Origin of the sequence: Draconibacterium halophilum (genome assembly GCF_010448835.1) — a bacterium.
In the GTDB taxonomy this organism is placed as follows: domain Bacteria; phylum Bacteroidota; class Bacteroidia; order Bacteroidales; family Prolixibacteraceae; genus Draconibacterium; species Draconibacterium halophilum.
In genome coordinates, this window is the sequence record NZ_CP048409.1 from 2175073 (window position 1) to 3097818 (window position 922746).

A 922746-nucleotide genomic window follows, 5' to 3' on the forward strand; every position below is an offset into this window, starting at 1 on the left:
CTAAATTTTTCATAATGTATTTTGTTACGTCCACAATTGTTCCAACATCATTTTTATTAACGCAGTATAGGGCGTTTTCGTTTATCCCTACTTCTTTTTTTCCTTTTTTTCGTCGGGGTATTCAATTCGTATATGGTAAATATTTATCAGTTTCTCTAAAAGAGTTGCTTTAATTGTATCAATATCTCTGAACGTAAGATTAGAGTCATCCAGTTGTTTATCTTCAATTTTTTTGTCGATCATGCTATCAATAAGCGCCTTTAGGTTCTCGTGTGTCTTTTCTTTCATACTGCGAGAGGCAGCTTCAATTCCGTCAACCAACATAACAACTGCTGCTTCTTTCGAGCGTGGAAGAGGCCCCGGGTAATCGAATGCATTTGCATCAACGGTCTTGTCGGGGTTTTGTTCCTGGTGTTTCAGATAGAAATATTTTGCTTTTGTAGTGCCATGATGTGTAGCAATAAACTCAATTATCACTGCCGGAAGCTTGTGTTTTTGTGCCATTTTCACACCATTTTTTACATGGTCAATAATAACTTCGGCACTTTTTAAATGGCTGATACGGTCGTGAGGATTCATTCCCACTGCCTGGTTTTCGATGAAAAAATTTGGGCGGCCAATTTTGCCAATGTCGTGATAAAGAGCCCCGGCCCGTACCAAAAACGGATTTCCTCCAATACGAAGAATTACCTCTTCGGCAAGGTTGGCAATTTGCATCGAGTGCTGAAAAGTTCCGGGAGCCTGTTCGGCAAGTTTGCGCAACAATGGCTGATTGCTGTCTGATATTTCTATCAGTGTAACATCTGATACAAATCCAAAAAGTTTTTCGAATATATATACCAATGGATAAACTAACAGAATAAGTACACTGCTTATAGCAAACCACTTTAACATCGAGTAGTCATATGATAAAAATGTACCGTCATGTATCAGGTTTAGCGCCGTAAAAATAACCGCGTAGGTTAAAAATACCCATAATGCTGCCAATACCAGGTGTACACGCCGGTGCATTTTATTCAGACTAAAAACCGCAATAATACCTGCCGATACCTCCAGCAGTATAAATTCGTAATTATTTGGTGCATAAAAACCCATTAGCAAGGTGGAGATGATAAGCGTAAAAATGGCCGTTCGCGAATCGAAGAAAGTGCGTATCATTATCGGGAATACTGCAAACGGAACCATGTAAATGTGCAGATTAGGAAAGGTATTTATAAAGTTCGACAGTAAAATAATGCCCGTCATAAGCATGAGCATAAAACTCAATTTATTTAGCTGTTGAAGAATGTCGCGCCGGTAAAGCAGTAGAAATATAAAAATTAAACTGATTAATACCGAAATAAGTAACACTTTACCAATAGAGACCATGTATCTGTTTACATCTTTTCCGCGTTCTTTTTCGTAACTGGCCTTTAACGATTCCAGCATCTGGTATTTTTCAGCATCAACAATTTCGCCCTCGAGTACAATTCGTTGTCCCTGTTTTACCATGCCGCGTGTAGCTGAAATTGATTGGGTAATTTCATCAATCTCTTTCTGGCTGGTTTCGTTGTCGTACGAAAGATTTGCTGTTATGTACCGTTCAAGGTCAAGGTCGTTTAGCCACGGGAAATTATTTCCTTCGCTAACTAGTTTTTGTCTTGTGTTTAAAAGCGCGTTGTAAGCCGATTTCTCGGAATTTAGTTGGTCAATATCTTCTTTTTGAACGATATTTCCAGTACGCTTATTTATTTCGTTTTTACCTTTCAGTTCTTGATAAATATCAACAGAAAAGAGTAAAATGCCATTGCTGTAAAGCTCATCTAGTTTTGTTGATAGCGAATTAAACATTTTCTTCTTATTCGTATTGGTCGAGTCAATATCGAGTGCAAGATCCTGGCGCAAGCGAGCTATACTCTCGGCTTTTTGGGTAGTATCGTGGGCAAAATAAGGAACTAGCGAATTAATCTGTTCTGTTTTTTCATTATTCAGTTCGTTTGCTGTTTTTAAAATCGCAAAGTCGTAAGGTGCCACCAGGTTTTCGTGGCGCCACGGAAATCCTTTCTGGTATTCGTACTTAAATTTTGGCTCTCCGGGCAATATTAAGTACAAAGCAGCGGCGGTTATCACAAATAAAAGAATTTGGAAAAGTAACCGTGTGTAGCTTTTTAATCTTCTCAAGAATTTATTCATACACCGAATATCGATATTTTGATTTAAATAACAATCGCTTGTACAGGCTTCTTTTCAAACAAACTCTTAATATCTCGTTGACAAATTAGGTTTGATGAAAAGTTTGTAAAGCCCATTTTTTCTTAGTTTTGTGTTTATACACATCAAACAGGTGTTGTTCCTGTTTTACAAAATAAAATTAAGAAAATATTGATGAACTACGGCATTTCAAATTTAAGTATTATTCCTGTTCGGCTTGAGCCTTCGGAAAAAAGCGAAATGGTTACCCAAATTCTTTTTGGCGAACACTTTGAAATGCGCGAGCAAATGGTTGGCTGGACTAACGTAAAACTGGCTTACGATGGGCACGAAGGCTGGATTGATACGAAAATGATTACGCCGATAAATAGCCGTACACTAAACAAAATTGAAAAAAGTCCAACCGCCGTAACATCCGATATTATTACCATTGTTCCTGTTAACGATGAGCAAAACCTTATGCTGGCAGCCGGAAGTACATTGCCGGTTTGGAGACCATATTTGAAACAGTTTTCAGCAATACAAGACACTTATCTGGCAACCGGCGAGGTTATTTACGGGAAACTTAAAAATCCGCGCGAAATTGCCATAAAACAAGCGCTGAAATATTTTAATGCACCGTATCTTTGGGGAGGACGAACGCCGTTTGGTGTTGATTGTAGCGGTTTTACCCAAATTATATACAAAATGATTGGTATAAAATTGCCGCGTGATGCCAGCGAACAGGTAAAAGTAGGAATTGCTTTGAGTTTTGTTGATGAGGCAGAACCCGGTGATCTTGCATTTTTCGACGATGAAGAAGGAAATATTGTTCATGTGGGAATTATTTGGAAACGCAATAAAATTATTCATGCATCAGGGCAGGTGCGTATCGATAATGTCGATCAGTTTGGAATTTTTAATATCGATACGCAACGTTATACCCACAAAATGCGTGTAATGAAGAAAATAATAGAATAAAATGGAACACATCGAACTTGTTATTTATGTTGCTCTTTTTGTAGCCGCGGTGTACCTGGTTGTAAAACATTGGAAAACAGGCCGTAAAAAGTGAAATGTGGAAAGAAGGGATTGATGTTGATGAAGCATTGTGACGATTGATTTGGCGCTTGTGGCTCGAAACTCGAAACGTTTTTGCTTTGTGAAACTTTGCGTTTGAATGAGATTGAATTTGAAGAAGCACTGAGATAGTAAGACTATGAGATGGGGGACCTCCAGATCGAAACTTGTAGCTAGCTTAACCGCAACATTTATTTTTGCCTTTAAACTTTAAACTTTAACTATGTACAACTATAAATATCCACGCGCAGCGCTAACCGTTGATGCAATAGTATTTGTGAAAAGTGACATTGAAATTTTGGTGTTGCTGATTGAGCGTGGTCGCGAGCCTTATAAAAATAAGTGGGCTTTGCCCGGTGGATTTATCGAAATGGATGAAACTTTAGAACAGGCGTGCATTCGTGAACTGGAAGAAGAAACAGGATTGATGGTAAAAAAGATGCACCAATTTCGCGCCTACGACGCTATTAATCGTGATCCGCGCCATCGAACTATTTCTGTTGTTTATACAACGGAATTGGATAAACAAAAGCCGGTAAAAGGCAGCGATGATGCTACCCATGCGAAATGGTTCGCTTTAAACGAATTGCCAGAACTGGCATTTGATCACGGCGAAATTTTAGCTGATTTTTTCAATATAAATAGTGGTAAAGATCAGTGAGATGTTTCCTGCTATTTCGCTTTATATGAATGGAAAGCAACTAAAATTTCCAACGCATTTCAACCCAAAGTTTATCCCCAAGTTCCCACCAGCGGTTTATGGCCGAGCGTAACGAGGTGTTACTATAGCCGGTAAGATATTCGCGGCAAAGCTGCGTAGGATTACCATTTGCAGCATTTTCCTTGTCCTTTTTAAACAATTCCATGGCACGACTTTCAACAAATTCCGTTTCGTTGAGTACCTGGTTTTCAAAAGTGGTAACTTCCGGCTCAACAATTTCTTTTCCGGCACCCCAGTTTACCAATGCCAAACTGTTGGCGCGGGTAAATGCCCACATGGCCGATTGCCGGCTAAAATGTTTGTGACCGCAATAATTGTATGCATCAGGCAAATTCAAGTTACCACAATAAATAGGCACCCGCGGTGATAAGCGTGGTATGTCGGGACTGAACCACACTTTGCCTCCAATCTCATCCGGCAGGTCGTCGCGCAACTGTGCAATCCATGAGTAGGAACAATATTGCACCGAAATCGGGCGGTGACGATAAACGGAGTTGTCTTCCAAAGCATTCATCAAATTGCGCTTATCTTTCGCCATCCAGGGGTGTGCAGCAGGACTAATAATTGTATCTGTTATCTCCTCACCATTTTCATTCTTTGTTTTATGAGCAACTTTCAGCTTGCGTATCATTTCATATTCCGTGCCATCGTAGGTTTGTTTATACAAATCAAACACATCGCTAATATCAACTTTTTTCTCCACTTTAACAGAGAATGGAAGTTCATGGGCATCGAACTTCAGGTTGAGGCCGGGAGCCATCGAACTTAAGACAAAATACTCACGAATATCAAACGGTTTTTCGCCGCTGTAGGCTTTCCAGAATTTAAAAGGTTCTTTTCCATCCCAGTAACCCAGATTTTTTGCCACAGCAAAAACATTGTCGGAAGCCATATAATAGTCCGGATTATTAATATCCAATTCTCCTATTCGTGAAATATTGGCAGAAACTCCCACGTGGTCATTCGGAATACGTTGTGCTGCCCACACGCCACCAATTTTATCCGGGCCTTCGCCAAAAATTTCCAGCTGCCAAACTTCTTTTGTGTCGGCTATGGTTATACATTCGCCATAATCGGCAAAACCGTATTCTTTAATCAGTTTACCAATCAGTTTTATGGCATCGCGTGCCTTTGTGCAACGTTGCAGGGCAATACGCTCCAGCTCTTCAATCAGGAAAAGACCGTTTTCATTTCGCAGCTCTTTTCTGCCGGTGATGGTGGTTTCGCCAATGGCCAGTTGTTTTTCGTTAATGCACGGATAGGCCGTATTCAAGTAAGCGTATGTTTCGCGTGCCTCGGGAATTTCGCCTTTTAACTCCATGCCGTCCATACTCCATGCAGTGTGCGTGTGCATGGTTCCCCAATAAACTTTATGTGTTGTATCGCGATCGAATTTTTGGGCCGGAACAAAATTTACCCAGGTTCGGTAATAGGCGTCGCAAGTGTGTGCTGTAATCACCGAGCCATCGTCGGTGGCATCTTTCCCAAACATAATGCTGGTACAGCTTTCATTCCTGGTTTCATCGGGTTGGGCAAATAAAAATGATGCTGATGAAAGTACCAGCATCAGGAGTAGTGATAATCGTAACATAGTGCAAAGTTTTGCCCAAATTTAATAGAATTGGCAGCCTCGGCAAATTAAATTAGCGATATGTGATGAGTGCTGTTGAAATTTTTACAATTATATTTTGCTTTTAATGCCCGTCAATTCCATGAAGCATCAGAAATGAATGCATCAGAATTTTATGAATTTCAGTTAGATATTCGTTTACTGCCTTGGTACTGCCCGGTAGCGAGAATACCAGCGTTTTGTCTTTTACTCCGGCAATTGAACGGCTAAGTAAAGCATTTGGTTTTTGTGCACCATATTTTAGCCTGATATGATCCATAATTCCCGGAATCTCTAAATCGATAAAGTTGGAAATGATAGTAGGAGCAATATCGCGTGGCCCGATTCCGGTGCTGCCGGTTGTATAAATAATATCGTATCCATCGTTAACAGCATTTTGTAGTTCAGCTTCCAACAACTCTTTTTCGTCAGGAATTACAGTTCGAGATGTCTCGCATAGATACGTTTTCGAGGTAAACCAGTCTTTGCTTAGTTTTTCGAGCAGTGGCCCGCTTTTGTCTTTGTAAATGCCATGAAAAGCACGATCACTCAGGGTAATTACTTTAATACGGAATGTTTTTGGAATGTATTCCAGTTCTTCGTTTTCCGAAAGAGTTCCCGGTTTAAGTACCCGGCAAAAGATCCCTTCTTTCGGCATAACACATTTACCTGCCAGTTGAAAAATCTCACAGTTATCGCCGTGGCATTTTTTTCCAATTTGTGTAACTTCCAATTCCAGTTTTCCGGCTCTGAACCGGTCAAAGGGCATAGCTTTATGAACTGCGATTCCTTCAGTGGTAATGTTTTCGGCAAATTCGCCATATTTAATTTCGCGCCCAAGTTCTCCTTCAAAACTTTTAATACTTTCGGCAGCCAGCAAACTTATCTGTCGGTGCCATTTTCCGGCGTGAGCATCGCCTTCAATTCCATCCAGGTTTAGTTTTAATTCTTTACGCGGAGTCTTAATTGTGCCTTTTTTCTCCGAAATATTTAGCGATTTTATTTTGCAGGTCAGTGCTTCCATTTCTGTATTATATTTTCTCCTTAAAGTCAAGTTTTACATCGCTCATTACCATGTTTTTGTCTACGGCTTTGCACATGTCGTAAATGGTTAGCAACGCAATATTTACTGCGGTTAAGGCTTCCATTTCAACGCCGGTTTGCCCAATACATTTGGTCAAACTTCTTACCAAAACGCCATTTTCCTGAACTTCAGCTTTTACTTCCACTTTGGTTAGCTGCAGTGAATGGCAAAGCGGAATCAACCTTGATGTTTCTTTTGCTGCCTGAATTCCGGCAATTTCAGCAATGGTAATTACGTCGCCTTTTTTAATCAGGCTTTCGTTTATCAGCCGAATGGTTTCGGGCTGCAAGGTAATAAAACCCGATGCTTTGGCAGTTCGTACCTGTTGTGGTTTGTGACCCACATCCACCATATTGGCTTTTCCTTCTTTGTTGATATGTGATAATTGGCTCATATTTTATCCTCCAATATTTGAAAAATCGTGTGATTCGGTTCCTACTCCCTTTTCCGGTTTGTTTTCAAGGGCCTGGTTGTATGCTTCTTCAACGCCCAATTCGCGGGTGCTGTAACGCAGTCCGGAGTGCAGGCATGGAACGATAAATCCGTCGGCAGTTAAACGCAGGCGGTTACATATTTTGCAAATGCCGCCTAAACCTCCGTCTACGGCATAAAACTCACCGGTGCGCAAATCCATCTGCCGAATAAAACGCAGCTTTAAACCTTTATTTTGGCAAAATTCCCGTACTTTCTGTTCGTCCTCCTCGTTTTCGCCGGGAATGCGAACAAAGTTGATTTTTACTGGTTGTAAATCGGCGTCCAGTGCTGCATCAATTCCCATCAATACATCGTTAAGTTCTCCAACGCGGGTAATCTTCTTGAATTTCGCGGGATTCATGGTGTCCAGACTGATGTTCACCCTTTTTAAACCGGCAGCTTTTAACGCTTTGGCATAACGTGGCAAAAGCACACCGTTTGTGGTCATGCCAATATCCTCAATCTCCGGAATAGCAGAAAGCTTACTTATCAGCTCCGGAAGATCTTTGCGCACTAACGGTTCACCTCCGGTAATTCGGAGTTTTCTAATCCCCAGTTTTACACCTGCCTTAACGATGTCGGTAATTTCGTCGAATGAAAGAATATCCTCGTGCTTTTTTAAAGGTAAACCTTCGGCCGGCATGCAGTATTCGCACCTGAAATTGCAGCGGTCGGTTACCGAAATGCGCAGGTAGTTGATATGTCTGTTAAAGTGGTCGTACATATGCAAATTCATTGGTTTGAATGGCGGAAACTCCCAGTGGTACCTCCAGAAGGGCATTTGCAAAAGCCAGTGAATTAATATGCGCCGATCCATGAAATGGAATTTCCGAAGTGGCTCCATTGTCATCAATAAAAACCGGAATAATTGCCAATCGATTGGTTTTTTTTCGTTGGAATGTAAAATTCATCCGGGCTTTTATACGCAAGGGATTGTAATTGGCTCCCAGTAATTTATTGATTGTTGGTTTGGCAATCAGTTCAAATTGCACAAATGACGACACGGGATTTCCTGAAAGTCCAAAAACAAACTTGCCTCCCTTTTCTGAAAAAGTCATTGGGTTACCCGGCTTAATACCCGTGTGATCCCAGTATATTTTAAATCCCTGTTCTTTCAAGATTTCTGGAATAAAATCGAAATCACCGACCGATGCTCCACCGGTGAAAACGATAAAATCACTCGTTCCCAATGCGGCGTTAAAGCTTTTCGTGAGCAATTCGTAGTCGTCAACCAGCATGAGTTCATCCACAATTTCAAGATTCATTTTCTTGAGCTGGGTGATCACCTGGCTGGAATTACTATTCCGAATCTGTCCTGGTTTTGGTGTTTCAGATGGTGGAACCAATTCACTACCAGTAGCAATTACAGTTACTTTTGGGCGTTTTGATACCAAAACCTCAGCATAACCAGCACCGGCAAGAACTGCCATTTGAGGAACATTTATTAACATTCCCTTTTTTAACAGCTTTTCACCTTTTTTATAATCTTCGCCGAGGTAACAAATATTTTTCTTTGTTTTTGGATTGGTACAACGTACTTTATTTTCAGAAAGCTCTTCAGCATCCTCAACCATAAATACGCAATCGCATTCGGAAGGAACAGCTGCGCCCGTCATAATTTTAACACACTGGTTTTTCCCAATTTTGACAGACGCGATTTTACCGGCATTTATTACTTCCAGCACTTCCAACTCATTGGCAATATCTTCGTAACTGCACGCAAAACCATCCATCGCTGATTTATTGAAAGGTGGCATATTTAAATCAGCAACTACATCTTCCAGTAGTACCCGGTTAAATGCATCTTTCAGAAGTATCTTTTCGGTCGGTAAAACCGGCGATAAATTGCCGATATGCTGTTGTATCTCTTTAAATTGGTTCATGAAATGAGTGAAAATTTATTGTTGTTGACCTGAATTTTGCTGTAATCAAATTTAAGGTTTTCTCCGTCATTATATACAATTATCGGATTGTGTATCAGATGATGTGGTTTTTTCACCATGTTTCCGGGCGATTGAACAAAAAAGAATAAACCGGGATTAATAATTTCATGTAATCCACCCGATTCGCAAACAATGGGTGTTTCAGGTAAATACGCTGACAGTTTTTCAAAAGCTTCGATAAGATATTCCGGTGCTGCCATTACAAAGAAAACCTGTTTGGCTCCTGCTTGTAACATCAGCGAACTGTCTTTACTTGTAATCTGCTTTTCCTGTAAAATAACATAGTGTTTATCTTTTTGAAGTACATCTTCGCTGTTGTGCTCATGAATATGCGAAGTGATTTTAAGTCCTGTAATGGGAGTTTGTTTGGATAATGATTCGATTATGCGACAGGCGAAATAGGTTTTTCCCACATTTCGCCCGTTGCCTGCAATCAATAGCAAGTTCGGATAATCGATTTTAGTATCTTGTTTTACTAGTGTCATTTAATACAACCTGAGTTCAGTTATAGATGTTAACCTCAGAATTACAGAAATGTGCGAGATTTGGACTGAAAATATCGCAAGAATAGCGGGCTATTTTAAGAGGTTTTCTGTTTAAAGATTGTGCATTTCTGTAATTTCCTTCGGGATTTACTAATTTTTGCATAAATCGTTTCATATTTTCTTGAATTATCCCGATAGTCCTTCAAAAATCTGCAATAATTTCTGCTAAAAATTTCCAGAAACTGAGGCAAGATTTATAATTGAACTCAGGTTAATATGTTTCAGGGAAGGGAAGGAGCTTCAGTTCTCCCAATGCAGAATTTGCTCTTTCTCCTTTCCAATTTACCCCGGCCTTACCGGGATGCGGGAGGACCACCTGTTTCCGGGTAATCCCATCGGCCGAAATCCCCTGGTTTACACTTTAGGAATATCGGCTCGGAGCCGGCACAAATATAGTAAAGAATCTAGATGTATAGATGTGATTGATTAAAAAGTGCTGAATAGCATTTTTTAACAGAATAAAACGCTGGAGGATGTTAAAAAAATTGGGAATGTAAATACGAATATCAGGAAAGATATTCAAGGGCAGGTTATGAAATACTAGCCTGCCCCTGAATTATTTAGTCTTCACTAACCACTTCTTCCTCAACAATCGGATTTGTCTTTTCGGAGAAATAGGCTGAAACAATTACAAGGGCAACAACTGCCAATGCAATATAAACGCCTGATGGAATTGGAGCTGCTTCTCCTTGTGCATACGAGTGCAAACCCGAGAGGTAATAGTTTACTCCAAAGTAAGTCATCAGTACCGAGCTGATACCCAAAACTGCAGCCACACTCATTGCAAAGCTTCCTCGCATTCCGGGAATGCGGTGCATATGCGTGATGAATGTATACACTAAAATTGTTACCAGTGCCCAGGTTTCTTTCGGATCCCAGCCCCAATATCGTCCCCAGCTTTCGTTGGCCCAAACGCCACCTAGAAAAGAACCGAGCGTAACCATTAACAAGCCAATAATTAATGCAATCTGTATGATGTTAACAAGTTCTTTTACGGTGTGGTTGATTCTGTCGGAATTGCGCTTGTTTCTGAAAATCATCAAAATAAGGTTCAGAAAGCCAAGCAGTGCGCTAATCCCTAAAAAGCCATAGCTGGCCGTAATAATAGCCACGTGAACGATTAACCAATACGATTTTAAAACGGGTACCAGATTGGTTATTTCCGGACTCATCCAGCTCATTCCGGCAACCAAAAGTGTTAATCCTGCCAAAACCGATGTGAGTGAAAGTGTAATTTCCGAGCGTTTGGCAAAGATTAATCCGCCAAGTGCAGTGGCCCAACTTATAAATACCATCGACTCGTATCCATTACTCCATGGAGCATGATTCGAAATGTACCAACGAATTGCCAATCCGGCAGTTTCGGCCAGAAATAGTGCCAATATAAAGTAGAAGGCAAAGCTTTTTAGAAAATGTAATTTTATATTCGGATTAAACAGCGAGAGGAGTTGTAACATTAGCAAAATCAAACCGGTGAACATAAATATCTTCGCTAGTTTGCCAAAGATATTTAGTTTGTTGTACATCACCTCCATGCTTACTTTTGTGTCAGATGGAATGATCTTTTCTCCAATGGTTTGCTGGTTTAGCTTCAGGTTGTTCAGCAATTGGTCGGCTGTTGCCCAATCGCGAATTTGTACCGATTGAAGGTAGGATGAAACGGTTTGCTTTGCAAAATCAGCAGCTTGAGCCGGAAGTTCCTGTGCCTCGTTAATCGACACCCATTTATGGTTGTCATCGTTGGGAACAGGAAAAATAGTAAGAAAATCTCCAGTAAAAATTGCCATCAAAATATTAACGCGTTCATCAACATTCATTATTTCTTTGTCGAGCTTATTCCGGAGATTACTCTCTTTGTTATAAGCTGCCTGCACTGCCGAGCTAAGAATATAACCGCCCATTTCGCGCGTCCTGACTATTGAATTAAATGACGCATATTTACCATTAATTCCAATTGTTCTTCGTAATTCAGGATTTGAAACTTTTATAATTGCAATATTTTTCCATTTTTCGGGATTTGCCTGCATATCCAGAAAAACTTCGCTGGGTGAAAGACCTTCCCAACTGGTTTTCTTCGCCACTTTACGAAGAATTTCGGAAGCCAGCGTAGCAACCGGCTCTACACGTCCTTTTCGGTCTTGAATAAGAAGACTTTCAAAGGATCTGATATGGTCGCTGTTTAGTGGTGTTAATGTTGTATTTTGAGCCTGTGCACCAATACTCAACAGTACGCCGGTTACAAGAACAGTAAACAACTTCTTACGTTTTTCACGCAGTTTTGCCGATGCTTTCAACAGACTTTTAAAGCGACTGCTCTTATTAAATAAGGTAAGTAACATCCCAATAGCCATAATAAGGTAGCCAAAATAGGTTACCGAAGTGCCCATTGAATCGTGGTTTACCGATAGGATAGTTCCTTGTTCATCGGTATCGTACGACGATTGGAAAAAACGATAGCCTTTGTATTTCAGAATGTTATTCATAAAAATGCGAAACGGCATTTCTGTGGCACCATCTTTTAAAACTACTTCGCTGGCGTACGACGACGGACTCATGGAACCAGGATAACGTTCAAGCTGGAAGTCTTTAAGTTGGATAGAAAAGGGTAATGTAATGATTTTGGAACCATAAGAAACAGCTACATCCATTCCATCGATAGATGTATGGGAGAAATCTCCAACTTCACCTTTTCGGCCAAAAACGATCAATTCCTTACTTTCTCCGTTGCTTGAAACCGTTGCTTTAAAAGCATCTGGTGCGCTCATGCCCTGGTTGGGCTGTTGGTAGGCTAGTTGAACCGATGCATTGGGAAGAAACTGTTTGATGGCAAAAGTGAGGTTTTTATAGGTGTAAGCTTTTTGTGTATTTACAAGCGTTTCTGTATTTGGCGTAATAAATTCGCTGTCTTCACTCATCATTCCTGCAACCTCAATTGAGTCATTAGCAGCAATGTACAAGTTGCCATTCTTTATACTCAGCTGAATAGCTGCACTTGTATTACTGCCAAAGCCCAGTGCTATATCACCAAAATTCTTTGTGTTATTGTTCCTGAGTGTAAAGTCTGTTCGTGAAGAACCATTCATTACTGCAATCATGGACACAATAGGTTCTCCATTGGGATCGAGAACAACATTTTCAACAGCCGACGGCATAAATTGCTGATTGTCGATATGGATTGTTTTTCCTTGAAAATGAATCTTTTCCGAAAAACGATTTGCCGTGTATGGCGAGAATTTTACTTCCATTGATTCTTCTACCGTTTCAGTACCATCGCTAATTTTAATGGTAACATACGATGCTTCTGAAACAATAAAGTTGGATGAGCTGTTTTCGCGAATATGCATGCTTCCTTCATATCCATAATAACGGGTTATCATTGCACCGATTCCAATAACTATAAAGGATATATGAAAAAGCAGAACTGTCCATTTTTTACGTGCGATTAGTTTGTATTTGAATACACTACCTATAATATTAATACAGAGTATAAATAAAAGTATCTCAAACCACCTGGAATTATACACGAGAATTTTTGCAGTTATAGTGCCATAATCGTTTTCAAGGAAGGTGGCATAACCAATTGCAATTGCAAAAATAACCAGAAGAATTCCGGTAAAAAACATGGAAAAAAGGAATGAACTTAACTTCTTCATAATTCGTAGTTGTCTGAATAAAACACTAAAAAAATTCCTTTGTTTGGTAACAAAGGAATTTTTTTAAAAACAAAAGTCTTGTTATTATTAGTTTGTTGTTGGATCGTCGTGTGCAATTACTTTCACAAATTCATCAAAATTCCATGGTTTCTTGGCTGCTGGGTGTCCGTCTGGTTTGTCACCCAAATGGCAAGCTTTACAGGTTTCTTCCGTAGGGTCTGTCATCCCTTTTGAAAGTGCCAGTTTTCTGTTTTTCATAATTGCGGCAGATTTGTAATGGCTACCGGGGCCGTGGCACGATTCACATGAAACGCCTTCATCTACTTTAAGACCGGCAAGTGAGCTTTTTTCTACCGAACCTGCAGTTGAGTGACATTTTAAACATGTGGGGTCATTTTTTTCGTCACCTGTTAGGCAATCCATTGCTTTCGCATGTGGACCTGCTTCCCAAGTTTTATACTGCTCGCCTTTGTCGGGTTTGTTATGGCACATTTTACATTTTGCTGCACCAATATATCGGAAGTTTTGTGCGGTCGCTGCGGTACTAAATATGATCGCAAGCCCCAGAATAAATGTTAATTTTTTGAAGTTCATAATTGTTGTATTTAAATTTATATTACTCAATTTACGTTAATAGTCTGCTGTAAAAATAATAAATATTGTGCCAAAAATTAATATAATGCTGTATGACACATTGAACACATCTCTGTTTTCCATGCTTCAGCCACATCAACGGGGTGCTGAAAGTCCATAGCCTCAAAGGCTGTAGAGTATTGCATGCTATCGGCACTTCCTTGTGCAATTATATTGTGGCACAAGGTACAGTCTTTCGAAATCACCTTTTTTTCGCTTGTTGCGTGCCGGTCGTTGTGGCAACGGTAACAACCATCCGATTCCATATGGCCAATGTTGTTTGGATACGCTTTCCAGTCAGCATTCATATATGGGAAAATATTATTTGAATAATCGTTCTGAATTGTGGCTATTGCCTGGGCTATTTCTTCTTTTTGGGTTTCATAGGCGTCCGGATAGCCACTTTCAAACCAATCTGTAATTTGATTTTCGATGGCAATCATTGCCGTGTCTTTATTCGGATAATCCTGGTAAAGTGCCATCATGGCTGCCAGTTTTATGGCGGGTAGTTCTGATGATATTTTACCCTTAGTCATTGATGCATCAATAAAGTTTTGTGGAGCGTTGTAATTGTGCGATGGCCTGTTATGGCAGTCTAGGCAATCCATTACACGTGTTTCTAACGAATCAAGTTTGGCTTCCGAGACCATATTGTACTCATCAGTATATATATATTCTTCACCGGTTTTCGTATTGGTATATTTTACCCATGGAATGATCTGACGTTTTTCGTCAAGTGCTTTGTATTCAATTTTTACTTCAGGGCTAATATGTTGGTGTATTCCTTTAATAACGCCTTGAGATGTAACTTTTGTACTTGTTTTTACTTGCAGATGAACGACATGTTCAGTATTTTCTTCATCGGTTAAAAATGAATGTTTTACTTTATGCTTGTTATCGTAGAATTTTTCTGGCCAGTGACATTCTTCACAGGTTTCGCGTGCCGGGCGCAAATTCGCAATTGGGGTGGGGATGGGTTGCGGATATTTGTTTGCAAGAACGGAATATACCTGATATAAACCCGAAAGCTTACTTTTTACATACCAACTCGCTCCTGATCCCACATGACACTCAACACAGGCAACACGTTCGTGCGACGATCCGTGGTAAGTTACATATTCGGGCTCCATTACCTGGTGGCATAGTTTTCCACAAAATTCTACCGATTCGGTGTAATGAAAAGCTTCGTAGCTTCCTACGGAAGAAATGATGAGCAGAAAAATCGTTCCCACAATAAAAATGATACTGGCATTTCGCGTAGCCAGGTTATTAAAATTTAGTATAGGCCAGTTTAAGCTTCGGCCTTCCTTTTCTGCCAATCTGGCTTTTTTTCGGTTGATTCGCATTCCGATTGGAATCATGATCAACCCAACGATCATGAATATCGGCAAGATGATAAAGATGAATAAACCAATATATTGTCCGCCAAATCCAAAGGCAATGTTTAATAAAAATAAGGCAAGAATACTGGCCAGGTTAAAAACAGCCAAAACTGCTCCCGAGATCGAAATCCAATTTCTTATTGATGATGGTAATTTCATGATTCCTGTTTTTTGTAACTCGCTGATATATAATTAATCGAAGATTGAAATTTTCCTTCGAAATTTCAAGTACAAAACCTAATTTATAAGCAGTCTATATACGTGCTTGTGTATTGAGAAAAAGTTCAGTATGGATGGGTTTGCTATGGCTTCCTTTATTTTTAAATACTACTAAATCAGTAGGATGTGTAATGGTGTAAATATTTTACCACAAGAAATTGTTTGATTTCAACCTTTAAGTTTTTTAATGCTTTTTCAATTATATAAGAGTTAGTTGTATGTATTTGTGCGTTTTAAAGTGCAAAAATGTGCTTGTAGTTTAAGAATTTTGGTCAAAATTATCTTGATAATAAAGTATTGTATAAAATCTTTTGTAAAGCTTAGAGTCGTTTAATATTGGTTAATATGGAATTGTGCTTTGTTTATACCTAGACAGAGTACTGTTTGCTTAATAATTTTGGATTTGACAAAGAACAAAAAACGGGAGGAATACCTTAAAATTAGTACTACTCCCGAGATAAATCGTTGTAACAATATTGTATGAGCCTGTTCTAAAACAACGCCCTTGTATTTCTGCTCTATATGTGATGCCAGCCGTTAATTATACTTTTAAAATTATCGAGTGGAGATTTACCGATTGATGCAATGTAAAGGTGGATAACCAAGAAGATTGAAATAAAGAATCCCATCGCTGAGTGGGTTACAGCAGTGATAAGTACACCGCTAATGTTATATATTTTATCAAAGATCAGCTCAGGAAACATCAATGCAATGCCGCTTATTATTACCAGTGGAACAACCAGATACATAACAGCTACATAGGTGTATTTTTGCAGTGGATTAAATTTTCTTTTTTCAGAAAGCGGGTAGGGTGCTTTCATTCCGTGAAACATTCCCCAAGCATAATAATAAGCCTGTTTCATTGGTCGTTTCAGGAAGTTACGAGGTTTTATAACGTAGAATTTTTTGTTGCTTGTAAAAAAGTTCCCAAACAAAAACAATCCGTAATTTAATGTTATAATCACTCCGGCATAATTATGCAAGGTAATAATCATTTTAAAGCTGATAAGCGACTCCTCGAAACCCGCATTCATGCTTATTCCGGTAATGATAAGGAGTATTATACCTAAGGCGTTTATCCCATGCCAAATGCGTAACCAAAGCGGGTAGAAATATATTTTATTTTCTGAGCTCATTGTTATTTCTTTTTGATTATAATTCTAAAGATTACATGGATGATAATTCCTGCTAATGCGGCCAAAAAGATAATCAGACTAATCGTTTTAAAAATTGGAATTTGATGCGATCCGATCACATAATTTTCATGCGATAGCACGCCTAGCATAGAACCATCTTCTGCTCTTTCCTGGAGATTCTGGTATTTGTATAACGATGCTTTCAACAGCGAATTGGAAGAGTGACATTCCGCACAGCGGCGAACAGCTTCTTCTTTTGAACGAATATTATGCGATACCATTAAATCATCCTCAACTGCAGTGTGGCATTCGATACAACGTACATGTTTAAAATGCAGCTCCTGGTTGGGGAGCCAATCGTGAATGTCAACTACTGCGAGCTTTTCGTTTTCCGAAACCAAACTGAATCTTTTTATATCGTCGTGGCATGATAGACACATGGCGTTGCTGGTTTCAACAATCTCAGCAATGCTGTTGCCAGTGCGTGCAGTTGGTGTATAGTAATGCTGGTCGTGGCATTTGGCGCAGGTGAAGTTATCACCAAAATTTTGGTAGTGTATGCTTTTTTCAACTTCTTCAGCAATTTTATCGAACTCATATTTTGCATAAGACTCATCACCGCCATGACAGTCTAAACAGGTCATCAGGGGTTCCAGTTTTAACGATGCGGCATGCGGATAAGTTAAATAATCGTATGAATGGCAATCCATACAATCAAAATTTTGATGAACACCGTTGCGTAATCGAACCGTATCGATTATTAGGTATGGATTCATCAGTCGTTTTTCCTGCGTGTCCATCATTTCGTTATGAAACGAATAGGTTTGTTGCGAGTGGCACTTTAAACAATCATGATTTTCCGGGTCATCGTAAAATTGTCCGGAACTCTGAAACGAGATTGCCAGTAACAACAGGATTTGTAGTGATATGAAATATTTCATGGATAAATTCGTATAAATAAGTCTCAATTTTTGCAGCACCTTAATTGAATGAAAAATGGTAATATCGCTTTTACTGATATTACCATCTTTATCTTTTACGCATTTTTAATTTTTAGAACATCCAGATACGTGTAATCGTGAAACCAATGGCCAGGCCTTTGTTGGTCCAGTCGTTTTGGTTATACATCATCATATCTTGTGGAAGTATACCTTGTGCTGTACCAACATAAATCTGGAAAGCATGGGTGAATGTAAAAAATTCAACACCAACCGACAGGTTTTCTTTAGCGTGAGTATCCCACGTATATTGTTCTGTAATGTCATTGATTTTAAGTGGTTTGTCGTAATTGAAAATAAATGATCCCTGAGGAGAGAACTTTAATTTACCACTAAAATGAAGACCAACTACATCGTGGTTGTAATCCCAACCTGCCATATTGTAGTGAGTGAAACTTGCTCCGGCCTGTAATGAGAAAACATCACCGAAATTACGTGTAACTAAAGCTTGCGAGAAATAAGACAATCTGTCGTTGAAATCAATATAATTAGCAAACGTTTGTCCTTTTGTATCCACCGTTTTTCCTGTTCCAATCGATTCAGAATTTCTTCCATCAATGGCTACGTTACCAAATAAGGTAAATGATATTGGCATGCCACTGGTTTTTTGCTGAAGAACTTTCCATTTTGCGTTAAAATCGGTGTACATAAATTTTTTGGTAATACCTGCCCCGATTTGAACATTCTTTAATGGAACATAGTTAAGTGCTAACCTTACGTTAGATCCCGGAGCATAGATTCCCCACAAATCAGATTTTCCATTTTCAAGTGAACCGAATTTGTGTTGAATAATAAATTCCAAAGTTCGTGCATCGGGAATATAAGAAGTTTGAGCATCAATCAATATACCACTGTTAAAAGCGTATACCGGATCAGCTTCCTCTTCCTGAGCAAACGAACTGGAAAGTGTTACTCCTAAAATAATCAGAATCAATATATATTTTTTCATCATTATCAGTTTAGGTTTTTTAATTGTTTTGAGCTCCTTGCGTTATCCAGGTAAGCACCAATGCTGCTTCAGCTTCAGAATATTTCACGTGGTTCCCGGTTGGGCTTGGTTTTGTGTAAATCAAGCTTGATGCAGGATCTGAAGTGTTTATATAGCGGCTGGTATTAAGCGAAGAATACGCATTCTCAGGAGAGAGATCAGGCATTTGATTGCCGGTGGTATGGCATGATACGCATTTTGAAGAGAAAATTGGAACGATCTCACCAGAGAAGGATACTTCAGGAGCACCAGGATCAGTCGGATCAACCACTTCTTCTTCAACAATAAAATTGTACGCACAACCACCAAAAATCAATCCCATAACAACTATTGATAATATAATTTTTAGTGCTTTCATAATATTCAAGTTTGTGAAAAAAAAGACTTCTCCGAAAGAAGTCTTTTTACTCTATTTCTTTTGATTAATTATCTGCCGTAGCAGATAATTCAGCTTCCATTGCCTCTATTGAATTTCGTAACAACGCTTTAACGTATTTTGGATTATGAGCTCCCAAACTACGGTCTTCTTCCAATCCAGTCCAGTTAAAGAAGGCTTGAACCTGAACAGTTGGAAATGTTCCTACATGTGGGTGAAAACCGTCATCTTCGTTTCCTTCAACTACTCCAAGAGCAATAAGTTGATCACGAAGTTCAAGCAACATTTCGTGAACCTCTGTTTGCACACCACCGTAGTTAAAATTGGTTTCGTTGGCGCTATGACAATCGTTACAAGCTTTCATACTAGGAATAAATGAGTGACCACCTTGGGCAAACTGATCTACTTTACCATCTTCATCATCGAAATCGTTTTCATTAAATTCTGCCATGTGACAACCTACACAAGACGCCTGGTTTAAGTGTTTTGATGAACCTACTTCAGGGTAAGCAACTGATCCGGGAATTTCGGCAAAGCCCATACCTGCAACAACATTACCTTGTGCACCGTGGTGTGGTCCGTAGTGAGTACTTGTAATTCTGAATGAGTCCGCTGGTTCTTCAACTCCATATTCAGGAGCTGCTCTGCGCGATTGGTGGCAGTTAGCACATAAGTTGCTGTTACCGCCCAGATCCATTGTTATTGTTTTGTCAAACTTAGGAGTGACAGGATCGTCTAAACGTAATGCATAGTCTTGTCCCTCGAATGTTTTGTGAAGACCGTGACAGGTATTACATTCCCATGCTGACGGGTTTGTGATATCTCCAAGAACCTCTCCTAAAGTTGTATATTGAACAAAACCTTCGTGAGAGTGACATTCTGCACATGATGCACGTCCGCCTGCATAATCAACTGCAATAGCTCCTACGGCGTGTGCCGACATCCAGAATTGGCCTTGTTTGGCCTCCATATTGGCTCCTGAGTGGCAAACCAAACAAGTTACTTGGCCATCAACACCATCGGTTCCATCGGTTCCGTCTGAACCATCAGCACCGGCAGGACCCATCGGCCCTTCTTTTGTACATGAAGAAAACATGAATGCCAGAATAAAGCCTAGCATGAATAATTTTGAGATAGATTTGTAGTTCATAATGTAGTATATTAGGTAATAATATTTGTAATTCCTTTTAACGCAATAAAAGTAGTAGGATAACTATTATGAACTGTGAGTGGAGAAGTGATATAACCGAACAAGGGGATTGATAATAAACAATAACAGTATTGATGTATGTCAATTATCCGTTTTCGCTAATAGAAACTAATGAACTTTCGTCTAATATGCTAATGGTATTTCCCTTGGTGTTGATGTATTTCGAGTCTTTAAATTGGTGAAGTATTCTTACAAAGCTTTCTTTTGTCATGTTCGACATTTCGGCTAATTCCTGCCGCGTAAGTGGTACTGAAAAGCTATCAGAATTGAAAATTTCATTCTTTAAATACAGTAATGTATCGGCCACTCTGCCGGGCATATATTTCTGTGTATGGTCAACCAGTTTTTTTAGCAAATAATTGTTCTGTTTGGTGTGGCTACGTAATAGTTTAACTGCAAAATCGTTGTTTTTACCAAAAATACTGGTCAGGTTAGCCGAGTCAATCATACAACATTTTACTTTGGTGATTGCCGAGACGCTAAAATGTTGAAAATTGCCGTTAAACAATCCTCCTCCGCTTATAAAGTCTCCTGCTTTGGCAATTCTAACAATTACGTTTTTTCCGTTTGTGCTTTCTACATAAAATTTGGCAAGCCCTTCGTTAATACAAATTACGGAAGTTGATGCCGTATTTTGTTTGGTAATTGTTTCCCCAACATTATATATAATCTGTCGTTTTTTGTCAACCAAAAAGTCAATCTCTTCTTGTTTAAGGGGAGAAAAGATGTTGTTTTTATGTTCCTGGATACACGATTTGCAACCTCCTTCATTAAACTTACTTCTTTTGTTACAATTGTCGGTATTTATATTCGCCATTTTAAAGTTTTGGTATTTAGATATTTATAGTATTAGGTTTCTCTTCATGTAATCTTTTGCACAATTCTTTTTTAGAACATCAACATAGTAAAATAATTCAATATTAAAAAATGAGATTTGCTGCTTTAAAATATATGAACGAATGTGATCATCAGCCCTCAGATTACTAAAATGATGAATAGTGTTTATAGAAAAAGTACCCGTGTATTGGTGTTCGATATGCGGACGGAGTAGTATTGTAATTATAGTGTTGTTAGTCGCTTAAATTTTGGGTAAGTCGTTTTATTTGTATTCACTTTTAAGTTTTAGTGAGCTGATGGTTTGATAATATTTATATATTTGATTATCATAAAAACCCAAAATCAAAATAGATGATTCGATTATTAGCCCTGGTGATATGCATTTTATTTAGTTTTCAAAATAGTGTTGCTCAAAAATTAAAAAAGAAGTCGGAAACAAACGGCTTAAGAAAAGAAATTTACCATATTGATAAGAAAACCAAGTTTAAGAATGGTCTTGCCTATATTATAAGAACGGATATAAAGGATACCATTTCAATCGGAAATTATAAGAATAGCCGGCGAGTAGGAAAGTGGAGATTTAATGATGGAGAAAAAGGGGAGCCATATATTATATATAACTATGATAACGACTCGCTGTTATTTTGGAATACTGAACATTTTGCTGATACATTTTTAATTAACGCCGAGTGGTTTAGAAGTAAAAAAGGTTGACAGGCCTGCAATGTACGTGGGGCCCAGGAATGAAGTTGAAATGGAGATTTCGGATAATGTATTTGATATAAATCTTATGAAAAGAGGACTTCAAGGAATGACCGTTGTAAATTATGTAATTGATACCCTTGGAAATTTGTCGAGCGCAAGAGTTGTACAAAGCATAGATAGAGATATGCTTCAGTGGATTGACAGAAGTATGCGTAGCTTGCCCGGAAAATTCTTACCTGCTATAATTGCCGGAAAACCAGTTGAATCTTCAATTTTTGTTCGTGTAAATTTAGAAGAATCAAATTATGCGCATGAGAAACCTTCAGAACTTCCTTCGAGTTTATATGTCTATGATATTCGCCTAATGTACTATAAAACAACTACTGTACGCAAGGTAGAAAGAAGGGGAGCTGCAACAGCTTGGTAATATATGAATTGCTAGATTAAGCGGGTACCTCGCCCAGTTGCAACATTTTCAGGATTGGTGATCAGAATTTCCTGCACGCCTTTAGCTTTTGCACGGAAACCGTTATCCAGTTTCGGAATCATTCCTTCGCTGATAATTCCTTCGTTTTTATATTGATCAAATAATTTGTAGTCGAGATCATAAATTACCGAAGCTTCATCGTTTGGATCGGTTAAAACGCCACGTTTCTCGAAACAATAAAAAAGGTAAACCTTAAAGTAATTGGATAATTCAATCGCCAATTCAGAAGCAATTGTATCGGCGTTTGTGTTTAATAACTGACCTTTAGCATCGTGGGTTAGTGGCGCTACCACGGGAATAACATTTTCATCAATCAGCATTCGAAGTTCGCGGGCATTCACATCGTCAACATCGCCAACAAAACCGTAATCTACATCCTGCACCGGTCGTTTGTGGGCTTTAATTAACCCGAGATCGGCTCCGGTAAGACCCACTGCATTCATGTCGCGTGCCTGCAGACCGGCAACAATCTTTTTATTTACCAATCCGCCATAAACCATGGTCACAACCTCAAGCATATCGGCATCAGTAATACGTCGTCCATCAACCATTTTGGTTTCAATTCCCAATCGTTTAGCAATTTCGGTAGCCGTGCGACCTCCGCCGTGAACCAGTAATTTATTCCCTGAAATTTTGCGAAACTGATCGAGCAGTGCATTTAACGATTCGGGTTCTTCAACTACTTTTCCACCTACTTTAATGATTGTTAGCCTATCCATGATTTTGCTGATTACTTTTTGTTTATTGTTTTTATCCTATGAAGAACGTTTCTTACAGTTTAAAATTGTAGTTACAAAGTTACGTCAGTACGCTCAGAGTTTAAGAAAATTATCCAATATTTTTGCGCCAATAGTTCCGCTTTTTTCCGGATGAAACTGCGTGGCATAAAAATTATCGCGGTGCAAAGCGGCGCTAAACGGAAGAATATAATCGCAGGTGGCAATGGTATGTTCGCTTTTTTCGGCGTAATACGAGTGCACAAAATAAACGTATTCGTTTTCCAGATCATCCGTAAAAAGGTCGCTTTTCAGGTTTTTTATGGCATTCCAGCCCATGTGCGGAACTTTGGTAACATATTCTTCGCCTGGTTTAGGAATAAAGCGTTTTACCTTCTCATTGAAAATACCAAGGCACTGGGTATCGTTTTCTTCCGAGTGGGAGCACATGAGTTGCAGGCCAAGACAAATTCCCAAAACCGGTTGTTTCAATGAAACGATAAGTTCATCAAGCTTGTTTTCGCGCAGGTAAGCCATAGTAGTGCTGGCCTCGCCAACTCCCGGAAAAATCACTTTGTCAGCATTCCTAATTTTGTCGTGATCGGCAGTGATTTCTGCATCTACACCCAAACGGTTTAGCGCATTGTTCACCGATTCTATGTTTCCGGCGTTGTATTTTATAATTACAATATTCATTATCTATTGCTTATTTTATTTTTCAAGTAGAAAGTCGATTACATCTACCATCTCATTAAACTCTTCTTCTTTAAAAAGGCGGGTCATGTACACAATTTCTCCTGTTTTGTCGATGATTACGTTTCGGGTAACTCCGGCTCCTTTAGCTGCAAAAGTGTAAAAGATCTCAGCCCCCGGATCAAGTGCCAACGGATAGGTGGTTTTCATTGTTGCTTTGAAATCCTTAACCTTGTTGAGCGGCTCGTCCATATCAACGCCAATCAAAACAAAATCGTCGTTGTTTTTATGTTTTTGCCAGATTTCTTTTTCAATGTGCGGCATTTCTTTTCGGCATACCGAACACCAACTGGCTGTAAATTGTAACATGGTAACTTTTCCTTTTAAATCGGCTGTTGAAACCTTGGTGCCGTCGGTAAGTTTCATTTCAATATTGGGCATTTGCTGGCCAATTTCTACAATGTAACCGTAGTCGGCCGGAATTTCTTTTTCAGGAATAGTGTTTAGCTGGGCAAATGCTGACATGGCATATAATATAATACAGAGGAAGGAAAATAGTTTTTTCATGTGACTTTTGGTTTTTTATAAACTTATTTAATTAAAAACTACGGTTCTGTTTCTGAACACCAGTACTTTACGCTGAAGGTGTTTGTATACGGCCTGCGAAAGCACGATCTTTTCCAGGTCGCGACCTTTTCGAATTAAATTTTGCACCGTGTCAACGTGGCTGCAGCGTGTAATTTCCTGTTCAATAATTGGTCCGGCATCCAGTTCCGAAGTAACGTAGTGGCTTGTTGCACCAATAATTTTCACACCACGTTCGTGTGCTGCATGATAAGGTTTGGCACCCGCAAATGCCGGCAGGAATGAGTGATGAATATTGATCACTTTATTCGGATAATTATTTACAAAATCTTCTGAAAGGATTTGCATGTAGCGTGCCAGCACTACAAAATCGATGTTGTTTTCCTTCATTAATTTTAGCTCGGCGGCTTCCTGTTCGGTTTTGTTTTCTTTGGTTATCGGGAAATAATGAAAATCAATATCAAAACGTTCAGCAACCGGACGTAATGTTTCGTGATTGCTTATAATCATTGGTATTTCAACATCCCATTCACCTGCGGTGTAACGTGCCAGAATATCAAACAAACAATGCGGCATTTTCGAAACAAAAAGCGCCATTCGCGGAACAGCATTGGAAAAATAAACTTTCCAATTCATTTTTAGCGGGCTGCCAATTAGTGTATCAAAATATTCTCCAATCTTATCGGCAGGGATGGCAAAATTTTCCAATTCCCATTCTACCCGCATGTAAAAGATCTTTTCCTGACGGTCTACATGCTGATCGAGGTAGATGATATTCCCTTTATTCTTATTCAGGAATTCAGTTACCGTAGCAAGAATTCCTTGTTTATCAGGACAGTGAATTAGCAGTATTGCCGTGTCCTTTTTTTCGTGTAGTGTTTTTATTGTCTTCATATTTTCTTGACCGCAGAGAGAGCAGAGATTTACCCAGAGAGACGCGGAATTTTAATTTTTGTATTTATTGATTACTCTTTTTACACCTTTAATTAGTTGAAGAACATTAAAATTAATTAGCAATCCAATCTTGCTGTCATTAAGTTTTAAATATGTTAGTACCTGAGCTAAGTGAATATCGTTTAAAGTTTCAACCGATTTTATTTCTACAATTATTGTATCCTCAACTAATAAATCCATTCTATATCCACAATCTAGTTTTACTTCTTCATAAATAAGTGGCAGTGGTTTTTCTTTTTGAACTTTAGGCCCTGCCTTTTTTAGCTCATAAAAAAGACATTCCTGATAAGCAGACTCCAATAACCCTGGTCCCAGATTTTGATGAACTTTAATCGCACATCCGATGATTCTTTCTGTTATTTGATTCTCAATCATATTCCGAGATCTCTGAGTTTTCTCTTATTCTCTGCGGTAAAAGATTATAATTTCCCTTTTGTTGAAGGCAGATCGAAGTTAAATACATCGCGGCGAATGGCCATTTTTATAGATTTTGCAAGTGCTTTAAAAATTGCTTCAATTTTATGGTGTTCGTTAGCTCCTTCGGCTTTAATATTCAGGTTGCACAATGCTGCATCGGAGAACGATTTAAAGAAATGCATAAACATTTCGGTAGGCATGTCACCAACCATTTCGCGTTTAAAATCGGCGTCCCAAACTAACCACGGACGTCCGCCAAAATCAATAGCTGCCATTGCCAGACATTCATCCATTGGCAGGCAAAATCCGTAACGCTCCATGCCTAGTTTATTGCCAACTGCATTTTTAAAAGCTTCGCCTAAAGCCAGAGCCGTATCTTCGATGGTATGATGTTCATCTACTTCCAAATCGCCTTTTACCTGAACATCGAGATCAACGCCACTGTGGCGGCCAATTTGTTCCAGCATGTGATCGAAAAATCCTAACCCGGTTGAAATGTTACATACTCCTGACCCATCAAGATTTAATGAAACCGAAATTGCCGTTTCTTTTGTGGTTCGCTCAACTTTTGCCGTGCGTTGCGGCGAAGCCACACAAGCGTAAATATCGTCCCAATCGTCTGATATTAGCGCACAAGTATTTGCTAATCCTTCTTTTTCCAGCTCTTCAAGCTGATCGCCGTTATTAATAAAAATACCTTTTGCTCCAAGGTTTTTCGCCAGCATAATATCCGTTTTTCGGTCGCCAATTACGAAGCTATTTTCCAGATCATAATCGCCTTCTAAATATTTAGTAAGCATTCCGGTTGCCGGTTTACGGGTGGTGGAATTATCCTCAGGAAAATGTCGGTCGATACAAATATCGTCAAAAACAACTCCTTCATTTTCAAAAGCTTTCAGAATAAAGTTATGAACCGGCCAAAACGTATCTTCCGGAAACGAATCGGTTCCCAAACCATCCTGGTTGGTTACCATCACCAATTCGTAGTCCAGGTTTTTGCATATGTAATGCATATTGCGAAAAACCTTTGGCAAAAACTCCAGTTTTTCAAACGCATCAATTTGCTCATCGGCGGTTTCGTAATTTAAGGTTCCGTCGCGGTCAATGAATAGTACTTTCTTCATCATCTTTAAATTAGTTTTTTTAGTGCACTTAACAGGTTTTCATTTTCTTCTGATTTGCCTATTGTTATTCGCAAACTTTCGTTGCACAAATGTACTTTCGAACGATCGCGAACAATAATGCCTTCCTCAACCAGGTAGTTATAAATTCCCCGTGCATCGTACATTTTTACCAGCAGGAAATTCGCGTCGGATGGATAAACTTTAACCACAAACGGAAATTCAGCAAGAAGTTTCTCCATTTTGTCGCGTTCGGCCATAAGTAACTTTACCCATTTCTGAACCGTTACTTTTTTATTGAGCAGTTCCATGGCTTTTTCCTGCGTAAGAATATTCAGGTTGTATGGGTATTTTATTTTATTCAGGATGCTGATTAGTTCGATGCTTCCAAAGGCCATTCCCAAACGAATTCCGGCCATTCCCCAGGCTTTCGAGAACGTTTGCAAAATAATCAGGTTGGGGTAGTGTTCTAATTCTCCCAACAGGGTTTTTCCCGGAGCAAAATCGATATATGCTTCATCAACTATAACCAGCCCTTCAAATTGATTAGCTAATTCCAACATAGCTTCTTTTTTCAAACTGTTCCCTGTTGGATTGTTGGGCGAACATAAAAATATCAGTTTGGTATTTTTGTCGGTTTCTCCAAGAATGTCGTTAATATTCAGCTGAAAATCTTCGGTTAGTGAAACTTTGCGAAGTTCAACACCAGAAATATCGGCAGCCACTTTGTACATGCCGTAAGTTGGGTCGATGGTTACCACATTTTCTTTTCCCGGCTCACAAAAGGCACGGATTAGCAAATCAATAGGTTCATCGCTGCCGTTTCCAAGGAAAATATTTTCTGATCCTACTTTTTTCAGAACGGCTATTTTTTCTTTAACCAGTCGCTGCAACGGATCCGGGTAACGGTTGTAAGGTTCGTTAAACGGGTTTTCGTTGGCATCGAGAAACACCATCGCATCGCCACTGTACTCGTCGCGTGCCGATGAGTACGGCTTCAGGTTTTTTATGTTCTCTCTTAATAAATTATTTAGTTCCATAACATGTTTTGTACGTCATGCCGAACTTGTTTCGGCATCTGTTTTTTTATCTTATTCCCCAATAAAGATCATTCATTTCAGGATTAACAGATTTTATAAGGTTGATTTTCCAATTCCGATGCCAGTTCTTCAGTTGTTTTTCCCGATCGATGGCCTGGTAAATATCCGGAAAATCTTCGTAGTAAATTAAATCTGTTAGTTTATACTTTGATGTAAACTCTGAACCAACTCCATTTTTGTGATCAGCAATCCTTGTTTTCAGATCACTTGTTACACCAATATAAAATGTGGTTCTTTTTGAATTACTCATTATATAAACAAATCCTCCTTTCATAATTGAGAACCTGAAACAAGTTCAGGTTGACGTTCTAATCAGCTAAATATTTCAAACGTAAAGTTACTGCATTTTTGTGCGCTTCAAGTTGTTCAGTAGTGGCCATTTTCTCAATAGCGGGGCCAATTGCTAAAAGTCCTTCTTCACTAATCTCCTGGAATGTTATCTTTTTCAGGAAACTATCCAAATTTACGCCACTGTATGATCGTGCCCAGCCATTGGTTGGCAGGGTGTGATTGGTTCCCGAAGCATAATCGCCTGCACTTTCAGGGGTGAATTCTCCCAGAAATACCGATCCGGCGTTGGTGATTTTTTCAGCCAGTTCCATATAGTTTTTTGTGCTGATGATCAAGTGTTCCGGTGCATATTCATTGATTAAATCCACTCGATTAGTATCATCTGTTACAACAATCAAGACACTGTTAGAAAGTGCTTTTTTTGCCAGTTCTTTTCTTGGCAGTTGAGCAACTTGAGTCTCAACTTCGGCAATTACTTCCTTTAATGTTTTTTCGTTGTTGGCAACCAGCACAACCTGGCTATCGGCGCCATGCTCGGCCTGCGACAAAAGATCGGAAGCAACAAAAGCCGGGTTCGAAGTTTCGTCGGCAACTACCAGCACTTCAGAAGGACCGGCGGGCATATCAATTGAAACCTCATTCATGCTAACCAGTTGTTTGGCAGCCGTTACGTATTGGTTTCCAGGACCAAAAATCTTGTAGGTTTTCGGAACGGTCTCCGTACCGTAAGCCATTGCTCCGATAGCTTGTACACCGCCCAGTTTGTAGATTTGTGTTACGCCTGCAACCTTTGCAGCATACAAAATTGCCGGATGGATATTACCATTTTTATCGGGTGGAGAACAAAGCACAATTTGTTTACAACCTGCAATTTTTGCAGGAAGCGCCAACATCAATACTGTTGAAAAAAGCGGCGCTGTTCCGCCCGGAATATACAATCCAACTTTTTCGATAGCTACCGGTTTTTGCCAGCAGGCTACGCCGGGCATGGTTTCCATTTTCCTAACCTCCGGCTTTTGAGCATTGTGGAAAGCGTTGATATTGTCAGTGGCCATCGTGATGGCTGCTTTCAATTCCTGATCTACAGCAGCTTCTGCATTTGCGATTTCTTCTGCTGATACCTGAAATTTATCCAGTTTAACACCGTCAAAACGTTCGGTGTACTCCAGAAGCTTTACATCGCCCTGTTCACGAATTTCAGTCAAAATATTTTGTACGCGTCCGTATAATTCCGATACATCGAAAAGTGGGCGTTTTAAAATATCGGTCCAGGTATTTCTATCCGGATTTATGTAAGTCTTCATGAAGTCGTTTTTTTTGTTTTATACCATAAAAGCCAGGTTGTTGCCCGAAAATAGCAAATTATTGTCTTAGCCTTTTATAAGGATTGTGTCAATCGTTCAAGTTTAAAAAATCATTTTCTCGATAGGAACAACCAAAATTCCTTCAGCACCGGCTTTTTTCAGTTTTACGATAACATCCCAAAATTCGTTTTCCTCAATTACTGAGTGCATCGAACTCCAGCCTTCTTTTGCCAATGGTACCAAGGTTGGTGCCTTCATTCCCGGAAGCAACGAAGTCACTTTTTCAATTTTTTCGTTTGGAACATTCAGCAGGATGTATTTTTTACCTTCTGCACGTTGTACCGATTCAATTCTGAAAATGAGTTCGTCAAGAATTTCCTGCTTTTTAGCTGAAAGGTTTGGATTGGCAATTAATACCGCTTCCGATTTCATTACCACTTCAACTTCTTTCAGGCGGTTGCTTACCAGCGTTGATCCCGAACTTACAATATCGAAAATAGCATCGGCCAAACCAATTCCCGGTGCAATTTCTACCGACCCGGTAATTACGTGAATCTCTGCAGTGATGTTGTTCTCATCTAAAAATTTTTTCAGAATAACAGGGTAGGAGGTAGCAATTTTTTTGCCGTTGAAGAATTCGACTCCCGGATAATCAATTGATTTTGAAATGGCCAGCGACAAGCGGCACTTCGAAAAACCAAGACGTTTGGCGATAACCACGTTTTCTTCTTTCTCGGCCATTTCGTTTTCGCCAACAACACCAATGTCGGCAACTCCGTCGGCAACGGTTTGTGGAATATCATCATCGCGCAAAAACAAGGCATCCATTGGGAAGTTTCTCGCTTCCGATACCAGTTTACGTTTACCAACACTCAGTCCTATTCCGGCCTCGTTGATCAGGCCCATTGAGTCTTCGTTTAATCTTCCTTTTGTTTGAATAGCAATTTTAAGTTTTTCCATGTCTGTTTTATATAAAAAAAGGCCTGCCTATTATGGCAAGCCTTTATTAATTAATATCGTTGAGTTTGAACAAAACAATTACAGCCTACCCGATGGTTGGTTTCCCCAATGATGGCCGTGATGTATTGTTCTTCCTGTCATATCTGTTATTTGGTTGCAAGTATAATTATAATATTGAATTCAGCAAGCACCTGTGGTGTTAATTTAAAATTAAAGTTAAGTAGTTTTAATTTCCTGATTTCTTAAAGATGGTTGAATTGTTTGTCGTTTGACATGAGGTAACCAAGGGATTTTAATCTAATAATTCCCCTTGGCTTCGCCATGGGGTTCCGCTTTTTCTCCCCGTTTGAGGGGAGATGTCAGCCTTTATGGCTGACAGAGGGGTGAAATAAAGAAAATTCGAGTTTCAGCGATTTAGCTGAAATAAAGTTGGCGTATTACCCTTGGCTTTGCCACGGGGATAGTAAATTTTAAGAATTTTCTTTATTGAAAAGAATCGATTTATAAGTAGGGTTCCAACTTCAGAAGGGCAAAAAAATGCCGCTGTATTTTATGTTGCAGCGGCATTTTATGTTGTTACAAAAAATGTTATTTCACCTTTTTTGCCGTAATTGGCATTTCGCCTTCAGGCGTGCTTACCATCCCTTTCATGTTTTCGCCATCTACTTTTAGTTTCAGGGTAACATAATTGTAATCTACATAAAGCCCACATTTTAGGCCCTCTTCGCTATAGGCGATCTCTTTCAGATCGATTTTGTATCCATCGTCCAGTTTGATATGTCCAGCCAGCTGGCCTTCTTTTTCTTCTATAACTATTGTTCCGGCATTATAACCGTATGGCGCACTCGGAACTTCATATTTCCATTCACCAATAACATCATCGTTGGTTTTGACTTCTGTCGCCTGAGCCAAGTTCCCTGTTAAAAACAAAACAAAAACAAAGAGCAGTAATTTTTTCATTGCATTAATTTTAAAAGTTTAGAATTTCTTATTTTCAGTTATTTAGACGAAAACAAATTTGATGTTTTACTGCGATTATTACAAACTAAAGGGATGAATTCGGCTATTTGGGGATGAAAAAAACAAGAATCAGGACAGAATATCTAAAAAACGAGACGAGTATTTTTCTGAAACTGGAATTGTTTTATCAATGGAGCGCAAATGCAGGTTTAGTTTCTTTTTATTTTTTTGAATAAATTCGATATTTGAAGTATTAACCATGTAGGAACGGTGACACCTGAGAATACCTTCGGAAGAATACCGGGACTCCAGGTTTTTCATTGTATTTCGTAAAAGCTGACGTTTGAATTTTTTTTCAAGCAAAAAGTTAACCGTAACATAATTATCTGTTGACTCGATATAAAGTAAATCTTTAGCAAGAATCGAAAATTTAGTTTTCCCTTTATCGTCTTTGAAAGCTAATCGTTTGTTTTCTAAAGGTGTAGAAAGTAGATTTTGCAAAGCCTCTATTTGCTCGAGGTGTTTCTTGTAATAAATAATTAAAAGCGCGAATGAATAGGGTATTAGAATTCCGAGGACGGTGTATTTTAATGAAAACAGAAAGTCGTTTATGAAGTTGCCGATAGGATTTCCGTAAAGAAAGATGTATACCAGGCTGATTAGAATAATTTCGATAAACAACCAAAGAAGATATGTTTTTACCCGAAAGTTTGATTGTTTAAATAGTTTTCGAAGTGGAAACTGGGTAAACAAAAATACCAGAGCCGTAACAATACCATAACTTGAAAGCCTTAGTGATTGAATAAGTGGCGAATCGGAATACCAGCGGCCAATGTTCCAGGGCTTAAATACATTTATAAAAAAGATGCTGAATGCAAGGATAATAACAATAAGCAAGTACCTGTCTTTTTTCCGGTCGAGCAAACTGAAGTTGTTATTCAAAAATTTTAGGTTCAACGTATTGCTGTTTATTTGTCAATATTAAATGTTTGTTTCAAGATTTCAAAAAAAACAATTTAATTATTCTCTTGTTGGTGATTCCCAATTAATATTTATTGCTTTGTGGACTCAAAGGCATGGAATTTGTAAACACACAACTCAATTCGTTAATAACAGAAATATTAAAGTCGTGAAATATACAATTATACTTCTATTACTCTTCGTGCTATTTTTTAATTCATGCACTGAAAAACCGGCTGATAATAGTGATTTGCCTGAAATTCTGCTAAAAAAATCGACAGATATTTTACCCATCTCAAGTTTTGTTGAAAATCTCGATTACCTGGAATTAAAAGTTAATGAGGCAGGAATGGAATTTGGCGATATTATTAATGTTAAAGAATTGGATGGTGATTTGATCATTCATCAACGCCGTGCCCGGGAAATCAGTTTTATTCGGTTTACACAGAAAGGCGATTTTATCAATACAATAGTAAGCAATAAAGAGGGAAGTGGTAAAATAAGGAAACCACTGGATATTATTTCATACCAAAAAGATTTTGCAGTGTTGGCTGACGACGGAATTTATAGTATTGGTAAAGACGGTAAATACAAAACAAAATTAGTAGCTGGTAAAATGCCGGGCAGTAAATTCTTCGAATCGAAAAACCAGTTTTTTGTGGTGAATGATGTACCGGATTATGGTTTGTACACTGTTTATTCTGAAAACAGTAAAGCAAAAAATATAACGTTTCCTGGAGAGCGATTAAAAGATTTGGGGCGTTCGAATCTAGCCGTTTCCGGTACTAAAAGTGTAAAGTTGGTTTCGTCGTACAGTGATACGGTTTTTACGTACAAAAACACCGGTTTTAAACCGGAATACCTGATTGAAAGTGATGGTTATCCGTCGTTTGCTGAAATGTGGCGAAACACCGGCGATAAGAACGATATTGAGACCTTGAAATACATTCACAACACACACCACTCGAAAATAAAAAGCTACTTCGAAAACAGCAACTATATTTTTCTTACGTATTGGTTAGGTTCGCACCAAACCACAGCCTTGATTAAAAAGAATGGTTGGGAACCGATGTATTTTGATGAGGCGGTTAATAATATAGATGGTGGTATTTGGGACAATCCTTTATTTCTTTCGCAAAATAATGAGCTTTACATTCCTATTACAGCCTATAAAGTTGGTGGGCATAAAATATCGGATAAGCGTCATAATGAATTTGAGAAAGTTCAGTTGCATATTGCCGCTACGGGAAACCCGCTTATAATGCGTTGTAAACTAAAATAAGTGGAGTGATTAGTTTATTGCTCTTTTTTTACCAGCATTAGCTTATTCCCTTCCAGTTCTGAATAACCCTGATCGTATACAAAATAATAAACACGGCCGGTTTTAGTGGTGTAAATATTCGTGAAATAGGTAAAGTTGAAACCTTGTTTCTTGAGTTTACTCTTGTAAGTTATTCCTTTTTCTTCCGGGTTTAGTTCTTCCAGAATCGAGTGATTGTTTTTAAGAATGCGGTTGATTTTTCGGATGTAATTGGAGGCCCCGCCCACCTTTTTATTGTTGTAGGCATTGCGGCAACTGTCGTTACAAAATTTTTGATCGGCTCGTCCTTTTAACGGCTCTCCACATTCAAGGCAGGCTCTTATTTCCATTTTTTATTGATTTAGTTTGAGATGCTAAAATGCTAATATACAAAAATATATCCGTTTGTAAACGTTTACAAACGTTTATTGTCGACTACAAACGTTTAAAAACCGGCTAAGCTTCACCAGCCACTCTACATTTGTTTCAACAATTGCGTTACAGGACTCGCATAAGATACAGTCCTACATTATTAACTAAAAAATAAATATCATGAATGCATTAAGAAACAGCGTAAGATTGTTAGGTAACCTGGGAGAAGACCCAAAAGTAAAAAGATTAGAGAGTGGAAAAGTAGTTGCCAATTTTAATATCGCAACCAACGAAATTTATCGCGATAGTAACGGGAATAAACAAACCGAAACAACATGGCACCGATTGGTAGCTTGGGGAAAAAATGCAGAAGTTGCTGAGAAATACCTGAAAAAAGGAAAAGAAATTGCCATTGAAGGGAAATTGACAAACCGCCAGTGGGAAGATAAAAATGGGGAAAAGCAATATATGACTGAGGTTGTTGTTAACTCCTTGCTGATGCTGGATAAAGCATCAAACTAGTAAACCGGAAACCGTTAATCTCAAAAAAACAGTAGTGTTACCATTTGTAACGCTACTGTTTTTTTTCATCAGAAAGTTCCTCTCCCTAAAAGTTCCACTCTCCCTAAAACATTTTTACAGGCATTGGTCCTGGTGGTGGCGCTGTTATATCCATGTCATGGAATTCCAGTACCATTTTTTTTAAAACTATTTTCAAATGCCCCTTCCGATGTTGCGTTTTTCTTATACTGTTGATTCAGTATTTCTACTTACTTTCCATGCCGCCGGCAAAATCCATCACACACATGGTATTATAACGCGGATGTGAACCGCATGCCACACCGATACTTTTAAAATCAGGTTGTAAGAGATTCGCACGGTGTCCGCGGCTTTTTACACCATCATCGATCAATAGGAAAATGACGATTTGCTGTGCTGAAGTATTTCCATAAGCAATATTCTCGGCAATACGAACCTGCCATTTTCCATAGCGTTCAATCCGATCTTTTAAGTTCGATCGATTTCTTCCGGTGTGCCCTGTTTTGCCGGTTTTTGACTGGTCTTTTTGATGATCTTTGGCCGCTTTGGTCAAAAGTTTGTCGGGATATAAAACCGGAACAGGGCTGGCTTTTTTCAACACACGCACACATTCTTGTAATGCGCTAATGCCTTCCTGGGTCATTATCGATTTGTCGCCGGGGTAATGCAGCACCTTTCTTTCGTAGTATTTAGCCAGTGGAGCAATGTGTTTTTCGGCATATTCCGAAGGATTAGACCTGAACAAGTTGATCTCATATATCACTTCCTTTTCCAGATCAGTCAAGTAATTCGCATCGACTGCGGTGTTTAATGTACGATCTCTTGTTGTCTCTTCAGCTGAAACTGACAGACTCAAAGCGATTAAAAATAGTGCGATTCTCATTTTCACGATTATACTTTTTAGAATGAAATCTTTTATGCAAATACCATGCTGCTATTTACTTTTCTATCCCAGATGGTAATTACACACCGGGTCTTATTATCTACCCGCTGGTCGTGCGTTGAAACTACAAACGTTATTTTTTCATCTTTATTAAGTTACTCCATTAATATCGGGCAGATTTTCGGTAGAATAAGAATCAAGATTGGTAGTAGGCTCCCCGGTAAGAGAAATTGTGTCATCTGTTTTTCTGATAGCGTCGAATGGTTCCGGACTTTATGCGATTTCTTATGTTGGAAGAGTGAACGGTTGGCCAATCGAAATATTGAATATTAGACGATAAAATTCGAATAACAGAATAAAGGTTAAGTATAAACAGGAAAATAGTTGAACAATTTTGGTATTGCATCAATAGTTGCAAGCAAATGTAAAATAACTTGTTTTCTTTGCTCCCAATTTTTTAAACAGAACCGGGGCATAATTAACCCCGATTTTATATATTTACGTACATGAAGATATTTGAAGGACATTCTTTTCATATACCCGTTCTGGGTGTAGGATATTCAATAGACACTCCTGTAAACGTTGCTCCATACGGAATTTCATCAGTGATTTCGTTAGTTGACGATGGAACAATTGAAAAAATGCGCGAATTTTACTGCAACAAATTTGATATTCCGTATAAGGCTATATCGAAAAAAGTAGAAGACTTTAGGGCAGAACGAATTACCTCCTACCTAAACGTGGTGGAAGAGATTGTGAACAGGAAAGTTGAAGAGCTTAGAAATGCAACATCGAGTGCAAGTGGCGAATTGGAAAAGTACATTGATATGCTTCCTAATACTTCGTCGTTAAAATCGAAATTTGCCGATAGAGGTCGTATTGCTGCCGACGATTTTTCAAAATGGGTGAAAGAAAAATTGCATGTGGGGTCGATTGATGTAAACATCATGACAAAACTGGATCAGGCACACTACAAAAGTGGCGAGCAATTACCGATAGAACAGAACGATGCACATGCTGCTTTACGTGGTTATGCCAACAGTAATTTAAGTTCGTCGCTGGTACTTTCTGCCGGAATGAGTCCGCGTTTGTACAGCTACATCGAGAATTTTAAAGACTTTTTCCCCGATGTGAAAGGTAGGATTAAAAAGAAAATTATTCTGAAAGTGAGCGATTTCCGTTCGGCTTTTATCCAGGGGAAAATGTTTGCAGCAAAAGGTTTGTGGGTGTCGGAATACCGTATTGAATCGGGAGTAAATTGCGGCGGCCATGCTTTTCCAACTGATGGAGTTTTATTTGGACCTATTTTGGAAGAGTTTAAACAAAATCGCGAAAAACTTTTTAGTACTTGTGCCGAAGCTTATAAGGCGGCACTCACCAAAAAAGAAATGCCGCAACCGGCTGAAGAGCCAGAGCTAAAAGTTACCGCTCAGGGCGGGGTAGGCACCAGCGAAGAGCATAATTTCCTGCTTGATGAGTACAATATGGACAGTGTGGGTTGGGCAACTCCGTTTATGTTGGTACCCGAAGTAATAAGCATCGATACAGAAACGATGGATATACTGGCTAAGGGAAAAGAAAAAGATTATTACTATAGCGGATTATCGCCACTTGGTGTTCCTTTTAATAGTATTAAAGGGGCATCGATGAGTAAAAGAAGGTTGCAACTTGCCCAGGATGGAAAACCTGGAACACCTTGTACTAAAGGGTTTTTACGTTATAATACTGAATTTACCGAAAAGCCAATTTGTACCTCATCACGCCAATATCAAACACTTAAATTACAACAACTGGATGAAATGAATTTGCCGGAAGCTGAATACAAAAAGGCCTACGAAAAAATTATTGAGCCCGAATGTTTGTGTATAGGTTTAAGTGTTTCAACTCTGCTTTCGAAAGGAATGGAAATGAAAGATGCCGAAAAAGTAACGGTTTGTCCGGGGCCTAATTTGGCTTATTTCTCAAAAATTTCGACTTTAAAAGAGATGGTTGATCATATTTACGGACGTATTAATTTGCTCGATAAAGGTTATCGGCCGCATATGTTTTTGAAAGAACTGAATATGTACCTCGATATTTTTAAGGAGCGAATGGAAGCTTTTCAAAAAAATATGGATGATGTGAAGGAAAAGCGTAACCTGGCGAAGTTCAAAAAGAACTTGATGGCTGGAATCGACTATTACAAAAATCTTTTCGGCGAAAAGAAAAAGGATGTTGTTCAGGATATGGAAAAGCTGGTTCAGAACTATTCAGTGCTGAACACGGAATTGTAATTGTTTTTAATTACCATACAAAAAGCGGAATTCATTTAGTTGGGTTCCGCTTTTTTTGTTGACATCAGACCTTCAAGGTTTTTAAAACCTTGAAGGTCTCGTTGTTAAAAAAAGGCAAAAAAAACTCCCACCGAGGCGGGAGTACAGGAATTTTTTTCCTTCGGCATATAGCCTTATTGTGATAAGATGTAAAATTGAATTCTATGTTTTTGAACAGATGCTTTATAAAAGCTAGGCTAATGTAATACATTTTTATTAAAATCTATTTATATTTAACAACATAATTCTTTAAAAACCTTAGAAACGCATTGTAAAATGGCTAAAATTTTAGGACTCGACCTCGGAACAAACAGCGTTGGATGGGCTGTTGTAGAAAAACAAGATGGAGAATTCTCTTTGTTAGATAAAGGAGTACGAATTTTTCAGGAAGGAGTAAAAATTGAAAAAGGCATAGAAAGTTCGAAAGCGGCTGAACGAACAGAACACCGCAGTGCCCGAAGATTGAAATACCGTAGAAAACTACGCAAAATAGAAACTCTTAAAGCGCTGTCGGAATATGGTTATTGTCCGCATCTAGCAAGTGAAGAATTAGACTTATGGCGATACAAAAAGATATATCCCAAAAATATTAGTTTTCGTAACTGGTGGCATACCGATGAAGATTCAGAAAAACACCCTTATTTTTTTCGGAAACTGGCAATAACCCGGCAATTAGATTTAAACAAGGAGGAAAATAAATACAAATTGGGCCGTGCTTTTTACCATCTGGCACAACGAAGGGGGTTTTTCAGTAACCGTTTGGATTCAACGCCTGAGAATGAAACAGGAAAGGTAAAAAGTAGTATTAAAGAGTTACAGGAAAAGAAGGGTGATAGAACATTAGGCCAGTATTTTTATGATGATTGTTACTTAAAGGGAGAAAAAATAAGAGACCAGTATACAAGCAGGGAAGATGATTACCTGGATGAATTTAAGCGTATATGTGCATTTCAGAATATCCCGGAAGAATTGCAACAAAAATTGCACAAAGCCATTTTTTACCAGCGTCCGTTAAAGTCGCAAAAAGGTTTGATTGGCAAATGTGTATTTGAACCAACTAAAGCCCGATGTGCCGTGTCGCGGCCGGAATTTGAGGAATACCGAATGCTTTGCTTTATCAATAATATTAAAATAAAGACACCCGATGATGAAAAGTTAAGGATTCTTAATGCAGAAGAACGAAGTAAAATAGTGCCTCGCTTTTTCTTGCAACGCGAACATTTCGATTTTGAAGATTTAGCCAAACAACTTGCCCCTAAAAAGCAATACAAATATTACAGGGACAGGAACAAAAACCCTGAGGATTACTTGCTGAACTATTCAATGAAAACCACGGTTAGTGGCTGCCCTGTTTCAGCAAGGTTCAAGGATCTGTTTGGGGGTGAATTTATTGATGAAGATTTTAATTACATAAAAGGCGGTAACAACAGAACTCCTAAGTTTGTTTCGGATGCCTGGCATGTACTCTACACCTTCGATTCAGATAAGAAACTAAAAGAATATGCACAAAAGCATTTTGATTTTAGTGAGGATAAAATGACTTTATTTTCGCAGAAAATTCACCTAAAACAAGATTTTGCATCGTTGAGCCTGAAAGCCATCAATAAAATTCTTCCTTATTTGCGTGAAGGTTTAATATACTCACATGCAGTCTTTTTAGCCAATATGGAGGAGACAGTGCCTGCTCATGTTTGGAAAAATGAAGAGAATAGAAAAATAATAAGAACTACTATTAAAGAGATTATTGAAAACCATTCTGACAATACCACAATCGTAAATATGGTGAATGGATTTATTACCAATGCCCGTCGAGAGAATGAGGTGTGGAGCGAAGAGGCTAAACACTTGTATTTTAACGATCTTGACAGAAAAATTAAAACGGTCTTTGGAGCAAAGCGTTTTGAAACCTTTTCCGAGTATAAAAAGAATAATCTTATCAATACGACGCAACGACTTATAGCTGAATATATGCCTAAAAACCTTGGGAAAGGAGAACATGTGAAAGCTGAGCGCCTTGACGAAGCAGTTCTAACATTTCTGGGTGATAATTTTGGGGAAGAAAATCTTAATGCAAAAAAATTATATCATCCTTCGGCGATTGAAACCTATAAACCCGCCAAAAGGGGAAAAGATGGCAGGCTCTATCTCGGTAGCCCCATGACATCATCGGTACGCAACCCGATGGCTATGCGTGCGCTACATCAACTTCGTTTGGTAATTAATGAACTGATAAAAGCAGGTACAATTGATTCCAATACTAAAATTAACATTGAAATGTCGCGCGGTTTGTTAAATGCAAACGAAAGAACAGGTTTGAGGCGCTGGCAAGACGACAGGGAGAAAAAACGTAAAGAATATATTGAACGAATAAAAGAACATTTCTCTCCAGATTATCAACCCTCGGTAGATGAAGTATTAAAATATCAACTATGGGAAGAACAAAGACGCATTTGTCTGTACACGGGCAAACCTATTAATATTGAAGATTTTCTGGGTTCTGACCCCCGGTTTGATATTGAACATACCATCCCACGCAGTCAGTCGTACGACAATTCGCAGGAAAACAAAACGCTTTGTGAAAATGAGTTCAATAGAAAGACTAAAAGAAACAGAATTCCATCCGAATTACCGAACTCCGCTGAAATATTAGTTCGAATAGAGCACTGGAAAGAAGAAATAGAGAAACTGGAGAAGGAGATTCAAAAGGCGGTTCGCCAATCGAAAGGGGCTGGCGATAAGGATCAAAAAGATAAAGCTATTCAAAAACGACATCAACTTTCCTACGAGCGCAACTATTGGAAGAATAAATACAAACGCTTTACAATGGAAGAAGTGCCGGAAGGTTTTAAAAACAGCCAAATGGTAGATATTGGCATCATTACTAAATATTCGCGGCTATACATGAAAACCGTTTTTCCAAAAGTATATACGGTAAAAGGCAACACCGTTGCCGATTTTCGTAAAATGTGGGGATTACAGGATATTTACACAAAAAAAGCCCGTGTTAACCATGTTCATCATTGCATTGATGCCATTACAATAGCTTGCATGGATAAAAGTAATTACGAAACTCTGGCAAAATTTTATCACGACAGTGAAGATGCTTTTGAACGTGGACATGAAGCTAAACCTGAAGTTGAAAAGCCCTGGCTAACTTTTGCCGAAGATGTAAAAGATATTGAAAAAGAGGTGCTGGTATCGCATCATACACCCGATGTACTGCCCAAACAAAGCAAAAAGAAACTGCGAAAACGCGGTAAAATTCAATACAATAAAAATGGAGATCCCATTTATTTAAAAGGCGATACTGTGCGGGGGAGTTTGCACAAAGACACCTTATACGGCGCAATAAAACGAGAAGAAACAAATAAAAAGGGCGAAATAGAGGAGAAAATTAAATATGTTGTCCGTAAGCCTTTGGATATGGTGGAAGATAGCAATATTAAGAATATTGTTGATGAACGTATTCGCGAAATTGTTGCGAATGCCCGAAAAGAAGAAAAGAATCTCAAAAAAGAGATAGAAGCATTAAAAAAGAAACTTCAGAAAGCTGAAGAACGCGAAGAAGCTGGGCTAAAGCAGGATATTGCAACTATTGAAGAGCAGATACGATTATTGTATTCTCTGCCGAATAAAAACGGCACTCCTGTTCCCATAAAAAAGGTAAGGTTACTCCAACCTTCCGTAACCAATCCTTTACGCATTAAAAAACAGCGCGATAAATCGCAAAAGAACCCGAAACCCTGGAAAGAAGATTATTTTGCCACCAACGATGGTAATTACATGATGGCAATTTATGAAGGAAAGGATAAAAAAGGGAAGCTAAAACGCGATTTTGAGATTGTTAACAATATGCAGGCAGGCGAGTTTTTCAAATACTCTGTTCAGAATATTTTAAAAGCCCAGGAATTGGGAGAGGCTGATAGTTTATTTCCGCAGAAAAAGATAGCCGGGAAAATTGATTTGCCATTTAAAGCCATTATAAAAGTGGGCACTATGGTAATGCTTTGGGAAAATACTCCGGATGAAGTTTGGGATATTTCAGCTGAGGAAATAAAAAGGAGAATGTATAAGGTTGTTGGTCTTTCTCAGCAGATTATTCAAGGAAAATATTTCTTTGCTACTATAATAATGAGGTTTCATCAAGAAGCTCAGCCAACAACTGAATTAAAAGTTAAAGATGGTGCATTCGAAATGAATGAGAATTTTAAGCCATATCGAAAAATGAATCATAATCAGTTTAATGCACTAATAGAAGGAGTTGATTTCGAATTAACACCTTTAGGCAAAATAAAACGATTAAAATGAACCACCCAATCCTTCAAGGCCCCAAAAACCTTGAAGGATTACGAAAGAACCGAAAAAACACCCAAAGGTCGTAAAGACTCTTCGGGGGTGATGAACCAAAACTTTTCCAAAGTTTCTGAAACTTTGGAAAAGTTACTGCAACAACAAACCTTTCGGAGTTTTACAAACCCGAAAGCATTTCAAGCCCAAAAGAAAGAAACCGAAAAACAACACAAAGTGTTAAAAACCAAAAAACAAACAGAACCAACCGTCAGGTTTTGCTACAAACCGCCCGGAAATGTCGCGAACCATCGGGAAATGCCATTGAACCACCCGGAAATGGTAGAAAACCAGGCAGAATTGGAACAAACCAAACAGAAATGCAACAAACCGGTCAGAAGCGGAAAAAACCGCCCGGAAATGCAACACTACCACGTCGTGTCGCATTTCTGTTCCGTTTTTAGCATTTCCGGAAGAAATTTTCTGAAAAAGCAGGACTCATTGTAATACAATTCAATAAAACGACCCTGAACAGTGGATTGAATGGATATTTGTGGTTAACCTTTACCTCATTTTCCAAATTTTCCGATGTTCGCCCTTAAGCTGCCAATAGTGCAGGATACGATGTTAATTTTTCAAAAAGAAACAAAATCATTTATTTATGAACACGTCAGAATTGACCATTGAAGAAATCATTTATGAATCGGGATTACGCATTAACAACAGTTTAAGCGACCGAAAAGTGTTGAATGCGGTATCGCCACTTGGATACACCGAAACTAAACTTACCGAAGGAGCTGGCCTGTTAAGCGAGGCTACCACCTTAGTTGAAACCCAAAAACGCGAGTATGGCGAGGTTGATGCCGCACAAAATGCCTACGAAACCCAGCGAGCAGAAGCCCATAGCAAATACATGGATTTGCTGGCCATTTGCAAAATAGCCTTTAAAAAGGATGTAAAGGCCATTTCAACACTCGATTTAACGGGGCGCCGGGCCAGTACCCTCAGCGGATGGCTGAAACAAACCATTGGTTTTTACCGGGCTATTTTGGCCAACGACGAATGGAAAGCCGCACTGGCCACCTATGGGCAAACCGAAGAGAAAATTAGTGCCGAACTGGCCGAAATTGAGGCCGTAGCAAGTGCATCGGAAAACAAAAAGAAAGAAATGGGCGATGCCCAAAATGCCACCCAGGAACGCGACGAAAAACTGGAAGAACTGGCCGAATGGGTAAACGATTACGAAGTAATTGCCCGCATTGCGCTGGCCGATAAACCGCAGTTGCTGGAAAAACTGGGTATTGTGGTGAAAGGGTAAACTCATATTTGAATCAGATCTCAGACCTTTAAGGTTTTTAAAACCTTAAAGGTCTATATAAATGAATTAAAGAAATGAAAACTATCCCACTTGAATACGGCAAGTTCTATCACGTTTATAACCGCGGCATTAATGCTTGTAACCTGTTTCGCGAGAACGAGAATTATGAATATTTCCTGCATTTGTGCGATAAGTATATTTCACCGGTTGCCAATACGTATGCGTGGGTGTTAATGCGGAATCATTTTCATTTGCTGGTTCGGATAAAAACTACCCGGGAACTAAACCTTCAAGGTTTCGAAAACCTTGAAGGTTTGAAAGGAACAAACCGAACTTTTGTAAACCAACAATTTTCAAATCTTTTTAACGCCTACACCAAAGCCATAAACAAACGTTACCAACGCACCGGAAGTTTGTTTGAGCACCCTTTCCGAAGAATTAAAATTGAATCGGATGCCCATCTGAAATATTTGGTGTACTACATCCACCATAATCCCATTCACCATGATTTCTGTGAACATTACCTTGATTATCCGTGGAGTTCGTACCTGACAGTTATTTCACCTAAAACAACAAAACTAAGCAGGGCCGAAGTGCTAAAGTGGTTTACTGATAAGTCGAATTTTGAAAAATTTCATTCGCAGGAAGAAATTAAAAAGTTTGATGAATTAAAGATCAGTTGTCAGGGAGACCTTTAAGGTTTCTGAAACCTTAAAGGTCTGGAGGTAACCTAAAAAACCAATTATCATGCTAAAACGTACACTATTTATTTCAAACCCCTACTACCTGTCGTTAAAAAACAGCCAATTACAGGTAAGCGAGCGGGGAGGGATGGTACTAAAAACCGCTCCGGTTGAAGACATCGGCTTTCTGGTGCTCGACCATCCGCAAATCTCGTTTACCATGAAACTGGTGGAAGAACTAAGCGAAAATAATGTGGCAACCGTTTTTTGCGACAGCAAACACATGCCCTCATCGATGTTGTTGCCGCTTGATGCCCATCATATTCAAAACGAATTGTTCAGGGCACAGATAGCCGCCTCGGAACCATTAAAAAAGAACCTCTGGAAACAAACTATTGAGGCCAAGGTGAAAAACCAGGGCAGGCTGCTCGATAAACTGGGGAAGAAAAGTGTGCAGCTTAAAAACATTGCAAAAGCAGTTAAAAGCGGCGACAGCGATAACCGCGAAGGTTTTGCCGCACGCATTTACTGGATCGCCCTGCTGGGCAAAGATTTTATTCGCGACCGCTATGGCGAGCCACCCAATAATTTTCTGAATTACGGCTATATTCTGTTACGCTCTGCTGTAGCCCGGGCATTGGCCGGATCGGGACTGCTGGCCACTCTGGGCATTCACCACCGTAACCGTTACAATGCCTTTTGTCTGGCCGACGATATTATGGAACCTTACCGCCCTTATGTAGATGAAATTGCTTTCGACCTGAACGAAAAATACCCCGGAACTTTTGGTTTGGAAAAAGAACATAAGGCCGAGCTACTTCAATTAATGACAGTGGATGTTAATATTGGGGAGAACAAACGCCCGCTAATGATTGCTTTGCAGCAAACCACCGCCTCGCTGGCACGGTGTTTTGCCGGCGAACAACGTAAAATATGTTACCCTGTTTTTGAATAATTTTTTTACAGACCTTGAAGGTTTCAAAAACCTTCAAGGTCTAAAATGCAATCACTATGCATCGCATCCGCTTAAATGCCTATCATATTATGTGGTTATTTGTTTTTTTCGACCTCCCGGTTACTACCAAAAAGGAGCGCCGCCTGGCAAGCCGTTTTCGTAAAGACCTGATGAAAGACGGTTTTTCGATGATGCAGTTTTCGGTGTATAACCGCCATTGTGCCAGTAAAGAAAGTGCTGAAGTGCACATAAAACGGGTAAAAAGTTTCATCCCCGAGCACGGCCAGGTGAGCATACTTACGGTAACCGATAAACAATACGGAAACATTATAAACGTGTGGGGCAATAAATCGAGCCCCTTGCCCGAAGGCCCCAAACAACTCGAAATGTTTTAACCGGCACGAATAAACCTTCAAGGTTTCTGAAAACCTTGAAGGTTTGACCGGAAAATGTTACATTCGTAAACCGTTCTTTGATATTTTGACGGAATATCAATTATACAACATAGAATAAAAAAAACAATACATCATTCCGCTTCCCTGCCGGAGAAAGGGCATAATCTACCTTGTAATTTTACCTGAAACACCAGTAAAAACAGGAGATACCCACCCCTTGGTTGTGGTTTGATGTAAAATTGAAACGATATTCAACTTGTTTTGTGAATACGATTTCATGATGTTTGTTGTGGTTTGATGTAAAATTGAAACGATATTCAACTTATTAACTGAATGGCCCTACTGGTTTCCGGTTGTGGTTTGATGTAAAATTGAAACGATATTCAACAGAAACTATAACACTCGACCACGGCAAAGAGTTGTGGTTTGATGTAAAATTGAAACGATATTCAACCAGGTCGTTAAAGCGGCCTCCTTCAGCGGTGTTGTGGTTTGATGTAAAATTGAAACGATATTCAACTGCTGCTCCTTTTTGGGCTCATTGTCAACGGTTGTGGTTTGATGTAAAATTGAAACGATATTCAACCATCGAAAACACTGCCACCTATTGAATTAGTTGTGGTTTGATGTAAAATTGAAACGATATTCAACCGATGTCTGAAGCACGAAGTATCTGGTAATGTTGTGGTTTGATGTAAAATTGAAACGATATTCAACGGATCCGGAGAAAGCCAAACGTTACGGCAAGTTGTGGTTTGATGTAAAATTGAAACGATATTCAACGCTCCTTTTACGCATCCAGTCGTGGTAAAAGTTGTGGTTTGATGTAAAATTGAAACGATATTCAACATAAAACAAATGTGTATACCACACCGCACAGTTGTGGTTTGATGTAAAATTGAAACGATATTCAACAAAGTAACTTTGAAAGTGAAAGATGCAATGGTTGTGGTTTGATGTAAAATTGAAACGATATTCAACAAGGCATAATAAATGGCTATTGGCCGATCGGTTGTGGTTTGATGTAAAATTGAAACGATATTCAACATTCATGAGTTATAGCTGCTGTTCGTAATAGTTGTGGTTTGATGTAAAATTGAAACGATATTCAACTTTACGCATGCATCAAAAAGCGCTCGACCGGTTGTGGTTTGATGTAAAATTGAAACGATATTCAACTTTCTTTTGTTCTGAAACAGTAGCTTCAAGGTTGTGGTTTGATGTAAAATTGAAACGATATTCAACATTCATGAGTTATAGCTGCTGTTCGTAATAGTTGTGGTTTGATGTAAAATTGAAACGATATTCAACTTTACGCATGCATCAAAAAGCGCTCGACCGGTTGTGGTTTGATGTAAAATTGAAACGATATTCAACTTTCTTTTGTTCTGAAACAGTAGCTTCAAGGTTGTGGTTTGATGTAAAATTGAAACGATATTCAACGAAAAAGTAACAGACAGTTACACCATTTCGGTTGTGGTTTGATGTAAAATTGAAACGATATTCAACCATAATACAATATTACCACAGGGGGCAGGGTTGTGGTTTGATGTAAAATTGAAACGATATTCAACGCGGCGCAAGGATGGGAGTATGTTACTGTAGTTGTGGTTTGATGTAAAATTGAAACGATATTCAACTTACACGAAATTGGAGAAACAACCATTAAGGTTGTGGTTTGATGTAAAATTGAAACGATATTCAACATCATTTATTTCAATCTTAGAGGCTGCTTTGTTGTGGTTTGATGTAAAATTGAAACGATATTCAACATAACAAATTTACACTTGTCCTATAATTGAGTTGTGGTTTGATGTAAAATTGAAACGATATTCAACGGTAAAGCGGAAAGCCTCAAAATCTCCGTAGTTGTGGTTTGATGTAAAATTGAAACGATATTCAACTAAAATATGGTGTTGGTGAAGATCCCATCAGTTGTGGTTTGATGTAAAATTGAAACGATATTCAACATTACCTTCTCAACAGATCCACACAGACAAGTTGTGGTTTGATGTAAAATTGAAACGATATTCAACAAAACAATTCACAACAACTACTCAGGCAGGGTTGTGGTTTGATGTAAAATTGAAACGATATTCAACACTACTAAAGCACCCCATTTCATTTTCATGGTTGTGGTTTGATGTAAAATTGAAACGATATTCAACAATACTGTTTAAAGGATTGGATGATCCGGAGTTGTGGTTTGATGTAAAATTGAAACGATATTCAACTGGTTTATCTACTTCAATCAATGCGCCCTGGTTGTGGTTTGATGTAAAATTGAAACGATATTCAACTGAACTGATTTTATTGTTTGAAAGACCCAAGTTGTGGTTTGATGTAAAATTGAAACGATATTCAACTCCAAACCATAAATTGAATAACTTGAACCAGTTGTGGTTTGATGTAAAATTGAAACGATATTCAACAATAAGATTTGTGCTGATGGAAGATGAGTGTTGTGGTTTGATGTAAAATTGAAACGATATTCAACGGTTAGGATTCACACCGTCAGAACCGTCGCGTTGTGGTTTGATGTAAAATTGAAACGATATTCAACACTTTACGTATTACTAACAGCTTTTCACGGGTTGTGGTTTGATGTAAAATTGAAACGATATTCAACTTCAAAAAGTCTACAGGTACACAGCAGGGTGTTGTGGTTTGATGTAAAATTGAAACGATATTCAACTCACGCAGTTGGATTGCAGAAATACCGAGGGTTGTGGTTTGATGTAAAATTGAAACGATATTCAACACTAATTACAGAACTAAATTTTTATGTCATGGTTGTGGTTTGATGTAAAATTGAAACGATATTCAACAAACTTCAAGAGATACCTTATTCGGAGAAGGTTGTGGTTTGATGTAAAATTGAAACGATATTCAACTTGCAATCGAATTTAAAAGGCATTGCAACGGTTGTGGTTTGATGTAAAATTGAAACGATATTCAACCTGTAAATTTGTTTGGTCGCTACATTAAAGTTGTGGTTTGATGTAAAATTGAAACGATATTCAACAACGACCCCACTTGGCGCGAGGCTATCGAGGTTGTGGTTTGATGTAAAATTGAAACGATATTCAACACCTAAATGGTGAGCAAAACCTTCAGCGTAGTTGTGGTTTGATGTAAAATTGAAACGATATTCAACACGATGTCGCTTTAAGTTCGTAACAGTATGGTTGTGGTTTGATGTAAAATTGAAACGATATTCAACCATCGTGCGGTTTTGGAGGAGAATGTCAAGGTTGTGGTTTGATGTAAAATTGAAACGATATTCAACCTAGAAAAATTGTTATCAATTGAAGGAAGGTTGTGGTTTGATGTAAAATTGAAACGATATTCAACGAATGGCTGGTGTTGTCGCGTCCAAAATAGGTTGTGGTTTGATGTAAAATTGAAACGATATTCAACTTAGTACGGTTCTCCATGCTCCTGCTGCTGGTTGTGGTTTGATGTAAAATTGAAACGATATTCAACTCTAAAAACAGCGGGTCGGCCATTAGTTTAGTTGTGGTTTGATGTAAAATTGAAACGATATTCAACCAAACACATAAAAGAGGTTTGCAGGCTGGTGTTGTGGTTTGATGTAAAATTGAAACGATATTCAACCGAATTTGCGGAAGCAAACACCCCGGACCGTTGTGGTTTGATGTAAAATTGAAACGATATTCAACCCATTGCTGGTCGTTGCTTTTTTCTGCCATGTTGTGGTTTGATGTAAAATTGAAACGATATTCAACTGTTAGAAGTAGTGAATCAAGCAATGCACTGTTGTGGTTTGATGTAAAATTGAAACGATATTCAACGAAATGGAATTTGTAATTGTGCCAAACACGTTGTGGTTTGATGTAAAATTGAAACGATATTCAACCTAAAAGCAATCATATTAAAAGGAGGTGTGGTTGTGGTTTGATGTAAAATTGAAACGATATTCAACAAGATTGAGAAAAGGTGATAATGTAACACGTTGTGGTTTGATGTAAAATTGAAACGATATTCAACTCTTTCCTGATTTGGGCATTTGCCAATACCGTTGTGGTTTGATGTAAAATTGAAACGATATTCAACGTACCATCAGATTCCAAAGAAACCCAATCAGTTGTGGTTTGATGTAAAATTGAAACGATATTCAACAAGTAACTTTGAAAGTGAAAGATGCACTGGTTGTGGTTTGATGTAAAATTGAAACGATATTCAACACACCGGCGAATTAATTAACCCGAAGTAAGTTGTGGTTTGATGTAAAATTGAAACGATATTCAACAAAGGCGCGGAAGTCGCCCACACCATCGAGGTTGTGGTTTGATGTAAAATTGAAACGATATTCAACAAATCTGAAAACTTTGAGTATACCTTTAAGGTTGTGGTTTGATGTAAAATTGAAACGATATTCAACCCACAGAACCCGTTGTTGTTTGTCTTACAGGTTGTGGTTTGATGTAAAATTGAAACGATATTTATTTATTCAGACCTTCAAGGTTTCTAAAACCTTGAAGGTCTTTTTTTTGAATTAATACTCCATTTGAAAATAGATCAAGCTTCAAATTGTAATAATGACATAAAACATCCCGATGTGATGATAATCTGTTTATATTTGGCGGCAATAAAAATTCTGGTTGTTTTTCTACACTACAAATTTTAAATCATTTTATGAAGCCTTGTTATTTGTCCTTTCTGGTGATTCTTATGTTATTTATTGGTGGTAATGCTAAGGCCGAAAATGCCGATTCGCTTTATGTTGCAATGCATTACAACGAGTCGGAATACTTTATAGAAATGCGCGACGGCGTAAAGTTATTTACAGTGGTTTATACGCCAAAAGACGAGTCGAAATCGTACCCGATGTTGATGAATCGTACGTGTTACAACGTTGACGGGACACGCCATAACAAACTCCGGGCGCCATCCGCCTACCTGATTCGAGGTGGATATATTTTGGTTTACCAGGATGTGCGTGGCCGTTACATGTCGGGAGGTACTTTTGATAACATGCGCCCCAACATTCCGGGTAACGATGTGAAAAACAAAAAAGATATCGATGAAAGCTCGGATACTTATGATACAATCGATTGGCTCATAAAGAATATTAAAGGCAATAACGGCAAGGTAGGGATTTACGGAATTTCATATCCCGGACATTACAGTGCTGCCGCTTTGCTTGATGCGCACCCGGCCTTAAAAGCTTCCTCGCCACAGGCACCAATTTCTGATTTCTTTTTCGACGATTTCCATCACCAGGGAGCATTTCTGCAATCGTACATGGCCGCATTTCCGGTGTTTGGTTACCAGAAAGATTCGTTAACCAATAAAACATGGTACACTGATAAAATGATGCGCTTGTATAAAGATCGTCCGGCAAATGGTTATGAATTTAATCTGGCGCTGGGACCTTTAAAAAATATTACTAAAAAATATCATTACGATAATTTCTTTTGGAACCAGGTGTGGAGCATCCCAACTACGATGAATTTTGGCAGAAACGTTCTATTCTTCCACATCTAAAAGATATTAAACCTGCAGTGCTTACTGTTGGCGGCTGGTTTGATGCCGAGGATTTGTTTGGGCCGATAAACATTTATAAAACCATTCAGCATAATGATCCGGATGCAAAAAGTACCATTGTTATGGGGCCGTGGACACACGGTGGCTGGTCGCGCGAACGCGGAAAACAAACTGTGAATCATATTTACTTTGGCGACAGTATTTCTACTTTCTTTCAGCTTGAAATGGAAAAAGCCTTTTTCGATTATTACCTGAAAGATGAAGGGAAAATGACTTTACCGGAAGCCTACATGTTTGATACCGGATTAAAGGAGTGGAAGAAATACGATGAATGGCCACCAAAAGATGTTGAAACCACGAGTTTTTCCTTTGGTAAAAATGGCAAACTATTGATGAATACTGCTACCACGGCAGATGCAGAATTTAGCTATGTCAGCGATCCGGCCAAACCGGTGCCGTATCGCTCGGAAATTGAAGGATTAACATTTACGCCGAGAAATTTTATTACCGACGATCAACGCCATGCTTCTTACCGCCCCGATGTGCTGGCGTTTAAAACCGATGTGTTGGAAGAAGATGTTACTATTGCCGGCGAAATTCTGGCGCAGCTGGTAGTTTCAATGACGGGTACTGATGCCGATTTTGTAGTAAAACTGATTGATGTTTATCCGGATGATCATCCAAATTACGAGCACAATCCAAAAAATATAAAAATGGGTGGCTACCAACAGTTGGTGCGTCACGAAGTTTTCCGTGGCCGTTTCCGCGACAGCTATTCCGAGCCAAAGCCATTTGAGCCCGGAGTGCCAACCAACGTAACTGTTCCGCTTCAGGATGTGCTGCATACTTTTAAAAAAGGCCATCGTATTATGATTCAGATTCACAGTACCTGGTTTCCGTATATCGACCGCAATCCGCAAAAATATGTCGATAATATTTACAAAGCCGATGAAGACGATTTTATCAAGTCCGAAATTACTATTCACGGCATGTCAACCGTAAAAGCTGGCGGTGATTTGCCTACTGTTGAATTGATAAGGAAGAAAGACTGAGGGATTGAAGTGTGCAATGTGTGAATGCTTTATTGCAGGAAGGCTTTTATGATTGAGCTGCGTTTTTAATTGGAATAGAGGCAATTTAAAACTTTGCCTATTGCGTTATTGCCAATTGAACTTGCTGACTTTCTATTTCCCTTTTCGCCAACGCCACGTAGCTGTTCGCACAGGGAAAACACCCTCGTTAACAAACTTTACATCTTCTACCGAATAAAATGCTTTCGGGTTGGTCGATTGAACGATGTGCTCCACTTTGTTGATCTCAGAGCGTTTGATGATGCTGTAAATAATACTCACATTTTCGTTTGTTCCATTGGCCTCATGGTGCGTAATTCCGTATCCGGCTTCGCCCAGTTTTTTTATCAGTTTACCGGCTTTTTTGCGGGTAATAATCTGTATTTTAACAATTCCAACAGCCAGCTTTTCTTCAACACGTAAGCCTACATAATTACCCATTCCGAAACCTGCAGCAAAAGCAATATAGCAAACCCAGTTATCAAGGTTTTGGAATATCTTAGAAACGGCAACCAACCAAATAAGCATTTCAAAAAAACCAAGAAATGGCGCCCAGAATTTATGTCCTTTCGAGACCATAACAATTCGGGTGGTTCCGATAGTAACATCTGCCACACGCGATATGAAAATAAGTCCTGGCAATAAAACGTAAGTAAAAAGTGTGCTGTCGTAAAAGCTTGCTTCCATAAGGTAAATGTATCAATTCTTTTGTCATTTTAAAGAAACAGTGACTGACAAATCTTATTTCCAAAGGTGGAGATTTCTCTCCGTCACTTGACGGATCGAAATGACACTTCCTCTTCGTTTTTGCTCCCGATGTTTCAATCGGGATTTCGACCATCAGGCTGTTCTCAACTTTTGCCTTTTTACTTTTTACTTTTTCCTTGGCTGCTTTAAAACTCGGATGTAAAATGGAACTTGATGTCTTTGAATTCATCCTGAGCCATTTGCAAAATAAAAGACGAGTCAGCCATAAACACATCTCGACCAATTTTATCTTTTGCCATTTTCTGGTGTTTGCGTTTTTTAAATTCGGTTAGCACTTTTTCATCGTCGCACTCAATCCAGCAGGCTTTGTGCATCGAAAGCGGTTCGAATCGACATTTTGCACCATACTCATGCTCTAAACGATATTGAATTACTTCGAACTGAAGTTGGCCCACAGTCCCGATGATTTTTCGCCCGTTAAAAGCACTGGTAAAAAGCTGAGCAACTCCTTCGTCCATCAACTGATCAACTCCTTTTGCCAGTTGTTTTGATTTCATTGGATCGGCATTTTCTACAAAACGGAACATCTCGGGTGAGAAACTTGGCAGGCCTTTAAATGTTAGCTCTTCGCCATCGGTTAAAGTATCGCCGATAATGAAGTTTCCGTTATCCGGAACACCAATAATATCTCCCGGGAATGCTTCTTCAACGATCTCTTTTTGCGAGGCCATAAAAGCTGTCGGACTCGAAATACGGAATGATTTACCCAAACGGATATTCTTGTACATTTTATTACGTTCGAATTTTCCGGAGCAAATTTTCACAAAAGCAATCCGGCTTCGGTGATTCGGATCGATATTCGCGTGAATTTTAAAAACAAATCCTGTAAAACCTTTTTCTTCCGGTTTTACCACGCGCTCTTCAGTAGTACTTGGTTGTGGAACCGGCGCAATTTCAACAAACGAATCGAGCAATTCCTGCACCCCAAAATTATACAGCGCACTACCAAAAAATACCGGTGCCAGTTCTCCCGCCAAATAATCATCGCTATTAAATTCCGGGTAAATACCTTCTACCAGCTCCAGTTCTTCACGCAGAACATCGGCATCGTCGCCAATGTGGTCTTCCAAGGCAGGGGCCGATATATCTTCAAATTTAATCCGCTCTTCAATCGCTTGAATATCAGGAGTAAAAAGTTTTAGGCTGCGGTTGAAAATATTGTAAACACCTTTAAAGTCGGGGCCGTTGTTGATGGGCCAACTTAAGGGGCGAACCTTAATTTTCAGCTGATCTTCAATTTCATCCATCAAAGTAAACGGATCCTGTGCGGGTCGGTCCATTTTATTCACAAAAACGATAACCGGTGTTTTGCGCATCCGGCAAACGTTCATCAATTTTTCGGTTTGCGGCTCAACACCTTTTGCTGCATCAATAACAATAATTACACTGTCGACAGCAGTAAGTGTGCGGAAAGTGTCCTCCTGGAAATCCTGGTGACCCGGTGTATCAAGAATATTGATTTTGTATCCGTTGTACTCGAATCCCATTACCGAAGTAGCTACAGAAATACCACGCTGGCGCTCGATTTCCATAAAATCGGAAGTGGCCCCTTTTTTAATTTTGTTGCTTTTTACAGCACCTGCCACACGGATTGCTCCACCAAAAAGAAGCAGTTTCTCGGTTAAGGTGGTCTTTCCGGCATCCGGGTGACTAACAATTCCAAAGGTGCGACGACGTTGTATTTCTTCTAAAAAACTCATTTGCTTATCGTATATATAATGCGGCCGCAAAAATAGGAAAGATATTTTAAACAATCTTATAAAACAGAAAGAGCTGTTCGGTGTTAGTGTTTTAAATACGAAAAGATACTGTTTCATGAACTTGATAGGTGTAGAAGCACAAAATTTTGAAGCTTATAAAAACAATCTGGTGAGTTTGTATATCGACACATTTTCATCAGGTAAAAGCTTTCAATATCATAGCGAGGAAGAAACGGCAGCCTACCTTCAATCGATTTTTAATGTGGGATATGGAGTTTTTGCCATGGAGGAAAATAAAATTGTCGGTGCTATTTTACTTACGCCCTTAAGTTTCGACCGCCGGCTTCCGGAAGAAATTGCTCGGGAGTATGCTATAAATCGTTCGGTTTACGTGGCAGAAATGATGGTGGAAAAATCAAAACAAGGGCAGGGAATTGGAAAAAAGTTGCTGAATCATTTTTTGGAAAATGCAGATCGAAACAAATATAACCACGCTTTTATAAGAGTTTGGATAGAAAATGAAACTGCTGTTTCCTTGTACAAAAAAATGGGTTTCGAGATTTGTGCAAAACTGGTTCAACCCAAATTGTTAGCCGACAAAAGCGCTATTTTCGATTTTGAAAAGGTTTATCTGCAACAGCGGCTTTGCTAGTTTTTTTTTGATTATTATTTATCAATAACTTAAACAATTTTAATCTTCGATTTGCTATAAGCTGACTATATTCGTTATTATTTTGAAATCCGATTTTTGAAGAACACCATAGATTATGAATGATTTGATAGCCCATACAATAGATCTTGTTAACGGAGACCGAGAAAGTAAAAAAGCTGAAATCCGCGATTACTTTATAAAAACATATTCGCTCGACGAAAAACTTTACGAGCACTTAAAAAACGACGAAGCATTTTTTCGTAGAGCAGATCCGCTGCGACATCCGCTAATTTTTTATTACGGCCATACTGCTGTATTCTTTATCAATAAACTGATATTGGCTAAAATGATTGATCATCGTATAAACTCCCATTTCGAGTCGATTTTTGCCATTGGAGTGGACGAAATGAGTTGGGATGATTTAAACGAATCGAATTACGATTGGCCTACCGTAAAAGAGGTGTTCGAATACCGCCAGAAAGTGAAAGATGTAGTATTAAATGTGATCGATTCCACTTCTCTGACTCTGCCCATTAACTGGGAGAATCCGTTTTGGATAATCATGATGGGGATTGAACACGAGCGCATTCATATCGAAACTTCGTCGGTGCTGATGAGGCAATTGCCGCTGGAATTTCTGAAACCCAATGTTTTCGACGTGCCATGCAAGGAATCGGGCGATGCACCTGAGAACCTCATGTTAAATGTTGAAGGAGGAAAAGTGATAATTGGAAAGCCTTATGATCATCGTTTTTACGGCTGGGATGTTGAATACGGCGAACACAAGGTTGAGGTTGATGCTTTTAAAGCTTCGGAATTTCTTATCTCGAATGGTGAGTTTCTTGAGTTTATTAATGATGGTGGATACAAAACGGAAGAATACTGGACAGAGGAAGGCTGGAGTTGGTATCAATATCAGAAAGCAGAATTTCCATTGTTTTGGAGAAAAACAGCAGATAAATACTTTCTGCGGCTTTTTGATCAGGAAATTGAAATGCCCTGGGACTGGCCGACAGAACTGAATTACCTGGAAGCAAAAGCATTTGCTAACTGGAAAACAAAACAAACAGGTAAAACTTATCGCTTGCCAACCGAAGCGGAGTGGTATTGTTTGGCAGAACAAAACGAGATAACCGATGATAATTATGCTACAGTGCAGGCAAATATCGGATTGGAAAAGTATGTGTCGCCATGTCCGGTAAATCAATTTAAGCAGGGCGATTTTTACGATATTATCGGAAATGTGTGGCAGTGGACCGAAACACCGGTTACCGGTTATCCCGGGTTTAAAGTGCACCCTTTATACGACGATTTTTCAACCCCAACTTTTGATGGGAAGCACAATATGATTAAAGGAGGTTCTTGGATTTCAACAGGAAACGAAGCTACATGGCACGCGCGTTATGCTTTCCGCAGGCATTTTTATCAGCATGCCGGATTCCGGCTGGTGGAATCTGAAAACCCGCTGACTATTCGGAACGATTCTTATGAAACGGATTCGGAAGTAGCGCGGTCGTGTGAATTCAATTACGGAAATCCGGTTTTAGGATTTGATAATTTTCCAATAAGTATTGCTGAAATCTGCAAGCAATATTCCGGCGACCAAAATTCGCTAAAACTTCTCGATTTAAATTGCGATACCGGAAGGACAGCCTTCGAATTGTCCAATTCTTTTAAGCAGATAACAGCACTTGATTTTTCAGCGCGTTTTATCCGAATGGCGATTCAATTGCAGGAGCAGGGCTTTATTCGATACATTACTAAAGACGAAGGTGAGTTGGTGCATTATAGCGATGTGCAATTATCAGAGCATGGATTGAACCCAAAAGGTAACCTACAGTTTATGCAGGCCGATGCCAACAATCTGAAGCCAATTTATACCGGTTATGATGTTATTTTAGCCATTAATTTATTGGAAGAGCTGTATAACCCGAAACAATTTTTGTCAACAATTCACGAGCGTTTAAATGTTGGTGGGATTTTTATTCTCGGTTCTACTTACGACTGGGAGAAGAACGGAATAAAACGAGAGAATTGGCCCGGCGCATTTAAAAAAGATGGTGAGCCGGTTACCTCATTCGAAGGCATAAAGGCGCTGTTTCAGGATAATTTTGAATTGGTGAAAGAACCGCAAAATCTGCCTGCAGCGAAAACTGTTTCTTCCCGTAAAATTGAAGTATCCGTGGTTGAAATTACGATATGGAAAAAACGAACGAAATAAGTTTAACTACTAATTTCGTTTTGGCTTTTTCACATCTTTAAAAGAATCAGAAATGTGTTTCCAGTAATCTTTATGAAATTTTACATCCGATTTACCAAGGATATCATGATAAGTTTTTGGCTCATCATCCGGATGGAAGATTTTCAGGTCCATATCTTCGTACAAAGCTGAAACTTCGGGGTGAAACTGAACGGCAAAAACATGCGGGTAGGTGCTATGTACAATTCCTTCAATAATTTTTCCGTCAGGCGATAAACAGGTTACTTCCAATCCTTTTCCCAGTTTTTCAATGGCTTGGTGGTGACTGCTGCATATGCGGGGAGTAGCTTTTTTCGATATTTTTATGGCCGTTCCAAAAAACGGGTTGTCAGTAAATTGTATGGTATGCAGGTTAATGCCCATAAAAAGCGAATCATCCTCAATTAATTGCCAGTAGTTGCGGTGCATGTTGGCACGGCCAATGGCAACGGTTTCTTTGGGTGTTTCGGCATGGTAGATTTCAGCGGGAATGTCCTGGATCATTGTGCCGCCGGTTCCTACATTCATGGTTTGCATGCCCAGGCAAAACCCGGTAACCACATAATCGGGGCGTTCTGCCAGGAATGGTTTAAACGATTCGTTTTGGTAGCCTCCCAGCAAGTGAAATATAAAAGTAGATTCATAATAATGACGTGCAGGTGTGTATACGCCACATTTTGTATTCTCCTCACCGTAAATGGCCGGAGGAATATCGGCACCACCAAAAAATATAATCCCGATTGAATTGTCGAAAACCTTTTTCAGCTGGGCGGTAACATCATTTTCCTGAAATAAATTCGTTTCGTTCAGCTCGCCGGTAATTTCGTGCAGAAAAAAATTGTCGAGCTTGTTTTCTTCAATGTAATCCTGTGTTTCTGAAAAATCGGTTGTTTGTCCTTCGTAATAAACACCCACAAATTTCACCTTGTTTTTATTTACTTTCAGGATATTGTGATCAGTAAGGTATTGAATGGTTTTTATACGATGCACCGACGGATCGCAAAGAATAATGTATTTTTTGCGGGTATTAAAATCGGTATCGAAGAAATGTTGCGCAAACGAAGTGTTAACCACCAGAAACGCAATCAGAAGTAATAACAGTTTTTTCATTTCATTATCATTTTAAATTACCAATTGTACTCGGTGGAACTCGCGAAAAATAATCCTTCTGTACTAAAAACCTTTTACATCCGCGTTTCATGAAATAAAATTAATTAATTTTTTTATCCATAATTTTTCATCACCAAAATTAAAAGATTGCTGCTGCCCGCAATGCTTTATTTACCGTATTTAAATAAAACATAATTTAGGCAGTACACATCCTATAAACTTTGTACATTTGCCTAATCATATTAAAAGAAAAAAGGTTATGAAGTTCAATTTAAAATCAACTTATCTGGTAGTAGGTGTTGTTGTTGTAATTGTTTTGCTGCTTTTTGGCGGCCGAATGTTTCTAATTCTCGATGCTGGAGAGCGTGGAGTGCTTTTTAAACCATATACCTCGGGTTTAGATAAGGAAAATATTTATGGAGAAGGTTTTCATATAATTGCTCCCTGGAATAAAATGTACATATTTCCTGTACGTGAGCAACAACGAGATGAACCAATGGATGTATTGGATAAAAGTGGTTTATCTGTTAGCATGGACATTACCGTGCGTTTTAACCCGATATTTAATGAGATTGGATTCTTGTACGAACAGTTCGGAATTAACTACATAAATGTATTGGTTATTCCTGAAGTTCGTTCAACCGTGCGACAAGTTGCCGGGCGCTACACTGCCGAAGAAATATATTCAACCAAAAGGGCAGAAGTAGAACAGGCAATTATTGATGAAACACGCGAAGTACTAGGTGAAAACTATATTCAAATGAAAGCTTTGTTGATTCGTTCCATTAATTTACCCGAGCAAATTAAATCGGCTATTGAAAGCAAATTGAAGCAGGAACAAGAAGCATTGGCTTATGAATACCGATTGAAAAGGGAAACTTCGGAAGCAGAACGTCGTCGTATTGAAGCAGATGGTATTGCGGCTTATAACCGAATTATTGATGCCAGTTTAACCGATGCGATCCTAACTCAACGAGGAATTGAGGCAACAACATCTCTGGCAGAATCGCCCAATTCAAAAGTTATTGTTATTGGTAGCGGAAAAGACGGACTGCCTATTATCTTAGGAAATAATTAGAAATTTTATAATAGTTGAAAAGCGAGCTGGTTTTTACCGGCTCGTTTTAGTTACGGGAAAAGTGCGCTAAAATTGATAGACCCCCTGTCGCTTCTTCGGCGCTCCTGTCCCCCTCTAGGGGGACAATCGGAACAAAGTGACGATAGGGGGTGAAGAAAAACTAAAGAGAGAATTATTAACGATGAAAAAAATCAGAAATCCCTGGAAAGAACCTAAAAATATCGGTGAATACAATTGTTTTGCATGTTCGCCTTACAATAGTTCTGGGTTGCAGCTCGAGTTCTGGGAAAACCACGACGAACTAATTACAAAATGGAATCCGGAACGTAGTTATGAAGGATGGATTGGTGTTTTACACGGTGGAATTCAGGCTACCTTACTTGATGAAATTGGAGGCTGGTTAGTGATGGTAAAATTGAAAACTGCCGGCGTAACCAGCAACATGCAGGTAAGCTATTTAAAACCGGTAAAAGTCTCAAAAGGTGAGGTAACCGTGAAAGGAAAACTGGAATCGGTAGAGGGACGAATTGCAAAAATCAGTGCATCACTTTATGATGGTGATGGTGAAGAGTGTGCAAAAGCTGAACTTTCGTACTTTGTATTTCCTGAGAATATTGCCAAAGCACGCTACCAATACCCTGGTATTGACGCATTTTATGATTAAATCATCTGCCGCCACTGCTAAGCAATAAAGAATTGATATGTTTATTCTTTATTCTTCCAGTTCGTCGATATCAGAAGAATAGTCAAGCAAATCTTCATCCTCGAACTCGTCGTAGATTGTTAATCTTTGTTTAGAACTTTTGTCACGCGAACCAGCGTACTTTTTTTGTTTTCGGTCGAATTTGTCTAATTCGGGGAGACGGTTTTTGTTTACTTTCTTTTTCATCACGTCAGCAAACCAATGTAATTAATAATTAAATCGTTAGAATAAATAATTTTCGCAGGCAAAATAAAAAAAAATAGATAAAACAATTCTGTCGTTTATTATTTTTATAAAATTGTAGTGTTATACGGAAGCAATTGTAATATGTTATCGATAAATAGATTGAAAAATATTATTTTACTACTTGTTTGTACTACTTTTTGGATTGGTGCACAGGCTCAGGATTCAAAACGTTCGGATAAGTTATTTGAAGAAGCCCGAAAGTATTATGTTGATGATAACTACCCGGCGGCGATTGAAACATCGAATAAGCTTTTAAAAAAAGATCCCGAGTATGCCAATGCGCACCTCTTATTAGCCGAAATTTACAAAGACATTGATTCAACCCGATTGGAAATAAAACACTTAACAAAAGCCGTTGAATTTGATGATAATCCGCTGATTGATTTTAGGTTAGCAGAGTCATTTTATAAGTTGGGCATGTATTCTGAAGCGCTCAGCTTTTACGAAAAATACAAGGAGAACAAGAATATCCCGGAGAAGCGGCAATTTTTATTGGCCTGTAAAATTGCCAGTTGCCGTTTTGCCATAAACAGCATTCAAAATCCGGTAGCTTTTGAACCCACCAATTTGGGCGATCAGATAAATACCTCGAACGATGAATACTGGCCAACGCTGTCGTTAGATGGGAAGCATTTGGTTTTTACGCGTTTACTGAAAGGTAATGGCCGGCCCCAGGAAGATTTTTTTATGGCGGAGATCGATTCGTTTAACTGGGACAATGCCGTGCCAATGAGCGAGGTAAATACTCGGGACAATGAAGGCGCACAAACTTTATCAGCCGATGCGAAAATACTATTCTTTACCGCTTGTAATCGTGAGGACGGTTTGGGAAGTTGCGATATTTATTTCTCGCGATTGGAAAATGGTAAATGGACCGAGCCACAAAATGCCGGAGCACCTTTAAACACTGCATCATGGGAAGGACAACCTTCGCTGTCGTCGGATAATCGTTACCTTTATTTTTCAAGTAACCGAAGTGGCGGAAAAGGGCAAAAAGATATCTGGCGAATTGCTTTCAACGGTTTTGCAGATAATGAAAAACCGGAATGGGGAAAGCCGGAAAACATGGAAGCGCTGAATACATCAGGCGACGAAATTTCGCCTTTTATTCATGCCAATAACCATAACTTTTACTTTGCTTCCGATACGCATGTTGGTATGGGAGGACTGGACCTGTTTACTGCCCACATTAACGACAATGGGCAGGTAGAAGACCTGAAAAATATGGGCTACCCGATAAACACCTACAAAGATGATATGGGGCTCACAATCAGTTCGATTGGAGATGTTGCCTATTTTTCATCGGCACGAGAATCGGATAACGGACTCGATATATTCTCATTTAATCTCGATCGTGGTTTGCAGCCGCGTCCTGTTACTTATATAAAGGCTAAAGTTACAAACAGGGCGACTTCAGCTCCGGTTATGGCCGATATCGAACTGCTTAATCTCAATTCGGCTGTAAGTGATCCACGCGTTGAAAGGGCGGATGAAAAGGGCCAGATTATGCTGGCTTTGCCTGTAGGGCGTAATTATGCGTTTAATGTTTCTGAGGACGGATTTATGTTTTATTCGCACTCGATGCGACTGGCTGATGAAAATTCCTTAACTGAGCCGTTTATTCTGAATATTGAGCTTGAGCCGATAGAAGTTGGCGCAGAAATGGATTTGTACAATATTTATTATGAAACCGATTCGTTTGCCATTCTTCCTGAATCGGAACCTGAACTACAAAAACTGGTCAAATTTCTTATAAATAATGGTGGTTTAAAAGTGGAGATTCAGGGACACACCGATAGCTCGGGTAACGCGGAAAACAACCTTGAACTTTCTAAATTGAGGGCAAAATCGGTGATAGATTATTTGTCTGAAAATGGCATTTCAATCGATCGTTTACAATCGGAAGGATATGGCGATACAAAACCTGTGGCTACCAACGAAACAGTTGAAGGGCGCCGGTTAAATCGTAGAACGACCATTAAAATTGTTGCCAAATAGCGTTTTTGATACCAGTTTGTTTCTGAAAACTACTTATTCTTTCCCGGTAAAGCCGATTAATATGCTGACGTAGAAATTCCTTGGATTGCCAGGATAATAGAAGCGCGGTGGATTGCCACCAAATGACGGGGCATTAACTGCTAACATTGATGCATAATGAATATCAAAAATATTCTGAATACCTGCGCGTAGATCAAATTCAAAGCTACCTTTTTTTCCCTGATACCTGATTTCAGCGCTGGTTAACCCAAAGGCATCTGAAAATGTTGAGTTGGCATCGTTTACTGGCATTTCTCCGTTGTAGCGGTACCAGCCGTTAAGCGAAAAATTTTCGATTGGATTCAGTTTGGTGCCGATGCTGAATGTCTGTTTGGCTGTGCCGGGAAGAAGTTTTCCCGAATAATCGGTTCCTAAATTCACAAATTCGTTAAAATGGTAGTTCGCCAATGTGGCGTTTCCATAAAGAGTTAGCAACGGTTTTTTCTTGTGCGTAATGCTTACCCAGGTAAATTCGGCTTCAAAACCCGGGTGTACCGATTGCCCCGCATTAACACCAATATAGGCATCTTCGCCGGTGCGGTGTGCAACAAGCAGGTTGTCGACATAAATGCGGAAATAGCTCGCCGATAGTTTAAAACGGTTGGAAAATTGTGTCCTGAATCCCGTCTCAAAGCTCCATCCCGATTCAGGTTTTATATCGGGATTGATGTTTCCTTCAGGCATTAAAGTTTCTTCGAATGTAGGCGTTGAAAAACCATGGCTCACGTTTGCAAAGACAGAATTCTCATGGTTTAACAAGAAGTTAATACCAAGGCGTGGCGACAAAACCGGTTTGTAATTTCGGTTACCCGACTGATCGCCATTTGCAGTAAAGAGATCGGTGTATTTAAAACGCGTAAGGTTTCCGTTTAAACCTGCAGAAATAAATACACGGTCTTTTATGTTCGACTCAAGCTGAACAAAGAGATTTTCGTATTGTCGTTTCTCCTTATTATCCGATAATAGCTGGTTGTTGTCGTTATCGAAAGTTTTCCAGTCGTATGTTTCGCGGAACATTTCAATTCCTGTTGTCATTACCACACGAAACTCCTCAGAGGCGATAACTTTTTGAATGTACGCGCGCCACCCGATGTAGTCTGATGATTCTTCCAGTCGATTAAATGGCCGCAGTTCGTCAAGGTTGCGGATACTTCCAAAAACTCCAACTGATATTTTGCCGTCGTTAAGTGTAAAACGATTGAATGAAGCTCCGACCTGTGAATTGGTATATTCCTCAAAACCTTTAATTGATGCCCAATTTTGAGCTGCGCTTTCCGGGTTATTCTGAAACGTTTCCTGGTCAAGTGAGCTGGGAATGTAACCTTTCATTTTGGTGGCCTTGATTAAAAACTGAAGGTTGGATCGTTCAGAAAAATTATAGATTGAATTAATGAGAAAGTTGCCGCGGTTGGTTGAATTGTTTTTGCGGTAGCCATCGCTCGATAGTAATGAGCCAAGTGTATAAATTTGAAGCTTTTTCGTGCTTATTCCGGCCGATAAAGTGCTTTTATACGTACCGAATGAGGCTAAGGTTGTTTTGTTCTTAATAAAATCCTTATCAACTGTTTTGGGGTGAAAAAGAAGAACGCCGGCAAGCCCGGCTCCGTATAAACTAGACGATGGTCCCTTAATGATTTCAACGCGCTGAATAGCCGAGTTTTCAAGGTCTTCCAAAACGGTTTCGCCATCGCCGGTAGTTAACGGTATTTCGCCAAAATAGGCTTTAATTTTGTTGGTGCCATAAGGTGTTCGCGAGCCAATTCCGCGAATAGTTAAACGGTTGGTGTTAAATGTGCCGTGATGCATTAGAACTCCGGGAACGCGGTTTAAAGCATCGATGGGAGTGAGCGCATCGCCCGATTCAAGTTCCTCGGTTTGCACCAGGTTGACAGGGGCCGGCGTATTAAAAATATTGTACGGCGAACGAAAAGCTGTGATGGTAATTACTTCTATCTCATCGCTTAACGGGGTAGTATCTTGGCGTGTTAGCGGTAATTGTGCATACAAAACTCCGGATGGAATACATCCGGAGATGATAAGGAAGAGTAAAATATTATGCCATCTCGCTTTCATCACACGTTTTTTTTGTTTGCTTATCAAAGTTAATGAAAAGAAGCGAATAATTTTAATCCTGTAAAATGCGCAAGAACCGAATAAAATCTTGAACGAAACTGTGTGTTTATAGAATTGACAACTCGTTTAAATGCTTATTTTTTTTAATCCAAGAAGAAAATATTCATTAATACTGGCACCTAATCCGGGTATTTCGGGAATGGTAATTTTGCCTTTCTCGCCATAAAGTATCCCTCCTTCAACCGGATCTTCTTCCATCATTAGCGGCGTATCAAAATCGTAATAAACAATATTCCTGGACGAAAGTGCAAAATGGGCTGCTGCAGTAAATCCCAAACGCGTTTCAAGAAAACCACCAACCTGAATTTCCATTTTTGCGGCTTTGGCATAATTCGTAATTTTTAGTGCTTTGAAAATACCACCTGATTTGCTCAGTTTAATATTTATTAAGTCGCAGGCATTTATATCGATTAGTCGTTTTGCATCGATATGATCGCAGCAGGTTTCATCGGCCATTATGGGAATTGGGCTAAACCGTCTGATATCAGGTAATTTCATGTAGTCCCAACGCGGAATTGGCTCTTCGCAATGTTGTATTTTATAAGGTGTCAGCGCTTTTAAAATATCGAGCGCTTCTTCGGTTTTCCATCCCTGGTTAGCATCTAAGCGAATAGGAATTTTCGGACCTATTGTTTCACGTATTCTTTTTATGCTTTCCACATCTTGTTCTTTCGAGTGGCCAAGCTTTACTTTTACAATTTCAAAACCGTTATCAACAATGCGTTTTGCGTCTGCAGCCATTTTTTCAGGATAAGTAAGACTTACCGTGTAATCAATTTGCATTTCCTTGTTGTTTTGTCCACCAAGAAATTGATAAAGTGGTACACCGGCCTTTTGTGCAGAGATGTCATACAATGCCATGTCGAACGCACTTTTTATGCTTGAATTACCGTATATGGTTTTGTCCATTACATGTGTGCACGACTCAATGTCTTCCGGATTTTTTCCTTTCAGAACTTTTGCCAGGTATTGCCCCACAACAAAACACGTTTCCATGCTCTCACCGTTTATGGTCATAAAAGGACTGCATTCGCCAAAGCCTGTAATGCCCTGGTTTGTGTGAATAACAACGATCACATTTTGGGCGTGATACATAGGGCCCAGAGAAATAACAAAAGGTTCTTTTAATTTGATGGGCGATTGGTAGATATCAATTTTGTCGATAGTAAGGTTCATTGTAAAAGTGCAGTTTTTCACAAAGTTGATGATTCTTTTTTGATGAATATGTATGACAAATGATAAATTTCAAAAGGTTAACAAAAGAATTAAGATTGATCTAAGCTGATTAGAGGATTTAAAAATAACCTTCAGCCTGAAAGATAAAAAAGCCCGTCAGAAAACCTGACGGGCTGGTAGTTTTGGACTGTAGAATTTTTTAATCTAAACTTGTTAAAAAAGCATCGCGCTCTTTCAGGAATTCAGATAAACGCTCGATTGGGTCGCGCATGAGAGCAACTCTTCCCGAGCGGATAAACTGCATAACTTTAAATTCGTTTAATTCCTCGAATAGTGCCTGCGTATCTTCTTTATGACCGGTTTTTTCAATTACCACATAATCTTTTGTAATTTCAAGAATCCGGGCCCCTGCTCTACGCACGATTTGCTCTATTTTGTCGCTTTCGTAAATCGGTTCAATAGGAACTTTATACAGCGCTATTTCCTGGAAGATCATTTCATCGTTGGTGTGATAGAAAGCCTTCAACACATCAATTTGTTTTTCAATCTGACTAACCAGTTTTTTGGCCATCGCATCGGTACAATGCACCACAATGGTAAATTTAAAAACGCCTTGCAATGCCGATTCAGATACGGTAAGACTGTCGATATTTGTCTTTCTGCGTGTGAAAACGTTTGTGATCCTTGTTAAAAGACCAATGTGGTTTTCAGAATAAACTGTAAGGATATATTCTTCTTTCATTTTTTTTACTTTTTTCGTTATTCAAGTTACGAATTTATGGCTCTAAAATTATATCCGAAACTGATGCTCCGGTTGGAACCATCGGGAACACATTGTCTTCCTTCTCAATTTTAATTTCGAGCAGATAGGGACCATCATGATCGATCATTTTTTGGATACTGGCATCCAGATCCTCTCGTTTATCAACGGTATGGCCTTCAATACCAAATCCTTTTCCAATAGTAATAAAATCAGGATTGTGCAGTTCGGTAAATGAATATCGTTTGTCGAAAAATAGCTGCTGCCATTGTCTTACCATTCCCAGGAAGTTATTGTTTAGCAACATTATTTTTACCGGTAATTTGTTCTGTGCAATGGTCCCTAATTCCTGAATGGTCATTTGAAAACCTCCGTCGCCAACTGCTGCAATAACGGTACGGTTGGGTGCTCCAAGTTGTGCTCCCATCGATGCCGGCAAACAAAATCCCATGGTTCCCAAACCTCCTGAAGTTACGTTGCTTCGCGAGTTTTTGAAATGGAAATAGCGTTGAGCAACCATTTGGTGTTGACCAACATCGGTAACCAAAACGGCATCGTGGTTTGTTTTTTCAGATGCTATTCTAACAGCTTCTCCCATCGTTAATCCCGGCTTTGTCGGGTACAGGTCTTTCTGTATAACCTTTTCGTTTTCAATAGCATCACATTTCTTGAACTCGTTGTGCCAGTTCTCGTGGTTATTGGGATTTACATTATCGATAAGCATTTTTAATGCTTTTTTTGCATCAGCCAATACACTCACGTCTGTTTTTACGATCTTATCGATTTCTGCCGGATCAATTTCAATGTGAATGATCTTGGCCTTTTTTGCATATTCGCTAACCTTGCCGGTAACACGGTCGTCAAAACGCATTCCAACAGCGATAATCAAGTCGGCTTCGTTGGTGAGTTTATTAGGCCCATAATTTCCGTGCATACCTAACATTCCCACATTTAGCCGATGGTCGGTAGGCAATGCCGAAAGTCCTAATAGGGTCCAGGCTGCAGGAATTCCGGTTTTTTCGATAAAAGTTCTTACTTCTTCTTCTGCATGGCTGATAATGATTCCCTGGCCAACAAACAGCAATGGTTTTTTAGCTTCGTTTATTAAATCAGCAGCGGCTTTAATCTGGTGCGGATCAATACTGGTTTCCGGTACGTAACTACGAATTTTTTTACATTTCTCGTATTTATATTCCAGCTCGCCAAACTGTGCATCTTTTGTTACATCAATTAAAACCGGCCCCGGACGACCTGTTGTTGCAATATAAAATGCCTGTGCCATTACTTCAGGAATTTCTTCCGGAGTAGTTATCTGGTAATTCCATTTGGTAACAGGTATCGACATCCCCACAATGTCCGATTCCTGGAAAGCATCGGTTCCTAACAGTGGAGATGCAACTTGCCCGGTAATACATACCAAAGGCGTTGAATCAATCATTGCATCTGCAATTCCTGTCATCAGGTTAGTGGCACCAGGGCCTGAGGTTGCAAAAACAATTCCGGGTTTGCCACTGACGCGGGCATAGCCCTGGGCACCGTGAATGGCTCCCTGTTCGTGGCGGGTTAAAATATGTTTTACCTCTTTGTCAAAATCATACAACGCATCGTAAATGGGCATAATGGCACCGCCAGGATAGCCAAAAATGGTATCCACCCCTTCTTCCATAAGCGACAGTATCAATGCTTGTGAGCCGGTAATTTTTTTTGCTGTCATATTGTTTGTTTTTTAATGCCGGTGCTGTAACCGGCTATCTGTTTGTTCTTTGTTTTATTCTTATTCTTTACTAATCAATTAATCTTACGGCTCCCATATCGGCCGATGAAACGAGACTTGCATAAGCTTTTAGCGCTTTCGATACATTACGGACTCGCGTTGCAGGTTTCCACGCTTTTGCACCTTTTGCTTCTTCTTCGTTGCGGCGTTTTTGTAATTCTTCGTCAGAAATTACCAGGTTAATCGAGCGCTCGGTAATATCGATGGCAATTTTATCGTTGTTGCGAATAAGTGCAATCGCTCCGCCACCTGCAGCTTCCGGAGAAACGTGGCCGATTGATAATCCCGATGTTCCACCTGAGAAACGTCCGTCGGTAATCAGTGCACAATGTTTATCCAGTTGCATCGATTTTAGGTACGAAGTGGGGTAGAGCATTTCCTGCATGCCCGGCCCGCCTTTTGGCCCTTCGTAACGAATAATAATAACATCTCCTTTTTGAACATCATCACCAAGAATACCGTTTACCGCATCATCCTGAGAATCGAAAACTTTAGCTGTTCCACTAAATTTAAAGATTGACGAATCCACTCCTGCAGTTTTTACAATACATCCTTTTTCAGCAATGTTACCGAAAAGAATAGCCAAACCGCCATCTTTGCTGTATGCATGTTCAAAATCGCGGATACATCCTTCGGCACGATCGTCATCCAGCTGCTTGTAATAGCTTTCCTGCGATCCCATAACAAGGTTACGTCCACCTCCCGGCGCCGATTTAAATCGCTTAATAGCATCTTCAGTTACCGTATCACGTTTTATATCGTAAGCGGCAATGGCTTCGCCAAGGGTTCTTCCGTCGATGCGCGAAACATTGGTTTCCATCAGCCCGCCACGTTCCAACTCTCCTAAAATGGACAGGATTCCGCCGGCACGGTTTACATCCTGAATGTGATAATGACCGTTAGGCGCTACTTTGCACAAATTAGGAGTAATACGCGAAAGCTGGTCAATATCGTTCATGGTAAAACTAACTTCGGCTTCGTGGGCAATCGCCAGCAAGTGGAGAACAGTGTTTGTTGATCCTCCCATGGCAATGTCAAGTTTCATGGCATTTAAAAAGGAATCGCGTGAACCAATGCTTCGGGGAAGTACCGAATCGTCGCCTTCGAAATAATATGCTTTTGTGGCCGTTATAATTTTCTTGGCAGCTTCTTCAAATAGTTTCTTTCTGTTTGCGTGAGTGGCTAGAACTGTTCCGTTTCCGGGAAGTGCCAAGCCAATTGCTTCGGCCAGACAGTTCATTGAATTTGCTGTGAACATTCCGGAACACGATCCGCAGGTAGGACAAGCATTTTCCTCTACTTGTTGTACATATGAATCCTCAATATTTGTGTCGGCCGCCACAACCATGGCATCAACTAAATCGAGGTATTTATCGTCAATTTCACCAGCTTCCATCGGTCCGCCCGATACAAATACTGCCGGAATATTCAGGCGCATAGCACCCATCATCATTCCGGGGGTAATTTTATCGCAATTTGATATACAAACCATTGCGTCAACTTTGTGGGCATTACACATGTATTCAACACTGTCTGCAATCACATCGCGCGACGGAAGCGAATATAACATGCCGTCGTGGCCCATTGCAATACCATCGTCGACGGCAATGGTATTAAATTCAGCAGCAAAATAACCTTCTTTTTCAATTAAACTTTTTACATACTGACCTATTTTGTGTAAATGAGCATGCCCCGGAACAAATTGTGTGAACGAGTTAACAATTGCAATCAGCGGTTTTCCAAAGTGTTCTTCTTTCATTCCGTTAGCTCTCCAAAGGCTACGTGCCCCGGCCATTCTACGGCCTTGCGTGGTTGTGTTGCTTCGTAATGTGTTATGCATACTTTTTTGTCTTTTTCTGTCTGTTATAGCATTAAAAAAGCCTTTCTCTGTTTTGAGAAAGGCTTATAAATATCTTAACTATCTATACAAATTAATGGCCTTTCTCAGTGTTTCCAAGAATGACAACGAGTAGGACAATAATATTGATAGATAAAATTCTCATTTGTTTTTGTAATGTTGAAGCAAATGTAAAAATTATAATTTATTATCAAAACGAATTGAAATCAAAATATGAGAATTTAAACGAATATTAAACTTATTTGAAGATTTACTTCTGAAATGTAATTGTTTGAACTGTAATTCTAATGAATTTTTCCACTTCTTTTAAAGATTGTATTTGAATGATTTTATTAATTTCAGGATTTACAAAAACTACCGTTTATAAATTAAACATGAAACTGAAAATCGCATTTCTATATTTCTCTTTTCTATTCCTGTTGATTTCCTGTGTTTCAACACCAAATGGGGAAGCTGTAAAAAATAATGAGCCGGTAAAAATATATCCTGACTACAACGATGTGAGAATACCCTCAAATATTGCACCCCTGAATTTTATTGTAGAAGAAGCGGGAGATGCCTATTATTTAATGATTTCTGGTGAAGAAGCTGGTGGTTTTGCCGTTTCATCGCGCGATGGTGTATTTTGTTTTTCGGAAAAGAAATGGGAAAAACTTCTGGCAGAAAACACAGGGGCGAAAATAAACTATCAAATCTATATTGAAAAAGAAGGTGAATGGAATGAATATCCTACATTCAGTAATAGTGTTTCGGCAGAAAAGGTTGATCCGTTTTTGTATTACCGTTTGTTATATCCGGGGTATGAGAGCTGGACTGAAATAAGCATTGTGCAACGAAGCCTGGAAAGCTTTCAGGAAAAAGCAGTTATTGAAAATAATGTTGTGGGGCAAAATTGCGTAAACTGTCATGCATTTAATAATCAGAATGATGAGGATTTTATGTTCCACATGCGAGGCAATTTAGGAGGTACTTATTTTGTAGAAGATGGTGATCTGAAAAAAGTAAACCTGAAAACTAAAGAAATGCAAAATGGTGCTGTGTATCCGCGTTGGCACCCATCGGGAAAATACGTAGCTTTTTCGTCCAATAAAGTTGTGCAACAATTTCATTCTAAGGAGAACAAAAAGATTGAAGTCTCTGATCTGAATTCATCTTTGGTGATGTACGATGTGCAAAAAAATGAAATGATGCAGGTTCCGGTAGATCAGGACAAGCAGTTTATGGATACCTATCCCGAGTGGTCGCCTGATGGTAGCTTCCTGTATTTTTGCCGGGCCCGCCAAATAGCTAAGAATTACGATTATCGCGATATCAAGTATAATTTATACCGAGTTGCATTCAATCCAGAAGAAAGGACATTTGCTGAACCGGAACAGATATTTGACGCAGCAGCGCTGGGAAAGAGCGTTTCTTTTCCCCGTATTTCGCCCAATGGAGGAAGCCTGGTTTTTACGCTGCACGACTACGGTTGTTTCTCCATATGGCATAAAGAAGCTGATTTATATTCGGTAAACCTTGACAGTTTTAAGGTTTCAGAATGCAAATTGAATAGTGAATTTACAGAGAGTTACCACAGTTGGTCGTCGAACGGAAGATGGCTGGTGTTTAGCAGCAAACGCGGCGATGGCTTAACTGCCCGGCCTTATATTTCTTATATCGATAAAAACGGAGATGCAAGTAAACCGTTTGTTTTACCGCAAGAAAATCCGGCATTTTATAAAGAATTTGTCAAAACCTTTAATATCCCGGAATTTACAAAAACGGATGTGGATCTTACTCCGGGAGAAATAAGGGAAGTTGCCAACCAGAAAGCTGTTCAGGCGCAATGGACTCAAAATTAAAAGGAAACAATGAACCAATCAAAATATAAATTAAACCGGATTGTACTGAACTTACCGTATCTCCTTCTTTTGTTGTTGGGAACGTTTTATTTATTCAACTTTACAAGTTATATTTTCTACTATCAGGAAAAATCGTCATTGTTTTTGCTCACTTTTTCTTATTTGCAGGAACACCTGAATCAACCCGGAGGATTTTTAATCTATCTGGGAGAATTGCAGGAGGCATTTTATTATTATCCTTTGCTCGGAGCTGTTTTGGTAGTATTAGAAATTTGTGCGATTACATTTGTTTTGGGGAAAATAGGTTCTGTGTTGACAGGTCGCCGCCTTTATTTTGTTTCTTTTATTATTGGGGCCTTACTTTTTTATCTGCAGACAAATTATCAGTATCAGGCCATAAATAACCTTGGCATTTTAATTCATTTACTTTTGTTTTTGGGAGTAATAACAAGCAAGCCAAAGTCCCGATGGGGAGCGGTAATCATTCTTCCGCTTATTTATTTTCTTTTTGGTAGTTTTTCCTACCTGTTACTCGGAATGTTATCCGTTTATTTTCTATTAGAAAGAAAATGGTTGGTGTTGGCATTCAGTTGGTTAAGTGTTGGTATTTGCTTTTGGCTTGGTAAGGAGTTTTTATTTTATCAAACCACCAGTTCGCTTCTTGTTTTCCCGTTTTCGGTAACCGCTATTGGCGGACAGGTTATTTTGTTTGGGGTAACAGCACTAATTGTACTGTTTGTTCCAATACTTGCAAAAATAAAGGTCAAATCAATCGATCGTTTAAAAATAAGGCAAATGAAGTTTGCCGAACTTTCTCCTTTTCTTATTATTCTGTTGCTTACTGTTGTTGTGTCTCTGCGCATTGACATCAAGAGTCAGCACTACTTTCACGCTGAAAAATTATTCTACGAACAAAAATATGATGAGCTGATTCGATTTAATTCTGTTGAACCAACAAACAACAAACTAACGCTGTTTATAAACAATGTGGCATTGGCCGAAACCGGGCGTTTGGGAGATTCGTTATTCAAATTCCGCCAGAGCAACGATGGAACCACTCTCTTTTTAAAATGGGAAAATATAGGGCAGTATTTACGGTTTGGTGGTTATTATTATTATGCCATTGGTGTAGTAAACGAGGCACAACGTTGGGTTTACGAGTACACTGTGATTTATGGTTATACACCCGAAACCCTTAAAATGCTAATTAAAACCGAGCTGATTAAAGGAAATTACCAAACGGCGGAAAAATACATTACAATTCTTGGTCAATCGCTTTTTTACAAAAACCAGGCACGCGATTTCAGGAATTTTCTGAACGATGATGTAGCCGTATTGAGCGATAACGAATTAGGACGAAAAAGGCAGCAGGATACCAAACTCGATTTTTTTGTAAAAAGCGATGAACCCTGGCTAAACCTGCTTCCTGTTTTGGATGCCGACCCGAATAACCCGATTGCCCTGCAATATAAGCTGTCTTGGCTGATGCTTCAAAAAGATATGAAAGGTATTGTTGAATTGCTACCGGCAATGGAGCAGGCGGGATTAAAAAAGATTCCCAAAAATGTTGAAGAGGCTGTGGTTACCTACAAATTACTGAATATAGGAGAGATACCTGAGCTAAAACAGCTGAAAATTGATCCACAAACCGAACAACGATTTCAACGGTATTACCAGATATATCAGCAAAATCAGTCGAACAAAAGAAAAGCTCAAATTGCTCTTCGTGATTTTGCTGATACATATTGGTATTATGTTTTTTTCAATTAACGATTTGCCTTACTTGTTTTTGTTGATTTTGGATTGAAATTATCTCGATTTTAAGTGTTCATCGTTGTTTTTAAATAACAACATAAATGCGAGCAGTAACACTATCGAACTTAATGTGGTTATTCCCCAAATGGCATTCCAGTCGTAGCCCGCATCGCTTTTGTAATAGGCAATAATTTCGCTGCAAATAAAGTTTCCCACCAGAAGGCCGGCACCAAATGTTACCAGGAAAATAAAACCCTGTGCCTGCGAGCGCAATCCGGCAGGTGATTTTTTATCGATGTAAATTTGACCGCCCACATAAAAGAACCCAAAAATTAATCCGTGAATCAGGATTCCGATAAAATACATCCAGCTTTGGCTGATTGCACCGCCGGCAAAAAACGATAGGTAGCGAACAACCAGTGCCACGAGTCCCAAAACCATTACTTTTCTTAACCCCAGTTTTTTTATGGCTAGAGGAACCAGGAGTAAAAATCCCATTTCTGCTAATACCCCCCAGTTCATGGTTACTGAAATGTATTTGGTATTGATATTTAAAAGGAATTCGGAGAAAAATGAGTAGTACATGGCAAAGGGAATCATCGAGAGAAAGGAGAATGCAATAAAAATGGCAAAATTCCTGTCTTTCATTAGTTCTATGGTGCGTAAGCCAAACGCATCAATTAACGAACCTTTTTGCCCTTTGGCAGGTGGAGGTGTATTCGGCAAAGTCAGGTTGACAAATACAGCTACTATACTAACTGCTGCACCACAATAAAAGGGAATATTTGTTCCGTCAAAATCAAGGTCTAAAAACCGAATAAAAATAATACTGAATAAACCCGAAGCTACCCAGCCAATGGAGCCAAAAACCCTTATCTTAGGGAATTGTTCGGAAGGGAGGTGTGCCATTGCAATTGAACTGGTTAAACTCCAGCTGGGCATATAGCCAAGCATGGCAATAAGCAGGAATACAAATAATAAATCGGGTTGATTTGTTGTTCCGGCCAGTAATAACATTACTGCATTCAGCAAATTTAACGAGGCCAATACTTTTTGTCCGGGGAAAAAACGGTCGGCCAACATACCAATAATAGGAGATCCCAGACAGCCAATAGCCATTGAACTTAATATCATCGATTTTTCGAAACTGCTAACCTCGAGGTTGGTTAAATAAGCAGCGAGAGGAACCCACCAAACTGCATACATCATGTATTGGAGGAGCATCATCAGAGACAGTTTTATTCTAATCATGACAATAGAAATTAGAGCAATAGGCTAATGCCAATGCGTTGGTTTAAATAATAATGTTAATGGGAAGAACCGATTACTTTTTCAGGAACGGTTTATTGAATGTTTGGTGAAATTCCGATTAGAGTATTTAGCGGCTTAGTTAAAGAAATTTGGTTTTCATTTTTTTTATTTTGAAAATACGAAATGTCAAGATCTATATGAAAAAGACCGGCATTTCCAGCCGGTCTTTTTATAACTAACTAAACTTAACTACTAGTTGTAACCGGGATTCTGTTGCAACTGTGGTGCCTTGTTTATTTCAGTACGAGAAATAGGTAACCAGTAGTTGGCATCATTCCATGATCTCAAATCAGCAACTGATTCGGTATCATAAAACCAACGGTGACTGCCATCTTCGTAATGGTAAATTTTCATTGGGTGAACCGTTTTAATAACGTCTTCTGCAATCATCCATTTACGAATCATATACCAACGGTCGCCTTCTCCAAAGAATTCTACTTGTCGCTCGTTACGGTACCATTCTCTGGCTTCGTCCTGGCTTGTAGTCATCTTATCAGGTAATCCGGCACGATTTCTAATCATATTTAGTGCCTCCATGCCTTTTTCTACTTCGTTCAACTCAATACAAGCTTCGGCATAATCCAAAATAACTTCGGCGTACCTCATTTCTATCCAGGCATTTTCGTTGTTAAAGAACTGACCTACAGTTGCCGGATCCTGGTATTTCTTCATATAATATCCGTTTTTGGTACCGTTCCATGCTTCAATTGGTCCCTGGCGGGTATCAACTCCTGCAGTTTGTGTACCATCTGCCGCGATATAATAACCGGTTTGAATACGGTTTTCTGGGTCGAAAGCAACAGCATCATCCGGGCGCTGAATCCATGGTGCACCGTCATAAAATATGCTGGCGTAAAAGCGAGGTTCTCTTCCTACGTATGGATTTATTTCAGGGTCGGCTGCTAACTCGGCAGCTGTGGCTTCTCTCACTTCCATATCGCCCGGGTTGTATTTATCCCAAACAAATGGAGTACCATCTGCCATTTCAAATTTGCGAACAACCGGCTCGTTAGGGCCGTTGTTTCCCCAGTTATGATATCCACATGGTCCCCACCATCTGTTTTGTGTGGTGGTGTTACCTTGCGATTGTAAGTGTTGAACACCCCATATAGCTTCATCGTTCCATTCGCCTCTTTGAGTAAAAATACTAAGGAAGTTTTCGGAATAATCTTGTACATCGGCTTCAGTTAATGGAGATGGAGGATCATCTGTAGATCCTACTAAGGAGTAGTCACCATAGTTACCATCCATAATGCCTTTGGCAATGGTTTGGGCCTGAGCCAATAACGATTCTCTACTGTTCGATTGGAATGAAACCAACGGATCGGTAGAATAAGCTCCGTGCATCAATTCGCCGGTACTCCAGCTTAAAATACGTGATTTTAGCGCCGCAGCAGCACCTTTTGTTGCACGTCCCTGTTCCATCTCATCTTTTGTTGGGAGTGCTGCAATTGCTTTGTCAAGGTCTGCCAAAATAAATTCAAGTGTGGCATCTAATGAAGATCTATTCATTGATAAGAAATCTTCACCTAACTCAAATGGCTGATCAACTAAAACCAAACCACCATAAGAACGCATTAAGTTTACATAGTCGAAAGCTCGGATAAAATATGCTTCACCTATATAAGTTGCCAACTGGGCTTCTTGGCTTGCATTTTCCGTAGGTACGTTTTGTGCATTTACAAGAAATACATTTACGTTTTTGATATTGGAATAGAGGTTCCAGGTAATCCAGTTAAAACGCCAGTTTCCAAAGTGACCCAATTCATCGGGGCTCATACTACCCTTTACAAAAGGATAACCACCTGGGCGGTGAATACATAAAGCTTCATCCGTAGCTCCTACGAGAAGGTCTTCTCTTAAACCTAATAACATATTGTTGTCTACGCCAATAAAGTCATAACATCTGCCCAAATATGCTTTAGTTAGGTTTAAATCTTCAAATACAGATTCCTCGTTAAAGGCGTCTACTGCCTTTTGATCGAGAATATCGTCGCAGGATGTTGTTGCAATAATAAGCGTCAACATCAGTATCGAATATCCTAATATTTTTTCATATTCTTCATTTTTCAATATTCATTATATTACTAAAATGTAACTTTAACACCAAGAGCCAGAGTTCTTACGGCCGGATAGTTCATTGGAGCACCAATTTCCGGATCAAAGTTTTTCTGTGCAGCATAAATCAGGAACAGGTTGTTTCCTGCAAAATATACCTGAGCTCGTGATATGCCTAAATCGCCAAATACAGTATTTGGTATAGTATAGGTAAGAACGGCATTTTTCAATCGGCAATAAGCCATGTTATCCAGGTGGTAAGTACTCATATGGTTATCAAACGACCAATATGCATCATCGCGGTTGTATGCTCTTGCTACATCCGTAACTCTGTTTTCAGGTGTCCAGCGGTCATCGAAACTCCATTGGAAGTAGTTACCTGCTTCACCACGACGTCCATCTGCGATATTCATACGGTAATATTTTCCCTGTCCTTGTGCCAGTAGCGATAAGTGCCAGTTTTTGTAGTCTAAGTCTATAGATAAGCCGTAAGTAACTTCCGGCATATCGGTTTGGTCTACCAGAATCTGGTCGTCGCTGGTAATGCTGCCATCACCGTCTACGTCTCTGAAAATTACGTCTCCTGCTCGTGCTCCGTCCCAATGAGGTTGTGACTCTGTTGGATCGTTTTCAAAAATACCAATGGCGTCGTACATTAACCAGGCTCCGTAAGGGTGTCCGGTACGTTGTTGCCAAGGCACTGCTCTTTCAGGCTCGTCCATAAATACCACTTCGTTGTGGTTGTACGAGAATTGGCCGGTTAGGTCAAGTCTTAAATCAGAAGTAATATTTTTATGGTATCCGGCTTCCAGCTCAAAACCACGGTTGTCAACTTCTGCAATATTCTCGTCAGGTAATGCTAATCCTGTAAATTGAGGAACAGAAGCATCTCTTGAAGCTAAAATATCAGAACGTTTGCTGTAGAAGAAATCACCATCGAAAGAAAATAGGTTATCAAGAATCTGCGATTCGAAACCGATGTTGTAAGTCGTTTGTTTTTCCCAGGTAATGTTTGGGTTGGCTACTCCTTCTTGTTGTACAACTGTTTCAACCTGTTTTCCTGAGCCCATGGTTAAACCGGTACCCAGTACATATTTATTCATGTATTGGAAAGGGCTACCAGGGTCCATACCCATTTTACCATACGATAATCTCATTTTGAAATAATTGATGGCCGATAAATTTTCTTGCCAGAAATTTTCTTCAGAGGCTCTCCATCCTAACATTAAACCAGGGAAATTACCCCAACGGCTGTCTGGTGGGAATTTTAAAGAACCGTCGCGACGGAACAGTGCTTCAACCAGGTATTTTCCTGCATAGCTGTAGTTGGCACGAGCAATGATCGACTTGCGTGCATAAATCCAGCTCCAACCCCAGTTGTCTTTGTCGGTATCCGAACCGGCGTCGATAGTTTGTACTACGTCGGAAATATAGTATCTCCTGAAAGCACCCATTTCGTTTCTGTTTTGGTCTATCTGTTCGTATGCACCAAAAAGAGAAACTGAATGATCACCAAAATCACGCGCATAATTAAAGTTAAAATTTGCTAGTTTACGTATGTTTCTGCGATAGGTTTCGGAAAGCTCTGGTGAAGAGTATCCGCGCAACGCAGGAGTTAGCTCCATATCAACAATATATCCTTCAGAATCATATTCTGCTGTACTCAAATTTTCAGTATACAGCGTCCATGGTTTACGGAATTCTTTTCTGTACCAGTTCGATACATCATAAGAATAATAACCGCTAAGGGTTAATCCTTCAATCATTGGCGGAGTGATAGTTGCCCTAAAGGTTAATTGGTTAATGTAGTCTTTTTGATCGTCGTAACCACCCTCAAATGTAGATGTTACAACCGGGTTATCACCGTATTCAATATCTGGTCCGGGTTTACCGTTTGGCCAGAAAGACCAACGTGTAGGAAGCAGACGTGTTGATTGTCCGTAAATATCACCGGCACCTTTAGTAGGATACAATTTGTTATTTAAGAATCCGGCATAATCAACAGATGTTGTTAACCATTCGGTAATAGGAAGCTCCAGTTTTGCACGCAAATTATATTGCTTGTAATTTGTAGATTCCTGCTCGTATATAGCTTCTTCGTTTTTATAACCAAGAGAAACATAGTAATACATTCCGTTACTTCCACCATCAATACTGAAGTTATGCTTGCTGGTAGTTGTCCAATCGGCAACAAGATCACCAACCCAGTCACTGTTAGGGTGTACCCAAGGATCTCTTCCACTGTAAAACAATGCAATATCCTCATCAGAATAGGTACGTTCTCTGTTTTCGTAATCCTGAAATTCGCTTAACATTGTTGCATAATCACCTGCATTAGTTACTTTAGGAAGAATTGTTGGACTCATTAAGCCCTGGTAGAACTGGTAGTTCAATCTTGGTTTTCCTGATTTTCCTCTTTTGGTAGTAACCAAAATAACACCGTTTGCTGCAGTTGATCCATAAATTGCAGCCGATGCATCTTTCAGAACAGATACACTTTCAATATCAACCGGGTCAACATCGCCTAACGAACGACCTGGTATACCATCAATAACAACAAGCGGAGCAGTTAGTTCCGGGTTGTCGTTACGGTTTCCTAATGTGGTACGACCACGAACAAGAAGAGTAGCATTACTTTGGCCTGGCTCTCCGGTGCTCTGGATTCCGGTAACACCTGACATGCGGCCTGAAAGTGTGTTGGTAACGTCGGCAGCAGGAATCGCTTCAATTTGATCTCCACTAACTGTAGATACAGAACCAACTACATTTGCTTTTTTCTGAGAGGCATAACCCACAGCAATTACTTCATCAAGCCCAATTGCTTCAGCCTCAAGTGTAATGTCAATGGTTGCTTTGTTACCAATGTTTACTTCCTGAGTTCTCATTCCTACGAATGAAAAAACCAGGGTTTTTGCATCTCCGGGAATCCCGGTTAGATTGTAGTTTCCATCAGTATTGGTTACAATACCAACGGTTGTTCCTTTAACAATTACTGATACACCAGGCATCGGCATGCCTTCTTCGTCAACAACAGTACCCGAAATGCTTTTTTCTTGTGGGCTAGCTGTTTCGCTTGCTGATTTTCCGTCATTTTCTGCCGGATAAACAATAACTTGTCGGTCAATTACCTGATAGCCAAGGTTGTGTTGTGGTAAAATTTCGTCTAAAATTTCTTCAACACGGGAATCCTCGGAAGATACCGAAACTTTTTGGTTGTCGTTTACAACGTCGTTGTTGTAAACAAACTTAAACTCACTTTGCTCAGTGATAGTTTGAAATACCTCTTTTAGGCTGGCCTTCTTCATCTTTAAATCGAACTTAACCGATTCAGAATAAGTGCTGGCCTGTACACTAACAACAATCGCCAGTAACAATACCAGGGTGGCAGCTGTTACACGACGAAACTTTGTTAACCATCCTGAAGAACAGGAAAGCTTAGCATTAATGCATTTTTCCATACAATAATAGTTTAGTTTGTTAAACAATAAAATTTAGTTCACTTTATTTTTCTTCGTTAAGAATTGATCACACTCTCTGGAAGATTTTTAGTTTTGATTTTAGTTCATCATTTCTGATCGTGTCCTACTTTTTTTGATTCTATAATTATTCCGTTATTATTTACTTTATAATCAAATTCTTTGGCAACACTCAGTAATTCCAAAATGCGATCCAGCGATTCTTCTTCAAACTCTCCCGAATATTTCATCTTTCCGGTAACTGAGTCGCTAACAAAAATCCGGGTTTCAAAATGGCGCTCCAGTTTTTTCGAAATACTAAACAAATCTTCATCATAAAACCGCAATATTCCATCACGCCATTGTGCCGGTTTTCCCAGGTCTGTATGCAATAGTCTCATTTTTCCGGTGCTGGTGTTGTAATAAGCACGATCGCCCGGATTTAAAATGGCAGTATTGTTATTCGTATTCGGATTTAGCTGAACCTTGCCTTCGTATAAAGAAATCTCATGAATGTTGTCGGTAGGGTAGGCTACCACGTTAAAATGGGTTCCCAATACTTTTGTTTTAAGGTTCGAGGTTTCAATAATAAAAGGCTTTTCGGCATCTGGGGCAACTTCAAAATAAGCTTCGCCAAACAGTGTCACTTCTCTTTTATCGCCAATAAATGGTTCGCTGGCAATTAACAACGATGAGGAGTTTAACCACACTTTTGTTCCATCGCTTAAGGTTACAGTCTTAATTTCTTTGGCTTTGCAACTGTACTGGTTTAATGTTGGGGCCTGCTTTTTTTCTATCATATAGTTAATAGAAAAGGCCATTGATACTATTAATAATACAGAAGCTGCAATTCCGATCCATTTCCAGTTATTAATTTTCGGACTTTCCTGATATGTGAATCCAAGCTTTTTTTCAGTTTGCTGTATTATAGAGTGCTTTTTTGTTTTTGGGAAATACTTCTTCCAGAAGGTATTTAGGATGGAATAATTTCGTGCAGTAGATTTATGTTTGCCCAGCTCATTGATGAGAGTCCGCTCTTCATTCGCATCTATCTCCTCTGTTAGTTTCTTAACAATGAGCTCGTAGGTATTATCTTTCTTCGTCATCTTTTGTCTTTCTACCTAAAAGACGTTTGGATATTAATCTATACCTAATTCAATAATAAAAAAATCATATTTATTTAATTCCTGTCTAAATGAAGAGGGTGAAGTAGCTTATGATAATGACTTTTTTTACCAGGTGAAGGTGAATAAACTGGCTCTTTTTAGCGGTGAGGTTTTAGCTTTCTTTTCAATGCCAAGAGATTCTGTTATTTTTTTGAGAGCCGTAACCAGGTGATTGTTTACTGTTTTTTCGGAGATGCTCATTATTTGAGCAATTTCGCGGTGTTTGAATCCATTAATCTTTGCAAGAGAAAATGCTTCTTTGCATTTTGGAGGGAGTTCATCAATAGCTGTATGTATTTTTTTTAACAAGTCTTTTTCCAATGTCTCATCGTCGTTACTTTCTACGGCATGAAATAAAAAATCGCTGTACTCATCGATGAATACAATTTTTTCGTTTTTCATTTTCCGGAGATGCGACAAGCAACTATTCTTAACGGCAATAAAAAGGTAGGATCTTATATTTTGAATGTTGGGAAGTTCAGATCTCTTTAGCCATATTTTCACATAAACATCACTGACCAGTTCTTCTGCAATTTCCTGATTGCGTACAAAACTTAATGCATAATGAAGTAATTCATCAGAAGTAAGCTCCATTAGCAACTGAAAGCGTCCAGTATTGCCATCAGCAATTAACGTCTTAGTTTTTTGGTCGTTTAGCATCGAGTTTTAGCTAGTCGTGTAAGTTCGTAAAAGCAAATCGTTACACATACGTTTAATTCATGAAAATAAAGGTATTAATCCTACTCGTAAAAAAAAATGATTTTAATAAAAAAACTTCTTATCATTTTGTTGTTATTGTTCTGTAGTTGCCATATACGTTGGCTTTTGAGTGTTTTGCAACCGTTCGGTACTGGTAGGTAATATTTTTATTTTTTACGGGAATGCTGAACATAAAAATATTATCCTCAATTTCCAGATATTTTGTTTCGGTCCATTCGTCAGAAGTTAGCTTCTCGGTAAAGTCGGGTTGTGGCCGATATTGGAAACATACTTTTAGGCCTTCCTCGTCTCCTTTTTCAATAATTTTACCCTTAAATTGTATGTAGGTATTTCCTCCGGTCTGAATAATTTCGGCTTTTTCGGTTACTACAATGGGCGGATTGAACGCAGGTTGAGCTTTTGTAATTTTTAGAACAATGGGGTAGTTCCATTTATGATTGTTATAAAGGCGCTGTGCACGCGCACATGAGATATGCAAGCCATCTTCTTTTTGTTCGAAATAGGTTTGTGCATCGGTTTCAGGCATGTATTCCACAAGCTTGCCCGATTGCCCCAAAACTTCTACCGAAGTATTTTCAGTACTGTTTACCGATCGTAAAACAAATTCGCGTCGTTCGCCTCGAGCCCATTCCGGCTGGCGGGTTAAAATGGCGTATAGGGTTTTTTCTTCCGGTTTCCAGGTAAACCAGGTGTTGCCTTCGTTTGGAATGACCCACGGTTTGGTGGCATGAATTGCTTCGCCATTCACAAAGTTCCATGCAGCAATTTCTCGTAGCCTGTTTTCCTGGTCTTCCGGAATTTCTCCATTGGGTTTTGGCCCGATATTCAGTAACTGATTACCACCTTTTGCGCGTGTTTCAATTAATATTTCCAACAAACGCGTGCCCGACTTATATTTTTCGTTGGCCGGTTTGTACGCCCATTGCGAGCCCATGGTTAAGCATCCTTCCCAGGGTTCGCTTAGCGTGGTTCCGGGCACCGTTTGTTCCGGCGTATTCATTGCTCCGCGTGTAACAACAACATCGGGGTGAAGTTCCCACGCTACTTGTTTGCATTTTTCAACCAACGGTCCTTCGCCTCCGTCGTAAAACAGTATGTCGATATCGCCGTATTTTGCCATTAATTCAATGGTTTGAAGTTCGTTTAACTCCAGGTACTTATCCATAATGTGCGGTGGAATATCGTTAATGTTTGTTCGGCGCACTTCAAGCCCGTTTTCATGTAAAAAATTGAAATCCTCAGGCGAAAAATAAAATCCCACTGCCAGCCCAGCATCGCGTGTTGCTTCAACATATTCTTCTACCAGATCAGTTTTGTATGGTGTGTTGGAAATATTAAAATCGGTTGTTTCCGTATTCCACATGCAAAACCCGGAGTGGTGCTTTGTAGTGAACACAATGTATTTCATTCCGGCAAGTTTGGCCAAACTGGCAATTTCTTTAGCATCAAAATCTTTAGGATTGAAAGTTTTTGGCAATTCATTAAGATATCGATTCTGGAAATCTTCAGAAGCACCAACCATCGAATGGCTGATTACAATGCCAAGTTGGCTGTCGAAACTAAAGTGGATGAACATGCCAAAACCCAGATCTCGAAACCATTCAACGCGTTCGGGTTTATTTAAGTTTAAAACCTGACTGTTAGGATCTTGTGCCGATAATAAAACAGAAAGTATAAGTAGTAAAAATGTAACGCCCGATTTTTTCATTGCAAGAAAGATTGATGTTTTAAGGACTGTTAAAGTACTAAAAAATAACTGGCTACCAAGTTGTAAAAAAGGTCTTGTTTTTTTATCGAATGACAATGGTTTCTTAATCAGAGCACTAAGAATTTTGATAGAGATTTGTTGTGCGAAAAGTTATATAAACGTGTATTTTCTATTAAAATGCTACATTTGTAATACATAGGACAATTAGAAGAATTGTACCACTCGACTAAAATTATAACCAATGGATGAAGTCTTTAGAAAAATCGGGAGTAAGTTAACGCTGAGTCAGAAAATTGAACGGAGAATGGAAGCTGCTATTCGGGAAAAAAAGTTACCTGTAGGATCGCGATTACCAACCGAAAGAGAGCTATGTGAATCGTTTGGTGTTAGCCGAACGGCTTTGCGCGAGGCACTGCGTCGGTTAAGTGCGCGTGGTTTAATTGAAATTACAAAAGGTAGCGGAATGACGGTTACCGGATTGAAGATTGATGATGCCATTGAGAATCTGAATTTGTATTACGATATGCAGTTCGATCATAACCTGATTGCACAAATAATTGAGGTGCGCCGATTGTTTGAGCCCGAAATTGCAAGTCTCGCTGCCAAGCAGCGTACACAAAACGATTTAAGCGATATTCAGGAAAATATTGAAGCATTTAAAGGATGTGATCCGGATAATATTCAAATGGAAGCCGACCTGGACAACAAGTTTCATTTGTTGATTGCCAAGGCTACACATAATCCGATTGTACAAATTTCGATGGAACCCATTTATTCGTTGTTGCCACGCATGCGAAACCTTATTTATGCCAATGTGGAGGGCGAAAAAGATATCACGCTCGAATACCACCTGAAGATTTTTGATGTGATAAATAAACAAAAACGAGAAGAGGCCGCTGAACTCATGAAAGTTCATCTGCACCGGACCATGGAGATTTATCAGAAATACCTTCACAGCTCTATTTAGGCGATATCTATGAGACTTATTAGAAGTTTACTTTTTATCAGTTTGGTAATTTTTACTTGTTCCTGTCAAAATAAAAAAGAGGAAGTGTTCGATTTCAAAAAATATTTGGAGGAAGGAAAATTCAGTGAGGCCAAAGATCTGTTAAAAGAGAAACTTGTGGAGGATTCAGAGAATGAGAAATTTCAGATTCAACTGGAGACTATTAGTCGCCTGCGCAAAGAATTTCCGTACACGCGTGCCGATGTTAAAGAACGGCTGAGTGAATACTACCCAAATTTAACAGCCGAAGAATTGGATAAATGGGAAGAGGAAAAGCAGTTGGAAATGCGCGTTATCGACGGAGAAAAACGATATTTCTCAAGAGCTGTAAGTAATTTTTTTCGTTTAAATGAAGCGGCCGGAAAGATTAAAGACGCAAAAAATGGGAAGGCGTATGATGGTGTTGAGGATTTTCAGCAAACCGTTATTCCGCAGTGGTTTGAGAAAGGAATTGAGCCGCAAAAACCATTTAATAAACAACAAATAAAAGTAAACTATTCCATTACGTTAGATGCCAATGCGGTTCCGGCAGGTGAAGTTGTTAAATGTTGGTTGCCCTATCCGCGAACAGGATCGAAACGTTTACCTCAGGTCGAATTTATGGAAGCCAGTCAGGGAGATTATAGTATTGCTCCGAACGAAACTTTACAGCGAACAGTGTACATGGAGAAAATAGCTGAGCAAGATGAGGAAACGGTTTTTCAAATTTCCTACCTATTTGAAACGGCAGCACAGTGGTTTAATATAAAACCTGACGATGTGCAGCCTTACAACAAGTCGTCGGAGTTGTACAAAAATTATACGGCCGAACGTTTGCCACATATTGTTTTTACTGATGAGATTAAGGCATTGGCGAAAAGTATTGTTGGTGATGCTACAAATCCGGTAAAACAAGTTAAACTTATTTATTATTGGATAAACGATAATATCCCGTGGGCCGGCGCACTCGAATATTCAACCATGTCATGTATTCCGTGTTATGTACTTGAAAATATGCATGGCGATTGCGGTATGCAAACCTTTTTGTTTTTGAGTATGGCGCGCAGTCTTGGTATTCCTGCCAAATGGCAAAGCGGCTGGTATTTGTTGCCGCAAACCAAAAATCTGCACGATTGGGCCGAGGTGTATTACGAAGGTGTTGGCTGGGTGCCGGTTGATCCATCTTTTAAACTTATCGATTCGGAAGACAAGAGAGTAAAGGAGTTTTACCTGAACGGACTGGATTGCTACCGCCTGATAGTGAACGATGATTTTGCCCGCGAATTGGTTCCTCCTAAAAAGTATTATCGAAGCGAACCTTTTGATTTTCAGCGCGGCGAGTTGGAATGGCAAGGAGGAAATCTGTATTTCGATACCTGGAGTTATCATCTTGATTTCGAATATTTGCCAACACCCGAAAGCTAATTGAAACTTGAGGTTAAGGATGTAATTTTCCTATGCTGATTTTTAGGAAATACCTCGTTAAAATTTATATTTGTAATATGTAATACAAATCTTCAAAAGGATGAAATTTATACAAATCATTTTTCTATTATTTATAGTTATGGCGTCTTGTACACAGCAACAATCTTCCGAAATTGAACAGCAAGTTGATCAATTGATCGATCAGCAAATTAAAGATAAACGTTTAGCTTACTGTAATGTAGAAGTATCAGACAAAGATGGTCAGCCCGCCATTACCGGGGCCACTGTTTCGAAAGCGACGTTTGATGCATTGTATACTTTTGCAACAGAGAAAGGCGTTGATTTTAGTGTTGAACTGCTGCCGAGTGAAGATTTTAAAGAAAATAAGTGGGCAATTGTTACGCTTTCGGTTTGTAATATCAGAGGTAACTCAAGACATTCGGCCGAGATGTTGACTCAGGCCGTGATGGGAACACCGGTAAAAGTGTACCGGAAAAAAGGTGGCTGGTATTTAATTCAAACTCCCGATCGCTATTTTGGCTGGGTTGATGGTGCCGGAATTGCATTGAAAACGAATGAAGAACTGGCTGACTGGAAAGCATTTAAAAAAGTACTTTACAAACAACAATACGGTTTTGCATATGTAAAACCAAACGAGAATTCGAGTATTGTATGCGATTTGGCTTTGGATAACCTGCTGAGTGTTGTTGATGAAACAAATGGATTTTACAAAACTGAATTGGCTGATGGACGCGATGCGTTTGTAAAAATAGATGAATGTATCGGACTTGATATTTGGTACAACAAAAGTGTTGCTGCAAGTGATGTTTTGACGACTGCCAAAAAATTTATGGGCGTTCCGTATTTGTGGGGCGGCACCTCGGCAAAAATGGTTGATTGCAGTGGCTTTGTGAAATCGGCTTACTATTATTATGGAATAATTTTGCAACGCGATGCTTCGCAACAAACTCTATATGGCGAGTTGGTTGATACAGAGGACAGTTACGAAGCTTTGGAAGCCGGTGACCTCGTGTTTTTTGGTAGAAAAGCAAGCGGAGATCAACGCGAAAGAGTGACACATGTTGGTTTGTGTTTGGGCGATCAGGAGTTTATTCATGCTTCAGGAAAGGTGCGAGTGAATAGTTTAGATCGCAATAGCGAAAAATACACGGAACATTACGAAAAAGGTTTTGTCCGTGCCCGACGAGTTTTGGAAAACATCGACGGAAATGGAATTGAATGGGTGGTTGATAACCCGTTTTTTAAGCAGATTTTACCTGAATAAAAGCAACAAATTTAGCACATGCAATTACGATTTAAACCTTTTGAACTTCAGTTAAAACACACGTTTACGCTGGCTACCAGTTCGCGCACAACTACGCCTGTAATGTTGGTGGAGTTGGAACACGACGGACTGGTTGGATATGGCGAAGCTTCAATGCCTCCTTATTTGGGCGAATCGCACGAAACAGTTGCGCGCTTTTTAAATAAGGTTGATCTGTCGGGTTTTAACGATCCGTTTCGTATGGATGAAATCCTTCAATATGTAGATTGCACTGAGCCGGGAAACAGAGCAGCTAAAGCTAGTATTGATATCGCTTTACACGATTTGGTGGGGAAAATGATTGGGCAGCCCTGGTATAAAATATGGGGATTGAAAATTGAAGATACGCCATATACAACATTTACAATTGGTATTGACACCCGGGAAATGGTGATTGAAAAAACCAAAGAAGCTGCAGCGTTTAAAATGCTGAAAGTGAAAATGGGGCGCGATAACGATAAGGAGCTGATTGAAACTATTCGGTCGGTTACTGATGTTCCGTTATGTGTTGATGTAAATCAGGGATGGAAAGACAAGCATCAAGCTCTCGACATGATACACTGGATGAATGAGAAAGGAATTGTTTTTGTGGAGCAACCCATGCCAAAAGAACAGCTCGAAGATATGGCCTGGCTAACGGCCAATAGTCCGCTGCCAACCATTGCCGACGAAGCCTTCCAGCGTATACACGATATACCGAAATTTAAAGACGTTTACTCAGGAATAAACATTAAACTGATGAAAAGTACCGGTATGCGCGAAGCCAAAAAAATGGTAGACGTGGCGCGTGCGCTTGGTATGAATGTAATGATTGGATGCATGACTGAAACCTCGTGTGCAATATCGGCAGCTTCGCAACTATCGCCGCTTTGTGATTGGGCCGATCTCGACGGTGCACTACTGATTTCCAACGATATTTTTGATGGAATGAAAGTGATTGACGGAAAAGTCACTTTGAATGATCTCCCGGGAATTGGAGTGGTAAAGATTTAATATTCAGATTAAAGCAAAATAAAAAAGAACCGTTAAGCTGATTATTCAGCAATCGGTTCTTTTCATCTTTCGCATAGATTAAAACCTGCTCATCGCAGATGTTCTTATCTTATTTCTTATAATTATCCAATACGGCACGGACTGATCCGTGTAGCAGTAAAAGACGTTTAGCTTCCTCAAATTCAATACCCAATTCATCAACAATCATTTTCGATCCCCGCTCAACCAGTTTTTTATTGGTAAGCTGCATGTCTACCATTTTGTTGCCTTTTACGCGTCCCAGTTTAATCATCAGCGAAGTTGTAATCATGTTCAATACCAACTTTTGGGCAGTTCCGGCTTTCATTCTCGTGCTTCCGGTTACGAATTCAGGGCCTACAATTGGTTCAATCGCGATCTTCGCCACTTTTGCAATTTCAGAGTTTGGATTACAGGTTATACAAGATGTCAGCAAGCCGTTGGCATTACCATCTTGTAGTGCTCCAATAACGTAAGGTGTTCCGCCCGATGCAGCAATTCCAACAATAGTGTCCTTATCATTTACCTGGAATTTTTGCAGGTCTTCCCAACCACCATGGATATTGTCTTCTGCCTCTTCAACAGCTTTTCGGATGGCACGATCGCCACCGGCAATTAGTCCAATTACAACACCATCGGGCATGCCGTAAGTTGGCGGAATTTCCGATGCGTCGAGAATTCCCAAACGCCCGCTGGTGCCGGCGCCTAAATAGAATAAACGACCACCGGCTTTAATTCGGTCAACAAGTTGAGTGACTAATTTTTCAATCTGTGGAATTTCCTTTTGTACGGCAATATGAATTTTAGCATCCTCGTTGTTTATTCCAGTCAGCAATTCGTTAACCGACATTTGGTCGAGGTTGTTGTATAGTGATGATGATTCTGTAACCCTCATTTTCTTATAAATTGGTATGGTATTTTTTTAGACCGTTAATTGGCTTGTCAATAATGTTTCCGATTCTTATTTCTCGGTTAAACGCGACTTCTTTTAGTAAATCTGAATAATGGAAAGCAATAGATCCTACAAAATTTACAGTATACTTTTCGAAGCTGTTATAGCGCTCAATATTTTTAAAAAAGAAATCAGTAAAACTTCTTTTTATCAAGTTCTGCACATAAATGTGATTTTTATTTTCACTAAGGAATACTGAAAATTTTGCGAGATAGCGACTTGGATATTCTTCACGATAAACTGCATTTAAAACATCGGCCAGTTTAAGATGTAACTCGTTTTCCATCTTTTGTTTAAGATCTTCAGGAATGGCGCGTTTGAAATAGTCGTTTATAAAGAGTTTACCCAGGTAGGCACCGCTGCCTTCGTCTCCTAAAATAAAACCCAGCGTTGGAACTTTGTCGGTAATCTCTGCTCCGTTGTAAAAGCACGAATTGGTTCCGGTGCCCAATATACAAGCGATACCCGACGATTTACCCAATAAGGCACGTGCGGCACCTAAAATGTCGTCTTCAACAAACACCGTCGCTTCCGGAAATAACTTTTGCAGCGGTTCCGATACAACATGGTCGGTTTTGCCTTTTATACATCCCGCACCGTAGAAAAACACTTCGCTTACCTCTTCTTTGTAAATGTCTTTAAACGTGGTTAAAAGCGTGGTGAAAATCTCTTCTGTTTGCTGGAAAAAGGGGTTAATTCCCGGGAGCTTATCATAAATTCTTTTTCAGGACTTATAAATAACCAATCGGTTTTTGATGAGCCACTGTCTGCTATTACAATCATTCTGCTAGTATTGGTTTATTTTCAGCAAATTTGTGTGGGCAAATGTACAAAATCTTTTTGTACTTGTAATATGTAATACAAATTTTACTTACATTTGTTGCCACAATCTTAGTCGGAAAACTATGAAGGAATTAAACCTGACTAAATCAAAAGTCCTAAAAATAAGTAAGAAAAAGCTGGATGTACTGTTTTTCTTGCTCTTTCTTCTTTTTTATATCTCAGCAAGTGCGCAGCAGAAGGGAAATCTGAAAGAACAGTTGAATAAAGAGCTGAAGCAAAAAAGCAGTGCTTTTTTCTATTCAGGAAATGAAAACTACATCAACGGTAAAAAAGTTTCGCTTGATACGGCGTTGTTTTCATCCACCAACGATACACTATTTCTTTATTTTAATAAAGCGTTGGCAGAAATGCCATTTAGAGAGAATAGTTTGTCGGCAGTTAGCGATTCAATCAAACAGGTTTTGCCCGATTCCCTAAAAGAAATTCCACTAAAAATATGGGCTAATCAATTGCTTTTAGAGGAGTTGATTCCGAATTATTACCGGTACGAAATTCCTGTTGATGAAGGTAGGTTAACTTCAACAAATCGAAAAAGAAGGAATGTCGTTCATGAAATTAGACCTTTCCTGATTTCTGAAGGTCTTGATGGAGCTAATATTGCTTTGTGGAACAGTCATGGCTGGTACTACGAAACTTCGCGCGACCGGTGGGAATGGCAGCGTGCACGTTTATTCACCAATCTTGAAGATATTTCGCCGAGTTCATTTATTATTCCTTTTATAATCCCAATGCTGGAAAATGCCGGTGCCAATGTTTTTAATGCGCGTGAACGCGACTGGCAAATTAACGAGGTTGTTGTTGATAATGATCGATCGACAGGCAAAAGTAAATTCCGAAAGCCAAGAAAGCGCAGCGATGAAGAAAAAGGATTTGCTTTTTCAGAGTTAATTAAGGGAGCGAAAAATCCTTTTCAGGAAGGTACGGCAATACAATTCGAAAGCAGAAAAAAGGAAAATGTTGCCACTTACATTCCTGATTTCCTGGCAGCGGGAAAATACGGCGTTTATGTTTCGTATGCAAAAGGTGATGGGGCGGTTACCTACCGGGTAACGCATTCGGGTGGTGTCACCGATTTTTTGGTTGATCAGCGAATGGGCTACGGAACATGGATTTACCTCGATAAATTTTATTTCAACGAAGGCAAAGATAAAAGAGCGGCAAAAGTTGAACTGATTGCACCGGAAGGCGAGGGGAAAATATTTTCGGCAGATGCTGTTCGTTTTGGCGGAGGAATGGGAAATATCGTTCGCAATGGCAGGGCCGGCGGACTTTCACGCTTTTTTGAGGGTGCCCGCTATAATCTGCAATACTCGGGGGCACCTGATACGCTGGTGTGGAACCTGCACAACGGAGAAGATGACTATAAAGATGATTACATGAGCCGTGGCGAATGGGTAGATTGGTTGATGGGAGCCCCATTTGGCCCTACAAAAAACCGAATGACCCAGGGATTAGGAATTCCGATCGATCTGGCTTTTGCTTTCCACACCGATGCAGGAATTTTACCCGACAATAAAATTGTGGGAACGCTTGGAATTTATTCAACCGACCGTGATACTTCTGTTTTCCCCGATGGTCAGTCGAAATATGCTTCGCGCGATCTTACTGATTTGATACAAACGCAGATTGTAAGCGATATAAATTCGGTCTATAAATGTAACTGGACGCGCCGTGGAATGTGGAACGCGCAGTACAGCGAGGCTTATCGTCCGCAGGTGCCAACTATGTTGCTGGAGTTATTGTCGCACCAAAATCTGGAGGACGTAAAATATGTGCTCAATCCGCAATTTCGTTTTGATGTATCGCGTGCCATTTATAAGGGAATGTTGCGTTTTATTTCCGCACAAAACGGTTTGGATTATGTGGTGCAGCCTTTGCCAGTCGACCACTTCGCTGCAAGTTTTACAAATGAAAGTACTGTGAAATTATCGTGGAAACCGGTAGCTGACGAACTGGAACCAACTGCCGCGCCCGAGAAATATTTGGTGTATAAACGAGTTGGCGACAATGGATTTGATAACGGAACACTGGTAAATGAAACGGAAATCACACTTTCGAATATTGAGCCTGGAAAAATTTATGGATTTAGGGTTACAGCAGTAAATGCAGGCGGCGAAAGTTTTCCATCAGAAACAGTGGCAGTGGGTATTGCCCAAAACAGTAAAGGTGAGGTATTGATTGTAAATGGCTTCGATCGTATTGACGGACCGGCCATTTTTGAAACCGATTCGCTGGCTGGCGTTTGGCGCTTTCTCGATCATGGAGTTGCTTATGGATATGATATGTCTACCACAGGCGATCAGTACGATTTTGAAAGAAAATCTGTTTGGCTGGACGATGATAGTCCCGGTTTTGGAGCAAGTTATGCTGATCTGGAAACAGCCATTTTTAGAGGTAATACCTTCGATTTTTCAATGATTCACGGAAAAAGTTTGCTGGCTAACGGTTATAGTTTTGTTTCGTCGAGCGATGAAGCTGTTGAAGAGGGGCTGACCAATCTTAATGATTACAAATTGGTAGATCTTCTTTATGGCGAAGAAAAACAAACGTTTTTACCTGGAAACGACTCCGTTCCTTATTACGAAATTTATACCGAAAAAATGATCAATGCGCTTTCAGCTTACGTTGAAAACGGAGGAAATATATTTATGTCAGGCGCTTATGTGGGGGCTGAAATTCCAAAAGAAAAAAAGCGAAAAGAGCAAATTGAAAACTTGCTGGGATCTAAATGGCGAACAGATCATGCAGTACAGAACGGACAGTTTTATTCCGTGAATTCAAATCGTAACTTTACAGGTGAGTTCAACACCGACTATGTATTGGAGCAATATCCGGTTGAATCGCCCGACGGAATTGAGGCGTTTAATAAAAACGGCGAAACAATTTTCCGGTATACCGAAAACGGAATTAGTGCCGGCGTTTTTTACGAAAATAAATACAAGTCGGTGGTTTTGGGATTTCCTTTTGAAAGTGTAAAAGGGCAGAAAAATCGCGATATCTTAATGCGTGATATACTAGAAATGTTAAATGAATAGAAAGTTAAAATCAACAAATAATGACTAAAATTAACTGTTTTATACCCGCCGCAGCCTATTCTCAGGTATCGGAAATGGTTGGAGAATTACATGCCAATCCATCAGTAAATAAAATATTTTTACCTGAAAATGTGGCAAAAGAGGCCGGCGAAAAAGCTGAGGTATTTTCATTCGAAAAATTAAGTTCTACTGCAACGGTAAAACAAATTGCTGCCTTGTCGGCAGACGTAGACTACATATTATTGCTGACAAAAGTAACTGCTGTAAAACTCGGTCAATTTGCCGTTGAGCGTTTAGTTGATACTGCTGAACAAACCGGTGCCGTAAAAATTTACTCCGATTACTACGAGGTAAAAGAAGGCAAGTTGGCAACGCATCCGGTGATTGATTACCAGGAGGGTAGTTTACGCGATGACTTTAATTTTGGTCCGCTGGTATTGTACAAAGCCGATGCATTTACAACGGCGGTAAAAAATATGACACAGAATTTTGAACACGCCGGAATGTATTACCTGCGTTTAAAAGTGGCGCAGCAAGGCGAGTTGTTCCGTATTCCTGAGTTTTTATACACCATTGACGAAACCGATAACCGCAAAAGCGGTCAAAAGATATTCGATTATGTAGATCCGAAAAACCGCCAGGTGCAGGTTGAAATGGAACAGGCAGCAACCGAACATTTAAAAGATGTGGGCGCGTGGTTAAGTCCCGATTTTACACCGGTTGAGTTGGATGATAAAGGCTTTGATAAAAAAGCTTCGGTTGTAATTCCAGTGCGAAACCGCGAACTTACCATTGCCGATGCCATTGAGTCAGTACTAATGCAAAAAACTGACTTTGATTTTAACCTCATCGTTATTGATAATCACTCAACAGACAAAACTACTTCCATCATTCAGTCTTTTGCTGAAAAAGACGATCGGGTGGTGCACATTGTTCCGGTTCGTGAAGATCTTGGAATTGGTGGCTGCTGGAATCTTGGTGTACACGATACACGCTGTGGAATGATTGCGATGCAGTTGGATAGCGATGATATTTATAAAGATGAAAATACATTGCAAAAGGTGGTTGATGTTTTTAAAGCCGAAAAATGTGCCATGGTTGTGGGAACATACCAATTGGTGAATTTTGGTTTGGAAGAGCTACCTCCTGGTATTATCGATCATAAAGAATGGACGCCGGATAACGGTAAAAACAATGCTTTACGAATTAATGGTCTGGGGGCGCCGCGTGCCTTTTATACTCCGGTGTTGCGCGATGTAAAAATTCCGAATACCAGCTATGGGGAGGATTATGCTGTTGGTTTGGCCATTTCCAGAAATTACCAAATTGGGCGGACCTATGATAATCTGTACTTGTGTCGCCGTTGGGATGATAACTCGGATGCCGCCCTGGATATTGTGAAAATGAATGCACACAATACCTACAAGGACCGTATTAGAACCATTGAATTAAAAGCTCGTCAGAAGAAAAATAATCGCCCCCTTTAGTTCTCGCAAAAGGGGAAGATTGAGTAACATTAAAAGATGAAGGATAACAACTTGCTATAATTTCCTGTTCCTCCCCTTTGGGGAGGTTAGGAGGGGCGAAAAAAGAACAAATGAATTCAATCTCAACAAAAATTAAACAACTACTTACCGATCAGAAAAAGGAATGGGAGCTGGCGGGTAAAAATTTTGCAGGACTGGAACACGTTAAGGTACGCGCGTTTCAATTTGATGGATTTACGATTAAGGTTCAGTTTAATCCGGGACGAATTGTTTCTTCGGCGGCTAAAGTGGATAAAAAATCAATTGAAGCGCGGCCATGTTTTTTGTGTGCAGCAAATCGCCCGGTTGAGCAACGTGGCGTAACTTGTGGCGATTTTGAGGTGTTGGTAAATCCTTTTCCAATATTTCCTAAACACTTTACTGTTCCCACTTTTGCACATACTCCTCAACTGATAAAAGGAAATTTTGTCAACATGCTTGATCTGGCAAAAGCAATGGAAAATTTTACCTTGTTTTACAACGGACCCTTATGTGGCGCATCGGCACCCGATCATTTTCATTTTCAGGCCGGAAATTCAGGATTCATGCCGCTGGATACTGAATTGTATGTTTTAAAAGAAAAATACGGAATTGAGTGGGTGAAAAATGAAGTGAACTACAGTGCCATAAAAGATGGCGTTCGCAATTTCTTGGTGCTGGAATCGGCAGATAAAGCAGCCTTAGAAAATGCGTTTGCCCGAATCTATGCACTTCTTGATCATCATTCGGAAGAGGAGGAACCAATGCTAAATATTCTTGCCCGTTATATAAACGATGGCTGGAGGATTCTCGTATTTCCGCGTGCACTTCACCGTCCGTCGCAGTATTTTGCAAAAGGCGAAGAGAATATTCTTATCAGTCCCGCATCGGTTGATATGGGCGGCGTTTTAATTACTCCACAAGAAAACGATTTTATGAATATCAGAAAAACTGATATTGAAAGTATAATGAAACAGGTTTTATGGACAGAAGACCAATTTGATAAACTAACTACAAAACTTAAATAATGAGCATTCCAAATATTCACGTTGGCATAATGAGTGCCGATCTTGTCGAATTCAATTTTCATGGAGAATACCAATTGGTAGGAACAGATCATGTTTCTTCGGGAGATGGTTCGGTTCGTATCGAAAACGGAAAAATACAACTTGATGATTCAAAAATAAGTCTGGATAAATTGTATTTCGTGCCACTGGAAAGGGGCAAGTCGGAGTTCGAATTAAAAGACGTAACAATTGGCGTAAATTTTCACTGGGAACAGAAAGAAAATCAGAAGTTTCAGGGGGCACTGAAATTTATTATTGAAGAGGATAAAATTACAGCTGTAAATATATTGTCGATTGAAGACTATCTGATCAGCGTAATATCTTCCGAAATGAGTGCTCAAAGCTCGATTGATTTGTTGAAAGCTCATGCGATTATTTCGCGTAGCTGGTTAATTGCTCAAATTGAAAAGCAAGACAAGCTGACCGACGCTGCGGAAACTTACGAGCGTACTTTTGAAACCACTGATGAATACATAAAATGGTACGACCGCGAAGATCATACCCGATTTCATGTTTGTGCTGATGACCATTGCCAGCGTTACCAGGGAACAACGCGTTCGCATAACCCGAATGTGGTAAAAGCTGTTAATGAAACGGCCGGTGTAGTACTTTCCTACAATGGCGTAATTTGTGATGCACGATTTTCGAAATGTTGTGGCGGTATTGCCGAACTTTTCGAAAATTGCTGGGAACCTGTAAATCATCCTTATTTAACAGCTGTGATTGATAACCCTGCAGCACCAAAAGGATTTGATACAGATCTTACTGTAGAGGAAAATGCAGTTCCGTGGTTAAAAAAAGCGCCGGAAGCATTTTGTAACACCACCGATGAAGAAGTGCTGAAGCAGGTGTTGAACGAATACGACTGGACGGCCAAAGACTTTTATCGCTGGACGGTGGAATATGCTCAAGATGATCTTGCAGCATTGATTTTGAAACGCTCGGGATATGATTTTGGGAAGATTCTGGATATGATTCCGATTGAACGCGGCGCATCAGGGCGACTGATAAAACTGAAAATTGTTGGAAGTAAAAAGACTTTAACGGTTGGGAAAGAGCTCGAAATTCGCCGTTGGTTGAGTGAATCACATTTATACAGCGCTGCATTTATTGTTGAAAAACAGGATGTTGTAGATGGAGTTCCGCAACAGTTTATTTTGCAGGGAGCAGGCTGGGGGCACGGTGTTGGCCTTTGTCAGATTGGAGCTGCTGTTATGGGGCACAATGGCTATAAATACGATGAGATACTGCATCATTATTTTAAAAATATAACTTTGGAAAAACGATACTAGCATGACAAAGCGTGCTCTTCTCTTACTGTTTTTTTTGTTTGGTGTGTCACTGAGTTTTGCGCAACAGAAAGTTATTCGGGTCAATCAATTGGGGTATTTACCTCAGTCGGTTAAAGTGGCAGTTTTCCTTTCATCAGAAGCGCAAGATGCCGGGGAGTTTCAGGTACTTGAGGCTTTAACAGGTAAACCAGTATACGAAGCAGAAGTAAAACATTCCAATGGCTCGGACTGGGGAATGAAGACCGCTTTCCGACTCGATTTCTCTGCTGTAACAAAGTCTGGCGGTTATTATCTGAAGCTGGGCGAAACGCATTCTCCGGCTTTTCAAATTGCTACCGATGTGTATAATGGAACCGCAGATTTTCTGTTAAAGTATATGCGCCAGCAACGTTGTGGTTTTAATCCTTATTTGCAGGATTCGTGTCATTTGCACGATGGAATTATTGTCGATCATCCCACAAAAACCGGCAAAAAAATTGATGTTACCGGAGGATGGCACGATGCTTCGGACTATCTGCAATACCTTACCACCTCGGCAAATGCAACTTATCAGTTGCTGTATGCCTATCAGCAAAATCCAACTGTTTTTAACGATGATTACAAGGGAAATGGTTTGCCGGGAGCCAATGGGATACCCGATATTTTGGATGAAGCCAAATGGGGGCTCGACTGGATGGTGAAAATGAATCCATTGGCGGGTGAAATGTACAACCAAATTGCCGACGACAGAGATCATCGAGGGTATCGTTTGCCTAATAAAGATACGGTGAGCTACGGACTAGAGGGAACTTACCGGCCGGTTTATTTTATTACCGGCAATTCGCAAGGACTGGCTGAGCATAAAAACCGAACAACAGGAGTTTCATCGAGTGCTGCAAAATACGCATCGTCATTTGCTTTGGGAGCGATGATGATTAAAAAGTATTACCCGGAATTCGCTAAGCAAATAGAACGAAAAGCTGCCGAAGCCTATACCTTTGCATTGAGTGATTTGGGCGCTTGTCAAACAGCATGTAATGTTTCGCCATATTTTTACGAGGAAGCTAATTATGTGGATGATGTAGAACTGGCAGCCACAACTTTGTATCAGTTAACCGGCAATGAGTATTATCTTGCAGAAGCAAAAAAATGGGGCAGTGTTGAAAATGTTACACCCTGGATGTCGACGGGTTTTGCACGACATTACCAATTTTACCCATTTGTTAATCTTGGGCATGTTTTTTTGGCTCAAAAAGACGAAAACTTTGCCGATTATTTAAAACAAGGATTAACCCATATTTATGATCGTGGAAAGGACGATCCTTTTCTGAATGGTATTCCTTTCATTTGGTGCTCAAATAATCTGGTTGCTGCCGCACTAACACAGGCAAGAACTTACGAAGAAATTACCGGTGACTATACTTTTGTAGAAATGGAAGCTGCATTACGCGACTGGCTGTTTGGCTGCAATCCTTGGGGAACAAGCATGATTTGTGGATTGCCGGCGGGTGGCGATAACCCGGAGTTGCCGCATTCGTCCATCACAAAAATACTGGGCGAAACAACTTACGGCGGATTAGTTGATGGGCCAATCTCGAACACTCTTTTTTCTAGCCTGATAGGAATAAATATTCAGCAACCCGATCCTCTGGAGGATTTTAACATGGGCAAGGCGGTTTATCACGATGATATGGGCGATTATTCTTCGAACGAACCTACCATGGATGGCACCGCAAGTTTAAGCTATTATTTGTCGTCGTTGGAAGAACTGGGAATTGATCAACACAATGAGTATGAAAAAGATGGACAGGGAGCGATTCGACGCATTAATCCATCAGAAAAAAATATTTATCTCATATTCTCGGCACACGATAAAGCAGAAGGTGCAGCGCATATTTTAAAGGTGTTGAACAAAAAGAATTGTAAAGCATCTTTCTTTTTCACCGGCGACTTTTTGCGTGATAAACAATTTCAATCCACAATTAAAAAAGTGGTTAAAAACGGGCATTATTTTGGTGCTCATTCCGATAAGCATTTGTTGTATTGCGATTGGACAAAAAGAGATTCTTTACTGGTTGACAGATTTACCTTTAACCGGGATTTGAAAAACAACTACAAAGTCTTGCAACAGCATGGAATAAGTATTGATGATGCAAGCTGGTTTCTTCCTCCTTACGAGTGGTATAATGCAGCAACGGTAAACTGGGCCGGTGCTCTTGGATTGAAAACGGTAAACTTCTCGCCGGGAATAAGAAGCAATGCAGATTATACAACTCCTGATATGAAAAATTATTTATCTTCCAATCAAATTATAAAAAGCATTTTTCAAGTAGAAGAGGAGCAGGGATTAAACGGCGCTGTTGTGCTTATTCATCCCGGAACCGAAGCGAAACGAACAGATAAATTTTATCTTCGTTTGGAAGAATTGATTGAAAAACTACAAACAAAAGGGTATCGTTTTAAACGTTTGCCTTAGAATTGCCAATACATAAAACTGATTAACCAAAATGGCTAATACAAAAGATCAACGCAGTCCCTGGTCCTGGATTCCCACACTTTATTTTGCCGAAGGATTACCCTATGTAATTGTAATGACTCTTTCGGTGATTATGTACAAACGGCTTGGTATTTCAAACACCGATATTGCATTATACACCAGCTGGTTGTATTTGCCGTGGGTGATAAAACCCTTATGGAGCCCCATTGTTGATTTGTTGAAAACCAAGCGCTTCTGGATTGTTATTATGCAGTTGGTTGTTGGTGTTGGATTGGCGGGTGTGGCATTTACTATTCCTGTCCATAGTTTTTTTCAATATACGCTGGCATTTTTCTGGTTACTGGCTTTTAGCTCGGCAACACACGATATTGCTGCCGATGGTTTTTATATGCTGGGATTGTCGCAGGGCGATCAGTCGTTTTTTGTGGGCATCAGAAGTACATTTTACCGCTTTGCCATGCTTACCGGGCAGGGGCTTTTGGTGATTCTTGCCGGAGCTTTGGAAACAGCTACAGGGTTGGAGCCCCTCGAAGTCAATGTTACAAGTCAAAATATTCCGCTTCAGGAAATTTCGTTTAAGCCTGAAAGTTATCAGCAGTTGCACGAGTCGGGCGATATCTATTTTGTGTCGGAGAGCGACGTAAAAGTGCCCATTGGTTTAATGCCAAAAGAACAGGCCGCTGATATCAAAAAAAGTGTAGATGAATGGAATATCAAAAATAATTATTACGCTGGTGAAAAGGTAGTTGCTGCAAAAGATGAAGGCTGGTGGACTCGAAAAGTGTCTGCTCCGTTAAAAGAAACGCTGAAAGAAAAATTCAATAAAGAAACCGTTGACCTGAGTTCGGAAGTTGGTAACCTGGCAATTATTCCTATTCAACTCTCCACAAAGCCCGAACCCGGTGAGCAGGTAGTGCTTAATTTTGGTTACGAAAAAGGCGATGCCAGTATAAAACTGGTAAAAACTTACCGCTATGAATTTGATGAAACCAACTGGGATAAGCCCGCTTTTGCACTTGTTCAGCTCGATCCGAAACTAAAAAAGGCCACACAAACAACTTTTGTTGGCCGTTCGGGAAATATAAAATTTTCGTGGTCGGTAGTTATGGCTTGTATTGCTGTTTTGTTTGTGGCATTCTCGCTGTATCACCGTTTTGCTTTGCCACATCCAACAACCGATGTTGCCAACAAAACCGAAGGAAAAAGTGTGTTGGCCGAATTTTTCGAAACCTTTGCTGCCTTTTTCCGCAAAAAGGAGATTGTTTCTATCATGTTATTTCTGCTGTTGTACAGGCTGGCCGAGTCGCAGCTGGTAAAGATGGCTTCTCCATTCTTGCTTGATGCCCGGGAGGCAGGAGGGCTGGGAATTACTACCGGAGACCTTGGTTTGGTTTATGGAACGGCGGGAATGATTGCGCTTACCATTGGTGGAATTCTTGGCGGTATTGTAGCCTCGCGAAAAGGTTTAAAATACTGGCTTTGGTGGATGGCACTAGCCATTAATCTACCCAATCTTTGTTATCTTTTGCTTTCATTGTTTAATCCCACATCATTATGGTGGATATCTGCTGCCGTTGTGGTTGAACAGTTTGGTTACGGCTTTGGATTTACAGCTTATATGCTGTTCTCCATTTATGTTTCGGAAGGAAAACATAAAACCGCGCACTACGCTATTACTACCGGTTTTATGGCCTTGGGAATGATGATTCCCGGAATGTTGAGTGGCTGGTTACAGGAAATAATCGGTTACCAGAGTTTCTTTGTGTGGGTGATGATCTGCACCATTCCGATCTTTTTGGTGTTGCCTTTTGTAAAAGTCGATTCGAAGTTTGGTATTAAGGAGAAAGAGTAATTCGGGGTATTAAGTTGTTTGAAAATAGCGTGATGTGCTATTTTGTAAGCTCTCTGCAAAGACTTTAACCATCCTGTGGATTTATCATTTCTTGTTGCGTTGGAATGGGGAATAATGGAACAATGTTAAAGTTGCGACGATTCTTCTTCGCTACAAACAGACCTTACGCAAAAATAAATTCAGCAAGAACAAGCAAGAGAGCCGTTTGTTCTATAAAAAAACAAGAAATGGAATACATTCAACAATATATTGGCGAGTTATGGTATTTAGTAATGGAAATGGCGCCCTGGCTATTATTGGGCCTTACTTTTGCAGGAATTTTCAAGGTTTATTTTCCACAAAAACACATCGATCGTTACCTTGGTAAATCGAACTTCAAATCGGCATTAAATGCATCATTGCTTGGTATTCCAATGCCATTGTGTTCGTGTGGTGTGATTCCAACAGGTATTTCGTTTTTTAAGAACGGAGCATCAAAAGGAGCCAGTAATTCGTTCCTTATATCCACGCCCCAAACCGGTGTAGACTCTATATTCGCAACGTATTCAATGTTGGGGTGGCCGTTTGCCATTTTGCGCCCGATAGTAGCATTTGTTACGGGAATTGCCGGAGGCGTACTTACCAATGTTTTTGTAAAAGACAAACCAGAGCCAAAATCGACTTTTCCATTTGCAAATTTATCGATAGATGTTGCCACCGTTAAAGGAGAGGAAACCTGCGATGATGATTCTTGTGGGTGTCATGATGACGAAAAAATTGATAACCGACACGCATTGGTTCGTGTGGCCGATTATGCTTTTATCGAAATGTTACAGGATATTGCCAAATGGTTGATTCTTGGATTTTTGTTGGCAGCTTTAATTTCTGTAGTTCTGCCAGACGACTTTTTTGGCCGTTTCCAGGGACTGGGCATGGTTGAGATTCTCGTTGTTTTGCTGGCGTCGGTTCCTATTTATATTTGCGCTACAGGATCGATTCCTATTGCCGCTGTTTTGTTAATAAAAGGAGTATCGCCCGGTGCTGCGCTGGTATTTTTAATGGCTGGCCCGGCTACCAATGTGGCAACCATTACTGTGCTTGGAAAAACAATGGGACGTAAATCCCTGATCGTTTACCTTGCGACAATAATTGGTGGAGCTGTATTTTTTGGTTGGTTAACGAATTTGTTAATTCCTGCCGACTTTTTATTAAGCAAAGTAGCCATGTTGCACGATGGTGCGCATGAACATGAAGTATTGCCAAAATGGTTGCAGTGGTCATCGTCTGTTTTGCTTATTGGTTCTATGCTTTTGGGCTACTTCCTCAAAGACTTTTTCAAAAAGCGGCGGATTGCCCAAAGCACCGGAGAAACTTTTCGGGTGGAGGGTATGACTTGTTCGCACTGCGAAGCAAATGTGGTGCGTAATCTTCAGAAAATTAAAGGAGTAAAATCGGTTGTTGCTGATAATAAGAGTAATACGGTAAAAATAAGTGGTTCAGGATATAAAACTGACAAGGTGAAAGAAATCGTAAATGAATTAGGCTATCGTTTTATTGGATGACGTTGTCATCTTTCGTAATTTTAACAAAAAACATGTCTCGATCAGGTTTAATTCATTTTGTTTTTGTGTGTGCTACTGTAATGCTGTTTACATCTTGTAACAGACCGGCAAAGAACAATAATCAGCAAAAGAAAACTCAGCAATACACACCTAATGTGCCCGAGGGGTGGCAAGCCTTGTTTGATGCGAATACACTCGAAAACTGGAAAATAACCTCATTTGGCACCGAAGGTCCGGTAAAGGTTTCGGGAGGCAGTATAATAATTAATTACGGCGATGGTTGCAGCGGGATTACCTGGACAGATACTTTCCCAAAAGTAAACTACGAAATACAACTGGAGGCACGAAAAATGGTTGGTAACGACTTTTTTTGTGGTATGACTTTCCCTGTTAATGATGATTTTTGCTCCTTGATTGTTGGAGGGTGGGGTGGCCCTGTTGTTGGGCTCAGTAGTGTTGACGGGCAAGATGCTTCGGATAATGAAACACAGGTGCTGAAATATTTTGAAAAGGAAGTGTGGTATAACATTCACTTACGGGTAACCGAAACTTCAATCCAGGCATGGATCGACGATGAAAAATTGGTTGATCTCAATTACACCGATCATGAATTAAGTATTCGGCCTGAAGTAGCGCTTTCAAAACCTTTTGGAATTTGTACTTGGATGACAACTGCCGAGCTTCGTAATATTGCGATGCGGAAATTAGAAAGTGTGCAATAAGACTTATTTTTTCTTTTTCTTCTTCTTTTTTTTCTTTACGTCTTCTAATTCACGATCGTTATCGCGCATTAGTTTCTGCCAATTGAAATCGGTGTCTTTTGTAAAATCAAGCGTTTCTTTGTACACGTTTTTATCAATCTCAAGACGATGAATATCTTTGCCCAAAAATCCCTCAATTTCGTCCAGAATTTCTCGTTCTTCCGGGCTGCAAAACGTAACGGCTTTCCCTTTTTGATTGCCGCGGCCGGTACGTCCCACTCGGTGTACATAGTTTGCTGCAACTTCAGGAAGGTCGTAATTTACAACAAAATCAACGTTCGGAATATCAATTCCACGGGCACTCACATCGGTAGCAATAAGTAATTTTAGTTGCCCACTTTTAAAACGTTGCATGGTTTGGTCGCGTTCTGCCTGATCTTTGTCGCTGTGAATAGTATCACTATCAATTTCAACACGAGTCATCGCCTTTTTCACGCGCTCGGCACGTACTTTTGTTCGTACGAACGCCAGGATTTTTGCTTCCGGATTTTCGCCAACTAATCGTTCCAGAAAAGCTCTTTTATCATCCAATTCAATAAAAGCTACCTGGTGCTCAATGGTTTTTGCCACCGGATCTTTTGGCGAAATTTGAATGCGAATAGGCTTGCTAACCAGCGAATAAGCAAGTTTTTTAATCTTTTTATTGATGGTTGCCGAGAAGAACAAGGTCTGACGCTTTGAAGGAAGAAAACGCATTAAGTCATTGATATCTTTAATAAAACCAAGATCGAGCATGTGGTCGGCTTCATCTAAAATCAGCGTTTTCACATCCTGCAGTTTCAGGTAGCCTTGACTAACCAGGTCGAACAAACGACCGGGAGTAGCTACCAAAACATCGGTACCGCCTTGTAAACGGCTGATTTGTGGATCCTGATCAACACCACCGATGATAACCGTAATTTTTACACCTGTATTTTTGGCAATGGCTAAAAATACTTCACTGATTTGCTGTGCCAGTTCGTGCGTGGGTGCCATAACCAAACAGCTTATTCCCACGTTTTTTTGTTTGAGTTTGCTTTGCTGGATATTATGAATAACCGGAATGGCAAAAGCCGCGGTCTTTCCTGTTCCTGTTTGGGCGATGGCCAATACATCTTCGCCTTTTAATACGGGCGGTATGGCTTTGAACTGAATATCAGTCGGACGACGGAATCCCTTTTTCTCCAGGTTGGTCTTTATGGTGTTCGATATGGAATATTCTTCGAATTTCACTTGTGTAATTTTGTGCAAAGATAACTGAATTTATCAAGCAGAAGTTAAATCGATGAAATGAGCACTGATACTGTGAATTGGTGAGCTGGTGAGACTGTGAGAAGATGCGAAATTGTTTAATTGTATTTCAACTTTTTTCTTTTGCCCTTAACCTTTTGCCTTCAAATTTAAAGCGTTGCCCAAATGCGTGCCAAAGAAAATCCGGGCGCTTTAATATTCAGATCGAGGAAATAGCCAAATGGTGTTTGTGCCGTTTTGAAATCGGCATTTTGCAGTCGTTTTTCAGCCAAATCAAACAGTTCTTTTGTAAAATCAACCGATGCTTTTGATTCTGATAGGTGAGCAAACGAGTGAAGAATTACGCTTTTGCAATTGTTTTTTCGGGCTGTCCATTTCAGGTGGTTTACCAGCTTTTTCTCCCTACTTTTCACATCCTTCTCTTCGTCACTTTCTTCAACCTGGATAAAGGCCAGAATTGAGTCTGAGAATTGCGCACCTTCCGTAATCTCTTCCACGTCATCAAGGTTTTTTCGTGCGGGTTGGTACGAAAACTCCTCAACATACATTACCAATACTTTCATCTTTACATTTTAGGGTAAAGATAGTATTTATCAAAATATTCGTAAAATATTATTCGCTGGCAGCGTTTGCCAGTAATTCTTCGGCCAGTTTTGTGGTCCAGTTGCAGAGTTCGGCAATTTGTTCATCGCTTAACTTTGCTTTCGGGTGGATGGTACGATATGATTTTAAAGGCATGGATTTTCGTTCCGTTTCCTGACAGATTTCTTCCAGAATGGTAATTTTTTCAAAAATGTCCATGGCTGCCCATTCCGAAAAATTGAGTTCGGATTTACCTTCACTAATATGATCATTCACCATCCACGAAACAGGGGCAATATTGTTGTACCACCAATAGTTGGTATGGTTCGAGTGGCAATCGAGGCATGCAGTCGTAAGTATATTTTGGATGTTTTCAGGAACTTGCTCCTGATTAAAAATGTGATTGCTGCTTACTTCACCGTTATTTTTTTCCGGCTGAAAAAACTGGAGAACGATAAAAGCAAGCAGCAATGATATTACTAAAAATCGAAGTATTCGTCGCATATTACATTCCTTTTACCAAGGCTTCTGCTTCTTTTTTCGACCAATTCAATAATAATTGTCTATCCTCTTCGCTCAATGCCTTATCAGGAAATCTTTCCAGAAACTTTTTGGGGGCATCTCATTTTCATCAAGTACTTCTTCAATTTCTTTGTAGGTACTTATCATTTTTATTTTCGACAGGCTGTCGAGTTTCTTGAAATCAAGCTCTTTTTTTCCGTCTTCATTTTTCGAATCAGTGTTGTGACATCCAAAACACGAATTTTCGATGACCGCTTTTACATCATCGGGCATGGCTTTCGCTTTTGTTGGTTTATCCGTTCCAAAGGCAAGCAGAGACAACATAAAGAAGGCAGCAGCTAATAAGGATAATGATTTTTTCATAATTTATATTTAATAGTTAATGATTTTATGCAATATAAAACACAATACTCGGGTTTTTGTTGAAAAGTTTCATGATTGACATGAATTGATTAAAAAATACTTAATTTACGCGGAAATTATATTATTTACCCTGCGAAAACCATTTGAAGATGCGTTCGTATATTCCATTTCTTATTTTACTGATTTTAATATGTAATTCAGTAAGTGCACAGTTGTCGGAAGGAGGATTTCCTTTGCAGGTTGTAGCTTTAAAAAGTGCCGATAGGGCGTTTGTAAAAATGCCGGTACTAAAACAACGTGTTGTTGATGCTGCTATTGCAGCGAATAAAGAATCTGATAATCAGTTAAAAGCACTAACTTTTGCGCATGCTTTTAATGTTGACTTTCGTCCATCAAATTCTGGAGTTTGGTATTCAACAAATTCTGGTTTTAATGTTTGGCGTATTACAATTTCGTCAGAAAATGCCTATTCATTAAACCTTATTTTTAACGATTTTGAGTTAAACGACAAAGGGCGTTTATTCATTTACAACGAAGAAAATAACCATTATCTCGGCGCTTTCACATCACAGAATAATAAAAATTCACACAAATTTGCAGTTGCGCCGGTTGCAGGAGATGTAATTACCGTACAGTATGAAGTTCCCGAAGATGAAGGAACACCGGACGATTTTGCAATTTCTCGTGTAAACCACGATTTTATGGGAATTTTAAAGTTTGACAGAAGACCAATAAACGGGGAAGCGGCCGGTGAATGCAATGTTGATATAAACTGCGAAATTGGCGATAGCTGGAATCAATTAAAAGACGCCGTTTGTCGGTTAATTGTGGATGGCAGGGAAGTATGTTCCGGTACCTTGGTAAACAATACCGCTGAAAATAAAAAGCCTTATGTACTTTCTGCTTCGCATTGTTACGATGAATGGGGCCTGGCTGAAACGAGTGTTTATACGTTTAATTACGAAAGTCCGTATTGTGCACCTTTGGATGGAGATCCCATCCATTCGCTTTCGGGAGCGATTATGAAAGCACATTACGATAGCCTGGATTTTGCTCTGGTGGAATTGGATGATCTTCCACCGCCAGGTTTTCGACCCTATTATGCAGGCTGGGACCGATCGCCGGAACTGCCTGATTCATCAGTTAGTATTCACCACCCGATGGGTGATGTTAAAAAGATATCGTTTGACTACGATGCACCGGAATATGCAACGTTTACCTCGTCGACGATTAAAAATCCAACAAATGGATCGTTAAATATTTTGCGTTGGGAAGAGGGAGTTACTGAAGTAGGTTCTTCGGGCGGTGCATTGTTTAATATGAATGAACAGGTGATAGGAACATTGTCAGGAGGTGCTGCACATTGTGGAAATCCGGTGAACGATTATTTTGCCCGTTTTTCCATGCAGTGGGATTACAGTTCAGATTCAACAAAACAATTAAAATACTGGTTAGATCCAATTGGAAGTGGTGACTTATCATTAAACGGAAAACAATTTAACACCGGTGATGATTTGTGCAATGCTTTCACGCATTTAACCGATGCCGATGAGCATGGAAATATTGCCATTGTCATTTCGGGCGAAATTGAAGGTTATTGGGGCGGAACAAATTCGGTTGGAATAACGGAAATAGTGGAGCGCTTTGCTATTGATGGTGATGAGATTTTAGATGGAGTTTCGTTTGGTGTTGGCAAACTGGTTACTCAGAACAGGAATAGCCGGATAACGGTGAAGGTTTATAATGGTAAAAGTTTTCCGGAAGTTTTGCTCTACAGCAAAGAGGTTACTATTGATAACTGGGCCGAGGATGCCATGAACTTTGTTGGTTTTGACGAAATGGTAGCGCCCTCCGATACTTTTTTTGTAGGGCTTGAATTAAGCGCTGTTAATGCTGCCGACACCTTTGCAATTTATCAGTCGTTGCGCGATTATGAAAATGCCGACAATCATTTGTATTTGCTGCAAAATGGTATCTGGCAAAGTTTCTCGTTGTTGAATACGCAAAACTATGCGATGGTTAATGTGATGGAACTAGTTGCCTGTGATTACCGCGTAATAACAGACACGCCAGTAGTTAAGCAGCCTGAAAATGTTTGGATATATCCAAACCCAACCGCCAGCGAACTGAACATAGAATCGGATAAAGAAATTGATTCGGAGAATGTTGTGGTGTATAACCTAATAGGGCAGGAAATGAGAACTTCAATTTCTCAGAGAGATCCTTACCATGTAAAATTGAATTTGCTGGGCAAAACACCCGGTGTTTATTTCGTTCGCTTTCCTTACGGAAATGCTTTCGTTACCCGAAAAATTTCATTTGTGCCCTGGTAACTATGCTTTTCATGGTATTATTCCGGCTGAAAAGGAAACGACGAATGGTGTAGGTTTAATTTCAGCGAGCCGTCAGTAGCCCGGAAAAAACCCATGGTGTATTCTACTTTTGTTTCCGTTCCGTTGGCATCAATAAAAAAGTAGTTGCCCATAATGATTGCCTGATTAATGTTGGCGATAAAACCATGTACTTCAAAACGTACTTTTTCCCAGGGCTGAAGAGCGAATCCCTGGTCTTCAGGAAACTTGTCATTTTCTCCAACAAAATACGAAAGGGCTTCTTCTTTGTTTGCCCTGAATTGCGGATCGGTAGCTTTTGTAGGCTTAAAAAGAACTTTGCTTTCGCCATAGCCGTATAAGTCGGCAATATGTTCTTTTGCGGCTTTTACATAATCACCTTTTTCCGTGAAAATTTTTCCAATATGAATTATGCCGTTTCCCCAGTCATATTGACGTTGTAAGATGTCTTCTTTGCTGAATTGCTCATTCATAATCCTTTAATTTTTATCCAAGATAACAGGAATGAATGAATGTTAGTTCAATTCATGCGGAATAATTTCTTTTAACTGCTCGATAGTCATTTTTTTGCCGGTAATCTTTTTGTTTTCATCCAACAGGTAAATGCCTGGCGTTTGTCGTGCATCGTACTTAATTTTAAAACGCGAGGAGTGATCTTTATCCCAAACATTAATCCAATCGAACATATTGTGCCGGGTTAAAAATTCGGCCCATTCTTCCTTGTCGTCCATCGAGTAAATGGCGTAAACTTCAAGTCCTTTTTCTTTGTTGGGCAGGTATACTTCTTTGTAAAACTCAGGAACAAAAACTTTGCAGTGCGAACAATTGGGCTCGTAAATAAGCACAGCCGTTATTTTCGAATCGATTTGGTGCAGGTTGACAAACTCGCCGTCAAAACTTTCGAGTGTGAGATCGGGAGCAATTTCGCCAATCAAATTGTCTTTCATAAAAAGTACATTCTCGCGAATTGCCTCAAGCGATTTTTCTGATGCCCAAAAAGCCTCGCCACTTAAATAAAAGTCGCGGGCAATATCAACAAACAAGGCATCCATTCCCATAATATTACTGTTGATGCTGCTGTTCAGAAAAAAAGATGTGGCAAACTGAAAGATGCGTTTATTGGGTTTTACATCTGCTAAAAAATCGTAAACGTAAGGTTTTACAGAATCGTAGTCAGGGTACAATACTTTTGTGAACCAGGTTTCAATCTTCGATTTATAAAAAGGCGTGAACAGGTAGCGTTCGTCTGTATAATCGAAATAATCCCAGTAATGATCTTGTTGATAGTTGAATCGAGCTCGGAGAAGTAATGAATCGTTTTCTGCAATTTCATCTGGCAGTGTCGACTCATCGAGTGCCGGAACGTAATTGGCCGTTATAAATTTATATAGAAAAGAGTCAGGGAACTTTCTATTCACCATTGCCCAGTAATTGTGCATTTCGTCATTTAGCGCTTCGCGTTGTTTAGTAATTTTGTCCTTTACGGCTGCATCTGCGTTTTTGTAGGCTTCATTTAGCGAGGCGCTTTTTTGTTGTAACTCGCCCAGAAAATTTATGTAGTCAATAAAAGCTTCGGATTCCGGAGCGCCTTCAATCTTCGAATCTTTGCCATTAAAAGTGGCATTGCTTAATTTGAAATTCTGGTCGGCACCCAATAAAAAATCAAAATGGGTGTCTTTATCAACCAATATTTTATACAATCCTTGTGTTAAAAGACTATCGCCGGTAAATGTACCTTGTCCGTTTTCATCAAGTGTAGTTTTATCGGCAGCATATATTTTACCAAGGTAATGATAGGCAAGCTGAACCGTTTTATTTGGAGCTCCTTCAAGCTGTATTTTTATGTTGTAGTTTTGTGCGCTAAGCTGAAAACTAAAGATTATAAAAAACAGAAATATTAATCGTGTCATAAGCAATTTCAAATAAAGTCTTAAAAATATAATAATTACACGAAATGGCTTCTTTACATTATAATTGTTTTGAACGCGAAATATTGTAAATTCAAGCCCTGTAAAGAGAAACTATGCTTTCGGTAAATATCCCGGTATATAACATTGAAGTGGTAGATTTGGTGAACAACCTTCAGCAACAGGCCACAAGTTTAGACATTGATTTTGAGATCAGAGTGTACGATGATGGATCGGATGAGATTTTTAAATCGCTGAACCGAATTGTAAAAAGCAAACCCAATGTTGTTTACCAGGAAATGGACAAAAACCTTGGCAGAGCTGCAATTCGCAATAAAATGGGCGCCGAGGCGGAGTTTAAATGGTTGTTGTTTATTGATGCCGACTCGAAAGTTATCAGCCCAAACTACCTTAGAAATTACCTTGAAAATTTGAGTGAGAATCGTGTTTTATGCGGTGGAACAGCTTATTCAAAACAAAAACCGGCTGATCCTGAGAAACTGTTTCGATGGACTTACGGAACAAAACGTGAGGCCGTAAATGCAACGGCCCGTAACCACAGCAAAGGATTTATTATTACCTCCAATAATTTTTTTATTGCAAAGGAACTATTCAAACAGGTGCATTTTAGGGGAGAATTGCGCAAGTACGGGCACGAAGATACATTGCTTGGTTATGACTTGTTTTGTGCCGGAGTTGAAATTTTTCATATTAATAATCCGCTGGAACATACTGGTCTTGAAAGTGCGCAGGCATTTTTGAAAAAGAGTTGTTTGGCGCTTGAGAATTTGAAAAAAATAGGAGAGGAGATGCTTGATGGTGAGCGGACCTTTTATCGACAGGTGAACTTTTTGAGAAAATATAAACGAATAACATTTTTCATTCCTCCGGTAATTATTGGGCGGATTTTCAGAAAGTATCGCAGCAAGATGGAAGCGAATTTAAAAGGTAATCGCCCATCGTTACTGTTTTTTGATTTGTATAAACTGGGCTATTTTGCAAGCATAAAAAACCGCTGACAAATATTGCCAACGGTTTGAAATTATAATGTGTTGATTAAGTTCTATTCATCCAGTTTAATATCGCCGTAACGACTTCTAACTGTAACTTGTCCACCATCTCCCGAGCCAACTTTTCCTACAACTGTACTTTTGTGATTATCTTTTATTCTGTTTCCTGTAAATTCATCTTCGGGGTACGAAACGCCGCAGTAGTCACAACTGGCATCAAGCGAATAACTGGCATCGTCAAGTCCCAGCGAAATCTGACCGTAGCTGTTCGTAATGTCTATGAAATCAAAATTAGGTCCAACTTCTTCTACTTTAATTCCTCCATAACCCGATTCAACTTTTAAGCTCTTCGCCAGTTCTTCAATTTTGATATTAGTATATTTTATTTGTGCAGAGAGCGACTCCAGCTCTTCAAATTTAAATTTGTCGTATTTCGATTCGATTATTACCGATTTACATTCTTCCACGGTAATGTTCGAGTATTTTGATTCGATATTTAACGAGCTTGCTTCTTCAATATCAATAGGTGAGTAACTCACATCAACATCCATGTGCGAAACTTCGCCAATATTTGCGTTACCGTAGGCCAGCGTTAAGTTCAGCGAACCGCTTTCGGGTGTAGTTAGTTCGTAAGCCGTAAAGTTACCGTATTTGCAGATAAATTCGCCGTTTCCGGTAAGTCGGCCAACAATAGTATTGCCGTACTTATTGTTTATCTTCAGGTCTTTATCCGAAGGAATATTTACTTCGTAATCGATGCTGAATTTTCGTTGGCTTTTAAAGTTCCTTTCAATTTCAGTTACAGCTTTTACGAGACTTCCAGATTTTCTGATGTTCACCTCAATCATATCAAGCAATTCATCAGCCTTCCTTTCGTTTGGTGCATCCACTGTTATCTCAACATGGATGATTACTGAATCACCTTCGATATTATTGATTTTAACTTCTCCAAAACGGTTGTCTATTTCCAACGATGATACTTCATTGTTCAACCATGATTCACGGAACTCCTTTGTTTTTTCCTCAGCCAATACTGTTGTTCCGGCGGATAAAACGCCGATTAAAAACAGTGCTGCAATTCTTTTTAATGTTCTCATTTTATTCTGGTTTTAATTTTAATACTACTATTATTTCGTATGCGATAGTCATTTTGGTTAAATGGCCATTGCTTCCTGTTTCGCTTCTTGTGTTTTCTGTTGTACTTCTTCTAATTTTGTGATGATTATATTGATTACACTAAGCTTAGCCTGATAATATTCTAACATGGCATTTATTACACGTTGGTCGTTTGGGTTTGCTGCCAAATCTTTTTGTAAGTTTTGGTACAGTGTTTCAAACTCTGCAAGTTCGTTGTCCATCATATTTTGCTCATCTTCCGATATCATACCTTGCTCAATCCATTTGTTCCACTGATCAATTCCTGTGTTTATAGAGTTGGTATAATAATATTCAACTTCCTGGTATTCCGGCGAAACAGATGCAAGACTTATGCTTGCAGCCTCTGACTTTGAATTAATAATACCCTGGTTATCAGGTGAAAAATATATAAATGCCTGGTTGGTAGCCAGAAAAGCAAATACAATAACTGCTGCAACTTTCATAATCAAGTTAAGACTTATCGTCCTTCGTGCTTTATGTTGTGCATCAAGCTTTGCCTCAAAACGTGCAAAGTGGCCTTCCATTGGTTCGTTATCGTTTAACGCATCAATGTTTTCCAGTATCAGTTTTTCTATGTTATCTCTTTTTTCCATTTTCTTAATTGTATGAAAATATTTCCTTCCCTTTCAGTATATCTCGTAACTTGTTTTTTGCTCTCAGCAGCTGGGTTCTCGAAGCTGAATTCGATATACCCAAAATCTGGCTGATCTCGTCGTGGTCGTACCCTTCAATCAGGTAAAGACTTAACACTACACGGTACCCGTCAGAAAGTTCCTGAATGGCCTGTTTCAAAACTTTTGCATCCAGTTCGCGTGTATCCATTTGGTACTCGGCAATTTGTGCAGTACGTTCGTTTACCTCTTCGAAATGTACTTTTCGTTTCTTTAAATAATCCAATGAACGGTTTACAACAATACGCTTTAACCATGCCCCGAAGCTTACTTCGCCTTTATAGGTGTCGATCTTATTAAATGCACTTAAAAAGGCTTCCTGCATAACATCTTCGGCTTCCATCTGGTCGTTTACGATTCGCACACTGACGCTGAACATGGCTTTGTAATAAAGCTTGTACAGTTGGAATTGTGCCTTTCGGTTTCCTTCCTTGCACTGATCGATCATCTCCTGATGAATATTTTTATAAAGTGTATTCAATCGCTTATTTTTCTGATTCAATGACGATGGCAATAATTCAATGTTGCATACGTTTCGGAATTATTTTTTGTTTTCGAGTATTTTATTGCAGAAAGAGTGAAGTAAATGAATATCATCCTGTGTTAAGAAGCTTATGCGCTCCAGGAAACGCGGGAAGATATTACTTTCTGGTTTAAAGCCGGTTTCAACCAAAAGCCGGTTGACTTTTATTTTTAGCGCGGTAAAACTTTCTTCATTTTTTTGCTCCACAATTTTTTCAGCATAATTTAATTTCGATAATTCGTAAGCATACAGCATAACTGCTTGTGCGAGATTTAAGGATGGGTACGTCGTTTGCAGCGGAACTGTAGTAACGAAGTCGCAAAGTTTTAGTTCTTCATTTTTTAGCCCCGACTCTTCTCTTCCAAAAACTACAGCAACATTTTGAATGGAATTTCTTTTTGCAGTGATAATCCCGGACAGTTCTGGTAGCGCGTAATAATCGGCTTTTACCGATCGTTTTTTGGCAGTGGTTCCAATTATCAGCTCGCTGCCTTTTAAAGCTTCCTGAAGTGTTGTGAATACTTTTGCTTTTTCAAGAATGTCGTTGGAAGCATGTGCCAGCCATCTGGAAGGCGGACTTAAATGATCGCACGGATTAACGAGGTATAGCGTGCTAAAACCCATGGTTTTTAAAGCGCGGGCAGAAGCACCAACATTTTCGGGTGTTGCCGGCTCAACCAGGATAAATGTTATTTCCATTCGGTATCGTTATTTCCGAACGAAAATAGCTTTTTATAATGAATTATAGTACTTCACCAATTCAATCAATTTGTCTTCTTTGCCGGGCTTTACTTTATTCTCTTTTATAAAATCCTCAACTTGATTCTGATGATCGGAGAAAAAATTTCTCAAATCCTTTTTGGATTCCACCTTCACGGCAGCTTCCTCATTAAGTCTTAAATAATAGGAGTGTGGGCGTTCAACAAATTTAGCCGGTTCGGGATCTTTGTAAGGAGCTGCTTCTTTTGGTTTTTGGTAGCGTACTTCAGGGCGTGCATATAAATTTACATTTCCTTCGGTTAAAAGTATAAAGTAACCACGTTTAATTTTATTACCGATTTTATACGGAATATTTGAAATTATATTTTCTCCAACTACAGCTTTTTCAACAATTTCAGGTGCCGCAATTGCCAGAATTTTGTTATCGGGCGTTTGAAACTCCATTTCGTCATTGAAAATATTATAGCGTAAAGGAATGTCGTTAAACTGAATTTTCTGATAGGTATAAACGGTGCCATTAATAAATTCATCATCTAAAAATGGAGAACCATCAATATCATCTTCAGTGAGCGTATTCCGATATTCTCCACGTTGCATTTTGTTCGATTCAAAGAAATCAATTGCGTTACGAATATCATAAATGCTTTGGGCAAAAAGTCCCGCAGTAGAAAGTAATAATATGGCGATTAGAGAAATATATTTTTTCATGGCTAATATTTTATGCTGTTAATAGTTGTGTTATTCATCTGTAATAGCAAAATCGGCAATGGCTTTGGCGTGTAATTCCAGCGTGCTCAACAACGGCTGCTCAAAGTCATCCTGGTTTATCAGTAAAGGAATTTCTGTGCATCCAAGAATCATGCCTTCTGCACCTTTTTCGGCTAGTTTATTCATTATTGCCAGAAATCCGGTTTTGGTTTCCGGCAGAAAAATTTCTTTTAATAACTCATTTAATATGGAGTAGTGAATAAATTCACGTTCTGGTTTTTCGGGTACGATAACTTCGATATTTTGCTCGGCCAATCGTTTTTTATAAAAGTCGAGTTCCATGGTTTCGCGTGTTCCCAGAAGCCCCACTTTTTTGAGCCCTTTAGATTTTATGGCAGCGGCTGTGGCATCGGCAATATGGAGAATTGGAACATCAATTTCATTTCGTAACTGCTCGTAGGTAAAATGAAGCGTGTTGGCACAAAGCGCAACAAAATCGGCACCGGCAGTACAAACTTTTTCGCTGGCTTTTTTAACGATCGAATATACTCCATCGCGGTCGTTTTCCTGGTTACAGGCATAAATTCTGCCGTAATTTACGGAGTACAAAATAATTTCAGGAAAGGTTAATCCACCCCGTTTTTTATTTACCGTTTCGTTAATTATTTTGTAGTATTCCTGTGTCGATACCCAGCCTGTTCCTCCAACTAATCCTATTGTTTTCATTTCTTAAGTTTGTTCTTTCAAAAGTGCTAAATAATTTAGGAAGGTTAAAATATATTATTGCTAATTTTGCCCGAAAATAGATTATGCAAAAACCGGAACTTCTTTTACCCGTAGGAAATCCAGAATCTTTTTACGCTGCTTTGCGTGGTGGAGCTGATGCTGTTTACCTGGGATTAAAACAATTTAATGCTCGCGGAAGGGCAAAGAATTTTACCAACGGCCAGCTTGTTACCATCTTACAAGAAGCAAAAAAGAAGAACATCCAGGTTTATATTACCCTTAATACAGTAATAAAAAACAACGAAATTCCGGAATTACTTGATTCCCTGAATTTTTTGAATCAGGTTGGCGTTCATGGCGTTATCATTCAGGATTGGGGCGTATTTTATATCGCTCGAACGTATTTTCCAAACCTGGTTTTGCATGCCAGCACACAAATGGGAATTCATAATTCTACCGGAGCTAATTATGCACATAAAAAAGGTATAGAACGAGTTGTACTTGCCCGCGAACTCACCTTGCGAGAACTCACCAAAATTTGTAAAAAAAGTGAAGTTGAAACCGAGGTTTTTATTCATGGTGCGCTGTGTTATTCTTTTTCAGGAATGTGTTTGTACAGCAGCTATGCGGGAGGCAGGGGTGCCAATCGCGGGCTTTGTACACAGCCTTGCCGACGCACTTACACAGCCCAAAATGCAAACCAGTACCTGTTTAACCTGAAGGATAATCAATTGATTGATTTGGTTGCCCGTTTCGGGAAAATGGGCGTGAACAGTTTAAAAGTTGAGGGGCGCATGAAATCGGGAGAATACACTTACCGGGTAGCGCAGGCTTACCGAATTGCGATGGACGAGCCTGCTGAACAGGAAAAAGCAAAAGAGCTTTTATCGCTTGATTTTGGACGTGAGAAAACAGCATACTTTATGGGGAAAGACATAAAAACAGCAGTTGCAGAGAAAACAGTTGCCGGTGTTTTTCTTGGGAAAGTAGAACGAATAAAGGGACAGTATATTTGGTTGACTTCGCACATGAACATTGAGCCGGGTTTTCGTTTGCGTTTTCACATTCCGGGCACTGAAAAACAGGAAACAGTGAAAGTGCGCGAAATGGCTAATGAGAATGGATTGTTTCAAATTCATTCGGGAGGAAAACAGGTAAAAGCAAATAGCGAAGTTTATCTGTCGGGGATTAACGATGTAAAGTTTCCATCGAAACTGGAGGATACCCGAACTCATTTTAAGGAACTGAAATACGGGCACAAACAAAAGATAATAGGAGCTTTGAAAGGCAAGGATAATGCCCGGAAAGAGGAATTTTATTTTCGTATTAATTCGATGGAATGGCTGAAGAAAATGAACCTTAATGAAATGGATGGTTTGTTTTTGGCTTTTTCAAAAATTACCTGGAGCCGTTTTGATCCGGAGGTGCCATTCATTCAAAAGTTTAAGGGGAAAATCTATATCGAATTGCCAAAATTTATTCAGCAAGATGCCATACAATTTTACCGCGAATTGATTGCCCGAATGGTGAAATGTGGATTGCAAAACTTTGTTGTCAGTCATATTTCGCAGGTAGATTTGATTCCTCCAAAGTGCCGGATTATTGCCAATGAGAATGTGTATGTTTTTAATGATGCTGCAGCCCATTTTATAAAAAAAGACGGAGTGAGTCGTTTTTCCTATCCACAGGAGATTGATTTTGAGACTTTATTTTCACTATCGCATAAAGATGGAATTGTGCCGGTTTATTTCTATCCCGAGCTTTTTCATTCGAGAATGCCAATTGCAATGAAAAATGGGACTGATGAATTGGTGGATGATATGAATATTCAGTTACGTCGTTTTCGTAGAAATGGTATCACTTCAATTGTTCCTCAGATTCCGGTTTCAATTTCGCAATCGAAAAATAAACTAGTAAAGAACGGATTCTATCGGTTTTTAATTGATCTGTGTTATGAACCGGTTTCAAAACACCGGGCAAAAACGGTAAAAAATCGTATTATGCGTTCAGAACAAATTCAACCTTCGAATTCTTTCAACTTTAATAAGGGTTTAAAGTAGGTGAGAACACCGGAAAGCTGATGTACAGGCAACAAAAAAGCAGGATCAAAACTGAACCTGCTTTTTCTATTTTATTGTTTTTACTTTTTATCCATCGTTCATCGAAGCAAGAAATTCTTCTGTACTTCTGGTTCGCATCAGTCTTGTTTTCATAAATTCCATTGCTTCCAATGCATTCATATCGCCAAGGTAGTTGCGCAAAATCCAAAGTTTGTCGAGCATCTCTTTGGAGAACAAAAGATCTTCGCGACGAGTACTTGATGTTGGAATATCCACCGAAGGGAAAATACGCTTGTTCGACAATTTTCTGTCGAGCTGCAGTTCCATATTACCGGTACCTTTAAACTCTTCAAAAATTACTTCATCCATTTTGGATCCGGTTTCAGTAAGAGCCGTGGCCATAATGGTTAACGAACCGCCTTGTTCAATGTTTCTTGCTGCACCAAAGAAACGTTTTGGTTTATGTAAAGCATTGGCATCAACACCACCCGAAAGTACTTTCCCCGATGCAGGTTGAACGGTGTTGTAAGCACGTGCCAAACGTGTAATCGAGTCTAAAAGGATAACCACATCGTGGCCACATTCTGTCATTCGTTTTGCTTTTTCCAATACAATGTTAGCCACTTTAACGTGTTTGTCTGCCGGCTCATCAAAAGTTGATGCAATAACTTCGGCATGTACGCTACGTGCCATATCTGTAACCTCTTCCGGACGTTCGTCGATCAAAAGTACGATCATATAAACTTCCGGGTGATTGGCTGCAATTGCATTGGCAATATCTTTCAGTAATACTGTTTTACCCGTTTTGGGCTGTGCAACAATCAAACCTCGCTGACCTTTACCAATTGGTGCAAACATATCAACAATTCGTGTTGAAATGTTGTCGTGGCCATTTCCTGTAAGATTAAATTTTTCATCAGGAAATAAAGGAGTTAAGTGTTCGAAAGGTATGCGGTCGCGAATAAATTCAGGGCTTCGTCCGTTAATCTCCTGCACTTTAATTAATGGGAAATATTTTTCTCCTTCTTTTGGTGGGCGAACAGTACCTCTAACCGTATCGCCGGTTTTAAGACCAAAAAGTTTTATTTGCGATTGTGACACATAAATATCATCAGGCGAATTCAAATAATTGTAATCCGATGAACGTAAGAAACCGTAACCATCTGCCAAAATCTCTAAAACACCGGTATTGGTAATAATACCTTCAAACTCGAATTGACGTTGTTTTTGGCGATTTCCCTGATGTTGGTTTTGTTGTTGGTTTCTATTTTGTGGTCTTTGGCGGTCGTCTTTTCCACCACTATTTTGTTTTTGCTGGTTTTGCTGAGATTGTTGATTTCTTTGCTGACCACCACGTTGTTGCGGTTGCTGCTGCTCTTTTTGTGGCTGCTCTTTTTGTTTTTGAACTTTTACTACAGGTTTTTGCTGCTCTTGTTTCTTTTCAGGAGCTTGTTCCTGCTGAGGGGCTACTTTGGGTTCCTCTTGTTTTTCAGCGTTTTCAACTTTTTGTGGTTTTTGAGCTTTCTCATCCTCGGGAGCTTTCTCTCTGTTAAAGCCTTTTATAATGGCTTTAATCTGGTCCTGACGAGTTTGAAAATTATCGTCATGTTTTTTGTCACCTTGTTTCTTTTTAGGACCCGAACCCACTTTTTCTCGCTTAACGGTCTCTACCCTTTGGCGTGGTCGTTTTGAACGGCGCGTTTCATCGGTATTCTGAGGATCTCTATCGATTTGTTTATGACGATTACCAGCTCCTCCTTTTTCTTCTTTAGGAGAATTCTTTGGGCCTTTCTTTTCAGCCTCAAGAACAGCTTGTGTATCTAAAATTTTATAAATGAGATCCTGCTTTTTGTAGGATTCTACACGTTTAATTTTGAGCTCTTTAGCGATCTCTTTTAATTCAGGAACAAGTTTCTTGTTCAGTTCTAAAATATCATACATTATTCTATGGTTATAACTTTTCTCGATTAATAATTGTTGAAAAATATTGGAACAATTGACGAGGAGGGTGATTTTCTTTTGAAATCGTGTGCAAGTATAAATAAATACCCGCTTGTAAACAAAAAATTGAAACTCTTTTTTCTTCCTCTTTCTTATTTTTAAGTAAAATTAAAATTTTTGATTCTTTTGTAAAAAAATATTTCCCAAATACGATTTAATTTAATCAGTAGAAAGTTCTGATTGTAAATACTATACGTTTAACAGGGCCAAATTGTTTAACTTTATATACAGGAGTTTTATTAAAATGCTTATAAAAAGTAGAAAAATAATAATTATTACTTAATTCCTGTTAATCTGATAATTGACGCAAGGCCACGGTGGTAAAGACCTTCATTCAACCGGATCTCAGATTTCTGTGTATTTATCATTCTAAAACTACTGAAATCGTTTTTTAATTCTTTTTCATCAAAAAGAAAGCTGATATCCTTAGGTCCTCCTGTATTTCTGTTAATTTGTTCTTTAGAAAATCCTTCAAGGATTAATGTTCCTCCGGGTTTTAAAAAGGAAGCTAGTTTTTGGTGGACATTGTTACGCATATTTCCCGGCATATGGGCATATGTCAAACAAATACAATCAAAATAACTTTCTTTAAAGTTGGCATTTTGATAATCTATTACTTCGTAATTGATTGAAATATTATGCTTATTAGCTAATAGGAGCGCTTTTCTTTTTCCTTCAATACTAGGGTCGAATGCTGTTACTTCCCATCCTAACTTTGCTGCATATACAGCATTTCGGCCTTCTCCTTCTGCGGGGAACAGTACTTTACCCGGTGCTAGTTTTGGCAATTCCTTTTTCAAAAAATCGTTAGGTGCTTCCCCGTATGCATATTCTGTTGCACTGTATCTATCGTTCCAAAAATTGTTCATTGTTACTAGTTTAAATATAGAGTAAACAAATCATATTCGAAGAGGTTTATTTACGAAATAGACTGGCCACGCTTCCACTTCATACTCCATCTTGTTAAGTGTCGATGTTTTTTTGCTACTTTCAAAAGCAAATAAGTTTATATTTTATTGGTAAGCCGTAAAAATATACAAGGAGTTTTTAACCAATCAGAATATTGTTCAGCGCGAAAGGTGTATTGCACGCATGATTATTTCGTCTTGGAGGAAGTCGCATTTTCAAAGAAGCAAATTTGAGTAAGTTTCATTGAGTACATAAAGAATTATTCATTTTCGTCGCCTCTTTTTGTTTCGATGAGAACGACTCCATTTGCTCCCCTGGAACCATAAATGGCAGAACCACCATCTTTTAAAATATCAATACTTTTTACCGTATTAGGGGGGAGGATACTTAATACATTCCCATCCCGCTCAATTCCATCGACTACAATTAATGCGGCATTGCTACTTCCCAACGTTTTATTTCCGCGGATTATCACTTCATCACCAATTATCTGCACTCCCGAAAATCTGCCCCTTATTAGTTCATACATGTCGGTATACTTCGAAAAATCATCATTGTCGTCCCTTAAACTTGAAATCGCACTCAATTTATCTTCTTCCTGTACATGTCCATAACCTATAGCTAGTGCTTTCCCTTTTTCGCCAGGTTTAAGGTGTAAATTAACGGCAACAAATTTTGTATTTTCTTTTAGTTTTACCTTCTGTTTATTGAATCCATGGGCAAAAAAAATCAATTTATCTTTGACATTACACGCAACTTTAAATCTCCCCAATGTATCTGTTTTAACTAGCTGTTTAGTACTTTTAACCTGAACTTCCACTCCGGATAGGGGAATGTTTTCGAATGTAGTTACTTTGCCCTGAATAGTTCGATCCTGAGCCTGAGTGTTAGTGGCAAACAAAAGAAAAACTAAAAATATTATTTGTGTGAAGAAACGGTTATCCATGGTTTATTGGTTTTGGTTATTTATTAAAATCGAATTAAAATTAATGTAAAAAATTGAATTAATTACCTGATTTGTAAAAAATTATGTCACTTAAAATAACTGGAAAGGACAAGAGATCCTTTAGAAACAATCTTGCAAGTTGCAATTCGGTATTTATCACGGCAGCAGAAAAGGAAAGAGACACAATTCATAATTGTTTCATTGTGGCAATGGGTAGTTTCGTGGTGATTCTGATTGTAGCTTTCGAAACATAAACATTTTCAGTTACCGATAGATTATCCTTTTTCAATTTCCTGTGGTACAGTACTGAACATTCAAATTTACCTGGTAATAATTATATTTTGGTACTTCTATTATAAAGTTGCCAAGTTCTCTTTCTACGATAAAATCATTGATAGCTATCGCTTGTTTGTCAAGTGAGTTGAGACCTGCAATTTCTATATTGGCCTCTGAATCTTCAAGCATCCAGTCCTGATAAAAATTAAAATATATTTTTCCATCAGAGAGATATGTATTACCAATTATTTCTCCATTATCGGCATATATTTTTTGGTTGGATGAAGCAATTTGTAAATAATTTATTCCATCAATAGGTTTTCCGCAATAGGCATTGTGTGGAAAGCAACCGCCTCCTCCTGTTGGATGACAACACACATAAGTAGAGTAGGTTCCCCACCTCTTTACACCAAATGTTGTACCGGCACTCCACGCCGAAAATAGCTTGCTTGTTTGCTTGTTTAGGAGCAATGCATGTGCAAATATGCAAATTACTTTTCCTTCCAGTAACATTTCCGGAATGTCATAAATATCGGATAATTTTATTGAAAAGGTGTAGGTTGATTGTCCACTCGTTTTGTAATCAAATTTACCAGGAATTGGAATGTTCTTCCTGTTTTTAGGTACCTTCTTCGGATCAGTTCCAATCCATAGTTGCACTTCACGTATTGAATAAGAACTGCCAGGTACAAATTCAATTTCTAACTTCGAGTCTCTGTTGGATACTACCAGGTTTCCTACAGTTGTTCTTTTTTCAGAAAATAATGGAATCCATGCCGGATCGCAATCCGGCTGCAAGCGAGTGCTTTTTAAAACAAGATTTTCGCTGGCGACGTCGGCAGGTAATTCAATATTTAAGTCGGTTAGATCTTCACTTGTGCAGCTCAACATAAAACTTATCAAAAGCAAAGCGGAGAAAGAAATGATGTTGTGTTTCATTTTGTTGTGTTTTATTTTCAGTCATCCTCAAATACAGTAATGGGAATTTACTGTGTAACATCTTCAAAAAAAGGGTTTTATGTTTGCGGAAATATCCAGGCACTTGTTTTTGATTAATAAAACCAGAAACTATTGTCTTTTTAGCGTACCGTATAAAAGACATTTAGTAGAAAGCTGACTGGTTTTCCTTTTCAGTACTCTCATTAGGATATAAAAGATAAGTGATTCCTGGATATAAGTTTATGTATTGACTATTAAGTTGTTAACAGTAGCGTATTACAAATAAGATTTTGCCGCTGAAAGCCTTATTTATGAAGCGTTTTGTGAATAAAATAAATTGCACATCAGTGTGAATTTTAAAATACTTATTGTTAGACACTGTTTCTCTGATTAACGAAAAGTAGAGTATGTTGCGCTTTTATTTCAGTGCATTATACAGCACCTCCACAGGATGCAATGCAGTTTTGTTTGTTCCATCTTTTATATGATGACGACATGAAGTTCCCGGTGCAGAAATAATATAATCTTCTTTTGCCGTTCGAACAGCAGGGAAAAGAACCATCTCGCCAATTTGCATCGAGAGTTCGTAATGTTCTTTTTCGTAGCCAAACGAACCAGCCATTCCACAACAACCGGAAGGAATTTCTTTTACAAAATAGTTTTTCGGTAGTGATAACATTTTTTTAGACGGTTCGGTTGAGGCTACTGCCTTTTGCTGGCAATGTCCGTGCAGTAATATATGTTGTTCATCTGCTGTAAAATCTTCTTCACTAATATTTCCTTTTTCAATTTCAGTAGCAATAAATTCTTCAAAAAGAAGTGCGTTTTTTGCCAGTTTTTCAGCAGCAGGTTGCTGGTCTTTTTCCACCAACTCAGGATATTCATCACGGAAAGCCAGAATGGCAGAAGGTTCAATGCCAATTAATGGTGTTTCGTCAGTAATAATGTCTTTCAGAAGATTGATATTCGCAGCAGCTACTTTTTTTGACGTTCGTACCATTCCCTTCGAGAGGAAAGTACGTCCGCTTTCTTTGGTTTGCGGAATTTTAACTTCGTACCCTAATTTAGTTAGCAATAGTATGGCTTTAATTCCAATATCGCTTTCGTTGTAATTGGTAAATTCATCGTTAAAGAGATAAATTTTGCCCTTTGTTTCGGCCTCAGGTTTCGGTGCTCCATTTTCAATCCAACGGTTTAAAGTAATTTTCGACAGCGCCGGAAGTGTCCGTTCAGTAGAAAACCCTATGGTACTTTTCAGCAACGAAGTACGCATCATAAAGTTTGAAATGGGGCGAAAAACCATTGCCAGCTTGTTTAAACGGGGGAGGTAACCGATTAAGCGTGAACGCATAGGAATTCCGTGAATATCATAATAATTTTGCAGGAATTCGGCTTTTAATTTGGCCATGTCAACATTACTCGGGCACTCCCTTTTGCATGCTTTGCACGAAATACACAGACTTAAAATATCGTAAATTTCCTGATGATCAAAAAGATCCTTTTTCTCGTTATTGTACAGAAATTCGCGCAAAATATTCGCGCGTCCACGGGTGCTTTTGTCCTCGTCGCGGGTTGCCATAAAGGTAGGGCAGAGGGTGCCGCCAATAACTTCACTTTTTCGGCAATCGCCCGATCCGTTGCACTTCTCAATGGTACGGAAAAAGCCTTTGTTTTTCGAGAAATCAAAATAGGTATCCGTTTCAGGAATCGCTTTACCGGGAATTACGCGTAAGCTTTCGGTTATGGGCGGTGTATCGACAATTTTTCCGGGGTTAAAAATATTATCCGGGTCCCAGGCCGTTTTCACTGATTTTACCATTCGGTAGCATTGATCTCCCAGCATAAATGGGATGAACTTTCCACGAGCTCTTCCATCGCCATGTTCGCCACTCATCGAGCCGCGATATTTCTTTACCAGTTTTGCAACTTCGTTCATCAGCGTGTCGAAAAGCTCTACATCTTTTGGATCTTTGAAGTTTATGAGTGGGCGGAAATGGATTTCTCCGGTGGCAATGTGCGCATAAAACACACTATCTAGGCCTAATTTTTTCAAAACAACTTTTATATCGGCCACATAATTGGGCAGGTACTCGGGATGAACAGCTGTGTCTTCAATTCCCGGTACTCCTTTTCGGTCGCCCGGAATATTAGCCAGTAATCCCAGCCCGGCTGTGCGAAGCGACCAAACACGTTTTATTCTGTCGGCGCCGGTTACCAAAGGATAATGATATCCCAAACCAGCTTCTTTCATTTCTTTTTCAAGTGCGGCTGCTGTAGCTGTTAATTCTTTTTCGGTCTCAAACGAAAATTCAATCATTAACATGGCACCCGGATCGCCTTCTACAAAAAAGCGGTTTTTAGCCTGCTCTATGTTTTGTTTAGCCGCCTGCATTACCGGATCGTCCATTAATTCAATGGCAGTTGGTTTGTATTTTAATGCTATCAGGTTAGCCAGTAACGATTCTTCCAGTGTTTCAAAATGAGCACAAACAAGCCCTTTGAATTTTGGAGGCAGTGGGATTATGTTCAACTTAATTTTTGTAGAGAAGGCCAATGTTCCTTCGGAGCCGGCCAGAAGCTTGCAGAAATTGAATTTTCCTCCACCTTCGGTAAACGGATTGGCATACATTAATTCGTCGATGGCGTAGCCCATATTTCGCCGGGTAAGTTTTGGATCGGGGAAATTTTTTACAATCTCTTCCCGGTTTTGATTATTGGAAAGCAGATCGTTAATATTCGAGTAAATTGCTTTTTCCTGCTGATTCGGATTTCCATTTAGTTTATCCTGAAATTCTTCTATGCTTAATTCCTTAAATGTCGTTTCCGATCCGTCGCTTAAAATGGCATCAATTTCTAAAACGTGCTGGCGTACACTACCGTAAACCAACGAGTGCAAACCGCACGAATTATTGCCCAGCATTCCGCCAATGACACAACGGTTGGCAGTTGATGTTTCCGGTCCAAATTGCAGTCCCTGCTCAGCCAAAAACAGGTTTAATTCAGCCAGAACAACACCCGGTTCAACAATTACGTAGTTCTCTTCTTTATTGAACTCCAAGATCTTGTTCATGTATTTCGAAACGTCGACAACAATTCCATTTCCAACTACCTGACCGGCCAATGATGTACCTGCTCCGCGCGGAATAATATTCGAATTGTTCTCGCGGGCAAAGGCAATAATCTTTTTAATGTCCTCTTTGTTTTTGGGCTTAGTAACAGCCAGCGGCATTTCTTTGTATTGCGAGGCATCGGTTGAGTAGAGCACCCGTTGTACGTTATCAAAATATAGATCGCCCTCGAGTTGGGCTTTAAGTTGGTTGAATTTATTTGTAGTTGCCATAGTAGTTCGAAAAGTTCAAATTTAGCAATAATTTGTAATTTGTCATACAAATTATTGTACATGATCAGTTTTCTGTTTTTCTGCTTACTTTAATTCAAATGGTGTTGAAATCAAGTAATATTTTTATGTTTTTTGCCGGATCTTTCTTTAAAATTTCAAAACCTTTTTGGGCTTCCGATCCGTGTAATGTTTTTGATATAAGTGCTTCCGGTTTTAGTCGATTGTTTTTTAGGTGCTCAATAGCTTCGGCAAATTCGCCATGGCTAACCCGCGAAGTTACAATGGTTCCTTCTTTCCAGATCAGTTCACGAAATACAACAGAAGTTGGTTCGGCTGCCAATCCCAACACGCAAACTTTTCCACCTCCAACAATCGAACGGATGCAACCTGTTATTGGATTTGCACCATCTTCAATTTCCACGGGGTGGCCAACTGCTTCAAAAGCAATATCTACACCTTTACCATCGGTTTCCTTTATTATGCGTTCAACAGGATCTTCTTTTTTTGCATTTACCGCAATCACATTGTCGTAATATTGCGGGCCAATTGCCAGGCGGTCGTCCAGAATATCAACCATGAAAACTTTATTGTCGGTAACGGTACGAACAGCTTGTAAAATGCACAAGCCAATTTTTCCCGATCCCCATATAACAATGCTGTCGTTTTGCTGAACGTTCGCACGGTTTTTCGCGTGGCAACCAATACTTAGTACTTCAACAAGTGCAACGTGTTCGTCGGGAATATTTGCAGGTACTTTGTACAACATTGAGGGAGGCAGCGAAACGTATTCGCAAAAACCACCATCCATATCAATACCAATGAGTTTTAAACTGGTACAGGCCGGGAAGTGGCCTTTTAAACAAGCGGGGCATTTGCCACACCAGATAATCGGATCGGGGGCAACTTTATCGCCAACGCTCCAGCCTGTAACTCCTTCTCCTACTTCAGCAATAACTCCTCCAAACTCGTGGCCCATTATCAAGGGCAGTGTTGTTCGAGGATGGAACTCGCCGGTATGAATATGTTGATCGCTACCGCAAATACAACCAAAAATTACCTTAATTAATACTTCGCCCGGTTTGCATGTTGGTTTTTCAACATCTTTCCATTCTACCTGATTATATTTTGTGAGGACTGCTGCTTTCATTTTTTTATAGTTTATTGAAAGGTTAAAGATACTGAAAAACAATTTTTTCGGGTAAAGTGAAGATTAAATCCGGGCTCTGACAAGAAAATGAAAAATTATTTACTTCAGAAAACAGTTTTGAAACTAAAGCTGTTGAATGTATTGTTTTGTATTTTACTGACTTATCTAAAATGTTGATATTTAGAAAAGAAACATCGTTTAATGAGTGGCGGCCAATTATAGATTTCACAAGCTATTTCAGGAGAAGTCAACTTTCCAATAAGAATCCAGATCTTTCCAGTCAAGTTCAAATCTTCTCCGGGCAGGAGAACCAGATTGCCAGTATTTTTGGAAATTATTCCAAAGGAAATTCTTTACAAATTTTAAGAATAACTTCTTTTCAATTCATCGTTGATTTTTGAAGTGGTGGCTGCTATATTATAAAACAAGCGTAGTTGTTGTCTTTTTAATCCGGCTTCGGTAATTTTAATTTGATGTTGCAGTGTCATCAAAAGTTCTGAAAGATCGGGGGAAAAATTATTGACATTGCTGTTGCCGGCCTCTGCCAGTTTTTTGTCGAGTTGTTCAAATATCGGATCAATATCGCGGTAGTCTTCGGTATTGGTTTCGCGGTGTGCGCCCAGCGCCGAAATGTGTGAGAGTAGCGCGTGATTTAAATAGGTAATTGTTAGTGCATTGTGCATCATCCGCTGTTTACTTTTGGGTTCCTGTCGCATACTGTTCCATGCTTGTGCCAGCTCGTTATCGGCCAGGTGTGCTTCCCTTCTGGCTATGCGGTACGTTAAATCGTCATTACTCGCTTTTTCATATTCCTGAGCGATAGCCTGAAAATAGTTTCTGTTCTTTTCCAGTGCCGTGGAGATGAGTCCTGGTATGCGACGATACTGCCATCCGGGCCACAAAAAACGTATGGTAAGAAATGACAAAGTGGCTCCAAGCAGCGTATCCACAAGCCTTGGAATCATGATATTTATTCCTCCGTCGTTAGAGACCAGGTTAAATGCACTGAGAACAAAAGTGGTTACAAATATTACAGCAATCGAATATTTCTTTCGTAGCCAATAGAAAAATGCCATTGCCGAGCCTAACATTAATAAAAGTTGTGCCGCGGTAGTTGTAAAAATCTGTAAAAGTGCTGCTCCGATAACAATTCCGGTAACCGTTCCCATTAAACGCTCGAAAAGCCGGCGGCGGGTATCGCTGTATGTAATTTGGCTAACAAATAAGCTGGTTAACATTACCCACTGTCCTTTATCCAGCTCAAAGTAATTTTGAAGAAAGTAGCCTAAGGCAAATGTAAGACTGAGCCGCAAGGCATAGCGCATGCGCGGGTGGCGTAGCGAAAGCTGCTCTTTTAGACGCTGAAATGGAGTTCTTTCATCGCGACGTAATCGAGGTATTGAAGTGCCTTCTTCCAGGTTGTCGAGGTATTTTAATGAAACATGCGAACGATGCAAATTATGAAGAAGCAAAATCAGATCCTGAGCATCTTCGGCAGGCATGTTTTGCAGTTTGTCGTCAATGGCTTTTGATATCCATTCGAGGGCTGGCGGGTGACTGTATGACGTTCCGGTAAGCATATTTTCGGCCACCATTCGCGATGCATAAGCCAACTGACGAAGCATTTCGCCAAAGCCTTCCATAATTTCAATCTGCTCCTGGCTATTTCCAAGTTTATCGTGTCGGTCGTGGGTTGATGCGGCACGTTCGTGAAGACTTTGTAACGACATAAAACGTTGCAAATAGGGAGTCAATGCCTGTGTATCATTCATTTCTCTGGCATAGTTGTTCAATACATCTTTAATACGTTCGAGCGCATTTACAACATTCACGTTTAGCAACGCCAGATCTTTATTAATGCCTTCCTGGTCTTTTTTATCGCTGGGGAAAAGCAGCGCTTTTTTGTCGAGATAATTGGATAATGAGTGAAACCCATTTGCCATTTGCTGGTCGAGTAACCGCCACGGGTTCCGAAAGATTAATAACAAAGTTAAAATGCCATGAAATAGTGCTCCGGCCGGTAAAAGAATAGCCTGCCAGTACCATGCCGGACTGATCTCAATTCCCAGCATAGCATAAATTCCTACCAGAACTGACCCAAAGGTAATGGCACGGTAACGTTCGCCAATTCCTCCAATTAATATAAATACGATGGTGGATAAAATAAAACCAGCGCCAAGAATCCAGGTGTAATTATTTAAGAGGCCTACTGAAAAACTTGAGATAAAGAAACTGAGAATGGTTATCGATAATGATTTTATACGTCCTTTTGGGTGGTCGTCGGTTTCTGACAGCGCGCCGGCCAATGCTCCCAAAGCAAGTGTAACTCCAAAAAAAGGTAGTCCGGCAATAACAAAGGGAACTGCTAAAATGCCCATCGAAATTGTTGCACGTAAAGCAAACAAACGATAGGGATGCAACAAAAATACATCCCTGAAAAATTTTATATTGGTTCGCAAATGTCCCTTTTCCTGGTTCTTCATGCTTAACGAGTAAAAGTGTTTTACAAAGCTAATGAAAGAGAACAGAAATTAATGACTAAAGTTTTTAGGCCTTACTAATAATGTTTTGTAAGGTTGCACGAATTGTGGGGTATTTGAATTTAAAGCCTGAATCCAGTAGTTTTTTTGATGATACTTCGGGTGATTGGGTAAGTAGTGTGGCTGCTTTACCATAAACCAGTTTTAAGGCAAAAGGAGGAATGGTGAAAAATGCGGGTCGATTGAGTTGTTGGGCAAGGCTGTTGGTGAATTCTTTATTTGAAATATTTTCGGGCGCTGTTAAGTTGAATATTTCGTTTTTCTGAAGTTTCTCGGTGGCCCAAAGAAACGCATCTACCACATCTTTCTCGTGAATAAACGGAAATGGCTGTTCTCCTGATCCAATTTTACCACCAAGTCCTAATTTAAACGGAAGCAGCATGTTTTTTATGGTTTTTGCCTCTTTTCCAAAAACAACTCCCAGCCGAAAGATTATAGTTTTAATACTATTGGGTAAAGCTGTTAGTTCATGTTCCCAATCTTTAACCACATCACCAACAAAACCTTCATCAAAATTATTGCTTTCTTCTGTGTGTGTAAATCCTGATTTGTATATGCCAATAGCCGATGCTGACACCACTTTTCCGGGGCGTTCACTTTCGGGTAACTCAATAATCGCTTTTACCAGGTTGCGGGTAGTAACAACCCTACTGTTGTAGATTATTTCTTTATTATCGGTTGTCCAGCGCTGTAAAATAGGTGCCCCGGCGAGATTTATCAGAACATCGGAATTGCGTAATGCCTCTTGTAGGTCGGGTGATGTTCCATAGAGCAAGTTTCGTTTTATACCGGAAACAGTGTGCCCTTTTTTTTTCAGTTCTGCTACAATTAATTGGCCAATATATCCGTTGCTGCCTGTTATTTTTATATTCATTATGCGCTGATTTATTAGGTAAACAAAAACTTTGGGTTTTTAGTTCTTTAAAATTGTTATGAGCGCTTGCTAATTGTTACTTTTGCCAGGTAATATGGCGAAGGGCAGACTGCATTTTTTAGTAAGACTTCACAGGTGGCGATTAAAGCATCTGGGCGAGCGTGGTTTTTTAACTGTGCTTAGTATTGTTATTGGAGTTCTGGCGGGAATAGCAGCAGTAATTATTAAAAATACAGTTCGGTTTACCGAAGAGATGGTGCACAATCTTGTGTCCAGCCAAGTGCATAATTACATCTATTTTGCTTTGCCGCTGGTGGGGATTTTCCTTGCTATTTTAATGATAAAATATGTTATTCGATCGGAAGTAAGGCATGGAATACCAACTGTATTGTACAGTATATCAAGACGTAAAGGAAGAATACGGAGTCATAACCTGTATTCATCTGTGCTAACCGCATCCTTAACAGTTGGTTTTGGTGGTTCGGTAGGATTAGAGGGGCCAACTGTAGCAACCGGAACAGCCTGGGGATCGTGGATTGCTAATATTTTTCGCTTAAATTATAAGAATTCAATATTAATGCTTGCCTGTGCCTGTGCAGGTGCTATGGCCGCTATTTTTAAAGCGCCCATTGCGGCTATTGTTTTTGCCGTTGAAGTGATAATGATTGATTTAACCGTATTTTCACTGGTTCCATTATTATTGGCCTCATCAACTGCTGTGGTAACATCGTATTTATTCCTGGGGCAAGATGTCCTCTACCCGTTTAATGTTGTCGACACTTTCGCTCTGGGCGATCTGCCTTTCTATATTGCCTTGGGAATTGTAACCGGTTTCGTTTCGGTTTATTTTACCAAAATGTATTTGTTTATAGCCGATCTTTTTGAAAAACTTAAAAACAATACGATCAGGCTAATCGTTGGTGGAACCGGTCTTGGTGCGCTAATTTTTCTTTTTCCGGCATTGTACGGCGAAGGTTATGAATCGATTAATGAATGTTTAGCTGGTGATTTAACTTACCTTTTCGATAATAGTTTGTTTTATTCATTACGAGAAGAAATTTGGGCTGCCATGCTACTTATTGTAGCTGTAATTTTGCTTAAAATTGTAGCCACATCGCTTACTTTTGGAGCCGGTGGTGTTGGAGGAATTTTTGCTCCAACTTTGTTTATGGGGGTAAATACCGGAATGCTTTTTTCGTTGCTTATCAACCGTTTGGGAATAAGAGAACTAAATTCAAATAATTTTGCATTAATAGGAATGGCCGGATTAATTGCCGGGGTTCTGCACGCACCGCTCACTGGAATATTCCTTATCGCTGATATTTCAGGAGGTTACAAGTTGTTTGTGCCACTAATGGTAACAGCCACTTTTGCCTATTTAATAGTACGGACTTTTACGCCTAATTCCGTTTATCATATTCAGCTGGCCAAACGTAAAGAATTGCTCACCCACGATAAAGATGCAAATGTATTGCAGCTTATGCAAGTGCGAAATCTTATTGAAACTGACTTTGAAGTGTTATCGCCCGATGCTACTTTGCGCGACCTTACCAAAGCCATTACCAAAGCTCATCGCGATTTATTTCCCGTGGTAAAAGACGATGGAACAATGGTGGGCATGGTAAAAATGGATGACGTTAGAGAAATGATTTTTGATCATGATTTATACGACATTTTAAAAATAAGTGAATTAATGTATATGCCCGAATTTTATATTGATCCGAATGATAGCATGGAAATCGTTACCAATAAGTTCGAATCATCAGGGCGTTATAATCTGGCTGTTATTGAAAATGGTAAATACATTGGATTTATTTCCCGGGCTCGTGTTTTCACCCGTTATAGAAAACAGATAATTAATGTTTCTCATGTTTAGAATATTGCGAATTAACAAGTTGATAATAAATCGATTATTAAATCGGCTTGTTGCGTGGAGGATTGCAAAAATACCGGAACGTAACTTTTTGTACTTGTTGAGTTTAATTGTAGGGTTGTTAAGTGGATTAGCAGCTTTGTTGTTGAAAAACCTGATCCACTTTGTTGCTGAAGAGTTAACCCAAATGATTTCTGTTGAGGGATTTACTTATCTCTATTTATTGTATCCCTTTATTGGAATATTGCTGACGGTTTTGTTTGTTCGTTATGTAATTCGCGACGATATCGGGCATGGAGTTTCAAAGATTCTTTACTCGATTTCAAAAAAGAGTAGTAAACTCAAGCCTCATAAAACTTATTCATCAATGATTGCCAGCTCCTTAACCATTGGTTTTGGAGGATCGGTTGGGTCGGAGGCGCCAATTGTATTAACAGGAGCCTCAATCGGATCAAACCTTGCACGCATTTTTAAGCTTCGGTATAAATATATAACGCTGATGGTTGGATGCGGAGCTGCCGGTGCAATTGCTGGTATTTTTAATGCCCCAATGGCTGGCATTGTTTTTACACTTGAAGTGTTGATGCTTGACCTTACCATGGCTTATTTAATTCCATTGCTTATTTCGGCAGTGGCAGCAACAGTAATATCATACTTTTTTATGGGCGAAGGCGTAATGCTGCATTTCTCGCAAGTAACACCTTTTGACATTAGTATGATATGGATTTATATTCTGGTAGGTATTTTTACCGGTTTGCTGGGAATATATTTTACCCGTGGAACCATGTTTTTAGAAAAACGTTTTGCAGCTATAAATAATTGGTTTGTGCGCGTTGTTATAGGTGCCGTTTCATTGGGGATTTTGATTTTTATTTTTCCTCCGCTTTGGGGGGAAGGATACGAAAGCATAAATTCGGTATTTAATAACCAGGGAGCTGATTTATTGAATAACTCAATGTTTTTCCAGTGGAAAGATAACCCCTATGTAATTTTGCTTGTTTTAGCCGGAATACTCATTTTTAAAGTGTTAGCCATGTCGGCAACAACGGGCTCAGGCGGTAACGGAGGTATTTTTGCTCCCACATTATTTACCGGTGCTATTGCCGGCTATTTCCTCGTAAAATTATTGAATACCTTCTTTAATTTGGGTGTCCCCGAAAATAATTTTGCGCTTGCAGGAATGGCAGGAATGATGGCTGCCGTAATGCACGCACCTTTAACAGGAATATTCTTAACTGCCGAGATTACTGGTGGCTACGGGTTATTTATACCGCTGCTAATTACTTCAACGGTAGCTTATGTAACGATTATGCGTTTTGAACCACACTCCATTTATACCAAACGCCTGGCAGAATCCGGAGAACTCATTACACATCATAAAGACAAGGCTATTCTTCGGTCGATGGAGGTAAAGAAAATGATTGAGAACGATTTTGCAATTATTTCTCCCGATGCTACTTTAGGCGATTTAGTTAAAGCTATCTCAAAATCGAATAGGAACCTTTTTCCTATTGTCGACGAAGAAGGCTACCTGAAAGGAATGGTGAAACTATCGAAAGTAAAGAACCTAATTTTCGAGCACGAACTTTACGATACGGTAATGGTAAAAGACCTGATGTTTATGCCTGAATTTTATATTTCGTCAAAAGATAATATGGAAACGGTAGCCAAAAAATTTGAGACATCAAATAGATATAATCTTGCCGTTATTGACGATGGTAAGTATCTGGGATTTATTTCGCGTGCTATTGTTTTCTCGAACTACAGAAAAACACTGGAATATTTTTCCAACGAATAGGAAGTGTTTATTATCGCTTTAACTACTTTACAAGTTATAAATATTTAAAATTTACGGAGAGTTGAGATTTGGAATTTATTTTCTTTATTTTTAAAATAAAATTAATAAGTCACAAGTTATGATATCCCGACGTTCCTTTTTAGCAAAAAGTTCGTTACTGCTTGCTAGTGCCGGCATGGCCACTAAATCGTTTTCAAATTCTGTTTTTCAGTCAACAAATAAATGCCCGGTTGTTATTTCAACATGGAATCATGGTATGCCGGCTAATGAGGCAGCCTGGGAGGTATTAGCTAAAGGAGGTCATTCGCTTGATGCCGTTGAGGCAGGAGTGCGCGTACCGGAAGCCGACCCGAATGTAATTACTGTTGGAAAAGGTGGCATTCCCGATGCGTGCGGAAATGTTACGCTTGATGCCTGTATTATGGATGAAAAAGGACGAGCAGGTAGTGTAGCTTATTTGCAGAAAATTGTTCATCCTGTTTCGGTTGCTCGCCTGGTAATGGAGAAAACGCCGCATGTAATGTTAAGCGGAAAAGGAGCTTTGAAATTTGCACTTGATAATGGTTTTCAAAAAGAAAAGCTGTTAACCAAGGCACGCAAAAAAGAGTGGAAGCAATGGAAAAAGAAGAATGAGGAATTTCGTAACAAGATAAACATAGAGAATGTTACTGAAGATAACCACGATACCATTGGGATGCTGGCTATCGACGAAAAGGGCCGTATTTCCGGAGCGTGTACCACCAGCGGAATGGGCTATAAAATGCCCGGAAGAGTGGGCGACTCGCCAATTATTGGAGCCGGTTTATTTGTTGATGGCGAAGTGGGAGGCGCAACAGCAACCGGATCGGGCGAATTGGTAATGAAAACATTGGGCTCGTTTTTGGTGGTTGAATTAATGCGTGGTGGAATGTCGCCCGGCAGAGCTTGCGAAGAGGCTGTTCGGCGTATTGCTAAAAAGATTCCTGATTACCAAAGTCACCAAATTGGTTACATCGCACTAAATACCAAAGGCGAATATGGTTCATTTTGTATTCAGGCCGGATTTAATTTTGCCGTAAAAACAGCTGAGCAAACTGATTTGATTGAGGCAGAAGCCTGGTTAAAGAAACTGTAAAAAAATCGCTCGTACATTCTCTTCTCCAAAAAATTGGAGAAGGAATTCAGCCGTCAGCTTCTATTTTAAGATACGTTTTAAGCAATAAAAAAAAGGTGCTCGTAAACCGAACACCCTCTTTTAAATATCTTACCGGAAGCTTACCACCGGTTACCACCGCCTTCTCTGCGGTCGCCACCACCACCGCCGCGGTTGTAGCCACCGCCACCGCCGCCACGGTTGTAACCACCGCCACCACCACCGCGGTTGTAGCCACCACCGCCACCGCGGTTAAAATCACGACGTGGTCGTTCCTGTGGAGGATTTGCTTCCTTAACTACAATTTGTTTTCCTTCAACTTCGCTTTCGTTAAGCGAAGCAATCGCAGCATTAGCTTCTTCTTCGTTTGGCATTTCAACAAAACCAAAACATTTCGAGTTTCCCGTTTCTCTGTCAAAAATAACTTTGGCAGATGCTACTTCTCCGTGTGCAGAGAACAGCTCATTTAAGTAGTCACCAGTAATCGATGAGTCTAACTTTGCAACAAATAAATTCATAAAAAATAGAAAAATATAAATGTATAAATGTAAAAACTGGCGGTATTACACCGCTTTATTCTTAAATAATTATTGTTAAATTTAGAGAACGCATCAGACATTAAAACGGAAAAACACGCGATGGAGTGAAGAACGAATTAAAATCTTATATCAAAGTAAAGGACTAATTATTAGATTATCACAAAAAAATTGTTGTTTTTTAATTAAAATCTCAAAAAAAATATTCAAAAAACAAAGCCTCTCCGCAGAAAGGCCTTGGTAAGGTGAGATTTGAATTAATTTCTTCTGATTTTCAGAAGATGATATTCCGTTAATTGTATAGGCTAAATTAATAAATTTATTAGAAGTCGTGATGAGGAGAAATGATTTTTTTGTTTCGTAATATGTTAATTACGGCATCTACGATTTGATCGTCTTCAAGTGATGCATAATTAAATATTACATCAAAATCTTCGTTTTCGGCTGTTCTGCCAATTATTTTTTCAATAAAGGCATCCCTTTTTATATCTGCTTCATTAATGTATTTCTCTGCTTCGCTTCTGGTCATATCTTTTATTTGCATCATTCGGTTAATTCTCCAGTCGCTTGGAGCCTCCAGCCTGATGTTTAGTTTGTTAGGTATGTCTTTTAAAATTGCACCCGACGATCGACCCACAATAATTGTACGTCCCTGGTGTGCCAGTCTGCAAATAATTCCTTTTAATGTGGCAATCAGTTTATCGTCAGAAATGTCGTAGATGGTTTCATCCGAAAACGCGCGGCCAACTTCTTTTAAAAAGCGAATCGATTCTTCCGCATCCTCATAATCACCAGATTTTACTTCTTCTATCATTTCCTGAACCACGCCTAAAAACATGTCTTTATCAACCCATTTCCACTCCACATCGGTTTTTGTTTCCGACATATAACTGTAACCGGTAAGAATCTTTGAAAGCTTAATAGCAATGCGCTTTGCAGAACATCCTGCCTGGCGCGAGATGGTAAGAAATGGTCCGGGGTAGTCACCTGTTTCGAGGTTAATACATTTGGATTCCAGTAGATAACTCTTCAAAAAATTTTTCATATGATTCGGATTGTTAGTTTTTAGTGGTATCATATGTATCTCGCAGTTTGATTTGTATTTTATGGGAAATTAATGTTTTAGTTCGTTTCATAAGCAGAAAGTGTTAGTAAAGTTTATCAGACTAATTTACAATCAAAATTTGTGGAATAGAAGCTAATGTGTTATACAATACCATGTTTAGCGAATGTTATTCAGCAACTTTTGTCCGGAACACTTATTTCTGTATTTTTATTGATGAGAATTTTGCGTTTAATGAATCAATTCAATTTGAGAAAATGAAGAAACAGATTGCAGTTGCTTTGGCCTCTTTTGGTATGTCGGGACAAGTATTTCATGGACCGTTGTTGAAGGTGAACAAAAATTTCAGAGTAAAACTTGTTCTCGAACGATCCAAAACCTTATCGCAAGAATTGTTTCCTGACGCAAAGATTGTGCGAACATTCGATGCTGTTTTAGCAGATACCGAAGTGGAATTAGTGGTTATAAATACACCTGATAAATTTCATTACCCGATGGTGAAACAGGCATTGGAAGCCGGCAAACATGTGGTAGTAGAAAAACCAGCCACATTGCGGAGTGCTGAATTAGAAGAGCTTATAGAACTGGCAAAGTCAAAAAATCTGGTTTTTACCATATTTCAGAATCGCCGATGGGATGGAGATTTTAGAACAGTACAAAAAGTGATTAAGGAAGCGCGTTTTGGAAGATTGGTTGAATTTGAAGCGCATTACGACCGCTACCGAACCGAAATTACACCGGATACCTGGAAAGAAGAAGGCGATGAATATGGTGGTGTTTTGTATAATCTGGGATCGCATATGATTGACCAGGCTTATGTTTTGTTTGGCCGGCCTCAAACGGTTACTGCCCATTTAAAAACGGTTAGAACAGGAGGGAAGGTTTCGGACTATTATGATATCCGACTGGACTATGAAGGCTTTTCGGCTTTGCTGAAATGTTCTTATCTGATAATGGATCCCAGTCCCAGATATATGATCAATGGCGAATATGGCACCTTTAAAAAGTGGGGAATTGACGGACAGGAAGAATTATTAAAAGCAGGTAATTTACCTGCAGGTGACGACTGGGGAAAAGAAGAATCTGACTGGTGGGGGACACAGGTTTATACAGAAAACGAAGAGCATGTGGAAGAGCTGGTTGAGACTATTCCAGGAGATTACCGTATTTTTTACGATAACGTTTTTGAGGCTATTCGCAACAATAAAGAATTGCTGGTAAAACCACAGGAAGCATTGGAAGTACTAAAAATTTTGGAAGCCTGTTTACTGAGCAATAGAGGCCGACAAACTGTAATTCTCTAAGATGCAGAACTAAGTTTCGCGTGATCGAGCGCTTTTTCAAACGAATCTTCCATATCAATGTGGTCAAGTACTTTGGGGCTGAGTCTCTTTTTTAGATCATTTTTTAGTTGGGAAGAAACGCCCGACAAAATAATGTTTACCCCTTTTTTCTGAAGTATTTTTAATGAACTCTGCAGGTTTTTCATTCCTGTTTCATCGATAAACGAAACATGGCGCATGCGAAGTATTAGCGTATTGCTATCTTGACCGATTTCCTGAATAACTTCAGAATAGCGACGTGCTGATGCAAAAAACAGCGGACCACTAATTTCATAAACCGAAACTCCTTTTGGCAGTTGCGAGTAGTCTTCAATTACATCGGTATCAACAATATTGTTGATGCGTTTTTCGCTGATGTCTGACATACGTTTCATAAAAAGAATGGCCGAAAGAACTACACCAACTTCAATGGCTACGGTTAAGTCAACCAGAACAGTTAAAATGAAGGTAGTTAGCAATACAATAATATCGAAAACTGAACCTTTAAGAATAGAAACAAACGAACGCCATTCACTCATGTTATAAGCAACAATAATCAGAATACCCGCCAGGCACGACATGGGAATCAATTTAGCCCATTTTCCCAAAAACAGCATAATCAGTAACAAGGTAACGGCATGTGCAATTCCTGCAATTGGTGTGCGCCCTCCGTTTTTTACATTGGTTGCTGTGCGTGCTATCGCGCCGGTGGCCGGAATTCCACCAAAAAACGGGGTAACGATATTGGCAATTCCCTGCGCAATCAATTCGGTGTTCGAACGGTGTTTGCCACTTATCATTCCGTCGGCAACAACAGCCGACAGCAATGATTCAATACCACCAAGTAGAGCAATGGTGAGCGCCGGTTCCAGATAATTTTGCAGGTCGTTGAACTGTATCTGCGGAATGGTAAAATGTATGGTATTGCTGATCTCACCAAAATAAGTCTCAATTGTTGCAATGGGGATTTTGAAAACCTGAACGACCAGTGTTACAAGGATGATAGCAATAAATGATCCCGGTACTTTTTTTACAAATTTTCCGCTGATTAATGTTATGCCAATTGTTGCAAGTGTTACTAGTAAGGCAGCAATGTTTAGATTGCTTAGGTTGCTAATATATACGTGCCATTTTTCAATAAATCCCGAAGGCAGGTCGTTAATGGTTAAACCTAAAGCGTCTTTTATTTGGGTAGAAAAAATTACTAAAGCAATACCACTTGTAAATCCAACAATCAGCGGATGAGGGATAAATTTTAGCAATGTACCCAGTTTTAAAAGGCCAAAAATGATAAGGATTATACCGGCTAAAATAGTTGAAATGATGAGGCCGTTCACTCCATATTGTTGTACAATTCCGTAAACAATTACAATAAAAGCTCCGGTTGGACCACCAATCTGTACCCGGCTGCCACCTAAAAACGAAATTAGAAAACCTGCTACAACAGCTGTAATCAACCCTTTTTCGGGAGAAACACCTGAAGCCACGGCAAAAGCGATTGCCAGTGGCAGTGCAACTATACCAACAACAACTCCGGCAAGTATATCCGAAGTAATTTGTTTTTTACTTATGCCATTTTTAAAAATTGTAAATAGTTTTGGCTTAAAAGTTGAGTTCATTGTACGATAGAAATTTCGCACAAAAGTACACGGAATCTTGCCTTATTGTTCTGAACTTAAGTTATAAAATCGGGGTGTTCGGTATTGCTCAGTATGCCAGTGTGTTACAGTGTTTAGATGTGCTTAACATTGGCTTGTGTCAAAAAAAATATAGAGGTGTCGCCACAACAATCATTAGTAAAGTTTCTTCAGTTCAGTATCCATCCGCGAAATGTAATTGTCAACCTGGTCTTTTGTCTCAAAACCAACAATCATCATATCTACACAGCCCAAACCAAGAACAAAACGTAACGAATTATCGATTTTTTTACTGTCGTTTCGTAATTGTCCGTTACCCACCAGTTTCATTCCTATAATGCCTTTTCCTGATTGGTGTAATCGTTGAATTACTTCTACAACTTCTTGCGGATCTGGTTTGTCCATTGCAATTCCATACGGATTGATACGTGCGTGTAAAACATCAACCCAATGGCTTTCTACGGCAGCTTTCATCGCATCAAGCGAATGCACAGATACACCGTGTGCTTTTATAATCCCTTTCGCTTTTAGATTCGAAAGAATTTCCATTTGAGGTTTTAATGTTTCAGTCCAGTCTTCATCAACCATACAATGAATTTGTACCAGATCGATATAGTCGGTGTTCAGTTCTTTCCGGAATCGGTCGACCACAACATCAGCATCAGGACGCTCTTTCTCGGGAATTCCGCCTGGTCGAGTCCAAATTTTTGTCGCTAATGTTAGCTCCTCCCGGTTCATTTTGGTCATTGCTTCAGCAAAAAGTCCGTGCGTACCGTAGGTATCGGCCAAATCAAAATACCGAATGCCTTTATTGTACGCATGATCCAATAAATCAAGGCTGGTGTTTTTATCCTGCTTTGTAAGGAAACTGCTGCGGTTGGTAGCATGAACACCGGTTCCCATTCCCAACAGGGTGGTTTTTATCCCTGAATTCCCCAAATCAACTAATTGAAACGGATCTTGACTCCTGGCCGGAATACTGCCCGCATAGATTGGATTAGTGAATAAAACATGTGCTGTTCCCGCACTGAGGGCTCCAATAAATTTCCGTCGATTCATTTGAAACTTGGCCATAAGGATATTTTTAAGTTATTACGTTCATATAAAACAAGAAATAGTGGAATTTGTTGAATGCAAATGGTTTACCGCTTGTGGTATTTATGATAGCAGCTTGGGACGGTAATGACGTTTTAGCCAGCTAGCTAAACCATCAAGTCCGGGAAAAAGTACCCGCTCGCTTATATTTGCCTGGTCGAGTTTGTCGCGAACCTCCCATTTTAATTCGGAAGGAATAATGATTCTGCGGTACAGGTCAGGATGTTTGATCAACCACTCATCAAAAATCGATGTTGCATTGGTCATTACCGAAAACAAGGCAAACTGATTTACAATCCGGTCGTCGATTGATGGCGGTTCAAAAAACAAAGCATGTCCGCTTCCAATGGTTTCGTCGAGTTTTTGTATTGTCGGAAATTCAGACTCCAGCATTTCAACGGTAAATGCGTTGCATTTTTCGAGGGTAAGCAATCGTTTTAAGGGCTCAGGAATTAAATGGTTTACTTTTACAAAATCTACTTTCCATATTACTCCGTCGATATCGTATTTTTCAGTGTTCGACGTGGCAAAATGCATTGCTATAAACGGGGAGTAGGTCCAGTCGAGCAAACGAGTAGCCAAACCGTGGTGTTGTGCCAGCACCAATGCCCGTAGTGGCGTATTGGCCAGAGAGAAATCGTCGATACGAGCATATTTTCTGAAATTGCGTAACATATGGTATTCCAGCTCCGGGCGTTCTCCGCAGTTGCGTACAAAGCTGTTTGCCAGCTTATAACGGCAGTCTGAGAGACCCCGAAATGCAAAGTCTGACCGAAATCGGCCAAGATCCGGTTTCCATGATTGGTGATAAACTTCCTGTGCCAACTCTTCCCAACTGTTAACTCGAATATCGTTTGATGTGATCTGGCAATCCATAATAAAATAGTTCAGATTTTAAAGTTACCTAATGTACAAAAAACAAAACAGGAAACCATTAAATGATTTCCTGTTTGCTGCTTAAATAATTCTTTTTATTTCTATGGTAGGATGTTATTCCATACTTTCCTTGGCTATTGTTTTTTCTTTTTTCGGTGTTTCTTCCTTTGTGTTTGATTCGAAAGTTGCATTTTTCTCCGGCTCAGCAACTTTTACATTGTGGATAATAATTTTCTCCACCGGGTTCGATTTTTTCACCAGATCGATTTTATTGCTGATTTTTAATCCGAGAATGTAAAAAATTGATGAGATGAGGATAAGAGCTTTCATGGTGTTTTCTGTTTTAATTTGAATACCAAATTATGCAAACGTCAGTAAATAGCGAAATTATATCTGTGAACGAGCTGATTTATTCTACCAACAGCATTTTTAGCTCTGCGAGTGGACTCACCCTATCGATTACCGGTTTGGCCGCAAAGGAGAAAATCACGCAAAATTGATCAAGGGGATTGAAGTTCTCGTGTCATTTCAAAGTTTTAGTTTTGCCAGGTAATCGTTTTGCGTGCCTTTTTCAAGCAGGGTAGAGGTATAGCCTATTTCGCTGGCAATAAGTTGCAGCGTGTTGAAATCGATAAAAAGCCAATCGAAATTAGCCACCGATTTCCGAAAACTTACTTTATATTGCATTTCGCCGTAATAGTTGTTGTTTGCCAGATCAACCCAGTGCGATCCGTCTTCTTCGTCAAAAAGGTATTTAATATCTGACGAATCAATTAGAATCTGTCCACCATCGAGCAGAAGGCTTTTTAGGTGGTTAAGTAACTTTTTTAAACCTTCAATCGTTCCGCCAATACCCGATCCGTTCATCAGCAACAAAATGGTGTTGAATTGTTTTTCGTTGTATTCAAAAATATCGGCATGAACCACTTTTACAATTCCCTGCTTTCTCATTACTTCAGCAGATATTTCCGATTTTTCCAGAGCCGTAACGCTATATCCTTTTTTCTGTAGAATGAGCGAATGGCAACCCGCTGCTGCGCCAATATCAAGAATACGGCCTTTACAATTTTTAAGTGCAACTTTTTCAAGTTTTGGGAGCTCCTTCTCGTTTCTAAAAAAATACGACGGGGCAATTGTTTCGCCTTCTGTATAGTTCGAATCTACTTGAATTTGAGGCGCTTTTCCTCGTTCAAAATACTCTTTAATGGCTATGCCAATCGGATCATTCATTTTTCAATTATAAATATTGTATGTGAGTGCAGTTTTTCAATTATTTTCACCAAAAATACGACTTTCGTTTAAGTACATTTATACCTTTTTTCCAATTATCTTTAATAAAGTTTTAACTGCTCTTTTCCTGATAAAAAGCGAAACGGGATAAAATGCTAAATATTAATGGTTCCTACCAAAAAGGTTACAGCTTTGCCGCCAATCTCTACACGATCGCCAAGTTGCCTGCATTTTAATACACCACCTCTTTTTGATATCTGTTTGGTCAGTAGGGTTTTTTTATTCAATTGAGCCGACCAGTAGGGAATTAGCATGGTATGTGCCGATCCGGTTACCGGATCTTCATTAATACCAACCGATGGCGCAAAATAGCGCGACACAAAGTCGTATTTTTCTGATTTGGCCGTACAAATTATACCTCGCGATGTGGCTTCTAACATTTGAGTGAAATCGGGTTCTAAATTGGCAATGTCATTTTCATTCTTAAAAACCAAAAGTAAGTCTTCACGTCCTTTAAAACATTCATGCGGATGAATACCAAAAGCTGTTTTTAATCCGGTCGGTATATATTTGGCTTCTACTTCTGATGCAGGAAAGTTTAGAACCAAAAGATCACCTTCCTTGTTTACGCTGAGTTTTCCACTTCTTGATTCAAAACAAATGCTATCTGCAGCGTAATTTAAATGCTGGAACATCACATGCGAAGTGGCTAATGTTGCATGGCCACAAAGATCTACTTCAGCTTCAGGAGTAAACCAGCGAATATGGTAACAGTCATCTTGTTTTATAAAAAAAGCTGTTTCTGACAGGTTGTTTTCCATTGCCAGTTTTTGCATGGTAGCATCCGGTAGCCATTCATCTTGCAAGGGAATAACAGCAGCAGGATTTCCTTCAAAAATTTTATCGGCAAAGGCGTCAACCTGGTATACAGTTAGGTTCATATAGTAACTAATTAAGTTGTTTTGCAAAGTTAAACGAATCGATACAATAGTTCAAATCAGGGGAGAAGTGTCCCAAAGTCTTAATGTTGCTTAAACATTGCATTATGTAACAGATGGTTTATGTGTTTGAAATTTAGAATTTTAACGTGAGTTTTAAGTTGAATTTTCGGGATGTAAGATAATTCGGAACAGCATATTGATCGCCATAAATACTCGACACCCAGAAATACGAAATCGTATTGTTGATATTCAGAATATTAAAAGCTTCCAGGCTAAGCCACATGTCGGTTATATGCCTGAAAAAAGGGCTGCTCGAACGATTTGCCGGACTTATAAATACTTTCGAAAACCCTAAGTCGATACGGCGGTACGGCGGCATACGAAATACATCCTGGTAACGCTCTCCATTCGGAGGTCCGGTGGGCAGGCGCGCTCCGTAAAAACCTGATAGTTGCATTTTATAGCTTGGATTACCGGGCAAATAATCCTGAAAAAACATACTAAAATTCATCCACTGATCGGTTGGGCGGGGAATCATTGCGTGCCCGTCGCCTTTAATATCTTCTTCGGTTTGCAGGAAGGACAAACTGGCCCACGATTGCAGCCCACTTACAAACTCTCCATTAATTTTAAAATCAACTCCGGTGGCATAACCCGTTGCTTCCTCTTCGGCCAGGTAGCGAATCCGAACATTATCGACCTGGTAAGGAATCAATCGGTTCATGTGTTTGTAATACGCCTCGGAAGTAAAACGAAACGGACGATCCCAGGCCGTAAATAATAAATCGGTGCCACCAACCACCTGGAAAGAGCGTTGCGCTTTTGAATTGTAATTGATGTAGCCGTCACTTTTTTTCAACTCTTTAAAAAATGGCGACTGATGATACCAGCCGGCAGATAAACGGAACGACATTTTTTTCTCCCACTCGGGAAATAGTTTAATGTGGCGCGCGGACTAATGAGCAATTCGTCGTTAAAATCCCAGTAATTGAAGCGAACACCGCCCGTTAAATACAAATCGCCATTTTCTACGGGCACACTCCAACTATCCTGAACGTAGCCTGTTATCCGGTTCGAACTGATTTTGTTTTTTGCATTTAGTATATAAAATAAATTTACCTGGTTGTCAGAGTAGGGGATAGAATAACCGGCTGAATCGCGGTAAATCCACTCGTTTAGTTCGTCGTTTATTTTTTCGTGCTGAAATTTAATTCCCCAGTTGATCAGGTGTTTTTCAGAGTTAAATGCGCCTTTGTGCGCAAAACTGTAAACCGTTGCGTCCAGGCTGTTTCTGGCATGGTTTAAGAATGTGCCAACACCCAAGTTAAGCGAGCTATCACCAAACTCTTCCGAGCCCATATTTCGCTCCAGCTGGTTTAAATAATATTGTCCCTGAATATCGTAAGTTTCTTTTTCTTTGGCATGGTAAGCTGATGCAATAAACTTCAGGTTTAGGTAGGCATTGGGATGATAGTTGGCAGTTACCGCACCCAAGTAGGTTTGAAAATCGTCCTGTTCCTGTCCATCAAAATAAATTTTAGTATTGAGCGGATTTTGCCAGGTGCCAAAAGTTGTTTCGCGGGTTTGCGGAATAAAATTATATTGGTTCTGTGCCACGTTACCCAAAAATGAGAGATCGAATTTCTCGTTAAATTGATAGGTTATATAAGTTTGAAAATCGAGAAAACGTGGATCGTATTCACCTTGTTCATCCAAACTCCCCAACATGTAACGGTTGGTTTTATAACGTAATCCGGAGATATGCGATAACTTTCCGTTTAGTGCAACATCTTCGAAATGTGCCGATGCGCCAAGCATACTTAATGATGCCGACCCTTTAAAATTGCTTGGTTTGCGGTATTTTATATCGAGCACCGACGACATTTTATCGCCGTATTTGGCATTAAAGCCACCTGCCGAAAAATCGATGGTAGAAACCATGTCGCTGTTAATAAAGCTCAACCCTTCCTGTTGTCCTGACCGAATCAGGAAAGGCCGGTAAACTTCAACATCGTTTACATACACCAGGTTTTCGTCGAAATTACCACCCCGAACGGTGTATTGCGAACTTAATTCGTTATTTGATGCAACGCCCGGCAAGGTTTTTAAACCGGCTTCAATTCCTCCCGAAGCACTCGAAATGGAGTTGATAATTTTCGGGTCGAGACTAACAATACTTCCTCCGTTACGTCGCTGCTCCCTTACAATTATTTCAGCCAGTTCAAGATTCATTTCCGGCATTTCTATTTTCTTGATAATGGTTTCCTCTCGTTTGGCAAAAACCGAATCCTGAAAAGTTTGGTACCCTAATGATGAAAAAATAATGGTGAGCTGTTTTCGTGCCGGAATCCGAAGCAGGAATTCGCCGTTGGCATTTGTTGTGGTTCCCAGTGTTGGATATTCTTTTAATACCACATTTACCATATCAATCGGAACTCCGTTCTGATCTTTAATAACACCTTTTAACGTTGCGTTGTTACTTTGCCCAAAAGCAATGGTTTGGGTTAGCAGTAATAAGAATAGAAGGGTAAAGTTTTTCATTCGTCTGTTATCGCTTATTTTAATTGTGACTCATGTAACTCGCACAACGGGCATTTTTATGTGTGTGAAAATTTACTGTGCTCGTTTCATCATTGGCACAAAACTATGCAAACACGTTTTATAATCAACAATATATTAATTAATAAATTGTACGATCGAGACAATTTTATCTATAATTTATTTTGTTATTCCCGGCCATTCATCGGTTCTGAATGGATTGGCTGGTAGCAATTCCAGATTATACAGGTTTAAATCATCAGGATTATCGGCCCAGCCAAAACGCACTGCTACCGGATCGGTAACCGCGTACGAATAAACAACAACCGTATTATTATTGATGATCTCGGCTTTAGCCCAGTGGAATTCCTTATCTACACCGGCAATTGCAAATGCTTTTACATAACCGTATTTATCCTTCACTGCCAAACCTGAACCTGTTTCGCTGAAAGTGATGTAGGCTTTACCATCTTTAAATTCTACCGATTCGAATGAAGGACCAGTGTACACTACATCTTTATTGTAAGCTACTTTAAAAGCATTCAATGCCAGCCGTTTTCCTACATCCTGCTTGTTTTTGGGGTGAATATTATTTGCTTCACCGATATCTATTGCTGATGCCATTCCGGTATTTGGCAGCTCCAAAGTCATTGTTTGTGCCTCGCGTAACTCTGCCCACTCGCTATCGCCGGGTTTTTGTACAGGTTTCATATAATTGGCCAGTTGCACGAATAAAAACGGGAAATCGCCCTGGCTCCATTGTTTACGCCAATCATTAATCAGGTTGGGGAACACGCGTTGATATTGTTTTGCCCGGCTAGCATTTGCTTCGCCCTGATACCAAATTACACCTTTCATTCCGAAAGGTACAATTGGGTTGATCATACTGTTGAATAACAGTGTTGGATACGAATTTGGCCCCAGATCAATATTCTGCATTACAGCTTTCGAAATCTTAAATTTCCAATCGCCTGATATATCAATTTTTTCCTGTCCGATGGCCACGTACTGATCTTCCGGATCGCCCCAAATTCCACCACCGCCGCCGGTATCGTTAACACGAACAACGATCATATTTTTGCCCGGATTTAAATATTTTTTATCAATGGTGTAAACTCTTTCTTTGTCGTATTGATTTTCGGTTTTCCCGATTTCAATCCCGTTTAGAAACGTAATGTCCGAATCATCTATTTTCCCTAAGTGCAGGTTTAGGTTCGTTTGTGTTTGGTCTTCAGTAAGGTCAAGTTCTTTGCGGTACCATCCAATTCCGTCAATGTCGATGTAGCCCTGTTCTTCCCATAATCCCGGGGCAATAATTTTACTCCAGTCCGTGTCGTTTAGTTCCGGATCCGACCACACCGGCTTCCCGTTTTGCATGCCTTTGTCATCAGAAGGAATTTCACCGCCCAGTATTTCTCTTATTTCAGCCTCCTTATTCTTTTTGTATTCTTCAACATCCATTTGTTGCAACTCAATCATCAGTTCTCTGAAATCCGGATCGTTTTGAATCGTTTGCGCGCTGGTCCATGTTTCGGCAACGGTGCCGCCCCACGACGAGTGAATTAATCCGATAGGAACATCAAGTTCTTCCTGCAAAGCCTTGCCAAAAAAATACCCGACAGCTGAAAAGTTATGTGCTGTTTGCGGCGTACATTCCATCCATTCGCCACTTTCCAAATCTTTTTCAGGAAATTGTGCCACTTTTCGTGGTACGGTAAACAAACGGATATTCGGATGTTCGGCGGCAGTTACTTCTTTATCAGCATTTTTCACCTGTGCCAGTGGCCATTCCATGTTCGACTGACCCGAGCACACCCAAACTTCACCAATCATAACATTCGTTAACGAAATGGTATTTTTTCCTTTTACTGTTAAGGTGTAAGGACCACCATACTTTTGTGCTGGCAATTTTACATTCCATTTACCATCTTCGCTGGTAGTTGTTTCTAAAGCGTCAGTATTTAATTCAACAGAAATCGTTTCGCCCGGATCTGCCCAGCCCCATACCGGGATTTTAATTCCTTGTTGCAATACCATGTTTGAGCTGAATATTTTGGGGAGCTTTACCTCTGCATTCACACTAATCACTGCAGCAAAAAGTAAGGCACATAGCACATAGACTTTTATCTTCATTTTAAATAATTTTCGTTTTCTCAAAACTAATGAATTGAATGGTATTTTCAGTCAATTCAATATGGATTAAACGCAGAACTATAAATAAAACGGTGAGTGAGAATTAAAGTTTTCTGGATTTTTGAAAATATTCAGAAATTGCTTCCACGTAATTTTCGTAGGCGTCAATTCCTTTTGGCGTGATGCTTAAGGTTGTTAAAGGATAGTTTTTTCGGAACGATTTTTTAACCTTGATATAACCACCTTCCTTTAGCTTTGTGATCTGGAAACTGAGGTTGCCTTTTGAGGTATCAATATTTTTGAGCAAATATGAAAACTCCGCTGATTTTACATTTAAAAGAATGGTCATTATTGCCAGCCGCACCTGTGAATGAAGAAGTGAGTCGAGGCTTCTAAACATGGATTAGCTTTTTACTTTGCAAATACATCAAAACTCCCGGGATTACAAAACAAATAAAGTTGGCTATTGCCCGAATAAGATATTGGTCAGCCAGTTCTACCCGGGCGCACAATACTGCTGCAATCCACATTATAACACCGCTTATTGATAGTAACTTGTAGCGATAAATTCCGCCTGTAACAAAAAGTGCAAAACCAAGTAGCACCATTTGTAGCGGATGAATTAGTGCAAAAGTAACTTCTTGCAGCAGACTTTTAGTTACAATAACATTCAGATTATGGGCAATAATGATTCCTATCCAGACAAAACGTGTGGAAATAGCCGTATATGTGCGAAATTTTGGTTTGCGTAGGAATAGATAATAAATGGAAAATCCGATTAATAACACCGCTGCTATAATATTTAAAGAATCGATGAGATTACGTGTACTCCGCACTACAAGGTGGGTGGATTTATAGTAATTAAGGAAGAATCCAATTGTAAATGATGTTCCCCATAAAATGAGTAGAATCCCATCTTCGTATAAGGAACGCTTTGATGTTGCAACAGCTGTTTTAAGCGTAGCAAGTAATTGTTTGTCGCTTAACTGGTCCTGGTTTATTATTGAGTTTTCCATGGTTTATTTTTGTTTATAAATTTAAACAAGTTTGTATTACAAACCAAATATGTTGATCAAAATAAACTATTTGTGGTGGTTGAATTCTGTATTTTATCTAATTTGATTTAATAATGCGAGTGACAAAATCTTTTGTCCCCACCTTTACTCGCACGATGTAAACTCCTTTTTTTAGGTGCGCTAAAGACATGTGGTGTTGATTTTCTTCGAATAACTCCAGGTGCTCCAAACTCCCCTTCATATCATAAATTTTTAGCGAGTATTTGATTGCTGGTGTGTTATCGTTTGTTGGAAGCACAATGGTACATTCATCAACCACCGGATTTGGATAAACAAGTATTTCATTTTCGCCGATTTTTGCAAATTGAGGTTCCGCTTCAATGACGTAATTATACGGATCGCGCCAGTCGCGAATATTGTTTGTATCATTATCGGGTAGTGGACTGTTACTCCCCATAGGGTTTAGCCTCGATATTGCACAGTTGACAGTGTCGCAACTGTTATCAAGCCCATCCGAATCATAATCCAGATTTGAAAAATTTAATGCAGGAAGCTGGTCGTTGTCTATGTCATAGGCTTCAATAAAGTCTGGTATTCCATCGTTGTCTGAATCAATATCCTGAAAATCGGGAATACCATCAAGGTCGGTATCTGTTTGCTCGTAATAATCGCCCCCTTCATCAGGATCAAAAGCAGCGTCCCATCCATTGTTATTGTTGTCGTTCAATAGTAACGATTTGCAAAATCCTTCCATTTGCCATTCGGTAAAATCCGTAATACCGTCGTTATCCGAATCGATGTCGAGATAATCCGGGATTCCATCTTCATCAGTATCTACTGTTTCATCACCTTCATGAACATCCAGAATCCCGTCGTTGTCGTCATCCATGTCAATCATGTTTATAACCTGGTCGCAATCGTTATCGTCATCCACTATAATGGAGAGCTGTGCTTCGCAATAAATGGATGCATTGGCGACATTGCTTAGTCGGTAGGTCAGTGTTATATTTCCCCTGAAATCGGAAGGGTTGCTATAGGTAAAATTGCCAAGTGGACCGCACGAAAAATTGCCAAAAGCAGGAGGCTCAATTTCGCTAAGCCAAAATGAATCCTGAGTATAGGTGTCGTTACTTAACAGGTTGCCCGAAATCGTATTATTTCCGCAGCCTATGCCCAGAATAAATGTGTCGTTAACCGCAATTGGTTGATCAATTGTCGACTGGTGTGAGTGATAGATATAGGGATAACAAGAATCGTTAAAATTCGTAAGATCCGATGCGAATGCCCATGAGAATAAGTTATGTGTCAATACACATAACATACCCAAACCTATTTTTTTCATCTTGTTTTTTATCTGGGCGCAAATGTATTTTACTTGTATTAATTACAACCGTAGAATGGCTTTAAATAGGCTCTAGTTATTAACACCGAATGTTTAATACCGTTATATATTCAGAGTTTTAATTTTTCAGCTTTCCGGTAAAAATAAAAATGGAAACCACCGAATAGTTTTATCTTTGATGGAAAATTAATTTAATCGATTTTACAATGGCAGATTTTAAATACCAAAAACCATTTCCAATTTTAAAAGACGATACTGAATATCGTTGCATTACAAAAAATTATGTGTCGACCGTGGAGCTCGATGGCCGCGAGATTTTAAAAGTTGATCCAAAAGGTTTGGAGGAACTGGCAAAAGAAGCATTTTCTGATGTTTCGTTTTACCTGCGTTCTGCTCACCTCGAGAAACTGGCCAAAATACTTGAAGATCCGGAGGCAACCGATAACGATAAATTTGTAGCACATACCATGTTGATGAATCAAGCTGTTTCTGCCGAAGGCGAACTGCCTACATGCCAGGATACAGGTACAGCAATTGTGATTGGAAAAAAAGGTGAAGATGTGTACACCGGTGCAAACGATGCAGAAGAGTTGTCGAAAGGTATTTTTGCGACTTATGCCGATAAAAATTTACGTTATTCGCAGGTTGTTCCTTTTACCATGACAAAGGAAAAGAACACGGGTACTAACCTTCCTGCACAAATTGATTTGTATGCCGAGCAAGGGAATAAATACGAATTCTTATTTGTAACAAAAGGTGGAGGTTCAGGTAACAAAACATTCCTTTACCAGCAAACAAAATCGCTGTTGACTGAGGAAAATCTCACCAAATTTGTACAGGATAAAATAATGGATCTGGGTACTTCTGCCTGTCCACCGTATCATTTGGCATTGGTAATTGGCGGAACTTCTGCCGAGGCTACTCTTGCTACCGTGAAAAAAGCATCTGCAGGTTATTTAGATCATTTACCAACCGAAGGTAACGAAGGTGGTCAGGCTTTCCGCGATTTGGAATGGGAAGAAAAAGTAACCAAAATTTGCCAGGAAAGTGGAGTAGGTGCGCAGTTTGGCGGAAAATATTTCGTGCACGATGTTCGTGTTATCCGCTTGCCACGCCACGCAGCTTCGTGCCCGGTAGGTTTGGGAGTGAGTTGTAGTGCCGACCGTAACATAAAAGCAAAAATTACCAAGGAAGGTATTTTTGTGGAGCAACTGGAAAAAAATCCTGCACGTTTCTTACCGGCAAAAGCACCATCAATGAGTCCTGCGATTGATATCGATCTGGATCAGGGAATGGATAAAGTATTGGCCGAATTGAAAAAATATCCAACAAAAACGCGTTTGAATTTGAGTGGTACTTTAATTGTAGCCCGCGACATTGCACACGCGCAGATTAAACAAATGCTTGACGAAGGCCAACCAATGCCGGAGTACTTTAAAAACCACCCAGTGTATTATGCAGGTCCTGCAAAAACGCCAAAAGGTATGGCTTCAGGAAGTTTCGGACCAACAACGGCTGGTCGGATGGATCCATATGTTGAGGAGTTTCAGAGCCATGGCGGTTCGATGATTATGTTGGCAAAAGGAAATCGCTCGCAAGCTGTTACCGATGCCTGTAAAAAGCACGGAGGATTCTATCTGGGGTCAATTGGCGGACCGGCGGCTATCCTTGCCAAAAACAGTATTAAATCTGTTGAGGTTGTTGATTTTGAGGATCTTGGAATGGAAGCGGTTCGTAAGATTCGTGTAGAGAATTTCCCCGCATTCATTATTGTTGATGATAAAGGAAACGACTTCTTTAAGGAATTATAAAGACATTTCGTTTAGAGATAATAAAACCTTCAGTGTCAATCTGGAGGTTTTTTTTATGACCAAAATTCGAGGTATAAAAAGCGTAAATAAAAGAAAACGGAAAGTAGTCAGCAGCCACTCTCCGTTATCAGTTATAAATCTATGCGAAAGATTTTGCTAAATATAATTGAATGTTTGAGTATTTTAAAAAATACATGTCTGTAATCGTCCTGTTATTGAGCATGTTGTAAAAGAGTTATTGGTACTTTTTATAAAGAAAGAGAAATAGTGGTAGTGTCCTAAGTTTTGGGAAATCAGCGTAAACAGAGCAGAATTTGTTTACTTTTTTATAAAAGTCAACTATCGATTATTAGCTTTTTAAAGAGTAAATAGAATCAATATAAATAGCGACAATTGAATTAGATTATTGTTATTTGAATGATTTTGCTGAATGTCGATAAAACTTTAGCTTTGATGTACATAAAATAATCGTATGAAAAAAGATATTTCAATTGGTTGGATTGGCACCGGAGTAATGGGAGTTTCTATGCTCGGCCACTTAAATAATGCAGGTTATTCTTGCACTACTTATACCCGAACTAAAAGTAAAGCAGAAACATTACTGGACAATGGAGTAAAATGGGCCGAGAGTCCGGCGGAAGTTGCAGCCGTTTCTGATGTTGTTTTTACGATTGTTGGATTTCCAAAAGACGTACGCGAGGTATACTTTGGCGAAAATGGAATATTGACAAAAGCTAAAGCCGGGGCAGTTTTGGTTGATATGACAACTACCGAACCAAGTCTGGCAGTGGAAATCTATGAAGCTGCAAAATCCAAAAATATCCAATCGGTTGATGCACCGGTTTCAGGGGTGATGTTGGTGCTAAAAATGGGACATTGTCGATAATGGCCGGTGGCGATAAAGAAGCTTTTGATAAGGTAATGCCGCTGTTCGAAATTATGGGAAAACAAATCGTTTACCAGGGCGAAGCCGGATCGGGGCAACATACAAAAATGTGTAACCAAATCACCATTGCCGGAACAATGATAGGAGTTTGCGAAGCCTTATTGTACGGACATAAAGCTGGTCTCGATTTACCAACCATGCTCTCGTCAATAAGTGGCGGAGCTGCCGGTTGCTGGACACTCGATAATCTGGCTCCGCGTATTGTCGATCGTAATTTCGACCCGGGATTTTTTGTAGAACATTTTATAAAAGATATGGGCATTGCTTTGAAAGAAGCAGAAAATATGAACCTTTCGCTACCCGGGCTGGCGCTCGCTAAACAACTTTATCTTGCAGTACAGGCACAAGGCCACGGAAAGTTGGGAACACATGCTTTAACTTTGGCTTTGGAAAAATTATCTGGAATTTAGGATCATTTCAGAAGTGAAATAATTCCGTTTAAGAGCTTTCAGAAAGAAAATTATTAATTGTTTCATTGACGCAATCTTATAGATTCCATCGGAAACTATATGACCAGAGTCTGTACAAGCCAATATAAACAGCCGGATTTGGTTTGGCGATATTATAATTTGTAAATCTTTATTTGCCCCTGAACATTTATTATAAACGTTTGTTGTAAAGGATGTTAATAAAAGCATGTAAGAATAAATATATCTTAATATGTCGGCTTCATAGCCTAACAAAAACAACTAAAAAAGCTTAAAATCAACAATCAAATGGCAGTATTTAATCTAAACATCAACGGACAATCGCAACAGGTGGATGTGGATCCATCCACTCCATTGCTTTGGGTACTCAGAGATCATCTTGATTTAGTAGGGACAAAATTCGGCTGTGGAATTGCACAATGCGGTGCATGTACCATCCTTGTCGATGGTTCTGCAGTACGCTCGTGTATCACCTTTGTCGATTCGGTAGGCGACAAGGAAATCACTACAATCGAGGGGCTTTCTGAAAATGGGGATCACCCGCTTCAAAAAGCATGGATTGAAAAAGATGTACCACAATGTGGCTACTGCCAAAGCGGACAAATTATGAATGCTGCAGGATTGTTGAAATCGAATCCAACACCCAGCGATGAAGAAATTGAGGGAGCCATGAATGGTAACATTTGCCGATGCGGAACATACACAAGAATAAAAGCGGCCATTAAAACTGCAGCTAATTCTTAATCGGAATAATTAAAATTCCTTTCTTTTCTGGATTGAATAATAAAATTAAAATCATTTCATATGACAACTGTTAAAACTAAACTCAACAGACGTTCCTTCATAAAAAGTTCTGCTTTGGCAGGTGGTGGTTTACTGCTCAGCTTTAGCTGGTTTGCTCCGGCTTGCACCACCGATTCTCCAAAACAATTAACCATGCCGGATGAATGGTATGAGTTAAACGGTTTTTTGAAAATCGGAAATAACGGAGCAGTTACAATTATGTCGCCTAACCCCGAAATTGGACAAAATGTAAAGACATCGATGCCAATGATAGTGGCAGATGAGTTGGATGTTGACTGGAAATTTGTAATGGTAGAACAGGCGCCGCTAAATACCGATATTTTTACCCGACAACTGGCCGGAGGTAGCCAGTCTATCCGGCAAGGATGGAACGGACTTCGGATGGCTGGTGCAACGGCCAGAAGGATGTTGCGTGAAGCTGCCGCCCACGAATGGAAAGTGTCGGTAGATGAAATTACAACAGAAGAAGGAGTTTTGTATCATAAAAGCAGTGGGAAAGAAGCGGGTTACGGAGAAATGGCTGCAGCGGCTGCTGAATTAACGGTTCCCGAAGAGGTAGAGTTGAAAGATATAAATGATTTTACGATTATTGGCACCTCCAGAAAAAATGTAGATGGTCAAAAAATAATTACTGGACAACCCTTGTTTGGGCTCGATTATAAAAAGGAGGGAATGCTGATTGCCATGATCGAACATCCTCCGGCTTTTGGAATGAAACTGAAATCGTTTGATGCAACCGAAGCAAAAGCCATGCCCGGAATAAAAGATGTATTCTCCATAAAAACTTATAATGACGACTATGAACTGCAATGGTCGGATATTACTGCTTTTACAGAATTGGTGGCAATCGTTGGTAGTTCAACCTATGAAGTGATGAATGCCAAACTGATGCTAAATGTTGAGTGGGAACCTATTTCTGATGACAATGCGCAAGGTGTTCCTGCCGGTTTTGAAAGTACAGCAGAGCACTACAAAAAAATGGAGGAAGCAGCCGCCAGTTCCGGACGAGAAGAACGTAGGGACGGAAATCCGGAAGAAGCGTTTAAAAATGCAGCAAAAGTAATTGAGCGAACCTATACGGCTCCTTTCCAGGCACATAGTCCTTTGGAGCCCATGAACTTTTTTGCCGACGTGAAGGAGGATTTTGCACAATTGGCAGGACCGACACAAACGCCTGAGTTCATGGAGAAATCTGTTGCCGCGCGGCTTGGACTTCCACTCGAAAAAGTGGATGTGAAAATGACCCGCATGGGTGGTGGTTTCGGACGTCGTCTGTATGGCCATTTTATGGTGGAGGCGGCCGTTATATCGCAAAAAATGAAAGCACCCGTAAAATTGATATACTCGCGCGAAGACGATATGTCCTACGGAATTTATCGTCCGGCTTATCATGCTTTATATCGTGCAGCGTTGGATGCCGACAATAATCTTATTGGTTTTCATGTACGAATGGGAGGTATCCCGAGTAGTCCTTTACATGCCAATCGTTTTCCGGCAGGATCGGTAGATAACTACCTTGCTGAAGGCTGGACTGTGGATTCCAACATTAGCACCGGAGCTTTTCGTGCTCCCGGCTCCAATTTTAATGCCGTAGCTGAACAATCGTTTCTGGATGAAGTGGCGGAAGCTGCCGGTAAAGATCCTATTCAGTTTCGTCTCGACTTACTAAAACGCGCACAGGAAAATCCGGTGGGAAGCAACAATGATTATGATGCAGCCCGCTATGCCGGGGTACTCGAACAGGTTCGCGAAAAATCGGGTTGGGATACAAACTCGGAAGGCAAAAACCGGGGTGTTGCCGCTTATTTCTGTCATAATTCTTATGTGGCAAATGTGGTAGACATTGCCAACACTAGTGACAATCCGGTAATCGAAAAAGTATATGCTTCGGTAGATTGCGGGATTGTGGTAAATCCCGATGCTGCTGTAAACATGACGGAGGGAAGTATTGTAGATGGAATCGGTCATGCTATGTATAGCGAAATTACCTTTAACGAAGGTGAACCGGAACAAAATAATTTCGATATGTACCGTTTGATCCGGCATACTGAAGCACCAAAAGAAATAGAAGTACATTTTGTTAAGAATAATATAGACCCGACTGGATTAGGGGAACCACCTTACCCTCCGGTTATGGGAGCGCTGGCAAATGCCTTATACAAAGCCAACGGTGAACGGTATTATCATCAGCCATTTGTAAAAAACAGTATTGGCTAGAAATGAAATCTACGTGATATCACGTAGATTCTTTTATTTAAAAAATAGGAGAATTTAAAACCGAAACAGATTAAAGCGGTTATCACGGATATTAAAAACCAATAGCTTTCCGCTGATTACTTCGCCGTAACCGGTAATGATTTTGATAATCTCATTGGCTTGTAATGTTCCGGTTATTCCGGGCAGGACTCCAAGGAGACCAATGTCATCTTCGTTATAAACTCCGTCTTGAGGTGTTGTTGGAAAAAGATCGCCATAAACAGGGCCATTTTTGTAATTGAATACACTTATTTGCCCCTCAAAATTTAGCACCGAAGCAAAAGCCAGTGGTTTGTTCAAACCTGCCGATTTTGTGCCAATTAGCTGGCGGGTTTTGTAATTGTCAGTGCAATCGGCAATTACGTCGTATTGTTGAAAAAGGTCTTCTGCGTTGGATTCATCCAGTTTTGTGTCAAAAGTCTGAATTTCAATTTCGGGGTATAATGCTTTCAGCTTTTGGCCAGCGATTTCAACTTTTATTTGCCCCACTTCTGCCGAAGTATAAAGAATTTGGCGTTGAAGATTTGAGGTGCTGACAATATCATCATCTACAATGCCAATGTTGCCAATTCCCGCGGCGGCCAGGTACACCATTAAAGGACTTCCCAGACCCCCGGCACCGATTACCAATACACGTGAATTCTTTAATTTTTTCTGCCCCGTTTTGCCAATTTCCGACAGTGAAAAATGACGTGTAAACCGCGAAAGATCTTCCTTATTCAGCTCTTTCATAATGATTATGGTGATCGTGTCCTTCGGTATTGCAATCGCAGTTTTGACCCCATTCGCTGGTACCGTCAGCAAAAAACTCGTGTTTCCAGATGGGTACTTCACCTTTTACCCGGTCGATGATGTAACGATTAGCATCATAAGCTTCTTTCCGATGGCCGGAGCCCGTGATCACCACAACTGCACATCCACTGATCTCAACACGCCCAACGCGATGAACACAAGCTGCCTGGTTAAGTTTAAAGCGCGATTTGGCTTCCGCTAAAATTTCACTGATCATTTTATTGGCCATCGGTGCGTAGGCTTCGTATTCCAAATGTGTTACGTCGCGGCCTTTGTTATTATCACGTACTTCGCCGCTAAACAATACAACTGCACCACTTAGTGGATGCCTGAATTCATCGAAAAGTGCGCTGTAATTGATCTTCGTATTTTGTATGTGCTTCATATCTATTGATTTATCCTCCACTTGAGGGAGGAATTAAAAACAATGTGGTTTGGTCATTTATCGTTTCGTTTAGCGGAACAAATTTTTCGTTCACAGCAATCCGGCAGCTGGTGAGCACCTCTTTTGCTTCCGGGTTTAATTCACCCAGTTTTTCAAGTAAGTTGGCATAACTTTCTTCCGGTGCCATTTCAATGCTGGTTTCGTCGCCAAAGAACTTTTTAAGTCCTGCAAAACATACAATCTTTCTATTCATTTTTAGCCTCCTATATTTCTCATTGATAATTCGCTGCCGTGGAATTTAACCGCTTGTTTAAGCAGCAGTAATCCTTTCAGTTTCTCAGCAAGTAGCTTGTCGTTATGGATATACGGCATCAGTTTTTCGCCATGAGCATTGCTCAGACAGCCAAAAAAGTAGCCGTTGCTATCTAGTCGTAAACGGTTACAGTCGTGGCAAAATGGCGTCGATTCATTGGCTATTATCCCAAAAACACCTCCGTTTGAAGTGCGCCAGTAATTTGCTGTTGATGCGTGTTCTCTTTTAATTTCTTCAATTTGGTATTTATCCTGAATCGTTGAAAGAATCTCCTTCTCCGAAAAGAAAAGGCTGTTCTCCGAATGGTATAAATGCCCCATTTTCATTAACTCCAGATAGCGGATCTTTACTCCCAGTTCTGTCGCATAATCAAGTAGCGGAACAATCTGCGAGTCGTTTTTCCCCCGCATGATAACCGCATTCAATTTTACGTTCAATCCTGCATTTATGGCTGCTTCAATTCCCTGGAAAACCCGTGATGTATCGGATCTTCGTATTATTTTTCCAAAGGTTTTATTATCGATAGCATCAACCGAAATATTAATTGATTTTACACCAGCATTAAGCAGTTTTTCTGCATTTTCTTTTAGAAAAAAAGCGTTGGTGGTTAGGCGAATATCGTTAATTCCCAGCTCTTTAATATTCTCGATAAGTGGGTAGAGATTGGAGTAAAGCAAAGGTTCACCACCGGTTAACCGAACGCTTTTTAAACCAGTTAATCGATGCACCGCCTGAATTAATTGAGTAAATTCTTCTACTGAAATTGGTTTGTCGGTACCGTTTTTATCAATTTCAATGTTCGCACTTTCATCAAACTCACTATCAACACAATAAATACAGGAAAAATTGCACGAGTTCAGCAGACTTATTCTCAACTTTTCGAACCTTCTGCCCAGCTTATCTTCAATTTTCAACATGCTTATTTAACTTTAAAAGCGCCAATTTGTTCAGTTTATTTAGCCATTCAGGTATTTTAATAAACGCGGTTATTTTTTACTAAAAATTTTATGTCATTGATTGACTTTTTATTGAACAGTATTAATTATTTTCTTGTTATAATGTTGGTTTATAAATATTTGGTGTATTTTTATTTAGTTAAATTCAGGTAAGTGCATTCTCTGATGGCTTTGCCCAGCGTAACTAACCTTTAATATTTTTGAAATGACGCACGAACTAAAGTTACTGTTTGACACATTAAAAAACTGGCAGCAGCAAGGTAAAAAGGCTGTATTTGTTTCGGTAGTCGATCTTGAAGGCTCATCGTACCGCCGGCCTGGTGTCAGGATGTTAATCTGCGAAGATGGTGAGTATGCAGGAGCCGTTAGCGGCGGTTGTGTTGAAAGCGAAATCGAACGTCAGGCACAAAGTGTTTTTCGCACGAATACGCCCAAAGTAATTACTTATGATGGCCGTTATCGGATTGGCTGCGAGGGGGTTATTTATGTATTAATAGAACCCGTGTTACTATCAGAAGCTCTTTTGGGAGCTTTTGAAAGTCAGTTGAAAAGCAGGAGGGCTTTTGAAATGAATTCATTTTTTTATTCTGAAGTAGGAGAGTACGATAAAATTGGCTCGGTACTTAATTTTAATGGTACAGAATATTCGCTGAATCCTGATTTTAAGAGTGACGAAACGGATAACCAGAAATGTTTTTCGCAAACCTTCGAGCCTTTGTTTCAACTGTTTATATTTGGTGCTGAGCACGATGCAGTTCAGCTGAGTCAGGCTGCTAAATTGTTGGGATGGAAAGTAACGATTATCGCATCGCCTGAAGAGTCAAAATCATGTGATTATTTCCCGGGAGCAGCTTCTTTGCTTACTCCTTCTTTTGATGATATTGATACCTCGGCCATTGATGAACAAACTGCAGTTGTTTTAATGACGCACAGTTTTAATAAAGACGTGCAATATTTAATGGCTTTAAAAGAAATCAATCCGGCCTATATTGGTTTGTTGGGGTCGGTAAATCGAAGGGAACGTGTAATTTCAATGTTACTGGAACAGATTCCCGATCTTTCGCTTGAATTTATTGAACAAATCCATGGGCCGGCTGGAATTAATATCGGCGCTGAGAATGCTGCAGAGATATCGGTTTCTATTCTGGCAGAAATATTAAGCGTGGTACGCAAACAGAAGCCCCTGGCTTTGCGCGAAAAAGTGGGAGCAATTCATGAATAACATTCCAATAATTTTACTTGCAGCAGGTGCTTCCCGAAGAATGGGGCAGCCCAAACAACTTCTGCCTTGGGGGGAACAAACTTTAATCGAACACCAGGTAAATATATTATTAACGACAGGTCATCCTGTGGTGGTTGTTCTGGGAAGTTGTGCAGAAGGTATCATCCCAAAACTTAAAGACTTACCAATTAAATTCACCATGAACGAAAACTGGGAAAAGGGGATGGGAACTTCCATTGCCGCCGGAATTAAATTCGTTGAACAACTATATCCTAATTGTAAAGGAGTGCTGATAACATTGATCGACCAACCACTTGTTACAACTACTCATTTAAACAAACTGTCTGAAACTTTTGAGCCGGAAAAACAAGAGATAATTGTATCGCAATCTGAATCGGGGTGGCAGGGCGTTCCCGTTTTATTTGACCGTTGTTACTTTGATGAGTTATCAAAATTAAATGGGAAACAGGGCGCAAAAACTGTCTTTCGGTATTATTCACAACATGTAAATGCCATACAATGTGGTGATATATTGGAAGATATGGATACGCCGGAGCAATATAATGCGCTCAAGAATAATTGATAGGCTCAAAATATCTATCGATTTCAATTCCGAGTTCTTTGTTTGTTATTAATCGTTTGCCAAATTAACAATATGACAGGCAACAACTCCGGCTGTCTCGGTTCGTAAACGTGCATTTCCAAGCGAGATAGCCTCAAAACCATTTTCTTGCGCCAGTTTCACTTCTTCCGTACTAAAATCGCCTTCCGGACCAATTAAAATCAGCACGTTATCGCCACATTTTACACTATTTTTCAGGTGTTGCTTTTCGCCATCATTACAGTGAGCGATAAATTTTTTTGTTTCTGTGGCTTGTGAAATTACATCGGGGAGTTTTGTCAACTCATTTAGTTTGGGCAGGTATGCTTTAACCGATTGTTTCATGGCCGAAACCAATATCTTCTCCAAACGCTCGGGTTTTATCACTTTTCGCTCCGAATGTTCCGAGAGAATAGGAGTAATCTCGTCAATTCCGATCTCGGTGCATTTTTCCAGAAACCACTCAGTGCGATCGATGTTTTTGGTAGGGGCAATGGCAATGTGTAAATGAAAATCTTTCTTACCGAATTCGGTTTGCGAATCAATTATGTTGAGTTCACATTTTTTCGGATTGGCATCGATAATTTGGGCTTTGTAAAAGCCGCCTTTGCCATCAACAAGCTCAATGTCGTCGTTTTCTTTTAAGCGAAGCACACGAACGGCATGTTTCGATTCGGTTTCATTTAAAACAACTTCGGCACCTGAAATCGTTGGAACATAAAATAACTGCATGGATTCAAAACTTTTCAAATGCCAAAGTTAGTAAAATTGTTATTCTGATCTTTTATAATCTAAGAAGTCGGTTACAAACCATAAAATCCAGTTGTTCCCTCAGATAGAAAGTAGATAAATGTATGTTTTACGATTCCGGTTCTTCGCTGAATTTAAATGTTTTATACAGGTATCCCATGGCCGGGAAAATAATCAACACACCAACAACCAATGCAATCAATAGATAAAACTGCGTTTGGTGCGGTGCTTTTGCAGCTTGTATTGTAATATCGTGACCGCTGTTTGTTTTTACCAGGACCGGAAACTGAATGGCAAACCACCCTGTTACGAGCAAGATAGTTTGGAATCCTGCCGTTAGTCGCAGCCAGTTGCCTTTGTTTTTGTTCAGAAAATACCAGAATGCGGGCAGCGCCAGCGTTGCTAAAACAATACAGGTTACACTTATGGAGGAGTTTATAAAGTCTTTCAATAACGAATGACCAGCAAGTTTTGCTGTTGCAAAAACAATTGATCCCATTACAACCAAAGCGATTAGCAAACGTTTGGTCATGCGTGTGAAATAGATAATGTAGTCTTTGTCCTCTATTTCGCTAACGGTAAAAATACCTGCCAGAAATGCAAACAAAAGTACCACAAACAAGCCCATGCTTACTGAAAACCAGTTAAGCCACGGATGGATGTATACGGCATAAAACCCAAGTTGGTAATTCATCGAGATTTCACCGAGGATAAGTCCGCCAACGGTTACACCTAAAAAGAACGTGGTAAAAACACTGGAGAAGCGAAAAATAGCTGAATATATGGCTTTCGTAGGTTCCTCTTCAATATCGTATTGTCTGAAAGTAAAAGCTGAACCACGCATGATAATGCCAATGAGTACCAACAGAACAGGAATGTGCAATGCCGTAAGAATAGTTGAATATACCGATGGGAATCCAACAAAAAGGATTACAACCACCAGAATTAGCCAAACGTGATTGGCTTCCCAGACCGGTGCTATGGCACGCGATACAATTTTTGATGCTTTTCCACGCGATAACAGTTCGAGAATGCCACCGCCAAAATCGGCACCTCCAAGTATAACATAAAGCAATAAACAGATAACAAGTATGATGAGATTAGCTTCAGCCATTTTGCAGATATTTTGATTGTAATAGTTTAATTTGGCGGCTCAACAACCAGATAACCACAAAAGTTAATATGGCATAAACCGCAGTAATCGTATAAAAAGTATACTGTATGCCGGGCATTGGAGTTAATGAATCTTTTGTTTTCATTATGCCATAAATAATCCATGGCTGACGGCCCACTTCGGTAACGATCCAGCCGGCCTCGACAGCAATAAAACCCAGTGGCGTGGCTATGGCCAGCATACGCAGCCACCATTTTTGTTCAAACCAGTGTTTCCATTTGTAGGTTCCGGCAAAAAACAGGGCGGCTATCAGCATTAAAAACATTCCGATTCCAACCATCAATTGAAAAGAATAATGGGTAATGGGAATAGGTGGCCATTCTTCTTCCGGAAACTCTTCCAGGCCCTTTACTTCGGCATTAAAATCGCCATGCGCCAGAAAACTCAGAAATCCGGGCAGTTTGATCGCGTATTTTACTTCGCGGTTTTCCACATCAGGAATTCCACCAATAATAAGCGGAGCTTTTTCCTGCGTTTCGAAATGCGACTCGAAAGCAGCCAGTTTTGCCGGTTGCAGTTCGGCTACGTTCTTAGCAGCCAGATCGCCACTTAAAGGTTGCAAAATAGCTGCCACCGATGCAAAAGCCAGGGCAATGGTAATGGCTTTAGCGTGAATCTCCAGTTTGTTTTTCATGTATAAAACAGCATGCACTCCGGCCACCGCAAAACCAGTTGCCGAAAAGGCGGCTATAGTCATGTGATGAGCCTGCGAAAACCAGGCTTTGTTAAACATGGCTTTAACCGGATCGATGTTAATGGCTTGTCCATTCACCCAGTCGAAACCCGACGGAGCGTTCATCCATGCATTAGCTGAAACTACAAAAATTCCTGATAAAACACCGGAAATTCCAACTACCATTCCGGTGTAAAGATGTACCCATTTGTTTAGGCGTTTCCAGCCGTAAAGAAATAATCCCAGGGCAATGGCTTCTACAAAAAAAGCTGTTCCTTCCCACGAAAAAGGCATCCCGAAAATAGGTCCGGCATGCTCCATAAACGTGGGCCATAACATGCCCAGCTCAAACGATAATACAGTTCCTGAAACCGCTCCAACGGCAAAAAATATAGCTACACCTTTTGCCCATGCTTTTGCCAAATCAAGGTAAACCGGATTTTTTGTTCGCAGCCATTTCCACTCAGCAACAAACATAAACCAGGGCATTACCATTCCTATGCAGGCAAATACGATATGAAATCCTAACGAAACGGCCATTTGCATTCTGGCAGCCATAAATTCATCCATGTTTTATCCAGTTTTTCTGTTTTTATTGTATGCCATCCTTAACAACAATTACCTTTTGTAGTTCGAGGTTTTTTTTAGATTTCTGCATTCTATATAAGTATTCTGCCTCAAAATATTGATTGATTGTGATATAGAATAAAGTTCTGTCACAATTGTTATGCTAATTTAGAAAATAAAATCGACCGATAATAAAGATATTCGGTGTTTTTAATAAACTAAAGTTTAAAAAGTGCAGTATCAAAAGGAATTATTTAAACATCCGCGGAACCAGATGGAATTTCAGTTTGCCACTTCGTGCTTCTACTTGTTCCCAATTATCAACATCGAAATTTATTCCAACGGTTGATGTGGTGGGCATGTCGCTGAAAAATTCATCGAGTAAATTGCAGACATAGTAGTAAAATCCCGGATTATGACCAAAAAAGAATACGGTGTTGGAACTGGGAGGTAATTTGTGTATCAACTCCAAAAACTCGTGGGTGCTTAATCCATCGTAAATATCTTCAACAGTAATAATGTCTTGTCGTTTGAAATCAAGATTTTCGGCAAAGATCATGGCTGTTTTATATGCACGCTTGGCAGGACTTGAAATAATTGTATCTGGAATTACCCCTTGTTTTTTAAGATCCTTGCTTACCAGTTTTGCGTCGTTTTTACCACGTTCACGCAGGTCGCGTGTAAAATCATCTTCGTACCCGTAAGGTACAGCTTTGCCATGTCGTACGATTACTACTTGTTTCATCTGTATAGATTAAAGGCCGTTACCGTAATCAAACGGCAGCGGTCTGGTTCGTTTTTTTTATACCAGTTCGTAAACGTCAATACTAACTTCTCCCAATTCTCCAATTTTAGGAACGGTACTGGTAAAATGGGGTGTATTGTTGTGGTAGCTAATTGCTGCCTGATCTTTCCATTTCTCTATCAGGCAAAAGGTTAATGGATCGTCTACCTTTTTATGCAAAACATACTCAATATTTCCTTCCTCTGCACGCGATGCTTCTACCAATCCATCAATAAGTTTCATAAATGTTGATACCTGTGTTTTATCCACTATAAATTTAGCTACTATGGTAATCATAATTTCAGTTTTAGTTTGATGTTATAATATTTAATCTTCTATGCCAAAACGGAATTAAAAAAGAAAATTCTGCTTTTGAATAAGCTGTAGAAGTTGTCTTTAACAAATTTAACTTAATTTGTAGCAATAAGACAAATTTTAATGAAACGAATTGGACTGTTATCGGACACACATGGATTTATTCATGAACGAGTTTATACCTTTTTCGACAAGGTGGATGAAATATGGCATGCCGGCGATTTTGGAAATATTGAAACTGCTGACCAATTGGCTGCTTTTAAACCTTTGCGTGGTGTGTACGGAAATATCGACGGGCAGGATGTGCGTATAGTACATCCAATGCACCAACGGTTTAAATGCGAGGAGGTGGATGTTTGGATGACACACATTGGTGGTTATCCGGGACGTTATGAACGCTATGTAAAACCTGATATTTATAACAACTCCCCCGATTTGTTTATCAGTGGGCATTCGCATATTCTAAAAGTGATTTTCGATAAAAAGCTTAATTTTTTGCACATCAATCCAGGTGCTGCCGGTTACAAGGGCTTTCATAAAGTTTGCACTGCCTTGCGTTTTGTTATTGATGGGAAAGTGATTCGCGATCTTGAAATCTGGGAGCTTCCACGCCATGAAGCTGTTCCGAAAGTTTAATTTGGTGCAGATTATTTTAGTTTTGGCAGCTCAAATAACTCCGTCCAAAGCCGGTTAAATTCTTCATTGTACTGTTTAACAATCTCAAATTTTGTAGTAGCTACCAGGTTTTCCTGGTTGTGTTTGGTGGCAGTATAGGTCCAGTTAAAACTGCCGGTTATAGCAATCTGCTTATCGATAATACCAAATTTATTGTGCATGTGATAATGCGAATGATCGGTTTTTACAGGAATACCAGCCAGTGCCAATATTAAAATCTCTGAGCCGTAATCTGCAATTTTTTCATCGTCGGTAATGATGCGTACTTTCACTCCACGATTATGGCAGGAAATTATTCTTTTTGCGAGTTCGTTATCGGTAATAGTAAATATGCATAAGTCGACTGTTTCTGTTGCGTGATCGAGCAACTGTTTAATTTCGTTTTTAATCTGGTGGCCCGGACTGAAAAATACGTGGTTAAAGTGAAAGGCATGCTGGTTAATGAGTGTAATACAAGTTTCCAGCCAGGAAATAACATGCTTATGCCCGGATGCTTCCAACTGTTTTCCCTTTTTAATCAGCAGGCTTTTTAATGCTTCTCTGTCGCGCCGGTTAAGTTTTTTTAGTCGGCCGGTAATGGAGCCGGGCACCTCTTTTTCATTCAGCGAATCGCAACGCTTAACGAAGTAATTAAAAAGGTCTTGCATGGTTTTTAAAGTTAAGGTAATAGTTTAAGGTAAAAGTACAAAGTTAACTGTTGCAATATTCAATCTCATTCAATCATAATTAGGAGCTACAAGTCATATTCCTTCCTTTGCCATTATTTCAAAATCTCACCGTCTCAGCGCTCAATTTTTATCAATCCGGTTTCACAAATGTATGTGCCACCCAATTATTCTTCTCCATAAATCCGGCATTGGTCAGTCCCAGCTCTTCGGCTTTTACAACTATATCCTGAATGTCCTCGGTGTAAAACCCACTCATTATCAGTGTCCCTCGTTTTTTTAATACTGAATAATAAGTTGGCATGTCGTTCAGCAAAACATTTTTATGAATGTTGGCAAAAATCAGGTCGTATTTTTCTTCTCCGAGCAGGCTGGCATCACCCAGTTTTGCATTAATATTTGTGATCTTATTCAGCGCTGCATTTTCTTGTGTCCCCTCGTACGACCACTTGTCAATGTCGATGGCAGTAATTTGTTCGGCACCTTTCATCGATGCAAGAATACTGAGAATTCCTGTTCCGCAGCCCATATCGAGGATTGTTTTTCCTTTGAGATCATTTTGTAAAATCGACTCAATTATGGTGGCGGTTGTTTCATGGTTACCCGTGCCAAAGGCCATGTTTGGCTCAATAATAATTTCGTATTTTGTCTCGGGGTATTCAGTGTGAAACGGAGCTCTGATCAAACATTCGCCACCGATTACCAGCGGTTTGAAATAGTTTTTTTCCCATTCTTTATTCCAGTTTTGGTCAGCAATGAATTCCGATTCTACTACGAAAGAAAAATTATCTGAAAAAGTTTCAAGAACGGTGCTTAAGCTTTCTTCTGAATAGCTGTCCGAGGGAATAAAAGCTTCAAATCCGGTTTGAGTTTCAATAAAACTATCAAAACCAACTTCCGCTAGTTGAGCATTTAAAACGTCGCGTAACCACTCCTGGAAAGGAGTAATTTGTATGCTTATTTTTAGGTAATCCATTGGTACGGTATTTCGCGCGAAGGTATAAAAAAACGGCCACGGGAGAGTTGCTGACTGCACAACTCATTTTTTTAATCAATAAATTTATTTGGAAATACGTTTACGGCGATAAAACCAAAAATTCCGCATATCCCAATTAGAAGTAAATCAATAAGCTGGGTTTTTATTTTTTTCTTTCGTTTTCTGATAATCAGGAATTGAGTAATGATGAGTAAAAAGCAAATTATTAGCCAACTAAAAGATTTATTTGTGCTGACAAAGAAATTTATATAACCTGAGTTGCTGTCGGTCATTTTAAGTTGAGCAGGGAAAAGCAATTGTGCAATTTGACCCTCGGTTCGCTCAGTTTTTGTTTGCCAGGTTTCTGAATATTCGTCAACTTTTTTATAGTCTCTGTTCAGTACCTGAGTTCTGATAAAACCGTCGCCAATGGTTGTTACATTAAAATTAAAATAATCGCCGTAAATTCTGACTTCATATTTATCCGGATTAATATTATCTGCATCAAATCTCTCCAGCAGATAATCGTATTGTGTTAGCACAAACAACTGGTTATTTTCGGTAAATAGATAAGCATAATAGAGCTTGTCGCTAAAATCGACACTCTGGATGGTTTTTAATTTCATCCCTTCCGGTAGTTCAACTTGGCGAACAAAAGGTAAACCCTTTTGCATTTTAATATGGAAAAGCTGGTCGGCTGAATCGATAACAAAATAACCTTCGTCGCACGATTTACGAGTGGTTGGAATTCCGTTTATTGATTTTGCCGGAAACTGAAAACCACGTTTATAAAGTACTGCCGAGAACATCCGGCTTTTTTCCTCATGTATTTTATTTGTTTTGGCATCAATAAACTCCATGCGCCAGGTAATGCGAAAAAAATCGTCGGGCATATTGAGGTTTGCACGGCCCGATTGCGATTCAAACAAAGGAAATAGTTTGGGTTTTGGGGCATGAATTTCTTCCGGTTTTACCCTGAATGAAGACCGAAAAGTGCTGGCATGTTGAATATTGATTTTTAGGCCATTTACGGAATCAGGCATTGATCCATTCATAACCAGCTGTTGCGTATACATTAGTGGTAATTTCTTTTCATACACGTCACGTGACAATACTTTTCCCTCCGAGTTTGACCATTTTGATTCTTCGCCCGAACGAAAGATCATAAAATCATGATCAATGCAGCTATATTGAATAAACGGGGGTCTGACGGGTTTTTCAAATGCCATCCAATACAGTTTTGGCAGCACAATTGACAAACCTACAATGGCTAAAAAAACTAAAATATATCTGCTGATTTTTACCATATTACATTTCTCCTTTTCTGAACCGGTATCCCGAAAACAACAATACAAATGATAAAAGAACAGCGAAGACAATTAACAGCGGCAGGGCGGGGTAATAAGCTCCTGTTGTGGCGGTTTGAAGATAAATGGGGACGAAAGTTGCAGCCACTAACAGGTATAGAAAACGATATTTCCATACCGGCTCCAAAACGATTAAAGCGGTGAAAAAATAAACTACAAATCCACACAAAAACCAGGGCGCCACAGAAATTAACGAAGCTTGAATGATCTCAGCAGGAAAATAAGCCAAACTCAGTGCGGCAAACAGCAGAACGATAACTGTACCAATCGCGAACAGGCAAAATGCACCGAACAGGATCATAATCAGCAGCACTTTGTTTTCATTAACAGGTAAATGAAATGTGAGCTTAATTCGTTTGTTAACGGTCTCCGGAAAATATTGGGCTAAGGCAATTGCCAGCCCTCCGGCAACAGGTACAAATTTGAACAAACTGTAGGCAAAGAATTGATGCCCTTGGAAAAGGATGCTATACCAATAGTTTGCTGTTTCGTTAAACACAAAATCGTGCTGAACTTTTAGAAATATATTTCCAACGACTAAAACGCCGAGTGCTGCATAAATAGTTGTAACCCATCTGATTTTTAGCCATTCTTTATATATAATCGATTTCCACATTTTGCTAATATTTTCCGGTTAATCCAATAAATGCATCTTCCAGTCCCATTTCAATTTTTTGAAAGTTTTTGTGCGCAATCCCATTGTTTTTCAAGAAGTTCAGAATCCTATCTTCCGATTCGTAAGTGTAGAGTTCAATTTTATTATTTACTTTCTCAATATTACTTACAAAGTCTTCTCCCGAAAGATCGATAGACGGATTTTCAAGCTCCAGGTAAAACTGTTTAAATTCCTGCATAAACGAATTTACATTGCGTTGCGCCAACACTGTGTTAAAATCCATAATTAGCAGATCATCGATCAGGCGTTCCATATCCTGGATAATATGTGAAGTGGTGAAAATGGTTTTGTTTTTAGCTTTGGCATATTCGCGTAAGTAATCGATAAACAAACGGCGGTACCCGGGATCGAGGCCCATCGAAAAATCGTCGAGGATAAGCAAATCGGGATCTTGTGCCAAAATAAGCCCAAGCGCTACTTGCGAACGCTGCCCACACGACATGGTAGATATTTTTTGCTTTGGCGAAACCTGAAGTTTCGACATTAATTGCCAGTAGGGTTCGTTATCCCATTTAGGGTAGAATTTCGAGTAAAATTTCTCGATCTGATGGATGTTCATAAATGCATATTGAACGTGTCCTTCAATAAGAAAACCTATTCGGGCTTTGTTCTCCGGCGAAAGATGTTGTGTGTTCTCGCCATAAATCAGGCATTCGCCACTTTGCGGCTGCAAAAATCCATTTAGGATATTAATAGTGGTTGTTTTTCCGGTGCCATTTTTCCCCAGCAGCCCCAATATACTTCCACTCTGAACGTTAAAATTCAGGTTTTCGTAAACCAGCTTTTTGCCGTAATAGTGGGTTAGGTTTTTACATTCAATTGCGTTCATCTTATTCTGATTAGCAGTTACTGGAACATAAATCCAAGTTTTATAGTTAAAATTCCATTTTCTTCATTCGAATGCGATACTTGCTGATATTGGTATACAATTCGTAAAAAAAGTTCGTCAATATTTTCCGATTTTGACAATTTGTAACCCCAATTTACCTGGGTAGCAATATTGAAATAATCGGCTGTATCGATTTCAAAATCGCGGATATAAAGTTGTTTGTTTTGTCGACGGGTAATTGTTTCGTCGTTTGAAAGATTAAGCTCCTGATCAAAAGTGTAACGATATTTCAGTCTAATCTCAGGGGCAAAACGAAATTTCCCAAAGTAAAAGTTCTTTTCAAAATTTACTCCCAGTTCAATATTTGAATAGTTGGCATTAAAAATCTCAGGAATGTAATAATACTTTTCGGTGTTTAACTTTAAACGAGAGAATACCGAACTTTCCCAGTTTATTTGTTCGTAGTCGTAAAGTTTTAAATAGTTAAATCTCACGCAGGTGTTAAATCTCTTCTGATTAAGTTTTAGGTTTTTTGATAAGGTAATGTATTCAGTAGAATTATCATCATTTAAAATAGCATCTTGTATATATTCAATTCCGTCTGCATTAAAAAACGATGTGTTAAAGGTAATTTTTTGAATCGTATTATTGGTCTGTTTGGTAAGCTGTTGATTTAGTTCAACTTCAAAAGTTTTCCAATCGCCGGCATCTTCTTTTTTAATTGTATTTGATCCGTCCTCCGTTGTTTCCTTGCCGTATGTTCCTCTAATTTCTGTTAACGACCGAAATCCGAGTAATTTAGTGTCATACTGTGCTCCCGCTGATAAACTGTTATGATTGTAAAATCGCGATTTTGATTGTCCTGTTTCTGAAGTAAAAAATCCCATTCCTTTAAACATAAAATATGTAGGATCAGGATCATCTAATACTACTTGTTTATAATCAATATCTTCTTTTCGATTTCGGTAAGCCAGATCTATACCAAGATTACTGTTTGAAATAGGTATAATAATTGATGGACGCAGTGAAAAATCGGAAACGAGTGTGCGAGGGCGCGGATCTTTTTGTTTTGCACTTTTTCCAATGTGGTAATCAGCTATTAATCCAACCGAAAGTTTATTGCTAAGTTTTGTTGCAATACCCCCGAAAGCTGAAAACTTTCTTTGTGAATGTTAGCACCAGGAATCGAATCTCCGATAATATATGGATTTTCTCTGTAGGGATTAAAAAGCCCGGTATATAAATTCCCCGTTTCATCACTGTTTTGGTACGCAAATTTTCCATAATAATGAATTTTATTTACTACCAGGTAACTTTCGGAATAAAGTGAGTAGTTTTCCAAATGTGTCGCCTCCCGCACCTTTCGGAAATCTCCATCTGACAATTTATATTCCCCGAAAACTTCACCAATGTTTTCGTTGGAGTTAAAAGTTAAGCCAGCCAAATTTCCACTGTTAAGCCAATGGTTTTTTAGTTTGAAAAGTTTTAATGAATTGAATGTACTATCCTTTGGTGTGTTATTTGCCAAAATCCTTTCTGTAGTAAAAAAGGATAAAGTCAGAATAAAAACAATCTTAAGTTTAGTCATCTCAAGCAAAACATTTATAGTACCCACCTTTTGTAATGGCAGGCGATTTCTATTGTTTCTGAGTTTATTCTTCTAAACTTGTAGGATGTATTCCTGGAGTTGGAACTAAATCATGCAAAAAATCCTCTGAAGAATTATTGGTGTCTTTATAAATTACGCGGCTACCTATAATCATTTTTGCTTTACGTCGAACGGATAATGATGAATAAGTGCCCGCCTCTATATAGGTATAACCTGCATCCAACTCAACAGGAAGACGCTTATAAATATCATCTCTGTCAACACGAGCACATTCAACAGCATCAATAACAAATTCTCTGTCAATCATGAGGTACTCAGTAGACGAAGAACTTCCTGGTTTTGTCATAAAATTACCGGTATCAGAAACGTAGCTTTCCCAATCATTATTAGGGAGTCGGAAAAGAACTTCTGCAGGGCCGAAAACTGAAGTCGACCAATCGTGCATGGCAGTATTCGTTGTATATATCATAGTGAGGTTTGGTACTGCAGAAGCATCCAAATCTTTGCCTGAAGATTCAACATAAGTCTCCCAATTGGCATCTCCAAGATTAACAGGTGAATTTGGATTTCCATTTTCATCGGTTCGATGATCGATACCATCAAGAGCAATTACAAAACTTTCACCAGGGAAAACAGGGTATTCGGTGCCATCACCCGGTACTATCCATGTATGAAAAGTTAAAGGTATTCTATCAAGTAATTCATCATTGTCGTCAACCCAGCTGGTAAGTGTTGAGGTTGAGGTTTGGGCATGGACTGCAATGCATAATCCATCAGCATATAGCGTATCTCCCGAGTTGTTATATATTTCATGAAACTGATCGGAGTAATAAAATTTATCTTCAGGTGTTCTTGAACCGGAATAATAGATTTCTTTAAATATGAACCCACCGGTATTATCTACCAAAATCAAATTCATTGCTATATCCGATTCTGCCATTAAAGAATAGTTAGATATTATTCCGTTAAAAATGTATTCCTCCCCATCGGTGCCAATAACAGAAAAGCTTGCTGTAAAATTATAATTTCCTTCAACCAGTTCAAAAATGGCGTTACCATCAGAAGTTGCTGTTACTGAAGTGGTTCTTGTGTTATTTGTGTTGGTAGCTGTAACAGTAACATTCTCTGGGAAATCTGCTACAGTAAATCCTTCAGGGTAACCTACCTTTACCGTAGTTATATAGCTGGGAGTAACATCATCTTTGCAGTTTGTTAGCAATAAACACATTAACAAGGATATGGTTATAAGTACAAATTTTCTCATGATATAAATTATAAATCGGTTTAAATATTTACAAACTAAATGTTAGGTTTGCTCCGAAGTAGGCAATTTGGTTTAATCTGGCATAGGTGCCGCTTCGTTTCACTTTATATAATGGCCGGTGATTAAACAGGTTGTATGCAAAAAACGACAACTTCGCAAATTTTCCAAATTCCTTGGTTAATTTTAAATTGAGTTGCCAGGTTATCGGATACGATTCCTCGTCATAAAAATCATCATCTTGCTTTTCTACCATAGTTGAGTAGGGGCTTCATACGAATACTTATCCTGCCATTTGTGGTAATCCATATCCATGTCATAAAAACCTACCGGATCCACATAAATGATTTCCCCAGCAGAAAATTGGCCGTATAGCTTTTCGTTTTTCTCGCCTCTGGTATAGGCAGCAGGTGTTCCGGATTCGTTTTCCCAAAAATTTTCAAACTTATTCATCCAAATTGTTTGAAGGTTGAGTGAAAAAATCATTTTGAGTTTAGGAATATGGGTGATGGTTTGGATGTTGGAATTTAAACGTTGCGTAATAATGCCAGAGTTTCCCGGCAAAACAGAAAGATATGGATAATAGTCTCCCTGGTACGATGAAGTTATCCTTTCCAAAAACGGTACAGCATGCCTGGATCTTTTTATGTGATAATAAGCACCGTCAACCATCAACTCTGTTTTTATCGGATTTATACGACCAAAGTTAATAACATATTCAATTCCTTTCTTGTCGACGCTATAGTTATTTATCGGTGACTTGTATCTTTCGAATTCATTTTCCTGCCCATAAGGCAATATTCGGATGTCTCCATTCTCCTCGTAGGTAATTTCTCCGTTATCAAAAACCGGTAAGAATCCCTTTCCCAAATCATCCCATTTTCGGTAATTTATTGAAAAGTATTGGTATTCCCAGCTGTAGCCATTTCTGATTCTCTCGCTAAATCCGGTAACAATAAATTTTATGCCTTTAATGTTGAAGTCGGCTCCCAATTCATATTTTTTATTTGACATTGGTTTTAAGCTCGGATTGCTGGTGTCTTCAATAACTTCTGTTGTTGAAACAATTAATTCCGGTGAGTAATTAAAACTCAGTTTGTCAATATAAGCGGCATCCGGATACATGTGCAACATAGTAGGTGTTTTTGATGTTTTTCCGAAGCCACCTCGGAGTGTAAGGTTGCGAAGTATTCTTTTTGTGTCGTTATCTGTTATTTTGTAGGCGACATTTATTCTTGGTTCCAGAGCGTTAAATCCATTGGTAGAGAAGATCCCTTTTGGAAGGAAATTGTTGTAGCGTATCCCTATTTGAGCTTCCAGGTTGTTAGTGCCAATTGGCAGGTTTATTCTATCTTCGGCAAAAAGAGCCAGTTTTTTGCTTGCCGGAATATCTTTAAATGCACGGGGCCGGGTTTCAATTGCATTTCTTGGCGGCCGGGTTAGGTCGTACAGCCTGCCTTCTCCATTATTGCCTGAAACCCGCCAGTCAAAACCATACAATACTTTGTGGCTCATTTTTCCAATTTTCCATCTTGAATCGAGTTTAATTGTTGCAAAATAATTGTAAGGTTTACCATCAACGTTTAGTTCGGAATAATAACTCGATGGTAAAATATTTACAGCATATTCTCCTGCTAAGTAGCTTGTTGGGATGGGAGTAGCAGAAGTGGTATTTAATGTATAGTTGTAAAAGTTCTGCTGTTTAAAGCTACCCGATAAGTTATAAGATAAGTTGCCAAGCCACCATTTTTGAAGCGACCATTTTCCGTAAATTTTCAAATCTAAACCAGATTCTCTTTCGCGCTGACGTTCCAGTTTTCGCTGGTCCGGATCTTTCTTTTCGTCATCAAGTGTGCGAAAATAATTTCCCTTAAAATTTATACTTAAGGGATTATGTTTCTTAAAAAGGGTATTTGAGTAGCCAAATTGTCCGTTTATTCTTTTATAAATACTTGCAGGTTCTCTCAAATCATCATATGAATGGGTATAGTCAAATTCAATATTTACAGCTCCTTTGTTTTCACCTTCAAGCAAAAATCCTTTGGAAATTGCGACTTGTTTAATTTTTGGGTCGGTTTTCACTTTTCCTTTAAGAGGCGTTTTTCCTGATTTTGTTTTTATCAGCACTACACCAGTTGTTAAATCGCCGTATTGTACTGATGGAATTCCCCGGATAACTTCTACGGATTCGATAAAATCCGTTGATATTTGACGAATATCTATTCCGCCTCCAGCTGTGGAATATGCATTTGATTGACCTTGTGTGGTTGTATTTACTGATTGCATATTTGCATCATTGTCCATTGGTGTTCCATCAATAATAATTGCAGTTCCTAAAGCATCATTGGAATTAGCTGGTCTGGTTCTGTCTTCTCCCGAGTAGGTGTTTATATCCCTGATTGTTATTTGATTGGCCTTTGACAAATCGGGATTTAAAGAAATCTGGCCGGGAGCCAACTGCATAATATCGGAAAGACTTGTAGGCTGTGAATGTTCAATCGCAACATTCTCGATGGTTGAAGATGAACTTAAACTGGTATTCTCCCGGGCTACAACAGTTATTTCATTCAATCCGAGAGAGCTAACCTCCATAGATATATTGTAGCTCGCAATATTTCGTTTAATTTCAACTGGTTTCTCGTACCTTTCGTAACCTAAGCACGAAGCTTGTATCGTATATATTCCTTCTGGAATATCATCAAAATTAAACTCACCATTTAAATCCGATGTTGTCCATCGATTTAGCTCCAATAATTGTATGGCAACTAAACCTATTTGGTCTTTGGTTTCGATGTGCTCAACCACTCCGGAAAAATTATAAGTATTTTGAGCAAACAGATATAAAGGTAGTGTTGTAATTACCAGGGAAATTATATGCTTTAAAAATTGGTTCATATGTTCACTCGAAAACGACTCTTTTACTCTGTTCTTTTAATACCACTTCATTATTGTTTTAATTGTGGAATTTCCTGTTTTTGCAATAAAATTTTAAATATAGTCAATATTTGAGGTCAACGATTTGTTTACGTACAATTTGAGAATATACGTCTTCTAAAAAGAATTGTAGAAAGATGATGAGGTAATTGTAAGGTTAAATTTATTTACTGAGAAAAAGCAGGGAGATTTTCAAATTAAAACAGGGTTTAGTTATCCTGTTGGTAAATATTCATCTTTTCAAGTGCCTCAATTGCTTCATCGATCGAAAGATAAAGGTCACCTTCTTTTTCGTCCCATACCTGGCCTTTGTTTATTCCTCTTAAACTGCAATCTATTGTTTCATTCAGAATTACCGTTTCAATGGCTTTCATTTTTACCGAATTTTCGTCTATTTGAACCACTTTGGCTTTAACGGGTTTCCCTTTCACCGGTTTATCATTTTTAGTTACCTGAATAACCAAACCATAGCAAATTCTCCCTTCTTCTACCCACACCGGAATCTTTGCTTTTAAGGAATCGCTCATTTCTACTTTTTTCTCACTGTAGGTGTATGAGGCTATTTCTTCCGATTTTTTTGAAGAATCACAACTGATAATGCCTATTGAGGTTAACAGACCAACAAATAATACCAGTTTTTTCATGCAATAAAAAAGTTTGACCCAAAAGAATAATGCAATGTTCTTTCTTATAATACCCCGGCCTTAGCAGATGTTTCTTAAGAACAGAGGTAAATGTAGCAAATATCATCGAAACATGGCTTGGGAGTGGTTTATTGTTAACGAAAAAAGCCATTTCCTAACTGAGGAGGAAATGGCTTTTCAATATTTTTTAATGGCTTATAACCTAGAATCCGTTGATGATTCCAATAAAGTCTTCAGCTTTTAATGAAGCACCACCAATTAAACCACCGTCAACATCTTTGTTGGCGAATAATTCTTTTGCGTTGCTTGGTTTACAGCTACCACCGTAAAGAATCGAAGTTCCTTCAGCAACTTCCTCGCCAAATTTGGCCGTAATTGCAGCGCGAATATTAGCGTGCATATCCTGAGCCTGGTCAGAACTTGCAGTAACACCTGTGCCAATTGCCCAGATTGGCTCGTAAGCAATAACGATTTTCTTGAAATCGTCGGCTGACAGTTGGAAAACTGTTTCTTCCAATTGGTTTACAACATATTCGTTGTGTGTGCCTGCTTCGCGAATATCCAAAGCTTCACCACAGCAATAAATCGGAGTTAATCCGTTTTCTAACGTAAGGGCTACTTTTTTATTAAGAATTTCACTTGTTTCACCGTAGTATTCACGACGCTCAGAGTGACCTAAAATAACATATTCGGCACCGGTTGATTTTACCATTTCAGCAGAAACTTCACCTGTGTAAGCTCCTTTGGCTTCAGCAGCACAGTTTTGAGCTGATACACCAATTCTGTCAGTATTAACTGTTTCAACTACTTTTGTAATGTGTGTAAATGGTGTTCCCAATACAACAACTACATCGTTAGCACCTTCGCTCGCTACAATGGCGTCAACAGCTTTTGCCAACTCAACACCTTCTTGCAAGGTGGTGTTACATTTCCAGTTTCCTGCAACTATTTTTTGTCTCATATTATTGAATTTTAGTTTATTAGATTTTCAAAAATCGATCACAAATTTAACCGAATTAATTGATTCGCGGGCTATTGAAAATAATGCTTAAATACAATTAACTATTTGTTTACGGAATTTAAAGCAGTAAGCACGGGTTTTATTCGTTTATAAACTCGCTTTCAATTTCTTGCGGAGTTGGAATATCATTGTAATGCCATTTTCCCAGAATCGTTCCGTCTTTCATTACAATCAAGCCCGGGTTGGAACGAATCATTGTTTTTAAGGTAATTTCGTCAGCATTAAAGAATTCGTAAGGAGCCTGATTTTTTTCAGCAAATTGCATCGCTTCGTCTTGCAAAGTTGAGGTAAGGCAAATAAACGAATACCCCTGATCCATTGCCCAATGCGCCAATGCATTTATTTTGTCCTGCGATTTAGTGCTGGTTTTATGCAGATCGTAGGCCACCAATATAAAAACATAATTCTCGTCGTAAATAAAAAAGTCTTTTATATCATCTCCTTCGGGCGATTCAATTATAAAATTATGAATTGGTGGTTCATAGCCCTCCTGCACCAAGTTTGATTCCATGTCGTGATATTCCCAGTTTACAGTGTCTTGCCACGGGTAGTTGTCTTCGGTGAATTCTTTCACCTCGCCGCTGTTTTTGTTTTTATAGTAGAATATATTCTCATAGATTTCCTGTGGTGCATCATCGGGGATACTCATTGCTTCAGGAATATTGGTACCCACTTTATAAGGTCTGAAATCAAAAATTGGTAGATGATTGTACGAATAGAAAACAATACCAAAATAAACGATAAAAACACCAATACTCATAATGGCCGGTACTTTGCTTTTTACTTTGTCGGCAAACCAGTTGCGGTTAGCTACAACAATAATGGCCAGCACAATAAATACCAGGTTTTTATAAAATGTTTCCCAGTTTGAAATTACCAGTGCATCGCCAAAACAGCCGCAGTCGGTTACCGGGTTTTTTAGTGCGATCCAAAGGGTAAGCGGCGTAAAAAAGACCATAAATGCCAGCCCCAGCCACGAAAATAGGCGCATCCGCCAGTTAAATAAAAAGGCTACACCAATGGCAAACTCGGCAAAAGCCAGGAGAACGCCCAGCGGAAAAGCTGCCCAAAGCATCCAATCCAGACCCATGGCATTAAAGTAGTCGGTAAATTTGTAGGCCGAACCCCAGGGATCAATTCCCTTTACAAATCCAGAAAAAATAAAAACAATACCAAAAAGAATTCGGGCGAGCTGTTTTACAATATTCATAGAGTGATTTTATTCTTCGTTTTCAAATTCAATTTTAATCATGGCAAATACAGAATAGTTTATCATGTCCATGTAGTTGGCATCAATACCTTCCGAAATGAGTGTTTTGCCCTGGTTATCTTCTATTTGTTTTGTACGTTGTATTTTCATTAAAATAAGGTCGGTGTACGAGCTGATTCGCATATTTCGCCAGGCTTCACCGTAATCGTGGTTTTTATTCATCATCAGCATTTTGGCCTCGTTGAAATACTTGTCGTAAAGTTCCTGGATTTTTTCGTTTGGAATTTCGTGGTCAGACGGTCCCAGTTCCAGCTGAATCAACCCCATAATGCAGTAATTGATAATACCAATAAATTCTGGTTTTACACCTTCGTCAACTTTTGATATGCCTTTTTCTTCAATGCTTCTAATGCGCTGTGCTTTAATATATATTTGGTCAGTAAGTGAGGTCGGACGCAATATTCGCCAAGCGGTGCCGTAATCGGTCATTTTCTTTGAAAAAATAGTACGGCAGATTGAAATTACCTGGTCGTATTGCTTATTTGTTTTGTCCATTGTTCTTTGTCTTTTTTCTTCTGATTGAGCCAATTGTGCTAAATTCGCTATGTTCTGTCTGTTTTTGTATGCTAAAATTGCCGGATAAAAGTATTAAAAAATGACAAATTTGGCCCGTTTTATTCTACATTTGTAGTTAACGACAATTAATAGTTCGTTAATAATTTGTTAAACATAAAAGCTCAGTTCTTATGTTGATTACGCAGTCAGCCGGTAAGTTCCTGAAACGAAACAGTACATTACATCTTGGTGAAAAAGAAGTTGACCTATCCATTCCTGTAGTTGCCGGAATTGTGAATATTACGCCCGATTCGTTTTTTGATGGTGGAAAAATGGAAGACGAAGCTACGATGCTAAAAGCCATTGAGCAAATGATAGCTGATGGTGCCGGCATTATTGATGTAGGTGCGGTTTCTACACGACCAGGGGCAAAAACTGTTTCTACCAAGGAAGAGTTAGCACGACTTTTACCGGCAGTAAAGGCTATTCACAATGCATTTCCCGATCTTGCTCTTTCGGTAGATACGTTTCGTTCGTGGGTGGCTGTTCGTGTTATTGATGAGGTGGGGCCCATAATTATTAACGATATTTCGGGGGGTACACTCGACACAAATATGTTTGAAACTGTTGGCAAGTTGCAAGTCCCATACATTCTGTCGCACATAAAAGGAACTCCGCTTAACATGCAGGAGGATCCTCAATACGACGACCTGATTCGCGAAGTAGCGCAGTATTTTGCCGAGAAAGTAAAAAAACTAAATAAACTGGGTGTAAAAGAGGTTATTCTTGATCCTGGATTTGGTTTTGGAAAAACACTCGACCATAATTTCGAGTTATTAAATAAACTCGATGCGTTTAAGGTTTACCAATTGCCGGTTATGGTAGGCTTAAGTCGTAAATCGATGATATGGAAAGCACTTGGTGCATCCCCGGAAACGGCACTAAACGGCACGTCTGTTGCGAACACATTGGCATTAATGGGGGGGCTGATATTTTGCGTGTGCATGACGTAAAAGAAGCTATTGAAGCCGTGAAAATATTTTGTGAAATTAAAGCAACAATCATTTAATGCTTGCATTTATAACAATACGATTTCTGGATATTCTTGATATTCTGCTGGTGGCATTTTTACTGTATCAGCTTTATCGTCTTATAAAAGGAACGGTAGCTTTTAATATTGTTATCGGCCTGTTTTCGCTCTATTTGGTTTGGTTAATCGTTCGGGCGCTGAATATGCAATTGCTGGGATCGATAATGGGGCAGTTTATTGGTGTTGGTGTTTTGGCACTGATAATTGTTTTTCACCCCGAAATAAGGAAATTTCTGGTGTTTATCGGTACCAATTATAATGTGAATAAAATACTGATGCTTGACAAGTTGTTCGGTCAGGGAAAACCAAAAAGTATAAAACATCGCCAGATCGAGAATATTGTTGAGGCCTGTCAGGCCATGGGGAAAACAAAAACCGGTGCACTAATCGTTATCGCGATGGAAACCGAGTTAAATGAGCAGATTAATACCGGAGAAAAAATTAATGCAAAAATATCTTCGGTGCTTATTCGTACCATATTTTTCAAGAATTCGCCACTGCACGACGGGGCTATTATTATTAAAGGAAACCGGATTGTTGCGGCTGGTTGTATTCTTCCATTAACTCAAAAAGATTTGGACAAAGCTTTGGGACTTCGTCATCGAGCAGCTATTGGAATGACTGAAAATTCAGATGCGTTGTGTATTATTGTCTCTGAAGAGCGTGGATCGATTTCGGTGGCACAAAAAGGGGAAATTAAAAGGCGGGTATCAAAGGAAACCCTTGTTCAAATTCTGGAAGAGAATATTTTTTACGATGACAAAACTACCAGTAAGAAAAAGTAGTTACAATTAGTTGTTCAACCAATCTGCACATATTTTATTCCCATTATTTTATAAACCTTGGCGAATGTTAAATCGTTGAGCTAACTACATATTTGTAATTTCACAATCTAATTTTTTGAAGACAAACAGATGAATCGTATTTGTAACTTATTCCATATAAAATATCCTGTAGTACAAGGCGGAATGGTTTGGTGTTCAGGGTGGAAGTTGGCTTCAGCAGTGAGTAACAGTGGCGGACTTGGGCTTTTGGGAGCCGGATCGATGCACCCCGAAACGCTGGAAGAGCACATCGTGAAAATAAAGGCAGCAACTGATAAACCTTTTGGAGTGAATGTGCCGTTGATGTATCCCGAAACCGAACGTATTATGGATATTATTGCAGCACACGAAGTGCCTGTGGTTTTTACATCGGCCGGTAGTCCTAAAAAGTGGACCGGGTGGTTAAAAGACAAAGGAATTACGGTGGCACATGTTGTGTCGAGCTCTTTTTTTGCCGGCAAATGCGAAACTGCCGGTGTTGATGCTATTGTTGCCGAAGGTTTTGAAGCCGGTGGGCATAACGGTCGCGAAGAAACCACAACGATGGCACTGATCCCATCGGTGCGAAAAGCTACAAAGTTACCATTGTTGTCAGCCGGGGGAATTGGATCGGGCGAAGCCATGTTAGCGGCAATGGTTTTAGGGGCCGACGGTGTGCAAATCGGATCGGCATTTGCCGTGTCAGAAGAATCGTCGGCACATCCTGATTTTAAACGCATGGTTACTGAATTGGGCGAAGGGGGAACAAAACTGGCACTAAAAAAACTGGCACCGGTACGATTAGTAAAAAATAACTTTTTTAATCAGGTTGATGAAGCCGAAAAATCCGGTCAATCTCCGGAAGCTATGCTTGAGCTACTTGGAAGGGGCCGTGCTAAAAAAGGAATTTTTGAAGGGAACCTGGATGAAGGTGAATTGGAAATTGGCCAGGTATCGGCACAGTTGAATACAGTATTACCTGTTGAAGAAATTATGGAAAACATCATATCTGCTTATCAGGCTAGCCGAAAAGAAATGGGGCAAGGGCGGTTTGGATTCTAGAACATGAGATGGTGAGTTATAAGATGGCGCGGTACACAGTTGGTTGTTGTTAGGATGATTAGCTGCGAGTTGCGTAAACACAAAACTCAATCTAAATCTCCATCAATTTGCATCGTTTTTAAACTGGTGTAACCAGACGGCAATAATTAAATTGGTGACAGGACAGCTAAAAACTCAGCAGAACGCGAAAAAACCTTGCAGTAACGCAAAAAAATGTTGCAGGACGGGAAATTACCTTGCCGGACGTTGATTTTCTTGAAACTTTGTCAGCCTAAAAACCAATTTCCCGACAAATGCGCCGATCGCAATTTTTGGAAAGCTTTTTGATATTTAATAGTCTTTCGAGTAATACCGACTATTAAAAACATTGAGCCAGTGGTTCGCAAACTCTCAATCATTTTGTTTTTATATATCGGCATTATTATCAATTAAAAAATAATTATAAAATGATTTAATCATTTTTATAAGTGGTATAACTTTGATAAGCTATGAACGAAAAGGACCTTAAAATAAAATACGATACGATCTGTCAGAATCTTGCCGATCGGAAACTAAAACCTGCTTTTGATCGGTTAGAAAAACTGATTCGCGAAAACGATTTGTTAATTCATCTCGACGAGTGGCGCAACCTGGAGCAGAATTACAGCTACATGTTAAAATATACGGTAGAGGGAATTCAGGACCCGGAGCGACAGAAGGTGTATCAAAAACTTATTGTTTCGGTTTTTGAGCTGTGCGACAAAATTCATGATGAGGTGTTACAAAAAATATCCTCGTCAGTTACTTACGAAAAAAAACGTGGATTTAATCCTGAACAAATAAATTTCAAAACGCTTTTAGATGAGTTGGAGGATTTTTATCTGCAAGAGGAATTGGTTTCGCTGGTTGACGATGCCGAGGTGAAAAAATCATCAAACAGAATTAATCCACGCGAGCACCAACAAAAGTTCGTGTCTTTGTTTTACTTTTTTTGGTTTCAAAACGAATTGAGTAATGAACAAACCGCGTTTTTAAACGCACTGCTAAAAAGCGAACTGATTGAAAAACCGTATAAATCGTTTATCGTTTCGGCTGTGCTGATGAGTTTGTTGCGATACTTTGATGAGGCTAAATTTTCGATACTTTTTGATGCTTACGACCACGAAGATATGGAGGTAAATCAGCGAGCTATTGTTGGTTTGCTTATCGGATTTTACCGCTATCACAATCGTTTGCCTTATCATCCATCAATAACCGGACGATTGAAATTGTTGAATGAAAAGCCGGAGTTTAAACGAAACCTCGAACAGGTTATTATTCAGCTTATAAGAAGTAAGGAAACAGAAAAAATTCAGAAAAAAATTACCGACGAAATTATTCCGGAAATGATTAAGATTAGTCCGAATCTGAAGGACAAAATCAACCTTGATAGTTTAATGGATGATTCACTGGGTGATGATGAAAATCCGGAATGGGAAAAGATATTTGAAGACTCACCCGGATTAATGAATAAAATGGAGGAGTTTTCGGAGCTGCAAATGGAAGGAGCCGATGTGTTTATGAGCTCGTTTGCGATGCTGAAAATGTTCCCGTTCTTTAGTGAGTTTGCCAATTGGTTTATGCCATTTTTTCCTAAAAATCCGGAGATTGATTTTGTTGTAAATCGCGACGATAGTGTTACTGATCGGTTTGTAAATGCCATTGCCTTAGCTCCTGTTCTGTGCAATTCCGATAAATACTCCTTCTGTTTTAGCTTGCAGAATATTCCTGCCGAAAACCGCGAGTTTATGGCTGAGGGTCTGAATGCCGAAATGCAGCAGTTTGAAGAGCTGAAAAATGATGAACAGTTGACCGATCCAGGGAAAATGGCGGGTTATGTTTCAAACCTCTACATTCAGGATTTGTACCGTTTTTTCAAATTGCATCCGCGGAAAGCTGATTTTGAAGACATTTTTAACTGGCGATTCGATTTCCATAATAAACAAGCGCTTGGCGAAATTCTGAAAGAGGATAATAACATCATTCGAAATATTGCCGAATATTACTTTTCAAAAAACTATTATAACGAGGCAGCCGAAGTATTTTCTTACTTGCTTGAGGAAGAAAAAAGCGGTGAGTTGTACCAGAAATTGGGTTACTGTTACCAAAAATTAGGTGATTTTGAGGAGGCTTTGAAAGCCTACAAAAGTGCTGAGCTTTTTGAGTTGAATAAGAAATGGAACCTAAACAAAATAGCACTGTGTTACCGCAACCTGAAACAACCACAAAAAGCCCTGGAATATTATCGCGAGGTAGAAGTGCTGGATGAAGAGAATTTGAATGTTCAACTAAATATTGGACACTGTTTGTTGGAGCTGGAGCGTTTCGAAGAGGCTTTGAAAACCTATTTCAAAGTAGAATACCTGATGCCTGAAAACAAAAAAGTTTGGAAACCCATTGGCTGGTGTTCGCTGATAGCTGGTAAGTTTGAGCAGGCAGAGAAATATTTTACAAAACTTATTGACGACAGTCCGAATAAACACGATTTAATGAACATGGGACACGTGCAGTGGTGTCTTGGCAGACGAAAGAATGCCTTGGATTATTACAAGCAATCAATCGTTAAAACCGAATTTACCGAGCGCGAGTTTTTTGAGGTGTTTCACGAGGATTTACATTATTTGGTAGAATTGGGAATTAATAAAGATGATGTTCCGATTATGCTCGATCAGCTGCGGTATTTTGTAGAAGAATAGCGGGACACATTGAGCACTGAGACTTTGAGATTGCAACTGCGAATCAGATTCTTTCTCTGTAGTAGAAAGAATGGTTAAATTAAAAAACTGTAAAATTGTAAATCGTGGTTGTGTTCACTGAAAACTGCGATTGAATACTGAACGCAGCTTTCAGTGAACTCAAAACATTAATCAGCTTTTGTGACTTAGCGTTGTTTTGTTGTCGATCTATTTCATCCATTTCTTCATCGCCTCAATATTCATTTCATTAATGATGTTTTTGGCTCCTGAAGTGTATAAAAATTCCAGCTCTTTAGCAAAGTAAGCAGTAACTCGGTCACGCACCATTTTCATGGTGGCATTCAGCATTTTATTGTCGGTGGTAAATGCTTCCGGTAGCACTGCAACTGTGGCAGGCAGCCAGCGTTCAGGGAATTCTCCCTCGTACTTTCCGCCTTTTTTGTATTCATTAATTTCTTTCTGTATGATCTCAATTGCTGCTCTGGCGGCTTCATCGCTTCCTTTTTCAATTCCCCGATTCTTCAGTTCACGGTTAATGGCTTCCATATCGGGAACAACCATTCCAACGGTGTAAGTATTTTGGTTGTTGTAGAGCATAATCTGCTGAATGAATGGCGATTGATCAACAATTGCTTCTTCAATTCCCTCAGGGCTGTATTTCTCGCCATCGTTGCCAATCAGCAGGCTTTTAAATCGTCCAAGTACATATAGGAAGCCGTTTTTTGCCATGTATCCCATATCGCCGGTATGTAACCATCCATCTTTAAGGCTTTCGGCAGTGGCAGTTGGATTGCTCCAGTAGCCCAGCATTACGTTGTCGCCTTTTATAACAATTTCCCCTTTTTTTCCGGTAGGCATGTCGTTGCCATTTTCATCAAGAATCTTTATTTCAAGGTCTTTAACCGGTTTCCCTGAAGAGCCAAAAACAACATCGTGTGGCACATTCGACGAGATTACGGGAGCTGCTTCAGTAAGTCCGTAACCCTGGCAGATTGGCAGACCAACTGCATAAAAGAAACGTTGCAATTCGATATCGAGTAATGCGCCGCCACCAACAAAAAACTGCAGGTTGCCGCCAAATCCTTCGCGAACTTTTGAAAACAGAATCTGGTCGAATAGCCAGTAAAGCGGCTTGAGGAAGAAACGCCAACCTTTGCCGCGGTTGTTTCCATAACCGTTGTGCGCGTAAGCAACTTTTAGTGCAAACTGAAATATTTTGTATAGAAATTCACCCTTTTTGCGAATACCCGCCTCAATATTTTTCTGAATGTTTTTGAATAAGCAGGAACACTCATCATTAGAGAAGGCTTGATTTCCTTAATATTTTTTGGAATATTTTTCAGGGTTTCCATCGGCGAATTTCCGATTTCAACCGATGCAATACTTGCCCCTTTGTACATAAATACATACAGGCAGGTTGTATGCGCAAAAGCGTGATCCCACGGCAAAATAGCCAGTGTAATCCATTCCGATTGCAAATCGAGCAAAGAATTCGATTGTACAACATTGGCTGCATAATTCAGGTGCGACAGCATAATTCCCTTCGGATCGGCTGTTGTCCCTGATGTATAGGAGATGTTGGCAACATCATCCGGTTGAATTGATTTCCAAACGAGTTCGGTTTGCTCGGTATTTTCTTTTCTAAATTTTGCTCCGGCAGCTAAAAGTTCGCGGTAATCGATGTCATTTTCTCCCAAATTTTCTTTGCCATCGATGTAAACCACTTTTTCCAGATCAGGAAGTTCGCTGCGGATTGCTTCCACTTTTTCTGCATGTAGTTTTGATACAAAAATATATTTACTTCCACTGTGTTTTATTCGAAAAGCCAGCTCGTTGTTTTGTAAACGAATAGAGAGGGGACGTTTATACCGCCGGCATAAAGCATTCCTAGTTCGCTTATAATCCAGTCGTTTCGGCCATCAGCAACCAATGCTGCGCGGTCGCCCTTTTTGAAACCAAGTTGGATCAGTCCTGCGGCCAGATCTAAAACTTTCTCGTGGGTTTCTTTGTAGGTAGTAGGTTGGTATTCACCTTTTGTCTTTTCCCAGAGATATGGATTGTCGGGGTAGTTAGCAACAGCGGTTTCAAATAGCGCAACGATGGTTTTCATAAGTTGTTAATTAGATAAGAGATCCTGGTTCGATCTTTAATTAATATTCACACAAAATGTAAGAAGTCAAAAATAAGAAAAATCCCTTACGAAGATTTTTTTTAAAGGTTTCATAAAAAAATGCCCTTTCGGGCATTTCTTTTATTCTGTTATAAATTTGTAGATTGTTTTCTGATCGTAAAGCTCACCGGGCTTTAAAACCGTAGTTGGGAATTTGGGGTGATGCACCGAATCAGGATAATGCTGGGTTTCCAGCGCGATACCCGCGTAACTGCCAAATTTCTTTTTACCATCAATTGTGAACTCTGGAATCCAGTAGCCAGAATAAACCTGCATTCCCGGCTGAGTGGTGTACACTTCCACCTTACGTCCGCTTTTTGCTTCGCTTAATGCTCCGGCCATAATCAGGTCGCCGTCTTCGTTGTCAAAAACAAAGTTGTCGTCGTAACCCATTTCAAGGCCTTCGGCGTTAATCTTTTTGGGTGAAGTAAAATCAAATGCGGTTCCAACGACCGGAAGTATTTTCCCTGTTGGAATTTGCTCCACCATATCTGTCATTTTTGTGGCATTCAGTTCCAGTTCGTGGTTCAGAATATTTTCTTTTCCTCCGGTTAGGTTAAAGTACGTGTGGTTCGTAAGGTTTATCACCGTAGTTTTATCTGTCTCGGCATAATACTGAATTGCCAGATCATTTTCTTCATTTAATGTATAAATGCAGGTAACTTTTAGGTTGCCCGGATAATTCTCTTCTCCGTTAGGACTCAAGTAACTTAACTTAACACCAACTTCGTTTGGTGAGTCAATAATTTCGGCATCGAACAATTTTTTGTCGAATCCTTCCAACCCGCCATGCAAATGGTTGGGACCATTGTTTATCGCCATTTTGTAGGTTTTTCCTTCAATCTCAAGGTGACCTTTTGCAATGCGGTTACCAAATCTGCCAATAATTGCTCCAAAATAAGGACAACTTTCCAAATATTCATCGCTTTGGTAAGTTTCCAGTTTTTCAAAACCACAAACTATATTATCTATTGATCCATTTTTATTGGGCATATCAATTGCCGTAATAATGGCACCGTAGTTGGTTATTTTGATCTTTAGTGTATCGTTGCTAAGGGTAAATAGTTGGGCCTCACGGCCATCCTTTAATGTTCCGAATGTTGTTGTTGTTATTTTCATTATAATCTAATTATTTTGTTTTACTATTTCTTGCAACCGGGCTAATTCCCCGTTTGCTATCTTGCTCTTTTTCTTAAAAATTATACCGGGTGCTATCTTGCTCTTTTTTTCTGAATTTTCATTCAAAGGTATTCAAGTCAGGCATTATATTTTAGTTTTGCTTAAAATATGTAGTGGTTTTAAAGTTTTGTTGCATGTTACATCGTGTAAATATGCTAACCAACTGTTAACTGCAAATTTTGAAAGAGCAAAAATGCAAAAATCAAAAAATTAACTGGTAGGTACTGGTGGTGTTTTAAAACATCATTTTGTAATAAAAAACTACTAGCTTTGTGTAAAGCTTTACTAAATGCCAAAACGAAGAGTAATTTCGATCAATCCAAAATCATCGGTGCCAAAATACCGCCAAATAATAGATACGGTACTAAAATCAATTGAAAAAAAACGTTTGAAAAAAGGGGATAAAGTTCCTTCAATTAACCAAATATGTTCCGAATTTAGTCTTAGTCGCGACACGGTAATGTTCGCCTTTAACGAGCTAAAATCGAAAGGTATATTAAAAAGCCAGCCCGGAAAAGGGTATTACATTGCCAGTACCGAGATAAAAGTTGAAGAACGTGTTTTTGTGTTGTTCGACGAGCTAAACGCTTTCAAAGAAGACCTTTATAATTCACTAATCAACTCGCTTAAAGGCAAGGCCACCGTCGAAGTGTATTTTCATCATTTTAATTACAAGGTGTTCAAGAACCTGATTACCGAGAGTATCGGGAATTACACATCGTATTTAATTATGCCTGCTACTTTCGATAATACGGGGCATTTATTATCAAAGCTGCCGCAAGACAGGGTTTATATTATTGACCGCCTAAAACCTGAATTGGCAAAATATCCGGTGGTTTACCAGGATTTTGAGCAGGATTTTTATGATGCTTTGGTAGAAGGGAAGGAGATGATTGAGAAATACCGAAGATTGGTTTTTGTAAATCCCGGAGGTAAAGAACCTGAAGAACGATCAGAAGGATTTAAACGGTTTTGTGAGGAGAATGATTTTAGATACGAGATTGTAAAATCGCTTGATGGAGTTAAACCATCATTATGGGAGGCTTATTTTCTGATTTCAGACCGGGATCTGGTAGAAATGGTGAAAATTGCCAAATACTGCAAGTTTAAGTTAGGCAAAAAGTTTGGCATAGTTTCATTTAATAATACCATGCTAAAAGAAGTAGTTTCGGGTGGTATTACTACCATTTCAACTGATTTTACCGAAATGGGAAGAACTCTTGCCAATATGGTTGTAACACGCGATAAGTCGCAAGTGCGTAACAACGCACGAATGATTGTAAGAAATAGTTTATAAATGTTAAATCTGCTGTGCAACATCTATTGATAGCGTTTGCAGGTAGCATTTAAAATTATATTTGTACCCACCAGTACCTACCAGTTGAAAAATAGATATTAAAGTATATAAATCAATAACAGATTATGACTAAGATCAACGTATTAAATGAAAAAATTAACGGAGGAAATAACCCGTTATTCAAAGAGTTATATGGCAGTGATGTTGCCGAATTAAAAGGTCAGGCTGAACGTTATGCAGACCTGATGGGAGATTTTGAGGAAACTTTTGGTGGCGATGATGTTTCGTTGTATAGTTCACCCGGTCGAACCGAAATTGGTGGTAACCATACCGACCATAATTACGGACGTGTTTTAGCAGGTGCCGTAAACCTTGATAATATTGCAGTGGCAGCCAAAAACGGAACGAATACCGTTCGAATTAAATCGGCAGGTTATCCTGAATTCGAAGTTGAGTTGAGCGATTTCCAACCCAACGAAGATGAATATTATACATCAACTTCATTGGTAAAAGGAATTGCTGCAAAAATGAAGGAGAATGGTTATGCGATTGGTGGTTTTGATGCTTGTATTGAAGGTCGTGTACCAAAAGGTTCGGGATTGAGTTCTTCGGCATCGTTCGAGGTGTTGATAGGAGCTATTTTTAGCGAACTTTTTAACAATGGGAAAATGGATGCCGTTGAAAACGCGATCATTGGTCAGTGGAGTGAAAACAACTATTTTGGAAAACCATGTGGTTTAATGGATCAAACAGCTTGTTCTGTTGGTGGTTTAATTACTATCGATTTTAAAGATCCGGCTAATCCAATTGTAAAAGAAGTTGATTTTGATTTTGTATCAACAGGCTTCTCATTGGTAATTACCGATGTTGGTGGTGGTCATGACGATCCTGCTTCTCAGGCAGAATATGCTTCGTTACCTACTGAAATGAAATCGGTTGCTGCTGAGCTCGGAGCCGAAGTGCTTCGCGAAGTTACGCTGGAGCAAATTGTAGAAAAGATTCCTGAAATAAGAGAGAAAACCGGCGATCGCGCTTTGCTTCGTGCCTATCACTTTCAGGGCGACAATGCACGTGTTGTAAAACAGGTTGAGGCTTTGGAAAACAATGATTTTAAAGCTTTTCTCGATATGGTTGTTGAGTCGGGTTACAGCTCGTACATGTATAATCAGAATATTTTTGATGTTGTTCATAAAGACGAACAAGTAGTATCGCTGGCACTGGCACTAAGCGAAATGGTGTTAAAAGGAACTGGTGCATGGCGTGTGCATGGCGGTGGATTTGGTGGTACTATCCAGGCATTCGTTCCACAAGATAAGCTTGATGAATACGTAAAAGTTTTAGAACATGTTTACGGAAAAGGAAGTTGTCATAAATTGTTTATCCGCTCTAAAGGTTCTGTAAAACTTGACTTTTAGGCAGAGAAATGTCATCCTAAGTGGTAAAAGATAGTGTGAAAAAAAACTTCTAATTTGCTCACTATTTCAATTGATATTTTAACTTTGAGGCCGAATATTTAACTTATCCCGATCTAACATTCGGAATAAGTTAGTTTTTCGGCCTAAATTATAACTGACATAATAAATCAGATGAGTTTTAACATTGAAGACCATCCTCATAAAAGATATAACCCATTAAATGGCGATTGGATTTTAGTGTCGCCACACAGGGCCAAAAGGCCTTGGCAGGGACAGGTTGAAAAACCGGTTGTTCAAAAACGACCGAAATATGATCCGAATTGTTACCTCTGTGCAGGAAATGAAAGAGCCGGAGGAAAAGTTAACCCCGATTATAAAGGAACCTTTGTATTTACCAACGATTTTAGTGCTTTGCTTACCGATACTCCTGATGGAAGTATTAATGATGGCGAATTGTTTCAAGCGCAAAGCGAAAGTGGAATTTGTAAGGTAATTTGTTTTAGCGAAGATCACAGTCTTACTATTCCAGAAATGGAAGTTTCCGATATTCGAAAAGTGGTAGACCTTTGGTGTGAGCAATATTCCGAATTGGGCGAAAATCCGGCTATCAATTATGTGCAGATATTCGAGAACAAAGGTGCCATTATGGGGTGTTCTAATCCACATCCACACGGGCAGATCTGGTCGTCGAAAGGAATTCCTACCGAACCATCAAAAGAGAGTAAAACACAAAAAGAATATTTTGAAAAGCATGGTCGTACTATGCTGCTCGACTATGTAAATGCCGAACTGGAAAAGAAAGATCGTTTGCTCGATCAGAACGATTCGTTTGTGGCATTAATCCCGTTTTGGGCGGTTTGGCCGTTCGAGGCCATGATAATCAGTAAACGACCAGTTCAGAATATTTTGGAGCTAACCGAAGAAGAACGAAGCGACTTGGCAGATATTTACAAAAAACTGACTCTAATGTATGATAACCTGTTTGAAACATCGTTTGCGTATTCAGCCGGTTTGCACCAGGCTCCAACTGATGGTGAAGACCATCCGGAGTGGCATTTGCATATGCATTTTTATCCGCCATTATTACGTTCTGCAACCGTTAAAAAGTTTATGGTAGGTTATGAAATGCTGGGGACTCCACAACGCGATATTACTGCTGAAGGAGCTGCTAAAAGGTTACGTGATTTACCTAAGATTCATTTTAAAAAGAACTAATTATTAATTACAAAAATCAATAAAATTATTATGGAAGCTAAAAATCAAAGTTACACAGTACCTATTATCATGATGATTCTGCTGTTTGGTATGATCGCATTTGTTACCAATCTGGCAGCTCCAATGGGTGTTGTGCTAAAGTCGCAGTTTGGTGCGAGTAATTTCCAGGGAATGTTAGGTAACGCGGCAAACTTTATCGCTTATGCTGTGATGGGAATTCCTGGAGGCCTTTTACTTCAGCGAGTTGGTTATAAAAAGACTGCATTAATTGCAATTGCAGTTGGATTTGTTGGTGTTGGAATTCAATATTTATCAGGTCATGCAAGTGAAACTTCTGCATTTACTGTATACTTGATTGGTGCATTTGTTGCAGGTTTTTCAATGACACTGTTAAACACAGTTGTAAACCCTATGCTTAATACACTTGGTGGTGAAGGAAATAAAGGAAACCAGTTAATTCAGGTTGGAGGTTCATTCAACTCGGTAATGGCCACTTTTACTCCTGCCTTTGTAGGTATTTTAATAGGAGAGCGTGTAGCTCAAGCCCGAATTACAGACATTTTTCCGGTGATGTATATCGCACTTGGAATTTTTGCTTTGGTTTTCTTTGTTTTACTGGCTGTTAATATTCCTGAGCCTAATGTTAAATCTGCATCGGACTCACTCAAAAGCCTGATGACAGGAGCCATGAAATTCCGTCACTTCATTTTCGGTGCTATTGGAATTTTTGTATACGTAGGTGTTGAGGTAGGAGTACCCGGAACACTTATTTTCTGGTTGACAGACCCGGCGCTTGGAATAGGTGCAGGTACTGCAGGTTCAGTTGCCGGAACTTATTGGCTGCTAATGCTTGCCGGACGTTTGATTGGAGCATCAATAGGTAGCACGGTTTCAAGTAAAACGATGTTAACTTTTGCTTCATTCGTAGGAATGGTATTAGTTCTTTTGGCAATTTTATTACCTACATCAACCATGGTAAGCATGCCAGGATTCCAGGTTCAAGGTAGTTCATTGTCATTTGTGTTCGCTGAAGTTCCGATTAATGCGATGTTCCTTGTTCTGGTAGGATTGTGTACATCCATCATGTGGGGTGGTATATTTAACCTTGCTGTTGAAGGTTTGGGTAAATATGTTGCTGCTGCTTCCGGTATTTTTATGACACTTGTTGTGGGTGGCGGATTGCTTCCTTTGGCACAGAATGCTGTTGCCGACGGTTTAGGATTCCAACCTTCGTACTGGGTGCCGTTCTTAGGATTGGCTTACCTGTTCTTTTATGCAACAATTGGTAGTAAAGTACATAAACGTGCCGAAAGCGTTAGGATTTAAAGGAAATTAGAACCTGACTTGTTCAGGATTTAAATATCAATTCGGGATTAACCCGGGAAGCCACTTGCTTTAGCAGGTGGCTTTTTTTATGGTGCTAAAAAAGAACTTTAAAAAATTAAGGTGTTGCATACACTTTTTTTTATTTTAGCACCACTTAATTACTAGCAACCTGAGTTCGATTTTAAATCTTTCCTCAGTTTGAACTAATTCTTGTATAAATTGGTTCAGATTTTTGAAGGAATATCGGGATAATTCAAAAAATTATGAACCAATTTATACAAGAATTAGGCAAATCCGAAGGAAAATACATAAATACACAATCTTTGAACCCAAAATATCTTAAAATAGCCCGCTATTCTCGCGATATTTTTAATCCAAATCTTGCATATCTATGAATTCCTGAGGCTAATATTTAAAATCGAAATCAGGTTATTATGTACGATATAATCGGCGATGTTCATGGTTATAAAGCCCAGCTAAAAAAGCTATTGCTCGAGATGGGCTACCAAAAAGCGAATGGTAGTTATTCGCATCCTACGCGTAAGGCAATTTTTGTGGGCGATTTTATAAATCGTGGTCCTGAGATCAGGAAGACAATCCGAATGGTCAGGGCTATGGTTGAAAACGGCCATGCATATGCGGTGCTTGGTAATCACGAGCTCAATGCTATTATCTATCATCTGAAAGACAAGCAGGGGAAGTCAATTATCTCCAAACCCAGTAAATATTTTTTGTCGCTTTTTAAAACTATCAACGAATATTCACTTGGATCAAAAGAGCTGGATGAGCAGTTGAAATGGATGCGTACATTACCCCTTTATCTCGATTTGGGCGAAATAAGAGTTGTACACGCTTGTTGGTCTGATGAGGCGATTAAAGTAGCCGATTCTTTGTATGAAGATGGCAGAATAAGAAAAAGAGTTTTTCGCAAGGTGTATAAGAAATCAAGTTCGGAGGAGGCAAAAAGTGTGTGGCAGCTTACAAAAGGTGTAAACTTGAAATTGCCCTCTGATTTGAGAGTTATGAGTAACAAAGGTGTTTCACCTCGTTCGTTCAGAATCAGATGGTGGGATAACCTGGAAGGAATGACATTTAAAGAAGCTTCGTTTGAAAGCAAATATTCGATGCCTTCGTATACTATTCCATCAGAAATTGTACCCGGCACCTTCCCTTATCCCGATGATGCCCCGATTGTTTTTTTCGGACATTATTGTCGAGGGGCAGGGCCATACATAATAAAACACAATGTTTGTTGCGTTGATTCATGTGTTGCCGGTACTAAATCTCTTTTAGCCTATCGATGGAGTGGAGAAAAGGAGCTAGATATGAATCATTTAGTAAAAATATAGGATCAAAAAATCGTGCATTGTGCTGATATTCAGCGGAATGAATAAAATGTCAAAAAAATATTTTTTTGTATTGCAAGTAAAAAAAGAAAGTATATATTTGCATCACCTTTGCAAAGGGCTTCAAGCCACTTGAAAAGGTAAAAGTTCTAAAAAAACGGTGGCGTAGTTCAGTTGGTTAGAATGCCGGCCTGTCACGCCGGAGGTCGCGAGTTCGAGTCTCGTCGTCACCGCTTATTTTTTATAAAAAAGTTTAGAACATCATTTTATTGGTGGCGTAGTTCAGTTGGTTAGAATGCCGGCCTGTCACGCCGGAGGTCGCGAGTTCGAGTCTCGTCGTCACCGCAAAAGCAGCTTAACAGGCTGCTTTTTTGTTATGAAATATTACGTTTATATCATCTATTCTTTAAGTACCGACACTTACTATAAGGGGCAAACATCTTGTCTTGACTCCCGTTTGTCGCGTCATAACTCTGGTTACGAGAAATCTACACAACATGGTGCTCCCTGGAAATTAGTTTGGAGCACAACAAAAGCAACAAGAGGAGAGGCTTTATATCTCGAAAAGAAATTGAAAAATTTATCGAGGCAGAAAACACTGGAGTTTATAAAAAAGTATAGCTGAAGAAGGTCGCGAGCCCTGACGCCTTTTAGGGTCAGGATGCTGACCAAAGCGTCAGCATTCGAGTCTCGTCGTCACCGCAAAAGCAGCTTAACAGGCTGCTTTTTTGTTTTACAGATAATTTGATTTTACCACAAACAAAGCCACCAGGAGTATTTTCCACTGTTTTCCATAAAATTTTATATCTTTCCACTTAAATTTACAAACCCAACTTTAAGTTAATTACCATGAAAAGAACCGCTTCGCTTTTTATTATTGCATTGTTTGTGCTTACTTCTGTCAAAGTAATGGCACAATATCCATCTGTTACATTCTTTGGAGGTGCAAATATGGCCACTACCGATTGGAAATTTGGAAACGAAGATACGGATGTTGAAGATTCGTATAAGGCCTTGTACGGAATGAATATTGGCGCGCTGTACGAATATGTGTTAAACAAAGATAAATCGCAGGAAATCGCGGTGGAAGGCGGTTTGATTTTTGAAAATAAAGGTTTTAACAGGAAGTCGACAGACAACAAAACCACAATGTACTTTATAGATGTTCCCTTGTATGTAAAATATCTGCATCGGTTCAGGAGTAGAAATAAGTTGTATGTTGGAGCCGGTCCTTTTGTAGGAATGGGGCTGTTTGGTAATGCTGATTTATCCAATGATTCAGAATCGCTTAAATTCGGAAATGATCCCATTGATCATGATTATAAAAGACTGGATTACGGAGTTACCGGAAAAGTAGGTTTCCTGTTTCTAAACGGTTTTAATATGTGTGTGTCGTATGATTATGGTTTTGCCGATATTAAACCAAACGAGATTCAGGAAGCAAAAACAAAAGTTTTACGTTTATCGCTTGGTTATACTATAAGATTAGACGATTAGAAATAACCAGGGGCTACATCTATAAATTAAGTGAAAGCAGATTCTGAAAATTTACCGGTATACAGCTTGCATAATTTTAGTTCGGAAGAACGTGCAAGTCAGCAGTTTCAGGTCGAAGTATTTGATGCCAACCGGCATTTTGCGGTAAAGTACCCGCATCGTCACGATTTTTTTGAGGTATTGCACCTGCAAAAGGGAAGTGGCTCGCATGTTATCGACGGAAATAAATATAATATTGAGCCGCCCTGTGTGTTTTTTATGTCGCCGGGTCAGGCCCACAAAATTGAGCTTTCAAGCGATATTGAAGGTTTTATTTTTATTTTTACCTCTGATTTTTACCTTCTAAATCAGCGAAATCCTAACCGTTTGATTGAGTTTCCGTTCTTTTTTACCATTCGGCAAGATAATCCGCCTCTACTTTTAACGAATACGAATGATAAGCTATTTCTGGAAAGTTTATTCAGAAAAGGCGTTGACGAAATCGGTAAGCCCGAAGGTTATTCCATAGAAATTTTACGATCGGTTCTCGATCTTATTCTAACAACGTGTGCCTCGCTGTATCCATACGATGATAACCGTTGGAAAGGAAAGGGGCATATTGTCGTAAAAAAATTCTTTCAGTTATTGGAAGAGCATTTTCATGAGAATCTTTCGGTGGCAGAGTATGCCGATATTATGGCGATAACGCCTAATCATTTAACCCAAACAGTAACGCAATTAACCGGAAAAACGTCATCGCAGCTTATTAAATCGAAGCAGATTATTGAAATTAAACGATTGCTGGTGCATACCAATCTTAATGTTTCCGAAATTGCAACAAAGATGAACTTCTCCGATCAGAGTTATTTTACCAAGTTCTTTAAGCGCGAAGTAGGTTTATCTCCTTTACAGTTTCGTGCACAATCTCTCTGATATTGGTAAAATTCCATTTTTTTAAAATTGTTTAAGCTGTTGAAAATTAGTCTCGTAATTTTAATGCTTAAAATATAGTTAAAACCTAAATCCATGAAAATTACCTAAAATTCATGTAATTTTACATTTTAGGCTTGCAGAAATTTTGTTGCTTTGTATTCAGCTTTGTGTATTCAGGTATAAACAGCGGAATGTTACAGCTTAAAAGTATATTAATCGTAAAAAATAAAATATCATGGAAAATTATTTCAATACATTACCACTTCGTCTTCAATTAGACCAATTGGGAAAATGCGACTTTATGGATGAGTCGGAATTTGCAGGCGGAGTTGAAAAACTTAAAGGAAAACAAATTGTAGTGCTGGGCTGTGGTGCACAGGGATTAAACCAGGGATTAAATCTTCGCGACAGCGGACTGAATGTAGCTTATGCGTTACGTCAGACTGCAATCGATGAAAAACGTGCATCGTTTGTAAATGCTACCGAAAACGGTTTTGAGGTAGGCACTTTTGACGAATTGGTGCCAAAAGCAGATTTGGTACTCAACCTTACTCCGGACAAACAACACACGCCTGTTGTAAATAAGGTGGTGCCTCTGATGAAGAAAGGAGCATGTTTGGCTTACTCACACGGTTTTAATATTGTGGAAGAAGGAATGCAGATTCGAGACGACATCACTGTAATTATGGTGGCACCAAAATCTCCGGGTTCAGAAGTGCGTGCTGAGTACCTGCGTGGATTTGGTGTGCCAACCTTAATTGCTGTTCACCGCGAAAATGATCCGAACGGCGATGGTTTGGAAATTGCCAAAGCTTACGCCGTTGGAACAGGTGGTCATAAAGCAGGTGTTTTGCATTCGTCGTTTGTTGCCGAAGTAAAATCGGATTTGATGGGAGAACAAACCATTCTTTGTGGTTTACTGCAAACCGGTTCTATTTTGAGTTTCAATAAAATGATTGAAAAAGGAATTGATGCCGGTTATGCATCGAAACTGATTCAATATGGTTGGGAAACAATTACCGAAGCATTAAAATTTGGCGGAATTACCAATATGATGGATCGCTTGTCGAATCCGGCAAAAATTGAAGCTTACAAATTATCAGAAGAATTAAAAGAGATAATGCGTCCGTTGTTTGAAAAACATATGGATGATATTATGAGTGGTGCTTTCTCGTCAACCATGATGGAAGACTGGAGTAATGATGACAAAAATTTGTTAGGATGGCGAGCCGCTACAGGCGAAACGGCTTTCGAGAAAACACCGGCAGGAGACGTTGAAATTACCGAGCAGGAGTACTTCGACAATGGAACTTTAATGGTTGCCTTTGTAAAATCGGGCGTAGAACTGGCTTTTGAAGTGATGACAGAATCGGGCATTAAAGAGGAATCGGCATATTACGAATCGTTACACGAAACACCGTTGATTGCCAATACAATTGCTCGTAAAAAACTATTCGAAATGAACCGTACAATTTCTGACACTGCTGAATATGGTTGTTACTTGTTCGATCACGCTTGTAAGCCATTATTGGCCGACTTTATGAGCAAAATAGATACCAAAGTAATTGGCAAAAACTTTAATGAAGCAATTGAGGGACATGTTGACAACAAAGAACTTATTGACGTTAATGATGCCATTCGTTACAGCGATGTTGAAATTATTGGTGCGGAGTTACGCGAAGCAATGGAAGCAATGGACGCGATCATCTAGAAAGTTTTATTTTTTGAACGAATAACAACCGACGAACATATATAGTCGAAGCTGGCTCTGCCTTTTAGGTAGGGCCAGTTTATTTTGCACGAGTTACTGCGGTTATTGTTTTGACTGGAAGCAGTTAATGCGGCACTTCTGGAAGTATACGAAAGCCGCAAAATGGTGGTTTGTTCTTTGTTTATCAGTTAGTTAGATGTTTTTTATTTTTTCTGTCGGTGATGGCTTTTATTCGTTCATAAATGTTACTTGCTTCCATTCAAAGTCAATGGTATCATTTTTTTGTGGAGCACCGGGAGTTGTTCTTTTGTAATAAATGCGCCACTGTTGTTCTATTTCGGGTGATCAGTGCCTTCGAGGTGCCCGTAAGAACACCCGATTTTAATGTGCTGCGCCAATTGTATCGCCCGGTAAGAATGCCGTACCGGGGTGTACACACAACGGATGAGGTGTGAGCGTCGGTAAATTGTATGCCTTCAGCTGCCAGCCTGTCGATGTTTGGTGTGTTAATTTTACTCTGCTCGTTAAAAACGGATACATCACCATAACCGAGATCATCGGTTAGTATATAAATGATATTCGGATTTTTGTCTTTTCCCTTGTGGGAGGAACATCCACCAACAAGAAAAAAACAATTAAACAAAAAGGTAAAGTTAAGTGCTTCATTGGTTTATGCTAATTCTTAAAATTGATATAAATGAAAGTCCGTTCAAAGATAAAAGGTTCGGACAGATTATTTCTGATCGTTTTATTTTTCAACAATTTTTTAGAAAGTAATTGCCAAACCTAAAATGAATTCGCATTGGCAAGTAACACCAATTTAAATTTTACAGGCAATATGTACCGAAACCCTATCACTTAGCGCATAATTCGTATATTTGGTCTGCATAAAAGAAAATAATGAAACGGATAGCGATACAAGGAATTGCCGGCTCTTTTCACGAGGATGCGGCGCGAAGATATTTCAACGATGATATTGAGGTGGTTGAATGTAAGACATTTACAACCGTTTGCGACATGATTGATAACGATGAGGTGGATTATGCCGTTATGGCCATTGAGAATTCTATTGCCGGTAGTTTATTAAATAATTACCAGCTGATTCGCGATTATCATTTACGCATTATTGGCGAAATTTATATCCATATTCAAATGAATTTGTTGGTGAACGATGGTGTAAACCCGGCAGATATAAAAGATATTCACTCGCACCCCATTGCGCTGCGCCAGTGTATGGAGTACATCGAGCATAATTACCCGAATGCTCAGCTGCATGAGAAATTGGATACGGCAGCTTCATCGAAACTGGTGGCTGATAAACAGCTGAAAGATGCCGCATCTATCGCCAACCTGCGATCGGCAGATTTGTATGGGCTCAATGTTTTGGAAACCGGTATTGAAACCAATAAGAAAAACTACACCCGCTTTTGGATTTTGTCGAAACATGGCAATCCAACCGAGGAATCCAATAAAGCATCGGTGTGTTTTGAAGTTGGACACTTTCACGGATCGCTGGCGGCTGTATTGAATACATTTGCCAAGAATGAAATCAACCTCACGAAGATTCAATCAGTACCGAAAATTGGTAAACCCAACGAGTATACATTCCACGTTGATATTGAATGGGAGAAAGCGGAAAACTACGACAAGGCGATACATCAGGTGTTGAAATGTGCATCGAGCTTGTCGATTTTAGGCGAATACGAAAAAGGCAACCTACATAACGAATAAAACTTAAACGATAAGATATGAGTAAAATAGCAATTTTTTACGGTCCTCAAGGTGGATCAGTAAACCACGTGGCAGACAAGATAAAAGAACTGATCGGCGAAGATAAAGTGGAGATGGTAGCAGTTAAAAATGCTTCGGCTGCCGATCTGGAAAAATATGATAAAATAATTTTTGGTCTTTCAACTGTTGGTAAAGACACCTGGGATTCAAATTATTCGACCAACGACTGGGGAAAATTCCTGCCCGAAATATCGAAAGTGGATTACAGCGAAAAAACAGTAGCTATTTTTGGCTTGGGCGACCATGTAACTTATGCGAAGGCATTTGTTGATCACATAGGATTGCTGGGCAAAGAGCTGATGAAAAATGATGCTGTTCTGGTTGGTCCGGTTGATACTGATGGTTACGAATACGAAGAATCTGACGCTGTGATTGATGGAAAATTTATTGGTTTGCCGCTTGATGAAGATTTTGAATCGGAGATGACCGACGAACGTTTGGCAGCCTGGATTGAGCAAATCAAACCTGACTTCGGATTTTAGAGACTGTGAGCACTGAGGTATAGACACTGTGAGATTGTTAAATTCTGGTTTTAGCTTTCTATCATTTTCTGTGCGAAACTCTGTGACTTCGCTGTGCAACTCTTTGGTATAATTAATTATTGAATTGTATTACAGGTTGATTTATGCCTGGATACTGAACTCAAAACATTGAACCTAAAAGCATGAACAATTCACCTCTCGACAAAAAACTTGTTGAAGAAAAGATAGCGCAATTGCGCATTCCCGACATTGGTAAAGCATCCATTCGCGAAATTGTTGCGTTGGTAAATCTGGTTGAAGAAGCCAGTAATTTTAAATACGTACGCATGGAAATGGGCGTGCCCGGATTGCCGCCCGCGAAAGTTGGAGTTGAAGCCGAAAAAGATGCCCTCGACCGTGGTGTGGCAGCCATTTATCCAATGGTTGACGGGATAAAACCCCTGAAAGAGGAATCATCAAAATTCATTAAAAACTTTATGGATATTGATGTGGCACCGGCAGGATGTATTCCAACCACCGGATCGATGCAGGGAACTTACGCAGCTTTTATGGCTGCCGGTAACTGTGATAAGAAAAAGGATACTGTTTTATTTATCGATCCCGGATTTCCGGTGCAGAAACAGCAAATGATGGTTTTGGGCCAGAAGTTTGAAACCTTCGATGTATTTAATTATCGGGGCGAAAAACTGAAGGAGAAAATGGAATCGTTTCTTGAAAAAGGAAACATTAACTCCATAGTTTATTCCAATCCGAACAACCCGGCATGGATCTGTTTTAATGATGAGGAATTGAAGATTATTGGCGAGTTAGCCAATAAATACGATGTGATTGTAATGGAAGATCTGGCTTATTTTGGCATGGATTTCCGAACCGATTTCTCGAAGCCGGGCGAATCGCCTTATCCACCAACGGTAGCCAATTACACCGATAATTATGTGCTGTTTATTAGCAGCTCGAAAATTTTCTCCTATGCCGGTCAACGAGTTGGTATAATGGCTATTTCTGATAAATTGTTTAACCGCGATTACTCCGATTTGCAGGAACGTTTTAAAGGAACAACTTTTGGAGCAACCATAACCTTGCGATTGCTGTATTCGCTTTCGTCGGGTACCAGTCATTCGGCCCAATGGGCGCTGGCAGCAATGTTTAAAGCAGCTAACGATGGTGAATTTAATTTTGTAGAAGGCGTAAAAGCTTATGGCGAACGTGCTAAAAAAATGAAACGACTTTTCCTGGAAAACGGTTTTGAAGTAGTTTACGAAAACGATTTGGCTGTGCCAATTGCCGATGGATTTTATTTTACCATTGGCTATCCCGGAATGTCCGGGAATGAGTTGGTTGCCAACCTACTTTTCTACGGAGTAAGTGCCATAGCGCTTGATAATACCGGTAGCGAGGAGGAAGGAATTCGCGCCTGTGTTTCGTTTGTGTTGCCGCACCAGTTTGGCGACCTCGAGAAGCGCCTGAAATTGTTTAACGAAAATTTTTCAAAATAAACTTTTGTCATTTCGAACGAGAGTAGCGAGAGAGAAATCTGTTTTGAAATAGATTTCTCGTCGTTTCTCCTCGAAATGACAGGCGAGATATAGAACGGAATGGACAGAAAAAAGATAATCTCACGATTTGAGCATACCCTGAGTCTGATTGATACTTTCAATTTGAAAAATGAACCGGTGGTGCTTAAAAAAGGCGAGTTATTTATCGATTACGGGGAAAAGAACAAAAAGCTGGGAATTCTGCTTGATGGCCTGCTTTATGCTTCTTATTTATCCGATAGTGGTTCTGAGTGGGTTTCACGTTTTTTCTTTCCGCCCAACAATTTTATAGTAAGTAACCATCGCGGATTTGTATTGGGCAAAGATTCAACCGAAGCCATTCGTGCCTACGAAGATTCGAGGTTGCTTTTTATTGAAAAGGATGAGTTTAAGACTTTGCTTGATAATAACCACAAATTTGAACGAACGGTACGCATTCTTGCAGAAGAAAGCTACATCCAGGCGATGGATCGTATTCACTCGTTTCAATCGCTGAATGCCGAGCAACGAATCCGCAAATTTTTTGTGGAATATCCCGAGCTGGCACAAAAGTTACAACGGCAGCACATCGCTTCGTATCTTGGTATTCATCGAAATATTTTAACCAGGATTTTATATAAGTTGTAGTTTTATTCGGTGCCTTGTTTCGTATTCATAACCGGAAACGGTTTTGTTGCTTCGCCCGAATACAAGGTAACATGCGGGAATGGAATTTCAATATCTTCTGCATCAAAACGAGCTTTTATCTCCTGAAAAATTGAGTTTTTCACCTTCAGGTAGTTTGGCTTTTCAAACCAAACGCCCAGCAAAATATCAATGCCGCTGGCACTAAAATCTTTAAAAACAATAAGCGGTTCGGGCTCGTCTAAACTAAGTGGATTTGCTTTTGCCACTTCTTCCAATACATTTTTTACTTTTCCCAGATCTTCTTTGTAGGCAACGCTAACGGCAAAATCAAGGCGGCGTATGGGAAAGCGTGTTACATTTATCAGCTCAGTTGAAATAATTGTCTGGTTTGGAATTCGCAACAGCTGGTTATCGAAAGTTCGTATTTTTATCGAAAGCAGATCGACGCTGAAAACGATACCGGCTTTGTCGCCAACTTTTATAACATCGCCAATCTCGAACGATTTTTCCCCAACCAGAAAAAAGCCACTTACAATATTGCCAATACTCGTTTGCGAGGCCACTCCAATTATTAGCCCAATAACGCCTGCTGCACCAAAGAATGGAGCGAGGTTAATCTTTAACTGTGCAATAATAATGAATGCCAACAACAGGAATCCGGAATAATACACTAAACGTTGGATGATCATTTTTCGTTGTTGCGACAGCGATTTTGGCAGTAGTTTTTTTACGATGTACGCGAGCATGTAGATAAAAGCAACTCCTACCACCAGAATGATAAGAGCCCACATCAATCTCTCAAGATTTGAAGCGTTAAAATATTTTGAAAAGTCAAATTCCATTATTCTGTGCGATAAATGTTTTTAATAAAATGAAAGTTAATCTTAAGCATACTTTTGCCTTCCGGGTTTCTTGGTTTGGCAATTATTTCGTGATTTTCGCCATGAAAAGCTTTCGCGAATCCATAGCTGGCCGAACTCAAATAATCTTTGCCTCTGTATTCGAGCTTAACCTGGCTGGTAACAAAGTGCTCTTTAAATTTTAACAAGTGCATATGATCAACACGAATGATCAATCGTTCGATTTGAAGAGGAGCGTTGTCGTTATTAAAAATAGTTATGGGGCAAACGGCAAATTTCTCATCATTCTCAAGCGCGGTTATATCCAGGAAATGTTCCGATTCAAGCGCAAACGCAGCTTCTCCCTGTATAGGTTCGCCAAACCAGGTGTTCGATATTTGTTGCAAGGGAAACTCTGCCAGTAGCGTTTCATCCTGCTTTTTACTGGCGTACACCTGAAGTATTAGCGGAATCTTTACAAAAAAAGTTAATCGCTGATTTGGCGATATTACCATTCGGCTGCCCTTAAAAACCATGGGTTTAACAGGAAGAGCAGGAGAAAGAATAAGTTTATTCGATTTCCCTGAGTGGTAATAGGTCCCGTCATTTATTTCTTCAGTGTCCGGATCCTTATCTTCTTTTTTATTATCAAAGGATTTTAGGTGCCATCCTTCATCGTTGCGTTTAATTCCCAACGTAAAGTGATCGCAGTTTTTTAAGACACTTTCTCCAGGATTTATTTGTTTCGTTCCGTATATTGATACTTTCTCCATAATCAAAATTTGATAACTAAATTACCATTTTTTTAAACTGACCAACCGCCTCGCGTAAAAAAAATCCGGTGAAGCCGGATTCTTTTCTTACATCTTATGCTAATATAACCTACACTGTAATCTTTTGTTTCTGGTTGCAGAGAATTTTACCTGTACAATCAGTTTTATATAATTCTTCTGCCAAAAGGCGTAAGTGTCAGCGACGCCATTTTAAAATGTTGTTTTGCCCACGGAATGCCAATAATTGTTATTCCTAAAAGTAAACCAAAAAGTACGTGAGTAAGCATAATCCAGATTCCACCGATGATGAGCCAAATAATATTCATGATAGTTGACAGACAACCCGGGGCATAATCCATGTATTCGATTTTTTGTCCGAAAGGCCAAAGGGCGAGTACACCTAATTTAAACGACTGAATACCAAATGGAATACCTACAATTGTAATGCACAGGGCAAGGCCTGCAAGCATGTACTCAAGAAAAATGGCAAAACCGCCGAAAATTAACCAAATTAAGTTTCCTAAAATCTTCATTGTTTTAATGTTAGCTGTATTTTATATATCTAATTTCTGTTTATAGAAGTCAATTTTATTGATTGTTCTAATTTAACAGAAAAACGCGATTGTGAAGGGAAGTAAAAAGGTAAACCACCGATAATTAAAGACGAGCGTTAAATAATTAGGTTTGAACAGGAATAATTGTTTCGGCAGTTAATAAATACTTTTTACTTTTAAGCTATAGAATAGAAAACAATAATTATGATTGAGCAGACAGAAATAACACTTCCCGCATTTGGGCGCGGATACCATTTAATTACCCGTTTAATTGAAGAGCAATTACCGGAGTTACCCGAGGAAGGGTTGTTGCATATTCTGGTAAAACATACCTCGGCAGGGATTACCTTGAACGAAAATGCCGACCCTACTGTTCGTACCGATTTTGAGAATTTTATTAATAAAATGATCCCCGAGAATGACCCGGTGTATGTGCATACTTACGAGGGACCGGATGATATGCCTGCCCACCTCAAATCGTCGGTAATGGGAGCCGAAATAACGATACCAATTACCCGCCATCGATTAAATTTAGGCACCTGGCAAGGAATTTATTTTGGTGAATTTCGCGATTCTGGAGGCGCTCGTAGATTGGTATTAACAGTTTATAGCTAACAGGCAATTAGCTATTGACAGTTACTTTCATTTATTGGTAGATTGGTACAGCTAGAACAATATATTTAGGAATAATATTTATTTATTATTTTGATAAGATTGTCTTTGTCAATCGGTTTCGTAATAAAATCATTGCATCCAGCTTGTTTTGCTTTTTCCTTATCTTCCCTAAATGCATAAGCTGTTTGAGCAATGATAACAATATTGTTATTAAATTCTCTGATTCTTTGTGTGGCTTCAATTCCACCCATTTGTGGCATTTTTAAATCCATTAGTACCAAATCAATATTTGAATCATTTTTGCACTTTTCAATAGCTTCAATACCATTTTGTACAAAAAGAACATTTGGTGTAATTTCTGCGAGAATAATGGAAAGATGTAGCAAACTTACTTCATCATCTTCAACAACAAGTACATTAATCTTTTTCTTATTTGAGTTAGCACCTGTATCCTTTTTTAAATCATCTTGTTCTTGCTTTTTTACGGGATTATATGGCAACGAAACATAAAATATTGAACCCCTTCCTTCTTCTGATTCAACCCAAATCTTGCCACCCAACATTTCAACATATGATTTAACAATGGCAAGACCTAATCCTGAACCTTGATGTGCTTGTTTGTCTTCAATATCTGCCTGTTCAAATCGGTTAAATATCGCTTCCTGTCTGTTTTTTGGAATGCCAATGCCAGTATCTTGACAGGAAAAGAGTATTTGGTTGTTATTAACATTTAAGCCAACTTTAATCGTTCCTTCATTTGTATATTTGATGGCATTTTTAATGAGATTCGATAAAATGGAACTTAGCTTGGTTTTATCTGTTTGAATAAATAAACCGTTCCCATCAATATTATTTTGCACGATAAATTCAAGGTTCTTTTTCTGGGCTTCAGGTTTAAAAAATGTAACAAGTGTGTCCAAGTATCCGATTATATCAACCTCAGATTTTACAACATTTATTTCACCACTTTCAATTTTTGAGATTTCTATTATATCATTAACTGTATTTAAAAGACGGTTACCACTTTTTTCAATTATATCAATATAGTTTCTTTGATTTTCAACCGACAAATCAGCTTCTTGAAGCAAGGTCGTGAAACCTAATATTCCGTTCATTGGAGTTCTTATTTCATGGCTCATGTTGGCTAAAAAAGCAGATTTTAATCTGTCTGCTTCTTCTGCTTTTTCTTTGGCTTTAATTAGTTCTTTATTTTTTATTTTAAGTGCCAGTTCCGCTTGTTTACTTTCAGTGATGTCCTGAATAGCACCATGCATTCTGATGGGGTTTCCATTTTCATCATACACGAGTTCTCCTGTTCCATGAACCCAACGTTCTACACTATCGTTTATACGAATTATTTTGTATTCACGACTGAACGATTTTTTTTCTAATACAACAGATTCATGGTAAGCAACCACATCATCACGATAGTCAGGATGAAGAAAACCAATCCACCCTTTTATCGTATGTGGGTATGTTTCATCTATTCCAAATATTTTATAAAATTCAGGTGAGCAAACCCATTGACTTTTATCAATATCGGTTATACTCAAATTTGTAGAATAAGAACAAATATTAGCCAAAGACTGGGAACTTAGGAGCATTTCCTGACTGTTTTGAAGTGCTTCTTCATCAAGTTTCCTTTCAGTAATATCATGATAATTGCCCAAGAATCCATCTATGTCAGGGTCATATTGTAAGTTTGAAATAGTTATTTCAATCCATCTATATTTACCATCTTTTCTTAAATAACGCAACTCGGTGGTTATCGTTTTTTCAGGCTCATGCTCTAAATCAGAAAGCAATTTCTTTGCCCTTTCTATATGGTCAGGGTGAACCTTCTCCCATGCACTCTTCCCTACTAATTCATCCACTTCCCAACCAAACTGTCTTTTTACGTTTGGACTTTTATAGCGGTTTATTCCATTTTTATCAATAATTACAATTACATCGCCAATATTTGCAACCATTTTTCGTTGAATAGATTCACTTTTTTTTAACTCATTTTCTGCATTTTTCTTGTCAGTAATTTCTTTAATAAAACATACGAATCGATCATCATTACTTTCTTGATATTGAACGCCCAAATCAACATCATATATGGTTCCATCTTTACGTACATGTTTTGTTTCAAAACGTAATTGACCTAATTGTTTAATTCTTTGTATATTTTTATTTATTTCTTCTGGTGATTGTATCGCTTCAACATCACTTATTTGCATAGAAAGAAGGTCTTCTCTGATATAACCACTCATATTACAGTATGTGTCATTTACATTTAGGAAACGACCATTTATGTCGACTACCCAATAACCATCCATTGCAGTTTGCAGAGTAGTTTTGAGAATTTCCTCACTTTCTTCTGCTTTTTCTTTAGCTATAATTAATTCATTTTCTATTTTTTTTGTTTCTGTAATATCCCTTACTGCTCCAATCATGATATTCTCTTTTGGAAATGGCTGAGAGTTCCAAGAGAACCATTTTATTGAACCATCTTTACAGATATATCTGTTTTCAAATTTGTAGATTTCTATACCATCAACAATAACAGATTTGACATTTTCGGTCTTTTCTATATCATCGGGATGCACAAAATCATTCCAAGGTTTTGATAGTAATTCTTCAATAGACCAACCAAGTGTTTTTTCCCATGCAGGATTCAGATATTTAAAATATCCATCGAATCCAGCAATACAAAACATGTCAAGAGACAAATTAAATACTCTGTCGCTTTGTTTTAATTTCTGTTCATTTTCTTCGACTTTTGTTGTCGCTTTTTTTACACGGTGTCGTAGCAAAAAAATAAACACAACTAATAACATTGCAATTCCAAAAATTGAATACAATGAGCTTTTGAGCCATTTTGGAATAAATTGAATTACTCCAACTTTTTCATGCGACCATTTTTGTCTCGATGTATTATATACTGAGTTTAAATCATATTTCCATGTTTTTAGATATTTTGTAACTAGGTTTAATAATTCGGTATTCTCATTCTTTTTAACCGTAACATAAATATCGAATGGATTAAAAACTATACCACTTGAACGTATGTCGTATTCTTCTGATTTGCCCGCTCCAAATGTGCTGTTTACTACTCCTGCATCAACTTCTTTTGATACAATACTTTCAAATATTTCCTGAAAATCAGGCTTCTCTAAAAAAATACAATTGATTGACATTTTTTTCGTGAGAACCTTTAATTGTTCTCCATTCATGTCAGATTTCATAACAGCAATTGTTTTACCTTCCAAGTCTAAAACACCATGGATTTCGGAAGATTCTGATGTGTACACCTCGCCCCAAACAGTAATCAAAGGCTCAGAACTATAATCCAGATAAGTAGCACGTTCCTCAGTATGAGCTACACTAACCATCATGTCAATTTCTTCATCCTGAATGCGTTGAAGGCATTCATCCCAAGTCCCAAAAACATATTGGAATTCAATATTTTCTTTAGCCTCAATTTCGTGAAAAGCATCAACGTAAAAACCTTTAATCTCACCATCAGTATCCTGAAAAATTGCTGGATAAAAGTTAAACGCACCAACTTTAACAACCTTTTGAGAATAAAGGTTGTTGATAGCTATTATGAAATAAATTATAATGAAAATTATTTTTCTCATATTTTAGTTTTTCAAATAGCATATAATTCTTCTTGGTATTCCATAAGTTGGGCATTTAGTTTCGAAATCTGTATTTCTACATTATTAGTTAATAATGTAGAATTTGGGTTTTCTTTTTTACCCATACTTCAAGAATTTTAAAGTTAGAATAGGAAAGACTAAGTTATAAAATTTTGGTACAAATTCGTATTTGTTTAATATTTGCAAAATATCAAAAATATCTCTTTTTTACTTTGCCATGATTAATCTATTACAGGTCAGGGCATATAAAATTTCACAAACTATTTTGAGGAGTATTGTTTGATTTATTGAAGAATTGCCACAGAAAAATAGCCCGTATTCATCGGAACACAGACAATTAAGTATAAATATTTTGTTTATTAATATACCAGATTGCCAAATGTATACTTGTTTTCAGGTTAAATTCTTATTGATTAAACTGCTTTCATTCTCAATTGCTGTTGGTTGAACCAATAGAAATATATGTATTATAGGCATAACAATGATATGCCTGCCCACCTCAAATCGTCGGTAATGGGGCCGAAATAACTATACCAATTACCCGTCATCGATTAAATTTAGGCACCTGGCAGGGAATTTATTTGGAGAATTTCGCGATTTTGGAGGTACTCGTTGTTTAGTGTTGACAGTTTATAGTTGATATGATGTGCAACAAAAGAAGATGATTATTTTTAAGCGCTGCTAGTATTTTTTTACTTTGTAATTAAAATTGAGACTCATGAAAATTTCGGTTGACAATTATTCCAACGAAGAATTACAGGAAGAGGGAGTTTTTGAATGGCCTGTTCGTAAACTCGATGAAGAAAAAATAGACTGGTATTACGAGGAAACAGAGTTGTGTTATATTGCTGAAGGAGAAGCGGTAATAATAACAGAGTTTGAACCCGTAACAGTGCATGCCGGAGATTTTATTACTTTTCCAAAAGGGTTGGAATGTGTTTGGGACGTAGAGTCCGAAATAAAAATGCATTATTCCGGTGAATGATCATTTTTGCTTTTAAAAAATTTACAAAGTTTGCAGCAGAATTAACTATTGATTTAAATAATATGCGAAAGATTCTGTTTTTAGTGGTGGCCTCAATTGTGTCGTTTACTGCCTATTCACAAGAAATTAGTAAAGAAAAACAGAAACGGATGCAATGGTTTGGCGATGCTAAACTAGGGATTTTTATTCACTGGGGAATTTATTCTGTTAACGGTATTGATGAAAGCTGGTCGTTTTTTAACGACTATATTTCATACAACGATTATATGAAGCAACTTGCCGGTTTTACTGCGGAAAAATATAATCCTGACAGGTGGGCTGAATTAATTGCTGAAAGCGGCGCAAAATATGCCGTCCTAACCACTAAACATCATGATGGAGTGGCACTTTGGAATACCAAATGCAACGATTTAAATGTGGTGGATAAAACTCCTGCCGGTAAAGATTTGGTAGCGCCGTTTGTAAAAGCCCTTCGTAAAAATGATTTAAAAGTTGGATTATATTATTCTTTGCTCGATTGGTCGCATCCAGATTATCCAAACAAGTCACGAAAAATAAAACGGTACGAAAATGACTCGGTTCGTTGGGCAAATTTTGTCGACTTTAACTTTTGTCAGTTGAAAGAGCTCTCGAAACAGTTTAAACCCGATTTGTATTGGTTTGACGGCGACTGGGAGCAATCGGCAGAAAAATGGAAAGCAAAAGAGTTGAGCGAGTCGTTGCGAAAATGGAACAAAAATGTGATTCTGAATAGCCGGATTCAAGGATATGGCGACTACGCCACACCTGAACAAGGATTACCGGTAACACAACCCGATGAACCGTATTGGGAGTTGTGTATGACCATGAATGACAGCTGGGGATTTCAGCACAATGATCACAACTATAAAACACCAAATCAGATAATTCGTATTTTGGTGGATTGTATCAATAAAGGAGGGAATTTATTGTTGGATATCGGCCCAAAAGCTGATGGTTCAATTCCGGAAGAACAGATTGATATTTTAAAAGAACTGGGACGCTGGACCAACAAACATGCTGAAGCAATTTACGGAACGAAGGCAGGAATTCCTTACGAACACTATTACGGCCCAACAGCATTGAATAAAACAGGAGATATTCTTTATTTATTTGTACCACACAGTCCAAACGGTTCGCTGGTGTTGAAAGGAATTAAAAATAAGATCAACCGGATGTGGGTGGTTGGCAACGGGACCAAATTAAATTGGGATGTGAAAATGAAACAATACTGGAGCTCCGTACCGGGAATCGTTTATATTGATGTTCCTGAAAAAGTACTGGACCAACAGGTTACGGTAATTGCCGTTTTACTCGACGGAAAGATCGATCTCTACCGTGAGCAAGGGCAGGTGATTGAGAGTAACTGAACAATTATTAGCTGATAGTAAGAATATCGCCGTCTTTTTGTACGTTATATTTTTTTAGACTGGTAGTTGCCGGACCATTTAATACGTTCCCACTTGTTGAAAAACGCGATGCATGACAAGGGCAAAGAACATCGCCATTTTCATGACTATAAGCCACTGTACATCCCTGGTGAGTGCATATTTTTGAAAGTGCGAGGTAGCTGCTTTCACTGGTACGAAAAATCATTATATCATTTTCGTAAACAGAACCACCTATTGTTCCCAGATCGGCATAAGCTGAGCTGCTAAGATCGATGGTTAAATCGTTACCTGGCTCATTAGGATCATCAGGAACCAAATCTTCATCGCCGTCTGAACAAGCACTAAAAATTACAGGTGCAGTTAAAAGTATGCTGCCAGCGTAAGCAAACTTTTTGATAAATTCTTTTCTTTCCATAATCGTTTTGTTGGATGTTTGAAGATATAAACACCAAAATATAATTTATTGTTCGTGAGGTAATAAGATTACAGAATTTATTTTAGGTCACATACTTTTTCTAACTCACCGGAGTGTAAATACCATAAATAGCCACTCACCTTCGAAAAGCCGGTGCTTTGCAATACTTTGGCATATTCTTTCACCTGGTACACGTATTTGTCTTGTCGCTCACCGGTTTTGTAATCAACAACAACGGCTTCGTTGCCCGAGAACATTATTCGGTCGGGGCGCAGAAGTTTTTCAGAAGTCAGAAGATCGCGTTCATTTAACACTTTGTAACTGCCATCAAACCACTTTTTAACAGCAGATAGCCTAAGGTTATTTTGTAGGCTTTCCTGAATTTCCTGAAACTCTTCTTTCGATACTTTGCCATCTTGAAGTGCTTGCAAACAAGCATCGTGGGCATCATCGGCCAAAACAATTTTTGATAATATATCGTGAATTATTTTTCCGGTGTTTTTAACAGAGTGTTGTTGCTCATTTTTAATCAGAAAATCGTCACCATTTAGTCGTAAACTTACCCTATCCGAGATATCATTAAAGTTATATTGCTCAATTAAAATTGCTTTCTGTTCATCGTCCTCACTATTTTGCAGGTTAATTTTTCCAAATTCAAAACGATTTTGATCCTCATTAAAACAATCGGCAAATTCGTCCTGTTTGCTTTGGTTAGCCAGCGCTTTATGCAACAAATAATGAATTGGTTTGCCCGAGCCCGAATTATTCCTGCTCTCTTTTGGCATGGGGCAATTGGCAATCAGCACCGATGCAGCACGTGTAAAAGCTACATAAACCAAATTCAGTGTGTCGATGTAATAATTCATTTTTTCCTCGAAATACATGGGGGCAAATTCGGATGTTTCCATGTGTTTCCCGGCTTGAATTGGAAGTAATGGAAATTTGTTGAACGGTTCTGAAAGTGGTTTGCACCAAAGCAGCGGCGCCGTTGTCCCGCTCCAGCTTGTTTTCCAGTCGAGGTAGGGGAGCAGTACCGCTTTAAATTCCAACCCTTTTGACTTGTGCACAGTCATTAGGCGAATTGAACTCACTTCTTCGTTTACATTTACTGAAGTGTTGCTGCCTTTATCATTCCACCAATACAACAGGTTCGACAGGTCGTTTGATAACGATATTTTTAACTCGCCTGCTTTGTCAATAAAGGTTTGCAGGAATGGCAATTCAGATTCAAAATTGAATAGACCAAAAAGCGAACAAATATGTGTGATGGTTTCATCCAGCGAGGTCAGCAAAACTTTATGTTTTACCTGTTTCAGTTTCTCTGCTAACTCAGCTTCAAATTCTTCTTCAAAACCGGGTTGAAGATGCCAGTCGGAATAATCGTTAAAATCAAGCAGACTCTGTCCGTTATTTGATTGAACAGGAATCCCCATATTTTTTAAACCGGGTTTTAGCCAGCTTTGCCAAAGGTGCAACAAGGTAGCCTGAGTAATCTTGTTCTCAGGATCGATCAGCAGTTCGATGGTGTTTATCACAAACAAAACTGCTTTTGATGCATATAGAAATAATGATTCGTTTGATAGAACCGAAAGATTATATTTCTTATTCTCTTCGAGTTTTGCAGCTGCTAAAAAGGCTTCAATAATAGGGCCGCCCTCTTTATTTTTACGAATTAAAATGGCAATATCTTTTGCTTTAATTCCCTGATCCTGCAAAAATTTTATCTGCTCAACCAAATGCTCAGTGACGTTTTCTTCAAACTCATCTTCAGGTAAAAAATTAACTTGTGTAAAACCTGTTGCTTCTCCTTCGTTTTTGCCGGCTTCCTGTTGATACGACGAATAAATATGATCGAATTTTTTAATGTAAGCTTCCCTGTTTTCAAGTGAACCGATCAGATAGTCTTCAAAAGCTGTTTTTAGCTCGCCAAAAATGGCATTGTTAAAAGCGATGATGTTTTTATCGCTTCGCCAGTTTTTTTCAAGCGTAAAGTCTTGTTTTTGTTCGGGCGAAAACTGAGCGTCAAGTTGCTCAGCTAAAATACTCCAGTCACTGTTTCGCCAGCGGTAGATCGATTGTTTTACGTCGCCAACAATCAGGTTGGCATTTCCTTCGGCCAGTGAATTCTCAAGCAGCGGTCTAAAGTTTTGCCATTGCAATCCCGAGGTGTCCTGAAACTCATCGAGCATAAAATGTTTGTAGTGGGTGCCAATTTTTTCGTAAACAAAAGGCGAGTCACTTTGCCCAATAATTTTACTCAGCAACAGGTTGGAGTCGGAAAGTTGCAAAGCTCCTTTCTCCTGTTGTATTTTTTGTATTTCTTCTTTTAGGTCGCTAAGAATCCCCAGCATTCGCAACTGTCGGAGCGCCGCTTGTGCGGTGTTGTATCGTTTTGAGTTAGTAACGTAAAATGCTAACAATTCAATTAATCCGGGTTGTAATTTACTGTCTACCAGGTTATGAATATCAGCAGCTTGTTTGTGTTTAGCCGAATACCATTTTTCCGCGTCTTCGCACGCTGTTAGTACGCGTGATCCGGGCTCTTTTATTTCGCCATTTGCAACAGACTGAATATAACCGGCAACGCCCGATTTTTTATACGAAAAGTCATCAACCGAAAAACCATAATTGATGATCTCCTTAAAAAGTGCCAGTGCTTTATCTTTTAAACCTTTTTCAAATTGACGAATAATCTGGCGCAGTTCTTTTCCAAATTTATTGAGGTTTTGGCGGTTGTAAACCGACTCGCCTTCATCCGGAAAAAATACCTGAAACGATTCTTTAAAAAGTTCCTTCCCAAGGTTTTTTATATCGTCGTCGATGCGTTGACTGCGGTTGGCTTCAATCTTTTCTTTACTGAAATCGCGCAACCATTTTAACAAGTCTTTATCATCGTTGATTCGTGCCAGCAGGCGGTCGGCAGCCTCTTGTAGCAGCATGTCGTTGTCGAGTTCAACCGTAAAATTAGGCGAAATTCCCAGTTCGCGGTTAAAGGATTTTATCACTTTCTGTGTGAATGAATCGATGGTATTAATGGAAAAACGGTTGTAATCGTGCAGAATATTTCTGAGTACTTCTTTGGCACGTTGCCTAATGAATTGCTCGGTGTAGTTATTGTCTTTTTGTAGAGGTTTTATGTAGGGCGAATCTTTTTCGATGGCCAGCAAATGCAGTTGTTCCAGAATCCTGCTTTTCATTTCGTTGGTGGCCTTGTTAGTAAAAGTTACTGCCAGAATGTGTCTATAATTGTAGGGATTATTCAGAATAATTCGGAGGTACTCAACAACCAGTTGAAATGTTTTACCTGATCCGGCAGAAGCTTTATAAACAGTAAGCATGAAAGCGATTTTTGCGATTAAAGTTCAGTGTTAAAGGTAAGATTTTGTGTGGAGGAAACAAGATTAAAATCCCGGAGGTCCCTGCCTGTTTTGCTGAATGCTGATGCTTGTTTCAATTTTGAATTTCTTTGAAACCTTGTACTGCATAAACATGGTAGAACCATAGGCATCAAAATAGCTGGAATTCTGATTGGGCAGAGGCGCCGACAAAACGGAATTTGCTCCGTAGCTAAAACCTCCAATCATAAACTTATCACCTAGTTGATAGGCCGCAGAACTCAACATTTCAGCATTGTAGAAAAAAGGAGAAATAAAATCAGTGCTACGCAAGGAGAAACTGGTAGAATTAAATTGGGGAAACATATTTATTGACAGGGTATAACGACTGTGATAAACATGTTCCAAATTAAATTCGGGTAGTTGTAATTCCGGCTGTAGAGGATTTACATTCAAGCCTCCGTTAATGAAATTGTAATACTCCACCTGGCGCTGCAGCAGCACTTCGCTTGAATCAACTTCACCAAAATCCATTTGAAGCCCCTGCTGGGCAAATGCCTGCATGCCAAAAAACAGTAGAATTAGGATTAAAACTGATCGCATAGCTTTCTTTTCAATGTGCTATACAAAAGTACCACTAATAAAAAGGAGAGTCAAAAAATATGAGTCTAAAAAGCGTTAATTATACAATAGTTTGTGGCGCTCTTTTATTTCATTGTACAGTCCGTCGCTGATTTTGTATAAAGGCAATCGCAATAAGTTTTCGATGGTGCCTTGAATGTTCATTAGCGCTTTAATTCCACCCGGATTGCCTTCGCGAAACATAAGCTGGAACATCTCAATTAGTTCGAAATGTATTTTTCGTGCTCCGTCAAAGTCATTGTCTAGTGCCAGGTGAATCATTTTGCTAATTTTATCGGGATAAGCGTTTGCTGCAACGGAGATTACTCCTTGCCCGCCAATGGCAGCAATGGTAATGGCTAACAAGTCGTCACCTGAAATTACGGTAAAATCATCGGAAGTATATTTCCCAATTTTTGTCATTTGAGAATGCTCTCCTGAAGCCTCTTTAACAGCTACAATTTTATCCGATGCTTCAGCCAAACGTCCAACAGTTGTTGCATCAAGGTTTACACCTGTTCGCGATGGCACATTGTAAAGAATAATTGGTACGGGACTGGCTTTGGCAACTTCCAGGTAGTGGTGGTACATGCCTTCCTGCGAAGGTTTGTTGTAGTATGGAGTAACTACCAGAATTCCGTCGATACCTTCAAAGTTAAACTTGTCGATCTGGTTGCACATGGTGCGGGTGTCGTTACCACCCATTCCAACAACAACCGGCAAGCCATTGGCTTTTTCTTTCACCAATTCAACCACATGTGCTTTTTCATCGTTGCTCAATGTGGCAGTTTCGGCAGTGGTACCCAAAGCCACCAAATAGTCCATGCCACCTTTTACCTGGTTATCGATTATGGTTTCAAGTGCCTTGTAATCAACCTGATCGTTTTTTGTAAATGGAGTAATTAGCGCTACTCCCGCGCCTTTGAAATATCGACTCATGAATCTGTAGTATTGTTAAGTTGCGCAAGATAGAAAATTTGTTGCTGAGCCAGAAACATTGTATCCTTATTTTGGCCAATCTTAATATTCAAATCGAAGTATGAATTATCGGTTTCAGAACTACCTATTTTAAATTTGGCATGCGATAAAGCCGTAATGTAATCAACTGCGTAATTTTTCTCGGAAGCCAGACAGAGTAACAGATCCAGCTTCATTTCAATAAAGTCGCTAACTTTTTCAGGCTTCGGAATTCCCCACCAGTTGAGGTCGTTTATGGTTAACGAATTGGCTTCGGTTGCCGGATTAGAATCGCTGTCGAAAATGCAGTAATCGCGAAAAATAGCCCCGTGCTGGTTAAAATAATTGCGTAAGTATTTTACCGCCGGTTTTTCTGAAGGTTGCCAGATAACACCTACTTTCGAATGCAATGAAAGTTTTGGAATTATTGGTGTGCGCTGTTGCTTTGCTATCAACTGTTGGAGTTTCCGAGAGGCATATTTTTCTTTAATTCCCATGTTGCAATTCCTTATTTTCTTTTCTTCTTTTTGGGATTACACGTTTTACAAAAGTCACCAAGGTTTTCCAGTTCCTCAAGCGACCACTTCATCCACTTATCAATTTCCGAATCGAGCGTACCGTTAAAGGTATCACGTTCTACTCGTGAAAGTAGTTTGGCATGTTCTGTATAGGCTTCCTGGTGCAGTTCAGAAGGACCTTTTGTTAGCATCGTTTTGCGTTCTTCAAAAAACTTTTTGCGGAGATTACGGGCTTGAATTTCATACAAATTAAAAATCAGCTGCTGATAGCGCAATAAACGTGCTGTGGATTCTGCTGTCCCATCGTCAATATACGAGGCATTTTTTTGAAAAAAGCACGAAACATTTTCGTTCAGGTTACGGTTGAAAACCAGGTTTAATCCACCTGTTTCGTACTCTACAGAAAAACTTCCTGATGCCGTTTGCATTTGCCCGCTATTTGGGGCTTCTGCCTGAAAATCGCTTTTCTGAAGTTGATAATCGGCCGACCACTCGATAATTTTCTGAGCATTGGTCGCAACTGATAAGAGGAGTGCTATTGATAAAAGAAGAATTGTTTTTGTCATATTAAAAGCGTCGTATTTAGCTTCAACTGTAATTTTTTTCGTCATTATTCCCGATAAACTATTCGATCATTTTTAAGAAATCTTTCTCACTGATCATTGGAATACCCAACTTCTCAACTTTTTGAAGCTTGCTGGGACCAACATTACTTCCGGCAAGCATATAACTTGTTTTTTTCGAAATGGAACCCACGTTTTTCCCTCCGTTTTGCTCAATCAGTTTTTTAAGCTCATCGCGCGAATTTTGCTCGAAAGTTCCCGAAATAACAATGCTCAAACCTTCCAGTTTGTTGGTTTGTCCCTCCAGCTGGTCTTCGCTGATGGAAAACCGAAGTCCGTATGCTTTCAGGTTTTCGATAAATTGTAAATGTTCTTCGTTCGAAAACCAATCCACAACACTTTCCGCAATGCGGTCGCCAATTTCATCAATTTCTACCAACTGTTCTTTGGTTTGCTGCTGAATATTTTCAATTGTATGCAGCTTTTTTACCAGCGTTTTGGCTACTGTTTCTCCAACAAAACGAATTCCCAGCGCAAAAAGTACCCGCTCGAACGGAACTTCTTTTGAAGCTTCCAAACCATCGAGAATTCGTTGTGCCGATTTATCTGCCATTCGCTCAAGGTTTAACAGTTGCTTTTTTTGCAATTGGTAGAGCTGGGTAATGTTTTTTGCCAAACCTTCGTTGTAAAGCAAGTCAACAGTTTCCTGCCCAATGCCATCAATGTCCATTGCCTTTCGGCTCACAAAATGCTCCATCTTGCCTTTAATTTGTGGCGGACAGGCATCTTCATTCGGACAATAATGGGCAGCTTCACCTTCTTTTCTAATTAGTTTGGTTCCGCACTCGGGGCATGTTTCAATAAACTGCACCGGCTGAAACATCGGATGTCGTTTGGCAGGATCAACTCCCGTGATTTTCGGAATAATCTCGCCTCCTTTTTCCACAAAAACAGTGTCATCAATATGCAGATCCAGATTATTGATAATATCAGCATTGTGCAGCGATGCGCGTTTTACAATGGTTCCGGCAATTAAAACCGGTTCTAAATTAGCCACCGGCGTTACAGCTCCTGTTCGCCCTACCTGGTACGAAACCGATTTTAGCAGAGTAGAAACACTCTCGGCTTTAAACTTGTAGGCAATAGCCCAGCGTGGCGATTTGGCGGTAAAACCGAGGTTCTTTTGTAATCTCCGCGAATTTACTTTAATCACAATTCCGTCGGTGGCAACCGGCAGTGAAAATCGTTCGGTGTCCCATCTCTCGATAAAAGCAAATACGTCATCAATATTTTTACACAATTGCGTGTGCTCCGAAATTTTAAATCCCCATTCGCGTGCTTTTTGCAGACTTTCGTAATGCCCGTCTTCCGGTAAATTTTCGCCAAGTACGTAATACAAATAGGCATCCAGTTTTCGCGAGGCAACAATCGATGAGTTTTTCATTTTTAGTGTTCCTGCCGCTGTGTTTCGAGGATTTGCCAATAGCGGTTCGCCAGCTTTTTCCAGTTCAGCATTTAGGTTGTTGAATACTTCAAAAGGCATCAAAATCTCGCCGCGAATTTCAAAACTATCCGGATAATCGTTTCCGCGTAATTTTAAGGGTACCGATTGGATGGTACGCACATTTGCAGTTACATCATCACCTTTCACTCCGTCGCCACGAGTTACGGCACGCACCAGTTCGCCATTTTCATAGCTTAGGCTAATCGACGAGCCATCGAATTTTAACTCACAAGCGTATTCAAAATCATCGGTACCAATAATTTTCTGAATGCGGTTGTCGAAATCTTTTAGCTCCTCTTGCGAGTATGCATTTGATAGCGACAACATATTGTACTGATGAGTTACCTGCTTAAAGTCTGAACTTAAATCGCTTCCTACGCGCTGTGTTGGCGAGTTAGGGTCGTTAATATTGTATTGTTTCTCAAGGCGTTCCAGCTCTTTTAATTTCATGTCGAAATCAAAATCACTGATAGATGGTTGCGCCAATACGTAATATTTATAGTTGTGTTCGGCCAGTTCGGCCTGCAAATCTTCAATTCGTTGGATGTCTTGTTCGCTGCTCATTCGTGCCCTAATTGTAAATGTTTCAAGATGATTTTTCAAAGATAATTTGTTGCGGTAAAAAACGTAAGGTTTTTCAATTTTTAATGGTACGAAGCTTCGGTACGGAATAACCAAAGTTTTGTACTATCTATTAAACAATTTTCATTCAAGATACTTTTAGTAGTAAAAGAAGATAATATTATGGCATTTACACTCGAAATAGGAAAAAAAGCGGTCTACTTTGATCTTTCGGCAACTGATGGGAAAATATACACGCTTGACAGTTTTAAGGACTCGAAATATCTGGTGGTGTTTTTCACCTGTAATCATTGTCCTTATGTGATTAACAGCGATGAAGTTACCCGAAAAACGGCTGAACGGTTTAAGCCGCAGGGAGTAGAATTTGTTGGAATTAACTCGAATAGTAAAAATACTTACGAAGAGGATGATTTCGACCACATGGTGGAGCGCATGAAAGAACACCAATTTCCGTGGACATATTTGCACGACGAGTCGCAGGAAATTGCGCTGGCATATGGAGCGCTGCGGACACCTCATTTTTATGTGTTTGACGAAGACCGCAAACTCGTTTATACCGGTAGGGGTGTTGATAGTCCGCGTGATCCATCAAAAATAAAGGTGAACGATCTGGCAAATGCACTTGAAGAGTTGACCAGTGGAAAAGAGATTTCTGTTCCGGTAACCAACCCGATTGGCTGCAACGTAAAATGGGATGGCAAAGAAAAACACTGGATGCCGGCTGATGCATGCGATTTGGTTTGGTAATGTTTCAAGGCAAAAGTAAAAAGGCAAAAGTAAAAAGGAAGAACTTTCGGCGCTCTGTCATCTCGAAGCAAAGCGAGAGATCTGTTGCGATGAAGCGTTTATTGACCACAAGTTATGGAGCGAGTGATCTTAGGTTTTGCAATTTATCAATTTAACCATTCAACAATTAATTTTTACCACAGAGTTGCACCGAGGAGACACGGAGTTTCACAGAGAGGAGGAAAAAGTCGATAACAAAGGGTTTCAATTTATCAGTTTTACAATTTAACAATTCTTTCTACCGAAGAGAGGAAAAGTCTCAGTTGTAGTTTGTCAGTCTCAGTTTTCAGTCGCAGTTCTCACCGTCTCAGTGCTCAATCTTCTTCAATCTAAAAATCAATCTTTCTTAAAAGCTTGTTAATAACTCCCTTTTTCTTCGCAATTCAATACTTGTATATTTGCAGCACTTATGATTGTTTGTATAGCAGAGAAACCAAGTGTTGCCAAAGAAATTGCTCAGGTTATTGGGGCAGGTTCGCGAAGAGACGGTTATTTCGAAGGAAACGGTTACCAGGTAACCTGGACTTTTGGCCATTTTTGTACGTTGTGGCCGCCCGAGGATTACGATGCGAAATGGAAACGCTGGGATCTGCAAACACTGCCCATGTTGCCCAAACGTTTTGAGACCAAGGTGATGACAGGCGATGGCGGGGTAACCAAACAATTTAATACCATTAAAAGCTTATTGGATAAAGCCGAACAGGTAATTAACTGCGGTGATGCCGGACAGGAAGGTGAACTTATTCAGCGCTGGGTGATGAAAGAGGCAGGTTACAAAGGAGAAGTAAAGCGTTTGTGGATCTCGTCGCTGACTAACGAAGCTATAAAAAATGGCTTTCAGAAACTGGAACCGGCAGAAAAATTTGATCACCTGTATTATGCTGGTAGCTCACGCGCTATTGGCGACTGGCTGCTGGGAATGAATGCCACACGTTTGTACACGTTAAAATATGGTGGTTACAAACAGGTTTTGTCCATCGGACGGGTGCAAACACCAACGCTGGCGATGCTGGTAACGCGCCATTACGAAATCGAGAATTTTAAACCCGAACCTTACTGGGAGTTGCAAACCACTTATCGCGACACGGTTTTTAGCAATACCGAGGGAAAGTTTTTCAAAAAAGAAGACGGTGAAAAACTGCTTAATCAGGTTTTATATAAGGACTTGTACATTACCGAAGTTGAAAAGAAAGATGGGAAGGAATATGCTCCCAAACTTTTCGACCTGACCAGTTTACAGGTGCATTGTAATACGCGTTTTGGATTAACGGCCGATGAAACCTTAAAAACCGTGCAACGTTTGTACGAAATGAAAGTGGTTACCTATCCGCGTGTTGATACCACTTTTTTGCCTAACGATCAGTATCCAAAAATACCAGGAATTTTAAAGGGACTAAAAAGTTATAGTGAGTTGGCGCAGCCATTGTTGGCAAAGAAAATCCGAAAGTCGACCAAAATTTTTAACGATAAAAAAGTTACCGATCACCATGCAATTATTCCAACAGGTGAAGAGAAATTGCTGGGCGGTAACGAGAAAAAGGTTTACGATGCTATTGCACGACGTTTTTTGGCTGCGTTTTACCCCGATTGTAAAGTGGCCAAAACGCAGGTGAAGGCCGAAGTTGATACGGTTCAGTTTGTAGCCACCGGAAAACAAATTCTGCAACCGGGTTGGCGGGTTGTTTTTCAGGATGAGAATTCGAAGAGTGGTGACGGTGATACAATTCTTCCTGTTTTTGAAAAAGGAGAACATGGGCCGCACGAGCCGTCGTTTACCGAAAAGGAAACAAAACCGCCGCGTTATTACACCGAGGCTTCGTTACTGCGTGCCATGGAAACTGCCGGAAAAAATGTTGATGACGATGAGTTACGCGACCTGATGAAAGCGAATGGAATCGGGCGTCCGTCAACTAGGGCTGCTATTATCGAGACCTTGTTCCGGCGTAAATATATAGAGCGTCAGAAAAAGCAGATACATCCTACAAAAGTGGGAATTCAGTTGATTGATATTATTCATAATGAACTATTAAAATCGGCAGAATTAACCGGACAGTGGGAAAAACGATTGCGTGACATTGAACAGGGAGAATACAGCGCCTCGAAATTTATTTACGAGATGAAACGTATGGTTTACGATCTGGTGGTTGAAGTGTTGAGAGATCGCAACTCGGTAAAACTGGCTGCTCCCGAACCGGAAAAAAAGGAAAAAGGCAAAAGAGCAAAGGCAAAAGGGCAAAAGGCAGTTGATACCGGAAGTGAAGAAATGACTTGTCCGAAATGTTCGGAAGGAAAAGTGCTAAAAGGTAAAAATGCATACGGCTGTAATCGTTGGAAAGAAGGTTGTGATTTCAGGCTGCCATTCGTTTTTATGGAGAAAAAGCTTACCGACAAACAGGTTGAGCGTTTGCTGAAGAAAGGTGCCACTACTAAACTCAAAGGCTTTAAAATGGGGGAGAAAAAGGTGGAAGGTATTTTGCAGCTTACCTCGGATTGTAATGTAGAGTTTGTGGATAGATCTCCGGCTGATAAGAAAACAGTTGATTCTGTTCCCAAGTGCCCGAAATGTGGGGGAACAATAATAAAAGGAAAAACGGCTTACGGTTGTAGCAACTGGAAAGAGGGTTGTGATTTTAAATTCTCGTTTGATGCCATCCGCGAAAAGGCTGCCGGAAGAGAATTGACGAAGGAATTAGTGCTGAAAATTCTGCAGGGAGTAGATTAATTCAAATAGTAACTTTTGTTTGTGTCAGTCTGAGCGAAGTCGAAGACTAAATCACTTACACTTCGACTTCGCATAGTGTGACTCAGCTTTCTCTTAAATCAAGTGATAAAGAATATTCAAATTATAATTCGTCCTCTTTTTGCAGCCGCTCAAAGTAGGCTATTGTTTTTGTTAAACCTTCCCGAAGCGGAATGGTAGGCTCCCAGCCATCCAGTTTTTCTTTAGCCAAAGTAATATCCGGCTGACGTTGTGTGGGATCGTCTTGTGGCAGTGGCAAGTAAACTATTTTGGATTTTGATCCGGTAATATCAATAATTTCACTGGCCAGTTCAAGCATGGTAAATTCGCCCGGATTACCAATGTTTACCGGCCCGATAAAATCGTCGTCGGTTTTCATCATACGGATCATGCCTTCAATTAAATCGCTTACATACTGAAAGCTGCGGGTTTGTTGCCCGTCGCCAAAAATAGTAATGTCTTTTCCCTGTAAAGCCTGCATAATAAAGTTCGAAACAACGCGTCCGTCGTCCGGCTCCATTTTGGGGCCATAGGTATTAAAAATGCGGATGATCTTGATCAAAACGTCGTTCTGTACATGGTAATTAACGAACAGCGATTCAGCACATCGTTTCCCTTCGTCGTAACACGAGCGCACTCCAATAGGATTAACATGGCCCCAGTATTCTTCGTTTTGCGGATGAATATCGGGTACACCATAAACTTCACTGGTTGATGCCTGCAGGATTTTGGCCTTTATACGTTTGGCCAAACCAAGCATATTTACAGCGCCCATTACCGAAGTTTTGATGGTTTTTATCGGATTGTATTGATACTGAACTGGTGACGCCGGACATGCCAGGTTGTAGATTTCGTCCACTTCAATGTAAAAAGGCTGTGTAATATCGTGCCGTACCAGCTCAAAGTAAGGATTATCAAGTAAATGAATAATCTTTTGCTTTTTGCCGGTAAAATAGTTGTCGAGGCAAATAACTTCGTTGCCATCGTTTAACAGCCTTTCGCAAAGGTGCGATCCAACAAATCCTGCTCCTCCCGTTACCAAAATTCGTTTCATATAGTCTATTTTGTTTTTCTACCGATAGCAAAATATTCAAAACCCAATTCTGCCAGTTCTTCCGGATCGTAAATATTTCGTCCGTCGAAAATAATTTTATTTTTCAACAGTTTCTCCATCACTCGGAAATTTGGCAATCGGAATTCGGACCACTCGGTAACCAAAATCAAAGCATCCGCATCAATTATTGCTTCGTATTCATCTTTTGCGTATGATATTTTATCTCCCAGAATACGCTCTGCTTCGTTCATCGCCACCGGGTCGTAAGCCACAACAGAAGCACCGGCTTCCAACAGTTTCTCAATAATAACCAAGGCCGGAGCTTCGCGCATATCGTCGGTTTTGGGTTTAAACGCCAGCCCCCACATCGCGAATTTTTTGCCTTTCAGATCACCATCAAAACGTTTGAATAGTTTGTTAAACAACACCTCTTTTTGACGATAATTAACCGCTTCAACTGCTTTTAACACATCTAGTGAATAGTTTTTCTCATCGGCCGTGCGAATTAGTGCCTGTACATCTTTTGGGAAACATGATCCGCCATAACCGGTGCCGGGATAAATAAACTTATTCCCGATACGTGGGTCCGATCCAATTCCGCGTCGAACATTGTCAACATCGGCACCAACAATTTCGCAAAGGTTGGCAATGTCGTTTATAAAACTAATTTTTGTTGCCAGCATCGAGTTGGCAGCGTATTTCGTCATTTCCGAAGAAATAATATCCATAAATAAAATGGGATGCCCGTTCAGCAGGAACGGTTTATATAAACGCTTCATTACTTTTCGCGCTCTTTTCGATTCGGTACCAATCACAATCCGGTCGGGTTTCAGGAAATCGTTTACTGCACTTCCTTCTTTCAAGAATTCGGGATTCGAAGCCACATCAAACGGAATATTCTCACCGCGTTTTTCGAGCTCTTCCAGCATGGCCTGTTTAACTTTTTCAGAGGTACCTACCGGAACCGTACTTTTTGTTACAACAACCAGGTAATGATCCATGTTTTTACCGATCTCGCGGGCCACTCCCAAAACATATTTCAGGTCGGCACTTCCATCTTCATCCGGAGGTGTTCCAACGGCAATAAAAACGGCATCGGCATCTTTAATACTGGCACCAAGATCGGTGGTAAATTCCAGACGGCCTTTTTCCACATTCTTCTTATAAATGTCTTCCAACCCCGGCTCGTAAATAGGAATTATTCCGTTATTTAGTTTCTCAATTTTTTTCTCATCAATGTCTACACAAGCAACATTAACTCCGGTTTCGGCAATACATGTTCCTGAAACCAATCCTACATAACCAGTGCCAACTACTGAAATTTTCATACGATTAAAATTGTTTATTTATGCGTGTCAATAAAAATAATGAGCTCGTCATTACCGGGCATATTTTTATGCATTCAATTTGATTTTTATAAAACGGGAATAAAGATAATTGATTTCGTCAGAAACAATCAATGATAATAGTTAGAATGCCCTTTTTATGCTGTTTTTTCTAAATAAGTTTTAAGAATGATGGCAGGATTGCAATTGAGAAATAACAACAAATTAGCATATTGAACTTTTGGCAATAATTGATTTTTATTTACTAAATTTGATAAAAATCAACCGGCTACTTTGAAATACCTAATTTCTGCCATATTAATTTGTTCTATCTTCTCTTTTCAGTTTTCAGAACTGTTGGTTTTGTTATCGTTTAAAATCAACCAGGATTATATTGCCAAAAACCTTTGTATTGAAAAGGATGTGGAAGGATCGACATGTAAAGGCTGCTGTCAGCTGAAAAAGAAAATGCACGATCAGGAAGAACAGAAAAAAGAACTGCCGCCACAACAAAACGAAAAGCAAAATATTGATTTCTGTGTTCATAAATCAGCGGTAAAAGTTGATTTGTATCCCAACGAAAAAAGCACAGAATTCAAATTTATTTCAGAATATTCGTTTCTAAACGTAAGGAAGGTCTTTCATCCACCCGCAATTTTTATCTAAGATTTATTTCCCTCGAATGCTAATTCAAACATTTATAAATCATTTTGGAATGAGAAAGATCTTATACAATTCCGGAATTAGATTGATGTACTCACTACTTTTTTTGTTGCTGGTGCATTCTTCTTATTCGCAGGAAAAAACAATTCAAATAATAGACAAGAAAACGGAAGGCGGAATTCCTGACGTACACTTTCGGTATAATAAAACGCGGGGGTTTTCTGATAGATATGGGAATATTGTTCTGCGACTGGAAGACGGGACCGAGTTGTTTTTGTCGCATTTGCAATACGGAAAGGTAGCATTCATTTCAAGCGAAGTAGAAAAATTGGCCGACAAAGGAGTTGTTGCATTGGAGAAATCGTCGACATATTTACCAGCAACAGTAGTATTGGTGCATCCAACTGCCGGTGACAAACGAAAAATGGAATTTACGGTGCAGAATAAACTTGCGCATGATGCCGGAAATTTGCTGGAGTCAGTTCCGTCAATATCTACAATAAGGAAAAGTGGCGCTTATGGTTTCGATCCGGTTCTCCGTGGTTTTAAATACGACCAGATTAACTTGGTTTTGGATGGAAGTCAAACGGCTTCAGCAGCCTGTCCAAACCGAATGGATCCGGCTGCAAGCCAGATTCCAATAAATATGATTGCCGAGGCAGAAGTGTTAAAAGGACCGCACAGTTTGCGTTATGGAAATGCTTTTGGCGGAACAATAAATTTTAAAAGTACATCGCCCGAATTCAAAGAAAAAGCAACACCTGTTGGCCGTTTTGGAACGAGTTACGAGAGTAATGGAAATATTTTCAGAACTGAAGGAGTAGCAGGAGTTTCCGGTTCAAAAGTTGACTTCCGAATGTTTGGTGCTTATTCCACAGGAGACGATTATACCGACGGTGAAGGAGTGGATATTGCAGCGCGTTTTAACCGATTGAATTGGGGCGGAAAGCTCGGTGTAAAACTTAGCCAAACGCAAAAACTGGGTGTGCTGGTTTCGAACAACGTTGCTAAAAATGTTGATTTTCCGGCCTTGCCAATGGATTTGCGCGAAGACAATACATGGCTGGTAAATGCCAGTCATTCGGCAGTTTTTTACGATAAAACGCTTACATCGTGGAATACGAGTGTTTACGGAACCATGGTGGATCATCGGATGGATAATTACGATAAAATACTCGATCCGCGAATGGTAGACGCAATAACAGATGCAGAAACCCGGAATTACGGTGGCCGAACCGAAATGCGTTTTGATTTGGATAAAAGCTATTTGTATGCCGGTGTCGATTATCGTTTTGAATCAGCTGATGGTTATCGCGAGCGAACAATGCTTATGGGACCAATGGCCGGGAAAATACTAACTGATAATGTGTGGCAGGATGCCGAAATAAAACGAACCGGTTTTTTCGGAGAGTGGCACATTGCACAGCCGGGGTTTCAGTTTGTTATTTCGGGGCGCCTCGATATCAATTCGGCAAAAGCCAATAATGCAGATCCGCGTTTCGAAAGTATTTATTCCAGCCTGGAATCGTCACATGTGCATCCTTCGCTTAGTGTTGGCGGAACAAGATTGTTCAACGAAAACATTTCGCTTGGGTTGTGGATGGGCATGGCCACTCGCAGTCCGGGTATTGCCGAGCGTTACATTAATCAATTTCCCATTGGGCTCGATCCTTACGAGATGTTGGGAAATCCCGATCTTGATCCGGAAATTAACAACCAGTTGGATTTGGTTTTTCGCTACCAAACAGAAAAAACCAACCTTAATATAAACGTGTTTACTTCGGTTTTGCGCGATTATATTTCATCCGAAATTCGTGAGGATTTGCAGCCGGCCATGAATACTTCTCCCGGTGTACGTCAGTTTGTGAATATAAAAAAAGCCTTGATGACCGGTTTTGAAGCCAGCTGGACGCAGCAATTCAGTTCTTTTATTAGTCATGATTTAGGCATTGTTTATACACACGGTCAAAATCAGGAACTGGACGAACCATTGCCCGAAATTCCTCCGCTGGAGTTTCATTATCGACTAATGGGAAGTTTAACAGGTGATAAAGTAAAACCGGAAATTGTGTTTAGGCATGCCATGAAACAGGATCGGATTGCTAAATCGTATGGAGAGAATGAAACACCTGCTTTTAGTGTTGTGGATGCAAAAGTATCATGGTTGATGAATGATGTATTTACCACAACCGGTGGTGTGCAAAATTTGTTTGACAACGCTTATTATGAGCACCTTTCAAGGTCGGTGCGAAGTGTCGGGGCACGACCAATTTATTCGCCTGGAAGAAGTTTTTATGTTACTCTAACCATTAGTTTTTTGTAAGTAGAAAATCGTTGAACTTAGATTATTAGATCTGAATCTTTAATGCATAAAAAAATCCGCTTCAAAATGATGCGGATTTTTTTTATGCTCAACTATTTCGGTCTATTTTTTTACTGCTGGAGTAGGAAAGGGGGGAGGTGTTATCTCTTTTATTCCTTGTCCTTGAACCAATTTTAGTACCTCCTGTACCGCACGTTCTAACTGAGGATCTTTTCCTTCCTCAAGTGATTTAGTGTCTTGTTGTACCTCAATATCCGGAGCCACGCCCTTGTTTTCAGCAATCCATTCGTTGTTTATCGGATCGAAGACTGCATTGTCAGGTGCAGTAAGTGCTCCACCATCAACCAGACTATAATGTACCGATGATTTTACCAGACCTCCCCAGGTAGTTGAGCCAATAAGTGGTCCGGCTTTTTGTTGGCGGAAAACCCATGGAAAGAAATCGCCGCCTGAACCGGCTTTTTCATTAATTAACAAAGCTTTCGGACCAAGGATTCCTGCAGGCAGTCTGAACGGTTTGCCGTTTGGCACTTCGTTGGTAAGTCCTGCGCGTAAATTCCGTGTCATCAGGTCAACCATATAATCATCCAATAAACCACCCCCGTTAAAACGTTCGTCGATCACAGCTCCCAGTTTATTTTGTTGTGCAAAATAGTAACGGTTAAACGAAATAAAACCAGGAGAACCGGTGTTTGGCACCCAGATATAGGCTAGTTTCCCATCGGATAATTCATCCACTTTTCTGCGGTTATCTTCTACCCAGGCGCGTTGCCGTAAGGCATTTTCGCTACGAATTGGTTTCACTGTTATTGTCCAGGCACTTTCAAAATCTGGTTTGTCATTAATATGCAATACCGTTTGTACACCCGAGGTGCCATCTAAAAATTTAAATGGATTGTCGGTGGCAGTCATTTCTTCGCCATTAACTCCAACGATAAAATTACCTTCAGTAACTTTTAATCCGGGTTCTTCCAGAGGACTTGACAATTGTGGATTCCAGCTTTCTGTACTGTAAATACGCTCAATTTTCCATGCTTCATTTTCGGGCACAAGATCTGCTCCCAACATACCAACTAAATTGCTTTCGGTATCGGGATAGTCGCCGCCCATAACAAAACTGTGACCAACTGAAAGTTCCCCGTTCATTTGGTCAAGAATATAGGTGAGATCGGCACGGTGCTTAACAAACGGAATAAGTGGTGCATAGCGTTCATGAACTACTTCCCAGTCTCTTCCGTGAAGATTGGGATCGTAAAAGTAATCACGTTCGTATCGCCATGCTTCCTCAAATATTTGAGTCCATTCTTTTGAACGATCGAGTTTGGTTTTTAAGCTGACTTTTAATGATTTTCCATCTTTGCCGGAAGCTCCGCTCGTCGACATTATTTTCCACGATGAACCAATTTTTGCCAACATTTTTTTACCATCGTTTGATATGGTCATGCTGCGCGCTGCACTTACAAATTCTTTTGCTTCCCGATCTTCAAGGATGAACTTCTGAATTGTGAAACCCGGTTGGTTGGGAACCGATTCTGCAATAAATATATTTCCTTCTGCACCAGTTACTATTTTTCGGTATTTTCGGTTTGGTATAGGTAAGGGAATCGTTCGCTCAGTAATATTTTCAAAGTCAATTTTCATCGACTCATCTTTCTCTTCAGCTTCGGCATCGTCTTTCTCGTCCTTTTCATCCTCCTCTTTTGCTGATTCTTTATCGTCATCTTCTTTTATTTCTTCTTCGTCGCTTTTTAGTTTAAATGGCGACTCGCTATTTTTTTGAAGATTTACAACATAAGCGCTGTAGTTGGCATTTGCAGTCATTGAACTGGTGTTGGCCCAGCCAGAACCCAAGGCCAGATCAGTACTGGCTAAAAAGTAAAAATGATTTTTGTCTTTGTCCCAAGCGGGTGAAAAGGCATCGGCAAAAGTGTTGGTTACTTTGTGGGTGGTTTTGTCTTCGAGCGACCAGATCGTAATTTGCCTGAAATTATTCGAGGCCGATTTTGTATAAGCCAGCCATTTAGAATCGGGCGACCAGGTAAGCCCCATATCTCCGCGTTCCATATTGTTTCCTCCAATAGCAATGGTTTCAATTGTTTCTTCGTCAAGGTTTACAACACGTATGCGTACATCGTCGTCGGTAAAAGCAATGTATTTTCCATCGGGCGACCAGGTTGGTTCCCAGCCAAGTTTCGATTCGCCAATTGAAATGCTTTTAGGTTCTTCCAAACCGTTTTGATTGGCTATTAGTAAAGCGTAACCTTTTCCTCCTTTGTCTGAAAACCAGGCCAGTTGATCGCCTTTTGGTGACCAAATAGGAGCGCGGTCGGCCACATTTGACGATTGGGTGATATTACGTGTATCTCCATGTTCTTCAGGAACAGTAAAAATTTCGCCACGAGCTTCGAAAATAGCGCGTTTCCCGGTTGGCGATAATGATGCTGATCGTGCTGAGGAGCTTACATCTTCCCATTTTGTTTCAGCCCAGGGGAAATCGCCAATAACATTAATCGATAGTTTTTTTATCGCTTTTGTGTTTATATTCATAAGGTGCAAATAGCCTTCGCGCTCAAAAACAAGCCGGTTGTCTTTTCCGTCCAGCCATTTTACATCAGAGCCTGCAAACTTGGTCAACTGCTCCAATTGTTTTGTTGCCGGTGTGTACGACCAAATATTCGCTACAAAATCGCGGTCGGAAATAAAGTAGATTTTATCGCCCAGCCAAAGCGGCTGAATATCGGTGGTTTTTTCGTTGGGAATAAATTCTTCCGAAAAATCTTCCAGGTTGAGAATAACAAGTGGTTTATTTTGTCCACCGCGATATCCTCTCCACTCTACATCCCAGCGCGAAACGCGATCGATAACAATTTTCTTTGCATCCGGCGAGAAAGATCCATCGTTTCCGAATTGTTTGGTAAGCAAACTTGCCGGGCCACCATTTTTTGAAATGGTCCATAAACGTGCGAAGCTGCTTGGTGCGGTTTCGCGTGCGGAGGCGTACAGAACTTTCTCACCATCGGGCGACCAGCCACGAACTGTCGCCCCGCTTGGGTGCCAGGTAATTCGAGTGGGAGTGCCACCTTCAACCGGAACAGTATAAACTGATGAAACACCGGAACGGTTGGAATTAAAAGCTATGATTTTTCCATCGGGAGAAAAACAAGGTTGGCTTTCAACTGCTCCTGTGCTGGTGAGTCGGGTGGTGAGATTCGTTGCCAAATCGCTTACCCAAATGTCGCCTCCATAGGCAAAAGCAACCTGTGAATCGCTAATTGTTGGTTGACGCAATAATCTGGTTTCCTGCGAAAAAGACAAAAAGCCAATGGCAAGAAACATAATCAGAAGTGCTAATTTTTTCATAGTAAATATTTATAATTTGAATGTTATGACGTGTAAATCTTATAAAAGATACATAATAATGATAAAGATTGTTCATTTTAGGGTATTGGTAATTCATATGTTAGATAAATTACAGTAAGCGTTAATTCCTAAAATAATTCGTGCTGTCCGAATAGTTGATGTCGCTTGTGGTGTTCTCAAGAAATTTGATAATTGTTTCGCCCGCCGTTAATGGGTGTACTTCTCTTTCTTCAGGGAAATAAGGCGAATGTACGGCAGGGATGTAATCATTAATTCCAACGCGCAAAATTTCATCATCGTGAAGGTAGTTTCCCTATTCATCGAAGATAACAACTTTCCGGTCGGTCTTATCAATCCGTATCCCGGAATAATATAATCGGGAATAGCTAGATGAAAGCACTAATACAAGAAAGTGTTTGTTAACAGATGTTAAAAATTTAGGGGCTGTTTTGATATTGTGTTTCGTATCACTTAACCATAAATTTATATCTTTTACCTTTGGATTTTAATTATGTTGTTCTTAAATACGGCAGTTGAGTTAATAATTTTTAATTTTAACTGACTGTGAAAAATAATTATGATTTTTAATTCTTCGTTCGAAAATATTTACCTGATTTTACCATTAATTGGCTTTTTAATCGGACTTTTTGGTACCATGCTTGGTGGAGGGGGAGGTTTTTTCTTTTTACCGGTACTTACATTAATTATCGGAGTTCCGGCGCATACGGCTGTTGCTACATCGCTGGCAGCAACCCTGCCAATTGGTTTGGTTGGTTCGTGGGGACACTACCGAAAGGGAAATATCGATACGCGAACGGGATGGTTGTTTTGTATAGCCGGAATTGTTGGAGCATTGCTGGGCGCCCGTTTAACAAACTTTATTTCGGGGCCGCAGTTGAAATTGTTTTTTGGTGTTTATTCCATACTTATTGCCGTTAATATGCTTGTTACCGAAACACGTAAGAAGAAGGAGAGCCTTGCTGCTGAAAATAATAATAAGTTAAAGCCAGGCAAGATTGCGAAAGGCTCGTTTTTTGGCTTAACGGCAGGAATGATTTCCGGAACCTTCGGAACCAGTGGAACGGCGCCAATTATTGCCGGACTGTTTTCGATGCGTTTGCCCGTTAAACTTGTTGTTGGTACATCGTTGCTGGTGGTTTTGGTGATTACGATATTTGCTGTAGGAGCCCACTTTTTAGTAGGGAGTATCGACCTTACACTTATTGCTTTTCTTACATCAGGTTCTGTAATTGGTGCCTTTTTGGGCCCTCGCTTGTTTTCTAAAGCTAAGATAGGAAAATCAGAAAAAAAAGTGCAATATGTATATGCAGTTGTTGTTGCAGCAATAGGTGTTTTAATGATAGTAAACAGATAGCATGATTTTAACGATATACATTTTTATTTTGTCGTATTTTTTGCTTGGTGCAATTGGCTTCTTTTTTATTAACCGGAAAAAGGAAAAAGCAGTGGCCCGAAAAAGCTGGACGAAGTTTATAGCTTATTTTTTTATTATCCACATTTTATTTTTTAGCATCACTGTAAAACCAATTTTCTTTCAGGTTTTGGTTGGAGTAATATTGTTAATTGGTGCTTTCGAACTTTTTGGGCTATATAAAATGGCAGGCTATAAACATTCAGGGTTTGTAATCGTTTCCATTCTTATCTATGTTGTATTAGGGGCAGGATTGTGGATGTTTGGGACTATGGATAATAAACTGGTGCTTTTTGCTTTTTTGATCTTATCGATTTTTGATGCGTTTAGCCAGATCTCGGGACAGTTGTGGGGAAAAACGAAAATTGCACCAGAAATCAGTCCAAACAAAACCATTGGAGGATCTGTTGGAGGGGCTTTGTTTGCATTGGCGAGCGGTTTTCTTCTTCACGGTTTATACAACAACAAATGGTATGTGGTTGCCGGGCTTACACTCGGAATAATCGTATTTGCATTTTTAGGAGACATTGCGGCATCGTTTTATAAAAGAAAATTTGATGTAAAAGATTACAGCAATTTAATTCCCGGGCACGGAGGAGTTCTTGATCGTTTTGATAGTTTAATTGCCGGAGGAGCCTGGGTGACATTTTTTTTTCTAATGATTGGTTATTAACTTGAGCATTTCAGGAGAGTATAATGACAGTTCGATCAATAAAAACAGAAATGAAACTAATCTGGCTATAGCTTTGCTTATTGTAAAGAGAGAGAATTGAACGGGGAGAAAACCAGAGGCTAAAATATTTTTATGGGAAATACTATAACGTTGTCAGTAGTATATTTTTTTGCGATAATTTTATTGCTGGCTTTTAACGAACTTAACTACAGAAGGCTAAAAATAAAAGGTGAATTTACACGTAAGTTTGCGCACTTTACCGCAACCATTGCAGTGGTTCCGTTTCCATATATCTTTTCAAGTCATTGGTATGTGTTTGTGTTGGCGCTCATTTTTTTTGCTGCATTGTTTATAACGCAGTTTAGTAAGCAATTGAATTCAATCCACGATATCGACCGGAAATCGATTGGAAGTTATCTTTTACCGGCATCCATTTACCTCACCTTTTTAATGTCGGATTTACTGGGTAGTAAATTTATTTTCATATTACCGATGTTGATTTTGGGGATTTGCGATCCGATGGCAGCCATTGTAGGAATAAGCTTTAAAACGAATAATCACAAAATAAAAGTATTTGGCATTGATACCGGAAAATCGGTTTTCGGGTCGGGAGCATTTTTAATGACCAGCTTTGTTATTAGTCTGTTAGCCTTATACTTTAATCGTGGTGTTTTCGATTTGAAAACATTTTATATTGGTATGGCAGTAGCTGTGGTAAGCACGCTGGCCGAGTTGTTTAGCTGGAGAGGATCAGACAATTTAACCATTCCTCTGGGGGCCGCTTTTACACTTTTACTTTTAAGGTAAATATGTAAAATATATACCGGGAGCTAGCATTTTTAATAAAAAAAGAGTAATTTGTATATAGAAAATCAAATAACAGAGAAAACTGAAATAGCTAAGTAGAGACTTGTTAAAGTCTTCGAATCAAATATTACGTCATGAAGAAAATTGTTATAAATGGAGCTAACGGATATGTAGCTTCTAATTTTATTAACGAATTATTGTTGGAGAAGCATCAGGTGGTTGCACTCGCACGCAGTAACCAAAAATATACTGCAGAGGAGCGTGTAAAAGCTGCCGTTACTGATATGAACAATGGAAAACAAGTTGATTTCACTAACCTTGAAGTTCACGATTATTCGCTATTTGAAGAAAATTTTGCCTTGCAGGATAGCGAATTGAAAACCATTTTTGGAGGAAACATCGATTACTTTCATTTTGCAGCAAGTTTAAAATTTGATATAAAATCAAAAGAAGAGATCTTTGGAACAAATTTACAGGGAGTAACTAATTCGATAAATACTTTTCAGAAATTTTCAGCAAAACAATCGCGTTTCTTTTTTGTGAGTACGGCTTATTCGTGTGGTCGGATAGAAGTATCCTTTAAAGAAAAGTTTTACGAAAATGCTGAAATCGATGCATTCAGGAATTACTACGAGCAATCAAAACGCTATGCTGAAAATGTAATAAAAGATTACATAGACAATAAAGGTTTAAATGCTTGTATTTTGCGTTTATCGCAAGTGGTTGGAAACAACAAAACTGGTGTTACAAAAACCGATTATGGTATTTTCGATTTCTCGAAGCGAGTACAAAAGCTGGCAAAAAAGTATCCAAATAGTGTAATCCGTCTGAAAGTTGACCCCAACTCAACTCAAAATCTTCTACCCATTGATACAGCGGTAACTTACCTGATGAGTGCAGTAAAAGCTGAGCAGGTTCCTGAAATTTTGAATCTGATAGCCAAAAGCTCGGTGAAAAATAAAGATCTCTTAGGCAGCATAAGCGAACTGTTACCTATTTCGCTGGTTCCCGATATGACATTGGAAAAAGAGCAGATGAATTCTTTGGAGCGGATAATGGCAATTGGAATGTCGTTTACCGGAGCTTATATTGATACAAATATTATATTCGATACAACTAATCTGGATTCAATAGTAGAACAGGATATAAGCGAAGTTTCTGCAGAATCGGTACATCGTATGCTTTCTTATTTTCTGAATGGTGATTCAACCGCGAAAGTTAACGGAATAAAAGCTGCTGTATAAAATCTTGCAATTACACAAACTAAATTTTAGGTTTACACCCAATTAGGTTGAAGCTTAAGTTTTACTATTATTATGAAGAAAATTTATGTACGTGGCGAGAATATTGTTAATCTGCCGAATGCCATTAGTTTATACCGTTTATTAGCATTTCCCGTAATATTTTATGCTGCCCTTATTGGCAACGAGTCGCTGTTCGTATGGTTGCTTTGCATTAGCCTGGTAAGCGATGTGGCCGACGGAAACCTGGCACGTTACCTGAAACAGCAAACCCATTTTGGGGCCGCACTCGATAACCTGGCCGATATTTGTACATACGCAATGGCCATTTTAGGTTTATTTGTATTTAAATGGAACGATATTGAACCGCATAGTTGGTTTTTATTCCTGTTTCTGGGATTGTTTGTAGTCAGTTATATCGTATCGTTTGCACGTTTCGGAAAAATTCCGGGGTTGCATTTGTACTCTGCAGTTTCGGCCGGATATGTGCAAAGTGTATTCTTTTTTGTACTGTTTGTTTTTGGATTTTATGCATGGTTCTTTTACCTGGCAGTAGGATGGGGAATTGTAGCGTACATCGAAAAAATATTAGTTCTCTTTAAACTCGATGATATAAAGATTGGGGTAAAGGGGCTCTATTGGTTAATAAAAGAAGATAAAGAAGCTAAATAATTATAACGCCACATTCTTTAGGATGTGGCTTTTTTTTGTGCATAAAAACAGCATTACACTTAATGCTTGTTTTTAGAAAAGAAACATCGCCTGATGAGTGAGCAAACAATTATAAATTTCCATAAATCGAAAGATGAGCTTTTTTTTTAATGTTTGAGTTGAGTTGTGTAAGTTGCTGACTGGATGTTCTTTGCACTAGTCGCTGAGACCTTCGCGCTAACTCCGGAGTCCTTCGCACCAATCACGGAGTTAAATTTGCAATCTCTATATTACAATTCTTTAACTGCGGAGTTAAATTCTTTAACCTTGGAGTTCTTCGCACCAACTGCCGAGTTAAATTTGTAATCTCCGTATTACAATTTTTTAACCGCGGAGATAAATTCTTTAACTTTCGAGTGCTTCGCACCAATCGCGGAATTAAATTTGCAATCTCCAGATTACAATTCATCGATCGCGGAGTTATTTTCTCCCCCTTCGGAGTTCTTCGACCTGTTTAACGTGTTGGTTTCCTTATCTTATGCGTTTTTCGAGCTAACTGCGGAGTTAATAATTGCGTTCTTCGCGATTAGTACATTTCCACCGTTTACTTCCCGGGTGCTTTGATTAAATTTTGCAGTTAAAATCAATGGTTTCATTTACCTTTCACCAGACTAATGGAGTGAATCTAACGATCTGCTTTTGTTACCGATATCGTCTGAAAAAGCTGTCTAGTTCGTCGGTAAGTCGTTTGTAAATAGGCCGCGTAAATTCGATAAACAAATCCTGATGTGCGGGAAGCGGAATGGCTTTTTGTTGTGTAAGCGCATATTGTTCATCACTCAACGCCTCCTGGTCTCCGGCAAAAATGGCATATTGGTTTACCCAGGTAAAAGAGCCGGGAATAAGGTTGTCGCGCAATAATTTATCATTCTGAAAATCAACAATCCGGTAATTCAGTCGGCCACCCGAAATAACTTCGTCGGTATAAGTTTTCAGTTTAGCGCGGTATGTTTTATTCACAAATGTTGAATCGGTAACCGGAATTTTTACTCGTTTGGCGAGGTTTTCTTCTTTTTCATTGCGTGTTAGGTTACCTACTGAGAAATCGTAAAATTCCATTCGTACAACAAAGTCAGGATTTAACTCAAAGTTCTCGGCCTGTTGTGGCGAAAAAAAGTTTACAAAGCCATCTGACGGGAATTTGTTATTTAAGTATTCAAACACCTGATTATAAAAAAACTCGGAACTTAGCTGGTAGGTTTTTGTACGAACGGTAACTGCTTCAACCACCACATTTACAGTTGCCAGCTCTTTGGCAATGGCCATTTTTTCATCTACATCTTTGTATCCGGGAATCCACTGGTCAGCTCTTTCAAAATGATCATAAGCAGTTCGGGCACTTTCGCGAAATTCTTGTTCCAAAAAATGCAAACCTGCCTGGTAACGGTCTTCGGCAGCTTTTTCATGCGCCATATTCAGTTCCGAACTGTATGATTTCGGATTCGGGAAGATATTACGGGCAGCCGGTGTACTTCTTATCAGGTCGTTCATTCGGTTCACCTGGTTCATAATCGAAATGGTACGTTCCCATTTAAATGCTTCGTTTGAAGTGAGGGTTTGGTCAATTTCTTCCTGCGACCACTCAACGGCCATAGGATAGCCCTCTTTTAATACATTTAAAGCTTTGTCGTTGCTTGGGTTTGATTTTAAACGCTCAACAGCTTTTGAAATCGCCTGATAATAATCGCCACGTTGCAGTGCTTTTTTGCCTGACGAACATGAAAATAATAGTAAGGGGAGCAGAAATAATAAAAGGTAAGGTTTTCTCATTTTTGTGTAAAAACAGTTTGTAGGGCAAATATAGAATTTTAACAAAAAGGAACGCTGATGACGCGAATTTAAATGATTCTTGCAGTTTATGCGAACTTCAATACTAGCTGCATCATCGGCATTCCTTTCTTAAATTTGATCTATTCTTCTCTCCATTTCGAACGATTTGGAGGAGCAGGTGCTTCCACTTTTTTAGCCGGATTTTTCTCCAGTTCCTCCAATAGGAATTCAACTGCTTTTTCAATCCCCGGATCTTCGCCTTTAGCCAGCTGTTCAGGTCGGTCAACTACTTTAATATCCGGTGAAACGCCAACACCTTCGATAATCCATTCGCCTTCGTCGTTAAAAATACCAAAGCGAGGAACGGCAATAGAACCGCCATCAACCAGTGCTGCATTTCCTGAAATACCAACTAAACCTCCCCAGGTTCTGGTTCCGATCAATGTTCCCAAATTTTTCTTTTTGAAATAGTAAGGGAAAGCATCGCCACCCGACGATGAATAGCCGTTGATGAGCATAACTTTTGGCCCGTCGTGTGCGATAGCCGGTGTTTTCATCGGTGTTAATCCATTTCGTTGCCAGTAGCTCAGTGTTTTTCTGTCGAGCAGGTCGGTCATTACATCGGGGATAAATCCACCTCCGTTGTATCGGTCGTCAATAATCAGCGCTTCTTTGTTGTGGTAGGCGTACATGCCTTTAAACAGTTCGCGGTTACCTTCAATAGCTGTGTTGGGCACGTGAATATAGCCAATTCGTCCGCCCGAGAGTTTGTCAACCATGGCGCGTCTTTCGATTACCCAGTTGTAGTAGCGCAGATTTTGCTCGCTCGTAACGGGCTTAATCATCGACGAGCGGGCTCCTTCGGCTTTTGGCTCCGTATTTACTTTTATTTCAATACGTTTGCCCGCTGTATTTTCCAGGGCTAAGTAAGGGTTATCGTCAGTTGTGATATTTTTGCCATTTATACTAATAATGTAATCTCCTTCGTTTACGTCAATTCCCTGTTCTGTAAGAGGCGAGCGAAGCGATTCATCCCAGTTTTGGCCTTCGTATATTTGCACTATTTTATAACGTCCGGCTTTGGTGTTGGCTGTAAGTTTTGCCCCCAGTAAGCCGCCTTCAACTCTTTTCACTTGCTCAAAATCGCCCCAATTGGCATAAGCATGACCAGCATTTGCCTCCGAAATAATTTCATGGAAAATATAGTCGAGATCGGCGCGGTGACCAACATAAGGCAGGAGTTGCTGATAGTTTTCTTTCACCGCTTCCCAATCAACACCGTGCATGTTGTTTACGTAAAAATAGTCGCGGAAAATTCGCCAGCCGTCTTTATAAATTTGTGCCCATTCCAATTTCGGATCGATCTTCATTTCCAGATCGTCGAGATTTAATTTGCCATCTCCTGATTTTATTCCGGGTTTTATTTTTGCAATCGCAAAATCGCTGCCCGGACGGTATAATATCGATTCTCCATCGGCAGAAACAATGACCTGTCGTGCGCCTTCCACAATAGTTTCTTCTTTGCGGTCTTTTAAATTGTAACGTTGTAATTTACCACTGTTGATGTACATTACACCATTTTCAACGGCTAGCAGGTTACGGTAATCGCCTGCATTTAGCGGAAGAGCGATAACACGCTGATTAATGTCCTCAACATCAATTACCACGGCCTCGTTCTCTTCTTCATCGCTGCTGTCTTCCGTTTTTTCTTCGTCAGATTTTATGGGTTCAACATCATTCTCGAATTTAAAAATGTTTTCGCCATCTTCTTTTAATATCATGGCATAAATGCGGGTTGCATTTTTGTAGAGATAGCTAAATTCAAAGCTTGAAAAATCAAGGTTAAAATCGCGATTCGACAGGAAAAACAGGTATTCTCCATCGGTTGAAAAAACAGGCGAATAATCGTTAAATCTATTGTCGGTTAATTGAGTTGTGTTCCCACTTTCAACGTTGTATACCCAAATCGAGGTTTGTCCGTTAGCTGATTCTTTTTCGTAGGTTACCCATTTTGAGTCAGGCGAGAAGTTATAAGAGCGAATTTCACTTTGTGCCGCGTGATCAATCGTAACTTCTTTTTTTGTTTCAACGTTCAGCAGTTTCAGGTTTAAGGTACGATCTGAATAAACCATGTATTTGCTGTTTGGCGACCACTCGCTGTCGTATTTCCATGCCGATGAGTTGTTGGTGATTTGTTCGGGTTTGGCACCTTCTTTATTTTCCAACAAGTAAATTTCGTATTCGCCGCTTTCATCCGAATAATACGATATGTATTTCCCGTTGGGCGACCACTGTGGGTAAATTTCACGAACACCTTGTGTTTTTGTTAAATTTTCGGTAATTCCTTTTTCTGCCGGAACAGAAAAAATATCGCCACGGGCATCGAACAAGGCTCTTTTTGCCGTTGGTGAAACGCTGTAACTGTGAATATTGTCGGCTACATTTTTAAAGTAAGGCAATAAGTTCGGATTGTCGAAATGCAGGTTAACGGTAAGCTTTGTTGTTTCTCCGGTTTTCAGGTTTGTTTTATAAATGTACCCGCCATTTTCGAAAACAATCTGCCCGTTTTCGCCGGATGGCCACATCACGTCAAAATCCGAGAAATTAGTGATTTGTTTTACCTCTTTCGATTCGGTGTTGTAGCTGTAAATATTGAATTTCAAATCGCGGTCGGAGGCGAAAAGTATTTCGTTTCCAAACCAAACCGGCCACTGATCGGATCCTTTAAAATCAGTTATTTGCTCCGAAATATCTTTTTCCAAATCATAAATCCAAAGATCGGTAGCACGACCTCCTTTGTATCTTTTCCACGAACGGAATTCACGGTCAACCGGAGTAAAACATAGCTTTTTAGCATCAGGAGAGAAAGTCGCAAAACCACCATTCACAATTTGTAATGGTTTTTCTAATCCTCCTTCAATATTTACCAAAAAATACTTACCGTTGCGTTGTCCCCAGATGGTGCGGTTACCACGTATTAGTATGTTTTTACTGTCGGGAGTCCAGTCGAGCACCACATTGTCGAAACCTCCTCTTGGCGGCATCATTCCTACCGAGTTGTAGTAGGTAAGCTGTTTTGGAGTTCCTCCTTCGGCAGGCATAACATACACCTGGCGCGTTCCCGAATATTCAGCAGAAAATGCTATTAACTTTCCATCAGGGGAAATTTTTGGGAATAATTCGAGCCCTTCATGGGAGGTTAATCTTGTGGCGTCGCCTCCGTTTGAGTTGACAGTCCAAATATCGCCGGCATAAACAAATGCCACGAGGTTGTTATTAATATCGGGATAGCGCAGTAACCTCGAGTCATCTTTTGCATCAACTCCGGTTGCGTAAACAAGTAATAAAATAAGTGATAATGTTTGTAGTACAATTTTCTTCATGATAACAAATTTGAAATAGAGTTTAATTGTAGAAATATTTTTTAAAATCAGCAATGATAATTTATAGGTATAACAACCTACCCAATTCGCCCATAGCTTCTGTAGCTTTCATTTGCAGGAAGATATCGGTTACTGTATCGGTGAAATGAGATGGTTTTATATTTATTTCGATGATTTTTGCGCCATTCTTTTTGGCCACCACCGGAATTTCAGCAGCCGGTAAAACCTCTGCATTGGTACCGATTATTAGCAGAACATCGGCTTTGGCCGCCTCTTCAAACGAACGTTTTTTTGCAAATGCAGGAATGGGTTCGTTAAAGAAAACCATGTCGGGTTTTAATATGCCTTTGCACACGAAACAAGTAGGTGGGAGGTAATTCAGGTCGGCAAAACTCATGTCGTATTCCGAGCTACATTCGGTGCAAATTAACTGCTTGTAAGTGCCGTGCAATTCGTAAACATACTTACTGCCGGCTTTTTGGTGAAGATGATCGATGTTTTGTGTAATAACGGTTTCTACAAAACTGCGCTCTTCCATTTTGGCCAGCATTATGTGCGCAATATTCGGTTCGGCATCACCCAAACTATCGTAAAATATTTCTTTTATTTTTATCCACGATTGCAGGGGTTTTTTCTGAAAGTATTCAATCTCAAGAAAAATGGGGTGGGTAGTGTTCCACAAACCATTTTCGCCCCTGAAAGGCGGAATCCCACTTTCAACAGAAATGCCTGCACCGGTAAACGCTACGGCATACTTTGCTCCACGGATAAGATAAGATGCTTGCCAGAGTTTATCAATCAGCGATTTTGTTAGTTTAGTAGAACTCATAAATTTAATCCGCATTATTCATTCAAATACCCAATTAGTTCAAAACGACGTAAGTCTCGTACCCATTTTTTGAGTCTCAAAAAATGGACTCAACTAAGTCGGGATTAACCCGGAAAAACATGACTATCGCTATAATCGAATGAATTATCCGGGTTAAAACTCCCGGAAACGTTGCTGTTTACCGGAAGATAACACTATTTATACTAAAAGGTTTTTATTCTTCCTCAAGGTTCTTGCTTACCGAAACGGTGGTGTCTTCGTTAAAACGGATTTTAAAATTCAATTTTCGAAAAACTGAAATCATTGGTTTATTGTCGCGGGTGGTTTCTGCTGCCAGTCTTTTTATTTCGCGCGCCTTTGCAATTTCCAGACAGTAACTGGTTAATGTAAAGCCAAGCTCCTTTTTTTGCCACTTATCGGTGATTAATACTGCGTATTCCATTATTTCCACATCGGGGTCGGCAATCAAACGTCCAACGCCGATTAGTTCTTTATTGCCATCTTCTTTTTCGTGTTCGGCAACTATGGCAATTTCACGGTCGTAATCGATAAAACAGAACTGCGAAGCTACCTCGTGCGAATCGAAATAAAAATCGTAACGGAAACGGTGGTAGATGGATTCTTTCGAACAACTTGCCAGCAATTCAAGCCACATTGGTTCATCTTCCGGACGAATCGGACGCAGCGTAATTGGCGTGCCATCGCGTAATTTTGACTCTTTTATCAGACTTTCCGGGTACGGGCGCATTATCAGGTGCGAGTATTCTTTTACCGGTGTTGTCAATAATTCTTCATCAACAACAATCCGTGCATCAAGTGCAATCACATCTTTCGGGGTAACAATAAGCGGGTTAATATCCATTTCTTCAATTTCGGGGTAATCAGCTGCCAGGTAAGACATGCGAATGAGTACCTCTATAAGTTTGTCGATGTTTTTAGGAGCATCGCTACGCCAGCCTTTAAGCAGCGGATAAATTTTTAACGATTTAAGCATTTGGCGTGCCAGGTGCTCATTCAAAGGTGGAAATTCCAAACGCTGATCTTTAAAAAGTTCGGCGGTTGTGCCGCCCATTCCAACCAGCATTACAGTTCCAAAAATAGGATCCTTTTTTGTCCCGACAATCAATTCGATACCATCCTTGGTGTCCACCATTTTCTGCACGGTAATACCTTCAAGTTTAGCATCAGGGCGTTTTTCTGCGGCCGTTTTCATCATGTTTCGGAATGTAGCCCTCACCATCTCTTCGTTTTCAATATTCAGTGCTACGCCGCCAACATCCGATTTGTGGATAATGTCTGGCGAATATATTTTCAGAACAACCGGATAACCTTTTTTTTCTGCAATTTTTACAGCCTCATCTTCGGTAGCTGCCGGGGTGGGGTGAGTAGTATCAATACCATAGTCGTTAACCAGCATTTTTGAATCGTCCTCGTTAAGAACTTTGGCTTTTGGGAACACCTGAGTTAGGTATTTTTGACGAAGCACGTTACGGTCATACTGGAACGAAACCGGGACCTCACGTGGCGTTTCGTATAACATTTCCTGATTTTCGGAATAATCAGAAAGTGTCATAAATGCGCGAATCGCCTGCTCCGGTGCCGGGTAATTCGATATGCCGTTTTTGTTCAGGTGCTGAATGCCTTCGTGCATTGTTGCACCTCCCAACCAGGAAGTCATAATCGATTTTGTCGTATTTTTCGACATATTGGCAATTGCCTGTGCAGTGGCAGTAGGATCGGTCATAGCCTGTGGAGTAAGCAGCACCAATACTGCATCTACTTCTTTATCTTCCAGAACAATTTCGGTAGCTCTTGCAAATCGTTGAGGTGTGGCATCTCCAAGTATGTCAACCGGGTTGCCGTGTGACCAAAATGAAGGCAGATAATCGTTTAGTTTTTGCATGGTTTCATCCGACAACTTGACAAGGCTGCCGCCCATCGAAAGAAGCGAGTCGGTTGCCATTACCCCGGGGCCACCGGCATTTGTGACAATAACCAGCCGATTTCCTTTTGGAATTCGCTTGCGGCCTACCAGGTCGGTAAAATCAAAGATGTTTCCGAAATCGAAAACTCTTGCCAGTCCAGCTCTGCGGAATACCGCATCGTAAACGGAATCTTCCGATGCCATTGCTCCGGTGTGCGATGCTGCTGCTGCTGCTGATTCGGGAAAGCGTCCTGATTTGTAAACGATAATCGGTTTTTCGCGCGAAAAAGCCCGTGCTGCCGACATAAACGTACGGGCATTAACAATGGATTCAACATAAAGAACAATGGATTTGGTGTTTGGATCCTGTCCGAAATAGTCGATCAGATCGCCAAAACTTACGTCCATTGAGTTACCAATTGAAACAAAATTGGAAAATCCAATATTTGATTCGTGAGCCCAGTCGAGTACGGAGGTACACAGCGCGCCCGATTGCGAGATAAAAGCAACGTGTCCTTTTTTAGGCATGGCTGATGCGAAACTAACATTCATGTTCAGTCCCGGAACTAAAATGCCCAGGCAGTTAGGACCGACGATCCGCATATCCGGGAATTTGGCTTTTTCAGCTTTCACCTGTTCTTCCAGTATTTTACCTTCTTTGCCTGATTCCTTAAAACCGGCAGACATAATAATAATCCCATGAATTCCGGCCTCGCCACAATCTTTTACCAATTGTGGTACGGCCTCTGCTGCTGTCATTATCACAGCCAGATCGGGCGTTTTTGGAAGGCTTTTTACATCGGGGTAACAAGGAATTCCGAAAACAGCTTCACGTCTTGGGTTTACCGGGTATACAACACCGTTAAAACCTCCTCCTACTACATTTCTTAAAGTGATACCGCCAACACTGTCGGGATTATTTGAAACTCCAACCAAAGCGATTCGTTTCGGTCGGAAAATACTGTCGAGTTTTTTTATAGCCATGTTTCTTAATTTTTTGGTTGATTTTGGGTATCAGCTTTCAATGATTTTTAAAGTTGGCTGAATTACGTTATAAATTTCATGAAAAAATACCAAGTTCTAAAATATTTGGGAATCTGGCCTTTATCTTGATTGCAGATGTAAGGGTAATTGAACTAGCTAGTTACAGGTTTTGTTTGTGAAATAAAGAAATAAATTATGCTGTAAAACAATAATAAATTGCCGTGTTCTGTAGCATACCTCGCCTAAAACCAGTGGTTGTAACCCAAAAAAGCGCCTTTGCAGACGCTTTTTCTATCTCTTTATTTTGGCGGTTTTGTGAGTAAGATAATAACACTACCAAGTAAGCAGGCAACTCCTGCGATAATAAAAGGAGCCATCCAAAATATCGGTCCTGATGATGCTGTTGCCGAATCTTTAAAATGGCCGGCAAGTTGTGGCCCTGCAATACCTGCAATACCATAGGCGGTAAACATCCAGCCATAGTTTTTACCAACGGTGTGATTTCCAAAAAAGTCGGCTGTAATAGCCGGAAACAATGCAAAGTTTCCACCGAAGTTAAAGCCGATAATACAGGCGCTGGCAATAAATCCTGCGGTAACGCCCATGCGAATAAAAATATGGTAAATCATCAGCATGATTACCCCTTGAAAAAGTGTCATAAAAAATATGGCTTTTTTCCGCCCCAGTTTATCGGAAATCATTCCCCAAACAATTCGTCCCAAACCGTTGAAAATAGCATACCATGCCATGGCCGTTCCGGTAACTACTCCGGCATTTTTAATTCCGTTATATTTTAAAGCATCAATTCCAAAAAGTTTTATACAGTAAATTACCATCAATCCGGCAAGGGCAGAAAATATAAACACTAGCCAAATGGCATAAAATTGTTTTGTGCGAAGCATATGGCCGGAGTCAAATTCAACTCCTCCTGATGATTTTGCTGTGTGATTAACTGGAGGTTTCCATCCCTCGGGTTTGTAACCCGCAGGTGGATTTACCATTACAAGAGAACCCAGCACTACCATTATTGCAAATACAACTCCGTAAATAACAAATACGCTTTGAACACCGGGCAGCCCTAATATGCTGCTTGTGTGTAATAAGCCGCCAAACCACGATCCTGCAAGCTTTACCCAAATGGTTGCTCCAAAGCCAAAACCAGCTACGGCTAAACCGGTTATAAGTCCTTTTTTATCAGGAAACCACTTTACCCCAACGGCTATCGGTACAACGTAGGCTAATCCAATTCCGGCGCCTCCCAGTGCGCCAATGAACAGTAATTGAGCAAGAAATGAGCTCCCAAATATTCCTCCTAAAATATATCCGGCACCTAAAACGAGGCCACCTGTTAGGGCAACAATTGTTGGCCCTGATTTGGCCTGCCATTTTCCGGCAAATACCATTACCACAGCAAATGTGGCCAAACCAAGCGAAAAAACCCATGCAGTTTGTGTGGCCGAAAAACCATAGTTGCCACTGGGTTCAGTTAATAATGCAGTAAATACAGACCAGGCATAAATAGCGCCAAGAGCCAATTGTATAAGAATTGCTCCAACAACTACAATCCATCGGTTAGTAATTTTTAGTCCATTCATTTTTTTATTGTTTACATCGTTTGATTTTTGGAGAACAAGCAAAAAATACTAAAATGCCTTTGCTTGAAAAAGAGCATTTTATTACTAGTCAGGTTTTACTAATAAATGAAAGGTTGATTAAAAAGAAAACAGACACCTTTTTGAGAAGATGTCTGTTTGTTTGCGTTTATCGTTTTACTTCAACTTTTGCTCCGTCGATAATATCATCAACTACACCCGGATCGAGTAATGTTGATGTGTCGCCAAGGTTGGTAGCATCGCCTTCTCCGATTTTTCGCAGAATGCGCCGCATAATTTTTCCCGACCTTGTTTTTGGAAGGCCGCTAACAATTTGGATTTTATCAGGCTTTGCAATTGGCCCGATAAATTTAGTAACTGTCGCTTTTATTTCTGCTTCAATATTCTCCAACTCTGTATCGGTCATATCTTCGCAAATAACATAGGCGTAAATGCCGGCTCCTTTAATTGCGTGTGGATAACCAACTACGGCCGATTCAACAACTTTTGGGTGTTGGTTAATGGCATCTTCTACCTCGGCAGTACCAATCCGGTGACCAGATACATTAATTACATCATCAATACGGCCAATTATGCGGTAGTAACCCTCTTCATCACGCTTGGCGCCATCGCCGGTGAGGTAATAGCCGGGGAAAGATGCAAAGTAAGTTTGGTAGCATCTTTGATGATCGCCCCAGGTAGTGCGTAACATGCCGGGCCACGGGTGTTTCATGCACAGAATTCCTTCAACACTGTTGCCTTTTAATTCGTTTCCTTCATGATCGAGCAATACCGGCTGAACTCCCGGAAGCGGAAGTGTTGCCAGCGACGGTTTGGTAGGCGTGATTCCTGCCAGTGGAGTGATCATTATACCACCGGTTTCGGTTTGCCACCAGGTATCTACAATCGGACAACGTCCTTTTCCTACAAGGTCGTGATACCAGCGCCAGGCTTCTTCGTTGATGGGTTCACCAACAGTTCCAAGCACTTTTAACGAGCTCAGGTTATGTTTTGTCACCCATTCGTCTCCCTGTGCCACTAATGCTCTAATTGCAGTTGGTGCCGTATAAAACTGATTTACTTTGTATTTATCAACTATTTCCCAAAAACGGCCGGCATCGGGCCAGGTGGGAACTCCTTCGAACATAATAGAAGTGGCTCCGGTTAGCAGCGGGCCATAAACAATATACGAGTGCCCGGTTACCCAGCCAATATCGGCGGTACACCAGTAAACATCGCCATCGCTGTATTGGAATACATTTTTAAAGGTGTATTCAGCGTAAACCATGTAGCCGGCAGTAGAATGCACAACTCCTTTTGGTTTTCCGGTTGAGCCTGAAGTGTAAAGGATAAAAAGTACATCCTCGGCATCCATGGCTTCTGCTTTATTTTCGCAATCAACATCAGCAATCAAATCGTGCCACCAAATGTCACGTCCTTCAAACCATTTTATGTCTTCCTCAGTACGTTTTAATACCACTGAAGTTTTTATTGACGGGGTCTTTTCTATTGCCTCGTCGACAATTCCTTTAAGAGGAATTGATTTAGTTCCCCGGAATCCTCCATCCGAAGTAATTACAACTTTAGCTTCCGCATCGTTAATACGATCGGCCAGTGCAGTAGCAGAGAATCCTGCAAATACAATGGAGTGTATGGCGCCAATTCGGGCACAGGCCAGCATGGCAATTGCCAGCTCCGGAACCATGGGCAAATACAGGGCAACACGGTCGCCTTTTTCAACTCCAATCTTTTTTAATCCATTGGCAAATTGTTTTACTTTCTCGAACAATTCGCCATAGGTGAGTTTTATTTCCGGTTCTTTGGGGTCGTTGGGTTCCCAAATCAGCGCAACCTGGTCTTTTCGCATAAACATGTTGCGTTCAAAAATATTCTCGGTGATATTTAGTTTGCCATTGACAAACCAATTCACATCCGGAGCACCGTCTCCATCAAATTTGTAATCGAGAACCTTATCCCATTTCTTTTGCCAGTAATGGCTTTCGGCTATTTTTCCCCAAAAATTATCAGGGTCAGCCACACTTTCCTTGTACTTTTGGAAGTACTCGGCTAGATTTGTGATTTTATTTTCCATCTCAGCTATCTATTGGTTAATTAAGAAAATGATTCGAGTAGAATAATGGCCCAGTAAAAAAAATACCGGAGCCTTAAAAAATGCCGTTTGCACGGTATATTCCTATTGAAAATAAGTTTTGTTTTTTCCCTGAAAGATTTGCTTCGTGCGATGTGTCGAAGAAAATTAAGGATGTGGAGTACGGTAGTTTTGAATTCAAGTTGAACATGTATAAACAACTTAACATTACAGGTTTTGAATTTAGTATAAAATCTGTTTTGATGGAAAGATTTTGATATATTGTAAAACACTATCTTATTAACTGAAAAACATAGGGTTACTTTTGATTAAAACAAGATTTTTCCTTACTTTTAAGAGAATCTGCTCCTTTTTGAAAGCGATTTGTTTTTGTGTCGTTCATTCTGAAACTTGACAAACTTTGTTGATGAAGATTAATCTCAATAAAAGTTGAAAATGGCAAAACCCAAGTTTTACAGGTTAAATTATTTCATATTCTTATCAAAAAGTAAATCGTTGGATACTAATTCAAAGTTTAAAATATTTTAGTGTGGTTTATAACATAAAAATAGCTGAGAAAAGTTATCGCCTGAGAACTTAGGGAGCCGTAACTTCGGGCAAAAATATCAGACAATGAGTATAACTAATTTTACTGAACTTCTTGAAGTAGTAAAAAAACAGCCTCCGAAAAGAGTTGTGGCGGTAAATGGTGTTGATTTGAGTACACTGGAAGCCATGCACGATGCGGTTGAATTGGGATTTGTAACTCCGATTATAACCGGCGACAGAATGGTTATTGAAGAATCATGCAAAAAGCTGGGAATCGATGTTTCGGATTATCAGATCTACCATGCCAAAACAATCAGCGAAGCTACCGAAAAAGCGGTAGAACTTATTCATGAAGACAAGGCTGATATTTTGATGAAAGGACTGGTATCGACCGATAGGTTTATGCGTACTTTATTGAAAAAAGAATACAACCTGGTTCCATCAAAAGGTACATTAAGCCATATTTCGGTGATGGATAATCCGAATTACCACAAACTACTTGTTTTTAGCGATGCTGCCGTTTTACCATATCCTGATCTGAAGCAAAAAATATTAATGACAAACTACCTCATTTGTGCAGCAAAATCGTTGGGTGTAAAGCAGCCAAAGGTTGCGGTTATTGCGCCCACCGAGCAAATCATAATTTCAATTCAATCTTGTATGGATGGCGCGACTATTGCCAAAATGTCGGAGCACGGCCAAATAGAAGGAGGCTTGGTTGACGGTCCAATGGCACTTGATGTGGCTATTAACGCCGAGTCGGCCGAAATAAAGGGGTTTACTTCGCCGGTTGCCGGTGATGCCGATTGTTTGCTTTTTCCAAATATTGATGCAGCAAATGTATTTTATAAAAGCAACTCAAAATTGGCAAAAGCCGAAATGTCAGGCATTATTGCAGGTGCGAAAGTTCCTGTTGTGGTATCATCACGCGGTGATAGTAGAAAAACAAAGTTAAATTCTGTGGCACTTGCATCCATTGTGAGTTACCAGGCAAGTATAACGTAAATCATTTTATGCATCAGGTTCTTGCAATAAATCCAGGTTCTACCTCTACAAAATTTGCTGTTTACAACGGAACTGAATGTGTTTTTACGCAAACCATTCGACATCCGCTGGAGCAACTTGTTCGTTATAAAAATATTGTCGATCAGTTTTCTTTTCGAAAAGGTGTGATCATTGACGCTTTGGTTGAAGAAGGAATTGAGGTGGATGCTATAAAATATATCATAGGTCGAGGCGGGCTGACTTATCCGCTGGAATCAGGTGTTTACAAAGTCAGTAACTTAATGCTCGATCATTTACGTGAAGGAGTGATGGGACATCATGCCAGTAATTTGGGAGGTATGCTTGCCGATTATATTGCTTTGCAAATTCCAAATGCCAAAGCTTTTATAGCTGATCCGGTAGTAACCGATGAAATGGATGATGTGGCTCGTTTTGCGGGTCATCCACGATTTCAGCGGCAGTCGATTTTTCATGCATTAAATCAAAAAGCAACGGCTCGTTTACATGCCAAAAAAATGGTAAAGAATTATAATCAAATGCGTTTAATTGTTGCTCATTTAGGTGGTGGTATCTCGGTTGGGGCACATAAAAACGGACGGGTTATTGATGTAAATAATGCGCTTGACGGGGAAGGAGCTTTTAGCCCGGAACGATCAGGTACTTTGCCGGTTGGTCAGGTTATCGATCTTTGTTTTAGTGGCACGTTTTCGCAGGAGCAAATCAGACGAATGGTAGTTGGCGAGGGGGGCTTTGTGGCTTACCTGGGCACCAACGATGCTATGGAAGTGGAGAATCGAATGAAGAATGGCGATGCAAAAGCAAAAGGCGTTGAGGAAGCTTTGTTCTACCAGGTGGCCAAAATGATTGGAGAAATGGCCGTTGTGCTGGAAGGAAAAGTAGATGGTATATTATTAACCGGTGGTTTGGCATACAACAAACAACTGGAGTTGTACATTCGAAATAAAACAGGATTTATTTCAAAAGTGTTTGTTTACCCGGGAGAAGATGAGCTGGAAGCGCTTGCGATTAATGCACTTCGTGTTGCCAATGGCGAAATTGAGGCTAAAGAATATAATCCTGTCCATTAATAGTCTGCCATTCAAAAAACAGTGAATAATTTCTGAAATTTATACCTCCATCTTGCCGTGGCTTATCGGGGCAATTTATTACATTGCAAATCAAAATTACATTTTAGTAAAAATTTAGCGTGAGTATTTATTCATCACACTTAAAGGTGAATTGAATTATACACATTTTATCCGGCATTTTGATAAACTTAGAATTGAAATCATATGAAAGATCTTTATACCCTAATCATGGCAGGAGGATCGGGAACACGATTCTGGCCAAGCAGTAAAACGGTAAAACCAAAACAATACCTGAATATTTTTGGTGATAAATCGCTCCTTCAAGATACTATTGAGCGATTTGCAACTTTCACCAAAAAAGAAAATATATACATTGTTTCAAGCGCCACACAGGCAAAAATTCTGGAAGAACAAACACCAATGCTTCCTAAAGAAAACCTGATATATGAGCCAATTGGAAGAAATACTTTGCCGTGTATTGGTTTGGCTGCTATGTATGCCGAGCGCGAAAATCAGGATGGAGTGATGGTTGTTTCTCCTTCCGATCATTTAATAAAAAATAATGCCTTGTTTGAAGATACCGTTTTGGCTGCTGCAAAAATTGCAAACGAACGCGATGGAATTGTAACGTTGGGAATTACGCCAACTTATCCGGCAACGGGTTATGGTTATGTAAAAACTGCTGAGGATATTACCGGCGATGAAAAAATAAAACAGTTTAAAGTTGAACGTTTTGTTGAAAAACCGGATGAAGCAACAGCTACAAATTACCTTAAACAAGGTGGTTTTTACTGGAACAGTGGATTGTTTGTTTTCAAGGTGTCTGTTTTTCTGAAAGCTGTTGAACAATTTGCCCCGGACTTGTATGCTGATTTACGCAAAATTCAGGCTGATTTAGGAAATCCAGGTTATCCTGAAACACTGGATACTATTTACCGTGCTGTTGAAAGTATTTCTGTAGATTATGGCATTATGGAACATGCCAAAAATATTTATCTGGTTGAAGGAAATTTTGATTGGAATGATCTGGGCAGTTGGGAATCGGTATATCAGACTGATGAAAAAGATGAAAATGGAAATGCCGGAAAAGGGGAAGCTATCTTTTTAGATTCGAATAATTCTTACGTGTCTACCGACGACGGTCTTGTTGCTGTTGTTGGTTTGGATGATGTAATTGTTGTGCGCGATGGCAATACCACTTTGGTTTGCAAGCGTGACAATGCCGAAGACATTAAAAAGATTGTTGAACAATTAAAAGCTAAAAACAAATCGGAATATTTATAAAAAACTTTGCCCGGTAATGTTTACCGGACAGGTCTCTAATCTATACTAACTACCAATATTTGGTGGTTTAGTTAAACTATTGAACCAATGAACAAGACTAAATCAATCGTGGTGGACAAGAAGATTCTTGTTCCGTTTATACTAATTACCAGTTTGTTTGCGCTTTGGGGGTTTGCCAACGACATCACCAACCCAATGGTGGCGGCATTTAAAACGGTAATGGAAATATCCAATGCAAAAGCCGCGATGGTGCAGTTTGCATTCTATGGCGGGTATGCAACAATGGCAATTCCGGCCGCATTAATTATTAAACGATACTCGTATAAAACCGGAATTCTAATCGGATTAGCCTTATACGCCATTGGTGCCTTGTTATTTTTTCCGGCAGCAAAATACGAGTTTTTTGGTTTTTTCCTGGTTTCACTTTACATCCTTACTTTTGGTTTGGCTTTTCTGGAAACAACAGCCAATCCCTATATTTTATCCATGGGCGATCCTGCAACCGCGACACGACGTTTAAACCTGGCACAGTCGTTTAATCCATTGGGGTCGATCCTTGGGATGTTTATTGCTTCAAAACTAATTTTATCATCATTAGAATCAGACATGCGCGATGAAACCGGGAATCTGATTTTTGATACATTAAGTGCTGCAGAAAAAGCGGTTATACGCACAAACGATCTGGCTGTAATACGCGATCCGTACGTAGTTTTGGGCTTTGTGGTAATTGTAATGTTGATAATAATTGCCGTTGCAAAAATGCCAAAACGCGAAAGTGCAGATCACGAAATTCATCCATGGCACTCGGCAAAAAGGTTGTTCCGGAATAAAATATACCGTGAAGGAGTAATTGCACAGGTATTTTATGTGGGAACACAAATCATGTGCTGGACTTTTATTATTCAGTATGCTGATAATTTAGGAATTCCAAAGGCTGAGGCACAAAACTACAATATTATTGCCATGGCAATTTTTATAATCAGTCGCTTTATCAGTACCTTTTTAATGAAGTACCTGAACGCCCGTTATATGTTGTTGCTTTTTGCCATGGGAGGAATGCTTACAACTGCTGGTGTAATTTTGATTCAGGGAATGATGGGATTGTATTTACTAGTGGCAACTTCAGCTTTTATGTCGCTAATGTTCCCGACAATTTACGGAATTGCTTTGGAAGATGTTGGCGACGATACAACTCTGGGAGCTGCTGGTTTGGTAATGGCAATTGTGGGCGGAGCTTTAATGCCACCATTGCAAGGTCTTATTATCGATCAAGAGACGATCGGGCCGATTCCGGCAGTTAATTTTTCGTTCATTTTGCCGTTTATTTGTTTTATCGTAATTGCAATATATGGAAGAAGATCTTATCGTGAATTTAAAAAAACGCAATAAAAATGGAGTACAATCGCTACTGTAAAACTTTGCAATTGGAAGACAATCAGGAATTGATTGAGCAGTATAAAAAAGTTCATACTCCGGGTGCAGTTTGGCCGGAAATTACCCAGGGAATGTTAGATGTTGGGATTATTGACATGGAAATTTACCTGTTGGGGAATCAGCTTTTTATGATCATGGATACCGTTCCCAATTTTGATCACGATACCGACATGAGCAAATTAGCCAAAAAACCACGACAGGCAGAATGGGAAGCTTATGTGTCGCAATTTCAAAAAACCGCTGATACTGCAACGGCAGATGAAAAATGGCAATTAATGGAGCGTATTTTTAAGTTAAGAAACTAAATATTAGGAGTTAGTTTTCTAGTACTTGCTGGGTATGAAATGATTCCATCAGTATTCTAAACAAAAGAAAGAGGCCAGCCTTTTTCATAAAAACAATTGTACAATCCAACTGTTTGTTTAACTTAAAACAAATATCTCTTTATGAATGCATACCTCTTTTTAATTGGCCTTTGCGTCATTATTATATTATCCTTTTTTACAAATATGTTTGCACGAAAAACCAATGTGCCTAGTGTGTTGATCTTGATATTATTAGGTGTTGGAGTGCAACAATTAATGACCTACTTTGAAATGGAGCCCGACTATTTTTGGGCACTGGAAGTATTGGGCATTGTTGGTTTAATAATGATTGTACTTGAAGCTGCTCTCGATCTTGAGTTGAAGAAAGAAAACTGGCCGTTAATATGGAAATCATTTACCATTGCCTCTTTATCGTTGGGATTAACAGCTGTTTCTATCGCTTTTGTTATTCAGTTTTTTATTCCTGAAATAAATTTTTTACCCGCATTGGTATATGCGCTGCCCCTTTCAATAATGAGTAGTGCTATAATTATCCCAAGTGTTGCCAATCTTACAAAATACAAGAAAGAATTTCTTATTTATGAAAGTACCTTCTCTGATATTTTGGGCATTATGGTATTTTATATGATTGTTGAAAACCTTAATGTGGAGGGTATGCGCCAGCTTAGTTTTGCCATTGGAAGTAACATTGTGCTTACGCTGGTTATTTCGGTGGTGTTATGTTATGCTTTGCTCTATATTATTCAGAATATTAAAGGCGATGCAAAATTTTTCTTGTTTTTGGCAGTACTGGTTTTGTTGTATGCTGTAGGAAAAATGTTTCACCTGTCATCGTTGATTATTATTCTAATGTTTGGCTTGTTGTTGCGTAATTATAAAGTTTTACTTTTCGGAAGGCTGAGGGAATGGTTGAGCGATTCAAGAATTGATGGTCTTTTCGATCAGTTTAAAATGATTACTAAGGAAACAGCCTTTTTGGTACGCACCTTCTTTTTTGTTGTTTTTGGAATGACATTGCCGCTGGCTTCGTTATATAACTGGAAAGTTTGGCTAGTAAGTGTAATCTTTCTGGTAGTTACTTATGTGCTGCGGTTTGGATTATTTTACGTTGTTGAGCGAAAGGATACACTGCCGCAAACTTTTATTGCTCCCAAGGGCTTAATAACTATTTTGTTGTTTTTTGCTATTCCCGAATCGTTACGGGCTGAAAAATTTGAAGGTGCAGTATTATTTGTAGTAATTATTTCTACCAGTTTAATTATGGCCTGGGCATTAATTGCAAGTAAGAGTACCAATCCTAAAAATGGAGAAGAAGGGGAGGAAGAAGTTCAGGAAAGTGATGCGGGAGATAAGCCTGATGTAATTGAGATGCCCAATTGACTAAAATAAAAAAGGTTGCCATATTTAAATGACAACCTTTTCTTTTTCTTCTTAGCCCAGATATGTTTTTAATAATTTGCTACGCGATGTATGTCTTAATCGTCTGATAGCCTTTTCTTTTATCTGTCTTACCCGTTCCCGGGTTAATCCAAATCGTTCACCGATTTCCTCTAATGTCATTTCCTGGCACCCTATGCCAAAAAATAGTTTGATGATGTCACTTTCTCGCTCAGTCAAAGTTGCTAACGCGCGGAAAATTTCTCTTGCCAAAGATTCGTTGATAAGGCTTTTGTCGGCATTTGGCGAATCGTTGTTCACCAAAACGTCAAGAAGACTGTTGTCTTCTCCATCAACAAAAGGTGCATCAACCGAAACATGTCGGCCAGAAACTCTTAAAGTATCTGCAACTTTATCAGCAGGTAGCTCAAGAGATTCTGCTAATTCTTCAGGCGATGGCTTGCGTTCGTGTTCTTGCTCAAATTTTGAAAATGCTTTGTTGATTTTATTCAACGAACCTACCTGGTTCAGAGGCAAACGAACGATACGCGATTGCTCAGCAAGCGCTTGAAGAATAGATTGGCGAATCCACCATACTGCATAAGAAATGAACTTAAAACCGCGGGTTTCGTCGAATTTCTCGGCTGCTTTAATCAACCCAAGATTGCCTTCATTTATTAAATCGGGTAAGCTAAGTCCTTGATTTTGGTACTGCTTTGCCACCGATACAACAAATCGAAGGTTTGCTCTTGTAAGTTTCTCCAAAGCCGCCTGATCGCCTTTTTTAATCCGCTGTGCTAACTCCACTTCCTCTTCTACAGTAATCAGCTCTTCTTTACCAATTTCCTGCAAATACTTATCTAAAGAGGCACTTTCACGGTTAGTGATAGACTTTGTGATCTTTAGTTGTCTCATATATAATCCTTAAAAAACGTGCAAATATAGAACATTAATATCTAATGGTCAAAGAGAAAGCGTATCGTATTTTGTAATTAATACAAAGTTAAAGGTATAAGCTTAACATGTTAGCGTTCAACGCCAAAAACATAGTATGCTGATTTTCCATTCGGATATACTCCTTCAACCAATATTCCTCCTCTCGCATTTCCAACTTCTCGCTTAAAATCTGATACCTCGTAAATTGGCTTTTTGTTTACTGTGGTAATGATAAACCCTTTTTCGAGGCCAGCATCTTTAAGTTTTCCTTTCTGAAGATTAGTAATCATTATACCGTTTCTGATTCCCAAATCTTGCTTAACACTGTTACTCACTGCTTCAAACTCGGCACCAAGTACGGTTATATTGTCGCGTACAATCTCGGTGTCGCCGTGTTTGTTACGTAAGGTAACGGTAAATTGTTTCTTTTCATTGTCCCTAATTACAACAATATCTACATTGTCGCCCGGACGGTACTGACTAACTCTTTCCTGTAGCTCGGCTGCTGTTTTTGTTTTCTCGCCATCAACACTAATGATAACATCGTCTTCTTTTATGCCGGCTTCGTTGGCAGCTCCGTTTTCAACGACTCTACCTATATAAACACCTTCCACCTTGTCAAGGTTCAGTTCTTCTGCAATTTCTGCATTTACATCGCCAATGTTTACACCCAGTAATGCACGTTGTACCTCTCCAAATTCTTTGAGATCTTCAACTACTTTTTTAACAATTGATACAGGTACGGCAAAAGAATATCCAGCGTATGATCCGGTACGTGAAGCAATTGCAGTGTTAATGCCAACCAGGTTGCCTTGTTGGTTAACCAATGCTCCACCACTGTTTCCGGGGTTTACTGCTGCATCGGTTTGAATGAATGACTCAATTCGGTACTGGTCCTGGTTAATTCCCAGGTTTCGTCCTTGAGAGCTAATAATACCGGCTGTTACTGTTGAAGTAAGGTTAAACGGATTACCAACTGCCAAAACCCATTCGCCAAGTTGAAGATTATCTGAATTGCCATAAGTTAAATAGTTCAAATCTTCTGCTTCAACTTTTAATAAGGCGATATCGGTTGACGGATCGGTACCTACCAATCGTGCTTCAAATTCCCTTTTGTCGTTTAGTATTACTTTAATATTCTGAGCGTTTTCAATAACGTGGTTATTGGTTATGATATAACCGTCTTCCGACATGATTACGCCCGAGCCAAAACCTTGTTGTACTTGTGGTTCTCTTTTTTGTAATCCAAAAAACTCATCTAAATACGGGTTGCCGCTCGACCATTGACCGGTTCGAACAGATTGTGTGGCAATATGCACTACTGCGTGAATTGATTTTTCGGCAGCAAAAGTTAAATCGGGTAACTTTTGGTCGCTGTCTGCGGGGTAATTAACAAATTGTGCTGCTTGTTCTTCTTTTACTGTTACAACTTGTGGCTTATCGAAAAAAGTGCTGTAAGCCCAAACTCCTACAAATGCACCTGCTATAACAAGTAAAAATATCAGCGAAATTCTTCCTACTCTTTTCATAACTTAAAAATTTTATACGTTCTTGTTTTCTTTTCAGGCTATTGAGAACGCAAATTTGCTGCCACTGTTTTGCTGGCCTGCCACTTAATGCTTCTATTTTGCATAATTTAACACCTAGCTATGACTAGTGTTAAAAAGTTGAAACAAAAACTGCCTTCTCTGAAACTATGTCATTATGGCTTGACAGAACATGCAAATAATAGGACAATTTATCGCTTAAATAATTACAGGTGCAATTAATTATTTTTCAGGAACTTTAAACCATTTCAGATCGATTTCTACAGCCTTATAGTTTTCAATGTGTTTCATTGCTTCTTTAGGTGTTTCAGCAACAAAATATAATTGTCTGTAAATATCTTTTGCAAATAGTTCGACATACGAAAGCTCAAATTGTTTAAAGAGGTGGTCGAAAAAATTATTTGTATTCACAAAAACAATGGGTTTTGAATGATAGGAGAGTTGGCGAAGTGTAATTACCTCCAGTATTTCTTCGAGTGTTCCGAAACCTCCTGGTAATGCAATAAACGCATCAGACATGTCGCGCATTTGTGCTTTACGCTCCATCATATCTTTAGTAATTATAACTTTATGAGTGTTGTTGGATGCCAACGAGCGACCAATCATCCGTTCCGGAATAATACCTATTGTTTCAGCACCTGCTTTACTGGCAGAAATAGTAGCAGTTTCCATCAATCCGACATTGGCGCCACCATTTATAAGATTATGGCCTCCTTTGCCAATTAACTCTCCCAGATTTTGAGCAGCTTCAAAGTACTTTTCGTTTATGGCATTGCTCGATGAGCAGAAAACACAGATGTTCATATTTTGGTATTTAGCAGAGCGAAAAAATCCAGGAATGTATCCCGGATTTTAACTCAATATTTTATGAAAATTGGCAGCAGTAAGGAATGACTCGCTGCGCTATTTGTTCTTCAACCTTATTACGCGTCAATATTTGCGTAAGTGGCATGGTCTTCAATAAACTTACGGCGAGGCGGTACATCGTCGCCCATGAGCATTGAGAAAATGTGATCAGCTTCTGCGGCATTATCAATGGTTACCTGTTGTAGCATACGTTGCTCCGGATTCATTGTTGTTGACCAAAGTTGCTCAGCATTCATCTCACCCAAACCTTTGTAACGCTGCGTATGCACGGCACTTTCGTTACCATCGGCCCATTCTTCAATCAGCTGTAGACGCTGTTTCTCGTTCCAGGCATATGATTCTTTTTTACCTTTTTTTATGAGGAAGAGTGGAGGAGCAGCGATGTAGAGGTGCCCTTTTGTAATCAGGTCGTTCATGTATCGGAAGAAGAAGGTCATAATCAGCGTGGCAATGTGACTTCCGTCCACATCCGCATCGGTCATTATCACAATTTTGTGGTAGCGCAGTTTTTCCATGTTTAGGGCTTTCGAATCTTCTTCGGTACCAATGGTAACTCCAAGCGCTGTGAAAATATTTTTGATTTCTTCGTTTTCAAAAATCTTGTGTTGCATGGCTTTTTCTACGTTCAGAATTTTACCACGCAACGGAAGAATAGCTTGTGTTCTGCGGTTACGACCTTGTTTGGCTGTTCCGCCTGCCGAATCTCCCTCGACAAGGAATACTTCGCAAAGAGCAGGATCTTTTTCAGAGCAGTCACTCAATTTTCCCGGTAATCCACCACCCGAAAGCGCATTTTTACGTTGCACCATTTCGCGGGCTTTACGAGCCGCATGACGGGCCTGAGCTGCCAAAATTACTTTTTGTACAATTTGCTTGGCTGCCTTTGGATTTTCTTCCAGGTAATTTTGTAAGGCTTCGCTGGTGGCCTGGTCAACCGATAAACTAACCTCGGAGTTACCTAGTTTTGTTTTCGTTTGCCCCTCAAATTGTGGTTCGGCAACTTTTACCGATATTATTGATGTCAATCCTTCGCGAAAATCGTCGCCACTGATATCAAATTTCAGTTTTGAGAGCATTCCACTTTGGTCGGCATAATTTTTAAGGGTACGTGTTAATCCACGTCTAAAACCGGTTAAGTGTGTTCCTCCTTCAATGGTGTTGATATTGTTTACATATGAATGAATGTTCTCGGAAAAAGAAGTGTTATACTGCAATGCAATTTCCACCGGAATACCATTCTTTTCAGTAGTGATGTGTACCACCTCCTCAATCAGCTTCTCACGTGTTGTGTCAAGATATTCAACAAATTCTTTTAATCCTTCTTCTGAATAAAAGTTTTCTTTTTTGAAATTTCCTTCCTCATCCGTTTCGCGTTCGTCAATAATCGAAAGATTAATTCCGGCATTCAGAAATGCCAACTCACGTAATCGTGCAGCCAGTATTTCGTATTTGTATTTTGATTCTAAAAATATCGAAACATCGGGTTGGAAAGTTACTATTGTACCAGTAATGTCGGTTTCTCCAACGATTTTGGCTTCGTATTGTGGCTTTCCTATTTTGTATTCCTGAACCCAAATTTGTCCGTCGCGGTGTATTTCTGCTCTCAGGTCAGACGACAATGCGTTCACACACGAAACACCTACACCGTGCAAACCACCCGAAACTTTGTACGAGTCTTTATCAAATTTACCACCGGCATGCAGCACAGTCATTACAACTTCCAGCGCCGATTTGTTTTCTTTTGTATGTTTTTCGGTTGGAATTCCACGGCCGTCGTCTCTAACGGTAATGGAATTATTTTCATGAATAATTACATCGATATTGTTACAATATCCTGCAAGCGCTTCATCAATTGAGTTGTCAACCACTTCGTATACCAAATGGTGTAACCCTTTTTCGTTGGTGTCGCCAATGTACATCGACGGCCTTTTTCTTACCGCTTCTAATCCTTCAAGTACCTGGATACTATCTGCTCCATAGTTTCCCTTGCCGATGTTTAGGAGGTCATTTTTTTTACTTTCGCTCATCTCTGTTTGTTAAAATTAAATCTGCTAAAACAAAATAGTTTTCTCCGCTAAAAAGAATTAAAATCTTTTCGAAGAAAACTAGTTGATCTTCAGGCTTTTATCGTGATTTTAAAACGATCTTATAATCATGTCACAAATATATAAAAAATAGGCAGAAAATCACCTTTTTAAATGGCTTAAAACGCCTGTTTTTTTAACAAGATATTAACCTCAAAATGAGCGCAAAGACGCCGGTTTTTATTTCGTAGAACAATGGATGGGAAAAACGACAAAAAGTGGTATTGTTTTTATCTAAAAAAAGGGAAGCTTAAGCCTCCCTTTTGATCGAATTGATTGATTGTTGCCGGTTAAAAAGAATAACTTATTCCGGCCATCATATTAAAGCTTTGCACCGGGTATCCGAACCAGCGTTGATATTTTTGAAAACCAAAATTGTTAAGCTGTGCAAACACCGAAAATTGGTTGGTGATCTGGTAGTTGCCCTTTACATTTAAGTCGAAAGCAGTGTCGAGATTGTTTGATTTGTAAATTGGTACAAGAGCACTAAACTGTCTTGGATCTCCGGGATATTCAATTATCAGTGCTTTTCGTTCGCCCATTAAAAAGATGTCGGCCGACAAACTAAGTTGTTCACTTACTTTGTAGCCAATATTTAAGTTGGCATCCCATTTTGGTAGGTTCCAGGCTTCTTCCTGCTCATCGAGCTTGTAGTTGTAGTAATTAACGGATGCCGTCAGGTCAACTTTATCTGATGAAGCGTGAAAGACCTCCACATTTAGTTTTAACCGGTCGATATTATCATATAAAACCTTAAAAGTATTGTCAACAATCGATGGAGCGGGATTGTATGCAGGATCAAAATATAAAGCTTCACTCAGATAATAGAACGGCTGGTTATCGATCATGGCATATTCTGCCGAAATTTTAAAGTTGGTCTTTTTTGAAAGTTTGCCATCGAAACCACCATAAAAACGAAATTTCTGGAACGAATTCATTACATCGTGCACCGGATCCACAAATGGATTTTCGTAGGCAATTTTTGAATAGTAATTGCTGATGTGGTCGCCATCAATTCCAGCGTAAAGATTGATCAGTTCCGGAACCGGTGCCCAATTGGCGCGTACATTTGGTGAAATCTTGGCTTCGGTATCTTCATCAGAAACCATAATAAACCAGGTATTAACGCCGAGTGTAATATTGGCTGTTTCGTTGCCGATAAACCAGGCGGGTTTGGCGTGTAAAATTATTTGCGAGCCATCAATATTAATTGAGTCTGTAGGCAGGCGATTGTAACTGGTTTTTGCATATAAAACGCCGCCTTCAAGCAGTCCAACGCCGGTAACCATAGGTTGTTGCACATTCAGTACAAAATTAGCGTAATGCTCGCGCTGATCGGTTTTTGTGCCAAAATAATGGTAAGTAAAATCAAATCCAACTGTAGGATCATCGTATTCGGCTGTCGGGTTTTTTAGCCCGATGTTGATTCCGCCTTTTGCAAACGACTGCTTTGTATCAAAATAATTGATGTTTTGATCGTCTTCCAGCAGCGGATCAGGCACGGCAGTTAAAGGATAGCCATAGTAATTAAAAGCATCGTGTTTAAAATCGAGATTCACCGAAAGTACATTGTCACGAAAAAGGTGTTTTACAAACAAGTCGACCTCGTTTTTCATAAACGGCGCATCCACTTTATTGCCGCCTTCCAATTCAATATCGTCAAACGACGAAAGGTGCATGGCATGAATGCCAAACAATGAGTTTTTAGAATTCTGATTATTAAAGAAAACCTCGCCATAAGGACGGAATGTGGTTCCCAGTCCGGCACGTACCAAGCCGTATCCATTATCTTGGTCCTGTGACGTTTCAACAATGGCTGCTTTTAACGGATTCACAGAAAACGTACTAAAAACCGGCTTGCTGTTGATGTTGTACTTAAATGTTGGTTTCTGATGTTCTGTTTCATCAATAGTTGGCATGCTGTTCAGTTTGTTCGCATCAGAAAGGGTTGGCTTGTAGGCTTTTGTAACCTCTACTTCCTGTGTAAGCGTGGTGTCGGTTTGCGCCTGTGCAAAAATGACAGTGCCAACAAAAAATAGTGTTAAAATATATCGAGCTGTTTTGAACATGTTGTGCATTTTTAGTTTTGTTTAATTTCCATTTGGAACGAACTGTCGACCGCATTTTGCTGTTGTTGCGCTTCTTTGGCCAGAATAACATCGAGGCGTTTCCGGGCTTCGGCTTTCACTCCGTCGTTGTCGTTGTTATAGTTTTCTGCTAAACTTTTTAAAGTGTGTTTGGCCTGAAATTGATCGCCGTTATCTTCGTAAATACTGGCCAGTAGTAAAAATGATTTTCCCAGCCAAAAAGTATAGGGCGTTCCTTTGTCAATAAAATCAACAATTTCTTCTTCAGCCTTGGCTTTGTTGTTGTCGCGGTAATAAATTTCTGCCAACAGGTATTTGGCTTCTGCTCCCTGTTCCAGTTTGGTATCTTTTGCCACATCGCGTAGGGGACTAATTGCTGAGCTTAAATTGCCCAGTTCGTAGTTTGATTTTCCAATGGCATAATCGGATTCCTTTTTTAAAGCGTCGTTGGCCACATCCGATTTATTTACCTTTTCGGCAGCCACAATTACCTGCTGATAGTTCTGATTGATGAGGTGACAACGCATTTGACCAGTGTTGGCACGAAGCGAATTCCATTTTCCGGTTGCTTTTTCTTCAAGGCGATTAAACAGCTCAAGCGCGGTATTGTAATCGCCGGCATTGTAAGTTAGTTCCGATGCTCGTGCAAGTGCCTGTTCGGTAAAAATATTATCGGGCTGGTTGGCTACAAACGAGTAGTGCGAATTGGCTTCCTCGTATTTACCTTCCTTGTAACGAGTTTCCGCTAAATAGAAATGTGCGTTAGTAACGTAAGCTCCGTTTGGATATTGATTAAGGTACTGTTGCAGTTGAATATCTGCATCCTCATTTCCGGCCATATAAACACGTTCTGCAGCTGAATAGGTTAACTGGTCTTGTTCCGATGCGCTAACGCTGACATTGCCTCCCAGTTGACGAACGTAAGCAAAATAAGCATCTACATTGTTCAGTTCCACATAACAATTTTTTATCCCTTGAAGAGCAGAATTTGCTTCGGGTGTGCCTTTGTAATTTTCTGCCACTTCTTTGTATTGGTGCAAGGCTTTGTTAAAGTCGCCGTTGTTATAATTTACCAATCCTAATTGCAACAATGCATTACGGTAAAAATTACTGTTCGGATGGTTCTCAACAATCTCCTGGTACTGGCGAACGGCCTCAAAGTTATTCCCCATTCGCTCGTTCGCGCGCCCCAGTTCGTACAAAGCATCATCGTAGTAATCCGACTCCGGAAACTCACGTAACAGCAGGTTCAGGTTGTTGATTTTGTCTTGCTGTTTACGCTGAAGTCCCTTGCAAAATGCAATTTGCAGCAGTGCATAATCAGCTTCCAGCATTTTTATATTGTAGGCACGCTCATAATTATCGATGGCCTGTGCGTAATTTGTATTCAGGAAATAATAATCGCCAATACGGTTGTAGGCATCGGCAATCTTCGGAGTTCGTTTGCCCTGCATTTTTTCTACATACTGGCGGAAATGTTGTTGTGCTGCTTCCTTGTTATCGGTTTTCAGATAAGCATAAGCCATGTTGTAATCGGCACTTAAAGCTTCAGCATCGGTTGCCGATGAAGAACTGCGTGCGAATTGGTTGTACGAAGCAATTGAATTGTTATAATCGCCTACGCGGTACAAAGCTTCCGACTTCCAGTAGAGTGCCCTCGATTTTATTTCGTTGCTGTAGCTTCCGTTGGCCAGCGACAAGTCAAAATTCTCGATTGCCTCGTTGTACGCCAGGTTATTGAACAGCTCCAGACCACGGTAAAAGGTTACCCGCTGATAGGCTTCTAGAATATCGGGTGTTTTGTTTTGTATTTTTTCAATCGATTCTATGGCGTCCTTATAGTTTTTGGTTACCATATAAACTTCACCCAGTATTTCGTAAGCTTCGGTGTTTTTTGGCGAATTTGGGTATTCCACAATGTAGCGGTCAAAAGCTTTTATGGTTTCGTTAAAAGGAGAGTACGATAGCTCGTAAGTTAGTTTGGCGTAACTGAAAAGCGCATCTTCTTTTATGTCCGCATTAAAATCGTATTCCGAAGCCGCGTTATAAGCTGTTTTTGCTTTTTCCTTTTCATCAAGTTTTATAAAACAGTCAGCCAGATGATAGTAGGCATTTTGTGTCATTTCATCTTCTCCGGTAGCTGCTTTTTGCAACAATTCGGCTGCCTCAGCATATTTGTCGGTGTGGTAATAACAAAAGCCAAGGATGTAATTTTCTTCCCTTGTTTTTGTCCCCGATGTTTCGAAATACGTTTCTAAGTACGGAATGGCATTTTCGTACTGACCTAAGTGAAAATATGAATCGCCAACTATTTTTGCCAGTTCTATTTGATGTTCTTCCTGCACATCGTCAATAATCGGCGTGGTGTAATTTACTACTTCGTTGTATTTCTGCTGCTTGTAGTAAATGTGGCTTACATACAGCGGAATTACCTGCGAATAGGCCGGATCGTTGTTTAGCGCAGTAAATCCTTCAAGTGCGGCATCGTAATCCTCATTCAAATATTGAATATGCGCACAATAGTAAGTGGCCGGTTTGCTGTACAAATTATTGGTATTTCGGATAGCCATAAATTCCTGATAAGCAACGTTGTTATTTCCTTGCTCGAGGTTGGCAAATCCGTTTTGGTATTGCAGTTCAATACGTTCGTTTTCCGACAAGTCGCTACGATCGACTTTTGCAAATGTGCGAACGGCTAGCGAATATTGTCTTTTTTCAAACTGATTTTTACCCAGATTAAATTGTGCGCTGTTCATGTACGGACTTTCAGGATAGGTTTCAACAAAAGTTCGAATGAGTTTGTCGCCCGACCGGTAACCGGCATGAAGTGCCGAAACCGCTTTGTAATATTCTGCTTCGGAATACAGTTCTGATTTGGGCTCAACACGTTGCTGAATCTTTTCGAATTGCCGGTAAGTAGAAATGTATTTTCCTTTGTTGTAGAGTTCTTTTGCGATGTCAATATCCTTTCTAACATCATCGAAATAAGCCGTTTCCTGCGCCGTGACGTATTGAAAAGAACCTAAAATGATAATAAGAGATATCCAAATCTGAATTGTTCTCATGCTTTATGCTTTCGTATTAATGAATTAATTCCTGTAAGCCGTTATTCTCTGCTTTTGTAACGACCAACTAAAATAGCTATTCCTTGTTTGCTAAACTGTTGTTAATGCTTGTAATTCTTAACAAAAAACTGTTTATTTCTTTCCTTTATTATATATGTGGGTAAGAAATTTCAAACTATTTTAGTTGCAACACATTTTTTATGGACAAAAAAACAGTCATAAAGTTGCTTGATGCCAGCATTTATCAGTACGATAATCTGGTTCTTTCGGGCGTTGATGTTGAGGTACAGGAAGGCGAGTTTATTTATGTGGTAGGGAAAGTGGGGACCGGAAAAACCAGCCTGATAAAAACCTTGAATGCCGAAATACCTTTGGAGTTTGGTACCGGAAAAGTGTTGGATTTTGATTTGGTTGGATTGAAAAAACGAGAAGTTCCGCATTTGCGAAGACGTTTGGGTGTTGTTTTTCAGGATTTTCGTTTGCTTACCGACCGGAATGTGAATGCCAACCTGGCTTTTGTGTTGAAAGCTACCGGCTGGAAAAATAAATTGGAAATTGAAAACCGGGTTGATGAAGTGCTGAATAGGGTTGGAATGTTGCATAAAAAGGAGAAAATGCCTCACCAGTTAAGTGGTGGCGAGCAGCAACGTGTTGTTATTGCACGAGCTATTTTAAACCATGCTGATATTATTTTGGCTGACGAACCCACCGGGAATCTCGATCCTGAAACCTCGGAAGATATTCTGGATCTATTTATTCAGTTGAACAACGATGGGAAAACTATTTTGATGGCGACGCACGATTATGCGGCTATTGCCAAGAAACCTGGACGAACATGGGTTTGTGTAAATGGAAAATTAAACGATTCGGCAAAAAATACCGATGAACTTGAGTTTGAAAATATCCTGGATAAGAATGTATAGCTTATAGAAACGCTGAAAAAATACTTTTTAACACCTTTTCTTCGTTTTTCCAAGTTAATTCTTTGGCTGCCTGCATTAGGTTTTCCATCCAAATTATTCTTTTGTCTGAGTTTATAAGTGCCTTGCTTATCGATTGGGCCAAATCTTTAGGATGGTGCGAATGGCTGATTTCCCCAATATTGTATTCCTCTACAATTGCGGTCATTTCAGGTAAATTACTCACAAGTACAGGAACTCCGGCATGAATGTAATCAAACAATTTATTGGGAAGGGCAAAACGGTAATTCAGTCCCAGATCTTCTTCAATCGATAATCCAAGATCGGCAGTTGGCGTAAGTTTTGCTAATTCCCCGATAGAAAGCCGACCGGTAAAACGCACTTTGTTTTCCAATTTCTCAGTGCTGACTAATTCTTCCAGTTGCTCTTTTATATCGCCATCGCCGGCAATTACAAGCTGTGCATCATCAATAAAATGCATGGCTTTAATGGCTTGTTCCAGCCCACGGCCAATGTTTATGGCACCCTGGTAAAGAATGATTTTCTCCTGAGTACTTTTCTTGTTTTTATGAGATTCTACATTTCCTACAGGAATATTTCTTACAACCTTAAATGCAGTGCCGTATTTTTCATGGTAAATAGCGGCAATTGAATCGCAAACGGTGTAACAATGTTTTAAGTTCGGAAGCATTTTACTTTCCAGCCACTCCCATATTTTTTTTACTCGCGGGCGATCGATTAATTCAGGAACTTCGGTAAAGTATTCGTGGCTATCGTACACCAACGGTACGCGCTTTATTTTTGACGCAAGATAATTGGCGGTCAGAGCATCCAGATCGTTCGCCAACAATACATCGGCTTTTCGGAAAAGTAAAAACAGGAGAACTCGGAAATTGTATTCGGCATAAAAACAGGCGCCTTGTGTAAAAAACAAATGCATACGATGTGTCGGGTAGGTTCGGGTAAGTTCCGGGCTGGTTTTTAATTTTCTGCCCACCAGCAAAATTTCGAATCCCATTTTCTCCAGCGATGTGCACACTTTATGCACCCGGTTGTCAGAAACCAGGTCGTTTGTTACCGAAACAATTATTTGCTTTTTGCGCTTCAAGTGAATGAAATGATTTTGTTGTAAAGATAGAAAAAGTAGAAAGCCCAAAGACAGAAGTTGGAAGATTCTTGATGCGGATTCAATCTCCATTCAATTACCATTTATTTTTAAACCGCATAGTTGGCCCGAAGTTTCACAAAGGGAATAAATACTCACAATATGCAGTTTGGGAATAGGCAGTTGGCACAATACAATCGGCAATAGTAGTGGATTAATTTGAGAACGTGCTCTGCATACAATATATCAGTTTTACAATTTTTCAATTTTGGCAATCCAGCATTGGTACAAATATTAATCCTTAATCCTTCATCATTAATCGATGGAGCTTTTATCTTTGCGCAAAATTTATTCTATGATCCGCTTTTCTGAAAATCATTCGCTAAAGGCACACAATACATTTGGCATCGACGCTAAGGCAAAATATTATTTCGAATTTACCGAACTGGAAGACCTGGAGGTGTTTCTGAATTCCAATAAAAGCTGGAAAGACGAGAAGCTGATCGTTTTGGGTGAGGGCAGTAATATCTTGTTTCTGAATGATTTCGACGGCTTGGTAATTCATCCAAATGTGCCGGGAATGAATTCAGTTTATGAAGACCGTCAGCACGAATGGATTGAAGTTGGCGCCGGTGAAGTATGGGACGAGTTTGTTGAATTTGCTGCGAATCAGGGACTGGGAGGAATTGAAAATCTATCGCTGATACCCGGAAAAGTTGGAGCTGCTCCGGTGCAAAATATTGGTGCTTACGGACAGGAGGTTTGCCGCGTGGTGGAAAAAGTTAAAGGTTTCGATCTGAAAAAAGGCTGTGCCGCTGAATTTACTGCCGACGAATGTCAATTTGAATACCGCAACAGTATTTTTAAAAACTACCTGAAAAATCGTTTTATCATTACTTCTGTGATTTTTCGTTTAGAGAAATTTCCCGAGTTTGATCTTGGTTACGGCCACTTGCAAGAAAAGGTAAAAGCAAAAGGTGAAGCAAACCTCCAAAATATTCGTGAGGCCGTAATCGAAATTCGCTCATCAAAACTTCCGGATGTAAAAGAACTAGGCAATGCAGGAAGCTTTTTCAAAAACCCGGTTGTCGATAAAAAGCTGGCAGATCAACTGCTGGTTACAAGTCCGGACATTCCTGTTTACCCTGGAGAAGAAGGAAAATATAAACTGGCTGCAGGCTGGTTAATTGAACAAGCCGGCTGGAAAGGCAAGCGTATTGGCGATGCCGGTGTTCACGAAAAACAGGCCTTGGTTTTGGTAAACTACGGAGAGGCTTCCGGCAAAGAAATTTACGCGCTTTCTGAAGCAGTTTGTAATTCGGTGGAAGAGAAATTCGGCGTTACCTTAGAACGTGAGGTGAATTGTATTTAAAATTGATTCCGTTTCCTGCCCGCAGATTTCGCGGAACAAAGCAGATAATTCATTAATACTAGTAGAAAGTTTTTACCCCATAAAAAAATCCCGGCGTCCAAACCGGGATTTTTATTCTTTATTGATGTTGTGTCCTAATTTCTTAGGTGGATTTGTGCTTGCAAAAATAGCTGTCGTTTTTTAAGTCAAAATGATCATTGTCATGTACAAATTATCAAAAAACGAAATTCAGGAAACCAATTTCGAATTTTATTGTTCTTCAGAAACAAACGTTTTTGAACAGAATCAAGCGGAATTCTGCTTGTTTTAAACAATTTATTTTGATTATGTCACATACAAATGCGCTTATAAATGCCACATCGCCATACCTTTTACAACATGCTCATAATCCTGTAAACTGGCAGGCCTGGAGTGAGGAGTTAATTCAACAAGCAAAAGCCGAAGACAAATTGATTTTGGTAAGTATTGGTTATGCTGCCTGCCATTGGTGCCATGTAATGGAACACGAAAGTTTTGAAGACGAAAACGTGGCAGCCGTAATGAATGAAAATTTTGTGTGCATTAAAGTCGACCGCGAAGAACGCCCCGACGTGGATCATTATTATATGAGTGCGGTGCAACTGATGGGGCAGCAAGGTGGCTGGCCGTTAAATGTTATTGCGCTGCCCGATGGAAGGCCAATTTGGGGTGGCACTTATTTCCCGAAAGAAACATGGGTGGAGAACCTAAAAACAGTGGCGGCATTCTGCAAGGGGAAACGAAGTCAGGCAGAAGAATATGCTGTTCGTTTACAAGAGGGAATCCAACAGGTTTCGTTAATGCCCGAAGTGGAAACCGAGGTTTCTTTAAGTAATGAACTGTTACAACACGGTGTTGATGGTTGGAAAAAATATTTCGATTACGAAGAAGGTGGCAGGGCAGGAGCACCCAAATTTCCGATGCCGGTAAATCTTGACTTTCTGCTTTATTACGGATTTATGAATTCGGATGAGTCTGTGCTCAGCTTTGTTGAAACCACTTTGCTGAAAATGGCTCGCGGAGGTATTTACGATCAAGTGGGTGGTGGTTTTGCACGTTATTCGGTGGATGAGAAATGGAAAGTACCGCATTTCGAGAAAATGTTGTACGATAACGGGCAGCTCATAAGTCTTTATTCAAAAGCCTATCAGCATTTTAAGCAAGAGGAATTTAAAACGGTGGTTTACGAAACAATTGCTTTTGTAGAACGGGAACTGATGGACGATAGTGGCGCTTTTTATTCGTCGTTAGATGCCGACAGTGAAGGCGAAGAAGGAAAGTTTTATGTATGGCGAAAAGATGAACTTCTGGAAGTTTTAGGAGAAGAATATGATTTGTTCGCTGACTATTATAATGTAAATAGCAAAGGATTTTGGGAGCACAATAATTACATTATGCTGCGCGATATTTCCAATGAAGAATTTGCCGAAAAGCATGGTTTAAGTTTACACGAGCTGCAGATAAAAGTTGGAAAATGGAAATATGCCCTGATGAAAGCACGGGAAAAGCGCGTGCGTCCCGGGTTGGATGATAAAACCCTGACATCGTGGAATGCATTGGTGATAAAAGGATTGGCCGATGCCTACAAAGCTTTCGAAAACGAAGCGTTTTTAAGTTTGGCCCATAAAAATGCCGGGTTTATCGAAAAAAAGCTGTTGAAGGAAAACGGACAACTTTATCACAGCTGGAAAAATGACATCACTTCTATCGATGGATTCCTGGAAGATTACGCGCTATTGATGGAAGCTTTTCTTGCGCTGTTTGAAGTTACCGGGGATGAAAAGTGGCTGGCCTTAACGGATAAAATGGTGGAGTATGTTTCTACACATTTTTACGACGAACAAAAGCAACTATTCTATTTTAATCGATTTAATACCGATGCGGTGATTACGAACCATTTTCAGAAAGAAGATAATGTTATTCCGGCTGCCAACTCGGTAATGGCGAATAATCTGCATCGCTTGTATTTAATACATGGCAAGCCCGGGTTTCTGGAATCGGCAAAAAAGATGTTGCAATACATAACGCCGCATTTTATCAATTACCCAATGGCTTATGCTAACTGGGGCGTGCTACTATTAAAATTAGCGGCGCCATACTTTGAGGTGGCTGTTTGTGGTATCAATTCCAGGCTGTTACTCAAAAAAATGCAAAATGGTTTTTATCCGTATGTACTTTGGGCTTTTACCGAAACAGAAAGTGACGTTCCACTGCTAAAAGATCGTTTTAATCATACTTCCGATTTGATTTATGTATGCCAAAACGGTACTTGTGAATTGCCGGTTGAAGAAGTAAAAGAGGCAGCCAAAAAGCTTCGCATAAAATGAAACAGAAAGAAGTTTTAATTGTAGGGCAGGGATTGGCCGGAACCGTGCTGGCATTTGAGTTGCATTTTGCAGGTGTGGATGTTTGTATCGTCAACAATCCGCAAAAAAGTGCGGCATCGCGAGTAGCGGCGGGCATGGTAAATCCGCTTGTGTTTAAGCGAATGACCAAAAGCTGGATGGTAGACGAACTGCTACCGGTAATGAAAAAACGTTACCGCGAACTGCAAGAATTACTGGGCGAGCGCTTTTATTTCGATCTACCGATGATCAAACCATTGTCGGAACAAGAAACAGAACTGTGGCAGGAACGGAAAGCGGATAAAAGATTTGCGCCGTTTATTGAAATTGTCGATGAATCCTGTCCGATTGATTATCTTCAGGAATCACATACGTATGGAATTGTAAAAGGATCGGGATATTTGAATACCGGTCGTTTTCTGGATCGAGCCAGGCATTTTTTTCAGCAAAATAAAATGTTGATAGAAGCTGATTTTCCTGTTGATGGAAAAGGTTTTGAAGATCGTATTTTTCAGGATGTTGAATTTGATAAAATTGTGTTTTGCGAAGGGCACCATCTGAAAACACATCCACTGTTTGATTTTATACGATTACAACCCGCAAAAGGTGAAGTGCTGCAGATTTATGCTCCAGACCTTTCGGAAAACTATATCATTAACCGGCGTGTATTTGTGTTGCCAATTGGCAATCATCGGTTTAAAGTTGGTTCAACCTACGAGTGGGAAGACCTGACTGATACGCCAACTGAAAAAGGGAAAACATCGATTGTTGAACGTTTAAAAGATCTTATTCATGTTAATTATACGATTGAAGAACATTGGGCAGGAGTTCGGCCAACAGTTGCCGACCGGCGACCCGTGTTGGGGAAACATCCCCAACTTGAACATACATATGTCTTTAACGGTTTAGGAACAAAAGGCGTAATGTTGGTGCCTTATTTTGCTTCGGAAATGAAACAGTTGATTTTGGATAATAATTATCGGGTTTCTGATGAAGTTAATTTGAAACGATTTTTTAGCTTTTAGTTATGTCTACAAACTTTTATTTATAACCTTTGTTTTAATTTTCTTAATTTCAATTTCAAATAAATTACCAAACAATATTCGAAATGAAAAAATTACTGATTTTATTATTTTTACTACCTGCATTTGCGTTTGCACAACAAGAAAAAAAAGATACCCTTTGGACAACAAGCGGAAGCACAACACTTAATTTCTCGCAGGTTTCGTTAAACAATTGGGCTGCCGGTGGAAAAAGTTCCATGTCGGGAGTGATGATGTTAAACCTGTCAGCCAATTACAAAAAGGATAAGCTGAGCTGGGACAATACCTTCGATTTTCGTTATGGTTTTTTAAAAGAAGAAGATCAGGAATTGCGGAAATCGGATGATATGATCGATATCAGTTCGAAACTGGGTATAGAGGCAAAAAAGAACTGGTACTATACCGGTTTGTTGAGCTTTAAGTCGCAGTTTGCTGCAGGTTATAATTATCCTGATACCGACAATGCCATTTCTAAATTTATGGCGCCGGGTTACCTAAACCTCGGTTTGGGTATGGATTACAAAACCGATGGTTTTTCGGTAATGATGGCACCTGTTTCGGGCAAATTTACTTTTGTTACCGATGATGACCTGGCCGCCGATGGCGCATTTGGTGTTGAACCCGGTAATAATTTAAGGGCAGAATTGGGAGCTACCGTAAAAGCTCAGTTGAAAAAGGATATTATGAAAAATGTAACACTGGATACCAAAGTTGATTTTTTTTCAAACTACCTGGATCAGCCCAAGAATATTGATGTTGACTGGACATTTAAAATTATTATGAAAGTGAACGACTACCTGTCGGCTAATTTGATTACTCAGATGATTTACGATAACGATGTAAAAATTCAGGGAGATGATCCCGAGAGTTCTCCTTCACCTGGCTTACAGTTTATGGAATCGTTTGGAGTAGGACTGACGTTTAAATTTTAATAGATATTAAAATAGATGAAAAGGCTTTCTGCAGTTTGTGGGAAGCTTTTTTAGTTTAGCTGCGAGTTACGAGCCACCAGCTACGAGTTACAAAACCGGAGAGCTTAACTGAGAAAATAGATTGTTGTATTGATCCAATTTGACAATCTTATATCAATCTCCATCAATCTTTTTGCTCGTGGCTGGTGGCTCGTAGTTCGCAGCTTTCCTCACAACACCGTTCCCAAAGTAATCAGCAAAATCCCTGTAAGAATCCCAACCAGGTACAGGCCTTTCTTTTTCAGGTTTTGTTCTTTAAACAGCACCCCGCCAATTACAAAAGCAACCAGAACACTTCCGCGGCGAAGTGCCGAAATTATTGAAATAAGTGCATCTTCGTTACTTAGCGCATAAAAGTACAGGTAGTCGGCAATAACCAAAAACAGCCCGATAAGCGGAATCGTCCAGCGCCACTGAAAATGAATGTTTTTGCGTTTCCTGATCTTTTCATTCAGCAAAACAAAAGGCAGTAAAATCACTACCTGGTAAACCGAAAACCAGGCTTGCACGGCTACGCGGTCGATACGTTGTAGAATAAACTTGTCGTATAATCCGCTACAGGCGCCAAGCAGCGTGCCTGCAACAATAAAATAGATCCATTTATTACGTTTAAAATTGATGCCCTCCAGTTTACCGGCCGTTGAGAACAGATAGAAAAACAACAAGGTAATTACGATTCCTATCCACTGATAAACATTCAAACGTTCGTGAAAAATAATTAATGCACCAATTAATGTCCACAGTGGCCCGGTAGCGCGGATTGGCGCAACAATGGTAATGGGCAGGTGTTTCAAAGCAAAAAAGGCAAGCACCCAACTCGATACAACAATGGCCGATTTCAGCAACACCTGAAGATGCTCGAAAGCGGTAAGTGTTGGAACGTACAACTCGGTGTTGGCAAGCAGACCGGGCGACTTAAACGATATAATAATAAAAGGGGTAAATAACAAAGTGCTGGCAACGGTAGAAAAAAACAATACGGGCATAACAGCGTTGTTGTTAAGCGATTGCTTTTTAAAAATGTCGTAAATGCCCAGAAATAAGGCCGATGCCAATCCAAATAGTGCCCACATAATGTTTTATAAAGCTGTCAAAAGTAGCCGTTTTCATTGAGCCCAACATTTCCTAAAAGTTATGATTTCGGTGAAATCTATTTGCAATCACTTTTTTCAATGTTTATTTAAAAACTAAAATTGCTTGTCGTTGTTTCAAAGTTGTAAGAGAGATAAAAATGAAGTTTATAAAACAAAAGCAGTTGTCCCTTATTTTATTAGTTGTTGGTGCCGTTGGAGGCTTCCTGTACTGGAAATATGTGGGATGTTTAAGTGGTACCTGCCCGATAAAGTCAGTGTGGTACTGGAGTACTTTATGGGGAGCTGCAATTGGTTACCTGTTGGGCGATGCCATAAATGATTTTATTGTAAAGCGCAAAAATAAAGCAGAACAGAATGATAGCTAAATTTAAAAATATTATAAACTGTAAGCGTCCGGTTTTGGTCGACTTTTATGCCGATTGGTGTGGTCCGTGCAAACAAATGCCGCCTATTTTAAAACAGGTGAAATCGGAACTGACAGAAAATATAAAGATCATAAAAGTGGATGTCGACCGTAACCCGAATATTGCCTCAAAATACAAGATAAGAAGCATTCCAACACTGATGTTGTTTAAAGATGGCGAACTAAAATGGAGCGGTATGGGTGTGCGACCAGCCAGCGAGGTAAAAAGTATTGTTGAACAATATTTGTAAATTTGCCTATGGCCGATACTCAAAATACTTTCTATACCTCCATTTCTAATTATTATTCCGAGATATTTCCGTTTAATCCCATGCAGTTGAAGTTTGTGAAAAACAAGCTCGGTGATCTGTACGAAAAACATATTCTTGATATTGGCTGTGCTACCGGTGAGCTGGCGGCACAACTGGCCGCGGGTGGGGCAGATGTTACCGGTATCGATTTGAATGAAGATTTGCTGCAACAGGCGATCAACAACAAAAAACACGACAAACTCACTTTTCAGCAGGGGAATATGCTGGAACTGAAACAGGACTTTAACCCACAACAATTTGATGCCGTTTTGTGCTTTGGAAATACGTTGGTGCATCTCAATTCCGAAGCACTTGTTTTGCAGATGCTGGCAGATGCTAAAACCGTTTTAAAACCCGGCGGCCAATTGCTGATCCAGTTGCTGAACTACGACTACATTTGTAGCGAACCTATTGAGGTATTGCCTGTAATCGATACGCAAAATATTAAGTTTACCCGTCGTTATCATTTCTCCGACAATTCTGATCTTATTGGTTTTCAAACCGATCTGGAGATAAAAGCTAAAAACCGCATCATATCGAACGAAACCCCTTTGCTGGCAATAAAAAGTGCCGAATTAAAAAAGCTGCTCGAAGAAGCCGGTTTCCGAAACATTCAGTTGTATGCTAATTTTAAACAGGAAACATTTGGTGGCAAACATTTGCCCTTGGTGGTGAGTTGCGAGAAAGAGATTTAAACTTGTGCTTAGTGATACCCTCACTTCTCGTGAGGGTGTCACTGGTTTTCAAATGTTGGCGATTCTTTATTTATTTTTCAGCAATAATAACGCAAACAGTAAAGCTCGCTCAATTAAACTATGTCTTACTATTCTTTCATTCTCCGAGGGTAAATATTCTCCAACAGGACCAAGTCCGTCAATTATTGGCATGTCTTTTTTGATATGACAGATGTCTGCCGAACTCCACCGGTGTTCTTCAGTAATTCGAACATCTATTTGTTTTGCGATATCAACAATTGATTTATAGTAGTCTTTTGATTTCTCAGAAACCAACATTGCCGGACGCTTTAAACCTCCCTCAATTTTCATTTGGTAAATTTTACTCCTCTTTTGAGTAAGCATTATCTTCTTGATTTTCTGTTCTATTTTATCCAATACTTCCGGTGAATTATACCGAACACTTATTCCCGCCGAACCATAGGCATGCACTTTAAAAATATTACTCTTAAATTCAATGTTAAAAGGAGCAATTATGTTATTGCTGTCGTTTTGTGAAATGTCGGTAATTGATGCCAATGTCTTATTAAAATTCATTGCAGTACCTGACACATTTTCCGGGGTAGTTTTATTAATCAATTTGGTTTCCAGGCGATACAAGGCTGAACCGGAACGCGATAGAATTAGCCCTCCTTCTTTTGACGCGCCACTTAATGAAACGACCGTTTTTGCTATTTCTGTTTTTTGTTGAATGATGGGTTTCGAATACCTTCCGTCAATTGAGGAGTCTGTAATTAACAATATGCCAATGTTTAACTTTCTAAGGTTTCTTGAAAATTTCAAGGCCTGCAATGCTGCTATCAATACGGCAATACCACCTTTGTTTTCCCATATTCCGGTACCTTCAAGATGTTGTTCCTGCTCATTATAATTTTCATGCTTAGCTAGTTTAATTCGATTATCCAAAGGTTGGATGACAAGAAAGTCGATCTCCTCATTGAATGAATTCGATAAATACAAGATATTACCAACTTCAAGCTGAGGGAATACTTCTTGTGTAAACCCAAGTTGACTTAATTCAGTACTAATTAAACCCGAGCAGTAGTTTACTCCTTCAACATTTCTTACATGAGTATCTGTGTCTACCAGATTCTTCAACAGTTTCTCCGTACGTTGTTGCCTGGTTTTTACAAACGTACGCATCCGGGATGTTTGACTTGTTTTTGGTGTGGATTTTTTATTGTCGGTTTGAGGAATTGTATTGGTAAAATAACGCACCGATGCCACATCCAGCATTTTGTTTACTAAAGATTCAAAATCGTACCCCGCAACTTTTGCTGCCGTTGGATATGAACCTGATTGGCCAAGACTTGCCATTGAATTAATTTCCAATAAGTAGATATTGTCGTCTTCATCCAGGCGTATGTCAACACGTGCAAAATCTCGCAGGTTTAGTGCATTAAATGCTTCAATACTGATTTTTTGCATCTTCTTAGTCAGTTCTGCTGAAATATGTGCCGGACAGACTTTCTTTTTGGGTTTTTTCTGCTTGTCATCAACGGTTTGTATGGCATCGGGGTCGCCTTCCAAATCAATCTCAAGTACCGGAAATGGCTCTACTGGTGAGTTGCCAATTAATCCAACACAAAACTCCCTGCCACGAATAAACTGTTCAACCAATGCTTGTTGGCCGAATTCAGTTACAATAAAATGAACCGCTTCCTTTAAATCATCTACGTCGTAAACTACCTTTAAACCAAAAGAAACACTTTCCATTTTTGGTTTTACAATAACCGGAAACTTCACCGACGACATATCCTCATCGTAGCTATTAAAAACCCAAAAATCAGGTGTTGGTAAATCGTTATTTTTCCAGATAATTTTTGTTAGAACTTTATCTAATGCCAGGGCATGCCCCGATGGTGATGAGCCAACATAGGGGAGGCCTAACATTTCAAGCATACTGGGAATATGCGTATATCGGCTTTCTCCCTGTATGCCATAGGCCATATTAAAAATCATACCCATTTGTTCGCCCTCGTTTACGCTGGGCATAAAATTCTCAAGTCGGTCAATTATTTGCTTGTTACCATCTAAAACAGCAACATTATGTCCTGCTTTTTCAAGGCTTTCAGTCACTTTTTTAACTGTTTTTTCATTGTAGAACTCTTTGTTCTGCATACCAAAGGTGTTGATTACACCACTGATGTCTTTATTGTATATTAATGCTACTTTCATTTAGATAATCTTACAAATTTTTAAAAAATTCTTTACCATTAACATTCCGTCTTCACCTGATACTTCGGGGTGCGACTGAAAACCATATATGGGTTTGGTTTTGTGTTTTATAATTTCATTCGAACAGGTATCAGAAATACCAATACTCTCGAATGATTCAGGCAATTCCGATACATGGAATGCATGTCTTTTCACTAAGGATACTTCTGTTTTTTCCAAGCCTTCAAATATCGGATCTTCCGGTTTTGTAATGCTTATTATTTCTTTCTTTCCATGATATTCCGAAAGTTTTTTAATTCTACCCCTGTAACTAACTGCAATAATTTCATGCCCTAAACAAAAGCCAATAACCGGTACGTTAAAGTTCATTAATGCCACATAATTTGATGTGAGATTTAAGGGTTCATATGGATTACCTTTTCCGCCGGATAAAATTATACCCTTAATTTTTGTTTTGGCAGATAAAGTAACCGGTTGATTATGGTCGAAAAAAACATAGTCAAAATCTTGCTCTGAAAGAAATTGTCGTTTGAATTTCTTTATAAAAGCACTCTGATTATCAATAATTAATAACATCTTATATTCTTACGTTTATCTTCGCAATATAGTTCTTTTTTATTCTGATGTACGAAAAAGCAGTCAGCGCTTAACGGATTATCGATCATCTTTTTTTAGAATTGTTTTGTTGGAGTCTTCACTGAGTGGTTTCACACTTTCTTCATCGTGTGTTACCTGGCGAAAAGGTCTGGTAAGGGCAAAAAAATCAATTGTTTTAAACGAAAAGGAGCTTATTTTTCAATTCTTTTTATGTTAGATTTTCCTTCTTCAATTTTAAGCATATTGTTGAGAGAATAGTTGTATTCTTTAAAGTGGGCAAGCCTATAGTTCCTGTTTTTATCCCTAAAAACAAGGCTATGTTCTTCATCTTTCGGGGTAGAGTTTTAACCAACCCCTCTGCCAAAGCTAAACATCTTATGGCATCGTAAATGCGAACATAGTGAAGCAATCTTCTTATTCAAAATTGTTTTTACCGGACACCAATGATTAAAAATGAAGAAATGTCGGCATTTGTTTTTGTACCTACAAACCTTTTCTTGTTCGGTTATTTATCATCAAAACCATGATATAAATAAATAGCGCCATAAGTCCAATTGGAGCCTTGCATTCCCGGGTAATTAAATCTGTCCATCATTAATGCAACGTATTGAAAAGGGTAGCCATTTGGTAACTGAACAATATTTGGCCATACCCGCGAGCCTGATTTATCGTCCCATGGCGGTAGGTCCATCATTAAACTGCCTGCTTCTTTAAGATCCGGATAAGTATATATAAAGATCTTACGTTCTGAACTTCCTGAAAAGCAATATAATTTATTTCCAATTTTTTGAATGGATGTCCCGGTTGAATTATGATCGACCGGCCCGGCTATTTTTTCGTAGCCTTTATTCCAATGTTCTGATTCCAAAACAATGGCTTTATAACCGTTGTTATTTTCGCATGTAAGCATCCTCCATTTTTGTGCTTCTGAATCATACAAAATATGTGGGTCTTCAATGTCTCCAACCATTCCAAAAGGAACGGCATTCATTACCGAGAAACCAAAGCGAGGATCTGTTTCACTCTCGATGGCAAGCAGTTGTTTTTTTTCTTTATCCGAATAAGCATAGGCACTAAAACCGGTAGTTAAACCCCGCCAAATTTTATCTTTTCGGTCGTAGAACAAATGTGTGGCGATTTCATTTCTTAGTATACCATCCTGGCGATCAAATACTATTATGCCTTCGAACTTTATATCAAAGACAGTAGGATTCATGCTAAATACACCCTGGATGTGATGAGGTAAAGCGCGTCCACGAATCGACATGGTGTACCATAACCTTCCTTTATCGAGCATTGGATCTCCGTTTTCATAGGTAATAGCACGGATATCGGCCAGGCCAACCCCCGTAGTAAGCGCCATTTCAGCCTTTTTAATTTGAACCCGCCCACCATTGAGTTGTACAAAGAGGTTGGATTGAAAAGCCTGTATATACTGCTTTTTACGTAAATCGACATAGGTATTAAAGTTCCTTTGCCCAATTACTTTGGGGAGTCCCGTGTTCTGCATGTACAATACAAGTCCGCTTCCAAGTAGTTGAAGAATTATTTTGCTTTCAATCTTTTTATGCTCGGCAAGGTTTACGGCAATCGATTGGTCAACTACAACCTTAAAATCTTTTAGCACTTTTAATTTTACTCCGGTGAGTAATGAATCATTAAATTCTACCTTAATAAAGAATTGTTCTTTCTTGCTGGCGTCTGAAAACTCAATTCCAATTTCGCCTTCTCCAGATGTGGAAGCCAGTTCGATCGTGTAGGTGGCAAAAGGATTAAAACCTCCGAACCATATTCCTGTTTGGGTTTCTTTATCAGACTTAATAAGCAGTTTGTCTTCATGAATACTAACATCAGCATGTTCTGTAGAATAATTACTTACAGGATGCATCGCAGATAATCCAACAATATTTGCAGGCTCTAGTTTTGCTAACGGAATGGATTGATCTTCATCAAATATCATTCGTTGCACACCTTGTCTTATAAAGTTTATCTTATCAGGTGAAGGCTGACTTAAAGCAGCATGGTTTACCGCAGTTGCAAGAAGAAGTATGGAAAGAAAGACGTAGTTCATGATTTTCATGGGCAATGTTTTTTTACTTCATAAGAGTGTGTTATTATGGTTGCTGACGTATGTGTATTACTCTTATTTCGCTTATAGCTATAATTGATATAATATCTTTTAATTCAATGATTATCAATTAAATATTCGTTTGTAATTATTTATAAGTGTTTGTAAATGTTACCAACGGATAATAAATTTTTTCCGGGCGGCTCTGCCCCGCTGAATCTTCTTCCTGTGTCGCCGGGTGAAAAGGAAAGATAAAAGTAAAAATAAATACTATGTAAAACAAAGCAGGTGAATAAAATTGGATAAATACTTTTAGGAGAAAAGGGCTGACGATTGACCTCTGGCTAGTGATACCCTCACTCGGTCCGAGTGAGGGTATCACTGGTTCTTGACGGCTTTAACCGAATACACCAAAGGAAACTTATTTTCCAGCCCTTTAATTTTGTATTTCCCTTCTTGAACCTCAACTAAATTTTCGAGGCAATCGTAGGGTGAATAGTTATATTCTTTAAAGTCGGTAAGTGTGAGTCCGGCTTTTATCAACGAGTTGATAACGGTGCTGAGTCCGTGGTTCCAGCAAACCGACTTCCCCTTTATCGGCGCATCACTATCGGTATAGGTGCCTTCCAGTTCTTCTACAATCGCTTCCGATTCCATATAGTCAAACTCCACCCGTTTAAAATCGTAGCTAAACATCCAAACAATGGGATGAAACTCCACGAACACCAGTTGCCCCCGGGTTTTAAAAAGTGCTCAATCATTGTTGCCCACTTTTTCATGTCGGGCAACCAGCCAATTACGCCGTACGACGTATATACGATATCAAACTTTTCATTCAGCACTTCCGACAATTTGTAAACATCGCTTTGAATAAACCGTGCGTCGGTACCAAGCTGTTCGTTTAGTTGCCGCGCCTTTTCAATAGCTTTTTCCGAAAAATCAACTCCTGTTGCCTGGGCGCCGTGTCGAGCCAGCGAAATAGTGTCTTGTCCAAAATGACATTGCAGGTGAAGGATCTTTTTTCCCTCGATATTTCCCAACAATTCAAGTTCAATGGGATTTAATGAATCTTTGCCTTTTATGAAGGCGTTAACATCGTAAAAATCCGATTTATAATGAATGTCCGTTTTATTGTCCCAAAGTTTTTTATTGATGTTGATGTAATCCATGTTATTGCGATTGTGTGTTGTTAATAGCCCTGCGAAGAAGCTTTTCAATTAATCGCTAAGATAGAATATTATTTTATCCGCTTTTCTCTCTTTTTACGAAATACCATCCACCAAAGAAAGAATCCGCTGATGATTACCAGCATAAGACAGATGCCGGCCAGCGGTACAAACAGAATATAAAAGCTACCTACGAGGTGCTCGAAAATACGCCCCGTGTGTATTTCCAGTGCTACATTCCATAACGACATCGGCGCGGCTTTTCGTATTTCATCGGGCATGGCGCTAAACGTACTTTTTTCGTTTTGCGCATTTAGTTCGATAGCACCACCGCTGTAATCGAACCACCAGCTACGCTTGTTACTTTGTACAAATCCGGCAACGGTGTTTGCGCCAATTGGGTTTACCATTCCTTGCGGGGCGCGGTATGGCTGGCCGCTAAAAAAGTCGGCTGCCATTCCTGTTTGCGGATTCCACACATACATCCCGCTAAACGATCCCACCATAAGAAAATCTGCTCCAAGTGGCTCAAGCACATTACAGCCCATAACACTAACCGGTGGTTGCGATGGGGCAAGAGTAAGTTTTTTACTCAGACTTTCTTCTGCAAAATAAAACCCATCGGTAGTGGAAAAGATATAACGCTGGTTGGCCGCATCCCAGTGTATACGCCTCAGTTTGTCGAACCACGGATTTGGGCTGTCGAGATGCGTGCCCGGAATAATACCAACCTGTTTGCTCGCAATGGCAATTAACAATGGTGGCCGCAGGTGCATCCCCGAAAATGTATTGATCAGCAGAAATAGGGCAAAAACATAGCCCACCACATTGTGCCAGTGCAGGTTTTGCTTTTTTGTTTTCACCAGCTTGTTGATAGAAGCATTCTTAACCTTATCTCCGGAAGATTTGTTACTCCGGTTACCCCCTTGAGGGGGAAGGGGTGATCTTTTCCCGTCTGCTCCTGAATTCTTTTCTTCCTGCGTTTAATAATTTTCGGAAAGAAAAAATGCAGCAACCCGGTTATCGAGAGCAGAATGGTTACCAGTCCCAGCAAATCGACAAACAGTTTTCCGGCCAGTCCGAATAACTCTCCGCTGTGTAATTCCCAAAAGGTATTGAATAAACCGGTTTTACGTTCGTAATTTACCGGCTCGGGTAATTGTATTTTTTTGAAGTTTTGCCCGTCGGTACTTTCCAGCAAATAATTACGTGTGAGCACCAACAGTTTATTGTCTTTGATTTCCAGGTCGGCAATACGTTTTTTTTCTACCGGAATTTCCAGTTTTTGCCAGCTGTCATTTACGTCACTTCGTTTGTATAATCCCATATGCGTTCCGGCAAAAAGTATGTCCTTATACTGAACGATGGAATAGATTTTTCGGTTGTCGATTCCTTTCGGAAATCCCTGGTTATAATCATCAAATGTTTTAAGCTCATCATCCGATTTCCAAACACCGATATTCCCAAACATTAAAACAGTATCATCCAGATGGATAGAACCGCGAACTGCTGCCAGGTTCCAGTTTTTGTAGTGATAGTTTTTGGGCAGCAGATTGCTCGAAACATCTACACCGGAAAACAACTGCCGGTGGTTCATCACAATTCCCGATGCAGCAAAGAGTAGGGCAATAAAGGCAATAACAATTGCCGGCCATTTATGTAGTTTTTTGAATGTTTTTATCAGTCTTTTACGGGCCATTTTGTTGTTTTTGTTCCGCAAATATGTTTAACATTTGTAAATCATATTGTAACAATTGGTACAAAATGGGAAACATAATTGATGTTGCACCACTTCTCCAACTCCCGCGGATTTATGGTGCAAACGAGGGGTAGGTTAGAAATTCGTGGATAGTTAATTTTATTTTATAAACGAAGGCGTAACCGAAAGCATTACATAACCCCAGTAATGAGTAGCCGAACTGTCGCCAACTTTTAAAATCTCCATCGAATCGCCTGCAAACATTGATGAGAATCCAAACGAAATATTTGCCATAGGATTTACCGCCCACGACAAGGAAAGATCCAGTTCGGTTCCAAGATATTTGTCAGCATCGGCAGCAATATCTGCAGCTGCCGCAAAATAATGCAAGTGCGCATTAAACCCAATTTTATCTTTGCTGTATTTGTATTTCAAATACAAGTCGTTAAGACCAACCGATCCCATGTGGTTACCCACAAAAAAATAGTCCATAAAACCATTGAATTTGTGGTTGGTTCCGTAAAATGGAGTAAAGGATTTATAATCCGATTCGCCGAAATCAGTTCCTGAAAGGTGCTCGAAACCCAGCGTAAAAGCATCCATCGAAGCTTCGGCCAGAAAGTTTAATGCAGAAATGTCGCGGCCGGAAATATGTTCACCGGTTTGATAATACAGGTTTGAAGCCACTTTTACCCCTCCAATATTACCGGAAACACGGCCTCCAATTGTCTGGCTGAATTTTGTTTTTTGCTCACCATTTTCCAAAGTTGGTATGCCGTTGTTTAGCAAAAGCAAACTTAATGAAGCCTTCTCCCACGAGTTGTTAAACCACACAAACTGCATATCTTTATAGGCATCCGGTCCGTCGTAATCGCTGTTGGTTAAGTCGCCGTTCTCGTGATGTGCAATACCAAAATGCAGTTTAATGTCTTCTTCATATTTAAACAATGCCACATCGTGCGAGCGTGCCTGATGTGCCCAGCCCACATTTCCTAAAATACGCGAGTCGTCGTATACCAATTCCTGTCTTCCGGCTTTCAGTGAAAACTCCGGAGAGAAAAGTACCTCTGCCCAGGCCTGGTGAACGGATACTGCATAATCTTCGTTGCTAACCAGCTGTGGCTGATTTCCCCAACGGCGTACATCCTGAAGCACCAGGCCGGTTTTTATAAATTCGTTTGAGAAACCGGCATTTAAGCGGGTGCGTTGTGCCGTTATTGTTGAAGCATCCTGATCTTCAAAAGCCAAATTTTTATAACCGTGGCTCATTTCTGTTCGTGGTCTGAATTCCCCCGATAACGTGAATTGTGCTTTTGAAAATTGGGCAATAAAAACACCCAATACGATCAATCCGATGTATTTAAATCTTTTCATCTTAGTAAGCTTGTGTTGTTTTTGAACTATTTTTTGTGGAAGTGAGAATTCACCGGATGACACTATTTAACGAATTTAGCGTCATCCGGAGAATACTGCAGGCCATTAGTCCTGCAAAGATGTAGTCATATCGTACCCTTTTTCGCGCTTTTCTGCCTCTTTATCCCATTCGGGAACAACAGTTTTTAAAAATTCTTGTTTTTCCGACTTTAGTTTGTCCATATCCAGACCAATAAATTCCTGAGCTTTTGCTTTGGTCGAGATATCGGGGTAGGGCACTTCCTCGTTAAACCCAAGTTCGGCTAACAAACGGGCCAGTTTTATGCGGGTTTCCTGTGCAATGGTAATTGCTGTGCTGATTACTCTTCCCGTTTCAAGAGGCGAGTGGAACGAACCACCATGGCTGGCAGCTGCATAATCCCAGCGCCATTGCGAGTGGCGAATACCTTGCAAAATAGCTGTCATCTGTTCGTCGTTAGCTCCCAGATCCCATGCTTTTTTAGCTTCAACATGAGCTCTAACGATCAGCTCTTCCAGCTTGTCGCGGTTTTCAATAATTTTATCCTGACGTTCGTATACGTTGGCCATTAAAGTGCCTGCTTCTTCGCGGTGGCAAACCTGGCACGAGTTGGCAATATTATTCAGTGGCGACTGCATTTTATGATCGGTAAATTTTTGACCACCCTCACTTTTGTAAGGCATGTGGCAGTCGGCACATGAAACACCGCGTTGTGCATGAATTCCGGTCATATAAATTTCGTATCCCGGGTGTTGTGCTTTCAACATTGGAGCTTTACTCAATGCATGTGTCCAGTCCGAGAACTCCATGTTGTCATAATATTCTTCCATGGCCTCGGCAGAAAAACCATTATCCCACGGAAAGGTGAGGTAGTTGGCTCCGGGCGCTGTTTCTTTATTGAAATAATATTCCACATGACACTGCGCGCACACCAAACTGCGCATCTCCTGATGGCTTGCTTTGGTAATGTCTTTTCCCATTCTTTCAAAGGCTTCTATCAGTGCCGGGCGCGAGATTCTTAAATTCATCGTCTCTGCATCGTGACAATCAGCACATCCAATCGGATTCACCACTTCTGCTCCCAACTCGGCCCATTTTCCGGTATAAAATTGTTTCACCCCAATTTCGTTCATTAGGCGCGGAACATCGGGGCTTTTACACGTCATACATGTCGATGGCATCGGCCCATCTTTTGGTCCTTCGGGAGCGCCGGTTCGTAAGGTGTTGCGTAGGTCGGTAACGGCATAATAGTGTCCGCGGCCCTGGTTGTAATCTTTTGAAAAACCATATCCGGCCCACAGAACAACCATACGTGGATCAACTTCCAGCATATCAATCATGGCATTGCCATTATATTTTGTTCTGAAAGATGTATCGGCAGTTCCGTAATACGATTGATATTCGCGCGGGTAATTTTCGCCCCACACTTCGTTTCGTGGATCAAACTGGTCGATATCGGTTTTTGGAACATTCACATAAGCTGCTTCGGTTCGTCGTTCCAGAATTGATGAAGCTAGCAGTCCGAGGAGAAATACCACAACTATAGTTGCAAGAAAAATTCCCCAGTTGAGTAAAGGATGGCGTTTTGATTTTGTAGTCATAAGAATTATTTTTAGTTGTTTTTTATATACGATTCTAACCAGTCGGGAACAGGACTTTCAGGTAGCGGCACCCGAGCATTGGGTACGCTCGACAAACTGTTTACCCGGCCATGTGGTATCTCTCGATGACACTCCCAGCAAGGGCGGTCCTGCATATGTGCAGTATGGTTGTGAACCGATGAGGCAAGTTTAGGATCGGTAATTTGTTGCTTATGACAACGTATACAGTTATTATGCACTACTTTTTGTCCCGCTTCGTGAATAAAAATTACCTGAGGTTCTTTGCGCAAAGTAAATATGGTAGCATGGCGTAAGCCGTCTTTTGCCTTAAAATAGTATTTATTAAATACATTATTATGCGGTACGTGGCAGTCGTTACAATGAGCCACCTCGCGATGCGAACTGTGGTTCCAGGTGGCATATTGCGGAGCCATTATGTGGCAGTTGGTGCATGTTGCAGGATTGTCTGAAAGATAGGAATGTGCTTTTGAAATATAAAAGATAAAAATGATGAGACCAACAAAAATACTTGTTATTATTAATACTGGTAATCTCCATTTCGCAGGTGGTAAAAGTCTCCTTAGCATAGCCATAAATTCGGTTTATTCTGAGAGCAAATATCAAATAAGTGTGTACCAAATTTTGTAACAGTTGTTACAAAATCACACAATTATTATTTTGTTAGATACTATTTTGTAATGATTTTAAATAAGACAAGTGCAATGTGTTTTAGCATAAATCGTTAGTTGAGTTTGGACGGGCTTCTGTTTTGTAAATTGTCTGGCAATTTTGCAAAACATGACAATTCTGGTTGTATACAACCCTCAAATTCATACTTTTGTTGGCTTCGAAAATTAAACCAAGATGCAAAAGAATCTATTTTTAGGAGTTGAAGCTATTGGGCAGGGAGCCATCGATGGTGGAATCTCAGGGGTTTATGCCTATCCCGGAACTCCTTCAACAGAAATAACTGAATTTATTCAGGAGAGTGAACAGGCAGTAGAAAAAGGTATTCGCAGTAAATGGTCGGCCAACGAAAAAACAGCTTACGAAGCCGCTTTGGGTATGTCGTATGCCGGAAAACGTTGCATGGTTTGTATGAAACATGTGGGGTTAAATGTGGCCGCCGATGCGTTTATTAACTCGGCAATTACCGGAATAAACGGAGGCATGGTTCTTACCGTTGCCGATGATCCTTCGATGCACTCGTCGCAAAACGAGCAGGACTCGCGTTTCTATGGTAAATTTGCCATGATACCGATTCTGGAACCCAGCAATCAGCAGGAAGCTTACGACATGGTGCGTGAAGGATTTGAGCTTTCCGAAAAGCTGGAAGTTCCGGTGATGGTGCGTATTACAACCCGTTTGGCACATTCGCGTGCTGGAGTTATTCGCAGCGAAGTTCTGGCTGAAAACGATATGGTTTTACCATCGGATCCAAGTCAGTTTGTGTTGTTGCCGGCGATTGCCCGACGAAGATACAAAGGACTGCTTGAAAAACAGGAGCTGTTTGAGAAGACAGCCAAAAAATCGAAATATAACACATACACCAAAGGCGAAGACAAAAGTTTTGGAATTATTGCCTGTGGAATCGCATACAATTACCTCAAAGAAAATTATCCGAAAGACGATTGTCCATATACAATATTGAAATTGTCGCAATACCCGGTTCCGCAAAAGTTTTTGGATAAAATGGCCAAACATTGCGAAGAGGTACTGGTATTGGAAGAAGGATATCCGGTGGTGGAAGAGCACATTAAAGCAGTGTTTAAAAAGGATATTCAGGTTTCGGGACGCTTAAGTGGGGCTTTGCCACGCGATGGTGAATTGAATGCCGACCTTGTTGGAAAAGCACTGGGAAAAGAAACACAATTGGGTGCCGATGTTCCGGAACTGGTAGTAAATCGCCCGCCGGCATTGTGCCAGGGATGCGGTCATCAGGACATGTACAAATCGTTAAATGAAGCGCTGGATAAATACACCAAAGGGCGCGTTTTCTCTGATATTGGCTGTTACACGCTGGGTGCTTTGCCACCATACAAAAGTATTTACTCGTGTGTTGACATGGGGGCTTCGGTTACCATGGCAAAAGGCGCTGCCGATGCAGGTTTGATTCCTGCCGTGGCTGTTATCGGCGACTCTACTTTTACGCACTCCGGAATAACTGGTTTGTTGGATGCCGTTAACGATGAGGCAAATATCATAGTTGTTATTTCCGATAACGAATCGGTATCGATGACTGGTGGTCAGGAGTCATCAGCACTCGGAAAGATCGAAAGCATTTGTACCGGAGTTGGTGTTGATCCAAATCATATTCGCGTATTAACACCGCTGAAAAAATACCACGATCTGATGGTGGAAACTTTCGAAGAAGAAATTGCTTACGAAGGTGTTTCGGTAATTGTTTTTCGTCGCGAATGTATTCAGGCAGCGGCAAAACGATTGCGCAAGGAAAAGAAAATGAAAGATAACCCCACTAAATAAGTAGAAATGAAGACAGATATTATATTAGCCGGAGTTGGCGGACAGGGAATTCTTTCCATCGCATCGATAATTGGCGATGCAGCCATTAACGAAAATTTGTTTTTAAAACAGGCTGAAACACATGGGATGAGCCAGCGTGGCGGCGCGGTGCAGTCGCACCTGCGTATTTCCGACAGTGAAATTGCTGCCGATCTTATTCCAATGGGGAAAGCCGATTTGATACTTTCGGTGGAACCGATGGAGGCTTTGCGTTACCTGCCTTTTCTATCGCCCGAAGGTTATGTGGTAACAAACACCACCCCTTTTGTTAATATCCCGAATTACCCGGATGTTGATGCTGTTTTGGCAGAAATAAAAAAACAACCGCGTTTTGTGGCTATCGATGCAGATAAAATTGCGGCAGAAATTGGCAACAAACGTGCATCGAATGTGGTGATGTTGGGGGCTGCTACTCCTTTTCTGAATATTGAACCGGAAAAAATAGAAGCCGGAATTGCACATATTTTCAGTAGAAAAGGCGAGGCTGTGGTCGAAATGAATCGGAAAGCTTTTAAAGCCGGACTTGATTTTGCAATGGCAAACAAATAAAAAAATCATAACCATCACAATAAGAAACCCGTTCCGGACAAGTGTTCGAGAACGGGTTTTTTTATGTATAGTTTGAAATCAAAATAAATAAGCTTGATTTAGCTTCAAATTGCAAGCATAGCGTTGGGCAGGCCTCTAAAATTGCTAATTTTGAACCTCGTGTTTGAGACAGCAACATATTATTTCTTATTAGATTACTTCTGTTCTAACCCGAAGAACTGATTCTGGAACTTCGGGTAATCAATCTATTCAATCAACAAAAACAACTAATCATCTCATAATGAAAAAACTTATAGTTATAGTTTGTAGCATGTTCCTGTTTTATTCAGGATTATTTGCCCAGGAAAAACAATTTAAAGCCGAGGTCTACGGATTTATTCGTAGCGAATTCTACCATGATTCTTACAAAGGTATCAATGCTGCAATGGACAATTTTTATCTGTTCCCGGCTTATGCTGGATTAGATCCTGCGGGAAAAGAAATCAATAAAAACGGAATGACCAATTACACGGCTATGGCCACACGTTTTGGTTTTAATATCAGCGGTCCTGAACTGTTCGGGGCAAAATCATCGGCCAATTTTGAAACCGACTTTGCAGGAATTGTAAGCGAATATCCGGAAGTATTACGGTTGCGAAAAGCATTCGTAAAACTCGATTGGGAAAACGTATCGCTTTTGGTGGGGCAAACCTGGCACCCATTGTGGAACGGAATGGGCGGTAATTTTCCTCAGGTTGGTAACCTGAATACAGGAGCACCTTTTAATCCGTTTAACCGTTCGCCACAAATTGACTTTGATTACCGAACAGGCAATGTTACATTTTCGTTTACAGCACTTTACGAGCAACAATATGTTTCGCGTGGATTTTACGCAGCACCAAACAGCAACAGCAAAAACCTGGCAAAACGTAATGCCGGAATTCCTGAGTTGGTAATTGGGATTAACCACAGTAAAGGTGCGGTAACTGCCGGAATTGCCGGACAGTTTAATGCTATTCAACCAATGTCGATTACCGATATGGGCTATGTTACAGAAGAATTAAACACCAGTTTGGTGGGAATGGCTTACCTGGCTTATAAAAAGGATAAATTGTATCTACTTGCCAAAGGATTGTACGGGCAGAATATGGCAAATATGCTAATGTTGGGTGGATACGGAGCCAAAAGCTACAACACAACCACCGGAGAAATGACCTATACCAATTACAACAATTACAGTGCTTTATTTAATCTGGTTTATGGTACGAAAGTACAGTTGGGATTGTTTGCCGGAGTTGCCGGAAACCTGGGTACGGTTGATCCGTTATATGATTTTGGTGGAAGCGCCAAAATCGCTGGTTTGGCAACGTCGTTAAAAAATATGTCGCGAGCCTCAACCTATATGGCTTATAATATTAAAAACTTAAAGTTTGTTGCCGAATATGAAATGACAACGGCAGATTGGGGAGCTGGAAATTTTGATTTCTCGGATGGACTTTATGACGATACAAATAGTGCAACCAATCACCGCTTTCTGTTAATGGTGATGTATAATTTTTAGAGGATGACGTTAGAATTTTGGCAGGAGGAGTTTGAGACCCTGGAGAAGAAAGATTTGCAACAGCTTCAGCTTGAGCGACTGAATAAAACAATTGAGAGTGCTTGCCGCTCGTTGTTTTACGGTGAATTGTACAGCAAAAAGAAAATAAAACCGGGTGTTATAAAGGACATTTCGCAGATTACGGAATTACCTTTTACCACAAAACAGGATCTTCGCGATAATTTTCCGTATGGCTTTTTAAGCTTACCGAAAAAAGACATTATCAGGTTGCACAGTTCAAGTGGAACTACCGGAAATCCAACTGTAATTTTTCATAACCGCCACGATCTGGATTCGTGGGCAAACCTAATGGCACGCTCACTGTTTTGTGCAGGAGTTCGCGATACCGATGTTTTTCAGAATATCTGTGGCTACGGCTTGTTTACCGGCGGATTGGGTTTTCAGTATGGTATTGAAACGCTGGGCGCTTTAAGTATTCCTGCCGGAGCAGGAAACAGCTTGCGCCAGATTAAACTGATGCGCGATTACGGAACAACAGCGGCACATGCTATTCCTAGTTACCTGGGGCGTTTGTACGAAGTTTTTGAGGCTGAAGGTCTGGATCCGAAAAAGGATACACAACTAAAAACACTGGTTATTGGAGCTGAGCCACACACCGATGCACAACGCAAACGTATTGAAGAAATGTATGGAGTACGAGCTTTTAATTCGTTTGGACTTTCTGAAATGAATGGCCCGGGCGTGGCATTTGAGTGCACGCACCAAAACGGTCTGCACATTTGGGAAGATTCGTATTTGGTGGAAATTATCGATCCTGAAACACTTCAGCCCGTTCCGGACGGCGAATATGGGGAACTGGTAATGACAACGCTCGATCGTGAAGCCATGCCCTTAATTCGCTACCGAACCCGCGATATTACTCGAATTATTCCGGGAGAATGTGAATGTGGACGCACACATCGCCGCATCGACAGGATTACCGGCCGATCGGACGATATGTTCATTATAAAAGGTTGTAATGTATTCCCGATGCAAATTGAGGGTGTATTGATGAAAATTCCTGAGGTGGGATCGGATTATATGATCAACCTGGAAACGATGAACGGCGCCGATGAAATGGTGGTAGAAGTGGAAGTGAAATCTGATTGGTTTAGGGGAGATATAAAACGCCTGGATAGCCTGAGCAAAACCATTACCCGCCAGATTCGCGACGAAGTGCTGGCAAAACCGATAGTGAAGCTGGTGGAAGCCGGGTCCATTCCAAAATCGGAAGGAAAGGCTATTCGCGTTACCGATAACCGTAAAAACGGACTTTTGAATTAGTTGACAGTCACAGTTAACAGTCAACAGTATTGAGATAAAAATTAAATCAAACCAATAAAAAATGGAAGAGCAGAAAAGAATGGAAAAAGGAGCTGCCGTTTAAATACAGGTAGTTTGCTTCTGTCTTCCAGCTTTAAAACTATGGCTTACGAAGTATCAATATTTCTCGAAAATAAGATCGGTCATTTCGAACGGATTACAAGTGTGTTGAAAGAAGCTCAAATCAATATCCGGTCGATGGCAATAAACGATACCGCAAACGGCTGGGGAATTCTCAACCTGATTGTCAACGACCCTAAAAAGGCAAAAAAGGCACTTTCTGAAAAAGGAGTGTCAGTGGCGCTGCGCAAAGTAATAGCACTTGAAATGCGAGATGAAGCGGGTGGCCTCGATGATTTGCTGATGGAAGTGGCCAGGGCCGAAGTAAATTTCGACAATGCTGTTGGCCGCGTGATCACTGAAACACAAAAAGCTATTCTGATATTGAATGTTGATGATTATGCCGAATCAATAAAAAAACTGAAAAAACAAGGCGTGCAAATCATCGACGACCAAACCGTTTACGGAACCAGTCAATAAAAAAACTCAACCAAAAAACTAAAAAACTTATGCTTGGAATCAACGATCCCGGGATAATTCTCGGCTACCTTTTATCAGTGGTAGGTTTAATTGCCTGTGTGGTTTACGGGGCATTAAACTGGAATAAAGGAATGGAAACCAGTACCGACGAAATTCAGCGCGACCTGGATTGGGAAGAAAAAGACGAACATTTAAAAGACGAAATTTAAAACAACTGCTATGAACACTTTTACCTTGGGATTGGTAGTTGTAATCTACCTTTTAGTTATTGCTTATCTCGGATACCGGGGCTACAGCCAAACAAAAACGGCAAAAGATTATTTACTTGCCGGAAGAGATATTCATCCTTTTGTGATGGCTATGTCATACGGAGCCACTTTTATTTCTACCTCGGCTATTATTGGTTTTGGTGGAATTGCCGGTGTGTACGGAATGGGATTGATTTGGTTAACGGCGCTAAATATAATCATTGGCGTATTTATCGCTTTTATATTTTTTGGGCGCGTTACCCGAAAAATGGGGCATAACCTCGATGCTCATACGTTTCCCGAATTCCTGGGAAACCGTTTTCAGTCGAAAAAAATTCAAATGATCAGTGGGGCTGTAATATTTGTTTCTATGCCACTTTATGCCGCCGTAGTACTTATTGGTGGTGCTCGTTTTATCGAAAGTATTTTTGAAATTGATTTTTCGCTGGCACTCACTTTTTTCTCCATTATAATTGCAGCGTATGTAATTGCCGGTGGATTAAAAGGAGTAATGTACACCGACGCACTGCAGGGAAGTATTATGTTCCTGAGTTTGTTTTTCCTTTTGATTGTTACTTACCAGAAACTCGGCGGTGTTAGTGCTGCTCATCATGCACTTACCAATATGATTGATTTAGTACCCGACAACCTCAAAGCCGCCGGTCATGAAGGCTGGACAGCTTTCCCGAAAATGAATTCGCCGTGGTGGTGGGCTTTAACAACGAATATTATTCTAGGCGTTGGAATTGGGGTATTGGCTCAACCACAGCTTATTGTACGTTTTATGACTGTAAAAAGTAACCGCGAACTGAACCGTGCGGTACTGATTGGTGGTATCTTTATTTTTGTGGTTACTGGTTTTATTTATACTGTGGGAGCACTTTCCAATGTGTATTTTTACAACGAATCGGGGCAGTTAGCTATTCAGTTTGCCCAGGGAAATGTCGACCTGATTATTCCTGAATATATTAATGCGGCTATGCCCGAATGGTTTGTTTACCTGTTTATGCTGGCATTACTTTCAGCCGGAATGTCAACCCTTAGTTCGCAGTTCCACGCAATGGGAACTTCGCTGGGCCGCGATTTTATTGAAAATGTTTTTCCTAAAAAGAAATTTAACTCCATGCTGTTATCGAAATTATCAATAATTGTTGCAATAATCATCAGTATAATAATTGGTTATAAACTGCCGGGAAGTATTGTTGCACGCGGAACAGCCATTTTCTTTGGTATTTGTGCGGCAGCCTTTTTGCCGGTTTATTTTGCGGCACTGTACTGGAAACGGGCAACAAAAACAGCTGCCGTTTGGAGTATTTTGTCGGGCCTGGTGGCGAGTGCTTTTGCCCTAACTTTTATGCATGCAAAAGAATCGGAACCACTGGGTATTTGTCAGGCACTTTTTGGAAAACCTACACTGGCAAACGAGTTCCCGTGGATGATCGTCGACCCGATTATGATTGCAATGCCGGTATCGATTGTTGTTTTGGTGGCTGTTTCTATGTTCTCTCAAAAAACATCCGACGAACATTTGGCAAACTGTTACCACGGAATAAAATAGAAGAAAAGGTTTTAATTGCAGTGAAATAATGATTTTGATGGGGAATCTTTACCTGAGAAACTTTATTTTTACAGTAATCATGTTGAATAAACTAAAAAACTACAATTATGGCATTTGAAATATCAGTATTTCTAGAAAACAAAATCACACATTTTGAAGCGGTTACTGCGCTGTTAAAAAAAGAAGGAATTAATATTCGTACGCTTACTTTAAATAACATGGCACACGGCTGGGGCGTATTAAGTTTGCTGGTCGATCAGCCCGATGAAGCCTATAAAATTCTCGCCGATCATGGAAACTCGGTGGCCATGAAAGAGGTAATAGCTCTTGAAATGAAAGATGAAGCGGGTGGCCTGGATGAAATTCTGATGAAGATTGCTCGTGCCGGGATTCATATTGAAACTGCTTACACACGCCTGATTGCCGAGAATAATCTTGCGGTGCTGTTGCTTGAAGTCCCCGATGTTTTGGAGGCTGTTCGTCGTTTGGAAATCAACCATGTGAAAATCCTTGAAGACAAAGTAGTTTACGGAAAATAGCATCCGGTGAATGCCAGATTGTAGAAAAAAGACAACATGTAAAACCAAAGATCAACAAAAATTTTATGATTTGGAATGAAAAGATAGAATGCGCCTCTCGCGATGAGATGGCCGCTGTTCAAAGCGAACGGTTGAAACAAACTGTTCAGCGTATTTACCACAATATACCCAGCTACCGCGCAAAAATGCAGGAAATTGGGATGCTACCCGGCGATGTTCGATCTGTGGAAGATTTAAAAAACCTGCCGTTCACCAACAAAACCGACTTACGCGATAACTACCCGTTTGGAATGTTTACCGTACCCATGAGCGAAATTGTGCGTGTCCATGCCAGCTCGGGAACTACCGGAAAACCAACCGTTGTTGGCTACACCCGAAACGATTTGAGCATGTGGGCAGAAGTGGTTACCCGCTCGCTCTGTATGTCGGGTGTTACGCGCAACGACATTGTGCAGGTGGCCTATGGTTACGGACTGTTTACCGGTGGTTTGGGGTTGCATTACGGAACCGAAAATCTTGGTGCAACGGTAATTCCAATTTCAGGTGGAAATACAAAAAAGCAAATTCAGCTGATGCAGGATTTTGGTTCGTCGGTAATTGCCTGTACACCATCGTATGCTTTGTTTTTGGCGGAAGTGATGCAGGAAATGGGTATCGACCCCGAAGAGCTGAAACTGCGTGTTGGAATTTTTGGTGCCGAGCCGTGGAGCGAAAGTATGCGTAAGGAAATTGAAGCAAAACTGAAGTTGAAAGCCATTGATATTTATGGTTTGAGTGAAGTGATTGGTCCCGGCGTATCGTGCGAGTGCGAGCACCAAGTTGGCATGCACGTTAACGAAGATCATTTTATTCCGGAAATTCTCGATACCGAAACGCTGGAGCCTGTGGCGCCGGGTGAAGTAGGAGAGCTGGTGTTTTCAACCATCACCAAAGAGGGGATTCCAATTTTGCGTTACCGTACCCGCGATCTTACCCGCTTAATTTACGATAAATGCGAATGTGGACGTACACTGGTGCGTATGGAAAAATGCAAAGGCCGTTCGGATGATATGCTGATTATTCGCGGGGTGAATGTATTCCCGTCGCAAATTGAAAGTGTATTGCTCGAGATGAGCGAAACAGAACCACACTATCTGCTAATTGTAGAACGCGAAGGAACACTCGACATACTGAAACTGATGGTGGAAGTGCAGGAGCAGTTCTTCTCGGATGAAGTGCGCGAACTGGAGAAACTGAAAAAGAAAATCACGCATAATATTCAAAGTACGCTTGGTATTTCGGTAGATGTAAAACTGGTGGAACCAAAAACTATTGAGCGTACCGCCGGAAAAGCAAAACGTGTAATCGATAACCGTAAAATCTAAACACCATGATCATAAAACAAGTATCCGTTTTTTTAGAGAACAAAAGTGGAAGATTAAACGAAGTAACTCAAATATTGGCCGATGCCGGTGTTAACCTGTCGGCTTTTACCATTGCTGACACATCCGATTTTGGAATCCTGCGTATGATTGTTTCCGATCCCGAAAAGGCATGTACGGTGTTAAAAGAAAATGCATTTTCAGTTAAAACCACAGAAGTTGTTTTGGCCAAAACACCAAATAAGCCGGGAAGCCTGAGTAAACTGCTCGATATTCTGCAACAGGAAGAAGTATTTATTGAATACATGTACGCTTTTTCGATGAAGGATGAAGGAGCCGTTACTGTTATTCGCCCTACACGTGTTGAACGTTGCGTGGAAATGCTGCAAAAACATAAAACCGAACTGATTCGGGCTGATGAACTTTATCAATTCTAGTTCATTCTGCGAAGAAGATACGGAAGCGGATTTTCGGGAAATCAATTAAAGATTTCTGCCCGTAAATCCGCTTTTCTTTTGCCTCTTTCCGGTCCCCGGTTAATAAATCTTTAACCGCTAATTTTATAATCTTTTCCAATAACCCGATGTTTATCGTAAATTAGTGGTTCAAAACGATAAAAACATGGAAGTACTAGGAATTGATTTTGGAGGATCGGGAATTAAAGGAGCAATTGTGGATACCAAAACCGGTGAACTGGTTACAGAACGACACCGAATTGAAACTCCGCAACCTGCAACTCCTGATGCTGTGGCGGAGGTGATGGCACAACTTACTGAGCATTTTAACTGGAAAGGAAAAGTTGGCGTTGGTGTTCCCGCTGTAGTAAAAAACGGCGTGATGTTAACCGCAGCAAACATCGATAAAAGTTGGATCGGACAGGAAGTAAATAAGAAACTATCAGAAAAAACCGGTTGCGAGGTGGAGTGCGTTAATGACGCTGATGCCGCCGGAATTGCCGAAATACATTTTGGTGCCGGAGCCAAAGTAAAGGGAATGGTATTTTTACTAACTGTCGGTACCGGAATCGGAACCGTTATTTTTATCGACAAGCACCTGGTGCCGAACCTTGAGTTGGGACACCTTGAATTCAAAGGCAAAACCATTGAACGCTATTCGGCGGATTCGGTTCGAAAACGAAAAGACTTGTCGTGGAATGAATGGGGATCACGATTTAATAAAGCACTGGATTATTACGATAAGATGTTTAATCCCATCCTGTTTATTATTGGTGGGGGAGTGAGTAAAAAAATGGAGAAATTTCAGGATTGTATCAAACTGGATACACCGGTAGTACCTGCCGAAATGGAAAACAACGCCGGTATTATCGGCGCTGCTTTAAATATGGTTTATAAGTAATGAGTTGCCGGTGAATTCCATCAGTGGGCATCATTATGTTTCTTTACGATTCTCACAACCCGCCTGTATACAATTTCCATTATACTCCATTCGTATCCTTCAAAATCGGTAGTATTTACAAATTGAATAACAACCGTGTCGATGTCTTTGTGGTATTTGGCAATACTCATATATCCCGGCATTAACCCGGTGTGATCGTACACATAAATGGAGGAGTAGATTTCCTGCTCGCCATCGTTAAACACCGATCCATCGTTTAATGCACGCAGGAAAATGCCAAGGTCTTCGGCACTGGCAACCATCGATGTAAGTTTGGTTCCGTAATCTTCGGCTTTAATATCTTCTTCAATCCCAACATAATAACCACTCATTACATCGTCGAAATTTTGCTCGTTAACTGATCCATACGTATTTTTCAGCCCAAGTGGATTCAGAATTTCCTTTTTAATTATTTGAAAAACATCTTCTCCTGTCACTTTTTCAATCAGCATGGAAATCAACAAATAGTTGGTGTTCGAGTATCTATACTTTGCATCGGGAGCAAAGTCGGCCGGTAAATCAAGTATGAGCTCAAGTGCCTCCTCTCTACTCGATGGTGGAGTAGCCCAAAAGTTTGGCGTATCGGTTAAATTCGGAATTCCGCTGCGGTGCTGCACCATCATTCTTAGTGTGATTTTGTCAGCGTTTTCAATTCTTCCTACCAATTCCGGAAAATAATCGGCCAGTGTTTTATCGAGCGACAAACGTCCGTCGCTAACCAATTTGGTAACGGCAATCGCATTATACAGCTTACTGATACTGGCAATTTTGAACAATGAATGAGGATCGGCAGGAATCTTGTTTTCTCTGTTATTGTATCCGGAAGCATAAAAAGCAGGTTCTTTTCCGGCTTCGTCAACGTAAACGATTATTCCGTCGAAACCATATTTTATGCTTTTATCGAGTTGGCCCTGAACGGTATCAGGGAGTGGAGTAAGCATAATTTTCAACAATAACCACGGAACAAAAAATAGTGATATGGCCGTTCCTGTAAATAGCATAATTCTGATTATTAGTGTTGTTTGTTTCTTTTTCATTATCGCAATATTATATTGGATGAAGCATTTTATACTGCCTTCTGCAACAGTCTCTTCCCAATTTTGTTGAATTTTGGTTTTAATCCAAACAGCGGTCTTAAAAACCCGATTCGCCTGATCATAAACTCATAAATAAAATAACACATGGCGAATGTAAATGCTGTTATGGCAATGAATTTTAACATTGGCGGCAATTGCAGAGGCAGAATTAATAGTGAGCCTGCATATAAAACAAACATATGAATTATATATACAGGATAAGCAGCCTGACTTAAATAGCTGAGCGCCTTACTTGGTCTGTTGAGGTATTGGTAACCCAGACCAAAAACGCCAAATATCCAGCAATTTGATTCGATGGCCATAAGATAATTGGGTGACGTTGTTTCGAATACCATCAATCTGATTACATATAAAACCACAGCTAATCCCATGTACAACCATTTCCATTTCGATACGGTTTGCCAAAATACTTGTCCGGTGTACACAAACAGAAAGCCAAAAAAGAAGGCAAGCAGGCCGAGAAAAAATCCATGCCATGTTTCAGCGTAAACTGAATAAATTTGAGGATTTACAATGAGTGCCTCCAAAACAAAAAAGATGGATAATGCCAAAGGGGTAAGTGGATTTTTCATTAAAAAGGATAGCCCTTTTCTGAATTTCCCTTCTTCCTTTTTTTTCAGATAAAAGAAAAGAGGAGTGAGAATTAGCACATAAATGAAGATATTTCCAAGGAACCATAAATGTCCGGCATGAGGGTAATAACTCATGGGTAAATTGTAGAATTTCTGAAATATGATAAAATGAAGCGGTGCGATGGCCAGCACCCCAAAAATTAGGGGATCAGAATCCGGCGTGTACGTTCGGTAAGCAACTGTGGATAATTTCGTTTTTGCATGGCAAAAAATAAACCCATACCAGATACATAAAATAAAAGCGGAATTCGCCAAATATTTAGCAGTGTCATCGGTTTCCATAAATTTTCAAGAGGTTCGCTGCTTTTAATAAAGCCAACAAACATAGCCCACGGCTGGAAAACAATGGCTATGTGGTAAATGAGTAATAAGCCAATTGCCACAACACGCAACCAATCAATATCGTATCTTCTCTCTGTTTTCATATTCATTTAGCTTTAATTTGATTACTGCAACATCATGGCAACTACAGGGCGGTTTTTTTCCACTTCTGCTAAATCGATTGTTATACCGAGCGGCTGTAATTGATGCTGCATCATTTCGTAGATAGGTTTCATATCAGCAAATGGGGCCAAAACAGATTCGCGGGCAGTTGCGCCGAAATTGTTTTTTAATGTTTTATCGGCATTGGCATCCATAAGCATTTGCACAATTTCGATATGGCAAAAAAATGCGGCGGAGTGCAAAGCAGTCGATCCGTCATTATTTTTTAAGTTCAGATCTGCACCTGTATCAATTAGTTCTTTTGCAATTTCTTTACGGCCAAACGATACCGCCGAAATTAATGGTGTTGATCCACTCATTTGATCTTTTTTATTAATATCTGTTCCGGCTTCAACGTGTTGTTTAACGGCTTCCAGGTTGCCCGACATAATTGCGCTATGCAAATCAACTTTTGGTTTTTCAACGCTCGACTTTACTTTGGTATCATTTCCTGACTGAAGATTATTGTTACTACCTGAATTAGCACATGACGTAAAGATTAAAAGTAAAATGAACAAAAAATTTACTACTGTTTTCATTGAAATTCTTTTTAGTGTCTTCATCTTTTAAATTTTTAATGTTTTTGATTTTGAAATCTGTTTGTACAAAGATCAGGGTTTCGCAAACGCTTGATTTAAACCATATGCAGCGATAAGTGTTAAGTTTGAATCGGGCATGCAACTTATGATGCAATAATGCCACATTTGAAGCAACAGGGCTTTTTTGCGCTAGCATTTTCATAAATTTTTCTACTTTCGGGTCAATTAAATTCAGCATGTCGGACACATCAATTTTCGGAGCAGATTTTATCGAAAAAGCGGAAGCGATCATTCTGGAGAACATCTCGAATGAGCAATTTGGCGTTTCTGAACTGGCCGAGCTTATGAATATGAGTCGATCAAGTTTACTCCGAAAAATAAAAACGCACACCAAGCTCTCCGCCAGTCAGTTTATTCGTCAGGTACGCGTTACAAAAGGTCTGGAGCTGCTAAAACAAACTTCGTTGACTGTTGCTGAGATTTCGTACGAGGTTGGTTTTGGAAACACCTCGTATTTCATTAAATGTTTTCGCGAACAATACGGTTATTCTCCCGGCGAAGTACGGAAAGGAGTTTTAACGGAGGAGAGCGAAAATGTTCATGAAAGTCTTTTCAATAAATACAAATGGTATGCGCTTGGGGCAATGGCTTTAGTGGTAATGGTTCTATCTGTTTTTCTTTTCAGCAGAAAAAAACAAACTCCCGTTGAGTTAGAGAAATCGATTGCCGTATTACCTTTTGTAAACGAAAGCAGCGATTCGCTAAATCTTTATTTTGTAAACGGGCTCATGGAATCGACTTTAAACAACCTTCAGAAAATTAGCGATCTGCGCGTAATTAGCCGAACCTCGGTAGCCAAGTATCGCAATACGGACAAAGGTATTCCGGAAATTGCTGATGAGTTGAATGTGAATTATTTGGTTGAGGGGAGTGGACAACGTTTTGAAAACCAGGTTTTGCTCAATATCCAACTGATTGAAGCAGCCACCGACCGGCCAATTTGGGGCGAACAATACAGTCGCGAAGTGGATGATGTTTTTACGCTTCAGAATGAGGTGGCACGAAAAATTGCCGATGCTATTGAGGCTATTGTTACTCCTGCCGAATTAAAACAAATTGAGAAAATACCTACTGAAAATCTGGAGGCTTACGATTATTACCTCCGGGCGCTGGATTATTCATACACCAGAACGAAGGAAAACCTGGAAACAGCGATTCCGTTATTCGAGAAAGCCATTGAAAAAGACAAGCAGTTTGCGCTGGCTTACGCCAATGTGGCTATAGCGTATTACTTTCTCGATGTAAACCAGAAACAAAAACAATATACCGAGCAAATCAACAATTTTGCTGACAAAGCGCTGCTTTACGATTCACGATCTGCTGAAAGCTTGATCGCCAAAGCACTTTATTATATGCAAGTGGAAGAGTATAAATTGGCTTTGCCACATTTGGAGAAAGCGCTGGAATACAATCCTAATTCATCATCAGTGGTTCAAATGCTTGCAGGCTTATATGCCAGTTCTATTCCCAATACTGATAAATATCTGGAGTACGCTTTAAAAGGAATTCAACTCGATATTGCTGCTAACGATTCCATTGGTAAAAGCTATATCTATTTGACTCTGAGTAATGCACTCATTCAAAACGGTTTTATTGATGAGGCCACAACTTATATTAATATGTCGCTGGACTATAATCCGGAGAATTATTACGCACCACTTTTAAAAGCATTTGTACTTTATGCCAGGGACGGAAATACTGAGCAGACTAAAAAACTATTAAAGTATGAATGGTCGAAAGATACTACCCGGCTTGACATATTGCAGGAAGTGGCTAAATTCCACTATTACGAAGAAGAATATGACAGTGCTTTTTATTATTATGAAAAGTTTGTGAACGCCCGGGAAGAATATGCCTTGGATATTTATCCTCATGAAGATTTGAAAATTGCCTGGGTTTACCAAAAGATGGGGCGCGATGAACAGGCCACAAAATATTTCGATGCGTATGCGCGGTATTGCGAAAAGGATCAATCGATTTACAAAAGTGCCAGCATGGCGGTTAAGTATGCGTACGAGGGAAAAAACGAACAGGTAATTGATCAACTAAAAATCTTTGCAACACAAGATAATTACCAGTATTGGATTTTAGTATTTATAGAAGAGGATCCTATTTATAATCCACTAAAAAATCACCCGGAGTTTGAAGAAATCCTACAAAAGATAAAAGACAGGTTTTGGAAGAAACATGATATTCTAAAAAAGCAATTGGCGGATAAGAAACTTATATAATAGCTATCAGTGGTGTCCGGTAAACATTATACAAATTTCTTGCTTCGCTGCCAATTACAGATTTATTTTTGAGACCCTGAAACAAGTTCAGGATGACGTTCTTAACTTTTTTTAGACATTGCCAGATTCGTCATGCTGAACTTGTTTCAGCATCTCTGTCATTCAGAGCTAAATATAATGAAGCGAACCTGCCTGCCCGGGGCAGAGAATCTATTCATATTTGAATTATTTAACCAGACACTAGTGAATAACTATTCAAAGACTTTTGTTTCTGCCCTGAAAAATCGAATTTCAATCAAGACTTAAAACTTTGTATTTTCAGTGCATAGTGTTTTATTCTGCCCTAAAATCGAACCACAAAATAATCGGGTAACTATCGTCGCCCCGGCGTTCAGAGAACACTCCTCTTTTTGCTGTCGGTCCTAATCGGTCGGTTTGATAGAACTTGGTTCCAATAGCCGGGATTTCGTAAAGGAATGAAATATCACCTTCAGGAAATGCAGGGAAAGTACCTCCGGCCACGTGTTGCGGTTTTGCCGGTTTAAACAGCTGGAAATATAGGTTTGGCGTTTCCGAAATAATCGTTATCGGGCTTTCTGTGGTTTCAAGTGTTGCCCAGAATAAGTTTCCATGATAGCCTTTAAACTCGGGATATACCATGTTGTTAAAACTTTCGCCTGTAATTGTATTGTTGTAGTCTTTTTCCCAAACACCAATATTAGCACCTTTCATCCGGTTTTTCCATACACGGTAAGGTCCGCGGCCCATCCACTTAACACCAGTACATTTACTCTCGGGGTAGTTAAATGAAATACCCACAAAATCAATATCAGATATTCTATCGCGAAGCGGATTGGCCTCCAGTTCAAGTAAGCCACTTTTCTCCAGTGTCCAGGTCATTTGACGGGGATATGTTTTGCTGGTAATCTCAAACCGGAAATTACCTTCGTTATCCATTTCCCATTTGGTGCCGGTAACTTCGTGATCTACGCCGACAGCAACAGGACCACCAGTAAACGATACGTTTCCTTTACCGTTTTTCACCGATAATAGTGTTCCGTCTTTTTTGTTGAATTCAATTTCTATGTCAGCAACAGCAGCGGTTACAGACTGTTCAGTTTCCCGGATTGAAATCTCAGAACTTCCGGTGTTAAGTTCAGCCAACAGTTCTTTAGCTTTCTCTTTAGGCTGAACGACCGGCCAGCTCCAGGTATAAAGTTCTGCCCCATGTGGATCGATGGCTGTAAATCGAAACAAATCAGCGTTTTGAAGCATGTTGTTTATTTCAATTTCTACCCGGGCAGTTTCACCCGGTTTGGCATCAGGACTTTTGACTGTTCCCGAACCAACTTGTTTTTCATCTTTAGGATTGAGACCGGTTTTAACCGCCTCCCATTTAAATGTACACTGATTGAGGTTGGTGTAGATATATTTGTTCGAAAGAAACAGTCTTCCATTCCAGCTTTTTACAATTGACACGGGCTCAATCTGCACCGGCGACCAGATTTCTTTGATGGTATAAAAACTACCTTCTTTTTCTCGGTAAGGGCCTACAATTCCATCAGGAGCATGGTTGCCATCGCCATCGAAAACGGTTCCCGGTTTATCGGTGCGCAAAATGGCTTCGTCAGCAAAAACCCATAAAAACCCACCGGCGTGGAGCGGCGAAGTTTGGTAGTTTCTCCAGAAATCTTCCAGCCCGGCACCATGGCCACCGTCGTACAATCCGTGAAGTAATTCGGTTGGCATAAACGGATCGTTACCAGAAGTGTATCTTCCAATGGCGTAGTCAAATTGAGGATAATGGTGCGTATCAACACCGTTACGTAACAACCATGGGTAAATTATCGGGCGGTGCTGAATATCGTATTCATGAAAGGTTTTTTCGTTTCTGAAATCCCAACCACCTTCATTACCGTGGTCAAGGATAACAACGCTTGGGTGATTTTCGTCTTTTAAAATCGTTTCTTTAATCAGTTTCGGGCCAACAACAGTATCGTAACCTTGTTGCCAGCCGGTAACTTCGTCGAGCACAAAAAGTCCCATCGAATCGCAAAGATCGAGAAAACGTTTGTCGGGAGGGTAGTGCGAACAACGAACAGCATTCATGTTCATTTCTTTCATCAGGCTAATGTCTGTGATATGATGCTTGTCGCTGAGAGTGCGACCTGTTTCGGGCCAAAACGAGTGACGGTTTACTCCTTTAAAAATAACCTTCTCGCCGTTAACGAAAAATCCATCGTGTTTACGCAATTCAACGGTTCGGAAACCAATTCGCTCAGTAACTTCGTGCAAAACAGTAGTTCCTTTTTTTAGCGAAATTTTCATGTTATACAAAGTTGGCCACTCCGGATTCCATGCTTTAATATTTTTAAATTTTCCCGACACCCAGGCTTCTTTGTTTCCTTTCTTAATCGTTGAATGAACAGGCGATCCGATTTCATTTCCTTCAAGATCGAATAATTCTACAGTGGCTGAATAATCCGATTTTGATTCACTTAAATTGATCAAAATGTTAAACGAACCATCTGCTTTTGGATCGATGGCAGTGCGGCTCATATGAATTTCAGGAAGTACTTCAAGAAAAACCGGACGATAAATTCCTCCGAAAATCCAAAAGTCGGCCTGGCGCTCGGCGCGGTTAACTGATTCGTTGGCCGAATGTTTTGCAACGTCAACCTCAAGCAAATTGGTTTGGCCGTACTTTAACAACTTACTGATGTCATATTTAAAGCGATAGAATCCTCCCTGATGCATTTCCCCGGCAGATTTACCATTAACTTTTACCTTAGTGTCGGTCATCGAACCATCAAAAACAATATTGATAGTTTTGCCTTTCCAGCTGCGTGGTACTTCAAACTCGTGTTTGTACACGCCGTGTTCTTTTCCCAGTTTAATATCTTCGTTGGTCCAGTCGTGGCCATAATTGTAGGTTCCAAAACCCTGAAGCTCCCAGTTTGATGGAACCGGTATTTTAGACCATTCATTGCTGTTTCTTCCATCAGTGCAGAAAAAGTTCCATTCAACAGTATTATCGGCATCGGTACCCGACAGGTAAACTATTTCTGTACTTTGGGAAAAGCCCGGAAGAAACGCGAAAAGAGAAATTGAAATGAGCAACAGTAATTGTTTCATAAGTGTACTTAATTGTTTTGGTTTTAAATAGCTGATTTCGGCAAGCTTTTTTTGAGTAAGCTAGTCGGTCAAGGTATTTCTCAATATTAGTGAATAATATTTATAGTAAAAATAAAATTTTTAACCGGTAAAAGTACACGTGATGGCATTTTTAGTTGATATAAAACGGGTTCTATGAGAAGTTTAGATTAAAAATGCTTACTTAAATTGCTTTCTAAACATTATTATGCTGATTGCATGCTTGCTCTACTGGTGGTGTATTATGGTACTTTGCAGAAAAGTGATTTACCGATACCGATGGGCATCGATTATCTGTTTTTCTTTTATCGTGAATATCAGAGAATCTAATTGTTTATTATATCGTTAAACTGATCAATCGGCAATATTCGTGGTTGATAATCAATTCCTCTTTTTCTTAAATTATGAACAAAAGCCCTAAGATGGTTCTCAGAACCACTTAATAAGTTTTCGTATACCTGAATAATATTTTGAATATCTGTTGCCTTCACCAGAATAGCAATATCTTCAATATCAGTTTCTTCAATAAGCGCTCCCACAATTAATGCTGAATCCAGATTATTATCACCCAATGTCATCAACTCATCGAAAAGTGTAGCCAGAGATGGATCTTTAAATTCTCCGATTACGTCGATAAAAGGATCATGCAGATTGTAATAATTCAATAACCTCAAAATAGCGTCGGTATGTGTTTGTTCGCTTTGCGAAATATTATTGAAAACCTGGTGCTCATATTTTGAGAACAAAAGAAGATAAGCATCGCGCGCCAATTTTTCTTCTTCCCGCATAAAAATTAAACTCAGGCTGTCTGTTTCTGTTAATGTCTCAATCTGTAACAGCGTATTGTTGTTTAACGATTCTTCTTCCGTATTATCGGAAAGTATAATATCTTCATTCTTTTGACTATCAGTGCAAGCTGCAAGCATCAGAACGATAGCCAGGATAGCAAATTAAAATAACAATTGTTGTGGTTTCATGACATGTATTTTAGTTATTACCTAATTACGCATCTGCAGCCTTAGTCGATTTTCGGTTGCAGAATAATCGTTTCTATTCTTTTAATTTATATTCATGTTCATAGCATATTACAGTTTTAGGAGGCAAATTCGCGCCGTTCGCAGGTTGGTTTTTATTTTTATGAAATAAACCCCCGATGAGAGAAATGATACATCAAAATAGGAAGTTGTTGTTGCCTGCTCGTTCATAAGCATCTCACCGGCTGTACTAAATAATAATAGCTCGTCAATTGATTCATTTTGAATTAATTGTACCGTAAGTCCCTTGCTTGTGGGATTTGGATAGATTAGTATTTCTTCGTTATTTTTCAGCTCCGAAACAGCATTGAAATTCTCGACGGTAACCAGAATCGTGTCCGAGGAATAGCAAGAGTTTTCATTGAAGACTTTTACCCAAATCGGATGGATGCCAAGACCGAGTTCGATGGCTACAATGGTGAGATTGGCTTCGGTTGTTCCATCGCACCAAACTACAGAACAATTAAAATCAGAAATTTGAAGCGTTAGTGAATCTTCAATTCCCAACACCTGATCTGGACCAAGATCGACGAACATTTTCTCATAAACAATAACCTGGAATTCGATTTCACCTGTGCAGTTGTTTTCTGTAACCGTGTAAGTTAAAGTATGCGTTCCTGGTCCTGCGTAAGTAGGATCAAAGTAAAGCTCAGAAACACCTTCGCCGGAAAGCACTCCACCTTCGGGAACTGCTTCTATTAAAATGGGTTGCTGATCTTCGCAGAATGAAAGGTTTTCATTCAATATTTTGGGGTGAATCATAGAATCTACTACTACCTGGAATTCGGTTTCACCTGCACATTCATTTTCGCCTACCGTGTAAGTTAACGTATGAGTTCCCGCTCCGGCTATTGACGGATCGAAATAAAGCCCTGACACGCCAGCCCCGGAAAGTATACCACCTTGGGGAACTGCTTCTATTAAAATGGGTTGCTGCTCTTCGCAGAATGAAACGTTGTCATTCAATATTTTGGGGTGAATCATAGAATCTACTATTACCAGGAATTCGGTTTCACCAATGCAGTTGTTTTCGGTAACTGTGTATGATAACGTATGCGTTCCCGCTCCGGCCACTGATGGATCGAAATAAAGCCCTGACACGCCAGCCCCGGAAAGTATACCACCTTGGGGAACTGCTTCTATTAAAATGGGTTGCTGATCTTCGCAGAATGAAACGTTGTCATTCAATATTTTGGGGTGAATCATAGAATCTACTATTACCTGGAATTCGGTTTCACCAATGCAGTTGTTTTCGGTAACTGTGTATGATAACGTATGCGTTCCCGCTCCGGCCACTGATGGATCGAAATAAAGCCCTGACACGGCAGTACCGGAAAGTATACCACCTTCGGGAACTGCTTCTATTAAAATGGGTTGCTGATCTTCGCAGAATGAAACGTTGTCATTCAAAATTACAGGATAAATCATAGAATCTACGACTACCAGGAATTCGATTTCACCAATGCAGTGGTTTTCGGTCACTGTGTATGATAATGTATGCGTTCCTGCTCCGGCTATTGACGGATCGAAATAAAGCCCTGACACGCCAGCCCCGGAAAGTATACCACCTTCGGGAACTGCTTCTATTAAAATGGGTTGCTGATCTTCGCAGAATGAAACGTTGTCATTCAAAATTACAGGATAAATCATAGAATCTACGACTACCAGGAATTCGATTTCACCAATGCAGTGGTTTTCGGTCACTGTGTATGATAATGTATGCGTTCCTGCTCCGGCTATTGACGGATCGAAATAAAGCCCTGACACGCCAGCCCCGGAAAGTATACCACCTTCGGGAACTGCTTCTATTAAAATGGGTTGCTGATCTTCGCAGAATGAAACGTTGTCATTCAATATTTTGGGGTGAATCATAGAATCTACTATTACCTGGAATTCGGTTTCACCAATGCAGTTGTTTTCGGTAACTGTGTATGATAACGTATGCGTTCCCGCTCCGGCCACTGATGGATCGAAATAAAGCCCTGACACGCCAGCCCCGGAAAGTATACCACCTGGGGGAACTGCTTCTATTAAAATGGGTTGCTGATCTTCGCAGAATGAAACGTTGTCATTCAATATTTTGGGGTGAATCATAGAATCTACTATTACCTGGAATTCGGTTTCACCAATGCAGTTGTTTTCGGTAACCGTGTATGATAACGTATGCGTTCCCGCTCCGGTCACTGATGGATCGAAATAAAGCCCTGACACGCCAGCCCCGGAAAGTATACCACCTGGGGGAACTGCTTCTATTAAAATGGGTTGCTGATCTTCGCAGAATGAAACGTTGTCATTCAATATTTTGGGGTGAATCATAGAATCTACTATTACCTGGAATTCGGTTTCACCAATGCAGTTGTTTTCGGTAACCGTGTATGATAACGTATGCGTTCCCGCTCCGGTCACTGATGGATCGAAATAAAGCCCTGACACGCCAGCCCCGGAAAGTATACCACCTTCGGGAACTGCTTCTATTAAAATGGGTTGCTGATCTTCGCAGAATGAAAGCTCTGAATTAAGAATTTCCGGATGTGGTACGGAATCTACAACTACCTGAAGCGTTGTTTCTCCGATGCATCCATTCTCGTCGGTAACGGTGTAGGTTATGGGGTATGTACCGGGCCCGACAAGAGCAGGGGAGAAGTAAAGTCCTGTAATACCTTCACCGGAAAGTTCTCCTCCATCGGGAATTACTTCAATGAGAATTGGCTGCTCATCTTCACAGAAAGTAAGGTCAGATGTTAAGATTGTTGGTTGCGGAATTCCGTATGCTTCGATGGTTTTTACGAATGAATTATTGGCTATGTTACTGTCAATTGGACTGGTTAGCAGAAATTCAACTATGTAGTTCTGTTTTTCGCTCAAGTCCAAATGACTGCTCATTTCATGTATTAGAACTTCGTTTGGTAAAAGCTTTTCGGTAAATACCACTTTTTCTTCAACGCTTTCATTCAAGGTGCAATTCATTTGTATCGTTAAACTATCGCCTGCTAAAGCTGTGTCTGGTCCGAGGTTTTTGATTGAAACAGACACCTTTTCATCGTTGGATAAAACGCACGAAGAGACCGGATAATTCAAAGCTGTTATTATTAGGTCAGTAACACGTGGTTCTCCTTCGCCCGAAACGGAAATATTATCCAATCCGGTGCCCATTCCCCATTGATAAAGATCGTCGTAATAAAAGCCCAATTGAGTGCCGTTTTTACAAATTTCAGGGGGCAATTCAACTGTTTTATGTGCCCAGTTAAAAGCGCTTTCCAAATTTAGCCATTCGTGCCATTCCGTTTCTTCCTGGATTTTGTAAACCACGTGCAATTCATCAATAGCATCATAAATTTCTGTTTTTAATAAATAGTCGAAAGAAAGAGTAATTTCTGAATAATTGGCAAGCAATAACGGGGGAGTTGCAGCAATATCGGAAACATGTACTGCTTCCCCTGCTGAATAGGAATCAGCCGCAATAAACTTGGAGGTGTTGGTTGAAAAATCGAGGTAATAACAATTCAGTGATTCGCTATCTCCCCATTGCCATCCTGAAATGTTGTCTTTAATCTTTATGTCTTCTTTACCAGTTTCGAAATCAGCGTTATAAGGCAAAGAACGAGCTGTTCGGGGATAAACTATAACTTCATTGGTTTTAATGCTTTCAGTTTCTTCGTTGTTTATGGTGTAGACGGCTGTTACGAAATACGAATATTCATTATCGAAAATAATTGATGCATCGGAATAAGCTGTCGTATTGTTTTCAACCAGAAATGAACCATTTCGGTAAATCTTATATTTTTCAGGAACTCCGGAAACAGGAGGATCCCAGCTGAGTAAAATAGCAGATTGTTCAATAGCATAACTTAAGTTTTGAGGAGGGTAAATTTCCGATTGTGTTTCAATTCCGGTTATTACCAAACTGAAGATTTGTGAACCACCTGAAAGTGCTCCAGAATGCGAAATTCTGATATTAAAATCATTTTCCCCAGGATTTGTGAAATATACCTGTTCAACATTATCCATATGATTTGTTCCATGCGTAGCCGAAGCTGCCGGACTCTCAACATTGAGCATCCAGGGTAGATAAGATTGGCCGGTAGTTGTATTTTCTACCGTTAAATTAAGATCGTTTACCAGTTTGCCGGTTCGTTGATTTAAAGCGGGAGAGGAAGCTTGTCCGGCCGGATCTGTCCAACAAATTGTGGCTTTTAAAAATGGGGCTTCGCTAGCCGTTTTTACAGGAATTGTTAGTACTTCTCCTTCATTCAATACTTCCTCATATATATTTTTCCCCTGATTGTTTGAATTGTTATAAATAATATCGGCTGCAGCTTTTATATTTATCAGGCCCCAGCCAAAACTGTAATCCGGACCGGGATTGCCTAGATCGCCGGCCGAATGTATTAAGATACTTTTTAGTGTGGAAGACCTTAATTTTACCCCGGGCTGAAGCAGGTTTTGGAGTTCAAGCAAAAGTGCAATCGAACCCGTGGCAGCTGCTGTCGACATTGAGGTGCCGGTGTAAGTATCATAACTTGTAATTGTTGAAGAGACAGGCGAATAAACATCAACGCCATCCGAAACCAGATCTGGTTTTATTCGCCCGTCATCAGTTGGCCCGAAGCCACTAAAAACAGTCATATTTTTGGCATCATCAACAGCTCCAATGGTTAATATATTTTTGGCTACCGCTACCGGCGACAAACAGTCGTAGCCATCTTGGCCGCCGTCAGGATCGCGTTCGTCAGTAACCAATACCCAGTTTTCGTCCCACACATAATGAGACACAGCCGTTTCCGGACCGTCGTTTCTATCGTTTCCGGCCGATTTTACGATGAGGTAGTAGGGAGCAAGGTTCGCAATGTAATCGAGTTCGGCACTTACATCGCTATAAAAACCAAACTCGTAATCTTCGGTAGCCGAGATTTCAGGATCACCGTACCAGTACCAGTTCTCGTTTTGTGCATTGTAATACCAACCACATAGTGGCCCGTACGAATGATTTGAAATGGCTATTCCATCAGCGGCGGCGCTGGCCATTTCGGCAATATCATTGTCTAAATCCCATCCTTTTAAAAGGGCATGCCCGGCCATTCCTTTGGCTTCAGATTTTTTCCCGGAGGCAATCATTGTCCCGGAAATATGTGTGGAGTGATCGGACACCGGTAAATCTAAATCACGCATTGTAATTCGGGATCCATCAGAACTTTGAAACTCCTGGTGAGTTGTCAAAACCGTTCCACCATCCCATAGGTTTATTTCAACACCTTCGCCTGTAAGTTCGGGGTATTCGTTGCTGGCCGACCAAACCTGATCTACCGCAAGGGTTGCAGCAACACTTAAGTTGTCGGTGGCGTAATAAACAGGTTGGTTGTTGTGCCCAAGTCGCTGAAGACTAACTACGCGGCCGGTTTCTTCAATATAAAATGTAGGCAAATTGAAGCGATTGGCAATAGAATCTGCAGTCCGCTTTTGTGCGGTCCAGGTAGCATTTTTTTGCCTGGCAAACAGAATTAATTCTGTTCTGTTTGATTCGGCTTTTAACCTATTTGGTTGTGCGGGTAAATTTCGTGAAAAACCAAAAAAAAAGATAAAAAGCATGCAGCCTTTTAAAAGAGAAGTCATGGTACAATGTGTAAACATATTGCCGGATTTTAGAGAACCATCTGCCAGGGAAAGGCAGATGGCTACTCTTCAGATTACTACACGGAAAAATTTTGATAAACCCACAATTGCCTGGTGATTAAATAGTTTTAAGGTTGATAATTTGGTAAGAAAAGCACATTTGAATCACCGTGTACAAAATCCAGAACCTGCACAGCATCATCAACGGCTATTGCAAAACCCTGTACTTTTGTATGATCAAAATCGCTCCATCGATAAGTAAATTGCGGCTGGGCTCCTATTCCTTTAAAGTCTTCCATACCCTCAAAAATGTCGTAAATTGAGAATACCGGACCTTCTGAAACACCGTCCTCATTTACAGGATAGTAAGCATTATCCCAAACCAGGAACTGGATATACCGGTCTTGATAAACCCCACGGTTGTATTGAAACTGAGCTTCTCCTTCGAGTGGCTCTGTAAAATTCCAATAGTAATTGTTATCGTGGTTAAAATCGTAGTCATATTCGTTTAAAATCGGATTCAGTCCATAACAATCAAGGAAGCCATTAATGTAAACAACTTCATCAATGTCGACGGTACCGGTTTTATCCGACCCAGCTGAAAAACAACCTGCAGCAAGCAATAGCGGATCGATTTGATATCCGGCTAAGAAAGCCATACGATTGGCGTAGTTATTTTCAACAGTATTTTCGTACATATACTTCATTAAGTATTGGTACATGGCCATATTTTCGCGTGGGGAGTCGATTGTCTTGGTTACTACCAGTTCGCCAAATTCATCATAATTCCAAATGGATAGTCGGCCACAGAAATCAAGCGTAAAGTCATCACCGGCTTCAATAACTTTCATGGCCTCTTCGAAGGCCTGATCTAAAACCGACTGAGGTGAACGAACAATGTTTAATCGACCAAAGTCCACTTCAATTGGGTTTGCCGATTCCGGAACTTCGCCATATTGATCGAGCTCAATAACTGATCCGGTTAGTGCGTCGATTGGTTGCACAAAGTGTTCATCATCTTCAATTATACCATCCTGGTCAACATCAACTTCTGTCATTTCGGGGACACCATTGTCATCTCTCAGTAGTACATATAAATCACCATAGTCGCCACCACGGGTGGTTCCTGATTCATCATTTCCTTTTATGTGTTCATTTGATTCCGTATTTCCACCAGCCCATTCCGGCCGGTCAGAGTCATCATCAACGTTTGGGAAAAAATCACCTTTCTGGCAGTTACTTAAAAGAATAGTTAAGCAGCTCATTAAGAGCAAAATAAAAAGATAGCTTGAATAACGGATAATTGTTTTCATGATTTAATATTTTTTGGTTAATAATTAAACCCTGGTTTTGGTTCTGACTTAACTAATGAGGAATAACAATTTAACAAAATTGTGAAGGCCAGACAATCCCTGTTTTGTTGATTCATTCTGAATATAAGGCTAGAAAAAAGTGGACATTTGGGGTTGGAGTATAGACAAAACTGTAGTCTGTTTCAACAAAAATCTAGTTTGGAATAAACAGTTGAATAGATATTTTTTGTAACTTGTATAGTAACTGTTTGTCCAGTTTGCCATGATTTCGAATGAAGGAATGAAAATATTAGTTGCCTACGATCAGAAGTTGGTTGCTGATTGTATCAGCTCTTATCTGATACATCATAAACATATTCAAATTGTAGGTATGGTAAATAATCAGAATAACACATTTATAACGATAAATGAATTACGTCCAGATTTAATCATTCTTGAATTTATGTTGTGGTCTGCCAAAAATTTTGAATACATTTCTAAATTAAAATTACAGTTTCCAAATGTAAAATTACTGGTAATCTCTGAGTTAATATCTCACGAACTTATGGAGATGATAATGCCTTTAATTAATGGGTATGTTGTTAAGACCTGTTCTGCAGAAAAAGTCATTGAGGCCATTCACGAGATTGTAAATTCAGGAAAATATTTATGTCCGAAGGCAGTAGACAAATTTTTTAGTTGTTCCAAACATGATCAAAGTGAATCGACATTGACTTACCGGGAAAAACAGGTGCTTAGTACCTGGGTTACAGAGGAAACTCATAATGGAATAGCAAATTCCTTGCATATCAGTAAGTCCACCGTTCGTACACACCTAAAAAATATTCGTGAAAAACTGGGAATCGTTAATCATCTACAGATGATGATTTATGCCTGCAAATACAATTTGTTAGGGAATCAGCACAAACCTATCTGCCCGAATTGCAGGTTTTCGGTAAGTACTTCCTGAAAATTGAAAGGTTGATTCCCAACCTTATTTCCCGTTTGTTTTGTGTAATGATCAGATAGTTAGGAGTTTGTCTAATTGTGGGAGCCTTTTTACATTTTAACCCGGCGCTTGTTTACTGATGTTATATCCAATGATTACGTAACTGCTGTGGCACATAAGGTACAGGGGAAATAGGAATAGGGGAGAAAGGTGGTGTTTTATTTATATGTTAAAATTCTATATTGAACTTTTAAAAATTACAGTAAATGAAAAGTAAAAGATGGTCAGTTGATTTTTACTACAACTATTCCTGGTAATACCTTGGGTACTTTGTGTTTATCAGCAGCGTCTGAGAATGAATATATTGACTCGAATGGATATGAACAATTTAAATTCGAAAACAGAATAGCTGCTTATCAATAAAAATCCGGCGACTACAATTTTCTTAGCAAATAATTAAAACTTTTTTTCATATACTATTTCGGCATATTCAGCCGCCAAAGGAGGATTACTGTCTTTTAATCCATTAATTTCCCTGGCCATTTTGTCGACCCAGCTTTTGTCGTGATTTTTTTGATGGAGCAACAATTCAATTTTATGCCCGGGACCGATTTGGGCAAACAAAGGTACATTTATCAGCATAATAAAAAGCCCTCCAAGTAATAGCCGACCTGAACATTGCATAATTCTCGTATCCATAAAGCTCATCAAATGTCTAATATTCTTTCTGAAAATTACTGTCAAGATAAACATTTCTACAATAATGCTACAATTGGCATCTGGTAAAAAGCTATTTGAATTATGTTCCGAAATTAGATATAACAAGCACATTCAGGTTCTATTATGGTCTTCAGAATAACCTTGCGTTTGCCTGCATTTTATTGCCTGTTTTGAAAACAAGAGAATCGATATTAAAGAAATACAAAGAAATGATGTAGTTCTATAGGATTGTTTTTGTATTTTTATTTCAAGTTTCTTTTTTATATAGAAAATCTGACATGTTAAACATAATGCAAGAAAATTTAAAAAACCACCTTCTTAGAAGGTGGTTTTTTAATTGTTTGGGAAAAAGTTTGGTTCTAAAAAGGGACAAACAATGTAACAAGTAAAATAGCGAACCGATTATAATAGGAATCCTTACGCGCAAATTATGCGGATTCCGGAGGAGAGGGAGTTTTGTTTTTCGTTACTCCCATTTCCAATAACCATTATCTTCATTTTTCTTTTCGCAATATTATCATTTAATGTTATGCGTCTTTCCATCGGGTCGGTCGTTATTGTTTTGGTGGCATAAAAAGGTAGTGTTTGAAAATGCAGGTTTTTTGTGGAAAATACTATCCGATGTGGGAGGATGGAGATTTTTTACAAAACCGGAGGCTTGAACTTGCATTTCTTTAAAACACGGATTTACCTTTGCTGCCGGAATAATAATGACCAGGTGGGAAGGCCATTTTTTAAATATTTCGACAAAAAGAAGAAATCTATAAGACGTTATTCATAGGACTTCTTGTAGGAGAGAACATGTTGTTTTAAGATATTATAATAGTTCTGAAGCTGATATGTTTGGTACAGAGGAAACTTATGATTCTTTTAATAGCATTGTCAAGTATCTTGTGCAAAATACTTGACATGGTGTTTTAAATACTTACCTTTGTGATGTTATAACAGATACTGATTTTACTTATGAAGGTTGCCGAAAAGATAGAGAAGAAGATAAAACGTATGCCGGAAGGGACTACGTTTAAGTATCAACAATTAGGTATAGCAGCTACTGAATATAGTGCAGCCACGAAAGCAATTGAACGGCTAATCGAAAAAGGAGTGATAAAACGGATAACTACAGGTGTATTTTATAAACCTAAGAAATCAGTTTTTGGGGAGCTAAGACCGAGGGAAACAGAAATCATAAAACCCTATTTATACGAACAGGGAAAGAGAATTGCATACATTACAGGAACAGCCCTGTATAATAATATGGGGTTGACTACACAGGTTCCGAAAATTGTAAAAATTGCCAGCCGGAGCAAACGGATATACATTGATTCAGGCAGTATAAAAGCAAAGCCCGTAAAAAGTTACGTTGATGTTACCGAAGAAAATTATCCCCTGCTCGAAATTTTGGATGTATTAAAGGATTTCACAAAAATACCTGACATGGACAAAAAAAGCGGAATCCGGTTTTTGCAGGATAAACTGAACAGCTTATCTGAAAAGGAAACAAATACGCTGGTTAAATACGCATTAAAATACCCTCCCCGTGTCAGGGCTTTCCTGGGGGCAATATTAAATGAAATATCCGGCCAGGAAAACAGCAATTTAAAACAAAGCCTGAACCCGTTGACAACATACAGTCTCAACTTAAACGAAAACATTTTAACAACTGCACCAAACTGGAACATAAAATGAAGTTACACGAAAATAAAGAACTTTTTCAGGAAGCTGTTTTAGCTACATCTCAAATGATGGGAATACCTGAAATCTATATTGAAAAAGACTATTGGGTCACATTTGCATTATACCGGATTTTCCATTCTGAAATGGCAAAGGAAGTTGTTTTTAAAGGAGGAACAGCACTTTAAAAATGCCATAAATTAATAGAAAGATTCTCTGAGGATATTGATGTTGTTGTTCTCCGGCATGAAGGTGAAAACGACAATCAAATGAAAAAGAAAATCAGGGCTGCAGGGAAAATTGTTGAATCGGTTATGCCTGAAATAGACATTCCCGGCCTGACAAATAAAATGGGAAATATCAGGAAAACAGTTCATCAATATGAGAAGATTTTCAAAGGTAATTTCGGTCAGGTTCGCGAACATATCGTTTTTGAGACGACCTGGCTGGGAAGTTTTGAACCATTCACAATAGAGCCCATAAACAGCTACATTGCTGAAATGATGAAACGAAACGGACAAGATGAATTAATAAAAGAATATGGTTTGGAACCTTTTGAACTTCCGGTTTTAAGCAGGGAGCGAACCATCTGCGAGAAAATCATGAGCCTTGCAAGGTTCTCTTTATTGGAGAATCCCTATGAAAATCTGGCCAATAAAATCCGTCACATTTATGATATTCACATGATGCTGGGAAACAGTGAAATCAAATCCTTCTTTGAGAGTGACCGGTTTGATAAAATGATGATAACAGTTGGCAATGACGATGTTGTTAGCTACAAGAACAATAACGAGTGGTTAAAAACGCATCCGGCAGAAGCAATTATTTTCAGTCAGCCGGAAAAGACCTGGGCAAATATTAAATCTCCCTATCAAACAACATTTAGCGAGTTGGTTATTGGAAAATTGCCTGAGGAGAAAGAGTTAATTGAAACTCTGAAAACAGTATTTAGCCGTCTCCAAGAAGTTAAATGGACACTGCAATTTTCTATAGGTTGACTATCACTCATTGTCAAATCACAGTGTGAGTTATAGCCTGTTTCCACTGATTAAAAGAAAAACCACTTTGTTGATTAATATCAGAAAATCAGACTAATGAAGACTGGATATAAATCGAACCCTGGAAAGGCAGTACTTTTTGCCACAAAAATATGTCTCAACCCATTGGCATTATGGGGGAAATCGGATTTGAACAGCAAACGGATATTTCAAAATATATTGTTTCCTGAAGGAATTATCCATAACCGAAAAGCCGACCAATATCGAACTTTCAGGATAAATTCATTTTTCTCTTTGGTTCCGCAAATAGCAAGGGATTTAAAAGGACATAAAAACGGGGATTCCATCAAATTTGATAAAATCCCCGCTTGAGTGGAGCTGGCGGGAGTCGAACCCGCGTCCAAACGAGGAAGCTACAAGCTTTCTACATGTTTATCTCTGACTTAATTTTCGAATAGCAGCCGGATCAAAGCCACCAACTACTACCTTATCTCTTTTAATTTCGCAAAAACGCCAGAGCCTCGTTTATGCTAGCTTCGATTTATTTGCACCACCTGATCGGACCGCTTCAAAGCATTAGCATCCGGGCGATGTCTTGTTCCAAAACCTTGTTTCGGAATTAAGTGTAACCTACTTGATTCGGTTACGCCGCAAGAGCGTAATTGTTTTCGCCAATTAAAATTGTGATCATTATTTTTTACAGGTCAACAATCAAAACCCGACATGCTTACTTGTCTCTTCTACCCGCTGTCAAAACCAGTCAGCCCCGTAGAAGTTGTATTTGTTTTAAATACAGAACGTTGGAGAAGGGTGTGAATCGAATGACTAACAAACTGGTAACAAAATGTTAAAGTTTTTTACTTACGATCAATCCCTAATCCGGTGCAAAGATATTTATTCTGTTAGAAATCCTGCAAACTATGTTCTTTTACTTAATAAAAGAATTAGTGATCGGCAATCTTAAATTTAATGCAAAACAAATAATTTGATTATTTCCAAAGAATAAATTTGTTTTTTTAAGCATCTCCAGCACTTAAAGATGAATTCTTTTGTGCAATAGGGAATATAAGTAGCAAATAGCGGCGAACCGGATGAAACAATTCTAGGCCGAAGTGTTAAAATGATATTAAGTGTTGTGATAAGAAGAGGAATAAAAGCTTACAATTTTTCTGACAAATAAAATCTGGAAAACATTACCAAAAAACAAGGCCGGTTGACACAGAAGGTATGGTGCTTCTGAGAAATGAAGGTAATACCCTGCCAATGGCTTTTTTCTGAAACTCCTTGTCAAACTTTTTCTCATCTGATTCAAAATTGTTACGACCTTTAAAGTTTTTGAGTAGCTCTTCGGTCCTTTTTACAAACGTTGATGTTGAAAATCGAAGAAAAATATTTTTTCCAAAGGCGAATGATAAAACCTGTGTTACGCTTTTTGCGTCTTGCCTTTCTTATTTTTTCAGGCACCTGTACTGGCATTTGATCGGTTTTAATATAGCCCTGCTGCACACAGACAAAGAATCGCTGTAATGAAGCAAATTACAGCGACTTTTCTTTTTTATAGCTTTCAACTATCAGAATATTTCAAAATTGATAATAACAAACTTTCTGGTATGTCTTGTTGTTTGGATGTATGAAATCAGTTTTATTATGCGACTTATTCTTTTACTTATTTTTAAAAAATTCAATGTTAAAATTTATCGTCTTTTCGGTCGAATGGTTTTGGTAACCATTATATGTATTTCACTAACCTACTGTTCACCAAAAACTACAAGTATTAATTTACCTATAGATACGCCTGAAAATTTTTCAGTTCAGGGAGTTACTGAAACTCCCGACAAATGGTGGACAGTTTTTGAAGATGAGCAATTAAATTCATTAATTGACAGTGCACTTCAAAATAATATGGATCTGCAAACTACGTGGTACAGGCTTCAGGAATCGCAGGCTATTATAGATCGGGTATCTGCGGAAATGTACCCTTCATTCGACGGATCGGCACAGGCAGAAATAAACAACAGGCAGTCAGAATTTCAGCAAAGCCAACGGTTCAGGATCGGGTTGTATTCTGAATATGAAATTGATTTATGGGGAAGAATAAATTCGAGTGTTGAAGCACAGCAGTTTCGGGCAGCAGCCTCATTTGAAGATTACCAGACAGCAGTAATTTCTCTTTCGGCCGAAATTTCCCGCACATGGTACAATTTAGTTGTAGCGACAAATCAACTACAGCTCGCCGAAAACCAGGTAGAAACCAATGAAAAAACGCTAAGCCTGATAAAAATCCGGTTTGGCAGCGGACAAATTCGGGGAGTCGACATATTGCGGCAAATCCAGTTGCTTGAGGCAACAAAAGAGCAAAAAATAAACGCTGAATTAAATGTAAAAATACTGGAGAATCAATTAGCAGTTTTGGTTGGCAAATCGCCACAGGAAAAACCAGGCTATTTACTGCCTCCACTTCCCGAGCCACCTGCATTGCCCGATCCCGGCATTCCGGCTACTCTGATTCAACGCCGACCCGATGTCAGAAGCGCGTACAATCTTTTACAGGCGGCCGACCGCGAGGCAGCGGCGGCAATAAGCAATAAATATCCACGACTTACTTTAAGCGCATCAATTTCTTCCGGTGCTTATGATATTGAAGATCTATTTACCGATTTGGGACGTGGAATTGCCGCCAATCTTCTTGCTCCGGTTTTTCGGGGTGGAGAATTAAATGCAGAAGCAGACCGTGCAGAGGCATTAAAACAACAGCGGCTTTACCAATACGGGAATGTGGTTTTGACTGCTTTTCGTGAAGTGGAAGATGCACTGGTGCAGGAACAAAAACAAATTCAAATTATCAAGAGCATACAGGAACAGGTTGAACTGGCGGCTAAAACTATTGAACAGTTAAAAACAGAATATCTGAATGGCATGAGCAACTATCTCGACGTGCTAACCGCTCTGGATGAGGAACAACAATTACGGAGGGATTTGCTCCGGGCAAAGCTGGCATTAATTGAATATCGGATCGCATTGTATCGTGCACTGGCCGGGGGACTCGAATCTCAACAAAATCTGTAAAAAAAGTCAAAATCATTATGACAGAACATACACATTCATCGCAAAAAGAAGATAACCCGGTAAACAGAAAAAAGACGATTATCATTAGTTTGGTGATTCTGCTTGCCGCCGCCGCTGTTACAGCTGTAATTTTTTCTACTGAGCCAACGGCAAAACGTGGCGGTGCAACAAAAGAAACCGCTATGCTTGTAGATGTTGTTCAAGTAACCCGAGGCAACTACCGCCCAACTATTATTACTACCGGAACCGTTGTTCCCGCAAAAGATGTCTTTTTAAGTCCGCGGGTAAACGGCGAAATTGTTAGCCGTTCGGATAATTTTACGCCCGGAGGATATGCAAAAAAAGGCGAGGTACTGGTAAAAATTGATCCGGCTGATTATGTGAATGCATTGCAACTGCGGCAAAGCGAATTGCACCAGGCTCAGGCCGATCTCGAGATTGAAATGGGGCGTCAAAATGTTGCCATGAAAGATTACCAGTTGGTTGAGGAAGAACTTGCTGGAGAAAACAAAGCTTTGGTACTTCGCGAACCACAGTTAAATGCCGCGCGCTCGCAAGTTGAAGCTGCGGAAGCAGCAGTTAACCAGGCAGAACTCGATTTGCAGCGAACTGCTGTAAAAGCACCTTTCGATGCACATATTATTACCCGGAATGTTAATGTCGGATCTCAGGTTTCACCTGGCGAAAATCTTGGCCGCCTGGTAGGAATGGATATGTATTGGGTGGAAATTACGGTTCCGCTTTCGAAATTGCCATGGCTGTCGTTCCCGGAATCGGAACAAGAAATGGGGGCGCTGGTTAAAATAAGAAACCGCACAGCTTGGCCCGAAAGTTATTACCGAACCGGCTATTTGTACAAACTGGTTGGTGCACTTGAAAACCAGACAAGACTGGCCCGGGCGATTGTAGCAGTTGAAGATCCGCTGGCCCGTCAAACTTCTTCTAAACAAAAACAACCGCTGATAATAGGAGCTTTTATGGAAGCCAGCATTGAAGGCGATGAAATAACAGACGTTATCCGGTTAAACCGCGATTACATCAGAAAAGATGAAACGGTGTGGGTAATGATTGATAACAAACTACAGATTCGGGATCTTGAAATTATTTTTCAGGATGCAAAATACGCGTATATCAGTTCCGGGCTGAAGGAAAATGAAGCAGTGGTTACAACCAATCTTTCAACCATAACAGAGGGAGTGAGCCTGCGCGTGGAGAGTGAGAACAACGAGGCGCCAGCCGATACCTCCGATAATATTCAAAACGAAAATTCAGGAGGAATGCAATAGATGGGAAACGGCAAAACAAATAAGAAAAAAGGGAAAAGCCACAAAGGTGCAATTGCTTACATGGCCCGAAATTCCATTGCAGCTAACCTGCTGATGATTATTTTAATCGGCGGTGGAATCTGGACGATGTATAATATTCAAAAGGAAGTATTCCCAAATTTCCAGCTCGATATTGTTGAAGTGAGTGTGGTTTACCCAGGCGCCGCACCATCGGAAGTGGAAAAAGGAATTTTAATGCCGGTTGAGGAAGCGGTAAGAGGGGTGCAGGGAATTAAAGAAATTACTTCGACAGCCCGGGAAGGTTCAGGTACAGTGTTGATAGAACTTGTTACCGGTGTCGATCGGATGAAGGCTTTTCAGGAAATCGATCAGGCAGTCAACCGGATTCGAACATTTCCTGATGATATTGAAGAACCCGAAGTGCGTTTGCAGGATCAGCAGCGCGATGTAATGGAAATTACACTTTACGGCGATGTTGACATCTGGACACTTCGAATTCTTGCAGAACAACTGCGCGACCGGTTGCAGAACGACGAAGGAATTACCCAGGTTGAAATTGGAAATGTCCCCGATTATGTAACTCATGTGGAAATTCCGCGGCATATTTTGCGAGAATACAACCTCACACTTGGCCAGATTTCCGATATCATTGTCCAGTCGAGCGAAGACATTCCTGCGGGCTCTGTCGATACCAATTCAGGTGAGATTTTACTGCGCATGCAGGAGCGAAAGCAGTGGGCCGAAGAATTTGGTAAAATTGAAGTGATAACTTCCGACGCAGGAGCTACAGTTACATTGGCTGATATTGCCAAAATTACGGACGGATTCGAAGAAACCGGATTTCACGGACAGTTTAACCAGCAATATTCAGTTAGCATAGAAATCTTTCGTGTTGGCAAACAGTCTCCGCTTGAAATAGAGAAAACAGTGAAAGAAATTCTTGCGGATTTTGAAAATACGCTGCCTCCGGGCGTAAACCACAGAATTGACAGTAACCGGGCTGAAGACTACCGCGAACGACTATCATTGCTCCGTGAAAATGGACTACTGGCAATTGTCATCGTTTTTTTCATATTAGCGCTGTTCCTTGAATATCGCCTGGCATTTTGGGTAATGATGGGAATGGCAATTTCGTTTATTGGCAGCATTGTTTTTATGCCATACATCGGTATCAGTATCAACATGATTTCGATGTTTGGTTTTCTCGTTGTACTCGGAATTGTTGTTGACGATGCAATTATTGTTGGTGAAAATATTTATGAATTCAGGCAGCGCAAAATGAGTCCGGTAAAAGCGGCAATATCAGGCACAAAAAATATTGCAAGACCGGTGGTTTTTAGTATCCTAACCAATATGATTGCGTTTGTTCCCCTGTTGTTCATTCCCGGCACCACAGGTAAATTTTGGTGGCCGCTACCGGCAGTGGTAATTACAGTGTTAGCTGTATCACTGGCTGAAGCACTGTTTATTTTGCCGGCGCACCTTGCACACAGTAAAAAGGAGTCGAAGATGAAGTTTAAACCCGTGGAATACCTTGAAAAATGGCAGCAGTCGTTTGCAAAAGGATTCAACCGGTTTGTCGATCGATATTACCGGCCATTTCTGGAATTGAGTCTGCGGCACAGATACATTACAATAAGTATTGCAATTGCATTGTTTATAATAGTAGGCGGATATGGTTATAGCGACCATATGGGTATTATTATGATGCCGGAAGTGTCGGCCGATGAAATAGAAGCAGGCGTCAGATTACCTGTAAATACTACGGTCGATCAGGCTGCAAAAGTGGCGAACGAAATCACGGAAGCAACACAGCGCATGTTTGAAGAACACGATTTATACAAGGTTGCCGATGGAATAAAAACAAATGTGAGGGCCAGAGTTTTATCGATATTGAAATAGTGATGAAGCCACCAGATCAACGCGATATGAAAGCCCAGGATGTGATTGAACTATGGCGCGATGAAATTGGCGATATTGAAGGTGTAGACCAGATAACTTTTGAAGCAGAAAGAGGCCCCGGAGGATACCAGCAGGACATTAGTGTTGATATCAGCCATTCTGACATTGAAGTTTTGGAACATGCCAGCCAGGCATTTTTTGAGCGAATGGAATCTTTTGAAGCAACCCGCGACGTAAGCGATAATTACGATAAAGGCAAAACCCAGTTCGATTTCAAGCTTTTGACGGAAGGCCGCAATCTTGGGTTAACTCCAAATGATGTTGGCCGCCAGTTAAGAAACGCTTTTTACGGGTCGCTTGCAATGCGTCAGCTACGCGAAACCAATGAAATTGAGGTGCGTGTGAAACTTCCGCTTAATGAGCGCCAGGATATTTATAACCTGGAAGATTTAAACATCAGAACACCCGGCGGAATTGAAGTTCCGTTATTGGAAGTTGTAAATCTGGAAGAAGGAGAAGCTTATACATCCATTAACCGACGCGACGGACGAAGAGTGATAAATGTAGGTATGGATGTGGAACCTGCCAACGCCGTAAGCCGCGTGTTGGCTTCCATTAATAATGAAGTTCTTCCGCAGCTTCGTGCCGATTTCCCGGGAATAACCTGGAGTTTTCAGGGAAGCCAGGCCGAAATGCGCGAATCGACACAGGCGCTTTGGGGAGGTTTCGCTATGGCCATGATGATTATTTATGCTTTACTGGCAATAGCCTTCCGAAGCTATCTGCAACCTTTAATTGTAATGACAGCCATTCCATTCGGAATTGTAGGTGCAGTTATCGGTCATATTTTACTGGGCTACGACCTTTCGTTAATCAGCCTGATGGGTGTAATCGCACTTTCCGGAGTGGTGGTAAACGATTCACTGATTATGATTGATTATGCCAATCATAAACGAAAGGAGCAATCGGTTTTTGATGCCATTCACGAAGCCGGTCTGCGACGTTTCAGACCAATAATTTTAACCACGTTTACAACGTTCGGTGGGCTTACCCCGATAATTCTGGAAACTTCTCGGCAGGCATATTATCTCATCCCAATGGCTATTTCGCTTGGCTTTGGTATTATTTTCGCCACGTCGATTATCCTTGTACTTGTGCCTTGTTTGTATTTGATTTTGGAAGATATTGTAGGAAAAGTGAAAAGCGGAATTAATTATTCTTAATGAACGGAATTCAATAATGCGAGTTTAACATTGCGGGGTTGGCTTATTGTATCGGGAAAATAAATTCCGACTTTACCAAACCATCCATGCTAACGCGTACAGGCTCAGGAGGCTGATATTTTTCTTGCATATTCATTGGAACTGATATGAAGAGAAACATGAATACACTGGTCATCAGTTCAATATTACCCCAAAAGCCGTGTTGAATGCAGCAACTTTTCATTTGTCGATAAAGATGGTTGGTTAGCATTCCGAAAAAAGTGGAATACATCGGAATTGCTTCTCCGGATGCTATTGCTTTAGGCAAATAAGCGAGGAAATTCTTTAAAGACCCGCTGCAAATTCTTTAATCCACATTTTCATTTCTTCACCTATTTCAGGATCTTTTAATCCAAACTCAATATTTGTTTTCAGAAAGCCCAGCTTATTACCAATGTCGTATCGTTTGCCATTAAATTTCATTCCGTACATCGGATGAGATTTTACCATTTCTTTCATGGCATCGGTAAGTTGTATTTCGTTGTTTTTGCCGGGAGTTGTAGTTTCCAGATAATCAAAAATTTCAGGGGTAAACAAATACCGGCCTGCAACAGCCAGGTTTGAAGGAGCCTCTTCAATCGATGGTTTTTCAATCCAGCCTTTTGCCTGCACCACACAATCAGAAATGGGTGTGCCGTCAATCACTCCGTACTTACTTACATTCTTCGGTTCAACTTCTTCCAAAGCAATCACCGAACCTTTATTTTTATTGTACACATCAATTAGTTGTTTGGTAACCGGACCATCTTCGCTTTGCACTAGTGTATCACCCAGCAGAATAACAAACGGTTCGTTACCCACATGACATTTGGCATGTAGAATAGCATCTCCCAGTCCATTCATCTCTTTTTGCCAGACAAAATGTATGTTGGCCATGTTCGAAATGGACCGGATTTTATCGAGCATTTTCAGGTTTTGTTTTCTCAGGAGCGACTCTTCCAGGATAGGACTCCTGTCGAAATGTTCTTCGATGGCTCGTTTCCCTTTACCAATAATCATTAAAATATCTGTGATTCCACTTTCAACAGCTTCTTCAACAACATATTGTATTACGGGGGTATCTATAATTGGAATCATTTCCTTAGGCGATGATTTGGTTGCCGGCAAAAACCGGGTTCCGTAACCTGCTGCCGGAATTACTGCTTTTTTTATCATTTTTTAATTGTTAACGATGTTTGGTTTTATTACTTCAATGTTATTATTATTAAGTGTACCTTTTAGTTTACTATACATAAGTTCGTCTTTATACGTGCCAATAATTGCCCCTCCCGAACCGGTAAACTTTGCGCTGGCACCGACTGACCGGGCCATTTCAACCATTTCAATATTTCCTTTGCTAATGGTGATTAATGAACGACGCAGATCGAAGTTTTCATCTATCAATTGGTGCATTAATTCACAATCATTATTATACAAGGCTGTTTTAAACTCCTCAGTAATTTGTCCCCAACGATTCATGGCCTCAAGCACTTTTTCTTCGCCAATATTAAAACGTGCTTTCAAATTATTATGAATTGTTTCCGTACCTTCCGAAAGATCTTTCCGAAAAGCAATGTAAAAATTAGGGAAATTGGTGGTATTTAAAACCTTATAATTACCATGCCCTTTTTCTTCCATGGTTTTCTTATTAAAATCCATAAAAACGGGTTTTTCAAAAGCTTGAGCAACCCGGTCTTGCAAGCCGGCTGAAATACCTAACTCTCCGTTTTCAACCGAAAGTACCAGGTTGGCAAATGTAGCAGGATCAATGTACACTTCATAAAACAAACACATTGCTTTTAAAAATGCCGATAAAATTGCACTTGATCCGGCTAATCCTAATCGTAAAGGGATATTTGATTGATAGCGAATTGTGAAATTTTTGCTGGCCAACTGAATGTTATTCTTCACACAGTGCTCATAAAATACCTTTATCATTCCCTTTAGCAAACGCATACCTCCATAATAACCGGCAAAGTTAATGTCTTCAACCAGCGATTGCATGTCTTTGTATGTTGTAATATCCAGGCGCTGTGGCTTAATTTCTAACTCGGGGGTCTGATAGAGCTGAACATTTGCCATAAAATTGGAGAATACAAAGGCGATGGTTTTGCCATAATATCCATCCGATGGATTGCCAATAACAGCCGCTCTGGGGTATGAAAAGGTTTCAATTATCATTCAGGTTATTCTTTTTGATGCGTAAAACTAATACTTTTTTATTTTCTTACGAATTTAGAATCACCCGTTAAACAAATAAAATAAAGCCTTTTTGGGTTAAGATCTCTATAACCTGAAATTTTAAGGGGGAACAAAAAGGGTTTAATATATCGCCAATCTGTTGTTTTGGATTCGGCAAAAATCCCGGCAAACCAGCCGGTAATTTCTTTATAAAATAGATTTATAAATAAGTTAAACGAGTACCACAATTATTGCAAATATCAGTCCGGCGAGAGCCACCTAACTACCTGTAGTTAAAATGTGTGCCTGATGACACTTTCAGATCATTTCTTCTTCATTTTTTTAAACCACATGTATTCTCCTTTATTATAATACTGGTTTTCCAGCTCGGGATTTATTTCTAATTCATCCGATGTGTAAGGTTTGTGCGGAACAAGAACATCGTCTCCGGGTTGCCAATTTAATGGGGTAAGCACATTTTCTTTTTGTGTAAGTTGCAGTGCTTCAACCGTTCTTATTATTTCATTCATATTTCTTCCCACACTCATCGGATAAAAAGTAATGGCTTGGATAATGTTATCCGGATCAATAATAAATACACCTCTCACGTCTCTTTTGTCATTTGAGGAGTGATGCAACATTCCGTATTTTTTCGAAACTTCTCCTGAAAGATCAGCTACAATTGGGTATTCTATTTGGGTGGCTACATTTTCTTCCTTCAACACTCTTTCCATAAATTCTTTCCACAGTAAATGTCTTTCAACTTCATCAATTGATACTACGGCTATTTTTACGCCCAGCGAATCCAGTTTCTTTTGACTTCGGGCCAATCCGCATAATTCAGAAGTACAAACAGCTGTAAAATCCAGTGGGTGGCTAAATAATATTTTCCAGTTAGTCCCAAAATCTTCGGGAAAGTTTAATATTCCATTTGTTGATTTTTCGGTAAAAGAAGGAGCTTTATCTCCAATTAACGGCATCGGATTCTTTTTTGACCAACTTGTTATCGAAAAAAGTACTATCAAAACTGTTAATGCAAATTGCTTCATAATTTTAGTGATTAATTTGTTTAAAAAGTTGTCAAAATAACATCGTTACTAGTTAGTAACATATTTTTAAAATGAAGGTTCGTTAACAGATTGTTATTTGCCAAATTATGGCGGAATAAGTGAATTTCAGTTCGGTCCTTTCCAAAAAAAATGATTATCAGAGGCTGTAAAAACCGCGTATTTTGAATTGTATGACCTTTTTGGTATTTCACGAAAAAATAAAAGCGCTTAAAATCAGGCTTTTGCAGCGGTCTGTATTTTTTGTTCTTGATAAAGTCTCACTTCTATTTCAACTAAGTTACTTTCTATATAAAATATACAAAAATGAATTAATACTTAGTTACAGCACTTTAGGAATCAGGATATCTTTGTCCGTGCTTCCCCAGAAACCAAAATCGTTAATAAGCGCGTCCTTGTCTTCTGCTCGTAACTCGACAATATCGTTTTGTATGGCTTTTAGCAGGCCGCTGGTAATCACCACATCGGCACCTTTCTGCAACTGCTTTTTCATTTTGCTAAAATAGGCACTGGCTGCCATTATTCGGGAGTGGGTTCCAATCTAATGTCGCCATTAGTGACAATACGGTTTCCGTGCATAATCAGCGAAACACCGCCCTGATGTCCTTCAGGATAAATATCAACGAAGGCCATTACGTCCAATCCATGGTTTTGAAAATAACCGGATGATGTAAGTTTAAATTCCTGTGCGTTGAGGTTGTTAATGCTGATTACTAACAGAAAATAGAAAAGGAATGAAAGTTTCTTCATGATTCAGATTTTAGGTTATTGGTTTATTATTTTAATGAGATTTATTGATTTTTCCTGCTAAACAAATTTTAAAAAAAATGTACATGGTACAATAAGTGTGTTTGTAACTAAAAATGTATTGAGCTTAGGAATTTTAAATTTAAATATGAACAGATCATATGTTTTGAATTGAAAATTCATATTGTATGTGTTACGAATAGTTGCAATAGTTAATAGTTTGTATGTGATTTAATATGCATTAATACAGCATGTTAGAGTCTGTTATTGATAGATGTGTGAATGGTGTGTTTTCCTGTTTGTAGGGCAAATAAAGTTTTTTGGGGGTTTACTTAAATGCTGTTTTTGTGCTCTTTACTGAGTTGGATTTATCTAAACTTAAAACTAAAATATCTAAAATTATAAATCGCTATTTTGCTAATAATGTAATTTTAACAATTACTAACAAACGATCATTCAAACTTAAATAAGATGGACTTTAAAAAACTATTATCGTTAGCCGTAATTCTTACGAACACAAATTTCGCTTGTGATTTCCGATTATTCAGTATTGTTGGAAAAGTGATTCAAATACATAGGTTTAATTCGTTCATATTGTCGTTCACCTGATTCGCTCTGTTGGAGGGTATTGCATACACTATACAAGCATTGTGCAAATTATGTATGTTTAATGAAGTAGAATGAAAGATAGTGATTGCAACTTTTCGGATCGAATTGATTGCTACTGTTTTCCTGAAAATTTCATTAAGCACCAAAGTTTAAAAAGATTTAGTTGAACACACGATGGAAAGTTAGTGATGCATAGGATCCTATCATCAGATAAAACTCAGAATGAATGAAAATATAACTAAGAGGTTGGAGGCCATTTAGAGGGTGTATTCCGCCTGTATAAATAACCGCTATCGTCTTAGATTTAATTACAATTTATTAATCAAAACTATTTATTTATGAAAAAAGGCAAATTATTTCAGGTTGCACTAGTGATGCTACCTATGATGCTCCTAACACTCTGGGGTATTGGACAAAACATCAATTTGCAGGGTACTGTAGTTGATGATTCCGGAAGTCCACTTCCGGGCGTTACCATTGTTGTAAAAGGGACCACGCAAGGAACGATTTCAGACACCGATGGAAATTACTCTTTTTCAGAAGTTCCGGATGATGCTACACTTGTATTTTCTTTTATAGGAATGAGCACTCAGGAAATTTTGGTGGATGGGAAAAGCACGATTAATGTTACCATGAAAGAAGAGGCAATTGGTATTAATGAAGTCGTTGCAATTGGTTATGGGGTTCAAAAGAAAAAGTTAACCACAGGTGCCAATATTAATGTTGGTTCCGATGATCTCGTTCAGCAAAGTACAAGTGAAGCACTTGAAGCCATTCAAAGCCAGGCTCCCGGGGTTAATATTGTTCAGAATTCCGGTATGCCCGGAGAAGGATTTAAAGTAAATATTCGTGGCCTGGGTACAATTGGTAATTCTCAGCCATTATATGTAATTGATGGGGTTGCAGGAGGGAATATAAATAATCTGAGTCCTGCCGACATTGAGTCGATTGACATTCTTAAAGATGCTGCTTCGGCTGCAATTTACGGTTCGCGTGCAGCCAATGGTGTAATTTTGGTTACTACAAAGCAAGGTCGCAGTGGCGATACGCAGATAAGCTATGACGGTTATTATGGATTTCAGCAAATAGAAAATCTGGAACAGCCACTCAATGCGCAGCAGTTTATGGATATTTATAATGAAGAAAGAGTTGTTTCCGGTAGAGATGCGATAGACTTTGCAAGTGCAATTCCCGATTTGTATCAGAAAATACAAAGTGGGCAATGGGATGGTACCAATTGGTTAGACGAGGCATATAATAAAAATGCGCCAATACAGAACCATGCGCTAAATATAAGCGGTGGTTCTGCACAATCTGTTTTTTCAATGGGATTCTCTTATACTTCTCAGGAAGGTGTTTTGGGTAAGCCGGTTGAACCTAACTACGAAAGATACACTGCGAGGTTAAACAGCGACCATTTAATTTACAGGAAAAATGATCTTGATATAATAAAAATAGGTCAAACCTTCAATTATAGTTACAGCAAAAGAGCCGGTATTGCCATTGGCGGAATGTATTATAATGATGTACGTAACTTGTTGGTAGGAAATCCTCTGGTTCCAATTTATAACGATGAGGGTGAATATTACGCCGCTGATGATTTGGCAGCCTCAGGTTTGGCCGGTTTATCATCGAGGCTCTATAATCCCATTGCGCAGATGCATCTGAACAGAGGGATGAATGAATCCCGAAACTATAACATCAACAGCAATGCCTATTTGGAAATTCAGCCGATAAGAGATTTAGTATTCAGAAGCAGTTATGGATACCGGTATAATGGGAATAGTTATCGCAGCTATCAGCCGGCTTACAATCTCGCAGGAGACGTATCCTTAAGTCCTGGCCGCATCGTGCAGTCTTCAGGAAACGGACACAGCTGGACTTTTGAAAATACCTTGAATTACAGGTTTAATTCGGGCGATCACAATTTCGATGTTCTTGTGGGCCAGTCTTTGGAGAAATGGGGTTTGGGAACAAATATGAGTGCAACAAACGCCAATCCAACATTTATTGGTTTTGAGCATGCATACCTGGACAATACCGATGGATTAACTACTGGTGTTACTAGTATTTCGGGCGGCCCGCTTGGCAGAGGTCAGCTTGCTTCTTTCTTTGGAAGGATAAATTACGACTACGCCGAAAAGTATTTGTTAACCCTGGTAATGAGAGCTGATGGTTCTTCTAATTTTGCAAGAGGAAATCGTTGGGGGTACTTTCCATCTGTTTCAGCAGGCTGGGTAATGACAGAGGAACAATTTCTGCAAAATAATGGTTTTGTAGATTTTCTGAAATTGAGAGTTAGCTGGGGACAAAACGGTAATTCCGAAATCGACCCATTCCAGTATTTAGCACTCGTTGGATTCGATAAAGACAACAATTACCGCTTTGGTAGCAACCGAGACGTGATGCAGTTGGGGGGTATCCATCGATATTACCTAATCCCGATGTTAGCTGGGAAACTTCAGAGCAGTTGAATATTGGTGTGGATGCAAATTTTTTCAATTCACGACTTCAGCTGGTTACTGACTATTACAAAAAAACAACAAAAGACTGGTTAGTTCGTCAACCATTACCTGCAATTTTTGGGGCACAGGCTCCTTATTATAATGGTGGAGATATTGTGAACAAAGGGGTAGAGCTTTCAGTGCGGTGGAATGATCGTATTGGTGAATTTAGCTACGGGGCACATTTTAACATCGCCAAAAATAAAAATGAAGTTACCCGATTGGGTAATGCAAGCGGATTTATACAAAGTGACGGAAGCATAATTTCACAGGGAACGGATCCTGTGTGGCGTGTTGAAACCGGATTTCCCGTAGGTTATTTTTATGGTTACAAAACAGCCGGAATATTCCAAAATCAGACAGAAATTGATAACTGGACAAATGGTTTTTTGCAAGAAAGCCCACAACCTGGTGATGTGATTTTTGTAGACACTAATGGTGATGATACTGTAACTCCCGATGATAAAACAATGATTGGTAACCCTCATCCTGATTTTAGAATAGGATTTGGAATGAACTTTGAATACAAAGGGTTTGATTTCGCTGTTACAGCCAAAGGTGCATTCGGTCATCAGATTTTAAAATCGTACCGCTCATTTGCCGACAACGAATTTCATAATTACACCGATCGTATTTTAACCCGCTGGAATGGTGAAGGTACTTCCAATCTTCTGCCACGCTTAACTGCCGGTAATACTACGAACAGAATCAATATCTCGGAAATTTATATTGAAGACGGAGATTTTGTCAAAATCCAAAACGTAACGCTGGGATATGATTTCAAAAAATTGATGCCAAATGTACCTCTCGGACAGGCACGTTTATATGTTACCGCGCGTAACCTGTTTACATTTACCAACTATTCAGGCATGGATCCTGAAGTAGGTTACGGCAATGAGCAGCCATTTGTCTCAGGTATTGATTTAGGTTTTTATCCTTCACCACGTTCATATATGATTGGTGTAAATCTTAAATTTTAAAAACTTTTAAATGAGAAATGTTATGAAAAAAATAATATATTGTTTGATTGCAGTTTTATTGCTGTGGGGGTGCGAAGATTTTCTGGACATAGATCCGCTTACCGATAAAACCTCAGCCAACTTTCCTCAAACAGCAGATGATGCTGAACAAATGATGGCTGGAATTTACACTTTAATGAACAATTTACAGAGTCAGGTTGACCGAAGCCCATTCTTCATTTGGGAAGTTGCAAGCGACGAAAAGCTTGGTGGTGGCGGAATGAATGATATTCAGGCACAGTCGTATGAAACTTTCCAGTTCTCCGACAATGAAATGTTGTTAAATTCCTGGAGTGTTTTGTATCAGGGAATACACAGGGCCAACTTTGCCATAGAGAATATGCCATTGCTTGGAGATGAGATTGTTAGTCCTGAAAAAAAGGCTCAGTTTACCGGAGAAGCAATGTTTTTACGCGCCTGGTATTATTATCAGTTAAATTCGGTTTTCAACGAAGTTCCATTGAAAATTACCACTGAAAATGTGAATTTACCCGCAGCTTCTGTTGATGAAATTTACGGACAAATAGCTTCTGACCTGAAAAATGCTATTGAAATGCTTCCGAATGTACCCTACAACCAAACCCAGCAGGGAAGAATAACCAAATGGGCTGCACAAGCCTTAATGGCCCGCGTATTCCTTTTTTATACCGGTTTCTATAATAAAAATGAAATTACATTACCTGAAGGCGGAAGCGTTTCAAAACAAAACGTTATTTCATGGCTGGAAGATTGCTATACAAACAGCGGTCATTATTTAGTAGGTGATTTTCATGAACTTTGGCCCTATACAAATTCATTATCTATAGGTGATTATGGATACATCCAGGATTACATGGCAGAAACAGGCAAGAGTCTCACTTATGCAAGTGACAATGGTGCCAGAAATCCGGAATCAGTTTTTGTTCTTCAGTTCTCAAATTTTGCTGGATGGGGTATCGACAGAGGTTACTCTAATACCTATCAGTTGTTTTATGCTTTAAGAGGGCTACAGAATCTTGAAAACACCTATCCGTTTGCCGGTGGCTGGGGACAAGGCAACTCTGTTCCGGCGTCGTTGGTTGATCAATGGAAGGAAGACGAGCCTAACGATGTGAGACTTTGGGCCTCTGTAATGGATATTGAGAAAGAAGTTGTTCCATTAGGCTATCAAAGAGGACAATGGGACTTTGTTCTGGAAAGCAATTACTGGGGTAAAAAATATAACGGAGTTACTGCCAGAGGGAGTGATGGTAATTTGAAAAATGATTATGGCGTAATTATGTATGGAACATCTGACAACAATCAGCTGTCTCACACCGATGACTTGGTCTACATCCGTTTTGCTGATGTGCTTCTCATGTTGTCTGAGCTGAAAGAAGATGCAACATATATGAATGAAGTAAGAGCTCGTGCTGAATTGCCTCCTGTTACCTATTCATTAGAGAATATTCAGAAAGAAAGGCAGCATGAACTGGCATTTGAAGGCACAAGATGGAACGATATGAGGCGCTGGGGTGACAGTTACGCGAAAACTGCCCTGGAATCACAGGTAGGAGTAGCAGTTTATAACTTTGGAGCTGCAGACACACATACTGCTTTGCATCCTGATGGCTATAGTGCACGTTATGATGCAACCAAAGGATTCTTCCCAATTCCTCAAAGTCAGATTGACCTTTCCGAAGGCATGCTGGAACAAAATGAGGGATACAGTCAGTCAGGAGAAGGATTGTACAGAGGTTGGCAAAATTAACCGGAGAAAGCAATATAAATTATTGAAAAATCCATTATGCGATCAAAACGATGCTTATAAATAGAACCAAATTTAATTTTTTGGTATGATAGATTAGTTATTTGATCAGAGTTGAAAAGCGCCACCGGTTTTGTGTGGCGCTTTTTTTATGATCTGATTTTGACTTTACGAAATGAACGTAACGAATTTCTTCAAATTATCTAAAATTAGAAAGAGAATGTCCATAATCACAGGCGCATCATAGAGGCTATTTATAATTTTACAAATAGCAAAGACCATTAGACTGTAATAAGCCATGCGTATTAGGGCAAACAGATAAGCGGTATACTTCAACTTAAAACTACTATGCAGCTACTAGTCTCTGTTCGTGCAGTTAGTCGCTTTGCTACTGTCTGGATAGTACTTAAATAAAAAGGGAAAACTGGAAAGAATAGACTAAATCAATAAAGCATAATAAAAATATGAAAAAAATCACACGCTTATTACTTCCAATTCTTGTAATCATTCTCAATTTTGGAGTACATGCTCAGGTTGGGGAAGCTCCAGCCGGATTTGACGTATTGCGTAATTCAATTCCGCATGGAAAAATAGACACAGTGGTATACACCTCTAAAACTGTAGGTGCTGAACGAACCACACTTGTTTATACACCTCCCGGCTATTCTGCCGATAGAAAATACCCGGTTCTTTATCTTTTGCACGGAATTGGCGGCGATGAATATGAATGGTTAAATGGCGGTCATCCTGAGATTATATTAGACAACCTGTATGCCAAAGGAAAAGTGGAGCCAATGATTGTGGTTCTGCCTAACGGTCGTGCAATGAAAGATGACCGTGCCACAGGTAATATATACAGACCCGAAAAAGTTGAAGCATTTGCAAATTTTGAAAATGATTTATTGAATGATTTGATTCCATTCATAGAAAGTAAATACCCTGTTATAGCAGATCGCGAACACCGCGCCATTGGTGGATTGTCGATGGGAGGCGGACAGTCGCTAAATTTTGGATTGGGAAATCTGGATGTGTTTGCCTCGGTAGGCGGATTTTCGTCGGCACCAAATACCAAAAGCCCCGAAGAGTTGGTTCCTAATCCTGAAGAAGCCAAAAAGCAATTGAACCTGCTGTTTATTTCGTGTGGTGATAAAGACGGGCTGTTCAGTTTTAGCAAAAGAACACACGATTATATGAACGAAAACGACATTGACCATTATTACTACGTGATTCCTAAAGGACACCACGATTTTAAAGTATGGAAGGATAGCTTGTACAATTATGCCCAGTTGCTTTTTAAATAGTCAGATCTGTTTGCAGCATAAAATTAACCGAAAAGAAAAGTAAAATAAATATATCTATTAACATGAAGAAAAAAGTTTTTAAAATCAATTTAACTTCTCAGCTAACCGTTTTAGCTATGTTGTTTGCTATTGTTGCAAGTGGTGCTCAGCCAACAAAAAAAAGCGCTAGTTTCAAAGCTCCTGTGTTCTCCAACTTTGTCTATCAGGGCGATGATGATGTGTATAAAAACTACCCGCTTGAAGATGGCGAATTTTACAGCCCTATTTTGCAAGGCTGTTACCCCGATCCGGCAATTACCCGCAAAGGCGATGATTATTATCTGGTTTGTTCATCGTTTGCCATGTTCCCCGGAGTTCCCATTTTTCATTCAAAAGACCTGGTAAACTGGACCGATCTGGGAGGCGTACTTGATAATCCCGAAACATTCGACACACACGATTGTGGCATTAGTGCAGGTGTTTATGCTCCCGGGATTACTTACAACCCGTATAACGATACTTTTTACATGATTACCACCGCATTTACCGGCGGTTTGAACAATATTGTCGTTAAAACGAAAGATCCCAAAAAAGGATGGGGCGATCCCATTAAAGTAAGTTTTGGAGGAATCGATCCTTCCATTTTTTTCGATGATGACGGAAAAGCTTATGTGGTACACAATGATGCTCCGGAGCGCGGAAAAGAGTTGTACAACGGGCACCGTGTCATTAAAATATGGGAATACGATCTGGAGAAAGACAATGTAATTCCCGGAACCGATAAAGTAATAGTAGACGGTGGTGTTGATTTGTCGAAAAAACCAATCTGGATTGAGGCACCACACCTGTACAAAAAAGATGGAAAATACTACCTGATTTGTGCCGAAGGTGGAACAGGCGGCTGGCACAGCGAAGTTATTTTTAAAAGCGACAGCCCAACCGGACCATTTATTCCGGCTCCAAGCAATCCGATTTTAACACAGCGACACTTTCCAAAAGAAAGAGAAAATAAAGTGGATTGGGCAGGTCATGCCGATATTATTGAAGGACCAAACGGTGAGTGGTACGGTGTTTTTCTGGCAGTTCGTCCGAACGAAGAGCAACGCGTAAATACCGGCCGCGAAACCTTTATTTTGCCGGTCGACTGGTCGGGAGAATTCCCGGTGTTTGTTAACGGACTTGTTCCAATGGAACCAAAAATTGATATGCCTAAAGGTGTAGAGAATAAAACAGGTAAGTATGGCTTTTTCCCAAATGGAAACTTTACTTATAACGAAGATTTTTCGTCTGAAGATTTGGATAAGCGCTGGATTGGCCTGCGCGGACCACGTGAAGCTTTCATTCAAAAAACAAAAGGAGGTATTCAGATAAATCCATTTGAAGCCAATGTAAAAGAAGTAAAACCAACGTCAACATTGTTTTATCGTCAAATGCATAACAGCTTTTCGTATGCTGCTACCCTGGATTATACGCCGGAATCAGAGAAAGATCTGGCAGGAATTGTGGCACTGCAAAGTGAAAATGCAAACTATGTATTTGGTGTTACCAAAAAAGGCGATGACTATGTATTGGTTTTACAACGCAATTTTAAACGACGTTTCCGTGGCGAAATGGACTCAAAAGTAATTGCCAGCACAAAAATCGATATCAGCAAGCCGGTGCGTTTGCAGGTTTCGGCAAAAGGAGATAAGTATGAGTTTTCTTATGCTGTTGATGATGCCGATTTTGTAAACCTTGGAGGAACAGTTTCAGGCGATATTCTTTCTACGGATGTAGCAGGTGGTTTTACAGGTTGTTTACTGGGACTGTATGCAACTTCAGCCAACGATGCGCTACCTGAATAGGATCATTAATTTGGATTACTATATAGTTCCGGTGTTGGGCCAAAGCTGATGTTTGGCTCATCGCCGGAATAGTATAGAGAGCACCAGTTTTATTTTTAATAACAATAAAATGAAAACAAAATTTAGCCTGGTTTTATTCATCGCATTGTTTCTCGCAACGGTGGGCTACGCACAAAACCCCATAATTCAAACTTATTACACTGCCGATCCGGCACCAATGGTATACGACGGTACGGTATATCTTTATACGAGTCACGACGAGGATTCAACAGTAAATAACTTTTTTACCATGTACGACTGGCGTTGTTACTCGTCAACTGATATGGTGAACTGGACCGATCATGGTGCAGTGGCTTCGCTGAAAAGTTTTGCGTGGCTCGATAAAACAAATGGCGCATGGGCACCACAGTGCATCGAGCGAAACGGAAAATTTTACCTCTATGTTCCTATACACGGAGAAGGCGTTTCGGTATTGGTTGCCGATTCTCCAACCGGTCCGTTTACCGACCCGCTCGGAAAACGTTTGATCGAAACAGATCACATCTGGCAGGACATTGATCCTACCGTGTATGTCGACGATGATGGTCAGGCGTATTTGTACTGGGGAAACCCAAAGTTGTGGTACGTGAAGTTAAACGAAGATATGATTTCATACGACCATAGTATCGGGCAAAACGGAGTTGTTTCAACAGAAATGAATACAGAAGCTTTTGGTTCGCACAACGGTCGCGATGGTAAACCCGGTCCTTCTTATACCGAAGGCCCCTGGTTTTACAAACGCAATAATCTGTACTACATGGTTTATGCCGCTGCCGGTATTCCCGAGTACATTGCCTACTCAACTTCAATATCGCCTGAAGGACCATGGTCCTACAAAGGATTTGTTATGGAAAGAGCGCCACACCTGGCTTTTACAAACCATTCAGGAATTATTGACTTTAAAGGAAACTCTTATTTTTTCTATCACAGCCAGGAATTATCGGGTGGCGAAGGATTTAAACGATCAACTTGTGTGGAACAGTTTGAATACAATCCCAACGGGACCATTCCTGTAATTAAACCTACAAAGGAAGGCGTAACTACAAGTGTTGAAAATCTGAATCCGTTTAAACGTGTTGAAGCAGAAACCATTGCCTGGTCGGAAGGACTGAAAACAAAATCGGATGAAAAGGTTGGAGTTTATGTAAGCAATATCGATAACAACGATTTTATAAAAATACGAAGCGTTGATTTGGGCAAAGGAGCTAAGAAGTTTGCCGCAAATGTTGCTACCGCAAAATCAGGAAGTATCGAAATTCGTATCGATGAAAAAGACGGTGAATTATTAGGAGTTCTTTCTGTTACAGGCACCGGAGGAGAACAGAACTGGAAAACACTTTCAACCAAAATAAAGGAGGCCAAAGGTGTTCACGATGTTTACCTGGTTTTCAAGGGAGAAGACAAAGACTTATTCAATTTTGATTGGTGGCAATTAAAATAAGGGACCTGGCAAAATAAAACGAAGCAAAAACAGACTGAGGATATAAAGATGAAGAAGATTTTAGTGTGGAGCGTGGTGTTGATGATTATTTTTCCGGTTAAGCATCTATTGGCATGGGAGGGAATGCCTATGCCAAAACTTCATGTAGAAGGACGTTATTTGAAAGATTCTACCGGGCATATTGTAAATCTGCATGGATTTGCACAAACCTATTCGCCCTGGTTTAACGAGCAAAATACGCAATGGAACAACTACGATGTACAGGCGTGCTTAACTTACAATCAGCAAATTATCGACGATATTTTAACCGCCGGTTGGGAAATGAACTTTGTTCGTTTACACATGGATCCATACTGGAGCAATACTCCCGGTTGTACGGGACGGTATGAAGGCGAAGAATGTTTTAGCGAAACCCGTTTTGTAAAATACCTCGATGAGGTTTTTGTTCCCATGGCCGAGTATGCGGTTTCAAAAGGTTTGTATGTGGTTATGCGCCCGCCGGGGTTGCTCCCGAAGACATTGAAATTGGTGGCGTTTACCAGGAATACCTGCTGAAAGTGTGGGATATTGTAGCACAACATCCTAAGTTGAAAAATAATCCGAACATCATGTTCGAGTTGGCCAACGAGCCGATTCATATACTGGGCACCGATGGAACATACGGGTCAGGAACGCAGGGGCATTTTGATAATCTGAAAACCTATTTTCAGGCCATTGTTGATACCATTAGAGCCAGTGCCGATAATATTCTCTGGATACCGGGTCTGGGTTATCAGTCGCAATATTCAGGTTATGCGCTTAATCCAATCGAAGGCGATAATATTGGCTATGCGGTTCATGTGTACCCGGGCTGGTTTAACAGCGGAAACGGATACGAGCCTTTCCAAAGAGGATGGAACGAACAGGTTCAGCCTGTGGCCGACTTTGCGCCAATAATGGTAACCGAAATGGACTGGGCACCTGAGAAATATGAATCGTCATGGGGAAAAGACATCACCGGCACTGCGGGCGGTGAAGGTTTTGGTGCCAACTTTAAAAAAATTACCGATGAATGTGGCAATGTAAGCTGGTTGCTTTTTACCAGCCCCGATCTGTTGGCCGATTTTACAGGCATTGCTCCGGCAGCCGGCGAAGAATATTCGTTTTTGAACGATCCTGAAGCTTGTCCGTGGCCCATTTACCAATGGTTTAAGGACTACAAACAGGAGTACAATCTTGAAGGGGCATCAACTGATTATTTATCACTTACTGATCTGATTGTGGAAAATGGTGAGGCCTTATCAGTTATGACAAGCAGTTCCACCAGTTTAACTGTAAGCGCTGTTTTTGCTGACGGACACACGGAGAATATCAGCTCGCTTGCAGAATATTCGATTGACAAGCCCGAAATTATACAGGTGTTAAGGGGCCGGATTCATGCGCTTAAGGACGGTGAAGCCAGTATTGTAATTTCTTACACCGGACCGGGCGGAAACAAAATGCAGGCAACTGTACAGGTTAATGCCAGCACATTCCCGTTAACCAACGAAGTGTTTAATCCTGATATTTGGGAAGACGGATCCTTTGATGAAACAAGCGGTACACTCATTACCGGCCAATATGGTTTTGGTGGCTGGTATTACAGTAACGGTGTTGATCTTTCAAACTATAAATACCTGGTGGTGAAACTGGGAAATACAAATGCCTGTGGGTTTTCATTCCGTTTATACGACGAAAACAGTTACTGGACAACACCTGGAGTTTATGATGTTGGCAACGAAGATCAGGTGGTGGTTTCACTCAATGATATGTACAAGGACGGAACAACTACCAAAATGGATCCCTCACATATTTATTATGTTGGTTTCTGGTCATCCGGTGGTTGCCCGTTAATCATCGATGATGTATACCTTACCAACGACGAAAATTACGCAAAGCCTACCGGAATAGATGATCTTTTCCCGGTTGATTCAGAATCCGAATTTGTGGATGTTTATACCATCACCGGTGCAAGAATACGCTTGCAAGTGAAAAGATTGCAGGCAACAAAAGGGCTCAAAGAAGGGATTTACATTGTAGGAAGAAAAAAAGTTGTTGTGGTTGGAAACAATTAAAACATTAGCTTATGAACTTTAACTTTTATAAGAATGCATTAGGAACAGTAACCCTCGCGTTGCTGCTTGTCATTGCTGTACATGGTTTTTCCCAGAACAGTAATCCTGAAAACAGCGAAGACATTTACCGTGATTTTAAAACCGAACTGATGTGGAAAGCCAATGTAAAAATTGGTACGATGATAAATGTTGGCAAAAGTAAACGCGGAACACGTCGGGTGATTCCGATTACCGGTGGCACATTTAGCGGACCAAAAATAAAGGGCGAAGTTCTGCCCGGTGGTGAAGACTGGCAATTGGTGCGTCCCGATGGCGATACCGAACTGTATGCCCGTTATTTGATGAAAACAGATGATGGAACAGTACTGCAAATTTTAAACAAAGCATTAATGCATGCTCCTGCACAAGGAGAGGAAGGTGGCTTTTATGTGAAATCGGTAATCGATATTGAAGCGCCAATAGAAAGTTCATACGAATATTTAAACCACGCTATATTTTTAGGAACACTTGAAATGCCTCAGTTAAAACCCAATGAAGCGCCTTATGTGATTATTGGCGTTTACAAGGTTTTGTAAAACAGCTTGGTCTGGCTAAAATAGCGTAGACATAAAATTTAGACCAGTAAAACGTATTAGCATGAATAAACTGATTTACCTGATTCTTATGGCTTCTTTTGTACTTGGTACAAGCAAGTATTCAAAAGCTCAGTCCAAATTATATTCAAACGAATTTCCTTTAGGTGACGTTAAGCTGCTGGATGGCCCGTTTAAAAAAGCACGCGATTTGAATATTGAAGTTTTGCTTCAATACGATGCAGATCGTTTTTTGGCACCGTACCGCAAAGAAGCAGGTTTGAAACCCCGTAAGCCAACCTATCCGAACTGGGACGGATTGGATGGCCATGTTGGCGGACATTATCTCTCGGCTATGGCAATGAACTACGCCGCAACAGGCAATAACGAGTGTAAGCGCCGAATGGATTATATGCTGAAAGAACTAAAAGAATGCCAGGAAGCCAATGCCATAAATAATCCCGAATGGGGAGTTGGTTATGCCGGCGGTTTCCCGAATAGTGCTAAGCTTTGGTCAACATTCAAAAAAGGTGATTTTGGAATTTATTTTGGATCGTGGGCTCCCTTTTACAACCTGCATAAAATGTATGCAGGCTTGCGCGATGCCTGGCTTTATGGCGAAAGCGAAATCGCGAAAGATATGTTTCTGAATTTCTGCGACTGGGGAATTGATCTTACTGCAGATTTGTCGGACGAGCAAATGGAAACAATGCTGGGCATGGAGCATGGAGGAATGAACGAAGTTTACGCCGATGCCTACCAGATTACCGGCGATGAAAAATACCTGAATGCAGCAAAACGCTATTCACATAATGAATTTTTGGAGCCTTTATCAAAAGATATCGATAATCTTGATAATCACCATGCAAATACGCAGATCCCAAAATTTATTGGTTTCGGGCGTATAGCCGAGCTAGATGATAATGAACAATACCTGGAGGCGGCACGCTTTTCATGGGAAACTATTACCCAAAACCGGTCGCTGGCATTTGGCGGAAACAGCCGCCGCGAGCACTTTCCAAGCGAAACTTCGTGTATCGATTTTGTACATGTAAACGACGGGCCTGAGTCCTGTAACTCGTATAACATGCTCAAACTTACCGAAGATTTATTCCGTGTTTATCCCGAGGCCAAATATGCTGATTATTACGAACGTACTATGTTCAACCATATTCTTTCCACACAACACCCCGGGCACGGCGGTTATGTGTATTTTACTCCGGCGCGCCCTCGTCATTACCGGGTGTATTCGGCACCAAACGAGGCTATGTGGTGTTGTGTAGGCACCGGAATGGAAAACCACGGGCAGTACAATCGTTTTATTTATGCGCATGCTGATGACGATTTGTACCTGAATTTGTTTGTGGCTTCCGAACTTAACTGGAAAGAAAAAGGTATTCAGCTAAAACAGGAAACAACTTTCCCTTATGCAGAGCAAACCAAACTTACCATTACAAAAGGCGCATCAGCCTTCAACCTAAAAGTAAGGTATCCGGCTTGGGTAAAAGAAGGAGCACTAAAAATTAAAGTTAATGGCGAAGTGCTTGAATATGATGCTCAACCTTCATCATACATTACTATCCAGCGAACTTGGAAAAAAGGCGATGAAGCAGAAATTGAATTGCCCATGCAAAGTACCATCGAACATTTACCCAACGTGCCCGAATACGTAGCTTTTATGCACGGGCCAATTTTACTGGGAGCAAAAACCGGAACCGAAGATTTGAGAGGATTGATTGCTGGCGATGGTCGCTGGGGACAATACTCAAGTGGCGAATATTTACCGGTGGATAAGGCACCTATTCTGGTGGAAAACGATATGGAGAATCTGGGTGACAAACTGGAGCCGGTTAAAGGGAATCCGCTTCATTTTAAGCTAAATGTGAAGATGGTGAACCCGATGGATTTGACGCTTGAACCGTTTAGCCAGATTCACGATTCAAGATACATGATGTATTGGCTGGCTTTAACCAACGATGGCTATCAGGCTTATGTGGATTCGCTTGCAGCCAACGAACAGGCAATGCTGGCCATCGAAAAACGAACTGTTGATTATGTCGCTACCGGCGAACAACAGCCTGAAACCGATCATGACATGCAACAGGAAAGATCGAGATCGGGAAATAACCAAAACCAATTCTACCGCGAGGCTTTTGGTGGTGGTTATTTTAGTTACGATTTTGCTACCAACTCCGAAACGAACCTGAGTTTGTTCGTGCGTTACTGGGGAGCAGAGTGGGGAGGCCGCAAATTCAATATCTATATCGACGACGAAAAACTGGTAACTGAAGACAATACCGGGCGTTGGGAGATCTCCGCCTTTCAGGATGTTGTGTATAAAATCCCCAATTCGATGGTTGAGGGCAAAAACAATGTACGAATAAAATTTGAAGCACTTCCCGGAAGTACGGCTGGAGCCGTCTATGAGATTCGCCTAATACAGGCTGAACCGAAATAACAAGAAAGATATTATCGAGAATTAAATTGTAAGATCATGAAAAAATACACCACTATTCTACTGATTCTAGTACTGTCGGCCTTTCAATTTGGTGTGGTACAAGCACAAAAAGCCACTAATCCCATTATCTATGCCGATGTCCCTGATGTTTCGATGATTCGCGTTGGCGATAATTACTACATGAGTAGTACCACCATGCACATGGCGCCGGGAGTACCGATTATGAAATCGAAGGATCTGGTAAACTGGGAAATGGTGAGCTACGCACACGACACACTGGCAGACATTGATCCGCTTAACCTGGATAATGAAAAACGTGCTTATGGAAAAGGATCGTGGGCAAGCTGTATCCGTTCCCACAATAATAGGTATTATGTGTCAACCTTTTCGAGCACAACCGGTAAAACATATGTTTTCTCAACAAAAGATATTGAAAAAGGTGAATGGAAACGACACGAATTTTCTCCAAGTTTACACGACAATACCTTGTTTTTCGACGACGATGGCAAAATTTATATGATTTGGGGTGCCGGAAAACTAATGATTGCCGAACTGGAACCCGATTTTTCAGGAGTTAAGGAAGGAACCGAAAAAGTACTGATTGAAAATGCGAGTGCTCCGGCAGGAAAGAATATCATGCTTCCCGCAGAAGGTTCGCAACTTTTTAAGGTAAATGGAAAATATTACCTGTTCAACATTACCTGGCCGCGCGGGAGCATGCGTTCGGTTGTTATTCACCGGGCCGATAATATAAATGGCCCGTGGGAAGGCCGCCTGGCATTGCAGGATAAAGGTGTTGCGCAGGGCGGAATAATTGATACTCCGGATGGGAAATGGTTCTCTTTTCTTTTCCGCGATAATGGTTCGGTAGGCCGCATTCCGTACTTAGTGCCTGTAAAATGGGAAGATGGATGGCCTGTTTTGGGTGTTGATGGAAAAGTTCCCGATGAACTGGATTTACCGGCAAGCAAAGGTTTGATTCCCGGAATTGTAAACTCCGATGAATTTACCCGCAAAAAGAATGATCCAGATTTGCCGCTGGTTTGGCAGTGGAATCACAACCCAGTGAATGAGCTTTGGTCGGTACGCGACCGCAAAGGTTATTTACGGCTTACCACCGGGCGTGTTGACGATAGCTTTGTATATGCCCGGAACACCCTTACTCAGCGAACTTTTGGGCCGGTAAGTTCGGCCAATACATTAATGGATGCCTCAGAAATGAAAGATGGCGATTATGCCGGATTGTGTGCCTTGCAAAGAAAATACGGACAAGTGGGTGTAAAAATGACCGGTGGCGAGAAATTCATTTACATGATCAGCAACGAAACCGATACCCCGGTTGAAATGGAAAGTCTTCCACTCACCAAAGATGAAGTGTATTTTAAAATCGACTGCGACTACCGCGACAGAAAAGATATTGCCCGGTTTTATTACAGCCTCGACGGAAAAACATGGACAGCAATTGGCGACCCGCTAAAAATGGAATATACTTTAATGGAGCATTTTATGGGCTATCGTTTTGGGCTGTTTAACTATGCCACGAAGAATACAGGAGGATACGTAGATTTTGACTATTTCAGAGTCAGCGATCAGATTTCAGAATAGCAATAAATTCGAATATTAAAACTAAATCAAAATACTGTAAAACAATGATACTTAAAACTTACACGCTTATACTGGCTGCTCTATTGGTAGTTCAGTTAAATGGATTTTCGCAGGATCCTAATTTTCATATTTATCTCTGCTTCGGGCAGTCGAATATGGAAGGAAATGCACGTATCGAAGCGCAGGATACTGTTGATGTAAATCCCCGTTTTCAGGTAATGTCTACCATCGATTGCTCCGAACTGGGCAGAACAAAAGGAAGCTGGTACACGGCTGTACCGCCTTTATGCCGTTGCAAAACAGGTTTAACGCCTGCCGATTATTTTGGCAGAACACTTGTCGAAAATCTGCCAAAACATATCAAGGTTGGTGTAATTAATGTTGCCGTTGGCGGTTGTAAAATTGAATTGTTCGACAAGGATAGTTGCGAATCGTATGTGGAAACTGCTCCATTTTGGATGAAGGGCATGTTAAAACCTTACGAGAACGATCCTTATGCCCGTCTGGTTGAAATGGCAAAACTGGCTCAAAAAGATGGTGTAATTACAGGTATTTTGTTACATCAGGGCGAATCGAATACCGGCGATTCATTATGGACTGAGAAAGTTAAAATTGTCTACGAAAACCTTGTTGCCGATTTGGGGCTTCAGGCCGACAATGTGCCTTTGCTGGCCGGTGAAGTGGTTGGCGATGATCAGAATGGACAGTGTGCAAGTATGAATAAAATTATTGCCACGCTACCCGATGTAATTCCAAATGCGTATGTAATCCCTTCGGTTGGATGCCCGCAACGTGGCGATGGCCTGCACTTTACCGCCGAAGGTTACCGCATGTTAGGGAAACGCTATGGCGAAAAAATGCTGTCGCTTTTACTTGAAAGTGATCAGTAAAACAGAAACTTCTGGACCCGATTTCAAAATACCCTTTAAATAATTTTTTAGCAATAATTATGAATTTCAGACAATACTCAATCCTCATTTTAATCCTATTTTCGTTGTTTGCACTGGCTTTTATTCCACAAAGCCAAATGGCAAAACAACCGATTTATCTCAACACGGCTTACTCGTTTAAAGAGCGGGCCATCGACCTTGTTTCGCGGATGACTCCCGAAGAAAAACAAAGTCAGTTGGGAAATACCATGCCACCGATTCCGCGGCTCGGCGTAAACCATTACGATGTGTGGGGCGAAGCACTGCATGGAATAATGGGACGGAACAACAACAGCGGAATGACAGCCACTTCGTTTCCAAATAGTGTAGCCGTGGGCTCAACCTGGGATCCGGAGCTGATTAAACGCGAAACAAAAGTAATTTCCGACGAGGCGCGTGGGTTTAACCACGACCTGATTTTTACGCTGACTTACTGGTCGCCGGTAATTGAACCGGCCCGTGACCCGCGTTGGGGAAGAACTGCCGAAACTTTTGGCGAAGATCCGTTTCTGGTTTCTGAAATCGGAAAAGGATTTATTCAGGGTTTAATGGGCGACGACCCCACATACCTGAAAACGGTACCATGCGGAAAACATTATTTTGCCAATAATACTGAGTTTAACCGGCATTCAGGCAGCTCGGATATGGACGACCGCGATATGCGCGAGTTTTACCTGCTTCCTTACCGGACGCTAATTCGAGACTACAATTTACCTTCGATAATGACCGCTTATGGCGCTGTTAACGGCGTTCCCATGTCGGCTAGTAAATTCTTGGTAGATACGATAGCGCGAAAAACCTACGGAATGGACGGATACGTTACAGGCGACTGCGGTGCAATCGACGATATCGTTCGCGGCCATCATTTTACTGAAAGTTACGAAGAAGCAGCGGCGCTGGGTTTAAAAGCCGGAGTTGACACCGACTGTGGTGGTGTGTATCAAAACCATGCTTTGAATGCTTTGGAAAAAGGTATGCTTGCTCAAGCCGATATCGATAAAGCACTGATTAATATATTTACCACCAGAATGCGTTTGGGCGAGTTTGACCCCGCAGAAATTGTACCGTACGCAGGTATAAAACCGGATATTGTAAATGATCCTTCGCACAACGATCTGGCCATTGAAATAGCTACAAAAACACCGGTTCTGCTAAAAAATGAGGTAACGGTTAAACCTGCCGAAAAAGCATTGCCGCTTAATACCAAACACATCAAAAAAATTGCGGTACTGGGGCCACAGGCCGATAAGGTGGAACTTGGAGATTACTCGGGGCCAATTGAACCTCATTTAAGCATCTCGCCGCTTTTAGGTATTCAGAATTATATTAAAGAACATAACCTCGACATTGAAGTGGTTTCTGCATCAACGGGAAATACGGATAGAAATACCGATTTTCTGACCATGAACAGTTTCTCCACCGTACGAAACGGCGAAGTAGTGGCCGAATTCGATGCTACAAAATATGATGATTCGGCACCTGGATTAATTGTGGCTGCACGTTTTGGACGAACCTCAATTCGCGGTGTAAAAGATGGCGACTGGACAGCTTACGACAATGTGGATATTACCGACGTCGATTCCATCCGCTTTAACGTGGCTGCCTCCGGAAACGGTGGTTTGCTTGAAGTGCGTGTTAGCTCGGCAACCGGAAATATTCTGGCAACGCAAAAAATTGAGGCCGTTCAGCAAAGCGGTGGATTCCGGGGATTTTCCCGTCCGCAAAATGTGGCGGTAAAAATCAATACGCTGGGAATTTCAGGGCCGCAAACGCTGGTACTGGTTTACCGCGAAGCCGAAAGTCCTGCAACCGATCAGGAAACACTTGAAATGGCTGCTACTGCCGATGTGGTGCTGGTTTTTGTGGGAACCGATCAAACTACCGGCCGCGAAGAATCTGACCGCTTTGCCATTACATTACCCGGAAATCAGAATAAACTCATCGATGCTGTGGCTGCCGAAAATCCAAACACCATTGTGGTGATGCAAACCATGGGAATGGTAGAAGTGGAGCAGTTTAAAAACAACCCGAATATTCCCGCAATTGTCTGGACCGGCTACAACGGGCAGGCACAGGGAACCGCGATGGCGCGCATTTTATTTGGCGATGTAAATCCCGGTGGAAAATTGAATGTTACCTGGCATAAATCGTTAAACGACTTGCCCGGATTTAACGACTACACCTTGCGTGGCGATGGCTCGAACGGAAGAACTTACTGGTATTTTGATAAACCGGTTTCGTATGAATTTGGTTATGGATTGTCGTACACCACTTTCGAATACAAACGGTTCAGTATCAGCAAAACAAGGCTAACGCCTCACGATAAGGTTACCGTAAGTGTTGATGTGAAAAACACAGGCGCGGTTGACGGAGACGAAGTGGTGCAGGTATATGTTAAAACACCCGACAGTCCGGCAGAATTGGAGCGCCCGATAAAACGTCTGAAAGGATTTAAACGCGTAACCATTCCGGCAGGGCAGACAAAACGTGTTTCGATTGATATCGATTGCGACGACCTTTGGTTTTGGGATGCCGAAGCCGGTAAAATTACCTTCGACCAGGGACGTTATATTTTCGAAATCGGGGCATCGTCAAAAGACATAAAAGCCGAACTGGAGACGATTATGAGCGGCGAGTACAAACCGGTGTTAACAACCGTAGTTGCAGAAAGCGACAAGGTTATCCTGCGCCCCGGAAATACAGCACAAACGAGTGTGACCGCTGCTATGTCGGACGATAGTTTTTACGATATTTCGAAAGCTGAAATTGAATACAAAAGCAATAATCCGGCTGTGGTAAGCGTGGATGAAACCGGCAAAGTTACCGCTACCGGAGTAGGTGTTGCATCGGTATTTGCTTATGTAACTGTTGACGGGGTAACCGAATCAAGCAGCTTTCCTGTAAAAGTAATGCCCGACCTCAACCCGAAATCAATTTTGGTAAACGGCAAGCCCATCGAAAGCTTCGATAAAGAAGTAAAAGCTTACAGTTATCTGCTTAAAGATAAAACCAAAGTGCCTGAATTGGAAGCAACTGCCGCTGGGAACGGAATTACTGTTGATATTCAGCAGGCAAAACAAATTCCCGGAACTGCAGTGGTGAAATTTATCGACAACATCACACTCGAAACCAACACGTACTATTTCAATTTTGATGTGGAAGCCGTAAGCGACGAGTTTAATGGCGCTGTTGGAAGTCAGTGGCATTGGATCAGGGAAAATGCTGCAACACACAGCTTTTCGGCAAACGATGGCAGCCTGACCATTACCAGCGAAGTTGGCGATGTTTCAGAAGGTACCAACAATGCCAAAAACATTCTGCTGCAAAGCGCCAATAACGACTGGACAGTGGAAACAAAACTGACGGCTTCACGGATGCCTTCTCAACCTGAAAATACAGGGATTCTGGCCTATCAGGACGATGATAATTTTGTGAAACTCATGTTCCGTGCGGTAATAAAAACCACACGGCAAAGAGAACCGCAACCCGGAACCATCGATTTGATGATGGAAGAAAACGGGATTGCAAAATCGCTGGCTTCTTTCAATTTGAAAACCGAAATCACCGGCGACCAGGCCTTGGTAATTAAACTTGATAAAAAAGGAAGCATTTATACTGCTTCGTACTCGTTGGATGGCGAAAATTTCGAAATCCTGGGAACGGCAGATTTGGCATTAAAAGACATAAAAGCAGGTTTAATGGTAGGCGACGGGATTATTACCGGCTATATGAAAAGTACGTTCTGGTTTGATTCCGACACAACGAAACCGGATTCGCCGTTTGACGTGGCTTTCGATTATTTCCGGATTACAAACAGTGGACTAAAACAGTAAAAATAAACTTTCAACAAACAAATTATGATGTCTAAATTTTTAAAAATATTCGTTATTCTTTTGATGGCCAGCGGAATTTGTTTCGCACAATCGTCATCAGAAGTAGTGGAGGATTTTAAACCCTCGTCAGTAAATCAGCCCGGAAAGGAGTACCCCATGGTAAATTCCGAAGGACGGGTACGCGTTCAAATTTCTGCGCCTGAAGCTGAAAAAGTGCAACTTGATATCAGCGCAGTGAAATACGATTTGGTAAAAGATGAAAACGGAGTGTGGACCGGCGAATCGGCACCACAAGACGAAGGTTTTCACTACTACCAGCTTTGGGTTGACGGAGCCGCTGTTCCCGATCCAAACAGCTTGTATTTTTACGGAGCCAGCCGATGGGGAAGTGGTATTGAAATTCCGGCGCACGACCAGGAGTTTTATGCCTTGAAAAATGTTCCGCATGGAGAAGTTCGTGAGCTACAGTATTTCTCTGAAAGCAACAATACCATGCGCAGGTGTTTTGTTTACACGCCTCCGGGTTACGACGAAAATCCTGAAAAACGCTATCCGGTGTTGTACCTGCAACATGGTGGTGGCGAAAACGAAACAGGCTGGTCGAGCCAGGGGCATGCAGGGTTGATAATGGACAACCTGATTGCCGAAGGAAAAGCCGTTTCGTTTATCATTGTTATGGACAACGGAAACTGGGCAATGCCAAGGCCACCGCGTAACCGCGAAGGTGGCGAGCGCCCGCGCACATGGCCACCCGAAGGTTGGGCCGATGGTTTTATGAATACCTTGCTGAAAGATATTATTCCGATGATTGATGGAAAATACCGTACCCTGGCTGATGCCGAAAACCGTGCCATGGCCGGATTGTCGATGGGTGGAATGCAGACACGTGTAATAGCGCTGGCCAATCCCGATGTGTTTTCGCATGTGGGAATGTTTAGCGGTGGCAGCATCACCATGGCCGACATTGAGCAACATCCTGATTTTAAGGAAAAAGTAGAATTGCTTTTCGTCAGCTACGGAAGCCGCGAGATTGAAAATCCGCGCCCCGGACCATGGGGAGATCCAAAGGAAAATACCGAAGCACTTAAAAAGGCCGGTATGAACACCCATTTTTATGTGTCGCCCGGAACTGCACACGAATGGCACTCTTGGCGTCGCAGCCTTTATCAGTTTGCTCAACTGGTATTTAAAAACTAAAACCATTTAAAACTTCAAAACTAAGTTTATGAAACGATATTCTTTTATTTTAACGGTATTACTGGCCTTCTCTGCTGTAATTGCCATGGCGCAAACAGCAGAACAAACAGTAGTTGAGGATTTTAAACCCTCTTCCGTAAATCAGCCCGGAAAGGAATATCCCATGGTAAATTCCGAAGGACGGGTACGCGTTCAAATTTCTGCGCCTGAAGCTGAGAAAGTGCAACTTGATATCAGCGCAGTAAAATACGATTTGGTAAAAGATGAAAACGGTGTGTGGACCGGCGAATCGGCACCACAAGACGAAGGTTTTCACTACTACCAGCTTTGGGTTGACGGAGCCGCTGTTCCCGATCCAAACAGCTTGTATTTTTACGGCGCAAGCCGATGGGGAAGTGGTATTGAAATTCCTGCTCACGACCAGGAGTTTTATGCCTTGAAAAATGTTCCGCACGGCGAGGTACGCGAGCTACAGTATTTCTCGGAAAGCAACAATACCATGCGCAGGTGTTTTGTTTACACGCCTCCGGGTTACGACGAAAATCCTGAAAAACGCTATCCGGTGTTGTATCTGCAACATGGTGGTGGCGAAAACGAAACAGGCTGGTCGAGCCAGGGACACGCAGGTTTGATAATGGACAACCTGATTGCCGAAGGAAAAACCGTTCCGTTTATCATTGTTATGGACAACGGAAACTGGGCAATGCCAAGGCCACCGCGTAACCGCGAAGGTGGCGAGCGCCCGCGCACATGGCCACCCGAAGGTTGGGCCGATGGTTTTATGAATACCTTGCTGAAAGATATTATTCCGATGATTGATGGAAAATACCGTACCCTGGCTGATGCCGAAAACCGTGCCATGGCCGGATTGTCGATGGGTGGTATGCAAACACGTGTGATAACGCTGGCCAATCCCGATGTGTTTTCGCATGTGGGAATGTTTAGCGGTGGCAGCATCACCATGGAAGACGTTGAGCAAAATCCTGATTTTAAGGAAAAAGTAAAACTGCTTTTCGTTAGCTACGGAAGCCGAGAGATTGAAAATCCGCGCCCCGGACCATGGGGAGATCCAAAAGAAAATACCGAAGCACTTAAAAAGGCCGGTATGAACACCCATTTTTATGTGTCGCCCGAAACTGCCCACGAATGGCAAAGCTGGCGCCGCAGCCTTTATCAGTTTGCACCTTTATTATTCAAAAACTAAAAACATGCTGGTAGAATTAGTAAAGAAAAGCTAAAAACCAGACTTCGACTTCGCTCAGCCTGACTGTCACAGTGAGCGAAGTCAAGCTGTGAACCAATGGCTTGAGAATTAATTCTGCCAATCAATAGTAAACTATCAACTGTAATATATAATCTAAAAAACATGAAAAAATATATTTCAACACTAATAGTGTTCTTTGTTTTCTCACTAACGCTGTGTGTAGCTCAAAGCGAAAAACCGGCCATAAAAGAAGATTTTAAACCTTCAGTTTTAAACCAGCCCGGAAAAGAATATCCCATGGTAAACTCGCAGGGATACGCTCGTTTCCGAATTGAAGCGCCCGAAGCACAAAGTGTGGTGGTGAGCCTTGGTTTGGGTGGAACAAGAGGCGGAACTCCGCTTACAAAAAACGACGATGGCGTTTGGATGGGAACCACTGCCGGACCAATGGACGAAGGTTTTCATTATTACCATGTAACCATCGATGGTGGTGTTTTTAACGATCCGGGTGCATTGAACTACTACGGTTCGGTTCGTTGGGAGAGTGGTATTGAAATTCCGGCACACGACCAGGATTTTTATGCCCTGAAAAATGTTCCCCACGGACATGTTCAACAGGTACTGTTTCCTTCGCCAAGTACAGAAACCTCGCGCAGGGCTTTTGTCTACACACCTCCGGGTTACGACAAAAATCAGTCGGAGCGCTACCCTGTATTGTATTTGCAACACGGCTGGGGTGAAGACGAAACCGCGTGGATGAACCAGGGACGCGCCAACCTGATTATGGATAACCTGATTGCCGAAGGTAAAATCGATCCGTTTATTATTGTGAATACCTATGGCATGACCAACGAAATTAAGTTTGGCGGCTTACGCAATTTCGACATCACTCCGTTTCAAACCGTTTTGGTAGATGAACTGATTCCTTATGTTGACGAGCATTTCCGGACCATTCCCGATCAGGCTCACCGCGCTATGGCCGGCCTTTCGATGGGAGGTATGGAAACAAAAGATATCACTTTAAACAAACCGGAAGTGTTTTCGCATTATGCCTTGCTAAGTGGCGGTATTTATGCACCTGAAGATCTTAAAGATCATTCTAACCTGAAACTGGTATTTATCAGCTGCGGTAGCAAAGAACGTCCGGATGGCGTTAAAAATGCAGTTGTGGCTTTAAAAGATGCCGGTTACAATGCGGTTTCTTATGTTTCGGAAGGCACTGCTCACGAGTTTCAAACCTGGCGCAGAAGTTTGTATCAACTGGCTCCGCTACTTTTTAAAGAATAAGGTATGAAGAATATATTCTTAATTGCAGCTTTATTTATCAGCGGAATTTGTGTCGCTCAGGATGTGGTTGAAGATTTTCAGCCGTCGTCGGTAAACCAGCCAGGAAAACAATATCCCCAGGTGAATTCTGAGGGACGGGTTCGCGCACAGATTTCAGCACCCGAAGCCAACAACGTGAGGCTCGATATTGGCGGCGTAAAATATGAAATGGTAAAAGACGAAAACGGGGTGTGGACCGGTGAATCGGAACCGCAGGATGTTGGTTTTCATTACTACCAGCTAAATGTTGATGGCGCTTCCGTTCCTGATCCCGGAACCAAATATTTTTATGGTGCCGGCCGTTGGGGAAGTGGTATTGAAATTCCGGCCGACGATAGTAATATTTATGCGCTGAAAGATGTGCCGCACGGTTTGGTTAGCGAGCAAACCTATTTCTCTGAAATTACACAATCATTTCGCCGTTGTTTTGTTTATACGCCAGCCGAATATGCTGAAAATCCTGAAAAACGTTATCCTGTATTGTATCTTCAGCACGGAAGTTTTGAAGACGAAACCGGATGGCCCGGACAAGGACATGCGAACCGCATTTTGGATAACCTGATAACAGCGAATAAGGCGGTGCCCATGATTATTGTTATGGACAATGGTTATGCCTATAAGCCTCAAACTTCAGGGGGTGGTCGTCCGGCAATGGTTTTCGAAGAAGTGATGCTCAACGAAATCATTCCAATGATCGATAAACGTTTCCGAACAATTGCTGATCGGGAACACCGGGCTATTGCCGGTTTGTCGATGGGCGCCAACCAAACCATGCGGATTTGTATGAACAACCTTGATAAGTTTGCGTATTACGGCGGTTTTAGCGGTACTTCAAATTACCCCAGTTCCGACGAAATTAATGTGGAAACGTTCTTAAACGGAGCCTTCAAAAACGGAAAGTCAGTAAATGACCAGATAAAAGTTTTCTGGCTGGGATTGGGAACCAAAGAACCCGAACCTTTTCCAGGCTCAGTTGGTGCTTTCCGAAACATGCTCGAAAAACAAGGCATCGATTACGTGTATTACGAATCGCCCGAAACTGCCCACGAGTGGCAAACCTGGCGGCGCAGTTTACATCAGTATGCACAGTTGCTTTTCAAATAAAAACTGAAGAATGAACTATATACTCAATAAAATAGATTTCAGGCGAGCAAAGCTGTTGGTCGTGCTTTGTTTGCTGGCTGGTTTTGTTTCGGCACAAATGCCCGAAAATTCTATTCCGGCACCTACGAATAACAACGCCAACCAGTGTCCGTGCATTATGCCCGATAACTCGGTGGTGTTTCAGGTAAAAGCGCCCAATGCCCAAAAAGTGCAGATCGACCTCGGTAAAAAGTACGACATGGAAAAAGGAGCAGATGGTGTTTGGTCGGTTCGTACCGAGCCTATTGTTCCCGGTTTTCATTATTACTTTTTGGTGATTGATGATGTGCCGGTTGCCGATCCGGCCAGCCAGTCGTTTTACGGAACCGGAAAAATGACAAGCGCCATTGATATTTCTGAAGAAGGAGTGGATTTTTATGAAATAAAAGATGTTCCGCACGGTGCTTTAAGTTCGAAATACTATTATTCGGAATACACCAAGAGCTGGAGGCACCTGTTTGTTTATACGCCTCCGGGCTACGATAAAAATACCCGCGAAAAATATCCGGTGGTTTATATTCAGCACGGTGGTGGCGAAGATGAAACCGGCTGGGCTGTGCAGGGAAAAACCGACATTATTCTGGATAACCTGATTGCTGAAGGAAAAGCCAAACCAATGATTGTGGTAATTTCCAACGGAAACGTTAGGGCACCCGGTGGTGGTTTTGGTGGCTACAGCAGCCAGGGAATGGCTCCTTTCAAAGAAGAAATGACGAAAAATATTGTTCCGTTTATCGATGAGAATTACCGCACATTGACGGATGCTAAAAATCGTGCCATTTGCGGACTGTCGATGGGAGGCGGGCAATCGTTTTATGTGGGGCTGGAAAGCCCTGCGTTTTTTGGCTCTGTAGGTGTTTTTAGCACCGGGCTGTTTGGCGGAATCAGAACTTCGGGAAGTGGTTTTGATGCCGAAAAGGAAATTCCCGGACTTTTATCAGAGTCGGAAAAATTCAATAAAAACCTGGATTTATTCTATATTTCGTGTGGCGAGCAGGACATGCGTATTGAGCATACCAAAAAAGCGGTAAAAACTATGCGCGATAGCGGTCTGGATGTGGAGTTCAATTCTTTTCCCGGCGACCATGAATGGCAGGTTTGGCGAAAGTCATTACACGATTTTGCATCAAGAGTATTTCAGTAAAAAACTAAAATCTAAATTATGAAACGAATAAAGAATCTACTACTAATTTTTGTTGCTTCATTGTTTGTGTGCCCGTTAGTTTCACAAGCACAGCAGGCCAATGTTAATCTCGATTATAATCCGCAGAAAGACACCGAAGGACTGATTCCTTTTAGTGCGCCTTTAAATTCGCCCGAAGTGTACGACGACCATACGGTAACTTTTCGCTTAAAAGCACCCGAAGCCAAGGTGGTTACAATTACCGATGGAACGATTCTTACCGCGCTTGGCAGAGGTCGTGAGCCACTTCCGCTAGAAAAAGGAGAAGATGGAATTTGGTCGGTAACCGTGGGGCCTTTTAAACCCGATATGTATGCTTATCATTTTAATGTTGACGGCATGCAGATTTGCGATCCGAGCAATACAATGGCTGCTTTTACCGCCATGCCGCCTTACAGTCAGTTGATTGTTCATGGCGATGGTCCGGCGTATTACGATGCCAAAAACGTACCTCACGGAAACGTTACGCGCCACATTTATCATTCGGATGTTACCAATGGCGAGCGCGAAATGTATGTGTATACACCTCCGGGTTACGATGCTTCTAAAAAATATCCGGTGCTATATCTTGTGGGTGGTAGCGGCGAATTGCCATCAAACTGGATTTACGATGGACGTGCCAACCTGATTTTGGATAATCTACTGGCCGAAGGAAAAGCGGAACCGATGATCATTGCAATTCCGAACAACCAGGTGATTCACCGGAATCATCCGCAGCATACCGAGCTCACTTTCGATATTTTTGAAAAAGAACTGCGCAACCATGTTATTCCATTGGTTGATGCAAGTTACAGCACCATTCAAAATCCAAAAGGACGCGCCATTTCAGGTTTGTCGATGGGTGGACGCCACAGTATGTTTATCGGTTTCCGTTCGCTCGATTTGTTTGCGAATTTTGGAATTCTCAGCGCTGGTGACGCAACCGCCGAAACTACGCTCGAACATTTTCTGACCGATCCGAAGGTAAATGATAAAGTAGATTATCTTTTTATCGGACAGGGAACGGAAGAAGCTAAAGGATTTTTTAGCCGGCGAGTTGATGGATTGTGTAAGGCACTTGACAATCACAACATCGAATACGAATATTATGTGGGCGGCAGTGGTGGTCACGATTGGTCAACCTGGAGGCACTTGTTGTATTACCGGTTCCTTCCAAATCTTTGGGAAATGAATAAAAATTAAGTACCATGAAAAAAATAAAAAGAGTTTTATTATTACTTGTAATGATTAGTACTGTACTAACCAATCTGTTAAATGCACAGGAAAGTACTTCACGAGTGGTTGAAGACGGCGGAACCGGCGAATACAAAGCCATTATGATTTCTGAGCCTTCGCTGGCAACACACACTGTTTTCCGGCCACAGGATTTGAGCGCTTTTGGCAAGAAAAGCAAATTGCCTGTTATTGCCTGGGGAAACGGAGCTTGTGCCAACTCGCCATGGGAACATGTTAACTTTCTGAACGAAGTGGCATCGTACGGGTTTTTGGTAATTGCCATTGGTCCGATGCCCGAAGAAGGTGAGCGTGGCGGTGGCCGTTCACAATCGTCGCAGTTAACCGATGCCATTGATTGGGCTATCGCGCAAAACAACGACAAAAACAGTCCGTATTACAAAAAAGTAGATGTGAAAAATATTGCTGTCAGCGGAATGTCGTGTGGAGGCTTACAAACCATTGAAATGGCACCCGACCCGCGTGTAACCACTGTGGTGGTGTGCAACAGCGGTGTATTACCAACTCCGGGCGGAGGTATGCCGGGAATGCCGGCTTTGGAAAAAGAAGACCTGAAAAAGTTACATACACCTACGCTCTACCTTTTGGGTGGCGAAACGGATATTGCCTACAACAATGGAATGGACGACTACAAACGTATAAACCATGTACCGGTATATGTGGCAAATTTGGATGTAGGCCATGGCGGAACTTATCGTGAGCCGCATGGTGGCGAATTTGCAAAAGTGGCAACCGCCTGGTACCAGTGGCAAATGAAAGGCGACAAAGAAGCATCAAAAATGTTTGTTGGCGACAATTGCGGTTTGTGTAACGATGCTGAATGGAAATTTGAATCGAAGAACCAAAACTTTTAAAGTGCAAAAAATGTAATTCGAATCAACTTGTATAAGTTTTGTTCGAATTATTCCGGAGCCCCTTATAAGGTTTACCTTGTAAGGGGCTGTTGTTTAGTTTCTTTTAGGCAGCCCGGTTTGTGTCTTGTTTTCCCTTTGCAATTCCTGAGTTTTTCAAATATTATCTAAAATTGAAATTGAATTATCTAAAATATAATGCCTGTCATTTGATTCAGCGGTACATTTAGCTTTATAAATTACCGGTGGATTCTGTCTGTTTTTTAGTTGGGCAGAATACAACGGTGACTATAATTTTTAAGAGACTAAATCAATTACTACTAATTCAAATGAAGACGGTGAAAAGTTACATTCTTGCAATATTTTTTATTCTTATTATTGGCCCAATCACAGCTCAACAAAATCAACTAACAAGTCCTGATGGAAAACTTGTTGTTTCAGTAAAAATAGATAATGGAGTACCTGTTTACAGTGTTTTGTTAAACGGTAAAACTTTCATAAAAGAATCGCCTCTTGGAATGGAAACCAATATTGGCGATTTTACCCAGGAACTTACCCTTTCCGAATCGGTTGAAAGAAGTGAGATACACGACTCGTACGAACTTCGAAACATCAAACAAAGCAAGGTAGATTACAAGGCTAACGAAGCTGTTTTTTCATTTCAGAAAGATGATAAAACAGTTTTAGATGTTGTCTTTCAGGTAAGCAATAACAATATTGCCTTTCGCTATAAGGTGCATCCGCAAAAAGAAACCCGGAGTTGTGTGGTAAACAGCGAATCAACAGGTTTTGTATTCCCCGAAGGAACCACAACCTTTTTGTGCCCGCAAATGAAACCCATGACCGGTTTTGCCCGCACCGCTCCCAGCTACGAAACCGATTATACCCTCGACGATGAAATGGGTAAAAACGGATGGGGATTTGGATACACTTTCCCTTGTTTGTTTAAGCTGAACGATGCCGGTTGGGTACTGATTTCGGAAACAGGAGTCGACAGCCGTTATTGTGCCAGTCGCCTGGTTGGAAATGAAGACAAAAGTTACTCGATTGCCTATCCTTTACCAGAAGAAAATAACGGAAACGGCACCAACACTGCCGGTATTCCTTTGCCGGGATATACTCCATGGCGAACCATTACGGTTGGCGAAACGCTGGCCCCAATTGTAGAAACCACCATTCCTTTTGAAGTGGTGGAGCCACTTTACGAGGCCTCGCAAGAATACAAATACGGAAGTGGAAGTTGGAGTTGGATCATAAAAATGGACGGTGCAACCACTTTTGACGTTCAAAAAGAATACATTGATTTTAGTGCCGCAATGGGATTTGAAACCGTTCTGGTAGATGCCTTGTGGGATACACAGATCGGTCGCGAAAAAATTGAGGAACTGGCAAAATATGCTGCCTCAAAAGATGTTGCCTTGTATTTGTGGCACAATTCGAACGGGTACTGGAACGATGCTCCGCAGGGGCCACGCGGAATTATGGATAATAACATTATCCGCCGAAAAGAAATGGCGTGGATGCAACGAATTGGAATTCGCGGTATTAAAGTTGATTTTTTTGGTGGCGACAAACAGGTAACCATGAAGGTGTATGAAGACATTTTATACGATGCCAATGATTACGGTCTGTTGGTAGTTTTTCACGGTTGTACCTTACCCCGTGGATGGGAACGAATGTTTCCGAACTTTGGGGCAAGTGAAGCAGTTCGGGCAAGTGAAAATTTGCATTTCGGACAGCAGAGTTGCAACCTTGAAGCTTTAAATGGTTGTTTGCATCCCTTTATTCGGAATGCCGTTGGAAGTATGGATTTTGGCGGAAGTACGCTGAACAAATTTTACAACGCAAACAATACACCCAATCGGGGAAGTCGACGTATGACTTCCGATGTTTATGCTTTGGCCACAGCCGTGTTATTTCAGAGTGCAGTGCAGCATTTTGCTCTGGCTCCTAATAATTTAACCGATGCTCCGGAGTGGGCCATTAACTTTATGAAAGAAGTTCCCACCATCTGGGACGATGTTCGATTTATCGACGGATACCCCGGGAAATATGTGGTATTGGCGCGGCGAAATGGTTACAAATGGTACATTGCCGGGATAAACGCCCAGCAAGAAACCGTCAAGCTAAACCTTAAATTGCCGATGATTAATGCAGGAGAAACCTTACAATTTTACACTGACGATGCCGATTTAAATGGTTCGCTAAGTTCTGTTAAACTGAATAAAAAGCAGGAAATAGAACTTTCTATTCCATGCAATGGCGGAGCATTAATTGTACAATAATAGCACAAACCTTATGAAGACAACTAAGCTCATTCTTATTCTAATTTTGTTCAGCACTTCTTTGTTTGCTGAAAATGACAGTGAATTATGGTTAAGAAAGAAGGCGACAACGCAGGTTAATATTCAATGTTCAAAAAGTTCACCTACAATTGATATTGCCATTAACGAACTCAAAAACAGTTGGCAGGGTGAGGATGGAGCAAACATCGAATTAAAAATTATAAAGGACAAACAATTAAAGGCTGATGGTTTCAGACTCAGCAGAACCGGTATTCAGGCTAAAACCGATGCCGGCCTTTTATACGGTGTTTTCGAGATTTTGCGTCGGCAACAAACAGGAGGCTCAATAACTGGAGATATTGTAAATCCTTCGTATGATTTACGCTTGTTAAACCATTGGGATAACCTGAACGGAAGTGTTGAAAGAGGATATGCCGGACGTTCCATTTTTTGGCGTGGTATCGATTCGCTGGAAGTTACTTCAGGCGATTTAAACCTTTGGAAAGAGTATGCCCGGGCCAATGCTTCGGTAGGAATTAATGCAACGGTACTGAACAATGTAAATGCTTCACCATCCGTATTAACAACACCTGTTTTGGAGCGGGCAAAAGCTGTTGCTGATGTACTGCGCCCTTACGGAATAAAAACTTATCTGGCTGTTAACTTTGCTTCGCCTGAAGTAATTGGTGGCCTTGAAACTGCCGACCCTTTTGATCCTGCTGTAAAAGCCTGGTGGAAGGAGAAAGTAAAAGAAATATATACGTTAATTCCCGATTTTGGTGGTTTCCTGGTAAAGGCAAACAGCGAAGGACAGCCGGGACCACAAAACTTTGGACGTAACCATGCCGATGGTGCCAATATGATGGCCGAAGCGCTTGAACCTTACAACGGTATTGTAATGTGGCGTGCCTTTGTTTATGATCCATCGGATGAAGACCGTGCCAAACAAGCGTACAATGAATTTATGCCACTGGATGGACAATTCCATGATAATGTGATTATACAGGTAAAAAACGGTCCTATCGATTTTCAGCCACGCGAACCGTTTAGCCCCTTATTTGGTGCCATGAAAAAGACAACTGTAATGCCCGAATTGCAGGTTACAATGGAATATCTCGGACAGTCGGTGCATCTGGTTTTTCTGGCTACCATGTGGGAAGAATTTCTAAAAAGCGAAACCTGGCAGGAAGGTGCAGGCAGTACGGTTGCCCGTTGCACCGATGGCAGTATTTTCAATCAGAAATACAGCGCTATTGCAGGCGTTGCAAACATCGGGCTCGATGCCAACTGGTGTGGTCACGATTTTGCTCAGGCCAACTGGTATGCTTTTGGACGGCAGGCCTGGGATCATTCGATAAGCAGCGCACAAATAGCCGATGAATGGTTGAAACTTACGTTCGGGCCACAAAATATTGATAAAGAAACAAGTTCTTATGACCTGGAGTGGAATCTGTCGTTTTTACAACCCGTGAAACAAATGATGCTCAACAGTCATGAAGCTACTGTTAATTACATGATGCCTTTGGGGCTTCATCATATTTTCTCAGCACACGCACATTACGGCCCAGGGCCATGGTGGGCTCCGCGTGGTATGCGTGCCGACTGGACTCCTCCGTATTATCATCAGGCCGATTCACTTGGAATTGGATTCGATCGCACGGCTTCGGGCAGCGATGCAATTAGCCAATACCACGAGCCGCTTGCCGGCCAGTTAGCCGACCTGAATACCTGTCCCGAGGTCTATTTGCTTTGGTTTCACCATGTTTCGTGGGATCATAAAATGAAAAATAACAGAACGCTTTGGAATGAGCTATGCTATCGGTATGACGAAGGAGTGAAACAAGTGCGCGAATTTCAGCAGGTTTGGGACAAGGCAGAACGTTTTGTCGATGCGGAACGATTTGCAGCAGTTCAGCATAAACTTACAGAACAGGGCATGAATGCACAGGAATGGAAAGACGCCTGTTTGCTGTATTTTCAGCAATTCAGTAAACAACCAATCCCTTATGAACTGGAACGTCCATTATTTAACCTGGATGAGCTGCTCGAACGTGACAGACAGCGGGTGCGAAGAAGTCGGTAGTTAGAAAAAGTTAACCAACTGAAATATATTGAGAAAACAGGTGTAACGATCTTGTAAATCATTAAACTGCATAAAAACGAACTAAAATGAATAAGAAAAAAATCTTAACCCTTGCCATAATCTTAACCCTATCGGTGTTTTCGGTTTTGGCTCAAAATCCGATAATAAGAGATCAGTTTTCGGCCGATCCCACAGCAAGGGTAATCAACGGAAAGGTATATGTCTTTCCTTCGCACGACATTCCGGCTCCACCCAATAAAAACCTGCGCGAGAATTGGTTTTGTATGCCCGATTACCATGTGTTTTCATCAGAAAACCTTTGCGATTGGACAGATCACGGCGTAATTGTTAGTCAGAATAAGGTGGCTTGGGTTGATTCTACCTCATACAGCATGTGGGCACCCGATTGTATCGAGCGTAACGGAAAATATTATTTCTACTTTCCGGCCAATAAAAATGTAGCGGGCCCCAACGGCCGTAAAGGTTTTGGAATTGGAGTGGCCGTTGCCGATAAGCCTGAAGGTCCTTACGTTCCGGAGGAAAATGCTATTGAAGGTATTTTTGGTATCGATCCAAATGTTTTGATCGACAAAGACGGACAAGCTTATTTGTATTATTCGATGGGCAACATATACGTGGCAAAACTAAAAGAGAACATGACAGAACTGGCTACGAAGCCGGTTGCCATTGCCAATTTGCCCGAAAGAGGGATGAAAGAGGGACCTTTTGTTTTTGAGCGAAACGGAAAGTACTACCTTACTTTTCCTCATGTGGAAAACGATACCGAACGGTTGGAATACGCCATGGGCGATAGCCCCGAAGGACCGTTTAAAATGACCGGAGTGATTATGGACGAATCGGAAACAGGGTGCTGGACCAACCATCACTCACTGATCGAATACAACGATCAGTGGTATTTGTTTTACCACCATAATGACTATTCGCCTAATTTTGATAAGAACCGTTCGGTGTGTATCGACAGCCTGGTTTTTAATGCCGATGGAACTATTCAAAAAGTTATTCCAACAAAACGAGGTGTAGGAATAACTGCTGCATCCGGTAAAATTCAGCTCGACCGTTACAGCGCAATAAGCGAAAATGGCGCAACAATAGCTTTTAACGATACCACAAATACTTTCGCAGGGTGGAAGACCACGCTGGCCAATGAAGGTGCATGGATTTCATACAACACGGTAAATTTTGAAAAGAAAAATACTGGAAAAGTGGTGTTGAATGCCGGTGCTTTAAACGGTGGAAAAGTTGAATTGAGAATTGATGCAGTGGATGGCCCTGTTCTGGCTGAAATAGATGTGCCGGAAAGTAAAGAAATGACCGTATCAAAAACAAAAATAAACAAAGTTGAGCCCGGTATCCATAATATTTTTGTGGTGGCGGCGAACGATAATCCGGTGGAAATAGACTGGATAAGTTTTGAATAGAACAAGAAGAAATGCCTCTTTGTAAGAAGAGGGTTAATAATCTGGAAAGATGAAAAGATTTGTATTTTTATTATTCATTGCCTTTTGTGCCTGTGCACAGCAACAACCCGAAGACGAAACTCTACTTAAACTACGCTACGATAAACCGGCTGAACAATGGGTTGAAGCACTTCCGGTTGGAAATGGCCGTTTGGGGGCGATGATTTACGGAAACCCTGAAAACGAAATTATTCAGTTAAACGAGAACACTATTTGGGCCGGACAACCCAACCGAAACGATAATCCGGATGCAAAAGCATCGTTAAAAAAGGTGCGTCAGTTGATTTTCGATGGAAAATACAAAGAAGCACAGGATCTCGTTAATCGTGATTTTATAACCAGAAAATCGCATGGAATGCCTTACCAAACAGCTGGGAATCTGAAGTTGAGCTTTGAAGGGCACCAAAATGTAAGTAACTATTCGCGCGAATTGAACCTGGAAAAGGCTGTGGCTTCATCAAGCTACCAGGTTGGAGAAGTAAATTACAAAACGGAGGTATTTTCATCTTTCCCCGATCAGGTTATTGTGGCGCATATTTCTGCAGATAAATCAGGTGCCTTGAATTTTTCGGCAACGCTTGACAGGCCTACAAAGGTGACGGTTACCACTAACGGAAACGACGAGTTGGTGATGACGGGAGTTACCAGTAGCCATGAAGGTGTTAAAGGAGCTGTAGAATTCGAAACCCGGGTAAAAATACTAAACGACGGTGGAGAAGTTACAGCCGATGAATCGGAACTGACTGTGAGTAACGCAAAAGCGGCAACCATCATTATTTCGATGGCCACCAATTTTAACAATTACAACGATATTAGCGGAAATGCCAACGAGCGTGCAAACACATATTTGCAAGCTGCGATCCAAAAATCGTACAAGGATTTATTAGATGATCATATTGCTGATTACCAGAGCTATTTTAAACGTGTTGATCTTGATTTGGGGATAACCGAATCGGTAAACAAAATGACGGATATTCGGGTGGAAGAATTTGCTACGGTTGACGATCCGCAGTTGGTGGAGCTTTATTTTCAGTTTGGAAGGTATTTGCTCATTTCATCGTCGCGTCCGGGTGGTCAACCTGCCAATTTGCAGGGGATTTGGAACGACCAGTTAATGCCACCATGGGACAGTAAATACACGGTAAACATTAATGCCGAGATGAATTATTGGCCATCGGAAATTACCAACCTGAGCGAATTAAATGAACCGCTGGTTCAGATGGTGAAGGAATTGTCGGAAACCGGCCAAAAAACTGCGCAGGATATGTACGGAGCAAATGGCTGGGTACTGCACCATAATACAGATATCTGGCGTATTAACGGGCCAATTGATGGCGCTACCTGGGGCATGTGGATTATGGGAGGTGCATGGTTGTCGCAGCATCTATATGATAAGTATGCTTTTAGCGGAGATACAGAGTACCTGAAAAGCGTTTATCCGGCCATGAAGGGAGCAACATTGTTTTTCCTTGATTTTTTGATTGAAGAACCCGAAAACGGATGGCTGGTTGTTTCCCCTTCCGTTTCGCCCGAAAATACGCCGGCAGGCCACGGTTCAAACATTGCAGCCGGAACAACAATGGATAACCAGCTGCTTTTCGATTTGTTTTCAATAACTGTTAAAGCCGCTGAGGTTTTAGAAACTGATTCAGCCCTGGTGGAAAAAATTAAGGCCACCATAAAAAAGTTGCCACCCATGCAAATCGGAAACTGGGGACAATTGCAGGAGTGGATGTACGATTGGGATAATCCAAACGATCATCACAGGCATATATCGCATTTATTTGGACTTTACCCTTCCAACCAAATATCGCCTTATCATTCGCCCGAATTATTTGAGGCAGCACGCACTTCGTTGGTAGCCCGTGGCGACGAATCAACCGGTTGGTCGATGGGATGGAAAGTAAATCTATGGGCACGTTTGCTTGATGGTGATCATGCCTACAAACTAATTACCGACCAGCTAAAACCTGTTGCGCGTAGCGGCCGAAGAATGAGCGGTGGTACTTACCCGAACCTGTTTGATGCGCACCCGCCTTTCCAGATTGACGGGAACTTTGGTTGTACCGCAGGAATTGCCGAAATGTTGATGCAAAGTCAGCATGGAGCCATTCACTTACTTCCGGCACTTCCATCAAAATGGAGTAAAGGATCGGTGAGCGGATTAAGGGCTCGCGGTGGTTTTGAAACAGATATTAAGTGGGAGAATGGCGAAGTACAAACAGCCGTTGTTCGCTCTAAGCTGGGTGGAAATTGCCGTATTCGCTCTTATGTTCCTTTAACTTGTGAAGGATTGAAGGAAGCTAACGGCGAAAATCCAAATCCATTTTATTCCATTCCAAAAATAATGGAGCCAAAAGTAAATACAGAAGAAGTGAAATTACCGGAGTTGAAAAAAGTGTATGAGTATGATTTGGAAACAGTTGCCGGAGAGGAAATTCTTCTGATGAAATTATAAAATACAAATAATGTAACGGGTACGTAAGTTATTCATAAGCGAAAGTATGAACAGAGTACTGCGAGTAACCTACTATACCTTTGGAATCAAACTATTTAATCGTATGAATTACAACATAAAAACTACTAGGAATAAAAAAATGGGAAGAACTCTTTGTCTCTTTCTTACGTTGTTGCTGCTGGTACCGGTAACCAATATATTCGGACAGCAGCAGGACAAACAAGGCGCCTATTATACCGGTAAGTACCAAAACCTTTTTTTGGAAGCCGGATATACACAGAAAGATATCGATGCTAAATTAGAGAAAGCCTATCACGATCTTTTTGAGGGGCCGAATCGTATTTATTTCGAGGTTGAGGATTCGTTGGCTTACGTTTCGGATATTAAAAATAATGATGCACGAACCGAAGGCCTTTCTTATGGCTTGATGGTTGCTGTTCAGTTTAATAAAAAGGAGGTGTTTGATAAACTTTGGCGATGGAGCAAAAAGTATATGCAGCACCAGTCGGGGCCGCGCGAAGCATATTTTGCGTGGAGCGTTAATCCGCAAACCAATAGAATGAACTCGGTAGGATCAGCTTCGGATGGCGAGCTGTATTTTGTAACCTCACTGTTGTTTGCCTCGAACCGTTGGGGCAACGATACCGGAATTGATTATTACGCCGAAGCACGCCGCATTTTAGACGCCATGTGGGAAAAAGACGGCTCCGAAAGAATACATCACATTATCAATGTTGAGCACAAGCAAATTAGCTTTGTTCCCGAAGGGGATGGTTACAACTGGACAGATCCTTCGTATCATGTACCGGCTTTTATGGAAGTATGGGCCGATTTTGCCAACGACGGACACGAGCAGTTTTACCGCGATTGTGCCGATACTGCACGGGTTTTTCTGCATCGGGCCTGTCATCCTGTAACCGGATTGAATTATGATTATGCCAATTTTGATGGCTCGAAACATGATGCCCGTTGGATGCCACAGGCTTTTCGATACGACTCGTGGCGGGTACCCATGAATATTGCCATGGACTACATTTGGTTTGGTAAAGACAAAAACTGGCAGGAGGATTATGCCGGTCGGTTCCAGGGATTTTTGCGATCGGAGGGAATTAATGATTTTGTCGATCAGTACAACCCCGACGGTACAAAACCGGAGTGGATTCTTCAGGCAGGTGGTTTCAGAAAGTTACGGCATTCGTTGGGATTGGTATCTACTTCGGCAACACTTTCAATGGTTGACGATGTTGATCCTGAATTTGATTTTGTGCATAAACTTTGGAACGCTAAACTGGAACCGTATGAAGATGGCTACTTCGACCCTTATTACGATGGTTTGCTGTATCTGTTCAGTTTAATGCATTTAAGCGGTAAATACCAGGCGATTTTGCCTGCACCAAACAAGTAAAACTGGCTTGAAGGAATAAATCATCTGTAAGAAAAATAAATAGACAATAAAATTTAATAACTGAAATTATGTTGAGACTAAAATTAAGTATTGCTGCGTTGTTGATTGTTGCTGCTGCAGTTGTAAGAGGTCAAAGTACATTGACATTGTATACCGATCAGGCTGAATCAAAAATTAATAAGGAAATATACGGGCATTTTGCCGAGCATCTGGGCCGGTGTATTTATGGCGGTATATTCGTTGGCGAAGACTCAGAAATCCCCAATACCCGTGGTTTTAGGGATGATGTTACCGGTGCCTTAATTGATATGAAAATACCTTTGTTACGTTGGCCGGGAGGTTGTTTTGCCGACACCTACAATTGGAGAGACGGCATTGGTCCAAGGGAAGAGCGCCCATCAATGGTAAATGTACACTGGGGCAATGTTACCGAAGATAACAGCTTTGGAACACACGAATTTCTCGATTTTTGTGATTTAATAGATGCCGAACCATATATAAATGTGAACGTGGGATCGGGAACCGTTCGCGAAGCTTCGGAATGGATTGAATACGTAACATCGTCGAACATTAGCCCGATGACAGATTTAAGAAAGAAAAACGGACGCGAAGAACCCTGGGAGGTAAAATACTGGGGAATAGGAAACGAAAACTGGGGATGCGGTGGCAATATGACACCCGAGTATTATGCCGATGTTTACCGGAATTACGCTTCGTATGCACGTGGCGCAGCATACAAAATTGCCTGTGGCGCAAGTGACTCAGACTACAACTGGACTGATGTATTGATGAAAAAATGCAGGGAAAAAGAAACCTGATGCAAGGTTTATCATTGCATTATTATACTATCACGCACAATTGGAGCAAAAAAGGATCGGCAACCGATTTTGATGAAAAAGAGTGGTTTACCACGTTGAGCAAAACCTTGTTTATGGATGAACTGATTCAAAAACATTCTACCATCATGGATAAATACGATCCGGAGAAACGGATAGGATTAATTGTTGATGAGTGGGGAAACTGGTTTGATGTAGAGCCAGGAACCAATCCCGGATTCCTTTACCAGCAAAACACTTTACGCGATGCATTGGTCGCAGGAATCAACCTGAATATTTTTAATAATCACGCCGATCGTGTTAAAATGTCGAATATTGCACAAACCATTAATGTGCTACAATCGGTTATTCTTACTAAAGATGACAAAATGGTGTTAACACCAACTTATTATGTTTTTAAAATGTATAGTGTACATCAGGATGCAACACTAATACCTGCTAACCTTAAAACCGATAAGTACGAAATGGACGGGGAGTCGGTTCCGGCAGTAAATGCCTCGGCATCTACCAAAGATGGAGTAATTTCAATTACACTGTGTAACCTTAATCCTAACGAGAGCGAAAGTGTTGAAATTGCAGTAGCCGGGAACGAATTTTCGACAGCAAGTGGCGAAATTCTTACTGCTGATAAAATGAATGCATATAACGATTTTGGCAAAAACGAATCTGTGAGTTTGAAAGAATTTAGTGTAGCAAAACCAAAAGATGGTAAACTCAAGGTCGAGCTTCCTTCTAAATCGGTTGTGCTCGTTCAGTTGAAATAGTTTTTTTGATTTGATTATCAATTAGTTTTAGTTTAAAAGGAAGCTGTTAGGCTTCCTTTTTTTGCCAAATGCAAGATGAATTGAAAAGATTCAGAGAATGAGAATATGATGCTAATTCACGAAAACCAGAATTCGGGATTATTTGATGGTTTCTAACAAAGCTATTTTATACCCAACAAGGAAAAACACGTTATTTAAACTACAAGGAAACTAAATTAGGAAAAAGAGTTTTTACGAATTATTACGAATAACCTATTTGGTTTTTGTTTATTTTCCCTAAATTTTTAAATTTCCTGCGTATTATAGAGCAACATCATGAATTCTAGACAATATTATTTTTTCCAGTTTGTATTCCTTGCCCTCAATTGTTTAGCTTTTGTTGCTGCGGCTGAAAATTCTATACAGTTTTATAACCTGAACGAAGAATACGGTATTTCGATACGCGAAACCAACCAGGTTTGCGAAGATGACGATGGTTTTATCTGGATTTCTTCAAAGGTTGGTATTGTCAGGTATTCCAGAGATGATATTAGAACCTATCAATTGCCATATGATTCAGAAGATATTATCACTGTTCGGATGGAATATACAAACCATACGCTTTATGCTTATACCAATAACGGACAGGTATTTGAATACAACGAAATTCAAGATCGTTTTGATTTAATCACCAATATTACCAAGCAATTGGAAAATCCTCATGTAACGATTAATAAAATGTTGGTAGATTCTACTGGCACAATCTGGGAAGCAAGCACTTTTGGGCTAATGAGTTTTAATCATGAAGAAGGATTAAATATATATTTTAACAATCAGAACATTCATTATATTGAATGGTTAGATAATCATCGCTTTTTGTATGGCATTGATGGTTCTCTTGGTATTTTTGATATAAATACTTTAAATGCTAAAGAATATTATCGTTTTCCTGAAGGATCTAATTTCTACATCTCATACATTGAGTTCGATAAAGCTGAAAATACACTGTGGCTGGGAACTTTTGGCGATGGATTGTATTGTTTAAAAGAAGAAAACAGCCGGCAACAATTGCTACCTATTCCAGATATTCCGAATCAACCGATTCAGGCGATAAGCCCAATATCCGAATCTTCATTTTTAGTAGGTGTTGATGGCCAGGGAGTTTGGGAAGTTGATAAAAACTCCTTTGAGGTAATAGCCGTTTATAAAGACGACTCAGATAACCCAAATTCATTGAAAGGAAATGGGGTTTATGATATCTTTTGTGATCGGAACCAAAGGGTGTGGATTTGCACCTATAGTGGTGGAGTTTCGTTTTTTGACCAAGCCAGTAGTTCAGTTGTAACTAAAATATCGCATAGTGTTAATAATCCAAATTCGTTGGTGAATAATGATGTCAATAGTGTAATCGAAGATCGAAATGGAAATCTTTGGTTTGCAACTAATAATGGTGTGAGCTTTTGGAATACAAAAACAAACAATTGGAGATCATTCTATCATAATAAAGAACAGCACGCTCAGGTATTTCTTGCGCTATACGAAGATTCGTTTGGAAGAATATGGGCAGGGTCTTATTCATCGGGTATTTATATTCTTGATGGAAATACCGGAAAGGAACTGAGACATTTGAGCCAGGAAAATAAGATGGGTGATTTTGCGGGTGATTTTGTGTTCAATATGCTGGAAGACCAGCAGGGGGATATTTGGATCGGTGGTGTTCGGGGTGATTTGATACGTTACAATTATAAAAGCGATACTTTTCAGTCGTATCCCGATTATACGATTTACCTGATATTAGAATACGGACCGGATAAATTACTGATGGGGACAACATACGGATTACTGCTCTTTGATAAAATTACTGGTAATCATGAGGTGCTGGTCGAAGGTTTTGTTGTTTCTGATCTCTACCTTTCAGAAGATATGGTTTGGATTGCTACAAACGGTAACGGCGTTATTAGGTACAATCTCAACAATAAATCTACGCAATACTATACAATTGATAATGGACTACCCAGTAACTTCGTAAATACTATTGAATATGCCAAAGGATACTATTGGATAGGTACAGAGCTAGGCTTATGTCGTTTGAATGAAGCCGACCAAACTGTATTGACTTTTAACTCGTTATTATATCTTAGTAATGTATCCTTTAACCAGGATGCACATTATACTTTAAAAAATGGAGATCTGATTATGGGCTCAAATAACGGAGCTTTAATGTTCGATCCGGATGATTTAAAGTTTATGCCGGAAGATGGCCAAATCTATGTTCAGGATATTTCTGTCTCTGGAAGATCAATTCGCGAAATTGAAGATTTGAAACCGGAGGTGCCAATTAATGAGTTGAAGGAAATAAACCTTAAATATTTTCAAAATACAATAAGTTTAGAACTAATTCCTCTTGGAGTTACTTCTCCGGGAGCAAAGTTCTCGTGGAAAATTGATGGTTTGGATGAGGAGTGGAGCAAACCAGTTGATAACCGGATTTTATCCTATTCGAATATTCCATACGGAACCTATACGATTCACCTACGGATGGTAGATAATTCCATTACAGGAGTAATTGCCGAGCGCCAAATTAAAGTACAAATTGTTCCACCATTCTGGAAAACGATTTGGTTTAACATCCTCGTTCTTCTATTTGTAGCCGGGTTGGGCATTTTTAGTATTTACTTTTATGTCGATCGGTTAAAGAAAAAACACTCGGAAGAGAAAATCAGGTTCTTTGCAAATACTGCTCATGATATACGTACTTCGTTAACACTGGTTAACGGGCCAATTGAAGAATTAAATAAAGAGTCGGGGTTAAGCGATAAAGGTTCTAATTATCTTCATTTGGCAACAGAGCAGGTTCATCGCCTGTCGAAAGTAGTGACTCAGTTGCTTGATTTTCAGAAGGTAGATATCGGTAAGGAAAGAATGGCATTCACATCGGTGGATATTGTTAAAATGGTAGAAGACAGGGTAATGATGTTCGAATCCCATGCTAAAAGCAGAGGTATCGACTTAGTTTTTAAAGCAAATTGCAGAAAATTTGAAACTTCGGTTGACGAAAGAATGATTCAAAAAGTAATTGATAACCTTATTTCCAACGGTATTAAATACTCTAATCCGAATTCTCGAGTAAAAGTTAAGCTAAAGTGTGCTGCATCAAAATGGACCATTGAAGTAAAAGACAATGGAATTGGAATTACCAAAAAGGCTCAAAAAATGTTATTCAGAGAATACTATCGTGGCGATAATGCTATCAATTCAAAAATTGTTGGTTCGGGTATTGGGCTGTTATTGGTTAAAAATTACGTTACCTTACATGGTGGTAAAGTTACTTGCGAAAGTCAGTCGAATGTAGGATCCACCTTCACCGTTACCATCCCATTAATTAATAAAGATGATTCGGCAAGGAAAAAGGAAACCACACGGCAATCTGCAGATAAAAATCTTTTCAAACCATCAAAAATAAATCCAGTAACAGAAAAACAAGCAGTTGCCAAAAGAGGTAATAAAATGACTGTTTTAATTGTTGAAGATCACGAGTATCTGAGAGAATTTCTTCAGTCGGCTATGCAGGATCAGTTTAATGTTTATATGGCAGAAGATGGTGAAATGGCCTGGGACATGATACAAAAGCAACATCCTGATCTTATCGTTTCGGATATTATGATGCCCAAAATGGATGGTTTTACGTTGTGTGAAAAAGTAAAATCAAATTTCTTAACGGCACATATCCCGGTTATTCTTTTAACGGCATTGGCAGGAAAAGCACAACAATTGCACGGATTGGGAATAGGAGCCGATGATTATCTTACCAAGCCGTTTGATGTTACATTGCTTCAGCAAAGAATAAAATCAATTCTTAAAAACCGTGAGATTGTAAGGAATAAGGCCTTAAAGTTGACCAATGCTGATGAAGAGCCTATTCTTTTGGAAAACGAGTTAAATGATAAGTTTTTGAAGCGGATGATAGAGGTTGTAACAGACAATATGGATAATTCGCAGTTTTCTAAAAATGAGTTTGCTGCAAGTATGAATGTTAGTCCTTCATTGCTCTATAAAAAAATAAAGGCCTTAACCGACCAATCACCAACCGATTTTATAAAAACCATAAGGCTAAACCACGCCCGGGATTTACTACATTCAAAAAAATATACCATTACCGAAGTAAGTGAATTATGTGGTTTTAGCAGTGTTGGCTATTTCAGTACTGTTTTTCGTAAACATTTTGGGAAATCGCCTACACAAATGATAGAATAAGAAACGGGCACCTATTTAAACCTCCTTTTTACCTTAAATTATAGTTCAGTACGGTTCAAATTTTGAATAATTCCTTGTTTATTTTTCAAAAACCAGGGTGTTTGTCCAATATTGCATGTTTGTTAGTTGCATATAGTCAGCGAGTTATATCCTACTTGTGCAGTAGTGTCTCGTTTTTGAAATTAAATATCTAAAATTGAAAGCCCCTGCCTCTTATGCATTCTATTTTTGAATACTACCGAAGTGTGACAACACAACTGTAGAGTGCATTAAACTATTCACCTAATTGGAAATTAAAATGGAACTAAACTTTTTCGTTCAGCTAGCTATTTCTATTTTTTTGTTTTCAGGATTATTATTTTTCAATTCCTGTAACTCCGAATCCAAATCTGGTAATCCAAAATTTGTAGCTGAAAACATGGTGGCCCACCTTAGTTATTTCTCTTATAAAATTAACCATGAACTTTACTTAATAAATCCTCTTTCCGGCGAAAATTACAATTCTAATCCAATTCTTTGGGGATGGTATTATCTCTCCGGTGTTTGCACCAATGGAAGTAGACTAACTGCTCCATCTGGTAGAAAGTATATACCCCGGAAAAATCTTGAATTTAAATAATTGAACATTCAATCACTTAATCAATATCTATTTATAAACGTAAAAATTCTAGTCTTATGAGTAAAAACACTAACGGACATTCTGTCCCTCATTATTTCTTCCCGACAATTTATTTCTCACCCTAGCAAATGTTTTAAAGAAATGCAGAGTGAAAAATACAATCAATGTCGAATGTAACGAATTCCGACTTGTCGGGATGAGTTCCATCTTATGCTTAGATAATAAAATACTTAGATAAGATGAAATTTAGAACTCTTTTGTCAATTTAATTAGAGAATATAATGAAACACAGAATTAATTTATCATCTCAAAAAGCTTTGTCAGCTTTGATGAAGAACTACTTGATTAAAACTCTGGTAGTTGTACTTGGGATTCTTATCAATTTATCGGTGTTCGCTCAGGATACCAGAACTATCACAGGGACGGTTGTTGACGAACAAGACAATCCGGTAATTGGTGCTACAGTAATCGTTAAAGGTACACAGATTGGAGTACCCACTAACGTGGATGGAAATTTTGAGCTGCAAGTTCCTGTTGATAAGGAGATACTACTTATCTCCTTTATTGGAATGGAACAACAGGAAATTAACATAGCTAACCAAAGTAAATTTGAAGTTGTGCTTGCGCCATCGAGCGTACAGTTGGAGGAGACAGTTGTTGTTGGTTATGGCCAACAGAAGAAAGAGAGTGTTGTAGGTGCTATCACACAAACAACAGGCGAAGTACTGCAACGTGCAGCCGGTGTTACCGATATAGGTATGGCACTAACAGGTAACCTTCCTGGTGTAATAACTATTAACAGCTCGGGTATGCCGGGTGAGGAAAATCCACAAATTATTATTCGTTCGGCAAGTTCGTGGAACAACAGCGACCCATTAGTTTTGGTTGATGGTGTTGAACGCCCGATGAGCGGAGTTGATATGAACTCGGTGGAGTCGGTATCGGTACTGAAAGATGCTTCGGCAACTGCCGTTTTTGGTGTGAAAGGTGCAAACGGTGTAATCCTGATTACTACCAAACGTGGTAAACTAGGTTCGGCACGTATTGATGTTTCGGCCAACATGACTATGAAAGTACCATCGAAATTACCTAATAAACTGGATTCGTACGACGCTTTAATGGCGCGTAATTATGCCATCGAGCACGAGTTGGGAGTTTACCCTGATTCATGGGGTTACATGACTCCACAGAGTATTATTGAAAAATACCGTTATCCGGCTGATTTGGCAGAAGCCGAACGTTATCCAAATGTCGACTGGCAGGATGTACTGTTTAAAGATTATGCCATGTCGTACAATGCAAACGTAAACGTGTCTGGAGGTACTAAGTTTGTTAAATATTTTGCTTCGGCAGACTTTGCAAGCGAAGGCGACCTTTTTTATGTTTACGATAATGGACGTAACTACGATTCGGGTTATGCTTACAACCGTATTAACGTGCGAAGTAACCTCGATTTCCAGCTTACAAAATCTACCATTTTCAGATTAAACCTGGCCGGATCAAACGGTCAAAGGAAAACGCCGTGGGGGCAAACCAATTCCGGCGACTGGGCAGTTGCTCAGCAGTGGGCAGGTGCGTATAACATTGCGCCTGATGTGTTCTTGCCACAATATTCAGATGGTTCATGGGGGTTCTATCCAAACATTTCAAATGTTTCGAACTCGGCTCAAAACCTGTCGCTTTCGGGAACCATGCTTTCTACAACAACACAAATCAACACTGACTTCATTTTGGAACAGGAGTTAGATTTTATTACTGAAGGATTGAAATTCCGTGGTGCAGTGTCGTGGGATAACACTTTCCTGGAAAGGGACAGGGGGATAAACGACCTTTACAACGATGCCCAGCAAAAGTGGATTGACCCTGAAACCGGTGTTGCCACATATAAGAAGGAATATGAGAATAACAATAAATTCGATTTCCAACAGGGAGTATTGTGGACTACCTCTGCCGGGTCGGTTCAAAACAATGCTACGCAACGTAATCTGGAATATCAATTGCGTTTAAACTGGGACCGTCAGTTTGGTAACCACAGTGTTACTGCGATGGGATTGTTCAGCCGTAAAGAACGCGCACGGGGAAGCATGATTCCAACCTTCCGCGAAGACTGGGCGTTCCGTACAACTTACGATTATAAATCGCGCTATTTCTTAGAGTATAATGGTGCATATAACGGATCAGAAAGATTTTCCAAAGACTATCGTTTTGCTTTCTTTAGTTCGGGTGCAATTGGCTGGATGATCTCCGAAGAATCATTTATGGAAAGCCTCGAATTCCTGGATATGTTGAAACTGAGGGCTTCGTATGGTGAAATTGGTGACGATAATATCAATGGCCGTTGGCTGTATCTTACACAATGGGCCTACGGAGGTAACTCATCTCTTGACTTAACCCAGGGAACCAGCCCTTACGATTGGTACAGGGAATCAACAGTTGGAAACCCGGATGTACACTGGGAAACAGTGAAAAAATTTAATGCCGGTGTTGATTATGCTTTCTTTGATGGATTACTGGCTGGTAGCGTTGAATATTTCCGCGATAATCGTGTTGATATTTTAATTAACGGAAACGACCGTGCAGTTCCTTCATATTATGGAACAACACCTCCAACAGCTAACCTTGGAGAGGTTGAAACCAACGGTTACGAGTTACAGGTACGTATAAATAAAGTCCTTAATAACGGGCTTCGTTTGTGGGGAGATATGAGTATGACACATGCAGTAAACGAGGTTCTTGAAAGAGATGATCCGGAACTGTATGAAGATTACCGCAAACAAGCCGGATACAGCATTGGTCAAACAAGAGCACATGTTGACGCCGGATATTTAAATACTTACGATGCTATGTATGGTAGCCCGGAGCACGATACAAATGATCCGTATAAAGTTCCTGGTGATTATTATATCCTTGATTTTAATGCTGATGGTATTGTGGATAGTAAAGACCAGATTCCATACGGTTATTCCGGTTCTCCACAAAATACTTACAATGCAACAGTTGGTGTTGAATGGAAAGGCTTTAGCGGATTTGTACAGTTTTACGGCGTTAACAATGTAACCCGTAATGTTCCGCTAACCAGTTTCGGAAGTCAGCTGAACACAGTTTACGATTTCGGTACCTGGTGGTCGCAAGAAACACCAAATGCAGATGTAACTGTTCCACGTTGGTTGTCGGAACCTAGTTACCATTCGGGCACACAGTATCTTTTCGATGGTTCGTATGTACGTCTGAAAAATGCAGAAGTAGCTTATACTGTTAATGGTGGGTGGATCAATACAATTGGATTCCGCACCCTGAAAATCTTTGTTAACGGTAACAACTTGTGGGTATGGTCTAAAATGCCTGATGACCGTGAATCGAACTTCGCGGGGTCTGGTGGCCAGGGAGCTTACCCAACTATGAAACGATATAATTTAGGAATAAGATTTACACTATAATTATGAGTACAATGAAAAATATACATAAGACGCTTTTGAAGAGTGGTGTACTGCTCATCATGTTCTTGGGTCTCTTTTCCTGCGAAGATTACCTGGATAAAGCACCTGAGTCAATCGTATCGGAGGAGGTAGCGTTTAGTAATTTCACCAATTTCCAGGGTTATATTGAAGAAATTTACAATTGTATCCCTGATAAGGAAAAGAAATACTGGACCACCTCATGGAACTGGGGTGATGATGAACTATTTAACCTTGAAGGTAGTTGGCACATGACCAATCAGGTTGATATTGGTAACTTCTGGGCATGGCAAAACAATGCCGGTACCTGGTTTGACGATGATAACGCAAATCCCACTTCTAACAATAAATTTGACCATGGTTTGTATGCGCATGCATGGTATTGCATTCGTAAAGCAAATATGGGAATCGAAAATCTTGACTTGCTAACTGTGGCAACACAAGAGGAAAGAGATTTTATTGAAGGTCAACTCTACTTTTTCAGAGCATGGTGGCATGTTGAAATGATGCAATATCTTGGCGGTTTGCCTTATGTTGATTACGTATTACCTGCAGGTGAAAAACTGACTTTACCACGATTGAGCTATCAGGAATGTGCAGATAAAGCCGGAGCCGATTTAAGAAAAGCTGCTGACTTATTGCCAATCGACTGGGACAAAACAACAGTTGGTAAAAACACGCTGGGAAAAAACCAGTTGCGTGCTAATAAAATTATGGCCTTGGGTTATTTAGGTAAAAACTATTTGTGGGCTGCCAGTCCGTTAATGAAAAACGGTGCCGAAACAGGTGGTGCGAATACCTATAATTACGATGAGGACTATGCACGCAAAGCTGCAGATGCTTTTGGTGAATTACTTAACCTTGTTGAAGGTGGGCAAACACAATATTCATTGGTAGATTTTGATTACGAAGACATTTATAATCACAAAAAATCGAGCGGCGTTGATACGAAGTACAGCGATATGTTCTATACTACCGGACAAAACTGGTTAATGCCGGGTTCTACCGAAGCTATTTTCCGTGGCCCTTCAACCGATTCTAACGGTAGTAACTGGAACACCACAAAAACTTTCGGACCAAAAGTTAAAGGTCTGGTGGAACACGATAACATCATTCACCATCCTACAGCTAATTACGTGAAGAATTATGGTATGGCTAACGGTTTGCCATTGGATGATCCGGAATCGGGTTTTGATCCTGAATATCCTTTTAAAGACCGCGATCCTCGTTTCTATCACGACATTGTTTTCGACGGATTTAAATACGTAAATGCCACAATGCCTGCTGATATGGAATACCTGCGTTATACAGGTTTGGCAACAAACGGAACCATGAGAAATCCTGCCGACGGTAGCCGAACAGGTTATCTGATTCAGAAACTGGTACCGCATACGGCCAATAAATATGATGGAGCCTATAACTGGAGTTCTAACCTGCATACCTATCTGCCATACATGCGTTTAGGAGATATCTATACCATGTATGCCGAAGCATGTGCTGCTTTTGGTGGTGCAACGGGGAAAGCATCAAATTTCACAAAAACAGCTGAAGATGCGCTTAACACACTTCGCGACCGTTGTGGAGCCGGCCATGTTGCTGCTTCGTACACAGCAAGCCGCGAAAGATTTATCGACGAGGTGAGAAGAGAACGTGCTGTAGAGCTTTCGTTCGAAGGTTTCCGCTTTAACGATCTGCAACGTTGGTTGTTGCTTACCGAGTATCCTTACAATGTAAAAACTTCTCAGGAATTTGATCGGGTAGAAGACCTCGAATTTTATGAGAATAATGATCCAAGAGATGCCAGGGTAGCCAACTTTAGAGAAGAAGTCGTTTTAACACGTCAGTTTGGAGTTAAACATTACTGGTTCCCATTGAAAATTGAAGATGTTTCAATGTATCCGGAATTCGGACAGAATCCGGGCTGGTAGCCAAATTGAGTTAAAGTTTTTGTAATTATAATCGAATAAGCAATGAAACATATACAAAAAAGATTCATTTTATTTGCCCTGTTTGTAGTTGTTCCGTTTTTGATGAACGCACAAACTCCGGCAGAAAATGAAACGGATACGATCACAATAACCAATGATCCATTGGTGCAGGTATCTTATCGCAAGGTGGCGCAAAGCGACATTTTGGGAGGCGTTTCTGTGGTCGATCTCGAAGAATTAATGAAAAAGAACTATAATACATATAGTTTAGACAACATGCAGGGCTACGTTGGTGGTTTTACCGGAAACGCACTGTGGGGCATGGGCGACTACCTCGTACTGGTTGATGGTGTTCCTCGTGCAGCTAACAATGTGTTGCCAACCGAAATCGAACAGATCACATTTCTGAAATCGGCTGCAGCAGTTGTTCTTTATGGTAGCCGTGCTGCAAAAGGTGCTATTTTAATTTCAACAAAACGTGGTAAAAATACCCCGCTTGAAATTAATGTACGCGCAAACACTGGTTATCATGTATCAAAAAGTAATCCTTCATATTTAGGATCGGCTCAGTACATGACCCTGTATAATGAAGCACGTGTAAATGATGGACAGACGGCTTTGTACAGCGATGAAGACATTTACAATTACGCATCGGGAAGCAATCCTTACCGTTATCCGAATGTAGATTTTTATTCATCAGAATATTTAAAGTCGTACTACAACCGTACCGACGTTTCAACAGAAATTTTGGGTGGTAACGAACGTGCAAAGTTTTATGCCAATATTGGTTACTACCGCGAGAATGATGCGCTTGATTTTGGTGAAGCTGCTGATAATTTCACCGATCGTTTAAATATACGCGGTAATATCGATCTTAAACTGAACGATTTTATTGATGCTTATATTAATACAAACGCAACTTTCTACAATTCACGTAGTGGAAATTCAAGCGAGGAAGATGGTAATTACTGGAGTGCTGCATCAACGTTGCGTCCTAACCGTATTGCTCCACTTGTTCCACTTGGTTTTATCGATCCAAACGATCAACAATCGTGGAATCTGATAAACGGAAGTGAGAACATTATTGGCGGGCAATATTTTCTGGGAGGTACTCAGGTGGATCAGACAAACATTTTTGCAGATTATTATGCTGCAGGATCAAGCAAGTGGACCAGCCGTCAGTTCCAGTTCGACACCGGTTTGGATTTCGATTTAAGTGGTGTAACCGAAGGTTTGGCTTTTCATACACAGTTTGCTGTTGATTATGCTACTTCGTACAGCACATCATATAATAATTCTTATGCAGTGTATGAGCCAAACTGGTACAATTACAATGGGGACGATGTAATTGCCGGAATAACAAAGTATAACAACGATGAGAAATCGGGTTCGCAAAATATTGGCGGAAGTACCAACAATCAAACCATTGCATTCTCAGGGTATTTTACCTACGATAAAACCTTTCAGGAAAACCACAACCTTAATGCAATGTTAATAGCATCGGGTTATCAAATTACCAATTCTGGTGAATATCACCGTATTAGTAATGCAAATGCCGGTTTGCAGTTGGGCTACAACTACAAGAAAAAGTACTATGCCGACTTTAGTGCATCGGTAATCCACTCGGCAAAATTGCCTGCAGGAAACCGCCAGGCATTATCGCCATCTTTAAGTTTAGGATGGAAAATAAGTGAAGAGGATTTTATGGCCAACTCATCGGTATTTGATGAACTGAGTCTGAATTTATCAGGTAGTATCCTGAATTCAGACCTCGATATTGAAGAGTATTACATGTACGAAGCCAACTACACACAGGCCGACGGTGCCTGGTGGGGATGGTATGATGGTGCATCGGAGCGCTCAACCAACTCACAACGAGGAGGAAATGATGAGCTGGATTTTGTTAAACGAAAAGAAGTATCGGCAACGCTGATGGCTTCGCTTTGGGAAAAACTTTTAACAGTTAACACTTCGTTCTTTATCAATTCTACCGAAGGATTGTTGATTGAGCCGTCTACCATTTTTCCAAACTATTTCTTCACCTATTGGCCTGATGCTTCATTTATTCCTAACGTTAACTTCAACAACGATAAACGTGTTGGATTTGACTTTAATGTGAACGTAAATAAACAGGTTGGAGAAGTAGATCTTACATTGGGTGTTTCTGGTATTTATTATACTACTGAAGCTACACAACGCGACGAAAATTACGAATACGATTATCAGTACCGCGAAGGTTTAGCAATTGATGGAATCTGGGGATTGGAAAGTACCGGTTTATTCCAGAGTGCTGACGAAGTTACCAACTCTCCTGAACAAAAATTTGGTGGAACGGTTAAACCCGGCGACATTAAATATGTGGATCAAAATGGCGACAATGTAATCGATAATAAAGATGAAGTATACCTTGGACGTGGCGGTTGGAGTGGAGCACCACTTACTATGGGTGTAAACTTTACAGCCAAATATAAAGGCTTTACTTTCTTCGCTCTTGGTACCGGAAATTATGGTGCTTATGCTATGAAAGATGACGCGTACCAATGGGTTTACGGAGATAGAAAATACTCGGAAGTAGTACTCGACCGTTGGACGGAAGAAACAAAAGCTACAGCTACTTACCCACGCCTGACAACAGAAAATGGAAGTAACAACTTCCGCGCTTCTGATTTCTGGATGTACAAAACAGACCGTTTTAATATTGCTAAAGTCCAAATCACTTATGATTTGCCACAAAGCCTGATTCAAAACAGTTTGTTCGAAAGCATCGCGACTTACGTTAGTGGTTCTAACCTGTTAACCATTTCGAAGGAAAAAGATATCCTGGAACTGGAATTTGACAGCGCACCACAAACGCGATTCTTTAATATAGGTTTAAAGGCCACATTCTAATAAGTAACTATAAAGAATTTTAACGATGAAGAATATAATAAAATTAGTGGTTCTTGTACTTCTGTTCACCGCTTGCGACGATATGTTCGAGCCGGCTTTGGAGAATAACAGGGGACTTGATGCGATGTACAACGAACCAACTTATGCACAAGGTATTTTGGCCAATGCGTACATATTATTGCCCTACTCGTCGACTCCGAATAGCGATGTGGCAACTGATGATGCAGTAACCAACGATAACGAAAACGACTACCTGGCAATGGCCACAGGTTCGTGGACTGCCAGCGATAATCCCATGTCTCAATGGCAAGGCAGAAGAAATGCGATTCAGTATATCAATCTGTTTTTAGCGAATACCAACGAGGTGGTTTGGAGTAAAGATGAAGTGATAAACACAATGTATAACGACCGTTTGAAAGGTGAAGCTTACGCGCTGAGAGCCGTTCAAATGTATTCGTTGTTACTGGCGCACGGTGGCTGGACTGCCGGAGGCGAATTGTTAGGTATTCCGATTATTACGGAGCCTGAAACAGCTGATTCAGACTTTAACCTGCCTCGTAATACTTTCCAGGAGTGTATCGATCAGATCATTGCTGATGCAAACACTGCTCTGGATCTTTTACCGCTTGATTTCGGCGATATCTCTGATGGGGAAATTCCTTCAAAATATCAGTCGTTGGGCGTTACCAATGCCGGCGATTACAACCGGGTAAATGGTAACCACATGCGTGGCCGTATAACCGGACGTATTATTGAAGCAGTGCGCGCACAGGCAGCATTGTTGGCAGCCAGTCCATCGTACAACAGCGGAACAACGGTAACCTGGGAAGATGCAGCAAATTTTGCTGCCGATGTTTTAGACCGTGTTGGCGGACCAAGTGGTTTGGCAACTGATGGACATACCTGGTATGCCAATATTAGCCAAATTGAAGGTTTGGCATCTGGTGTAGCACCTCCTGAAATTATCTGGAGAGGCGATGTTGGTCAGAATAACGATTTGGAGACTGATAACTTCCCTCCTTCGTTATACGGAAACGGACGTGTAAATCCTACACAAAACTTAGTTGATGCATTTCCAAGCTTAGACGGTTATCCAATTAATGATCCTTCAAGCGGTTATGATCCTGCAAATCCTTACGCAAACCGCGACCCACGTTTAAACGACTATATTGTGGTTAACGAAAGCACACAAGGACCAAACAGCGATGTAATTGTTACCGGAACTTACAGCGATAACAACGACGGTATTAATAAGGAAAATGGATTGTCGACCCGCACAGGTTACTATATGCGTAAACTGTTGCGTTACGACTGTAATCCAAATCCGGAATTTGATACCGAACAAAAGCACTATACTGCACGTATTCGCTATACCGAAATATTCCTGGCCTATGCCGAAGCGGCTAACGAAGCCTGGGGACCAACCGGAACCGGCGGAAATACCTATTCTGCTTACGATGTTATTAAAGCCATCCGCGAAAGAGCTGGTATTGGTCAAGATAATGGCGATGCCTATCTGGAATCAGTAAAAGGCGATCAGGATAAAATGCGCGAGTTGATCAGAAACGAGCGTCGTATTGAGCTTTGTTTCGAGAATCACCGTTTCTGGGATTTACGTCGCTGGGACGTTGCTAACCTGAACGAAACCGCCCGTGGAATGCGAATCGACGATCCGAATGGTACATATACTTACTCGCCAATTGATGTTGAGTCAAGAAATTATGCCGATTATATGTATTACGGACCAATTCCTTACGGTGAACTACAGAAATGGAGTAACCTGGAACAAAATGCAGGTTGGTAATTTTCTGAATAATAATTGAAACGACCATGACAAAATATGTAATGCATATGCATTTTCTTAAAATCATGGGAGTTACATCTTATACCTTTAAAAATGAACTATTTTAATAAGATGAAAATATTGAGAAATATGAAAAAGATTAAAATTTTAATGATAGTGTCAGCCGGAATTTTTGCAATGCTATTCACATCTTGCGAGAACCAGGATGTAGAATTTCCGGACTTTGACTACAGCACCGTATATTTTGCCTACCAGTATCCGGTAAGGACTATTGTACTGGGAGAAGATATTATCGACAATACGCTGGATAAAGAGCATAAATGCGAAATTTACGCGACAATGGGGGGTGTTTATTCCAACGACCAAAGCATTGGAATCGACATTTCTGTTGACAATAATTTGTGCAACAACTTGTTTTTCGATGGCGATTTTTCTTCGCCTGTTCAGGCCATGCCAAGTAATTATTATTCTTTGGCAGCCGATCAAATCTTTCTGGATAAAACCATACAAGATGGTGTTGAAGTACAATTAACAGATGCGTTTTTTGCCGATCCAAATGCCTTAAAAAACACATACGTTATTCCGTTACGAATGACCAATGTTGTAAATGCCGATTCTATTCTTTCAGGAGTTCCAAAATTCGATGGAGCTGTGAGAGTAAATATGAGCGACTGGGATGTTTTGCCTAAAGACTACGTACTTTATTGTGTGAAATTTATTAATCCATGGCACGGAAATTACCTGCGTCGTGGTGAGGATGTAATTACAGAAGGCGGAGAAACCAGCACGGTTACACGTGAGGCTGAATTTGTTGAAGACGACGAATTGGTTGCATTGGAAACAGCCTCATTAAATACAGTTGAGTTTCCGGTTCCGGTTGTAAACGAAAGTGGCGAAAACGTAACATGTACCTTGTTGCTAACTTTCAACGATCAGAACGCTTGTACCATAACTTCTGCTACGGAAGGATTCAACGCAACAGGCAGTGGAACCTTTGTTGAAGATGGAGAAAAAAATAGCTGGGGCAACGAAGACCGTAACGCAATCTATCTGGATTACACAATTGATATGGGAAGCAAAAGCTATGCTACAACAGATATACTGGTTGTTCGCGACCGTGGTATTGCATTTGAAACATTTTCACCATCATATAACGTTAACTAATCGCTTAAATTAAGATGAAAATGAAATACATAAATAAACTTTTGCTGGGTGCCATTTCCATTCTTTTTATGGCATCTTGCGTTGAAGATAGTTTACTCGATTATAAAGTCGATAAACCAGAAAATCTTGCCCGGCTGGAGTATTTGAATGATTACGATGTGTTGAAATCATATGTTGACAGAAGTGCCAGCCCCGATTTTAAATTGGGGGCAGGTGTTTCGCTGAACGCTTTCAACGAAAAAGGATTGGTATACAGTCATATCAGTTCAAATTTCGATGAAGTTACAGCTGGATATGGAATGAAACATGGCGCAATTGTTCAGGACAACGGAAGCATGGACTTTTCAGGAGTAGAAAGCTTTATCGCTTCTACCGAAGAAGCAGGCGTTACAATATACGGGCACACTCTTGCATGGCATGCCAACCAGAACGCTGAGTACCTGAACGGACTTATTGCACCGATTGAGATCCCCGGAACTGGTGGGCCAGGATGGGAAGTCTTAACAGAAATTGATTTTGAGGATGATGACGCGTCCAACTACGAGCTGAGGGGAGCTGAATCAACTTTCTCTGATCACGATGGAGGACGGGCACTATCAATTGTAAACCCGGCCATTACAGAGAACGACTGGAATGTGCAATTTTTTGTAACCTTTCCACAGGAAACTGTCGAAGGTCAGCAATTCAGACTTACCATGGATGTGAAAGCATCCAATGATGGTGTAAGTTATCCTACCCAGGCGCATCGTTCTCCTGGTGCGTACAAACACTGGGACTTCTTCGGAACTATCAGCCCTACCACAGAGTGGAGCCAGATTTCGGTAGAGACGACAATCGACGGAAGTACTTCAGAGTGTACAACTATAGCATTTAACCTTGGTAATAATGTTACAACGTACGAATTTGATAACATTAAGGTTGAGTGGTTAAATCCAAATGGTGGAGGACCAACCTGGGATGTAGTATCTGAAAACGATTTCGAAACAGACAATGCCTCGAACTACCAGGGTAATTCAAATGCATTAATGAGTTTTACAGCCGATGGAACAGGTGCTGAAGGAAATGGAAGAGCATTAAAGATTGTAAACGAATCAGTTCGTGCAAACGATTGGGACTGCCAATTCTTTTTTACTTTCCCTGAAGCTACTGAAGTAGGTCAAAAATACATCTTGGAAATGGATGTAAAAGCTGATGCTGATGTATCGGTTCCTACTCAGGCACATACAGTACCTTATGCATATAAACACTGGGATTTCTTCGGTCAGGTTGCTTTTACAAACGAATGGACACATTTTGTGAAAGAAGTTACGATTGCAGACAATACGTCGGGTTGTACAACCATTGCTTTTAACTTGGGGGCAAACGCAACTAATTACTATTTCGATAACGTTGTGGTAAAATGGTTTAACGAAGATGGTGGTGGTGCAACCATCATTGAAATGACGCCCGAAGAAAAGCAAGATACTATTACTGCTGAACTTGACCGCTGGATTGCAGGAATGATGGAAGTATCGAAAGATTATGTACATGCCTGGGATGTGGTGAATGAGCCAATGGATGATGGTAGTCCGTTCGAGCTGAAAACAGGAGTTGGCAGAGATGATTTACCTGCCGATCATTTCTACTGGCAGGATTATATGGGTAAAGATTACGGTGTTGAAGCTTTCATTATGGCGGCACAATACGGTAGCTCTGATACCAAATTATTCATCAACGATTATAACCTGGAATACAACATTGATAAATGTAAAGGTTTGATTGCTTATGCTGAATACATCGAAAGCAAAGGAGCTCGTGTTGATGGAATTGGAACACAGATGCACATTAACACTAACTCTGATAAGGATCAAATTGTGGAGATGTTTACACTGTTGGCTGCCACAGGGAAACTGATAAAAATATCAGAACTTGATATCGGTATTGCCGATGGAGTAACAACACCAAATGCAACTGTGGAAGACCTGCAAGCTCAGGCCGAAATGTATCAATACGTTGTTGAAAAGTACCTGGAATTAATTCCGGCAGGTCAACAATACGGTATTACTGCATGGAGCCCGCTTGACAGTCCGGATGACTCTTCATGGAGAGCCGGACAGCCAATTGGTCTTTGGAATGAAGGTTATTACAGAAAACCGGCTTATGCTGGATTTGCAGATGGCTTAGGAGGAGAATAAATTTTCTATTATAGATTAATTTGGTAGTATAAGGAGAGGCTGTTTGGTTAAAAACAGTCTCTTCTTTCTTGTAATAGTGAACCCGATGTGTATACAGAAAACCTCGTTCACGTTTGTCAAACTATTAAACTTGTAATATTCAGGTTTCTCTATTACACCTAAAATATCACCTTGTAACTTTATAGATGATATCAGTTTGTGTGATCTGTTTTAATCCCAAGTAGCATATTAATTAGGTGAAACTGTTGCAACAGACAATGGAAATCCGGCAGATATACGTGCATTCTCATTGCTTGAAGGGTATGCTTTTAATGGTAAATGTCTTGCAATAATAAAAGGGAGAGTTAGGTAACCGGGTATTATTCAACTAACTATGGAATCAGACAACTTGCAAAGTTGTATAATTCAAATTCAAACGAAATAGAAGATTATGACGAAAATAACTTTTCTGGCCATTCTGATTTTATATGCACTTACCGGAATTTCACAAATTTATATTATATCTGATTTAAGTAGTTTGTCGGATCAATACACGGTCATTAAAAGTGGAAGAAGTGGCTTGGTAGCCCCGGACATAGATGGAACGCCCTATATGATGGATGAATTTTCAGAAGGTGAGGTTATAATAAACGATAGCATTTGTATTGAAAAAGTACCATTGAGGTACAATATCTATAACGACAAAATTGAGTATAAGAACGAGGAAGGGCAAATACTTGAGATTGGGAATGAATCGACATCTTATCAATTTGACTTCGACGATTTTTCTTTTCACAATCTGAAGTATGTGCTTGATGGAAACACACAGACTGGAATTTTGGAACTATTGGTTGATGGTAATGTAAAATTGTATAAACAATATAGGCTGGAGTTCGCACCGGCACAAAAAGCCATTGGTTTTCAGGAGGCGACACCCGACCGGTTTGTTAGGAAGGAAGACCAGTATTTAATTTCCATTGGTCAGGAACTTCCTTATGTTTTTAGCAACGCAAAAAAACTGCTGCCCGAACTTCAAAAAGTCAGACCGGATATTAATTCCGTTATAAAAAAACAAAAAATACGGATACGATCAGAAAAGGGTTTGTGTACCTTAATTAAGTATTGTAATGAATAAATTGAATTTTGAGGTGAGGTTGGAAAACTGCAATACATATAAAAACATTATTCAAACTGTTGAAAAAATAATCGGGTGAGTGTAAAATTTTAAGTCTTTGTAAATAGGCTGTAATCCGAAATATCTTTAAACGTATTGAAAAATATGAGATTTGGGGAGTGTTGAAGTTTGAATGTTATTCAAATTTGAACATCAAATATTCAATATTAAAACAACTTCGTTTCGTACAAACTTAACTTTGTTTTTTGTAAGGTGAATAGTAATGGTATAAGGGGCAACGCTATTTGTCTGAACAGAAAAATAAATGTGGAATTAGCTAAATCGAATACTAAACATTAAACCAAAGTCAAATTATTATGAACAGTAAAATACGTTTGGTACTGCTGCTAATAGCTTCAGTTGTGCTTGGTTCATGTGAAGCTAAAATTCCTCCTCTTGTATACGATCAAGAGAATATGGGCCAAAATCTTTCACAGGGAGTATTACCTGAATTTGATCAACTTTCTGTAGTTGAAAATCTAACTGATCCATTTGCATGGTCTGACGGTAGTGGACGCTCAACAGATTTTAAAGATTGGAGTCGTCGCCGCAACGAAATAGGCGCCGAAATTCAGCACTACGAAATTGGGCCAAAACCAAGTCGCCCGGATAGCATTTCAGCAAGTTTTGTAAACGATACTTTAAGGGTAGCTATTACAGCCAATGGAAATACACTTACTTTAATATCGGCAGTTCTTTTACCCGAAGGAGACGGTCCGTTTCCTGCAGTAATTGGCGTAGGTCGAAGTTCAGGTAGTCTTCCTCCCGATATTTTTGCAAGTAAGAATATTGCACAAATTACTTTCAATTTTGGAGATGTTTTAGCGTGGAAGCAAGTTCGCGGAAACGAACCAATTAACAAATTGTATCCCGATCTTGAATATATGGGAGCCTATGCTGCCTGGTCGTGGGGGTGAGCCGTTTAATCGATGGTTTGGAGTTGGTTGCCGACGATCTTCCTGTTGATTTAAAGCACCTTGCCATAACCGGTTGCTCTTTTGCAGGTAAAATGGCCTTGTATGCCGGAGCTTTTGACGAACGAATTGCATTAACTATTGCACAGGAATCAGGTGGGGGTGGAGCCGCTGCATGGCGTGTGTCTGAAACTCTGGGAGAAGTTGAAACTTTGGCCAGAACCAGTCATGTGTGGTTTATGGAAAGTATGTTTCAGTTTTCAAATGATGTGGCTAAACTTCCGTTCGATCATCACGAATTAATGGCGATGATTGCTCCAAGAGCTTTATTGTGTCTTGGAAATCCGGATTACGAGTGGTTGGCCGACGAATCGGGGTATGTGTCGTGTCAAGCGGCCAAACACGTTTGGGAAGCATTTGGTATTGCTGATCGATTTGGTTTTTCAATTGTAGCCGGACATCCACACTGCCAGTTGCCCGATGTGCAAAGACCTGAAGTAGAAGCTTTCGTTAATAAATTTTTGTTGGGTGATACCGAGGCCAATACAAATGTGGCAGTACATCCATACGAAAATGTCGATTATGCCAAATGGACCGATTGGTGGGGACCGATAGAATAAGAGAATAAAAATGTGAAACCAGAACTTTGAATGCAGTATATCTGAACTTGAATTAGAAGTTGATCAAAGAGAAAAAATATAAAAATCATGAAAAGAAAGAGTTTTAATAAGGGGAGCAAAAAATATCAATATTTCTCTTTCATTAAAATCATTTTAATATCGATTACAAGCATTGGGATGTTGAGTGCCCGATCAACCGGTGCAGAGGAATATACAAAACATAGAGTAATTATTTTATCTGATATTGAAGCAGACCCGGATGATACACAGTCGTTTGTGCGTTTGTTTTTATACTCAAACGAGATTGACATAAAAGGAATTGTTGCTACGACATCCTGTTGGCTCAAAACACAGGTTAATCCTGGATCCATTGTGAAAGTTATAAAGGCTTACGGTAAAGTTCAGGCCAATCTTTCAGGGCATGCTTCTGGTTTCCCAAAAGAAGAGGACTTGCTAAAGTTGGTAAAAGAAGGACTTCCTGTTTATGGAATGAAAGGAGTAGGCGATGGCAAAGATTCTGAAGGATCGGATTGGATAATAAAGATATTAGAAGAAGAGGATGAGCGTCCTTTGTGGGTGTCGGTTTGGGGCGGTGTAAATACCCTGGCTCAGACATTGTACAAAATTGAACACAGCAAAACCAAAGCCGAAGCAAAACGATTAATCTCAAAACTTCGCGTTTACACCATATCCGATCAGGACGACAGCGGCATCTGGATTCGGAAAAACTATCCTGATTTGTTTTACATTGTTAGCCCGGGAGATAACTACGGAAGTGCCACATGGTCTGCTATAAACAGTGTTATACCAGACATTGATAATGAAAAAATAAGCAACAACTGGTTGGCTCGTAATATTCAGCAAGGACATGGACCACTGGGTGCAGCGTATCCTGATGTTGCCTATGGAATGGAAGGAGATACCCCTGCGTGGTTGTCTTTAATTCAAAACGGGCTGAATAAACCAGAATACCCGGATTGGGGTGGCTGGGGCGGTCGCTACGAAATGTATAAACCCGATTTTTCGAAAGCAAAAAAAGGAAGCTCAGGCGTTCCGTTTGAACCCGAAGTTAGAGCAATATGGACGAATGCTTTCGACAGTTATACGCCTTGCGTTCCAAACAATTTTGGAAGGACTATTAAGTTAGACACCACGACTTTTACCGGTGATAAAGTTTCGTTGTGGCGTTGGCGCGATGATTTTCAAAATGATTTTGCTGCCCGAATCGATTGGTGTACAAAAAGCTTTGATGAAGCCAACCATCCTCCGGTTCCTGTTTTGAATGGTGCAGAAGAGATCACGGTGAAGTCAGGACAAGGAATTGCTTTGAATGCTAGTGACTCGTACGATCCTGATGGTGATAATATAAGTTTCCAATGGTTTAGTTATCCCGAGGCCGGAACTTTAAAAGAACGATTGATTAAAGATGCTCAAAATATTCATAGTGTATGGATTGTTGCTCCTGATGTGAAGAAGAAGGAGACAGCGCATATTATTCTAAAGGTGACAGATAAAGGAGAGCCTGAACTGTCGCGATATAAACGAATTATAGTAAATATTTTACCAAAGTAGTTATGGGCATAACCATTAAAATTTTCCTGAAGAATGTGAAACGAATTACGGCATTAGTACTATTCCTTTTTACCATTGTCGTATTAACTTCCTTGTCGGCTATAGCACAGTACAGCAATAGCTGCGTTGTATTTGAAAAAGAAGCCGATAGTTTTACTCTTTTTGAAGATGGAAAAGTAGTACCGGTGGTGATTGATGAAGACGATTACGCTGGTGTTGCAATGGTTGGCGGTTGGTTTGTTGATGATATTGAGCGGGTGAGTAGTTACAAAACTTATATTCAAAATGAATTACCTACCTCAAAGGAAGTAATATTGGTTGGTACCATTGGTAAAAGCAAATGGATTGATCAATTGATTAGCGAAAGTAAAATAGACATAAGCGATATAAATGGCACATGGGAGAAAAGTCTCACACAAGTGGTGGAAAATCCTTTCCCCGGAGTGGCTAAAGCGCTTGTGTTGGCCGGAAGCGATAAACGGGGAACTATTTATGCCATGTTGAATTTATCACGTGCAATGGGTGTTTCACCATGGTATTGGTGGGCAGATGTTCCTGTTGAGAAAAAAGAAGCTATTTATGTAAAAGCCGGCCGTTTCGTAACCGATACTCCAAAAGTGAAATACCGCGGTATTTTTCTGAACGACGAAGAACCGGCTTTAGGCGGCTGGGTACGCGAAAAATTTGGGGATTTTAATGCACCGTTTTACAGTAATGTATTTGAATTGATATTGCGTTTACGTGGTAACTTTTTGTGGCCGGCCATGTGGGGAAAAGCTTTTTTCGACGATGATCCTGCAAATGGTCCTTTGGCTGATAAACTGGGAATTGTAATGAGTACCTCGCACCACGAACCACTGGGAAGGGCACAGGCCGAATGGCACAAATATGGTTCAGGCGCTTGGGATTATAACAAAAATAAAGATGTACTGAAGGATTTCTGGACAAAAGGAATGGAACGCAATAAGGACTGGGAAACGATTGTAACAGTTGGTATGCGTGGCGATGGCGACGAAGCCATGGAAGAAGGCACAAATATTTCGCTTCTTGAAAATATAGTGAAAGACCAGCGTAAAATTATTAGCGATGTAACTGGAAAAAAACCTGAAGAAACACCGCAGGTTTGGGCATTGTACAAAGAAGTGCAGGATTATTACGATAAAGGGATGCGGGTTCCAGATGATGTTACTCTTTTACTGTGCGACGACAACTGGGGCGATGTACGCAAATTGCCCGATGTAAATGCGCCGGTACACAAAGGTGGTTATGGCATGTATTATCATGTTGATTATGTGGGTGGACCACGAAGTTACAGGTGGATAAATGTTAGCCAGATACAACGGATTTGGGAACAAATGAACTTAACCTACAGTCATGGTGTTGACCGGATTTGGGTACTAAATGTGGGCGATTTAAAACCCATGGAATATCCCATTAGTTTTTTCCTGGATATGGCCTGGGATCCGGAGCAGTTCAATCCACAAAACCTGTATCAGCATACGCTTAATTGGTGCAGCGAACAATTTGGAGAAAAGTATGGTGCAGAGGCTGCACGAATCATCAATCTTTACACAAAATACAACCACAGGGTTACTCCTGAATTATTGGATGCCAATACTTTTAGTCTCGAAAATTACAACGAATTCGAGCGGGTTCGTAATGATTACCGCGACCTGACTTTGGATGCGCTTCGTTTGTACAATTTTATTCCGAATAAGTACAAAGATGCTTTCGATCAGTTGGTGTTGTTTCCAACAAATGCCACATCGAACTTGTACGAAATGTATTATGCTGTAGCTAAAAACCATCAATTGGCAAAGGAAAATAACACGGAAGCTAGCTATTGGGCCGATGTGGTAATAGAGTGTTTCGACCGCGATTCGCTTTTTACAGTGCATTACAATACACAAATTGCCGATGGGAAGTGGAACCACCAAATGGATCAGAAAAGAATTGGATATAGATCGTGGGCAGAACCACGCAGAAGAATAATGCCAAAAGTAATACGGGTTGAGGAGCCTGAAATTCCACGCGAGAAGATGGCTTTTCAAGAAGCCGATGGATATGTATCGATTGAGGCAGCTAACTACACGGTTGCTAATGGTAACGAACAGATTGTTTGGATGGAAATTCCTGATCTGGGAAAAACAGAATCTGGTATGACTACATTCCCGCAAAACGCTTATCCCTCCAATGAAGATCGTATTTACCTCGAATATGCCGTTAACCTCAGTTCAACTGGGCAGTTTGAGGTGAGTGTATTGGTTTCGCCAACTTTGAATTTTAACGCCAATAAAGGGCTTCGTTATGCTATTTCGTTTAATGGCGAAGAAGAGCAGATTGTTAATTTCAATGGGGCATACAGAGGCGAGCTGGGAAGGTGGCAAGCCGAACGGATAATTCAGACCTCAACAAAACACCACATAAATAAAACCGGCGTGCATCATTTACGAATTCGTGTGTTGGAACCGGGGATTGTTTTACAGAAAATTATAATTGATACAGGAGGTTTGAAGCCAAGCTATTTAGGAGCACCTGAAAGTAAACAAGTAAAACTTTAGCAAATGAACAGAAATAGAATACAGTACAGTTTATTAGCGTTGTTACTTCTTTTCGTGTTTTGCGGAAAACTAACCGCTGCTGTAAAATTACCACGTTTGGTAAGTAATGGAATGGTGCTTCAGCGCAACGAGCCGGTTAATATCTGGGGCTGGGCCGATGCCGGAGAAAAGATTGAAATTGAGTTTTTAGGAGAAATATTTAAAACCAAGGCAGACAGGAACGGAAACTGGCAGCTTGAGCTTGAGGCAATGGCTGCCGGTGGTCCGTATTACATGGCTATAAACGATATTGAACTGACTGATATTTTGGTTGGCGACGTTTGGCTGGCTTCAGGGCAGTCGAATATGGAATTGCAGCTCCGTCGTGTAATGGATTTATATGCCGATGAAATTCTGAAAATAAATACCGATGAGATTCGTCTTTTCCGTTCATCAACACGAGAAAATGCAGAGACCGAAAAAGCCGATTATCCCGATGGAAAATGGCTGTCGTCAACTCCTGAAAACATCATGGAATTTTCGGCAATGGCCTGGTTCTTTGCCAATAAAATTAAGAAAGAACACAATGTTCCTGTAGGAATAATAAGCACTGCTATTGGCGGCTCGCCTGCAGAAGCCTGGTTGAGTAAGAACAAGGTTACTACTTTCCTGGATGAATGGCTGCAAAGAGGCGAACAAATCGATTCGATGCGCGCTGCCCATATTGAAAAAAATGGAGAAATTGAACCTTACAACTGGGGAGCAGAAGTAAATAAAAACGATCCCGGGGCAGGGAAGTGGTCGAAAGATGATGTTGATGTTTCCGTTTGGCCGCAGATTTCGCTGCCGGGTTACTGGACCGATAAAGGCGTGAACTTCTGGAATGGCTCCATTTGGTTCTACAAAGAATTTGAGATCGACGAATCGTTGGCCGGAGAAGAAGCCATTTTACGTTTGGGGCGCATTATTAACAGCGATTCAGCTTTTGTAAACGGAACTTTTGTTGGCAATATTACTTACCAATATCCACCGCGTATTTATACCATTCCTGAAGGCGTTTTAAAAGCGGGCACAAACAAGGTGATGGTGCGTGTATTTAACCAGGGCGGACGAGGTGGTTTTGTGGAAGAAAAACCTTATGAAGTGCGTGTTGGTAACAAAGTGATCGATATTACCGGCGACTGGCAATACCATATTGGAGCTGAGTTAAACCCTCCAAGAACAAATTTTGGTGGTCTTGGATTTCGTCCGGGAGGTTTGTATAACTCATTGATTAATCCGATGAAAAAGTACACGGTTAAAGGGGTGATTTGGTATCAGGGAGAAACCAACGCCGGACGCGGCTTTCAGTACCGTCAATTGTTTAAAGACCTGATTGTGGACTGGCGAGATCAGCTGGAGAAACCAGCTTTGCCTTTCCTGTTTGTGCAGTTGGCAAATCTTGGCCTTCCGAACAAACAACCCGTTGAAAATGGCTGGGCCGAAACACGCGATGCTCAGCGCCGGGCACTTGAATTACCAAATACCGGAATGGCAGTGGCTTTTGACATTGGCGAATGGAACGATATTCATCCATTAAATAAAAAAGAAGTGGCTCGCCGCCTTTTTTTGGAAGCCGAAAGAGTGGCCTACGGAAACAAAGATATTGTTAGTGCGGGGCCTTTATACAAATCGATGAAAATAGAAGACGGCAGCATTCTGCTCACTTTCACTTCTGTTGGATCGGGCTTGTATACCAACAGTTTGCTTGAAGGATTTCAGATAGCTGGAGAAGATGGCGAATTTGTTTGGGCAAAAGCGGTGGTGATGAGCAAAAATACCGTTAAAGTTTGGAGTAGAAAGGTAAAAGAACCAGTGGCTGTTCGTTATGCCTGGGATGGAAATCCGGCCGGCTCGAACCTGAAAAATAAGGAAGGCCTGCCTGCATCGCCATTTACAACCGAAGACTAAATAAAAAATAATAAAAATCAAATGAAAACTAACTCACAGAAAGTTTCTGTACTGGAAAAAATAGGATACAGCCTTGGCGACCTGGCTGCCAACCTGGTGTTTCAAACCCTGGTTACTTTCCTGGCGTTTTTCTATACTGATATTTATGGATTACAGAACGAACACGCATCAGTAATTATGTTGACCGTAGGCCTGGTAGCAGCTTTTGCTTTTAATCCGATTATTGGCGCTTTGGCCGATCGCACACATTCACGCTGGGGAAAATTTCGCCCCTGGATTTTGTTTACAGCCATTCCTTTAGGAGTAATTGCCTTGCTGGCTTTTACAACGCCCAATTTTACGTACAAAGGAAAACTGATTTACGCAGCCGGAACTTACACCTTGTTGTTGCTGGCTTATGCGGCAAGTAATTTACCATATTCGGCATTAAGTGGCGTACTTACCGGCGATATGTCGGAGCGAAACAGTTTGTCGTCGTACCGTTTTGCGGCCGTAATGTTTGCCCAATTTTTTGTACAGGTATTTATGTTGCCCATTATTTTGCATGTGGGCGATGGCGATAAAGCGGCCGGAATAGAATCGGTAATGACCTGGATGGCCATAATTGGCACCGGACTTTTATTGATTACTTTCCTAACAACAAAAGAGCGTGTAGTTCCCCGTCCTGAACAAACATCAAGCTTAAAAGAAGACCTGGGTGATTTATTCAAAAACCGTCCATGGATCATCATGTTAACGCTAACTATTCTGGTTTTTGTTACACTGGCCATGAAAGGCGGTTCGTATGTTTATTATTTCAACAATTACGTTGATGAAGCAGCTTTGCAAAGTTTTCTTCAACCCATTCTTGATTCCTTTACCAGTGTTGGAATTAACTTTTTTGATTCGGATATAGCTTCGGCAGGCTTTGGATTATTTAATGCCGGAGGAATAATATGCTCGATGATTGGTATTGCTGTTTCCAGTAAACTGGCCAACAAATTCGGAAAGCGCGATGTATTTGGAACAACCTTGTTCATTGCCACCTTATTTATTGTGTCATTCCTGTTTTATAATCCTGAAGACGTGCGATTAATGTTTTTAGCGCAGGCACTTCATATGTTTTTCTATGGAGTTACAACCCCAATTCTATGGGCAATGATTGCCGATGTTGCCGACTATTCGGAGTGGGTAAACAACCGCCGCGCCACGGCAATAATTTTCTCGGCAATGATGGTAGGATTAAAAGCCGGTCTGGCAATTGGAGGTGCAATTGTTACCTGGATTCTGGGTATCTACGGCTATGTATCGAAAGATGCAGTAGCAGCCGGGCAGGAACTTGTTCAGCCCGAAACCGTGGCACAGGGAGCAAAAATGCTGGTTAGTATTTATCCTTCGATTCCTTTTTTAATCGGAGTAGCGCTACTTTTCTTTTACGAAATAAATAAAAAGAAAGAAGTACAGATTCAGGAAGATTTAATACAGCGAAGATTATAATAATCTGCAATGATGATTTTTTGATCGAATAAAATATTTTAAACCATAAATACCATAAAAATGAAAAAGATTAATGGATTTGTTTTATTTGTTCTACTCGCAGGCATTTTTGCGGCGTGTAATACTGAAACAACAACAGAGTCGAAAAAAACAGCAACATTAAAAGAAGCCTTTGCTGATAAATTTTATATTGGCACAGCTTTAAATGAATGGCAGATTACCGGAAGAGATACTGCCGCAGTTAAGGTGATAAAAAACCAGTTTAGTGCTATTGTTGCCGAAAACTGTATGAAAAGCGGGCCGATTCATCCAAAAGAAGACGAATACAATTTTGAACTTCCCGATCAGTTTGTTGAATTTGGAGTTGAAAACAATAAGTTTATAACCGGCCATTGCCTGATCTGGCATTCGCAGGCTCCACGATGGTTTTTTAGCGATGATGAAGGAAATGATGTTTCGCGCGAAGTGATGATTCAACGCATGAAAGACCACATTTATACAGTAGTTGGTCGTTACAAAGGTAAAATTAAAGGATGGGATGTTGTGAATGAGGCCATTATGGAAGATGGCAGCATGCGAAACAGTAAGTTCCTCCAAATTGTTGGTAACGACTTTATAAAGCTGGCTTTTCAATTTGCGCATGAAGCCGATCCTGATGCAGAATTGTATTACAACGATTATAACGAATGGTATCCGGGAAAACGCGATGCAATTGTTCAGATGGTGCGTGACTTAAAAGCTGACGGTATTCGTATCGACGGAATTGGTATGCAGGGACACATTGGAATGGATAGCCCTTCGCTCGAAGATTATGAAGCAGCAATTGAAGCATATGCTAATGAAGGAATGAAAGTAATGGTTACCGAGTTGGATATGTCGATTTTACCAAATAGGCGTCGCGATGTTGGTGCTGATATTGGTACCCGACTTGAGTACCAAAAAGAGTTGAATCCTTATACCGACGGTGTTCCTGAAGAGAAAATGACGGAGTGGGACAACAGGATGCTCGATTTCTTCCGTCTGTTCCTAAAGCATTCTGATTCTGTTACACGTGTAACACTTTGGGGCGTTTCTGATGGAACATCGTGGAAAAATGGCTTCCCAATTCCGGGGCGCACCGATTATCCGCTCTTGTTCGATCGTAATTATCAACCTAAAAGCATTGTCCCAAAGTTAATAGAAGAAGCTAGTAAAGCAGAAAATATTAATTAGTTATTTATTGATGTTAGTTAGTTAGTTAGTTAGTTAGTTAGTATTCCGGGGGTTGTGCAGTAGGACAGCTCCCGGATATTTTTAATCTAAATCATTTTGAAAGCAAAAATAATAGTAAGATGAAGAAAGCTCGATACCTGGTTGAAGACCTTTATACTGCCGATCCGGCAGCACATGTTTTTAATGGGAAAATTTATATCTACCCCTCGCACGATGTGGAATCGGGAATTCCTGAAAACGACCTGGGCGATCATTTTGATATGCGCGACTACCATGTTTTTTCGATGGACGATATCGACGGAGAAGTTACTGATCATGGAGTAGCGCTCGCTGTAAAAGACATTCCGTGGTCGGGCCGCCAGTTGTGGGATAGCGACTGTGCTTTTAAAAACGGAAAATACTACCTCTATTTTCCGCTGAAAGATAAAACGGATATTTTCCGCATTGGTGTCGCCATCAGCGATAAACCTGAAGGACCATTTGTACCTCAGGAAGCACCAATGAAAGGCAGTTACTCTATCGATCCTTGTGTTTTTGAGGATGAAGATGGAAATCATTACATGTATTTTGGTGGTTTATGGGGCGGCCAGTTGCAACGTTACCGCGATAACAAAGCCATTGAATGTGGCCAGGAACCTGCCGACGATGAACAGGCACTGCCGGCGCGTGTTGCCAAATTAAGCGACGATATGCTGGAGTTTGGCGAAGAACCAAAAGCATTGGTTATTTTGGATGAAAACGGCGAGGCGGTTAAAGCCGGCGACCACGGCCGACGTTTTTTCGAAGCCTCGTGGATGCATAAATACAACGGCAAATATTACTTTTCGTATTCAACCGGAAACACGCACAAATTGTGCTATGCTGTTGGCGACAATCCTTATGGCCCGTTTACCTACCAAGGTGTAATTTTAACGCCGGTTGTGGGCTGGACAACACACCATTCGATTGTTGAATTTAAAGGAAAATGGTACCTGTTTCATCACGACTGTGTTCCTTCAAAAGGAAAAACCTGGCTACGTAGCATGAAAGTTGTTGAACTGGAATACGATGCTAATGGAAAAATAATTACCATCGAAGGAACAGCAGAATAAATTTAATTAGAAAAGAAAATGTTTAGTTTAAAAGACAAGGTTGCTATTGTAACTGGCGGAGGGGGAGTTTTGGGGGGAAGTATTGCCCGCAGTTTAATTGAAGCAGGTGTAAAAGTGGCCATTCTTGATATTCGCGAAGATAATGTAAATAGCAGGGTTGAGGAACTTCAACAGGTTGGAGGCGAGGCTGTTGGTTTTGTATCTAGTGTGCTCGACATTGATGACCTAAAGAAAACAAGGGAGTTACTTCTTGCGAAATGGGGAAAGATTGATATTCTGATTAATGCAGCTGGAGGAAATATGCCCGGAGCTACCTTAACCGAACAACAAACGGTGTTCGATATGAAAATTGATGACTTTCAGAAAGTAACCGACCTGAACCTAAATGGGACTGTTTTTCCAAGTCTTGTTTTTGGTGAAGCCATGTCGAATGTGGGAGAAGGAAGCATCATCACCATTTCATCAATGGCTACCTATTCGGCTATTTCGCGTGTTCTGGGTTATTCGGTGTCAAAAACCGGCATCAATATTTTTACACAGTGGATGGCCATGGAAATGGCCACAAAATTCAGTGAAAAAATACGGGTAAATTCTATTGCTCCGGGCTTTTTTATTGGCGACCAGAACCGAAATGTTTTGATCAATCCTGACGGATCGTACACCGAGCGAAGTAAAAAAGTAATTGCACGCACACCGATGGGACGCTTTGGCGATATAAAAGAATTGAACGGTGCGGTGCAGTTTTTATGCTCCGAGGCCGCATCATTTATTACCGGTGTAATTCTACCCGTAGATGGCGGTTTTAGTTCGTTTAGCGGCGTGTAAAAATGAACCTGACAATACTTAAATTTGTATTAGAAATAGAGAAAAAAAGCGGTGTGCCTGATTTTGGCATTACTACTTTTTTTATACAAAAGTTGGTAAACGAATAGAAAATGGCTTTAGAAAAAACGTGGCGTTGGTTTGGCGAGAAAGACCTGGTAACGCTTGATGGTTTGCAACAAATAGGAGTGGAAGGAGTGGTTACAGCCCTACACCACATTCCAAATGGTGAGGTGTGGCCGGTTGACGAGATAATGAAGGTAAAAACAGCCATCGAAAAACGAGGTATGCGTTGGAGCGTAGTGGAAAGCCTTCCGGTTTCAGAGGGGATAAAAATCTGTTCGACCGACCGCGAACGTTTAATTACCAATTACCAACAATCGGTGCGAAACCTTGGCGAATGTGGCATCGACACCATTTGCTACAATTTTATGCCTGTTTTAGACTGGGCACGAACCGATCTGCATTTCAAGCTAAAGAATGGCGGGGAATCGATGTATTTTGATTTTCCAACTTTTGTGGCTTTCGATGTTTTTATCTTAAAACGCCCGGGCGCAAAAAGTGATTATCCGGCAGAGATCGTTAAAAAAGCCCAGGAGGTTTTTGAAAAGATGACGGAACAGGAAGCCGATGAACTGGCCTACAATATTATTGTCGTTACGCAAGGTTTTATTGATGGTGTGATTGATGGCTCAGTGTCAGATCCAAAAGACCTTTTTCTAGAGTTTATCCACCGTTACAAAAACATCGGGAAAGATCAACTACGCAACAATTTAAAAGCTTTTCTTGATGATGTTATTCCGGTTGCTGAAGAAGCCGGTGTAAAATTGGCTATTCATCCCGATGATCCGCCATTTCCGGTTTTGGGATTACCACGAATTATTGGTCAGCTAGAAGATTATGAGTGGCTTTTTCAGGCAAATACTTCGCCAAATAACGGCGTAACATTTTGTGCAGGTTCGTTATCAGCAAGAAAAGAAAACAATTTGCTTGAGGTGATTGAAAAAACCCGCGATCGCATTCATTTTGTGCACTTACGAAATACCCTTTTACTTGAGGATGGTAGTTTTTACGAATCGGGGCATTTGTCCGGAACCCAAAATATGCCCAAAATTATGCTTGCTTTACTTCAGGAACAGAAACGCAGGATAAAAATGGGAAGAGCGGATGTGAAAATGCCAGTTCGTCCTGATCATGGTATTAAAATTATAGATGATTATAAAGCCTCCTATAACCCCGGATATCCTTTAATCGGACGGCTGAAAGGACTTGCTGAATTGGATGGATTAATGAGTGGAATTGATTTTATGCTTACTTCGAATGAATAAAACTGTGGTGTTACTGCTGAAAAGTATGATACGGGAATGAATAGTAGTTGTGCCATCTTTAATTTGATGCTTGCGAGTTTCTAAATGAATTCTAAAGGTGTTCATTTTCTTAAAAAGTTTTGCTGTTGTTTAGTTCGGGCTCACATTAACAACGAAATGGAATGGTATACTTTGACATCATTAAAAATGAAAATTCTGCAATCATTTTATTTAAAGGATTTATTTAATTTCTATTTTTATCTTAGTTGGTGATACTAAGGGAAATGCATGGTCTGAAATAGCACTGATTATAAAAGACGTTGGAATTCGTCAAATAGAAATATACCTATACGGTAAATGATTATTTACGATATTACATACCAATCATTACTGTAATCACAATAAGGCGATGACTCAGTTAGTGAGGAAACATTTGTATTCTGTTTTCAGATAAAAGGTGACAAAGCTCCTGCAAATGAAAAAATGACAGTAGATGGAGCGGAATTATGATCTGGATCATAGTATCGAATATAATAGCATTGATGATTCAATTAAAGAAGACACACAAATGAGTAGGATGCGATCATTGGGAAATACAGGATTATTCTGTCCACAAATAATTTACGGAACCAGTTATCTGGGAAATCTTTACCGTGAACTCTCGGAAGTTGAAAAGCTAAGCCTCATGCAGGAATGGTTTAATGTAGCTGATGGGAAAGTAATGATAGACAGTGCCGGGAAATACGGTGCCGGCCTTGCATTGGAAGTTATTGGACAAGGGCTGGAAAAACTTTGTATTGATCCCTCTCAGGTTACAATAAGCAATAAGTTGGGTTGGTATCGTGTGCCGCTATCAAGTCCTGAGCCAACATTTGAGCCGGGAGCCTGGGCAAACCTAAAATACGATGCTGTCCAAAAGATCAGTTATAATGGAATTTTGGAATGCTGGCAACAGGGTTGTGAATTGTTGGGTGGAAAATATAAGCCCGAAATCGTTTCTGTTCACGACCCCGATGAATATTTAATGGCTGCAACCGACGATAAAGACCGGCAAAAACGTATGGACGAAATTTTAGGTGCTTATAAAGCTTTATTCAAACTAAAGGAGAAAGGCGAAGTAAAAGCGGTTGGTATTGGCTCAAAAGACTGGTTGATTATAAAAGAATTGTACGAAAAGATGAAATTCGATTGGGTGATGTTTGCTAATAAATTTACCGTTTATCATCATCCAAAGGCCATTGTTGATTTTATTGTTCAACTTGAAAAGGATGGAGTTGGTATTATCAACTCGGCGATATTTAACGCAGGGTTTTTAACCGGCGGCAAATATTTTGATTATAGGGTTGTCGACTCGGAAAATCCAGCAGATCGACATTTGTTTGCCTGGCGCGAAAAGTTTTTTGCAGTCTGTAAGAAACACAATGTTTCTCCAGGTGATGCCTGTTTAAAGTTTGCGCTCTCGGCACCACAGATTACTGCGATTGCGATAAATCCCAGCAAACCTCACCGTATGGCACATAATAAAACGGTTTTGAATCAGGAATTTCCAGAAGCATTTTGGGCTAATCTAAAAAGTGAAAAGATTATTGAAGTTGAATATCCTTATTTATAAAATCGAAGATAATGATTATTGATACACATCATCATTTGTGGAATTACAATCCGGTTGAATTTAATTGGATTGATGATGAAATGGCAACCATCAGAAAGTCTTTTTTACCTTTCGATTTGCAATCTATCCTAACAAAAACTGAAGTAGAAGGCCTAATTACAGTTCAAGCACGTCAATCGCTTGAGGAAACCGATTGGCTTCTAAACTTGGCTTCTGAAAATGACTTTATGAAAGGTGTGGTGGGCTGGTTGCCTCTGGCAGACAAAAACATTAAACAGATTTTAGAAGAATATAAAAGCAATCAGTGGTTGAAAGGTGTTCGGCACGTGGTTCAGGGAGAACTTGATCCCGAATTCATTTTAAGGAAAGATTTTAATTGTGGAATTTCACTATTAAAAGACTACAATCTGGTTTATGATATTCTTGTTTTTGAACACCAACTGCCCAATACGATACATTTTGTTGATCAGCATCCCGAACAGCAGTTTGTCGTAGATCATATTGCGAAGCCCAAAATTAAAATAAACGAATTGGAACCCTGGGCAAAAAACATAAAAGAGTTGGCAAAACGCGAAAACGTTTCGTGTAAAATAAGCGGAATGGTTACCGAGGCTGACTACAAACTATGGACAGAAGAACAACTCACCCCGTATTTAGAAACAGTTTTTGAGGTTTTTGGCCCGTCTCGGCTGATGTTTGGTTCCGACTGGCCAGTATGCCTGGTAGCCACAAGCTATTCCAACTGGATTTTTTTGGTTAAAAAATCTATTTCAAAGTTTACGATAGACGAACAGGATTTAATCCTGTATGAAAATGCACAAAGGATATACAATATTTAATTTTTGTACAAATAAATGAAAGCAATTGAAATAACTAATCCCGGCGAGGTAAAAATAGTAGAACGGGAAATGCCGCAAATTGGAAAAGGAGATGTTCTTCTTAAAATAAAATATGTAGGGTTTTGTGGCTCCGATTTAAGTACTTACCTCGGGAAAAATCCAATGGTACGCTACCCTCGTATTCCGGGGCATGAAATATCGGCAGTTATCGAAAAAACCGGAGAGAATGTTCCTGAAGGATTTCAGAAAGGACAAGCTGTTACAGTTGTTCCTTATACCAATTGTGGACAATGCTCGTCGTGTAAACAAAAGCGTTTTAATGCCTGCCGTTTTAATGAGACTCTGGGGGTTCAGCGCGAAGGGGCAATGGCACAATACATTGCTGTTCCATGGCAAAAAGTGTTAAAACATGAAGCTTTGTCGGAAGTGCAACTTGCTTTGGTAGAGCCGCTAACTGTTGGTTTTCACGCCATCGACAACGGAAAAGTTACAGATATTGATATAGTCGTGATATTTGGTTGTGGAATGATTGGAAGCGGGGCAATTGTGCGTGCAAAACTGCGTGGCGCGACGGTTATTGCGGTAGATATCGATAATGTGAAACTCAAAATTGCTCAACAGTTGGGTGCCGATTTCACAATTAATTCGAGAGATCAGGATTTACACGAAGAACTTCATGAAATTACAAATGGAGATGGTCCAAATGTAGCAATTGAAGCTGCAGGAAATCCGCTTACATACCGTGCCGCCATTGACGAAGTTGCATATGCAGGTCGGGTAGTTTGTATTGGTTATGCCGGTACGGAGGTATCATTCACAACTAAGCTTTGGGTGCAGAAAGAATTGGAAATAATGGGATCGCGCAATGCAAATCCGTCAGACTTTGAAGCAGTGATAAAGTATCTGAAAAGCAGCCACATTGATGAGAAGATATTGATCTCAAAAACGGTAAGTCCGGAGGACGCGCCAATGGCAATGAAAGAATGGTCTGAAGACCCAGGGAAAATTATGAAAATACTGGTTCAGTTCTAAATTAAATCAGTAAAACTTCCCAATTAGGCCATGTATATGGCCTTTTTTGGTATTTCACTAAAAAGAAAAGCACTTAAATCATTGATTTTAAGTGCTTTTGAAATTCTTTGATTTTCTCAAAGTGCCCAGTAAAGGACTCGAACCTTCACGCCCTTGCGAGCACTAGTCCCTGAAACTAGCGTGTCTACCAATTCCACCAACTGGGCAATTTTGGTATTAACTTCCAAAACTTTCGGTGTTTATTTCCGCTCCGATTTTGGACGTGCAAATATATAAAAAATCCGCCTTCTTGTTTCTTTAAAAAGGCGGATTTAATAGAAAACAATTAATTCTTACAACATTTTTATTTCGTCTTCGGCAGTTATTTTTTCGCAGTATCTGCATTTTAAGGCAACCGGACTAGTGTTAATTACACTAAAACAGGAGGTTATCTTTTCGTGGTTAGTAATACACTTTGGATTAAAGCATTTTACAATCCCTGTAATCTTTTGTGGAATCTCAACAATTTTCTTTTCGGCCACCTCGTAATCTCTTATGATATTGAGTTTGGCGTGTGGTGCAATCAACGCAATTTTGTTGATTTCATCATTTTCAAAAAATTTATCAGAAACTTTGATAATTGCTTTTGCTCCCAGCTTTCCACTTTCGAGGTTAGTTCCAAAAGTGATTTGGTTTTCAATCGTATCAAGACCCAATATTGTTATTACCTCAAATAAACTTTTTGCAGGGATATGGTCGATCACTGTTCCGTCTTTAATGGCGCTGACTTTTAATTTCAGCTTCTTTTTCATATCATTTTTTTCCATGGCGGTATTATTTAAGGTTCATTACATGTGAAATAATCGCTTCGCGGGTGAAAACACCATTCAGTGCCTGTTCAAAATAATAAGCTTTTTCGCTGCTGTCAACATCGGTGGCAATTTCGTTAACGCGTGGAAGCGGATGTAATACCCGAACATTTGGTTTGGTATTTTCCAGCATTGCTTTATTTAGAATATACACATCTTTAACTTTTTCGTATTCGATAGGATCAGAGAAACGTTCTTTTTGAACGCGGGTCATGTAAATAATATCTGCTTCTGAAATAATATCGGTAAACTCTTCGTGCTCAAAATAACGAATGCCTCTTTCTTCAAGGTGGTGTTTAAAACCGCGTGGCATTTGCAGACTTTCGGGGGCAATGAAGTTGAAAATCGGATTCTCGAAAACTGACATGGCTTGCAGTAGCGAGTGTACAGTTCTTCCAAATTTAAGATCGCCAACCATAAACAGGTTCAGATCATCAAGTGTTCCCTGAGTTTTTAAAATGGAATACATATCGAGAAGCGTTTGTGTTGGGTGCTGATTGGCACCGTCTCCGGCATTTATAATGGGAACACTGGACACTTCTGCAGCATAGCGTGCTGCACCTTCCAGCGGATGGCGCATTACAATAATGTCGGCATAGTTGCTTACCATTCTTATGGTGTCGTGCAGCGTTTCTCCTTTTGTAGCACTCGAGCTGTCGGGATCAGCAAAACCAACAATTCGTCCTCCCAATCGATTAATGGCCGTTTCGAAACTTAAGCGTGTGCGTGTTGATGGCTCAAAAAAAAGGGAAGCAACAACTTTCCCTTTCAAAAGCTCCTGGTTTGGATTCTTCTCAAAATCCGCAGCCAGTTCCATAATTCTCAGATATTCTTCTTTCGAGAAATCTGTGATTGAAATTAAATCCTTCTTCATTGCCTTAAATATTGAATTTGATAATGTAGTTGACGTAAAAAAAGAAGACCAACATTTTTGAAAATAAAATGTTGGTCTTCTTTAATTTGAAAAAAAGTAGAACCTTTTTTGTAGAAAAAAACGATTGCCTTTAAAAATCGTCTAATGCTGCGATGGGAAAAAGAAATATTCTCAAAGCGTTTTTTAGTGCCTCGCTCAAGAAAATCAGAGTGGAATATCACGCGTAGCATCATGCTTCAAAAATACAGTGTTAGCTAACGTTTGTCAAAAATAGTTTGGCGTACTTATCAGCATTTTATTAACACAAAAGAAATTCTAACTGAATCGCTTTATTTCTATCCCGTATATTTCTTTAAACGATCCGAAAGCGCTCTCATCCTCCGATTTTCGGGCTTTAAATATCAATCGGCAGCTTTCCTGGAAATCGGTCGTTACAATATCGTAGTTGTCCTGTTTCAGCTTGTTCATTACTGTATTCAGCATATCGTACTCAAATTTCAGTTCATACTGAATTTCAATGAGTTTTGATAAAATATTAGCATTGTTCAGTGCTTCAACAGTAGCCGACCGGTAAGCATTGATAAGGCCACTAACACCGAGCAGTGTGCCTCCGAAATAACGAACTACCACCACCAGAATATTTGTTACATCGTAACTTTGTAATTGCCCTAAAATGGGTTTTCCTGCTGTAGATGATGGTTCGCCGTCGTCGTTGGCCCGTGTGCGTATTTCTTCAGTTCCCAATCGCCATGCATAACAATGATGACGCGCGCTGTGGTGTTCTTTTTTTAATGCGTTAACCAGCTCTTTCACTTCGTCTTCATTTTTTAAAGGATAGGCATACGAGTAAAATTTGCTGCCTTTGTCTTTAAAGTAGCCGGTACTCGGTGTTTCTATGGTTTTATATTGATCGTCCATTATAACAAGAAATATAAACTGATGAGTGCTAAAATAACTCCGGCAAAGTTAACCTTATTCAGTCGTTCTTTAAAAAGTAAATTACCCAAAATGGCTGTAAGTGCTACAATGGCCATATTATTCAGTGCAAAAACAAGCGAGCTTTCCAGTCCCGAATTATATAATGCTTTTATAATAAAATACAGCGAACCAAAATTAACTACTCCTAAAAGTGTCCCGAAAACCAGTGTTGCCGGATTTAATCGTTGCCGGTATGTTTTTGTGAGAATTGAAATGACAATTCCGCATAAAAAGGCAACAGTAAAAACCAAAATGGTATACAATGAAGTTTCATTGTCTGCAATTTTTACCGCCTGAACATACTTTACCAATGAGTCAATTACTCCGCTACCTAAAAACAGAAACAGGGGCAAAGCAATATAAATGAGGTTTGTTCTGGTGATCTCTTTTTTGTAAACGGTTAGTCCAACTGCAATTATAGCCGTAACAATTCCAATTGCTTTTATGGTTGAAATCTGTTCGTTAAAATAGATAAGAGAAAAAGCTACCGGAAAGACAAGTGATAACTTATTGGCGAGTGTTGTTACTGTTATTCCTGCCTTTTGCGAGGAGTGACCAATAAGGTAAAACATGGCAATGAATAGAATCCCGAGCAATACAGCAAAAGGTGTCCAGTGGGGAAGAGCTACCGGATTTTTACCATTTGCAAATGGTTGAAATAAAAGAATGCCCAACAAGCTGGCTGCTAAATAATTTATAGTAATTAATGATTGAAGTTTACAGTTGTAATTTTTTGCAACCCTAAAAATCACATAAATCATTGAAGATGAAAGGATGCACAGAATTAGATATATCATATGGGCAAAAAAAAGCAGGCTAAAAAGCCTGCCAATATTACATTTTTAATTTCTTTTCTATATCCTCAACGAACTGTCGGAAGTTTTTATCGGTATCTTTCAGGTTATTCACTGTTTTACAAGCGTGAAGAACAGTAGCGTGATCTTTACTGCCAATTTGTGCCCCAATACTTGCTAACGAGTATTTTGTTAAACTTTTAGAGAAATACATGGCGATTTGCCGTGCCTGAACGATTTCGCGTTTCCTTGTTTTGGTTTGCAGCGCATCAACCGGCATGCTGAAATAATCGCAAACTACTTTCGATATGTATTCAATGGAAAGTTCGCGTTTTGAATTTTTCACCAGTTTGTTAATCAACTTGGCAGCTAACTCAAGTGTAATTTCGCGCTTGTTCAACATCGATTGTGCAAGCAATGAAACCAGTGCACCTTCCAACTCACGAACATTATTTGATACATGCGAGGCGATGTATTCCATCACTTCTTCCGAAAGCGTAATGCCGTCTTTGTATATTTTTCGGCGCAAAATTTCCATGCGCGTTTCAAAGTCGGGCGTTTGCAAATCAGCCGTCAGTCCCCATTTAAAACGCGATAATAATCGCTGTTCCATTCCTTTAAGCTCGATAGGGGGTTTGTCTGACGTTAAAATCAGCTGTTTTCCCATTTGGTGCAAGTGATTGAAAATGTGGAAGAATGTTTCTTGTGTTTTTTCTTTTCCTGCAAATTCGTGCACATCGTCAAGAATCAACACATCAATCATTTGATAGAAATGTAAAAAGTCGTTCCGGTTATTATTACGGGTTGCTTCGGTAAATTGCGTCTGAAATTTATTTGCGTTTACATATAAAACCACTTTGTCGGGGAAGTTTTCTTTTACTTGTATGCCAATGGCCTGCGACAAGTGCGTCTTTCCCAAACCTGAGTTTCCATAAATCATTAAAGGATTAAAAGCTGTTCCTCCCGGATTTTGCGCCACGGCATAACCAGCACTGCGGGCCAAACGGTTACAATCGCCTTCAACAAAATTTTCGAAGGTATTGTCCGGTTTCAATTGCGGGTCGATCTGTAGTTTCTGGATTCCCGGAATAATGAAAGGATTTTTTATTGTTGCTTTTTCCTCTGCTTTTAATGGCACAGTAAGTGGTTTATTTTGAATTTTGTTATTATTATTCGTAGGGTAACTAACAGTATACGGTTCATTGCTGTTTTTATTGCTTAAAACAACATTATATTCAAGTTTGGCTCCGTTACCTAAAACCATTCGAAGAGTCTTGCGGAGAATGTCTATAAACTGTTCTTCAAGGTACTCATAAAAGAACGCGCTTGGAACCTGAATTGTTAATACTTTGTTTTCTAATTTAATCGGTTCGATTGGTTCGAACCAGGTTTTAAAGCTGCTGTTAGGTACGTTATCTTTTATAACGTTTAGGCACTTCTCCCATGCATCTCTGTATTCAATGTTCATTTACAATTGCTGGATAATGAGGTTCTACAAAAAATTTCCCTAGTGGTATTCCGAGTACAAAAGTTGTGAAAAAAAAGTTAAAAAAAAAATCATAAATCTATTGCAATTAGAACATCGCTCATATAGGGTTCTATGTCAGGCGATTAAAATTTCAAATTTTTGAAATATTTATAACTGTCTGTAAATCAGCGCATTTCCATTAAGTGATTGAACTGTAACGATATAGCCGGTAGGGTCTGGTGGGGTCGGATTTTCGGGCAAATAATTATCAATATTTCGCGTTAATTACCGTATTTGTTTGAGAGCCTTCTTAAGCTTGATAAGCCGGCCATTTTTGAATGCTACGATACTTGATCCCGGAAATTGAAAACGCAAATTTTGATAGATTTCCTCTATCTCACTGTACTTGCTCGTTGAGCCGGTTAAATAGTTATAAACATCACCGGTATGGTATTCTTCTATATTGTCAATCGATTCAAAAATATCGGCATCTGTACTCAATTTTGATTTTGTTGAAACCAGGTGAACTTTAAAAACAATGTCTTTTGCCGAAGCATCATCTTTGGTATTAATATACACCTCCTTGCCAAAATCGAAGGCAGAAACCTGCAGATAACGTTTTGGATTTTGTTGAATATCGCCAATCAGGAAGCCCAGATTTTCGGAAAGCATGTTTATTGATTGATACAATTCATCGTCGTTTAGCAACAAACCGGCAGAATTGTCTTCGCTGTTCAGTTTCTCAAGCACATTCTCTATTTTTGCCGATGCATCGGCCAGGTTGTTTAAAATAGGCGTTACCGATACATTGGCCAGCGTGTCAGAAAAACTATTCAGGTTTTTAAGGGTAGCCTCAAATTCAGCCGCATTGTTTTTAAAAGTTGCTGTAAGTTCTTCAATATTTGAAACAATGCTTCTCACATTTCCTTTTTCCGATTCCATTATTTCCTGAAGGTCGGCAGTTGTAGCTTCAATGTTTGCTACTGTTTGGTTGATCTTTTCAAAACTGGTTGACAGATTTTCGCGGGCATCTTCGTTAAAAATAACAGTAAGAACTGTGATTGCTGAATCAACAGTGCTCAATAGTTCTTCAGCTTTATTTTTTAGCGGGAGCACCTGCATGCTCACCTGGTCTTTAAGACCGGCTTCAATTGATCCCTGTATGGTGTCATTTGATTGGTACATTTCATCTTCGCCACTGTACACAATCTCAATCGACCGTGTCCCCATAATATCGCTGCTAATAATTCGTGCGGTAGATTCTACCGGAATTTTAAATGAAGAGTTAACGGCAAAGGTTACAATCAGTCTTCCGCTGTTATCGGGAGCGAATTTTACTTCGGTTACCTGACCAATCTGAAAGCCGTTTAGCGTTACTTCATTGGATTTTACAAGTCCGTCAACCCGGTTGTAATACACATGATAATAGTCGTTTTGGTTGAATATATCATTGCCTTTCAGAAAGCTTAAACCCCAAATAAGTATGGCTATTGAAAAAACAATTAATATTCCCAGTTTCGTGTATTTTGCGTTCTTCATGGCAGAAAAATAAGATTTTAATGTAAAAGTAGCCAATTCCAAAGGGATTTATCAATGGTCTGTCAGCTTTTTTATAGAAATTAACTTATTATTTTTTAAAGCGACCACAAAGGCGTTGGGGTATTCTGTGCTTATTCTGTTTTGTTCCTGCTCTGCCTCGCCAATCGATTTAAAGTTTCCCGAAAAATAGCGGCTCAGGTTTTGGCCTTCTATCCGAAAGATATTTTGCTCGCCTTTAAAGTTTGCTGGTGTGGTTTCAATTTTTCGTGTTAAAGCCATTATTTGTACGGAATAAATTAATTTGTCTGTATTTTGCTGACGGGCCGGACTTCCGGATTGAGCCAAGGGTAAATCTGATAGAGCTGAATTTGTATTCCCGGAGGTATGATTAACAACTTCGGTGTTGTTTTCCGTTACCAGGTGAAAACTACTACGTTGTTCTATGTCTGATTTATATTCTTTGAAAGCCCTGAAAATGGAATAGGCAAGTCGTGTCCTTCCGGCTTCGCTGGTAAGGTATTGCCGCTCGCCATTGTGGCTAATAAATCCTGTTTCGATTAGTACGCTGGGCATGGTGGTTTCGCGTAATACAAGAAATCCGGCCATTTTTACACTGCGGTCGAGGCGTTTTGCATAATCGCGAAATTCATTTTGAATGCTTGAGGCCAGCATAACGCTCTGTCCCTGGAATTCTTCCTGCATGGTTTCAAACATGATGTACGACTCGGGTAGATTCGGATCAAATCCTTCATAAGTGGTATTGTAATCGTCTTCCAACAGAATTACTGCATTTTCCTTTTTAGCCACTTCCAGGTTATCGTCGTTTCGGTGCAGTCCCAATACAAAAGTCTCAGTTCCCTGAACACTTCTGGCATTAACAGCATTTACGTGGATGGAAATAAACAGGTCGGCTTCGTTTTTGTTGGCAATCTCGGCACGTTTATATAGTGGAATAAAAATATCGCTGGTACGAGTGAAAACCACTTTAATGTTGGGGTAATTATCTTTTATTGTTGTTCCAAGTTTTAGTGCAATATCAAGCACAATATTTTTTTCAACTGCGTTGCCAAACGATGCGCCGAGGTCTCTGCCGCCATGTCCCGGATCGATAACTACAACAGAAATGCCTTCTTTTTGGCTTTCAGGCGAAAATTGTTTTGTAGCAAAACTTTGCACCACCAAAAATATGCTAACAATGAACAGAAGTAATTTTAAACGTTTTTGTATCATGTAAATATCTGATCTGTATTCTACTATATAAACAGTTAAATGCGGAGTCTTAGTATTTGTTCGATACCATTTTATTTATTTGCTTTGCCCCGCTTAAGACTTCTAAACGTAAAAATAGAAATATTAGCATTATTTTACATTTTAAAGCACTTTAGTATACTCCATATTTATATTTTTGTGCAGCCAAAGTAAGTTCGAAAAGCAGAAAACATTTTGTATAAAATATTCATTACATATTTATTCCTGGTAACTCCTTTATTGATTTTAGCTCAGGAACCAAGCATTAGTGTGGCTCCTCAGCAACAATCTGCCGATACTTTATTGCCCGAACTTAGTATTATTGCTCAGGATACCTCTTTGCAGGATAGTAGCCGAATAGATTCGTTGGGAACGGCACAAGAAGAACAACCAGTAATTGATGCGCCAATTGATTATGCGGCAATTGACTCGATGGTTGTGTCGCTTGATGGGCAAAAAGTGTACTTATATAATCAGGCAAAAGTTACCTATCAGAATATTGAACTGGAAGCCTATTATATTGAACTCGACCTTGAAACCAAGGAGATTTATGCAGAAGGCACTCTCGATTCGCTTGGCGAAATGACACAGAAACCTTTATTCAGGCAAGGGCGGAAGAGTATGAGTCGGAAACTATGCGCTATAATTTCGAAAGTGAAAAGGCGTTTATTACAAAAGTTGTTTCGGCACAGGGCGAAGGTTTTATTCTTAGCGACCGAACAAAAAAAATTGGTAAAGAAGTTTTCATCACCAAAGATGCCAAATATACGACCTGTGATGCTGATCATCCTCACTTTTATTTGCACTTAACAAAGGCAAAAGTAGTATCGAATGAAAAGATCATTACCGGTCCGGCATACATGGTTTTAGAGGATTTTCCGATTTATTTTCCAATTCTTCCGTTTGGGTATTTCCCCAATTCACCAACCTATTCGTCGGGTATTTTAATACCAAAGTATGGTGAGGAGCAAAACCGTGGGTTCTTTCTGCGCGATGGGGGGTATTATTGGGCAGCAAGCGAATATTTCGATTTGGCCGTTCAGGGAGATATCTACTCGCGAGGCTCGTGGGGCACGCGTATAAAAACGAATTATAAAAAGCGCTACAAGTTTAGTGGTAATTTTGGTTTTGAGTATGCAAAGAATAAATATGGAGAAGAAGGTTTAGATAATTACAGTGAAGGTACACAGTATAAAATTTTGTGGTCGCACTCGCAGGATGCGAAAGCTAATCCGAATCAAACATTCTCGGCCAGTGTAAACGTTTCGTCGAGTGGTTACGATAAGCAAAATGCATACGACATGAATGATTACCTGACCACCACAAAATCATCGAGTATTTCTTTTTCACGAAAGTTCGAGAATACACCATTTAATATGTCGATGAACCTGCGTCATTCGCAAAATACCAAGGATAGTACCATGTCGTTGTCGTTGCCTGAAATGACTTTTAGTATGGCAAAAGTCTATCCGTTCAGAAAAAAGAATCGCAGCGGAAAGGTTAAATTCTACGAGAAATTTGGTATTAATTATACATCAAACTTTAAAAACTCGATTAATGCCCGGGAAGACGAAATACTAAGCAGTTCGTTTGCTACCGACTGGAAAAATGGTATTCGACACAATTTGCCTATTTCATTCCCGAGTTTTACCTTGTTTAATCACATTAATTTTAGCCCGGGTATTAGTTATAACGAAAAATGGTATTTCAAAAAATACAATTATAATTATGAAGAGGATGGTGAGTTTACCGGAAATCCCTCATCCATTCCCGACAATGTTCAAATTGATACCATTACAGGGTTAAACCGTGTTTACGATTATGCCTACAGTGTTAGCGCATCGGCCAATATTTATGGGATGTATATTCCGCGAAATCCGAACTCAAAAATTAAAGGGATTCGTCATAAAATGTCACCTTCAGTGTCGTTTAGTTACCGTCCCGATTTTGGTAAGGAACACTACGGGTATTGGCAGGAAGTACAGGTTGACTCATCGGGAAATACCCGTTATTTTGATACTAACCTAGGAGGTATTTACGGTGGATCGCCCGGAAGAGGAGAGTCAGGAGCCATTTCGTTCTCGCTGAACAACAACCTGGAAATGAAAAAGCTTGATGTTCGTGATTCGACAAAAACCGATGAAGAACAAAATTACAAAAAGGTGAAAATAATTGACAACCTTAGTATTTCTTCATCCTACAACCTGATTGCCGACTCGTTGAACCTGTCGCCATTTAATATCAGAGCACGTACAACGGTTGCTGGGGTGAGTATTAATATGGGAACTACGCTCGACCCGTATATGGTTGACGAGAATTACCGCAAAATTCATAAATACGCCTGGAACGAACGAAACGGGATTAAAAAGCTTGGGCGTATAACTCGTGCCAACCTTTCGTTTGGAATGAATTTTAACTCGAAAGACAAGAAAAAAGAAGAAAATAAGCAAGGTGGCAACCAGGAAGGTGCTCCTGGTCCCGGAGAAGAAATATTGCCACCTATTTACGATGAATACGTTGATTTTAGTATGCCCTGGGATTTTGGTTTCGACTACAGTTTGAATTATTCCGGACCAAACAGGGCTAATCCCAATGGCCGGGTAACCCAAACGCTGGGATTGCGTGGCAATGTTAGTATTACTGATAAATGGCAAATGAGTGCCATGACCAACTTCGATATCCAGGAAGGCGAGTTCGCATTAACTTCTTTCCGCTTAAACCGCGACCTGCACTGCTGGAACATGTCGTTTAATTTTGTGCCGTTTGGTTTTCGTAAAAGTTACAGTTTTACCATCAGCGCTTCGTCATCAATGCTGCAGGATTTGAAGATACAGAAGCAACAAAGTCACTACGATAATTTTAGTTTCTAGGGCGTTAATTGCGTTGAAAAAAGACATGTAGTTGCAATTAAAGAGCAGCGTTTTTGTATAGAAATGGTGCCCTCCACAATTCGCAATAACTATGGTTGGAGCTTTTGTTTTCTTTCCATTAATAAGTTTTATTGACTGATTGCTGATCTTGAAAATTGGAGCATATTCTTGTATCTTCACAAGAAAAAATTACACTATGAAACGTATTATAGCTACAGAAAAAGCACCTGCTGCAATTGGTCCTTACAGCCAGGCTGTTGAAGTAAACGGAACGCTTTATATTTCAGGACAAGTTCCACTCGATCCGGCAACCATGAAAGTCGTTGAAGGTGGAATTACTGAACAAACCGAGCAGGTAATGCATAACATTGGCGAGATTTTATTGGAGGCCGGTTATTCTTTTTCCGATGTAGTAAAGTCAACATGCTTATTAAGCGATATGGCCAATTTTAAAGCGATGAACGAGGTTTACGGAAAATATTATAGCGAGAACCCACCTGCAAGAGCCGCATTTGCAGTAAAAGAGTTGCCTTTGGGTGTTATGGTTGAAATTGAAACGATTGCTGTAAAATAGGTTTTTGAAGTATGAGAGAAGCGATTCGCCTCGAAATACTTGAGGAGAAAGACTTGAGTCTGATTAAAGACATTTATAACTATTACATTGCTAATTCCACCGCAACCTTTCACACCGGTTCGGTAATAGAAGCCGACCTGAAGGAAGTTTTGCCTTTAGGCGATAAGCGGTTTCGATCGTTTCTGATTTATTACAATAACGAAGTTGCAGGATATTGTTACCTGGGGCGTTATAAAAATCGTGCAGCCTACGACCGAAGTGCCGAAATAACCATTTATCTCAAACCTGAATATTTTGGAAAAGGTATTGGCCGCGAGGTTTTGTTACAGATGGAGCAAAAGGCTTTGGAAGTTGGAATAGTAGTGTTATTGGGGATTATTACTGCAGAAAACGAAACAAGTATAAAACTGTTCGAACGATTGGGGTACGAAAAATGCGGACATTTTAAACAGGTAGGACAGAAGTTCGGACGTATACTCGATGTGGTTGCTTACCAGAAACTACTTGATTTGTAAATTACAAGTTCCACGAATTTCCGGAATTGTAAAAACGGTTGAGTATTAAAAGCAGCCTTGAGTTTTCTGCTTCGTCTTTGCTATAAGGCAAAGATGAAAGCCTCCGGCAGAAAAAGCTTGATTGCAGAACAAGGTGAAAAAGACTCTTTCAAACTTATATATAAAATAAAAAGGGTTTCCATTTGGAAACCCTTTTCTCGTTTTTAGTATTGTGTATGCAAAAATATGCTTATTCCGCAACAACTTTAAATTCAATCTCAACCACAACGTCTTTGTGCAGTTTGATTTTAGCTGTATGAGTACCAACTTCCTTGATGCTGTCTTCAGGAATAGAGATTTGTTTGCGATCGATCTCAAATCCTTTTTTGTTAATCGCTTCAGCCAATTGGATGGTGTTAACCGATCCAAAGATTTTGCCTGAAGTACTTGTTTTTGCACCAATAGAAATTTTCTTGGCAACAATTTGCTCCGCAATTTTTGTAGCTTCTTCTTTCAATTTAGCTTCTTTGTGAGCACGTTGTTTAATATTCTCAGCCAATACTTTTTTAGCCGACTCGGTAGCAACAATAGCTTTACTTGTTGGGATCAGAAAGTTTCTTGCAAAACCACCTTTAACTTCAACAATGTCATCTTTGCTGCCTAAACGTTCTACGTCTTGTAATAATATAATTTCCATTTCAAGTCCTCCTCTTATTTCATCATGTCGGTTACAAATGGTAGCAATGCAACCTGGCGGGCACGTTTAACGGCCTGGCCAACTTTGCGCTGATACTTTAACGAAGTTCCGGTGATACGACGAGGTAAAATTTTACCTTGTTCGTTCAGGAATTTTTTCAAAAACTCGGGGTCTTTGTAATCAACGTATTTGATCCCGTTTTTCTTGAAACGGCAATATTTCTTCTTTTTGATCTCTACTGACGGTGGAGTCAGGTATCTGATTTCACTTGTTTGTGCCATGATTTAATCCTCCTTTTTTTCTGATTTTGCTTTCCGAAGTTTTCTTCTCTTCTCGCTGTATGCAACTGCATATTTGTCGAGTTTTACTGTCATGAAGCGGATAATGCGCTCATCGCGACGGAAATCTGTCTCCATTTTTGTAATGAATGCAGGATCGGCTTTAAACTCAAACAAGTGGTAAAAGCCACTAGACTTCTTTTGGATTGGGTAAGCCAGTTTTTTCATTCCCCAATCTTCATCATGGATCAATTCACCTCCATTTTCGGTGATGAGATCCTTGAATTTTTTTACCGCTTCCTTTACCTGTGGCTCAGATAAAACGGGAGTACAAATGAAAACGGTTTCGTACTGATTCAACATAATCATCTAATTTTTAAATTATTAAATATAATATCCAAAATTTTGGACGCGCAAAAATAGGAATAAAATGTTATTTATCAAACAGTTTGACGGGTTTTTGTGTGAAAATTGGCCTTGTTAACCAGCAAACTAATTTTCGGGGCTCAAATGTAGTAGTTTTATGAGAAACAAAATTGATATAGATTGAAAAAGAGATTGACTACAAAGTAGGTATTTACTTTAAATCAATCTCTTTTAATTCATTTGTATTTTATATGTCCAGACCTGGCTTCAAGCTCCATCAAGCTGAATTTTAATCTCCATCAATCTAATTAAAGCGGGATATTTCCGTGTTTTTTAGGTGGATTCGATTTCCGTTTGTTCTGTGTCATATCAAGTGCATCAATAACCTTTTTACGCGTATCGCGCGGATGAATAATTTCATCGATATAGCCCAACGAGGCTGCTTTGTACGGATTGGCAAATTTTTCTCTGTAATCCTGAACTTTAGCTGCTTTCTCTTCTTCGGTCATTTTTTCGCGATGAATAATATTTATTGCACCTTCAGGCCCCATCACTGCTATTTCTGCTGTTGGGTAAGCCAGGTTTACATCGGCACCAATGTGCTTGCTCGACATTACGTCGTACGCTCCACCATATGCTTTTCTGGTGATTACTGTAACTTTCGGAACGGTGGCTTCTGAGAATGCGTAAAGCAATTTTGCACCGTGTTTAATAATGCCGCCAAATTCCTGTCCTGTTCCGGGCAAGAACCCCGGTACATCAACAAAAGTTACCAGTGGCAGATTAAATGCATCGCAAAAACGTACGAAACGCGCAGCTTTTACCGATGAGTTGATATCCAGGACTCCTGCCAAATGGCCGGGTTGGTTGGCAACAACACCCACCGGGCGACCCCCAAATCGGGCAAATCCAACAATTATATTTTGTGCATAATTCGGTTGTACTTCCAGAAAGTGTTTGTTATCAATTACATTCTGGATGATATCGTGCATATCGTAAGGCTTATTCGGATCTGCGGGAACGATCTCTTCCAATTCTTCGCTAATTCGGTCGGAAGGGTCGATGGTAGGTTTTACAGGAGGATCTTCAAGGTTATTAGACGGCAGGAAGCTTAACAATTCGCGAACCATCATAATGGTTTGTTCCTCGTCGTTACCCGTAAAATGAGCTACACCACTTTTCGTGCTGTGTGTGTCGGCTCCACCCAGTTCTTCTTTGGTAACATCTTCGTGGGTAACTGTTTTTATAACCTCGGGACCCGTTACAAACATATGACTTTTTTCTTTTACCATAAAGATAAAATCGGTGAGGGCTGGAGAGTATACTGCACCACCTGCACAAGGCCCTAGAATGGCCGAGATTTGAGGAATTACACCTGATGATATTACGTTATTGTAAAAAATATCGGCGTAACCTGCAAGGCTTTCTACACCTTCCTGAATTCGGGCGCCACCAGAGTCATTTAGGCCCACAAGTGGAGCTCCCATTTTTAATGCCAGCTCTTGAATTTTTACAATCTTATCGGCATTGGCACGGCTTAACGATCCACCGAAAACCGTAAAATCCTGTGCAAAAACATATACTAGCCTGCCATTTACTTTTCCATAGCCTGATATTAAACCGTCGCCTAAAACCTTTTTTGTTTCCATGCCGAAATCGTAATTCCGGTGTGTCATCAATTTATCAATCTCATTAAAAGTCCCCGGATCGAGTAATTGCTGAATGCGCTCGCGGGCTGTCATTTTTCCTGCGGCATGTTGTTTTTCAATTCGTTCTTTACCTCCACCGAGTTCGGCTTTTGCATTAAATGCTTGAAGCTGTTCGTATTTTTCTTTTAAATCCATTTCTTTTCTTTTAGTCCAATTCAATTAATACCTGGTTGCTGTCGACGGTATCCTGATTTTTTACATTAACTTTTTTCACTGTGCCATCTTTTGGAGCTTTGTATTCGCTTTCCATTTTCATGGCTGAAATGATAATTATGGTATCACCCTCTTTTACAGTATCTCCTTCTTCAACCATAACTTTAACTACCTTGCCAGGCATGGGCGACGTAATTTTATTGTCGCCTGGTCCGGCTCCATTCGCATTCCGGTTTTGCAGGTAACGTGCTTCTGCATCGATCACTTCAACATCGTAGCGTTCGTATAAAGTGTAAGCGGTATATTTTTTAGGTGTTTCATCGGGAACCAGCTCAATGTCGTACGAATGTCCGTTTTCAAGAATTGAAAATGTGCCATCGGCAGTGTGCATCAGATCTACATTGTATATTTTACCGTCTACTTCAACTTCCAGGATGTTACCATCTTGTTTTAACAGGTTTGCCCATGCAACTCTGTCTCCAATTTTAATTTCAACAGCCATAATTTTTGTTTAAAAATGATTTACGTAAGGAATTTTTTTCCAGCGGCTTTGTGCCGGCACAAACTCTTTGGTTATTGCTGCATTACTTCCTATCTTATCCAGATAATCGATAAAAGCAGCTATAATAACCATGTCTTCCGGGTTATCCTTAGTTGCATTCGATAGCAGTTGTTCCTGGTTTTTCTCAATAAAATGTGTGTCGTAATTACCGGCAATAAAATTTTCATTGTTCATTACGCGTTCCAGCATTTTTATTGATGTTTTTACACCGGTAATTTTATACTCGTACAGCGCCCGACGCATTCTTGCAATGGCTTCGTCGCGTGTATTACCCCAGACAATAAGTTTCGAAATCATCGGGTCGTAGTATATCGGAATTTCATAACCTTCGTAAACATACCCATCAGTACGAACTCCCAACCCAAGTGGTGAAGATATTTTATAAACTTTACCGGAACTGGGCATAAAGTTGTTGTCAGGATCTTCGGCGTAAATCCGGCATTCTATGGCGTGACCTCTTTGCCTCAAATCGTCTTGTCCGAATTCCAATTCGCGGCCTTCAGCAATATAAATTTGTTGTTTTACCAGATCGATTCCTGTAACTCGTTCGGTAATTGGATGCTCCACCTGCAAACGTGTATTCATTTCAAGGAAGTAGTAATTCAGATCGTTGTCTACCAAAAATTCGATGGTTCCTGCACCCATATAATTTACTGCTTTTGCAGCTTCAACAGCCGCTTTGCCCATTTCGTCACGTAGTTCCGGAGTCATTAATGGTGAAGGCGTTTCTTCGATCATTTTCTGGTGACGACGTTGTACCGAACATTCACGCTCGAAAAGATGAACGGTATTTCCGTGTTGGTCGGCAAGAATTTGAAACTCGATGTGGTGTGGCGAAGTAATGTACTTTTCAATGTAAACAGCATCGTCGCCAAATGCTGATTTAGCTTCGGAACGGGCTGCACGAACTGCAGAAACCACTTCGGATTCGTTTTTCACCAGGCGCATTCCTTTACCGCCACCACCGGCTGATGCTTTTATCATTACCGGAAGGCCGATACTTTTTATGGCTTCCAGCGCTTCTTCTTCCGATTTTATCTCTCCATCGGTTCCGGGAACTACGGGAATTCCGGCACCAGTCATTGCTTCGCGTGCCTGAATTTTGTCTCCCATTTGAACAATTACCTCGGGCGAGGGACCAATAAACACGATTCCTTCTTCGGCACAGCGTCGGGCAAAATCGGCATTTTCCGATAAAAATCCATAACCGGGATGAATTGCATCAGCGCCACTTTGTTTGGCAACTTCTATAATTTTTTCAATGTTCAGGTAACTTTCGCTCGATGGTGCTTTACCTACACAATAAGCTTCGTGGGCATAACGCACATGAAGCGAAGTCCTGTCTGCTTCCGAGTAAATGGCAACTGATTCAAGATCAAGTTCCCTGCAGGTTCGCATTACGCGAATCGCAATTTCGCCTCGGTTTGCGATTAGAATCTTTTTGATTTTCTTCATACAAATTTGAAATCAATATAAGTTTAAGTCATCTTAATTTCTGCCAATAATAACTCTGTTGCGTAAAAAATGTTTACTCGTATCAATTTTAGGTGGGAAGTTACCTCATGTTCAGTACCTTCTTTATGCAATACTGTTAATAAATGTAAAAAAATGGGATACGATGGAATTTAAAGGATTGTAAATTTGAATTCCTAAAGCAACTGGTCTAAAATTATATTTCTTTATGATAAATGTTAATATTTAAGGAATTATATTTACTTTTGGCGCTAACAAATAACCATTCATGCTGTTTAAAATTGCTCAAACTGTAATCATAATAGTTGTAGGTGCATTTATTGTTCATGCACAAGACTTCAATTATACGCTCTCCGATGATTCTTTGGTAAATCATTATGCCAGTATAAATAGGGTGTATTATGCCACGCGAACTTCTTTGGAACCGAAGATTGACGGGAAGTTGGATGATGAGTGCTGGCAAACTGTTGGTACCTGGGACGGAGACTTTATTCAGCAACAACCGCATCAGGCAAAATCTCCTTCGCAGGAAACTGAAATAAAGATTTTATACGATGATAAATATTTGTACTTCGGTATAATATGTTACGATAATGAACCGGAAAAAATGAGCCCGATACTTGGTAGGAGGGATGAGAATAATGGCGACATTACGGGGATAGCAATTGATTCGTATAACGATAAACAAACCGCATTTGAGTTTAATTTAACTTCAGCGGGCCAAAAAGTTGATTTAATGCACATGGGTGAATACGGATGGGATTTTAACTGGAACGCTGTTTGGGATGGAAAAACGTCTATTGGCGATTCAGCCTGGTATGCAGAAATGAGGGTTCCATTCACTCAAATTCGTTTTGCCAAAAAAGAGGAGCATGTATGGGGAATGCATATTTGGCGATGGATTCATCGGCACAGTGAGGAAAGCCAATGGAAACTGATTCCGATTGATGCACCGGCAATGGTTTATATTTTTGGTGAATTACGCGGTATAAAGGACATTCCATACAAACGTAATTTTGAAGTAATGCCATACGCAAGTGGACAATATTTCCCGAATTCTAACAATAAAGAAAATGTTGGTTTTGGTGTAGATGGCAAGGTTGGTGTTACCTCTAATTTTACTTTGGATTATACTTTTAACCCTGATTTTGGTCAGGTTGAAGCAGATCCTTCTGAATTGAATCTAACCTCGTACGAAGTATTTTACGATGAAAAACGTCCTTTCTTTTTGGAAGGAAACAGTATTCTGGAATATAATTCGGGCAACGATATGCTTTTTTATTCGCGCCGCATAGGTCATGCTCCAAGTTACGAACCTTATTATAGTGAAGATCAAACACTTGAAATGCCTGAAAATACCTCAATAATCAATGCATTAAAACTTACCGGAAAGAATAAGAATGGTTTCTCGTTAGGGTTAGTAAACAGTATGACTGCACGTGAAACAGCTACCATAAAATCGGCCGATGAGAGTATAAAAGAAGCCATTGAACCGTTTACCAACTATTCGATTGCCCGTGTAAAGCAGGATTTTAATGAAGGGAGCACAGTGTTGGGAGGAATAGTTACCTCCTCGATTCGTAATATTAAAGACGAAAACCTTGAATTTCTAACAGATAACTCACTTGTTGGAGGCCTCGATTTTGAACACAATTGGAAAAACAGAAAATATTACGTTGCCGCAAAAGGCTTTGCTTCGCGGATTAGTGGTAGTGAGGAATCGATTGCACGTTTACAACGAAATTCGCGTCATTATTTTCAACGCGTTGATGCGGATTACTTGGATTACGACCCATCAAGAACCAGTTTAAGCGGTTGGGGAGGAGAATTGGCTGGTGGAAAACGAAGTGGAAAATTACGAATTACCGGCGATGTGGAGTGGCGATCGCCAGGTGTTGATATGAACGACGTGGGGTATTTGCGCCAGGCAGACTACATCGACCAGAATTTTCGTATACAATATCTTGTAAACAAACCAAAAGGCATAATCTTAAATTATTCGTTAAAGCTGGCACAGGGACATAACTGGACGTACAGCGGTGAAAATTTAAGAGACAATTTTAGCTTCATTTCAGGGCTACGGTTTAAAAATTACTGGAGACTCGATTTGGCGGCTTATCGTTACGTAAATGAAATAGATACCAGAAGATTGCGGGGTGGTCCGTCGTTAAGAGTTGATAACCGAAATCGTATTGCCGCTGCAATCCAAACCAACTCGCAACGCGATTTCTTTGCCGGACTACGGACTGACTTCACCCGCTACGCCGACGATATTTCATACGAGAATGCATATACTTTTCAATTAGACTGGCGATTGAGTACGCGTTTTATGATGTCGTTGAGTTCTACTTATGCTGATGAACAAGACAACAGTCAGTATTTACGGAGATCAAAAATTAATGAAAATTCGGATAAGTATGAATACGTTGTAGGGAATCTCGACAGGCAGACCTTTTATTCAACTTTTAGAGCAGAGTTTTTTATTACTCCGGAACTGTCGCTTCAGTATTATGGTAGTCCGTATGTATCGTCGGGGAAATACGAAGACTATAAACGTGTAAACGATTCGAAAGCAAAAGATCTGGATCAGCGTTTTGAATTGTTAACCCGCCAGGGTGATTTACTCCTCGATGGTTCAGGTAACGAATATCATAATTTCTCATCCTACGATTTTGATTTTAATTTTCAGGAACTCCGATCGAATTTTGTGGCCCGTTGGGAGTATAAAACAGGTTCGACGTTTTATTTTGTCTGGAGCCATAGTCGCAGCAACTATCAGGAGATGTACAATGCGTCATTATTCAATAGTTTTAAAGATATTCGTAAAATCAGTGCCGAAAATGCTTTTATGATCAAGTTTAGTTACTGGTTCTCGTTGTAACATAAAAAAGTATCTTTGGCGCGTGAAATTTCAAGATTATATTCCATTTTACCGCCGTAATCTAACTTTGGCATTCCCCATTGTTTTATCGCAAATTGGGCAGGTTACTGTTTCGCTTGCTGATAATATGATGGTTGGGCACGTTGGTACAACTGAGCTTGCTGCAGCATCGTTTGCCAACAGTGTGTTTATGATTGGAATGGTTTTCGGTATGGGAGTTACTATGGGATTAACTCCTTTAGTTGGAAAAGCTTTTGGCCAAAACGAGTTACATAGGGCTATTGTTTGGTTGAAAAATGGAATTGCAGCACATCTTGTCGCAGCTGTAGCTTTAACAGTCTTCATGTTCAGCATTTATTTCTTTCTTCCATATATGGGGCAGCCCGAAGATGTATTAAAATTGGGAAGTCCGTATTACTTGTTGCTTTGTAGTTCCTATCTGCCTTTTATGTTTTTCTTCACATTAAAACAGTTCTTTGAAGGAATAGGCAATACAAAAATTGCTATGCAAATCACTCTTACTGCAAATGTTATAAATATTGCAGTGAATTATGTATTCATATTCGGAAAATTCGGATTTCCGGAAATGGGGCTTCATGGAGCAGGAATAGGAACACTTGCTTCGCGCGTATGTATGCCTTTGCTTTTTGCCTACTTCATTTTAAGGAACAGTAGATTTAAACGTTATTTTGTTTTTGCACGTTACCAAAAAATATTCAAAAAGGATATTGTAGCCTTATTACGAATTGGTGTCCCCATTGGGTTTCAGTTAATTGTAGAAGTTGCTGCCTTTGGAATCGGAGCGGTAATGATGGGATGGCTTGGCGAAACTCCGCTTGCTGCGCATCAGGTGGCGCTTGGTTTGGCCACATTTACGTATATGATTTCGCTTGGCGTTTCGCAGGCCAATACTATTCGTGTGAGCCATCAAATGGGTGAACGAGATTACTTATCGTTACGAAGAGCAGTTTTTGCATCCACGCACCTGGTTCTTGTTTTTATGGTACTCTCGGCCCTTCTATTTATTCTGGGAAGAAACGTGCTGCCATTAATGTTTACACCAGATAAAAGCGTTATTAAAGTTGCAGCAGGTTTGCTGGTTATCGCTGCTGTTTTCCAGGTATTCGATGGTTTGCAGGTAGTAATGCAAAGTTCGTTGCGTGGAATGGCCGATGTAACCACACCAATGTTTATCGCTTTTATTGCCTATCTGCTAATTGGTATTCCAACCAGTTATGTCTTCACGTTTGTTTTAGATGTTGGACCTCAGGGAATTTGGTATGGTTATTTGGTTGGCTTGGGAACCGCCGGGATATTATTTTATATCCGGTTTATGCGTTTACTGAAACGTTTTGCCTGACTCAGTTTCTACCAAAAAAAAGCGGGTTATCTTTTGTTGATAACCCGATTGTTCATAGTCTAGTTTAGTTAGATAAGAAAACTTATTGGTCTAATAGAGAAAAGGTAGTTCTAATAAGTATCTAAATCTTTTTATTCATATAAGGCTGCGCTAATATAATATAAAATTGACTTAAACCTTAAGTATTTTTTAAAATTAATTAATGTTTGTTAAAAAACGCTCAGTTTTTTGTCTTATAATATTGATTGTCAGTGATTGTGATATATACAATATGTTATATAATACTTTTCTTTATTTTTGAAAAAATTCATAATTCGTTCGAAAATCACAAATCAACATAGGTTAGTGATAAAAATCATATTCTTATTTATTATTGCAACAGCAAGTTACATTGTACCATTTTATAAAAAGTATGGTTCAACTTTAAAGAACAGAATAGGAAGTTCTTACCTCAATAAAAATGCTTATTTAGTGGTTCTTATACTTCGTTCATGAGATTTTTAAATGCATTTTGGTTTTAAATTGTAAAAGGTACTAAAGTTATGTGCTCATTTATTTGGCACCAACAATTCCAGATTGTATTTTTAATCCAAATCTTAAATAGCGGCATAGAAACTTCTATTCGAGGTTCGTTAAAGGTAATCCAGTAAAAAAAAATGAAAGCAGTAGTATTAACCGGTATTCGGCAGATGAAATTAACAGAAACATCTGACCCGGAATTGATAAACGAGAAAGATGTTAAGATAAAGCTCTTAACAGTGGGGGTTTGCGGATCAGATATCCACTATTATTCAGATGGAAGGATCGGCTCTCAGGTGGTTCAATATCCTTTTAAGGTGGGGCACGAGTGCTCCGGAGAAATTGTTGAAACCGGTACAGAAGTTACAAACGTTAAAGTTGGGGACCTGGTAGTTGTCGATCCATCAGTGCATTGTGGTACCTGCGATCAGTGTTTGGCAGGGCGCCCGCATACCTGCAGAAATAATAAGTTTTTAGGATGTCCGGGACAAATAGAAGGATGTTTGTCGGAGTACATTGTGATGCCGTCGTTCACCTGTTTCCCGGTTACCGGAAAATTAAATGCCCGACAGGCGGCTTTGATCGAACCACTTTCAATTGGTGTTTATGCCGTTAACCTGGCCGAAATCCAAAAAAAGGAAACAACAGCAGGTATTTTTGGTGCAGGCCCAATTGGTTTGAGTGTTCTTATGAAATTGTTAGCCGATAATGTGACCAATGTTGGAATGATAGAACCACTTGATTATAGATTAAATAAAGCGGCAGAAATTGGCGCTTCATGGTTGATAAATCCTAAAAACGAAGATGTGGAATCTGCTGTGCAAAAACAAGAAGAGCTTTTGCTTGATGTGGTTTTTGAAGCAAGTGGCGAACAAGAGGCTGTAAATAATGCCATAAAAATTCTGAAACCGGGCGGAAAGTTGGTTTTAGTCGGCATTCCACCGGATGCCCAATATGTGTTCGATATGGATTTAATGCGCCGAAAAGAATTGACAGTAATTAATGTACGTCGGCAAAACCATTGTGTTGAAGAAGCAATCGATCTGGTCGTTTCAGGAGCAGTTCAAGTATCGAAAATGGTTACTCACGAGTTTACGCTGGAAGAAACACCCGTTGCTTTCGATGTTGTTGAAGGCTACAAATTTGGTGCTATAAAAGCAATGATAAATTTCTAAAATAAAAAAGGAAGCGAGTGCTTCCTTTTTTTATTTATCTCCTTCAAAATGCTTATGCGTTGTAAGTTGATGATGCAGTGTCGCCACCGCGACCTGTCCAGTTAGTGTGAAAAAATTCGCCACGTGGTTTGTCAACTCTTTCGTAGGTGTGAGCGCCGAAATAATCGCGTTGTGCCTGTAGCAAATTTGCAGGCAGCCGTTCGCTGCGGAATCCATCGAAATAACACAATGCTGAAGTTAATGCCGGCACTGGAATTCCATTTGCCAGTGCTGTTGCACAAACACGTCGCCAGCCTTCTTGCGCTTCTTCAACTTTTTGTTTAAAGAAAGGATCGAGCAGCAAGTTTGGTAATTCAGGATTATTATCAAAAGCTTTTTTAATATCAGCAAGGAATACGGAACGGATGATACAACCACCACGCCACATCAGGGCAATTCCGCCGTAGTTTAGGTTCCAGTCGTGTTCGCTTGCAGCTTCCATCATTAGGTTATAACCTTGTGCGTACGAAATAATTTTAGCACCTAACAAAGCACTTTCAATATCGTCGATAAATTGTTTTTTATCTCCTTTAAACTCTGGTTTTGGGCCTTCAATAACTTTAGAAGCCTTAACACGCAAATCTTTTTGTGCCGATAAACAACGAGCAAAAACCGATTCGCCAATCAGAGTTAAAGGAATACCCAGGTCGAGTGCAGAAATTCCTGTCCATTTTCCGGTTCCTTTTTGTCCGGCAGTGTCAAGGATCATTTCAACTGTTTCTTCGCCGTTTTCATCTCTATAGCCTAAAATGTCGCGGGTAATTTCAATCAGGTAGCTGTCAAGAATTCCTGTATTCCATTTTTTGAAAACTTCATACATTTCATCGTTGTTCATTCCAAGCAGCTCTTTCATTAATTGGTAAGCTTCGGTAATAATTTGCATGTCTCCATATTCAATACCATTGTGTACCATTTTTACGAAGTGGCCTGCACCGCCTTCACCAACCCAGTCGCAGCAAGGTTCGCCACTTTCAACTTTTGCCGAAATAGCCTGGAAAATTTCTTTAACGTGCGGCCACGCATCCGGTGATCCGCCCGGCATAATTGAAGGACCTTTTAAAGCGCCTTCTTCGCCCCCTGAAACGCCGGTTCCGATATAAAGTAATCCTTTGCTTTCAACATATTCTGTACGACGAATCGTATCCGGGAAATGTGAATTCCCGCCATCGATAATGATATCACCGGGCTCAAGATGCGGGATAACCATATCGATAAAGTCATCAACCGGTTTGCCGGCTTTTACCAGCATCATTACTTTGCGAGGCTTTTCCAACGAGGCACAAAATTCTTCGATAGAATGCGCTCCAATAAAGTTTTTACCTGCTCCTCTGTCGTTTACAAATTTGTCAACTTTCTCAACTGTACGGTTATAAACAGCAACCGTGTAGCCATTACTTTCCATGTTTAATACCAGGTTTTCGCCCATCACGGCCAACCCGATTAAACCAATGTCTGCTAATTTTTTCATTTCTATATTTTTTGTTTTTTATTTTGAATGTATTCGATTGTTGTAACGAAACCAATTCCGATACGTTTTATTTTTACTGTGTTTTTACATTAAAACCTAATTCTTTGAGTTTTTTCAAGGTTTTCTCCTCAATATATTTTGCATTGATGGTGTACGTGGCAAATTCACGTCGAACAGGATAATCACCACGTAACTGTTCAAATTTTAACGGAGCCTCCCGAAGATCATCATCATCGTTTTCAATGTCGTAAGTACTTAAAATCGCTTCAGCCAAAATGGAATACTCGCGACGTTGGTTACCATCAATTTCTATTGTGGTATTTTCCGGCTTTTCTACATTTGTTGGTTCCCAGTTGTCAATTCCTAAACCAAAAAACCTACTGATGGCCTGAACACTCATTTTTGTTCCGTTCGCTTTTCCGTCTTTCGAATAGCCTGCAATATGTGGCGTACCGTGATCGCACAGATTTAGGAGTTCGAGATTGATATCCGGTTCATTTTCCCAGCAATCGGCAATAAAACCTTTTATGTCGTTCGCTTCAATGGCGTTGTAAATCGCTTCTGTTTCACAAACTTCACCACGACACGAATTGATTAGCAAGGGTTTTTTTTTCAGGTTTTGCAGAAAATCTTCATTTGCCAAATGAAAAGTTGCATCATCGCCTGTCATATTTAATGGAACATGAAAAGTGATAATATCGGCTTCTTTCTGAATCGTTTCCAATGAAACAAAGTTGTTACTTCCTTCTGCTCTCGCCCGCGGTGGGTCATTCAGCAAAATATTCATGCCAAGTATTTTGCAGGTTTTTGCTACACGCTTTCCTACGTTTCCTACTCCAACAATACCTACTGTTAATCCGGCAAGGTCGGTTCTTTTGCGCATCGACCAGGAGAATAAAGCAGAAGCAATGTACTGATTTACACTCTCAGCATTACAACCCGGTGCATTTGTCCATTCAATTCCTGCTTCTCGACAATAGTCTGTGTCGATGTGGTCGAAACCAATGGTTGCAGTTGCAATGTATTTTACTTTAGAACCGTGAAGTAATTTCCGGTTGCAGATCGTTCGTGTGCGTGTTATCAGTGCATCGGCATCTTTTACAACCTCTGGTGTAGTTTCACTTCCCGGGAGGTAAACAACTTCGGCAAAAGGTTCAAGAGCACCTTTAATATATGGTATTTTGTTATCGATTATAATCTTCATTGGGCCTTCTACTCGGTCTATTGATTTTTAATATAATAATCTTTAACCATCTCGTCAAGCACCAGGCTGGTGCGGGCTGCTGATTCTCCGGTGCTGACACACTTGCCATTTTCCAGTAATTCATTTACAACCTGTTTTACGAGGTTTTGCGAGATGTGCTGCGGATTATTAAAACTTAGTTTTTCTGTTCCTTTTTGATTTTTTACAATAACATCGCCATGTGTAAAACAAGGCAAGCAAATTTCGCCTTTTTCTCCAACAATTTGAATATAATCTTCCACCGATTTTTCATCAACAACAAAACACCAGCTTCCGGTTCCAACAACTCCGGATTCGTGTTTCCAGGTTCCTGTAACTGTATCTTCAGCAGGGTAGAGGCCGGCCTGATTAACAGCTTGTCCTTTTACCCCGCTGATTTTTCCAAAAACAAAATCGAGGTAGTCTAATTGGTGAGATGCCAGATCGAAAAAATATCCGCCACCGGCAATCTCCGGAAAAACGTGCCAGCGCATTTCTTCCGGTTTTTGATTGGCTTCGGCAGCCTGTTTATATAACTTTATATTTACCATTAAGGGTTTGCCGATACTGCCAGTTTCTATTAGTTCTTTCACTCTCAGAAATGCCGGTAAAGTACGTCGGTAATAAGCCACCCACAGCGGAGTATTTGTTTCCTCTGAAACTTTAAGCATCTCCAGACATTCAGCATAATTGCGTGCCATAGGCTTTTCAACATAAACCGGTTTCCCGGCTTTTAGTGCTTCAATGGCATATAACGCGTGGGTGTCGGGAGGAGTGGCAATATAAACCGCATTTACTTCCGGATCGTTGATTAATGCGGAACCATTGCTATACCATTTCGGAACATTGTGGCGACGCGCATAGTCTTGTGCTTTTTCTTCATTTCTGCGCATAACGGCAACCAATTTTGAATTTTCGACTTTATAGAAAGCCGGCCCACTTTTTACCTCTGTTACATTGCCAACCCCGATAATGCCCCAATTAATGCTTTTTTGTTTGCTTTTCGTATTCAATTTTTCTGTCTGTTTTAGAATCTGTTTTTACTAATAATCGAACCGATCTCGGTACGCCCACAATCCGATTGCCGGATTTGAAATATAAAATATCTCTTCACCATCCGGCATTATATTGAATCCGTCTTTCAGTTTTCGGGGATCGTATTTTGCAGTCACCTCATCGTAATCGCCATACTTGAATCCTACACTTTCAATTTCCTGTTGGATAATGTTTCCTTCTGCTTTGCCCGGACAGTAAGTGATATTAAAACGACCTTCGGAAGAACCGTGAATCAGGTGAGCTGCAGCGCCCAAATTGTTCTGTAGATCTTCGTTTTCTTTTACCAGTTTTAACGTATGAGGTGTACCAAAATAGCCATACTTACGGATCAAAGCATCGATTTGTGGATCTTCACCAAACTCTTTCAAAGCCGGAGCAAGTACAATTAATTCGGCGCCATCGGCTAATGCCATGCGGGTGCGGTAAATACTTTTGTTGCCCAGCCAGGTGCTTTTAAATTCAGTAGGGTCGAGCCAAACCACTGCTTTTTTGATGGGTTTCTCAACCATCTCAAAGTTAACTTCGAGCGAAAGTTTTGCTGCTTTATCGAACACATTAAAATCGTCGCCAATAAAAAGGCCGTAGGTTTGTAATTTCCCCTCTTTATTGAGGCCTACAACGGTTTGAACATAAACGATCGGCAGATGATTGGAGAAATTTTCGGAAGCGTAATTAAATACTTTTCTTACCGGTGTGTCGGCACGCCCCATCATTCTTTCCATACCGTACGCTGCTCCAATGTAATGGCTTTTGTTTATGCCTTCAACACCACCGGTTCCTACAAAAATATTTTTATTGTAATTGGCCATTCCTACTACTTCATGCGGAACAACCTGTCCGATAGATAAAATCAGATCGAAATTACCTTCAACTAATATTTTGTTTACCTGAGCCGGCCAGGTATAATTAACTGCTCCTTCCGAAACTTCTTTAACAAATTCAGCAGGAACGGTTCCTAATGTAATCACATCATTTCGCCAATCGTGCTCGCGAATCAGCTCTGTTGGCATTTTACCAAACATGTGGCTTATCTGTTCCATTGTCATTGGCGTGTGAGTGCCCAAAGCCGGAAGTACATCGGTGAGGCGTTCGCCGAAGTACTCCCAGGTAAATTCAGTGAGCTCTCCGGCACGCGATGGTAAGCGTGTGTAATCAGGCGGAACCGCTAAAACTTTTTGTTTTGCTCCCATTTTTTCAAAGGCTTCGAACAGACCATTTCTCAGATCATCAGCACTGAGTGCCGTTTCGGTAGAACCTTTTTCGAAATATATCATTTGATCAAATTTTTAAATGAATTGACTAGCGTTTAACGCGCGCATTTCCACCCCACACACTCCATACCTGTTCTTCATCGGCAGGTTGTGCGTAGTCGGTTAAGAAAGTTGTTGCCAGAGCTCCGGTGGCCCATCCAAATTGTGGCCATTTTTCCGGCTCCCAGCCTTTTAGAATTCCATACAGCATTCCGCCAACAAAACCATCGCCGCCACCAATACGGTCGAATACACGAATTGTTCGTGGTTCAACAACATGCCAGTTTTCACCTTCCAGCATAATAGCTCCCCAAAGGTGTTCGTTTACACTAACAACTTCGCGCAGTGTGGTTGCAAAAACCGATGCATTTGGAAAAGTCTCTTTTACACGAGTGATCAATCCTTTAAATCCATCAATTTTGGCGTTCAAACCTTCACCACCGGCTGGTGGTCCCTCAATTCCAAAACAAAGCTGAAAATCCTCTTCGTTACCAATAAGAATATCCGAAACCGATGCTATTTCGGTAAAGTCTTTTCGAAGTTGTTCTTCGCGACCTTTCCAAAACGAAGCTCTGTGATTAAGGTCGAAAGAAATTTTGGTACCATATTTCTTTGCTGCTCTTGCAACTTCAAGACAGAACTGTGTTGTTTCAGGCGATAGTGCACCAATCAACCCGGATAAGTGAACGATTTGCACTCCTTCTTCGCCAAAAATACGTTCAAGATCAAAGTCTTTTACATTTAATGTGCGGCCTACTTCGCCTGCACGGTCGTTAAAAACACGCGGTCCACGGCTGCCATATCCACTGTCGGCAATGTTTATCTGGTGGCGATAACCCCATGGATTTTCCTGTTCCATTTCGGGGCCTTCATAGTCCATGTGGCGGGCTTTTAAGTTGCTTTTTATAAATTTTGCAATGGGACTGTCTTTTACAAAAGTGGTTAAAACTTTTACGGGTAATCCCAGGTACGATGAAATGCTGGCTACGTTGGTTTCGGCACTGGTAGCATAAAGCGTAAATTTATCGCTTGAATGAACGGGCTGCCCATTTTCGGGAGTAAGACGGGTTCCCATGCTTGTTGGTACCAGCATGGCATATTTGCAATTTTGTTTTAATTCCATTTTGTTTGATTTTATTGGCTATAAATTATTATATCGTTTTATTGCGGAATTGGTTATACTTAAATCAACCCTATTTTTAGGGTTGCCGGCGTTAGCGCTAACGGCGTTTCGGGAAAAAGAAGCCGAATTCCAAATCCGGCCCAAACATTATCCAAAGTTTTTTTAAACGCCTCCAAATGCGCTGTAACCTCCATCAACAGGAATTACAATTCCGGTAATAAAGTTTGAAATATCAGAAATCAGGAAAAGTGTTGTGCCTTGCAAATCTTCAGGTTCTCCAAATTTCCCCATTGGCGTATTATCAACAATTTTTTGTCCGCGAGGCGAGTAGTTACCGGTTTTTTCGTCCACTACCAAAAAACGGTTTTGGTTAGTAATAAAAAAGCCTGGAGCAACTGCATTTACTCGAATGCCTACTTTCGCCAGGTGTACTGATAACCACTCCGTAAAATTATTGATCGACGCTTTTGCAGCCGAATATGCCGGAATTTTTGTGAGCGGTTTATACGAGTTCATTGATGAAACATTCAGTACAACACCTTTTTTATTCGTTAGCATATCGCGGGTAAAAACCATGGTGGGCAGCAAAGTCCCTTTAAAATTTAGTGCGAAAACCTTGTCGAAACCTTCCATTTCCAACCCGTAAAAAGTGTCCTCAAGCTTATCCATGTTTTCCTCCGTCATGGTTTCAACTTTTGTTGTTGCCTGCGGACTGTTTCCTCCGGCGCCGTTAATTAAAATATCAATCGGACCCAGTTTTTTGTTGATTTCTGCTTTTGCCGCCTCAAGCGATTCTTTATCGAGCACATTGGCTGCAACACCAATCACCTCTGCTCCCGACTCGGCGGCAATCTCTGCCGCAACTTTATCGGCTGTTTCTTTATTAATATCGGCAATGGCAATTTTGGTTCCAACCGATGCAATGGCTTTAACCATGGCAGTACCTAAAACTCCGGCTCCACCAGTAATTACGCATACTTTGCCTTTTAAATCGTTAAATGATAATGCTTGCATAGTTTTTATTTAAATTCTTTGTAGTAATCAACGTTTTCTTTTGTAACAATATCAATTGGGGTATAACTTTCTTTTTGAATTTCTCTTTTTTGTACGATGGACCTAAAGAGTTTGTTTACAGCGTTATATCCCTGTTCTTCGGGGCGTTGACAAATGAGAAACTGAACGAGATCCATTTTCAAAAATTCAATATTTTCTTTTATAAGATCGTGGCCAATTACTTTAATAGTATTGAGTTTGAGTTTTTGAAGCAGGCGACCAACATAAAATACTTTCGAGTTGGTAACAAGAATTCCTTTAATGTTCCTTTCGACGATGTAGTTTTCAACCTTTTGCATCCATTTATCCGAATTCGTATCCGGAATTTCAATGGTGAATAAATCGTGGTTGTTATCCTTTTTTTGCTTAAACCAGTCGTGTATTCCCATTTCGCGTTGTACCAAATGGTTTTGGTTGTCCATCTCTTTTGCAAAATGAAGAACCAGAATATTTCCGTCGGGTAACATCAAATCGAGCAATTTACCCGAAACCAATCCGCTTTGATAGGAATTCTGGCCAATGTAACTTAGTTGTCCCACATCTTTAATGTCAGAATCGATAAAAACAAACGGAATTTCCAGCTCTTTCAATTCTTTGATAAAAACCGTAGCCTCTTTTTTGAAAAAGGGTGCCAGCACAACACCGTCGGGTTTTATGGCCAGAACATTATTGGCTTCTTCAACAAAGCTCTTCGAATCGGCCTGATTAAATGTAAACGATTCAATTTGTAATCCATACTGTGGTAATTCTGAAATTCGTTTTTGGATTCCTTTAATTGGTTTGGTCCAGTATCCATCTCCGGCAGGAGGTTGAGGAAGTAGCGTTGCAAAAGTAGCAGCTTTTTTAGATGCCAACGTACTTGCCAGAATATTGGGCTGATAATTCAGCTCTTTAATAATCTCGAGAATCTTCTTTTTTGTAGAGGTAGCTACTTCGCCCCGGTTGTGTAAAACCCTGTCGACCGTGCCGATTGAAACTTTGGCTTTTTCGGCAATATCCTTAATTCGTATTTGCTTATTTAGTTCGATAGCGTTTCTGTTTTTTATGATTAAAATATCACAATTTTAATTCTTCGCTTTCAAATCTAAACAAAAATATTAGTATTCCGTGTACGAACACGGAAATTTTTCATCTAAAATGTTCAGCAACATTTCAGACCGGAACTTACCTTAAAATCGGGCCAGATTCTGATCCGGTTTTTCTTCCAAAAGATGTGGGTTTTTTAATAAGAATTTAATTTGTCGGAAGAGGCGGCCACCATGTGACCCGTCGACAACGCGATGATCGAGTGTTGCTGACAGTAACATGATTCTGCGCGGAACAATTTCGCCGTTAACCACTGCGGGTTTATTCTGAACCGTTCCCAAAACCATTACCAGCGATACGTTTGATGAAGGTAGTAACGAGCCAAAACCGGTATCGAGACCAACGGTGCCAATGTTTGATACCACATACGAGCCAAAACTATTTGAATCGAGGCCGATTCCCGGTAAAGAAATTCCCCAATCGATAGTAAGAACACGGTACAGGCGGAACAGCCATTTACGGAAAGGCCACGGAACCCGTGCCAGTATATTTTTCGATTGCATTTCATCGCGTTCGTTTCCTTTTCGCGACTGACGGATATGTTCGGCAATTTCGTCGGTTACCTCCTGTATGGTACGTTGATCGGCATTTTCAACTTTTACCGATCCCATTTCTCCACCGGCCAGTAAAACACTAACCACTCCATCAACCTGTTTACGCTGGGCTATTTTCGAGCCCTTAACAAAGGTGTTTAGTTCGGGCACTTCGTTACGAATTGCCCTTCCAATAATTAGTGTGATGATATAAGTGAGCGTAGTTTTTAAGCCTTCTTTTCTTTTTTGAGCGATGTACTTTTCAATATCTGTAACATCTAATTCTACCGTACCATAAATTTTAGAATCGGTAGGCTTTTTGTAAATGGTTGACGCCACTTTGCGCCAGTCTGAATTATAATCAATATGCTCCATATAACGATTTTATTTATCAATCGTTTCCTGTAAAAAATCCAATAATTGCGGCTTTAGGTCGCAAATGTAATTGTTTATATGGAAATCTCTTAAGAAAAGGCTCTCCGATTAATGTTTTTATTTACTCGATCACCAAAATCAATTTCGGCCTGTTTTCAATCTTTTACAACTATTTTATTTCGTTTTTTTAGAGAAATTGAATTGCGATAGGAGCGTGTATGAGCTTAAATAGTTTGCAATTTATTTAAAAAGAATACTTTTGTGTACTTAAACTAAACTGTTACTAAACTATTTTCTACCCTTAATGAAACCCGATCTTGAATCAATATTATTCAGGAAATTTAAAGAAGGTGATTATGCCGCCTTTAATAGTCTTTTCACAAAGTACTACCAACCGCTTTTTCTTTTTGCCAAAAAATTTGTTGCAGAAGATATGGCGAAAGACTTTGTGCAGGATTGTTTTTACGAATTATGGAAAAACAGGAAAAAGATTGAAGTGAAAAACACGCTGTCGGCTTACCTTTTTACCATGGTTAAAAATCGTTGTTATAAATATTTCGAAAGAGAACAGTTTAAAGCGGGCAAGCTGAATGAGATAGAATTTAGATTGAAACAGGAAGAATTTAATTTTTTTCTCAATTCCGAAAAAAGTGTTTTAGAATTTGAAATAAGAGACCGGATTCAAAACACATTACAGAAATTACCTCCAAAATGTGCCCAAATTTTTAATGAGAGTCGGTTTAATGGCTTGTCGAATAAAGAGATAGCCCAAAAATACGATCTGTCGTTAAAAACGGTTGAAAAACATATATCAAAAGCCTTAAAAATTTTTTACAACGAATTTAAGGAGCACACCTACCTTCTCTTTCTATTAAATTTTAAAAATAATTAGTTACGGAGGTAGGGGTATCTCCACTTAAAATACTCTTATTAAAAATGAACAACAAGAACACTGAAAATATAGATCAGGATATACTGCATTTTATTCAAGGAAATGCAGACCAAGAACAAAAAGCTGCGTTGCTTAGCTGGCTTCACGAGAATCCGGAGAACCGAAAAAAATTATTTAAACAAAAGGATTTTTGGAATGCAGCAGAAATTGATACTGAAAATTTAAAGGAACTTGAAAACAAAGAATGGCTTGAATTGCAGAATCGAATAAATGCTTCGAAAGTAAGACAAGGGGTTTTTAAAGAGTTGGTAAAAATTGCTGCAATTGTAATTGTAGCTCTGGGAGTAGGCTGGATGAGCCACTATTTGTATTCTGAAGAGGTTGCTTCTAAAAACGTTGAGATGAAAACCGTTCAAGCGATTAAAGGTCAAATAAAGGAAGTGTTTTTAGCTGACGGTACTCATGTTTGGTTGAACGCCGGTTCCGAGCTTTCTTTTCCATCCGATTTTACTGAAAAGAACCGCGAGATTAGTTTACACGGTGAGGCCTATTTTGAAGTTACAGCAAACGAAAAAAATCCATTCCTGGTAAAAACGGGTAATCATACAGTTAAAGTTACCGGTACCAAATTTAATATTTGCGAATATCCCGAGGATAAAATGATTGAAACCACACTGGTTGAAGGAAAAGTGAAAATTATTTCGGGTAACTTTTTTAAAGATCTGTATCCCGGCGAACAGTCCACATTTTACACCGAAACAGCTGAAGTTTTAATCGGCGAAAAGGATTTTGACATTTACACGGCCTGGCGCGAGGGACGATACGAGTTCCGAAATGAATCGGTTGATAAAGTCTTTCAAATTATGGAACGCTGGTGGGATGTGGATATCAACTATCCGGAGGACGATTTTAAGCACGAATACATCTCGGGAGTACTGAGAAAACATAAACCAATTATACAACACTTTGAGGTGATTAATGAGTTAGTGCCAATCGACTATGAAATTGATAATGATAATATTACAGTGAAATTGAATTAATAATAGAACAAAAACTAACTAGCTAAAACTATTTCTGCCTATGAACTGAACTACCTATGCATCCAAAAAAAAAACGGGAAATACGCCACATACTTCCCGTTAACATTACAAGTGTAATTTTTTGATTTATAAATTAAAATCGTAGCGAAACTATGAAAAAAAAACTAATCCACCTCTTTCTTTTTGAAAGAAGGAAGGGGCGAAAACTGTTTCTTGTTATGAAACTATCCCTTTTTTTAATTTTAATAAGTTTAGTCAGTGCATCGGCTAGTGTTTATTCGCAATCAGTGCGGATTGACATGGAGTTACGCGATGCAAGTCTTGAGAACGTTTTTCAATCCATTCAAGACCAAACTGAATTTGATATCTTTTACAAAAACGAGCATCTGCCCCGATATAAAAAGGTTGATGCCGTGTATGCCAAAGCTACTGTTGAGCATGTATTAGATGATGTTCTTGTTGGTACAGGATTGAAATACAGAGTGCTTAATAAAGACATTGTTATAACTAAGGACAACTCGGGAGATGGCAGTGATATAGAATCGCAGCAGAAAACTGTTCGGGGAGTGATTACCGACAACGACGGAATACCGCTGCCTGGTGTAACAATTGTTGTAAAAGGAACTACAAATGGAACTGTTACCAACTTAGAAGGAGAGTATACGTTAGGAAATGTTCCTGCGGATGCCGTATTGCAGTTCTCGTTTGTTGGAATGCAAACCCAGGAAATTGAAGTAGGGGGTCAAACCGAAGTAAATGTAACCATGCTTGGCGATGCAATTGACGTTGGCGAAGTAGTTGTAGTAGGTTATGGTACTTTGGAGAAAAAAGAAGTTACCAGCTCAATTACTTCTGTAAAATCAAAAGACCTTATTCCCGGTGGTTCAGGAAATCCGCTTATCGGAATGCAGGGGAAAGTTACCGGTTTAAGTATTCAGTCAACTAACGGAACCAGCCCGAACGCCACAACATCGGTGCAACTGCGCGGTGTTGCATCAGTATTAGCCGGCCAAGGGCCACTTATTGTTATCGATGGTGTTCCCGGCGGTAGCATAAACTCGGTAAGTCGCGAAGATATTGAATCGATCGATGTATTAAAAGATGCATCGGCCGGAGCAATTTATGGTACGCGTGCTGCAGGTGGTGTAATTCTTATTACGACCAAGTCGGCAAAAGCCGGAAAAATTCGTCTGACCTATACATCGGAGTTTACAACCGAAACAATTCGCAGGAAACCTGAAGTTTTAAGTGCCCAAGAATTTGTTGCAAACGATTTGGGAACTGATTACGGAAGTTCTACCGATTGGTATGATGAAGTTACTGTTGACAACCCTTTCAGCCAGCGTCATCATATTAACTTAAGTGGTGGTTCTGAAACGTCTCGTATTTATGCCACGTTCTTAGCATCCGATCAGGAAGGTATTGCCATTGGTGATAAACGTGAAGAAATGGGTGGCCGTATTAACGCCAACTTTACTTTAATTGATGGGTTTGCAGAAATTATTGCACATGCCGATTACCGCAAAACAAACAGCGATCGCTCGCACAATGGTATTTTCGATATGGCCTTAAAGCTGAATCCTACACAGCCGGCTTACGACGATACACAAGTTCATGGTTATAATGTTTGGACCGGTGGTTGGGAGTATTATAACCCAGTAGCTGATATTAATTTGCGCACCGATCAGGGACACTCATCCAATTTCCTTGGCGATGTAACCTTGAAGCTGAACCTCACCGATAATTTGAGTACTCAGGCAATGATTGCCCACCGCTCAAACGAATACCGCGATGTGTTATATGTTTCGGCACAACATAAAGAGTCCCTTGATAATGCCCGTGCAGGTCGAGGCCGTCAGGCATATGGCAGGAGTATGGACAAAACCTTTGAATGGTTGGCAAAATATATCAATACTTTTGGTGAGCATTCGATTAATGCCGTTGCTGGTTATAGTTTCCAGGAGTTTAATGCCGATGGTTTTGATATGACCAATTATGATTTCCCTGTAGATGGTATTGAAGCATGGGACATGGGAAAAGGAACATTTCTTTCAGAAGGTAAAGCCGGAATGGGATCGTGGAAAGACCCTCGCGAAAGACTGATCGCTTTCTTTGGTCGTGCAAATTATACCTTCCGCGACAAATATATTCTTTCAGTTAGCGGACGTTACGAAGGTTCTTCGAAATTTTTTACAGACAACCAATGGGGTTTCTTCCCTGCGGTATCTGCCGGATGGCGCATCAGCGACGAATCGTTTATGGACGACGTGACAGTTGTTAGCGATTTAAAACTACGTGGAGGTTATGGTGTTACCGGTAACCAAAGTTTTGCACCGGGAGCATCATCACGTATGTATGCTTCTGATACCTGGTGGTTGGTTGATGATGAATGGATTTATACCTATGGATCGGCACATAACCAAAATAAAGACCTGCAGTGGGAAGAGAAAAAAGAGTATAACGTAGGTGTTGATTTCGGGTTATTCGATAATAAATTAACCGGTAAGTTCGATTTGTACGACCGTAAGGTTGATAAAATGATCTATGATATTTCAGTATCAGTGCCACCTGCTGTGCACGATAAAACAACGATGAATGTTGGAAGTTTGCGTAACAAAGGTTGGGAAGCCGAAGTAAATTACAATGCGGTAAGTTCAGCTAATTGGGACTATTCAACAACATTACGTATTTCACACAATAAATCTACTCTGGAGTCGCTTTGGGGCAGCCAAACTTATTGGGATAGGGTAGGATTTCCTGCTCCTGGCTCTCCGGGTAACGCGGTTCGTTTATTCCCGGGACAAGACATTGGTAAATTCTACGTATGGCAATTTGCCGGTTTTACCGATGAAGGAAACTGGATGTTGTATGACAAAGACGGAAATGCCTTTGATGTAACTGAACAAACAAAAACAAACGATGATAAAGCGTTTGTTGGTAATGCAATTCCTAAAGTTCAAATGAGTTGGAACAATACGGTTAGCTTTAGAAATTTTGAAGTGGAAGCTTTCTTCACCAGCTGGTTAGGGCATGATATTTACAACACAATTGATATGTATTATGGTTTGCCAAATGTTGAAGAGCAAAACGTTTTGGCTGATGCATTTGATAAAAACAAGGATGTTGTTGGAGAGAAAGAGCTTAGCGATTACTGGATTGAAGATGGTGATTTCATCAAATTGAAGGCATTAACGCTGCGTTACCGTTTTGATACCGGAAACCTTAATTGGCTGCAAAATGCCAATGTGTATGTTACCGGTAGAGATCTGTTTACCATTACATCTTATTCGGGAATGGATCCGGAGTCGAACATCAACGGTTTAGACCCTGGTTTCGAGTGGCATAATAACATTTATCCACGTACCCGTACCTGGACATTGGGAGTTCAATTAACTTTTTAACCTTTAAATTAAATTGTTATGAAAATTAAATCATATAGTTTACTACTCATCATATTATTGTTTTCCGGTGTTGCTTGTACCGATTTGGAAGAGCAGTGGTACTCTGCAGTTGTACCGGAAACATTCTTTAATACAGAGCAGGACGTAAAAGCTGCTTTGTACCGTTCATTTACGCATGCCCGCTGGTATGTGCAGGAAGACAGATGGCAGCTGCAGGAAATGACTGCCGACCAGTTTGCGATTACAACCAAAGGACCACACTGGTATAACGGTGGTGAAAACTACCGTTATCATTACCACGAGTGGACCGTTAACGATGGCTGGATTTGGCAATCGTGGCGTGGTTCGCTAATGGGCGTTGCACTAGCTTTGGATACCAAACAAGATCTGGAAAATCTTGATTACAGTACGGTTGGTTTAACCGAAGTGGATAAAGCATCGCACCTGATGCAGTTGCAAACACTCATCGCATATTTTTATTTGCGTGGTCTTGATTTCTTTGGCGGACTTCCGATTTTTACCTCAAACGAAGGTGAAAATATTCCGAGAAGTACCGATAAAGAAACTTTCGAACATATTGAAGGGTTGCTACTGGAAGCCATTCCTCAACTACCGAAAAAAGTTGCCGGCGAAAAAGAAGAAGGAGCTTTGCGTATGGGAGCTGCTGCTGGTATGCTGGCACAGCTTTATTTTAATGCCGAATCGTATATTGGCGAAAGCCGCTTTACCGAATGTGCAGCAATTTGTCAGGGAATTATAAATGGTGAATATGGCGATTATAATCTTGACCCCACTTGGAATGGTGCGTTGGGTTTTTACAATAACGAGTCGCCAGAGGTAATCTGGTCGGCACCATCAGAGTTTAACAAATTGCAGTACGACTGGATGTGGAATCGTTTTTACCACTACGAAACATATAAGTATTTCGGATTGGATGGTGGAGCATGGAACGGTCATCACCTTCAGCCGTCGCGTAAACCAACCGGCGATATTTATACCGAATTCAAATTGGGCAAGCCTTACGAAAAATTCGATGATGGTGATTTACGAAAAATGCCCTACTTGTATAAAGGAGGTGGTAAATACGAAGGAATGTTCCTGGTTGGCGATCAAATCAGTCCTTACGGAACATCATATGGAACACAAGAATACAAAGATGAAGTAATTTCGTTTGTCGATATGGTAGCTACTTTCAAAAAGGTGGGCGACGAATATCCTGATATCGCATCGCTACCGTCGACTATGGCTGATGGTGAAGAAAATACCGGTGTTCGTTTGGTAAAAGCTCCAATGCCTAATTTGGCTGACGAGTCGTTGCGCTGGGGGGCCGATAACGTAATTATTCGTTTAGCTGAAGTTTATTATATGTTGGCAGAATGTAAATTACGCGCCGGCGAAGAACAAGCTGCAGCCGATTTAATAAATACTGTTAGAGAACGTAATTTTGAAGACGGTAATGACCCAAATCCGGTTACAGCCGATAATCTGGATGAATACAGAATGCTCGATGAGTGGGGTGTAGAATTTCTTGGAGAAGGCCGTCGTCGTACAGACTTAATCCGTTGGAATAAGTTTGTAACCGACGAATGGTGGGATCATGAAGCTTCCGGTTCAGAACATTTACGCCGTTTCCCGGTGCCTGAAGATGCACTTTCCGGAAACAATGCACTCGAACAAAATCCTGGATACAACTAAACCTAATATAGTCTGGTATTAGTTTATGAATGGAGAGGCTGCCTTAGGGTGGCCTCTCTTTTTTTTGGAAGAGTACTCAAATTATCTTAAGTTTATTTGCCTAAATCAATACTATTCAATTTTAAACTTATACACATGCAAAACAGAAGAAATTTCCTTGCCACCATTGGCACAATAGCGGCCGGTGCCGTTGTATCTAATCCTTTAAAAGCTGCAGTTCTTGCTGAAGGTGAAAAGCTAAAAATGGTTTTAGTGGGTACTGGTATTCGTGGAAACAGTTTTTGGGGAAAGCGTCTGGTTGATGAATACGGAGATATTCTGGAATTTGTGGCTTTGGTTGATACGAATCCGGGACGTCTGGAGTATGCTGCTAAGTACATTGGAGTGGGTAAGGATTGTAAAACCTACACCGATTTTGATGTAATGATAAAAGAGCAATCTCCTGATCTGGTTATTGTTACTACGCCGGATGCCACTCATCATCAATACATTGTTAAGTCGTTGGAAAACGGTGTTGATGTGCTTACCGAAAAACCCATGACTACAGATGAAGACAAATGCCAGGAAATTTTAGATGCGGAGCGTCGTTACAAACGCAAAGTAATTGTTGGTTTTAATTACCGCTGGAGTCCTTATAATACAAAGATTAAGGAATTGTTGATGAATGAGACGATTGGAAAACTTGTTTCGGTTGATTTCTCGTGGATGCTGAATACCAGCCACGGAGCTTCTTATTTCCGGCGCTGGCATGGCCAGCGTGAGTGGAGTGGCACATTATTGATTCATAAAGCAACACACCACTTTGATTTATTAAATTGGTGGATTGATTCCGATCCCGATGAAGTGTATGCAAAAGGCGATTTGGAGTTTTATGGAAGACGACCCGAGAAAAGCGGTGTAAATTGCCGTTCGTGCGATGAAAAAGATACTTGTCCGTTTTATTGGGATATTACCAAAAGTCGCACCGAATATAATCTGTATGCAAAGCACGAACAGTACGATGGGTATATTAGAGATAATTGCCTGTTCAGGCCGGAGATAAATATCTACGATAAAATGAATGTAAATGTAAAATATGCCAATAATGTGTATTTGAATTACATGCTTACAACATATTCACCGTGGGAAGGCTGGCGTGTTGCGTTTAACGGAACTGAAGGGCGCATTGAAGCATTTCTTGATGTTCCTTATTTGGAAGAGGTACAAATATCGCAGGAAGAAATGCATAAAGCAGAAATGGACCAGAGCGAAAACCAGAAGCAGTTGACGAAACCAATTATCGTGCATAAACTTTGGGGAGAGCAGGAGATTATAAATGTTGGTTATAGCAGAGGTGGCCACGGTGGCGGCGATAAACGACTGCACGATCATATTTTCAGGACACCTGACGCCGAGGATGAGTTTCAACACCTGGCCGGTACGCGCGATGGCGCCATGTCTATTCTGATTGGTACAGCTGCCCGAAACAGTATCGAGTCGGGGAACCCGGTAAACATAGGAAGTTTAACTACGCTGCAACCACGAAGCAAGAGATTAACCTGACTTTTTTTCTACCAAAAATAAAAACGCAGTCAACGGTTTTGTTGCTGCGTTTTTTATGCTGTAAATTCTAATTTCGTTTTAAGCTTCTTTCGTCACCTCCGTTGGTTTTTCACCTTTTGCAAATCGCCTGATTTTGATGTTTAAATAAGCAAAAAGGACGGTCATAAACGGACTAATAATGTTAAAAAAGGCGTACGGCGCATAAGACCAGGTATCAACACCCAATACTCTTGATTGCGTTGCTCCGCAGGTATTCCACGGAATAAGTACAGATGTTATAGTTCCGCTGTCTTCCAGTGTCCGGCTCAGAACTTCTGGTTTAAGGCCTTTTTCTTCATAAGTTTTTCGGTACATTCTTCCCGGAACAACCAGCGCAATATATTGGTCGGAAGCGGTGGTGTTAAAAAAGATACATGTTCCAACTGTTGATGCCACCAAACTTCCGGTGCTTTTGGCATATTTAACAATCGGCTGTGTAATTCGTTTTAATAAACCTGCCGATTCCATTACGCCTCCAAAAACCATGGCAGAAAGTATCAGCCAAACAGTATCCAGCATTCCGCGCATTCCTGAAGTACTCAGCAATTCGTTCACATTGGCATTCGAAGTAGTCAGGCTAATATCGCCAAACATGGCTTGCATAACCGAATAATAGGAAGCTGTTCCATAACTGTCAACATTACCGGCAACAGTATTTATAATATCGGGTTGAAAAATAATCGCAAATAGTCCGCCCAATAGTGTCCCGATAAGCAATGATGGAAGAGGTGGTACTTTTAGGATGATAACTGTAAGTAGAGCCACCGGTACCAAAAACAATAAGGGATTGGTGTTAAAAGTAGCATCAATGGCCAATTTTACATCCGCTACGTTTATAGTGGCATTTGAAAAATCGTAGTTGAAACCCATAATCAGAAAAATAATCAGGGTGATGATCATCGTTGGCACCGTCGTGAATGTCATGTATTTTATGTGGGTAAACAAATCGGTACCGGCCATTGCAGGAGCAAGATTGGTGGTGTCGCTCAAAGGGCTCATTTTATCGCCAAAATAGGCACCGCTTATTATGGCGCCGGCAACAATTGCTTCGTCGATGCCTATGGCTTTGCCAATACCGAGCAGTGCAATGCCAATAGTTGCTATGGTCGACCACGAGCTTCCGGTGGCAACACTAACAATGGCACTAACTACTACTGCTGTAAAAAGGAACAGTTTTGGGCTGATAATATCTAATCCGTAATAAATCATTGCCGGCACAACACCGCTAATGAGCCACGTTCCGGCCAATGACCCAATAAGTAACAGGATCAAAATTGAGGGCATTGCCGAACCAATTGTCGAAACAATCTTTTTACTGATTCTGTCCCAGCTAAAACCTAAACGATAGGCAACAACTCCGGCAATAGCAGCTGCCAGCATCAGAGCAACCTGATTGGCTCCTCCCAATGTATCGTCAAAAAGTAAAACGTTAAGTGTTAAAAGTCCTATTAGAATTAGAATTGGCAGCAATGCCAGAAAAAGAGAAGCTTCGCGTTTTGTTGTCATATATCAGCTGATAAATAAAATGAAGCGCCAAAATAACATATTATAGTTGAAAATTGTAATAAAACCCGGCTGAAGTCGTACATTTTGTAAAAAACAAGCCAATAAATAAAAACACATCACATTTTATTTAATGGATAATTAATTGTTTTTATTTTCGTTCTTTGTTAATTAACAAATTGATATGAAGCAGGGGTTTACAACGATAATTACCATTTTTATTTTTGTTTTTTGTGTTGGTCAGTCAATGGCTCAACGCGCCAACGGTTTAGCTGTTGAAGGCACCATTACTGTTCAGGAAGGATCTCCCGAAGGTGCAATTGTTCAGATGTATCGCGATGGAAGGCGGCTGGATAATTATGGTGTTGGTGCCGATGGCAGATATAATGTTGAACTGAACTGGAACCACAAATGGGAATTGATCTTTCAGCATGAAGGAAATTTTAGCCAGAAGATTGTTGTTGAAACTGCTGTTCCGCGGGATGTTCTGAATGCCGATCCTAAATTTCCTCCTTTTCCGGTTGATATTAACTTGTTTACCGAAATTCCTGGAATTGATAATTCGTTTGCCGAGAATACAGTCCTCAAAATATTTTATAGTCCGAGTGTCGATAATTTTGTACAGGAACTGTATTACAACGATGCACAAATAGAACGACTAATAAACCAGGCAATCGCAACGGCGCAACAGGTAGATGAAAATGCTGATTTTATGGCCCGCTTAACTCGCGCAGAATTGGCAGAACTCCGAAAAGAGTACAATGAACTGCTGGAACAGGCCGGAGATGAATATAGCAACGAAGATTTTATAGAAGCGCTTGATGGCTACAAAGCTGCCAGTAAGATATTCCCCAGTGAGCAGTTTCCGAAAGACAGGATTGCAGAAATAAACGATCTACTGGGATTGATTATGGCCGCAGAAGAACTGGATGCGGCAATGCTTGCGAGGTTTAATAAGCTGGTTAAGGAAGGCGATTTGCACTTTTCAAATCGTCAGTTATCCGAAGCTAAAAAATCATACGACCGAGCATTGTCGATTAAACCTTTTGATCAATATGTAAACGATCAGCTTAAAAAGATTGCTGAATTACAGGAACAACAGCGTGTTGATGGCAACTATCAGAACCTGATTGCACAAGGCGACCAGGCGATAGATGAACTGTTATTTAATGAAGCTCTTGGTCTTTTTAATCGTGCGCTTGAGATAAAACCCAACGAACAATATCCGAAAGATAAAATTGCCGAAATTAATGGTTTGCTTGCTGAACAGCGCGAGAATCAGGAAGATCAGAAAAACTATGATGATGCAATGACAGAAGGAGAGCGCATGTTTAGCAAGCAGTTCTACGACCGTGCACTAACATCGTTCGAAAATGCATTATCGTATAAGCCTAACGATATACGAGCAACGCGCCGCATTGAGGAAACGAAAAAAGAAATGAAAGACATCCTTAACCGGATGGAATTTGACAAATTTATTGCAGCTGCTGATAAGGCGTACAAAAAGGAAGAGTTCCCAGAGGCTTTGTCAAATTATGAACAGGCCTTGGAGTTAATACCTGATGAACCAAGGACAAAAAAGAGGGTGGAGGAGATCAGCCAGATTCTTTATGCTCAAAATAGTTTTAATGAATTTGTAAGCCAGGCCGATAAACAGTTTGATGCGCAAAGTTATGCCAATGCAAAAACACTTTATGAAAAGGCAGATGAATTAAAGAGTGGAGATAAACATGTTGAGGATAGGTTGCAAGAAATTACTGAAATAATTGCGCAACAGGGAGTTGAAGAGCAGTATGCTCAAGTTATTGAACAGGCTGATAATATGCTGGCAATGAAAAGTTACGAGGATGCCAGGGGTAAATACAATGAAGCTCTTCAAATTAAACCACGGGAACAATACCCAAAAGATAAGCTGGATGAAATTGCTGCGACCTTAAATGAATTGGCTCGTTTGGAAAGAGAATATAAGGACTTGGTTGAAGAGGCTGATCGTTTATTCGAAAGACAAAATTATCCGGATGCTAAATCAATCTTCGCCAAAGCCGCTGAACTCAAACCCGAAGAAACGTACCCATTGGAAATGATGGGTAAGATTGATGGTTTAATTGCTGAACAGGAACTTCTGGCGCAAGAAGCTGCCGAAGCAGAAGCTGCCCGTTTAGCAGCTATCCAGGCAGAAAAAGATAAAAACTACAACGATGCCATTGCCCGTGCCGATGAACTGTTTACTGCTGAGAATTACGAAAACTCACGTAACGAATACCGTGCAGCATTAGACATCAAACCCGAAGAAGCCTACCCGCAACAACGTATTGATGAAATAGGAAATTTTCTTGCCCAACTTTCAGCAGCACAAAAAGCTTACGAAGAAGCCGTTGCAGAAGGAGATCGTGAATTCCGTAGTGAAGGTTGGGATGCTGCAATTGTTGCATACAACACCGCAAAACAAGCTAAAGCCGACGAAGTTTACCCTGATGAACAGCTGGCTAAAATCGATTCGATTGTTACCACAAGAGAACGATTAGCAAGGGAAGCTGCCGAAGCCGAAGCTGCTCGTTTAGCAGCCATCCAGGCAGAAAAAGATAAAAACTATAATGATGCGATTGCACGTGCCGATGAGCTGTTTACTGCAGAGAACTACGAAAACTCCCGCAACGAATACCGCGCAGCTATAGACATTAAACCGGAAGAAACTTATCCGCAGCAACGTATTGATGAAATCGGTAATCTTCTGGCACAACTTTCAGCAGCACAAAAAGCTTACGAAGAAGCTGTTGCCGAAGGCGACCGCGAATTCCGCCGCGAAGGTTGGGATGCTGCAATTGTTGCATACAACACCGCAAAACAAGCTAAAGCCGACGAAGTTTACCCTGATGAACAGCTGGCAAAAATTGATTCGATTGTAACTACAAGAGAACGTCTGGCTCGTGAAGCTGCCGAAGCCGAAGCTGCTCGTTTAGCAGCCATCCAGGCAGAAAAAGATAAAAACTATAATGATGCGATTGCACGTGCCGATGAGCTGTTTACTGCAGAGAACTACGAAAACTCCCGCAACGAATACCGCGCAGCTATAGACATTAAACCGGAAGAAACTTATCCGCAGCAACGTATTGATGAAATCGGTAATCTTCTGGCACAACTTTCAGCAGCACAAAAAGCTTACGAAGAAGCTGTTGCCGAAGGCGACCGCGAATTCCGCCGCGAAGGTTGGGATGCTGCAATTGTTGCATACAACACCGCAAAACAAGCTAAAGCCGACGAAGTTTACCCTGATGAACAGCTGGCAAAAATTGATTCGATTGTAACTACAAGAGAACGTCTGGCTCGTGAAGCTGCCGAAGCCGAAGCTGCCCGTTTAGCAGCCATTCAGGCAGAAAAAGATAAAAACTATAATGATGCGATTGCCCGTGCCGATGAATTGTTTACCGCCGAGAACTACGAAAACTCCCGCAACGAATACCGCGCCGCTTTAGACATTAAACCGGAAGAAACTTACCCACAGCAACGAATTGATGAAATCGGTAATCTTCTGGCACAACTTTCAGCAGCACAAAAAGCTTACGAAGAAGCCGTTGCAGAAGGAGATCGTGAATTCCGTAGTGAAGGTTGGGATGCTGCAATTGTTGCATACAACACCGCAAAACAAGCTAAAGCCGACGAAGTTTACCCTGATGAACAGTTGGCTAAAATTGATTCGATTGTAACTACAAGAGAACGTCTGGCTCGTGAAGCTGCCGAAGCCGAAGCTGCCCGTTTAGCAGCCATTCAGGCAGAAAAAGATAAAATCTATAATGATGCGATTGCCCGTGCCGATGAATTGTTTACCGCCGAGAACTACGAAAACTCCCGCAACGAATACCGCGCCGCTTTAGACATTAAACCGGACGAAACATATCCGCAACAACGTATTGATGAAATAGGAAATTTACTTGCCCAACTTTCAGCAGCACAAAAAGCTTACGAAGAAGCTGTTGCCGAAGGCGACCGCGAATTCCGCCGCGAAGGTTGGGATGCTGCAATTGTTGCATACAACACCGCAAAACAAGCTAAAGCCGACGAAGTTTACCCTGATGAACAGCTGGCAAAAATTGATTCGATTGTAACTACAAGAGAACGTCTGGCTCGTGAAGCTGCCGAAGCCGAAGCTGCCCGTTTAGCAGCCATTCAGGCAGAAAAAGATAAAAACTATAATGATGCGATTGCCCGTGCCGATGAATTGTTTACCGCCGAGAACTACGAAAACTCCCGCAACGAATACCGCGCTGCTTTAGATATTAAACCAGAAGAAACTTACCCACAGCAACGAATTGATGAAATCGGTAATCTTCTGGCACAACTTTCAGTAGCACAAAAAGCTTACGAAGAAGCCGTTGCAGAAGGAGATCGTGAATTCCGTAGTGAAGGTTGGGATGCTGCAATTGTTGCATACAACACCGCAAAACAAGCTAAAGCCGACGAAGTTTACCCTGATGAACAGCTGGCAAAAATTGATTCGATTGTAACTACAAGAGAACGTCTGGCTCGTGAAGCTGCCGAAGCCGAAGCTGCCCGTTTAGCAGCCATCCAGGCAGAAAAAGATAAAAACTATAATGATGCGATTGCACGTGCCGATGAGCTGTTTACTGCTGAGAATTACGAAAACTCACGAAACGAATACCGCGCCGCTTTAGACATTAAACCGGAAGAAACATATCCGCAACAACGTATTGATGAAATAGGAAATTTACTTGCCCAACTTTCAGCAGCACAAAAAGCTTACGAAGAAGCCGTTGCAGAAGGAGATCGTGAATTCCGTAGTGAAGGTTGGGATGCTGCAATTGTTGCATACAACACCGCAAAACAAGCTAAAGCCGACGAAACATATCCGAACGAACAGCTGGCAAAAATCGACTCAATTGTAACAACAAGAGCACGCCTGGCGCAAGAAGCTGCCGAAGCCGAAGCTGCTCGTTTAGCTGGCATCCAAGCTGAAAAAGATAAAAACTACAATGACGCGATTGCCCGCGCCGATGAATTGTTTACCGCAGAGAACTACGAAAACTCACGAAACGAATACCGTGCAGCGTTGGATATTAAACCGGAAGAAACTTATCCGCAGCAACGAATTGATGAAATAGATCGAATCGTGAGAGAATTAGCGGCTGAACAAGCTGCACAGGAAGAGCTGGATCGCAAATATGCGAATTTGATTGTACAGGCTGATCGTTTATTCTCGGCAAGTAGTTACACTGCATCGAGGGAGAACTATACGGAGGCTTCCACATTAAAGCCTGAAGAAACTTATCCGAAAGATAAAATTGTAGAGATAGATAAAATCCTTGAGCAACAAGCTATCGATGAGAAATATCGGAATGTAATTGTTGTAGCAGATGGCCATTTCAGAACGCAGGATTATGATGATGCCCGTTTACAATACGAGATTGCTTTGGGTGTAAAACCTGATGAAGAATATCCGAAAGAGCAGATAAGAAAAATTGATGAAATACGCGAAAACGAACGTCGGCGAATTGCACAAGAACAAGCTGCTGCCGAGGATATGGGTAGAAGAAGAGAGCAAATTGCACAGCTGGAAGAGGAACTTGATGAACAGCGAATTTTGGAAGAATCGGGCTTGAATGCACTTTACGATGAGATCATTAAAAAAGCAGATGGTTCGTTTGACATTGAGCAATATAACGTATCGAGAGCCTGGTATTACAAAGCGCAGGATCTGAAACCGGAAGAAGCTTATCCGCCGCAGCGCATTGCGGAAATAAACCGGATTTTAGGTGAAATGATGTTGAGCGAGCGGGATCGGGAGTATCAACGTTTTATCGATTTGGCAGATGAGAGTTTACGAAACAATGAACTGGCAGTGGCAAGAGGTTGGTACAATCAGGCCTTGTCGCAAAAGGATAATGAAAACTATCCGAGAGAACAGTTGCGTGAAATCGAGCGTCGTGTAGCCGAGCGTGTTGCCGGACAAAGTCAGCAACAGTTTGAGAACTTTAAAACCACGGCCAACAGTGCTTTCGAGGCGGGGAATTATAATGTGGCCCGTTTCTACTACCGAAAAGCCTTGGAGTTAAGATCGGATGATGCGGAGGTTAAAGAAAAATTACAGGAAATAGAATCTTTATAAGACTATAAAAGCCCGGTAATTAAATTCTTCCGGGCTTTTTTGTGAGATAATGTTGCACTAATACTTCGAAAATTCTCTGTTTAAACATTTTAACATATCCAGATTCAACGTTTCGGAAAATATACGAACGATATATGTTAGTTTCCCCTCGTTGAATATTGCTCCCTGCTCGGCATCGAAAAGTTTGCAAACGCCGTTGTACCTCATTTGTTCAATCGCACTGTCAAACTCTTCCTGGGTAAAATGTCTGTCTAAAACAAAATATCCTTTGTGTTCTTCCTTCTGATCCATATAAAAATCAGGTTCCAATTCTCTCAAAACAAACGGTTTGCTCACGATTGTTTTAACCTCTTTATCAAAATGAAGTTTGTCCGCAAATTTCACGTTTTTTTTACTCAGACACTCCTGCAGTTTTACCAACTGACTGTAATCAGGAAAATCTTTTATACGAATTGCCGCATATTGTTTTCCTTCTGATTCTATTATTGCACTGGCAATGTTAATGTGTTCCAGCAGGCATTTTTCTAAACTTGCAGAGTAGCACATTAACTCTTCAAGGAAATAGAAATGTTTGGTGAAAAGAAAGATCGAATTGGGTTTTGCCATTCGCGGTACATGTCCGTAATAATCCGCATACGGTGTTGAGGCTTCAGCTATATAGACATTGAACGGGGTGTTTAGCGGAATTTGAACGAGTTTTTCATATTTGTAGATTATTCCGGTTAAGTTTATATTGTTTTCCATAGTATTGATTTTAAAATGATTGAGTTAAAATTGAATCTTAAAACGTTATTGATCATTACGATTAAGGATGACTAAATGTTATACTTTTGTTCTAATTCATCTCCTGTAGAAACCGGAAATCGTAATTATAAATTTTCATCCGTGCGTGGAAATTCAATAGTTTTATCTTGTATATAGAAACATCGAACAAGACATAAAAAGAAAGCTTGTAATATGACAAATGTCTAATTCGGAAAGCTCATTATTTATTACTATTGTAATGACGAAATGTTATTTATTTATTGCTTAGGTTGTCAAATTGATCTTTGGTCAGGTTGAATTTATTTATTCTGTATATAATTTGCCATTGTAGGTATAAAATTAAAATTAGGAGTTGTGTAATTTTATGAGTGTTTAGTTACCTATAAAACTGAATTTGTTTGATGAAAAATATCAACATTGTAAAAAAACATAATTACAAATAATTTAAATCGTATGAAAAAATTCTCTTTATTCTTAATTCTTTTTATTTCAGGGCATTTGTTAGTTGCCCAAAATGAGGTTGAAAAAGGTTTGGAGGCCATTACCAAGGAGTCACTTAAAGGGCAATTGGAGTTTCTGGCATCCGACTGGACTGAAGGCCGCGCCGTAGGAACAAAAGGAGCTTATATAGCTGCTGATTACATTGCATCGATGTTTCAAACTTATGGAATTCAGCCTTTTGGTGACGAGGCTTACACGCGACCATCGCGAAGTGAACGAATGGCCGGCGCACGACCTGAAATGTACCGCACTTATTATCAGAGTTTTGGCCTTATAGAATATGAACCTGGTGATGAACAGGTATTTTCGGTTGTTACCAGCAAACCGGGAAGCGAAAGTTCTATGGATTTTGTCTATCGAACCGATTTTTATGTACAAACAGGAACGGTTGGACAGAAAGTTCAGGCTCCACTGGTTTTTGCAGGATATGGCTATTCCGATGAAAGCAAAACTTACGATGATCTGAAAAAAATTGATGTTGACGGAAAAATTGTTGTGATCTTGCAGGGCTATCCCGGACATGGAGACACTACTTCAGCCGGTTACGAAAAGTATAAGCCTGAAGGACGTTATGCCGCCTATTACCTTGAGCGCAATAAAATACAAGGATTACAAGATGCAGGAGCTTTGGCCGTAATTCGAATAAGTCCGGATGCCAACCCGATGAAGGGATGGGCCCAAAATGACATATACAGAGATAACGGAGGTTTTAACGAAAGCGATAAACGACCAAATCCGTATTACGGAAACAGAATGTCCTTACCCGGAAAAGAACTAGGCGGAAACTTATCAACTTTTACAGTTTCTGAACGGGTTGCTAACGAAATTCTTTCAGGGTCAGGTATTAATATTGAAAAATTTGAGGAGGAAGTGGCTAAAAGTTTGCAACCGGCCTCACAGGAATTGGCAGGTAAATCGGCAGCCTTTAAAACATCGGTAAACTCGAAAGTAGTTAACGCCAGAAATGTAGTTGGTTATATTGAAGGCGAAAATAAAGATGAATTTATTGTTGTTGGCGGACATTACGATCATTTGGGGAAATGGGATGGTGTGATATACAACGGAGCCGATGATAACGCTTCGGGAACAGTTGGTGTGATGGAGATTGCCAAAGCTTTTATGGCTACGGGTAAAAAGCCGGAGAAATCGGTAGTTTTTGCGGCATGGACCGGTGAGGAAAAAGGATTGTTTGGTTCTACCTATTTTGTTCGCGAGGCCAAAGAGAAGAATGAAAATGTGGTGTTGAATTTGAATTACGACATGATTGCACGTAATCCTGAAAATGACAGTTTAGGTAATCAGGCACATATGGTTTACACTGAAGCAAACACTGTAATTGGCGAAACTACCAAAAAGAATATTGAAGATTACGATATTAATTTGGACCTTGAATTACGCCCTTCGGAACGTCCGGGAGGTGGAAGCGACCATGCTCCGTTTGCACAAGAAGATATTCCGATTTTCTATTTTATGGCTGCCATGCATCCCGATTATCATCAGCCATCAGACGAGTTGAGCAAAATTAACTGGGAAAAAATGCAGAATATTATAAAAGTTGGTTTTCTGAATACCTGGAAATTTGCAAACAGCGATGATTGGAAAAAAACTACAGTAAAACCTGAAGCTGAAGTAGAAACTGAATAATATTTAACAACAACTAATAAAAGTGAAAGGCTGCCATTTTTGGTGGCCTTTATTATTTCTAAATGTTGGAAACTATTTTCTCAGAATTCAGTCTTAGCTTTTTACCAACCACAAACACTGGTAAGGCTTTAGTTTACCTGAGTCAACTGTTGAATCTGAAATCAGATCAAACTTAAATCCATCAGGGATTTGGACTTCCTTTACTTCGTGGCAGAGATTAATAATCACCAGAATGTTTTGATTCCCGGCCGATCTTTTAAGAACAAACAAATCCGTTCCAAAATCCAGTATTTCCTGGCCGGCATTAGGATGAAAAGCAGCTTGTTCTTTCCGAATTTTTATCAGATGTTGTAAAGATTGAAATACCTTCTTTTGTGGCGTATCACTGTTTAGCACTTTTTGCAATTCATCGACTTGCCATTTACGGCGATTTATAGTACGGTTGTGCTTCGTCTTCTCAACGCCCTCGTAGTAATTTGGTGTTGCTGTTAGACTGTGAATATAAAATGCAGGAACGCCTGCCAAACTCATCATACATATCTGCGAAGCCAGAAATCTGTCCGTCTGAAACTGATCTTCGCCTTTGTGTGTGCCTTTAAGTGCATCAAAATAGGTAATATTCAGTTCGTAGGGGCTTTGGCTGCCATCAGGATTGGATTTGTAGTTTACCATGCCGCCAAAACCTTTCATATTTTCCACCAAAGTGTTTTTCTCGTCTTCAGGTAAAAGTCCTTCTAACGGACGAACGCCTATTCCATCGTGCGAAGATGTAAAATTGAAAAATGTTTTATCTCCATCGAGTTGAGGTAAGCTTTTTGCCCAGGTTGTCAAATAACTCGAATTACCTGTATGTAATGCATGCAGTAGCAGGGGAGGAAGGCTGAATTGATAAACCATATGTGCTTCGTCGCCTTCGCCAAAATAGCTCAGATTTTCCTTATTTGGTACATTGGTTTCGGTAAGAATAATAGTATTCGGATTGATAAATTCGGCAACATCGCGCATCAGTTTTACCACTTCGTGTGTTTCCGGTAAGTGTAAACAGGTTGTTCCAACTACTTTCCACAAAAACGCTATCGCATCAAGGCGAATAATTCGTGCGCCTTTGTCGATATAACCAAGCAGGATGTCCATCATTTCAACCAACAGATCGGGGTTGGAAAAATTCAGATCTACCTGATCGGCACTAAAAGTTGTCCAAACATGTTTGGTGCCATTTGCGGTTTCGTACGGCGTTAAAAGTGGTGTATTACGCGGACGAGTTACCTGTGAAAGATCTGTTTCCGGATCTTCAGTAATAAAATAATCTTTACCCTTTCCGTGCTGCTTTAAAAAGTTTTTAAACCACTGGCTTTTGCTCGATGCATGATTAATCACCAAATCGGCCATCAGGTCGTAATCTTTTGTCAGATCTTCAATGTCGCACCAGTCGCCCAGTTCGGGATTCACCTTTCTGAAATCGATCACCGAAAAACCATCGTCGCTGCTGTATGGGAAAAAAGGTAAAATATGTACGACGGTTAGCTGTTCATTCAAATTTTCATTTAAGAATGAGCGTAGTGTTTGTAGCGGAGCTTCATCATCCGTTTTTATACTATCGCCATATGTTATCAAAACCACATCATCTTCATTCCATTTCTGGCCTTTCGAAGAGTTAATTCCGTAGGATGAAATTACGTTTATAAGGTCGGTAAGAATTGCTTCATCGTACTTTTCTTTGTAGATAAACTTTAGCCGGCTTTCAATATTTTTGATGAAAGAAGTATCGGGATTAATCATATTTCTTCGATTTTAGATGATATTGTTATCTGCTTCTACGATCTCACGAAATTCTTCCAAAATTCCTGGAAAGGCACTTTGCACCCTTTTCCAGCTGGGCATTAATGGTACGTTGTCAGGATTATCAAGAAAGGAAATGCCCGATTGATAAACATTTTTCACAAACAGGTCGATTACTTCCTCTTCTTTATGAAAATCGTATGTTAGACCATTCATTGCGGCATCTGCTTTATAAAGTTCAACAAATTCAAGTGCTATGCGGTAATAAGTTGCTTTCAGCGTTCTGAAAAATGCCGGAGTTAGGGTAATACCATCAGAAGCCAGTTTGGCAAAAATTGCCCTTGAAACATCGCGACTCATTTTTGATAATCCTTGCTCGGCATCCTCTATGGAAAGCGATTGGTGTTTATGGTCGTAGCGATCGGCAATTTCAACCTGGCAAATTCGGTTAAAAGAGTTGTTGCGTTCCACCTCGTTTAAAATACCAATTTCAAGTCCCCAGTCATAAGGTATACGAATGGTTTTAATTACGTCGGCACGCATTGAAAACTCACCTGCAAGCGGGTAACGAAAGCTATCAAGATACTCCAGGTATGTGTGGTGTCCCAGCAGTTTTTTTAATGTACGTAGCAACGGTGTAACCAAAAGTCGTACAGCCCGGCCATGCAGTTTCTCGTCATCGGTTCTGAAATAGTAACCTTTACAATATTTAAAATTGAACGATGGATCGGCAACCGGGTAAATCAAACGTGCAAGCATTTCACGGTTATAGGTAATAATATCAGCATCGTGCAGCGCAATAGCTTCCGATCGGGCAGATGCAATCATATAACCAAAACAAAACCAAACGTTTCGTCCTTTCCCAGGAACGGTAGTAACGATGTTTTTCGACGCAAGCTTTTTCTTGAAATCCTGCATGCGTGGTCCGTCGTTCCATAAAACCCGGTGGTGTTGTGGTAGCTCTGCAAAAAATTCCAAAGCATTTTTATATTGATAATCGTCGGCACGATCCAGTCCAATTACAATCTCATCAATGTATGGTATCCCTTTTAAAATAGATACAATGTCTTTCAGTGCCTGACGCGATAGTTCTGAATATAAAGAGGGTATAATTAATCCAATGGGTCTTTTTTTACTAAATTTTTCCAATTTTTGTTCCAGCTCTTCATAAGGCCGGGCACGTAAATTATGCAGTGTTGCTACAAATCCATTCTGATAAAAATCTCCCATTTTCTACTATTTTAATTGTCAAATAACTGATGTTTGTTGCTTTGCCGTCAGCAACCTTTTAAATATAAATAAAAAGTTGTTTTAAACGGTACTCATATATTTTGAATTGCTGAGTTTAACAACATTATTAACACACGTACTTTTTTACAATTCGCGCATATACATACTTTTTATTATTGGCTCGAGTTTTTCGGCAATAATTTTATGATCGAGTTTTTCTTTTAGAACCTTAAGGTTATGCATTACAACCTTGTTTCGGTATGGAATATCGTTAAGTAAGCGGTAAGCCGAATCAACCAGTTCATTTGTTACACCACCGCCATCGATTGCCGGAAGATCAAACCCGTATTGTTCAATTTCCTCCTTATACACTTCGTATTTATTGATTACCGCCGGCAATCCGTACGACATCATTTCCAGTAGATTATTTCCAAAGCCTTCCACATCGCTAAAATAGGTTCCAATTCCGCCGTGGGCAGCTATTATCGAAGGAATTTCAGCAAATTTGTAAAACTTTCTGTCCACAATAATATCGCGGTGCGAAAGGATGTTGTGCTCGCCAAATATCAGTACCACATTACTGTCGGGATTAGTTTTGCAAAGTTCGGTGTAATGCACGTAAAGATTATTCAGGTACTGGTTCTGTTCATCGCCCGAATGACCACTAACAATTACTGCAACACATTTATTTTCTTTGTTTTTGGTGAATTTCTTTTCCAGTTCAAAAGCCAGATCGATGGCTAACTCAATTTTCTTTCGCGGAACAACGCGGGTGTGTTGTAATAAAAGAACGGTATCGTCCATGGTAAAACCACGGCTTTCAACTTGTTGTACAAGACCGATATCTTTCATGAAAGAGTCGTTGTAATTGTCTTGCACCGGACAAATTAATTCTTCTGTTTGCGGGTCTATTTCTTCCCAATCCCAAGGAATTTCGCAGGTATTTGGGACAACCGTTGTACGCAGTTTAAAGAATTTCTCCAGTTTGCTGGCGTTGAGCTGTTCAAAAAGCCTTTTTCCCAAATCGATTTGCTGCCTGTTAATAAATGCAATGGAGTTTACAAAAGTTACTCCTGGCAAGTATTTTAGGTATTTTTGAATCACCTCGTTGGGATTCGAAAAAATATCGCGCTCGAAATACGAGTCGTGCCACCAAACCATTAATTTGGGCCAGATAATTCCTTCGGCACGCAACTCTTCAATGTAATAACCTAAACCTACTGCTGTAATAAAATTATACGGATGCGAGGTGTTGTGCGCAATAATAAGGTCGATATCGTTTTCGTCAACCCACTCCTGAATAACTTCTTTTGCGTACAAAGCGTTTTCATGAATCAGCTCATCCAGCCCTTCTGTATCCGGATTATTGAAATTATTCAAAATGGTTTTGTGCGCTTCACTTTTATGCCAGAATACATCGTTTGTTTGCGCATTAAATCGCGGCGAAGAGTGTGCAGCTAAAAAGAAAAAGTTACCAATGTTAATCCCCATATGTTCCGACATGGCTTCAACTGTTTGGTCGATAACAATGGAAACACCGTCGTTTTTGCCAATTAAGGAATGAATAATTCCTACTCGTAATTCGTTTAACTTCATTCGTTTGTATTTTAATATTCAGCGGTAACTCATGTAACTCGCATAATCTTGTTCCTGTTTATAAAGAAACTTTTTTCATGCTCGTTTCATCCTATAATTTTCGCAAGTTGTTTTAAATCGTTGATAATAAAATCTGGGAACATCCCTTTTACCCGTTGGTCGTCTTCGCGTAAGCGCAGGGAGCGTTCGTCGCCGGCAAAAAGTACTGTTCGCACTCCTGCTTTTGTGGCTGTGTAAACGTCTTTCAGCATATCGTTGCCTACAAAAATGGTTTCTGATGGTTCAATATTATACTTGTTACTGAGCACAGGAATAATCTTGTCAAACAAAGCAGTATCAGGTTTTGCCCGTAGTTCTTTGTACGAGAATACCGAAAGGTCTTCATCAAAAAGGGTAATATGTTGATCGGTTGAAAATTTACCTGTCAGAAAATAATTCATGATAATGGGCGTATAGAACTGTGCGTTGGAAACGATACCGATGGGTAGGCCCATATTCTTTATTTCAAGCAGCACTTCTTTCATTCCCGGCATGGGATAAACGCGGTTACTCAGCAGCTCGAAAACCATAATAATATCGGCCCACGATTCGCTACCGCTCAGTTTTAGTAGACCTTTGTTTTCAGCCGCTTCAAACATTCCCTGCCAAACCTCAAAAATATCGACATCGGGAAAAGGAATTCCTTTACTTTTTAGCGCTTCATGTTGCTTTTTAACTTGCTCCTGTAACTGCTCAAGCAAATGGCTACATGTTTCTTCTTTACAGTTTGACAGGTCGAATCCACCGGCTTCCATGGCAGCGCGCATGTTGTCTTTATTCAACGATGCCTGATCGATATCGCCTGACGAAGAAATAAGCAGCGTTCCGTAAATATCGAATATAACCGCTTTAATTTTTTCTTTCGAATCAGTTTTTAAGTTGGGGCAAAAAGTAGTAGGGACGGGTTGCAGTTTTTCTGAACTATCCAACCATTTTTTTATATCGTTTCTGAAGTTTAATTCCATATCCTTGCAAAGAATAGTTGTTTTTGATAATTGTCTTGTTTTTTTCTGTAATATATGACTTTACGTCACTAAACAAAGTGTTTAGTATGGGGTTTTGTTCAAATAGTTTGTGTTTTTCTATCTTTCCGCTAACAACTCCCTGAATGATCTCCATCTGCATTTTTAAGTTCAGATCTTTGAAATCAGTTTTAATTCCGGGAATATTCAATTTATAATACAGCGTAGGGAAGCTAAAACCATCGTTTTTAAAATCGCGGGTAATAAAATCAATATCGCGGCCAACAACCGGTGTATCGAGTAACCAGGGTTCCAGGTATACCATTCCAAATCCTTCTTTGTAGCTTGTTGTGATGCAGAAGTCAGTTCCACGCAATAACTTTTCGAAGTTTACTTTTTTACCGGCTTCAAATACAATATCAATTTCATTATCGTTGCAGAACTTAATCCACTGGTTATACATTTCAATTTCAACCGGATTTTGTGGTGGTTGTGTTACCGCAAAATTTGCACGGTGCCGGAACAGTATCGAGAGCAGAATAAACTCACCAATATTTTTTCGCTGAATTACCCGCACCGGGTAAGTTACCAATAGCTTGTTGGCATCAATATTTAACTCTTCGCAAATGGCTTTTTTTGCGTCTGTTTTTTCTGGTAGATCGCCCGATGCATTAAAAGTTACCGGATTGGGTAGCCACTCAATACGGTCGTCGGTTACTCCCAGCCCTTGCAATCGCTCAAAATCAAACGAATTCAACACTCCAAAATGGTAGTTGGGTAGCTTTGGATAAAGCACTTCGTTAATATTTTGCGAAAAATTACCATAGATAATTTCTTCCAGAAATGCATAATTACTGGGGCGGTCTTCAGCAAAATCATGCGCATGGTTAAACACTTTAACGCCTTCTTTTGCCAGCAAATAAACGGCATAAGTTACAATAGGGTTTTTCCCCAGGTTGAGATTATGAAAATGCAAAACCGTGTCGGGAGTAATATAGTCCCGAATTTCGCTATGTATTTTGTGCAGCATTTCCATCGCCTCTTGGTCGGTGTATTTGCGGCGCTCGAGATAGTCCAGTTCCGGAATAATATGAAGCTCCGCATTTGGCGATGTTATTTTTCCGGCATCGGGGCAGGCGCCCACCAATACTTTTATTTCTTCGCCTTCAAGGCTGTCTATCTGCGATTGGATTATCCGGGTAACACCACCGGGATTTAAATGACTATGTATAATTACTACTGGCATCTTGTAAGTTTATGGATAAAAATAGAAAATCGTTGCTAATTAATTTCTAAGAGTCTATTTTTATGAAAATATTAACTAAAACCTAAGACCTATGAGAAAAGTTGCAACAGTATTGCTTTTAACCATCACTACGTTTGTTTATGCACAGGATTTATCATACCGCCTGGAAGAATTAACCGCTCCCGATTTTATTCAAGCCGTTGAAAAGAGTTCAAAAACCTGTATTATTCCTATTGGTGTAATGGAAAAGCACGGCCCTCAATTGCCTTTGGGTACCGATTTGTACCTATCGCGAGAATATTCGCTTCGGGCCGCAGAACAGGAATATACAGTGGTTTTTCCGTGGTATTATTTTAGCCAGATAAACGAAGCCCGTCATCAGCCAGGAACTATTTCATATTCGCCTGAACTGATTTGGCAAATGTTACAGGAAACACTGGATGAATTGCACCGCAATGGTTTTGAAAAGATCATAATTGTAAACGGTCATGGTGGCAACAATGCTTTCTTGAACTATTTTGGAATGGCGCAACTCTCCGAACCACGCGGTTATTCGTTGTACTGGTTTCGTCCTGAAAGTGATCCAGAGGTGAAGAAAAAAGCAGAAGCCTTAACACGGCATGATCCGTTCGATGCTCATGCCGGAAATAGCGAAACTTCGGCGATGGCTGCAACAAAACCTGATGTGGTGCATGTTGACCGTGCAAAACAACAGACGGGAGTTAATCAGAATCGGATGAATAAACTAAAATATGTTTACACCGGAATTTGGTGGTACGCCAGTTACCCAAATCATTATGGTGGCGAAGCCTGGGAGGCCAATGCAGAAGCTGGGGAGTTGCTTATAAATGAAAAGGTAGAACAACTGGTAGAAATGATTAAACTGGTAAAAGCTGATACGGTGGTTCGTGAATTGCAGAATCAGTTTTTTAATGAAGCAGCTGATCCGTTGAAAACTAAACAATAGTTTGAGTAATCAGCACTTTTTACAAATGTTACATTTCTGATTGTCATTCCGAACGTAGAGAGGAATCTGTTTCTGTTTAAGCGCTGCGGTAACAGATTTCTCCTCATCCTTTGTCGAAATGACAAGGTAATCTTACATTGACTTCATCATGAATAATTTATGAGTGTAAGAATTATTCCTCCACATATTCCAGCAAATCACCAGGCTGACAGTCCAGAGCCTCACAAATGGCTTCGAGCGTGCTAAAACGAACAGCTTTGGCTTTGCCAGTTTTAAGAATCGAAAGGTTGGCCAGTGTGATGTTTACTTTCTCTGACAGTTCGTTGAGCGACATTTTCCGCCGCGCCATCATTACATCAAGATTTACGATAATTGGCATAGCTTATACGGTTAAATCATTTTCAGACTGTAACTCAACTCCACGCTTAAATATTTGCGAAATGATAAATACCAGGCCGGCCATAAACAAATAAGGACCATGATCCCATGAATCATTTAATTCGCCGGCCTTTTCTCCAAGCCATGCAAAAAATCCTCCTGCAGAAATTGATAAAATCCAAATTGAAAAAAGAAGATAGCTGATTCGTTCTAATCTTTCGATAACTTCTTTGGTGAATGGATTAGACAATTGTATTCTTTTTAATAATCTTAATACCATAATCCAAATCGAGATATTTAATAGACTTCTTGATATTACTAATACAATTATGAGTGTATAATATTCCGGATTTGTTTCTAATAAATTGAACCAATCTTGCATAAAAAACAAATCTGTAAGTGGTTTTCCTTGAGCAAGAAAGGCTAGACTCATAAACACAATACCTCCCATTTTAAGAAAATACCAGGTAATTGACAGGTACACCAAAAATTTCATTACAGCCAGCACTTGTTGGGTTCGGGTTAGTTCTTTGTTTTTCATTGTGAGCTATTTTATTTTTAAACGAAAATAAATAAAAAATTATTGAAAAACAATAAATAAAAGTCTTAAATCAATAAATATTTGTTGATTGGTACTGTTTGGATGATAAATACACTATTATTAGTGTGTGTTATATTTCAATAGTTAGTAGCTCATACTTTCTTAATTCAGACAAATTTATCTTTACTTTGCAGCCGGAAAAGAAAGAAGAAAAGTTATGGCGAAGAAAAGGGTAAATGTGGTAACCATGGGATGTTCGAAAAACCTGGTTGATTCGGAGGTTTTACTGAACCAGTTGCAGAAGGGGAAGTTTGAAGTGTTGCACGATTCGAACGAAACCAATTTTGATGCAGTATTTGTAAATACCTGTGGTTTTATTCACGATGCCAAGCAGGAATCGATTGATATGATCCTGGATTATGCGGAGGCTAAAAAACGTGGCGAAATCGACAAACTTTACGTTATGGGATGTCTCTCGGAACGTTACCACAACGATCTGCAAGCAGAATTACCCGAAGTAGACAAATACTTTGGTAAGTTTGATATGAAAGCCATGGTGGAAGAGCTAAAAGTTACCTACGCGCCCGAATACATATACGAGCGTAAAATTACCACGCCATCGCATTTTGCGTACCTGAAAATTTCGGAAGGTTGTAACCGTTCATGTTCGTTTTGTGCTATCCCCAAAATGACTGGCCGACACCAATCGCGCACCATCGAAAGCCTTGTGATGGAAGCCCGTTACCTGGCAAAAAAAGGAGTAAAGGAACTGTTGCTGATTGCTCAGGATCTTTCGTATTACGGAATCGATTTGTACGGTAAAAACCAACTGGCAGAATTGATCAACAAAGTTTCGGAAGTGGAAGGAATTGAGTGGATTCGTTTGCATTATTTGTATCCGACCAAATTCCCGATGGAGATTTTGCCGGTAATGCGCGAAAACCCGAAAGTGTGCAAATACCTTGATATGCCGTTGCAGCACATTTCAAACCGCGTGCTGAAAAATATGTTGCGCCATGTTACCCGCGAGGAAACCGAGGCGTTGATCGCCAAAATAAAAGAAGAAGTACCTGGAGTCGTAATCAGAACTACGATGCTTGTTGGATTCCCGGGTGAAACGGAGGAAGACTTTGAAGAGTTGAAAGAGTTCGTTCAGGAGCAGAAATTTGGCCGACTGGGTGTATTTCCGTATTCGAATGAAGATGGCACATACGCCGCCAATAAATTCGAAGACAATTTGCCCGACGAAGTGAAACAGGCTCGTGCCGATGAGATCATGGAAGTGCAGCAATATATTTCTGCCGAACTCAACCAGCAGAAAATAGGGAAGGATTTCGATGTGATTATCGACCGAAATGAAAGCGATTACTACGTTGGACGTACCGAATTTGATTCGCCTGAAGTAGACGGAGAAGTTTATATTACAACCGACAAGGAAATAAAAAACGGCACCATTGTTAAAGCGAAAATAACAGGTGCCGAAGATTATGACTTGTATGGAGAACTTGTTTAGAGCCCGGTTATAGTTTCTGCATCTCCATTTCATTTATTTCTTTTCCCCAGTTCGGATGAAGCGGTGATTTTGGTTCGAATCTGTCGAATTTCTCTTTTGCGGTTTCAAAATGTGGGCGGGCTGCATCAGCTCCGCCGCCAAATTGCTCGGGCATATTAAAAAGTGTAATGGCACGCAAATAGTAGCTTCTCGGATTTTCCGGATTAAGGGCGATCGCCTTGTCAATTGCGGCATTCATTTTAGGCATGTATTCCATTCCCCGGCCCATCGGGTCAACGGTAATTCGTGATGGATAAAGAAATGCCTGAAGCGAATACAATTCCGATTCGTCGGGTGCAATTTTAAATGCTTTGTCCAAAAATTGCTGCGCTTTATCCAGGTAAGCATCTTTCTTGTTTACATCCTGATCGAAGTAACTTATCACGATCATTGAATACGATGCATAATATAAAGGCAACCATTCTTTAGTTTCAGTTATACTGATTCGTTCAAAAGTATTTGCTGCCTGCTGAAAGTTGGCTACTGTTTCCGAGCTTTTCATTTTTTCGAGGGCGGCTGTCATTGCTGCCTCGTAATTTTTTCCCTGTGCTACTGCAGTAATAACTGCCAGACTGAAAATTAGCGTTAATAAAGTTTTCATGTGATTAATTTTAAAGTTTATAATTGAAATGATAGTAGAAATACAATGAGTCGTTTTTGTCCCGGAACGATGGGTTGCGATTGGTAAACTCCGTTGTTGTCGGGTGTTTGAGCGTAGTTGTAGCCAAATACATTGTTAAAACCCAAGGCATTGTTTACAATTACGTGTGCAACGGTTTGTGTGTTGAAAAGGTAAAATATATGTGTAAATCCTAAACTCACATCGTTGTAGGTTTTAGTTTTTCCAGCCATAAATTCGGGAGTGTTGGGATTATTGTATGGTCGTCCGCTGGCAAAAGTGTAGGACCCCGATATAAATGAATTGATCTTCGTAAAAAACTGCTTGTAAACCACCGATAGGTTATGCTCCGAAACATAGTGCGGTGTTACTTTTTGTGGAAAATCGCGGTAATTTCTTTTTGAATCGATCCAGGAATAGGAAACCCAGTAATCGCTTTTGCCAAACTCCTTTTTATCGCGCCAGAAAATGTCAATTCCTCGTGAATATCCGCTGCCCATGTTGTTGTAATTTCCGGGTTCAGCAGAGAACTCTTCATCAAATTTCACAAGGTCTGAATAGTTTTTATTATAGGCTTCAATACGCAAAGTGCGGCTGTCTTTTTTATACTGCCAGGTTAATATTGAGTGGGTTGAGGTTTCAGGACTTAACTCATCGGTGAATTTCAGGTAGTCGTCATTTGGGTTCTGAAAGAATTTACCGAAAGCTGTCGAAAGCTGGCTGTTCTTGCTGGTTTTTACCGCAGCTGAAAGTCGTGGCGTAACATTTAATTCATTGATTAGTGAATTGTATTGGGTTCGGACACCGCCTTTTACAGCCAGGTTTTTGGTAACTTTCCATTCCGACTCAGCAAATCCGGCAAAAAGGTTATTGCTGAATGAAAGATTAAAATTTCCATCCATATCAATTTCCTGGTCGTACTTATAAATCAATGCCTCTGCTCCAAAGCTTGTGGTAACATCTTTTATGGAATAGTTGGCAAGTTTAAGTTTTAACTGGCTGCTGTTTCGCGAAGTTGTGATATTATTCGAGTCGATGTCTATGTTTTCCCGGTCGATGTTAGCAGCAACGCCGGTCTGTATCATCCAGTCGTCATTCAGCATTTCGTTATACGTTGTGTTTGAGTACAAATTTTTATTACCCAATGAAACTTCCTGAAAAGCGGACTGTTCAAAATTGTCGTAGAGTAAACTGCTGGTGTCGTAGTTAAAACTGGCAAAAGATTTAATCATCCCTGTTTCACTGGTTTTATGCCGGAATAGCATGGTTGAGCCAACAATAACCGGAACTTTCAGCCATTCAATATTTTGCTTAAAAATTTTATTACTTAAAGCCGTATTCAGGTATTCGGCACTGATTGACAACGACGTATTTTCCCATCTTTTTGAATGTGATCCCTGTAGACCAACCGAAAGAACTGAGATGCTCGATTTGGTTTCCGGTTCAAGCGCAACCGTATTTAAAGCCACAATCGACGAAAGTGCCTGTCCGTATTCGGCTGAGTAACCTCCGGTGCTAAATACCGATCCATTAAAAAGGAGAGGGGAGAAGCGGCCGCGGGTTGGCAGATCGGGCATTTTTGAATAGTATGGAGTGTTTACCAACATCCCATCCATGAAGGTTTTGGTTTCGTAGCTTTCGCCACCACGAACAAAAAGACGACCTTCTTCGCCAACAGTATGCGAACCGGGTAATTTGCCAAAAGCACCAAAAATGTCCCCATTGGCACCTGCAGTTAAGGCCACATCAAGCGGTTTTAAAACCACCGATTTCTTCTTGTCACTGGCCTCAAAAGTACCTGCGTTGATAATAACTTCGTCGAGTTCGCTTATCTCCTCAATTAGCACAATTTCTAAATCAGAGATATTTCCGGTTAGGTTTAATGATTGTCCATAAGTTTCAAATCCAACGCAACTGGCAATAAGTGTCTGTTCTCCGCTTGTTTCGGTTTTAAACAAGAATACACCGAGGCTATCGCTTGTTGCACCGTCGTAAGTTCCCTGAATAAAAATATTCACCCCGGTAATTGGGCTTCCTGATTCTGATAAAACTACTCCTGAGATTTTGACCTGTGCATGAGCAAACAGAATCAGAAATTGAAAGAGTATTATTAAACGAATTTTCATGGCTTTTTTCTGTTTTATTGTTTTTGTACTTCAAATATCCTTCAGAAAAAGGTGAGGGAGAAATAAAAGAATACGGTCGGTTAGCTTTAAGCTACGAACGGGAATAAAACCATGATGAATCGGAAAGGAGATTTACGAATTTGCCACAAAAAAATGATTTATAATTGTTGGGGTGAAACGCTTATTTATTCGCTGCATTTTAAATTTTTTGAATTAACATAAAAAATTGAAAATGAGAATATTATTGCGTTTGGAGTAAATAGTTCGTAAATTGAGAAATAAATATCTTAAAATGCTTATATGGTTTTGCCTTTCACCCACACGAAAAGAAATTTCGACACAATTTTGCTTCATTTTTTATCATTCTGGCAGAGCTATGTTTTTGGGGTAATTGTAAGACGTCAAAAGTCGATCATCGCACACGCATTTCAACATACTTTATTGACATTCCCAAACACCAATCAAAGATTAAGTTTGGAATAAGTGCGCATAGTATTAACAATAAAAGCTAGCAGTTATGATTAAAACAGATCACGGAAACAAAACGGAGCGTATTCATGCGCTGGATTCATTGCGTGCAATAATGATGTTACTTGGCTTGGTACTTCACGCGGCATTAACCTATGGAACTTTGGATTATGGAAATGCCTGGACAATGAAAGATGACGCAAGCACAAGTGTTGTCATGGATTATATTGTAAGCGTCATTCATAATTTCAGGATGCCGATATTTTTCGTAGTTGCAGGATTTTTTGGAGCCTTACTATTTTTCGAACGCAGCCCCAGAAGGATGCTTTGGAACCGAACTGCCCGTATATTCTTCCCATTCATTGTTTTTATTGTGCTCTTAAGTCCGACAATAATTTTTGCGTTTACTTACTCAAAAAGTGTGTTTGCAGGTGTTGAAAATCCGCTTGCTTCTTCTTTAGCGATCTTTTCAAATCCTCTGCTCTTTATTCCACCCCGAACTTTTCATCTCTGGTTTTTATATTACCTGTTTTTTATCTCCATCTTTTCGTTTGGATTAGGATATTTGTTTGAAAGTATCCCCCGGTTTACCAATTGGAGCACACAGGTTTTTAACCGGATACTGAATCAGCCAATTTTAAGAGTAGGGGTGTTTTCTGCCCTTACCGTTGTTTTACTTTTTATAATGAATTCAACCTGGGTGACAACTTCAACAAGTTGGGTGCCCGATTGGAGAACATTTCTATTCTACTTTTTCTTTTACGGTTTCGGGTGGATTTTATTTAAATCAAAAACTCATCTCGATACTTTTAAAAAATACGACTGGACTTTTACAATACTGGCGCTGGTTGTTATTTCTACCCAATTTTTTCTTTACAGTTCATTGGGCTTTGCATTAACAATCGTTTTTAAATCCGTTGCAGTGTGGTTATTTGTTTTTGGAATTACCGGTCTGTTTATTCGTTACGGAAGCCAGCATTCGCATTTAATGCGTTACAATTCTGATTCATCGTATTGGATCTATTTATTGCATTTGTCAATAGTTGCCACAATCCCCGGATTAATTGCTCACTGGCATGTTTCAGCGCTATTTAAATTCTTATTTGTGTTTCTGCTTACTTCGCTGATTTGTGTGATTACTTATCACTATTTCGTTAGGGCAACATTTATTGGTAAGTTTTTAAACGGAAGAAAGTACTCGCGGAACCTGCATCCGAAACGTGAGCCGATACAAGTGCCATTGGAAAAGAAAGCCACTGTTGCTTAATTCTGAAGTTGACAATCAACTTTCAATAACATATATGTTGAATTCAAAAGAAAATAGCCGCTCTTAGTGAACGGCTATTTTTATTTAGGTCTTTCTCTATTCGTAAACGCGAATGATCTCTCCGGTTCGCAAACCTTCCACACTTCGCTCGTAGCCTTTTGCTACTTTTTGCATCGAAACAGGTGTGTGCCCCGGGAAAGCGTTGCCCAGTCGTTCTGCTGAGTCTTCAACCAGTTCGGGAGAAACCACATTTAATCGGAACTCGTGCAGATGCTCCTGCGAAACGGCAAGCACAAAACCATGGATGGCATTATTGGCCATGGCCGAGTTGGTTGCTCCAAATACCGGATCGTCGGCTAAAACACCGGTTGTTAACGTGATGGAGCCGCCTTTATTTAAGTAGTCTTTACCAATTCGAACAATGTTTACCTGACCCATTAGCTTGCCTCTTAAACCAACATAAAAGTCCTCCTCAGAAAGTTCGGCAAAAGGCCCCCATTTTGTAGCTCCGGCGCAATTTACAATGGCATCAACTTTACCGATCTGTTCAAACATGCTTTTTATCGATTCTGAACTTTCCATATTAATCTGCACATCGCCACTATTTCGGCTGGCAGTAATTACTTCGTGTTTTTTCATTAAATGCTTGGCAACAGCGCTGCCGATCGTTCCATGTCCTCCAATAACTACTATCTTCATAAATTCAAAATTTATCAATGTTTTCTATAACTAATTTAACCGTTTAACAGCTTAGTTTCGCGGTTGTTTAATTCAACTCATTTTTTGAGAATACTATAAAAGAGAAAAGTCAGACTATGAAAGCCTGACTTATAAATTGGAATATAGGAAATTTAATGAAGATCAAAATCGTTTTCAATTACATGCTTACTTTTCATGTAAATACAATGATGAACCTCAATTGGAATATAAATTAATGCAACTGTTTTATGGGTTGATGATTAAAGCAGTATCAACGGCCTGGAAAAAGGAATTTGGCTTTCCGTCTTTATTAAATGTCCAGGTATGTGTAGCATTGGCTTTAAAACGTTTACCGGTTGCTTTCCATACTCCCGTGTAGTATCCAACCATTACAATTTTATCACCTCCATCAACAAAATCGTGGATCTCAATATTAAAATCATCATAGTGTGTCGGTATTTTGGATAAGACACCCTCTACAATTGCCTGCCCCCTACAAAGATTCCCTCGTCTTCAACAAATGGGAAGCCCGGACACTCGTGCCATACAATTTTTTCGTCCCAAAGTTCCAGAACAGCTTCAATGTTTCCATCAGCAAATAACTGATAGCCTTCTTTTAATACATCTAAATTACTCATGATATTTTTATCTTATTTGCATTACCAGGCGGGCCATTTCAACACCCCGCATGTCTCTTGTTTTTAATCCTTTTTGAACTGCCAGCGATGTGGTCATATCCATTTCTCCGCCATTGCTTTCCCAATGATTGGCAAGTTGACTGTAGTCTTTATACATGCTGTAAGTTATATGTGAACCAGCTGCCTCACTGCCCGCAGGAAGTATTACGCGTAATAGGCCCCATGCTCCTTTTTGTCCGTTATCCACCAATTGCTGATGCCACGGCTTAAAAATTTCATTTTCTACTTTTTCGTAGCTGTCATGTTCCTGCTTCATAATGTCCATAACCACTACGGTACCAAGTTCCATATTAAAATCGCCACTTGTGGTATTAATCTCTTTACAAAAGACCTGATGAGCCATATCGCGCGATTTTACTGTCTTTGTCATCATCTCGTTTCGTTCATCTTCACTTAAATCGGGATAAGCACTTTGCAGATATCCTTCAAACTTATCACCCGGAATACCTTCGAACATGGCTGCCATGCTTGAGAATAGTGTAACAGTGAAATACTGTGATCCCTGTTCAGTGCCGGCGGGATTCATTGCCCAAAGGTCCCAACCCAGAATGTTATTATCTGCAATTCGTTGTTGGTGAATTTTCGACCAAAACTCTTCTACCTCCCAGTAATTGTCATTCATTTCATCCGAAACAGACATAAATTCCAAAAGAATGTAAAGAGGTTGATCTTCTTCCTGTGCAAAGAGGGTAACTGTGCTTACGAGTAAAATAACAACTAAAAAAATAGACTTTTTCATAATGTTTAATTTTAGAAAATTAGAATTATTGCGATGTTTTGTAAAAGCACAGTAAATATTCCGAAAGTAAATTTACCGGAACTATTGTTTTGCATTTTGTAAATTGTGGAGATCAAACAATTCGGTAGGATTCTTTTAATGAATCTTGGGTCTTTCATATTCTGATTGTTGATAAGCATTGGCAAGTTAGTGCATTTTGAAAATAGAATACAAATAACTCCTTTAATATTTTTCGAATAAATATATTTGTTTACATAATCCGAATTCAATAGTTAACGTTATGATGGTGTTTTGAGGAAATTCAAGTTGTCATTCAACCTTTGTTATATTCTTATTAGAGTTCAGTCTTTTAAAGGATTTTAGAACTTTAAAACGATGCCTTATGAAATTTTTTTATGTGTTTTAGGATAAAGCCAGTTTAATATAAAAATGAATCGAATAAATGACTGTTTTGTTCGAATGCCGATTCTGAATCAATCAATAAAAATTTTGTCTCAAACAAAATGAAGAAATCATATGCTTTTAAACTGAGTAAAAAACGAAACCTGCAGAGTGTAATTGGTGTAAAATATACCGAAAAGAAAGCTATCGTACTTAAAAAAAATCGTACAATTTTAAGATTAAAAGCGTTAAACTAAATTGTTATGCCAGTAAAAAAACTAAAAGCATTTCTAGATGAAAACAATGTAAAGTACATTGTAATCCGGCATTCAAGTGCCTTTACTGCTCAGGAAATTGCAGCAAAAAGTCACACTTCGGGTAAAGAGTTTGCAAAAACTGTAATTGTAAATGTTGATGGGAAAATGGCAATGACGGTACTTCCTGCTTCATATCAGGTTGATTTTGAACTGTTGAAAGATATCTTCGGAACGCCGCATGTTAGCCTGGCGAATGAAGCTGAATTTCAACGCTTCTTCCCTGACTGCGAAATAGGAGCGATGCCACCTTTTGGCAACCTTTACGATATGGAGGTTTTTGTTGCCGAAACGCTTGCTGAAGATGAAGAAATTGCATTTAACGCAGGCACCCACACCGAGATGATTAAAATGAGTTATGCAGATTTTGAACGTCTGGTTGAACCACGGGTATTTAAATTTTCGTGGAAAACAGTTTCTATGCCAGGCGATTCGAGTGAGCGTTGGGCAGTTGAATGAGCATAAAAAAAGGATTTCTAAAACAGAAATCCTTTTTTTATATATCAGGTTGAATTTTTCTTACATTAAGAAACTCAATAAAATACCTGCTGCTACTGCCGAGCCAATAACACCCGATACGTTCGGTGCCATGGCGTGCATTAGCAAGTGGTTGGTAGGATCTTCTTTTAATCCCATTTGTTGAACAACCCTTGCACTATCAGGTACTGCAGATACACCAGATGCTCCAATCATTGGGTTAATCTTGTTCTCTTTTTTCAGGAACAGGTTCATGATTTTAGCACCGGCAACACCACCAGCCGTTGCAATAACGAACGAACCGGCACCCAATGCGAAGATCTTGATTGATGAAGGAGTAAGGAATACATCGGCCTGAGTTGAAGCTCCCACAGTAATACCCAACAAAATTGTAATGGTATCGATAAGTGGGTTGGCTGCTGTATTTGCCAAACGTTTAGTTACCCCCGATTCTTTTAGCAAATTACCAAAGAATAACATACCAATAAGTGGTAATGCCGATGGTGCAATATATGCTGTCAGAATCAAACCAATAATTGGGAAAAGTATTTTCTCGGTTTTTGAAACCGCGCGTGGTGGTTTCATACGAATCTTACGTTCCTTTTTCGAAGTCATCAGCCGGATAACCGGTGGTTGAATAACCGGAACTAGTGCCATGTACGAATAAGCCGCAATTGCAATCGGGCCAATCAGGTTTTTCACCGTTGTTCCGTCGGCCAGTACATTTAATCCATTCGCCAGTTTGGATGAAATGAAAATCGCAGTAGGACCGTCGGCCCCACCAATAATACCAATTGCTCCGGCTTCAGGCGCTGCAAATCCCAGGTAAATTGCTCCAAGGAATGTTAGGAAAATACCAATTTGTGCGGCAGCTCCCAGTAACATCAATTTTGGATTGGAGATCAGCGACGAGAAGTCGGTCATTGCACCAATTCCAAGGAAAATAATAGGTGGATACCACCCCTGAACAACTCCTTGATAGAGAATATTCATCACCGATCCTGGCTCGTAAACACCTAGTTTCAGGTTAAAATCAACTACCTGAAACATTGGAATATTACCAATGAGGATACCAAAACCAATTGGTATAAGCAACATCGGTTCAAAGTCGTATTTAATAGCCAGGAACAGGAAAACAAATCCGATCAGCATCATGATTACGTTACCCCATGCAATGTTGGCAAAACCGGAGAATTCGTAAAAGTTAAACAAGCCCGACATGGCTCCGCTGTAATTCTTGTATTCATGTCCGTCGCCGGTAAGTTTTCCGTTATCAGTAAGGTGCAACTCTCTTTGAGGGAGTTTTACCATTTCCGTTTCGGTATCGTAACCGGTCGATTTATTAGGATCGGTATTCGCACTTAAATGCGTAACTGGAATTCTTTTAAAATTCAGAATTGCTTTATCGCCAGAGATTGTGTAATGCCCTGTATAACGTGTTTTGGCAGAGTCTAAAATAAAAGCTCCGTCTTCTTCAAAAGTAAAGGTCTTAAAACGTTTTACAGTTCGTGGCTTTTCCGTTTGTGTTCCATCCTCTTTATAGGTAGGAATAGGAACATATCCATCGGAATAGTTAACCCATTTCCCTTGTGCCAATACTTCGCTGATTTTTTCTGATTGCTCAGCACCGAATACTGACGGTGTAATAAAAATCAGCAGTAATAATAGTTGAAATAATTTTCTCATTGTTACAAAAGCTTAACCGATTTCAATCAAAACATCATCCTGTAACACACTGTCGCCTGCACCAACTTTAATTGCTGTAACTTCGCCGGCTTTTGTTGTTTGTATTTGATTCTCCATTTTCATGGCTTCCATAACCATTACGTTTTGGCCTTCGGTTACAACATCGCCAACAGTTACATTAATTTTAAGAATAGTGCCCGGTAGTGGTGCAGTTACTTTGTGTTTTCCGGTTGTTTCCGATTTTTTAATCTGACCTTCGCCCGGCATCTTTTCAACCGGTTTCCGAATCAGTTTCGGTGTTTTTGAAGTTTTTACTTCTCCGTGAATTTCAACCTCGTAAATGGTTCCGTTTACATCCACTTCAGCAACATTGTCTTCAATGTCTTTTAAGTGAACGTCGTAATTGTTACCGTGTATTGTGAATTTATATTTTTTCATTGTCTTCTCTTTTTACTCTTTCTACTCCGAATTATTTATCGCGGCCAGTTGTTTTGTACACTGTAGATTTTTGAACTCCATGGAGAATAAGATTTCTTTACCTTTTTAATGGTAACAACGTTACTCTCTTCATCGTGCAGTTCGTTAAAGTACATGTGCAATGCTAAACTGATAGCTGCTGTTACGTTACCTTCAACGTAATCGTCGTCTTTTGTAACTTCTGCCTGCCCTTTGTTTTTCTTTCTTTTTAGTTTCTCCTTGTTGAATTTCATGTTTATCAACTTTGGAGTATTACTAAATACAATAACCAAACAAGTTAATGCCGTAAAAACAATGCAGAATCCAACAATTGCAACGGTTAAACCAAACTGAACAGAACTGGCTAATAGAATTGATAATGGTTCCATAATTTGTTCTGTTTTTAAAGTGGAATATTTGAATGCTTCTTAGGTGGATTAACCAGCTTTTTAGTAGCAAGGCTTTGTAATCCGCGAATAATTCTGAATCGGGTATTACGTGGCTCAATTACATCGTCGATATAGCCAAAAGATGCGGCCTCATACGGATTTGCGAATTTCTCTTTGTATTCTTCCTCGTGGTCGGTAATAAATTTAGCACGCTCTTCGGCATCCTCAATATCGCGCAATTTTCTTCCGTGAAGTACTTCAACAGCACCCGCTGCACCCATTACTGCAATTTCGGCAGTTGGCCACGCGTAGTTTAGGTCGCCACGTAATTGTTTACTCGACATTACATCGTGGGCTCCACCGTATGATTTACGTAATGTGATAGTAATTTTTGGAACAGTAGCTTCGCCATAAGCAAACATCAGTTTTGCTCCGTGTGTGATAATACCACCATATTCCTGACGACTTCCAGGTAAGAAACCCGGTACATCAACAAGTGTAATGATTGGAATATTAAACGAGTCGCAAAAACGTACAAAACGAGCTGCTTTTACTGATGCATCAATATCAAGTACACCAGCTAAGTAGTTTGGTTGGTTAGCCACAATACCTACAGGTTGTCCGTCGAATTTAGCAAAACCAACAACGATGTTTTTTGCGTAGTTACGGTGAATTTCAAGGAACTCGCCATAATCAACAATGGTATGGATAACATCTTTTACCTCGTATGGCTGGTTAGGGTTATCCGGAATAATCTCATTTAACACGTCATCTAAACGATCGATTGGATCAGTGCTGTCAGTAGCTATCGGATCTTCAAGGTTGTTTTGTGGAAGATAGCTGATCAGTTTACGCAAGATGGAAATGCCTTCCTGTTCGTTTTCAACAAGGAACTGTGCAACACCTGATTTTGATGCATGAACTTTACCTCCACCAAGGTCTTCAACAGAAATGTCTTCACCGGTTACTGTTTTTACAACTTTAGGTCCGGTTACAAACATGTACGAGTTTTGCTCGGTCATCATAATAAAGTCGGTTAGGGCAGGAGAGTAAACTGCTCCACCCGCGCAAGGCCCAAAAATGGCAGAGATCTGTGGAATAACTCCTGACGCCAAAATGTTACGCTCGAAAATTTCGGCATAACCGGCCAGCGAGTTAACACCCTCCTGAATCCGTGCACCACCCGAGTCGTTGATACCAATTAAAGGTGCTCCGGCTTTCATAGCCATATCCATTACCTTGCAAATTTTCTGTGCAAAGCTTTCTGATAACGATCCTCCAAAAACGGTAAAGTCTTGTGAGAAAACGTAAACTACACGTCCATCGATTGTTCCGTGACCGGTAACAACTCCGTCGCCTAAAAACTTGGTTTTTTCTAATCCGAAGTTTGTACAGCGGTGTGTAACAAACATGTCAAATTCTTCGAAACTTCCTTCATCTAAAAGGAGTTCGATTCTTTCGCGAGCAGTAAATTTGCCTTTTTTGTGCTGTGCTTCAATTCTTTTCAATCCGCCACCCAGCTTTGCTTCTGCTCTTAGGTCGATTAACTTTTTAATTTTATCCTGGTTGCTCATAAAATCGGTTATTATAAGTGTCTTTTATTCTTTTCCACAAATTTCGGTTAATACACCCATTGTTGCTTTTGGATGAAGGAATCCAATGTTTAATCCTTCGGCTCCTTTTCGCGAAGTTTTGTCGATTAGCTGAACGCCTTTTTCTCCCAACTCGTTCAACGAATCGTTTACATTATCAACTGCAAAAGCAAGGTGGTGTACGCCCTGGCCTTTCTTTTCAAGGAATTTACCAATAGGTCCGTCCGGACTTGTTGATTCCAATAACTCGATTTTAGTGTCGCCAACCTTAAAAAAGGCGGTTTTTACTTTTTGGTCTGCCACTTCTTCAACGGCATAGCATTTTAGACCCAACATCTCTTCGTAGTAAGGAATAGCTTCTTCTAAACTATTTACCGCGATCCCGATGTGTTCTATATGTGAAATGTTCATATTGTAAATAAATGTATTCTTAAAAATAAGCCGATTTTGAAGCAGATCTTACCGTTTTTCCCGGCACTAATCGTTTCGTTTTCTGCTTATTTAGAATGGTTATAAAATATTAATACTCAAATTTTTAAACTCCAACAAAGTTATGGTTCTTATGCTTCCCCATTCGTGAAAACCAAAAAACCTGATTTTTTGGTATCATGAATTCAGAATTACTTAATATTCGGCTGTTAAATAAAAATTGTTGGTGATAATAGTCATAAAAAAAAGCAGACATGAAGTCTGCTTTTTCTAAACATATGTCTTATTCTTCATCCCATACATAATGGAAGTGAGGACCAAAACGTTCAAATGCTGCTTTGTCCAAACTTTCCTGATGATCAGGGTGAGCTATAGATGTCAATAGTTTTGCCCTGTCTTGCATTGATCTACCGTATAAATTAACGGCACCATATTCAGTAACTACCCAGTGAATATTCGCTCGCGTACTTACTACACCGGCACCCAACAGTAGGGTTGGCGCAATTTTACTAACACCTTTAGCTGTAACAGAAGGTATTGCAATAATTGGTTTACCACCTTTACTTAAAGAGGCACCGCGAAGGAAGTCAATCTGACCACCTACACCCGAATAGTGTGTTGTTCCGATAGAGTCGGCACAAACCTGACCGGTAATATCAATTTGAAGAGCAGAGTTAATAGCGGTAACTTTTGGGTTTTTTGCAATAATGCTAACACGGTTTGTGTATTTAACATCCTGCATTAATACGCCCGGGTTATCGTCAATAAAATCGTAAAGTCCGGTAGATCCCATCAGGAAAGTTGCTACCATTTTACCTTTGTCGATCTTTTTGTTTCTTCCGTTTACCACACCTTTATCTACTAAGGGAAGAATTCCATCGGCAAACATTTCAGAGTGAACGCCAAGGTCTTTGTGGTTACCCAACATGCTTAATACCGCATTCGGAATAGCACCAATCCCCATTTGCAGTGTTGCTCCGTCTTCTACCAACTCGGCAACGTAACGACCAATTTTACGATCTATTTCGCTAATTGATCCAGGCGCCGGAGCATATAATGGACTATCATCTTCAACAAATAAGTCGATGTCGTTTATATGAACCATTGCATCGCCAAAAGCACGTGGTACGTTTGGGTTTACAATAGCAATTACAGTATCAGATTTTTCGATTGCAGCCAGTGTGGCATCAACCGAAGTACCTAACGATACATATCCGTGCTTGTCGGGAGGACAAACCTGAATCATGGTAACATTTACTTTTAAATAGCCTTCACGAATCAGTCGTTGCGTTTCTTGCAGGAAAACAGGAATGTAGTCGGCATAACCGGCTTGGGTTTGTTTTCTTACGTTTCCGCCAACAAAAAATGATTCTAACTGAAAAATTCCTTCCAACTCAGGATCGGCATAAGGAGCCGGTCCTTCGGTGTGAATGTGTTGAACACGTACATTTCGGAATTCTTTGTTTTTTCCTCTTTCAACCATTGCATTAATAAGAGGGTGTGGTGTAACGGCCACACTGTGAAGGTGAATGCGGTCGTTCGATTTGATAACTTTTACTGCATCAGCAGCTGAAATGAATTTTATATTCTTCATGCTTTATCGGATTTAAAATCGGCTAATAATTTCAGGTGCGCAAAGATAAAAATTAAATGACCTCCTCTATAATTCGAATATTATTTAGAAAGGTTCGATTGGATTTGTAAAGTTTGTGTTAAAGAAGACATGGTGGTATTATTTAAAAGAGTTAACTGTTGAAGCGGAATTAAACTATTAATTATTTTGAACATGTTGTCCAAATATGAGAAAAAATAATAACTAGATGTTCTAAAATAGGATTTAGCAATATACTCCATTTGTTTTATAAATTTTTTGTTCATAAATTTAACCTCAGTGTTATCTGTTTAAAGGTGTTATCCTTAAGAACCTAAATTGTTTACCTCTATTATGAAGAATCATTCAAAGAACCTCATCATTTTTCACGCAGAAATGCAAGATAGCTGTATTGATTTACTATTAAAAGATAAAGGTTTTACTATTATTCGCGTTTCGCAAATTGATGTTATAATTAAAAAGATTATTGATGAAGATGCAGACTTAGTAATCTGTCCGTATAAAATAAATGGCGAATCAGGTTTCAGCATTTTTAATCGTATAAAACCATTTTTGCTAAAAAATGCAATTCCTTTTTTTTTATTAATGGAAAAGTACGATGAGCATGGAATAAAGATTGGGCTGGAAATAGGTATCGATAATTTTATTTTTAAACCGTATCATAATAGTTCTATTGTTCAAAAAATTAATCAAGCATTAAATAAAAGAACAGAAGTTAATGTTTTTGCTTTGAAACATTTTAAAAAGTACTTCGCGTCATCAGAGGTAGCAATGTTTTACCTCGAAAAAGATGAAGTTATTTGTGTAAACGAGGCTTTTTGTAAACTTTCAAAAAGAAAAAAAGAAGATTTTGAAAATCAACATTTTGATTGGCTTTTTTCTTTTACTGGAAATACCGAGAATGAATATAACTATCGGAGATTTACCGAAGGGGGAGCAGATGTTTGTAAATTGAAAAATGTGACTTGTTGCAATACAAATGGTTTTGCGTATACTATAAGTTTGCATCGTGGAAACCAATATAATATTAATTCCGTTTTTGGGGAAGTAGTACCCATTGGTGAAATTCCGGAAAATCATAATAATCCAAATATTCAGCCAAACACGAAGAGCCGCCTTGAATGGGCAAAAGAAATGTTTGGTCTTACCAGAAGGGAGCTGGAAGTTTTTCAATTATCCGCAAAGGGATTGCCAGTAAAGCAGATTGCTGCTGATTTGGGTATTGCGGAACGCACAATTGAGAAACACCGGGCAAATATCATGAGAAAATCGGAAACAAGAAGTATGCTGGAGGCAATTCTAGCTGTTGATAATAAATATACTACGGTGTACAACTAGTTATTTTGTTGCAGCCCAGTATCATGTTTTTTTATAGTAGTGCCCAGTAAGGCTTAAACATTGCTTAGCGATGCTGCCACTAACAGATTTTTTGTAAGTCCCCGAAACAAGTTGCTAATGACGTTGGAATAATGGTAATAAATTTCAGACTTTAGTTCTTAACAAGAATTACAATTATTGCCAAAAACGTCATACTGAACATTCTGCCCGGAAAGGTCAGCCTCGGTCTCAGTATCTTAAATATTTACTAACCAGCTGCTTAAGAAAAAGACCCTGAAGCATGTTCTGGTTGACGTCTTGGAGGTGACTAATTACAAACATTCAATTTCATAATTCTTTATCAGCTTTTTATCAGCCAATTTTTCCTGAAAATAAAACCAGTTCGTATTTTAATACATAGTGCTTTTGTTTTAACCGTATTGTTGATGGTTTTCGTGAGCATGTTTTAGTGGTATATAGTAGGTGAAAATACGTATCTTTTTTTAGTACCTACGGAAATTACGTATTTCATTTAATACTTAGCCAACGTAAATTAGCTATCGGAAAAATGGGAATTGCCCCCTAAGCAATCCTCTGATCTTCGATGATAAAAATTAAGGGTTTATCTCCAGATCATTTCCACAGACATATTTTTAAAGCCCCAGCTATTAAATCAAAAGTAGACAATTATGCTTTGGCGTAACCGCCTGGCATTGTATGTAATTGAATAAATGTGGTTATGTTAATACTTAGTCTCGGATTATTTTTATTATTGAAGGGACCGATATTGGTTCCCGAAATCATTTCTTCTTCAGACACCCTGGAAGTTGCGACTTCTGGTTTGAACAATAGAGTACTGGTCAATTCAATTTCGGTTGATTCCCATACTTTATTTACGGACTCTATAAATGTTACTGGCACAATTACCCAAAAAGGGTTAAACAATCATGTGGAAATATTTTCCAATGTTGACTCCATTGTTAAAAAACAGCAAACACCAATTCAAAAACATAAAATAAAAATTACCCAAAGCGGAAAAAACAACAGCGTAAAAATCAATTCACGATAATTTTTAGAACAAACAATTATGAAAAACAAAAATCTAAAATCGAATTCTGATCCCTAGATCGAAAATGTAGCTGCAATCACAAAAGCGACGTAGTATGCGGCATCCCCCGATTGTTCCGGCCAACTATCAGGCTACGCTGGTAAACACACCGGAAACTAATCCTGTCTCCTCGGGATTATTAAAATGAAATATCCTTTTTATTAACAATTAAATTTAAAAACAAAATGAAAAAAGTAAGTTTTTTATTCGCAATGCTATTTGCCGTAAGTATGGCAATGGGACAAACAAACAACACTTCGGAAATTGACCAAAGCGATGCTAGTCAAGAAGCGACAGTTGATCAACAGGGGGCTGGTGACAATACGTCGTATGTGACGCAACAAAATGCGAACAACGTTGCAACAGTAACACAAATTAATCCAGTTTTTGAAGGTTCGGTAGAAGATGATGATAACTTATCTACTGTTCTTCAAACAGGAGCTGGAAACGGAGCAATGGTAAGTCAAACAAATGATCATGGCTCAGGTGAATATGCTGGACCTGGTGGTGTTTTAGAAGCTGAAATTGAGCAGACAGGCAATAACAATGATGCTGAACAAATACAGGGTGGAGCAAATCAAATGGGTGAATCCATGGCTTCAATTCTACAGTCAGGAAATGGAAATGATGCATTTCAACACCAACTGAAATATTACAACGACGCTTTTATTGTGCAAACTGGAAATAATAACTCTGCCATGCAAGCACAAGATACTGAATTGCCTGAAGTTGGTAGCTCGAACTACGCTTCAATAACCCAGGGCGGTAATAATAATACTTCTGAACAAGAGCAAAATGGTTGGGATAATGATGTTATTGCAGTACAATCAGGGAATGGAAATACTGCATCACAGACTCAACTTAATAATTCATGGGTTAGTAGCTCATCCGTAATGCAATCAGGTAACAATAATTCAGCTTATCAAGTTTCATTGGGTAATTTAAATAATGCTTTGATTGAACAATATTCCAATGGGAACAGTGCAAGCCAAAGACAACTTTCAGGAGATGCAACTCCGGCTGGATATCCTGCATTAAATGATGCTGAAATATATCAGTGGGGAGGAAATGGTAATGTAGCTATTCAAAATCAGATAAATGAAGCAGGTAATGTTTCAAACCATGCTATTATTTGGCAAAATGGTGCAAACAATGATGCTTCCCAAAATCAGTGGGGTGGATTTAACAGCAGTACAATTTCTCAAACTGGGAATGGTCATGTTGCCAATTTGACTCAGAATCAAAGTGTAACTCAATAATATTAATTGAGAGAATCGAAGAAACCTGGCCATCAAGTTAGGTGACTCCTCGATCGTAATGTGATGGTTAGCTTCCGGGGAAATTCCCCGGAAGCTTTTAACCATTTTTACTTTCTGCTTTTTCAGGAAGGATTTGAAAAAAGAGCTAACTTCAAACCATACTGAAGGGGCTTTTAAAAATACTCGCAACAAAGGATAAATTTGTTACCAAATTTTATAACGCAATGAAACGATACCTTATATTTTTATCCGTTTTTGTTCTGGCAGCTTTTAGCGTCTCAGCTCAAAAAGATGCATCGGAAGATGTGAAAGAATTGAAAAGCGGACAGGTGGAGGTTGAAAACGAACTGTTGTATCCCAACCAGGCAATGATTAACCAGAGCGGTTTTTCCAATACCATAAAAACGGTGCAAGAGCAACAGGGCGTATTGCAAAATTCGCTTAATGCCATTCAGCGCGATGGTAACCAGCAAGCATACATTGAACAAACCGGAACCGGTTTGCAAACAACGTTGCTCCAGGCAAATGAAAATTTTGAATACGCCAATGGAGGACGCGTCCCTGAGGAGAATGTGGGTAACATCGCCAACATCTGGTCGGTAGGTCACAACATCATTCAAACCGTTACCCAGTTGGGCAGCGGAAACGAAATAAACAGTCTGATTGAAAATTCTACTCTCAATGTGCGTGAAGCGCAATTATACCAGGAAGGAATGAATAACTCCATAAATTTGGCTGTAAAAGGTCCATGGAACGGAGCTGGTGCCGAACCCGATATGATTTCAGTAAAACAGGAAGGAATCGGATTTTCTGTTTCGGCTTTAATGGAACCTTATTCAAAACCTGTAATTGTGCATCAGTACAATGGATGGAGTGGCGGAATGGATGTTCAGATACACACCACCACAAATTTTACAGGATTTCCTGCTAAAAAATAGCATGATGAAGCAATTGCCAGTCATATTGTTTTTACTCACCATCGCCCTAACCGGCAGCGCGCAGCAGGACACATTGCTGCAGCGGGGTAACCTTCAAACGGATACCCTTTTAATGAATTCAATACAACCAAAAGAAGCACCGCCCAGCCTGCAAAAGCTGATCGAGGAAGTTACAGCACAAACTGAAACAGAGCAGGAAAGCGAAGATGCTGATATTGAAATTGATGGCTTGCTTTTCGACCAGACAAAGACGAAAAGCGGAAGAGATTTTTACGATTTTTTTTATAACCAGTGGCAGGCACCGCCTGATACAAAAAACTATTCAATATTTATTGAAGAGAAACCATTCAGGCTGCGCACCACATTAATTGAAGTAAAGATAAATGAAACCCTGGTTTTCCAGTCTTACCTAATGCCACGAACTTCTTATGTTGAGCAGGTTGCCCAACAGGCAGTGGCGCAAACCCAGCTTTACCTGGCCAATTACGAGGAGATCATGCGCCAGCTTGAAGGAGAAGACCAGTCGGGAAACGGGATATTTTAAGGAAGCCCCCTGTAATCCCCCAAAGGGGATGGTTTCCCTCCCATGTGGGGGTCAGGAGGGGGCAGAAGAAGCGTTCATTTTTTTTGCATTATTGATTAAAAACGAGGAATTTATAAACACGGCCTTATAATCCCCTGAAAGGGGATGTTTTCCTTCCGCCAGTCGGCGGAGAGGCTAGGAGGGGCTTTAAACCACACATTATGAACAAATTTTTAATAATATTATTTGGAACATTTCTACTGTTTTCGATACATTCTAAAGCACAGGATTTTGTTTATCAACCCAAAAACCCGGCTTTTGGCGGAAATCCTTACAACTACAGTTGGATGCTAAGTTCGGCCCAGGCGCAGGATACTTATAAGGCGCCTGAAATGGAAGATGACAGAGCCAGTTATTGGGATCGTGATCCGCTGGAAGATTTTGCCGATGACTTGAATCGTCAGATTCTCAGTCAGCTTTCCCGAGAAATAATTACCCGCCAGTTTGGTGAAAATGCCCTGGAGGAAGGTATCTATGTTCTGGGAGATTACCAGATTGATGTCGGAAGTAATGACGGGGGCATCAATGTTACTATTGTAGATAATACCAACGGTGCCACTACCACTGTTTCGGTTCCCTATTTTTAACCAACGAAAAATTTAATTACGATGCTGAAAAAAATGAATTTCAGGAGTGTTGTGTTTTTTTTGTTGATTTTGGTAGTTGGATCATGCAGTCCTGTATTTCACCAACCCTTGGGCACTTCTCGCGAAGCCGAACTTGGGCCTGAAACACGCATGAAAAAGGAATTACTCGATTTACCGGAACCGCAGGAACAGATTGTTGTAGCGGTGTACAAATTCCGCGACCAGACCGGCCAGTATAAACCTTCAGAAACCGGTGCCAGCTGGTCCACAGCAGTTACACAGGGCGCCACAAATATCCTGATGCGGGCACTCGAGGAATCGGGGTGGTTTATACCCATCGAACGTGAAAACATCAGCAACCTGCTGAACGAACGAAAAATTATCCGCTCAAGTCGCGAGCAGTACGAAGGAGGAGGAAACATGCTGCTTCCGCCGCTGCTTTTTGCCGGTGTGCTTATCGAGGGCGGAATTGTTTCCTATGAATCAAATGTATTTACCGGCGGGGCAGGAGTGCGTTACTTTGGCGCCGATGCCTCAGCACAATACCGCGAAGACCGGGTAAGTATATACCTGCGTGCGGTTTCAACCAGTAACGGGAAAGTGCTGAAAACAGTTTATACTACCAAGTCCATCCTTTCGCAGGAAGTGTCGATGGGCGTATTCCGCTATGTAAAATTTAAACGCTTGTTGGAAGCCGAAACCGGATTTACCTACAACGAGCCTACTGAAATGGCCGTTACCGAAGCCATTGAAAAAGGCATACAAAGTTTAATTATCGAAGGTGTAATCGACAATCTTTGGGCGTTAAAAGATACTGCTCAACAGAATTCTCAGGTTTTTGAAGCGTACTTAAAGGAAAAAGAGGATAACCTGGAAGAGGATTTAATGGGCCGACATTACGAAAAAGAGTACCGCGACAATCACTATATGTCTGTTTCCGGTGCGGTGCAAATGTACAACGGCGATTATTCAAAAAGTAGTCCCCGGCCGGGTGGCTCACTCAATTTTGGAGTGGGACTCAATAAATCGTTTTTCCTGGAAGCCGGTTTTGGTCCATCGGTAATTCATGTAAACAATATTTACGGATCAATGGAGTACAGTGGTCATCTCAATTTAATGTTCCTGGCCAATACCCGCGATAAATATTCGCCCTATCTGAAAACAGGAATTGGTACGCTGTACGATTTTGGCGGAACAATTGGTGTGTCAGACAAAGAACTCATTCCTTTTCTCTCCTTTGGGGGTGGAATGGAATACCTGTTTACCCGCCGTTTTGGTGTTACAGGAGGCGCGTTTTTTAATCAGTTTCTTTCCGATTCGTTCGACGGATCGATGTCGGGAACGTTTAACGACAGTTTCTGGGGATTTGATTTGGGATTACGGATGTATTTTTAAAAAAAGAAAAAAATCAACATAGATGAAAACAAAATTATGGATACCGGCAATTTTTCTTTTGCTCATTTTTGTGGGGTGCGAAGAAGAAAAAATTGATATTGAAAAGTTTGGAAGCGTAAGCGGCGTTGTCCTCGATGGCGAAGATTATACCCCTCTCGAAGGGGTGCTAGTCTCAACCAGTCCTGCCAGCTCTACAACCTTAACAAATGCAGAGGGTGTGTTTGAATTTAATAAAGTAAAAGAAGGCGAAGTTGCTGTAACAGCCCGTAAAAAGGACTTCCTGAGCGGAAGTGTAAGTGTGGCTGTATATGAAAGTGAATCAACTGCCCTTACTTTTTTTATGCTGAAAGATGATAAGGATGTGGGATGGGTAAGTATTTACGATCCGGTTCCCGGTAACGGCGCTATCGATCAGCAAACATCGTTTACCTTTCAGTGGAACGTGGATCAGCAAAACAGAAGTAAAGAACTGGATTATACAGTCTATTATTTTGAATCAGGTTCTACAGTTCAGAAAATTGCCGGCGAAAACCTTACGGCTTCCGAAGTGATTGTCGACGGACTTAATTATTCCACAACTTACTATTGGTATGTGGTTGCCAAATACGAAGGCGATAAAGTGGCCAACAGCCCAACCTGGTCGTTTAAAACGGATGATAATAACGAGTAAAATCAGCTGTAGCTAATTTTCGAAATGATATTTAATAAATGTTCTTTGTAGAATCGTAATTCATTGAAAAATGAAACAAATGGAATAATTATCTAAATTTTCTCTTACAACAATCAGTTTTTAATTCGTTAAGAAAGATCCAAAAATGGGTCTTTCTTTTTTATTATCTGTCTGCTTTTCGCTATTTTTAACCCAAACAAATAAAAACAAGTAAATCATGTTGAAAGAAAAAATGCTAAATGCGTTAAACGAGCAAATTAACGCGGAACAATATTCGTCATTATTATACCTCTCAATGTCAGCCTATTTTAACGATAAAGGGCTGCCTGGTTTTGCAAACTGGATGTACGTTCAGTATCAGGAAGAGTTGACGCATGCCAATAAATTTTTCGATTATATTGTGGAAAGAAGTGGCAAAGTTGAATTAAAAGCAATTGCTCAAATGCCAACGACCTGGGATGGTGTAATTGATGTGTATGAAAAAACATTGGAACACGAACAACACGTTACCAGTTTAATTAACGACTTGGTTGATATTGCCGTTGAAGAAAGAGACCATGCAACACAAAGTTTTTTGCGTTGGTTTGTTGATGAGCAAGTTGAAGAAGAAGCCAACGTTACTGAAATACTTGATACCTTGAAGCTTATTGATGGGCAGGGTAATGGTATTTTTATGCTGGATCGTGAAATGCGTAATCGTTCTTTTGTTGATACTACTGCTGCAGCTGAATAGAAATAAAATCACTATAAAGGATTAAAAGGCTGCTAAAAGAGCAGCCTTTTTTATTTTTACACCATGGAACCCAGAGAACAAATATATACCAGGTATGATCACTTAAAGGAATTTTGCCAGTTAACCTGGGATGACGCTTCTTTTCTAAAACTAGAGAATGCATTTGATTTTACCAAACAAGTACTTGGGGAAACCCGTTTTTCTCACGGCGAAGTAATTTTGAGCCATTCCATTGAAGTAGCCTCTATAATTGCAATGGAGATTGGTCTTGAGCCCGACTCTGTAATTACCGGGTTGTTGCACAATGTTATGTATGCCGGCTTAAAAGAAAAGGTAACCGAAAAAGAAATTGGTGAGAAATTTGGTACGCACATCAGTTTAATTCTGGAAGGCATGGCCAAGATTAATGCGTTGGGAACCGATACCATTGATCTTCATTCGGAAAATTACAGAAAACTAATGCTTGCAATGGCTGGCGATGTTCGTGTTATTCTGGTGAAAATTGCCGACCGTTTGCAGGTTATGCGCAACCTGGAAGTATACAATGAGGCGAATCAGCAAAAACTGGCCCACGAAACACAATATTTATACGCTCCACTGGCACACAGGCTTGGTTTATACAATATAACCTCCGAGATGCAGGATATATGTCTAAAAATTCAAAAGCCTGACGAGTATCATTACGTAGTAAACCGTTTGAAAGAAACGGAACGTGAACGAGCCAGTTTTGTAGCCGAGTTTGTTAAGCCCATTGAGAAAAAATTACAGCAGCGCGGGTTGAAATTTTCGATGAAAGCACGTACGAAATCTATTTCGTCGATAAATACCAAAATGCGTAAAAAAAATGTTTCTTTCGACGAGGTGATGGACCTGTTTGCTATTCGGGTAATTCTCGATTCGGAACCTGAAAATGAAAAAGCCGACTGCTGGACAGCCTATTCGTTTGTTACCGAAGAGTATCAAACCAACCCGAACCGATTGCGCGATTGGATTACGATTCCAAAATCAAATGGTTACGAGTCGCTGCATACAACGGTAATGGGGCCACATAAAAAATGGGTTGAAATTCAGATCCGTACCAAACGAATGGACGAGGTTGCCGAAAAAGGATTAGCTGCACACTGGAAATATAAAGGAGGCAAAGAATCGGGTTTTGATTCGTGGTTGGCCGGAATTCGCGATATTCTTGAAAATCCCGGATTAAATGCGGTTGATTTTATCGATCACTTTAATACGGATATTTACAGTGATGAAATATTTATTTTCACGCCAAAAGGAGATTTGAAGAAAATGCCATTGGGATCAACCGTGTTGGATTTTGCTTATGAAATTCACTCGCGTATTGGCGATACTTGTGTTGGCGGAAAAATAAATGGTAAAAAGGTTACTTTAAAACACCAGCTTAAAAACGGTGATCAAATTGAAATTGATACTTCGAATAACCAGAAACCCAAGTTGGACTGGCTCGATTTTGTAGTAACATCAAAAGCTAAAAACCGGGTTAAGGCGAGTTTAAACGAAGATAGAAACCGCCAGGCAATCGATGGGAGGGAGATGTTATTACGCAAATTTAAAAACTGGAAACTGGATTTAAATGACGATGCGATAAGAAAAATTCTGAAACACTTTGGATTTAAACTTGCCGTTGATTTTTACTATGAAATAGCAATTGGTAAAATTGATACGCTGGAAGTAAAATCGCTGTTTCTTGAAAAAGAAGAAGAAGATTCAACTAAAAAAGCTGTTGAAGAACTGTTGCCAACCAGTGAGGCTAAAAACCTGACGTACGATGGTGGCGACGATTTTCTAATCATTGACAATAATCTGAAAAATGTAAACTACAAGCTTTCCAAATGCTGTAATCCTGTTTTTGGCGACCGGATTTTTGGGTTTGTTACCATTAACGATGGAATAAAAATTCATCGTGCCAATTGTCCGAATGCACCACAAATGAGAGCGCGCTTTCCGTACCGTATCATCAAAACAGTATGGAAAGATAATACCAGTAGTAGTTCGTTTTTAACATCGCTGCATATTTCCGGAACCGACGAAGTTGGTATCGTTTCTGAAATTACGCATATCATTTCAAAAGATATAGGCACTCAAATGCGATCGATAAATATTTCAAGCGATAAAGGCAATTTTGAAGGAATATTGCAGATATCGGTTTATAATCTCGATCACCTTGAATTTCTTATTCATAAACTAAAAAAGGTAAAAGGTGTTATTTCTGTAACAAGGGGAGAGAAATAGGAATGAAACGAGTATTACAAAGTTTTTGAAACGTACGATGATTGCTGAAATCAGGCGAGTTCTATCTTTGCCTTAATGAATAAGTGATTTTAATAACTTGAAAATATGGAGACCAAAAATAACCTGGAAGTAATTGACGATTTGTTAAAATCTGAAAAGGCCGAACAAGCCAGAAGTCTTTTCGAAAATCTTGAAGAACAAAATACTGCAGATTATTTTTTGCTTCAAGGAAAAATCGAACAAAAATACCAGAATTGGGGAAAAGCAATTAATGCTTTTAACCGGGTGTTGGAAATAGATCCTCAGAATGCCGAAGCCACAAATAATCTTCACATAATTAAAAATATTCTGAATTTCTGGAATCCTGATTTACTTAACCCGTAAGCAGCTAAATACTGTATTGTCATTTTAAATGGTATTGTATTTGTATATAAAGAAGAGTAAAGTGTCGATACTCTTAATTGGTGTATTTTAGGTTTTTAATTCATTATTACTATTTTTGGGCTCATCGACGAAATTCAAGCGAAAATTAAATTGAGTTATAAAATATTAAAAGTAGTTGAAAAATGAAAAGAGTAGTATTGTTAGTAGTAGCGGTTTTTATTTCTGTAATGACATTTGCTCAGGATCAATCTCCTAGTGAATTAATGAACGAAGCAAATACAGCCGTACAAAACAAAAATTTTGAAAAGGCCATTGAACTATTTGAATCTGTACTGGCGATTCCTGATCACGGACAGAATGAAGAAAATATTAATGGTGTTCTTAATCAGTTGCGACCAGCTGTTGCAAAGAGTAAAGCATCAGATGCTTTGGATAACAAAGAGTATGATAAAGCAATAGAGCTTTATAAAGCTGCTATCGCTGATTATCCTGAAGCAGGTATTGAGGAACAGGCAGGAAAAATGTTTTATAACGAAGGAATTAAAAGCTATAAAGGAGAAGAATTTGTTGACGCAGCCAATTTCTTTGCAATTTCGCAAAATGATTTTGGGTATGCAAAAGCTGAAAAATATAAAGATGCTTCCTTAAAAAAGGCTGCGGAGGCTTTGGTAGCTGAAGGAAAGTCTTCTGTTGATGGCGTAAATATTAGTGCGGAAAATAAAACCGGGTTATTAGAAAACCTTGCAAAAGTTTATTTTTCTCAAGGATATGAAAAATATCAAGAAGGAGCTGCTACAATTAAGCAAGCAACAGAGGAGGTTAATTCCGGAAGTTATACGACTTTGGATGACCAATATAAAAATGCAGTAGCAAAGGGAAAGAAAAGCTTCGAACAAGCTATTCCATTACTGAAAAAAGCTCTGGAGCTTGATCCAAATCATGCAAATGCCAAAAAGGTATTAGATGCATGTGAACAAAGTTTATAATATTTTGCGATATACAAATAAAAAAACCGGGAGTTATCCCGGTTTTTTTATTTTAAGAGATGTGCTATTGAACAATTAGCTGTTTAGTCGTAAGAAAGTTCTGGTCACTAATTCGAATAATGTAAATCCCTTTGGCAAACCCACTAATGTCTATCTCACCCGTTGTAAATTCTTTTATTTGCCTCATTTGTTTTCCATCAATATCCACTATTTTTAGTAGCACCGGATTATCTTTTCCCGTTTCAATAAATACTTTATCTCTGGCAGGATTCGGATATATTTTTAGTTCATACAACTCTAAATTTTCGATACCAACCGGAGTTGAAAAAGAAAGCGATATCGTCTTAGTTTCAAGGATAAGTTCGGTAATAAGAGAATTTGTAATTCTACAATTGTAATTCCCTTCATCGGTATATTCAGTAACATCTAGAGTAAACGTTTCAGATATTGCTCCAGATATTGGAGTTGCGTCCTTGTACCATTGGTATTGGTCGAATTTACCTGGAATATAACCTTCAATCAGCATCGTATAATTTTCACCTTTTTCGATTGTTGTATCAATGGCTGTTCCAACTATTGCTTGTGGTGCGTAAATAAATTCCGGTATGTGCAACAGGTTTTCCCAAACTGCTTCGAGATCGCTAAATACAAATCTATTATTTGAAATGTTAAGGTAGTCCAAAACCAGTTTGTTTTCGAGCAAAGCATCTTTTAATCCCTCATCAATAATTGCAAAAATATCAGGTAGAAGTCCTGAAAGGTTATTGTTTGAGAGATCGAGATAACGCAGGGAATTTAGTTGCGATACTATTTGAGGAAAGTTTCCATCAAGGTTTAGTCCCGATAAATTGAGGCTCACAATATGATCTTCAATAATTGAAATGTATTTTGCCAAACTGTCATCAGGTAAATTAAGTTCTTCAAATAAGCCTGATAATTCGTTTACTATAAGCGAGTCGCTGCTGTTTATCATAGGTAGGTTGTATACGCTAACGGTCCATGTTTTTGTGGTTATTTCGTCTTCTGCAGTTAGTAAATATTCTACAGGCTCAGTAAAATCTGTGGCAATTCCCGATAAGGGTGAAATTGAAGCATTTTCTGAAATTTCGATTGTAGGGATGAGTGCCGTTTTATCGGTGTTATATGGCATTGTTATCACAATTGTTGAATCGCCTATTTCAGTTGGTGCAGCTTGTCCCGGCAGCTCAAAACTCACTATGTCAGCTTCGCTACTCAGTGGCGGAATGTAAGCACTTTGTACAATAGTAAATGTCTTTCCTTCAACAGTTAATGTACATGTTCTTTCACTGTCAGAGGTGTTGGCCTCAACGGAATAAGAAACGGTGCCCGATCCCGATCCCGAATTACCGGCATTTATATTTACCCAATTGCACGATACGCTAGTTGTCCATTCGCAATCGTAAATTGTATTTACATCGAAGGTGCTATTTCCTCCATCCGAAGTAAATTTCATTTCTGAAGGACTTAGAGAGTAACTGCAGTTCTCTCCAAGTTGTGTTATTGTAAATGTTTTATCCTCAACTGTTATTGTGCAATTTCGTTCGTATATCGAATTATTTGATTGTAGTGAAAACTGAACCGAACCGTTTCCTGAGCCTGAATTTCCAGATGTGATTGTTACCCAGTTGCAGCTGGCTACAGCAGTCCAGTTACAACCCATTGCTGCAATTACATTAAAAGAACTATTCTGTTTATTGGATGTAAAGCTTTCGTTGGCTTTCGATAGTGAATAATTGCAATACAGGGCTTCAACCGTAACTTTCGAAATTGTGCTGTCAGTATTTCCCGATGCATCCGTTATGGTTAGTACAACATTTTGGGTGGTAGATGTATCAGAACAGGTAAACTCTGTTTTTGAAAGAACTTCAGAAACAATACCGCAATTATCGCTGCTACTTGTTTTTATATCATCAACCGAAAGGCTTGTGTTACATTCTTCTGAATTTACATAAATTGTTATATCCTGGCCTTGTACCTGAGGGGCGAGAGTATCGGATATTGTTACCGTGGAAGTACACTGCGCTGTATTCTTACTGGAGTCAGAAACGGTTAGTGTTACTGTATTTTGCCCTAAATTATCGCATGTAAAATTTTCAGTATCAATTGTTTTGGAAATAGAAATACAATTGTCAAAACTTCCATTATCAATTTCATCTTCGGTTATGGAAACCGTTCCGTTCTCGTCAAGGTAAACATCAATGTCTTTGCAAATGGCTTTTGGCGAAATGGTATCGGCAACAGTTACAGTTGTTTGGCACGAATCTTTATTGCCAGTATCATCACTGGCGGTTAGTACTACTATGTTATCTCCAATGTTACTGCAATTAAAAGTGGTAGCCGATGCTATTAAATGTACCTCCGATAGGTTGTCGGTACTCCCCCGTCAATATAACTTGGCATCAAAGTGGCTGAGCCTGTTTCGTCTAAATAAATAGTGGTTGGCTGACACAAAACAGTGGGAGGAATGGTGTCTGTTAAGGCCTTAATAGTAACCGAGGAAATGGCTTTCCCAATATTTCCACTTGAATCGGTAACCCAAAGTTCAACAGTTTGTACAGTGCCTGTGTCGGCGCAGGTAAAACTTGATTTTGTAATTGTTTCATCAACGATACTGCAGTTGTCTGAACTACTCATTTTAATATCAGAAACAGAAATTGTATTCAGGCATTCGCTTGTGTCGATATAAATGGTTAAGTTTTGAGCACTTACGATTGGAGAAAGCGTGTCGATTACCGTTACCATTGATGTGCAGCTTGCTGTTTTTTGGTTGTTGGCTTCAAGGGTTAAAATAACTGTATTTGTACCCAGCTTACTGCAGTTAAACTCATTGGTGTTTATACTTTTGGAAATCTCTTCGCAGTTTGCAAAACTACCGTTGTTAATGCTGTCTGCTGTAATTGTGGCTGTGCCATTTGCATCTAAATAAACATCAATGTCTTTACAAATGGCTGTTGGCGAAATGGTATCGAGAACTGTAATGTTTGCAGAACATGTTGCAGAGTTGTTAGATGAATCGGTAACGGTTAATAGTACCAAATTAGTTCCAATATCATCGCATGTAAAATCTGTATTGTTTAAATTCATGATAGGATTTCCACAATTATCGGTACTGCCGTTATTTATATCGTTTGGCGAAACCTGAGCCGCCCCGGAATCATCTAACCAAACATCAATATTTTTACAAACAGCTTCAGGAGCGATGGTGTCTTCAACGGTAACAACTGCTGTGCATGTATCGCTTAAATTAACATTGTCGGTAACAATCAGCTGTACATTGTTTGTTCCAATATCAGAACATGTAAAAGAATTGCGTGAAACTTCAAAAACCAATTCATTCAGGTTGTCGCTGCTACCTCCGTCGATTAAATCGGCTGTTAACGTGGCACTTCCTGTTTCGTCAAGATAAATTGTAGTTGTTTGGCAAACAGCAGAGGGAGCAATACTATCAACAGTTAAATTAAGCGTAATTGTGCTGTCGCAATTAAACTGGTTGGTTAATGTATTTACATACATTCCGCTGGTAGAATAGGCCGTGTTGCCAACGATAATTTCTTCACCCATGCCAATAACTTCATTTAATTCAACTGTATGTGCAGGAAGAACGTTCAGGAAAAGTGTTACAATACTGTCGCATCCGGCCACGTTGGTGAGTGTAGTTATATAGGTTCCCGATTCTGCATATGTTGAGTCTCCAATATTAATTGTTTCATTTCCACAAATTTCTTCATTAATTGTAACACTATCGGCGCAGAATTGCAGCGTAACTTGTTCAGAATTAATTGAATCGTTTGACCAAACGCTATCGCTTACTGTCATGTAATTTGTGGCAGATATAGCATAGAAGATCGAATCGGAAGGTGTTACTGCAAAAGAGGCAATTCCTTCATTATCAGAAATTTTATCGTCGTATCCATCAAGGCTTACAAGTGCATTTGCAACCGGGTTTGCGCCATCAGTAATCGTAAAAGTAACCTTATTCCCTTCGAATAGTACGGCGGTGTATGTTAGCGTTATGTCAGAAACCTGTGTATTTCCTGCATATTGAATGCCATTGTTATCTTCCCAATAATCGAATACTTTATTGGGGATATTGGGCGTTGGAAGCGTAAACGTATTTCCTCCTGATTTATAAAAAGCATATCGACCAATGTAAACGAGGGAGGTACATTTAGATAAATCAGGATTGGAAAAAGAACTATTCCTGAATGCATAGTCGCCAATTGATTCAAGTGCTGTACATGAGGTTAAATCCAGATATGATATGGAATTATATGCAAACGAACTGTTATCTATTGTTGTAAGTGAAGAGCAATTTGTTAGGTTCAATGATTGAATAGAATTATATTGAAATGCGGAGAATCCAATAAATTTAATGTTCGGACACCCGGATAAATCTAAATTTGAAATGTTATTTGATTGAAATGCATAAGATTCAATCGTATCAAGTAATGAGCAATTTTCGAGATCAATATTTTCGATTTTATTACTTTTAAAGGCACCATACTCAATTTTAGTAAGATTATTACAGTTTGAAAGATCTAGATTGGCTAAATTGTTTTCATTAAAAGCTTCTTCTCCAACTGATACAAGTGCACTGCATTCGGCAATATTAATACTATTGATGCTATTATTTTTAAAAGCCCTTTTTCCTATTAATTCAATAGTGGTTGGAAGCTCAACTGAAGTAAGCCCTTTTTCTTCAAATATCCCTTCGGTTTGAGAAGCGATTTCTGTTACAGTTTGGCCATCAAGAGTATTGGGAATTATTATGTCTTTTGACGCAAAATTATAGGAGCAGCTAACGATAGCATTATTTTCAACCACTACATCTTCGTCGGTAAGAGTGTATGGCACTGTCAGACGATAGGAAAGGTAAAGATTATTTGTTGAATCGCCGCCTGAATATTCCGTGCCATTTTCATCAATCCATTTAATGGTATCGTTTGCCGTGTAAACGGGCAGTTTAAATCCGGTAAGATTGTTTGAGGCAAAAGCAGAACTTCCGATAAAGATTAGTGTATTGCAATCATCTAAATTTAGGTTTGTAATCCTATTGTTGTTAAAAGAATATTTTCCTAAATATTCAATTGTAGTCGGAAGCTGAATAGAAAAAAGATCCTTACGATTAAATATTTCTTCACGTTCATAATCAGCTATACCTTTAATCGTTTGGCCATCAAGCGTATTTGGGATTATGATGTCTTTTGACGCAAAGTTGTACGAACAACTTGTTATTGTGCTATTTTCAACAACCACGTCGTCATCAGTTATGGTGTAATATTTTGGGAAGCTATAAAAGGTGCTAAAATCAGAAACAATTTCGTTGCCGGCAAATGTATTTCCGTTATTGTCTCTCCACTTTTCATTTTCGTATCCGGTAATCACTGGCAATTGGAAGTTGGTAAGACTATTGGAAGAAAAGGCATCGCTGCCTATAAAAATGAGTTTATTACAATTTGTTAAATCGAGTGAACTGATTGAATTTTCTTCAAATGCATATTCTCCAATATATTCCAATAGCGAACAATTTGAAAAATCGATGCTTGGAATACTGCTATAAGCAAAAGCATTATCACCTATTGTGGTAAGTTGTGGGCAGTCTGAAAGGTCAAGATTACTTGTAATAGCATTGTCGTAAAAAGCATCATCTTCGATATGGCTTAAAGCAACACAATTGGTAAGATTAAGTGTGCTTATTTGGTTCCCATAAAAAGCATCATTGCGAATATGGGTTAGATTATTACAATCCTCAAGGCTTAATTTTTTTATGTAATTATCTTCAAAAGCTTCTGTTCCAATTTTTTCTATTGATGTTGGTAGAGAAACATAATCAAGCGTTTTATTTTCGAATACCCCTTCGTAATCTATTGCATTACCAATTTCCTTTACGGTTTGATTGTCTAATTCAGACGGGATAAGAATAGCACGGCTACCACCAACACTTGAACAGCTAACTATTACATTATTAGTAACCACAACATCGGCATCGGTAAGTACATAAACCGGAACATACATGTTGTAATAAATATTGTCTTGTACCGTAACCTCTGAACCACCCGGTACTGTGCGATATCCAACATACCATCCAAGAGGTTCCAGACGATTAACAACAGGTAAATTAAAACTGGTAAAACCATTCGATCTAAAAGCATCTTTTGCAATATATCTTAATTCGTTACAAACGCTTAAATCAATAGCAGCCAAGTTGTTTTGGGCAAAAGCCCATTCACCTATTTTTTCAAGAGTTGTTGGTAGCTCAACGGCTATTATTCCTTTATCATTAAATACTGCATTGCCAATTTCTTTAACATATTGCCCATCAAGGTAGCGGGGTATAATTATTTCTTTCGATTGGAAGCCATACGAACAAGTGGTAAGAACACCTTCAACTACCTCTACATCGGCACTGGTAAGCGTATAAGGCGCAGGTAGCCGGTATGTGGCAGTTAGGTCGGTTATTGTAGCTCCGTGGTCGTATTCGGTATCGTTTTGGTCTACCCATTTGTCGCTTTCGAAACCAACTACCGTTGGTAGTTTAAAGCTGTTGGCAACATTGCCCGAAAATGCTCCCAATCCGATAAATGTAAGGCTTGTGCAGGTGTCGAGATCTATTGTTTCAATCGAATTATCGGAAAATGCCGAATTGCCAATCATTTTTAATGTAGGAGGGAAAAATACGGCTGTAATGCCTTCGTCTTTAAAGATTCCATCGCCAATACCTGTAACGGTTTCGCCTTTAAGTTCATCGGGTATTATAATTTCTTTTGATTTATAGTCGTAAAAACAGTAGGTAATAATCCCATCGGTAATATAAACATCGGCATCGGTTAATGTATGGCGGGTAGGGGCGTAATAGGAGGTTTCTGTGTCGGTAACCAAATCGCCTCCATTGTATGTGTTCCCATTTCCGTCGTACCATCCATATTTTTCAAACCCTACTACGGTTGGAAGATAGAACCCAAAATTCTGATCGGCAAAAGCCATTTCTCCAATAGTGCTAAGTGCAGTACAGGGAGTTAATATAGAAGCGCTACTCATATTATTGCTGTAAAACGCATAGCCACTTATGGTTGTTAAAGATGTGCAGCCTGTGAAAATTAATACATTAACTTGATTGTAATGCGGAAATCCTTGATTGGCACCAGAAAATGCCAACCTGCCAATAGATTTTAGCGAAGTACAATTGGTGAAATCAACGGTTACCAGAGCATTAAACTCAAAGGCTGCTTCTCCAATGGTTTCTAAAGCCGTACACGGACTAAAATTAACACTTGGCAAGGCATTGTTGTAAAAGGCACCTTCCCCTATCGATTTTAAGGAAGTGCAATTTGTTAAATCGAGTAGACTTATATTGTTTACGCAAAATGCAAAATTGCCAATAAACTCTATTGTTGATGGAAGGGTGACAGCCATAAGATTCTTATTGTAAAACACACCTTGATTGTACCCGGATCTATTTGCAATGCCGGTAACGGTTTGTCCATCTATGGTTTCAGGAATTATAATGGCATTAATACCCGCTGGTAGAGAGCAACTGGTAATAACACCGTTACTTATTGTTACATCGCTGCTTGTTAACGTGTAAGTTGCCCGCGATACATTTACCAGAATGAAAAGAAATGTTGAGAGAAGTAAAAGTTTTTTCATGACGCTTTGGTTTTTTATTGTTATTTGAGCTGATAGTCTTTTAATATTGATGAAGCTATGGAGATTGCTTTTTATTGTAAATAATTAGTCCTTTCGTTGATAGCCATAATTATTATCTAACAGAAAATTTCTATTGATAGAGAGTGAATGCAGGGAAATATGATGTGGAGATCATAAATCAGCTGATTTTTAGTGTTTTTATTACTTGTATAACAAAGTTATGTCAGCTGAATTAGAGAGAAAATACCTACTTGTAGGTATAAATAAAAAACAGTGATGTCCGGTAAACATTATACAGATTTCTCGCTTCGCTCGAAATGACAAGGCATTGGTGGTGAACCCCTGCAACTGAAAAGACCTGTCATTCAGAGCGAAATAAAATGAAGCGAATAATCTATTCATATTAGGATTATTTAACCGGACATTAGTGATTAAAAAAATAAAAGAGGGAAGAGGTTACAGGCTTTGCCCAAGATTTTTTAGGGCATAGTTGACCAAGCCCATATTACTTTTTGTGCCTACTTTTTTATGTATGTTTTTCCGGTGTGTGTCGATGGTAAATTTGCTGAGTTTTAATTCCTGAGCAATCTCCAGCGTGGTTCTTCCTTTTATAATAAGTTGAAGAATTTCCTTTTCGCGGCGGGTTAATTCTATGATATTCTCGGTTAATTTTGCTTTAACCCAGGCAGCATAATTTACAGGGAGGTTTTTGCTGAAATAATTTTTGCCCGATACAATGGCATGGATGGCTTGTGTAAGCTCTTTTCTATCCACCTCTTTTGTAATGTAACCTTTGGCTCCTGCTTCCAACATCTCGTACACATCGGCATTCTGATCAAACATAGTTAGCGCCAAAATTGGTATTTTGGGGTGGTTTTTTGAAATTATTTTTGTTGCTGAAATACCATCCATAACTGGCATTCGTATGTCGGTAATAATAATGTCGGGGTGTTTTCCTGAGTCTAATAGGTTAATAAGTTCTAATCCGTTTGATGCTTCAGCAATTATAGAAATATCCAGTTCGTTGGCCAGAATTGATTTTATTCCGTCAATAAAAAGTTGGTGATCATCTGCTATTATAATTCGAATGTTCATAAGGGAATAGTTAAAATTACGGTTGTACCATTGTGTTCAGATGAATCGATGACCAAATTGCCATTTAAAATATCAATTCTTTTCTCAATATTAGTAAGCCCAAATCCAAAGTTGGTTTGTTTGGTTTCAAAGCCTTTCCCGTTATCTTCAATCATTACATTCAAGATATTGTCGTCTTCCGAAAACTGAATAATTGCCTCGCTGGCTTTAGCATGTTTTATAATGTTGGTAAGTAACTCTTGTATAATTCGAAATACCTGAATTTCGATGCTATTTTTTATTCGTTGTTTAACATTAATGTTTACCACCTTTATATTTAGCTGTTTTGTGCTTGAAAGCTGGTTGGCAATAACAACCATGGCCGGAATGAGTCCCTGGCTGATTAACGTGCCTGAATATTTGTTGTGAGCTATTTTACGAACTTCTCCATAGGTTTTTTCTGAGATTGTTTTAAGTTTCTCGATAAGTTCTGTTTTTTCCTTCTCCGGTGAGGTGTCAAGCTCGTTGATATACATCTTAATTGTTGCAATTCTACTTCCCAAATTGTCGTGCAAATCATCGGCAATTCTTGATCGTTCTTTTTCCTGAGCTTCAATAATAGCATCGATACCATTTAATTCCTGATTTTTTAACTTGTTGAGTAGTTTATTTTGTGCAATTTTTTGTTTCTGGCGTGCACGTTTTGTGAAAAAATAAACCAACAAATAGGTCAGCAGTAAAATAACCAACGACGCAAAGAGTAAATTCTGGTTTTGAATTCGTTTGTTGTCAACTTCCAGATTTTTTGATTGCAATTCCAGAATCTCTTTTTCTTTTTTTTCTGTTTCGTATTTGGTTTTTATTTCAGTAAATACTTTTTGGTTTTCGGAGTTTAAAATGCTGTCGTTTAAAATCCTTGATTTTTCGGAATAATAGAGTGCCGTTTGGTATTGTCTTAACCCGTTGTAGCATTTTTGCAACTGGTTGTATGTAAAAACAAGCTGTTTCCCGTTTACTTGCGGCTCAACTAATTTGTAGTATTCAAGTGCCGTTTTGTAGTCTTTCTTCTTTAAATACAGGTAACCTAAATTGCCCAGGGCTATTTCCGTTCCGTTTTTTAAATTTAGTTCTTTCTTCAGGGCAATTGTTTTTTGAAGATAATCTTTTGCTTTTTCCTCGTCAATGTCCAGGTAAGCGCTTCCCAGGTTGTTGTAAATTATTGATAGCGAACGTTTATTACCCATCGAAAGGGCTAGTTTTTCGGCATCGAGGCCATAATTTATAGCTTTTAATGTATCTCCATTTTTTAAGTGCTGGGCAGCCAGGTTGGGCAGTGTAATTACTTGAAATTGTTTCAGCTTTTGTTGTTTGAAAATTTGAAGAGCTTTTTCGTTGTATTCAATGGCGCTGGTGTAATCACCTAATTCGGCAAAAGCTGCCGACATATTGCTGTAACATTTAGCGGTATTTAAATCATCTCCGGTTTTTTCAAAATAGCTAACACTTTCAGTCAATGTTCTAATGGTTTTGTTGTAATCTCCTTGTCTAAGTTGAATCGCCCCAATTCCAATATTGATTATAGCTACTCGCTTTTCGTCGTGTATTTTTGTTAAATATTTTTTTGCTCTTTCAAAGTACAGTTCAGCCGAATCCAATTGTGCAGTGTAAAAGTATAGTCGTCCTAATTGATTGCTGGCTTCTGCCATAAGTGAGTCGCTATCAGTGATAAGGGCGTTTTTTGCGAATCTTTTCCCTTTTTCAAAATCAATCCTTTCGTGTAGTTTGGCTAATTGCAGGTTTATAGTTGCTGCTTCGTATTTGTTCTGTTCAGAATCAAGTAATAGGAGTAAACTGTCAATTTCATTTGGCTGTGCAATTACATGTGTTATGTATAGAAATAGAAATATAAAGGTGCTATTTTTCACGGTAAGGTTACTGAAGGTTTTGATATTTGCAATATGCTCTATTCAAATGTAATAAATATTTATCGTTTTTGTTGTTAACTAATAGTAAGAATAGATTCTATTTTAATCAAAATTAAGGTCTTACGCTCGCAATGAAAATACCTACTGATAGGTATATTCTTGAATCGTTTTGCAGCTATATAGTTAAAACTTTACCATTTTTTGGAGCTACTTTTTTCTTAAATTTAAATCTGCAAACACGAAAGTCCATATTCATTCGTTCAAAATGAATTTTCGTAATGGAAATCTGGCTTTATCCCTATCTTCGAACTTAAAGACTTAAGCCGGCAAATGTTTCGTTTTTAAAATACTATTCAATATCTTAAAGAGCACTAATAATTAGTGAAAGTGGTTTTGTTCTATTATTTTAAATATATTTGTGGCCATTGGAGGTGGGAATAGGTTTAGAATAGAGAAATTAACAATTAAATGTTAATTGTTTTTGTAAAAACATCCTCAACCCCTTGATAATTTTCCAAAAAAGTATTTTCTTTGCACTCCGTTTTTAGTAATGTGTTTATTTTGAACATCAAGAAATTATAAAGAAATGTCACGAGTTTGTCAAATAACAGGTAAGAAAGCAATGGTGGGGAACAATGTTTCTCACTCGAAAAGAAGAACAAAAAGAAAGTTCAATGTAAACCTGTTTAAAAAGAAATTTTATATGCCCCACGAAGATCGTTGGGTGCAACTAACAGTATCTGCTGCCGGTATGCGTACCATTAACAAGAAAGGCATTAAAATTGCTTTAGCCGAGGCACAGGGAAAAGGTTTTATTGATAAATTTTAAAACATCTTAAGCTATGGCAAAAAAAGGTAACAGAGTGCAGGTGATATTAGAATGCACAGAGCATAAAGATAGTGGTGTGCCAGGTACTTCAAGGTATATTACTACAAAAAACAGAAAAAATACTCCGGAACGTATGGAATTGAAAAAATTCAATCCTGTTCTGAAGAAAGTAACAGTACATAAAGAAATTAAATAATTAAGATATGGCAAAGAAAGCAGTAGCATCACTACAAAAAGGTGCCGGTAAAGGTTATGCCAAGGTAATCAAAATGACTAAGTCTGATAAAACCGGAGCATACGCTTTTAAAGAAGAAATGGTGCCAAACGACGAAGTAAAAACTTATTTTAAAAAATAAGAAAATATAAATGTATAACAGGAAAAGCTTTCATATAAAATGGAAGCTTTTTTTGTTTGTATGAACGATTTGGTATTTTTTATACCACTTATATATTGTAACCAAATTTTGTGCTATTTTAGGACCTGCAAATCATATTTATATGGCCATATTCGGAAGTTTTAGCAGAAAGAAGAAAGAGAATCTTGATGAGGGATTGTCGAAAACCAAAGAGAGCGTTTTTAAGAAACTTAGTCGGGCAGTAGCCGGAAAATCAAAAGTCGACGAAGAAGTTTTAGATAACCTGGAAGAGATTCTTATCACATCGGACGTTGGTGTAGATACGACGCTTAAAATTATTGAGCGTATAGAAGAACGAGTTTCCCGCGATAAATACATGGGGGTTAGTGAGTTGAATAACATGCTTAAAGAAGAAATCTCTGATTTATTGGAGGAGAATAACACCACTGATGTTTCAGACTTTGATCTTCCGAAAAAAGACGAGCCTTATGTAATTATGGTTGTTGGTGTGAATGGAGTAGGTAAAACCACTACTATCGGGAAATTGGCCTACAACTTTAAACAAGCCGGAAAGTCGGTTGTACTGGGAGCTGCCGATACTTTTAGGGCAGCAGCAATTGAGCAACTTGAGGTTTGGGCCGAAAGGGTAGATGTTCCGATTGTAAAACAAAAGATGGGATCCGACCCGGCATCGGTTGCTTACGATACTTTGGCGTCGGCAAAAGCCAGTAACGCCGATGTGGTAATTATTGATACTGCCGGACGACTGCATAATAAAGTTAATTTAATGAACGAATTGAGCAAGATTAAAAAGGTGATGCAGAAGATCGTTCCCGGTGCACCTGATGAAGTTTTGCTTATTCTTGACGGTTCTACCGGGCAAAATGCATTTGAGCAGGCAAAACAGTTTACAAAAGCTACCGAAGTTACAGCACTGGCGTTAACCAAACTTGACGGAACAGCCAAGGGGGGCGTAGTAATCGGTATTTCCGACCAGTTTAAAATTCCGGTAAAATACATTGGAATTGGCGAGAAAATGGAACATTTACAGATCTTTCGCCGTCGCGAATTTGTCGATTCGCTGTTTTCATAAAAGAAATTTGTTGCCATGGAAAAACTCAATAAGGTCGAAATAAAAGCTCAAATTAATTCTGAAATTGAAAAAACCCAAAAGCTTATTCAGGAATACACGGAGCTTACGAAGCCTATTGAGCCGGAAAATGCCATTGGAAGGATATCCAGAATGGATGCCATTAATAACAAAAGTGTTACTGAAGCAGCTTTACGAAAAGCAAAAGACAAACTGGAGAACTTAAAATTTGCAGTGTCGAAAGTGGATGACGATGATTTTGGCCTTTGTGTAAAGTGTAAAAAACCAATACCGTTAGGCCGGGTTCTTATCATGCCGCAAGCGCGAACCTGTGTAAATTGCTCACAATAAAAAATAGGAAATTCATTTCAGACCAGTTGTTTCAGGTTTGAAAGAATCTTTTTAAGTTGGTTCTTATCAATAGGTTTCACGATAAAATCATTACATCCTGCAGCGATTGCTTCTTGTTTATATTTTTCCTGTGCGTAAGCAGTTTGTGCAATAATGTAAACATCCTTGTTAAATGTCCTTATCCTTTTCGTCGCTTCAAATCCATTAATCTCAGGTAGTTTTATATCCATTAATACAACGTCTGTATCCGGATTATCCTGAACAAGTTGAGCCACTTCAGTGCCATTTTTAGCCCTCTTCAAACTGTTTGATACATCGGAAAGTATATGGCATAGGAAATTGTAAGATATTTCATCGTCTTCAGCTATGATAATATTTAAATTGTTATTGCTATTATCTTCAAGTTGTTCTGCCGTATTTTCTTTTACTGTTAATTCCTCTTTCGTGTTTTCCGTTTTTAGATTGGGTAATACAAAGGTAAATGAGGTGCCTTTTAAGGGCGTAGAAGAAACACTAATCTCGCCATTTAGTAATTTTACATAACCACGCGTAATTGATAGCCCAAGACCGGATCCTTCGTATCCACTTGAATGCGAGTGATTTGCCTGAACAAAGTAATCAAATATTTCTTTTTGCTTTTCGGGGGCAATCCCGATGCCGGTGTCACTAACTGTAATTTTTAAATTGTCGCCACTTAGCGCGTATACAATTTTCACATGACCCTCGTGGGTAAATTTAATGGCATTTTTAATCAGGTTTGTTAATATTGATGTTAGCTTGTATTTATCGCTATAAAAGTTAGAAGTTGCTTCGTTTGTATCTGCCTCAATGATGAGCTCGATACCTTTTTCTTTTGTTTCAGCCATGAAAAAGTCGCCAAGATCGCATATAATTTGGGAGATATCTACTCTTCTGATCTGTGCCTCTTCATTTCCCGATTCAATCTTCGATATGTCAATAATATTATTTATAGTGCTAAGCATTCTGTCGCCACTTTGCTGAATAATGCTTATAAATTGAAGGTCTTCTTCTTCTGAAAATTCCTGCGTTTTTAGTAATTCTGCAAAGCCAAGTATACCATTCATCGGAGTTCGTATTTCGTGGCTCATATTTGCCAGAAAGGCCGATTTCATTCTGTCACTTTGTTCTGCTTTGTTTTTTTGCCGCGAAAGCTCTTCCAGCATTTCTGAATTCAGGTGGAGTTGATGTTGAAGGTCTTTGGTTTTCTTTTGAACTCTGGACTGAAGTATTCGGTTAATCACAATAAGTAAAAGAATAATAGTGATGACAATGGCACTAAGAAAGATAATGTATCGCCAGTAATCACTTAATTGGTTGCTTTCCTTATCGTACGCTGCAAGCCATTTGTCGTAAATTCGCTGGTATTCTCCATTTGAAAGCAATACTTCGGTTGCATTATTAATCATTGCAGCAAGCTCAACTGAATTGGCCGACAACATAAAACCCATGTTGCGTTCCAATATGCGATGATTCGTGGTTTTTATGTATTCCTTTTCATGTTGAATTACATCATACTTTCCTCCTATTCGCTGAGCAATAGCACATGTTGTATTATCATCGTCGAGAAGCTGTATTAGACTGTTGTAGTTATTGGCATAAACAAATTTTGTTGATGGATTAATACTAAGCATATACCGAACAAGAACTTCATTGTTCCATAAAGCAACAACAGGTTCTTTCATCGTTCGCAGCATTTCTATAGTAATTTTATTGTGAAAGTTGCTGTTGTAAAAGAAACAATGTGAGGTATTGATTACCGATCTGGTGTATAGATGCTTATTGTCGGGATAGCCCGGATAATGTGCTCCGGCAATGCCGTCTATCAGGTCTTCTTCCAGCATTTTATTAACGGTTTGCCAATTTGTTCCGGATATTTCAATCTGGTTATTGTAAAGCTTGTTAATAGCCTTTACCATGTCAATGTTAAATCCTACCAATTCGCCATTGTCATCGATATAATTAAACGGAGGATAATTGTTGCTGGCTCCAATTTTGTATTGAGCATTTAGGTAATAGCAATTAGTAAATACTATTACGCAAATTAAAATAATTCGCATATTGGGTTATTTTCAAACAAATCTAAAAAGTTTTTTTTGAAATTTTAATTCTTGTTAAATTTAAACATATTAACGAATGTTGAAAATTAAGTTTACAAAATGATTGAAAAAAGTATAAAAATTATTCAGAAAGAGGTTGAGGATCGATTAACGGAGGTATTTGGCGAAAATGTAAACATTGCTTCAGCTACATCTTTATCGGGTGGATGTATTAATCATGCTTCGAAAATAGATACAAATTGCGGCAGCTTCTTTCTAAAATGGAACTCGGATTGCGAAAGCGATTTATTTACCCGTGAGGCAGAAAGTTTAAATGAACTTAGTAAGGCGACAGACGGTACAGTATGTGTTCCAAAAGTATTTTGTACAAAAGAGATCGATGAAACCCCTGCTTTTTTAGTAATGGAATATATGGTGCCGGGAGCTACAGATCAATCCGAACGGTTGGGAAGAGGATTAGCGCTCGTTCATAAGTATCAGCAAAACGAATATGGATTTTATTCAGATAATTACTGTGGGGCAACTACCCAGAATAATACGCGGGAAAAAAGCTGGGTGAAATTTTATCGGGATAATAGATTATACTTTTTATTGAAAATGATTCAGGAAGCCAGAGGAATAGATAGTTCTCAAATGAGATTGTTTGAATCGTTACTGGATCGGTTAGAGGTGTTGATTCCGAATGAAGAAAAAGCTTCGTTAATTCATGGCGATTTATGGTCGGGAAATTATATGTTAACGAATAACGGGCCGGTGTTAATCGATCCGGCAGCCAGTTATTCTCATCGCGAAATGGAGTTTGGAATTGTTACTATGTTTGGCGGTTTCTCTTCGCAATTTTTTGCTGCCTACAACGAAGTTTTTCCTCTCGATTCAGACTGGAGAGAAAGAAACCAGCTGTATCAATTGTACCATGTGCTTAATCATTATTATTTATTTGGAGGCGCTTATTTGTCACAGGCAGTTGCCATTGCAAAACGGTATTTATAAACTTCTTTTCGCGCAATTACTTGTATTTGTAAGGTTTGTTTTTGTAACTTATAAGTTATAATACAAAAGGTTACAGCAATGAAAGATGAAGTTTTTGAGATACCGTACAGAGCTGAGCTTTGTTATAAGAAGAACAAAGGATTGATATTGCCGGAGGATGTACCTTATATTGGTATGGGAGCTTCGCATATTGCAACACAAGCTTTTCGTTATATGGGAATAAACTTTTTCCCTGAAAAAGCAGCGGAATATTTTAATTACCTGTTAAAGTACAAAGAGCCGGATAAAGGCGTACTTATTTCTCAATCGGGACAAAGTTCTGAAACGATATGGTGTGCCGATTATTTTAAGTCATTTATAGCTGTTGTAAACAACGAAAAAAGTGCTTTGGGAAATCACCCGAATTGCTCGAAAAAAGTATTGTTGTATTCGGGAGTAGAAAATCATATAGCCACAAAAACTTACATTAATACATTATTGGTTTTGTATTTAGGCTTTGGTTTTGATCCGGCTGAAGCAGTAGAGGCATTAAAAAAATATCAGACAGGTTTTGAAGAGGTAGGAACAGAGATTGGTGCAAAAATATATTCGCGCACAAAACGAAAAAAACGTTGTTGTGTATATATTCTTGGTAACGGTCCAAATGTTGCTACGGCAAAGGTTGCCGCTCTTGTACTTAGCCAGGTTATGCGTAGGCCGGTTTTAAGCATGTCGGTTTCGCAATACGAACATGGTTTTATTGAAACGGCCAAAGACTCAATGGTTATTGCCATTAACCATGAAGGGCGCGAGCATAACCGTACAAAAAAGCTACTAAAAAAAGTAAATAGCGCAGGTGCCGAAACATACGAACTATGTAATAAATATGTTGAAAGCATATTTAGTCCGCTTACCTTACCCATCCCATTTTATTTTGCTGCTGAATACTTATCGCAGAAACTAAAAGTTAAAACACTCTTTCAGGTAGGCGATAAAGTGGTAAGTAAAGTTACTATTGATAAAAATTATGAGTAAAGCCATTGTTGCCACTTTGCTTATACCAAATTGAACACAATATGCCACATATAAATTTGTTCTTTTCCGTTTCTACTGCGTTGAAAAATAATAACGTAGCTAAGGCTATGCTATAATTTTCCGCCTTGTACAATCGAAAAATAACCAGAATATCCAATACGGCATTTTATCATCAAATTGGTATTATTGTTTAAATTAGCCCCAAAACCAAATTCCGATTTTAATGATCGCACAAAAGGCTAAGGAAATTACCCCGTTTATTGTAATGGAGGTTCTTGAGAAGGCTGCCGAAATGGAGCAGCAGGGAATAAATGTTATTCATCTTGAAGTTGGAGAACCCGATTTTGATGTTCCTAAATGTGTGTTGGAGGCTGAACAAAAAGCTTTTGATGAAGGCCGGACGCATTATACACACAGTCTTGGCGATCCTGAACTGCGCAAACAAATTGCTGAAAAATACAAGGATGAGTATAACGTTTCTGTTTCGCCCGAGCAGATAATTGTAACGTCGGGAAGTTCGCCAGCTATTTTATTAACCCTGGGTGTGCTTTGCGAAAACGATGATGAAGTAATTATTTCTGACCCCGGTTATGCTTGTTATGCCAATTTTATCCGGTTTATTGGGGCTAAACCAATAAATGTCCCGGTTTATGAGGAGGATGGTTTTCAATATCGTTACGAGGAAATTAAAAAGCGCATTACCAACAGAACCCGCGCAATAATGATAAACAGCCCTATGAATCCGACAGGAAACCTATTGTCGGTTGATTTGATGAGAGAGCTGGTAACTTTTGATATCCCAATAATTTCTGACGAGATATACCACGGTCTGGTTTACGAAGATCGTGCCCATTCCATTTTGGAAGTTACAGATAAAGCCTTTGTGTTAAACGGATTCTCGAAACGTTATGCCATGACCGGTCTTCGCCTGGGTTATGTAATTGCTCCAAAAGAATATGTAAGATGTATGCAAAAAATTCAGCAGAACCTGTTTATTTGTGCCGGTTCTACCACACAGCGTGCCGGAATTGAAGCGTTAAAAAATGCAGGTGATGAAATAGAAGAGATGCGCTTAATCTATGATAAAAGGCGTAAGTATTTGATTAAACGACTAACCGAATTGGGATTCGACATTAAAGTAAAACCTACGGGAGCCTTTTATGTAATGGTAAATGCAAAACATATTTCAAACGATAGTTACAAGCTGGCTTTTGATATACTAGAGAAAGCCCATGTTGGAGTTACTCCCGGCATCGATTTTGGGGCTAATGGTGAAGGATTTCTGCGCTTCTCGTATGCCAATTCAATCGAGAATATTAAAGAAGGTATGGACCGATTACAAAACTACCTGGCCAAATTTCACAATAAAGCTAAGGATTAAATCGGTCGAAATGAACGATCTCTTCAATGGGTTTGCGCTTTTTATCCGGTCTGCTGCTGTTGGGATAGCCCACAGGAATCAATGCAATAGGCTCGATGTTATTCGGAAGTTGCAGCAGCTCGGAACAACTGTTTACATCAAAATTACATACCCAGCAGGTTCCCAAGCCCAGTTCAGTGGCTTTTAAGGTAATATGGTCGATGGCGATTGCCAGGTCGATATCTGCTGAGTCTTTTCCATCTGAAGCCCGTTTCCACGACTGAGAAAGATCGGCACAAGCTACAATAATTACCGGTGCTGAGCGAAACCAACTGCGGTCGTAACAATCATAGATTTGCGTTAAAACCTCTTTGTCTTGCACTACAACAAATTGCCAGGGCTGAAAATTAACGGCCGAAGGAGCCATCCTGCCGGCTTCTATTAGGTCTAAAATGAGTGTCTTTTCTACTTTGATGTCTTTATAATCCCTTACGGAGTATCTGTTTTTAATGATTTCTGACAAATTCATATATAAAGATAAAATTTTTCTTGTTTTAAAAGTGTAAGCAAAATACGGCTTTTCTATCAATTTTTTATCCGTTTTTCAAATTTAAAAAATCAGAGTGTAAGAGAAAAATGATTTGTACTTAATGTCTTTTATTTTCAATGTTTTAGTGGCGATTAAAATGTGTTTTAGAGCATCGATATTTCCGATTGCAGCATTGAAAATAATACGTCATTTGCACGGAAATTAAACAATAAGAAAAATTAAAGTTGAACCTTAAATTTTAATGTCATGAGAAAAGTAAATTTTATAATCGCAATTATTACAGTTATTGTAATGGCAAGCTCGGTTGCCAACGCCACCGGAATACGTACCGAATTTAATGAATTTGAATTTACCCTTGTTGACGATTTGTACATGGGCAAAAAAGTTGATGCAATTTGGACCTTAAGTTACGACAAATCGGAAAAACCGGTTACCGTTGTTAAAAGAAACACTATTGAGGGAACTGAATATGTGGTAAGTTCAGAGTTCTTTGCTGTTCGTTATGTGGCTTCGGCATCGGGTTTTGGTGCAAAACAAGTTCGCAAATCATGGTGTAATGTAGATAACAAAATAAACCATGCAGTTATTAATCAGGATCAATTAAAGAATCAGGAGATCATTTCGCCAAACAAGGTTGATGATAAAATGGCTTTGGGCTTAATTGCAAGCTATCTTCCTGATTTGTTAAATGATGGATATACGCACTTACTCAATTAATAGCAATACATAGAATAGAAGTAATTTTAATTCGAAAGCCATCCGTATTACGGGTGGCTTTTTTTATTGACATTCATCGATGAGAGGTGGCTATAAATTTGTTTCATCCCTTCATTGCTTGGTGATGTTTATCAGGGAAGTTGATTTTGAAGTTCACCAAACGATGGTGGATTATTGTAACTGTTTTTTTATTCTCGTGAAGTTGCGACATCATGTTTGAAGTTGTTTTCAAGCCGACACGAGGCCGCGAAAAGCTGCATGAAGCTGAATTTTAGCAATCGAAAACCTAAAAAAGCACAAAAATTTTGTCGATAAAATCAGCCGTTGACTGATAGTGTGAAATTGCATGAAACGCCGGTTGTTTTGCTTACCTTCAATGGGGATTTTTATTTAAAGGATATGCATGTCTTTTAATTGCAGATTGAAAGTAAATTATCGAAATAAATATTAAAATGAAAAAAGCAACATTATTCTGTGAACGGAATCTGTTTTATAGCAAGGCTTTTGCATGTCACCAAAATGTAATTCGTGCGTCACTACAGTACAAATAATAATGAAAACAATTACAGTCAGAAAACAAAAATTTAGAGTCATGAAAAAATTAAATTTATTATCCGTATTGGTTTTAGCATTCGTGCTAGTTTCAGTTAGTGCATCAGCAACAGGCGTACGTACTCAATTTAAATCGTTCGAGATTGAAGAAGTTGATAATCTATACATGGGAAAAACAGTAAAGGCACTTTGGACAGTAAGTTACAGTAACGAAGAAGAGCCGGTAACAGTTGTAAAACGTAAAACTCTTGAGGGCGTTGAGTATGTTGTACATTCAAAACATTTCCAGGTAAGCTACGCTTCAACCAACGAAGGATTTGGTGCGAAAGAAACCAGAAGAGCTTGGAGCGAAGTTCCTAAACGAATCTCACGCGCAGTAATCAGCAAAGAAGAACTGCAGCGTCAGCGAATCATTACACCTAATAAAGTAGATGATGAAAAAGCATTGGGATTAATTGCAAGTTATTTGCCCGACCTTATTAACGATGGTTATACACATCTTTTAAACTAAACAGCAAATTTTATTTCATAGAGTAATTTTGAAGGAACCGCGAGCGATCGCGGTTTTTTTATATGCAGCCACATACAAATCCGTCGGCCAAACTGTCTAGCACCTCTTTCTCTTCTTTTTTCTCCGCATCAGTACCTTTACAATTAAAACAAACCGGCATGTTAATAACCGGGTTCAGTTCTGAATTGCCAGAAGTGATTGCTTTCTTACACAAAAAACAGGTATTTTTTAAATCTCTCATCCGAAATGTTTGTGTCAAAAATATTAAAAATGCCTAAAAAACTGTTCTTACACCTGTCTGAAAGTCAAAAGTGCGTATGCGCATATGACAGTGATATTGTCAGATAATAGGCCTCAAAACTGTTAATGTGTCTGGAAAAATGAGCTAAAACTATTTGGCATAATTATTAGTAATAAGTAAATCGAATGTTTTTTTAGCCTGTACAATTAATTACATTTGCACAGGTTTTATATAATTTAAAGATAAGTTGCACAGATGGCATTTGTAAATAAGATCCTGGGGAAACTTCTGGGAAACAAATCGGAGCGGGATATTAAGGAAATAACTCCTATCATCGATAAAATAAAAGCGGAATACGATAGAATCACCAAATTATCAAATGATGATCTTAGGGCCGAGTCGGCGAAATTAAAGCAGGCAATTGCTGATCGTATTAAACCTGAAGAGGATGAAATTGCTGCATTAAAAATAGAAGTTGAAGAGGTTGAAATTCAGGAAAGCGAAAAGATATACGAGCGCATTGATAAGCTGGAAGAAAAGATAGTTGAGAAAATCGAAGAAGTACTCAATGAAATACTTCCAACAGCTTTTGCAGTTGTAAAAGATACAGCTCGCCGGTTTTTCGAAAATGAGAGCATTGAGGTTACAGCCAACGATTTTGACCGCGATCTTTCAGCAACCCGCGACAGCATAAAAATTAATGGCGATAAAGCCATCTGGGAGAATAGTTGGATAGCCGGTGGAACCAGGGTAACCTGGAACATGATTCACTACGATGTTCAGCTGATTGGTGGAGTAGTTCTTCATCGTGGTAATATTGCAGAGATGGCAACCGGTGAAGGGAAAACACTTGTGGCTACATTACCGGTATTCTTGAATGCGCTCACCGGAAAAGGGGTGCATATTGTTACGGTTAACGACTACCTGTCGAAACGTGATGCCGAGTGGATGGGGCCAATGTACGAGTTCCACGGTTTATCGGTTGATTGTGTTGATAAACACCAACCAAACTCTGAAGCCCGAAGAAAAGCATACAACGCCGATATCACTTTTGGTACAAATAACGAATTTGGTTTCGATTATCTGCGCGATAACATGGCCATTAATCCGGAAGATTTGGTGCAGCGCAAACATCATTATGCCATTGTCGACGAGGTTGACTCGGTTTTGGTTGATGATGCACGTACGCCGCTTATTATTTCCGGGCCGGTGCCAAAAGGCGATAATCAGCAGTTTGAAGAACTTAAAGGATATGTAGAGAAATTATACAAGGCGCAACGCGAATTGACAAATAAGATATTTATCGATGCCAAACGCCTGCTAACAAAGCCCGATGCTACTTCCGAAGAGAAAAAAGAAGGAGGTTTGCTTTTACTGCGCGCCCACAAGGGGATGCCTAAAAATAAATCCATCATTAAGTTTCTGAGTGAGGAAGGCATAAAAGCTGTTATGCAAAAAACAGAGAATCTGTACATGCAGGAGAACAGCAAAAATATGCATATTGTTACCGACCCGCTTTATTTTGTCATCGAGGAAAAACAAAATTCAGTTGAGCTAACCGATAAAGGTATCGACTTGGTATCGAAAGGTTTTGAGGATGCTGAATTCTTCGTTCTCCCTGATATGGGAGGAATAATGGCAGAGCTGGAAAACAGCGAAATGTCGCCCGACGAGTTAGTGGTTGAAAAAGATAAGCTATTACAGGACTACGCTGTTAAGTCGGAACGTGTTCATACCATAAACCAGTTGTTAAAAGCATATACCATGTTTGAAAAAGATGTGGAATATGTGGTTATGGACAACAAGGTGAAAATTGTAGACGAGCAGACCGGACGTATTATGGAAGGTCGTCGTTATTCCGATGGTTTACACCAGGCAATTGAAGCCAAAGAACAGGTGAAAGTTGAAGCGGCAACGCAAACTTTTGCAACCATTACGCTTCAGAACTATTTCAGAATGTATCACAAGCTGGCCGGTATGACCGGTACTGCGGAAACAGAAGCAGGAGAATTCTGGGATATTTACGAATTGGAAGTAGTGGTAATTCCTACCAACCGTCCGATTGTTCGCGACGATAGGGAAGACCTGGTTTTCAAAACGAAACGGGAAAAATACAATGCCGTTAGCGACGAGATTGTTGAACTAAACAAAAAAGGTCGTCCGGTATTGGTGGGTACTACCTCTGTTGAAATTTCGGAGTTGCTTAGCCGAATGCTGAAAATAAAAGGAATTAAGCACAACGTTTTGAACGCGAAGTTGCATGCTCGCGAAGCAGATATTGTTGCTGAAGCCGGTCAGGCCGGAGGAGTAACAATTGCAACAAACATGGCTGGTCGTGGTACTGATATTAAGCTGTCAGATGAGGTGAAAAAGGCCGGAGGTTTGGCAATTATTGGTACCGAGCGTCATGATTCGAGACGTGTTGACAGACAGCTGCGAGGACGAGCAGGACGACAAGGAGATCCGGGGTCTTCGCAATTCTATGTGTCGCTTGAAGATAATCTGATGCGTTTATTTGGCTCCGATCGTATTTCCGGAGTTATGGACAAACTCGGGTTGGAAGACGGGGAGGTGATTCAGCATTCAATGATCTCTAAATCGATCGAAAGAGCACAACGAAAAGTCGAGGAGAATAACTTCGGAATTCGTAAACGATTGTTGGAATACGATGATGTGATGAACTCGCAGCGTGAAGTGATCTACAAAAAACGTCGTCATGCATTATACGGAGAACGTTTGGAAGTTGATGTGCTGAATATGATGTACGATTCGGTTGAAGAGCTGGTAAATGAATACCACGGTTCTGATATGTTCGAAGATTTCAACATGGAACTATTGCGATTGCTTTCGTTGGAATCGCCTGTTAATCAGGATGAATTTAAGAGTATGGCCGCCGCGGATATATCCCAACGTATTTATGAAAAGATGATCAACAATTACAACCGTAAAGTTGATACTATTGCGCAGCAGGCTTTTCCGGTTATAAAAAATGTATACGAAACAAAAAAAGAGGTTTATAAAAATATTGTTGTTCCTATTACCGATGGTAAACGCGTATTCCAGATTATTTGTAACCTTGAAAAAGCTTACGATAATAAGGGTAAAGAGTTGGTGAAATCGTACCAGAAACAGATTGTGTTAAATACAATTGATGAATCATGGAAAGAACAACTCCGCGAGATGGACGATTTGAAACAATCGGTGCAAAATGCTACTTACGAGCAAAAAGACCCGTTGTTGATCTACAAGTTTGAGTCGTTTAACCTGTTTAAAATAATGGTTGCCAAGGTGAATAAAGATGTTGTTTCTACCTTAATGAAAGGACAGATTCCTATTCAGAATCCCGATCAGGTGCGTGAGGCAGAAACACGAAGAAAGACGGACATGAGCCGTTATAAAACCCAAAAATCGGAACTCCCTTCGGCTGAAAATGCCATGGAAGGTGCCAATACAAATACGGGCGAAAAGGCAAAACCTCAGCCTGTTAAAGTTGAAAAACGTGTTGGACGTAACGATCCGTGTCCTTGCGGAAGCGGTAAAAAATACAAACAATGCCACGGAAGAGGTGGTGCTTAATAATCAAACTACATGATGAATATGATCAGTTTGCTGAACTTCATTCACTGGAATGTTGATCCTGAAATATTTAGCCTCGGGCCCCTGTCGATACGTTGGTATGGTTTATTGTTTGCCACAGGATTTTTAATTGGCTACTACATTGGCGAGAAAATGTTAAAGTCGGAAAATGTAAGTCAGAAATGGATCGACAGTCTGTTTTTTTACATTATAATTGCAACCGTTGTGGGCGCCCGACTTGGCCACGTTATCTTTTATGGCTGGGATTATTATTCGCAAAATCCGGGTGAAATAATAAAGGTGTGGCACGGAGGATTGGCCAGTCACGGTGGTGCGCTTGGTATTTTAATTGCCATGTATCTGCACTCAAAGTTTGTAACCAAACGAACCATGTTATGGACACTGGACCGGATTGTTGTCCCAACTGCATTAGTAGCAGCTTTTATTCGTACCGGCAACCTCATGAATTCTGAAATTTATGGTATTCAAACAACATTGCCCTGGGGGATAATATTCGAAAGAAATGGCGAAACCGTTGCTAAACATCCTACACAGATATACGAAGCGCTAGCTTATCTTATTTCATTTGGTGTGTTAATGTTTTTGTATTGGAAAACAAGTGCAAAAAATCGTCCGGGATTGTTAATGGGAGCATTTTTTGTATTCATCTTTTTAGCGCGTTTCTTTATCGAGTTTATAAAAGAAGACCAGGAAGCATTTGAAGCCGGCATGGCATTGAACATGGGGCAGTGGTTAAGTGTTCCATTTGTATTAATTGGTGCATTTTTGGTTTTCCGGGCAATAAAGAAACCCGAGGTGGTTTTTAAGAATAGTAAAAATTAATGTTAAAACTAAATAGAGGAGTAGCAAGTATTTTGTTAGAGTTTTGAAAAAGACTTATTTTGCAGCTCATTAAGAATTAAAGAAGTATGTTAGAGATAGGAAAATATAAAATGGTGAAGTTGACGTACGACCTACGTATCGACGACGAGCAGGGAGAATTGGTTGAGCAGGCAAATACAGAGCAACCTTTAGAGTTCCTTTACGGAGCAGGAATGATGCTACCAAAGTTCGAATCTGAATTGATCGGTTTGAAACAAGACGATCCTTTCAATATTAAAATTGCCAGCACTGATGCATATGGCGCAGTAAACAACGAAGCAGTTGTTGAGTTGCCTAAAAATGTATTTTTAGTGAATGGTGAATTCGACGCAGAATTGATTAAAGTTGGTAATACTGTGCCAATGATGAGTAGTAACGGCCAGCGATTAAACGGGTTAGTTTTAGAAATTAACGACGAAATCGTAAAAATGGACTTTAATCATCCGTTAGCGGGCGAAGACCTTTTCTTTGCCGGAAAAGTTATTGATGTTCGCGAAGCATCAGACGAAGAAGTTGCGCAGATCCTTTCAGGAGGTGGCGGCTGTGGTTGTGGAAGCAGCGATGGTGGTTGTAACGACGGTGGTTGTAACGACGGATCATGCGGAACAGAAAGCGAAGGCGGCTGCGGTTGTGGCTAATAATAAATTTTGATAATAAGTTCAATTTAATTATTTTAACCCTGTTTTCATAATGTTATGAAAATGGGGTTTTCACATTTATAGCATTTACAGTATGAAAAATCTATTACTTTTAGCCGAAGTTGAATTTCATACGAGATCTACTTGTTACAGGATGTAACAAACAATATTTAACAGATGAACACTTTTGGAAAGATATTTCGCTTAACTTCTTTTGGAGAGTCTCATGGACGAGGAATCGGTGGTATAATCGATGGTTGTCCGGCCGGGGTTGAGCTCGATATAGAATTAATTCAAAAAGACCTGGCCAGAAGAAAACCGGGACAGTCGAAAATTACAACGCAACGAAAAGAACCCGACCAGGTGGAGTTTCTTTCCGGAGTATTTGAAGGAAAAACGCAGGGAACACCAATTGCTTTTGCCATTTGGAACAAAGATCAACACTCGAATGATTACAACGATCTTAAAAATGTTTACCGCCCTTCTCATGCCGATTTTACTTACACCAAAAAATACGGAACACGCGACCATCGTGGAGGTGGCAGATCTTCTGCACGCGAAACTATTGCCCGTGTTGTTGCCGGAGCAATTGCGAAACAAATTCTGGCAAAAGCAGGTGTTTCTATACAGGCATTTGTTTCTCAGGTTGGAGAAATAAAGTTGAAGAAACACTACAAAGAATTAGATCTGTCAGCTACTGAGAATACCATTGTACGCTGCCCTGATAAAGAAGTTGCCGATGAAATGATTGCCCGAATTGAAAAAGCAGGACGTGAGCATGATACTGTTGGTGGTGTTATTACCGGAGTTGCCAGCGGTGTGCCAGCCGGCTGGGGAGAGCCTGTTTTTAATAAACTGCATGCCGATATGGGCTTTGCAATGCTCGGAATTAATGCGGTAAAGGGATTTGAATACGGTTCTGGTTTTGACGGAACAAAACTGAGTGGTTCTGAACACAACGATATTTTTATAAAAACAAACCAAGGTGTTCGCACAAAAACGAATAACTCCGGTGGTATTCAAGGAGGTATCTCCAATGGCGAAGACATTTATTTTAACGTTGCATTTAAACCCATCGCCACTCTGCTGAAAGAACAACAAACACTTGATAAAGATGAGCAAATTATAAAGATTAATCCAAAAGGAAGACACGATCCATGTGTGCTTCCACGTGCTGTTCCAATAGTTGAGGCAATGGCTGCACTGGTTTTAGTTGACCACTTTTTACTTAATAAACTTAACTCGATTTAATATGCCAAGAAGAAAAAGAAACAGAAGGATCCAGGTACCTCCGGTAATTAAGGGGATGTCGGTTTATGGTGTTCGTGGACGAAAAACAAACGAAGTTATTCTACACCTCGAAGAATATGAAGCAATTCGTTTATTAGATTACCAAAACCTTACACAGGAAGAAGCCGCTGTATTTATGGATGTTTCCCGGCCAACATTAACCCGTATTTACGAAGAAGCACGAAATAAAGTGGCAACCGCATTTGTTGAAGGAAGGGACCTTATTTTCAGAGGAGGTGATATTTATTTTGATAAAAACTGGTTCAAATGTAACAGTTGTAAAGCTAGTTTTAGTGATTACTCTGAGAATAAAGAGAAATGTCCGGTTTGTAACTCAGAAGACCTGATTTCGCTAAACGACTACTATATGGATAAATAATAGCTTCTTAGCTGTTTATTTTCACAGAAAAGACATAAAAAAACCTCCGGCTCAATAGCCGGAGGTACCCAATTAAGTTGTGATAAAACCAGAGCCCTAGTACACTAGGATTGTTGCAAGATACGACTATAATCGTTTCATGTCAATACTTGATTTCACTTATAAAGACAAAAATATCTTATTTTAACACGCTAACGCTAATTGTCATGCGGTTTTTACTGATTATCAATGTCTTTCAAGAATGTTAATATTTAATATTTTTTGTTAAACTTCTAATAGGCTCATTTATCATATATTTACTCTCAAAATAATTTATTTATGAAAATTCGGAAACTTCTACGCATTCTACATCGCGATTTAGGATACTTTATTGTTGCTATGACAATTGTATATGCCGTGTCGGGAATTTATTTGAATCATCGCCACGATTTCAATCCGGATTATAAAATAACAATCACGGATTTCACTCACGATTTGCAGCCACAGCAATCTTATGCTGATGATGAAATTCAACAAATAGTGGAATCAGTTCGATCCGATGTGGTTTATAAAAAGCATTATATAGATAAAGATGGCGATATAAAAGTATTTATTGCTAATGGAGAGGTAATAATCTTTCCTGGCTCCGGAGAAGGAAGGATGCGTTATTTGCAGCGTCGCCCATTGGTGTTTAGTATGAATAAATTGCACCGGGCAACCTTGGGAACTGCATGGAAATGGGTTAGTGATATAATGGCTGTAATTCTTTTATTTGTGGCTGTTTCAGGCCTTTTTCTATTAAAAGGGAAAAGAGGTTTACGGCGTTGGGGCTGGTGGTTGACAGTTGCCGGGTTTATTGTACCTTTAATCTTTGTAATTTTATATCTTTAAACATCATTAAAATCCAAAACATCAAAAAATGAAAAAAATTGCATTAATTAGTTTGTTCGCTGTTATTTTGTTTGCCTGTGGTCAACAAACAAAAAAGCAGGAGGCAACAGTTGAGCCTGAAAAATCAGCAGAGGTATTAAGCGTTGATGAACTTCTTGAAAATGCCCCTGAACTAGCAGATAATGAAGTGGTTGTAAAAGGAACTGTTTTCCATGTATGCCAGCAAGGAGGAGAACGTTGTTTTATAATGGGAAGCACTGAAGATCTCTCAATTCGGATAGAAGCGGGTGAAAAAATCGGAGCTTTTACCCAGGAACAAATGGGAAGTGAAGTGGTAATTACAGGTATTCTGAAGGAAGTAAAAACCGAAGCAGATGCGCATAACCCGGGGCGTGAACATGGTGACGAAGAAGGCGAAGTTGAAGACGCTGAAACGGAAACTGCACATGAAATTATTGCCGAAAATGAGGAGGCAGCAGAACGTATATTTTTTATTGAGGGACTTGAAGTAAAAGAAATAACAGAATAGTCAATTATTACTATCGATACAAAAAAAGGAAAACAATTATTGTTTTCCTTTTTTTGTATCCTCAGTTGCCGGAATAAATTCGAGCGAAACAGAGTTTACACAATGTCTCGTATCTTTGTCGGTAAAGCCTTCACCAAAAAATACGTGCCCCAGGTGGCCGCCACAATTGGTACAGGTAATTTCGGTTCGGCGACCATCGGCATCAACTGTTCTGTGCACCGCACCGTCAATTTCGTCATCAAAACTTGGCCAGCCACAGTGCGAGTCAAATTTATCAGTCGAATTGTACAAGGCAGCTCCGCACTGTTTACATACATAAGTACCGTTTCCCTTATGGTCAGTGTACTTCCCGGTATACGGGCGTTCGGTTCCTTTTTCTAAGATTACGTACTTCTCAAAATCATTTAATTTGTTGTATTCCATCTTTTTTGCATCTTGATCGTGTTTTTCGTTTTGGGCATTACTTCCAAAACTCAAACACAGAATAAATAATAATACAATTGTTTTCATATCTATTATAACAACCGGGCCGTGCAGTGGTTTAACATCACTCGTTAAGAAATGTAAAGAACAAAACTAAAACTTCGCAGGTAATATTACCTTTGAGAATTTAAATTCAACATGAATATTCCAGTATTATACCAAGACGAATCGATCATTGTTGTTGAGAAACCAATCGATCTTCCGGTTCATAAAAATGATTTTATGCCCAACGATGCCCCTTATTTAACCAAACTTATTGGTGACGAAACGGGGAAGTGGATTTATAATGTACACCGTTTAGACTCAAAGACTTCAGGGGTGATTGTTCTGACGTTTTCTCCTGAGGCGGCCAATATTTTAACCAAACAGTTTGAGCTGAAAGAGGTGCAAAAGACCTATTACGCAATAGTTCAGGGAAACCCGGGAGAAGGAACATTTGATTCGAAAGTGTTGGTGAAGAAAAAGTCGAAGTTTAAAAAAGCAGCGGTAACACATTATAAAACCTTACGAACGGTTCAAACCCAACTGGTTTCGAAAGACAAAACTGATATTCAGTTGAGTTTGGTGGAAATTAATCCGGAAACAGGACGCTGGCACCAGTTGCGGCAACATTTTGCCAAAAACCGCTTTGATATGATTGGCGATACGCACCACGGTGATTTTACATTGAATAAGATTATTTTAGCAGATACCAATATTCGCCGGCTATTTCTGCACGCTGGGAAACTGGAGTTTAAACACCCAGTAAGTGCCGAACCGGTTTCTTTTGAATCTGCTATTCCTGCAGAATTTGATAAACTGCTTAATTTTTATGATTCCTGATCTATTGAGTTTTAGCTTCTAAGAAGCCCAATAATACTTGCCGTTTCCTTTTTACACAATAAGTTTTGCTTTTCATGTAACGATATTTAAAGCTTTACGTCTTATTCAAAAATAGTGTCATGAAACGTATAGCTTTTATTTTGTTGGCAGGTCTTTTTCTTACGACCTCTTGTGTTTACGAATCGGGGGTGTCAGAAGCCTATTCCAAATATCGTTTTAAAGATGGTGTAACCACTGTTTCGGTGCCGGGCTGGGTAATTCATTTGGCGGCCGGAATTGGCGACCTGGAAGATAGTGAAAGGGATTTACTGGAGAGTATTGACCGGGTGAAGGTAATTGCAGTAGATGATGACAATTTGAATGCCCGAATTGATTTGCATGAAGAATTTTACAAGAAGATTAGTGAGAAAAAGAACTATGAAGAACTATTGGTGGTTCGCGAGGGAAATGAGAATGTGACCATTTTCGGGCGCATGAATGAATCAGTAATTGAAGAAATGGTTATTCTTGTTGGTGGCGACGACAATGCATTGATTTTTGTTAAAGGCGAAATCAGTCCGCAAATATTAAACGATAATATTGATTTGTCGAAACCTGACCGGTTTTTAAGTCTTGGGCGCTAATTTTTTATCAATCTGTACAAACTATTATTGTTCTTTAGTTTTCGCTAAAGAACTTTTTCTTATGTATTTCGGCATAGCCCAGTAAATCTTCTGCAATTTCAGTATGCTCAAGTATTACGTTTGTTGTTTCATACGGATCATTTTCCATATCAAATAACGAAAGCTCAATTTTAGCTGAATAATCATATTTGCCGGGCATTCCATCTTTTCCTTTAATATCAGTCATTGTGCGGTAGTTATGTGGGAGGTGTAACTTCCATTTTCCATCGCCCGACATTATTGCCTGAAATTCCCTGTCGTTGGTAAAAGCATAATAATCGTGTGGGTTTGCAGCATTTGGTTTTCCAGCAATGATGTCCCATACATTTTTCCCATCAATTCCCGTTTCAGGAAGTGGAATATTCGCCACCTCACAAAGTGTTGGCAGCAGATCAATAGTCATTAAAGCCTGGCTGGATTGCTGATTGCCTTTCAATTTTGCCGGATATTTTATTATCGTTGCCGAGCGGGTTCCGCCATCAAATGTTGTTCCTTTTGCCTCACGAAACGGTGTAGTTCCGGCATGGTTGCCATAAGCAATCCAGGGGCCGTTATCTGACGAAAAGATGACAATCGTGTTGTCTTCAATTCCATTGTCTTTTAAAGCTTTGTTTATTTGTCCTACCGACCAATCAAGCTCAGCAATTACATCGCCGTATAATCCAGCTCCCGATTTGCCTTCAAACTCCGGGCTGCAAAACAACGGAACGTGCGACATGGCATGAGGAACGTAAAGCAAAAACGGCTCATCTTTGTGTTTCGATATAAAATCAACCGCATGTTCGGTATACCATTTGGTAAGCATTTTCTGGTCTGTCGAGTCCACATTTTCAATGGTTACTTCGCCGTTTTCCCAATATTTTAGCGGCCACTGTCCCCAGTATTCAGGACTTTCAGGATGATGTTTCCACATATCGTTCGAATACATCAGTCCACAGGTTTCTTCAAAACCACGGTTATGGGGGCGTGTTTCCGGTTGATCGCCACAGTGCCATTTGCCAAAAAGTGCAGTTTTGTATCCCGCATTTTTAAATACCTCTCCAATAGTTGGGAAAGTGGTTTCGAGGCCGCGATCGCCTGGGCCATGAGCACTAAATACTTTTGTTCGCCCGGGGTAGCAACCTGAAATTAAGGCTGACCGCGATGCCGAGCAAACAGCCTGGGGGACATAAAAATTCTTGAACATTATTCCTTCTTCTGCCAGCTTTTTTACGTTGGGTGTTTCAAAACTGGTTTGTCCAAAAGGGGCAAAATCTGAATATCCCGAATCATCAAGAAAGATAATTACAACATTGGGGCGTTTTGTTTCTTGATTAGTGTTGGTGCATGAGTTTACAAACAGTGCCAATACTAGTAAGCTAAGAAGTTGATGTAAGTTCATTTTATTGAATTTTAATGTTTGCTAAAATAGTATTAATCTGACAGTCGCAAAATGACTGAACAAAGAGTTGAGTAAGTTTTTTAAATTAGTAAAAAGTTTTTGAATGAATTTTACTGCACTGATTATACTCTTGTTGGGTGGACTTGCATTATTCCTGCACGGAATGAATGTAATGACGGACGGTTTAAAAGCCGCTGCCGGAAGTAAAATGAAGTCGTTTTTAAAAGGAATGACACGTAACCGATGGACGTCGCTGGTGGCAGGAACGGGAATCACTGCCGTAATACAATCATCGTCGGTAACAACAGTTTTAGCTGTAGGATTTGTTTCGGCCGGCTTAATTTCATTTCAAAGTACCTTGGGAATTATTCTTGGGGCCAATCTTGGAACAACTATTACAGCTCAAATCATAGCCTTTAAAATAACCCAAGCCTCGTGGATAATGATTGCAGCAGGATTTCTGGCAAGTTTTCTTTTTAAAAAGCAATCAATTAAAAATTTCGGAATGATTATTCTGGGACTCGGATTAGTCTTTCTGGGCATGAATGTGATGAACGAGGCAACAACTCCCTTAAAAGATTTTGAGCCCTTTATTAATTTAATGAAGGGGCTGGATAATTATCTGTACGCTATTTTAATTGGAGCTCTGTTTACAGCACTGGTTCAAAGTTCATCGGCTACAACCGGTGTTGTGATAATTCTCTCGGTGCAGGGGCTTTTGGGCATTGAGGAAGCTATTGCTATAATCCTTGGAGCCAATATCGGAACTTGTGTTACGGCAGTTTTATCGGCTTTGGGTAAGCCCAGGGATGCCATGCGAGTAGCAATTTCACATGTGCTTTTTAAAGTTGTTGGTGTGTTAATTTGGTATGCTTTTATTGGAGAGTTAGCCGACATCGTAAGGTTTATTTCCGAAGATAGTGCACGACAAGTAGCAAATGCACATACCATTTTTAATGCGGCCAATACATTCTTATTTATTTGGCTGGTAAAACCAATCGCAAAGTTAGTGGTTTGGCTATTGCCTGAAAAGAAAAAGAAGGAGGAAAGGTTATTTACAGAGTTGCACGACTTTTATCTGGAGGATGTTAGCCTTGCTTTAGAATTATCGCAAAGTTCAATTGCAAAACTGGGAGAAAAAGTAATTGAAATAGTAAAGGCAGGAATTCCCATGGCCTTAACCGGAAAGGAACACGAGCTGGTTGAATTAAGGTATAAAGATGCACTAATAGACAGAGGACACGCTGAAATATTAACCTTTTTGCAAAACATACAAGGCCTGTCGATAAGTAAAGACCAAAGCCATGTGCTCGAGCGACAAATAGAAGCTGTTAATGTACTTGAGACAGCAGCTGACATGGTTACAACATCATTGGTAGAAGCAGCTGAACACCGTATTGAAAAGGGATTTGAAGTAAGCAATGCTACGGTGCAGCGAATTTCTGTAGTCCATAATATGGCGTTGGAAGCATTTCAGAAGGCATTACAATTTTACAGCTTAGATGATACTTCCGTCAATAATACTCTGGCCAAAGATCTTTTTAAAAAGGAGCTTCAGGATGTTCGTTTACACCTTATTGAAAGATTATCAGTATCCGATGATAAACGAATTGAGACTTATCGTTTTGAATCGGAAGTGCTGGAAGGAATCAGGCGTTTGCATGCTTTAGCAAGGCGGTTAAAAAGAAAGGCAGGATAACTTCTGTTTCCATAGTATCCTGCCTTCTCAGAGTTGTACGTGTTGCCAGTACTTATCTTTTTATAACTTTCTCATTAAAAATTTGCGCATCGGTTTTTACAACCACCAGGTAAATGCCGGGAGCTTTATCGCTCATGTCAATAGTTGTTAAAGGTGCATTAATTGGCTGCTCCATAACTTTCTTACCAACTGTATTATAAATGGCATAAAAAGCTTGTTCTGAAAATTCTGATAATTGCAGATTTAACCAGTCGGTTGTTGGATTTGGGTAAACTTTTAAATCCATAGTAAGAAGTGATTCCGACGATGCTTTAGATATTGATTCCTGAAACTCAGGAGCGGCAAAAGAAACCAGGTAGTCTTCAACTTCTCCGGGGAAATCATCATCGCAGGCTGCAGGAGCTTTTCCTTCTTTCATGGTGATGCGTATACGTGTTGTTCCTGTAACATACGAAGGAATAGAAATGGTTTCTGATATTGATCCTTTTTTGTTGTTTAAAGCCAACACCGTTTCGTCAGCGTCATCAAAATCGCCGTCGTTGTTAAAGTCTATCCATATTCTCCAGAAATTGCGACTGTTAGTTTTATTTGGTACTAAATCAACTGTATATGTACCGCCGGCATTCAATGTAAATGGATTTGTATCGAATGAATATCCGTCGCCATAGCTGTTAACCGATAGCTCATTCCCAATATTCACGTCTTTGATATAGTACTGCATACTGCTAATTAATGCTGGTTCGCAATAATTGGAGGGGGTAGGAGCAGCATCGTTATCAGTAACCGTAATATATGCGGATATCGTTTTTTCCGACGATGCAAATCCATCTTTGTAGGCAATTAATGTTACATCGTAAGTGCCCGAATTAGAATAGGTAACTACAGGATCTGCTTCGGTACTTTCAGATGGTGTTCCACCAGGGAAGGACCATTGATAACTTGTTGGTTCGTTCTCTGATAAATTAGAGAACTGAATACTTTGCCCCGATGCAATAGCTGTTGAGCTGGCACTAAAGGCAGCCACAGGTGGCTCTGGTGCAGGTTCTGAAATAACAACGGTGTAATCCTCTACTTCCCCTGTTTTTGTGTAATCACAGGCCGTTGGGCTTATGCTTCCCATTGCAACCCTCATTCGGGTAGTAATATTTGTTTGCGGAATGTAAATTGTTCCACTAACTGAAGACTTGGATTTCGAGGAAGTAAAGACCTTTTCATCTTCCGTAAAAATCTTGTCCGAATTGAAATCAATCCAAATGCCCCAATATTCAAAACTACTTTTACCGCTAAAACCAGGAACCAATGTAATACTGTTATCGCTTCCGGCAATAAAATTAAAGTTTGTTGCTGTGTTATCGCTGTATCCTTCTGATCCGGAAGTATGGTGGTTGTCTCCCATGTGTACTTCTGCTATCCATTCGTCTGTTGCATCAGGTGATGGCGTGCAGTATCCCGGTTCAGGAGCTGTTTCAACTGTAATGTAGTTGTCAATTGTTTTGGTGTGGTTTCCTGCAGCATTGGTAACGGTAAGCGACACTTTATAATTGTTTGCTGAATGATAAGCAACCTTTGGATTACGCTCTGTAGATGTTGCTGGATTACCACCTTCAAAATCCCATTTCCATGATGATGGAGTGTTCTTCGACTTATCACTAAAGGAAATCTCTCCACCTTCTAAAACGGTTGTAATATCCGCTGAAAAATCAGCTATAGGAGCCTCAATTATTTCCTGAACAGTTATAAAACCACTCTTGGTTACAGTATTTGATCCACCATCGTTTTCTGCTGATAGGGTAACACTATATATACCCGGAGTAGCATAGACTACCGTTGGGTTTTTACTGGTAGAAGAAGCAGGTGAGCCTCCATTAAATGTCCAGTTCCAGATTGTTGGTGTATTGGTCGACAGGTCAGTAAAAGATACCGACTGTCCTTCTGAAATATCAGTGTTATTTGCTGAAAAATTCACAACTGGAGCATCAGGTATATCCTGAACAGTTATATATCCACTTTTTGTTACTGTGTTCGTTCCACCATCGTTTTCTGCTGATAGTATAACACTATATACACCCGGAGTAGCATAAATTACCGTTGGGTTTTTACTGGTAGAAGAAGCAGGTGAGCCTCCATTAAATGTCCAGTTCCAGATTGTTGGTGTATTGGTCGACAGGTCAGTAAAAGATACCGACTGTCCTTCTGAAATATCAGTGTTATTTGCTGAAAAATTCACAACTGGAGCATCAGGTATATCCTGAACAGTTATATATCCACTTTTTGTTACTGTGTTCGTTCCACCATCGTTTTCTGCTGATAGTATAACACTATATACACCCGGAGTAGCATAAACTACCGTTGGGTTTTTACTGGTAGAAGAAGCAGGTGAGCCTCCATTAAATGTCCAGTTCCAGATTGTTGGTGTATTGGTCGACAGGTCAGTAAAAGATACCGACTGTCCTTCTGAAATATCAGTGTTATTTGCTGAAAAATTCACAACTGGAGCATCAGGTATATCCTGAACAGTTATATATCCACTTTTTGTTACTGTGTTCGTTCCACCATCGTTTTCTGCTGATAGGGTAACACTATATACACCCGGAGTAGCATAAACTACCGTTGGGTTTTTACTGGTAGAAGAAGCAGGTGAGCCTCCATTAAATGTCCAGTTCCACGTTGTTGGTGTATTGGTCGACAGGTCAGTAAATGATACCGACTGTCCTTCTGAAATTGATGTATTATTTGCAGAGAAGGCAGCAACAGGAGCTTCCACGATATCAATTACCTCTATATAATTTGGGATTGTTTTTGTATTGGTACCTCCTGAATTAGTTACAGTAAGTATAACATCGTATGTTCCCGGAGTGTTGTATCTCACTTTAGGGTTTTGATCTTCTGATGAAGAAGGGGTAGCACCTGCAAAAGTCCAGCTCCATGCTGTTGGTTCATTGCTTGTTAAATCAGTAAACGATACTTCTGACCCTTCGTTGATTGTAGAGGGGGTAGCCGAGAAACTGGCAACAGGAGCAACTACCGGCTCAGTAACATTAATAAATGCAGTTTCCGATTTTGTATCGATTCCTACAGCGTTACTAACTGTGAGGCTAACATTAAATGTACCCGTTGCATTATAAGTTACTGATGGATTTTGTTCGGTTGAAGTCGATGGAATACCACCTTCAAAAGTCCAACTCCACGATTTTGGAGTATTGGTTGACAAGTCAGTAAAGGTAACACTCTGACCTTTGGTTAATGCTGTGCTGGTTGAAGAAAAATTAGCAACTGGTGCTGCGGCTGTGGTATTAAGCGGTAGGCAATATCCATATTCATCCAGTGGCCCTTTTGTTGGATCTGAATCATCACCATCTGCCAAATCAGGAGATTCCGGGCAATTTGCTGGTTTTTCTCCCATTCCCCACCAATAGTAGCCGTCACCATCGTTATCGGTGCAAATTACTTCGTAATTATTTATAATGCTTGTTACAGGTGTCTTAATGGCGTATGTTCCGGAAAAATTGCCGGGATAAGTCTCCACATATACATAACCATTATCACCAAAATATGGTCCCCAACTATTTTTAAATATCCAAACTGTTTTTCCGATTAAAGGATCGCCTGGCTCTATTGTCACCCAATAGCGTTGAAGTTCCAGATCTCTGTAGAAAAATTGATCCCCTTCCTGCACTACTTTATATCCCACTAAAACCATGGCATGAGACCAATCACTTAGTGCGCCGCTTAGCGGACCATTCTCAATCAACATTTGTTTTAAATCGTCCTCTGTATTGGAATAAATATCATATTTAATTTTTCCTCCAATTTTGATTTGCTCTGATGGAGAAAGGCTTTTATCAGAACAAAGTTGATCTGACTTACTGTATGGAAAAGCAACTTCATCAACAACTCCAACCGTGGAAATATAATCAAGAGCTTTTCCCGGATACCCCCTGAGCATGATCCGGCATCACTACATGAAAGAACGTCTTGTTCGGATAAATCCAAATTTAATTGTTGATTGAAAAAAACATTAACCATTGCTTCCGTAGCACCGGTTGATGCAAAAGACCAGCAGGCACCACAAGAACTTTGATTTGTAATTGGCGATATCCAATTCTTTCCATGACGATCCCGCCAATCCCATTCATCAACATAAGGACTTGATGCAGTAGCTGATTTTAAAGTTGAAGAGCTTTCTGACTCAGAACTGCTTGTAGCAGAAAATACACCTCCTGCATAAAATTCGAACCCGGCAGGAAAGGTGCTTTGTCCATATAATTTTTTGCGTTCGCCATAACTTAATTGCGAAACACTCGTTTCTCCGGCTATCCAGCTCTGGCCTCTGGCTTTTAGGTTTTTGTTCAGCTTTTCAATTTTGTCTTTATTCTGCGCCGAACGTTTTTCCTTTTTCTGTTTGTTGTAATCTGAAATTACATCTCCTTTTGATGCGTAGGAAATGTTCTTTAAAGCGATAGAAGCATTGTTTACTTCTACACTAATAGCGTAAGGAACAACACCGTTAAGCAAGGCCGTTTCTTCTGCATAATTGCTTAAGGAAACCTGATTGGTTCCGTTAAGGTTGGGATAACTCTCCAGCAACAGGTGCTCGTTAAAATCCTGGTCGAGCAGTACCAAACGTACCCAGCCGTTGGCCGAAGTAAAATCAATATCAGCACTGGCAGCAAGACCATAAATCTTTTTGCCTTGCCCGTTAAAGGGCTTGATCTCCTTTGATTTTGAGAATGTTTCATCAATTGTAATTAACTGATGACTTTTACTTTCTAATTTGAAATGTGGGTTTTGGGCGAACGTACTTTTTCCAATTAATGCTATAAATAGCATTAGCAACACTAACTCTGGTTTACTCATTTTGTTTTAATCTAATGGTCCATAACTTCTCCTGTATCAATGATTTTCATTGATAATTCTCTCAACGTGTCACAAAAATTCTAATGGATAGAATCCTTATCACAACTTAATTTCACATAGTAGACTTTTTTTGATCCTTTCTGAAAATTAGAAATACGTGGAAACAAAAGCGTCTTTTAATCAGTTCTCTTTAAAAAGGTTTGCGGAGTAAATGTAAATTACTGATTATTAACTTCCAACAAATTTTATTAATACCACGCTATTTAGAAAATGTCTTAGATGTTAATTTCATATCAAACAGGCAGTGTTTTCTGCACATTCAGCTCGTTAAATGTGTCACAAAAAAAATAAAAAAAAATTGAATAAAGAGCTGTAAGTGTTTGGTATTGTGAACATTCCGATTTTTATGTAAAGCTTTTTTGCCTAAAATCGTCAGCATTATACACAGGCTTCATCAGTTTTTATCCCGGTTATTTATAAGCAGGAATACAAAATGTATGTTCTATTTAACCACCTGAAATTCAGAGTTGTGGAATATTTGTATTCTAAAATCGTTCTAAAGGGGGTGATGAATCGGTCGGGTAGAAAAAAATAATAGTGTTTGAGGATAATGACATATGTCGCGAAGCCTTAAAATTGCTTTTTAATGAAGCGAGTGGTTTTCAGATCGTGGCCAGTTATTCTTTTTTTGATGAGCTTAAAACTGCTGATGAACTAAACGATGCTAAACTCTTTTTGCTCAGTTACTCATTACCTTTCGAAGTGTTAATATCTGTTGCTGAATTGCTAAAGAAAAGATACGCGGATATTCCTGCAATTTTAATTAATGTTAGAAAAGCCGATAATGTGGTATTGCAATGTATTATGAATGGTATTAAAAGTATAATCTGGAAGTCGGATTCGACAGGAGAGTTGCTTTTTGTATGTCATAAACTACTAAATGGCGAGCGATACCTGAGGATAAATGAATCGGAATTGTATGCCGGTAATTTCAAAAATGAAAGCGAATATTTGGATAAGATTTCGGCGCGCGAATTAACGGTGCTGAAATTGTTTGCTTTAGGACATTCATATAAACTAATAGGAGAGAAGCTAAATATTAGTCCTCGTACGGTTGAATCGCATAAAAACAATATACAGGCTAAACCCGAACTCAGCTCACTGAAAGAGCTGATTGGTTATGTAATAAAAAATAATATTGTAGAACTACCTGTATTTTCTCCTCCTTACTATAAGAAACTTTTAGGCAACCTGAAATCAATCACTCGCTTAAGCATTCAGTAATACATAAATCATAAAAAAAACGCAGGACGAATTGTTTCAGGATATAATCTATTCTATTCGTAATTCAACCATATATTATCAATATAAAACAGCTTATGGTTAAAATGATACTTCTCAAAATGCAATTGAAATAAAATACCAATAGGTGTTTATATCCGTATTTTTACGATTTTTTTTTACGGGATATTACGGATTGACTCGTTAAGGAAAAAGTGGTATATTGTTCTTCTATTTCACGTAGTTACAAACTCCTCCCCTTAATTAAGCAATAGTTGAATTTCTGATGTAATTGGTTTTATACCAATTTTTGGTGTATAATGATAAAAAATAGGGGGTACTATGTGCAACATCGCCATATTGGAAAACTATTCACTTTTTTGTTCCGGCATAAAGTCGGTTCTGGAAGAAACCGGGGAGTGTAAAATCGTGTTCGAATCGAAGACAATCAGCGACTTTATGACCAAACTCAAAAACGGAAATCCGGATGTTATTATTATCGACATTATCCATTGTCTGGATGATGGGATCAGTACCATTAAGAAGATACGACGTAAAACCTCGCGAACACCCGTTTTATTGGTATTAAGCACCGATTATTCCGATTCTTTCGAGGAGTATATCAGTATGGGGGTAAACGGCTTTATTTTTAACGATGCGGGTGCCGACAACCTGGTAAATGCCATAAAAGTCCTTCAAAACGGAGAGGACCATTTCCCGCCCCAGGTATGGCTGCTGCTTAAAAAATATTTACGCACAAAAAAGGTTGCGGCTACCTACGAAGACAAAAGAATTTTGACGAACAGAGAACTATCCATTTTAAAACTCTTCTGCAAGGGCTACACATACAAAGAAATAGGGGCTAAATTAAACATTAGCCCGCGCACCGTTGAAACACATAAAAAGAATATTCAAACAAAATTAAGTGTACGATCCACTGCTGAAATGATCGAATTTGCCTACCAAAATGACCTGCAATAACTCCCCATTTTATGACTAAATAATCGTCAGAAATTTCCGTAATATTCCCGATTGAATTCAATTTAAACTTGTGGTAACTTGTATTTGCAATTCTGAAAAGAGTTGTGTAGTAATGATAAATAAAGGTAGAAATTACATCTTACCCCAGATGTAATCTCGAAAAATCATGACAAGTACGTTTGGACGCGTAGAAGGTTAAACTTCTGTTTTTTGAAGATGGAGATAATTGTGAATGAGCAGAGAAAAAACTTTTAGTTAACAGTTATTCTAATCTTCAAAATTACAAGTATGAAAAACTATTACGTTGAACTAACGACAATGAATAATTATTTGTTGTCAGTGTTAAAAAAATGGCTGTTCCGATGTTGGTGCAGTACTATAATGGTAATGCTATTTGCCATTATTACACCTTTTGGCAGCTATGGTCAAATTGTAACCCAGGATGAAGCAGTTAAAGCGAACTTTGGAGTTGATGCTGATGTTTATGCCAATCAATTACGGGTAAATACGAACGGCGATACACCCGAAGGAACAGATGATTGGTTTTATAGTTCCGACTTTTTGGGCCCTGGATTAGGTATTATCGATCAGTCAGATGCGGCCACTCTTGAAACATTGATTAAGAATGATAATAATTATTCTTTTGAAAGAAGGATGAGTAAGGCTCGGAATACGACCTGGAATGGGAATCGCTGGATAGATGCGGTCTATTTCAGGGATAATAATTCGCAGCAAAATAATACCGATGCTTCTGTATTTTATACCGGAAGTAATAAAAATGCCGACAATCCGAGTACCTGGAATGTTGGTCCCGGTGGTACACCTCAAAAAAATGACCTCGTTGATATAATGGGGCATTTAAGACGAGATTCAGATGGCAACGTTTGGGGAATGGGGGCTTTCACCACCATCTCTTCTGACGGTAACTCACATGCCGATTTCGAATTTTTTCGAAACAATACTGATTTCGTAGGTGGGGCACTAACCAACACTGGTAACGATGGAGGACATACCGCGTGGACGTTTGTCGATGGATCTGTTGCTACAGCAGGTGATCTAATTGTAACCATCGATTTTGAAAATGGTGGAACAAGTCCTTCTGCTGGAGTTCGATTATGGATGTCAGAAGCAGATTTTCTTGCTCTACAAAACGATGCCAGCGGAGTTGACTTTATAATGACTGGGGCATTTGATAGCGGAGAGGGTGCCGAAGGTTTTGGTTATGCCGGAATTAATGTTCCGGATGGAGCTTCTGCTACGGCGTGGGCTATTATTAATACCGACGACGATATTCTGGGAGCTCCATGGGGAAGTTTGGAAGGACCCAAGGCAACATGGTACGAAGATATTAAACAGCTACAATATGCAGAGTTTGCTATTAATTTGACAGCGCTGGGCATTGATGCTTTTGGAGGAACTGATCCTTGTAATAAAACGCTGGGATCTTTGTTTGTAAAAACCCGTTCTTCTTCTTCTTTCACAGCAGAGTTGAAAGACTTTGGCGGACCATTTTTATTCGGATGGGATTTAGAAACAGGAATTGCTGTTCATGATTTATCCGAATGTTTAGAAGAAGCTTCAGAGGCATACAATGTAAAGTTAACTGATGCTTTAGATTCAACTTATGGAGGCACTATTACTTACCATCTGTCGGAATCGGATGCAAATGATCTTACCGGAATAATTACTGACTCAGCTTCTTATTCAATTCCGGAAGGCGATATGCCCAAAACAATATGGGCAAGGAGCTCTACTGAAGATGGCGAATGTTTTGCGGTTGATAGTTTTGTTGTTGACTTTTATCCAACTCCGGTATGTCAAGTTAATGTTACAGATGCAACATATATTGGTGCTAACGATGGTACAGCAACAGCGGTAATCGTAAATGAAACTACGCCTGGTGAATACTATTACACCTGGAGTAAAATTACTCCTGGCGATACTACAATACTAAGTGAAACAACTGCTTCTATTGACGGACTTGAAGCACCGGCAAGGTACAAAGTAGACATTGTTGATGGCAACGGTTGTACAACCACTTGTGAAAATGATATTGTAGAACAGGCATCTGCACCTACCTGTGAGGTTATTGGTGATAGCATTGAATGTTTTGGAGCAAACGATGGAATGGTAGTAGCAGTGATAACTCCTGCTGAGAATTCGCAAACTCCATATACTATTCTTTGGACAGAGTTGTCTGATCCTTCAGACACACTAAGGTTTGTTCAAACAAATGAATTAACCGATACATTGAAAAATGTTGGGCCAGGTCGTTATTTTGCAGAAATATGGGATGCAGTCGATCCTAATTCAACGATCTGTAATGATACCGTTAAAGAAGCACCTGAAAATCCGGTTGCTGTTACTTGTTCAGACCTTACACTGGAATCTTGTTTGGATCAAAATACCGTGGATGGACATTTAAGTAACTGGTTGGATACAGTATTTACCGTTGATCCGGGTACAGAACCGATGGTTACGGTTTATAAAGTAGAAGACACCGTTTATGATTTGGCTACTATTAAAGCCATGACATTAGACGCATGTGGCGACGCAATGACAGTAAGAATGATTGTGTCTGACTTCTGTGGTTTAGTAGATAGTTGCGATGCGACCTTTATGGTATCAGCAGCACCTGCGGTAACTTACGATGCACTACCAGAGAGCGAAGAGCATTTGGCCTGTGATCTGGAAGACCAGGCAGCTATGGTACAAGCCTTTAGCGACTGGGTAGCAGCACAGGAGTTGGCCCTTAACCTTGGAGGCGGATGTTCTCCGGTATTGGACAGCGATGCCGATCAGGTAGTACTTAACGACCTTTGTTTAGGCGATACGGTAACAGTAAACTGGACGATCAACGATAAGTGTATTGACGAGATCCAAGCCAGTGCCATGTTTATGGTATCAGCAGCACCTGCGGTAACTTACGATGCACTACCAGAGAGCGAAGAGCATTTGGCCTGTGATCTGGAAGACCAGGCAGCTATGGTACAAGCCTTTAGCGACTGGGTAGCAGCACAGGAGTTGGCCCTTAACCTTGGAGGCGGATGTTCTCCGGTATTGGACAGCGATGCCGATCAGGTAGTACTTAATGACCTTTGTTTAGGCGATACGGTAACAGTAAACTGGACGATCAACGATAAGTGTATTGACGAGATCCAAGCCAGTGCCATGTTTATGGTATCAGCAGCACCTGCGGTAACTTACGATGCACTACCAGAGAGCGAAGAGCATTTGGCCTGTGATCTGGAAGACCAGGCAGCTATGGTACAAGCCTTTAGCGACTGGGTAGCAGCACAGGAGTTGGCCCTTAACCTTGGAGGCGGATGTTCTCCGGTATTGGACAGCGATGCCGATCAGGTAGTACTTAACGACCTTTGTTTAGGCGATACGGTAACAGTAAACTGGACGATCAACGATAAGTGTATTGACGAGATCCAAGCCAGTGCCATGTTTATGGTATCAGCAGCACCTGCGGTAACTTACGATGCACTACCAGAGAGCGAAGAGCATTTGGCCTGTGATCTGGAAGACCAGGCAGCTATGGTACAAGCCTTTAGCGACTGGGTAGCAGCACAGGAGTTGGCCCTTAACCTTGGAGGCGGATGTTCTCCGGTATTGGACAGCGATGCCGATCAGGTAGTACTTAATGACCTTTGTTTAGGCGATACGGTAACAGTAAACTGGACGATCAACGATAAGTGTATTGACGAGATCCAAGCCAGTGCCATGTTTATGGTATCAGCAGCACCTGCGGTAACTTACGATGCACTACCAGAGAGCGAAGAGCATTTGGCCTGTGATCTGGAAGACCAGGCAGCTATGGTACAAGCCTTTAGCGACTGGGTAGCAGCACAGGAGTTGGCCCTTAACCTTGGAGGCGGATGTTCTCCGGTATTGGACAGCGATGCCGATCAGGTAGTACTTAACGACCTTTGTTTAGGCGATACGGTAACAGTAAACTGGACGATCAACGATAAGTGTATTGACGAGATCCAAGCCAGTGCCATGTTTATGGTATCAGCAGCACCTGCGGTAACTTACGATGCACTACCAGAGAGCGAAGAGCATTTAGCCTGTGATCTGGAAGACCAGGCAGCTATGGTACAAGCCTTTAGCGACTGGGTAGCAGCACAGGAGTTGGCCCTTAACCTTGGAGGCGGATGTTCTCCGGTATTGGACAGCGATGCCGATCAGGTAGTACTTAATGACCTTTGTTTAGGCGATACGGTAACAGTAAACTGGACGATCAACGATAAGTGTATTGACGAGATCCAAGCCAGTGCCATGTTTATGGTATCAGCAGCACCTGCGGTAACTTACGATGCACTACCAGAGAGCGAAGAGCATTTAGCCTGTGATCTGGAAGACCAGGCAGCTATGGTACAAGCCTTTAGCGACTGGGTAGCAGCACAGGAGTTGGCCCTTAACCTTGGAGGCGGATGTTCTCCGGTATTGGACAGCGATGCCGATCAGGTAGTACTTAACGACCTTTGTTTAGGCGATACGGTAACAGTAAACTGGACGATCAACGATAAGTGTATTGACGAGATCCAAGCCAGTGCCATGTTTATGGTATCAGCAGCACCTGCGGTAACTTACGATGCACTACCAGAGAGCGAAGAGCATTTGGCCTGTGATCTGGAAGACCAGGCAGCTATGGTACAAGCCTTTAGCGACTGGGTAGCAGCACAGGAGTTGGCCCTTAACCTTGGAGGCGGATGTTCTCCGGTATTGGACAGCGATGCCGATCAGGTAGTACTTAACGACCTTTGTTTAGGCGATACGGTAACAGTAAACTGGACGATCAACGATAAGTGTATTGACGAGATCCAAGCCAGTGCCATGTTTATGGTATCAGCAGCACCTGCGGTAACTTACGATGCACTACCAGAGAGCGAAGAGCATTTAGCCTGTGATCTGGAAGACCAGGCAGCTATGGTACAAGCCTTTAGCGACTGGGTAGCAGCACAGGAGTTGGCGCTTAACCTTGGAGGCGGATGTTCTCCGGTATTGGACAGCGATGCCGATCAGGTAGTACTTAACGACCTTTGTTTAGGCGATACGGTAACAGTAAACTGGACGATCAACGATAAGTGTATTGACGAGATCCAAGCCAGTGCCATGTTTATGGTATCAGCAGCACCTGCGGTAACTTACGATGCACTACCAGAGAGCGAAGAGCATTTGGCCTGTGATCTGGAAGACCAGGCAGCTATGGTACAAGCCTTTAGCGACTGGGTAGCAGCACAGGAGTTGGCCCTTAACCTTGGAGGCGGATGTTCTCCGGTATTGGACAGCGATGCCGATCAGGTAGTACTTAACGACCTTTGTTTAGGCGATACGGTAACAGTAAACTGGACGATCAACGATAAGTGTATTGACGAGATCCAAGCCAGTGCCATGTTTATGGTATCAGCAGCACCTGCGGTAACTTACGATGCACTACCAGAGAGCGAAGAGCATTTGGCCTGTGATCTGGAAGACCAGGCAGCTATGGTACAAGCCTTTAGCGACTGGGTAGCAGCACAGGAGTTGGCCCTTAACCTTGGAGGCGGATGTTCTCCGGTATTGGACAGCGATGCCGATCAGGTAGTACTTAACGACCTTTGTTTAGGCGATACGGTAACAGTAAACTGGACGATCAACGATAAGTGTATTGACGAGATCCAAGCCAGTGCCATGTTTATGGTATCAGCAGCACCTGCGGTAACTTACGATGCACTACCAGAGAGCGAAGAGCATTTGGCCTGTGATCTGGAAGACCAGGCAGCTATGGTACAAGCCTTTAGCGACTGGGTAGCAGCACAGGAGTTGGCCCTTAACCTTGGAGGCGGATGTTCTCCGGTATTGGACAGCGATGCCGATCAGGTAGTACTTAACGACCTTTGTTTAGGCGATACGGTAACAGTAAACTGGACGATCAACGATAAGTGTATTGACGAGATCCAAGCCAGTGCCATGTTTATGGTATCAGCAGCACCTGCGGTAACTTACGATGCACTACCAGAGAGCGAAGAGCATTTGGCCTGTGATCTGGAAGACCAGGCAGCTATGGTACAAGCCTTTAGCGACTGGGTAGCAGCACAGGAGTTGGCCCTTAACCTTGGAGGCGGATGTTCTCCGGTATTGGACAGCGATGCCGATCAGGTAGTACTTAACGACCTTTGTTTAGGCGATACGGTAACAGTAAACTGGACGATCAACGATAAGTGTATTGACGAGATCCAAGCCAGTGCCATGTTTATGGTATCAGCAGCACCTGCGGTAACTTACGATGCACTACCAGAGAGCGAAGAGCATTTAGCCTGTGATCTGGAAGACCAGGCAGCTATGGTACAAGCCTTTAGCGACTGGGTAGCAGCACAGGAGTTGGCCCTTAACCTTGGAGGCGGATGTTCTCCGGTATTGGACAGCGATGCCGATCAGGTAGTACTTAACGACCTTTGTTTAGGCGATACGGTAACAGTAAACTGGACGATCAACGATAAGTGTATTGACGAGATCCAAGCCAGTGCCATGTTTATGGTATCAGCAGCACCTGCGGTAACTTACGATGCACTACCAGAGAGCGAAGAGCATTTAGCCTGTGATCTGGAAGACCAGGCAGCTATGGTACAAGCCTTTAGCGACTGGGTAGCAGCACAGGAGTTGGCCCTTAACCTTGGAGGCGGATGTTCTCCGGTATTGGACAGCGATGCCGATCAGGTAGTACTTAACGACCTTTGTTTAGGCGATACGGTAACAGTAAACTGGACGATCAACGATAAGTGTATTGACGAGATCCAAGCCAGTGCCATGTTTATGGTATCAGCAGCACCTGCGGTAACTTACGATGCACTACCAGAGAGCGAAGAGCATTTAGCCTGTGATCTGGAAGACCAGGCAGCTATGGTACAAGCCTTTAGCGACTGGGTAGCAGCACAGGAGTTGGCCCTTAACCTTGGAGGCGGATGTTCTCCGGTATTGGACAGCGATGCCGATCAGGTAGTACTTAACGACCTTTGTTTAGGCGATACGGTAACAGTAAACTGGACGATCAACGATAAGTGTATTGACGAGATCGAAGCCAGTGCCATGTTTATGGTTCAGGGAGATCATGAACTTCCGGTTATCAGCACCGAAGCAGAAGACATGGATCTTGGTTGTAATCCGTTAGAAATTGTACCGCCTGTATTTACTGGTTGGGATAACTGCGACGGAGAATTTGAACCGATAGTAAATGTTGTTGGTGGAGCAATTGAACCTGGAACTTGTGACAGAATGATGACTTGGTTTGCTACATATTCTGATGATTGCGGCAATGAAGCTGAAATTGTAAGTGTAACTTATACATGGAAAGTAGATGAAATGCCACCTATGATTTACGCACAGGAAGATTCAGTAATTTGCGAAGGAGATATAGTTCCAATGATGCTTATGGCTACGTGGACAGACAACTGCGCAGCTGGAGGTGACCTTTGGGCAGAAGCAGAACTTTACAGTGTGACATATTGCGACAGTATTTTTGCATATCCGTTCTATGTAATGGATGATTGCGAGAATGAAGCAATGGATACCGTATTTATCAGAAAAGGAATGGATAAATACGAAAACTGTGAGACTGCGTTTGCTAAGTTGGATAATGAGAATGCCCATTGTTTCATTGGCGATTATAATTTTAATCGTTGGGGATGGACCAATCTCATAACCGAAGGAGAATATGATCTTCCTTACTATGCAGGTGCTGGCCAATGTGATATCAGTAACGGTGTTTTGGTTGGAAATGTACATGTTACCTTTATGAATGGTAATGTAAGCGTAGAATACCAGATGCTGGAAGGATATGTATTGAGTGAGGCTCATGTGTATGTCGGTTGTGACCCATATCCGGTGAAAAATAAAAAGCCCACTGTTGCTCCTGGACAGTTTACCTACAATTCAGGAGATCTTGATCATTCAACAGGAATTACAGTCAACTTTACCGATGTTACTACAGATCAGGTTTACATCATTGTACATGGCGTTACTTGTGAAGAAGTTTGCAGATGCAGTGAACGTCCGGGTGTAGATGATGGTGCTGTATTTGACTACAACGAAACCATTGAATGTTCTGATGAAGAAACCAGCAACTCGAAAGGCAAGAAAAAAACTGTTGTTACAGGTATTAATGACTTTACAGTTTCAGAATTGAATGTATTCCCTAATCCATTCGATGAAGTCGTAAACTTCGAGTTTGTACCTGCAATTAGTGGTCATGCCGTTCTTGAAATTCACAATATGCTTGGACAACGGGTTGTCAGATTACTGGACAAGCCAGTTGAAGCAGGTGAATTGCAGCGCGTAGAATTCAGACCTGAAACAGAAATTTCAGGAATGTACCTCTACAAACTGGATATTGACGGAGATATCCGTATTGGAAAAATTATTTACCGAAACAAATGATAAATACTTTTTCAGAATCAATAAATTACAACTTTACTGAAAACAGTAATTGATTTCGGGAGGTTCTACTAAAAGTAAGATGAGAGGCTAGCTCAGAGGAGCAGCCTCTTTTCTTTTGTATTAATGTGAAATAGAATTTTGATGAATTATTTAGTTGCGCTTATTTTTCACTCCCCGTAATGGCTCAGCTTCCAGTGGATTATCAGGCCAGTGGTGTTTGGGGTATCGTGCTTTCAATTCTTTTTTTACTTCAAAATAGGTGTTATTCCAAAAGCTTTTAAGATCGTTGGTAACCTGCACCGGTTTAAATCCCGGCGATAAAAGATGAAGTAGCACTTTTACATTTCCATTGTTTACGGTTGGTGTTTCGAGTAAGCCAAATACTTCCTGCAAACGAACTTCCAAAATCGGTGCTTCGCCTGCCTGTCCATATTTAAGTTTGATATTCGATCCGCTGGGTACTTGTAGTCGCTCCGGTGCAAGCTTGTCCAGTAATTGTTGCAGGTTGTAATTCAAATGATGTTGAAGCACCTTTTTAAGATCGATCTTTTTCAAATCTTCCGGTTTTTTTATATCGGCCAGATAAGGAGACAGCCAATCATTATTAGTGGATAGCAGGAGGTTTGTACTAACATCGGGCCATTCATGGTTTTTATCCCAGATCCTTAAACTGTTGATCCTGTTTTGCCATTGCTCCACTTCCTGATTAAAATTAAGCAACCAGGCACCTTCCTTTTTTATGGCATCAGAAATCGCCTTTATTTTTTGATCAATATTATAATCCTGCAATGGTTTTTGTTGAAGGATTATGCTTCCGATTCGTAATTCGGAAAAGGCAGAAAAGCCACCTCTTTTTGTATCCCAGTTAATGGATTCCACCGATTTTACCATCGGCGCAAGATCGCGCGGATTTAACGGTGAGGCTAAAAATATCCGGCCAACGCCATCGCGGGCATTTACACTTGCGATTGACAACCATTCTTCGTGTGCAAGATCGTCTTCGTGCCCGGCGGCAGCTATATTCCCATTAGCCAGTTTGAACTGCGCATTATTACCGGGTGTGGCGTGTGCAATGCGCTCCGGATAGGCATAAGCCAGCAGTAAACCTGTTTCAAAGGGATCAGTTGGAGAGTTGTCTTCAACAACACTTAGCATCTTCTGATACTGCGCTGAAATTTTGGCGATATGTTTTAGTCGTTTGTTTTTTAAACTTCCGGTGCGGTAACGGCGCAAGGCTTCGATTCGTAGATTGATGTCGATTCCTGCATCCCGGTTCAACGGATCTCGTTCTTCTAAAATGGCCGCAATATCGCATGCTAAAGCTGTAAGGTCATTGTTTTGTGCCAAAAGTAACATGTGCGCCAGGCGTGGGTGGCAAGGTAACTGATGAATAGCCTTCCCGTGTTCTGTAATTTTACCATTTTCAATTGCCTCCAGCTGCTCAAGTAATTCGTTGGCTTGCAAAACATGACCCTTTGGTGGAGGAGTTAGCCAGGTAAGTTTGATGATATCATCAACACCCCATTTTGCCATTTCCAGTGCCAGAGAGGCCAGGTCTGCTTCTTCAATTTCAGGTGTTCGGTGTTTATTTAAGCGGTGATGTGTTGCTTTGCTCCACATGCGGTAACAAACACCGGGGCCAAGTCGTCCTGCCCGTCCGGCCCTTTGGTCGGCCGAATCATTAGTGATTTCCACCGTTTCGAGGCGCGACAAACCTGTGTTTGGATTAAATTTAAGTGTTCGGCTAAATCCACAGTCAACAACAACTTTTACACCTTCAATGGTTAAACTGGTTTCGGCGATGGTAGTTGCCAGGATGATTTTTCTTCGCCCTTCGCGGCTGGGCATAATCGCTGCAAATTGTTTTTGTGGCGGAAGCTGTCCGTAAAGCGGATGAATGGCAATTCCCTTGTGTTTGCTTCGTAAAATGGCCTCTGTGTTTTTTATTTCTGCTTCGCCGGGCAGAAATACCAAAATGTCGCCTTCGTTTTTGGCAACTGCTTTTGAAACAACACGACTTGTCAGCTCAGGAAGAAGTTTCAGGTCGTTATCGCCTTCATAATGAATATCAACAGGGTATTGGCGTCCTTCGCTAACTACCGACGGTGCTTTTAGTAATTGTGTGAGTTGCGGCATGTTGAGTGTGGCTGACATAATCATGATTCGCAGATCGGGACGCAAAATTTGCTGCGCCTCGTGCGAAAGAGCTAAAGCAACATCGGCAAACAAACTCCGTTCGTGAAATTCATCGAAAATTACCATGCCAACTCCTTCCAGCGCATTATCATTTTGTAGCATGCGAGTGAGAATTCCTTCGGTAACCACTTCAAGTTGTGTGGTTTTGCTCACACAACTATCAAAACGAATGCGGTAACCAACGCGTTTACCAACCTGTTCGCCTAAAAGTTCGGCCAGCCGGTTTGCAATGCTTCGTGCAGCCAAACGCCGTGGTTCAAGCATTATGATCTTCTGGCCATTCAACCATTTTTCATCAAGCAAAACAAGTGGTATAACAGTGCTTTTCCCTGCACCCGGAGGAGCGTGAACGATTAAGGTATTTTCCTTTTGCAGGTGTTGTTTTACCTCGCCGATTACTTCAACGATAGGTAAATTTGTATTATGTGGATTGAAACTCAATTTCTCAGATTTAGAATGCAAAAGTAGGGCGTTTTTATAAAACAACAGCGGATGAATTGAAACTCATCCGCTGAAAGTATTTTATGTTTTGCTAATTAAACGGCAATTTCTATCCCAACCGGACAATGGTCGGAGCCCATAACTTCGTTCAAAATGTATGCTTTTTGTACGTTCGGAATAAAGCTTTCAGAAACGAGGAAATAATCGATTCTCCAGCCTACATTCTTTCCGCGTGCTCCGGCTCGGTAACTCCACCACGAATATTTATCGGTAACATCGGGGTAAAAATGTCGGAAAGTATCCAGCAGTCCTCCTTGCGTAAATCGATCCATTCCATCAATTTCCTGCTGCATAAAACCTGCCGATTTATTGTAGTTTGGTTTTGGTCGTGCCAGATCGATAGGGCGGTGAGCCACGTTAAAATCGCCACAAATTATAACCGGTTTGCGTTTTTCCAGTTCTTTTAGGTAATTGAAAAATGTCAGATCCCATTCCTGACGATAATCTAAACGTTTTAGTGCGCTGCCGGAGTTGGGTACATAAACATTTATCAAATAAAAACTTTCATATTCCAGGCACAATACACGGCCTTCTGTATCGTGTATGTCAATTCCCATATCGCGCGAAACGCTTATCGGTTCTGTTTTTGTTAAGATAGCTGTTCCGGAATAGCCTTTCTTTTCTGCAGAGTTCGAATAAATATGGTAATCGTTTATGGGAGCCAATGTCTCAGCCACCTGATCATCTTGTGCTTTCGTTTCCTGCAGGCAAAGTATGTCGGCATCCAGTAGTTTAAAATCTTCAAAAAAATTCTTTTTGGCAACGGCACGTATTCCGTTAACATTCCATGATATGAGTTTCATCTGAAGTTGTATTTTTATTTTTGGTGAAAATAATAATTACAGATGAGTTGAGGAAGCGATCACTGAAATGGAAATAAAAAGCCCGGACAAAAGTCCAGGCTCAAAATATGATGTTTTTGAAATTTTTGGAGTATCTAATTCGAATTATCCGTTTAGAACGAGAATCCCAGTTCCAGTTCGAACTGGTTCATTTCAATCTCAATGGTTTGTCCTGATGGAGGATCCAGTGGATTTGCACCTTCCACACTGGTGTTCATGGCATAGTTTAAAGCCAGGTGGAATTGGTTGCCACTTCGTCCAACTTCTTTTGAAAGACCCAGTGCAACTTGATTTTCAATAACACCAGGAGCAAGAATGTTAAACATCACTTCTGATTCAGAAATTGGGTTGTCGCCAATTGAAAGTCCTGCACGGAATTCCCAGGTGTCAACACCAGCATAGTTAAAACCAATTTTGTAAACCATAATATTGTCCCATCCAAAACCTGCTCCATTATCTCCGCCTAACATGCTGGTTGCGTCACCCATCATTGCATTGTTCAAATTTGACATTGGATTTCCAATCGATTTTATATCGCCAAACATAATTTGTTTTACATCGGCCATTACTGTGAAATCATCAACAAACTCCCATGCAAAACCTGCTGTCCAGCTAGAAGGGATATCAAAATCACCTTGCTCGGCAAATAAACCAGCGTAATCGTCAAATTCACTCATGAAAACTTTCGACTGGTAAGTAAGACCAATAGTGAAATTATCAGCCACTTGTCCGAGGTAGCCAATTTTAAAACCGTAACCCAAACCACTATCAGTACCGTTGCCTGAAAGTGCAGATGGGTTAGAAGAAAATGCACCAAAAGCTGTAAGCCCTTTAGCTTCGAAGTACTGATAGGCCAATACGGCGGTTACACCAATACTATGTTTCTCGCCTAATTTTGTCGAATAAGTTATATTTCCGAATAGCTGTGCCAGGTTTACACCTGTAGTTTCTGATGTTGGATCGTAAAATGTAGCTGTTGGATAATCGGTGTTCATTCCACCATTTCCAAATAAAGCCGCTGAAATACTTGAGTTATCGCTAATCATCCAGTTGGCACCTGCCGAAGGCATAAGAAATAATTTGCTATCACTTTCAATTGTTCCGGGCATTAATCCAAAAGTACCTTCCATACCTGATGGATTTCCTGTAACGGTGTACTGTCGGTTCGGATTAAAGAAGTTAACTCCCAATTGGTATTTCGATCCCAAAAATACATTTCCTGCGGGGTTGCCATTTATTAACGATCCCTGGTAAAATGCAATACCGGCACCAGCTAATCCTTTGTTAATTGTACCGTAGCCAACGCTAAAATAACCATCGGTTGCAAAAGTTTGCGAAGAAATAAAAAGACCTGCCATGAAGACCAATAAAGTCTTTACGTTAAAGTGTTTCATTTGTATTAATTTTTTTGGTTGTGGCATAATTGAATTAAATACATTTCGATACGCAAAACGCAGTTTAGATGATGTTTATATTGCGATTTACAGTAGCTTATTATAGCTGTAATTGCTTCAATTTACCCTTTAAATTTAGTGAATAATGTCGCAAAGGTATTTTTGAAATTATTATACGATTAACGAGTGCTTATGATACATATCATAAGAGTAACATAAATGAACAGATGCCGTATATTTCTTCAAAAATTGAACTCTAACAAATTCTTTTGACATAATGCTCTTGAGTTAACAAAACAATAAACAATAGCTATTTTTTGGTTAATTAATAAATTTCATAAGATTGATCAAACTTCAATTCTGTATTTTTGTTTAAGGATTAGAAACACGAAAATTATGAGTAAAAAATCTGCTCCTGAAAAACAGGAAAGAAGAGATCGCCGTGATATGATTCAATACATTAACCTACAGTTGGCGTCTTTAGGTCAGCCAACATTTAATGATGATTCAGATTCCGGCACTAAATATGCCAATTCAAAATTTCAGTCATTAACCGAAGGCCTGGTAAAAAGTTTCCAGGAAAAATCACGTTTGCTGAGCGAGCACATGTCGCCGGCAGATGCACGAATACAGCATTTTATCGATGATTACCTAAAAGAGCTTGAATTTGAAAAACCTTATCGTTTGCCAAACAGTACCTTGGTGTTGAACCAGAAGAAAATGGCACGAGAGCTAAGTTTGCCGCCAAACGGCAAAGAGTTTAAAAACGATTTGTTAAGCTCTTATCGTTTAAAACAGGGGATTCTAAATAATCCGGCCGCGGATAAGCGAACAACAAAAGGAACTTTTCATATTGTGCGTGGCGGTCTTCCGGTGCCTACTGATAAAAAAGAAGTGCCGAAAATTGCCTTCGCACATCTTTTACATGCAGCAGTAAATCCAACCGACGAGTTAATGACCTTGCCTTTTACTTCGGCACAAGATAAAAAGGCTAAAGTAATGGTGTCGCTGTTGCTGCGCCCGGTAGTTTGCCCTGAAGTGCCCGGCATTGTTAGCGAAAAGAGTATGGAAGTACGCTTTTTTGCACCCGGAAGTTTGGTGAGCAACCTCGACTTTGTAGAAACCATTTTTGGTAATGCCGGCGATCCAAACCTGGCCGTAAACGATGCCGGACTTGATGTTGAACACTGGACCGGCCATACCGGGTGTATTATTTTGGCTCCGCACCTGACAACACTTAAGAAGAAAGATGTTGGACTGCCACATTACGATGATGCTTCGGAGCGTCAGAAACGAGATGGCATGTGTTGGAAAGACGAAAATGAGTTGTATAATGATGGTGGTGCTTTTAAAATTACCTGCCGCGATGATAGGGGTGTTGTAGTTACCCTTATTGCCGATAACTATTACGGTTATTCCAAAAAAGAAATAAAAACACAAATAAGCTACTCAGCCAACTTATTTGGTTTGGTTGAAGAAGAACATGCTGGTGGAGCGATTGCTTTCCCGCGTGGAAATATGAGCGACAGTGTTTTTGGTAACAATTTTACTAAAAAGTTCGATCAGCCCTATTCTTTCGATGAAGTGAAAAAGTTGTTGGGCAACCGCATCGATGTACAAGATGGAAACTACGCTATTGATAAAAAATATGCTGATGTGGTTTATATTCCTGAAAGTGCTGATATTGATGTAGAGAAAAGTTCAGTCAGCTGGAAATATAAAAATAAAGATTACAGTCTGAAGCTTTCGCCAAATAAAACTTATGTGCATCCTACCGGACATAAATTTCAGTTGGTAAAACATCCAACTCAGGCACTTTGGCGTATTATCGATACGGCTCCCGAGGGAATGTTTTGCCATAAACCAAGTACTGTTTCCGGAGGTGGAAAATCAGAGATCTCAAAATCGATGCAAAATGCCATTAAATTCGGGTATTTCTATATCGAGAACCTTGAATTGGTTGAAAATATGGTTGATGAGATTATTAATAAAGACTATTCTGGCCGATGGAAAAATGTTCGCCCTAACGCTGATCCTTCGCGCTCCTTCCTGAGCAAAGAACGTACGTTAGGGTCGGCAGTAAAATTGTTAACCCCATCCGATCAATACAGCGATGCGTATAATAAATTTCTGAAAGATCTGCCCGACAATGTTCGCACATTGGCCTTCTTTGTTAAACGTCACTACCGTGGCAACGAAGAAAAAGGGTTAAAATGGCGCGAGTTATTTAATGTTGAAATTGTTAATGGCCGCCCTGGAAATGTATTGCGTTACAAACACAATCCAATTACCGCCAGTTATGTGCGTATTGGTTTTAACGAAGAAGGTCGCTGGTATTTGCATAAACTACGTTCGGATTTTGTTCCGTCGATGAAAATTCAAACAGAGGACGATATTTCTGCTACCATTACTGTACCGTCTAATATGCTGAAAAATCTGAATAAGGAATACACTAATCCGAGTGTGAAACTGGTTACCAATTGCGAGAGTTATTTATTTCAGCGCCCGGATGAAGCAGTTATCAGAGGCTATGATAAAGAAGCAGAAAAGGAAATTGTGGATAACAATACTTTCCTGACGAATTATGAGCCTTTATCACGCGAAAATGCAATTGAACTGATTGATGATGCAATTAGTTTTGAGAAATATACAAAACCGGTCAAGAACTTTATTCAGGAAGTGGCTTCAGGAGATGGCGATAATTACTTCGTTACGCCTTCGCACCCGCGAATTGTAGACGGCGAGCCAACAAAAAATCCGCGTTACCTGCAACGCAATATTTTTAAGAATGAAACACAAGACTCCTATCTTGGCGAAATTGGTGTGCGTTTGTTCCGGAAAATAAAAGATAACGATCCGGTGGTTTGGCCTGTAAATGCCGTATTACCCGGAAGAAGAAACAATCCCGTTGATAAAAAGGCAGGAATCCGTCCGCTGTCGGTTTATAATCCAATACACTACCAGGAGTTACCTGAGTTATTCATGGATTTTATTGCAAGTATCACCGGAAAGTCGCCATCTACAACAGGAGCAGGCCTTGAAGGAGCACTTACCAAAGGGCCGTTTAACATGCTGGCGCCTACTACCGACCTGAATAACGCTTTGCTGTCGTACATTCTTACCGAATACCAGGGATTTAGTTCGGCTGCCGGGTACATTGGTTCAGAGAATCGTTTCGACCACGATATTAGTATTCTTATTCCTGAAATTTGGGCACGTTTGGTTCCGGAAGACCGAGATCCGAAAAAACTGATTGAGAATGACTGTTTGGAAAAACTAGATGATTTCGAATATAAAGGGAAAAAGGTACTGGCCAGTCGTTTAGGCTACCGGATAACAAAAAACTTTGCTTTTCGTTGTATGAACCGCTTATTTGACGAACCGCTTGCAGTGTTCAACGAACGAATGCTGAAGCCTGAGTTGCAGAGTTTGGATGATTATGTTGACGGAATAAATAATATAACAGAAGCCATGCAACGTGCCGCGCTGCCATTTTTTGAAGATGGAAGCGTAGAAGGCGCAATTCCACCGTTAAAAGTGTTAATGCATGTAATGGCTTATGGTAACTATGAAGGCAAGGATATCAGTGATCCGGAACTGCGAAAACTTTTCGATAGGGAAGAGGTACTAAAAAGCGACTGGTACAAAGCACGTTTGAAACAAAAACAGGATAAGGATATTGCTTTAATGGTGGAGCAGATTGGTTACCTGGAAGACTTTAAATCAAATGCCAATAATGCAGCACTGGTTGCAGAAATGGATATTGACAGCAGACTTCAAAAAGCAAAAGACAGATTAAAGTATGTTGAGTCGAAGCAATATTTGAAAGAGTTGGTTGGTACAATTGGTGTTGATCCGCTTTGTAAGTAAAAGATACATTCATAAAGTAAAATAGTAAAGGTTCCGTTTGTCAATTACGAACGGAACCATTTTTATGCCCGCTCTTGTAAACATTTAACAGATAGATGTGGTTATTATGCCATAAAATACCTAATTCTAATCTGATTAAAATGAATCCAAGAAAACTATCGATAATTACCGGAATCAGCTATCTGATCATTTTTTTTGCGGCCATATTTGCCAATTTTGTTATGCTTGAGTCTCTGAAACAAAATCCACTCGAAACGATCAGATTTAATCATATGTCTGTGCGCTTTGGCATTTTAGCCTTTTTAATTACTGTTCTGTTTGATGTAGTTGTTGCCTGGGGACTTTTTGGTTTATACCGCAAGCATAAATTTACCCGTTTAAGTACCTATTTTCGGTTGATGCATGCAGCAATAATGGGCGTTGCGGTTTTTGCCTTAGTTCTTACTTTAAAACTTGATTCGGCAGATGAGATTTTATTCCAGGTAGATGTGTTCGAAATTATCTGGCTGATTGGATTATTCTTTTTTGGCGCACACTTAATTCTATTGTCCAATATCATACAAAAGCCAAAGTGGATTGCGGTATTTCTTACCATTGCAGGTATTATGTATATGGTTGATACAGCAGCACATTTTTTGTTGCCCAACTATGCTGATTTAGCAGGAATATTTCTTGCGCTGGTAGCCGTGCCAAGTATATTAGGCGAAATGGCATTTACGGTTTGGCTGCTTGTAAAAGGAGAAAGAGATTGAGAAAGATTGAATAGAGATTGAATATAGATTGAATTAGATTGATAAATTGTAATTCTTGGTGATTTATCTTTTCTCTGTGAAACTCCGTGTATTCTTTGTGGACCTCTGTGGTAAAAAAAAATAATATCCAAAGATCCTCCCATTCAAGCATTCCTCATAAACTCAATTACTCATTTGCCAATTTCTCCTTCAACTTCTTCATAAGGTTAACTTTCTGAACCGAAGCCCCCGAAATCTGTTCCAACGATTCTTTTATTAATATTTTCAGAAAAAAATGTAACTATCCGTTTTTAGCTTTACTAAATAGGAAAAAACACTGAAAAGTGACGAAAGAAGAGAAATTCAACACGATTGTATCTGACAATGGCGAGCGGATCCGCAATATCTGCAGGTATTACAATTCCAATGCTGAAGATCAGAAAGACATGTACCAGGAGGTGCTGGTAAATATCTGGAAAAGTCTCGATAGTTTCAGGGGCGATTCGGCCATGAGCACCTGGGTTTACCGGGTGGCTGTAAACACGTCGTTAACATTTACCGGAAAGGCTTTCAGGCATATGAAACTGATGGTAAACAGCATCACAACAAACCTGAATTCGATATTGGATGATGAAAACCTGAAACACAAACTGGCCGAGGAAAAGTTGCTCGAACGTATGCAGCTTGAGCTTAACCAGTTGTCGGTAATCGATAAAGCATTGATATCGCTGATGCTCGAAGGGCTGTCGATGAAAGAAATTGCCGAGGTTATTGGTATTACCGAACCTAATGTAAAAGTGAAAATCCATCGAATTAAATCGCAATTAAAAGAAAAGCTGAAAGGAGAACTATTATGACCGCACATGAATTTGATACCAACCTAAGTAAATTAACCGGGAAACTGAAAAAAGAAGACAGACAGTATGCCCGAATTGTTATGGTGATTCAGATTTTTTACTGGATTTTTATTCCATTGTTTATGGTAAAAACCGCATTGCAGTATACCGATTCACATGATATAAACGATTTATTTAGCGGAGTGGCACTTGTATTGGGTTTTTTGATCATTGCGCTCACCTTCCGTAAATATTATAAGGATTACCAGTATGTTGATTATTCGTTGCCCACGCTCGAAATGCTAAAAAAAGCAGCCTGTCGTTACCAGCCTTTTCAGAGAAGGGCATTGGGGATTGTACCGGGCCTTTTATTAATGGATGTGGGTTTTACATTTGAAGGTATTGGCGAAGGCAAATCGGTGCTCGATTCCCAGGTTTTCTTTCTCGGAGCAATACTGTTTGGAGTGATAATTGGCCTAGTGATCTGGTATTTCAAATACAAACCTTTGCGCGATAAGATTCTCCATCTGGTCAGGGAAATTGAAGAGTAAGTTAATGTTACGATTTTACATTACTTGAGGTAATAGTCATTCTAACCTTGGTTAAAAGTCTTCTTCCTTAGGTAATAATCATTCTACCCTTGGGTACAGGCCTTCTACCCTTGGGTACTGGCCTTCTACCCTTGGGTACTGGCCTTCTACCCTTGGTAATAATCATTCTACCCTCGGATACAGGCTTTCGAACCTTGGAAATTAAGCCGCTACCCTTGGGTATCGTCCTTCTTACCTCGGTAATTTTCATTATTCCCTTGCACAGAATTGTTTTTTAGGCATAAAAAAAACGGCCTGCCCGAAAAAGGATCGGGCAAGCCGTTGCAGCTTAACTTTAGACTTAAAATAACTATTCTTCAATATCCCACCAAACAGGTGTGGTCATATATTCATTTTCGAAAACGCCAAGTGCCTCTACTTTCGATGCATTGTAATAACGCTCGTAATAGGCCATCTGGTAACGACGAATATAGTCGTCATCCTGAGGGAAAGCAGTTTCGTATACAAACGTCGGACGATCAAATCCTTTGTAAACGCCGGCAGCGTAATCGTAAGTTCCGTCAGGACCAATACAGTAATCGCAACGTCGCATATCTGTCCAAACTTCAGGACTGTAGGTACATGCGATGTATTTTTGCATCATAATGTGACTCAATGTCAAATCCGATGCGGTTTGGACAACGGCCTCGCTGCCCATAAAGGCGGCGCTTTCATTAGCCGGAATTCCCAGCTTGTCCATGTTTGCCTGAATAGCATCGTGGTACGAAGTCAGTGCGCTCTCCAAACTTCCCTGGCGGAAATAAATCTCTGCCTCAATAAATTTCAACTCAGAATAAGAAAGCAGGAAATAAGGCGAATTTTTTTCGGTGTAAAACAATGGATTCTCCTCTGATGAGCGCATTCCAACATAATTTACATCGTCAGTTGTTGGTGCGTGATCTGTTTCTCCCAAATCAACAGCAAATGAGAATTTACCGGCATTGTCGCCTTCCAGAATTTTGGGAAGCAGTACTTCAGTGCGTGGATCAACCACACGACTGTTCCAGGTTTCATCGCCACCGTTAATGGTGTCAACAGTATTCATTAGGTAGTCTTTCCATAATTTACCGGGTTTATTCGAGCTGCCAATATTTTGACGTTGAATACACCATCTTGCCGATATATCACCATCTTCGCCAATATATTCGGCATCGTCGCCGTTCGATTGGAATGATTGTGCAATATTTGAAAGAATTCCGGCAGGGTTGTAGGCTAACAGATCGGTTCCTTCGGCTTTTTTCGAAAGGTGGCTCATAAAACGGGCTTTTACGCCATAGGCAAACTTAATCCACTTGTCAATATCGCCGTTGTACATTACATCACCAACAGAAAGGTCCGGAGCATTTTCTCCCTGTGTTTTCTCAAGATCAGCAATACCTTCATCAATTAACGGAAGGATTTGGCTGTATACATATTCAGCATCGTCATAATCGGGCTGAATATTTCCGGCAATACCGTCCTGGTAGGCAATATAACCGTAAGCATCAACCAATGTTCCTGTTCCAAATGCTTTAAGGATTTTACCAGCGCCGGTATAATGCCATGCTTCAACATCTTCGGCATCTTTCAGCATTTCTTCAATGTTTACCCAGGCATAACCATACCAGCACTGCCAGACCCAAGCGTCAGCATTATTGGCAAATTGCCAGTTCTGAAACATGTAGTAGCGGTAACCGGGGCGATAAGCATAACCTAACTGTTGGGTAAGGTTAGCAGTTCGTGTTCCGTGGCTACCATAAAAATCAACCGTTTCGGCTAAAACATAGGGTAAACGCTGATCCGGAGCGGCCTCTTGTGGCGCGTTGGGAGAGTTGTTTATATCGAGGTCGTATTCGCAAGAGGTGAAAAACACCCCTATAAAAAACAGAAATAATATTGTTATCTTCTTCATATCTAATTCTTTTTAAAACTTAACATTTAAGCCGAATGAAACACTTGTGGTAGCAGGTACTCCGGCATAATCAATTCCTGATGATCCGGCTCCTAATACGCCGGAACCACCGGCACTAACTTCCGGATCCATTCCTTCGTAATTAGTAAACAGAAGCAAGTTGGTTCCTGTTAACGAAAGATCAATTCCTTTTACAAAACCAATGCGGTTATAAAACGATGCAGGCACTGAATAGCTCAACGATGCAGAACGCAAACGGAACCAGTTAACGCTGGTTATAAATGGTTCGGCTTCTTTTGTATAATAGTTTTGGTAGTAATCCTGATCAAGCGTGATTGTACTTGTTGCCGGTTCGTATTCACCGGTTTCGCTGTTTATCATCACTCCTTCAAATGTTTGAGTCTCTCCACGGTTTTCAGTGATTTTACTCATTCCTGAGTAAGTCATTGAGTATTCAGTAGCGTTATAAACATCGCCACCAATTCTTACATCAACCAGGAATGACAGGTTCCAGTTTTTATGCGTAATGCTGTTGTTCCAACCCAAAAGCATATCTGGTTCGCGGTCGCCAACAACATTTGTTGCATCTGTTGAAGTAATCGGGCGACCGGTGTCTGAATCCAGAATCAATTGACCATCATCAGTTCTTTCCCAGCGCGTACCAATTAATCCAAGGAAAATATCGTCGCCAATAGATGCCGGTGTAGCTGGTCCAACCTGAACGTCGGTTACATAAAGTAACTGAACACCTTCAGGAAGATCAGATACGGTTCCGTTGTTATGCGAAATGTTTAAAGTTGTTTCCCAGTTCCAGTTTTGGTTCTGAATTGGTTTTCCGGTTAATGTAAGCTCAAACCCTTTGTTGGTAACAGTTCCGAAGTTCGTATACTGGAAAATATAACCGGTTGCCATACTTACCCTTGGCGAAATGATCTGATCTTTACTTCGGGTATCGTAATACGTGAAATCGGCACCTAATCGTCCGTTAAAGAAACGAAGGTCTAAACCAAGTTCTGTCGACTCAGTGGTTTCAGGAGCCAGGTAAGGGTTACCTCCGGTGTAGCTGTTGTTGTAACCACCACCGATTGTATTAACCGTTTCGATGTAGGTTGCAGTTTGGTACACAGGAGCATCTTTACCAACCTGCGACCACGAAGCACGAATTTTACCAAACGAGAATGTTTCTTTTAGGTCTTCGCCGAATAATTCAGAGAAAACAAAACTACCGCTAACAGAAGGGTAGAAGAACGAACGGTTCTCTTCTGCCAGTGTAGAAGACCAGTCGTTACGTCCGGTAACACTTAAAAATACCATGTTTTTGTAGCTGGCACTAAATTCTCCAAAAGCACTATACAATCTCTTTTTCGATTGGTAGTTGCTAAACGTTTGATTTTCTCGGTCGGCGTTGTTTACGCTCATAAAATCAGAAAGTAAACCAATCGCACTTTGCCGTTGGCTGAAATAAGTTGACTGCTCGTAGTTGTGTCCCAACATTAAACCTAAATCAAAGTCATCAACTTTTTTATTGGCCGAAACGGTTAGGTTCGATGTAAGGATGTTGTTTTCTCTTTGCGACTCGGTTACAGCACCTTCATCGTATGGAGGAGCTACTGCCGATCCCGGAGTTACGAGGTTACGTGAGAATGTATTGTAATGGTCGATACCTGCACGGTAAGTGGCGCTCAACCATTCGGTAGGTTGCATAGTAACATAACCCGATCCGATAAAACGATGAACGTCGTCGGTAACCGGATTTTTGTGTGCTGTCCAGTAAGGATTATCAACATCATCTTCCGGATCAACATTTGGCAAAAGAGGAACACGTTGTCCGCCTTCAATCCACTGACTCATGTCATTCGATCGTGGCCATCTCAGCAAACTAAGCATTGCACCTGTTCCCCCGAGCCGTATAAACCCGATCCGGTAAGTGTTTTGGTGGTTTGCGAATAAATATAGTTGGTGTTCATTCCGATGGTGAACCAACCTTTTTTGTGCTCGCCGTTAAAACGAATAGAGTTGGTTGCATATTCTGTAGTAGGTACAATACCGTTTTGGTCGAGACGGTGAACCGACATAAAGTAGCTTCCGTTTTCAGTACCACCCGAAATACTTCCTGTTACATCGTATGAAAATGCAGGCTCGAAGAAATCTTCCAGATTGTTGTAAACAGTTCCGGTAAGTGGAGCTCCCCACGATGATGTTGTTCCATCATCAAAAGCACCGTCGCTTCCCTGTCCGTACACAGCTTGTTGCTCCGGCAACTTGTTGGCCATGTCAACTTTAAATTTTGAGCTAACATTTACCTGCATTGCTCCGACTTCACCTTTTTTAGTGGTAATTACAATCGCTCCGGCAGCTGCTTTCAATCCATACAACGCGGCTGCAGCAGGGCCTTTAAGTACAGAAATAGATTCGATATCATCTGAGTTGATATCCATACCACGGTTACCGCTGTAGGTTGAAGTTGCACTTAAGCCAGCACCATAGTCAGCACTTACCGTACTGTTGTCGATTGGAATACCATCAACAATAAACAGTGGTTGGTTGTCTCCCGAAAGTGAGGTGCTTCCACGAATAATAATTTGCGATGATGTACCCGCACCACCTCCTGAATTGGTAACGTTAACTCCCGCAATTTTACCGTTTAACGAGTTTACCAGGTTGGGCTGTTTCACTTTTGAAAGCTCATCGCCTCCAATCGCCTGAACAGCATAACCCAGGGCTTTGGTTTCCTTACGGATACCCATTGCTGTTACTACTACTTCACCAACCTCTTCGGATGATGGAGAAAGTATAACCTCAATAGAAGGAGAGGAGCCCACAAGGACTTCTTTCGATTCCAGTCCGATATAAGAAACAACAAGTGTTGCCCCCTGCTCAACAGAAAGGGAAAATTCACCGTCGACATTCGTCACAGTTCCATTTGAAGTCCCTTTTTCCAGTACTGTTACTCCGGGGAGTAAATCATTGGTAGATTGTTCTCGTACGACACCACTTATGGTGCGTTTCTGCGCCGTTACAAATAGTGTAACTGCGCTCATCAAGAAGATTGTGAATAAGAATCTTTTCATAGAGAATTATTTGTTTTATAAAAAGTAAAATGATTATCGCTTGATAAAATGTGTTTTTCTGGTTGTTTTTACTGTTTTGTTTGAGTTTAATTAATAACAAATTGATTGTTTATTGTTGTTTTAATAGCTTTTGGTTTTTAATGTTTTCGATATGCAGACTTCGTGATTTTAAAATTAAGAATATGATGCAATATTGTAAAATATATTAAGAAATGACATCATATTGTATTATATATTATAAATATTAATAAAAATAGTATTTTTTATTGAATAATAAATAAGATTAAAAAGAAAGATATTAATGTTTAAAGGTCGCCTGAAGGTTAATCTCTATACGTTTAGTTTTCTATGTGTATTTTTGAAATGCCTGATAATAAAGGGTTATAGAAGGTGCTGACCCCAGTGTTTGGTAAGTGTAGATAAAATATTAAAAGAATATTAAGGTAGTATATTTTTACTCAATAAATAATTTGTATGAAAATTAAATATGTAATACATATTTTATATATAACATAAAAAGCTATTTGATAAATTTATTAATTAGCTTTTAAATGCAACAACTGAAGCGCTTGTTTTTCAAAATTAGTATTTGTTTCACTTCAATTTGTTCTTTAAAATCCGGCCGCTTGACCGTCTTTTCTTGATTCGGAAGCGCCGTAAAATACTTTATTTTCTTTGTCCCACATAATCGCCTGGTACCCGCCGTAGGGCCCAAGTGCATAACCAATGCGGTGTCCTTTGCTCATTAATTCGCGTATGGTTTGGTATTCAAATCCACTCTCCAACGAAACGCGTCCGCCATCGTTCATCTTTTCGCCGGTTGGCTGGCTCGAGCCGTCGTGGCTGATTCGTGGTGCATCGCCGGCTTCCTGCAAGTTCATCCCAAAGTCAATGAGGTTGCAAACAATTTGAACATGCCCTTGTGGTTGCATGGCGCCCCCATTAACCCAAAGCTGATATATGGTTCGCCATCTTTTGTGATAAATGCAGGAATTATCGTGTGGAACGGGCGTTTGTGTGGTTCGTAAACATTCATATGTCCTTCTTCAAGCGCAAACAATTCACCACGGTCTTGCAGGATAAATCCCAGTTTCCCAGGTGTCATTCCTGATCCCATACCACGGTAATTACTTTGAATAAGCGACACCATATTGCCGTCTTTGTCCGCGGTTGTCAAATAGATCGTATTTCCTTGTTCTAACTCTCCGGCAGGATAGGAGCGTGCTGCACGGTTTTCATTAATTAATGCTGCTCTTTCTTTGCCGTACTCTTTTGAGATCAGTTCTTCAATCGGCAGATCATTAAAATCCATATCGGAGTAATATTTTGCACGGTCTTCGTAGGCCAGTTTCTTTGCTTCAATAAAATGATGTATGTAGTCGGGCGAGCCAAAACCCATGTTGGCAATATCGTAATTTTCCAGGATGTTCAACATTTGTAAAACGGCTGTTCCTTGTCCGTTAGGTGGTAGTTCCCAAACATCGTAACCACGGTAGTTTGTCGAGATGGGGTCTACCCACTCCGAATGATGATCTTCAAAGTCTTTCATGCTTAAAAAGCCACCTTGTTCACGCACGTAATCAACAATTTTTTCTGCTATTTCTCCTTTGTAAAATACATCGCGGCCTTGTTCTGCAATCAATTTTAAAGTGTTTGCCAGGTAAGGATTTTTAAAAACTTCCCCTTTTTTAGGCGCTTTGCCATTGGGCATAAAAATCTCTTCAAATCCCGGGTATTGACTTAAAAAGGCACTGCGCCCCCAGTAAAAGGCAATAAGCTCGGTTAACGGAAATCCGTTTTCGGCATAAGAAATGGCGGGGTTCAGGACTTCTTTCATTGGCAGACTGCCAAATTTATTATGAAGTTCGAACCAGCCGTCAACGCAGCCAGGAACTGAAACCGGCAGTGGCCCGTGCGACGGAATTTTTTCATAGCCGTTTTCCTTAAAATAATCAAGCGTTAAATCGTAAGGCGAGCGTCCGCTGGCATTTAAACCATATAGTTTTTTTGTTTTGGCATCCCAAACTATAGCGAATAAATCGCCACCCATGCCGTTTCCTGTAGGTTCTACCAAACCCAGAACAGCATTGGCGGCAATGGCAGCATCAATAGCATTTCCGCCGGCTTTTAGTATGTCGAGTGCCGCCTGCGTAGCCAGTGGTTGGCTGGTGCACGCCATTCCGTTTTGCGCAATTACCTCGCTGCGAGTGGCAAAGTTGAGACCTGTAACACGGTCTTGTGCAAATAGTTGAACGAATAAGACAATTGTGAAGAGTGACAGTGCGAATTTTTTCATGTTGTTGTTAAGATGGATTTATACAATAAGGTTCATAAAACAGCTCTAATTTAAGAAAATTTTCTTGCATTAATTTCTTGTTTATTCAGGCTAAACTATGAACTTTAAGCCCTGAACGATGAACTGAAGTATGGAACGATTTCTCTCGCAATGCGCTAAATACATTTATAAAAAACACCAAAACGAATTAACAGATTTGTGTGTGGTTTTTCCGAACCGAAGAGCTGGTGTGTTTTTTACTCATTATTTACAGAAAACTGTTAAAGGGGCGATAATTGGCCCCAGTACTACCACGGTAAATGAGCTGATGGCATCGTATTCTGCCATGCAAAAAGGCGAGAAGTTACAGCTGATTTCTTTGCTTTATGATGTATTTCTGAAACATACTAAAACCACTGAAACCTTTGATGAATTCTATTTTTGGGGCGAAATTCTGTTAGCCGATTTTAACGATATCGATCGTTATCTCGTAAAAGCCAAAGATTTGTTTACCAATGTTTCCGATTTGAAAGAAATTGAATCGGTTTTTGATTACCTCACCGACGAGCAGAAAAAGGCGCTGGAGCAGTTTTGGGGAAGTATGGCTGTGGTAGATAAAATGGGGTTTAAAGAAAAATATATATCCATTTGGGATAAGTTGTATCCTGTTTACCAGGATTTTAAACAGCAGCTGGCCGAAAAACAACTGGCTTATCCCGGAATGCAGGATCGGGAAGTGGCAGAAAATCTGGAAAGTGAAGAAAAGGAATTTCCTTTTAAAAAATATTATATCGTAGGATTGAATGCGCTTAACGCCTGCGAGAAACGATTTTTTAAGCATCTGCAAAGTTTAGGGAAAGCCGAATTTTTATGGGATTACGATGAGTCGTACCTCGGCGACAAACAAAATGAAGCAGGTCATTTTTTGCGAAGTAACCTGATTGAATTCCCTCAACCTGAAGATTTTGAATTGGATAAAACCTGTTTCTCCAAACCCAAAAATATGAAAATGGTTGCGGTTTCGTCGGTATATGGTCAGGCGCAACAAATTCCTAATTTTCTGGACGAAACAAAAAAGTCTTATAAAAAGGAGTTCGATAATACAGCGATTGTATTAGCCGATGAAAGTTTGTTGTTTTCGGCACTGGGGGCAGTCCCTGCGAATATCGATAAGGTAAATGTTACGATGGGTTATTCGGTGCGTAATTCGGTGGTTTACGGCTTTTTAATGCTGCTGGTAACGCTGCTGAAGAACAAGCGAAAAGAAGGCGATAATTTTGTGGCTTATTACCGTTATGTGACCGATGTTTTGAATCATCAGCTATTGGGCGACACTGCGAGTGAGGCGTGTAAAGGGTATATTAACCAGCTGAAAAATTATAACCGGATTACGGTGCCGCTGGCCGATATTGACTTCTCGCCATTGCATAAACAAATATTTACATTGCCGGAAAAAACAGCGGATTACAGCGAGTACTTTTTAAATGTGCTTGCTGCTTTTTATGGTCATTTAAAAGATGCGGAGATTGACAATGCGATGCTTCTGGAGCTGATATATTCCATTTATCAAGCGATTGAAAAGCTAAAATCTGTTGTTGATGACGTGTTGAGTGAGCAGCAGCGTGAAATCAGCGAGGCTGTTTATTTCAGGCTATTTTCGCAGTATCTCGGGCAGGTCTCTGTGGCTTTTGAAGGCGAACCGCTAAGCGGGATGCAGGTGATGGGAATCTTGGAAACCCGTTGTCTTGATTTTGAGAACCTGATTATTCTTGGACTGAACGAAAATAAATGGCCACGTAAATTTACGGCGCCGTCGTTTATTCCTTTTAATATTCGTTTGGGATTTGGATTGCCGGGCATCGACGAGCAGGACGCTATGTATGCTTATTATTTCTATCGTCTTGTTCAGCGGGCAAAAAATATTACGGCTACTTATAGTGTTGTGAAAGAGGGAATCGGAACCGGCGAACTCAGTCGTTATGGTTACCAGTTGCAATACGATTCGGTACATAAACCTGCAATGTTGAACCTCGATTTTTCGTTTTCCAACGATCCGGTGGAGGAGATTCGTGTAAAAAGTTCGAAAGAAGTAGTGGCGAAATTGCTGGCTAATAATTCGGAGGATCATCCGCTTTCACCAAGTGCAATTAATACTTACCTGAATTGTAAGTTGAAATTTTACTATCAGTATGTGGTTCGTTTGCCGGAGCCGGAAGAGGTGAAAGAAGAAATTGACGGGGTTGTTTTTGGTAATATTTTTCATGATACGTTAGAAGAGTTGTATAAGCCTTATGTAGGCAGGGTAGTTGAAAAAAGTAATATCGAGAAAATTCAGAAAGACCGTGTGTGGCTGGAGAATGAAGTGACCAAACAGATTGCTGTACACTATTTGAAAAAGAAACTTCCGTTAAAAGGAGAAATAAAGTTGGAAGGTAAAACCTTGCTGATTTTCGAAAATGCCATAACCTATTTGCGACAGCTTTTGAAAATTGATAAGGAAATGGCACCATTTACAGTTGTTAGTCTGGAACAGCGCTACAAAAGATGGATAAATGCGGGCGATAATAAAATATGTGTTGGTGGTATGATCGACCGGGTTGACCGTGCTGATGGCGTAACCCGAGTGCTCGATTATAAGACCGGGAATGTAAAAACGACCCGTTTTAAAACAGTTGAAGAGCTGTTTGAAAGGGATGCAAAAGAGCCGAAAAAGGAGATTTTGCAAGCTCTGATTTATTCGTGGGGTTTGGCAAAAGAAACTAATGCAGAAGAAATTCAGGCGGCTATTTACCCCTTACGCAGTTTGTTTGCCGAGAATTTTACGGCGGCGGTACAAATGAATTACAAAGACTTTTTCTTTGACAAAGTAGCTGAAGAATTTGAAGGCGAATTGGCTGGTTTAGTTTCCGAAATCTTTTCAGAAGAAAACGAGTTTGTACAAACAGAGCACGATAAAAAGTGCGAGTACTGTGCCTATCGAGGAATTTGCCGGCGGTTTTAAAAGCTCCGAAGTTTGAAGAACTAAACTGATAACTGTTTACCGAGACTACAAACTAATAAACAGCCAGCCAGTCAAAGATTTTTTCTGTTTTCATATAAATACTTTCGTAATCCTCCTGGTCGTCATATTCCAGTGTAATGGTTGGAATATTTCGTTCAATGCCGCAATAAGTACCAAACGAGCCGGGAGTTGGGTAACCCAAATCAGCAACCACCGGATAATTACAGAATTCAGCAATTTTCTCTGCCAGCTCTTTTGCCGGGCCATCATAATTAACGCATTTTAAAGGGGCATGCAGCGTTAGTATGATGTCGGGTTTTAAATCATCCAATAATTCGGTCATTTGCCGGGTTGTAATTTCCGAGCCTGCATGTTTTCCAGAGTAATATTCATCTTTTTCGGTTTTAATCCAATTCTTAGTGGGGTAGTTGCGGTTTAAATCAACGCCGTTTTGGTTTCCCCGAACACCACGCTCTTTACCCCAGGGATTTAAACAGGGAATAAAAAACAAGTGATTTTTAGTGTCAGAAGGATTTCCGTTTTCAAGATATCTGTTAATTATATATTCACCTTGAGGTTCTTCCCCGTGAAAAACACCAATTATCAGAATGTTTTTGGCCTCAGAATTATTCGAGTTTTTTTTAACTAAATCAATACTTTCGTTTGTAAGTGAAGTGGGCATAGATTATTCTTCTCCTAAGTATTTTTTATACAAATCGGGGCGTAATTTTTTTGTGCGTTTAATGGCTTGATCATGTTTCCAGTCGTCGACCAGTTTATCGTTTCCACTGCGTAAAACTTCAGGTACTTTCATGCCTTTATATTCAGCCGGACGTGTGTAAATGGGTGGACTTAACAGGTGGTCCTGAAATGAATCGGTAAGGGCAGAGGTTTCATCGGAAAGCACGCCAGGCAAAAGGCGAACAACGGCATCCGTAATAATTGCTGCAGCAAGTTCGCCACCGGTCAACACAAAATCGCCAACCGATATTTCTTTAGTGATGTAAGTGTCCCGAATTCGCTGATCAATACCTTTATAATGCCCGCAAAGAATGATCAAATTCTTCTTTAGCGAGAGTTTATTAGCCTCTGTTTGATCGAATAATCCACCGTCGGGAGTTGTAAAAATTATCTCATCATAATCGCGCTCGGCTTTTAATGTTTCAATGGCTTTTTCAATCGGTTGAATTGCCATTACCATGCCGGCGCCCTTGCCAAACGAATAATCATCAACACGTCGGTGTTTGTCTTCCGAATAATCGCGTAAATTATGAATATGGATTTCTGCCAGTCCTTTATCCTGTGCCCGCTTAATAATTGAATGATTAAACGGACTTTCAATTATTTCCGGCAAAACTGTTATAATATCAATCCTCATTTCTGGAAAATTTTGCGCAAAGGTAACAATATTTTCAGCTCTGATTGCTATTGTTTATATATCCATAAAATTAGATAGTATGTCATATTTGCGCACTAAAAATAGCAAGTCGGTCATTTTGGCATTGTTTTGTATAGCGAAAATGACAAGATCGGTAGGAAAAATTTGTTGGAACAGGAATTGATTTATAGCATGCAGTAATTTGAAAACAAAATTTTAACAAGAGAATTAAAAATATTAGGAGGAAAAGTCATGAATTTAGTAAGATTTGAAAACCCACGTTACAACGTAAACAGAACATTAGTTGATGAATTATTTAACAATTTCCTTAAAAATGATTACCAAGAAAACTATGTGAGCAATGGTGGTATATCGCCTGCAACCAACGTTTTTGAAACAGAAAAAGAATTTAAAGTTGAAGTATTATTGCCAGGTTTTGTAAAAGAGGATCTTCAGCTAAATGTTCACAAAAATGTATTGACCGTTAAGGTTGAGAAAGAAGAAAAAGAAAACGACGAGGCCTACAAATTTGCTCACCGTGAGTTTAGCGCTAAAAGTTTCGAAAAGAAATACCGTTTGCCAAAATCGGTTGATGCAGAAAAGATAAGTGCGAAATTTGAAAATGGAATTCTGGTCATAGAACTTCTGAAAAAAGAAGAAGCACTTGAAAAAGAGCCGATTGAGATTAAAGTGTCATAGTTGGGAAAAAGAGCAAAAGTAATTAGGCATAAGCCTGTTTTCGTAAACTTACGGAAGCAGGCTTTTTTTATGTCTACGGTTTTAGGCACTTACTGTTTGAAGATGTAACTTTTGAGTTTTAAAATCATTGTTGTCCCGTAAAAATTATTACAGACAAACAGATTGCTTCACTGCGTTGCCAATGACTATATCATTAGATGTTTTTCTTACGCGGAGGGGTTGCGGGTCATTGCGAGAGCCCACCCAAATTTTGTTTTAGCCATAATGAGGTAATGACAGATTATGCAGGGGTGTCATTTCGAATGAGGGAAACGAATGAAAATTGAAAATCAGCGGAGCTAAATCTGTTCCTTTTGTGAAAGATTTCTCCTCATTCTTCGTCGAAATGACAATAATGCATAAAGTGGTATTTTACTCATATTTAACGACCTATTAAAATCTGTCATTGGCAGCATCGCGAAGCAATCTTTTACTTTTACCGGACACTAATTTCTTAAAATAGTAGATTTTTACTTGTTACAATATTTAAACTATAAATTTATCATTTTCAGTTTTTATGATTCATACATTTAATGCGAGGCTTAACTGTCCATCGCTTCGGGAGTTTAGCAGCGAAAAAAGTGGTATAAAAAGAAGATGTAATTGAGGTAGAAATGGTTGCCAAAGGTGGCAACGCTGCAGTATTGGAGCCAGTACAATAAACCACATTATTTGAATATAAACTAAAATGGCGGGAACTTAAATTGATAAGTTTCCGCCATTTTTTATCGTGGATATTATTTATTCTTCAAAACAATACAAACTTTCAAATCCTCTTAAAATTAGTTGGTTGTCGACAAAAATCGGCGACGCATGAAAAGTGTCATCCAATTCGTTTGAGGCCAGAATTTCAAAATCTTCACCGGCTTTTACCACTAAGCAAATTCCTTTTGCTGCGATGTAGATTTTGTCGTTAGCTCCTGTTGGAGATGAAAAAATTGTGCTTATTCCTTCCAGCCGTTCTTTGGAGTAATATACGCTTCCGTCTTTTGCATCGAGGCAGGTCATAACTCCATTGTTTGCACGGAGGAAATAAAGTTTTCCATCCATTAAAACGGGAGTGGGCGTATAGGGTGTATCCTGGTCATAACTCCAGATAATAGCATCTGAATCGGTAATATCGCCACTGGCTTTTGACAGATCGATAGCTTTTAAATACGAACCTCTGAATCCGCTCATCAGATAAACAATACCATTTTCATAAACCGGAACAGGAATTACATTGGATGTTAATCCCTTTCCTGACCAGATCGTTTCTCCTGTTTCGTAATCATAACTAGTTATATTGTTGGTTCCGCTTACAATCACCTGTGTTTTTCCATTGGCCTCTACAACAAAAGGTGTTGTCCAGGAAGTAGGTTCATCTCTTTCAAGTGTCCAAACGTCTTTCCCTGTTTTTTTATCCAATGCGTAAAAGTGCGAATCACCTTCGTGGTCCCATTGTATAAAAAGCCTGTCTTTGTACAAATATGGCGATGCGCCTTCTCCAAAGTTCATTCGTTTTTCCATTGTTCCGAAATCGCGCTGCCAGATAATGTTTCCCTCAAAATCGAGGCAGTACAATCCTCGAGAGCCGAAATAGGCATAAATTCTTTCTCCGTCAGTGCAAGGTGAGTTGGAAGCCCAGCTGCTTAATTCATGTATTTTGCCTTCAGGAATCTCGGTCGCAACAGTTTTCTCCCAGATAATACTACCATCCTTTCTGTTCACCAGGATTACGTTAAAATTGTGGTCAACACTGGGCGAAACTTGTGGATCGACAGATGGATCTGTTGGAACAGCTGTTAAAATCACAATTTTATCTTCGTAAACAATTGGAGTGGCATTTCCTCTACCCGGTATTTTAGTTTTCCATTTCAGGTTTTTTGTTTCGCTAAATTCTTCCGGAGGATTAGCTTTTACAGCAACACCGTTACCAAGCGGACCGCGCCACTGCATCCAGTTGTCTTCAGTTTGGCTTTGTGCTTTGCTAGTTGAAACAGTAAAAAGAAAAAGTAGAGAAAATAGAATCAGTTGAAGTTTCATGGTGAAAAATTTTTGGTTTATTATCATTTCGACTGCAATTTAACTTTTTGGTTTAAAAGCTTAATCGCTTTCTACCTCAAAACTGTTTACCGTTTCAAATTGCCAGATTTCCACTACCTGCACAACTGGAATTTCGTAAGGCGAATAATTCCGGTTTAACGAAACCAGTAAAAATTTTCTGTCCTCTAAACGTTTGTAAACCAGTTTAAAAACTACACCTTCATCTTTGGTCACAACAATGCAGGCTTTGCCATCTTTTATGCTGGTCCAGTCTTCTGCAAACGAACAGGTTACCCACGAGCCTTCTTTTATGGGCAACATCGAATCGCCCTGAATTTGAAAAGTGCGGTAAGTTTTTTCTTCCGGAAGAAACGGAAGTTTGAATTTAGGCAGCGATGCAATAAAATCCAAATCGCCATAGCTGTTGGTATAACCGGCCTGTGCTTTTACCGGAACCATCTCTATGTTTTCTTTGCCCTCTTTATCCACAGAGATAGTCAGGAGCCTAAGTTTTCGTCCGGTAACATCCACATCAAATCCTTTTTCGATTTGTGAAAGTTGCTGCTCCGATAAAACTTCCAGCCGGTATTTAATCAGTGCATCGAGCGACACATTAAAATACTCCGATATTTTTATGAGCACCGGAAAAGGCGGCTGCACATTTTTCTCGTATCCGGAAAGGGTGGTGCGTGTTAATCCCAGTTCTGTTGCCAGATCCATCTGCGATCTTTTGCGGCGTTTTCTTAGGAATTTTAGGTTTTGTGCAAAATGCATAGTTGAGTATTTTATTGTTTTCTGTCATTTCGAAGGAAGAATGACTGAGAAATCTTTCTCCAATGAAGCAGCTTTTCCTTCCAAATATAACAAATAATGACTAAATTATAGTCGTAAAATTGACGAAAATATCGACATTTTGAATCGAAATATTGTACATATTGATCTGGACACCTTTTTTGTGTCGTGCGAAAGGCTGATGAACAGGGAGTTGATCGGGAAACCTGTGTTGGTTGGAGGTGTCAGCGGACGGGGAGTAGTGGCGGCTTGCAGTTACGAAGCACGGCAATACGGCATTCATTCGGCCATGCCCATGCAAATGGCTCGCCGACTTTGTCCTGAAGCGATTGTGGTAAAAGGCAACAGCTCCATTTACAGTAAATTCTCCGATCAGATAACGGATATTATAAAGGAGGGGGCACCGCTTTATGAAAAATCATCTATCGACGAGTTTTACATTGATGTAAGCGGAATGGACAAATTTTACGGCTGCTACAAATGGGCGCAGGAATTACGCGAACGAATTATCGATGAAACACTTTTGCCCATTTCTTTTGGGCTTTCAACGAATAAAACGGTGTCGAAAGTGGCAACAGGTGAGATAAAACCCAATGCTTATCAGCAAATTGAAAGTGGACATGAAAAAGAATTCCTGGCGCCGCTGCCAGTAAAGAAAATTCCTATGGTGGGCGATCAGACTTACAAAATGCTGCTGAGCATGGGAATCCGTTATGTGAAAACCATACAGGAAATGCCCATTGAACTGATGGATAAAGTGATGGGAAAGAATGGAATTGCTTTGTGGAAAAAGGCGCAGGGAATCGATAATTCTTTAGTAGAGCCCTATCACGAACGGAAATCCATTTCATCGTCGCTGACTTTTGAGAAAGATACTATTGATGTGCAGGCACTGAAAAAACTGTTGCTGGCCATGGCCGAAAAACTGGCCTTTTACCTCCGCAACGGAAATAAACTAACCTCGTGTGTTACGGTAACCGTGCGTTATTCCGATTTTGATACCCGCACCCGGCAAAAACGTATTTCGTACACGTCGCTCGATCATACGCTTATTCAAACTACAATGGAGCTTTTTGATCAGTTGTACACGCGCCGTGTTTTGGTGCGGCTGGTGGGCGTACGTTTTAGTCATTTGGTGGGCGGAAGTTACCAGATGAAGCTGTTTGAAGACGATACCAAACTGATAAACCTGTACCAGCGTATGGATAAGATTCGCAATCGTTACGGGCAAAATGCAGTACAGCGTGCCTCAACACTGGGAACCCGCGGTATCGGGCAAATGAGCAACCCGTTTAACGGCCAGCCACCGGTAATTCCTGCACACAGAAGGATGTGAGAGCCCCCTAAATCCCCGAGGGGGACTTTGAAATCTTTTAAAAGTGAAACTAATATAAATTTGATGATATAATTCCTCCCCCTTGGGGAGGTTAGGAGGGGCTTTATGCTACTAAATTGCCATACATACTACAGCTACAAATTTGGTACGCTTTCCATTGATGAATTGATTGATGAAGCGATCGGAAAAGGTTATAACTCGCTAGTAATGACGGATATTAACAATACTTCGGCAACCATCGATTTTATCCGCCGCTGCCAGGGCAAAGACCTGCGTCCTATTGTGGGCATCGATTTCAGGAATGGCGCACAGCAGCAATACATCGGCATTGCCAGAAACAACAGTGGTTTTCAAAAGCTGAATGAGCATCTGACCATGCATTTGCATGAAGATGCTGATTTTTCGGAACGGGCACCGGAAATGGAAGATGTGTATTTTATTTATCCGGTTGGGAAAGTGCATCCAAAACTGTTGCGCGAGAATGAATTTGTCGGTGTAAAACCAACACAGATCAGCAAAATTTTTGGCGACCTGCGCAACTTCAGGGATAAATTGGTGGTGTTGCCGCCGGTAACTTTTCGCAATAAACGTGATTTTAATATCCACAGGCTTTTGCGCACGATGGACAATAATACACTGTTGAGCCGCCTTCCAAAAAGCGAAGAAGCCAGTCCGGATGAGATCATGTTTCCGCAGGAAAAAATCAGGGAGGTATTTCACGATTTCCCGGATATTATTGAAAATACACAGCGCTTAATTAATAGTTGCTCCATTCATTTTGCGTTTAAAAAGAACAAAAACAAAAAGTGTTTTACTGCTTCGCCTGAAGAAGATTTTGAATTGCTGACAAAGTTGGCGAACGATGGATTAAAATATCGTTTCGGCAATCCTTCGGATGTTGTGGTCGCGCGAATGGAGAAAGAATTACAGGTGATCCGTCAGATGGATTTTGCTGCGTATTTTCTTATCAATTGGGATCTGATTGAGTACGCCCGCCGCGAAGGTTGTTACTATGTGGGGCGGGGAAGTGGCGCCAACAGTATGGTGGCTTACCTGTTGCGGATTACCGATGTTGATCCCATTGAGCTGGACCTGTATTTCGAACGTTTTATTAATCCCTCGCGGAAAAGTCCGCCTGATTTTGACATTGATTTTGCCTCGCGCGACCGTGATCATATTACCCGTTACATTTTCGACCGGCATGGCTGGGATCACACAGCACTGGTGGGAACCTACATCACTTTTCAGTACAAATCGGTAGTTCGCGAGTTGGGAAAGGTTTTTGGTTTGCCTGCGCATGAAATTGAAAAACTGCAAAAGTTGAATAGTCTTAATGGTATAGATGATATTGGTCGCCTGGTGTTGCAGTACAGCAAACTCATTCATGGTTTTCCGAGTCATTTGAGTGTGCACTCCAGCGGGATACTGATTTCTGAAGAGCCCATTAGTGCCTATTCAGCAACTATTATGCCGCCCAAAGGTTTCCCAACTGTTCATTTTAGTATGCTCGAAGCCGAAGACATTGGTTTTGCCAAGTTTGATATTCTGGGGCAGCGTGGACTGAGCAAAATCCAGGATGCCATTCAGCTGGCACAGGAAAATGCTGGTGTCGAAATTGATATTCACGACCTGAAAACGTTTAAGGAAGATCAGCAAATAAAAGAGTTGCTGAAATGTGGAAATACCATCGGGTGTTTTTATGTGGAATCGCCGGCCATGCGTATGTTACTCACCAAGTTGGAGGCCGACGATTACCTGCGTTTGGTGGCTGCCAGTTCCATTATTCGCCCGGGCGTGGCGCAAAGCGGAATGATGCGCGAATACATTTTACGTTACCGCGACCGCAGTCGTTGTGTTGCTGCAAAAGCCGAAGCTCCTGAGCTTTATAAATTACTGGAAGAAACCTACGGCGTAATGGTTTACCAGGAAGATGTGATAAAAGTGGCACACCTTTTTGCCGGACTCACGCTGGCCGAAGCTGATATTTTGCGGCGCGGCATGTCGTGGAAATTCAAGCAGCGTAATGAGTTTGGGAAGATCAAAGATAAATTTTTTTCCAACTGTGCAGAACGTGGTTATGCCCTCGATTTGGTAAAACGTGTGTGGGAGCAAATTGAGAGTTTTGCCAATTACGCTTTTTCCAAGGGGCACTCGGCGTCGTATGCGGTGGAAAGTTTTCAGGCGCTGTTTATAAAGGCGTATTATCCGCTGGAATATATTGTGGCGACCATCAACAACGGCGGAGGTTTTTACCGCACCGAATTGTATGTGCACGAGGCCCGCATGCACGGCGCAACTATTTTTCCGCCCTGTGTTAACCGTAGCGAAAAACAAACCGTAATCGAGGGGAAAGTCATTCATCTCGGTTTAGGATTTTTGAAAAGCCTGGAAACGAATACCGTAAATGCCATTTTGAAAGAACGTTACCGGGGCGGTTATTTCCATAGTTTACAGGATTTTCTGGAGCGCGTACCCATTTCGCTGGAACAACTGAGTATCTTGATCCGGGTGGGCGCCTTTAATTTTACCAGGAAATCGAAAAAGGAATTGTTGTGGAATGCACATTTTATTCTGTCGAAATCGAAAAAAACGACACCTGAACGTACTTTGTTCAAACAGAAAGTGAAGGAGTTTAAGATTCCGGAGCTGTATTATCACCCGTTGGAAAATGCTTACGACGAAATTGAACTACTGGGATTTCCAGTTACCTGTTCACCATTTCATTTGCTGGAAAATATGCAGCTGCCGCCAACCACTGCTGCTGATCTGGCTTTTTTGATTAATCAGAACGTAGCTATTATAGGAAGTTTAGTGCATGTGAAACGCACCCGAACCAACGATGGCAAGACCATGAGTTTTGGTGTATTTATTGATTTTAAAGGACACTGGATCGACACGGTGCAGTTTCCTGAGATTGCCGCGCGTTACCCTTTTTCGGGCGGTGGCTGTTACCTGATAAAAGGAAAAGTGGTGGAAGAATTTGGCTTCCTTAGTATCGAAGCGGCTGAAATCTACCGCCTGCCCAATGAAAATATGGAAGAACCATCAACACGACTAAAGGCGCCGGATAAAAGTCGGTTGTTGGGGGCGAATTATGTAGAGAATGTGTAGACTTGAGTTTGATATTAGTAATTCGATTTCTGCTAAGGATTTTCACATTCAAGAATACCGATAGTTTCCAGATCGCTTGCAGCTAAATGAACTGGATTTTTATCATATAGCTCCCAAAGTTCTACTCCTTTTACCTTTTCTTTTAGCCTAACTCTAAAAACTGGTGCTTGATAATTTTTTCAGCGACAAACTTTGATGCTACTTCTGAAGTAGCAATGTAGTACCATTTACTATTTTGTTTCGTGTAAAGCTGGTGATTTCCTGCTGCTCCAATTAATTTTCCTCTTGCCATTTTTATTATCTTAATTATTATTCGTAAAGATACGAAATAAAAAAATTGCCATAAAAAAAGCTTTAGCCTTTAATCTTACTTTAACGACTAAAGCCCTTTTCTTTTGAGATGTCAGCAATCACCGCACTAAAGTACGGAGCAAAAAACATTGATTTCTCTTTGTGGCTTAGTGTCTTTGTGTTTAAAACAAACCACTAAGCCACAAAGAACACGAGACTTTTACTAATATCTTTTCGATTTCAAATTTCTTCTAGCTACATTTGAGTTTCATCAAAATTAAACTCAGTGAAGGCGGTTTACTACGAAGAATTTCAGGGAAGAGTTGATGTAAGGGAAGTCCCCAATCCAACAGTTTCGTCCGACAGTGTGATTATAAAAGTTGGAGCTACCGGACTTTGTCGCAGCGACTGGCACGGTTGGATGGGGCACGATCCGGATATTGTTTTGCCTCATGTTCCCGGTCATGAGTTGGCCGGAACAATTGCTGAAGTTGGATCAGAAATAAAAAACTTTAAGGTTGGCGATCGGGTTACTGTTCCCTTTGTCAGTGGTTGCGGCTGTTGTCCCGAATGCCAAACGGGCAATCAGCAGGTTTGTGATAACCAGTTTCAACCGGGATTTACGGCCTGGGGATCGTTTGCCGAGTTCGTGGAAATAAAATATGCGGATATTAACCTGGTACATTTACCCGATGAAATAGATTTTGTTACAGCTGCCAGCCTTGGATGCCGCTTTATCACCTCTTTTCGTGCGGTAATCGATCAGGGAAAAGTTACAGCCGGACAATGGGTGGCCGTGTACGGTTGTGGAGGAGTTGGACTCTCGGCCATAAACATTGCAGCCGGAGCAGGAGCCAATGTAATTGCCATTGATATTGATGATAAGAAATTGCAATTGGCTCAAAAACTGGGTGCAAGCATTCAAATCAACGCTAAAAATACACAGGATGTTCCTGCTGAAATTATAAAAGTTACAGGTCGCGGCGCGCATCTTTCTATTGATGCGCTGGGCAGCCAGGAAACCTGTTTTAATTCCATTTCCTGTCTGCGAAAACGGGGAAAACATGTACAGATTGGTTTAACTACAGCCGATCATAAACACCCAAAAGTACCGATGGATAAAGTCGTTGCTCACGAGATTGAAATCTTCGGTAGCCATGGAATGCAGGCATTTCGCTACAATGCTGTTTTTGAGATGATAAAAGCCGGCAAAGTACATCTGGAGTTGATGTTAGGACAAACCATTTCGCTTGAAGAAGCACCGGAAGCATTAATGATTATGAATAACTTTGAAAATACCGGAGTTACAGTTATCGATAAATTTTAACATGTTGCCAAGAACGTCATCGTGAACTGGCTTCAGCATGACGTGCAACACAAACTATTGAGAAATGGAAAACCTTAAAATAACCATAATCCAACCCGATATTATCTGGGAAAACTCAGAGGTAAACCTGGAAAAATATTCAGAGAAGCTTGAAGATATCAACGAAACAGATGTAATCATTCTTCCCGAAATGTTTACAACCGGTTTTTCAATGCAGTCCGAAAAATTAAAGGAAAAAATGGATGGACCAGCTGTAAAATGGATGCAGCATATAGCTTCAACGAAGGATGCAGCTGTTGTTGGAAGCCTGATTATTGAAGAGGAAGGAAAAATATACAACCGGGCACTTTGGGTTTCCCCCGAAAGAAAAATTGAAACTTACGACAAGCGCCATTTATTCAGCATGGGCCAAGAGCATTTGCATTATGCAGCTGGCAAAAATAGATTAATTGTGGAATACAAAGGTTGGAAATTCTGTCCTCAAATTTGCTACGATCTGCGTTTTCCGGTGTTTTCACGAAATCTGGAAGATTACGATGTGGTTATCTATATGGCTAACTGGCCATCGCCACGTCACCATGTTTGGGAAAATCTACTTATTTCACGGGCCATTGAGAATCAAGCCTATTGTTTTGGTATAAACCGTGTGGGAACAGACGGAACAGGTTTAAAATACCTTGGCGACTCCGCTTTTATTTCTCCAAAAGGAAGGGCTGATTTTATGGGGGCCGAAGAAGCTGTTAAAACCTTTGAAATTTCTTATACTGAATTACACGAGTTCAGAAAAAAATTCCCTTTACTTAACGACCGCGATAAATTTACTATTCTCTAATAATCCACTTCTGATTGTTATAACCCTACTTCTTTAAACTAAAATATTAGTTGTTTAATGGTCATATAATCAGATAGATGAATGGCGTGTGTTGAAATTAACTAAGGATTTAGTTTGTAAACTAATAGTTTAGTTATATATTTGTTTTGAAATCATGATTAAAAGATAGCTTCACGAAAAGCAGGAACTGGTACTATTAATGAACGGTAAAAAAATAGAGTATTAACCAGTAAAATCTAAAAAAATCATGGAAGTAAAAAAAGCTAAAAAAGCTGATTTGGAAAAGAAACGAAACACGTTTTTTTTAATTGGTTTAGTTGTGGCACTATCGGGAACTTTGTTGGCTTTTGAGTGGACAACAAAGCCCTCAGGAGCTGATTCACTCGGTGTTATTGAAACAATGGAAGTGGAAGAAGAATTTATTCCTGTTACACGAGAACAGGAGATAAAACCACCACCACCGCCACCGCCGCCCAAGGTTGTGGAAGTTTTAAATATTGTTGATGATGAAGTAGAGATTGAGAATGAATTGGAAATTGAGGATTCAGAAGCAGATGAAGAAACGGTAATTGATATTGAGCCTTTAATTGAGGCAGCAGAGGAGAAAGAAGATGAAACGGACAAGATCTTTATTATTGTGGAAGAACCTGCGGAGTTTCCAGGCGGTACACGTGCACTATATCAATACATCAGTAATAATGTTCGTTATCCGGTAGTGGCTCAGGAAAATGGAATCGAGGGTACGGTATATTTAAAGTTCGTGGTTGATGAACAGGGAAAAGTGAGTGGTGGTGAAGTGCTCCGCCACATTGATCCTTCGCTCGATAAAGAAGCATTACGGGTAATTAACAGTTTGCCGCGTTTTAAACCCGGGAAGCAAAGAGGTAAACCCGTTAAAGTGTACTACAATGCAAAGATAACTTTTGATTTGCAGTAAGAAAACGATATTATACTATTATAAAATACTAATTATGAGAATATTACGGTTGTTGTTCGTGTTTGTGTTTTTGGGTTTTTTATCATTGAATGCGTTAGCACAAGATGATGAAAACAAAAATGACAATGTGTTTTTTATTGTTGAAGATATGCCGGAATACCCTGATGGTGAGGAAGCTTTGCGCAATGATATCGCGGCATTAGTGAAATACCCGGCAAAAGCTAAAGAAAATGGAATTCAGGGAAAGGTTTACGTTTCATTTAATGTGAATGAAAAAGGGGAAATAGAAGATGCAGTAATCGCTCGTGGTGTTGATCCTTCGCTGGATAAAGAGGCATTGCGTGTTGTGAATGAACTTGAAAAAACATGGAAACCAGGAAAACAAAGAGGAGTGGCTGTTAAAGTTCGCTATACATTGCCCATCAATTTTGCATTGGATGGAGGTTCTTCAAAACAGAAAAAAATCGCCAGAGGAGAAGGATCTGATGCCATATTTTTTATTGTGGAAGATATGCCTGAATTTCCCGGAGGAGACGAAGCTTTAAGAAAGTATATTGCCAATGCGATTACTTATCCTGAGATTGCCCACACGAAAGAAATCGAAGGCAAAGTGTATGTTTCGTTTGTTGTTGAAAAAGATGGCTCCATCGGCAATGCGAAAATAGAGCGTGGTGTCGATCCATCACTGGATAAAGAGGCGCTTCGTGTAGTTAAAAGTCTTCCAAAGTGGAAACCCGGAAAACAGCGTGGAGAACCGGTTCGCGTTCAGTACACCGTTCCCATAAATTTTGCATTGAATTAATCGTGTAATAAAATGAGCTGTACCTAAATTAATAGTTTTCTAACTAATTTTTTAGGTACAGTTTTTGTAGTTTAGCAAAAATCATATTAAACGAACAAAATGAAGGAACTTACTAAAGCCGAAGAACAGGTGATGCAGTTGCTCTGGAAACTCGAAAAAGCATTTGTAAAAGACATTATTGAGGAAATGCCTGTTCCAAAACCTGCATACAATACGGTTTCTACGATTATTCGTATTTTAGAAAAAAAAGGTTTTGTGGGACATAATGCCTATGGCAAAACTCATCAGTATTTTCCTTTAATCTCGCGCAAAGAATATACACGTTCGTTTATGAAGAACTTTATGCGAAATTATTTCAGCGGATCGTTTCAGGAAATGGTTTCGTTTTTTGCCAAGGAAGACAATATGAGCATGTCGGAATTGGATGAAATGATGGAAGATGTTAAACGCGATATAGAAAACGAAAACCGGGAGACCGATGAATAATTTGGTAAATTTTATTATTGAATCGGGGATAAGCCTTGCGCTGCTATCGCTTATTTACCTGCTGTTTTTACGGAAAGAAACATTTTTTCGCCTAAACCGGCTTTTCCTGCTATTCTCGATTTTGTTTTCGGTAATTCTGCCGTTTTTGCATTTTAGGGTTTACGCACCGCAATCGAATATGCTGGCCGAAGTTACGGTAACTCCTTACCGTAATGTGCTGGAAGCGGTTACCATTTATGGCCAGGACCTTTCTGGGGCAATGGTAAAATCAATCAGTTCAAGCAAGATAATCATTCTTATCTACTTGCTCGGCCTGTTTTTTTTCCTCGGAAGAATGATTTTTAGGATTATTCAGATTTTAAGGATCATCTCAAAAAATGAGGTTCAACGCATTGATAATTATCGTTTTGTATTAGTTGACAAAGAATTTAGTCCCTTTTCATTTTTAGGCTATATTTTTATCAATCCGAACATGAAGAAGAAGCCGGGTTACGAAAAGATGGTGACACACGAAATGGAGCACATTAAGCAAGGGCATACATTTGATGTATTAATTCTTGAAATTCTTACTGTATTCCAGTGGTTTAACCCATTTATGTGGATGCTTAAACGTGCTATCCGCGAAAACCACGAATACCTGGCAGATCATGCGGTTCTTAATTCCGGGATAAGTTTAGGACAATATAAGCAATTGCTTTTAAGTCAGGCTGTTGGCATGCAGTTGGATATTGCCAATAATTTCAATTCTTCGCTGGTTAAAAAGCGTATTCAAATGATTTCAAGAATTAGGTCTTCAAAACTGGCCAACCTGAAATATATATTGGGTTTTGTTTCATTATTGGCATTGGTTGTAATTTTTGCCTGCGAACAAAAAGAAACATTACAAGTCACTAAAATAGAGGACAGTAATGAACGAAAAATTACGGTTCGATTGCTCGATGACCGAATGAGACTGGAGGGGAATCAGGAAGATCTGGAGTATTTGCATGGTTTACTCAATGAAAAAAATAAATACGAATTTGATACGGATAGTACCGGAGCTGTTTTTCTTGTAAAAAGTAAAGAGCAGCAACCACTTCAGTTAGATAAAGAAGATCAGGTATTTTTTATTGTTGAAGAAATGCCGGAATTCCCGGGAGGCGATTTGGCTTTGCGTAAATACATTGCTAACTCCATTAAATATCCGGATATAGCTATCGAAAATGGAATTCAGGGAAAAGTTTATGTAACTTTTGTAGTAACTTCTGAAGGCCAAATAGCAAATACCAAAATCGCCCGCGGAGTTGATCCTTCGATTGATAGAGAAGCTGTTAGGGTAGTCAATTCGTTACCAAAATGGAAGCCCGGTTATCAGCGCGGAAAACCGGTTAATGTAAGTTACACGGTGCCAATTAACTTTGTTCTTCAATAGCCTCATTAAAATAGTAGTATTAAAATGCCTCTTTAAATGACAACCCACTTTTTAATAAATAAAACAGAACATGCGTTTTAAACTTTACACGATATTCCTTATAATGCTCTGTACTGCAACTACGTCGTTTGCACAGCGCAAAATAGATATACTATTAATTGAAAAAAACTACGATAAAGCACTGCTGGAGATAGACAAAGAGCTGGCTGCAAATCCATCTTCTCAATTGTTCTATAAAAAGGGGGTGGTTTATAAAAACTTACAGAACTACCAACAGGCCTTGGAGGTTTTTCTTACAGGACTTCAATACGATACCGATAACATGGCTATGCTGGAAGAAACAGCCGAATGTTTTTCCATTTTGGGTAACAACCAGGATGCGATTGCCTTTTATGAAAAAGCCTTGCAGGTTGAGCCCAATAATCTAGTACTTGCCGGAAAGCTAGGGCGTGTACATATCAACCTTGAAGAGTATAAAACGGCTTATAATGTTTTTTCCGAAATTTATGAAAAAGACTCGACTAATGTGTACTGGAACAAACAGTTAGCTTATTGTTCATTCCGCGTATTTCAGCGCGAAAAGGCGCGCGACCTTTATGAAAAAGTGCTTGAGGCGAATCCCCGCGATCATGGAACTTACATAAATCTGATACATTGTTATAACTGGAAAAAGGAGGCCAACGCAATAATGGCTACCATCGATTCTGGTTTGGTACACTTTCCGGCTGATAAAGAGTTGCTGCTTGAAAGGGCGATGTTTTTTTATAAAACAAAACGTTATGGCCCGGCAATGTTGCAGTTTGAAAAGTACCTGGAGCAGGAAAAACAACCGGCTTTTGAAATATTGATGAATTACGGTATTAGCACTTACTTTGCCGAGCAGGAAGAAAAAGCACTCGACATATTTGGCGATTTAAAACGGATGAATCCAAACGATCCGCTGGTGATGTACTACCAAAGTTTGTGTAATCGAAAACTCAAAAATTACGAGGATGCTATTGAGCTGATGACTTTTGCAATTGAAGCAACGGTACCTGATTATGTGTCGGAAATGTATCATCACCTGGGGCAAATGTATGGGCAGCAACGAAAGTTTAAAGAATCGATAGAAGCGCTAAAAAAAGCTTATGAACTGAATCCGGGAAAAACCGAAGTGCTGTTTGAAATTGCTACTACTTACGAAGAATACAACTCGAATAAAACGCTGGCAATGAACTATTATCGCATTTATTTGACAGAATCGGGTGCCGGAGCAAAAAATGCAATTTATGCGCTTGAGCGAATTGACCGATTAAAAGAAGATTTGTTTTTTGATGAATAAATCGTGATCCTACGATTAATTTTCACCGGTTTTTTCGCGAACCAGATTGGCTAGTTGAACCCTGCTTTTCACCCCGGTTTTAGTGAAAATACGATGATTATGATCCTTTACTGTCTGTATGGTTATAAACAATTCGTCGGCAATTGCTTTATTTGATTTTCCACTACAAATTTCCAGAATGATCTCTGCTTCGCGTTTCGATATTTCATAAAACGTACAAAACGATTGAAAATCCATGTTTTCATTTTCGCTGATTGTTTGATTTTTAAGGCGAATAATTGCCGGAAGAAGTAGGTTGCAGGCAAACAGTATAATTAATGCAATGCAGGTTGAAATATATCCGAACTGATTGAAGAAGAACATTACACCGGAATAAAGTACGGTACCGGCAAAAATAATGAGTACTTGTTTCTTATTCATCCCAGTTTCTTTTAGCAAACCCACATCCTTTGTTTTTCTGAAAAAGGGGAGCAGAAAAAACAAATAAACGACCAGGTTTAGTAGTACTAAAATCCGTACAACAAAAAGGTCGGCATTTTGTGGTACAACAACATGGCCTTTCTGAATGAGAAAAAAGAGGGCAAAAGCCAACACTACAAAAGTAGGAAAGAAGCTAAAAATAAATGATTTTGTCAATCGACGACCATTAATATTATTGGCAAACTTCAAAAGCATAAACCAACTTACAACCATAAACGGAATTCCAATTATTGGGATAAATACCGATAACTTAGCACTTATTGCATCGCTGATATTTAGATCTGCAATTACTAAACGTAGGCTAATATTCCCCCAAACTCCATAAAAAAGGAATGAGAACAGAAATATTTGCTGATACAGCAACGTGGTAAATACCGGCTTTCTATTTTGCTGGTAGAGCTGATAGGCAAGCATTATTCCCATGGCCGAAATTCCGGCTGAAATAATAAATGTAATAATGTATGCTATAATTTTAATCAACATAAAAACTACTTAAGTAGTGTACTACAATTTTACGCACTTTGCCCGTGCAGCGCTAACTACGAAAGTAGTGAATTTACTAAATCCAACTTTAGTAGGAAGGATTTTTTTGAGATATAGCCTAGATTTGAATAACAATTACAAAAAACAATGTTCAGGTGCCGGGAGGTGCCACTCAGAAAACAAAAAACATTAAAAACAAAAACAATGGAAAGTTTAAAGTATTTTGAATTAAGACCATCGGCAGGTGGAAGTTTTAGTTACGGTTGGAGAAAGATGTTTGAAAAATCATTCCTGCCACTTCTTGTAGCCGTAATAATTGTAGGACTTTTAAATGGTCCCGGATATGGATTTAAAGGAGAGTGGCATGGAGGGGATTTTAATGGCATCGGATTATTACTAGTACCTCTTGCATTATTTGCACTCGCGTATGGTGTACTATTTATACCTATTATTAAGTATGGCGAAAAAAAGCTGTTCTTAAATGCCATGAGAGATGAAGAGGCCGACCTAAAAGTGATGTTTGAAGGCTTCAAAACTCAATATTTAAATATCGTATTGGCCAACTTAATTGTTGTCGCTCTGGTGATTGTTGGCTTTTTTATGCTAATAGTACCGGGTATTATTGTTGCGTGCCGATTGGCATTTGTGCCTTACCTGGTAATGGATAAAGAACTGGATGCTATGAAAGCTGTTGAAAAAAGCTGGCAAATGACACGCGGTTATGGTTGGACCATTTTTGGAATGGCAATTCTATCAATCTTTGTTTTTATTGCCGGATTAATCGTATTCTTTGTGGGAGCCATATTTTCAGTAATGTGGATTCATGCAGCATTTGCAACACTTTATGCTTCGGTGGCCGGTGAGAAAGAGGATGAAAATCCAATCCCGATTTTAGGAGTTAACGAAGTAGAAGAATAAAAAACAAAAAACAAGTTCAAGTAAAAGAGGCCCGGATTTTTCCGGGCTTTTTGTTTTTATATGCTATCCTTTGTGTATTTTGGTATTTCATTTCCATTTATAAAATGAAGAAACTATTTCTATTGGTTCTTGTGTTAGCAACCTTTTTTGCTCAGGCTCAGTATTTCAATACCGGACAGGATCCGGCGTCGTTAAAATGGCGGCAAATTAATACTACCAATTTTCAGTTGATATATCCGGATTATTATGAAGAGCAGGCACAGGTTTTAGCCCAAAAACTGGAGATGGTTTACGATTTTGGAAGCTATTCTTTAAAACATAAACCGGGAAAAATTTCGGTAATCCTTCACACGCAAACAGTACAGTCGAACGGCTTGGTTGCTTATGCGCCCAAAAGATCGGAATTTTATACTACACCTCGTCAGTCAATTTATCCGCAAGACTGGCTGGAACAGCTGGCTTTGCACGAATTTCGTCATGTTGTGCAGATCGATAAGTTAAATTCAGATTTACCCAAAATCATTAAAATTATACTGGGCGAACAGGGTACGGCTTTGCTATTCGGAGCATATTTGCCCTGGTGGTTTATTGAAGGCGATGCAGTTGTAAGCGAAACTGCTTTGGGCAATTTTGGGCGCGGACGTTTTCCTTCGTTTTTGATGGAACATCAGGCACAGGTGGTTGACAACAAAACATTTTCGTACGACAAAGCATACCTTGGTTCATTTAAAGATTATGTGCCGAACCACTATCAATTGGGCTATTATTTGGTGGCCAGTTCAAGAGAACGATACGGAAGTGATATCTGGGAAAAGGCCTTGAAAAGAGTAGGGACCAAACCATTTTCGTTAACTCCTTTTAATAAAGCACTAAAATTGGAAACCGGTTTGGGAAAAGTGCAGCTTTACGAATCGATATTCGACAGCCTGGCAACCGAGTGGACAAATACCAATGCACAATTTGAAGGTGCTCCATCAACTCAACTCTCAAAAAAATATAAAACCTATACCAATTACTTGTACAAACACTGGCTCAACGGTAATGAGCTGGTTGCCTACAAAACAGGATTAGATGTGGTTTCTTCTTTTGTTAAGATCAACACAAAAACAGGTGACGAAAAGCGATTAATCACTCCGGGATCTATTTTTGAAGAATCGGTAAATTTCAAAGGAGAATGGATTGTTTGGGCAGAAAAAGTACCCGATGTTCGCTGGTCGCATAGTGGGCTTTCGCAAATAAGAATATTCAACGCGGCTACGAAAAAAATGTATTCTGTATCTCCTGAATTTAAAGCATTTGCTCCGGCACTTTCGCCTGATTTAAAAGAGGTTGCCGTTGTGGAAACCAATTTTTCCAGCGAAAATTATTTAACGGTTTACGATATCTCCAGCGGGAAAATGAAATACCGCTATCAAACCGGGAATAACAATTTTTTCTTCTCGCCGGTTTGGCTTAACCAGTACGAATTGATTTATGTGCTGCTGAATGATAATGGAAAACAAATTGCAAAAGTCAATCTGCAAAATAATGAGCAAACCTTTCTTCCGGGAACAGAACTTGGAGAGATTAAACAGCTGCAAATTTCTGGAAACAACCTGTATTTTATTAGCAGCTATTCCGGAAAAAATGCGCTTTTTGTATACAACTTAACCAGTTCTGAAATTAAACAAGTATACGAACCTCGTTTTGATGTTGCTTATCCGGCTATTCTGAAAAACGGAACAATTGCACTTAGCGATTACACAGGAAATGGTTTTCGTATTATCGAATTTCAGCCGGAAAATACAGTGCCGATAGACGAAGTCTCACAAGGCAACTGGCCACTTGCAAATTCTATGCAACAGCAAGAGCCCGGTATTGTTGACTTTTCGCGTGTTGATACTACTAAACTGTTTACATCACAGGATTATAACAAACCGAAACATCTGTTTAATTTTCATAGTTGGGCACCTGTTTTTGTCGATCCCGACAATTATGAGTTTTTGCCCGGTGTTAGTTTAATGTCGCAAAATAAATTAGGAACCGCATTTACCACTTTGGGCTATAAATGGGACACCAGTGAAGAAACAGGGCATTTTTATGGTAGGTATACTTATAAAGGATGGTTTCCGGTTTTCGATTTGGAAGTGACCGGCGGTAAGCGCGCTAGGCAAGATTTGTTGATTACAGAATACCTCGATCAGAACGACCAGGTTGTTAGCAGAGACACTACACTCGAAAACTACAAATGGAATGCAACCTCTTTAAACGCCAATATGCGTATTCCTTTAAATTTATCGCGGGGAGCATATTCCCGATTGTTACAACCTGAAGTTGGTTATCAGTTGGCACATTACGGTAAAGAAAAATCAACTCCCGATGAATTTAATACCGGAAGTTTTCATTCGCTATCGTACCGGCTTTACTACTACCAATTGCTGCGCAGAAGCCATCAGGATATCTATCCCAATTTTGGATTTTCGGTAGAAGGGAATTTGCGCCACTCGCCATGGCAGGCAGATGAAATGGGAAGTTTACACGCTGCAGCTGCAAATGTTTACCTACCGGGTTTTTTGAAAAATCACGGCATACGGTTGTATGGAGGCATACAAGATAAAAGCTCCGGAAATTTCCTTGGATTTTCTGATGCAGTTCGCTTTCCTCGTGGATGGACTAAAATAGAAACGGAGCAAATGCATACTTTGTCGATGAATTATGCCTTACCTCTTGTAAATCCTGATTTAAGCATTGCAGGACTTACCTACATCCGCAGGATAAGTGCAACGCTTTTTGCCGATTACGCAAATCTGAAAGGAAGTTACCATGGTGGAGAAATGCATGCAAAATTTAATGCAGATATATCTTCGTATGGTATCGAGGTGTTGGGCGATGTTAATTTCTTCCGGTTCTATGCTCCGGTAAAAATAGGAGTAAGAGCTTCGTACTTAAGGGAGATTGAAGATGTTGGCTTCGACCTTTTACTGTCTGTTGACTTTAATTCTTTGTAGCCAAATTTAAAAATATTCAAGGTGAAATTTTAGTCTTTCATTTTAAAGAACCTTAAAAAAACAGAATTTACGTCCACTTATTTTATTTGTTACCATTTGTTGTATCATCTGATTTTATGCTAAAATATTGTATATGTGGACTCTATGTTGCTAAACTTCCGTTTTTAAGCTTTTGAGAATGGGCCAGATAAATAGTTGCGAGGAATTATGCACAAATATTTACAGCATTTTTAGCAAAAACATCAAAAACGAAAGGAAAGGGACAGCTTTTAAATATTAAGCTATAAAATATAAAAGAGTTTCAACTTTGCTTCAAGTATTCTTCCTGTAAAATATTTATAACAATAAGTTGAAAATTGTTTAACAGAGCCAGATGATGATGTTACAATATTAGTGTAGCCACTCCTGAATTTTACAATTCAAGAGTGGCGTTTGATATTAATGTAACCATTACTGTAGCATCTTGTCATTAACAAAGTATACATGTGTAATCTCCTTAGTCAGTCAATACTTCACAAATATAAACTACGAATATCTAAATCAGAATAAATAGTATCTCAAATAAAGACTATTTGTAAATATGTAATTTTATAAAATAATACTTGTTTAGATTTATAAAATATAATTACATAAAATGGGATGGTATTGCATCTCTTGTCTATGTATAAATATGCGCCGCATGAATTACAACTTATATGTCTGTATATCTGTTTTTTATATAATCTATATTAAGTGCATTACCATATATTTTTAAAATATAAGGTACTTTTCCAGATATTACAAGTATTAAATCTGAAATAGTGTTGTTTGTCAGCTTATTAATGAAATTATATAAAGTGATATAACGATGTAAATGTTAGAGTTTACCGACAACTTAAAATATGCAAATAGTATAAAGTTTGTTGCTATATCCAAAAATAATATTTACATTTGTTTTTGAAGCATACACGAAGTCTGTTGGACGCATGACAAATGTATCTTTAAAACACACCTTGAAAAATGAAAGATCGAATTAAGAATTTTATCGAAGCAAAAGGAATCTCAGCAGGTGAACTTGCCGCTGTTGTTGATGTGCAACGATCTAATATTTCACATATTCTGAATGGGAGGAACAAACCCGGAGCTTCGTTCATCGAGAAATTGTTACTTGAGTTCCCTGATTTAAACGCTCGCTGGCTACTTACCGGTGAGGGAGATATGTTTGGAGGACAAGCTTCAGTAAACAATAATCCGCAGCAACGACTGCCTATAACTGAAGAACCGATAAAAGAGCAGCCTATGGAAAAAAAATCAATAGAGAAAAACCTTGTTCAGGAAAAGAGTATTGAAAAGCCTGCAATGGCATCAAATAGCGAAATAGATAAAATGGTAATTATGTATCGCGATGGTACATTTAATATATACAAACAACGTTAACAAAAAACATTTAGAATGTATAAAAAGCCAGGTAAAAAGTATGATGATGTTCAATCACTTGTTTGACAAAGATATTTAATGAAGAACTGGGGGTATTTTAAAGAACTAAATAGTAGAAATTTAACAATAAACAGAATAAAAACATTTGTATAATACATGTTGTAGAGAATTGTAATCGTTTTACACAAGGTATTTGACCTCCAAATGGTGGTTAAACCAGAGTAACAAAGAGGGCTGTATTTATACGGCCCTCTTTTGTATATATAGGATTACAGAACTAACTGTAGAAAATAATCAGATAATAAAACATATGTAAACACCAATGGTTAAAGTGTTTACAAAATAAATAATAAAATATTTACAAAATATATCACAAAAGTTTGCATATGTAAATTAATAGTTTCATATTTGTAACAACAATACAACAATAAGACAGGATGATTAAAACAATATAGATTCAATTTACAAACCCAATTTAAGTTGATAAATCCAGAAGTCGCTTGGCCACTAGAAATAGTGGCCATTTCTGGTATATAGAAGTATTGTTTGCACATAACATGTAATTATGAAAAAGTACAGAATAGTTTTGGAAATGTAAATATTAGCGTGTACATTTGTATACATATAAACAAAGACCCTTATTTTTTACCTAATTTAAATATTACATAGAAGGCCGTTATTCAACGGTCTTTTTCTTTTAGGCACATAGAATAAACTCAAAAACAATAATTATTCTATTTTTGTGGCAAAATCAGAATACATGCCAAAAAAGTTTGTTAAAGAATTCAAGGTAATTGAAAATAGTGCGTTAAATGCTACAAACTTTCTTATCAGAGTTCAATCGGATACCAAGCTGCCGGAGATAAAACCGGGTCAATTTGTAAATGTAGAAATACGGGACGCGGAAGAGATCTTTCTTCGCCGGCCTTTTTCAGTATTTGAAGTTGATTCTGAGCAGAATGTAATCTCTATGATCGTTAAAATATTGGGGAGAGGATCTCGTAAATTAACGGAGATTAAAGAGGGAAGTACGCTTAGTTTGGTTTATCCTTTGGGAAAAACTTTTACATATCCTGCTGCTGACGATAAGATTCTACTGATTGGTGGAGGGAGCGGTGTTGCACCAATGCTGTTTTTAGCAAAAGAATCCGGATTACCGGTTGAGAACGTTGATATTTTGTTGGGGGCGCGATCAAAAGAGGATCATATAAATGTAGATGTATATAAAAAATATGCCAGTTTACATTATGCATCCGAAGATGGTTCGCTTGGTGAAAAGGGATTTGTAACACAGCATTCGGTATTTACCAATAACTTAAATTCATACAGTAAAATATATGCCTGTGGGCCGGATGGCATGATGCGTGCCATTGCAAAAGAGGCAAAAGCTGCAAATGTATCTTGCGAAGTATCGCTCGAGAACCTTATGGCCTGTGGATTTGGTGTATGTTTGTGTTGTATAGAACCTACAAATAAAGGAAACCTGTGTGTGTGTACTGAGGGGCCGGTGTTTAACATTAATGATTTGAAATGGTAGATTTAAAAGTAAAATTACACGATATAGAATTTAAAAATCCGGTAACACTGGCATCGGGCACCTGTGGTTTCGCGCGCGAAACAGCTGAGTTTTTCGAACCCGGGCTGCTTGGAGGCTATTTTCTGAAAGGAACAACGCTTAAAAACCGCGATGGAAATAATTACCCGCGAATGGCGGAAACCCCATCAGGAATGTTAAATGCTGTTGGTTTACAAAATAAAGGCATTGATTACTTTATTGAAAACATTTATCCTGATATTGTTGATTACGATTCACAATTGATTATAAATGTAAACGGTTCGACTGTTGAAGATTATATTGCTTTAACAGAGAAAGTTAACGAACTGGATAAAGTAAATGCCATCGAACTGAATATATCGTGCCCTAATGTGAAGGAAGGCGGAATGGCTTTTGGCGTTAGTTGTCCGGGAGCAGAAATGGTTACCCGCGAAGTACGAAAAGTATACGACAAGACGCTTATTGTAAAGTTGTCGCCAAATGTTACCGACATTACAGAAATTGCCCGGGCTGTAGAAGGACAGGGGGCTGATGCTGTGTCGTTGGTAAATACCTTTTTGGGAATGGCCATAGATGCCGAAAAAAGAGAACCACTTTTATCTACTATAACCGGCGGATTATCCGGACCGGCAATAAAACCGATTGCATTACGCATGGTTTGGCAGGTTGCCAACGCCGTTAAAATTCCTGTTGTTGGAATTGGCGGCATAATGACTGCTGCCGATGCCATTGAGTTTATGCTGGCAGGAGCTTCAGTTGTCCAGGTTGGTACAGCAATATTTAAAGATCCGATGATTCCCGTGAAGATTGTAGAAGGTATCGAAGATTATCTGAAACGCCATAACATGCAGTCTGTCAAAGAATTAATTGGGAGTTTACAAGTGTAATACACATTTATTTCTATATACTTCTGTACATAACTTTTGTCATTCGATAAAATCGATCTGAGATAAATACTATTTAGTACGATTTTTCCTGATTTTTCTAGTTAAAATACTTTTAATTCTATTTTTGCACAAATTTAAAATTGCAATCTGAACATTTCAATTTTTGTTCTGTTGTACTAAGTGCAAATAGCAAAACATAGATTAAAAGTATTTATTATGGCAAGTTTTAATATCGTAATGCCTAAACTGGGCGAAAGTATCCAGGAAGGCACCATTACTAAATGGTTCGTAAAAGAGGGAGATACTATTGAAGAGGACGATATGCTCTTCGAAGTAGCTACCGACAAGGTAGATTCAGAGATCCCGTCGCCTGTAGATGGCGTAATCACTAAAATTAATTATGAGGAAGATAGCCTGGTTGCAGTAGGCGAGGTATTGGCAGTTGTAAGTCTTGATGGTGAGGTTGATGAACCCGAAGCAGAGGAGACTGAAAGCAAAGAAGAAGCTGCCAAAGCCGACGAAGCACCTGCAAAAGCAGAAACAGCCGATACTTCGGTTGATGACAGCAGAAAGCTTTCAAACCGTTTCTATTCTCCGTTGGTAAAAACCATTGCCAAGGAAGAGAATGTTTCGTTTGATGAGTTGGAAAGCATTGAAGGATCGGGCGTTGGTGGCCGTGTTCAAAAGAAAGATATTCTGGCATACCTGGAAAACAGAGGTAGTTCTGGTGCTAAAAAGGAGAGTAAACCAGCTTCGCCAGCAGCTCCGGCGGTTGAGAAGAAAGCTGCACCTCTGGTCTCAGTTGGAGCGGGCGATACCGTTGTTGAAATGGATCGAATAAGAAAACTGATTGCTGACCACATGGTGATGTCGAAACAGGTTTCACCACACGTAACTTCAGTTGTAGAGGCCGATGTTACCGAGCTTGTTTTATGGAGAAATAAAAACAAAGAAGCTTTTCAGAAAAGACATGGCGATAAAATTACGTTTATGCCAATATTTACTGAGGCAGTTGCTGCTGCTTTGGCCGAATTCCCAATGGTTAATTCATCGGTTGATGGCGATAAAATCATCCTGAAAAAAGATGTAAACGTTGGAATTGCTGTGGCCAAGCCCGATGGAAACTTAATCGTTCCCGTTATTAGAAATGCTGAACAGCGCAACCTGGTTGGTTTAACAAAAGAACTGAACCGATTGGCTGATGCAGCGCGTAATAATAAACTCGATCCGGCCGACATTCAGGGGGGAACATTTACCATTACCAATTTCGGATCGTTTGGAAATATAATCGGAACACCAATTATCAACCAACCACAAGTTGCAATTCTGGCAACCGGAATTATTGAGAAGAAACCAGCTGTTTTGGAGACACCAAGCGGCGATGTAATTGCAATCCGTCACAAAATGTACCTGTCGTTATCATACGATCACCGTATTGTTGATGGTGCACTGGGAGGAGCTTTCCTGCGTCGCATTGCTGATCATCTGGAACAATTTGATATAAACCGCGCAATATAATTTATTATGAAGGATTTAAAAGTACCGAAGCAATATACAATTAAGAAAACTCCGAAGGAGACATTGGAGAATTGGTACCGGTTAATGAAAATTGGCCGTGCACTCGACGAAAAAGCACCCAATTATCTGAAACAGGCCATTGGCTGGTCGTACCATGCCCCTTATGCCGGTCATGATGGAATTCAACTGGCTATCGGACAGAATTTTGAGCAAAAGAAAGACCATTTATATATGTATTATCGCGATATGCTGACTGCTCTTGCGGGTGGAATGACATCAGAAGAGATAATATTAAACGGTATTTCGAAGGCAACCGACCCATCAAGTGGTGGTCGTCACATGTCGAATCACTTGGCAAAACCCGAGTGGAATATGCACAGCGTTTCGTCGGCAACAGGAAACCATGCCCTACATGCCGTAGGTACGGGCCGCGCTATTAAATATTACGAAGAAAAAGCGGTTTCTATTAGCAGCCAGGGAGAATCGTCGGTAAGTGAAGGTTATGTTTACGAAGCTATTACCGGAGCTGATAAAGAAGAATTACCTGTAATTTTTGTTATTCAGGATAATGGATATGGTATTTCGGTACCTAAAAAAGACCAAACGGCACAGCGAAAAGTAGCCAATAACTTCACCGGATTTAAAAACCTGCGAATTATTCACTGTAATGGTAAAGATGTTTTCGATTCAATGAACGCCATGGCAGAAGCCAAACGCTATGCCATTGAAGAAAGCAAACCCGTAATGTTGCAGGCCAATTGTGTGCGAATGGGATCGCATTCAAATTCTGATGATCATTTGCTTTATCGTTCAGATTCAGAACGGAATTATGTAGTTGATTACGATCCGCTTGCAAAGTTCAGAAGATTATTAGTGCGTTACGAGCGTTTCACTGAAGAAGAATTGGAAACTATTGATGCTGAAGTAAAAGCTGAAATTAAGGCATCTCACAAAGCAGCAATGGCTGCTCCCGATCCCGATCCGGAATCAATTTTTGATCATGTATTTTCTGATCCGTATGTTTCAGAGAAATACCCGGAAGGATTGCATAAAGAAGAAGGGAAGAAAACAAAATTTATTACAGCACTTAATGAGACTTTAAAAGCAGAATTTCGTCATAACCCGGATACGTTTATCTGGGGCAGGATATGGCCAACAAAGACAAGGGCGGTATTTTTAATGTATCGAAAGGTATGCAGGCAGAGTTTGGCGACAAACGGGTTTTTAATGCCCCAATTGCCGAAGATTTTATTTTGGGAACAGCAAACGGAATGTCGCGCTACCACGAGCGAATTCGCGTAGTAGTTGAAGGAGCAGAGTTTGCCGATTATTTCTGGCCGGCCATGGAACAGTACGTTGATACCAGTCATGATTTATGGCGATCGAACGGTAAATTTTCACCAAACATAACTATTCGCCTGGCGTCAGGTGGTTACATTGGTGGTGGAATGTATCACTCGCAAAACATTGAAGGTTCGTTGGCAGCCATTCCCGGAGTGCGTATTGTTTATCCGTCGTTTGCTGACGATGCTGCCGGATTGTTGCGTACATCTTTACGTTCGGAAGGTTTAACCATGTTTATGGAGCCTAAAACACTTTACCAGGATCCAAAAGCAGCAACTGCTGTTCCTGACGATTTTGAAGTACCGTTTGGAAAAGCACGAGTTCGCAGAGAAGGTAGTGATCTTACCATTATTACCTATGGAAACACAACGCATTTAAGTCTTGATGCTGCCAATAAACTGGCAGAAGAAGGTGTGGCAAATATTGAAGTTATCGATCTGCGTTCACTGGTTCCGTTGGATGAAGAAACCATTCTGAATTCAATAAAGAAAACCAATAAAGTTTTGGTTGTGCATGAAGACAAAGTATTTGGTGGCTTTGGTGGCGAGTTAAGCGCGATCATCAACGAAAAAGCATTTGAATACCTTGATGCGCCTATTAAACGTATAGGTTCGCCATTTACGCCGGTTGGGTTCAATCGTATTCTTGAAAAGGCGATTTTGCCAAATACAGAGCGTATTCATGCAGCCGCAAAAGAATTAATTGAATACTAAAAAATCGAAAAAATGAGTAAAACCGCAATTATATACAGTTACAATACTCAGAAATCGAAAAAAGTGGCAGAGAAAGTTATTGCTGCTTTTGGAGAGAAAGAGATTGAGGCAGTTAATGCTGAAGAGCTTAATAAAGAGGTGTTGGATAAGTATAACAATTTTATTCTCAGCGCACCAACCTGGTTCGATGGAGAATTGCCGAATTACTGGGATGAATTTGTTCCTGATCTGGAAGAAATGGACCTCTCAAAGAAGAAGTTTGCCATTTTCGGATTAGGCGATCAAAAAGGATACGCCGAGAATTTCTGCGATGCAATAGGCTTATTAGCCGAAATACTTGAAGAGTGTGGAGCTACAATAGTAGGGCATACTTCAACAGAAGGTTATACCTACGAATCGTCGCGGGCACAACGAGGAGATAGTTTTGTTGGTTTGGCAATTGACCAGGAAAATCAGGCCCGCCAAACTAAGAAACGTGTTGAAAGCTGGGTAGAACAACTCAAAAAAGAGTTTAAATAAATAAGATTAATAGTTAAGATTAGAGAAAAACTCTTGCTATAAGGTTTTTCTATTTGCATGAAGGCTGTCGGTATTAATCGGCAGCCTTTTTTATGTGGTACATATATGTATTCTGCGTAACATCAATGCTGTCAGGCCATTAAAATGCAATAATAGATTAATGGGTGCTCTTGGTTACATATGTATATGAAATGAGGTTTACAAATGTTAATACATCTGTAATAAATTACTAGCTTTAGTACCGTTGGATATTTTTTGATATTTTTAGACATCAACCAGGTAGAACTAAAATAAGTTACAGAAATCGATTTGATTATTGTTAAGCAGAAATGCGTTTTTAAAAGCGCATGTTATTAACTATTTACTATATCGGTTAAATTGCAGGTTCATTAGTTTCCGGTTCGTATTAATTAATTAATTTTGTGGCTTCGAATTAAAAATAAATTTACCGTGCCTGAAACTAGATACATATTTGTTACCGGTGGAGTTACTTCGTCGTTGGGAAAAGGTATTTTAGCCTCGTCGCTAGCCAAGCTGCTACAATCTCGTGGTTACAATGTTACCATTCAAAAACTGGATCCGTATATTAATGTCGATCCCGGAACGCTGAACCCATATGAACACGGCGAGTGCTTTGTTACCGAAGACGGAGCCGAAACCGACCTCGATCTGGGACATTACGAGCGTTTTCTGAATACTGCAACATCGCAGGCAAACAACGTAACAACCGGAAGAATATACCAGTCGGTTATTGATAAAGAACGCCGTGGGGATTACCTTGGAAAAACTGTTCAAATTATTCCGCATATTACCGACGAAATTAAACGAAGAATTAAAATTCTCGGTTCAAAAGGTAAATACGATATTGTTATCACCGAGATTGGCGGTACAGTAGGCGATATTGAATCGTTACCTTATATTGAAGCTGTTCGTCAGTTAAAATGGGAATTGGGAAACCGGGCGATGGTTATTCACTTAACGCTTGTTCCTTACCTGTCGGCAACGGGCGAATTAAAAACAAAACCAACACAGCACTCGGTTAAAATGTTACTTGAAACAGGTGTTCAACCCGATATTTTGGTGCTGCGTACTGAGCACGATATTGAATTGTCGGTTCGCAAAAAGGTGGCACTGTTCTGCAATGTTGGGTTAGAGTCTGTAATTCAGTCGATTAATGTGCCAACAATTTACGATGTTCCGTTAAAAATGTTGGAAGAAAAGCTTGATATCACGGTGCTGAAAAAGCTTGATTTAACCATTAATGAAGAAATTGATCTTTCGGCCTGGAATAATTTCCTTGCACGCCATAAAAATCCAACGCAGACTGTTGAAATTGGTTTGGTTGGAAAATATGTCGAATTACACGACGCTTACAAATCAATTGCTGAATCGCTGGTTCATGCAGGAGCTGAGAACCGGTGTAAGGTTAAAATAAACTGGATCCACTCAGAAGAGCTGAAAGATGATACTATACATGAGCAATTGAAAGGATTGAACGGAATAATTGTTGCTCCCGGATTCGGTCATCGTGGCATGAAAGGCAAAGTTCTTGCTGCAAAATATGCCCGCGAAAATAACATTACCTTCCTTGGAATTTGCCTGGGAATGCAGGTAGCAGTAATTGAATATGCTCGTAATGTGATGAACCTGGAAAATGCAGATTCGTCGGAAATGAACCCAAAAACACCACATCCGGTTATCGACCTGATGGAACAACAAAAAGGGATTACCAATTACGGTGGAACAATGCGTTTGGGAGCCTACGAGTGTCGCATAATTGATGAGAATTCGAAGGTAAGTCAGGCTTACAACAAATTAACCGTTCACGAAAGACACCGTCATCGTTACGAATTTAACGAAATGTATCGTCAACAATATATTGATGCAGGAATGGTACCAACCGGAATTAATCCGGATACTGACCTGGTTGAAATCGTTGAAATACCTGAACACAAATGGTTCGTGGGTGTTCAATTTCATCCTGAATACAGAAGTACAGTATTAAATCCCATCCGCTGTTTATTGATTTTATTAAGAACTCATTACCTGAATAGAAGAAAATGGATAAGAAGTCGATTATTGGAATCGTTTTGATCTTTGTGATCCTGGTTGTTTTTTCACTGGTTAACCAGCCATCGAAAGAAGAAGTTGAAGCAGCAAAGCAACGACGCGATTCCATAGCACAAGTTGAAGCTAAACAAGCACTTGAACTGCAGAAAATGCAGGAACAGCAAGAATTGCAAAACACGGCCATTAAAGCCGATACTGCCGTTCAGAACCAAATGATGCAGGAAAAAGCCGAGGAACTTGGAGTTTTTGGTGCCGCCGCTGTTGGTACTGAAGAGTTTACAACCATGGAAAATAACCAGGTAAAAATTACCTTTTCAAATAAAGGAGGTCGGATTTACTCGGTTGAGTTGAAGGATTACCAAAAATTCGATTCGTTGCCATTGATTCTTTTTGATGGTGATGAAACGCTGTTTGGTCTGAATTTCTTTGCACAGAACAGAAGTATTACCACTGATAATTTGTTCTTTGAAAAGGTGGGTGGAGCCAGAGATATTGTCATTAACGGGCCGAAAGTACCCACGGGTGATGAAGGAAAACAAAAGTTTAATGCCGAAAATCCGGGAGGAAAAGAATCGGTAACTTTTCGTTTAGAAGTAGCACCGGGGGATTTCATAGAGTACGTTTATACCCTGTCTTACAACTCGTTTATGGTTGATTTTGATGTGAATATGAAGGGCATGGACAGCTATATTTCTCGAAATCAGTCGTACCTTAACTTTAGTTGGGCTTTTGATGTGCCACGTCAGGAACACTATTCGCGATTTGGTGAAGACCGCTATACTTACATGACTTATAAGTTTTTTGAAGACGAGGTAGATAACCTGAATAAAAACAAATCGGACGAAGAGGATCTTTCAACAAGCGTTAAATGGATCGGTTTTAAGCAGTTGTTTTTTAATTCAACCATAATTGGCGACCAAGCATTTCCAAATGCTCAAGTACAGCAAGAAAAGTACGATTACGAAAACAATCAAAATTTTCTTGGAAGATTCAGGGCTGATATTGCTGTTCCTTTTAACGGAACCCAGAACGAAGAAATTGGCATGCAGTTTTATTTTGGACCTAACCACTATCAAACCTTAAAGCAGTATGACCTTGATATGGAGCGCCAAATTGATTTGGGGTATGCCATTGTTCGTCCGGTTAACAAATACGTTATTATTCCGATATTTAACTGGTTGCGCCGTTTTATCGATAATTTTGGTATTATCATCTTGCTTCTAACTTTGATGATTAAAGTAGCATTGTTTCCCTTTACCTACAAATCATACATGTCGCAGGCAAAAATGCGTGCTCTAAAACCTGAAGTGGATGAGATTAATGCCAAATTTGAGGGAAAGGACAAAGCCATGGAAAAGCAACAGGCAACAATGGCACTTTATCGAAAAGCCGGCGTTAACCCAATGGGAGGTTGTTTACCAATGGTATTACAGATGCCAATTTTGTTTGCCATGTTCTTCTTTTTCCCTACATCAATTGAGCTAAGGGGTGAAAGTTTTTTGTGGGCAAATGACTTATCGACCTATGATTCTATTGTTAGCTGGGATTTTACCATTCCGCTGATTGGAAACTTTATGGGCAACCATCTTAGTTTATTTACGATTTTAATGACAATTACAACCATCATTTCTACGAAGTTAAGCCAATCGGCTACTACAAGCCAGGGAATGCCTGGAATGAAAACAATGATGTATATGATGCCGGTAATGTTCTTTTTCCTGCTAAATAGTTACCCGGCAGGATTGAGTTATTATTATTTCCTTGCTAACCTTATTACTATTGGTCAGACCTACCTGATTCGCTCGTTTGTTGACGATGATAAGATTAGGGCACAACTGCAAGCCAATAAAAAGAAACCGGCTAAAAAGCAGTCCAGTTTCCAGAAGCGTTTGGAAGATATGGCGAAACAACGCGGAGTTCAAACTCCAAAGAAAAGATAACAAACGATTGGTATATAGAAAAGCCGGCTAAGAAATCTATTAGCCGGCTTTTTTTATGTCAATTCGATATATATAGCTCTCCTTTTCTATCGGTTAAAACAGTAATCCCAGGCTTATTGAGGCCATTTTATTGTGTAAATCAGGTTCTGATTTATACACTTCAACAAAACCCATATTGTAGTTTAAACCTACTTGTAGTGCTTTCTGATTAAATACCGGAAATTCCATTCCCAACTCCAGCCCTAAACCAGCATCAAAATCTTTGGTGTCGTTGTTCATATCGAATTCAATATCATCCAGCTTTCCTTTGGCATCAAGCATGTAGCTCAGGTACGGACCAACAGCAAAGTACAATCGTTGTCCCTTTTTAAACCCGGCTTTTTCTCCCGCCGAAAATTCAGCTTTTACAGGCAGTGTTAAATATTGAAGTTTATTGGATACGTCAATATTCTCTTCAGTAAAACTTCGTCCTTTTTGTTGATATTCCAATCCACTTTTCAGAGCAAAACCTTCGGTAATTTGATACTTTCCAATAAAACCTATCGATGGGCTAAAACGTACATCGCAATTATTGGCAAGTTCCAGTAAGTCAGACTGACAGGCAACACCTGTACCAAATTTAACGCCATAACTCATTTGGGCTTTTGATACAAATGATATACCCACTGTTAATACTCCAACCAGGAATAGAGCAAAGAGTTTTTTTCTTGAATAATTAATTTTCTGTTTCATCTTAATTCTGTTTTCAATTTATATTATTTTGTATAATTAGAACAATATTATAAAATGTTCGAAATGTGAGATAAATTTTTTTACATACATATTCCGTAAAAGAAGATATCAATTACGTTATTGATCTTATTGACCGATTCTTCAATGGTTTTAGATTGGGTTAATAAGGGAATCTCAAACCCGATCATGCAGGTAAGAATTGCTTCACCCGTAAAGTTCGCGTCAACAGGTTTGAATTCCTTTCTATCGATACCTTCATTAATAATTCCGGCAATCATATCTATTTCAAAATCGCTGTAATTATTCCGGATTTTTTCAATAAATGAAAACGTTGCCAGGAAATTGTCGTTTAACGCAGTTGCCAGGTTCCCTCTTTCTACAAATCGTTTCATTCGCACGTTTACATAGCTCCTGAGCTTATCAACGGAAGTATGTGAAGCATTTATTGCAGTGTTTATCTCTGCTACCAACTGCTCTGCTTCATGTGCAACAACTGCCTCAAAAACCTCCTCTTTATTTTTGAAGTAATAATAAAGCGAACTTTTACCTTTACCGGCAGCATAGGCAATGTCGTCCATGGTTGTCTTTTTAAACCCATAACGTTCAAAAATAATACCTGCTGCTACAATTATTTGTTGTTTTGAATTCATGCTCATACTATCTTGTCTTATTCGACGAATTTGTTCCAAATGTACAAGTAATTTTCTTTTTATATAAGTTATATTAGCTGATATGAGAATATTTAATCGCGAAATGCCATTTTTCACTGGCGAACTGAACCTAAATTTATTTTCGTGAAACCAAGAGCATTAATATATTGTTTTATATTTTTGAAACTATGTTAAAATGGTATTTATTATTATTGCTTTTTGTAAGCATTAACAGTTATGCACAAGAGCGCCAGTTTGTTCTTTGGAACCAAAATAGGGTTGCAATAGAACCCTGGGAAAAAATAAATATAGAAGTTTCTGAAAAAGTCCACTATTCCCCTAAATGTTCAACACTTGACGTAAAATACGGTGATATTTTTATTGGGCACCAGGTTTTAAATTGGATGCAATATGGCGCAGGTTTTCGTATAAGCTATACTAATCTGCAAGTTGGCGATTGGTTACAGGAAAATCGTACCATGTTTTTTGTGAATTTAGGCAAGGAGCATAACAAATTTGAGTTTGATTTTTATAACCGTTTCGAATACCGGATTTACAAAGTACTTAACAACTACTTCAGGTACAGGCAGTCGTTTCGCATGAAATTTCCGGCACTTACCAATTGGGGAATGCAATTTTATTTACAGGAAGAATCGTTTTTAAAACTAAATGGCGAAGGAACACATTTGGCTCGTCTTTATTCGGGATTGACAGTTTTTGAAATGAAGCATGTTGAAATTAAGATATACTATGCCTTACAAAAACAAGAAGTGCTGAATAATTGGTTAACGGCTGATATTCTTGGATTAAATTTAAGTTTTGAGATTTAAATTCCGACTCCGTATAATTAAACTAAATGCCTGATATGCGGTCTAATATGTTGACATTTAAAATTTTAAACAGATGAAGAAATTAGCATTTTTATTGATGGTTGTTTTGTTAGGAACAACAATTGCAATGGCCCAAAACAGGGGAGGACAACGTCAGTTTAACCCGGAGGAAATGGCAAAAAGGCAAACTGAGCGGTATAAAACCGAACTAAAAATGAATGACACTCAGACTGAGAAAATGGAACAGGTTCTGCTTGCATCCTACAAAAAAATGTCAACGATGCGTGAGGAAATGCGAGAAGATGTGGACCGCACTAAAATGCGGGAACAAATGACAGAATGGAGAGCAGAGCAGGAGAAAGAGATTAAGAAAATCCTGACTGATGAACAGTTTGTAAAGTATGAGAAATTGATGGAAGAAAGAAGGTCGAGAAGGGGGGAGGACCTGGTGGCAGATAATAGTTTTAAACGAATTATAAGTAGAGGATGAGCATTTTGGCTGATCCTCTTTTTTTTGTGTCCCTTGCGGCAATTCATAGTTAGATAAATTTAGAGGTCACCGGATCGGACCCATAACCAATGGTTTTTTATGGTGTTTTTTGACCTTATAAAAAAACTGTAAATTATTTGATTTACAGGCTTTTAGTGTTTTTTAGATTTTAAATCTGTCGGGATGACAGGATTTGAACCTGCGACTCCTTCGTCCCGAATCCCGCCTTATTGTCACCCACTAATCAATCTCTTAAATGCATTGCCACCTTTGTATGATTTTATCTTTTTTTCTCTCTTCAAAGCTAGTTGTCTAGTCGCGAATTCTTCTGTATAAATTATGCGAAAAGGAATTCTTGACTTTGTGGAACGTTGTTTGCCGGAATTATGGTAACAAATTCTTTTATCAACGTCGGTAGTATAACCGATATAATACTTCCCATCTTTTAAACTTTGTAATATATAGACGTAGTGTTTCATTAGGAGTAGACTTGTCGGGGTGAGAGGATTCGAACCTCCGGCCTCGTCGTCCCGAACGACGCGCGCTAACCTGGCTGCGCTACACCCCGTATTGATTTATGAAGAGAACGTTATGGCGGGACTACCGGACTGCGCTACATCCCGAAAATCGAAGTGCTAATTTAAGTAAAAATTATAAAAATATTTTAGCCAACGGAAAAGAAAAAATTAGTAACAATTACGTCGGTTTTATTTATTATTTTGATCATCAGTTCAAAAAATAAATTATGATAGAATTAGAAAACGTGGAAATGAATATTATTGGTACAATTTCCACACCACATAAAACCATTGAAAACATTCCAATCCAGTCGGTTGGAGCAGAAGAATTTATTGGAGTAATTGAAATTCAACCGCAATTAACAGCTGCTTTAGAAAATCTTGACGGCTTTTCAAATTTAATATTGCTTTACCATCTTCATTTGGCAGACGGTTATAAATTAAAAGTAAAGCCATTTATGGACGACAAAGAGCATGGAGTTTTTGCTACCCGTTCGCCCAAACGCCCTTCGCCAATAGGCCTGTCAACCGTTGAGTTGATAAAAATAGAAGGAAACAAAATCTGGATTAAAGGTGCTGATATGATTGACGGAACTCCGCTGATTGACATCAAACCATTTTTCCGTCAGGTAGATAACCGACCTAATGCGATAAGTGGCTGGCTCGACACAAAAGACGATGATCTGGCAAGCAAATATCGTTCTGATAACCGGTTTGCCTAAGCTTATTACTTGTCTTTTTTACGAAAAATACTTTTGATTTTTTTCCAAAGCTGACCTTTCTCGTTGTCGTCAGCTTTTGCTTCGGGGCGGTCTTTCAAGTCTTCCGATTCTTTTTTCCCGAAAATGCTTGCAAAGTTAAAACCATGTTTTTCAATATCCAATACTTCTTTGTATTCAGGTGTATTTAACATGGCCAGTAATTCCGGTTCAGGATCAGGGAAAGTACTGTACTTCAGGTGCTCAAATTTCTTGTCGCGATACGTTTTGTAAAAGAACTTCCCAACAATTGGCATTGCCATATACGCCCCTTGTCCGTAGGTTGTTGTTCTGAAATGCACGCGCGGATCGTCGGCACCTACCCAACATCCGGTTACCAATTCTGGTGTGAGGCCGATAAACCACCCATCCGAATTGTTTTGTGTCGTTCCTGTTTTTCCGGCAAATTCACCTGGTATTTTATAAATAGTACGAATACCCCGGCCGGTGCCACCATCAACAACCGCCTCCATCATATTAATTACGGCTCGGCAATTTTCGGGCGAAACTACTGGTTCGTAGGGTAAATTATAATCGAAAGTTTCAAGGATGTTTCCATTTTTATCTGCAATCTGCAAAAGGTAATTGGCTTTTACCGGTTTTCCATCGTTTACAATGCCGGCAAACGCTTCTACCATTTCTTTTAAAGATACTGAGGCTACTCCAAGAGCCAGTGAAGGATAATCAGGCAGATCGGCAGAAATCCCCAAATCTTTAGCAATATCAATGGTTTCATCAATGCCTGCTTCCAATAGCACATCAACCGAAACGGTATTCAAGGATTTTGCAAGCGCCCCTTTCATGGAATAATATCCACCATATTCATTGTGCGAATTCCGAGGCGCCCAATCTTTATATTCTTCGTAAACTTTGTGTTGATTGATAAAATAAGTATCAGGCGAAATCTCTTCTTCCAATGCTGCCAGATAAACAAAAGGCTTAAATGTGGATCCGGTTTGTCGTGGTGCAGTAACATGGTCGTATTTAAAAAAACGGTAATCAATTCCGCCAACCCACGCTTTTAGGTGTGAAGAGTGAGGATCAATGGCAATAAACCCGGCATTTAAAAGCTTTAAATAATGTTTTAACGAATCGAGGCGCGAAACCTCTACATTTTCAACTCCATCCCAGGTAAATAACGACGCATGTGTTTTTGCTGAATATTTTTTAAGTTCTTCAGAATAGCTAACACCGCTGGTATTGTTGTTTTGAATTGCACTTTTTAACACTTCCGGTTTCTCTCTGAAAATATCTCTCGATTTCCAATGGTTATCAAATACTTTTTGCAGGTTTTTCATGTACTCTCTAACCGACTGCTGTGCATAGCGCTGCAAATTATAATCAATGCTTGTGGTAATCTTCAACCCATCGGTGTATAGATTGTACGGTTCACCGTCTTCATTAATATTGTCCTCGCACCATTCCAATAATTCCGGTTTTAAACGTTCCAGAAAATACGGAGCCGGCCCCTGGTTATATGAAATTAAGCGGTAGTGCGTATCCAGTGGTTTTTCCTTGTATTTGGCAGCATCGGAAGTGTTCAGGTAATTATATTTTACCATTTGGTCGATCACTACATTTCTGCGCCCAATCGCACGATCGGGGTGTGTACGCGGGTTGTAGTAGTTATTGGCTTTTAACATTCCTACTAAAACTGCCGCCTGATGCACATCCAGACTTTTTGGCGATCTCGAAAAGAAACGTTCGGCTGCAACTTCAATTCCAAAAGTATTTTCAGCAAAAGGAACCGTATTCAGGTATAAAGCCAGAATTTCCTGTTTGTTGTAAATACGCTCTAAACGATAAGCGATAATTGCTTCGCGTAGCTTATTTACCGGCATCGACATTGGCCCGTAATCAACCCTCGGGAATAGGTTTTTTGCAATTTGCTGACTAATGGTACTTCCGCCGCCAGCAGCATCGTTACGCAATAAAATTGATTTTACCAGCACTCTTGCCAGTGCTACTTCATCAATTCCGCGATGTTCGTAAAAGCGGGCATCTTCCGTAGCAATGAGCGCGTTTATAACGTTTGGTGAAATTTCATCGAAAGTGGCATAACTCCGATTTTCTACATAATAACGACCAAGTATTTTTCCGTCGACAGAATATACTTCTGAGGCCAGTGGATTGTTGATCAAATGTAACTGTGATTTTGACGGAACCGGCCCCATAACGCCCAGGAAAACCAAGATAAAGAAAAGACATCCCAGTAAAAACAATACCACGCCGGCTTTAAAAATAAAACTCAGCAGTGCATGTTTATTACCTGATTTATTTGATTTGCTCTTTTTTCTGTTCACCGGCTTCCTGATCCGGGAACTTGTATTTGTTTTCTTTTTTGCCACGCGACAAAGGTATTATTTAAAACAATGCCTATGTTAATCAAACTGAAATGAAATAAAAATATTATAAACGGCGGATTGTTTATTTTACAAACGATTAAACGATTATTTCTTTTACAAAATACCAGGTCATCATTCCTGATGTAATAAGTTTTAACAGTGTTCCAGCCAGAAAGCCCATAAACGATCCAAATCCTGATTTTAAGGCATCTCCCGATTCTTTTCCGGCGGTAAGTTCACCGATTACAGCTCCAAGAAAAGGGCCAATGATTATTCCAAACGGAGGGAAGAAAAACAAACCTATAACCAAACCAATAATACTGCCCCAGATGCCACGATTACTACCACCAAATCTTTTAGTTCCCCAAGCCGGTATCACGTAATCGAGTGCATAAACTACAGTCGTTAGTATTGCCCAAATAATTAGAAATTTTGATGAAAACTGATAGCGTTCAGTAAAATGAAGTAACAAGAGACCTACGTAACTTAACGGAGGCCCCGGAATTATAGGTAAAACACAGCCTAAAATTCCGCTGATGATGAAAATTGATCCTAAAACGATTAATAGAATATCCATGTACGTAAAATTAATTACATGCGTAAAAATAGTGTTTACCAATAATAAGATTGAATATTTTCGGTGAATGGCCGGTTATCATCGGCGTTTAACAAACCACGGAATACTTGTAACGTAAATAAGCACCACCGATAGAGCCATTACAAGTGCACTAAGTAGTAAAAGATTGTTTCGTTCTAAAAGATAAATAGAATGTTCGCGAATTTGTTGCCAATAAGTGACTGTTAGCAGCACCAACGCGTTGTTGATAGAGTGCCCAACAATGGCCACTAAAATATTATTGGTTCGCAACATGAGCCAGCCAAGCAGTAGCCCCAGTAGAAAGGTAGCCGGCATTTGCCATGGATTTAAGTGAAATAGAGAAAACAATAATGCAGACATAAAAACGGCAACAAAACCATTGTAATTCTTTCTGAATCCATTAAATATTAATCCTCTGAATATCAACTCTTCAATAATGGGGGCAACAATTGCCACTTTCAGAAAAGCACCCATAAAACCATAATCGCCTTCAAAAATACGATCAAATAGTTCCCAAAACCAGGGAGGAGCAGGGATCATCTTTTCTACCCAAATATTAACCGTTTGGAGGACGTTATGCGCGCCCCATAGAAAACTTACAACCGGTATAAATACCAGTGGATTAAAAAGTTTTAATGGGAAGATCTCCAGAATCGGCGCTTTTGCTTTTCTAATTCCGTAAACAAGTATAAACACCACTGATCCAACGCCAAGCGCAATTTTTTTGATCGGATTATATAAGTACTCCGTACCTTTGTAATAATCGATTACAGCCAGCGGAAAATCAACAAGGGTTTGAATAAAAATATAAAGAATAACAAGGTGAATGCCTTGCAAAATGGTCGGATAATATTTAATGCGGTACTCTTCCATACGTCTAATAAATATAGTACAATCCGGAAAATTAATGTCAACCTGACTGATTTTTTACGAATGATTTTGGGCGGCAGGCAATTTTTTGCCGGTTTTAAATGTAAAATAGCGCTGTGCCATGTAGCTGTAAATAATTACCAGCATGGTGGTTATAAATTTCGACAACGTGGCGTAGAGCCCACAATACTCTACAAAGAATTTCAGAAAAATATAGTTAAGCAGAATCGATCCGCCAACGGTAAGCAAATACCTGAACAGTTGAATGCGGCCTTTTAATTCCGAGGAAGTAAACGTTACATATTTCGCCAAAAAGAAACCGGTTGTGAAGGTGATTGGAAAAACAATAAGAAAAGCGGCAATGTGCGGACTTATTGCAATAAATCCTAAATCAACGATCTGCATTTTTATTACAAAACGGTAGAAAATGAAATACAAACTGATGTCGAGTAGTGTGTTTGCTCCACCGGTGGCGGCATAGCGAAAAATTTCGCGTGGAAGAAACTGCAGGAATGGAAAATAAAACCAATCAACAAAGTTGATGATCATATTTCCTATTTTTTCCAGAATATTCCGCATGCTCTTTTTTCAGATTTGAGCTGCAAAGAAACAAAAATAGTTGAATACTGGCTAATCACAGTAACGGTAGCACAATAATTGACAGTAATGTCGAACTCCGGTTATTACAAGCCTGGTCTTTGTCGAAGCTGTTTTTTATTTGATTGTTGTTTTTTCTTCTCCAATCGTTTTAATTTCGACGACTTTGTAGGTTTTGTTTTTATTCGTCGCTTGACTGGGGTTAAAGCCTTTTCTATCAGACCGACAAGCTTAGCCATGGCTTTTTGCTTGTTCTTCAACTGACTGCGTTCGCTGCTTTCAAAAAGCACAATAATACCCTCAGAATTTATACGGTTTTTTAATTTGTCGGCAATCTTTTGTTTTTGTACTTCAGTAAAAATAATGGAGTTGGCCACATCAAAACGAAGCTCAATTTTGTGTTTACTTTGTTTACGTTTTGTCCGCCGGGGCCACCACTTCGGCTGGCCGTAAAAGTACAGGCAGTAATCAGTTCTTCTTTTGTTTGTTCCGGAAGACGCATTTTTAGCCGTTTTTACTAATGTTATGAAGTTGAGCAGCATCGTTAATATGAATGTTTCTGCCATTCAGAATAATTATCTGTTCTTTTTCAAACTCTTTCAGTAGTTTAATGGCACTTTCGGCCGATATGGAAGCAAAGTCAGCAATGTCCTGCCGCATTAGAAGCTCGAAAATATTTTTCTTCACAAATTCTTCCTGACTCAGATAAAGTAGGGCAGAAGCCAGTTTTCCGCGCATTTGTTTATAAGAAATGTTCTTTATTAATTCAAATAAATGCCTTTCGTTTCTGTAATTCTGTGAGGTAATTTTTAAAGCAAAATCAGGATTGTCAAGCAGTATTTGTTTCAGACTCTCTTTTTCGATCATACAAATTTGTGTATTGCTAATGGCCTGTGCCGAATACGTATGAACAGGTTCGCCGAATACCGACGAAAAAGCTAGGAATTCGCCTTCGGAAGCGATGCTGATATTCATATTTTTATCAACTCCCGTTTGCAGGTACACTTTTACCAAGCCTTCAACAACATACATTACATAAGGCGCAAATGCGCCCTGCTTAAATATCGTTTCGCCTTAAGGTACTGAACGCGGGTTTTGTACACATTCAGGTTGTCTAAATTTGCTATGTTGTCTTTAAAATCCAATACAGTCTCTGATATTTTTCCAAATTTAAGTAAGAAATACAATTAATCAAGTTAAAACTATCAAACGACAGGAAAGAAACTGTCAAATTTCAGCTGGCACACCGACATACTTCAGTACCGATTTTTCGGCTCGTATAGTTCCACAATCTATCTTTGCAGAGATGATTTTTATAATGATATTGAGTAAGTAACAATTGGCAAGAGGGGAAATAAAACAGAATTGCACTACTATTTAGGCACTCTGTTTTTAATCAAATAAAAAAATGAAAAAAGTAGCCATACCTATAGCGAACGAAATAATTAGTGAATATCTGTGTGGATGTTCGCAATTTGTTTTTTATGATATGGAAACTAAAGGTATAACTGCTACAGAAAATAATGTTAACGACTTTTCAAATGAAAATGAAGTGAGGTTATGGATTAAAAATAATGGAATAACCGACATTATTCTTCACCGAATAAAGAAGGAATTAATCGAATTATTTACCTCGGAAAAAATTAATCTCTTTGTTGGTGTGCCCTTGGTTTCGGCAGAGGAAATCATAGAGGTCTACCGTTGTGGAAAACTAGAATCGGATAAAAGTATTATTGCAGAAATAACAAATTAAATAACTGGATATGAAACTTTTAAGAACAGGACTACCTGAAATAGAATCGGCAGCAGAATTAGAAAAAGTGCTGGCAGAAAACGAGAATGTAATGGTTTGTTGTGGCCGCATGGGACCAATGTGTTTCCCTGTTTACAATGTTATGGAGCGTCTGGAAAAAGAGCGTAAAGATGTAAAATTTATGGTTATGGCTTTTGATAATCCCGAGGCTGCACCAATACGTAATGCACCGGAATGCAGTGGTTTTATGGGACTACCGTTTACCATGTATTATAAAAACGGAAAGGTGGCAAAAGCAACCACAAGCGTTCAAACCCGGGAGCAAATTACTGAAATACTGGACGAACAATTTGATAACTAAAAATAAAATTGAGTTATGGCAAAACACGAAATAAAAGTTAGTTGGAAAGATAAATTGGCTTTTGAAGCCGAGGTTGACGGACATAAAATAATGCTCGACGCTACCGAAGCAGTAGGTGGCGAGAACAAGGGACCACGACCGAAACCGCTTATGCTCGCAGCGCTTGCCGGATGCACCGGAATAGATGTGGTATCTATTTTGAAGAAGATGCGTGTTGAAATGGAAGATTTTAATGTTGTTGTTGAAGGTGATTTAACTGACGAGCACCCAAAACAGTATTATAAAATGAATGTTATTTATGAATTTAAAGGTAAAGATCTTCCTTTGGAGAAACTAAAAAAAGCAGTTAGTTTGTCGGAAGAAAGATATTGTGGAGTAAGTGCGCTATACCGAAAAGCTATCGAGCTTACTTCTGAAATAAAAATTATAGATTAAAACTATGTCGACTACATTAATTGTAATTCTTGTTGCCGTTGTTGCTCTTATCGGGTTGATTGCGGTAAACTATTTCCGAATGAAAAATGCCAAACCCGTGGCCAATAGCAAACGAATTAAAGTATTGAACAACAAAAACTTTAAAGCTGCAACAAAACGTGGAGTAGTACTGCTCGATTTTTGGGCGCTGTGGTGTGGACCGTGTAAAATTATTGCGCCTACATTAAACGAAATTGCCGATAGCCAAACTGATTTTATGGTGGCAAAAGTTAATGTAGATCATAACCAGCAACTGGCACAAAAATTCAAGGTAAGAAATATTCCAACCATGCTAATTTTAAAAGACGGAAAAGAAGCCGGACGTATTGTTGGAGTTAAAACAAAACGTACCATTCTGAAAGAGGTTGATGCTGTAATGGCGGGATAATCAGAAAAATAAAAAACCACATATAACGAAAGTCACTTACCGGTTTATTGGTAGGTGACTTTCACTTTTTTAGCTTCTTACTCATTCATTGTTCAGAAAAGCTGATTATTAATCGGCATTTACGCAATTAAAATCCAACCTTTTAATACCTGTAATTAAGGGTACTATATACAGCCACCTGGTTCAGTTAAGTTATTTTTGAATTATAATATTGAACACAAAACAAATCACAGATAAAGTCGCTTTCACGACGAATTTACAAGCCTGAAATTTTTTCAGGCTTTTTTTATGGCTGTAAATCTGTTGCAACTACGTTTCCTTAAAACGTATCTGCTGACTCATAAAATATTTTTGCGAGTTATTTTTTTGTTTTGCCACATGAAAAAAATCTATATTGCAGCGCTTAATAAGACATTAAAATCCGAAATTAAGTGCACGAAAAATTTTATTATTAGTAGTTTCAAAAAATGGATACAAATAAAATAATTATAGGTAGTGAAGAGTGGTGCGGCTTGCCGCAATTAAATATTCCGGGTATTAAAGCCCGAATCGATTCCGGAGCAAAAACTTCGGCTTTGCATGCAGTTAATATCAATCAGTTTAAAAAGAACGATCAACCGTGGATTAGTTTTGATGTGCACCCGCTGCAAAAAGATGGAAAAACAACCATTCACTGCGAAGCACCTCTGCTTGATAAGCGCAAGGTAAAAAGCTCGAGTGGCAGCAGCGAAGTTCGCTTTGTTATAAAAACGGTGCTGGCAATCGCAGGTGAAGCCTGGGATATGGAAGTTACGCTTACCAATCGCGATTCGATGGGTTACCGAATGTTATTGGGAAGACAAGCCATGTCAGGGAAAATACTGGTTGATCCCGAAGAATCATTCCATTTGGGAGATCTTTCAAAGGAGCGTATTGCATCTTATTATTTTACAAATATTACACGCCCAACAGGATTGAAAATTGGTCTTCTGGCCAGTAATCCCGATCTGTATAGTAATATCAGGATTATGGAAGCAGGACAGGAACACGGTCACGAAATGGAGTTTCTGAATCTGAAAGACTGTTACATAAAACTGGACGGTAAAAATCCGGAAATGCACTATCGTGGCGGCCGGGTTTTAAATCAATTCGATGCCATTATTCCGCGTATCAGGCCAAGTGCTACATTTTACGGATGTGCGCTTACAAGGCATTTTGAGGCCATGGGCGTTTATACACTAAACACTGCATCGGCAATTACACAATCGCGCGATAAATTGTACTCCTTACAACTATTAATCAACAATGGGTTGCCTATTCCTACAACCGGATTTGCCAATTCTCCGCTCGATACCAACGAACTGATTCAAATGGTTGGCGGTGCCCCGTTAATTGTAAAATTACTGGAGGGGACACAAGGAAAAGGAGTTGTTCTGGCTGAAACAAAAAAAGCTGCTGAGAGTTTAATAAACGCCTTTAAAAGCCTTCGTGCAAATATTTTGGTGCAAGAGTTTGTAAAAGAAGCCGACGGTAAAGATATCCGGTGTTTTGTGGTGAATGGGAAAGTGGTGGCCAGCATTATGCGTACTGCTGCTCCGGGCGAATTCAGAGCTAATATTCATATGGGAGGAACTGCATCGATTACTAAAATAAAAGCAGAAGAACGTCGCATTGCCTTACTTGCTACAAAAACGTTAAACCTTAAAGTTGCCGGAGTAGATATCATTCGTGGAAAAAACGGACCGCTGTTACTGGAAGTAAATTCATCTCCCGGCTTAGAAGGGGTAGAAGGTGCATCTAATAAAGATATTGCCGGCAAAATGATAGAAGCCGTTGAGAAAGATTTAAAATTCCAGAAATAATAACCTGACTTATTTTAATGTCGAATTCAGGTTAAGTGCAAAAGCAAAAATGGCAGGAAAGGAAAACCCAACCTGCCATTTCGTATAATTTTGCAATTTTACAGCTATTTAGTTGAACCAGCCGTCAAGCATTGCTTTGTTAGCATCGTAGAATTGTTGAGCGCCTGCTTCTTCACCAACTTCTGAGATTCTCTCCATCAGATCGTAAAGTTGATCTTCTTCAAGGTTGAAGCTTTTAAAGAAAGTGCCTGCTTTGGGCATATCTTCAACAAAACCTCTGCGTGAGATTATTGTACAAGCATCTTCCGGATAAATACCTTTTGGATCTTCCAGGTATTTTAAATCATTTTTAGCCCATTTAAAATGTGGCTTCCATCCTGTAATAACAATCCATTCTTCATCTTTAATGGCTTTTTCAAGGCTGGCAACCATTGCCGGACCACTTGATGTTATTTGCTCGAAATTCAGGTCGTATTTATCAATAGCTTCTAATGTGTTGGCATGAATACCGGCACCACTTCCAATTCCAATAATTTCTCCATCGAATTTATCTTCGTTTGCATTTAGCTCTTCGATAGAATTTATTGTTACGTACGAAGGAACCACTAAACCTGTAGTACCATCACTAAACGATTCGCCAAGTTTTACCAGTTTATCACCATAGTCGGCCCAATAATCTTTGTGCGTATTTGGCAACCACGCATCCATACATACATCACCTTTTGAATCATCCTTCGACAGTTCGCCGTATATCAATCCCGGCTCAAGGTTCGTTAATTCAACCTCAAAACCATTGTTTTCAAGTGCAATTTTTGCCAAGTGAGTAAAGGCAATACCTTCGGCCCAGTTTGGATATAAAATGTTTACTTCTTTTTTCTCTACTTCAGCAGATTTATTTTTCGATCCGCTGTTTGAACATGATGTAATTGCAAACAATAATGTTGCAGCTACAAACAGAGTTCCTAATTTTTTTACGTTCATCATACTATAATTTTTTAAGATTTATAATTTATTTTTTAGCAACTGCTTGCGTAATACGGTCTAATATAATCGCCAGCACAACAATACCCAGTCCCGATTCGAAACCTTTGGCAATGTCGTTTTGCTGAATTCCCTGGTAAACAATTGCTCCGAGACCTTTAGCGCCTACCATTGATGCAATAACAACCATCGACAGTGCAAGCAGAATTACCTGATTTATACCAGCCAGAATTGTTGTTTTTGCCAGTGGCAACTGTATTTTGAAAAGAATTTGTTTATCGGTAGCTCCAAAAGCATGACCGGCCTCAATAACATCGGAAGGCACGTTTCTAATTCCCAGACTTGTTAAGCGCACAGCCGGTGGTAACGAGAAAATAACCGTTGCAATAACACCTGGTGTATTTCCAACACTAAAGAAGAAAATAGCAGGGATAAGGTATACAAAGGCAGGCATGGTTTGCATCAAGTCGAGAATTGGTCGGATAATAGCATTGGCCGTGTTACTGCGTGCAGCCCAAATTCCCAGAGGAATACCAAACAATAGCGCAATAATTGTAGCTACAATAACCAGAGTTGTTGTTTGAATTGCTTCTTCCCAGTAACCCATTGCCCAAATCAGCAACAGACCAAGAACTACAAACAGAGCTAAGCCTGCACCTTTTCGAAAACCTTCTTTTTAAAGGCCAGTTTTCCGGCGTTTGCATAGTAGGCACCAAAAGTTACAAAGGCAATAATTATAATGAATGGAATGGCCAGAAATGTGTCGTTTAAGAATTCTACTGTCCATGAGATTACATCATCGATAGCTCCCCATAAACCGGACAGGCTTTCTTCCAATACATTAATTCCCTTTTCAATAAATGTTCCTATGTCGATTATTTTTTCCATACTATAATTCGTTAGCTTGTTCTTTCAATTTAATCACTTCTTTCTTCTCGAAGCGTGTAGCCTCAATAATCAACGACGTTTGTGTAACCAGTCCCAGGAATTTTCCTGTTTCTTCTTCAACTACCGCAAGCGGATGCCTGGTTCCGGTAATTAAGGGTAGCATATCCTCAACTGTGTAGTTTTTATACACACTTGGCACATTGGTATTTACTGCCTTTTCAATCGACTTTCCATTTTCTGCCTCCAGTTTAAGAACATCCTTTAGCCAAACATGCCCAATGAACTTTTTGTGTTCATCAACAACCGGTAACTGATCAACTGCAATGGAACGCATTTTTCGAACAGCACCTTTTGGTCCATCTTTATGGATTTCCAAAGCTGTGTGCTTTTTAAACATTAACGTTTCGGCAGTAATAATGGTTTTTCGGTCCACTTTTTCCACAAATGCCTCAACATATTCACTTGCCGGACTGGTAAGAATGTCTTCAGCCGTACCAATTTGCTCCACCACACCATCTTTCATAATGGCAATGCGGTCGCCAATTTTAATGGCTTCGTCAAGGTCGTGCGTAATAAACACAATCGTTTTGTGCAGCTTATCCTGAATCTCGAGCAACTCGTCCTGCATATCTGATTTGATTAGCGGATCGAGTGCCGAAAAAGCTTCGTCCATAAGCAGAACTGCCGGATCGTTTGCAAGTGCACGAGCTAATCCAACACGCTGTTGCATACCTCCTGATAACTCTGATGGATATTGAGCTTCATAACCTTGAAGACCGACTGTTTCCAATGCTACTTTCGCTCTTTTTTCACGATCTTCCTTGGTTTCTCCACGAAGTTCTAAACCAAAAGCAGCATTTTCTATAATAGTTCGGTGGGGGAGCAGTCCAAACTTTTGGAAAACCATACTCATTTCTGTTCTACGGGTTTCCAATAATTCTTTATTGGTTTCACGGGTAATGTCGTGGTCATCAAAAAATACTTTCCCGGCTGTTGGCTCATTCAAGCGGTTTAAGCAGCGAATTAATGTTGATTTACCGCTACCTGAAAGTCCCATAATAACAAAGACTTCTCCTTCTTTTATATCAATACTGGCACGACTTACACCAACAGTGCACTTCGTCTTTTTCAGAATATCGTCCTTAGAAACACCTTGCTCCAATAGCTTCAGTGCTTCCTGCTTACGTTTACCGAAGATAAGTGTTAAATCTTCGATTTTTATTTTTATTTTCCTTTTATCAGGCATGTTTCCTTGTTTAAAAGTAGTATCCAATATTAATATTGAACCTTTTGTTCCAGTCTGGATCTTCAACGCCTGATCCCAAGCCTTTACCAAACGATTCAGTAAGCCATGGCTGGTTTTTACCCATTGCATAATCTACATAGGTATAAACGGGACCAGCACTGATTAAAAATCCAGGAATTAAATGTTGTGTATCAAAAAAGGCTTCCTCTTTTTTGTCGATCAAAGTATAATCAACATAAGGCTGGATGCTTGAAATTGGGCCAAACTCAACAGGAATTGTATAAGCCAGACCAACAACATACATATTTGAATTTGAAGCTACACCTCCTGTATAACCGTCTCCGCCAAAATATTCATAACCGTAAGCCCCCATTTGAACCACGTCAAGATCTTGTCCGTTATCGCCCTGAGCTTTATAGTTATAATTTATGTATTCGGCTTTCAGGTTAAATCTGCCAAAGTTTCCTACAACGTGAGCTGCAAAGGCTGTTGCTGCTTTTGCTTCGTCTAATACCGAGTTATAGATACGGCCAACTTGTCCTGATACACCAACTTCCCAACCTTCTGACACATCAACTGCCAATCGTGCATTAAACTGGTCGAGCTCGCGCAAACTTGCTGAAGTAGTTACAATTTCACCATCAGCAGCTACATATGCTCCGTTTCCGGGAACAACATCGTAAGAATAACGACCAGGACCCGCATTTCCAAAGGTTACATCACCTCCAAATTTCGGACCTTCTGGTTCTGCCTGACGAAAATAGGCAACTGATATTTCAACTTTATCACTTGGATTAATATCGAAATTAATACCCATATCATAATCGTCTTCCAAACCAACGTAGTATGGTCCCTGGAACCACCATGAGTGAGATGCATAAGTTGTAATACCAAATGGAACTTGTGTAACACCTAGTTCCATGTACACCTGGTCTGACCATTCATATCCTAAAAATCCGTGGTGGATAAAGTGGGTACCGAATGTTGGGTAAAACCTGTATTCAAAACTTAAATCGATATCTCCCATAGAACCATCAACATTTAGTCGCCAGGTATCCCAGGTAAATTGCGGATTTAAATTACTCGCTCCACTTTCGTAATTTGTTGAAAGGAGGTTAAAACGCATGGCTCCACCAATTTTGAAACCATCTTCTTTTTCATCGTCTTGTGCGAGCACAACAGAGCTAGCAAAAATTAAAATAAACAGAAGTAAATTTTTTCTCAAATTCATAAAAATACTATTAGTTATTAATAAAATTAATTGATTTTTCTTTTTCTGACTGCAATCAAAAGTGAGCAATAATGGTGATCACCATTGCATCACATAACCGGCGGTTTCTTGGGATTGCCGGTAGAGCGGGTGTAATTGTAGAATAGAATCTTTGAGTTGCTATATAAGCCTAACTCTTCCCCGTTAGTTTGCGATTTTCTATGTCGAATTCTTTCTGATATCTTCATAAAACGTTGCAAAGAAACTAAAAAATGTGGTAATCAGGAAAACACGTAAAGCTTTAGGCTTGTTTGTTAACTTTAAATGTTTATCAATCAGCTATTAAACCTAGACTTCATAGAAATTAGCTTTGGATAACCATCTGCAAATCAATACATTTGTTTCTATACGAATTAAATTTAATGGACATGTTAATTGAATGTAATCATCATTAATGAAGCGCATTTTGAAAGATTACGGATAAATTTCTTATAATAATGTTTACAGAAAAGAGATTTAAAACTGAACTTCTGGGAAAGCCATACAATTTATTCGCTGGAATAAGTAATGTTGTAAATTGTACCGGAAGTATCGTCGGAAACAAGGATAGAGCCATTGGGCATCTGTATCACATCAACCGGACGTCCCCAGGGACTTTCGTTTTGTAACCATCCGTTGGCAAAAGTTTCATAAGATACAGCTGTGTTTCCGTTTAACTCCACCCGGGTAATTCGGTAACCAATAGGAGTAGATCTGTTCCAGGAACCATGCTCTGCAATAAGAATACTGTTTCTGTACGATTCGGGAAACATATCACCCGTGTAAAAAAGCATGCCTAAAGCGGCTACATGCGGGCCAAGATCTTGAACAGGGAAGCTAAACTCGTCGCAATTTCGTTGGTCGCCAAATTCCGGATCAGCAATTCCGGTACTATGACAAAATGGATAACCAAAATGCATGCCGGCCTGTGGGGCTTGGTTTAGCTCATCGGGCGGCAAATTGTCGCCCAACCAGTCGCGTCCGTTGTCGGTAAACCATAAAGTTCCGTCCTCTGGATGCCAGTCGAAACCAACGGTGTTTCGAATACCGTGCGCAAAAATCTCATGATTACTGCCATCCGGATCCATGCGCGTAATAGAAGCATAAATTTCATCGTCTGACAAACAAATGTTACAAGGCGCACCAACTGGTACATAGAGTTTGCCATCGGGGCCAAAGGCAATGTATTTCCAACCATGATGACCATCAGTCGGAAAGTCGTCGCTAATAAGAACAGGGGCAGGAGGAGAATTGAGATGCTCTTCGATATTCTCAAATTTCCATATTTTGCTGATCTCTGCCACATAAAGATCGCCGTTTAGAAAAGCTACTCCGTTGGGTTGGTTCATATTATCCGCAATAACGATCACCTGGTCGGCCTGGTAATCCTGATCTTTATCAATAATTGCATAAACTTTTCCTGCTGTTCTCGATCCGACAAACAGCGTTCCCTTATCACCCAGCACCATCGATCGGGCATTGTCTACATTTTCGGCGTAAACATGTATTTTAAAACCATCGGGCAGATTGATTTGGGGTACTGTTTCGTAATCTGGCAAAGGCTTTTCTGTTTTATCAGAAGATGTGCAAGCCAAGGTTGCCGTAAAAATAAAAAGGAGTAATGCTAAATCTTTCAATTGTTTCATTGTACTGTTTTAACGTGTTAAAACTTTGTTTACTACTATAAACAGCAAAAAGCTAGCGATGTTTGTTCATTCTTTTTTGAGGACGGAAAATCCACAACTGGATTATAATTGACTGGAAATGCAATATATTTTATACGTCCTCGGTTAACCATCACGTCGAGTTTTCAATGGAATCAATAGTCTTCCTCTTTGAGTTGTGCTCAAAACGTCCAGGAAAGTACTTTCTTCTATCAGAATCTTTTATAACTTTGGTAGTGAAGTACAGCCGTATTCTGCATAACAGGTGCGGCATTTTAAACTAACTAATACTAATAATTTGAGTAATGAAAAGTAAAAGTCATTCATCCCGACGATCGTTTATCAAAAATACGGTCCTCGGAGCAGCTCTTGTTTCCACCGCTCCAACAATTATGGGTAATTCCTACAGTCAGCGAATCGTGCTAAAATCGAGAGAATTTGAGCCAACACAGTTTGCTGCCAACGACCAGGTACAACTGGCATTAATTGGGTCCGGAATCCAGGGAATTTATGATACTACTTCGGCGCTTCGAGTTCCGGGTGTGAAATTGGTAGCAGTCTGCGATTTATATGCAGGCCGACTGCAACGTGCAAAAGAATTATGGGGCGATGATATTTTTGTAACCCGCGACTACCGCGAGATTCTTGATCGTGATGATATTGATGCTGTCATCATTGCCACGCCTGATCACTGGCACATAAAAATCAGTACAGAAGCGTTAAAAGCAGGAAAAGCCGTTTATTGCGAAAAACCTATGGTTCAAAACTTTGATGAAGGTCATCCGCTGATTCAGGCATGGAAAGATTCGGGTCAGGTCATGCAGATTGGAAGTCAGGGTATGTCGTCGCTGGGCAACGAAAAGGCGAAGCAATTGTATGAAGATGGCGCTATTGGCGAAATTGTAATGCTCGACATGTTTAACGACCGTTATTCGGCAGAAGGTGCCTGGCAATATCCGATACCGCCGGATGCCAATCCCGATACGGTGGATTTTGATACTTTCTTAGGACGGGCACCCGAAGTACCTTTTGAACTTAAACGTTTTTTCCGCTGGAGAAATTACAAGGATTATGGCACCGGAGTAGCCGGCGACTTATTTGTACATGCATTTTCTACCTTGCATCATGTAATCAGTTCAAATGGTCCGGATCGGGCTCAGGCAACTGGTGGTTTGCGCTATTGGGACGATGGGAGAGACGTTCCTGATGTGTCGATAACACTTTACGATTTCCCGCAAACGAATACACATGCTGCGTTTAATGCTGCTTTTCGCGTAAATTTCATCGCCGGAGGTGGAGGTGGAGGTGGTTTCAGACTTGTGGGTACTGAAGGCGAAATGGAAATCGGATCAAATAGTGTAAAACTAATCCGATCGAAACTAAACATGAAGCCTCAGAGTTATTCACTGATCGCTTACACCGAGGAAATGCAGAAGAAAATAAAGGAAGAGTACGATATGAAATATCTCAACGAAAGAAAAGCAGATCTGGAGGTTGGAGAAACCACTTATGAGGCTCCGGGAGATTACAAAGGTGCTCATTACGATCATTTTTATCATTTCTTCCAGGGCGTTCGCGGACAACAGAAAATCATCGAAGATCCGGTCTACGGATTACGTGCAGCCGGTGCAGCTCTTCTGGCCAACGAAAGCTATTATAAGGCAAAACCGGTACTTTGGAATCCGGATACAATGAAGTTGAGATAATAAATCCTGATGAATGCTGGCTTGCCAAAGAAAAGTGCATTTCGTAAAAGAGATGCACTTTCTTTATATCGTTGAGTTATTCTTATCATTTACTTTCCGATACAGAAATTCTTAAAAATATGCCCCAAAACCTCCTCTGTGCCAACTTCTCCGGTAATTTCTGCCAGATAATGTAAACATTCGCGAATGTCCTGCGCAAGAAAATCGCCGGTAATTTGCATATCGAGACCATTTAGTACACGTAAAATGGCTTCATGTGCATTTTTTAAGATTTCGTAATGACGTGCATTGGTAACAATTACATCCTGTTGCTCAGCCTCCTCCAGGTTTATGGAATGACTCATATAATCGATCAACTCCTGCAGGTTTTCTTTTTGTTTAGCCGCAATGAACACCGCTTTTTCATTATCAGTAAGTTCCATTACTTCTATCTGCTGAATGGTATCACGCAACCCGGAATCGATTTTATTGGCAACAATAATCAGTGTCTGATGTGGAGCAATGCGTTCGCGTATCTTCTGAATACGGCTTTCAACAAGTGGGAAGGAGTTGTGGGTGTCAACCACCAGTAAAACAACAGTTGCCTGCTCCAGCTTGCTGTAACTTCGCTCAATACCCAGGTTTTCAATCTGGTCTTCAGTTTCACGAATACCGGCAGTATCAAAAAAACGGAAGGCTGTACCATGAATATTTACCACGTCTTCAATTACGTCGCGAGTTGTGCCATGAATTTCTGAAACAATAGCCCGATCTTCATTCAGCAGGGCATTTAAGAGGGTTGATTTTCCGACATTGGTTTCACCAATAATGGCCACCGGAATACCATTTTTTATGGCGTTTCCCAGTTGAAACGAATCTTTCAATTTCCGCAACAACTCCTCAATTTCTTCGGTTAATATGCGTAAGGCCGAACGGTCGGCAAATTCCACATCTTCTTCGCCAAAATCCAGTTCTAACTCTACCATTGCAGTAAAATGCAAAAGCTGATCGCGCAACGCACTGATCTCTTTCGAAAATCCACCACGCATTTGGTTTAACGCCAGTTTCTGAGCCGCAGCATTCGATGATGCAATTACATCGGCAACGGCTTCGGCCTGCGAAAGATCCATTTTGCCGTTTAAAAAGGCACGTTGCGTAAATTCTCCCGGCAAAGCCAAACGGGCGCCATTTTCTACCAACACATTTAAAATCTGTTGCTGAATATAAACCGAACCATGGCACGAGATTTCAACAATATTTTCGCCGGTAAACGAATGTGGCGCACGAAACAAAGCAATAACCACCTCGTCGATGGTTTCATCGTTAGAAACAATTTTTCCAAAATGGAGGGTATTTGCTGCCTGATCGGCAAGCAATTTACCGGTTTTGGGACTTTCGTAAACTTTATCGCATATTGCAATCGCATCGCTTCCTGAAAGACGAATAACGGCAATCGCTCCAACTCCTGGAGAGGTTGAAATGGCACATATTGTTGACTGATCGAGCATGATTTTATTCAAAAAAATATTGCCACAAATATATAGATAATAAAACAGCGACGTATCGTGACAGATATTTGTTGGCAAAATTTTGCCAGTGGCTCTAGGCATTTCCTGCCGCATTTACTACATTTGAAACTTCAAAACAGAATTGAAATGCCTAAAAACACTTACGATTTCCTTATTGTTGGAGCGGGATTATTTGGTTCGGTGTTTGCCGCAGAGATGAAAAAAAGAGGCAAAAAATGCCTGGTAATTGACAAACGAAAACACGTAGCGGGAAACATCTATACTGAAAAACGAGAAGACATAAATGTTCATGTTTATGGAGCACATATTTTTCATACCAGTAATAAACGGGTCTGGGATTATGTAAATAACTTAGTGGAGTTTAATCGGTACACAAATTCTCCTGTTGCGAATTATAAAGGCCGGCTTTATAGCCTCCCCTTTAACATGAATACTTTTTACCAATTATGGGGAGTAACTACACCCGAACAGGCCAAGCAAAAAGTTGAAGAACAGCGTGAGGCCTATAAACATATCATAAATCCAAAAAACCTTGAGGAACAGGCTTTGGTTTTGGGAGGTAAAGACATTTATGAGAAATTGATAAAGGGCTACACTGAAAAGCAGTGGGGCAGACCAGCAACACAAATTCCTGCTTTTATTATCCGTAGACTACCTTTCCGTTTTACTTTTGATAATAACTACTTCAACGACTTGTACCAGGGAATTCCAATAGGTGGTTATACTAAATTGGTGGAAAAGTTATTGGAAGGAGTGGAAGTGAGAACAGAAGTTGATTTTTTTAAAGATAGAAAGAGTCTGGATTCGTTAGCCGATAACATCGTATTTACCGGAAAGATTGATGAGTTTTTTGATTTTAAATATGGGAAATTAGAATATCGAAGCCTTCATTTTGATCATGAAATTTTAAAAACTGAAAATTTTCAGGGAAATGCAGTTGTTAATTACACCGACAGAGAAGTGCCGTTTACCCGAATTTTGGAGCACAAACATTTTGAATTCGGACAACAGAAAAGAACCATCATAACACGTGAATATCCGCATGAGTTTTCAAAGGATAAAGAATCATATTATCCAATAAATGATGCGAAAAATCAAGCGATATATGAAAAGTATTTAAAATTGTCAGAAGAGAATAAGAATATAATTTTTGGTGGCCGTTTGGCAGAGTACAAGTACTACGACATGCATCAAGTTATTGAAAAAGCATTGGATAAAGCAAAAGAAATATCATTATAAATTCATACGTTTAAACCCTCTCAAAAATATTATGAGATTATCAAAATCCGCAAAAATTTACATTGCTTGTAAACCACAGGCAGCTACCGGAGGTCCGGAGCTTCTGCATCAGTTAGTGGCTAAATTAAACCAATCAGGACTTAATGCCAGAATGTTTTATTTGAAGAAAATGGATGATCCTATTCATTCAAATTACAAAAAGTACGTAAATGAATATGTATTTGAAATTGAAGATCATTCAGATAATGTTCTTATTGTTCCGGAGACACGTACATTTGAACTGAATAAATACAAATCGATACAAAAGATTATATGGTGGCAAAGTGTAGATAACTATTATGCATCAAGGAACCGTTTTAAAAATCGGTTATTGGCAGCTTTAGGTCTAAGGAAAGCTTTCAACGTAGAGAATCCAAAAGATAATATCGCCATTACAGATCATCTGGTTCAATCGAAATATGCTGAACTTCATCTGAACAAATATGGTATTGGCAACTGGAATTATCTTACCGATTACATCAGAGAAGATTTTATTACAAAATCAAATAAATTATCAATTACAGAGAAAGAAAATATAGTTCTGTATAACCCTCGAAAAGGGAAGAAATTTACGCAAAAGATTATTGATACTCATCCGGAAATTAAATGGGTGCCACTGAAAAATTTAACACCTGCTGAGGTTGCAGATAGAATTGCCAGTGCCAAAGTTTATATTGATTTTGGTAATCATCCCGGAAGGGATCGTTTCCCGCGCGAAGCAGCCGTTTTGTATAATTGTGTAATAACCGGTAGAAGAGGAGCCGCAAAGAACGGCATAGATATTCCTATTGACAATGAGTTTAAATTTGAGGATGATGTACAACTGATTAAACAAATTGGGAATAAAATAAAAGAATGCATTGAAAACTACGAAGTTAAAGTAAAACAATTCGAATCGTACCGCACACTAATTAAAAATCAGGAAGAAAATTTTGAAGAAGAAATTAGAGCGTTTTTCTCAAAATAACGACCTTTGATTAATATTATCAAAAATCAATATGCGATGGAATTGCTTCTTAAGGAATCAGCAAAAATTATAAAAAAATCAAACTACACAATTGCATTTACCGGTGCCGGAATTTCAGTTGAAAGTGGAATTCCTCCGTTCAGAGGAGAATACGGACTTTGGAATAAGTACAGGCCGCAGGTACTGGACTTGAGTTATTTCCTTAATTACCCGGGAAATTGCTGGGGGTATATTCGCGAAATATTTTACGATTTTTTTGCCGATGCTAAACCAAACGATGCACATCGTGTACTGGCAAATATGGAGCGCAATAAATTGTTAAATGCCATTGTTACCCAGAATATCGACAATTTGCATTACGATGCCGGGAACAATACCGTGCACGAGTTTCATGGAAATTCGAAAAAGCTGATATGCCTGAAATGCGGCCAGGTTTATGACGTTAATGATATTGATTTTGAAAATATCCCTCCAAAATGTGTTAATGATAATGAAATTCTTAAGCCCAACTTCATATTCTTTGGCGAAGGAATCCCGCAAGAAGCTTATTCCAATTCGTTCGCAGCTGCCCAAAAAGCGGAAGTGTGCATAATTGTTGGGTCAACCGGCGAGGTAACACCTGCATCGTATGTGCCGCGCACTGCCAAACAGGCAGGAGCTACTATTATCGAAATTAATCCTGAAGAAACCGTTTTTACATCGGTGATTACCGATATTCATTTAAAAGGCAAGGCTGCTGAAATTTTAAATCAATTAGGCAAATTATTGTTTTGAATTTTTCAACCAAATGTTTGAAGTTTGGGTAGTTTTTAACAAATATGAGGTGAATTAAGAAAGTTTCTAAAAGCTACATTTCATTAAACCTTAATATCATTTATATTTGCGGATCTGAAAAAGAAAACTCTAAAATTTTATAATATGAGCTTATTAAAAGGAAAAACAGCTATAATTACCGGCGCTTCTCGCGGAATTGGTAAAGCAATTGCTGTTAAGTATGCACAGGAAGGGTGCGATGTTGCCTTTACCGATCTTTTTGAAGATGACAATATGAAAGCCACAGAACAGGAATTAATAGCTTACGGAGTAAAAGCCAAAGGTTATGCTTCTGATGCAAGTAATTTTGAAGATACTGACCGTGTTGTATCCGAAATTGTTAAAGAATTTGGCCGTATTGATGTATTAGTAAACAACGCCGGTATTACAAAAGATACTTTATTGATGCGAATGACTGAAGATCAGTGGGATGCAGTTATTAATGTTAATCTAAAATCGGTATTTAACTTTACAAAAGCAGCTCAGCGCACCATGTTAAAACAACGTTCGGGATCGATTGTTAACCTGAGTTCGGTTGTTGGTGTTAGCGGAAATGCCGGACAGGCAAACTACGCAGCATCAAAAGCAGGAATTATTGGTTTTACAAAATCGGTAGCGCGCGAATTGGGTTCTCGCGGTGTTCGTTCCAATGCTATTGCTCCTGGATTTATTATAACTGAAATGACCGGTAAAATACCGGAAGATGCGCGTAAAGCATGGGAAGCCTCAATTCCTTTAAAAAGAGGTGGAACTCCTGAAGAAGTAGCAGGAGTAGCAACATTCCTCGCATCTGATTTATCGTCGTATGTAAGCGGACAAGTTATTACGGTTTGTGGTGCAATGAACACTTAAAAGAAGTGTGTGATAAAATATAAAGGAAGCTGTCTGGAAAGGCAGCTTTTTTTGTTTCTTTGTGTTGATGAAACACAAGGCCTTATTCGTTGGACTAACAACTATCGATATTCAATACTTTATTGATCAGATTCCGGTAGCCAATACCAAAGTTAAAACCGACATTCCCGATATTTTGGTTGGTGGCCCCGCAACCAATGCCGCTGTTGCATTTGCTTATCTGAATAAAACAGCAACACTTGCAAGTCCGGCCGGTCTGAATGCTTTTTCATCATTTATCGATCAGGATCTTAACAGTGTAGGAGTAGATCATTTTGATCTTGCATATGGCCAGGAATTCGAAACAATTTTGGCCACCGTGTTGACATCAAAAAATGGCGATCGTACAATTGTAACTCATAATCCAACAGAATTAGAAAGCACTATTTTGCCACAAAAGCTGATTGATTTGGTGGAACCTCAGATTTTACTTGTCGATGGGTTTTACCCTGAATTCAGCCTTGAATGTTCAAAAATTTGTAAAATGCAGGGCATACCCGTTGTCTCTGATTGTGGAAGCTGGAAACCTCAGTTCGATGAACAACTCAACTATATCGATATCGCAATTTGTTCGACTGATTTTATGCCGCCTCAATGTCATAGCCAAAATGAGCTTTTTGATTTTATGCGCGCTAAAAATGTAAAGTCAGTTGCTATTTCAAATGGTTCCCATAAAATCGAATATTTATCAAACGAGAAGAAGGGGAGTGTTACAGTTCCACAAGTAGAGGTAAAAGATACACTTGGTGCAGGAGATTTTCTTCACGGTGCATTTTGTTATTATTTTCTTGAATGTAATGATTTTGCGGAAGCTATTAAGCAAGCATCATCATTGGCATCGTTTACCTGCAGTATTAAAGGCACCCGCAAATGGTTAAATTTTAATCATAATACCTGACATCTGAAAAATTATCCGTAAATTGTTTTTAATCGGAAACAATAAAAAATGAATGTTAAATAAATCAATTGCATATCAGTTGAGTGTTTATATATCCTTAGCAGTAATAGGAGTATTTATTACTTTTATTGGTATATTTTTTCTCTTCAACCAAACACTTATTGAAGATAGTGTAAAGAATAAGGCAATGTCGCAAAGTGCACATGTAACAAGCAGTGTGCAACGTTATATAATAACTACCTCGGAGATTGCCGGAAACATTGCCGACCAGGTAATTTTTTACGGACAGCAAGATCACGCCGATTTATTTATTCAAAGTTTAGTCAATAAATATCAGTTTATTAATGCCATTTATGTAAAAATTGATTCAACCGTAACCGATTTACCATATTGGAGCTACTTTACATACCGGGATGGTGATTCGATTTTAATACAACGGGGCAGCAATAGTTTTTCGTCGTGTGCTAATGAACAAGAACAGTTTGAAAAACTTGTTGCCCAGGAAGGTGTAGGTTGGTCTGAACCCTATTTGTGCGAACGAAATAATATTGTGGTGGCAGCTTATTGTGCTCCGATAATGATAGAAAATCCATCCGGACAAGTAGAACGTGTTGGAGAAGTTATTTGTGAAATGTCACTAAATGAGCTAAATAAGCAGGTGAACAGTTTGAAAATTGGAAAAGGAGGTTTTGCTTTTCTGATGTCGAAAGATGGCGTTTTTATTACGCATCCCGTTAGCGAGTGGATTCTAAACAGAAGTATTTATGATTCGAATGAAAAGATTCTTAAAGAAGATATTACGATCACAACCAATAATGTACTGGCAGATTCAAAGCCGGGAACGTTAATTGCGTATCCTGAATTATTTAATTTTGAGAAAGCCCTGGTGTATTATGTTCCCATCGAGCAAAATGGCTGGGTTTTGGTATCGGTATTGCCTTATAAAGAATTATTTGAACCCTTGTATTTACCTGTACTTCAGATGTTGTTTTTCTCCGTTTTAGGAATACTCATTATTTACTTAACCGTTACATACATTATTAACCGGCAGATAAAACCGCTGAGTCTCGTTACCAAACAATTAAAACGTTTTAGTAATCTAACGGGGCCTTATAAAGATATTCCTGAGAATGAAGTTGTTCAGGTTGCTGAAAGTTTGAACTACATGAAATTGTGGTACGAGAAATACCTGCAAACACAATCCGACGAGCATAAGAAAAAACTACAGCGCCAGGAAGACATGAATCAGGCTTCCGAAATTCAGCAAAGTTTTATTAAAACAATTTATCCTGCTTTTCCAGACCGGACCGACATAGATCTTTATACCACCTACCAACCGGCCAGAGGAGTAAGCGGCGACCTGTTCGACTATTTCTTTATTGATGATGAACACCTGGTATTAACCATGGGCGACGTATCAGGCAAGGGAGTTCCGGCAGCATTTTTTATGAGCGTTGCACAAACGATTATAAAAACAAACGCATTGGTGCCAAAAGCAGATGAAATTGTAAAAAGAACAAATAAAGAATTGTGTACAACGAATCACCATCAGTTCTTTTTAACCCTTTTTCTGGGTGTTTTGAATGTTAAAACGGGCATATTAGAGTATTGCAATGCGGCTCATACTCCCGCATATAATATAAATAAAAATGGGAAGATTAAAGAACTTGCCCAGTCACATGGACTTCCATTAGGGCTTTATCCTGACAAATCTTATGGTTCAGCTAAAATTCAGCTTGAGAAAGGCGACACACTGGTTTTATATACCGATGGTGTTACCGAAATGCTCGACGAAAACAATGTACAGTACGGTAATCAGCAATTGGTAGAAAACCTGAAATCGTTGGCCGGACAAAGCCCAAAAGAAATGGTTGAGCGTTTAGAAAAGAGTTTTAAAATACATTATGGTCATGGTCCTCAATCGGATGATATCACCATGTTGATTTTTAAATACAAGGCATAAAAAAAGGAGGCTTTCACCTCCTTTTTTTATATATGAATATTTGTTTCCTATTCTTTTAGCGCTTTTTTGTTTGATAAAATACGCATCTGTAACCTTTCCTTTTTCTTATCAAAACCTACCGAAATTGTATCTCCTTCGGAAATCGATGCTTTGATAATAATTTCGGCCATTTCATCTTCCAGGTATTTCTGAATAGCCCGTTTTAGTGGTCGTGCACCAAACTGAGGATCGTATCCTTTCTCAGCGATAAAATCTTTTGCTGCCGGAGAAATTTTCAACTTGTAATTCAGCGATTCAACACGCTTGTACAAACCTTCAATTTCGATATCAATAATGGTGTGAATATGTTTCTTCTCCAATTGATTAAACACAACAACATCATCAATTCGGTTAAGGAATTCTGGTGCAAATGCTTTTTTCAATGCTTTCTGAATGACATATTTTGTATGCTCATTCTCTTCTTTCGCTGTTTTTATGGTTGAGAAACCAACGCCACGTCCGAAGTCTTTTAACTGGCGCGAACCAATGTTCGATGTCATAATAATAATTGTATTTTTGAAATCGACATTGCGCCCTAAACTATCTGTCAAACGTCCTTCATCCATTAACTGAAGTAGAATATTGAACACATCAGGATGTGCTTTCTCAATTTCGTCGAGCAAAACAACTGAGTAGGGCTTCCTTCTCACTTTTTCCGTCAATTGCCCGCCTTCTTCGTAACCTACATATCCCGGAGGCGCTCCCACTAATCTTGATACCGCAAATTTCTCCATGTATTCACTCATATCAATCCGAATCAGCGAATCTAAATTGTCAAATAAATAAGTTGTTAGAACTTTTGCCAGCTGGGTTTTTCCAACACCAGTGGGACCCAGAAAAATAAATGTTCCAATTGGGCGGTTGGGATCTTTCAATCCTGCGCGGTTACGTTGAATCGCTTTTACAATTTTGCCAATAGCCTCGTCTTGCCCAACAACTTTTCCTTTCAAATCTTTGCCCATGTTCATCAGGCGTTTACCTTCAGCTTGTGCAATACGTTGTACCGGAATTCCCGACATCATCGCAACAACTTCGGCAACCTTATGCTCATCAACGCTTTCACGATGATTAATAAGATCTTTTTCCCATTGTTCTTTTGCATCTTCCAATAGCGTGAGCAGATTCTTTTCTTTATCACGGTAATTAGCGGCCAACTCAAAATTCTGACTTTTGACGGCGCTTATTTTATCCTCTTTTGTGTTTTCTATTTTTTCTTCAAGCTTAACAATGTTGTCCGGAACATTAATATTCGTGATATGAACACGCGAACCGGCTTCGTCAAGCGCATCAATGGCTTTGTCGGGCAAATAACGATCGGTAATGTAACGTGCTGTTAGCTTCACACAGTTTTCAATCGCTTCAGGTGTAAATGTTACATTGTGATGATCTTCGTAACGATCTTTAATATTGTTAAGTATTTCAATGGTTTCATCAACCGAGGTTGGATCAACCATTACTTTTTGGAAACGACGTTCGAGTGCTCCGTCTTTTTCAATTTGCTGACGGTACTCATCGAGAGTTGTGGCTCCAATACATTGAATATCGCCACGTGCCAAGGCAGGTTTTAACATGTTGGCAGCATCCAGCGAACCAGTTGCACCGCCGGCACCTACAATAGTATGAATCTCATCGATAAACAAAATAACGTTATTAACTTTCGACAGCTCATTCAATATTGCTTTCATTCGCTCCTCAAACTGTCCACGATATTTTGTTCCTGCTACAATCGAGGCAATATCAAGACTTACCACTCGTTTGTCGAATAATATTCTTGACACTTGTTTGCCTACAATACGTAGCGCCAATCCTTCAGCAATTGCCGATTTACCAACGCCGGGTTCTCCAATCAAAATGGGGTTGTTCTTTTTACGGCGACTCAGTATTTGCGCCAGTCGCTCAATCTCTTTTTCGCGACCTACGATTGGGTCAAGACTGTTTTCTTCTGCCAGCTTGGTAATATCGATACCAAAATTATCGAGCACCGGTGTGTCCGATTTTGCTCCGGCAGCTTTTTTAGCACTCTGTCCTCCCGATGGGCCTTTGCCAAAACCTTCACCCGGTTCATCGTCATCACTTTCGGGAAAATCAGATTTTGCTTCAGTTTGCTGGTAATCTTGCAATTGCGACTTAACCATGAAATAGTTAATACCTAGTTCAACGAGCATTTGAGTTATCAAGCTGTCGTTATCTTTTAAAATAGCCAGCAAGAGGTGGCCACTGTTAGCAGTTGCACTTTTAAACGATCTTGCTTCTAAATAAATCAACTTTAATGTTTTTTCAGTTGATTTCAGCATGATCAAATCAGCTTTCTGATTAATATCTTTATCTGTGCGTACCTTGCTTTCGATTAGTTGTTTTACTTCAACCAGATCAACACCCAGGTTTTCGAGAATATCAGTCGCAGTTCCTTCGCCTTCTCTCAAAATTCCTAAAAAAAGGTGTTCCTGGCCTATATAATCATTCCCCAAACGAATTGCTTCCTCCCGGCTATATCCAATTATGTCTTTAATTCTTGGTGAAAATTGTGAATCCATATATAGTTTCCTTTTTGTCTCCGTTTAACAAATACTATTCCTAAAAGGTTGAAAGACTAAATTAAATAAAATTTGAAGCTACAAAGTATCGAAATGGCAGAAGTTATCAAATGTAACAAAAACATCATGAAAAGATGACAGTTAAATTGTTAATATCTTCTTATCAAAAGCATGTAAAACACCACTAAATATAAGCGTGACACAAATGATTTTACTATTTTTGTATGTCTTAAATGTAAGGTAACATAATAAACAATTTTTATGTATCAAACTTTTTTTGAGTATAATAGACAGACAGCGCTAAATGCCCTTATCGCCAAGGGTTTCGATTATTAATTTTAGTGTCACAAACTTTTAGTGATAATTTATTTTTAAAGGAGATATAATGACAGAAGGTGAAAAGATTATCAAAATAAACATTGAGGAGCAGATGAAATCTGCCTATATTGATTATTCAATGTCGGTAATTGTTTCGCGTGCACTACCAGATGTACGCGATGGTTTTAAACCGGTACACCGCCGGGTTTTATTTGGTATGCACGAATTAGGCATATTTTCTAATCGTTCATATAAAAAGTCGGCAAGAATTGTTGGTGAGGTACTTGGTAAGTATCACCCGCATGGCGACTCTTCAGTTTATTTTACCATGGTGCGTATGGCTCAACATTGGTCGTTACGTTACCCGATGGTCGATGGTCAGGGGAACTTTGGTTCTGTTGATGGCGACAGTCCGGCAGCAATGCGTTATACCGAGGCTCGAATGTCGAAGATCTCGGAAGAAACACTGGCCGATTTGGATAAAAATACTGTTGATTTTCAGCCCAATTTTGATGAATCGTTAAGTGAACCTAGTGTATTGCCAACAAAAATACCACAGCTACTTGTTAACGGAGCTTCGGGTATTGCAGTTGGTATGGCAACAAACATGGCGCCACACAACCTCAGCGATGTTGTTGATGCTACAATTGCGTACGTTGATAACACTGATATTGAGATGGATGAGCTTATCCAGATCGTAAAAGCGCCTGACTTTCCAACGGGAGGTATAATCTATGGTTACCAGGGTGTGGTAGATGCGTATGAAACCGGTAGGGGACGTATCGTCATCAGAGCTAAAGCCCATATTGAAAATGAAGGTGGTCGTGAGAAAATTGTTGTTACCGAAATTCCATACATGGTTAACCGTGCAGAAATGATTCAGAAAACTGCCGATCTGGTTAACGAAAAGAAAATTGAAGGAATTTCGAATGTAAACGATGAGTCGGACCGCGATGGAATGCGTGTTGTTTATGATTTAAAACGCGATGCAATGAGCAACGTTGTTTTAAATAAATTATATAAATATACACAGCTGCAAACGTCGTTTAGTGTTAACAGTATTGCGTTGGTACACGGTCGTCCCAAGATCCTAAACCTTAAGGATCTGATTAAATACTTCATTGAGCACCGCCACGAGGTTGTTGTACGCCGTACGAAATACGAACTGGAGCAAGCTGAAAAACGGGCTCATATTCTGGAAGGATTAATAATTGCCAGCGATAATATTGATGAAGTAATTGCGATTATCCGCGGTTCGTCAACACCTGAAGAAGCACGAAACAAATTAATCGAACGATTTGAATTGAGCGATATTCAAGCGCGTGCAATTGTCGAAATGCGTTTGCGTCAGTTAACCGGTCTGGAACAAGACAAACTTCGTAAAGAATACGATGAGATTATGGCGCAAATAGAACATTATAAAGCAATTCTTGCCGACGTTAATTTGCGGAAGGAAATTATAAAAGAAGAATTACAGGAGGTTAAAAATAAATACGGAGACGAACGTCGTACGGAAATTGTTCCTAACGCCGAAGAATTCAATCCTGAAGATTTTTATGCCGATGACGAAATGGTAATTACCATTTCGCATTTGGGCTATATAAAACGTACACCACTAACTGATTTCAGAACGCAGGGAAGGGGAGGTATAGGATCGAAAGGAAGCACCACCCGTGATGAAGACTTCCTGGAACATATTATAATTGCCTCGATGCATAACACTCTTTTGTTGTTTACTGAAAAAGGAAAATGTTTCTGGCTGAAAGTTTATGAAATTCCTGAGGGAACAAGAGCTTCAAAGGGTCGGGCAATTCAAAATATGCTGAATATAGAACCTGATGATCAGGTACTGGCATTCATAAAAGTGAAGACACTTGCCGATGAAGAATTCATCAATAATAATTACATTATTCTTGCTACCAAAAAAGGTATCATCAAAAAAACAACATTAGAAGCTTACTCACGTCCACGCCAAAATGGTGTGAATGCAATCACCATTAAAGATGGCGATCAATTACTGGAAGCACGTCTTACGAATGGCAGTAGCGAAGTTATGATTGCTGTGCGTTCCGGAAAGGCAATTCGTTTTAACGAAAGTATTGTTCGCCCGATCGGAAGAACAGCTTCCGGAGTGCGGGGTATAAAGCTTGGTCACGAGAATGACGAAGTTATTGGTATGGTTTGTGTAATGGATGAGAATGAAGATATCCTGGTAGTTGCAGAAAAAGGATATGGAAAACGTTCTAAAATTGATGATTACCGTGTTACCAACCGAGGTGGAAAAGGTGTAAAAACCATGAATGTAACTGAAAAAACAGGAGAATTGGTTGCAATCAAAAGTGTTTCTGACGATAATGATCTAATGATTATTACTCAGAAAGGAATTACCATTCGTCTGGCAGTTAATACCATTTCTATTCTCGGAAGAGCAACTCAGGGAGTGCGTGTAATTAATTTGAGAGATGATGACAGTATTGCTTCAGTAGCCCGAATAGCAGTGGTAGAGGAAACTGCCGAAGATATTACTGAAGTTGACACTGAAGATATTGATACTGAAGAAAATAACTTAGAACAAGAATAAATTATATATTATTTTTGTTGTTATTTTGAAAAAAATTGAAAACATATATTTTTGTGGCCTGTATCGTATCAGGCTTAATATGGCATAAACACGAATTGTAAAACTATAAATAAGTATAAAAATGAAAAAAACTATTATTCTTCTAGTCCTGGTATTTTCTGTTTCTGTAGCTTTTGCTCAGAAAGGTAAAGTAACCAGTGCTCAGAATCTTAAAGAAAGCGGCAAACTAGATAAAGCGTTGGAGTCCCTTGATGAAGCACTTGATACTTCTGACGATAAAGCAGTGAAGAAAACTATTCCTTGGCCAAAAACCTGGGAAGTTAGAGGAGAAATCTATCAGGCAATTTTTGCAAGCCAGGATAAAAACATGAAAGCTTTAAGTGATGATCCGCTTACTGTTGCTTTAGAATCATACAAAAAAGCACTTGAATTAGACGAAAAAGATAAATTCTCAAAAAGTGTAAAAATTAAATTAACGCTGTTAACCAACGATTTAACAAACCAGGCAGTTGAAGCGTTTAATAACGACGATTACGAATTAGCATTAAAATCTTTCGAGCAAATCCTTGAAATTCAAGATATTCCTGTTGTGAAAGAAGATAGTCCAAATGCTGTTGATACCGTAATTATATTCAACGCAGGTCTTGCTGCATTCAATGCTCAGAATTATGAAAAAGCAGTTGAGTATTATGGAGAAGCAGCAAAACACGGATACAACGGTGCAAGAACTTATTCATTAATTTCTGAATCGTATATTCAAATGCAGGATACTGTAAATGCGTTAAAAGCAGTTCAGGATGGTTTTGAAAAATACCCTGATGATAATAACGTGTTGACAAGTATGATTGACCTGTACATGAAAATTGGTAAAAATGAAGAAGCGTTGAAATACCTGGATATGGCAATTGAGCAAGATCCTAACAATGTAACGTATTATTTTGCCAAAGGTGCTTTATATGAAAAATTTGGTGATGAAGAAAAGGCTGTTGAGGCTTATCAAAAAGCGTCTGAGATCGATCCAACTTTTTTTAATGCATACTATAACCTTGGGGCATTGTACTACAATAAAGGAGTAAAACAAATCGAGGTTGCAACTGCAATTCCACCAAGCGAAAACGAAAAATACGAAGCTGAATTAAAAAAAGCTGATGTATGGTTTCAGAAAGCACTTCCATACATGGAAAAGTGCCGGGAGTTGAATCCTGAAGACGAAATGACACTTGAGTCACTTAAAAACTTGTATTACCGTATGAAGAACATGGAAAAGTACAATGAGATTCTTGAACTATTAGGACAATAATGATACGATAAAAAAGGAGGGAATTTCTCTCCTTTTTTTACATTCACAAATATAACATAATATCAAAAGTGGGACGGAAAATCCTACTTTTTAAGAGATAAGTAGTTGAGCCGCAAGGCTTAAGAGAGGGGCAAATCTTAGCTAAGGTTTGCCTCTTTTAGTTCAAAAAAATAGGTGCATTACCTAACAGATAATTAACACCTTCAACGATTAATGAGATTGCCAGCAATACTGCAACGAAAATAACAGAAGCTTTAAAATTTCTCCCAATGCCTTTTGTGTAGCTCTCAGGATCATAAACGCCGTTATTTCGATCATTGTAACTCATCTTTTACAAAGCTATGCCAAATCAAAGAGAATTAGCAAATAAAAGCGATTGATAAAATTGATTAAAAAAAAATAAGATTAAACAACAGCAATTAAAATTACTGTAAAAGCCCAACGATCCGAAGGAATTGAAGCTATAATATCCGGGATATAAATGTAATTTCTAAACTCCATGACTGCACGCCGGTTTACATCGGGGGTATCTTCTAACCAAAACTCAGAACGTTGTAAATATCGAAAAGATGTATTATAAGCACGATAACCACCACCACGCAAACTTAAACCTGTACTATTGCGAGGAGTGGAAACACTGGACCAAAAAGTAGGATCATCGGAAAGAAAGTTAAGCGAGTTGTCAAAATCAGAACCTAAAAAAGTTTTCATTTCATTAATATCTGAAATAGAAGGCAATTTCCAACCAGTAGGAATTAATGGAATTAAACGCTGCAAAGCGGCTTCATAATAAAGGCTTCCAAATAATACATTATTACCGGGGATACCTCCCGGATCATAAGAATCACCGCCAGAGTCTACCCATTTAATAGGTTCAGTTGTAAAAACTTGCGAACCAATAGAAATAATAGGATATGTAATACCATCAATAATAGGCGGATCAGGAAGAGGTTGAGTAATTTCGATTGTACTTGTTACTTCAGCATTCAAATAGTTATTAACAACGGTTTCGGAATTGTGGCCCATTATTGAAGCAATTTGAGCATTTGTTAGGCCATCGGCGTTAAGTTCACGGATAAAACAGTAGCGATAAATGTAACTGATAATTGAACGATCACCGGAGAATAAACCACCGAAAGGATTGATTTTATTAAACAAATATTCGAGCTGACCGGATGTTCGGCCTAAAAAGGGTTTGTATTGGTTTTCGATTGCTGCAAGAAATGAAGCAAATTCGCTGCTTAGAGTTATGTATCTGACCTGGTTACCTTTTTGCGGTTGTACCGAAACTTCATAACCTGACACAATTGTCCATCTTTCAATTTCAAATATTTCCTGAAGTCTGCAACCTGTTGTTCTAAGTAACTTGAATGCTTCTCTAAGTTCCTCAAAATATGGATATTCCGCCTCAACGAAATAATTGCAAACTTCCTGTAATTGAGCTAAACCGACGTCAAATTCTGCCATAATTGAACAATTAAAAAAGCCCGGCACAACAACCGGGCTTTACCAATAATTTACAAACTCTAATTCTAACCCAAATAAAAACAGTTATGCTACAATGGCACCGGCTTTGTATTGGCTATCGCTGGCGGTGTCGCCATCAACACTTGAAAAACCAAGATAGCAATGCAAAACATCAGCTTCTTCCCAACCTTCGAGCATTGGCAAAGAATCGGTTCCATCGCCTCGGGTAGCAGCTCCAACTTTACAAGTCCATTCTTCCTTTGTTTCGTTGAAAACTACCATCAGGGGTTTGTCACCAGCGGATTGACCGGGATCGTTTGCCGTATCAGCGTAATTAAAAACCACAGTGTTTGCCGCTTCTGAAGCTACAACCGTATCGATAGGAGTGTCCGCAATGGTTCCTTTTGAGATACTAACTTCAGCAGGCAACAAAGTGGCTGCGGGTGGTGCTGATAAGTCGAATGCTGCTTTTAAGTTTGCACTTTGGAAAGCATTGAACTGCGATTTTTTAACCGCTAATTCTTTGAATCCAATTACAATAACAGCAACTAAGGTGCGATACAAACCAACCATGAAAGAGAATGCAGCTCGCTGCGCTTTCTGTTTGTCGGTTTGCGGGTTAGCTACAACAGTTGGTTTAGCTTTTAAAACATTGATTCCTTTCCAACTTGAAAAGGTAGTTCCTCCAACTGATCCAGAACTTTTACCAATGAGTACGTTAGCAACTTTAGCCATGATAAAAAAATTTAATGGTTGATATTAAAAAACAATTGAACAAAAAATATTATAAATATCTCTGATAGACTGTGTTAGGCAATTGAAATCTGTACAATGAGCAATTAAAAACCCAAACGTAAAACTTAATACATTTGAAATTCGATTCTTACTAAAAATCCAATTGGTTGCTTTACTTACAAAATTCTCTTTCTCAGAAGTCGGCATATAGATAAAATCTATTGATTATCTACAAAGTTTATGAATAATTTATTATAAATGCAAATTATATCTTTTATCACTTTCATAGATTCTATTTATAATCCTTTCGAATGGACTACCATGTCAGCTTGATTCAATAAGTATTTTTAAACTTAAATATTCTTCGTTTTAAGTCCGCTTTAAGTCCACTCGGTGAGGCATGAAATCGCGACCACTTCAACCGAAAGGTTCCAGGCACTTCCGGGAGCCTGCACGGTGTCTGTGCATGGTATCAGGCCGTCAGGCTGTAAGATCACGGAAAAGAGGTACAGTAAATAGCAAAAAAAAAGCCGCGAAAGCGGCTTTTTTTACATATGATACAATCACAACTAAAAGTCTGTAATTGTATCGCACATAATGAAATAAGGTGTGTAATCAGTAGTTTTTGATACTTCTGTAGAAAAAGAAGGGTCTGCATCTGGTTTCCAGCCTGATTTGTAATAACGCACACTAATTTTCGAAACATGGGCAGAAAATTCAAAAAATAAATGACCACCTTTTTTTTCAACTCTTTCTGAAAGAGTTGCTAAACCTGATAAAAATTGTGAAAAATTCATAATACTAAAATTTTAAGTTAAACAATAAATTCAATGAAAAATCAATTTTTTCAACGGAAAGAACCATTTGAAACTGATAGCGACTAGCCATTTTCCGCGGCTGATATGCGCAAGGCTTTGCGAAGCGCAGCGGAGCAAACAAAGCCTGGCCTTGCGCATTTCAGCTGGGGAAATACCTTTGCTTATCAGTTTGAAATGGTAGCCGGGATGAAAGATTTTCCAGACAGCGCGGCGGTGGCTTGCCACCGTTCGGGCTGTTTTCGAGCGAAGCGAGTAGACAATAACGCCGCCCCGAAAGCTGATAAAAGCACAAAAGTTTTTAATCAAAAATGCAAAGCTGATTAGGGCATGAGCGGCACCATGGGCGCGACAGCACGGGGGTGCGGGGGCTGTGCTGTTTTGCCCTGCCTTAGTGGAACTTAACATTTTTAGCGGTTTAAAAAACGGCTGAAAATGTTTAGGGACACTTAGGCAGGGACGCGCCCGGAGCGCAAAGCCCCCGCAATAACATACGTGCCAGAAAAGCTGCAAAACATAAAAAAGAAACAACGAGAAACTAATAGCTTTGCGCTTCCAGAAGAAATAAACGAAAGCCCGAATAAAAAGCGATAATTTAAATATTCTGCACATTAAATAATGAATTTGGGTTTAGAGAATTTTGCAAATGAAAATCGAGATTTGCCTTAAGTTTTGGGAAATCATTCATGTTGAGGCCAAAAGTTGTGATTGTTTTCGAGCCAACTTTCTGTTCAAACTTCCAAGTTGTTTTTTTCGCAACTTCATCAATGCTCGGGATATCTTTCCAATTTTCTACGGCCGTAAAGTTTTTACACTTTGAAAGTTTAGAGCTACAACCCCAAATCCGGCCTGTTATGCCGTGCTTTGATAAAGCGGCCAATGCGTTTTCAATATCTTCAAGCTGTTGAACTCGTTCTCGTAATTCCGCAGAAAGTTGCTGATTTTTCGGGTTTTTCTCATCGTAATAAAAAAGCGTCGCCTCGATTTCAATAATTTTCTTCTTGTGCTCATCTTTTTGAATTTTTAAGGTTTTGATTTTCTGAGAGATATCGGTTTTTGTAACTCCTTTTGCAATGTACTTTGCAAGGTATGCAGCTGTATTTTTGACTTTGTAAAGTGCGTGAATATCAGTTGAGTTTGGATTTTGCCAATTTTCGGCTTTTCCTTTTTCGAATGCTTTGAACTGAGCTGCACGGCTGCGTTTGTCTTTTGGATTTTCGGACATGCGAAAACCATCTTTAAAAAATATCTGCATGTTTTTTTGGTACCTGGTGACATATCCAAGAATTTGAACTTTTTGGTTCCAGCTTTCCCGGACTTTCTGCCATTTCAGATATTGATTTGTTAGAATGTGAAAATGAATGTTGCCGTTTTCTTGCTTTTCGGCTTTCCATATGTACAATTCTACATTGAACTTTCGGCGCAAATCATTTAAAAAAGGGTTTAAACATCTTTTTTTGATCTCATTATCGGAATGTTCCTGTTTTGCTGGAAGTGTGAGCGTGATAAATGTGAGTTTTGATTTTACGGACTTCGAATATTTGGTACCTTTTTCATAGTTGGTTGTGAAATTTTGAGTTTTTGAAATAGTTCGTTTTCCAATTATCGATCGTTCTTTTGTGAGGTACAACATAAAATCGATCGTGCGTTTTAATCGCTTCCGGGAGTGTTCCGAAAGTTCGCCAAAGTAATTTTTATTGTCGCGCAGGTTTTCCCATCCACTTGAATAAAAATGTGTTCCATCGGCGCGGGTCACTTCCTCGAATAAAGTGATTGACTTCGGACTTAAGGAATAGCAAGGAATTGCGATATAATCAGGCATGAAAGAAAATTTTAACTCGTTGTTGAGTTATGGGACATAAGATAAACCAATAGGGGCGGCGGCTATTTTGAAGCTTCTGAGAGCTCATTTAGCTGTTTTGAGCTTGGAAATAAGTTGTATTCAAAATAGGCTGGAACTGTTGGCTGTTCTTGCAAATTGACCTTGATTATAAAGCTATTAACCTCGGGGTGTGAATTGTGCATGAATCTCAGATGATTATGCAAAAGTTTGTAAAGATCGTGTTTATCGTAAAATTCAAGTTCGGTTGCTGCATTTTCAACCTGAGAGATTAACCGGTCCAATATGCCGCGGTTGTAGGGACTTAATAAATTATCATCTTTCATTCTTTTGAGGAATAGACGCAAGTCGGAAGCGGTTGCTAATACTGTGCTTTTGGGTTCTTGACTTTGTTTTTGTGACATGGTGAATGGTTTTAAGATACGATTGATAAATGTGTAATTGATTGAGAATTTTGAGAGGTGAGAGCCGCAGAATCGAACGATGTTGCGGAGTTGAGAGAGTAATTTTGAATTTCTGCTTTACATTCCTGGAGCTGATTAATCAAGAAATCGCAGCGAATTTCTGTAGCTGCATAAGATTTTTTAGAGTTTAATTTCCTGATAATCAAAAGAATTTCGATTAAGCTTTCAATCAGGCTGTAAAGGTTTGGAAATACAAGAAAGTTGCCATCTGAACGAATGCCGATAAAAGTCAGCTGCTCGAACTGTTTTTCTACGTAAGAAATCAGAGCATTAACTTGACGTCGATCTGCGTAAAGTTCAGAGTGTCGTTTGTCGCGGTTGTCATCGAAATAAAAATAAACTTGCCGATATAAACTGAATACATCAGCAAAAATTAAATTTAATCGATTGTAACGCTTAGTAAGAAATTTGGAACTCTTAACAAGAAACTTTTTGCATTTCTTTTCATTTGAAAATTCATGAACTGTGCCGTTACCTAATTTTACGACGTAATGTTCATGTACATGAGTGTAGGTTTTAATTGAAAGGGAAATCATTGGGTGTAAAACAGAATTTTGGGTTAGTTATGTGAATTAGTTATTTTTCAATTCACAATATTTATTCCAATATTCTACTTAACTTAATATCAATTATAGGACAAACGTATTTATTTAATATTTGGTAGCACTTCACAAAATACGCCCAGCTCTGCTGGTTTGCATAAAATCAGTTATCGCGACTGATAAGTCCGATAACGTCAAAGATTTTATGTAAAAGTTTAATCCGTAGTTCTTCACAAATGTTTTTCCTATAATTCAATATTATGTCTGCGCTCATTCCTTGAACTCATAAAGACCACGCGTTTGAAATAGGCTAATCTCGGTAAACTGAGTTCAATTTTATTCTTATGCAACTTTAAGCGATCTAGAATTTGAAATTCCCTGAATGGTTCTTTCCAATACTCTCAGAGATTTTAGATTCTCATTTGGCGCTTATTTTTGTATTAAAATTTCAATATTCTGAATAACTGAATAACTGCACGTAATTTTATTTTTACGCTATTCTCAGCACGTTAAGATGTAAATAAAAAAACCGGTATAAACCGGTTTTTCAATACTGCACTATATTATTCTATTTTAATCATTATCCATTTCGTCAATAACACGAATCTTGTCTTTCAGCAGTTCAATTTTTTGCTTCGTTACTTCAATTTTCTTTTTGACATCTGCAATTAACGATTCCGCATTTTTAGATTTGGCAAAGAATCCTACGTTGTTGTCCAGCAACACTAAATCATTTTCCAGTTGTTTCATTTTGCTCATGTACTTATCGCGTTCCATGCGCATTTTATTTTGTCCACGCATCGATTCAGAGAACGACGACATTTTATTTCTGAATTTTAATAAGTTACGTCTTTCATCATCCAGGTTAAGGTCGTCAAACAGTTTATTAATGGCATCTCTAAACTGTACTTTAATCTCATCTTTCTTTTTAAAAGGTACATGTCCAATTTCAGTCCATCTGCGCTGAAAAGCTTTTAATGATTCCAGGTTTTTGTCAACCTTTTCAACCGGTTTAAAGTTTTCAACCTCTTTTATAAGGTCTTCTTTTAGCTTCAAATTATCATCCTGCTCGGTATCTACATCAGAAAAATGCTCTGATTTTTTATCAAAGAAAAAGTCGCAGGCCGCCCTAAAACGTTTCCATAAAGCATCAGAATGTTTCCGCGGCACCGGACCAATTTCTTTCCATTTTTTCTGGATATTAATAAAGTCTTGTGTTGTTTTTTTCCAATCATCACTGTCTTTCAGCGACTCTGCCTGAACACACAGATCAGTTTTTAACTGCAGATTATTTTGTTGCTCTTCCTTGTTTTTGGCATAAAATGCGCGCTTAGCATTAAAAAACGCATCGCAGGCTGTTCGGAAACGTTCATAAATCTTGTTATTATCCTTTCTTGGTGCAAAACCAATTGTCCGCCAAACCTTTTGTAATTCAATGAGTTGTTTAGATCTTTCGTCCCACTCTCTGTGGTTCGAAATTTCTCCCTGAGTAATCTCTTCAGCTTTTTCGCACAATGCTGTTTTAGCTTCCAGATTTTTCTTCTGATCAACTTTTCTATTCTCAAAAAATTCTTGGTGCTTTTTGTTTATTTTGGTTGTTGCTGCCTTAAAACGTTCCCAAATATCGTCTTTTTGTTCACGCGGAACAGGGCCTATTTCGCGCCACTGTTCGTGGTATTTCTGAAGGGTATTAAATGCTTTTAGGATTGATGGCTCTTCAACCAGCAATTCCTCTGCACTTTCGCAAAGTTTGATTTTCGCTTCGAGGTTTTTTTTCAGATCCAGGTCGCGTAGCTCGCGATTAATTTTAATGTAATCGTAGAAGTTCTCAACATGAAAATGATAAGTATCCCAAAGATTTTTCATTTTTGATTGTGGAACCAAACCTATCTCCCGCCACTCTCTTTGGAGATCACGAAAATCATTAAAGGTCTTATTGATCGATTCTTCGTTATTGATCAAACCTTTTATCTTTTCAATTACTTCGTATTTTTTCTCTAAATTTTCTTCTTTTTCAGATTCCAACTTTTTATTGTGCTCGATACGAATGTATCGGTATTTTTTTAGCAGATCCTTAATATCCTTTTCATAGGGATCATCTTCGGTTTTGAAATCCTCTTCTGCACCACCATCGGCAATAAATTTCTTTTTATCAGCCTCTATGTTCTCGTTCAGATTCTTATAAAATATCGCTTTAATGGCTTCAATTTCATCTCTAACCTTTATATCACGTTCCTCTTCAAGTATGTCGCGGAGCGCATTAACAAGTTCAACCTGAGAATAATTGGAGTAATCAACCGGTTCTCTTTTTTTCGGTTTTTCTTCTTTTACAGGTTTTGCTTTTTCGGCTGTACTTTCCGTTGATTTTTGCTCATTTTCTGATTCCTTACTTTCCGGTTCCCTTGGTGCTTCTTCTGTTTTTTGTTCAGCAGCAGCATCGTTTGAATCTTCAGTTGAATCAGTTGTATTTTCTTCTTTTGAATTTATTTCGGACTCTGAATCACTTTTTGGTTCTTCTGCAACTTCAGCCTTAGGCTCTTCTTTCGCAGTTTCTTCAACTTTTGCAGTTTCAGGTTCTGCAGTGGATTCTTCTGCTGTTGTATCCTCTGTTGGCTCAACACTTTTTTCATCCTCCACCGTGTTCAATTCATCCGGTTTTGCAGCTTCTTCCGAAGTTGATTTAACTTCAGAGTTCTCAAGGTCAGTATTCTCCGTACGCTTTAACTCTTCCGAGTTTTTTAGATCTTTAGGTTCCATTTACAGTATTTTTTCACATCGTATTACAACGATTTTCATGATATCATTGACCTACGAAAATAGGGAAATCCCCATTAATACTCAATAAATCAGAGAAAATAATAATTCGCGATATTTAGAGCAATTGGTTTTCAATTGGTTAGCCTTCGTTATTTTGTGTTTTTAAAGTGCTAATATATTCAGTACGAGCTTTTTTGGCAGGAATTTGCCACTTAAAATCAATTTTTAACGAGAGGTATATTTCCAGTTTTGATTAATTTGAGTGTAAATAGGAATAGGTCTGAATATATGTTTCTAAACATTGTTAAAAATCTAAATATCAATACATAACGCATTTTTATTGTGTGGAAATTATAGTAAATTACATTTTTCTATTATAGTTGTTTAAAACAGACACCAGCTAAAATCTTAAAACATGGGATAAGTATTTTATTTTTAAGCACCCGAAACTCATGTAGAAGCCAAATGGCCGAAGCCATACTCCGCAATCATGACGATAATCTCCGCATCTACTCTGCCGGAATAGAACCCGTAGATCATGTGAGCTCAATCGCAATTGAAGTATTGAAAGAAGTGGGGATAAATGTAGAACAAAGTGTGCCGCACAGCTATTCAGAATATTCTGACATGGAATTTGATTACCTGATTACGGTAGGCGAAGGAACAACCGAAGAACTAAAAATTCCGAAAGTAAATTACAAGAGAAAGTTGCATTTGGGCTTTAAAAGTCCGTATAAAGGTGCCAAATCGCAGGAAGAAATTAAAGAAAGATGCTGTGCAGTGCGAGATGAATTACTATCGGAAATGGATTATTTTTATCATCGAATATTAAAAAAAAGGCATCCATAAATATATGAATGCCTTTTTCTCGTTTATTCTTGCTGTACAATCTTTTCAACTTCATCAGGTTCAATAGGAACCCGCTCCCCTATTATTTCACTACCTGTTTCGGTAACCAGTATATCATCTTCGAGTCGGATTCCGCCAAATTCGCGGTATTCATTCACTTTTTCGAAGTTTATAAAATCTTTGTTTATGCCTTCAGCCTGCCATTTATCTATCAGTGCCGGAATAAAATAACATCCGGGTTCGTTTGTAATTACAAAACCAGGTTTTAGGCGTTTTCCCAATCGTAAAGCAGCGGCTCCAAACTGGTCTGCCGGCCGTATCTCATCATCATAGCCCACATAAATCTGGCCCAGATCTTCCATGTCGTGAACATCCAGTCCCATCATATGCCCCAAACCATGAGGAAAAAACAGGGCATGTGCACCTGCTGCAACCGCTTCTTTAACATCACCTTTCATTAGTCCCAGTTTTTTTAACCCGGCAGCAATTACTTCAGCGGCAGCTAAATGAACCGATAAATACGTAATACCAGGCCTGGTAAGTTCTGTCGCCTTATTATTGGCAGCAAGTACGATTTCATATATTTCGCGCTGTTTGCTAGTGAACATGCCACCTACCGGAGTAGTACGCGTAAAATCAGATGCGTAATGAAGTAGTGATTCGGCACCGGCATCGCATAACATCAATCTGCCTTTTTCAAGTGTTTGCGAATGATCGTGATTGTGCAATGTTTCGCCATTTTGCGATAGAATAATAGGGAAAGAAGCCATTCCACCACCGGCAAATGAAATGCCTTCCATCGTTCCTGCAATCTTTTGCTCCCACGTTCCGGGTTGTGCCATCCGCATTGCAGCAACATGCATTTCGTAACCCGTTGCACAGGCATTCTTAATCTCTTCTACTTCTTGTGCTTCCTTAATTTCCCGGATTGAAATAACAGCTTTAATAAGCTCAAGCGAGGCATGATTTTGAACGGCTAACGCAGAAAGGCCTGTTAATTTCTCCAGCAAAATTTTATTCTCTCCGCGATATGGTGGAAGAAAATGTACATTCCGACCAGAATTCATAGCTTTTTTTACAATGTCGAAAAGCTTTGCAAATGGCGCAGTTTGGGTAATTCCTACTTTGGTCGCGTTATCTTTTAAAGGAACCTGTGGCCCCATCCAAATAATGTCATCAATCACCACGTCATCGCCAAAAATGTATTCATCACCGCTCTCAAAGTCAATTACTCCGGCCAGCCCTGGAAAATCAAGGCCAAAGAAATAAAGGAAAGAACTATCCTGACGAAAATGATATGTATTATCAAGACAATTCATTGGCGATTCGCCATTTCCAAGTATTAGTCCGACTCCTTTTAAGCCTTTGGACTTCAATTTATTTCTACGATCGATATAAGTATTTTTGTCAAACATATTCTGAAGTTTTTTTAAAATTTTTACGAAGATACTTTTTCTGTTATTATTTAGAACGATTAAAAATTTAATAGAAGTTAAAGATATATTTTCGAGATCGGAATTCAGATGACTCTTGTCACAACAAAATATAGCGACACTCAAACAGCACATTATCCAATAGTTAAGTTGCACATTTATTGATCCGTAAACCAACGAAATAATAAATTCCTATATGGGCTCCTTTCAATTTTATCCCTTAATACAGAACTTGGTTACCATAATTGGCGTAACTTAATACAGACAAAGCTTAGAAATTATGGGAAATTCATTGATGAACTATCTTAACAGGCGACTACAGGAGGAAAGTCCTCGTGAATTGGGTAATATGAATCAGGCCGGACCGGTAATCACTATTTCACGAGAAGTTGGTTGTAATGGCCTTGTTTTAGCACGATTAATGGCCGAACGACTTAACAAAAAACTCACTATGGGATCGTGGAGCGTGCTGAGTAAAGAAATTTTTTATGAAAGTGCAAAAGAGCTCGATCTTGATCCTGAAAAGGTGCGGCAAACATTTAAAAAGACCGACAGGTACATTTTTGAAGAAATTTTAAATGCCTTTAAGGATAAGCGTTATAAAAGTGAAGACCTGATTATTAAAACGGTGAAAGAAGTGGTTCGAACACTGGCTATTGATGGTTATTGCATTATTGTTGGGCGGGCAAGCCATATTATTGCCAGCGACATTACTAATGCATTACACTTACGATTAACAGCACCACTTGGGTATCGCATCAATACCATAATGAGGAATAACAGACTCAACCGTAATGAAGCCATTGCATTTATCGAAAAGGTTGATAAAGAACGAGCTGCATTCCGTAAGGCGCTCAAGGAAAGTAATCTTCGTGAAGAATTTTTTGATCTCACCATCAACCGTGGATCATTTACCAATGAACAGGTGCTTGACCTGATTGAATTTACCGTTGAAAAGAAAGGTATTCTGCACTACAATAAGCCCAAGATTCAGCGTTATTAAAATGGCAGGTTTCCCATAAAAAACGGGTAAGATCAAATTTGTCTTACCCGTTTTTTAATATGCTTTATCCCGTAATATTATCGGGAAAGCCTTTTACATTTACCGGTTTTTCAGCATCGGGTTTAGGCTCAAACATGTCGTTTGGTGTTAATTTGCACTCCTCCAACATTTCAAGGCAATACTCCAGTTGTCCAAGATTTTTAGTTACATTATTAGTTCCGAAAGCAAACTTAACGCCTGCCTCTTTCGCCATTTTTATCATTTCAGCATTTGGTGTTTTATAACGGGCATTAATCTCAAGAGCAATTCCGTTATCAGCAAGTACTTTTACTACGCGCTCCATTCGCTCTTTTGTCCATAGTTTTTCATATTCCGGCATTAATTCGCCGGGTAATACGGTAGGATTCACATAAATATCAACCGGTTCCTGCGAGAAAATCGATTCAATTTTTTCTACCAGATCATCCATAAACTGCTGCTTATCATCCACCCAAACTTCTTGAGGTATCCAGATACGGTTTCGGCGTCCTTTTTTGTCGGTGAAAGTCATGGCATCGGTAAATACATAATCAAATTTAGCTACGGCTTCGCGCGAAAACAATGTAATCCACTCACGACCTTCTGCCTGCATGCCTTTGTAGGTTGGACTATCTTTAACTTCCTCCATATAAGCATACAGCGATTCATCGTCGGTTACCGGAAAATAAAGACCACAATTGGGAGCTACACCGTAATTTATTCCCAAACGTTGCGAATTATCAACCAGATCGTCGAGTGTTAACCCGCCTTTTAGATGAACGTGGTAATCCACCAACGGAAAACCTGCATACATCAATTTGGTAACTTTTGTATCCCATTCTTTATCTACTTCCGGGCTTACTGGTTCTGATTCAGGGAGTGCTTTTACACGAATATTTCGGAAATAAGTGGTGCTGTTCGGATCGTGCGCCTGTAAAGCAAAGGTACCCTCACTCAATTTAACGCTTTCTCCTCCCTCCCATCTCCAGGGATTTTCCGGCTCGATGTATTCATTCACTTTTACATCGTTCACAAAAACTTCCACCATATTTTCCACCACTTTTATACGCATTGTAAACCACTCGTTGTCGTCGGCCAGCGGATAATAAACATTTCGGATATTATATACACTTCCTGTTTTTCGTCGTTCGGGATATTCAACAGAACCGCGGTATGAGTTATTTACTTGTATTTCGTAGCCTTTTGCGGGCCATCCTTTTTCCTGGTATTCGGTATGAATAAAAATGCCTGAATTCGAATGTTCCTGGGCTTTTATTTCCGCTTCAAACTCAAAGTTTTTAAAGTCGCCTTCGTAGAACAGGTGCGATCGTTCTCCGGCACATTTTATCATGCCATCTTCAACGCTTATACTTTCCGGATTTTCGGTGGCTTTTTTCCAGCCATCCAGCGTTTCACCATCAAAAATGGTTTGCCACTCTCCCACCGGAACTTTATTCTGGCAAGCGGTAAAAACGATTAAAATTAGTACAGGGAAAAATAACTTTCTCATGTTTATTGGTTTAGATTATTATTGGTTCTTAAAACTAAAGAAAAAATTGTTAGCTGAATAGCGATTGACCATTTGTTTTAAAAATTAAGGCGCTTGTTCAAAAAAGTATCAAACGCCTTAATTTATTTTACTTATCAGCCAATGGAATTAACCGTGCTGAAAGATCGGCATCATCCATGTCTTTATCTAACGGGAACATCGGGCGATGAATACGTTTGTATCCTAAACGCTCCAAATCCTGATCGACTCCACCAGGTGTTAATGCCATCAACCAACCGGCTCTCATATTGTAGAGTTCCGGTACCAGGTAACCAATCTTAACTACTACTATGTCGGCTTCGCGTGGATATAAACTCAAATCGGTGAAATCGGTCTCGTGATGATAGGGTTTCCGTTTTTTAGTTACGATAACATCAACACTGCCTACGTTTATTACCACTTCGGTTTCGGCATAACGATCGCCTTGTTTAATCGCCTCTACCCTGCCGGTTAATTCTACTGGTCCGCAATAACGATCATCTACTTCAGCGCCAACCATACCAGTTACCGTTTCTCCAATTCCGGCTTCCACAGCTTTGGCAACAAGATCAGGGCCAGGAATAGAGGCATAAATTAACGATGGCCCATTTTTCTTTTTGAATTCCTTACGTTTCAGTATTTCATTCAGTGTCCAGGTAACATCACCCGCGCCACCAGCGGTAGGATTGTCGCCCATATCGCTGATGATAAAAGGTTTTTCCTCAAAAGCAATCGCTCGGTCGAGGCATTCCTCTAAAGGGGCTACCGGAGCTACAAACTCAAACTCATTACGAACATCCCAAAAAGCCTGCGCCAGTTCTTCGGCTGATTTTGTTACTGCTTCCTTGTCGTCGCCGTAAGCCATTACTACCGCACGGTTACGAGGCTCATCGGCCCATGCGTAGCCCACCCAAATAGCTGCGTCAATAACGCCTTCGCGTGCTGCTGCCGGGGCAACTTTAGCATAAAGGCTTTTCCCCGGTTCAATGCGGGTACTTGTCTTTTCGCCGGGCAACAATATCGGAACCGGGATCCAGGCTTTGTATTTTGGTTTACCTAAACCACTCTCCAGACGGTCGAGCAAATTAGTTAATGCACGTTTTTTAGATTCAATGGCATCTTCGTGTGGTGCCATGCGGTAACAAGTAATCAGGTCGCTGTGATTCGCCAGCCGCTTACTTACATTTCCGTGCAAATCCATCGAAGTTGAGATCATCACATCATCGCCAACTATTTTGCGTATACGTTGGATAAAATCGCCTTCCGGATCATCCAAACCAACAACACTCATTGCTCCGTGAATATCAAAGAAAAGTCCATCGTAAGGCAAATTCTCTTTTAACCGGTCCAATGTTTCGCCAACCAGTGTTTCGTAAGCATCGCGGGTAACAATACCACCAGGCAGTGCATGACCGCGCAACGTTGGAAACCATTCGGCACGTTTAAGAGTGGCTGCGGTATCGTCCATAAACGGATAATAAGTAAATATTTCGTCTCCACGACGTGCCTTAAAAGCCTCAATGCCCGTCTGTGCAGGCGAAAAAGTGCTCGATTCAATGGCCAGTCCGGCTATGGCAACACGCGGAAGTTTGTTTTCCTTTTTCTTATTGCAGCCTACAGTAATAACCAGGGCGGCAATCAGCAATCCGAAAAGAATTCGTTTCATATCTTTCTAAAATTTTTAAATAATGCTACAATAAAGCAAATTTAAGCAGAAAAGCAGGAATGAAGATGAGATTCTTCATAAATGTTTTAATGCCGCCTTCACTTAATCTCTTTATATTTAAATAATAATGGGCAAGCAAGTAATCTGATAGCTCATTTTATCTATTTTTGCTTCGTAAATTATTCATTACAAATGGGAACGAACAATTATATACAAAAACTTGAGTTGGTTTATATCGACCGATCAAAATTGTTGTTGTTCCTGTACATTTTCTCCGAGCTCTAAATTCTTTTCTTTCATTACCCCAAACAGTAAACCATTTAATTTTTATTCAATCGTTGTTCTTTATTCTTTGCAATGAAAACGTATCATAACTGGCTGAATCAGCTGGTTAACAACAATAAGTCTGCTTACACTGAGTGGACAAACCTAAGTTGGTTAAACAGCTATTCTGCCCAGGAAGCGCAGGATAAAAAAGTAGCTTTACTGGAAAAAGCCGAGAATATTTTATTCAAAGGCACAAAGCCGTATTACAAACAGATTTCCAATGGCTGCAAACTTTGCGGGCTTGGACAATGGAGCTGTTTGTTTATTACCGGAAAATGTAATGCCTCGTGTTTTTACTGCCCTGCCTCGCAGCAGGAAGACCATTTGCCAATTACCCAAAATCTGAGTTTTGCCGATCCGGCAGCGTTTGCCGAGTACATTAATCATTTCCGGTTTAAAGGGGTTAGTTTTAGTGGTGGTGAACCATTGCTGCAGTTCGACCGCACATTGAGTTACCTGAAACAGGTGCGACGAAAATGTAACCCGGACACCTATGTGTGGATGTATACCAACGGAATTCTGGCTGAAACGCAAAAGCTCAGGAAACTGGCGGCAGCCGGAATTAATGAAGTGCGGTTTGACATTGGGGCCACAGGATTTAAGCTCGATAAAATTGCAGCGGCAAAAGGTATCATCCCGGTAATCACTATCGAAATTCCGGCGGTACCCGAAGAATTGGAGCGTTTAAAAAAGCTCTTGCCCGAAATGGTAAAAGCAGGTGTTTCGAACCTGAATTTGCACCAGTTGCGTCTTACACAACACAATGTAAAACAGCTGTCTAAACACAATTACACTTACATCCATGCCGAGCAGCCGGTGGTTTTAGAATCGGAACTGGCAGCTTTGGAACTCATTGCTTATGCCCACGACCACTCCATCGATATTGGCATTAACTATTGTTCGTTTCACTTTAAAAACCGCTTTCAGAAAGCCGGATTTCGAAATAAGGTCGCCTCCGCGCTGGCCAACGATGAAGATATACTAACGCAAAACGGTTATATCCGGCGTTATACAAGCGCAGAAATTGGCTATGATTCGATACGTATTTTTGATGTGAAGCCCGAGCGTTTGGCGGTTCATGAATTTCAGCTAAAAAACAAAACCTACTATTATTCGCGGCAGACGGTGATGAATACGGTATTGATAGACAATGTGATGAAAGCCAAAATTGACTGGCTTCTGGAAGCAGAACCATCAGAAATACCTGATGATCCACTGCTGTTCAGAATATGGCAATTGGAATATATTGAAAACGGGTTACGGGAGTATTAACGTTTGTAATTGTTCCTGAGCTTCAGCCGGATTTTATAAATCGTTATAACTGATTACTTCTTAAGGGCTTCAAATCAATACATTATGGGTCTTCCTCATGAAGGTTATTGGATTATGATTCAGCCTCGTACTTATCTTGTGGATTATGCGCTTTAAAACTGATGGCAGAAATTACCAAAATAATACCAAGCAAGGCATAAATGGCATACGAATAGCTTCCCAGGTGCGAATACGACAAGCTGAATACAATTGGCCCCAATGCGCTAAAGAAAACAATTATAGCCATTACAAAGCCTGTTATTTTCCCCAGGTGATCGCGGCCATAAAAACGCGGCCAGGTAACACTTAACAGCACGTTATACATACCGCTAGGAATAGCACTGCCAATAATAAATGCGTAGTAATAAAATCCGGTGTTTATATTGGCCAGTGCTATTAAAGACACTACCATTCCTGCAAGCATGAGGTAAAGCAGGTACTGAAGTTTTATACGGTCGCTAATCCATCCGCCAACAAAAGCAAGTACCACCGAAATCAGCGATATCGGAATAAACACTGCAAGCGCCCTTTCCTTGTCGATACCTGCTTCGCCAAATACCGACACCAAGTGAAATATATACCCCGTAATAAACATGGCATAAATAGCCGATGGTAACACAAATAACCAAAACGTTAATCCGTTGCGCGCCTCTTTTAGCGTAAATTGTTTAAACGGTTTGATAATGACATTGTGTTCTTTATTGCCGTGCTTTTCACCGTCGGGAATTTGATCACAGTCTTCAGGATTATCGCGAAAAAAGACAAATACAAACAAAAAGAACCCAACACCAATAGTCAGGGCCATAAGTAGCCAGGCTCCTCGCCACGAGGTTCCTTCAATAAGCATATCAAAAGTTAATGGTGCCATTGAAAAACCGATCGACACAAATACCGATGATATACCATTTACCAGTCCTCTGCGTGCGACAAACCACTTCATTAGCATATTTCGCGACACCATGGTAATAACGCCCTGCCCCGAAAAACGCAACATAAAAAAGAATAAAATGCAGGTGGTAATTGCTACGCCAACATAAACCGTTGAATTTTCCGGAACGATGGCTTTTATAATACGATCCGACTGGCTGAACAATAACAGTACAAAGCCCAGCGTTAGTGCGGCAGCCATACCCACCCAACGCGCGCCGTATTTATCGTAGAGTGTACCGGCGTAGGTAAGAATAAACGAACTTCCAATGGTGCCAAACATATACGCTGTACTGATCTGGTCGCGGTTAATGCCAATGTTTTCAATCAGGTAATCCGTGAATGTTGATACCCCGGTGGTTTGTCCTGGAGCACTAAACAACACGCCAACGGTAGCGGCAAACAAAATAACCCAACCGTAAAAGAACGGCACTTTTGATGGATTGAACGGGAAATTGTTGTATTTCTGTTTGAACTTCATTACTGCGAAACTAGTTATTGTTTAGCAGAAATTTGCGTGTGGTTGTGGTTGTTAGGGATTGGTAATGATTTTTTATTGAAGATTGAAGGAGATTGAAGGAGATTGAAGGAGATTGAAGGAGATTGATGGCTGAGCACTGAGACTTTGAAATCTGAGATTGTTGAATTGCTAAACTGATAAATTGTAAAGATTGTAGTTTTTATCTTTCTATATTCTTCTCTGTCAAATTATGAGACCTCTCGGTGTTATTCTGTCGTAAAAAAGAATAGGAGCACTGAAATGGTAAGGTTGGTGGAAATTGAATCTTAGGTTGAAACAGCTATTAGGCTTATTCTGCCTTCTGGCAAACTACTTCAAACTTTATCCCGTCGGGAGCTTTAAAGAATATGGCATAATAATTCTTGTGGTATTCTGGATACAAACGAGGCGCACTGACAATATCAGCATTTATTTCCAGCAATTTGGAATATACATTATCAACTTCTTTGCGCGATTCAGCTTTAAAAGCCAGGTGATGCAGTGCTCCCGGTCGGCGCCGGTGGATAGTTTCATCCTTTAAGGATTCGCGTGGCGAAGTGAGGGCAATACAAAGTTTGGGGTGCGAATATTCAACCACATGTTTATCGTGCGAAGCGATATAGGCAGAAGTCTTTTTATCGGGGCTAAATCCCAGTAAGGGCAAAAACTGATCGTAAAACGTAACGGTTTGTTCAAGGTCTTTTACCGTAATTTCAATGTGGTCGATAATGGGTTGCATGGTTTTTAATTACAAAGATTACAATAAAACCTGAACCATGGCAAAGACTTTTCATAAAAAAAGCCACCTGAAAACAGGCAGCTTTTAGACTTCCTAATCAGGCGATTATTTTCTTTCCTTATGTACTTCTTCAGAGTGTTCATGCCCATGATCTTTTGTATGAGCAACAATTTCTTCGTATTCCTTTTTGGTGATCTTATCAGCTTTGTAGCCTTTCTTTTTTATAGCCGCAGCCAATTTTTCATCCGAGTTCTTTCCGTCTTTGTATTCCACAAAAATGGTATTCGACGCATGATCGACTTTTAAATCTTTTACGCCTTTTTCAAATTTCAGGTAGTCCATTACGGTTTTCTCGCAGTCTGCACAATCCATGTCGCTTTTAAAGCAAACAACTTTGTTCTCTTTTTTCTGTGCAAATGTCTCGTTACCGGTAAAACCGATAAACATTGCCATTGTCAATAATAAAATTAGCTTTTTCATCTTGTTTAAATTTTTATGCATCAAGCTTTTCGCTTTTCGCGGGTTCATTCATAATTCAAATTAAAACGTAATCCGAGGTAGATTTTCCTACCCATTGTTGGCCCCCAAATATTGGTTGCGCTAAATTCGGATCCAAAAGGATCATCAGCACCTTCAATCGGGTTATTTTGTGTAAAATCGGTGAGGTTTTCAACACCCAGGTAAATATTCCAGTAGCGGAAATATTTAGTTATCTGGGCATTCATAATTGTATAAGGTGAAAATTCAAAAAAGTCGCCTGAAATATCTGCCCGGTGCATCCAATCTTCGTAAACACGCGGAATTCGTCCGCCACCATTAAACTGAATGGTGTAATCGAACATCCATTTTTTCAGATTCGTGGTATAATTCAGGTTAATTAAACCCTTGTAATCGCTGGTTAACGGAGCCTCTTTCAGTTCTCCGCCAATTGTTTCCTTTATATCGTTAACACGGTAGGCCAGTAACATATCTAAACGCTCGATGGGTTGCCATCTCACATCAAACTGAAGACTATTGGCAAAGGCTTTTTCGGTTGAAGGCAACAGGTAAATAAAGTCCGAAGAGGTTTCCCTATCGACTACTAATTTCTGCTGAAAATCGGTGCGGAAGAATTCGGCATTGATACTCAGGTCGCGGCCCAGCAATTTATAATTCTGAATAAAAGCAAAACCAAAGTTCCAGGCCTCTTCCTGTGTTACGTCTTCGATCCAGCTAATTTGGCGCGAATTGGCGAGTAAAAATGTATTTTCCGAAATAACATTAGCAGTTCGGTAGCCTTTTCCGGCGCTTGTACGAAGCGTATAATGATCGGCAAACTGATAACGGAAATGCATTCGCGGTGTAACAAAATTTCCAAAAATATTGTGGAAATCGGCCCGGATACCAGCCATCAGAGTAAGATTGTCGCTTGGTTTAAAAGTATACTCGGTAAATATTCCCGGTACCTTTTCAGTGCGTTGCACATCCTGATTGTACAGCATTTCGTTAAAATCGTCGTAAATAAAACTTGCCCCACTATTTAAAACGTGAATAGCCGCTTGGTCTAAATCCTGTGTATAAACCAGGTTGCCGTAAAAGCGCGTTTCGTCAGCATCATAGCTTGTTAAACCGTAATACGATTCCGTTTCATGACGGGCAAAGTTGGTAAGAATGGCCAGCGCACGATGATTATCCTGCGAAACGATTCCTGACTTAAAAAACGCATCTACACGGTTGTTTTTAATGTTTACGCCGTATGGATTATTGATAGAAGGAGCCATATCTCTGTTGGCGCCAACCTCACCGCCCAATCGGTCGTTCCAAAGTAAAGTAACGCCGGCTTGCGCCATTCCGCCTTTGTGGTTATTGTATTTCCAGCGGTTGGCAACCTCAAAAGTGCTCGACAGTGGCGAATCGAGAAAACCATCTTGGTTATGGTCGTTTTCTTTCGACAGATCGCTGGCATGCACAAAAATACCTGTTGTAAGCGTGTCGCCTTTAACTTTAATATTGGTGTTGCCATTAAATTCATAACGACCTTCATTATTACCAAAAACATTCAAGAAGAGTTTTTCATCACTGTCCGGTTTTTTCAATTCAGCGTTGATTTGGCCCGCAATTGACTCATATCCGTTTAACACCGAAGCCGCTCCTTTCGAAACTTGAATGGATTCTAACCATGGTCCTGGGATATAAGTTAATCCAAATGTTGTTGCCAAACCTCGCAGCGTAGGCATATTCTCCACCTGAAGCTGCGAATAGGTTCCGTCGAGCCCCAACAGCTTTATTTGTTTCGCTCCGGTAACGGCATCGCTGTAACTAACATCCACCGAAGGATTGGTTTCAAAACTTTCGGCCAGGTTACAACAGGCCGCTTTGTGTAATTCGGCACCGCCAATATTCTCGGTTTGAATGGGATTAATAACTGACAGATACGTTCCCCGGTCTTTTTTAATCACAGTAACTTCTTCCAATTCTAAATTCGGCTGAAGCACCACTTCTAAAGGATCAGAGTCGCTCACACGAACGGTTTGCGATTCGTAACCCACAAAACTAAAAACAAGATTGTTGCGTCCCGGTTTGTTTTTTAGTTGAAAACTTCCGTCGGGCTTTGAGGCGGTACCATTACTAGTGCCTTCCCAAACCACATTTACGCCCGGAAGTGGCTGTTTGCCGTTCTCGTCGTTGCCAAAAACTGTTCCTGAAACAGACTGGGATTTTGCGACGAACGGAAAAATAAAAAATAAAAGGATTATATAATTCTTCATTATTCTTAAGGTTAAATATTCAAAGTGTACACCATCTCGATTCGGTATCGACATGTACCATTTTGTTGCTGCATTTTTTAATGTCAGCAAGAGTTCTGAGCCATCAGAACAAATCTTAAGCTATTGAAGGAATTTTAAGTTTTTGAATTTGGATAAGGTAATCCAACGAGGAGGTAATTCTGGGAGGTAGATCGAGGTAATAACAACTATTTATGTTGCTTTCGGTATTCAATATCAACTCTTCAAGTAGATCAGAACTGAATACTTTTATTTTAATAGGTTGTACGGCTACAAACTTTACTTCGTCATTAACCGCTTTATCCATCAATTTCATAAAAATTGATTCAGGAGAATCACAGCCACAAGAATCGGAATGTTCAGCGTATGGCTGGCAATCATGACATTCTCCTTCAGAACAGGCTACTTCGTTGTTCGAAAGATCGTGTTTGTGGTGTTCATGGAACTCTGTTTCGCAGGTTGCGGGTTTTACAATAATACTGGTGTAATCCTCTCCGGAACATGCGCAGTAGCTTTTATACAAAATAAATCCGGAAGTTGATAACAAAAAGATCACTCCCAGAAGCAAAGCTACTATGTTCTTTAATCGTTTCACGTTACAAATATAACCCTGAAATTACTGAAATAGTTGTTAATGGGGTGTTAAACCCGGCAAAGAATCAATATGGAAGTAAAAAGAAAAAGATGCCCAAGAGACAATAATCCACGAATTACACAAATTCCACAAATATATTTTGACTGATAGTCAGCCAGTTCTAATAATAAATTTCCAGAATTCGTGTAATTCGTAGACTTTTTAAAACATCCTCTTTTAATTTTTTTATAATCCTAAAACTTTAGCACCTTGTTCGAATACGATATCACGCGGAATACCGGCCTCTCCTATCCGGTCCAAATCGTTTTGAAGCGCTTCACGAATAAAGCCTTTCTGCTCAATCATTTGTTTGGCAGTTTCGTAGTCGCCATCGCCCTGAACTTTTAGAATAATTTCCGACAGGTTCATCATGGCGTCTTTCATTTTTTCGTAATCAACGCGATAGGTGCCGGTGGCCTCGTCGCGGGTGAATGCTCCCATTTCCTGGAAGTAATAAAAACGCATCATATTTGCCTTCCCATGCGCGCTGGCTGCACCAAAACGCACTGAGCGGAAAATGCCGGCCATAAAAGTTACGAAATTGTCCATCATCTCTTTTTCGCCTAGTTCGCCCATTTCGTTTAGCTGGTACACACACCACAATCCCAAAATGTCGGCTTTGCTTTCTTCAATCGAAGTGTAAGCGTCTTTTAATGCCTCGCGAACGGTTGTGCTTTGGTCAACCGTGTTACCCAAACCCAGACCGTGAGCCACCTCATGAAACATTGTATTTTCAAAGAAAGCATCGAATTTCACATGCTGGCGCTGATCTTCAGCAATTAATAAATCAGCTATCGGAACCAATATTTTGTCAAACTTAGCCTGCATTGAGTTTTTCAGTTGCAGTTTACGGCTGCCTTTTGTTTCGCGAACTTCTTCGTCGTTAGGTAGATTAATGGCAATGGTTTTACTCCCTGCATTACAATCTCCGGCATAATAAATAGCATCGTAAACATTCATGTCAGAATCAACACCCGGAGTTTCGTTTTTATACGGCTGCTCGCAAGGCAATTCTTTTTGTAAGCCGGGTAGCAATGCTGCATATTTTTCCAAACGCGAACTCCACTCTTTATCTTTTACCAGAATAAACGATTCGTGTGCTGCCTTGTAGCCATAAAGTTGGTCTTCGTAATTTTCAATCGGGCCAACAATAAACTCAATGGTATTGTTTTTCATTTCCATCCACGCTACATCACTTGCATAATAATCATCGGTAAGCAATGCTTTCGAACGCTCTTTCAGGTATTTCTTTAGCCCGGCATCTTCGGCAAGTTCAGCTGCCTGTAGTAAAAGATCGGTAGCTTTTTTTATTTCTTCTTTAAATGCGATGTGATAAGGTATAGATTTTAAATTCCCATCTTCGTCCCTGCGAATTAAGGTATACTGGCTGGTTTTCGACTCATCGTCCCAGGCTTTAAATTCTTCTTTGGTTATATCTGCCGGATAGAAATTGGCACCAGCCGGTTTCTGATCGTAGCCCGGTAAAAATGGGTTGTTGGCATTTAACCGCTCCCACGGACCATAATTGATCTTTATAAATTTTTGGGTGTATTCATCCCAATCTTTACTCAATAACTCTTCTTTATCGCCAAAAGCTTCCTGCCAGTATATGTCGTCCATTAATTTTGCTGCTTCGAGTAACAGTGGCAATAGTTGCTTTTCCTTCTCCGATAATACATTTAAATCGGTAGTCAATGTAAACGATACAAATTCGTTTGCCTTCTTTTTTATTTTAGGATTCACTTCCATTTTTGTATTTTCTTTTGCTTCCTTTTTTGTGCTTGTGGAACAACCAATAATCATAGTTGCTGCCAAAAACAAGATGAATATTTTTTTCATAATTAAGCGTTTTTATTTGCTTTCAAAGCTATAAAAAGCTGCTGCTATATAAAACAGTATTTCATAGCTTTTCGTGGTTATCCATCATATTTTCGAATGTTATTGAACAAAATTCGATGTAAAAAGTTAAAAAAGCAGACTTATCAGCTGAAAAATGATCATTCGTGAATAATTTATTTAAACTGAATTAACTTTGTACGCGTATTTTCATCCGTTAAAAAGAACTGATGGATCTTGCAAGAATATAATCATTATCGTGTATGCTGAAATAAGATCATACACGTTTCATAAAAACAAATTATGAATAATCTATTAAAAGGAAAAAAGGGAATTATTTTCGGGGCGTTAAATCCTGATTCAATTGCCTGGAAAGTGGCAGTAAGAGCACACGAAGAAGGCGCCACAGTAACATTATCAAATACCCCGGTTGCCATTCGTATGGGCGAAACAAATCAACTGGGAGAGCAAATTAATGCTGAAGTTATTGGTGCCGATGCAACCAATGTTGAGGATCTGGAAAACCTGATCAAAAAATCAATGGAAGCTTTAGGTGGCAAAATCGACTTCATCTTACACTCTATTGGTATGTCGCCAAACGTTCGAAAAGGCCGTCATTATAGTGACTTGGATTATAACTACTTGGACAAAACCCTCGATGTGTCTGCAGTGTCTTTTCACAAAGTACTTCAGGTGGCCCGTAAACTGGATGCCATTAACGAATGGGGATCGGTAATTGCCTTATCGTATGTTGCAGCACAGCGTTCATTCTTTGGTTACAACGATATGGCCGATGCAAAAGCATTGCTGGAATCGATTGCCCGCAGTTTCGGTTATATTTATGGCCGTGAACGTAATGTACGAGTAAATACCATTTCGCAATCGCCAACCATAACAACTGCCGGAAACGGAGTAAAAGGATTTGACCGACTGTTAGACTTCTCGGAAAGAATGTCGCCACTTGGTAATGCAACTGGTGACGAGTGTGCTGATTATTGTATCACTCTTTTCTCAGATCTGACGAAAAAAGTAACCATGCAAAACCTTTTCCACGATGGTGGATTCTCAAACATGGGAATGAGCTTAAGAGCTTTGGAACAGTATGAAAAAGGTTTAGATAAGCATTGTGCTTGTGACGATGAAAAGCCAAGCGCAGATGAACATCGCTACGATTAATAAAAACAAGAAGAATAAAAGAAAGGCCGTTTCTGTTAAGAGACGGTCTTTTTTTGTACGATTAAGAACAAAAAAAAGCCGCTTCAACTGAATGAAGCGGCTTTTCTATAAAACGTTATTAATTAACTTTCCTCATTTATGGAAGAGTAAAATCAGCTGAAGTTCCTGCACCGTAATCACCAGGAATATTAACTACTTCGGCACCATTGTTAATGATAATGATTTCTCCACCAATTCCGTCGCCATAAGCATCAACTACTGTAAATGTGTAAGCACCATCAGGAAGACAAGCTTTAGCTGAAGCTTCAGCATCTCCGTCAGAATATCCTGAACCTGCTAAAACTACAGTTTCGGAGGCATCAGTGATTGTCCATGAACATTCGCTTGCCCAGTCGCCAAATGAAAGCTTAACACTAAGGTCGTTTTGCTCACAAAGTTGAGTAATGGAAAGCACCATTGCATCGCCTTTATAAACGCCCGGGTCAACTTCCAGGTTTAATACAATGTCAACACCGTCGCCGATATTTACATCATTCAATCCCAGCACAAAAGTACCGGTATTTGAATTAGCTGGAACAGTTACGGTTGCAGGTACACTGTATGCCTGAGCATCAGCGTTAGTTGATTCCAGATCAACAGTAATATCAAAAGTTCTGTCGGTTCCGGTAGTTTGCGTGGTATACACGGCAAGCTCATAATCGGTGGAACCATCTATTGACACTCCTAAGTCCATTGACGTGGCCTCAAAAGTTACATAGTTCAGGTCTGTTGTTTCCGGCATACCTGTTTCACAACTATTTAATAAGAAAACAGAAGCAACAAACAGGAATAAATATTTTATGTTTTTCATATTCTTTAATTTTTCTGATTAATATAATCTGCAATGCAGAAATATCTTATTACTTATTACCAGAATCAAGATTTGGGTTGTTCTGAATTTCCTGAATTGGAATTTCAAATGTCAACCTTGGATCATTGTAAGGAATTGGTTCTCCTACCAACGACAAGTGATTTGATCCTCGTACAATAGTTGCTTTGTTACGTTTCATCGCCAGGTAACTCTTACCTTCACCCCATAATTCGATACGGGTTTGCAGGTATATTTCATCCTTTAATGCCTGACCGGAAAGTCCGTCGATATAACTGGCATCAGCCATACGATGACTAACCAAAGCTTTTAAACTTTCTTGTGCGGCACCATCCTGATCCAATTTCGCACTAGCTTCAGCATGTAACAGGTACATCTCAGCCAGACGCATATAAACATAGTCAGTTTCAACATTACGTTGTGCACCAATAGTTCTGTCAGCAGGATAAAACTTGTTTATTGGAATAAGGTAGTTTGAAGAACCTGCATCCGAATAGAATTGGCCTTTTCTTACATCGTCAGCAGGAATTGCATCATACAATCCTGCGTCGATTGCTTTTTTATCACCAGCCCACTGATAACTGTAGGTAAATAGATCGACTTGTCCCCACCATGAAACAAGATCCAGACCATTATCCAATGTAATGTCAACACCCCATATCCATCCGGGGGTACTTACATCTCTGAAACCACCAACACTGGCATCGCCCATGTAAACAACTTCAGTTGAATCCATAAGAGTGAAACCACCGTTAGTGATGATATCTTCGGTTAAACTTTGCACCTGTGTTAGTTTATCGCCTTCCATAGTTGCATACACATAGGCCAGTAATCCTTTAGCTACGTATTTATTCACCTGGTGTTTCCCTGTCCTGGTAAAGTTGTCCAATAAAGAAATGGCATCAGTCAGGTCTTTTTCCATCAATGCAAAAACGTCAGCTGTTGTACTTTTAGGCTGGTTGGGTTGCGATGGTTCGGTATATATAGGAAGAATTTCTTTTGATGGCTCGTATTCCAATGCATAGAATTGAGTTAAATAGAAATAACAGTAAGCACGTAATGCTTTGGCCTGTCCCATCAGGTGTTTGTTCTCATCGTTCTCAGGTGTTACATCGTTACCACCAAGAGTGGAAATAACAGTGTTAGCCGAACGAATAAGACGGTAATAATAACGCCACGGTTTATAGTTCGTATTGTTGGTGTAATCTAAAGTCTCTGTCAATTCACATGTTCTGCGGTACCAACCGTATGTACTAATTGACAGCGCCATGTCGCTACTTAGGAAATCACTAAATATATCGTAACCTTTTTGACCAAAATCATCATGATCAAGATTTGTCCCCCTGTACCGGTTTCAAACATGAGCGTATAAATACCGGCAACACTACCGGCAACAACATCCGGGTTATTTTCGGCTGCTTCAGCTACCTGTTCTGCTGATAAGAACTGGGTTGGCTGAACCTCCAGAAAATCGTCTCCACAGCCGGTTATTCCTACGAACAACACTGCTATGAGTGATAATATATATATTCTTTTCATAATACTTTTCATTTTTACTAATTTCAAAATCACTTCTTAGAATTTAACGTTTATTCCCATAGTATACGTTGTTAACGGATTATAGGTATACCAGTCAGAAGTACCTGTTTCTGAAGTTGATGGGTTGAAACCATCGCGAGCAGTTAATAAGAACAGGTTATCGCCTGAAACAAATAACGTTAATCCGGTAATTCCCCATTGTGAAACCAGGCTTGAGAAATCGTATCCTAAACGCATGTTGTTTAAGCTCAAATAGTCAGCTTTTGTAATAAAGCGGGTTGACGAACTTGAAACGTTTGTGTCGTAACCACTTGATAAACGTGGTACATTAGTAACGTCACCAGGTTTTTGCCATCTGTCGTAAATATCAGTCGACCAGTTGTTGCTACCCACTTGCTCATTATCCATCAAACGGGCATAAACAAAGTCGTAAGAGTAACCACCAAGGCTATACAGGAATTGTGCGCTTAAAGAGAATTTCTTAACTGTTGCACTAAGACGGAAAGCACCACGTACTGTAGGAATAGAAGATTTTCCTACATATTTATTAGTTGCCGCTGAATAAGATTTTGTAGTAGTACTACTAATCTCATTATCAGGGTTTTCGTGTTGGTATTCATACAATGATGTAATTCCTTCGCCTGCATCCAATGCACCGTTACCATTTTCATCGTAGTAATTCTGAATCCACATTCCTACACCGTCAGCAGGATCAACACCAGCCCATTCTCTGGTATAAAAATCAAACAGTGAATGTCCTTCTGCACGACCAAAACGACCTGCAATATCCAAAACTTTTGGTAAATCGGTAGCAGGGTCAATAGGCATGTCAATGATTTCGTTGTTCAACATCTCACCGTTTAATGTAATATCTAATGTATAATCAGACTGGCGAATGATATGACCTGTAAAATCGAATTCAACACCGCTGTTGCGTAAACGACCATCGTTAACAGTAATTAATGCATAACCTACTGAAGGTCCTACTCTTCTGTCGAATACCAGGTTATCTGTATTTTTCATGTAGTAATCAATCGATCCATCTACATATTCACCCAAAGCAAATTCAATACCGGTCTGGAACATTTTTGAAGTTTCCCAGGTTAACTCAGGATTACCAACTTCACGTTCTGAAATTGAAATCTCATCATCCAGATTATTTACATTATAAGAAATAATTGCAGGATAGAATCCAACACCTTGTTGCTCACCAATTACACCGTAACTGGCTTTTACTTTCAAATAGTCGAGAATTGGCGCATTTGCCATAAACGACTCCTCTGTTACTACCCATGATGCACCAACAGAACCGAAGTTGTCCCATTTGTTATCGCCTATAAAACGAGATGTTCCATCACGACGTACTGATGCTGACAAGTAATAACGGTTCATGTAGTTGTAGTTCACCTGACCGAAATAACTTTCAAGGTTTACTTCATCCGTATAAGATGTTGGAGGAGAAGAAACAATAATAAAGTTATTTAAGTCATCAATATCAGGGTGAACTGCTTTTGACTTACTTGCTGTATTTCTTTTTCTTTCCCAGAAGTTTGCTTCGTGTGCGGCAAGCGCTTCAATTGAGTGCTCGCCAAACTCGGTGCGGTAACGTAAAAGGTTCAATACGTTATAGGTAAACATCTGCTCATCAAATTTATAAATAGAACCTCCTTGACCTGCGGCAGAGCCGTAAAACGGATTATTAAGGTTGTTATATTTACTCATATAATATTGAGCACCAAAAGTATTTTCAAAAGTTAATCCCTCCATAATTTTAATGTTAGCAGAGAAATTACCTGTTGTCTGGTGACGATCAGTACGAGACAGATCGTAATGGGCGTCGGCAATAGAGTTGGTCAAAGCACCAAATCCACGATCGTTACCGTAGTCGTATTGATTACCACCAAAAATAGGATCTTCAATAAAGTCTCCTGCTTCATCACGCGAGAATAGCGGGTAAATTGAAGGAATATTGTCGGTGAACCAGAAAATACTACCTGAGTCTTCCGACTGACCATTATTATTTGTTTCAGTCAGTGCATAAGTCATGCGAGCTGTTGTTGTCAGCCATGGTTTAATTTCTGTTTCCAGGTTAATAGACGCATTAAATCTTTGAAAATCGGAATTAATAATGTACCCCACATCTTTCAAATAACCAACTGAAGTAAAGTATTTTGTTTTTTCGCTACCACCTCTGAAAGTAATGTTAGCTTCAGTACGGTTTGAACTTTGGAAACCATAGTCTTCCCAGTCTTCCGGATCATATCTTCTTGGAACTCCAGAGCGAACTTGTCCGGTAGCCGGATCAATAAGCTGGGATACATCAATATCTCCGTCGCTATCAAAAATATTCCACATGTTGTATTTTGAGTTGATACCACTACCAGAGAAAAGTTTGTCGTTAGCAAATGCGGCAGGATCAGCCTGACCAGTTGCTACTCCCCTGTTGTACATTGATTCCCATGAAAGACCAATGTATTCTTCTGGCGACTGGATTACGTCGTGACGAGCAATACCGCTTACGTTTACACCGTATTTAATATCAGCCTCAATAACGCTTTCTCCGTCCATACCTGATTTGGTAGTAATTAAGATTACACCGTTTGCACCACGCGAACCATAAATAGCTGTTGCGGTTGCATCTTTCAGAATGGTTGTTGATTCGATATCGTTAGGATTAAGTGAATTCAACGATCCCGAATAAGGAACACCATCAACAACGTATAAAGGATCGCGGTTTCCGTTAACCGAACCAAAACCCCTGATACGAATAGTAGCAGTTGAACCAGGCTGACCAGAAGTGTTAATAACACTTACACCTGCAACCTCACCAGATAACGATTGTGAAACATTGGAGATTGACTTACTCTTAATGTTTTCACTTGAAACGGTTTTGGCACTACCAACAAACGACTGTCGGGTTGCAGTACCATAACCAACTACCACAACTTCATCCAACCCCACCAGGTCAGCATTCATCACCACATTAATTGTTGAGCCACTAATCTCAACTTCTTGTGATTTCATTCCCACAAACGAGAAAATCAACGCTTCGGCATCAGTAGGAACATCCAACTGATACTGTCCATCAAGATTCGTAACTGTACCAATTGTGGTACCTTTAACACTTACTGAAACACCAGGTATTCCCATATCATCATCGGTACTGGTTACAGTCCCGCTGATACTTTTCACCTGTGCTTCAACCACAAGCAAGCCAAACAAGGCAATGCCCAATAGCATTAGCGCAATTTTTTTCATAGAATAAAATTTATAAATATTAGTAATTAACTCACTCACTTTTAATACTCATCGGCAAATTAGAAAAAAAAACATCAATTAACAAATATATACAACAATAAGTATTGGTGTATACTTGTTAATTTTATTCAATTTGGGTTCAAATTCCTTTTAACTAATTGTTTTTCCACCCTTTGCCTTTATCATACTTTTAACAAAAGTAATTAATGAGTAACAAATCTCTGTGACTTTTGTCATTGTATTTAGTTGTAGACTCTATTTTTTACAAACAGTTTTAATGTTCTTTAACAATTATTCAAATCATAAAACCATCGTTAAGCTACGGTTTTACTGTTTTTCAATCCTTTTATTGAGCAGTAAAAAAGCAAGATTCAATTTCTGTTACTTAATTCTGAGGTGTTTTCTTTTTTCACGCCTTGTCATTTCCAGGTCTTTGATTAAGATGGGGTGAGATACCTGGTATGTTTTTGCAGAATTCAGTATTTCTGCATCACCATTGTCGTTAATAACAAATTGAGGAATAATAAACGACATCTTTTTGGTGAATAGGGAATCGTGGAAGATTAACACAATCAACTCTCCTTTTTTACTTACCAACTCCCCTATTTTTTGCCCGGCAAATACTTTTTGTCCAACGGCAAGTTCTCCACGATTACATTTAACACCATAGTAACACATTAAAGTTCCGTCGTGCTGTATTATTGTAATACTGTTTGTCCATGTATGGTACCAATAACGCGAATCTCCAGTTCTCACGTTTCCTGCAATTTCTGCGACAATTCCATTTCTGCTGGCAAATACATCTTCTCCTTGTTTGGCATAAAAACCTGTTGCAAACCACGATTCCGGATTTTCATTTCCCCAAAATCCATCAATACTTTTCACATCAAAAACCTGTAAACTTGTACGCTCTTTGAATGGAATTAAATACGGAAAATCCAGATCTACATCGGCCGTTGGGTTCGACCGGAAAGTTTTTATCTCGTAATTAAATCGCGGAATATCAGCATCAAGATCGCGCTGAAGGGTAAAAAGGCTGTTAAAACCCGGCGAGAGTTTCTTTATATACGGTAAAGGTTCGTCGAATGTAGTATTTTCCAGATCGGCAAAATTAATATGCAAATACATAGGCACTTTTGCATTATTGCTGGCGCTAAAAATACAATCACCAATTGCAGTGTAATTAGCCTCTACTTCAACGTACTGTGCCATTGAAATACAAGAAATCAATGTCAGGTGTAAGAGAAAGAGAAATTTATGAATCATACACGGCGCATTTTACAAATGATAAAAGTAAAAATTAAATTTAGTTTACCTTTGACGCATGTATTCAAAAGAGGAATTGAGACGTTTAAAAACTGATTTCTGGCAGCTGTTTGACAAGCGATGCAACGTGCATCCGGAATTGAAATACAGGAAAAGGAAATGGGTGCTGCACAAAACTAAAATTAAAGGTGTAGCACTGCGTTTTGATGTTAGCCGCGAAGATGCATTGGTAATTCTTGAACTGGGCAACAAAAATGAAAACAAACGATTGAAAGCCTATGAATTTCTTGAAAAATACAAACCTGTGATTGAAGACGGATTCGAGAACGGACTGGAATGGGAGTTTTATTATGAACGAGAAGACAGTGCCGCCGAAGTTTGCCGGATTTATACGAAGTTAAAAGGTGTCGATTTTCATCGTCAAAACCAATGGCCTGAAATTTATAATTTTTTTATTGAAAACATGCTTAAGCTGGAACGTAATTTCCTGGAAATTAGAGATATTTTACAAGAAGAGCTAAAGTAAACACCTATCCGTTCTACAGCAACGGGAAGCTTCTGCCAGTTTAAATAAACAATTCGTTAAGCGCTCCAAAGTAATCTTCATCCCAGCCTTCTGAAATATTATCAAAGGCTTCATCAGGAATATTTGTTTGCTTAATTTCAAGGCTTGTTCCTTTTGTATGAGGATGCATTTTAATCGTAACCAAGGAATCAACTTCCTCGCCAAAAAACCACTTTTGAACAATCTTTTTATCTTGTTCGAATTCAACATTTATACCGGAAATACTTCCCCCCACAACGAAAATTCGGTGTTTGGTTCCAGTGGCATAACTGCCGGCTCACCGGTCCAAATCTCCAGCATTTTTTCATTTGTTAATGCGTTGTATACATCTTTAGGGGCAGCGTTTAAGGTATAGTAGCGTTTTAAATCTTTCATGAACTCATCTTTTTATCAAAAGTACTTTTTTCTTTTTAAAGAATAGGGTTATTAAGCAACCAATCTGAAAAACAACAGAACTAACGTATTCGGTGGGTACGCATTACTTTCCGGTTTATTTTATACGAAAATCCAATGGTAAAGAATTCTTTTACCTGCAACTTAGGTTTATCTCCGGTTTTGTCGCCAGCGGCATTATAAACCGGGAATTTTACATCGTCATCATATATAAAATGGAACATCAATCGCAGATCGATATATGAATTCAAATGCATTTTAAAGTTGTTTTCCCAGTTAAGGTCGAACTTCGTGAATGGATCTTTGTAGTTGATAAACATTTTGTATTTAGTTTCATACGAAATGTCATCGGAAATTTTGGTTTTGTAACTAAGATCGGCATTTAAACCCGGCTCCCAAAAAGCTTTTCTCCCCTCATGAACACCAAAGTTTGTCTGATCAACCAGTGCAGTGTCGCGAACATAAACATTTTTAATCGTTAACGGCGACAAAAACAACGACAAGTTTTTGTTGGGCTTGTAGTCTAAACCAATTTTTAAATAGGTTGTTGATGGTGACAGAAATGCTGAAAGCGCTTCCGCATTTTCATCTTTCGGATAGTTATATCCTCGAAACAGCTGCGTATTAAAGTTCAACTCGGCACTGTAGTACCATTTTTTAAATGCACTTAATCCGTAGCGCGTAGTGATTTCAATTTTGTCATCATTTTTTTGCAACTCCGACTCATCGCCGCCAGGCCGAATCCAGCCGTTTCTGAATTCTGCCGAGTTTTCCCATTTTACCTTACCGTCTTTCCGCGAATAATTTGCAAACCCTTTTAACACCATTAACGTAGCCAGAGAGCTCTTTCCCCCTTTTTTCCAATTATCCAGGTAAGTTTGCGTTAGACCAATATTTCCTTCGCCACCAATAATCCATGGCGTTTCAAGCTCGTAGCTTTTTCCTACACCTTTAAACTTATTATTGTTAGGTTTTAAACTCTCAAAATCAAAATCTTTGGTTTGTTTTTCTTTGAATCGCGAAAAAGTAACTCCATCGTCGATCAACATCTGCACTGTATGTTTGTCGGTATTTTTAACCGTTACTGCCAGTGAGTCATTCTGTACATTTTTTAACCATATACGAGAATATCGTTCGGCTCCGTTTTGCAACAAAATATCTTCTTTCTCGCCATATAAATTCATTAGCGTCAAATGTGTTGTGTCAATAAAATCGGCATAACTCATTAATACATTTAAAACAGCTTTTATCGAATCGTTTACTTGGGTTACTACTTCATCGTTATAAGCTTTTAGTACGTAATAATTATTAAGTTTTACCTCGTCTTTGTAGCGTTTTATACGGTATTGCAGGTTTTCATTATATTTCTCTGCGCGGTAAACGCTAACAATTCTACTTATATATTCTGCTTTAACAGAGTCGTTATAAAACACCCTTTTCTCTTCAACAAATTCTTTCCGAAGACTATCGCGTCGTACAAGTTCATTAAACAAATCAGGAGAATTCAAAATTGAGTCGGGAATCACTTCCGGAATAAAAAGTTCATCAGGAAAAGTATAAACCGAATCGGCAAAAAGCCGCATCCCCTCACCTTCCGGTATTTGCCGAACTTCGTTTTCTGCTTCGCGAATAATAGCAGGAGGTACTGTTATATCTTCAGGTTTTACACTCGCCCTGTATTCCGATTCAATTATCTGAACCTCCATTTGCTGGTCGGCGTAGGGCACATAACCGGGAACACTGAGACTGTCATCAACATTTTCCGGCAAACGCGTCACATAATTACCATTAACACGCTGCGTATCGTTCAGGTTTTTAATAATCTCATTAATGGGCTCATCTTCAATAAAGTGCAATAAGGCATCTACATCGGTTCCCACTTCTTTTTTAACAACATGCCAATTGTTGTTTTCAATAAAATAGCTTCTTAAAACCTGAATATTATGGCGTAGTAATTCATCTTCAACAGGTGAATTTTGCGCAAATAAAAGTTTTGAGAAGCCGGTAAAAAATAGAATGAATAAAAAAATCTTCCCTTTTCCTGAGAACATATACTCTGTTTTTAACTTTCGGATAAAACGCAAAAATAATACCATTGTTATCTTATCCTACATTTTAAATTCTTAAACAATTAACACTTATCTTTTAATTTGCTTAGTCTCAAAAACTTGATGCGTTACCATGTAGTAAAAGGATGTTCTGACAACCATGCATTAAAATACAAATGATTGGTACTAACCTCTTCTGTTACCCAATTTGGCAGTTCAATTATTTCGTTTTCATCCGCAAGTTCAACTTCTGCTAAAACAAGTCCGGCGTTTTTATCTTCAAACACATCAATTTCCCAAGTCATACCGCTGATTTCCTCGACATAACGTTTTTTTCTGATGGGAAAATTATGACACAATTCCATTAAAATCTCCGCTTCACTGACCGGTATTTCATATTCCATTTCAATACGCGAAATGCCCTGCGATTTGCCTTTAATTGTTAACCAGGCCTTACCTCCTCTAATGCGCACCCGCACCACCCGCTCTTTGTCGGTTGAAAGATAGCCCTGAACAATAGAGGTTCCTGAATCTTTTGGGCTCCATTTACTTGTATCAACAAGAAATTTTCGCTCGATTTCAATCATGATAATAAGTTTAGTTGCTCAAATAAAAATACGGGCACAAATTTATCACTATTTTTAATGCGACGAACATTAATAATTTGAATATGATCACACGAGACGAAGCACTGGAACTACTCAAATCGAATGTGCAGGCAGAAAATATGCTTAAACACAGTCTGGCTTCTGAGGCCGTACTACGAGCAATGGCGAGACACCTGGGGAAAAACGAAGAAGAATGGGGCATCGCCGGCTTATTACACGATATTGATGTGGAAATTACAAATGCCGATGCGAATACGCACGGCCCTTACGCAGAAAAGCTTTTGAGAAGGAAAATATCGGACGAAATGCTTGATGCCATTGTGATGCACAACGAAGTGGCAACTGGTAAGGATCGCACTACAGAGTTTCAACACGCACTGGCAGCCGGCGAAACAATTACTGGTTTGATTACCGCTACTGCGTTGGTTTATCCTGATAAAAAACTGGCGAGTGTAAAAACAAAATCGGTAACAAAACGAATGAAACAAAAGGCTTTTGCAGCTTCTGTTAAACGCGAAAACATAATGGAATGCGAAAAAATAGGTATTCCCTTGCGGGAATTTGCGGATCTTGCTGTTAATGCAATGCGCACTGTCAGCGACGATTTGGGATTATAGCAATAATCTTTTTTAACAATAAATATTTCAACGAGAGTATTTTTTTGTTTTTCTTGCAAGTGAAAACAGAATTAAGCCATGTATACCCAAAAGATCAAACAATCAACTGCCCGGAAACTGTCGGTTTGTTTTACTTTTATTTTGCTTTTTGCACATTTTTTTGTCAACAGTCAGGTTCTTTCAGGAAAAATTCTGGACGAGCAAAAACAACCGGTGCCCTATGCCACTATTTATATTTCGGAAACGCGGCAGGGCACAACATCGAATAGTAACGGCAATTTTAGCTTTAATCTGCCAACCGGCACGTTTCACCTCACGGTGCGCTCAATGGGATATGAAAAGCAGGAAAAAATCGTAAACCTGCAAACCGACAGTCTGTTTCTTGCAATTTCCTTGCAGGATCAGAATTTTGAACTGGCTGAAATAAAAGTATTTCCCGGAGATGAAGACCCGGCCTATTTTATTATGCGTAAAGCCATTGCCAAAGCACCATATTACCGGAAGAAAATTAAACATTATGGTGCCGACCTGTACATGAAAAGCAATTTTTCTTTTAGCAACATTCCCAACCTTATAAAAAAGCAGGAAGTTGAAGATGGCCGAAAATTCAAAGATTATTTTAAAGAGAATGTAACCTATGTAATCGAATCGCAAAACCGCATTATTTTCGATTATCCCAATCAGTACAACCAGCAGGTTATAAGCAAAAAGAGCTCACTTACCGGTTTTGATGAACCGCCGGTTATGGGATTAATGACAGCCAGTTTTTACGACGAACGCCCCAACGAAGTGGTTTCTCCCTTGTCTGTTTTAGCACTCAAACATTACAAATTTGTTTACGAAGGTTTTATTACTATTGGTGATTTTGATGTGTTTAAAATTCGTGTTACGCCCAAGCGAAAAAGCGATGAACTGGTAGAAGGGTTTATTTATATTGTAGACCGGCTTTGGTGCATCTACAACCTCGATTTTAAATCAAGTTTTGAATTTTTTAATTACCACATAAAACAACAGTTTGAAAATTTAGGCGATGGTAACTGGCTGCCTGTTTCGCATAATATTACCGGAGATTTTGGCATGTTGGGTTTGCGGGGCAACTTTTATTACGGAGCATCAGTTAAGTATGATTCCATTGTAAATAACTACACCACCATACAGTACGAAAGCACCACAAATGCAGCGCAAACAAATGCTGTTCAGGAAAAAAGAGAACCCGGCGAAAAAGAACAGCAATTAATAAGTGAGCTAAACAGTTTGAATGCCAATGAAGAACTGAACAATTCTGATGTAAAAAAAATTGCACGACTGAACCGCAAAATCTTAAAGGAACAATACAAAGACTCTACAATTGTTGCATCTGAATACGGAAGCTATCATATTTCAGAAAACGAAGATTCGTTAAGATCAAATATGGCATGGGACTCGATGAGAAGTATCCCGCTAACGCAAGCCGAAATTGAAAGTTACCGAATGGCCGACTCTTTAAAACTGCAGGAAAAAGGTGTCTCAAGTGATACTGTTTCCAGCAACGAAAACACTAAGCGATTTGTAAGTAGGTTATTGGCCGGAGCTTATGATATTTCAAAAGATTCTACCATCCGGGTAAGTTACGATGGACTGCTATCGCCCGTTAATTTCGATTTTAACGCTGTTGACGGCTATAAATACAAACAGGAATTTCGACTGGGATTTTTAGTCGACTCTACAAAACGAATTTACCTTACACCACAACTTGGTTACGCCTTTAACCGTAAAGCGTTGTTTGGCAGCATCAACATTCAATTTGTTCATTTTCTGGCCGTAGGAAATCAAATCACTCTTTTTGCAGGAAAACAAAGTAACGATTTCAAAAGCGGGTTTCAGGCGATTACTCCGGCTGTAAATGCGTTAAGTTCATGGTTTTTTGGCGAAAACTACATGCGATTATACGAGAATGAATTCTTGCACCTGAGTTTCTCGCAGCGTTTTAAAACGAATTTCAGGTTCTATGCCAACGCCAATTTCGATCATTTTTACCCGCTTGAAAATAATAGCTCATTCCCGCTGTCTGATTATAAATATTTTGAACCAAACTTACCCGGAGACTTAACAGCTGACAACCCCGCTCTTGCTGAACAAAAAAGCTTTAGCTACGGTCTTGGTTTGAATTTCCGCAAAAAGCAACGAAAACCCTGGCTCGAAGAATCACCATTTTTATTTATCGATGATTTTTATGAATTCAACCTGTCTTTTAAACAAAGTGTTCCCGATCTATTTGACTCCAACGCAGATTTTAACCGGATTGATTTTTCGGTGCGCCAGCAGGCCAATTTGTCGCCTGGTAGTGGTATTGATTGGAGAATAATTGCCGGTCACTATTTTTCAGCCGATCAAATGCATTTTTCGCAATACAAGCATTTTCGTACTGCTGAAATCCCGGTGATGATGCGCCCTTTTACGCATCGTTTTCAGCTCATAAACGACTATGCTTTAAGCGCTAACAACAGTTACCTGAATGTAATGACCGAGTACCGGTCGGAATACCTACTGCTACGGTACCTTTCGGTTTTTAATAAACGCACATGGAGCGAAAGTATTCATTTAAATTACCTTACCACACCCAATTATAATAATTATTGGGAAATTGGCTACAGCCTTAACAACCTGTTTTTTGCGGGCAATATTGGTGTGTTTGCAGGGTTTAACGAAAATAAATTCGAGAGTGTTCAGCTTAAACTCAGCATTTCTGCCTTCGATTAATAATCGGTAGTGAACTTCTCCGGGAATTTCCCTTTAATGCCTTTTTCGCGGTAAAAATCTTTCATTCGTTTAATATCATCCCTCGCATTATCAGAAAGTTCAAATGGCTCTCCAATCGAAACTTCTTTTCTTCCCCAATCAAAATATCCAAGATATACCGGAATTCCGGTTTCTTTTGAAATGATATGAAAGCCGCCCTTCCATCGTTTATTTAAACTGCGTGTTCCTTCCGGAGTTAATGCCAAATGAATGTAATCTCGTTCATTAACCAACTGAATAGTTTGGCGAATAACGTTGGCTCCTTTTGAGCGATCGATGGGAAGTCCACCCATTTTTCGTACAAAATAGCCAAGTGGCCAAAAGAAAAATTCCTTTTTTATAAGAATATTGGCAACGGCTCCTTTCGAAGTATAAAACATCCAGGAAATTACAAAATCCCAGGCGCTGGTATGTGGTGCTCCAATAATGATACATTTTTTCACGGGAGCCTGACCTCCAACTACAGTCCAGCCCATTATTTTTAGCAAAAATTTACAAATTCCTTTCATTATATTGCTTGTATTGTTTTTAGTTCAAAGTTACTGGCATCGGCATACTTTTTCAGATAATGCTGCGCCTGATTAGTCGCATATTCAATCGTTTCATTTAATTCGTAGGCAATGATAATCATTAAGAATCGTTTTGTGTGTTTCGTAACACAAGTTCTTACTGAATCGCTGGTAGGTGTTCCAAAAGCTCCTTTGGCATCTCTGAATACCGGCATAAATTCAATATTCAGTTCCCCTCGCCCAATTCCTTTATATGGTTCACCTTTTTCTCCTATGCCAAAAGTAATTTCTCCGTCAATCGTATCTGCATCGTAACCTCCTATTGAAAATCCGGTTGAAATAGAAACCTGGTTTAACTGATCAACAACATTATTTACCTGGTAGATCTCGCTGCGTTTTAAAACTCTTCGGAGTAGTGCTTCTGCCGACAATCGGTAGCGAGCAGGATCTTTTCCACACTTTTTATAAGCTCTTCGCGAGGCAGCAATTGCAGGCATTTTGCTTATCTCTTCCACGCACAAACTACTATTTAGTTCTTTTATTTTTGATTCAATCTCTTCCCAAAGTTCATTGTTTTGTACCTGAATTTGCACATCACATTCAATGCAAGACAAAACAATTCCCGGTACTTTTTCAGCTAATTCTTTGCTAACAGTAATCCTTTGCATGGGTTTATTGATAATTATTTTTTTAATATTTTATATTATTCTTTTTAATATTTTTTAAAAAGCCGTAGCTTTGTATAAAAGCTTGAAGAAAATTTTTGCAAAGAAAAGAACTTTTGTATTTGATGCCAACAGTTTATTAAAATACAGGCATTAATGAAAGATATTTACAGATTTGCAAATTAATTTAAACTGAAAAACACATTTGAAAACTTTAAACAACATTTTTTCAGAAATCATTTTAAATGATTTTATTTAGTTAAACTGCACGAAAAGGGATATTAATTGTATCCCTTTTCTATTTATGTAAACAACTTGACTCTTGGAATAATTTTTGTAAATTAAAAACAAAAATTTATGTCATGAAAAATATATTATTATTAAGTATGCTTATCTTTTCAATTGTTGCAGTAAATGCACAGGAGAAAAAATTAAGTAGAAAGGAGAAAAAAGCACAGCGGAAAGCAATGCTTACCGAGCAAACAAAAGATATTGTTGAAGCCAATGCCTGGCAATTTAATGCCACACAAATGCTTCCGTCAAGCGGAAGAAGCCGAACGCTGACAACGCCTTACAGTGTTGTGCTTAAAGACAAAGAAGTGGACTCTTATCTGCCGTATTTCGGTCGTGCTTATTCTGTTGAGTATGGATCTACCGATTCACCAATGATTTTTGAGGCCCCTATTAAAGATTACAGTGTTGAAGATGCTAAAAAAGGAGGATTTACAATTAAATTCTCTGCAAAAAATAAAAACGACAAAGTGGAGTATTTCTTTAATGTAAGTTCAAATGGATCAACTTCTCTGAGTGTAAACAGCACAAATCGTCAACATATTTCTTACCATGGCGATTTGGTGCCGATTGAAGAAAAAGAAGAATAGTACATTTTAATATGATCAGAAAGCCGGGATAATCAAATTTATTCCGGCTTTTTTATAGCTCAACGGGTAGTTTCCTACTTAAAACAATTCCGGTTGGTGTTACCTTCGCCTGCATTGGAATGATTTCCACTCCGGCTTCCGAGGCTTGTTTTAGCAAAGCAGCGTAATCCGGATCAATAGCCTTTGCAGGTGCAAAAACAGAAACATCGCTTCGTTGGATGATGTAAAGCATTACGGCGCGCATTCCCCGCTTTTTAACGTCCATTAATGTTTTTAAATGTTTCTGCCCTCGCGTGGTAACGGCATCGGGAAACAAAGCATATTCGCCTTCTTTCATACTAACATTTTTAACTTCTATAAAGCATTTTTCGTTTTCATTTTCAGCGTAAACATCAAATCGCGAGTCGCCAAATTTTACTTCGCGCTTTACGTTTGTATATCCGTTAAATTCGGGTAGCTCACCACTCGAGATGGCTTCGTAAGCCAATTTGTTTGGATTTCCGGTGTTAATGCCTACCCAATCGCCGTTTATCTTTATCATTTCCCAGGTAAACTTTGTTTTTCGTTTAGGATCGTCGACTGGTGTAAGGAAAACTTCTGCCCCATTTTCAAGGCAACTTTTCATCGATCCGGAGTTGGTACAATGTGTAATAACAACTTCACCTGTATCCAATTCAATATCAGCCAAAAACCGTTTATAACGTTTTATCAGCTTACCATGAACAAGTTCTTTTTCAAATATCAAAATGTTGAGTTTTCTTGAAGAATTTACAATTGAGTTCGCGCAAACGGAACAGCATCCTGCCCGGTAAATTCTTTGTTCAAATATTTGTAGTATCCGGTAATCGCAATCATCGCCGCATTATCCATTGTATATTCAAACTTGGGAATAATGAGATTCCATCTGTGTTTTTTTGCATTTTCCTGCAGTGCATTTCGTAGGCCCGAATTGGCCGAAACACCACCGGCAACGGTAATTTCATTAATTCCGGTTTCTTTAGCAGCTCGTTTTAATTTACTCAAAAGTATTTCAATAATGGTATGCTGTAATGATGCACAAAGGTCAGCCATATTTTCTTCCACAAAGTTTTCATTCTCTTTAAGGTTGTCGCGCAAAAAATACAGGAAATTTGTTTTAAGGCCACTAAAACTGTAATCTAAACCAGCAATTCGGGGTCGCGAAAACTCAAAACGGTTTGGATCACCTTCTTTTGCTAATCGATCTACATGGGGACCGCCAGGGTAAGGTAAGCCCATTACTTTTGCACATTTATCGAAAGCTTCTCCAGCTGCATCGTCAATCGTCTGCCCAATCACTTCCATGTCTAAATAATCGCGCACAAGAATAATCTGCGAATTTCCACCGGAAACGAGCAAGCACAAAAACGGGAAATTGGGCGCTTTTAATTCCACACCATTTTCTTTAATAAAAAGCGCCAACACGTGTCCCTGCAAGTGGTTTACTTCAATTAATGGAATTTTTGCTGCCAGCGAAAAACCTTTTGCAAAAGAGGTGCCTACCAATAACGATCCAAGAAGTCCGGGACCACGAGTAAAAGCAACAGCCGATATTTCATGGCGACGGATGTTGGCCCGTTTAATTGCCAGGTCCACCACCGGGATAATATTTTGCTGATGTGCACGCGAGGCCAGCTCGGGAACAACTCCTCCATAATCTTCATGAACTTTCTGCGATGCGACAACATTCGACAGAATTTCACCATCGCGAATGATGGCAGCTGAAGTATCGTCGCACGACGATTCGATACCCATTATAATAATTCCTTTGTTAGCCATATAAATCTTCCCTTTTTTACGTTACTAAAACAAGATAAACGCCGTTGGGTTTATATCTTTGCACTTATTAAAAATAAATAGTTAACAAAACGACATATCCTTTTCTTTGTTATTGATTGAAATGGATTATGTTCGCTCTAAAATTGCAAAACTATTAAAAAAGGCTGGAAAATAATTATTGTTTTGCTGACAGCATTTATAATGTTGCTGGGTGCTGGTATTGTGCTTATCCAAAACAGCTGGGTACAAACAAAAATAACCCAAAAAATAGCCAAAAATCTTTCGAAAGACCTGCAAACTGATATAACAATTGGCAAAGTTGATATTGGTTTTTTCAAACGTTTAGAACTTGAAGATGTACTGATTAAAGATAGGCTTGGTGATACCTTGATTTACAGCAAGCTGATTAGGACACGAATTGATACACTTAAATTTAAAAGCAGGCAAATTGTTTTAAAAGAACTGGACTTTTATAATAACCGTATATATATATCAAAAGACTCAACAGACGTGTTCAATTTTGGATTTCTGATCGAAGAATATGGAGCCAATCCGGAAAAGGATACCCTGAATGCCTGGACATTTGCCTGCCAGGAATTTAAGTTTAGCGATATGCAGATAAGATTTGAAAACAGCAGAAATGAAAGCTATCCCATTGTTGATGCTCGTAACTTAAATCTTAATGTCTCAAATTTTTATTCATACAGAGACTCCCTTTCATTCAGAATAGAAGATTTAAGTGTAAATTCCGGACAAAATTTGCAACTGAAACAGGCCGCGGCAGACATTACAAATGTTGGCAAAGTTCTTACTATTAACAACTTTAATATGGTAAGTAATGGTTCATCAATCACTAATACTGATATGCGTTTTCAGTTTTACACTGCCAAAGACTCGATGAACCGCACTTTCGACATGAATATCCAAATTGCAGATTCGGAAATTGGCATGCAGGAAATTGGCGCAATGATACCCTCGCTAAAAGGTATGAGGGAAAAAATTAAACTTTCAGGAATTATTTATGGTAGTTTGAACGACCTGAAAGGAAAAAATCTGTACCTGGAAACCGGTAATAAAACCAATGCTTTGCTCGACTTTTATGTGAATGACCTGCTAAATCCTGCCGATATGTATCTGTTTCTTGATCTAAAAAAATCAGAAACAACTTTTGAAGATATTAGCAGTATTCGACTACCAAGCAATGCAAAAAACAATTATATCCGATTTCCGGAAAGTTTTTATGAGGCAGGACAGCTGCATTTTAGAGGTAATTTTAGTGGCTTTTTAACTGATTTTGTAACTTTTGGTACGCTGGAAAGCGAAATGGGCACATTAACTACCGATATTTTAGTTATGCCCGAAAAAGAAGGGCAAATTTATTACCGCGGTAATATTGAAACAACCAACTTTCAGTTAGGAGAACTTTTTAAACAAGACCAGCTGGGAGCAATTACTTTACAAGGTTCTGCCGACGGGCAATTCAACAAAACCACAGAAGTTGTTTCCGGCATATTTAAAGGAACTATTGATAGTATAGAATACAACAACTACAATTATAAAAAACTATCATTCGATGGTATTTTACGCGAAAAAATGTTCGATGGCTTGCTTGAAATTCAGGATCCTAACCTCGATTTTACTTTTATTGGAGAACTCGATTTAAATAATGAAATTCCCCGATTTGATTTTAATTTAAACCTGAGGCACGCTTACCCCGGCAAGCTTAATTTAACGCAGAATTTCCCGGCAACCAATATGACTTTTAAAATGGATGCCAATTTTACCGGCGACAGAATTGACAATGTTAACGGAATGATTTCGGTTAAAGAAGGGGCTTACAGCAACCGATATGGAGAAGTAAACCTCGAGGGAATTGAGTTTCTTGCGAATCAACAAAATGATAAAAATAAACTTCGTATTGAGTCTGATTTTCTTGATGCCGAAATTCTGGGTACCTACAACTTTAAAAATTTAAAAAACTATTTCTTTCAATTGGTAAATCATTATGTTCCGGCAGCACAAATTACTACTTCCCCTTTAACAAGCAACCAAAACAATTTTAATTACAATATTAATGCTAAGGAAGTTAATCCACTTGTAAAAATATTTTTGCCGGATTTAGCTTTTGAAGGTCCGTTTTTGTTGTATGGAAAAATTAACGCTGCCCGAAAAAGACTGAGTTTGAACGGAAGTATTCCGGGAATAAAATACAAAGACAACTGGGCGCGCGATGTGTATATCGGTAACAATTCGTTGAATGGAATTTATAATTCAAAATTCAGAATTGGCGAACTTTATCAGAAAAGTGGACTTAAACTTTACAATTTTACGGTTGACACCAAAATAGCCGACAATGTAATTGACAATGCAATATCGTGGAGTAATTATGATGAACTGACTTACAGCGGTGCCATCAGAACACAATCAAAATTCTCCGTTTCCGATTCTTCCGGACATCGTCATATCGATATTTATGGCCAACCATCGCAAATTTATGTTGCCGATACTTTGTGGTCGGTCAATCCGTTTTATGCAAGCATCGATTCCACTGCCATCAAAGTCGAAGGATTTAAAATTCAACACCAGAATCAAGTCTTCGCCATCAATGGAAGCATGACAGATAAAAAAGCAGATGTTATCCATCTCGTCATGGAAAATATCGACTTAACTTACCTTGATAAATATTTCGAAAAGAAAATAGATGTGAAAGGAAAAGTAAATGGGTACATTGGTTTTTCCCGTTTACTTAACGAACCCGTTATTTTGTCCGATTTAAAAATCGATCGCCTTTCGTATAAGAATGAATACATGGGTACTATTTCCTTATCAACCCAGTGGAATCAGGCAAGCTCTGCCATCGATACAAAACTTAAAGTGATTCGGAATAATAAAACAAACTTTTATGCCACCGGAGCCTATACTCCATCCTCCGGAGCATTGGATTTTGATATAGAAGTTGACAGTGCCTCGTTATTAATCATGTCGGCTTTTATGCGTCAAAATTTTTCTAATTTTCGGGGAGTGGCATCCGGGAAAGTAAATCTTGGAGGGAACGTTAAAAGCATCCTTTTAAACGGTGCACTTTTGGGCTCAACCGCCGGTTTTACTATTGATGCCACTCAGGTTCCTTATCATTTTACCGACTCGGTATATTTTAAGGATCACCGTATTATTTTTGATAATATTATTGTTTTTGATGACCAAAACAATTCCGGGATTTTTGATGGCGAAATTTTTCAAAGAAATTTTCAGGACATGACTTATAACCTGAATTTTCGGTCGAATAAGATAAAAGCACTTAATACCAAACCCAAAGATAACGAACAATTTTATGGCGTGGTAATGGCCAACGGAGGCGTTGAAATTGAAGGACAGGCACAACGCGTTAATTTAAATTGCTTTGGAACAACTTTGCCTGGAACCGATATTAAAATATCGATGGAAAGCCAAACTGAACTCAAACAATATGACTTTCTGAAATTTGTAGAGCCTGATGTTGAAAAGGAAGAATCGACTTTTTTTACAAACGGATCAAGCAGAGAGGATGGAGGATTTAACTTAAGCATTACCGTTGAAGCCACTCCCGATGCAGAGGTTCAGCTTATTTACAATTCGCAAATAGGCGATGTAATTCGGGCAAAAGGTGAAGGAATCCTGCTTTTCGAAATGGACGATGAAGGGAACATGAGTCTCTCGGGAAATTATAATCCAACCGAAGGCGATTATTTATTCACATTGCAAAATGTAATGAACAAACGCTTTTCGATTGAACAAGGTGGTTCAATACTTTGGTCGGGCGACCCATACAATGCTGTTGTTGACTTACAGGCAATTTACAAACTAAAAGCCTCATTGTATGACTTACCAACAAGTTACCAGAATTTTTCACAAACCAATCGTGTGCCTGTAGAATGTATTATTAGCCTTAAGGACGAACTGGTTAATCCTACCATCGAATTCGACATAAATTTCCCGAATATTGAAGAACCGTTGCGTGATGAGTTGCAACAGTTTTTTAAAACTGAGGAGGAAGTGAACAAACAGATCCTGTCTTTGATCGTTCTCGGAAAATTTTATACACCTGATTATCTGCGTGGTACTTTTGAAGCCCAGAACCCGAATATGATCGGGACTACAGCAAGCGAAGTATTCTCAAACCAGCTTAGTAATTGGCTATCGCAAATAGATGAAAACTGGGATGTTGGAATTAATTATCGCCCGGGAAATCAGGTAACCGACGATGAAATTGAGCTGGCTTTAAGTACTCAAATTTTTAATGATCGGGTTACCTTAAACGGAAATATCGGTAATAATACCAATCAATACAGCACCAATAATAACAATAGTAGCCAGATTGTTGGCGACTTTGAGATGAGCGTAAAACTGGTTCCCAGCGGAAAAATTCTGTTTAAAGTTTACAATCGGTCAAATAACAATCTGATTTACGATACAGCTCCTTATACTCAGGGCATAGGTCTGTCTTTTAAGGAGGAGTTTAACTCTATTGATGAACTTGTTAAAAAATTCAGTTCTATATTTAATAAGAAAGATAGGTAGATAAATAGTTATTTTTTCTTTTATAGAATGTTACATTTTTAACAAATAAAAAAAGAATTCCAGAAATATCTTTTATAAACCCAAACTTCAAGTACTTTTGTTGCCCAAAAAAAAAATCAAACTACTTTTTATATTATGTTTATATTAATGGTTGTCGTATTTGTTCTGGGTTATACTGCAATAGCACTGGAGCATCCTCTAAAAGTCGATAAAGCTGCATCGGCTTTAATTATTGGCACATTATGCTGGGTTGTTTATGTTCTTGGTGCTGAAGGTATTTTACACCTGGGATTTAGCCCAACATGGAAAGCATTTCTAGCCGCTCATCCCGATTCGCATGGATTACATGCTGCACATGAGTTTATTGTTGAATCTGAAATAATTCATCACTTAGGAGAAATTAGTGAGATTTTATTCTTCCTGCTCGGCGCAATGACCATTGTTGAAGTTGTTGATCAACACGAAGGATTTAAAATTATTACCGACAAAATTAAGACTACTAATAAAGTTAAACTACTATGGATACTTAGTTTACTTACATTTTTCATGTCGGCATTACTCGATAACCTTACAACAACAATCGTTCTTGTTGCATTACTCCGAAAACTTATCGATGATAAACAAACCCGCTGGTTCTTTGCCAGCATGGTTATACTTGCGGCCAATGCCGGTGGAGCATGGTCGCCAATTGGAGATGTAACTACCATTATGTTGTGGATTGGTGCTCAGGTAACAGCCGGTAATATTATTGCTAATGTATTCTTACCTAGCTTGGTATGTATGGTTGTTCCGCTAGCAATACTTTCCGTCACAATGAAAGGCAATGTTGCCCGTCCGGTAATTGCTGAAGATGAAATAGAATACACTACTGAAAAAGAACGAATTTTATTCCTGATATTAGGGGTGTGTGGACTGCTGTTTGTGCCTGTATTTAAAACGGCCACACACTTGCCACCCTATATGGGAATGCTACTTTCATTAGGTCTTTTATGGGTTGTTGGCGAAATAGTGCATAAAGACAAGCCAAAAGCAATTAAAGATAAACTTAAAGTTACAGCTGTTCTTCAGCGTGTTGATGTACCAACCGTATTGTTTTTCCTTGGTATACTTTCGGCAGTTGCGGCATTACAATCTGCAGGGCATTTAAATATTCTGGCAACTTATCTCGATAATAATCTTGGAAATATTTACTTGATCGACCTTGCTATTGGCGTACTTTCTTCAGTTGTTGATAATGTTCCGCTGGTTGCTGGCGCAATGGGTATGTACCCAATTGCCGATGCCGGTGCTGTTGGTTACCAGGTTGCTTTCGTTCAAGACGGTCCATTCTGGGAATTTTTGGCATATACAGCAGGTACCGGTGGCAGTATATTAATTATTGGTTCGGCTGCCGGTGTTGCTGCAATGGGACTTGAAAAAATCGATTTTATATGGTACCTGAAAAAAATCAGCTGGCTGGCCTTTATAGGTTATTTGGCAGGTGCTGCAACTTATTACGTTATGTTTGGCTTGTAAACTATCAAAAAACAGTTGTTCATAACTAAATAACATAGGACTGACAAAGCAAACAAAGCGGTAAAAATATTGCTTATTTTAGCGAGGTATAATATTTGAGGTTATACCTCGTTTTTATTTTAGAATTGTAAAAAAAATAATTGGATAAACATGTTTAATTTATTGATGATTCAAGCTGATCTTCCGCAAGAGATGGAGGCTATGGCAACCGAGCCGGAAGGCATTTCAACAAAATTTATCGATCTGGCGATGAAAGGTGGATGGATTATGCTCCCGATTTTGTTTTTATCGGTAGTTGCCGTTTACATTTTTTTCGACAGATATTTTGCCATTAAAAAAGCCGGGAGGTTTGATTCAAGTTTGCTCGAGAAAATAAAAGTTTACATTACTACAAGTAAGATTGATGCCGCGATTGCACTTTGCCGTAGCAATCCAAACCCTGCTTCGCGTATGTTGGAAAAAGGTATCAGCCGTATTGGCCGGCCACTAACAGATGTAAATGCCGCCATTGAAAATGTAGGTAACCTCGAGATCTCAAAATTGGAGAAAGGACTTCCGGTTTTGGCATCGGTAGCCGGTGGAGCTCCGATGATCGGATTTCTTGGCACAGTTATGGGAATGATTCAGGCATTTTACGATATGTCGAACGCTGGAAACAATATTGATGTAACGCTTCTTTCAACTGGTATTTACCAGGCAATGGTAACTACAGTTGCCGGATTGATAGTTGGTATTATTGCATACTTCGCCTACAATATTCTTGTTGCGAATGTTGAAAAAGTGGTTTTTAAAATGGAAGCTACCACTTCTGAATTTATGGATTTGTTAAACGAACCAGCATAACCTGAAGTAAATGGCACTAAAAAAGAGAAATAAAGTAAATGCTGCATTTAGCATGTCGTCAATGACCGACATTGTATTTCTGTTGCTTATTTTCTTTATGGTTACCTCTACACTGATTGCGCCAAATGCATTGAAGCTGTTGCTCCCACAAAGTAACAATCAAACAGCAGCCAAGCCAATCACAACCATATCGATTACATCCGATTTGAAATACTATATTAACGACGATAATAATCTTCAGCGAATAAACTTTGCCGAAATTGAACCATTTTTAAAAAATAAGTTTGGTTCAGGCAACGATGATATTTTTATCTCCTTACATGCCGACCAACAGGTGCCTGTTAACGAGGTCGTAAAAATTATGAACATTGCCCGCCGAAATAAGTATAAGATGATACTGGCAACATCGGCTGAATAGAAAAGTAGATGATAGAGAGAGAGGAATATAGCGAAAAGAAAAAAGGACTTGCCGGAACGATTATTTTTCACGTAATCGTGCTGATATTATTGCTTGTACTTGGTTTTTTTACACCACTTCCTCTCCCCGGAGAAGAAGGTATTCTGGTTAACTTTGGTGATTCAGAAACCGGATTAGGCAACCGCGAACCAAGTCCGGCACGCAGGCAACAACAAACATCTCCTCCTCCACCTCAATCGGCACAAAAACAATCTACGCCCCCACCTGTAAAACAAACTCCTCCACCTCCTGTAGAAACGTCGGAGCCTGAACCTGCCGAGGAAGTGGCAATGACTCAGGATTACGAAGAAACGGTAGCGATTGATGCCGCCGAGAAAAAGAAAAAGGAAGAAGAGCGTAAACGTCAAGAAGAGCTGGAAGAAAAAAGGCGTAAGCAACAGCAAGAAATACAACGTAAACGAACCGAAGAAGCAGAGCAAAAACGATTGGAAGAAATAGAACGTCAACGACAAGAAGAAATTGAACGCCAGCAAAAAGAAGAGGCAGAAAGAATTGCCCGCGAAGAAGCCGAACGTAAAGCACGTGAAGAGGCTGAACGCCAGCGAAAATTAGAAGAAGAACGAAAAATTTCTGAAATAAACTCGCGTACACAAGGTGCATTTGCCAACAGCGGATCGGGCGACGGAGGAACCGGTAGCGGCGAGGGCCAAAGCCAGGGAGTTACTTTCCCAGGAGGAAACCAGGGCGTTCCAACCGGCGATCCAAATTCAGGAAATTATGGCGATGGTGGCAGCGGCTCCGGAAATCAGGGGTCGGGTATTTCGTTCAGTTTATCAGGACGATCGGCAAAATCACTCCCAAAACCCAACTACCCAGCCAACGATGCAGGAATTGTAGTTGTAAAAGTTACGGTCGATAAATATGGCAAAGTAACCTCAGCCGAACCCGGTGTGCGTGGAACAACAATTGCCAATAAAGTATTTTGGGACGAAGCCAAACAGGCTGCTTTAAAAGCAAAATTTAATCTTGACGAAGATGCGCCGGCATTTCAGCAAGGAACAATTTCTTATCGCTTTACACTCGATTAGTCTTCAAAGCGAAAACCAAGTACATATCTTCCATATTTTAGCAAAACAACCTTCCTTAGTTGTTGTTTTTAACGATCATTATTTGCTGACAATTATCTGTTTTTTAATCCATTAAAATTGTGTTCTTTTGCGAAAAATTTCAGCGCAATGGCATTCTTAACAAAAGACAAAATTTTCAGTAAAAAGTGGATTCAGGACAACCTGCTTTTAGTCACCGGCTCATTTATATTGGCAACCGCTTTTGTATTTTTTGTTACACCACATAAAATTGTTCCCGGCGGTGTTTATGGTATTGCCATTGTAGTGCATTATTTAACAGCAGGCGTTTTCTCCTTTTGGCCCGAGGGAATACCGGTAGGTACTTTTGCACTATTGATTGACATTCCACTGATTATTGCCGGGATTAAAATTCTAGGACCACGTTTTGGAATTAAAACGATCACAGGTTCGGTGTTAACGGCTGTTTTCACTGATTTTCTTACTCTTATGCGCCCTGATGCAAAAGTTCCATTGGTGGACGATATTCTTTTATCTTGCTTATTTGGTGGCGTGCTGATGGGCTTCGGTTTAGGATTGATTTTTAAGTCGCGTGCTACTTCCGGCGGATCGGATATTATTGCCATGATCATTGGCAAATACACACACATACAGATTGGCAGACTGATGATTTATGTTGATTCGGTAATTGTTTTATTTGGATTAATTGCGTTTGGCGATTGGGCAATCCCACTCTACTCTTTAATTGTAATTTATATCTGTGGAAAACTGATTGACACTGCACTTGAAGGCGTCAGTTATAACAAAGCTCTTATTATTGTTTCGCGAAAACATGCAGAGATAAAAGAAAAACTGTTGATAGATTTGGAACGTGGCGGGACATACCTGAATGGAGAAGGCATGTTTACCGGAGAACAAAAACAGATTATTTATACGGTTGTTAGTCGACGCGAGGTAGCCATTTTACAGGAGTTTATCAGTAAAATTGATCCCGATGCATTTATTACCGTTATGGACACTAAAGAAATACTTGGCGAAGGCTTTCAGAGCCTAAATCAGAAACTTAACAATTAAGAGGCAATACAAATCAAAATCACATTTTCAGAATCTTAACTTTTTTAATTTTAAGGTGGTAAAATCAGTTGTAATCGTTTTGTTCAGCTGAATATTCTGTTATCTTCGTGGCACGCTGAAAGTATGTAATAAATGGATTTTTCCGGAAAAACAATATGGATTACAGGAGCATCATCGGGCATTGGGAAAGCGGTAGCTGTTGAGTTGTCGTCGAATAATGTAACGCTCATTCTTTCAGGCAGAAAAGAACAGGCCTTAAAAGAGACCGAAAAAATCTGCGTAAAAAACGGTTGTCAAACAATTGTTTTGCCTTTTGATTTGGGCAACGAACAATCCATTGAAACTGCTGCTCAATTCATTTCAGAAAACAACATAAAAGTTGATGCACTATACCAGTTTGGTGGTATCAGTCAGCGTTCGTTTGTAGCTGAAACTCCGGTTAGTGTCGATCGTAAAATTTTCGAAGTAAATTATTTTGGAACCATCGCATTAACTAAAAAGGTTTTACCGCAAATGATTAAAAATGGCGGCGGGCAAATTGCCGTAACATCAAGTATTGTTGGTAAATTTGGTTTTCCGTATAGGTCGTCGTACTCTGCATCGAAACAAGCACTACACGGTTTTTTCGAAAGTTTACGGGCCGAGAACACAAAAAACAAGATCGCAGTATCGATTATCATTCCCGGACGTATAAAAACAAATATATCGGTGAATGCAATCGATAAAGAGGGCAAAACACATTCGAAAATGGATGCCGGACAAGACTCCGGAATGTCGGCAGAAAAATGTGCAAAAGTGATTTGCCAAAAACTGAAAAAAGAAAGAAAAGAAATATTGGTAGGTGGTTCAGAGGTTATTATGGTACACATCCGTCGGTTTCTGCCGCGTTTGTATTACTACATGGCTTCGCGCGTGAAACCACTATAATTTATAAGTATTAAGCGAGTATGAAAGCACAAATTAACGGAATCCAGCAACTAGGAGTTGGTGTTGAAAATCTTCAGGAGGCATGGAAATGGTATCGCGAACATTTCTCTATGGATATTAGAATGTTTGAAGATGAAGCGACGGCGGAATTGATGCTGGCGCATACAGCAGGAAAAACACGCGACAGAAGAGCTGTATTGGCGCTTAATATGCAAGGTGGCGGAGGTTTTGAAATATGGCAACACACCGGAAAAAAGCCTGAGCCAATCAATTTTGAAATTCAACTGGGTGATTTAGGCATTAATATTGGCAAAATAAAAACCGAGAATGTTCAGGCCGTTTACGATAAATTCAAAGCATCGAAACTCAATCTGCTCACTCCTATTTCAAAAGATCCGGCTGGCAACGATCACTTTTTCATGAAGGATATTTATGGAAACATGTGGGAAATAAAAGACCAGGAAGGTGTTTTCCGTAAAAAAGAAAAATCGTTAAGTGGCGGAGTGCTCGGAACGGTAATAGGGGTAAAAGACATTGACTCCAGTTTGAAGGTTTACCAGAATATTCTGCAATACGATGAAATTGTATACGATAAAACAGAAGTTTTTGAAGATTTAAAAGGCATCCCTGGTGGAGACAAAAAATTCCGCAGAGTTTTGTTGCGTCATTCGGATGTTAAACAAGGCGCTTTTAGCCCGTTTTTTGGACAGTCGGTTATCGAGCTGGTTCAGGCGTTTGATTACAAACCAAAAGACATTTACGAAGGAAGAATTTGGGGAGATCCGGGTTTTATTCACCTTTGTTTCGATATAAACGGCATGGATCAGTTTCGCGAAAAAGCAAAAGCCATTGGTTATCCTTTTACTGTTGACAGTGCAAAAGCTACCGAATCATTCGACATGGGCGAAGCCGCCGGAAACTTTGCTTATATCCAGGCACCCGAAGGTACATTGATCGAATTTGTAGAAACACATAAAATACCAATTATCAAAAAAATAGGCTGGTATATCGATTTCCGCAAACGTGGCTACCACCCGCTTCCGAATTGGATCATGAATATGTTCCGTTTTATGCGGGTAAAAGACAAGAAATAAAAGAATAACCTTATACAAAAAGAGGAGACACATAGTGTATCTCCTCTTTTTTCGTTTGCTTTATTTCTTATTTTACTGAGAATTTGTAAATAGTAGTAGACTTTAAAGTCTCACCTGGTTTTAACAATGTAGTTGGGAAATTGGGTTGATTTGGACTATCAGGATAATGCTGGGTCTCCAAACAAAAACCGGTTCTTTTTGTATATTCTTTTCCAGCTTTTCCTATTTCAGTACCTTTTAAATGGTTGCCAGTATATAACTGCACACCGGGTTCAGTTGTACTCACTTCCATGTATCGGCCACTTTCAGGCTCATAAGCACTTGCTGCAAAAGCAAGTTCACCTTCAGCTTTATTAATAATATAATTAAAATCGTAACCAATTCCATACTGTAACATAGGATGGTCACTATCAATTCTTTCACCAATTTTATGCGGAATAGTAAAGTCCAGAGCTGTTCCTCTGATGTCCGTAATTTCACCTGTAGGAATCATTGCCGAACTCCCCACCGGAGTTGATTTATCAGCATTAATTACAAGAACATGGTCAAGAATATCGCCGTTTCCTTCACCTCGCAAATTAAAATAACTGTGATTCGTTAAATTAAAATGACATGCTTTATCTGTTGTCACTTTATAGTCAATTTTCAACTCGTTTTCGTCAGTTAAAGTATAGGTAACCTGCACTTCTTTATTTCCCGGAAAGCCAAATTCTCCATCAGCGCTTTCCAGGCTAAAAACAACTGAGTTTTCATTTTCCTTGTAATCCCAAACTTTTCGGTACCAACTATCCGGCCCTGAATGTAAACAAGCTTCTCCATTGTTTACCGGAAAATGATACGTTTCGCCATCGATTGTAAAACTGGCATTGGCAATTCTATTTGCAAAAGGCCCAACCACAGCCCCATGACTTGCGCCATATTTCTGGTACTCTTCAATCGATTTAAATCCTAAAAGCACATCAGCGAACATCCCGGTTCGGTCCGGCGCATAAATCGAAACAATTTTTGCTCCGTAATTGGTCATTGCAACCGTCATTCCATTTTTATTTTTTAAAATAAAAAGTTGGGTTGTTTTCCCGTCGATCATACTCTCAAAATCGGATTTTGAAAAAGGCATTTCTATTTCTTTTTCCTGTTTACTTGAACAAGATATAAATAATAGAATCAGTATAAAAAGGCTTAGGTTTTTCATTCTTTTATAGATTATTGAATTAGACTTATAAAAATAATAAATATACTTATCAATCATAGATATAATAGAAGCTAAATTACACGAGTTAGCCCCGGAAATAGGTTTTAAAAATATCTATGATTCATTCATCAGAAAACTCGCAAAAATCATTGTGAATCTCAAATTTGTAGCTTTCATTTGCACAAGACAATTTAGACAATGGAATCGATAAAAGAAATCTACAAAATAGGACATGGCCCTTCCAGCAGTCATACGATGGGGCCCAAAAAAGCTGCCGAGAAGTTTTTGGCGGAAAACAAAAATGCAGATCGTTTTGAGGTAACCTTGTTTGGCAGTCTGGCAGCTACAGGAAAAGGCCACCTCACCGATTATGCCATCGAACAAAGTTTCGGCAATCGTCCATTGCAAATTAACTGGGAACCAAAAACCTTTCTTCCCGGACATCCAAATGCCATGCGTTTCAAGGCTTTTAGCAGTGAAAGTGAGCTGTTGAAAGACTGGACATGTTACAGCGTTGGCGGTGGTGCTATTATTGATGATTTCACCAAATCGGAAACCGTTGAGGTGTACGAGCATACCACCATGGCCGAAATATTAGACTGGTGTAACCGTAACGGAAAAAGTTTCTGGGAATATGTTGCCGAATTCGAAGAACCGGACATCTGGGACTATTTGGAGGAAGTTTTGCATGTAATGTTCGACAGTATTAAACGCGGTTTGAAAACCGATGGAGTATTGCCGGGTGGTTTAAAACTTCCACGAAAAGCGCAGAGTTTCAATACTAAAGGGCATAACTTTGCAACACCTTTTAAGCGACGTTCGCAACTGTTTTCCTATGCATTGGCAGTTATGGAAGAAAATGCTGCCGGTGGAAAAATAGTAGCTGCACCAACTTGTGGTGCCAGTGGTGTTCTGCCTGCCATTTTAAAGTATTTTAAAAAAATTCACAAAAGCGACAAAACAACCATTCTTAGGGCACTGGCAACCGCCGGCGTTATTGGGAACCTTGTAAAAACAAACGCATCAATATCGGGAGCTGAAGTAGGTTGCCAGGGAGAGGTTGGAACCGCATGTGCAATGGCGTCAGGCGCCGCTACGCAAATGATGGGCGGTACCATTTATCAAATTGAATATTCCGCAGAAATGGGCCTCGAACATCACCTGGGACTTACCTGCGATCCGGTAGCTGGATTGGTGCAAATTCCGTGTATCGAGCGTAATGCATTTGCTGCTGAACGTGCGGTATCTCATAACAATTACGCTTTACTAACCGACGGACGTCACCGGATTAGTTTTGATGAAGTGGTGGAAACCATGTATAAAACAGGAATAGATTTGCAAAGTAAGTACCGCGAAACATCGGAAGGCGGACTAGCCATTTTTGATGCCTTGCCGAACTGCTAGTAATAACTCTAACTCTTCCGTTAAAGTCGTCATTCCGAATTTATTTCGGAATCTTTAGATAAACAAAGATGCTGAAACAAGTTCAGCTTGACGTATTATCAAAGACTTGATTCGATATTAAGGCAAACGCACCGGATATTTTTCTATTGGTAACTCAATTTCTACCAAATCGCCTTGTTTCCATTTTTTAGCAATAAAACAATAAGTGCCGGGTTGTGTAAAATACTTTACTCCTTTTACGGTAACGCTTGTTCCCTCTGCCCATTCCGGAATTCGTATATTCAACTCAATGTAACGTCGTTCTGTCATTTCGAAGTGTAATCGCACACTTCCCGATTCGGGGTATGACGTTTCCTGCCGGAAAGTAACTTCTCCACCAAGTGTATGATTATAGCTTATTTCAATTGGCTCAAACAGGTTCACATAAATATGATCAACATATTTTGTTAGAATGAAATGTTTTATGTATTCCGTCAAAGTCCCTTTTTCAGAAAGGTCTTCTAATACTTGAGCGTATTTTTCTTTACCGGTTAATTCCAGCAACAATCCGTTTATTTCAACCCAGGCTGGTAATGCCTGAATATTTTTAAAACCCTCACTTTTTTTATTTAAAAATTGATCGTATTCGTTTTCAAATGCCTGTAAATCAAATGCTGGATTTTGCGACTCAAACTGGGTTACAAAAGTAAAAAGGGTTTCAAAGGGCCCATAATTATTACTATACTGTTGTGTTACAGTTGTATTGCCGGTTAATATACGTTCCGATTTTTTTGATGGGAAGTGATTTTTGTAATTGCATGAAACAAGTGCAAAAAAAAGAAAAACATAAATTAGTTTAGGATTCATTTGTAGCTACTTTTCAGCTTATTAACATTGATCGGTTCGAAGTGTTCAATAGAATGACGAATAAAAATTTATTGAAATTTGATTTGCTTTATAAGAATTAATTTCCATAACTTTGTCGCATTCAAATAAATGAAAACTAAAAATGAATAACTCAATTAATATCGCCGTCACCAATTGCCGACCGTTCTAAGGTTGGCCCATAGAGATTATTCAATTAGTTAATTCATTTATTTCCATATTTTTACCATGTTACTCAAAAGAGCAAATGTTTTGTCTTTACAACAACTAAAAGACATCGATTTTAAAGAATTATGGGTCGATGTAAAAGAAGCAATTGGAGGTACCGAGCGAGATTTCACTAAAAGCAGCCTCGGCAAAGCTATTTTTATTCTGGCTATTCCTATGGTGCTGGAAATGATCATGGAATCCGTATTCGCCGTAGTTGATATCTTTTTTGTTTCGAAATTAGGCGCCGATGCTGTGGCAACGGTTGGACTCACCGAATCTGTAATGACCATTGTTTACGCCATTGGCATAGGACTTAGCGTAGCAACTACTGCACTTGTTTCAAGAAGAATTGGAGAGAAAAATAAAAAACAAGCCGGTGTTGTAGCTTTTCAGTCCATGCTGGTAGGCTTTATATTTTCAGTTTGTATTGCCATTCCCGGCGTTTTATTTGCCGCCGATTTTTTAAAACTAATGGGCGCAACTGATACGATGGCTGAGGAAGGTTACCTCTTCCCTGCCATCATGTTTGGCGGTAATGCCGTAATCATGCTGCTGTTTATTATTAACGCTGTTTTTCGTAGTTCCGGAGATGCAGCCATTTCCATGCGGGTGATGTGGCTGGCCAATATTATCAATATTATTCTCGACCCATTACTTATTTTTGGATACGGTCCTTTCCCTGAAATGGGACTGACAGGAGCAGCTGTTGCGACTACCATTGGTCGCGGATTGGCAGTATTGTACCAGTTTTATTTATTGTTTAGCGGACACCACCGAATAAGGCTTTACTGGCACAGTTTGAAAGTACGTTTTAATGTAATGTTGAAACTGGTGAAAATATCAGGTGGAGGAATATTGCAAAACCTTATTGCAACGTCGAGTTGGATTTTTCTCGTACGTATTATTGCTGTTTCCGGCCCGGAAGCACTTGCCGGCTATACCATTGCCATTCGTATAATAATTTTCGCGCTGCTTCCTGCATGGGGACTTAGCAATGCAGCATCAACACTTGTTGGGCAAAACCTTGGTGCCAATCAGCCCGAGCGTGCTGAACGATCAGTATGGATAACCGGCTATGTAAATATGATTTTTATGGGCCTTATGGGAATAATACTGGCTGTTTTCCCTGAGTTCTGGATAAAACTATTTATTGGCGAAACTGCCGTAATTGACAATGGTACACTGGCGCTGCGTGTGATTAGTATTGGTTTCCTGTTTTATGCGCTGGGAATGGTTTTGATGCAAGGTTTTAATGGCAGCGGCGATACTATTACCCCTTCAAAAATCAATTTTGTAAGCTTCTGGTTGTTCGAGATACCACTGGCCTATTTCCTGGCAATTGTGCTAAATATGGGCTTGTTTGGTGCCAGTTTGTCGATTGTAATAGCAGAATCTTTTTTGGCGATCACCGCATTGTATTTATTCCGAAAAGGAAAATGGAAACAACGAAAAGTGTAAATTTATCAATTAAGCCTTTTGATCATGAAAAAACAACTACTTCCTGTTTCGATTGAAAACTACATTAAGGAGAATGGAATTTCACTTAACGAGCTTGCGCGGGTTATAACAGTGCACAAGGAACGTTATATTATTCAGGGCGGTACTTCAGTATTTAAAGCCGAAATAACGGGTAATATCCGGTTTGCAGCGCAATCAGGTGCTGATTTCCCGACAGTTGGCGACTGGGTTCGCTTTACACCTATGGACGACGAGAATGCGATCATTCTTGAAATCTTTCCCCGATTCTCAAAACTCGAACGCCAGGCTGTTGGTAAGCATGGCGATATACAGCTTATTGCAGCCAATGTTGACGTGGCATTTATTGTACAAGCTGTTGGTCACGATTACAACCCGAATCGTTTAGAAAGATATCTGGCAGTTTGTTATGCCGGCAATATTCAACCGGTATTGGTCCTTTCAAAGACTGATTTAATTGAGGAAAGCGAATGTAAAGAACTACTCGACGATGTTAAAAAACGGATTAAGAATATTAAAACAATTGCTTTAAGCAACGAAACAAAACAAGGTTTTGATCTTTTGAAAAAGGAACTCGAAGCATTTAAAACCTATTGTTTTCTTGGCTCATCAGGCGTTGGTAAATCAACAATTATAAATCATCTGCTTGATAAGGAAGTTCTCGAAACACGTTCCATTAGCGAAAGTACCAGCAAAGGCAGGCATACAACCAGTCATCGTGAGTTGTTTGTTTTGGAGAATGATAGTATTGTAATTGACACACCGGGGATGCGCGAATTGGGAGTTACAGACTCATCCGATGCTTTAGAAATGACCTTTGATGCTATTTCTGAACTAACTTCAGAATGTAAATTTAGTGATTGCAACCACAGCAATAAAACGGGATGTGCAGTATTAGCAGCCATTGAAAGTGGCGAATTAAGTGAAGAAGTCTACCAAAATTACATGAAACTAAAACGCGAACAGGAGTATTTTAGCAGCACAGTGTACGAAAAACGGCAGCGTGATAAAGAGTTTGGAAAAATGATAAAATTGGTGCTAAGCGAAAAAAAGCGTTCAAAACCAAGATAGCAATTGAACAATAAAGCCTACTTATTCATTCTTTTTAACGAACCAATACTTACGTATTTATGAAGAAATTTGCAATTGAAATTAAATGGGCCATTTTATTTGCCGTCATTCAGTTAGTGTGGATGTTTGGAGAAAGAATAGCCGGGCTTCACGATGAGAATATCTCAAAGCACGCCATTGTAACCAACTTCTTCGCCATTGTAGCAGTTGTTGTTTATGTAGTTGCTCTACTCGACAAACGAAAGAATTCTTTTAATGGAAAAATGACCTGGATTCAGGGGTTTATAAGCGGGTTAATCATTACTTTGGGTGTTACAATACTTACTCCTCTTACTCAATATCTAACTATTGAAGTTATCACACCGCATTATTTCGAGAATATGATTGACTATGCTGTTGCAAATGGTTTGAAATCTCAGGAAGAAGCTGAAGCTTACTTTAATCTAAGAAGTTATATGATACAAAGTATAATCTTCGCCCCTGTAATGGGAATAGTAACTTCGGCAATCATTGCAATTTTTACCCGGAAAAAATAAGGTTTTATGCAGCGCTCAAAAACCGTACAAGAATATATTCTGAATTCCCAATCGAGGCAGGATATTTTAATGGTTCTCCGCGATTTGCTAAAATCCACTGAACTTTCAGAAACCATAAAATGGGGAGCTCCGTGTTACACTGTTAATGGAAAAAATGTTATCGGCCTTGGTGTTTTTAAAGAACACGTGGCTATTTGGTTCTTTCAGGGGCATTGTTAAAAGACGAAGCAAAAGTACTTTTTAATGCACAAAACGATAAAACCAAAGCATTGCGGCAGTGGCGTTTTGTAACTGTCGACGATATTGATGCGGAAAAAATTATAGCCTATGCAAACGAAGCAATCGCCAATGAAAAGCAAAATAGAAGAGTTAAAGTCAACCGAAATAAAAAGCTAATCATTCCGCCCGAATTGGAAGAAGTCCTTAATCAGGATAATCATTTAAAGCTTTCATTTCAGGAATTCTCGCCGGGTAAACAACGCGAATTTGCTGATTATATCGCACATGCAAAACAGGCGAAAACCAAACAGTCGAGGTTGAAAAAGATCATTCCAATGATAAATCAAAACATTGGGTTAAACGATAAGTACCGGAATTGTTAATGGTTATCGAGAATTGTTTTTAATTTCATCATATAAAAATGTAATGTACTATGCGATTATCGATTACACTACTATTTCTATTTATGACCAATCTGCTTTCTGCTCAAAATTCAAAACTTACGTTCGATCAAAAGAAAGTTGAATACCTGTATCATTTTGCCTACGAATGTATCGACCAGGAATATCCAAATAAAACCGGGCATGTGTTGGGTGATGACAGTTATCTGGAACCGCCACGTGTTATGCATCCTGCATTTTATGGGTGCTTCGACTGGCATTCTTCGGTGCACGGACATTGGACTTTGGTAAAGATTCTGACTGAATTTCCGGATTTTGAACACCGCGATGAGATTATAAAAAAACTAAAGAATAATATTACTGCTGAAAATATCCTGAAGGAAGTTGCCTATTTCGACGATGAACACAACAATACCTACGAACGGACTTATGGCTGGGCCTGGTTGCTAAAACTCGATGAAGCTTTGCGCGAATGGGATGATCCGGTAGCACTGGAATTGCAGGCGAACCTCTCGCCGCTGGTTAATCTGCTGTCGGGTAAATTTGGAGAATTCCTTGACAAGTTGATTTACCCCATTAGAATTGGCGAACACAGTAATATTGCTTTCGGAATGTCGTTTGCTTACGATTGGGCAAAAAAATACAATACTGCACTGGCAACTAAAATTGAAAGAAAAGCAAGAGAATATTACAGTTCTGATTGTGATTGCCCGCTAACCTGGGAGCCGGGTGGATTTGATTTTCTTTCGCCATGCTTACAGGAAGCATCGATCATGTTAAAAATACTACCTCAAAAAGAATTTAAACAGTGGCTTAAAACATTTCTGCCAAAGTTTGAAAAACACCCTGATAAATTCCTTGAAATTGCTAAAGTAACCGACCGAAGTGATGGTAAACTCGCTCACCTTGACGGCTTAAACTTTAGCCGTGCCTGGTGTTTGTTCGAAATGGGCTACGCCTTAAATAACCAAAAATTGGTAGATTTTGCAGATACCCATTTTAACTACAGTTTCGAAAAAATGGATTCCGGAGAATACGCCGGAGCGCATTGGCTGGCATCTTTTGCAACTTACGCATTAGAAAAAAGCCACAATAAATAGTTGTTTCTTATAAATCTGATTAAAATTATTCGATAAGATTGAGGTGACAAGTAATTTTAGGCAAGACATTTCGAACCCAAAAAAGTCATAAAAAAAGCCCCGACGGTACCGTCGGGGCTTCAATGTATTTCACCTAAATAATAAAGTCTTTATTTTACTTTTTCAACGATTGCTTTGAACGCCTCAGGTTGGTTCATGGCCAAATCGGCAAGTACTTTCCTGTTAATTTCAATGTCGTTCTTTTTTAACAATCCCATGAATTGTGAATACGACATTCCTTCCAATCGCGTGGCAGCATTAATACGCTGAATCCACAATGCACGGAATGTTCTCTTTTTTACTTTTCTATCGCGGTACGCAAACTGTTGACCTTTTTCCCAGGTATTTTTTGCAACCGTCCAAACGTTACTACGCGAACCGAAATAACCTCTAGTTTTTTTCAGTAATTTTTTTCTTCGGGCGCGTGATGCTACATGATTTACACTTCTTGGCATACTTTTTACTTTTTTGATAATCGGCGCCTCCCAATTTTATCGGGAATACTTTAAAGCACAATTATCTGGTTTTAACTCTTTTACCTCTCTCAATTAAAAGGTTTATTAAAGATCAATCAAAAATGATTGATTACTTCATGCACAACAAAAGTTTTACGTTGCTTTCATTTGTCTTATCGATAGTTGTCCAATAAGTCAAATTACGCTTACGCTTTTTACTTTTTTTAGTCAAAATATGACTTTTGTAGGCGTGCTTCCTTTTAATTTTACCACTTCCGGTTATTCTAAAACGCTTTTTAGCACCGGAATTCGTTTTCATTTTTGGCATAATTCCTACTAATTAAAATGTTATCAAAGAACTTTATTATATATGGTTTAACCCCAAAAACAAGTCTCGTGCGAAACTTATTTCTTTTTAGGTGAAATAAACATTGTCATTCTCTTTCCTTCCAGTTTTGGCATTTGCTCAACGGTTCCCCATTCTTCAAGTTCTGTTGCCAATCTCAGCAATAGAATTTCGCCCTGGTCTTTAAATAAGATCGACCGTCCTTTAAAGAATACAAACGCTTTCACTTTTGCTCCGTCCTGAAGGAATTTTTCAGCATGTCTTAGTTTAAACTGAAAATCGTGCTCATCAGTTTGCGGACCAAAACGTATTTCTTTTACCACAACCTTTGTGGTTTTTGCTTTCATCTCCTTTTGTTTCTTTTTCTGCTGATAAAGAAACTTCGAGTAATCAATAATTTTACAAACCGGTGGATCAGCTTTTGGTGAAATTTCTACTAAATCCAATTCCAATCCGTCGGCAATTTTTAATGCGTCTCGTAATGGATAAACTCCTGGATTTTCAATATTCTCTCCCACTAAACGAATTTGTGGCACCCTGATCTTGTGGTTAATCCGGTGTTGCGGTTCCTGCTCTCTTCGTGGCTGGAATTTTCTTCTCGGACCTCTTCTTTTAATAGCTATAATGCGTTCCTCCTTAAGTTAGTTATACAATCCTGATAATTGATCTCTTACTTCTTTATTAATAAATTCTGCGAACTCCTCCATTGTCATTATTCCTTTGTCGCCTTCGCCTTGTCGGCGCACAGCAACGGAATCCGACTCTGCTTCTTTTTCTCCTACAATCAACAGATAAGGAATTCGTTTTAATTCGTTGTCTCGTATCTTCCTACCAATCTTTTCGTTACGATCATCAACAACGGTGCGAATATCGGAAATATTTAGAAATTCTGAAACTTTTTTAGCATAATCGTTATACTTTTCACTGATAGGTAATACTACCACTTGCTCTGGTGTTAGCCACAGCGGGAACTTACCTGCTGTGTGCTCAATTAACACAGCCACAAAACGTTCCATCGATCCGAAAGGTGCGCGGTGGATCATTACCGGGCGATGACGGTTATCATCGGCACCAATATATTCCAGTTCGAAACGTTCCGGAAGGTTATAATCAACCTGAATAGTTCCTAACTGCCAGCTTCGCCCCAATGCATCTTTAATCATAAAATCGAGTTTTGGGCCGTAAAATGCAGCTTCTCCCAATTCGGTAACCGTATTCAATCCTTTTTCTTCGCAAGCTTCAATAATTGCCTCTTCTGCTTTGTCCCAGTTTTCGGGCGACCCGATGTACTTTTCGGGTTTTTCGGGATCGCGCAACGAAATTTGCGCTGTATAATTTTCAAAGTTTAATGCTTTGAAAATGATAAATATAATATCGATTACTTTCTTAAACTCATCTTTCAATTGATCCGGACGACAGAAAATATGTGCATCGTCCTGCGTAAAACTGCGTACACGAGTTAAACCGTGCAACTCGCCACTTTGTTCATAACGGTAAACAGTACCAAACTCGGCCATACGCACCGGAAGGTCTTTGTACGAACGGGGCCATGCTTTGTAAATTTCGCAGTGGTGCGGGCAGTTCATCGGCTTCAGTAAGTACTCCTCTCCTTCTGCCGGTGTACTTATCGGCTGAAAAGAATCTTGTCCGTATTTTTGGTAGTGACCTGACGTTTTGTATAACTTTACATCGCCAATATGCGGTGTCATCACCTGGTCGTAACCATATTTCTTTTGCACTTTTTTCAGGAAATTCTCCAGTTGCTCCCGCAATTGTGCACCTTTTGGCAACCACAGAGGAAGTCCTTGTCCTACAGATTCTGAGAACATAAACAATTGCATTTCCTTACCAATTTTTCGGTGGTCGCGTTTTTTTGCTTCCTCCAGCATTTCCAGGTATTCCGTAAGCATTTTTGCTTTTGGAAAAGTAACACCGTAAACACGGGTAAGCATTTTATTTTTTTCGTCGCCACGCCAATATGCACCTGCAATAGCCGTTAATTTAATAGCTTTAATATAACTGGTATTTGGCAAGTGTGGCCCGCGGCACAAATCGGTAAAATTCCCCTGGTTGTACAAAGTTATAGTTCCGTCTTCCAATTCACTAATCAACTCCTGTTTCAGCTCATCGTTTTTGTTAGTGAACATGTCCAAAGCATCTTCTTTCGAAATTTCGGAGCGCACAATATTATTTTTCTGACGCGCCAATTCAAGCATTTTTTGCTCGATTTTTTGCAAGTCTTTTTCAGAAAGAACTTTTCCGTCAGGTAGATCGATATCGTAATAAAATCCTGTTTCAACAGTTGGACCAATACCAAATTTAGTACCCGGGTAAAAAACTTCAATAGCTTCAGCCATTAGGTGCGCTGAAGAGTGCCAAAAAGTTTCTTTACCTTCTCTGTCGTCCCACGTGTGCAGTTTGATGCTGGCATTGCGATCAATTTTCCGCGACAAATCCCAAACATCGCCATCAACCGAAATCGACAGCACATCTTTTGCCAGGCGGTTCGAGATCGATTTGGCAATCTCTAAACCACTAACAGGCTCTGCAAACTCGCGTACACTGTTGTCAGGAAGTGTAATTTTTATCATTTTACTGTTACTATTTTTTGTTTCAATATTGCTATTGAAATCCATCTGTTATTCCAATTGTTGTAAATCAAATACAGTCAGAAGTTTTCGTAATAAAAATCTTCTTATCCAAACCTAAATTACTTTTGCGCGGCAAAGATAATCAATCAATCCATACAATAAAGCATAGTGGACTTGCATATTGGGCAATTGTAACGTTTTTTCAACACTGCAGTGTTAAATCCCTACTTCATAAAAACCACAAACAACTTCCACCAGAATATGAAGCGCGTCCAGTACTTTCATATTGAAATATATTTATCATTTTATTGTTTAAATTAATACCAAATAGCCACATTAGATTGCATATTAATTCTTTTATCGACATTTTATTGATTTCTTTGTGACAGACAGCAATACTATCAAAAGATTATAACTTTTAAAAATATGGAGTTCAAAGATCCGGATAACTGTCAGTCTCTTGAGGAAATACGACAGGAGATTGATAAAATTGATGAGCACATAATTTTGCTTTTTGCCGAAAGACACAAATATGTTGAAGCAATTGTTCGTTTTAAAAACGACAAAAATGCAATTATTGCACAGGAACGAAAAGATGCAGTAATTCAACTACGCCGAAAGTGGGCAGAATCGAAGGGATTAAATGCCGACGTTTTTGAGCAGATTTACACCCTTTTGGTTGAAAGCAACATTAATCATGAAATGGAATTATTAAAGGAAAAAAAATAAGTAATGTATAAAGCAGACATAAAAGTAATGGATTGTACAGTTCGCGACGGGGGACTGATGAACAAGTGGCAGTTTAGCGACGATTTTGTGCGTGGTGTTTATAAGGGTTGCGTTGAGGCAGGTGTAGATTACATGGAAATTGGTTACAAAAGTAGCGAATCGGCTTTTTCGAGAGATGAAGTTGGACCATGGAAATTTTGCGATGATAAAGACTTACGTCGTGTTGTTGGCGATAACGATACGAGTTTAAAACTCTCGGCAATGGCCGACATTGGTCGCATTGATCCGGCTGACATTCCTCCTGCAAACGAAAGTCTGATTGACATGATGCGCGTTGCCTGTTACTGCCATCAGGTAGATAAAGCCATTTGGCTCGCAGAGCACTGCATGGACAAAGGTTATGAGGTTACTATAAACCTAATGGCCGTTTCGAAAGTGAATGAAGCCGACCTGGATGAAGCGTTGGCCGACTTGGCAAAATCGCGCGTACCAATAATTTATGTGGTGGACAGTTTTGGCAGTTTGTATTGCGAAAGCATTGAGAAGCTGGTAAAAAAATATGCAGCAGCAATGCCCGGTAAAGAGTTGGGTATTCATGCGCACAACAATATGCAGTTAGCGATGTCAAACACAGTAACATCGCTGATCAATGGCGTTACTATGCTTGATGCCACTTTATTAGGAATGGGACGCGGTGCCGGCAACTGCCCCATTGAGATTCTCATCGCATTTCTTAAAAACCCGAAATACAGGTTGTTACCGCTACTTGACGCGATTCAGACACATGTAAAACCATGGCAGCAAAAAATCGATTGGGGTTACCATATTCCATATCTGATTACCGGAGCCATGAACGAACATCCACGCAGTGCCATGAAATGGATGGATTCGGAGCAAAAAGACGACTTTGTTTCGTTTATGAAAGAAATGCATGACTACGAATTGTTAGAATAGATTTAAATATTTGGATTAAAGCGAAAAAGGATGCGCTTGTTATTGACCAGTAACAAGTCTGCATCCTTTTTTTATTGATGTTGTTACGTACCACTTCTACTTCTCAAAACATCTCTTCGCATTAGCTGAAAACTACCACTCCATTATTTCAAATTTCTGCCAAATTCATTATTATTAGCCTGGAGATTGAACATTGGACTAACATTTTTCTATTTTTGTTCACCATACAAAACACAAAAATAATGAAGAAACTGCTTATTTTATCGGTCATATTTTTGACTTTTTTTACGCTACAAGCGCAACAGCCACAAAAAATTTCGTTAGAAGACATTTTTCAAAAAGGCACTTTTCGGGCAAAGTCGGTTTATGGCTTGCGTTCGATGAACGATGGCATCCATTACACTACCCTGGAAGAACAATCAAAAATTGTAAAATACAGTTACAAAACCGGCGATGAAATTGAAGTCCTTTTTGACATTACCAAAATAGACGATGCACCAATTTCAGCTTTTTCCGCTTACAAATTCAGCGATGACGAAACCAAAATATTACTTACAACCGAGCGCAAATCAATTTATCGTCGTTCTTACACTGCAGAGTTTTATGTATGGAATTCAGTTACCGAAGAACTATCACAACTCTCGGATAAAGGAGCACAGCAATTGGCAACATTTTCTCCCGATGGAAATTACATTGCTTATGTGCGCGACAATAATATTTTCATCAAGAATTTAAAGTTTGGAAGCACACACCAGGCAACAACTGATGGTAAATATAACGAGATAATAAATGGTGCTCCCGACTGGGTTTACGAAGAAGAATTTGGCTACAACAAAGCATTTTGGTGGTCGCCCGACAGTAAATTCCTTGCCTACGTTCGTTTTGATGAAAGAGAAGTACGTGAGTTTTCCATGCCTATGTACGCAGGTGCAGCACCAACACGCAGCGCTAATAAATTATATCCCGGAGAATACACGTTTAAATACCCAAAAGCCGGTGAAACCAACTCAATGGTAGAAGTTTACTCATATGAGGTAAAAACTAAGATTGCAATTAAAGTTGATATTGGTGAAGAAACGGATATTTACATACCGCGGTTAAAATGGACGCCCGACGACAACGAACTTGTTGTGATGCGCCTGAATCGTCATCAAAACCAAATTGATATTCTATACGCCAATCCCTTCACCGGCGACACACGTAATTTTCTGACAGAAAAAAACGACCGTTACATTGCTGAAGATTTCCTTGATGCATTCACTTATCTTGCCGATGGTAGTTTTGTAGTACAAAGCGAACGCGATGGTTGGTCGCATTTGTATTTATACGATAAACAAGGTTTTGAAATCACACAGCTTACCGAAGGTGAGTTTGATGTAACAGATTTTTATGGTTATGATGAAGATAAGGAACTTTATTATTACCAGGCTGCAGCCGAATCTCCTTTGCGTCGAGAGGTTTATTACATTAGTGAGGACAAAGAGGAAAAAGGAAAACTATCGACTCTTGAAGGTACAAACAGAGCTGTTTTTAGCACTAATTTTAAATACTTTATAAATTACTATAGTAGTGCTAAAGTGCCCAACTTCATTACTTTGCACGAAAATAAAAAAGGCGAGCAAATCCGCTTTCTGCAAAAAAATACGGTATTAAAAAACACAATCAAGAATATGAATATTCCTCAAAAGGAATTTTTCACTTTCACAAGTTCTGAAGGCGTTGAGCTGAATGGCTGGATGATAAAACCCAACGATTTTGATGCATCGAAAAAATACCCGGTTTTTATGACACAGTACAGTGGCCCCAATTCGCAAAGTGTTACCGACTCATGGGGAGGCGTTAGCTGGAACGAATACCTGGCACAAGAAGGGTTTCTTGTGGTTTGTGTCGATCCGCGCGGAACCGCTGCTCGTGGCGAAGATTTCAGAAAAGTTACTTATATGCAGCTAGGAAAATACGAATCGGACGACCAGGTGGAAGCAGCAAAGTACCTTACTACCCTGCCCTATGTAGATGCTGAAAACATCTCGATTTTTGGGTGGAGCTATGGTGGTTTTATGACACTGTTAACACTTGAAAAAGGTGGCGATCTGTTTAAAGCCGGAATTGCCGTTGCTCCGGTAACCAGCTGGCGCTTTTACGATACGGTGTACACCGAGCGTTACATGCGTAAACCAGAGGAAAACCCTGAAGGTTATGACGAGAATTCTCCACTTTCGCATGCTGGCGATATAAAAGGAAATTTATTGATAATACACGGAACTGCAGACGATAATGTGCATGCACAAAACACTTACGAGATGTCAGAAAAAATGGTGCAGGCCGGTGTACCGTTCGATATGGCCATGTATACCAACCGAAACCATGGAATAAGAGGTGGCAATACAAGCATGCACCTCTACAACAAAATGGTGAATTTTCTGAAAGATAATTTGATGGAGAAGTAAACAGCAAAAAACGGGCTGCTAAATGATTTAGCAGCCCGTTTTTTATTTCATGTAGTTTTTATAATACTCGGTCTTTTCTTCATCGCCAAACCGAGCATAAATATTTGCCAGGTAACCGGCATATTCTTTCCCGGGTTTTATTTTCCACAACTTTTTTAAATAAGGTAAAGCCTTTTTGAAATCGGCAGTTACCAAATCCAGTTCTTTTAAAAGCGAGTTGTAGTTTTTACGGGTTTTGTTTTTGTTGTATTTCGCCATTTCGCGCTCGTACCTGTTTTGTCCGGCCCAGTAATATTTTTTGGCGTTCCATTCCAGAGCTTCCAGGTGATCTGCATTTTTTTCGAGCAATACATTTGCAAGGCTATCACAAACAGCATCGTGCTCCAATGCTTTATTTACCGCAAAATAGTTTTCAATGTTGGACTCTTCATTTTTTGAAACGCTATCCATCATTTTCCACACCTTAAGCGCTTTTTCATTCGCATCAATTTCAGTGTAGATTTCCAATAAGCGGGCATTTACCTCGTTATATTCAGTTCCATAATTTTCAGTAATATATTCCAGTGCCGATAATTCTTTCGATAAATTATCCTGTTGTTTATATATAGCTGCCAGTGTTTGATACATACCGACATCGGCATAATTTTTATACCTTGCCTGATCAAACCAACTAATTGCCTGCGCCAAATTATTAGCTTTAAATGCTGTTTTTGCCGCTTGTGCAAAATCGGCACCTGCTACATCCTCAATATCAGTTGCATTAAAATAACTTGCCCAGGCCGCCATTGCCTGCGAAAAATTTCCTGCTGCTTCAAAATTTGTTGCTTCAGTTTTTTGGGTGATAAGTACTTTCGGTGCTCCACATGATGCCAGAAAAACAGCCATTGCTGCCACCCATAATAATTTATTTTTAGCCATAATTAAATAATTTCGAGGGCCAAAACTAAATAAATTATTGAAAAACACCTTTGATGAAGCGACTTCTCTACTAATCGTTAACTTGAAATCATCGATTTAAACAGCGTATTTCCATGCTTCGAATTGAGGAAACCGATTTATTTTGCAACCAATGTTTTTTACTATTGCACTATATATTGATCTGATTAATAGACTTATTGCCCGAAAGCATTGAAAAATTCATCCGTATCCTTAATGCTCTGAATACCCAATATCCAGCAAACTTCGGAGAGGTCGGAGAAATCAAGACCTCCGCTGGCAATGGCTTCATTATTGTATCTGCCATCTTTGCCGTTGTATTTCAAACCAATTTCAACAGCCAGCCGCCACAACTTTATTAACTCAGGATCTTGCACTTTCGTTTTCCATGCGCTATAACCCGGAGTTCTAAATCCCGGAGTCCCATTACCTTCGGCATTTCCATCCGGTATTTTATGGTAATTGCTGTGTGCTTTCACAAAAGCCAGGCTTTTTGCCGAGGTTACATCCTCATTCCAGTCGCTATGTTGCACAATGTGAATTCGTTCTGCAGTATTAATATCGGGTGTTTCTTTTTGAATGGCTTTTATTAACTCTGCTGAAAAATCAGACTGCCCGGCCTCTGCAATCCAAACACTCCCCCCTTTTTGCAAACATTCCAGCGTTACATTTTTCATCTCCTCAACCGCTTTTTCTCTGTTCGCATGTGCATCTGACCATCTCTCATCAAACGCTTGCTGAAACAGCTTATTTGGCGGCACATACAATCCTTCCTGAATACCATATGTACCTGCAACAGCAAAATAATTGACTGCATCAAATTCATGATTGGATAATAAAGTTTTTAAGGCAGCTGCCGAATGGATATCATCAACATCAGTTTTGCAGTCAAATTGCATTACCAGCAAGTCTTTTTCGGTATTAAATCGTTTTTCGTTGTGCTGCTGGTTAGCCCATGAAAAATAAGAAGTTAAAATTGAGAGTAAAATAAAAATACAAGCTTGTCTCATAATTTGGATTTCTCGTTGGTTATTTTGATTTTTGATAAAGCTAAACAATAAATAAAAATCTGTACCATTTTTGACCAAAAATAATAGCAATCCATAATTCTTAAAACATAATGTGTTAATTACTTAAACACACAAAAATTAATGGAAGAAATAAACACAATATTCCTGTTTGGAATCAAAATCGACGAACCTGTTGTTACACTCACCGATCTTCTTGTTTCGGTGTTGTGTTTTATATTTGCTTACAAAATTCACAAGCAAAATAGACCCGAAAAGGTATTTACCTATTTCAAACTTTATTTTTTAATTATGGGAATTGCCACTGCCTTAGGAGGACTAATCGGTCATGCATTTTTGTATCATTTTAGTTTTTACTGGAAATTACCGGGATGGATAACCAGTATGTTTTCAATAATGTTTGTTGAACGGGCAGCTATTGAACACACTCGTATTCAACTCTCAAAACAGATTGTAAAGATTTTGGGTATTCTGAATATTGTAGAGTTTCTAACCTTTTTAACGTTAACCATTGTGACACTCAATTTTTTTTATGTAGAGTTTCATTCTGGTTATGGTTTAATGTTTATTGTGCTCTCGCTCGAAGGATTTTTATTCATCAAAACACGTAATAAAGCCAGCAAGTTTATGCTTATTGGAGTGGCATTTGCAGCTGTTGCCGCTTTATTTTTTATGAATGAAATCGTTATACATCAATGGTTCAACCACATTTCTGCCAGTCATGTTTTAATGGCGGTAGCGGCATGGTTCTTTTATCTGGGAGCCAACAGAATAAATATGCACAACAATCACACTCATTAATTGTAATATTTTTTAGTGTAACAAAATCTTATTTTGGCAGTCTTATTGAAAAACTATTTCAATGAAAATTGCGACTGTCCTCTTATTCTTTGTATTCATACAAACTATATCTGCACAGGAAAAACGAACTTACAAAGCGACAACCGCTGATAACCTGAACCTTACTATTAACGGTTTTTTTGACGAGCCGGAATGGCAAAATGCCAACTGGGAAAACGATTTTATTCAGCACGAACCTAACGAGGGTAAAGCGCCAACCCGGCAAACAGAATATGCTATTTTATACGATGTCAACAATCTATATGTGGCAATACGTTCGTTCGATGTTCCGGACAGTATTTCTATGCGAATGACGCGGCGTGATGAAACAGATGGCGATCTTGCCGGCTTATATATCGACTCCTATTTTGACAAACGCACCTCTTTTGCATTTATCGTTTCAGCTGCCGGCGTGCGTTCGGATATGGTTAATACCAATGATGGCGATAACGAAGACAGTACCTGGGATCCGATCTGGTATACAAAAACATCGGTTACAAACAACGGATGGAATGCAGAAATGCGAATCCCGCTCACCCAGCTTCGATTTGAAGAAAGTGAAGAACAGGTTTGGGGACTAAATGTATTCCGTTACATTTTTCGGGAGGATGAACTTTCATCGTGGCAACCGATGAAACGCGAAATGGCAGGTTTCACTTCACAATTTGGCATTTTGCGGGGAATTGAAAATATTAAGCCACAAAACTCACTAAGTTTAACTCCATACATGGTAGCTCGCACCGAACGCTTTGAAAAAGTACCCGAAAATCCATTTCTGAAAACAGGAAAATCGAATGGTTTTGATGCCGGTTTGGATGCAAAAATAGGCCTCACCAATTACCTTACCATGGACCTTACAATTAACCCCGATTTTGGGCAGATTGAAGCCGATCCGTCGCAGGTAAATTTAAGTACGTACGAAACTTTTTTCCGTGAAAAACGACCATTTTTTATCGAAGGAAATAACATACTGTCATACAAACTTGCTTTTGGCGATGGAGATCAATCCGCCAATAATCTGTTTTACTCACGTCGAATTGGACGTCGTCCAAATTACTCACCCAACTTAGCTGATGATGAATATGCCGACACGCCGGACTTTACCAGAATATTAGGGGCTGCAAAAATCACCGGAAAAACAAAAGGTGGTTGGTCGATTGGCTTAATTGAAAGTGTTACTGCCGAAGAGATAGCAGAAATTAAAGGAATATCAAACAACAAAACTCAGTCGGTTGAGCCTTTAACTAATTATTTTGTAGGTAGAGTACAAAAAGATTTTAATGAGGGAAATACCTATATCGGGGGAATGCTTACCGCCGTTAACCGGAATATTAATGATGAACACCTTGAGTTTCTTCATAAAAGTGCATACACCGGAGGAATTGATTTTGTGCATAAATGGCACAACAAAGACTGGATAATTGATGCCGGGGTTTATTTTAGCCGCGTTGAAGGCAGCAAAGAAGCTTTGCTGAATACTCAAACTTCTTATTCGCGCATCTATCAGCGTCCTGATGCCGACTATGTCACACTCGATTCAACACGAACCTCGCTGGCAGGAACCGGCGGAAAACTAACCATCGGAAAAACAGGTGGAAAATTTAAGTTCGCTGGCATATTTAGCTGGAAATCGCCGGGGTTAGAAATTAATGATATTGGCTACACCCCCGAAGTTGATGAAATTATGCAGGCCTTTTGGGCTGGATATCGCTGGTACGAACCCTTTTCTATTTTCAGAAGTATGGGGCTTAATTTTAATCAGTGGAACAATTATGATTTTGGTGGAGATTTACTCGGGGCAGGTGGTAACATTAACGGACATGTACAGTTTAAAAATTTTTGGAATGCATTTTCAAGTGTAAATATAAACGGCGAGCAGCTTTCGCATTCAGCTTTGCGAGGTGGCCCTTCAATGAAACTTCCCGGAAACCACAGCTTTTATGCCGGTATTTTCTCAAACCCACAGAAAAAGTTCACCTATGGTGCCGATGGAGGAATGAACTGGAGTAATGAAAAAGATTTCTTCTCGAGTAAAAGTTTTGAAGTAGAATTTGGGTATCGCCCAATAAAAGCCATGCAAATTGAAATTAGCCCAGAATACGGTGTAAGTGATAACAAACTTCAATACATCACCCAACAAGACTATCGGAACGACAAACGTTATATAATGGGTAGCATTAAACGCAAAACATTCAGCACCTCCATTCGAATAAATTATAACATCACTCCCGATCTTACCGTGCAGTTTTGGGGCCAGCCTTTTATTGCAACCGGCGATTATGATGATTTCAAATACATTACAGTTAGTAAAGCTCCTGAAATTACTGATCGATATTCCTTGTACTCAAGCGAACAGATTAGTTATGATGTCGAAAACTGCGTTTATAACATTTTTGAATCGACGAGTGGAGAACCCAGTTACAGCTTCGACAATCCTGATTTTAATGTAAAAGAATTTCTCTCAAACCTGGTAGTTCGATGGGAATATCGACCGGGATCGATGATTTACCTGGTATGGTCGCAAAACCGCGAAGCGTACAACAACATGGGTAAATTTGAATTTAGTAACGACATTAATGATCTATTTGATCAGAAATCTCATAACATCTTCCTTGTGAAATTTTCGTATCGCATTGGAAGATAAATTACTATGCGAAGGGTAATAAAAAAGGCCGTTTCCAGAGAAGTTCCTGAAACGGCCTTTACTATTTATGAACGACGTTCTTAATCCATGAAAGTTTTTTCTCCTTTCAGTTCAATTGTTTTTGAAACACCATTTAATCCTTTTCCTGCAGGTTGACTTCCTCCAACAAAAAGAGTAAAATCTCCTGGTTCAATAACCCTTTTATCATCTACGCCAATAATTGAAAACTGACGGGGCTGTAGAACAAACTTTACCGTTTTTGTTTCGCCCGGTTCCAAAGCAATACGCTGAAATCCCTCCAACTGGTATTTCGGACGTAATGTTGATGCGACTACATCTGTTAAATACAATTGCACAACCTCTTCGCCTTTTTCCTGTCCCGAATTGGTGACTTTTGTACTTATTTCAATGACATTTCCAATTTTGGCCTTTTTATCCAGTTTCAAATCTGAATAAGTAAATGATGTATAACTTAAACCATAGCCAAACGGATAAAGCGGCTCACCATTAAAGTATTTATACGTACGGTTATCCATATCATAATTTTCGAACGAAGGCAACTGATCAACTGATTTGTAATAGGTAACCGGCAGTCGTCCTGCGGGATTGTAATCGCCCATTAGAACATCGGCAACAGCATTTCCTCCCTCCTGCCCCGGATATCCGGCAGAAAGAATTGCGTCCAGGTTTTCATCAGCCCAGTTAACAGCCAACGCACTTCCGTTTAATAAAACCAGAATTACCGGTTTACCGGTTGCTTCAACAGCTTTCATAAGTTCGCGTTGTGTTGCAGGAAGTTTTAAATGTGTGCGGTCTCCACCTTCAAAACCATCCACTTCTATTGGCATTTCTTCACCTTCAAGACGTTGAGAAAGCCCCAGTACCAACACCACAGCATCGGCTTTTTGAGCCACTTCTACTGCTTCCTCTTTCATATTTTGGTTAGGCATGGCCCACAAAAGCTTTGCATCACCATCACCTTCATCGTTGGCATACTCGTATACAAACTTATACTTTTTACCGGCTTCCATTTTCACGCCTTTCTCATGATGAAAAGCATGATGTTCTGAGTTATGATTTAATATTTTTTCTCCTTCCAGCCAAATATCGAGTTTTGGCATTCCCCAGCAGCCAATTCTATACTCTCCCGAAACCGGCGGTACAATGTACCCTGTCCAACGCACACTAAAATCATCGTCGTTTAATTCCGCTGTCGGCGCTCCCGATTCCCAATAGAAATCAATATTTTTATCAATTCTGGAAAAAGCAGCTTCACCCTCCAGTTTTGCATTATTAAAATACTCACCTTTTACTCCTTGTGTGCCTTTTTCAGTTTGTAAAAATTCAGAAGGGATAGCACGAAGGTTACTTATTCCATTTGCCAAATGACTTCCTTCGGCATATAAAATAGTTGTATTCGATAATTTATTTTGTAATCCCTTAAGTACTGTGACCGGATTTTTTGCAATCCCATTGTAATTTCCAACCAGCGACTCCCAGTTATCAGCATTGGGGCCAATAACAGCAAGCGTTTTAATGTCGGTTGAAAGCGGTAATGTGTTATCCTTATTTTTAAGTAAAACAATACTTTTGCGGGCGGCTTCCAGTGCAAGTCTATTATTTTCTGCTGAAGTATTAACCGAAAATGGAATTTGTGCATAAGCCACATCTTCTTTAGGATCGAACATTCCCAGTTTAAAACGGGCTTTAAACAGCCGTTTTACAGCCACATCAATTTCTTTTTCAGTTATCAATCCGCGTTCTACTGCCTCGATAAGATGACGATATGAATTTCCACAATTTAAATCAGTACCGGCTTTAACCGCAACTGCCGATGCCTCTGCAGCATCTTCCGAGTAGTCCTGAAAAGTGTAAAAGTCGGAAATGGCCCAACAATCAGAAACAATGTATCCATCAAATCCCCAATCGTTGCGAAGAATACTATATAACTCGTTGCTGGCACAACACGGAACGCCTTTAAATTGATTATACGCTCCCATTACCGAATAAGCGCCTCCGTCTTTTATTAACATCCGGAATGCAGGTAAATAGGTTTCGTGTAAATCACGTTCGCTTACCAATGCGTTGAATTCATGACGCAAAGGTTCCGGCCCCGAATGTACCGCATAATGTTTGGCTGTAGCAACCACTTTCAGGTACTTCGGATCATCGCCCTGAAGTCCTTTTACAAACTCAGTTCCCAGAATTCCGGTGAGAAACGGATCTTCGCCATAAGTTTCATGTCCTCGTCCCCAGCGCGGATCACGGAAAATATTTATGTTAGGCGACCAAAAAGTAAGTCCCTGGTATATTCCCCGTTTATCACGACGAACAAACTCATGGTGTTTTGCCCGTGCTTCATCTGAAATAGCTACTGCTACCCGGTTAACTAAATCGGTATCCCACGAGGCCGCAATACTTATCGATTGTGGAAAAACGGTTGCATAACCGGCCCTGGCAACACCGTGTAAACACTCGTTCCACCAGTTGTATTCGGGCACCTGCAAACGTTCAATCGCTTGTGAAGTGTACTCCAGTTGATCAACTTTTTCCTGAAGTGTCATTTGCGATACCAGCATATCAACACGCTCTTCCGTAGGAAGCGATGGGTCTAAGAAGTCGAGATTTTCATTTTGCGCATATAGACTAAACGCACAAAAAATTAGGATTAGGTTTAAAATTGATTTTTTCATCTGTTTATAATTGTTCTTTTAGTTGGTGACAGACACAACACGCATGCACTGTTTTTATAAGTTTCTGAAAATTTTATTACATGCCCGTTTCATTCTAGAAATTGCTATTCTGTTCTATTCTGCGTAAAAGATTACAAATATACGACTAATTGAATAATTTGCTTTCTAAAAAAAGATACTTCTCTTTTAATGATAGATAAATTTCATTTTCACCCCTTTTCGTTTGATTGCTTACCTTTGCAATTGCATAAAATGTAAAAAATATGGATTATACAGCATACAAAACATTACAAAACGACATTGACGAACTATCAGGAAAACTTGAGAGGCAACACAAAAAGCATATGAAATGCAAAGCAGGCTGCGACCTGTGTTGTATGGATTACAGCATCTTTCCGGTAGAATTTTACAGCATTGTTAAAGCCTTACAAAAACGTAAAAACAAACCTAATATTAACACGAAAAACGATGAATCAAGCTGTATTTTTCTGAACGACCACAAATGTGAGATCTATGCTGAACGACCAATAATATGTCGTACTCACGGTCTTCCATTATTATACATGAACGAAGATAATGGATGGGAATTATCGGCTTGCGAACTTAATTTTACCGAATTTGACATGGAGGATTTTGCTGAAGAGAACACATTTCCGCAAGATAAATTCAACAGTAAATTGTTTTTATTGAATAAAGAATTCATTACTAAGAGCAAGTCAACAAATTACTCGGAGTTTGATTTAATTCCAATAAAAGAAATAGCAAAACATATTTAAAACCTAAGATTATGAAACGTAATTTTCTACTTTTACTTTTAACCTTGCTTTGCAGCGTGGCAATGGCAACAAATAACAAATCGATGGAAGAAAATAAAAATAAATTGGCGGTACTGTGGACTAGCGGCGATCCGGAAGTGGCAGAAAAAATGGCATTTATGTACACCTACAATGCCAAAAAGCAAGGATGGTTTGATGAAGTAGTTCTTATTATTTGGGGACCATCGTCGAAACTAGCAGCTGAAAATGAGATGATTCAGGATTACATTAAAAAGATGCAGGAAATAGGTATTAAAACAGAAGCCTGTTTATACTGTGCAAAAATGTATGACGTTGACGAGAAACTTACCAAACTAGGTGTGGATGTAAAAGGCATGGGAGTTCCACTTTCGGAATATTTAAAGGACGGATGGAAAACGTTAAGCCTGTAACAAAGACTAAAAAAAGCATCCACCAACAGATGGATGCTTTTTTAGTATCATTTCTTAATGCTTAGTATTCGTCTTCATTAAAAAAGAAATCATCTTTGCTCGGATAATCCGGCCAAATATCCTCAATACTTTCATACATCTCACCTTCGTCTTCAATTTCCTGAAGGTTTTCGATTACCTCAAGTGGAGCGCCTGAACGTATTGCATAATCAATTAATTCGTCCTTTGTTGCCGGCCACGGTGCATCTTCTAACTTCGATGCTAATTCCAGAGTCCAATACATGTGTCTATAGTTTTATGTGGTTAAACTCGATTTTTACTTTGGCGCGAATATAGTAAAAATTAGACACGAATAAACTTTCCTGAAAAAAAATATCAATACTCCCAGGTTGTTTCACTAATCCCTTTGTCATGACCGAGTTTTCGGGCCAATACAAACAGATAATCCGAAAGCCGGTTAATGTACTTAATCAATTCGGGCTGAACAGGAGTTTGTTCTGAGAATTCAACGATTCGGCGCTCCGCTCTCCGGCATATCGTACGTGCCATATGGCACTGAGCTGCTGAGAGTTCTCCTCCCGGAAGAATAAAATTGCTTAATTCAGGTAGTGTTTCATGATAATCGTCAATTGCTTTTTCAAGCACTATAATATCCTCATTTTTAACTATTAGCTGTGCCGTAAACGCTTCTCCTTTTTCATCAGAAGCCAGTCGCGAACCAATGTTGAAAAGTTTATGCTGAATTTTTAGCAGTAAATCTTTTATCGCAGAATCCATTTCAAACGATCGGATAACGCCAATGCACGCATTTAATTCGTCAACTGTCCCGTAACTTTCCAAACGCAAATCGTATTTTTTAACGCGGCTGCCACCAACAAGTCCGGTTGTACCGTCGTCGCCGGTTTTTGTATATATTTTAAAATCTCCTGACATCTTTCTTTTCTTACAAATTATGAAACATAAAAAATCCCGAGATGTTTACATTCGGGATATAATTGTGTAAACGCTTTTACAAAGTTAATAAATCGGATCCTCATTAATTATGTCCGACTCAACCTCTCCATCTTTTAGCCGAATTACACGATGGGCATGTAATGCAATTTCTTCTTCGTGGGTAACCATTACCAGGGTGTTCCCTTTTCGGTGAATTTCGGCAAACAATTTCATTATTTCTTCCGATATTTTTGAATCAAGGTTACCGGTTGGCTCATCGGCCAGCAGCAAAGCCGGCTTATTTACCAATGCCCGGGCAATGGCCACACGTTGGCGCTGTCCACCGGAAAGTTCGTTGGGTTTGTGTTCCATACGATCCTGCAAACCTACATCTACCAATGTTTCTTCAGCCATTTTTTTACGTTCGGCTTTGCGCTTTCCGGCATAAACCAGTGGCAACATCACATTTTCGAGTGCTGAGTTTCGAGGTAAAAGATTAAATACCTGAAATACAAATCCGATCTCTGAGTTTCTGATTTCGGCCAAACTGTCGTCCGACAAGCTGCTTACATCTTTTGCGTTTAAAACGTAGGTTCCGCTGGTTGGTGTATCTAAACATCCAATAATGTTCATTAGCGTTGATTTTCCTGAGCCTGATGCTCCCATAATCGCCACGTACTCGCCTTTGTAAATATCAATAGAAACCGAACGAAGTGCCCGTACTTCCTGCGTACCAACCTTATAAGTTTTTACAATGTTCTCAAGATGAATAATTTTTTCTGGCATAGCTTTGTTTTATGTATTTGTAGTATTTTGCTTTGTCGCATTACATGTACTGACTGATTCGATGATAAAAATATGATTTTCCGCTTGTTTAATATCCGGAAATAGTATTTTTTAAGATTTATTATCATAAATAACTTTTCACTTGTTAACAAAAACTATACCCAATTCAGTTAATTATTTTCATAATTTCATCTTTATTCCCTGTTGTAGCACTTTGTGTGATTATGTATATTTGCTTCATGTCAGAATTTCTCGATCAGGAAATAAAATTCTTACCCGGCGTTGGTCCAAAGCGTGCGGAAATTTTATTCAAAGAACTGAAAATTAAAACCTTCAGAGATTTGATTTATTATTATCCCTACAAATACATCGACCGTACGAAGTTTTATAAGATTTCCGACATCAGAACAGAAATGGCATATATTCAGGTAAAAGGCGTTTTGCGCGCAATGGAAACAGTTGGCACCGGAGGAAAGCAGCGACTTGTTGCCCGCTTTTCGGATAGCACCGGCACCATGGAACTGGTGTGGTTTCGGGGCATAAAATGGCAAAAAGAGCAACTCCGAATGAACAAAACCTACATTGTTTTCGGGAAGCCGGCTTTGTTTAGTGGCCGAATTAGCGTGGTTCATCCTGAGATGGAAACCGAGGAAGAAATGCAACTCAAACCAGTCGGGCTGTTTCAGGGGCATTACAATACTACCGAGAAAATGAAAAAGCAGTTTCTCACCTCAAAAATCATTAACAAATTTCAGCTCACTTTGCTGGGACTGGCCAAAGGAAAAATCAGAGAAACATTGCCAGAACATTTGATTACTCAGCTAAAACTGATGCCACTTGAGCAAGCTTTATCAGCCATTCATAAACCGGAACAAACCACTGAGCTGAAAAATGCGACATTCCGTCTGAAGTTTGAGGAGTTGTTTCTAATTCAGTTAAAAATACTGGCCTTAAAACACAACCGCAAACAGAAATTCAAGGGATTTTATTTTGAAAAAGTAGGGTACAACTTCAATACTTTTTACGAAAAATTTTTACCGTTTGAGCTCACCAATGCACAAAAAAAAGTGATTAAAGAAATCAGGCGAGATGTAAATGGCACGTCTCAGATGAATCGCTTGTTACAGGGCGACGTTGGAAGTGGAAAAACCCTGGTGGCGTTAATGACCATGCTGCTGGCTATGGACAACGAATTCCAAAGTTGCTTGATGGCGCCAACCGAGATTTTGGCCCAGCAGCACTATCAATCGATATCAAAAATGCTTGATGGCATGGGGATTAATGTGGGTCTGCTTACCGGATCGACAAAAGCCAAACAGCGCAAGATTTTGCATGAAGCGCTGCAATCGGGAGCAATGCAGGTTGTTATTGGCACACATGCACTAATTGAAGACACAGTGAGCTTCAATCGACTTGGATTGGTTATCGTAGACGAGCAACACCGTTTTGGCGTGGCGCAACGGGCAAAGCTCTGGAAAAAGAATGATCTCATTCCACCGCATATTTTAGTAATGACCGCCACTCCGATACCAAGAACATTGGCAATGACGGTTTATGGTGATTTAGAAGTTTCTGTAATCGATGAATTACCGCCGGGAAGAAAACCGATTCAAACCATGCACTTTTTCGAAAACAGAAGAGCTCAGTTGAACCGTTTCTTGCAGCAGCAAATCGATAAAGGCACGCAGGTATATATTGTTTTCCCGTTAATTTCCGAGTCGGAAAAAATGGATCTGAAAAACCTGGAGGAAGGCTACCGGCATATTTCCGATACTTTCCCCGATTACCAGATAAGTATGGTACACGGAAAAATGAAGCCCAACTTAAAAGAAAGTGCCATGCAGGCTTTTAAACGTGGCGAAACACAAATAATGGTCGCCACCACAGTTATTGAAGTTGGTGTTGATGTTCCAAATGCAGCAGTTATGGTAATTGAAAGTGCCGAACGTTTTGGTTTGTCGCAGTTACACCAGTTACGCGGTCGTGTTGGGCGTGGTGCAGAACAATCGTATTGTATACTCATGTCGTCGTACAAAATAAGCAGCGAAAGCCGCAAACGCCTGGAAACCATGGTGCGCACCAACGATGGTTTTGAAATAGCCGAAGTAGATATGAAATTACGTGGCCCTGGCGATTTGGAAGGCACACAGCAAAGTGGCGTAGGCTTCGATCTGAAAATTGCCAATCTCGGGAGAGATGGAGAGATTTTACAAAAAGCTCGAAACATTGCGAACGATATTCTCGACGACGATCCTCTTTTACAAAAAGAGCAAAATCAGTTGCTTCTTAAAAATCTGTTATCATCAAAGGATACAAGCTTCGACTGGTCTTCGATAAGTTAATTTTTATCCCTAACTTTCCGGGAGTTTGTCATTTGAAAAGTATAAAATCATGGATAAAGTACAGTTACCTTCATCAGACGTAAAAATAACACCTATTACTTTTGGAGCCTGGGCCATTGGCGGATGGTTTTGGGGCGGAGCAGAAGAAAATGAATCGATAAAAGCAATAGAGGCAGCCATTGCAAACGGAATGACGACCATCGATACCGCACCGGTTTACGGTTTTGGTCAAAGCGAAGAATTTGTTGGTAAAGCTATTAAAGGGAAACGAAGTAAAGTTGAGTTACTAACAAAATTTGGTCTGGTATGGGACCGAAAGTCGGGGCATATTCATTATGAAAAAACTGTTGATAACGAGGGAAATCCGGTAAGTCTGTATCGTTTGGGCAGCAAAAAAAATGTGATAAAAGAGTGCGAAGATTGTTTACAACGACTTGGCACTGATTATATTGATCTCTTTCAGCAACACTGGCCCGACAGTTCCACCCCCCTCGAAGAAACAATGGAAGCTTTGGAAATTCTGAAAGATCAGGGGAAAATTAGGGCAGGAGGAGTAAGTAATTATTCGGCAAACGAAATGAAAAAAGCAGAAAAGTATTTCAAGCTTTCTTCGAATCAGGTTCCATACAGCATGGTTAACCGAGATATTGAAGACGAAGTAGTGCCCCACTGCATTGCCAACAATAAAGCAATTATAGCTTACAGTCCGCTGCAACGAGGTGTTTTAACCGGTAAAATTACCGCTGATTATAAATTTAGTGAAGGCGATCATCGCCCAACTACCCCATTTTTTAAGGAGCCAAACTTATCGCGAATCAATGCACTTCTGGATAAAATAAAACCTATTGCTGAATCGAAACAAGCAACTTTAGCACAATTGGTTCTGAACTGGACCATGAGACAACCCGGAATTACTTGTGTTCTCGCCGGAGCCCGAAATGAAAAACAAGTGCTGGAAAACCTGAAGGCGGCAGAACTAATGGTCTCCGATGACGAGTTTGCATCTATTCGAAAAAAACTGGATCAACTTACTCTGGAAGTCTAATTTAAGTCAACTCAAAAAACAGTTTTTGCAGTAAACGGGTTGTTTTTCCCGGTTTTCCATCGGCAATCAACTTGTCTTCTATTTGTACAACAGGGCAAATTTCGCTTCCTGTTCCGGCAATAAAAACTTCGTCCATTTCATGCAGTTCTTCTTGTGTAAACAGGCGTTCTTCAACCGGAATGTTATGGGCAGCGCAAAGTTCCATGATCACTTTTCGGGTAATGCCTGGTAAAATTAAGTTCGATAACGGACGCGTTACCACAATGCCATTTTTTACGCAAAGCACACTTGAATGTGTTGCTTCGGCTACCTTACCATCGCGGATAAGAATACACTCTCCTGCCCCGTTTTTATGAGCTTCATCATACAACATAGTATTGGGCAGTAACGAAACCGATTTAATATCGCAGCGTTGCCAACGAATATCGTCGCGGGTAATAACCTTAATTCCATTTTCCAGTTTTTCGACAGCTGAGGGAAGATCAAAAGCATAAGCATAAACTGTTGGCTCGATATCTTCTGGAAAATGATGTGAACGTTTGGCCGCCCCCCGCGAAATTTGCAGGTAAATGCCTGCGTGCTTATCAAGCATATCGTTTTTTCGGATCAATTCCATAAAAACAGCCTCTAGTTTTTCGGTATCATATGCAATACAAATCTCTTTCAAACTGCGTTTCAGGCGGTCTAAATGATCCTGAAAACGAAAAGCTTTTCCATGGTAATATTTCGCTACTTCGTAAACACCATCAGCAAACAGAAATCCTCGGTCGTTTGGCGAGATACGAGCTTCTTCAGCTGCAATAAATTCTCCATTCAGATAAACGATACTGCTCATAATTATTATCGGGTTGAATTGTATTTCAAAAATAGAAAAAGATTGGGATTCCGGTCTTATAAAAACAAAAAGGGATTCAACTAAATGAACCCCTTTTTTATATTATCAAAAAATTCTTTTCTGATCTAGTAACGCTCACGACGACCGTAACCACCTCCGCCACCGCGGTTGTAACCACCACCACCACCGCCACCGCGGTTGTTGTTTTCACGTGGTTTTGATTCGTTTACTTTGATGTTACGTCCTGCAACCTCAGCGTTGTTCAATTCTTCGATAGCTTTGTTAGCTTCCGCGTCATCTTCCATTTCAACAAAACCGAATCCTTTGCTTCTACCAGTAAATTTATCCATGATAATTTTAGCTGAAGCAACTTCACCATACTCTTCAAAAATTTCTCTCAAATCTTCTTCGCCCAAATTGAAGGGCAAATTTCCAATGTAAATGTTCATCTTATACTATAATTTAAAGTTAATTAATATCCATCTTACTGACCACCAGAAGAACCCGTCAAAATGCATCACGTCCTGGTGTTACTTTAATACAATATAAAAGATGTTTTATTACGATTGAAATAACGTCGGGAAAAACACAAGAGAGATAAACTGTCCGGTTTACTAAAAATCAATAAAAAAAGACCAAATTGCTAATCGCCAGACTTTTCTAAAAATTAACAGCCCAAAGATAGTCCTTTATTCTAACTATCAAACTAAAATTAACATATTTCTTAAACATACAGTTATTCTGCCGTTAGCTCGCGAATAACTTCACTGGCAATAAAGCACCCAAAAAGCGGTGGCATGTACGATATTGTTCCTACTGTCGATTTTTTATTTTGACCTTCCTCGATACGGACTGCTTCTTTATCAATAGTTTCGGGTGAAAAAACAACCTTAAAGCCCTTTTTAACACCTAATTGCGACAATTTTTTACGCATCATTTTGGCCAGTTTACAATTGTACGATTTTTTATATCGCACAATTCTATTTTCGACGGATCCATTTTCCCGCCTGCTCCCATCGAACTAATCACCCGAAGTTGCAATTGCAAGGCATGATATACCAGAAAAACTTTGGGAGAAAGCGTGTCTATGGCATCAACCACATAATCAAAAGGCTGCCTTTGTAAAATCTCGATAACACGCTTGTCGCGAATAAATTCATTCACGATTGTCAATTCCAGATTGGGATTAATATCATGAAAGCGCCTAGCCAGAATTTCAGCTTTTGGTAATCCTTTAGTACTTATTAACGCCGGTAACTGGCGGTTACGGTTACTTTCTTCAACAACATCGCCATCAACAATGGTCATCTTTCCAATTCCTGCGCGACATAATTGTTCTGCCGCATAAGCTCCAACACCACCTAACCCAACAACCAGCACATTTGCATTTTTTAATTTAGCCAGTTTTTCTTCTCCTAACAATAACTCAGTTCGTTCCAACCAGTGCATAACTCCAAAAGCTAATTTTTTGTTGGGCAAAGAAACAAAATTGTGTTTAAATTCTGCCAGGTATTAACGAATTTTCTATTTGGTTGAAGTTCTTCCACACCGCCTCTTTAAGCTTCTCAATGGGTAATTCTTTTAAACTTGCAGCCTGCTCATAAATGGCATCTACATCTGAATCCAGCTCATCGGTTTCGAAGAATATTTTATTTAATGGCAAATATTTGAATGACTTTACGGCTTTTGAATTCTCTCGGAACAGATTCTTTCCAAATGAAAACAGAAATCCTTTTTCCTCCAATTGTTTAGTAAATTCGAGACTGCCATTATATCCGTGCATGATCCAGGGCAAGACAGGGTTCATTTTATTACGAAGTTCCACCACTTCATTCATTGCTTTTACACAATGAATAATCAATGGGCATTCATATTCTTCAGCCATAACAGCATGCGCCTCAAAAACCCGCTGTTGCTCGATAAAATCACCTCCATTAATTTTATCGAGTCCGGCTTCGCCAACAAAAATTACATGATCGAATTCGAGTGCCTCCTCCACCATTTGCATGGCTTCATTATTTTGGTTTTTGGTGCCAAGATGCCAGGGATGTAATCCTACGGAATAAAAGTTACGCCCGCTAAATGCAGCGAATCCATCACCAGGAAATATATTTTGCACGGTAATGGAGTCTGCTTCTTTATGAAGTGGATGTGTGTGAATATTGATATAGGGAATTGAGCTCATAAAATTATTTTATATACAAAATTTGCTGGCAACTAAGCCATCTCCAAAATTTTAGCAACTGCATTTGAAGCGCCGTCTGCAATTTGGGTGATTGTGGCATCGAGCATATAACAAGGTGATGTAACTACTTTGTATTTCTCATCAACAACAATTTCTCCATGGGTTGTATTAACGTGCGTAGCTCCCAATGCCTCAATCCCATCTGCAGTTCCTTTGTCCTGGCCAATGGTAAGTTTTACATCGCCTAAAACTTTGGCAATTATTGCCGGAGAAATACACAACGCACCGATAGGTTTTCCTGCTTCAACTGTAGCTTTTATCGCTTTCTCAACATCCGAATTTACTTTACAATCGGGTCCGTCAAAGGCAAAAGTACATAGGTTTTTAGCAGCACCAAAACCTCCGGGAATAACAATGGCATCATAATCGGCAGCTTTATATTCCGACAAAGCTTTTATGTTGCCACGGGCGATACGGGCAGCTTCGATCATCACATTGCGCGTTTCCGGCATTTCGTCGCCGGTTATGTGGTTTACCACATGCGCCTGATCAACATCGGGGGCAAAACACTGGTAGGCTGCACCTTGCTGGGCTATTGCCAATAAAGTTAAGGTAGATTCATGAATTTCGGCTCCATCATAAACACCATTTCCTGCTAATACTACTGCTATATTTTTCATTATTCCTCGGTTTTATGTATTTGTTACTCAAAGTTACAAGATTAAAAGAGAAACAGAAAGCGTAACAGAGTTCAGTTATTAATTAATTTGTTCCAGATCGTAAGGTGTTTCCTGATAAACGTAATAGTTCAGCCAGTTGGAAAATAACAGATTGGCTGTTGATTTCCAGCGCATAATTGGTGTTTTCGATGGATCGTTACCGGGATAATAATTCACGGGCATTTCAATGGGTAATTTTTTCTCCTTATCACGTTTGTACTCTCCATCCAGAGTATGACGCGAATATTCAGAATGACCTGTTACAAACAATTGGCGCCCGTTTTTGGCTTTTACAATAGAGACACCTGCTTCCTGCGAATAGGAAATAATCTTCAGCTCGTCCACTTTTTCGATATCCTCTTTACGAATTTCAGTATGACGTGAATGTGGAATAAAAAAGGCATCATCAAAACCGCGGAATATTGGTAGTGTATTATCGGATAAGTGATGCTCGAAAACGCCAAACATTTTATTGTTGAGGGGATATTTTGGCACATTGTAATAATGGTACAACGCAGCCTGAGCTGCCCAGCAAATAAACAATGATGAAGTTACATGGTGCTCAGCCCAGTCGAGAATCTCTTTCATTTCATTCCAGTAGGTTACTTCCTCAAAATCGAGTAGCTCAACTGGTGCACCAGTAATAATCATGCCATCGTACTTTTTGTCTTTCAGCTCATCAAAAGTGCTGTAAAACTCGCTCATGTGTTCCGAAGAAGTATTCTTTGGTGTGTGACCTTTTATCTTCAGAAAGTCAATCTCAATCTGTAAAGGAGAATTTGATAAAAGGCGGAGAAGATCTGTTTCAGTGGAGATCTTGAGGGGCATCAAATTTAAGATCACAATTTTTAGTGGTCGTATATCCTGATGCGATGCCTGTGATGAATCCATTACAAAAATATTCTCCTCGCGAAGTATTTCAATTGCCGGAAGTTTGTCGTTTATATTTAATGGCATTTTTTTTTGACTATTTTATTCTTTGACTAACGAGATCTGTTTTTACCCGCTTTTCGAGGCTGCAAAATTAACCAACATTCTGAAGTGCTTGTTCAATGTTGAAGATATTTTTTTGATTCACCTGCTGACTGGGAGTCAGCAGGTGAATGTTCGCACTAAGCTTTGCCCAGCGCCTGCTCAAAGTCAGCAATAATATCGCCAATATGTTCTAATCCAACACTAACACGTAACTGTGTTGGAGTTACTCCTGCGGCTGCCTGAGCTTCTTCCGACAACTGTTGGTGAGTTGTTGCTGCCGGTTGAATAATCAATGTTTTTGCGTCGCCAACATTAGCCAGGTGACTTACCAGTTCCAGATTATTAACCACATTATTAGCCGTATCTTTATCGCCTTTAACATTGAATGACAGCACTCCACCGGCACCTTTAGGCAAATATTTCTGCGCATTGGCATAGGATGGATTATTTTCCAGCCCCGGGTAATTTACGCTCTCCACTTTCGGATGTGCTTCAAGCCATTTGGCCAAAGCCAGTGTATTTTCCACATGACGATCCATTCTAAGCGACAATGTTTCCAGCCCCTGAAGAAGCAGAAACGAGTTGAACGGACTGATTGCCGAACCAAAATCACGCAGTCCTTCAACACGTGCTTTTATAATAAATGCAATATTTCCGAATGGTCCGTCGAAATTGAATACATCCCAGTATTTCAATCCGTGATAACCTTCAGAAGGCTCAGTAAAACCGGGGAATTTACCATTACCCCAATTATAGGTTCCGGCATCAACAATTACACCGCCAATGCTGGTTCCGTGGCCACCGATCCATTTGGTTGCCGATTCCACTACAATGTCGGCACCATGCTCAATCGGGCGGAATAAATAACCACCGCCTGCAAAGGTATTGTCAACAATAAACGGGATATCGTATTTTTTAGCCAATGCGGCAATCGCATCAAAATCAGGAATTACAAATCCCGGATTTCCAATCGTTTCAAGATAGATTGCTTTTGTTTTATCGTCGATAAGTTTCTCGAACGATGCAGCTTCCAAATCTTCGGTTAAGCGTGCTTCAATTCCCAGTCGTTTAAAAGTAACTTTAAACTGGTTGTATGTTCCGCCGTACAAATATGGCGATGAAACAATGTTGTCGCCAATATCCAGAATATTATTCAAAGCAATAAACTGCGCGGCGTGTCCCGAAGCCACTGAGAGTGCTGCCACTCCCCCTTCGAGTGCTGCCATACGCTGCTCAAATACATCCGAAGTTGGATTCATGATTCGGGTATAAATATTACCAAACTCTTTTAGCGCAAATAAGTTGGCCGCATGATCGGCATCGTTAAACACGTACGACGATGTTTGGTAAATTGGCACAGCACGCGAGTTCGTTGTTGCATCGGGTTGTTGTCCTGCATGTAGTTGCAGTGTTTCGAAATTCAATTTTTGTGTTGTCATTTTGTTATAATTTTATGAGTTAGAAACTTGTTGAATTTTTTCTTTACCCCTCTGCTTGTAAGCATCTCCTCTTACAAGGGGAGAACGCTTTAATCGAAGCCTCTGCAAATAAAGTTTTGCAGATACTTTGCATTATCCTTTTTTCCCTTTGTAAGGAAAAATGGCGACAGCCAAAAGGGTAAAATCATTCTTTAATAATTGTTACAATTCTATTTATCACTAAAAAAAGCGTTATAAATTTCTCTCACACTTTTTTCTTTGTCGGATTCCTGCACCACCAAATAGCTTACCAGGTCAGATGCGCCGGAACCACTAAGTATTACATTGATTTTATTGTTAGCTACCGCAGCAAATATCTTTGCCGACACGCCGTAAGCCTGTTGCATACCGTGTCCTACAATACCAATTAGTGCCAAATCGTTTACAACCTTAATATCAGTAACAGTAGAAAAGCCCAATTTGTGAACCAGTTTTAATGCTTTTGCGCCATTTTCTTTGCTTAAGATAAAATTGATGGAGGTTTGCGAGGTAATTACCGACTTAATGTTTAACCCGGCATCGTTTAACTGGTTTGTTACTTTTGCCAAAATACCCGGCTTTAAACCAACACCCGGTCCATCTAGCTTTAGCAGCGAAATATCGTCGGTGCAAGCAACACTTTTTACAATCTGTTTTTCGATATAAGTCTCGGTGTTGATTATGGTTTCAACTTCGCCCTTTGCCGTTTTCGGACTCAACACCTGAATCGGTATATGCGCATGCTCCAGCGGCTCCACTGTACGCGGGTGAAACGAATAGTGCTCGAAATAAGCCAGCTCACTGGCCTCTGAATAAGTAAGACGTTTTATAATCTCGGGATTTTCGATAATAACAGGTTTGGCCCGCTGAAAATCGTTGTCGAGCCCCCAAAGTTTTAGGGCATCTAAGCCCAATTCTTTGGTAAGAAAAGCGGCGGTGTAATCGGCTGCCGTTTTCCCGGTTCGAGCCAGTTTGTTGTTTTCGGCAAGCCCGTAGGTTCCGGGAACCAAGAAAACTCCGTCCTCCAGTTTATTGAGTTTATTTTTGTCTACCGACAGAAAAGTTGCGTTTCCAAAATCGGATGATACCTGCAATGCGATATCTTCCGGCTGAATTACAGTTGCTTCTTTCCAGAGTGAAGACAGAATCTCAAGCGACAATTTCTCGGCGAAACAATAAACCTGATCTTTTAAAGCTCGTGAGTAGTCTCCAATAAGACCGATTCCTTTTAATAAACCAATAAGCTGGTCGGCTAATTTTGAATAAGTATCAGACGGTTGCTCATCAATATTATTAACATAAAATCCGTAGATTTCGTTTAATAATTTCTCTTTGTTCAGTTCGTTCTGAAATACCTGTTCCAGGTTGAATTGAATAAGATCGAGCAATCCGGGAATGGCAGAAACAACCACATAGTTGCGGCTTGTGCTGCCTGCTAACCAGGCTTTTAAATTTTGTAGTGCTATTTGGTTGCCAATATGGCTTCCACCAAATCGAATAACATTATCCGACATAAAATATTTTTTTAAATTTATTTGTGATAACAAACGCTTGTACGGGATGCCTTCAATCAACGATTAACCATCGAATGAAGGCTAGCGCATAGACATAAACATAGACGACATAAACATTGCTCCGCAACGGATTGCTGCGATAGAAGAAGTAGTATTTCTTATGTCAATGTTCATTCTTGCCGAATTTGTTTAACACAAATATATATTGATTTTTCAGAACAGCAAGCTTATCTGGAATGATTTTAGATAAAATTTACATTAAGGGTCTAAAACAAAAATCTCAGGGATGATGCTTTTTTGCTAAGGATAATCGATAATCACACGAATAGAAAGCTCTATTTCTCCTTGCTTTTGACTTGAGGCATCAACATACAGATTAATTTCATCATCAGCTAACAATTGAATGGAATCACTGGCTACAAAATAGCCTGTTTTTCCTTTTTCAATTTCCTGGATTAAAGAGTCGTTACCATTTTTCCGTAACACAACCTTTCCATTTTCAGACAAGGAGTTTCGCGATACTTTAATTTGCATCTCTTTAATTTTTCCTTCTTTCAGTGGTTTAAAAGCTACTGAAGATTCAGATCCGGAATAACTTCCGTTGAAAATTGAGATGTACTGTGAATACCCTCCCATTATAGTAATTCCAACATTATATTCTCTATTTGAAACTACATTCAATTCATCATCTTTATCACAAGCAGGTAACGTAATAAATAGAAGAATAAGCCAGAAAAACGTGTTCTTCAAAATGTTCATTATCGATGTTAATAGAGTTTGTTCTTCAGAACGCCCTCGTCCAAATTTTATTGTAGAATAAATTATGATTATTTCAGACATTGAAAAATTGCGTTCCTCAATATTAGAAACTCTTTCAAGCATGCAGTCGTAAACGAAAAAACAAGCGAAATGAATGTTTCCTAAGAAAGACTGATTTATGATCTTAAAAATATTTATTGCTTTTATTGGCTAATGGAAATTCCGTCTTCATCGATTTATGATTTTTGGGGGATACAAAAGAATTAGGTTTAGAATTAAGCTCTTACTATATTAAGGTCCCTGTGGAGACATTTTATTTGTTGAATTATGGAGATTAAATTTGACCCGTTACGGAGATTTGTAAAAATAAAATCATTGAGCAGCATTTGTATGCTTCTGGCTGCTATTTCAGCCCTCATTGTTTCCAATACCAGTCTAAACAACTGGTATAACCAGTTTATACACCTCGATTTTTCTATTGGCTTTCCCAATTTCCACCTAAGCAAATCGGTATTACACTGGATTAACGACGGACTTATGACCATCTTTTTCTTTGTAATCGGACTGGAGATAAAAAGAGAATTTCTGCTTGGTGAGCTCAGTTCAATGAGAAAAGCTATGTTGCCCATTTTTGCTGCAATCGGTGGAATGATATTTCCCATTGCTCTATTTTTTATTCTCAACCACGGCAGAGAAGGTATAGAAGGCTGGGGAATTACAATGGCTACAGATATAGCTTTCACATTGGGGGTGTTGGGAATTCTGGGGAAACGCGTACCTTTTGGACTGACCATATTTCTGGCCGCATTTGCAATTATCGACGATTTGGGCGCGGTTTTGGTCATTGCAATATTCTACAGTTCACAAATACACTGGCATCTTGTTGCCATATCCGTTGGCTTATTGATGGGGTTATCACTTCTGTCTTTTAAAAATATTTATTCCAGGTATTTATATATTCCTGTTGGGATTGTGACATGGCTGCTGTTTTTAGAGTCGGGAATACATCCAACCATCGCAGGAGTTCTTTTTGCATTTACAATTCCATCGCATCGAAAAAAGCAGCTGATAGTTGTTATCAATAAAGGGAAAAAGGCCCTCAACCAATTGTCGCAATTAGTTGGAAAAAAGGTTGTGGAGTTTAAAGATCACAAAACTGCCATTAATATTTTAGACAATATAACCTCCGAAATTCAGTCGCCATTACAACATCTGGAAAATAAATTGGGCACATTGGTTTCCTTTTTAATTATTCCGCTTTTTGCTTTTGCAAATTCAGGAATCAATTTCACCGACAACGAAGGTACTTTTACCCGTTTATCCATAAGTATTGCGGTGAGCCTGATTTTTGGGAAAATAATTGGCATCAGTTTATTTACCTGGTTGGCAGTAAGATTTAAATTGGCAGTACTACCCGAAAATGTGAATTTTAAACAGATTATTGGTTTAGCTTGTTTAGGTGGATTCGGGTTTACCATGTCCATTTTTATTTCCCAGCTTTCTTACGAATCCCTCCATTTGCAAAACTCAGCAAAATTGGGAATATTAATTGCATCAGTAATTGCCGGTATAAGCGGTTACCTGATTATCCGGTATTCAATAAGAAAAAGCGTTCCGCCGGAAAAACCCACACAAAACTAATGAGAACAAATACGTATGACTTGGACATGATAATTTATGATGGATACCCAAATCCTGAGGCCATAAATTCTTCCATTACGTCCAATCGGTAGAAAGTGTTCTTAAAATTGAAATTATTCGGGGCAGCCCCAAAGCGGGAATCTTATCACAAACTTTTTTTGACACAGTCAATATATGCAATACAAAAACCTTTTAGGATGCCCCCACGAACATTAATCACTTGCAGGAAAAGCGATATTTAAATAAATGTACCTATTCCTTGTAACATTCGGTTCAGCTACAAAGATTACTTCTTCAATCGTAGTACCTTGCATATAGGTGTTACTATTTTTAATGAAACTCGTTTAAAACGAATTCACCTGAATTTCAATTTTATTCATTCCCGGATTTAAACGAACCGACCCGAATGCCGGATTAACGGTTTCACCATTCAGTGTAAGTACATCTTCTGATGACAGATTCACACTAAAATCTCCCACCATATTTGCTGGCAGTTCTATTAAGTATTGGGTTAATCTGTTGTTTATCTTTTGAAATCACCTTTAATTTGACCTTTAATAGTAGGTACTACAATCGAACTGTTTTTTAAACTGCCCATTTGTGGATGAATGCTGACTACACCAAATCCGGCAATTTTAGGTTTGATACCCCATAAGCCACGTGGAATTATATTGGCCGGAGCTGCCCCCCAGGCATGATTCCAATCTGAGTTGGGTTTGTATTTCATATCCCAGGCTTCCATCGTAATGGTTGAACCTACTTTAATCATGTTGTACCAACTGCGGTCGTGAGTTGCCGTCATTAATTCAAGTGCATAATTTGCCGCACCGGCGTTGTATAACGCTTCCATTAAAAATTGTGCCCCGTAAACACTGCATCCCATTCCGCGGGTTTTAATGTAATCAGCTACGCTTTTTTTGTAAGCATCAGGAACAATTCCAAAAGCCAGGGGCAACATATTGGAATGAATGGCTCCATGGTCGGTTTCAATTCCATCTTTGTAATATCCACCTGCTTTATTAAACAGATACTCATTCATCGACTTTTTTACTTTAGCTGCGCGCATTTCGAAATTCAGCTCTTCTTGTGGTTTATTTAAAAGACGAGCAAACTCAGCCATAATTTCCATGTTTTTGTAATAGAAACTATTAATAACTGTGCTTATTGGAGTAAAAACAAAACCATCGCGTTCACCCTGTGGCCAGTCTTTTGGTAATTTCCAACCGGTGTTTTTTTGTGCTGGTGGCCAGTCAACTATATCGCGCACCCTTTGAGTGGTATCGGCAAAACCCAGTTTTGCCATAAATTCTCCATTAAGATTTGGCGATTGGGTACTGATTAAACCATGCTTATATTCTAGTTCCGCTAAAGTTTTATGTTTTAATGGCTCGTAATATTTTTCTATCAGTTCGGTATTACCGGTGTACATGTAATCGGCATAGAAAAGCAGAGCAACATGTAGTTGCCATTCGGTTGGCCAGGTTGGGTAATCCATAAAATATTCAATGGTTTTACGAGCGATTGAATATTCATTATCAACTGAATAGTGGCTTAACTGATTCAAATAAGCATCGGCTTCATACGGAATACGTTCGCGGTCGCCATCCACATAATATCCGGCAAAAGAAGTGGCTTTTTGCGAATATTTGCAAAGCTCCCAAACCTGGTTTAAAATATCGTTGGAGCTTAAAAATGAACTGCTTGTATCGTCAAAATAATTAAAATAGGCAACTTGAATTAAATCAGTTGCTTGTAATCCAGACCCTCCTTCAATTTCAACATAACGATAAGGCATAATTACCGGAAACGAATCGGGTAATGCAACTGCCATCGACTTTGTATTTCTTTCGTTTGGTACTAATTTAATTTGGTATTCCGTTTTCAGAGGTGACACTTCTAATTTGACCTCGGCAAACCGGATTGTTCCTCCAGGGTTTTGGTCGATTCTATCACCCAATAGTTTTTCTCCTAAACGAACGATCAATGTTTCTTCCTTTTTTGCTGAATAGGTAATATTTAATGTTGCAAAGGCATCTTTTCCAAAATCGGCAAAATAGCTACCATCAGCATTCTTTTTAAAGTTTACAGGTTTAATTTTTTCAATCTCAAACCAGTTTGAGGAAGAGATTTTTTCACCAAACTCACCCGTTATAAATTGTTGTGGTTCCGAATATTCTGAAAGCCGGTTGTCTTTATCAAAAATACGAACTTTCCAGAAATACGTTTTATTCTGTTGTAAACCACTGCCTCCTAACTCAACATCGCTTGACTGGGAAGAACGGGTATTTCCACTGTTCCAAACATCGCCAATATTGTTGTCGATATTTTCTTTTGTTGAAGCTACCAAAACCTGATAGCCCACCTGAACAACTGCCTCCACTGGTACTATCCAGCTAAATTCCGGTTTACTATCAATAATTTTAGTAAAACGTGGATCACGTATATATTCAACGGTTAATCCTGAAGGAATTCCAGAATACGGATCGGCATAACGTTGTCCCAATTCATCGTTTTTAGCCCGGAACTCAAAAAGTACATCATTGTATTTTGGATTGCTGGCCAGGTTGTTTATCTCTTTCGGATCATCTTTCAAATTGTACAATTCTTCCAACGATTTATTGTTTACATAGCGCATGTATTTCCACTCGGAAGTTCGCACTCCTTCACTTGGAGGAATATTTTCAAACTCCCAGAGGTGTTCTATTAAAATTGTATCTCGGTCAATTGATTTTTGTTTTCCGGTAACAACAGGCATTAAACTTTTACCATGCCACGATTCAGGCACTTTAACACCTGCCAAATCGGCAATGGTTGCCGGCACATCAATATTCAGGGCCATGTCGTCAATATCCTTAGGCTGTTTTACCCGCGGATCGTAAATAATTAACGGAACCCGAATGGAATTATCGTACATCAGCCATTTACCTGAAATCTGACGCTCGCCAAGAAAAAAGCCATTGTCGCCCATCAAAATAATAACAGTATTCTCTGCCAGGTTTTTCTCATCCAGCTTTTTCCTGATTTTGGCGATTTCCCTATCAACTCCATTAATCATGCGATAATACCCTTTTGTACTGTGTTGGTATTTTTCAGGAGTGTCGTTCTTCCAGTGCCAACGCAAACGGTTAAATCCATCGCGTACAATTTGTGGTAGTGCATCAAAGTATTTATCATCAGCCAGTTCCGGTTCGGGCATATCCATATTTTGGTACAATTTGCCCGGCTCTTCCTGCCAAAAATATTGCTGGGGTGCTCCATCGTGTGCATGGGGTGCACTAAAACTCAAGGACAAAGAAAAAGGCTTATCATCGGGCACATTATCAAGAAAATCAAGTGCCTTTTGACCTGTGTAACGGGTGAGGTGAACAGTGTCACCATTCAACGTTTTATAATTGTAGCCTCTGTAGTCTTTGTATTGGTTTGCCCGATCATAGTCTTCAAAAACATCAAATAATGTTTCTTTTTCAGGGTAATTAACTCCAAACTTTCCAAAAAAACCAGTGTAATAACCGGCTTGTTTTAATAAGCAGGGGTAAGCATTTTGCATAAATTCATTGCGAATAGCTCCAGTTTGGAAAGTATATTTATGAGTGCGTTCCTGCAGTCCGGTAAAAATACTGGAACGGCTTGCTGAACAGATAGGAGTTGTAACCAAGGCATTTCTGAAATACACACCAGCTTCAGCTAATTTGTCCATTTCGGGGGTTGTAGCTAGTTTGTTTCCGGCATAACCCAATGCACTCCAACGCTGATCGTCGGTTAAAATAAAAATAATGTTGGGTTTTTCGCCCTTCTTTTTCTGTTTGGTTTGGCTTGTTGTCTTTTGTACGTTGCCACATAAAAAAAGGCAAAGCATTACAACTATTATTAGTTTTTGGTGCATATCTAAATAAATTTAGTGCAATATAAAATGTATTTGAATGTTTTCGTATCCTCTTCTAAACTATTTTCATTTGCTACCGGTATAAAATGTAGCAAGTACTAGTATAATACGAATTAGCTTGTTAAATATATGTGTTTTTAGAAGCTCGAGTGTCTCTCAGAAAAGTGTAGACTGTTCTGTACTCAAAGTAAACAACAGTAGTTTTAGGTTCATATGTATACATTTAGGTTTTCATCAATATTGGGTTTAGTTTTCCGAAAAACAATTAGATATTAAGAGAATTGTTGGTTGAACTTTTTATTTCTAATTAATTCTCCCGCTTTGAAATTTCCTTGTGTGATTAATTATTGGTTCGGGAACTTATTTTCAAATTATTTGCAAACGATGTGAATAAACTCCTCGAATGGTTGTATTCTTAATCAGCTCTTCAAGTGTATTTTCGCGAAGCCATTTTCTGCTAGTTTTATCAGCTACGCAATCTTTGCTCCAGGCAAAAACGGTTAAACGATCTAAAATCCGCGTGCGGGTATAAAATCTCACGTTATTGTTTTCCGGATATTTGTTGAAATAATTAATCATTGACTTACTGCGGGGTAGATATGTTTCTTCGCCATTGCCACAATCAGTAAAAACACTGTCTTTTATTGAAAAATTATCGTACAAGAATGTCGCAGTATAGTGAAATACATCTTGTGGTTTTTAAATTTTACAATCCCAACTTGTACGTACAAGTTATATTTTTACCTTTGTTCTGAGAATTATGAAAAAAACGAAACCAAAATACCTAAATGTACAGATCCATCTGAAGCAGCAAATTCAGCAGGGCACCTACAATCCGGGAGATTTTATTCCTTCCGAAAATCAATTGTGCAAACAATTTTCCATAACCCGAACTACTGCACGTAAAGCACTCGATGAACTAATAAAAGAAGGTTTTATCGAGCGGATTCATGGCAAAGGAAGCCGGGTTAAAGAACGCAGACATACCTTAGGATTACTAAATGTTAAGGGATTTTCAGAGGCTGTTGGTGAAGGTGTAAATACAAAATTTCTGCAACATCCAATTAAAGCATTATGGAGCGATGAAATAATATTGCCTGTTTCCGAAACGGATAGGAATGCATCTTGTTTCTATTTTGAAAGGCTGCGTTTTGTTGGAAAAACACCGGTTATGCTCGAAAAAAACTGGTTTCCCAATACTAAGCTTCCTCAATTTACAGCGACCGATTTTGTTGATGGCTCATTTTTTAAAACGTTAAGTCAGCGTTACTTAATTGAGATTGTAGGTTCAACCCAGGAAATCAGGTCTGAATTTGCCAGCGAAAAACATGCAAAAATTTTTGGAATTGAAAGTACCAGTCCATTGCTTCATATTTCCATAAAATTTTTAACCTCAAATCCGAAATTAACGATATACAGCGAATTATACTGCGACACCTCGGCATATCCGGTGGGCAACAGCTATTATCTGTAAATTAACAAAGACCAAAAACGAATGAATAAGAAACCATCGTATTCAAGGCGTAACTTCGTAAAAACCAGTTTGGTTACAAGTGCAGGAATTGTAGGCGCCACTACCCTGTCTTCTTACGCAACAAATGAAACAATATTGAAGAACGAAAATCCCGTTTTTCAGGAAAACAACTGGCAACCTGATGACGGACCGGCAGGATTATTATTCTCGCAGGTTGGTTATGAAATGGGCTACCCGGTTCGGATTATTGTTCGTTTGCCCCAAAAGGAAATGTTGCCGGAGAATGCATCTTGTGTCTTGAATCCATCCGAACATGAAAACAGGTACAAAACATCTTTTAAATACTGGGGAGAAATATGGAAAAGCCACTGGTGGGTAGCTGATTTTTTTGATATCAGGGAACCAGGAAATTGGCATGTTGAGGTTGATTACGATGACAAAATAATGTTTCGATCCAATGGGCTAAAAGTAGATGAAAATATTCTTTGGGATTCAACTATTGAATGGTCATCAGTAGATATGCTCGAAAGAAGACGGCATTTTACAGGCGTTGGCGCAGGTTGGCAGGATGCCGGAACAAAATGGGTGGAAAGTCCGGCACAAAGTGCCATGATAATAGCATTGGAAGAACTGTTGGATCAGAAAAAAAATACGTTCAATATAGCGATGCTCGAAAGAATTTACACCCAAATTAAAGTAGGTTGCGATTATTTGGTTATGACGCAAAACAAAGCGGAAGAACTGGGTTTCCCCCGGGGTTCGATGTCGCACGATGTGGTGGGACACGAACACGATGTATTGCCAAACGATGCCATGAAAGCTGTAATTGCGTTGGCCAAAGCGGTTCAACTTCTTCCTGCAAAATATTCTGAAGAGAAACAAAACTACAAGCAATCAGCGGAGCTCGCCTACCATTGGCTACTAAACACTGCAAAACCAGTTGGGGAATATGGTTACCAGAAAATGCAACGTGGTTTAAATAATAATGCCAAAATCCCGGATGATGAATGGTTAACCCGGGATTTGGTAACCTTATGCAGCGCAGCTTTAGAAATGAATAAATTAGATGTTGAAGGAGCCAAAAAAGATGCGTTCAATTTTGCTCAAAAAATAATGAAACGGCAGATTCAAAAGTCGGAAGCAATGGAAGGATTTTACGGTCATTTTTACGAATTCGAGAGCATGGATCACGCCGAACCATCATGGGTGCACGGAATTGTTCCTTCCGATAACGGCACACAGTTTGGCGCTGATATAGGCCAGATTTACCCCAATTACCTTATGCCGCTTATCGACCTGCTTCGAAACAACCCAAAACATAAAGACGCTGAAAAATGGCGACAAACGCTATTCAATTTTACATATGGATATTTAATCCCGGGATGCGAAAAAAATCCATTCCTGCTTGTTCCGCAGGGAATATTTAAAGATGAAGGTCCAATCTGGTTCTGCGGAACTTTTCACGGCACAAATGCCATTTACGGATACACCGCCGCCCTGGCCTTTGAGCTTGCAGAATTACTCAATGAACCGAAACTGAAAAACATCGCCTATGGAAATCTGCAGTGGTTGGCAGGCTTGAATGCAGGAATTACACGTAAAAATATGAAACAGGGATGTGTTGTTTTTAGTACCGACATCCCCGATGGAGTAGCACTTCCTGCAAGTATGATATGCCACATTGGCGAACGTTGGGCCGGAACCTGGTTCCAGACTCGTGGTGTAATCTGCAACGGATTTTCTACCGGAAAACAGTTTGTGTATGATGTTGCACCCAAAAAAGAAAACGACGGACCATTTTCGTTTACCGACGAGGACTGGATTCCACACAGTGCAGCCTGGTTGACAGGCTTAGTGAGATTATAACTTAATTAACTTATAAATGGAAAAAGTAAAAGAACTTGCAAAAATGATCGATCACTCCATTCTTCATCCTACGATGACCGATGAAGATTTGAAACGTGAGTGTGATGTAGCGGCAACCTACAATGTAGCCTCGGTTTGTGTGAAGCCCTATGCTGTTAAACAGGCTGCGGAATTATTAAAGGACACCGATGTTCTGGTTGGGTGCGTAATTGGTTTTCCGGCTGGAAATTCGGCTGTTTCGGTGAAAGTTTTCGAAGCTGAAACTGCCTGCAACGATGGTGCTGTGGAAATCGACATGGTGATCAACATTGGAAAAGCATTGCAGCACGACTGGGATTATATTGAAAAAGAAATTGCGGCAGTTACCCAAAAATGTCATGAGAACGGTGCCATTGTTAAAGTGATTTTTGAAACAGACTATGTTACTCAAAAAGAAGACATTGTAAAGCTGTGCGAAATTTGCACAAAAGTAGATGCCGATTATGTGAAAACATCGTCAGGATTTGGTTTCGTAAAAGGCGATGACGGCAAATACTCTTATACCGGGGCCACTATTCCAAACCTGAAGCTTATGAAGGCCAGTGTTGGCCCAAAGGTAAAAGTAAAAGCTGCCGGTGGTGTGCGCACGCTCGACGGATTGATTGCCGTAAAAGAAGCAGGCTGCACACGGTGTGGAGCCACTGCTACCGTAAAAATTCTTGAAGATGCAAAAACACGTTTTAAAAATAATGACTAATAAGACTTACAGTACGCAGCTAATAACATAAAAGAAAATTTCTGCCTACAGTTCGGCAGATCCATCACCTTTTTAACCTATAACTTTAAACTAAAAACCATGTACATTGTCGATTCGTATTCGCTTGCAGTTGTTTTCTGCATTATTACCATGTTGGGTTGGGGCTCTTGGGCCAATACACTAAAACTTACACCGTCAAAATGGGAGTTTCCGCTTTATTACTGGGATTACTCCATTGGTTTGGTTTTAACCACGCTACTTTTTGGCTTTACGTTTGGAAGCACAGGAAACGAAGGGCGGAGTTTCGTTACCGACCTGACACAGGCTGATATTTCAGCGTTATCGTCGGCATTTATTGGAGGTGTTGTATTTAATATTGCTAATTTGCTGGTGGTTGCAGCTACCGCAATTGCTGGGCTTTCCGTTGCATTTCCTATTGCTATTGGACTGGCTTTGGTAATTGGAGTAACGGTTAATTATCTTGCCGTTCCACTCGGAAATCCGGTAATTTTAGTTATTGGAATAGCACTCGTGGTAGCAGCTATCATCGTCGATGCATTTGCTTACCGACGTTTGCCACAGGAAAAATCCGGCGATCAGAAAAAAGGTATTATTATTTCAATAATTGCAGGTGTATTGATGGGATTCTTTTATCGTTTTGTGGCCGCTTCAATGACCACAGAGTTCGCCAATCCCGTTACCGGGCTGCTTACGCCCTATTCAGCGATGTTCGTTTTTTCCATCGGGCTATTTATTTCCAATTTTGTATTTAACACTTGGTTTATGTACAAACCGGTTACCGGCGGAAAAGTGTCGTACACCGATTATTTCAAACTGGGTAGTCCCAAACTTCACCTCATTGGGATTTTGGGTGGATTAATCTGGGGCGCGGCAATGGAATTCAACCTGATTGCTTCGGAGCATGCCGGATACGCAATCAGTTACGGGCTCGGACAGGGCGCAACCATGATTTCTGCGGCCTGGGGAGTTTTTGTGTGGAAAGAGTTTGCCAAAGCACCAAAAAGTACCAATAAACTGCTGGCGGCCATGTTCGTGCTGTTTATTCTTGGGCTCTCACTCATTGTAATTGCCAGAGTCAATTAACGTATGAAGTATAATTCTTGAATCCAATGTCTATAATTTAATTAAATAATGAACCCGTTGTGCGGTTTAAACTGCCAGGGCATATTTTAAATTATTAATTGGTTTACCGTTCTTTAAATTAATGTATTGCAGTAAAGTCACCGAAGTAACTTTTGTGAGTATTCTGACTGACAATCCAATAAGTGTTTTGGCGTAATTACGTTTAAGCATGAACTGGTCGCAAAGTTGAGAAAACAATGTTTCGATCCTTTTTCTAAACTTTTTAAAAACAGGTGGGTACAAAGTGTAAGCTTTTTGATTAGCCCGCATGGGGGTTTCCAGTTTAACGTTGCAGGAAGAAAACAGGTCAATTTGCTGAGAACTGGATAAATATCCTTTATCTCCCAGCAGGATACAATTGTTTAGCCCAGAATGCTTTACCTGCGACAGGTAATGAACATCATGGACACTAGCCTTGCTTAAGTCCATACTATGAAAAACCCCGTTTGCAGAGGTAAGCAAATGAAGCTTGTAGCCGTAATACCAGGTTTTATTAACAGCAGAATAGCCTTTGTTTGGTGCTGTCTCAAAGTTTTCTTTGCAAATCCTGCTGCGTTGTTCACGGGCGTTCTTGCAAACAGGGATGGGAATCGAATCAACCAGGAAACAGTCTTCTCCTGCATTGAGAAAGCCGGCTACAGTCTTGTTCAATTCTTCGATAAAAGGATAAAGGCGTTTTCTTCTGCGGTTAAAGTTGCTTCGGTCGATTAGGTTGGGAAAATCATCAGCATGTTCGCTTTTGATTTTAGCCCACAAAAAAGCTTCGCTGTCGATTCCGAGTGACTCGCCAGTAATAGAGAACGCAATAATTTGACAATCAGACATCTTTGGGCGGTTTCTATACGAATAGAAATTATCGAAAGAGTTGATGCGATTTTTAAATACAGATTTGGTAATGAGAAAGAATCTGTCGTAATTTGATTTCAAGTTATGCATAACAGAAGTAAAAATGTGGTGTTTTATACTTCTAAGATATTGAATATCATGATTATGCATAACTTTTTTTAGTTATAGATATTAATAAGGTTATTAACAAATTAAACCGCACAACGGGTTAAATAATGAATAAAAAGATAGTAGTCATCGGCAGTTCAAATGTCGATTTAATCATGAAAATGGATCACCTGCCAGAAAAAGGAGAAACAGTGACCGACGCCGATTTTTTCCAGGTATATGGAGGAAAAGGGGCCAACCAGGCGGTAGCTGCCGCCCGTGCCGGTGGAAATGTGGCTTTTGTCAGTTCAGTGGGCGAAGATGCTTACACACCACAAATGTTGAAGAATTATAAAAACGACAGTATTGATACCCGGTTTGTTTTTAAAGAAGTCGGAATTGCCAGTGGTCATGCATTAATAATGATTGGCGACCAAGGCGACAATTACCTTTCAGTAGCCCCGGGAGCCAACTATAATCTAACACCTGAAAGAATTGACGAGGCACTCCCTGTTCTTGAGAAAGCTGGAATTATTGTGATGCAATACGAAATTCCGGAAGAAACGATTAAACATGTCATCGATCTGTCCAATGCCCGAAATATTCCTGTGTTGATGAATTTTGCACCGGCCCGTCAATTTGACTTTTCCTACATCCCGAAAATTGATATCTTGGTTTTGAATGAAGTAGAAGCCGGATTTTTGGCCGGAATGCAAGTAAAAAATGAACAAGATGCTGAAAAAGCAGCTGTGAAGCTGATTGAGCAAGGAGTAGTAAAAGTGATTATCACACTCGGTGCGCAAGGAGCATTTATGCTTACTAATGATCAGAAAATCGCTGTTCCGGCCTTTAAAGTAGATGCTGTTGACACCACTGCTGCCGGCGATACCTTTTGTGGTGCTTTTGCCGTAGCAAATGCGGAAGGGATGATTCCGGCGGATGCATTGCGTTTTGCCAGCGCTGCTGCTGCACTTTCGGTAACCCAAATGGGTGCCCAGCCATCAGCTCCCACACGAACTGAGATCGATAAATTTTTAAAACGGAAATTATAACAAAATTGTCATTCGAGCGAAGCAAGGAATCTGATGCTTACAGTATCTCAATTAACAGATTTCTCAGCCACTCTTACTTCGAAATGACAGAAAAACAAAAAAATTATGAAGACAATAATTTGGACCATAACTCTTATTTGTATTTGTTCAGCGAGTACCTTTTCACAACAACTTCGGGTGAATGAATCACAACGCTATCTCGAAACAAACCAAGGAAAACCATTTCTTTGGATTGGCGATACGGCGTGGGAATTGTTCCACAAACTAAACCGCGAAGAAGCTGTTGAATACCTCGAGAACCGTGCAGCAAAAGGATTTTCTGTGATTCAGGCTGTAGTGCTGGCAGAAAATGACGGACTGCGAACACCAAATTCATATGGAGATGTTCCACTGATTGATTTAGACCCGGCACAACCCAACGAAGCCTACTTCAAGCATGTTGATTTTATTGTAAATAAAGCAGAAGAACTAGGACTTGTCATTGGCATGTTGCCTACCTGGGGCGATAAAATAGAATCGGCCAATCCGGGTGCAGGCCCTGAGGTTTTCACTATCGAAAATGCCGCCATTTTCGGAGCATTTTTGGGAGAACGTTACAAAAATAAACCAGTGGTTTGGATTTTGGGTGGCGACAGGAATGTATTGAATAAACAAGTGTATCAAATCTGGAATTCCATGGCTGGCGGATTAAAAAAAGGTGATGGCGGCAATCACCTGATGACCTTTCATCCGCGCGGTGGTTCGCATTCGGCATACTTTTTTCACAATGCTGAATGGCTCGACTTTAATATGTATCAAAGCGGACACGGATCAAAATATATTAATGTATATGATTATGCCAATTACCTGATGCTACTTCATCCGCAGAAACCTTTTGTTGATGGCGAACCGGCGTATGAAGATATTGCCATCAAATTCTGGAAGCACATGGATTTTTCAAAATATTCTGAAAAAAGAGTGCCTACCGGAGTACTTGATACAGATGGTCTTATTGAGAACCGTTCGCACTTTAAAGATGGTTTTTTCAGCGATTACGACATTCGGGTTCATGCCTACTGGAATTTTCTATCGGGCGCATGTGGTTATACTTACGGCAATAATGCCATTTGGCAAATGCAAAAAAAAGGTGGCGAGATTGCTATTCCATGTCTATACGACTGGCGCGAATCGATGGACCGCCCCGGAGCTTTCGATATGATGCACCTGCGCGAGATAATGGAAGAACGATTTTATAATCTGGTACCCGATCAATCGTTTGTTTACGGTATCACCCCAAAAGGAGAAAATTATATTGCCGCGGCCGGCTCTACCGACAAATCGTTTGCAATGATTTACCTGGCAAAAGGCCAGCCGGTAAAGGTGGTAATGAACAAGCTAAAGGGAAATGTGCAAGCCAGTTGGTTTAATCCGCGAAATGGAGAACTGCAACAAATCGGTAATTTCAGCAGCGAAGGAATTAAAACGTTTACCCCATCGTCGTCGGGTGAAAACAACGACTGGTTGTTGCTTTTGGAAACGAAATAAGACATGAATATGAACCATATAAAAATCGTATTGGCACTACTTGCTATTAGTATAACTATAACAGGTTTTGCACAGAAAAAAACGTTTATCATCGATGCGGATACCGGCAATGAAATGGACGACTTGTATGCCATAGTTCGTGCATTCGACAACGATGAAGTCAAATTGCAAGCTTTGATTTCTGCACATTTTAACAACCCGCAACTGGTTACCGACTCCATGTGGAACAGCTATTCCACCAAAAATATCAACACACTTCAGCTTTCGCAAATGGAAAACGAACGTTTGCTACAGGAGTGTAACAGAAAGTATATTCCGCATCCGCCGGGCTGCGAAAAAATGGTGGGTTATTCGTGGGGCTATTACGAAGGAGCACAAATCCCCCAATCGGGAGGAGTTGATTTCATCATAGAAATGGCCCAAAAGGCATCGCCTGAGAATAAGTTAAACATGGTTTGCCTGGGTGCTGTTACAAATGTGGCAGCTGCCATCTTAACCGAGCCCTCCATTGCCAAAAATATTCGACTTTATGCACTCACCATGAAATATGATTTGGAAAAAAAAGTGTGGAATAAGAATTCGTTTAACGCCCGAAACGATTTGAATGCATTGGATATTGTACTGAATGAAACCACTCTGGAACTTCTAATTATTCCTGGGTAGGTGAATCTTGTGGTCAAGGACTATTATTCTGATGAATCCTTTTGCAGAAATGATTTGGGCAATATCAACCTGTGGAAGCTATACAATCTATTTACTGGTGCTAACAAGATGAGCTACATTGATTCATTCTTAGACAGGAATGTAGGTTGCCAACAATTTGTTGGTGGATTACATGAAGCTTTAGGGCTGAATAAACATCATTGGTTTGTTAGTTAAAATATTGTCCATCCATCCATTTTCCTTAAGAGAAAAAGATGGATGGATATTTTCATTATCTTTCAGATTCCAAAAGCTAACCTAATAAGATCAATGAAACCGATGCTTCATAAAAATCAAGTAGCAATATTCTTTCTACTGGTGTTTATTATTTCCTGGTCGTTAATTTATGTCATATTTGGATCAGACGGCATTCCTGCTACAAAAGAACAGCAGGAAATTATTGGAATGACTATTCTACTTGGACCAAGTATTGCAGGATTATTGCTCCTTTTTATTTACGACAAATTACAAGGATTAAAACACCTACTTGCAAGGCTAATCAAGCTGAATGTAAATATCAAATGGTATCTTGTTGCACTCCTGACAGCTCCTCTTACAACATTCGCAGGATTAGTTGTTTTCTCTCTTTTTTTTGAAAATGTACAACCCAATTACATGACTGCAGATGATTTTGTAAGTATTCTGATGCTGGGGACCATTGGAGGCTTATTTGTGGCACTTTTTGAAGAAATTGGATGGACTGGTTTTGCAATTCCAAGATTATTAAGAAATCACGGTATTCTCTATACCGGATTAATAGTTGGTATAATCTGGGGTGCTTGGCATTTAATATTGTTTTGGGAAGATAATAGTTTTACTGAATTAGTCCCTTTTCTCCTCTTAATAGCACGTTTGTTTAGCTGGTTACCTGCTTATCGAATATTAATGGTCTGGCTTTATAAAAACACCAAAAGTCTTTTCTTGGTTATCTTGATGCATTTGGCTCTGGTTGTCAGCCTAGCTGTAATAGATCCATTACTTTATGGCAAAGAGTTACTAGCCTACATCTTGATACGAGCAGTAATACTTTGGATAATTGTTGCTATAATGTCGCTAGTAGCATCGAAATCTGTGAGATAAAATTTTAATAAGGAAGCAAACTTTTTAGAGTGGTGTACTTCAACAGAACTATCAAAAATACTACTTCAGTATTGGGAGTGCTGCTTGGTCTGTCAAGTATAATCAATCATGGAATATTTGAGGCACTTCAGGGTGTTTTAATTGTCTTATATACAGGAGAGGTAAAAAGGATCTATTGCCCATTTATGGTCATAGCGAAAGAAGATGTTCCACCGATTCAGAAAGGAAAAGAATACACAGTAGAGGCTGTTAAAATGACATTAAAGCTGGAAGATGTGTTTATTATCGGTGGCAGAGCTTATTCTGGTTGGTACTTTGCTGTGAAAGTTTGATCGTTTGAGCAACGTCTATCGTAATTAAGAATTGCCTCGAATTGATTCTCTAATATGAATGACCGATTCATTCTATCAACTTTGGCTTATTAACCTATTGCAGACTATATAAACATAAAATATTTTATCATCAAATAGATGATGTGAAAAATTTAGAAGCATTCGAATTTTGTTCTTTGATTTATAGCAATTATATTTGAGATGAACTAAACCAATGAAAAACGACGAAAAGATATGGAATGACTTTTGCAGAGGCGAAAATTATGCCCTCTCCTATATATATTCCAATAATATCCATCTATTATTTCGATACGGTAGAAAATTTTCAAAGGACAATGAATTAATAAAAGATACAATTCAGGATCTGTTTTTTGATTTGATTCGTACAAGAGAAAATTTGGGAGCAACAGATAATATTCGTTATTATTTACTCTGTTCATTCAGAAGAAAACTTTTTAAAAATCTTAGTAGACAAAAAAGTAATACCGAGGGAGGATATGTAAGCGTCCCAGTTCCCGAAATTAGTTACTCTATTGAGCAGGAGTTAATCTCAAAGGAGTATCTCACCCTTCGAGACAAAAGAATAAAAAAGGGACTAAGTGAATTGACAACCAAACAACGAGAAATTTTGTTTTATCGTTACACCTGTGGATTTGAGTATGAAGAAATTTGTAATTTGATGAGCCTTAAATATGACTCGGCAAGGAAGCAGGTATTTAGAGCATTAAAAGCATTAAAGGTCATAATGATTAAGGATAATGTGCTCATACTTCTATCTATGTTCTCGAAAAATGGTCCTAAAAAGTAATTAAAATTTTGTCCACAAACTCTTAATATCTTCCTTTCTATTATAAAAGGTAATCGCTAAAATGTTTTTAGTTTAGTTAGAAAGAAAAGCACTTGCCTTTATGGGAAGTGCTTTTACATAACTTGTTTTGTAACTTGATAGATACCTTGCTTTCTCAGAATATTATTAATAAAAGAGCTTAATGAATTCGAAATATTTAAAATATAGTATTGAAGAACTTCTCGACGATAAAGATTTTATCGGCTGGATTTTGCGGTCAGATAATAACAATAAATGGATTGATTTTATTAAAAACCATCCTGATCTCAAACACAGAGCTCAAATGGCTAGTGAAATAATTTTGCTTCTTAAAGATTCTCATGAAGTTTTGAATGAAGAGGATTTCCTGAGAATATGGATAAAAATTGATCAATTTAATCAGCTGCATAAAAAAAAGGTCCGCAATTTAAAATTTAGAAGGATATTCTATTGGGCTGCTACAGTAATTATTTTAATAAGCTTCAGTGCTCTAAGCTACTATCACTTATTTGAAAAAGAAGATCGTTTTATTTTCATGTTTAATGAGGAGCAAGTCAAAAATGATGAAGCTCGTATTATATTGCCAGATGGAAAGGAAATTGCTTTAGAAAAGGACAAATCCACAATGGTATTAAATAATAGTACTTTGACGATAAACAACGACAGTGTGATTGATCTTCCCAAAAAAGATGTTCAAATTAGTAAGAATAAATTATTGAATGAGGTAGTACTGCCCTATGGTAAACAGACAGAGTTATTATTAGCAGACGGAACAAAAGTATGGCTAAATGCAGGAAGTAAGTTTGCATTTCCTTCAAAATTCGCATTGGATAAAAGAGAAGTTTATTTGGAAGGAGAAGCATATTTTGAAGTAATAAATCAAAATGACCAACCTTTTGTAGTAAATGTTGCAAATTTGGATATAGTGGTATTAGGGACCCATTTTAATGTTTCAGCATATCCGGAGGATGGAAATGTTGAGACTGTTCTCCTGGAAGGTGCTGTTATTGTTAGCAATCCAAAATCTTTGGGATTTGGGCAAAATCACTTTAGGTTAAAACCCTTTCAGCGAGCAAGTTTTAGCAAAGAAAAAAATGAAATAAAAATTATTGACGAGCCAGATGCAGCAAATTATATTGCATGGACAAATGGCTGGTTACAATTTCAACAAGAAAACCTGATTGAAGTTCTTGATAAGTTAGAAAGATTTTACGATGTTAATTTTCACGTTGCAAAGGAGTTGACATCATCAAAGTTAATAACGGGAAAATTGGATTTAAAGGTTTCTCTGGAAGATGTTTTAATGGCTCTTGCAGACGTTTCGGAGATAGATTATCGAATTGATGGAGACAATATTATAATAGAAGAAAAAATTAATAAAATGAAAAAACGATAAATGAGGAAAGCCGATGAGCTGGCGGGCTCAGCGACTTTCATTTTCAATTAAATAAAGTATTTAACTAAACAGTTCAAAATTATGAAAAAAAGCGAACATTGCTGCACTTTCCTCGGGGGAGTATGGCTGAAATTTTGTTAAAGATGAAACTATTAACCGTTTTGATGCTAATTGTATTTGCTACTTCAGCGGCGGATAGCTATTCTCAGGCTACCAAGTTTAACTTAAGGTTAAATAATGTTTCAGTAAAACAGGTATTTCAGGAAATTGAGAATAACAGCGAATTCATTTTGTTGTATAATGAAAAGAACGTTGAATTAAATCGAAAGGTGAGTATCAACGTGAATGATAAAACTGTTGAGTCTATTCTTGATCAATTGTTTAAGGTTACCGACAATACTTACAAAATTTATGATCGACAAATTGTAATTCTTGAAGACGAAAATGCTGATGTCCATTCCACTTTTGAGAAATATGCTGAAATGGAGCTGGTTGAACAACAGCAAAAGGAAATCTCGGGTATTGTGCGCGAGGAAGACGGAAATCCTTTACCCGGAGTATCAGTAATTGTTAAAGGAACGTCCATTGGGACAGTTACTGACACAGATGGACGATTTACTCTAAGTATTCCTTTATCAGCAGAAGTTCTGGCTTTCTCTTTTATCGGGATGCAATCTCAGGAAATTCCTATTGGAGATAAAACTGAATTTGCAGTTTCTTTATCCGAAGAAGAAATTGGTTTAGATGAAGTAGTGGTTGTTGGATATGGAACTCAAAAGAAGGCGAACCTTACTGGTGCTGTCGACCAGGTAACAGGTGAGGTATTTGAAAATCGCGCAATGAGCAATATCACACAGGGGCTTCAAGGGGTTATGCCCAATTTGAATATTACACTCCCTGATGGGAAACCAAATACATCACCAAGTTATAATATTAGAGGTACAACATCAATTGGACAGGGAGGTAATGCGCTGGTTCTTATTGACGGAGTTGAGGGAGACCCTAGTCTAATTAATCCCAATGATATTGAAAGTATTTCCCTCTTAAAAGATGCTGCCTCAGCTTCTATTTACGGAGCGAGAGCGGTTTTTGGTGTAGTTTTAATTACTACCAGAAATCCTTCGAAAGAAAAAACAAGCATAACCTATTCTGGAAATATTGCGATGAAAAGTCCAGTCGTTATTCCTGATTATGTTTGGGATGGATACACTTGGGCAAAAATGTTTAACGAGGCAACTTATAACTGGGAAGGTTCATATCCCAGTAAAGCAAATAAAACAATTCGGTTTTCTCAAGAGTATTTAGAAGAACTAAAAAGAAGGTCGGAAAATCCAGATGCCTATACCAAAGATTGGGATGTTAATCCGGAAAACGGAGAATATGTATATTATGGTAGTACCGATTGGTACGACTTGTTATACAAAGATTTTACAACCGCCAACGACCATAATATTACCGTTTCCGGAAGTTCGGAAACGACAAGTTTTATGATTAGTGGCAGATATCTTGGGCAAAATGGTTTATATACTTATAATACAGATGATTATGAAATGTTAAACTTTAGGGCAAAAGGTTCTATTCAGGTATTTCCATGGTTGAGATTTGACAGCAACTCACAATATTCAAGTTCAAAATACCATAATCCTCTACAAACAGGAGAAGGTGGAAATGTCTGGAGAAATATTGCCGATGAAGGAAATCCAATGTCACCATTATTTAATCCTGATGGCACTCTTACCCATACTTCAGTTTATCATGTCGGTAATATGTGGTACGGGAAAAGTGGCTACGATTTAAGCAAACGGGTATTTAAAAGTACCAATGGTTTTGTCGCCCAGTTTCTTGACAATAAACTTAGGGTAAAAGGTGATTTTACTTTTCAAAATACAAATGATGATCAAAAAAGGATAAGAGTGAAGGTTCCTTATGATAAAAGCCCTGGTGTTACTTCTTATGTTGGTACAAAATATGACGACATTTTGGACATCTGGCGTAACACTAAATATACAGCATTAAATATATATTCTGAATATGAAAACACCTTAAATGAAAAACACTTCTTTAAAATACTTGTCGGCTACAATTATGAAGAATCGTTATATCGAAAGCTGGAAGCAGAAAGGAATGGCTTGATATTCGAAGATGCCATTGATATAAGCTTGGCATTAGGAGAAGATATTAATGTAGACGGCAGTTATACTGCATGGAATATTTTAGGAGGATTTTCGCGTTTAAACTATTCCTTTAAAGATAGGTACTTATTTGAAGTTAATGCACGGTACGATGGATCATCAAAATTTCCGTCAAACGAAAGATATGCTTTATTTCCTTCTTATTCCATTGGTTGGAGAATATCCAACGAATCATTTTGGAACGTTTCGGATGATCTAATCTCAAATCTTAAGCTGAGAGCTTCTTATGGTTCTTTAGGAAATGGTAATATTGCTGCATACGTATATCAAGAAATATTTGAAATTGGGCAGTCAGGTGATATCCTTGGGGGGACAAAACCTCAAACAACAAGTAAGCCGGAAGTTATTCCTGATGGACTTACTTGGGAAACTGCAACAACTTTTAATATAGGATTGGATATAGCAATGGCTTCTAATCGTTTAATTTTTGTTGGGGACATTTATCAACGCGATGTTACTGATATGTTCACTATTGGGATGACATTGCCAGCAGTATTTGGCGCGACTGCTCCAAAAGGTAACTATGCCGACATGGAAACAAAAGGTTGGGAAGTGGCATTATCTTGGAGAGATAAATTTATTTTGAAATCGAAGCCCTTTAATTATAATTTAAGATTAACACTTGCTGATAATAAATCTGTTATTACAAGGTATAATAATCCAGATAAAAATTTGGATGATTATTACGAAGGGATGGTTGTTGGCGAAATTTGGGGGTATACAAATGATGGTTTTTTTGAAGACCAGGCAGATATTGACAGTCATGCGGATCAAAGTAGATTTAAAACTACTAATGCCAGAATTATTTTCCCAGGAGACATAAAATTAAAAGATATAAATGGCGATGGGAAAGTTGATCCGGGTACTAACCGTTTTGATGATCCAGGAGATAGGAAAATAATAGGGAATGAGGCTCCTCGATATACGTTTGGAATTAATTTAGGGGCTGATTGGAACAGTTTTTTCTTTTCGACTTTTTTTCAGGGTGTTGGGAGACAAGATTGGTACCCAAGTAGAGAAGCAAGTGCTTTTTGGGGGCAGTACAATAGACCTTATAACCCACTACCACGCTGGCATTTAGATAATCATTGGACGCCTGAAAACCCTGATGCCTATATGCCAAGATATGTTGGTCGCGTAGCTAATCGAAGTGGAGGCATTCTAAGGGATAATCCACAAACCGATTATTTACAAAATATTGCATACATACGATTAAAAAACATTCAGGTAGGATATAATTTACCTATGAGTCTGATATCAAAAATTGGTGCCCAGAATGCTAAGGTTTATTTCTCGGGAGAAAATCTTTGGACCTGGTCACCACTATATAAAATAACACGTGATCTAGATGTTGAAAATACAGGTGCGAGAGACGCGTTATTAGGCGGTACTGGTGATGGCTATAATTATCCAATGCTGAAAAGCTTGAGTATTGGGTTAACTGTAACATTTTAATTAAAATTTTAAAACTATCATCATGAAAATAAAATATTTATGGCTAATATTAATGACAACCTTTTTCATCGGTTGTGATTTAGAGCAAATACCACAAGATACTACTTCAAAAGATGCTGTCTTTGGGAGTGAAACAGGACTTGAATTATATTCCTATTCTTTTTACGATTTTTTGCCAAGTGCAAATAATATCCATACCGCTGATGCCATGTCCGATTATGCAGCACGCAGGGGATCTCCTGCCTTTATCATGCCTGGGGCCTATAGTTCAACTTCCGACGATGATGGGAGTGCCTCTGGTAATGACATTGTTGCTCTTGGCGGCGACCGTGATTGGGGGTGGGATCATTTAAGAAACTTCAACTTTTTTATTGAAAATTGTACCGACGAAAGAGTTCCGGAGAGTGTAAGGAACCATTATTTAGGTCTGGCACGATTCTTTAGAGCATTTTTCTATTTCGAAAAAGTAAAAAGATATGGCGATGTCCCATGGATAGATAAGGCTCTTGACGTTGAAGATCCGGATTTATACAAGGGAAGAGATCCACGTGAATTGGTAATGGAAAATGTACTTGCCGATTTAGATTTTGCTACTCAAAATATCGATTTAGAATCTGATGGATCGCGAAGTTTGGTTACTAAATGGGTTGCATATGCCTTGAAAGCAAGAGTGTGTCTTTTTGAAGGAACATTCAGAAAATACCATACTAATTTGGGCTTACAGGGTACAGCAAACGACTGGTTAAATGAAGCGGCAAGTGCGGCAAAAGCGATAATGGATCAATCTGGATATAAACTTTATACAGATGACGGGCCAGATAAATCATACCGTAAAATTTTCACAAATTCAGCACCTGTGAGCGATGAAATAATGCTTGCTGCGGTTATGAGCACAGCTTTTGGAAAAACGCATGCAGCTAACTGGTATTATACAAGCACAACAACAGGAGTCAGATTTAACCTTATTCGTACTTTTGTAAATACCTATTTAAAATTAGATGGGACACCTTTTACAGATACCCCAGGTTACGAAACAATGCAATTTCATGAAGAAGTAGTTGATCGTGATCTTAGGTTAAAGCAAACCATTCGTTTAGGAGATTACGAACGTTTGAATAACAATGTTCCTTTTAAATCAGCACCTAATATGTTGTATTCTTATACAGGTTATCAACCGATTAAATGGTGTTTAGATGATATTAATGTTGATACCAGGGATTTAAATGATAATTCTGTTTCAATGTTCAGGTATGGTGAAGTATTATTAAATTATGCTGAAGCAAAAGCAGAATTAGGTGCATTAACAGATGCTGATTGGGAAGCTACCATTGGTGCTTTACGTGCACGTGCAGGAATTACAGGAGGATTAACAACAAAACCAACTGTCGCAGATCCCTACTTGCAGGAGAAATACTTTCCAGGAATTTCCGATCCTGTAATTTTGGAAGTGAGAAGAGAAAGAGGAATAGAACTGTTTCAGGAAGGCTTACGGTTTTACGATGTTGTAAGATGGCATAGAGGTGAATTGATGGAAATGGAGTGGAATGGGATTTATGTTCCGGCAATTGATACTCCTCTCGATTTAAATCAGGATGGCTCTCCAGATGTATTGTATTACATTGAAGCGCCAACAACAGCTCCTTCTTATCCAGCCATTCCTGTAAGCGAGCTCTACGGCGGGAAACCGAACGATTATAGACTGACTAATGGCACGTATGGTGAAATTACCTGGTTGAATACCATTGAAAGGAAGTGGGAAGAAAAAAATTACTTTTATCCTATTCCTGAAAGTGCAATACTAACTAATCCTAATTTAGAACAAAATCCTGGTTGGTGACCTAACCCAACTATTTCCTAATAATAATTAAAGACCGGATTTTTTCGATAAGATCCGGTCTTTTAAAAGAATAAAATTATTTGTATCGAAAAGTATTAATTTAAAATACAATATTATGACTCAAAAATTAATTTCACTATATGCTCTGATGATAATTGGGTTGGCCTCTATAGCGCAAAATAATTATCTCAATGAAAATGCAGAGGAAGATGAAAAAATATATAAAGGTGTAGATCATTATGAAGTAAAAATATTTCCAAATAGATTTAAATCGAAAAAACCACAAAATGTTATTTTATTAATTGGAGACGGAATGGGAGTTGCGCAGGTTTTTGCAGGTATAACTGCAAATCGTGGGAAACTATTTTTGGATAATTTTAAATCAATTGGATTTTCAAAAACACAATCAGCTAATAACTATATAACTGACTCCGCGGCAGGGGGAACAGCGCTTTCAACTGGTGTAAAAACATATAATGGTGCAATTGGAGTAAATCCTGACACAATTCCTGTTAAAACAATACTTGAACAAGCAGAAGAAAAGGGATTAAGCACAGGTTTGGTATCAACTTCGTCAATTACTCACGCTACTCCTGCCTCCTTTATTGCTCATCAGAAAAACAGGAATATGTATGAAGAAATTGCAGCCGATTTTTTAAAAACAGATATTGACGTTTTTATTGGTGGAGGATACAAACACTTTACCCGTCGTAAAGATGGAAGGAATCTGGTAAATGAACTTACATTAAAAGGATATAAGGTACTGCAGGATATTACTGAAATTGAAATGATCAATTCAGGAAAAATTGCCGGTTTTACTGCTTCGGAACATAACGGAAGAATTGAAGAACGTAAAGACATGTTACCCATTGCAACTAAAGCTGCAATAAATATTTTAGACCACAATAAAAAGGGATTTTTCTTAATGGTAGAAGGTTCTCAAATTGACTGGGGAGGTCATGCTGGAAGTACCATATATATTGTTGAGGATATGCTTGATTTTGATAAAACTATTGGAAAGGTTTTGGAGTTTGCTTCTAAAGATGGAAAAACCCTTGTTGTAGTTACAGCTGACCATGAAACAGGTGGATTAGCCTTGACTGGTGGTGAAATCAAAACAGGTAAAGTTAAAGGAGAGTACAGTACGGGTGGACATACTGGAGTAATGGTTCCCGTATTTGCATATGGTCCCGGAGCAGAAGAATTTGAAGGAATCTATGAAAATACAGTAATCTATGACAAAATAAAATCCTTACTTATTTCCCAATAAATTTAATGTTAAACTAATTTAATGTTAAACTAATAATGTTAAAAATCTTTGGAAGGATTTATTCAAAATGATGAAATTAAATATACACGTCATAATTATTCTAATCTTATGTTTTGGTGTCAATATTCAATCAGTTAAATGTCAAGATAAGGGGCAGCATTTCTTTTTTATACAATTAACAGATCCACAATTCGGTATGTATGAAAAAAATGCTGGAATTGAGAAAGAAATTTTTCTTTACGAAAAAGCGGTAGACGAAGTCAATCGGCTAAAGCCTGATTTTGTAATAATAACGGGTGATTTTGTAAATAACAGAAAAGATAAAACTCAAATAAATGAATTCAAGCGAATAACAAGGAAAATTAATCAGGATATTCCTGTTTATTTATCACCAGGCAATCATGATGTTGGAAATAAGCCAAATAGTCGTAGTATTAAAAGATACATTAAAAATTACGGTTACGACAAATTTTCATTCATACATAATGAGATTCTATTTGTAGGCTTTAATTCAAGCTTAATAAAAGATGATGTAGTAAACTTTGAAGAAAAACAATATAACTGGCTTAAAAAAATATTAGAACACAATGAAAATGCACAGCAAGTTATATTGTTTTGTCATTTCCCCTTCTTTATTCATTCAGTTGATGAACAAGAATCCTATTCGAATATTAGTCTTGAAAAGCGAAGGAAATACCTTTCACTTTTCAAAGAAAGTAATGTGCAAGCCATATTTTCAGGGCACCTTCACGAAAATGCTTCTGCTGAATATACAGGTATTCATTTGATTACCACAAGTGCTTTAGGAAAGCCTCTCGGAGATGCGCCCTCAGGATTAAGGATTGTAAAAGTATACGACAACAGCGTTGAGCATCATTATTTCGGAATTGACGAAGTTCCGGAAACAGTAGTTTTAAATAATTCAAATTAATGTATATGAAAATAATTCGGCTTGTATTTTGTTTTTTTATCGTTTTTAATTCTGCGATTGCACAGAAACCAGTGAGAATTGGCATTGCAGGATTATCACATTCTCATGTGATACCTTTACTAAAAAATCTTGATAGAGAGGACATTCAGATAGTAGGAATTGCAGAGAGTAATACTGAGCTTTCTACTCGTTATGCTAGGGAATTTGATATCGATGACAAGCTATTATTTGAATCACTGGATTTAATGCTTGAGCAAACACAGCCTGAAGGTGTAGTTACTTTCACATCAATATACGAACATTTAAAAGTAGTGCAATTATGCGCCCCCAAGGGAATCCATGTTATGATTGAAAAACCTTTAGCTGTTAGTAATGATCATGCTTTGAAAATGGCAAAGATAGCTCAGAATTTTGGCACTTTGCTATTGACAAATTATGAAACGTCATGGTATCCATCGAACTATGAAGGTTATGAAATGATTCAAAATGGGGAGTTGGGTGAGCTTTTTAAAATCATCGTTTACGATGGACATAAAGGGCCACAAGAGATAAATGTAAACAATGAATTTCTAGATTGGCTTACAGATCCAATTTTAAATGGAGGAGGTGCCGTTACCGATTTTGGTTGCTATGGTGCTGATTTAATTACTTGGTTGTTAAAAGGTGAAAAACCTATTTCGGTGTATGCTGAATTAAAACAGTACAAACCAAATGTTTACCCCAACGTTGATGATGATGCCACTATCGTCCTTTCATACCCGGGAATGGAGGGAATTATTCATGCTTCATGGAACTGGCCTTTCAATCGAAAGGATATGCATATATATGGAAAAACCGGCTACATTTTTATTGATGATGCACAAACAATTCGATACCGACTAGATGAAAAATCAAAAGAAAAAACCAAAAGGATAGATTCAAGTGAAACTTCATTTAGTGACCCATTTACTTTTTTTGCAGCAGCGATAAGAGGAAAAATAGAAATATCACCAACTGACTTATCTTCTCTCGAAATTAATTTAACTGTTGTTGAAATTTTAGACGCAGCACGTGAAAGTAACAGAACCGGTAAAAAGATCTATCTCAGCAGATAAATAATTGATTGACAGACAGTGTTTTGCTGATTTTGTATCAACAGCTATCTGTTTCAAATTTGTAAACAGGTGAAAAGCTTATAAATAAATTCAGGTTTGTAGCCGGTGAGGTCAATACTTTTATGTTGGATTTGCAATCCTAATTATTTTAACCATGAACATAATCAATGTTATTTTAGGAATAGCGGTTCTATTTGCTATCATAATTGTCGCCAGTGCCTTATTGGGTGATGGTTTCAGAAAGTGGAATGAAAAAATACTTATGACAGTAGGGATGAGAAATCATTTGGTAAGACCTTTTTTACAGGATTGATTATTGTGGCATTTCTTATGCTAATACTTTACATTTTTACAAAATGAAAGAAACCTTTTGGAAGAAACACATTTCAATATTCATTGTATTCATTTCAGAACTGTACCCATTGACAAAATTTCAATTATTACAATACGAAGAAATACTGGATTGGAATCGGATTAGATCAAATTCATTTATTCGATGGGATGATAATATGCGAAAAATATTTGCCGCCCGGTTAAGATCAGCAACAGAAATTCCACCGAGGGATGTTCGGATAATTTCAGAAGAGGATGGTGAATTACTGCCTGGAGTTATTACTTTAGGCTATCCAGAAGCAAATGACGTTTATCTAAGAGCCGAGGAGCAAACAAATGCAGAACAGATCTATTGGAAGGATATTGGTTTTGGTGTATATGAAGTACCCGAGTATAACGAAAATGCTGTTATGCTGCTATTAACAAAATTAAACTGCACATTAAATCTTGGTGCCGATCCATTTAATAGTTTACCTATACCCACTAAATTCTTGGAGGAAAGAAAAGATACGCTACAGTGGGATTTATTGTCTTCTTACTGGGGCTTAAAATGGTCATTTGAGCTGCTTAAACAATTTGAGCAGTACTGGGTGTGGGAAGAGCTACAAAGCAATCATACCGCTTTTAATTACTGTCTTAAGGATGATCTGGATGATGAATTTATTGAAATGGCATTAGGCTGATTTGTTGCACCTATGTTGCACCCATTAAAACAAAAAAGGAGTAAGATTCGCTCCTACTCCCCTATTATCAAGTACCCCGGACGGGATTCGAACCCATGACCTACTGCTTAGAAGGCAGTTGCTCTATCCAACTGAGCTACCGGGGCAGCCTTATTTTGCGCTGCAAAAGTATAAATCTAATTGCAAATAACAAACACCAATTCTGAAATAATTAAAATTGCAGAATTATTAAATTAAAGCTATTATTATTTGCTGCAATTAAAGCAGGTCAATTCCAGCAGCCTTGCACTGTTCTTTCATTTTTTCGGGCCAAATACTCGACTGAATTTCGCCAATGTGTGCCTTACGCAAAAAGTACATGCACAAACGCGATTGTCCGATACCGCCACCAATAGTAAGCGGCAATTCGCCATTCAGCAGTTTCTGATGCCACAACATTTCTTTGCGTTCTTCAGCATTACGTATTTTTAGTTGATCGAGCAATGCTGCTTCGTCCACGCGAATTCCCATCGATGATATTTCGAAAGCCCTGTTCAGCACATTATTCCAAAGTATAATGTCACCATTAAGTCCTTTAAAACCATTTACAGTTTCCGTATTCCAATCGTCGTAATCGGGCGCTCTTCCGTCGTGAATCTCACCATTTGGCATTTCACCACCAATACCGATAACGAAAATTGCACCGTGTTTTTTTGCTTCCTTTGTTTCGCGCTCGAACGGCGTAAGATCAGGATATTTTGCTGCCAACTCCTCGGTGTGGATAAAGGTTAATTCTTCCGGTAGTTCCGGTTTAATGTCTTTAAACGACTCGCACAGTAAAAACTCTGTCCGCACCAGCGCCGAATAAATTTTTCGCACCACAGCTTTTAAAAAGTCAAGATTACGCTGTTCGCGCGAAATAACACGTTCCCAGTCCCACTGATCGACATACAACGAATGGATGTTTGTCAACTCTTCATCCGGACGAATAGCATTCATATCGGTATAAAGCCCAAAACCCTCCTCAATTTTCAGATCGGCCACTGCCATTCGTTTCCACTTGGCCAGCGACTGCACTATCTCTGCCCGCTCTTCACTCAGGTCTTTCATCGGGAACGACACCGGACGTTCAATTCCGTTCAAATCGTCGTTAATACCCGTTCCCTGTTTTACAAATAATGGAGCCGTAACCCTGCGTAAACGCAATTCGGCAGCAAGATTCTCCTGAAAATAATCCTTGATTAATTTAATGGCTTGTTCGGTTTGTTGTACATCTAAAACCGACTGATAGCCTTCTGGTATTGTAAGTTTCATTTCGTAAATATTTTACGGAAAACAATAGCACTAAGATTTTATGTTGCTGTCTTTGTGCTGATTCCCTTCACAATTGCTTGTGCTGTTAATACTTTTAATAGAAGTCGTTTAAAGTTAAAATGAAAAACGACGAGCAACATCCTAATTTAATTAGCTTAGCCACTTAAACCATTATTCCACTCTCGAAATCTCTCTCTAACTTCAAATAACTTCATTGTTCTGTCTGTGAAAGCAAAAATATAATTCTGCTATCAATTTAAAAGCTATTTCGCTTTTTAAATTAAAAATTGCAACAACACATTTAAAATAACCGGGAGTAAAAAGTAAACACTATTTTTGCGCCTGATCAGATGGCAAATTTCAGTAAAAACATACCACGCCTTTACTTGGTAAAGATCTCGAAATGGTTTAATATGGTAATGCCTGTTGTTGTACTGTTTTACCAGAACAACGATATGGGAATGCACGAGATTTTTGTGCTGAAAGCTATTTATTCTATTGCCATTGTTGGTATGGAAATTCCATCAGGTTGGATGGCCGATGTTTGGGGTCGCAGAAAAACATTGATACTCGGAAGTATTCTGGGAAGTTTTGGTTTTCTGATCTACAGTTTCTCCTACGGTTTTTGGGCTTTTGTTATTGCTGAAATGATTCTGGGCTTCGGACATTCTTTTGTTTCGGGTGCCGATTCGGCCATGTTGTACGATAGTTTAAAGGCCGATAAACGAACCGATAAATACGTTCGCGAAGAAGGTCGGATAACATCGGCAGGTAATTTTGCCGAAGCCATTGCAGGCGTTATTGGTGGCCTTTTGGCAGCCATTAGTTTACGTACGCCTTTCTATTTTCAGTTTGCCGTGGCCGCCATTGCTATTCCAGCAGCAATTACGATGATCGAGCCAAAAATTCACATTGCCAAACATACTCATTCGGTTAAGAAAATGATTCAGAATATACACAACACTTTTGTTACGAATCAGAATTTACGCACCGCAATTCTTTTGTCGTCGGTTACCGGAACAGCAACGCTTACTTTTGCCTGGTTTGTTCAGCCATTTTTTAAGGCCATTGATCTGCCGGTTGAGCTTTTCGGAGTGTTTTGGACAGCGCTGAATTTAACGGTTGGCGTGTCGACTGTTTTCGCCTACAAAGTGGAAGAGTTTCTGGGAAAACGCTGGTCGATCCTACTGGTCATTGTTTTGCTCTCGGCCGGATATGTATTCGCCGGAATCAGCATATCGTATTGGGGACTTGGCTTTTTGTTTCTCTTCTATTTGGTACGCGGACTGGCAACTCCAATATTTAAAAACTACATCAACCAGTATACCGACAGTAAAGTTCGTGCAACCATGCTTTCCGTTCGAAATTTTATCATTCGAATTGCTTTTGCAGGAATTGGCCCGCTACTTGGCTGGATAACAGATAATATAAGCTTAAACAAGGCATTTTTACTGGCAGGGATCATTTATCTGGTTGCAGCACTTGCAGTCACTATTCCCTGGCTACGAACAAAAAAAGAACAATCATGAGCAAATCTGTATTGATATTCGATCTCGACAATACCATTTACCCGGTAAGTTCTATTGGCCCAAAATTATTTAAAACCTTATTTGCTGCCATTAAAAAAAGTGGTGAATACAAAGGAGATTTTGACGCCATTAAACTGGAAATACAACGTACTCCTTTTCAAAAGGTAGCCAGCGAATTTTTGTTTAGTGAGCAATTGCTGAAAGAATGTATGGCTATCCACAACAACCTGACTTACGATGATCCGATGAAGTATTTTGAAGATTATGAGTTGGTGAGAAAACTTCCCCAAACAAAGATTCTGGTTACTTCGGGGTTTAGCAAACTGCAAAATAGCAAAATCGACAAACTTGGTATCCGCGCTGATTTTAAAGAAATATTCATCATTGATTTGCAACAGTCGAATCAAACCAAAAAGGATATTTTTAAATTGATTCTGGATAAATACAAACTACAAAAACAAGAGGTTTTGATCGTTGGCGACGATATAAAATCCGAGATTCAGGCTGGAAAAGATTTGGGAATTGATACTGTTTTATTCGATCAACTGAGAAAATATACAGACTCGAATCACTCCAACAGAATAGATAATTTCGCTGAACTTCAGAAGTTTCTTTAGAGCTCCAGGGTCAACCCATCATAAGCCATAAACACATTCTCCGGTAGTTCTTTCATTACGTCATCGTACTTACCAAAAGCATGACTAATATGTGTAAGATAAGTTTGTTCGGGCTTAATCTGATCTACAATTTCCAGCACTTCCTTCAGGTTAAAATGCGAGAGATGCTTTTCTTTTCGCAGACAGTTAATAATCAGAATTTTTGTTCCGGCAATTTTCTCCAATTCATTTTCTTCAATAAAATTGGTGTCGGTTATGTAAGTTAAATCCCCCACCCGGTATCCATAAACAGGCAATTTATGATGCCAGCAACGAATAGGCAAAAACGTAACACCACCGATAGCGAACGGCTCATTTTCAACCTCGCGAAGCTCCATCTTCGGGATGCCCGGATATTTGTATTTCGCAAACACATAATCAAAAATGCGTTTGATCGCTTTTTGCACCCTTTCTTCGGCAAAAATCTCCATATGGTTTTTCTGCACCCAGTTGTACGACCGGATATCATCCAAACCAAAAATATGATCGACATGCTCGTGTGTCAGCAGAATTGCACGAAGCGTTTTTACCTTTTGTCGTAACATCTGCTGGCGAAAATCAGGCCCTGCGTCAATCACAAAATTCTTATCGTTTATATTTAGCAGTAATGATGATCGCAACCGTTTATCCTTTTTGTTTTTTGAGGTACAAACGTCACATTCGCAAGCTACAACGGGAACTCCCTGAGAAGTGCCCGTACCAAGTAAAGTTGCTTTTATTTTAATTGAAGGATTTTCCATTTCGGGTAAAATTAACAAAAGCAGTTGTGAAATAACAAGAATCACTACTTTTGCAAAAATCTTTTAACGAATGGCAACACTTTATCTCGTTCCGAATGTTTTGGCTGATGGCGACTGGCAAACTGTTTTACCTGCACAGGTGAAATCGATTCTTAGCCATACAAAATATTTTATCGTAGAAAATATACGCACCGCACGCCGGTTTATGAAACAGGTAAACCATGAAATAAATATTGATGAATGTACTTTTTACGAAATAAATAAGCGAACCACTACCACCGATTTGCCGCACTTTTTGAAGCCAATTGCTGACGGACATGATGTGGCAATAATTTCCGAAGCCGGTTGCCCGGGTGTTGCCGACCCTGGCGCAGAAGTGGTGAAAATTGCGCATAAACAAGGGATTAAAGTTGTACCGATTGTTGGACCGTCTTCTATACTTCTGGCGCTTATGGCTTCCGGATTAAATGGGCAAAATTTTGCGTTTAAAGGTTATTTGCCGGTAAAACCACAGGAACGCGTAAAAGAGTTACAAACACTTGAAAAAACGATAAAAAACACGCGTCAAACGCAACTATTTATTGAAACACCTTACCGGAATAATCAGTTAATTAGTGATGTTCTAAAGGCCTGCTCTCCATCGACATTGTTTTGTGTGGCAGCCAATATTACGGGAGAGAATGAGTTTATTCAAACCAAATCTATTCAGGATTGGAAAAAATCAGGTGTTCCCGATTTGCATAAACAACCCGTGATATTTTTATTGGGGTAAAAAAATAGTCTATTAAATAAGCTTGAGTTCTTGCAGTAATTTGAATTCCACCTCAAAATTGGGTGTAAAAACATCCTTGCCAAGGTTTTTCGCGACTTGCTTTTTGGTCCAGAATCGGAGTTCGTCTACTTCGTTTGACTGGATGCCAAACCCCTTATAATCGTAGGTAGTAAACAAATAAATCAATTCGGCTTCCACCTCCGATTCCCACTTGTACACTTTTTGCAGTTTTGCTGAAAACTCTTTTAACCCAATTTCCTCAAAAGCTTCTTTTTTAAGTGCCTGTTCCAATGTTTCGCCGGCTGAAATATGACCGCCAACGGCTGTATCCCATTTCCCGGGTTGGATTTGTTTATCAACGGGTCGTTTTTGAATGAGAATCGATCCTTTCTTATTCAGCACATGCAAATGCACCACCGGATGTAACAATTTGCTTCCGTTGTGTACCTGGCTGCGTGGTGCCTGCCCGGTAACTTTTCCCTGCTCATCAACCAAAGGCACCCACTCTTCGTTTGCAAGAGCCTTTTGTTTTCTTTTCTGACGTAATAATTCGTATAAAAAATAAACGCCAAAAATAATATAGAACAAGCCTCCGCTTATAAAAGCCCAGGCCTCTTTGCTCATGTAAAAGGCCGAATATAACACCAAAATAGTATGTACTAAAAAGATGAAGAACATGGCCTTCATACTTTTTCGCATTTGCTGCATTTGGGCACTGTTAAACGCCACATCTTTCATGTAGCGTTGCCCCATTAATCCTACAATGTTTATCTTTGAGAATGCCGAAATGGCAAGAATAGCAACCAGAATCAATTCAATCAATCCCGGTTTAAGCTTGAAAAAAATATCGTTATCGAGTAAAATCGAAACACCGCCAAGAATAACCAGCAACAGCGTATCGAAAAGTACAAATTTTTCAAAACGTTTTTCTTTTATTGCAATCCAGGTCATTTCTGCAACACCAACCCCGATGGCAACAAAAAGCCCGATTTTAGTCCCCCATATTTCATCGGCAGCGATAAAAACAAATAGAGGAATAAAACCAGGCAGTAATTTTTTTAAAATTTGTGCTCTGTTCATATTATAAAGCGAACAGCAGACTATTCTTCATCGGTTTCAAGTCCGAATGGAACAACTTTATAGATCTCCACTTCCATTAAAACTGTTTGAAAAGCTCCAATAGAAGCACCTGAACCCCGCTGACCGTAAGCTAATTCAGAGTTTATTACCAACCGCGATCTTGTTCCGGGCTGCATATATGTCAAGCCTTCTTCCAGTCCACTGATTGAATTTCCGCCCCCCACAGTAACCTCGTAGGGTTCATATCGGTGTCCTTCGAGATAACCATTTGTTTCATCTACTAAAATGCTGTCAGGACCATCAATTAACGCCCAGGTAGCATAAAATAACTGAACCCGGTCGCCTGCTTTTATGGTATCACCTTCTCCGGTTCCCGGTTCATTAAAATAATAAAGACCAGACGGAGTTGCTTCTGCTCCCGGATGGGCAATCGCCATGTAATCATCCAAAAGCGCCAACTCTTCTTTCCTCATTTTTTCGTAATCAATTCCATCGTCGCAGGCAAAAAAGGCAACAGCCCCCAGCATCAACAAAAAATATGATAGTGTTTTCTTCATCTGATCTTTAATTATTTCTACTTATTAATAATGCGATTCAACTCTAAATTCGCTGCAAATTTAGTTAAGTGGTTTTATTTCTACCATTTCAACAGCAAAAACTAACGAAGTATTTGGAGGAACGCTTGAATAACCGGTTTCGCCGTACCCCAATTCGGATGGAATTATTAAATAACCCTCTCCTCCTTCGTCAATAACTTTCATCCCATCATTCCAGCCATCAATCAGTCCGTCAGTACCCAAAACAAACTCCCAGGTATTGTCTCCGGTTGAATCAAATACACCTCCACCAATAAAGAAACCGGTGTATTTTACCACACAGGTATCGCCGTTAACCGGGTAAATGCCATTTCCAACCGAGTCGATGACATAATAAACACCCAAAGCAGTTGTGTCAATATCTAAACCTCTGTTTACCAGCGTATCGAGATACTCATTTAATATAGCTGTCTCTTCTGCTTGTGTTGGCGGAATATATTCTTCACCTTCGTCCATACACGAAACTACTGCAACTCCAATAATAATCGCCAATAAAAATCTTGTAACTAATTTCAAATTCATTTTTAATATTTTTAAATTGTTGTTTCCAACAACTGATGCTTATACTCGGGTAAAAGTTGCGTGAACTTTAATAAAGTTTTGTAAAAACTTAAATCCGACTCTCCTCCGGCTGCATTTAAATGCCCGCCACCATTGAAATGGCTCGATGAAAATTCATTGGCCGGAAAATTTCCTTTTGAACGAAAAGATGCTTTTACATGTCCTTCCTTCTCAATAAACAAAGCACTGAATACTACATTTTTTATCGAAAGCGGATAATTTACAAACCCCTCCGTATCGCCGGATTTAAAATTAAACCTTTTTAGTTCTTCTTTGCTGATACTGATTACCGCAGCTCGGTACTCCGGAAAAACCTGCATTTTTTCATTCAGGCAATAGCCCAGCAACTTCATTCGGTCGGCCGAATAATTATGAAAAACCGACGACTGAATTTTATCCGTGTTAATTTCATAGTTCAACAATTCGGAAACTACTTTAAATGTGTTTTTCGAAAAGTTGTGGCTAAAACCTCCGGTGTCGGTAACAATACCGGTATATAATGCTTCGGCTGCTTTTTGCGACAAATTTTCGTGCAAACCCGTTGCTTCAAGTACATCAAAAACCAACTCTGCTGTTGAGCTGTATGAAGTCTCGGAAACCATAAAATCGCAAAACTGCGTTGGGTATGGATGATGATCGATCAATACCTTTTTCTTTTCAAACTCCAGAATTTTCTTCGCCAGTTTTCCTGCACGTTTGGCCTCGTTAAAATCTAAACAGATCATTGCATCGGCCTCTTTCAGCCAACTTTTTGCTTTCTTTTTTTCTTTGTCGTAAATAATTACCGGAACATCGGTCGAAAACCACTTCAAAAACACGGGGTAATCGTTTGAAGACAAAACTTTTACCTCATGGCCAAAATCTTTAAGCGTTTGACCCAATCCCAGTGCCGAGCCAATAGCATCGCCATCCGGATTTTCATGCGGAATGATAACCAGCTTCAATTTCGAAGCTGTGAGCAATGCTTTTATTGATGTAATAATCTCTATGTCAGTATTTTTCAAAACATTCAAAAATTAGAATTGGCAAAGATAAAAAATCTTACCTCGCAGGGAAACCGATAGTTCTCAAATTTTGTTAATATTGTATAAGACAAGTTTTTATTTGATTTTTAAATAACTAACAATTTTGAATGTCCGCAATTAGTCACAAACAAGATGTCACCCTGAACTTGTTTCAGGGTCTTTCTCTCAAGCAGGTGATTAATCGGTGTAAAAGATGCTGAAACAAGTTCAGCATGACGTGCTACATAGTAATTATGATTTATAACGGATATTCATACTAACAATTTTTAAAATGGCTGGAAACAGAACTTTTACAATGATTAAGCCCGGTGCGGTGAAAAAAAACCATGAAGGCGCAATTCTAAAAATGATAAACGATGCCGGTTTTAAAATTCGTGCGATGAAACTTACACGAATGTCGACTACTCAGGCCGGTGCTTTTTACGAAGTCCACAAGGGCAAACCATTCTACAATAAGCTTGTAGAGTTTATGAGTTCGGGACCAATTGTTGCCGCCATTTTAGAAAAAGAAAATGCCATTGAAGATTTTCGTAAATTGATTGGAGCCACCAACCCTGAAAATGCTGCCGAAGGCACCGTGCGCAAAATGTTTGCCTGCAGTGTTACCGAAAACGCAGTTCATGGTGCCGACAGCGATGAAACAGCTACGCGCGAAGCCGACTTTTTCTTTTCTACTTTCGAACGGTTTTACGACTACGAGTAAACAACTTATTCAACACTTATTAGCGCTGTTGTTTCGTGCGCTTCCCCCGGTGACAGTTCAATCTGGTCATTGATTTTGTTTACCGTCTCGAGGCATACAAAAGTTTCGTATCCATCATTGGGCATGTCACTCATTTGCTCGCACGCTTCGGCTCCGGGATTCCATACCGTTGAACACTTGCTACCTTCTTTCGCAATTCGAATTCGGCGATTAAAATACGGATCCAGAATTATACAATCAGCTTCAGTATCGAAATAATGCCGTGTTACAGCTTCGGAGACACTTAACAATTCTTCTTCCTGAATGGATCGATTTCCATCCAACTGGTTTTCGTAATGTGCATCTTTCAAACCGGCAATTTTTATGTTTTCAATAGCCGATAAATTAAAATAACTGTGTAACGCCGAAGTATATGAAATAGAAACATCAGAAGGATTCGTAATCTTTAATGTCACTGACAAGGTATCGCCAATAATAAAAATCATTTCAGCGGTAAAATCGAACGGCCAGTACGCTTTTGTTTCTTCCGATGATTTTAGTTGCATTGAAACATAACTCTCCCCTTTTTCTAAAGTATCCACCGCGGTAACTTCCCACATCAAAATCCGGGCAAAACCGTGTTGTGGCAAGGCCGAATCACTAACATGGGGGCCAAACCACGGAAAACAAACCGGAATACCTCCACGAATTGCTTTGCCTTTCTTAAAAACACTGTAGGGACTCATCCACAAAACATCGGTTGTTCTCATTGGTCTGAAACTGGTTACTTGTGCTCCGTAAAGGCAAATATCAGCTTCGGCATATTTGTTTGTTATCGTTATAAAAGGCAAATCGCCATCAAGCTCCATAAATCCGATTTCGCCTTCAACTCCAAATTCTTCGTTTAATTCGTCAATATCCATAGTTTGTTAAGTTATTTAAAAACAATTCGGGTAATCATTTCTTCTCCTGCATTGTCATTTATACGTCGGCAAATTTCCTCGCGCATTAAAAACAATTCGTTTTTTACCACAGGAGAAGTTATTTCAACATATAATATCCTGTTCCGGATATAAATTTTTTGGGTGTAGCGGGCAATAGTTTTCCCAAGCAGATCTTCCCAGCCCTGAACGATATCTACTTCTTTCAGTTTCCGCTCCATGCGGTTTTGCTCGATATAGTCTTTTAATATATCGCTTAACGATTGTGTATTACTTCTTCTCATTGTGCCAGTTCTACTTTTCCGTTCTCTACTTTAAAAATACGATAATCGGCATCCATCTTTCTAATTATAGTATCGAGATGCTCGCGATTGGTGTCGGTTAAAAATATCTGTCCAAACTGTTCGCCTGCTACAGCCGTAACAATTTGCTCCACCCGGTGCTGATCCAGTTTATCAAAAATATCATCAAGTAAAAGTATCGGGTTTATGCCCGAAATCTCTTTTATGAACTCGAACTGTGCCAGTTTTAGCGCCACCAGGTAAGTTTTTTTTTGTCCCTGCGAGCCCAGCTTTTTTATCAGGTAATCGCCAATTTTTAGCTGCAGGTCGTCTTTATGTATTCCAACAGTTGTATACTGCACCACTCGATCTTTTTGTAACGATGTTTTTAGCAACGACTGCAGGTTCGAATCATATAAATCCGACTGATGAACCAATTCCACCACTTCGTTGCCTTCCGATATATAATTATAGTACCGCTGAAAAACAGGTATCAGCTTTTCCACAAAGCGGGTTCGTTCTTCGTGTATGTGCGAACCGTATTCCACCAACTGATCGTCCCAAATACCCAGCAATTCTTCATCGAAATAACGTTCGCTGGCAAATTGTTTCAGCAGATTATTCCGCTGCATCAGCGCCCTGTTATATTTCAGCAGATCATCGAGGTAGGTTTGGTTATACTGCGAAATTACACCATCCATAAACTTTCGGCGTTCGTCGCTACCACCCAAAATCAGGTTTACATCCGACGGAGTGATCATCACCAAAGGCAACAAACCAATGTGTTCCTGCAGCTTTTTATAAACCTTTTTATTTCGTTTAAACTGCTTTTTTTGCCCTTTTTGCAATCCACAATTAATACTTTCTTTTGATTCCATGCGGCTGTAATTTCCATTCAGCATGAAAAAACTCTCCTTGTGATTAATATTCAGCTGATCGGTAGCATTAAAAAAACTTTTGCAAAACGACAGGTAATAAATGGCGTCGAGCATATTGGTTTTTCCTGCCCCATTCTTGCCAATAAAACAATTTAGCTTTGGCGAGAAGCCGGCCTTAACCTCCAGGATATTTTTAAAATTTACAATTGAAATCTCTTCAATGTGCATCATTTATTTCTTTGCATTCGTTCGTACAAAACTAAATAAAAAGCCTGCACATTTCTGAAATGTTGACAAAAAGCAGTTAATAACAGTTTTATGTTGATTATTCTGGAAAATAAAATGAGCATTGGATTAGCAGTTTTGAAAAAAAAGCTATTTTTGCGGCACAATTTTGAAAAAGAGACAAATGGCAAAGAAGAATGTAGAGCAAGCTGACAATTTACAGGAACTTGAAAGTGCGCTAACAAAAACGGAACAGTTTGTTGAGGATAATTCGAAGATCATCAGCTATGTTGTTGGTGGAATTATTTTAGTTGTTGCTGCTTTTCTTGGTTTTAGCAAATTTTATGTGCAACCAAAAGAAGACGAAGCAATATCACAAATGTTTATGGCTGAAAATTATTTCGAAAAAGATTCGTTTAATCTGGCTATCAACGGCGATGGAAACTATCTGGGTTTCCTTGATATTATTGACGATTACGGCATTACAAAATCGGCAAACCGTGCAAAATATTATACAGGTATTTCATATCTGTACCTTGGACAGTACGAAGATGCATTGGATTATTTAAATGATTTTGATACCGATGATTTGCTTTTGGCTCCTGTTGCTGAAGGTGCAAAAGGCGATGCCTATCTTGAATTGGGTGAGACTGACAATGCATTGAAACAATACAAAAAAGCTTATTCGGTTACCGAGAATGAATTAACTACGCCGGTTTATATGATGAAAGCAGCCAACCTGTTGGAATCGATGGATGAACTGGAAGATGCGCTGGCGTTGTACGAAGATATAAAAACGGAATATCCGGAATCTTCGGAAGGCACAAATGCCGAACGTTACATTGCTCGCATCCAAACAAAATTGAATTAAAAAAAGAATTCAAAAGATAGTAAAACCCCTCTTCGGAGGGGTTTTTTGTTTGTATAAACATTACTTTTGCTACAGTGGCAAAACAAAAACATTGAATTATGGCAACAAAAGATTTATCAGCATACGATATTAATTCGGTACCATCAGCAGAAAATATGCGTTTTGGCATTGTTGTGGCCGAGTGGAACTGGGAAATTACATCGGCACTGGCGAACGGTGCTGTTAACACCCTAATGAAACATGGTGCTGCCGATGAGAATATTTCAGTAAAATATGTGCCCGGTACATTTGAACTTCCTTTGGGCGGACAGTATTTTGCAGAATTAGATAATGTAGATGCTGTAATTCTGCTGGGTTGTGTTATACAAGGCGACACCCGCCACTTTGATTATATTTGCGAGGGCGTAACACAAGGCACAAAAGATTTGAACCTAAAGTACAACAAACCGTTTATCTTTGGTGTTCTTACTACCAACAACGAACAACAAGCGCTTGACCGTGCCGGAGGTAAATTAGGCAACAAAGGTGACGAAGCTGCCATTACTGCCATAAAAATGGTTGCTCTTCAACAGTCGTTTAAGTAAGTGAGACTCTAATTTCAGAATCCGTTAACTGACGGAGAACTGAAATTATCAAGTCGAACTCCTACCCGTCCGGCAGGCGGGTATCCCGATGCACAGCCATCGGGATTTAAGATGTCTCCCCTCTGCCACTTTGTTTGAGTGCATAAATTCAACTAAATGAAACAGGTTCTGCACATAAAAAATATGGTTTGTAATCGCTGTATAAAAGTGGTGAAAGAGGAACTTGAAAAACTGGATATCCAAATCGAAGACATCGAATTGGGCAAAGTGGCCATTTCAAAAAGTCTTGATACAAGCCAAACTGAAGAAGTGCGCACCGTGTTGCACGACAATGGTTTTGAGCTGATCGACGATAAGAAAAGCCAACTGATCGACCGGATAAAAACCATCATCATAGAAAAAACCCATTATTCAAACGAAGGAAAAGAATTGGTAAACTTTTCGGAAGTAATTGCCAATGAGGCGGGTTACGATTACTCGTATTTGAGCAAGTTGTTTTCATCAGTTGAAGGAATAACCATCGAGAAATACATCATCAATCAAAAAATTGAAAAAGTTAAAGAGCTACTTGTATACGGAGAACTTACCTTAAACGAAATCTCTTATCAGTTGGGTTACAGCAGTGTACAGCACCTTTCCAACCAGTTTAAAAAGGTTACCGGTTTAACACCTTCGCACTTTAAGAAAGTGAAAGAAAATAAGCGAAAACCGCTTGACGAGGTGTAGAAAACCCAAAATGATGTAACTCATTTCCAAAATCGTGTAATAAAAATCTTGCTCTTAGTCCTTTACTTTGTATTGTAGAATTTTCAAAAAATGAATATAGAACAATACATAGTAAAATTTTTAGGCGATTTCGCGATCATTTTAGGCGAAATGGCTCCGTATCTGTTACTGGGATTTTTCTTCGCCGGGCTTTTGTATGCCTTTATTCCGCGTGAAAAAATAAACAAGTATTTTAATGGATCGCCATTTCGTTCCTCTGTTTTTTCATCATTATTCGGAATTCCGCTACCATTATGTTCTTGCGGAGTAATTCCTACAGGAGCGGCCTTGTATAAAAATGGTGCTTCTAAAGGAGGAACTGTTTCGTTTATGATTTCGACACCGCAAACCGGTGTAGATTCTATTTTGGCAACGTTTTCATTAATGGGACTACCTTTTGCTATCATTCGTCCGCTTGCTGCTTTAATTACCGGCATTTCTGGAGGTTTGATTACAAGTGCAATTACAAAAAATGAAAACGTTCAGCAACATATTGTTGAAACAGATTCAAAACCCAAAACACTTACGCAGAAAATTAAAAATGTTTTTCAATACGGTTTTGTTGAGTTTATTCAGGATATCTCAAAATGGCTGATAATCGGATTGGTTTTAGCCGCCATAATTTCGGCCTTGATACCCAACGATTTCTTTGAACTTTTAAACCTGTCGCCAATCCTGCAAATGTTGCTAATCCTGGTTGTATCAGTTCCTTTATACATTTGTGCAACCGGTTCTATTCCTTTGGCAGCTATTCTTATTTTAAAAGGAATCAGTCCGGGAGCAGCTTTTGTCTTACTTATGGCCGGCCCGGCTACCAATGCTGCCACCATCACCATGATTGGAAAAGTTTTAGGTAAAAAAAGCCTGTTTACTTACCTGGGCACAATTATCGTCGGGGCATTGGGATCTGGACTAATCATAGATTATTTACTTCCGGTACACTGGTTTACCGAAATTACACAACAGCATTTAGGACATGACCACGGAGGGTACCTGGCCTGGTGGCAAATTGGTTCAGGCATTTTATTGCTGGGATTGATCGTAAACGGATACATTCAAAAATACCGGAATTCAAAACAAAATTCTGAAACACAATTAAATAATAATACAATGGAAGTTAAAACAATTAAAGTTGATGGAATGACTTGCAACCATTGCAAGGCAAATGTAGAGACAAACCTGCAAAAACTAGCGTTTGTAGAAAATGCTGCGGTAAACCTAGCCAATAAAACGGTTACTTTGGAAGGCGATGATATTGATATGGACAAAGTAAAAGAAACCGTTGAGTCGATTGGCTACAAAGCTCTGTAAGTAAAGTTTGAACGTACTTTGCCTATAGTTGGCAAATTTATTTAAACCTTTAATTTTGTTGAACGTTTAATTAATAGCGATTTTAATTTTAAATGATAAAAAAACTCAGCCATATTATTTTAGCAACTCTATTGTTGGCAACAACAATGGGAATGGCTGTGAGCAAACATTTTTGCCAAAGCTCGCTGGTTGATGTTTCTTTTTTCGCCAAGGCGGAATCCTGCTGTGATGATGGCGGATGCTGCAGCAACGAAAATCATTTTTACCAGGTGAAAGAAGATTTTTCGGCACCCGTAGTTTCAACAATTCCGGTTCTTGCCGAAATTGATGTTCTATATCAAACACTACTTGAACCTAATATTTTAGCACCCAACGAATTAACTAAAGAATTCGAATTAACAAACGACCCACCTCCACCAACAGTAATGGAGTTGCTTGCAGAAGAGCAATTATATCTTTTATGAAATTATTATGATAATCAATCAGAATCATGACTACTCATGATCACGATTTTCTATTGTATTAATCTCATACAAAAAAGATATGCTCAATAAAATCATAAAATTTTTTCTTGAAAATAAATTAGTAACCCTACTGGTTTTAATTCTGTTTATTAGTTGGGGCATCATAACATCGCCATTTAGCTGGGACACAGGGATTTTACCTAAAGACCCAGTGCCGGTTGATGCCATTCCCGACATTGGAGAAAACCAGCAAATTGTATTTACCGAATGGATGGGACGTTCGCCACAGGATATCGAGGACCAGATTTCCTATCCGCTCACTACTTATCTGCTGGGAATTCCCGGTGTAAAATCCATCCGAAGCTCATCCATTTTCGGATTCTCGAGCATCTTCATCATTTTTGAAGAGGACATTGAATTTTACTGGTCGCGTTCGCGGATATTGGAAAAGCTGGCTTCGCTACCGACAGGATTGTTGCCCGAGGGAGTGCAACCTGCGCTGGGACCCGATGCCACAGCGCTCGGGCAGGTTTACTGGTACACCATTGAGGGCCGCGACAAAAACGGGAATCCGACCGGTGGTTGGGATTTACACGAAATTCGCACAGTTCAGGATTTCTTTGTGAAGTATTCGCTAAATTCAGCAAAAGGTGTTTCGGAAGTTGCCTCAATAGGTGGTTTTGTGCAGGAATACCAGATTGATGTCAATCCCGATGCGCTGAAGGCCTACAACATTCCGCTGCTTAAAGTAATGCAGGCCGTTCGTAAATCGAATCGCGATGTAGGCGCCAAGACCATCGAAATCAATCAGGCAGAATACCTGGTTCGTGGACTGGGTTATATAAAAAGTGTTGGCGACATAGAAAAAGCCGTTGTTGCCGTTGAGGATAATGTCCCGATTCGTGTAAAAGATGTTGGTGTAGTAAGCCTCGGCCCATCCACTCGTCGTGGTGCACTCGACAAAGACGGCGCCGAAGTTGTTGGAGGTGTTGTTGTTGCACGTTACGGTGCAAATCCGATGGAGGTAATTAACAATGTAAAAGCTAAAATTGCTGAAATAGCGCCTGGTCTGCCAAAAAAGACATTGGACAGCGGCATAGTAAGCCAGCTTACCATTGTACCGTTTTACGACCGGTCAGGCTTGATCTACGAAACATTGGGAACGCTGGAAGAAGCGCTCTCACTCGAAGTGCTGATTGTTATTCTCGTGGTTATTATCATGGTTTATAACCTGCGGGCATCGCTACTCATATCCAGTTTACTGCCGATATCCGTACTAATGGTATTTATTGCCATGCGTTATTTCGGAGTTGATGCCAATATTGTAGCCCTTTCAGGTATTGCCATCGCAATTGGTACCATGGTCGATCTGGGGGTTATTCTTTCCGAGAATATAATTAAACATACAAAAGAAGCGCCGCCCGGACAACCACTGATTACCACAATTTATAATGGTTCGGCAGAAGTAAGTTCCGCTATTCTAACGGCAGTTTCTACTACCATCGTCAGTTTTATTCCGGTATTTACCATGCAGGCTGCTGAAGGTAAACTATTTATACCGCTTGCCTTTACCAAAACATTTGCATTAATTGCAGCACTGATTGTTTCGCTGTTTATTATGCCCACGCTTGCACACTGGTTTTTTGGAGCACGCATCAGCAACAAAGTCATTCGAAAATGGGTGAATATCATCCTGATTCCGACAGGAATAATTCTGTTGATTTTTGGCCAAATATGGGGAGGAATGATGATTTTGGCATTTGGTATGGCAGGAACAGTTAAAGGAATTGGAAGACTGAAGACTGAAGAAAGAAGTATTGAAGCAACTAACCAAAGCTGGAAAATACGTTTTCAAAAGGCCGGTAACTTCTTGCTGGAGTACATTGAAATAGTTATTGTACTGATTGGTGTTACCTGGCTTTTGGCAAGATACTGGCTACCATTGGGACCAACCAAAACCCTGGTAACGAATGTAGTATTTGTTGCCATATTATTGACTATCATTTTGGGAGCATTTGCATTACTCGAATATTTCTACAAAAAAATATTAACATGGTGCCTTGACCACAAAGCTGCATTTCTTTCCATTCCTGCATTTTTAATTCTAATGGGAATTACCATCTGGATTGGATTCAACAGTCTTTTCGGATTTGCTGCTCGGGGTTTCGACAAAATTGGATGGAACATTCGGACTACTGAAGTCTGGTCAACATTAACACACAAGTTTCCGGGAATAGGCAAAGAATTCATGCCATCATTAGATGAAGGAAGTTTTCTGCTGATGCCAACTTCAATGCCTCATTCAGGTGTTGCGTTTAACCGTGAAGTTTTGGGGCAACTCGACATGCTGATTTCCAATATCCCTGAAGTGGAATTGACCGTTGGAAAACTCGGACGTGTGGAATCAGCACTCGACCCGGCACCCATTTCGATGTATGAAAATGTAATTAATTACAAGCCTGAGTTTATGCTGGATGAACGCGGTCACCGCGTGCGATTCAAAACAGACAATGAAGACCGATTCGTTTTGACTTCCGGTGAGAAGCTTTTACACCAGGAAGCGTTGGAACAAGGTATAACACGCGATGATTTAATCCCTGATGAACGAGGCAATTACTTCCGCAACTGGCGTGAGGCCATCAAATCTCCCGACGATATTTGGGATGAAATTGTAAATGTTTCCAAAATTCCGGGCGTTACTTCAGCGCCAAAACTGCAACCCATCGAAACAAGGTTGGTGATGCTACAAACCGGAATGCGCGCGCCAATGGGAATTAAAGTATACGGACCGGATTTAACAACAATTGAAGAGTTTGGCTTGCAGCTGGAAGGCATTCTAAAAACAGTTCCTTCGGTAAAAGCAGAAGCTGTTTTTGCCGACCGAATTGTAGGAAAACCTTACCTACTATTCGACATCGACAGGGACAAAATTTCGCGATACGGACTGAATGTGGAAGATGTACAGCAGACGATTGAAACGGCTGTTGGTGGAATGCAGATTACCTCCACCGTGGAAGGACGCGAACGCTTTCCGGTGCGAGTGCGTTACCCGCGTGAATTGCGCGACGACCCTGAATCGCTGGGAAAAATTCTGATGCAAACTCCTACCGGAGCGCAAATCCCCTTGAGTCAGCTGGTAGATTTTAAATACCAGCGCGGTCCGCAGGCCATTAAAAGCGAAGAAACTTTTTTGGTGGGTTACGTTCTGTTCGACAAGAACGACGGATTCTCGGAAGTTACCGTAGTTGATGATGCCCGAATTGCTATCCAGGAACGGATTGATGCCGGGGATTTGCAAGTTCCCGCCGGCGTGAGTTATAAATTTTCGGGAAGTTACGAAAACCAGGTACGCGCTGAAAAGCGACTATCGATTGTAGTACCGCTTGTTCTGGCTATTGTATTTCTCATACTCTATTTCCAGTTTAAATCGGTATCCACTTCCTTAATGGTATTCTCCGGAATTGCCATGGCTTTCAGCGGCGGTTTTATGCTGCTCTGGCTTTATGGCCAAAGTTGGTTTGTTGATTTTTCAATTTTCGGAACCAATATTCGCGAACTGTTCCAGATGCAAACCATTAATCTGAGTGTCGCGGTCTGGGTAGGATTTATAGCGCTCTTCGGTATTGCAACCGACGATGGTGTGCTAATGGCAACCTATCTTGATCAGAGTTTTGCCAGAAACAAAACCGACAACCTGAAAGGAATTCGTGCTGCAGTGGTGGAAGCCGGACAACGGAGAATTAAACCGGCGATAATGACCTCGGCAACTACAATCATAGCCCTGCTGCCGATCTTAACTTCAACCGGCCGTGGTGCCGACATTATGATTCCAATGGCCATCCCGGCATTTGGAGGGATGATATTTGCTGCCATAACCTATTTCATTGTACCGGTGCTTTACAGCTACCGCGAAGAGCGAAAATTAAAAAAGAATCAGTCATGAAAAAGATAATAACAATAATAATCATATTCATTTCAGGGTTGAATGCGTTGCAGGCACAAACAAATCAAATTTCCGCATCCGCGTTCCCCCTACCCCTAAAGGGGAAAGCCAGGCCGCGGAAAAAGTTCTCCCCTTGAGGGGAGTCAGAGGGGTGAGTAACGGGAATCAAGTTGCTCAGACACTGGACAGCTACCTTGAAATAGCAGCAGAAAATAATCCGGGGCTACAGGCTCAGTATAAGGATTTTGAGGCTGCACTGCAAAAAGTACCGCAAGTAAGTTCGTTACCTGACCCTACGTTTTCTTTTGGCTATTTTATTTCGCCAATAGAAACGCGTGTTGGACCGCAACGGGCAAAATTCTCGCTCAGCCAGATGTTTCCATGGTTTGGAACGCTGGAAGCAAAGGCTGATGCTGCTTCGCTAATGGCCGATGCAAAATACCAGACGTTTCTCGACGCTCGCAACAGGCTTTATTACAGTGTATCGGAAGCGTATTATCCTTTGATTGAGCTGAAGCAGTTGAAAGCAATTGAACAGGAAAATATCGAAATTCTTCAGTCGTATAAAACCATTGCCAACTCCAAATTTAAAAACGGAGTGTCGCCAATGACGGATGTTTTGCGGGTGGATATCATGCTGAAAGAAGCTCAAACCAATCTTGGTATTCTGAATAAAAAGGAGAAACCCTTGTTGGCTACATTTAATAATTTGCTCAACAGAAATGAGGGCGAAGCTGTAGTTGTTCAGGATTCATTATTCGTTGAGACATTGCCCGACAATTTCAGGAGGGATTCTTTACTGACTAACAATCCGTTGCTCGATGCGATTGAGTTAAAACAACAAGCCAGCGAAAAAAGCGAGCTTGTTGCACAACGACAAGGACTTCCAAAAGTGGGTATAGGTTTGGATTACGCGATTACTGGAAAACGTACTGATATGGACGTGGAAGATAATGGCAAAAATGCATTTATGCCAATGGTTTCGGTGAGTATCCCAATTTTCAGAAAGAAATACCGGGCAGCAGAAACAGAGGCACAACTGATGCAGGAAAAGTATTCTTTTCAAAAAGAGGAAACCATTAATTCGCTCACCTCTGGTTACGAATCCGTTTGGTTTCAGCTTCAACAGCAAAAAGACTTAATTGAACTTTATGAGGCGCAAGTATTGGAAACCGAACAAACACTGAACCTATTGTTTAGTGCCTACGGAAATTCGGGAAAAGATTTTGAGGAAGTTTTGCGCATGCAGCAGCAACTGCTTAAATACGAAAAAATGAAAGCCACGGCTGAAACACAATATCAAACCGCTTTGGCAAAACTAAATTACATTACTGCAAAAACATATTAAAATGAACACAAATAGAAAAACAATAATTATAGTTCTGTCGACACTGGTAATTGGAATATTGCTGGGGTGGTTGATATTTGGTGGTTCATCAAACAAAGCTACTGAGGAACACCTGCACGAACACACTTTAGAAGAAGTAGCCGGAGAAACCACCTGGACCTGTTCTATGCACCCGCAAATCCGGCAGGGCGAACCCGGTGACTGTCCAATATGCGGAATGGATTTAATCCCGTTGGAAGAAGATCAAAACAGCGATATCGATCCAAAAGCAGTAAGTATGTCTTCCACAGCAATGCAACTGGCTAGCATTCAAACTGCTGTTGTAGGTTCTTCATATCCTGTAAAAGTAGTAAGGCTCGATGGCAAAGTTCAGCAAGATGAACGGTTGGTTTTTTCACAGTCGTCGCATATACCGGGTAGGATTGAAGATCTAATGGTGAATTTTACAGGCGACTACGTTCAAAAAGGACAAGTGATTGCCTCGGTGTATTCACCCGATTTGGTAACTGCCCAGGAAGAATTGTTTCAAGCGCAAAAGATTAAAGAATCACAACCACAACTTTTTGAAGCAGCCCAGGAAAAACTAAAAAACTGGAAGCTGACCGACGAGCAGATCAACCAAATTTTAGCTTCCGAAGAAACAGTGGAAATATTCGATGTTCAGGCTGAAGTATCGGGTTATGTCATACAAAAAAAGGTAAACACCGGCGATTATGTGAGCAGAGGTGAGGCCATTTACGAAGTGGCCGATCTTTCGCGGGTTTGGGTACTTTTCAATGTGTATGAATCGGATCTGCCCTGGATTAACAAAGGCGACAAAGTAACTTTTTCGATGGAATCGCTTCCCGGAGAAACATTTGAAGGAACGATCGATTACCTCGATCCGGTTATCAATCCCAACACAAGAGTGGCCAGGGCACGGGTTGTAAAATCCAATCCCGGGCTAAAATTGAAACCCGAAATGTTTGTATCAGGCAAGGTGGACGCGAAACTCCCTCAAACCGATGCCGTAGTGGTTCCAAAAACAGCGGTTATGTGGACTGGTGAGCGTTCGGTGGTGTATGTAAAATTAAGGACCAACCAAGGAGTATATTTTAAAATGCGCAAGGTAAATCTCGGCCCTGCCCTTGGCGAAAGTTACATTATTGAAGACGGAGTTCAGCAAGGTGAAGAGATTGCTGTAAACGGTACATTTAGTATTGATGCAGCGGCACAGCTTGCCGGCAAACCGAGTATGATGAGTCCCGAGGGAGGATCGGTTTCAACAGGTCATAATCACGGCGGAATGGAAATGAGTGAAGAAGCAAATAATGCTCCGATAGAGCAGGTGGAAGCCGATCCGGCATTTGTTAATCAACTTACCGATTTTTACAAAGCCTACCTTAAAATGAATGAAGCCTTTATTGAAACAGATGCTGCTAAAGTGAGTGCGGAGGCGAAGAAAGCTTTAGTCGCACTGGGAAAAGTTGAAATGGGATTATTAAAAGGTGATACGCACATGGCCTGGATGGATCAGCTAAGTGTACTGAAACCGACATTGGAAAACATTGCGAACAGCGAGAACATCGAAAAACAACGCTTGGAGTACGCCACTTTTAACCTTGCATTTTACAAAAGTATGAAAATGTTTGGGCTAAATAACGACACTGCTTACTACCAGTACTGCCCCATGGCTAATAGCGATCATGGTGCTTATTGGTTTAGCGCTGAGAAAGAAATCCGGAATCCTTATTTCGGAGATATGATGCTGAGTTGCGGCGAAACCCGGGAAACCATAAAATAAATAATCACGGAGGAATTTATTAAAACGATTGGTACAATAAAGAACCAGAAGTTATTACAAATTAAAAAATCACAAATATGAAACGAATAAATATCTTGTTTGCAATTGCCCTGATAGCAGGGTTTATGGCTTGCAATAAAAACGACGAAGCTCCCACCGATGACAGTATTGAAGGAACTTATACCGGTACATTAACAGCGAGCTTAAAAAGTGCCCAGGGAATACTTCCCGGCAGCTCAAACGCAACAATGGTTGTAACAAAATCGGGCGAAGAGCTGATTCAGGTTCACTGTTTTACCGATGAGATCGACACTACCTTTATGCTTAATTATTACGAACACAACGACAGTGTGATGGTGTGCCTTAATGGAGAAGCCTTTACCGAAATGTACGGCCATATGATGGGCCAGGGACATATGGGCGGAGGAATGATGGGCGACATCGGACCAAATCAGTCCGAATGGCAACATCACATGAGCGATGAGCATCAACCGGGAGATGAGCACTTTGGAGGTTTCGACCGGATGAATCATTCGTTTGGATACAAATTTGATATGGTAGATGGTACTAGTCACTACAGTATGTATTTCGAGGGAACAAAAAATTAAAAAAGTACAAGCCTTTTTAAAAGTTTTATAACACAACGCGATAGAAAATTTGATTTATTAACCATTAAAAATTTATAAGATGAAAACAAAAGTTTTAAGTTTAGTAGCCCTGTTTATTATGGGAGCATTTACCGTTTTTGCAGGAAATAAAACGGAGAAAATTAAAGTTTACGGAAACTGTGGCATGTGCGAAAAACGCATTGAAAAAGCGGTTAACGCTGTAGAAGGTGTATCAAAAGCCGATTGGGATAAAGAAACCAAAATGCTGGAAGTAACTTTCGACGATGCCAAAACGAATGTTCACAAAGTACACATGGCTGTTGCAGAAGTTGGTCACGATACCGATATGCACAAAGCAAAAGACGAAGTTTACGATAAACTTCCTGGCTGCTGCAAATACGATCGTTCTGCTGAAGAAAAAGCAGAATCTCATGATGGCCATATGCATTAATAATTAAAGAAAAGAGCTGCTCGGGATATATCCGGCAGCTCTTTTTTAAAATTCACACAATAATGGATATTCAGTTAAAGTCAACGATTACCTGTCCTGCCTGTCACTTTCAGCAGGAAGAAACCATGCCTGAAAATGCTTGCAGCTTTTTTTATGAATGCTCAAATTGCAAGGCTGTTATTAAACCTTTACCAGGCGATTGCTGTGTGTTTTGTTCTTACGGAACGGTAAATTGTCCACCTGAACAGAAAGGTGAAAAATGTTGTTAGTAGATTAAATTTGTATTGAAATTTAAAAATTAAAATCATGAAGAAGATAAAAAATAACCTCCTTTTAATTGCGGTAATATTTTTACTATCACTGGCTTCAAACTCCGTTTTTGCAGCAGGTGCAGAACATCAGGCATTTGTTTCTGAGAAAGACACAACGTCACAGGAAAAAGTAGTCTGTTACGAAGTTTTCGGTATGGATTGTCCCGGTTGCCAATCGGCGCTGGAAAAACAAGTGAAGAAAATTGACGGCGTTGCCAATGCCAAAGCAAGCTTTAAAGAGAAGCAAGTGATTATTGAATTAAAACCAGGAGCAGAGGTTACTGAAAAAGAAATCGAAGAACGAATTAAGAAAGCCAACTTCACACCGGGTAAAAAAATTGAACTTTCAAAAAATGAAGAATAAATTTCTGAGATTTGTCTTATTGTCGGCTTTTTTATTCTCCGCTGCATGGCAAACGAAAGCAGAAGGAATTAGTGTGGATGCCGGACTAACTCCCGCGCAAGACCGGATTGTTGTGCGGCTACAATACAGAAACATCCTAAACCAAATGGGCGACAACGACATGGTGATGCACATGATGCCGGTGGTAGTAGCTTACGGTTTAAGCCCGGATATTACACTAATGTTGCGGAATGGGTACCGTGCTGTCGGAACAAATGAAACCATGATGGAAATGGACAACCGCTGGATGGATCCATTCCTGATGGGAAAAGTAAAATTGTATCGCCACAATACACGTGTTTATTCGCTTGGTGTGGCTGGTTTTGCAGGTACCACATTTCCGGTACTGAACAGTTCGGTTTCTAAAACCTACAGCCCTGTTATGGGTATAAATGCATCGTTTCGCCCCGGACTTTGGTCATTCGATTTAAACAATGCGTACGAATGGGTAAATTACAATATGGAAGAAAATCAATCCTCGGCGCGTCAACTGCAGCTGAATCTCGCTGTTTCACGAAATATTTTATTGCCTGGAATAGAAAACTGGGTGCTGGCGCCTGTGCAGGAATTTTCTTTTGTAAGAAACAATCCGGCAACCGGTGAATCGGGTTCCTTTGGTTTTATATCTCCGGGGGTCCAGCTGGTTTCGCCGCATGTGAAATTTGAAGGGCTTTATCAAATTGCGATAAACTCATCTCAGCCAGGAATTAAAAATGGTAACCGCCTGATTTTGGGATTTCGGTTTATGTTTTAACTAGTGTGCGGCGTTTTCCAAATGGTCGGTTAATTGCCGTGTTTAAAAACCAACTAATGTTCATTTGTTCTTGATAAAAACCATTTCTCACCAAAGTAAATAAGTAACATAGCTCCTACAGCAACAAGCACCACTGGCAAGTCGTTTTTTGCTTTCGTTAAAACAAAACCGGATAGAACAACCAGATCGAGTACAATCGCAGAAATTACGATTGCTGGTTTAAAGTCAATCTTTCCGCGTAAATTTTTTAGCAGTCCGTAGTGTATCCCAATGTCCATAACCAGGTAAAAAATTGCGCCGAGCGAAGCAATTCTGGAGAGGTCGAATAAAACAGTAAGCAGGATTGCAAGCCCGGCGATGTACACCAGCATGTGTTTTTGAATCCTGCCCGACATCCCAAGGTGGCTGTGGGGGATCAGTTTCATTTCGGTGAGCATGGCAGTCATTCGCGAAACGGCAAATATGCTTGCGATTATTCCGGAGATCGTGGCAATGATGGCCACAAAAACGGTGACCCAAACACCATATTTTCCAAAAGCCGGACGAGCTGCTTCGGCAAGCGAATAATCCTTTGCAGAAATGATTTCCTCAATTGACAAAGATGAAGCCACCGAAATGGCTACTAAATAATAAAGCACCACACAAATAGCAATGGAAATGATAATAGCGCGGCCTACATTTTTGTGTGGTTTTTTAATCTCGTCACCACTGTTGGTAATGGTTGTAAACCCTTTGTAAGCCAATATGGTAAGTGCCAGTGCTCCTATAAAGCTTGTGACTGACTTGTCAGGCAGGGTTTTTGGAAGGGTCTCGTTGAAACTAAAACCGGCAGCCCACAAACCTCCGATGGCCAACACCGCCAATCCGCCAACTTTTAAAACCGCCATCGTAAACGACGATTTTTCAATGAATTTATTACCCGAAATATTCACCACAAATGCCAACACAATAAGGGCAACTCCAAGCACCGGCACCCAGAAGGTGTTTTTTCCCACATCAAACAACTGTAACACATAGGTGCCAAATGTACGGGCAACCAAGCTTTCATTGATGATCATTGAAAAAGCCATCAACAGTTCCGCAAATGCGGTGAATGTGGTTTTGCCGTATTCCTTTTTCAGATACATGCCAATGCCTCCGGCCGAGGGAAACGCATTGGACAATTTAACGTATGAATAGGCGCTAAAAGCGGATATTACCGCGCCAATTACAAATGCGATAGGAAAAAGATTTCCGGATAATTCGGCAACCTGTCCCAACAATGCAAATATTCCGGCACCAATCATCACTCCCGTCCCCATAGAAACGGCGCCAGTTAACGAAAGACTATTTTTTTTGTAATCATTCATGATTTAGAATCTTCTGGGTAATCTGCCTCCCGCTGCCAAATCGGCTAGTGTAGTTTGCCATTAATAAAACGTTTTTTGAAAGCCTGTATTCAGCACCAGTACTCCAACCTGTATCAAGGATGAAATAGTATCCGATTGCAGTCTGTTAACCCCATCCCTTCAGGCTATTTTCCTTTTTCTACCGGCAATCCTAAAGTTACCCAGTCGTGCATACCACCGCGGTAGTACAGTATTTTATTGGGCGGGTAACCGGCCTCCAGTAAATTGCGGATGGCGGATGGCGATTGCGGGCATTGCGGCCCGTTGCAAAAGAAAATGGCAGGCTCATCGCGGTTCAATTCATTCATCCGATCAACCACCTCGTTGTACGGTATATTTTTCGCCCCGGGGATGGTCGACACTTTGTAGAAATCCGGGGTGCGCCCGTCAATTACCTGCATCCCTTTTTCCAGCGAATAATTTAATTCAATCTCATCTACCGTTCGAACGCCATCGGCTATTTTAATAGGCTGAATTTTGCCCCATGTGGTATCAACCTGTACCAATCCGGTTTTGTCTTTCACCGGTTGCGGCACCATTTGCGAATCGTCTCTATTTGTCGTTCTTTTTTCATTAATATCCATATTTTGTTTCCTTTTATAGTAAATCTTTCTTGCGTTCGTCAAATTCCTGTTTGTCAATTTCACCGCGGGCATATCGTTCTTTTAGAATGTCCAAAGCCGTTTTACCGGTTCATTGATTTCTAACTCGATAATTTCCCGAGATTAACTTTTTGTTGACCATCAGTCGAACAAAAAGCTAACGAAGGAAGGAATGTGGTCAATACAGCTCCTTTGGCAGAATTTTTTAAAAATTGCTTTCGGTTCATTTTTTTATTGGCACAAAAAGAAAAAAGTGTGCCATTACGCTTTAAACAGTAGCAAACAACTTGTAGTTATTTAGTTATAGGAGAAGCGCAGATTTAAAGAGGCCAGGTGTGGAAAAAATTTCTCCAATTGTTGCGAAAGAAATTACACAGAATGGGGAATTATAATCCAAAAATATAAGGCTGCAAAAACAAATATCTTATTCGACAGAATGCCCCACTTATTTATAACCATCTAAATATTAAAAAGATGAATACAAATATTTTAGATCAGCTGCCCTTTTTATGTTGGCAGCTATTATCGTGTTTGCCTTATTACTCAGTTTTTATTGAATGGAAGCGAAAAAGAGTTCATCACATGCGAAACCCTTTTCTCTTTGGGGGCTAAATCCACAGGCTGTAGTAAAATTTCTACAAACAAAACTTGAACGATTTAACCATCTCCTTCGTAATCAATACTCTAAGCATACCTCTCAGAAATGGCATAATTTTGTGAGTATGAACTGTCTCGAACTTTAAAATATTTTATCATGAAGTACTATATTGAAACTAACGTTGACGCCACTTTCGAAGAAACAGTGGAAAAAGTGAAAGAAGAACTCAAAAAAGAAGGATTTGGTGTTCTTTCGGAAATTGACATTCACGAAAAACTAAAAGAAAAACTGGATGTAGATTTTAAGAAGTATAAAATTATGGGCGCATGTAATCCACCTAAAGCCTTTGAAGCATTAAAGGCTGAAGATCACATCGGGCTTATGCTTCCTTGCAATGTGGTGGTGCAGGAATCATCTCATACAAATAAAATAACCGTTTCGGCTATCGACCCTGTAGCATCGATGATGGCTGTTGACAATGCTGCTATAGAACCGATTGCCCATGAAATTAAAGAAATGCTTACCAAAGTAATCAGACAATTGTAGTTTGCATAAATAGGAAACAAAAAACATCCAATCTGCAACTTTTTATTATTTTTGTCGACATCTAAAGAATACGAAAAGTTTTATTTTTGAAGAATACAGCAAAGCATATTGGAAGTTTTTTATTGTTTCTTGCAGGAGCAATTATTTTAACGCATGCTTTTGTACCCCATCATTTACACAATGGAGAAGCCATTATTGAATCTTCTGAATGTCAGCATTTCCATCATCATGAATCGGGAATGCAGACCGCCAGTTGTACCCACAGTCATTCAGAAAACGAAGCCAGCGATTGTGTGTTGCACAACCTACTTGTTATACCGGGTAAGCAAATCAGGACTGATCAGCCACTCGTTGCTACCAGCTTGCCATACACATTCTGTTCGTTGCTGATTAGTGGTGTAATTACACCCAATTTAAAGGTAAATGCGAGCGACTGGCATCATCACATAGAAGGAACAATTCCACTACCCTCAAATATCTTTACTTCCACACTTGGCCTTCGGGCACCTCCATTAGCTTAATTTTCCACCTCCAACACAATTCGGATTCTATCGAGTCTAAACCTTGTTTATCTATTTGGAAAATTAAATAGCATTAAAAATGAACTTAAAATTTTTATGGGTAGCAACCATTGCCTTTCTTTTATTTTCGTGCCACCAAAACGCTTCCCACAATCATACTGGTGAAGCAGAACACGATCATGAACATGGAGTGGTAGCAGAAGAAGAACATGATCATGAGCACGAATCGGCTACTGAAGATGACCACGCCCACGAAACAACTGTTGCGGAAAACGAACACGAACACGAGAAAATTCAATATACCGTTTATAGTGAAGATTTTGAATTGTTTGCCGAAGCTGATGCGATGATTACTGGCGAGCACGCTAATATCCTGGCACACTTTACCTTTCTCAGTAATTTCAAACCTTTGGAATCGGGAAAAATTACTGCCAAACTTATTGTGAATGGGAAAACCACAAGTCAAACTTTGAATGAACCGCTTCGAAAAGGCATTTACAGTTTTACTCTCGAACCGGCAACTGCAGGTGAAGGTACGTTGCATTTCAATATAGAAACGGAAGGTAAAAACGTTGAAGTTGTCGTTTCTAACGTTGATGTTTTTGCCAACGATGAAGAACTGCACAACCACGACCACGGAGCCGAGCCTTCCACAGTAAACGCTACTGTTTTTACCAAGGAACAATCGTGGAAAATCGATTTTGCCACTGCAATGCCACAAGAACAAGCTTTCGGAACAGCAATAAAAACAGTAGCCAAAATTGAGCCTGCACGTGGCGAAGAAGAGATTATTGCAGCTAAAGCATCCGGTTTGGTTTTGTTCTCAAACAACAACTTAGTAGAAGGGAAAAAAGTAGATAATGGCGAAAATCTCTTTTCCATTTCTTCCAGCGAAATGGCTGAAAACAACATTGGAGTACAACTAGTCGAAGCCAAAAGCAACTACGAAACCGATAAAGCTAATTACGAACGTAAATCGGAACTGGTGAAAGACCGTCTCGTGTCGGAGCAGGAATTGCTGAGTGCAAAAAATACCTACGAAACAAGCAAAGCCGTTTACGAAAACCTTTCGAAAAATTTTAATACCTCAGGCCAAATGGTGCGTAGCAAAATGAGTGGTTTTGTAAAACAGATTTTTGTTAGCAATGGTCAATATGTTGCGGCCGGCCAGCCTTTACTGAGCATCACAAAAAACAATAAATTGTTGCTTACTGCACAGGTTCAGCAAAGGTATCTATCGGTATTACCTTCAGTTATTTCTGCCAACATCACCAATACAAACAACAAAAAAACATACACACTCGACGAGTTGAACGGAAGAATCCTTTCATATGGTAAGTCGGCAACCGACAATTCTTATTTGTTTCCGGTAAGCATTGAAATTGGCAATCATGCAGGTTTTGCTCCGGGAACTTTTGTTGAAGTTTTCCTGAAAACGATAACCAATTCAAAGGCAATCACCGTTCCGAACAGTGCTTTGCTTGAAGAACAGGGGATTTACTATGTTTTTGTACAGGTAACACCCGAAATGTTCGAAAAACGCGAGGTTAAAATCGGTGGAACAGATGGTTTACAAACCGAGGTAGTTTCAGGATTAAGTGCCGACAAGCGAGTTGTTACACAAGGTGCAATGCAGGTAAAACTGGCACAATCCACCGGAGCTTTAGATCCGCATGCCGGACATGTTCACTAAAAAACTGACACAATGATTAACAACATTATAAAATTCTCGCTGAACAATAAATACCTAATTATTTTGAGTTCGGTGGTGCTGCTTGTGTTTGGGATCTACACGGCCAAAAACATGGATATTGACGTATTTCCCGACCTTACAGCACCTACCGTAATTGTCATGACCGATTCACACGGTATGGCTCCCGAAGAAGTGGAGCGCCTGGTAACCTACCCCATCGAAACGGCGGTAAACGGTGCAATGGGCGTACGTCGCGTGCGTTCATCATCCGGACTCGGCTTTTCATTCGTATGGGTTGATTTCGACTGGGGCACCGATGTTTACAAAGCACGCCAGGTTGTTAGTGAAAAACTGATTACCGTTCAGGAAGCAATGCCCGATAACGTGGCGGAACCAATTCTGGCTCCGCAATCGAGTGTTATGGGCGAAATATTTTTCATGAGCCTTAAAGCTGACTCCACCGATTTGATGACCCTTCGCTCAATTGCCGAATGGGACATTCAGCCGGTAATCCTGGCAACCGGTGGTGTTTCGCAGGTGACCATAATTGGCGGCGATTATAAACAATACCAGGTGCTGGCCGATCCGCTGAAAATGAACTTTTACGGTGTTTCCATCAACGAGCTGGCCGATGCGTGCCGCGAAATGAGCCAGAACTCAACGGGTAAAATCGTGCGTGAACACGGCAACGAATACGTGGTGCGTGGAGTGGCCCGCACATCTGATCCCACAGAACTGGGAAACACTTTTATAAAAGCTATTGATGGTAAACCTATTCGGGTAAACGATGTAGCAGAAGTAAAAATCGGGAGCGCTGTAAAAATGGGTTATGCATCGCACAATGCTAAAAAGGCGATTGTTATCTCAATTTCAAAACAACCCAATACCAATACGCTGGAGGTTACCGAAAACATCGAGGAAAAGCTGGAAGCCATGAAAGCGACACTTCCTGCAGATGTTACTATCGATACCAAGATTTTCCGCCAGGCTGATTTTATCGAAACATCAGTAAGTAATGTACAACGCGCTTTAATGGAAGGTGCCGTTTTGGTCATCGTTATTCTGTTTCTTTTCCTTGGAAGTTTCAGAACAACGTTGATTTCGCTGCTGGCAATTCCTATCTCATTGCTGGGTTCGGTAATTGTACTGAATCTGTTTGGGCTCAACATAAACACCATGAGTTTGGGTGGAATGACCATTGCAATTGGTTCGCTGGTCGACGATGCCATTATTGATGTGGAGAACGTTTACAAACGTCTCCGGCAAAATTTTCAGTTACCAAAAGGAAAACGACAAAGTTCTTTCACAGTGGTTTATGAAGCGTCAAAAGAAATCAGGGCTTCCATTTTAAATGCAACCTTAATTATTATTGTTGCTTTTATGCCGCTATTTTTCCTTTCAGGAATGGAAGGGCGAATGCTGAAACCACTTGGAATTGCTTATATCGTTTCACTTTTTATGTCGCTTATCGTTGCAATGACACTTACTCCCCTACTTTCTAAAATGATGTTATCGAGCGATAAATATTTATCACGAAAATCGAAGGAAAGCTGGCTGGCACGAAATCTCTCTGTGGGTTACGAACGTTCGCTGATTTGGGTACTTCACCATAAAAAAGTCGTTATACTTCCGATTGTGGGATTGTTGGTAGTGTCCTTATTTATTTTCTCAGGCTTTGGCCGTAGTTTCCTGCCCGAATTTAACGAGGGAGCATTAACACTATCGGTAATCACACAACCCGGAACATCGTTGCACGAAAGTGACAAATTAGGAAACCTTGTAGAAACTGAAATGCTTTCAATTCCCGAGGTAAACAGCACTGCCCGACGTACCGGACGTGGTGAATTGGACACCCACTCGCAAAGTACCAACAGTGCAGAAATCGATGTGAATTTTACACTAAACGCCCGCGAATTGGAGACGTTCTTGCAAGATGTTCGAAGCAAACTTTCGGGAATTCCGGGAATAGCATTTACCGTTGGTCAACCATTGGGGCACCGCATCGATCACATGCTGTCGGGAACCCGCGCCAACATCGCCATAAAACTGTTTGGCTCGGATTTAAACCGGATGTTCCAAATGGGTAATGATATTAAAACACACATTGTTGATATTGATGGATTAGTTGATGTGAACGTTGAACAACAGATAGAAATTCCACAGATTCAGATTAGACCAAATCGTGATATGTTGGCGTTTTACGGCATTCCAATACACGAATTCAACGAGTTTGTTGATATCGCACTTGGCGGTGAAAAGATGGCCGATATTTACGAGGGGCAACAAACTTACGATTTAATACTTCGGTACAAAACCGATTATACCGACCAAATGGAAGGCATAAAAAATGCGCTGATTGACACTCACGACGGGAAAAAAATACCCTTAAATGAAGTGGCAGAAATTGTTTCAGCCAGCGGCCCCAATTCTATCAGCCGCGAAAATGTAAAACGTAAACTGGTGATTTCGGCGAATGTTGCCAATCGTGATTTGCACAGTGTGGTAGAAGAAATTAAACAAAATGTAAATGCAAATATCGAGTTACCCGAAGGTTATCGGGTAGAATATGGCGGACAATTTGAGAGTGAGGAAAAAGCTTCGCGGATGTTGTTACTAACTTCCATTGCAGCACTTTTTGTCATCTTCCTGCTTTTGTTCCAGGAATTCAAAAATTTCAAACTGGCAGGTATCATCCTGCTGAATCTGCCACTGGCACTTATCGGAGGTATTTTTGCTATAATGCTAACATCGGGCATGCTCAGTATTCCGGCTATTATCGGCTTTATTACACTTTTTGGTATCGCTACACGAAACGGAATTCTACTGGTTTCGCGCTACCAAAACCTGGAGCAACAGGGCGAAAAGTTATACGAAACACTTGTTCATGGCTCAAAAGACCGTTTGTTACCAATTCTGATGACTGCATTAACAGCAGCATTGGCACTTATTCCGCTGGCAGTAAACGGCGATTTGCCGGGCAACGAAATCCAAAGCCCAATGGCACAGGTAATTCTGGGTGGTTTGCTCACATCAACTATTCTGAATATTTATGTAGTACCTGTTGTTTACTACGCGCTTAGCAAGAATGGAAACATTAAAAAAGACTCGAAATGAAACAACTAATATTCACAATTATCGCTGTTCTCTCGATTGGACAATTTTCGTTGGCACTAAATAATATTGACGATTTACTGACGGAAATAGAGAATAACAACACTACACTTTCAGCACTCAAAAAAACGGTGGAGGCTGAAAAAATGGGAAACAAAACAGGCATTCAGCTTCAAAATCCTGAGGTAGAGTTTCATTATTTATGGGGCAATCCGTCGGCAATTGGTAACCGTAAAGATTTCAGCGTTCAACAGTCGTTTGATTTTCCAACGGCTTACGCATATCGCAATCAGATTGCTGATATGAAAAATGAGCAGGTCGAACTGGAATATAAAAAGCAGAAAATGGATATCTTTCTTCAGGTGCGTTTGATTTGTGCTGAACTTACCTATCAGAATGCGCTGAAAGCAGAATACCAAAAGCGACAGGAAAATGCCAGTGAGATTGCAAAGTCGGTTGAAACAAAGCTCAATGCGGGAGAGGCCAATATTCTGGATCAGAATAAAGCAAAGGTTACGCTTTTGAATACAGAAGCCGAACTTCGGCACATTGAAATTCAACGGCAAACGCTGCTGCAACAGTTGGCAACACTAAATGGTGGCAAGGCAGTCGATTTTGAAAAAACTACTTTTCAGGCTGTCCCGATCGCTAATGATTTTGAACAGTGGGCAGCACAAGCCGCTGCTAACAATCCGGTTCTTAAGTGGTTAGAACAGGAAATTGCCATTTCTGATAAAAACACTCAACTCCAAAAAGCGCAGAGTTTGCCAAAACTTAATGCAGGTTACATGAGCGAAAAAGTGGTTGGAGAAGGTTTTCAGGGAGTTTCTGTTGGTGTTTCAATACCATTGTTCGAAAATAAGAACACTGTGAAATATGCACAGTTAAAAAATGAAGCTGCGCAACATCGTGAGACGGATGAAAAGCTGCGTTTTTACAACGAAATGAAAACATTACACGCCAAAGCAATCGCAATACAGCAGAACATAACACAATTTCGTGAGCAATTATCCTTGCAAAGCGACCTTGAATTGCTGCAAAAAGCATTGAATAAAGGCGCAATTTCGCTAACCGAGTACTTGTTCGAACTTTCTGTATATTATGGCAGTTTAGAGAAATTACTGGAAATGGAAAAAGAATTAAGTGAAACAAAAGCACGTTTGCTGATTTATAGCTAACAATTTTTTATCGATAACCTGAACAATTAAAGACTAAAGTTGGCAATCGGAAACTGAAGAAAAGGTATTAGTATTTTTCAAAACCGATTTTCCTTCTTTGGTCTTTCAGCCTACCTAAGACCAAAAGCTTTCTATTCAAAAACCGTATTGAACTGTTACAACTTCAGGCAGTTTAGAAATACACAAGTTAACATTGAAATAATGTTCACTATTTGTTTTTAATCACTTCCCCATATTAAATTTAAACGAATATCTGTTATATGTCATAATTACTATTTAGCACGTCATGCTGAACTTGTTTCAGCATCTTTATGCGTGAATATTAACTACTTGAGAGAATGACCCTGAAACAAGTTCAGGGTGACGTCTTGGTTGTGACTAATTGCGGACATTCAAATAAATTTATCATTCTATTGAATTAATTTATTCAAACTTAGTAACCATAAGAATTATAATACGTTACTACTTTTAACTTTTACATAAATTTTGAATAAATTCAGTTCATGCAAATCAACAGCTTTAAACCGTAATAGATTTCAATAATCACCCATATATTATTTATATATCTATATATATGGATATTTGCATTCTATGACATATATTTGCAGCGAAAAAGAACCAAAAAACAATTACTAATATGTCAACACAAAAATTCAATTACTTAATTCTATTGCTGTTTTTAACACCTGCAATATTGAAGGCACAACCCAGACCGCTAAGTTTGAGCGAAGCCCTAGCCTTGGCAGACGAAAACAACCTTAATGTAAAAAGTGCTGAAGCCCGGGTGGAAGCAGCACGTGCCAGTTACCGAATGACAAATTCTGTTTTTTTACCAGGGTTGGAGGCGAGTCACACCGGAATATCCACCAACGATCCGCTTAATTCCTTTGGTTTTAAACTAAAACAGGAAATTGTTACGCAAGCTGATTTTAATCCCGATTTGTTAAATGATCCGGGAAGTATCGAGAATTTCCAGACAAAAATTGAATTGAAGCAACCTTTGCTAAACCTCGATGGAATTTTTGCCCGCAAGGCCGCAAAAAATCAACTGGAAGCATTGTCGTTTCAAAACAATCGGGTAAAGCTCAACATTAAATACGAAGTTAAAAAGGCTTATTACATGCTTGAGCTCGCCCAATCATCGGTTGCAGTATTACAAGAATCAGTAGCTGTTGCAGAAGAAGCTTTACGTTTAACAAGAAACAATGCTGAACAAGGATTTGCTAAAAAAGCCGATGTTTTAGAAGCCTCAGTTCGTGTTGAGGAACGCAAAAATCAATTATTGGAAGCACAAAACCAGCGACAAACAGCCAACGATTTTTTGGTTTACTTGTTAGGCATGGAATTTAGCGAAGTAATTGAAACAACCGATTCGCTTATTCAACCACCGATGCTGGTAATTATCGACCGCAATTCGGTGAACCTGGAAAGCCGTTCAGATATGCTGGCCTATCAAAAACAAATTGAAGCCGGCGAGAACATGGTAAAATCCAATAAAATGAAATTCGTTCCACGCCTGAATGCTTTTGGAGCAATGGAGTGGAACGATGAATCACTATTTGGAACTTCTGCCAACAATTACATGGTGGGAGCTTCATTGAGCTGGAGCCTTTTTAGTGGTTACAAAAATGCAGGAGCCATTCAACACGCCACTGCACAATTAGACGAGGCACGAATTAATTACGAAGATTACCTGTCTAAAAGCCAAATTGACATCAACCGTGCTACCCGCAAAATGGAACTGAATTATAAGCGTATCCAATCGAGCAAACTGGCAAAAGAACAAGCCCGTGAATCCTTACGAATCAGAACAAACCGTTTTGAACAAGGACTGGAGAAAACTGCCGATCTGCTGATGTCGGAAGCCCTTACTTCACAAAAAGAATTAGAATACATTCAATCAATTTATAACTACAAGCAAGCCATTTTCGAAATGGAATTGCTTATTGAACAAGATATTAACGAATAAACGCCATACTAAAATGAATACACTAGTACAAAAATCGAAACTCATAATTGCACTTGCCTTCTTATCAATAATTGCAATATCATGTGGTAAAAAAGAGAAAGAACATGCCACGGCATCACAAGAAAAAGTAGCGGCACAAACGGCGATTGCCAACCTTGCCGATTACCCGGTTGTACATAACTTTTCGGGCAAACTGGAGGCCGACAAACAAACAAATCTGAGTACCCGTATCATGGGGCAAATTCAGCGTATCTACGTAAAACCCGGTCAGAAAGTAAACCGCGGCGATCTGTTAATCCAGATCAGAAATCAGGATATTCTGGCCAAGAAAGCTCAGGTTGAAGCCAACAATGTGGAGGCAACTACGGCATACGAAAGTGCTGAAAAAGACCTGAAACGTTACGAAGCACTTTATGCTACCAACAGTGCGTCGGACAAAGAAATGGACGACATGCGCACTCGTTACGAAATGGCTAAGGCACGTTTGGCTGCCATTGAACAAATGGAAAAAGAAGTGGAAGAAAACATGCGTTATGCATCGATTCGCGCTCCATACAGCGGAGTTATTACTACTAAATTTATACAGGAAGGCGACATGGCCAATCCGGGAATGCCGCTGTTGAGCATGGAAAGCCCTTCGCAATGGAAAGTGATTGCCCGTATTCCGGAAGCCGACATTGCAAAAGTTCAGATGAACGATGTAGTTAAGGTAAAATTCACTGCCGCCGAAATAGAAATGGAAGGAAAAATTATTGAGATAAACCCATCAACAACAAATACAGGCAACCAATACATGGCAAAAGTTTTGGTTACTGTTCCTGAAAATTGTACCGCAAAATTGTACAGTGGAATGTATGCCGAGGTGTTGTTTGAATATGGTACACAAAAACGTATCCTGGTTTCAGAAGACGCCCTGATCCACCGTGGTCAATTGGTTGGGATTTATGCTGTTAGTCAGTCGGGAAATGCCTTGCTTCGCTGGGTTAAAACCGGTAAAACATTTGGCGACAAAGTTGAGATCATCTCCGGATTAACGGATGGTGAACAATATGTTGTTTCGTCTGACAGCAAACTTTTTGATGGAGCACTAATTGCTTCTAACTAACAAAAGGTAATTCCTAAGTGAATTACCCCTGTCGCTTCTATGAAGCTCCTGTCCCTTTTAGGGGGACAATCGGAACAAAGTGACGATAAGGGGTTTATTAAACAGAACTTAAAAAAATGAATTTAAGAGAAAAAGTATGAAAACAGGATTTGCTGGCGGAATAGCCAAACAATTTATAAATTCAAAATTAACACCGCTGTTGATGATTGCTTTTATGGCAATCGGGATTTACAGCTCTTACCTGACTCCCCGCGAGGAGGAACCGCAAATTGACGTACCAATTGCCGATATTCTCTTTAGCTACCCGGGAGCCAGCCCAAAAGAAATTGAATCCCGCGTGATGCAACCGCTCGAAAAAGTGGTCGCCAATATTCCGGGAGTTGAATATGTATACTCTACCTCAATGCCGGGTCAGGCCATGCTTATCGTTCAGTTTTATGTTGGTGAAGACATCGAACGATCGTTGGTAAAAATGTACAACGAAATTATGAAACACATGGACCAAATGCCGCACGGAACTAGTTTGCCGTTGGTTAAAACGCGTTCTATCGATGATGTGCCGGTATTAGGATTAACTTTTTGGAGCGAAAATTACGACGATTACCAGTTGAAACGAATTGCCCAGGAAGTAAATAACGAAATTGAACAGATTACAGATGTATCGGAAACAAAAGTTATCGGTGGCCGCTCGCGTCAAATTCGTGTGGCGCTAAACAACGGAGCAATGGCCCGTTATAATGTTGATGCGCTCAGCATCGCACAGAAAATACAGATCGCCAACCAGCAATTTAATACCGGTGCTTTTAACAAGAATGATGTAGAATACCTGGTTGAAGCAGGTGAATTTCTGCAAACTTCTGATGACGTTTCCAACCTTGTTGTTGGTATCCAGAACGGAAGTCCGGTTTACCTGAAACAAGTTGCCGAAATTCTTGACGGTCCCGAGGAGCCAGTTCAATACGTGAATTTTGGTTACGGAACAATGGACGAAAAGAAAAATGACAATCCTGGTGAATACCCGGCAGTTACTATTTCGGTAGCCAAACGACGCGGTGCCGATGCGATGAAAGTTGCAGACCTGATTTTGGAAAAAATCAGCCATCTTGAAAAAGACCTGATCCCGGCTGATGTACATGTTGATGTAACTCGTAACTACGGAGAAACAGCATCGCACAAAGTATCGGAACTGTTGATGCACCTTGCCGGAGCAATTATTGCCGTAACATTTGTGGTAATGTTGGCAATGGGCTGGCGTGGCGGATTGGTGGTGTTCTTGTCGGTGCCGATTACATTTGCATTGACAATGTTTAGCTACTATTTCCTTGATTACACCTTGAACAGGATTACACTTTTTGCACTGGTTTTTGTAACAGGTATTGTAGTCGACGACTCGATAATTATTGCCGAGAACATGCACCGGCATTTCAAAATGAAAAAATTGCCGTTCATTCAGGCAGCTTTGCGCTCGATCGATGAAGTGGGTAACCCAACAATTCTGGCAACATTTACAGTAATTGCGGCTGTACTACCGATGGTTTTCGTTTCAGGTTTAATGGGACCTTACATGAGTCCGATGCCAATTGGAGCATCTATTGCAATGATCTTTTCACTGCTGGTGGCACTTACAATTACTCCGTACCTGGCATTCCGTTTACTAAAAGTTGTTGAGAAAGGTGATAAAGTACAAAAAGCGTTCAAATTGGAGAATTCGCCGATTTATAAGATCTATTATAAAACGATGAACCCAATGTTGGAATCATCGTGGAAGCGCTGGACATTTATCGGTACGATCACATTTTTCCTGTTGGCATCAATGACACTGGTTTATTTTAAAATGGTAACAGTTAAAATGCTTCCGTTTGATAATAAAAATGAATTCCAGGTAATTATTGACATGCCGGAAGGAACTACACTTGAGCGTACAGCAGCTGTAACAAAAGAACTGGCAGCCTATATCGCTCAACAGGAAGAGGTAATGAACTACCAGTCGTATGTTGGAACTGCATCGCCAATGAACTTTAATGGCCTGGTTCGTCATTACGATTTACGAAGAGGTTCGAATGTATCTGACATACAAGTGAACCTTACCGATAAAACGGAGCGTAAAGCCCAAAGTCACGACATTGCAAAAGCCATGCGTCCGGGAATTCAGCAACTGGCAAAAAAATTCAATGCCAACGCAAAAGTTGTAGAGGTTCCACCGGGGCCACCGGTACTTTCAACATTAGTTGCCGAAATTTACGGACCGAACTACGATGAGCAGATAGAAGTTGCGAGCCAGGTAAAAAGCCTGTTTGCAGAAACTGTCGATGTTGTGGATATCGACTGGCAAGTAGAAGACGACCAGGTAGAATATAAATTCAATGTACTAAAAGAAAAAGCTGCTTTGGCAGGCGTTTCAACACAACAAGTTGTAAACAGTATTGCCATGGCACTTGGCGGTCAGGAAGTAACACAACTATATGCTGAAAAAGAACATGAGCAGGTTGGTATTCAGCTGCGTTTTTCAGAAGATGAACGCTCGAGCATTGAAGACCTGAAGAAAATTAACATCATGAGCATGACCGGCCAGAAAGTGGCACTTGGTGATGTGGTTGAGATAAAAGAAGAGATTCAGGATAAAAGCATTTACCGTAAAAACCAGAAACGCGTAGTATACGTAACTGCAGATATTGCGGGAGAATTGGAAAGTCCGGTTTATGGAATTTTAAATATGAGTGAAAACCTCGACAAAATTCAAATTCCGGAAGGTTATATGCTAAATGAAGAGTTCACTCAGCAACCATTTGTACAAGACAATTACAGCCTTAAATGGGACGGCGAGTGGCAAATTACCTACGAAGTATTTCGAGATTTAGGTACTGCTTTTGCAGTGGTACTTTTGGTAATTTATTTGCTCATCATTGGATGGTTTCAGAATTTTACTGTTCCGTTTGTAATGATGGTTGCTATTCCGCTTTCGTTAGTTGGAATTCTAATCGGTCACTGGCTAATGGGTGCTTTCTTTACCGCAACTTCAATGATTGGACTGATTGCGCTGGCGGGGATTATGGTCCGAAATTCCATATTACTTATCGACTTTATAAATCTCCGGCTTAAAGACGGAGCGCCGCTGAAAGAAGCGGTGATTGAAGCGGGTGCTGTAAGAACTACTCCTATTCTGCTTACTGCAGGAACAGTTGTAATTGGTGCTGTAGTAATTTTATTCGACCCCATTTTCCAGGGATTGGCAATTTCGCTAATGGGTGGAACAATTGCATCAACATTCTTAACCCTAATTATTGTTCCGTTGATTTATTACATGACTGAGAAGAAAAAATACCCGGTAAAAGAGGCAGCAGTTGTAGAAACCGAAGAAACTGAAAATGATTTAACTAAAGAGGAGGAAAAATAAAATGATAAAACGAGCATTTAAGCGATATTGCATAAAAGCGTATGACACAACATCATGCGAGATACATGAGTTACCATTTAAAATTAAAACTATAAACGAATGAAATTTGTAATTATTCAAAGTGCAGAAGCTTATCATCACGAGCTGGAGCAGATCTTTCGCGATATAAAGATCAATTCGTACAGTGAATTACCGGTTGATGGTTTTATGGAGAGTGCTGACGGGAATTCGGATATTTCCAATTGGTTTGGCTCTTCAAAAAATCCATACCGCTATTTTATTTCATTTACTTTTCTTGATGAAGAAAAAGCAGATGAACTTCTCGCCCGGGTAAAAGCATTTAATGAAGAAACTGAGGGTGTAAGTCCATTAAGTGCATTCATTTCGGCCATTGAAAAATTTGTCTAAACAATTATAAAATAATAACAACTAAAATAGAATACCATGAAAGAGAGAATAGTACGAGCAGTTGCAGGAACACTTGTGTTGACAAGCATTTTATTGGCCATATTCGTTAATATTTACTGGCTGGGCCTGGCAGGTTTTGTTGGATTGAATTTGTTTCAATCGTCAATTACTAAATTTTGCCCGCTGGAATATTTCCTTGAAAAGGCCGGAGTAGAATAGAACTGCAATAAAATGCGTAATGAAAGGTTGTCTGTATCAGGCAACCTTTTCTTATTTGTTGTTAATCTTGGTATTTTCAATGGATTTCTGCTAACTTTAGTCTCACACAAACACAGTTAATATATTGATATGACAAACAACACAAACAAAGACATGGCCAATAACGTTTGGAAACTCATAATAACCCGCGGTGTAGTTCTGGTAATTATCGGGCTGGTATTATTGCTATTTCCCTCTGCATCATTAACAACCCTTATTTTTATTTTAGGTATTTACTGGTTAATCGATGGCGTAGTTACCCTCTATAATACTTTTAAACAACGAAAAATTCGAAGAAATTGGTGGTGGGGATTAGTTACCGGAAGTCTTGCAGTTATAGCCGGAATAATTGTAGTAACGAAACCATTTTCAAGCACGGTACTAACAACATCATTTTTAATGTGGTTTTTAGGCATTGTTGCACTTATAAACGGAATTAGTAACGTAATTACATCTATTCGAATTAAAAATCACCTTGCCGGCGAACGCTCCATGCTCTGGGGTGGAATATTTTCCATAATTCTGGGTATACTACTCATCTCGTCGCCCTACACCTCGGCATTGGTGATGGTTAAAGTTATTGGCGCACTCGCAATATTTGCAGGTTTAATTACTTTATTTCTGGGCAATCAAGTAAGAAAAAACACCTAACATACAGCATCAAACGCAGTAATTCATTTTTTTGTATTTTATAACTACCCATTCAACAACAAAATCTCCTGCCAAATGTAGTAATTTCAAATTTTAGCAAAGAATATTAATGATCATTTGTTCTTTTAAACTTTTGTTTTTAATCAATAATTCAATATCTTTGTAAAGAACATAAGTTACATATGAAAATGAAAACAATCATTACTTCAACCGGAGATAACGTAGATTCTAAATTTGATTTACGTTTCGGACGTGCCGGCTGGTTTTGTGTGTACGACAAAGAAACGCACTCAACCAACTTCATCGAAAACAGTTTTAAAAACTCAAATGGCGGAGCCGGAACAAAGTCTTCGGAAATGGCAGCAGAATTGGGTGCAAAACAAATCATTTCAGGTCATTTTGGTCCAAAAGCCAAGGATATGCTGGCGAAATTCCAGATCCAAATGATAGAGTTCGATAATGAAAAGCTGAATGTGAAGGATATTATTTTGAAAATTGAAAACAATTAGAAAAATGCCAGGATTAAACCAAACCGGACCAATGGGACAAGGAGCCCAAACCGGCAGAAAACAAGGAAGATGTAACAATGAATTAAATGACGAGCAGCTTGCCAACTTTGGAAGACGAGGTGGCAAAGGTTTCAGATTTAAAAATCCCGCAACTGATGAAAGCTTACCAACAGGCTGGGGACGCGGAAAAGGAAGAGGTCGTGGCCGGAGATTTGGCCGATTAGAAAATTAATAAATTGAAATAAGCATGAGTAAAAAAATTGCTGTTCCTGTTGATGAAAACGGGATTTTAGACGGACACTTTGGTCATTGCAAATTTTTTGCATTGATTGATGTTGATGAGAAAACAATCGTTAACGAAGAGCGGGTAACTCCCCCTCCTCACGAACCGGGCGTGTTACCTAAATGGTTAGCTGAAAAAGGGGTTAGCGATGTGTTGGCCGGTGGAATGGGCCACAAAGCCATTCAAATCTTCAACTACAATAAGGTAAATGTATTTGTTGGCGCACCTAAAATTTCCGCTACAGAATTGGTAAATGGTTATGTTGAAGAAACCATTGAATTCTCGGCCAATTACTGCGATCATTGACAGATAAATGAGCAGCCATTAATCCTGCTTGATAAAAATAGCACAACAAACACATTTCTGAGTCCTATTCATAGTCACTCAGCGTTAGCTACTAAATCGGTATTCCCCAGAGCAACACTCCGGGGAATTTTTTAAAATCATGTGTCATGCAAATTGCAATAGCAAGCGGTAAAGGTGGTACCGGTAAAACAACCGTTTCGGTTAACCTGTATTACTTCTTATCAGTGAAATATAATAACAAGGTGCAATTAATCGATTGCGATGTGGAAGAACCCAACGACATGTTGTTCTTTCCTCAAGCCAAAAAGAAATCTGAAACAGAAGTATATACCATCGTTCCTGAGATTGACAAAGCCAAATGCACTTTTTGCAAAAAATGTGCTGTCTGGTGCGAATTTAATGCGATAAGCATTGTTAAGAATCTGAAATTTGCAGAGGTGAATTATGATCTTTGCCATTCGTGTGGTGCTTGTTTCGAGGCTTGTACGTTCGATGCCTTAAAACAGATTGAAAATCCATTGGGCCGTATTTCTGAATATCAAACAACTTTTGGTGCCGGAATTATGGAAGGACGACTGGAGATTGGCTCTGCGATGCAAACAGCACTCATTAAAAAGGTAAAAAAACAGGCAAGTACAGGCCAAACAATAACCCTGCTCGATGCACCTCCCGGAACCAGCTGTCCGGTTGTTGAAACGGTTGCTAATGCCGATTACGTAATTCTTGTTACCGAACCCACCCCTTTTGGGTTGCACGATTTAAAAATTGCCGTTGAGGTACTAAAAGAGCTGAAAAAACCATTTGGAGTTATTGTAAACAAAGCTGGTTTGGGAAATAATGATGTGTATCAGTTCTTGAAAGAAAACAACATCACATTAGTGGGTAACATACCATTTTCGAAAAACTACGCTGCCAATTATTCACGCGGAGATTTGTTTGAAAATATTCCTGCCGAATTGGAAAAATCCTACCATACCATAGTAGATCAATTGCAACTCATTATTAGTTAATAATGAAAGAAATTACAGTATTAAGCGGAAAAGGAGGCGCCGGAAAAACCAGTATTACTGCGGCCCTGGCATCGTTAGCTCAAAACGCTGTATTTTGCGATAACGACGTTGACGCATCTGATTTGCATTTAATTTTAAAACCTGAAATAAAAGAGACGCATCAATTCGACAGTGGCTCACTGGCTTTCATTAATCAGGAAACATGTACCAAATGCAGAACCTGCCAGGATGTCTGCCGTTTTGAAGCAATATTTACAAACAACGATGGCTCACCGGAAGTGAACCCTTTACAATGTGAGGGCTGTCGCTTGTGCGAACGACTTTGTCCGGCAGATGCGATACAAACTCACCAAAACCTTAACAATAACTGGTATGTTTCTTATACTCGTTTTGGTGCAATGGTCCACGCTAAAATGGGCGTCGGCGAAGAAAATTCAGGAAAACTGGTTACACGAATCCGCGAAAAAGCCAGGGAAATTGCGCTTGAAAATAAAGCAGATTTTGTGCTAAACGATGGACCTCCGGGAATTGGCTGCACTGCCATTTCTTCCATTACAGGAACAAATGCCGTTTTGCTGGTAATCGAACCAACCGTATCGGGCTTGCATGATGCAAAACGATTGGTAGAGTTGGTTAATTCGTTTCAGGTTCCAATTTGTGCAATCATTAACAAGTACGACATAAATACAGAATTTACGGCAACCGTTGAAAGCTACTTAAAGGAAAATAAAATCGTGTTGGTTGGTAAAATTCCATTTTCAAAAATGTTTGTAGAATCAATATTAGTTGAAAAATCGCTGATTGAGTTTGCACCGAATCATCCAATTAGTTTAAATTTAAAATCCATTTGGAAAATGATTAGGCAATTACTAATTTCAAAAACATGCTTTCAATAACTATTTTAACGGATAATACGGCTGGCGAACTATTTCTTTCAGAACACGGTCTCTCCTACCTTGTTGATATCGACAATGAAAAGATTTTATTTGACACCGGTTATTCTGATATGTTTTTGAAAAATGCAGAACAGCTCAAAATCGATATAGAAAATGAAGTAAAAACCATTGTCTTAAGTCATGGGCACAAAGATCATGGAAACGGGCTAAAACAATTGAGTAACAAAACGTTAATCACCCACCCGGCCAGTTTTGCAAAGCGCTTCCGGAAAATCGACCATTCATTCGTTGGATTGGAAATAACGCGAGAAGAAATTGAAAACCAATTTAAGCTGAAAGCGAGCCATACCTCGCTACAACTTTCAGAAAACCTGTATTTTTTGGGTGAAATTCCCAGAACTAATGGATTTGAAAGCCAGTCAACCAATTTTGAGTTCGAAGATGGTTCAGAAGATTATATACCTGATGATTCAGCACTGGCTGCAATTGTAAATAATAAACTTGTTGTGATAACGGGTTGCTCGCATTCCGGAATTTGCAACATTTGCGAACATGCAAGAACAGTTACTGGTATAAGTATAATTAAAGCAGTAATCGGAGGTTTTCATTTAAAAGCTCAAAACGAACAGACCTTAAAAACCATTGAATACTTTAGGCAAAATAAAATTGAAAAACTACTACCATCACATTGTACGGCACCTCCGGCTTTGGATCTTTTTAATTCAACATTTAATACAGAACAGGTAAAAACAGGTATGATTTTTCGCTTTTAGTATGCTTGCTGAAATACAATCTCGCTGATTCCTGCAACTTTTTGGTTGGCAGGATCGACGTAAATACGAATAGTCAATTTGCGATCATTAACCTTCACTACTTTTTCCGATGTCCATTTTAATTCTCCCGCGTTCAAATTGTAGGTTGCCGCTTCTACTCCTTCATATTCAATTTTTTGCCACGATGCCAATTTCACATCTCCCACCTGCGAACGAATTCGATAAACGCCGTTGCGTACATTAATTTCGAATTCAAAATAATTTTCAGGATTGCGACATTCTGCAGGGGAGTTCTCAAATAATACTTTCTTCAAACGGGCATTTCCAATTTCCTCTTTTGTGCAAGACATTACCTTGTCTGCCGTATTCCATGTTCCCAATTGCCATCCCATTCCGGCATATTCCTCAAAGGCAAGTAGGTTCTTTCTGTTACCGTTAATCACTGGTGGCCGCGCAAAATCCACTTTTCCACGGGTAAACGATTTTGTAAAACTAAAGGAGTTTTTAAAATACAATTCGTAGAGTTCGGGGAAAAAATTTACACAGTTCGTAAAACGATTTTTGTAGGAAGGAATGGTATCACTTTTTACCACTGCCAATTGCAAATGGCCCCAGTTTTCGTCTCCCCAAATCGTACCCAACAGCTCTCCCGGCCTCACCTGCATTCCTTCTTTTACCTCTACAGAATTGGCAAACAAATGATCGTATACATAAAAAATAGATGTATTTGAATTGCTCTGCAAGAGCAAACACGCCTCTTTACTTTTTCGCCCTTTTTTTTCATCCTCCACCCAAACTACAGTGCTATTTTCAATGGCGACCAACCAATGTTTTTGGATGCCTCGGGCATCGGTTAATGCAATTTCAATTCCTTCGTGCGACCGGGCTTCATTATTACTGTTACTGCATCCTTTGTTTTGGTACGAAAACATATGATTATCTTCGTTCATATCCCAGTTAAAACCATGGTTATAACTCACCGGAAAGCTAAACAAATCGAAAGGCATCATTTCCTCCTTACTTTCCGATAAACAAATCAATGCATCCTTTTTTAATAATCCGTGCGCAGCTTTATTCGCAGCCAGTTTTTTCACATTTCGGTTATCGGCAACAAAAACTCGTACCGAATTGAAACTTAATGGTAAACTGCGTCGACTTACTTTTATGTCAATTGTATCATTGTCAATACTCAGTTGATTGTAATGATTTTTAATATCGAGTAAAACCACAACAACATCCTTAAATTTTACTGAATCTCCAATATTCAGGTTGTAGTAATAACAATTGCCCCAACTAAAATCGGGTTCAACTACCTGCTGTGCACTACCTAAAAGACTATAACAAAAGAGTATTAATATTATGATTTGTCGTTTCACATGGTTATTTTTAATTGAAGATCTATCTATCTTCTGTATAACAAAAACACTTTAAACGAGTTTTACCCTTAATACATATTTAAAGTCGGGATACAAAAACCTCTCTTTTTTAACAAAACTATCAATAAAAGTATTGTTTAGAAAATTATGATACCTCAAAGCAACCTTCAGAAGAATTTTTCTGTCTCTAATACAAAAACAGCTGAATTTAATCAGTTTTAAAAAGAATTAAAGAAGTACATATTTAACATACTCTTATTTTTTAGTAATTTTGAAAGCGTTCAGAAAACAATTGACCTAATGATACGATCTCTATTCATTATCCTCTTACTTACTTTAACCGTTGCACAAAGCAGTGCACAATCGGTTGGCTTGGTACTTAGTGGTGGTGGAGCCAAAGGAATGGCACACATTGGGGTGATTAGAGCACTGGAAGAAAACAATATCCCGATCGACTATATTTCAGGAACTTCCATTGGGGCAATTATTGGAGGTCTTTATGCTGCCGGTTATTCCACTGAAGAAATGGAAGAGCTTTTTAAATCGGACGATTTCTATTTCTGGTCGACTGGTAAAATACAACGCGAATACCGTTATTATTTTAAGCGCCAGGAAGAAGATCCAACCTGGATTCAGTTACGTGTAGCCAAAAAAGATGAAAAAGTAAAAATTTTGCCACCCACCAATATTATTCCGGGTGAACAAATGGATTTTGCTTTTATGGAGTTAACTGCCGCAACCAGTGCAGCTTGCAACTATGATTTTAACCAATTAATGGTACCCTATTTTTGTATTGCAGCCGATGTGAACAATAGTAAACCATTGGTTTTACGAAATGGTGACCTTGGAAATGCGATGCGGGCATCGATGACTGTTCCGTTGTATTTCAAACCTATCGAAATTGAAGGTAAATTGTTGTTCGATGGTGGTTTGCTGAACAACTTCCCTACCGACCATATGAAAGAAATTTTTAACCCGGATATTATTATCGGACACAAGGTAGCAGATGACGCAAAAGCTGCTGATGCTGATGATGTAATGCAACAAATATCGAATATGGTAATGCGGCCAACCAATTTTGAGATTAAACCACAGGATGGGATTTTACTGGAAACAAAATTTAATAATGTTGGGCTGCTTGATTTTGACAAAATTGACTCGGTACTGGTTCGTGGAGAACAAACAACCCTGGCCGCAATCGACAGTATTAAACAACTGATTAAACGTCGTGTCCCACAAGAAATAATTCAGGCCAAACGCGACAGTTTTAACACGCGCAAACCGGAACTAAATTTTCAAAACATACAGGTGGAAGGCGTTACCGACCCGATGCAACGTCAGTTTATTATACAAAGTATTAAACACCGCAATAACACCGTAACGCTATCTACCTTAAAAACTGAGTATTTTAAATTGGTGGCCGATGAACAGCTCAAATCAATTCAGCCGATAACGCGGTACAATACTAATACCGGTTATTTCGACCTGCATTTAAAAGTTGAGCCCGAAAAACGGCTTGATTTAAGCATTGGCGGAAATATATCTACCAAACCAATAAATCAGGGGTTTGCAGCTGTTAATTTCAGAACCTATAAAAGCAGGGCTTATTCGCTCCATTCAAATATTTATTTTGGTCGCTTTTACAGTTCATTTAAACTGGGGGTCGTATTGACTATCCAACATCGCTGCCTTTTTATTTTGAATCATACTTAACATTTAACCGTTGGGATTATTTTTCGTCGAGTACCGAGTTGATTTTTGAAGACGTTCGTTCGCCATACATTGTTAAGGATGAAACAAATTTCAGGCTTGAAACCGGATTACCGCTGGGTTTACACAGCAAAATTTACGGCGGAGTTGCCTACTCCTCTGCAAGTAACGATTTTTACCAAACCGATGAATCGGAAGAAGGAAGTAACCTCGATAACTCAAAATTTAATGCTTTTGTCTCAAAAGTTGGGTTCAAGAATAACTCATTGAATTACAAGCAGTATGCCACTGAAGGAGCGCTCCGGGGAATAGAGGGAAGATTTGTTGTAGGCGAAGAGAAATACAGAGCTGGAAATAGTCCAACGGCCTATTCCACGGCATCAACCAATCATAATTACTTTCAGCTTCACGCCCACTCGTTGCGCTATTTTTCCTTAGGTAATAAATTTGTTTTGGGCACTCACCTTGAAACATTTTTAAGTACAAAGGAATTGTTTCAAACCTACAGATCGACAAAACTTGCCGCACAGGGCTTTACTCCAACACCTCATAGTAAGTCGCTGTTTATTAATGAATTTCATTCGAATAAATACCTTGCAGGAGGTGTAAAAGCCATATTCAAATTCTCACCAGATCTGCATCTTCGTGTTGAAGGCTATGGTTTCTGCCCAATTCATGAAGAATTGAAACAGGCTGATCTTTCGCCAATTGAAAGTGATAATTTTATTGACAATTATTATATTCAGGGAATGGCTGCGCTGGTTTATCAAACCGGAATTGGGCCTGTGAGTCTTTCATTCAACTATTACGAAAAGAGTAATACCAATCTTTATGTAACCCTGAACTTTGGATATATTTTATTCAATAAAAGAGGTTTATAAAAGTAAGTTTAAGGTCAGGTACGAATCTGATTTTCAATATCCGACGGTAGCTCAAAAGACAACTCTACTACACCGCAGAACTTTCCGTTTTCCATCCATGGTTTTTGGGTAACTACCTTTTTCAGACCATTCTTTTCGGTGGTATACGTGTTTTCGATGGGTTTTTCAAGCATCTCCCGAAGTTTGGTCTTCGATGGCTCAGGATGACATTCCAATAAATTGGTTCCCAATAAATTATCACCTCCATATTTTTCAAACTGACGGATAGAAAAATCATTCATATAAACAATAATACCGTCAGTGTTGCAAACAGTTATTGCTCCACCAAACTCATCCATCCAGTTTACTTCACATCCGCTCAATGTCATTTTTTACGATAGCATTTTACCCATTCAACATCGAAATTTGCTGATGATCCTGACAATTTATCCACCACAAGACTCGAGGCATTTAACTCCAACGGTTTATTTAAATCGTTGCTGGTAAGCTTTAAAACCTCCAGTTCATTTATCTTCCAGGTGAAAGTTGCCCCCGATTTCTCGAGCGTGAAAATATAAGCACCTTTTTTGAGGTTATTAATTTCCAATCCTTCCGAAGCAATTTTACCACTTTCGTTCATAGTGTATAAACCCAAAATATTTTTTGCCCCCATTTCAACCAGATTAGCACGCGGAACATTACTTCCGTTGGCAAGGTAGAATGAGCTAGCCACCTGTTTTACAGGATTAAAGTAAATTTTGGCCTCTACAATTCCATCCTCAAATTGAAAATGTTCTCCTGAACTTATAATCCCTGAAGTGTATTCGAAATCAGTCTGAACAAAGCCTGCAGGCATCTGCCAAACCATTCCTTCTTTGATTTCTTTTTTAACTTGAATACTCAGTTTACTTCCGGTTTGAATATTCGCTCCATCAGTAAAAACGCTTAGGTCGCCGGGCATTGCATAATTTTGTCCCAGGGTTTTAGAAGTCGTTAACGAACTAGTCATCCATTTTGCATCGTCCAATTTTTTAACCATAAACGAATCCTCAAATACCACACCCCAGTTTTTATAAAAATCAAAGTCTGTACTGTCTTTGTATTTGAAATATTTTACGAATTCCGGCTTTTTCTTGTCGGTTTCATATTTTTTAAATTTCTGAGCGTCTTCAGTTTTTTCCCAGCGTTTTTTGTCCTCCAGCCAGGCTTTTTGCTTTTTATAATCTTCTGATTCGATTAGTTCTTTCAATTCGTTATAACGTTTTAAATCAAACGATTCTTTAACATCAAGGTAGTTTTTGTATAATTTCGATTTCTCGTATTTCAAAACAAAAGAAACCACTGAATCGCCGGCCAATTTCTTGTAATCAGCGTATTTTTTGTAAGCCTCACTTTTTTCAAACTTTTTCCTGTCCTTTAAATAGGCTACTTTCTTTTTAAATTCATCAGTATTAACATGTTCTTTCAACTCTTTATAACGTACGAGGTTGTGACTTCCAATTACTTCGTGATACAGCTTCAAATTTTTCGACTTTTCTAGCTTGAAATAACTTTTTATAGCAGAATCATTGCTCAGTCGTTTAAACTCTTTATTTTTTTCTTTATCGTTTACAGCAGCAGTTTTTAGTTCGTTGTACTGTTTCAGCTTGTCCGAATCTTCGAAAGCATTATGCTGTTTCAATCTTTCCGAACCTTCCAGTTCATTATACGCTTTAATGCCCGGCGATTTTTCAAGCTTTTTCAATTCTTTTAAATGTTTCTCTTCCGCTGATCCTTTATAAATCCGGCTTTTTATTTCTTTTTATCTTTTTCAAAATCGCCATCTTTCACGTATTCTTCCAATGCATAAAAATCGGCAAGTTTTTGCGATTCCTTTTCTGCCTGGTATCGAGCCAGATCGGGAGATCCTTCAACCTTGAAATAATTCTTTATGCGTGTAGCTTTTTGCAAACGCTGAAATTCCTTTAATTGCTCTTCTTCTTTGCTACCTTTAAACGATTGCCGTTCAATCTCCTTCTTTTTTGCAGCAAATTCGCTGGATGTAACATATTTTTCTAGTTCTAAAAATGCTTTCAGTTCTTCCGAATTTTCAGTTTTCAAAAACTCAGCGTAATCGTCTGCTAATTGTTTTCGTTTTTTCTCGATAACGTCAACGGACTTAATTTTGCCAGTAAGCTGAAGTGAAAAGATTTTAAATGACATCTGGTTTGCTATTAGATTCGTATTTCTACCAAAAATAAAAATTTAATGCGTTTTTTAGTATTAAAACGTAATATAATAAGTGATTACCCATATTTTTGCCAGATCTGTTTAACATATGTGACGTTTTTAACAAAATTACAGAATAAAAACGAAAGCTTCGTTGTTAGATGTTTATATGTTTTCCCTGCTGCCATTGGTGTTCCATGTAATTTTAAATAATTTTGGTTGCATTATTAAAGCAAACTATGATTAAACACTCGGAGCTAATCTTAAACAGCGATGGAAGTATTTTCCATTTACATTTAAAACCTGAAAATATTGGCGGGCAAATCATCCTTGTTGGCGATCCTGCACGTGTTGATACGATTGCCGGTTTTTTCGATGAAATCATTTTTACGGTTCAAAATCGGGAGTTTAAAACGATTACCGGATTTTACAACCAGAAGAAAATTTCGGTGATTTCTACAGGAATCGGAACTGACAACATCGATATTGTGCTTAACGAGTTGGATGCGCTGGCTAATATTGATTTGGAAACACGCAGTATAAAAAAAGAACTCCGTTCGCTTGATATTGTTCGCATTGGAACTTCGGGGGATTACAAAACGACCTTCCTGTAAATTCCTTTGTGTTATCCGAAAAGTCGATTGGTTTCGATGGTTTGCTGAATTACTATGCCAAACGCGAACAAGTTTGCGACATGGATTTTGAAGCAGCTTTTAGAATACATACACAATGGAGTGAATCGCTTGCAGCACCTTATACTGTAGATGCGAGCCAATCGCTTCTTAAAAAGTTTACCGATAAAAAATTCAAAAAAGGAGTTACTATTTCTGCCCCGGGATTTTATGCGCCGCAAGGTCGTGAGTTGCGATTACCACTGGCCTTCCCTCAATTAAATGAGTTAATAGAAACGTTTTCGTATAACGATTTGCGAATTACCAATTTTGAAATGGAAAGCTCGGCTATCTATGGCCTTTCAAAAATGATGGGACACAACGCTCTTACCGTTTGTTTAATTATTGCCAACCGCGTAACGCTTACCGCCAACGAAAATTACCGCAACGAGATGAAGAAACTAATAAAAATAGTACTCGATATTTTAAGTAATTAGGAATGGAACAAGAAAGACTTAATGCACTGGTCACCCTACTCGACGATCCGGACAAAACAGTTTTTGAGATGGTAGAACAGGAACTACTGAAAGAAGACGAAGCAATTATACCGGCGCTGGAGAAAAAATGGGAACAAAGTTTTGACGAGAACAGCCAGAGCCGCATCGAAAATATCATACAAAGTCTTCAGTTTAAGAAAACTTATAGCGGGCTTAAAAACTGGATCGCTCAAACTCCCGGAACGCAAGATCTTTTTGAAGGTTTTTGTGCTGTGGATAAATTTCAGTACCCCGATCTGAATCCATTAACCCTGACGTTAAAAATTGAGAACCTGCGAAAATCAATATGGCTGGATTTAAATAATTCGTTGACACTACTTGAAAAAACAACCATATTAAACCACTTTATTTTTAACCTGAATGGCTATTCGGTTAATCTGAGCAACCCTGATTCGCCACAAAATTGCTTTTTGAATCAGCTACTCGAGACTAAACATGGCAGTCCGGTGTCAATGAGTATTTTTTACACGATTATAGCCCGCGCTATTGAGCTTCCGGCCTATTTGGTTGATTTTCCAAAAAATCCGCTGGTAGCAATTGTTGATGCTGAACTGGCACAAAAAGTGCATGGAGCAACACGCGAAACGGAGGTGTTGTTTTACATTAACCCTTCGAATAAAGGAGCCATTACCAGCCGAAAAGAAATTGATTATCACCTGAAAAGAAACGACTATAAACCAATAGAAGAATTTGCCGAGCCAAAACCAGATGTTTTATTTATCAAACGCCAGGTAGAATCGATGCTTGAAGCCTACGAATCTGTTGGCTATACTGAAAAGAAAGAAAAGATTAAACAGCTGCTCAGTTTGTTTTAAGCAAAAAAAACTTCGACCAAATGGTCGAAGTTTTTTTATCTAATTACTTGTATTTTTTACTTCGCGTAGCTTACTGCGCGGGTTTCCCTGATTACAGTAATCTTGATCTGTCCGGGATAAGTCATTTCATCCTGAATCCGCTTCGAGATATCGTATGAAAGTTGTTCCGTTTCCTGATCGTTCATTTTTTCTGCTCCTACAATTACGCGTAATTCTCTACCTGCCTGAATAGCATAGGTTTTTAATACGCCAGGATAAGAAAGCGCCAAATCTTCAAGGTCTTTCAATCGTTTAATGTACGATTCTACCACTTCGCGACGGGCACCCGGACGAGCACCTGAAATAGCATCACAAACCTGTACGATCGGAGCAAAAAGCGATTCCATTTCCACTTCATCGTGGTGTGCACCAATGGCATTACAAATATCTGGTTTCTCTTTGAATCTTTCGGCCAATTTCATACCCAGCACCGCGTGTGGCAATTCCGGCTCGTCATCCGGCACTTTACCAATATCGTGTAGCAATCCGGCGCGTTTTGCTTTTTTCGGATTTAATCCCAACTCTGATGCCATAGTAGCACAAAGGTTAGCCACCTCACGTGAGTGTTGCAGTAAGTTTTGTCCGTACGACGAACGGTATTTCATTTTACCTATCAAACGAATCAACTCAGGATGTAAACCATGAATTCCAAGGTCGATGGCAGTACGTTTACCGGTCTCAATAACTTCTTCGTCAATCTGTTTTTTTACTTTCTGTACTACTTCTTCAATTCGTGCCGGATGGATACGTCCATCGGTTACCAATTGGTGAAGTGCCAAACGGGCAATCTCACGACGTACCGGATCAAAAGCAGAAAGCACGATAGCTTCCGGAGTATCATCTACAACGATTTCAACACCGGTAGCAGCTTCAAGTGCACGAATATTACGTCCTTCACGACCAATAATTCGTCCTTTAATCTCGTCACTTTCGATGTGGAAAATAGTAACTGCATTTTCTACAGCCGTTTCGGTAGCCACACGTTGAATCGATTTAACAACGATCTTTTTAGCTTCCTTGTTAGCCGTTTGCTTGGCTTCTTCCATTATCTCATTGATGTATGCAACAGCCTCGGTTTTGGCTTCTTCCTGCAGCGATTCTACCAACTGTTCCTTTGCATCATCAGCCGAAAGACCTGAAATTTGCTCCAGTTTCTCAAGGTGCTGTTTGTGCGTTTTGTCAAGCTCTTCGCTTTTGAGTTCAACACGCTGAAGTTGCGTATTCAGGTTCTCACGAATTGCTTCTACATCACGACGTGTATTTTCAAATTCTTTTGTTTTGCGGTTCAACTCTTCACGACGTTGATTTAGTGTTGTTTCACGCTGTTTGTACCTGTTCTCCTCTTTCGCCAGATGCGAACTCTTTTCGTTAATGTACTTTTCGTGTTCCGATTTTAACTGCAGGAATTTCTCTTTTGCCTGCAATATTTTATCTTTTTTTATCACTTCGGCCTCGGTTTTTCCTTCGCCGATTATCCGATTCTTTTTCGCCTTCAGGGCCTTATCCCATATCAGATAAGCTAAAGCGCCTCCTACGACAAACCCTGCGGCTACTCCTATTATTAGTTCCATATTTCAAATTATTAGTTACTAAAAAACCCGTAATAAACCTGATTCTCGCTTGAACCGGCCTAATACGGGCTTTGATTATTTATGTATTCAGACTTTATTTCTCTTCCTTTTCTTTAAGAAAATCAGAAATATCATCTTTTATATCCTTTATATCATCGACAAATTGAGAGTAATCACGACTTTGTTGCTCCTCAGTATAACGTAATGCAACCTGAAATGCTGTCATCGCCATAATATCCTGATTGTCGTTATCCTGAAACATTTTCCGAAATGACAAAATCGTTTCTTCGACAATCTTTGCAGCTTTTCTATATCTCTCTTCTTCATCGCGATTGATGTTTAGCGGGTAAACCCGTCCATCAATCTTAATATGTATTCTAAAGTCTTTATCTTTCAAAACATTACTTGTTTAGTAATGCAATACATTTATCAATCTCCCGTATTAAAGTATCTATTTTCTGTTTAGCTTCTCCGTTTTCATCCGATTCTGATAACATCCGGTTGGCTACTTTCAGTTGCTCGTAACTCCGACCTAAATCAATTCTTTCATGCTCCATTAATTCAATTTCCTGCTTCAGGTTCTCTACCTGGCCACTCAGCTCTTTATTTTTCTGTTCCAATTTGTTGTATTTTTCGAACAGTTGCTGTGTATTTCGCTTTAAATCATTAAGTAGCAAGTGATCCTCTTCGGTCATTTTAGCTGCATTTCGTGAACAAAGTTAACTTTTTTTCCTGATTGTAAAAGGAAATCAAATCGATTGCATTCTTTTTATGCTAACAAACGAATGTTAATCATTAGCAGATCTTGCTCACGCTTAATGATAGATATATTTTTATAATAGATGACAGAACTGCAAACAAATATTTGTGGCACCCATAATTTAATTAAATTTGGTGACTCCAATTAAACAATGATGAGAACATTTTTTACACCTCTTTTTCTTTTTTTAGCCATGCTGGGGATGGCACAACAACGTTATTATACGGATCCGGTTAAAATTCCATTGTTGCTTAGTGGTAGCTTTGCCGAGCTTCGAAGCAACCATTTTCACTCGGGAATTGACATAAAAACCCAGGGCACAACTGGCTTTCCGGTTTATGCTGTGGCTGACGGATTTATTTCGCGTATTGTGGTTTCGCCAACAGGTTACGGCAAAGCGCTTTATATCAGTCATCCAAACGGCACTACTTCGGTTTACGGGCATTTAAAGGCATTTAGTGATGAAATAGAAAAGTATGTAAAAGAAAAGCAATACGAAAAGCGATCTTTTCGGATCGATCTCCAGATTCCGTCTTATCTCTTTTCGGTAAAGCAGAATGAAGAGATTGCCAAAAGCGGGAACAGTGGAAGTTCGGGGGGCCCTCATTTGCATTTTGAGATAAGAGACACAAAAACAGAAGAGCCGCTTAATCCCCTAAGTTTTGGATTTCCCGTGAAAGATGATATTTCCCCAAAAATATTTTCAGTGTTATTGGTTCCGCTCACCAACAATTCGCATGTGGCATATGCAACAGCGCCCAAAAGTTATCCGGTGGTTTTCTACGATGGTAAATACCATTTAAAAAATAATTCCATAATTCCGGTTTGGGGAGAAATTGGGGTGGCCGTACAATCAAACGATTACTTTAATGGAACATACAATAAATGCGGCATTAACTTGCTGCGCATGTCTTTTAATAATGAAGACCAATTTACATTTACGCTTAATCGCTTTTCGTTTGGCAACACCCGGTATTTAAACAGTCATATTGTTTACGATCAGTACAAAACAGCAAAACGCCGTTACATAAAAACATGGCTTGAGCCAGGAAACAAATTGCCCATTTACACTCATAATGGTTCGGGAGGCCACATTTTTCCAATACATGAACAAAATGGAACGATTGAAATAGAATTACAAGATTCGTATAAAAATAAATCGATACTCGATTTTTCAATTGTTGGAAAGAAGGCATCAGTGCAACATGATTCAATTAAAGGAAAGCTTTTTGTTTATAACAAAACGAATACTTTCCAAAACGATTCTGCCCAAATAGAGATACCTGCAGGCGCTTTATATTCCGATTTTCGTTTTGAATACCGAACCGAACCGACATCTAATGAGTTTTTTACAGATTATATTTTTTTCCACAACAATACGGTTCCACTGCATAAAGATGCAACGATTAGTGTGCGTACCGACAACCTACCTACTCATTTACAATCGAAAGTTATAATGGCCTACGTTCATCCAATAACCGGAGAATACAGTGCCGCAGGCGGTCGACACAAAAATGGCTGGGTAACAACAAAAACACGTAACCTGGGCGTTTATGCTGTTACCGTAGATACGATTCCCCCAGAAATAAAACCGCTGAGTATTGCGGACAACAAACTTACTGAGTCGAACCGAATACGTTTTAAAATCAAGGACGATCTTGCAGGAATAAAAACCATTGAAGGTTTGCTTGACGGTAAATGGGCGCTTTTTGAATACGATGCAAAAACAGCAACAGTAACACATTATTTTGATAACGAACGGTTTAAATTGGGTAAAAACCACACTTTCAAATTGACAATTTTAGACTACCGAGACAACAATACAGTTTACGAAGCACACTTTTGGAAATAATAAAAAGGAAAAACAAAATATGACAAATTCCTGGGGAAGTAGAAAAACGATAAAAGCCATTGGAATGATGTCGGGCACCTCGCTTGATGGATTGGATATTGCCGCTGTTGAAATTACAGAGCACGATAAAAAATGGTCGTTTAAATTGCAGGAAGCCGAGACTATTTCATACACTACTGAGTGGAAAAAACGTCTGCAAACGGCACACATACTTTCAGGAACCGAACTCACCGCCCTAAATGCCAAATACGGATTATTCCTGGGCGAACAAGCGAGAAAATTTATTAACAACACAAAATTCGCAACAGATTTAATTGCCTCTCACGGGCACACGGTTTTTCATCAGCCCGAAAATGGATTTACACTGCAAATTGGCAGCGGAGCGCACCTTTCAACAAGCAGTAATTGCTTAACGGTTTGCGATTTCAGAACCGGCGATGTTGTATTGGGTGGTCAGGGAGCTCCACTGGTACCAATTGGCGATCGATTGCTTTTTTCGGAATTCGAGTATTGCCTCAACCTTGGTGGTTTTGCCAATATTTCGTACGAAGAAAAAGAAAAAAGAAAAGCTTTTGATAATTGCCCGGTGAATATTGTTTTAAACCCACTAGCCGAAAAATTTGATCAACCATTTGATAAAAACGGAGAATTAGGCCGGCAGGGAAAGGTTAACGAAGCACTTCTGAAGAAATTGAATGCACTCTCCTACTACCGCCACCAACCACCAAAATCATTGGGCCGCGAATGGATTGAATCTGAATTTCTCCCGATCTTGAATAAAACAGAACTGAATACCAGGGATAAAATGCGAACCATTTACGAGCACATTGCCCTACAAATTACAAAAGACTTGTCGGGTGATGGAAAAATGCTGGTAACCGGAGGCGGTGCGTTTAACTCCTTTCTAATGGAAAGAATGCAAGCATTAACATCAACGGAGATCATTCTGCCTGAAACCAACCTGATCGATTACAAAGAAGCTATTGTATTTGCGTTTATGGGTGTTCTTCGTCTGAGAGAGGAGATTAACTGTCTGGCATCGGTTACCGGAGCACGAAAAAACAGTTGTAGCGGAGTAATCTTTTTGCCCTAGTGTTAAGTCAACTTTGTTCCTCAGCCACGTCATGCTGAATTTATTTCAGCATCTCTTAATCAATATGGATTCCGAAACAAGTTCGGAATGACGAACCAGAAAGTTGAGGCTTGACTTAACAATAGAACAGGGTTCACCGTATACAAAAGATATTCTACAACAGGGAAGATTCATTAGCAAACAAAAATCATTCTTCGCTATTTTCATTCCTCCTAACTTGCCCTCAAACTTAAAACTTTGAACATGAACTCAGATCCTTCAAAAAGAATTTTTGATATTCAGCAATTTGGCGAATTTGGCGGTGTAAACCCATCAATAACTGATTCTTCAACCTATACTTTCCTTGAAGGTAAAACCATGGAAGAGACATTTCTTGGCCATATGGAAGGTTGTTTTTTGTACTCGCGTCACTGGAATCCGAGCAATAAATACCTGGCCGATGCATTGGCAGCGATGGAAGGAACCGAATCGGCATGGATTACATCATCAGGAATGGCTGCCATTACCTGCACCATCTTGCAACTGTGCCATTCGGGCGACCATATTATTACTAGTGTAACAACTTACGGTGGCACTTATGCTTTTCTGAAAAACTGGTTGCCAAAATACAATATTGAAGTTTCGTTTGTTGATATCACTAATCACGAGCAGGTAAAAAACGCGATGCGCCCCAATACAAAAGTTATTTATACCGAAACCGTTACCAACCCGCTTCTTCAGGTTTCTGATATTCCGGAACTGGCAAAAATTGCGCACGATCATCAGGCAAAATTGATGGTAGACAATACATTTACCCCTATGATTTTTTCGCCTGCCGAACTGGGAGCCGACCTGGTAGTTTACAGCATGACCAAATTCATAAATGGCAAAAACGATTGTGTAGCAGGTGCCATTTGCGGCTCAAACGATTTTATCGGGCAGCTTTCGAATGTAAACGACGGCACAGCCATGTTGCTTGGCCCCGTTCTCGATCCGTTGAGATCGTCGAGCATATTAAAGAACGTGCATACCTTACACCTGCGCATGAAACAACACAGCAAAAATGCGATGTACGTGGCATCAAAACTCGAAGATATTGGCGTTACAGTAAAGTATGCCGGTTTACAAAGCCATCCACAACACGAGTTACACACCCGCTTAATGAACAAAGACTACGGCTATGGCGGAATGCTCTCGATCGACCTGGAAACTGAAAAACACGCCAACGAGGTGATGTTTAAAATGCAACAGGCCAATATTGGTTATCTGGCTGTTTCGCTGGGCTATTTCCGAACACTTTTCAGCTGCTCGGGACACAGCACATCATCAGAAATACCTGCTGAGGTGCAAAAAGAAATGGGATTATCAGACGGATTAGTACGTTTTTCTGTTGGATTGGACAACGACATTGAAGAAGTTTTTAACCGCATAAAAAGCTGCTTATAGCCTGAAAATAAAGGATCGCCGTTTATTAATCTCCCCAAACATTCTATAACGAAATAAAAATCATTAGACAGTTTTGTCTTTTAATTATCTTTGCGTCATTGATTGAATTAAAACAGACTTACAAATGAGGAAGATTAGGGTTGTAGGAATGCTTATTATGGCATTCATTCTTTTAAATCAGCAGGTTTCAAATGCTTGTACCAATTTTTTAATTTCAAAAGGCGCTTCTACCGACGGATCAACAATGATCACTTACGCGGCCGACTCGCATACCCTTTACGGGGAGTTGTATCATCAGCCGGCAGCCGATTATCCGGCAGGTACCATGCGAAAGATCTACGAATGGGACACTGGTATTTATCTTGGTGAAATCCCCCAACCAGAGCACACTTACAGCGTTATTGGCAACATGAATGAATTTCAGTTGGCCATTTCGGAAACTACTTTTGGCGGCCGCAGCGAATTATCGAGCCAGCCCGGCGCTATTATGGACTACGGTAGTTTAATTTATGTAACCTTGCAGCGGGCTAAAACTGCTCGCGAGGCTATTGAAGTAATGACCGGTCTTGTTGAAGAATATGGCTATTACAGCTCGGGAGAATCCTTTTCTATTGCTGATCCTGAAGAGGTTTGGATTTTGGAAATGATAGGTAAAGGACAAGGCGAAAAAGGAGCTGTTTGGGTGGCCATGCGAATTCCCGATGGTTTTATAAGCGGACATGCCAACCAGGCGCGTATCACCACTTTTCCGTTAAACGATTCTAAAAATTGCCTGTATTCGACAGATGTAATTTCCTTTGCCCGCGAAAAAGGCTGGTTTAAAGGCACCAATAAAGATTTTAGTTTTTCTGATGTATATGCACCGGTTGATTTTGGCGCAGCACGTTTTTGCGATGCCCGCGTTTGGGCCGGATTTAACAAAGTTGCAGGCGGAATGGATGAATATACTGAGTATGCTAAAGGTATTGTTGAGCAAGGTGGAGAAAATAATTTCGCTACAAACCGTTTGCCGCTGTGGATAAAACCCGATAAACAGTTGAGTGTTCAGGATGTGATGGGCATGATGCGCGACCATTTTGAAGGAACAGAACTGGATATGACTCAAGACCTTGGAGCCGGACCTTATGAACTGCCTTACCGTTGGCGCGGATTGACATGGGAAGTTGATTCGGTTGAATACTGCAACGAGCGTGCAATTTCAACGCAGCAAACCGGATTTTCATTTGTAGCACAATGCCGCAGCTGGCTACCCGATCCTATTGGTGGAATTTTGTGGTTTGGCGTAGACGATGCCTATTCTACCTGCTATGCACCAATGTATTGTGGAATTAATGAAATTCCGGAGTGTTTTGCGGTTGGTAACGGCGATTTGCTCACTTACAGCGAAACGTCTGCTTTTTGGACATTCAGTCAGGTGGCCAACTATGCCTATTTACGTTACAACGATATGATCAAAGATGTAAAAATCGTGCAACGCCAACTGGAAGATAAATTTGTAGCTTTTGTGCCAGCGATTGATAAAGCTGCCGAAACCCTGTATAACACGGTTAACGAAGAACAAGCACGAGAATTTATTACTGAATTTTCGGTTAACGAAGCCGAAAATATGACTCAACGATGGAAAGAACTTTATCAGTACCTGGTTGTAAAATATACCGATGGAAACATAAAACGCGAGAGTAACGGCGAATTTGTGCGTACCGAAACCGGAATGCCGGCACCACCAATTTTTGCAGGTTATCCTGAATGGTGGTACAAAGCAGTTATAAACGCTACCGGTGATCATTTTAAAGTGAAAGAGAACAGCAACTAAACGGAAATTGTCTTTTGGGCTGAAAACCAACAGAATAATTCAAAAATAAACGAAAAAAGTGTTTGAGGGAATGAAAAAAACACTATTTTTGCAGCCGATTTAAAGCAATCTCTTTTTTGCAACAACGCAAAATATATTGCCAACTTATTAAAAATTAAGAAAATGGACTTAGTTAAATTAGTAGAAAAAGAATTTGAGGTGGAATCAAGCCATCCAAAATTCAGTGCAGGTGATACCATCACTGTTAGCTATAAAATTAAAGAGGGTAACAAAGAAAGAATTCAGAATTTCCGTGGTGTTGTTATTCAGGTACGCGGAAGAGGAAACACCAGAACTTTTACCATTCGTAAAATGTCAGGAAACATTGGTGTTGAAAGAATCTTCCCAATTAGCTCTCCTTTTATTGATAGTATTGAACTGAACAAGCGTGGTAGTGTTCGCCGTAAGCGTATTTTCTACTTACGTAGCTTAACCGGTAAAAAAGCCCGTATCAAAGAAAGAAGATTCTAAGAGTTGTAACTCTATAGTTAAAAGGTCTCCGTTAGGAGGCCTTTTTTTTGCTCCCTACGCAATTGCGGCATCACAAATCAAAATAAAAATTAGATATTCCCCCACTTCGGAAAGTCTCAATTAAACAGAAAACAAGGTTTCCTGATATGCAGAAAGCTAGCCGGCGATTACTTTCAAAGTTTCCACAAGCGCGGAAAGGCAGCCCGATGTTCAGTTGAAGGTTTCCCCATGGTCGGAAAGTTAGCCTGAAGATTAAAACAAGGTTTCCGCAAATGCGGAACGTGTATTTTTTAATCTGGTTCATCTTTTCGGAATTTCCCAGAAACCTAAATAAGCCACGCACAGCCTTTCGGGTATTCCCGATTCTCCTCAAAAAATCTTAACTTCAAACTGTAATCAATTATTGGATTAACTTACAAATAGCATAAGTTATTAAACAATAAACGTAACATATGGCTTTCACTTCGTAAAAAATGAATCATTTTAACATACAAATACCAGTTCTATGAAATTTTTAACATCCTTTATTTTGCTGATGCTAGTTGTTACATCCTTTGCCAGTGCGCAAGGAACACGCTTACTTCGTCAGCCCACAATTTCTGCTGAAAGTATTGTTTTTGTTTATGCCAACGACCTTTGGAAAGTAGACAGAAACGGAGGCGATGCCATACGGTTAACCACAAACGAAGGTCAGGAATCCAATCCTCATTTTTCGAACGATGAAAAATGGATCGCTTTTTCAGCACAGTACGGTGGCAATACCGATGTGTACGTAATTCCTGCGCAAGGAGGATCGCCACAACGTTTAACCTGGCATCCCGGAGCCGATGTCGTTCAGGGCTGGACACCTGACGGGAAAGTTATGTTCCGCTCGGGAAGAGAAGCACGACCAACACAAACAAACAAGTTTTTTACCGTATCAATGGAAGGCGGATTACCTAAAGCAATCGATATTCCGCGTGCCGCATTTGGCGAACTCTCCCCCGACGGACAACAGATCGCTTATATTCCGATTACTTTTTGGGATCCGGAGTGGCGCAACTACCGCGGCGGACAAGCAATGCCGGTGTGGATTGTTGATATGGCAACCAAAGAGCTCATACGCACGCCACAACCCACCAAAGAACGCCATCTTGATCCGGTGTGGTACAACAACAAAGTTTTCTACCTGTCAGAACGCGATTACGCCAGCAATATCTGGTCCTTTGATCCGAAAACCAAAGAAGAAGAGCAACTCACCACGCAGGCACAATTTGATATTAAAAACCTCGATGCCTGTAACGACGCAATTGTATACGAATGCGGTGGGTATCTGCATTTACTAAACCCTGAAACCAGCGATGACAAACAACTTGTAATAAATGTAAAAGGCGACATGAACTTTGCCCGCGAACGCTGGGATGCGGTTTCGGCAAGTAATCTTACCAACCCAAATATTTCGCCAAATGGCAAGCGGGCTGTTTTTGAGTACCGTGGTGAAATATTTACCGTTCCAAAAGAGAAAGGAACGTGGAGAAACATCACCAAAACATCAGGAGTGGCCGATCGTTACCCGGCATGGTCGCCCAAAGGCGATAAAATTGCCTGGTTTAACGATGCTACTGATGAATACAAATTAGTTGTTGCCGATCAGTTTGGTCAGAACAAAAAAACATACACGCTTGAGAATCCAACATTCTTTTTCCACCCCGAGTGGTCGCCCGACGGTATGCGTATTACCTACACCGACACCGATTACAATATTTGGGTTATCGAGCTTGAATCAGGTGCAGTTACCAAAGTTGGCACCGATATTTTTGCGCATCCAAACCGCGAAATGCAACCCGTTTGGTCGCCCGACAGCAAATGGATTGCTTATGCCCGCCAGCTAAACAGCAGTTTTAAAGCCATTTTTGTTTATAATATCGACACAAAAGAAACGCATCAGCTAACCGATGGGATGGCCGATGTTTTAACGCCTGCATGGGATGCCAGTGGCAAATACATGTACATTTTGGCCAGTACAAATTATGGTTTGGCAACAGGCTGGCTCGATATGAGTTCGTACGATCCTGATGTAACACGAAGTCTGTACTGTATGGTGTTGGCGAAAGATGAAGCCTCGCCTATTTTGCCAACCAGCGACGATGAGGAAATAAACAAAGACGACGAGGAAAAGAAGAATGGTGATGAAGAAGACGATAAAGATTCGGAAGATGAAGAAGATGAACTAACGGTTACGATTGATGTAGATGGTATTTCAGAACGAATTGTTGCGCTGGATATGCCCAACAGAAACTACACCGGTCTGGTTCAGGGACCTGAGAAAACCGTATTTGTAGCAGAATCGGTCCCCAACCAAAGTGGCTTAACCATTCATAAGTACGAAGCAAAAGAAAATAAAGCCGAAGAATTTTTAACCGGTATCAGAAACTTCGTAACGTCTGCCGACGGAAAGAATGTATTGTACCGCAAAGGTAGTTCATGGGCGATTGCAGAATCAGGCAGCAAACCTAAAAATGGCGATGGCAATCTGAAAACCAACATGAAGATCAAAATCGATCCATCGGAGGAATACCAACAAATGTTTGATGATTCATGGCGATTTATGCGCGATTTCCTTTATGTTGATAACGTGCATGGTGCGCCCTGGGATAAAATTTACGATTGGTATTCGCCAATGGTAAAACATGTCCGCCACCGTACCGATATGAACTATATTATTGATATGATTAGCGGAGAAGTTGCTATTGGTCACTCGTATGTGGCAGGTGGCGATATGCCAGATATTGACAGGGTACCAATAGGACTATTGGGCTGCGACCTAGTTGAAGAAAACGGCTACTACAAAATCTCAAAAATATACGATGGCGAGAGCTGGAACCCGAATTTTAAAGCGCCACTGGCTGCTCCGGGACTAGATGTTAATGAGGGCGATTACCTGCTTGCCGTAAATGGTGTGGAAGTAAAAGCACCCATTAATCCTTACAGTCTTTTCGAACAAACATCAGGGCGCCAAACCATTATAAAAGTTAGTGCAACAACATCAGTTAATGATGCCAAAGAAATAATAGTTGAGCCGGTTTCAAGCGAACGAAATCTCCGCTCTATCGACTGGATTGAAGGTAATCGCCGAAAAGTAGATGAGCTATCAGGTGGAAAACTGGCCTATGTATACTTGCCAAATACCAGTGCAGGTGGGTTTGCATCGTTTAACCGATACTACTTTGCGCAGCAGGATAAAAAAGGTGTTGTACTCGACGAGCGAAACAATGGCGGAGGTTCGGCTGCCGATTATATGATTGATGTAATGAGCCGCACACTGCTTGGTTATTTCAACAGTAAGGCCAATGACAATCGACCTTGGACAACACCAATGGCCGGAATCTGGGGACCGAAAGTGATGATCATTAACGAACGTGCCGGCTCGGGTGGCGATTTGTTACCTTATATGTTTAAAGAAAAAGACCTTGGACCACTAATTGGCACAAGAACCTGGGGGGGTTTGGTTGGTACCTGGGACACACCTCCGCTAATTGATGGCGGACGTATTGTAGCTCCGCGAGGTGGATTCTTTGATGTTGATGGCGAATGGGCCGTTGAAGGAGAAGGGATTGCACCTGACATTGAAGTAATACAGGAGCCTAAACTTATATTACAGGGTCGTGATCCGCAACTGGAAAAAGCGGTGGAAGTTGCCCTTAACAAATTAAAAGGAAATGAGTTTCAGCTAAAACCTGAACCGGCTGCTCCGGTTCGCTGGAAACGCCCGGATGGTTTTAAAACCAAATAAAACGGCACAAAAAAGCCCCGTTCTTTGAAAATAAGAACGGGGCTTTTCTTTTATTTTTCAGTCGATTAACCGCCTGATCGTTTTACTTTATAACCATCAGCTTTTAGCAAATCCATAACACGCTGACGGAAATCACCTTGAACTAAAATCTCTCTGTCTTTAACTGTGCCGCCTACCCCACATTTCGATTTGAGTTTTTTACCCAACTTTTTTAGGTCGTCATCAGAACCCACAAATCCGGTTACCAGCGTTACGGCTTTTCCTTTCCGCTTCTTTTTATCCAGCAAAACCCGCAAATCCTGCTGATTGGCAGGCACGCTTTCCTGCTCTTCCTCTTTGTCTTTATCGTAATCAAAATCAGGGTTGGTTGAAAATACAACTCCTAATCGTTCCTTCCAGTCATTATTCGACATATCACCTCCAAATTACTATTAAACTTCCTGTAAAATAAGCCACTACCCAAAATAAGTAGGCGGCTTTCGTATATATTATGTGATTTTTACCGGCTCTGCAATCGCGGCCAAAAGAAAAATATATCTTCCAACACCAAACAGCACCTATTAGCATTACAAAAAAAGCCAATGCGCCGAGAAAACCATGCAGGGTAAAAGGATTTCCTTTTGATCCCAAAATCATCAAAGAAATGGCTATCAAATCGAGCAACACCCCCATAGTTAAGAATAAAAGTACTATCCTTCCTATAATTCTAAACCGTACAAGGGAAATGCTTGCAATACCGTAGGCGAGAAATGAGAGGGTGATTACAAAAGCTCCAATTATGGCTAATGGATTCATTCAAATCGGGTTTTCAAGTTATAAAGTTAATTTCATCAATACGATTATTCAAACCACAAATAAATTCTCATCCTGTTGATTTCTAATCAAAATTTAAGCGGCCTCTTGTTTCTCTTTTGCTTAATAACAGGTTTTTCATCTTGCCGTTTTTAGTTACCTGAATAATATTACTCTGGTCGCTGAACACATCAGTTAACAGGTAACAGCTAACTTCAATATTATTCAGTTCTACAATATCATCAATTTCCAGATAAGTCCAAACTACATCCTTCTCCATTTCTTTTCCAACAAATTTTGGTTCAACAGCTTTTTCGTTCACTTTGAAACGGATGTTTTGTTTCAAATAAGTATAAATGTATTCATCGGCATGTTCACTTTCTCTGCTTTCTCCCAGATAAAGCTTAGTATGGCCTTCTTCCGACAGGCCAGCCAAGAGATCATCGGCAAAGATCTTTACGGAAATTTCAAGCGATTGGTTTTGCTCATTATAATTAAGCTGGCAAATACTCACGTAAAAAGGATGTGCCTGCGAAAAAAACACCCCTAAAAAGAGAAACAAAACCGGTAGAATTAATTTTTTACTTATTTTCATGCCCTTCAAATTATAGGGCAAAAGTAAAAATTTTATGAGTTTATTCGAGATGTACCTCAAATTGGGGTTCAAACACATTATTGATATCCATGCTTACGACCACATTGTATTTGTTCTGGTGCTATGTGCCGGGTACTACCTAAACCACTTTAAAAAGGTGTTGATACTTATTACGGCTTTCACCATTGGTCATTCGGTTACGCTTGCCCTTTCAACCTTAAATATCGTTAACGTATCGTCCGATCTTATTGAGTTCCTGATACCGGCCACCATTTGTGTTACGGCCATTGCGAATATATTGCCGTTTAAAGCTAAAAATAACCGGATAGTTTATATACTTACTCTATTTTTCGGGCTTATCCACGGGTTGGGTTTTTCAAATTATCTGAAAGAATTACTGGGCCGCGAGTCGAACATTTTAACCCCACTACTGGCGTTTAATATTGGTCTTGAATTGGGGCAGATTCTTATTCTTGCCATATATTTAGCACTGCTGTTTATTACTGTTCAGCTGTTTAGGGTAAAAAACGATTTCTGGCGCACTTTTGTATCTGGAATGGCCTTCGGTATTTCTGTTATTTTAATGATAGAGAAAGCACCTGCCGTTTTTTAATCTTTGGCTCAACAACAAAACAAAAGTAATTACAAACTTTTGTAAACAATTTAGGATTTTTATGGTGGAATTTACAATAAGTTGAAAGTATTACTAATTTTGTTCTCCTACCATTTTGACATAGATAAAAGATATTTAATTACATAATGAAAAAATTAGCACTTTTTATTACTCTTTTCGTGTCTGCCTGTGTAGTCTCTGTGGCACAGGAGAACATTAACCTTAATAAGTTCAGACAGTTAAAACAAGAGTTATCAACACCAAATGTTTATCGTACGGCATCCGGAGCACCTGGACACGAATACTGGCAACAAAAGGCAGATTATAAAATGGCTATTCGACTGGATGATGAAAACCAGCGAATTTATGGAGAAGAAACGATTACCTACCACAACCAATCGCCCGATATTTTGAAATATTTATGGTTACAACTCGACCAGAATATGCGTGCACAAAATTCGGATACTTACAAAACCATGACATCCCGATTAAACCAGCGTGTTTCGTTCCGTCAGTTGAAACGTATGATGTACGATTTTGACGGTGGTTTTAAACTGGACTACGTGCAAGATGCCAATGGCAACGATTTACCGGCAACCATTAATAAAACCATGATGCGTGTTGATTTACCCGAAACCTTAAAACCGGGCGAATCATTTACTTTTAAAGTAAAATGGTGGTACAACATAAACGACCGCCTTACAGATGGAGGCCGCTCGGGGTACGAATATTTTAAAAACGAAGACAACTATATTTATACTATAGCACAGTTTTATCCACGCATGGCCGTTTACAACGAAGTGGAAGGCTGGCAGCACAAACAATTTCTTGGTACTGGTGAATTTACCCTGCCTTTTGGCGATTTTGAAGTAAAACTGACTGTACCTGCTGACCATGTTGTTGCAGCAACCGGAGTTCTGCAAAACACCAGCGAAGTATTAACGCGGGAGGAAATGGATCGTTTTGAAAAAGCGAAAACCAATACTGAAGATCCTGTTTTTATCGTTTCGCAGAAAGATGCTGAAAAAGCAGAGAAAGGGAAATCGAAAGAAGAAAAGACCTGGGTATTTAAAGCCGAAAATGTTCGCGATTTTGCATTTGCCAGTTCGCGTAAATTCATTTGGGATGCGATGCCTGTTAAATTTGGCGACCGCACCGTAATGGCCATGTCGTATTACCCAAAAGAAGGGAACCCGTTGTGGGAACAATATTCAACACGTGTAGTTGCACATACTGTAAAAACATATTCAAAATTCACTTTCGATTATCCTTACCCGGTAGCAATTTCGGTACATACCGACCGCATTGGAATGGAATACCCGATGATTTGCTTTAACGGTGGCCGCCCCGAAAGCGACGGTACTTACAGCAAACGCACCAAGTACGGAATGATTGGTGTAATCATTCACGAAGTGGGACATAACTTCTTCCCGATGATTGTAAACTCCGACGAACGCCAGTGGACCTGGATGGACGAAGGATTAAATACATTTGTACAGTTTTTAACCGAACAGGAATGGGAACCCAATTACCCGTCGTCGCGCGCAATAGCAAGTAATATTGTGCCTTACATGAGTGGCGACAAAAAATTTATTTCGCCAATAATGACCAACTCCGAATCGGTTTGGAACCTCGGTAGCAATGCTTACGCAAAACCAAGTACAGCATTGAATATTCTGCGCGAAACGGTAATGGGCCGCGACCTGTTCGACTATGCTTTTAAAGAATATGCACATCGCTGGATGTTTAAACACCCTACCCCGGCCGATTTCTTCCGCACCATGGAAGATGCTTCGGGTGTTGACCTTGACTGGTTCTGGCGCGGATGGTTTTTTACTACCGACCATTGCGATATTTCAATGGAAAATGTAAAGTGGTACCAGGCAAATACCAAAAATCCGGAGGTGGAAAAACCATTAAAAAAAGTCACCGACGAAGAAGCTGCTCTTTCAATTACCACAATGCGTAACAAAGCGTTTGCCGAAAATACCTACAGATCAAAACATCCGGCGGCGGAAGACTTCTACACCACTTACGACGAATATAAAGTAACCAAAGAAGATAAAGAGGAATACGACAAGTTTATAAAAAGTCTGCCTGACGAAGAAAAAGAATTGCTTGGCGCAAATCTGAACTTCTACCAAATCGATTTCAAAAACCTGGGAGGCCTGGTAATGCCGGTGATCTTAAAATTTAAATTTGTTGACGGTACAGAAGAGGTGCAGTATATTCCGGCAGAAATATGGCGCAAAAACAACGAAGAAGTATCAAAAGTATTTATGTTTGGTAAGGAGGTGGAGCAAATAACACTCGACCCTTATCGCGAAACTGCTGACACGGATTTAAACAACAACTTTTGGCCAACACGCAAACAACCAACCCGTTTCGAACTGTATAAATCAAGATATGGCGGTGGTCGTTACGGGGGTGCCCAAAACCCTATGCAGAAAGCAAAAAAGAAATAAGCCTAACCACGATTTCAGATAAATCGAAAAAGGAAGCACTCTGTTTTAGAGTTTGTTTCCTTTTTTTATGCAAAAATATCACTGCCCTGGCTCACCATGCTATAAAGTTTCGGACACCGGACAAGGTATAAAGCCGGAAGTAATCAATTCATTCTATAAATTTGCAACAAACACATCAACGATTGGCACAAATGGAGAAGTTGGTTCAGGATTGGTACTTGTGCTTTGTAAAGAGTTAGCATCAAGACTGAATGGTATAATCAATATTGAAAGCAATATTGGTGTTGGTGCCAAAGTTATGATTGACTTTCTATTGGTAGCGTAACAATTTATAAAATCTGAAAACACCAGGGCAGAACAAAATGCAAATGTAATGCAGGTTTTCGTTGGGAATCCAACTACGCTCGTTGTTGCAGCACCGCCACTTCGTCAGCCGGCTGGCTTAACTTATTGATTGACACCTAACTAATACCTTGATTGGGGAAAAAACTGCAATCCCTTACTAATCTTACTCCTCCGTTACAAACAATCCTGAAAAGCACACCTCGGGTAAAAATAAAGTATCCCACGGTGATTTCTTTATTTCCTGTACTTTTATGGAAATTCTCAATGAAATGCACCCTGACTCTGCATGAAAAATGTATTTAAAATATTTTCTGCTAAAATTGCTATATTTAGAGAATATAGGATTGATAACACTTTAGATATAGACATAAATGATAGTTAAAAATTCATTTATAATCGAGTTATTACAAAACACAGCCATATTGCTGGCTTTTGCAATGCTTTACGAAAACTTCTGGGTTAAAAATGAAGACTCTAAAGGTATAAGCGCAAAAATCCTTATTGGATTAATATTGAGTGGCATTGGGATTTTACTCATGTTTACTCCCTGGGAATTGGTTCCCGGTATTGTTTTCGATACACGATCAGTTATGATTTCCATATCGGGATTGTTTTTTGGACCAATTCCAACACTAATTACCATGACCATTACGAGTTTAGTAAGATTGTTTATTGGTGGAGACGGACAATGGATGGGAATTGCGGTAATAATATCCTCAGGCACAATAGGTTTGTCATGGAGATTTTTCAGACCAAATTGGAGAAAATACAATAATTATTTAGAATTATTAGCAATGGGAATTCTGGTGCATATTGTAATGTCGTTATGTGCATTCTTACTGCCCAGTGATCAAATTATAAGTACTCTAAGAACGATTGCTCTTCCTCTTATTTTTATTTATTCGCCAGCCACAATGCTGCTTGGCATTATTATGTTAAAACAATATAATAATGCACAGAATAGCATTGCTCAGTTAAAATTAATTGAATCGGAACGAAAATTTACACAGATTCTGGATAGTGGCAATATCGTATCGCTATTATTGAATAAAGACGGTAGTATTAAATATTGTAATAGTTATTTTTTGCGAGTTACCGGATATACGAAGGATGAAGTTATAGGTAAAAACTGGTTTAAAATATTTATTCCAGATGATATAACAAATAGAGTATTTCAAATTTTTTCAGACAGTATCAATTCAAATAATATTGTGGAAAACTATGAGAACATGATACTTTCTAAGAATAATGAACGACTATATATTTCATGGTATAATACACTTCTGCATTCTGAATCAAAGGAGATAACGGGAGTTGCCTGTATTGGAGTAAACATTACTAAAAATAAAGTTTATGAAACAGAATTGGAAGAAAAAAATAGGGAGTACGAACAAATAAATCGAAAACTAATTGAAGCCAAAGAAAAAGCAGAAGAAAGCGACCGATTAAAATCAGCTTTTCTTGCTAATATGAGTCATGAGATTCGCACTCCTATGAATGGAATTTTAGGATTTTCAGAACTGTTAAAAGCGCCTAATCTTTCGGGTAAAAATCAGCAAGAGTACATTCAATTAATAGAAAAAGCTGGTATAAGAATGCTCAACATTATTAATGATATCATTGATTTATCAAAAATTGAATCAGGACAAATGTCTCTTTCTATTTCAGAAATTGAGGTCAATGATACACTTGATTATACGTATTACTTATTCAAACAGGAAGCAATCAAGAAAGGACTACAGTTTTCACTTAAAAACAAACTGCCTTCAAATCAAACTATAATTCTAACGGATAAAGAAAAAATCTTTGCAATTCTTACAAACCTTGTTAAGAATGCGATTAAGTATACTGATGAGGGTACAATTGAATTTGGATGTAAGAAGAAAAGCGGATATGTAGAATTTTTTGTAACAGATACAGGGCTGGGAATTTCTAAAGATAAACAGAAAAAAATATTTGAACGCTTTATTCAGGCTGACATCGAAGATAAAATGGCACGACAGGGCGCTGGATTAGGCTTGTCTATTTCTAAAGCATATGCTGAATTGCTCGGTGGTAAAATTTGGGTGGAAAGCGAAAAAGGCACTGGCTCAACTTTTTATTTCACCTTACCTTACAACACTGAACCGAATGAAAATAAGGTTGTTGGGGAAGTTATTTCAAAGGAAAACGCTGACAAAAAAACTGAAAATATGAATATATTAATTGTTGATGACGATAAAACATCGGAAATATTGATATCAACATTTATTAAGGAAGTAAGCCAGAAAATTATTGCAGCGACAACGGGAATTGAAGCCGTTGAAATGTGCCGCAAAAATCCTGATATCGATTTAATTCTGATGGATATTCAAATGCCTGTTATGAACGGTTACGAAGCGACACGACAAATCAGAAAGTTCAATGAAGATGTAATAATTATTGCACAAACAGCTTTTGCATTCTCCAGCGACAGAGAAAAGGCATTGGAAGCAGGCTGCAATGATTACATTTCAAAACCAATTGATAAAAATGAATTATTGGCTTTAATTAAAAAGTATGTAAAGTAATTCCAATACAACTATTGTCAACCAGAGATCAAAAAAACAAAGTACATGGCTGAAACAAAAGCTATATGCCATGCAAGATTCTGAATTGAATAAGTAATCCAATAACAGCTTTTCATTGTAATGCTGTCAATTCGTCTTTGGCAATTTGACTCAGTTCCGTCATTACAGCCATTAGCTCTTCACCTCTCCCACCGAACCCTTTTCGGAAGGAATGAGTTCAAAAACAAACTGTGGTTTTAAATCGGGCTCCGTACGATGCGAAACATAAAGAATAGCCGTTTGGCTTTCATCGGCAATTTTATTGATGAGTGCCGAAAGTAGTGCTGCACTTTGATCATCCAAACCGGTTGAAGGCTCGTCCAAAATAAGTAAAGGCGGGTGTTTTATCATGGCGCGGGCAATCAGCACCATGCGCCGGTTCACCTGCGAGAGATCAACAAAAGCGTAATTACTTTTTGCTTCCAGCCCCAAAACCTTTAGCCACTCGTTGGCCACGTGTTTTTGTATTTCGCTTGCTTTGTGGTACAAGCCTATGGAATCGTGAAAACCGGAAATTACCATCTCTTCAGCTGTATGACGGCGTTTAAATAATTCCATCATCGACGGCGTAAAATAACCCATTTCCCTTTTGATCTCCCATATACTTTCGCCCGTCCCTTTCCGGCGGCCAAACAGTTCGATATTTTGCCCAAAAGCTTTAGGATTATCGCCGTTTATCATGGTAAGAATGGTAGTTTTCCCCGATCCGTTGGGCCCTTTCAATTGCCAAAACTCACCGGCTCTTATTGTCCAGTTAATTTTGTTAAGAATTTGTCGTTCATGGTATTTTACCGAAACGTTCCTTAGCTTTATCAACTCTTTGAAGCTATCAGTTTGTTCGTGTATAGGCCCCGGAATATCAACGTTAAAATGCTCTTCTTCTTCCGATTCATATTTTTCCAGGTATTTTTTATTCCATCGGCGTAAACTACTTCTCCATTCTCAACACGCATGGCATGCCGGATAAAGGGCAACAGATCGTTCTTTCGTTTAAACACCTGAATCACCATCATTTCCCTGGCGATTGTCTCTAAACGCGCTTTTAAATGTTTTACCGAGGCCACATCCAGCGCATCAAAAGGATTATCCAACACAATAAACCCAGGTTTTGTACCGATTAGAAATTCCAGGAGTACCTTTTTCTGTTCACCACTGGATAAAGTACGTATACTTCGCCCGTATTTTTTCGTCAGTTCAAAATTATCGTGCTTAAACTCCTCTTCGATAAACCGCGTCAGCGTAGTATTCGAAAAAAGCACTCCCCTTTTTCCCCTCAGCTCCGGGAAATAATCACGGCATTCACCTTTTAATAGCTTTTTAATAAATGGCGAATTCATGGCCAGGTCATCGCCATTTAAAGCAATATGTTGATGCATATTCCGGTGTTTTGATTTCGCCAAATTAGAAATATCTAAGCAATTACACTATGAACTTCCTTCGATATAAGAAATTCCATATTACTTTTTATTTTGAATTAATCTTAATAAGATGTAAATTGATGATAGTAAATCTCCGGCATACTCATTTAAATCGATAAAAGATCAAAAGTCAGCCTGCTTTAAAAGGAAAGTGAGACTAACTGTGATATGTATAACTTAATTTAAAAACGATGAGAAAGAACAATTTTGTTTGGCTGATGTTTGCAGCTTTTTGCTTAAGCCTGTTGAACTTTTCGTGCACGAACAGTACAAAACCATCAGCAGGAGAGACTGATCCACCTGCACTTTCGGCAGACGAACTGGTGGTTCGTGGTGAGTACCTGGTAACAATTATGGGATGTAACGATTGCCATTCTCCAAAACGAATGGGGCCCAATGGCCCTGAACTAATTCCTGAGTTACTTTTATCGGGCTACCCCGGCGATCGTCCAATACTTGATTTTGATTCTACGCTTACAAATAATGGATTTGCGGTGTTTTATCCCGATCTTACCGGCAGTGCAGGTCCCTGGGGAATGTCGTTTGCTGCCAACCTTACACCCGATGCAACAGGTATTGGCACCTGGACCGAAGAACAATTTAAAAAGGCTTTAAAAGAAGGTAAGTATAAAGGATTGGACGGTACACGAATGTTATTGCCTCCCATGCCTGTTTTGAATTTCAGAGACATAAAAGACGAGGATGTAAAAGCAATCTTTGCTTACTTAAAAAGTTTAAAGCCGGTTCATAATGTTGTTCCGGCTGCTATTCCTCCGGGTAATATGTAAAGCATAATTCAGTGTCATGTAATAAGCTGTCTCAATAGTCAAGAGAGTAGTTAATAACTACTGAACTTTGAATCAGGGTCCACCAATAAGTTTTTAACATTCTGAAACAAGTTCTGAATCACCTATCAATTGATTATTGAGACAGCCTTCTATTTATATGTCTGTTACCGTTCAATTCGAATGCGTGCATCCACCGCCAGAATCTCCTGTTCGTTACCCAGTAGCGGATTAATATCAATCTCTTTAATCTCGGTGGCATTACGCAGCAACCACGACAAGCGCACAATAATATCCACATACTTATCGATATTTACTCCTTCCTGCTTGCGGAATCCTTTCAGTATTTTGTACGATTTCAGACTGTTAACCATCGACCGTGCTTCATCATGTGTTAGTGGCGCCAGTCCAGAGGCCACATCCTTCATCACTTCCACATAAATTCCGCCCATTCCGCACAACACAACGTGCCCAAATGTTTCTTCATAGGTAGCACCCAAAAACAGCTCGCTACCCGATGCCATTTGTGCGATAAGTACTCCTTCTGTTCCTTCAATTTCAAACAGGTGATGAAATTCTTTACGCACCTGGGTCACACTTCTAACATTCAGAATTACCCCACCAACTTCTGTCTTATGCACCGGTCCAACCACTTTCATTACTACCGGAAAACCAAGATTCATAGCTGCCAACACTGCTTCAGATTCGGATTTGGCTACCATTTCTTTTACTCGTGGAATTCCCGCTAAATCAAATAATTTATGAATCACTTCGGGCGGCTGATAACCATTTTCTGTAGCTGCAATAACCGCTTTAAGAGCCTCCGTATCAACCCCGTCAGCTTCTTCCGTTTCAGCAACAGGCTTTGATGTATTCATTACTTTTGTTAATGCACGCCCGAGCAGCACTTCATCAGGGAAGTTCACATTCCCACGCGATAAAAAGTGGGCAACATCATCTTTCACATTTATAATCGATGGCAAAATAGGGTAAATGGGTTTTTTACAGACTTTCATTTTTTCGGAAAGCACTTCGTACACATCGCCAATTGGAAATAATCCCGGGCTTCCGTATATTACAGCCATACCGTCAATATCAAAATCATTTTCGCAGGCATCGATAATATGTCCCAGTTGTTCTGCGGTACCTGTTGCCAGAAAATCGATAGGATTTTCAACTGATGATCCCGGAAATAACTTTTGCAGTAACAACTTCTTCGCTTCAGAATCGGCAATTTCGGGTATTTTTAATCCACCATCTTCAAGGGCATCGGTAAGCATCACTCCCGGACCACCAGCATGCGTAACAATTGCTAGTTTTTCGCCATGTAGTCCCTTGCACATAAATACGCTGGCAACAGTAGTCAGCTCCTCTCGACCATAGCAACGCACAATTCCGGCTTTTCGGAATAAAGCTTCCACCGCCGCATCGGAACTGGTGAGTGCCCCGGTGTGCGACGAAGCAGCACGGCTTCCGGCTGATGAACTTCCAGCTTTAATGGCGGCAATTTTGCATCCTTTTCGGATTAATGAAGTAGCATGATGTAATAACTTATCCGGATTGTTAATATTCTCGATATAAAGCAGTTTTACGCGCGGACTAACGCCATCTTCATAATGTTCGTCCAAATAGGCCAGAACGTCTTCAACACCAACCTGAGCACTGTTACCCACAGAAAATACATTGGCAAAACGCAATCCTTTCGGGATACCCGATTCCATGATAAAAACCGCAGTTGCCCCCGATCCGGAAATAAAATCGCAACCTTCGTGAGTTAATTCAGGAATTGGTGTTGTAAATACGCTGGCATGCCACGGCGTCATCACTCCAATACAGTTTGGGCCGATTAAACAAGCGTCGTGCTCCTCAACCACTTTTACAATTTGTTGTTCAAGCTCTTTTCCGGCATCACTGGTTTCGCCAAAACCAGCCGAAATAATAATAAAAGCTTTGGTGTTGTTTTGTTCTGCCAGATCGGTAACGGTTTGCAAACAAAATTTTGCAGGAATGGCCAAAATCCCCAGATCAACTTCGGGTAATTCCGCTACATCGGGAAATGAGGGAATCCCCTGAATTTTTGATTCGTTGGGATTAATGGCAAAAAGATCGCCGGTAAAATTATGATCCAGCAGGTTTTTTATGATTTTCCCACCGGGTTTGGCAATATTGTTTGATGCCCCAACAACTACAATACTGTTGGGCCTGAGCAATTTTTCGTTTATCATAGTTCATTCTTTAGCAGCATAAAAGTAGGTAAATCCATGTTAACCTTTCCTGATTTTTTTCAACAACAAAAAAAAGCATGGACGAAATAGTTATTTTTACTTGAAAAACTAATATGACAGATAGCAAAGAGCAGAAAATAGTTGTTTATACCGAGTTGAAAGAAACGGATCAGAACCTGATTCTTCATGGTCTGAAATTGGCAGCTATCTTCAAAAAAGAGCTTTGTTTACTCTATAATTATCATCCTAAACAGAAAAAACAGCGTGATGAGTTGAAAGAAAAGCTTCAAAAATATGCTGCAATCGTAAAACAGGAAATGCCAGAGCAAAAAGTATCGACACTTTTGACCTCTGAGAGTCAAACAGAGTTGCCCGACCTGCTTGCCATAGATTATGAAGCGATAATGATAGTATTGAATTCCTTAAATTTTAAACGCTATTCAACAGCATTGGCCGAAACTTCTATTCCTTTTTTGTTTGTTCATCCTGAATCGAAAATAACGGATTACAATCACTTAGTACAGCCCATAGACCTACGTAAAGAAATAAGCGACAGTTCGTTGTGGTGCTCGTATTTTGGAAGATTTTATGGTGCGCAGATTGTTACAATTGCAGCCAGAGACAAAACACAAGAAGCCAAAAACAAGGTGTACAAGAATACTGCATTGACACGGAAATTGTATAAGAAATTCAAGATTACACATAAATGTTTTAAAGGAAGTAAGTCGAGTTTACGCAATGTTTTTGAAGCACTTGAACTGGCTCTGGCATCGGACTGTAACTTGTTGGTAATTTTGGGAAGTTCGAGCATTACACCACTCGATCTTTTGGTGGGGTTACCCGAAAGAAAGATTATCAACCATGCGGGCAAATTGCCGGTAATGGTGATCAACCCACGAAAAGACAATTATATTTTGTGCGACTAAACTTAGTTCTTAATCTCAGTTGCCAGTCGCAGTGTTCAATTTCACAATTAAACAGTTTGGCAATTTAAGAGTTTTTCAATTAATCATTTTGATAAAGGTTTTACTACATTCGCAATGAAATTCTGAAATCAATGAAAAAAGCACTTATTATAATTTTCTTTTTCAGTGCATTGTTCTCGCAGGCACAGGAATTTAACTACCAGTTTTTGTTTGAAGGCATTGGCGATAACCGCGAGTTTACGCAACCTTTTGCTTATCCGCAAACCATAATGGGAAGCCGCGGTGCTTTTGAAATTGGCGTTGATATTGACAATCATCAGCTGCGTGGAGGCTTGAGTCACCTGATTGAATTTGGCAGCGATATGGATGCACAGAAACCAAAGTTAACGCTGTATTATCAGTTTCAGGATAAAGATAAGGAGTTTGCATTTGGTGCTTTTCCGCGCCGTAACAAAATTGATTTCCCGCTGGCCATGTTAACAGATACCCTACTTTACTACCGCCCAAATATTGAAGGAATGTTTGGAGAAATTAGCTGGGACTGGGGGCATCAGAATGGTTTTGTAGACTGGGTTGGCCGCCAAACCGAAATACAACGCGAACAATTTATGGCCGGACTTTCGGGCGAGATCTTTTATAAAAATTTGTTTTTGCAGAATTATCTGTTGATGTTTCATAATGCACACACACTGCACAACGATCCACCATTGCACATTGAAGATTATATGGGGTTGGCCCTGCAGGGAGGAATTCGGGTACCTGAAAATATAGCGGTTCAGGGTCACCTGAAGATGGGACTTTTAACATCGCAATATCGCGAGCGCAATGTTACAGATGGTTACGAAACAGCCAGCAGCTTTTTTGCCGAAGCCATAATGCGTTATAAAAACTTCGGAATAAAATCGGTTATGAATCTTGGTGCCGGACACAAATTTGCTTATGGCGATCCGTATTACCGGGCAAAAAACTACTCGCGCACCGATCTGATCTGGTATTTTATTAACCACGAAAAGATAAAAGGGAAATTCAACCTTTCGATGCATTTTATTGATTGGGATACACTTGACCAGCAACAGCAGCTTTCTATCATTTATGTTTTTGGCAAGTAGTGTCAATTAAATGAAGTAGTAGGTTCGCAGTATCCCTTGCCGCTAAATGTTTTATTAAACATTATAAGTTAGTTGCTTATTTCACAGAAAGCATTTAACTTAATCACGCGATAAAAATCAAAAGCAAAATGCTGAGAACCTCTGCCTTAATAATTCTGCTGATTATTATTAAAGCCTCCCTGAACTTAAACGGGAACACAAATAATAAGCAACAGCAGATTATTCCAACCGATAAAAACGGTCTCACAATATACTTCGCTAATTGTTTAGAGCACCAGAAAAGAAATACTGAAATCGGGAAGAAAAATATTCAGTGGTTAATTACTAACAGAACAAAATATTTCAACACCGACAATGTTTTCTCTAAAACCACTTTTTACTGTGAAATGTCCAGCAACAATAACGCGATTGAGAAACATGACCTAACTAACTTATACCTTGATTCCGCTTTGCAGATTTTACCCGCTAAGCTTTTCCCTGAGCTAAATTTCAAAATATTAGAGTACGGTGAGCAAATGGCAAGGCGTAACCGTACTTATGCAGTGCAAATTAGCTATCTGAAACGCATGTATAATTCAGGATTACTACCAAAGACATCCAAAAAGCTGGCAGACATTTTACTGGATATTGCTGAGTATTCGTGGAACATGCATAAGTACGACCAATCAACGGAATACTGTAAAAAGGTTCTTCCTGTTATCCAGGCTCAATCTTATTGGGAAGGTAAAATACGTGCCTTGCTACTTATGTATCATAATTCACATTTCAGCACCAACGACACAACATGGCACAGTTATCTTGATCAAGCCCTTAAAATTGCAGAACAGTCAGGAGATTCTACTCAACTAAGTAAAGTCTATTACACTATTGGTTATTCCCATTATCGCGAAAACGAGCATATTAAAGCAATCGACTATTACAAAAAGTCACGATCATTTGAAAGGATAAAAGGGAGTCCGGCAGAGTTAACTACTGCCATTATGCAAAAACTAAGCTATTCGATAGCAGACAGTGTGGAAGCTGTAAACAAAACTTCAGCATATATTATTGAACAAGGCAAAAAAAACAATTTATACAATGTTTTGGGTAATGCCTACCGGAGCAGAGCGTGGTATTTTGCCAAAATCGGCCAAAAAGATTCGGCTAGTAATTATTTAAAGAAAGCCTTTGATCATCGTCAATCGTTTAACGATAAAAAAGATGCATCGCCAGGTTTTTACTATTATTTGTATGAAGTCGCGATGCTGATCCCTGACTTTGAGCTGGCCTTAAAATATCTCAATCTTTCGGCTGCTCAAACCAGGCAAATTAGCATGAAAACCAATGCTAAGGAGCTGGGAGCTGCACGTGCTGACCTTGATTATCTATTGCAACGCGAACGTATTGATCGACTTACATTAGAGAATAATTTAGAACACGAGAAAACAAAAAAACAAAAAGTTATAATTTTTGCTGTATTAAGTATATCGTTTTTAGGATTAGTTTTTCTGTTCATTGTTCGTAGAAATCACAAAAAACTAAACTCCACATACTACGAATTGGTGAAAAAGAACAAAGAACTGGACAAAGTCAATCAGCAACTCAGAAAAGCAGAATACAACTCTAAACAGAACGGGAACAATCACTCAAACGGGAAATCGATAAAAGATGAAGATGTGCTATACAGGAATTTAAAAATACTTTTTGAGGAGGATAAAATATACAAAGATCCGCACCTTTCTATCCGAAAACTTGCAGATCATCTTGGTACCAATACAACTTATCTCTCAATGGTAATAAATCATCGCTTTGAAGAATCTTTTAAAACTATACTTAATAAATATCGGGTAAACGAGGCACGATTAATTCTTGAAACCAAACAATATGCCAACTTAACGATTGAAGGTATTGCTGAAAAAGTGGGTTACCATTCGCGCTCTACGTTTTACAACGCGTTTAAAGAAATTACCGGTCTAACTCCAACTCAGTACCTTAATAATATTGTAAATTAGAATCAGTCGTGAAATTACACTTAACAATAAATGGCGAGAAATACAATTACCGAAGGTGTTTGCACAATAAAAACCAAGAAGGATTAAAACTAGAAAAGGACGTCATCAGTTATTATATACGGATGACATCCTTTCCCTCAACCTTCGAGTTTCAGCCAGCCTGCTTGCTAGTCAACAATCTCCATTTCATCCAACAAATAACCGGCACCGGCAAATTTATCGATGATGAAAAGTGCATATCGGATGTCTAGCGAAATATTACGGCACACTTCCGGATCGTACATAATATCGCTCATGGTTCCTTCCCAGCAGCGATCGAAATTTACGCCAATTAGCTCTCCGTTACCGTTTACCACCGGACTTCCTGAGTTGCCTCCGGTGGTGTGGTTAGAGGCCGTAAAACACACCGGTACTGTGCCATCCACTTCGTACCTGCCAAAATCACTATTCCTGTATAATTCCTTTAAACGCTCAGGCACGTCGTAATCATAAATCGCGGGATTATCCTTTTCCATAATGCCTGTAAGCGTTGTGTAGTACTTGTATTCAACACCATCAGTTGGCTCGTAACCTTCAACTTTTCCGTAGCCTACACGCAAGGTAAGGTTGGCATCAGGATAAAAAGCCTGCCCCTTTTTCATCTCCATCAATCCGGCCATGTATACTTTCATATTTTCATCAATGGATTTGTTGATCTTTCGCACCTCCGAAATAATATCTTTTTCGTAAATAAAATTCAGTTTGTTGAACAGTTCAATAACAGGGTCTTTGCGCAGTTTTATCAGTTGTTTCTCTGATCCGTTTTCAAGCAGATCCTCCAGCTTTTCGCGATCGGTTAAAACAGATTTCCGGTAAACCTTTTTAATGAGTTTTTCCTGATCGTACTTATTTATTGTTTCCACCACATCAGCAGGTAAAAACGATGCATCAAGACCATTTATCAACTCGGGCATTAAGGCGGCAAACAAAGCTTCGTCGGTTGGCTGATTAAAATCTTTATAAAAGCCGGAAAGCCTTTTCAGCATAGCCGAACGCATGCTTTCCGCTCTTTCAGTCTGGCCGTTCTCAATATTGTTAATGATAGAATTTAGGGTGCGTGCCTGCCCGAACACCTCAACTCCACGCAGCACTATTTCCCGGTAATAATCGTATGCTTTTATGTAGTGTGCATAGTCGGAATACAGCTCGTCAAATGCAACAAAAACTTCTTTGTATTTGTTATCCCAGGTATTGTTTTGCTGTGCCCACTTTTTGAATTCTTCTTCGTAGGCCAGCTTCTTATTAATAGCATCCAAACGTTTTAATCCTTTAATTTCACCCTGCCATTTTTTCCATGCGTTGCTTATCGATTGGTATTTTGCAGCATACTGAATACGAATTTTCGGATCCGATTTCATATCGTTTCCAATAATATCCAGTTTTTTATCGCGCAACATAATGCGGTCCGGATCGCGCTGGTTCATGGTTATATCAACCGCTTGGTGTGGCCAGTATTGCATGGTAGATCCGGGATTACCAAAGACCATTGTAAAATCGCCGGGCTGAATTCCTTTCATCGAAACCGGAAATGATTTCTTTGGTTTAAATGGTACGTTGTCAGGCGAATATTCTGCCGGCTCGTTGTTCTCATCAGCATAAATTCTGAAAAGTGAAAAATCGCCGGTGTGCCGTGGCCACATCCAGTTATCAGTATCGCCGCCAAATTTTCCGATGGCCGATGGTGGTGCTCCAACCAGGCGTACATCTTTATAAACCTTGTAAACATACAGGAAATACTGGTTCCCATAAAAAAGCGGTTTTACCGAAGCAGTGTATTTTCCCTCTTTTTTGGCTTCCTTAATTATCCGGCCGGTATTTTCTTTAATCTTTTTGTCCTTTTCTTCGCCTTCAATATTTTCTGTTCCATCCATTACTTTATCGGTAACGTCTTCCATATATTCCAGAAAACTCACTGTTAAACGTTCGTTTGGCAGTTCTTCATCGCGGCTCATGGCCCAAAAACCGTTGGTCAGGTAATCGTGTTCCACCGTACTGTGCGACTGAATCTGCCGATATCCGCAATGGTGGTTGGTAATCAACAGCCCTTCATCCGAAATCAGTTCGCCGGTACATCCGCCACCAAAAATTACCACTGCATCTTTCATGCTCGACTGGTTCACATCATAAATATCTTCAGCAGTAAGTTTAAAACCCATTTCCTGCATTTCTGCCAGGTTGTATTTCTCCAGCAGAATAGGAATCCACATTCCTTCTTTTGCCGAAAGCTGAAACAGACTTAAACCAAGTAATAATAGCAATAAACTCTTTTTCATCATTCTTTAAAAATTTTAAAGCGTTAAAGAGAATAAAACTGCGGAAATAAAACAATGATTAATAACATTTTGATTGGTGGATTTTTTTGAACTTTTCTTTGGCAATCCTGTTTGCATAAAGAACCAAAATGCCGGCACAATTTATAGAATTGTAAATTTGTACAACTAGCAACAGACGCTGCCTATGATTGACTTTATACCGAGTATCAGCAGTATTCAACTAATAACTGCCTTTACTGCAATCGGAACATGTATCCTCTTATGGAAATTTAGAAAAGCCACCGAGGTACGCTTCCTTATTTTACTGGAAGTTTTTGTTGCTATCTGGGCTTTTAGTTACGCACTGGAATTTGGGACTCCCGTGTTGGAAGAAAAAGTTTTCTATTCGCAAATGTCGTATTTGGGCATCGCGTTTATCCCGGTTTCATACTTCTTTTTTACCACTGCTTTTAGTCAGAAATTTCGTTTGGTAAATAAACGTAATATCCTTATCACGCTTATTATTCCGATAATTACGCTGGTTCTGGTATTTACCAACGACAAACACGGGCTGATATGGAAAAATTACAGTCTAAACAGCAGTACCAACATACTGCATTACCAACATGGTATTTGGTTTTGGATTTTCGATATCTATACGTTTACGCTAATCGCGTGGGGGATTTTTAACCTGATTAGTTCGATTTCGACCTTTACCCGTTTTTACCAAAAACAAATTCGCTTATTAATCATTGCCTCTCTTATTCCGGTAATTGCCAACCTGATGTACATTTTTAATATCAATCCGGTGCCGGGTTTCGATTGGACCACCGTTTCGTTTGTTGTAACAGGATTAATAATTGCGTTTGGTATATTCCGCTATAAAATCTTCGAGCTCATTCCTCTTGCCCGCGAGAAATTACTGACGACCATGAATGAAGGTGTTTTGGTAATAAATACAAATGGAATTATTGAAGAAGTTAATCCGGCACTGATAAAAATTTTTAATCTTAATGAAAAGACTATCATTCACTCAAATTTCATAAAAACATTTAAAAATTATCCGGATATTATTGAGCTTCTTAAGTCGGTTGATGATCGGTTTACCGACTTTGAGCTGCAGAATAAAAACCAAACAAACTACTTCCAGATAAGGATTTCGGCACTTTACGACCAGCTGGGGAAATATAACGGGAAATTGATGGTTTTAAGTGACGTTTCTTCAATTCGCCTGGCAAAAATTCAGCTAACAGAAAAGAACAAACAACTAAAAGAACAGAACCAACGCAATGAAAAACTAATCGATGACCTGGATGCTTATGCACATACCCTGGCGCACGATCTGAAAAATTCTTTGGGACTGATCCACTCATCAAGCGATATTATTATTGAGGCGATACAAGATGGCGATATGGATACTGTTAACGAATTTTCAAAAATAGTAAAGGAATCAGCAGCAAAAACCATTAGTGTCACCAACGAATTATTAAAAATGGCTACTGCTGGTCATGAAAATGTTGAAACAGTACCGGTTGAAATGGACGAAATTTATCAATCGGCATCTAATCAAATTTCGGATATGATTACCGAGTACAATGCAAAAATAGAAGTGACGGGAAACTGGATTAATTCGCAGGCCTATGCACCGTGGGTAGAAGAAATTTGGATAAACCTGTTATCAAATGCCATGAAATACGGAGGAGTTCCACCGGTAATAAAAGTTGGCTGCGAGCTAACCGGAAACGGAATGGTGAAATACTGGATAAAAGACAATGGCGATGGTATCCCCAAAGATCAACACCAAAAGATATTCAGAAAACACACCCGTTTGCAACCCGCCAAAGCAAGCGGTCACGGACTAGGGCTATCAATTGTAAAACGTATTATTGAAAAGCTTGGAGGCAAAGTTGTCGTTGAAAGTACCGGTAAAAAGGGTGAAGGAGCATTGTTCTCTTTTAAGCTTCCTGTCGGTAAAGTATAGTTACGAATTAAGATTTAAACACCGTAATAGTAGTGCTTTGGCAAATCGGCAAAGTAAACTCGGCCAGGCTCTTCCTCTTATCGATTATTTAGCCGATTTAATGTGCCGTGCAAATTGCGCAGCAGCATTCTCAAGGTACTTTTCTGCGTTTTTAATGGAATCATCAACATCAATGGCCTGTTGCATTATTTCAGCAAGAAAATCGATTTGGTGTGCTTTTCCTTGCTGTTCACTCAATTCGCTTACCCCGCAAAAGACTGCCAATTTTTGGTTGGTTCTTGAATCGAGCACTCCTTTTATTACTTTTCCTGAAAATGTTTGCGCATCTAATTTCCCTTCTCCCGTAATAATCCAGTCGGCGTTTTTTACCTGCTCATGAAAATCAGCAATTGATTTTATAAGTTCTGTGCCCGATTTTAAATGCGCATTCAAAAATAAAACACAGCCTGCTCCCAGTCCACCGGCAGCACCTGCTCCTGCAATATTTTGCAGGTTCTTTCCAAATTGCTTTTCAACTTTGTCGTTAAAATTTCTAAGGCCGGCATCCAATTCTTCTACCATCCGTGTTGATGCTCCTTTTTGTGGTGCATAAATGTGTGCTGCACCATTTGGCCCGAATAAGGGATTATCCACATCGCAGGCCACTTCAAATTTGATATTCTTTAATTCTGAATTTGCCAAATTAGTGTTGATAGTTGAAAGTTGGTTTAAATCCTTCCCCTGCCCTTTTAGCTCCTTGTTTTCATTATCGAAGAAACGAAAGCCAAGAGCGCGCGCCATTCCCATTCCGGCATCGTTGGTTGAGCTTCCGCCAATGCCTAAAAGAATGTGTTTTGCGCCTCGTTTTATGGCATCCAATATTAATTCGCCGGTTCCAAAAGTTGAGGTTTCCAACGGATTCAACTCTTCGTTTTTCAGTAAGCGAATTCCCGATGCTTCGGCCATTTCGATAAAAGCCAGCTTTTCTTTTTCGGCATATAAATAATTGGCATGAATTGGTTGCATTAACGGATCGTTAACCTCCAGGGAAATTAATTCTCCACCTATATAAAACTGAAGTGCATCAACCGTTCCATCGCCACCATCGGCAAGCGGCAACTTAACGATAGTCACATTTTTGAAGTGCTTTTTAATGCCACGTTCAACGGCATTGCAAAACTCAATTCCGGTTAACGATCCTTTAAATTTGTCGGGTGCGATTACGATCTTCTTCATTTGCCTAAAAATAAGAATATTTCTATAGGAGTTGGCACTTCATAAAAAACGGGAAGCTAATTTTAACTTCCCGTTTTCCATCGCACAAAACTATTTTCGGCAATTCAACATCCTACTTTTAAACTTTAGGTAATTGCCAGTTTTTACTATAATTCAACCCCATAAGATCGTTAGCTGCTGTTTCATTAAAAGTCTTCGAAGCGTTATTCCAGTTAATTCGCTGCCCAACACGATAGGCCATATTTCCCATCTCAGACACGATTGCTGTTTTGGCACCAATTTCTACGGGAGCATTTAATGTGCCACCTTTTCGTATACACGACAGAAGATTTTGTACATGTTCATCGAGACCATCGCCATAATTTTTCTGTGCTTTTGCTTCAAAGAACGGACCTTTTAATTCGTTGCTATGATCGGGTAATATTTCATAGCCATTTCGTGTAACTACTAATGTCCCTTTTTGACCAACAAATGCAACTCCGTGTCCTTTTTGGTATGGGCCAATCCCCGGGTTTAAACCACATTCCCAAATCATGGTATGTTTGGGATATTTATAAAGTGCCTGCTGAATATCCGGTGTTTCAATGGCACCCGGTTCGTGATAAAAAATACCTCCACCCGGAGAAATCGATTCAGGCATATCGGCATCCATGGCATATAAGGCAAAATCAAGTAAGTGAACGCCCCAATCGGTCATTGCTCCGCCAGCATAATCCCACCACCAACGGAAATTATAATGAAAACGGTTCATATTAAACGGACGTTTTGGAGCCGGTCCTAACCACATATCGTAGTCTACATAATCCGGTGCGGCTGAATCTTCCATCACCGGATAAGGCGTATCATATCCTTTGTAAATCCATGCTTTTACCAAATGAACATCGCCCAGCAATCCTGACTTTACAATTTCTGAGGCTTCAAACCAATGTTTTGAGCTGCGTTGCCACATTCCCACCTGACAATACAATTCAGGATGTTTTGCCTGGGCAGCCACCATCGCATTACATTCTTCAATACTGTGGCCCATTGGCTTTTCAACATATACGTGTTTCCCGGCATCCAAAGCCATCATCATCATTATGGCATGCCAGTGGTCGGGTGCTCCTATAATCACTGCCTGCACATCTTTGTTATCCAACACCTGCCTAAAATCATTGTAGGTAAGCGGCCGGGTTCCGGTCATCTTTTCTACCTCTGCAGCTCTACTATCCAAAACATTACTATCAACATCGCAGAGAGCCACACAGGCAACATTGTTTTCTTCTCGTAAAAAACTTTTCAGGTTACTAAATCCCATCGAACGACATCCGATAAGCGCCACATTAACCTGTTCGGCAGGTGATGCACAAGCATTCAAAATTCCCGGCACCACGCTAACTGCAGCTGTGGCTATTGCCGAATGTTTAATAAATTCTCTTCTATCTGTCATTTTGTTTCAAATTTTATTGGTTCGATCGAGCAAGTGTAATTATTGGTCAATTAATTTTGAGATTCTTTTCGATTTTAATTTCCCGGAATAAACAATAAGTGAATACTTTAAAACCAGTGGTTCGGTGGTTGACAACTCAACCGGTTCCGATCCGGGCCAGGCAATATTTTGCATACTATTCTTTTCGCGTAGAATTAAATTCTGCGGATAACCAGGATTATCCTTGTTATCGATAATTGCAATTCCTGCCTTTGAATTTCCTTTACCCAACGATCCTGAAATATTTACAAAACCTTCCGATTCAACGGCAGTATTTTTGGCTTCAATATTTCCACTCTCTCCCGTAAACTGAACATCATCGGGCAAAATCATGCGAACGGAAAAACCACCATAGCCCTTTTCATCTTCAGAGCCTCCTATGCGTAAATTTTCTTCCAGCGCTAATAGACTGATTTCGAAATCTATTCTTCGATTTTTTAAACTACTTTCGTGTACATGAATGGAAACATTCTCACGAATATAAGGCTTCTGTTCGCCATTCTTTTTCCACTTGTCGGACGACCAAAGCACCTCGCTTTTTAACCATATAGTTTTATCCGGATCTTTAATAAATTCTATTTCAGTAATTTCCTGTTCAAAATCTTCTATCTCCCACGGATCGCCAATGCGTTTATCGCCAATCCAAACCTGATGCCAGGCCCAAAAAACACCGCGATGATGCAAATGATCGGCCGGAAAATCTTCAGTAAGTACTTTCCCGTTTAGCCCCCACAAAGGATGAATATAGTTGCAACGTTCGTAAGCACCGTCTTTATTCAAGGGTTTCATTTGATAGAACAAAACGTTGGAAGAACCATCAACAATTTTAATTCCATCGCTTTGTTTTTTCATGGTCAACTGCCCCCACAACAATCCATTGCTAAACAGTACAAAGAACAACAATAATGCAAACAATCTTTTCATGACTGCCCCTCCTCTTCAATTATTGTTGTCTTGGTGATTACATCATCCAATGTATATTCTACTTCCAGAATTTCAACATTATTTAATTGATTAGAGATGATTGCTTTATCATTCTCGGGAAGGATAAGCCAAATATTGGCAATAAAAGCCCCCATTGTTGCCGAGTCGGCTTTTACCGAAACAGTTCGTTTTCCTTCAACAGGAAGGCCGGTTGCCGGACTGATTATTTTCCGCTCCTTCATTCCTTCGCCATCATCGCGAATATACACGGTTCCGGTTGTGTAAACGGTTTGCCCTGAGACTTCAAAAACATGCGCAAATTCGCTTGGCTGCTGTTGATTTCGGATTCCCAATGGCCAGTCTGTTCCGGCAGGATGTTTTCCCAGCGCCAAAACAACATCTTCCTCAAAACTGATAATGGCATCTTTAACATCAAGATCGATTAATAATGGTTTGATTAAATCGAGCGCAAAACCTTTTTCAATTGCACCAAAATCCAACTCTACCCCGTCCTCTTTAAAACGAAGTTTCTTATTCTCGATGTCAAGTTCAATTTTATCAAAACCACATTTTTTCCTTGCTTCTTGCAGCTCGTTTTCTTCTACATTTTCCTTTTCTACCCAAAGCGATTGTAGTGGAAACATCGTTATATCGAAAGCTCCCTGGCTCATCTGGTTAAAATCATTTGCAATTGTCAGAATTTCCCACAATTCGCCGGGAACTTCCATCCAAACGTCTTTTCCCGTTTGATTAAGCTCGTGTATGTCAGACAATAAACTAAACCTGCTGATCGTACTTTCCAGCTGTTCAATTTCTGCTTTTATTTGTTGAAATATTATTTTTGCATTAACGGCTTCAAGGTTGGGGAGCACCACGTCGCAATGACTGCCAAAGGCCAGAAAAGTATCACTAAAAATAGTAGGTTCTGTCATTCTCTTAGTTTTATAGTTCGAGTAAAGCACTAAATTAAAAAAGTAAGCGAAATTTTAAGACCTTCACTCGAACAAATACAAAGCCATTATTAATTTATATTCCTTCTTTTTAACCTGAAAAATTAATAATATTTTTCACACGAAGTGTTGACGATTGAAAATCTTGATGATACATGTTTTTATTAAAGCAGCCCACTGATTTTCAATGTCTAGGTTAACCCTGACAAATAATTGAAAAACAATTATTTCGTCAGCCCCGCGGGTAGTTAATTCATCAAAATGAATTAATCAGTTAATAAAACAGGTACAAAAAAAGGCAGGAAAATCCTGCCTTATCTATCAATGTTATTTCTATATTTTTGGTTCCCAACTGGGATCGTACTCTCTGCCCCATAATTTCATGGCCTCGCGATCGTACATAATTCCTGTTTTATCGCAGATATCAAATCCATGTCCTATCCGGTAAGCTGCGTTTGAATAATGCACCATTGTCTGGCTAATCGCGCCTTCCAGAATATGTGAATTTAACTCACCATTACCACGAATTCCATTAAACCAGTTTTGTACATGTTTTGTAGACATATCGCCACCTCCACCAAGAGCAGTGCCTGCTTCCTGCGAGGCAGAAACGCTGTCTTTAACAACTTTTCCTCCACGATCATAGAGAACGTATTTTCCACGGTCGACAAATACAGTTCCCTCGCTTCCGTATATAATGGTTCCGCGGCCTCCCATACCGTAAGTATTATGACCATTACGGCTGCGACCGTCCCATTTAATAACTTTGTCGTCACCAAAAAGGAATGTAGCATCCATGGTGTCGTACATTTCCCAACCGTCGTCGAAAAAATGGCGCTTGCCGGCTTCAACATGCACATTATTTGGTAAACCTACCTGTAATGCCCAACGGGCAACATCAAGCTCGTGTGTTGCATTATTTCCGGTTTCCCCTGTTCCGTAATTCCAACCGTACCAGTGCCAGTTATAATCCCAGGTTTCCTCGGTATATTCGCGATGAACTGCAGGCCCCTGCCATATTTCCCAATCAAGTCCGGTTGGTACTGCCGCTTTTTTCTGAACAGGCACTTCACCTCTTTGGTTGATGTAAAATGCCACCGCTCTGTACGGAACGCCAATCACTCCGTTATGAATTTCGTTAATAATTTCGTTCGTATGATTTGATGAACGCTGCTGGTTCCCCATCTGAACAACTTTGTTATATTTTTCCGCTGCTTTAACGATCATCTCATTTTCGTACATGTTGTGGCTGCAGGGCTTCTCAACATAAACGTGCTTACCGGCTTGCATAGCCATAACCGACCCCGGAGTATGCCAATGATCGGGAGTTGCATTGATAATACAATCCACATCCTTATCATCAAGTATTTTTCGGAAATCGTTTTCCAGTTTTGGCGTGTAATCAATATGCTTTGAAAAGCGCTCGGCAGCGTTTTTACGTTGGTGCTCCATTACATCGCACAGGTATTTTAATTCTACATTACTTTCTTTATCTGCAATTGGTGCAAAATAAGCCCCCAAACGACGCCCAAGTCCCATAATGGCGACATTAAGTTTGTCGTTGGCACCTAAAATTTTACTGTAACTTTTTGCCGACATGCCCATTGCAGTTCCACCAACGGCAACACCGGCTGCTCCTGCCGATACCTTTTTTAAAAAATCTCTTCTGTTAGTCATAGGTTATAAATTTCTTATTTTTAAACTTCTAAAATGAACAGTGTCATGGTGGTCCTGTAAAAGAATTGGACCTTTTTCGGCCATTCCGAAACCTTCAAAACCGGCGTATTTACTGCGTGCTACAAGAGCTTTATAAATATTATCGCCACGAGTATATTCTACTACTTTTCTTCCGTTCAGCCAATGTTGTACTTTTCCACATGGATAAACCACAACTCGCCCGCGATTCCATTCGTTGGGCCCTTTTGTAAAACGTCTTTCTTTGCTCGAAGGTATCAGGTCGTAAAGCGACGACATAGTGCGGTTACCCACTACTCCTTTTTTAGCATCAGGATGCTTCTCATCATCCAAAATCTGATATTCCAATCCTATGCTGGGGCCGTTATTACCAAGTCCGTATTTCACACCACTATTCGCACCATCCGTATACATAAAATCAAATTTGAATTCGAAAGGGCCAAATTCTTCTTTGGTAATAATATCTCCTCCTTTTTTACTGGAATCCTGACGACTTGACAAAATGGTTAAGACACCATTTTTTACTTGCCAACCTTGTTCAGGAAATTCCCCGGTATTTGCATTCTTCCAGCAATCGGTTGATTGTCCATCAAATAAGAGATGGAAGCCTTGTTTCTTTTCCACAATGTTCAAGTTGTTGGCAACAAGGTTTTCCACATGAATGTCAGAATAAAAATCTGGCACCAGGTTTTCAGTTTTTATGCGAATATTTCGCCATTTTATTTGCTCGCCTTCCTTTTCTTTATTATTTCCGATTCCATGTACCTGAAGTGCAATAAAACCTTCGGAGGTCATATCATCGATAACATGAGCAACCGGAATATCGTTTAACCATGTACGAATTGAGTTTCCAATACACTCAATGCGATATTTATTCCAATGTCCCATTTTCAAGGCTTTTCGCGCATCGGGATTAAGGTCAAGCGGATACAGCCACCCACGACGTGCTTCGTCGTAGATACCTGCACTCCAGGCACGTTCAGATGGGTCAACCTCGCATTGATAACCATGTACTCTCCCGTTGTTATAATCGGGCAGACTTAAACTTCTGAATTGAATGCCGGAATTCATATTAGGCTCTACCAGTAATTCCACTTCAAAAACAAAATCGCTGTAATTTTTTTCAGTACATAAAAATGAGTTTGGCGTACCGGCAACCGTGGTTCCAACAATTTCCCCGTCAACCACTTCGTATTCTGCTTCACCGTTACGTTGTATCCATCCATCAAGGTTTTCACCATTAAATAGATTTTCCCATCCATCCTGGGCGTTTGCGTTTGTTACTAAAATTGTAGAAATCGTAAGAAATAAGATCGAAATAAAGTTTTTCACTTTTATTAGATTTTAGTTTTAATTGGTTTATTATTTAAATCGTGTACGAACACGACAGCAGCAAATTTAATCAATTTTTAGAGTCTGCAATAAGATTGTTGTAGAATTCAAAAATAATTTCAGCGGAATAAAAAAGCCCCGATAAATATTATCGAGGCCTGTAAAATTTTTTAACACTTCTTTATTTTATCCCTAACTGATCGAAAATAAACGCATATTCCAGCGCTGTTTCTTTTATCCATTCAAAACGCCCGGAGGCTCCTCCATGGCCGTAATCCATATTTATGTGAAATAGCAATGGATTCTCATCAGTTTTCAATTCGCGTAATTTGGCTACCCATTTAGCCGGTTCCCAATATTGAACCTGCGAGTCGTGTAATCCGGTTGTTACCAGCAATGCCGGATAATCTTTCGCTTCCACATTATCGTAGGGCGAATACGCAAGCATGTAATAATAATACTTTTCAATTTTTGGGTTTCCCCATTCATCGAATTCACTTGTAGTAAGCGGAATACTTTCGTCGAGCATGGTAGTAACAACATCAACAAACGGAACAGCGGCAATAACTCCTTTGTACAACTCGGGGCGAAGATTTATACAAGCGCCCATTAAAAGTCCGCCGGCACTTCCGCCCATGGCAAATAATTTTTCGGAGTTGGTGTATCCATCATCAATCAGGAATTGAGCACAGTCATTAAAATCGGTAAAAGTGTTCATCTTTTTCAGCAATTTACCGTCTTCGTACCACTGGCGACCATTAATTTGGCTTCCACGAATATGTGCAATCGCATAAACAAAACCACGATCGAGCAGAGGTAAACGCGCTAAAGAAAAGCTTGGATTGTTTGTAATTCCATACGAACCATATCCATATAACAACGCTGGATTATTGCCATTTTTTTCCATGCCTTTTTTATATACAATCGACATCGGAATTTTTGTTCCGTCGCCAGCTGTTGCGTAAATACGTTTGGTTTCGTAATCATTCTTGTTAAAACCTCCGAGCACTTCCTGTTGCTTGAGTAACTTGCGCTCTTTTGTTTTCAGGTTATAATCGTAAATCGAATTCGGAGTGGTCATCGAAGTGTAGCTGAAACGGAAAACATCGGTATCAAAATCGAGGTTTACATTCGGACTAACCGTATACACTTCTTCATCAAAATCAATGTAGTATTCTCCACCTTTCCACGAAATTACGCGAAGTTGGTTAATACCTTCTATCCGTTCGGTTACTACCAGGTAATCTTTTAAAATATCAAAACCACTAAAATAAATATCGCTGCGATGTGGAATTACCTCCGTCCAATTCTCCTTTTCTGGTGCTGTAACCGGCGTTTTCATTAAACGGAAGTTCAGCGCATTTAAGTTTGTACGAATGTAAAAGTCGTTTTTAAAATGATCGACAGAATATTCCACCCCACGAACACGGGGCTGAATAATCCTGAATTCGCCTTCCGGATTATTGGCATCCAGAAAACGGTATTCAGAAGTCAATGTACTTTCACTTCCAATGATCAGGTATTTTTGAGATTTTGTTTTAAAGATAAATACTGAGAATGTCTCATCGTCTTCATAATACACTTCAACATCGTCCTCAACCGGTGTTCCGATGACGTGCTTCATAATTTTCTCGGAACGAAGCGTAACATCATCTTTCAATGTATAATAAACCGTTTTATTATCGTTGGCCCAAATGGCACTCCCGGTTGTCAGAGGAATGGCATCGGGTAAAACTTCGCCGGTTTCCAGATTTTTAAAATAAATCGTGTATTTCCTTCGACTTACAGTATCTGTTCCGTAGGCAATCATTTTGTTGTCGGGACTAACCGACAATCCGCCTAGCATAAAAAAGTCCTGTCCTTCTGCCAAACGATTCTCGTCGAGTATTACTTCCTCTTCCGCATCAAGATTCCCTTTCTTCCGGCAATTTACATTGTATTCTTTACCGGGTAACTGTTTGTAGTAATAGTAGTAACCATTCTTCTTGTAGGGTACCGACTCGTTTTCCGGTTTAATTTTCGACTTTATTTCCTCAAACAATTTTTCCTGAAGCGGTTCGGTATGTTTCATCACAGCATCTTTGTAAGCATTTTCAGCTTCCAAATGTGCAATCACTTCAGGGTTTTCGCGCTCGTTCATCCAGTAATAATTGTCAATGCGCGTATGACCATGTATCGTAAGTTCTTTCATCATCTTTTTTGCAACAGGTGGCTCTGGCTTCTCGTTCGAAGTACATGCCACTAAAAATAGTCCCCAAATAAAACTCAAATAAATTAACTTCTTCATGCTTTTGGTAATTAGGTGATATTATTAATATTTTCTTTAGGAAAGTTTGAAATTACACTTAAACAAGCAACTTTCAAAGTGAAATCCCATTGAAATCTAATCGATCGGATAAGGCAAAATTGCAATTTCACTTATTCCTGAAATTTATCTTTTGAATATTTTTCGATATTTCAATCCGGTTATAAATCGATTCGATGATTTGATCGTATAATGTATCTTTTAAAATATAATCTTCAATATCCGCATCAATATTTGGATTATCATTTACTTCAACCACATATACTTTATCGTTCACCAACTTCAGGTCGACACCGTACAAGCCATCACCAATCAAGGCTGCTGCTTTTAGAGCTGTTTTAACCACTTCTTCCGGAACTTCATCGATATTCACAGTCTCCGAATCTCCGGAATACTCTTCGGCCTTACCGGTCCAGTTATAAATTTGCCAATGTCCTTTCGACATGTAATACTTGCAGGCAAAAAGTGGCTGGTTGTCGAGCACACCTATCCTCCAGTCAAATTCGGAATAGAGAAACTCCTGGCAAACAATCATATCCGATTTTTTGAACAGTTGATTTATTGCATCAGAAGCCTCTTCCTTATTCTCCACTTTTGTTATTCCCAAAGAAAATGCACTATCAGGTTGCTTTAACACCAAGGGGAAATTCATCCCTTCTAAATCTTCCTTATCAAAAATGTTCTTGGTGAAAACAACCGTTTGCGGGGTTAAAATTTTGTGCTTTCTAAAAATCTCGTTCTGAAATATTTTGTTGGAACACCGTAATATCGACCAGGGATCATCGATCACAACCAAACCTTCGGCGTAGGCCATTCGTGAAAATTCGTAGGTATGGTCGTTTACATTGGTGGTTTCGCGGATAAAAAGTGCGTCGAATTCGTTTATTTTATCAAAATCATTTTGTGTAATAAACTCGGCATACAAACCTTTTAGGTTGGCCGCAGCTTTAAACTTTTGAAGCGCCCGTTTGCACGATGGTGGCGTTTCTTCTTCAGGATCAATAAGAATGGCAATGTCGTATTTATAATTGATCAGCGTGGTTTTATTAAAGCGCCGCTTACTAAAATACTTGCGCGCGAACTCGTAAATTACCTCAATTTCGCTTTCGGGCAATTTGTTTAGGCTTAGCACTTTAATTCCTTTAATTATCCATTTCTCCTGTTTAACAAAATCAATCTCAAAAAGCGGAGTCTCAAACAAAAGATAAAGTCGGTTGGCAATGGAGTTAAAACTTTTGGCGTCCGTCTGTCCGAAATAGATTTTTAGCTGAAACTTATCATCTTTTATTTTTTCCAGCGCTTTGTTTATCCATTCATCAATATCGTACGAGGTGGAATGGATAACATTCAGCATTTTAAAGTCGCGCAATGTAACCGAACTTGGAATTACACGATGACCGCGAGCAGCCGCCAGCAACGACACATAATAACCGTAGCTCTGATATTTGTATGAACTACAGAGATTAAAAACACGCATATCGGTGCTGTTCTGGTAAACCGGGTTGCTGATGTACTCTTTTACCGAGATAACTTTAGCATTCACATCGGTAAAAGTCCACTTATGCGGTTGATTGATTACAATAATATTGGTGGTTTTTTTACGGACAACTTCAGCCCCCGTGCTAAATTCCATTTTCACCGCATCTTCTCCTCTTGTGTAATAATCAGGAATAGTGTACAACACATTAAATCCTTGCTTTTTATACCACTCGATCAACTTCTTGTTTACAACCTGAACCTCAATTAAAATTTTACGATATTGTTTTTCTATCGCCAGGTTTTTCACATAATTCAACATGAATGTGCCTAATCCGCTATTTTGGTATTCGGGCACAACTGCTATTGAATAAATACGCAGTGCGTGTTTATATTTAAACAAAGTGAGTGCGCCAACGGAAGCTGACTTTTCACCTTCTTTCTTCTCAACTATTAATACTTCCTGAAACTTACTGTCCAGGCTGTGTCGTATACTTTTGCGGGAACTCTGTTGAAAATGCGGAAATGATTCGTTTTCCAGCTTTTCAAGGAAATAAAAATCACCGGGTTGTGATTCTCTGATATTCAAATCCATTTAATGCGTTATAAATCAAAATTAATTGAAACCTATTTTACACTTTAACCCCATTATACTCATTGTAGCACCAAATGCCACTTTCTTATAACAGGATCAATAAAATGAATATGCTTTCCTATTTTATTGACAAGCAAAAATACAATAATGAAACATTAATTCCGATATTTGTCAGCTGTAATTATGCGAACAGAAATAACCATACTTATTTATTTTATTTTTATTGTCGGGATTGGCGTTTATTCAGCATTTCGGATTAAAAAACCATCGGACTATTACGTGGCTGGGAAAAAAGCCAAACTACTCCCTGTTTCAGGAAGCTTGCTGGCAACTATTTTGGGTGGTTCGGCACTGATGGGAACTATTGAATTAAGCCAAACGAGAGGCTGGGCAGCCTTATGGTTTTTGTTTTCGGCGGCTATCGGATTGTTTATTCTGGCACCAATTTCAAAATATGTCAGCCGGTATGGAAATTATACACTTCCCGAACTTTTAGGGAAATTTTTTGGACGCAAAGCCGAACGTTTTTCAACAATTATAATTCCATTAGCCTGGTTAGGGATTGTGGCTGCACAAATTATCGCTGCTGCACAAATTCTCCAGGGACTTGGTTTTATTTCGTACCAAAATGCAGCAATTTTATCCGGCTTTGTTTTTATTGTTTATACGCTTCTTGGTGGCCAGCTAAGTATTCTAAAAACCGATACCCTTCAGGCGGTATTGATTGTTGGTGGACTGGCAGCACTTCTTTTTTATGGCTTCAAATCGCCAGAACACAAGCAGGTTGAACCATTAAATATAAACGCGCTGTTTAATGCCTCCTTTTCATTGGTTGACCTGATCGTTCTGTTAATGACCTATTCAGTAACTTTTATTGTTGGACCCGATATATATTCACGCCTGTTTTGTGCCAGTAATGAAAAAACAGCCCGTAAGAGTATTCTCATAGTGGCCACTCTATTAATCCCCATTTCGTTTGCCTTAACTTATTTAGGTGTTTACTCGGGCGGCAACAACGAAGGCATTATGGCCTTTGCCGGGCATTTACTCCCCAATTGGGCTTATGGTTTATTTATAGCAGCGCTACTTTCGGCGGTAATGTCGTCGGCCGATACAACTTTACTAACCTCGTCGATGATTTTAAGCGAATTATTCAGCGGTAATCTGGAGAAAAAACAGTCATTGCCACTCACGCGCTGGCTGGTTATTGTAATTGGTATTTTAAGTTTACTGATTGCCTTATATATTACTTCAGTCATTCAGGCTTTACTTTTAGCACTAAGCTTTTTTTCCGGAGCATTTGTGGTTCCTGTATTATTCGGTCTGTTAGCTGTTAAAGTGAACAAGAAAAACGTTATTTGGGCAATGTTTTTGGGCGGAATAACTGCGTTAACAGGCAAACTATTTACTTTATTCAACTATCAGGATTTTGGAAATGGACTGATAATTCTTAGTTATTTTGTAAATACTTTCTTCCTGCTTATCGGACGTCGTTCAAATAGCAAAAATCCAAAAGCTACAAGTTTGAAAGTTTAACAGATTTTAAATTCTTCACAGATCTGCACGAAATAGCTAATCAATATTCAATCTTATTACAATTATTATAATTTTGGTGCTGCTTAAAAATAATTTCAAAAACACGATGAAATTATTGTTTAAACTTGTCGACTACTATTCGGCATTTTACAGACGCTAAACAGAAAGAACGATGAAATATAAACAGCTTATTGAAAGTCTGGGAAACGAATATTTCTTTTATTCTCATAATACCGACGGAGAATACCTCTACATGAGCCCGTCTGTTGAACAAATTTTGGGCTACGATGTAGATGAGGCAAAACTGGGTTTAGTGCAACATATGATCGACAGTGAGCTAAACGATAAAACCAAAGAAATATTAGAAAAAAGCGCCACAGGAGAAAAACAAAAAACTTTTCAACTGGAGTTAAAAACCAAAGATGGGTCAATAAAAGTAATAGAAATTACTGAGTCGCCTTTGTATAATGATGCCGGAGAACTTATATCGGTTGAAGGAGTGGCCCACGATATTACAAGGCGGATTGAGCGCGAAAAAACAATTCGTCAGCAAAATCAAAAGTTAAAACAACAAACTGAAGAACTGGAAGCTACCATCGCCGACCTGAAACTAACCCAATCGCAATTGGTGCAGTCAGAAAAAATGCGGGCGCTGGGAAACCTGATTGCCGGTGTTGCACACGAAATTAACACCCCTATTGGCGCCATTAACGCCTCTGTCGATAACATCTCCAAATCGCTCGATGAATCGATGGATAACTTATATATTTTGTTTACACGGTTAACCGAGCATGAATTGGTGGTATTTCTGAAAATTATGAAACTGATAGACCGGAGTAAACCACCATTGATTTCAAAAGAAAAACGACTCTATAAAAAACAGGTTAAAGAAAAGCTTGAAAACGCTGGACTTGAAGACACGTATACAATGACCGATCATTTGATTTACCTGAATCTTTATGAGGTGGTCGATCAAATTATTCCCTTAATGAATGTTGAAAATCCTGTATTCATTTTAAAATCGTTACGCGACATTTACTCGGTAAGAAAAAATTCGGAAAATATAAAACTGGCCGTTGAAAAAGCATCGAAGGTTGTGTACGCCCTTAAACGATTTACCCATAAAGATCAGGGTATGGATAAAGAGCTAAGCAACCTAAAAGAGAATATCGACATGGTGCTGACTTTGCATCATAACCGTATAAAACAAGGCATTGAAATTGTTCAAGACTACGACGATGATATTCCGTTGATCCGCTGTTATCCCGACGAACTGGTTCAGGTTTGGACAAATATTATATCCAATTCAATTCAAGCAATGGATAACCATGGACAGCTGACCATTACTATAAGAAATCTACAGGAACGTATTCAGGTGCAGATTGCAGATACCGGATGTGGGATTCCGGACGATATACATGAAAAGATTTTTGAGCCTTTTTTCACTACCAAAAAAGCCGGAGAAGGAACAGGAATAGGACTTGAGCTTGTTCTGAAAATAATTGAAAAGCATCAGGGCAATTTAGATTTTGAGAGCGAGGTAGGCAAAGGAACAACTTTTATTATTACATTACCTGTTAATTAATGAGGTTATGAAGAAAAAGGCGATAGTTTGTGTTGATGATGAAAGTATAATTCTTGACAGTTTAGGAGAACAAATAAAAAACATCTTCGGAGATGAATACTTGTATGAATCTGCAGAAAATGCAGAGGAAGGACTGGAAGTAATTGATGAATTGATGGAAGAAGCGGTTGATGTACTTGTGATTGTTTCCGACTGGTTAATGCCGGGTAAAAAAGGTGACGATTTTTTGATCGAAGTTCATAAGAAATTCCCAAACATAGTAAAAGTAATGTTAACCGGACAAGCAGATGAGAAGGCCATTAACAATGCAATTAAAAATGCAGAATTGCATGCTTATATTTCAAAACCATGGTCGTCTCAGGATTTAGAACAAGTAATAAAAACAGGTTTGGCAAAAATTGAAAATAAGGGGTAAATGAAAAAACAAACAATTATTTGTGTCGACGATGAAGAGATAATTCTGGAGGCTATTCAAGAGCAACTTGAATCATCATTTGGAGAAGAGTATAATATTGAAACATCAGACAGCGGTGAAGATGCACTGGAATTTTTTAAAGAACTGATTGATGAAGGGCAACAAGTACCTGTTATCATTTCGGATTATATTATGCCGGGAATGAAAGGCGATGAGCTTTTAAAAGAAATTCACCAACTATCACCCGAATCGTTGAAGATTCTTTTAACCGGCCAGGCCAGTATCGAAGGTATTAGTAATGCTATAAACAATGCAAAACTGTATAGATATATTGCAAAACCCTGGGATAAAGATGATTTGGTTTTAACCGTAAAAGAAGCGGTAAAAAGCTTTTTGCAGGAAATTAAAATACGCAAACAGAATAAGGAACTGCTGGAATTAAATGCATCGTTAGAAGAGCAGGTTGCTGAACGCACTGAAGAATTAAGAGAGGCTAACGCTGCTAAAGATAAATTCTTTTCCATTATTGCTCACGACTTAAAAAGCCCTTTTAATGCACTACTAGGACTGTCGGATGCAATGCTTGCGAACTGGGAAATATTTGAAGATGAGAACAAGCTGGAGTTTGTTCAGGACATAAACGACGCCTCAAAAAACACATACGCTTTATTGCAAAATCTATTGGAATGGTCGCGTTCACAAATTGGCACCGTTAAAGTTGCACCTATAGAATTTAATCCTGCAGAAGTTGTACGTGAAAATCTTGAGGTATTAAAGCAACATGCCGATTCGAAACAAATTTCAATTACAAATAAGGTAGACAACGACGTTTTTTGCAAAGCCGATAAAAACATGATCTCCACCGTATTCCGTAACCTCATTTCAAATGGAATTAAGTTTACCAACATTGAAGGAAATATCACGATAACTTCTTGCTCGAAAAACGGATATTATGAATTTTGCGTTACTGATAATGGAATTGGCATGAACGAAAAAACAAAGAATGACTTGTTTAACCTTAACAGCAAAACTCAGCGCGTTGGAACATCGAAAGAAAGCGGAACCGGATTAGGGCTGCTTCTTTGTAAAGAGTTTGTTGAAAAAAACGGCGGAGAAATATCAGTTAGCAGTAAGGAAAATGAAGGCAGTACCTTTTGCTTTACCTTACCCGTTGCCAATTAAATTTGTTCCGTTAATACATCCAAAAACTTGTGATATTTATTTTCAAGAAGTGGTTTTAATTCGGCGTTTACCCAAAGGTGGTAATCGTTGAGCCATTTTCGCTCCTTTTCGGTCAACAAATCGATTTTTATCAACGATGTGTCGATTGGGCAAAGTGTCAGCGTATCAAATCCAAGAAAACGACCAAACGCTGTTTTTTCACGTTCCACACAAACCATCATATTTTCGGTGCGTAGTCCGTACTCCCCTTCGCGGTAAAATGCCGGTTCGTTCGAAAGCACCTGTCCCGGAAGCATCAGGTTTTCGTTGTATTCCAACCGGATTGACATTGGGCCTTCATGAACATTCAGGAAATGACCAACTCCGTGCCCGGTGCCGTGGCCGTAATTCAAACCGTTTTCCCAAAGTGCCTGACGCGCCAGAATATCGAGGTGACAACCTTTAACGCCATACGGGAACTTGGCTTGTGTTAAACCGATCATTCCTTTCAATGTCAAGGTAAAGTCAGTTTTAAATTGTTCTGAAACCGCACCCAAAGCAACTGTACGGGTAATATCCGTAGTTCCGCTTATATACTGACCACCGGAATCAAAAAGCACCACACCATCGGCTTCCAGCGGCAACCCATCATCCGGGCCAATATGCAGATGTACCAATGCGCCACGACTTTTATAACCAACAATCGGCGGAAAACTTTCGCCTTTAAAACCATCTTGTTTAGCTCTGAATTCAGCCAGTTTTACACCAAACTCATAATCAGTTACCGTTTCTTTCCCGATCGTTTCTTTTAACCAGTGCAAACACTCCACCAAAGCCACACCGTCTTTTTTCATGGCACTTCTGAATCCTTCCAGTTCAGTTTCGTTTTTCACAGCCTTTTGTATCGCTACCAACGAAGTTCCGTCAACGATTTCATTATTCTGCGCAAGTGCGTTATATGCTGCAAAATTTAAAGTAGAAGGATCGACGAAAATCGTTTTGTCTTTTATTTCAGCCAGGTATTCGAAAAACGTGTTGTAATCTTTTAACTGAACACCATCATTTTCAAGCTTTGTTTTTAGTTCCGAATCAATTTTATCCGAATCAACAAAAAGCACATTTGCATTTTCACCAATAATTGCAAAAGCGGTAAAAACCGGATTATAAGGAACATCCGAGCCACGCAGGTTATACAACCACGCCAGTTCGTCTAACATTGATATCACGTGAATATCAGCTCCATGTTCAGCCAGCTCGCGTGAAATCTTTTGTTGTTTTTCAGATCGTCCAACTCCGGCGTATTTTAGATCCAGCTCAAAGGCCTTATCACTTGGAATAGCCGGGCGGTCTTCCCAAATAGCATCAAACAAATCAGGCGTTTCCGTCAGTTCTATATCCTTTTTCAAAAATCCTTTTTCAAGATTTCTGAAAGCGTCAACAGTTAACGATTTTGTGTCGAGGCCCACTTTACTTCGGGCAGGCAAATTTTCACTCAGCCAACTTTCGGGCGACACCGCATCAGGTACACGTAGCTTCATCATTTCAATTCCGGTGCCTTCCAATTCTTGCGTAGCCTGTAAAAAATAACGCGAATCGGTCCATAAAGCGGCATTGTCAAGCGTTACCGCTACCAAACCATACGAACCTGTAAATCCCGAAATGTACTCGCGTGTTTCCCAGCGTTTGGGTAAATATTCGCTCGAATGCGGATCGGTACCTGAAATGTACCAAGCATCAATACCAAGCTTTTTCATTTCGGCGCGTAAGGCTTCCAGTCGTTGCTTTATTTCTGATTTCATTACTTGTTTCTTATGCTTTCAGTTTTTTAAAATAATCTATCACAAAACCTTTAATCGAAGGAGCAGGGATATCGTCGTAATCCAACTCTTCTTCCGAATAGAATTTATAATCAAGAATATCGTCCATCGGTTTTAGGTGCTCCAAAGAATCCGCTGTAACCTGAAATGCCATATCAAGTGTAAAAACGGTGTACGCCGAAAAAACATATTCATTTGGAGCAGATCCGAGATACTTTAACGACTTTACCTCCACCCCCAGCTCTTCTTTTAGTTCGCGTTTCACGGCGTCTTCTGCCGATTCCAGTGGGTCGATAAAACCTCCCGGCAAATCGAGTTTTCCATAGTTTGGTTCAACTCCACGGGTAACTAACATTAGTTTTCCCGATTCATCGGTAACCAATGCCGCCACAGCCGCTGCCGAATTTATAAAAAAATGAAATCCACAGGCAGCACATTTTAATGAGCGATCGCCGGATTTATTAAATGCTGTGGAACCACATTTTGGGCAATATTTTAAAACTTTTAAGGGATGGGTATTCATTTGATATATGAATTTCAATTTACGTCTGTAGATTTTTTCTTCTTCTCAATTCGTTAATCATCATTCTACATTCATCATTCAATAATTTCTCTTGCTTTTAACCAATCGACAAACAAATTTGGCCAGTTATCCGCCGGAATTCCGTTTTTACGTATACCAAAACCATGTCCTCCTTCGGCAAAAATGTGCAACTCGGCGGGAACTTCAAATTCTTTCATTTTTGAATAAAAACTGATGGAATTTTTTGGCAAGACAGCAGTATCATCGTCGGCCAAAACAAGAAATGTTGGTGGTGTTTCCGCACTCACATTTAACTCGTTCGAATATTTTCTGACTAATTCTTTATCGTGCCCTTTGCCAATTAAATTCTCCCTCGATCCTAAATGCGTGAACTCTTCATCCATGGTAATTACAGGATAGAGCAACAACATAAAATCGGGCCGGCAACTTTGTTGTTCAACCTTATCTGAACTTTCTTTATTGCCATAATCGAAAACAGTTCCGGCAGTTGAGGCCAGGTGACCACCAGCCGATGAACCAGCGATTCCTATTTTTTCAGGATTGATCCCCCACTCTTTTGCATTGGCACGAACAATTCTTATGGCTTGCCTTGCATCGCTTGATGGAACTTCGTGGTTTCCATATGGCAAACGATATTTTAGTACAATTCCTGCAATTCCTTTTTCCTGAAGAAAACGAGCTATATCATACCCTTCGTGGTCCATCGCTTCAATCCAATAACCACCTCCTGGACAAATTACTACAGCCGCTCCGGTATTCTTTTCTGCCTCGGGCAAATAAACATACATTTCAGCTTCCGACACATTTCGCACACGAACGCCATCGTATTTTTCTTCCGGTTCTGTCATCCCGTTGTCGTTTGGTGCACTGTTGGGCCACACTTTTAGTGTCTTGTTTTGTGCCATAACAACTCCGGCAATAAATAAGAATAGTAGAATCAGCTTTGGTTTTTTCATGATTATTTACTTTTTGCTCCAACAAAATAGTGCTCTTTTTCGGAGAACAGCACATTAAAAGTCGTTAGCGAACCGTAGGCTCGCGTTATGTATTGTTGAATATTCACTTTCTCTTCATCCGTCAGCGATTTGCTGCTGTTTATATTTTGTTCCAAAACACGTAGTCTATCGCGCAGCATTACAATTTTGTGAAAGAAGGCTTCAATCGGAATTTCTTTTGGTTTAAGCTCAGGATTAGCCGGTTGCAGCAACATCGTACCTCCCTCCCATTTTTCACCCAACGGAATAACTTCACTCAGTGCAGCGTGTTTATCAAGCACATAGTTCAGCACCTTTTCCATTTCACTGATCGAAAGTCCCGATTTTTCACCAGTTTCATTCGCTACCAAAACAGTCAGATCAGTATTTCGTTTTGTGATTTCCATTTTACCGCCTCGCTCAAAAAATATTTCGTAGGCAGTAAGGTTGTCTTTACTAATTATTCCTTCTCCGTACCGCGGATGTTCAACCCTTGTTCCAACAGTTAAATCTTCCATTTCTGTTTAATTTATTGATCGCTTAAGATAAAATATTTTCAGGTATCAGTTTATGAGAAATGCCACCAATTTTTAATTGTCGGAAGCCATAATTAAACGTGGCTGCCCCTTCACCCGCTTACGTTCTACCTGGTAATCACGTGTGTATGAAATTACCGAAACTCCTTCGTTCATATAACCCCCAAACTGTGTCAATTTCTGGAAATGATAGTTTCCCTGCATTTGAAACGAATGCATGTAGGGCAGACAACCGGCAAAATCGTTACCATAAGTAATTAATGCGGTTAAAAAATACAAGGTTACATCGTAGCCCTGGAAACTAAAATTATCCGGTTCGGTGCCAAAATTGGCTTTGTATTTTTCAATAAAATTAATGGTTTGCTGATTCGAATAATCGGTGTAATAAGGCGCAATGTACTTGAGCTTCAGATTATGAAACTGCTCCAACTGAATACTTGAATAGTTTGGATAACGGTTTGAACCAATCAGCGTGATGGAATACTCCGAAGAAAGGTTGTTTACATTTGATATGGCCACACTCAACTCACCTTCGTTTTCCGATGGAATGTAAACAACATTTTCCTTATTTTTCGACATAATTCGTCGTAAACCAAAAGCCCCTTCGTTTTCAAAATCGTATATCGTAAAGTTTACGCCCTCGTTACTGCTCAACAGACCTGAATTAAAAAATTTCTCGCGTAAAAGTTCTACCAACTGACCTTCTGTGGTTCGCGAATAATCAGAGGTTTTTACAATGATAAAGTTACTGTTAAAATGCTCTTCTGCTACCATTTCGGCCGTTTGGTGAATCAGGTAATCGCGCGAGGGATTTACCTGAAAGTAATGTGAATTCGATCTTGTAATTGCTGTTTGCGAAGCCAGTGGCGAAACAATAGGAATCCGATTCTTCGCCGCATAGGCTGCAATTTCTTTTTGAACGTTAGGGAATATCGGCCCGATAATTAAATCTGTTTGGAAAAACTCGTTGGCCTGAAAATACTGACGTATCGAATCAGGATTCCGTTGCGTATCAAAAACATTCAATTTCACATTAAAACCAACATTATGTAATGAATCGATAGCTAAAAGTACCCCCTCATAAAACCGTACAAAATTTTCACTTCCGCCATAAAATTGCTTAAACAGTTCTTTACGTTCCTCTAATTCAATGGTCGTATCTTGCGCAACTTTGGCTTCTTCGCTTGTAAAAAGTGTCGTTTCATCAATCACCAAATCTTCACGGTTCAGCGTGTCGTTAGCTTCGTAATAAAAAGGTAAAAACAATGCCACATTGTAAGTCTTACCTGAATATGGTACCGATAAATCCGGCACACACGACTCGGGAATTTCAACCGGCAATTCTACAGCATAATATTCTTCCAGCAATTTAGCTGAATCTACATCAACAATCTCAATATTGTCACTATCCGGTTTTGCAAAGATGGTTGAAGGTTTATTAGGAATTAAAATGGATTCTCCAGAAACCAAATTGCGTCTATCAAGTATGGGATTGTATTTTTTAATGTCGGGTATGCTAATATTGTATTGTTTCGACAAACCATATAAAGTCTCACCTTTTTTTACCAGATGTTGCTCAAAAGCTTCTTCATTTACAGGTTTTGCTAAAGGTTTATTAGTTTCGGCAACCGGGATTTTAATTACTGCTCCGGCCGGAAATCCAGTATTCAAAATTGGGTTCAAGGCTTTTAGTTCTTCCTCCGAAATATTGTACTTGCGGGTTGTTCCCCACATGGTTTCACCTGATTCAATAATGTGTTCGATATAATTTCGATTTCCGTCTTTTTCCACAGGTTGTGGCAGAATTTCACCAACTCCGGATGCGCTACTTTCTATTTTCAAAGTCATTCCGGTTTTTAGCTGCTTTGCCTCAGGATTTAAATCAATAATATCCTGCTCCGTTGTTCCGTACTTTTTGGCAAGCGAATACAACGTTTCTCCCGAAACAACCTGATGTATTATAATTTGCCATCCGTATCCCGGTTTTTCAGTCAAGGCTTCCGGCTCAGCCTTTTTCTCCTCTGCTTCTTCCCAATACGGAATATTCAGTTTTGTACGTTTCCTGATCTTCCGAACAGTTGGATTGTATGCATAAAACTCTTCCACAGTAATTCCAAACTTTTTAGCAATGGAATAGGCCGTTTCTTTTCTTGATTCAATTTTATACTTTATAAACCCCGCAGGAGCTCCTTTCTGATCAGTAGAAAGATTCTGAAGATCTATACCTTCGGTGTAAGGAATTTTTAGCACCTGTCCAATTGTCAGTCCTTTATTAATGCCCGGATTATTTTTTTCCAGCTCGGGTTGTGATACTCCATACTTCTTTGTTAAAGAATAAACTGTTTCGCCGGTGCGAACCTGGTGCATAACAAACTTTTTGCCTTGAATAACAACGATTTCGTTTTCAGGAAAATTTTGTCCAAAAACCGGTTCATTCGGTAACAACATCAAAAATGCCATGCATAGCAGCAAAAGACTTCTCATTAAATAATGGATTTAAAAATTCGTTCAAATTTAGCAATTCTGTAACAACACATAAATGTTAACGCATAGTTTCGAAATTAATTTTACCTATTTTGAAGCAAACTCCATCCTAACTACGACCTCTTATTAACACGAACCCTAATTTCATTCACATTTGAAAAGATTTTGAAGTGATATTCGTACTTTTGTCTTTTCATTAACAAAAGTAGTTTTTCATGCAGGAAAAGATTTTAATTCTTGATTTTGGTTCTCAATACACACAATTGATTGGACGAAAGGTCCGCGAACTAAATGTTTATTGCGAAATTCATCCTTACAACCACTTCCCGGAAATTGATGAGAGTGTAAAAGGAGTGATCCTTTCGGGCAGTCCTTATTCGGTTCGCGATGAAGAAGCACCTCGTCCCGACCTTTCAAAAATCAAAGGCAAAATACCGGTTCTTGGCGTTTGCTACGGAGCACAGTACATGGCTCATTTTTATGGTGGTGAAGTAGCTCCTTCGAACACGCGTGAATATGGAAGAGCAAATCTGGGATTTATCGATCACGATAGTGTTCTGTTTGAAAATGTTAGTTTACACTCGCAAGTTTGGATGTCGCATGGCGATACTATTATTCGGCTTCCGGAAAATTATAAAGTAATTGCATCAACCGAAGATGTAAACTTTGCAGCTTATAAAGTTGATGGTGAAAAAACCTGGGCAATTCAATTTCACCCTGAGGTTTACCATACTACCGAAGGAAAGCAACTGTTACAAAATTTTGTGACAACAATTTGCGGCTGCGAACAAAACTGGACACCCGACTCATTTGTTGAGACAACAGTAAGGGAATTACAGGACCAACTAGGCAACGACAAGGTTGTTCTTGGTCTGTCAGGTGGTGTTGACTCATCGGTTGCCGGTGTTTTACTGCATAAAGCTATCGGTAAAAATCTTACCTGCATTTTTGTTGACAACGGTCTACTTCGTAAAAACGAATTTGAAGATGTTTTGCATTCGTATGAAAATATGGGGCTGAATGTAATTGGCGTTGATGCCCGGGAAAAATTCTGGAACGATTTGGCCGGTATTACTGATCCGGAACAAAAACGAAAAGTTATAGGACGCAACTTTATCGAGGTTTTTGATGAAGAAGCGCACAAAATAAAAGACGTAAAATGGTTGGCGCAAGGAACAATTTATCCGGATGTAATTGAATCAATATCGGTAAATGGTCCTTCGGCAACTATTAAGTCGCACCACAATGTTGGCGGACTTCCTGAGAAAATGAAACTAAAAGTGGTAGAACCACTCAAGCTTTTATTTAAAGATGAAGTACGACGCGTTGGTGGAGCTTTAACGATTAAAAAAGAACTCTTGGGTCGCCACCCCTTCCCGGGGCCTGGATTGGGAATTCGTATTCTTGGCGATGTAACTCCCGAGAAAGTTCGCATCCTGCAGGAAGCCGATGCTATTTTTATTAATGGGTTGAAAAACTGGGGGCTATACGACGAAGTTTGGCAGGCAGGAGTAATGTTGCTTCCTGTTCAATCGGTTGGTGTTATGGGCGACGAACGTACCTACGAAAATACAGTGGCTTTGCGCGCTGTTGCTTCAACCGATGGGATGACGGCCGATTGGGTACATTTACCGTACGATTTTATGGCAAAAATGTCGAACGAAATCATTAATAAAGTTCGTGGTATCAACCGCGTAGTTTATGATATTAGTTCGAAACCACCTGCAACAATTGAATGGGAATAGTTGTTGCAAAATGTAACGATATTAATTTTGGCAGACTTATTGCTAAAAAAGTTTCGTTATAAATTAAAAATTTGAATTATGATCGTATCAAAAATTAAACATATTAAAACGATTGGCTTAAGCCTGTTTTTAGCTTTATTTTTCATTGCTCCTGTATCAATACAGGCACAAAACGAAGTGCAGCAAAACCAGGTAAAGTTTGCCCGTTTACTGCGTTTGGTTGACGGCTACTATGTCGATTCATCAGATGTTGGCGACTTAACAGAAAAGGCTATTGTGCATATGCTTGAAGAGCTCGATCCGCACTCAACTTACATTTCAAAAGAAGAAGTGGATAAAATGAATGAGCCCCTTAAAGGAAACTTTGAAGGAATTGGTATATCATTTAATATTTATAAGGATACTTTGTTGGTTACAACGACCATTGCAGGCGGACCTTCAGAAAAAGTTGGCTTGCGTGCCGGAGACAGAATTATTGAGGTGGACGGTGAGAATATTGCTGGAATAGGATTGAAAAATTCCGATGTTTTTGACCTGTTAAGAGGGGAAAAGGGAAGCAAAGTTGATTTAACAATTGCGAGAAAAAGCGAAAATGAGCCACTTGGTTTTACAATTGTTAGAGATAAAATTCCAATTTTTAGTCTGGATGCTTCTTACATGCTCGATGAATCAACGGGTTATATTAAGTTGAATAAATTTTCAGCTACCACAACCAATGAGTTTTTATCTGCAATGACAGATTTAAAACGTGAAGGAATACAAAACCTTGTTCTTGATTTAAGAAACAACGGTGGTGGATATTTGAAATCAGCCATCGAACTGGCAGATCAGTTTTTAAACGATGATCAGCTGGTTGTTTATACCGATGGTACGAACGATCCAAGAAGAGAATATAAGGCGACCTCGAAAGGAACTTTTAAAGATGGCAAAGTGGTTGTTTTGGTTAATGAAGGCTCAGCCTCAGCAAGCGAGATTGTTTCCGGAGCTGTTCAGGACTGGGATCGTGGAGTTATAATTGGTCGGCGATCGTACGGAAAAGGATTGGTGCAAAAACCATTTTTCCTGAATGACGGTTCTATGATTCGACTTACAACAGCTCACTATTACACACCAAGCGGCAGATGTATTCAAAAACCTTATGATGGTGGTATTCGCGAATACCGTAAAGATTATGCCAACCGAATTAGTAATGGTGAGATGTTTAGTGCCGACAGTATTCATTTTGATGCCGAATTAAAACATAAAACTCTGGTTAATGGTCGCGAAGTATACGGCGGAGGTGGTGTAATGCCCGATATTTTTGTTCCAATGGACACATCATCACATTATGCATATATGAATAAACTTAGGAGAAAGCGGGTTACTTATAACTTTGTTTTGGATTATGTTGATGTTCATCGTGAAGACATAATGAAACAATATTCCACTTTTGATAAATTCAACGAAAAATTTGAGATTACAGAAGAGAATGTTGAGCAGGTAGTTGCAAAAGGTGTTGAAGAAGGAATTGAGAAGGACGAAGAAAGTTTGAATTTCCTTGAGGATGACCTTAAACAAGAAATTAAGGCTTTAATAGCCCGCGACTTATATTCAAGAAACGACATGTATAAAGTTTTAAACGAAAAAGACGATGCGATTTTAAAAGCTCTTGAAGTTTTTGATAACCAAGACAAATATGCAGCGCTTTTAGTTACAGCTGATTAAAATTTATGACTGATATAGTTTTGGAATGGCTCTTAGGTAATTACATTGAAATACTGGGAGCCATTCTTGGTTTAGCCTACATCTTTTTTTCCATTAAACAACACATTTTAACGTGGCCTACAGGTTTATTAACCTCGGCACTTTACGTAGTTGTATTTTTTGATGCCAGATTATATGCCGATATGGGACTTCAGGTGTATTACGTGGTAATCAGCATTTATGGCTGGTATTTCTGGCTAACCGGAAAAAAACAAAATGAAAAGAAAGTAGCCGTTAAAACGACCCGAAAAGTATTGTGGTTAAAACTGGCACTGGTTTCAATTGCGCTTTATGCCCTGCTCCTGTTTATTCTAAGCAATTATACCAATTCCGATGTTCCGCACATGGATTCTGTGACTACAGCACTCAGCATTATTGCCACCTGGATGCTGGCAAGAAAATACTTAGAGCATTGGTTGTTATGGATATTTATCGATGCTTTTTCTGCAGGATTATATGTCTACAAAGGTTTGTGGGCAACTGTTATTTTATTTATCGTTTACACCTTTATGGCACTATTGGGCTATATTGAATGGAAAAAAGACCTTAAAAAAATTGAAGAAAAAAACTAAAATAGTAGCCATTACCGGGGCCGAATCAACTGGAAAAAGCACACTTGCTAAAGCACTTGCTAAACACTACAATTTGCCGTTTGTTCCGGAATTTGCACGAGGTTATGTTGAACAATTGCAGCGATCGTACACCTACGAGGATGTTATTCTGATAGCACAAAAACAGGTTGAACAGTATAACGAAATGGTTTCAAAACAGGTGCCACTGATAATTTTAGATACCTGGCTACTGATAACAAAAATCTGGCTGGATGTTGTTTACGGAATAGTTCCGGAGTGGATCGATCAAACGATCAAAGAAACCCGTATTGACGTTTTTTTAGTTTGCGATACCGATTTGCCTTGGGTACCCGATAGTGTTCGTGAAAATGGAGGAACCGATCGTGAAAAACTTCAGCAGACTTACATTCAAGAATTAGAAAAATATCAATTCCCTTATCAAATTATAAAAGGTAATTATGAAGAGCGGAAAAAAGGTGCAATTCAATTCATCTCAGGTTTAGATACTGCTTAAGTTAAAATCCTTCAACAAGAAGCTTGTTTTATACGTTATATGTTACAGTTCTTAAATGAATGTAATTAGTTTTGTATAATAATTCAACAACATGACAAATAACAAAGTGGACCAAAAAATATTGGATACAATAACCAAGCTAAGCAACCCTGAATCATACAAGTTGGTTTGTCATAAACACTTGTTGGGAGAACCACTGCCATCAAATAAGAAGGTGAAACGAATTATTAATCTGATTCGTGAAATTCTTTTCCCGGGCTATTTCGGCACTACTACTTTAAAAGCGACCATAACTCCGCACTACATGGGAGTTTACGTTGATGAACTACTTGAAATGCTTACTGGTGAAATTTTAGCAGGTTTGTGTTTTGAATGCACCGACGAATCGGAACAAAGGGTTGAAAAGCATAAAGTGGCAGCGCAAGAAAAGGCTGTTGTTTTTATTGAGTTTCTGCCAGAAATAAGAAGACGACTTGTTGCAGACGTGGAAGCAACATTTTTAAATGACCCGGCAGCAAAAAACTTTGGCGAGGTTATTTTTAGTTATCCGGGAATCAGGGCCATAACAAATTACCGTATTGCCCATAAATTATTAGAGTTGGATGTTCCGCTTATTCCCCGTTTTATTACCGAAATGGCACACAGCGAAACCGGAATAGATATTCATCCGCGTGCTCAAATTGGTGAGAGTTTTACCATCGACCACGGTACTGGCGTTGTTATTGGTTCTACATCTATTATTGGAGATAATGTAAAAATATACCAGGGAGTAACCTTGGGAGCAAAAAGTTTTCCGCTTGACGATGACGGAAACCCGATTAAAGGAATTCCACGTCACCCAATATTGGAGAATAATGTAGTTATTTATGCAGGTGCAACTATACTTGGCCGCGTTACTATTGGCGAAAACTCTGTAATTGGGGGTAACGTATGGGTAACCAACGATCTTCCGGCTAATTCCCGAGTGGTGCAAAAACGACCAAGAGATATTCCGTTTATGGACGGAGCAGGTATTTAAAAATTAAAATCAAATCATTGAAAGAGTATAAATTAATCGCAAAAACCTTTTCCGGCCTGGAAGATGTTTTGGCCAAAGAAGTGAAGCGCATTGGCGGTAAAAATGTACGACGCGGAAAACGTGCCGTATTTTATGAAGGAGATCTTGAGTTAATATACAAATCAAATTATCAACTCCGAACTGCATTGCGTATCTTAAAAGAAATTGAACATTTTAATTTTAAAGATGTCGATCAGTTTTATTTAAAATGCAAAAGAATAAAGTGGCAAAATTATTTTACGGTCGATCAGAATTTTGTGATTAACAGCGTGGTCGTAAACTCGCGCGATTTTAGAAACTCAATGTTTACCTCACTAAAGGTAAAAGATGCTATTGCCGATTATTTTCGCGAGAATTTTGGGAAGCGACCAAATGTAGATACTGAAAATCCGGATATCATTATAAACGTCCATGTATTCCAGGATAACTGTACATTGTCGATTGACAGTTCAGGAGAATCATTACATAAAAGAGGATATCGCGTAAAACAGGGTGAAGCGCCTTTAAACGAAGTACTTGCGGCAGGTATGATCAACCTGACCGGATGGCTTGGAAACTCGGATTTTATGGACCCGATGTGTGGCTCGGGCACACTAGCTATTGAGGCAGCCATGATTGCTCAAAACATTCCTCCTGCTAAATTCAGAAAAGAATTTGCCTTCAAGAACTGGAATGATTTCGATCCTGTACTTTGGGAAAAAATTACCGAGCCGGTTGAAAAAAGAGAATTCAGACATAAAATCTATGCTTCGGATATATCAGGAAGTAATTTGTTAAATGCACAAACCAATGCACGACGTGCTTTAGTATTTAACAAAATACAATTTGCCTGTACCGATTTTAAAAATCTGGATGTTAAATTAGACAATGCGACCATCGTAACCAATCCACCTTATGGCGAAAGGCTGAGAGAAAATGACCTTGACGGGCTTTATTCGATGATTGGCGAGCGTTTAAAACACCAATTTGCAGGGAACAGTGCGTGGATACTTAGTTCAGCGTTTGAAAGCTTAAAATTTGTTGGATTAAAACCGTCTCAAAAAATCGATTTATTTAACGGGGCACTAAAATGCAAGTATAATAATTACAGGTTGTTTGAAGGGAAGGAAAAATAGAGGCATAAAAAAAAGGGTTAAAACCGTCCTTGTTTTAACCCCTGTACTAACAACTCAATTGGTTCTGTATATAGGCTATTCTTCTTCAAAATCGTAAATATCTTTATCTCTCGATTTTGGTGTTCCTCCACCTCTAACTTCATTCATTTCTTCTTGTGAAAGAACATCAAAACCAAAATTATCTAGTTTATCTGATGATTGTATAGTTATAGCTTTCATTGTTCTGTTTTTATGACTTATTCTTCTTCAAAATCGTAAATATCTTTATCTCTTGATTTTGGTGTTCCTCCACCACGAACTTCGTTCATTGCTTCTTCAGACAATAACTCAAAATCACCGTTGTTCTCTGTAAAAAAACTTGCTATAACATTCATATCTTAAAATCTTGACAGTAAATACTTGTTTATTTATAATTTATTCTTCCTCGAAATCATAAATATCTTTATCTCTAGATTTTGGAGTTCCGCCACCACGAACTTCGCTCATTGCTTCTTCGTTGATTACTTCAAAACCCTTAACTTCGAAAGTATTTTCTGTTGATTCAAACTGTACCCTTTTCATCGTATAATAAATTAATTCGTTAAACTTTTAAACACACATTCACTAATATATTCTGATAAGTACAAAAAGGTAACCCCCTTTTTTTGAAAAAAATTTAAAAAAGTTCTATTTTGGTGGAATAAATCACAACATCATATGACAATTTTCAAGAGAATAAGCTTCGTTTTTTACCTATTATTCTTACCCAGCATAATACTCTGCCAGGAAGTCAACAAAGACTCCTTAAGACTACTAACCAATAAGTTAGGACAGATGGGTGCTAGATTAGGCAACGAAGGAAAGTACACCGAAGCTTTAGATACTTTTAAATTGTTTCTAAATGAACGAAAAAAAATTTATGGAGAAGAGGATTATTTTTTAACTCAGCCCTACATGATGTTAGGTATTACTTATAAAAATTTGGGACAAAATGATATGGCACTTAGTAGTTATAAGCTTGCTGAAACAAATTTTTTTCTTCGTTCAGACCCCCCGCAAGGTTTGTTGGGAAGTATTTATATAAATCTGGGCAATGTATATCGAGCCCAATTGGATTATAGCAATGCTTTAAATTATTACGATCAAGCTTTAAGCGTGTACCAGAGTCAGACTTCTGTTGATCTTGAAGATATATCTAACGCCTATTATGCTATTGCAGAGATTGAGTTTGTTACTCAAAACTACCAATCTGTTATTGATATTGCTGAAAAATGTTATGCATCAGCAGATACATCCAATCAAATATATTTTGATAATATTATGGGAGGTAGTTATTATAACCTTAAACAATTCGAAAGAGCAGATTATCATTACAAACATGCTATCTCATTCTCACAACAATATTATGACAAAGGTTTAGACCTCGCCTATGCCTATATGAGTTACGCAGAATTTCTTTCTGCAATTAATAATTTTGAAAAGGCTATTGAAAAACTATCTCTAGCATATAAAATCTTACAAGAACAGCAAAATTTTGGCACAGAACTTTCAACTTATTACGAGTATGAGGGAAATATTTTCAGAAATAGAGCAATAAACACACAGGAAATTAACCGATTCAAAAGGGAAAAAAGACAAAATTTACTAAAAGCTATTGGATCGTACAAAAAAGGATTAACAGCATTAGAAGTGGATCAAAATAATCCTGAAAATTCGGACATAGAAATTCAACAAACACGTTCGCTGATTGATTGTATTGGACTAATAAAATTAATTGGTGATGTGTATCTTGAAATTGCCCTTCTGGATAATGAAAATAAAGGCATCGATTTTAGTACAAATCTCGATTACGCGCTAAGCTGCTATAACAACACCAGTAATCTCATTCAACAGGCGCGAAAAGAAATTTCGAACGATGAAAGCAAGATACAGCTGTCGAATCTACAATACCAAACCATCAGTAAAATTATTGAGACGGCATACCTTGCTTATAATTACTCGGGTAATCAGGAGTTCCTTGATATTGCGTTTAACAATTCGGAACAGCTAAAAAGCAGTGCACTTTTCGATAAGATTGCCAACGAACTGGCCCAGGAAAATAGTTTGATCCCTGATAGCCTATTAGAGCTGGAACGTAAATTAAACAATACCATCGCCAATTATTCCGAATTACAATACGAGGAATTAAGCTACAATGAACCTGATAGTTCGTTGTTGGAAGAATATAACGATAAGATTTTTAATGCATCGCGGCAAAGAGATGAGCTGAATCGTTATATGGAAGAAAGCTACCCCGACTACTATCAGTTAAAATATTCCAATTCTACCCTCAGCTTAAATGACATACAAAACAGGCTTGAAAGAAAGGAAGCAATTGTTGAGTATTTTTTAGCAGAACCGACAACAGAAAAAATTGAAAACGGCAGTAATACTGACACACTAACTTCGCTGTATACTTTTTTTATTACCAACGACAATATTGAATTTCAAAAAAAGACACTTAGTAATGCTGAAATAGAAGCTTTAGAAGAAACCTTCCGGTTTATGTCTTCAACCGACTACATGTTCACACACAACGAAGATGCAAAAAACTACTGTGTTTCGTCTAACAATCTATACAAAGTACTAATGGCTCCTTACGAACAATACTTGGATGAAAAACACCTGACAATAATCCCTGACGGAAAATTGAATTACATTTCATTTGATGGCTTACTAAAATCATTGCCCGATACAAGCGAAACAATCCGGTTCAATGAACTTGACTACCTGATTAAAGATGTAAATATAAACTATGCTAATTCGGTAAATATTTTCCTGAAGAACAAAATGTCAAAGCCAAAACTTCGAAATCATACCCTGGCTTTTGCTCCGGAATACCATTCTGAAGAATTTGAAATGACGGGAACAAGCTATAAGCTAGCGCCACTGCCTGGTGTGCAAAAAGAAGTTGACGCCATCTCTAAATCTGTTAATACAACTATTTTCGAGAAAGAAAAGGCAACGGAGCAGAATTTCAGAAAAGAAAGTGGGAATTTTGATATCCTTCACCTGGCAATGCACGCTTATATAAACGATTCGCTACCGGCTTTCTCTCGATTAGCATTCACTCAAAATATGGATTCAACGACATTAAGTGCCGACGGATGGTTAAATACGGCAGATATTTACAACCTGAACTTGAATGCCAGAATGACCGTACTAAGTGCATGTAACACTGGGGTTGGGCAACTTCAAAAAGGAGAAGGACTAATGAGCCTGGCCCGTGGATTTTTATATGCTGGTTGTCCTTCGGTAGTAATGTCGCTTTGGGAAGTTGAAGATGTGGCCGGCACAAAAATTATGACCTCTTTTTATAAGTACCTAAAAGCTGGTAAAACAAAAGACGAAGCACTTCGTCTCGCCAAACTAAAATACCTTGATGAATCGAACTCCAGACTTGCCCACCCCCACTACTGGATGAGTTTTAAATGTATTGGCGATAATTCTCCGGTTTACACCAGTTATGATCTTTACTTTTTTGCTGTTTTAATTCTATTGATTATCGCTTTTTCTATCGACCAGGGAATTCGCATAAAAAAAGCCCGTCGTAACCGACAGGCTTAATTGAATGTGTATATTTTTTTCGAATTAATCTATTGAATGATTCTTCGATTACTTAAAGGAATACCTGAGCTTTCTTAGAATTGCTTTTGCATCTTTTTCGTAATGCCCTTTGCGATCAATTACCGCCAACAATTCATTTTTAGCTTCGGTCCTTTTATTCATTTTCAGGTAACATAGAGCTTTATACCACTCTGCTTCCTCAATAAACATGTTATTTCCATGATCAATAACTTTAGAATACGCTGATACCGCTTTAGGATATTTATTCAGATTCTGATAACTCAATCCTTTATAAAACTGCGGAACAAATTGCTCCTCTGTTTTAACGGTTGCAACATTCAGCAGATCAATAGTCTTTTGGAACTCATTCTGCTGGAAATACATTTGTGCTTGTTGTATTACATCCACACTGCTGCTAACCGAACGTTCTGATGCCCATGTCGTTGATTCAAAGTACTTGTCGTACGAATTGTCGAGCGTATTGGTATTCATTCGCATTACACCAAGTAAACCTACCAATACCAAAACAACTGCTACGCTGCTTCGCCAAAATCGAGTAGAACCAATTTCGATGCGAGGCATTATAATCGATTTCACTTCTTTCTTTTCCGATTCTGCTCTTGCGTCATTCAACTTCTGACGCAAGCCCATTATATCCATTTCTGAAACGGCAGAATTTATATTCTCGCGAAGCGCTACTTCCGCCATCAGATCGGTATTTTCTTTCAATTCAGCATTAAATTCTTCTAATAAACTTTCATCCACCAGTACTTCATCAATAAAGTCTTCAATGGTTTGCTCAGTAACATTCCAAGAGGTTTCAGACTCCATGATATTTCTTAATTCACTTCTGAGATCCATTACATCGTTTTCAGCAACAGCTGATTCAAGCTCTTTATGCAGATTAACTTCTGATTGTAACAATTCACTTTGAGCAAGCTCGTCTTCAAATTCGGCCAAAATATCGTCACCCATCTCACCTTCAAGGTAAGTGTCGATATCTTCAACTGAATATTGTGGTTCAACCGATTTAGCCACCTGTTGCAATGTTTCACGCAGGTTTAAAATGTCGGTTTCCAGAACAGCTTCTTCCAGTCCTTCCAGACCTTCCATATCAAAACCGTTCAGGTCTTCTTCCACAACGGCTTGTTCTGAACCGTTTTGCTCTTTGTAATAATGATGTATGTTTTCGTTGCTGGTTCGCTCATGCTGATATACATGAACTTTTGGGAGCGATTCTAAACTTTCAATAAGCTCTTCGGGTGTTAACGCTGATGTGGCTTCTTCAAATTCGCTGAAGTCGTCTAACAGCTCAAAAGAGCCATTTAACCTGCCATTTTTTGTACTGTTTGATTGAATTTTTTCGAGTTTACCTTTAAGATCAAGAACATCCATCTCCATAACGGCTGTCTGAATATTCTTGTGAAGTTCTACTTCTTCTCTTAACTCCTGGTTTAACTCTAACTCTTTTTCAAATTCTTCTCTCTCTGGGTTGTTTAATAAATCTAAACAGTAATCTTCAATGCGTCCAATTAATTCTGCTTTAGGTGTCATCTTCAAGTATCTTTTTAAATTCTGTATCTTGCTTTATGCGCTTTATCAACAGTTCTTTACATTTATACTTTCTTGTTTTAGCATATTTTTCAGATTTGTAGCCCATAATTTTTGCAATTTCTCTTAGCGGGACCTTTTCAAAAAACATCTGCAATAGCTTTTGACAATCTGTACTTAAGGTTTTAAAATGCTTTTGATACAAACCGTATTTTTGATTTTTATCTACTAATTCTACCAGGTTGTCATCGTAAACATCTTCCTGGAACGGTAATGAATCATTCAGCTTTTCTCTTTCAATTCTTCGTTTCTCGAGTTGCTTTAACCACAAAAATCGACATACTGAGAATAAATAACCTGCAAAAGAACTCTTTTCGAAAATTAAATCGTTTTCTTTTAATTTCCTGTAAATTACGATAATAGCTTCCTGAAATACATCACTGGCATCTTCTTCACTTCCTTGGTTTTTCTTAATGAAATAATTAACTTTATAGTAGTAGTGTTTATAAATGTACTGTAAAATTAAATTATCATGCCTTAAGATTCCTTTCAGGATTTGCGCATCCGTATAATTTATCATCTTCTAATATATTATTCGATTATTGGGTAAAAGGTAACCCTCTATTTAAAATTATTCTATCCACAACTTAATAGCCGGCCATGTCTAAAACATGTAATTTCGCTTATTAACAAGCCGTTACAAGATCTGATAAAGATAAAAATTAAATTAAAAAAAGAAGAAGACTTTTGGATTTATTGTTCGGGGGGCATTTCAAACAAAAAGGACAGGTTCAACAACCCATCCTTTTCTCATTAAACTAACTAACCTAACTAAACCTAAACTTATGAAAATAAACGTATCACAAATATAAAAGCATATTGTATATTCAACAAGAAAAAGATGTTAAATGGTGTTAAACCCTATAACTATTAACATTTTATTTACTGTGCTATGAACGTGTATTGAATTGTTCCTTTTTGCTTTGCAGGAGCAGAATTATCGCTGTTGAAAATTGTTCTGGTTGCAGCCTCCTTTGCATATGCCAATATTTGTTTGTCTCGGATAGACCGATTCTCTCTGGGTATGGCCTCAACCACCTGCCCTGACGATTTACAACAATATCAACAACCACCGTTCCTCCTCCCTGACTAAGATATACAGGCACCGGTAAACTTAAATGAAAACGATTTTCCAGGTGGTAAACAATGTTACTTTCGCCCGCATAAATCACATTTTTTATCGAGTCTCGGTCCATGCCTTCTGTGGTTTCAACCGGCATTTCAATATCACTCAAATCAACTGTTTCTTTTGCAAGATTTTGGTTTACATTTGAAACGAGTTGTTTTGCGGCTTCTACTTCTTTTAAATAATCATCGTCAAAAAACTCTTCAGTTGAAGTTGTTGTATTTTCTGTAGCGGTGCGATTTGACGCAATATTTGTTCGTGTATTACTATTTTCTTGACTACTTGCCTGATCTGTATTCTCTTCTAAAGTTTCGGGTTCTATCATTTCCTGTTCAAGCAACTCTTCCGGAAATTCGATTAAAATCGCTTCTTCTATTGTATTTCCTTTGATATTTACATCGGCCAGCAAAAACGCAGAAAACAACAGAATATGAAAAACCAGCGTACCGATTACTCCATAAACATTTCTTCTGTATAGCTCTCCTATCTTCATTCGGAGCAAAAATATAAAATTAGCTGCGATAAAAACCGGAATTTATAAAGAATACCTCTTTTATTTACGTTTACAATTATTTGTATTAAAACATAAAAAAAGAGTTCTCCAACTAGGAAAACTCTTCTCTGTAATATTAATTGAATCTATTTTGTTGCGTCGATCATTGCTCTGAAATAACCAATTGATTCAGCAATCCCCAGAAACGGATCATCCATATTTCGTTCGTGTTCCAAGCTTACAACACCTGTATAATTAACTTCACGAAGCATATTTACAAAAGCCGGAAAATCTATAATTCCTCTTCCAACTTCTACTGAATAGCCCTCTTTGCTTGCACCGGTAACATCTTTTAAATGAATATCAAAAACCCTTGAATGGTACTTTTTTAGGTCGGCCACAGGATCTTTTCCATTTCTGGTATCATGGCCAATATCAAGACACATACCAATACGCGGATCGAGATCTTTGGTGTGTTTCCATACATCATCAGCATCGGGATACACATCGATATCCGGGCCATGAAGATGGATCGCAAAATATAAACCTGACTCCTTCACTATCTCGTCTATGTAAGGAAGCAGTTCGTAATTAGGTACACCAACAATTGTATTTACACCTACTCTTTTTGCATAATCAAAATATTTGTCCACATCTTCTTTACTTTTCATATAAAGTGGTCCTACGGCGTAGCCGGTAACGCCATATTCTGCACATTTTTTATGAAATGCTTCTATTTCGGCGGAAGTACTGTTAATTGGTAAATGAAAATCTTTTATACAAAGAAAGTGTACATCACATCGTTTCATTGTTTCCAATGTTGTTTGCAGATCGAAATGAACAAATGTATAACCCGCCATTCCTAGTTTAAAAGATTCATTTTTTTCAGGTGCCGGCTGAGGTTCAGGACGTTTGGTTTCCTGAGCAACCAAGGTTACGGTTAATAAAAATAAAATGATTAGAGAAAATGCTGATTTTTTCATCGTATTAAATTTACTTGTTTCAAATAAAAACAAATGTAATAATAAAACTAATACGACACAGAACTCAGTAAACCTGCGTGTTTGAGTGTTTTCACAGGTGTATACCAGACGAATTTGTAAACCCGATCAATGGTCAATTAAAAGAAATTAATTCTGGTAGTGACAGAAAATAAAGAGCAATTAAATAGTTTGCCAGCGGGTAGTTAAGTTATAGTTCTGCGCATACTCTTCTCTCTCCTTTTCTTCGTTTGTAGCGTTGAGTTCATTTTCCAAATTTTGAAGCTCAACACATGCATGATTAATGTCATTATTTTCATCTTTAAAGAATTTTTTCTTTATTCTATCAAATGCACATCTAAAGATTAAATTAAACTTTTTCATGTTTTTAGTTTTTTTTGAATTATTTCTTTGAATCGTTTAACCGTTGCAACAAAACCGCAGCGAATGAACTCATCGATGTATTTTGAATTATTATATGATCAGGCAAATCCAATATTTCATGTGTGAAATTCCAGATCGCTTTCACTCCACAGTTTACCAAATCTTCTGCTACCTCCTGCGCCACATTATTTGGGGTGGTTAAAATGGCAATTTCAACATCCAGCCGGTTCGACAAATGGAACAACTTGCTATACTCCAAAACCGGTGTGTTTCCAATGTGTTGCCCTATCTTGGTTTCATCTACATCAAATGCTGCTATCACTTTCAGTCCCAGCGTTTGATGCTCCTGATAGGCCATAAGTGCAGATCCCAAATTACCCGCGCCAACAAGAAAAGCCTCATTTACATGATTGAATCCCAAAAAGTCTTCAAGCGCATGACACAGTTCATAAGTATTGTACCCTACTCTGGGTTTTCCTTTCACGCCGGTAACAGCCAAATCTTTTACCACCTGTGTTGGATCGCACTTTAGTTCTTTTCCAATTGAAGGTGCCGAAATATTCATCACACCCTGCTCGCGAACTTTTTCAAGAAAAAATAAATAACCCGGCAACCTTCTTAAAGTCGGTTCCGGTACTTGTTTTCTATTTTTTCTTAATGCGATCACTTTTGTAGCTTTTGTCATTTAATTCACTTTAAATATAGTTATAATTCAATTTAGAGAATTTTTTCTTTATTCCACTTGTGCAATTATTCATCAAATGTTAACATATAAATCGTACTGATTTTCAATTGCAAAGAGCAGTTTGCAATTTGAACGGATTGATGTAAAATTCTTTGTGCATAATCTCTAAATTGTGAAAGATTGAGCTGCCGAATTGAAAATACAATTGGGAGCTAAGTACAACTAGAATTTACAATCTTTAGTAAAACAGCTTTTCGTCATGATCAGGAAAAAATATCCCTGCATCGATTCGAATACGATCAAGGGTTTTAATCAAATCTTCGCTCATTTTCCAGGTCATTTTCGGACTTTCAATTAATTCGGCATCCAAACACTCCATTACGTGCTTGGCTTCATACTGGTAGCCTGCTCCTTCTTTTGTTTCGTTTGGAATTAACTGTTGCTCGTCGCCGTCCTTCCAAACCGTTAAATCAGTTGGAGTAAACCAACGAGGGTGCAATATCACATATCCGTTTTCGCAGCAAAATTCGCTTTGAACCGGCGAATGCACAGCAAAACTGGAAGAAAGACTGGCCATCTCTCCATTTTTATATTTAAAAATCAGTTGAATACTTTCCTCGCTTCCGGTGGGACTGAAATCTGCGGAAGACTTTATCAGATCAGGAACTCCTAAAGTTGATAAAGCCGCAAAAACGGGGTAGATTCCAATGTCAAGAAGCGATCCGCCGCCCAGTTTCACATTATACAGACGTTTATCTTCGTTGAATTCAGCGTTAAATGCAAAATCAGAACGAACCATTTTCAACTTACCCAGTTCACCCGAATTTATGATTTCAAGTGCTTTTTGATAACTCGGCTGAAACATCGTCCAGAAAGCTTCCATAAGAAATATATTGTTCTCCTTTGCACATTCAATCATTTGCGCTACTTCGTGCTGATTCATGGCAAAAGCTTTTTCACAAAGAACTGCCTTTTTATGTGTCAGACACAACATAGTATGCTCAAAATGATGTGAATGTGGCGTTGCTATATAAACCACGTCAACGTTAGTATCCTCAACCATTTCGGAGTAACTTCCATAGGCTTTTTCAAATCCCAGATCGTTGGCAAAATCCTGTGCCCGGTTTAAATCGCGCGAAGCCGCAGCATAAAGCCTGGCGTTTGGCAACAGTTTCAGATCGTTAACAAACTTATTGGCAATTTTACCACATCCTAATACTGCCCAGTTATATATTTTACTCATGATTTATTTATTTAGTTTGAAGGCTAAATGTACAAACTAAATAAACAATTGAAAAAACCAGAATCGATTTTAACTTACTTCCATTTTGGATTTTGACGAATCGAAATATTTTTGAAATAGTGCAAATCGTTGCGACTTACTTTGTGTGCGTTTTTTTCGCAAATATGAGAAATGTAAGGGTGAGACTTTTTCAATTTCTATCAAATACGTTTTGCTGTACCATGTGTGATTTAAACCTACCGATTCAACAATCATGGTTTCTATGCTCCGATTCATCAAGCCTAAAAAATTGTCGCTTTTTACACCTCTAAAACAGCGCATTTCTTCCAAAGCCAATCGCCCAAAATGAATGGTTTTATTTACAAATCTTCCCAAATCCTTTTCCTCTAAACAGGAGAATATGGTTTTAGTAAAAGCCAATGAATCTTCCCGAACATCCTGAATATCGTCGAGCAATTGCAAATAAATTCCGTAACCGAACAGCGCTTGTTCCTGTTCACTGCTCATTTTTCCTGCTACAAGGTAACCGTCGGCCAGAACTGAAGCTCCTCCTTTTTCAAAACAAATGTTACAGATCTCATCATTAGACAATCCGTTGTCTGCCATCATTTTCAGACTATTGGTTTGCCCCTGTTGAATGGCATATAAACTTTCATACACCTCAGGAAAATTCTCGCGAGGAAACTCTTCCTCAAACATGCTGATTAAGCGGAATAATTGCTGTTCGGTATGATTTACAGCCTCAACATGCACACCCCTTAAACGGCGATCAAAACGTTCCGAAAACGCTAGTTTCTCATCAGTATCAATCTCCGGATCATCAAGTAAATTATCGCTGTACGGATAAATCATTGAATAGGCAAAAACCGAAGGAGTGATCGTCACCGGTTTTTCAGCCATTAACTGAAGGCCATTCATAATCCATACATTTCTCATTCCCTGATAAATATCCTCCGGTGTTAATTCGGGGCCAAATGCACGCGCACGATAGAAAAAATCTTTCGATACATCTTTAAACTCTTCTGACAGGATAATTTCAAGGTGCCCCGGATCAAAATCAAAAACAGTCTCCAGAAACGATCTGAACATTGGGAAAAACGACTTTGCCGGATCATTCTTTATCTGTTGTACTTTACTAACATTCTGCAGCTCTTTCAGCTTTTTCTGAAAGCCGTCGAAATTGCGCTCGTGAGCTAATTTTTCTTGTGCAGAATAAGTATTCGGGAATATCGGAAAAGTCTCGGGACTTCGCTCCCACATTTCTTTAAAATGGTCAATGTAATCCTGAACAGGTAACATAAATCTTTGTTTTCCCCGAAAATAGGTGATCCAAAAGAAATGCCGGCAATTTATTAGATGATCGGGTGTTTTTTGCGGGTTAAATGGGTTTCTGAAACTGTAAGTATCATTTCAAAGGATTTAACGAACTTTGTTCCGTTTGAAATGATACTTACAATTTGCTATGCAATATTGGTATAAACAGCCTGAACGTCTTCGTCCTCCTCCATTCTATCCAACATTTTCTCAATTTCTTCCATCTGTTCTTCAGTAAATTCTACCGGAGTAGTTGGAATACGTTGTAATTCTGCTTTTTTAACATCAATATTAAGTTCTTCAAACTTATGAGCCATGTCGCTAAAACTGGTGTATTCGCCATAAGCATAATACGTTCCTTCATTTTCCTCAATTTCATCAAGACCGGAGTCAATCAACTCCAGCTCAATCTCTTCCAGCTCCATTCCTTCCGGCATTTCAAACTCGAAAACAGCTTTTCTCGAAAACATAAATTCTAATGAACCGTTGGGAACCTGACCACCACCTGCTTTATTAAAATAACTTTTAACATTAGCTACTGTACGGGTGGTGTTATCGGTTGCTGCCTCAACAAAAACCAATACACCGTGCGGACCTTTTCCTTCATAGGTAGTTTCAATATATGCCGCCGCATCTTTTCCCGCCGCACGTTTAATTGCCGCATCAATATTTGTCTTGGGCATATTTTGCGCTTTGGCATTCATTATTGCCGTACGCAGAGCTGGATTTAAATCCGCTTCAGGCCCACCTTCTTTTGCTGCAATGGTTATTTTCTTCGAAAGTTTCGGAAAAACTCTCGACATTTTATCCCAGCGTTTCTCCTTCGCTGCCCTCCGGTATTCAAATGCTCTTCCCATGAATAAGTCTGTTATGAAATTTTGTGCGAAAATAAATACAGAAAACCTAATTACCAAAAACCGCGATGGTGTTTTTACCGTTATTCGGGTTCTGGGAACAATTTACTGGGTAATTATTGTTTTATATTAAAAGCTAGAATTGTAGCACAATTGAATCAACCAGAAATCTTTTTCGGTTTACAAACTTTATCTTCTTTTTTTACTTTGGCGCCACATTTTTTGCAGCTGTATTTTGGATCTTCTTTGTCTTCGAATCCCTTTTTCTTACATGCTTTTTTACTCATCTCCAATTTTCCTGTTCACGATGTACTACAACAACATTCACAGGATAATTGTTTTGCAAATATTCACCAATTTTCTCGGCAGAATACACCGATCGGTGCTGTCCTCCGGTACAACCAAAGCCAATCGAAAGGTGTGTAAAACCGCGCTCGAGATATACTTTTACCGATTGATCGACAAATACTTTTGCCGCATCAACGAAAAGCCTGATCTCCGATTTTTGCTCCAGGAATTCCTGAACCGCCATATCTTTTCCGCTAAGCTTTTTGTACTCTTCGTAGCGCCCCGGGTTATTAATAGCGCGACAATCGAAAACATGGCCACCACCATTTCCCGACGGATCTTCAGGATAACCTTTTTTATACGAGAAACTTGTAATTCGCACAGTAAGATTCGATTTTTCCTGCCCGATTTCTTTTAAAACTTCGGAATGAGTAAGCTGCTTTAATACGCCAACCAGCTCGGGCAAATCAACCGGTAATTTTAAGTCGGCCAGCAAAACTTCCAGATTTTTTAATGCGTAAGGAATACTTTTTAGGAAATGCTCTTTTTTCTCGTAAAAGCCACGAAATCCGTATGCTCCCATCGCCTGCATAATTCGTATCAGCACAAAACCTTTAAAATAACCGGAGAACTTCTCTTCATCAACTTTCATATATTTCTTCAGTTCCGAAATATAAAAGTTATAAAGTTGCGTGCGTACACTTTCAGGTATATCGGCCTTGCCATCGTAAAGCAACGAAGCCAAATCGTATTGCAGTGCGCCCAAACGACCGCCCTGGTAGTCAATAAAATACACATCGTCGTCTTTTAACATGACGTTGCGCGACTGAAAATCGCGGTATAGGAAATAGTTGGAACTTGCACTCAGTAAATAGTTGCTAAACAACTGAAAATCATCTTCAAGTGCCTGTTCATCGAATTGTATTTTTGCCAACTTCAGAAAATAGTATTTGAAATAATTCAAATCCCACATCATCGATTGTTTATCGAATGCTTCGCGCGGATAACAAACCGAGTAATCCATTTCCTTTCCGGCGATAATCTGGATTTTTGGCAGCGCCTGAAGCACTTTTTTGTACACCGAAATTATATTCTCAGAAAACCCTTCCTCTTCACGCGTTTTTGTCAGAAATTCAAAAAGTGTGGTATTGCCCAGATCTTCCAGCAAGTACTTTTTCAAATCGGAGCTAACAGCATACACTTTCGGCACTTTTACTCCTTTGTTGTAAAAATGGTTACTGAACGAAAGAAAAGCAGTGTTCTCTTTTACATCGTTATTTGTGGCTCCGATTACGGTTCTGTTTTCGCTTCCCAAACGGCAATATTGGCGGTATGATCCCGACTGCGGCAACAGTTCAAACCGTACAACTTTTTCGTTAAAATGACTCTCAAAGAGTTGGATTATTTCGTTTTTTTCTGAAGTATTCAATGATCGAATTTTTAAATTAAACTTACATTTATAGTCTTAAACGCGAGCTATGTTCAAAACAAGATTCAAAAATATCTATTTTTTGAGATTACTACGAAGATTCTTTGTATTGATTGGAATTTTCTTTGTTGTTTGCCTCGGTTTTTCATTTACCGAGCAACCGTTTTGGGGCTATCACTGGCTGGGCACAAGCAAAGCAGAATTAAAATGGAAACCCAAAAGCATAATTTTACTGGGAGGCGGAGGAATGCCAAGCCAAAGCAACCTGATGCGCAGCTGGTACACCGAAAAAGCCGCAAAAACATTTCCCGAAGCCAAAGTAATTGTAGCCATGCCCGGTTTATTAAGCGACAGTTTAAGCACTCCGCAACTCATGAAATCGGAACTTGTTTTGAGAGGTATTCCCGCTGAACGGATTGCATTTGAACCCAAAGGGACAAACACCCGCTCGCAGGCTTTGGAATGCCAGGGAGTAATAAAAATGCAGGAATCCATTTTATTGGTTACTTCTCCGGAGCACATGCGACGCGCAGTTCTTGCTTTCCGCAAAGTTGGTTTTGAAAAAGTAAATGCTGTTCCTGCTTTTGAAAATGCAGCCGAAGCAGATTTGTCGTTTACCGACGATGAACTAGGCGGAAACTCAAGAATGATTCCGGATGTTGGCAACAACATGAACATGCGCTACCAAATGTGGAACCACTTAAAATATGAAATACTGATTGCCCGCGAACTGGTTGCACTCAGCTACTACAAACTTCGGGGCTGGATTTAGAACTTATAACTGAACGATTAAAACTGTTGGTTTTCCATCACGCAAAACATCAACAGAAATCGTTTCACCTGCTTCCAGTTTTTGCAGACGATCCATATACTCATATATATTACCGACCTTTTTCCCGTTGATGGCGATAATGATATCTCCATTTTTCATTCCGGCTGCATGGGCTGGTTTACCTTTTGACACAGCATCAACGCGCATTCCGCGTTTCTCAACACCGGCAAAATCAGGCATTACTCCCAAAGTAACTTTAAAACGTCCTCCCCTGCTGCGCTGAAATTTACTTCCGGCTTCCTGGAAAGTTAATTTTTTGGCACGGGTTACCACATCGTCGACCAATGCAGCGGAATAATCCATTACTTTTTGTGCGCCTTCAAAATTAATCAATTCGGCATCGTCCTGTGGTGTATGATAATCAGGATGTGCACCTGTAGAAATAAAAAATACCGGGATATCCTGCAGATAAAACGACGCATGATCCGATGGTCCGATTCCTTCGCCCGAAAGTGCCAACTGAAAACCGGGGTTCAGATCATTCAACAGCTGCTCTGTTTCTTTTGATGTTTTTGATCCGCCAATGCTCAGGCTTTGGCTTTCTTCATCTAATCGTCCGATCATATCAAAATTAAACATGCCTACCATTTTATCCGTTTTAACCGGCGGATTTGCAGTAAAAGATTTGGATCCCAAGAGTCCCATTTCTTCGGCGCCAAATGCCACAAAAATTACACTTCGTTTATTGCTTTTATCACCTGCCAATTTCTCTGCCAACTGAATTACTGTAGAAACTCCCGATGCATTATCATCTGCTCCGTTGTGAATAGCGACCGTGTCAATAGCTCGCGATCCGGAACCGGGTCCACCCATTCCCAAATGATCGTAATGAGCACCCAAAACCACGTATTCATCTTTTAAGGTTTCATCTGTTCCGGGCAAAAGCGCAGCCACATTTCTGGTAGTTGTTTCTTTTAATTCAACATTTACGGTTGTTTTTACCGTTGATGAAAGTTCCAGGTTTAAGCCTGCATTTTGTTCCAGCATTTCTGTTTCCAGTTTTTTAATGGTCTGGCCTTTGGATTTTAATATTTCGTTAGCCACTTCGCGTGTTACCTGAATAACAGGAATAGAAAAACGACTATTATTTTTATCGAAAAATAACGACGACAACTCATCTTCTTCGCTGAATTTTGTTCCCGCCACAAAAATAATTCCTGCGGCATTTTTATCCGATGCCTTTAATGCTTTTGCGCGCTCGCTTGAAAACTCGAGATAGGGACTGTTTGGATTATCAAGATCAGGATCACCCTGAAGTACCAAAATCCATTTTCCGCTTACATCAATTCCTTCAAAATCATTCCATTGCAACGAATCACGATCAACTTCCAATCCAAAACCGGCAAAAACAACTTCTGCTTCAACTGTTGTATTGGCTGAAAAAGCATAAGGCAAAAAGTCCTCTTCAACTTCGTAACTATTATCATTCACCTGCAACTGGTTTCCGTCAGCAATTTCGGCTGATGTTACCAGCTCAAATTCCTGAAACCCGTCATCGAACAAAAGCTCCAACCCTGCTGCCTCAAATTTTTCAACAATATACTGTGCCGCAAGCAAATCTCCCTGTTCACCTGATTTCCGGCCTTTTAGTGAATCGGAAGCCAGATAATTGATATTCTCGCGTATATCGTCAAGCGTTATCTCTTTATCGTATTTGGGGCCACACGATGCTACAATAAATACAAACGCAGCAAATACAAAATACTTCATAAACGGGAAATTTATTTTTGGTTTTGAGAACATCAAGGAATATTTTTGGTTTTATGTTTTGTACACACTTCTAAAGAATCGACAAATACATAGCAATAATAACGATAAAACGTGATATAAAAAAAGTAGATGTGTATATTTACCACATCGTAAAAAACAAACATTTTGATCTCATTCGGAATAAAATACTGGTTTATTTTGTTGCTCTCCATCACCGTTGCATCGGTAGGAGTTGTAGTTTTACTATATTACAAAAACAAAGCGTTAAAGGAGCTTTCAAAATTTCAGCGTAGTCTATTAATGATGTTAAGGTTTGTGGCTTTTTTCCTTATTGCCTTTTTGCTTTTATCGCCTTTTATCCGCAACCTGAAAAAAATAACCCAAAACCCTGTAATCATTACAGCCTGGGACAATTCAGGTTCAGTAGTTTCACATGCCGATTCTTTAGAGCTGGCCGAAGCCATAAGCGAAGAAAAAGCAGCAATTGAAAAGGAATTAGCAGCCGATTTTGAGTTGGTCAGCTATACTTTTGGCGAAGAACCACAAACCCAAAACGATTTAAATTTCAACGAAAAAGGATCGAATTACAGCGATTTGATTTCCACAATAACCAATAATCATTTTAACCAGAATATAGGAGCTTTAATTATTGTTGGCGACGGGATTTACAACCAGGGAAAAAATCCGTTGAATATGCTTGAGCAGGTGAGTTTCCCGATTTACACTATCGGACTTGGCGACACAACAGTTGTTGCTGATGCGCGCGTGCAAAACATCCGCGTTAACCGAACTGCTTTTTCGGGTAATAAATTTCCGGTGGAGGTAGACCTGCTATTTTCGAAACTTAAAAATACACCGCTAAAACTTTCTCTTTTTCAGGATAAAAAAGAATTGCAGAGTGTGATGATCACACCGTCGAATGATAACTTTTTCGATACAAAAGAGTTTGTTCTTGAAGCCGGTTCTGCAGGTTTGAAACACTACTCGCTGCAAATTCAGGCTGCGTCAAACGAACGAAACACAAAAAACAACAGTGCCGGCTTTGTTATTAATGTACTTGAGAACAAACAAAAAATACTAATAATTTCCAACGGATCGCACCCCGATATTGGCGCCATAAAAAATACACTCGATCAGCAAAAAACATACGAAGTTTCGATATTTACCGAAGAACCATATCCCAACGATATCAGCGATTACAACTTGCTTATTTTAAACCAGCTGCCAAGCACCGGTAAGTCGATGGCCGAAGTGATGGAAAAAGCGAATAGCAATCGTTTGCCCCTGCTTTTTATCGTCGGCAATCAAACATTTTTGCCGCAGCTAAATATTCTTGGTCAGGGTGCAAGCATTGAACCACTGGCAGGAAGCAGCGAAGAAGCACAACCGGTTTACAATTCAAACTATGCCACATTTAATTTCTCGGAAGAACTGATTGAGATTATTCCGCAGTTTCCGCCCGTGCAAGTACCGTTTGCTAATTTCGAGATGAATCCCGAATTTTCGCCGTTGTTATATCAAAAACTAAAAGGAATAAGTACATCGAAGCCACTTATCGCCACAGGTAAGCTGGAAGGCCAGAAACGAGGTTTTATTTTTGGAGAAGGAATTTGGCGCTGGCGACTGTTCGATTATTACCAAAACCAGGAACACGTCCATTTTAACGAACTTATAAATCAACTGGTACAGTACCTAGCTTTGCGCGAAAACGAGGATAATTTTATTGTCGAATTCAATCCTGTTTATACCGAAGTCGATGATGTGATTTTAACAGCTGAAGTTTATAATGATGCTTTTGAACGGATAAGTTCAGAAGAAGTAAACATCAAACTGCAAAACGAAAACGAAGACGAATTCAACCTGACTTTTGATGTGCAAGGAAAAAATTACTACCTCAATGCGGGACATCTGCCGCTGGGCGATTACTCTTTCTCGGCAGACGTAACAATTGGCAACGAGACCTTTACCGAAACAGGGAGTTTTACAGTAGTTCCTGTTAACGTTGAGAACATTATTACACAGGCAAACCATACCCTGCTCTACCAACTGGCCAATTTAAGTGGTGGTAAATTCTACCAGCCAACACAAGCCAACGAACTGGTTAACGAGTTGCAGGAAACCAGTAAATTAAAGGCCACAACTTACTTTCAGGAGATGGTAAATCAACTTATAAACCTTCGCTGGATATTTGTTGTTTTACTTCTACTGTTGAGTACGGAATGGTTTTTGAGAAAGTACTGGGGAATTTACTAAACAACATTCATTTTACGATGAGCATATTTAAACAAACTAATTACATTCTACTTGTTAGCATTGTTCTTTTGTCGTATGCTTGCAGTCCAACTAAGCGAATTTTGGTTGAGTTTCCGCAAAAGCCCAAAAACGAAATTTCGCAGGATGTTCAAAGCCTGCTTCTGGTAAACCGAACGGTTGATGGGAAATACAATGATCTCCCAACTGATTCGCTTCAAAAAATATTTTACCAGAAGGATTTTAACCTCGATACCACTATTTACGACCTCACTGCGGTTGATACCTCATTAAAAGCATTGGGTGAATTGCTTTTCGAATCCGGAAGATTTGATTACGTAATTCCGGAAGACCGTTTTTTAAACGCTGAGCAAAATGCTTTTTTCACCCAAACGATGAGTTGGGAGGAAGCACAGGAACTTTGCGACCTTTATCAAACCGATGCCGTTTTGTCGATGGATTTGTTCAAAACACGGGTAGTAACGGAACTTGCAGAAGAATCAATTTTTGATCCGAACGAGGGATTTTTCAGAACAGCAGTTGGTGCAAAAATGGTTATCGTATATAACGCATTATTTCGCCTCTACGACCCGCAACAAGAAAAAGTTTTAGCGCGGGAAGTAATTCAGGATACACTAATTTGGGAAGATTACGCACTTAGTGTACGAAATCTTTTCATGGATTTTACACCAGTTAAACAAGCGCTAACGGAAGCAGGAATTGCCGTTGCACTAGATTTTTCCGAAACCATTGGCACCCGTTGGCACAGAGACTACCGGATAATATTCGACAAAGGAAGTTCTGCATTAAAAAAGGCTGCCGCATTTACCGATGACGCAAACTGGACCAAAGCCATTGAAGCCTGGGAAACTATTGCAACAGGCTCCGGCTCAAAGAGAGAAAAAAGCAAGGCCCTGTTTAATTTAGCCACTGCTTGCGAAATTCGGGGAGATTTAGACTGCGCTATTGAATACGCGCTTGAATCTTACAATACAGCCTATCACCCCATCACTTATCAGTACCTCGAGCTTCTTGAAAGCCGGAAAAAACAACAGAAAAACAACACGAAATGAACCGACTAATCTTATTGACTTTACTTGTGCTGAGCACAGCTTCGTGCACGGTGTACAAAGATTACCCGATAGAAATTTATACGCCCGGTGAAATTGCTTATCCGGCCAATGCCGAGAATGTTGCCATTGTGTACCGGAATTTTAAATACAGCAGCGATTCGCTGGTTCATTATTATAAAGATGATTTTCGCTTAAAAAAAGCCAGACAAGATCCGAAAAACCTCGATAGTATTTTGGTAAATCTGTGCATGAGTGAGCTGGCAGAAAACCTAAAAGAGAAAAATGCTTTTAAAGAAATAAGAATCTTTCCCGAACTTTTCGAGCCACATAGCGGCCAAAAACTGCCTGCTTTAAACATGGAAATGGTTCAGCAATTGGCTACAAAAACCAATACCGATCTTGTTATTTCCCTGGAAACTTATTCTAGTTTTTATTCTGAATACTCATCAACTGCCGAAGTGCCAACAAAATCGAACGAGGTGATTACAGCAGCCGTTTGGGCAGTTTATAGTCCGTTCGAGCAACGCCTAATTGAGCGAAAAACAATGATCGATACCATTTTCTGGAACGGTTACGATGCCCAGGGAAATTATCAGCGAAATGCAAAATTGCCACCGAGAATTACCGCGCTGAAAATCGCTTCGCAAATGGTTGGTGAAAATTATTCAAAACGTTTCTTTGCATCGTGGGAGAACGTAAACCGGATGTATTCTGTTCCGCCGTTGCCCGATTTTGCGATGGCTGATGAATACGTTCAAAAGGGCGAATGGGATAATGCCATTATGCTTTGGAAGCGATACGCTGACGATAGTAACGGGAAAATGGCCATTAACGCCCGCTACAACCTGGCACTGGCCTACGAAATGAAAGACGATTTTGATACGGCCGAAAAATGGTTGAATGCAGCTCAGCAAATCGCAACAGACTACAACAGTAGAGAAGAACTGAAAATGATTTTTGAATATCGGGTACTCCTTGCAAAAAGAAAAAAGGATATTATGCGCCTAAACCAATAGCAAATGAAAAACCGCCCATTTTTTTTACTCAGCTTTTTAATGCTGGTTACTGCTTCGGCTTGCAATACGTTATACAATATAAAAACAATCGACATCGAGATTGTTGAACCTTCATCAATGAGTATTTCAACTGAATTCAGAAATATTGCCATACAATATAACAACGTTAATTCGTCGCCAAACAGCTACTTTAACCGATACGAAGAATTTGGGGAAAATAAAACAGAAGTTGAAAACTCGGACAGTATCGCCTCGCACATTTATTTCGAAAACTTTATTGCAAAAGTTAACAGCCAGGCATTTTTTGATACTCTAATTACACTCGATGAACATGATTACTCAACAGTGGCCGTTATTGATACAATTGATTATACCCCATATTTTAGTGAAGATTCCACATCAAGAAAAGTTTTATCGCCCGATCAAATTAACGTATTAAATTCAGGATATTTTCTGAAAAACAGTGTAAAACCAGTTCGCACCAAAAACGATTCTTTAATTATGCATCCTCAATTTGGATTGTACACTCCTGAACAACTTCAAAACATTCGAAATACTACCGGTGCCGACATGTTGCTTTCACTGGATTTTTTTGGAGCACTGGATGGCAGTTATTTTGATCGCAGACTTGAGTACGCCAACGAACAAGTAACCAACTGGACACAATGGAGCTTTTACGATCTTATTAACATGAAATATGTGTTGGCTTATTCCAAGATCGATACCGTTGGCTGGATGGAATATGCCATAAGCCAAAACAAGGCAACCACTGTTCTGCCTCCCCGCAACGATGCTATTTACAACGCAGCAGAAATATCTGCAGAGAATTATGCTCTGACACTTGTTCCTCATTGGGTTGAAGTACAGCGGATGTATTACAATTCGGGACATGTGGAACTGCAACAAGCCGATGAGCTTGTAGAGAATGGACAATGGCTGGAAGCGGCAAAATTATGGCGAAAGCAAACCAAGAATGAGAACGAAAACATTGTCGCTAAATGTATGTTCAATTTAGGCCTGGCTTGTGAGATGGAAGGAGATTTGGAGGCCGCTTTAGCCTGGGTTGTAAAATCGTATCATGTATTCGGCCAAAAAAATGAACTTCATGCCCAAAATTCCATGGAATACATCAGGCTCTTAAGTACACGGCAAGCCGACATGAAAATTCTGGAAAGACAATTTGGAGAGTAGTAAATTTCTAAAATTGAAATGGGTTAAAAGAAAAGAGGGAAACCACTGTTTCCCTCCATATTTAACCAAAAATCACAACATGAAAATATTGTTGTTTTAAATTTAGAACTTTTTGGTATAAAATTCCAAATATAAACTTATGTTTTTTAAAAGGTATTTAGCTTTTTAACATTTTAATCCCGTCAGAAGCGAAAGTAATCAGTCGTTTTTTATACAATCCACCTATCGCTTTCTTAAAGTTTTTCTTGCTGATACCAAACATCGCTTTAATCATTTCCGGCGACGATTTGTCCGATACAGCCATAAAACCACCATTTGCTTCCAGTTCTGCCAGTATCTTGTCTGAAATTGAATCAACTTTTTCGTAACCGGGTTCTTCCAAAAGCAGATCTATTTTCTCATCATCTCTTATTTTTGCAATAAATCCCTTAGTCTGGCTGCCAATTTCAAGTTTACGAAACACCTGGTTTTTATAAAGTATTCCGGTATGTTCCCGATTAATGATCGCTTTATAACCCAAATCCGTTTCTTCCAAAATCACCAAACTAACTTCCTGCCCCTTAGTGTATTCCGGCGGTGTATTATCAAGAAATTTATGCAGCTTGGCCGATGCTACAACCCGGTTAGTTAGCAAGTCGAGGTAAACGTATACCCAATAGCTGCCACCTTCCTGCATTTTACTACGCTGCTCGCTAAACGGCACCAACAAATCTTTTGCCAGTCCCCAGTCGAGAAATGCACCATATTTGGCTATTGCTTTTACTGCCAAACGGGCAAATTCACCAACCGTTGCCAAAGGTTTTTCAGTGGTAGCCACCAGGCGATCTTCCGAGTCAGTGTATACAAAAACCTCGGCAGATCCCTTTTCTTTCATGTCATCTTCAACATATTTCCGGGGCATTAAAATCTCGCCATGTTCCCCACCATCGAGGTACACACCATTGTCTGTTTCCCTGAGAATCTCAAGGGTATTAAATTTTCCTATTTCTGCCATGAGTGATTTTGTCAAATTCGCAACAGTTCTTCTGCCGCTTTAATTGTTGTTTCTGTAAGTTTCTCACCACCGACCATTTTGGCTAATTCTTCCACCCTTCCCTCTGCATCAAGGGCTTTTATTGAAGTGTAGGTTTTACCATTCTCTTCATGCTTAAATACACTGAAGTGCATATCGCCTTTTGCGGCAACCTGTGGCAAGTGCGTAATATTAATAATTTGCGTATTGGTAGAGAATGATTTTATTATCGTTCCCATTTTAAGCGCTATCTCGCCAGATACTCCCGTATCAATTTCATCAAATACGATTGTGGGCAGCGCTTTTGAATTGCGAAGTAAATTTTTTATAGCCAGCATCAATCGCGACATCTCACCACCAGAGGCAATTTTAGATATTTCATCGGGATCTGAATCAGAGTTTGCACTAAATAAAAATGAGATCTCGTCTTTACCCTCGGGCTGAAAATCCTCTAAATAGCTATGAACAACCTGCAATTTTGCATTATTCATTCCCAATTGATTCAAATCGCCAATCACCGAACTTTCAATCTTTTTGAAAGCCTTTTGCCGGGTTTTACTTAAACTCAATGCAAGCTTTTCAAGATCAGCCTTTTGAACGTCCAATTTGCCTTTTAGAGCTTCTATTTCATCATCGTAACCAACGGCCTTATTTATTTTCTGGTCAAATTCTTCACGCAGTGCAATTAATTCTGCTACCGTTGTTACATGGTGTTTTTGTTGTAACGAATACAATAAATTCAAGCGATCGTTTACCTCTTCAATTCTGGCGGGGTTAAACTCAACGCGTTCAGCCAGCATTTCCAGTTCCTGGTGAATATCACTTAACTCGATGGCGGCACTTTGCAAACGCCCTGCAAGACTTTCGGTATCTTTTAGGTAGCTGGTAACTTTTTCCAGCGTTCGATGACCATCTTTTACACTTTGCAATACTGAGAATGTTTCGCTATCCAGTAAGGTAACCGTTTCGCTTAGTGCTGTTTTAATTTCTTCAGCATGATTAAGCTGCTCCAATTCCAATTCCAGGTCTTCCTGTTCGGTTTCCTCCAAACTGGCTTCTTCCAGTTGCGTATACTGAAACTGAAAATAATCCAGATCGGCCTGTGCCTGTTCTGCATTTTCCTTCAATTGATCCAGCGCTTTCCTAGTGTTTTTATAGGCTGAAAACTGAGCCTTATATTTTGTTAAAGCATCCTTAGTTCCGGCAACCGAATCAACTAAATTCAACTGAAATTTCTGGTTGCTTAACTCCAGGTTTTGGTGTTGCGAATGAATATCAATCAATTGCAATCCCAACTCCCGCATTACTTTCAGGTTCACCGGGGTATCGTTTATAAAAGCTCTGGATTTTCCTGATGGTGTTATTTCCCGCCGCAAAATTGTGGAAGGATCGTAATCCAGATCGTAGGTTTCAAAAAAACGTTTTACGGAATAATTACTCACTTCAAACTGGCCTTCAACAATGCATTTTTTATCCTTCTCTTTCAGCACCGAAAGATCGGCCCGATTACCTAAAATCAAACTTAAAGCCCCCAGAATAATCGATTTACCCGCTCCGGTTTCTCCTGTTACCGTGTTTAAATTGGTGTGAAAATTAACCTGTAACTTATTTATCAGCGCGTAATTCGAAATGGATAATCTGGATAGCATAATGATAAAAGATCTTCATTAATAATTTCATTGGCTAAAATAGCCAAAATGAGGACACGGATTTACTTTCTGGAAAAAATGGGGATATCTTTTTAAAGATCGTGCTAAAAGCCTTCGTTTTCGGCAATCTTCTCGTACTTGCTCCCGTTTGAAGGATCCACCTCGTTTAAAATGGTCATCACTCGATTTCGTTCATCCGGAAATGATTTTGAGAAAATGTTAACCAATTCATCGGCTTTGGCATCAAAAAACATCTGCAAAATATATGTAGATGGACGACGACGAAATACTTTTTGAATGTCGCGCAGCGCTTCTGCGATATTTGCACGCCCTTCTTCTACCCTGTCAGACATCATATCCAATCCGTTTCGGTGGTAATTATACATAGCCGTACGAAATGACGAATACGAATTATTTAATACATTCTCAATCAGCCAGTAACGATTCCGTTCGCTTTCAAAAGCTTTCCATCCGCGCTCACGGGTATTTTGAGAATTATTTACAATCGATTGTGCTTTTTGAAAAAACTCTGTTCCTCCTTCTTCTGAAAAAGTATCGTAATCAAAACCCAAAATAACATAGGCATAAAACGCCATTATGTTTGTCAGATTGTCTCGGTTTGAAGTTTCATTGAACTCCAGTGCCTGAAACTCCACATATTTACAATGAAAATCATTGTCTTTAATATTCAGAACGGTTGAAGTATAACTGGAATTAAAAACCGGGCGTGTTAACTGAACCTGAATCGATCCCTTAAACTCATCTGCAGAAATTTGCTCGTCGAGACGGATTAAAATATTACATCGTATTTTTTCATCGTAGCTGTACACATGATCAGTCCATTTTCTGTTATTCATAAAATCATACAAGTCAGACTGCATGGTGCGGAAAAGGTTCTGGTTTGCTCCCTGAATCCCCGTGCCGAAACGGTTACATTGCATCGAAGTTCCTGGGCAACATTTTTCCCAACGAAAATAAACAGAAATAAAAGCGCTAATACGATTTGCTTTATCATATGCTAATTGTTCAATTCTATAATTTTTGCTACAATATCTTTTGCTACTTCAGCTTTATCTTTTAACTCAAAATCGGTTTGTTTATTGCCCTTTTCGATGATCGTTATTTTATTGGTATCAACACCAAATCCGGCTCCTTTGTCCTTCAGCGAGTTCAACACAATAAAGTCGAGGTTCTTTTTCAATAGTTTACGTTCCGCATTCGACATTTCATTGTTGGTTTCAAGCGCAAACCCTACCAAAAGTTGCTTGTTGGTTTTTAATTTACCCAATTCGGCTGCAATGTCTTTTGTTGGCTCCAACTCGATATGCCAGTTTTCTTTACCTCGTTTGGTTTTTTCACCCTCCTTTTTTGCAGGAGTAAAATCAGCTACTGCAGCACACATTATTGCACCATCAACGCGTTCAAAATGTTCAATTGAAGCATTGTACATTTCGTTAGCCGATTCAACCGGGATAACTTTTACACCCGCTTTTTGAGTGGTTACAGCAACAGGACCAGATACTAAAGTTACATCGGCACCTTGCTCAGCAAGCTCTTCGGCAATGGCGTAACCCATTTTCCCTGATGAATAATTACCAATAAAACGAACAGGATCTATTTTTTCGAAAGTTGGACCGGCAGTTACCAGGTAGGATTTATTCAGAAGTTTTTTTTTTACTCCAAGCCGTTGGATAACCGCTTCGAGAATTTTTATAGGTTCTTCCATCCTGCCTTTGCCTGTTAATCCGCTGGCTAATTCTCCTTCACCGGGTTCAACAATACTATTTCCGTAATCTTTAAGAATAGAAATATTCCGTTGTGTTGAAGGATGTGCAAACATATCGAGGTCCATTGCGGGAGCCACCATTACCGGGCATTTTGCCGACAAATAGGTTGTTATCAACATATTATCAGCAATTCCATAAGCCATTTTCCCCATTGTAGAAGCCGTTGCTGGCGCAATTACCATTACATCCGCCCACAATCCCAGATCAACATGGCTATTCCAGCTACCATCGTTTGCACCAAAAAACTCACTAATAACAGGTTTGTCCGACAATGCTGATAAAGTTACGGGTGTTATAAATTCTTTTCCGGCAGGGGTAATAACCACCTGCACTTCGGCACCCTCCTTTATAAAAAGCCGAAGAAGCATTGCTGCCTTATAAGCTGCAATACTTCCTGTTATTCCTAGTATAATATTTTTTCCTTTGAGCCTCATAAAAGGGCTTCAAATTAGATGCGTTTTTTGTTCTCGCGCGTTGGGTTACGGTGATAAATTTCACCTTCTTTTAATTCTTCAAACGCAATAAGAGTAGGCTTTGGCAAACGCTCGTAAAATTTAGAAATCTCAATTTGTTCTCTATTTTCGAAGATTTCCTCCAAATTGTCGGTATACGAAGCGAATTCCTGTAGCTTCTGGTTTAGCTCTTCTTTCAATTCCGACGAGATCTGATTTGCTCTTTTAGCAAGGAGCATTACCGTTTCGTAAATATTTCCGGTTTCTTGAGTCAGTACTTCAAGATCGCGTGAAATAGTTGACTGAGCTGCTTTTGTTTTCTTGTAATCCATATCCTAGTTAATGTTTAAATCTTCTTCTTCCTTATAATTTAATATCTCCGAGGCTTTTTCGTAAAATTTATTTACCTCTTTTTTGTAATCACTATCGGGGTATTCATCTATAAACGAAAAATATTCGTCAAGTGCATTTGTATATCTTTCGTTTTGTTTATCAAGAACACTCTTTGATGCCAATAAGTATTTTGATTTTAACAACATATATTTCAATTCTTCGCGATATTTACTGTCCGGGTATTTCTCAAGACTGTTTCGTAACGCAATTACCGCTGCTTTATACTGTTCAAAATCGTAGTACAATTTAGCACTTAAATACGATTTATACACCAACTTATCTACTAATTCATCAATTAGTCGGTTGGCTTCTTCGACCCTGTCGCTGTATGGGTACAAGTTATTGTATAACTGAAGCGCATCAATAGCCTGTTGAGTTACCTGTTGGTCGAGCCTTGGTTTTGGCGACATCAAATAGGCACAATAACCAATCATAAATTGTGCTTCCTCCACATATTCACTTGTTGGAAACTCTTTAACCAACGACTTAAAATAATGACCTGCCATTAAATAGTCTTTCTGACCGATCATACTTTTAGCATAGAAGTAGTAAATTTTGTCAGCTCTTGAAGTTCCGCGGTAAATGTTCACCAATTCTCTAAACAGCGTTGATGCGCGAACATATTCGCCATCCTCGTAATATTCGACTGCTTTTTTGTATTTGAATTCGTAATCAGTACTTTTTACAATCTTGTTGTAGTCTCCACACGAGGCTGTAATCATTAAAATTGCTAGTAATCCAATCCCCAAAAATCTCATTTTCATAAACATGGCGCAAAAATATACTTTTTTTACTTAATTGAAACGAATTAACCCTCAAAATTTAAGGAATTTACAGCTTTTAACAAAGAAGTTATTTTGCTCATTAACAATTGCATAGCTATAATGCCTCTAATTTTGGCTGGTGAAACTAAGGCTAATTTTCATCGTTAAGTTAATGTGTTAGTATTATTTAACACATTTGCTGAGATTTTAAAAAAGATTACATTTGCACCCTTATAATTTAAACTTAAAAACAAATCATCGTGGATATATTTGATAAATTCAGAAATAATAAAGGTGATATTGGCAAGTGGATGGACCAAATTCACGGGTATTTTGCATTTCCTAAACTGGAAGGTGAAATTGCAGCCAGAATGAACTTCCGTGGAAAAGAAGTATTAACATGGAGTTTGAACAACTACCTGGGCTTGGCCAACCACCCGGAGGTAAGAAAAGCAGATGCTGAAGCTGCAGCACAGTATGGCATGGCTTACCCGATGGGAGCCAGAATGATGTCGGGACAAACAGTAAAACACGAACAACTTGAGCGCGAATTGGCCGCTTTTGAAAGTAAACCTGATGCATTTTTATTGAACTTCGGATACCAGGGAATGGTTTCTGCAATTGATGTACTGGCAAGCCGTAACGATGTTATTGTTTACGATTCAGAATCGCACGCTTGTATTATGGATGGTGTTTTCCTTCATAAAGCAAAAGGTGGAAAAAGTTTTGTGTTTCAGCACAACGACATGGACAAATGTCGCAAGATGTTAGGTTTTGCCCAAAAACGTGCTGCCGAAACCGGTGGTGGTATTTTAGTTATTACTGAAGGCGTTTTTGGAATGACAGGACAAGTTGGAAAACTTGACGAGATCGTTGCCCTGAAAAAAGAATTTGATTTCCGATTGTTTGTTGACGATGCACATGGTTTTGGAACAATGGGACCAACAGGTGCCGGTTCGGGTGAACATTTTGGCGTTCAGGATGGAATTGATATTTATTTTGGAACATTTGCAAAAGCAATGGCCGGAATTGGCGGTTTTGTTGCTTGCGAAACTGATATTTGCTACATCCTTCGTTACAACATGCGTTCGCAAACTTTTGCCAAGTCGCTGCCTATGCCAATGACTATTGGTGCATTGAAACGTTTGGATATGATTCGTACGATGCCTGAGTTACGCGAAAAACTGTGGACAATTGTTAACGCACTGCAAGGAGGTTTGAAAGAAGCCGGTTTTGATCTTGGAAAAACAAATACACAGGTTACTCCGGTTTATATGAAAGGCGGAGTAGCAGAAGCTACACAAATGGTTTACGATTTTCGCGAAAATTATGGAATTTTCTGTTCTATGGTTGTGTACCCGGTTATTCCAAAAGGTGAAATTCTTTTACGCCTAATACCTACAGCAATGCACACCTTGGAGGATGTAGAAATTACGCTGGAAGCATTTAAAGAAGCACGTGAGAAATTACTTTCAGGAGCTTATAAAAGTGAAGATCTGGCAAAAGTTGAAGTTGATAAATAATTATCAAGCAATAAAATATTGAAAAGGGAGCTTTAGAGTTCCCTTTTTTTTGTGCCTTTCAAAGTAGCTTAATCGATCGGGGTGGTTTTGGTAATCGGAGTTAAATCAATTTTTTTGAATTCAACCTCAGCACCTTCCGCCTGAACGGCAATTTGTCCTTTAGTGACCGTACAATTATAGCCGTAATTTACGAGATCGTCGTTTACCCAAACTTTTATGGTATCGGCTACACATTCAATTACCATATTGTTCCATTCCCCCAGAGGATTTTCAGAACCATCAGTAAGGTTGAGGATTCTTCGTTTTTTGCCTTCGGTTATCCCCCAACTTTCTTTGGGTCCGCGGCGCTCAATCATGTTTGGCACTGTAATGTCTTCAACAATACACCAAAAATCACCGGCATCGCCACTTTGCATTTGTACCTCCAACGATTTTGGAAACATATCGTATAAAGCCCGGGGTGTTGATGCATGCACCAAAACGCCACAATTCCCGGGTTCGCCTGCAAAGCGATATTCCACGTCAAGACGATAATTACTGAATACCGAATCGGTAATTAGATGCCCCCGCGGTTCGCCCATACTTACCAGCAAAGAATCGCGAACTACAAACGATTTCTCAATATTGGAATTACTATCAGCATCAGGCACATCGGCATGCCAGCCCGATAAATCTGTTCCGTTAAACAAATGTATTGTTTCAGGTGCCTTTTCCTTGGTGCAGGCAATAAATCCTGCAAAGATAAATAACAGACTAATTTTTTTCACTGTAGTAAATTTAGTTGATTATTGAATAAATTTCTGCGCCCATTTTATGTACTGCTCCCAGTCGAAAGCAGTTACATCATGTTCTCCTGTCCGAATATGATAAGCAACTGTGTTTTGAACAGGCTGATTTAATTCCGGCATTTCCGTTTGCTGAATTCCCTTTTTCCCGTATAGATTATACACCGGAGTAGCGTAAAGAGCCGAAAGAAATTCACCTTTCGGATCCGACCATTTATCCTCTTCAGCACTTGCAATATATACAGGGCGTGGTGCAATTAAAGCAATCAGTTCGTGCTGATCGACCGGCAAAGCTTCCTCATTTTTAATATAATTTCTGAAGTTTTTACAAAACCAATGCGGAAACGAATTGTTGATGCGCCAAACGGTTTCGCCAAATCGTCGTTTCGACAAAGCGGCACCACCACAACCTGAATTATTTGAAATTACACCGGCAAAGCGTTCATCGCTTGCACCAGCCCACAATGCTGTTTTTCCCAGTCTCGAATGACCAAACACTACTACCTTCGATTCATCAATATCCTCATCGCGCTCAAAATAATCCATGGCCCGGCTTAATCCCCACGACCAGGCTGCAATTGATCCCCATTCGTTGGCAGCAGGTTGTTGCTGATCGTCGATATAGAATAATGGGTGAATACCATCGGAAAAATCGTCCTTGTCAGGATCTACTTCGCCATAATAAATCACAGCCAATCCAAAACCTGCATCAATTATCTTATCCACGCACCACCTGTTCGTCCGAACTCCTCGCGACTGTTCAGTTAGCTGATTGTTAATTATACCAAACGAAGGATTATTTCTTGCCCACGCCTCCGAAATTACTACGTCAACATCTTCAGTTATTGTATGATTTCCAAAAAAATTGTAGCCAACAAATAGCGGCACGCTTTCTTCGGTTTTCGGGAGATAAATCAGAATGGTAAAATCAAGTGTTTTCCCGTGGTTTTTAAAAACAAGGTCAACTTGTTTCCGTACCGCTTTTCCGTTCAATGCACTCTTCCTTTCTTCCTGAATATCAACCGATGAAATCTCCAGTTTACCGGGCACCTCACCGTACATATTTTGAGTGAAAAAATTAAGTAGTTCAGGGCGTCGTCTGCTCTCCCATTTTTTTGAATTTCGAATCTTTTTTCCGTTGAAAGTTTTAAGCGGATCGGGTAATTTAAATTCGGGGACTTTACTTTCGTCGTAATTGGCATCAAACTGGGCTGAAGCATTAGACAAAAAGGCAAAAAAGAGCAGGCAGAAAATAAGTTTGTTCATGAGCAAAACTTTGGATTGAATCAATTTCCCTTAAAATAGGGAAATTGTGGGTGTTATGCCAAACGAATTGCCGAAATTTTATGTACCAACAGTCTTTCAGAAGCAATTTAGCGATGAAAATGCCGATATGTGAAATTATTGCCGTAGAATTTTACCCTCTTTTTTGTATTCCTTACGAATTCCGGCCAATAACGCTTCTTTATCAAGTAAAGGATTCTTTTTCTTAATCGTTAGTAAACCGGCATAATGTATAACGTTCACTATGTTGGCTCCGGTTAATTCGTAGTTTTTAGCCAGCTCCTCTAAATAAATATCTTTGTTCACTTTATTGCTTTTGGGCATGTATACTTGCCATAGTTTCAAACGTTCAGAAAATTCAGGCAGATCGAATTCTACAAATGCATTAAAACGACGGGTAAAAGCACTATCGATATTCCCTTTCATGTTTGAAGCCAAAATTACCAGCCCATGGTGGGCTTCTATTCGCTGCAACAGGTACGAAACTTCCTGATTGGCGTATTTGTCGTGCGCATCGCGAACGTTGGTACGTTTGCCAAAAAGCGAATCTGCCTCATCAAAAAATAAGATCCAGTTTTTGTGCTCTGCCTTGTTAAACAATCCCGAAAGATTTTTCTCCGTCTCTCCGATATATTTCGAAATCACCATCGAAAGATCAACACGGTAAACATCGCGACCGGTATATTTCCCTAACAAACAAGCAGTCATTGTTTTTCCTGTTCCCGAAGGGCCAAAAAACAAAACCCGAAATCCAGGTTTTATTTTATCGCGCATGTCCCATTCGTTCATCAATTGTTCGTTATGATTCAACCAGATTTCAAGTTCTTTAATCTCTTCAAGTGTTTTATCTTTTAAAACAAGATCAGCCCAATCTGATTTAGTTGCTATTAGCTGGGCCGGAAAATCACCACTTAATTTTGGGCGCGAGATCTTTCCTGAAGTAAACAAATCAACAAACTCGTCATCAAGAACAAGTCGGCCGCTCATTTTCGGTTCACCTGATGGCACCGGTTCAATGTGCAATACACTTTTTTGTGTAAACAAGTGATCGTCTTCAAACATTGTAGAAAGTTTTACCCGCTTATCCATATCGCGTCCGGCCAAAATGTATAGCACGGTTTCGCCGGTTGGTAGTATTCCGCGATGATTTTTGCCTTTTACACCACCAAAATCAGGAAAATCGCCACCGTTAGGAAGGTAGTTTCCAACAACAGTAGATATCAGCCCCGGAGAAATGTAGGGAACAAGTGCCAGCAACAAACACAGAATCTCGGCTTTCTTCAGTTGATTGTCGATGATAAAACCCGACAGAATAGACGGGTGTTTTGCGAAGTCGGGAACATTCAAAGCCAGAGCTTCTTCTTTACCAAAATCCCGGTTCAAACGTGCCCTGATTGCTGACTCAACAAAATGTTGAACCACATTTAATACACCATGCGAAATTTGTGTTGTTGTGCCCATAAACTCTTTATTTCGATTTCATTTGTTCTATAATCTTTTTATACTCCAAGGCTTTTGCACTGCCTTCATTGAGGGTCAAAACTTCATTGTTTAGTTTTTGAGCTTCTTCCCATCTTTTTAAAGAAAGCAGAACAGAAACCGCATCAAGCCTTACTTTTTCATTTTCAGGATTCAAACGCATCAAAAAATTTAATTCTTTCAGAGCACTAACAGAAGCTCCTTTGGCAATAAAATTAATGGCCAGGTAATGACGGGTTTTAAAGTTATCGGGGTCAATGGCCAGACTGTTTTTAAAAGCTAGTTCGGCCAATCCGTAATTTTTCAGGTTAAATTCGCAAATTCCGGCATAAAATTGAATGGCCGCACTCGAGTTGAACCAAGGGTGATTGGATAGAACTGCAAGTGCTTCCTCGAAACGCTTTAATGTCATAAGATTTTTTGCCAGATCAATACTATGTTCTTTCCTGGGCGATTGCTGCACCAATGATAACCAAACTTCGTTGGCCTGTTGGTGTTTGTTACTGTTTTCGTAGAATCGTGCAAGGCTGGCTAACACATTTTCATTATTTGGCTGCAACTTCAGCGCGGTTTGATAATTTGTTTCTGCGTCCTCCCATTTCCTCAGAAAAACCTGTGCGTTCGCCAGATTCAGAAAATAGGTAGCCTTGTGATTAATATTGATGGCATTCAAAAAATAGCGTTCGGCTTGTTCATAATCCTTTTTCTGATGGTGAAGCAAACCAAGATTATTTAATGCGGTTGCATTTTTATTGTCGAGCTTTAACGCTTGTAAATACTGTTCTTCAGCCTGATCGAACTCCTTATTCAAAAAGTGCTGAACGCCTTTATTGTTGATTTCTATTGCTTTTTCCATGAGTTAAAATTTAATCAAAAATATCGTCTTTAATATCGCCAGCCAGTTCTTTTGCCATATCCACCACGTCCAGATCAGGATAAATTACTTCTATATCATCGAATGAAATATCGAAAGGTTGATCTTCCTGATAATGCACCGGGAACACCACTCCAAACTGAATATCGGGTCCCCAGCTGAATGAGACGAGGTTGTGTCGCCAGGTTTCTGAAATGGAGAACCAGCCAATTCCCAGGCTTGCTCGTGCAAATGCATTCACATCGAATGTGAATTGCGGATTTACCATGATCCGTCCTTCGGCATCAAGCACAACCCCGGTTTGGGGACTCCACGACAGATCAACCATCGCGGAAGCCTCACCTTCCAGTCCCAGTGTACCGGCCAGCTCAATACCTCCTGAAAGGCTGGCAATGGCAACGCTCACTCCCAATCCGAGATCGCCACGCAGCGTTAAACCGGCATCGGCAGGTACGGCAAATTCGCCATGTCCGTGAATTTCAGTTTCGTCTTCGTGGTCGGGATTATAAGTAACTTCGGCATACACTTCTCGCAACTGGCCAGGACCAAACCCTGCCGAGAAATCGAGTCCGCCACTGATCTGAGCCACAAGCCCGATACTGCGTGGACCGAGCGGAATGGCAAAAATAGGTATTTCAATCGTTGGAACTGAAAACAGGTTTCTGTTGAATTCTCTCCGATCGAAAACATCAACAGCGCTGGGCAGTCTTATTCTTCCTGAAACTTCCATTTCGCCATTAGGCAAAAATTCTACTCCGGCCGTTGCTTCAAGCCACGGTGTTAGTTGCAGTGTAAGATCGCCGCCACCGTAAACACGCATCGTTCCATCGGGTTCGCCGGTTGGCTGCCCTTCTTCATCGATGGTACGGTTGGTAGCTCCTACCCTAACATTTCCGCTTAACATTCCGCGTTCGTAGCCAGCACTGCCTTCAATGGTCAGTGCACCGTTTTCGTAGCTCACCGAGAGTTCAGAATCAATGCCGGGAATATCGGGCTGGGCAGATCCGGAAATACTAATACTATAACCTTCTTCGCCCTCCTCCTTTGCCACCGTGGCAGAAACATTCCCGCCACTGATACCGGGTATTTCTGAACTTAAATTAAATTCGCCACCTACAGAAAATCCTTCATCACTGTATTCAACTTCCAGTGTTCCTTGCTCAATTCCTGGAATATCGAGTTCAGCATCGCCGGAGGCTGAAAAGTTATTTTCGCTGTAACTGGCTGTAATGGTTGCACTTTTTATCCCACGTACTTTCCCTTCCGGAATACCAATCTCTCCGCCAATTGTCCAGGTATTTTCGCGGTATTCCACATTAATCTCTGCCGGATCAAAAAGTTCAGAATCGAAGTTAAAGGCACCTTCCAGTTCAAAGCCTCCAGAAGTTGACGCAGCGGCTCCAATGTGCCCCTCACCAACGTTATTGATTCCGAAATCGACTCTTCCACTTATTCCCAGCCCACGCTCAGAACTGGCAAAAATCGTGAGCGAACTGTTTTCAAGAACAAACGGAGCAGGAAGATCTAAATCATTGCTAACAAATGTTTTAGAAAGTAAAATTTCACCATTTTCAATGTGTAAATCAATCTCGGCATTTTCAATAAAACCAAGTGTGGGTAGCACCTTCCCGTCAATTACAACGCCATTATCGTTAAAATTGATTGTGTCTAGCCTGATCGGGCTAAATTGTTTGGCTGCGATATTACCTGCGCTTATTATCGCATGTCTACTTGCTGATATTCCTTCTACATTATCAACATAGCCGGCAAATTGTGCACCTGGCAACTTTTTAATTTCTACTTGTCCTCCGGTTGCGCGAATTACTGGATCATTGTCAGGAAATTCGAGATCAAAATGACCTAAAATTTCAGACTCCGGATTGTTAAAGAATTCTTTTCTAACAACTCGCCAGGGGCTAAAGTAGTTTCTTTCGTTTCTTCTTGGATTGGTATTCGAACCATTCCACCTGAAAGGCGTTGCAATTGGATGATATTTTCGCGGAAATACAAGGATATTATCTTCTGCTCCCAATTCGCTCATATTAACCGGAACAAGCTGATTCAATTGATCACCACTTTCAATTTGGTTTTGGGTCCAGAATTTATCGCTTGTTATAGCTGAGGGGCCACCGCCGGGAACAGCCGAGTTGAATACCAGATCATAATTGCTTTTTACCAGTGAAATTTTGTCTTGTTTGTTTTCCTGCTCTTCAATCGATGGCAATCGTTCAACTATAGCACTGTGTGCATCTTCGTCGTCAATGGTATTTTCAACTTTGTTTTCAACCGATTCTCGAATTATTTCTCCTGACTGCCTGTTTTCACCGGCATTTAGTAACTCCATATTTGAAATGTCGTTAACGGGATGACCATCAGCATTTTCATCGGAAAAACCTGATATTTGCATTTCAACAATATGATCTACCTGCATGTATGCCGGACTTTCTCCTTTATCGTTCCATTTAGGAATGGCTGCTTCGCGGACAATGTTGTTCATGGTTCCTGTTATGTAACCACGTTCGGAATCTTGAACCTTGAACGCATAAATATCGAACCTTCCTGACCTGCTTGATTCAACGCCGGCTGCCTGATTGTACTTATCAGTTAATTTAGTTTCAATTTCATCTGTATCTACTTCGTCTCTCCAAATATTGAGTTGGTTGACATTATTTCTTTGGCGGCTACCCGAGTAATTTGATGCCCTTCGTAGATTAAAAGAATTGTATTTGGCGGCACGGTGATCAGTAAGTTTAAATGCTGTAACCGGAATAGATTCGTACGTAATCGTTCGGTTAGTGTTATCTACAATGCCCGTTGAAAGGCTTCCCGTTGATTGTTCTGCCTCATTATTTGTGTTCTCCGTAGTAGTTGTATTTTCTTCATTCTCCTCCTTCTGAATCATTTTTCGCTGAAGCGATGCTCCCTGCTGCACGGTGTGTGTTAATTCATGCGCCAGTAAATGTTTTCCTGAATCGCTGCCCGGATTGTACTTTCCTTCGTTAAAATAAATGTCGTTGCCGTGTGTAAACGCCTGTGCATTGATGTTTTCACTCATTTGCACAGCCTCATTTCCGGTATGTACTTTTACGTCGCTAAAATCAGCATCAAATCCAGATTCCATTTCCGATCGGGTGGCATTATCAAGAGTGTTTCCTCTAGTTGCAGAACTCAGCGATGATTCAATGGATGAAACATCTCCGGGCTGATCCGATTTTGTTTGAATCGGGTCGTTGTCTTTTTCCTCTTCAGGCAAACCAGCACTCTTTTGCACGAATTCTTTCGCTTGCACAGCCTCTTCTTCCTCCTCCTGTTTTTGCAGCTCGTCTTCTGTTTCAGGGTTAGTTTGTACTACCGTATTTGCCGGTTTTGCTTCAACAAGAAAAGATTGATCCTGCCTATTTTGAAATTCAGATTCTGGTTTCAATTTTAGCTGCGTTTCTTCCTCTTCCACCTTTTCCACTCCTTGCTCTACTGAAGGCTGAAACAAAGAATCTGAAGCAGTTTCGGTTTTAAGTTGAACCGGATTTACGGGTGAAAAAAATGCATTCTCTTGACCGGGATGAGCTTTTCCGTTTTCCAGAATCTGATCAGCCATTTGATCGGCCTCTTTTTCATACTTATCGCCGGGTTGCCCAACCTTCAAACTGGGTTGAATAAAAGGCTGAGCACGATTAGCTAATGCTGCCGAAGGCTTATATTCTTTCGATGATCTGTTTCCTGACATCCCTTACTTTAATTTCAATGATGAAGTGCACGCATATTTTAAAAGGTGAAATTATTAATGGTTCGAAAAATGAAGGCTCCGGCTTTTGCCACCATAAAATTTCCGGTGGAAGTAACAAAGAATGACTGCGTTACATTCGTAAACACTCTTCCCCGAGCATCCGGCTCGCCATCAATTTTATACTTATTTGGAATCACCCATTCGTGATAACCGTCGGCAAACGGTGGATTGCCCCCACGCCAGGCGGCCTCATCAACGAGTCCACGGTTCATATCATCAACCGGCAAATAATGCGCTGTTGGATCATGATGCAGGTCTGCTGCTGAAAAGCGGGTGAAATAGCCCGATACGCTGGTTGCTGGTCCGGGTTCCTCAAACCACTGGGTTCGCCCGAGGTTTACATTCAAAGGAAGTACGGTAATATTAGCTTCCATTGCCGCACCAAGTGTTCCGGCGGGAATAGGCAAAATATTTGATCGTTGCAGGGATATACCCCGGGGAGGTAAAGTGGAAAAAATAATGTTGGCTGTTCCGGCCTGATTGGTAAGGCTAATGATACTAATGGATGGAGTAGCCGGAGCTTCCCAAACCATATTTTGCCCTGAATTTAAACCAATGATGCGCCCACTTGTTGCCGACCAGGTTCCTTCTGTGTTTCCTGTGAAGCGAACAAATTCACCAACACCTACAGTCGTTCTGTTATCAGCCGATCCGTCGGGAGCAATATTAATGGTTTCCGAAGTAATGCTTGGAGCTACGGTACCGGGAGTGCCTGTAGGCAGCGAAGGACTACCCCATGAGAACAAGCCATCGAGGGCCGACATGGTTCGTGCATCAATCACTCCGGTTTCAGGTAATGAAGAAGATCGTTGGAATCGTTGCACGGTTGCCCGGGTTTCAGACCTAAAAATTCCATCAACACCATGGACTGGCAGTGGGAATCCGGCATCAACCAAAGCCCGCTGTATCAATGAAACCGGACGTCCGGAGTAGCCATAGCCCAGCCTCCGTTCTCCATCTAAACAGGCTTCCAACGTACGATTACCACTAAAGCGATCTGCCACCAAATCGCGATTATCATCCATTGCCATTTGCAGGTTTGGCTTCACATAACCGGTTTGCTGAATGGTGTGTGCTAATTCGTGTGCCAGCAAATGTTTTCCTTCTTCCGAAGCAGGATTGTAATTTCCATCGTTGAAATAAATATCTTTTCCGTTGGTGAAAGCTTTGGCTCCCATTTGTTGGTTTAGTTTGGCGGCATTACTATCATCGTGAATCCTTACCGAACTAAAATCTGCTCCAAAACCACTTTCCATTTCTGCCTGAATTGGATTATCCATTGGCTTGCCGTTGCTGTTGTTTTGTTTTAAACCGGTTTCAACATTCGAAGATGAATCCGTAACAGATTTCCCCTCCAATTTTGGCATCATTACTTCCTCTTCTTCTGATTCCACCTGCATTTGAACAGGCTCCTCCTCTTCTTCTTCAACCTGCATTTGCAATGGTTCTTCCTCTTCCTCAATCTGAGTTTGAACCATCTCCTCATCTTCTTCGCTTTGCATTTGCAGCGCTTCTTCTTCTTCCTCTACGGCCTGTGTTTGCAAGGCTTCTTCTTCCTCCATTACAGAATTTTGGGCCTGTCCCAGTTCTTCCAAATCGTGCTGTACAAGTGGTGAAATCGATTCAGACAAGGTATTGTTTTGTACCTGTCGGTCACCATCCGCATTACCGATTTCAGTATTTCTGTCCACAACTGCATCGGCGATATTGTCTGCTTCCTGTTCGTACTTATCTCCAACCTGGCCAACTTTTAATTTGGGTTGAACCGCAAAAAATGGTCGTTGGCTTCTTCCGTAACCCCTATATTTTCTGACACTCGTTTTCATAACTCACCATTCTACAAATATTAATTCCTTCTTCCACGGCAGTTTTATAATGGACATATTCCATGGTAATTTATCCAATAGAATGTCCTGCGTTTTTCGTTCAACGATTAGTTTAAAATTCCGATCTTTTTGAATTAGTTTACCGCTTCTCTTTACAAACATCTCCCGCAATCCATCGGGTGAAGTATTCTTTAATGCCGGCCAGTTTTTGATGAGTTCCCGAAGCATATTGTCTGCCTCCGATTTTACCGCTTCATTTAGCAGACTTGAACCCGGAATTGTTGTTTTTAGCGGCACATCACACAGAAATTTTTCGAGAACCAGATCGCCTTCAAAAAACTGATCGTTTCCGGTGGCACAATAATGAAGTGTCTGCAAGGCTTTTATGCGATTATCGTCCTTGATATTTGAGGCTTTATCGAGCCAGTTAAATTTCTGAAAAAATAGTTTTAAAAAGGGGTGAAAAAGAACCTGCCCTGCATTTTGAACGGCGATTTCGCCAGTGTCTTTATCAAAAAACAGCGGTTCTTTTTTCACGGTAAAATTGTTCCCTTGTGAAATAATGGTAGGATCATTTTCAATTTTACGCTCTTTTTGTTTTGTTCTCCCCTTTTCCGCAAGTTGATTCCGGGCATTCTGTTTTAATAAAACCGAAACCTTGTCGCAATCTTTTTGCGTGAGCACTAAATTTGTGTGCCGAGAAATATTTTTAAGCTTATTCCCGAGCTGATGTATTTGATCTTCCAAAGTTTTATGAGAATGATTCTCCGATAAATAAGAAGCATAAAACCTGATTAGTTCCGGTTTCCAATCTGATTCATCCTTTCCTATACTGATCTTCAATAAAACGGAAATAAAGTGATTTCTGAGCGTATTAGTCAGTTTCTTCATAAAAGTATTCACCCCTGAATCGGCAGGAAAATCAAATGCCTTAAATGAGTTGATAAACTGAATACTGTTACGAGTTGGCAGTTGCCAAACAAATCGTTGAAGAACTGTTTCATCCGATTTTAAAAGCTCTTTTACTTTGGTCACAAAACGCTCCGTCTCCATATTTTTTATCCACTCTTTTTCTGAGAGCAGCTGATCGACATCTGATTTCTGCCCAAACCAAGGTAAATACCCATTTTTGAGAAAGAATAAGAATATGCTTTGTTGGTTTTGTTCTCCTGATATCTTATTGGATTCATGGTATCCTGAAATACCTTTTGCTCCGTTTTTATCACCATTTACCGGATAGCGTTTTTCAATGGCTGCAAATGCAATTTTTTGCCGAAGCTGATTTTCAATTTCTATCCGCAAAACATTAGGATCATCCCAGTTATCAAGCGAAATATCGAGATTAATTCTTTCGAAACGTGAAATGCTGTCACGCTCTCCCATATCATTGAACAGTTGTTCCAACCCCGGAAAAACCAGATCGTTTAAAAACGAACTAATATGGTCTTTTAACCAGTAAGCTTCGGTCTCGCTAATCGCATTGATATCGAGAAAAACTTTGTCAATTATATGTCGGTCGGCATTCAAAATCAGATAAATTTATTTTGAATAATCGTTTGCATGTGTTCACCCAGGAATATCAGATCAGCGACTTTTTGTGCGTAGGCCTCAACGAATTTCTTCATGGTATCGCTAAAGATAATTTGCATTCCTTGCAGCGTTTTCAACAATCTCAATATTTGCTTAAGTATGCTGTCGATTAGATCGCCAAATTTTTTGATCACTTCGGCATCCTGACAACCCAAAATATTGTAGAAGAGCCGCAATTGAAGTTCGAGTAAAGTCAAAGCTTGCTTCTGCAATTCCGGATTATTTGCCAGTTCCGGGATCATATTCGAGGTATCATTCAACAGTTTTGGGAACATAACCTCCAGTTCAGCGTTAGCATCGCCTTTTAAGTATTCATCGATACGATTGATAACGCCTTTATTAAAGTCGCTGGTACCACCATAAATAGTTCGGGTTTGCTTCAGAATATTTGCTAACACTCCGTTTGTATCCGGTTTAATAGTTGCCAAAATTTTAGCATCGCCAAGTATCGCCGCTTTTGTTTCTTCAACGCAGGTATTCACCGGAGTTTCCTCAATATATTTTGTTCTAATCGTTGTACTCGTGCGCGATACAGGGCAAACATCAGCACCTCTTGCCACGAGCGTAATCTTCCATTCCGAAGGATCTTCTGGTTGAATGGTGATCTCTATCGGATTGAGGTTTGTTGTTGTCCGCGGAGAACCATTTATCGTCCATTCAAATGTTGAAGCGTTTTTGGATTTATTGGAAATCACCAGCAGATTTTTATTTTCTACTTGTTTAGGTGTGCATACTGCCAACGGAGCTGCGTGAACCGTCACCGACAATCCTGAATCTTCTCCGTTTAATGAGAAAGTTGCCGTTCCCGGTTTTGCCGCTGCAGGAATAAAACTAAATCCTCCGGTGTTATTCGGAATCACCCCATCGCCCGCAATTTCAACTTTAGCGCCTTCCGGAGTCACTTTAAACGGATATTCCCTTTTATCATTGGCACAGAATGTATCGGGATCAAGACTTATCTCAGGCTTTATTTCAGCAAAAACAATATCGTGTTCAACAGTTGTTTTACAAATTCCGTTGGATGCAGTAGCTGTTAAGCGCACAGTCACTTTATTCTCGTCGTTAACCGGCAATTTGTAGGTATGCGAAGGATTTTGCGAGGTAGCCGTTGCACCATCACCAAATTCCCAGAAAAAGCCGGTGCCTTCCAAATCTCCGGTAGGTGAAAAGCGGTGAGTAGCCTCGGTAGTTGGTTCAGCAGGCACTTCAAAATCAACCTGTATTCCCTGGTAAACCGTCAATACTGCATCAGTAATCTGACTGTCGACCGTAAAATGAATCGTCTGACCCAACATTTCTTCAGGGAAATTATCGGCCACAAGGGTTAATTTCCCATCCTCAATACTC

Annotated in this window: 737 protein-coding genes, 5 tRNA genes, 1 other RNA gene, 12 pseudogenes, 1 CRISPR repeat array and 1 riboswitch (2 of these 757 cut by a window edge); of the genes and pseudogenes, 380 read left to right on the forward strand and 375 right to left on the reverse strand. The window is 39.6% G+C overall.

The features are described from left to right. Both G0Q07_RS08770 and G0Q07_RS08775 read right to left on the reverse strand, forming a co-directional pair. A protein-coding gene (locus G0Q07_RS08770; protein ID WP_163345735.1) for a S41 family peptidase crosses the window boundary here: on the reverse strand, positions 1–13 show its start. The gene continues 1397 nt to the left of window position 1, outside the view; only the first 13 of its 1410 coding nucleotides appear in the window; its start codon is at positions 11–13; its stop codon lies beyond the left edge, outside the window. A gap of 74 nt (positions 14–87) precedes the next feature. Further along, a complete protein-coding gene (locus tag G0Q07_RS08775) occupies positions 88–2091 on the reverse strand; it encodes an HD family phosphohydrolase (protein ID WP_163345736.1) in 2004 nt (667 codons plus the stop codon). A gap of 273 nt (positions 2092–2364) precedes the next feature. Between G0Q07_RS08775 and G0Q07_RS21190 the strand changes: the two genes are divergently transcribed. Beyond that, positions 2365–3150 (forward strand): C40 family peptidase, encoded by a 786-nt coding sequence (locus tag G0Q07_RS21190; protein ID WP_163345737.1) that lies wholly within the window; start codon positions 2365–2367, stop codon positions 3148–3150. A 322-nt stretch (positions 3151–3472) separates the two neighbouring features. Beyond that, a complete protein-coding gene (locus G0Q07_RS08785; protein WP_163345738.1) occupies positions 3473–3910 on the forward strand; it encodes an NUDIX domain-containing protein in 438 nt (145 codons plus the stop codon). A 40-nt stretch (positions 3911–3950) separates the two neighbouring features. On the opposite strand, the gene G0Q07_RS08790 is transcribed toward G0Q07_RS08785, so the two are convergent. The 15 genes from G0Q07_RS08790 to G0Q07_RS08860 all read right to left on the reverse strand — a co-directional run bounded on the left by G0Q07_RS08790 (position 3951) and on the right by G0Q07_RS08860 (position 21037). Next, on the reverse strand, positions 3951–5561 hold the full coding sequence (locus G0Q07_RS08790) for a dipeptidase (protein WP_163345739.1): 1611 nt from the start codon (positions 5559–5561) through the stop codon (positions 3951–3953). Between the two features lie 103 nt (positions 5562–5664). After that, on the reverse strand, positions 5665–6603 hold the full coding sequence (locus G0Q07_RS08795; protein ID WP_163345740.1) for an MOSC domain-containing protein: 939 nt from the start codon (positions 6601–6603) through the stop codon (positions 5665–5667). Positions 6604–6610: 7 nt separating this feature from the next. Continuing rightward, entirely contained in the window at positions 6611–7057 is a 447-nt protein-coding gene (gene moaC, locus G0Q07_RS08800) for a cyclic pyranopterin monophosphate synthase MoaC (protein ID WP_163345741.1), read from the reverse strand. A 3-nt stretch (positions 7058–7060) separates the two neighbouring features. After that, complete coding sequence (locus tag G0Q07_RS08805; protein ID WP_203532706.1) at positions 7061–7873, reverse strand: GTP 3',8-cyclase MoaA; 813 nt, start codon at positions 7871–7873, stop codon at positions 7061–7063. Continuing rightward, positions 7845–9020 (reverse strand): molybdopterin molybdotransferase MoeA, encoded by a 1176-nt coding sequence (locus G0Q07_RS08810; RefSeq protein ID WP_163345742.1) that lies wholly within the window; start codon positions 9018–9020, stop codon positions 7845–7847. The genes G0Q07_RS08805 and G0Q07_RS08810 overlap by 29 nt, the downstream gene beginning before the upstream one ends. Then, positions 9017–9565: a molybdopterin-guanine dinucleotide biosynthesis protein MobB gene (locus tag G0Q07_RS08815; RefSeq protein ID WP_163345743.1), complete on the reverse strand. Its 549-nt coding sequence runs from the start codon at positions 9563–9565 to the stop codon at positions 9017–9019. Before G0Q07_RS08815 ends, G0Q07_RS08810 begins: the two co-directional genes overlap by 4 nt. Before the next feature lie 314 nt (positions 9566–9879). Next, positions 9880–10018: riboswitch (molybdenum cofactor riboswitch) on the reverse strand. 167 nt (positions 10019–10185) lie between these two features. Further along, positions 10186–13278 (reverse strand): cytochrome c biogenesis protein CcsA, encoded by a 3093-nt coding sequence (gene ccsA, locus G0Q07_RS08820; protein WP_163345744.1) that lies wholly within the window; start codon positions 13276–13278, stop codon positions 10186–10188. A gap of 87 nt (positions 13279–13365) precedes the next feature. Then, positions 13366–13872 carry a multiheme c-type cytochrome gene (locus tag G0Q07_RS08825; RefSeq protein ID WP_163345745.1) on the reverse strand — a complete coding sequence of 169 codons (507 nt, stop codon included), beginning with the start codon at positions 13870–13872 and terminating at the stop codon, positions 13366–13368. Positions 13873–13949: 77 nt separating this feature from the next. Then, the gene (locus G0Q07_RS08830; RefSeq protein WP_163345746.1) at positions 13950–15452 is read right to left on the reverse strand and encodes a NapC/NirT family cytochrome c; all 1503 of its coding nucleotides are present in this window, start codon (positions 15450–15452) and stop codon (positions 13950–13952) included. Positions 15453–16030: 578 nt separating this feature from the next. Then, positions 16031–16648, reverse strand: coding sequence for a cytochrome b/b6 domain-containing protein (locus G0Q07_RS08835; RefSeq protein ID WP_163345747.1), 618 nt, complete (start codon positions 16646–16648; stop codon positions 16031–16033). A 2-nt stretch (positions 16649–16650) separates the two neighbouring features. Further along, positions 16651–17589, reverse strand: coding sequence for a cytochrome c3 family protein (locus tag G0Q07_RS08840; RefSeq protein WP_163345748.1), 939 nt, complete (start codon positions 17587–17589; stop codon positions 16651–16653). A 112-nt stretch (positions 17590–17701) separates the two neighbouring features. Then, positions 17702–18595, reverse strand: coding sequence for a DUF5777 family beta-barrel protein (locus G0Q07_RS08845; protein WP_163345749.1), 894 nt, complete (start codon positions 18593–18595; stop codon positions 17702–17704). A gap of 19 nt (positions 18596–18614) precedes the next feature. Continuing rightward, complete coding sequence (locus G0Q07_RS08850) at positions 18615–18992, reverse strand: hypothetical protein (protein WP_163345750.1); 378 nt, start codon at positions 18990–18992, stop codon at positions 18615–18617. A 64-nt stretch (positions 18993–19056) separates the two neighbouring features. After that, the gene (locus G0Q07_RS08855; protein WP_163345751.1) at positions 19057–20160 is read right to left on the reverse strand and encodes an ammonia-forming cytochrome c nitrite reductase subunit c552; all 1104 of its coding nucleotides are present in this window, start codon (positions 20158–20160) and stop codon (positions 19057–19059) included. Positions 20161–20305: 145 nt separating this feature from the next. Next, a complete protein-coding gene (locus G0Q07_RS08860) occupies positions 20306–21037 on the reverse strand; it encodes a Crp/Fnr family transcriptional regulator (RefSeq protein ID WP_163345752.1) in 732 nt (243 codons plus the stop codon). Between the two features lie 371 nt (positions 21038–21408). On the opposite strand from G0Q07_RS08860, the gene G0Q07_RS08865 reads away from it, so the two are divergent. Together G0Q07_RS08865 and G0Q07_RS08870 are read left to right on the forward strand one after the other, a co-directional pair. Further along, positions 21409–21771, forward strand: a complete 363-nt coding sequence (locus G0Q07_RS08865; protein ID WP_163345753.1) for a hypothetical protein — start codon at positions 21409–21411, stop codon at positions 21769–21771. 40 nt (positions 21772–21811) lie between these two features. Then, a complete protein-coding gene (locus G0Q07_RS08870) occupies positions 21812–22189 on the forward strand; it encodes an energy transducer TonB (RefSeq protein WP_163345754.1) in 378 nt (125 codons plus the stop codon). Positions 22190–22200: 11 nt separating this feature from the next. Here G0Q07_RS08870 and argB read toward each other — a convergent pair whose 3' ends face one another. The 12 genes from argB to G0Q07_RS08930 all read right to left on the reverse strand — a co-directional run bounded on the left by argB (position 22201) and on the right by G0Q07_RS08930 (position 32292). Next, positions 22201–22968, reverse strand: coding sequence for an acetylglutamate kinase (argB, locus tag G0Q07_RS08875; protein ID WP_163345755.1), 768 nt, complete (start codon positions 22966–22968; stop codon positions 22201–22203). A 93-nt stretch (positions 22969–23061) separates the two neighbouring features. After that, entirely contained in the window at positions 23062–23661 is a 600-nt protein-coding gene (gene hisH, locus G0Q07_RS08880) for an imidazole glycerol phosphate synthase subunit HisH (RefSeq protein ID WP_163345756.1), read from the reverse strand. Positions 23662–23676: 15 nt separating this feature from the next. Next, positions 23677–24225, reverse strand: a complete 549-nt coding sequence (locus G0Q07_RS08885) for a TlpA family protein disulfide reductase (protein ID WP_163345757.1) — start codon at positions 24223–24225, stop codon at positions 23677–23679. A gap of 27 nt (positions 24226–24252) precedes the next feature. Then, positions 24253–25137 carry a formyltetrahydrofolate deformylase gene (gene purU, locus G0Q07_RS08890; RefSeq protein ID WP_163345758.1) on the reverse strand — a complete coding sequence of 295 codons (885 nt, stop codon included), beginning with the start codon at positions 25135–25137 and terminating at the stop codon, positions 24253–24255. Between the two features lie 51 nt (positions 25138–25188). Continuing rightward, positions 25189–25572 carry a GxxExxY protein gene (locus tag G0Q07_RS08895; protein WP_163345759.1) on the reverse strand — a complete coding sequence of 128 codons (384 nt, stop codon included), beginning with the start codon at positions 25570–25572 and terminating at the stop codon, positions 25189–25191. 44 nt (positions 25573–25616) lie between these two features. Further along, on the reverse strand, positions 25617–26741 hold the full coding sequence (gene hisB, locus G0Q07_RS08900) for a bifunctional histidinol-phosphatase/imidazoleglycerol-phosphate dehydratase HisB (RefSeq protein WP_449504579.1): 1125 nt from the start codon (positions 26739–26741) through the stop codon (positions 25617–25619). A 2-nt stretch (positions 26742–26743) separates the two neighbouring features. After that, entirely contained in the window at positions 26744–27775 is a 1032-nt protein-coding gene (hisC, locus tag G0Q07_RS08905) for a histidinol-phosphate transaminase (protein ID WP_163345760.1), read from the reverse strand. A 46-nt stretch (positions 27776–27821) separates the two neighbouring features. Next, positions 27822–28109: a GIY-YIG nuclease family protein gene (locus tag G0Q07_RS08910; protein ID WP_163345761.1), complete on the reverse strand. Its 288-nt coding sequence runs from the start codon at positions 28107–28109 to the stop codon at positions 27822–27824. Positions 28110–28143: 34 nt separating this feature from the next. Then, positions 28144–29430 carry a histidinol dehydrogenase gene (hisD, locus tag G0Q07_RS08915; RefSeq protein ID WP_163345762.1) on the reverse strand — a complete coding sequence of 429 codons (1287 nt, stop codon included), beginning with the start codon at positions 29428–29430 and terminating at the stop codon, positions 28144–28146. 102 nt (positions 29431–29532) lie between these two features. Beyond that, on the reverse strand, positions 29533–30390 hold the full coding sequence (hisG, locus tag G0Q07_RS08920; protein ID WP_163345763.1) for an ATP phosphoribosyltransferase: 858 nt from the start codon (positions 30388–30390) through the stop codon (positions 29533–29535). 588 nt (positions 30391–30978) lie between these two features. Further along, positions 30979–31350 (reverse strand): hypothetical protein, encoded by a 372-nt coding sequence (locus G0Q07_RS08925; protein ID WP_163345764.1) that lies wholly within the window; start codon positions 31348–31350, stop codon positions 30979–30981. Positions 31351–31479: 129 nt separating this feature from the next. Beyond that, positions 31480–32292, reverse strand: a complete 813-nt coding sequence (locus G0Q07_RS08930) for a LytR/AlgR family response regulator transcription factor (protein ID WP_163345765.1) — start codon at positions 32290–32292, stop codon at positions 31480–31482. Positions 32293–32479: 187 nt separating this feature from the next. Here G0Q07_RS08930 and G0Q07_RS08935 point away from each other — a divergent pair, with 187 nt between their 5' ends. Then, positions 32480–33592 carry a 6-bladed beta-propeller gene (locus tag G0Q07_RS08935; RefSeq protein ID WP_163345766.1) on the forward strand — a complete coding sequence of 371 codons (1113 nt, stop codon included), beginning with the start codon at positions 32480–32482 and terminating at the stop codon, positions 33590–33592. A 14-nt stretch (positions 33593–33606) separates the two neighbouring features. Here the strand turns inward: G0Q07_RS08935 and G0Q07_RS08940 are convergent, their stop codons facing one another. Beyond that, positions 33607–33960: a hypothetical protein gene (locus tag G0Q07_RS08940; RefSeq protein ID WP_163345767.1), complete on the reverse strand. Its 354-nt coding sequence runs from the start codon at positions 33958–33960 to the stop codon at positions 33607–33609. 202 nt (positions 33961–34162) lie between these two features. Here G0Q07_RS08940 and G0Q07_RS08945 point away from each other — a divergent pair, with 202 nt between their 5' ends. Beyond that, the gene (locus tag G0Q07_RS08945) at positions 34163–34504 is read left to right on the forward strand and encodes a single-stranded DNA-binding protein (protein WP_163345768.1); all 342 of its coding nucleotides are present in this window, start codon (positions 34163–34165) and stop codon (positions 34502–34504) included. A 244-nt stretch (positions 34505–34748) separates the two neighbouring features. Here the strand turns inward: G0Q07_RS08945 and G0Q07_RS08950 are convergent, their stop codons facing one another. Continuing rightward, positions 34749–35405 (reverse strand): CAP domain-containing protein, encoded by a 657-nt coding sequence (locus G0Q07_RS08950; RefSeq protein ID WP_246223031.1) that lies wholly within the window; start codon positions 35403–35405, stop codon positions 34749–34751. Between the two features lie 506 nt (positions 35406–35911). Between G0Q07_RS08950 and G0Q07_RS08955 the strand changes: the two genes are divergently transcribed. The 9 genes from G0Q07_RS08955 to G0Q07_RS20255 all read left to right on the forward strand — a co-directional run bounded on the left by G0Q07_RS08955 (position 35912) and on the right by G0Q07_RS20255 (position 51918). After that, on the forward strand, positions 35912–37678 hold the full coding sequence (locus tag G0Q07_RS08955) for a hypothetical protein (RefSeq protein ID WP_163345770.1): 1767 nt from the start codon (positions 35912–35914) through the stop codon (positions 37676–37678). A 315-nt stretch (positions 37679–37993) separates the two neighbouring features. After that, positions 37994–42025: a type II CRISPR RNA-guided endonuclease Cas9 gene (cas9, locus tag G0Q07_RS08960; RefSeq protein ID WP_163345771.1), complete on the forward strand. Its 4032-nt coding sequence runs from the start codon at positions 37994–37996 to the stop codon at positions 42023–42025. Positions 42026–42055: 30 nt separating this feature from the next. Next, positions 42056–42511: a hypothetical protein gene (locus tag G0Q07_RS08965; protein WP_163345772.1), complete on the forward strand. Its 456-nt coding sequence runs from the start codon at positions 42056–42058 to the stop codon at positions 42509–42511. A 154-nt stretch (positions 42512–42665) separates the two neighbouring features. Beyond that, positions 42666–43322, forward strand: coding sequence for a hypothetical protein (locus tag G0Q07_RS08970; RefSeq protein WP_163345773.1), 657 nt, complete (start codon positions 42666–42668; stop codon positions 43320–43322). Between the two features lie 74 nt (positions 43323–43396). Further along, complete coding sequence (locus tag G0Q07_RS08975) at positions 43397–44020, forward strand: transposase (protein ID WP_163345774.1); 624 nt, start codon at positions 43397–43399, stop codon at positions 44018–44020. 49 nt (positions 44021–44069) lie between these two features. Continuing rightward, a complete protein-coding gene (cas1, locus tag G0Q07_RS08980; protein ID WP_163345775.1) occupies positions 44070–44960 on the forward strand; it encodes a type II CRISPR-associated endonuclease Cas1 in 891 nt (296 codons plus the stop codon). 56 nt (positions 44961–45016) lie between these two features. Further along, positions 45017–45355, forward strand: a complete 339-nt coding sequence (cas2, locus tag G0Q07_RS08985) for a CRISPR-associated endonuclease Cas2 (RefSeq protein WP_163345776.1) — start codon at positions 45017–45019, stop codon at positions 45353–45355. Positions 45356–45575: 220 nt separating this feature from the next. Next, positions 45576–49826: a CRISPR direct-repeat array (repeat unit 36 nt; unit sequence GTTGTGGTTTGATGTAAAATTGAAACGATATTCAAC). A 188-nt stretch (positions 49827–50014) separates the two neighbouring features. Continuing rightward, the gene (locus G0Q07_RS21045) at positions 50015–50866 is read left to right on the forward strand and encodes a CocE/NonD family hydrolase (protein ID WP_203532707.1); all 852 of its coding nucleotides are present in this window, start codon (positions 50015–50017) and stop codon (positions 50864–50866) included. Further along, on the forward strand, positions 50797–51918 hold the full coding sequence (locus G0Q07_RS20255) for a CocE/NonD family hydrolase (protein ID WP_203532708.1): 1122 nt from the start codon (positions 50797–50799) through the stop codon (positions 51916–51918). The genes G0Q07_RS21045 and G0Q07_RS20255 overlap by 70 nt, the downstream gene beginning before the upstream one ends. Positions 51919–52050: 132 nt before the next feature. Here the strand turns inward: G0Q07_RS20255 and G0Q07_RS08995 are convergent, their stop codons facing one another. Both G0Q07_RS08995 and G0Q07_RS09000 read right to left on the reverse strand, forming a co-directional pair. Beyond that, positions 52051–52623, reverse strand: a complete 573-nt coding sequence (locus G0Q07_RS08995) for a DUF2179 domain-containing protein (protein ID WP_163345777.1) — start codon at positions 52621–52623, stop codon at positions 52051–52053. A gap of 206 nt (positions 52624–52829) precedes the next feature. Next, positions 52830–54404 (reverse strand): peptide chain release factor 3, encoded by a 1575-nt coding sequence (locus tag G0Q07_RS09000; RefSeq protein WP_163345778.1) that lies wholly within the window; start codon positions 54402–54404, stop codon positions 52830–52832. Between the two features lie 115 nt (positions 54405–54519). Between G0Q07_RS09000 and G0Q07_RS09005 the strand changes: the two genes are divergently transcribed. Both G0Q07_RS09005 and ovoA read left to right on the forward strand, forming a co-directional pair. Next, positions 54520–55056 carry a GNAT family N-acetyltransferase gene (locus tag G0Q07_RS09005; protein ID WP_163345779.1) on the forward strand — a complete coding sequence of 179 codons (537 nt, stop codon included), beginning with the start codon at positions 54520–54522 and terminating at the stop codon, positions 55054–55056. 115 nt (positions 55057–55171) lie between these two features. Then, a complete protein-coding gene (ovoA, locus tag G0Q07_RS09010) occupies positions 55172–57277 on the forward strand; it encodes a 5-histidylcysteine sulfoxide synthase (protein WP_163345780.1) in 2106 nt (701 codons plus the stop codon). A gap of 9 nt (positions 57278–57286) precedes the next feature. Here ovoA and G0Q07_RS09015 read toward each other — a convergent pair whose 3' ends face one another. Beyond that, complete coding sequence (locus tag G0Q07_RS09015) at positions 57287–58405, reverse strand: gamma-glutamyl-gamma-aminobutyrate hydrolase family protein (protein ID WP_163345781.1); 1119 nt, start codon at positions 58403–58405, stop codon at positions 57287–57289. 259 nt (positions 58406–58664) lie between these two features. On the opposite strand from G0Q07_RS09015, the gene G0Q07_RS09020 reads away from it, so the two are divergent. Together G0Q07_RS09020 and G0Q07_RS09025 are read left to right on the forward strand one after the other, a co-directional pair. Next, entirely contained in the window at positions 58665–59483 is an 819-nt protein-coding gene (locus G0Q07_RS09020) for a prohibitin family protein (RefSeq protein WP_163345782.1), read from the forward strand. Positions 59484–59664: 181 nt separating this feature from the next. Next, positions 59665–60147 carry a PaaI family thioesterase gene (locus tag G0Q07_RS09025; protein WP_163345783.1) on the forward strand — a complete coding sequence of 161 codons (483 nt, stop codon included), beginning with the start codon at positions 59665–59667 and terminating at the stop codon, positions 60145–60147. A gap of 48 nt (positions 60148–60195) precedes the next feature. Here G0Q07_RS09025 and G0Q07_RS09030 read toward each other — a convergent pair whose 3' ends face one another. Further along, entirely contained in the window at positions 60196–60372 is a 177-nt protein-coding gene (locus tag G0Q07_RS09030; protein WP_163345784.1) for a hypothetical protein, read from the reverse strand. A gap of 159 nt (positions 60373–60531) precedes the next feature. On the opposite strand from G0Q07_RS09030, the gene G0Q07_RS09035 reads away from it, so the two are divergent. Continuing rightward, positions 60532–62430, forward strand: coding sequence for an OmpA family protein (locus G0Q07_RS09035; RefSeq protein WP_163345785.1), 1899 nt, complete (start codon positions 60532–60534; stop codon positions 62428–62430). A gap of 33 nt (positions 62431–62463) precedes the next feature. On the opposite strand, the gene G0Q07_RS09040 is transcribed toward G0Q07_RS09035, so the two are convergent. From G0Q07_RS09040 to ilvD, 5 genes are all read right to left on the reverse strand, one after another. Continuing rightward, the gene (locus tag G0Q07_RS09040; protein WP_163345786.1) at positions 62464–64542 is read right to left on the reverse strand and encodes a TonB-dependent receptor; all 2079 of its coding nucleotides are present in this window, start codon (positions 64540–64542) and stop codon (positions 62464–62466) included. 126 nt (positions 64543–64668) lie between these two features. After that, a complete protein-coding gene (locus tag G0Q07_RS09045) occupies positions 64669–65778 on the reverse strand; it encodes a mandelate racemase/muconate lactonizing enzyme family protein (RefSeq protein WP_163345787.1) in 1110 nt (369 codons plus the stop codon). Positions 65779–65977: 199 nt separating this feature from the next. Then, positions 65978–66520 (reverse strand): acetolactate synthase small subunit, encoded by a 543-nt coding sequence (ilvN, locus tag G0Q07_RS09050; protein ID WP_163345788.1) that lies wholly within the window; start codon positions 66518–66520, stop codon positions 65978–65980. A 34-nt stretch (positions 66521–66554) separates the two neighbouring features. Then, entirely contained in the window at positions 66555–68252 is a 1698-nt protein-coding gene (gene ilvB, locus G0Q07_RS09055; RefSeq protein WP_163345789.1) for a biosynthetic-type acetolactate synthase large subunit, read from the reverse strand. A gap of 70 nt (positions 68253–68322) precedes the next feature. Then, positions 68323–70152 carry a dihydroxy-acid dehydratase gene (ilvD, locus tag G0Q07_RS09060; protein ID WP_163345790.1) on the reverse strand — a complete coding sequence of 610 codons (1830 nt, stop codon included), beginning with the start codon at positions 70150–70152 and terminating at the stop codon, positions 68323–68325. A 341-nt stretch (positions 70153–70493) separates the two neighbouring features. Here ilvD and G0Q07_RS09065 point away from each other — a divergent pair, with 341 nt between their 5' ends. Further along, positions 70494–72011 carry a TolB family protein gene (locus G0Q07_RS09065; protein ID WP_163345791.1) on the forward strand — a complete coding sequence of 506 codons (1518 nt, stop codon included), beginning with the start codon at positions 70494–70496 and terminating at the stop codon, positions 72009–72011. 9 nt (positions 72012–72020) lie between these two features. Beyond that, positions 72021–73781, forward strand: a complete 1761-nt coding sequence (locus tag G0Q07_RS09070) for a DUF6057 family protein (protein WP_163345792.1) — start codon at positions 72021–72023, stop codon at positions 73779–73781. A 39-nt stretch (positions 73782–73820) separates the two neighbouring features. Here the strand turns inward: G0Q07_RS09070 and G0Q07_RS09075 are convergent, their stop codons facing one another. From G0Q07_RS09075 to G0Q07_RS09100, 6 genes are all read right to left on the reverse strand, one after another. Beyond that, positions 73821–75017, reverse strand: coding sequence for an MFS transporter (locus G0Q07_RS09075; protein WP_163345793.1), 1197 nt, complete (start codon positions 75015–75017; stop codon positions 73821–73823). Positions 75018–75269: 252 nt separating this feature from the next. Continuing rightward, on the reverse strand, positions 75270–77150 hold the full coding sequence (locus G0Q07_RS09080; protein WP_163345794.1) for a RagB/SusD family nutrient uptake outer membrane protein: 1881 nt from the start codon (positions 77148–77150) through the stop codon (positions 75270–75272). Positions 77151–77164: 14 nt separating this feature from the next. Then, on the reverse strand, positions 77165–80593 hold the full coding sequence (locus G0Q07_RS09085) for a TonB-dependent receptor (protein WP_163345795.1): 3429 nt from the start codon (positions 80591–80593) through the stop codon (positions 77165–77167). A gap of 107 nt (positions 80594–80700) precedes the next feature. Further along, on the reverse strand, positions 80701–81696 hold the full coding sequence (locus tag G0Q07_RS09090; RefSeq protein ID WP_163345796.1) for a FecR family protein: 996 nt from the start codon (positions 81694–81696) through the stop codon (positions 80701–80703). Between the two features lie 126 nt (positions 81697–81822). Continuing rightward, positions 81823–82416, reverse strand: coding sequence for an RNA polymerase sigma factor (locus tag G0Q07_RS09095; RefSeq protein ID WP_163345797.1), 594 nt, complete (start codon positions 82414–82416; stop codon positions 81823–81825). Between the two features lie 121 nt (positions 82417–82537). Further along, the gene (locus G0Q07_RS09100; RefSeq protein WP_163345798.1) at positions 82538–84184 is read right to left on the reverse strand and encodes an alpha-L-fucosidase; all 1647 of its coding nucleotides are present in this window, start codon (positions 84182–84184) and stop codon (positions 82538–82540) included. 241 nt (positions 84185–84425) lie between these two features. On the opposite strand from G0Q07_RS09100, the gene G0Q07_RS09105 reads away from it, so the two are divergent. The 4 genes from G0Q07_RS09105 (at position 84426) to G0Q07_RS09120 (ending at position 88911) form a co-directional block, all read left to right on the forward strand. Beyond that, complete coding sequence (locus tag G0Q07_RS09105; RefSeq protein ID WP_163345799.1) at positions 84426–85151, forward strand: FadR/GntR family transcriptional regulator; 726 nt, start codon at positions 84426–84428, stop codon at positions 85149–85151. A gap of 84 nt (positions 85152–85235) precedes the next feature. Continuing rightward, a complete protein-coding gene (locus G0Q07_RS09110) occupies positions 85236–86594 on the forward strand; it encodes a transglutaminase-like domain-containing protein (RefSeq protein WP_163345800.1) in 1359 nt (452 codons plus the stop codon). A gap of 100 nt (positions 86595–86694) precedes the next feature. Then, on the forward strand, positions 86695–87879 hold the full coding sequence (locus G0Q07_RS09115) for a C40 family peptidase (RefSeq protein WP_163345801.1): 1185 nt from the start codon (positions 86695–86697) through the stop codon (positions 87877–87879). An 18-nt stretch (positions 87880–87897) separates the two neighbouring features. Beyond that, positions 87898–88911 (forward strand): dipeptide epimerase, encoded by a 1014-nt coding sequence (locus G0Q07_RS09120; protein ID WP_163345802.1) that lies wholly within the window; start codon positions 87898–87900, stop codon positions 88909–88911. 109 nt (positions 88912–89020) lie between these two features. On the opposite strand, the gene murQ is transcribed toward G0Q07_RS09120, so the two are convergent. Continuing rightward, on the reverse strand, positions 89021–89824 hold the full coding sequence (murQ, locus tag G0Q07_RS09125) for an N-acetylmuramic acid 6-phosphate etherase (RefSeq protein WP_163345803.1): 804 nt from the start codon (positions 89822–89824) through the stop codon (positions 89021–89023). 4 nt (positions 89825–89828) lie between these two features. Further along, positions 89829–90491, reverse strand: coding sequence for a hypothetical protein (locus G0Q07_RS09130; RefSeq protein WP_163345804.1), 663 nt, complete (start codon positions 90489–90491; stop codon positions 89829–89831). A 295-nt stretch (positions 90492–90786) separates the two neighbouring features. On the opposite strand from G0Q07_RS09130, the gene G0Q07_RS09135 reads away from it, so the two are divergent. The 8 genes from G0Q07_RS09135 to G0Q07_RS09170 all read left to right on the forward strand — a co-directional run bounded on the left by G0Q07_RS09135 (position 90787) and on the right by G0Q07_RS09170 (position 104214). After that, positions 90787–93759, forward strand: coding sequence for a golvesin C-terminal-like domain-containing protein (locus G0Q07_RS09135; protein WP_163345805.1), 2973 nt, complete (start codon positions 90787–90789; stop codon positions 93757–93759). Between the two features lie 20 nt (positions 93760–93779). Continuing rightward, positions 93780–95246, forward strand: a complete 1467-nt coding sequence (locus G0Q07_RS09140; RefSeq protein WP_203532709.1) for a glycosyltransferase family 2 protein — start codon at positions 93780–93782, stop codon at positions 95244–95246. A gap of 110 nt (positions 95247–95356) precedes the next feature. Continuing rightward, positions 95357–96292, forward strand: coding sequence for a DUF4922 domain-containing protein (locus G0Q07_RS09145; RefSeq protein WP_163345806.1), 936 nt, complete (start codon positions 95357–95359; stop codon positions 96290–96292). After that, positions 96292–97623: a SpoIID/LytB domain-containing protein gene (locus G0Q07_RS09150; RefSeq protein WP_163345807.1), complete on the forward strand. Its 1332-nt coding sequence runs from the start codon at positions 96292–96294 to the stop codon at positions 97621–97623. The genes G0Q07_RS09145 and G0Q07_RS09150 overlap by 1 nt, the downstream gene beginning before the upstream one ends. A gap of 1 nt (position 97624) precedes the next feature. Further along, positions 97625–100078, forward strand: coding sequence for a glycoside hydrolase family 9 protein (locus tag G0Q07_RS09155; protein WP_163345808.1), 2454 nt, complete (start codon positions 97625–97627; stop codon positions 100076–100078). Positions 100079–100109: 31 nt separating this feature from the next. Then, the gene (locus tag G0Q07_RS09160; RefSeq protein WP_163345809.1) at positions 100110–101951 is read left to right on the forward strand and encodes an MFS transporter; all 1842 of its coding nucleotides are present in this window, start codon (positions 100110–100112) and stop codon (positions 101949–101951) included. 227 nt (positions 101952–102178) lie between these two features. Continuing rightward, positions 102179–103492 carry an SO_0444 family Cu/Zn efflux transporter gene (locus G0Q07_RS09165; protein ID WP_163345810.1) on the forward strand — a complete coding sequence of 438 codons (1314 nt, stop codon included), beginning with the start codon at positions 102179–102181 and terminating at the stop codon, positions 103490–103492. Between the two features lie 32 nt (positions 103493–103524). Next, the gene (locus G0Q07_RS09170) at positions 103525–104214 is read left to right on the forward strand and encodes a 3-keto-disaccharide hydrolase (RefSeq protein WP_163345811.1); all 690 of its coding nucleotides are present in this window, start codon (positions 103525–103527) and stop codon (positions 104212–104214) included. Positions 104215–104217: 3 nt separating this feature from the next. Here G0Q07_RS09170 and G0Q07_RS09175 read toward each other — a convergent pair whose 3' ends face one another. From G0Q07_RS09175 to G0Q07_RS09190, 4 genes are all read right to left on the reverse strand, one after another. Next, positions 104218–105465 (reverse strand): DEAD/DEAH box helicase, encoded by a 1248-nt coding sequence (locus tag G0Q07_RS09175; RefSeq protein ID WP_163345812.1) that lies wholly within the window; start codon positions 105463–105465, stop codon positions 104218–104220. 167 nt (positions 105466–105632) lie between these two features. Then, positions 105633–106046, reverse strand: a complete 414-nt coding sequence (locus tag G0Q07_RS09180; protein ID WP_163345813.1) for a threonyl-tRNA synthetase editing domain-containing protein — start codon at positions 106044–106046, stop codon at positions 105633–105635. Between the two features lie 49 nt (positions 106047–106095). After that, complete coding sequence (locus G0Q07_RS09185) at positions 106096–106569, reverse strand: heme-binding domain-containing protein (protein WP_163345814.1); 474 nt, start codon at positions 106567–106569, stop codon at positions 106096–106098. Positions 106570–106641: 72 nt separating this feature from the next. Next, on the reverse strand, positions 106642–106950 hold the full coding sequence (locus G0Q07_RS09190; RefSeq protein ID WP_163345815.1) for a heme-binding domain-containing protein: 309 nt from the start codon (positions 106948–106950) through the stop codon (positions 106642–106644). A gap of 149 nt (positions 106951–107099) precedes the next feature. On the opposite strand from G0Q07_RS09190, the gene G0Q07_RS09195 reads away from it, so the two are divergent. Next, the gene (locus G0Q07_RS09195) at positions 107100–109283 is read left to right on the forward strand and encodes a T9SS type A sorting domain-containing protein (protein ID WP_163345816.1); all 2184 of its coding nucleotides are present in this window, start codon (positions 107100–107102) and stop codon (positions 109281–109283) included. A 17-nt stretch (positions 109284–109300) separates the two neighbouring features. Here G0Q07_RS09195 and G0Q07_RS09200 read toward each other — a convergent pair whose 3' ends face one another. Continuing rightward, on the reverse strand, positions 109301–109774 hold the full coding sequence (locus G0Q07_RS09200) for a phosphoribosyl-AMP cyclohydrolase (protein WP_163345817.1): 474 nt from the start codon (positions 109772–109774) through the stop codon (positions 109301–109303). A gap of 42 nt (positions 109775–109816) precedes the next feature. Further along, the gene (locus tag G0Q07_RS09205) at positions 109817–111211 is read right to left on the reverse strand and encodes a redoxin domain-containing protein (RefSeq protein WP_163345818.1); all 1395 of its coding nucleotides are present in this window, start codon (positions 111209–111211) and stop codon (positions 109817–109819) included. Between the two features lie 113 nt (positions 111212–111324). Between G0Q07_RS09205 and G0Q07_RS09210 the strand changes: the two genes are divergently transcribed. Beyond that, a complete protein-coding gene (locus G0Q07_RS09210) occupies positions 111325–112227 on the forward strand; it encodes a glycosyltransferase family 2 protein (protein WP_163345819.1) in 903 nt (300 codons plus the stop codon). A 44-nt stretch (positions 112228–112271) separates the two neighbouring features. Here G0Q07_RS09210 and G0Q07_RS09215 read toward each other — a convergent pair whose 3' ends face one another. From G0Q07_RS09215 to G0Q07_RS09240, 6 genes are read right to left on the reverse strand one after another with little or no spacing between them, the layout of a single operon-like run. Beyond that, positions 112272–113315, reverse strand: a complete 1044-nt coding sequence (locus G0Q07_RS09215; RefSeq protein ID WP_163345820.1) for a DUF4097 family beta strand repeat-containing protein — start codon at positions 113313–113315, stop codon at positions 112272–112274. A 57-nt stretch (positions 113316–113372) separates the two neighbouring features. Then, entirely contained in the window at positions 113373–113969 is a 597-nt protein-coding gene (locus G0Q07_RS09220) for a hypothetical protein (protein ID WP_163345821.1), read from the reverse strand. 4 nt (positions 113970–113973) lie between these two features. Continuing rightward, complete coding sequence (locus tag G0Q07_RS09225; RefSeq protein WP_203532710.1) at positions 113974–114528, reverse strand: RNA polymerase sigma factor; 555 nt, start codon at positions 114526–114528, stop codon at positions 113974–113976. Between the two features lie 60 nt (positions 114529–114588). Next, positions 114589–115269 carry a tRNA/rRNA methyltransferase gene (locus G0Q07_RS09230; RefSeq protein WP_163345822.1) on the reverse strand — a complete coding sequence of 227 codons (681 nt, stop codon included), beginning with the start codon at positions 115267–115269 and terminating at the stop codon, positions 114589–114591. Positions 115270–115302: 33 nt separating this feature from the next. Beyond that, entirely contained in the window at positions 115303–115998 is a 696-nt protein-coding gene (locus tag G0Q07_RS09235; RefSeq protein WP_163345823.1) for a BlaI/MecI/CopY family transcriptional regulator, read from the reverse strand. A gap of 30 nt (positions 115999–116028) precedes the next feature. Then, on the reverse strand, positions 116029–116724 hold the full coding sequence (locus G0Q07_RS09240) for an aspartate/glutamate racemase family protein (RefSeq protein WP_163345824.1): 696 nt from the start codon (positions 116722–116724) through the stop codon (positions 116029–116031). Positions 116725–116807: 83 nt separating this feature from the next. Here G0Q07_RS09240 and G0Q07_RS09245 point away from each other — a divergent pair, with 83 nt between their 5' ends. Beyond that, complete coding sequence (locus tag G0Q07_RS09245; RefSeq protein WP_163345825.1) at positions 116808–118784, forward strand: peptidase U32 family protein; 1977 nt, start codon at positions 116808–116810, stop codon at positions 118782–118784. 87 nt (positions 118785–118871) lie between these two features. Here G0Q07_RS09245 and rho read toward each other — a convergent pair whose 3' ends face one another. The 8 genes from rho to G0Q07_RS09285 form a co-directional block, all read right to left on the reverse strand. Then, entirely contained in the window at positions 118872–120725 is a 1854-nt protein-coding gene (gene rho / locus G0Q07_RS09250; RefSeq protein WP_163345826.1) for a transcription termination factor Rho, read from the reverse strand. Between the two features lie 335 nt (positions 120726–121060). After that, on the reverse strand, positions 121061–121654 hold the full coding sequence (locus G0Q07_RS09255; RefSeq protein WP_163345827.1) for a class I SAM-dependent methyltransferase: 594 nt from the start codon (positions 121652–121654) through the stop codon (positions 121061–121063). Between the two features lie 299 nt (positions 121655–121953). After that, entirely contained in the window at positions 121954–122640 is a 687-nt protein-coding gene (locus G0Q07_RS09260) for a TonB-dependent receptor plug domain-containing protein (protein WP_163345828.1), read from the reverse strand. A gap of 285 nt (positions 122641–122925) precedes the next feature. Beyond that, positions 122926–123855, reverse strand: a complete 930-nt coding sequence (locus G0Q07_RS09265) for a hypothetical protein (RefSeq protein WP_163345829.1) — start codon at positions 123853–123855, stop codon at positions 122926–122928. A gap of 418 nt (positions 123856–124273) precedes the next feature. Next, positions 124274–127195 (reverse strand): FAD-binding and (Fe-S)-binding domain-containing protein, encoded by a 2922-nt coding sequence (locus G0Q07_RS09270; RefSeq protein WP_163345830.1) that lies wholly within the window; start codon positions 127193–127195, stop codon positions 124274–124276. A 94-nt stretch (positions 127196–127289) separates the two neighbouring features. Then, entirely contained in the window at positions 127290–128342 is a 1053-nt protein-coding gene (locus G0Q07_RS09275; RefSeq protein WP_163345831.1) for a zinc-dependent alcohol dehydrogenase, read from the reverse strand. A gap of 362 nt (positions 128343–128704) precedes the next feature. After that, positions 128705–130825: an FUSC family membrane protein gene (locus G0Q07_RS09280; protein ID WP_163345832.1), complete on the reverse strand. Its 2121-nt coding sequence runs from the start codon at positions 130823–130825 to the stop codon at positions 128705–128707. Between the two features lie 64 nt (positions 130826–130889). Continuing rightward, positions 130890–131756 (reverse strand): TIGR01777 family oxidoreductase, encoded by an 867-nt coding sequence (locus G0Q07_RS09285; protein ID WP_163345833.1) that lies wholly within the window; start codon positions 131754–131756, stop codon positions 130890–130892. 94 nt (positions 131757–131850) lie between these two features. Here G0Q07_RS09285 and G0Q07_RS09290 point away from each other — a divergent pair, with 94 nt between their 5' ends. From G0Q07_RS09290 to G0Q07_RS09300, 3 genes are all read left to right on the forward strand, one after another. Further along, entirely contained in the window at positions 131851–133632 is a 1782-nt protein-coding gene (locus G0Q07_RS09290; RefSeq protein WP_163345834.1) for a chloride channel protein, read from the forward strand. A gap of 97 nt (positions 133633–133729) precedes the next feature. Further along, complete coding sequence (locus G0Q07_RS09295) at positions 133730–135427, forward strand: chloride channel protein (RefSeq protein WP_246223010.1); 1698 nt, start codon at positions 133730–133732, stop codon at positions 135425–135427. A 118-nt stretch (positions 135428–135545) separates the two neighbouring features. Beyond that, a complete protein-coding gene (locus G0Q07_RS09300) occupies positions 135546–136541 on the forward strand; it encodes a N(4)-(beta-N-acetylglucosaminyl)-L-asparaginase (RefSeq protein ID WP_163345836.1) in 996 nt (331 codons plus the stop codon). 140 nt (positions 136542–136681) lie between these two features. Here the strand turns inward: G0Q07_RS09300 and G0Q07_RS09305 are convergent, their stop codons facing one another. Both G0Q07_RS09305 and G0Q07_RS09310 read right to left on the reverse strand, forming a co-directional pair. Further along, positions 136682–137077, reverse strand: a complete 396-nt coding sequence (locus G0Q07_RS09305; protein WP_163345837.1) for an RNA recognition motif domain-containing protein — start codon at positions 137075–137077, stop codon at positions 136682–136684. A 340-nt stretch (positions 137078–137417) separates the two neighbouring features. After that, complete coding sequence (locus tag G0Q07_RS09310) at positions 137418–138140, reverse strand: cytidylate kinase-like family protein (RefSeq protein ID WP_163345838.1); 723 nt, start codon at positions 138138–138140, stop codon at positions 137418–137420. A gap of 275 nt (positions 138141–138415) precedes the next feature. On the opposite strand from G0Q07_RS09310, the gene G0Q07_RS09315 reads away from it, so the two are divergent. Next, positions 138416–139462, forward strand: coding sequence for a Gfo/Idh/MocA family oxidoreductase (locus tag G0Q07_RS09315; protein ID WP_163345839.1), 1047 nt, complete (start codon positions 138416–138418; stop codon positions 139460–139462). Here G0Q07_RS09315 and G0Q07_RS09320 read toward each other — a convergent pair. From G0Q07_RS09320 to G0Q07_RS09375, 12 genes are all read right to left on the reverse strand, one after another. Beyond that, entirely contained in the window at positions 139459–141099 is a 1641-nt protein-coding gene (locus tag G0Q07_RS09320) for a SulP family inorganic anion transporter (RefSeq protein ID WP_163345840.1), read from the reverse strand. The genes G0Q07_RS09315 and G0Q07_RS09320 overlap by 4 nt on opposite strands. 174 nt (positions 141100–141273) lie before the next feature. Further along, entirely contained in the window at positions 141274–142191 is a 918-nt protein-coding gene (locus G0Q07_RS09325) for an aldo/keto reductase (protein WP_163345841.1), read from the reverse strand. Positions 142192–142275: 84 nt separating this feature from the next. Further along, on the reverse strand, positions 142276–143088 hold the full coding sequence (locus tag G0Q07_RS09330; RefSeq protein ID WP_163345842.1) for an FRG domain-containing protein: 813 nt from the start codon (positions 143086–143088) through the stop codon (positions 142276–142278). Between the two features lie 114 nt (positions 143089–143202). Then, positions 143203–143418: a hypothetical protein gene (locus G0Q07_RS09335; RefSeq protein WP_163345843.1), complete on the reverse strand. Its 216-nt coding sequence runs from the start codon at positions 143416–143418 to the stop codon at positions 143203–143205. A gap of 198 nt (positions 143419–143616) precedes the next feature. Beyond that, positions 143617–144318, reverse strand: coding sequence for a class I SAM-dependent methyltransferase (locus G0Q07_RS09340; RefSeq protein WP_163345844.1), 702 nt, complete (start codon positions 144316–144318; stop codon positions 143617–143619). A gap of 155 nt (positions 144319–144473) precedes the next feature. Continuing rightward, on the reverse strand, positions 144474–145259 hold the full coding sequence (locus G0Q07_RS09345) for a PhzF family phenazine biosynthesis protein (RefSeq protein WP_163345845.1): 786 nt from the start codon (positions 145257–145259) through the stop codon (positions 144474–144476). 133 nt (positions 145260–145392) lie between these two features. Next, complete coding sequence (locus tag G0Q07_RS09350; protein ID WP_163345846.1) at positions 145393–146172, reverse strand: TonB-dependent receptor; 780 nt, start codon at positions 146170–146172, stop codon at positions 145393–145395. Continuing rightward, positions 146115–147800 carry a TonB-dependent receptor gene (locus G0Q07_RS09355; protein WP_163345847.1) on the reverse strand — a complete coding sequence of 562 codons (1686 nt, stop codon included), beginning with the start codon at positions 147798–147800 and terminating at the stop codon, positions 146115–146117. The genes G0Q07_RS09350 and G0Q07_RS09355 overlap by 58 nt, the downstream gene beginning before the upstream one ends. 177 nt (positions 147801–147977) lie before the next feature. Continuing rightward, positions 147978–149930 carry a sialate O-acetylesterase gene (locus G0Q07_RS09360; protein ID WP_163345848.1) on the reverse strand — a complete coding sequence of 651 codons (1953 nt, stop codon included), beginning with the start codon at positions 149928–149930 and terminating at the stop codon, positions 147978–147980. A gap of 103 nt (positions 149931–150033) precedes the next feature. After that, a complete protein-coding gene (locus tag G0Q07_RS09365) occupies positions 150034–150330 on the reverse strand; it encodes a transcriptional regulator (protein ID WP_163345849.1) in 297 nt (98 codons plus the stop codon). After that, positions 150323–150946, reverse strand: coding sequence for a hypothetical protein (locus G0Q07_RS09370; protein ID WP_163345850.1), 624 nt, complete (start codon positions 150944–150946; stop codon positions 150323–150325). Before G0Q07_RS09370 ends, G0Q07_RS09365 begins: the two co-directional genes overlap by 8 nt. Positions 150947–151043: 97 nt before the next feature. Beyond that, a complete protein-coding gene (locus G0Q07_RS09375; RefSeq protein ID WP_163345851.1) occupies positions 151044–152288 on the reverse strand; it encodes a T9SS type A sorting domain-containing protein in 1245 nt (414 codons plus the stop codon). A 206-nt stretch (positions 152289–152494) separates the two neighbouring features. Between G0Q07_RS09375 and G0Q07_RS09380 the strand changes: the two genes are divergently transcribed. The 4 genes and pseudogenes from G0Q07_RS09380 to G0Q07_RS09395 all read left to right on the forward strand — a co-directional run bounded on the left by G0Q07_RS09380 (position 152495) and on the right by G0Q07_RS09395 (position 158494). Continuing rightward, positions 152495–154099 carry a fumarate hydratase gene (locus G0Q07_RS09380; protein ID WP_163345852.1) on the forward strand — a complete coding sequence of 535 codons (1605 nt, stop codon included), beginning with the start codon at positions 152495–152497 and terminating at the stop codon, positions 154097–154099. Positions 154100–154594: 495 nt separating this feature from the next. After that, positions 154595–155452, forward strand: a pseudogene (locus G0Q07_RS21260) (NAD(P)-dependent oxidoreductase); the annotation flags it as partial. A gap of 309 nt (positions 155453–155761) precedes the next feature. Further along, positions 155762–156217: a (2Fe-2S)-binding protein gene (locus G0Q07_RS09390; RefSeq protein ID WP_163345853.1), complete on the forward strand. Its 456-nt coding sequence runs from the start codon at positions 155762–155764 to the stop codon at positions 156215–156217. 60 nt (positions 156218–156277) lie between these two features. Next, positions 156278–158494, forward strand: a complete 2217-nt coding sequence (locus tag G0Q07_RS09395) for a xanthine dehydrogenase family protein molybdopterin-binding subunit (protein ID WP_163345854.1) — start codon at positions 156278–156280, stop codon at positions 158492–158494. A 54-nt stretch (positions 158495–158548) separates the two neighbouring features. Here the strand turns inward: G0Q07_RS09395 and G0Q07_RS09400 are convergent, their stop codons facing one another. Genes G0Q07_RS09400 through G0Q07_RS09415 form a run of 4 tightly spaced genes read right to left on the reverse strand, consistent with a single transcriptional unit; the run spans position 158549 to position 160940 of the window. Beyond that, entirely contained in the window at positions 158549–159265 is a 717-nt protein-coding gene (locus tag G0Q07_RS09400) for a HesA/MoeB/ThiF family protein (protein WP_163345855.1), read from the reverse strand. Continuing rightward, positions 159249–159710, reverse strand: coding sequence for a molybdenum cofactor biosynthesis protein MoaE (locus G0Q07_RS09405; RefSeq protein WP_163345856.1), 462 nt, complete (start codon positions 159708–159710; stop codon positions 159249–159251). The genes G0Q07_RS09400 and G0Q07_RS09405 overlap by 17 nt, the downstream gene beginning before the upstream one ends. A 10-nt stretch (positions 159711–159720) precedes the next feature. Next, complete coding sequence (locus G0Q07_RS09410; protein ID WP_163345857.1) at positions 159721–159963, reverse strand: MoaD/ThiS family protein; 243 nt, start codon at positions 159961–159963, stop codon at positions 159721–159723. Between the two features lie 2 nt (positions 159964–159965). Next, entirely contained in the window at positions 159966–160940 is a 975-nt protein-coding gene (locus G0Q07_RS09415; protein WP_163345858.1) for a GTP 3',8-cyclase MoaA, read from the reverse strand. A gap of 244 nt (positions 160941–161184) precedes the next feature. On the opposite strand from G0Q07_RS09415, the gene G0Q07_RS09420 reads away from it, so the two are divergent. Both G0Q07_RS09420 and G0Q07_RS09425 read left to right on the forward strand, forming a co-directional pair. Next, positions 161185–162201: an XdhC family protein gene (locus G0Q07_RS09420; protein WP_163345859.1), complete on the forward strand. Its 1017-nt coding sequence runs from the start codon at positions 161185–161187 to the stop codon at positions 162199–162201. Then, positions 162194–162784 carry a nucleotidyltransferase family protein gene (locus G0Q07_RS09425; RefSeq protein ID WP_163345860.1) on the forward strand — a complete coding sequence of 197 codons (591 nt, stop codon included), beginning with the start codon at positions 162194–162196 and terminating at the stop codon, positions 162782–162784. Before G0Q07_RS09420 ends, G0Q07_RS09425 begins: the two co-directional genes overlap by 8 nt. 48 nt (positions 162785–162832) lie before the next feature. Here G0Q07_RS09425 and G0Q07_RS09430 read toward each other — a convergent pair whose 3' ends face one another. The 5 genes from G0Q07_RS09430 to G0Q07_RS09450 form a co-directional block, all read right to left on the reverse strand. After that, complete coding sequence (locus G0Q07_RS09430; protein WP_163345861.1) at positions 162833–163534, reverse strand: 16S rRNA (uracil(1498)-N(3))-methyltransferase; 702 nt, start codon at positions 163532–163534, stop codon at positions 162833–162835. A gap of 127 nt (positions 163535–163661) precedes the next feature. Next, positions 163662–164666 (reverse strand): cytochrome d ubiquinol oxidase subunit II, encoded by a 1005-nt coding sequence (locus G0Q07_RS09435; RefSeq protein WP_163345862.1) that lies wholly within the window; start codon positions 164664–164666, stop codon positions 163662–163664. Next, on the reverse strand, positions 164659–165969 hold the full coding sequence (locus G0Q07_RS09440; protein ID WP_163345863.1) for a cytochrome ubiquinol oxidase subunit I: 1311 nt from the start codon (positions 165967–165969) through the stop codon (positions 164659–164661). The genes G0Q07_RS09435 and G0Q07_RS09440 overlap by 8 nt, the downstream gene beginning before the upstream one ends. A 247-nt stretch (positions 165970–166216) precedes the next feature. After that, entirely contained in the window at positions 166217–166711 is a 495-nt protein-coding gene (locus G0Q07_RS09445; RefSeq protein ID WP_163345864.1) for a SixA phosphatase family protein, read from the reverse strand. A gap of 57 nt (positions 166712–166768) precedes the next feature. Next, positions 166769–167047 (reverse strand): putative quinol monooxygenase, encoded by a 279-nt coding sequence (locus G0Q07_RS09450; protein ID WP_163345865.1) that lies wholly within the window; start codon positions 167045–167047, stop codon positions 166769–166771. A 141-nt stretch (positions 167048–167188) separates the two neighbouring features. Between G0Q07_RS09450 and G0Q07_RS09455 the strand changes: the two genes are divergently transcribed. Further along, positions 167189–167701 carry a metallophosphoesterase family protein gene (locus G0Q07_RS09455; RefSeq protein WP_163345866.1) on the forward strand — a complete coding sequence of 171 codons (513 nt, stop codon included), beginning with the start codon at positions 167189–167191 and terminating at the stop codon, positions 167699–167701. A gap of 11 nt (positions 167702–167712) precedes the next feature. Here G0Q07_RS09455 and G0Q07_RS09460 read toward each other — a convergent pair whose 3' ends face one another. The 13 genes and pseudogenes from G0Q07_RS09460 to G0Q07_RS09525 all read right to left on the reverse strand — a co-directional run bounded on the left by G0Q07_RS09460 (position 167713) and on the right by G0Q07_RS09525 (position 181487). Next, entirely contained in the window at positions 167713–168387 is a 675-nt protein-coding gene (locus G0Q07_RS09460; RefSeq protein ID WP_163345867.1) for a phospholipase D-like domain-containing protein, read from the reverse strand. Between the two features lie 151 nt (positions 168388–168538). Beyond that, positions 168539–169381 carry a 50S ribosomal protein L11 methyltransferase gene (gene prmA, locus G0Q07_RS09465; RefSeq protein WP_163345868.1) on the reverse strand — a complete coding sequence of 281 codons (843 nt, stop codon included), beginning with the start codon at positions 169379–169381 and terminating at the stop codon, positions 168539–168541. 71 nt (positions 169382–169452) lie between these two features. After that, on the reverse strand, positions 169453–170610 hold the full coding sequence (locus G0Q07_RS09470; RefSeq protein WP_163345869.1) for a DUF4857 domain-containing protein: 1158 nt from the start codon (positions 170608–170610) through the stop codon (positions 169453–169455). Positions 170611–170689: 79 nt separating this feature from the next. After that, positions 170690–171364, reverse strand: coding sequence for a hypothetical protein (locus G0Q07_RS09475; RefSeq protein ID WP_163345870.1), 675 nt, complete (start codon positions 171362–171364; stop codon positions 170690–170692). A 4-nt stretch (positions 171365–171368) separates the two neighbouring features. Beyond that, complete coding sequence (locus tag G0Q07_RS09480; protein ID WP_163345871.1) at positions 171369–172253, reverse strand: ABC transporter ATP-binding protein; 885 nt, start codon at positions 172251–172253, stop codon at positions 171369–171371. A 17-nt stretch (positions 172254–172270) separates the two neighbouring features. Then, positions 172271–173841, reverse strand: a pseudogene (locus G0Q07_RS21265) (DUF6850 family outer membrane beta-barrel protein). Between the two features lie 64 nt (positions 173842–173905). Next, positions 173906–175126: a DUF4876 domain-containing protein gene (locus G0Q07_RS09495; RefSeq protein WP_163345874.1), complete on the reverse strand. Its 1221-nt coding sequence runs from the start codon at positions 175124–175126 to the stop codon at positions 173906–173908. Between the two features lie 28 nt (positions 175127–175154). Beyond that, positions 175155–175379 (reverse strand): hypothetical protein, encoded by a 225-nt coding sequence (locus tag G0Q07_RS09500; protein WP_163345875.1) that lies wholly within the window; start codon positions 175377–175379, stop codon positions 175155–175157. After that, positions 175373–178018 (reverse strand): TonB-dependent receptor, encoded by a 2646-nt coding sequence (locus G0Q07_RS09505; RefSeq protein ID WP_163345876.1) that lies wholly within the window; start codon positions 178016–178018, stop codon positions 175373–175375. Before G0Q07_RS09505 ends, G0Q07_RS09500 begins: the two co-directional genes overlap by 7 nt. A 248-nt stretch (positions 178019–178266) precedes the next feature. After that, complete coding sequence (locus G0Q07_RS09510; protein WP_163345877.1) at positions 178267–178701, reverse strand: hypothetical protein; 435 nt, start codon at positions 178699–178701, stop codon at positions 178267–178269. 202 nt (positions 178702–178903) lie between these two features. Next, positions 178904–179662 (reverse strand): triose-phosphate isomerase, encoded by a 759-nt coding sequence (gene tpiA / locus G0Q07_RS09515; protein ID WP_163345878.1) that lies wholly within the window; start codon positions 179660–179662, stop codon positions 178904–178906. Between the two features lie 139 nt (positions 179663–179801). After that, positions 179802–180932, reverse strand: a complete 1131-nt coding sequence (locus tag G0Q07_RS09520; protein WP_163345879.1) for a BT_3928 family protein — start codon at positions 180930–180932, stop codon at positions 179802–179804. 9 nt (positions 180933–180941) lie between these two features. Beyond that, the gene (locus G0Q07_RS09525; RefSeq protein WP_163345880.1) at positions 180942–181487 is read right to left on the reverse strand and encodes a DUF1599 domain-containing protein; all 546 of its coding nucleotides are present in this window, start codon (positions 181485–181487) and stop codon (positions 180942–180944) included. A gap of 191 nt (positions 181488–181678) precedes the next feature. Here G0Q07_RS09525 and folP point away from each other — a divergent pair, with 191 nt between their 5' ends. The 4 genes from folP (at position 181679) to G0Q07_RS09545 (ending at position 187156) form a co-directional block, all read left to right on the forward strand. Continuing rightward, positions 181679–182500 carry a dihydropteroate synthase gene (gene folP / locus G0Q07_RS09530; protein ID WP_246223011.1) on the forward strand — a complete coding sequence of 274 codons (822 nt, stop codon included), beginning with the start codon at positions 181679–181681 and terminating at the stop codon, positions 182498–182500. Positions 182501–182555: 55 nt separating this feature from the next. Further along, the gene (cdaA, locus tag G0Q07_RS09535; RefSeq protein ID WP_163345881.1) at positions 182556–183362 is read left to right on the forward strand and encodes a diadenylate cyclase CdaA; all 807 of its coding nucleotides are present in this window, start codon (positions 182556–182558) and stop codon (positions 183360–183362) included. Positions 183363–183491: 129 nt separating this feature from the next. Continuing rightward, positions 183492–184442: an NAD(P)H-dependent flavin oxidoreductase gene (locus tag G0Q07_RS09540; protein WP_163345882.1), complete on the forward strand. Its 951-nt coding sequence runs from the start codon at positions 183492–183494 to the stop codon at positions 184440–184442. A gap of 488 nt (positions 184443–184930) precedes the next feature. Beyond that, entirely contained in the window at positions 184931–187156 is a 2226-nt protein-coding gene (locus G0Q07_RS09545; RefSeq protein WP_163345883.1) for a tetratricopeptide repeat protein, read from the forward strand. Between the two features lie 207 nt (positions 187157–187363). Here G0Q07_RS09545 and G0Q07_RS20695 read toward each other — a convergent pair whose 3' ends face one another. From G0Q07_RS20695 to G0Q07_RS09555, 3 genes and pseudogenes are all read right to left on the reverse strand, one after another. Continuing rightward, complete coding sequence (locus tag G0Q07_RS20695) at positions 187364–188182, reverse strand: AMP-binding protein (protein ID WP_246223012.1); 819 nt, start codon at positions 188180–188182, stop codon at positions 187364–187366. A 170-nt stretch (positions 188183–188352) separates the two neighbouring features. After that, positions 188353–189266: pseudogene (locus tag G0Q07_RS20700) on the reverse strand (AMP-binding protein). 141 nt (positions 189267–189407) lie between these two features. Next, complete coding sequence (locus tag G0Q07_RS09555; RefSeq protein ID WP_163345884.1) at positions 189408–190445, reverse strand: aldose epimerase family protein; 1038 nt, start codon at positions 190443–190445, stop codon at positions 189408–189410. Positions 190446–190794: 349 nt separating this feature from the next. Here G0Q07_RS09555 and G0Q07_RS09560 point away from each other — a divergent pair, with 349 nt between their 5' ends. From G0Q07_RS09560 to ilvC, 11 genes are all read left to right on the forward strand, one after another. After that, positions 190795–191802 carry a GntR family transcriptional regulator gene (locus tag G0Q07_RS09560; RefSeq protein WP_163345885.1) on the forward strand — a complete coding sequence of 336 codons (1008 nt, stop codon included), beginning with the start codon at positions 190795–190797 and terminating at the stop codon, positions 191800–191802. A 125-nt stretch (positions 191803–191927) separates the two neighbouring features. After that, entirely contained in the window at positions 191928–193217 is a 1290-nt protein-coding gene (locus G0Q07_RS09565) for a galactokinase (RefSeq protein ID WP_163345886.1), read from the forward strand. Between the two features lie 171 nt (positions 193218–193388). After that, a complete protein-coding gene (locus G0Q07_RS09570; RefSeq protein ID WP_163345887.1) occupies positions 193389–194432 on the forward strand; it encodes a UDP-glucose--hexose-1-phosphate uridylyltransferase in 1044 nt (347 codons plus the stop codon). Between the two features lie 30 nt (positions 194433–194462). After that, positions 194463–195758, forward strand: a complete 1296-nt coding sequence (locus G0Q07_RS09575; RefSeq protein WP_163345888.1) for an MFS transporter — start codon at positions 194463–194465, stop codon at positions 195756–195758. Between the two features lie 434 nt (positions 195759–196192). Continuing rightward, positions 196193–197107 (forward strand): metallophosphoesterase, encoded by a 915-nt coding sequence (locus G0Q07_RS09580; RefSeq protein ID WP_163345889.1) that lies wholly within the window; start codon positions 196193–196195, stop codon positions 197105–197107. A 156-nt stretch (positions 197108–197263) separates the two neighbouring features. Continuing rightward, positions 197264–197337: transfer RNA gene (locus G0Q07_RS09585), tRNA-Asp, on the forward strand. A 38-nt stretch (positions 197338–197375) separates the two neighbouring features. Next, positions 197376–197449, forward strand: a tRNA-Asp gene (locus G0Q07_RS09590). A gap of 31 nt (positions 197450–197480) precedes the next feature. After that, entirely contained in the window at positions 197481–197729 is a 249-nt protein-coding gene (locus G0Q07_RS21270; RefSeq protein WP_163345890.1) for a GIY-YIG nuclease family protein, read from the forward strand. A 224-nt stretch (positions 197730–197953) separates the two neighbouring features. Then, complete coding sequence (locus tag G0Q07_RS09600) at positions 197954–198601, forward strand: porin family protein (RefSeq protein ID WP_163345891.1); 648 nt, start codon at positions 197954–197956, stop codon at positions 198599–198601. A 30-nt stretch (positions 198602–198631) separates the two neighbouring features. After that, positions 198632–199513, forward strand: coding sequence for an AraC family transcriptional regulator (locus G0Q07_RS09605; RefSeq protein WP_163345892.1), 882 nt, complete (start codon positions 198632–198634; stop codon positions 199511–199513). Between the two features lie 235 nt (positions 199514–199748). Continuing rightward, positions 199749–201224, forward strand: a complete 1476-nt coding sequence (ilvC, locus tag G0Q07_RS09610; RefSeq protein WP_163345893.1) for a ketol-acid reductoisomerase — start codon at positions 199749–199751, stop codon at positions 201222–201224. Between the two features lie 274 nt (positions 201225–201498). On the opposite strand, the gene G0Q07_RS09615 is transcribed toward ilvC, so the two are convergent. Beyond that, on the reverse strand, positions 201499–201867 hold the full coding sequence (locus G0Q07_RS09615) for a sulfatase-like hydrolase/transferase (protein WP_163345894.1): 369 nt from the start codon (positions 201865–201867) through the stop codon (positions 201499–201501). Between the two features lie 257 nt (positions 201868–202124). Here G0Q07_RS09615 and G0Q07_RS09620 point away from each other — a divergent pair, with 257 nt between their 5' ends. The 4 genes from G0Q07_RS09620 to G0Q07_RS09635 all read left to right on the forward strand — a co-directional run bounded on the left by G0Q07_RS09620 (position 202125) and on the right by G0Q07_RS09635 (position 205659). Then, positions 202125–202955, forward strand: a complete 831-nt coding sequence (locus G0Q07_RS09620; RefSeq protein ID WP_203532711.1) for a prephenate dehydratase — start codon at positions 202125–202127, stop codon at positions 202953–202955. A gap of 17 nt (positions 202956–202972) precedes the next feature. Next, complete coding sequence (locus G0Q07_RS09625) at positions 202973–203497, forward strand: flavodoxin (protein WP_163345895.1); 525 nt, start codon at positions 202973–202975, stop codon at positions 203495–203497. A gap of 182 nt (positions 203498–203679) precedes the next feature. Further along, positions 203680–204993, forward strand: coding sequence for an aminotransferase class I/II-fold pyridoxal phosphate-dependent enzyme (locus tag G0Q07_RS09630; protein ID WP_163345896.1), 1314 nt, complete (start codon positions 203680–203682; stop codon positions 204991–204993). 99 nt (positions 204994–205092) lie between these two features. Further along, positions 205093–205659 carry a Crp/Fnr family transcriptional regulator gene (locus tag G0Q07_RS09635; protein ID WP_163345897.1) on the forward strand — a complete coding sequence of 189 codons (567 nt, stop codon included), beginning with the start codon at positions 205093–205095 and terminating at the stop codon, positions 205657–205659. Positions 205660–205661: 2 nt separating this feature from the next. Here the strand turns inward: G0Q07_RS09635 and G0Q07_RS09640 are convergent, their stop codons facing one another. The 3 genes from G0Q07_RS09640 to G0Q07_RS09650 all read right to left on the reverse strand — a co-directional run bounded on the left by G0Q07_RS09640 (position 205662) and on the right by G0Q07_RS09650 (position 207804). Then, a complete protein-coding gene (locus tag G0Q07_RS09640) occupies positions 205662–206450 on the reverse strand; it encodes a mechanosensitive ion channel family protein (protein WP_203532712.1) in 789 nt (262 codons plus the stop codon). Between the two features lie 50 nt (positions 206451–206500). Further along, positions 206501–207271, reverse strand: coding sequence for a DUF432 domain-containing protein (locus G0Q07_RS09645; protein WP_163345899.1), 771 nt, complete (start codon positions 207269–207271; stop codon positions 206501–206503). A gap of 164 nt (positions 207272–207435) precedes the next feature. After that, on the reverse strand, positions 207436–207804 hold the full coding sequence (locus G0Q07_RS09650; protein WP_163345900.1) for a YccF domain-containing protein: 369 nt from the start codon (positions 207802–207804) through the stop codon (positions 207436–207438). A 225-nt stretch (positions 207805–208029) separates the two neighbouring features. On the opposite strand from G0Q07_RS09650, the gene G0Q07_RS09655 reads away from it, so the two are divergent. After that, a complete protein-coding gene (locus tag G0Q07_RS09655; protein ID WP_163345901.1) occupies positions 208030–208440 on the forward strand; it encodes a secondary thiamine-phosphate synthase enzyme YjbQ in 411 nt (136 codons plus the stop codon). A gap of 65 nt (positions 208441–208505) precedes the next feature. Here the strand turns inward: G0Q07_RS09655 and G0Q07_RS09660 are convergent, their stop codons facing one another. After that, positions 208506–212066 carry a PAS domain S-box protein gene (locus G0Q07_RS09660; RefSeq protein ID WP_163345902.1) on the reverse strand — a complete coding sequence of 1187 codons (3561 nt, stop codon included), beginning with the start codon at positions 212064–212066 and terminating at the stop codon, positions 208506–208508. A 739-nt stretch (positions 212067–212805) separates the two neighbouring features. Here G0Q07_RS09660 and G0Q07_RS09670 point away from each other — a divergent pair. Together G0Q07_RS09670 and G0Q07_RS09675 are read left to right on the forward strand one after the other, a co-directional pair. Further along, positions 212806–213072 carry a cupin domain-containing protein gene (locus G0Q07_RS09670; protein ID WP_163345903.1) on the forward strand — a complete coding sequence of 89 codons (267 nt, stop codon included), beginning with the start codon at positions 212806–212808 and terminating at the stop codon, positions 213070–213072. A gap of 62 nt (positions 213073–213134) precedes the next feature. Continuing rightward, positions 213135–214460: an alpha-L-fucosidase gene (locus tag G0Q07_RS09675; RefSeq protein ID WP_163345904.1), complete on the forward strand. Its 1326-nt coding sequence runs from the start codon at positions 213135–213137 to the stop codon at positions 214458–214460. 7 nt (positions 214461–214467) lie between these two features. Here G0Q07_RS09675 and G0Q07_RS09680 read toward each other — a convergent pair whose 3' ends face one another. From G0Q07_RS09680 to ligA, 7 genes are all read right to left on the reverse strand, one after another. Then, positions 214468–214896 (reverse strand): QcrA and Rieske domain-containing protein, encoded by a 429-nt coding sequence (locus G0Q07_RS09680; protein WP_163345905.1) that lies wholly within the window; start codon positions 214894–214896, stop codon positions 214468–214470. Positions 214897–214973: 77 nt separating this feature from the next. Next, positions 214974–218234, reverse strand: a complete 3261-nt coding sequence (locus G0Q07_RS09685) for a UvrD-helicase domain-containing protein (protein ID WP_163345906.1) — start codon at positions 218232–218234, stop codon at positions 214974–214976. A 63-nt stretch (positions 218235–218297) separates the two neighbouring features. Further along, positions 218298–218834: a hypothetical protein gene (locus G0Q07_RS09690; RefSeq protein ID WP_163345907.1), complete on the reverse strand. Its 537-nt coding sequence runs from the start codon at positions 218832–218834 to the stop codon at positions 218298–218300. Positions 218835–218909: 75 nt separating this feature from the next. Then, the gene (gene dapA, locus G0Q07_RS09695; protein ID WP_163345908.1) at positions 218910–219791 is read right to left on the reverse strand and encodes a 4-hydroxy-tetrahydrodipicolinate synthase; all 882 of its coding nucleotides are present in this window, start codon (positions 219789–219791) and stop codon (positions 218910–218912) included. After that, the gene (locus G0Q07_RS09700) at positions 219788–220306 is read right to left on the reverse strand and encodes a DUF6913 domain-containing protein (protein WP_394366534.1); all 519 of its coding nucleotides are present in this window, start codon (positions 220304–220306) and stop codon (positions 219788–219790) included. Before G0Q07_RS09700 ends, dapA begins: the two co-directional genes overlap by 4 nt. 11 nt (positions 220307–220317) lie before the next feature. Then, on the reverse strand, positions 220318–220938 hold the full coding sequence (locus tag G0Q07_RS09705) for a hypothetical protein (protein WP_163345910.1): 621 nt from the start codon (positions 220936–220938) through the stop codon (positions 220318–220320). A gap of 13 nt (positions 220939–220951) precedes the next feature. After that, complete coding sequence (gene ligA / locus G0Q07_RS09710; protein WP_163345911.1) at positions 220952–222958, reverse strand: NAD-dependent DNA ligase LigA; 2007 nt, start codon at positions 222956–222958, stop codon at positions 220952–220954. A gap of 180 nt (positions 222959–223138) precedes the next feature. Between ligA and G0Q07_RS09715 the strand changes: the two genes are divergently transcribed. Next, complete coding sequence (locus G0Q07_RS09715; RefSeq protein WP_163345912.1) at positions 223139–223723, forward strand: thioredoxin family protein; 585 nt, start codon at positions 223139–223141, stop codon at positions 223721–223723. 448 nt (positions 223724–224171) lie between these two features. After that, positions 224172–226484, forward strand: a complete 2313-nt coding sequence (locus G0Q07_RS09720; protein WP_163345913.1) for a type IA DNA topoisomerase — start codon at positions 224172–224174, stop codon at positions 226482–226484. 121 nt (positions 226485–226605) lie between these two features. Here the strand turns inward: G0Q07_RS09720 and G0Q07_RS09725 are convergent, their stop codons facing one another. Together G0Q07_RS09725 and G0Q07_RS09730 are read right to left on the reverse strand one after the other, a co-directional pair. Next, positions 226606–227556, reverse strand: a complete 951-nt coding sequence (locus G0Q07_RS09725) for a UDP-glucuronic acid decarboxylase family protein (protein WP_163345914.1) — start codon at positions 227554–227556, stop codon at positions 226606–226608. Between the two features lie 5 nt (positions 227557–227561). After that, positions 227562–228884 (reverse strand): UDP-glucose dehydrogenase family protein, encoded by a 1323-nt coding sequence (locus G0Q07_RS09730; protein WP_163345915.1) that lies wholly within the window; start codon positions 228882–228884, stop codon positions 227562–227564. 291 nt (positions 228885–229175) lie between these two features. On the opposite strand from G0Q07_RS09730, the gene G0Q07_RS09735 reads away from it, so the two are divergent. Further along, positions 229176–229547, forward strand: a complete 372-nt coding sequence (locus tag G0Q07_RS09735; RefSeq protein ID WP_163345916.1) for a hypothetical protein — start codon at positions 229176–229178, stop codon at positions 229545–229547. Between the two features lie 49 nt (positions 229548–229596). After that, positions 229597–231867, forward strand: a complete 2271-nt coding sequence (locus tag G0Q07_RS09740; RefSeq protein WP_163345917.1) for a TonB-dependent receptor domain-containing protein — start codon at positions 229597–229599, stop codon at positions 231865–231867. Positions 231868–231969: 102 nt separating this feature from the next. On the opposite strand, the gene G0Q07_RS09745 is transcribed toward G0Q07_RS09740, so the two are convergent. Next, a complete protein-coding gene (locus G0Q07_RS09745; protein ID WP_163345918.1) occupies positions 231970–235227 on the reverse strand; it encodes a S41 family peptidase in 3258 nt (1085 codons plus the stop codon). 577 nt (positions 235228–235804) lie between these two features. Here G0Q07_RS09745 and G0Q07_RS09750 point away from each other — a divergent pair. The 5 genes from G0Q07_RS09750 to G0Q07_RS09770 all read left to right on the forward strand — a co-directional run bounded on the left by G0Q07_RS09750 (position 235805) and on the right by G0Q07_RS09770 (position 240052). Next, positions 235805–236602: a sulfite exporter TauE/SafE family protein gene (locus tag G0Q07_RS09750; protein ID WP_163345919.1), complete on the forward strand. Its 798-nt coding sequence runs from the start codon at positions 235805–235807 to the stop codon at positions 236600–236602. Position 236603: 1 nt separating this feature from the next. Continuing rightward, entirely contained in the window at positions 236604–237332 is a 729-nt protein-coding gene (locus G0Q07_RS09755; RefSeq protein ID WP_163345920.1) for a phosphatidate cytidylyltransferase, read from the forward strand. A gap of 132 nt (positions 237333–237464) precedes the next feature. Further along, a complete protein-coding gene (locus G0Q07_RS09760; protein ID WP_163345921.1) occupies positions 237465–238139 on the forward strand; it encodes a diacylglycerol/polyprenol kinase family protein in 675 nt (224 codons plus the stop codon). Between the two features lie 134 nt (positions 238140–238273). Continuing rightward, complete coding sequence (locus G0Q07_RS09765; protein ID WP_163345922.1) at positions 238274–239383, forward strand: SDR family oxidoreductase; 1110 nt, start codon at positions 238274–238276, stop codon at positions 239381–239383. Positions 239384–239455: 72 nt separating this feature from the next. Beyond that, positions 239456–240052: a CDP-alcohol phosphatidyltransferase family protein gene (locus tag G0Q07_RS09770; RefSeq protein WP_163345923.1), complete on the forward strand. Its 597-nt coding sequence runs from the start codon at positions 239456–239458 to the stop codon at positions 240050–240052. Between the two features lie 681 nt (positions 240053–240733). Here G0Q07_RS09770 and G0Q07_RS09775 read toward each other — a convergent pair. The 6 genes from G0Q07_RS09775 to acs all read right to left on the reverse strand — a co-directional run bounded on the left by G0Q07_RS09775 (position 240734) and on the right by acs (position 252665). After that, on the reverse strand, positions 240734–241861 hold the full coding sequence (locus tag G0Q07_RS09775; protein WP_163345924.1) for a hypothetical protein: 1128 nt from the start codon (positions 241859–241861) through the stop codon (positions 240734–240736). A gap of 140 nt (positions 241862–242001) precedes the next feature. After that, complete coding sequence (locus G0Q07_RS09780; protein WP_163345925.1) at positions 242002–245244, reverse strand: S41 family peptidase; 3243 nt, start codon at positions 245242–245244, stop codon at positions 242002–242004. Positions 245245–245305: 61 nt separating this feature from the next. Next, on the reverse strand, positions 245306–246073 hold the full coding sequence (locus G0Q07_RS09785; protein ID WP_163345926.1) for an SIR2 family NAD-dependent protein deacylase: 768 nt from the start codon (positions 246071–246073) through the stop codon (positions 245306–245308). Positions 246074–246287: 214 nt separating this feature from the next. Next, complete coding sequence (locus G0Q07_RS09790; RefSeq protein ID WP_163345927.1) at positions 246288–248981, reverse strand: bifunctional acetate--CoA ligase family protein/GNAT family N-acetyltransferase; 2694 nt, start codon at positions 248979–248981, stop codon at positions 246288–246290. A gap of 299 nt (positions 248982–249280) precedes the next feature. Further along, positions 249281–250576, reverse strand: coding sequence for an L-lactate MFS transporter (locus G0Q07_RS09795; RefSeq protein ID WP_163345928.1), 1296 nt, complete (start codon positions 250574–250576; stop codon positions 249281–249283). Between the two features lie 166 nt (positions 250577–250742). Next, positions 250743–252665, reverse strand: coding sequence for an acetate--CoA ligase (gene acs, locus G0Q07_RS09800; protein WP_163345929.1), 1923 nt, complete (start codon positions 252663–252665; stop codon positions 250743–250745). Between the two features lie 630 nt (positions 252666–253295). On the opposite strand from acs, the gene G0Q07_RS09805 reads away from it, so the two are divergent. From G0Q07_RS09805 to G0Q07_RS09830, 6 genes are all read left to right on the forward strand, one after another. After that, positions 253296–254216: a phosphate acyltransferase gene (locus tag G0Q07_RS09805; RefSeq protein WP_163345930.1), complete on the forward strand. Its 921-nt coding sequence runs from the start codon at positions 253296–253298 to the stop codon at positions 254214–254216. Positions 254217–254224: 8 nt separating this feature from the next. Beyond that, positions 254225–255304, forward strand: a complete 1080-nt coding sequence (gene buk, locus G0Q07_RS09810) for a butyrate kinase (RefSeq protein WP_163345931.1) — start codon at positions 254225–254227, stop codon at positions 255302–255304. A gap of 204 nt (positions 255305–255508) precedes the next feature. Further along, positions 255509–256588, forward strand: a complete 1080-nt coding sequence (locus G0Q07_RS09815) for a mannose-1-phosphate guanylyltransferase (RefSeq protein ID WP_163345932.1) — start codon at positions 255509–255511, stop codon at positions 256586–256588. 87 nt (positions 256589–256675) lie between these two features. Continuing rightward, complete coding sequence (fucP, locus tag G0Q07_RS09820; protein WP_163345933.1) at positions 256676–257977, forward strand: L-fucose:H+ symporter permease; 1302 nt, start codon at positions 256676–256678, stop codon at positions 257975–257977. Positions 257978–257979: 2 nt separating this feature from the next. After that, on the forward strand, positions 257980–258327 hold the full coding sequence (locus G0Q07_RS09825) for an L-rhamnose mutarotase (RefSeq protein ID WP_163345934.1): 348 nt from the start codon (positions 257980–257982) through the stop codon (positions 258325–258327). Positions 258328–258468: 141 nt separating this feature from the next. Continuing rightward, positions 258469–259728: a cation:proton antiporter gene (locus G0Q07_RS09830; RefSeq protein WP_262887998.1), complete on the forward strand. Its 1260-nt coding sequence runs from the start codon at positions 258469–258471 to the stop codon at positions 259726–259728. A gap of 51 nt (positions 259729–259779) precedes the next feature. On the opposite strand, the gene G0Q07_RS09835 is transcribed toward G0Q07_RS09830, so the two are convergent. The 6 genes from G0Q07_RS09835 to G0Q07_RS09860 form a co-directional block, all read right to left on the reverse strand. After that, complete coding sequence (locus G0Q07_RS09835) at positions 259780–260640, reverse strand: sigma-70 family RNA polymerase sigma factor (RefSeq protein ID WP_163345936.1); 861 nt, start codon at positions 260638–260640, stop codon at positions 259780–259782. Positions 260641–260750: 110 nt separating this feature from the next. Then, entirely contained in the window at positions 260751–262190 is a 1440-nt protein-coding gene (locus G0Q07_RS09840) for a Do family serine endopeptidase (RefSeq protein ID WP_163345937.1), read from the reverse strand. A 240-nt stretch (positions 262191–262430) separates the two neighbouring features. After that, positions 262431–263012, reverse strand: a complete 582-nt coding sequence (locus G0Q07_RS09845) for an LOG family protein (RefSeq protein ID WP_163345938.1) — start codon at positions 263010–263012, stop codon at positions 262431–262433. Between the two features lie 119 nt (positions 263013–263131). Next, a complete protein-coding gene (gene gyrB / locus G0Q07_RS09850; protein WP_163345939.1) occupies positions 263132–265102 on the reverse strand; it encodes a DNA topoisomerase (ATP-hydrolyzing) subunit B in 1971 nt (656 codons plus the stop codon). Between the two features lie 347 nt (positions 265103–265449). After that, positions 265450–267228 carry a TonB-dependent receptor gene (locus G0Q07_RS09855; protein ID WP_163345940.1) on the reverse strand — a complete coding sequence of 593 codons (1779 nt, stop codon included), beginning with the start codon at positions 267226–267228 and terminating at the stop codon, positions 265450–265452. Positions 267229–267239: 11 nt separating this feature from the next. Further along, positions 267240–270311, reverse strand: a complete 3072-nt coding sequence (locus G0Q07_RS09860; RefSeq protein WP_163345941.1) for a tetratricopeptide repeat protein — start codon at positions 270309–270311, stop codon at positions 267240–267242. A gap of 200 nt (positions 270312–270511) precedes the next feature. On the opposite strand from G0Q07_RS09860, the gene G0Q07_RS09865 reads away from it, so the two are divergent. Continuing rightward, positions 270512–271234 (forward strand): cell division ATP-binding protein FtsE, encoded by a 723-nt coding sequence (locus G0Q07_RS09865; protein ID WP_163345942.1) that lies wholly within the window; start codon positions 270512–270514, stop codon positions 271232–271234. A 1-nt stretch (position 271235) separates the two neighbouring features. On the opposite strand, the gene G0Q07_RS09870 is transcribed toward G0Q07_RS09865, so the two are convergent. After that, positions 271236–272339 carry a glycosyltransferase gene (locus tag G0Q07_RS09870; protein WP_163345943.1) on the reverse strand — a complete coding sequence of 368 codons (1104 nt, stop codon included), beginning with the start codon at positions 272337–272339 and terminating at the stop codon, positions 271236–271238. Positions 272340–272691: 352 nt separating this feature from the next. Here G0Q07_RS09870 and murB point away from each other — a divergent pair, with 352 nt between their 5' ends. The 4 genes from murB to G0Q07_RS09890 all read left to right on the forward strand — a co-directional run bounded on the left by murB (position 272692) and on the right by G0Q07_RS09890 (position 278046). Next, positions 272692–273708 (forward strand): UDP-N-acetylmuramate dehydrogenase, encoded by a 1017-nt coding sequence (gene murB, locus G0Q07_RS09875; RefSeq protein WP_163345944.1) that lies wholly within the window; start codon positions 272692–272694, stop codon positions 273706–273708. Positions 273709–274034: 326 nt separating this feature from the next. After that, positions 274035–276053 (forward strand): thioredoxin domain-containing protein, encoded by a 2019-nt coding sequence (locus G0Q07_RS09880; RefSeq protein WP_203532494.1) that lies wholly within the window; start codon positions 274035–274037, stop codon positions 276051–276053. Then, the gene (locus tag G0Q07_RS09885) at positions 276050–277096 is read left to right on the forward strand and encodes an NAD(P)/FAD-dependent oxidoreductase (RefSeq protein WP_163345946.1); all 1047 of its coding nucleotides are present in this window, start codon (positions 276050–276052) and stop codon (positions 277094–277096) included. Before G0Q07_RS09880 ends, G0Q07_RS09885 begins: the two co-directional genes overlap by 4 nt. 83 nt (positions 277097–277179) lie before the next feature. Continuing rightward, positions 277180–278046: a DUF3078 domain-containing protein gene (locus G0Q07_RS09890; protein WP_163345947.1), complete on the forward strand. Its 867-nt coding sequence runs from the start codon at positions 277180–277182 to the stop codon at positions 278044–278046. A 209-nt stretch (positions 278047–278255) separates the two neighbouring features. Here G0Q07_RS09890 and G0Q07_RS09895 read toward each other — a convergent pair whose 3' ends face one another. Beyond that, positions 278256–279158, reverse strand: coding sequence for a DMT family transporter (locus G0Q07_RS09895; protein WP_163345948.1), 903 nt, complete (start codon positions 279156–279158; stop codon positions 278256–278258). A 158-nt stretch (positions 279159–279316) separates the two neighbouring features. Here G0Q07_RS09895 and G0Q07_RS09900 point away from each other — a divergent pair, with 158 nt between their 5' ends. From G0Q07_RS09900 to G0Q07_RS09910, 3 genes are read left to right on the forward strand one after another with little or no spacing between them, the layout of a single operon-like run. After that, a complete protein-coding gene (locus tag G0Q07_RS09900) occupies positions 279317–279544 on the forward strand; it encodes a DUF6132 family protein (protein ID WP_163345949.1) in 228 nt (75 codons plus the stop codon). Continuing rightward, on the forward strand, positions 279534–279833 hold the full coding sequence (gene trxA, locus G0Q07_RS09905) for a thioredoxin (RefSeq protein ID WP_163345950.1): 300 nt from the start codon (positions 279534–279536) through the stop codon (positions 279831–279833). Before G0Q07_RS09900 ends, trxA (G0Q07_RS09905) begins: the two co-directional genes overlap by 11 nt. Before the next feature lie 8 nt (positions 279834–279841). Further along, on the forward strand, positions 279842–280588 hold the full coding sequence (locus G0Q07_RS09910; RefSeq protein ID WP_163345951.1) for a class I SAM-dependent methyltransferase: 747 nt from the start codon (positions 279842–279844) through the stop codon (positions 280586–280588). Between the two features lie 66 nt (positions 280589–280654). On the opposite strand, the gene G0Q07_RS09915 is transcribed toward G0Q07_RS09910, so the two are convergent. The 10 genes from G0Q07_RS09915 to nrfH form a co-directional block, all read right to left on the reverse strand. Then, the gene (locus tag G0Q07_RS09915) at positions 280655–282805 is read right to left on the reverse strand and encodes an ATP-grasp domain-containing protein (protein WP_163345952.1); all 2151 of its coding nucleotides are present in this window, start codon (positions 282803–282805) and stop codon (positions 280655–280657) included. Further along, positions 282806–283381, reverse strand: coding sequence for a glutamine amidotransferase-related protein (locus tag G0Q07_RS09920; protein WP_163345953.1), 576 nt, complete (start codon positions 283379–283381; stop codon positions 282806–282808). Between the two features lie 526 nt (positions 283382–283907). Next, entirely contained in the window at positions 283908–285482 is a 1575-nt protein-coding gene (locus G0Q07_RS09925) for a hypothetical protein (protein ID WP_163345954.1), read from the reverse strand. Positions 285483–285848: 366 nt separating this feature from the next. Beyond that, a complete protein-coding gene (locus G0Q07_RS20260) occupies positions 285849–286127 on the reverse strand; it encodes a hypothetical protein (protein WP_203532495.1) in 279 nt (92 codons plus the stop codon). Continuing rightward, a complete protein-coding gene (locus G0Q07_RS09930; protein ID WP_203532496.1) occupies positions 286106–286639 on the reverse strand; it encodes a class I SAM-dependent methyltransferase in 534 nt (177 codons plus the stop codon). The genes G0Q07_RS20260 and G0Q07_RS09930 overlap by 22 nt, the downstream gene beginning before the upstream one ends. A gap of 68 nt (positions 286640–286707) precedes the next feature. Next, positions 286708–287499, reverse strand: a complete 792-nt coding sequence (locus G0Q07_RS09935; RefSeq protein WP_163345955.1) for a PepSY domain-containing protein — start codon at positions 287497–287499, stop codon at positions 286708–286710. Beyond that, positions 287496–288335 (reverse strand): PepSY-associated TM helix domain-containing protein, encoded by an 840-nt coding sequence (locus tag G0Q07_RS09940; RefSeq protein WP_163345956.1) that lies wholly within the window; start codon positions 288333–288335, stop codon positions 287496–287498. The genes G0Q07_RS09935 and G0Q07_RS09940 overlap by 4 nt, the downstream gene beginning before the upstream one ends. A 159-nt stretch (positions 288336–288494) precedes the next feature. Further along, a complete protein-coding gene (locus G0Q07_RS09945) occupies positions 288495–289709 on the reverse strand; it encodes an alginate export family protein (RefSeq protein ID WP_163345957.1) in 1215 nt (404 codons plus the stop codon). 105 nt (positions 289710–289814) lie between these two features. Further along, complete coding sequence (gene nrfA, locus G0Q07_RS09950) at positions 289815–291329, reverse strand: ammonia-forming cytochrome c nitrite reductase (protein WP_163345958.1); 1515 nt, start codon at positions 291327–291329, stop codon at positions 289815–289817. Positions 291330–291340: 11 nt separating this feature from the next. Next, on the reverse strand, positions 291341–291916 hold the full coding sequence (nrfH, locus tag G0Q07_RS09955; RefSeq protein WP_246222867.1) for a cytochrome c nitrite reductase small subunit: 576 nt from the start codon (positions 291914–291916) through the stop codon (positions 291341–291343). A gap of 277 nt (positions 291917–292193) precedes the next feature. Here nrfH and G0Q07_RS09960 point away from each other — a divergent pair, with 277 nt between their 5' ends. The 10 genes from G0Q07_RS09960 to G0Q07_RS10005 all read left to right on the forward strand — a co-directional run bounded on the left by G0Q07_RS09960 (position 292194) and on the right by G0Q07_RS10005 (position 301986). Beyond that, positions 292194–293813 (forward strand): thiamine pyrophosphate-dependent enzyme, encoded by a 1620-nt coding sequence (locus G0Q07_RS09960; protein ID WP_163345960.1) that lies wholly within the window; start codon positions 292194–292196, stop codon positions 293811–293813. A gap of 6 nt (positions 293814–293819) precedes the next feature. After that, positions 293820–294401 carry an indolepyruvate oxidoreductase subunit beta gene (locus G0Q07_RS09965; RefSeq protein WP_163345961.1) on the forward strand — a complete coding sequence of 194 codons (582 nt, stop codon included), beginning with the start codon at positions 293820–293822 and terminating at the stop codon, positions 294399–294401. A gap of 280 nt (positions 294402–294681) precedes the next feature. Next, positions 294682–295941 carry a hypothetical protein gene (locus G0Q07_RS09970; protein ID WP_163345962.1) on the forward strand — a complete coding sequence of 420 codons (1260 nt, stop codon included), beginning with the start codon at positions 294682–294684 and terminating at the stop codon, positions 295939–295941. A 3-nt stretch (positions 295942–295944) separates the two neighbouring features. Then, on the forward strand, positions 295945–297264 hold the full coding sequence (locus tag G0Q07_RS09975; RefSeq protein ID WP_163345963.1) for a phenylacetate--CoA ligase family protein: 1320 nt from the start codon (positions 295945–295947) through the stop codon (positions 297262–297264). Positions 297265–297405: 141 nt separating this feature from the next. Beyond that, a complete protein-coding gene (locus G0Q07_RS09980) occupies positions 297406–297843 on the forward strand; it encodes an amino acid-binding protein (RefSeq protein WP_163345964.1) in 438 nt (145 codons plus the stop codon). 29 nt (positions 297844–297872) lie between these two features. Next, on the forward strand, positions 297873–298052 hold the full coding sequence (locus tag G0Q07_RS09985; RefSeq protein WP_163345965.1) for a symporter small accessory protein: 180 nt from the start codon (positions 297873–297875) through the stop codon (positions 298050–298052). Between the two features lie 10 nt (positions 298053–298062). After that, positions 298063–299649, forward strand: coding sequence for a sodium:solute symporter family protein (locus tag G0Q07_RS09990; protein WP_163345966.1), 1587 nt, complete (start codon positions 298063–298065; stop codon positions 299647–299649). 107 nt (positions 299650–299756) lie between these two features. Continuing rightward, a complete protein-coding gene (locus G0Q07_RS09995; protein ID WP_163345967.1) occupies positions 299757–300188 on the forward strand; it encodes a hypothetical protein in 432 nt (143 codons plus the stop codon). Positions 300189–300253: 65 nt separating this feature from the next. After that, positions 300254–301552 carry a phenylacetate--CoA ligase family protein gene (locus G0Q07_RS10000; protein WP_163345968.1) on the forward strand — a complete coding sequence of 433 codons (1299 nt, stop codon included), beginning with the start codon at positions 300254–300256 and terminating at the stop codon, positions 301550–301552. Between the two features lie 5 nt (positions 301553–301557). Next, on the forward strand, positions 301558–301986 hold the full coding sequence (locus G0Q07_RS10005) for an ACT domain-containing protein (RefSeq protein WP_163345969.1): 429 nt from the start codon (positions 301558–301560) through the stop codon (positions 301984–301986). 1 nt (position 301987) lies between these two features. Here G0Q07_RS10005 and G0Q07_RS10010 read toward each other — a convergent pair whose 3' ends face one another. Beyond that, positions 301988–302125: a hypothetical protein gene (locus G0Q07_RS10010; protein ID WP_163345970.1), complete on the reverse strand. Its 138-nt coding sequence runs from the start codon at positions 302123–302125 to the stop codon at positions 301988–301990. Between the two features lie 45 nt (positions 302126–302170). Here G0Q07_RS10010 and ppgK point away from each other — a divergent pair, with 45 nt between their 5' ends. Beyond that, on the forward strand, positions 302171–302905 hold the full coding sequence (gene ppgK / locus G0Q07_RS10015; protein WP_163345971.1) for a polyphosphate--glucose phosphotransferase: 735 nt from the start codon (positions 302171–302173) through the stop codon (positions 302903–302905). Positions 302906–302925: 20 nt separating this feature from the next. On the opposite strand, the gene G0Q07_RS10020 is transcribed toward ppgK, so the two are convergent. The 3 genes and pseudogenes from G0Q07_RS10020 to G0Q07_RS10030 all read right to left on the reverse strand — a co-directional run bounded on the left by G0Q07_RS10020 (position 302926) and on the right by G0Q07_RS10030 (position 305695). Further along, a complete protein-coding gene (locus tag G0Q07_RS10020; RefSeq protein WP_163345972.1) occupies positions 302926–303981 on the reverse strand; it encodes a serine hydrolase domain-containing protein in 1056 nt (351 codons plus the stop codon). A 29-nt stretch (positions 303982–304010) separates the two neighbouring features. Next, a pseudogene (locus tag G0Q07_RS10025) lies at positions 304011–305104 on the reverse strand (acyltransferase family protein). 15 nt (positions 305105–305119) lie between these two features. Further along, a complete protein-coding gene (locus G0Q07_RS10030; RefSeq protein ID WP_203532499.1) occupies positions 305120–305695 on the reverse strand; it encodes an ankyrin repeat domain-containing protein in 576 nt (191 codons plus the stop codon). Between the two features lie 236 nt (positions 305696–305931). Between G0Q07_RS10030 and G0Q07_RS10035 the strand changes: the two genes are divergently transcribed. Continuing rightward, entirely contained in the window at positions 305932–307986 is a 2055-nt protein-coding gene (locus G0Q07_RS10035; protein ID WP_163345974.1) for a helix-turn-helix domain-containing protein, read from the forward strand. Positions 307987–308319: 333 nt separating this feature from the next. Here G0Q07_RS10035 and G0Q07_RS10040 read toward each other — a convergent pair whose 3' ends face one another. The 4 genes from G0Q07_RS10040 to G0Q07_RS10055 form a co-directional block, all read right to left on the reverse strand. Continuing rightward, positions 308320–311121 (reverse strand): glycoside hydrolase family 2 protein, encoded by a 2802-nt coding sequence (locus G0Q07_RS10040; protein WP_163345975.1) that lies wholly within the window; start codon positions 311119–311121, stop codon positions 308320–308322. Between the two features lie 344 nt (positions 311122–311465). Further along, positions 311466–312065: a DUF2202 domain-containing protein gene (locus G0Q07_RS10045; RefSeq protein ID WP_163345976.1), complete on the reverse strand. Its 600-nt coding sequence runs from the start codon at positions 312063–312065 to the stop codon at positions 311466–311468. 159 nt (positions 312066–312224) lie between these two features. Further along, positions 312225–317801 carry a S8 family serine peptidase gene (locus G0Q07_RS10050; protein WP_163345977.1) on the reverse strand — a complete coding sequence of 1859 codons (5577 nt, stop codon included), beginning with the start codon at positions 317799–317801 and terminating at the stop codon, positions 312225–312227. A gap of 110 nt (positions 317802–317911) precedes the next feature. Beyond that, the gene (locus G0Q07_RS10055) at positions 317912–319096 is read right to left on the reverse strand and encodes a hypothetical protein (protein ID WP_163345978.1); all 1185 of its coding nucleotides are present in this window, start codon (positions 319094–319096) and stop codon (positions 317912–317914) included. A gap of 280 nt (positions 319097–319376) precedes the next feature. Here G0Q07_RS10055 and G0Q07_RS10060 point away from each other — a divergent pair, with 280 nt between their 5' ends. Beyond that, the gene (locus G0Q07_RS10060; protein WP_163345979.1) at positions 319377–320045 is read left to right on the forward strand and encodes a LuxR C-terminal-related transcriptional regulator; all 669 of its coding nucleotides are present in this window, start codon (positions 319377–319379) and stop codon (positions 320043–320045) included. A 435-nt stretch (positions 320046–320480) separates the two neighbouring features. Here the strand turns inward: G0Q07_RS10060 and G0Q07_RS10065 are convergent, their stop codons facing one another. Next, positions 320481–320723 carry a hypothetical protein gene (locus tag G0Q07_RS10065; protein ID WP_163345980.1) on the reverse strand — a complete coding sequence of 81 codons (243 nt, stop codon included), beginning with the start codon at positions 320721–320723 and terminating at the stop codon, positions 320481–320483. A gap of 984 nt (positions 320724–321707) precedes the next feature. On the opposite strand from G0Q07_RS10065, the gene G0Q07_RS10070 reads away from it, so the two are divergent. The 3 genes and pseudogenes from G0Q07_RS10070 to G0Q07_RS10075 all read left to right on the forward strand — a co-directional run. Beyond that, positions 321708–322430, forward strand: a complete 723-nt coding sequence (locus tag G0Q07_RS10070; RefSeq protein WP_246222868.1) for a DUF6088 family protein — start codon at positions 321708–321710, stop codon at positions 322428–322430. Then, the gene (locus G0Q07_RS20715) at positions 322427–322603 is read left to right on the forward strand and encodes a hypothetical protein (protein WP_246222869.1); all 177 of its coding nucleotides are present in this window, start codon (positions 322427–322429) and stop codon (positions 322601–322603) included. Before G0Q07_RS10070 ends, G0Q07_RS20715 begins: the two co-directional genes overlap by 4 nt. A 12-nt stretch (positions 322604–322615) precedes the next feature. After that, positions 322616–323413: pseudogene (locus G0Q07_RS10075) on the forward strand (nucleotidyl transferase AbiEii/AbiGii toxin family protein); the annotation flags it as partial. A 370-nt stretch (positions 323414–323783) separates the two neighbouring features. Here G0Q07_RS10075 and ssrA read toward each other — a convergent pair. Then, positions 323784–324181: a transfer-messenger RNA gene (gene ssrA, locus G0Q07_RS10080) on the reverse strand. Positions 324182–325060: 879 nt separating this feature from the next. On the opposite strand from ssrA, the gene G0Q07_RS10085 reads away from it, so the two are divergent. From G0Q07_RS10085 to G0Q07_RS21055, 4 genes are read left to right on the forward strand one after another with little or no spacing between them, the layout of a single operon-like run. Beyond that, on the forward strand, positions 325061–326479 hold the full coding sequence (locus tag G0Q07_RS10085) for an efflux transporter outer membrane subunit (protein WP_203532500.1): 1419 nt from the start codon (positions 325061–325063) through the stop codon (positions 326477–326479). Positions 326480–326496: 17 nt separating this feature from the next. After that, positions 326497–327765, forward strand: a complete 1269-nt coding sequence (locus G0Q07_RS10090; RefSeq protein WP_163345981.1) for an efflux RND transporter periplasmic adaptor subunit — start codon at positions 326497–326499, stop codon at positions 327763–327765. Beyond that, complete coding sequence (locus tag G0Q07_RS21050; RefSeq protein WP_203532501.1) at positions 327766–329667, forward strand: efflux RND transporter permease subunit; 1902 nt, start codon at positions 327766–327768, stop codon at positions 329665–329667. Positions 329668–329669: 2 nt separating this feature from the next. Next, positions 329670–330890 carry an efflux RND transporter permease subunit gene (locus G0Q07_RS21055; RefSeq protein WP_203532741.1) on the forward strand — a complete coding sequence of 407 codons (1221 nt, stop codon included), beginning with the start codon at positions 329670–329672 and terminating at the stop codon, positions 330888–330890. Between the two features lie 43 nt (positions 330891–330933). On the opposite strand, the gene G0Q07_RS10100 is transcribed toward G0Q07_RS21055, so the two are convergent. The 6 genes from G0Q07_RS10100 to G0Q07_RS10125 form a co-directional block, all read right to left on the reverse strand. After that, positions 330934–331197 carry a hypothetical protein gene (locus tag G0Q07_RS10100; protein ID WP_163345982.1) on the reverse strand — a complete coding sequence of 88 codons (264 nt, stop codon included), beginning with the start codon at positions 331195–331197 and terminating at the stop codon, positions 330934–330936. A 17-nt stretch (positions 331198–331214) separates the two neighbouring features. Beyond that, complete coding sequence (gene galU / locus G0Q07_RS10105) at positions 331215–332084, reverse strand: UTP--glucose-1-phosphate uridylyltransferase GalU (RefSeq protein WP_163345983.1); 870 nt, start codon at positions 332082–332084, stop codon at positions 331215–331217. 3 nt (positions 332085–332087) lie between these two features. Beyond that, positions 332088–333089 carry a mevalonate kinase family protein gene (locus tag G0Q07_RS10110; protein ID WP_163345984.1) on the reverse strand — a complete coding sequence of 334 codons (1002 nt, stop codon included), beginning with the start codon at positions 333087–333089 and terminating at the stop codon, positions 332088–332090. 323 nt (positions 333090–333412) lie between these two features. Beyond that, complete coding sequence (locus G0Q07_RS10115) at positions 333413–334138, reverse strand: peroxiredoxin (RefSeq protein ID WP_163345985.1); 726 nt, start codon at positions 334136–334138, stop codon at positions 333413–333415. A 340-nt stretch (positions 334139–334478) separates the two neighbouring features. Next, a complete protein-coding gene (locus G0Q07_RS10120) occupies positions 334479–334676 on the reverse strand; it encodes a hypothetical protein (RefSeq protein WP_163345986.1) in 198 nt (65 codons plus the stop codon). Beyond that, positions 334676–334906 (reverse strand): hypothetical protein, encoded by a 231-nt coding sequence (locus G0Q07_RS10125; RefSeq protein ID WP_203532502.1) that lies wholly within the window; start codon positions 334904–334906, stop codon positions 334676–334678. The genes G0Q07_RS10120 and G0Q07_RS10125 overlap by 1 nt, the downstream gene beginning before the upstream one ends. 944 nt (positions 334907–335850) lie before the next feature. Here G0Q07_RS10125 and G0Q07_RS10130 point away from each other — a divergent pair. The 47 genes and pseudogenes from G0Q07_RS10130 to G0Q07_RS10345 all read left to right on the forward strand — a co-directional run bounded on the left by G0Q07_RS10130 (position 335851) and on the right by G0Q07_RS10345 (position 412707). Further along, entirely contained in the window at positions 335851–337986 is a 2136-nt protein-coding gene (locus G0Q07_RS10130; RefSeq protein WP_246222870.1) for a SusC/RagA family TonB-linked outer membrane protein, read from the forward strand. A gap of 8 nt (positions 337987–337994) precedes the next feature. Beyond that, positions 337995–338996 carry a SusC/RagA family TonB-linked outer membrane protein gene (locus G0Q07_RS20725; RefSeq protein WP_246222871.1) on the forward strand — a complete coding sequence of 334 codons (1002 nt, stop codon included), beginning with the start codon at positions 337995–337997 and terminating at the stop codon, positions 338994–338996. Positions 338997–339018: 22 nt separating this feature from the next. After that, the gene (locus G0Q07_RS10135) at positions 339019–340764 is read left to right on the forward strand and encodes a RagB/SusD family nutrient uptake outer membrane protein (RefSeq protein ID WP_163345987.1); all 1746 of its coding nucleotides are present in this window, start codon (positions 339019–339021) and stop codon (positions 340762–340764) included. Positions 340765–341225: 461 nt separating this feature from the next. Then, on the forward strand, positions 341226–342062 hold the full coding sequence (locus tag G0Q07_RS10140; protein WP_163345988.1) for an alpha/beta hydrolase: 837 nt from the start codon (positions 341226–341228) through the stop codon (positions 342060–342062). Positions 342063–342124: 62 nt separating this feature from the next. Continuing rightward, positions 342125–343885, forward strand: coding sequence for a glycoside hydrolase family 43 protein (locus G0Q07_RS10145; protein ID WP_203532503.1), 1761 nt, complete (start codon positions 342125–342127; stop codon positions 343883–343885). A gap of 109 nt (positions 343886–343994) precedes the next feature. After that, complete coding sequence (locus G0Q07_RS10150; RefSeq protein ID WP_163345989.1) at positions 343995–345365, forward strand: glycoside hydrolase family 43 protein; 1371 nt, start codon at positions 343995–343997, stop codon at positions 345363–345365. 48 nt (positions 345366–345413) lie between these two features. Beyond that, positions 345414–345920 (forward strand): hypothetical protein, encoded by a 507-nt coding sequence (locus tag G0Q07_RS20730; protein ID WP_246222872.1) that lies wholly within the window; start codon positions 345414–345416, stop codon positions 345918–345920. Between the two features lie 32 nt (positions 345921–345952). After that, complete coding sequence (locus tag G0Q07_RS10155; protein ID WP_246222873.1) at positions 345953–347458, forward strand: cellulase family glycosylhydrolase; 1506 nt, start codon at positions 345953–345955, stop codon at positions 347456–347458. 11 nt (positions 347459–347469) lie between these two features. Then, a complete protein-coding gene (locus G0Q07_RS10160; protein ID WP_163345990.1) occupies positions 347470–348033 on the forward strand; it encodes a DUF3237 family protein in 564 nt (187 codons plus the stop codon). 61 nt (positions 348034–348094) lie between these two features. Then, positions 348095–350488: a glycoside hydrolase family 127 protein gene (locus G0Q07_RS10165; RefSeq protein ID WP_163345991.1), complete on the forward strand. Its 2394-nt coding sequence runs from the start codon at positions 348095–348097 to the stop codon at positions 350486–350488. Positions 350489–350524: 36 nt separating this feature from the next. After that, on the forward strand, positions 350525–352093 hold the full coding sequence (locus G0Q07_RS10170) for a glycoside hydrolase family 43 protein (RefSeq protein WP_163345992.1): 1569 nt from the start codon (positions 350525–350527) through the stop codon (positions 352091–352093). A 44-nt stretch (positions 352094–352137) separates the two neighbouring features. Next, positions 352138–352983: a sialate O-acetylesterase gene (locus G0Q07_RS10175; protein ID WP_163345993.1), complete on the forward strand. Its 846-nt coding sequence runs from the start codon at positions 352138–352140 to the stop codon at positions 352981–352983. A gap of 59 nt (positions 352984–353042) precedes the next feature. Continuing rightward, a complete protein-coding gene (locus G0Q07_RS10180) occupies positions 353043–356855 on the forward strand; it encodes a glycoside hydrolase family 3 C-terminal domain-containing protein (RefSeq protein WP_163345994.1) in 3813 nt (1270 codons plus the stop codon). 24 nt (positions 356856–356879) lie between these two features. Next, positions 356880–358052, forward strand: coding sequence for an alpha/beta hydrolase (locus G0Q07_RS10185; RefSeq protein WP_246222874.1), 1173 nt, complete (start codon positions 356880–356882; stop codon positions 358050–358052). A 28-nt stretch (positions 358053–358080) separates the two neighbouring features. Continuing rightward, positions 358081–359256 carry an alpha/beta hydrolase gene (locus G0Q07_RS10190; RefSeq protein WP_163345995.1) on the forward strand — a complete coding sequence of 392 codons (1176 nt, stop codon included), beginning with the start codon at positions 358081–358083 and terminating at the stop codon, positions 359254–359256. A 162-nt stretch (positions 359257–359418) separates the two neighbouring features. Beyond that, entirely contained in the window at positions 359419–360543 is a 1125-nt protein-coding gene (locus G0Q07_RS10195) for an alpha/beta hydrolase-fold protein (protein ID WP_163345996.1), read from the forward strand. A gap of 3 nt (positions 360544–360546) precedes the next feature. Beyond that, on the forward strand, positions 360547–361686 hold the full coding sequence (locus G0Q07_RS10200; protein WP_163345997.1) for an alpha/beta hydrolase-fold protein: 1140 nt from the start codon (positions 360547–360549) through the stop codon (positions 361684–361686). A gap of 10 nt (positions 361687–361696) precedes the next feature. Beyond that, the gene (locus G0Q07_RS10205; RefSeq protein ID WP_203532504.1) at positions 361697–362869 is read left to right on the forward strand and encodes an alpha/beta hydrolase; all 1173 of its coding nucleotides are present in this window, start codon (positions 361697–361699) and stop codon (positions 362867–362869) included. Between the two features lie 18 nt (positions 362870–362887). Continuing rightward, entirely contained in the window at positions 362888–364090 is a 1203-nt protein-coding gene (locus G0Q07_RS10210) for an esterase (RefSeq protein WP_163345998.1), read from the forward strand. 5 nt (positions 364091–364095) lie between these two features. Then, the gene (locus G0Q07_RS10215; RefSeq protein ID WP_163345999.1) at positions 364096–364995 is read left to right on the forward strand and encodes a poly(ethylene terephthalate) hydrolase family protein; all 900 of its coding nucleotides are present in this window, start codon (positions 364096–364098) and stop codon (positions 364993–364995) included. A 326-nt stretch (positions 364996–365321) separates the two neighbouring features. Beyond that, positions 365322–367277 (forward strand): glycoside hydrolase family 97 protein, encoded by a 1956-nt coding sequence (locus G0Q07_RS10220; RefSeq protein WP_163346000.1) that lies wholly within the window; start codon positions 365322–365324, stop codon positions 367275–367277. Positions 367278–367290: 13 nt separating this feature from the next. Beyond that, the gene (locus tag G0Q07_RS10225; protein WP_163346001.1) at positions 367291–369360 is read left to right on the forward strand and encodes an alpha-glucuronidase; all 2070 of its coding nucleotides are present in this window, start codon (positions 367291–367293) and stop codon (positions 369358–369360) included. Positions 369361–369446: 86 nt separating this feature from the next. Continuing rightward, entirely contained in the window at positions 369447–370799 is a 1353-nt protein-coding gene (locus tag G0Q07_RS10230; protein WP_163346002.1) for a family 43 glycosylhydrolase, read from the forward strand. A gap of 49 nt (positions 370800–370848) precedes the next feature. After that, positions 370849–373296, forward strand: a complete 2448-nt coding sequence (locus tag G0Q07_RS10235; RefSeq protein WP_163346003.1) for a glycoside hydrolase family 95 protein — start codon at positions 370849–370851, stop codon at positions 373294–373296. Between the two features lie 139 nt (positions 373297–373435). Further along, complete coding sequence (locus tag G0Q07_RS10240; protein WP_203532505.1) at positions 373436–374701, forward strand: glycosyl hydrolase family 8; 1266 nt, start codon at positions 373436–373438, stop codon at positions 374699–374701. 68 nt (positions 374702–374769) lie between these two features. Next, positions 374770–375519, forward strand: coding sequence for a hypothetical protein (locus G0Q07_RS21195; protein ID WP_317165127.1), 750 nt, complete (start codon positions 374770–374772; stop codon positions 375517–375519). Next, positions 375498–376301 carry an alpha-L-arabinofuranosidase C-terminal domain-containing protein gene (locus G0Q07_RS21200; protein ID WP_317165128.1) on the forward strand — a complete coding sequence of 268 codons (804 nt, stop codon included), beginning with the start codon at positions 375498–375500 and terminating at the stop codon, positions 376299–376301. Before G0Q07_RS21195 ends, G0Q07_RS21200 begins: the two co-directional genes overlap by 22 nt. A gap of 315 nt (positions 376302–376616) precedes the next feature. Next, entirely contained in the window at positions 376617–380534 is a 3918-nt protein-coding gene (locus tag G0Q07_RS10250) for a hybrid sensor histidine kinase/response regulator transcription factor (protein ID WP_163346004.1), read from the forward strand. 948 nt (positions 380535–381482) lie between these two features. After that, entirely contained in the window at positions 381483–384590 is a 3108-nt protein-coding gene (locus G0Q07_RS10255; RefSeq protein ID WP_163346005.1) for a SusC/RagA family TonB-linked outer membrane protein, read from the forward strand. An 11-nt stretch (positions 384591–384601) separates the two neighbouring features. Continuing rightward, positions 384602–386536, forward strand: a complete 1935-nt coding sequence (locus G0Q07_RS10260) for a RagB/SusD family nutrient uptake outer membrane protein (RefSeq protein WP_163346006.1) — start codon at positions 384602–384604, stop codon at positions 386534–386536. A gap of 42 nt (positions 386537–386578) precedes the next feature. Continuing rightward, positions 386579–389425, forward strand: coding sequence for a SusC/RagA family TonB-linked outer membrane protein (locus G0Q07_RS10265; protein ID WP_163346007.1), 2847 nt, complete (start codon positions 386579–386581; stop codon positions 389423–389425). Positions 389426–389450: 25 nt separating this feature from the next. After that, a complete protein-coding gene (locus G0Q07_RS10270; RefSeq protein WP_203532507.1) occupies positions 389451–391229 on the forward strand; it encodes a RagB/SusD family nutrient uptake outer membrane protein in 1779 nt (592 codons plus the stop codon). Between the two features lie 129 nt (positions 391230–391358). Continuing rightward, positions 391359–392393, forward strand: coding sequence for a DUF5627 domain-containing protein (locus G0Q07_RS10275; protein ID WP_163346008.1), 1035 nt, complete (start codon positions 391359–391361; stop codon positions 392391–392393). Positions 392394–392413: 20 nt separating this feature from the next. Continuing rightward, positions 392414–394567 carry an endo-1,4-beta-xylanase gene (locus tag G0Q07_RS10280; protein ID WP_163346009.1) on the forward strand — a complete coding sequence of 718 codons (2154 nt, stop codon included), beginning with the start codon at positions 392414–392416 and terminating at the stop codon, positions 394565–394567. A gap of 430 nt (positions 394568–394997) precedes the next feature. Further along, complete coding sequence (locus tag G0Q07_RS10285; RefSeq protein ID WP_163346010.1) at positions 394998–395681, forward strand: hypothetical protein; 684 nt, start codon at positions 394998–395000, stop codon at positions 395679–395681. Between the two features lie 455 nt (positions 395682–396136). Next, positions 396137–397254: pseudogene (locus tag G0Q07_RS21275) on the forward strand (glucuronyl esterase domain-containing protein). A gap of 87 nt (positions 397255–397341) precedes the next feature. Further along, positions 397342–398826, forward strand: a complete 1485-nt coding sequence (locus G0Q07_RS10295; protein ID WP_203532510.1) for a nucleoside hydrolase-like domain-containing protein — start codon at positions 397342–397344, stop codon at positions 398824–398826. Between the two features lie 35 nt (positions 398827–398861). Continuing rightward, positions 398862–401387: a glycosyl hydrolase 115 family protein gene (locus tag G0Q07_RS10300; protein ID WP_203532511.1), complete on the forward strand. Its 2526-nt coding sequence runs from the start codon at positions 398862–398864 to the stop codon at positions 401385–401387. A gap of 3 nt (positions 401388–401390) precedes the next feature. Continuing rightward, complete coding sequence (locus tag G0Q07_RS10305; RefSeq protein ID WP_163346012.1) at positions 401391–403316, forward strand: sialate O-acetylesterase; 1926 nt, start codon at positions 401391–401393, stop codon at positions 403314–403316. A 21-nt stretch (positions 403317–403337) separates the two neighbouring features. Beyond that, positions 403338–404792, forward strand: coding sequence for an MFS transporter (locus G0Q07_RS10310; protein WP_163346013.1), 1455 nt, complete (start codon positions 403338–403340; stop codon positions 404790–404792). Positions 404793–404852: 60 nt separating this feature from the next. Further along, the gene (locus G0Q07_RS10315; RefSeq protein ID WP_163346014.1) at positions 404853–406004 is read left to right on the forward strand and encodes an endo-1,4-beta-xylanase; all 1152 of its coding nucleotides are present in this window, start codon (positions 404853–404855) and stop codon (positions 406002–406004) included. Between the two features lie 119 nt (positions 406005–406123). Then, positions 406124–407095, forward strand: coding sequence for a glycoside hydrolase family 43 protein (locus tag G0Q07_RS10320; protein WP_163346015.1), 972 nt, complete (start codon positions 406124–406126; stop codon positions 407093–407095). Between the two features lie 18 nt (positions 407096–407113). Continuing rightward, positions 407114–407920 carry an SDR family oxidoreductase gene (locus tag G0Q07_RS10325; protein ID WP_163346016.1) on the forward strand — a complete coding sequence of 269 codons (807 nt, stop codon included), beginning with the start codon at positions 407114–407116 and terminating at the stop codon, positions 407918–407920. Positions 407921–408030: 110 nt separating this feature from the next. Beyond that, on the forward strand, positions 408031–409245 hold the full coding sequence (gene uxuA / locus G0Q07_RS10330; protein ID WP_163346017.1) for a mannonate dehydratase: 1215 nt from the start codon (positions 408031–408033) through the stop codon (positions 409243–409245). Between the two features lie 472 nt (positions 409246–409717). Next, positions 409718–410836: an aldo/keto reductase gene (locus G0Q07_RS10335; protein ID WP_246222875.1), complete on the forward strand. Its 1119-nt coding sequence runs from the start codon at positions 409718–409720 to the stop codon at positions 410834–410836. A gap of 11 nt (positions 410837–410847) precedes the next feature. Continuing rightward, complete coding sequence (locus tag G0Q07_RS10340; RefSeq protein ID WP_163346018.1) at positions 410848–411675, forward strand: amidohydrolase family protein; 828 nt, start codon at positions 410848–410850, stop codon at positions 411673–411675. Between the two features lie 15 nt (positions 411676–411690). Continuing rightward, a complete protein-coding gene (locus G0Q07_RS10345) occupies positions 411691–412707 on the forward strand; it encodes a zinc-binding alcohol dehydrogenase family protein (RefSeq protein WP_163346019.1) in 1017 nt (338 codons plus the stop codon). Positions 412708–412829: 122 nt separating this feature from the next. Here G0Q07_RS10345 and G0Q07_RS10350 read toward each other — a convergent pair. The 8 genes from G0Q07_RS10350 to G0Q07_RS10385 form a co-directional block, all read right to left on the reverse strand. Then, positions 412830–412913 (reverse strand) — tRNA-Leu (locus tag G0Q07_RS10350). A gap of 126 nt (positions 412914–413039) precedes the next feature. Then, entirely contained in the window at positions 413040–413513 is a 474-nt protein-coding gene (gene pyrI, locus G0Q07_RS10355; protein ID WP_246222876.1) for an aspartate carbamoyltransferase regulatory subunit, read from the reverse strand. A gap of 7 nt (positions 413514–413520) precedes the next feature. Next, a complete protein-coding gene (pyrB, locus tag G0Q07_RS10360; protein ID WP_163346020.1) occupies positions 413521–414429 on the reverse strand; it encodes an aspartate carbamoyltransferase in 909 nt (302 codons plus the stop codon). A gap of 315 nt (positions 414430–414744) precedes the next feature. Continuing rightward, positions 414745–415347, reverse strand: a complete 603-nt coding sequence (locus tag G0Q07_RS10365) for an IMPACT family protein (RefSeq protein ID WP_163346021.1) — start codon at positions 415345–415347, stop codon at positions 414745–414747. After that, complete coding sequence (locus G0Q07_RS10370) at positions 415347–416204, reverse strand: EamA family transporter (protein WP_449503980.1); 858 nt, start codon at positions 416202–416204, stop codon at positions 415347–415349. Before G0Q07_RS10370 ends, G0Q07_RS10365 begins: the two co-directional genes overlap by 1 nt. Before the next feature lie 37 nt (positions 416205–416241). Continuing rightward, positions 416242–417669 carry a chromosomal replication initiator protein DnaA gene (dnaA, locus tag G0Q07_RS10375; RefSeq protein ID WP_163346023.1) on the reverse strand — a complete coding sequence of 476 codons (1428 nt, stop codon included), beginning with the start codon at positions 417667–417669 and terminating at the stop codon, positions 416242–416244. 285 nt (positions 417670–417954) lie between these two features. Further along, on the reverse strand, positions 417955–419208 hold the full coding sequence (locus tag G0Q07_RS10380) for an MlaD family protein (RefSeq protein WP_163346024.1): 1254 nt from the start codon (positions 419206–419208) through the stop codon (positions 417955–417957). Between the two features lie 51 nt (positions 419209–419259). After that, positions 419260–420438, reverse strand: a complete 1179-nt coding sequence (locus G0Q07_RS10385) for an N-acetylmuramoyl-L-alanine amidase family protein (RefSeq protein WP_163346025.1) — start codon at positions 420436–420438, stop codon at positions 419260–419262. A gap of 213 nt (positions 420439–420651) precedes the next feature. On the opposite strand from G0Q07_RS10385, the gene G0Q07_RS20735 reads away from it, so the two are divergent. The 4 genes from G0Q07_RS20735 to G0Q07_RS10400 all read left to right on the forward strand — a co-directional run bounded on the left by G0Q07_RS20735 (position 420652) and on the right by G0Q07_RS10400 (position 424415). Continuing rightward, positions 420652–421266, forward strand: coding sequence for a hypothetical protein (locus tag G0Q07_RS20735; protein ID WP_246222877.1), 615 nt, complete (start codon positions 420652–420654; stop codon positions 421264–421266). Then, complete coding sequence (locus G0Q07_RS10390; protein ID WP_262888018.1) at positions 421257–423326, forward strand: putative LPS assembly protein LptD; 2070 nt, start codon at positions 421257–421259, stop codon at positions 423324–423326. Before G0Q07_RS20735 ends, G0Q07_RS10390 begins: the two co-directional genes overlap by 10 nt. Before the next feature lie 196 nt (positions 423327–423522). Next, positions 423523–423900: a RidA family protein gene (locus tag G0Q07_RS10395; protein WP_163346027.1), complete on the forward strand. Its 378-nt coding sequence runs from the start codon at positions 423523–423525 to the stop codon at positions 423898–423900. An 11-nt stretch (positions 423901–423911) separates the two neighbouring features. Then, entirely contained in the window at positions 423912–424415 is a 504-nt protein-coding gene (locus G0Q07_RS10400; RefSeq protein WP_163346028.1) for a GNAT family N-acetyltransferase, read from the forward strand. Positions 424416–424644: 229 nt separating this feature from the next. On the opposite strand, the gene rplI is transcribed toward G0Q07_RS10400, so the two are convergent. The 6 genes from rplI to accC all read right to left on the reverse strand — a co-directional run bounded on the left by rplI (position 424645) and on the right by accC (position 429614). Then, complete coding sequence (gene rplI, locus G0Q07_RS10405; RefSeq protein ID WP_163346029.1) at positions 424645–425091, reverse strand: 50S ribosomal protein L9; 447 nt, start codon at positions 425089–425091, stop codon at positions 424645–424647. Positions 425092–425105: 14 nt separating this feature from the next. Continuing rightward, the gene (gene rpsR, locus G0Q07_RS10410) at positions 425106–425372 is read right to left on the reverse strand and encodes a 30S ribosomal protein S18 (protein WP_163346030.1); all 267 of its coding nucleotides are present in this window, start codon (positions 425370–425372) and stop codon (positions 425106–425108) included. A 3-nt stretch (positions 425373–425375) separates the two neighbouring features. After that, entirely contained in the window at positions 425376–425732 is a 357-nt protein-coding gene (rpsF, locus tag G0Q07_RS10415; protein WP_163346031.1) for a 30S ribosomal protein S6, read from the reverse strand. A 311-nt stretch (positions 425733–426043) separates the two neighbouring features. Further along, entirely contained in the window at positions 426044–427579 is a 1536-nt protein-coding gene (locus G0Q07_RS10420; RefSeq protein ID WP_163346032.1) for an acyl-CoA carboxylase subunit beta, read from the reverse strand. A gap of 10 nt (positions 427580–427589) precedes the next feature. Then, positions 427590–428099 carry a biotin/lipoyl-containing protein gene (locus G0Q07_RS21205; RefSeq protein WP_163346033.1) on the reverse strand — a complete coding sequence of 170 codons (510 nt, stop codon included), beginning with the start codon at positions 428097–428099 and terminating at the stop codon, positions 427590–427592. 9 nt (positions 428100–428108) lie between these two features. After that, the gene (gene accC, locus G0Q07_RS10430; RefSeq protein WP_163346034.1) at positions 428109–429614 is read right to left on the reverse strand and encodes an acetyl-CoA carboxylase biotin carboxylase subunit; all 1506 of its coding nucleotides are present in this window, start codon (positions 429612–429614) and stop codon (positions 428109–428111) included. Between the two features lie 286 nt (positions 429615–429900). On the opposite strand from accC, the gene G0Q07_RS10435 reads away from it, so the two are divergent. The 3 genes from G0Q07_RS10435 to G0Q07_RS10445 all read left to right on the forward strand — a co-directional run bounded on the left by G0Q07_RS10435 (position 429901) and on the right by G0Q07_RS10445 (position 435567). Continuing rightward, the gene (locus G0Q07_RS10435) at positions 429901–432513 is read left to right on the forward strand and encodes a DUF5916 domain-containing protein (RefSeq protein WP_163346035.1); all 2613 of its coding nucleotides are present in this window, start codon (positions 429901–429903) and stop codon (positions 432511–432513) included. Positions 432514–432535: 22 nt separating this feature from the next. Continuing rightward, entirely contained in the window at positions 432536–433873 is a 1338-nt protein-coding gene (locus G0Q07_RS10440; RefSeq protein ID WP_163346036.1) for an MATE family efflux transporter, read from the forward strand. 656 nt (positions 433874–434529) lie between these two features. Then, positions 434530–435567, forward strand: a complete 1038-nt coding sequence (locus tag G0Q07_RS10445; RefSeq protein ID WP_163346037.1) for a zinc-dependent alcohol dehydrogenase — start codon at positions 434530–434532, stop codon at positions 435565–435567. A 52-nt stretch (positions 435568–435619) separates the two neighbouring features. On the opposite strand, the gene gnd is transcribed toward G0Q07_RS10445, so the two are convergent. The 9 genes and pseudogenes from gnd to G0Q07_RS10490 all read right to left on the reverse strand — a co-directional run bounded on the left by gnd (position 435620) and on the right by G0Q07_RS10490 (position 444772). Further along, complete coding sequence (gene gnd, locus G0Q07_RS10450) at positions 435620–437074, reverse strand: decarboxylating NADP(+)-dependent phosphogluconate dehydrogenase (protein WP_163346038.1); 1455 nt, start codon at positions 437072–437074, stop codon at positions 435620–435622. Positions 437075–437147: 73 nt separating this feature from the next. Further along, positions 437148–438278, reverse strand: a complete 1131-nt coding sequence (pdxB, locus tag G0Q07_RS10455; RefSeq protein WP_163346039.1) for a 4-phosphoerythronate dehydrogenase PdxB — start codon at positions 438276–438278, stop codon at positions 437148–437150. Between the two features lie 17 nt (positions 438279–438295). After that, complete coding sequence (locus G0Q07_RS10460) at positions 438296–439309, reverse strand: Gfo/Idh/MocA family protein (protein WP_163346040.1); 1014 nt, start codon at positions 439307–439309, stop codon at positions 438296–438298. 30 nt (positions 439310–439339) lie between these two features. Continuing rightward, positions 439340–440626: a lactate racemase domain-containing protein gene (locus G0Q07_RS10465; protein WP_163346041.1), complete on the reverse strand. Its 1287-nt coding sequence runs from the start codon at positions 440624–440626 to the stop codon at positions 439340–439342. 25 nt (positions 440627–440651) lie between these two features. Beyond that, entirely contained in the window at positions 440652–441725 is a 1074-nt protein-coding gene (locus G0Q07_RS10470) for a PfkB family carbohydrate kinase (RefSeq protein WP_163346042.1), read from the reverse strand. A gap of 162 nt (positions 441726–441887) precedes the next feature. Further along, positions 441888–442739: an SDR family oxidoreductase gene (locus G0Q07_RS10475; RefSeq protein WP_163346043.1), complete on the reverse strand. Its 852-nt coding sequence runs from the start codon at positions 442737–442739 to the stop codon at positions 441888–441890. A gap of 5 nt (positions 442740–442744) precedes the next feature. Next, on the reverse strand, positions 442745–443632 hold the full coding sequence (locus G0Q07_RS10480) for a sugar ABC transporter substrate-binding protein (protein ID WP_163346044.1): 888 nt from the start codon (positions 443630–443632) through the stop codon (positions 442745–442747). Between the two features lie 27 nt (positions 443633–443659). Beyond that, positions 443660–443833 (reverse strand): annotated as a pseudogene (locus G0Q07_RS21280) (LacI family DNA-binding transcriptional regulator); the annotation flags it as partial. Positions 443834–443947: 114 nt separating this feature from the next. Continuing rightward, positions 443948–444772 carry a 2-oxo acid dehydrogenase subunit E2 gene (locus G0Q07_RS10490; RefSeq protein WP_163346045.1) on the reverse strand — a complete coding sequence of 275 codons (825 nt, stop codon included), beginning with the start codon at positions 444770–444772 and terminating at the stop codon, positions 443948–443950. Positions 444773–445076: 304 nt separating this feature from the next. Between G0Q07_RS10490 and G0Q07_RS10495 the strand changes: the two genes are divergently transcribed. From G0Q07_RS10495 to G0Q07_RS10515, 5 genes are all read left to right on the forward strand, one after another. Beyond that, positions 445077–445664 carry an RNA polymerase sigma-70 factor gene (locus G0Q07_RS10495; RefSeq protein ID WP_163346046.1) on the forward strand — a complete coding sequence of 196 codons (588 nt, stop codon included), beginning with the start codon at positions 445077–445079 and terminating at the stop codon, positions 445662–445664. 44 nt (positions 445665–445708) lie between these two features. Further along, the gene (locus G0Q07_RS10500; protein WP_163346047.1) at positions 445709–446704 is read left to right on the forward strand and encodes a FecR family protein; all 996 of its coding nucleotides are present in this window, start codon (positions 445709–445711) and stop codon (positions 446702–446704) included. A 218-nt stretch (positions 446705–446922) separates the two neighbouring features. Continuing rightward, complete coding sequence (locus G0Q07_RS10505) at positions 446923–450105, forward strand: SusC/RagA family TonB-linked outer membrane protein (RefSeq protein WP_163346048.1); 3183 nt, start codon at positions 446923–446925, stop codon at positions 450103–450105. An 18-nt stretch (positions 450106–450123) separates the two neighbouring features. Beyond that, the gene (locus G0Q07_RS10510) at positions 450124–451800 is read left to right on the forward strand and encodes a RagB/SusD family nutrient uptake outer membrane protein (protein ID WP_163346049.1); all 1677 of its coding nucleotides are present in this window, start codon (positions 450124–450126) and stop codon (positions 451798–451800) included. A 135-nt stretch (positions 451801–451935) separates the two neighbouring features. Next, positions 451936–453342, forward strand: a complete 1407-nt coding sequence (locus tag G0Q07_RS10515; protein WP_163346050.1) for a Gfo/Idh/MocA family oxidoreductase — start codon at positions 451936–451938, stop codon at positions 453340–453342. A gap of 78 nt (positions 453343–453420) precedes the next feature. On the opposite strand, the gene nhaC is transcribed toward G0Q07_RS10515, so the two are convergent. After that, positions 453421–454887, reverse strand: a complete 1467-nt coding sequence (gene nhaC / locus G0Q07_RS10520) for a Na+/H+ antiporter NhaC (protein WP_163346051.1) — start codon at positions 454885–454887, stop codon at positions 453421–453423. Positions 454888–455068: 181 nt separating this feature from the next. Here nhaC and G0Q07_RS20525 point away from each other — a divergent pair, with 181 nt between their 5' ends. Next, complete coding sequence (locus G0Q07_RS20525) at positions 455069–461005, forward strand: hypothetical protein (RefSeq protein WP_214648362.1); 5937 nt, start codon at positions 455069–455071, stop codon at positions 461003–461005. A 57-nt stretch (positions 461006–461062) separates the two neighbouring features. On the opposite strand, the gene G0Q07_RS10530 is transcribed toward G0Q07_RS20525, so the two are convergent. Continuing rightward, positions 461063–461749 (reverse strand): hypothetical protein, encoded by a 687-nt coding sequence (locus G0Q07_RS10530; protein WP_163346052.1) that lies wholly within the window; start codon positions 461747–461749, stop codon positions 461063–461065. Positions 461750–462223: 474 nt separating this feature from the next. Between G0Q07_RS10530 and G0Q07_RS10535 the strand changes: the two genes are divergently transcribed. After that, positions 462224–463915 (forward strand): M20/M25/M40 family metallo-hydrolase, encoded by a 1692-nt coding sequence (locus tag G0Q07_RS10535; protein WP_163346053.1) that lies wholly within the window; start codon positions 462224–462226, stop codon positions 463913–463915. A 93-nt stretch (positions 463916–464008) separates the two neighbouring features. Here the strand turns inward: G0Q07_RS10535 and G0Q07_RS10540 are convergent, their stop codons facing one another. From G0Q07_RS10540 to G0Q07_RS10560, 5 genes are all read right to left on the reverse strand, one after another. Then, entirely contained in the window at positions 464009–465694 is a 1686-nt protein-coding gene (locus G0Q07_RS10540) for a sugar phosphorylase (protein WP_163346054.1), read from the reverse strand. 12 nt (positions 465695–465706) lie between these two features. Beyond that, the gene (locus tag G0Q07_RS10545) at positions 465707–466924 is read right to left on the reverse strand and encodes a glycosyltransferase family protein (protein WP_163346055.1); all 1218 of its coding nucleotides are present in this window, start codon (positions 466922–466924) and stop codon (positions 465707–465709) included. A gap of 144 nt (positions 466925–467068) precedes the next feature. Further along, a complete protein-coding gene (locus tag G0Q07_RS10550; protein WP_163346056.1) occupies positions 467069–468520 on the reverse strand; it encodes a hypothetical protein in 1452 nt (483 codons plus the stop codon). Between the two features lie 86 nt (positions 468521–468606). Further along, positions 468607–469488 carry an HAD family hydrolase gene (locus G0Q07_RS10555; RefSeq protein ID WP_163346057.1) on the reverse strand — a complete coding sequence of 294 codons (882 nt, stop codon included), beginning with the start codon at positions 469486–469488 and terminating at the stop codon, positions 468607–468609. Then, entirely contained in the window at positions 469481–470767 is a 1287-nt protein-coding gene (locus tag G0Q07_RS10560; protein WP_163346058.1) for a glycosyltransferase family protein, read from the reverse strand. Before G0Q07_RS10560 ends, G0Q07_RS10555 begins: the two co-directional genes overlap by 8 nt. A 91-nt stretch (positions 470768–470858) precedes the next feature. Here G0Q07_RS10560 and G0Q07_RS10565 point away from each other — a divergent pair, with 91 nt between their 5' ends. Beyond that, a complete protein-coding gene (locus G0Q07_RS10565; RefSeq protein ID WP_163346059.1) occupies positions 470859–471734 on the forward strand; it encodes a creatininase family protein in 876 nt (291 codons plus the stop codon). Positions 471735–471906: 172 nt separating this feature from the next. Here G0Q07_RS10565 and G0Q07_RS10570 read toward each other — a convergent pair whose 3' ends face one another. Both G0Q07_RS10570 and G0Q07_RS10575 read right to left on the reverse strand, forming a co-directional pair. After that, positions 471907–472113, reverse strand: coding sequence for a helix-turn-helix domain-containing protein (locus G0Q07_RS10570; RefSeq protein ID WP_163346060.1), 207 nt, complete (start codon positions 472111–472113; stop codon positions 471907–471909). Between the two features lie 3 nt (positions 472114–472116). Then, positions 472117–472653, reverse strand: a complete 537-nt coding sequence (locus G0Q07_RS10575) for a DUF2975 domain-containing protein (RefSeq protein ID WP_163346061.1) — start codon at positions 472651–472653, stop codon at positions 472117–472119. A gap of 217 nt (positions 472654–472870) precedes the next feature. On the opposite strand from G0Q07_RS10575, the gene rimO reads away from it, so the two are divergent. Next, positions 472871–474166 (forward strand): 30S ribosomal protein S12 methylthiotransferase RimO, encoded by a 1296-nt coding sequence (gene rimO, locus G0Q07_RS10580; RefSeq protein ID WP_163346062.1) that lies wholly within the window; start codon positions 472871–472873, stop codon positions 474164–474166. Positions 474167–474173: 7 nt separating this feature from the next. Here rimO and G0Q07_RS10585 read toward each other — a convergent pair whose 3' ends face one another. Both G0Q07_RS10585 and G0Q07_RS10590 read right to left on the reverse strand, forming a co-directional pair. Continuing rightward, positions 474174–474806: a tetratricopeptide repeat protein gene (locus tag G0Q07_RS10585; protein WP_163346063.1), complete on the reverse strand. Its 633-nt coding sequence runs from the start codon at positions 474804–474806 to the stop codon at positions 474174–474176. A 17-nt stretch (positions 474807–474823) separates the two neighbouring features. After that, positions 474824–476950, reverse strand: coding sequence for a TonB-dependent receptor (locus tag G0Q07_RS10590; protein ID WP_163346064.1), 2127 nt, complete (start codon positions 476948–476950; stop codon positions 474824–474826). A gap of 517 nt (positions 476951–477467) precedes the next feature. Here G0Q07_RS10590 and G0Q07_RS10595 point away from each other — a divergent pair. Continuing rightward, complete coding sequence (locus tag G0Q07_RS10595; RefSeq protein ID WP_203532512.1) at positions 477468–478685, forward strand: acyltransferase family protein; 1218 nt, start codon at positions 477468–477470, stop codon at positions 478683–478685. 96 nt (positions 478686–478781) lie between these two features. On the opposite strand, the gene G0Q07_RS10600 is transcribed toward G0Q07_RS10595, so the two are convergent. The 4 genes from G0Q07_RS10600 to G0Q07_RS10615 all read right to left on the reverse strand — a co-directional run bounded on the left by G0Q07_RS10600 (position 478782) and on the right by G0Q07_RS10615 (position 480821). Further along, positions 478782–479384 (reverse strand): short chain dehydrogenase, encoded by a 603-nt coding sequence (locus G0Q07_RS10600; RefSeq protein WP_163346065.1) that lies wholly within the window; start codon positions 479382–479384, stop codon positions 478782–478784. A gap of 246 nt (positions 479385–479630) precedes the next feature. Further along, a complete protein-coding gene (locus G0Q07_RS21285; protein WP_163348933.1) occupies positions 479631–479867 on the reverse strand; it encodes a nuclear transport factor 2 family protein in 237 nt (78 codons plus the stop codon). Then, on the reverse strand, positions 479861–480022 hold the full coding sequence (locus G0Q07_RS10610; RefSeq protein WP_163346066.1) for a nuclear transport factor 2-like protein: 162 nt from the start codon (positions 480020–480022) through the stop codon (positions 479861–479863). The genes G0Q07_RS21285 and G0Q07_RS10610 overlap by 7 nt, the downstream gene beginning before the upstream one ends. A 7-nt stretch (positions 480023–480029) precedes the next feature. Further along, the gene (locus tag G0Q07_RS10615; protein WP_163346067.1) at positions 480030–480821 is read right to left on the reverse strand and encodes a hypothetical protein; all 792 of its coding nucleotides are present in this window, start codon (positions 480819–480821) and stop codon (positions 480030–480032) included. A gap of 503 nt (positions 480822–481324) precedes the next feature. Here G0Q07_RS10615 and G0Q07_RS21060 point away from each other — a divergent pair. Together G0Q07_RS21060 and G0Q07_RS10620 are read left to right on the forward strand one after the other, a co-directional pair. Beyond that, entirely contained in the window at positions 481325–481459 is a 135-nt protein-coding gene (locus G0Q07_RS21060; protein WP_262887962.1) for a hypothetical protein, read from the forward strand. 6 nt (positions 481460–481465) lie between these two features. Further along, complete coding sequence (locus tag G0Q07_RS10620) at positions 481466–481975, forward strand: aminoacyl-tRNA deacylase (protein ID WP_163346068.1); 510 nt, start codon at positions 481466–481468, stop codon at positions 481973–481975. 60 nt (positions 481976–482035) lie between these two features. Here G0Q07_RS10620 and G0Q07_RS10625 read toward each other — a convergent pair whose 3' ends face one another. The 6 genes from G0Q07_RS10625 to G0Q07_RS10650 form a co-directional block, all read right to left on the reverse strand. Further along, complete coding sequence (locus tag G0Q07_RS10625; RefSeq protein ID WP_246222879.1) at positions 482036–483679, reverse strand: sodium ion-translocating decarboxylase subunit beta; 1644 nt, start codon at positions 483677–483679, stop codon at positions 482036–482038. A gap of 12 nt (positions 483680–483691) precedes the next feature. Further along, a complete protein-coding gene (locus G0Q07_RS10630) occupies positions 483692–484117 on the reverse strand; it encodes a biotin/lipoyl-containing protein (protein WP_163346069.1) in 426 nt (141 codons plus the stop codon). Between the two features lie 35 nt (positions 484118–484152). Continuing rightward, positions 484153–484524, reverse strand: coding sequence for an OadG family protein (locus G0Q07_RS10635; protein WP_163346070.1), 372 nt, complete (start codon positions 484522–484524; stop codon positions 484153–484155). 14 nt (positions 484525–484538) lie between these two features. Next, the gene (locus tag G0Q07_RS10640) at positions 484539–486098 is read right to left on the reverse strand and encodes an acyl-CoA carboxylase subunit beta (RefSeq protein WP_163346071.1); all 1560 of its coding nucleotides are present in this window, start codon (positions 486096–486098) and stop codon (positions 484539–484541) included. 24 nt (positions 486099–486122) lie between these two features. Then, positions 486123–486527, reverse strand: a complete 405-nt coding sequence (gene mce / locus G0Q07_RS10645; RefSeq protein ID WP_163346072.1) for a methylmalonyl-CoA epimerase — start codon at positions 486525–486527, stop codon at positions 486123–486125. Between the two features lie 301 nt (positions 486528–486828). Further along, positions 486829–488139, reverse strand: coding sequence for an acetyl-CoA hydrolase/transferase family protein (locus G0Q07_RS10650; protein ID WP_163346073.1), 1311 nt, complete (start codon positions 488137–488139; stop codon positions 486829–486831). 336 nt (positions 488140–488475) lie between these two features. Here G0Q07_RS10650 and G0Q07_RS10655 point away from each other — a divergent pair, with 336 nt between their 5' ends. From G0Q07_RS10655 to G0Q07_RS10710, 12 genes are all read left to right on the forward strand, one after another. Beyond that, on the forward strand, positions 488476–489495 hold the full coding sequence (locus G0Q07_RS10655; RefSeq protein ID WP_163346074.1) for a LuxR C-terminal-related transcriptional regulator: 1020 nt from the start codon (positions 488476–488478) through the stop codon (positions 489493–489495). A 718-nt stretch (positions 489496–490213) separates the two neighbouring features. After that, the gene (locus G0Q07_RS10660) at positions 490214–490543 is read left to right on the forward strand and encodes a hypothetical protein (protein ID WP_163346075.1); all 330 of its coding nucleotides are present in this window, start codon (positions 490214–490216) and stop codon (positions 490541–490543) included. A 224-nt stretch (positions 490544–490767) separates the two neighbouring features. Beyond that, positions 490768–491841, forward strand: coding sequence for a hypothetical protein (locus G0Q07_RS10665; protein ID WP_163346076.1), 1074 nt, complete (start codon positions 490768–490770; stop codon positions 491839–491841). Positions 491842–492065: 224 nt separating this feature from the next. After that, on the forward strand, positions 492066–492779 hold the full coding sequence (locus G0Q07_RS10670; RefSeq protein WP_163346077.1) for a hypothetical protein: 714 nt from the start codon (positions 492066–492068) through the stop codon (positions 492777–492779). 1 nt (position 492780) lies between these two features. Continuing rightward, entirely contained in the window at positions 492781–493323 is a 543-nt protein-coding gene (locus tag G0Q07_RS10675; protein WP_163346078.1) for a CsgE family curli-type amyloid fiber assembly protein, read from the forward strand. 200 nt (positions 493324–493523) lie between these two features. Continuing rightward, positions 493524–493949 (forward strand): curli production assembly/transport component CsgF, encoded by a 426-nt coding sequence (locus G0Q07_RS10680; protein WP_163346079.1) that lies wholly within the window; start codon positions 493524–493526, stop codon positions 493947–493949. 21 nt (positions 493950–493970) lie between these two features. Beyond that, entirely contained in the window at positions 493971–495344 is a 1374-nt protein-coding gene (locus tag G0Q07_RS10685; RefSeq protein ID WP_163346080.1) for a CsgG/HfaB family protein, read from the forward strand. 22 nt (positions 495345–495366) lie between these two features. Beyond that, positions 495367–496014, forward strand: a complete 648-nt coding sequence (locus G0Q07_RS10690) for a carboxypeptidase regulatory-like domain-containing protein (RefSeq protein WP_163346081.1) — start codon at positions 495367–495369, stop codon at positions 496012–496014. Positions 496015–496231: 217 nt separating this feature from the next. After that, positions 496232–496747: a ferritin gene (locus G0Q07_RS10695; RefSeq protein ID WP_163346082.1), complete on the forward strand. Its 516-nt coding sequence runs from the start codon at positions 496232–496234 to the stop codon at positions 496745–496747. Between the two features lie 63 nt (positions 496748–496810). Next, a complete protein-coding gene (locus G0Q07_RS10700) occupies positions 496811–499000 on the forward strand; it encodes a RelA/SpoT family protein (protein ID WP_163346083.1) in 2190 nt (729 codons plus the stop codon). 105 nt (positions 499001–499105) lie between these two features. Beyond that, positions 499106–499384 (forward strand): hypothetical protein, encoded by a 279-nt coding sequence (locus G0Q07_RS10705; RefSeq protein ID WP_163346084.1) that lies wholly within the window; start codon positions 499106–499108, stop codon positions 499382–499384. Positions 499385–499566: 182 nt separating this feature from the next. Then, complete coding sequence (locus tag G0Q07_RS10710; protein WP_163348935.1) at positions 499567–500370, forward strand: tetratricopeptide repeat protein; 804 nt, start codon at positions 499567–499569, stop codon at positions 500368–500370. 64 nt (positions 500371–500434) lie between these two features. Here the strand turns inward: G0Q07_RS10710 and G0Q07_RS10715 are convergent, their stop codons facing one another. The 5 genes and pseudogenes from G0Q07_RS10715 to G0Q07_RS10730 all read right to left on the reverse strand — a co-directional run bounded on the left by G0Q07_RS10715 (position 500435) and on the right by G0Q07_RS10730 (position 511037). Then, a complete protein-coding gene (locus tag G0Q07_RS10715; RefSeq protein ID WP_246222880.1) occupies positions 500435–501844 on the reverse strand; it encodes a T9SS type A sorting domain-containing protein in 1410 nt (469 codons plus the stop codon). 51 nt (positions 501845–501895) lie between these two features. Beyond that, a pseudogene (locus G0Q07_RS21290) lies at positions 501896–502051 on the reverse strand (hypothetical protein); the annotation flags it as partial. A 686-nt stretch (positions 502052–502737) separates the two neighbouring features. Next, positions 502738–508038: a leucine-rich repeat protein gene (locus G0Q07_RS10720; RefSeq protein ID WP_163346086.1), complete on the reverse strand. Its 5301-nt coding sequence runs from the start codon at positions 508036–508038 to the stop codon at positions 502738–502740. Positions 508039–508494: 456 nt separating this feature from the next. Continuing rightward, on the reverse strand, positions 508495–509133 hold the full coding sequence (locus G0Q07_RS10725; RefSeq protein ID WP_163346087.1) for a response regulator transcription factor: 639 nt from the start codon (positions 509131–509133) through the stop codon (positions 508495–508497). After that, entirely contained in the window at positions 509130–511037 is a 1908-nt protein-coding gene (locus G0Q07_RS10730) for an ATP-binding protein (RefSeq protein ID WP_163346088.1), read from the reverse strand. The genes G0Q07_RS10725 and G0Q07_RS10730 overlap by 4 nt, the downstream gene beginning before the upstream one ends. 586 nt (positions 511038–511623) lie before the next feature. Here G0Q07_RS10730 and rpmB point away from each other — a divergent pair. The 5 genes from rpmB (at position 511624) to G0Q07_RS10755 (ending at position 513663) form a co-directional block, all read left to right on the forward strand. Further along, positions 511624–511866, forward strand: a complete 243-nt coding sequence (rpmB, locus tag G0Q07_RS10735; RefSeq protein ID WP_163346089.1) for a 50S ribosomal protein L28 — start codon at positions 511624–511626, stop codon at positions 511864–511866. Positions 511867–511879: 13 nt separating this feature from the next. Then, a complete protein-coding gene (gene rpmG / locus G0Q07_RS10740; RefSeq protein WP_163346090.1) occupies positions 511880–512062 on the forward strand; it encodes a 50S ribosomal protein L33 in 183 nt (60 codons plus the stop codon). Between the two features lie 7 nt (positions 512063–512069). After that, positions 512070–512222: a DUF4295 domain-containing protein gene (locus G0Q07_RS10745; RefSeq protein WP_163346091.1), complete on the forward strand. Its 153-nt coding sequence runs from the start codon at positions 512070–512072 to the stop codon at positions 512220–512222. A gap of 142 nt (positions 512223–512364) precedes the next feature. Beyond that, complete coding sequence (gene ftsY, locus G0Q07_RS10750) at positions 512365–513315, forward strand: signal recognition particle-docking protein FtsY (protein ID WP_163346092.1); 951 nt, start codon at positions 512365–512367, stop codon at positions 513313–513315. Between the two features lie 15 nt (positions 513316–513330). Next, on the forward strand, positions 513331–513663 hold the full coding sequence (locus G0Q07_RS10755) for a TraR/DksA family transcriptional regulator (protein ID WP_163346093.1): 333 nt from the start codon (positions 513331–513333) through the stop codon (positions 513661–513663). A 17-nt stretch (positions 513664–513680) separates the two neighbouring features. Here the strand turns inward: G0Q07_RS10755 and G0Q07_RS10760 are convergent, their stop codons facing one another. Beyond that, positions 513681–515741 (reverse strand): ATP-binding protein, encoded by a 2061-nt coding sequence (locus tag G0Q07_RS10760; protein ID WP_163346094.1) that lies wholly within the window; start codon positions 515739–515741, stop codon positions 513681–513683. A 99-nt stretch (positions 515742–515840) separates the two neighbouring features. Here G0Q07_RS10760 and G0Q07_RS10765 point away from each other — a divergent pair, with 99 nt between their 5' ends. The 3 genes from G0Q07_RS10765 to G0Q07_RS10775 all read left to right on the forward strand — a co-directional run bounded on the left by G0Q07_RS10765 (position 515841) and on the right by G0Q07_RS10775 (position 519126). Next, a complete protein-coding gene (locus G0Q07_RS10765) occupies positions 515841–516731 on the forward strand; it encodes a fructosamine kinase family protein (RefSeq protein ID WP_163346095.1) in 891 nt (296 codons plus the stop codon). 78 nt (positions 516732–516809) lie between these two features. Next, entirely contained in the window at positions 516810–517745 is a 936-nt protein-coding gene (locus G0Q07_RS10770) for an SIS domain-containing protein (RefSeq protein ID WP_163346096.1), read from the forward strand. Between the two features lie 223 nt (positions 517746–517968). Next, positions 517969–519126, forward strand: a complete 1158-nt coding sequence (locus tag G0Q07_RS10775; protein ID WP_163346097.1) for a pyridoxal phosphate-dependent aminotransferase — start codon at positions 517969–517971, stop codon at positions 519124–519126. Here G0Q07_RS10775 and G0Q07_RS10780 read toward each other — a convergent pair. Then, on the reverse strand, positions 519116–519634 hold the full coding sequence (locus G0Q07_RS10780) for a nitroreductase family protein (protein ID WP_163346098.1): 519 nt from the start codon (positions 519632–519634) through the stop codon (positions 519116–519118). The two genes, G0Q07_RS10775 and G0Q07_RS10780, sit on opposite strands and share 11 nt — an antisense overlap. Before the next feature lie 267 nt (positions 519635–519901). Between G0Q07_RS10780 and G0Q07_RS10785 the strand changes: the two genes are divergently transcribed. Both G0Q07_RS10785 and G0Q07_RS10790 read left to right on the forward strand, forming a co-directional pair. Next, positions 519902–520372, forward strand: a complete 471-nt coding sequence (locus G0Q07_RS10785; RefSeq protein ID WP_163346099.1) for a hypothetical protein — start codon at positions 519902–519904, stop codon at positions 520370–520372. Between the two features lie 592 nt (positions 520373–520964). Beyond that, positions 520965–521435 carry a hypothetical protein gene (locus G0Q07_RS10790; RefSeq protein WP_163346100.1) on the forward strand — a complete coding sequence of 157 codons (471 nt, stop codon included), beginning with the start codon at positions 520965–520967 and terminating at the stop codon, positions 521433–521435. Between the two features lie 58 nt (positions 521436–521493). Here G0Q07_RS10790 and G0Q07_RS10795 read toward each other — a convergent pair whose 3' ends face one another. Next, positions 521494–521649 (reverse strand): hypothetical protein, encoded by a 156-nt coding sequence (locus tag G0Q07_RS10795; RefSeq protein WP_163346101.1) that lies wholly within the window; start codon positions 521647–521649, stop codon positions 521494–521496. 282 nt (positions 521650–521931) lie between these two features. Between G0Q07_RS10795 and secA the strand changes: the two genes are divergently transcribed. From secA to G0Q07_RS10830, 7 genes are all read left to right on the forward strand, one after another. After that, positions 521932–525252, forward strand: coding sequence for a preprotein translocase subunit SecA (secA, locus tag G0Q07_RS10800; RefSeq protein WP_163346102.1), 3321 nt, complete (start codon positions 521932–521934; stop codon positions 525250–525252). Positions 525253–525264: 12 nt separating this feature from the next. After that, complete coding sequence (gene lgt, locus G0Q07_RS10805; protein ID WP_246222881.1) at positions 525265–526095, forward strand: prolipoprotein diacylglyceryl transferase; 831 nt, start codon at positions 525265–525267, stop codon at positions 526093–526095. 86 nt (positions 526096–526181) lie between these two features. Further along, on the forward strand, positions 526182–526772 hold the full coding sequence (locus G0Q07_RS10810; RefSeq protein ID WP_163346103.1) for an FKBP-type peptidyl-prolyl cis-trans isomerase: 591 nt from the start codon (positions 526182–526184) through the stop codon (positions 526770–526772). A 177-nt stretch (positions 526773–526949) separates the two neighbouring features. Beyond that, positions 526950–528023 (forward strand): chorismate synthase, encoded by a 1074-nt coding sequence (aroC, locus tag G0Q07_RS10815; protein ID WP_163346104.1) that lies wholly within the window; start codon positions 526950–526952, stop codon positions 528021–528023. A gap of 1 nt (position 528024) precedes the next feature. Further along, entirely contained in the window at positions 528025–528441 is a 417-nt protein-coding gene (locus tag G0Q07_RS10820; protein ID WP_163346105.1) for a DUF134 domain-containing protein, read from the forward strand. A gap of 318 nt (positions 528442–528759) precedes the next feature. Then, positions 528760–529311 (forward strand): PepSY-associated TM helix domain-containing protein, encoded by a 552-nt coding sequence (locus G0Q07_RS10825; RefSeq protein ID WP_163346106.1) that lies wholly within the window; start codon positions 528760–528762, stop codon positions 529309–529311. Between the two features lie 28 nt (positions 529312–529339). Beyond that, positions 529340–529840 (forward strand): hypothetical protein, encoded by a 501-nt coding sequence (locus G0Q07_RS10830; protein WP_163346107.1) that lies wholly within the window; start codon positions 529340–529342, stop codon positions 529838–529840. Positions 529841–529876: 36 nt separating this feature from the next. Here the strand turns inward: G0Q07_RS10830 and G0Q07_RS10835 are convergent, their stop codons facing one another. Continuing rightward, entirely contained in the window at positions 529877–530350 is a 474-nt protein-coding gene (locus tag G0Q07_RS10835; protein ID WP_203532513.1) for a methionine-R-sulfoxide reductase, read from the reverse strand. Between the two features lie 111 nt (positions 530351–530461). On the opposite strand from G0Q07_RS10835, the gene G0Q07_RS10840 reads away from it, so the two are divergent. Both G0Q07_RS10840 and G0Q07_RS10845 read left to right on the forward strand, forming a co-directional pair. Continuing rightward, a complete protein-coding gene (locus G0Q07_RS10840; protein ID WP_163346108.1) occupies positions 530462–531145 on the forward strand; it encodes an RluA family pseudouridine synthase in 684 nt (227 codons plus the stop codon). Positions 531146–531264: 119 nt separating this feature from the next. Further along, on the forward strand, positions 531265–531768 hold the full coding sequence (locus G0Q07_RS10845) for a DUF4252 domain-containing protein (RefSeq protein ID WP_163346109.1): 504 nt from the start codon (positions 531265–531267) through the stop codon (positions 531766–531768). A 34-nt stretch (positions 531769–531802) separates the two neighbouring features. Here the strand turns inward: G0Q07_RS10845 and G0Q07_RS10850 are convergent, their stop codons facing one another. Beyond that, entirely contained in the window at positions 531803–533188 is a 1386-nt protein-coding gene (locus G0Q07_RS10850) for a sulfatase family protein (protein WP_163346110.1), read from the reverse strand. 103 nt (positions 533189–533291) lie between these two features. Between G0Q07_RS10850 and G0Q07_RS10855 the strand changes: the two genes are divergently transcribed. Further along, the gene (locus tag G0Q07_RS10855) at positions 533292–534887 is read left to right on the forward strand and encodes a Na/Pi cotransporter family protein (protein WP_163346111.1); all 1596 of its coding nucleotides are present in this window, start codon (positions 533292–533294) and stop codon (positions 534885–534887) included. A gap of 52 nt (positions 534888–534939) precedes the next feature. On the opposite strand, the gene G0Q07_RS10860 is transcribed toward G0Q07_RS10855, so the two are convergent. Together G0Q07_RS10860 and G0Q07_RS20755 are read right to left on the reverse strand one after the other, a co-directional pair. After that, positions 534940–538290: a PKD domain-containing protein gene (locus tag G0Q07_RS10860; protein WP_246223037.1), complete on the reverse strand. Its 3351-nt coding sequence runs from the start codon at positions 538288–538290 to the stop codon at positions 534940–534942. 174 nt (positions 538291–538464) lie between these two features. Next, positions 538465–539744, reverse strand: a pseudogene (locus tag G0Q07_RS20755) (C1 family peptidase); the annotation flags it as partial. Between the two features lie 597 nt (positions 539745–540341). Between G0Q07_RS20755 and G0Q07_RS10870 the strand changes: the two are divergent. The 3 genes from G0Q07_RS10870 (at position 540342) to G0Q07_RS10880 (ending at position 550430) form a co-directional block, all read left to right on the forward strand. After that, positions 540342–541028 (forward strand): response regulator transcription factor, encoded by a 687-nt coding sequence (locus G0Q07_RS10870; RefSeq protein WP_163346114.1) that lies wholly within the window; start codon positions 540342–540344, stop codon positions 541026–541028. 339 nt (positions 541029–541367) lie between these two features. Beyond that, entirely contained in the window at positions 541368–542006 is a 639-nt protein-coding gene (locus G0Q07_RS10875; protein WP_163346115.1) for a response regulator transcription factor, read from the forward strand. Positions 542007–542294: 288 nt separating this feature from the next. After that, positions 542295–550430, forward strand: a complete 8136-nt coding sequence (locus G0Q07_RS10880; protein WP_163346116.1) for a T9SS type A sorting domain-containing protein — start codon at positions 542295–542297, stop codon at positions 550428–550430. 150 nt (positions 550431–550580) lie between these two features. On the opposite strand, the gene hrpB is transcribed toward G0Q07_RS10880, so the two are convergent. The 3 genes from hrpB to G0Q07_RS10895 form a co-directional block, all read right to left on the reverse strand. Next, positions 550581–553088: an ATP-dependent helicase HrpB gene (hrpB, locus tag G0Q07_RS10885; protein WP_246222882.1), complete on the reverse strand. Its 2508-nt coding sequence runs from the start codon at positions 553086–553088 to the stop codon at positions 550581–550583. Between the two features lie 74 nt (positions 553089–553162). Continuing rightward, positions 553163–553930 carry an exodeoxyribonuclease III gene (locus G0Q07_RS10890; protein ID WP_163346117.1) on the reverse strand — a complete coding sequence of 256 codons (768 nt, stop codon included), beginning with the start codon at positions 553928–553930 and terminating at the stop codon, positions 553163–553165. Between the two features lie 152 nt (positions 553931–554082). Next, on the reverse strand, positions 554083–555363 hold the full coding sequence (locus G0Q07_RS10895) for an OmpP1/FadL family transporter (RefSeq protein WP_163346118.1): 1281 nt from the start codon (positions 555361–555363) through the stop codon (positions 554083–554085). A 396-nt stretch (positions 555364–555759) separates the two neighbouring features. On the opposite strand from G0Q07_RS10895, the gene G0Q07_RS10900 reads away from it, so the two are divergent. The 4 genes from G0Q07_RS10900 (at position 555760) to G0Q07_RS10915 (ending at position 561351) form a co-directional block, all read left to right on the forward strand. Next, the gene (locus tag G0Q07_RS10900) at positions 555760–559233 is read left to right on the forward strand and encodes a hypothetical protein (RefSeq protein ID WP_163346119.1); all 3474 of its coding nucleotides are present in this window, start codon (positions 555760–555762) and stop codon (positions 559231–559233) included. 140 nt (positions 559234–559373) lie between these two features. Next, positions 559374–559985 carry a DUF4386 domain-containing protein gene (locus tag G0Q07_RS10905; RefSeq protein WP_163346120.1) on the forward strand — a complete coding sequence of 204 codons (612 nt, stop codon included), beginning with the start codon at positions 559374–559376 and terminating at the stop codon, positions 559983–559985. Between the two features lie 323 nt (positions 559986–560308). Continuing rightward, positions 560309–560821: an RNA polymerase sigma factor gene (locus tag G0Q07_RS10910; RefSeq protein ID WP_163346121.1), complete on the forward strand. Its 513-nt coding sequence runs from the start codon at positions 560309–560311 to the stop codon at positions 560819–560821. Further along, positions 560818–561351 (forward strand): hypothetical protein, encoded by a 534-nt coding sequence (locus G0Q07_RS10915; protein ID WP_163346122.1) that lies wholly within the window; start codon positions 560818–560820, stop codon positions 561349–561351. Before G0Q07_RS10910 ends, G0Q07_RS10915 begins: the two co-directional genes overlap by 4 nt. A gap of 349 nt (positions 561352–561700) precedes the next feature. Here the strand turns inward: G0Q07_RS10915 and G0Q07_RS10920 are convergent, their stop codons facing one another. The 4 genes and pseudogenes from G0Q07_RS10920 to ggt form a co-directional block, all read right to left on the reverse strand. Then, positions 561701–563281, reverse strand: coding sequence for a SusD/RagB family nutrient-binding outer membrane lipoprotein (locus tag G0Q07_RS10920; RefSeq protein WP_163346123.1), 1581 nt, complete (start codon positions 563279–563281; stop codon positions 561701–561703). Positions 563282–563293: 12 nt separating this feature from the next. After that, positions 563294–565168 carry a TonB-dependent receptor domain-containing protein gene (locus tag G0Q07_RS20290; RefSeq protein ID WP_394366523.1) on the reverse strand — a complete coding sequence of 625 codons (1875 nt, stop codon included), beginning with the start codon at positions 565166–565168 and terminating at the stop codon, positions 563294–563296. Next, positions 565153–566352, reverse strand: a complete 1200-nt coding sequence (locus tag G0Q07_RS20295) for a TonB-dependent receptor plug domain-containing protein (RefSeq protein ID WP_203532515.1) — start codon at positions 566350–566352, stop codon at positions 565153–565155. Before G0Q07_RS20295 ends, G0Q07_RS20290 begins: the two co-directional genes overlap by 16 nt. A gap of 611 nt (positions 566353–566963) precedes the next feature. Further along, positions 566964–568648: pseudogene (ggt, locus tag G0Q07_RS10930) on the reverse strand (gamma-glutamyltransferase). A gap of 130 nt (positions 568649–568778) precedes the next feature. Between ggt and G0Q07_RS10935 the strand changes: the two are divergent. Beyond that, complete coding sequence (locus G0Q07_RS10935; protein WP_163346124.1) at positions 568779–571628, forward strand: PD-(D/E)XK nuclease family protein; 2850 nt, start codon at positions 568779–568781, stop codon at positions 571626–571628. Between the two features lie 52 nt (positions 571629–571680). On the opposite strand, the gene G0Q07_RS10940 is transcribed toward G0Q07_RS10935, so the two are convergent. Beyond that, positions 571681–572310: a DUF2817 domain-containing protein gene (locus tag G0Q07_RS10940; RefSeq protein WP_163346125.1), complete on the reverse strand. Its 630-nt coding sequence runs from the start codon at positions 572308–572310 to the stop codon at positions 571681–571683. 3 nt (positions 572311–572313) lie between these two features. Beyond that, positions 572314–573006, reverse strand: a complete 693-nt coding sequence (gene trmD, locus G0Q07_RS10945; protein ID WP_163346126.1) for a tRNA (guanosine(37)-N1)-methyltransferase TrmD — start codon at positions 573004–573006, stop codon at positions 572314–572316. Between the two features lie 252 nt (positions 573007–573258). Between trmD and G0Q07_RS10950 the strand changes: the two genes are divergently transcribed. Then, the gene (locus G0Q07_RS10950) at positions 573259–573705 is read left to right on the forward strand and encodes an Hsp20/alpha crystallin family protein (RefSeq protein WP_163346127.1); all 447 of its coding nucleotides are present in this window, start codon (positions 573259–573261) and stop codon (positions 573703–573705) included. A 780-nt stretch (positions 573706–574485) separates the two neighbouring features. Here G0Q07_RS10950 and G0Q07_RS10955 read toward each other — a convergent pair. Further along, positions 574486–575769, reverse strand: a complete 1284-nt coding sequence (locus G0Q07_RS10955) for a PQQ-binding-like beta-propeller repeat protein (RefSeq protein ID WP_163346128.1) — start codon at positions 575767–575769, stop codon at positions 574486–574488. Positions 575770–575829: 60 nt separating this feature from the next. Next, complete coding sequence (locus G0Q07_RS10960; RefSeq protein WP_163346129.1) at positions 575830–576543, reverse strand: XRE family transcriptional regulator; 714 nt, start codon at positions 576541–576543, stop codon at positions 575830–575832. Positions 576544–576682: 139 nt separating this feature from the next. On the opposite strand from G0Q07_RS10960, the gene dinB reads away from it, so the two are divergent. Then, positions 576683–577897, forward strand: coding sequence for a DNA polymerase IV (gene dinB / locus G0Q07_RS10965; RefSeq protein WP_163346130.1), 1215 nt, complete (start codon positions 576683–576685; stop codon positions 577895–577897). A 105-nt stretch (positions 577898–578002) separates the two neighbouring features. After that, positions 578003–581008, forward strand: coding sequence for a DNA polymerase III subunit alpha (locus tag G0Q07_RS10970; protein ID WP_163346131.1), 3006 nt, complete (start codon positions 578003–578005; stop codon positions 581006–581008). 142 nt (positions 581009–581150) lie between these two features. On the opposite strand, the gene G0Q07_RS10975 is transcribed toward G0Q07_RS10970, so the two are convergent. After that, positions 581151–581300 carry a hypothetical protein gene (locus tag G0Q07_RS10975; RefSeq protein ID WP_163346132.1) on the reverse strand — a complete coding sequence of 50 codons (150 nt, stop codon included), beginning with the start codon at positions 581298–581300 and terminating at the stop codon, positions 581151–581153. A 285-nt stretch (positions 581301–581585) separates the two neighbouring features. Between G0Q07_RS10975 and G0Q07_RS10980 the strand changes: the two genes are divergently transcribed. From G0Q07_RS10980 to G0Q07_RS11010, 7 genes are all read left to right on the forward strand, one after another. After that, entirely contained in the window at positions 581586–582626 is a 1041-nt protein-coding gene (locus G0Q07_RS10980) for a zinc-dependent alcohol dehydrogenase family protein (protein ID WP_163346133.1), read from the forward strand. A gap of 64 nt (positions 582627–582690) precedes the next feature. After that, positions 582691–583458, forward strand: a complete 768-nt coding sequence (locus G0Q07_RS10985) for an amidohydrolase (protein ID WP_163346134.1) — start codon at positions 582691–582693, stop codon at positions 583456–583458. 247 nt (positions 583459–583705) lie between these two features. Further along, positions 583706–584395, forward strand: coding sequence for an energy transducer TonB (locus G0Q07_RS10990; protein ID WP_163346135.1), 690 nt, complete (start codon positions 583706–583708; stop codon positions 584393–584395). A gap of 34 nt (positions 584396–584429) precedes the next feature. After that, positions 584430–585197: an energy transducer TonB gene (locus G0Q07_RS20765; protein ID WP_163346136.1), complete on the forward strand. Its 768-nt coding sequence runs from the start codon at positions 584430–584432 to the stop codon at positions 585195–585197. Between the two features lie 99 nt (positions 585198–585296). Next, positions 585297–585683 carry a BlaI/MecI/CopY family transcriptional regulator gene (locus G0Q07_RS11000; protein ID WP_163346137.1) on the forward strand — a complete coding sequence of 129 codons (387 nt, stop codon included), beginning with the start codon at positions 585297–585299 and terminating at the stop codon, positions 585681–585683. Continuing rightward, a complete protein-coding gene (locus G0Q07_RS11005) occupies positions 585676–587094 on the forward strand; it encodes a M56 family metallopeptidase (RefSeq protein ID WP_163346138.1) in 1419 nt (472 codons plus the stop codon). The genes G0Q07_RS11000 and G0Q07_RS11005 overlap by 8 nt, the downstream gene beginning before the upstream one ends. 70 nt (positions 587095–587164) lie before the next feature. Then, on the forward strand, positions 587165–588415 hold the full coding sequence (locus tag G0Q07_RS11010; protein ID WP_163346139.1) for a tetratricopeptide repeat protein: 1251 nt from the start codon (positions 587165–587167) through the stop codon (positions 588413–588415). 15 nt (positions 588416–588430) lie between these two features. Here G0Q07_RS11010 and G0Q07_RS21210 read toward each other — a convergent pair whose 3' ends face one another. Next, on the reverse strand, positions 588431–589378 hold the full coding sequence (locus G0Q07_RS21210) for a response regulator transcription factor (RefSeq protein WP_317165129.1): 948 nt from the start codon (positions 589376–589378) through the stop codon (positions 588431–588433). Positions 589379–589582: 204 nt separating this feature from the next. On the opposite strand from G0Q07_RS21210, the gene G0Q07_RS11020 reads away from it, so the two are divergent. From G0Q07_RS11020 to yidC, 12 genes and pseudogenes are all read left to right on the forward strand, one after another. Further along, positions 589583–590296 (forward strand): hypothetical protein, encoded by a 714-nt coding sequence (locus tag G0Q07_RS11020; protein WP_163346140.1) that lies wholly within the window; start codon positions 589583–589585, stop codon positions 590294–590296. 104 nt (positions 590297–590400) lie between these two features. Beyond that, positions 590401–593283 carry a TolB family protein gene (locus G0Q07_RS11025; RefSeq protein WP_163346141.1) on the forward strand — a complete coding sequence of 961 codons (2883 nt, stop codon included), beginning with the start codon at positions 590401–590403 and terminating at the stop codon, positions 593281–593283. A gap of 999 nt (positions 593284–594282) precedes the next feature. Next, complete coding sequence (locus G0Q07_RS11030; protein ID WP_163346142.1) at positions 594283–594699, forward strand: helix-turn-helix domain-containing protein; 417 nt, start codon at positions 594283–594285, stop codon at positions 594697–594699. Between the two features lie 760 nt (positions 594700–595459). Continuing rightward, on the forward strand, positions 595460–596236 hold the full coding sequence (locus G0Q07_RS11035; RefSeq protein ID WP_163346143.1) for a dihydroorotate dehydrogenase electron transfer subunit: 777 nt from the start codon (positions 595460–595462) through the stop codon (positions 596234–596236). Continuing rightward, positions 596230–597141, forward strand: coding sequence for a dihydroorotate dehydrogenase (locus G0Q07_RS11040; protein WP_163346144.1), 912 nt, complete (start codon positions 596230–596232; stop codon positions 597139–597141). Before G0Q07_RS11035 ends, G0Q07_RS11040 begins: the two co-directional genes overlap by 7 nt. A gap of 216 nt (positions 597142–597357) precedes the next feature. Beyond that, a complete protein-coding gene (locus G0Q07_RS11045) occupies positions 597358–598659 on the forward strand; it encodes a dihydrolipoamide acetyltransferase family protein (protein WP_163346145.1) in 1302 nt (433 codons plus the stop codon). Between the two features lie 84 nt (positions 598660–598743). Continuing rightward, the gene (locus G0Q07_RS20775) at positions 598744–599961 is read left to right on the forward strand and encodes a thiamine pyrophosphate-dependent dehydrogenase E1 component subunit alpha (RefSeq protein ID WP_246223039.1); all 1218 of its coding nucleotides are present in this window, start codon (positions 598744–598746) and stop codon (positions 599959–599961) included. Then, a pseudogene (locus G0Q07_RS20780) lies at positions 599850–600203 on the forward strand (2-oxoisovalerate dehydrogenase); the annotation flags it as partial. The gene G0Q07_RS20775 and the pseudogene G0Q07_RS20780, both read left to right, overlap by 112 nt. A 36-nt stretch (positions 600204–600239) precedes the next feature. Further along, the gene (locus tag G0Q07_RS20785; RefSeq protein ID WP_246223040.1) at positions 600240–600716 is read left to right on the forward strand and encodes an alpha-ketoacid dehydrogenase subunit beta; all 477 of its coding nucleotides are present in this window, start codon (positions 600240–600242) and stop codon (positions 600714–600716) included. 12 nt (positions 600717–600728) lie between these two features. Continuing rightward, positions 600729–601235, forward strand: a complete 507-nt coding sequence (locus G0Q07_RS11055) for a flavodoxin (RefSeq protein ID WP_163346146.1) — start codon at positions 600729–600731, stop codon at positions 601233–601235. A gap of 450 nt (positions 601236–601685) precedes the next feature. Next, entirely contained in the window at positions 601686–603329 is a 1644-nt protein-coding gene (locus tag G0Q07_RS11060) for a CTP synthase (RefSeq protein ID WP_163346147.1), read from the forward strand. After that, positions 603296–605245, forward strand: a complete 1950-nt coding sequence (gene yidC, locus G0Q07_RS11065; RefSeq protein ID WP_163346148.1) for a membrane protein insertase YidC — start codon at positions 603296–603298, stop codon at positions 605243–605245. The genes G0Q07_RS11060 and yidC overlap by 34 nt, the downstream gene beginning before the upstream one ends. Before the next feature lie 93 nt (positions 605246–605338). On the opposite strand, the gene G0Q07_RS11070 is transcribed toward yidC, so the two are convergent. Both G0Q07_RS11070 and G0Q07_RS11075 read right to left on the reverse strand, forming a co-directional pair. Continuing rightward, positions 605339–605977, reverse strand: coding sequence for a porin family protein (locus tag G0Q07_RS11070; protein WP_163346149.1), 639 nt, complete (start codon positions 605975–605977; stop codon positions 605339–605341). A gap of 80 nt (positions 605978–606057) precedes the next feature. Further along, positions 606058–606627 (reverse strand): TetR/AcrR family transcriptional regulator, encoded by a 570-nt coding sequence (locus tag G0Q07_RS11075; RefSeq protein ID WP_246222885.1) that lies wholly within the window; start codon positions 606625–606627, stop codon positions 606058–606060. A 188-nt stretch (positions 606628–606815) separates the two neighbouring features. Between G0Q07_RS11075 and G0Q07_RS11080 the strand changes: the two genes are divergently transcribed. Together G0Q07_RS11080 and G0Q07_RS11085 are read left to right on the forward strand one after the other, a co-directional pair. Further along, a complete protein-coding gene (locus tag G0Q07_RS11080) occupies positions 606816–607457 on the forward strand; it encodes a DUF2490 domain-containing protein (RefSeq protein ID WP_163346151.1) in 642 nt (213 codons plus the stop codon). A 73-nt stretch (positions 607458–607530) separates the two neighbouring features. Next, the gene (locus G0Q07_RS11085; RefSeq protein ID WP_163346152.1) at positions 607531–607947 is read left to right on the forward strand and encodes a hypothetical protein; all 417 of its coding nucleotides are present in this window, start codon (positions 607531–607533) and stop codon (positions 607945–607947) included. Between the two features lie 233 nt (positions 607948–608180). Here the strand turns inward: G0Q07_RS11085 and G0Q07_RS21295 are convergent, their stop codons facing one another. Together G0Q07_RS21295 and G0Q07_RS11095 are read right to left on the reverse strand one after the other, a co-directional pair. After that, the gene (locus tag G0Q07_RS21295) at positions 608181–608426 is read right to left on the reverse strand and encodes a GIY-YIG nuclease family protein (protein WP_163346153.1); all 246 of its coding nucleotides are present in this window, start codon (positions 608424–608426) and stop codon (positions 608181–608183) included. Between the two features lie 14 nt (positions 608427–608440). After that, positions 608441–608515 (reverse strand) — tRNA-Pro (locus tag G0Q07_RS11095). 177 nt (positions 608516–608692) lie between these two features. Here G0Q07_RS11095 and tsaA point away from each other — a divergent pair. Beyond that, positions 608693–609187 carry a tRNA (N6-threonylcarbamoyladenosine(37)-N6)-methyltransferase TrmO gene (tsaA, locus tag G0Q07_RS11100; RefSeq protein WP_163346154.1) on the forward strand — a complete coding sequence of 165 codons (495 nt, stop codon included), beginning with the start codon at positions 608693–608695 and terminating at the stop codon, positions 609185–609187. 5 nt (positions 609188–609192) lie between these two features. Here tsaA and G0Q07_RS11105 read toward each other — a convergent pair whose 3' ends face one another. The 6 genes from G0Q07_RS11105 to G0Q07_RS11130 all read right to left on the reverse strand — a co-directional run bounded on the left by G0Q07_RS11105 (position 609193) and on the right by G0Q07_RS11130 (position 614665). Beyond that, positions 609193–611526: a penicillin-binding protein 1A gene (locus tag G0Q07_RS11105; protein WP_163346155.1), complete on the reverse strand. Its 2334-nt coding sequence runs from the start codon at positions 611524–611526 to the stop codon at positions 609193–609195. Between the two features lie 139 nt (positions 611527–611665). After that, complete coding sequence (locus tag G0Q07_RS11110; RefSeq protein ID WP_163346156.1) at positions 611666–612145, reverse strand: DUF456 domain-containing protein; 480 nt, start codon at positions 612143–612145, stop codon at positions 611666–611668. A gap of 78 nt (positions 612146–612223) precedes the next feature. Next, positions 612224–613039 carry a CPBP family intramembrane glutamic endopeptidase gene (locus tag G0Q07_RS11115; RefSeq protein WP_163346157.1) on the reverse strand — a complete coding sequence of 272 codons (816 nt, stop codon included), beginning with the start codon at positions 613037–613039 and terminating at the stop codon, positions 612224–612226. A gap of 54 nt (positions 613040–613093) precedes the next feature. Next, positions 613094–613615: a GtrA family protein gene (locus tag G0Q07_RS11120; RefSeq protein WP_163346158.1), complete on the reverse strand. Its 522-nt coding sequence runs from the start codon at positions 613613–613615 to the stop codon at positions 613094–613096. A 104-nt stretch (positions 613616–613719) separates the two neighbouring features. Beyond that, a complete protein-coding gene (locus G0Q07_RS11125) occupies positions 613720–614199 on the reverse strand; it encodes a hypothetical protein (protein ID WP_203532516.1) in 480 nt (159 codons plus the stop codon). After that, entirely contained in the window at positions 614138–614665 is a 528-nt protein-coding gene (locus G0Q07_RS11130; protein WP_163346159.1) for a Crp/Fnr family transcriptional regulator, read from the reverse strand. Before G0Q07_RS11130 ends, G0Q07_RS11125 begins: the two co-directional genes overlap by 62 nt. Before the next feature lie 376 nt (positions 614666–615041). Between G0Q07_RS11130 and G0Q07_RS11135 the strand changes: the two genes are divergently transcribed. The 5 genes from G0Q07_RS11135 to rimK all read left to right on the forward strand — a co-directional run bounded on the left by G0Q07_RS11135 (position 615042) and on the right by rimK (position 618450). Then, entirely contained in the window at positions 615042–615386 is a 345-nt protein-coding gene (locus G0Q07_RS11135; RefSeq protein ID WP_163346160.1) for a hypothetical protein, read from the forward strand. Between the two features lie 10 nt (positions 615387–615396). Then, entirely contained in the window at positions 615397–615747 is a 351-nt protein-coding gene (locus G0Q07_RS11140) for a thioredoxin family protein (RefSeq protein WP_163346161.1), read from the forward strand. Between the two features lie 15 nt (positions 615748–615762). Further along, complete coding sequence (locus tag G0Q07_RS11145; protein ID WP_163346162.1) at positions 615763–616182, forward strand: OsmC family protein; 420 nt, start codon at positions 615763–615765, stop codon at positions 616180–616182. A gap of 4 nt (positions 616183–616186) precedes the next feature. Beyond that, positions 616187–616609: a thioredoxin gene (gene trxA / locus G0Q07_RS11150; RefSeq protein ID WP_203532517.1), complete on the forward strand. Its 423-nt coding sequence runs from the start codon at positions 616187–616189 to the stop codon at positions 616607–616609. A 467-nt stretch (positions 616610–617076) separates the two neighbouring features. Continuing rightward, positions 617077–618450: a 30S ribosomal protein S6--L-glutamate ligase gene (gene rimK / locus G0Q07_RS21410; protein WP_163346163.1), complete on the forward strand. Its 1374-nt coding sequence runs from the start codon at positions 617077–617079 to the stop codon at positions 618448–618450. Positions 618451–618558: 108 nt separating this feature from the next. Here rimK and G0Q07_RS11160 read toward each other — a convergent pair whose 3' ends face one another. The 6 genes from G0Q07_RS11160 to G0Q07_RS11180 all read right to left on the reverse strand — a co-directional run bounded on the left by G0Q07_RS11160 (position 618559) and on the right by G0Q07_RS11180 (position 624460). Beyond that, complete coding sequence (locus G0Q07_RS11160) at positions 618559–619434, reverse strand: glycine betaine ABC transporter substrate-binding protein (protein ID WP_203532518.1); 876 nt, start codon at positions 619432–619434, stop codon at positions 618559–618561. Positions 619435–619459: 25 nt separating this feature from the next. After that, positions 619460–620053, reverse strand: coding sequence for an ABC transporter permease (locus G0Q07_RS11165; RefSeq protein ID WP_246222886.1), 594 nt, complete (start codon positions 620051–620053; stop codon positions 619460–619462). 23 nt (positions 620054–620076) lie between these two features. Then, entirely contained in the window at positions 620077–620319 is a 243-nt protein-coding gene (locus G0Q07_RS20310) for a hypothetical protein (RefSeq protein ID WP_203532519.1), read from the reverse strand. 1 nt (position 620320) lies between these two features. Further along, a complete protein-coding gene (locus tag G0Q07_RS11170; RefSeq protein WP_163346164.1) occupies positions 620321–621565 on the reverse strand; it encodes a quaternary amine ABC transporter ATP-binding protein in 1245 nt (414 codons plus the stop codon). A 10-nt stretch (positions 621566–621575) separates the two neighbouring features. Then, a complete protein-coding gene (locus tag G0Q07_RS11175; protein ID WP_163346165.1) occupies positions 621576–622796 on the reverse strand; it encodes a hypothetical protein in 1221 nt (406 codons plus the stop codon). A 527-nt stretch (positions 622797–623323) separates the two neighbouring features. After that, positions 623324–624460: a PQQ-dependent sugar dehydrogenase gene (locus G0Q07_RS11180; RefSeq protein WP_163346166.1), complete on the reverse strand. Its 1137-nt coding sequence runs from the start codon at positions 624458–624460 to the stop codon at positions 623324–623326. A gap of 323 nt (positions 624461–624783) precedes the next feature. Between G0Q07_RS11180 and G0Q07_RS11185 the strand changes: the two genes are divergently transcribed. Beyond that, complete coding sequence (locus G0Q07_RS11185) at positions 624784–626184, forward strand: Gfo/Idh/MocA family protein (RefSeq protein ID WP_163346167.1); 1401 nt, start codon at positions 624784–624786, stop codon at positions 626182–626184. A gap of 89 nt (positions 626185–626273) precedes the next feature. Here G0Q07_RS11185 and mnmE read toward each other — a convergent pair whose 3' ends face one another. After that, positions 626274–627671 carry a tRNA uridine-5-carboxymethylaminomethyl(34) synthesis GTPase MnmE gene (gene mnmE / locus G0Q07_RS11190; RefSeq protein WP_163346168.1) on the reverse strand — a complete coding sequence of 466 codons (1398 nt, stop codon included), beginning with the start codon at positions 627669–627671 and terminating at the stop codon, positions 626274–626276. Between the two features lie 147 nt (positions 627672–627818). Here mnmE and glf point away from each other — a divergent pair, with 147 nt between their 5' ends. From glf to G0Q07_RS11220, 6 genes are all read left to right on the forward strand, one after another. Then, on the forward strand, positions 627819–628931 hold the full coding sequence (gene glf, locus G0Q07_RS11195) for a UDP-galactopyranose mutase (protein WP_163346169.1): 1113 nt from the start codon (positions 627819–627821) through the stop codon (positions 628929–628931). A 31-nt stretch (positions 628932–628962) separates the two neighbouring features. After that, entirely contained in the window at positions 628963–629937 is a 975-nt protein-coding gene (locus G0Q07_RS11200) for a hypothetical protein (RefSeq protein WP_163346170.1), read from the forward strand. A gap of 36 nt (positions 629938–629973) precedes the next feature. Further along, a complete protein-coding gene (locus G0Q07_RS11205) occupies positions 629974–630711 on the forward strand; it encodes an SIR2 family NAD-dependent protein deacylase (RefSeq protein WP_163346171.1) in 738 nt (245 codons plus the stop codon). 144 nt (positions 630712–630855) lie between these two features. Further along, on the forward strand, positions 630856–631602 hold the full coding sequence (fabG, locus tag G0Q07_RS11210) for a 3-oxoacyl-[acyl-carrier-protein] reductase (protein WP_163346172.1): 747 nt from the start codon (positions 630856–630858) through the stop codon (positions 631600–631602). A 67-nt stretch (positions 631603–631669) separates the two neighbouring features. Then, on the forward strand, positions 631670–632539 hold the full coding sequence (locus tag G0Q07_RS11215) for a PfkB family carbohydrate kinase (RefSeq protein WP_163346173.1): 870 nt from the start codon (positions 631670–631672) through the stop codon (positions 632537–632539). A gap of 52 nt (positions 632540–632591) precedes the next feature. Beyond that, positions 632592–634502 carry a SpoIIE family protein phosphatase gene (locus tag G0Q07_RS11220; RefSeq protein ID WP_163346174.1) on the forward strand — a complete coding sequence of 637 codons (1911 nt, stop codon included), beginning with the start codon at positions 632592–632594 and terminating at the stop codon, positions 634500–634502. Positions 634503–634549: 47 nt separating this feature from the next. Here G0Q07_RS11220 and G0Q07_RS11225 read toward each other — a convergent pair whose 3' ends face one another. Next, on the reverse strand, positions 634550–637075 hold the full coding sequence (locus G0Q07_RS11225) for an ATP-dependent Clp protease ATP-binding subunit (protein ID WP_163346175.1): 2526 nt from the start codon (positions 637073–637075) through the stop codon (positions 634550–634552). Between the two features lie 385 nt (positions 637076–637460). Here G0Q07_RS11225 and gyrA point away from each other — a divergent pair, with 385 nt between their 5' ends. Together gyrA and G0Q07_RS11235 are read left to right on the forward strand one after the other, a co-directional pair. Further along, positions 637461–639974: a DNA gyrase subunit A gene (gene gyrA, locus G0Q07_RS11230; RefSeq protein ID WP_163346176.1), complete on the forward strand. Its 2514-nt coding sequence runs from the start codon at positions 637461–637463 to the stop codon at positions 639972–639974. 121 nt (positions 639975–640095) lie between these two features. After that, a complete protein-coding gene (locus tag G0Q07_RS11235) occupies positions 640096–641274 on the forward strand; it encodes a tetratricopeptide repeat protein (protein WP_163346177.1) in 1179 nt (392 codons plus the stop codon). A gap of 157 nt (positions 641275–641431) precedes the next feature. On the opposite strand, the gene G0Q07_RS11240 is transcribed toward G0Q07_RS11235, so the two are convergent. From G0Q07_RS11240 to G0Q07_RS11280, 9 genes are all read right to left on the reverse strand, one after another. Further along, a complete protein-coding gene (locus G0Q07_RS11240) occupies positions 641432–641602 on the reverse strand; it encodes a hypothetical protein (RefSeq protein WP_163346178.1) in 171 nt (56 codons plus the stop codon). Between the two features lie 77 nt (positions 641603–641679). Then, positions 641680–642741 carry an FISUMP domain-containing protein gene (locus G0Q07_RS11245; RefSeq protein WP_163346179.1) on the reverse strand — a complete coding sequence of 354 codons (1062 nt, stop codon included), beginning with the start codon at positions 642739–642741 and terminating at the stop codon, positions 641680–641682. An 84-nt stretch (positions 642742–642825) separates the two neighbouring features. Further along, positions 642826–643476, reverse strand: coding sequence for a DUF6266 family protein (locus tag G0Q07_RS11250; RefSeq protein ID WP_163346180.1), 651 nt, complete (start codon positions 643474–643476; stop codon positions 642826–642828). A 569-nt stretch (positions 643477–644045) separates the two neighbouring features. Continuing rightward, positions 644046–644273 carry a hypothetical protein gene (locus G0Q07_RS11255; RefSeq protein WP_163346181.1) on the reverse strand — a complete coding sequence of 76 codons (228 nt, stop codon included), beginning with the start codon at positions 644271–644273 and terminating at the stop codon, positions 644046–644048. A gap of 30 nt (positions 644274–644303) precedes the next feature. After that, complete coding sequence (locus tag G0Q07_RS11260; protein WP_163346182.1) at positions 644304–644903, reverse strand: hypothetical protein; 600 nt, start codon at positions 644901–644903, stop codon at positions 644304–644306. Next, on the reverse strand, positions 644887–646113 hold the full coding sequence (locus G0Q07_RS21415) for a rolling circle replication-associated protein (RefSeq protein ID WP_449504033.1): 1227 nt from the start codon (positions 646111–646113) through the stop codon (positions 644887–644889). Before G0Q07_RS21415 ends, G0Q07_RS11260 begins: the two co-directional genes overlap by 17 nt. 62 nt (positions 646114–646175) lie before the next feature. Next, the gene (locus G0Q07_RS11270; protein ID WP_163346184.1) at positions 646176–646535 is read right to left on the reverse strand and encodes a hypothetical protein; all 360 of its coding nucleotides are present in this window, start codon (positions 646533–646535) and stop codon (positions 646176–646178) included. Between the two features lie 11 nt (positions 646536–646546). Further along, a complete protein-coding gene (locus G0Q07_RS11275; protein WP_163346185.1) occupies positions 646547–647131 on the reverse strand; it encodes a hypothetical protein in 585 nt (194 codons plus the stop codon). 579 nt (positions 647132–647710) lie between these two features. Beyond that, complete coding sequence (locus G0Q07_RS11280) at positions 647711–649894, reverse strand: DUF349 domain-containing protein (protein ID WP_163346186.1); 2184 nt, start codon at positions 649892–649894, stop codon at positions 647711–647713. A 426-nt stretch (positions 649895–650320) separates the two neighbouring features. Between G0Q07_RS11280 and G0Q07_RS11285 the strand changes: the two genes are divergently transcribed. Beyond that, positions 650321–650743 carry an arsenate reductase/protein-tyrosine-phosphatase family protein gene (locus G0Q07_RS11285; protein WP_262888019.1) on the forward strand — a complete coding sequence of 141 codons (423 nt, stop codon included), beginning with the start codon at positions 650321–650323 and terminating at the stop codon, positions 650741–650743. 23 nt (positions 650744–650766) lie between these two features. On the opposite strand, the gene G0Q07_RS11290 is transcribed toward G0Q07_RS11285, so the two are convergent. Continuing rightward, positions 650767–652158: an aminopeptidase P family protein gene (locus G0Q07_RS11290; protein WP_163346188.1), complete on the reverse strand. Its 1392-nt coding sequence runs from the start codon at positions 652156–652158 to the stop codon at positions 650767–650769. Positions 652159–652456: 298 nt separating this feature from the next. Here G0Q07_RS11290 and G0Q07_RS11295 point away from each other — a divergent pair, with 298 nt between their 5' ends. Then, the gene (locus G0Q07_RS11295; RefSeq protein WP_163346189.1) at positions 652457–653179 is read left to right on the forward strand and encodes a cytidylate kinase-like family protein; all 723 of its coding nucleotides are present in this window, start codon (positions 652457–652459) and stop codon (positions 653177–653179) included. A 64-nt stretch (positions 653180–653243) separates the two neighbouring features. Here G0Q07_RS11295 and G0Q07_RS11300 read toward each other — a convergent pair whose 3' ends face one another. Both G0Q07_RS11300 and G0Q07_RS11305 read right to left on the reverse strand, forming a co-directional pair. After that, positions 653244–654707 carry a DUF1080 domain-containing protein gene (locus G0Q07_RS11300; RefSeq protein ID WP_163346190.1) on the reverse strand — a complete coding sequence of 488 codons (1464 nt, stop codon included), beginning with the start codon at positions 654705–654707 and terminating at the stop codon, positions 653244–653246. A gap of 127 nt (positions 654708–654834) precedes the next feature. After that, positions 654835–656391 (reverse strand): M81 family metallopeptidase, encoded by a 1557-nt coding sequence (locus G0Q07_RS11305; protein ID WP_163346191.1) that lies wholly within the window; start codon positions 656389–656391, stop codon positions 654835–654837. Between the two features lie 357 nt (positions 656392–656748). Between G0Q07_RS11305 and G0Q07_RS11310 the strand changes: the two genes are divergently transcribed. Then, on the forward strand, positions 656749–657990 hold the full coding sequence (locus G0Q07_RS11310) for a radical SAM protein (RefSeq protein WP_163346192.1): 1242 nt from the start codon (positions 656749–656751) through the stop codon (positions 657988–657990). Between the two features lie 112 nt (positions 657991–658102). Here G0Q07_RS11310 and G0Q07_RS11315 read toward each other — a convergent pair whose 3' ends face one another. The 6 genes from G0Q07_RS11315 to G0Q07_RS11340 all read right to left on the reverse strand — a co-directional run bounded on the left by G0Q07_RS11315 (position 658103) and on the right by G0Q07_RS11340 (position 665432). Next, positions 658103–659437, reverse strand: coding sequence for an MFS transporter (locus tag G0Q07_RS11315; protein ID WP_163346193.1), 1335 nt, complete (start codon positions 659435–659437; stop codon positions 658103–658105). 328 nt (positions 659438–659765) lie between these two features. Further along, positions 659766–660194 (reverse strand): VOC family protein, encoded by a 429-nt coding sequence (locus G0Q07_RS11320; protein WP_163346194.1) that lies wholly within the window; start codon positions 660192–660194, stop codon positions 659766–659768. A 105-nt stretch (positions 660195–660299) separates the two neighbouring features. Further along, positions 660300–660674, reverse strand: a complete 375-nt coding sequence (locus tag G0Q07_RS11325; protein WP_163346195.1) for a heavy-metal-associated domain-containing protein — start codon at positions 660672–660674, stop codon at positions 660300–660302. 44 nt (positions 660675–660718) lie between these two features. Then, positions 660719–662941, reverse strand: coding sequence for a TonB-dependent receptor (locus G0Q07_RS11330; protein ID WP_163346196.1), 2223 nt, complete (start codon positions 662939–662941; stop codon positions 660719–660721). Positions 662942–663056: 115 nt separating this feature from the next. Then, positions 663057–663554, reverse strand: a complete 498-nt coding sequence (locus G0Q07_RS11335; protein WP_163346197.1) for a hypothetical protein — start codon at positions 663552–663554, stop codon at positions 663057–663059. Between the two features lie 225 nt (positions 663555–663779). Next, entirely contained in the window at positions 663780–665432 is a 1653-nt protein-coding gene (locus G0Q07_RS11340; protein ID WP_163346198.1) for a dipeptidyl-peptidase 3 family protein, read from the reverse strand. Between the two features lie 300 nt (positions 665433–665732). On the opposite strand from G0Q07_RS11340, the gene G0Q07_RS11345 reads away from it, so the two are divergent. Beyond that, complete coding sequence (locus tag G0Q07_RS11345; protein ID WP_246222887.1) at positions 665733–666605, forward strand: enoyl-ACP reductase FabI; 873 nt, start codon at positions 665733–665735, stop codon at positions 666603–666605. 136 nt (positions 666606–666741) lie between these two features. Here G0Q07_RS11345 and G0Q07_RS11350 read toward each other — a convergent pair whose 3' ends face one another. From G0Q07_RS11350 to G0Q07_RS11365, 5 genes are all read right to left on the reverse strand, one after another. Continuing rightward, positions 666742–667455 (reverse strand): hypothetical protein, encoded by a 714-nt coding sequence (locus tag G0Q07_RS11350; RefSeq protein WP_163346199.1) that lies wholly within the window; start codon positions 667453–667455, stop codon positions 666742–666744. Positions 667456–667504: 49 nt separating this feature from the next. After that, complete coding sequence (locus G0Q07_RS11355; RefSeq protein WP_203532520.1) at positions 667505–668695, reverse strand: RagB/SusD family nutrient uptake outer membrane protein; 1191 nt, start codon at positions 668693–668695, stop codon at positions 667505–667507. A gap of 56 nt (positions 668696–668751) precedes the next feature. Next, on the reverse strand, positions 668752–669012 hold the full coding sequence (locus tag G0Q07_RS20315) for a hypothetical protein (protein WP_203532521.1): 261 nt from the start codon (positions 669010–669012) through the stop codon (positions 668752–668754). 36 nt (positions 669013–669048) lie between these two features. Beyond that, positions 669049–672270, reverse strand: a complete 3222-nt coding sequence (locus G0Q07_RS11360; RefSeq protein WP_163346200.1) for a SusC/RagA family TonB-linked outer membrane protein — start codon at positions 672268–672270, stop codon at positions 669049–669051. A gap of 381 nt (positions 672271–672651) precedes the next feature. Further along, the gene (locus G0Q07_RS11365) at positions 672652–673536 is read right to left on the reverse strand and encodes a M23 family metallopeptidase (RefSeq protein WP_163346201.1); all 885 of its coding nucleotides are present in this window, start codon (positions 673534–673536) and stop codon (positions 672652–672654) included. Between the two features lie 76 nt (positions 673537–673612). Between G0Q07_RS11365 and G0Q07_RS11370 the strand changes: the two genes are divergently transcribed. Then, positions 673613–674062: a DUF4268 domain-containing protein gene (locus G0Q07_RS11370; RefSeq protein WP_163346202.1), complete on the forward strand. Its 450-nt coding sequence runs from the start codon at positions 673613–673615 to the stop codon at positions 674060–674062. Positions 674063–674102: 40 nt separating this feature from the next. On the opposite strand, the gene G0Q07_RS20320 is transcribed toward G0Q07_RS11370, so the two are convergent. The 4 genes from G0Q07_RS20320 to G0Q07_RS11385 all read right to left on the reverse strand — a co-directional run bounded on the left by G0Q07_RS20320 (position 674103) and on the right by G0Q07_RS11385 (position 677129). Further along, the gene (locus tag G0Q07_RS20320) at positions 674103–674336 is read right to left on the reverse strand and encodes an SRPBCC domain-containing protein (protein ID WP_203532522.1); all 234 of its coding nucleotides are present in this window, start codon (positions 674334–674336) and stop codon (positions 674103–674105) included. Then, positions 674312–674476 carry an SRPBCC family protein gene (locus tag G0Q07_RS20325; RefSeq protein WP_203532523.1) on the reverse strand — a complete coding sequence of 55 codons (165 nt, stop codon included), beginning with the start codon at positions 674474–674476 and terminating at the stop codon, positions 674312–674314. The genes G0Q07_RS20320 and G0Q07_RS20325 overlap by 25 nt, the downstream gene beginning before the upstream one ends. 80 nt (positions 674477–674556) lie before the next feature. Beyond that, a complete protein-coding gene (locus G0Q07_RS11380; RefSeq protein ID WP_163346203.1) occupies positions 674557–676545 on the reverse strand; it encodes a DUF3078 domain-containing protein in 1989 nt (662 codons plus the stop codon). 125 nt (positions 676546–676670) lie between these two features. After that, a complete protein-coding gene (locus G0Q07_RS11385; protein WP_163346204.1) occupies positions 676671–677129 on the reverse strand; it encodes a CYTH domain-containing protein in 459 nt (152 codons plus the stop codon). An 83-nt stretch (positions 677130–677212) separates the two neighbouring features. Here G0Q07_RS11385 and G0Q07_RS11390 point away from each other — a divergent pair, with 83 nt between their 5' ends. Together G0Q07_RS11390 and G0Q07_RS11395 are read left to right on the forward strand one after the other, a co-directional pair. Further along, positions 677213–677767: an HDIG domain-containing metalloprotein gene (locus G0Q07_RS11390; protein ID WP_163346205.1), complete on the forward strand. Its 555-nt coding sequence runs from the start codon at positions 677213–677215 to the stop codon at positions 677765–677767. 78 nt (positions 677768–677845) lie between these two features. Next, the gene (locus tag G0Q07_RS11395) at positions 677846–680506 is read left to right on the forward strand and encodes a DUF5686 and carboxypeptidase regulatory-like domain-containing protein (RefSeq protein ID WP_163346206.1); all 2661 of its coding nucleotides are present in this window, start codon (positions 677846–677848) and stop codon (positions 680504–680506) included. Here G0Q07_RS11395 and G0Q07_RS11400 read toward each other — a convergent pair. After that, a complete protein-coding gene (locus G0Q07_RS11400; protein ID WP_163346207.1) occupies positions 680503–681021 on the reverse strand; it encodes a 1-acyl-sn-glycerol-3-phosphate acyltransferase in 519 nt (172 codons plus the stop codon). The two genes, G0Q07_RS11395 and G0Q07_RS11400, sit on opposite strands and share 4 nt — an antisense overlap. Positions 681022–681053: 32 nt before the next feature. Continuing rightward, positions 681054–681722, reverse strand: a complete 669-nt coding sequence (locus tag G0Q07_RS11405; protein ID WP_163346208.1) for a B3/B4 domain-containing protein — start codon at positions 681720–681722, stop codon at positions 681054–681056. Between the two features lie 359 nt (positions 681723–682081). Here G0Q07_RS11405 and G0Q07_RS11410 point away from each other — a divergent pair, with 359 nt between their 5' ends. Continuing rightward, on the forward strand, positions 682082–682600 hold the full coding sequence (locus G0Q07_RS11410) for a DUF4251 domain-containing protein (protein WP_163346209.1): 519 nt from the start codon (positions 682082–682084) through the stop codon (positions 682598–682600). 52 nt (positions 682601–682652) lie between these two features. On the opposite strand, the gene sfsA is transcribed toward G0Q07_RS11410, so the two are convergent. Beyond that, the gene (gene sfsA / locus G0Q07_RS11415; protein WP_163346210.1) at positions 682653–683345 is read right to left on the reverse strand and encodes a DNA/RNA nuclease SfsA; all 693 of its coding nucleotides are present in this window, start codon (positions 683343–683345) and stop codon (positions 682653–682655) included. A 23-nt stretch (positions 683346–683368) separates the two neighbouring features. Continuing rightward, positions 683369–684397: a tRNA (adenosine(37)-N6)-threonylcarbamoyltransferase complex transferase subunit TsaD gene (gene tsaD / locus G0Q07_RS11420; RefSeq protein WP_163346211.1), complete on the reverse strand. Its 1029-nt coding sequence runs from the start codon at positions 684395–684397 to the stop codon at positions 683369–683371. Positions 684398–684580: 183 nt separating this feature from the next. Between tsaD and G0Q07_RS11425 the strand changes: the two genes are divergently transcribed. The 8 genes from G0Q07_RS11425 to G0Q07_RS11460 all read left to right on the forward strand — a co-directional run bounded on the left by G0Q07_RS11425 (position 684581) and on the right by G0Q07_RS11460 (position 695910). Continuing rightward, a complete protein-coding gene (locus tag G0Q07_RS11425) occupies positions 684581–688954 on the forward strand; it encodes a translocation/assembly module TamB domain-containing protein (protein WP_163346212.1) in 4374 nt (1457 codons plus the stop codon). Positions 688955–689089: 135 nt separating this feature from the next. Next, a complete protein-coding gene (nhaD, locus tag G0Q07_RS11430) occupies positions 689090–690469 on the forward strand; it encodes a sodium:proton antiporter NhaD (protein ID WP_163346213.1) in 1380 nt (459 codons plus the stop codon). Between the two features lie 150 nt (positions 690470–690619). After that, positions 690620–691312 carry a MotA/TolQ/ExbB proton channel family protein gene (locus tag G0Q07_RS11435; protein ID WP_163346214.1) on the forward strand — a complete coding sequence of 231 codons (693 nt, stop codon included), beginning with the start codon at positions 690620–690622 and terminating at the stop codon, positions 691310–691312. A 10-nt stretch (positions 691313–691322) separates the two neighbouring features. Then, positions 691323–691730: an ExbD/TolR family protein gene (locus tag G0Q07_RS11440; RefSeq protein WP_163346215.1), complete on the forward strand. Its 408-nt coding sequence runs from the start codon at positions 691323–691325 to the stop codon at positions 691728–691730. A gap of 8 nt (positions 691731–691738) precedes the next feature. After that, entirely contained in the window at positions 691739–692818 is a 1080-nt protein-coding gene (tolA, locus tag G0Q07_RS11445) for a cell envelope integrity protein TolA (RefSeq protein ID WP_163346216.1), read from the forward strand. Positions 692819–692965: 147 nt separating this feature from the next. Then, positions 692966–693889 (forward strand): YitT family protein, encoded by a 924-nt coding sequence (locus tag G0Q07_RS11450; protein ID WP_163346217.1) that lies wholly within the window; start codon positions 692966–692968, stop codon positions 693887–693889. Positions 693890–694021: 132 nt separating this feature from the next. Next, positions 694022–694816, forward strand: a complete 795-nt coding sequence (locus G0Q07_RS11455; RefSeq protein WP_163346218.1) for an SDR family NAD(P)-dependent oxidoreductase — start codon at positions 694022–694024, stop codon at positions 694814–694816. 20 nt (positions 694817–694836) lie between these two features. Continuing rightward, the gene (locus tag G0Q07_RS11460) at positions 694837–695910 is read left to right on the forward strand and encodes a VOC family protein (RefSeq protein WP_163346219.1); all 1074 of its coding nucleotides are present in this window, start codon (positions 694837–694839) and stop codon (positions 695908–695910) included. A gap of 67 nt (positions 695911–695977) precedes the next feature. Here G0Q07_RS11460 and G0Q07_RS11465 read toward each other — a convergent pair whose 3' ends face one another. Then, positions 695978–697027, reverse strand: a complete 1050-nt coding sequence (locus G0Q07_RS11465) for an aldose epimerase family protein (RefSeq protein WP_203532524.1) — start codon at positions 697025–697027, stop codon at positions 695978–695980. 273 nt (positions 697028–697300) lie between these two features. Here G0Q07_RS11465 and G0Q07_RS11470 point away from each other — a divergent pair, with 273 nt between their 5' ends. Then, a complete protein-coding gene (locus G0Q07_RS11470; RefSeq protein WP_163346221.1) occupies positions 697301–698506 on the forward strand; it encodes an L-serine ammonia-lyase in 1206 nt (401 codons plus the stop codon). Between the two features lie 117 nt (positions 698507–698623). Here G0Q07_RS11470 and G0Q07_RS11475 read toward each other — a convergent pair whose 3' ends face one another. Next, positions 698624–699352 carry a beta-L-arabinofuranosidase domain-containing protein gene (locus G0Q07_RS11475; RefSeq protein WP_163346222.1) on the reverse strand — a complete coding sequence of 243 codons (729 nt, stop codon included), beginning with the start codon at positions 699350–699352 and terminating at the stop codon, positions 698624–698626. A gap of 270 nt (positions 699353–699622) precedes the next feature. Here G0Q07_RS11475 and G0Q07_RS11480 point away from each other — a divergent pair, with 270 nt between their 5' ends. The 6 genes from G0Q07_RS11480 to G0Q07_RS11500 are packed head-to-tail and all read left to right on the forward strand — an operon-like array spanning position 699623 to position 704383. Beyond that, positions 699623–701038 (forward strand): MATE family efflux transporter, encoded by a 1416-nt coding sequence (locus G0Q07_RS11480; RefSeq protein WP_203532525.1) that lies wholly within the window; start codon positions 699623–699625, stop codon positions 701036–701038. A 24-nt stretch (positions 701039–701062) separates the two neighbouring features. Further along, a complete protein-coding gene (gene rsgA / locus G0Q07_RS11485; protein ID WP_163346224.1) occupies positions 701063–702127 on the forward strand; it encodes a ribosome small subunit-dependent GTPase A in 1065 nt (354 codons plus the stop codon). Positions 702128–702186: 59 nt separating this feature from the next. Beyond that, positions 702187–702663, forward strand: a complete 477-nt coding sequence (locus G0Q07_RS11490; RefSeq protein WP_163346225.1) for a DUF4199 domain-containing protein — start codon at positions 702187–702189, stop codon at positions 702661–702663. A gap of 6 nt (positions 702664–702669) precedes the next feature. Continuing rightward, entirely contained in the window at positions 702670–702882 is a 213-nt protein-coding gene (locus tag G0Q07_RS20330) for a DUF1801 domain-containing protein (protein ID WP_203532526.1), read from the forward strand. Beyond that, on the forward strand, positions 702858–703265 hold the full coding sequence (locus G0Q07_RS11495; RefSeq protein WP_203532527.1) for a YdeI/OmpD-associated family protein: 408 nt from the start codon (positions 702858–702860) through the stop codon (positions 703263–703265). The genes G0Q07_RS20330 and G0Q07_RS11495 overlap by 25 nt, the downstream gene beginning before the upstream one ends. Positions 703266–703315: 50 nt before the next feature. Beyond that, the gene (locus G0Q07_RS11500) at positions 703316–704383 is read left to right on the forward strand and encodes a DUF2891 domain-containing protein (protein ID WP_163346226.1); all 1068 of its coding nucleotides are present in this window, start codon (positions 703316–703318) and stop codon (positions 704381–704383) included. A gap of 149 nt (positions 704384–704532) precedes the next feature. On the opposite strand, the gene rplT is transcribed toward G0Q07_RS11500, so the two are convergent. The 4 genes from rplT to thrS all read right to left on the reverse strand — a co-directional run bounded on the left by rplT (position 704533) and on the right by thrS (position 707814). Then, the gene (gene rplT, locus G0Q07_RS11505; RefSeq protein ID WP_163346227.1) at positions 704533–704877 is read right to left on the reverse strand and encodes a 50S ribosomal protein L20; all 345 of its coding nucleotides are present in this window, start codon (positions 704875–704877) and stop codon (positions 704533–704535) included. Positions 704878–705007: 130 nt separating this feature from the next. Then, positions 705008–705205 carry a 50S ribosomal protein L35 gene (gene rpmI, locus G0Q07_RS11510; protein WP_163346228.1) on the reverse strand — a complete coding sequence of 66 codons (198 nt, stop codon included), beginning with the start codon at positions 705203–705205 and terminating at the stop codon, positions 705008–705010. A 77-nt stretch (positions 705206–705282) separates the two neighbouring features. Further along, positions 705283–705849: a translation initiation factor IF-3 gene (gene infC / locus G0Q07_RS11515; protein ID WP_317165147.1), complete on the reverse strand. Its 567-nt coding sequence runs from the start codon at positions 705847–705849 to the stop codon at positions 705283–705285. Between the two features lie 15 nt (positions 705850–705864). Beyond that, a complete protein-coding gene (thrS, locus tag G0Q07_RS11520) occupies positions 705865–707814 on the reverse strand; it encodes a threonine--tRNA ligase (protein WP_163346229.1) in 1950 nt (649 codons plus the stop codon). A 426-nt stretch (positions 707815–708240) separates the two neighbouring features. On the opposite strand from thrS, the gene G0Q07_RS11525 reads away from it, so the two are divergent. The 3 genes from G0Q07_RS11525 (at position 708241) to G0Q07_RS11535 (ending at position 711944) form a co-directional block, all read left to right on the forward strand. Next, on the forward strand, positions 708241–708543 hold the full coding sequence (locus G0Q07_RS11525) for a chorismate mutase (protein WP_163346230.1): 303 nt from the start codon (positions 708241–708243) through the stop codon (positions 708541–708543). A 3-nt stretch (positions 708544–708546) separates the two neighbouring features. Continuing rightward, positions 708547–709497: an aldolase catalytic domain-containing protein gene (locus tag G0Q07_RS11530; protein ID WP_163346231.1), complete on the forward strand. Its 951-nt coding sequence runs from the start codon at positions 708547–708549 to the stop codon at positions 709495–709497. Between the two features lie 242 nt (positions 709498–709739). Next, positions 709740–711944 (forward strand): S9 family peptidase, encoded by a 2205-nt coding sequence (locus G0Q07_RS11535; protein ID WP_163346232.1) that lies wholly within the window; start codon positions 709740–709742, stop codon positions 711942–711944. 42 nt (positions 711945–711986) lie between these two features. Here the strand turns inward: G0Q07_RS11535 and G0Q07_RS11540 are convergent, their stop codons facing one another. Next, a complete protein-coding gene (locus tag G0Q07_RS11540) occupies positions 711987–712862 on the reverse strand; it encodes a hypothetical protein (protein WP_163346233.1) in 876 nt (291 codons plus the stop codon). Positions 712863–713056: 194 nt separating this feature from the next. Further along, the gene (locus G0Q07_RS11545; protein WP_163346234.1) at positions 713057–713890 is read right to left on the reverse strand and encodes a hypothetical protein; all 834 of its coding nucleotides are present in this window, start codon (positions 713888–713890) and stop codon (positions 713057–713059) included. A gap of 141 nt (positions 713891–714031) precedes the next feature. On the opposite strand from G0Q07_RS11545, the gene G0Q07_RS11550 reads away from it, so the two are divergent. Further along, positions 714032–714709: a DUF6962 family protein gene (locus G0Q07_RS11550; RefSeq protein WP_163346235.1), complete on the forward strand. Its 678-nt coding sequence runs from the start codon at positions 714032–714034 to the stop codon at positions 714707–714709. A gap of 61 nt (positions 714710–714770) precedes the next feature. Continuing rightward, positions 714771–717392 carry a DUF5916 domain-containing protein gene (locus G0Q07_RS11555; RefSeq protein ID WP_163346236.1) on the forward strand — a complete coding sequence of 874 codons (2622 nt, stop codon included), beginning with the start codon at positions 714771–714773 and terminating at the stop codon, positions 717390–717392. 80 nt (positions 717393–717472) lie between these two features. Here the strand turns inward: G0Q07_RS11555 and G0Q07_RS11560 are convergent, their stop codons facing one another. After that, positions 717473–720085, reverse strand: coding sequence for a glycoside hydrolase family 3 protein (locus tag G0Q07_RS11560; RefSeq protein WP_163346237.1), 2613 nt, complete (start codon positions 720083–720085; stop codon positions 717473–717475). A gap of 263 nt (positions 720086–720348) precedes the next feature. Here G0Q07_RS11560 and G0Q07_RS11565 point away from each other — a divergent pair, with 263 nt between their 5' ends. Further along, the gene (locus G0Q07_RS11565; RefSeq protein ID WP_163346238.1) at positions 720349–720861 is read left to right on the forward strand and encodes a YkgJ family cysteine cluster protein; all 513 of its coding nucleotides are present in this window, start codon (positions 720349–720351) and stop codon (positions 720859–720861) included. A gap of 11 nt (positions 720862–720872) precedes the next feature. Further along, positions 720873–721292, forward strand: coding sequence for a DsrE family protein (locus G0Q07_RS11570; protein ID WP_246222889.1), 420 nt, complete (start codon positions 720873–720875; stop codon positions 721290–721292). A 61-nt stretch (positions 721293–721353) separates the two neighbouring features. Here G0Q07_RS11570 and G0Q07_RS11575 read toward each other — a convergent pair whose 3' ends face one another. From G0Q07_RS11575 to G0Q07_RS11585, 3 genes are all read right to left on the reverse strand, one after another. Beyond that, positions 721354–721575: a DUF2795 domain-containing protein gene (locus G0Q07_RS11575; RefSeq protein WP_038562297.1), complete on the reverse strand. Its 222-nt coding sequence runs from the start codon at positions 721573–721575 to the stop codon at positions 721354–721356. Between the two features lie 92 nt (positions 721576–721667). After that, positions 721668–722225, reverse strand: a complete 558-nt coding sequence (locus G0Q07_RS11580) for a cob(I)yrinic acid a,c-diamide adenosyltransferase (protein WP_163346239.1) — start codon at positions 722223–722225, stop codon at positions 721668–721670. Between the two features lie 84 nt (positions 722226–722309). Then, positions 722310–723011: an ABC transporter ATP-binding protein gene (locus G0Q07_RS11585; RefSeq protein WP_317165130.1), complete on the reverse strand. Its 702-nt coding sequence runs from the start codon at positions 723009–723011 to the stop codon at positions 722310–722312. Between the two features lie 239 nt (positions 723012–723250). Between G0Q07_RS11585 and recG the strand changes: the two genes are divergently transcribed. Together recG and G0Q07_RS11595 are read left to right on the forward strand one after the other, a co-directional pair. Further along, a complete protein-coding gene (gene recG, locus G0Q07_RS11590; protein ID WP_163346240.1) occupies positions 723251–725353 on the forward strand; it encodes an ATP-dependent DNA helicase RecG in 2103 nt (700 codons plus the stop codon). Positions 725354–725402: 49 nt separating this feature from the next. Continuing rightward, on the forward strand, positions 725403–726398 hold the full coding sequence (locus G0Q07_RS11595) for an aldo/keto reductase (RefSeq protein ID WP_163346241.1): 996 nt from the start codon (positions 725403–725405) through the stop codon (positions 726396–726398). A 1-nt stretch (position 726399) separates the two neighbouring features. On the opposite strand, the gene dat is transcribed toward G0Q07_RS11595, so the two are convergent. From dat to G0Q07_RS11640, 10 genes are all read right to left on the reverse strand, one after another. Next, the gene (gene dat / locus G0Q07_RS11600) at positions 726400–727233 is read right to left on the reverse strand and encodes a D-amino-acid transaminase (RefSeq protein WP_163346242.1); all 834 of its coding nucleotides are present in this window, start codon (positions 727231–727233) and stop codon (positions 726400–726402) included. 125 nt (positions 727234–727358) lie between these two features. Further along, entirely contained in the window at positions 727359–727682 is a 324-nt protein-coding gene (locus G0Q07_RS11605; RefSeq protein ID WP_163346243.1) for an RNA recognition motif domain-containing protein, read from the reverse strand. A gap of 287 nt (positions 727683–727969) precedes the next feature. Beyond that, the gene (locus tag G0Q07_RS20790) at positions 727970–728170 is read right to left on the reverse strand and encodes a ubiquitin-activating E1 family protein (protein ID WP_246222890.1); all 201 of its coding nucleotides are present in this window, start codon (positions 728168–728170) and stop codon (positions 727970–727972) included. After that, positions 728167–728712: a tRNA threonylcarbamoyladenosine dehydratase gene (locus tag G0Q07_RS11610; RefSeq protein ID WP_246222891.1), complete on the reverse strand. Its 546-nt coding sequence runs from the start codon at positions 728710–728712 to the stop codon at positions 728167–728169. The genes G0Q07_RS20790 and G0Q07_RS11610 overlap by 4 nt, the downstream gene beginning before the upstream one ends. Before the next feature lie 16 nt (positions 728713–728728). Further along, complete coding sequence (locus G0Q07_RS11615; protein ID WP_163346244.1) at positions 728729–729418, reverse strand: TatD family hydrolase; 690 nt, start codon at positions 729416–729418, stop codon at positions 728729–728731. 32 nt (positions 729419–729450) lie between these two features. Next, positions 729451–730098, reverse strand: a complete 648-nt coding sequence (gene elbB, locus G0Q07_RS11620) for an isoprenoid biosynthesis glyoxalase ElbB (RefSeq protein WP_163346245.1) — start codon at positions 730096–730098, stop codon at positions 729451–729453. 78 nt (positions 730099–730176) lie between these two features. After that, on the reverse strand, positions 730177–731094 hold the full coding sequence (gene metA, locus G0Q07_RS11625) for a homoserine O-acetyltransferase MetA (protein WP_163346246.1): 918 nt from the start codon (positions 731092–731094) through the stop codon (positions 730177–730179). A 155-nt stretch (positions 731095–731249) separates the two neighbouring features. Continuing rightward, the gene (locus G0Q07_RS11630) at positions 731250–732551 is read right to left on the reverse strand and encodes an O-acetylhomoserine aminocarboxypropyltransferase/cysteine synthase family protein (protein ID WP_163346247.1); all 1302 of its coding nucleotides are present in this window, start codon (positions 732549–732551) and stop codon (positions 731250–731252) included. A gap of 209 nt (positions 732552–732760) precedes the next feature. Then, entirely contained in the window at positions 732761–734083 is a 1323-nt protein-coding gene (locus tag G0Q07_RS11635) for an aspartate kinase (RefSeq protein ID WP_163346248.1), read from the reverse strand. A gap of 300 nt (positions 734084–734383) precedes the next feature. Next, on the reverse strand, positions 734384–734923 hold the full coding sequence (locus tag G0Q07_RS11640; protein ID WP_163346249.1) for a hypothetical protein: 540 nt from the start codon (positions 734921–734923) through the stop codon (positions 734384–734386). A 246-nt stretch (positions 734924–735169) separates the two neighbouring features. On the opposite strand from G0Q07_RS11640, the gene nhaA reads away from it, so the two are divergent. Next, complete coding sequence (nhaA, locus tag G0Q07_RS11645) at positions 735170–736483, forward strand: Na+/H+ antiporter NhaA (RefSeq protein WP_203532528.1); 1314 nt, start codon at positions 735170–735172, stop codon at positions 736481–736483. Between the two features lie 344 nt (positions 736484–736827). On the opposite strand, the gene G0Q07_RS20335 is transcribed toward nhaA, so the two are convergent. The 3 genes from G0Q07_RS20335 to G0Q07_RS11655 all read right to left on the reverse strand — a co-directional run bounded on the left by G0Q07_RS20335 (position 736828) and on the right by G0Q07_RS11655 (position 741029). After that, positions 736828–736965 (reverse strand): hypothetical protein, encoded by a 138-nt coding sequence (locus G0Q07_RS20335; protein ID WP_203532529.1) that lies wholly within the window; start codon positions 736963–736965, stop codon positions 736828–736830. A gap of 41 nt (positions 736966–737006) precedes the next feature. After that, positions 737007–740366: a sulfatase-like hydrolase/transferase gene (locus tag G0Q07_RS11650; RefSeq protein WP_203532530.1), complete on the reverse strand. Its 3360-nt coding sequence runs from the start codon at positions 740364–740366 to the stop codon at positions 737007–737009. 366 nt (positions 740367–740732) lie between these two features. Further along, positions 740733–741029 carry a hypothetical protein gene (locus G0Q07_RS11655; protein ID WP_163346251.1) on the reverse strand — a complete coding sequence of 99 codons (297 nt, stop codon included), beginning with the start codon at positions 741027–741029 and terminating at the stop codon, positions 740733–740735. 97 nt (positions 741030–741126) lie between these two features. Here G0Q07_RS11655 and G0Q07_RS11660 point away from each other — a divergent pair, with 97 nt between their 5' ends. From G0Q07_RS11660 to G0Q07_RS11675, 4 genes are all read left to right on the forward strand, one after another. Beyond that, positions 741127–741840 carry a GntR family transcriptional regulator gene (locus G0Q07_RS11660; RefSeq protein ID WP_163346252.1) on the forward strand — a complete coding sequence of 238 codons (714 nt, stop codon included), beginning with the start codon at positions 741127–741129 and terminating at the stop codon, positions 741838–741840. Positions 741841–741861: 21 nt separating this feature from the next. Beyond that, positions 741862–743706: a hypothetical protein gene (locus G0Q07_RS11665; RefSeq protein WP_163346253.1), complete on the forward strand. Its 1845-nt coding sequence runs from the start codon at positions 741862–741864 to the stop codon at positions 743704–743706. A 16-nt stretch (positions 743707–743722) separates the two neighbouring features. Next, positions 743723–744442, forward strand: a complete 720-nt coding sequence (gene deoC / locus G0Q07_RS11670) for a deoxyribose-phosphate aldolase (protein WP_163346254.1) — start codon at positions 743723–743725, stop codon at positions 744440–744442. Between the two features lie 99 nt (positions 744443–744541). Then, entirely contained in the window at positions 744542–745546 is a 1005-nt protein-coding gene (locus G0Q07_RS11675) for a GRP family sugar transporter (protein ID WP_163346255.1), read from the forward strand. A gap of 66 nt (positions 745547–745612) precedes the next feature. On the opposite strand, the gene G0Q07_RS11680 is transcribed toward G0Q07_RS11675, so the two are convergent. Then, positions 745613–746410: an IS982 family transposase gene (locus tag G0Q07_RS11680; protein ID WP_163344491.1), complete on the reverse strand. Its 798-nt coding sequence runs from the start codon at positions 746408–746410 to the stop codon at positions 745613–745615. A 236-nt stretch (positions 746411–746646) separates the two neighbouring features. On the opposite strand from G0Q07_RS11680, the gene rbsK reads away from it, so the two are divergent. From rbsK to G0Q07_RS11750, 14 genes are all read left to right on the forward strand, one after another. Further along, positions 746647–747570, forward strand: coding sequence for a ribokinase (gene rbsK / locus G0Q07_RS11685; RefSeq protein ID WP_163346256.1), 924 nt, complete (start codon positions 746647–746649; stop codon positions 747568–747570). A 105-nt stretch (positions 747571–747675) separates the two neighbouring features. After that, positions 747676–749094: a glycoside hydrolase family 140 protein gene (locus tag G0Q07_RS11690; protein ID WP_163346257.1), complete on the forward strand. Its 1419-nt coding sequence runs from the start codon at positions 747676–747678 to the stop codon at positions 749092–749094. A 9-nt stretch (positions 749095–749103) separates the two neighbouring features. Further along, positions 749104–749757, forward strand: coding sequence for a nucleoside hydrolase (locus G0Q07_RS11695; RefSeq protein ID WP_163346258.1), 654 nt, complete (start codon positions 749104–749106; stop codon positions 749755–749757). A 9-nt stretch (positions 749758–749766) separates the two neighbouring features. Beyond that, on the forward strand, positions 749767–749973 hold the full coding sequence (locus tag G0Q07_RS21310; RefSeq protein ID WP_394366537.1) for a DUF3871 family protein: 207 nt from the start codon (positions 749767–749769) through the stop codon (positions 749971–749973). 42 nt (positions 749974–750015) lie between these two features. Then, entirely contained in the window at positions 750016–750876 is an 861-nt protein-coding gene (locus tag G0Q07_RS11705; protein WP_163346260.1) for a CPBP family intramembrane glutamic endopeptidase, read from the forward strand. 32 nt (positions 750877–750908) lie between these two features. Then, a complete protein-coding gene (locus G0Q07_RS11710) occupies positions 750909–751208 on the forward strand; it encodes a hypothetical protein (RefSeq protein ID WP_163346261.1) in 300 nt (99 codons plus the stop codon). Between the two features lie 214 nt (positions 751209–751422). Then, positions 751423–752016: an RNA polymerase sigma factor gene (locus G0Q07_RS11715; protein ID WP_163346262.1), complete on the forward strand. Its 594-nt coding sequence runs from the start codon at positions 751423–751425 to the stop codon at positions 752014–752016. Between the two features lie 181 nt (positions 752017–752197). After that, the gene (locus G0Q07_RS11720) at positions 752198–753430 is read left to right on the forward strand and encodes a FecR family protein (protein WP_163346263.1); all 1233 of its coding nucleotides are present in this window, start codon (positions 752198–752200) and stop codon (positions 753428–753430) included. A 143-nt stretch (positions 753431–753573) separates the two neighbouring features. Beyond that, complete coding sequence (locus G0Q07_RS11725) at positions 753574–757077, forward strand: TonB-dependent receptor (protein ID WP_163346264.1); 3504 nt, start codon at positions 753574–753576, stop codon at positions 757075–757077. Positions 757078–757099: 22 nt separating this feature from the next. Further along, complete coding sequence (locus G0Q07_RS11730) at positions 757100–758914, forward strand: RagB/SusD family nutrient uptake outer membrane protein (RefSeq protein WP_163346265.1); 1815 nt, start codon at positions 757100–757102, stop codon at positions 758912–758914. 115 nt (positions 758915–759029) lie between these two features. Further along, the gene (locus G0Q07_RS11735) at positions 759030–760184 is read left to right on the forward strand and encodes an alkaline phosphatase (RefSeq protein WP_203532531.1); all 1155 of its coding nucleotides are present in this window, start codon (positions 759030–759032) and stop codon (positions 760182–760184) included. Positions 760185–760251: 67 nt separating this feature from the next. Continuing rightward, positions 760252–761115 carry a metallophosphoesterase gene (locus G0Q07_RS11740; protein ID WP_163346266.1) on the forward strand — a complete coding sequence of 288 codons (864 nt, stop codon included), beginning with the start codon at positions 760252–760254 and terminating at the stop codon, positions 761113–761115. Positions 761116–761120: 5 nt separating this feature from the next. Beyond that, a complete protein-coding gene (locus G0Q07_RS11745; RefSeq protein WP_163346267.1) occupies positions 761121–762209 on the forward strand; it encodes a Gfo/Idh/MocA family protein in 1089 nt (362 codons plus the stop codon). A 356-nt stretch (positions 762210–762565) separates the two neighbouring features. Next, positions 762566–763225 (forward strand): hypothetical protein, encoded by a 660-nt coding sequence (locus tag G0Q07_RS11750; protein ID WP_163346268.1) that lies wholly within the window; start codon positions 762566–762568, stop codon positions 763223–763225. A 72-nt stretch (positions 763226–763297) separates the two neighbouring features. Here the strand turns inward: G0Q07_RS11750 and G0Q07_RS11755 are convergent. Both G0Q07_RS11755 and asnA read right to left on the reverse strand, forming a co-directional pair. Beyond that, positions 763298–763371 (reverse strand) — tRNA-Arg (locus tag G0Q07_RS11755). Positions 763372–763483: 112 nt separating this feature from the next. Next, positions 763484–764518, reverse strand: coding sequence for an aspartate--ammonia ligase (asnA, locus tag G0Q07_RS11760; protein ID WP_163346269.1), 1035 nt, complete (start codon positions 764516–764518; stop codon positions 763484–763486). Between the two features lie 350 nt (positions 764519–764868). Here asnA and G0Q07_RS11765 point away from each other — a divergent pair, with 350 nt between their 5' ends. Then, positions 764869–766047: an MFS transporter gene (locus tag G0Q07_RS11765; protein ID WP_163346270.1), complete on the forward strand. Its 1179-nt coding sequence runs from the start codon at positions 764869–764871 to the stop codon at positions 766045–766047. Continuing rightward, positions 766044–766664 carry an HAD family hydrolase gene (locus G0Q07_RS11770; RefSeq protein ID WP_163346271.1) on the forward strand — a complete coding sequence of 207 codons (621 nt, stop codon included), beginning with the start codon at positions 766044–766046 and terminating at the stop codon, positions 766662–766664. Before G0Q07_RS11765 ends, G0Q07_RS11770 begins: the two co-directional genes overlap by 4 nt. Here G0Q07_RS11770 and G0Q07_RS11775 read toward each other — a convergent pair. Next, a complete protein-coding gene (locus tag G0Q07_RS11775; RefSeq protein WP_246222892.1) occupies positions 766661–767443 on the reverse strand; it encodes an MBL fold metallo-hydrolase in 783 nt (260 codons plus the stop codon). The two genes, G0Q07_RS11770 and G0Q07_RS11775, sit on opposite strands and share 4 nt — an antisense overlap. Before the next feature lie 70 nt (positions 767444–767513). Here G0Q07_RS11775 and G0Q07_RS11780 point away from each other — a divergent pair, with 70 nt between their 5' ends. Continuing rightward, complete coding sequence (locus G0Q07_RS11780; protein WP_163346272.1) at positions 767514–768215, forward strand: SAM-dependent methyltransferase; 702 nt, start codon at positions 767514–767516, stop codon at positions 768213–768215. Positions 768216–768227: 12 nt separating this feature from the next. Here G0Q07_RS11780 and G0Q07_RS11785 read toward each other — a convergent pair whose 3' ends face one another. The 4 genes from G0Q07_RS11785 to G0Q07_RS11800 are packed head-to-tail and all read right to left on the reverse strand — an operon-like array spanning position 768228 to position 771456. Next, positions 768228–769295, reverse strand: coding sequence for an NUDIX domain-containing protein (locus tag G0Q07_RS11785; protein WP_163346273.1), 1068 nt, complete (start codon positions 769293–769295; stop codon positions 768228–768230). Positions 769296–769315: 20 nt separating this feature from the next. After that, positions 769316–769852: an FKBP-type peptidyl-prolyl cis-trans isomerase gene (locus tag G0Q07_RS11790; protein WP_163346274.1), complete on the reverse strand. Its 537-nt coding sequence runs from the start codon at positions 769850–769852 to the stop codon at positions 769316–769318. Between the two features lie 60 nt (positions 769853–769912). Beyond that, positions 769913–770413 (reverse strand): FKBP-type peptidyl-prolyl cis-trans isomerase, encoded by a 501-nt coding sequence (locus G0Q07_RS11795; RefSeq protein WP_163346275.1) that lies wholly within the window; start codon positions 770411–770413, stop codon positions 769913–769915. An 11-nt stretch (positions 770414–770424) separates the two neighbouring features. Beyond that, positions 770425–771456 carry a DHH family phosphoesterase gene (locus G0Q07_RS11800; RefSeq protein WP_163346276.1) on the reverse strand — a complete coding sequence of 344 codons (1032 nt, stop codon included), beginning with the start codon at positions 771454–771456 and terminating at the stop codon, positions 770425–770427. Between the two features lie 292 nt (positions 771457–771748). Between G0Q07_RS11800 and G0Q07_RS11805 the strand changes: the two genes are divergently transcribed. Further along, positions 771749–772180 (forward strand): nucleoside-diphosphate kinase, encoded by a 432-nt coding sequence (locus tag G0Q07_RS11805; RefSeq protein WP_163346277.1) that lies wholly within the window; start codon positions 771749–771751, stop codon positions 772178–772180. Positions 772181–772185: 5 nt separating this feature from the next. On the opposite strand, the gene G0Q07_RS11810 is transcribed toward G0Q07_RS11805, so the two are convergent. From G0Q07_RS11810 to recF, 3 genes are read right to left on the reverse strand one after another with little or no spacing between them, the layout of a single operon-like run. Next, complete coding sequence (locus G0Q07_RS11810; RefSeq protein WP_163346278.1) at positions 772186–773082, reverse strand: D-hexose-6-phosphate mutarotase; 897 nt, start codon at positions 773080–773082, stop codon at positions 772186–772188. Positions 773083–773093: 11 nt separating this feature from the next. Continuing rightward, positions 773094–773384 carry a DUF721 domain-containing protein gene (locus G0Q07_RS11815; RefSeq protein WP_163346279.1) on the reverse strand — a complete coding sequence of 97 codons (291 nt, stop codon included), beginning with the start codon at positions 773382–773384 and terminating at the stop codon, positions 773094–773096. Continuing rightward, on the reverse strand, positions 773381–774490 hold the full coding sequence (gene recF / locus G0Q07_RS11820; RefSeq protein ID WP_246222893.1) for a DNA replication/repair protein RecF: 1110 nt from the start codon (positions 774488–774490) through the stop codon (positions 773381–773383). The genes G0Q07_RS11815 and recF overlap by 4 nt, the downstream gene beginning before the upstream one ends. 178 nt (positions 774491–774668) lie before the next feature. Between recF and G0Q07_RS11825 the strand changes: the two genes are divergently transcribed. From G0Q07_RS11825 to G0Q07_RS11880, 13 genes are all read left to right on the forward strand, one after another. After that, entirely contained in the window at positions 774669–775355 is a 687-nt protein-coding gene (locus G0Q07_RS11825; RefSeq protein WP_163346280.1) for a tetratricopeptide repeat protein, read from the forward strand. 98 nt (positions 775356–775453) lie between these two features. Further along, on the forward strand, positions 775454–775939 hold the full coding sequence (gene ribH / locus G0Q07_RS11830) for a 6,7-dimethyl-8-ribityllumazine synthase (protein WP_163346281.1): 486 nt from the start codon (positions 775454–775456) through the stop codon (positions 775937–775939). A 156-nt stretch (positions 775940–776095) separates the two neighbouring features. Beyond that, a complete protein-coding gene (locus tag G0Q07_RS11835; RefSeq protein ID WP_163346282.1) occupies positions 776096–776665 on the forward strand; it encodes an AraC family transcriptional regulator in 570 nt (189 codons plus the stop codon). Between the two features lie 90 nt (positions 776666–776755). Beyond that, on the forward strand, positions 776756–778015 hold the full coding sequence (locus tag G0Q07_RS11840) for a permease (protein WP_163346283.1): 1260 nt from the start codon (positions 776756–776758) through the stop codon (positions 778013–778015). 92 nt (positions 778016–778107) lie between these two features. Next, the gene (locus tag G0Q07_RS11845) at positions 778108–778479 is read left to right on the forward strand and encodes an HYC_CC_PP family protein (protein ID WP_163346284.1); all 372 of its coding nucleotides are present in this window, start codon (positions 778108–778110) and stop codon (positions 778477–778479) included. 79 nt (positions 778480–778558) lie between these two features. Next, complete coding sequence (locus tag G0Q07_RS11850) at positions 778559–782422, forward strand: efflux RND transporter permease subunit (protein ID WP_163346285.1); 3864 nt, start codon at positions 778559–778561, stop codon at positions 782420–782422. Positions 782423–782555: 133 nt separating this feature from the next. Beyond that, positions 782556–783770, forward strand: coding sequence for a TolC family protein (locus tag G0Q07_RS11855; RefSeq protein ID WP_163346286.1), 1215 nt, complete (start codon positions 782556–782558; stop codon positions 783768–783770). Between the two features lies 1 nt (position 783771). Then, entirely contained in the window at positions 783772–785553 is a 1782-nt protein-coding gene (locus G0Q07_RS11860; protein ID WP_163346287.1) for an efflux RND transporter periplasmic adaptor subunit, read from the forward strand. Between the two features lie 77 nt (positions 785554–785630). Next, entirely contained in the window at positions 785631–786161 is a 531-nt protein-coding gene (locus G0Q07_RS11865) for a hypothetical protein (protein ID WP_163346288.1), read from the forward strand. A gap of 79 nt (positions 786162–786240) precedes the next feature. Then, complete coding sequence (locus G0Q07_RS11870; protein ID WP_163346289.1) at positions 786241–786612, forward strand: heavy-metal-associated domain-containing protein; 372 nt, start codon at positions 786241–786243, stop codon at positions 786610–786612. Positions 786613–786674: 62 nt separating this feature from the next. Then, a complete protein-coding gene (locus tag G0Q07_RS21215) occupies positions 786675–786881 on the forward strand; it encodes a GDCCVxC domain-containing (seleno)protein (RefSeq protein WP_317165131.1) in 207 nt (68 codons plus the stop codon). A gap of 37 nt (positions 786882–786918) precedes the next feature. Then, positions 786919–787287, forward strand: a complete 369-nt coding sequence (locus tag G0Q07_RS11875) for a heavy-metal-associated domain-containing protein (protein ID WP_163346290.1) — start codon at positions 786919–786921, stop codon at positions 787285–787287. After that, a complete protein-coding gene (locus G0Q07_RS11880) occupies positions 787277–788080 on the forward strand; it encodes a hypothetical protein (protein WP_163346291.1) in 804 nt (267 codons plus the stop codon). The genes G0Q07_RS11875 and G0Q07_RS11880 overlap by 11 nt, the downstream gene beginning before the upstream one ends. Positions 788081–788133: 53 nt before the next feature. Here the strand turns inward: G0Q07_RS11880 and G0Q07_RS11885 are convergent, their stop codons facing one another. The 3 genes from G0Q07_RS11885 to G0Q07_RS11895 form a co-directional block, all read right to left on the reverse strand. Next, entirely contained in the window at positions 788134–789429 is a 1296-nt protein-coding gene (locus tag G0Q07_RS11885; protein WP_163346292.1) for an APC family permease, read from the reverse strand. A 164-nt stretch (positions 789430–789593) separates the two neighbouring features. Next, on the reverse strand, positions 789594–790052 hold the full coding sequence (locus tag G0Q07_RS11890) for a rhodanese-like domain-containing protein (RefSeq protein ID WP_163346293.1): 459 nt from the start codon (positions 790050–790052) through the stop codon (positions 789594–789596). Between the two features lie 13 nt (positions 790053–790065). Beyond that, complete coding sequence (locus G0Q07_RS11895; protein WP_163348949.1) at positions 790066–790146, reverse strand: SHOCT domain-containing protein; 81 nt, start codon at positions 790144–790146, stop codon at positions 790066–790068. 678 nt (positions 790147–790824) lie between these two features. Here G0Q07_RS11895 and G0Q07_RS11900 point away from each other — a divergent pair. The 17 genes from G0Q07_RS11900 (at position 790825) to G0Q07_RS11980 (ending at position 809279) form a co-directional block, all read left to right on the forward strand. Further along, a complete protein-coding gene (locus G0Q07_RS11900) occupies positions 790825–791214 on the forward strand; it encodes a DUF302 domain-containing protein (RefSeq protein ID WP_163346294.1) in 390 nt (129 codons plus the stop codon). Between the two features lie 86 nt (positions 791215–791300). Then, complete coding sequence (locus tag G0Q07_RS11905) at positions 791301–791735, forward strand: hypothetical protein (RefSeq protein WP_163346295.1); 435 nt, start codon at positions 791301–791303, stop codon at positions 791733–791735. Positions 791736–791814: 79 nt separating this feature from the next. Continuing rightward, positions 791815–793428, forward strand: coding sequence for an efflux RND transporter periplasmic adaptor subunit (locus G0Q07_RS11910; RefSeq protein WP_163346296.1), 1614 nt, complete (start codon positions 791815–791817; stop codon positions 793426–793428). A 12-nt stretch (positions 793429–793440) separates the two neighbouring features. Continuing rightward, the gene (locus G0Q07_RS11915; protein ID WP_163346297.1) at positions 793441–796542 is read left to right on the forward strand and encodes an efflux RND transporter permease subunit; all 3102 of its coding nucleotides are present in this window, start codon (positions 793441–793443) and stop codon (positions 796540–796542) included. Continuing rightward, the gene (locus G0Q07_RS11920) at positions 796539–797717 is read left to right on the forward strand and encodes a TolC family protein (protein ID WP_163346298.1); all 1179 of its coding nucleotides are present in this window, start codon (positions 796539–796541) and stop codon (positions 797715–797717) included. Before G0Q07_RS11915 ends, G0Q07_RS11920 begins: the two co-directional genes overlap by 4 nt. Before the next feature lie 637 nt (positions 797718–798354). After that, positions 798355–799686: a TolC family protein gene (locus G0Q07_RS11925; protein ID WP_163346299.1), complete on the forward strand. Its 1332-nt coding sequence runs from the start codon at positions 798355–798357 to the stop codon at positions 799684–799686. 13 nt (positions 799687–799699) lie between these two features. After that, positions 799700–800791, forward strand: coding sequence for an efflux RND transporter periplasmic adaptor subunit (locus G0Q07_RS11930; RefSeq protein WP_163346300.1), 1092 nt, complete (start codon positions 799700–799702; stop codon positions 800789–800791). Between the two features lie 136 nt (positions 800792–800927). Next, a complete protein-coding gene (locus G0Q07_RS11935; protein WP_163346301.1) occupies positions 800928–804185 on the forward strand; it encodes an efflux RND transporter permease subunit in 3258 nt (1085 codons plus the stop codon). A 99-nt stretch (positions 804186–804284) separates the two neighbouring features. Then, complete coding sequence (locus G0Q07_RS11940) at positions 804285–804593, forward strand: hypothetical protein (protein WP_163346302.1); 309 nt, start codon at positions 804285–804287, stop codon at positions 804591–804593. Between the two features lie 36 nt (positions 804594–804629). Continuing rightward, the gene (locus tag G0Q07_RS11945; RefSeq protein WP_163346303.1) at positions 804630–804812 is read left to right on the forward strand and encodes a YgaP family membrane protein; all 183 of its coding nucleotides are present in this window, start codon (positions 804630–804632) and stop codon (positions 804810–804812) included. A 129-nt stretch (positions 804813–804941) separates the two neighbouring features. Next, the gene (locus G0Q07_RS11950) at positions 804942–805502 is read left to right on the forward strand and encodes an HdeD family acid-resistance protein (RefSeq protein ID WP_163346304.1); all 561 of its coding nucleotides are present in this window, start codon (positions 804942–804944) and stop codon (positions 805500–805502) included. 188 nt (positions 805503–805690) lie between these two features. After that, positions 805691–806011: a NifB/NifX family molybdenum-iron cluster-binding protein gene (locus G0Q07_RS11955; RefSeq protein ID WP_163346305.1), complete on the forward strand. Its 321-nt coding sequence runs from the start codon at positions 805691–805693 to the stop codon at positions 806009–806011. 4 nt (positions 806012–806015) lie between these two features. After that, entirely contained in the window at positions 806016–806243 is a 228-nt protein-coding gene (locus tag G0Q07_RS11960) for a DUF5320 domain-containing protein (RefSeq protein ID WP_163346306.1), read from the forward strand. Positions 806244–806258: 15 nt separating this feature from the next. Further along, entirely contained in the window at positions 806259–806600 is a 342-nt protein-coding gene (locus G0Q07_RS11965) for a NifB/NifX family molybdenum-iron cluster-binding protein (protein WP_163346307.1), read from the forward strand. Positions 806601–806746: 146 nt separating this feature from the next. Then, a complete protein-coding gene (locus G0Q07_RS11970) occupies positions 806747–807610 on the forward strand; it encodes a nucleotide-binding protein (protein WP_163346308.1) in 864 nt (287 codons plus the stop codon). A 2-nt stretch (positions 807611–807612) separates the two neighbouring features. After that, positions 807613–808506, forward strand: coding sequence for an ATP-binding protein (locus G0Q07_RS11975; protein WP_163346309.1), 894 nt, complete (start codon positions 807613–807615; stop codon positions 808504–808506). After that, on the forward strand, positions 808494–809279 hold the full coding sequence (locus G0Q07_RS11980; protein ID WP_163346310.1) for an MBL fold metallo-hydrolase: 786 nt from the start codon (positions 808494–808496) through the stop codon (positions 809277–809279). The genes G0Q07_RS11975 and G0Q07_RS11980 overlap by 13 nt, the downstream gene beginning before the upstream one ends. On the opposite strand, the gene G0Q07_RS11985 is transcribed toward G0Q07_RS11980, so the two are convergent. After that, positions 809276–810655, reverse strand: coding sequence for a hypothetical protein (locus G0Q07_RS11985; RefSeq protein ID WP_163346311.1), 1380 nt, complete (start codon positions 810653–810655; stop codon positions 809276–809278). The genes G0Q07_RS11980 and G0Q07_RS11985 overlap by 4 nt on opposite strands. Before the next feature lie 300 nt (positions 810656–810955). On the opposite strand from G0Q07_RS11985, the gene G0Q07_RS11990 reads away from it, so the two are divergent. Then, a complete protein-coding gene (locus G0Q07_RS11990) occupies positions 810956–812368 on the forward strand; it encodes a patatin-like phospholipase family protein (RefSeq protein ID WP_163346312.1) in 1413 nt (470 codons plus the stop codon). A gap of 38 nt (positions 812369–812406) precedes the next feature. Next, a complete protein-coding gene (locus tag G0Q07_RS11995) occupies positions 812407–813246 on the forward strand; it encodes a hypothetical protein (RefSeq protein ID WP_163346313.1) in 840 nt (279 codons plus the stop codon). Between the two features lie 14 nt (positions 813247–813260). Here G0Q07_RS11995 and G0Q07_RS12000 read toward each other — a convergent pair whose 3' ends face one another. The 3 genes from G0Q07_RS12000 to G0Q07_RS12010 are packed head-to-tail and all read right to left on the reverse strand — an operon-like array spanning position 813261 to position 815427. Then, positions 813261–813614 (reverse strand): transcriptional regulator, encoded by a 354-nt coding sequence (locus G0Q07_RS12000; protein WP_203532532.1) that lies wholly within the window; start codon positions 813612–813614, stop codon positions 813261–813263. Further along, entirely contained in the window at positions 813611–814969 is a 1359-nt protein-coding gene (locus G0Q07_RS12005; RefSeq protein WP_163346314.1) for a hypothetical protein, read from the reverse strand. Before G0Q07_RS12005 ends, G0Q07_RS12000 begins: the two co-directional genes overlap by 4 nt. Positions 814970–815016: 47 nt before the next feature. Next, a complete protein-coding gene (locus tag G0Q07_RS12010) occupies positions 815017–815427 on the reverse strand; it encodes a hypothetical protein (RefSeq protein ID WP_163346315.1) in 411 nt (136 codons plus the stop codon). A gap of 245 nt (positions 815428–815672) precedes the next feature. Between G0Q07_RS12010 and G0Q07_RS12015 the strand changes: the two are divergent. After that, a pseudogene (locus G0Q07_RS12015) lies at positions 815673–816541 on the forward strand (nucleoside phosphorylase). 2 nt (positions 816542–816543) lie between these two features. Next, positions 816544–817416 carry a transglutaminase family protein gene (locus tag G0Q07_RS12020; protein ID WP_163346316.1) on the forward strand — a complete coding sequence of 291 codons (873 nt, stop codon included), beginning with the start codon at positions 816544–816546 and terminating at the stop codon, positions 817414–817416. Between the two features lie 56 nt (positions 817417–817472). Here the strand turns inward: G0Q07_RS12020 and rny are convergent, their stop codons facing one another. From rny to G0Q07_RS12035, 3 genes are all read right to left on the reverse strand, one after another. Further along, positions 817473–819026, reverse strand: a complete 1554-nt coding sequence (rny, locus tag G0Q07_RS12025; RefSeq protein ID WP_163346317.1) for a ribonuclease Y — start codon at positions 819024–819026, stop codon at positions 817473–817475. A 94-nt stretch (positions 819027–819120) separates the two neighbouring features. Beyond that, positions 819121–819423, reverse strand: a complete 303-nt coding sequence (locus G0Q07_RS12030) for a cell division protein ZapA (RefSeq protein WP_163346318.1) — start codon at positions 819421–819423, stop codon at positions 819121–819123. Positions 819424–819427: 4 nt separating this feature from the next. Then, positions 819428–819721: a hypothetical protein gene (locus G0Q07_RS12035; protein ID WP_163346319.1), complete on the reverse strand. Its 294-nt coding sequence runs from the start codon at positions 819719–819721 to the stop codon at positions 819428–819430. 216 nt (positions 819722–819937) lie between these two features. Between G0Q07_RS12035 and G0Q07_RS12040 the strand changes: the two genes are divergently transcribed. From G0Q07_RS12040 to G0Q07_RS12065, 6 genes are all read left to right on the forward strand, one after another. Further along, complete coding sequence (locus G0Q07_RS12040) at positions 819938–821638, forward strand: M23 family metallopeptidase (protein WP_163346320.1); 1701 nt, start codon at positions 819938–819940, stop codon at positions 821636–821638. Positions 821639–821657: 19 nt separating this feature from the next. After that, positions 821658–822731 (forward strand): anhydro-N-acetylmuramic acid kinase, encoded by a 1074-nt coding sequence (locus tag G0Q07_RS12045; RefSeq protein ID WP_163346321.1) that lies wholly within the window; start codon positions 821658–821660, stop codon positions 822729–822731. A gap of 243 nt (positions 822732–822974) precedes the next feature. Further along, positions 822975–824156, forward strand: coding sequence for an aminotransferase class V-fold PLP-dependent enzyme (locus tag G0Q07_RS12050; RefSeq protein WP_163346322.1), 1182 nt, complete (start codon positions 822975–822977; stop codon positions 824154–824156). Positions 824157–824280: 124 nt separating this feature from the next. Beyond that, positions 824281–825969, forward strand: a complete 1689-nt coding sequence (locus tag G0Q07_RS12055) for a dipeptidase (RefSeq protein ID WP_163346323.1) — start codon at positions 824281–824283, stop codon at positions 825967–825969. A gap of 162 nt (positions 825970–826131) precedes the next feature. Further along, entirely contained in the window at positions 826132–826479 is a 348-nt protein-coding gene (rplS, locus tag G0Q07_RS12060) for a 50S ribosomal protein L19 (RefSeq protein ID WP_163346324.1), read from the forward strand. A gap of 505 nt (positions 826480–826984) precedes the next feature. Next, the gene (locus G0Q07_RS12065; RefSeq protein WP_163346325.1) at positions 826985–830251 is read left to right on the forward strand and encodes a S41 family peptidase; all 3267 of its coding nucleotides are present in this window, start codon (positions 826985–826987) and stop codon (positions 830249–830251) included. Between the two features lie 65 nt (positions 830252–830316). Here G0Q07_RS12065 and G0Q07_RS12070 read toward each other — a convergent pair whose 3' ends face one another. From G0Q07_RS12070 to G0Q07_RS12080, 3 genes are all read right to left on the reverse strand, one after another. Continuing rightward, on the reverse strand, positions 830317–830664 hold the full coding sequence (locus G0Q07_RS12070; RefSeq protein WP_163346326.1) for a translation initiation factor: 348 nt from the start codon (positions 830662–830664) through the stop codon (positions 830317–830319). 1 nt (position 830665) lies between these two features. Continuing rightward, the gene (locus G0Q07_RS12075; RefSeq protein ID WP_163346327.1) at positions 830666–831046 is read right to left on the reverse strand and encodes a hypothetical protein; all 381 of its coding nucleotides are present in this window, start codon (positions 831044–831046) and stop codon (positions 830666–830668) included. 82 nt (positions 831047–831128) lie between these two features. After that, positions 831129–831638: a DUF6702 family protein gene (locus tag G0Q07_RS12080; RefSeq protein WP_163346328.1), complete on the reverse strand. Its 510-nt coding sequence runs from the start codon at positions 831636–831638 to the stop codon at positions 831129–831131. Positions 831639–831672: 34 nt separating this feature from the next. Here G0Q07_RS12080 and G0Q07_RS12085 point away from each other — a divergent pair, with 34 nt between their 5' ends. The 4 genes from G0Q07_RS12085 to G0Q07_RS12100 all read left to right on the forward strand — a co-directional run bounded on the left by G0Q07_RS12085 (position 831673) and on the right by G0Q07_RS12100 (position 837610). Beyond that, a complete protein-coding gene (locus G0Q07_RS12085; RefSeq protein WP_163346329.1) occupies positions 831673–832251 on the forward strand; it encodes a HupE/UreJ family protein in 579 nt (192 codons plus the stop codon). A gap of 146 nt (positions 832252–832397) precedes the next feature. Then, positions 832398–834716 carry a M1 family metallopeptidase gene (locus G0Q07_RS12090; RefSeq protein WP_163346330.1) on the forward strand — a complete coding sequence of 773 codons (2319 nt, stop codon included), beginning with the start codon at positions 832398–832400 and terminating at the stop codon, positions 834714–834716. Positions 834717–834783: 67 nt separating this feature from the next. Continuing rightward, positions 834784–835041 carry an ATP-binding protein gene (locus G0Q07_RS12095; RefSeq protein WP_163346331.1) on the forward strand — a complete coding sequence of 86 codons (258 nt, stop codon included), beginning with the start codon at positions 834784–834786 and terminating at the stop codon, positions 835039–835041. A gap of 391 nt (positions 835042–835432) precedes the next feature. Beyond that, a complete protein-coding gene (locus G0Q07_RS12100; RefSeq protein ID WP_163346332.1) occupies positions 835433–837610 on the forward strand; it encodes a hybrid sensor histidine kinase/response regulator in 2178 nt (725 codons plus the stop codon). A 171-nt stretch (positions 837611–837781) separates the two neighbouring features. Here the strand turns inward: G0Q07_RS12100 and G0Q07_RS12105 are convergent, their stop codons facing one another. Continuing rightward, a complete protein-coding gene (locus G0Q07_RS12105; RefSeq protein WP_163346333.1) occupies positions 837782–838465 on the reverse strand; it encodes an ABC transporter ATP-binding protein in 684 nt (227 codons plus the stop codon). Next, positions 838462–839025: an ATP-binding cassette domain-containing protein gene (locus G0Q07_RS12110; RefSeq protein ID WP_163346334.1), complete on the reverse strand. Its 564-nt coding sequence runs from the start codon at positions 839023–839025 to the stop codon at positions 838462–838464. The genes G0Q07_RS12105 and G0Q07_RS12110 overlap by 4 nt, the downstream gene beginning before the upstream one ends. A 233-nt stretch (positions 839026–839258) precedes the next feature. Here G0Q07_RS12110 and G0Q07_RS12115 point away from each other — a divergent pair, with 233 nt between their 5' ends. Next, positions 839259–839855: a c-type cytochrome gene (locus G0Q07_RS12115; protein ID WP_203532533.1), complete on the forward strand. Its 597-nt coding sequence runs from the start codon at positions 839259–839261 to the stop codon at positions 839853–839855. Between the two features lie 164 nt (positions 839856–840019). Here G0Q07_RS12115 and G0Q07_RS12120 read toward each other — a convergent pair whose 3' ends face one another. Further along, positions 840020–842077: an acetate--CoA ligase family protein gene (locus G0Q07_RS12120; protein WP_163346335.1), complete on the reverse strand. Its 2058-nt coding sequence runs from the start codon at positions 842075–842077 to the stop codon at positions 840020–840022. A gap of 113 nt (positions 842078–842190) precedes the next feature. Here G0Q07_RS12120 and G0Q07_RS12125 point away from each other — a divergent pair, with 113 nt between their 5' ends. The 3 genes from G0Q07_RS12125 (at position 842191) to G0Q07_RS12135 (ending at position 846103) form a co-directional block, all read left to right on the forward strand. After that, the gene (locus G0Q07_RS12125; protein ID WP_163346336.1) at positions 842191–843003 is read left to right on the forward strand and encodes a hypothetical protein; all 813 of its coding nucleotides are present in this window, start codon (positions 842191–842193) and stop codon (positions 843001–843003) included. Positions 843004–843134: 131 nt separating this feature from the next. Further along, a complete protein-coding gene (locus G0Q07_RS12130; RefSeq protein ID WP_163346337.1) occupies positions 843135–844112 on the forward strand; it encodes a hypothetical protein in 978 nt (325 codons plus the stop codon). 128 nt (positions 844113–844240) lie between these two features. Further along, a complete protein-coding gene (locus G0Q07_RS12135; RefSeq protein WP_163346338.1) occupies positions 844241–846103 on the forward strand; it encodes a helix-turn-helix domain-containing protein in 1863 nt (620 codons plus the stop codon). Between the two features lie 167 nt (positions 846104–846270). On the opposite strand, the gene G0Q07_RS12140 is transcribed toward G0Q07_RS12135, so the two are convergent. Then, positions 846271–848418, reverse strand: a complete 2148-nt coding sequence (locus G0Q07_RS12140; protein ID WP_246222894.1) for a S46 family peptidase — start codon at positions 848416–848418, stop codon at positions 846271–846273. 181 nt (positions 848419–848599) lie between these two features. On the opposite strand from G0Q07_RS12140, the gene G0Q07_RS12145 reads away from it, so the two are divergent. Then, positions 848600–850375, forward strand: a complete 1776-nt coding sequence (locus tag G0Q07_RS12145; protein WP_163346339.1) for a histidine kinase N-terminal 7TM domain-containing protein — start codon at positions 848600–848602, stop codon at positions 850373–850375. An 84-nt stretch (positions 850376–850459) separates the two neighbouring features. Here the strand turns inward: G0Q07_RS12145 and G0Q07_RS12150 are convergent, their stop codons facing one another. The 8 genes from G0Q07_RS12150 to G0Q07_RS12185 all read right to left on the reverse strand — a co-directional run bounded on the left by G0Q07_RS12150 (position 850460) and on the right by G0Q07_RS12185 (position 862335). Continuing rightward, positions 850460–851590 carry a glycerate kinase gene (locus tag G0Q07_RS12150; protein ID WP_163346340.1) on the reverse strand — a complete coding sequence of 377 codons (1131 nt, stop codon included), beginning with the start codon at positions 851588–851590 and terminating at the stop codon, positions 850460–850462. Positions 851591–851708: 118 nt separating this feature from the next. Continuing rightward, on the reverse strand, positions 851709–853019 hold the full coding sequence (locus tag G0Q07_RS12155; RefSeq protein WP_163346341.1) for a Gfo/Idh/MocA family protein: 1311 nt from the start codon (positions 853017–853019) through the stop codon (positions 851709–851711). Between the two features lie 39 nt (positions 853020–853058). Beyond that, positions 853059–853982, reverse strand: coding sequence for a DUF6807 domain-containing protein (locus G0Q07_RS12160; protein ID WP_163346342.1), 924 nt, complete (start codon positions 853980–853982; stop codon positions 853059–853061). Next, positions 853979–854914: an FAD:protein FMN transferase gene (locus tag G0Q07_RS12165; RefSeq protein WP_163346343.1), complete on the reverse strand. Its 936-nt coding sequence runs from the start codon at positions 854912–854914 to the stop codon at positions 853979–853981. Before G0Q07_RS12165 ends, G0Q07_RS12160 begins: the two co-directional genes overlap by 4 nt. A gap of 351 nt (positions 854915–855265) precedes the next feature. Next, entirely contained in the window at positions 855266–856609 is a 1344-nt protein-coding gene (locus G0Q07_RS12170) for a Gfo/Idh/MocA family protein (protein ID WP_163346344.1), read from the reverse strand. A gap of 3 nt (positions 856610–856612) precedes the next feature. After that, the gene (locus G0Q07_RS12175; protein WP_203532534.1) at positions 856613–857959 is read right to left on the reverse strand and encodes a 3-keto-disaccharide hydrolase; all 1347 of its coding nucleotides are present in this window, start codon (positions 857957–857959) and stop codon (positions 856613–856615) included. A gap of 181 nt (positions 857960–858140) precedes the next feature. Continuing rightward, positions 858141–860246, reverse strand: a complete 2106-nt coding sequence (locus G0Q07_RS12180; protein WP_163346345.1) for a S9 family peptidase — start codon at positions 860244–860246, stop codon at positions 858141–858143. 127 nt (positions 860247–860373) lie between these two features. Continuing rightward, on the reverse strand, positions 860374–862335 hold the full coding sequence (locus tag G0Q07_RS12185; RefSeq protein ID WP_163346346.1) for a GNAT family N-acetyltransferase: 1962 nt from the start codon (positions 862333–862335) through the stop codon (positions 860374–860376). A 183-nt stretch (positions 862336–862518) separates the two neighbouring features. Between G0Q07_RS12185 and G0Q07_RS12190 the strand changes: the two genes are divergently transcribed. From G0Q07_RS12190 to G0Q07_RS12205, 4 genes are all read left to right on the forward strand, one after another. Next, positions 862519–863871, forward strand: a complete 1353-nt coding sequence (locus G0Q07_RS12190) for a sodium:solute symporter family protein (RefSeq protein ID WP_163346347.1) — start codon at positions 862519–862521, stop codon at positions 863869–863871. A gap of 172 nt (positions 863872–864043) precedes the next feature. Continuing rightward, a complete protein-coding gene (locus G0Q07_RS12195; protein WP_163346348.1) occupies positions 864044–865456 on the forward strand; it encodes a PAS domain-containing sensor histidine kinase in 1413 nt (470 codons plus the stop codon). 7 nt (positions 865457–865463) lie between these two features. Next, positions 865464–865871, forward strand: a complete 408-nt coding sequence (locus tag G0Q07_RS12200; protein WP_163346349.1) for a response regulator — start codon at positions 865464–865466, stop codon at positions 865869–865871. Further along, the gene (locus G0Q07_RS12205; RefSeq protein WP_163346350.1) at positions 865872–867053 is read left to right on the forward strand and encodes a hybrid sensor histidine kinase/response regulator; all 1182 of its coding nucleotides are present in this window, start codon (positions 865872–865874) and stop codon (positions 867051–867053) included. On the opposite strand, the gene G0Q07_RS12210 is transcribed toward G0Q07_RS12205, so the two are convergent. The 5 genes from G0Q07_RS12210 to G0Q07_RS12230 form a co-directional block, all read right to left on the reverse strand. After that, on the reverse strand, positions 867050–868831 hold the full coding sequence (locus tag G0Q07_RS12210; protein WP_163346351.1) for an aminopeptidase P family N-terminal domain-containing protein: 1782 nt from the start codon (positions 868829–868831) through the stop codon (positions 867050–867052). The two genes, G0Q07_RS12205 and G0Q07_RS12210, sit on opposite strands and share 4 nt — an antisense overlap. 10 nt (positions 868832–868841) lie before the next feature. Further along, complete coding sequence (locus G0Q07_RS12215) at positions 868842–869372, reverse strand: NUDIX domain-containing protein (protein WP_163346352.1); 531 nt, start codon at positions 869370–869372, stop codon at positions 868842–868844. A gap of 74 nt (positions 869373–869446) precedes the next feature. Beyond that, entirely contained in the window at positions 869447–870349 is a 903-nt protein-coding gene (locus tag G0Q07_RS12220; protein ID WP_163346353.1) for an alpha/beta hydrolase, read from the reverse strand. Between the two features lie 2 nt (positions 870350–870351). Then, a complete protein-coding gene (locus G0Q07_RS12225; protein ID WP_163346354.1) occupies positions 870352–870885 on the reverse strand; it encodes a hypothetical protein in 534 nt (177 codons plus the stop codon). 72 nt (positions 870886–870957) lie between these two features. Beyond that, complete coding sequence (locus G0Q07_RS12230) at positions 870958–873387, reverse strand: LysM peptidoglycan-binding domain-containing protein (RefSeq protein WP_163346355.1); 2430 nt, start codon at positions 873385–873387, stop codon at positions 870958–870960. Positions 873388–873602: 215 nt separating this feature from the next. Here G0Q07_RS12230 and guaA point away from each other — a divergent pair, with 215 nt between their 5' ends. The 6 genes from guaA to G0Q07_RS12260 all read left to right on the forward strand — a co-directional run bounded on the left by guaA (position 873603) and on the right by G0Q07_RS12260 (position 880133). Beyond that, a complete protein-coding gene (guaA, locus tag G0Q07_RS12235) occupies positions 873603–875132 on the forward strand; it encodes a glutamine-hydrolyzing GMP synthase (protein WP_163346356.1) in 1530 nt (509 codons plus the stop codon). A 78-nt stretch (positions 875133–875210) separates the two neighbouring features. Further along, complete coding sequence (locus G0Q07_RS12240) at positions 875211–876836, forward strand: S41 family peptidase (RefSeq protein ID WP_203532535.1); 1626 nt, start codon at positions 875211–875213, stop codon at positions 876834–876836. Between the two features lie 5 nt (positions 876837–876841). Beyond that, entirely contained in the window at positions 876842–877447 is a 606-nt protein-coding gene (gene pnuC, locus G0Q07_RS12245; protein WP_163346357.1) for a nicotinamide riboside transporter PnuC, read from the forward strand. Further along, positions 877431–877961, forward strand: a complete 531-nt coding sequence (locus G0Q07_RS12250; protein WP_246222895.1) for an AAA family ATPase — start codon at positions 877431–877433, stop codon at positions 877959–877961. The genes pnuC and G0Q07_RS12250 overlap by 17 nt, the downstream gene beginning before the upstream one ends. 91 nt (positions 877962–878052) lie before the next feature. After that, on the forward strand, positions 878053–878979 hold the full coding sequence (gene epsC, locus G0Q07_RS12255; RefSeq protein WP_163346359.1) for a serine O-acetyltransferase EpsC: 927 nt from the start codon (positions 878053–878055) through the stop codon (positions 878977–878979). A gap of 17 nt (positions 878980–878996) precedes the next feature. Beyond that, the gene (locus G0Q07_RS12260; protein ID WP_163346360.1) at positions 878997–880133 is read left to right on the forward strand and encodes a THUMP domain-containing class I SAM-dependent RNA methyltransferase; all 1137 of its coding nucleotides are present in this window, start codon (positions 878997–878999) and stop codon (positions 880131–880133) included. A gap of 75 nt (positions 880134–880208) precedes the next feature. Here G0Q07_RS12260 and G0Q07_RS12265 read toward each other — a convergent pair whose 3' ends face one another. Genes G0Q07_RS12265 through G0Q07_RS12275 form a run of 3 tightly spaced genes read right to left on the reverse strand, consistent with a single transcriptional unit; the run spans position 880209 to position 880694 of the window. Then, positions 880209–880352, reverse strand: a complete 144-nt coding sequence (locus tag G0Q07_RS12265) for a hypothetical protein (RefSeq protein WP_163346361.1) — start codon at positions 880350–880352, stop codon at positions 880209–880211. A gap of 17 nt (positions 880353–880369) precedes the next feature. Further along, on the reverse strand, positions 880370–880507 hold the full coding sequence (locus G0Q07_RS12270; RefSeq protein ID WP_163346362.1) for a hypothetical protein: 138 nt from the start codon (positions 880505–880507) through the stop codon (positions 880370–880372). A gap of 40 nt (positions 880508–880547) precedes the next feature. Further along, positions 880548–880694 carry a hypothetical protein gene (locus tag G0Q07_RS12275; RefSeq protein ID WP_163346363.1) on the reverse strand — a complete coding sequence of 49 codons (147 nt, stop codon included), beginning with the start codon at positions 880692–880694 and terminating at the stop codon, positions 880548–880550. A gap of 252 nt (positions 880695–880946) precedes the next feature. Here G0Q07_RS12275 and G0Q07_RS12280 point away from each other — a divergent pair, with 252 nt between their 5' ends. Beyond that, on the forward strand, positions 880947–883718 hold the full coding sequence (locus G0Q07_RS12280; protein WP_163346364.1) for a CHAT domain-containing protein: 2772 nt from the start codon (positions 880947–880949) through the stop codon (positions 883716–883718). A gap of 48 nt (positions 883719–883766) precedes the next feature. Here the strand turns inward: G0Q07_RS12280 and G0Q07_RS12285 are convergent, their stop codons facing one another. The 9 genes from G0Q07_RS12285 to G0Q07_RS12325 form a co-directional block, all read right to left on the reverse strand. Next, positions 883767–885272, reverse strand: coding sequence for a tetratricopeptide repeat protein (locus G0Q07_RS12285; protein ID WP_163346365.1), 1506 nt, complete (start codon positions 885270–885272; stop codon positions 883767–883769). Continuing rightward, positions 885262–885849 (reverse strand): RNA polymerase sigma factor, encoded by a 588-nt coding sequence (locus tag G0Q07_RS12290; RefSeq protein ID WP_163346366.1) that lies wholly within the window; start codon positions 885847–885849, stop codon positions 885262–885264. Before G0Q07_RS12290 ends, G0Q07_RS12285 begins: the two co-directional genes overlap by 11 nt. Positions 885850–886219: 370 nt before the next feature. Further along, positions 886220–886948: a hypothetical protein gene (locus G0Q07_RS12295; protein ID WP_163346367.1), complete on the reverse strand. Its 729-nt coding sequence runs from the start codon at positions 886946–886948 to the stop codon at positions 886220–886222. 146 nt (positions 886949–887094) lie between these two features. Beyond that, a complete protein-coding gene (locus G0Q07_RS12300; protein ID WP_163346368.1) occupies positions 887095–887931 on the reverse strand; it encodes a sugar phosphate isomerase/epimerase family protein in 837 nt (278 codons plus the stop codon). Between the two features lie 180 nt (positions 887932–888111). Then, entirely contained in the window at positions 888112–888312 is a 201-nt protein-coding gene (locus G0Q07_RS12305) for a hypothetical protein (RefSeq protein WP_163346369.1), read from the reverse strand. Between the two features lie 19 nt (positions 888313–888331). Beyond that, positions 888332–888997, reverse strand: a complete 666-nt coding sequence (locus G0Q07_RS12310; protein ID WP_163346370.1) for a redox-sensing transcriptional repressor Rex — start codon at positions 888995–888997, stop codon at positions 888332–888334. 238 nt (positions 888998–889235) lie between these two features. Next, entirely contained in the window at positions 889236–890240 is a 1005-nt protein-coding gene (locus G0Q07_RS12315) for a Gfo/Idh/MocA family protein (RefSeq protein ID WP_163346371.1), read from the reverse strand. A 69-nt stretch (positions 890241–890309) separates the two neighbouring features. Next, positions 890310–891539 (reverse strand): class 1 isoprenoid biosynthesis enzyme, encoded by a 1230-nt coding sequence (locus G0Q07_RS12320; RefSeq protein WP_163346372.1) that lies wholly within the window; start codon positions 891537–891539, stop codon positions 890310–890312. A 161-nt stretch (positions 891540–891700) separates the two neighbouring features. Then, entirely contained in the window at positions 891701–892411 is a 711-nt protein-coding gene (locus G0Q07_RS12325; RefSeq protein WP_163346373.1) for a YebC/PmpR family DNA-binding transcriptional regulator, read from the reverse strand. On the opposite strand from G0Q07_RS12325, the gene G0Q07_RS21070 reads away from it, so the two are divergent. Further along, complete coding sequence (locus G0Q07_RS21070) at positions 892410–892541, forward strand: hypothetical protein (protein ID WP_262887964.1); 132 nt, start codon at positions 892410–892412, stop codon at positions 892539–892541. The two genes, G0Q07_RS12325 and G0Q07_RS21070, sit on opposite strands and share 2 nt — an antisense overlap. Before the next feature lie 25 nt (positions 892542–892566). On the opposite strand, the gene G0Q07_RS21075 is transcribed toward G0Q07_RS21070, so the two are convergent. Together G0Q07_RS21075 and G0Q07_RS12330 are read right to left on the reverse strand one after the other, a co-directional pair. After that, positions 892567–892695, reverse strand: a complete 129-nt coding sequence (locus G0Q07_RS21075; RefSeq protein WP_262887965.1) for a hypothetical protein — start codon at positions 892693–892695, stop codon at positions 892567–892569. Then, the gene (locus G0Q07_RS12330; RefSeq protein WP_246222896.1) at positions 892692–894125 is read right to left on the reverse strand and encodes a RapZ C-terminal domain-containing protein; all 1434 of its coding nucleotides are present in this window, start codon (positions 894123–894125) and stop codon (positions 892692–892694) included. Before G0Q07_RS12330 ends, G0Q07_RS21075 begins: the two co-directional genes overlap by 4 nt. An 82-nt stretch (positions 894126–894207) precedes the next feature. On the opposite strand from G0Q07_RS12330, the gene G0Q07_RS12335 reads away from it, so the two are divergent. Next, positions 894208–894897, forward strand: a complete 690-nt coding sequence (locus G0Q07_RS12335; protein ID WP_163346374.1) for a YdcF family protein — start codon at positions 894208–894210, stop codon at positions 894895–894897. A gap of 3 nt (positions 894898–894900) precedes the next feature. Here G0Q07_RS12335 and G0Q07_RS12340 read toward each other — a convergent pair whose 3' ends face one another. Then, a complete protein-coding gene (locus G0Q07_RS12340; RefSeq protein ID WP_163346375.1) occupies positions 894901–896667 on the reverse strand; it encodes a M28 family peptidase in 1767 nt (588 codons plus the stop codon). A gap of 165 nt (positions 896668–896832) precedes the next feature. Here G0Q07_RS12340 and G0Q07_RS12345 point away from each other — a divergent pair, with 165 nt between their 5' ends. The 4 genes from G0Q07_RS12345 to G0Q07_RS12360 are packed head-to-tail and all read left to right on the forward strand — an operon-like array spanning position 896833 to position 902197. Next, the gene (locus G0Q07_RS12345; RefSeq protein WP_163346376.1) at positions 896833–898920 is read left to right on the forward strand and encodes a hypothetical protein; all 2088 of its coding nucleotides are present in this window, start codon (positions 896833–896835) and stop codon (positions 898918–898920) included. Positions 898921–898937: 17 nt separating this feature from the next. Continuing rightward, positions 898938–899990: a DUF6340 family protein gene (locus G0Q07_RS12350; protein WP_163346377.1), complete on the forward strand. Its 1053-nt coding sequence runs from the start codon at positions 898938–898940 to the stop codon at positions 899988–899990. After that, entirely contained in the window at positions 899987–901006 is a 1020-nt protein-coding gene (locus G0Q07_RS12355; RefSeq protein ID WP_163346378.1) for a DUF6340 family protein, read from the forward strand. Before G0Q07_RS12350 ends, G0Q07_RS12355 begins: the two co-directional genes overlap by 4 nt. A 3-nt stretch (positions 901007–901009) precedes the next feature. Next, a complete protein-coding gene (locus G0Q07_RS12360; protein ID WP_163346379.1) occupies positions 901010–902197 on the forward strand; it encodes a DUF6340 family protein in 1188 nt (395 codons plus the stop codon). A gap of 157 nt (positions 902198–902354) precedes the next feature. On the opposite strand, the gene G0Q07_RS12365 is transcribed toward G0Q07_RS12360, so the two are convergent. The 6 genes from G0Q07_RS12365 to G0Q07_RS12390 form a co-directional block, all read right to left on the reverse strand. After that, entirely contained in the window at positions 902355–903191 is an 837-nt protein-coding gene (locus tag G0Q07_RS12365) for a CvfB family protein (RefSeq protein ID WP_163346380.1), read from the reverse strand. 11 nt (positions 903192–903202) lie between these two features. Next, the gene (gene recN / locus G0Q07_RS12370) at positions 903203–904858 is read right to left on the reverse strand and encodes a DNA repair protein RecN (RefSeq protein WP_163346381.1); all 1656 of its coding nucleotides are present in this window, start codon (positions 904856–904858) and stop codon (positions 903203–903205) included. A gap of 104 nt (positions 904859–904962) precedes the next feature. Beyond that, complete coding sequence (gene porD, locus G0Q07_RS12375) at positions 904963–905799, reverse strand: type IX secretion system protein PorD (protein WP_163346382.1); 837 nt, start codon at positions 905797–905799, stop codon at positions 904963–904965. A 77-nt stretch (positions 905800–905876) separates the two neighbouring features. Continuing rightward, positions 905877–907079 (reverse strand): bifunctional phosphopantothenoylcysteine decarboxylase/phosphopantothenate--cysteine ligase CoaBC, encoded by a 1203-nt coding sequence (coaBC, locus tag G0Q07_RS12380; RefSeq protein WP_163346383.1) that lies wholly within the window; start codon positions 907077–907079, stop codon positions 905877–905879. 14 nt (positions 907080–907093) lie between these two features. Further along, complete coding sequence (locus G0Q07_RS12385) at positions 907094–907429, reverse strand: DNA-directed RNA polymerase subunit omega (protein WP_163346384.1); 336 nt, start codon at positions 907427–907429, stop codon at positions 907094–907096. Positions 907430–907432: 3 nt separating this feature from the next. After that, positions 907433–908239, reverse strand: coding sequence for an outer membrane protein assembly factor BamD (locus G0Q07_RS12390; protein WP_394366524.1), 807 nt, complete (start codon positions 908237–908239; stop codon positions 907433–907435). A gap of 275 nt (positions 908240–908514) precedes the next feature. Here G0Q07_RS12390 and G0Q07_RS12395 point away from each other — a divergent pair, with 275 nt between their 5' ends. Next, positions 908515–909777, forward strand: a complete 1263-nt coding sequence (locus G0Q07_RS12395; protein WP_163346386.1) for an aminotransferase class I/II-fold pyridoxal phosphate-dependent enzyme — start codon at positions 908515–908517, stop codon at positions 909775–909777. A gap of 68 nt (positions 909778–909845) precedes the next feature. Here the strand turns inward: G0Q07_RS12395 and G0Q07_RS12400 are convergent, their stop codons facing one another. From G0Q07_RS12400 to G0Q07_RS12435, 8 genes are all read right to left on the reverse strand, one after another. After that, positions 909846–910544: a 3-keto-disaccharide hydrolase gene (locus G0Q07_RS12400; RefSeq protein ID WP_163346387.1), complete on the reverse strand. Its 699-nt coding sequence runs from the start codon at positions 910542–910544 to the stop codon at positions 909846–909848. Positions 910545–910562: 18 nt separating this feature from the next. Continuing rightward, a complete protein-coding gene (locus G0Q07_RS12405; RefSeq protein WP_163346388.1) occupies positions 910563–911828 on the reverse strand; it encodes an alpha/beta hydrolase family protein in 1266 nt (421 codons plus the stop codon). Positions 911829–911963: 135 nt separating this feature from the next. Beyond that, complete coding sequence (locus tag G0Q07_RS12410) at positions 911964–913307, reverse strand: ATP-binding protein (RefSeq protein WP_163346389.1); 1344 nt, start codon at positions 913305–913307, stop codon at positions 911964–911966. A gap of 7 nt (positions 913308–913314) precedes the next feature. Beyond that, positions 913315–914181, reverse strand: coding sequence for a tetratricopeptide repeat protein (locus G0Q07_RS12415; protein ID WP_163346390.1), 867 nt, complete (start codon positions 914179–914181; stop codon positions 913315–913317). 10 nt (positions 914182–914191) lie between these two features. Next, a complete protein-coding gene (locus G0Q07_RS12420; protein ID WP_163346391.1) occupies positions 914192–917923 on the reverse strand; it encodes an eCIS core domain-containing protein in 3732 nt (1243 codons plus the stop codon). Between the two features lie 38 nt (positions 917924–917961). Then, positions 917962–919809: an eCIS core domain-containing protein gene (locus G0Q07_RS12425; RefSeq protein ID WP_163346392.1), complete on the reverse strand. Its 1848-nt coding sequence runs from the start codon at positions 919807–919809 to the stop codon at positions 917962–917964. A gap of 3 nt (positions 919810–919812) precedes the next feature. Then, the gene (locus G0Q07_RS12430; RefSeq protein WP_163346393.1) at positions 919813–921336 is read right to left on the reverse strand and encodes a contractile injection system tape measure protein; all 1524 of its coding nucleotides are present in this window, start codon (positions 921334–921336) and stop codon (positions 919813–919815) included. A gap of 2 nt (positions 921337–921338) precedes the next feature. Next, positions 921339–922746 carry the 3' portion of a PKD domain-containing protein gene (locus G0Q07_RS12435; RefSeq protein ID WP_163346394.1) on the reverse strand. 2852 nt of this gene lie beyond the right edge of the window, so the window shows 1408 of its 4260 coding nt (coding positions 2853–4260); the start codon falls outside the window, past its right edge; its stop codon occupies positions 921339–921341.

Excerpts from the sequence above, each read along its gene's own strand:
- G0Q07_RS12205 (WP_163346350.1), top strand. The coding sequence starts at position 865,872 with ATGAAAAAACAAACAATTATTTGTGTCGACGATGAAGAGATAATTCTG.
- G0Q07_RS09300 (WP_163345836.1), top strand. The coding sequence starts at position 135,546 with ATGATATCCCGACGTTCCTTTTTAGCAAAAAGTTCGTTACTGCTTGCT.
- G0Q07_RS11460 (WP_163346219.1), top strand. The coding sequence starts at position 694,837 with ATGAAAGCACAAATTAACGGAATCCAGCAACTAGGAGTTGGTGTTGAA.
- G0Q07_RS09415 (WP_163345858.1), bottom strand. The coding sequence starts at position 160,940 with ATGTTGAAAATTGAAGATAAGCTGGGCAGAAGGTTCGAAAAGTTGAGA.
- G0Q07_RS12195 (WP_163346348.1), top strand. The coding sequence starts at position 864,044 with ATGAAATATAAACAGCTTATTGAAAGTCTGGGAAACGAATATTTCTTT.
- ribH (WP_163346281.1), top strand. The coding sequence starts at position 775,454 with ATGGCAACAAAAGATTTATCAGCATACGATATTAATTCGGTACCATCA.
- G0Q07_RS11910 (WP_163346296.1), top strand. The coding sequence starts at position 791,815 with ATGAACTTAAAATTTTTATGGGTAGCAACCATTGCCTTTCTTTTATTT.
- G0Q07_RS11390 (WP_163346205.1), top strand. The coding sequence starts at position 677,213 with ATGATCACACGAGACGAAGCACTGGAACTACTCAAATCGAATGTGCAG.
- tpiA (WP_163345878.1), bottom strand. The coding sequence starts at position 179,662 with ATGAGACAAAAAATAGTTGCAGGAAACTGGAAATGTAACACCACCTTG.
- G0Q07_RS12020 (WP_163346316.1), top strand. The coding sequence starts at position 816,544 with ATGGAACAAGAAAGACTTAATGCACTGGTCACCCTACTCGACGATCCG.
- G0Q07_RS11030 (WP_163346142.1), top strand. The coding sequence starts at position 594,283 with ATGAAAGATCGAATTAAGAATTTTATCGAAGCAAAAGGAATCTCAGCA.
- G0Q07_RS09440 (WP_163345863.1), bottom strand. The coding sequence starts at position 165,969 with ATGGATGAATTTATGGCTGCCAGAATGCAAATGGCCGTTTCGTTAGGA.
- G0Q07_RS11325 (WP_163346195.1), bottom strand. The coding sequence starts at position 660,674 with ATGAAAAAGCTAATTTTATTATTGACAATGGCAATGTTTATCGGTTTT.
- G0Q07_RS09600 (WP_163345891.1), top strand. The coding sequence starts at position 197,954 with ATGAAAAGAACCGCTTCGCTTTTTATTATTGCATTGTTTGTGCTTACT.
- G0Q07_RS10490 (WP_163346045.1), bottom strand. The coding sequence starts at position 444,772 with ATGGAGCATATTGATTATAATTCAGACTGGCGCAAAGTGGCGTCAACC.
- G0Q07_RS08950 (WP_246223031.1), bottom strand. The coding sequence starts at position 35,405 with ATGAGAATCGCACTATTTTTAATCGCTTTGAGTCTGTCAGTTTCAGCT.
- G0Q07_RS11560 (WP_163346237.1), bottom strand. The coding sequence starts at position 720,085 with ATGAAAAAATCAATTTTAAACCTAATCCTAATTTTTTGTGCGTTTAGT.
- G0Q07_RS09170 (WP_163345811.1), top strand. The coding sequence starts at position 103,525 with ATGTCTCGATCAGGTTTAATTCATTTTGTTTTTGTGTGTGCTACTGTA.
- G0Q07_RS11125 (WP_203532516.1), bottom strand. The coding sequence starts at position 614,199 with ATGGCAGAAACATTCATATTAACGATGCTGCTCAACTTCATAACATTA.
- coaBC (WP_163346383.1), bottom strand. The coding sequence starts at position 907,079 with ATGAGGCTCAAAGGAAAAAATATTATACTAGGAATAACAGGAAGTATT.
- G0Q07_RS08970 (WP_163345773.1), top strand. The coding sequence starts at position 42,666 with ATGAACACGTCAGAATTGACCATTGAAGAAATCATTTATGAATCGGGA.
- G0Q07_RS20730 (WP_246222872.1), top strand. The coding sequence starts at position 345,414 with ATGAAGAAGATTTTAGTGTGGAGCGTGGTGTTGATGATTATTTTTCCG.
- G0Q07_RS10550 (WP_163346056.1), bottom strand. The coding sequence starts at position 468,520 with ATGAAGTTAAACGAATTACGAGTAGGAATTATTCATTCCTTAATTGGC.
- G0Q07_RS12230 (WP_163346355.1), bottom strand. The coding sequence starts at position 873,387 with ATGAGAAGTCTTTTGCTGCTATGCATGGCATTTTTGATGTTGTTACCG.
- G0Q07_RS11450 (WP_163346217.1), top strand. The coding sequence starts at position 692,966 with ATGGCATTCTTAACAAAAGACAAAATTTTCAGTAAAAAGTGGATTCAG.
- G0Q07_RS09220 (WP_163345821.1), bottom strand. The coding sequence starts at position 113,969 with ATGGAAAAAAGAGATAACATAGAAAAACTGATACTGGAAAACATTGAT.
- glf (WP_163346169.1), top strand. The coding sequence starts at position 627,819 with ATGCCTAAAAACACTTACGATTTCCTTATTGTTGGAGCGGGATTATTT.
- rho (WP_163345826.1), bottom strand. The coding sequence starts at position 120,725 with ATGTATGATATTTTAGAACTGAACAAGAAACTTGTTCCTGAATTAAAA.
- G0Q07_RS09470 (WP_163345869.1), bottom strand. The coding sequence starts at position 170,610 with ATGGCATTTGAAAAACCCGTCAGACCCCCGTTTATTCAATATAGCTGC.
- G0Q07_RS11295 (WP_163346189.1), top strand. The coding sequence starts at position 652,457 with ATGGGAAATTCATTGATGAACTATCTTAACAGGCGACTACAGGAGGAA.
- G0Q07_RS11565 (WP_163346238.1), top strand. The coding sequence starts at position 720,349 with ATGGATTATACAGCATACAAAACATTACAAAACGACATTGACGAACTA.
- moaC (WP_163345741.1), bottom strand. The coding sequence starts at position 7,057 with ATGAGCCAATTATCACATATCAACAAAGAAGGAAAAGCCAATATGGTG.
- G0Q07_RS12325 (WP_163346373.1), bottom strand. The coding sequence starts at position 892,411 with ATGGGAAGAGCATTTGAATACCGGAGGGCAGCGAAGGAGAAACGCTGG.
- G0Q07_RS10650 (WP_163346073.1), bottom strand. The coding sequence starts at position 488,139 with ATGAAGAATATAAAATTCATTTCAGCTGCTGATGCAGTAAAAGTTATC.
- G0Q07_RS12300 (WP_163346368.1), bottom strand. The coding sequence starts at position 887,931 with ATGAAAAAATCAGCATTTTCTCTAATCATTTTATTTTTATTAACCGTA.
- purU (WP_163345758.1), bottom strand. The coding sequence starts at position 25,137 with ATGAAGACAATAAAAACACTACACGAAAAAAAGGACACGGCAATACTG.
- G0Q07_RS09450 (WP_163345865.1), bottom strand. The coding sequence starts at position 167,047 with ATGATTACCATAGTAGCTAAATTTATAGTGGATAAAACACAGGTATCA.
- deoC (WP_163346254.1), top strand. The coding sequence starts at position 743,723 with ATGGAAAAAGTAAAAGAACTTGCAAAAATGATCGATCACTCCATTCTT.
- G0Q07_RS11080 (WP_163346151.1), top strand. The coding sequence starts at position 606,816 with ATGTTAAAATGGTATTTATTATTATTGCTTTTTGTAAGCATTAACAGT.
- G0Q07_RS11955 (WP_163346305.1), top strand. The coding sequence starts at position 805,691 with ATGAAAACAATCATTACTTCAACCGGAGATAACGTAGATTCTAAATTT.
- G0Q07_RS10935 (WP_163346124.1), top strand. The coding sequence starts at position 568,779 with ATGGAACGATTTCTCTCGCAATGCGCTAAATACATTTATAAAAAACAC.
- G0Q07_RS10810 (WP_163346103.1), top strand. The coding sequence starts at position 526,182 with ATGTTAGAGATAGGAAAATATAAAATGGTGAAGTTGACGTACGACCTA.
- G0Q07_RS09265 (WP_163345829.1), bottom strand. The coding sequence starts at position 123,855 with ATGAAACACAACATCATTTCTTTCTCCGCTTTGCTTTTGATAAGTTTT.
- G0Q07_RS09745 (WP_163345918.1), bottom strand. The coding sequence starts at position 235,227 with ATGAAAAAATTAGCACTTCTGATTATGTTTCTTGCCATTGGCTTTTTG.
- G0Q07_RS08790 (WP_163345739.1), bottom strand. The coding sequence starts at position 5,561 with ATGTTACGATTATCACTACTCCTGATGCTGGTACTTTCATCAGCATCA.
- G0Q07_RS11310 (WP_163346192.1), top strand. The coding sequence starts at position 656,749 with ATGAAAACGTATCATAACTGGCTGAATCAGCTGGTTAACAACAATAAG.
- G0Q07_RS10860 (WP_246223037.1), bottom strand. The coding sequence starts at position 538,290 with ATGGGAGAAAAACCAGCAAATTGCCCGGAATCTCCTGATTTGGCAGAT.
- G0Q07_RS09200 (WP_163345817.1), bottom strand. The coding sequence starts at position 109,774 with ATGAATGAGCAATTCAGCAAAGAAGACATCTTACAACGTCAATATGAC.
- G0Q07_RS09445 (WP_163345864.1), bottom strand. The coding sequence starts at position 166,711 with ATGAAACAAGTAGTAATCGTACGACATGGCAAAGCTGTACCTTACGGG.
- G0Q07_RS11340 (WP_163346198.1), bottom strand. The coding sequence starts at position 665,432 with ATGAAAAAAATATTCATCTTGTTTTTGGCAGCAACTATGATTATTGGT.
- G0Q07_RS10975 (WP_163346132.1), bottom strand. The coding sequence starts at position 581,300 with ATGGCAAGAGGAAAATTAATTGGAGCAGCAGGAAATCACCAGCTTTAC.
- G0Q07_RS10700 (WP_163346083.1), top strand. The coding sequence starts at position 496,811 with ATGGAACCCAGAGAACAAATATATACCAGGTATGATCACTTAAAGGAA.
- G0Q07_RS10760 (WP_163346094.1), bottom strand. The coding sequence starts at position 515,741 with ATGCGAATTATTTTAATTTGCGTAATAGTATTTACTAATTGCTATTAC.
- G0Q07_RS10585 (WP_163346063.1), bottom strand. The coding sequence starts at position 474,806 with ATGAAAACTTTATTAACGCTAATTTTCAGTCTGGCAGTTATTACTGCA.
- G0Q07_RS08825 (WP_163345745.1), bottom strand. The coding sequence starts at position 13,872 with ATGAACTTCAAAAAATTAACATTTATTCTGGGGCTTGCGATCATATTT.
- G0Q07_RS09500 (WP_163345875.1), bottom strand. The coding sequence starts at position 175,379 with ATGGTAGAAAAGCAAGATGATGATTTTTATGACGAGGAATCGTATCCG.
- G0Q07_RS10695 (WP_163346082.1), top strand. The coding sequence starts at position 496,232 with ATGTTGAAAGAAAAAATGCTAAATGCGTTAAACGAGCAAATTAACGCG.
- G0Q07_RS10855 (WP_163346111.1), top strand. The coding sequence starts at position 533,292 with ATGAATTTTACTGCACTGATTATACTCTTGTTGGGTGGACTTGCATTA.
- G0Q07_RS09570 (WP_163345887.1), top strand. The coding sequence starts at position 193,389 with ATGAGTTTTAACATTGAAGACCATCCTCATAAAAGATATAACCCATTA.
- G0Q07_RS09135 (WP_163345805.1), top strand. The coding sequence starts at position 90,787 with ATGAAGGAATTAAACCTGACTAAATCAAAAGTCCTAAAAATAAGTAAG.
- G0Q07_RS10720 (WP_163346086.1), bottom strand. The coding sequence starts at position 508,038 with ATGAAAAAACTTTTACTTCTCTCAACATTTCTTTTCATTCTGGTAAAT.
- G0Q07_RS09940 (WP_163345956.1), bottom strand. The coding sequence starts at position 288,335 with ATGGCCCGTAAAAGACTGATAAAAACATTCAAAAAACTACATAAATGG.
- rpmI (WP_163346228.1), bottom strand. The coding sequence starts at position 705,205 with ATGCCAAAAATGAAAACGAATTCCGGTGCTAAAAAGCGTTTTAGAATA.
- G0Q07_RS09885 (WP_163345946.1), top strand. The coding sequence starts at position 276,050 with ATGAAACAGAAAGAAGTTTTAATTGTAGGGCAGGGATTGGCCGGAACC.
- G0Q07_RS10150 (WP_163345989.1), top strand. The coding sequence starts at position 343,995 with ATGAAAACAAAATTTAGCCTGGTTTTATTCATCGCATTGTTTCTCGCA.
- G0Q07_RS11395 (WP_163346206.1), top strand. The coding sequence starts at position 677,846 with ATGTATACCCAAAAGATCAAACAATCAACTGCCCGGAAACTGTCGGTT.
- G0Q07_RS11045 (WP_163346145.1), top strand. The coding sequence starts at position 597,358 with ATGGCAAGTTTTAATATCGTAATGCCTAAACTGGGCGAAAGTATCCAG.
- trxA (WP_203532517.1), top strand. The coding sequence starts at position 616,187 with ATGTCGACTACATTAATTGTAATTCTTGTTGCCGTTGTTGCTCTTATC.
- G0Q07_RS10225 (WP_163346001.1), top strand. The coding sequence starts at position 367,291 with ATGAAGACAACTAAGCTCATTCTTATTCTAATTTTGTTCAGCACTTCT.
- G0Q07_RS10115 (WP_163345985.1), bottom strand. The coding sequence starts at position 334,138 with ATGAAGCAATTTGCATTAACAGTTTTGATAGTACTTTTTTCGATAACA.
- G0Q07_RS11025 (WP_163346141.1), top strand. The coding sequence starts at position 590,401 with ATGAAGAAACTATTTCTATTGGTTCTTGTGTTAGCAACCTTTTTTGCT.
- G0Q07_RS11305 (WP_163346191.1), bottom strand. The coding sequence starts at position 656,391 with ATGAAACGAATTCTTTTCGGATTGCTGATTGCCGCCCTGGTTATTACT.
- G0Q07_RS10685 (WP_163346080.1), top strand. The coding sequence starts at position 493,971 with ATGCTGAAAAAAATGAATTTCAGGAGTGTTGTGTTTTTTTTGTTGATT.
- G0Q07_RS20790 (WP_246222890.1), bottom strand. The coding sequence starts at position 728,170 with ATGATGCGTAAAAAATTGTCGCAATTAGGTGTTAAAAAGGGCTTTAAG.
- G0Q07_RS09185 (WP_163345814.1), bottom strand. The coding sequence starts at position 106,569 with ATGCGACGAATACTTCGATTTTTAGTAATATCATTGCTGCTTGCTTTT.
- G0Q07_RS21060 (WP_262887962.1), top strand. The coding sequence starts at position 481,325 with ATGAAGAAATCATATGCTTTTAAACTGAGTAAAAAACGAAACCTGCAG.
- G0Q07_RS11345 (WP_246222887.1), top strand. The coding sequence starts at position 665,733 with ATGAATAATCTATTAAAAGGAAAAAAGGGAATTATTTTCGGGGCGTTA.
- G0Q07_RS09545 (WP_163345883.1), top strand. The coding sequence starts at position 184,931 with ATGAACGAAAAGGACCTTAAAATAAAATACGATACGATCTGTCAGAAT.
- G0Q07_RS09270 (WP_163345830.1), bottom strand. The coding sequence starts at position 127,195 with ATGGCAACTACAAATAAATTCAACCAACTTAAAGCCCAACTCGAGGGC.
- G0Q07_RS09310 (WP_163345838.1), bottom strand. The coding sequence starts at position 138,140 with ATGAAAAATTTTTTGAAGAGTTATCTACTGGAATCCAAATGTATTAAC.
- G0Q07_RS11770 (WP_163346271.1), top strand. The coding sequence starts at position 766,044 with ATGAGCAAATCTGTATTGATATTCGATCTCGACAATACCATTTACCCG.
- G0Q07_RS11965 (WP_163346307.1), top strand. The coding sequence starts at position 806,259 with ATGAGTAAAAAAATTGCTGTTCCTGTTGATGAAAACGGGATTTTAGAC.
- G0Q07_RS08865 (WP_163345753.1), top strand. The coding sequence starts at position 21,409 with ATGATTCGATTATTAGCCCTGGTGATATGCATTTTATTTAGTTTTCAA.
- G0Q07_RS11875 (WP_163346290.1), top strand. The coding sequence starts at position 786,919 with ATGAAGAAGATAAAAAATAACCTCCTTTTAATTGCGGTAATATTTTTA.
- G0Q07_RS10915 (WP_163346122.1), top strand. The coding sequence starts at position 560,818 with ATGACCGCACATGAATTTGATACCAACCTAAGTAAATTAACCGGGAAA.
- G0Q07_RS11665 (WP_163346253.1), top strand. The coding sequence starts at position 741,862 with ATGAATAAGAAACCATCGTATTCAAGGCGTAACTTCGTAAAAACCAGT.
- G0Q07_RS10130 (WP_246222870.1), top strand. The coding sequence starts at position 335,851 with ATGAAAAAAGGCAAATTATTTCAGGTTGCACTAGTGATGCTACCTATG.
- G0Q07_RS12110 (WP_163346334.1), bottom strand. The coding sequence starts at position 839,025 with ATGCATCAACATATTGCTTTAAATGGCGATGACCTGGCCATGAATTCG.
- G0Q07_RS09435 (WP_163345862.1), bottom strand. The coding sequence starts at position 164,666 with ATGGCTGAAGCTAATCTCATCATACTTGTTATCTGTTTATTGCTTTAT.
- G0Q07_RS11500 (WP_163346226.1), top strand. The coding sequence starts at position 703,316 with ATGCGATTATCGATTACACTACTATTTCTATTTATGACCAATCTGCTT.
- G0Q07_RS09840 (WP_163345937.1), bottom strand. The coding sequence starts at position 262,190 with ATGAAAAGAGTAGGAAGAATTTCGCTGATATTTTTACTTGTTATAGCA.
- G0Q07_RS12070 (WP_163346326.1), bottom strand. The coding sequence starts at position 830,664 with ATGTCGAATAATGACTGGAAGGAACGATTAGGAGTTGTATTTTCAACC.
- ligA (WP_163345911.1), bottom strand. The coding sequence starts at position 222,958 with ATGAGCAGCGAACAAGACATCCAACGAATTGAAGATTTGCAGGCCGAA.
- G0Q07_RS11145 (WP_163346162.1), top strand. The coding sequence starts at position 615,763 with ATGGCAAAACACGAAATAAAAGTTAGTTGGAAAGATAAATTGGCTTTT.
- G0Q07_RS08955 (WP_163345770.1), top strand. The coding sequence starts at position 35,912 with ATGAAGATATTTGAAGGACATTCTTTTCATATACCCGTTCTGGGTGTA.
- secA (WP_163346102.1), top strand. The coding sequence starts at position 521,932 with ATGGCATTTGTAAATAAGATCCTGGGGAAACTTCTGGGAAACAAATCG.
- G0Q07_RS09420 (WP_163345859.1), top strand. The coding sequence starts at position 161,185 with ATGACGCACGAACTAAAGTTACTGTTTGACACATTAAAAAACTGGCAG.
- G0Q07_RS20290 (WP_394366523.1), bottom strand. The coding sequence starts at position 565,168 with ATGCTTAGTTTGCTGAGATGGCCACGATCGAATGACATGAGTCAGTGG.
- elbB (WP_163346245.1), bottom strand. The coding sequence starts at position 730,098 with ATGAAAAATATAGCAGTAGTATTAGCAGGAAATGGTGTTTATGATGGA.
- G0Q07_RS12295 (WP_163346367.1), bottom strand. The coding sequence starts at position 886,948 with ATGAAGATAGGAGAGCTATACAGAAGAAATGTTTATGGAGTAATCGGT.
- G0Q07_RS09255 (WP_163345827.1), bottom strand. The coding sequence starts at position 121,654 with ATGAACAATTTTTGGAACGATAGATACAGTGCAACAGAATATGCATAC.
- G0Q07_RS10820 (WP_163346105.1), top strand. The coding sequence starts at position 528,025 with ATGCCAAGAAGAAAAAGAAACAGAAGGATCCAGGTACCTCCGGTAATT.
- G0Q07_RS10255 (WP_163346005.1), top strand. The coding sequence starts at position 381,483 with ATGAAGAACTACTTGATTAAAACTCTGGTAGTTGTACTTGGGATTCTT.
- recF (WP_246222893.1), bottom strand. The coding sequence starts at position 774,490 with ATGATGCACATTGAAGAGATTTCAATTGTAAATTTTAAAAATATCCTG.
- G0Q07_RS11695 (WP_163346258.1), top strand. The coding sequence starts at position 749,104 with ATGAACCATATAAAAATCGTATTGGCACTACTTGCTATTAGTATAACT.
- buk (WP_163345931.1), top strand. The coding sequence starts at position 254,225 with ATGCATCAGGTTCTTGCAATAAATCCAGGTTCTACCTCTACAAAATTT.
- G0Q07_RS10840 (WP_163346108.1), top strand. The coding sequence starts at position 530,462 with ATGAATATTCCAGTATTATACCAAGACGAATCGATCATTGTTGTTGAG.
- G0Q07_RS10210 (WP_163345998.1), top strand. The coding sequence starts at position 362,888 with ATGAAACGAATAAAGAATCTACTACTAATTTTTGTTGCTTCATTGTTT.
- G0Q07_RS10170 (WP_163345992.1), top strand. The coding sequence starts at position 350,525 with ATGAAAAAATACACCACTATTCTACTGATTCTAGTACTGTCGGCCTTT.
- G0Q07_RS09750 (WP_163345919.1), top strand. The coding sequence starts at position 235,805 with ATGATTTTTAATTCTTCGTTCGAAAATATTTACCTGATTTTACCATTA.
- G0Q07_RS21195 (WP_317165127.1), top strand. The coding sequence starts at position 374,770 with ATGTTGAGACTAAAATTAAGTATTGCTGCGTTGTTGATTGTTGCTGCT.
- G0Q07_RS11140 (WP_163346161.1), top strand. The coding sequence starts at position 615,397 with ATGAAACTTTTAAGAACAGGACTACCTGAAATAGAATCGGCAGCAGAA.
- G0Q07_RS11635 (WP_163346248.1), bottom strand. The coding sequence starts at position 734,083 with ATGTCGGATAATGTTATTCGATTTGGTGGAAGCCATATTGGCAACCAA.
- G0Q07_RS11980 (WP_163346310.1), top strand. The coding sequence starts at position 808,494 with ATGCTTTCAATAACTATTTTAACGGATAATACGGCTGGCGAACTATTT.
- G0Q07_RS09495 (WP_163345874.1), bottom strand. The coding sequence starts at position 175,126 with ATGAGAAAATTTGTACTTATAACCATATCCTTGTTAATGTGTTTATTG.
- G0Q07_RS08910 (WP_163345761.1), bottom strand. The coding sequence starts at position 28,109 with ATGAAAGGAGGATTTGTTTATATAATGAGTAATTCAAAAAGAACCACA.
- G0Q07_RS10030 (WP_203532499.1), bottom strand. The coding sequence starts at position 305,695 with ATGAAAACAGTAGTAAATTTTTTGTTCATTTTACTTTTAATCTTTACG.
- G0Q07_RS10890 (WP_163346117.1), bottom strand. The coding sequence starts at position 553,930 with ATGAAACTCATATCATGGAATGTTAACGGAATACGTGCCGTTGCCAAA.
- G0Q07_RS12425 (WP_163346392.1), bottom strand. The coding sequence starts at position 919,809 with ATGAAAACGAGTGTCAGAAAATATAGGGGTTACGGAAGAAGCCAACGA.
- G0Q07_RS10395 (WP_163346027.1), top strand. The coding sequence starts at position 423,523 with ATGAAACGTATTATAGCTACAGAAAAAGCACCTGCTGCAATTGGTCCT.
- G0Q07_RS11260 (WP_163346182.1), bottom strand. The coding sequence starts at position 644,903 with ATGTGCAGAATATTTAAATTATCGCTTTTTATTCGGGCTTTCGTTTAT.
- G0Q07_RS08995 (WP_163345777.1), bottom strand. The coding sequence starts at position 52,623 with ATGGAAGCAAGCTTTTACGACAGCACACTTTTTACTTACGTTTTATTG.
- G0Q07_RS11890 (WP_163346293.1), bottom strand. The coding sequence starts at position 790,052 with ATGGATATTAATGAAAAAAGAACGACAAATAGAGACGATTCGCAAATG.
- G0Q07_RS11970 (WP_163346308.1), top strand. The coding sequence starts at position 806,747 with ATGCAAATTGCAATAGCAAGCGGTAAAGGTGGTACCGGTAAAACAACC.
- G0Q07_RS10675 (WP_163346078.1), top strand. The coding sequence starts at position 492,781 with ATGATGAAGCAATTGCCAGTCATATTGTTTTTACTCACCATCGCCCTA.
- G0Q07_RS09945 (WP_163345957.1), bottom strand. The coding sequence starts at position 289,709 with ATGAAAAGATTTAAATACATCGGATTGATCGTATTGGGTGTTTTTATT.
- G0Q07_RS09930 (WP_203532496.1), bottom strand. The coding sequence starts at position 286,639 with ATGGATTACATCAACATCAATAAAAAACTTTGGGACAATAAAACGGAC.
- G0Q07_RS10615 (WP_163346067.1), bottom strand. The coding sequence starts at position 480,821 with ATGAAAAAGTCTATTTTTTTAGTTGTTATTTTACTCGTAAGCACAGTT.
- G0Q07_RS09880 (WP_203532494.1), top strand. The coding sequence starts at position 274,035 with ATGTCACATACAAATGCGCTTATAAATGCCACATCGCCATACCTTTTA.
- G0Q07_RS12155 (WP_163346341.1), bottom strand. The coding sequence starts at position 853,019 with ATGACAGATAGAAGAGAATTTATTAAACATTCGGCAATAGCCACAGCT.
- G0Q07_RS09105 (WP_163345799.1), top strand. The coding sequence starts at position 84,426 with ATGGATGAAGTCTTTAGAAAAATCGGGAGTAAGTTAACGCTGAGTCAG.
- G0Q07_RS09780 (WP_163345925.1), bottom strand. The coding sequence starts at position 245,244 with ATGAAGAAAATTGTACTACAAACATTATCACTTATTTTATTACTTGTT.
- G0Q07_RS11930 (WP_163346300.1), top strand. The coding sequence starts at position 799,700 with ATGAATACACTAGTACAAAAATCGAAACTCATAATTGCACTTGCCTTC.
- G0Q07_RS10600 (WP_163346065.1), bottom strand. The coding sequence starts at position 479,384 with ATGAAGATAGTAGTTATTGGAGGACATGGAACGATCGGCAGCGCTGTT.
- galU (WP_163345983.1), bottom strand. The coding sequence starts at position 332,084 with ATGATAAAAAAAGCAGTAATTCCGGCAGCAGGTTACGGAACCCGGTTT.
- G0Q07_RS11000 (WP_163346137.1), top strand. The coding sequence starts at position 585,297 with ATGAAGGAACTTACTAAAGCCGAAGAACAGGTGATGCAGTTGCTCTGG.
- G0Q07_RS11740 (WP_163346266.1), top strand. The coding sequence starts at position 760,252 with ATGATGAAATTAAATATACACGTCATAATTATTCTAATCTTATGTTTT.
- G0Q07_RS09640 (WP_203532712.1), bottom strand. The coding sequence starts at position 206,450 with ATGTGGGCTCTTATCATTCTGGTGGTAGGAGTTGCTTTTATCTACATG.
- G0Q07_RS10085 (WP_203532500.1), top strand. The coding sequence starts at position 325,061 with ATGCGACTTATTCTTTTACTTATTTTTAAAAAATTCAATGTTAAAATT.
- G0Q07_RS11580 (WP_163346239.1), bottom strand. The coding sequence starts at position 722,225 with ATGTCAGGAGATTTTAAAATATATACAAAAACCGGCGACGACGGTACA.
- G0Q07_RS08850 (WP_163345750.1), bottom strand. The coding sequence starts at position 18,992 with ATGAAAGCACTAAAAATTATATTATCAATAGTTGTTATGGGATTGATT.
- G0Q07_RS12150 (WP_163346340.1), bottom strand. The coding sequence starts at position 851,590 with ATGAAGAAGATCGTAATCGCACCCGACAAATTTAAAGGATCGTTAACC.
- G0Q07_RS10570 (WP_163346060.1), bottom strand. The coding sequence starts at position 472,113 with ATGCCAATTATCGTAAATCTTGATGTAATGATGGCGCGGCGGAAAATG.
- G0Q07_RS11550 (WP_163346235.1), top strand. The coding sequence starts at position 714,032 with ATGGAAGAAATAAACACAATATTCCTGTTTGGAATCAAAATCGACGAA.
- tolA (WP_163346216.1), top strand. The coding sequence starts at position 691,739 with ATGATAGAGAGAGAGGAATATAGCGAAAAGAAAAAAGGACTTGCCGGA.
- acs (WP_163345929.1), bottom strand. The coding sequence starts at position 252,665 with ATGGAAAATAAAATCACAAATCTAGCCGAGTACTTCCAAAAGTACAAG.
- G0Q07_RS10635 (WP_163346070.1), bottom strand. The coding sequence starts at position 484,524 with ATGGAACCATTATCAATTCTATTAGCCAGTTCTGTTCAGTTTGGTTTA.
- G0Q07_RS08815 (WP_163345743.1), bottom strand. The coding sequence starts at position 9,565 with ATGACACTAGTAAAACAAGATACTAAAATCGATTATCCGAACTTGCTA.
- ilvB (WP_163345789.1), bottom strand. The coding sequence starts at position 68,252 with ATGACAGCAAAAAAAATTACCGGCTCACAAGCATTGATACTGTCGCTT.
- hisD (WP_163345762.1), bottom strand. The coding sequence starts at position 29,430 with ATGAAGACTTACATAAATCCGGATAGAAATACCTGGACCGATATTTTA.
- cdaA (WP_163345881.1), top strand. The coding sequence starts at position 182,556 with ATGCTTGCATTTATAACAATACGATTTCTGGATATTCTTGATATTCTG.
- G0Q07_RS20765 (WP_163346136.1), top strand. The coding sequence starts at position 584,430 with ATGAGAATATTACGGTTGTTGTTCGTGTTTGTGTTTTTGGGTTTTTTA.
- G0Q07_RS09790 (WP_163345927.1), bottom strand. The coding sequence starts at position 248,981 with ATGGCTATAAAAAAACTCGACAGTATTTTCCGACCGAAACGAATCGCT.
- G0Q07_RS09925 (WP_163345954.1), bottom strand. The coding sequence starts at position 285,482 with ATGAAAATCATGAACTACGTCTTTCTTTCCATACTTCTTCTTGCAACT.
- nhaA (WP_203532528.1), top strand. The coding sequence starts at position 735,170 with ATGGAGATTAAATTTGACCCGTTACGGAGATTTGTAAAAATAAAATCA.
- rplS (WP_163346324.1), top strand. The coding sequence starts at position 826,132 with ATGGACTTAGTTAAATTAGTAGAAAAAGAATTTGAGGTGGAATCAAGC.
- G0Q07_RS10665 (WP_163346076.1), top strand. The coding sequence starts at position 490,768 with ATGAAAAAAGTAAGTTTTTTATTCGCAATGCTATTTGCCGTAAGTATG.
- G0Q07_RS12185 (WP_163346346.1), bottom strand. The coding sequence starts at position 862,335 with ATGGATTTGAATATCAGAGAATCACAACCCGGTGATTTTTATTTCCTT.
- G0Q07_RS10435 (WP_163346035.1), top strand. The coding sequence starts at position 429,901 with ATGCTGTTTAAAATTGCTCAAACTGTAATCATAATAGTTGTAGGTGCA.
- G0Q07_RS09430 (WP_163345861.1), bottom strand. The coding sequence starts at position 163,534 with ATGCAGTTATTTTATGTTCCAACGATTTCAGGTGCCGAAGTTGTTTTA.
- G0Q07_RS09505 (WP_163345876.1), bottom strand. The coding sequence starts at position 178,018 with ATGAACCAATTTTTAAAGCATATAATTTCCCTGGTAATTACAACACTA.
- pnuC (WP_163346357.1), top strand. The coding sequence starts at position 876,842 with ATGACTGATATAGTTTTGGAATGGCTCTTAGGTAATTACATTGAAATA.
- G0Q07_RS10640 (WP_163346071.1), bottom strand. The coding sequence starts at position 486,098 with ATGAGCAACCAGGATAAAATTAAAAAGTTAATCGACCTAAGAGCAGAA.
- G0Q07_RS10400 (WP_163346028.1), top strand. The coding sequence starts at position 423,912 with ATGAGAGAAGCGATTCGCCTCGAAATACTTGAGGAGAAAGACTTGAGT.
- gnd (WP_163346038.1), bottom strand. The coding sequence starts at position 437,074 with ATGAAAAAATTAGCAGACATTGGTTTAATCGGGTTGGCCGTGATGGGC.
- G0Q07_RS09890 (WP_163345947.1), top strand. The coding sequence starts at position 277,180 with ATGAAAAAATTACTGATTTTATTATTTTTACTACCTGCATTTGCGTTT.
- G0Q07_RS20525 (WP_214648362.1), top strand. The coding sequence starts at position 455,069 with ATGAAGCAGGGGTTTACAACGATAATTACCATTTTTATTTTTGTTTTT.
- G0Q07_RS09045 (WP_163345787.1), bottom strand. The coding sequence starts at position 65,778 with ATGAACCTTACTATCGACAAAATTGATATCTACCAATCGCCCATCAAA.
- G0Q07_RS09475 (WP_163345870.1), bottom strand. The coding sequence starts at position 171,364 with ATGTGGAAATCGATTATATATAAAGAATGGCTAAAAATCAGATGGGTT.
- G0Q07_RS09775 (WP_163345924.1), bottom strand. The coding sequence starts at position 241,861 with ATGAGAAAACCTTACCTTTTATTATTTCTGCTCCCCTTACTATTATTT.
- G0Q07_RS09965 (WP_163345961.1), top strand. The coding sequence starts at position 293,820 with ATGAAGACAGATATTATATTAGCCGGAGTTGGCGGACAGGGAATTCTT.
- G0Q07_RS10040 (WP_163345975.1), bottom strand. The coding sequence starts at position 311,121 with ATGAAACAATTACTGTTGCTCATTTCAATTTCTCTTTTCGCGTTTCTT.
- G0Q07_RS09120 (WP_163345802.1), top strand. The coding sequence starts at position 87,898 with ATGCAATTACGATTTAAACCTTTTGAACTTCAGTTAAAACACACGTTT.
- G0Q07_RS11555 (WP_163346236.1), top strand. The coding sequence starts at position 714,771 with ATGAAAATTGCGACTGTCCTCTTATTCTTTGTATTCATACAAACTATA.
- G0Q07_RS10715 (WP_246222880.1), bottom strand. The coding sequence starts at position 501,844 with ATGAAATTTACTTCGGATGGAGGAAATAGCACCTTCGATGTAAATACA.
- metA (WP_163346246.1), bottom strand. The coding sequence starts at position 731,094 with ATGCCATTAAATATAAACGACAAACTTCCGGCAATTGAAATACTTCGC.
- gyrA (WP_163346176.1), top strand. The coding sequence starts at position 637,461 with ATGACAGAAGGTGAAAAGATTATCAAAATAAACATTGAGGAGCAGATG.
- G0Q07_RS09730 (WP_163345915.1), bottom strand. The coding sequence starts at position 228,884 with ATGAAAATTTCAGTAGTTGGCACTGGTTATGTAGGATTGGTTTCAGGA.
- G0Q07_RS09410 (WP_163345857.1), bottom strand. The coding sequence starts at position 159,963 with ATGAATAGAAAGATTGTATGTTTTGCAGGACTTAAAAAGTTCTTTGGC.
- G0Q07_RS09395 (WP_163345854.1), top strand. The coding sequence starts at position 156,278 with ATGACAACTGTTAAAACTAAACTCAACAGACGTTCCTTCATAAAAAGT.
- G0Q07_RS10175 (WP_163345993.1), top strand. The coding sequence starts at position 352,138 with ATGATACTTAAAACTTACACGCTTATACTGGCTGCTCTATTGGTAGTT.
- G0Q07_RS11870 (WP_163346289.1), top strand. The coding sequence starts at position 786,241 with ATGAAAACAAAAGTTTTAAGTTTAGTAGCCCTGTTTATTATGGGAGCA.
- G0Q07_RS10710 (WP_163348935.1), top strand. The coding sequence starts at position 499,567 with ATGAAAAGAGTAGTATTGTTAGTAGTAGCGGTTTTTATTTCTGTAATG.
- G0Q07_RS09150 (WP_163345807.1), top strand. The coding sequence starts at position 96,292 with ATGAGCATTCCAAATATTCACGTTGGCATAATGAGTGCCGATCTTGTC.
- hisG (WP_163345763.1), bottom strand. The coding sequence starts at position 30,390 with ATGGAAAAACTTAAAATTGCTATTCAAACAAAAGGAAGATTAAACGAA.
- G0Q07_RS11185 (WP_163346167.1), top strand. The coding sequence starts at position 624,784 with ATGAAAAGTAAAAGTCATTCATCCCGACGATCGTTTATCAAAAATACG.
- G0Q07_RS11595 (WP_163346241.1), top strand. The coding sequence starts at position 725,403 with ATGGATAAAGTACAGTTACCTTCATCAGACGTAAAAATAACACCTATT.
- G0Q07_RS10575 (WP_163346061.1), bottom strand. The coding sequence starts at position 472,653 with ATGAAAAACAAAGAACTAACCCGAACCCAACAAGTGCTGGCTGTAATG.
- G0Q07_RS09330 (WP_163345842.1), bottom strand. The coding sequence starts at position 143,088 with ATGGATTGCCAGATCACATCAAACGATATTCGAGTTAACAGTTGGGAA.
- G0Q07_RS10990 (WP_163346135.1), top strand. The coding sequence starts at position 583,706 with ATGGAAGTAAAAAAAGCTAAAAAAGCTGATTTGGAAAAGAAACGAAAC.
- G0Q07_RS10825 (WP_163346106.1), top strand. The coding sequence starts at position 528,760 with ATGAAAATTCGGAAACTTCTACGCATTCTACATCGCGATTTAGGATAC.
- G0Q07_RS09140 (WP_203532709.1), top strand. The coding sequence starts at position 93,780 with ATGACTAAAATTAACTGTTTTATACCCGCCGCAGCCTATTCTCAGGTA.
- G0Q07_RS09365 (WP_163345849.1), bottom strand. The coding sequence starts at position 150,330 with ATGTTTAGAAGCCTCGACTCACTTCTTCATTCACAGGTGCGGCTGGCA.
- yidC (WP_163346148.1), top strand. The coding sequence starts at position 603,296 with ATGGATAAGAAGTCGATTATTGGAATCGTTTTGATCTTTGTGATCCTG.
- G0Q07_RS08830 (WP_163345746.1), bottom strand. The coding sequence starts at position 15,452 with ATGAAATTACCATCATCAATAAGAAATTGGATTTCGATCTCGGGAGCA.
- G0Q07_RS12350 (WP_163346377.1), top strand. The coding sequence starts at position 898,938 with ATGAGCATATTTAAACAAACTAATTACATTCTACTTGTTAGCATTGTT.
- G0Q07_RS10335 (WP_246222875.1), top strand. The coding sequence starts at position 409,718 with ATGGAGCGGAATTATGATCTGGATCATAGTATCGAATATAATAGCATT.
- G0Q07_RS12165 (WP_163346343.1), bottom strand. The coding sequence starts at position 854,914 with ATGACAGAACCTACTATTTTTAGTGATACTTTTCTGGCCTTTGGCAGT.
- G0Q07_RS10850 (WP_163346110.1), bottom strand. The coding sequence starts at position 533,188 with ATGAACTTACATCAACTTCTTAGCTTACTAGTATTGGCACTGTTTGTA.
- G0Q07_RS10500 (WP_163346047.1), top strand. The coding sequence starts at position 445,709 with ATGAACAACAAGAACACTGAAAATATAGATCAGGATATACTGCATTTT.
- porD (WP_163346382.1), bottom strand. The coding sequence starts at position 905,799 with ATGCAATGTAACCGTTTCGGCACGGGGATTCAGGGAGCAAACCAGAAC.
- ccsA (WP_163345744.1), bottom strand. The coding sequence starts at position 13,278 with ATGAAGAAGTTAAGTTCATTCCTTTTTTCCATGTTTTTTACCGGAATT.
- G0Q07_RS10055 (WP_163345978.1), bottom strand. The coding sequence starts at position 319,096 with ATGAAAACAATTATCCGTTATTCAAGCTATCTTTTTATTTTGCTCTTA.
- G0Q07_RS11945 (WP_163346303.1), top strand. The coding sequence starts at position 804,630 with ATGAAAGAGAGAATAGTACGAGCAGTTGCAGGAACACTTGTGTTGACA.
- G0Q07_RS12305 (WP_163346369.1), bottom strand. The coding sequence starts at position 888,312 with ATGAAAAAGTTTAATTTAATCTTTAGATGTGCATTTGATAGAATAAAG.
- G0Q07_RS09380 (WP_163345852.1), top strand. The coding sequence starts at position 152,495 with ATGGCAGATTTTAAATACCAAAAACCATTTCCAATTTTAAAAGACGAT.
- G0Q07_RS10670 (WP_163346077.1), top strand. The coding sequence starts at position 492,066 with ATGAAACGATACCTTATATTTTTATCCGTTTTTGTTCTGGCAGCTTTT.
- G0Q07_RS09705 (WP_163345910.1), bottom strand. The coding sequence starts at position 220,938 with ATGACGAAAAAAATTACAGTTGAAGCTAAATACGACGCTTTTAATATG.
- G0Q07_RS11020 (WP_163346140.1), top strand. The coding sequence starts at position 589,583 with ATGGAAAGTTTAAAGTATTTTGAATTAAGACCATCGGCAGGTGGAAGT.
- G0Q07_RS09700 (WP_394366534.1), bottom strand. The coding sequence starts at position 220,306 with ATGGGAATTAAAGAAAAATATGCCTCTCGGAAACTCCAACAGTTGATA.
- G0Q07_RS09285 (WP_163345833.1), bottom strand. The coding sequence starts at position 131,756 with ATGAATATAAAAATAACAGGCAGCAACGGATATATTGGCCAATTAATT.
- G0Q07_RS11385 (WP_163346204.1), bottom strand. The coding sequence starts at position 677,129 with ATGATTGAAATCGAGCGAAAATTTCTTGTTGATACAAGTAAATGGAGC.
- G0Q07_RS20310 (WP_203532519.1), bottom strand. The coding sequence starts at position 620,319 with ATGGAAAAAATAATCGACATAGGAACATTTATTGAAAAGGGAATTAAT.
- G0Q07_RS10235 (WP_163346003.1), top strand. The coding sequence starts at position 370,849 with ATGAAAAGATTTGTATTTTTATTATTCATTGCCTTTTGTGCCTGTGCA.
- G0Q07_RS10745 (WP_163346091.1), top strand. The coding sequence starts at position 512,070 with ATGGCAAAGAAAGCAGTAGCATCACTACAAAAAGGTGCCGGTAAAGGT.
- G0Q07_RS11200 (WP_163346170.1), top strand. The coding sequence starts at position 628,963 with ATGAGATTATCAAAATCCGCAAAAATTTACATTGCTTGTAAACCACAG.
- G0Q07_RS11380 (WP_163346203.1), bottom strand. The coding sequence starts at position 676,545 with ATGTTCTCAGGAAAAGGGAAGATTTTTTTATTCATTCTATTTTTTACC.
- G0Q07_RS11735 (WP_203532531.1), top strand. The coding sequence starts at position 759,030 with ATGACTCAAAAATTAATTTCACTATATGCTCTGATGATAATTGGGTTG.
- G0Q07_RS09245 (WP_163345825.1), top strand. The coding sequence starts at position 116,808 with ATGCAAAAACCGGAACTTCTTTTACCCGTAGGAAATCCAGAATCTTTT.
- G0Q07_RS09660 (WP_163345902.1), bottom strand. The coding sequence starts at position 212,066 with ATGAGAAAAATAATTTTCATTATAATTTATTTCATAATAGCTATCAAC.
- G0Q07_RS10495 (WP_163346046.1), top strand. The coding sequence starts at position 445,077 with ATGAAACCCGATCTTGAATCAATATTATTCAGGAAATTTAAAGAAGGT.
- lgt (WP_246222881.1), top strand. The coding sequence starts at position 525,265 with ATGATGAATATGATCAGTTTGCTGAACTTCATTCACTGGAATGTTGAT.
- G0Q07_RS09315 (WP_163345839.1), top strand. The coding sequence starts at position 138,416 with ATGAAGAAACAGATTGCAGTTGCTTTGGCCTCTTTTGGTATGTCGGGA.
- G0Q07_RS11490 (WP_163346225.1), top strand. The coding sequence starts at position 702,187 with ATGAAGAAATTTGCAATTGAAATTAAATGGGCCATTTTATTTGCCGTC.
- G0Q07_RS10340 (WP_163346018.1), top strand. The coding sequence starts at position 410,848 with ATGATTATTGATACACATCATCATTTGTGGAATTACAATCCGGTTGAA.
- G0Q07_RS10280 (WP_163346009.1), top strand. The coding sequence starts at position 392,414 with ATGAAATACATAAATAAACTTTTGCTGGGTGCCATTTCCATTCTTTTT.
- G0Q07_RS11245 (WP_163346179.1), bottom strand. The coding sequence starts at position 642,741 with ATGGCAGAATTTGACGTCGGTTTAGCTCAATTACAGGAAGTTTGCAAT.
- G0Q07_RS09025 (WP_163345783.1), top strand. The coding sequence starts at position 59,665 with ATGAAAAAAATCAGAAATCCCTGGAAAGAACCTAAAAATATCGGTGAA.
- tsaD (WP_163346211.1), bottom strand. The coding sequence starts at position 684,397 with ATGGCTAACAAAGGAATTATTATAATGGGTATCGAATCGTCGTGCGAC.
- G0Q07_RS12000 (WP_203532532.1), bottom strand. The coding sequence starts at position 813,614 with ATGACATTGAGCGGATGTGAAGTAAACTGGATGGATGAGTTTGGTGGA.
- G0Q07_RS12080 (WP_163346328.1), bottom strand. The coding sequence starts at position 831,638 with ATGAAAATAAGTAAAAAATTAATTCTACCGGTTTTGTTTCTCTTTTTA.
- G0Q07_RS12310 (WP_163346370.1), bottom strand. The coding sequence starts at position 888,997 with ATGACAAAAGCTACAAAAGTGATCGCATTAAGAAAAAATAGAAAACAA.
- G0Q07_RS21050 (WP_203532501.1), top strand. The coding sequence starts at position 327,766 with ATGGGAAACGGCAAAACAAATAAGAAAAAAGGGAAAAGCCACAAAGGT.
- G0Q07_RS20295 (WP_203532515.1), bottom strand. The coding sequence starts at position 566,352 with ATGAAAAGATTCTTATTCACAATCTTCTTGATGAGCGCAGTTACACTA.
- G0Q07_RS10305 (WP_163346012.1), top strand. The coding sequence starts at position 401,391 with ATGAACAGAAATAGAATACAGTACAGTTTATTAGCGTTGTTACTTCTT.
- G0Q07_RS10345 (WP_163346019.1), top strand. The coding sequence starts at position 411,691 with ATGAAAGCAATTGAAATAACTAATCCCGGCGAGGTAAAAATAGTAGAA.
- G0Q07_RS10835 (WP_203532513.1), bottom strand. The coding sequence starts at position 530,350 with ATGAAAACAATTGTATTATTATTTATTCTGTGTTTGAGTTTTGGAAGT.
- trxA (WP_163345950.1), top strand. The coding sequence starts at position 279,534 with ATGATAGCTAAATTTAAAAATATTATAAACTGTAAGCGTCCGGTTTTG.
- G0Q07_RS10900 (WP_163346119.1), top strand. The coding sequence starts at position 555,760 with ATGAGTAAAAAATCTGCTCCTGAAAAACAGGAAAGAAGAGATCGCCGT.
- G0Q07_RS10125 (WP_203532502.1), bottom strand. The coding sequence starts at position 334,906 with ATGAAGAAACTTTCATTCCTTTTCTATTTTCTGTTAGTAATCAGCATT.
- G0Q07_RS10785 (WP_163346099.1), top strand. The coding sequence starts at position 519,902 with ATGAGAAAAGTAAATTTTATAATCGCAATTATTACAGTTATTGTAATG.
- G0Q07_RS09455 (WP_163345866.1), top strand. The coding sequence starts at position 167,189 with ATGAAACGAATTGGACTGTTATCGGACACACATGGATTTATTCATGAA.
- G0Q07_RS21205 (WP_163346033.1), bottom strand. The coding sequence starts at position 428,099 with ATGGCTGTTGAAATTAAAATTGGAGACAGAGTTGCATGGGCAAACCTG.
- dat (WP_163346242.1), bottom strand. The coding sequence starts at position 727,233 with ATGAGCAGTATCGTTTATCTGAATGGAGAATTTATTGCAGCTGAAGAA.
- G0Q07_RS08885 (WP_163345757.1), bottom strand. The coding sequence starts at position 24,225 with ATGAAAAAACTATTTTCCTTCCTCTGTATTATATTATATGCCATGTCA.
- G0Q07_RS09205 (WP_163345818.1), bottom strand. The coding sequence starts at position 111,211 with ATGACACGATTAATATTTCTGTTTTTTATAATCTTTAGTTTTCAGCTT.
- recN (WP_163346381.1), bottom strand. The coding sequence starts at position 904,858 with ATGCTATCCAGATTATCCATTTCGAATTACGCGCTGATAAATAAGTTA.
- G0Q07_RS10950 (WP_163346127.1), top strand. The coding sequence starts at position 573,259 with ATGAATTTAGTAAGATTTGAAAACCCACGTTACAACGTAAACAGAACA.
- G0Q07_RS09355 (WP_163345847.1), bottom strand. The coding sequence starts at position 147,800 with ATGAAAAACTTTACCCTTCTATTCTTATTACTGCTAACCCAAACCATT.
- G0Q07_RS08940 (WP_163345767.1), bottom strand. The coding sequence starts at position 33,960 with ATGGAAATAAGAGCCTGCCTTGAATGTGGAGAGCCGTTAAAAGGACGA.
- cas1 (WP_163345775.1), top strand. The coding sequence starts at position 44,070 with ATGCTAAAACGTACACTATTTATTTCAAACCCCTACTACCTGTCGTTA.
- G0Q07_RS10420 (WP_163346032.1), bottom strand. The coding sequence starts at position 427,579 with ATGGATTTAAAAGAAAAATACGAACAGCTTCAAGCATTTAATGCAAAA.
- G0Q07_RS12265 (WP_163346361.1), bottom strand. The coding sequence starts at position 880,352 with ATGAAAGCTATAACTATACAATCATCAGATAAACTAGATAATTTTGGT.
- G0Q07_RS12200 (WP_163346349.1), top strand. The coding sequence starts at position 865,464 with ATGAAGAAAAAGGCGATAGTTTGTGTTGATGATGAAAGTATAATTCTT.
- G0Q07_RS11005 (WP_163346138.1), top strand. The coding sequence starts at position 585,676 with ATGAATAATTTGGTAAATTTTATTATTGAATCGGGGATAAGCCTTGCG.
- rpsF (WP_163346031.1), bottom strand. The coding sequence starts at position 425,732 with ATGTTGAATCAGTACGAAACCGTTTTCATTTGTACTCCCGTTTTATCT.
- G0Q07_RS10560 (WP_163346058.1), bottom strand. The coding sequence starts at position 470,767 with ATGCCAGTAGTAATTATACATAGTCATTTAAATCCCGGTGGTGTTACC.
- guaA (WP_163346356.1), top strand. The coding sequence starts at position 873,603 with ATGCAGGAAAAGATTTTAATTCTTGATTTTGGTTCTCAATACACACAA.
- G0Q07_RS10790 (WP_163346100.1), top strand. The coding sequence starts at position 520,965 with ATGAAAAAATTAAATTTATTATCCGTATTGGTTTTAGCATTCGTGCTA.
- G0Q07_RS08785 (WP_163345738.1), top strand. The coding sequence starts at position 3,473 with ATGTACAACTATAAATATCCACGCGCAGCGCTAACCGTTGATGCAATA.
- G0Q07_RS10045 (WP_163345976.1), bottom strand. The coding sequence starts at position 312,065 with ATGCTTGCAGCTTGCACTGATAGTCAAAAGAATGAAGATATTATACTT.
- tsaA (WP_163346154.1), top strand. The coding sequence starts at position 608,693 with ATGATAGAATTAGAAAACGTGGAAATGAATATTATTGGTACAATTTCC.
- G0Q07_RS11120 (WP_163346158.1), bottom strand. The coding sequence starts at position 613,615 with ATGCGGAATATTCTGGAAAAAATAGGAAATATGATCATCAACTTTGTT.
- G0Q07_RS10845 (WP_163346109.1), top strand. The coding sequence starts at position 531,265 with ATGAAACGTATAGCTTTTATTTTGTTGGCAGGTCTTTTTCTTACGACC.
- G0Q07_RS11130 (WP_163346159.1), bottom strand. The coding sequence starts at position 614,665 with ATGTATGTTGTTGAAGGCTTGGTAAAAGTGTACCTGCAAACGGGAGTT.
- G0Q07_RS12240 (WP_203532535.1), top strand. The coding sequence starts at position 875,211 with ATGATCGTATCAAAAATTAAACATATTAAAACGATTGGCTTAAGCCTG.
- G0Q07_RS10070 (WP_246222868.1), top strand. The coding sequence starts at position 321,708 with ATGAAGGTTGCCGAAAAGATAGAGAAGAAGATAAAACGTATGCCGGAA.
- G0Q07_RS09970 (WP_163345962.1), top strand. The coding sequence starts at position 294,682 with ATGAAAAAACTTATAGTTATAGTTTGTAGCATGTTCCTGTTTTATTCA.
- G0Q07_RS11865 (WP_163346288.1), top strand. The coding sequence starts at position 785,631 with ATGAAACGAATAAATATCTTGTTTGCAATTGCCCTGATAGCAGGGTTT.
- G0Q07_RS09740 (WP_163345917.1), top strand. The coding sequence starts at position 229,597 with ATGAGAAAGATCTTATACAATTCCGGAATTAGATTGATGTACTCACTA.
- G0Q07_RS10215 (WP_163345999.1), top strand. The coding sequence starts at position 364,096 with ATGAAAAAAATAAAAAGAGTTTTATTATTACTTGTAATGATTAGTACT.
- G0Q07_RS09855 (WP_163345940.1), bottom strand. The coding sequence starts at position 267,228 with ATGTTCAAAACAGCTCGATATATTTTAACACTATTTTTTGTTGGCACT.
- G0Q07_RS09360 (WP_163345848.1), bottom strand. The coding sequence starts at position 149,930 with ATGAAGATAAAAGTCTATGTGCTATGTGCCTTACTTTTTGCTGCAGTG.
- G0Q07_RS10445 (WP_163346037.1), top strand. The coding sequence starts at position 434,530 with ATGAAAGCAGTAGTATTAACCGGTATTCGGCAGATGAAATTAACAGAA.
- G0Q07_RS20335 (WP_203532529.1), bottom strand. The coding sequence starts at position 736,965 with ATGGTGGGAGATTTTAGTGTGAATCTGTCATCAGAAGATGTACTTACA.
- G0Q07_RS10275 (WP_163346008.1), top strand. The coding sequence starts at position 391,359 with ATGAAAAAGATTAAAATTTTAATGATAGTGTCAGCCGGAATTTTTGCA.
- G0Q07_RS09095 (WP_163345797.1), bottom strand. The coding sequence starts at position 82,416 with ATGCTAAACGACCAAAAAACTAAGACGTTAATTGCTGATGGCAATACT.
- G0Q07_RS11470 (WP_163346221.1), top strand. The coding sequence starts at position 697,301 with ATGGAATCGATAAAAGAAATCTACAAAATAGGACATGGCCCTTCCAGC.
- G0Q07_RS10725 (WP_163346087.1), bottom strand. The coding sequence starts at position 509,133 with ATGAACATTCGAATTATAATAGCAGATGATCACCAACTTTTTATTGAC.
- G0Q07_RS11055 (WP_163346146.1), top strand. The coding sequence starts at position 600,729 with ATGAGTAAAACCGCAATTATATACAGTTACAATACTCAGAAATCGAAA.
- rplI (WP_163346029.1), bottom strand. The coding sequence starts at position 425,091 with ATGGAAATTATATTATTACAAGACGTAGAACGTTTAGGCAGCAAAGAT.
- G0Q07_RS11070 (WP_163346149.1), bottom strand. The coding sequence starts at position 605,977 with ATGAAACAGAAAATTAATTATTCAAGAAAAAAACTCTTTGCTCTATTC.
- G0Q07_RS11035 (WP_163346143.1), top strand. The coding sequence starts at position 595,460 with ATGCCAAAAAAGTTTGTTAAAGAATTCAAGGTAATTGAAAATAGTGCG.
- nhaC (WP_163346051.1), bottom strand. The coding sequence starts at position 454,887 with ATGACAACAAAACGCGAAGCTTCTCTTTTTCTGGCATTGCTGCCAATT.
- G0Q07_RS12145 (WP_163346339.1), top strand. The coding sequence starts at position 848,600 with ATGATTGACTTTATACCGAGTATCAGCAGTATTCAACTAATAACTGCC.
- G0Q07_RS08810 (WP_163345742.1), bottom strand. The coding sequence starts at position 9,020 with ATGAACCAATTTAAAGAGATACAACAGCATATCGGCAATTTATCGCCG.
- G0Q07_RS11805 (WP_163346277.1), top strand. The coding sequence starts at position 771,749 with ATGGCTGGAAACAGAACTTTTACAATGATTAAGCCCGGTGCGGTGAAA.
- G0Q07_RS09000 (WP_163345778.1), bottom strand. The coding sequence starts at position 54,404 with ATGAGTTTTTTAGAAGAAATACAACGTCGTCGCACCTTTGGAATTGTT.
- G0Q07_RS09845 (WP_163345938.1), bottom strand. The coding sequence starts at position 263,012 with ATGAACATCTGTGTTTTCTGCTCATCGAGCAATGCCATAAACGAAAAG.
- G0Q07_RS09960 (WP_163345960.1), top strand. The coding sequence starts at position 292,194 with ATGCAAAAGAATCTATTTTTAGGAGTTGAAGCTATTGGGCAGGGAGCC.
- G0Q07_RS10540 (WP_163346054.1), bottom strand. The coding sequence starts at position 465,694 with ATGATTAATCCCGATACTTCTTTCATCAAAAATATTGAAAGCCGGCTA.
- G0Q07_RS10310 (WP_163346013.1), top strand. The coding sequence starts at position 403,338 with ATGAAAACTAACTCACAGAAAGTTTCTGTACTGGAAAAAATAGGATAC.
- G0Q07_RS09860 (WP_163345941.1), bottom strand. The coding sequence starts at position 270,311 with ATGAGAACAATTCAGATTTGGATATCTCTTATTATCATTTTAGGTTCT.
- G0Q07_RS12420 (WP_163346391.1), bottom strand. The coding sequence starts at position 917,923 with ATGTCAGGAAACAGATCATCGAAAGAATATAAGCCTTCGGCAGCATTA.
- G0Q07_RS09305 (WP_163345837.1), bottom strand. The coding sequence starts at position 137,077 with ATGAATTTATTTGTTGCAAAGTTAGACTCATCGATTACTGGTGACTAC.
- G0Q07_RS10325 (WP_163346016.1), top strand. The coding sequence starts at position 407,114 with ATGTTTAGTTTAAAAGACAAGGTTGCTATTGTAACTGGCGGAGGGGGA.
- G0Q07_RS09090 (WP_163345796.1), bottom strand. The coding sequence starts at position 81,696 with ATGACGAAGAAAGATAATACCTACGAGCTCATTGTTAAGAAACTAACA.
- G0Q07_RS12315 (WP_163346371.1), bottom strand. The coding sequence starts at position 890,240 with ATGAGTAAAATATATAACTGGGCAGTATTAGGATGTGGTAAAATTGCC.
- G0Q07_RS09985 (WP_163345965.1), top strand. The coding sequence starts at position 297,873 with ATGCTTGGAATCAACGATCCCGGGATAATTCTCGGCTACCTTTTATCA.
- G0Q07_RS11950 (WP_163346304.1), top strand. The coding sequence starts at position 804,942 with ATGACAAACAACACAAACAAAGACATGGCCAATAACGTTTGGAAACTC.
- G0Q07_RS09350 (WP_163345846.1), bottom strand. The coding sequence starts at position 146,172 with ATGTCGTTCCGTTTATCTGCCGGCTGGTATCATCAGTCGCCATTTTTT.
- G0Q07_RS09580 (WP_163345889.1), top strand. The coding sequence starts at position 196,193 with ATGTACGATATAATCGGCGATGTTCATGGTTATAAAGCCCAGCTAAAA.
- G0Q07_RS11680 (WP_163344491.1), bottom strand. The coding sequence starts at position 746,410 with ATGTCTGATTGTCAAATTATTGCGTTCTCTATTACTGGCGAGTCACTC.
- G0Q07_RS10365 (WP_163346021.1), bottom strand. The coding sequence starts at position 415,347 with ATGGACGATCAATATAAAACCATAGAAACACCGAGTACCGGCTACTTT.
- G0Q07_RS11255 (WP_163346181.1), bottom strand. The coding sequence starts at position 644,273 with ATGAATTTTTCACAATTTTTATCAGGTTTAGCAACTCTTTCAGAAAGA.
- G0Q07_RS12040 (WP_163346320.1), top strand. The coding sequence starts at position 819,938 with ATGATGAGAACATTTTTTACACCTCTTTTTCTTTTTTTAGCCATGCTG.
- G0Q07_RS11540 (WP_163346233.1), bottom strand. The coding sequence starts at position 712,862 with ATGGCTAAAAATAAATTATTATGGGTGGCAGCAATGGCTGTTTTTCTG.
- G0Q07_RS12120 (WP_163346335.1), bottom strand. The coding sequence starts at position 842,077 with ATGATAAACGAAAAATTGCTCAGGCCCAACAGTATTGTAGTTGTTGGG.
- rpmG (WP_163346090.1), top strand. The coding sequence starts at position 511,880 with ATGGCAAAAAAAGGTAACAGAGTGCAGGTGATATTAGAATGCACAGAG.
- pyrB (WP_163346020.1), bottom strand. The coding sequence starts at position 414,429 with ATGAAGAAGGATTTAATTTCAATCACAGATTTCTCGAAAGAAGAATAT.
- G0Q07_RS12170 (WP_163346344.1), bottom strand. The coding sequence starts at position 856,609 with ATGACTAACAGAAGAGATTTTTTAAAAAAGGTATCGGCAGGAGCAGCC.
- G0Q07_RS11810 (WP_163346278.1), bottom strand. The coding sequence starts at position 773,082 with ATGGATATTGACGAATTAAACGAAGAATTTGGAGTTGAAGGCGAAATC.
- G0Q07_RS11765 (WP_163346270.1), top strand. The coding sequence starts at position 764,869 with ATGGCAAATTTCAGTAAAAACATACCACGCCTTTACTTGGTAAAGATC.
- G0Q07_RS12055 (WP_163346323.1), top strand. The coding sequence starts at position 824,281 with ATGAGGAAGATTAGGGTTGTAGGAATGCTTATTATGGCATTCATTCTT.
- G0Q07_RS09100 (WP_163345798.1), bottom strand. The coding sequence starts at position 84,184 with ATGAAAAAATCGGGCGTTACATTTTTACTACTTATACTTTCTGTTTTA.
- G0Q07_RS21045 (WP_203532707.1), top strand. The coding sequence starts at position 50,015 with ATGAAGCCTTGTTATTTGTCCTTTCTGGTGATTCTTATGTTATTTATT.
- G0Q07_RS10625 (WP_246222879.1), bottom strand. The coding sequence starts at position 483,679 with ATGAGAAAATTATTTCAACTATTATTACTGCTGATTTTTATTACACCG.
- G0Q07_RS08975 (WP_163345774.1), top strand. The coding sequence starts at position 43,397 with ATGAAAACTATCCCACTTGAATACGGCAAGTTCTATCACGTTTATAAC.
- G0Q07_RS09520 (WP_163345879.1), bottom strand. The coding sequence starts at position 180,932 with ATGAATATTGTAAAACAGCTCGCCCGAATTCTTTTTGGTATTGTTTTT.
- G0Q07_RS11690 (WP_163346257.1), top strand. The coding sequence starts at position 747,676 with ATGAAGACAATAATTTGGACCATAACTCTTATTTGTATTTGTTCAGCG.
- G0Q07_RS11605 (WP_163346243.1), bottom strand. The coding sequence starts at position 727,682 with ATGAACATTTACATTGGAAATTTGCCCTTCAATTTGGGCGAAGAAGAT.
- G0Q07_RS10285 (WP_163346010.1), top strand. The coding sequence starts at position 394,998 with ATGACGAAAATAACTTTTCTGGCCATTCTGATTTTATATGCACTTACC.
- G0Q07_RS11940 (WP_163346302.1), top strand. The coding sequence starts at position 804,285 with ATGAAATTTGTAATTATTCAAAGTGCAGAAGCTTATCATCACGAGCTG.
- G0Q07_RS10250 (WP_163346004.1), top strand. The coding sequence starts at position 376,617 with ATGAATTCTAGACAATATTATTTTTTCCAGTTTGTATTCCTTGCCCTC.
- G0Q07_RS08870 (WP_163345754.1), top strand. The coding sequence starts at position 21,812 with ATGGAGATTTCGGATAATGTATTTGATATAAATCTTATGAAAAGAGGA.
- G0Q07_RS11570 (WP_246222889.1), top strand. The coding sequence starts at position 720,873 with ATGAAACGTAATTTTCTACTTTTACTTTTAACCTTGCTTTGCAGCGTG.
- G0Q07_RS09290 (WP_163345834.1), top strand. The coding sequence starts at position 131,851 with ATGGCGAAGGGCAGACTGCATTTTTTAGTAAGACTTCACAGGTGGCGA.
- G0Q07_RS11720 (WP_163346263.1), top strand. The coding sequence starts at position 752,198 with ATGAATTCGAAATATTTAAAATATAGTATTGAAGAACTTCTCGACGAT.
- G0Q07_RS10000 (WP_163345968.1), top strand. The coding sequence starts at position 300,254 with ATGATTTGGAATGAAAAGATAGAATGCGCCTCTCGCGATGAGATGGCC.
- G0Q07_RS09235 (WP_163345823.1), bottom strand. The coding sequence starts at position 115,998 with ATGAAAAAATATATTTCTCTAATCGCCATATTATTACTTTCTACTGCG.
- G0Q07_RS10470 (WP_163346042.1), bottom strand. The coding sequence starts at position 441,725 with ATGGAATTAAAACAAAATTGCAAATATGCCATGCTGGTACCAACAAGC.
- G0Q07_RS10875 (WP_163346115.1), top strand. The coding sequence starts at position 541,368 with ATGTGCAACATCGCCATATTGGAAAACTATTCACTTTTTTGTTCCGGC.
- G0Q07_RS11615 (WP_163346244.1), bottom strand. The coding sequence starts at position 729,418 with ATGAGCTCAATTCCCTATATCAATATTCACACACATCCACTTCATAAA.
- G0Q07_RS20315 (WP_203532521.1), bottom strand. The coding sequence starts at position 669,012 with ATGAAAAGAATATATATATTATCACTCATAGCAGTGTTGTTCGTAGGA.
- murQ (WP_163345803.1), bottom strand. The coding sequence starts at position 89,824 with ATGAGGGTTACAGAATCATCATCACTATACAACAACCTCGACCAAATG.
- G0Q07_RS11085 (WP_163346152.1), top strand. The coding sequence starts at position 607,531 with ATGAAGAAATTAGCATTTTTATTGATGGTTGTTTTGTTAGGAACAACA.
- G0Q07_RS21055 (WP_203532741.1), top strand. The coding sequence starts at position 329,670 with ATGAAGCCACCAGATCAACGCGATATGAAAGCCCAGGATGTGATTGAA.
- G0Q07_RS10050 (WP_163345977.1), bottom strand. The coding sequence starts at position 317,801 with ATGTTTACACATTGTACCATGACTTCTCTTTTAAAAGGCTGCATGCTT.
- G0Q07_RS10660 (WP_163346075.1), top strand. The coding sequence starts at position 490,214 with ATGTTAATACTTAGTCTCGGATTATTTTTATTATTGAAGGGACCGATA.
- G0Q07_RS11435 (WP_163346214.1), top strand. The coding sequence starts at position 690,620 with ATGTTTAATTTATTGATGATTCAAGCTGATCTTCCGCAAGAGATGGAG.
- G0Q07_RS09260 (WP_163345828.1), bottom strand. The coding sequence starts at position 122,640 with ATGGATAACCGTTTCTTCACACAAATAATATTTTTAGTTTTTCTTTTG.
- cas2 (WP_163345776.1), top strand. The coding sequence starts at position 45,017 with ATGCATCGCATCCGCTTAAATGCCTATCATATTATGTGGTTATTTGTT.
- G0Q07_RS11400 (WP_163346207.1), bottom strand. The coding sequence starts at position 681,021 with ATGGGCTGGACTGTAGTTGGAGGTCAGGCTCCCGTGAAAAAATGTATC.
- G0Q07_RS11775 (WP_246222892.1), bottom strand. The coding sequence starts at position 767,443 with ATGGAAAATCCTTCAATTAAAATAAAAGCAACTTTACTTGGTACGGGC.
- G0Q07_RS11525 (WP_163346230.1), top strand. The coding sequence starts at position 708,241 with ATGGAGTTCAAAGATCCGGATAACTGTCAGTCTCTTGAGGAAATACGA.
- G0Q07_RS09675 (WP_163345904.1), top strand. The coding sequence starts at position 213,135 with ATGCGAAAGATTCTGTTTTTAGTGGTGGCCTCAATTGTGTCGTTTACT.
- G0Q07_RS12220 (WP_163346353.1), bottom strand. The coding sequence starts at position 870,349 with ATGAAAAAACCAAAGCTGATTCTACTATTCTTATTTATTGCCGGAGTT.
- G0Q07_RS11250 (WP_163346180.1), bottom strand. The coding sequence starts at position 643,476 with ATGGCTAAAGTTGCTAACGTACTCATTGGTAAAAGTTCTGGATCAGTT.
- G0Q07_RS09230 (WP_163345822.1), bottom strand. The coding sequence starts at position 115,269 with ATGGAAATAACATTTATCCTGGTTGAGCCGGCAACACCCGAAAATGTT.
- G0Q07_RS11110 (WP_163346156.1), bottom strand. The coding sequence starts at position 612,145 with ATGGATATTCTATTAATCGTTTTAGGATCAATTTTCATCATCAGCGGA.
- G0Q07_RS09690 (WP_163345907.1), bottom strand. The coding sequence starts at position 218,834 with ATGCGATCAGTTTTAATCCTAATTCTACTGTTTTTTGGCATGCAGGCA.
- G0Q07_RS12085 (WP_163346329.1), top strand. The coding sequence starts at position 831,673 with ATGAGTTTATTCGAGATGTACCTCAAATTGGGGTTCAAACACATTATT.
- epsC (WP_163346359.1), top strand. The coding sequence starts at position 878,053 with ATGACAAATAACAAAGTGGACCAAAAAATATTGGATACAATAACCAAG.
- G0Q07_RS11920 (WP_163346298.1), top strand. The coding sequence starts at position 796,539 with ATGAAACAACTAATATTCACAATTATCGCTGTTCTCTCGATTGGACAA.
- G0Q07_RS09325 (WP_163345841.1), bottom strand. The coding sequence starts at position 142,191 with ATGGCCAAGTTTCAAATGAATCGACGGAAATTTATTGGAGCCCTCAGT.
- G0Q07_RS10265 (WP_163346007.1), top strand. The coding sequence starts at position 386,579 with ATGAAACATATACAAAAAAGATTCATTTTATTTGCCCTGTTTGTAGTT.
- G0Q07_RS09320 (WP_163345840.1), bottom strand. The coding sequence starts at position 141,099 with ATGAACTCAACTTTTAAGCCAAAACTATTTACAATTTTTAAAAATGGC.
- G0Q07_RS09835 (WP_163345936.1), bottom strand. The coding sequence starts at position 260,640 with ATGAGACAACTAAAGATCACAAAGTCTATCACTAACCGTGAAAGTGCC.
- G0Q07_RS10690 (WP_163346081.1), top strand. The coding sequence starts at position 495,367 with ATGAAAACAAAATTATGGATACCGGCAATTTTTCTTTTGCTCATTTTT.
- G0Q07_RS10260 (WP_163346006.1), top strand. The coding sequence starts at position 384,602 with ATGAAAAATATACATAAGACGCTTTTGAAGAGTGGTGTACTGCTCATC.
- ilvN (WP_163345788.1), bottom strand. The coding sequence starts at position 66,520 with ATGAAAGAAGAATATATCCTTACAGTTTATTCTGAAAACCACATTGGT.
- G0Q07_RS09405 (WP_163345856.1), bottom strand. The coding sequence starts at position 159,710 with ATGAAGCACATACAAAATACGAAGATCAATTACAGCGCACTTTTCGAT.
- G0Q07_RS09165 (WP_163345810.1), top strand. The coding sequence starts at position 102,179 with ATGGAATACATTCAACAATATATTGGCGAGTTATGGTATTTAGTAATG.
- G0Q07_RS08835 (WP_163345747.1), bottom strand. The coding sequence starts at position 16,648 with ATGAGCTCAGAAAATAAAATATATTTCTACCCGCTTTGGTTACGCATT.
- G0Q07_RS09635 (WP_163345897.1), top strand. The coding sequence starts at position 205,093 with ATGGACAGAAAAAAGATAATCTCACGATTTGAGCATACCCTGAGTCTG.
- G0Q07_RS09005 (WP_163345779.1), top strand. The coding sequence starts at position 54,520 with ATGAACTTGATAGGTGTAGAAGCACAAAATTTTGAAGCTTATAAAAAC.
- G0Q07_RS09160 (WP_163345809.1), top strand. The coding sequence starts at position 100,110 with ATGGCTAATACAAAAGATCAACGCAGTCCCTGGTCCTGGATTCCCACA.
- G0Q07_RS09340 (WP_163345844.1), bottom strand. The coding sequence starts at position 144,318 with ATGAATGATCCGATTGGCATAGCCATTAAAGAGTATTTTGAACGAGGA.
- hisB (WP_449504579.1), bottom strand. The coding sequence starts at position 26,741 with ATGATGAAGAAAGTACTATTCATTGACCGCGACGGAACCTTAAATTAC.
- G0Q07_RS10535 (WP_163346053.1), top strand. The coding sequence starts at position 462,224 with ATGAAAAAATTCTCTTTATTCTTAATTCTTTTTATTTCAGGGCATTTG.
- G0Q07_RS09155 (WP_163345808.1), top strand. The coding sequence starts at position 97,625 with ATGACAAAGCGTGCTCTTCTCTTACTGTTTTTTTTGTTTGGTGTGTCA.
- G0Q07_RS21215 (WP_317165131.1), top strand. The coding sequence starts at position 786,675 with ATGGATATTCAGTTAAAGTCAACGATTACCTGTCCTGCCTGTCACTTT.
- G0Q07_RS09725 (WP_163345914.1), bottom strand. The coding sequence starts at position 227,556 with ATGAAACGAATTTTGGTAACGGGAGGAGCAGGATTTGTTGGATCGCAC.
- G0Q07_RS20715 (WP_246222869.1), top strand. The coding sequence starts at position 322,427 with ATGAAGTTACACGAAAATAAAGAACTTTTTCAGGAAGCTGTTTTAGCT.
- G0Q07_RS21210 (WP_317165129.1), bottom strand. The coding sequence starts at position 589,378 with ATGTTGATTAAAATTATAGCATACATTATTACATTTATTATTTCAGCC.
- accC (WP_163346034.1), bottom strand. The coding sequence starts at position 429,614 with ATGAAGAAAATCAAAAAGATTCTAATCGCAAACCGAGGCGAAATTGCG.
- pdxB (WP_163346039.1), bottom strand. The coding sequence starts at position 438,278 with ATGAAGATTATAATCGATAACAAAATACCATATATTAAAGGTGCTCTT.
- G0Q07_RS09865 (WP_163345942.1), top strand. The coding sequence starts at position 270,512 with ATGGACAAAAAAACAGTCATAAAGTTGCTTGATGCCAGCATTTATCAG.
- G0Q07_RS09575 (WP_163345888.1), top strand. The coding sequence starts at position 194,463 with ATGGAAGCTAAAAATCAAAGTTACACAGTACCTATTATCATGATGATT.
- G0Q07_RS09770 (WP_163345923.1), top strand. The coding sequence starts at position 239,456 with ATGAAGAAAATTTATGTACGTGGCGAGAATATTGTTAATCTGCCGAAT.
- G0Q07_RS10135 (WP_163345987.1), top strand. The coding sequence starts at position 339,019 with ATGAAAAAAATAATATATTGTTTGATTGCAGTTTTATTGCTGTGGGGG.
- G0Q07_RS09240 (WP_163345824.1), bottom strand. The coding sequence starts at position 116,724 with ATGAAAACAATAGGATTAGTTGGAGGAACAGGCTGGGTATCGACACAG.
- G0Q07_RS09910 (WP_163345951.1), top strand. The coding sequence starts at position 279,842 with ATGGCCGATACTCAAAATACTTTCTATACCTCCATTTCTAATTATTAT.
- G0Q07_RS11170 (WP_163346164.1), bottom strand. The coding sequence starts at position 621,565 with ATGCCTGATAAAAGGAAAATAAAAATAAAAATCGAAGATTTAACACTT.
- G0Q07_RS12270 (WP_163346362.1), bottom strand. The coding sequence starts at position 880,507 with ATGAATGTTATAGCAAGTTTTTTTACAGAGAACAACGGTGATTTTGAG.
- G0Q07_RS11115 (WP_163346157.1), bottom strand. The coding sequence starts at position 613,039 with ATGGAAGAGTACCGCATTAAATATTATCCGACCATTTTGCAAGGCATT.
- G0Q07_RS08945 (WP_163345768.1), top strand. The coding sequence starts at position 34,163 with ATGAATGCATTAAGAAACAGCGTAAGATTGTTAGGTAACCTGGGAGAA.
- G0Q07_RS09020 (WP_163345782.1), top strand. The coding sequence starts at position 58,665 with ATGAAGTTCAATTTAAAATCAACTTATCTGGTAGTAGGTGTTGTTGTT.
- G0Q07_RS21190 (WP_163345737.1), top strand. The coding sequence starts at position 2,365 with ATGAACTACGGCATTTCAAATTTAAGTATTATTCCTGTTCGGCTTGAG.
- G0Q07_RS12050 (WP_163346322.1), top strand. The coding sequence starts at position 822,975 with ATGAACTCAGATCCTTCAAAAAGAATTTTTGATATTCAGCAATTTGGC.
- G0Q07_RS11900 (WP_163346294.1), top strand. The coding sequence starts at position 790,825 with ATGAAGTACTATATTGAAACTAACGTTGACGCCACTTTCGAAGAAACA.
- G0Q07_RS11365 (WP_163346201.1), bottom strand. The coding sequence starts at position 673,536 with ATGATTCATAAATTTCTCTTTCTCTTACACCTGACATTGATTTCTTGT.
- G0Q07_RS10595 (WP_203532512.1), top strand. The coding sequence starts at position 477,468 with ATGATTAAAACAGATCACGGAAACAAAACGGAGCGTATTCATGCGCTG.
- G0Q07_RS09510 (WP_163345877.1), bottom strand. The coding sequence starts at position 178,701 with ATGAAAAAACTGGTATTATTTGTTGGTCTGTTAACCTCAATAGGCATT.
- G0Q07_RS09275 (WP_163345831.1), bottom strand. The coding sequence starts at position 128,342 with ATGAAAGCAGCAGTCCTCACAAAATATAATCAGGTAGAATGGAAAGAT.
- G0Q07_RS11750 (WP_163346268.1), top strand. The coding sequence starts at position 762,566 with ATGAAAGAAACCTTTTGGAAGAAACACATTTCAATATTCATTGTATTC.
- G0Q07_RS11300 (WP_163346190.1), bottom strand. The coding sequence starts at position 654,707 with ATGAGAAAGTTATTTTTCCCTGTACTAATTTTAATCGTTTTTACCGCT.
- G0Q07_RS10370 (WP_449503980.1), bottom strand. The coding sequence starts at position 416,204 with ATGATATATCTAATTCTGTGCATCCTTTCATCTTCAATGATTTATGTG.
- G0Q07_RS09760 (WP_163345921.1), top strand. The coding sequence starts at position 237,465 with ATGGGAAATACTATAACGTTGTCAGTAGTATATTTTTTTGCGATAATT.
- G0Q07_RS12275 (WP_163346363.1), bottom strand. The coding sequence starts at position 880,694 with ATGAAAAGGGTACAGTTTGAATCAACAGAAAATACTTTCGAAGTTAAG.
- G0Q07_RS12415 (WP_163346390.1), bottom strand. The coding sequence starts at position 914,181 with ATGGAAAAAGCAATAGAAATCAACAATAAAGGCGTTCAGCACTTTTTG.
- G0Q07_RS08855 (WP_163345751.1), bottom strand. The coding sequence starts at position 20,160 with ATGAACTACAAATCTATCTCAAAATTATTCATGCTAGGCTTTATTCTG.
- G0Q07_RS10475 (WP_163346043.1), bottom strand. The coding sequence starts at position 442,739 with ATGCAAGCATTATCATTTAACGATTTAAAAGGCAAAGTATGCGTAATT.
- G0Q07_RS11290 (WP_163346188.1), bottom strand. The coding sequence starts at position 652,158 with ATGTTTGACAAAAATACTTATATCGATCGTAGAAATAAATTGAAGTCC.
- G0Q07_RS10610 (WP_163346066.1), bottom strand. The coding sequence starts at position 480,022 with ATGAGTAATTTAGATGTATTAAAAGAAGGCTATCAGTTATTTGCTGAT.
- G0Q07_RS12010 (WP_163346315.1), bottom strand. The coding sequence starts at position 815,427 with ATGTCATTTAAAATCTTTTCACTTCAGCTTACTGGCAAAATTAAGTCC.
- G0Q07_RS10505 (WP_163346048.1), top strand. The coding sequence starts at position 446,923 with ATGAAACTATCCCTTTTTTTAATTTTAATAAGTTTAGTCAGTGCATCG.
- fabG (WP_163346172.1), top strand. The coding sequence starts at position 630,856 with ATGAGCTTATTAAAAGGAAAAACAGCTATAATTACCGGCGCTTCTCGC.
- G0Q07_RS10565 (WP_163346059.1), top strand. The coding sequence starts at position 470,859 with ATGAGAAAAGTTGCAACAGTATTGCTTTTAACCATCACTACGTTTGTT.
- G0Q07_RS09685 (WP_163345906.1), bottom strand. The coding sequence starts at position 218,234 with ATGCTTACTGTTTATAAAGCTTCTGCCGGATCAGGTAAAACATTTCAA.
- argB (WP_163345755.1), bottom strand. The coding sequence starts at position 22,968 with ATGGATAGGCTAACAATCATTAAAGTAGGTGGAAAAGTAGTTGAAGAA.
- G0Q07_RS11785 (WP_163346273.1), bottom strand. The coding sequence starts at position 769,295 with ATGAACAGAGCACAAATTTTAAAAAAATTACTGCCTGGTTTTATTCCT.
- G0Q07_RS09645 (WP_163345899.1), bottom strand. The coding sequence starts at position 207,271 with ATGGAGAAAGTATCAATATACGGAACGAAACAAATAAATCCTGGAGAA.
- G0Q07_RS10320 (WP_163346015.1), top strand. The coding sequence starts at position 406,124 with ATGAAGAAAGCTCGATACCTGGTTGAAGACCTTTATACTGCCGATCCG.
- G0Q07_RS10065 (WP_163345980.1), bottom strand. The coding sequence starts at position 320,723 with ATGGATACGAGAATTATGCAATGTTCAGGTCGGCTATTACTTGGAGGG.
- G0Q07_RS11465 (WP_203532524.1), bottom strand. The coding sequence starts at position 697,027 with ATGCCTTTTTCAAAATCCGATTTTGAGAGTATGATCGACGGGAAAACA.
- ppgK (WP_163345971.1), top strand. The coding sequence starts at position 302,171 with ATGGAAGTACTAGGAATTGATTTTGGAGGATCGGGAATTAAAGGAGCA.
- rpmB (WP_163346089.1), top strand. The coding sequence starts at position 511,624 with ATGTCACGAGTTTGTCAAATAACAGGTAAGAAAGCAATGGTGGGGAAC.
- G0Q07_RS20325 (WP_203532523.1), bottom strand. The coding sequence starts at position 674,476 with ATGAAAGATTTAAAACGCTACTATACCTTAAACGCTGCCCCTAAAGAT.
- G0Q07_RS09040 (WP_163345786.1), bottom strand. The coding sequence starts at position 64,542 with ATGAAAGCGAGATGGCATAATATTTTACTCTTCCTTATCATCTCCGGA.
- rimK (WP_163346163.1), top strand. The coding sequence starts at position 617,077 with ATGGATACAAATAAAATAATTATAGGTAGTGAAGAGTGGTGCGGCTTG.
- G0Q07_RS10020 (WP_163345972.1), bottom strand. The coding sequence starts at position 303,981 with ATGAAAAAGAAACAAACAACACTAATAATCAGAATTATGCTATTTACA.
- nhaD (WP_163346213.1), top strand. The coding sequence starts at position 689,090 with ATGTTTATATTAATGGTTGTCGTATTTGTTCTGGGTTATACTGCAATA.
- G0Q07_RS09460 (WP_163345867.1), bottom strand. The coding sequence starts at position 168,387 with ATGCAAGACCTTTTTAATTACTTCGTTAAGCGTTGCGATTCGCTGAAT.
- G0Q07_RS12075 (WP_163346327.1), bottom strand. The coding sequence starts at position 831,046 with ATGAATCCATTAGCCATAATTGGAGCTTTTGTAATCACCCTCTCATTT.
- G0Q07_RS10465 (WP_163346041.1), bottom strand. The coding sequence starts at position 440,626 with ATGATATATTTCGAAAAAGGTTCTACCGAAACGGCACTCAGTGCTGAT.
- G0Q07_RS10200 (WP_163345997.1), top strand. The coding sequence starts at position 360,547 with ATGAAGAATATATTCTTAATTGCAGCTTTATTTATCAGCGGAATTTGT.
- G0Q07_RS09755 (WP_163345920.1), top strand. The coding sequence starts at position 236,604 with ATGATTTTAACGATATACATTTTTATTTTGTCGTATTTTTTGCTTGGT.
- trmD (WP_163346126.1), bottom strand. The coding sequence starts at position 573,006 with ATGAGGATTGATATTATAACAGTTTTGCCGGAAATAATTGAAAGTCCG.
- G0Q07_RS09915 (WP_163345952.1), bottom strand. The coding sequence starts at position 282,805 with ATGAAAGTAGCATTAATATACAATAAAGACATCAGTGGTGTAATCAAC.
- G0Q07_RS09720 (WP_163345913.1), top strand. The coding sequence starts at position 224,172 with ATGATTGTTTGTATAGCAGAGAAACCAAGTGTTGCCAAAGAAATTGCT.
- G0Q07_RS12115 (WP_203532533.1), top strand. The coding sequence starts at position 839,259 with ATGAGAAAGAACAATTTTGTTTGGCTGATGTTTGCAGCTTTTTGCTTA.
- rbsK (WP_163346256.1), top strand. The coding sequence starts at position 746,647 with ATGAATAAAAAGATAGTAGTCATCGGCAGTTCAAATGTCGATTTAATC.
- G0Q07_RS12225 (WP_163346354.1), bottom strand. The coding sequence starts at position 870,885 with ATGGAAGATTTAACTGTTGGAACAAGGGTTGAACATCCGCGGTACGGA.
- G0Q07_RS11405 (WP_163346208.1), bottom strand. The coding sequence starts at position 681,722 with ATGCAAAGGATTACTGTTAGCAAAGAATTAGCTGAAAAAGTACCGGGA.
- G0Q07_RS09370 (WP_163345850.1), bottom strand. The coding sequence starts at position 150,946 with ATGGAAAACTCAATAATAAACCAGGACCAGTTAAGCGACAAACAATTA.
- G0Q07_RS10620 (WP_163346068.1), top strand. The coding sequence starts at position 481,466 with ATGCCAGTAAAAAAACTAAAAGCATTTCTAGATGAAAACAATGTAAAG.
- G0Q07_RS20775 (WP_246223039.1), top strand. The coding sequence starts at position 598,744 with ATGAAAATTGGCCGTGCACTCGACGAAAAAGCACCCAATTATCTGAAA.
- G0Q07_RS10270 (WP_203532507.1), top strand. The coding sequence starts at position 389,451 with ATGAAGAATATAATAAAATTAGTGGTTCTTGTACTTCTGTTCACCGCT.
- asnA (WP_163346269.1), bottom strand. The coding sequence starts at position 764,518 with ATGAAACTTACAATACCAGAAGGCTATCAGTCGGTTTTAGATGTACAA.
- G0Q07_RS11860 (WP_163346287.1), top strand. The coding sequence starts at position 783,772 with ATGAACACAAATAGAAAAACAATAATTATAGTTCTGTCGACACTGGTA.
- G0Q07_RS09400 (WP_163345855.1), bottom strand. The coding sequence starts at position 159,265 with ATGAAAGAGCTGAATAAGGAAGATCTTTCGCGGTTTACACGTCATTTT.
- G0Q07_RS12190 (WP_163346347.1), top strand. The coding sequence starts at position 862,519 with ATGCGAACAGAAATAACCATACTTATTTATTTTATTTTTATTGTCGGG.
- G0Q07_RS11320 (WP_163346194.1), bottom strand. The coding sequence starts at position 660,194 with ATGCAACCCATTATCGACCACATTGAAATTACGGTAAAAGACCTTGAA.
- G0Q07_RS09765 (WP_163345922.1), top strand. The coding sequence starts at position 238,274 with ATGAAGAAAATTGTTATAAATGGAGCTAACGGATATGTAGCTTCTAAT.
- ilvC (WP_163345893.1), top strand. The coding sequence starts at position 199,749 with ATGGAAAATTATTTCAATACATTACCACTTCGTCTTCAATTAGACCAA.
- G0Q07_RS11730 (WP_163346265.1), top strand. The coding sequence starts at position 757,100 with ATGAAAATAAAATATTTATGGCTAATATTAATGACAACCTTTTTCATC.
- G0Q07_RS12280 (WP_163346364.1), top strand. The coding sequence starts at position 880,947 with ATGGGTGCTAGATTAGGCAACGAAGGAAAGTACACCGAAGCTTTAGAT.
- rny (WP_163346317.1), bottom strand. The coding sequence starts at position 819,026 with ATGGAACTAATAATAGGAGTAGCCGCAGGGTTTGTCGTAGGAGGCGCT.
- rsgA (WP_163346224.1), top strand. The coding sequence starts at position 701,063 with ATGAAAAAACAACTACTTCCTGTTTCGATTGAAAACTACATTAAGGAG.
- G0Q07_RS09785 (WP_163345926.1), bottom strand. The coding sequence starts at position 246,073 with ATGAGTTCTACTAAACTAACAAAATCGCTGATTGATAAACTCTGGCAA.
- G0Q07_RS08845 (WP_163345749.1), bottom strand. The coding sequence starts at position 18,595 with ATGAAAAAATATATATTGATTCTGATTATTTTAGGAGTAACACTTTCC.
- pyrI (WP_246222876.1), bottom strand. The coding sequence starts at position 413,513 with ATGGAAAAAAATGATATGAAAAAGAAGCTGAAATTAAAAGTCAGCGCC.
- G0Q07_RS08840 (WP_163345748.1), bottom strand. The coding sequence starts at position 17,589 with ATGAAATATTTCATATCACTACAAATCCTGTTGTTACTGGCAATCTCG.
- G0Q07_RS09145 (WP_163345806.1), top strand. The coding sequence starts at position 95,357 with ATGAATTCAATCTCAACAAAAATTAAACAACTACTTACCGATCAGAAA.
- G0Q07_RS09795 (WP_163345928.1), bottom strand. The coding sequence starts at position 250,576 with ATGAATGGACTAAAAATTACTAACCGATGGATTGTAGTTGTTGGAGCA.
- rpsR (WP_163346030.1), bottom strand. The coding sequence starts at position 425,372 with ATGGCACAAACAAGTGAAATCAGATACCTGACTCCACCGTCAGTAGAG.
- G0Q07_RS09805 (WP_163345930.1), top strand. The coding sequence starts at position 253,296 with ATGAGTATAACTAATTTTACTGAACTTCTTGAAGTAGTAAAAAAACAG.
- G0Q07_RS10755 (WP_163346093.1), top strand. The coding sequence starts at position 513,331 with ATGGAAAAACTCAATAAGGTCGAAATAAAAGCTCAAATTAATTCTGAA.
- uxuA (WP_163346017.1), top strand. The coding sequence starts at position 408,031 with ATGGCTTTAGAAAAAACGTGGCGTTGGTTTGGCGAGAAAGACCTGGTA.
- G0Q07_RS10680 (WP_163346079.1), top strand. The coding sequence starts at position 493,524 with ATGAACAAATTTTTAATAATATTATTTGGAACATTTCTACTGTTTTCG.
- G0Q07_RS10880 (WP_163346116.1), top strand. The coding sequence starts at position 542,295 with ATGAAAAACTATTACGTTGAACTAACGACAATGAATAATTATTTGTTG.
- G0Q07_RS09560 (WP_163345885.1), top strand. The coding sequence starts at position 190,795 with ATGCCAAAACGAAGAGTAATTTCGATCAATCCAAAATCATCGGTGCCA.
- G0Q07_RS10295 (WP_203532510.1), top strand. The coding sequence starts at position 397,342 with ATGAAAAGAAAGAGTTTTAATAAGGGGAGCAAAAAATATCAATATTTC.
- G0Q07_RS21075 (WP_262887965.1), bottom strand. The coding sequence starts at position 892,695 with ATGAGTAAAAAAGCATGTAAGAAAAAGGGATTCGAAGACAAAGAAGAT.
- G0Q07_RS12140 (WP_246222894.1), bottom strand. The coding sequence starts at position 848,418 with ATGATGAAAAAGAGTTTATTGCTATTATTACTTGGTTTAAGTCTGTTT.
- G0Q07_RS09625 (WP_163345895.1), top strand. The coding sequence starts at position 202,973 with ATGAGTAAAATAGCAATTTTTTACGGTCCTCAAGGTGGATCAGTAAAC.
- G0Q07_RS09180 (WP_163345813.1), bottom strand. The coding sequence starts at position 106,046 with ATGAAAGTATTGGTAATGTATGTTGAGGAGTTTTCGTACCAACCCGCA.
- G0Q07_RS09065 (WP_163345791.1), top strand. The coding sequence starts at position 70,494 with ATGATTTTATTAATTTCAGGATTTACAAAAACTACCGTTTATAAATTA.
- fucP (WP_163345933.1), top strand. The coding sequence starts at position 256,676 with ATGAACAAGACTAAATCAATCGTGGTGGACAAGAAGATTCTTGTTCCG.
- G0Q07_RS12035 (WP_163346319.1), bottom strand. The coding sequence starts at position 819,721 with ATGACCGAAGAGGATCACTTGCTACTTAATGATTTAAAGCGAAATACA.
- G0Q07_RS10955 (WP_163346128.1), bottom strand. The coding sequence starts at position 575,769 with ATGAAACTTCAACTGATTCTATTTTCTCTACTTTTTCTTTTTACTGTT.
- G0Q07_RS12125 (WP_163346336.1), top strand. The coding sequence starts at position 842,191 with ATGACAGATAGCAAAGAGCAGAAAATAGTTGTTTATACCGAGTTGAAA.
- G0Q07_RS11135 (WP_163346160.1), top strand. The coding sequence starts at position 615,042 with ATGAAAAAAGTAGCCATACCTATAGCGAACGAAATAATTAGTGAATAT.
- G0Q07_RS09650 (WP_163345900.1), bottom strand. The coding sequence starts at position 207,804 with ATGAAGATTTTAGGAAACTTAATTTGGTTAATTTTCGGCGGTTTTGCC.
- G0Q07_RS11010 (WP_163346139.1), top strand. The coding sequence starts at position 587,165 with ATGCGTTTTAAACTTTACACGATATTCCTTATAATGCTCTGTACTGCA.
- G0Q07_RS11575 (WP_038562297.1), bottom strand. The coding sequence starts at position 721,575 with ATGTATTGGACTCTGGAATTAGCATCGAAGTTAGAAGATGCACCGTGG.
- G0Q07_RS12320 (WP_163346372.1), bottom strand. The coding sequence starts at position 891,539 with ATGTTACCTGTTCAGGATTACATTGACCATTTTAAAGAAATGTGGGAG.
- G0Q07_RS09670 (WP_163345903.1), top strand. The coding sequence starts at position 212,806 with ATGAAAATTTCGGTTGACAATTATTCCAACGAAGAATTACAGGAAGAG.
- G0Q07_RS10970 (WP_163346131.1), top strand. The coding sequence starts at position 578,003 with ATGCTACTAAATTGCCATACATACTACAGCTACAAATTTGGTACGCTT.
- G0Q07_RS11990 (WP_163346312.1), top strand. The coding sequence starts at position 810,956 with ATGATACGATCTCTATTCATTATCCTCTTACTTACTTTAACCGTTGCA.
- G0Q07_RS08925 (WP_163345764.1), bottom strand. The coding sequence starts at position 31,350 with ATGAAAAAATTACTGCTCTTTGTTTTTGTTTTGTTTTTAACAGGGAAC.
- G0Q07_RS11280 (WP_163346186.1), bottom strand. The coding sequence starts at position 649,894 with ATGGAACCTAAAGATCTAAAAAACTCGGAAGAGTTAAAGCGTACGGAG.
- G0Q07_RS09390 (WP_163345853.1), top strand. The coding sequence starts at position 155,762 with ATGGCAGTATTTAATCTAAACATCAACGGACAATCGCAACAGGTGGAT.
- G0Q07_RS12210 (WP_163346351.1), bottom strand. The coding sequence starts at position 868,831 with ATGAAATCAGAAATAAAGCAACGACTGGAAGCCTTACGCGCCGAAATG.
- G0Q07_RS12065 (WP_163346325.1), top strand. The coding sequence starts at position 826,985 with ATGAAATTTTTAACATCCTTTATTTTGCTGATGCTAGTTGTTACATCC.
- G0Q07_RS21070 (WP_262887964.1), top strand. The coding sequence starts at position 892,410 with ATGAATAAGTCTGTTATGAAATTTTGTGCGAAAATAAATACAGAAAAC.
- G0Q07_RS08860 (WP_163345752.1), bottom strand. The coding sequence starts at position 21,037 with ATGGCGAATATAAATACCGACAATTGTAACAAAAGAAGTAAGTTTAAT.
- G0Q07_RS11825 (WP_163346280.1), top strand. The coding sequence starts at position 774,669 with ATGGCAAAGAAGAATGTAGAGCAAGCTGACAATTTACAGGAACTTGAA.
- G0Q07_RS11040 (WP_163346144.1), top strand. The coding sequence starts at position 596,230 with ATGGTAGATTTAAAAGTAAAATTACACGATATAGAATTTAAAAATCCG.
- G0Q07_RS10165 (WP_163345991.1), top strand. The coding sequence starts at position 348,095 with ATGAATAAACTGATTTACCTGATTCTTATGGCTTCTTTTGTACTTGGT.
- G0Q07_RS09195 (WP_163345816.1), top strand. The coding sequence starts at position 107,100 with ATGCGTTCGTATATTCCATTTCTTATTTTACTGATTTTAATATGTAAT.
- G0Q07_RS09540 (WP_163345882.1), top strand. The coding sequence starts at position 183,492 with ATGAATCGTATTTGTAACTTATTCCATATAAAATATCCTGTAGTACAA.
- G0Q07_RS11330 (WP_163346196.1), bottom strand. The coding sequence starts at position 662,941 with ATGAAGAATTATATAATCCTTTTATTTTTTATTTTTCCGTTCGTCGCA.
- G0Q07_RS09620 (WP_203532711.1), top strand. The coding sequence starts at position 202,125 with ATGAAACGGATAGCGATACAAGGAATTGCCGGCTCTTTTCACGAGGAT.
- G0Q07_RS08895 (WP_163345759.1), bottom strand. The coding sequence starts at position 25,572 with ATGATTGAGAATCAAATAACAGAAAGAATCATCGGATGTGCGATTAAA.
- G0Q07_RS11715 (WP_163346262.1), top strand. The coding sequence starts at position 751,423 with ATGAAAAACGACGAAAAGATATGGAATGACTTTTGCAGAGGCGAAAAT.
- G0Q07_RS12405 (WP_163346388.1), bottom strand. The coding sequence starts at position 911,828 with ATGAACAAACTTATTTTCTGCCTGCTCTTTTTTGCCTTTTTGTCTAAT.
- G0Q07_RS12215 (WP_163346352.1), bottom strand. The coding sequence starts at position 869,372 with ATGAATACCCATCCCTTAAAAGTTTTAAAATATTGCCCAAAATGTGGT.
- folP (WP_246223011.1), top strand. The coding sequence starts at position 181,679 with ATGTTGATTACGCAGTCAGCCGGTAAGTTCCTGAAACGAAACAGTACA.
- G0Q07_RS10240 (WP_203532505.1), top strand. The coding sequence starts at position 373,436 with ATGGGAAGAACTCTTTGTCTCTTTCTTACGTTGTTGCTGCTGGTACCG.
- G0Q07_RS12365 (WP_163346380.1), bottom strand. The coding sequence starts at position 903,191 with ATGGCAGAAATAGGAAAATTTAATACCCTTGAGATTCTCAGGGAAACA.
- nrfA (WP_163345958.1), bottom strand. The coding sequence starts at position 291,329 with ATGACTACAAAATCAAAACGCCATCCTTTACTCAACTGGGGAATTTTT.
- G0Q07_RS10905 (WP_163346120.1), top strand. The coding sequence starts at position 559,374 with ATGAATCCAAGAAAACTATCGATAATTACCGGAATCAGCTATCTGATC.
- G0Q07_RS09075 (WP_163345793.1), bottom strand. The coding sequence starts at position 75,017 with ATGATTAGAATAAAACTGTCTCTGATGATGCTCCTCCAATACATGATG.
- G0Q07_RS12045 (WP_163346321.1), top strand. The coding sequence starts at position 821,658 with ATGACAAATTCCTGGGGAAGTAGAAAAACGATAAAAGCCATTGGAATG.
- G0Q07_RS11530 (WP_163346231.1), top strand. The coding sequence starts at position 708,547 with ATGTATAAAGCAGACATAAAAGTAATGGATTGTACAGTTCGCGACGGG.
- gyrB (WP_163345939.1), bottom strand. The coding sequence starts at position 265,102 with ATGAGCGAAAGTAAAAAAAATGACCTCCTAAACATCGGCAAGGGAAAC.
- G0Q07_RS09525 (WP_163345880.1), bottom strand. The coding sequence starts at position 181,487 with ATGGACAAAACAAATAAGCAATACGACCAGGTAATTTCAATCTGCCGT.
- G0Q07_RS10775 (WP_163346097.1), top strand. The coding sequence starts at position 517,969 with ATGATCGCACAAAAGGCTAAGGAAATTACCCCGTTTATTGTAATGGAG.
- rimO (WP_163346062.1), top strand. The coding sequence starts at position 472,871 with ATGGCGAAGAAAAGGGTAAATGTGGTAACCATGGGATGTTCGAAAAAC.
- G0Q07_RS08805 (WP_203532706.1), bottom strand. The coding sequence starts at position 7,873 with ATGAATTTGCATATGTACGACCACTTTAACAGACATATCAACTACCTG.
- G0Q07_RS11220 (WP_163346174.1), top strand. The coding sequence starts at position 632,592 with ATGTTAAATAAATCAATTGCATATCAGTTGAGTGTTTATATATCCTTA.
- G0Q07_RS21200 (WP_317165128.1), top strand. The coding sequence starts at position 375,498 with ATGCAGGGAAAAAGAAACCTGATGCAAGGTTTATCATTGCATTATTAT.
- G0Q07_RS11960 (WP_163346306.1), top strand. The coding sequence starts at position 806,016 with ATGCCAGGATTAAACCAAACCGGACCAATGGGACAAGGAGCCCAAACC.
- G0Q07_RS09815 (WP_163345932.1), top strand. The coding sequence starts at position 255,509 with ATGAAAGATCTTTATACCCTAATCATGGCAGGAGGATCGGGAACACGA.
- G0Q07_RS11475 (WP_163346222.1), bottom strand. The coding sequence starts at position 699,352 with ATGAATCCTAAACTAATTTATGTTTTTCTTTTTTTTGCACTTGTTTCA.
- murB (WP_163345944.1), top strand. The coding sequence starts at position 272,692 with ATGATCCGCTTTTCTGAAAATCATTCGCTAAAGGCACACAATACATTT.
- G0Q07_RS09030 (WP_163345784.1), bottom strand. The coding sequence starts at position 60,372 with ATGAAAAAGAAAGTAAACAAAAACCGTCTCCCCGAATTAGACAAATTC.
- G0Q07_RS12095 (WP_163346331.1), top strand. The coding sequence starts at position 834,784 with ATGCAAAAATATCACTGCCCTGGCTCACCATGCTATAAAGTTTCGGAC.
- dapA (WP_163345908.1), bottom strand. The coding sequence starts at position 219,791 with ATGAGTCGATATTTCAAAGGCGCGGGAGTAGCGCTAATTACTCCATTT.
- G0Q07_RS10090 (WP_163345981.1), top strand. The coding sequence starts at position 326,497 with ATGACAGAACATACACATTCATCGCAAAAAGAAGATAACCCGGTAAAC.
- G0Q07_RS11840 (WP_163346283.1), top strand. The coding sequence starts at position 776,756 with ATGAATATAGAACAATACATAGTAAAATTTTTAGGCGATTTCGCGATC.
- G0Q07_RS10160 (WP_163345990.1), top strand. The coding sequence starts at position 347,470 with ATGAACTTTAACTTTTATAAGAATGCATTAGGAACAGTAACCCTCGCG.
- nrfH (WP_246222867.1), bottom strand. The coding sequence starts at position 291,916 with ATGCTAAGGAGACTTTTACCACCTGCGAAATGGAGATTACCAGTATTA.
- G0Q07_RS10190 (WP_163345995.1), top strand. The coding sequence starts at position 358,081 with ATGAAACGATATTCTTTTATTTTAACGGTATTACTGGCCTTCTCTGCT.
- hisC (WP_163345760.1), bottom strand. The coding sequence starts at position 27,775 with ATGGAACTAAATAATTTATTAAGAGAGAACATAAAAAACCTGAAGCCG.
- G0Q07_RS10315 (WP_163346014.1), top strand. The coding sequence starts at position 404,853 with ATGAAAAAGATTAATGGATTTGTTTTATTTGTTCTACTCGCAGGCATT.
- G0Q07_RS09895 (WP_163345948.1), bottom strand. The coding sequence starts at position 279,158 with ATGTGGGCACTATTTGGATTGGCATCGGCCTTATTTCTGGGCATTTAC.
- G0Q07_RS12100 (WP_163346332.1), top strand. The coding sequence starts at position 835,433 with ATGATAGTTAAAAATTCATTTATAATCGAGTTATTACAAAACACAGCC.
- G0Q07_RS11455 (WP_163346218.1), top strand. The coding sequence starts at position 694,022 with ATGGATTTTTCCGGAAAAACAATATGGATTACAGGAGCATCATCGGGC.
- G0Q07_RS21295 (WP_163346153.1), bottom strand. The coding sequence starts at position 608,426 with ATGAAACACTACGTCTATATATTACAAAGTTTAAAAGATGGGAAGTAT.
- G0Q07_RS12180 (WP_163346345.1), bottom strand. The coding sequence starts at position 860,246 with ATGAAGAAGTTAATTTATTTGAGTTTTATTTGGGGACTATTTTTAGTG.
- aroC (WP_163346104.1), top strand. The coding sequence starts at position 526,950 with ATGAACACTTTTGGAAAGATATTTCGCTTAACTTCTTTTGGAGAGTCT.
- G0Q07_RS11675 (WP_163346255.1), top strand. The coding sequence starts at position 744,542 with ATGTACATTGTCGATTCGTATTCGCTTGCAGTTGTTTTCTGCATTATT.
- mnmE (WP_163346168.1), bottom strand. The coding sequence starts at position 627,671 with ATGCTCGATCAGTCAACAATATGTGCCATTTCAACCTCTCCAGGAGTT.
- G0Q07_RS12385 (WP_163346384.1), bottom strand. The coding sequence starts at position 907,429 with ATGGATTACAAGAAAACAAAAGCAGCTCAGTCAACTATTTCACGCGAT.
- G0Q07_RS09555 (WP_163345884.1), bottom strand. The coding sequence starts at position 190,445 with ATGAAAATAACAACAACAACATTCGGAACATTAAAGGATGGCCGTGAG.
- hisH (WP_163345756.1), bottom strand. The coding sequence starts at position 23,661 with ATGAATATTGTAATTATAAAATACAACGCCGGAAACATAGAATCGGTG.
- G0Q07_RS11745 (WP_163346267.1), top strand. The coding sequence starts at position 761,121 with ATGAAAATAATTCGGCTTGTATTTTGTTTTTTTATCGTTTTTAATTCT.
- ovoA (WP_163345780.1), top strand. The coding sequence starts at position 55,172 with ATGAATGATTTGATAGCCCATACAATAGATCTTGTTAACGGAGACCGA.
- G0Q07_RS09975 (WP_163345963.1), top strand. The coding sequence starts at position 295,945 with ATGACGTTAGAATTTTGGCAGGAGGAGTTTGAGACCCTGGAGAAGAAA.
- G0Q07_RS10545 (WP_163346055.1), bottom strand. The coding sequence starts at position 466,924 with ATGGGAGATTTTTATCAGAATGGATTTGTAGCAACACTGCATAATTTA.
- G0Q07_RS10590 (WP_163346064.1), bottom strand. The coding sequence starts at position 476,950 with ATGAAAATTCGTTTAATAATACTCTTTCAATTTCTGATTCTGTTTGCT.
- G0Q07_RS11350 (WP_163346199.1), bottom strand. The coding sequence starts at position 667,455 with ATGAAAAACATAAAATATTTATTCCTGTTTGTTGCTTCTGTTTTCTTA.
- G0Q07_RS11545 (WP_163346234.1), bottom strand. The coding sequence starts at position 713,890 with ATGAGACAAGCTTGTATTTTTATTTTACTCTCAATTTTAACTTCTTAT.
- G0Q07_RS10195 (WP_163345996.1), top strand. The coding sequence starts at position 359,419 with ATGAAAAAATATATTTCAACACTAATAGTGTTCTTTGTTTTCTCACTA.
- G0Q07_RS11925 (WP_163346299.1), top strand. The coding sequence starts at position 798,355 with ATGTCAACACAAAAATTCAATTACTTAATTCTATTGCTGTTTTTAACA.
- G0Q07_RS10510 (WP_163346049.1), top strand. The coding sequence starts at position 450,124 with ATGAAAATTAAATCATATAGTTTACTACTCATCATATTATTGTTTTCC.
- cas9 (WP_163345771.1), top strand. The coding sequence starts at position 37,994 with ATGGCTAAAATTTTAGGACTCGACCTCGGAACAAACAGCGTTGGATGG.
- G0Q07_RS20785 (WP_246223040.1), top strand. The coding sequence starts at position 600,240 with ATGGAGCCTAAAACACTTTACCAGGATCCAAAAGCAGCAACTGCTGTT.
- G0Q07_RS09210 (WP_163345819.1), top strand. The coding sequence starts at position 111,325 with ATGCTTTCGGTAAATATCCCGGTATATAACATTGAAGTGGTAGATTTG.
- G0Q07_RS11235 (WP_163346177.1), top strand. The coding sequence starts at position 640,096 with ATGAAAAAAACTATTATTCTTCTAGTCCTGGTATTTTCTGTTTCTGTA.
- G0Q07_RS11410 (WP_163346209.1), top strand. The coding sequence starts at position 682,082 with ATGAAAAATATATTATTATTAAGTATGCTTATCTTTTCAATTGTTGCA.
- G0Q07_RS12160 (WP_163346342.1), bottom strand. The coding sequence starts at position 853,982 with ATGAAAAGATTGTTTGCATTATTGTTGTTCTTTGTACTGTTTAGCAAT.
- G0Q07_RS11275 (WP_163346185.1), bottom strand. The coding sequence starts at position 647,131 with ATGATTTCCCTTTCAATTAAAACCTACACTCATGTACATGAACATTAC.
- G0Q07_RS09345 (WP_163345845.1), bottom strand. The coding sequence starts at position 145,259 with ATGAACCTAACTGTATACCAGGTTGACGCCTTTGCCGATAAAATTTTT.
- G0Q07_RS10060 (WP_163345979.1), top strand. The coding sequence starts at position 319,377 with ATGAAAATATTAGTTGCCTACGATCAGAAGTTGGTTGCTGATTGTATC.
- G0Q07_RS10110 (WP_163345984.1), bottom strand. The coding sequence starts at position 333,089 with ATGATAATTGAAACCTTTTCATACCCCAGAGCGGCTGTTATTGGCAAT.
- ilvD (WP_163345790.1), bottom strand. The coding sequence starts at position 70,152 with ATGCATAACACATTACGAAGCAACACAACCACGCAAGGCCGTAGAATG.
- G0Q07_RS09085 (WP_163345795.1), bottom strand. The coding sequence starts at position 80,593 with ATGGAAAAATGCATTAATGCTAAGCTTTCCTGTTCTTCAGGATGGTTA.
- G0Q07_RS08795 (WP_163345740.1), bottom strand. The coding sequence starts at position 6,603 with ATGGAAGCACTGACCTGCAAAATAAAATCGCTAAATATTTCGGAGAAA.
- G0Q07_RS11075 (WP_246222885.1), bottom strand. The coding sequence starts at position 606,627 with ATGAATTCAAAACAACAAATAATTGTAGCAGCAGGTATTATTTTTGAA.
- dnaA (WP_163346023.1), bottom strand. The coding sequence starts at position 417,669 with ATGAACATTGAATACAGAGATGCATGGGAGAAGTGCCTAAACGTTATA.
- G0Q07_RS10140 (WP_163345988.1), top strand. The coding sequence starts at position 341,226 with ATGAAAAAAATCACACGCTTATTACTTCCAATTCTTGTAATCATTCTC.
- mce (WP_163346072.1), bottom strand. The coding sequence starts at position 486,527 with ATGAACATTTCACATATAGAACACATCGGGATCGCGGTAAATAGTTTA.
- G0Q07_RS11240 (WP_163346178.1), bottom strand. The coding sequence starts at position 641,602 with ATGAGTTACAATGATCGAAATAACGGCGTTTATGATCCTGAGAGCTAC.
- G0Q07_RS10145 (WP_203532503.1), top strand. The coding sequence starts at position 342,125 with ATGAAGAAAAAAGTTTTTAAAATCAATTTAACTTCTCAGCTAACCGTT.
- G0Q07_RS11850 (WP_163346285.1), top strand. The coding sequence starts at position 778,559 with ATGCTCAATAAAATCATAAAATTTTTTCTTGAAAATAAATTAGTAACC.
- G0Q07_RS10960 (WP_163346129.1), bottom strand. The coding sequence starts at position 576,543 with ATGCATTTTGCACAAAACCTAAAATTCCTAAGAAAACGCCGCAAAAGA.
- G0Q07_RS10705 (WP_163346084.1), top strand. The coding sequence starts at position 499,106 with ATGGAGACCAAAAATAACCTGGAAGTAATTGACGATTTGTTAAAATCT.
- G0Q07_RS11270 (WP_163346184.1), bottom strand. The coding sequence starts at position 646,535 with ATGTCACAAAAACAAAGTCAAGAACCCAAAAGCACAGTATTAGCAACC.
- G0Q07_RS10630 (WP_163346069.1), bottom strand. The coding sequence starts at position 484,117 with ATGAAAAAATATAAATTCACAATACACGGTAACAATTACGACGTTCAC.
- G0Q07_RS11795 (WP_163346275.1), bottom strand. The coding sequence starts at position 770,413 with ATGAATTTGAAATTAGTTACAAGATTTTTATTGGCGATTATTATTGGA.
- G0Q07_RS11205 (WP_163346171.1), top strand. The coding sequence starts at position 629,974 with ATGGAATTGCTTCTTAAGGAATCAGCAAAAATTATAAAAAAATCAAAC.
- G0Q07_RS09480 (WP_163345871.1), bottom strand. The coding sequence starts at position 172,253 with ATGAACGCAATTGAATGTAAAAACCTAACCCACTATTACGGCAAAAAG.
- G0Q07_RS10895 (WP_163346118.1), bottom strand. The coding sequence starts at position 555,363 with ATGAAACACTTTAACGTAAAGACTTTATTGGTCTTCATGGCAGGTCTT.
- G0Q07_RS11935 (WP_163346301.1), top strand. The coding sequence starts at position 800,928 with ATGAAAACAGGATTTGCTGGCGGAATAGCCAAACAATTTATAAATTCA.
- G0Q07_RS09425 (WP_163345860.1), top strand. The coding sequence starts at position 162,194 with ATGAATAACATTCCAATAATTTTACTTGCAGCAGGTGCTTCCCGAAGA.
- G0Q07_RS12090 (WP_163346330.1), top strand. The coding sequence starts at position 832,398 with ATGAAAAAATTAGCACTTTTTATTACTCTTTTCGTGTCTGCCTGTGTA.
- G0Q07_RS09825 (WP_163345934.1), top strand. The coding sequence starts at position 257,980 with ATGGAGTACAATCGCTACTGTAAAACTTTGCAATTGGAAGACAATCAG.
- G0Q07_RS09990 (WP_163345966.1), top strand. The coding sequence starts at position 298,063 with ATGAACACTTTTACCTTGGGATTGGTAGTTGTAATCTACCTTTTAGTT.
- G0Q07_RS10940 (WP_163346125.1), bottom strand. The coding sequence starts at position 572,310 with ATGCCCACTTCACTTACAAACGAAAGTATTGATTTAGTTAAAAAAAAC.
- G0Q07_RS12355 (WP_163346378.1), top strand. The coding sequence starts at position 899,987 with ATGAACCGACTAATCTTATTGACTTTACTTGTGCTGAGCACAGCTTCG.
- G0Q07_RS11630 (WP_163346247.1), bottom strand. The coding sequence starts at position 732,551 with ATGACAACACAAAAATTGAATTTCGAAACACTGCAACTACATGCAGGA.
- G0Q07_RS09900 (WP_163345949.1), top strand. The coding sequence starts at position 279,317 with ATGAAGTTTATAAAACAAAAGCAGTTGTCCCTTATTTTATTAGTTGTT.
- G0Q07_RS09655 (WP_163345901.1), top strand. The coding sequence starts at position 208,030 with ATGATTGAGCAGACAGAAATAACACTTCCCGCATTTGGGCGCGGATAC.
- G0Q07_RS10385 (WP_163346025.1), bottom strand. The coding sequence starts at position 420,438 with ATGATACAAAAACGTTTAAAATTACTTCTGTTCATTGTTAGCATATTT.
- G0Q07_RS11725 (WP_163346264.1), top strand. The coding sequence starts at position 753,574 with ATGAAACTATTAACCGTTTTGATGCTAATTGTATTTGCTACTTCAGCG.
- G0Q07_RS20260 (WP_203532495.1), bottom strand. The coding sequence starts at position 286,127 with ATGGAATCGGAAGCGATTGTAGAAGAACTGGAAGGCACCTATACCGAT.
- G0Q07_RS09190 (WP_163345815.1), bottom strand. The coding sequence starts at position 106,950 with ATGAAAAAATCATTATCCTTATTAGCTGCTGCCTTCTTTATGTTGTCT.
- G0Q07_RS20330 (WP_203532526.1), top strand. The coding sequence starts at position 702,670 with ATGCAGCGCTCAAAAACCGTACAAGAATATATTCTGAATTCCCAATCG.
- G0Q07_RS11360 (WP_163346200.1), bottom strand. The coding sequence starts at position 672,270 with ATGAAAAAAATTGCGCTAATGCTATTGGGCATTGCCTTGTTTGGCTTG.
- G0Q07_RS09015 (WP_163345781.1), bottom strand. The coding sequence starts at position 58,405 with ATGAAAAAACTGTTATTACTTCTGATTGCGTTTCTGGTGGTTAACACT.
- G0Q07_RS11535 (WP_163346232.1), top strand. The coding sequence starts at position 709,740 with ATGAAGAAACTGCTTATTTTATCGGTCATATTTTTGACTTTTTTTACG.
- G0Q07_RS10180 (WP_163345994.1), top strand. The coding sequence starts at position 353,043 with ATGAATTTCAGACAATACTCAATCCTCATTTTAATCCTATTTTCGTTG.
- G0Q07_RS10515 (WP_163346050.1), top strand. The coding sequence starts at position 451,936 with ATGCAAAACAGAAGAAATTTCCTTGCCACCATTGGCACAATAGCGGCC.
- rplT (WP_163346227.1), bottom strand. The coding sequence starts at position 704,877 with ATGCCAAGAAGTGTAAATCATGTAGCATCACGCGCCCGAAGAAAAAAA.
- G0Q07_RS21415 (WP_449504033.1), bottom strand. The coding sequence starts at position 646,113 with ATGCCTGATTATATCGCAATTCCTTGCTATTCCTTAAGTCCGAAGTCA.
- thrS (WP_163346229.1), bottom strand. The coding sequence starts at position 707,814 with ATGATAAAAATTACACTTCCTGACAACAGTGTACGCGAGTTTGCAGAG.
- G0Q07_RS11885 (WP_163346292.1), bottom strand. The coding sequence starts at position 789,429 with ATGAATGATTACAAAAAAAATAGTCTTTCGTTAACTGGCGCCGTTTCT.
- G0Q07_RS10770 (WP_163346096.1), top strand. The coding sequence starts at position 516,810 with ATGAAAGATGAAGTTTTTGAGATACCGTACAGAGCTGAGCTTTGTTAT.
- G0Q07_RS12290 (WP_163346366.1), bottom strand. The coding sequence starts at position 885,849 with ATGATAAATTATACGGATGCGCAAATCCTGAAAGGAATCTTAAGGCAT.
- G0Q07_RS11650 (WP_203532530.1), bottom strand. The coding sequence starts at position 740,366 with ATGCACCAAAAACTAATAATAGTTGTAATGCTTTGCCTTTTTTTATGT.
- G0Q07_RS09565 (WP_163345886.1), top strand. The coding sequence starts at position 191,928 with ATGACTAAGATCAACGTATTAAATGAAAAAATTAACGGAGGAAATAAC.
- prmA (WP_163345868.1), bottom strand. The coding sequence starts at position 169,381 with ATGGATTACCTAAAAATAAGCATACAAATTACTCCTTTCCAGGAGTGG.
- G0Q07_RS11640 (WP_163346249.1), bottom strand. The coding sequence starts at position 734,923 with ATGTCTGAAATAATCATAATTTATTCTACAATAAAATTTGGACGAGGG.
- G0Q07_RS09280 (WP_163345832.1), bottom strand. The coding sequence starts at position 130,825 with ATGAAGAACCAGGAAAAGGGACATTTGCGAACCAATATAAAATTTTTC.
- G0Q07_RS10185 (WP_246222874.1), top strand. The coding sequence starts at position 356,880 with ATGATGTCTAAATTTTTAAAAATATTCGTTATTCTTTTGATGGCCAGC.
- G0Q07_RS09980 (WP_163345964.1), top strand. The coding sequence starts at position 297,406 with ATGGCTTACGAAGTATCAATATTTCTCGAAAATAAGATCGGTCATTTC.
- G0Q07_RS10035 (WP_163345974.1), top strand. The coding sequence starts at position 305,932 with ATGTCGGACACATCAATTTTCGGAGCAGATTTTATCGAAAAAGCGGAA.
- G0Q07_RS10120 (WP_163345986.1), bottom strand. The coding sequence starts at position 334,676 with ATGGCAGCCAGTGCCTATTTTAGCAAAATGAAAAAGCAGTTGCAGAAA.
- G0Q07_RS11705 (WP_163346260.1), top strand. The coding sequence starts at position 750,016 with ATGGATATTTTCATTATCTTTCAGATTCCAAAAGCTAACCTAATAAGA.
- G0Q07_RS09115 (WP_163345801.1), top strand. The coding sequence starts at position 86,695 with ATGAAATTTATACAAATCATTTTTCTATTATTTATAGTTATGGCGTCT.
- G0Q07_RS10830 (WP_163346107.1), top strand. The coding sequence starts at position 529,340 with ATGAAAAAAATTGCATTAATTAGTTTGTTCGCTGTTATTTTGTTTGCC.
- G0Q07_RS12410 (WP_163346389.1), bottom strand. The coding sequence starts at position 913,307 with ATGGGCACAACAACACAAATTTCGCATGGTGTATTAAATGTGGTTCAA.
- G0Q07_RS11440 (WP_163346215.1), top strand. The coding sequence starts at position 691,323 with ATGGCACTAAAAAAGAGAAATAAAGTAAATGCTGCATTTAGCATGTCG.
- G0Q07_RS11835 (WP_163346282.1), top strand. The coding sequence starts at position 776,096 with ATGAAACAGGTTCTGCACATAAAAAATATGGTTTGTAATCGCTGTATA.
- G0Q07_RS11215 (WP_163346173.1), top strand. The coding sequence starts at position 631,670 with ATGAAACACAAGGCCTTATTCGTTGGACTAACAACTATCGATATTCAA.
- G0Q07_RS21270 (WP_163345890.1), top strand. The coding sequence starts at position 197,481 with ATGAAATATTACGTTTATATCATCTATTCTTTAAGTACCGACACTTAC.
- G0Q07_RS11975 (WP_163346309.1), top strand. The coding sequence starts at position 807,613 with ATGAAAGAAATTACAGTATTAAGCGGAAAAGGAGGCGCCGGAAAAACC.
- G0Q07_RS10920 (WP_163346123.1), bottom strand. The coding sequence starts at position 563,281 with ATGAAGAAGATAACAATATTATTTCTGTTTTTTATAGGGGTGTTTTTC.
- G0Q07_RS11225 (WP_163346175.1), bottom strand. The coding sequence starts at position 637,075 with ATGGATTCACAATTTTCACCAAGAATTAAAGACATAATTGGATATAGC.
- G0Q07_RS11915 (WP_163346297.1), top strand. The coding sequence starts at position 793,441 with ATGATTAACAACATTATAAAATTCTCGCTGAACAATAAATACCTAATT.
- G0Q07_RS11175 (WP_163346165.1), bottom strand. The coding sequence starts at position 622,796 with ATGAATTTGAGAAAAAATTTACTTCTGTTTATTTTAATTTTTGCTAGC.
- G0Q07_RS11780 (WP_163346272.1), top strand. The coding sequence starts at position 767,514 with ATGGCAACACTTTATCTCGTTCCGAATGTTTTGGCTGATGGCGACTGG.
- G0Q07_RS12285 (WP_163346365.1), bottom strand. The coding sequence starts at position 885,272 with ATGACACCTAAAGCAGAATTAATTGGACGCATTGAAGATTACTGTTTA.
- ftsY (WP_163346092.1), top strand. The coding sequence starts at position 512,365 with ATGGCCATATTCGGAAGTTTTAGCAGAAAGAAGAAAGAGAATCTTGAT.
- G0Q07_RS09715 (WP_163345912.1), top strand. The coding sequence starts at position 223,139 with ATGGCATTTACACTCGAAATAGGAAAAAAAGCGGTCTACTTTGATCTT.
- G0Q07_RS10380 (WP_163346024.1), bottom strand. The coding sequence starts at position 419,208 with ATGAAGAACGCAAAATACACGAAACTGGGAATATTAATTGTTTTTTCA.
- G0Q07_RS11315 (WP_163346193.1), bottom strand. The coding sequence starts at position 659,437 with ATGAAGTTCAAACAGAAATACAACAATTTCCCGTTCAATCCATCAAAA.
- G0Q07_RS12340 (WP_163346375.1), bottom strand. The coding sequence starts at position 896,667 with ATGAAGTATTTTGTATTTGCTGCGTTTGTATTTATTGTAGCATCGTGT.
- G0Q07_RS11880 (WP_163346291.1), top strand. The coding sequence starts at position 787,277 with ATGAAGAATAAATTTCTGAGATTTGTCTTATTGTCGGCTTTTTTATTC.
- G0Q07_RS10530 (WP_163346052.1), bottom strand. The coding sequence starts at position 461,749 with ATGGAAAACAATATAAACTTAACCGGAATAATCTACAAATATGAAAAA.
- G0Q07_RS11160 (WP_203532518.1), bottom strand. The coding sequence starts at position 619,434 with ATGATGAACGTAAAAAAATTAGGAACTCTGTTTGTAGCTGCAACATTA.
- G0Q07_RS11790 (WP_163346274.1), bottom strand. The coding sequence starts at position 769,852 with ATGAAGAAAACACTATCATATTTTTTGTTGATGCTGGGGGCTGTTGCC.
- G0Q07_RS09920 (WP_163345953.1), bottom strand. The coding sequence starts at position 283,381 with ATGTTATTAATTATTGATAATCAGAGTGCTTTTATAAAGAAATTCAAA.
- G0Q07_RS11180 (WP_163346166.1), bottom strand. The coding sequence starts at position 624,460 with ATGAAACAATTGAAAGATTTAGCATTACTCCTTTTTATTTTTACGGCA.
- G0Q07_RS09375 (WP_163345851.1), bottom strand. The coding sequence starts at position 152,288 with ATGAAAAAAATAGGTTTGGGTATGTTATGTGTATTGACACATAACTTA.
- G0Q07_RS09830 (WP_262887998.1), top strand. The coding sequence starts at position 258,469 with ATGAATGCATACCTCTTTTTAATTGGCCTTTGCGTCATTATTATATTA.
- G0Q07_RS09070 (WP_163345792.1), top strand. The coding sequence starts at position 72,021 with ATGAACCAATCAAAATATAAATTAAACCGGATTGTACTGAACTTACCG.
- G0Q07_RS10780 (WP_163346098.1), bottom strand. The coding sequence starts at position 519,634 with ATGAATTTGTCAGAAATCATTAAAAACAGATACTCCGTAAGGGATTAT.
- G0Q07_RS09335 (WP_163345843.1), bottom strand. The coding sequence starts at position 143,418 with ATGAAAGCTCTTATCCTCATCTCATCAATTTTTTACATTCTCGGATTA.
- G0Q07_RS11660 (WP_163346252.1), top strand. The coding sequence starts at position 741,127 with ATGAAAAAAACGAAACCAAAATACCTAAATGTACAGATCCATCTGAAG.
- G0Q07_RS11815 (WP_163346279.1), bottom strand. The coding sequence starts at position 773,384 with ATGAGAAGAAGTAATACACAATCGTTAAGCGATATATTAAAAGACTAT.
- G0Q07_RS09630 (WP_163345896.1), top strand. The coding sequence starts at position 203,680 with ATGAACAATTCACCTCTCGACAAAAAACTTGTTGAAGAAAAGATAGCG.
- G0Q07_RS09215 (WP_163345820.1), bottom strand. The coding sequence starts at position 113,315 with ATGAGAACATTAAAAAGAATTGCAGCACTGTTTTTAATCGGCGTTTTA.
- G0Q07_RS10765 (WP_163346095.1), top strand. The coding sequence starts at position 515,841 with ATGATTGAAAAAAGTATAAAAATTATTCAGAAAGAGGTTGAGGATCGA.
- G0Q07_RS11845 (WP_163346284.1), top strand. The coding sequence starts at position 778,108 with ATGATAAAAAAACTCAGCCATATTATTTTAGCAACTCTATTGTTGGCA.
- G0Q07_RS09680 (WP_163345905.1), bottom strand. The coding sequence starts at position 214,896 with ATGGAAAGAAAAGAATTTATCAAAAAGTTTGCTTACGCTGGCAGCATA.
- G0Q07_RS11585 (WP_317165130.1), bottom strand. The coding sequence starts at position 723,011 with ATGCCAGAAAAAATTATTCATCTTGAGAACATTGTAAAAACTTATAAG.
- G0Q07_RS12135 (WP_163346338.1), top strand. The coding sequence starts at position 844,241 with ATGCTGAGAACCTCTGCCTTAATAATTCTGCTGATTATTATTAAAGCC.
- G0Q07_RS10985 (WP_163346134.1), top strand. The coding sequence starts at position 582,691 with ATGGAAAACCTTAAAATAACCATAATCCAACCCGATATTATCTGGGAA.
- G0Q07_RS09995 (WP_163345967.1), top strand. The coding sequence starts at position 299,757 with ATGGCATTTGAAATATCAGTATTTCTAGAAAACAAAATCACACATTTT.
- recG (WP_163346240.1), top strand. The coding sequence starts at position 723,251 with ATGTCAGAATTTCTCGATCAGGAAATAAAATTCTTACCCGGCGTTGGT.
- G0Q07_RS12360 (WP_163346379.1), top strand. The coding sequence starts at position 901,010 with ATGAAAAACCGCCCATTTTTTTTACTCAGCTTTTTAATGCTGGTTACT.
- G0Q07_RS10005 (WP_163345969.1), top strand. The coding sequence starts at position 301,558 with ATGATCATAAAACAAGTATCCGTTTTTTTAGAGAACAAAAGTGGAAGA.
- G0Q07_RS10230 (WP_163346002.1), top strand. The coding sequence starts at position 369,447 with ATGAATAAGAAAAAAATCTTAACCCTTGCCATAATCTTAACCCTATCG.
- G0Q07_RS12130 (WP_163346337.1), top strand. The coding sequence starts at position 843,135 with ATGAAAAAAGCACTTATTATAATTTTCTTTTTCAGTGCATTGTTCTCG.
- G0Q07_RS10220 (WP_163346000.1), top strand. The coding sequence starts at position 365,322 with ATGAAGACGGTGAAAAGTTACATTCTTGCAATATTTTTTATTCTTATT.
- G0Q07_RS10205 (WP_203532504.1), top strand. The coding sequence starts at position 361,697 with ATGAACTATATACTCAATAAAATAGATTTCAGGCGAGCAAAGCTGTTG.